This is a genomic window from Metabacillus dongyingensis (assembly GCF_019933155.2).
Classification (GTDB): domain Bacteria; phylum Bacillota; class Bacilli; order Bacillales; family Bacillaceae; genus Bacillus_P; species Bacillus_P dongyingensis.
The window spans coordinates 377,843-1,300,588 of the sequence record NZ_CP082944.1 but is presented as its reverse complement, the minus strand read 5'-3'; the positions used below and the strand labels follow the sequence as shown (position 1 = coordinate 1,300,588).

Genomic DNA, 922,746 nt, shown 5'->3' with positions numbered 1-922,746 from the left:
CATGCGGCTAATCAATTTCTGATCTTCTATAAAGCAATGGCACATGTGCTGAAATGTTTGAAAAGGTGACAGGGGTTCAATCTCCGGATACGTTTTTAATTCTGTTTTTATGCTTAAGGAAGGATGGCTTATTGGTGTGACAATTTGCAATCTCTCTTGTGTGACATTTTGCTTTTTCTGATGAGGCAGAATGACAATAGCATTTGACGTTTGCTGATTGTCGCTTTTGCGCTTAAGTGCATACTGCCTGATCATTCCAAATTCCTCTAATTTTTGACAAACACGGATAACCGTTCTTCGGCTTTTCCCTGTTAATTCACCTATTTTATTTTTTGATAAAAAAGAGACTCCCATGTACTTCAAACTGTATCTTCCAATAAGCTTTAAAACCTCAATCATTGTTTTGGTAAGCCTATTATTCTCATCTTTCAAATGATTGTAGATGGATGCGTCAAGCTCTTCGCATGTGCTGAAGAGCTGCAGCTTTTTATAAGTCTCAGGGCATGCAAAAAATTCAATCGTTTTTTTCATCAGAAAAATTTCCTCCTCATAACTTCCTGTCAAAAAAGTTATAAAGAGGCATTTAATGATGAGTAGCATTTCCTCTTATTAATAAACACTGTGTCACCTTAAGAGATAAGAAGCGTCATCAAGTAAATTGATAACGCCATGACAAAAATATTTCTAACTGCTTTTCTGCCATTCATAATAATCCTGAACATGAAACGACTTGAATCCGCATGATTCATACAGTTTAAGAGCATGAGCATTTTTAGCCTCCACTTCAAGGAAGATCGGATAGCCTGCTTCATTTTCCTTTGCAATTATTTTATGCAAAGCATTTCTTCCGATGCCCCTGCCCTGATAATCAGGCAGCACAGCAAATCCGTAAATCCATGCCTCCCCATTTGTATGAGAAACACGCATTTTCCCCACTGCTTTGTTTTCAAATTCAATTATAATAAATTCCTGATCATCTTCACGTTTGATGCAATGGCTGTAATCTGATGCATCTTGTTCCATGTATCCAAAGCAGCTTACATCCAGCTGAATCTCGAGCGGCAGATCACTGGGTTCAGATTGCCTTAACGTGACATGATTATCGGCGGCAAGTTCTTTTTCCGCCCACTTCATTTGATATTCAGAGAAGGAATATTCACATGAAATGGTTTTCAGGAAATCCTTTGCAGCAGCAGACTGTGCAGGAGCATTAAAAAGAACTTCCCTGTACTTTCGCTCTGTGCAGGCTGACAAAGCCTGTTTCATAAGCTTAGAGAAAATCCCTTTTCTTCTGTACTCTGGTTTGACCATGCCGCATAGTTCAGCTTTTTTTCCAAAGCTGTATATTCCCAAAAATGCCGCTAGCTTTCCATCTTCATAAAGAAGAAAATCACTCTGTTCATTTTCAGAACGATTTCTAAGCATCTCCCAGTTCAGTTTTAATTGTATTTTATCGTTAGCTTCGCACTCATGCTGAAGCTCCCCAATCTCGACCAGCTGTTTTTCAGTTAACATGTTGTTCCTCCAGAACCTGTAAAGTTTTGACTATCAAAGTATTATTCTTTAAGAGAAATCAAAAATCCTTTTAAAAAAGGCAAAAGAGGAGGAAAACAGGGCATAGACACGAATAAATCATATAAAGGAGTGATTTTTTCATGGAACATACAATTATGCAGCACATGGAGATTGTGAGAGGAATAACAGTAAACACACTCAGCAGAATACCTGAGGAAACAGCAGACATCATACCTGCAGGCTATAACAATAACATCCGCTGGAACTTTGGACATATTGCCTACATACAGGAAAAGCTTGTTTTTGACCTCGCTGGAGAAGAAGCTGGAGTGCCTGGGCATTACAAGGAACTGTTCAGCGCTGGGACTAAACCGTCTGATTGGAATGGCACACCGCCCTCATTTGCTGAGATCTCAGAAGTGCTGAAAAATCAAAAGGATAGGTTAAAAGAGTTCATTCCGGGCCACTTTCATCAAAAGTTGAATGAGCCCTTCACCAATCGTGCCGGCATCACATTTCATACTGTAGGAGCAACCTTTTTATTCAGTTTCTATCACGAAGCCATGCATATTGAAACAATAAAGCGGATCTACCAGGCAATTAAGAAATCTTAAAAGGAAGGATGCAAATTTCATTTTGCATCCTTCCTTTTGAGTACTTACCTGAATTTTATATCGTTTCGTCTGTCCTTATTTCATGACTGGGAGAATCATTAAAATACTGGCCGATTTGAGCGAAAACGATCTTAATTCCCGACTCCATCCAATTCCAGCAAAAAAAAAACCTTAATTCAGTGCTTTCCACTTAATCAAGGTTTACAGTCATTTATTTAAACCAGCCTTTTTCCTTCGATTGGGAAATGGCCTCTATTCGATTTTTAACTTCCAGCTTTTCAAAGATTGTTGAGATATAATTCCGGACGGTTCCCGCTTTAATGCTAAGTTCTTCGGCAATTTCTTTTGTGTTCATTCCGTCTGCGACCAGCTCAAGCACTTCTTTTTCCCGTTCCGTTAAAGGATTTTCTTCACTGTACACATCATCCATGAGTTCAGGTGCGTAAATTCTTCTGCCTTCCATTACACTGCGGATCGAGCTTGCAAGCTCTTCGCTTGGGCTGTCCTTTAATAGATAGGCACTAACTCCCGCTTTTACCGCTCGCTGAAAATATCCAGAGCGTGAGAACGTTGTTAAGATAATCACTTTACAGCCTTCCGCCTTCAGCTGTTCGGCGGCTTCGAGTCCATTCATTCCAGGCATTTCTATGTCTGTAATGCAAATATCAGGATTGAATTTTTTCACAAGGGCCACAGCCTCTTCCCCGTTATGAGCCTTCCCTACAACTTCCATATCATCTTCCAAATTCAGCAGTGATCCTAATGCGCCTAAAAGCATTTGCTGATCCTCTGCAATAACGATTCGGATCATATGAGATCCTCCTTATCCTTTTGTTTTACATCATTCGGTACTTTAATGATAAGCGTGGTTCCTATTTCTGAGTGAATCTCGAGACTTCCATTTACAAATTCCAAGCGCTCTTTCATGCCGTTCAGTCCGTTGCCTTTTGTAAAATCACCCTCTGTGATGCTTCCGATTCCATCATCACGGACCGTCATCACAATTCCGTCCCATGTCTGTTCAACCCGGAAATAACAGGTTGTTGCCTTGCTGTGCCTCACAACATTGTTCACCGCTTCTTTTAAACACATGCTCAATATATTTTCAGTAAGCAGGGAAACATTAGAAAGTGCCGCATCCTGTTCAAGCACAAACTCGATTTCAGCCGCTTTTAAAATCTGTTTTACGCGGACCATTTCTTCTTTAAGCCTGATGCCCCGCATTTGCGAGACCATCTTTCTCACTTCATTTAAAGCTGTCCTTGCTGTAGCCTGAACATCTTTTAATTCTTCGCGGGCTTTTTCAGGATCTTTATAGATTAATTTTCTGGCCAGATCACTTTTCAGACCGATAAGCGAAAGCTTTTGTCCTAACGTATCATGCAGATCGCGGGCAATTCTCTGACGCTCTTCAAGCTTTACAAACTCGGAGATTTTCTTGTTGGCATCCTCAAGCTTTTCTTCAAGCTGTCCCCTCTCCTTCTTATTATAGATATTAAAAGGAAGAAGAATGACACTGATGCACGTGATAATAATAAATGGAAGCTGCTCTAAAAAAGATGCTTCCTGTAAAATAATACTGAGGTTAATGGCAACTGTAGTAACAACTAAATGGATGATGTAAAGTGTCAAAAAAGCGATGCGGTCTCTTATATTTCCTATCAGATATGCAATATAAAACGCAAAGTAAATGTAAGTAAATAAAAACATCGACGTAAAAGAAATGGCGATTAATAGACACGTCCAAACATAAACAGGCCAGCCCTTTGAAATAAATGCAAACCTAAAAATAATAAAAAATAAAATGGTCAAAGAGATTCCAATGATGATCTCAGCCGTTGAGGATGATTGAAGGATAAAATAAAATGGCAGAATGCTGAGTACGGCCCATATATAAGGAGAAATTCCGTTATTAATATATCGTTTAAACATGATGGAAACTCCTTTTTTTAACTATTTTATCATAATAAAACACATGCAGCCTATTAAGACTGCATGTATCTTCCAATTATTCTTATATCTGATGACTGCTTCTCATTTTCGCGAGAGCTCTTATTTCTTTATATCCGACAAACTTCTTGCTTCTTTCATCCCATAAACGGAATTTTAGTGACTGCAAGCTTGTTGCAAGTGTAATCGTCGGAATGTTTTGAAGAGGTGCTGTGTTGTTGTGCGCTTCTTCAAGACGGTAGTTCGGCACCCTCGGGCTCAAGTGATGAACATGATGATAGCCGATGTTGCCTGTAAGCCATTGAAGCGGCTTTGGAAGCTTATAAAAAGAACTTCCTTCTACAGCTGCTTTTACATAATCCCAGTTTTCATCTTCTTCAAAATAAGAATCCTCGAATGTATGCTGTACGTAGAAAAGCCATACTCCCAATGATCCCGAGATTAAGAAAGTCGGACCTTGTACTAAAAGAAAGGCTTCCCATCCAATCGTGAAACACAAAGCAGCCGCTGCTGCTGCAATTAATGCATTCGTAAGATAAGTGTTCATTTTTTCACTTGTCTTTGCACCTTTTTTATTAAAACGGTTCTTGATAAGAAAAACGTAGGTTGGTCCGATTCCGAACATCACAATCGGATTGCGGTATAGACGATAGGCAATTCTGCGCCATACCGGCTCTGCCAGATATTCATCCACTGTGAGAACCCAAATGTCGCCTGTTCCGCGCTTATCTAAATTACTGCTTGTTGCATGATGAATCGAATGGTCATGCTGCCATTGGCTGTATGGAAACAGCGTTAAAACACCAGTAATCGTACCAACGATTTTATTTGCTTTACGGTTCTTAAAGAACGAGTGATGACAGCAATCATGAAAAATAATAAAAATTCTTATTAAAAATCCACCAGCCAGGACAGCAAGTCCAAGTGTCAGGAAGTATGAAATCGACAGACTCTGATATGCAAGCACCCAAAGGATAATAAAGGGTACTATCGTATTGATGATCTGCTTGATGCTGTCTTTCGTATTTGCTTTTTCATATGGTGCTACTTGTTTTCGTAAGTTTTTTTGCAATTCTTTGCTCATTTTTTTTGATTCCCTTCTAAATAAGGTAATTCAAATTATAGAGGTATTCCATTCATCTGTGCAGACATAGGTGTCATGCTGGATACATGATAAATGTCATATACGGAATGGAGATGATTTCCACATTCATTTTCTGCAGGTTAAAAATATTCTATACGTATTTTTTAAGATTTAATAAACGTTATGGGTTTTTAGAAGGAAATGAGGATCTTATGTAGAATTGTATAGGTGAACAGTACGTATGTTCTTATTTTAAATTCAAATCGGATGGGAGCTAATCACATGTATTTAACTGTACAAAGCTTTATCAGCGACTACAAAAATGAAGCAGCAGTCACACAAAAATTGCTAGATTCTTTAACAGATTCCTCATTAAAGCAGGGTGTTGCACCCGGCCATCGGTCTCTTGGTGATCTGGCATGGCATTTGGTGCCGGCTTCAGGAATGCTTGAACCGATGGGGTTAAAAGTTCAGGGGCCTCCAAACAGCGAGCATCCAGCAAAAGCAGCAGAGATTGCAGAGCAATACCGCGTGTCGGTTCAATCTCTTCTTGAGGGCGTAAGTGAATGGGATGATGAGAAGATGCAGGAAACAAAAGAAGTGTTTGGTTTTCAGTGGAAAAACGGGATGACCTTATCACTATTCGTTAAACATGAAATCCACCATCGCGGACAACTGACTGTTTTGATGCGTCAGGCAGGACTTCCAGTTACCGGCGCTTATGGGCCTTCAAAAGAAGAATGGTCTGATATGGGAGCTCCAACTTCTTAAATAGAACCGTGCAAGCGCCTTGGTCAGCTCCGAAAGGCAGATAAAAATCCGCCAGTAAAGGCGCTTTTTGCTTTTACTGGCGGATCCATTCTGTGACCGAAGAGGCGCTGACACTAGATAGAAATGCCTTCAATCCTTTATCACTCTCTGGGCCGGGCTTATATTAATGAGCTGCTGCATGTTTTTGATTCGTTTTTTTCAGCCCTTTAGTTCGTTTCAAATAATTTTTGATAGATGGAATGGCAAAGCGGTCAGCCCCATAAAACCATGCTACTGCACCTGCTGCCATTAATACCATAGCTGCGGTGTAGAGGATTGGATTTGTGCTTGTTGTCCCAGACAGCATGAAATTCAGATTCATGAATGCACCTGCCAATAGAGCCGGGAGTGTTGCAAGCCCTGCAACTAAAGCAATTCCAACAAGCGTTTCACCCCACGGAACCAGAAAATTGATCAGATCAGCATTCGGCAAAAGTGCATGTTTCAGAAATGCCGCATACCAGCCTTGTACAGCAGGATGATCCCCTCCCGCTTTTGCAATTGCACCCTGTACATAACCTGTCGCATCAAAACCGCCAGTAATCTTTCCAATGCCTGCTTCAAACCATTGTATACCAAGCCAGATCCGCAAAACCGTCCAAACAATTGCCATCTTTGTTCCTCTTAACCATGCCATAATAGACATCTCCTTTTTGTGAATTATTTCACATATCAAGTTAAAAAAAGGGAAAAAACTTAGACAAGCCAGCTTTGCCCAGAAAGTTTGTGAATATTTTCACTAACTTTCTATACCCTTACTATACTCCGGCTTTATAGGTAAATCAATCCGCTTCACACAATGTTCATGGAATTTTTTTCTGAATTTTATTTGATGTATTTGAAAACGGGTTTGAACAGGGATGATCGGAGTTCTAGGGCTCTTTTGGAACACCTTTTTTAGCCTTTACCCGGTTTTGGTGCTTCATTCTGCTCCTTTGAAACACTTTTTTCAGCCTTTAACCGATTTTAGTGCTCCATTCTGCTACTTTGGTACACTTTTTTCAGCTTTTACCCGGTTTTGGTGCTCCATTCTGCTACTTTGGAACACTTTTTTCAGCTTTCAACCGATTTTGGTGCTCCATTCTGCTCTTTTGGAACACTTTTTTCAGCTTTCAACCGATTTTGGTGTTCCATTCTGCTCCTTTGAAACACTTTTTTCAGCTTTTACCCAATTTTGGTGCTCCATTCTGCTACTTTGGAACACTTTTTTCAGCTTTCAACCGGTTTTGGTGCTTCATTCTGCTCCTTTGAAACACTTTTTTCAGCCTTTAACCGGTTTTGGTGCTCCATTCTGCCTCTTTTGGAACACTTTTTTCAGCCTTTAACCGATTTTGGTGCTCCATCCTGCTACTTTGGAACACTTTTTTCAGCTTTCAAGCGGTTTTGGTGCTCCATTCTGCTCCTTTGAAACTTTTTTCAGCCTTTAACCGATTTTAGTGCTCCATTCTGCTACTTTGGAACACTTTTTGCTTTCAACCGGTTTTGGTGCTCCATTCTGCCTCTTTTGGAACACATTTTTCAGACTTTAACCGATTTTGGTGCTCCATTCTGCTCTTTTGGAACACTTTTTTCAGCTTTTACCCGGTTTTGGTGCTCCATTCTGCTACTTTGGAACACTTTTTTCAGCTTTCAACCGGTTTTGGTGCTTCATTCTGCTCCTTTGAAACTTTTTTCAGCCTTTAACCGATTTTAGTGCTCCATTCTGCTACTTTGGAACACTTTTTGCTTTCAACCGGTTTTGGTGCTCCATTCTGCCTCTTTTGGAACACTTTTTTCAGCCTTTAACCGATTTTGGTGCTCCATCCTGCTCCTTTGGAACACTTTTTTCAGCTTTCAACCGGTTTTGGTGCTCCATTCTGCTACTTTGGAACACTTTTTTCAGCTTTCAACCGATTTTGGTGCTCCATTCTGCTACTTTGAAACACTTTTTTCAGCCTTTAATCTGTTTTAGTGCTTTATTTTGCTCTTTTGGAACACATTTTTCAGACTTTAACCGATTTTGGTGTTCCATTCTGCTCCTTTGAAACACTTTTTTCAGCTTTCAACCGATTTTGGTGCTCCATTCTGCTACTTTGGAACACTTTTTTCAGCTTTTACCCAATTTTGGTGCTCCATTCTGCTACTTTGGAACACTTTTTTCAGCTTTCAACCGGTTTTGGTGCTCCATTCTGCTACTTTGGAACACTTTTTTCAGCTTTTACCCGGTTTTGGTGCTCCATTCTGCTACTTTGGAACACTTTTTTCAGCTTTCAACCAATTTTGCTGCTCCATTCTGCTACTTTGGAACACTTTTTTCAGCTTTTACCCAATTTTAGTGCTCCATAGCTCTTATATCAGTAAAAATAGAGATTCTATCAGTGAAAATCTAAGTCTAATCATTGCAAATCAAACTTTAATCATTATTCTCAGTTGAAACAAAAAAAAAGCCTTACCGGTGCCATCACCAATAAGACTGCAGCAGTGATTAAATTTTTAATAAAATCCGGTTACCGGAAGGGTCTGCCGTGATCAGCTCGCCGTTTTCCTCCAAGACGTCTGCACCTGTCTGCTTTAATTGCTGAATAGCTTTAGTTCTTGCTTCTTCATCCGGAAAGACGAGTGTAAACCATTTTAACCCGACGCTGTTTTCGGACGGAGCAGGGGCACCTTCTCCAGCCCATGTGTTTAAACCGATATGGTGATGATAGCCGCCTGTTGACATGAATAAAGCCTGTCTGCCGTAACGGGTGACAACCTCAAATCCCAGACCTTTTCCATAAAATTCTTCTGTATCTTTCAAGTCAGATACGTGCAGATGGATATGTCCCATTACTGTTTCATCAGGAAGAACAGTCCATGGTTCACCCTTCCCTTCAGCCAGAACACTTTGAGCATCAAGCGGTTCTGTAGCCATGGAAACCTGACCATCCTGCCATGTCCACTCTGATGCTGCACGGTCTGCATAAATTTCAATTCCGTTGCCGTCCGGATCATTTAAATAAAGGGCTTCACTCACATAATGATCGGATGCTCCAATAGGATAGCTGATCTGAACCAAATGCTGCAGCACCCTGCCTAAGTCTGACCGGTTAGGCAGCAGCAGAGCAAAATGATAAAGCCCAGTTGTTCGAGGCTGTTTAGGTGAAATATTTTCCGGCTGTTCAAGCGACAGAAGAACAGTCTTGCCGTCAGCTGTTAAATTAGCATGCCTTTCAGTTTGATCAAGAATTTTAAAGCCGATCACATCCTGATAAAACGTTAGAGCCCTGTTTAAATCCTGAACTTTAATGCTGACTTGACCTACATACGTATGCGGATGCTGATGAAACTCCATAAATGAATCCCCCTTTAATATGATAATAGTTCAACTTACTTTATGTAAGTAATTATATTTTCGTAACCAAAAGAAGTCAAGCAATTATTTTACAATTGTCCAATAAGAAAATCGCTTAATTATATATACTTCCCAATTCGTTTCAACCATACTAAGAAAAGTGAGACCGCTTCGAAAGGCAGATCCGAATGCCAGGTGCGGATCTTGAGATAACATTGAGGCACGATATTTACCCCTTCACTTCTGATCATTCTTGTTTTCCTAAAGTCTTTTGTATCTTTCACAATAAAAAAAACTGTCTATTCCATGCCGCTTACATTATTCTTTTTTCTAATAGGATTCTTCATTTGGACAGCAGAAAATATTACGACTTTCTTTGGGGCATGGGTAATCCAAATCAGAACACTGGGAAATTGTCCATATCGGAAAAATCAGCTTATGGCTGCTGCTGGTGATTGTCAGTTTTATGATTGTGGATCAGTTGAAGAACATAAAAGAATTCAAAGTACAGCCTGAAACCTTATCTGCCCGACAATAAAAAAACTTGCGGCTCTTATAACGCCGCAAGCTTTTCTACCATTCGACCGGTACTTCACCATATCGTTCCCATAGCTTTGGAAACCTCTTTTTCATACCTTCCTCATCGTCTTCATCCCAGTCAAATTCTAATTCAGGCTGCTCCTCAAACCCTGCAAGCTGTTCATAGAGATCGTAATAGGCTTCATCATCGTGACCAGTTTTTTCTTCAAAAGCCATGCATGCCGCAGATAATAAATCCTCTAACTGCGGCAGATCATCAAGTTCTTCCATTTTTATAAGGAAAGGAATAAGACTTTCTGGATCTTTATTGCCATTATCGTAAACATCTTTTCCTTGAAAAATAAGCCATGCTCTAAAATAGTCAAAACAATCATCAGAACATCCGCCCAAAATGGTATAGGCAGCAGCCCACAGGTCTGAGGTGTACGATTTGTTCATGTACTGATTTAGAATAGAATCAAATTTAATCAGGTCTTTCACACTCAATTTGGATAAATAGTCAATCAGATACTCTATTTGCTCTTCACTATCTTCAGCCTTGCTTTTAACCCATTTCAAAAGATCCCAAAACGCTTTATCTATCATGGCGCTTTCTTTTATAATCCCCTCGCTTTCCTCAGAAGGAATATAGCCTTTTTTCAACTTAGACTGTATTAGTTTTTCAGCTTCTTTTTGACAAATCTCAGCAGACCCAAATGTTTTAGTTTTGACTGCTCCGCCTGTGCCTATCTTACCGTATGTAATTGTATAGGAGTTCTCTTCTGCTTTTATCTTCCAAAATTTATTGGATGCTCCAGCATTGAATATAAGCAGTATTTCCATAAATCCTCATCAAACCCTCTCATTTTATAATCTATTATTTACATTTTACAAGACTGCCAATTTCTTTAATATCTGAAAAAAACAAACAAAACAAAAAGCATCACCGATTAAAGTCATGCCGTCCATTTTCACGCTATTCTGATATCTATCTTTATATCAGGCTGTAATCCCGCATCTCCATGTATCTTTCGAGTTTTCTCTTTACCCGCTGGAGAGCATTGTCTATTGATTTAACGTGCTTATTCAGCTCTTCGGAGATTTCAACGTATGATTGTCCGTCCATGTAAAGGGCCAGTACTTTTCTTTCCAGATCACTCAGCATTTCGGCCATTTTCATTTCAATATCCAGCGCTTTTTCCTGATTAATGATCAAGGTTGCCGGATCCATTGTTTTTGTTCCTGGAATCACGTCGAGCAGCGTGTGGTTATCATCTTCAAAAAGAGGCTTGTACAAAGAGACATAGGAATTAAGAGGGGTGTGCTTTTGACGGGTGGCTGTTTTAATGGCCGTTATGATCTGTCTGGTAATGCATAATTCTGCAAACGCCTTGAATGAAGCCTGCTTGTCCACTTTGAAGTCACGAATGGCTTTATATAGGCCAATCATTCCTTCTTGCACGATATCTTCTCGTTCTCCGCCTATGAGAAAATATCTGCTCGCTTTTGCCCTGACAAAATTGCGATATTTGGTGATTAAAAAGTCGGTCGATTCTGAATCTCCTTTTTGAACGAGTTCAAGCAAAATCTCATCTGTCAACTCAGCATAACTTTCAATCTTCCTCACTTCTAATGTAACACTCATACAGATCCCTCCGCAGATTTCATGATGATAATGATCCCTCCCAAAAACTAGAAACTAGGAAGTATGTTTATATTACCCCAGATAGAACTTGAAAGATATTTAAAAATATCGACTCCTGTTTACAGCGGAAGCCATAAAATAAGAAAACATTGCAAGAATAGATGTGAAATTTGTCGAATAAAGAAGATTTCCCGCTAATTTTGTCAGTATTTTGTTAATAAAACAGGTTTAAGATAAATCAAAATTAAAAATGAAAAGGTTTTGTTTGAAGGTGTTTTTCATCTTTAACCAGAAGAAGAAATGGAACGCATTTGGAAGAGGTGATGAGGTGTTAAAATCCATGCTGCTTCTTATTGGGCCAACGATCATGATTGCTTTGGGACTGCACGGATTAAACAGTGTTCCCCTGACATTTTTTCTGTTTTACGGCTGGCTTCTGCTGATCTCCGGCGCCAGAATCCGTCAATGCCTTAAATCTGAGAGAAATCTATTATTCTCAAAAGAAGGTTTGCTGACTGGTTTTATTACTGGCATCATCTTTTTAGCCATAATCTTTGGCACAGTATCAGCTTTCTCTGAAACCTTTTTTGATTCAGCAAAGCTTCAGAAGCTGTTAATAGACTGGAATTTTACTGGCGGGCATCAAATCATGCTAATTCTGATCCTGCTGATCGTCAATCCTCTTTTGGAAGAAATTTATTGGCGGGAATTCATGTATGCCAATCTGATCCTAAAAATGAATATTTTTAATACGCTCCTGATTACATCTTTTTTCTACAGCCTTTATCACATGCTGTCTCTAATCTCTTTGTTTAATTGGCCCATTAACCTTCTAGGTGTCATACCAGTCTTCCTGGCAGGAATGGTCTGGGGTTATTTTCGCCATAAATTCCAGACGTTGATCCCTGCCGTACTTTCTCACATGCTTGCAGATTTAGGAATCATTCTCGTTTATTTTAGATTTTTACATGTCTAACGATAAGAGTTTATTATTCTTACTGGCCTTCTTATACAAAATGGCCCACTTTGGATTAGAATGCAGTCATATATCATGAAACTAGAAAAAACGGTGCCTTCAAGAAGGGCGAATAGAGAGATAAGAGGTGCCAAGCCGTGAAAAAAACGGCCCGCTTTTTTCACCTGTCATACCCCTTATCTCCTAAAAATATCTTTTTCTCCTTTTTCCCAAGCGGAATTGTTCTTGCTGAAAGGTAGACTCCAGCTATGACAGAAAGCCCCCCTGCAAGCTGATACCACATGATTTTTTCTCCAATAAATAAAACAGCAAATATGACGGCAAAGACCGGAATCAAGTTCAGAAAGATACCCGCTTTATTTGCTCCTACTCTTACAACAGCCGTATTCCAGGAGATGAATGCAACAATAGATGCAAAAACTCCTGTGTATAAAATGGTGAAAACCGAAGAACTTGACCACAGGATAGGAATCTTTAAAATGAAAGTCTCATAAAAAGCAAACGGAAGCAGTACGAGAATACCGACAGCTATACAAACGAGAAATGTACTGTATCCAGGTAAAATTCCTGTATAACGCTTTATTAAAATGGAATAGATGCTCCAGCAAACAACTGCGGCAAGGACAATGAAGTCTCCAAAATTAAAAGAGAAATTTACAAGAACTGCAAGAGATCCTTTTGAAAGAATAAAAAATAGCCCCGCAAGTGAAAGAACGGTTCCGATCATCTGATTTCTGTTCAGCTGCTCCCTGAGAGTAAAAAAAGACAGGATATAAATCACAATCGGAGTTGACGTATTTACTAATGAAGCATTAATGGATGTTGTGTAATGCAGCGCAAGATAAAGCAGGCTGTTAAATCCTGCAATTCCTGTTATAGACATTAAAATCAGGATGTGCCAGTTCTTTTTTAATTGTGCATGCTCTTTTTTTAAATGAGGCCATGCAAAGGGCAGAAAAATGATGAATGCTGTACACCACCTGAGCAGGGAGAGGGTAAATGGAGGCATGCTTTCTGTTATGGCACGGCCAATGACAAAATTCCCTCCCCATAAAATTGTCGCAAGAACAAGAAGAAAATAGGGGTTGCGTTTATTCAAAACTATTCATTCCTTTTCTGGGTTTATCGTAAGCTTTTAAACTTCTGTAAAGAGGACTGGCTTTCCTTCTTTTGATCAAAAGAATTATCTTGCATTGTTTCATAAAAAAAATCCCCCTGATTCGAAGGAGGATTTTTTTCATTCACGATCAAAAAAATACTTCTTATTCCGGAAGCTTATACTGAAAACGAGCCCCAGTGCAAGCATGTTGCTGATCATTGAGCTTCCTCCATAACTGATGAATGGAAGAGGAATTCCGGTAATCGGCAGCAAGCCGATCGTCATTCCGGCATTTTGAAATACATGAAAAGCAATCATTGAAATCACTCCTGTACATATGTACGAAGAAAAAGGGTCCTTCACATCAAGTGAAAGGCTGATGATTCGATAGATTAAAAGAAAATACAGGCTGATGACAAAGCTTGCTCCGACAAAACCATATTTTTCTCCGATGACGCTGAAAATGAAATCGGTATGCCCCTCCGGCAAATGGACATTGCCTAAGCTTGCTTCTTTTCCTGTAATCAATCCGGATCCAATCGCGAGCATGGACTGATACAAGTGATACCCGTCCCCTTCTTTAAATTCTTCCGGGCTGAGCCATGCGTAAATTCGTCCCAGCTGATATTGCTTGACTCCGATGATACTCAGAATATCTGGCTGAAACACAATGAAATAAATTAGCAAACATCCAACAGTGCTCATAAAAAGGAAGATAGGGACAATCACTTTCCACGAAATGCCCGAAACTAAAATCAGCCCGCTGAAAATGGCAATGAGCACAAGTGACGTCCCTAAATCAGGCTGCTGCATAATAATCGCAATCAGAGCAAATGTTGCGAGACCCATTTTGCTTAATAGGAGAAAATCTGATTTCAAATCTCTTAATCCATATTTCTCATGATGTGCTGAAATAAGATGACTGAGTGTAAGTATGAGGGCGATTTTGGAAAGTTCAGACGGCTGCAGGGAGCCAATACCAGGAATCTGAAACCAGCTTTTCGCTCCGTTTACCGGCCTTGCAATCGATTCTGGCGCGAGAATCAAAAAGATAAGCAGAAGCATGGCAAATCCGTAAGCAAACCATTGCATTCTCTCAATTTGCTCCATATCAAAATACATGACTGCCAATATAATTCCGCAGCCTACTATATACCAGGCAATTTGCTTCACAAGAAAATTTTCATTATATTGTCCGAATTCCTGAGCCGTGCTGATTGATAGAAAACTGATGATCGAAAATAAAAATAAAATGAAAACCAGACTAAAATCAAAAGGATGTTCGTTTTTCTCCATTTTTCGCAAACCCTCTCACATCACAATAAGGTGCAGAAAAGCGCAAGCGCTTTGATCAGATCCGGCAGTCAGATAATGGCGGAACCCTTCTGACCGAGGATCTAGGCGCTGCAAGACATTGACGCTGCATACGATATTATTTCATTAATACTTAAAAAAAAGACTGCTGATCGCAGTCGTTATGTATTTCCTATCTAAATAGGCTTACTGCCTTGGGGTGCACGTTACCCTCAAAGCTGCATTTCCCAATTCCCTGCCCTGCGGAATAGTAAGAAAGCATACATGACAGACGAGCTGCTTCAAATCATAACCTGATCAATTACTTCCCATCGCAAAATAAAACAAAATGAGTGCAGGCACACCAGTTAAAACCACACCCCAAACTGGAATCATCTTGTTTTGTTTTCCTCTCTAATATGTAAATACGAAAGATTTAGTGAAAAGGTTTCAGAAAATCATAGATTTTTTTCAAACTCTATTTCCCTATTACTTTCTCATCATCTCATCTTCAATCAATTCTAAAACTCTCTCATAATAGGCATCTTCATGAGGCACGAATCTGGATTTATCTACTTTTGTTTGCACGTTTTTTCTAGTTCCGGCCTGATCCACTTCAAAACCGTCCATTAGAAGACCAGTTCTTCTCCCAGCCATAAGGTCTTTAACTAAATGCAATTCTGCCCGAGCCATTCCCGCTACTTCTTCTTTTTGCAAGGTAAATCTTTCAAAAGGCTGATTAAATGGATAAAAAAACACATATGCAATTTCATTATCAATTAACCCTTTTTGAGATACACTATACTTCAGGACATCCAACAGGACTAGATCTGAGAAGGAGAGGCGAATGCCGATTTCCTCTTCTACCTCCCGAGTTCCATCCTCAATCGTTTCATTGGCCAGAATGTGGCCTGCAGCCGTAATATCATATAAATTGGGGTAATCCTTTTTCACTTTGCTTCTCAATTGAAAATAGAGGTACACCCTGCCATTCTCTCTTCCCGCAAACCAGCAATGAAAGGTTTCATGCCAGTAGCCTGACTTATGGACATCTGAGCGGGCAGCTGTTCCTATTGGATTGTGATTCTCATCATAAATACGAAGTAATTCTTTATCCATCTTTTGAAGACCCCTCAATTCTCTTCTTTATAAATTTCCATTATATATATAACAAAAATAGGGGAACACGCAGCTATTTTTCCATCTTTTTATAAATCATCAATGTTTCTAATAGAAAGTCTCTATCATACGCCGTTTTTTGATGAATTCGATCAGCCCATTCATCTATGGTTTCTGCATCCAGGTCGTCAAACAATCCGCTGTTGGTGCTTAAAAAGCTTTTCCAATTATAAAATTCCCAATGAGCTGTTTCATTTCCAAGTTCAATTCTTTTTTCTAAAAGCGGCTCCCGCTTGATTGTATTCTGAGATTGTTCAGCTGCTGCCATAAACAGTGTTCGATCGATTGGTATAGTCTGATAGATTTGTGCGGACCACTTTCCGTTCGGACGATAGTAAGTAATCTTCACATCATCTCCGTCCGGTTCCACCTTTATTTCTGCTGCAGGAAAAAATCCCTTTAGTTTTTCAGTTGTGAAATCCTGTGCATTGGCGTCAATCAAAATTGGATTCAGCCACTGATCTCCCAAGTCACACAAATATCTTCTGCCCGATTCATCAAGCGCGATCACAGCAGCGTGATCTACTCCAATAGGGTAAGCATCAATTCCTCCTTTTGCAAACTCATCCAGCAGCCAAATTGATAAATCAAAACAGTTGCCTGTTATGCCGTACTGCTCCTTGTGTTCCTTAATTAACGAAAGATCTCTCTGCTTTTTTGAACCGGCTTTCCCGTAATACCATACCTTAGTAAGGGTTTCCATCGGAAATTCATCAAATTTCTTCCATACTGATAAGATTTCATCTGTTGCTTTCATTTCAATCACCCTTTCTTATTTAAAAAGATAGACACTGACAGCAAATAGAAGCTGCGCCAGAAAATAAGTGCTCATCACCAGATAATCCCTGTATTTTAAAGAACTCCTGAACCGGTCCCATGCCAGCACTGCATCTGATAGGTAAAAAAATAATGCTGCTGCGATGATCAGAACTTGTCCGCTGAAAAAAGACGTCCCGGTCATCAGAGTAATGACCGTTATATACAGCGAAACAGCTGCGATCATAGCAATCCCGCCTTTTTCTTTTACTCCTTTAAAAAGAAGGCGGAAAAAGAGGAGCGCAAGGACAATCAGCACACTCCAAATAAGGGGATTGCTTTCACCTTCTGCCCACTCAGAGATAAAAGCCGCAGTGTAAAGAACATGAGCTATAAAAAAAGAACTTAACCCCTGCAAAAAACGATCAGCAGGCAGCATGAGAAAAACATCGCCTGAAAGCGAAAATAGCAATCCCGAGACAACCAGTATTCCGTAAATTCCTGCGGCTTTAAAATTAATTAAGGCAATTCCAATGATCAAAAGCATCGTTCCTGGCTTCAGTGCATACATCCATGTTTCTTTTTTATAATAAATGGCTGCCATGTAAGCCGCTCCAGAGGCAAAAACGAACATAAATAAAAGGATTGGAAACATGTTTCACCCCTTTTCTCCTTAAAAAAGAACCAGGTTTCCCTGGTTTTCATTTGATCTTGCACGCCTCTTTTTTCAGTTTACAAACTTCTCTTTTTCCTTCCAGAATTCCTTCCGAAGATGAACTTTTTGAATTTTGCCTGATGCCGTTTTAGGCAGCTCATCTGCAAATATCACTTTCGTCGGAGCTTTGAAATGGGCTAGCTTGCTGCGCGCAAAGGCGATAAGTTCTTCCTCGCTTGTCAGCAGTCCATCCTTTATGACGACTATGGCCTGCGGCGTTTCTCCCCATTTTTCATGGGGAACAGAAATGACAGCGACCTCCTGCACTGCAGGGTGATCATACAGGACGCCTTCTACTTCGATGGAAGAAATGTTTTCTCCTCCGCTGATAATAATATCTTTTTTTCGATCAGCAATTTCAATGTTGCCATCCTTATCCACAACAGCCATGTCACCGGTATAGTACCAGCCGCCGCGAATGACTTCATCCGTTCCTTCCTGATTGTTCCAATAGCCTTCCATTACACCGTTTCCGCGCACCGCAATCTCACCGATTTCCTGACTGTTGTGCTTAACTTCCTCGCCAAGCTCATTAAAAACTCTCACATCGCTTCCAATGAACTGATAGCCTGCTTTTGCTTTTAAACGATATTTTTCCTCCGGCAAAAGACGCTCCTGTGTATCACGAATAATGGAAGTTGTAATTAGCGGGGATGCTTCAGTCATGCCATAGACTTGGATAAACTCCCACTTCAATTCCTCTTCGACCCGCTTCACAAATGCAGGCGGCGGGGCAGATCCTGCTATGACAATCCGGATATCCTGCGGCTGTTTTGTGAAGCCGTTCACTTCCGAGAACTGAAGCAGGCTGTTTAGGACAGTTGGAGCCATATGCATGACGGTTACTCCATAGTCATTTATCTTTTTGAAAATATCGGCCGGCAGCACTTTTCGAAGACATACCTGTGTCGCGCCATTTGCCGTGTAATAAAATGGCGATCCCCATCCATTGACATGGAACATTGGAAGAACATGCAGAAGAACATCCCGATCAGAAACCCGAAGATGATGCATCGAAGCGAGTGCATGCAAATAGTTGCTGCGGTGTGTCAGCATGACACCTTTAGGTTTTCCGGTTGTCCCGCTCGTATAAAGGAGAGTTGCCAGATCATCCTCCTCCATCTCAGGACGGTCGATTTCATGTTTTTCATATTGACTAAGCCATTGCTCATAAGCAACCAGCCCGTCCCCACTGATTTCAAGACCGTGGACAATAATGGTTTTAACGGTTTTCAATTGATCTGCAACAGGCTCAATCTGTGAATAAAGTTCATGATCAACAAACAATGCTTTTGTTTCACTGTGATTTAATATATACACATAATCATCCGGAATCAGCCTTGTATTCAGAGGAACAATAACAGCTCCAAGCTGAAGAACCCCATAAAACCCCTCGTACATTTCAGAAGAATTTGGTGCAAGATACGCAACGCGATCCCCTTTTTCAATCCCTAATTCCCTTAGCCCCCGCGAAAGCTGATTGACTCTTTCATTTACTTCTGCATATGTAAATTCTTTTAACTCATCAATCACAGCTGTTTTCTCCCCGTAAAGCTTGGCAGCCCGATCCAAAAACTGGGGCAGCAGCAATGGCACCTTCATCTCTTCATCCCCTTTTAGTCGAAATATTCAATTATTTTTCACAGTAATTATAGCACAAATGAGAGAATGTGTTATATAACAATGAACATTATGACTGGTTAGGGCAGGCTCTCACATTGGGCTTCCCCACCATTATGATTTTTCATGAATGCAGCTTAGATTGTTAATTTATCTGTATGTCTTCCGATAAATAAAAAGGATGCCTTTTCAGCGATTCTCTTAAACTGCTCCTGCTTTCAGGCGAAGATTTTCATATATTATTTAAAAAAACGCCTTTATAAGGTTATTCCATCAAATTTTTTGGGTACATCTACTATGTTGCACACCAATTTAATAGAGGAGCCACAACCATGTTCATCAGAATTCTTAAATCTTACGACTATTCATTAATAGCAGCCATTTTTATTTTAAGTACGTTCGGGCTCCTTATGGTTTACAGCTCAAGTGTGATAACATCCATCTTAAGATACGATGTGACGAGCAGCTATTTTTTCAAAAAACAGAGTATTTCTCTGCTGATAGGGTTCATTATGTTTGCTGTCCTATCATTTTTCCCTTATAAAATCTTTTTTCAGAAAAAAATGATTAAGCTCTTATTTTACATATCCATTGGTTCTTTATTGTTTGTCATCGTTTTTGGGCATACAGCTGGAAATGCTCAAAGCTGGGTGAAATTCGGCGGAGCAGCTATTCAGCCCGCAGAGTTTGCAAAGATGTGGGTGATTATTTATTTATCAGCTCTGCTTGCAAAAAAGCAGAGATATATGGATGATTTCGGCAACGCCATTTTGCCGCCTGTTATTTTTGTTGTGGTGATCTTTATTTTGATTTTGCTTCAGCCCGATTTTGGAACAGCACTCATCATTTTATTGAATGCAGCGATCATCATTCTTTGTTCCGGTATTACGTTAAAAAGCTTTATTAAATTATCGGCCTTTACAGCGCTTGCAGTGACGCTCGGGCTTTTGCTTTTATTTGTCACAAATAAATTAGCAGATGTCTTCTCATCTGAGAGGATGTCGAGATTTACAGGTTTTATGGATCCCTTTGAAAATATCGCCGATTCAGGCTATCAGCTGGTCAGCTCCTACTATGCAATCAGCAGCGGCGGCATGGTCGGGCTCGGCCTTGGAAACAGCATTCAAAAATATGGCTATTTGCCTGAAAGTCATACGGATTTTATTATGGCAGTCATCAGTGAAGAGTTAGGGCTGTTCGGAGTACTCTTTGTCATCGGGCTGATTGCGTTTATCGTGCTAAAAGGCTTTGCGATCAGCAAAAACTGTCCGGATCCATTTGGCTCACTCCTTGCGATTGGCATTTCATCCATGATCGGGATTCAGGCAATCGTCAACCTTGGAGCGGTAGCCGGACTGCTTCCGATTACGGGCGTTACCCTTCCATTCGTAAGCTACGGGGGATCATCGCTGATCCTGCTCTGCATCTCTGCTGGAATACTTGTGAACATTTCCATGATGAATACATTTAAACAGACATACAGTAAGCCTCAGGCTGCATAAAAAAAAGACCCACTCCCCACTCGGATTTGGTCTTTTTCATCCTTTTACTGTGTACGCTTCGTTTGCCGTCTGCGAATAAACCAGATAATAAATACAACTGCGGCAACTCCAAGGACTGCATAAATGACTGACGAATAGACACCTACATAATCATTGATTTTAGGCCAGGCCTCACCGAGTGATGCCCCCAGCATAACAAGTGCAATATTCCAAATTAGGGTTCCAAAGGTTGTAAATAGAACAAATTTCAGAAAATTCATATTCGACATGCCCGCCGGAATGGAGATGAGGCTGCGAAGCAGAGGAATCATACGGCAGAAAAAGACGGTCCATATGCCGTATTTATCAAACCATGCATCTGCCCGGTGGACATCCTTCTTCTTTACCCTTAGGACATGCCCCCACTTATCAATGATTTTTTCGAGCCGTTCAACATCCAGCTGCAGTCCAATCCAGAATAAAATGACTGCACCGACAACAGAACCTGCTGTAGCAGCGAGTATGACTCCAATCACATTCATATCGGAATTGGTTGTCATGAAGCCTCCAAAAGGCAAAACAACTTCTGAAGGAATAGGAGGGAATATGTTTTCTAATGCGATCATCAGGAAGATGCCAAAGTATCCATATTGCTCCATAAAATCCGTAATCCAGTTCTCCAATTACTTCACTCCTTCACTGCGGCCTTTTCTTTAAAATCATTTCCCTTTGCTGAATCTTTTAAAACGCATGCGCCCGTTATTAAAAACACGGCATCCCATACAGAGATACCGCGTCAGGCTATCCTCCATTTATCTGTTCAAATCCTATATATTTCAAGGCAAGATGCAGACTTGAAAAGGATTTTGCATCTTTAAAATCAAGACCGAGACTTATCATAGTCTGGGCAATTTCAGGGCGGATTCCGCTCAATTTTGTTTCAACGCCCAGCAGCTGAAGAGCATCCAGCACTTTGAAAATTTGGTGTGCCACCATCGTATCAATGACAGGCACGCCCGATAAATCAATAATCAAATACTCATATTCACATTCAGCACTTTTCGTTAAAGCAACGTCCATCAATACTTGTGCACGCTGTGTATCAAGGTCTCCGATTAAAGGAAGAACCCCAATTTTTTCTGATACATTCACGATTGGCACAGATAACTCATCAACTGCATTTTTGGCAGATTGAATGTTTGTTGAGTATTTTTTCATATAAAATACACTGATCAGATGAATGGCATGATCCACCACATGATCAAAAGAAGAAAGCAGTTCGTAAAATTCATCCAGAGATAAACTGGCGGCCTTCGCCTGTTCTTTAATAATGCCGCCAATCATATCCCGGTAAAACTTGATTTCTTTCATGGCAAGATCCAGCGGAAATTGAATCGCAATCAGCAAATCAGCCGTTTCTCTTCCCCAGCTGTTTAAGAAAACAATGGATTCCTGCTTCTCAAGCAAAATCGCTTCAGCATAAACATTCACCAATTTTTCTCTCCAATTTGAAAGCTCCCCGCTGTTAGACTGATTGAAATTCGGATATTTGATGCCCTTTTCTCCTTTTATTGCTTGGATCAGTTCTTGTTTTTGATCTATAATCTCTTTATTTATTTTCTTAAGGGTTATGTTTAATTTGTTTTCAGTCTGCATGGCTCTCCTTTCCAAAACGATGTTCTATCTATAAGGATAGTACTATACGGTTAGAATCTCAAACCATTTGTGTATAAGCTTTCGAAAAAAAATTTCCAATCGTGACCTTATGTGGCCCAGGTAATCATACTGAGCGTTTGATTCCCTATAACTGCGCAAAAACATGAATCTGGTAACCATTGGAGGTGTATGATTCCTCAAATCAGCTCTAAACCCATTTTACAGATTTCTGTCATCAAAAAACCAATTCTTCTCGAAAGAATTGGTTTAATAAACAGGAATATAAATATTTATCTTCATTTTGTCAGGGTAGCTTGAGCCCAGTACATCCGTTACCTCAAAATCCGGTCCCTCTCTCCGTTCAAAATTGGATTGAGGCAGCCAAGTGCCGTATATGTACCTGCGGTTATTTTGAACCGAGTCGGCGGAGCCGTTCACTTTGAATTCCGCGTATTTCCCTTCAGGAATTTTAAAATGAATAAGGGGCTCATGTAATATAGCATTTGATTCTTTTGCTTCCTCACCAATGATAAATGAAAAACCTCCATCATCTTTAAAGCTGCAGGCGATACCGTAGGCCATGCCCGGCGCGAGTTTATCTGCTATTTTCATATAGTATTCATTCATGCCGAAATCATGATAGAATCCTGGTATTTCTTCATAATGGGCATCATTGTTTAAGTTTGTTTTGTATTCACATCCGATGATATGAATAGGTGAAAGGTTCACAATCTGAGGCTTGTTCACTTGAAATTCACCTCTAATCCTTTGCTTGAAATCCAGAAAATTCATTTTAGGCTGCAGCTTTAGGGATATCTGTGATTTACGGTACTTAGATGGCGGTATTCCTGCGAAAGCAGAGAATGATCTTGTAAACGATTCTTGCGAGCCATATTGGCAATCGAGTGCTATTTGTAATATAGGTATGTCTTTTTTCAGAAGAACAGCTGCTTCAGACAGCCTTCTGTTTCGAATATATTCTTGAACAGTAAATCCTGAAATTGCCTGAAACATTCTCTGAAAGTGAAACGGAGAGAAAAAAGCCTGAGATGCAACGTGGTGAATCTTTAAATCTTCAAAGAGATTTGTTTCAATATACTCAATTGCATTTTGAATCCGATGATACGTATCCATGTCTTCACACCCTTCGTCGTCCCTATACCCATATTTTACAAGATGCCTGTATTCCTTTTTTGATTTTTCGTGCTATATTTCGAATAATTACTTGCATCATGTCATTTTGCTCTCACCCAAGACCGACCTTGTCAAATTTTCAGCCGTCATTCAACTATTAAATCCGTTTTCCTGATTTGTTCTGCTAAAATCAGAAATCTTCAGACTAACAATAAAAACCTGCAGCACACATAACCGCAGGATCTAATCTTCAATCTTAGTATAGTAGTACTCACTCAATGCTTCATGCATCAGCAATCCTTTTTTTCCGGTTTCACTCAAGGTATACGTCCCTCTCTCTACCCTCTCAAACCAGCCATAGTAATTTTTATTTAGGATCGAGAGCGTTTTATCGCCCGTTCCCATTTCTCGGAGAATTTTAGGACTGAGCTGACCTTTCCGCTCGAGGCAGCAGGCAATGTGAATGCATCTTTCCTTGTAAGCTGTCATGATTTTCGTTTTGTTCACTCCGCCGACATTATGATCTCCGCTTCTCCCGGCAATTTCAGCGAGTATTCTGTCTCTCTTTTTCTTGCTTTGCTTCATACTTTTACCTCTATCGAAGGAAGCAGGCTCCATTTTCATTTCAGCATAGCCTTTTCCTTGACGAAAAGACACGATAATCAGACCGAGCTCCAGCCGCTTCACCAAGTAGCAAAGATCCTTCCATTTTTTTGAACGCAAACTGTATGATGGTTTGGGAATAGCAATATAAACTTGCTCAGTATACCGCTGTCTTTTTGCAGCCTGAATGAGCAAGTCTACGTTTAACCTGAGCTTCAGTTCAACTAAAATCAGTTCTTCAGCCTTAACCGCAGCCAGATCACAGTCATTTACTTCTCCATACACCTCAAATCCCTGTTTTAAAAAATATCTTTGTATTGGCAGATATAAATCCTTTTCTAAAATTTTATCCTGTTTCATTCCTAATACCCCGCATTTTCATTTAATCTAACACTATCATAAAATGCGTATCAAAAAATGCATCAGTACTAAATGGATGAATATAATCAGACAAGAAAATAAGCTCAATCATATCAATTGATGGAGGGAGGGAGGGAGGGACCTTTCTTGAGAAAAAACGCAAATCAGTTCAGAGGTAACCTGTGATGACGAACCAGGAGCGCTTGGGGCACCGGAAATTCAAGAAACACTCAAAAATGAAACGATAACTGAACCTGCACAATCTAAAAAGCTTTGGAAAAGATGGTTTGGCAAGTAGATTCGTAATTATGTGAGCGGATGTTAAATTTGCAACAGCCTCGCCCTTTTACAAAAAACACTCCAAATAAATCAGGAGTGTTTATCTTATATCATCTTTTATGCTTTAACCGGAATCCAAATCTCTGAATAATAGTCTGAACTAAATGGATCATCATTTGAATACACTTCTAAATCAGGTGTGCCGGCATGCTCATATCCGCTCGTCGGGAACCATTCTGAGAAAATTTGCTTCCACGCATTTTGCATCGCTTCCGGCATAGGGCCATGAACTTCAAATACAACCCATTTTGCCGCTGGAATTGTAAGCTTTGACAGGCCTTCAGGCGGTTCACCGTCATACTCTGCAGCTACCCAATAATCCATCATCTTGTTGCTGCCTGCTACACAAATTCCCATCACGCCTTTAATTTCTCCATTGTTCAGATTCATCAGCTGCTCATTGGTTCCATCCTGATTTACTTCATTCCAAAGCTTAGGAATTCCAATCAGATTTTCCTCATTCTCACAAGAAAACTCACGTTTAATCCCGACTGCATCAAACCCTTTTCGTTCTGCCACTTTGTAATTCAATGGATCTGCCCCTTTCAAACTCACCTGAATGGTCAGGCGGCTGTAGAATTTTAGTTTACACGTGCTTTTTCTGGCATCACTAGGTGAAATCCCGTGCTGCCGCCTGAAAGCCTTTGTAAACGATTCGGGAGTGTCATAGCCATACTTATAGGCAAGATCAATCACTTTAGAGCGGCTGTTTGCAAGTTCCTGGGCGGCTAATGTTAAACGTCTGCGCCGGAGATATTCCCCAACAGAAATGTCCGTTAAGATGGTAAACGTCCGCTGAAAATGAAAGGCTGAAGCATTTGCCTCTTTAGCAATCTGTTCAATTGAAATATCTTCAAGCAAATGTTCTTCCATATAGTCAATCGCCTTCTGTATTGACCTAATCCATGTCATATCGCTCACTCCTTGAACCAATCTTACCAATTCAGATTCTTTAAATCCTGTCATTTTATGCTTTGCGGTGACTGCTCTTACAAATGCCTTGTACAATTATATAAGTCGCAATCCCACCCTTTTTCCCCTTTGACGATTGTCGAGATCGACGTATTTCTCAGTGCATCCTTCATTTCTAAATGAGGCACCGCCTGTCTTAAAAAGTGGGAGATAAACATTCCGTGACTGACAATCAAAATGTTTTTTTCAGGGTGCTTCTTTATTAATTCTTCAAAAAACAACTGACCTCTTTTGATGACAGCTTCAGTCTTCTCAATTCCAAGATCGAGCTCCCTCCAGTCAGCTCCCCATTTCTTTATTCTTTCCGCTTCTGTCGTTCCTTCGATTTGACCTCCATCCACTTCCTTTAGTCTTGCATCGAATTGAATAGGCAGATTTCCAAGCTTTGCTGCTATGTATTCCGCGGTCTGTTTTGCCCTTGCTAACGGACTTGCATAAATCAGATTCCAGTCCTCAGAGCTTAACCTTTCCGCGAGCTTCACTGCTTCTGCCATTCCATTTTCATCAAGCGGAATATCTGAGCTCCCTTGTGCTCTTCTCTCTACATTCCAAGCCGTGCGTCCATGTCGGATAATCCCTATTTTCGTCATGATTGGATCCATTCCTTTCAATTAATTTCTATCATTCTCTAATTCTTCCATCTAAGATTATGATACTCTAAAAGTGAGGTGAAGACGATGAAAAGAAAACCAATTTACGTAGAAATACTGATCGGCTCAGACATGGAAAAACTATGGAACGCAACACAAACTCCAGACTTGCATTCGAGCTGGGATTTGCGTTTTTCATCGATTACATACCTTCCGAAAAAAGAGAACGAACCTCAGCATTTTTTATACAAAACCAACATTGGCTTTGGGCAGAGCGTCCAAGGATGGGGAAAAAGTGCAGGGACCTTTCATGCTGAAGATGGATCGAGGACATCTTCCCTTCATTTCGGAACTGATCAAAAAATGTCCCTTATCAAAGAAGGCAAGGGTTACTGGAAGTACAAACAAAAACAAGACACACTTGTTTTTCTGACACAATACGATTATAAAGTGAACTTTGGCCGATTAGGAACGTTCTGTGATGGAATGGTCTTTCGGCCGTTAATCGGCTGGGCAACTGCCTTAAGCTTTGATGTCCTGAAAAGATGGCTTGAAAAGAACGAAGCGCCAGCCTCCCAGTATTTACGCTTTTTTAGTACATGGCTTATTTCTTTTCTTTTCTTTTTTATATGGACCTATCATGGCACAGTGCCTAAATTGCTTTTCCAGCAGCCTGAAGAAGTATCTATGACACAAAACTTGCTGTCCATTTCAGTGAGACAGGCTTCCTCAATCGTATCTGCGGTTGGCATAGCTGAAATTCTATTCGGACTGCTGTGGCTTTTGCCGATTAATAAAAGAAGGTTATTTGGCGTGCAGATCATGGTTTTTCCGCTTCTATCGCTTTCAGCCGTTTTGGCGGAGCCTGCAAACCTGGTTCATCCATTCAGTCCAATTACCTTCAATGCTGCTTTATTCATCCTTTCTATCATTGGATTTTTCCAAAGCCGGGATCTACCGACAGCAAGCAGCTGCAAGAGAAAGAGAGTAGGAGATAACGATGTCTATTTATAGAAGTGTTTTAGGCGATCAGTATAAACGGCTCCATCCCAAGCTTCAAAAAAGGCATGAGGTTCCCTTTACAGCTAAAGGGGTGATGAGAACAATAAAAGGCGGTCCTAAATGGTTATATCCCTTCTTTTTAGCAGAAGTCCGCTTTAAAATCCTGTTTCCGGAGTATGGGAAAGATATTCCGTTTACGATCAGGAATACACCGTGCACTGGTTCAAACGGAGAAGAACAGGTTCACTGGGAACGGATCTTTTATTTTAAAAATAAAAAAAGGTACTTCAATGCATTAATGAGTCTGGATTCTAAGAAAAACTTGATTAAAGATTACCTGGGTGAGCCGAAACTGTTCTATTCAGATTTAGCTTTCCATGTGAATGATAGCGGGCAATTAAAAATAGAGTCCAGATGTCAGCGGCTTGTTCTATTAAATCTTGAGATTCCCATGCCGAGAATGCTTCAGGGATTGGCCTCGGTTACAGAATCATATGACGATGAAAGAAATATCTTTTTAATAAAGGTTGCAGTCAAAAATCCTGTCATTGGCACTGTTTTTACATATGAAGGAGAGTTTACAGCAGATGAAATTTCGTAGCATAGCTATTATTCACATTGTTTTATTTCTATTATCCGTGCTTTTCCATGCAGGTCCATGGTATTTTCTACTGCTTACAGCAGCACAGCTTGTCTATGTTCCGCTTGTTTTGCAGCTCGTTATGAAAAAAGGGGACTGGTTTTATAAGCTGTATCCTTATGTTTCGATTCCTGGCTATGCATCTGTATTTATCTTGCAAATAACGGGTGAAAACTCATTTGATGTCTTTTTTGCAGGTGTCTATTTGTTCTTTACGATTATCGCAGCAGTTTATGGATGCTCACGTTTTTTAAGCCGGGGTTTTATCCATTTTGAGGAGTTTTCCGTGGATATGGGTCTGTTTTCCTTAATGGTCGGCGGTGCCTGGTTCTTTGCCCATACAGCAGACATTGAAACTGGCTTTTCCCCTATCATCAGGTGGCTTACAGGCATTCACTTTCACTATTCTTCCTTTTTGCTGCCGATTTTTGCAGGGTTTTTGGGGAGAATTTATAAACCTCCATTTTACCGGCTTTCGACTTCCATCCTGATTGCATCGCCAATTATAGTAGCTCTGGGAATTACTTTTTCAGTCTGGCTTGAGCTATTGTCTGTCCTATTTTACATTGTTGGCATTTATGGTTTGATCTATCTCTCATTTAATGTGCCGCTTCATCAAGCGAAATGGCTGATCAGACTGTCCTTTTCATCTCTTGGGATCACGATTCTTTTTTCTTTGGCTTATGCCCTGGGAAATGCATGGGGAGATTTCACCGTAACCATTACCTTTATGCTTACTTTTCATGGCATCCTGAATTGCGGCTTATTTGCTTTACTTGGGGTGATTGGATGGTCCATTTTCACGCCTTCTGCCCCAGAGGCTGCGGCCTTTCCAATCAGCAAAGTCAGAGGAAAAAAAGTGATTGGCGAAAAAATACTGGATAAGATTACAGACAAGAATTCAGCTGAATACGATGGACTGGTAGATAATATGGGAATCTATGAACCTCACATTTCTCTGAAAACACTGTCTAAAGACATTATCAGCTTTTATGAAAATACGAATCAATACCGCCTGCTTGCAGAGGTGAAATGGCACAACTGGTTCAAGCCATTCGCAATCCTCTACCGACTATTCAGCCGGCAAGTGAAACAAATTAATCTGCCGGTATCAAGCAAGCAGGCTGAAATGACCGGAAACATCTATCCGGTAAAAAAAGAACACGATGAGAGAGAATCTGCCCGGGCATGGGTGAGGAAAGTAAATGGCGAAACTGCCTTTGTAGCCCTCTATTCGTATCACAGAACAAATGAAATAACCTATATGAACATTGCGCTTCCTCTCCCCCGCTCAGCTATGATTGGGATACTGGAACTCAAGCAGAATGGGCAGAACCTTCAGCTTTCCAGCAAAAGAGAGAAGCCTGATTCAGATGCGGGTGTCTACTTAGCTTACAAACAGTATCTTTTTAAGCTCCCAATTGAAGAAGTTTTTCAAGTTTTGGAAGCACCGCGGGGGGGTTTGACCGCCAAGCATAAAATGTGGATTTTTTCGATTCCCTTTTTAACCATTCATTATTCAATAGTAAAAAGATACCCGCCTCCGTTAATGGAACATGATCGCTGAATTCGCCTTGTCCATAAGGTTACGGGTCTATGCAAATCTAAAATGACCACAAAAAAAGAGAGCTTGATTCAGCCCTCTTCCCTATTATTGTTAAGCAATCTCAGATTCTTTCGAATGCACTTTTCTCATAAAGTCGTTTACATCAGATGGAACTTTACGGTCAAGTTTCGATACAATGTAAACAGACAGGAATCCGATTGGAACGGTAATCAGTCCAGGTACTCTGAATTGAAGGAATTCAGGCAGTGTCGTCGGGAAGAAAATCATATACATGGAAGAAAGCAGCCCGAGAACCAGTCCTGCAATTGCCCCTTTTTCTGTCATGCCTCTCCACCAGATACCGAGGATGAAGATAGGTGTAAATGTACTTGCAGCAACAGTAAAGGCCAGTGCAACAAGGTGACCAATTGATGCTTCTTTTACAAGAAGACCAAGAGCTCCATATAGAACGCCTAAAACGAGAATTGAGACCTTACCTGCTATAACGCGTTCTTTTTGAGTGATATTTTTTCTTAAAAAAGTAGCATATAAATCATGTGCCAAAGCACCAGAGCTTGCGATAAATAATCCGGACAAGTTTGAGAATACTGCTGCAAATGCGCCTGCAATAACAAGCCCAAGCAGCCATTCTCCGCCTAGAGCCTGTGCAGTTGAAGGAATGACCATGTTGTTTCCACCGGCTACAAGATCTTTCATCACTTGAGGATCCGCTGAACCGCTTAAGAAAATAGATCTGCCAACTGCTCCAAGGTAAACCGCGAAGAAAAAGAAAACGCTTGCAATTAGGATCGCCATAAGAGCTGATTTACGAGCGGCCTTTGCACTTGGGTTTGTATAAAAGCGCAATAGAATATGCGGAAGACCAATCGTACCTAACGCAAGTCCGATTGTCATGGAAATAGTCTGCCAGAAGGAAGGAAAGTAGTTTCCGGTGCCAATCCAAGTTTGACCGTCATGAACAACGTCTTTTCCGTCAGGGGCAAACGTTGCAGTTCCGGCAATGGTTCCTGTAAATTCTGTAACGGATGCAAGAATTCTTTCATAATATAAACCGCCGTAAATGGCCGCTACTACCATTAAAATAAATGCGCCAAGTCGAATCCATAATTCGAGCGCCTGGTTTAAAGTAGTTCCTTTCATTCCGCCGATTCCAACATAGAAGATCATGACACTGCAAGTAAAAATAATTCCAAATTCATAGCTTGTACCAAAGAACATGCTTAAAATTTGTGCCGCTCCCAATAATTGCGGTGCAGCATAGAAACCTGAAATAGCCAATACGACGGCAACCGCGGCCAGTCGGGCCCGTTTGCTGTGAAAGCGGTAGCCAAGAAAATCCGCAACCGTATAGGCACCAAATCTGCGCAGCGGTCCCGCAACAAAGATTGCCAGAAGGGTCAATCCGATAGAGAAGCAAAAAGCATAATAGGCTCCATCATAGCCAAGCTGAAACGTCAGGCCTGCAATCCCGAGGAATGTGGCAGCACTTAAATAATCCCCTCCGATGGCAGATCCATTTGTAAACCATCCGAAGCTCCGGCCGCCTACAAAAAAGTCAGAAGCCGTTGTGTTCCGCTTTGAAAGATACGTAATGTAGACAATCGTTCCCATCAGAAAAATGGTGAGCAGCATTTTTGGTTCGAATAAAGCAGCCATCAGTTGACACCTCTTCCGTCAGAAGGATGAATGGAGCTTTCTGTCGTCTGGCTCTTTCTCAATCTCTTCTCATATAAAGCAGTATGAATATAAGCAATAATAAAGGCCATTCCCATCGCAACAATCCCTGTAAAAAACCAGGCATATGTCATTCCGCCGTAAAAACTTGAAAACATAAACTCGGGTGCAAACCAATTCAGAATCGGCATCGCAAAAATAAAGGCAAAATAAAACAGTGTGAGTTTCGAACCTGTACGAAATTCACTTTTCATCAAGTGGCGTGTCTGCTGATCAAGCGGCGCAAGCTCCCGAACGTCAACTGTCCCTGCTTCTACATAATCATAGTCTTTAAACTCAGCGGCCAAAATCCGTTCCCCCTTTGTTTTTATCTATTTTCACTGCATGCTTGTATTTTACAATAGAAGGAAACGGCATACCTTACAATAAATTATCAGAAATGTATAAATATTTAATATATTCACCATTTCATGTATACTAGTACTAGAGACATACTGTAAGGGATGGGGAATTACGCGTGTACAACGTTACATTCATAGTGGAAGAAACAGCAGAAAAAGATAAAATGGCTGCATGGATACATGAAGAATTAGAGGATTCCCTGCAAACAGATGAAGGCAATAAAATCGGTTCTCTTACTATTGCCGTTGTAGAGATTGCCAAGCTATTTGACTGGGTCAAAATTCACCGGCTGCAAAAACAGCACCATGACTGCATCATCTTTCCGCTTCTTGACACATCTATGCTGAAAACATCTCCAATTGCCATCGAACTGCAGCTGCAATCCATGCTTGTAAAACCCGTCAAAAAACATACATTTATTAAAAGCTTAAGAAAAGTGATTACGTCCAATAAAAATGAAAGCGCAGTCATAACAAATTATGATTCGATCGTTCAGCAGATGGAACAGGACCGCGGGACTGATGCCCGTCTCCTTCCTTTTCAAGAAGCTTTCCTGCGCAGACTGCTCCGTGCCGAAGTAAAATCAGAAGAAGAGCTGTTTGCAGCACGGTCCTATCTTCCTGATAACTCAGTCCCAAACGCAGTTTGCTTTATACAGGGATTTATTCACAATCAGAGCAGGGAAAAAGCAGAATCTGCCCCTCTTCTCATTCAGACAGTCTTTAAAGAGCTTTTTTCCCAAGTGGGCCAGCAGCCGTCTTTTCTTGCTTACAAAAAACATTTGCTTATGCTCATCCAGGTTCCGCATGGCTTCTCTTCCATTCGGGCTTGGCAGGAAGGCGAAAGCAAATTGCTCCATGGTATAGAAGTACTGAAAAATAAACATGGCATTCATTTATATATAGGTGTCGGTTCCATTTACAGAGAGCCTTTGCTTTTGTCCAATTCTTACCGGGAAGCACGCAAAGCAAGACGTACTCCGCATTACAACCGGCTCTCCCTTCGCTATTTTGAGGAAATAACCGATCATCCTCAAATCAATACATGTACAAGCTTTATTGCTGAACACTGTCAAAGTGATCTGACGACTAAAATTGTTGCAGATCAAATTAACATCAGTGTCCCTTATTTCTGCAAACTCTTCAAAAAGGAAACCGGACGCAGCTTTGTAGAATATGTAACCTTCGTCAGGCTGCAGCGCGCCGTCTGGATGCTCCGGCATACGGATCAGACAATTGAGCAAATTGCAGATGAACTTGGCTTTAATACCCCGAACTATTTCAGCTCTACCTTTAAAAAATATGTGAGCATTACCCCGAGCGAATATCGTTTGACGGATGAAATTCTGTTCGTATAAAGTTCAGGAAACGCATGGAGCTTACATGCGTTTTTTCAGACATTCACATAATGATTCTGTACAAATTCCCTAAACTTTCTGGTGCTCTTCAGCTTTAGCCTGATTTCAGGATTATTTGTCTTAAACAGCGGAATGCCATCACCTAAAATAATTGGGGCAGTCGTGATGATGTACTCATCGACCAAATTTTTTTTCATAAAGCTGTCCAATAGTCCGGCTCCTCCAACAAGCCATATGTCTTTGCCTTGCTGTGATTTTAATTTTCCAGCTAACGAAACAGGGTCTTCATTTGTAAAATGAATATCTGAATTTGTGCTGGTTTCTTTTCTTGTAAATACATAGCTGGTTTTTCCTTCATACGGATACTGATTATTGGTTAAAACAAGAACATGGTCATACGTTTTTTTCCCCATCACGACCGTATCAGCGGATCCGATAAACTCACTATAGCCATTGTCCCCTTCACCCTGAACCTCATCTAGCCAGCTGATATCCCCATCTCATATTAAGTGCAGCAAATTCGGCTATGAAACACTTATCTGGTGTGCAGCAAATTCAGTTTTGAAGCACTTATATCGTGTCGGAGCCACATTAAGTGCTGTAAATTCAGTTTTGAAGCACTTATCTGGTGTAGAAGCCCGCATTAAGTGCTGCAAATTCAGTTTTGAAGCACTTATCTGGTGCTGAAGTCCGCATTAAGTGCTGCAAATTCGGTTATGAAGCACTTATATCGTGTCGGAGCCCATATTAAGTGCTGCAAATTCGGTTATGAAGCACTTATATCGTGTCGGAGCCCATATTAAGTGCTGCAAATTCGGTTATGAAGCACTTATATCGTGTCGGAGCCCATATTAAGTGCTGCAAATTCGGTTCTGAAGCACTTATCTAGTGTTGAAGCCCGCATTAAGTGCTGTCTTCGTGCAATGTATCCATCAAGACTAATTGCAATGAATAAAACAATCTTCCGGCTCATATTTACATCTCCTTTAGTAATTAGGATTGACTTTCGCTTTCATAGTAACAGATAATGACGACAAAATTAGTCGTGATCAGAAAGGAAAAAAACATGTCAAAATTTCAGCGATTATTCAGTATCCTGTTCTACATAAACCGGAACAGAAAAGTAACGGCAGACGAATTATCTAATGAGTTTGGAGTATCTGTCCGCACTATCCAGCGTGATTTGGCCGAGCTTGAACAATGGGGCATGCCTCTATATAGTAAACAAGGACCTCACGGGGGGTACACTGTTTTGAAAAATAACATTCTTCCGCCGCTTTTCTTTACTGAAGACGAAGGACTGGCTTTATATTTTTCATATGAGCACCTGATGCACTACCAAACCCTGCCGTTTCAAACTGAAATTAAGGCCGCTTCCGATAAACTATATTTATCATTTAATGACGCAATCAAAAAGAAAATAAACGAAATAAAGAATCACATTTCCTTTTGGACTCCTCCTCAGAAAGTTTCCGCGCCTTTTTTAAATGATGTTCTCGTCAGCGCCGTCAGCCAAAAGCAGATCGAGATAGAATATGAGGGAAAAAAAGGAAAAGCCTTTCGCAAAATTCTTCCATATGGCATTTATGCATCTAAAGGGTTATGGTATTGTCCAGCCTATGACTACAGCCATCAGGAAGACCGATTATTCAGAGTGGACCGAATCTGCGGCATTAAGTTCATGGATGCAGAAGTATCTATAAGAACGAACCTGTCAGAATGGGTTTCTAAAATGGAAGAGCGGGAACAGATTCCTTTTAAGGTTCAATTGACCAAAAATGGAGTGAGGGAATGCAAGAGCATACCATCCCTTGCTGATCATATCACTCTGCATAATGATGGAACAGGCAGCATCTCTTCCAAAATCCCTATTGATGAAATCAACTATATGGCGAGATACTTTTATTTGCTTGGAGGGGATGCTTTCGTAGAAGAACCGCAGGAACTGATAGAGGTGATATTATCACATGCGCGTGCCATGCTGGATCGGTATAACCATTAAAAAATTCCCCTTTCCGGGGAATTTTCATTTTAGCTTAATTTTCACTTCGCGGTTTGGCGCCTTATCGTTTTTCACAGGCGGAAGTCCATATCCATACCCAGTTGCCGCCTGTTTTACTGTATTCGTTACACTGTGGATGACCTCGCCCATATCCTGAGCAGATTCAAGCAAAGGTTCTACCGATTTCATCTTGCTTTTCACATCGACTGTAATTTGATTGGCAGAGTGAATCAGATCCTCAGCCTCTCCAGTCAAATCATGAACAGCCTTTCTTACCTCAACTAGCGTCTCATTAGTCTCTTCGAGTGTAACCATTCCCCTTCTGAGCGTTTGAATCAAATACCCGACAAGACAAATAAACGCTAAAGCAGCTCCGACAGCACTTAGCTCAATTAACATATAGCACCCCCACGGCCGATTATGTACAAGACATGCTGTACATTGGTAAATTATATGTTTCGGCCATGGCCAGTAGAAGCTTATAGTTTCAGCATTTCACCTTTTCGAAGAAGCGGTGCTTCTGCATGAACAGTTTCCGGATATTTGATTCCCTGCCCTGTATTCAGGCAGACTACTGTCTCATCTTCTTTAATCCAGTTTCTTTCTCTTAAAATACGTGCCGCTGCAAAAGTCGCCGCCCCCTCGGGACAAATAAAACAGCCTTCTAATTCAGCAACATGTGACTGCTCCTCTTGAATCTCTTTTTCAGAAACAGCAATTGCACAGCCATTCGTATCATAAATTCCCTGAAGAACCAGAAAATCACCTATCGCTTTAGGAACATTAATGCCAAACGCATCCGTCTGCGAGTTTTCCCAGAACTCTGATTCCGTTTTGCCTTCATCAAAAGCTTTCACAATTGGTGCGCAGCCCTCAGCCTGAACAGCAACAAGACGGGGAAGCTTGTCCTTGCTGATCCAGCCAAGCTCCTGCAATTCAAGAAGTGCTTTGTAGATTCCGATTATGCCCACACCCCCGCCAGTCGGGTACAAAATAACATCAGGCACACTCCAATTCAGCTGTTCCGCAATTTCATACCCCATCGTCTTTTTCCCTTCAATGCGGTATGGCTCTTTTAGAGTAGAAGCATCGTAAAAACCCTCATCACTTACAACCTGCGCTACAACTTTGCCTGCATCACTTATTAATCCATCAATTAAATACAAGTTCGCACCGGATATTGCTGTTTCTTTTCTAGTAATAAGAGGCGCATCAAGAGGCATGATAATATACGGCTCAATTCCCGCTCTTGCTGCATAGAGTGACCACGCTGCACCCGCATTCCCGTTTGTCGGCATTGCAAATGTTTTCACACCCAGTTCCTTCGCTTTGGAAATACCGACAGCAGCTCCTCTCGCTTTAAAAGAACCGGTTGGAATGAGACCTTCATCTTTCATAAGAAGATGTTGAATCCCGAGTTCGCCTCCGATTCTGGCCATCTTAAGCAGCGGTGTCATGCCCTCTCCCATCGAAACAATATTGTCCGGATTTTCTACCGGCAGCAGCTCATGATATTTCCATAGACTGTTCTCCCGATGACTTACCTCTTCTTTCGTCAAAACAGATTTAATTTGATCCAAATGATAGTTTACCAGTAACGGCGATCCGCACGTGCAAAGCTGCTGAATCGTTTCTGCTGAATACTCCGCCCCGCATTTCGGACAGCTTAAATGTGATAGATAACTATAGTTCATGAACAAATCCCTCCTAAAAGAAAAAACCCCTAACAAGTGGATGTTAAGGGCCTTCGGTTTTCCGATCAGCATATGTATAGAAAGATAGCTTATCTTTTTTTTATAGTCAAACTTAACGGCTGCTTTCCCGATTATGTCTCCGTCTGAGAATCTGATTGATCATTTTATAATTTAAAACATTAAACCACAACAATGCATCGATAAAAAAACTGCCGGTCTCAACATCATCATTTCTCATTTTTTCCTCAATGAACCATCCAACAAAGTAGCTCCCCACAAGCCAGATCAAGTATATCTGCAGGAATTCACCGAAGGTCCCCTCAAAAGGAATCGCAATAAACTTAAAAATGGCAAGCACTCCTGTAATCAAAACAAAAAATGACGCACCTAAAAGAAAAAAGAGTCTAAACAAAAAACCTAAACACCCCACTGCATCTCACACCTCTCTCTAAAATAATATCATTCATCTGGAAGTTCGAGAATGTATTTTCTGTTTTTTCAGCTGCCGGTTAAGATGCAGTAATGAGAGGCAGGCGGATACCTGTATTTTAGTCACGAATGCTTGAGGTGAGTTATTTGCACTCTTTTTGGCAGAAGGATTATGCCAAGTTTTTAAACGATTTCCTCTGTTAATGAATTCGAACGTTTTTGGAGGCTATCAGAAAGCAGACTGTAGGCGGCTATTTTCTTTTTGTACTGTTTTACTACATAAACGTGATCTTTGTAACTGTATACAAATAACCTAACATCCTTTTTTCCTCTTTTAGTATCAATAACTATTGGAGTCCCGCTGTTATCTGGATGTAAAAATAATTTCTCGCTCCCTGGATAGATATAATATTTTTTAAAAAATGTAGCTTCGTTAAAATAATTAATAACTTGAATTTTTTCTTCACCTTCCAATAAATTCCCATTAATAGTTAGTGTGGAATTTGAGTCACTAAGTTTTGAATGAATCTCAAATTTGCTGAGAAGCCATTCAACACCAAACGTTGGAATACAGGTTATTACTATTTTAAGAGCACTCATTAGAATTAATGAAATCAAAACTGCCCAAGTCATATTTATCATTCTCCTTCCTTTAATAGTTGAACTTTTAAAACACTATAAACCTAATAATGTGTCCTAAATTCTTTAAATACCTAAATCAATATTTTCTTCTTTTTCCACAGGAAATGTACACCTGACAAAATTATTATCACGTTCTTCTGATTTATAGCTTCATTAGGTTATTGACATGATCTAAATTAGGCAAACCATGATACATATACGCCTACTGCAATAAGAGAAATAAAAATAACAATAACGTAAATCCAAGTTAAATTGGAAGTGTTTCGTTTTACTGCGTTCCTATAATCTTTATCTCCTTTTCCAGCTATTAATAAAGTGGAAATAAGTGAAACGATTCCAATAATTATCACTAAACCTATTGCAAGTTCCATGGTATACACCTCATTATCTGCACAGGCAGCTTCTCAGCTTATCTGCGTTACTTATAAACTCTACCGTATTATACAATTAAGAACAAATGTAATAACCGTCCAATTTGGAATAATTTTGACCATCCATTTCATAGTTGTCTTGCGAAAGTTTCTATACAACACGAAAAAAAAACGATTCCCCACAAAGGAATCGTCCTAAACTCTATCAAGCTCTCAATTTATTAATAGCATGTGCAGGCAGCTTCGCCAAGGCCTTCCCAAAATCTTTGATCAAGTCGTCTGCATCCTCAAGGCCTACGCTGATGCGCAATAAACCATCCGAGATCCCGCGGCGCTCCCGCTCTTCTTTTGGCATGGCAGCGTGAGACATTCTGGCCGGATAGGAAAGAATAGATTCTACTGCGCCGAGGCTTACAGCAAATACAGGGAGCTCCACATTTTTAACAAGGGTGCGGACAGCGTCTTCATCGGCTAATGTGAATGATAGCACGGCACCTGGTCCGTCCGCCTGGTAACGCTGAATCGAGTGGCCAGGATGGAACGTTAATCCTGGATAATAAACGTTTCGGACAGCTTTATGCTTAGACAAGTACTCTGCCAGCTTCCTCGCAGATGCTGATGATTGCTGTAGTCTGACGTTCAGTGTTTTCATTCCGCGGAGCACAAGCCAGCTGTCCTGCACGCCGAGTACCGCACCGAATGCATTTTGCAGTTTCCCTACCTGTGCAGCAAGCTCTTCGTCTTTTACAACCGCGAGTCCTGCAAGTACATCACTGTGTCCAGCCAAAAACTTGGTTGCGCTGTGAAGCACGATATCGACTCCTAGCTCGAGTGGACGCTGAAGGACTGGTGTTAAAAACGTATTGTCTAAAAATGTTAAACAGTTATTTGCTTTTGCAAGTTTCGTAATGCCCTGGATGTCGGTAATTTTCAAAAGCGGATTTGACGGTGTCTCAACATAGATAACTTTTGTATTCGGCTTGATGTGTGACGCCACTTCATGCAAATCGGTCATGTCGACAAAGCTGTATTCAATGCCGAATCTGCTCAATACATCTGTGATGATCCTGTATGTTCCGCCGTATACATCTTCAGTAATTAGAACGTGGTCTCCTTTAGAAAGGAGCAAGAAACAGGTTGAAATGGCCGCCATTCCAGAAGCAAAGGCAAATCCTTTGGTACCGCCTTCTAGTTCGGCAATTGTTTCTTCTAATGCCTCGCGTGTCGGGTTCCCCGATCTGCTGTAATCAAATTTTCCATAGTCATCAAAGTCAAATTGGTGAAAAGTAGAGGAATGATTGATCGGCACGCTTACCGCTCCTGTTTCCTTTTGCACCTTTTGACGATTGTGGAGCAGCTTCGTCTCGAATTTCCAATCATCGTTGCTCAACTTTCTCCGCCTCCTTCATCAGTTCAAATGCTTCTGTTAAATCCTTTTCCAAATCTCCTGCGTATTCAATTCCGACAGAAAAGCGCAATAGCTTGTTGCACACGCCATTTGCAACGCGAATCTCTTCAGGAATATCCATATGAGTCTGAGTCGCTGGATATGTGATAAAGCTTTCCACTCCGCCCAGGCTTTCTGCAAATGTGATCGTCTTTAAGGCTTTCAAAAATGGATTCACCCATTCTTCCTTCTGCAGCCTGAATGAAAGCATTCCGCCTTTGCCAGGATAAAGCACCTCTGTCACTTCTGTTTGATTTTCAAGAAATACTGCAAGCTTTCCGGCATTTTTTTCATGCTGGTTCATCCGCAGGGCCAGGGTTTTCATGCCGCGGATCAAGAGCCATGAATCAAAAGGAGAAAGCACCCCCCCGATCGCGTTGTGATGCTGTGCAAGCTCTTCACAAAGCTCTGTTCCCTTAGCAACAACCAAACCGGCAAGCACATCATTGTGTCCGCCCAAATATTTGGTGGCACTATGTATGACAATGTCCGCTCCATCTAAAATCGGCGTTTGCAGGATCGGCGTGTAGAAGGTGTTGTCGACAATCAGCAGCAGATGGTTTTCACGGGCTATTTTAGCAATCTTGCTGACCTCTGTTTCCTGCATCAAAGGATTAGTCGGAGTTTCCAGAAAAATGGCCTTTGTGCGTTCATTGATCAGCTGCTGCGTACAGTTTTCGTCGTTAAAATCAGCGTAATGAAAAACAAGTCCGTATTTTCTCCATTCCCGTTCGAATAAACGGTAGGTTCCCCCGTACAAATCTGAGGATACAATGAGCTCGTCTCCGCTTTTAAACAATGCCATCAATGTCTGAATCGCTGCCATTCCTGAACTGAAGGCATATCCCTGATCTCCATGCTCAAGCTCTGCAATGGCTTTTTCAAGTATCGCCCGAGTAGGATTTCCAGTGCGGATGTAATCAAATCCAGTTGATTCCCCAATTCCATTGTGCCTGTATGCTGTAGAAAAATAGACGGGCGGATTCACTGTTCCCGTTACGTTTTCACTTCGATTTCCAATTTGCGCCAAGATTGTTTCAATGCGTTCTGACATTTCCAACACCGTCCCATTGTTTTTTCTAAAATAAAAAACGTCTTCCTCATTTAAGAAGAAGACGTTGATATCGAATGATTGCTTCTCCTTATCTCCCAAGCTTATTACCTGCGCTTGCTGGATTTAGCACCTTGGTTCGAACAGGAACATTCTCTGTTCTTTTCCGGTTGCTGAGATTTCACAGGGCCAGAACCCTCCATCTCTCTGGATAAGAATAAATAGTATGAACTTTTTGAATTGTTTTTATAACCTTATCTCATTATCAAATATTTTGCAAGGGGTTTTTTATGAATATTTACGATTCACAATCATCACACCTGCAATAATCAACAAACCGCCTGCCCCGCTCATTAATAAAAAAGGTTCATTCAGCAAGATGACTGCCGCAATAACAGTTGCAAGCGGTTCAAAGTAAAGAAAGGATGACACTTTAGCCGCCTCCATGACCTCCAGGGCTTTTCCCCAAAACCAGTATGCGACTGCCGAGACAAAGATTCCGAGAAACAGCAAATGAGTCCAGTTTTCCTGTGTCAGCACAGTCAGCTGAACCCAGCCGTTATTTCTCATAAAGAATGGAATTGTCATCAAAAAACCAATAAGGCTTGTATAAAAAGTAATGGTTAATGCAGGATAAGGGATTTTTAATTTTTTTATAAGAATGGAATAAACCGCCCAATTTAATGTACTTAAGATCATCAGTGCATATCCCATATTAGCATGAAAGGTTAATGACCCGCCTTGTCCATAAGATGTAATCAAGAGAACGCCAAGTACAGCAATTGACATGCCTGCAGCTTTAAAAAGCGTAAACGTTTCTTTTAAAAATAGAGATGCCAGAACTGCTGTGAATATCGGGGAAAAAGAGATGATCCATCCTGCTTCCGATGCCTGAATGGACTTCAATGCCGCAGCCTGTATGACTTGATGGACAAAGATTCCGAGTACGGCAAGTATAAAAACCTCAGGGAGATAATCCATTTTTATTTTTAAAGGCTGACGAAAAAGGAAAAGAAGGAGGAATAAAAAGAGAGATGCAATACCAAAACGCAAAACAAGCAATGTAAAAGGTTCCAGCTGAACTAAAACAGCTTTTGTTGATACAAAGGAAATTCCCCAGAACGAAATTGAGACAGCTGCATAGATACCTGCTGTAACATGAATTGATTTCCTCATTTTCAGGCATCCTTCCCTTTATCAGGCTTGTCTTCTTATAAGGAATATGTACGGAATAAAGGAATTATGACGGGTTTAAATCTGTCAAAAAGTGTTCAAATGAACTGTCTTTTTTTTACAGATTACCTTGGTATATTTATCCTATAAGTGAAAGGCGGCAATACGGATGACATATTCATTAACAAAGCCAAAATGGGGTCTTTTTACAATCCTTGTTCTTCTCATAGCGGGATCAAATGCGGCGATTTACCGATTTCCATTTATGCAGCCTGTTCCAGCAGGAGCAAAGAACGCAAATGTTATTCTTCTGAATGCGGATGAGGCCCGTCAATTCATTTCAGACGTATCAGCAAAAATCAATCGTGCATGAAGCAAGAATTTTGTCACAATTCATGCTAAAATAAATGGAAGCGTTTTTAATAATGGATGTGACAGCGTCCAACATCTTTGGAGGTATTTGTGATGACAGCAAAAGCAGGAATTGTAAAAGAGACGCTGCTTTATTCAAAAGAATTAGAAGAAGAAGTAACGCTCCTGATTTATCTGCCGAAGAATTATTCGCCGCTTTATAAGTATAGCCTGATCATTGCACAGGACGGTCAGGATTACTTCAGACTCGGGCGCATCTCAAGGCAGACAGAAGAGCTGTTAAGTGAGAAAGAAATTGAAAATGTGATCATTGTCGGCATACCGTATCGTGACGTGCATGACCGCCGTGATAAATATCATCCTGAAGGGCCGAAGCAAAAAGCTTATATTCGCTTTTTGGCTCATGAAGTTGTTCCTTTTCTGGATAAGGAGTTTCCAACCTATCAAATGGGTGCCGGGCGGGCTCTAATCGGAGATTCTCTGGCTGGAACGGTATCCTTTATGACTGCTCTTACTTATCCGAATACGTTTGGTAAAGTAATCATGCAATCACCTTATTCAGATGAAACGGTTCTGCAAATGGTAGAGGACTTTTCTTCTCCTGCCTTATTATCGGTCTATCATCAAATTGGCACGAAAGAAACAGAAGTCAAAACGACTGACGGCGCAGTTCAGGACTTCCTTGCCCCAAACAGGAAACTGCACGCGGCCATTGACGCTAAAGGAATTCCATCCGTCTATGAAGAATTTGAAGGCGACCACAAATGGACTTTCTGGCAGCCGTCTTTGAAAAAGATTTTAAAAACAATGTTCTAATTGGCTCATATGCTTTAAACCGTAATTTTTGATATACTATGAATACATATTTATACATGGGAGGGAACACTTATGAAGTACGGTATTGCCATTTTTCCATCAAAAAAACTGCAGGATTCAGTCAACTCTTACCGAAAGCGCTATGATCCCAATTACGCTTTGATTCCGCCTCACTTGACGCTTAAACAGCCATTTGAAGCGACAGAAGAGCAGCTAAGGGACATTTCAAGAGAACTGCGTCAGATTGCACAAAGAATGCAGCCGCTCTCACTTTCTATCAGAAAATTCAGTTCCTTTTCACCAGTAAACAACGTCATTTATCTTAAAGTTGAACCGACAGAAGAAATCCTGAATCTGTATGATGCTCTTCATGGAGAATATTTCTCACATATTGAGCCTGAATATGCCTTTGTTCCTCATATTACGATTGGTCAAAATCTGTCTGATGATGAGCATTCAGATGTGCTTGGCCGCCTGAAAATGACAGATTTTCAGCATGAAGAAACTGTTGACCGCTTCCATCTCCTCTATCAGCTGGAAAATGGATCATGGACGGTTTATGAGACATTTCTTCTTGGAAAGGAAGGTCTGTAAGTGATCGCAAGAATTGTGAAGTCAGATGAAGAATTGCAGGACGCCTATGATGTCCGAACAAAAGTATTTGTAGAAGAACAGCATGTGCCTGAGGAAGAAGAAATCGATCAGTTTGAAAGAGAAGCTTCTCACGTTGTTTTATATGACGGAGACAAACCAGTTGGTGCAGGACGTTTTCGCATCCTGAACGGCATCGGCAAAATTGAACGAATTTGCGTGCTTCCTGATTACCGTTCTAAAGGCGCAGGCAAAATCATCATGGAAAAACTTGAAGAGATCGCTGCTTCAAAAGAAATGCAGACCCTAAAGCTGAATGCACAAACACATGCAGAGCCTTTCTATGAGAAGCTTGGCTATAACACCATTTCAAAAGAAACATTTTTAGATGCAGGCATTCCGCATGTTACGATGGTAAAAGAAATAAAAGCTTAAAAAACAGCTAACGGGTTGAGTTTTTAAGGCGATAAAACAGCAAAATAAAGAAGAAAACGGGTACTACATTGCACTGTGCAAGTGGTATCCGTTTTTTTGTTGTGATTATTTGTTCTTAGGGTTTCTTTGAGTACTCAAAACCATGGAGTGAGATCTTTTGAGGAATCATTTACCTTCTTTGAGTACTCAAAAACAAGGAGTTGACTTTTTTGAGGACTCATACACCTCCTTTGAGTACTCAAAACCCTGAAGTTGGCTTTTTTGAGGAATCATATACCTTCTTTGAGTACTCAAAATCCTGGAGCTGGCTTTTTTGAGGACTCATACACCTTCTTTGAGTACTCAAAACCCTGGAGTTGGCTCTTTTGAGGACTCATACACCTTCTTTGAGTACTCAAAACCCTGGAGCTGGCTCTTTTGAGGACTCATACACCTTTTTTGAGTACTCAAAACCCTGGAGTTGACTTTTTTGAGGAATCATACACCTTCTTTGAGTACTCAAAACCCTGGAGCTGGCTTTTTTGAGTACTCATTCACCTTCTTTGAGTACTCAAAAACCTGGAGCTGGCTTTTTTAAGTACTCATACACCTTCTTTGAGTACTCAAAACCGTGGAGTTGACTTTTTTGAGGAATCATACACCTTCTTTGAGTACTCAAGACCATGGAGTTGGTTTTTTTGAGTACTCATTCACCTTCTTTGAGTACTCAAAACCTTGAAGTTGACTTTTTTGAGGACTCATACACCTTCTTTGAGTACTCAAAACCCTGGAGTTGGTTTTTTTGAGTACTCATTCACCTTCTTTGAGTACTCAAAACCTTGAAGTTGACTTTTTTGAGGAATCATACGCCTTCTTTGAGTACTCAAGCCCATGGAGCTGGCTTTTTTGAGGACTCATACACCTTCTTTGAGTACTCAAAACCATGGAGTGAGCTCTTTTGAGGACTCATACACCTTCTTTGAGTACTCAAAACCATGGAGTGAGCTCTTTTGAGGACTCATACACCTTCTTTGAGTACTCAAACCCATGGAGTTGACTTTTTTGAGTACTCATTCACCTTCTTTGAGTACTCAAAACCCTGAAGTTGGCTCTTTTGAAGAATCATACACCTTCTTTGAGTACTCAAGCCCATGGAGATGGCTTTTTTGAGTACTCATACACCTTCTTTGAGTACTCAAAACCCTGGAACTGGCTCTTTTGAGGAATCATACACCTTCTTTGAGTACTCAAAACCCTGGAACTGGCTCTTTTGAGGAATCATACACCTTCTTTGAGTACTCAAAAACCTGGAGCTGGCTTTTTTAAGTACTCATACACCTTCTTTGAGTACTCAAAACCATAGAGTGTTCTTTGAGTACTCAAAACTCTGGAGCTGGCTCTTTTGAGGAATCATACACCATATTTGAGTACTCAAAACCCTGGAGCGGGCTTTTTTGAGGACTCATACACCATATTTGAGTACTCAAAACCCTGGAGTTGGCTCTTTTGAGGAGTCATACACCTTCTTTGAGTACTCAAAACCCTGGAGCTTGCTTTTTTGAGTACTCATACACCCTCTTTGAGTACTCAAAACCCTGAAGTGGGCTTTTTTGAGGACTCATAAACATTCTTTGAGTACTCAAAAACCTGGAGCTGGCTTTTTTAAGTACTCATACACCTTCTTTGAGTACTCAAAAACCTGAAGTTGGCTCTTTTGAGTACTCATTCACCTTCTTTGAGTACTCAAAACTCTGAAGTTGACTTTTTTGAGGAATCATACGCCTTCTTTGAGTACTCAAAAACAAGGAGTTGGCTTTTTTGAGTACTCAATCCCATGGAGAGGCTTTTTTAAGTACTCATACAAGCTAATACTTGATGCTGTCTTGTTTTTTAGAATTTAAATTCCAGCAGCATCAATTAATACCGATGTTTTAAGATTTCTTCTTCAATAAAAAAGGCCAAACCTGCACATGCTAACTTCATCTAATACGAGACAAGGTGACGCTATGGAGTTTTTACATACAGGTGTTGATTTAATCGTTGGTTTTTTCGGATTATTTTTTTTAACAAGAATTTTAGGTAAAACCCAAATTACCCAAATTACTACATTTGACTTCATTTCTGCTCTAGTACTTGGGGAGCTTGTAGGAAATGCCGTATTTGACGCCGATACCGGCATACTTAAAATACTCTTCGCCATTTCTGTATGGGGATCTCTTATTTATCTCCTTGAAATTATTACGCAAAAATGGAAAAACACGAGAGCCTTTTTAGAAGGAAGACCCACTATTATTATTCATCAGGGCAGAATTATTCGTGAGAGTTTAAAAGCAAGCAAGCTTGATCTCAATCAGCTTCAGCATCTGGTAAGAGCAAGAGGCGCATTTTCATTGAGTGAAGTAGCTTTTGCTGTTCTGGAAACAGATGGGACCGTAAACATCTTAAAAAAACCCGAATTTGAAATGCCGACGCGAAATGATTTTAGCATGTCGCAAGAAAAGGCTATTTTGCCTTTTTCAATGATTCTTGATGGTGAAGTCCTGCTTGATAATGTACAGGAAGCAGGATTTTCAGAAGAATGGCTGCAGGAAGAGCTCAAGAAGCAAAATATAAAGACCTACAAAGAGGTCTTATACGCTGAATGGCTTGAAGGAGAAGGGCTTTACCTTCAAAAAATGAATTAACTTTTTAAATAAAGGATGGCATCCTCAATCACCATTTCGGCTTTTTGATCTTTTATCAGCATCGTCGCGTATGCCATGATTGCCGTTCTAAACAGCAGCCATGATGAAAGGGATGATGGATTAACGCCAAAATGACGGCACATTTTTTGGATGACTTGTTCATGAGTATGAGGACTGCTTGAGAGAATGTCCAAAAGGACGGAGAGAACGTAATGATGATACTCTATATTTAGCTTGACCGTTTCTTGAAACGCTTCCTCATAATTCCCATGACCCGGCACCGCTCCGAGACATTCGATGGTTAAAAGTTTTTCTAAGGATTTAAGTGTATCTTCGGCGTCTATGATGTAAGGAATCTTATGTTTTTTTATCTGTTCTGCACCAAAATAGGCGTCCGCAGCAAATAATATGCCGTCCGCTATCACGCCAAACTGCATAAGACTGTGACCGGGGAATGCCATGCATTCAAATAATACATCGCCAAATTGGTGTTTTCCTTCCGTTACCACTTCATCAATGATAATAGGTGCCCCTTCCAGAAATTTGTTCCGCAGCTCAGGGAGGGGCTTGTTGCCTTGAAATAAATAAAGCGGTTCTAATATCGGATTGGTTAATATGGCTGCCTCTTCTTTTGAAGCGTATGTATGAACTGGATGATTTTCCTGAATATATGCAGCGCCGCCGTAATGGTCGGCGTGAGCATGCGTGATAAATAAATGGCTTAATGGAAAGCCTTGGGCTGTTAATTGCCTGCAGACTTTTTTTGCTGTTTGAGGATCCAGTCCTGCGTCAATAAGCATGCCATAATTGCTGCTCATGATATAGCCGATATTAACGGCACCTTGAAAATAAAAGCATTTTTCCGTTAGTTTGATGCATTTCATGACATACCCCTTTTGACTAAGTCTTTTCAAATCGATTCGTTAAACAGACGTCCATTCCCTGTCAAAGTTTTCAAATAAACCTCACTTAGCCGCTTTGTCCGTTTTGACTGATTCAGCATATGGTCAAATTTCTTCTCTTCCTTCCTCGATCTGGTGTTTAGTTCAATTCGCGCGACAGTTGATAATTCTGCATAATCCGGCTTTTGCCTGACCATCCGATTGGTGTACTGCACATATTGATCTATAAGAATTGGTGCTGCGTAACTCACCTTCATCACCCCTGTCAGTATCTATTCCCATTATTTCGTGCTCTAAAACGAATGTTCCTTCCCCTTTTTTGTTTTGCTTCCTTTTGATAAGATAGAGCTTGTGTGTCTTTATTTATAAAGGTACGCATTTTACTGTGAAATTATGGGAGGACTTTCGTTGATTTGCGGAAAATTTAAAGATGAATTTATACAGCTCCCTTACTTGGCCAGAGAACGTTTTCAGCAGGTCTATGAAGCAAGCCTTCATGGAAAAGTAACATGCGCATGCTGTAATCAGCCATTAAAGCTATACTTAGGCATCAAACAAAAACCTTATTTTTATCATGCTGATCATGCGATACATGAACAATGTGAACAATACAGCGAAACGATTCAGCAGGCTGCTGCCTCAAAAGAGATCGTTTATAAAGAAACAAACGGTTTCCGTATGCCTGCCCAAAGAGCCATAGGCGGGGATCAGCCTAAAAAAGAAACTGCCTGGAAGCCTTACCAGCTTGCAAAACTCGGACAAACACCCTTGCGTGCAAAAGAAAAAACGGCTGCAAAAAGCATTCTGGAAGTAAAGCTTGATGATACACAGCTTGAAGCTGTTACTACTATTGACGGTCCGCTTCTTGTTCTCGCTGGCGCCGGGAGCGGCAAAACCCGTGTTTTAACCACACGCGCTCTTTACATGATGGAGGAACAGCAAATAAACCCAGCCTCCATTATGCTTGTCACCTTCACTTCAAAGGCCGCACAGGAAATGAAACACCGTTTAAATGAATATGCCGCATCGCCTTCATCAGGAAGGCTGGTTTGCGGTACCTTCCACAGCATTTTTTACAAAATATTGATGCACAGTGATCCCGAAAGATGGAATGGTCAGCACTTAATTAAATGGGACTGGCAGAAAGAGCAGTACATAAAATCCGCCGGACGCGAGCTTGGTCTAAATGAAAAAGAGTTTCCATACGATCAGGCTCTGCAGCAGATTAGCTTTTGGAAAAATACGTTTCTCTCTAACCGCGGCATTAAGCCTGAAACAGAATGGGAAGAACAGGCCTTATTTCTATACGAAAAATATGAAGAAATGAAGAGCGCTCAGAACCAGTTCGATTTTGATGATATGCTGATCAAATGCTACGAGCTTTTAGCAGAAAATCCTGATCTGCTTGCCCAATATCAAAACCGATTCCGTTATTTTCTCGTGGATGAGTTCCAGGACATTAATCCCGTTCAGTACGAGCTGCTAAAAATGCTGTCATCTCACACAAATCAGCTTTGTGTTGTCGGCGATGATGATCAATCTATTTATGCATTCAGGGGCAGCGATCCTTCTTTTATTCTGAATTTCAAAAGTGATTTTCCTGACGCGAAAATTGTGACACTTGCAGAAAATTACCGGTCAAGCCATGAAATCGTTTCAAGCGCCAATTCTGTTATTTCTAAAAATAAACAGCGCCACCAAAAAGCCATGAACGCACAATATCAAAATGAGGCACCTCCGCTCTTCTTTTTTCCTCATGATGAAGAAGAGGAAGCGACGCTAGTTGTGAATGACATGAAGGAAAAGCTTGAAAACGGAGCAAAACCGGGTGAGTTTGCCGTCCTGTACCGGACCCATACGGCAGGCCGCGCCATTTTCGAGCGGCTCGCTCAATCGAGCATTCCTTTTACGATTGAACAGGAAGGCCTTTCTTTTTACGAAAGGAGAATGGTTAAGGGGCTGCTTGCTTACTTAAGGCTTGGGATGAACCCTGATGATTCTGCAGCCATCGTCCATGTGATGAGCGCCCTGTTCATAAAACAGAGTGCCCTGAACGACTTAAAGGCTTTTTCCATCACACACGATTGCACATTTGTTGAAGCGCTGACCAAACTAGATTCCCTTCAGCCTTTTCAAAAGGCAAAAATCAAGCGGATTGTCCCTATGTTTGCAAAATTGAAAGCATTAAAGCCGACAGCTGCCATTGATATGATTGAAAAAGATATGGGGTTCTCTGACTTTTTGAAAAAAAGAGGCAATGAAGGGAATGCCATTGAAAAAGGCTCGGACGATCTGAAAGATTTAAGAGTGCTTGCCAATAAATTCGATACGATCGCAGAACTTCTTGCGCATGTCGAGCATATGACAGCCAAATCGAAAGAATGGAAACAAAAGCGGGAACCCCATGCCGTTCAGTTGATGACGGTGCACCGGGCGAAGGGCTTAGAGTATGAACATGTCTATATTTTAGGTGCTGTAGACGGAGGCCTTCCGCATGATTTCGCCCTGGACTCCTTCCGAAAAGGCGATGAAAAGCCAATTGAAGAAGAACGCCGCTTAATGTATGTCGCCATGACACGTGCTAAATCTTCTCTGTCTGTTTCTGTACCTCAATACAGACGGGGACGGAAAGCGATTCCGTCACGCTTTATCAGAGGATTGATGGTTTAGAGTTTGAGGCAATCAGCGGAAAATCATGATTCTTTCAGCCAACCCGCTAATGGAACGGCCTCTCCAGATTTGGAGAGGCCGTTTTCTTATTTCTTATTAATCATCTTAGAAATTGTTCCAAAGTCCAGCTTCTCTTTTCCATTCACAATGCTGTTTACGATTTTGTCTTCCATTTCTTTATTAACTGGTTTATTAGCAATTTGAGAGACGCGGCGAATGACGCTGCGGACGGTTTGTTCATCTTGGAAATTGGCATTTTGAAGGGAGTTTGCAAGATCCAATACTTCCTTCATATTGACGCCTGTTTTCTTTTCAAGATTTTTAAAGAAGTGATTATCCATGTTTGTTGCCTCCTTTACGATGATATATCCTATGAAGCTCTGTATCTGATGTGCTTATCTTTTTTAAAATAGGAAAGTACGGACAATAATGCCCGTACTTCCCTTTTTATCACGTATAGAATTGCTTAGCAGTGGAAGAAAGAAGTACCTACGATGATCAATAAGATGAACAACACTACGATTAAAACGAATGTTGAACCGTAGTATCCTCCGCCTTGGTAACCTCCGCCGTAGCCACATCCGCCATAGTATCCGTAACCCATATCTTAGCCACCTCCTTCTATCTTTCGTCTATACAGCATATGACAGTGATACAGTTTTGGTTGGACAAATGAGCAGGTCAAGTGCGGAAATTTAAGACTTTAGGTGCTTTTCCTGAGCTGTCATCCATCTCTCTGCTTCATTTGCCATCTGTTCCATGCGTTTTTCAAAGCAGCCTGCAGATTTTTCAAGATCTAATAGATCCTTTTCCTTCTGGTTCATCCATTTTGAATGCTTTACCTGGTTCTCATCATGGCGGCCATACATCCCATCAAGAAACTTTTCGAATTTCCCGCTAATCTTTCCCAAATCACTCACCTCATCTATTAACCTATTCAGGATTTAAAGGATTTGCTTTTGGTTTAAAAGCCGCTTGCCTGCAGAGTGCTTAAGATTTATTCCAGAAAATAAAAATCCTCTGCAAAATGCAGAGGACTTTTATCATTTATTTAATCTCTGACAATCATCTTCTTCTTGCCGCAGCCGCAGCCTGTTTTCTTCATGCTGCCATAAGTCTGCTGATTATAGTGGGAAGAGCCATAAAAGACGGCTGAATTTGATTTTGGCGCTTTCGTTGCTTTTTTATTTAGCATGATAATCCTCCCTTACGTTTCTTGCTTATAATCTATGTCACAAACCATCCCTTTGACTTCAGCAAAAGAACTAAAATTAAAAGCGGGACACCAGGTAAGTCATTTATTTAAGAGTATGTTATTCTTTCGGTTTATCGTCATCTTTTGAAGCTTGATTTTTCAGGTTGCTGATAAACCATGAGTCATAATATTTATCTTCCTGCGCAGAATCTGTTTTTTCTTTTGCATCTTTATTTTTTGTAAGCAATTCAAATAGAACGAGATTTTCTCCTTCAAGATGATTGAGTTTTGCCTTTAGTTCTTTATTTTCTCTGCGCAGTTCATTGTAAGAACCATCCTCTTCATAATCCAGCAGCTGGGCCCGCGTATGTGAAAGTTCTCTTTGCAAGTAAGAGATCCGCGCTTTTAGAGCTTTTACGTTTTCTGTCTGTTGATTTGTCACAATCCTCTCTCCCATCCATATATTAAATTATTCCCTTACTACTAAGAGATTCAGCCTTCAGAGGTTTTATGCAGGAAACTGACATTCACCTAAAATTCCGCTCATATCACGGCACACAAATTGGGAAAAAACATACTATACATTAGTCCCGACACCTAATGTATCTGTTCATTAAATTGGACGGGAGAAATTAAGATAGGAGGAAAACAACAGTGAGTCAATCTAGAAAAGAAAAAGTTTGTATTAAGACGCGTAAAGTTTACGACTGGGTTACACGTCCAGTAGAGCTGCCTCTAATCAGTGTGAACGATAATGAATTAGATAAAATATTTGACTGCGACGGCAAAACAGACGATATTTGCAGGTTCTTAAAGAAACAGGGCCATACAAGAGACGTAACAGTAAACTGCTTCCTAAGTGATAAAGACGGTGATCGCATTGATCCAAACGAGAAAAGCAAGTCATTTCTCTGCATGGAGATTTCACCGGTTGACAAACGACAAGATGTAACAGTAAACCTTCCAAACGGGGACGAAGTTACTTTGCAGAAAGTAAAAGTTCTTGTTAAAGGCTTTGTAACAGTTGAACTCTTAGATGCAAATGACATGGTTATTTGTGAATCAAAACCAATTCCGTTTGCTACAGCTCAAACATTCATCCTTTGTGCTCCAGAAGGAACTGAACTTGACTGCCATGTTAACTTCTTTGAGTGCGATGCAACTTTAGTTTGCACAGACGTGTTCTCACAACTTGATGTATCCATTTCATTCTGCTTAGATATCCAAATGGAAGCTGACGTGAAACTAGAAGTGGAAGCTAAAATCTGCAAGCCGCGTGAAGAGTTAACAGAAGCAATCAATGCATGCGACAACAACAAATTCCCGCCGCAATGCCCTGAAATCTTCCCAGTACACTAATTAAACTAAGATGGCTGTTATCACATACAGCCTCTTATTTTTTTGTTTTATATGCAGGTACCAAGAAATGATTTGATGCTTTCCTTCATACATATGCTTTAGGGAGTTCAGAAAGGAGCTGCAAAAATGAAAAAGCAAGAAAAGCCCAATTCCGGTGAGCGCTCTCTTCAGCTGCAGCAGCAAATTCTGCATTACCGTTCTGAACTAAGCCGTATGCAGCAGCTTGTCAATGATGCAGAAAATCAAGTAAAGAAAGAGCTCATCCGGAATCAGTATTTGCAGGAAAAACTCAACGAAGCACTCCATACCCACACCGATCAGTTTGAAAAAGAGGTGTTTAAGCTTGAGAAAAAAGTGCTCACACTAGAAGTCGCTCTTGAGGAAGAAAAAAAACGGACAGCTGATCTGCGCAAAAAAATACTGATGCAGGAAGATCAGGCAAAACCAGCTGTCATAGAACCGGTTGTGCAAGCAAGCGCCCACTTTCAGGCTTCCATCCTCCTTCCTCAGGAAGAAGATGACAACTTGACTGTATTTGGAGACTTCATCATAAAAAATACCGGCAATCAGCCTCTGCATCAGCCGATTATCTGTATACAAATTACACCGCTTCTCTTTGGATCATTAAGCGGAAAAATCATCCTGCAGCGAAAAATGGATGATACAAAAGTTTACGAAGATGCTGCAAATAATCATTGGAAACACGTCCATGAAAATTGGCGTGAGCGAATCCGCAGCGACAATCAATACTGGCTCCAGCCTTTAAGCGATGCACCAATTAAACCAAATGATCATCTAGTTTTCTCAAGTTTCGAAATATCCTTCCCAAAACCAGACAGCCGTCCCATAACCGTAAATGGCTTTGTTTACACCAAAGAACTGCAGAGAGGAGTGCCCTCGTTAAACAAAATTTCGATTCAATAAAGAAAAGCGGAGCCGACTGATCAGACTCGGGCAGACAGATAAGAATTCTCCCGAAAAGTCCGGGTTTGACTTTTTGGGGGAATTTGTTCTGGCCGAGGGGCTAGGAGGCGGAGCTGGACAATAAAGAAAAGCGGAGCCGCCCGTTTAGCGCAGGAAGACAGATAAGGACCAGACAGGAAAAATACTCTTTTTAGCCCGCCCCAAGGATTATGTGCAAAGAATACAAAAAAGAGTCTAGCGGCATAGACTCTTTTTTTAGAAGATTAATTTTTCAATGATAGATTCAAGAATCGCTGCACAGCCTGCGATCGCCAGTATGAGTATTAGCGGAGAGGCGAGGTCCTGCATGTTAATGAAAATAATATACAGAAAGGCAGAAGTCCAAATACCCGTGCACCAGTAACAGCTGAGCAATTCGCCGATCCACCTCTGCAGCCCCTCTCCCTTTATTTCAATATAGGAAAATTTGCTTCCATCCGGTAAAACTTCTTCTGCTTCCTTATGAAAGGGCCTTCTGATAAAAGCTGTTATTTTATCATAAACAAGCAATCTGGTAAGCCTGAAGCTCGCTAAAAACAGTAAGATAAAGTCGATCCATCCAATCATATATTTCTCCTTCTCTGCATTGAATAATGATACATTTTATGAAAGGTCAGGGTGTTTATGACTGAAGTTCGCGTTTACTGGTTAAATATCCATACTTTCTGGGGAGGTGTTACATATACTGTTTAATAAATGAAGCATCGAAGGAGGATATTATGAGAAAAGTAATCTTTTTTAACTTTGAAGAATCAAATAATATAAAACAAAAATTGGCCGGATTAACAGAGGGAGATGAAGTAAATGTTCATCTCGGGGAAAAAATTCATTATGAAGCTGCCTTCAAATCATACAATTCAAAAGATGAAACAGCAGCTTTTATCATCGACCGTTTTTATGAAAATGGAGGAGAACTCGTTACTTTCCATTTAGATGAAATTACTGGACTTGAGCTTCCGCTCAGTGAAGATGCTGTTGAAGGAGAGGATGAGTAAATAGCTGTAGATAAAAGCTCTACCTAGTATGAGGGGGATGGATTCTTGTCAGATAAAGAGATCATACCAGTACAATACTTAAAAACATTGGAAGGAAATTATGCCCAGCTGTTTTTATTCAGTGATGGGAATCATTATGTGGTTAAATTTCATATGGTGAGGAAATACCGCAAACGGGAAATCGTAAATGAATGGCTTACAGCAAAGCTTGCCCATCTTCTTGATTTGCCTGGTTTGCCTATTAAGGTTGTTCATATTCCTGAAGACTCTCTGGCAGATATACCTCCATACCGCTATTCCTCATATAAGCCAGGTAATCATGTGGCTTTTCCATATCTGACAAATGTAAAATCTTATGCAGAGCTTGCGATGCCTCCGCAAAAAGAAAACCTGGTAAATATGAAGGACCTGGCGGGAATGCTCGTGTTTGATCAGTGGGTGAACAACAATGACCGCAGCCGGACAAATATACTGTTTGAAGAAAAAGAAAACGGAACCTATTTCTTCTGGATGATTGATCATGGCAGATGTTTTCCGGGCATGTATGAATGGAATGAAGAAACCCTTTCTAAAGAGCCTGTTTACCGCGTTAACATGCCTGTATACAAATGGGCTAGTTCTCTTCTTAAGGATCCCTTTTTGCTTTATGATTTCAGTGAAAAAATGAGAAATGTAAAGCAAGAGGAAATTTGGGAAATTCTCGCAGAAATCCCATCAGATTGGAATGTCACGAAGCAGGAAAAAGAGAAGCTGCTTGCCTTTTTAAAAAGAGAGGGATTGCATGAGGTTCCTCAGCTTATCATGGATGCAAACAGCAATTACTTTGGCACCTAGTCAGGTGTTTTTTTATTGGGTAAGAAAGATAGCCGCACTCGGCGCCATAATCCTCAGACTGAATGGATCCTCCATGCCTGCGCTTGCCAAGGCACTTGGGCTTTTCTTAACGGCAGCAGAAAAAAACGCAGATTTCTCTCTGCGTTTATTTCCAATTCCTCTTAAGAAATTTTTCATACATTTCATGCTGCTTAATCAGCTGTTTTTTCAAGTCGAATTGTTCTTCAATCACATGTCTTGCAGCATGGGTATAGTCACTCCATGTTTCTTGTGAACGGAGGAATGATTCAATTCCGTCCGAGAGCTGCTGAACATTTCTTTCTTCAATTAAATAGCCTGTGCGAAGATGAGAGATTAGCTCAGGTATTCCTGCATGCCTGGTTGATATCACTGGCAGACCAATCGCCATCGCTTCTTTAATAGCATTTGGAATGCCTTCCACATCTCCGTTTTGGGCTATTTCACTCGGCAAACAAAAGAGGTGTGCTTTTTTCAGTTCTTCAGCTATATCAAACAAGCTCATTTTTCCTAATAAAAACACAGCATCCGTTAGATGCAGTTCCCCGATCAGCGCTTCGAGATTAGCTCTCTCCTTTCCTCCTCCGATGATTTTAAGCTTAATATTCGGATATGTTTCATGGACCGACTTAAAAGCTCGTATCAGTATATCATGCCCCTTTTTTTGAACCAGTCTTCCGACTGAAATGATGACAAATTCCCCATCAGCAGGTTTGCGTCGTTCTTGAAATGGAAAAACATCCAGGTCAATTCCTCCATACAGAACATTTATTTTGCTGCTTGGAACCCCAAGCTTCAGAAGCTCATTTCCAAGATATTCACAAACCGGCACGAATAAACTGTCATGATTGACAATTGAACGGTAGCGCGAAAAGTTTCTATTATACAGCGCTTCGCTTTGTGCTGAACCGTCAGAACCGCGGATGCTGACTATAAATGGAAGGTTATGCTGCATAGCAAGCGGAAAGACATCAACGGCATGCTTGCCATGATGTGCATGAATGGCTGCTACCCTCTGTTCTTTAAAAAAGGCATTCAGATCCGGAATCTCATTTATATTATAAAAAGAATCTAAGGGGAAATCCGTGTCCTGCTTCCTTTGAAATGGACCGATTACAATAGTGCGGTACTGCCCTTGATAAACCATTTGATTATATATAAAGCGCTGATTGATTTTCACATCTTCCATTAAATAATGCGCAATTGTTTCCATCTGAGAAGATTCACTCCTCTGCTCAAGGTAAAGATAAGAATTCTTCTACCTCACCGCTCTTCATTTTTTTATGTTGTAGCCTATTCACAAGATGCCCTGAATGTAATTTGTCCCTGTGAAAAGGCCCTTTTATGAGTTTTTTCTCATCAGCTGTAACCTTTCATGCTTGTTTCATAATAGGCTATGGGAGATGGTGTTTAGAAAGGGGTTTCTACTATGAATGTTTGCGTGATTGGCGCTGGCTATGTTGGCTTAACAACTGCAGCAGTTCTCTCAGATCTTGGTCATCACGTTACATGCATCGATCAGGACACTGATAAGATTGCATCGTTGCAGAACGGCTCTATTCCAATTTTTGAACCTGATTTAGAAGATTGCGTCCAGAAAAATAAAAGCAGGCTCCGCTTTACTGACGATCTTTCATCAGGCTTAAGCAATACAGAAATCATTATTATGGCAGTAGGAACACCGTCCCTGCCGGATGGCAGCTCTAATTTAAGCTTTCTTTATAAAGCGATGATTGATGTGATGGACCATCTCGCTTCCTATAAAATAATCATGATAAAAAGTACAGTTCCTCCGGGCACCAATGCCGCAATCCTGAAATTTCTGAAAGAAAAAGGATATCAGCCTTCCCTATTTGATCTTGTTTCAAATCCGGAATTTTTGAGGGAAGGATCAGCTCTTCATGATATGAAGTTTCCTGATCGGATCGTTTATGGCTTAGCGGAAGAAAACGAGGATTTACTTGGTAAATTAAATGAACTCTATAAAGGAATTGAAGCGCCCGTCATCGTAACAAATTATGCTGGAGCAGAATTAATTAAATATGCTTCTAATGCATTTTTAGCTGCTAAAATCAGTTTTATAAATGAAGTCGCCCGGGTTTGTGAACTTTTTGGCGCGGATGTAACACATGTAGCTAAAGGGATCGGCCTGGATGCGCGAATTGGCCATTCTTTTTTGCAGGCAGGCATTGGGTACGGAGGCTCCTGTTTTCCAAAAGACTTAAAAGCGTTAAGCTTTACTGCTAAAAATAACGGGCTGCAGCCGCTCATACTGGATGCTGTTCAATCTGTAAATGCCACACAAATCAACGTCTATTTTGAGAAAATAAAAGCTTTGTTTCCGGCTCTGTCCTCTATGAAAATTGCCGTTCTTGGCATTTCTTTTAAGCCAAATACAGATGATATCCGGGAATCCCCAGCTGTTGCATTCATTAAAAAACTGCATGAATATGGATGTACAGTGTCTGCTTATGATCCCAAAGCAGCTTTGCCAAAAGAGCTCAGTATGGTTGAGCAGACTGAGACTCCTTATGAAGCTATTCTGAATGCAGATTTAATTGTTGTCGCAACGGATTGGAAGCAAATCATCGGCCTCGACTGGAAGCAGGTACGGCATATTATGAAAGGCAAAGCAGTAATCGATGCAAGAAATTGTCTTAATCCTGCTCTCATCAGGAATGCTGATTTAGATTATATTGGAGTTGGCCGACTATGAGAATTATTGTGACAGGATGCGCTGGATTTATTGGCTCTCATTTATGCGAAAAGCTGCTGGAACAAGAAGAAAATACAGTTATCGGGATTGATTGCTTTATCGGTCCCACACCAGGCTCTTTGAAAGATTTAAACGTATCTAATCTGCTGCCTCATCCTCGCTTTAAGCTGATTAAAGAATCAATCATGAATATTGACTGTGCCGACCTCCTGAAAAAAGCAGATATCGTCTATCACCTTGCAGGTATTCCTGGAGTAAGAGCAAGCTGGGGAAGGGATTTTTTCCCTTATACTGAAAATAATATCCTTGCTACACAGCGTTTATTGGAGGCTGCTAAGTCTGTAAGTCTCAAAAAGTTCATCTATGCTTCCACCTCGTCTATTTATGGATACAAACATGGAATGGTCTCTGAAGATGCGATGCCCGATCCGCTCTCGCCTTATGGGGTAACAAAGCTTGCAGGCGAGCATTTATGCTCCGTTTATCATCAGAACTTTAATGTTCCTGTTACGATTTTGCGCTATTTTACCGTGTACGGTCCAAGACAGCGGCCGGACATGGCCTTTCACCGCTTCTTTAAACAAATTCTAACGGATCAGCCGCTCACTCTATTTGGCGACGGCACTCAATCCCGTGATTTCACGTACATTGATGATTGCGTTAAAGGAACAGCCGCTGTCATGAACGCAGAGAATACCATCGGAAAAATTTTTAACATCGGCGGAAAGGAAAGAGCAGCCATTCATGAAATCATAAGTGAAATGGAAAAAATTACAGGAAAGAAAGCTGTCATTCGGTATTTAGATGCAGCTATCGGAGAACCGAAACACACTCATGCAGATATCTCTCACGCAGCGAGGGTGTTAGGCTATTCACCTGATATTTCCCTTAGCGAAGGGCTTATAAAAGAATTTGACTATATGAAGGTCATTTTAAAAGGAGAATCGCCATGAATCTCGCTTTTATCTGCACGGAAAAACTCCCCGCACCAGCTGTGAAAGGAGGTGCCATTCAGCTTATGCTGGACGGCATCTCCCCTTATTTCAGCCAAAAGTACAGCGTCACAATTTATTCGATTACAGACCCTCTTCTACCTGCTGAAAATACTGAAAATGGCATTTCATATATTCGTTTTCCAAGGTCATCCTTTCATGAGGAGACAGCACATAATCTAAAGGAAAAATCTTTTACACATATTCATGTTTTTAATCGCCCGAACGAAATTTGGAGATATAAACAGGCTTCCCCAGACAGCAAACTGATTCTCAGCCTGCATAACGATATGTTCTCAACGAGAAAACTAAAACCCAATCAGGCATTGACAGCCATTCAAGACTGCGATGCAATCACAACAGTGAGTGAATACATTAAACGCACTGTCACTGTCCGCTATCCGGAGGCAGAAGAAAAAACTCATGTTGTATACTCTGGTGTTGATTTTTCAAAGTTTTATCCAAGCGGGTCTCCTGAAGGCATCAAAATTAAGGATTTATGGAGGAATAAGTACGGACTGCAAAATAAAAAAGTGATCCTTTTTATCGGCAGATTAAGCCGGACTAAGGGACCCCACCTTTTAATAAGAGCGATGGAGGAAGTCATTAAAGAGCACCCTGACGCCGTTTTGGTCATTGTCGGAGGAAAATGGTTCAGTGAAAATGGAATAAATGAATATGTTCAGTACTTATACGATGAATCAGAGTCTTTAAAAAAACATATCCTATTTACAAAATATATACCTTCTGAAGAAATACCAAATGTACTTCTCATGGGAGATATGCTCGTATGCAGCTCGCAATGGCATGAACCTTTGGCGAGAATTCATTACGAGGCCATGGCAGCCGGTCTTCCAATCATAACGACAGATCGAGGAGGAAATTCAGAAGTCATTATCGATGAAATGAATGGCTATGTTATCAAAGAGTATGATCAGCCAAAGGCATTTGCAGCACATATCTCAGATTTGCTTACGAGCACTGCACTCTCTGCAGCTCTGGGGAAGAATGGCCGCCTTTATGCTGAAATGAATTTTTCATTTTTAAAGACAGCAGAAAAATTGGAGCAAATCTATTTAAATGCTTAAAAGAACCGGCTGAATGGCTGGTTCTTTTCATTTAGGGACGGCTTATTAATCTAATAATAAAAAAGATATCAGCTAGCTGATATCCAAACTTCATTGTTTTAATCTAAAAAAATGATTCTGTTTTTGCGCGTCGAAGACACTGATTTTGATTTTCTTGAGGAAAAGCGAAGCGCTGTTCGATCTTGATTTTTGCTTGATTGATTGGAATCCGAGTTGACTCCATTAAATATATCAATTAATTTGTCATAGCTGTAAACTTGTTTATCTCTGCTTCCGGCAACTTTTAAAGATTCGGTTAATGACGGTTCTGATGCCTCCGCCTGCTGTTCTTGTTTCGTGTCAAGCCTAGCTGCAGGGAGCATTTCTTCAGCTTCAGCTAATGCAGCAGGCTCTTGCACCTCTAATTTCGGCATCTCAGCTGCAGGCTCAGATGCAATCTGCTGTTTTTTCACCTTCTTAGACTTTTTCCCTTTTTTTACTGCAGGTTCTTCTGCTGTCTCTAGTATTTCTTGAACCGGCAGTTGAACGATTTCCTGCACCTCTTCGTTCAATGGCTCTACATTCAGATTAGTTGCTTGGAGCTTCCGTTTCTTAATTGGCAGTTCAACCAGCTCTATATTTCCAGTTGCAGGCTCTTCATGCCGTACTTTATACTTTGACAAGAAAGTCTCTGGATCTTCAAGCATCGTTTCATATTCAGCTGAGCTCCATCCCATCGGACCAGGAGGAGAAAATGAAAAGTTCACTAGTTCCACTTTTGGAATTTCACTGAATTCAGAGTGATTCATACTCATCTTGCTCACCCTCCTTTATGCTTTAATTTTTGAAAATAACCCATCGAAGTCAGTTAAAAATTCATGCTTTGACTGCTCAACAGAAATAATGTTCTGCAGGGCCCATATATATTTCTCATCTGACCAGGATGTTTTTTGACCGAGGAAATACTTATGAACAATCGAACAGTATAAATGAGGAAACTTCAAATCTGTCCATAAAACCCTGTACTGATCTTTTGTAAGAGGATTTATTTTGTCATATGTTCTTAATAGCTCAATGACAAGCTCAGTATCCCAGACTGACATTTTTTTCAGCACTTTATTTAAAATAACCCGTAAGTCCCTTGATGGAAGATCGGATGTAATCGAATGCAGTTCTTTCATAGCAAGCCCCTCTTCCGTCTCAATAAAACGGGCAAGGGTAAAATCCTGCTGGCAAAACATTCTGGATTCAAGGCATTCCAGAGACCATTTCTCATAATGCCCTTCATCAAGTTCCAGAAGAGCCTGCTTGCCGCGGAGAATCATTTCATCAATTGATTCAATCACCATTTTTGAGAAGGGATCCTGAAGCCATGTTTGTTCTGCATCAGGTTCGATGACAGCCGGAGCTGGAAGATTGTTTTCTTTATCCGATTTTATAGCGAGCATTTTATTTCCTTCAAGTTCCTGCAGCTTCCATCTGAATAATTTATGCCATTTGCCGAGACGGCTTCTTTTTTTGCTCATTTCATCCGGCATATAGCCTGCTGAGGTTTGATGGAACTTTCCAATGAACTCCATGATTTGAAGCATTTGTTTTTTATCATAATAGAGCACTTCTTTTCCTTCCTGCAAATCATACAGGACATATGCTGAATTATCAGCTCCGACACAGATTGCTCCTGCTTTTGTGCGGTGTATGCCTGCAATCGGCAGACCATTGTCCTGCAGATGCTCATGTCCTTCTGCAATCAGAAGCATCCTTGCAGGCTTCATGACAACTCTCTTTAAAATCTTCACACCCTGACCCGTCTCTACTTTCCAAGTCGTACGCCCGCTTTTGTTGGTTAAAAGGGTTATCGACTGCACATCAAAAGGGTACAAGTTTAGGATATTCATTTGGAGCTCATACTTGTTTAGTTCTGTATCCAAGATGTTTCACCCTTTCTATCTTCCATTTTCATAAACTCTAAGTAAATTCCCGGCTACTGTGTTCCAGCTGAATTCACGTTCTGCTTTTGATCTTCCGTATCTTCCCATTTCATTACGTTTTCCAGAGCTGTCAAGCAGGGAGTTTATGGCTTCAGCATAAGCAAGAGGTTCTTCAAAATTATTGATAACCTTACCGTTTCTGCCTTCATCAATGACTTCGGGATTACCCCCGCGGTTGCTTGTAATGATTGGAAGACCGCAGGCCATCGCTTCGTAATGAACACGTGCCAGCGGTTCCTGCCATTGCGATGAACATACAAAAATGTCTGACATGGCATACAGAGTGGGTATATTTTTAGGCTGAACGAACTGAATGAATTGAACATTTTCAGGATACATGGCCCCGAGTGTATATAAATGTCTGACATAGTTGTTGACTTCATTGTCGCCAAACCATTTCGAGCCAATGAAAACCATAACAGCATCAGGATGTTTTTCAAGGATCTTAGGCATTGCCTGCAGGAGGATATGAGGCCCCTTTACCTTACTTAAACGTCCTACAAATAAAATGATTTTCTGATTCTTCAGATTTAATTCAGAACGCACTTTTTCCTTGAGCCTTCTGCCTTCCTGCGTCCAGTCGGGAAAATAAGTCTGCAGGTCTACACCTGAATAAACGGTTTTTACCTTCCCTTTTGCTTCAGGGAATCTGTCTGTAATGGTACGGCCAATATAATCACTGACCGTTACGATTTGAGCAACGGCTGCAATACAGGCTCTGCCCTCTTCATCCGTCATTTTTTCAACCGCGAACATCTCATTGTGAACACTTAAAATCCATTTCGTATTCGGCGACTGGGCATGCAGGGCAGGAATCCAGGCTGGTCTGTTGCACAGGTGAACCACATCGTACTTTGTATTCTTTAAATGATCCCCGAGAAAAGACAGATATTCGCTTTGTGCAAAACGTATATAATGAACACCATTTCTCGTTTCATTTTCAGGAAGATCTGGATGCTGAATTGAAAGGATTGTCACTTCATGTTTTTGTGCAATAAGCGGGGCAATGGAATCCAGATAGATCTGGATGGCTCCTCCTTTAATTGCGGGAACAGGGAGTTTTTCAGTCGCTATTAATGCAATCTTCATACGTTACCTCCATTCGTCTAGTAAGCCCTTATCTTAAAATACGAAAAAACTGGGAGTATGTGCTATTCTTCATGTAACATTTTCAAAAAAGGCGATATGATTATTTTTTAATCTTTTTTCAGACGGCGGCATTTATCCTAGGACAAAAAACAACCTTTTCTCATAATCTATGAAGTAAAAGGATGGGATGGTGACCATATTGGAAGAAAACGCAAACACAGGATCCTTTCATGCTTCAGTAAAGGATACGGTAAATATTTTTTCACTTATTGATCAAAAAAAAGCTGCTGACAATGTACCTAATCAATCAATAGAAGCACCAAAGCAAACAATAGAAACAGATTCAGCTGAACAAGTCGTGCTAAGCTCAAGAAGGCGCCAAAAAAGCAGGAACAATTCAAAGAAAAAACATGCTTCTGTCAAATTTTTATCTGAAGCGACGCCAGAACAAAAGCCAGGCAAAAAAGCATTGGAAGAAACTTCGGCAAAAAGAACAGAAAAAGAAACAGCAGCAGAGGAAGAAAACACTGTCTCTGCAAAGCAAAGTGTTCCAAAATCAAAGAAGGAAAAAAAGAAAAAGAAACCGATGTCATCTGAGGCAAAAGCAAGAAAAGAAAAACTAAAAACGACAGATGATTTTATCGCACTTGACCCATTTACTGAAAAAATATTCAAAGAAGCGAAAATGAAAAAAGAGGATCGCAAGGAAGCGAACGAAGAAGAAGAAGTATACGTTCTTACTCCTGAAGAAGAAGCCAAACTTGTTAAGCTTGCGGAATACATTATTCAGAGCTGGGACGTTCAGGTTGACCGGATTGAAGTCATTCAAGGCGGGCAAATGGCACTCGTTTGGAAAATTCACACGAGCAATGGACCGGTCTGTTTAAAGCGGATTCACCGTCCTGAGAAGAAAGCATTATTCTCCATTAATGCACAGAATTACTTAGCCGAAAAAGGCGGCAGAGTACCTGGAATCATCCGTAACATACACAACGATCTCTTTACAAAACAAGGTCCTTTTTTATTCGTTCTTTATGACTGGATTGAAGGCGGCGTATTTGATTTAGCAGTGGATCCTGATTTGGAAGTAGTTATGAAAGGCCTGGCGGAGTTTCATCTTTGGTCTGAAGGTTATCATCCGCCAGAGGGCATTCCTGTGTTTAAAAAGCTCGGACGCTGGCCAAATCACTATATTAAAAGATGTCAGCAAATGGAGTCATGGAAAATCATCGCCCAAAATACTCCAGATAACCCGTTCTCTCAATTGTATCTGCAGGAAATTGACTATTTCATCGAACAGGGACGCCAAACCCTTGACCGTCTGATGAATTCAAAGTATGTCCCTTGGATTGAAGAACAGTCTGCAAATCCAACCCTTTGTCATCAGGATTATGGCGCAGGAAATACTGTGCTTGGGAATGACGGCAAGATTTGGGTCATCGACTTAGATACGGTCTCTTATGATCTTCCTATCCGCGACCTGCGAAAAATGATTATACCTTTACTTGATACAACAGGAGTGTGGGATGAAGCAAGATTCCAATTAATGATGAATGCTTATGAAAGTGTCAATCCTTTAACATCTGAACAAAAAGAAGTGATGTATATCGATATGCTTTTCCCTTATGAAATGTATGATATTGCTCGGGAAAAGTTCGTCAGAAAAACAGATATGTTACCAGAAGAGCTTGCTCAGGCTTTCCAGTATGAAAGAATCAAAGAAGCACATTTAAACAGCTTAATTAATTCATAAAGTTAATCAAAAGATGATTTCAGCTGCTGGCTGCTGTCATCTTTTTTTATTTAAAAAAAAGACAAAACCATGCTGAGTTAAACCATTAATCTTGGTACAAATCTATATCCTTCCAAGTCATTCATTATTTAATTACTAAAGGAATACATTCGTAAGAGACTAAAATAATGAGAGGTGTAAGAAAATGAAAAATCAGGAATCTTTCTCCACGGTTAAATCCTATATTCCTTTTCACAGCCAATTCGATCCCTGTCCGCCGATCGGCAAAAAATACTACTCGACCCCCCCAAACTTATATCTGGGATTTCAGCCGCCCAATCTTCCTCAATTCTCCCCATATGAAGCCTTAAAAAAAGGTACATTATGGCCTGTTTTTTATGATTATTATGAAAATCCATATAAAAAAGGAGGAAGCTGAAGATGGCTAAAACACTTCCGCCCGAATACTATCAGAAGTTAGAGGAAATCCAGGCGGTTGATTTTGTTCTTGTCGAACTAACCTTATATTTAGACACGCATCCTGATGATGCTCAGGCGATCTCCCAATATAACCAGTATGCACAATATGGCAGACAAATCAAACGAACGTTCGAATCTCAATTTGGACCTCTCAGTCAAGGAAGTCCTAATCCTTCTGGAGAATACTGGACATGGAAAAGCGGTCCATGGCCATGGCAAGTATGACGAAAGGAGTGGATCAGTTTGTGGACATATGATAAAAAGCTGCAATACCCTGTTAGAGTCAGTACATGCAACCCTACTTTGGCCAAATTTTTAATGGAACAATATGGAGGAGCGGACGGTGAGCTTGCTGCTGCATTGCGTTATTTGAATCAGCGCTATACCATTCCTGATAAAGTTGTTGGACTTCTTACAGATATTGGAACAGAAGAATTCGCTCATCTAGAAATGATCGCTACAATGATTTATAAATTAACAAAAGACGCAACCCCCCAGCAATTGAAAGAAGCAGGGATTGGAGATCATTACGTAAGTCATGACAGCGCATTGTTTTACCAAAATGCTGCTGGAGTTCCTTTTACTGCTTCATATATACAGGCAAAAGGAGATCCTATTGCTGATTTATACGAAGATATTGCTGCAGAAGAAAAAGCCCGCGCTACCTATCAATGGATTATTGATATGTCTGATGATCCTGATTTAAATGATTCTCTCAGATTTCTAAGGGAACGGGAAATCATTCATTCTCAGAGGTTTAGAGAAGCCGTAGAAATTTTAAAAGAAGAAAGAGACAGAAAAAAGATCTTTTGAGAACATAAAAGAACCCCGGAAAACCGGGGTTCTTTTATAAATCTTTTAAAGTGATAGCCTGAATCTCGTTTAACGGAATCTTCTCCCCATTAATCAAAATACACTCATCTTTATATTCTGTTACTTTTCCAATATGAGTCTTTACATTTGTACTGATGCTGCAATTTAAACTGGAGAGTCTCTCAGGTAAATTTAGAAGCAGCTCAATTTTCTCTTTATTTGTAAGATCGTTAAACGAATGCAGAGGCTTTGTCAGCCTTTTTTCTTTTAGCACAGCAGGCTCTGCTTTCACTTCCCCGCTCAATACTGGCTCTTCAGGTACCGCTGCTGTTTCTGCCGGCAGATCTTTTCTTAAGACATATGTTTTTTGCATAGATGTTAAAACAGGTTCCAATTCCGGCTGAACGATATACAGCAGCGGAGGATTTTTAACAGATTGATGCTTTTTCACAGACGTCCCTCCTCATGTTCATGCTCTACAAAGAAGTATATGCAAGGAGATCAGTTTTATGATGAGAGGGTTATAGAGATATTTTCATAAATTTGCTGACGTCTTTGAATCCCATTTGTTCATACAGTTTCATTGCTTTTTGGTTATGTGCATACACATTCAGCCTAACATCGCTGTACCCGCTATTTTTGAATTCTTTTATTGCTTCCTCCATCAATAACTTGGAGTATCCCTTGCCTCTGTATGGCACTTTTACATATAGATCATTAATCCAGCCAATTTCATCGCCCGTTAAGAAATCGAATGCTTTATCAATCATGATCCAGCCAAGCAGTGTGCTGCCGTCCATCAAGCAAACAAAATAAGCCTGATATTTTGCGGAATGTTCATAGACTTCAATCATTTTTTCCTTATTATCGTCCGAAACGTGATTGGTTGCTTCCCTGCGGTTTTCGCCTGCTAATTCGTAAATTTCTTCTAATTCGTCTGATGCTGCCAGTTTAAATGTTAACCCCATAATTGGTCACTGTCCTTTTTTATCTTCTGCAGCCTGAGCTTCCAATGCTTTTTTTAGATGCTGAAGATGATCTCCGTCTTCTTTTTTCATAATCTTCACAAATACCGGCTTAATGAGTTTCATTGTGAATTTTTTCGCATTGATTTCACATTCAAAACGGATTGTCGTCTGATTGCCTGATGCAGAAAACATGTAATGATAGATGGCTTCCATCCCTTTCATTTCACTTTTAACTGAGTACTTTGCGCTCGGAACATACTCTATAAATTCAATAACCGCTGTAGCCTCTCTTCCCCTTATTTCACGGGTTTCTCTGTATTTCGTGCCTGCTTGAACAGGTCCATCCGTCAGCTTCTCTACTTTCGTCACATTTTGCATAAACAGAGGGGCATTTTCAACGTCAGCGGCAAAATTGAATACTTGGTCAAGCGGTGCATTTACAGTGACTTGATCTTGAAATTCACTCATGCAATAATTAATCCTCCTTATGATTAGGATTTATTCCTTATCCATATTTTATCAGAATTGGAGACACCTCATAGACAAGCAAAAACATTTTTGTTTCAGATCAGGAGGGTAGTTGATTCCTTTAAACGCGTTCTTTTCTGGGTTTGGGGAATTATACAGGGATTTTAGATCCTTTAAACGCGCTCTTTACTGTTTTAGGGGAATCATTCAGGGCCTTTGAGTGCTCTAATCGCACTCTTTCCGGGATTTTGGGAATCATTCAGGCCCTTTGAGTTCTCTAATCACTCTCAATCCGGGATTTAGGGAATCATTCAGGGCCTTTGAGTCCTCTAATCACCCTCTTTCATGGATTTGGGGAATCATACCGAGCCTTTGAGTCCTCTATTCACCCTCAATCCGGGATTTGGGGAATCATTCAGGCCCTTTGAGTTCTCTAATCACTCTCAATCCGGGATTTGAGGAATCATTCAGGGCCTTTGAGTGCTCTAATCGCACTCTATCCGGGATTTGGGGAATCATTCAGGCCCTTTGAGTTCTCTAAACACGCTCTTTCATGGATTTGGGGAATCATACAGGCCCTTTGAGTCCTCTACTCACCATCTTTCCTGGATTTAGGGAATCATACTGGCCCTTTGAGTTCTCTAATCACCCTCTTTCATGGATTTGGGGAATCATACAGGGCCTTTGAGTCCTCTAATCACCATCTTTCATGGATTTGGGGAATCATACAAGCCCTTTGAGTCCTCTAATCACCATCTTTCATGGATTTGGGGAATCATACGGGGACTTTGAGTTCTCTAATCAGCCTCTATCCTGGATTTGGGGAATCATACAAGCCCTTTGAGTCCTCTAATCACCCTCTTTCCTGGATTTGGGGAATCATAAAGCCCTTTGAGTCCTCTAATCACCCTCTTTCATGGATTTGGGGAATCATAAAGCCCTTTGAGTCCTCTAATCACCCTCTTTCATGGATTTGGGGAATCATACAGGGACTTTGAGTTCTCTAATCATCCTCTTTCCTGGATTTGGAGAATCATACTAGCCCTTTGAGCCCCCTAAACACACTCTTTCCTAAATTCAGGAAATCACAGCTTGCCAATACTCACCCAAACAACAAAAAAACGGGCAAAAATTGCTGTGCAATTCATTACCCGTTTTCTTCTGTATTTTGTTCTCTCCATTAAAATTAAAGAGACTGAAGGCTTTACTTAACCTAAGATATGATATCCAGAGTCTACATGAAGATTTTCTCCAGTCATCCCTCTTGCAAGGTCACTGAACAAGAAAAGTGCTGTATCCCCAACTTCTTCTGGAGTTGTTGTACGGCGCAGCGGCGCGCGTTCTTCGATATCTTTCAGGATGGAGTTGAAATCGCTGATTCCTTTAGCAGAAAGCGTACGGATTGGGCCGGCAGAAATCGAATTCACGCGAATGCCGTCTTTTCCTAAATCGCTTGCCAGGTATCTCACACTTGCATCAAGTGATGCCTTCGCAACTCCCATAACGTTGTAGTTAGGAAGGACTCTTTCTCCGCCAAGATATGTGAGTGTCACAATGCTTCCGCCCTCTGTCATCAAGCCTCTTGCAGCTTTTGCCACAGCTGTCAGTGAATAAGAGCTGATATTGTGAGCAAGCAAAAATCCGTCGCGGGTTGTATTCATGTATTCTCCGCTCAGTTCTTCCTTTTGTGCAAACGCGATGCAATGTGCAATTCCATGAATAACGCCTACTTCATTTTTAATCGCTTCAAAACAAGTGTCAATTTCAGCATCATTTGTTACATCACAAGGAAGAACAATCGAATCATTGCGGTCAAGCGTTTCAACTAAATCCCGCACTGATTTTTCAAGGCGTTCACCTGCATATGTAAAAATAAGACGCGCTCCTGCCGTATGAAGAGAACGGGCAATTCCCCAGGCAATGCTTCGTTTGTTTGCGACGCCCATTACGACTACATTGCGTCCAGCTAATGATAAATTCATTTGGAATCCTCCTAATTAATACATGTTATTAGTACCTGGTTATAATTATAGCATGCTATTTGCCGTATTTCTAGACCGCTGCTGGATTTCATGAATGAACCTGGATCATTTCAGCTAATTAAAAGAGCATTTTAAGTCCCGTCAAAACGATACCGATGAAAAATCCGCACACCGCACCGTTCACACGGATCCACTGTAAATCTTTCCCTACATTATTTTCTATCATATCAATTAATTTCTCATCATCCAGTTTGTTTAAATTCTCTTCGACCAGTTTACCGATTTTTGAATGATTTTTTTCAATGAAAAGAGTAATTTGTTCCTGTACTTTGTTCTCGATTGCATCCGTTTTTTCCTTGTCACCACTGATATTTTCCAGTAATCGAGCAGCAAAAGGCATGAGATGATCCTCAATAAAAGAACCTTCTTCTATATAATTTAGTGCTTTTATTTGAGTTTTCTTTAAAATTGTTAGCAGCTTTCCGGAAGGGTCCCACTCTGAAACCACGCGGTCTATTTCCACTGCCAGTGCTTGATTTTCCTGAATATTGAGCAATTCTTTTCGAATATGATCAAGGATTGCCTGACGATTTTCACTATCTGGTCTGCGCAAACCTCTGATGACATTAAGAATAATATCTTGAAGGATCTTTCCGAGCTTTTCTTCATTTACAATATTTTGAAAGGATTTTAAGGCGAATTGCAAAAATCCATCTGCCTCTACATGGTCCATTGCTCTCATGGCAAATCTGCCAAATTCCTCTCTTTGATCACGTCTTGATGCCCATTCCTCAGTCTTTAAAAGCAGATAATCAAAGCACTTTTCATCATATTTCCGCTCAAGTACTTGATGAATGAGAGCTTGAAGCAGTTTCATTACTTCATTGGATGTAAGGTATCCTTTTAGCTGATTCTTAATAAGAGGAGCAATCTTTTCCAAATCTGCACTTTCAATCATTTGCATGATGAGAGATTTCATTGTTTTCTTGAAAGAATCGGAATGAAGCTCTTTTTCAAGTATTGGCAGCAGCTTTTCTGTCAAGTTTATTTGGGCTAATTTAGTTTGAATACTCTCCTTTGACAGCCAATCATTTTCAATTGTGTTAACGAGAGCCCTAATCATTCTGTTTCGATTTTTTGGCAATAAAGCTGTATGAGGAATAGGCACGCCGAATGGGTGTCTGAATAACGCTGTAACGGCAAACCAGTCAGCTAATCCCCCAACCAGGCCAGCTTCAAATCCTCCCTGCAAAAATTCTCCAGCAATTGTTCCTTGAAAAGGAATTGTTGCTGCAAACCCCGTTCCCATAATGGCAAGTGAGATTCCTGCCAAATGTTTTGATTTATTAGACATGTTCGTACCCTCAATCTTTATAAAATAAAATGAAAAAGTATATCTTTTTATCCATGCTAGTCTAAAAAGAGAAATAAATCCAATCATATCATATAAAAAACTGGCCAAAATCATGGCCAGTTTTTTTATTCTATATTCTTATCCCAAATAACGCTGATAAATACGTTTTGCTTCAGCCATATCTTTCGTCCCATGAATCAGGGCTCGCCCGTCTTGGAACACAACGACTCTGTGATGTTCGGTTTGAAAAGAGAGCAAATACGGATTTGCAGTTATATCATTTACTGCTCTTCCAAGTGCTTTTGCAAGCTCCTTAAAGTTCATTTCTTTAGAGACTGCCGGCCTTATTTGAACCGTATCTCTGCCGCAGAGAACCGACATTTTCACACTATTACTGCGTGATAAAAATGGATAAACGGCAGAGTCCCCGCATGATGGACAGGCTTCGTCTTTTAGTGCATGCACTTTTATTTGTGAAAATTGATTTCTCCAAACGTCAAAAGAAAGCAATTCTTTTCTCACCTGATCCGCTGCACCGGTTAACAATTTCAGCACTTCCCCTGTTTGATAAGAGGCAACCATTTGGACCGCTGGACTAATAATGCCAACTGTATCACACGTCTGGCCTTCCATTGGAATTTGCTTTAAAAGGCAATTCAAACATGGCGAGAGTCCCGGTATAATTGTATAAGTCAGGCCGTAGCTTCCGACACATGCGCCGTAGATCCACGGAATACCCTGCTTAAGCGCTGCATCATTTATAACAAGACGAGTTTCAAAGTTATCCGTCGCATCTACAATAACGTCTGCATGCTGACTGAATGCAAAAATATTTTCAGCTGTTACATCTTCAATGACCGCCTGGACTTCCACTTCATGATTAATCTGGGAAAGTCTTTGTTTTGCAGCAGCTGCTTTAGGAAGACGCAAAACCGCATCTTCTTCAGTGTAAAGCTGCTGACGCTGCAAATTGCTCCATTCTACGTAATCACGGTCCACAATCGTCAGTGTGCCGACACCCGCACGAACAAGCATTTCCGCATTTGCTGTCCCAAGAGCTCCCGCACCGATGATTAACACATGACCATTTCGAATGTTCTGCTGTCCTTTTTCTCCTATTGGAGAGAATAAGATTTGCCTAGAGTACCGTTCCATTTAGGATGTAATCATTCCTTCTTCAGGGCTGCTTGCAGATGCATAAGATTTTACTGGTATTCTGCCTGCCTCAAAGCTTAACCTTCCTGCTTCAATGGCAAGCTTCATAGCAGCTGCCATTTTTACCGGATTGCCTGCAGCAGAAACAGCAGTGTTCAACAGAACACCATCCGCTCCAAGCTCCATCGCTTTTGCTGCATCAGCAGCTGATCCAATCCCTGCATCCACAATAACCGGCAGATTCGTTTGTTCGATAATAAATGATAGATTCAAAGGGTTGATAATGCCCTGTCCTGAACCGATTGGAGACGCGCCTGGCATAATCGCATGAACGCCTGCTTCTTCAAGTCTCCTTGCAAGCACGACATCATCAGACGTGTAAGGAAGTACAATAAATCCTTCCTTTACAAGCTCCTCACTTGCTTTTAAGGTTTCAACAGGATCGGGAAGCAATGTTTTCGCACACCCGATCACTTCTACTTTAATCATATCACATAACCCTGAAGCCTTAGCGAGTTTTGCGATTCTGACAGCTTCTTCAGCCGTTTTCGCACCAGCGGTGTTCGGCAGCAGCGTGTAGCGGGAAAGATCAAGCTGCTCCAGAAAATTAGGCTGAGACGGTTCAAAAATATTCATTCTTCTCACAGCGAATGTTAAAATATCTGCTTCAGCCGCTTTTACCGCTTCTTTTTGAATATCAAAAGAGGGATATTTTCCCGTTCCAAGCAACAGTCTTGATTGAAAAGTTTTTCCTGCAATCGTTAACATAAATTATCCTCCTCCTACAAATTGAACAATTTCAAAAACATCCCCATCATTAATAACTGTTTTCGCGTATTCTTCTTTGGCTATTATTTCTGAATTATGTTCCACGATGATGATTCTTTTGCTCACCTCATAAAAAGCAAGCAAATCTTGAACGGTGCGCACTGAAGACTGCATTTCTATCATGCTGCCATTCACTTTTATGTTCATAGTTTCACCCCTGCCGCACGGTCCATTCTAAATGCATGAACGTATTCTTCAGCTGCCGGTCGATTAAAAAATAAATCTCTGATCATTTCACCTGTTTTGGGAGCGAGCAGGATGCCATTTCGGTAATGCCCTGTTGCCACAAAGAGATTCGGTATGCCCTGATGCTTGAAAATAAATGGCTTGCTGTCGGCTGTTCCCGGCCTTAATCCTGCCCATGCACGCTGAAAAGAGGCATCTTCAATTGCCGGCATAATTTTAACTGCTTTATTCATGAGAGCAGCGATTCCTTGTACGGAAGGCTCTGTATTCCAGGTTCCTTCTTTCATCGTTGCCCCAATAACTATTGTTCCATCAAGCTTTGGCACAAGATAACAGCTTTCATGAAAAACAGTAGAAGATAGTTTTCCATCTTTCATTGTCACAGACAAACATTCGCCCTTAACAGGATGTACAAATATATTGCGTGTGAACTCCTTTATCAGCCGGCTGCTCCATGTGCCATTTGCAAGAATAAGAGCTTCGCAAAAAAACGTATCTTGAGGCGTTTCGATTTCATAGTGTGAGCCTTCAAATCTGCTGAATTTGTATACTGGTGTGTTTTCAAAGATTTTTCCGCTCATCAGCTGAATGGCTTTTGTAAAGGCTTTGCACAGCGCGGCTGGAGTAAGCTTTCCATCTTTTTCAATTTTCAGAGCCCCGTAAATCGCATCTGTTATGCCTTTTTCATATTCTTGGACTTTTTCTTTGGAATGCCATTCTACGTCCTTTTCAATTTCTGCTCTTTTTTTCAAAGAATCGGCTTCCTCAGCCGTCATTGCCAGTTTGTACATTCCATTGTATTGAAGCTGTATGTCAATTCCGCTTTCCAGCAGTAAATCATGAGCTAATTTTGGATAAAGCGCCTGGCTTTCTTTAGCAAACCTGAAAAAAGCATCATCCTTTTCAGTTTCAGTATGGGCGCCAAGCATACCCGCCGCAGCACTGGATGCTCCGCTGCCTGTTTTTCCGCTTTCAAATACCGCAACTCGAAGTCCGGCTTTCGCTAAATAATAGGCAGAGGCAAGCCCGATGACTCCTCCGCCGATAATGCCGGCATCAAATAAAGGCTTCAATGGCCCATCCCCCTTTTTAATTGATCAGCAAGTTCAAGTGCCGCATGACTTGGATGCTCCGCTGAAAAAACATAGGACATCACGGCTGCTCCCTCAATCTTTATATCTCTTAGATCAGGAATGACAGCAGGATTGATTCCTCCAATTGCAATGACTGGAATGCTGACAGATTCCGCTATTTCCGCAAGCTTGCTTATCCCTCTTGCTTCTAGACCATTTTTTGATGATGTTTGGAATACATGCCCGAAAAGGAGACGATCTGCCCCATTTTCAGCACAATATACTGCTTCAGCAGCAGTGTGGACTGAACAGCCTACCTCAAGATGCGGGAAGCGCTGTTTCACCAGTTTCACATTGAAGCTGTGCGATGGGAGCTGAACCTGATGCAAACCAGAAAGAACAGCTGCATCCACACGGTCATTCATGACAAGCTTTGATTTCGGAACCCCATTTTGATGGAGCTCTTCAATTAAGCTGATCAGTTCCCCAGCTGATTTATTCTTCTCTCTAATATGAATGGCATCTGCAGAGGTATGTATATCTGTGATGATTTTTACGAGCTCTGCAGCAGAGTGCCGTCCATCTGTGACAAGGTGCAATTTCACTTTTGCATCAGCATGGTTTGTGTCTCATCCCACGCTTCCATCTTTTCCGCCATATCCCAAAAACGATATTCATACATCGAGCTGATGAGGAAGTTTTCCTTCATCATTTGTCTCTCGTGATCGCTTGCACGCAGAGCAAGCTCGTCAAATCTTGCAATCTGCTCGAGGACAAGCTCTTTAAACCAATCACCGTGATAAGTCGCAATCCATTTCTCATAAACTTCATCACCAGGCTTGCAATCTTTCAGGTGCTCCCCGACTTCATAATAGAGCCAATAGCATGGAAGCAGAGCTGCAATGATTTCACCAAGATTTCCTGTCGCAACTGAACGGTACATATGGGAGGTGTAAGCATACGCAGTTGGCGATGGCTTAAACTCCTTCCGTTCGGTGTCTGTGATTCCAAGCAGGACAGAAAATTGCTGATGCAAAGAGAGCTCTGCTTCATAGGTTCCCTGTGAATGAACGGACATCCGGTATGTTGTATGAAGGTCAGGGGCCATCGCCCCTGCAAAAGCCTGCACTTTTGCAAAATGCGTTAAGTAATAAGAATCCTGCATCACATAGTATTTAAATTTCTCCTTTGAAAGGCTGCCTTCGCCAATTCCTTTTACAAAAGGATGTTCAAAGCTTCCTTCCCACCATTTATCTGCATACTCCCGGCATTCTTTTGAAAATGACATGTTTTGTTCCTCCTCATTTTTAGTATAAAAACGGCAAAAAACCACTTTTCGCATAGAAAAGTGGTGTATGAATAGACCTTTACACCACTTCCCTACGCTGGTTTTAGCCAGATCAGGTTCGGAGGGTCTTGAAGGCAAACTTCAATCTCAGCCCTTCTAAAAGGGCTCCCCTAGCGGTTGTTTATATATTATTTTAGAAATATTTACATGTACATCATACCATGCTCAAAGAAACTTTCAAGTCAAAATTATCAACTTTTATGGAACTCAAGCTCTTGCCTGAGCTCATCCACATATTCAGCTGATCCAGTCAGAATCAGTAAATCTCCGCGTTTCAGCTCTGTATCGCCATGCGGCACAATCGATTCATTTTCCCTGAAAATACGGACAAAAATAACGTCGCCTGTAAATGGAAAGCTGCGGAGCACCATGCCATCGTAGTGTCTGTTGTTCATTTTTATCTGATAAAGAGCTGAATCGTTATTGGTCAGAATCTTCATGATGCCAGGTGCTTCAATAAGAGCCCTCAGCAAGGTTTTGGTAGAAAGCAGAACAGAGAAGACATCAATGTCTTTCGCTCTTAGCTGCTCGTCTAATAATGGTGATGAGATGCTTGCAATCACCCGTCCAACTTCAACCTCTTTTGCAAACATGGCGATTTCAGCATTCGTATCCTCATCTCCTGCAGCAGCAATAAGGATATCAGCTTCAAATACTCCCTGGGACTGCAGGGTCTCAATTGAGTAATCTTCAAGCTCCTCAATATGAAACAATGATTCAGCGATCTGCTGTTCATTTTTATCGACATAAGTATGATACACCGTCGTATCGTACATCTTCGGATTTAACTCGCGTGTCACCGGCAGTGTCATTTGATTGGCTCCTATAAAAGCTACCTTCAGCTTCTTTTGCGAAGACAGCTGTTCAGGGAAAAGCTTCTTAAATCCAATCGGAGTAAAAATACTCGTCAGAACAGCCGTTAAAATGAGCGCACCTGACATTTGTGCATCAATCACATTTACTCTTTCTCCAATGGTAGCTGCCGCAATAACAAGGGAAAGGGTTGATGTCAGCAAAAATCCTGAAGCAAGCGTTGTTTTTGTGTCATACCATCTCTTCAGTAAATAAATCGGCACAATTTTAGAGATCAGCAAGGCAATAAACAGCAATGGGATCAGCATTAAAATTTTTGGATCCTTAAACATCGACCATACATCAAGATCGACACCAACCATAACAAAGAAGATCGGTATCAAAAATCCGTAGCCGAAGGAATCCATTTTCTGAACCATTTCTTTGTTTGGGGACAGCAGTGAGACCAGAACACCCGCTAAAAACGCTCCTAATATGTTTTCTGCCCCGATTGTTTCTGATAAGGCAACAAGGACAATGATCAGAGTGAAAATAGCCCTTGTCCCAATTTGAATCGTGCCTTTAGACATCGTTTCAATAAATGATCTGCTCTGAAAGGTTTTGCCGAGAAAATATAAAACAATTCCAGCACCAAATAACAGCAGCAGCAGCCATGTATTTGTATTTTCTCCTCCATAAATCGATGCAAACACGGCAAGCAGAATCATCGTCACTAAGTCTGCTATGACAGCAACGAGCAAGATAATCTGTCCGATATTCGACTTCATAATGCCTGCATCCTTCAGTGTAGGGACCACCACCCCGAGCGATATGGTGGAAATGATCAGCGTCATCAAGAAGGCATTTTCTATAAAACCAAAGAAAACAAACAAATACGATAAGAGCAGAGACAAGATAAAGATGCCAACAAAGACAAGAAAAGAAACGGCAAACGTATTTGGCGCTTCCTTCCCGCTCGGCAGCAATTCTTTCTTCCGTCCACCGATAAAAGCAGTGAAATCAATTTCAAGTCCGCTCAAAAACATAAGAAAAATAAAACCGAGCATGGATAGCGTTTCGAGCCACATATCCTCCTGAACAAGATTAAATCCGCTTTGCCCGATAATAATCCCCATTATAATCTCGGCAACTACAACAGGCATGACTTTAATTTTAAAGCGATGCAGCAGGAGAGGGGTTACAAAAGCGGCTAACAGTACGATAACTAGTGATGAAAAGGAATCTCCATGCACAGTATTTCCCTCCTAACTAAATCTAGATTAAATATTGCATGAACAATGTAGCCATACCAAAATAAATAAATATGGAAATAATATCATTAATCGTTGTAATAAATGGACCTGATGCAACAGCAGGGTCAACTTTGAGCCGGTGCATCACCAGCGGGACAAAAGCGCCCGCGATTGTCGAAACAGTCAGGGTTGCAAGAATGGAAATGCCTACTAAAAGTCCCAGGAAGAAATCATGCTGCCAAAAATAGACGACGCCTGTCACTAGAACTCCGCACACGGCACCATTGATAATTCCTGTACCAGCTTCTCTGGCAATAATTTTAAAATTACCGCCTTCTTCAAGGTCGCCCATCGCTATTCTTCTGACGGCTACCGCAAGTGCCTGAGTACCAGTGTTCCCCGCCATTCCGGCAATTAACGGGATAAAAACAGCAAGAATGGCCACTTTATTAAGCGTTTCTTCAAACTGTCCTATTAAATTTGCCGTTAACATTCCGAGAAATAATAGAATCACAAGCCAGGGCAATCTTTTTTTAGCGGCTGACAGAGGACCCCTGTCTATGGAATCCACATCAGATACAGCTGCAAGCTTCGAATAGTCATCAGATGCTTCTTCATCGATAACATCAACGATATCATCAACCGTTATAATTCCTAAAAGATGATTCTGAAAATCAACTACCGGCAGTGCAAGGAAATTATAATCTCTCATTTTTCTTGCTACATCTTCCTGATCTTCTCCTACAGATACGGAAAATACCCGTTCACTCATAATTTCGCCAATCATGAGATCATCATCGCTGACTATTAAATCACGAAGCGAGATAACGCCCACTAGATGCTTATCTTCATCGATTACATAAAGATAGTAAATCGTTTCAGCGTCAGGAGCTTCATGCTTTAAAATATGCATGGCCGATTTGACAGTTTGATTTGCAATAATGGCAATGAATTCCGTGGTCATGATACTTCCTGCCGTAAATTCTTCGTAATGCAGAAGTTCACGAATTTCCTGTGCAGCTTCATCATCCATGATGGTCAGATAGCTTGCTACCTGATCTTTGTTTAATTCGTTAAGCACGTCTACCGCATCGTCCGCGTACATGTGCTCAAGCATTTGTGATGCAAAACGCGGATCCATTTCGGATAAATACATTTCGTAATTGTACTCTTCATCTTCAATATTCTCAAAAAGAGCAGCCATTTCTTCAGGAGACAAATAATGATAAAGCTTCATTCGCTCCTCTTGCTCAAGCTTCACAAAGATTTTCGCCTGATCATACGGATGCTGCTCCAAAAACATGGAGCGAAACCCGTCTAAGTCTTCATTTTCCAAAGCTGTTACCAATTCCGCAGCTTCAATCTCTAATTTTTCTCTTTCATCTGACATCCAGAGTCTCCTCCTTCCCCAATCCGTTCCTATATTAAAGCCAAGACATCAAAATGTCATCAAATTGTGATACATTTTATATACATGCAGAAAACATGCGCAGCACTAGCGTTTGCGCTCTGTACTGTCGTTTTTTCCTTGTGATAAGGTAGCATGTTTTGCGATGTTTTACAAATGAATCCTTTGCAAATTCATTAATTTTCGCTAAGATTGATAAAGTGAAACTTCACTCACAGGGAGTTTATTCCCCACTGTTTGGTGGTTGAGAATAAAAAATATCATTCATTGCATTATTAGTTTTTTAATAGAAAGGGATCCATAATGAACACAGATAAATCCCCACAGCAGCAGTTAGACTACACACTTATTTTTATCATGTTTTTAATGGCGCTGACCAGTGCCATTGCGATAAGCAGTGCCCAACCTACTCTACCCGAAAAATTGCAGAATATAAACTTTGCCTTTCTTCAGCTTAGATGGTACATCATCGGTATTATCGCAGTCATCGGAACAATGGTCATTGATTTTGACCGCTTCAAACAGCTCTCATGGTATTTATATGGATTTGGGATGATTTTGCTATTGGGACTTGAAGTTCTGCCGTCGCCTATTGTAGAGCCGATTAAAGGTGCAAAAAGCTGGTATACCCTTCCTGGAATCGGTAATTTCCAGCCATCAGAACTGATGAAAATTTTTATGATTATTGTTCTTAGCAAAATCATTACTGACCACCGGGAAAAATACGCCACAAATACAGTCAGAGATGACCTGCTCCTGTTAGGTAAAGTATTTGCCGCAGCGGCACCTCCCATACTCCTGCTGATGAGACAGCCGGATACAGGGATGACAATGGTCTTTTGCGCTATTATCGGTTCATTAATTATTGTCTCGGGTGTTAAATGGAAAATCATCTTCAGCTTTATATTATCAGGTGCGGGAATGGCTGCTATTGGCGTATTTATTTTTTTCACATTTCCGGATTTCTTCAACAAGTACATTTTAGACACCAATTCTTATAAACTAGATCGTGTTTATGGCTGGCTTAATCCGTATGAATATTCCAGCGATATCGGATTTCAGCTTATCAAATCTCTTCTTGCAATCGGTTCGGGTGAGCTTTACGGAAAAGGATATCAGCAGCTTGAGGTTTACTTGCCTGAGGGGCATACAGACTTTATATTCGCCATTATCTCTGAGCAGTTCGGATTTATCGGCGGCAGTATCGTGATTTCTCTTTTCTTCCTTCTTATCTACCGGATGATTCATATTGCACTTGAGAGCAACGACCCATTCGGAAGCTTTTTATGCACAGGAGTCATCGGCATGATCACGTTTCAGGTTTTCCAAAACGTCGGCATGACCGTTGGCCTCCTTCCAATTACAGGACTCCCGCTTCCTTTTATCAGCTATGGAGGAAGTTCACTTGCAACCTACATGATTGCCATCGGCATTGTGTTGAATGTCAGATCACGAACCAGAAAGTATATGTTTGACTAATGATGAAACCCGTTTTTATAACGGGTTTTTTCTTTTATCCTGAATTCTTTTCTTTCTTTAATGGAACGATGAAGGTATATGATATTTTTGATTCTTTAAAGATATCTGCTATCATCTTAGAAAAAGAGACAAATGAGGACGGATTCAGATGAAAATTGATATTATCGGTGATATTCACGGCTGTTTTGACGAGTTTTGCGAGCTTACGGAAAAGCTTGGCTATGATTGGAATAATGGGTTTCCTGTTCACAGCACCAGAAAACTTGCTTTTGTAGGAGATCTGGCTGACAGGGGACCCCATTCTATAAAAGTAATCGAGGCCGTTATAAAAATCACTTCGAACCAAGCAGGATATTATGTGCCAGGCAACCACTGCAACAAACTTTACCGTTACATGCTCGGAAACAAAGTCCAGGTTGCACACGGTTTGGAAACGACAGCGGCAGAACTTGAAGCATTGGGAGAAGAGGAACGAAAGGATGTCTATCAGAGTTTTATGAAGCTCTACGATCAATCTCCTCTCTATCAGGTATTGGATGAGGGCAGACTGGTCATTGCCCATGCAGGAATCAGGGCTGACTACATAGGTAAAACGCACAAAAAAGTAAAAGAATTTGTGCTTTACGGGGACATAACCGGCCAGACTAACCCTGACGGAACTCCTGTCAGAAGAGACTGGGCAAAGCTTTATAAAGGTAAACCGTTCATTGTCTATGGGCATACACCAGTACGGGAAGCACGGTTTGTCGGCAATACGGTGAACATTGATACTGGAGCAGTATTTGGAGGCTATTTAACAGCGCTCAGATATCCCGAAAAAGAGATTGTCACAGTCAAATCATCTTTGCCGTATGACGAATCTAGGTTCCGGGAGATGGATTGAAGAGCCTGATATTAGGGTAAGAGTAAATCTATTTTCGATATCATCGGATTTATTTCCGATCACCACTTTTAAATATCAAAAAAACTCATGCCGTACTCAGCATGAGTCTTTCTTATTTATAACCGATTGGATATCATTCGGCAAATCAATCTTGAAGTTCATTTCTTTTTCCAAAAACGGATGAAAGAATGAAAGTTCAGCACTGTGCAGCGCCTGCCTTGATAGAAGCTGATGACTTCCCCCATATAAACTGTCGCCGCTCAGCGGATGGCCGATGTGGGACATATGAACTCTTATTTGATGCGTTCTTCCTGTTTCAAGCTTCAGGGAAACTAGTGTATTGCATTCGGAAAACGCAATAACATGGTAATGGGTAACAGCAAGCTTGCCATCATCTCTGACGGTCCGTTCTATAATGCTGTCCTCTTTCCTGCCGATTGGCGCAGAAATTGTACCCTGCTTCATCAACACTTTCCCTTCAACCAAAGCTGCGTAAGTCCGTCTGATTCCGCCCTGCTTTTGAAGAGAGGAAAACAAGGAGTGTGCGAAACGGTGCTTTGCGACAAGCATTAGCCCGGATGTATCCTTATCGAGACGGTTGACAACATGAATAGTTGCATCGATCCCTTTTTCCCCGTAATAAAAGAGCAGACCATTTGCAAGCGTCCCGCCTGGATGTTCACGCGAGGGAATTGTTGGAAGATAAGGCGGCTTATTAATAACAAGACACCATTCATCTTCATACACAATATCAAAGTTTACTTTTTCAGGAAGCATGCCTGAACTTGGCTTTTCAACAGGAAAGATGACTTTGAGCACATCTCCTGACTTAAGCTCGAAGCGGACGGTTGCATGTTCACCATTTACTAAAATGCATCCGCCTCCGAACTTGATATCGGTTAAAGCGCGCTTTGATATATTCTTTTCCTTAAGATAATCCCTTATGAGCATGCCTTCTTCAGCAGCAGGGATTGTCCATGTTAATTGAAACGCGTTCACAACTATCTTCCTCTCAGGATCCTATTCGGAAATAAATGAGTCGCGGACTCTTTTCCAGAATGGAAATGGCCTGAATCTCGCAAACCTGATTTTTTCATTGGCAACACGGCATTGAATCGATTTTACGTCTTTATGCAGAAGCGTTAAATGATCGATGGTGATTTGGAAATCAACATCATTAACCGGCTTTAATAAACAAGTATGATGATCCGGCAAAACAAGAGGAGAACCTACTGTTCTGAATACCCGGTTATTGATAGAAGCCATTTCCGCAACCTGAATCGCAGGAATTGATGGATGCAAAATAGCACCGCCAAGTGCCTTGTTGTAAGCTGTACTTCCTGATGGTGTAGATATGCAAAGACCATCTCCGCGGAAGGTTTCAAAAATCTGCCCTTTGATTTCAAGATCCATGACAAGAGAGCCTTCAATCGCTTTCACGGTACATTCATTTAAGGCAAGATAGCGTGCTTCCCGTCCTCCGTCATTATGTCTGATGATGACTTCAAGCAGCGGATATTCAACAACCTGATACGGTGTCTTTGCAATCGCAATCACAAGCTTCTCAATCTCATCCGGAACCCAGTCGGCATAAAAACCCAGATGACCAGTATGTACTCCTACAAATGCCGTTTTATCAAGCCTGCTGCGGTAGCGGTGAAAGGCATATAAAAGTGTCCCGTCTCCTCCGACTGAAATCACAATATCAGGCTTGTCCTCATCATATTCGAGATGAAAATCCATTAAATAGGCTTTCATCTTATGCATTAGTGTATTTGAAACGGTATCTCCTTTAGAAGTGACCGCAAATTTCATAACAGCATGCCCCTTTATTCATCATTTATCTTTCGTTTCTGTTTTCCTTGAAAAAATGACTTGTGCATCTCTTATTTCTCCGCGAATCTTGGACATCTCTTCATCTAAAAGAAAAGCTGCTTCTGCTGAACTTTTCAGCCTGATCTTAATGTCTTCGGGGAAATTCCCGCTGTACTTATAATTAAGAGAGTGTTCAACAGTTGCCCAAAAATTCATCGCAAGCGTTCTGATTTGAATTTCAACCAAAATGCTTTTTTCACCTGAAACTGTCTGAACAGGATATTTGGCCACTACATGGTAGGAGCGGTATCCGCTTGCTTTTTTTTGCGAAATATAATCACGTTCTTCAATGATTTCAAAATCATTCCGCTGTCTGAGCATTTCGACGACAAGCTTTATATCATCTACAAACTGGCACATCATGCGAATTCCAGCTATATCCTGCATTTCAGTCTCAAGCGCATCAAGCGAAATATTTTTGCGTCTTGCTTTATCAAGAATACTGGCAATGGGTTTAACTCTTCCTGTAACAAATTCAATCGGCGAATGGCTGCCTTCTAGTTCATATTGCGCTCTCGTTCCTCTAAGCTTTACTTTCAACTCATCAACCGCTTGATGATACGGTGCTAAAAATACTTCCCATTTTCTGCCGATCATAGCCTTCCCCCTCGTCATTTAGAAAAGCAGAAGCGCCCGATTAGCTCTGACATGGCAGAAGTATCCGGCAGAGAAGTCCGGGTATGACTTTTTTGGCGGATTTGTTCTGGCCGAGCGAGTTGGGCCACTCCGCTTGCCATCAATGCGCAAACTTTATCTTATTTATAAATCAACACTCTTTTATGTATTAGTCATCTAAACCAAATGCCTCAACGACTTTCTTTTCCATTTCTTCCCCATAGTTTGCGTTATCTTTAATATTTTCAAGCAAATAGGATAATTCATCATGGATATCTGTCAGCTCAATCGTCAATCCGTTTACATTCAGATCTACGGGGATTCCGCTGTCTAATGCAGTTTTCAGCTGCGGCCAAACTTCTGCTGGCAGGTTTGTATAAATAAAGTCTTCCTTATTATCCATTATGTAAATAAACGCCAATTGATCGGAGTCGACCAGCATCTGTCCCTTTGCAGTCAAACCATTCAAATCATTTTCTCCAAAAGGCATCGCTTTAAGTATCATTCTTTCTTGATCAAGTACGGCTTCATTCACTTCAATTCTTCGTTTCATAAAAATCTCCTTCCAAATCAATTCCACGTCTATTTTATCATATTCACCCTGTGCATGATAAATATTGAAAACCGTTTTTTTAATTGCCATAATAAATAGAAATGAGGAATCGCCCGTTCTGGGGCTGGACAACACCGAAAAGCGGAGCCCGAATGCAATGTTGCTTACCATATTAATATCTGATAACCGAAAGGACGTTATAACCATGACCCAGGAAATTGAAATTGAATATAAAAATCTGCTTACTGAAAATGAATTCTCCCGACTGACTGATTTTTTTCAAATCTCTGATGATGACTTCAGACACCAGGAAAACCATTATTTTGATACGCCGGAATTCCATCTTAAAGAGCTGGGTGCGGCCCTTCGCATTCGCTTTAAAAACGGCAGGTACGTACTGACATTAAAAGAACCTGCACCTGTCGGCCTGCTTGAAACTCACCAGGAAATTACAGAAAAAAAAGCAGCTGAGCTTCTTTCATCCGCTTCAGCTCTTCCAAAAGGCCAGGTTTTAGAACGGATACTCTCACTCGGAATCCTTTCTGAAGGCATTTCCTTCTTTGGAACTTTATCCACAAATCGTGCAGAGAAAACCTATAAAAATGGCTTAATTGTTCTTGATCACAGCCGATATATAAATAAAGAGGATTATGAGGTTGAATATGAGGTCTTGGATGCAGAAGAAGGACTGCTTGCTTTTCACGAGCTGCTCACCTCCCTGCAGATTCCTCTGCGCACAACACCAAACAAAATTAAACGTTTTTATGATCATAAACGTCAGATCGCTAATGAGAAGGAGCATAATAGTGGAAATTAACCATATGAAAGCAATGATGCAGCTTCAGGCTATACGGAGCCTGTCCCAAACGGATGAAACGTCCGAGTCCTCATCTGCGTCCATGTTCAAGGATATCTTTCAGTCTTATATTGACGGTCAGACTGAAGAAGTCCCGCCTCAATTTAAGCAAGCTGCCGTCCCCTTGACAATGCCGCACGCAAACGTAAATGTCCGTACGACACCTTCTGAACCGGCAGGCAGCAAGGAAATTGACAGCCTCATTTCTGAAATGGCAGCCAAATACAGCTTGGATGAGAAACTGATCAGAGCCGTCATTTCTCAAGAGTCGGGTTTCAACCCTAATGCCAAGAGTGCTGCAGGGGCTGCAGGACTTATGCAGCTTATGCCAAAAACGGCACAGTCACTTGGCGTTTTGAATTCTTTTGACCCCGCTCAAAACATTGAAGGCGGAACAAAGTATTTAAAGCAGATGCTAACGAAATACAATGGTGATATCCCACTTGCTCTTGCAGCATATAACGCCGGGTCTGGAAATGTTGATAAGTACGGCGGCATTCCCCCGTTTAAAGAAACACAAAACTACGTACAAAAAATTACTGCTTCCTATTTTGCTTAATAAAGGAGCTGATTTAAAGCGAAAGCGGCTTTAAATCAGCTCCCTTTATCATTTCATAGAAAGAAGCCCTGCACATATACTAAGAAAAGCGGTAGCAGCGTCAGATCCCATCTGACCTTTGATATAAGCTATGGAGCTGGAGATATACTCCTGGAGACTAAATAAATACTGAGACTAAAAAAAGGCTTATCGCCCATTTTCCATCTTGATTATATGGATTAGAATATAACATGACCTGTATTATCTTAAACAAGATATTCTTTTCAAGGCAGTTTGTTTGAGCAATGTTAGGTCAATTGTTACAATAAGCTTATCTTATTAATAAAGGAGATCACAGGCATGGCTGATCAATTTGCAACACCATATGAAGCGATTGGGGAAGATACACTTTCGCAGCTGGTTGATGCCTTCTATCATAAAGTACACAAGCATCCTCTGCTCTCTCCGATTTTTCCAGATGATTTGTCGGAAACAGCTAGAAAACAAAAACAATTTTTGACGCAATACTTAGGCGGACCGTCTTTATATACAGAAGAACATGGACATCCCATGCTGCGGGCAAGACATTTACCCTTTCAAATTACCCCTGCAAGAGCCGGGGCATGGCTTTCTTGCATGGAAGAAGCTATGGATGAATTAGACCTTGATGAACGATTTCGGGAATGGTTTTTTGAACGGCTGGAACTGACAGCCCAGCACATGGTTAACACTCCAGATGAAAAACAGCAGCCGAAGGGTTCTCCGCAATGATGATTCAGCACAGTGAGAATCAAAAATCAGCTCCATTTTTCTCTCACTGTCAGGGCAATTCAAAAAAACCGCTCGAAATCTATATCTTCATCGACCCACTATGCCCTGACTGCTGGGCACTTGAACCGATCATAAAAAAACTGCTGATTGAATATGGGAGATTCTTTACACTAAAACATATTATCAGCGGACGCATCAAAACGCTTAACCAGATAAAACGGAAAAATCCGGCAAATCTTGCGCAAGCCTGGGAAAAAACAGCCAGTTTAACTGGGATGTCCTGTGATGGGATACTAAGATCTGAAAGTTCGATTTCATCTCCATTTGCAGCTTCGCTTGCGATAAAATCAGCAGAACTTCAGGGCAGAAAAGCAGGTATCCGCTATTTGCGGAAACTTCAGGAAGTCTTATTTCTTCAAACAAAGAATATTGCAGAAGAGAAAGTTCTTGTACAAATTGCACAAGAAGTCGGCCTTGATGCTGATGAGTTTGTAAAAGATCTTCATTCAGCCAGTGCCGCCAAAGCGCTGCAATGTGATTTAAAAATATCTGCGGAAATGGACGTTCAGGAAAATCCTACACTCACTTTCTTTAATCAGAATGTTGATCAGGAAGGGCTGAAAATCAGCGGGTATTATCCTTATGAAATGTATGTTGGCATCTTATCAGAAATGCTCGGGGATGTACCGAAGCCATCTCAAGCACCGCCGCTTGAAATCTTTTTAAGCTATTTTCAATTTGTCGCTACAGCCGAGATTGCGGCAGTTTACAATATGACGGCAGAAGACGCGGAAAAGGAAATGAAAAAGTATTTGCTTGCTCAAAAGGTTGAGCGCGTGCCAGTGAAGCATGGTACGTTCTGGAGATACATTGGATAAAAAAGAAAGAAATCCGGTACAATTTCCTGTACCGGATTTCTTCTTTTTTAACCTGAAAACGTTTACTTTATTATTCTTAAAAAGACTCCGCACGGGTAATACGGAGTCTTCTGTATGTCTTAACGACAACAAAGGGGATGGGAGAAATTTTTCACGGTCAAACAAAGGGGTAAATGTTTGTTTGTGATTGATTTCACATCTATAATATATCAGAAATTGTCGAGTTATGACAACCCATTGAAACTCATTTCACAAATTTGTCACAAACATAAATACAGAATGGCTTTCATATTTTTTAGAAAGGACAAACAAGGAGGATTTCAAATTGAACAGCAGCCTTCCCCTGATTATCAGTATCATTCTGCTTATTATTAGTTTTTTTCTTAATATACTTGGATTAATGGAGATGTTTCCATTGCTGGTATCGTCCCCGCTTTTGTTTATTTCAATCTTTGTGACACTATATTTAATGAATCACCGGAAAACTTTTAAGGGGTTTTAGCCGCGGCTCTGTATACTGATTAAATTCAATCGATACCAGTATTTTGGCCAGCTCTTTCAAGCCATCATTTTCAAGCGGAATTTGTTAATTTTTTAGCCGATTATCAAGCTTCTCCCAGAAATATTAAGTAACATTTAGCTGAACCGTTTTTTGAACAGAAAAACAGCGGTCATTTAATAGTACTTTTAAGGCTTTTTTATTCTCTTCCCGCCTTCTGCAGATACTAAAAAAGAATGCAGCTCCCAGGCTGCATTCTTCTTATTTTACTCTGACAAAAGCTGCTCCATCTCATTCAGCTTCTCTTCAAATACCTTCAATGCTTCTTCAATTGGCTGGGGCGATGTCATATCCACGCCTGCTTTTTTCAGCACTTCAATCGGATAATCCGAGCTTCCTGATTTGAGGAACTCAAGGTAGCGCCGGACCGCAGGCTCTCCTTCTTCAAGGATCTGCTTGCTGAGTGCAGTTGCTGCACTGTATCCAGTTGCATACTGATACACGTAGTAATTGTAGTAGAAATGTGGAATTCTTGCCCATTCCAGGCCTATTTCTTCGTCCACTGCCAAGTGTTCACCAAAGTATTTTTTGTTCAGATCATAATATAGCTTCGTTAATAGATCTGGGGTCAGCGGTTCGCCTTCCTGTGCTTTTTTATGAATCGTATGTTCATACTCAGCAAACATCGTTTGACGGAATACTGTGCCTCTGAATCCTTCTAAATAATGATTTAAGAGATAAAGCTGTTTTTTCTTATCATCAATGGTTTTTAACAGATAATCATTCAATAACGCTTCGTTGCATGTAGACGCAACCTCTGCTACGAAGATTGAATAATGTCCATATTGATACGGCTGAGATTTTCTTGTGTAATAACTGTGCACGGAGTGACCGAATTCATGGGCCAATGTAAAGAGATTGTTCACATTATCCTGCCAGTTCATCAGGATATATGGGTTTGTTCCGTAAGTTCCAGAAGAGTAGGCACCGCTTCTTTTCCCTTTGTTTTCGTGCACATCAACCCAGCGGTTTTCAAAGCCTTCATTCAAGATAGCCAGGTAATCCTCGCCAAGCGGAGCAAGACCTTTCAGCAAATAGTCCTTTGCTTCAGCATAAGGAATTTTCATCTTGACGTCTTTCACAAGCGGTGTGAAAAGGTCATACATATGAAGCTCATCAAGTCCGAGCACTTTTTTGCGGAGCTCGATGTACTTATGAAGCAGGTGGAGATTATCGTTTACCGTCTTAACGAGATTCTCATACACTTCTTCAGGAATATTATTATTGCTGAGGGCTGCTTCGCGTGCTGACTGATAATTTCTTACTGTTGCGTAGAAGTTATCTTTTTTAATCGCTCCGCCAAGCGTGCTTGCAAATGTGTTCTTATATTTATCATATGTGTTGTATACCGCTTTAAAAGCATCTTGCCTAACTCTGCGGTCTTCACTTTCTAAAAATCGGATATAGCGGCCGTGGGTTACTTCTACCTCTTCGCCGTCCTCATCTTTTATTGAAGGAAATTCAAGATCTGCATTATTCAGCATGCCGAATGTATTGCTTGATGATCCCAATACATCTGAAGCCTGCGCTAAAAGGGCTTCCTGCTCTGCAGATAATACATGCGGACGCTGGCGGTTAATTTCGTCTAACGTATGCCCGTAAACCTTCAGCTCTTCTTTTTCATTTAAGAAGCCTTTAATTTTCGCTTCATCCATTGATAGGATTTCAGGTATAATGTAGGACGAAACACTGCTCGCCTGTGTGTAAAGGTTTGATGCACGGTCATTTAAGCCCTGATAGTGTGAATCCCCTGTGTCTTGATCGTATCTCATGTGGGCATATGTATAAAGCTTTCCTAATCTCTCCATCACAGCATCCTGATATGTAAGTGCTTCTAGAAAACCATCAGCTGAATCTCCGAGTTTGCCCTTGAATTCTCCAATTTTAGGCAAGGAAGCTTTCACTTCTTTAAACTCCGCTTCCCAAGCTTCATCATTTTCAAAAATATCCTCAAGTTTCCATGTATCTTCGACGGCGATGTCCGTTCTTTTCGGCAATGTTTTAACGGCTGTTTGTTCTGCCATAGTTATCCAAATCCCCCTTTTAACATGATTAACCCAATAATATTCTATATTTTCTTGCAAATCAATCTAAGAGTCTTGCTATTTTCCCTGCATATCAGACAAGTCCTGACGGCTGTCGACATCCTTCTCTCCATTTTCGCGCATCGACTTCGTCATCAGGTATGCAATGGCTCCTGTGCTGACAGCTGTTAAGGTGTAATCAAACAAATTGCTTTTCCTTCTTTTTTTATAAAACATCATCATTCCTCCATTCATATTCACTCTTTCATAGGTTGCTTCGTCCTTACCCTGTTCATACAAATCATTTATATTGAGTAAATAGCTTCATAACAAGCTCATCTCTCTTTAATAAATCAGCAGGTTTACTCTGCCATGTAATTTCTTTTTGTTTCACATATTTGTTTTTATTTACACGCTGAAGCATGCCCATAAACGATAATGCCTCCAAATATTCAAGAATCGGTGCCCCAATAGTAAGATGCTTTAAATGTGTTAGATCACGGACTTTAGTTGAAGGATCTGCCCTTATTTCCCTTGTAACCTCTTCAAGAGTAAAAACTGTGTGTGTTTGGATCTGATCTATGAACAAGAGAATTTTGGTTTGCCAAAGGCAAATGCGGGAATCAAACAGATAGCTGGTTTTGATTGGAAGAAAGGCTTCAGCAGGAAGGTGGGAAAGCGGAGTCTGCTTCTTTTCATAAAGTTCTTTCTGAAGCAGGATCATTTCCCTCTGAAGATGTACAGCCGGTTTTAAACGATGTGATTTGATGAGGTGAATCCACTTTGAAAGATGGGACTTAATAGAATGCGTTTTTGGACTTTGAAGATCAGAAATGGCGGTTTGATTTAGAGGCAAATATCTTGGAATGGAGAAGAAGACTTGTTTTGAAAAAGGAATGAGGTGTTCAATCAGAAGGAATGCCTGCACTTTTGAACAATACGTAGGGATAAACGGCGGATCGAGCGGGTCTTCACCTGCTCTTGCAAACAGCCACTGAAAAGGGGAAATGCGAAAGGTATGACTGCTTAACCGTGCAGTATTTTTACCGCCTAATATCCACATCTCATTAATCCCTGCTTTTTTATATTGGCTGGTTCTTTTTGAAAAAAGAGAAGCAGGCATCACTGAGCATTGATATTCTACAGCTGTGTATTTATTCCTGTTTTTAAAAAGCACATCAGGGCGCTGAGAAATACTTGGGAGGTATTGTTCGAGCTCTGCACTTTGGACTCCTTGCCCCTGAAGCCACTTATAAAGCTGGAGCTTCCCATACAGATGGTACTCGCTTTCAGGCTCAGTCTCTATGGAACACGTTTTATTTTTTTTGTGTGCAAAATGATGGACTTTAATGCTGCCAATCTTTAAATCAAGCGGATTTTCACACACTGTACAGTAGAAGGCTTCTTTCCTTCTTAATTGCATAAGGATCTTTGCTTCCCATTGCTTGTCCGAAAGATTAATCATAGTTCCTTTGCCGGTTTTGGCAACTAGCATAACTTTGCATCAGCTCCTTTGTTATGATCTTCTTCATTATATAAAAAGTTTCCTTATTAAGGAATCTGTTTTTATAACAAAAGCGCAAGTTGGCCGATATTTTCTGGCCGGAGATCTGCGCTTGCGCTAGCCATATAAGCACGTAAATTTTATCAATACGACCAAAAAAAGACATGCCATTTACGGCATGTCTCCTTAAATTATAACAAGGGGGAAAGCAGTCTGGACATTGATTCATAAAGCTTCTGCCTGAATGGGCGATTGTTGAATTCATCCATGATAATTTCATGAGATACTTTGAGATCACGCTCATACTCATCGACAAGCTTTTGCGTGCTTCTTGTCCGGTAAAGAAAGGCATTCACTTCAAAATTCAAATGGAAGCTTCTCATATCCATATTTGCAGTTCCTATAGAAGCAAGCTCATAATCAACAATGACAATCTTGCTGTGCATAAAGCCTTCTTCATATTCGTAAATTTTCACACCAGCTTCAAGCAATTCCAGGAAATAAGACCTTGAAGCATAGAAGACAATTTTTTTATCTGGACGCTTCGGCACAAGCAGCCTTACGTCTACACCGCTCAATGAAGCTACCTTTAAGGCTGAAAGAATATCTTCATCCGGTACAAAGTAAGGAGATGCGATCCAGATGGAATCTTTGGCAGATGTAATCATCGAGAAGAACAGATTCTTAATGACCTCCCATTTGTTATCAGGTCCGCCAGCAATTATCTGTACGCCTCCTTCATGCTCTTCAAGCTTAACAGAAGGAGTCATATATTCCTTCTTCACAATATTTTCTCCCGTCATGTAATACCAATCCTGAAGAAAGATCATTTGCAGCGTGCGGACGGCTTCGCCCCACACCATTAAATGGGTATCACGCCAAAAACCGAAAAACTCATTCTTGCCTAAATATTCATCACCGACATTCAAGCCGCCGACAAACCCGACAGTTCCATCGATGACTATGATTTTTCTGTGATTGCGGAAATTGACTTTGTTATTCAAAAAGGGCATTTTCACAGGTAAGAATGAAACAACATCAATGCCTGCCTGCTGCATTTCTTTAATGTACGCCTTTGATAATTTCCAGCTTCCGACTGAATCATATAAAAAGCGAACCTCTACGCCTTCTTTCACTTTCTTTATCAAAGCATCCTTTAATTTGTTGCCGACTTCATCGTGCCTGACAATATAATATTCAAGATGGATGTGATGCTCAGCCTTCTCAATTTCCCCGAAAATATGATTAAATGTCTCATTGCCATTCGTCAAGGCTTTCGTCCTTGTAGCAAATGAAATTGGAGTATGTCCAAGGCGATGCGCTAAATTAAAAAGCATTTGCTGATGGTCGCCCATTAAATCAATCTTATCCTCATAAGACGATTGATTACCTTCAATTTCAAACATGATTTTTTCATCAACCAGCGCTTTTCGGTCAAATAACTTCTTCTTTCTCACATTGCGTCCAAATACAAGGTAAAATAAAAAGCCGATCAGCGGAAAACTTCCAAGAACGACAAGCCATGTAATCGTTTGAGAGGGTTTCCGGTTTTCAAGAAAAATGACAAATCCGATAAAGATAACTGAAAATGCAAAGAGAACAGTGGTAGCTGTAATCATCCATTCACTTGAAATACTGCCCGTAAAATTTTGAATTATGTAGATAAAAAAACCAATAATAATTGCAAACAAAAGCACTCGAACCGTATTTTTCATGTTTTACCCCTGACTTTTATAAAAGGTTCTTTAGTATTAGCGATAACTGCGGATGCTTATACAAAAAAATTGTCCGAAAACAGCCTGTATAAAATTTAATGCTAAAAAAAGCCGACTTCAAACTTCATGAAATCGGCATTTCTTACTTTTTAGCTAAAATGTTTCTTAACAACGTCAAGAGCTTCATTCGCAATAATTTCCTTGCCGTATTCCGTGACTCGGTGAATGGTCATGCGCGATTCTTGTCCATACTCGAGAATAATACTCAGCATATTCTCAATGTCTTCATCTGAATGCTGCTCATCAAACTCTACATATAGGTAGTAGTTTTTATCCAGTGAGTAAAGTGAATTGACAAATCCGCTAACAGGAACTTGTGCTAAAGCAATAATATGTTCAAAATCATTAAATTTTATCAGAAATTGCAGCTGCTGCTCTTCTTCCTCCGCCGAACCGTCTGATTTATCATCAAGATCATCATTAAAGTGCTGATCTAAAATAGATTCAATGTTCTCATCGACCGGTAATTCCCTCACTTTATCCTCAGATAAAGGAAGTTCAATTTTCTGGCCGTCTTTTGACAGCTGAGCTCTTGTTACAATGACTTCTAAGCCTTTATCGAGAGCCTGAACCTGAATCCATAGCGGCCCTTCCACCATGAAGTCTTCCTCGTCGTGAACTTCATCCATCATTTCCCAAAATAACTCTTCACTTCTTTCGCGGTTGTACCAGATTTCATCTCTGTCAAAACCGCGTTCCTCTATATCAAGATATGAAATATAAAACTTTACGGTATATTCATTAATACGTTCTATCTCCATCTTTACAACCTTCCCTTCTATATATGATGGTGAAGGGACAACTAAACCCCTAAATAAGTTGCACTTTTCTACACTTTACCCAAATCAGCAGCTATTTAATCGTCAGCGCAACGCATCATTAGCTTATAAAACTTGTCTTGAAAATGAGACTTGCCTTTCAAGATTCTTGTACTCCTATTTTATGATAAAACAGCTCCGAATGAAATAAAAAAACCTTGAATTTACAAAAACAGTTATTTACCTATATAGAATGGCTCATAATTCAAAGATCGCTTCATATATATGGTACGAGCAGTCAATAACAGGGAAAGAGGTACTTAAATGGAACAGGAATTTCTCATGTCTTTGATTATGATTATCGGCATTGATTTGCTCCTTGGAGGAGATAACGCGATCGTTATTGCAATGGCAAGCCGAAATCTGCCCCCTAAACAGCGAAAAAAAGCAGTCATTTTAGGAACGGTCTTCGCAATAGGGGTTCGCATCATGCTTACTTCAGTCGCAGTCTATTTATTCCAGATTCCTTTTGTGCAGCTGATTGGCGGGATTCTGCTCCTCTATATCGCCTATCACTTAATTGTAGGAACTGAGGAAAAAGAAGAAGAAATAAAAAGCCATCAATCTTTGAGAAAAGCGGTTCAGACGATTGTACTGGCTGATATGCTGATGGGAATGGATAATGTCATTGCGGTTGCCGGGGCAGCTAATGGCCAGACATTCCTAGTGATAATCGGCTTGTTAATCTCGATCCCGATCATGATTTGGGGCAGCAATCTCATTCTAACAATATTAGACAAATATCCTGCTCTCATTTATATCGGTGGAGGAATGCTTGCTTATACGGCAGGCAAAATGATTATCCATGAACACAAGCTTGCGCCAATATTCCATACTCATCCAAGCATGGGGGTCATGCTTCCTTATTTGCTCATTTTGTTTTTGATTTTATCTGGCTTCATTTATCAGCGCATAGAAAAAAACGAAAACCTTCCTTAACAGCTAAGGAAGGTTTTCTATGGGTTATGATTCATTAACTGAAATTCACTAAACGCTGTGCTTCACGCAGCTGATATGTGCGTACCTTTCTAGGCAAGAAGCGTCTGATTTCATCTTCATTGTATCCGACCTGCAATCGCTTTTCATCAATGATGATAGGGCGTCTTAATAGGCCTGGGTGCTCCTGAATCAGATCATAAAGATCTTGAAGAGGCATTGTTTCAACATTTACGTTCAATTTTTGAAAGATCTTTGAACGAGTAGAAATGATTTCATCTGTTCCATCTTCAGTCATGCGCAAGATTTCTTTAATCTCGTCAACTGATAGCGGCTCAGAAAAAATGTTGCGCTCTGTATATGCGATTTCATGTTCTTCTAACCATGCCTTCGCTTTACGACAAGAAGTACAGCTTGGTGAAGTATATAACGTTACCATAAACCTTTCACTCCTTTTTGTGTAAAATGAGCAGACTGCTTATAATAGTAATAAGTATTACTTTGCTTTTAAATTGAAATTACTACAATTAAGTAATATCTATAACGAATTATACTATAGAAAAGTAAGTAAGTATACACTTTTTAAATACAAATGTTTGACAAAACAGTTACAATTCCGTAAATATTGGAGGATTATATGTAATACTTTTATCAAATTCACTCAGAATCCCTGTTCTTTCAACATTATTTATCCCTCTGAATTCGGTCATCTGATTCTCAATTAATCCAGTCCATCGAAAATATCTTTCTGATTATCCTGCTCCTGCATGGATAAAACTTCCTGTACATCCTGATATTCTTTTCCGTAAAATTCTTTATCTTTATAAGTATGAATCATTAAGTATGTTTTTTTCATTGCTTCATAAATTAATTCTTCTGAAGAATCTTCAGGGGACCAATAAAGAATTTCCATTGCATTCACTTCGTTTGTAGCAAGCGACTTTCTTCTGTATCCGATTGATTTTGCATGCTGAAATCCTTCTCGCTGATAGAACTTTAAGCGCTTGCCCGTATCAAGAATATCTTCATCCACGGGTTCCACCTCTAGAATAATTGGTTTTCCTAATTCTTTTAAATTTGAAATAAGCTTATGTCCGAGACCCTGTCCTCTTGCTTTTTTCGATACAAACAAGTAATCAATAAAGATGAAATCTTCTAATTCAGCATACATAAGAACATGATATTCCCCTTCATCTTTATGATAAATATCACCCCGCTCTTTCAAAAGAGTTTCAATGTGTTCTTTAGATTTCATTTCCTCAATAGGAAAGTATTGATTTAATTTCTCATACCAGTTCATTGACCCGCTCCTTGCACGTTTTTACGTTCATTTCTTTCTAATTTAGATATACCCTCTTTTCTTAGTGTTAAACATGAGCTACTATAAAATTATAAGTAAATAATGGGATGGTGAGGATTTTGTTTGAATATGCGTTCGATTTTCTGCTTGTTGCTGTATTGGTTATTGGAATAACAGCTTTAATGGGAGTCATAACGAATGGAATCGGAGAAACCATCTTCAGCGGAAAAAAGAAAAATGAAAACGTTGAACACACTTTAAAAACCCAGGCAGGATGGCGAAAAGTCGGCGGCAGACGAAGTTAATATTTAATGAAGAAAAGCGGTCATTTTTGACCGCTTTTTTTGTTTTGATTTGAAGTGAGAGAAATCCGATTGATGGGAATCTTAGACGGGCTTTGAGTGCTCTATTTGCGCTGAGTCTGGATTTTGGGGAATCATAAACGGGCTTTGAGTACTCTAATCAGGTTGAGTCTGGATTTTGAGGAATCATAGCGAGCCTTTGAGTACTCTAATCACGCTGAGTCTGGATTTTGAGGAATCATAGCGAGCCTTTGAGTACTCTAATCACGCTGATACTGAATTTTGTGGAATCATAGCAAGCCTTTGAGTACTCTAATCACGCTGATACTGAATTTTGTGGAATCATAAACGGGCTTTGAGTACTCTAATCACGCTGAGTCTGGATTTTGAGGAATCATAGCGAGCCTTTGAGTACTCTAATCACGCTGAGTCTGGATTTTGAGGAATCATAGCGAGCCTTTGAGTACTCTAATCACGCTGATACTGAATTTTGTGGAATCATACCAAGCCTTTGAGTACTCTAATCACGCTGAATCTGGATTTTGGGGAATCATAGCGAGCCTTTGATTACTCTAATCACGCTGATACTGAATTTTGTGGAATCATAGCAAGCTTTTGAGTACTCTAATCACACTGATACTGAATTTTGGGGAATCATAGCAAGCCTTTGAGTACTCTAATCACACTGATACTGAATTTTGTGAATCATAGCAAGCCTTTGAGTACTCTAATCACACTGATTCAGGATTTTGAGGAATCATAGACGCCCTTTGAGTACTCTAATCAGACTGAATCAAAATTTTGAGGAATCATAGCGAGCCTTTGAGTATCCTAATCACGCTGATACTGAATTTTGTGGAATCATAGCAAGCCTTTGGGTACTCTAATCACACTGATACTGTATGGAATCATACAGTTCATTTACTCACCAAAACCGACCAAACACAAGTTTTTTTGGAACATAGAATGCACTTACTGCACAAAACCAACAGAAAAAGGATACAAATTGCAGTGCAATTGTATCCCTTCAAAAAGAATCCGGTTATTTAAATAAGCAGTTGCTGATAATCAAGGCGTGTAATCTACGCCTTTTGTATAGTTATTTCCGGCATTCCACAGAAGGTACTCTTTTATACCCTGATCATTCAATGCCTTGATTTGAGCTTCTATATCTTCTTTTCCATACTTTTTGTAGTTTCCGCTGCCGAGCCATGAAGCCGTAAAATCCTGAAGCCATGGCCGCGACACTGGTCTTGTTTTCAGCTCATCAAGCTTTTTATTTTCAAGCTTGGCATATTCTGTAATGAGTTCGTATGGTTTTAGGTCGGGCTTCTCAATTCCAAAATAGGCCGTCCAGTGACTAGGATAAATCATCGATGATATGACATCAACATGGTCAGAGATCTTTGTAAAGTTTTGGCCAATACCCGGTGCTTCGGGCAATGTAGCTGTATATCCAAAGATATCAACTGAGGTTTTAACGCCATAAGGTTTCAATTTTCCCCTCGCGTATTCAACAAAGTCCGTTACCGCTGTTACACGCTTCTGAACATTATCTTGTTTGGTATCTGTATAATCACCATGGCTGTATTTTAGCGTAGCATCTTTATTCTCAAATCCTTCAGGAAAACGGACGTAATCAAATTGAATTTCCTGAAAACCGAGCTTTGCAGCTTCAATGGCAATTTGTACATTGTAATCCCAAACTTCTTTTACAAATGGGTTTACAAATGACTCTCCCCGCCCGTTCTTCCAGACGCTGTTTCCATCTTTAAAAGACCATTCCGGCTTTTTGTTTGCGAGAACCGAGTCCTTAAATACAACAACTCTCGCAATCGGATAGATTTTCTTTTTCTCAAGCTCTTTCAGCATCGCCCGCGGATCTTTTATGTATTGATGACTAATATCGTAATAAGGAGAAGATGGATCAGGGCGGTAAGTTAAATTTCCATAATCATCTTTCACATCAATAACCATTGCGTTTAGGTCGGTTGAATCCATTAGCTTTGTCAGCTGTGCAAATTTACTGCCGCCGGCAGAGTGGCCCGACACGTAGATTCCTCTGATTGCATCTGGATATTCAAAGTTCAGTCCCGAGTCAAAAACAAAACGGGGCATCGATTCCGGGAGTTCTTTCTTTTGATACACAAGTGCTTTACTATCGTGTGCAGATGCAACTAAGCCTGTTTCTGCTTCTGTCTGACTGCCTGCTCCTGCTGCAGCTATAGAACCTGCTACCAGGCATGCAGGTACAATCTTTTTAAAAAAAGCCACGGTTAACACCCTCCATTTGCTGATCTGTCCTCATTATAAATGAAAAATCAGGATGTTTATACATGTATTGGGACTTATTTTGACAATTTCCAACAGCTTTCTGCTGTCATTTCTCATTCTTTTCAAAAAAAAAGTGATCTCAGTTCATGAGATCACTTTTCATTATTTTGCATATAAAGTTTTGTACTGCTTATATTCAGCTTCTGAACACATCACGAAATGGCCTGGTTTTACTTCGCGGAACTGCGGCTCATCTCCTTCTGTATACTGATGCTGAGCCGGGTCGTATTTCTTTCTAATACGAGTGCGCTCATAATCAGGATCCGGAAGCGGTATAGCAGAAAGCAAAGCTTGAGTATACGGATGAATCGGATTGTTATAAAGCTCTTCTGCGTCTGCAAGCTCAACCAGCTTGCCGAAATACATTACACCGATGCGGTCGCTGATGTATTTTACCATTGAAAGGTCATGCGCAATAAATAGATACGTAAGTCCTTTTTCTTTTTGCAGATTCTTCATTAAGTTTACTACTTGTGCCTGAATCGATACATCTAAAGCAGAGATTGGCTCATCTGCAATAATGAAGTCCGGATCTACTGCAAGTGCACGCGCGATTCCGATACGCTGACGCTGTCCGCCGCTGAATTCATGAGGAAAACGGTTTGCATGCTCACGATTCAGACCTACTGTTTCAAGAAGCTCGTACACTCTTTCCATCCGATCTTTATCGGACTTTGCCAGACCGTGGATATCAATTCCCTCGGCAATAACGTCAGATACCTTCATACGAGGGTTTAAGGAAGCGTATGGATCTTGGAAAATCATCTGCATTTTGCGGTTAAAGGTTTTCAGCTCGCTTTTGGATTTTTTTCCGTGAACATTTACGCCGTTAAACTTTACTTCACCGTCTGTAGCGTCGTATAAACGGATAATTGAACGGCCGGTCGTTGACTTTCCGCAGCCTGATTCACCTACAAGACCAAGAGTTTCACCTTTATATATATCAAATGAAATATTATCAACTGCTTTTACTTCATTTGCTTTTCCTACATTAAAGTGCTGTTTTAGGTTTTTAACCTCAAGAAGTTTTTCTCTTTTCATCTTCTACTTTCCCTCCTTCATTTCAGGGAACTTGCGCTGGCGAAGTTTTACCGCTGCAGGCGGTTCAACCTTTGGTGCATCAGGATGAAGCAGCCATGTTGCAGCATAATGTGTATCAGATACTTTAAACATTGGCGGCTGTTCTTCTAAATCAATTTGCATCGCATATTCGTTACGCGGTGCAAAAGCGTCACCTTTTGGAGGATGCAATAAGTTTGGAGGCGTTCCAGGTATCGCATACAGCTCCTGATCTTGTGAATCAAGGCTCGGCATTGAACTAATCAGGCCCCAAGTATATGGATGCTGCGGATTGTAGAAAATCTCATCTACGGTTCCGATCTCGATGATTTTCCCGCCGTACATAACTGCTACACGATCAGCTACATTTGCAACTACTCCAAGATCGTGGGTAATGAAAATGATCGATGTGTCAATTTTCTTTTGCAGATCCTTCATAAGCTCAAGAATCTGTGCCTGAATCGTAACATCAAGTGCGGTAGTAGGCTCGTCAGCAATTAAAACTTTCGGATTACATGCAAGCGCGATGGCAATAACAACCCTCTGTCTCATACCGCCCGAAAATTGATGAGGATATTGTTTGAAGCGCAGTTCAGGCTTTGGAATTCCAACGAGGCGCAAAAGGTCAATCGCTCTTTCCTTTGCCTGGGCTTTGCTCATATTTTGGTGCTTTACGATAGGTTCCATGATTTGCTTTCCAACAATCATCGTCGGATTTAAAGAAGTCATAGGATCCTGGAAGATCATCGAAATATCTTTACCGCGGATCTTCTGCATTTGCTTATCCGTTAAGGAAGCTAAGTTCTTTCCATTAAAGAGGATTTCCCCTTTTTTGATTTCAGAGTTGCTCTCAGGCAATAATCGCATGATGGACTTTGTTGTAACTGATTTACCAGAGCCTGATTCACCTACAATCGCCAGAGTTTCCCCTTTCTTCAAGTCAAAGTCCACACCGCGAATGGCTTGTACTTCACCTGCAAACGTGTGGAACGATATATGCAAATCTTTTACTTCTAATATTTTTTCCATCTTTGGGTCACCTGCCTTTTTCTAGTCTCTCATCTTAGGATCCAGCGCATCGCGCAGTCCATCTGCAATCATGTTAAATGCAATCATAATGACACTGATTACGATCGCCGGGTATATCATTTGATAAGGGAACGCTCTCATTGATTTAAACCCTTCGTCAATTAATGTTCCTAGAGAGGCAAGAGGATCCTGTAATCCAAGTCCGATGAAGCTTAAGAACGCCTCGAAGAAAATAGCATTCGGTATGGTAAACATTGTATTGATGATTATTACCCCAACTAAGTTTGGAATGAGATGTTTAAAGATAATTTTTCCATGACTTGCACCAAGTGTTCTCGATGCCAGTACGAATTCCTGATTCTTAAGTTTAAGAACTTGTGCACGAACGACCCTGGCCATTCCAACCCATCCAGTTATGGTTAATGCAACTGTGATGGAGATAATACCAGGTTTTAAAATTAATATCATGAGTATAACGACAACAAGGTTCGGTATCCCCATCAGAACTTCGATGATACGCTGCATGACGTTATCAATTCGTCCTCCAAAGTAACCGGAGATTGCACCGTAAGCTACACCGATGATCATATCGATGAATGCAGCTAAAAAGGCAATATAGAGAGAAATTTGTGTCCCTTTCCAGATGCGGGTAAACTGATCTCGGCCCAGGTTATCTGTTCCAAGCCAGTAATATTCTTTAATTTGTTTTTGTTCATAAATTTTTATTTCTTCACCATTATTAAGAGTTCTTGTTCCATCAAAAGGCAGCCAGCTGATGTTTTCAAGTCCTTGAATACGTGGAGGCAAATTAGCATGTGTTGCTTTTTGACGGGCTGAGTCGTATCCGCTGACAGCAGGCCCGATAAATGCTAAAAGAGTTAATAGAACGATTACAATTAAACTGAAAACGGCAGCTTTATTCTTTCTTACTCGCAGCCATGCATCCTGCCAATAATTGAGACTCGGTTTATTTATTTCTTCACTCTTTGAAGAATCAATTTTAGCGGGTTGAAATAATTCTTTGTTGATTTCTTTTTGTGCCATTATTTTTTACCTCCCGCTAAACGAATTCGTGGGTCAATGATGCCGTATAAAATATCGACAACAAGAATAATTAAGACAAATAGGAAAGCAAATAAAAGGGTTGTACCCATGATGACTGGGTAGTCGTTCACAGTAATTGACTTAACAAACTGTTCGCCAAGTCCAGGAACGGAGAATATTTTCTCAATAACAAGTGATCCTGTCATGAGTCCTACTGCAAGCGGTCCTAAAACCGTTACAACTGGAATTAATGCATTTCGCAGGGCATGTTTAAAGGCAATTTCAAAGTAGCTTGCACCTTTTGCTTTTGCAAGTGTAATGTAATCAGAATTTAAAACATCGATCATTTCCGTTCTCATAAAACGTGCAGCAATCGCAATTGGGAACATAGCAAGAGCTATTGTAGGCAAAATGCTGTATTCAGGTCCGCGCCAGAATGCAACTGGCAGCCATCCGAGCTTGACTCCGATGTAATATTGCAATAAACCGGCAAAAACAAATGAGGGGATGGATTTACCGATTACAGCAAAGAATGTTGCACCGTAATCTACCCAAGTGTTTTGGCGCAGTGCACCGATAATACCAAGAAATATTCCGAATAACGTTCCTACAAACATTGCCTGAAATCCGAGGATAGCAGATGGGGCTATACGAGCAGCAAGCAGCTCTGATACCGGAGTGTTGTCAAATTGGAATGATACTCCAAGATCACCTTTAGCCAAGTTTGTCATGTAAGTAAAATACTGCACGGGTACAGGCTGGTCCAACCCATACTTGTCTTTCATAATTTCCACCTGTGCATCTGACAACTTACCGTTATTAAATGGAGTACCGGGGATCAGTTTCATAAGGAAAAATGTAAATGAAGCAATTAATATAAGAGTAATAAGCATGTAAATCATACGTTGGCCTAAATATTTAACCATGTGTGCACCTCCTAGAACTATATGGAAAATTCAGAATCATCTACATAATTCGACAATTCTTTAGCAGGTAAAAAGAGAGTATATACCATATACTCTCTTTTTATTCTTTTTGATTATAATCATTTGCCTTAATTTCGTAAATAATTATTACTCAGCGTCAGTGATTTTAATCCACTTGTAGCTGTATTCAGGTCCTACAAGGTGATAAGTGAAACCTTCAACTTTTTTGTTGATAAGAAGGTTAGAAGCACGCTGATACATTGGAGCGATACCTGCATCTTCATCTAATACAACTTTTTCAGCTTCTTGAAGTGCTTCGAAACGTTTAGCTGGATCGTTAGCTAAAGTTGTTTGAGCATCTTTCAACAACTTGTCATACTTTTCGTTAGAGTATGCCATTCTGTTATTTCCGCCATCAGTTATCCATAGATCTGAGAATGAAATTGGATCTAGATAGTCAGGACCCCAGCCTGCAGCCTGGATATCATAATCCATTGTTTTGTCACGATCTAAACGAACACTGAAAGGAACACTTTGTACATCAATCGTTAATCCTTCAAGTGTGTTTTGAAGCTGATCTTTCATGTAAGAGTCAACTGTTTTAGACGTTTCAGTATCTCCGCCAAGGTAAACTAATGTCACTTCTTTTTGGCCAATTTCTTCTAAGCCTTTAGCCCAAAGTTTTTTAGCTTCTTCTGCGTTATAAGTTAGTAAGTCTCCATTAGCTTCACGGAAGTCTTTGCCGCTTTCAGGATGTGTAACGAATTCTTTTGGTACAGCATAGTTTGCTGGAATAGAACCATTGTTTAAGATTTCATTTGTTAAATCTTCTTTGTTGAAAGCCATAGCAATTGCTTTACGGATGTTAACGTTTGCAAGCGCCTCGTTCTTTTGATTTAATTTAAGCCAGAAAATTGTAGGCTCTAACCATCTTAACAGGCGGTCGTCACCTTCATATTGTGCGATAACTGCTGGTGTTGAAAGTTTAGGAGTCACATCTGCTTCTCCAGCTTCAAATGCGTTTGCTGCAGCTTGAGGATCTTTTGAAACGTTAAATTGAATTTTCTCAAGGCTTACATTTTTTGCATCCCAGTATTCAGCATTTTTCTCTAAAGTCCACTCAGTATCAGCAGGTCCTTCCCATCCTTGAATCGTGAAAGGTCCATTGAACACTAAATTTTCTGATTTTTTACCGAAATTTGCAGCCTGTTCTTCAACAAACTTTTGGTTTTGAGGATAGAATGTCGGGAAAGCCATTAATGATTTAAAGAAAGGAATTGGTTTTTCAAGAGTAATCACCAATGTTTTTTCATCTTTAGCTTTAACACCTAAATCTTCTGGTTTCGCTTTTCCATTATATAATGCTTCTGCATTTTTAATCTTACCCATCATCATGTATGGACCATATGCAGATCCTGTTTCAGGATTAAGAGCACGCTGCCAAGCAAATACGAAATCGTTTGCAGTAACAGGCTCACCGTTAGACCATTTAGCATCTTCTCTTAATTTAATTGTATATTCTGTGCCGTCTTCATTGGCTTCAGGCTCGCCGTCAGCCATACCAGGCACTGGCTCTTGGTTTTCATCAATACGGTATAAACCCTCGTTCGTATTGTTTAATTGAGATAAACTGATAGTATCTTCAGCTAGTACTGAGTCCATCGATGGAATCTCAGATGATTCTAAAACTTTAAGCTCCTGTGCCACATTTGATTCTTCTTTAGAGTCTTTATCTTTGTCTCCTCCGTCAGAAGAACCCTGATTGCCTCCGCCGTAGCAAGCCGTTAAGAAAACGCTTAAAACAAGCGAAAGAACTAAAAGCAATGAAAATTTTGACTTTTTCATTAATAACCCTCCCTTTTATTTTTAAAAAATTCTTACAAACACTATTATACAAGCTTTCGAATTTTTGTACATTCATTTTTTTAATAAAATTTACACAAATGCAATAAAATTAAGACTATTTTGAATGAAAAATAGTTCTTTATACCTATATAAAGTGTCGGAATTAGTCCTGATATTTCATTTGAATAACACAGCGAATACTAAAGGCTTAGTCTTTGTAAAGAAGTTAAATAGTGTGTAAAATATAAAATGTATACAATATACAACAATAGCTAATAAACTATTTTGCGGGCATAATGAAAAGATTCTGACTAGTTTTATTATTCTTGCTATAATATCTTTCGTATATTTCTATACAAAATTACTATTTAACGGATTGCACTTTAGTATAATTAGTTAAAAAAAGAGGGTATTTATGAAACGAAATTTATTTTTATTAGCGTTTTCCGTGTCGTTTGTTCTAGTTTTTATGCTTTCCCTTTTATTTTATGGAGAAATTACGCTTCTTCACTATATCAATATTTCTTTTTATCTATCTGGAATCCTGCTCTTCATTTCGATGTTCCTGCTTGTAGCTGAGGGCGGATTTTTTGATGGAATTACCCAAGGCTTCCGAAGAACCTTTCAATCAAAAGGCAGAGATTTAGAAAAGGAAGAAGTTGAGGAAATGAGGCTGTTTTCAGAGCTGCTCAGAGTTGAATATATGCCCTTCCTATTAGCAGGACTTCTTCTTGCCGCCACCATGATTACAGGGTTGGTGTTCTATTACCTCTAATGCAGTTGATTATCTTGGTGTAAGCTTTTATAATAAGAAAAGCGGAAGAGCCTTGGTCAGCTCCGAAAGGCGGATCCGTTCTGACCGGAAATCAGGCACTTTTGCTGGACATCAATGTGCAAAACTTTAAACTTTCCTATATCTTTAATAAAATCTTTATTTAAAAAGCGATGATAAAGAGTAGTACATAGTGAATTCATTTATAGAGAGCCTGCTGCTGCTGGGATGCGGGTAATGAAAACTGTGGAATGGACTTTTGAGCAGCTGACTGAAAGTTAGTAGGATCAGCCGTTTCGTCTTGCGTTAAAAGACGTTAAGTGATTTCTTTTAGAAATAATTAGGGTGGCACCGCGGTCCATTCGTCCCTGTTCAGCAGGACACGAATGGGCTTTTTTGTATGTAAACCAATATAGGAGTGATAAAATGAAAACCATTTTTTCGGGCATTCAGCCCTCAGGACACGTTACATTAGGAAATTATATCGGGGCATTGAAGCAATTTATTGATCTGCAGCATGATTACGATTGCTACTTTTGCATCGTCGATCAGCATGCTATAACTGTCCCTCAGGACCGCCTCCAGCTGCGCAAAAATATCCGCAGTCTTGCAGCACTTTACCTCGCGATCGGCATCGATCCTGAAAAAGCAACATTATTTGTACAGTCTGAAGTTCCGGCGCACGCTCAGGCAGGGTGGATGCTTCAATGTGTTGCATATATCGGGGAGCTTGAGAGAATGACGCAATTTAAGGATAAATCTACGGGAAAAGAAGCTGTTTCTGCTGGATTATTAACTTATCCTCCACTAATGGCTGCCGACATTCTACTATATAAAACGGACATCGTTCCTGTCGGAGAAGATCAAAAACAGCATTTAGAGCTTACACGTGATCTGGCAGAGCGCTTTAACAAGAAGTATAACGACATCTTTACAATCCCTGAGGTCCGAATTCCAAAAGTCGGCGCTAGAGTCATGTCGCTTGCAGACCCTCTGAAAAAGATGAGCAAATCAGATTCAAACTTAAAATCGTTTATTACTCTCTTAGACGAACCTAAGTCGATTGAAAAGAAAATAAAGAGCGCAGTAACTGATTCAGAAGGAATTGTAAAATACGACAAAGAAAACAAGCCAGGTGTTTCGAATCTTCTTTCTATCTATTCCATTCTCTCTGGAGAATCAATTGCTGATTTAGAAAAAAAATATGAAGGCAAAGGCTACGGGGATTTCAAGAACGATACAGCAGCTGCTGTGATTGAAGTGCTGAAGCCAATTCAAGAAAAGTACCATGCTTTATTAGAGTCAGAAGAATTGGATCAAATTTTAGACCGGGGCGCAGAAAGAGCAAATGCTGCAGCTAATAAAATGATTAAAAAAATGGAAAACGCAATGGGACTTGGCAGAAAAAGATAGCAAATATAAAAAGAGCATCTTGCGATGCTCTTTTTATATTTGCTGTTCAATTTCCAATCCTTTTTGACTCATTAAATATTGAAGGGCTGTCCTGAACGTCAAAAATGACTGAATATCATTGTAGTTTGTTAATCCAGAAGTGACAAGCAGCTGGGTTAAAGCCGGTCCAAAGCCTACATATAATATCTGAATGCCCATCAGCCTGATTGCTGACGTCATATTATGGATATAGGCTCCAAACAGATCAAGCTCCCATATTTCTTTCTCTGAGATTGCTGAAAAATCGACAATAATATTAGAAATTTCATCTGAATGGGAAACCTCTAATATTTTTGAGATAATCTGATCAAACCTTTCAGAAGAAAGCCTTCCTGTTATGGGCACCAGTATAGTATCAGGAATAATGGACGGGATAATCGGAACAGAAATCTCCTTTATTATCTCAGCACTTGCTTCTAATTGCTTTTTAAGTTCGAGAATTTCCTCCTGTAAAGCTGCAATTTGTTCTATTTCACTGCTCATATATGAACCCTCGCTAATCGTTAATAGTCGCATACTGTTTAGTTTACCATTCATTTTCAGTTCATACCGTTTTTTCACATAAAAAAAGAAACCATATTCTATATATAGAATTGGTTTCTTTCATTAAAGCTTGTCCTAATTCACTTTTGATTCATGCTCCATTTCCCACAGCTTCTCAAAAAAAGGCTGCCCTTTTATCAGATGTTCACATAGCGTCTTATGCTTGGGACTCCAGCCGCTTACCGTTTCATCGTAAAGCTTTCTCCATACGTCCTCAAAGCTCAGTTCTTGAATCGTTTCATACATTGTCGGATTCCACTCTGTGTACCAGTATTTAACCTCAGCAGCATTTTTTGTTGACTGCAGCTGATCCAGGGCCATAAACAGCAGCTGTTTTAACTGGCGTTCTTTTCTTGTTAAACCGCTCATATGTGACGGACTTGGCGACAGGATATGAAATTCCTTTTCCATCGATTCCGCCTCAAACAAGTATTCCTCTGCCTCAACATCTTTAATCATTTCATAGACAAGCTGTTCCTGGCGCGGAATTAACCGGCTTTTGCGGACTGGTATGCTGTAGCCGATCGTATCGACTGCAAGTATACCCTGTCCGTCTGTTATGACGAAACAGTAATCCAGCTGAATGCGCTCATGATTTTTGCGAATATACGCTTTTTGGAAGGCATCTTTTAACAGTCCCTGCGGCAGCTCCGACAAATCATTCTCAATATAATGGTATAAGACCGAGTTTACTTTAAATAGAGGAACTTGGTCCAGAAGCTCAACACTGTCATCTTTTCTCCATTCATGAAAATGACACACATTGTACCCGTTTTCTTCTCCTTCAAACCAGTTCACCCATACATCATGAAGAAACAACATTTATTACCCCTCACTTCCGATGCTTTTGTCTTTCAGTATAGGCAGGGAGAAGAAAATATATTCCATTCCATTCATTTTATGGATGTTTTCTTTCGACAATTTTTGAGCAAGGTCTGTTATTAGTCTTTTACACTTAGAGTTTTCCTATCAGTGTTTTTTGTGTTTTCTCAGTAAAAATGAAATTGTATCAGTGTAAATCTATGTTCTATCAGTCTAAACGAAATTCGTGGCAGGAAGTGCGTCAAATAGGAATTTGCAGCACAAAAATGGATCTCTGGCCCGATGGAAGTGCGTCAAACCGAAGTTTGCAGCACAAAGATGGATCACTCACCCGAAGGAAGTGCTTCAAATCGGAGTTTGCAGCACAAAAAAGGCTCTCCTACCCAAAGGAAGTGCGTCAAACTTGGAGTTTGCAGCACAAAGATGGATCACTCACCTGAAGGAAGTGCGTAAAACTGGAGTTTGCAGCACAAAAAAGGCTCTCCAACCAGGAGAAAGTGCGTCAAATCGAAGTTTGCAGCACAAAAATGGATCTCTCACCCGAAGGAAGTGCGTCAAATCGGAGTTTGCAGCACAAAGATGGATCTCTCACCCGAAGGAAGTGCGTCAAACTGGAGTTTGCAGCACACAAAAGGCTCTCCAACCAGGAGAAAGTGCGTCAAATCGGAGTTTGCAGTACAAAGATGGATCTCTCACCTGAAGGAAGTGCTTCAAACCGAAGTTTGCAGCACAAAGTAGGATCACTCACCCTAAGGAAGTATCACTCACTCGAAGGAAGTGCTTCAAACTGGAGTTTGCAGCACAAAAAAGGCTCTCCAACCAGGAGAAAGTGCGTCAAATCGGAGTTTGCAGCACACAAAAGGCTCTCTTCCCCGAAGGAAGTGCTTCAAATCAGAGTTTGCAGCACAAAAAAGGCGCTCCCATCAGGAAAAAGTGAGTCAATTTTACAAGAGAAAAATAAACTAACCTTTATCATCGTATATCCACATAAATAGTAGTTTTTCCATGCCCGACCCTAATAAAGTTCTCCCTGAGTATTCTTTGAATCAATCTTTATTCTGTTCAAACAGTTAAAGGCAATTCTATCAGCGAAAATACGTTTTTATCCGTGAAGCAGTAAAATCGCTCAATACTTTGAGCTGAACAAAGCCATAAAAAATAGTCAAGAATAAATTCTTGACTACATTGTCTTATTCATTCACTTTTGGATCGAGTGCATCCCGCAGCCCGTCTCCTACAAAGTTAAAGGCAAGGACGGTAAAGAGGATCAGCATACCCGGTAATAACGGATACCATGGTGAATTCAAAAGAATAGTAAAGTTCTGTGCGTCCTGAAGCATGTTGCCCCAGCTCGCCGTTGGAGGCTGAATTCCAAGACCCAGGTAGCTCAGCGTTGATTCAGCAAGGATTACTCCCCCTACAGAAAGCGTGGCAGATACGATGATTGGTCCAATCGCATTGGGAAGAATATGCGAGAAGATAATTTTAAAGCTTTTCGTCCCAATTGTTTTGGATGCAAGGACAAATTCGCGTGTCCGCAGCGACAAAAACTCACCTCGTACAAGACGTGCAGTTGTTGTCCATCCCAGTACAGCAAAAATAATTATCAGCTTGTCTACACCTGGTTTAAAGATTGTCACTAGTGTAATAAGAAGAAAGATTTGAGGAATGGAAAGAACAATATCAACAAATCTCATTAAAATAGCATCAATGATGCCTCCAAAGTAACCAGCAATAGCTCCTATTACCGTACCGATTGTAATGGAACCGAGCACAGAGGCAAATCCAACCAGTAAGGATACTTGGGCACCGTACAACAAACGCGTCAGCAAGTCCCTTCCAAACCGGTCCGTTCCGAGAATGTTTTCACTGCCTCCAGGAGGAACCAGTTTTTTAGTCAGATCCTGAGTATCGTAAGCATATGGCGCAATGACAGGCGCTAAGATCGCTGTAGATATAATGAAGATTAGAAAAACAGCGCCAGCTATAGCCAATTTGTTTTTGCAGAATTTCCTGAAAAATATTTTCGTTAACGTATCAGGGTTCTCTTTTAAATTCCCATGAATCGCCAGCTGATTAGAGGTTTCCGGTGTTAGGTTTGTTTGTGCCATTTTGCTCCCCCTTCCTAATACTCAATTCTCGGATCAAAGATTGCGTAAAGAATATCCGCAATTAAGTTTCCGATGACTACAAATACAGCTGAGATAACTGTTAAAGCCATTATGACCGGATAATCACGCTGGAATGCTGAATCAATGAACAATAGACCAATACCAGGCCATGAGAAGATTTTCTCAACGACAACGGCTCCCCCAATAAATGAAGGAATCATCAAACCAAAAATCGTGATAATTGGAATTAATCCGTTGCGGACACCATGTTTGATGATGACCTTCGATTCTTTGAAGCCTTTTGCACGGGCTGTTCTCATGTAATCCTGTTTAAGGACATCAAACATACTGGACCTTGAATACCTGGTTAACCCTGCCATATCGGCTGAGGCCAGTACAAATGCAGGCAGCATGAGATGATGGATTCTGTCCCACACGCTGAATTCAGCATTCAAGGTGGAGGTCCCTCCTGTCGGGAACCAGTTAAGATGGACTGCAAATACCATAATTAAAATCAAACCGAGAAAAAAATTGGGTGTAGCTAGACCTAAAAAGGAAGTAACCGAAACAGTGTAATCAACTTTCGTATACGGTCTAGCTGCAGAAATAATTCCAAACGGGATGGCAATAATTAAAGCAAGAATAGTTGATACAACCATTAACAGCAAAGTGTTTGGCAAACGGTTCATAATCATTTCACTTACAGGTACCCCTTTACGGATCAATGATGTGCCAAAGTCTCCCTGCACCATGCTTCCAAGCCATTTTAAATATTGAATGTGCACAGGATCATTTAATCCGTATTTCTCCATAAATTTCGCTTTATCAGCAGGACTTATTGATGGATCCATCAATAAGGTTGTAGGATCTCCTGGAGCTAAACGAATGATCGCAAAAGAGATAATGGTGATGCCTAATAATAAGGGAATAGCCATTAATGTACGGCGGATGATATAAGAAAGCACAGCTAGTTCTCCCCTTTCCTTCTCATTTTTCTATAAATAAAAACAATGTCCAAAATACTCAGCAGACCCGTTCAATTTTCAAATTCATAAAAAACGAGGGAAGGGAGTATTCCCTTCCCTCTGCATGTTTCCCCGAAGTGTTGCAGCAATCAATGAATAATTACTGTTTTAACCACCATTTGTGGATGTTGTAGTATTCGCTCTTAGCGTTGAACTCATAGCCTTGTAAGTTTTCAGGCATTACGCGGTGAACGTTAGGATAGTACAAGAATGTGTATGGCTGATCATCAGCAAGAATTTTATAGATGTCAGCATGTTTTGCAGCATACTCATCTTGATCAAGAATTTGTTTCGCTTCTTCCATTAACTTATCTGCTTCTTCGTTTTTGTAATCAATCATGTTTAAGCCTTCAGCAATTTGGCTTGAGTGGAAAATGTCATATTGATCAGGGAATGTTGACAAGCTCCATCCTAAGATCATTGCATCAAAATCCCAGTTTGGTGCAGACACTTGCTCGATGAAAGCAGAGAATTCAATGATCTCAGGCTTTACTTCGATGCCGATTTCTTTTAATTGCTGCTGAACAACTACAGCGATGTCTTCACGGATTTTGTTTCCTTGGTTCGTTTTTAAAGAGAATGAGAATTTTTTGCCGTCTTTGTCTAAGATTTTGTCGCCGTCAGTATCTTCCCAGCCAGCTTCTTTTAATAATGATTTAGCTTTCTCCTGGTCAAAAGAGAATTTTGTTACATCGTCGCTGTAAGCAAAAGATAGCGGGCTTTCAGGAACGTGTGCAACTTCTCCGTCACCGTTCATAACAGAAGAAACCATTGATTCTCTGTCAAGTGCCATTGTTAAAGCTTGACGCACTTTCACGTCTTTGAATAGGTCGTTCTTTTGGTTCCAGCCGATGTAAGTGTAAGAAAGACCTAAGCCAGACTCAACTTTCACACCGCTGAATGTGCTTTTAACTGTTTCAATATCTGTTCCTGGAACTTCAGTGAAATGAACATCGCCAGCTTGAAGCTGTGCCAATAAAGCATCCTGGTCAGGAACAATTTTATAAGTGATTGAATCTAAGTAAGGCTCGCCCAAGAAATAATCAGGGTTTTTCTCCACTTTTACATATTCTCCGTCTTTCCACTCAACGAATTTGAATGGTCCTGTACCGATTGGAGATTTTGTATTGAATTCGTTTTCGCCAAGCTCACCAACCGGAACTTTTCCAAGGATGTGCTCAGGCAGGATTCCGTAGCTAAGAGCTACAGGGTAGAATGAAGCATCTTTCTTAGAAAGCTTGAATTCTACTTCATAGTCTCCTTTTTTCGTTACAGACTCTAAAGATTCAAAAGCAGAACCGCGCTCACCTACATAGTCAGGGCTCTTAGGGATGCCGTATGTAAATACTACGTCATCAGCAGTAAGCTGTTCTCCGTCATGGAATTTAACATCTTCTCTGAGTTTTACAGTGTATGTTAAGCCATCTTCAGACGGATCAATTTTTTCTGCCAAGTTCAAAGTCGGGTTGAACTCAGTGTCTGAGCTTACAATACCGTCAAAAATGAAGCCTTCGATATCAGAGCTTGAAGCATCTGTAGAATACATAGGGTTGAACAATGTTGGTCCGCCAATTGAACCAACAACTAAGTCTCCGCCCATTTGCGGTTCGCCTGCATCTTCAGCCGGTTTATCTTCTTTTCCGCCTGACCCTGAAGCAGGTGTTTTTTCGCCTGCGCCACTATTGCAAGCAGCTAAGAACAAAGAGAAAACTAACAATAAGCTGAGTAATGTTAATAAACTTTTACGTTGTTTCACTTCGTATTTCCCCCTTAAAAATTCGAATTTATAGTTTTCTTAACATGCCTATTATTGTTGGTCCATCTCCTCCCTTCAAGAAGGTGATTATATGCTGATCCTGCCATCAGTATAGATGGCAGGCAACAAAATGATTTTTCTTTACTTCTTTAAATTGAGGCACCGCTTCGCGGCATACGCTTGTAGCAGCAGGACATCTTGTATGGAAAACACAGCCCTGCGGCGGATTGGCCGGGCTTGGAAGCTCTCCTTTTAAAACGATGCGCTCACGTCTGGCCTGACCTGCTTTTCTTGGAACTGGCACTGCGGACAAAAGGGCTTGAGTATAAGGATGCAGTGGATCTGAATAGAGACTGTGCTTGTCTGCAAGCTCCATCATTTTACCAAGGTACATAACGCCCACACGGTCACTGATATGGCGGACTACACTTAAATCATGCGAGATGAACATATATGTTAAGTTAAACTCATCCTGAAGATCTTCAAGCAGGTTAATAATTTGAGCCTGAATGGAAACATCAAGCGCTGAAACTGCTTCATCGGCAATAACCATTTGCGGATTCAGGGCGATGGCTCTTGCAATGCCGATTCTCTGCCGCTGGCCACCGGAAAATTCATGCGGATAGCGGTTAATGAAAGAGGCGTTTAAGCCTACTTTTTCAAGCAGCTCTTCTACTCTTTCTAAGCGCTCTCTTCCTTTATATAAACTATGTGTATCCATTGGTTCTTTAATGATGGAACCGAGTGTTTTTCTTGGATTCAATGATGCAAATGGATCCTGAAACACCATTTGAATATTTTTGCGGACAGTTTTGCGGAGTTCACTTTCGGGCAGATGTGAAATATCCTGGCCGTCAAAAATAATTTTGCCGCCTGTCGGTTCATACAGGCGGATAATGGTGCGGCCTGCTGTAGACTTTCCGCAGCCTGATTCTCCTACAATTCCAATGGTTTCACCTTTTTTTACCGTTAAATTAATGCCGTCAACAGCTTTTACATGTCCTGCTGTCTTCTGCAGAATCCCTGCTTTGATCGGAAAGTGCTTTTGAACATCTATCAGCTGGAGGATGGTTTCATCCGGTTTCAGAAGCTGTGATTTTTTTTCTGCGTCTACTACTTTCATTAAACAGCGGCCTCCTCATCATCGTATAAAAAGCAGCGGACAGAGCGATGAGCTGATTTTTCCGTTAACGCGGGAAGTGCACTGAAGCATTTGTCAAATGCTTTCGGGCATCTTGGAGCAAATCGGCATCCCGCCGGCAGATTATCAGGAGTCGGAACGTTTCCCGGAATCGAATTAAGCTTTTCTATATCTCCATCAATGGAAGGAATGGACTCCATTAATCCTTGTGTATACGGATGGAGCGGCTCATTGAACAAGTCATCAACAGAAGCTTCTTCTACCACCTGACCGCAATACATAACAACCACCCGCTCTGCAATTTCAGATACAACCCCCAGATCATGAGTGATTAATAGAATACTAGTATCAAATTTTTGACTGACGTCCTTCATTAAATCAAGAATTTGCGCCTGAATGGTTACATCCAGTGCTGTTGTTGGCTCGTCTGCTATAAGCAGCTTCGGATTGCAGCTCATGGCAATGGCGATCATCACACGCTGGCGCATACCGCCTGATAATCTGTGGGGATAATCATGGATGATTTCATCAGCACGAGAGAAGCCTACTAATCTAAGTAACTCAATTGCTTTTTTAACTGCTTGATTTTTTGGAAGTTTTTGATGATACATAAGCACTTCTGTAATCTGATCTCCGATTGTAAGCACCGGATTTAAAGATGTCATCGGCTCCTGAAAGATCATCGATATATCATTTCCGCGGACTTTGCACAAATCTTTTTCAGGTAACTTCACCAAGTCCTTGCCATTTAATAAGATCTCGCCATCAACAATTTTGCCTCCAGGGCTTGGAACAAGTCCCATAATCGATAAAGAAGTGATACTTTTACCTGAACCAGATTCTCCTACTAATGCAACCGTCTCGCCTTTATGTATCTTTAAGTCAACACCGTCCACAGCCGGGACAGCTTGTTTCTTTTTGTAGAAATATGTTTTTAGATTTTTAACTTCCAACAGTACTGACAATACCCTTCACCGCCCTATGATGTAAAAGATAAAACCGCTTAAAAACTTAATTTTACAAATCATCATAACTTTTTATATAAATAGAATAGTCAGAAAATATATATTTGTATAGTATTACAAAAGTTTTACAAAATCAAGCTAATTTTTAAAAAAATGTAATTTTATATTAATAATACGACCATTACTAGGAAAAAATACCAACAAAAAAACCCTTAATCGGGTTTAATCAATGACTTTTTCACTATTTCATCTGATGAAACGGCGAATAAATCTTTAATATTCGTTTTTGTCATCTCCATGTAACATTTAACCATATGATATCCTGCGGCATACCCCAGCATTTTTGGATAAAAGCCGGTTCCAAACATCAATTGAGAGAACTTGCGGGAATCTCTTTTTAAATCCTGATTAGGTTCAATGATTGATTGATAAAATTGAGAGATTTGCTCTTTTGAATAACGTTTTGTCCATGAACCGGCAAACTCTTCCCCCATTCTCTCCCGCACAGCATTCTCAGCGAGACCTTCAAGAATGACGGCATCAATCAGCGTATAGTCCTTTTCTTTTTTAGGGTCCTTAGCAAGTCTGCATACATGATGGTACTCATGCGTGAGGATGACCTGAATCTCTTTTTTGCTGTTATCGGATAAAAATAAAAAAAGCTTATCATGAAAAGCCAGGCCTGATTTTCCTCCAAATTCATTTCTCATCTTCCGGTTACCTGCATCTGCCGGCAAAATAAAAATCGGCACGTCTGGGCCGCCCCACTCTTTTTTCAAAAAAGCTTCATCTGATTTTACAAACTCCCAAACTTTGTTCTTCTTTAAATTTGAATAAAGGCTTTGACCAGTCTGCTCTCCTCTGAACATTCCAAATGCATGAAGATATTTGCTGATGTCCTCAGGATTATTCTCATGAAAGTACGGTTTCAGCCGCTCGCATATTTTCAAATGATCTGCGGATTGTTCGAGCCATTCGTTTGTTTTGACGACCGTCATGGAACCCCCACACTCCCTCCTGCCGTATTCTATGAAGGTGTATTTAAGGAAGTGAATGGATGAGCAGCCCCCATTACATGATTCCGTGAATAAAAAAAAAGCCAGCTATGCTGACTTTTCTGTTTTACTGCTCGTATTTTTTGAAAATAATCGTTGCGTTATGTCCGCCAAATCCAAGTGAATTGCTTAAAGCCACATTCACTTGTGCTTTTCTCGCTTCATTCGGCACATAATCCAGGTCGCACTCAGGATCTTTTTCGCTGTAATTTATCGTAGGAGGGATGATGCCCTCTTTAATTGCAAGAATAGAAAGAATCGCTTCAACTCCGCCGGCTGCTCCAAGCAAGTGGCCTGTCATTGATTTAGTTGATGAAACCGCAAGCTTATAAGCATGTTCTCCAAAAACCTCTTTAATGGCAAGCGTCTCAAACTTATCATTGTAGGATGTGCTTGTTCCATGAGCGTTCACATAATCAACGTCTTCAGGTGAAAGTCCGCCGTTTTCCATGGCCATTCTCATTGCACGTACTCCGCCTTCCCCGCCCGGAGCAGGAGCTGTAATGTGGTGGGCATCGCCTGTTGCGCCATAGCCGACAATTTCTGCATAAATTTCTGCTCCGCGGGCAATGGCGTGTTCAAGTTCTTCCAGGACTAAAATCCCCGCTCCTTCACCCATGACAAATCCATCGCGATTTGCATCGAATGGTCTGCTTGCTGTAGCAGGATCCGGATTTGTTGAAAGAGCTTTGCTTGCACAGAAGCCTGCAAATGCCATTCTGGTAATTGGCGCCTCCGTTCCTCCGGAAATCATGACATCAGCATCTCCCCGTTCAATAACTTTAAAAGCATCACCAATGGAGTTTGTACCAGTAGCACATGCTGTCACTGTACAGGAATTAAAGCCTTTTGCGCCTAGAGCAATTGAAACCTGTCCTGCTGCCATATCAGGAATCATCATTGGAACGAAAAATGGACTTACGCGTCTTGCGCCTTTAGTAAGAAGTGTTTCAAACTGATTTTCAAAGGTTTCCATTCCGCCGATTCCAGAACCGATCCAGACGCCAACGCGCGGAGCGATTTCTTCAGTAATTTCAAGATTGGCATCACGTACGGCCATGAAAGATGCAGCTACCGCATACTGAGTGAAGCGGTCCATTTTTCTGGCTTCCTTCTTATCCATAAATTTCTCAGCATCAAAATCTTTTATTTCCGCAGCTACCTTAGCCGGATAGTCATTTGAATCAATGCGGGTAAGCGGACCTACGCCTGACTTTCCATTTACCGCGCTCTCCCATGTTGATGCAACATCATTTCCAATCGGAGTAATTGCTCCCATACCCGTAATGACAACTCGCCTTTTACTCATATAAAAACACCATACCTTTCTCTAGCTGTAATATTTATTATTTGCCCCATCTCATAGCAATGGCACCCCATGTTAAACCTCCGCCAAAACCAACCATAACAAGGACGTCTCCGTCTTTAATCGTTCCTGCTTCCAGTTCTTCAACAAGAGAAATAGGAATAGATGCTGCAGAAGTATTCCCATACTTGTGAACCGTTTTTGACATTTTTTCCACCGGAAGCTCTAAACGTTCTCTGGCAGCTTCCATAATTCGGATGTTTGCCTGATGCGGAATCAAGTAATCAACATCTTCCTTTTTAAGTCCTGCCTTTTCAATAACATTTACGCTGGATTCACCCATTTGTCTGACCGCAAATTTAAACACCTCGCGTCCATTCATAATAAGCTTCTCATCCTGATAGAGATGCTTTCCGCCAGAACCGTCTGATCCAAGCTCAAATGCAAGGAAACCTTTGCCCGGTGTAACTTTACTGACGACTGCTGCTCCTGCGCCATCTCCAAAAAGAACAGCTGTATTCCGGTCATTCCAGTCTGTGATTTTTGAGAGTTTTTCTACTCCTACTACAAGAACATTTTGATAAGCACCTGTTTCAATAAATTGCTGGGCCGTAATTAATCCATACATAAAGCCCGCGCATGCTGCGCTCAAATCCATCGCAGCCACTTTTTTTGCTCCCAATTTTTCTTGAAGCATACACGCTACAGATGGGAAGGCCTGATCAGGTGTGACAGTAGCCACCAAGATCATATCTATATCTTCAGCTGTTATTCCCGCATTCTCAATTGCTTTTTTTGCGGCATAATAGGCCATATCAGAAGTATCTGTTTCATCATTTGCAAGTCTTCGCTCTTCAATACCAGTCCGTGTGCGTATCCATTCATCCGACGTATCCATTATTTTCTCCAAATCCGCATTTGTTACAACGCGTTCTGGATTATACCGTCCGATTCCAATTATCCCTGCACTCATATACGCAGCTCCTTTAATCTTGTATTTAGAATCAATTATTATTACCTGGTACTAATTTTATCCTATCTATTTTAAAATTTCAATCAAAAATCTGTGCACATGCCCCGTACAAGTTATTAAACAAAACATACAGTATGAATAAGGAAGAATAAGCGAGGTGTTTGTGTTGAGCGAAAAAAGACGATCTGAAGAGTCAGGAGATTTCTTTTCATCCTTTATGTTTGGAGAAAAAAGAGAGCGGAGCATAAAACAGGAGGAAGCTGAAGAAAGCCCCGCTCTAGATGAGCAGGAACCTCAGTCAGGGACTGATTTTTTTCAGATTTTTATGCAAATTGATGATATTATGGACTCTTTAAAAGAATTAAAGCCAGTGATAAAGGAATTTTCTCCTATTTTGGACTATTTCAAACAAAAATTAAAATAAACGTTTACAAACCCGAATTATTTTCATATTATGGAATTATTATCCAAGAGAGAGCGAGGGATGTTTTATGAAAATGTTAATTGTACTGATGCCGTTAATTTCATATACACAGCCCGCTGTTCATCTTCCGGAATGATGATCATTTTCTACCTGAATTGATTGATCAAGGAACTATGGGCTGTGTCTGCTCATGGTTTTTTTTCATATTCAAAAACAGTTCAGGAGGAACAATATGAATTTATTCAATGGCAAACAGCATTTGGGCTGGAACGATTATTTTGAGGAAATAAGTGTTTCTTATCAGCCGCTTATATTCGGGCGGATCTCATTAGAACACAAACACTTATATCGAGTAATGACTGCTCATGGTGAGGTTTTAGCGTCTTTATCCGGTAAGTTCCGGTTTGAAGTTTATTCGGAGGAGGATTATCCGGCAGTCGGGGATTGGGTAGCCCTATCAATGAGAGAAGAAATGAAGGCTACGATACATCACGTGCTGCCAAGATTCAGCAAGCTATCGAGAAAAGCTGCAGGAACAAGCGGGAGGGAGCAATTAATAGCCTCAAATATTAATAATCTCTTCATTGTTATGGCTTTGAATCATGATTTTAACCTAAGAAGACTTGAGCGTTACCTCGTCATGGCGTGGGAAAGCGGGGCAAACCCTGTTATCTTATTAACTAAATCAGATCTTTGCAGTAAACTTAACGAACTTGTCAGTTCTGCGGAAAGTATAGCGTTCGGAGTCCCGGTACATCCGGTAAGCGCGCTTGAAAGAAGCGGTATTGAACAGCTTTCAACTTATCTTACCGAAGGTTCCACCTCTGCTTTTGTTGGTTCGTCAGGTGCAGGTAAATCAACATTGATAAATGCCTTAATAGGAACAGAAAGGCAGCAGACCGGAGAAGTGAGGGCAGACGATAGCCGCGGCCGGCATACAACAACGTACCGCGAATTAATAGCCGTTCCAAAAAAAGGACTTCTGATCGACACACCTGGTATGAGAGAATTGCAGCTTTGGGATTCAGAATCACTTCAGCATAGCTTTGAAGACATTGAGTCACTTGCTTCAGCCTGTTACTTCAGAGACTGCGGCCATCAGAACGAACCTAAATGCGCCATTAACCAGGCAATAGAGGAAGGGAATTTAACTGCCTCCAGACTTCAAAGCTATCGCAAGCTGCAAAGAGAACTCGCCTATATAGAGAAAAAAGAGCGAAAAAAAGCAAATAAGAAATAATCTATGAAACCGGATAGCATATCCGGTTTTATTACATATTAAAACCGCAGCATGTTCTGCTGCGGTTCATTCATTATTTGCCTGCTTCATTTTTTCCTAATTCGTAAGCATCATTCATAACTTTTGTGAGCAGTTCCATCATCGGCTGAAGATGGTCAGCCGTAATTTCTATGCCTGCTTCATCAAGCTTTGCTTTGGCTTCCGGAAGATATTTCATGGCGATTTGCATAAATTCTAATGTTTTAGGTTCGTTGTTCATATGTATTCTCCTTTTTTAAAATTGATTAGGCAGCTTATCTGTCTGCCTGTATATTTCTATATGCTCTTGGATTTTATTTTGAAAGGACTTGTCCACATTTGGACTGTACTTGCCGAGTTCAATGACATCATCCTGAAAATCAAAATACAAATTTCCGCTTTCAAGCTCACCATTCAAATATTTTTCAGCAACAAGCTCATATAAAAGGTCTACATGCTGGATCGTACTTGTAAGGACAGTTGCTTCGCCAAGATCTGACTGGTCGGAAACAAAACCAATTGCATACAAACCTTTCTCTTTTATCCGCTCAATGACAGGTACATTATACCCATCGCCTGCAGGATATACAACATCTATGCCTTCTGCAAGCATTTCATCTGTATGATTAAGGGCGCTTTTTACATCATCCCAGCTTTGCACATACTGGATTTCAACCTGAACATCAGGATTCTGATAGTTCGCACCCTCATAAAAACCATCAATTTCAGGCTGCCATTCATAAGCTGCCAGTATACCGACTTTATTTGTCTTTGTCATTTCACCGGCAATCATCCCCCCGAAAAAACCCATAGCATTTGAGTCAAAATTAAGGCTTGTCATATTATCTCCCTTTGCCTCTCCATTGAAAAAGACAAAATGAATATCATCATATTCTTCATTCAATTCTGCAAAAAAAGTTTCATATTCACTGCCATGACCGAAAATGAGATTGACGCCTTTTCCCGAAAACTCTTTTACCGCTTCTCTAACTACTTCTTGGTTATTCATCCCTTCTTTATAAAAAACTTCAATACCGTAACGTGATTGTATTTTTAATAATCCTTTGTATCCCTTCGTGCCCCATACTTGATCGCTGATTGTATCCGGGACAAGCAAGCCCACTTTCTCAAGTTCATTCTGCCTTGGTTGTCCGCATCCTGTCAGAAAAAAAAGGCATATGGCAAAAAGAATACTTTTCTTCAGCATTACAAGCAACTCCTTTTGGCTTGTGCAAGTCATGATTACACCTATATTTTAGACTGTAATCAATTCATCGCACAAGGATATATTTCCCAATAACGATTAAAACTTGAATTTTATCTAAAATTATTGGTAAATATACAGGTTTTGCTTGACCCATTCTGTTTGTATCTGTATTCCTCTTTCTAATGAAACACTATTTTTAACTGGGTGGATGATATCCTTCGATAACTTATAAGAAGGGTTTCTCTCGGCCTTTTCAGAAAATAATTCAACTATTTCACTCCACTGGCCCTCTTTCATGGATGAGAGGTGAACAACTGGTTCCTTAAAAGGAGATGTGGCTGCAATATCCAATAGAGTTCTGACAGCATCATCGATGTAAAGAATATCTCTTTTTTCTTCGTTTGCATCAGCTGCTGATTTTTTTCCCGTTAACTCTGAAATGATGGACTGGTGAATAAAGCTTGACTGCGGCTGCCATGGTCCATAAAGTCCAGGAATCCTGACAATCTTAAATTGCTCCGATTCTCCAAAGAGCTCTCTGATTTCTGACTCCTGCTTCAGATGTGCCTTCCCATTTTCGGTTGAAGGAACGGGAACTGTGTCCTTTTCAATCTCCTTTTGCATCTCGCCGAATACTTCAGCAGATGATATGAGAATAAATGGGATTTTTTGTTTAATAGAAAGATCAGCACAATCCCTTAATAAATTCAAATCGAGTCTATTCTCCTGATCTGTTGGATCCTGAATGCAATAAAATATGACATCATTTTCTTTCGCTTCTGTGATTGAGGATATATTTTCAAACAAAGCGTTTCTGCCAATCAGCATCATTTTTTCTTCGGCTATTTTTTGTTCTTGATCATCTTGATACTTATTCATATATCCATCAACCCCGATGCCCTCTTCGAGCAGACGGCTGCATAGAGCAAAACCTACAAATTGTCCGAATCCTGCAATTAATGCTTTTCGCATAATTCCTTTCCTCCTTTTAGAAAGCGTTATAGTATCGTATGCAGCATTTCAGCACAAAAGAATCGTCCCCAGTATCATCAGGAACGATTCGTTTATAATTTTTTTTCATTCTCTTTGAAAAATTTCACTACGGAATGATTTAGCCTGTATTGGTTATCAGCCAGGTGAAAGGTCAAGTCGATCGGGGAGCCCTGCTTGCTTCTGAAGTCTTCATAAATTTTGCTGTGATCATGATAAGGGTATGTGATGCTGTTCATTCTCTGCCATATATGAACGGGGAGGTTTGAGCAGTCGAAGCTTGATTCAAAACTGCAGTCTTTAATCTTTTTTGAGTCTATCTCATATGCATTAGCTATTTCTTTCGTCAGTCTCTTATAAAAAAACATATTCTCTCTTTCTTTTTCAAGGTGGGCTTGCAGATTTAAACATGGATTAAACATTGCGACAGAACGAATTTTTTCGTTTGAAAGCTTCATAAATTCTTTTGCTATCAGAGCTCCCATTCCTTCACAAAGAATATGAACCCGCTCATTTAAAATTTCTTTTTTCATGACTATATGATAAATCTTCATTGTAAGATTCAGCGCTTTTGGACTGCCCCAATTCGCACCGTAAAGATTAGATGTGAAAACTGTATAGCCTGCGTCAAGCAAGATTGAAAGGAGCTGATTTCTGCCGTAATGCTGCAGCCAAAAGCTCGTTTCTCCATCCACAAAATGCGTTTTGTCGCCTAAGATAAAGACCGCGAATCCATTTGGTTTATAAGGGTAATGGATGACGTTCCATTCTGATTCCAGCTGAAAAAACCGCTTTGTAATTCCCATCTTTTGCCCACCACCTTTCATTCGTACTTTGAGCACTTTATATAAGATATGTTCGGTCATGTGAAAGCGAATGGATATATACCTAATTATTCAGCAATGAACGTTCAAGAAATAGTCAACATTAAGGGTAAATAAAGCTTTTATTCCACAATCTATGTATGATAATATGGACATAGAATTGTTTGAAGAATGAGGTGAACAGATTGCGCTATTTTTGGACATTTTTTTGGACGTTTTTATTAATGCAAATGATGGCTTACGTCGTTTCTTCAATGACAGGTGTTGCATATAACTTTGTTACTGCTTCTATTCTTGCTGTTGTTGCAACCGTTCTCATCCTGATCCTCGGGGAAGTTGTGCCGGACCGAACTGCAGATGGACATCATTAATACCTAATTTTCGACTCTGCACACAAAAAACCCTACTATAGATAGTAGGGTTTTTTTTTGGTTTCACTATTAAGGTTTTCTTTGATACGTCCAGTGCCGGTCATCATTTGACGTTTCAGGGAAACGATCTCCTGCCTGAAGCTTAATTTTTTGAGGATTTTTGACCATTGAACCTGTTTCTCCAACTTCTACGTAGATGCCATTATTAGGTGCTTTTTGACCTGATCTAAAGCGATGCTGCTGCCCCAAAATAAGATCCCTCCTTAAGGTTCCTTCTTTAACTAGTATGGCAAATCTCTTATGATTACATGTAATTTGAAATAGAAATTTAACCTGCAAGGCTGCTTTTAATGTTCTCGCATGACAAAACGGATGGATCAGACCGCTGATCCATCCGTTTTTTATTTGCAGGGTGCTATTTCAAAATTACATTTCAATGACAGCCTAGAAGTAACTACCCGATCAGCAGCTCTTTCAGGAGCGCTTTTTGAACATGCAGACGGTTTTCGGCCTGCTGAAAGACGGCAGATTGGCTTCCGTCAATAATTTCCGCTGTAACTTCTTCTCCCCGATGAGCCGGCAGACAGTGAAGAAAATGACTGTCTTTTTTGGCGAAGCTCATTAGCTCTTCGTTAATTTGATAGGCGTTAAAAGCCGAGAGGCGGATTTCATTTTCTTTTTCCTGCCCCATACTCGTCCATACATCTGAATACACGATATCTGCTTGATGAACAGCCTCTTGCGGATTCGTTACGGCTGTGATCACAGCACCTGTCTGTTTGCAGATCTCAGCTATTTTTCCCATCACTTGGTGATCTGGCCCATAACCTTCTGGATGAGCAATGACTGCATCCATTCCTACCTTCGCACATGCAATTAGTAAAGAGTGCGCAACATTATTTCCATCGCCAACGTAAGCTACCTTTGTTCCTTTAAACGATTTTTTCAGCTGCAGAATCGTCATTAAATCTGCAAGGGCCTGGCATGGATGGAAGGTATCTGTCAGTCCATTAATAACAGGAATCGAAGCATGCAGTGCAAGCTCCTCTACTTTTTCATGCTCAAACGTGCGGATCATAATGGCATCTACATAACCTGACAGGACTTTGGCTGTATCAGCTACGCTTTCTCCCCGGCCCAATTGAAGATCCTGACTGCTTAAAAAGAGCGCGCTGCCTCCAAGCTGCTGCATTCCCGCTTCAAACGAAACCCGAGTCCGAGTTGACGATTTTTCAAAAATCATTGCCAATATTTTTCCGGACAGAATGGATTGAATGGGAAATTTCTTCATTTGTATGCCTTCTTCAACAAGATGCAGAATTTCCTCAGTCGTATAATCAAGCAGGGTCAAACAATCTTTTCCCAATAGTGCAGATTTAGTTTGTGCCACTTTTACAGAACTCATATCATGTTCACTCCCGTTCTTGTTAATTCTCTGATTGAATAAACCTCGTAGTCAGGTGCCGCTTTCAAGTAAGCCTTAAAGGATGATGCATCTGAAAACACCTTTATTCCTTTTTCAGCAGCAAGCAGGCGTTTTTCTCTGGATTCTTCACTTTTCAGACTGACAAACACACCGTTCTCAGCAGTGTCAGCCCATTTTTCAAAGGATTCAGTTTCTGTTTTCAGTCCAGCGGCTTCTGCTTTTTGAAGCAGGGAATAATCGATTTCATCCATAAAAATACTGATGCTGCTTTTATCACGATCTTCATCAAATACTTTTCCGAGTGCTTCCTTCAATGTAGGTGCAAGGCACAAGCCTTCCCCTGTTGATCTCATTTCAGGACTTAGCTTAAGATCTACATTCTGAAGGGCATGACTGGAAAAAACGGGATATTTTACAGCCGTATATGGTCTTTCGTCTTCTATATAAACATGTGTCAGCTTTTCGCCATTCAGCATCCCAGCTGCTAGTTCAATCATAGGGACATTCATCACCTTGCTGACAATCGGTGCTGTCCGGCTTGCTCTTGGATTGACTTCCAGAACATACAGCTTTTCATTTTGAATCAGGAACTGAATATTCATGATTCCTTTAAAGCCAAGCTGCTTCACAATCTTCTTAGCCGCAAGATGCATTTCTTGCTTCAACTCGTCACTTATATTCTTGGAAGGGATAATCGCCATGCTGTCTCCTGAATGCACACCAGCTGGTTCAATATGCTCCATCACTGCTGGAATAAGGATGCTTTCCCCATCTGCAACGAGATCAATTTCTGCTTCCTGGCCTAAGACATAGCGGTCAATTAAGATGGGATAAGATTGATTGCCGGCTTTTTCAACCTGTTTCTTAAGCTGCTCTTTATTCTCAAGCACAATCATGCCTTTCCCCCCGATGACGTAAGAAGGTCTGATTAACACAGGATAGCCGATTATTTCTGCTTCCATGATAGCTTCATCTGCGTTATGGGCAGTTGTCCCCGGAAGATGAGCAATATCTAATTCGTCTAATAGGTGATAAAATTTCTCCCGTTCTTCAAGAATATCAAGTGTTTCTGAATCTGTTCCGAGAAGGACTGCTCCGCTTTCCTCAAGTCCAGCTGCAAGATTGATGGCGGTTTGCCCTCCAAATTGCACGATCGTTACGTCTATCTGTTCAGCTTCAATCACATTCAGTACGTGTTCGACTGTCAGCGGCTCAAAGTACAGACGGTCTCCAGTTTCAAAATCTGTGCTGACTGTTTCAGGATTATTGTTGATCATAATCGCTTCATAGCCAAGCTTCTGCAAGGCTTGTATTCCTTGCACAGCGCTGTAATCGAACTCAACTCCCTGTCCGATGCGGATAGGACCTGATCCAAGGACCAGTGCTTTTTTTCTTGGGTTTGCAGCTTTTTCAAGCTCGCATTCTCCGAAATAAGTCGAATAATAATAATTGGTTCTTGCTTCAAATTCCGCTGCACATGTATCAACCAGCTTAAATTTAGCTGTGATGCCGTATGATTTTCTCAGAGTTCTAACAGCTGATTCATCTTCATTTAAACAATGTGCGAGGTACTCATCTGAACAGCCTTTTTCCTTTGCATATGAAAGGAGGTCTTTTGTCAACTGATGCAATGTTTCTGATTTAAGCTGTTTTTCCAATGTGACAAGTGAGAGAAAGCTGTTTAGGAAATAATAATCAATTCCTGTTTCATTATGAATGAGGTTTAAGCTTTCTCCTCTTCTTAACAGCTCTATAATGGCAAAGAACCGCTGATCTGTTGCCTTTTTAATAATATTTAAAAGTTGAAGATCTGACAGCAGTGATATCTCTTCAAAGTATATTCCTATATTTCCGAGTTCAAGTGATGATACTGCTTTTTGAATAGCCGCTTCGAGATTTCTCTCAATCGCCATCACTTCACCGGTTGCTTTCATCTTGGTGCCAAGTGTGCGGTCAGCGTCTTTAAATTTATCAAAAGGCCATCTTGGAAATTTCACGACCACATAATCAAGAGCAGGCTCAAAGCTTGCAAATGTAGACTGTGTCAATGGGTTTTTAAGCTCGCTTAACGCATAGCCAACTGCAAGTTTTGCTGCAAGTTTTGCGATTGGGTAGCCAGTCGCCTTTGAGGCAAGAGCTGATGAACGGCTGACACGCGGATTCACCTCTATGACGTAATATTGCTTGCTTACCGGATCTAGAGCAAACTGTATGTTGCAGCCCCCAACTACATTTAAAGCAGAAATGATGGTTAATGAAGCACTCCGGAGCATTTGATATTCATGATCAGTCAAAGTTTGTGAAGGAGCTACAACAATTGAATCCCCAGTGTGAATCCCGACAGGATCGATATTTTCCATATTGCATACAGTTATACACGTATTGGCTGCATCCCTCATGACTTCGTATTCAACCTCTTTAAAGCCTGCGATGCTTTTTTCAACTAGGCATTGATGAATCGGACTTGCACTTAACCCGCTTTTCATCAATTCAATCAATTCCTTCTCGTTATCCGCAATTCCGCCTCCCTTACCGCCAAGTGTGTAAGCTGGGCGGACGATGATCGGGTAGCCGATTTCCTTTGCAAAGGCCAACGCTTCTTGTGCACCTGTTACAATTTCGCTCGCAGGTACAGGCTGTTTCAGATCATACATCAGTTTTCTGAATTTTTCTCTGTCTTCTCCCATTTGGATCGACTGGACGGATGTACCGAGAACTTGCACGTTATGTTTTTGCAGGACACCGGCTTCATGAAGCTTTACAGCCAAATTGAGTCCCGTTTGACCTCCAAGAGTTGCAAGCAGGCCATCCGGTTTTTCTTTTTCAATAATTTTCGTGAGGCTCTTTACCGTTAATGGTTCAAAGTAGACCTCATCTGCATATTGATGATCCGTCATAATTGTTGCCGGATTGTTGTTCACAAGAACGACCTTGTAGCCTTCTTCTTTCAAGGCAATACAGCCCTGGGTCCCCGAATAATCAAACTCTGCAGCCTGGCCAATGATAATTGGGCCAGAGCCGATTACTAAGATGCTATTTATATCATGACGTTTAGGCATATACCATTTCTCTCCTTGTGTTTAGAACCATTTCCAGAAATTCATCAAAGATATATTCACTTTCGGCAGGTCCGGGATGTGCTTCTGGATGAAATTGAACAGATAGAATCGGAAGTGTCTGATGAAACATGCCCTCAACCGACTGATCATTCACATTCACAAACCTGACTCCGAACTCTTTATGATGACCCGACGTCACCACATAGCTGTGATTTTGGGATGTCATAAAGACTTTTCCTTTTTTCCGGTCCATGACAGGGTGATTTGCTCCTCTATGACCAAACGGCAGCTTCATCGTGTCTCCTCCATAAGCTAGAGCAATGAGCTGATGCCCAAGACAAATGCCGAGAGTTGGATAGCTGCCGGCAATCTTGTTTATTTCAGGCAAATAGTTTTCAAGTTCTTTCGGATCTCCAGGACCATTTGAAAGAACCACTGCATCAGGCTGAATACGTTCAAGTTCCTTCAGCTCTGTATAAGGAATAATTGTTACTTTGCAGTTTCTCTTCAGAAAAGATTGCAGGATTGATTTTTTGAATCCGAAATCAAGTAATGCAATGTGGATGGATCCTTCTCCAAGAGTAGTGATCCCCTGTTCGATTTCAGGCAATTTCTTCTTTATCGGCTGACTCTGTATTAGGTTTGAATAATCCGCCGAGAGCTGTGCTTTCATCGTCCCGTTTTTGCGGATCTGCTTGACGATGGATCTAGTATCAACATGACTGATAAATGGAATATTCCATTTGCTTAAGTATTCTTTAACACTATAAGCGGCCTCATAATGAGAGAAATGTTCACAGCATTCATAAAAAACGGCACCTTTTACTTGCGGTCTCTCACTTTCAAAATCAACTGCATTAATGCCGTAATTGCCGATCAAAGGATAAGTAAATACGATGATTTGATTTTGATAGGAAGGGTCTGTCAGCACCTCTTGATAGCCTGTCATGCCTGTATAAAATACGATCTCGCCCTCACTGTCGCCACCGTTCAGATTTCCTTTGTAGCTTGTGCCATCCTCAAGAAGCAGGTAACCGCTCATTTTCATTCACCTCGTAATGAATTTTTATTAATATATAAGTATAATTATACAATTTATCACAAAAAAATTTATGTTACTGACTTACTGTCAGTGCTGTGTGCTTGATCGTTTTTTCAATGATAGCAATCGCTTCATCTATCTCATCAGCCGTTACAGTAAGCGGAGGAAGAAGACGGATTACATCAGGACCTGCAGGGAGTGTTAATAAACCATTGCTTCTCAGTTCAGAAATAATTGGGGCTGATTCTTGATTTAATTGAATACCGATCATAAAGCCTTTACCTCTAATCTCAGTTACAGCAGGAGCATGAAGCAATGAATCTTTAAGCAAATCGGCCATTTTCTCTGATTTTTTCACAACTTCATGCAAGAATTGGGGCTGAAAAATCTTTGTGAGCGTGGCTTTTGCTGCAGCCATAGCAAGTGGATTTCCCCCAAACGTCGTCCCATGTGAGCCTGGCTGAAAGGATGCAATCAATTCTTTTTTTCCGATCATGGCTCCAACAGGAAATCCGCTGCCGAGTCCTTTGGCTGCTGTAATAATATCAGGCTCAATTTGAAAATGCTGATAAGCAAACGGTAGTCCCGTCCGTCCAATGCCAGTCTGCACTTCGTCAATAATCAGGAGGGCGGAAAGACGTTCACATGTCTTTTTTACTTCTTCTATAAAAGAGGCTTCTGCCGGTACGACTCCTCCCTCTCCCTGAATAACCTCAAGCATAATAGCAGCATAACCATCTCCTTCTAATTGCTGAAGAGACTCTGTATCGTTATAAGGCAAATATTCAAACTGCGGCAATAATGGTCCGAAGCCATCATGAATTTTGGACTGGCCTGTTGCAGACATCGTAGCAAATGTTCTTCCATGAAACGATTGCTTAAAGGTAACAATCTTCGTTTTGCCCGTGTGCTTTCTCGCAAGCTTTATCGCAGCTTCATTTGCTTCAGCGCCGCTGTTGCAAAAAAATACTGCATCACCGCAGCTGTTTGCTGTGAGAATTTCCGCAACTTCCTCTTGCAATGAATGCTGAAAAAGATTGGAAACGTGCCAGACTTTATCAAGCTGATCTTGAACAGCCTGCTTCACATCTTTATCTCCATGGCCTAAATTACAAACAGCAATTCCAGAGATAAAATCAAGATAGGTTTTGCCATTTTGATCGGTGGCGACTGAACCGTTTGCTTCCTTTATCTCCAAATCCCATCGCGCATATGTAGGAAATACATGACTCATTTTAATGCAGCCTCCTTGTTTATGGTAATTTTTGTTCCCAAGATGGATTGTTCTGCAACAAACATTGATTGACCGCTGACAATCATCACTTCTTTTAAAGACTGAGACAATGACTTCATCGCTGCCTGGACTTTAGGAATCATCCCGCCGTTAATAATGCCTGCACCAATCATTTCTTCGATTTCATCTGGCGTTGTATGATTAATTACTTGTTTTTCCTTCAAAATGCCTGGCACATCTGTAACAAACAGCAGTTTTTGGGCACCAAGTGCACTTGCTATAGCTGCAGCTGCTGTATCAGCGTTAACATTAAGAGTTTGATGATCTTCTGTTCTCGCTATCGGGGCGATGACAGGTACGTAGTCGCCGTCAATCAGAGTTTTAATCAGGTGAGTATGGACGTTAGAAATTTTTCCGACGTACCCAAGTTCTGTTTCATTCAAAAACTCGGCAGTCAGCATTCCGCCATCAGAGCCCGCAATTCCTGCTGACATGAGATTATTTTGTTCCAAAGCTCTTACAATCTGCTTATTGATTTGGCCTGCAAGCACCATTTCAGCGATATTCAGGACCTGCTTTGTTGTTTTTCTCTGCCCATTAATGAATTGAGTCTGAACGTTCATGCTTTTGAGAACGCTGTTGATTGCAGGTCCGCCGCCATGGACAATGACGACTTTATAGCCTTGTTTTTTCAGCTCGTGCAGGCTTCCGAAAAAAGCCTCAGACAGTTCATCAACAATACTTCCTCCGCACTTCAACACGACAACTTTGCTCATGATTCTCTCCTTACGTTCTGTAGCTTGCGTTAATTTTGACATAATCATATGTCAGGTCACAGCCCCAGGCTTTTCCCTCTCCGTTTCCGATTCGGAGGTCAATATGAATATTCACTGTGTTTTTGTCCAGCACTTCTTTTGCCTTATCTTCTGAAAAATTCTGAGGCTGGCCATTATGATACAGACATTGATCACCTAAAAAGATGCCGATTTTATCAGGATTCACTTCTGCGCTGCTGTGGCCGATTGCACCGATAATTCTTCCCCAGTTTGCATCAGATCCATAAACGGCTGTTTTAACAAGACTTGAACCTACCACTTTTTTTGCTGTAATTCTGGCCTCCGCATCATTTGCTGCTCCCTCAACTGTCACTTCAATCAGCTTCGTAGCGCCTTCACCGTCTCTTGCTATGCTCTTTGCAAGATCCTCGCATACAAGTTTAAGGCCTTGTTTGAAGGTAACCCAATCATCATGCTGCGGTGTCAGAGGTTCATTATTCGCCAAACCGTTTGCCATGACTAAAACCATATCGTTCGTTGAAGTTTCGCCATCGACCGTAATTTGATTGAAAGATACATCTGTTAATTCACTGAGGGCCTGCTGCAGAACACTGCTTTCTATGGAGGCATCAGTTGTAACAAATGCAAGCATTGTCGCCATGTTGGGATGGATCATCCCTGAGCCTTTTGCACAGCCGCCGATTGTGACTTTTCTTCCGTCAATCGTCATCTCATAGCATGTTTTCTTCGTCACTGTATCGGTCGTTAAAATCGCCTCTTGAAAAGCCGGTGACCCGTCTTTTGAAGGAGAAATATCATCCACACCATTCCGAATGCAGTCCATTTTCAAGTATTCTCCGATAACTCCTGTTGAAGCAACAGCCACATGCTCTTCTTTTAATGCAAAAGAATTCGCGCACAAAGCTCTCATCTCATATGCATCTTTTAATCCCTGCTCTCCTGTACATGCATTGGCAATCGCACTGTTCACTATAAGTGCCTGCAGTTTGTGATCCATTTCAATGCTTTCTTGTGTTATTTTCAGCGGAGCTGCCTGAAAATGACTTTGCGTGTAAACTGCAGCACAGCTTGCCGGAACTTCGCTTATCAAAACGCCTAAATCTTTTTTTGCATATCGCAACCCGGTATGTACGCCATCTGCCGTAAATCCAGCAGGCGATGTAACCGATCCTTCATCTATTTTCCGGAGCCCGATTGACTCTTTAACTTTCAGCATAATACAACCTCCTATGGATATAGCGGTGTGAGCTCAAGTCCCATTGTTTCTTGATATCCATTCATAATATTAAAGTTTTGCACTGCCTGGCCTGCAGCGCCCTTCATTAAGTTATCAATCACTGAAACGATCGTGATTCTTTCTGTCCGCTCATCATAAGAAAGACCGATGTCACAAAAATTTGAACCGTATACCTCTTTAGTTGATGGAAATTCCCCAAGCGGCCTCACTCTTACAAAATAGGAATCTCTGTAAAAAGCTTGATAGCATGCAAGTAATTCCTCTGAACTCATTTTTCCTTTTGTATTCGCGTAGATGGTTGCCATTATACCCCTTGTCATTGGAACTAAATGCGTTTGAAAGGTAATAGCTGAAATGTTTTCATTCATGCACTGAAGCGCTTGTTCAATTTCAGGAATATGCTGATGTTCATTCACTTTGTAGACTTTCAAGTTTTCATTTACTTCTGAATAATGAACACCTGCGCCTGCTTTTCGGCCTGCACCGGAAACACCTGTTTTCGCATCTATAATAATGGAAGTTTCCTTGATCAGCTCACTAGATACAGCCGGCGCAAGGCCGAGGATGGAAGCTGTCGGAAAGCAGCCTGGATTTGACAGAATGGATGCGTTCATAATGGATGGTTTATTCAGCTCAGAAAGACCATATACCGCTTCATCAACAATCCTCTGGTCTGCAGCCTTTCGTTTATACCATTTCTCGTATAAAGCAGAATCTTTTAATCTCAAATCTCCTGATAAATCAATTACCTTTACCTCATCCAGGTTGATTTGAGGCAAAATCTCAGCAGCAGCTCCAGGCGGAGAAGCCATAAAAAGGGTATCAACCTCTTTTTCAATCCTTTTACTGTCTATACTGACCAGTAATTCATCACTGATGCCGGTTAAATGCGGATAAGATTCCCTGTATGGCTTTCCTTCTTCAGAAGATGTATAAAGAATACATTTATTCACTTTTGGATGTTTTGTGAGAAGCCGGTATAACTCATTGCCTCCGTAGCCCGTTGCGCCTATAATACCTACATTCAAATGTATCACCCTTTAATTTATATCGTTCTGCTGTTTGAATTAGTACCCATTATAATACTGCATAAAAATAAAATCAATTGTATATTTAAATATTTTTAAGTTTTATAGATTGATTGCGAAAAGGAAAAGAACAAATTCCGAAATATGCCGATTCAGAAGATTTTGGCAATTTGGAATAAATCCAGTCTGGACGAGTCTAAATAGCTTCAGATGATTCCCGATTTCAAAAAAAAAAAATCCCAGCCCTATAAATATAGAACTGGAATTTACTCTCACTGCACGCCTAATGCTATTTTTGCGATTCGGCTCATTCTGTCTTTTGTCCAAGGCGGATTCCAGACGATGTTTACTTCTGTTTCTTTAATTTCAGGAATATCACGCAAGGCTGTTTTTACTTGATCAATGATTGTCCCGGCAAGCGGACAGCCCATTGAAGTTAAGGTCATCGTGACAAGCGCTGTGCCGTTCTCGTCAAGCTCTACATCATAAACAAGTCCAAGATTCACAATGTCAACACCAAGCTCCGGGTCAACGACAAGTTCAAGCGCTCCATATATATTTTCTTTTAATGCTTCTTCCATAGCAATCACTCCTCATAGCAAAGTATATCGAAACCATGCAGCAATCTGAAATTATCTGCTTTCAAGTAAAAAATCGGCAAACCAGTCGACAGTTGCAATAAGTCCTTCTCTTGAAACTTTATGATCTGCATTAGTATCTGCGATAAATTTCAGATATTCAGGCTTTTCCTCATAGGACGATTTGATTTCCTGGAAAAACGTGTAGGTCGGATCAAAAGGAACGACCTGATCCTTCTTACCGTGCCAGAATAATAATGGACGTGCTGCGAGCTTTTCAGTATGTATACTTAAATCATAAGCCTGCAGACTTAAGAAGTGCTGCTCAAGCTCTTCATCAGTGAGCGGAACTTTAATGCCCATTTTTTGTATATATTGTATTTGCTGCCGGGAAAACTGTTCATAATAAGGACTTCCCATTAAGCTTGCAGCTGCTTTGATCCATTTGTATTGCGTCAATGCTCCAAGGGTCACAATCCCGCCCATGGAAGTTCCTGCAACACCGATTTGACCGGGATCAATCAGTTTTTCATTTTCAAAATAGTCCTTAATTATCTGCAATTCATTAATTTCATTTATTACAATGCTCCAAAATTGCATATTTAACTCTAGTCCTGCAAGATTTTCACTTCTTTCTCCGTGATGCAGGGCATCCGGCAGTACAACACGAATTCCTTTTTCAGCAAGCAGGTAGGCATAGTGCAGGTTATGTTCCTTCGCGCTTGTAAAACCGTGGACAAAAATGACAAACGGCGTTTTTTCATTTTTGGCAGAATCCTTTACCACATGAAGTAATGGAATACCTGCTGCATTCATTTTTTCAACAGCGATCATGTTTTATGCCTCCCTCTTTTTCTTTATCTTAAGTGTAACATGTAGACAATAATCTTGGAAAAAAGATACACTGTTAGTAGGACTGGTTTTTTAATTCAAAGAATAAAGGAGCTTCTATGACAACAAAACCTTATTTAATCGCCCTTGATTTAGATGGTACTTTATTAAAAGATGATAAAACGATTTCTGCTTATTCAAAAGAAATCATTAAAAAAGCAAAAGAAGCAGGACATATTGTCTGCATTTCAACAGGACGGCCGTATCGTGCCAGTTCAATGTATTACGAGGAGCTTGGACTCGATACGCCAATCGTCAACTTTAACGGAGCATTCGTCCATCATCCAAAAGATGATAAGTGGGGAGCGTTTCACACAACTCTTTCCTTAGATGTTGTAAAGCAAATCGTTGAAGTGTGCGAAAAGCACAACGTCAATAATATACTTGCTGAAGTAATGGATCATGTGTATTTCCATTATCACGACGAAAAACTTCTGGATATTTTCACAATGAATACTTCAGACATCACAGTTGGAGACCTGCGTAAAAATCTTGGAGATGATGTAACAAGTATTCTAATCCATGCTTCTGAGGAAGAAGTGGACAATATCCGCAACTACTTATCAGATGTTCATGCTGAGCTTGTCGATCACAGACGCTGGGCTGCCCCGTGGCACGTTATTGAGATCATCAAGCACGGAATGAATAAAGCCGTGGGATTAAAAAAAATTGCTGATTCGTACAACATTCCCGCAGAAAGAATCATTGCATTCGGCGATGAAGACAATGATCTTGAAATGCTGAAATATGCTGGTCAGGGTGTTGCAATGGGTAATGCCATTCCTGAACTCAAGAAGGTTGCGAACAGAGAAACGAAAACAAATGAAGAGGATGGCATTGCCATTTACTTAAAGGACACCTTGTCGCTATAAGGGCGTCCTTTTTTAGTGAAGATTACCATCCATAGAACAAACCCCAATGAGACAAAATAAAGAAGACGCATCAGCAGCGTCAGCAAATATTCTTTTAGGGGGAATTTCGCATGAGCAGCAATAAATCTAAACGCTTTGTACAGCAAGGTAAAGATTCCGTTACGAAACATGATGAACGTTTCCCTTATCACACAACAATGGCTGAGTCAGAAGAGCGCAAAGCTCAAATGGCAGAAAAATCCTCTTTAGGAGGCTTTTAATATGGGCAATCAACTATTTCAGGCAGCAAGAAAAGCGGTAGAAAAGGCTGGCGAGGTTTTAAGCGGCAAGATGAATGACGATCATAATCATCAGCAGAACCAATTCAGCCAGCATGATGACAGTCAGCAAAATCAGTATTCAAGTCAGCACCAAAGCCAAAATGGCGCACAGAACAGCCACCAGGGCGTAGATGCAGACGCAAAAGCAAAAGCAGAAGGTGCACTCATGTCCGCCTTTGCAAACGCTTCTCCTGCGGAACAAAAACAGCTAAGCGAACTTCAAGACGAATTGAAGAATATGTAGTAAAAAGGGCTAAAACGGCCGGTTAGCAGATAAGCAGAAATAGCCGTTTTTCTTTACTGGCAGATCCGTTCGCACCGAGATGTCAGCAATGAAGCAGGGCATCATGATTAGCCCATAGTAATAAAAAAGCTGCGGAATTTTCCGCAGCTTTTCTCTTTATTCAGTTACCGTGAATTTAGCTTTTGCTTCTAAGGCTTTTACACCTTCTGCTTTTCCGGTTAATAAAACCTTTACTGTGTATTCACCGGCTTCAATTTTATTCCCTGCACTTTTCTTGTCCCATGTTTCCTGCCAGGTTTGACTCTCTCCTGAAGGCAGCTTTAGATACTGCAGTGCTTGAGTGAACATTCTTCCCTTTGAATATTTGTACACTTCTGCTCCGTTTGGATCTGTAATGATAATTTCATATTTCTGTCCTGATGAGAACTCGAAATTCTTTTCTTCATCTGTATTGTTTTTTAGAGTGATATTGATTTGCACACTTTCAGGGCTTTCCTTCGTCTCAACAGCTAATTGAACTTCTTTCGTTTCCACGTCACCGGACACCTCTTCCGCTTCATCCTTATTTTCAGCAGTTTGACCGCAGCCGACAAGAAATAATAAGCCCAGCATAATGAATACAAGCTTTTTCATATCGTGCACGTCTCCTATTCTTTGCGGAAGAAACCAAAGATTCCTGTTGTTTGAATGATATTTGTAAATGCCTTTGGATCAACTTCCTTAATGATTTTTTCTAAATCATAAAGCTCATAGCGTGTGATCACAATCATCAGCAGGTCCTTTTGCTCGTTTGTAAAAGCACCTTTAGCAGGAACCATTGTAATCCCTCTTACCATTTTAGCATGAATGGCCTTTTTTAGATCATCAGCTTTTTTTGTAATGATCATGGCTGTCAATTTTTCATGTCGTGTATGAATTGTATCAATAACACGTGTTGAAGCATAAAGCGTAACAAGAGTGTAAAGCGCTTTTTCCCATCCATATAGCAATCCCGCTGTAAAAATGATAATTCCGTTTAAGATAAAGAAATAAGTGCCGACAGGTTTATCCTTCATTCTCGAAAGGATCATAGCTACAATATCGAGTCCGCCTGTTGAAGCACCATATTTAAGCGTAATGCCTACGCCAATCGCAACAATGACGCCTCCAAATACAGCGTTAAGCAAAATATCCTCCGACAAAGGATATAAAGGGACGATTGATAAGAATACTGTGGTGGCTGCTACACTAAGTAAACTGTACAGCGTGAACGATTTCCCAACTTTTCTCCATCCGAGAATGGCTACTGGAATGTTAAGAAGGAGCAGAAGCACCCCTGTCGATATGTAAAGGGGGGTGTATTCTTTAATTACACTTGATAAAAGCTGGGCGATGCCGGTAAATCCGCTCGCATAAACATCAGCAGGAATCATGAATAAATTCAGGCCGACAGCATTCAGCAGCGCTCCAAAAATAACGACAACCGTTTTTTTTACTTCATCATAAACCATTTGCAGAAAATCCTCCCGGGCTATAAGATAATGATAGTATTTCTGATTTACCCCAATTTCTTGCAGATCAATACAAATATTGTGTTTTAGGACAGCGTAACATTCTTTACTTCTTTTTGGCTAAGTGCTAATTTAGAACTATATATGAGGCTATTATCCCGTTTTGCGGGTAAAACCAGATGAAATGAGGTGTCAAAATGACGGTCCATATCGTCGCAGACAGCGCATGCGATCTGCCGCTTGAATTTTATGAGAAACACGGCGTAACACTTCTCCCTCTTGGTGTACATATTGAGGAAAATGACTATCGCGATTTAGTCACGATTTCCCCTAAAGAAGTATACGACGCGATGCGTGAAGGGAAAATAGCTAAAACGACTCAAATCTCTCCTCTTGATGTAAAAGAGACATTCACTGAATTTGCTAAGAAAAAAGTGCCGGTATTGTATGTTGCTTTTTCATCGGAGCTTTCCGGAACCTATCAGACTGCTGTCATGATTGGAAACGAAGTCAAAGAAGAATATCCTGATTTTGAGCTTTCCATTGTGGATTCCAAATGTGCTTCCCTTGGCCTTGGACTTTCAGTTAAATATGCAGTTGACCTGGCCAGTAAAGGAAACACTCTGCAAGAAATTGAAGCTTCTGTAAAAGACTTTTGTGAACATACAGAGCACATCTTCACCGTCGACAACTTAGAATATTTAGCAAGAGGCGGCAGAATCAGCAAAGCATCTGCCTTTGTAGGCGGTCTTCTCAACATCAAACCGCTTCTGCATGTTGAAGGCGGCAAGCTGATTCCGCTTGAAAAACTAAGAGGCCGGAAAAAAGTTTTCCGAAGGGTCATCGAGCTGATGAAAGAGCGGGGCGTAAATCTTGAAAGTCAGACCATCGCCATCAGTCACGGGGATGATGAGGTCTCCGCCAAGGAAATAAAAGCAATGATTGAAACTGAATTTCATCCGAAAGAAGTATATATAAACACAGTCGGCTGTTCAGTTGGAGCGCATTCCGGACCTGGCACGATTGCCATTTTCTTTTCAAACAAACCGATCTCATAATATTATACTTACAGGGCAACATAAACGTATCTTTTCAGTAAGGGAGTTTTTATGATGCCGCATACAAGCGATAACGACAAAAAAGCAAAAGACAATAATGCCAAAGAACATGAAAGAAACATGATGCGCGAGAAAAACCGCCAAAAAGGCGAAAGACAATATTCTAAAAAGACCGACCGTTTATAAGAGAAGCAAAAGCGGCCTGGTTTGCTCTGAAAGGATAAGAATCTGCTGGAAAAGTTCGGGTTTGACTTTTTTGCGGCGGATCCTTTCTGACCTGGGAATTAGGCCTGAAGCTAGACATAAATGCGCAAAATTTCTTAATTTCTTATATAAAAACAGCAGCGATTTTCCGCTGCTGTTTTTGTTTTATTGAAGCTTAAACTTCGAAAGCGTCTGATTTAAATCATCTGTCAGCTGTCTGAGTTCAATCACTTTTTCCACCATTTTTTCGAATGCGAGGAGCTGTTCAGTTGTCGAAGCAGAAATTTGCTCGCTTCCTGCTGCTGTCTCTTCTACAACGGCACTGATGCTTTCTACATTTTGCAGCACTTGTTCTCCAAGTTTCTTGGAATTCAATATACCTGATTTTAAATCATTCAATTCGGATGTAATTCCTTTTACTTTATGATCGATAGCTTCAAAAGCACTTGTTGTATGATCCATTCCGTTCTGCTGTTTTTGAGCAATCGATACCCCATTCACAACAGATTCTGAAATACTGGATATTCCTGACTGAATTAAACTTACCATTTCAAATATTTGAGATGTTGCACCGGTGGATTCTTCTGCAAGCTTTCTCACTTCAGCAGCAACAACAGCAAAACCTTTGCCTGCCTCACCGGCACGCGCAGCCTCAATGGCGGCATTTAAAGCGAGCAGATTCGTCTGATCCGCAATATTTGAAACAACCTTAGCCATATCTTCTATTTTCGTCATATACCCAATAAATGTTCTTGTTGATTCTTCAATTTGCCGGGTCGTATTCATATTCTCCTGAATAAGCAGCCGCTGTGCTTTAATCGCGCTCTGTCCTGATGTGATGGCATTCACCGTTTCTTTTCCATATTGAACGGATTGCTCAGACCGGGTTACATTTACGCTGAAATCAAAATCCATTCTCTCAATCAAAGTAACCGCATCTTGAAGATCGGAGGAGATCGATTGTGATCCTGCAGATAATTCATCTGTAGAAACAGCTACCTGATTACTGATTTCAGTTAATGCTCTGTTCTCTCCCTCGAGATCTTTTGCAAAACCTTCTACTTCTTTACTCACGCTGTCGATTGAGAATAGAAGTCCTTTAAGCTGATGTGTCATTGAAGTGAAAGAATCATTCAGTGCTGCTATTTCATCTTTTCCCTTATAGGAAATAGCAGCCACTGCCAAATTTCCATTTGCAATTTCACTTGCCTGATGGGAAAGCCCTTTGAGAGGCTTTGTAATGGCATTTGTCATTCGAATCACAATATAAGAAGATAATAAAATTAAAAGAGCTGTACCGATTATTGCCGATAATATAACGAATTCGATTTGTTTTTTCAAGTTCTCCTGAAGCATCTCATATCGTTCATTCGAATAAAAATTCATCAAGTGCACATCATTGGAAATCCCATCAACACGAACAGACTGGCGCTTGGCTTCTGCTTGATTTTTTTGATTCAGAGCCTGGCCTGTTTCTTCTTTAAAAGCTTTAAATTTAATTGAAGCCTTTTGAAATGCTTGTTTTGTATTTTTATCCTTCGCGGTTTGATTTATTTCTTCAATCAGTTTTTCATTTCTCTGAAGTGATTGAAGAGTCTCTTCTTTTTGAGCATCTGTCAATGAAAAGGCAAAGTTGTTCAGACTTTGTTTTGTTACAGTAAGCTCTCCCTGCAGCTTTTCAATATTTAGCAGAACAGGAACCTCATTTTGATTAGATGATTGAATGGAAAGCATATTCACGATAATAAAACCAATCATCAAAGTTGCCATAATAATGATGCTGAGTGAATTCAGCAAAAGTTTTTTCTTAAGTGACACAAGTCATCCCCCTAGTTGCCTTCTGCTAATTTTTTCTGCCATTCATCAAGAGTTTTCCGCTGTTCATCCGTAAGCGAAATAACGCGGATTGGCGCCAGCTGAACACCATTGTCTTTTAAACCTAATTCTATATGTCCTTCAGGAACCTTATTTTCTCTTGCATACTCCTTAAGCAGCTGGTAGATACCCACGTCTACATTCTTGAGCATAGAGGTTATCACTGATTTCTCAGCGTAAAAATACTGATCGCTGTCAACTCCAATTGCGTAAATACGGCTTTCTTGTGCTGCTTTTAGTGCCCCTACTCCGGTAAAGCCAGCAGCAGCATATAAAACATCAGCCTTATTGCCAATCATTTTTTTCGCTATTTCACTGCCAAGTTTATCGTTGCCGAAATCATTGGCATATTCCGTGATAATGGCAATATCCGGTTTAACCGCTTTAGCACCTTCTGAAAATCCATCTGCAAACTTATTGATAAGCGGAACATCCGCTCCTCCAATAAATCCTACAGTATTCGATTTTGATGTCATGGCGGCAACAACTCCTGCCAAAAAGCTTCCCTCATCCTCTTTAAACGTAATCGACGTGATGTTATCCAGCTCTGAAATCGCATCAATTAATATAAATTTCTGTTTCGGATATTTTTTCGCCGTCTTCTCAAGATCCTCCTGAACCATAAAACCCAGTCCGATAACAAGGTCATTGCCTTCTTCAACTAATTCAGTCAACCCCTTTTCATAGGTGCCAGTATCTTTAATTTCCCTATAATCAAATAAGATTCCAAGCTCATCACGGGATTTAATTAGTCCGCCAAATGCTGAATCACTAAATGACTGATCTCCCAGTCCGACGTCAGACAGCATAATCCCAACCTTTATCTTTTCATCTGCATTGCTTTCCATTGCAGCTTGTCCGCAGCCTGCAAGCAAAATCGTGATGCAAAATGAAAGCAGCACAGCAATATGTTTTCTTTTCATTTGATGTATTCTCCCCTTTAAAAGTATCTCCTCATGTCATATCGACTGATTTACGGAAATCTTTATTGCAGGAAGGGTAAAGCGAGTAAATTTTTTTTGAGATAACTGAGACGCATAATGATATTAATTAAATTTCAGAATTTATCCGCAAAAAACCTGAAATTGCTCAAAAAAAACAGCAAGCGATCAACTCGCTTACTGTTCCTTTTTGAAATATGTCCAGCCGTCTTCCTGATAAACTTTCCCAGCTTTCATTAATGATCCGATTGCACGCTTGAACGCGCCTTTGCTCATGTTAAAGCGTTCTTTAATATCCTCTGGGTCGCTCTTATCGAAAAATGGCATCGCTCCGCCTCTTGATTCCATGTAATCATAAAGCTGCTGTGCATCCTCATCCAATGCTTCATGCTTTCTGGGAAGCAGAGATACGTTGATTGTTCCATCGTCTTTCACTTCAATTACACGTCCTGTTACCAGCTCGCCTAAACGAGGCTCTCTTTTACGCTGCGAAGAGTGAATAAATCCTTTGTAGCCTTCTTCTGTAATAATATATGAGCCGGCAATAATCATTCTGTAAACTCTGCCTGTCACAGTTTGATTGTTGGCTGCACCTTCTGCTGATACGATATTCTCCTGCATGACATCTTCCGTTGCAAGCTTCGTGAAAAACCTGCCATTTTTCGTTACCTTCAAAGAACAATAAAGCATGTCCCCCTCTTCAGGCCAAACCTCGATAAACGCTGGAAGGATATCGTTTGCTACTAGGGCATCCTTGGATAAACCAATATCAACAAACGCTCCCATGTCTTCTCTTACGCTTACAACTTCAACCCAGTCGTAATGATCCTCGGTAATTTTCGGTTTCTTCATTGTTGCAGCAAGACGGTCTTCATGATCAACAATTAAATAAACCTCTACTTCTTCTTTGTCATCAATCGGTTCCGTGATTTCCGTTTTATGAAGGAGCACACGGCTTTCCCCATCTGTTAAATAATAGCCATAATCTAATTTTTCATCTATCGAAAGCGTCATAAACGTTCCTGGATTCATCAATTGTATTTCGTTCCTTTCTTTTGCAGGTTGCATCTGCTGTTAGTTTTCAAATTGAAGCGGACATTTATGTATGAATGCGCAGCTAAACGGCTAATCTCCTGGGCTAATCGGGTGCTTAATTGCTGCAGACTACTCCAACTTTTACGTTTTGTACTTCGTATTGTCCGGCTCCATCGCCCAACTCCTCGGCCAGAACAAATTCCCCCAAAAAGTCAAACCCGGACTTTTCGGCGGAATTCTTATCTGTCTGTCGGAGCTAAACGGGCGATTCCGCACTTCGTTAGTTGTTATCCCCTGTTCATTCTACTATAATCTATAGATAATATAAACTTTTGGGAGGATTCTTATGGCGAAAGACAGTTCTTTTGATATTGTTTCAAAGGTGGATATGCCTGAGGTGACGAATGCAATTACGATGACAATGAAGGAAATTGGCACCCGCTATGATTTTAAAGGGAGCAAAAGCAGCATTTCTCTTGAAAAAGAAGAGATTGTTTTAGTTTCAGATGATGAGTTTAAAATGGATCAGTTAAAGGATGTTTTTATTTCTAAATTGATAAAGCGCAATGTAGCGACACGAAATATTGATTACGGAAAAATCGAAGGTGCATCGGGCGGAACGATTCGCCAGCGCGCTAAGCTCATTCAGGGTATTGATAAGGATAATGCAAAAAAGATTAATGCCATTATTAAAAATTCCGGATTAAAAGTAAAAACCCAGGTTCAGGACGATCAGGTCCGTGTGACCGGCAAAAATAAGGACGACCTTCAGCAGGTGATCGCAGCCGTTCGCGGAGCCGACCTGCCGATAGATGTTCAATTCATTAATTTCAGATAAAGTGAACAAACACTCGGGCTATCCTCTGCTGAGTGTTTTTTTCGTTGTTCTGCAAGTATCTGCTTCGATTTCCCCTCAACAAATTCCCCGTCTATTCAGAAAAGTTTTATTTTTGTATTGAATCTATCCGAAAAAACATGTAAATTAGATATAATATCTTTTTCTAAAATTTCATATTTCACCATTCTTATCTAGAGAAGCTGAGGGACTGGCCCTTTGAAGCTTCAGCAACCTGGCATAATGAAATCATCTGTCTTCATCAGAGATTTCAATCCAAGGTGCTAATTCCAGCGATGCATCCATCGAACGATAAGAAGAAGTCCTGAACGTTCAAAAGTCTTCTTCTTGGAAGGCTTTTTTTGTTTTTTTATTGCACTAAGGAGGTTTGGAGTTTGACACTTTTAAACGATTTACAGAAGAAGATCCTGATTGGCGACGGAGCAATGGGAACATTGCTTTACTCACACGGAGTTGACAGGTGTTTTGAAGAATTGAATTTATCGAAGCCTGATGAAATATTAAATGTTCATAAGGCGTATATTGCAGCCGGTGCAGATGTCATTCAGACAAATACTTACGGTGCAAACTATATTAAACTATCAAGATATGGACTTGAAGATGAAGTGAGAGCAATTAACCGTACTGCCGTTCAGATTGCTAAAAAAGCAGCAGCCGGCAATAACACCTATGTTCTTGGAACAATAGGCGGCATCCGTGCTTTCAAGAAAAATGCCTATTCCCTTGAGGACATTAAACGAAATTTCAGAGAACAGCTTTACCTTATGCTCAGTGAAGAGGTAAGCGGTCTGCTGCTTGAAACCTATTATGATCTTGAAGAAATTAAAACCGTATTAGAGATCGCCAGAAAAGAAACGAATATCCCGATTATTACAAACATCTCCCTTCACGAAATTGGAGTCTTGCAGGATGGAACACCCCTGCAAGAAGGCCTTTCTCAGCTTGAGGCCCTTGGTGCTGACGTTGTCGGTCTGAATTGCAGACTTGGTCCTTACCATATGCTTTCATCACTTGAAGAAATTCCGCTCCCGGAAAGAGCGTTCTTATCTGTTTATCCCAACAGCAGCTTGCCTACTCTTGAAGAAGGAAGACTTGTCTATGGCTCTGGAGAAAAATATTTTGCAGAAAGCGCTCTAGCCTTCAGAAATCAGGGAGCAAGACTAATTGGAGGCTGCTGCGGCACAACCCCAATCCACATCGAAGCAATGGCAGCAGCGCTTAAAGGACTCCCTCCAGTTACAGAAAAGAAAGTTAAAATAAGAAAGAAAGAGATTTCTGTCACGTCTGCAGCGGAAAGAAAGTACCCTCCCCTGCCGGAAATAGTCAATAAAAAGCGCTCTCTGATTGTAGAACTCGATCCTCCTAAAAAGCTTGGGCTGGACAAATTTATAAAAGGTGCAAAAGCACTGCAAGCTGCTGGAATCGATGCCTTAACACTTGCAGACAACTCACTTGCATCACCGAGAATAAGCAATGTGGCTGTAGGGTCCATCGTTCAGCAAACACTTGGACTCAGGTCCTTAATTCATATTACATGCCGCGACCGCAACTTAATTGGCCTTCAATCTCATTTAATGGGTCTTCATACGCTGGGACTTACGGATGTGCTGGCGATTACGGGCGATCCATCAAAAATCGGGGATTTTCCGGGAGCTACTTCCGTTTATGATCTTTCATCATTTGATTTGATCAGCTTAATTAAACAATTTAACGATGGTCTTTCTTATTCAGGAAAACCTCTTGGGGAAAAAACCAATTTTTCAGTTGCCGCTGCGTTTAATCCCAATGTTAAATATCTAGATAAAGCGGTAAAAAGACTGGAGAAGAAAATTGCCTGCGGTGCAGATTATTTCATTTCACAGCCAATTTACTCAGAAAAACAGCTGATTGATGTTTATGAGGAAACGAAGCACTTAACCGTTCCGATTTATATCGGCATTATGCCGCTCACAAGCAGCCGCAATGCAGAATTTATCCATAACGAAATTCCGGGCATTACTCTTTCTGACAGTATTCGTGAAAGAATGGCCCGGGCAGGCGACAATCGGGAGAAAGCCTATCAGGAAGGATTGGCGATTTCTAAAAGACTGATCGATGCTGCCTTTGACTTATTTAATGGAATCTACTTAATTACACCATTTTTAAACTATGAATTAACCGTTGAACTGACAAATTACATTCACAAGAAACAAATTGAGGTCAATGAAAGGAAGATTACGCATGTCTGATATAAAAAAGCAGCTTGAGAAAAAAATCCTCGTTCTGGACGGAGCGATGGGCACCATGATACAGGATGCAAATCTTTCTGCAGATGATTTCGGCGGAGAAGAATACGAGGGCTGCAATGAGTATTTAACGATTACTGCACCAGAAGTCATCGAATCCATTCATGATGCTTACCTGGACGCTAAAGCAGATATTATTGAAACCAACACATTTGGCGCTACCAAGATTGTTCTTGATGAATATAATCTCGGTCACCTCGCTTTTGAGTTAAATAAAAAAGCGGCGGAGATCGCCAAAAAGGCAGCTGAAAAATATTCAACTCCTGACTGGCCGCGTTATGTTGCGGGCTCAATGGGCCCTACGACAAAAACACTTTCTGTTACAGGCGGAGCAACGTTTGAAGAGCTTATTCAAAATTACGAAGAACAGACACTCGGCCTGCTTGCAGGCGGAGCTGATTTGCTTCTTCTTGAAACGAGCCAGGACTTATTAAATGTGAAAGCAGGCTTTCTCGGCATTAAACGCGCCTTTGAACAAGCAGGCAAAGAAATTCCGCTGATGATATCAGGGACAATTGAACCTATGGGAACGACGCTTGCCGGCCAGGATATCGAAGCCTTTTTCATCTCGCTTGAGCACATGAAGCCTTTATCTGTAGGTCTAAACTGTGCAACAGGGCCAGAATTCATGACCGACCACATCCGGACGCTATCAGGCATGGCCCATACAGCTGTCAGCTGCTATCCTAATGCCGGCCTGCCTGATGAGGAAGGAAATTATCATGAATCTCCCCGTTCTCTTGCTCAGAAAGTAAAAGGATTTGCAGAACAGGGCTGGCTGAACATTGTCGGAGGCTGCTGCGGGACTACACCTGCACATATTACCGCCATTGCTGATGCTGTAGGTGAACTCGAGCCCCGCTCCGTTCCGGAACGTGATCCGGCTCATACTGTTTCTGGCATCGAGCCGCTTATTTATGATGATTCCATGCGGCCTCTCTTCGTCGGAGAACGGACAAATGTAATTGGCTCCAGAAAGTTTAAACGACTAATAGCGGAGGGGAAATTTGAAGAAGCAGCTGAAATTGCCCGAGCTCAAGTTAAGAATGGCGCCCATGTAATCGATATTTGTCTGGCTGATCCTGACCGCGAAGAAGTAGAAGATATGGAAGCCTTCATAAAAGAGATTACGAAAAAAGTAAAGGCACCTCTTGTCATAGATTCAACGGATGAGTTAGTCATTGAAAAGGCACTTTCCTATTCTCAAGGGAAAGTGATCATCAATTCCATCAACTTAGAAGACGGTGAAGAGAGATTTGAAGCAGTCGTCCCGCTCATTCACAAATACGGGGCAGCTGTTGTTGTTGGAACGATTGATGAAAAAGGAATGGCGCTGACTGCTGAGCAAAAGCTTGATATCGCAGTCCGTTCCTTCGAGCTGCTGACTCAAAAATACGGGTTAAATCCATCAGATATCATCTTTGATCCGCTCGTATTCCCTGTCGGAACAGGAGACGCGCAATATATCGGCTCGGCAGAAGAAACGATAAAGGGCATCCGTTTAATTAAAGAACGCTTGCCGGAATGCCTGACAATCCTTGGAGTCAGCAATGTATCCTTCGGCCTTCCGCCTGTTGGACGCGAAGTACTGAACGCCGTTTATTTGTATCATTGCACTCAGGCAGGACTTGATTATGCAATCGTCAATACGGAGAAACTCGAACGATTTGCATCGATTCCAAAAGAAGAAATTGAAATGTCAGAAACTCTTCTTTTCAATACGAATGACGAAACATTGGCTGCCTTTACAAATCACTACAGAGGCAAAAAGAAAACCGTAAAAAAACCGGTTCAGTCTCTTCCTCTAGAAGAACGCCTTGCTCAATATGTGGTCGAGGGTACGAAAGAAGGACTGCTTGCAGATCTTGAGATTGCCTTAAAAGAGTACGCAACACCGCTGGATATAATAAACGGTCCACTTATGAAAGGCATGGCTGAGGTAGGAGAGCTGTTTAATACAAACCAGCTTATTGTTGCCGAAGTGCTGCAAAGCGCAGAAGTCATGAAAGCATCCGTCTCCTTTTTAGAGCCACACATGGAAAAAAAGGATGACAGCGGGAAAGGCAAAATTCTGCTTGCTACGGTAAAAGGAGACGTTCATGATATCGGCAAAAATCTAGTCGATATCATCTTGAGCAACAATGGCTACAAGGTTGTAGACTTAGGCATAAAAGTGACACCTCAGGACTTAATTCTGGCTGTCAAAAAAGAAAATCCCGATATCGTCGGACTTTCGGGTCTTCTCGTAAAATCCGCCCAGCAAATGGTATTGACTGCACAGGATTTAAAAGAAGCTGAAATCTCCGTGCCAATCATGGTTGGCGGTGCTGCCTTATCCAGAAAATTTGCTGACGGAAAAATTGCTCCACAGTACGGCGGACCTGTCATTTACGCCAAGGATGCAATGGATGGACTGTCCCTTGCAAACAGAATCAGAATAGATCCTACACAATTTAAGAAAAAAGAAGCCGTTCCTGAAAGATCTGCTGAAAAGAAAGCAATTCCGGCAGTAATAGAGCTGCTGGAAAAAAGGGCTGCACTCACTCCCTCTCCTTATTTTGTGCCAGAGGATTGCAGGCGGCATATTATTAAAGATATCGAACTGTCACATCTGATTCCTTACATTAACATGCAGATGCTGATTGGCCATCATCTTGGCCTAAAAGGAAAAGTAAAGGAAATGCTTAAAAATAAAGATCCGAAAGCTGTTGCCTTAAAAGAAACAATAGATGAGCTTCTTAAACAGGGCTACGCGGAAAAATGGTTCCAGCCTGCAGCCGTTTATCAATTTTTCCCTGCAGAGTCAGATGGCAATATGCTTCATATTCTGGATCCCGAAACGGAAAAAACCTTGCAGACATTTGAATTCCCAAGGCAATCAAAGCTGCCGCACCGCTGCATATCTGATTATATCCGTCCAAAAGATGAGAACAAACAAAGAGATTATGTCTCCTTCTTTGCGGTAACCGCCGGAAAAAAAGTAAGGGAAATTGCCAACCGTTTTAAAGAGCAGGGAGATTATTTAAAGAGCCATGTTGTACAGGCACTGGCACTTGAGCTTGCCGAAGGCCTTGCAGAACGGACTCACCAGCTGATCCGTGACCAGTGGGGCTTTCCTGATCCTCCGGATTTTACTATGGATCAGCGCTTTTCTGCGAAATATCAGGGTCAGCGTTTTTCTTTCGGATACCCGGCCTGTCCGAATCTGGATGACCAGGCTAAATTATTTGACCTCATATCTCCGGAAGATATCGGCGTGAACCTGACTGAAGGCTTCATGATGGAGCCGGAAGCGTCAGTAACGGCACTCGTTGTTGCCCATCCAGAAGCAAGATATTTCAATGTATTGAACTAAAACTTAGGTTTTAGTTCTTTTTTTATGGGGATTTTTACGTTTCATCTCATTTATTCAGGGAATATATTCTAAAGAACAGCTACATATTCAACATACTTTTCACCATACTAATCATGATTAAACCATGGAGGGATTTGGATGAGTCAAGATAATCAAAGCAAAAAAACAATGCCAGCACAGCATCAGGATGTACAGCCGGGACATGAGAACTTAATGAACCCTCTGCCTGAATTTGATGCACTTCAATATAAGGGCAGTGAGAAGCTGCTTGATAAAGTGGCTATTATTACAGGAGGAGATTCAGGAATTGGACGGGCAGTTGCAATCCATTACGCAAAGGAGGGCGCAGATGTCGTCATTTCTTACTTAGACGAGCATGAGGATGCAAATGAAACGAAACGGCTTATTGAACAAGAAGGCCGAAGATGTATTCTTATGCCGGGAGATATAGGCGAAGAATCTTTTTGCGGACAAATTGTTTCAGAAACCATCAATCAGCTTGGAAAACTCGATATCCTTGTAAATAATGCCGCAGAGCAGCATCCTCAGGCAGGAATTGAAGAGATATCAAAAGAACAGCTCGAACGGACGTTCAAAACGAATATCTTCTCCTTTTTTTATATGGTGAAAGCAGCACTTCCTCATCTGAAAAAAGGAAGCAGTATAATCAATACGTCCTCCATTACAGCATATGCGGGCAATGAGCAGCTGATTGATTATTCATCAACGAAAGGTGCAATTACAACATTTACAAGATCTCTTTCCATGTCCCTTGTAAAAAAAGGTATAAGGGTAAACGGAGTGGCCCCTGGCCCAATTTGGACCCCTCTCATTCCATCTACCTTTGATGCAAAAAAAGTTTCGGAATTTGGGGCTGACACTCCTATGGGGCGTCCCGGCCAGCCTGATGAACTTGCTCCAAGCTACGTTTTCCTTGCCAGCAACGATTCTACTTATATAACGGGTCAGATGATTCACGTAAATGGCGGAAAAATCATTAACGGATAAACCTAGTTTCAGGAACGCCTGAGTTTGAAGATTCAGGCGTTTTTTTGTTTGAAATTTTATTTTCCCCCTCTATAAAATGTGTGAATGACTAATACTTTTTTGGAAGCGTTTACATATAATGTACTAGGAAGGGGGGAAAATCATGGATCGATTAATCTTCTTATTCTTAGCTGCTATTCTTGCCGGCTTTGCTTTAGTTGAAATGCCGTTAGCAGGTACATTCTTGGCAAGCATTGAGCCTTTCACAACTGTCGTGGGCGTTTTAGCAATTTTAGTTTTTTCTTTTGTTCTAATCTTTCACGGCGTTAAAAGCTTATTTAATAAGTAGTCATGTTTTTTGGCCGGCAATTGGATTGCCGGTCTTTTTTTTATACATATTGAAGCTTTTGACTAAACCATAAATAGGCTAACATAATTCTTTATCTGGCATACCTTAACTTTGAGTCATGAAAATGCTCATCATCTCGATTTAAAATTAGGAGGAATTTTTAATGAGTAAAGATGGAAATTGCGGCGGCGGCTACAATAACGGTTTCGCGTTAATTATCGTATTGTTTATTTTATTGATCATCATCGGTGCTTCTTTTGTCGGCGGAGCTGACTACGGCGGCCACGGCTGCTGCTAATAACAAATGAACGGCTTGCCTTATAGGTAAGCCGTTTCTGATTTTCCATATAGAAAAAACGCATGAATTGATTAGAATCCATGCGTTTTCATATTAAACTTGTGTACTTGTTAAAATGTCTGTAATGACTGGCACGATTTGTTTTTTGCGGGAAACGACACCTTTTAAAACAGCTGTGTTATCCACAAGCTTTACATCATATGCCTGTTCTACAGCACGTGTTTCGCGTCCAAGAGCCAATGCTACGGAATCATTAATTAAAATGTCTGTTACAACGAAGATGAATAAATCCAATTCTTTTTCAGCGATAACAGCAGAAATCAATGCTTCAATTTCTTCTTTATGAATTAATACATCGTTTGGATCTACAGCGTTTACTTGCGCTATTTCTACTTTATAGTTACCCATAGAAAATTCCTTAGCATCAAGTGAAATCAGCTCAGCTACTGTTTTGTCGCTTAAGTCTGCACCTGCTTTAAGCATATCAAGGCCGTAGACCTCCGGATCAACGCCTGCAATTTCCGCTAATTCGCGGGCTGCTGCAATATCTTGCTCTGTACATGTAGGAGATTTAAATAATAAAGAATCTGAAATAATGGCAGAAAGCATCAATCCAGCAATTTCTTTAGAAATGCTTACGCCATTTTCTTTGTACATTTTGTTTAAAATGGTAGCTGTGCAGCCAACTGGCTCTGCACGATAGTACAATGGATCGCTTGTCTCAAAATTGGCAATGCGATGATGGTCAATAACTTCAAGTACTCGGACATCATCAATGTCACTTACACTTTGCTGACGCTCGTTATGATCAACTAAAATAACCCCGCTTACTTCATTTGCCACCGTTTCTACAAGGCGGGGAGTTTCGATTCCAAATGCATTTAATGCGAATTGAGTTTCACCGTTGATTTCACCTAAGCGCACCGGTTCAGCATTTAATCCTAGTTTTGTTTTAAGATCAGCATACGCAATTGCAGAGCAAATTGTATCTGTATCGGGATTTTTATGACCAAAGATTAAAACTTTTTCCATCTAAAAAACTCCTTTGCTGTAAATACTATAGATTTTTTGCCGCATCAAAGGGCGTATATTTTCTTATTTTAACAGAAAATTGTGCCGTTTACTGTCTATTTTTTTAAGTTTATTTGAAGATACACTTTATTATTAACCGTTTTGCTTACTTTTTCAAGTGTGGTCTTATGATTACAGGCAGCTGTTGCATTTCATGTTGCGGAGTTGGCACTGAAAGTCTGGCTGCAGCTAAAGGCAGTTCCAAAAGCCACAAGCTCATAAGCTTCCGGAATGCTGATTCAAGTAGCTGTTCACTTGAAATTCACAGTGAATATCAGGTGAATGAACTCTATAAATCTTCACAGCCTTATCTTTTCCATAAGAATATATAATGGCTGTAGAGCCTTCGCCGACAATGTCCATCTCATTCATTATTATCTCTTCAGAAGCGGATTCATTGGAAAATATCCCGCTTCCTTCAACGGTTCTAAATCTTCGTCTTCCTCTGCCATCTCAGTGAAAATAAATGTTTCATCAAGCTCGTATAGAGATTCAAGCTGCTCGCCAGATTCTTTGTATCTGCCCAAAGCTGAAAGATAACAAGCCCTGTTATATAAATTGATTAAATCCTCCGGCTCCATTGAAATAGCTTTCTCAACTGCTTCTAGTGCCGGTTTTAGTTTATTTTGATGTCTATAAATCAGGCCGAGCTGATTATAGTTGTCATGATCGTCTGGATTTACAGCGATTGCTTGCCGGATTGCCTCTTCTGCTTTGCTGTATTTATCTATAGCTTCATAGACTCTAGCCAGGTGAAAGTATCCTTTTTCCACAGCAGGCTCAATTTCTAATGCACGCATGAGAGCTTTTTCTGATTCTTCATATTCGCCAAGTTCAAGTAAAGCCATTCCAAGCAAAATGAGATAGTCTGGATCCTCGTTTTCTTCAAGCAGCGTTTCAATTAGGCTGCATGCTCCTGACAAATACTTAACTGCTTTTTTCTCTGGAACATTTTCAAATTCATTTACATAAAGAACAGCAAGCCTGGAGGCAACATCAGGCTCCCACTGATAGCGGAGCCACTGTTCCAGAATTTTAATGGCATCCTCTGCTAATCCTGCCTCTAAATGAAAATCGACGTACCACATAACGGCTGTTACATTTTCACGGTCATGCTTCATCGCCTCTTCATATAGTCCAATTACCATACCGAATTTCAGACTCATCTTTGAAAAATTCGTGAACCTCTTCAGCCATCCTTTTTGTTCTTCCATTTCTTCGCAGGCATCACGCATGGATTGCATTTGACGTTCATATGCAGCTGCTGCATTCATAAAGACTACGCTTTTCTCTTTATTGGAAAGCTTCATTTTTTTAATTTCAGTCTCAATTTTATGCATGGACTTTGTGCTCAGCATCAATTCAATCCATGTATCATAAAGAATTTTATTCTCTTTGTTTTCCATAAGCAGCGTGTGAAGCTGGGATTTTGCTTGTTTCGTTTTTCCCTGCTTTATCCAGAGTTTGACTTGATGATGCAGGATCTGGAATTGGGATGGCGCAAGTTCAAACGCTTTAATCAAGTTTTCTTCCTCTTCTTTCAGATTTCCAAGCTTTCCGTGTATATAGGCAAGAGTATCATAGAGGAAAGCTTTCTCAACTTTCACGCTCATCAGAAGAGCTTTAAACGCTTCAACTTCCTGCTCAGACTCCAGTACTCCAAGGACTGCTTCTGCAGAAATGCAATATGGATCGAGTTTAAATGCAGACATCAGGTATTCTTTTTCTGCTTCCCTGTCCTCTCTGGCATTTGCTATGGAAGCGAGATCCAGCATCGCCTGCTCATGTGCAGGATCAAGCGCGAGCACCCGTTTGTACTGTTTTTCTGCCTCAACAAAATTTTCTTGTTTTAAGGCGATCTCCCCAAGCCGGTAAAACGGAAGAACATCATCATTATTTAAGGAAATAGCCTGCTTTAAATACTGCTTTGCTTTATCCAAAAGACCCTGAGACTCATATAAACAGCCGATATAGCTGATAAGAAAAAATTCGTCTTTTTTTCCTTCTTTCAAGCTTTCTAAAAACTCCACCCCTCGGCGTGAATATGGCGTTTCAGACACCAGATCAACATAAATCTCAACGGCTTCCCCTATATTTGAATCTGCATATAAAACTCCTTTTTCTACATAAGAAAGTGCCAGGTCCATATATGAATCCTTTTCTTCCATTTCAACACTAGCAGCAAACATAAGCTTTCCGGCATTGATTAGAAATTCACTGTCCTTTTGAAATTGTTCAAAATCAAGGTGAATGGTCTTGAAAAATTGATCTGTTTTACCTTCGTCTTTATAAAGAGCTGCAAGGGAAATACGAGCATACACATCTTTCGGGTTCAGCTCAGCTGCCTGTTGATAGAATCGCCTTGCTTGATCAAATTCTCCGGCACGCTCAAATAAATCTCCCGCTTCATGGATCAGCATCTGTTTATCTTCAGCAGCTTTAATCCCCTGCTCAAGTATCTCTTTCGCTGCAGGAACATCCTCATATACAAATTCATAAAGCCCTGCAAGCTCTTTATATCCAAGCGGTGTTTCCGGCTCCAGTGCAATAGCAGTCTGAAATCCTCTCCTTGCAAGATGGTATCTGCCTAATTCTTTATCGCACAACGCCCGCTGAAACCATACATACCCGTCCTGCTTTTCTCTTTTCAAGAAAGTGTGGAAGAGGTTTCTCGCTTTTTCATGCTCGTTCATATCCATTAGAATAATTCCATGGTTGATTTGTGAAAACCCATCTTCCTCATTAATATCCATCGCAATCTCCGAATATCTCAAAGCTTCCTTTACACGGTCTCTATTTAGTTCAGTCAGAGCAAGATAGCCCCAAAGAATATGGTCATCCGGTTCAAATTTCAAGGCTTCAGTAAATGCCGTAAAAGCACTGTCATAGTCATCCTTGTTATAGCATAATCTGCCTTTTGCATACCAATAAGCAGCAAGGTTATGCCTAAAAGGAATTTGTTCCAAGTATTCCACTGCGCGGTCATTGTTTTTTACGCTGAAATACGCCATGGCTGCAGAGAGGCTGCGGTATTCTGACTCCTTCGAATGCTCAAAAACATGCTTTGCCGCTGCATCCAAAATCTCTTCTGCTACTAAATCAGGAAGATATTTAATGATATAGGCAGAGACAGCCATATTGTGAAGATTTTCTTTTAAAAAGGATTGTTCAGAATCACTCAGCTGCCCGTGAGAGATCTCGGTCAATGAAAAGAGTTTGATTGCTAATTCGTGTTCATTGTCAGACAAAACCTCCAATTTTGCAGTTTCATTTTCAGGAAGAATAGCTAATGACAAAGCTCCGTTGTTCCCATACTCCCGTTCAAGGTCCTCATACATCACTTCATGTGTGTCTCTGAGATTAGGATCCTGAACGTGGAAGACTTGTAAATTGTCATCGTAGCCCGCAAGAAATTGAACATGGGATGTCGTTGGAAAGTCGATATTAATCATAACAGCCGTATTTTGGTCAATCAGGGTTTTGAAAACGTCGGGATTTCCAAAAAAGTATTTGCCTGCAAACTCTTTTTCTTCAAAATACTCGATCATTTTGGAGAGTTTTGAACCTGAAACTGAATAAACAAAGTCTGCGATTTCATCCTGTTTATATGATTTGCTGTACATGCTGAAAATCATTTCGGCACATGCCGGGACACAATAATTATATTTTTGTACAACCGGCTTAAAGTTCAGCATTTTAGCAGCATCGTCCGTTCGGCCAGTAAAATTTTTATAATGGGATTCTTTTTTAAATTCACTATGCTCTGCCAAAAATGCTTGAAGTTTCTCAAATTCTTTCTGGTCATATAAGGAATCAGCCGTGTAATACTCTGCCATTCTTTTATATTCATGAAAAGGAGCCAGCTGATTTAAGTCTGAGATTGCTTTCTCCATCTCCGTCCAGCGCTTCTGTTTATAGCTAAGTCTAATTTTTTCAAGGATCAGTTTTGGATAGGCTGGATAAAGTAATAGTCCTTCTTCCAATAGAGTCTGTGACTTTCCGGCTTCGCCTTGAATGGCATAATGCTGAACAAGCAGCAAATAAGCGATCACACCATCTTTTTTATCTTTTGTACCTGCTTCTAAGTATGAAACAGCCTTGTCCCATTCTCCGGTCTGCAAATAAAAGTACGCCCAGCGTGTATCCATCGGATCACCTGCTGCAGATTCGCACTTCTTCAGATAAGCCTCGGCAGCCTTTAATCGCCGCATCCCAATAAGTGCACTTGCCATTGTAAAATAAAGCTTTTCCCTCAGTTCACCGGGTAGTTCCTGCTCTTCTAATTCCTTTAAAAGTTCTTCTGCCTCAATCAGCTTGTTCTCATCAATCAGCTGCTCGCAATACCATAGAGCCGTTTGAGGAGATTTTAATCTGCGGTAACTGTCTCTTATAATGATACCGCTTAGCTGGTCCATTAATGATGCATCTAAAACTTGAAGCAAGTATTTTAGTTGGCTTTCATCCAGGAATGACCGGATGAAACCGCGGAAACGCGTAAGCTTATTCTCCTCCGCGACTTCCCTGTATCCTTCTAAAAAGTGACGGATTGCAGCAGAATAGTCATGTTTTTTCAGCATTTCTTCTATGTATGAAATCTTCATTTTTACCCCTCGCCAGATTATTCAGAATGTAAATTTCTTCTCTTTAAATATACTTTGTTTTATATAGTTTGTAAGCCGTTTTTTTCTAATAAAAAAACCTGCACACCAAGTACAATATGCAGGTTATCAGAGCATACAATTTGCTTACCTAAGCGGTGAAGACATAACTTTAATAAAATCAGCCAGGAAGTCCTGATACTGAAAATTAAGGGCAATGGTATGCCTTGCACCTGGCTGCATCTGATTAGTGCGAAAATCAGCATAGCTGAGTCCTCTTGCCGTTTCTAAGACAGATACCTCTACATCTTTAGTAACAGAATAAATCTTGTCTTTATTCAGCATATAGTAAAGCGTAAACACGTCATGGATAGAGGCCCCTCTCCCTCCAGGCCTCAGTTTAGCATAAGCATCTGCATAATAGTTTGTTATGGACGGAATAAGCTCTTTGAAAGGATTTGAGGCTATTGAATAAATATAATTAGCAATTTCTCTTGTAACAATAGCTCGGTTGGTGACGTTTAAAGGTGTGATATAGACTTCGTTTGCATAGTCTAAGACAACATTAACTGCTATTGGATCTCCATAAAAATTTGCTTCTGCAAGAGGGGTTACATTTCCCGGTACAAAAAAAGCACCTCCCATTAAATAGATTTCTTTGATTTCTTTCATCAATTCAAGTTTTAAATTAAATGCATTAGACAGAGAGGTAGTTCTGCCGGTATCAACTATGGTGATATCTTTGTTTTGTTTAATGATATCGAAAATATAACTAAAATCCCTCACAACTACATTCAATCCCTTTGGAGGTCTAATCGGGCCCAGTCCTTCTTCTCCATGTATTTCAGGATAATAGACCGAAACCTCGCCGCTCAAAGGAAAGGTCGCCCCCTCTATCACTGGAATATCTTCTCTTCCTGCGAGCTTAAGCAGATATGCTGCGTTTTCCGTTGCCTGCTGTTTCGTTACATTTCCATAACTTGTAACAATGCCTAACAGCTCAATCTCGGGGCTTAATAAAGCATAGATAATAGCTAAAGAATCATCAATGCCGGGATCTGCAAACAGTAAAATCTTTTTCATTATGAATCCACCTATTTTCTATTGTCAGTTGGTTATATATATGGATTTAAAAAAGATTGAATGATACGTTTTCCTCCGAAAAAAGAGGATTAGTTCAAAATTTTTTTAGCATACAGGATTTTCACGAACAGAGTGTAATATATTCACTTAACTGATATTTGGAGTGTGAGAATCATGGAGGCAAAGGCTGAACGAAGATTTGAACCTAAGCGGCGAAGGAGTTTATGGATTGGACTTGGTGCACTTCTCTTTCTATTAATAAGTGCATTTATTTTTGTAAACCTTTTCATTGAGAAAAGTCTTCCCCAACTAAAGGGAGAAGTAATTGTAAGCGGAATGACCAATGCAGTTGAAGTAACCAGGGATAAAAATGGAGTTCCGCATATTACCGCGCAATCTGAAAAGGATTTATACATCGCGCAGGGATATGTACAGGCTCAGGATCGCCTCTTCCAGATGGATTTAAGCAGGAGACAGGCATCAGGAATGCTGAGTGAAGTGGTAGGCGCGGCCACTATTGATAAGGACAAGTTTTTCAGAACGCTGGGCTTAAGAAGGGCAGCTGAAGCTTCATATCCTGAGTATGATCAATCCTCCAGAGATGCTATGCAGTGGTTTGCAGACGGTGTAAATGTTTTTATGAAAGAAGCAAAAGCAGAAGGTACGCTGCCTCTTGAATTTAAACTGCTGAAATATGAGCCGGCAGAATGGACACCAATCGATTCACTTACAATCGGTAAATACATGGCTTTTGATTTAGGCGGTCACTGGTCCGGGCAGGCGTTTCGCTACTGGGCTTTAGGTACGTTTTCAAAAGAGAAAGCATATGACTTATTCCCTTCCTATCCAAAGGATGCACCTGAAATTCTGTCCGCTTATGAGGAAGTGGATATGAACTTGGAAAAAAGTTTTGCAAGTGCCGTTATTCCACCTGAATTTAACGGAAGCAACAACTGGGTTGTAAGCGGTGAAAAAAGCGAAAGCGGAAAGCCGCTGCTTGCAGATGATCCCCATCTTTCACTCGCCACACCGTCGATTTGGTATCAGATGCATCTGCAAAGTGACAGCATGAATGTCAGCGGCGTTGTCTTTGCCGGGGTCCCGGGAATTATTCTTGGACACAATGATCATATTGCCTGGGGGGTGACAAATACAGGACCAGATGTACAGGATTTATATATTGAAAAACGAAATCCGGTTAATCCGCACCAATTTTTATATAACAACAAATGGGAAGATGCGAAAGTGTTTAAAGAGCCAATTGCGGTTAAGGATGAAAAGACACTTGAATATGAGGTTATTGAAACAAGACACGGTCCGATTATGTCTGAATTTGCATTTGATAAAAAACAGAATACAGCACTCTCAATGAAATGGACAGCCCTTATGCCGTCAACAGAATTCCAGGCAGTGCTCTCAATGAACAAAGCTAAAGATTGGAACGAATTCGAACAGGCACTTGAAGATTTTCACGTTCCAACGCAAAATTTTGTTTTTGCCGGGGCAGACGGAACGATTGCCTATAAAGCCAACGGGAAAATTCCAATCAGGAAAAAAGGAGACGGCATGATTCCTGTACCGGGCTGGACAGATGAATATGAATGGGAAGGATTCATCCCCTATGACGAGCTTCCCCGTTCGGTCAATCCCGAAGAAGGGTTTGTTGCTACGGCAAACAATAAGGTGATTGATGATTCTTACCCTTACCATCTCAGTCATCATTGGGCCCAGCCTTATCGGTATATGAGGATAAAAGAGGTTTTAGAGAAAGAAGAAAAGTTCACTTTAAATGATATGAAAAAACTGCAGATGGATCAGCGGAATTTATATGCCGAAGAATTTTTGCCTTTTATTCTTGAAAGGATTAGAGCGGGTGATCTGAATAAGGCCGAAAAAGCTTCTGTGAATTTGCTTTCAAAATGGAATATGACAGATGATAAAGACTTGGCAGCTCCTCTTCTCTTTCACTTGCTGATGAAAGAAATTCCGCTCACCCTTTTTAAGGATGCTGTACCAAATGAAATGGATGACTTATTTGAAGGAAAACAGGGAATCGTTGATGAACTCCTTAGACGTGCATTTAACGGCGATGAATCTGAGTGGTTCTCAGATAAGGGCGGCCTTGATCAAGTATTGCTCACTTCTTTTGAGAATGTGGTAGTTTCTCTTAAAGAAGAATACGGGGATAACCCTAAGGCATGGAAATGGGGTGACTATCATCAGCTTTATTTCGGACACCCTCTCTCAAATGCCTCCCCAGTTTTAAAATGGCTGTTTAATCATGAGAAACCAGTGCCTGTCGGCGGCAGCCAAATTACGGTGGGCGCAGCAAATTACAATGAAGAGGGAATTGTGGACCACGGCGCTTCTTGGAGGTTTGTCATTGATGCAGCAGACCTCGCCAAAGGACATCACATTGTCGGACCGGGCCAGTCAGGTCATGTCAGAAGCAGCTGGTATCAGGATCAGCTTCAGGATTGGGTAAACGGTACTTATCATGTGACGGATATACAGCCTGAGCATGCGGGAGAGAAATTGACATTATTGCCGGAGAAATGACCGGAATGATAAGAGCAGACATCATGCCTTTGCATGCTGTCTGTTTTTATTCAGGATGTTAGCTTTGAAGATTTTTTTGTCGGCTGCGGCTGACGAATTTACTTCATTTCCTGCGAAATGTTCCATATTAATGATACAAAATGTTTATAAATGAGGGCTTGGATAAAAAATTACCGTCTTTGGCTAAATAATTCAACATTTCCGCTAATAAAAATTCACTTCCAACTAAATGCAGTTTGGGAATGATTGAAATTAGTTCCCGTCATCCGATAAAAGAAAAAAGCCGCCTGAAATTTTCCGGGCAGCCTCTAACCATTATTCCTGGTGCAGTTTTTTCTTTGAGTGATATTCTATACAGGATTGACGCTTCATCAATTTATGAGGAATGATAATCCGTTTTATCGGGTCCAGTGGATCTTCAACCAGCTGGATCACATGCTTGGCAGCTTCATAGCCTAATTGAAAAATATTAATATCCACAGTCGTAAGCGGCGGTCTTGAAACTTCTGACAGCATTACGTTATTAAACGATACAACAGAGACATCATTAGGAACATTGATGCCCATGTCATCAAGCATGTTCAGCACTCCGAGTGCCATCAGATCATCGGCTACGACAAGTGCAGTTGGCGGCTCATTCAATTTAAACAATTCCTGAACCGCAGCCTGTCCGCCTTCTTTAAGAAATTGAGCATGTACAATATAGTCATCGCGGTATTCCAAACCTGCATTGCGTATGGCCTTTTCATAGCCTAAAAGGCGTTCAACGGTTACCACCAGCTTGAGATTACCGCCAATAAATGCAACTCGTTCGTGTCCAAGTTCTATCAGATGTTCTGTTACTTCTTTTGCAGCCCGGTAATTATCGTTGTCTACGTGTGTGATTAACTCAACGTCCTTAAATGGTTTTCCAACGATTACAAACGGGAAATTTTTCAAAAGAAGATATTTAGTCAGTTTATCATCTACTTGTGAATATAAGAGAACAATGCCGTCGACCCGTTTTCCTTCAACCATCTGCACGACACCTTCCATAATTTCTGCATCGGTTTCACCAGTTGACATATGCAGGGCATAATGTTTCTGGTGGGCTCCTTTACTGATGCCGCGAATGACTTCTGGGAAGAAGGGATTTAAAAACGCTTTGTCAGCAGAACCTGGAATCACAATTCCAATTGCCTGAGTTGATTGATTTGCAAGACTTCTGGCAATGAAATTAGGATGATATCCAAGCTCAGTCATTGCTTCTCTTACTCTTTCTTTTGTTTTCTCACTTATACGCGGGTTATTAGCAATCACTCTCGAAACAGTTGATGGAGCTACATTTGCTAACCTTGCGACATCTTTTATTGTTGCCACAATCCCATCCCTCTCTTACTTTCAACTTGTTTGGAGCCGTTTTTTCTCCAAATTGAAAAGTCTAATTTAACATATTTTATTAAAATAGCCAATTTTGTAAACGCATTCAGTTTAAAGACTTTATAACCAAAGGGACTTAGATCATTCCCTTTGGAACACTTGCATTATGCTTGCTTCTTTCTTCTGTTCATATATAAGAATCCCGCAAATACTGCTGGAACTGCCACGAATACACTGATCAGCGGAAAGTTTGGGCCTGTTTTTTCCCCAACCTCAAAGATCTCAGCAGTTTCACGGTCGAGAATAAATTCATACTCTCCATTCTTTTCTTCCGTTATATCGCCTGTGAGCAACCCGAGCAATTCTTTATTTTCATCAAGAGCTTTTGCAGGGACAATAGCATTTCTTGATTCAGCGGAGTTATTTAGGGCAATAACAGTTACCTCGTTCTTATAGGATCTTTTAAGAATGGTCATTCCTTTTTCATCATATAAAACATCCAGGTCACCGCGTCTTAAAGATGGAAATTCAGAGCGGATTTTCCCAAGCTTTGACACATACTTGATGAGATCATCATTGGCACGGAAGTTCATCATCCGGCGATTGTCCGGATCATTGCCGCCATCCATCGCAATCTCTGTCCCATAATACACAATCGGCATACCAGGTGCAGAATACATGTACGTCAATGCCATTTTCAGCCGGGTAACCGGATTTTGATTATTTGTAATAGCTTTCCTTGTAAATCGTTCATTATCATGATTATCAATAAAATTTCCTAATAGATAAGGATCCTTATAAAGAACTTGATTGCGCTTAAACACGTTGGCAAGCATGCCTGTTGAGCCTCCTGCTTTTGAAAACACATTGGAAGCATCTTCATAAAAAGGATAATCAACCACAGAATCTAGTCCTGATTCCGTATAACCCGCTACGTAGCGCGGATCTTTATCCCATACCTCTCCCATCAGAAAGAAATCTTTCTTTACTGATTTTACTTCTTTTGAAAATTCCTCCCAAAAGGCTTTTGGTACATGACGAACAGTATCCAGGCGATATCCGTCGATGTCTGTCTCGGTAATCCACCATTTGGCAGCATCCATTAAATAGGCTTTCGTTTCAGGATTTTCGGTGTTTAAATCAGGCAATCCAAACAGCCAGCCATTTTCTACTTCCTCTTGATTTTGCCAGTTGGCAATGTCCTTTTTTTCATGGAACCAGTCATTCTTTTCCGGATCATTCAGCCATGGATGCTTATAGCCAGTATGATTGACGACAAAATCAAGCATGACCTTCAAATCTCGTTTATGCGCTTCTTTTACAAGCGTCTTAAAATCGTCAAGTGTTCCGAAGTTCTCATCAACGTTTTTAAAATCACGAATCCAATATCCGTGATATCCGCCTTCTTCATTATCAAAGACCGGAGTCAGCCAAATAGATGTGAACCCCATTTCCTGAATGTAATCCAGTTTATCGATAATTCCCTGGAGATCACCGCCATGATATGCCTTCGGATTTTTAGGATTTGCTTCAAAATCGTTGCTTGTATCTCCATTATTGAAACGGTCAATCATAATAAAATACATACTTTCATCTTGCCACGATCGTTCTTCCTTCTCTTGTGCCCGAACAGTGTTTACTGAAAAACCTGAGAGAAGGAAAAAAGGGATGATCAGTACTTGAAATATACGTTTATACATCCCTCAGCCCCCCTTACTGCGTAATAGCTGCCCCGTCTCCATTAGTGCGGATTCCAGACAGCTTTACGTATAAGACTATTAAACTATGTCTTTTATTTCAATATGAAATCGATTTCCGAATTTTACCCTTTATTCGCTCCGGCTGTCAATCCTTCAACAATGTACTTTTGGAAGATCAAGAACAGAATCGTTATTGGAACAGCTACTAAAACCGCTCCGGCTGCAAAAGTAGTAAATTGAGTGCTCGTTCTGCCTGTAACGAATTCAAATAGACCAACTGCAAGTGTTTTGTTCTCGTTTGAACGGAGAATCAGACGGGCAAAAATGAAGTCCATCCAAGGTCCGATAAAGTTATTAACAGCAATAAATACTAAGATAGGTTTTGACAATGGCATCATAATTTTAAAGAAAATCGTAGTATGACTGGCACCGTCCATTTTAGCTGCTTCTTCCAAACTTCTTGGAAGGCCGTCAAAGTACCCTTTTACAAGCCATGCTCCAAAAGGAATCGATCCGCCTGCATACACTAAGATAAGGCCCCAGTGATTGTCTAATAAGCCGATTTGAAGAAGTAAAATGTAAATCGCAATCATCCCCATGAAGCTCGGGAACATTTGCAGAACAAGCATCGCCATCAATCCCTGTTTGCGGCCCGGAAAACGGAAGCGCGAAAAAGCATATGCTGCAGTTACTACAAGGAATGTTGAAATCAGCATGTTAAAAAAGGCAATTTTGAACGTATTTTGATACCATGTCAGATATTTTGTTTCTTCAAACAAATAACGATAGTGATCAAGAGTTAATGCTTCAGGAATCAGTTTAGTTGCAAACAATGAATCTCCTGGATTTAATGATCCGATCAGGATGAAATAAACAGGATAAAGAACAAGAATCGCTGTTATGATTAAAATGGCGTATATAAAGCCAACGACGAGTTTATCAGTTAATTTTTTATTCATCATGACATCATATCCTCTTCCTTAAATGCTTTTGTTTTTCTGAAATTCCAGATAGAAAGAGTTGCTACTACGATAAAGATCAAGATCGATACAACAGAAGCGGTAGCAAATTGACTTTGTTCAAGCGTCATTTTGTAAATCCAGCTGATAAGGATATCCGTTGATCCCGCATAGCTGTAATTCACGTTAACAGGATTACCTTGAGTTAATAGGTAAATAATGTTGAAGTTATTGAAGTTGCCTGCAAAGCTCATGATTAGGAGCGGAGCTGTTGAGAACATAACGATCGGCATTGTAATCTTCCAGAACTTGCTCCAAGGCGTTGCCCCGTCAACATCTGCCGCTTCAAACATTTCTTTATCAATCGTAGTCATAACACCGCTCATAAGAACCATCCAGAACGGGAATCCAAACCACATGTTAACTGTTACAAGCGTTACTTTTGCCCACATCGGATCAGACAGCCATGGAATAGCCTCAAGTCCAAGTGCTTTTAAATATTGATTCAGCGGTCCAAATTCACCGTTGAAGATATTTCTCATGATTAAAATACTGACAAATTGAGGAATAGCCCATGGCAGAATATAGATGCTGCGCCATAAGCGCTTAAGCTTAATGCCTTTATGATTGATCAGTACAGCAAAGATCAACCCCAGGAAGAATGTAGTCGCTGTTGATAAAATCGCCCATACAACCGTCCAGCCAAAAACTCCGTAGAACGTTGTGCTCCATGTTTTTAATTGGAAAAGGTTTAAGAAAGTATCAAATCCTACCCAGTCAACCAAAGCCTTTGGCGGCAGATGATTTGGACCGGAATAGTTTGTGAATGCGATCATGACTCCAAATAACAGAGGAAGAATTGTTAAAAACATTGTAAATAGAATCGATGGTGTTAAAAGGATGTAAGGAAAACCGTTTTCCCATACATTAGTAAGTGTTTCTTTTGCTGTGTTTGGCTTAATGCCGCGCTCGCGCATTTTTCCTACTTTATATGCATCACGAATGTTTAAGTAGTAAACCCATAAGAAAAGCAGGAAGGATATTAAGAAAATAATTCCTTCGATCATTAAGAAAATGGAGTGATCACCTTGTACGACTGTAAATCCATTTCTTGATTGCGGAGTGTCGCCAAGTGTTGTTAAGCCCCACATTGCATATCTGAAAGGCAAAGACCAGAATACCAGAAGGTAAACTTCTAAAAGAATAAATAAAATTCCTTTAAGATATTGACGGTGGTAAATTTGTCCAAGCCCCATTAATAAAAATGATAGTAATGCACCTATTCTAGCTGGTCCGCGCATTATGTCAGGCCTCCTCACGTTGTTTGAAAGTAGTGTCACTTGAGAAAATTGATTTTGTTTTTTACCCCATTGTCCCTTTGCTGTCCCCATTTACGGGCAGTTAGCCTGCACCTCTTTTCCATGCATCCCATACGCATAGAGGTAGAGGCTGCTGCCTGCCAATAAAGGTTAATGTATAAAATTTGAGCCAATACCATAGGTATCGGCTCAAACTGACTATTACTTCGTTTGTGAAGAGATAGCATCTTCAATTTGCTGAAGTGCTGCGTCAAGTGCCTTTTTAGGTTCTGTGCCATCATTCCACATTGTTGTGTAAGCTGTCTCCATTGGACCCCATACAGATTGCATTTCAGGAATGTTAGGCATTGGAAGTGCTGATTCAGCCTGCTCTAAGAATGCTGAAGCGATTTCGTTGTTTTGGATAGCTTCGCTTTCAATTAATTCCGTTTGAGGAGGAAGCTGTCCTGTCATTTCAAAGCGTTTTTCAAGCATGTCTTTGCTTGTAGCGAATTGTGCTAACAAAGTAGCAGCTTTTGGATATTTAGAGTAAGAGTTTACATAGTAAGCTTTGATTCCAGAGAAACTTTTTGGAGTTTCGCCGTTGTCTAATTTAGGAAGCGGAGCAATACCGAAGTTGATGCCTGCTTCTTCATGGTTTTTAATATCCCATGGACCTGAGATGCGGTACATCAATTTATTATCGTTAAAGAAAGAACTGATTAAGTCACCAGTAATATCTTCTTTTTTCAATGGAAGAAGTTCTTTATTCATGCGCTGCATGAATTCACCTGAAGCAACAGCGCCTTCATTGTTAATCCCAAGATCAGATGCATCTGTGTTTTCGTTTCCGAAGATGTATCCGCCATATCCAGCGAAGAATGCATGTGCAAAGTAGAAGTTTGCAGGCTCCATCATGAAGCCGTATTTGCCGTCTCCAGCAAAGCCTTTAGATTGCTCGAAAATTTCGTCAAAAGTTTCTGCAGGCTTGTCTACTAAATCTTTGTTGTAGTAAAGTGCATAAGTTTCAATTGCCATCGGGAATCCGTAAAGAGTAGATTCGCCGCCTTCTTCAGTGTAAGAAGTACCGCTGATTGCAGCAGGCAGGAAGCTTTCTTTGTACTCATCTGCTAAAACGTTTTCATAAATAAGACCAGCTTTAACCATGTTTCCTACGTGGTCATGAGGTGCGTGGAATACGTCAGCACCAAGGCCAGCAGGTCCGTCAACTTCAAGCTTTCCAGCAGCGTCAACGTGGTTTACTTCTTGTACTTCAACAGGGATATCGTATTTCTTTGTGAATTCTTCTGCTACATAAGATGCCCATTCAGCTTCTGAATCCGCGTTATCCCAAAGGACTAATTCTGCCCCTTCTTCAGGTGTTAAATCTACTTTTTCTTCTGTCTTTTTGCCGCCCTCTTTGTCGCCGCCTTCTGTTTTTGCCGGCTCTTGGCTGCTAGGCTTGCTGCATGCAACCATAACAAACATCAACAAAGCAATGAGAGATAAAGATAAAATCTTTCTCATAATTTCCCCACCTTTTATTTTGTTGTAATCTATTTCATTGCACTTAGTGCCCGAAGGCAATGCGCACAACTGAAACCAAAGTCTCATAGTCCAATAGTGAAAACGCTTCCTATCATTCTCAAAAAAAAACTGAAATCAACTTGTGAGCACAGTCTGCAATCAGTTGTGCAAACGTTTTCCCTACTAACTAATTTTTATTTTAAGATTGCCAGAATTAAAAGTCAATATTTTTTTCTAAATATATGCAAACGTTTTCCCAATGTTTTATAATGGGTACATATTCTAAATTTTGGCTAATGCAGGTAATCAATAGAATAGGATGAAAGTCATGTTTTCTATTTTTGCGTGTCTCTGCTGAATTCGCCTTAATCCATCATTTTTATAAAGAAAAGAGAGTGAACATCTTGTTAAAAGAAGCCATCTACCACCGCCCTAAAAATCAGTTTGCCTATGCTTATGATGAAAAAACAATGCATCTCAGACTCCGCACAAAAAAGAATGACGCTGACGCTGTCAGTCTGATTCATGGCGATCCATATGAATGGAGCGAAAAAGGCTGGCAATTCAAACTGGATACGATGCATAAAAGCGGTTCGGACGAGCTGTTTGATTACTGGTTTGCAGCTGTTCAGCCCGAATACCGCCGGCTGCGGTACGGATTTCAGCTCTCTTCCGGAGAAGAAAAGCTCATTTATACAGAAAAAGGGTTTATGAATGAAATAACAACAGATGACACTGCTCCCTATTTTGCGTTTCCTTTTTTGAACAAGGCTGATGTCTTTAAAGCACCAGAATGGGTAAAGGATACAGTCTGGTATCAAATATTCCCCGAAAGATTTGCAAATGGAGATCCTTCTATTAATCCAGAAGAGACATTAGACTGGGGCAGCACGGAGCCGACGAGCGGCAATTTCTTTGGCGGAGACTTTGAAGGCGTTATCAAAAATATCGGTTATCTGAAAGAATTAGGCGTAAGCGGCCTTTATTTCACACCTGTTTTTAAAGCGTACTCCAATCATAAATATGACACAATCGACTACATGGAGCTCGATCCCCAATTTGGAGATAAAGAGACGTTCAAACGACTTGTTCAAACATGTCATGATAACGGAATTAAAATTATGCTTGATGCGGTTTTCAATCACAGCGGCTATTACTTCCCTCAATTTCAGGACGTGCTCGAACATGGAAAGGATTCCAAGTATAAGGATTGGTTCCATATTCATCAGTTCCCGCTGAAAAATGAAGATCATACATTAAACTATGATGCATTTGCTTTTGTAGAGAGCATGCCCAAACTGAATACTGAACATCCTGAAGTGAAGGAATACTTGCTTGAGGTTGGCCGTTACTGGGTTCGCGAATTTGACATTGACGGCTGGAGACTTGATGTTGCAAATGAAGTGGATCATCAGTTCTGGCGAGAATTCAGACAGGCGGTACGCGCTGAAAAAGAAGATGTTTATATCTTAGGAGAAATCTGGCACGATTCGATGCCCTGGCTCTTAGGCGATCAGTTTGATGCTGTAATGAATTATCCGTTTACTACGGGCACAATGAATTTTATTGCCAATGATAAAGTACGGGCTCAGGAATTCGTAAATATTATGGAAAGCGTGCTTCACTCTTATCCGAAAAACGTCAATGAAGTAGCTTTCAATTTACTTGGCAGCCATGATACTCCGCGCATCTTAAATACAGCAAAGCACTCCAAAGCGAAACTTAAGCTGCTTTTTGCCTATCAATTAAGCTTTATCGGCTCTCCTTGTATTTATTACGGTGACGAAATCGGCATGGACGGAGAACAGGATCCGGGCTGCCGCAAATGCATGATCTGGGATGAGGAGAAGCAGGATCGTGAGCTTTTCAATTATGTGAAAAAACTGATTGGCCTCCGCAAGCAATATCCTGTATTCGGAAACGGCGGAGATATTACATTTATTGAAGCAAACGATGAAACCAATCATGTCATTTTCACGAAACAAAACGAAGCGCAAAAAATGATTTCAGTCCTTAATAATTCTGAAACAGAGTTAACAGCAGCTCTTCCTTTTGATTTAAAGGATAAAAAATTAATCGACTTAATGACAGGCAAAGAATATGCCGCACATGCAAAAAAACTGACTGTTGACGTTCAGCCTTACGAAATGGCATTTTTCTTAATTGAAGATTAATGGATAACTGGTAAGAATCATCATGATTTTTACCAGTTTTTCTTTCCCTATAGAATTACTAGACTTTATTAAGCAGATTTTACTATATTAATATATTTGATTTTCATCGATTCTTTTGCTATGATTTTATCATTCATCAGCTTTATGGAGTAATGCTTTTCAATAACCATTATGTTTTATTTTTTCAATAACTTTTGAAAGCGTTCACATTCATCTGCAGTTTTAACAATAGGAGGATTAAAAAATGAGTAAACACAACCAAGAACTTCAGCGTGGTCTTGAACCAAGACATATCTCACTAATGTCTTTGGGAGCTGCTATCGGAGTAGGTCTGTTTTACGGTTCTGCAAAGGCGATTCAAATGGCAGGCCCAGGGATTCTGCTTGCGTATGCATTTAGCGGAATGATCATGTTCTTTATTATGAGAGCACTAGGCGAGATGGCCGTGCATAATCCTGTAGCTGGTTCATTCAGCAGATATGCCAGGAACTATCTGGGACCGCTCGCAGGATACATTACCGGGTGGAACTACTGGTTCTTATGGGTGATTACATGTATGGCTGAAATCACTGCTGTCGGCATCTATATGGAATTCTGGTATCCTGATGTGCCAAGATGGATCTGGGCTCTGGCTGCTCTTGCCATTATGACAACGGTCAATTTTCTGGCTGTAAAGTTTTTCGGTGAACTCGAATTCTGGTTTGCTATGATTAAAATAGTCGCAATCATTTTTATGATCATTGTTGGATTTGGAATGATTTTGTTCGGATTCGGTAACGGCGGTGTCGCGACAGGCATCAGCAACTTATGGGAAAATGGAGGATTCTTCCCTAACGGCTTTACAGGTGTCCTGATGTCCCTCCAAATGGTTATGTTTGCTTATCTTGGCATTGAACTCATTGGAGTTACTGCAGGAGAAGTAAAAAATCCAGAAAAAACGTTAACAAAAGCAATCGATACTGTTTTTTGGAGAATTCTCATTTTCTACGTAGGCGCACTGTTTGTTATTATGTCCATTTATCCTTGGGATCAAATTGGAACACAGGGAAGTCCATTCGTTTTAACCTTTGAAAAAATCGGGATACCTGCAGCAGCAGGCATTATTAACTTCGTTGTTTTAACTGCTGCATTATCATCTTGTAATGGAGGAATCTTCAGTACTGGACGGATGCTGTTTAATCTAGCTGAACAGGGCGAAGCTCCAAAATCTTTTGAAAAACTCACAAAAGGCGGCGTTCCTGGTTTTGCTATTATGGCAACTGGAGGAGCATTACTGATTGGTGTTGTATTAAACTATCTTGTTCCTGAGAAGGTATTTATGTATGTAACAAGCATCTCAACATTCGGTGCAATTTGGACATGGTCAATGATTCTGCTTTCTCAGCTGAAGTTCCGTAAATCACTGAAACCAGGTGAATCGAAGAAGTTAAAATACAAACTGCCGCTATATCCTTTCACCTCATACCTTTCACTTGCATTTCTTGTATTGGTGGTTGGGCTTATGGCATTTTTCCCTGATACGAGAATTGCCTTAATTGTAGGACCTGCATGGATCCTGCTTCTTGTAGGGATTTATTACGGCAAAGGGTATCACAAGAAAAACGATAAAACATATGCCGATCATAAAATTAGTTAACTGTTCAGGAAAGAAGGCAGGCTGTTAATCAGCCTGCCTTCTTTCCATCCAATCAATCACTCTTCGGGACGCGGCCCGGCATCAATGCCTCTGCTTTCAACGGTCATAATCGGCCTGCAGGTTACATCGCCATTTACACGGATTTGACACGATAAACGCAAATGGTCTTCAACGCCTTTTTCTGCAAAGGCGTTTTTTTCTACATTCGTTAAATCCTCAAAATCACCGTCAAGAATTTCGACTCGGCAGGATGTGCATTTTGCTTTCCCGCCGCAGCGGTGAAGAATGTCAATTCCGTTATCCTCAAGGGCTAAAACGAGCTTTCTTCCCATTTCTGTCTCAAACGAGCCTTTCCCAGGAACATGTATTGTCGGCATTGTATCTCCTCCATTTTAAAGTAGTACCATCCTCACCTATTATCCGTCAATTTAATCAAAATTTCATTTCTTTCTTGAAACAATTTTGCGGTACTCAAGCGGGGATACACCTTCAAGACGTTTGAATATTTTAGTGAAATAAGCAGCGTCAGGGATTCCCACTTCTTTTGCAATCGATGAAATTTTGTGATCCGCAGTCGACAGCAGCCGCTTAGCCTGCTCCATCCGGTAGTGGGTCAAGTATTGAATTGGCGTCAGCCCCATCGTTTTCTGCATGCACCGGGTGATGTAATCCGGATGAAAATGCAGCTCTCTCGCAAAATCCTCCATTTTGATCTCTTCCATATAATTCTTTCTTAGAAACCTTAGAGTTTCCTCCACTACTTTTTCGGCAGCACTCGGTATTTGCAGAGACTCCTTTTGCAAATGAAGAATCAATTCTTCAAAGTAGATCTGCTGTCTTAAAGGATAATCAGGGGTCTGATGATTCATGCTGACCAAATTATCAAACAGCTTTTCTACAAAGTCTATATGTATGCATTCCCCAAAAGCAGGAATCTTAAAATGAAATTTAGATGGTTCCACGAAATCCCCGTCGACGGTTTGCACATCTGCCCAGTTTTCATTTCCTTTATCATAAAGAGAAAATGGGCCCTCCATTTTGAAATGAGTCCAGTAAACTCTAGTATCCTCCCTGCAGGCTTTATGGCCATAATGCTCAAACCCCGGTATCAATATAAGATATTGTCCCTCTTTTATTATAAATGGCTGTTCATTTTCAGTTATATAAAGCTCTCCCGACTGAACATAAAGCATATCAAAAACGGTAAATACTCGTTTAAAGTGTTTCGTTCCTTTTTTAAATATGGCATCTCCTCCTGTAATAAAAGTAGGAAACGGAGGAATATCAAAACCAATGTAAGTCATGCTGTTCTCCCTTTTGTCAGGTCGTATTTTTCCAAGAATGATCGAAATCATCTCTTTTTATTATATAAGATCCTATGTAAACTAGTAATGATTTTATAAGTGTTTTTCAGAAGGGAGTGCCCTGCTTGCCTCAAAAAATAAAAGATCGAAAATTGACATTATTCGCTCTTACTTGGCCTATATTCATTGAATTATTTTTACATATGCTGATGGGAAGCGCCGATACCATCATGCTTAGTCAATACTCAGATCATTCTGTTGCAGCTGTCGGAGTTGCTAACCAGATCTTGAATGTACTGATTGTCATGTTTGGTTTTATTGCAACTGGCACCATTGTTCTAATCACTCAAAATATAGGTGCAAATAACAATAAAAGTGCGCTTGAGATTTCTCAAATTTCGATTGCAGCCAATTTGATTCTCGGCATTGCGGTAGGATTGATTGTGATCATTTTCAGCGAATCCATGCTGAAAATGATGAATCTTCCTGCAGACTTGCTGCCAGAAGCTAACTATTATCTTCGCTTAGTAGGCGGGTTATGCTTCATTCAGGCCTTGATTATGACGATCGGTGCCGTTTTAAAAAGCTACGGCTTCACAAAAGACACGATGTACATTACAATCGGCATGAATATTCTGCATATCTTTGGAAATTATATTTTTATCTACGGGCCTTTTGGACTGCCGGTTCTTGGTGTTGAAGGTGTTGCATTTTCAACTGTTGCTTCTAGATTCATCGGACTGATCGTCATTTCTTATCTTCTTGTAAAACGAATTTCATTTGAACAAAAATTTCGGCAAGTTTTCAAACTCCCCGTATCACATCTTAAAAATCTGCTTAAAATCGGCGTTCCTTCAGCTGGTGAACATTTGTCATACAATGGATCGCAGATTGTCATAACCATTTTTATTACAATGATTGGAGCTGAAGCGTTAACAACAAAGGTTTATGCTCAAAATTTAATGATGTTCATTTTTCTTTTCAGCTTAGCCATCAGTCAGGGAAATCAGATTCTTATCGGGCAAATGGCAGGCGCCCGGGAGTATGACAGAGCCTATAAACGATGTATCAATACACTTTATTGGGCGATTGGAATGTCCACTGCAATTGCTGTTGTATTCAGTATTTCCACTGATTTCTTATTCGGAATCTTTACAAGCAATCCGGAAATTCTGCAAATTGGCGCGACCATTCTGCTGCTGACGGTTATTCTTGAACCAGGCAGGGCATTTAATCTTGTGATTATCAGCGCTTTAAGGGCAACAGGAGATGTCAAATTTCCTGTCTATATGGGAATTCTGTCGATGTGGGGAATAAGCGTTCCGCTCGCATACCTTTTGGGAATACATTTTGAATTAGGCCTTGCAGGAATCTGGGTGGCTTTTATAGCTGATGAATGGCTTCGGGGCATCCTGATGTTAATTCGATGGAGATCAAAAGTATGGGTGAATAAAGGATTTATTTTACAATCACAAAAAGCAGTATCATAAACCTGACTTAATCAGTCAGGTTTTTTTATGTTAGAAAAATTAACAGGAAACGAAATCGCTTCATTTATTTATAGTCTTTTCTCCCTATATTTTTTATTTAAATTTTCAGAAAAATACTTGATTTCTGCATATTCATGGCATATGATAATAAACATAACAACAAGTGTTATATTACCTAACATCACTTTGAATCATCTCTCTGTCTTTGGTCTTATTTATTTCTTGTTCACCATTTTGAAAGAAGGAGCGTGTTTTATGGATGCTTTAGTGTTAATGGACAATTTGTGGGTAATTATTGGAGGAATATTGGTTCTGCTTATGCAAGGCGGCTTCATTTTACTTGAAGCGGGTTCTACCCGGATGAAAAACGCAGGCCACATTGCCGGCAAAACCATTTTCACAATCGGAATTGCATCTCTTGTCTTCTGGGCAGTCGGCTATGGATTTATTTATGGGGATGGCAATAAATTCATCGGTCTATCTAGTTTCTTTTATGGAGATGCAGCACCTGCACAGGACGGATTAACGACTTCGGTTGATTTCTTTTTTCAGCTGGCATTCGCAGCAATTGCATTGACAATTGCCTTCGGAGGCTTTGCAGAGCGTGCTAAATTATCAGCTTACGTAATCTTCGCAGTTCTATTTTCAGCCCTGGTTTATCCTGTTGTCGCACACTGGATTTGGGGAGCAGGCTGGCTGAAGGATTTAGGCAAACAGGACTTTGCAGGCTCTACTGTTGTTCATTTAACTGGCGCAATGGCAGCTCTTGCAGCTACAATCGTCCTTAAACCAAGGCTCGGGAAATACGGGAAAGACGGAACAACGAATCAATTATCCGGCCACAATCAAGTGTATACAGCATTAGGAGTTCTGATCCTTTGGGTTGGATGGTTTGGTTTTAACGCAGGAAGCACATTTGGCGTGTCAGACGGATTCTTTGGCTATGTAGCATTAAACACTCAGCTAGCCGCTGCTGCAGGTGCAGTTGCTGCAATGATTGTTGTTCGAATGATGACAGGAAAAGCGGATATTCCAACAACCTTGAATGGCGCACTGGCAGGTCTTGTAGCTATTACAGCATCCTGTGCATTTGTTGCTCCTTGGGCAGCTGTTGTAATTGGATTAATCGGCGGGGTCATTGTCTATTTCAGCATGAAGCTATTTGATAAAGCTAAAATTGATGATCCGATTTTCGCCCTGTCTGTTCATGGTGCTGCCGGAATCTGGGGAACATTATCGACCGGCTTCTTTGCAACTCCGGAACTTGCAGAACGAAACGGCGGTTTAGCAGGATTATTCTACGGCGGAGGTTTCACTCAGCTTGGTGTTCAAGCGATTGGAATCGTATCATGCGCTGCTTACGCATTTGTCATCTCCTACGTCATTTTAAAAGTGATGAAACAAGTTATGGGCACAATCCGCGTAACGGAAGAAGAAGAAATGATCGGACTCGATATGAGTGAACATGGCAGCTACGGCTATCCTGAATCATTTGCAGCTGTTGAAGAAAGCAATTCAGGTAAAAAGACTACGGCTTGAAAGAAAAGGAGAATAATTTTAGGAGAGGCTTTAGCAAAAAGATCTTGAACAGCTCTTATAAAGAAAACCACTTCCCATGAAGTGGTTTTTCTCTTTATTTCTTCTGTTCCATCCAATCGGGTTTTCCGAATCCCTGAAAGTTTTTATCAATTTCTTCTTCAAATCCTTCAGATTCAACAACTTCTTTAATATCCTTAGCAAGCTCTGAATCTGCATCTTTCGTATTCATCACTACACGATTGCGATGCACATCATTCATATCCTCAAGCTGGACGGCATCTGCAAGATTCATTTTCGCGGCTAAAGCGAAATTTCCCGGTACTGCTGACAAGTCCGTATCTTCCACCGCTCTTGGCAATTGGGCCGCTTCTACTGGAACGAAGGTTAATTTTTTGGGATTTTCAGTCACATCTTTTTCAGATACTTGGATAGGACTCACATCTTCATTCAGCTCAACTAACCCTCCATCTTTCAAAATCTGAAGCGCACGCGCTGCGTTCGTTGGATCATTCGGTATGGCGACAGTCGCGCCCACTTTCACTTCACTGAGTGATTTGACTTTGTCAGAATAGATCCCCATCGGAGCAGTAGGGACCGTAATCACTTCAGATAAATCCATTTTGCTTTGTTTTGCGAAGGTTTCCATATAGATTTTATGCTGAAACAGATTGGCATCAAGCTCATCATTGCCGAGCGCCTGATTTGGCTGAATGTAATCATTAAACTGAACAACTTCAACCTCGTATCCTTTTTCCTCAAGTCCCGGTTTGATCGCCAGTTCAACCATATCCGTGTACGGACCTGCCGATGCTCCAATTTTGATGCTTTTCTTTTCTCCATTTGAGCCTTCTGCTCCGCATGCAGATAATACTCCCATTACAAGTACAATAAGTGCTAAAACTGTTTTTTTCATTTGTTCTCCTCCTTTTTTTACACAAAAAATTCCCCTTTCATTCAGAAAGAGGAATCGTATGTATGACGACTTATCTTCCAGAATGAATAATCATTCTGCAGGATTTAGCACCGTTCCATTTAAGGAGGTTGCCGGACTTCGCAGGGCCTGTTCCCTCAGTCTCTCTTGATAAGCAAGCTATTAAATTCGAATATCTGTATAATATACTCACAGCTTCATTCTGTCAATCATTATTTTAGAATAATCAAAAAAGTGTGATGCAGACAAATAAGAATCTATTAATAAATACTTGATTTTGCCATGCCCTTATTTGATTAAGCTGAAAAACGCAGTATTTTGTGATTTCTCATTTTATTAAGTTAACATGCCCTCTTATTAGCCTAGCCGAAAATCTTGGATACTCATTGAGAGCGTATGATTCCTCTTTACAGTCTCAATCCTGGTTTTGGATACTCATAGAGTGCGTATGATTCCTCTTTACAGGCTCAATCCTGGTTTTGGATACTCATAGAGTGCGTATGTTTCCGCTAAACAGTCTCAAACTTGGTTTTGGATACTCATAGAGTGCGTATGATTCCGCTAAACAGTCTCAATCCTGGTTTTGGATACTCAATGAGTGCGTATGATTCCTCTTTACAGGCTTAATCCTGGTTTTGGATACTCATTGAGTGCGTATGATTCCCCTAAACAGTCTCAAACTTGGTTTTGGATACTCATTGAGTGCGTGTGATTCCTCTTTACAGTCTCAATCCTGGATTTGGATACTCTCAGAGTGCGTATGATTCCTCTTTACAGTCTCAATCCTGGTTTTGGATACTCATAGAGTGCGTATGATTCCCCTAAACAGTCTCAAACTTGGTTTTGGATACTCATAGAGTGCGTATGTTTCCTCTTTACAGGCTTAATCCTGGTTTTGGATACTCATAGAGTGCGTATGATTCCTCTTTACAGTCTCAATCCTGGTTTTGGATACTCATAGAGTGCGTATGATTCCCCTAAACAGGCACAATCCTGGATTTGGATACTCATAGAGTGCGTATGTTTCCCCTAAACAGGCACAATCCTGGTTTTGGATACTCATAAAGAGCGTATGTTTCCTCTTTACAGGCTTAATCCTGATTTTGGATACTCATAGAGTGCGTGTGATTCCTCTTTACAGTCATAATCCTGGTTTTGGATACTCATAGAGTGCGTATGATTCCTCTTTACAGTCTCAATCCTGGTTTTGGATACTCATAAAGAGCGTATGTTTCATCTTTACAGGCTTAATCCTGGATTTGGATACTCATAGAAAGCGTATGATTCCTCTTTACAGGCTTAATCCTGGTTTTGGATACTCATAGAGTGCGGATGATTCCCCTAAACAGTCTCAATCCTGGTTTTGGATACTCATAGAGTGCGCATGATTCCTCTTTACAGTCTCAATCCTGATTTTGGATACTCATAGAGTGCGTATGATTCCCCTAAACAGTCTCAAACTTGGTTTTGGATACTCATAGAGTGCGCATGATTCCCCTAAACAGTCTCAATCCTGGTTTTGGATACTCATTGAGTGCGTATGTTTCCCCTAAACAGGCACAATCCTGGTTTTGGATACTCATAGAGTGCTTGTGATTCCTCTTTACAGTCTCAATCCTGGATCTGGATACTCAATGAGAGCGTATGATTTCCCTATATTGGCTCACTCCTTGGATCTGCGGACAACCTTCAAACTTAATCCATTTTATAAAGATCTTCTTACTGTTTAATAGGTTACAGCTATATTTCTGCGCGCTCACAAAAACAAAAAGCCAGCTTACTTCAGCTGACTCTTTAAGATTCCTCGATATTGATTCTGTACTTTTCAAACCAGACATGGATCTGTGCAAGGTGTGCCAGCAGCTGTGGACCTGTCATAAGCTGTCCGTACCAAGGCGCCTGAAACGCATTGCCTTCTGATTCTATAATATCGTTCAGCGCTTTTTTATCAAAAAAGACGTGAAGGGCAGAATCCTGGTTTTTCGTCAATGACTGAAGCCAAGTTTTTACGGCTTTTGTATAGTGAGGATTATGTGTTTTTGGATACGGGCTTTTTTTACGGTAAAGGACTTCTTCCGGAAGCACGCCTTCTAATGCTTTGCGGAGAATGCCTTTTTCCCGGTTTCCATGCATTTTCATATCCCATGGAATGTTCCAAACATACTCTACGAGGCGATGGTCCGCAAACGGAACACGGACTTCGAGACTCGCTCCCATGCTCATGCGGTCTTTCCGGTCCAGCAAGGTCGTCATGAACCAAAGAATATTGAGATAAAACAGCTGCCTGCGTTTAGATTCCGTTTCAGACTCACCATCAAGAAGAGGTGTCTCTTTCAATGTTTCCTGGTATCTTGTTTTCACGTACTCTTTTAAATTCAGCTTGCTTTGCCAATCTGTACGAAGCAGATTCATCCTCGCATCCGTTGATCTCATCCACGGAAATGCATCTTCGGATAAATCCTGCGGCCTGTGAAACCACGGATATCCGCCGAATATTTCATCTGCACATTCCCCTGACAGTCCTACGACAAAATCTTTTTTAATTTCTTTGCAGAACCATAGAAGAGAAGAATCAATATCCGCCATACCAGGCAGATCTCTGACTTCAACGGCTTCCGTTAAGTAATCAACAAGCTGCTGCTGTGTGATGATTGACCTGTGGTGAACCGTTTGAAAAGCATCCGTCATTTTATCAATCCATGGAGCGTCTGAGTTTGGCTGAAATTCATTCGCTTTAAAAAACTTATCATTATCTTCGTAATCAATGGAAAACGTGTGAAGGGGACCCTTGCCTTCTTTTTCAAACTCTTTTGCAGCAATGGCGGTGATCGCACTTGAATCAAGTCCTCCTGAAAGAAATGTGCACACTGGAACATCCGAAACAAGCTGGCGAGTCACTGCATCATTGACTAAAAATCCAACGCGGCTGACTGTTTCATCAAAAGAATCAAGGTGATTTCTGCTTTGCACGTTCCAATATCTCCAAACCTTCAGCCCTTCTTTTGAAAACGTCATTGCATGAGCAGGACGGAGCTCCTTTACTCCCTTAAAAACGCCTATTCCAGGAGTTCTGGAAGGTCCAAGTCCAAATACCTCACTTAATCCTTCCCGATCAAGAACGGCCTTTTGATCAGGATGTGCAAGGATTGCCTTCAGTTCTGAGCCAAAAATTAGAGATGCCTTCTGCTCTGAATAAAAAAGCGGCTTTACCCCTAATCGATCTCTTGCAATGAAGAGTTTTTCACTACCCGAGTCCCAGACCCCAAAGGCAAAAATACCATTTAAATGATGCACACATTCTTCTTTCCACTCCATGTACGCTGACAGCAGAACTTCTGTGTCAGAATGGCCTGCAAAGGTATACCCCCGCTTTAGTAATTCCAGGCGGATATCTTCTGTATTATATAGCTCGCCATTGTAGCAAATTGTAAATGTATTTTCTCCTTTTTTGCGGGTCATCGGCTGTCTTCCTCCTGCAGGATCGACAACTACAAGACGTTTATGGCCAAAAAGAATGTGCTGCTCTCCCCACACATTCGCATCATCCGGTCCCCTCTTTGATAAGCATTCCGCCATATTTGTTATGACATTTTTATGCTGCTGCAGATCTTTCTGGTAATGAACCCAGCCTGTTATTCCACACATCCGCCTATCATCTCCCCCATTTGAACAGCCTGAGTTTTACTCAGACAGTAAAAGATGTACCTATCCTATGCTTAACTTATGAAGAGTTGATTTGTCCGTATCACGTTTTTATTTGTAAAGGGGTGCTTTTGGCAAGTTTAGCCCGAATGTCTGTGAATAATCGATCACAAATTCCCTTTCCATAAAAAGGTGTATTGAATAAACTTCCCTCTTAATGGAAAAAACGAACGATAAAGAATCTATTTTAAGGGAGGTTCATTCAGGTGCTTTCAAAACAAAAACACCGCCTGCTCGAGCGGCAGGAACGGGCTCACGTCACAGGTTCAATTGAAATTGGCGAAGATCAGGAATTATTATTTTATGATGATGTGCATGAAGAGGTTTCCATTCTGCAATTTAAACAGGATGAATCATTGGAGATATTGCTGAATGACAGCTGGTATACGGGCAACTATTTAAAAGATGGACAGCTTTCTATTCCGATGGGCATCCATCAATTGAAAACAAATGATACGCTGCGCATTCAAAAAAAGGTGCCTTTCGCATTAGAATATATGCTGAAGGAATCCAGTGATGATTCTTTTCTTGCTTTTACAGCTAAGCTGAATGCTTTGTCATTCTCTATCCATGATTGTATATACAGCTATAATCATATGGTTTTTCAGGACGGAAAAACGGATAAAAAAGGGGTTTCTTTCTTTCAATTTGACAACGAAGAGGCCATTTGCGGAGTACAGCATCACTTTTCTAGGGGCAGCAAGAATGAAGACCGTTTTGAATTTACAACTTGCACGGGAAAAAGGGCGATTTTAACACAGATGCAGCAATAGCTGCAAAATACGGTTTGCTCTATTCATCTCTGCTTATCCGAAAACAAATTCAAGCTATAAAAAGAACCTCTGCACCCGGCAGAGGTTCTTTCCATTAAAATAATCTTAAACCGATTGGCAAACGCAGTCCCAGCAAAATCACGACAATCAGAACGATCACAAACTGAATCCAGAAAACGCGTGTCGGCTTTCTCTTTTTAGCTCGAACAAGGATCATTTCCATCATCGCAATCACGTAGATGCCAAGAATTGCTTTTCCGATATATTCGCCGCTGATAACTGCCAAACTGAGTAATAGCTGCAGGCCTGAAGCGATGATCAATAAATAGAAAAGTCTTAAAGTCATGTGCACAATTTTGAAAGGTTTTTCTTTTCCCGACTTAAAGAGGGAGTTCGCGACAAAAAATAGAATAAGTGCGACAACCCATGTCGTAATATGTAAGTGTGTAGTCATTGGTAAATCCTCCTCTTTTTCATAACTTCCCATCCATATAGTATCATGAATGCCTATAAAAAATGAAATGTAAGCGCATTGACTTGTCTATTGTTTTCTTAAAAAAGGTAGGATATTGTAGTACATGAGGGAATGCTAGATTTATGTATTTCCAGACTTAATCGTATTCGGAGGAGATATTGTGTCAAAATCAGTACAAATCATCGACCTGACTGAAAAATATGGAGCAAACAATTATCATCCGCTGCCAATCGTGATTTCAAAGGCAGAAGGAGTTTGGGTAGAAGATCCTGAAGGCAACAAGTATATGGACATGCTCAGCGCCTATTCTGCTGTAAACCAAGGACACCGTCATCCAAAAATTATTGCTGCTCTAAAGGAGCAGGCAGATAAAATCACTTTAACATCAAGAGCCTTCCACAACGATCAGCTTGGTCCGTGGTATGAAAAGGTTTCTAATCTTACAGGAAAAGAAATGGTTCTTCCAATGAATACAGGCGCAGAGGCAGTCGAAACAGCCGTTAAAACCGTTCGCCGCTGGGCTTACGATGTAAAGGGTGTTCCGTCAGATCAAGCAGAGATTATTGTATGCGAGGAGAATTTCCATGGCCGTACAATGACAGCGGTATCAATGAGCTCAAGCGAAGAATACAAACGCGGCTTCGGCCCTATGCTTCCTGGCATTAAAGTGATTCCATTCGGCAATTTAGAAGCGCTCAAAGAGGCAATTACGCCAAATACAGCCGCTTTCATTTTTGAACCAATTCAGGGAGAAGCAGGCATTCACATTCCTGAAGAAGGCTTCCTGAAGGCTGCATATGACATCTGTAAAGAAAACAGCGTCCTTTATGTGGCAGACGAAATCCAGGCAGGACTTGGCCGCTCGGGAAAATTGTTTGCCTGTGACTGGGAAGATGTTAAACCGGATATGTATATTCTTGGAAAAGCACTCGGCGGAGGTGTTTTCCCGATCTCATGTGTAGCCGCTAATAAAGATGTACTTGGCGTTTTTGAGCCAGGATCACACGGTTCAACATTCGGCGGTAATCCGCTGGCATGTGCTGTTTCCATTGCAGCCTTGGATGTGCTTGTTGATGAAAAACTTTCTGAGCGCTCATTGGAACTTGGAAGCTACATGCAGGACCGCCTGCGCGAAATTGAAAATCCGATTATTAAAGAAGTACGGGGCAAAGGCTTATTCATCGGCTTGGAACTGACTGAATCAGCACGCCCGTACTGCGAAAAGCTTAAAGAAGAAGGACTTCTCTGCAAAGAAACGCACGAAACAGTGATCCGCTTTGCACCGCCGCTTGTCATCTCAAAAGAAGATCTTGACTGGGCGATTGAAAAAGTGAAAAAGGTTCTCGCCTAATAGTTCTTTAAACAGTGTTAATCGTCCTTGGATTAACACTGTTTTTGTTTGAGGAGCAAAGTTTAAATAATTAAATGCATTAAATGCTCTATTAGTCTTTTAAAGTCTTCGTATAACAGAACGTTTCCCTTACCTATTTGGCCTGATTTTCTTATTTTGGATGAAATCTTTCCATTTATATGGATCCACCACAATTCTCAGGGTCTCTATCATATTCCCATTGCCGATCGATCCGCCATAAAAAACAGCTTTTATATGTTTCCTCCTATTAAAAACACACCAGCAGTTCCACTGGCGTGTTTCATTTATTCTCCAATCTTATTCCAGAGTGTACCTATATTGTCGATCGTAATTTCTACAACATCACCCGGCTTTAAATATTTAGCCGGCTTAAACCCTTTGCCGACGCCTGCAGGTGTTCCCGTAGCAATGATATCCCCCGGCTCAAGTGTTGTTCCCTGCGAGATCGTGGAGATCACCTTTTCTATTGGAAAGATCATGTCTTTCGTATGTCCATTCTGCCTTACTTCCCCGTTCACCTTTGTCATCAGATTCAGTGTATATGGATCCGGCACAGCTGATTTATGTACAATGTAAGGACCCATCGGACATGATGTATCGAGGCTTTTACCGAGCAAAAATTGTTTATGCCTTGTTTGCAGGTCTCTCGCCGTTACATCATTAATAATGGTATAGCCATACACATAATCCATGGCTTCCTCTTCAGAAATGAGTTTTCCTTTTTTCCCGATAATAACCGCAAGTTCCCCTTCATAATCAAGTTCTCTTGTAAGATGCAAATGCGGATCAATCGGTTCTTCATGCCCAATCACTGTCGTGGGCGCTTTAGAAAAAAGCATAACATGTTCAGGAATATCCGCTTCGCTTCCAAGCTCAATCGCATGTTCCCGGTAATTCTTTCCGACGCAAAAAATATTCTTGCGGGGATTCGGGATAGGTGCGAGCCATTTGATATCTGAAAATGAATATAAATAAGATTCGGTTTCATTTGATTTTTTCACCCATAGTTCGAGCTGTTTTAAATGATTGATGAATTTTTCTCCCATTTCAATGCATTCAATAACCGTCTGCGGGGCTGAAGTCAAATCAAACAATTTTTTTTCTGCCCTTTGAATATCGAGAATTTTATTTTCTTCCATAATCAGTCCGATGAATGTTCGACCGTGAAGCTGTGCAGTAGCTAGTCTCATAGTTTTCCCCCATTTTGCCTTTGATTGAACATTTGCTTGTACCTTGCCTTCTCTAAAGTAAAATATTCGATAAACAATGACATATTTCCTCTAAAAAAACGGGTGAAGTTTCAAACCCAGTCAACTTTCAACTTGAAAATCTGCAGCTGCAAGAGCGCAAGCTTCCATTCTGAAAATATGAAGCAATCACTCTACCCAATCCGCAAAACAACGGGTTTTTGTAGAAATCTGTAATGTTTTTTGTTATTTTATCGAATGTAAACCATTTTGTACAACCCTGTGTATAATAAGTTTATTACCTATACAGACATGCTTTTTCAGGAATCCATTTCACAATTTCAGGTACATTTCCCGCCTGAAAACAAGACACATTAAACCATGAAAGTTGGAGAAAAGATAATGGCACTGAACGAGATTGAAAACTACAGACAAAAGCTATTCGAAGCTGCAAAAGACTATGGCATGAACTCCTCAGAAACCGTGCGCTGCAGCCAGGAACTTGATTTATTGATTATCGAACAAATTAAACAGCAGCTTAAAAATCATATGCCCCTTCAGTCTGCTGTCAACTAAGCCCTATGTGAAAAGTAAATCCATTTTCGCAGCAGCCATTCAACAGGTCCAAATGCATTGCGCTTAAACCAAAGGTGACTTAAAAACACCTGTATACCGTAAATGAATAGAACAAGGATGAAACCAGTCCATTCAGAAATTTCACCATAGAACCCAAGACCGTAAGAATAAAAGATAAACGTGCATATGATCGATTGCAGCAGATAATTGCTGAGTGATCCTCTGCCTGCAGCTCTTATTGGCTCAAGCCTGAATTTGAATTTATATAAAAACAGCAGGGCAAGCGATACATAACAAAGGGTTAAAGCAGGCCCTCCAAGTGATAATTGCAGATGCTGAGTAAGGATACTTTCATCCCAATAATATGGCATGGCTTTAAAAACGGCAGCTGCAGCACCTGTAATGATCGCCGTCCGTTTCCATTCTTTTATCATGGACTGATGAAACCAGCCCCTCTTATATGCAGCCGCTCCAAGCATAAACAGCGGAAGAATCGATAAGATCAGAAAAATAGCATTCTCAGCATTGTTTACATACGCCCAATCCGTCAGCCGCTGCTGCGTGATTTCAATAAAATTTCCCGTTTGGTAAACCTCCAATGATTGCTGAATCGCTTCCTGTGATCCATATTTTCCTGGGTCAAGACTTCCTGGTTCCCCCATATATGCAATCAACAGAGCAAGCGACATCAGGACATTCGGCAGGATTAGAATCCACAGTGCCCATTTCATAAGACGCTCAGCACTCCATTTAAGAAAAATCATAAAGATAAACCCAATGATTGCATAATTAATCAGGATGTCCCCGTGCCAAATCAAAGTTGCATGAAGTATTCCGATGATGAAAAGTCCGATCAGCCTCTTTGAATAATATCGGCCAAACGAATGTCCTTTTTCTTTTGCCCTCTCATAAAAAATCACACTTCCCGCACCGAAAAGAAACGAGAAAAGCGGATAAAAACTCGCTTGTGCAAATAAATTAATAAATTGTTCTATAAGCCTATCCAGTGAAGTCGTACTGCTTACAAAGCTGCTTTCGTACAAAGCAGGCTCATGGAACGATTTCATATTCACCAATAAAATCCCCAGCAGCGAAAACCCTCTCAAGATGTCAAGTACATGAAGCCGGTCTTTTTTATGTATTGCGTATAATGAATCCATCATATCCTCCAATTTCTTCTAGTTACAAAATATCATATCACATTGCTTTACAAGTCTATAAACGCCCTTTTTCTTATTACATATCCTCATGACTATTTCCTTTCGACATTTTTTTTGCAGAATTGAATGAAAGATTATTTATAGGTATTTCCTCCAGTATAAAAAACGCAATATCAGTTACTATTTTCATATAAAATGCCCATAAATCTGATTTTATCGCCTTAATACCCAGAATAAACTGTCAAAACAACAGGACTAACCTTTTATTAACAAAGAAACCTTTAGAAGATAGCATATAAGTATAAATATTTCGCATAACGAATTATTTATCATCAAACATTTGGAGGATTTCAATGAATCTTAAAAAGAAAGTATTGTCTGTTTCTCTATCCGGTCTTATGGCAATTAGCGCTATTTCCGTTGTTTCTTCACCAGTAAGTGCAGTCGGCAATGGACCTGGCGCAGGGAATGGATCAATCCAAACATCCATTCTTCATACTTATGACAGCATGGTAGACTATTTAAAAACACAAGATGCCAAGCAGGAGGCCATGCAGCTTGAAATCATCGGCCAAACAGTAAAAGGCCGGGATATTTACTTAGCAAAATACATATCAAACCCGGACAACCCTACTATTCTCTTTTTAACACAGCAGCACGGCAACGAGCAGCTGACAACAGAGGGAGCCCTTGAATTCATCAAACACTTAGGCACCAATAAAACAAAAGGTATTCTAGAGAATGTGAATATCCTGGTCATTCCAATGCTAAATGCTGACGGTGCCATGGGTGATGTGAATTTTTCACTGGATAACTATTTAGCTGATGGCGGCCGCCATTTAACCCGGTATAATGCAAATGAGATTGATTTAAACCGGGAGCATGATAAACCGATTGGCAGCATGCAGGCAGAAGTTAAAGCTTTATATGAAAATGTGTTTGAAAAGTACAAGATTGATTACATGATAGACCTTCATCATCAAGGAACACTAAGTGAAACAGAGGGGGAGCTTGTATCAGGATCAATTCTGCATCCTACTAATTCTAATGTCGATGCTGATGTTCTTGAGCGTTCCAAAAAGCTGGGATCGGTTGTCTATCATTCTATTGAAAACACTGGCTGGGGCCATATTGGCAAATACGATGGAGGCAGCGGTCAAAATATCGGACGCAACGGAGCAGCTGTCCGTTATGGCATTTCTACTCTTCTGTTTGAAATGCGCGGAATGTCCGATCACTATATTGAATCCTATGCGCTTGGACAAAAAAGCAATGGCTACCTGATTAAACAAACGATCACAACGCTTGACTCTACAGTCAGAGCCATCGCAGACGGATCAATCGAGAATGCGGATGTAAGCTTTTGGGATACACTTCCGACTCAAAAAAGCCGTTCTGGTGAAAAATCAGACGAATAAGGATTTGAATTGATTGAAAAAACGCTTAGGAACGATTCCCTAAGCGTTTTTCTTTTGTGCAAAACTCATCTATCTTTTCCTGATTAATGAAAGACCAGGGATTTTAATGAGTGATTTATGAGAATGAAAATTCGATCTTCCCTTCTTTAAGGACAAGGCTTGCATCAAATGGTTTCTTCCCTTTAAAGCCTTTCAGCTTGTTCGTTTTTCCTTTAAGACAAAGCTGTTTAATTTGCGCCGCCGAAATAGATTTTCCCAAAAGCTTTTTCGGAAACGTCTGTTTGCAGCCAGTTTTGTAATCCGTGCACCCATAAAAAGTTTTGCGGTCCATGATGCTGCCCGTTTTACATGCAGGACAAAGGCAGATGGCTTCTCTTGTGTCTGCAGCAGCCGGCTGTGCAGTCACTTCTAATTTCTCCATACTTACACTTGCCTGATCCAGCAATGTGAAACAGAATTTTTTTGCAGTATCAATGAAGACATCTTTTGACTTTTCACCGCTGCCGATTCCTTTCAGATAAACCTCCCATTTAGCCGTCATTTCTGGTTTGGAAAGCAGTGTACCCTCAACAGCTTCACAGAGAATTTCTCCTTTCCCTGTAACAAAAACCTCGTTCTTTTTGACTTCAATAAATTTTCTCATCAGCAAGGTATCAATAATTCCAGAGCGTGTTGCTTCTGTTCCAAGGCCTTCGGTGCTGTTCAGCGCTTCTCTCATTTCCTTGTCTTCAACATGTTTGCCTGCAGTTTTCATAAGGGTAATCAGCTGGCCCTGAGTGTAAGGTTTAGGCGGCTGTGTCATGCCATCCTTTACTTTTACAGAGGCAACGGCTGCTTCACCGTTGGTTACTTTCGGAAGCATTTGATCTTCTTTTTTTTCATCCGCTTCAACGGGTTCCTTTTGATACAGCGCCTTCCATCCCCGATTTTTCATTGTTTTTCCTTTACTGATGAACTCATTTTTTCCAATAGAAGTGACAATGGTTGTTTCATCAAATACATAGTCATCCATAAACATTCCAAGTGCTGTTTTGATTACCTCTTCGTAGACGGATTTTTGTTCATAGCTAAAAGAGTTAAAAACAGAAGGACTGACTTTTTTTTCAGTCGGCACGATGGCATAGTGATCGCTGACACGCTTAGAATCTACATATCTTTTGGATGGATGAAGGCGCACAGGGTTAAAAGACAGGGAAAGTGCCTGCTGATACTGGCTGATGTTTGCCTTGATGTAACTGAACTCTTCATCTGTAATATATTGCGAATCCGTCCGGGGATAAGAAATATATCCTTTTTCATATAAAGATTGAGCCGTTTTCAACACCTGGCTCGGACTCAACTTCCTTTGTTTATTCAGCTTTGCCTGCAGGGTGGACAAACTGTGAAGCTTAGGCGAAGGCACACGTTTTTCAGCAACTTCTGTGCTTTTAACCCTTGCATCATACGTTTTCTGATTTTCCGTTATATCAGGTGCTGCTGCTGCAAACAGCTCTTCAGATGTTTTAAATCGGCCTTTCAGCTTGCCTGTATACTCCCCGTTCTCGACCTTGAAGGCTGCCTGAAGTTCGAAGAAAGGTTCTGGTTTAAAATTCTCAATTTCTTTTTGCCTGTCATAAATTAATTTTAATACAGGGGTTTGCACACGGCCTACACTGAACACATCGCGGATCCCCTTTTTTTGAAGATGAAGGGTATAGAGCCTGCTTGCATTTAATCCGACAAGCCAGTCCGATATTTGCCGGGCCTGTGCTTCGTGGAACAGATGAATGGTTTTGCTGCCGTCATACAGCTCGTTAAAGCCTTTTATGATCGCATTCTCCGTCAAAGAAGAGGTCCAGAGCCGTTTTATCGGCTTTTGGTTTGCTCCAGCCATCATGATCAGCAGGCGTGCGATGTTTTCGCCTTCCCGTGCCGGATCTGTTCCGATAATAATTTCGTCCGCTTCTTTTAATAGATCTTTAACAATCTTATATTGCTTCGCTTTTCCTTTACTTACTTTATACAAAAACTGGTCTGGAATAATCGGCAGAGTTTCAAGCCTCCACTTTTTCCATTCATCTTTATATTCATCCGGATTTTTAAGCTCAACTAAATGGCCGATTGCCCACGTGACCTTCGCACCATTTGGAAAAGCAGAGCATGACCCAATCTCCAAGTATCCTTCTCTTTTAACAAAAGGAAATGGAGCAGCGAGTTTACGCCCCTGATCAGGTTTTTCTGCCAAGATTAATACGCATCCCATTTATAGGTCAATCTCCTTTATTCTATATATTATAAGGTATAAGTCTTGTTCGACTTTTTTAATAAGTCAAACAAGTAAGCGTCAAATAATATCACGCCCAGAAATGCGAACATTATTTGACGCTTTTTAATTTTACTTCGTTAAAAAGTTATAAATCTTCTAACTTTCTAATTCTACTATTTCTTCTAACTCAGTATAGTAATTTTTAATAGTCATTTCCATACAGGCTTTTCTATTTTCAGGTGTACGTTGTGATATATGTTTTTTGTTATAATAAAATGTAAAGTCATGAATTGTTGCAAAAATATTTGAGTAAGCTTGCATCCAGTCATATAAATCATTAGGCGCGAGTTCTGATTCTGTACTTGCCATGAAAAATTCTTCAATTTTAGAAAGTGCAGGCGCTATTTGCTCAACCAAATTTTGCTTCTGAAATTAATCCGTTCGTATATTCATTATAAAGACTAATTACTTCTTCAGCTGATTTTAACATTGTTCTAGATATTTCTTTTACAGCTAACATTAATTCTTCTTTGTTACCTGTGTTATCCTGATTAAGAGTTTTGAGGCTTTCATAATAAGCATGCACATTAAAATGTGTGTCTTTTATAATAAATTTGTTTGAACCATCTATATTATACCACCAATCTTTGTTCTGATTATCATCACACCAAGTCGTATGCCATATGAAATTACCTCTTTTCATGTCACTTTCATCAAAGCCAAAATATATCCATACTATATTGGCTAATTTACCTTTCCACCTTTCAGAACTTCTTTGATTTTTATATCCTTCAGCCGTTTTAATTTTATCCCTTATTTCAATGGATACTTTAGAGATCTCTTCAAAGGAAAGTGGTTCTTTTAGAATGACCTTTACTCCATATCTTTTACATTTCCCAGTATGCACTGGTTCAACTTCATAAATGATATATTGATTGCTTTCGAAATATATCTTCACTGTATTGAAAGGTTTGTAATCATCAACCTTAAAGAAAATAGTTCCCTCCATATTTCTTTTGAAAATTGGATTTTGTTGCAATGTAGGATTTCTTTTATTCCAAACATCCAAATAAATATTTACCAGTTTATGTATATCTTTTAAAGAAACTCTACCTTTTTTAACAATCAATTTGTTTTCAAATGTTTCACATAAAAAACTTGTAAAGATACTATCCGGATGTCCATATGAGACTTGTTCCGCATTACTTGAGGAGAAAACTGCGTAACCTTTTCCTTGAAAGTCTGCAATCATTTGATTAACTTCTGGATTTACTGGGTCTTCAATTGAATAATTACCAGAATAACAACAATCTAAAAATACTACTTTACTTTTTGCAGGAACTTTTTCTAATTTCTTTATTAACTCGTTTGTGCTTATAAAATCGTCACTTAATATAAGATGATGTTGTTGATCAAAATTTTGACCATTCCCAGAAAAATAAAAAAGCAGAACATCATCTTCATTTATAATTGATGCCATTGTTGATAATGCATTATCAAATTGTTTGATACTTTTCTTTAAGAGAACTTACTGCAGTAAAAATGGAATGTTCTTCTTCTTTAAGAACATAGTCTATCTCTGCGTTTTCATCACTTGGATAAATGTCTTTCAGTTGAATATGAGAACGTTTTTTTCTTTTTTGCTTTAAAGAACAATTTACAACAATTCGATTAAACCACGTTTTAAAAGAAGCTTTATTAGAGTCATACCTTTTTAGTGAAGAATAAGTTTGAATAAGTGCTTCTTGTACGGCATCTTCCGCAAGAGTATATTCATTTAAAAGTAAATAAGCAGTTTGATGAGCTCGCTTTATATATGGCGTTAATAAAGTGTTAAAAGCATCGTCATCTCCTATTAAAGCTCTTTTAATTAATATTGTCTCATCCAAAATAATGCCTCCTTTCACTTACTTATTACCAATAGAGAACCTGGAGGTTCATTTTTTTAATTTTTTTCAAAATAAGGAAATTTTTCCAATTAGATTAAAAGGCAGCATTACTTTAGAAGTAGTGCTGCCTTTAGTGATAAAGAGAGACATTATAAAACTAATATCTATAAATTCCACCTATAATTCAATATTTAATCTTGAGACTAGTATGAACAGGAAGAGTAGATTTTATACGATGGTTATTCAACAATCTAATAGATTTACTTTATTGTAAAAGCTCGAAGTTGTTGGGAAACATGGAAACGGACGCTTTCCTTATTCCAGAAATGCGCCCGATTGCGGAAGAATCATTGTTTAAAATGTCGTTTTAAGATTTTCCTTTTTTCATTAACAGTTTTAACGTTTCCTCTAGTCCTTCTTTATATGGTGTTGCTGCAATTTTCCCTATTCTATTTTCATATTTTTCACCACTTAGAATAAATCCTTCCTCTGTAAGATACATTATTTCTACTGCTTCCCTCATAACTGGATCAAATAAGCCAATGATTCGAATTGCATTTTTGTTTAAAGGAATGACTAATTTTCTATTTCCAGTTATTTCGTGTGCAATTTTTATTATTTCTTTTCCTGTAATCAATCCTCCGCCAGGAATATTCCAATTTTCCCCATAGGAATCATCTTTGATTGCTATTTCCACAATCATCTTAGCTGCATCTGGTAAATAAACATATTCTCTTGGTGTTTTTAAATTGCCTATAAAAACAGATATTTTATCTGCAGCTAGCCCCGTCAATGTAGGTTGTAAATAAGAATTTTGAGAAGTTACACCATAATAATCCGGTAATCTTACAATTAATGCTTTTGCATTCTTCCATTTCTTATCAAATACTAAATTCTCAAATTCTACCCTAATACTCCCTTTTTTTGTATGAGGTTTTTTTAAATGATTTTCATCTCCTTTTGCAATTTGGCGGCCGTAGACATAAATTCCATCAACTATTACAATTTTCTTGCCTAAAATATCTGCTGCTTTCATCACACTTTCTCCAAGTAAATGTAGTTTATCAGCCATTTCATGATATTGAACATTTGCACACTGAAATATTACATCCGCATCAACTGCTGCTTCGACAATGGTTTGATATTCAAAGATATCGCCAAGTTTGTATGTTAACAATGGTGTAGAATGGTGTTGTGTGATTAAATCCTTTAATTTATTTTCAGACCGTCCAAATGCAATCACTTCTATTCCTCTGGATAATAGTTCTGTAACAATTACTTGACCAGTCCCGCCAGTTGCTCCTAATACGATTGCTTTATTCATTTTTTACCTCTCCTTTTATTTAGTGATTAATCAATTAAATTTTATTAAAAAATCCTTAGTTAGTGATTGATCAATTACAATTAATTTTAAAAAAACTTAGTTAGTGATTTATGCCTACCAATTTTCTTTTACTCATTTTAAAATGAAAAATAATAATGTCTCAATGGCTATTATGCCTAATATTATTGAAGTTGTTAAAAGAATAATTTTTTTGTTTCACATTGCTATCATCTCCTTTAAATCAACTAGAACACATCAGAAAAAAGTTAAAGGTATTTCCTATATTTCAAATTTTAGTTAGTGATTGATCACTAACTAAAATTTGAAATGAAAAACCGAGATACTCGGCTATTTACCTTTTCCATCAATAAGTTCCGGAAAGTCGATAAAATAAGAAATATTACAAAGTATTCCTCTTGCTAAGAATGTCGTAACTTCTTTTTCCGAATTGGGAATACCTGCTGAATGAAACCTTTCCAAAATGTAGTTCCTAATACTAGAAAGACCTGATTTTGTAGACTTTTTTATGGTTTCTTCTGTGATTGAAAGTCCAATGACTTGCAGCTCAATTTCATTAGGATGTGACACAGATAACTCTTCATAAGCTTCAATCATTTTGGTGACCAATTGCTCAGGCTCTGCCTCTACATTTTTAAACGTTTGGAGTATCCTTTCATATGCACGATCAAGAGCTGCTATGAATAACTCCTCTTTTGTTTTAAAAAATCTAAAAACATATGGTTGTGATATTCCAGCTTTTTCTGCAATGAGTGCAGTAGTTGTATTATAATAGCCGTTTTCGGAAAATACTTCCAAACTAGCCTCAAGAATATCTTCCCTGCGTTCCTCTTTTTTTGGTCTAGTCAACATAAAACACCTGCTTCAACAATAGTTAGTGATTGATCAATTACATTATAATACATAAAAATCTTTTACGCAAGAAGAACGATCAGTTTTCTAACGTAGGCTTCTTCAAAATAAATAGTTCCATACTCTTCGTCATTTTTTTTCGGAGCATAGGACGCTGATAAATTCCTTCCTAAAAATCCTTCATAATCAAATAGCAAATCATTTTGATACTTTTTAAACTCATACTTTCCATTCTTAAAAAAGCTGTTAAATACTTCTGAAGTTTCCTCCATTTCACCGCTAAATCCTTTGAAATTCGGACAGGTCTTTTGGCAAATTTCTGCATTTTCTTTAATAATAGGGCTAGTTACATCTCTGCTATTCCAAACAAGAGCGACATTTGCATACGTTTTAATCTAAATTACCTGACTTTCCCTCAAAAACAAGCAATAAATACGTAGGACGATATTATTGTACTTATTAAACTATCCTGCTCCGTTACTTTAAGTACATTTCTTCACAATCTCATACCGACATTTACTTATATATCCATTTTTGAAAATAAGTTACTCAACAATATAGCCCGATTGCGGAATAAACTTGTCTGCCTATTTTACATGAAAATAGTTATCGGAAGTCGCTTTATTAGAAATCTATGGTAAGAGATAGGAGAAAAAGAACCAACAACGAAACCAAAAGAAACCGTAAATTGTTATGACTTTACTTCATGTTTTCTAACCTTCCATCGCGAGACCATTAGAAGCACCAGTGGCAGTAAACCGAATAAATACAACGCGACATTGCCCTGTAAATCCCCTAATTTAAACATATCATTGATATTTTTCGGAATCATGGCAATGATGTAGATAGCCGGAAGCAAGCCATACATAAATGGACGAATGCTTTTTTTGAAGAGTTGAGCCAGTCCTAAAGCAGCACCATAGTAGAAGATCGTAAAGGAAGAAAACATTTGCATAATCCATATCACGAGCAATAAAGACTCAAACCGTTCAAAGATCAAACCGGGAATTTCAAAACTTCGCATGAGATCAAGCGTCGGCCATGTTCTTGTAACTACTCCATCGACGGAAAATGCTCCGATGACCATCACGACTGTCATCAAATAAAAAATCAACGGTAAAGCAATTCCAATTAGAACGGCTTTTACTGCTTTCTTTGGTTCTTTCATAAATGGCAAAAGGAACAAAATGGTTTCAAAACCAGTGTATGATAGACCAGTTGTCTGTACTCCTTTTAGTACCGGTATCACTCCCTGCCCTAGAACCGGGCGTAGATTATCAATTTCAAATATTTTGAAGCTCATAAAGGCAACAATTATAAAAAAGATGACGGTAATAGGCAAGATAATTTCAAATATTCGGGCGATTGGATTTATTCCGCTAATGATCAGATACAGACCTACCCACATAAATGGCATTATGATTGCCCAGGTAGGGGTGCCTTCCAACAAAAAAAAATTCGATACTTCTGCTAGCGCTCGGACTTGAAACCCACAAGCTGTAAAAAAATAACATACAATAAGCAGACTAAGTAACCCTCCAACCCATTTACCAACAATTTCTTGACTGTATTCATAAAAGGTTTTTCCGGGAAACTGTTGGCTTAATTTAACAATGATCACTCCTGCGATCATCGCGATCAGACCGCCTAAAATAACGCTGATCCATATATCTGGGGTTTTCACCTTCTCTACTGCAGTTCTGGGCAAGGTGAGGATTCCTACCCCGAATATAGCATTGATTACAATAACAGTTACTTGCTCAGTCGTGATTCGGTCTTTAAAACTGGTAATCATTGCTGGTCACTTCCTTATTCACAATTCAGGGTTACTACTTTCAGAAAGTTCATTACTTCTCATTTTTCCACGCTATTTCTTATAAACGGTACAATTTTATATTTCCAAAAAAGAACAAAAATTATGTATATATGTTAATATATTAGGTTGACATAATATGTCCTAACAGAAGCTCCCTCTTATAAAACACCTTGGGAACTAAGGGGTTCAACCTGTCACTATTTACTGTTTATGCAGGATTTTATCATTAATAAAAGTTTGCGCACACTCAAGCGCACCTGGTGGCTGTATAAAAAAGTGGGATTTTATGCAACTTCTTATTCAAGAAAATGGCCCTTAACATAAAGAAAGATCACAATTCTTGCTGCAGAAGTCGAGTAGAAGGGAGCCTTTCTACCTTACGGTAAATTGCACTCCGTCCCCTCACAGAACCGTGCTTGCACTATTAATGCACACGGCTCCTCCTAGTCATCATTCACAGAATGTAGCTAATCTCTTTTCTTAAATCATATATATTCACTTTAATTCTTGGTGAAGGTAGTGGATATTTATCAAGAAATAGTCTGAATTTATCCCATGTAAAGGATTTCCTTTGACTTCTTCTATTGAGCCATTTAAACAGTAAGGTCTCGATTTTGTCTTTGAAGTTGGTAACATTTTGGGTATTATCAGTGATGCAATAATAGTTGTAATAACCTATAAGCGAGCGTCTAAATCTGTCCATGATCATTTGAATATCTTTATTTCTATTCTTCTTCAGCCATTCTTTAGACTCTTTTAATTTACCTTGGACTTTCTTTCTACTCGATTTCCGTTTCACCCGAAATTTCCCTTGTTTACTTTTCCCACAATAGTGTGTAAAGCCTAGGAAATCAAAGGTTGCTGGTTTACTATTTCCCTTTTGCTTTTCATATTTTTCGGCACAACGCCCGAAGGGAATAATTTTGGTTTTATCCTCGGCAATTTCCAAGTTAAATTTCTTTAATCTAAATTTTAATGATTGGAAGAATTCCTGAGCTTCGCTCTGATATTGAAAACACCACACAAAATCATCTGCATACCTTACTATATATGCCTGTCCCTTGCATTGTTTCTTGACCTTTTTCTCAAACCATAAGTCGAGGGCATAATGGAGATACACATTGGCTAATACCGGAGATATTACTCCACCTTGCGGTGTGCCATTGTCTGTTTTGTATTTCTTACTTTCCTCCATGTATCCACCTTTAAGAAACCTACCAATTATTCTTAGTAGGTTAGGGTCAGCGATTCGAAGTTTTAAGAACTCCATCATCCATTTGTGCTCAACGTTGTCAAAGAATCCTTTAATATCGACATCTACTACATAATTTACTGATCTCTTTTCAATATAGAAGTTCAGTATTTTCAAAGCATCATGGCAGAACAAGAGGACAACAGTAAAGTTAACTCTTTTTACCAAAAGGAATAATAACTTCGTTAAGTAATCAGTATCATTTCGCTAGTGTAATGAAATTACTTTATTAATTTTCAACGGAAACCCTCTTCATTAATCGCTTTAATTTATTTTCTGTATCTGTTTCCTCTACTGGTGTATAGATACTGCACCGCAAATCCATATCACCTTGAACTTGAAGAGAAGTTAAATTAAACAACATTTTGCCTGCTTTAGCATGTCTAAATTCAATTACCATTTCTGGAGCCTTACTCACTTGACTTTCTTGCCATAAATCCTGGAATTCTGAATGTGAATGACTCATTTCTTTAATAAATTGGTTGTACCATTCATCGCCTAAATAGTGTCCATAATAGGTACGGAAAATAGCAAGAAAACCTTTCGCAAAATGTTCCCAATTGACGGCCAATGCTTTTAATTCTTTTCTAGTGAACACTAAACGAATCAAATTTCTTTGATCATTCGGTATTCGTTCAAAATCTAAAAAAACATGAGCAGCTGCAGGATTCCAGCCCACAATATGGCAATGTCGATCCGTAATGATAGTCGGACAATATATTAATTCAGCTAGTATTCGCTTTAAAGAAGGGCTAAGCTCTGATTGATCCTTTTCTTGATGGGTAATTTCTGATTTTGCCTCTAATGCTAGGTCATATATGTAGTCTCTTTCATCATTATTTAATTGTAGAGCTGCAGAAATACAATCAAGTACGATTGAAGAAACTTTTATATCTCTTCCTTGCTCTAGCCATGTATACCAAGTGGTACTAACACCTGCTAATTGTGCAACCTCTTCTCTTCGTAACCCAGGTGTCCTTCTCCGGGTTCCGGCAGGCAAACCAATAGACTCTGGCTTAATTTGGGCACGCTTAGCTTTTAAGAATGTCGACAAAGCTTCAAGCCTAGTTTGATCATTCATTTTTAAAACTCCTCATCTTATCAATTTAACCTAGTAGTAATTATACCAGGATAAACTATCCCTTGTAATAGGATAAAAGAGATGTAAAATACAAGTAAATTATTGATTTGGAGGGATGAAAAGTGGAAAGAGTTGTGATTACCGGTATGGGAGTAGTGTCTCCTATAGGAAACAACATCAAAACATTTTGGAACAATCTGATTAACGGGGAATCTGGTATATCCACTATTGATACATTTGATGTTACTAATCATAAAACAAAAATTGCAGGTATCGTCCAAGATTTTGATGCAGATGAAGTTTTAGGAAAGAACGAAGCAAGACGTTTAGATCGCTTTTCTCAATTTGCTTTGGCTGCAGCTGAACAAGCTTGGGCAGATTCTGAGTTAGACCTCGATCGTATAGATGTAGAAAGGTTTGGCGTATACGTAGGTTCAGGTATAGGTGGAATTGAAACCTTCATTGAAAATATTGATGCGCTTAGGCAGAAGGGGCCAAGAAGAGTCAGCCCGACCCTAGTACCTGCTATGATTTCTAATGCTGCAGCAGCACAAATTAGTATCAAGTGGAACGCGATGGGGCCTTCTATGTCGCCTGTTTCTGCTTGTGCAATTGGAAATACAGCTATTGGAGAAGCCTTTAGATTAATTCGTTATGGAGAAGTTGACGTTGTGTTTGCGGGTGGAACGGAGGCAGCTATAACAGATTTATCAATAGCAAGCTTTGGTAATGCTACAGCACTATCAACAAGAAACGATGAGCCTACTAAAGCTAGTCGTCCATTTGATGAAAATCGAGACGGATTTGTCATGTCAGAAGGAGCTGGAATTCTAATCTTAGAATCTTTATCTCATGCTTTACGTAGAGACGCAAAGATTTATGCAGAAGTTATTGGATATGGTGCAAGTTCAGACGCACACCATATCGTAGCTACACATCCGGAAGGTAAAGGTGCCTATCTTGCAATGAGATCAGCTTTAAAAAATGCCAATTTATCGCCTGAAGAAATTGATGTTATTAGTGCCCATGCAACAAGTACAAAAGTGGGGGACATCTCTGAAACGATGGCTATTAAGCAGCTGTTTGGAAAACAAGCTTATCAGATTCCAGTAACAGCTAATAAATCTATGCTTGGTCATATGTTAGGGGCAGCTGGTGGAGTTGAAGCAATTGCTTTAGCAATGAGCATAAAGGAAGGGATAGTTCCTCCAACAATTAACTTAGAAAATCCTGATCCATTATGTGATCTAGATTATGTACCATCTGTTGCTCGCCAAGTGAAAATAAATACGGGTCTATCTAACTCATTTGGTTTCGGAGGTCATAATGCAGCTATTGTTTTAAAGAAATACGAGTGAATAAACTTTCTCTCGTCAATCTGACCGTTTCCTCTAGAAACGGTTAGATTTATTCCATTAAATGGCCCTTATGTAGAAGAACTTCAGAATCCGCTTGCTCCATTAAACTGCCCTTTACTAATAAGAAGAGGCGACACTTTGTTAAGCAATCGTCCCCGATTGTTGAATATCATATTCAAGTCAATGTTATATGTGGCTTCAAAGTCCTTAGAAATGGTTTTTATAACGACCTTCAGAGGCTGCTTGATACAACGGAGAAAAGCCGTTAATATCCCTGGTATTGATGTTAGCTCCCTTAGACAAAAGGTATTGGATAATCTCCATTTGGCATACTTGTGTTGCCCAATGGAGTGGGGTCCATCCATCCTCGTCTTTGTTATCTGCACTTGAATTACTTCGAACTAACAATTTCACTTTTCTAAAATGACCTTCATAAATGGCTTTGACTAATTCTTCTCTGTTCCTCTTATTAAGCTTTTTCCTAATTCTTTTTTTCATTGGTTTACCCCTTAAACAAAATAAAAAGTTAATATGATTATTAATGAAGCGAGCTACCACATTATGCAGCAAACGCCCCCGATTGTTGAATAAGAGTTGATTTTAATATAAAAAAACAAGGTTTTCCCTAAGGAAATCCCTTGTTTTTTTAACTTTACGATGAAAATTAGTCATGAATTTTATGAGTACCAATCCCTTTCACCATTGCAGGATCTCTATGTGAAAAGAATAAGCTCTCTTTCGTATCTAACGTTGCGATTCTTTCCATATCCTCTGGACTTAATTCGAAGTCGAAAATATTGATATTTTCTTCGATTCTTTCCTTACGAACAGACTTCGGAATCGCCACGACACCTCTTTGTGTCAACCATCGTAAGACAACCTGCGCAACAGATTTATTATACTTTTCTGCTATTGATACTAATAATTCGTTCTGGAACATGTTATTTTTCCCTTCAGCAAACGGTCCCCATGACTCTATCTGAACATTGTTCTCTATCATAATGTTTTGACTTTCGATTTGCTGGTTAAAGACATGAGTTTCAACTTGATTTACGGCAGGAGCTACCTCATTATGAATAATTAAATCAACTAAACGATCTGGATGGAAATTACTTACTCCAATTGCCCTAACCTTTCCATCTCGGTACAATTCTTCCATTGCATGCCATGAACCATATACATCACCAAATGGCTGATGAATCAAGTATAAATCTAAATAATCTAATTGAAGTCTTTCGAGTGATTTTGTGAATGCTTTCTTTGTGCTTTCATAACCAGCATCCTGAACCCAAAGTTTTGTAGTAATAAATAATTCTTCTCTTGGAACACCACTTCTCTTGATTGCTATACCGACAGCTTCTTCGTTTAGATAGGAAGCAGCTGTATCGATTAGACGATAGCCTGCCATAATTGCATCATATACAGCTTGTTCACATTCGTTTTCATCCTGAATTTGAAAAACCCCAAAGCCAAGAATAGGCATCTCAACACCATTGTTTAATGTTACTTTTTGCATAAATAATTCCTCCTATTTGCTTATTTATCTATTTTGATAGTAAGAGTATTACAGTGGCATAAACTTATTATGCAGCAGACTCAAAAGCCACCGTTATCAAATTAATCTTAAACATTTGCCTAATCCTCTTAATCCCATTTATAAATCCTATGAATATGTAGCAAGATTTAAATAATCACCTAACGGGGGAATGATATTATGTTTAAAGAATTACCTTTAAAGCAAGAAACACTTGCTGACTTAGTTGAAAGGCACACGGGTCAGGATGGATATTATTCTACAACTATTCCATATTTATTTTTGTCTCGTTTCTCCGATGTTACAGGTCCAAATTATGGAGTTCACAACCCTTCCTTGTGTATTACCGTCCAAGGTGATAAAGAGATATTATTGGGACGGGAAAGCTATAAGTACGGACCTTCAGATTACCTTATAGCATCAGTTGATTTGCCTATAACTGGTCAGGTCATCCAAGCCACTCCCGAATCTCCATATTTAGCTTTCAAACTTGAGTTTAACCCAAGTGAAATATTAGATGTTTTAAGGGATTCAGAGTTATTTGTCCAGTCCAAAGGCACCACTAAACGAGCTATGTATGTTAGCCGTATAGATTCGCCTTTGTTGGATGCTGTGATCCGATTAGTACGTTTACTAGACAATCCACAGGATATTCCTGTACTTGCACCTTTGTTCAAGGAGGAAATTCTATATAGGGTACTGAACGGAGAACAAGGGGCTACATTGCAACAAATCGCAGTACAGGGGAGTAGTACCTTACGTATCAAAGATGTTATCGAACATATTATGAACAACTTTGAAAGAACAATCAGGGTTGAAGAACTTGCGGAAATAGCAAGTATGAGTGTAGCAACGCTACACAAGCATTTTAAAGAGGTTACTGCTATGAGTCCGATTCAATACCAAAAACATCTGAGACTTCAAGAAGCACGCCGTTTGTTATTATCTGAGTCTTCAGATGCATCCGATGTAGCATTTAGGGTTGGTTATGAAAGTCCTTCTCAATTCAGTCGTGAATATTCTCGGATGTTTGGGTTACCACCAAGAGAAGATATAAAGCGTTTTAGAATGATACATGAAAAAACAATAAATGCATGAATCTCCTTCTTTGGAATTCATGCATTTATTGTTTTAAAAGATTCTATTTAAACAAGTCGAGTAGAAGAGAACCTCTCTACCTTGCGGTAGATTGTGTTTCTCCCCCCTCACAGAACCGTGCTTGCGCTATTAACGCACACGGCTCCTCCTAGTCATCATTTACAGAATGTAGCTAATCTCTTTTCTTAAATCGTATATATTCACTTTAATTCTTGGTGATGGTAGTGGATATTTATCAAGAAAGAGTCTGTACTTACCCCAAGTAAAGGATTTTCTTTGACTTCTTCTATTGAGCCACTTAAACAATAAGTATTGGATTTTGTCTTTGAAGTTGTTAACATTTTGGGTATTATCTGTGATGCAGTAATAGTTGTAATAACCTGTTAGTGAGCGTTTGAATCTATCCATAATCATATGAATATCTTTATTTCTATTATTCTTTAACCATTCTTTAGATTCCTTGAGTTTGTAAAGCCTAAGAAATCAAAGGTTGCTGGTTTACCCTCTCCCTTTTGATTTGCATTTTTCTCCGCAAACCTCCCGAAGGGAATAATTTTGGTTTTATCCTCAGCTATTTCTAGGTTAAACTTCTTTAATCTCATCTTTAAAGAATGGAAGAATTCCTGACCTTCACTCTTATATTGAAAACAACAAACAAAATCATCTGCATATCTCACTATTTATGCTTGTCCTTTGCACTGTTTTCTAACCCTTTTCTCAAACCAAAGGTCGAGGACATAATGGAGGTATACATTTATACTTTTTGGGCTTCTTAAGAAGCCTGGAAGTTGCATAAAAAAGTGGAGTTTTGTTCAACCTCTTACTCAATTAAATGGCCCTTTAATGGAATAACATGGCTGGGTTTTCAAACTTTATTGTAAATGTAGCAACTTAATTTGTAATTAAACATCTTTATGGTCATTCAACAATTTTATTGTGAATATTCATTTTGCACCTTTGAACCGAACCCGTTAAGTATTGAGCACACTTGTTTTTTAAAATAAATTAAAAACAAGAGAAATTAGGATTATCTATCAATGACAGTATTTAATGCTGCTAATAATATTCCCGTCTCTGATACCATCATTTTTTATGGAGTAATCCTTATCATGAACTATATTTTTTACCAAAGAAAAACATATAAGAGTTTTTTTATTTGTACCTGCTGTCCTCTCATTCTATCTACAGTATGAAACATCTTCTCTGAAAAAGAAATACAAAACACGGCACCGCCAGATCCTAAATATAGATTTCTCACTACGTTTAGGGGTTGTACAGCAGGCAAAATTAAATTTTGTCAGTGAACAAACAAAGACGGGAATGAAAAGAATCCTGACTGATTCCTTTCACTCCCGCCTTATACATTTAAGCTTTTTTTTCACTAATCGATTCGCCTTCAATCAAGGTAACATAAATCCGTTCATTTTCAACAGGAACACCCTTGATCAGCTTCAATAATTGCTCAGAAGCCAGTGCACCCCATTTGCGTTTTGAATAGTCAATTGTAGATAGACGGGGCTTAGTGTAATGTGAAACCTCCAGGTTGTCAAATCCGATGATATGAATATGCTCTCCTGCCCTGTACTCTGTATTAGCCAAATAATTGTACATGCCGATAGCCATTTCATCATTTAAACAAAAGGCAGCAGCAATTTGATCATATTCATTCATTATTTGCTCAGCGGCCCGCTCACCTGCTTCTTTAGTAAAGTCCCCTGCTATTTCTGTATATTCTATATGCCGATACCTTTTTGCGGCTTGTCTTACTGCGTGTAATCTCTGCATAGAATCAAATGAATCTTCCGGACCTGTCACCACATACAGTTTTGTATGTCCTTTTTCAACAATATGATCAATGGCAAGTGTGGCGCCAGCTTTATTATCCAATAAAACCTGATTAATATTGGGATGTTCAATTTGCCGGTCGAGAATCACAATTTTGTGCCCCCGCTCTGCATACGTCAAAAGTTCGTCGCTTGAAAAAGTTGAATCGAGAACAATTGCACCATCAATCATGCGCTCAGGCAAATACCGGTGAGAATGCTCTCCGCTGCACACAATCAGTCCGTAGTCGTTCCTGCTGAGAGATTCCAAAATCCCCTGAAGCAATTGGCCATAAAATGCTCCGCTGAAATCAGTCAAATAGACACCAATGACTTTCGTCTCTCTCTTTTTAAGGTTACGGGCCGAAGCATTAGGAATATAATTTAAATCTTTGGCAATAGCTAAAATTTTGGCAGAGGTTTCTTCTGTTACTTTCGGGCTGCCGTTTAGTGCGTATGAAACCGTCGAAATGGAAACTCCTGCTTTTTTAGCAATATCTTTAATACTGACCAAGAAACTCTCTCCTATCTCTTCCCTTATCATTACAGCTATTATACAAGTTGGCGGGCAATTATACCGTATCTGTGCTTTACATGAAGATTTCAATCTCAGCTGTATGGTGTTCAAGCCCTTTTTCCAGTTCATCTCTTGAAATGCGTAAACCGCCCGCGCGGTATTGATTCTTTAGGACTTCCCCTTCAATCTCATTTCCATTAATTAGAACATGGCTTAGTTTTTTACCTTTTATGTGATAATTAAACGTTATTTGCCGTCCCATATACTCAAATTGGAATTTAAGGCCATCTAATCTTTGAGGAATCACGGGATCGATGATTAAGTCACCTTGAAATTGCCGGATTCCGAGGCAATTGGAAATTAATTGATTCATATAAATGCCAGGCCCGCTTGAATAAATTCTCCATCCGCCTTTCACAGGAGCTGTGCCATCGCGCAATTCGTTAAACCTTTCTTGTGCTTCATAGCGAGTATTGAATTTCCCGTCCGAGCTGCTGAAGTACGCATTGCTTTGGCGGCGTTCCGCGTTTGGGACGGATTGAATAATGCCAACCGGATTAATAATCGAAAGTCCGTCCCAAACCTCATCTACTTTTCCGAGCTTAGCCATCGCTTCAACATAACGGATATGAGCATGAACATATTGAAGTCCTACCTCACGTCCGAAATTTGCTGCTTGTTCTGCCCGTTTGAAGTGAGTGCTTACCCCTCCTGCATACTTTGCTGGACGGTTCATTAATCGGACACCGTCCGGGCAGTAAAGTTCACGTTTAATCAGCTTGTAATGTGCTTCCGCCTGTTCTGGCGTCAGCAATTCACTGATCATGCTCCGCGTCATTGGAAGAAGCCGATAGCTGATGCCTGTTTTCGTATCATCAGGATGCAGCATAAGCTCTTCCTCACCCATTTTTTCCATATAAATAAACCCAGGAATCACATCAGTCTGAAGCATATATTTATTGAAATCAGCTTTAATTCCTGCAGCAAGATTCAAAAGGCTTTCTGCCTCTTTCTCATCCACTTCCCTCAGACATTGTGAAAACTGGCTGATCACCTGATATGTCAATGCCACTGTCCAGCTGCTGACCATGTATTTTTTCAGACTGGCATTTGCCGGCTGAAGAGTATCATCCCAATCTCCGTCCCCGTAAGAAGATAAACAGGTGTCATGTAAAAAGTGCTCTTTAATATAGTCAATTTCCTTGTTTGCATGCTCTAAAATTGTTTTTTCTCCATCTGTAAATTGAAAAGATCCGCGGATGGTATAAGGCACTTTTTCAGTTAAAATACTGTAGTCCTTCGTAACAGCAAGGTAATCACCCAATACTTTAAGAGGCCAGACGATAATGTCACCGTGACTTTCTCCATGCTGAATCTTAAAATAGTTGTCAAACATAAACCATTGCGGCCAATTTCCATCATCTTCATATTGATGAGAGTACACGATTTTGATCATTTCGCGAACGGAATCATAGTTTTGGGTTGCCATGAAATATTCAGCCGGCCCCTGGCATACATCCCGTGTGCCCCATGCGGCTCCTCCGTATTGCTCAAGGCCGTGAGGAACAGAATAATGCACAAGCATGTTATGTGTGTACCACCAGGCAAGGTCATTTACCTTTTCAACTTCTTCAGATTCACCGCCTGGCATTGATAAATGGAATCCATTCATTACCCCTTTATAAAACGTACGATAGCGCTCAATTTCCTGTTCTGCGTCAAGAAGTGATGAAGACCGTTCTTCCCCGTTCAGATGCCCCGTGATTCGAATGGTCCATTCATTTGATGCGGATAGCTCCATTACAACTAAGGAAGCAGAATGGGGCTCCGCATTTTGAGCAAGTGTGCTTTCATCTTTGATCACCGCATTTGCACCATCTAGATGAAGACGATATTTTAATTCCGGATAAACACCAGCACTATCTGAAGCAGCATCTGCATGAAAAGTGAGAGTTTGTCCATCTTTCACCATTTTGAACGAGGTCTCATATTCATTATTGTTCATTGAAACTTGGTTCGTAACAAGATAGCGATAGGCGCTGCCATTTAAAGAACGGACATGCAAATGAACTTCAGGTGAATCAACTGTCGTGAAATTTGTAATAATCAGCATATCTTTTTCAAGCTTATAGTACCAGCGGGCATAATTGAATCCCATTTCAAACAGCGAAGGCATAGTTAAAAGCTGATAAACGCCTTCGATTTCCGCGTATATGCGCTGTCCGGATGTTTTCATCACATTCAGCGCATTACGAGTATTTGTTAACATTTTATTGTAGGATGTATTGCCGATTACAAGCTGCGAGTTAAATACCCCATACATAAAGGAAGAGGTAGTCAGGATGTGTTCGGACACTTTATCATTGTTCCCGGTCATCAGAATATGGCCATGCGGACGTTCGACAAGCATTTCCTTTTCCTTTAAAACGATATGCTCATGTGTATCTGTAAAGAAGGAAAGCAGGGTGTCTCCTTCCCATTCTTCCTGATGTCTGTTTGGAAAGAATTGATTAATTTCTTCTAAAGACATAGATAATGTTTTTAACGGAGTTCCTATGTCAGAAGATATTGAAACCTTTTCAATAGATTGAGATTGTTTCCTGCTTTCTGTCCGGTATTCGTTCCAAGCATCCTCTGCCTCATTTGAATATTCCAGTACGGCAACGGCTTCCGGATGATTTTCTTTAAACAGCCCATAAAAAACAACCTGGGCTTTGCCTTCTAATGTCACTCTTTCAGATTGAAGGGCTGTATAAGCAAATTCATATTGGTACACTTCATTTGCCAGATTTTTTTTCAGTAAAGCTTCAGGAATGTTTTTTTCTTTATAAGATAATCCATAAAACTGAAATCCGTCCGTTGAGTAACCAGCAGCTTTTGTCAGAGCACCCTGTTGAATATAAGGAAAACCAGAACTCTGAGGCTGATTTTGGCGGGAGCAGACCACATATCCGAGACGATCATGTTCAAATGCACGATGATCAATATATTGGGAAAGGTATGCTTCGTTTGTACGGACAGCCCCTTTGTCTGCAATTCCTATATCTTGTCCATAAACTACGTCTGCACTTACGTCATGCCCATCAAGATCAATATTCCAATACCAAATGCCTCTTTTTGTTAAATGAAACGTCACTTGATAAGAAACTTGTTCTGCTTTTCCTTCCCAAATAACCTCGGAATCTGAAAATGATACTGTGCTGTTGGATTGTACGCCAATCAAAGGGAAAAATTCAATCTCATTCTCTTTATGCAAGCGCAAATACAGATTATTTAATGAACCGTCTATTGGATTTGCAATCCACTGATTAATCATTGTGTCTTTATGGGCGGCTAATCGCAGATCACCGCTGTTAAAAAAGCTGAAGCAAAAATCTCCCGCTTTAATTTCAAATGTTGAATCCGTCATCATTGTCATGTTTTTATCCCTCATATTCTTTCAATAATTCGAATGGCAGAGCCATAACATCCGCACTGTTTGGACCTATATAAATACGAAACTTGCCAGGGTCACTTTTATAGGTCAGATCTGAATGATGGTAGCGAAGCTTTGCTTCGGATAATTTGAAGGTCACTTCTTTTGTTTCCCCCGGCTGGAGGTGAATTTTCCGGAAATCTTTTAGTTCTTTTAAAGGACGGATTACTTCGCAAGCAATATCTTGAACGTATAATTGTACGGTTTCTTCCCCTGCTGCTTCTCCCGTATTTGTCACCTTCACTGATACTTGCAAAGTCTCATTTTGTGTAATCTCATCTGCAGATAGGCGGGCACCGCTATAAGCAAAGTTTGTATAGCTTAGACCGAATCCAAAAGGAAGCAGCGGTTCATTAGGGATATCCAAATATTTCGAAACATACTCATCCTGTGCATTTTCAGGCGGGCGGCCGGTGTTGAAGCTATTGTAGTAGACAGGCACTTGTCCGACAGAGTATGGAAATGACATTGATAAACGACCTGATGGATGAACGTCTCCATATAATAAATCTGCTATGGCTGCACCGCCCTCTGTCCCAGGATACCACGCTTCCAGGACAGCATCCGATTGATCGATCACACCGTGCAAATCCAAAGGACGGCCATTAAAGAGAACTGTTACAATCGGTTTATGCAGCTGTTTCATTGTCTTGATTAACTCAACCTGTATTTCAGGAAGACGGATATTAGACCTGCTTTTTGCTTCTCCGCTCATACCAGAATGCTCGCCTAAAGCAAGAACGATCACATCCGCTTTTTGTGCTGCCTTTAGAGCTTCTTCAAGCTGACTTTTATCCCCATCTTCAATCTCACAGCCTATGGCAGTCTGGAGCTTTGAAGAATCTATTTTCATTTGAAACCCATCTATAAGCTTTACCGTTTCATTTTTTGAACCGAGCCATGACCATGGCCCTAAAAGATCTCCGCTTTCCGCAAACGGTCCAATGAGCGCTATATTCTGGCTTGCCTTCAAAGGAAGAACGTTTTTATTCTTTAATAGAACACAAGACTTGGCTGCAAGCTCTCTCGCTGTTTGGCGGTGCTCCCTGCTAAGAACTACTTCTTTTTCAAGCTGCACATCTGCACCCCGATACGGGTTATCAAATAATCCTAATTTTTGCTTCAGCTCCAAAATTCTCATGACTGCTTCATCAACAAGCCTTTCATCGAGCAAATTGGCATCTATTAAACTCTTTAAATGTTTTACGTAACAAGCAGTCATCATTTCAATATCAACTCCTGCCTGGAAAGCTTTAAGGGCTGCTTCTGATTCATCAGCGGCGACGCCGTGGGGAATCAGCTCTTTGACTGCTCCCCAATCAGAAATAAGAACACCGTCAAATCCCCATTCATTTCTCAGTACATCCCGCATCAGCTTTTTATTTCCGCTTGCAGGAATGCCATCTACCGTATTAAAAGCCGTCATAACCATCTCGCAGCCTGCATCAAGCGCTGCCTTATAAGAGGGAAGATAATATTCACGCAGCGCACGCTCAGACATATCAACGGTATTGTAATCACGTCCGCCTTCTGCGGCACCATAAGCGGCAAAGTGCTTCACGCACGCCGCTACCCGATTCAGATCGGATGTTAAATCCGCACCCTGAAAACCGAGAACGAATGCTTTTGAAAATAGACTATTAAGATATGGATCTTCTCCTGTTGATTCCATCACTCGACCCCATCTCGGATCGCGGACTAAATCAACCATGGGTGCAAATGTCACATGAACCCCAGACACAGCTGCTTCTTTAGCAGCAATTTCCGCACTTTTTTCAGCTAATTCAGGATCCCATGAGCATCCGACAGCAAGCGGTACAGGAAAAATTGTCTTATAACCGTGAACCACATCCGCCATGAATAATAGCGGTATTCCTAATCGGTTTTCTTTCATATGGGCAGTTTGAATATCCATTGTTTCTTGCGCTCCTGATGCACCTAAAACGGAGCCGCTATTTTGAATGACATCCTTTGTGATTCCCATGTCTGCCATAGGGCCTGTTATTTGCCCTTCACTGCTTGCTCCTTTATAAAAAGGAGCTGCGAGCTGAATAAACTGAGCAATCTTTTCATCTAGTGTCATCTTTTGGATCATAGAGTTTAGTTTCTGCTTCACTATTTTTCATCCCCCATATATTAGCAGCTTTTTAGAATATGCAATAAAAACGTTTCGATTTACTATTTAATTGGATTATAAACGCTTTCATTTTATCAGTCAAACTATATCGAAACGTTTTTAAAGGTGTTAATTATCCATATTTCTAATTTATCCGTATATATATGATCGGAATGTGTTGTAAAAATTAATATAATCTGAAATTTTTATGTTGAAAACGATTACACTCTCAATTATAATAGCCCTATCGAAACGTTTCTACACCTTTTAGTTTATTTCTTACTTTGCAAAAGGATGGATTAACGTTGCTGTAATCAGTCAATCTATATTTTTTCTTCTTAATAGAAACGTTTCACTAAAGGGGGATGGGTTAAATCTTTCAATCTTACACATTTCATACTTTTAATGCTTGGAGTTTAAACCATTGATTCAGGTCAATGACTTACATGAACTGGGGGAAATAAAATGAAGAAGAATTCTGCTAAATTTAAAAGCAAAAAATGGATCAGTGCAGCAGTATTAGGCACATTGCTGGTTTCCGGTACGCTTGCAGGCTGTTCAAGTAATTCTGCATCATCAGATAAAACCACGATCACAGTATGGGGCATGGGCGAGGAAGCGAAGTCCCTTCCAAAAATTGCTGATGAATTTGAAAAGGAAAACCCGAAAATTGACGTAAAAGTTCAGGCAATTCCATGGGATACAGCGCATGATAAATTATTAACCGCTGTTGCTTCAAAAAAAGGCCCTGATGTACTGCAGATGGGGACGACTTGGATTCCTGAATTTGCTTCTGCAAATGCATTAATGGACTTAACACCCCATATCAAAGATTATCCAGAACTTGATCCTGCCAAGTATTATGAAGGATCCGTAGAAACAACGAAATTTGAAGATAAAACGGTTGGAGTTCCTTGGTACATTGATACGCGAGTTCTCTATTATCGTACAGATTTACTAAAAGAAGCAGGCTATAACGAAGCACCAAAGACATGGAATGAACTTCAGGATGCAGCAAAAAAATTATCTGAACGCGGCAAAGGCAAGTATGGCATAAGCCTTGATATAAAAGAACAAAGCCTGGCATTCATGTTCGCAAGACAAAATGGTTCAACCCTGCTTGATGAACAAAATAAGCCGCTGTTTAACGAACCTGAATTTACTGAAGCTGTTGAGTACTTAAACGGATTTTTCAAGAATGGTTCAGCGCCTAAAGATGAACTGGGAATTGATATCATCCAAGGCTTCCGTGATGACGGTATTCTTCCAATGTTCATCAGCGGCCCATGGATGATTAAACTGATTAATGACCAGGCACCAGAACTTGAAGGAAAATGGGCTACTGCTGTTCTTCCTGCAAAAGAAAATAATATCTCGGCACTTGGCGGATCAAATCTATCGATCTTTGAACATACAAAAAATAAAGATGCATCTCTGAAATTCTTAGCGTACATGAGTAAACCTGAAACACAGCTTAAGTGGATGGAAATGACAAATTCACTGCCATCAACAAAAGCAGCTTGGGAAGATGAATCCTTAAAAGAAAACCCTCTTTACAAAACGTTTGGAGAGCAAATGAAGCATTCACAATCAATGCCTGTTATGAAGGAATGGGAAAAAATCGCACAAACTTACTTAAGCACTTTTGAAAAGATTTACCGCGGCGGTGCAGATGTTGAAAAAGAATTAGATCAATTCAACAAGAAGTCCGAAGAAATTTTAAACAAATAAGGTGACAGCATTGTGCTGACAGGCAGAATCCTCTGTCTGTCAGACATCATCAATTATTTCGGCTAACGTGAAAGAAGGGATTCCCTTGAAAACCATCATTAACAACAAAACACCATATTTCTTCATAGCGCCTGCGATTATCTTGTTGTTCTTGTTTTCATTGCTGCCAATCTTCGTGGCGCTGATCATCAGTTTCACTGATATTGATTTAGCAGGCTTAGCAGATTGGTCAACTATTAACTTTATTGGGCTGCGAAATTATACAGATGTTTTAAGCGATGAGATTTTCATTAAATCTATCCTTAACACCCTTTTTTATGTAATCTTTGGGGTTCCGCTTGTGATTATCTGTTCCCTTGGAATCGCTTTGCTTATTAACTATGGAAAAGCACGTATTTTTAAAGCCTTCAGAGCTGTATTCTACATGCCCTCGATCACTAATGTTGTGGCAGTCGCCGTTGTATGGAGTTATTTATATAACCCTCAATTTGGTTTGTTTAACTACATATTGGAGCTTCTCCACATTCCTCCTGTCCCCTGGCTGCAGCACCCTGTTATGGCAAAAGTATCATTAATTGCATTAGCATTATGGCGGGCTATTGGGATCAATATGATTATTTTTTTAGCAGCGCTTCAAGGTATCCCCAAAACGTATTATGAGGCGGCTCAGCTTGACGGTGCAAGTGATTGGAAACAGTTAACAAAAATAACCATCCCTTTGCTGCGCTATGCGATTTTCTTTGTCTCGATTACTACGATGATTGGCTGGCTGCAGTTTTTTGAGGAACCATTTATTATGACGAAGGGCGGACCGCTTGACAGCACAACCTCCGTCGCCTTATTTATTTACCGTAATGGATTTCAGCTCAGCAACTTTGGCTATGCAGCTGCTGGCTCGTTTATCTTGTTTATCGCCATCATCATTGTGACAATGATTCAATTCAGATTACAGAAGAAAGATGTTGATTATTGAGGATGAAGAGGTGAAAACGATGAAAACAAAGACAATGAAACAGCCTGTGTATTTAACTTCAAAAGAGCGTTATAAACAGTGGACACTTGGCATCATTTTAACAATTGGCGGCTTTCTTATCTCCATTCCATTCATATGGATGATACTCTCTGCTTTTAAAACTGAGAGTGAAGTCATGCAGATACCGCCAACATTATGGCCAAGTGAATTTACTCTTGAAAATTTTGTTAATCTGTTCGCAAACATGAATTTTACCGTTTACTTAAAAAACACCATTATCGTAGTGCTTTTTTCTTTTGCTGGATTGTTTCTAAATGCGATGGCGGGTTATGCATTTGCAAAATTTAATTTTAAAGGAAGAGAAAAGATTTTTTATATGGTGCTTGCTACTATGATGATTCCTGGACAAGTCACTATGATTCCTGTTTATTTAATTTTAAATCAATTGCAGCTGACAAATACAATGGCTGGAATTGTCCTGCCTGGTCTTGTTGGAGCCTTCAGTATTTTTCTGTTCAGGCAATTTATGTCCACAATACCAGATGAATTACTTGAGGCGGCAAGACTGGATGGGGCAAGCGAATTTCGCGTCTTCGTACAAGTCGTTCTGCCGATATCTAAGCCGATTCTTGCTGTTCAGGGAATCCTGACATTTATTGCAGGATGGAACAGCTTCCTCTGGCCATTGATTATCGCAAATGACGAAGCACTGTATACCCTCTCAGTTGGTTTGTCTTTATTAAAAGGCCAGTATGGCGGAAACTTTGCCCTTCAGATGGCTGGATCAACCTTTATGGTTGTTCCAATCATAATCATTTTCATCTTATTTCAGAAGCACATCATTGAAGGATATACGATATCGGGAATGAAATAACTAAAAAAGTGAAACCGGCTTTAATTGAAAGGACCAGCAATTTGTGCTGGTCTTTTTCTATACCAGCAGTGATACCGCTAAACAAAATCCTCTAAATAAATCCGCATTTATCACAAGTTTGCCTATCTTTCATACGATATTTTAAAGGTGCAGTACTTTACCTCAAAAAGCAAAGGATGTTGGATATGCCAGCCATAGTAGGAGCATTTAAAGTAAATGCCGTTGGTACGAGCAGCATTGTTCATATCGGGGATGTCATTACCATCTCGCCATACAGCGAAGTCAAAACCTTTGCAGGGGCTGGATCTTTCAATACGGGAGATGGTTTGAAAATTTACAATCAAAATAGTGTCACGAATACTTACGACAACGATACGATTGACCAGCCAATAGCGGGAAATGCATAAAAAGAGGTGAAAACATGAATTTTTACATTAACCAGACAATCCAAATTAATCACCTGAAGGTGGAGGCGGTAAGCAACTCTTCTGTCCTTCAAATCGGAAGCGCAGGTATTATTAAACCGCTGTCAAACCTTTATAATACCGGGGCATTTACAGCACCTGCTCCTGCTGCAGTAAGTCCGGGAGGGCAGACTCAAACAGAAGGTCCATTCGTTCCGCTTGCTCCAATTTAATCCGGCATAGGCATTCACCCATTATTAGTACGGTGCATATAAATAAATCTAGATACTATGTACGTGATTTTATAAGCGGGGTGAATGAAATTGTACTATGATCAATCAATGGTGCAGTGTGTGCAGCATTTATACGGAATTGTTCAGGCTCAGGATCAGAAAATCAAAAAACTTGAATCCGCTGTTTCCGCCATGATGGACGAAATAGAAGAATTGAAAAAGCGCCCTAGTACAACAATTGAAAAAATAGAGTATAAATTTGATCAATTAAAAGTAGAAACGCTGGAAGGCACATTAAATATAGGACTTAATCCAACTGTCCCTGATCAAATTGAAAACTTTGAGGTGGATCAAAGAGGACTTCAAGTTAACCAAGTAAATAACACGAAGCGCGAGGAAGAAATATTTGAAGCTGTTCAGGCTAGGCTGCTTGCTTTTCTGAACGAAGACTGCGTCAAATATATTGAACAGCTCGCTGCACAATATAGCTATGAGCTTGATAATGCGCATAAGGAATTTATCATTGAGGATATCCGCAAGCAAATTGACAGCCGGATCAGATACTACTTAAAACAAAGAACATATGATGAAGCCGTGCCTGTCAGCGCGTTAATTGAGGATATTACATCTAAAGTAAAGCAGGATGTGGAGCGTTCCATTACGCACTTTATCCAAGCCCTGCCAAAAGAAGGGGTCGACAGCAACTCATGAATTTTAACGTAGTAAATAAAGAACTTTCAGTTGGTGCCATCCAAGTGGCCGCTGTTGCAAGTTCCAGCGTCTTCCTTATTGGCGATGTGAACTGCATTACATTGTCATCGGTTTTTGATACGCCGCCTGAATCATTGATTATAGGTCCATTTGTTCCTCTTGCACCGCAATAAGCCGCAATGATCAATCGATTATCTATAGTTAACAAGGCGTATGTTAACTCCATCGGGATCAGTTCGCTTTTTCAGATCGGAGACAGTGTAGATATCGTTCCGCGAACTAACGTCTATGCCGTGCAAAGGGAGGCAGAAATCTTTTTGGGAAACGAGGGTGACTTAAAGCAATACAGCTTTTACTCGGAGCTTTTGCCAAAACCTCTGATCACAGAAAAGATTCAGACCTCTTTTCATCATGAAAATCCAACCATTAAAGTTGAGGCAGTTAAAGTAATATCTATTTCATCATCTGCTGTTGTTCAATTCGGTTCCACAAACACGATCTCAGCTGAAACACGTGTGAAGCACATCAGACAATTGCTGAGCGGGAATGAACGTAAACAGCCTTAATGCATAGACTGTGAATATGACAGAAAGCCAAAGGATGTTCGTTCATGCCAGCTATTATTGGTCCTATCTGCATTAATTCTGTCGGAGGCGGTGTTGTAAACTTCGGTGACTCGTTTTATCTTTCTCCTAAGAGTTCATCAAAGTCTTCATCAGGTTCTGGCGGGGGAAATACAGGTGACTTTATCATCGTAAATAATATTGTAAGTGCTACGAATTCAATCGATCCTGATTTAAATGATCAAAATATTGTTGGAAATAACTAAAATGACGTGCCTATTAGACAGCACGTCATTTTCATTTTATATTCTTTTCTTCCGCTCATTTGATTTTTTAGTCCTGACAAGTCTTGAAGAAGGCTGCTTGCGGATCCATTTTACATAGCTTGCAAGTTTAGGGTCATTCCTTAGTTCTGTTATTGTATTCAGGCGAATGGCAAGCTCATCATTGGTATACAAAGCATGGATTTGCTTGTGGCACGGTATGCAGAGCTGTGCTGTCGGCAAAAAGGTCCCGCCTTTTTCTTTTGGAGTTAAATGATGTTCTGTCGTTTCTACATCCTGCCGTCGGCATAGCTCGCATGTTCCCGGCCCTTTTTTCGCCATATCCATCCATCCTTTTTATCCCTACATCACTTCAAGCAATACGCTTGTTCCATTTCCAGTCGGCTCAGCAGGCATTACAATAAGCTTCCTCGGCAATCTGGCACGAAGCTCCTGGACATGGCTGATGACGCCTACAGCAAGATTGTCAGACTGCAGCTTTTCAAGGGCTGATATTACCGTTTCAAGCAGCTCCCCATCAAGAGTCCCAAATCCTTCGTCCAAGAAGAAGAACTGAAGCGGATATTCCCCTCTCAGCTGGATTTGAGAGGATAAGGACAAGGCAAGAGCAAGCGAAGTCAAGAACGTTTCTCCGCCGGATAAGCTTGATACAGGACGCCTCACTCCCCCATTTGCATCATCTCTCATAATAAAGCCGCCGCCCGAATCTACTTCAATGGCATAACGCTGTCTCGTCAATTGTCCTAAACGTTCGGAAGCGTCCTCTGCTACCAGGTGAAGCTGTTCTTCTGCCAAAAATTCCACAAAGCCGTTGCCCTTAAAGACAGATTGTAGTTTTTCAAGACGCGCGGCAAGGCTGTCAAGTTCCACACGCTTTTCTTCTATTTCCATAAAGCGTTTATGTTTCTCTTTCAGCAGCTGCAATGCTTTTGCTGCAGCTCCTTTTTCTTCCGCTGCAAGGTCAATCTGTGCCTTGCTTTCAGACTTGAGCTGCTTAATGTCTGTCCATTTTTCAAGGCTGACGGAACGATGATTCAATTTTGTTTCTACACGTTTTAAGTCTGCCAGTACTTGTTTCTTTTTATCCTGATAGGAATCAATTTCATCTTTCATTTTCTGTTTCTCTGCAGATGAAACCAGTGCTTTCACAGCAGCTTCAATATCTGCGAATGGAGTCGCTTGCTTTACCTGATCCCATTTCGCTTTAGACTGGGCAAAACGCAGCTCTGCATGTTCAAATGCCTTCTCTGCTGCATGGCTGCTGCTTTCAGCCTTTTGAACATCCTGCAGGGCAGTCTGCCACTCTTTGTAAAGATTTTTTTCCTTTTGAACAAGCTCTTCTAATGTACGCTCTGTTTCTTGGAGCAAGGAGGCAATGTCACCGTTTACTGTCTCTTGATTCAGCCTTTTCTGCTTCTCGTCTGCTGCCTGCTGCCTATTTTGAACCGAAGCTGAAAGCTCTATCTGAGTGTTTTTGATTTGCTGGGCTTCGTGCTCCAGCTGTTTGATTTGCTTCTCTTTTTCTTCAATAAATTGAACGCTTATTTTCACTCTTGCTTTCAGGTCTTCAAGAACAGCATCCTTTTCACTGATCTGCCGCTGCTTTTCTTCTGCCTGCAGAAAGGAGAGCCCGCTGAACTGCCCGTTCCATTTTTCAAGTCCGGCAAGATATTCTGACTCAATTTGACCATGCTTTTCATTCAATTCCTTTAAATCTTCTTCATTGTTCTTATGAGTATAAAGGTTATGATTGATTTTCTCCTGCCATTCTCTTTCGATGCTTTGAAGCTTTTGAAACCGTTCTTTCGTTTGCAGAAAATCCTGGTTCAGCGCTTTATATTCCGTATGGGGATCAATATCCTGGTTCTCTTCTTCATTTAAAGAAACAACCATCTCCGACAAAAAGGGACAGGCAGAAATCATTTCTCTTGAGAGTTCTTCCCATTTTTCTTTTAAGTGCTGAAGATGCGCGCTGATTGCTGCATCTTCAGCTGTTTTCTTTTCAAGCTCCTCAACCAGTGAACCTGATATTTCTAATAGATCCGTCTCTTTGGCAGGCTCCGGATGATGGGACGAGCCGCATACCGGACAGGGATCGCCATGTGAAAGATGTTTTGCAAGCTCAGCCGCCATTTTCTGATCACGCTGTTTTTCAGCTTTGTTTTTTTCATCCAAAAGGCGCCGTTTGCGTATTTCAGCCTGATGTTGATGCACGTTAAGAAGCTCGCAGCTTCTATGATAAAATTGCTGCACTTCACCGTAGCATTCCTTTATTTTAGTGCCACAAGCCTCGTGCTTCTGTCTTGTGTCCCTCAGCTGTTCTTCTGCATGCTTGACAAGAGCCTCTTTTTTATCCGCTCTCTTCCTCCACTCAGCTAAGGATGCCTCCGTATTAGCGAGGTGAAACCTTTGCTCGGATGCCATCCGTATTTGTTCTCTCTCTTGAACAGTAACAGTATTCTGATCTATTTGGTCTTTTAGCGCCTTTTGCTTTTCAAGCGCTTTTTTCAATAATTCATTTGCCCGCTCCGCTGCTTCTTCCCGCTGCTTTAGATCTTTCGATGCCTCATTAGCCTTTTCCGTCAATTCCTTAATGAAAGTCAATTCATTTTTTAGGTCTTTCTCCAACTCCCTAAGCTGCAATAGCTGTTCTTTTCTCGCCACTAAAATGGGTTCTTCTGCAGCTTTCTTTTCACGTACTTGCTCATAGGAGTTCACTATTTTTGCATAGCGGTTCTTGTGCTGCATAAGGACTTGCTGCAGTTCTTTCATTTGTGTACTGCTGTTGTTCTTTTCTTGTTCAGCTGATTGAAGCGCCTCTGCATATGGCTTGACGTAGTCCGCTTTCTCCGCAGCTTCCAGACGATCCAACAGCGCCGCAATGTCAGTTTTTTGCTCCTCAAGGCCTGACTGTATGCTTTCATACTCTCCCTTTTCAAGCTGAAGCTGCCACACTTCTTCGTACTCTTCATATTGTTTGAGTGTTTGATCGTATTCTTTTTGTCTTTTTTCAAAAAGTATATTTGCCCCTTGCAGCTCTTGTTCAGCAAGATTAACTGCTTCACTTGAAGCATCTCCAAGCCCCGCCTGTTCAGCTGTCAGTTCGTTTTGCTTCCCTTTGGCATGCAGCAATCTTTTTCTGAGCTTTTTAACGAGCTCATCCCCATACTGCTCTAAATGAAACAAACGCTGCAGCATCTGCCTTCTTTCCGCTCCCTTTAAGGACAGGAATTCAGCAAATTTTCCTTGAGGAAGAACGACCGCTCTTGTGAAATCATCAATTGTCAGACCAAGAAGATCATACACTTTTTCATTTACTTCTGCCGCTTTATCAGCAAGAACTACGCTTTCTTCGGTATGCTCCATGATGCGGCAAAGCGAAGTTTTAACACGCTGCTCATCCGTGCGCTTAAACATTCGTTCAACAGAATATCGCCTGGAGCTGCTTGCATTCTCAAGTTCAAATGTAAAAGATACGTGAATGGCATTCTCCGCATGATTTAAAATTCCCTGAGTGTTATTGGCTGCCCGCTCTACTTTTCCGTACAAAGCAAGTGTCATCGCATCAAGAATAGAGGATTTTCCGCTGCCTGTCGGGCCGAATATGCCAAACACGCCGCCTTCGCAAAGAGAACTGAAGTCAATAACCTGCTTTTCTCTAAAACTGTGCAATCCTGAAATGGTAAGGGATATTGGCTTCATTCCTTGTCCTCCTCTTCTTCGGGCTCATCGTGAATCATGTCCAGAAAGAGTTTCATCGTTTCCTGATCGGGCTGTGCCCCCCCGGTCTGCTGCTCATAAAACTTGGCGAAAAGCTCATCTATAGGGAGATTCGCTCTGCTTTCCCGGCTTTGTTCATGTATGTTTTTTTCAAAGACAGGTCGGATATGCACAAAACCGGGGTGAGAATTTCGTAATCTATGAATCTCTTCAAGTGACAGCGTATCTTTTAAATGGACTTCTAAATCAATCCAGGCATTTTGATCTTTTCCCTCATCCAGCCACCGGTGCACCTGGTGCAAGCCTTCTTTAGCTCTCCATTTCACTAATGGTTTTCCGCTTGAGAGCAAGACTTCAGAAACTTGAGCCTGTCCTCCCGGCTCTATGTCTACAATAGAGACCGATTTGGCATAGCCTGATTCTGAAAAACTGTAGGCAAGAGGCGAACCTGAGTATCTTGCCATTGTGCCCGCGCGCTTCAGAGTCTGAGGACGATGCAGATGCCCAAGCGCCACATACTGCGCTTTTTCAGGAAGACTAGAAGCTGCTACCGTATATGCGCCTCCCACTTCTATCGGTCGTTCAGAATCAGTGGAGCTTCCCCCTGCTACATATATATGACTCATTGCCAGATTAACTGTATCACTTCTGAACTGCTCTGCCATATATGCGAATAAATCCCTTATTCTTTCATCATAGGAATTTCGCAAAAGAATTTCATCATGACTGTCTGAGAGCACCTCTTTTAATCTTGCTTCTGAAGGGTAAGCAAGCGCCGCCATCATCATTGATTGATTGACAGCCGGCACATCAACGGTTATAACGCCTGAGGCCGGGTATCCAATCAGATGGATGCCCTGTGTATCTGCAAGCGGTGAAGCTGCCTGCAGCCGTTCAGGGTTGTCATGGTTGCCCGCTATCACAACGACAGGACGGCGGCCTATATCTGAAAGCCTCGAAATGCTTTCATAAAAGAGCTGTTCCGCCGCTGCAGGAGGATTCACGGTATCAAAGGCATCTCCTGCCATAATGACCGCATCCGCTTTTTCATCAATAACGATCTGCGAAAGCTCGTCTAAAAATTGGGCCTGCTCGCGCAGACGGCTTCGCCCTTCAAGCGTTCGGCCTAAATGCCAGTCTGCTGTGTGTAGAATCCGCATAGAGATTTCCCGTCCTTTCTATTCATGCAAGCGCCCGTTTAGCTCCGACATACAGATAAGTTTCAGGCAGAAAAGTCCTGGATTGACTTTTTGCCGGATTTATTTTGGCCAAGGAGCTGGGCGATGCGGCTAGACATCAATGCGCAAAAATTTGTACTTTCTTATCTATTAAGAAAAGCGCAAGCATCCTGGTCAGCTCAGCCATTTGCGGATGAGCCGTTCTGACCGGAAAGCCCGGCGCTTGCGCTAGCCAATCTATCAAATATTCAATATAAAAAAGAAAAGCCTTTCTTTCTCATTTGCTATATTTCAAGTACATTTCCTCCATCAAAAAAGTAAAGAATTTTTGATGAAAGAGGTTTCTTCGTTATTTTTTCAATGGCTTTTCCGTAAAGATCAAGCTGAACCCTGTAGCGTTTCGCTAAAATAGGACGTGCCTGCTGAAATCCTCCCGGATACTTGCCATGAATGGCATCTGTTTTGTAATCTATCAAAACAACACCATCTTTGTCTTCAAATAAACAGTCAATTACCCCTTGAATCAAGACATGTTCACCCATTGCTTCTTCATATAGTTCTTCCGCAGGCAATGCATAACTGAAGGGAACCTCCCTCTCAATTCGGTCTGCTTTTTGAAGTCTTTTTCCGATATCCGTCTGGAAAAAATGAACAATGGAGTCAATCTCAATGCTGCCAGCCTGTTCTTTCGTCAGAATTTCTTTTGTGATTAGTTCTTGTACTTTTTGATCGGTATTTTTGGACGTTACCGGTTCTCTCAGGTTGAGCTGCTGCATGACAGCATGCATAGCTGTCCCTTTTTCTGCAGCCGTGAGCGATTTTTTCTGCATGAATTTTGGACGATCAAACATAAAGGTGTCTTTCTGAGTCCGCAGAATGGTTTCATCACTGTATTCATCTCTAAATTCCTGCTGCCTTTTCACTTCCGATACAGATTGCTTGGAACGGAATACGGTGGCAAACTGATGCTGATACGTCCATGATAACCGGGCTTTAATTTGATCTTGATAATCTGACTGCTGTGCAACAGGTTCAAGGTTTTTCAAAGCACTTAGCATTTCCTGATCGTACTTTTTCTCCTCTTTTTGACTGTCATACAGTTCCTCTTCATCCATTACGTTCACTTCCCACCTGGATGGGTGATCCAGAATGAAAGGACTAGTCTCTTCGCTGTTCTCCCTGAGCCTTTCTGCATCCGCGTGCCGGACTAATGCCGGACCGATCCAGTCAAGATACGATTTAGCCTGTGCCCGCTCAAAATCCGGGAGCAGCCACTCCTCTTGTGTCATTGAATTTTGCCAATCAGACAGCGTTTTTCCTGCGTCTTTCAAAGTGCCAACTAAGAAAAGTTTCTCTTTTGCCCGTGTTAAAGCAACATACAAAACACGGAGCTCTTCTGACAGCAGTTCAATTTTCATCTTTTTCTTCATGGCTGAGAGCGGCAAGGTTGGGTAGCTGATTCGAAGGGACGGCTGAATCAGCTTCGTAGCAAATCCGAGTTCCTTATCGAGCAAATATTTTTTATTCATATCCATCATATTAAACTGTCTTGCAAGCCCTGCAACGAATACGACCGGAAACTCCAGTCCTTTGCTGCTGTGAATGGTCATCAGCCTGACCACATCTTCCTGCTCTCCAAGAGCTCTTGCAGCACCAAGGTCATCACCGCGCTCTTGCATGCGCTCTATAAAGCGAAGGAAACGAAAAAGTCCTCTGAAGGTTGTTGCTTCATACTGGCGGGCTCTGTCATAAAGCGCCCGCAAATTTGCCTGCCGCTGCTTGCCGCCCGGCATTCCTCCGACATAATTAAAAAATTTCGTATCCCGGTACAGCTGCCAGATTAATTCGGAAACTGAGCCCATGCGAGCGAGTTCCCTCCATGTTTGCAGCTGATTATAAAATGACTGGAGTCTTTTGCTGAGTCCAGCGTCTTCCATGGATGCTTCTGCTAAGAAAATTTTTAACGCTTCAAAATACGCGCCTTTTTTTGAATACGTCCGGATGATTGCCAGTTCATTTGTATTCAGTCCAACAACAGGCGATCTTAAAACGGATGCAAGCGGAACATCCTGGTATGGATTATCAATCACTTTAAGCAGTGACATCATAATAGCGACTTCTGTTGCTTCAAAATAGCCCCCTGAGAGGTTGGCATACACAGGAATGCCTTCCTGCTTAAACTCCTCAATAATTTGGGGCGCCCATGGCATAGAGCGGAGCAGGATCACAACATCCCTGTATGTGATGTTCCGGGTTCCGCCGATTTTACGGTCATAAATCTGAAATTTATCCTGAATCATGCCGCGGATTTTCTTTGCCATGACTCTTGCTTCAAGCTGAACGGTCTGAAGTTCTTCGGGATGGAATGGTGCATCATCCTCTGAATCGTCCTCTTCCTCATCTTTGCCGCGGTTTATAAGCAGAAGTTCAGCCCGCATTTTCTCAGAATCCGGATAAGATGCCCCAAGCTTCAGCTCAGCATCAAGGTCGTATGCGACTTCCCCAACCTTCTCTCCCATCAGCTGTTTGAAAAGAAAGTTTGTGCCGTCGATTACTTCTGAACGGCTTCTGAAGTTTTTAGATAAATCGATGCGGAGGCCGCTGTGCTGTCCTTCTTTTGAGAAGGTTTTATATTTGCTTAAAAATAAGAACGGCTCAGCAAGACGGAATCTGTAGATTGATTGTTTTACATCCCCTACCATAAACAGGTTTCCCGGACCACTTTTTGTTACCAGCTTGAGAATGGTTTCCTGAACGAGATTGGTATCCTGATACTCATCGACAAGAACCTCTTTAAACTGATTTTGATAATCAAGAGCTGCTTCACTTGCCTGCAGATGACCAAGCTCATCAAGTGTTCCAAGAATTTGAAGGCAGTAGTGCTCAAGGTCTGAGAAATCAACAATTCCTTTTTGCTTTTTCATTTCATCAAATCGTGCTCCAAACAGCTTCACAAGCCCTGTAAGTGTTTCAATGACAGGTTTTAATTCCCGTAAATCCTGCAAATGGCTTTCATAAGAACGTCCAAACAGCTCTTCCTGCAGCTGTTCAATCTGTTTTTTTGCTGAATTTCGCAGCGCTGTAGTCTGTTCCAGCAATTCCTTGCTGTATTCAGAACCCCTGCATGCCTTTGCCCGTGAAAATGACGTCAGCGCCATTTTCCCAGCCAGTTCCTGCCAAGAATCCTTTACTTCAATCAGTTCCTGGACCTGTCTGATATCATCAGTCAGATTTTCCGCACGCGGAGCGGGGCCGCCAGGTTTTTCAGTCAGTGCAAGCGCCCGCTGCAGTTTTTCGAGACTGCTTGTAAGCTGCATGGATATATCTGCAGTAAGATATGGGAAAAATGGCAGGTTTTCAAGCCGTTCTTCTTCGCTGTACATCTTTGCAAGCTCGTCAAGCCACATGGAAGGATTCGGATGTGAACGTGAAAATTGATAGAGTGCACGTATAAGTGTCTGCAGGTCTGTATCACTTCTATCTGTTGTATAGCGGTCTACTAGATCAAAAAAAGCATCATTATCTGCAAGGCTGTATTGTTCTTCAAAAATATCATCGAGCACCTCATCAATCAGGAGCTGTCCCTCTGTTTCATCTGCAATCCGGAAGCCCGGATCCAAATCGATTAAGTAATAGTACTTCCTCACCACATTCAAGCAGAAGGAATGCAGCGTAGAAATCGCTGCCCGATTTAATAGGGACAGCTGTCTTCTCAAATGAAGGGAAGAGGGGTTTTCCTTCAATGCTTTTTCAAGTGCTTCCCCGATCCGGTTTCTCATTTCTGCCGCAGACGCATTCGTGAAAGTTGCGACCAATAGCCGGTCCACATCGACCGGATTTTCTTTAGAAATGATTTTGCGGATGATTCTCTCTACGAGCACCGCTGTTTTTCCTGATCCTGCAGCTGCTGCCACAAGAATATCCTGCCCGCCTGAGACGATCGCTTTCCATTGATCATCTGTCCACTGGCTGTCACTTGGTTTCGGTATCATTCTCTTCCCCCCCTGCTTCGTTCCGCAATCTGGTGAGAATAACATCATTTTTGTCATCCTTCAGCATGCGGTATTGATTTTCCGCCAATGATTGATCAAATTGACAGACTGACTTAAAGGAGCAAAACGTGCATGGCACTTTCTCCTTCATTTTGTATGGAGCGATGTCAACAACTCCGTTTGTAATATCGGTTCCTATGCTTTGGAAAATGGAGCGCACATGTCCTCGGAGCAAATCAAATTCGCCTTCGCTTGCAATCGCAGAGTCAGACCTGAAGCCGCCATCCTTTTTAAGGCCGGCAGATACAATTTTCGAAAGACCGCTGTCTAATGTCTGATCCATTAACCGTACAGCTTCCTCATCTCCAAGGAGCAGCCCCTTCATTTTGAACTTCTTGAAAATCTCCTCTTCAATTTTATCCTGAGGCAGCTGAGATGCAGTCTGAATCATCGGATCATGCACATGGAAATATAGCACGCCTGCAGGAGTCGCTTCCACTCCAAGCCAGCTTTTAGAGTGTGTAATAATCACATCTAAATACGTCAGCATTTGCAGGGCCAGTCCGTAATACACTTCTGCTAGATTCAGAGCTTTATCGCTTGATTTAAAATCAACGATTCGGAGAAGAACCCCTTTTGAGCTTTCCGCCTTATCCACGCGGTCAATCCTTCCGATCAATTCCATCGTGCATCCATTTTCCAGCTGAAAACGGATTGGAGGCAGCGGACCGCCTTTGCCAAAACCGAGCTCAAGACCGGCCGGCGCAAATCCGCTTGCCTTCGCATGCTCGCTTAAGATAGACGATGCTCTCGTTATAATACTGACAAGCTTTCTTTTTAAATAGTGATGACGGTTTGAGCTTAATAGAATTTCCCTTTGAAGCCTTGGAGCCAGCGTTTCAACTGCATCATGGGAAAGACGGGCACACTGGTCTTTCGATAAATCCTTCCAATCAAGCTTTAATTGCTGCATGCGATCTGAAATCAGCTTTAAAGCTGAGTGAAACATTTGACCGATATCCGGTGCCTCCAAGCGGAAATATTGCCGTTCCTTCAGCTTTAGTCCGTGTGTAGCATAATGGGAAAACGCACAGGCCTTAAACATTTCCATCCGCGAAACACTGCCTTGAATGTGCTCGCCGTACAGCTCTCTGCTGATGTCTGATTGCAGCGTTTCTGCCTCGTTTCGGTAAAACAGGCTTCCCACCACTTTTGATAACGTTTCTTTTTGTTCATGCTTGGTAAAATACGTATACGTATCCCACCAGATGGAGCTGATTGGATAGCTTCGTTTCCAGGCTTGAAGCTGGGATGTCAAATAAGATATCGTAACATCTTCATTCACAATGAAGGACAGCTGCTCCTCTTCAGGCAGCTCCTCAGGCTCATTTATAAAGATTTCCGTTTGAATGTCCGGAAATAAATCTCTTAACCTTTTTATGATCATAGAAGGCAGCAAAGCTTTTCCCTCTTCATCTGCAAGAGGATAGGAGATATACAGCTCATGGGATGCGCCAGCCAATGCTAAATAAATAATAAAACTCTCATCTAAAAGCTGCTCGCGCGCAGTTGGCGCAAGCTCAATCCCCTGATGGTGGAGGGACATCCGGTCTTCCTCTGTCAGCACGCCTTTTTCCATCGGTCTGGCAGGAAGGACACCATCGTTCGCACCAACAACAAATGAAATTTTTACGTTAAGCAGCCTTGAGCGTTCTAAGCTTGCGATGACAACCTGATCAATTGCCGGCGGAACCAGCGCAAACTTCATTGCTTCAAGACCCGTTTCAATCATTTCCGAAAATAGCTTGCGGGAAAGGGAATGCTCATTCATCATCTCAGCAAACTCATCAAGCATTCCTGTTACAGCACTCCATACTTGTGCATGTTCTCTTGCCTCGATCAGTCTTCCCGCTTCCTCAGCTTCCACTCTCAGCTGCTCAAGCTTAAGCGGGATATCCAGATCTTCAAGAAACAGGTACAGAGCCTCAGCCATGCCGATGCCGTTTTTAGCACCTTTCATTCTTTGAGCGAGTCCGCGGAGCGGACGGACAACCAGATCCCTTAGCTGATTGATCATTTCTTCCATTTCATTTTCTTCATCTGTTCTGACATACTCATCGTCCAGAGAATAGTATCTGCGGTAAACAAAGCGTTCTTCCTTCGTCCATTTGCTGCCCTGAATCCCATATGAAAGCACGTAGTTTTCAAACTGATCCATTTTTTCCCGCATATCCTGCTTGTCGGCATCAAGAGGAAGAAGGAGTTCTGTTTTAATGCAGCGGAACACAGCTTCATAGCGCCAGTTGCCATTTAAGACTTCCAGGGCGGATCTGATCAGTTCAATGACAGGGTGATTCAGCATGGAACGCTTTTGATCGATAAAAAATGGAATCTCATAATCTCTGAACACTTGTTCAATTAAGTCCTGATAGTCGCCGATATTCCGAATTAAAACGGCAAGATCTTTATAGCGGTACCTTTCATTCATAACAAAACCGCGGATTTTTCTGGCTATCCCTTCTATTTCTGAGCGGCGGGACGCGGCCTGGGCAATCACCGCGTTTGTTTCTCCTTCGTACGGCTTTAATGGTCTTGACTCAAGATATCGTTCAAGATGGGCAAGAGACGGACGTTCTATAAATCTCGGCATCTCGTTTAATACGAGCACCTCATCCACATCCATCTTTGATTCCTCAGCAAGCATTGAGAGCTTATGATAGGTCATTCCCGTCATTCTGAATAAATGCAGCTCATGCGGCAGATGCTCATGAAACGGCTTGTCCGCTGTAAGTGCAATGGTTACGCTTTTCGCATGATTCATAATTGCCTTGATTACTTCATACTCCTGCGGTGTAAAGCTGTGAAATCCATCTATATAAATATCAGCACTTCGAATATAAGATGATTCAGCAATTTTCTCTGCCAAAAGCTTGAGATAATCCTCTGAATCAACATACGTTCCGCTTAGTTCAATCTCAAGCTGTTTATAAAGGAGGATAACATCATGAAGCTTATCAGCAAGCGCCTTTTCCTGACGGGTGGCATTTACTGACATCCTCTCGAGCTTCTCTTCCATATCCTGCGGCGTGAGGCAATAGCGCTTCAGTTCTGTAATCATCGACTCAATATGTTCGATAAATCCGCTTTTGCTGCTTGCTTTTGCAAAAATTTTAAACTCCTGCTTATGCTGTTCTACAAGCTTCCGGAGCATCATTTGAATCCCTGTGCCAGAAATATGATAACGGCTGATTCCTCCGGTTTCCTGCAGAATCCTCCAGGCCAGACGGCTGAAGCTGAATATTTGAGCCCGCATCATCCCGCCTAAATCAGGCGTCTTAATCAGCTCATATTCAATGCCAAACGTCATTTGATCCGGCACCAAATAAACGATTGGGTCTCCCTCCGGCTGATCAAAAAGATCCATGCGGATTTCATTTAACAGCCGGTGTGTTTTCCCGCTTCCAGATCTCCCTAAAACAAATCTTACTCCCACATTCAGGACCCCTCTCTTAGAAAAGCGCAAGCGCCTTATTCAGCTCCAGCTTGCAGATAAGGAACCGACGGAAAAGTCCGGGCTGGACGTTTTTTGGCGGAGCCTTTCTGAGCGGGGAGTCAGGCGCTTCCGCTTGCCATCATTGATCAAAATTTTATCGTTTCCTATAAAAAGCGCAAGCGCTTTGACCTTACTCTGGGTCTTTAGCCTTTTATCTTTTCTTATCTTTAAAGAATAAAAAGGCATACCATTATGCCTTTTTATTTTTTCATCTATTTCAGTCGTATTCTCTCCCTCTATTTTACTTGAAAAGACATGGGAATACCATTCCCGCACATTTGCCAAGTTTTGCAGAAACAGGAGGTTAACGAAGGCAGAAAAGGGAATAGAATCAATCTGCTTTCATTCTTTTTTTACTCACCGCCATTATGGTCGCAAGCAGCATTTATATGCTTATTCCGATAATCATGAGGAACTGTTTCAAATGAGGTTTTGTTTTGGAGCAAAGCAGCAGGATTAACCGGGGTATTCTTCTCGCTCATCAGTGTTAAGCTGATTATAAAATACGGGAAACTGACTATTGTCAGGTATGCAATGATTGGAATGATCCTTTCATTTATCTTTACATTTTCACGCCCGAACCTTTACATGTCAGCCGGATTTTCTGTCTTATACACGGCATCGCTTTCTGTTTGTATACCCGCAGTCATTTCACTTACCGGCGAATACGGAGGCCGTGGCAGGGCAGCTGCCGTATCCCTCTATTCATTTCTGCTTTTAGCCGGTGCAAGCTTAGGCCCTATAATTGCAGGCATCTTCTCTTTTCATGAAATTCTGTTTTTATTCTCAGTCTTTTACAGCATAGCCGTTCTTTTTACAATCAGAAAATAAGTTCACTCTTTCACTTTCCCGATCACATCATCCTGGCTGATCAATCCGAATTGGCGGCTGTCACGGCTTACGAGACGATTATCCCCCAAAACAAAAAGATAGCCTTCAGGAATTGTTTTTCTTCCGGTGATATCTTTTAATGTAAAGTTCCCTGTTAATCTGCCGAAAGGAGTCCCTTTTTTCTGCGATTTCAAATAGGGTTCTTCCATAGCTTTGCCATTCACGAACAGCTTATCGTTTTTATATGCGAGTTCATCCCCGGGCAAACCGATCACTCTTTTGATATAAGCATCTTCTCCGCCTGGTGCTTTAAACACAACGATATCAAAACGCTTGAAATCAAACAGGCGGTGATTTACCTTATTTATGGACAGCAGATGTCCGGCTGTTAAAGTGGGCTGCATGGAAACACCCTCTACCTTGTAATCAACGAAAACGAGATTTTTCATGGTAATAATGAGCAAGAATGTGATGACAGTTGAAAAAAACCAGTATCTTTTTCTCATCTTAACTCCCCCGTAAATTTAATGATCTCTTTTCTTCTCAAGCATTTTAACATTCATGCGCTTTTCGAGCTGCTTGCCGATCAACCACAATAAAAAAATCACAACAGCGGCAATGACCGTTCTTTCAGGCTGCGTAATCATAGCCCGCAAATCGTAGCCGATGAAACTGATCAAAAAGATCATCACAAACTTTCCGGACAGCACAGCCAAACTGAATTGCCAAATACTCACCTTGGACAGTCCTGCTACGATATTAACTGCTGCAGAAGGCGTAAACGGGAAGCAAAGCAGTAAAAACAAAGGACCAAACCCGTGCCTCTCAAGCCACCCCATCATTCTCTGCACAGATGCGTTCCGGCTGAAAATTCTGAAGAATCTCTCTTGTCCGTATTTACGTATGATCAAAAACAAGATGATTGCCCCAAGACAGCTGCCAATCCAAGAATAAATAAAACCAAACCACAGACCAAACGAATTGGCATTGGCTACAACAAAAACCACTAACGGCAAAAACGGCAGAAATGCTTCAAGCAAAGGCAGGCCTATGCCGAGCAGCGGGCCAAACGAACGGTAATCTTTGAAAAACTCCATCATTCTTTCCATTGTAAAATAATCCAGAAACGCCTCGAGTTCCATGCGGTAAGCTCCTTATATCTTTATCTATGCTATTATTTTACACTTTTGTGTAAAGACTTTAAACATAGAGGAGTATATTGCGGTGTGGGGCATGCATAAAACAGTCTTGCATTTCATAAGCTGATAAAGTAAAATAAAATCGAACATACGTTCTTTTTATAATGTTGAAGCGAGGTTTTTTTGATGACGAGAATTCCCTCAGACCTTCGAGATGCAATTGAAATGTCCATTTACCTCCCGATGACCATTTCCATTTTCAACCGGGACTTATCTATCATTGAACAAAGTCCATTCAAGCTTAAACAGCCCTATCTTAACATCGTGGAAGAATCACTCAAGCTTGCACAAAAGGATCTGACAGTCGTACGCCATGAACTGAAAAAAAACAGCATTAAAGTCAGCCAGGTACAAAGAGATGAAGCATTTACCATGTATTCATTCATCTTTAAAGGCTACGAGGAGCAGCACAATTATTTTAATCCCCGAATACGCAATAAAGTATGCGAACTGATGGAGGATTATTTATTTAAAGTCATAAAAAAGTAATTAGTGCTTGTTCAGCTCCCGAATGATTTGTTCGTAGATGAGGTTAGTCTGCTTTTCCTTTGGAAACAGCAGCAGATTCATTTTACGATGCTCTTCCTCGATACGGGCTGTAATGATCGTTCGCAGCTGGGCTGTCCGGTATAATTGATTTTCAAAAGAAGTGGAAGATACTGAAATCGTCTCACTGCTCCCATTTGTGAAGAAGATTTCTGTATTATCAAAATCAGCTGCTTTATATTGAAGAATATGTGCATGCGAAATCCATGCGCATTGTCTTCTTGAAGAAGAAGACGTTGGAAAGAAAAACATATAATTCCCCGGATCAATGACTATTGGAGGTTTATGTGTAATCCCCATTAGATCTTTCGTGCCGGCTTTGCGGCCTTCATAACTTGAGCCGAAATATGAGCAGCTGCGGTTTACAATATCCTGAGGACTGAGCTTCACAAACAGCTCTTTCTCTACCTCAATTACTCTTGAATACAGCCTCCCCTTGTGCACCTCGGGCAAGATTGCCATCGTAAATCGGTTTGCTATGTAATTATCTAAATACTCTTCTTGCTCATTTCCCAAAAGTTTTCACCTCTTCAATTATATAGGAGTATAGAACTATTTTTAATCTAGCATATCCACCCCCTTTTTTCTACAATTTTACAATATTTTAACAAGATGAGGAAATAAAAATGGAGGTATACAAGATTATGTTGAAACTTGATGCTCCCTTTTATATTTTCTTGATTTCTGGTAAGTTGCACTTTCTGCAGCAGATATCATACCTCCAATGAAGAGCAAAATGGACGACATGATAAAGACGCCCCTGAGGTCCACTTCTCTGGCAATATAGCCTGCTGCTATCGGTCCTGCCACAATTCCGATTGAATAGAGGGACTGATAGAATCCCATTGCCGTTTTGGATCCCGCTTTATGGTTTGTTTTGCTGACTTGGTCCAAGAGAACAGGAAAGATAAAACCAAGGGACAAACCTAATATCGTGTGCAAAAAACAGTAAACAGCCCAATTGTTTGTGCCTCCCATCATTAATAGGGATAAAGCTCCTATAACAAAGCAAATGAACATTATTAAAAAGGGGTTAGTGAAGGATCTTTTTTTCAAAGCAAGCACAACAGGAGCAAGGACGTGCGGTACCATAAAAGCGATGACAAGCAGAAGTATGGCAGCAGCATGATCATTCAGCTCATTAAAATAGACGGATGAAAAACCAAAAATAGTTGTAAAGAGAACAGCGTGGGACAAGAGGGATAAAAGACTTAGTGACCACAATTTCCGATTTTTCACCACATGCTTGACAATTGATTTACCCTGTTTACCTTCCCCTGTTTTGTCTTCTGCCTCCACCGTGTCAGCACTAGACAGGGATAGGACAAGGAAGAGTCCGATTAAAGCAAAAATTCCACCGATCCAGAATAAACTTGTAAAACCCAGAACATCAGCAATCCAGCTGCTGATTGCCATGCTGATCAATTGAGAGGCAACAGTCATTGATTGTAAAATGCCCATTGCTTTTAGTGACCGGCTTTCTTCAAAAGAAGAACTATACCAAATGGTCAGGACTACCCACATGGCAGCTGTAACACCCGCAAGAAACCGTCCGAAAAAGATTGGCATAAAGTCATTCGTCAAGGCCAGCAATAGTGCGCTAATGAATGAAACGGCAAACCCGAAGGCCACCAATAATTTGCTGCTGATTTTATATTTATCCGCCGCGATGCCTAATGGGAATCTGATGATTATTTGCATGATCCCATAGCTGCCCATGATTATTCCTGAGGCATAATATCCCATATCTAATACATCCAAATAAATACTGAATGTTGGGATATAAATATACATCGAAAACCAAAAGCAAAAAACAATACTGAGAAAAACGATATGAAAATTCTGAGGCTGCCGCATTTTATCTTTGATCACCCTAAAACACCTTCCTTCTTCCCCTATTCCATCCCTTGAAACTTCCATGCGCTAAAGCTGATATGTCTTTTTACTGTCAAAAGTCAGAAAAACCTGCACGCTTTTCGAATGCATGCAGGCGGGGAGTATTTATTTTTCCGGCCAGATTTTTGCATCGGGCTCAAGCAGCCATTTATGTTCCTCTTCCATGATTCGTTCTGTCCATGGGCTGTTTTCCAGATGGCGAATCATCCAGCAGAAATACATAGCATATCCCGGTGCAGTAGCCTGAGGATGGTCAAGGTCACCTGGAATCGTAATAAAACTGTTGTGCTCAACGCGGTATGCTTCCGGTCCGACCATTGCACATCCAAAGCCTTGAGGTTTATCAAAACGGTAATAGTACACTTCTGGCTGAGCATGATGGTGAGGCGGATAGCTGGACCATCGGCCTGGATAGGAAATGACTTCTCCTATAACAAGATTCGAATAAGGAGCACTATTATAATCAAAAATAGTCCGGATGACACGTTCTGCCGTTCCGTTCCAGACGCCTTCTCCGGCAACTGTGCTCTTGCAATCCTTCGGCGTATATAATTTCGCTTCAAATATACGGTCATTGTCTGTTTTTTGAACTAGCACTTCGCTTGCTGAAAGCGCCGTAATCGTTACATCTACACCTTTGGGAACGTGAAGACACCAAGGATCTTCTTCAAAAACGCTATCACGCTTCATTTCCTGTGTCTTCCCGCTCCATTCTATTTGAACGGCACCTTCAAGAAGCAGTATCGCTGTTTCTTGAATACTGTCGCTTAGTGTTTCCGATTTACCAGCCTGCATGGCATAAATACCGATATCCTGCATCATATCGCTGTGTTTACCGTCGCCTTTTGTCATTTCCGTATACCCTTCTGTTAGTTCATCTAATTTTTCATACATGTACAGTTCCTCCTTCGATTTAGGGCACGCCATGTACTCTGAAACATGCGCATATGACGCTTCACACTTTCAGCAGCCGCCTCTATCATGCATTTATGATAAGTAAAGTAATTACGGAAAGGTGCTTCCCCGTTCGCCAATTCAATCACATGGTTAAATGAAGCGTGGACTGCTTCAAACGTACTTCCTCCATTTTCAAAACTTTAAATCCCGCTCATTTCACGAATATACTGGCGTGCTTTCAATGCATATTCAAAAGGATTGGCAACTGCTGGGTCCTGCTCAGCCTCAACGACAAGCCAGCCTTTATATTCAGCTGCACTCAACGCTTCAAACACTGGCTTGAAGTCGATTAAACCATCTCCCGGCACTGTAAATACGCCAGCTTTGACAGCCTGTAAAAAGCTCAGCTTTTCTTCACTCACTTTTTTAACAATATCGGCCCGGACATCTTTTAAGTGAACATGATGAATGCGATCCATATAGGTGTTTAACACGGCAAGATGGTCTTCCCCTGAGAATACAAGGTGCCCTGTATCGTAAAGAAGCGAAACCTTTGCAGGATCCGTTCCAGTCATTAACCGGGCAATTTCTTCTGTCGTCTGAATACCAGTACCCATGTGATGATGGTAGACAATTTTCATACCTTTTTCCGCTGCGAGATCTCCAAGATGATGCAAACCTTCCAATAGCAGCATCCATTCGTTTTCTGTGAAGACTGGCTTATGATCAAACAGCGATGTCTCCATTTGTCCTTGGATGCTGTTGCCTTGTTCAGATACCACAATCACTTTTGCACCCATCTCAAACAAAAAGTCACGGTGTTCTTTAAACGCATCCGCAGTTTCTTCAAATGGTTTTGATGTTAAAAAGGAGCTGAACCATGCGCTGGCAATTTCTAAACCGCGTAAAGACAATGCCTTTTTTAGTACCTTTGTGTCACGCGGATATTTATTTCCCACTTCACTTCCTGTAAATCCGGATAGCGCCATTTCACTAATACATTGCTCGAATGTCACTTCCCCGCCAAGCTCAGGCATATCATCATTTGTCCAGCCGATTGGTGCAATAGCTAATTTCACTTGATTGGTTTTAAACATAGCTGTCCCCCCCCGTTAGTACGCACGCGCTTTTTCCAGATTGGTTTCCTTATTTTCAAATGCACTCTTGATGCTTTCTTTTTCAGAAACTTGGGCTAAACCAACATGCCACCATGAATCGTAGCCGTGTGTCATCGTTTTTGGAAGCACTTTAATGTCTATCAGTGTACTTACAGTTTGCTTTTTCGAGTCAATGACGGCTGCGTGAAGTTCATCCATCGTTCTGACGGAGTATGTTTTAACACCATAGCCTTCTGCGACTTTTGCATAGTCAATAGCCATGACCGGACCATCCATTTTTCCCGTTTCAGGGTTTCTTTTTCGAAATTCTGTACCAAAGCTGCCCATTCCGTTTTCCATCTGCAAATTGTTTATGCAGCCAAAACCTGAATTATCAAACAGGACAACATTAATTTTCTTCCCTTCCTGCAGGGATGTGACGAGTTCACTATGAAGCATCAAATAGCTGCCGTCACCGGTCATCGCGTATACTTCCCGGTCCGGCTCGGCAAGCTTAACTCCCAGAGCTCCAGCTATTTCGTAGCCCATGCATGAGTAGCCATATTCCATGTGATAGGTGTTGCGTGTTCTCGAAATCCACATACGCTGCATGTCGCCTGGCAGACTGCCGGCTGCCCCAACCACAATCGCATTATCAGCCACCATTTCATTTAATGCTCCAAGCACGCTTGTCTGTGTCAATTCAGTGCCAAGCGCTTCTTTATATTCAGGCAGCTTTTCATCGAGGTGACCAGCTATTTCGGGTGTGAAGCGATCGCCATAAGTAATTCCGTATAATCGGTTTAATTCATTCTGCCAGCCTTGCTTCGCATCTTCAATTTCATTTTCATAAGCAGAACGATAGTCTCCAAGTTTTGCTGCAATGGCTTCAAGTCCGGCTTTTGCATCGGCGACTACTTTTACAGCATCAAGTTTTGCTGCATGGAATTCCGAAACGTTTATCGTAAGTACGTCAGCCTTTCCAAACAACTGCTTAGACGCTGTTGTAAAATCAGTAAAACGCGTACCGACCCCAATAATCAGGTCTGCTTCTTTTGCCAGTGTGTTAGCAGCCGAGTTGCCCGTTACGCCGAGTCCGCCCAAATTGAGCGGATGATTACTTTCCACACCGCTTTTGCCAGCCTGGGTTTCACCAAATGGGATATTAAACGTTTCTGCAAATTTCACTAAAGAGTCAGCTGCTTCAGAATAACGGACGCCTCCGCCAAAAATCAGCAATGGTTTTTTCTTTACCTGAATAAGTTTCACTGCATCCTGCACACTTTCAGCAGATGGAAGCCTGCGGTCAATCCGGTGAATCCGTTTTTCAAAAAAGCTTTGAGGGAAATCCCATGCTTCACCCTGTACATCCTGCGGAAGTGCAATCGTGACAGCTCCTGTATCTGCTGCATTCGTCAATACACGCATCGCATTCAGCATCGCAGACATAAGCTGTTCTGGCCGGGTAACGCGATCCCAATATTTACTTACAGCCCGGAATGCATCATTTGTTGAAATGGACAGATCGTGGGTTTGTTCGATCTGCTGAAGCACTGGATCCGGCTGGCGTGTTGCGAACACATCACCGGGTAATAATAGAACAGGAATATTATTCGCTGTAGCAGCAGCGGCAGAAGTGACCATGTTTGCTGCTCCAGGTCCAACAGATGAGGTGCATGCCATGATCTGTTTCCGATGTTTCTGTTTAGCAAACGCCATCGCAGCATTAGCCATTCCCTGCTCATTTCGTCCCTGATAGACTTCCAGTTCTCCTGGATTTTCTTCTAGTGCCTGGCCAAGTCCAAGCACATTCCCGTGGCCGAAAATAGTAAAAATCCCTTTTATAAAACGTTCCTGTTTTCCATCAAATTCTATATACTGCTCATTTAAAAATTTCACGAGTGCCTGTGCAGTTGTCATTTGTATCGTCTTCACTTATAACTCTCCTCTCTCATTAAGAAACACACATGATTTGTCTGAAAAAGAATATTTCCTGAAGCCTTCCTAGTGCAAAATGAAAAAGGGAAGCGGCACTCGGTCCCGCCACTTCCCTTTAATCCTTACTTCACGAAACGAGCTGTAACCATTTTCTTTCTGGTGTAAAATTCGACACCATCCGTACCATTTGCATGAAGGTCGCCGTAGAATGAATCTTTATTGCCTGAGAATGGAAAGAATGCCATTGGTGCTGGAACTCCAACATTAACACCTAACATGCCTGCATCAATGGTTTCACGGAACTGACGGATGGCATATGCACTGTCTGTATAGATGCAAGCCCCATTTGCAAATGGTGAAGCATTTGCTACATCAATCGCTTCTGTTAAATCTTTTACGCGCACGATCGAAAGAACTGGCGCAAATACTTCATCCTGCCAAATTTTCATTTCTTGTGTGACATGATCGAAAATTGTAGGTCCAACAAAGTAACCTTTACCGTTTGCCGCTTCATCGCCTCGACCATCACGGACAAGCGTTGCACCTTGCTTAACACCAGATTCGATATAGCCAAGTGTACGTTCTTTATGAGATTCACGGATAACCGGTCCTAAGAATACGCCTTCATCCAGTCCATTACCGATTGTAAGCTCATCAGCAGCTTTGTTAAGCTTTTCTATCAGCTCATCCGCGATCTGCTCTTCGACTGCTACAACTGCCGCTGCCATACAGCGTTCACCTGCTGATCCAAAAGCGGCACTTGTAATTTGTGTTACTGCTGCATCAATGTTCGCATCTTTTAATACAATTGAATGGTTTTTAGCTCCTGCCAATGCTTGAACACGTTTTAAGTTTGCAGTGCCTGTTTTATAGACGTATTCTGCAACAGGCTGTGAACCGACAAACGAAATAGCTTTTACGTGCTTGTGCTCTAAAATGCCGTTAACTACGTCATGTGCACCATTCACGATATTTAATACACCTTTAGGAAGGCCTGCTTCTTCGAACAATTCTGCAAGACGTACCGCAAGAAGCGGAGTTCGTTCAGACGGCTTCAAAACGAATGTATTGCCGCAAGCAATTGCAAGCGGGAACATCCAGCAGGGAACCATCATTGGAAAATTGAATGGTGTGATTCCGCCGACTACACCGATTGGGTAGCGATACATACCAGATTCGATGTTTGTCGCAATATCAGGAAGCTGTTTACCCATCATTAACGTAGGTGCTCCTGCAGCAAATTCAACACACTCTATGCCGCGAAGCACCTCGCCGTGTGCTTCTTGAAAGCTTTTTCCGTTTTCAATTGTTATAAGCTTTGCAAGCTCATCCCACTTCTCTACAAGGAGCTGCTGATATTTAAAAAGAATACGCGCGCGTTTTGGAACGGATGTCTGGGACCATGTTTTAAACGTTTCATTCGCTGCTTGCACAGCACGGTCCACATCTTCTTTTGTAGAAAGAGGTACTATAGCAAGCTCTTCACCTGTTGCCGGGTTATAGACGATTTCTGTTTTTTCAGAAGCTGACTCTACCCATTCACCGCCAATATAGTTTTTTAACGTTTTTACAGTTGTTTGTGTCATTTTATATTCTCCCTTTCTATCCTTGAACTGGTTCGTAAACTGCTGTTTCCATTTGATTGATCAGCTCTTCCTTTGTCGGCATGGCATCTGAGCAGCTGTGGCGGGAAATAACAATGGATGCCGAGGCACTGCCCATCTTCATCGCTTCCGACACATCTTTTCCATTCATTAGGCCGTAAATGAAAGCAGATGCATAAGAGTCGCCCGCACCGAACGTTTTCAGAACATTCGTCTTGAAGATTCCGCTTCTATGTGATTCATTGTCTTTTGTATAGGCAATGGATCCTGCACCGCCATGTTTAATGACAACAAGATCTGCACGGTATGAGAACCAGCGGGACGCTGTATACTGGTCATCTGATTCATCGATATTCAACAATTTTTCCATCATATCGAACTCTTCGCGAGTCCCGATAATGACGTCGCATTTCTCTGCAGCCAAGTTATAATAAACAGCTGTTTCGGATTCGTCAGTCCATGTATACGGGCGGTAATCAAGATCAAAGAAAACCGTTACTTTATGTTTAATCGCATATTCGAGCGCCAAAAATACAGCTTCCCGGGATGGGCTTTTAGCTAGAGCTGTTCCTGAAATTAATAGAGCTTTTGATAGTTTAATATAATCCTCTTCTACCTCAGAAGGATGCAGCTTCAAGTCAGCGGCGTTGTCACGGTACAGCAAAATACTGCATTCAGCCGGACTTTTTATCTCAGTAAAAGCAAGACCTGTGACCGCACCTGTTTGGTCAACTGTTACGCCCTTTGTATCGATGTTGTTTTTCTTTAAGTAATTTGTGATAAAACGGCCCATTTGGTCATCAGCAACTTTGCCGATAAATCCCGTATTTTGACCTAATCTAGCAGAACCAATCGCAATATTGGCCGGGGAACCGCCGACATATTTGGTAAATGTGCTCGTTTCTTCCATTGGGCGATTTGTTTCATTGGAGTTTAAGTCAATACAAAGCCTGCCGACAGCAATAATATCAAGGGGTCTATCCTTTACAAATTTGAGCGGGTTCATATGATCCTTCCTTCCGTACAATTAATTTGCAGCAGTTTGGGCAGCCGGCTTTAATTGAACTGGGGCCCCCGTTTCAAGTGATTGTCTTGCTGCTCTGGCAATACGTTCAGCCTGTAAACCATCAAAGCCATTGCAGCTCACTTCATGATTTTCAAGGACTGCAGCAGCAAACTCAGTTACTTCATCGATATATGCTTGAGTGTAACGTTCAAGGAAAAAGTAAAGCGGCTTCTCTTTCGTTACACTATCAATGGTTGAAACTTCAACGGTTGTTGCCCGATTGTTATTTACCTCCGCTGCGCCCTTATCACCAAAGATTTCAAGACGCTGGTCATAACCGTAAACTGCACGGCGGCTATTATCGATTACACCAAGAGCGCCATTTGCAAATTTCAAGGTAATAATAGCAGTATCAATATCGCCTGCCTCCCCAATCGCCGGCTCAACAAGCACTGCACCTTTCGCGAAAACTTCCACCACTTCACTGCCCATTACGTAGCGCGCCATATCAAAGTCATGTATGGTCATATCCATGAACAATCCGCCTGATGATTTAATATAATCAACACCTGGCGGCTCTGGATCGCGTGAGGTGATTCTCAACACGTGAGGTGTTCCGATTTCCCCCTGCTGAACAAGTGTACGAATTTTTCGAAAATTTGGATCAAAACGGCGGTTAAAACCAACCTGCAGCTTTACACCGGCTTTTTCAACAGCAGCAAGTGCTTCCTTTGTTTCTTCCACCGAGAAGCTGACTGGCTTTTCACAGAAAATATGTTTTCCGGCAGCTGCTGCTTCTTTAATAATGTCTGCATGAGTATTTGTTGGCGAACAAATAAAAATTGCTTGTATAACAGGATCATTCAGCAATTCATGATAATCTGTTGTTAATACTTCAATCTGCTTTTCTTCTGCCCATGTTTCAAGATGTTGGGCAGCAACATCCGATACACTTTTAATCCGAATGTGCGGAATCAACCTCAAATTATCAACATGCAATCTTCCGATACGTCCAGCTCCAATAATTCCCACAGTCAATGTCATCGACCGATTCCCCCTAAATCGTTAATTTTAAATTTTTATAGGTTCGATTAAGCGCTTTCCTGTTGACTTGAAAAAAATTCCGGCCCAAGCCGGCAAGTTAAATCCTTATCTCTTAGCCTCAATTTCATTCAAATCTCTGACAGAATGACGTTCAATCAGCTCTGGTGCAAGCATAATTCTGTGTCCAGGCATATCTGGATTTCCAATTGACAGCAGCAGCTTTTGAATAGCATAGTGTGCCAATTCCTCAATAGGCTGTGCGATTGTAGTTAAACCTGGATCTGCTAACTCCGCATGAATCGTATTATCAAAACCAATCACTGATATATCATGTGGAATCGCCACTTTCGCTTTTCTTGCTTCATTAATGAATATTGCAGCGATTAGATCCGTAGAAGCAAATACTGCAGTGGGTTTAACCTCTAATTTCAATATTTGCCGGGCAGCCGCTTTCGCTTCTTCTATTTTTGATTTTGAATGTACAACATAGTTTTCATCTAAATGAATTCCCTCATCAGAAAGAGAATGTTTAAAGCCCTGCAAACGCAGCACTCCGCTCGCCCGGTTTAATTCTGCAATCACAGCAATTTTCGTGTGACCTTTATCCAGCAAGTAACGGCCTGCCAGATATCCGCCGCGTACATCATCAGTCGTAACAACGTGAGAAGCAAAAGATGGATGATCAATCGAAAACATTAAGAGAGGGATACTCTTGCTTTGGAGTTTTTTAAAAACCTTCCAATCCTTTGGTTCTGTTGCAATAATAATTCCATCAACTTGTTTTTTTAAAAGCAGCTCTAAATAATCTTGTTCACGTTCTCGCTGATAATCTGTGCTGCATAATATGATGGCATAACCCGTTTCCCGTGCGCTGTTTTCCAAAGCCCGGGCTACCTCAGCAAAAAAGGGGTTGGAAATATCAGGAACAAGCACTCCGATTGTAAAAGTTTTCTTACCTGTCAGCGCTGCTGCTACACTGCTTGGCTGGTATTCAAGTTCTTGCATGATTTCCATTACTCTATTCCTTGTTTTATTGCTGATCCGTCCTGTATTATTCAGCACCTTGGAAACCGTAGCAATTGAGACTCCCGCCTTTTCTGCTACATCATAGATAGTGAGCTTCATGTATTTTCAAACTCCTCCGAATTGTCTTTTTCATTAGTTTAGCATGAAGGAAATTTGCTGTACCAAATTTAGACCTTATTTAGAAATACTCTTTAAAAATTCTAATTTTTCTTCTGCGTTTTCAGTTGTAATGATGTCTATTCCGCTGTCTATACGCTCTTTGACCTTTTCCCCTTTAATTGCTTTCAATGCGTTTTCGACACCTTGATAGCCCATGTTGTAAGGACTTTGTGCAATTGTACCAGCAAGTTTCCCATCTAAAATAGATTCAACTGCTTCTTCTGTTCCATCTGTGCCGATTACTTTAATATCGTTTCCTTTAGCTTCGACTGCACGCAATACACCCAGCGCCATATCATCATTGGCTGCGAAAACACCTTTTACATCCCCATTTTTCTGAAGAATATTTTCCATAACAGACATAGCTTTTGTTTTATCACTATCTCCAGGTTGTTCAGCGACAACTTCGAGACCTGCTTCTTCAAGTGCTTCTTTCGCACCTTTAATTCGGTCATCTGTAGCAGGATTACCGAGCGCTCCTGAAATTAAGACCACTTTATCTCCCTTTTGAAGCATAGAAGCTAGCAATTTTCCGCCTTCTATACCTGCTGTATGGTTTTCTGTACCAATAAAGCTTGTTTTTCCTGCAAACTCAGCATCTGAATCTATTAGAAGAACTGGTAAATCCGATTGAGATGCAGTTTCTAATACTGGAACAACTGTTTCTGGCTGAGATGGAGCGACTACAATAGCACCAGGTGACTGACTTATTTGATCTTCGAGCATATTTACTTGCTGGATCACTTCCGATTCTGCAGATGGTCCAACTACCGTTACATCTACTCCAAGATCTTTCCCGGCAGCTTTAGCTCCTGCCTCTACATATTTCCAGTAAGGGCTTGATAATGTTTTTAATACGACTGCAACGCTTTCGTCCCCGTTGCCGCTTGCTTCTTTATCTGCACCGCTGCAGCCTGCAGCAAATGCTATACATGATACTGCCAATGCCGTTCCAATCAATTTAAGTTTTTTCATTTCATTTCCCCCTTTTTTATTTTTAGTAAAGCGCTTTACCAAAGTAGATAAGTTTACCCTTTCTTACTTTTGCGCTGCCGAAGAACGTCTACATATACGGCGGCGATAATAACAAATCCGATTACTGCCATTTGAAAATCAGCAGGAACGTTTAAAAGGTTTAGGCCATTACGCAGGACAGCGATAATCATAGCTCCGATTAATGTACCCCAAACAGTCCCAACGCCTCCCATAAAGCTAGCGCCGCCAATAATAACTGCCGCAATTGCGTCAAGTTCGTATGAAAGTCCAGCAAGAGGAAAAGCAGAGTTAACTCGGCCAACTGTTACAAGACCTGCAAGCCCCGCCATTAAACCACTGATTGTATACACAATAATTAACACGCGATCGACATTAATACCTGACAGACGAGCAGCTTCCTTGTTACCGCCGATGGCGTAAATATAACGCCCTGTCTGTGTTCTGGTTAGGAAAATATGAAAGATGATATATACAACTATAACAAGAAGGAAACTAACTGGAATAGGACCTACAAATTCACGGCCTATAAATTGAATTAAATATGGGAAACCAGCAATCGGAGCTGCAGCAGTTAAAATTAGCGCAATCCCACGTGCGATGTTCATTGTACCAAGTGTAGAAATAAACGGATGCGGCAAACGTAATTTTGTTAATAACAACCCGTTTATTAAACCAAATCCAGCACCGACGGCAAGACATACAATAATACCTAGGATTGGACTCAAGCCCATGTTAACTGAGACAATTCCCATAACCATAATGGAGACTGCAAGAATGGATCCAACAGACAAATCAATCCCTGCTGTTAATATTGGAAGAAGCATCCCCATTGCAAGAATGGCATTGATAGAAGATTGTCGGGCAATGTTCATTATATTATTCAATGTTAAAAACTTGTCCGATAAAAATGTGAGCACTGTAGTTAAAAGGACAAGACCGATAAGCGGTCCAAATTTACTTAAGTAACTCTTTAGCTTTCTGCTTTGTTTTGGTGCATCATTGTCTGTTTTTTTCAAAACTGCTTCACTCATTATATTAACCTCCTGTTGCCGCTTTCATAATTCTCTCTTGAGAAGCCTCTTCTATCTCCAGGTCAGCGGTTATTTTTCCTTCACTCATCACTAGGACTCGATCGCACATACCAAGAATTTCTGGAAGGTCTGAAGAAATCACCAACACTATGGCACCGCTTTCAACTAACTGATTCATTAAGCGGTATACCTCAACTTTAGCTCCAACGTCAATGCCTCTTGTCGGTTCATCAAAGATATATACCTTTGCTTGTGTGCATAGCCATTTGGCAATAACAACCTTTTGCTGATTGCCTCCACTTAAATTTCGGGCATGAAGGTCAATGTTATCAGGGCGCACCTTCAATTCTTTAATATAATTTTTTGCTTCTTCACGGATACCTTTTAAATCAACTAATCTAGATTTATTTGTAAATTTTTTCATATTAGCCATAGCAATGTTGAAATCGAGCGGCTGATCAAGCAGGAGACCTTCACTTTTCCTGTCCTCTGTAATAAAGGCAATGCCGGCATCAATTGCATCCCGAGGTGACTTAATTCGAACTTCCTCACCATTTATGAAGACTTTTCCGCCTTCATGTGAATCTGCGCTGAAAATGGCTCGTGCAAGTTCTGTACGGCCTGCGCCGACTAGTCCGGAAATGCCAACAATTTCACCATAACGGATGGAAAATCCAACTGGTTCTGAAGTTCCAGTTACCATTATGTTTTCAACCCGAAATCCTTCGTCTCCAAGCATAAACGATTGCTTGGGATACTTTTCATCAAGCGCACGGCCAACCATTAGCTCAATCCAGTAATCAGTTTCGGTAGTCTTAACCTGCAGTGTATCTATTTTAAATCCGTCTCGAAGAATGGTTAACCGATCGCCCATCCTTCTGATTTCTTCCAAGCGGTGGGAAATGAATACAATCGCGATTCCTTTTTCCGTAAGCTGTTCAACACAGTTATATAACTGTTCTACTTCTGTTCCACTAAGGCTGGATGTTGGCTCGTCCATTATAATCAATTTAGCATCCAGGGCAAGCGCTTTCGCAATTTCAACAAGTTGCTGCTGCCCAATTCCGAGCTCCCCAAGCTGCTTATCTGCCAGTGAAGGGCTCTGGCCCAGCATCTCCAAACAGCGTTCTGCTTCCTTGCGCATTTCTTTTTGGTTAAGAAGCGACAACTTTCCGGCACGCTTTAATTCTCTTCCAAGGAAAATATTTTCATAAACCTTTAATTCAGGAATGACATTTAATTCTTGATAAATGGTAGCAATGCCTAGATTCATAGCCTCAACAGGTGTATTAAGTTCGACCCGCTTGCCTTCCCAATAAATTTCTCCGTCATCCTTTTCGTAAGCGCCTGTTAAAATTTTTATGAGAGTCGATTTACCTGCACCGTTTTCACCAAGTAAAACATGAACTTCACCGGCTACTACATCTAAATCAATCCCTTTTAAAACATGGTTTTGACCAAAGCTCTTTTTAATTCCTTTTATTTCGAGGAGGCTTCCTGCATGAGTAACCATGTACAGACCCCTTTCTATTCATTCCATCATTTATGATTTTTTAAGAAAGCGCTTTCCTAATATGAAGTATAATGACTTCGCATCTTAATTTCAACATATTTTGAATATTTATTTTTTTCAAAAAAACAGCACTCTTTTATTCTTCAACTCTGCTTAACACTCACTGCTAGTTGCGAAAGCTCAAATTTTTGTCCAGTCTGATAGGATTCCCGTGCTGCCAAAGCAATTTCGAGTGCCTTTACGCCATCGTCTACTGTGACACGCGGTGTTCCGTTCTCAGCTACAACCCGGAAAAAGTCTGAGAGTTCCAAATTGTAGGCATCCGTAAAACGAGATGGAAAATCCGGTAATATATCGTGCGTGTTACCCGCTTTAGTTAATATCTGAATGTTATGCTCCCGAAGATTTCCAATAAAAATCGAGCCTTCTGTCCCCATGATCTCTGCCCGTATATCGTAGCCATAATAAGCGTTACGGCTTGCTTCTGCATCTCCTGCAGCACCAGAAGCAAAATCTATATAAGTAAGGGATTGATCGACATCCCCATACTTTTCCAAAAAAGGATATTTCAAAACACGGCCATGAGCGCTCACAGAAGTGACCTCAGACTTCATCAAATAACGGGCAATATCATAATCATGGATGGACACATCTACAAACATCCCGCCGCTATGCTTGATGAATGCCTCATGAGGCGCATGGGGATCACGGGAAATTCCGCGGAAGTATATCGGATCACCGATATCACCTGCATCAATTCGTTTTTTTGCTGCATCATAAGCAGGGTCAAATCGGCGCATAAAACCAACCTGGCAGATTGAATTGTTTTTTTCTATCATGCCTTTAATTTCATTTGCTTCTTTTAAATCAATTGTCAGCGGTTTTTCAACAAAAATAGCTTTACCTGATTCTGATGCTCTTTTCAACAAATCAAAATGAGTGCTCGTTGGGGAGGCAATGATTACGGCTTCAATTGTATCATCTTGAAAAATATCATCAGGATTTGCCGTAAAAACCGGCGCCTCAAGTTCTTCTGCAACCCGTTTGGCCGTCTCAATGTTCATATCACATACAGCCACAAGTTCTGCGTTTCGAATTTTAGCCACGTTTACTGCATGCCAATACCCAAGCCTTCCTAATCCAAATACAGCCGAGCGAATTTTTTTTGTCATTGTATTTAATCTCCTTTTATTAAACGTCTGTTAACACAGACTTGCTGTGAAGTGATTGATAGCTTTTTTCAAGATAACGGGCCATCAAAAGGGAATGTTCCTCATTGTAAACCGTTTTTTTCCCCTCAAGGATACAGTCATGAAAATGTTCAACCTGATTTAAATATTGATCGTCTTTGAACCTTTCAAAAAGAATCACATTGCCATTTTCGTCTCTCACAGTTACTTTCCCGTATCCATCAGCTGATACATCTGGACGAAACGAGGAATCTACAATAATGGAGCCCTTAGGACCAATGATTTCATACCGATTAATAAATGGAAGTTCCATTGAAGCTGATACTTCAGCTGTCCGATTATATTTATCTATTAATACACAAGTCGATGTTGTATCTACTCCGTTGCGAATTTTTCCGCTCATTGAAAGTTGAACAGGTTTAAAACCGGCAATTTGTGTGACTGCATGCAAACCGTAACATCCGACATCACGCATAGCGCCTCCGCCTAATTCGCAATTTAAGCGAATGTCTTCTTCATCTTCAAGCATCCAGGAAAAATGGGCTTTCACATGGCGGCATTCCCCGATGAGGCCGGATCCGAGCAATTCCTTTACTCGCTTGTGCTGACAGTGAAATTGGTACATAAATGCTTCCATAAAGACTGCGTTATTGTCTTTAGCTGCTGTTTTCACAGCTTCCATTTCCGCTTCCGTTAACGCTGCTGGCTTTTCAAGAAGAACATGTTTTCCTTTTTCTAATGCCTTTACCGCCCATTCGGCATGAAGTGAATTTGGCAGTGGAATGTAAACGGCTTCAATGGATGGATCATCAAGAAGCTGTTCATATTGTTCATAAATAATAGGTGTTTCAAAACGTTTCGCTTTTTCTAAGCTTTTAGATGCCACAGCTCTTACATCTGCTCGGTCTGAACGCCGCAATGCCGGAACTAGTTCGTTGTATGCAATATTTGCAGCACTAATGATTCCCCAGCGGATTTTAGCCATCGTGATCACTCCTGACAATAAATTCTTACGTTTTAATAACTAAATATTCAGAAATTTAAAGAAAGAAAATAAGGTAAGCGCTTTCTCTATCTATTTTAGCTTACTCTTTTTTTTTATTCAATTACTATTTTCAAAATCTAGCGTATTCTTCCTTTTTTTCTGCAAATCCCCAATATTGCCTGCTTTTACTCACCATAAAACAGACTATCTAGTATAAAAAAAGAGAGATTGTTATATCTCTCTTTTTTTCTTTGATCTATACAATATTTCTTTGTCTATGATAATGATATAAAGCACCCAGCAAGCCTGATTGATTGAAGTACCGGCAATGATCGATATTCGTTAGTTCCAAAGCTTCAGGCCGTATCAGTCCAATCTTATCCTTCAATAAAGAAATGAAAGCTTCCTGTGAGCTTACGCCTCCTCCAAATAGAATTTTTTCTGGAGCTAAAGAATGAATGATGTTGACAGTCCCAACTGCAAGGGCTGTGAAAAATGCTTCCACTTCTTCGGTTATCACTTGATTTTTTTTCTGATAAAGGTCAAATATCTCTTCTCCTGTATAAGCTTGATGAAGCCGATTATTCACACGGTCGATCAGATTCCAGGTAGAGCCTAATCTGCTCAGTGTAGCTGTTTCCATTAGTAAAGGAAGCTTTTCCGTTATTTGCAGACACATTAAACCAAACTCTCCTGCCATACCTTGTCTTCCCCTGTATAACTCATTGTTGATAAAAATAGAACCGCCAATCCCAGTTCCAACTGTTAAGACGACAAAATGATTGTTAGCGATTGCGTTACCTTTCCATTTTTCTGCAAGCGCCGCACAATTGGCATCATTTTCTAATTCTATAGGCAGTTTCAAACTTTTAAGTTCTTCCTTAACCCGTTTGTTCTGTAAATCAGTTACCGCCCCAGCAAAAAAGACGTTCCCTGTGTGAACATCAACAGCTCCAGGAACGCTGAGTGCAATCCCTTTAATAGGATATTTTTGTTTATATTCTTCCGTTTGATCAATAAGCATGGTGAAAATTTCATTGCTCCCTTGTGGCGGTGTTTGATGCACGTTTGATTCAATTACCTTCCCATCCCTATTCATGACGGCTGATTTAACAGATGTTCCTCCAATATCAAATACCGCTGTTAGTTCCAACTATCTCCCTCCGCTTTCTAAATTTTAAAATCCATTATTTTTTGAAAGCTGAGCAAACCACTGACCGCTTTTCTTTATTGATCTTTTATAATGATCTTCTAAATGAACAGAGACAAGCCCATATCGATTTTTATAGGCATTCAGCCATGACCAATTATCCATAAAAGTCCAGAGGTGATATCCTTTGACATTCACGCCTTCTTTTAATGCTTGGTGAATCCATTTAAGGTGCGCTTGCATAAACTCAATTCGGTAATCGTCAATAATTTTGCCTGTTTCATCTCTGAAACGCTCCTCATTTTCTACACCCATGCCATTTTCAGAAATAAAGCATTCAATGTTTCCATAGTCCTGTTTGACATTCATCAAAATATCATAGATGCCTTTCTCATAGATTTCCCATCCGCGATAAGGATTCATCTTCCTTCCAGGCATTTCGTAATAATCAAAATATCTTTCCGGCACAAATGGGGCATGAAGGTTTGGAAGGTGTTCCTTTGCTTTTATTCTCCGTGGCTGATAATAATTAATCCCCAATAAATCAACAGTGTTTTGTTGGATGGTTTCTAAATCCTTTTCTTTCATTTCAGGCAGGAAGTTTTCCTTTTTCAAAAGAGCAACTAGTTCTTCAGGAAACTTTCCTTTTACACTTGGGTCTAAAAACGATCGGTTAAAGAATAGGTCCGCCATTCTCGCTGCTTTGACATCTTCTGGATGCTGACTGCGCGGATAGGAAGGAGTCAAGTTCAATATGATTCCGATCTTTCCGTCTTTCCTGCTGTCATGATATGCTTCAATAGCTTTTGCACTGGCTAAAATGGTATGAAAACCTACTTGTACGGCTTTTTTAAAGTCACAAATAGCAGGATAATGAAATCCGTATAAGTAACCGCCTTCGACAGGCACAATCGGTTCGTTATGGGTAAACCACTTTTTCACGCGATCACCAAAGAGTTTAAAGCAGGTGCTTGCGTACTCCACATAAGCATCCACTACTTCACGGCTTTCCCATCCTCCCCTTTTTTGCAGAGCAAGCGGCATATCAAAATGATAGAGATTGATGAAAGGTTCGATGTTATGGATAATTAATTCATTAATGACATCTTCATAGAAATGAATCGCTTGCTGATTTACTTCTCCCTCTCCGTCCGGAAACAGCCTTGACCATGAGATGGAAAATCGGAAGCTATTATGTCCGGCTTCTTTCATTAATTGAATATCTTCTTTGTATTTCTCATAAAACTTTGAAGTATGATTGGGTCCTACTCCATTATGAAAACGGTGTGGTTCTGTCTTAAACCAATAATCCCAAATATTTTGCCCTTTGCCGTCTCCTTCTGCATGTCCTTCCATTTGCGTTGCGGATGATGCAGACCCCCACCAAAAATCGTCAGGAAAAAGATAATTCATTTGTTTTTCCAAGTTTTAAACCCCTTTCTTAAAAAGGACACCAAGCCGCTTAATCCAGCTTGGTGTCATGTATGATTATTTACCCTGTGTTTTTCTCCAAGCATCATATTGCTTTTGAATTTCAGCCATGACTTTATCAAGTCCGGCTTCTTTAAACTTTTTGTTTGCTTTTGGCAAGTACTCTTCCGGGTCTACTGAACCTGTCATGAGCGGTTTTGAAAACTCACTTGAGACATTTGCGATAGCAGCGATTTCCGTACGGACTGGATTTGGATCAAAATAGAATCCAAGCGTAGGAGCAGCTATAGAATCATTATTGAATTTCTCAAAGGCATCCCATTTATCATCTGGATCATTGTCATATAAAGGTAAGATAAATTGATTTCCGATGGCAAAGCTTGGCATATTAAAGTTATCAATACGTGCTTGTAAATCTTTAATTTTATCATTCTCTCCTTTTTCATAATGAACATCTTCAATCCCTTTATCCAATAAAGTTCGTAAATATGGATCTGTATTTAATAAATTTAAGAACATCATCGCACGTTCCGGATTTTTTGATGTCACAGAGATAGCCTGCATCGAGCCTGTTACTGAACCATTAAAAGTGATCGGCTCATGAATTGGCTGAACTGCTAAATCATATCCTGAAGTACGGGCCCATGTAAGCTCAGCATATGGCTGATACATTTCTTTGCGAACGAACCAGTTTTCTACTTCAAGCGGCCAAGGATCGTTGCTGGTTGCAGCATCTGACTTAATATATCCCGCTTTATAGAAGCTGTGCATCGTTTTTAATGCTTGCTCCATCTCTGGTGTTTCATACACATTGACAATTTTGTGATCCGATGAATCCAGATGAACAGCAAACGGCATTTTATCATCTAAAATATAATCAAACGGCAGGTATGGATTAAACGTAGAAATCGGGGTGAAATCAGGTTCATTTTCTTTAATGGTTTTTAATAATGGCTCTAAGTCTTCAAGTGACTTAACTTTCTTAATGTCCAGGTTGTGTTTTTCAACTAATCTCTTATTAAAAACATAAACACTTTGCTGTCCTACTTCTTTATTGGCTGGAACGGCATACAATTTCCCGTCAATTTTTGCCCCTTCTAAAAAGGCAGGGTCTAATGCTTCTTTTAATTCTTTTCCTTCTGAATCCAGTAATTTATCTAATTCGACAAAAGCACCTTTTCGGGCATTTAATACATAGTTTGCTGCCCACGAACTTGTAAATGCAATATCAAACGGCTCACCCGAGGCAATCACGACCTGCATTTTTTTATCATAGTCACCCCAGTCGATCATTTTCAGGTTGATTTTAGTATTTATTTTTTCTTTTGTGTATTCATTTACTTTTTCCATGACTTTATCGGCATCTTTTTGAGGTGTTCCGATCATATACCACGTCAGTTCATACGGTTTTAGTTCCCCATTTTCAGTTGAATTGCTCTCCTTGGCTCCCCCCATGCATCCTGATAAAATCAAGGTTAAACTAATCACTGCCATAAAAATCGATACCCATTTCTTTTGCACGTTTTTTCCCCCTTATTGTTTGTTTACTTTTTAACTTATCATTCTTTTACACTGCCGATTGTCAGCCCGCTGACAAAATATTTTTGGAAAAATGGATAAGCAATCGCAATCGGCAAGGTTGAAATGACTACCATCGCCATTTTTGCTGCATCTTGCGGAATGGCGGTTAATATTCCGGCTTGCTGACCATTTGTTAATGCATTCTGGCGAATGAATTCCAAGTTGCCCTCAACCTTCATTAAAAGAGATTGCAACGGAACCAGTGTTGGATTATCAATAAATAACAAGGCATTAAACCAATCATTCCAGTAACCAAGTGTACTGAATAATGCGATGGTTGCGATACCAGGCAAGGATAATGGCAAAACGATTTGAAAAAAGATTCTCCATTCACTTGCGCCGTCAATGCGTGCTGATTCTAATACAGATTCAGGTACCGACCTGATGAAAAAGGTTCGCATAATCAAAATGTAGAAAGCGTTTACAACAAGCGGCAGAATTAGAGCCCAGATCGTATTTTTCAATTGCAGAACCTGAGTGGCCACGATATAAAAAGGAACTAATCCTCCGCCAAATAACATTGTAAAGAAAGCTAAAAATGTGAAAAATTTGCGATACAAAAACTGTTTTCTTGAGATTGCGTAAGCATAAAAAGAGATCGTCATCACACTTATTAATGTACCTAAAATTGTAACGAGTATCGTAATGAAATAGGATTGAAACAACTGATCTTTCATAGCCCATAAATATTGATAGGCAGCAGGACTCCATTTTTCAGGAATAATTTGGAACCCATTAGCGGCAAGCGTCTTTTCATCCGTTAAAGAAATCATAATAACATATATAAAAGGAAACACACATACCATGGCAAATCCGCCTAAGATCACATTCATGATCAGATTTGGGAAGCCATTTAATTCATGCGGGTTATATTTTCTTTGCCGCTTCTTTTTTTTCTGCACGTCAATCTTTACATCCGGATCTTTTACTTGAGTATTTGCTGGTCCCACACTTTTGTCTCCTTTCTTTTTAAAATAAGGCATACTCCTTATCAATCTTCTTAACAAGATAATTCGTCAGCATAACCAGGATAAAGCCAACGACCGATTGATAGAGTCCTGCAGCCGTGCTCATGCTTATTTCACCCATAGTCGTTAGTCCTCGATAGACATAGGTATCAATAACATTTGTAACGGGATATAATGCACCGGAATCTCTCGGCACTTGAAAAAACAAACCAAAGTCAGAGTTGAAAATTTTCCCGACGTTTAAAATAGTCAAAATGACAATAAGCGGTGTAATCATCGGCATCGTCACATGGCGAATTTGCTGCCACTTATTAGCCCCGTCAATCATTGCAGCTTCAAAATATGTTCGATCAATCCCAACAATCGCTGCGAGATAGACGATGCTTCCGTACCCTACACCTTTCCACATTGACATAAAGATAAGAATGAAAGGCCAATATTCTGTTTCGCTATACCAGGAAACCGCTTCCAATCCAAACCACTCAAAAATTTTGTTCAGCAATCCTCTATCTACACTTAAAAAGGTAAAAACAAAATAACTAATAACAACCCATGATAAAAAATGAGGAAACAACATTCCGGTCTGATACACTTTTGCAAGTTTTTTATTCGCTAATTCACTCAGCACAATCGCAATAAAAACAGAAAGTATTAATCCTAAAATAATGAAGACTGCGTTATATAAGATTGTGTTTCTGGTAATTACGAAGGCATCATTTGTACTGAACAAAAATTCAAAGTTCTGAAATCCAACCCATTCGCTATTTAATACACTTGCCAAAAATCCTTCTGCATCGTAGCGAAAATTCTTAAAAGCAATTACGGTTCCAAACATCGGTAAATAAGAGAAAAATAAAAACCAAATCGTCCCTGGCAAAACCATGAGGAGCCACACACGATTTTTGTACACATTAACAAAGAAATTCTTGATCCATTTCATAGAGGCCCTCCCTTTCTTCTCCTACTCTTATTGTAAATTTGAACGCTTCTGGTTAAAAGTTAACAATTTTTAGATTTGATGGACTAATTTAGGATTCCTTCGAAAAGTGAAAACACCTTGTTCACCCTGGGGCAAGCTGCATAGAGCTAAGAAGTCCGGTTTTGTCTTTCAAGTAACCTCGAGGAGCTTTCATGGATCCATTTAGCCGTGTCCAAACCAAACAAAAAAAACCAGCCCTTTTAAGACTGGCTCTCATAACTATGCAGTGCTCTCCACTCGGTTGGAGTTACACCCATGCTTTTTTTAAATTGCTTATAAAAGTAAGTGGAGTCTGAATACCCTACCTTTTTTCCAATTTCCCCAGATTTCAAATGGGATTCCTTTAACATCATCTTAGCTTTCTCAATTCTCAGCTGATTAATATAATCAGAGAAAACGCTTCCGACTTCTTTTTGAAAGAGCTGCCCTAAATAAATGGTGTTTACATGAAACTTTTGACTTAACGTTTTTAGGGAGAGCTCTTCATGGTATGAGGTCTGAATATATTGAAGAACACTATGGATAATCGGGCTCATTTGGTCATTTCGATTTTTTATTTGCTCCATTAGATTTTTTAAAAATGCAATCACCACATTTCGTAATTCAGTGATTGTATCCGCTTGAAGAACACTTGATGTCTCTTTTGCAAGCTTTATTAAATCATTTGGCAAATCGAGTGAACTGCGGATGGTGGACATTAATTCGATGGAAAAGCTTTTAGCTAATTGTGAGGTATCCAAAGATATCCGTTCAGAAAATTGATCGAAAGCAGAATGTATCCATTTCTCCACTTCACAGTGATTCCCCGTCAGCACTTGTTTCAAAAGTTCCTGAAAGTTAAATGTCCGAATCATTTCTGTGGTCTCGGAGAACTTTTCTGCGTCCTTTTCAAGAATTAACTTTGTGCCCTCAGAAATGACAAATCTATATTTCAGGAGATCCCTGGTTCGATAAAAACTTAGAAAAATATCATCTGCTGAACAATTTTCTTTTCCAAGAGCGATGAAATAATCGTGAACCTCCTGCTTTTGATCAAGATTCATTTGTAAATGATGTAAATCACTTTCAACCTCATCAGGCCGTTTGTTTAACCAAATTAATATCATCTCTTCCTCTGGATTTATCACACATAGACATCCCAAGCATTCTTCAATCCATTTGCGAATCCCTGATCGTTCTCCCCTATGATCAGCTGCAAGTTCCAGCTGTACAATGGCAAATACGAGCGTTGAATCATGAAGATGAAGATCGTAAATGTCCAAACGTTTTTTTAATTCCTGGTGGCTGATATCCCTGTTTAACCATCTCCAGATTGCATTGTCTCTTAGCACATAGTAGTCTTCATCCTCGTGCTGCAATTGCTGAAGCTTTTCGATTGTATTACGTAATGTTGCAGCAAGCTCTTCTTCATCAATCGGTTTTAATAGATAGTTTTCAATTCCAAGTGAAATGCCCTTTTTAACATACTCAAATTCTTGGTAGCCTGACAGCACAATATATTTCATATGAGGCTTTATGACTTTTAAGGCTGTGATCAATTCTAAACCGTTCATTTGAGGCATCATGATATCCGTAAGAAGAATGTCGCATTCCTTTGTTTGAAGTGTTTTTAGAGCCTCTTCTCCGTCATAGGCATGCCCGATTATTTGAAGCCCGATATCTTCCCAATTAATAATTGATTTCATTCCTTCAATAATAAATGGTTCATCATCAACAAGAAAAACGTTATACATCCTGCTCATTTCCTCCTATGATTGGCATTGATATCTGGACTTCTGTTCCTGCATCGACTGTGCTGTCGATGATTAATCCGTACTCATCTCCAAATCTCAGCCTTATCCTTTGCAGGACGTTGGATAATCCAATCGATTCAAATGTTTCATGTTCTTCTTTTAACCGCTTTTGAATGTCAGCTAATCGATCAGGTGCGATTCCTCTTCCATTATCGCGAATCATGATGATTAATTGCGTTTGCTTCCTATGAACTCCAATGTATAGATGATTCGTGCTTTCATGCTTTTTTAATCCATGAATGACATAGTTTTCGACAATGGGCTGAAGCATAAATTTAAGAATTTCATAGTTTAGTACCTGTTCCTCTATATCGTAATGTACATGTAAACGCTCTGGATAGCGCACCTGAAATAATTGCAGATATTGTTTCACATGCTCTATTTCATCTTGTACGGTGACAGCTTCACTATCTTTTAAAGAATATCGGAATAATTGAGCTAAATAATAAATCATCGTGCTGGTTGTTTTTGACCCATCTGCGATTGCTTTCATACGAATCGCTTCAAGGGTATTATATAAAAAATGGGGATTGATTTGAGATTGCAGGGCTTTCATTTCGGCTTCTTTTTGTTTGATTTCTGAAATAAACATTTGATCGATATAGCGATTTAAATCCTCTGCCATTTGATTAAAGCTGGTTGAAATCATACTCAATTCATCTTTTTGATGAACATCTTGAATCCTGACATCCAAGTTTCCCTTTTGTACCTCAGACATGGAATGTTCGATGACCTGAATGCGTTTTGAGTATTTTCGCATAGCAATATAGGTAAGCAAAATGGCGGCAGCCGTTAACAAAATCGTGATCAGAAGCATGGTCCGGTGAACTAGTGTAACGCCTTGGATTTCTTTTTCAGGAATTAGACCAACAATCATAAGCTGTGAGCGTTCATCTGCTAATGTGTTGACATAATAGGTTTCCCCTTTAATTCTTGTCTTTTTTAAAATGGTTTGAAAATCAGGCTTACTTCCTTCCTTTTCTATCGAAGCTGCCTTAGAGGGATATAGAAGATCACCTAAGTTATTATAGATAAGAACTGTCCCTTTTAATTGCTGCTGACGTAAATGAAGGAGATTCTCTAAACCTTCAAAGCTATAATAGATTGATATGTCACCAAGTTTTTTTAATGTGCCGGGGTCATTTAATTTCTTCGTGACATGGTAGCTGTTTTGAATGGATCGTTGACTGATATCATTTACAAGTCCGCTGGATTTCCTTTCAGATATTAGGAAATCTTTATCTAAATTTATTTCACTAACTTGATTAACTGACTGCGACCATCTGTAGTGATTAAAGATATACAAATATTCACTAAGGGTAGCATCACTGTTGATGCTGACCGCATTAACATCTGAATCTTGACTAAAGTAATTCTCAATGAATGTTTCGAGATCACTTGGTACAAAAGAGCTGCTTTCACTGTAACGGTCAAGCCGATAAGAAAGATATTGATTATAATCGTGCTGCAAAGCGAATGAGATATCTTCAATAAGATCTGTTTTAAAATAGAGTTCCTTAAAAACACTGTCAACATAATCATGTTTGCGATTAAAATAAGTTTCCACTCTCTCTAGTATTCTCGTATTTGCATCCAATTCTCTTTGGACAACTACTTCTGTATAATACTGAGATAAAAGCGAAAACAGCAAAAACATACACAATAAAATAATGACAGAATATGTGAACAAAATGCGATGGAAAATCTTATTCCGCCATTCTCTTATTTTTAATAGCATAGCAGTTACTCCCTCTATCATTGATCGATCTTACTTTAAAGATAAAACAGACGCAGTACCTTAAATGGCACTACGTCTATTATAAAGAAACTTAAAACGCTTTCATAGGCTTCATGTGAAACGGATAGCAAAGGTTTTAATTTCATATGGCTTGATTTTAAATGTGACGCTTGAACCTCTTTTTGTCTCTGACAGGGGCTCTTCTAGTAAATTCACTTCGTGCCATTCTTCTATTTTCCAATCAGAGGAAAGAGTAACCTCGCCTCTTCTTCCTTCAAATTCATGCAACCGAACAATCACCATGTCATGTTCCTCAGCTTTTTTTACGGCATCAATATGCAAGTTTTGAGAGGACAGAGAAAGAAATGATTGGCTGCAATCCGATAACTTACCTTTATGTACAAGGAGCGGACTATTCAGAAACCAAGCTTCTCGAACAGTCCCGCCTTCTCGCCAATCTCCTTTATGAGGAAGGATCGAATAAGTGAATTCATGATCCCCACAGTCAGCGGTTGGGTCAGGGTACATTGCACCCTTTAATAAAGACAGCCGGAGAACATTTCCCTTAATGTCGTAACCATACTTACAATCATTAAGCAAGCTTACACCATATCCTGTTTCAGATAAATCTGCCCACTGATGCCCAACGCTTTCAAATCTGGCCATATCCCAGCTTGTGTTCCAATGATTCGGCCTCATTACATTCCCATATTGAATATCATAAGTCGCATCTGTCGTTCTGACATCTACAGGAAAGGCAGCCTTTAGAAGTTTGCGGCGTTCTTGCCAATCAATATGCGTTTTAAAGTCAATTCGTTTGGAATGACCATAAACAATCATCTGCTGTTTGATTTTTGTTTGGTTAAAGCTCCAATTAAACTGTACAATCGTGCGAATTGAACCGCATTCGATCAATTCTATTGAAATAAGTTCTGTTACCTCCTGCATTTTTTCCTGGTAAAAGAGATCAATATCCCATGCATCATGTGCTAATGGCTTATCTTCAAAAATTTGCAGGACATTTGCCCTTGAACCTTCCGCTAACACTTCTCTCTTTTCAGACACATCATATATTTGAGTTAATTGGCCAGCATGATTCCAAGCAATCTCATAGAAAGGTGTGGATAAAGAATTCTGATTCATTTGAAATGGTGCTTTTATGATCTTTTTCTCTTTCAAGGAAGATGCACGAAATTCTAGTGCTATTCCGCCAAATGACGGGGTTTTGGTAAGTTTAACAAGCCATCCCTCATTTGTTTGCTGTGCAGTTAATTCGCATCCCTTGTCATCATGCCAGTTCCCTTCCTTTTGATTATCATCATCAAAAGGGATGAAAGCCAGCTCCTCACATTGCCAATGTGAGGAATTCCAGGCTGTGTAATGCTTCCCCGTGTTTGAACTTGTTAATTGAGCTGCTGCACGATCTGTAAATTTTTTATGCTTTTTCCACGCCTCATCATACTCAAGTTTCGAGTCTTCATATACTTCTTTAATAGATGACCCTGGGATAATATCATGAAATTGATTTCTCAAGATGATCTTCCAGCCCTGGTCCAGTTCTTTCTTCGGATAGTGACTCCATTCACTTTGAAGGGCATGCAATACTTGCAGCCATTCTGTTTCTCTATAGGCAAGCTCGAGCTTTCTATTCATTTTTTTATTATAGGCCTGGCTTGTATATGTTCCTCGATGATACTCTAAATAAAGCTCTCCATCCCAATCATGAACATAGCCTTCTGCTGCTTGGATGTTTTCATGAAGTCTTGTAAAATAATCACCTGCTTTTGAAGGCTTTACATGCGGCAAACCGGGCATCTTGTCATATCTTCTCCTAAATTCAAGCATTTCACGGTTGACTCCGCCGCCGCCGTCCCCATACCCATATGAAAGAAGCAAGTCTTGATTTATATCTTTATCACGATAGGATTTCCAAGCTCCGTTAACTGTTTTAGCAGTAATCAAACCATTGTAGGTATAAAACCAAGAGTCATCTGAATTCCAAGGTTCTGGCGTCGTCACAAAATGTGTCAAGATTTCACTTCCGTCTATCCCTCTCCACCTGAAGGTATCATGCGGCATCCGATTATACTGATTCCAGCTGATTTTCGTGGTCATAAACGTGGTTATACCTGATTTTTTTAAGATTTGCGGTAAAGCCCAGCTATAACCAAAAACATCTGGAAGCCATAAATAACGACATGTGATCCCAAATTCGTCTTTCAAAAATTTGCTGCCATATAAAATTTGTCTGACTAGAGATTCTCCATTTGGAATATTGCAATCAGCCTCCAGCCACATGGCCCCTTCAGCTTCCCACATTCCTTCGTTAATCCGCATTTTTAATTGTTCATAGATCTCTGGATAATCTGTTTTTAAATATTCGTATAACTGCGGCTGTGTTTGTAAAAAAACATAATCAGGATATTGTTCCATTAATCTTAAGACTGTAGAAAAAGATCGGGCCGTCTTTTCTCGTGTATGTTTTAATCTCCACAGCCAGGCGACATCTATATGCGTGTGGCCGATGGCATGAATCGTAACAGAATGATTTTTTTCAATTTGTTCCAACCGATCATTAAGTATGGCCCGGGCATGATAACAGGACTCATAAAAGCAGCTGCTTCCAGGTTCCGTCCAGTCAATTTCTTTGTAGCTCTGGTTCAGGGACGTTAACAATAACTGCTTTTCTGGAGCCTCTTCTCTTAATTCTTTAATTGTTTCATAGATAGCTTGTGAGGTGAAATATAGATCATCTATTTGTTCATCAAGCCATGCAATCTCAGCAGTGCGAATCGTATATTCCTGCTCTTTCTGCGGTCCGCCCCCTTCAAGTCCTGACCATAAGCGAAAATCAAGCCGAATAGAATGACCAGCAGCATCTTCTGGGAAAAAGACCTCTTGATGATTAGAATCCACTCCCTGAAATGGCTTTTGATTTAAAAATAAAAGAGACTCAAATCCTGAATTATTTCCTCCACCTGTCCGGCCAAAGTCAAATAATCCAACTGCTTTTTTTCCGTTCCACTCTGCCGGAATCTCTAAATCTGTCTGAAGCCATAAATAAACATCCCGGCCTCTCCATTTGTCTCCAATACTAATTGTCTTGCCTGATGGTTTATCCGGCGGATAGGCTCCGATCTCCCCAGTATCTTGCGTACAATTGAAGATTGAAATCTCCTGTTTATGCCGGTACCGGTATTCTGATAATTCCTTTATTCTTGCTTCAAGCTTATTTTCCGTATAAAACAAGGGTATTCTCCTTTCCAATGCCGGTTTTTACCTCTGTAAATCTTTTGTAACAAACATGCATGATCCAATACGCCGGAAATACCCCTGCTATAAAAGGGAACAGCCCTGGCATCGATTTAATCAAATATCCAATAAAAAACAGACCGATTCCCATCAATATAGTCGTTTTAGGACTAAGAATTGCGAGAATAAATGGCTGTTTGATGTATTGAAAAAATGATAAATGATAATGAACATATAATGGAAAGAAATAAATAAGTGTTAACACAAATAAAAAGGAGACAAAGATTAAAAAGAAATAGAGAATGACAGACCCCGTTCCTTGCATGGCAAAAGCAAATTTTAAATCAATATACAAAAAGGATCCTATGCCTAAAAAGAAAATTCCCAATTTGTTAGCAGGCATAAATTCTTTTTTAAATGTATCTTTAAATACTTTCCATATAGAAAAATCCAAATCCTTTTGTACCCATTTTCTTGTAACCGTAAATAAGGCAACTGTGGATGGAAAAAGACCAAATACTCCAATGCCCAGCAGTGTAAATCCTGCCCATAACACGTTTGCGACAAGAATTCTCCAAATCCACTCACTTGCTTCCTGGACAAATTTGCCCATGATACCGTCATCTCCTTTTTTCGGCGGATACCAGAATATAAGTTTCCGATATTCATTCATGTTTATCTAAAGCGCCGCCCCCGCTATGCCACACGGTGCTTCGGCTTTTAAGGGGAACCCTGATGGATTCCCCTTAATACTTGACTATGGAGCAGGATAACCAAAAACTTCAAATTCATAGATTCTGGCTGCTTGGTCTCCCCCTTGAGTAGGCTGATCAATCCATAGCCTTACATATCTTGCTTCAGTCAATTGAATACTATGTTCGGAAACATCTGCTGCGTTATCTGTCACTTTAACAACTTCAGACCAATTCTCCCCATTTGTACTTCCTTCAATTCTAAAAGCTTTTGTATTAAAGGCATTTGGTTCTCCCCCTGCTGCGGCATGGTGAAGGACGAATTTAGAAAGTGCGTAATTTTTGCCAAGATCCACCTTTAACCAATGAGGTGCATCACCCAGAGCACACCACTTACTGGATTTAGAACCGTCAAGTGCAAATCCTGGACCTTCAGATGAAGCACATTGACCATCAGCAGCAGCTTGCTTATTCAATGCTGCATTCGTAACATTATTTGCTTCTTTTGAGATCGTAATATAGGCATCCTTAGTGACAATATCTTCCCCTTCACTATTTTTCGCCACTAAAGTAACAGAGTAAGTTCCTTCTGATTCATACGTAACAACAGGTTTCGCGTCTGTGCTGCTGGATGGTGATCCTCCTTCAAAACGCCATTCAAGTTCCTCTGTCACTTCTGATGATTGATTCATAAATTGAATCTCTTCACCTGGTGCTGCCAGTGTTTTATCTGAACTGAAATTCGCTTTCGGCATTGGATAGGGCGGCCAGTCAAATACATCTTCAGCAGATTTGCTGCGCTGATTTCCTTTATAAACACTTTTTACTTCCAATTCGGTCTTCGTCTCTTTTCCCTCTCGTTTTAAATCAGAGAGATAAAAGTAGTTGTTTGGAGTTCCTCCTAGCCATTCTTTATCACCATTTGGCAGCACCCGATAAATTTCATAGTAATCTGCTTGTTTGTTTCTTTCCCAAGTCAGAGAAACATTTGCATAAATCCCATTTTGGAATTCCGTTTCTTTTATCATGACATTTTCAGGTTGATGAACTTTTTTTATGTCATCTTCATCTTTTTTGTTAGAGACTTTTATCTCACCAATATTAATATCGATGGCTTCTTGTTGATCAAATTTGAGAGAGATGGCAGCGATTTCTTTTCCCTTAAACCTTTTCAGTTTAATCTTTTGAGTTACCCATTTTCCTTTAGCCTCTTTTTTCACATCGAAAAATTCAAAGTGATTCGGTTTGTCTAAGAAACTGATGCCAACCTTCATATTTGGTTTTGCAGATTTATACGTAATCGAAAGTTCCGTATCCTTCTCAACCGGAAGCTTTGTTTTGTACAATTTAATATGGGATGATTCATTCCCGTTTAGTTCACCTGACACTTTTAAAGAACTTCCACCTGTATACGCTTGGTTCCAATCAAATTGAACAGAGATTGGTGTTCCTTCAATGAGCCATCTCCAAGTTGGAAGGATATCCTGCAAACTTCTGTTGTTCCATGATTTATGACTCAGCCTATTTCCTTCTACGGCAAAAAATTGTCCGCTGCCAGTATTGAAATTAGTCACAAATGGCAATTGAGTAATTGCCGTTTTATCTGTAAAGTAGTGAGACATTCCTTTCCAATCGCCATTTCCATCCGTACTGGAAGGATCCCCTTTTTGGCCAGACCAGAAATCCTGTTCTTTTTGATAAAATTCATTCATCGTTTTAGAAGAGTTAAATGTCCAGTCAGGACGATAAATTCCTAAAGAAGTATTTGGACTTTTTCCTTCCGGGAAAATTCCATTCCATGGAACTTTTGTTAGTGTTCCTTTTGCTTCCACGTCAATGCCCGTATACAAATCATAGGGGGATCTTCCGATTTCCTTAGCTTTCAAGTTAGATGCTTCCTGGTTTTTCCACCAAAAATTCAAAAACATGCTATCGGATACCCGGTTATTTCCATCTTGCAAAAAGGCTTTATTTTTGTCAGTTAAGGCATTTTGCCAATTAATTCTGCCATCTTCTGTCATCGAGTCATACCACATGATGTGCATGCCGTCTTTTTTATTTTTTTGAAGGTACGTGAGAAACTCTTTCATTTTCAGAGCGGTTTCTTGGCTTCCGCCTTCTGTTTCCTGGTTAATAAACCAGCCATCAAATCCATAATATTCTGCTGCTTCCAGCAATTTATCTGCTGCAGGAAATGAACCGTCCGCGCGCTGCTCAAGCATTTGATTCAACCACTCTATTTTTCCTCCATATACAGCAGGAGGGAAGAAAACATTCCCTAAAATCGGAACACCATTTTTGTGGGAAGAGTCAATCACATCTGCACTTGGAGGAACAATGATGCCCTCGCCGGATGAACCTGCCCAATACACCATTAAATCGACATACTGCCAGTAACTAAACGTGTTGGCAAAGAACTCTTTCCCTCCTTGAGAAGGTACACCGCTAGTGTTTTTGTTTAACGCTGATAATGCAACAAGTTTTGCTTCTGATTGAGCATTGCTGTTGACATTATAAAGCGTCTCCCTATCTGCTAAAGGAATTGTACTTCGATTGAATGGAGCATCAGGATCACTTTCAGGACTCCATTTAAGGAGTTGTTCTGGAAACCAATAAGATGATTCCGGCTGAGCTGCAAAGCTGCCGGATGGCATAAAGATCACAAAACAAACAGACAGAAAAACGACAATGGAACATAACCCCTTTTTAGACCGAACCATACCTTACATCCCCTCTTCATTCTTTATTTTGAAGCCATTGATTCAGCGGACTTCCTTTGACTGTATATCCGCAAAGACTTAAAACAAATTCACTGAACATAGAGTTTGCCCATGAAAACCACTCTCTTGTGTACTCCTTTGGATCATCTGAGTTAAACCCTTCATGCATATAGCCTGTATCACCATCCGTTTCTTTAAAAGCGGATAATATTCTTTGTTTTTCAGATTCCTCTTGTGCTGTCATACCTTGAATGGCTAAGGCGATATGCCATATATAATGATCTGGGGTATGCGGACTGCCAATTCCGCTTGCTGCTTTCCCCTCATAATAATAAGGGTTATCCCGGCTCAGCAAAAAATGTCTCGTATTTTGGTAGATTCGATCGTTAAAATCGCAATAACCTAAATATGGCATCGAGAGAAGGCTTGGAACATTCGCGTCATCCATTAAGTTATAACCTCCCCTGCCATCAGTTTCATAGACGTACATTTCTTCATAGACAGGATGGTTGATCACACTATATTTTTCTATTCCCTCCTCTATTTCAGAAGCCAATTGCATGCATTCTTTAGCAAGTTCGGAATCAAGCAAGACCTGAAGACAAATTTCAGCAGAATATTTAAGAGCTACAACCGCAAACATGTTGGCTGGAACAAGGTAACCATAGTGGCAAGCATCATCACTGGGACGAAATGCACTCCAAGTCATACCGGTTTTTATTACCTCTGATCCCATGCCGCTGCGCGTGAGTGTGTCTGATTGCCGAACATTTTCACGTTCGAAACGGTATGATGATTTATTTTCATGATTTTGTTCTACCTTCCACACATTCAAAATGCTTTTTAATCCCGCTTGATAAGAATCGTTAAAATGGGAAGTGCGTCCCGTTGATTTCCAAAGCAGATAGGCAAGCTGCAAGGGATAGCAAAGGGAATCCACTTCATATTTTCTTTCCCAAATATAAGGAGTCATGTCTGTTTTGTCGCCTTGGTGGCCCTTACCGCTTGAGGTTTCATTAAACGCATTTGCATAAGGATCATGGTTAATGAACTGGAATTGTTTAGAAACAACCCCCTCAATCATTTCTGCGATTTGCTCATCTTCTTCAGCCAAGATGAGATAAGGTCTCACTTGTGCTGCTGAATCTCTTAGCCACATTGCAGGTATATCACCTGTAATTACAAAGGTTGTTCCATCTTCTTGCGGTTTTAAAGTTGTTGTATAGGTATTAATAAAACATTGTGCAAACATCTCCTGAAGTTTTTTATCATTCGGAAAATGTTCGTTCACTCTTGAAATGAGTTTTTTCATTGACTCAGGTATCGTTGCGTTCACATCATCTACTCCTTTTAATGGGTCCAGGCTACCGTCTTAATCTCGAACGGTTTTAAGTCTATTTCAATGTTGTTGCTTTGCAGAACTTCTAGCTTCTCTTCAATGATATTGCTGGCAAATCCTTGTTTAACAAGAGGCATGTTTACTTTTAAATCAGCTTTTTCATCTGAAGTATTGAACCATCTGGTGACCACATGATCGCCCTCTTCAGCCATCTTGAAAGTCGACATGGCAAGCGATGGACCATTCCATTCGAGGAAATGGTTATCCTTTGGCAAGTCCCCATGATGAAGATCCGTTTGAATCATCGTTAAGGGCGCCTGGAATTGATAGGCAAGATGGTAAGATTCAGATGCAATCACATCACCGGAATGAGGGATAACCATCCATTCTGCTTCATTCTCCCCTAAACATTGAGCTTCAGGTGCAGAGAAATCTCCCCAATCCCCAAGCTCTGAGACAGAACGAAGTAATGTTAAGGCGATGGTTTTGTTTTCTTCTATGATTTCATACTCATGTAAGCCTTTATTTGCAATGGTCAATCCTTTCCGTTCATCTGACATACTGACAAAACCTTGTTGATGATGATCAAAGCTAGGATTCTCCCATTCTATTTCAGGGCTGTTTTTTCTTTTAACGATTTCAAAAACACTGTCTGCATGGTGAGAGTCCGTTTGAATATTTGTTGGAAATAACACTCTTATTCGATGATCTTTTGCTTGATTTTCAATAAAAGCCTGAAAGGATGGTCCTCTTGATGTTTGATCTAGCGTCATAATGGTTCTTATCTGAATAGTTGCGGTCTCCGCTGAACGAGACGCTTTTCTGTTTTTGTGCCAGACTAACATCCTTTTTTCCTTTTCAAATGCTTGATCTGCGCTCTTTGGGATCACCCATTTGTGGATCATTTCAACCCTTGCTCTTAGGCTATTGTTTTCCAGCACTTTAATTTGGGCTTTCAGACCCTTTGTAGTAAGCGGGAGTGAGTCCAAAGTATTTTTAAACATATATTCATTGCCAATATCGCCCGTATTTTCATATATTCCTAAACATTCATATGTTTTTCCACTTTTCTTATTTGTAAGAGTATAAGAGCCGTCCTCATGGATTTTAATATGAACAAAATCATTTTCCATTTCACGGTCATGATTCATAATGTCAATCTGTTTAAATTGAGCCGGATTTTCGCTTTGGTTTACGTAATACGTTTTATAACCGATTTGGGGCACATTTTCAGCTAAAAATGTGAGTTCTGCAATCCTGGCAAAATAGGGTCTTCTAAAGCCGTCAGAAGGTAAGTCATAGCCAAAACGGATACCTTTATCATGATAGACACTTTGAACTGCGATTCCCATCGAATCACTCACTTCAAGCTCTGGCATAGATTTCCCGGCAAAATAAGCTGGGATTTGCTGAAAATCCATTTCTGAAAAATAAATCTTCTCAAGTTCAACCTCTTTCGTAATCACTTCTTCACGCTTCGAACCCGATCCGTTAAAAATAACAATAGGGATACAAGTATTTGAGTCATTATCTATCCTTGTATCAATACGGGAAGCAATTTCTTTTCCTTTTTCTTGTACAATCATTTCAGTTATCTGCATAACTTTTTCAAACCGGCTTACCATCTCGCGGTGTACCTCATCTACGCTGCATCCGCATATGCTGTCATGCGGATGATTCTTCATTAATGTTTTCCATGCATAGTTTAAGAAGTGACTCGGATATTCAAACCCAACGAGATGTGCCATGACCGAAAGAGGTTCGGCTGCTTTTTCAAGCAACGCCTGACACTCCTGATTCATTTGTTTGAGATAGATTCTTGCGGAAGCTGTATTCACAAGTGTAGACCATCCATCTGTTCGCTGGTTTCGCAGCTCCCCTGTGATTGTCTGTAATTCATTAGGTAAAGATGCTTTAAGGTTTTTCAGATAATCATCAAAGCTTGCATGAACGAAATCGATGTCAGGAAAAAGCTTTTTAGCCGTTAAAATGGCCGCTGGAAGATTGTGCTGAACTGGCTGATGATCACACCCATTCATGAAAAGCAGGTGTGGAGTCGCCGCATACTTCATGGCCTGCTCAATTTTTGTATTCCAAAAGCTAAGAGCATCCTTCTCATCCTCTGGTACTTCATTGCCATTTGAATACCAATTCGCAAAAAGAATTCCAAGGATGGATGAACCATCAGGTGATTCCCATTTTAGTTCTGAAAAGGGTGACTCGAAGTTTTTTGCATCTTCCACCGTATTGTTAAATCCAGTAGGTTTTACACCTCTTCCAAATGCAGCTGTCTCGATTTTTGCTTGCTTTAACAGCTGCGGCGCCTGACCATAAATCCCGAACGTATCCGGGAAGTAACCTAGCTTTGAGACCGATCCAAATTCTTTAGCATCCCTTAAGCCATAGAGAAGATTTCGTATGTTTGATTCAGAGCTTGTTAAAAAAGCATCTTGAAGAACATACCATGGTCCAATGTGAAGCTTTTTTTCACTTATTGCTTTTTTTAATTCTTCCCTTTTTTCAGGTCGAATTTCAAGGTAGTCCTCTAACAGAATCGTTTGTCCATCTAAATGGAAACTTTTAAAATCTGGTTCTTTTTGAAATAATTCAAGTAGTTCGTCGATTAATTTCACTAAATAATATCGATGTTTCTCAAAAGACATATACCATTCCCTGTCCCAATGGGAGTGTGATATGATATGTGCTGTTCTCTTATTTTTCATTTTTTTCACCTCATTATTGTAAGCGGTTTCTCGTTTAATACCTTAACAATATTTTGATTGAAAAGTAGAGTCAATGAAACGATATGAAATGATAAGGTTTTTCCACCATAACTAATAAAAGTTCACAAGAGTGCCTATCTCCTATTGAGTGATTAAAACAAAATAAAACAGACAGCAAAGCTTGGCTGCCTGTTTCAATCAATACTGTTTAAAACTCTTCAATTAATGGTTAATCAATACATTCGCCTTAAAATGACTATTTTTCTGCAAAAAGATCATCATGAGATCTTTTCATCCATACTTTACAAACCTATTTATTTCATGCTCCTGTTTCGGTTCCATTTAATACTTGCAGAATTTGGAGAAATAAGTTTTCTAAAAATTATAAATATTTAGTTGATTTCTAGGCCTTTTATCCATATAATTAAAAAAAGGCATCAGGGGTGATCTTTCGTGAAAAACAGGAAAACGTATACCGAGATCATGAAGTCCCGTAACACATTCAAGATGGAAAAGAAACAGGAAACCGTACTTGATATTTACATTCAAATGGTGTTGGATGAAGCTGTGTTAACCCGGAAACTGTCCCTCCTTCAGGAAAAGATCGATGAGTCCTTGGACCGCAATGACAAACCGTTATTTTTAAAGTTAGCCAAAGAATATGCAGAACTGCGTTTAATCATTTAAAAGCAAGCCCCGAAGCGGGGCTTGCTTTTATGTTGTTGATGGAAAATTCGGAGGGCGGCAAACAGCTTCTTTGATTACTTTCGTTTAAGATTTTCCTGGTTTTGGGGCATCTTACAGCTCCTATGGGTTCCTTCTTTTAAGGTTTTCTCGGTTTTGGGGCATCATACAACTTCTATGGGTACCTTCTTTTAAGATTTTCCCGGTTTTGGGGCATCATACAGCTCCTATGAGTACCTTTATTTATGATTTTCCCGGTTTTGAGGCATCATACAGCTCCTATGGGTACCTTCTTTTATGATTTTCTCGGTTTTGAGGAATCATACAGCTCCTATGGGTACCTTTTTTTAAGATTTCCTCGGTTTTGGGGTATCATACAGCTCCTATGAGTACCTTTATTATGATTTTCCCGGTTTTGAGGCATCATACAGCTCCTATGAGTACCTTTATTTATGATTTTCCCGGTTTTGGGGCATCATACAGCTCCTATGGGTTCCTTCATTTATGATTTTCCCGGTTTTGGGGCATCATACAGCTCCTATGGGTTCCTTCTTTTAAGATTTTCCCGGTTTTGGGGCATCATACTGCTCCTATGAGTACCTTCTTTTAAGATTTTCTCGGTTTTGAGGAATCATACAGCTCCTATGGGTACCTTCGTTTAAGATTTTCCCGGTTTTGAGGAATCATACAGCTCCTATGGGTTCCTTCATTTATGATTTTCCCGGTTTTGGGGCATCATACAGCTCCTATGGGTACCTTCTTTTAAGATTTCCCGGTTTTGGGGCATCATACAGCTCCTATGGGTACCTTCTTTTAAGATTTTCCCGGTTTTGGGGCATCATACAGCTCCTATGGGTACCTTCGTTTAAGATTTTCTCGGTTTGGGGGAATCATACAGCTCCTATGGGTTCCTTCTTTTAAGGTTTTCTCGGTTTTGGGGCATAATACTGCTCCTATGAGTACCTTCGTTTAAGATTTTCCCGGTTTTGGGGCATCATACAGCTCCAATGAGTACCTTCATTTAAGATTTTCCCGGTTTTGGGGCATCATACGGCTCCAATGAGTACCTTCATTTAAGATTTTTCCGGTTTTGGGGCATCATACGGCTCCATGGGTACCTTCTTTTAAGGTTTTCTCGGTTTTGGGGCATCTTACAGCTCCTATGGGTACCTTCTTTTAAGATTTTCTCGGTTTTGGGGCATCATACAGCTCCTATGGGTACCTTCGTTTAAGATTTTCTCGGTTTGGGGCATCATACAGCTCTTATGGGTACCTTTATTTAAGATTTTCTCGGTTGAAGCGCATCATATGTGTTCTTTGATCTCAAAAATACAGCGAAATTAAATTCCAGTACACGAAAAGAAAGCTGCCGCACCAAAATGATGCGGCAGCTTTTCTGTCCTATTAAGATTGAGCACCCGTGAACTGCTCTGCTTCTGTTGAACCTTTTAATGCAGTTGTTGAAGAAGTTCCGCCTGTAATGGTTTGTGATACTTCATCAAAGTAGCCAGTTCCAACTTCACGCTGATGTCTTGTTGCTGTATAGCCGTATTGCTCGCTTGCGAATTCAGCCTGCTGCAGCTCAGAGTAAGCAGCCATGCCATGATCACGGTATTTTCTTGCAAGTTCGAACATGCCGTAGTTTAGTGCATGGAATCCGGCAAGAGTAACGAACTGGAATTTGTAGCCCATTTTAGCAATTTCTTTTTGGAACTGGGCAATTGTCTTTTCATCTAATTTTTTCTTCCAGTTGAAAGATGGCGAACAGTTGTAGGCAAGCAGCTTGCCTGGGAATTTTGCATGAATGGCATCAGCAAACTTCTGCGCCTGCTCTAAGTTCGGCTCTGACGTTTCGCACCAGACTAAGTCTGCATACGGAGCGTAAGCGAGTCCGCGGGCAATTGCCTGATCAATGCCGGCAGCTGTGCGGAAGAAGCCTTCCGGTGTGCGCTCGCCTGTAATAAATGCCTGATCTTCAGGATCTACATCACTTGTAATTAAGTCAGCTGCATCAGCATCTGTTCTTGCAATGATTAAAGTTGGAACGCCCATAACGTCAGCTGCAAGACGTGCTGAAATTAAATTCTTTACAGCTGTTTGTGTCGGCAGCAATACCTTTCCGCCGAGGTGACCGCATTTTTTCTCAGATGATAGTTGATCTTCGAAATGAACCGCTGCTGCTCCAGCTTCAATCATTCCTTTCATTAATTCAAATACGTTCAGCTGTCCGCCGAAGCCAGCTTCTGCATCAGCAATAATCGGAGCGAACCAGTCGATGTTTCCTTCTCCCTCAAGATGCTGAATTTGATCGGCACGCTGAAGGGCCTGATTGATTCGTTTTACAACCGACGGCACACTGTTTGCCGGATATAAACTTTGATCCGGGTACATGTGTCCTGAAAGGTTTGCATCAGCCGCTACTTGCCAGCCGCTTAAATAAATCGCTTTCAATCCTGCCTTTACTTGCTGAACTGCCTGATTTCCTGTTAGTGCGCCCAGTGCATGTACATAATCTTCCTTCTGCAGCAGGTTCCAGAACTTTTCAGCACCTCTGCGTGCAAGTGTATGTTCAATATCAATGGAACCGCGAAGTCGAATTACTTCTTCTGCTGTATATGGTCTTTCTACTCCGTTCCATCTTGCATCCATTTCCCAATTCTCTTTTAATTTTTGTACTCTTTCGTTTGTCATTTCCTGATCCCTCCAATAGTTTGTTTAGTTTGTTATAATACAGTTAAGATTTTATAGTATTAATATATAACAGATTAATTGAAAATGGAATCATTTTCTTTTAAATTTTTTGAATTTTTTATTTTTGGTGTTTGAATGATTGATAGAATGAGATTTCCGCGGTTGCTGTTTTGGAGTTGATTGGTTCTGCAGATGAAAATAGAGCCCATTTTACGGAAAATAAAAACAGCGCTTCTCCACTGGAGGCAGCGCTGTTACTATTTTTACTTATCAGGATTTTTGCTTCCCCACTCTTCAAGATAGGTAATCCGCTCAAGAATCGTTGGATGGCTGTATCTGAAAATTTTCACCAGTCCAGGCGGGTTCACCTGGCTTAAGCCTGCTTTCGTCAATTCCTGGAACGTATTGACGGCTGCTTCGGGATTTTCAGTCATTTCAATAGCGTATAGATCTGCGTCCTTTTCCTGATGGCGCGAAATGATGTTGGAAAATGGATCTGAGGCAAAGGTGAGCATCCCAAGGAGCATCAGAAATAACGGCAGTGAAGCAAGCTGCTGTTTTTCGGTGATATTGAGAATATGCCCGAACCGCCTGATCGTAAAATTCATTAACCTGTTGATCAGATATAACCCAATCAGAGTTAGAACAAGGTAGCCGGCAATTCCGATGTAAATATGCTTCATAACGTAATGTCCCATTTCGTGTGCCATAATAAACAGGATTTCGTCTTCACTCAGCTTATTTAACGTTGTATCCCAGAGGACAATTCGGGAATTGTCTCCAATTCCGGTCACATAGGCGTTTAGCGCATTTGTTTTTTCCGACATGTTCACTTCAAACACATGCTCTGCGGGAATATCCGCTTTTTCTGCTATAGCAAGGATTTTGGTCTCAAGTTCTTTATTTTTTAACGGGGTAAAATCATTGTAAAGCGGATCAATTAAAACAGGCTGTATAAACATTAAGAACAGACTGAATGGTATCGACAGAATCCAGGCAAAAAGCCACCACTTCCCGGAAAACTTGCGGATAAGACCATACAGCACAGCAACAATTAAAATCATAAATGCATAATTGACCCAGAAATCAATGATTTGATCTTTCATCCACCCAGTAAAGGTTTGCGTTGTAATGTGATAAGAAAGCGAGATCTTGTAGCGCAGCCATTCAATTGGAAATGCACAAAGTGCCACGATAAAAGAAAGCCAAAACACATATACCGCTGTCTGAATCACAAAGAAGCGTGAAATGCCTTCAGACCATTGCTGTATTTTTTTAGAAAATCCTATTACAAGAATGACGAAGAAGATAAACCATTCAAATGGCGCAGTGACAAAATAGAGAAAATCCCTCAAACTGGAATATTCGCCTGACAGCTCCAGCTCACGACTGTTCATAAACGTATTTGGGTCCGCAGAGCTCCCCTGAAATTGAGTTGGAAGGGCGGAGTCTGCCCCCATATAGATATACCAATAAACAAACAGGCCATATAAGAAGTAAATAAGGACTGATACAGTCAGCCATTTGCGCATGATGATGCCCCCTCGAACAAGCTCTTTGTATAAGTGTAGTTCAAGACAAAGAGAGTTAGAACTAAAATTCAGGTTAAAACAAGAGTCCGTATACAATCAGCGTCAGGATTGAGCTCATCACTACGACAATGACATTGACACCCAGATAAGCAACGGCAAAAGCCGAAATCGCCCCAATGATTCCAAACCAGATATCTTCCTGAATAAGAAAAACACCAGGTACAATCAATGCGCCAAGTGTCGCATACGGAACATTTCTTAATACATTTTGAACAAAAGGAGGCAATTCAATTCCGCTTAAAGCTACCAGAGGGATCATTCTTGGCAAATAAGTGACGACTGCCATGCCGATGATCATCATCAGAACATTACTGATCATTGCGCTTCTCCTCCTTCGGATAGATCATTTCGATCAGAATAGCTGAAAACAGCGTAGAACAAACAATTGCCCATCCAGTTGAAAGCAGGCCAGTCAGGTAAATAAACGAATGAATGACCCCAGCAGCTGATGCTAAAAATACAACTTTCCGCTGTTTTTTCATAGAAGGAACTAAAAGCCCGATAAACATCGCATATAACGCTACAGACATGCTTTCCTGCAGTGTTTCCGGCAAATTGGCGCCGATCAGATGTCCAACGCCTGAAAACACTACCCAGCTCGAGTAGGAAATGAAAATGAGCCCAAACATATAACCCGCTGATACATTTCCCTCTTTCATAGAAGCAACCGAAAATGTTTCATCTGTCATCCCAAATGAATACAGCGCTTTTTTCCATAAACTGTCTTCCTCGACCTTTTCATTTAATGAGGCCGACATCAAAAAATGCCGGATATTCACTATAAAAGTAGTAAAAATAATTTCAAAGACCCCGGTTCCTGCTGCTATCAGACTTAGCGATATGTATTGTGCAGCACCTGCGAAAACGAAAATACTCATTAAGACGGTTTCTGAAAGAGTGAGGCCGGTATCACTTGCAAGAAGCCCGAATGTTATAGCCACAGGCATGTAGCCTATTGCAATGCTGAGACCTGCTGTTATTCCTTCTGAAAAATGTGACTGTTTTCTCAAAAATGCTGTTGTTGCCATCCTTCTCCCTCTCTTCTTTACGGATAATAAATCAGCAGAAAACAGGTTGCGGACCCATCCGCTTTGTTTTCATACACATGCTCACGATTAGCGGTGAATTTGATGGAGTCTCCTTTTTTCAGCTCATAATGCTCTTCACCAATGGAAACGGCCATTTCACCTTCACTTACAAATAGATACTCTTCGACTCCGCTTAGATGCTGCTCTGATACATGCTTGCATCCCGGAAGCAGCTCAAGCAGAAAAATTTCAAATTTCTTCTGCTGATCATATGGAAAATAGGAAAAGACATTATATAATTCATTCAAATCCTGAACTGCTGTTTTATCTGTCCTGCGTACAACTGCAACACTAGTCTGTTCTTCTTCTACCAGAGACGAAAAAGAAACGCCAAGTCCGTTCGCAATTTTCCAGAGCGTATTAACGGTTGGACTTGATTGGCCCTTTTCAATTTGCGCAAGCATGCCTTTGCTCACTCCCGTAACGGCTGAAAGCTGATCAAGACTGTACTGCCGCATTTTACGGACATTTTTTAAATTGATGCCGATTTGTTCCTGCAGTGATTTCATAAGTTCTCCCTTTTCATTTGTTTTATATATTATACATTCGTATTATATTTTGAACAATATAGAAATAGCAATATTCTGATTTTTAAGACTAAAGTCCAAGGAAATCTCCACCTATCTCTCGATCTTTAATGCTGAATACGCACATAAAAATAGCGATTGAAAGATATAGCCCAATCACACTTGTTGTCAGCTGGATTCATTCTTACGCTTTTGAAGCATGAGACATCATTTCCGGGGAAGTCTCAAAATCGACAGTTAGATGGCGGCTGTTTCATATTCAAGGAAGCAGCAAGTTGATGTATGGCCAAACTGTTTATATCCTGTGATCCTTCTTGGATATGTTTTAGAAGCAGATGGTTCGAGATGGCTGACAAATAAGGAAATTGACGAAGGAGTCATAAAAAGGATAGAAGAGGATAGTAAAGATATGGTAATCGGCACTTGGAGCCAAGGGAAAAAGACCATAGAAAAAGCGGCCGGGTATTTGGCCGCTCCATCTTATTTCCCTTTAAAAACAGGCTTTCGTTTTTCGCTGAAAGCCGCTAAAGCTTCAACACGGTCTTCGGTTGGGATTGTTACTTCATAAGCCTTGCGCTCAATATGCAAGCCTGTCTGAAGGTCTGCATTCATTCCCTGTTTGATTGCAAATTTAGCCTGCTGGAGAGCAATTGGCCCATTTCTGAGAATCTCTTCTGCAAGCTCTGCTGAAGCTGCCATGACATCAGGAGCTGTCTTTGAAACCAGACCATACTCCAGTGCTTGCTCGGAAGTAATTTTGCGGGCAGTTAAAATAAGCTCAAGCGCTTTAGCCTCGCCGATAATGCGCGGAAGACGCTGCGTTCCCCCTGCACCAGGAATGATGCCAAGGCCCGTTTCGGTCAGCCCGACAGACGTGCCTTCTGCTATCAGCCTGAAATCACATGACAAAGCAAGCTCCATGCCACCGCCGAATGCATACCCGTTGATGGCTGCAATGGTGGGCTGAGGAAGGGCATCAATCTTTGTGAATACCTCGCCAATTTTAAATAGATTCCGTTTTACCTGCTGATCTGTCAGAGTCTTTCTCTCTTTCAGATCGGCGCCTGCACAAAATGCTTTTTCCCCTGCACCTGTAAAAATCACAGCTCTCACTTCAGGGTTCGTGCGGATATCTTCAACTGCTGCCTCAAGCTCAAGCAGTGTTTCATAGTTGAAGCAGTTGAATACCTCTGGACGGTTTATCGTGACAACGGCCAGGTGCTTTTCTAATGTGTATAAAATATTGCTCAAAACAGACTTCCTCCTGACTATTTTTGAAGAACTTGATCTTTAAGCGCCCTGCGCAAAATTTTCCCCGTAGTATTTTTAGGAAGTTCTTCTAAAAATTCAATGGAACTTGGAACTTTATACTTAGCTAAATGTTCGCGGCAGTATGCTTTTAATCCTTCTTCTGTCAGTGATTGATCTTTTAATACAACAAAGCATTTCACTGCTTCTCCCTGATTTGGATCGGGAACGCCGACAACAGCAACCTCAACTACACCAGGATGATTGTATAGAACTTCCTCGACTTCGCGCGGATAAACATTGTATCCGCCGACTAGCACCATATCTTTTTTGCGGTCAACAATGGTAAAGTAGCCTTCCTCATCCATCGTGGCCAGATCCCCTGTATAAAGCCAGCCGTCCCTAATTGTATGGGTTGTTTCCTCAGGCATTTTATAATACCCTTTCATGACATTCGGCCCTTTTACAATCAGTTCGCCGACTTGTCCAGGAGGGACTTCTTCGCCTAATTCATTTACTACTTTATTTTCGACATTTAGAATGTTCGTGCCGATTGAGCCTGCCTTGCGCGGACGATCAAGCGGATTAAAGCACGTAACAGGAGAAGCCTCAGATAAACCGTAGCCTTCAGAAATCACGACCTTAAACTTCTGCTCAAATCCTTTTAATAGAGCAACCGGCATGGATGCTCCCCCTGAAATGCAGAGTCTGAGAGACTGTAAATCGTTTGCATCTCCCGCCTCATGCTGCAATAGGAAATTATACATCGTCGGCACACCCGCAAATACAGTAGCTTCATAGGTTTTAATCAGCTTAAAAACTTCAGCAGAACTGAAGCGCGGCACGATTAACAGTGTTGCTCCGCTGATCAGCGGCGCATTCAGTGAAACCGTCAAACAAAAAACATGGAACATTGGCAGTGTCGCTACCACCTTATCCGCATCATTCATTTTCAAATAAGATCCTACATCCTTCGCATTGCTGTATAGATTCTTGTGAGTGAGCATTGCTCCCTTAGGCTTACCTGTGGTGCCTGATGTATATAAGATGACGGCAACATCTTCTTCTGACTGGATGACTTCTTCCGGCTCAGACACAGATGTAGCAAGTAAACTTGTAAACGATTTCAATTTTGTGCTGATTGAGAGAGCCGAAACATCCAATCCTGATCCAGCATCAGATGGAGGAGTTTCGCATGATATGATATGCTCCGCCAATGGCAAAACATCATTCATTTTTTCAAATAAAGGCAGCAGCACATCAAGGGTTACAATTGTTTTTACATCACCATTGTTTAAAATATACCCGATTTCATCCGGTGTGTAGATTGGATTGATTGGAATGACTGTAGCACCAGCCCTCATTGCTCCATATAGTGATATAACAAAATATGGTGAATTTCCAAGCACAAGAGCAAGGTGATCCCCTTTTTTCACCCCGAGCTTCTGCAGACCGGCCGCAAATTTACTGATTAATACATCCAGTTCCCCATAGGATGTTTCCTTCCCCTCAAAGATAAACGCCGGCTTGTCTTTATGCGTTTTTGCGGATAAAGACAACTGTGATAATAAATTCATTCTCCCACCCCTTTTAAAAATGAATGAACAACCATTCATTTTCTAAAAATTTAAAACTATAAGTCTATTATATTTTATGGTACAGAAATTCTCAAGAAACGGCTCACCTAAATTATTTCAAAAAAAAGATGCCCGATTTTTCGGACATCCCCTTACTTATGTTAATACAGCAGCTCGATAAATTGATCTTTTTCCACATTTCCAAAATAGTGTTTGATATCAACATCCCTGAAAGCCATTTCAATCGATGAACGATCATATTGCTGGCCTTTTAAGCGATTTTCAATATCTTCAACATTTCCGACTCCAAAGAAATCCCCGAAGATTTTGCAGTTTTCAATCCTGCCTTTATGAACTTCCAGGCGAACATCAATTTGGCCGATAGGAAAACGGTTTGAGTGCTGAAGATTAAAGGCTGGAGATTTGCCGTAATTCCAGTTCCAGTTTTGATAGCGTTCTTTTGAGAGTTCAGTGATCTTTTCCCAATCTGATTCTGTCAGTTTATACTGGGGAATTTCGCCATCTGTATCAAAGATATAACGGAGAATGATCTCTCTGAATTGTTCAATCGTGATTTTTTCTTCAAGAAATTCGCTGATGTTTGCTACCCTGCTGCGAATCGATTTTATGCCCTTGGATTCAATCTTGTCCTTTTTCACATTTAAAGCGGAAACAACATTCTCCATCTCAGAATCAAACAGAAGTGTACCATGGCTGAACATTCTGCCTCTCGTAGAGAATTGAGCGTTGCCTGATATTTTTCTGCCTTCAGCTAAAATATCATTTCTTCCGCTAAGCTCTGCATCAACTCCAAGACGTTTTAATGCACGGGTCACAGGTTCAGTGAATTTTTTGAAATTGTGAAAGCTGTCTCCATCGTCTTTCGTAATAAAGCTGAAATTCAAGTTTCCAAGATCATGGTAAACCGCTCCGCCCCCTGATAATCTGCGGACAACATGCAGCCCTTGATCTTCTACATATTTCGTATTAATTTCTTCTATTGTATTTTGATTCTTCCCAATGATGATGGAAGGTTCATTAATATAGAAAAGAAGGTAAGTTTGTTCAGGATCTAAATTTTTCAGGCAATACTCCTCGATCGCCAGGTTTATTCTTGGATCCGTAATCCCTTGATTATCGATAAATAGCATTTTTTGTTCCTCCTAATTTTCCTGTGTCCACTGTAAGCCGGAAGCAGCAAGGCGGACAGGGCCTTTATATATGGTCTTGGCTTCTCCCACTAAGTCCAAATGATTACCGAAATGCGGCAAATGAGTAAGCATTAATTCCTTTACGGAAGCACGGCTCGCCAGGTTAGCTGCATCGTAGCTATTCATATGGCCTGCACCTGACCCATCCATCTCTCCGTAAAAATTGCACTCACAAAGAAGCAGGTCTGCATTTTCCGAAAAGGGAATAAACTCATCAATGAAACTTGAGTCAGCTGTATAAACGACTTCTGCAGCACCATCAGAAATCCTCATTGCAAAGCAGTCAACCGGATGCTTTGTTCTTAAAAAACAAATGGTGAAAGGACCGATTTGAATCTGTTCATTTGGATTATAAGCCTTCCCTATTGTTGCATCTTTATATGTAAGTCCTGCAAATTCCTTCTGATTGGCAGCATGTCCATAGATCGGCAGTGCTTTATTGCTCTTTTTTAAATACGCTGCAATCAGCCTTGCAAATTGCAGAGGTCCCACATCTGAAATATGGTCATGGTGATAGTGGGAAAGAATGACAGCATCAAGTTCTTCAGGCTTCACATAATTCTGCAGCTGTGATAAAACAGCACTTCCGCAGTCTACAAGCAGCCTAAACCCGTCCGATTCAAAAAGATATCCTGATGTCGCCTCATTAACAGCAGGATACCCGCCCCAAAAACCAACAACTGTTACCTTCATTACAATCCTCCTTTATTTTTATTCCTACCTCTCAATATACCCATTTTTATAAAAAATTGCATGTTTTATGACATTGTTACAAAACAGATGTTGACATGTTACCATCTGTTATAATACAATAACAGTAACAACAACTTGGAGGGGATACCAATGTTAGTTAAAATGACTGAATTTTTCAAAAACCTGCCTGCAAAGAAGTGTTTGGAGTGCGGGGATAAAATTGAAGAACAGCATGAGTGTTATGGCAATACATGCGATAAATGCATGAAAATCAACCACATTTAACCTTTGTTCATCCTAACAATACCTATATTTGGAGAAAGAGCCCTGCGTTCTTTCTCTTTTTTTATGCAAAAAAAGACACTGAGAAAACAGTGCCTTTTCTTCTATTAAACTTCTCTGTCCCAGTGGCGGTGCTCGGCTGCAGCTGCAATAAATGCATCGGAGAAAGTCGCCGCTTTTTCTGCTTCTCCAGCAACTACTACGCCTGAACCATTGCCAATTCCTGCTGCCTCTAGAATCTCGGCAGCTTCATATGCTGCCCCAATCGCTTTGAAATGGCTGAAGCCTTCTTTCAAGAATGCAATCGCTTCTTTTTTCTGCAGTAAGAGATCCCTGCTTTTAGTACCTCCTGCAATGTAAATGGAGTCAAATAAAACGGAATCACTGGTTAGGAAAGTATGGTCCACTTCAAGCTCGTGACCGTCATCACTTTTAAGCGGGCTCAGGGTGTGACTGACCACTTCTGGCGTCATACCTGCTTCTTCTAAAGCACTTAAGAATGGATTTAGTTGAGCAGCAATGTATCCGTCCTCAACTAGTACCGCTACTTTGCGTGTGTCCGGAACTTTTATTGTTTTTTCCTGACTGAGTGCAGGTGATGAGTTCGTTGCACCTGACTCTAAAGCAGCATTATTGACGGCAGCTCCAAGGCCTGCTGCGACTTCTTTTGCAAGCCTCATATCTATAGAACTGATCATGTCCACAACCTGCTGCTGAACATCTTTGCTCTTCACTTTTCCGAGCTCAAAGCGGAAAGCTGAGATGATATGCTGCTTTTCAATTTCCGTCATGCTGTTCCAGAACAGCTTAGCCTGTGAAAAATGATCCTTAAAGCTTTCACTGCGCTGACGGATTTTACTTCCCTCTACCTTTTCCTGATAATGGACATAGCCTCCTTCTTCTTCAGCAGCGGGACGAGGGTCATTTTGAGCAAGTGAATTCTTATGATAAGCCGTCTGACCGCGATTGATCGTCATGCGGTGCATGCCGTCTCTTTGGTTGTTATGGAACGGACAGACGGGACGATTGATCGGAAGCTCATGGAAGTTTGGACCGCCAAGTCTTGAGAGCTGTGTATCTGTATATGAAAATAAACGCCCCTGAAGCAAAGGATCATTTGAAAAATCAATGCCGGGTACTACACTTCCCGGATGAAACGCAACCTGTTCAGTTTCTGCAAATACGTTATCCTGGTTGCGGTCCAATGTCATTTTTCCAATCAATTTTACAGGAATGATTTCCTCCGGCCATAGTTTTGTCGGATCGAGAATGTCAAAGTCGAAGTTAAATTCATCCTCTTCTTCTATGATTTGAACGCCAAGCTCATACTCTGGATAATCTCCATTTTCAATCGCTTCATAAAGATCTCTTCTATGAAAATCAGGATCTTTTCCTGCAAGCTTTTGAGCTTCATCCCAGACAAGAGAATGAACACCAAGCTTCGGCTTCCAGTGGAATTTAACAAAGCGGCCCTTTCCTTCCTCGTTTACAAATCTGAAGGTATGTACGCCAAATCCCTCCATCATCCGGTAGCTTCGCGGGATTGCCCGGTCGGACATTGCCCACATAATCATATGTGCTGATTCCTGATTGTTAGCAATGAAATCCCAAAACGTATCGTGAGCAGTAGATGCCTGAGGCATTTCATTATGCGGTTCAGGTTTTAGTGCGTGCACCAAATCCGGAAACTTAATCGCATCCTGAATGAAGAAAACCGGAATGTTATTTCCGACTAGATCATAATTTCCTTCTTCCGTATAGAACTTCGTTGCAAATCCTCTTGCATCTCTTACTGTATCACCTGAACCCCTGGAGCCCGCCACCGTTGAAAAACGGACAAATACAGGTGTTTTAACAGATGGATCCTGAAGAAATTTAGCTTTTGTGAACTCTTTCATCGGCTCGTAAACCTGAAAATAACCATGAGCCCCGTAGCCCATAGCATGCACAATTCGTTCAGGAATGCGCTCATGATCAAAATGAGTCATCTTTTCCCTGAAATGAAAATCTTCCATAAGTGTTGGGCCCCTGACACCCGCTTTCAAAGAATGCTCATCATCTGAAACACGCAGCCCCTGATTCGTTGTCAGCTTTTTCCCTGTATCATCAACCCGGTAGGCTTCTAACTGTTCGTCCTTGCTGTTTTTAGAGTGCTTGTCCAATTGATTCATCCTTCCGTTCTATTATATTTACTCTATTGAATTACCACATAATTTCGGCAATGAAACTCATTTTTAATTAAAACAGGCTTTTTGTAAAATTAGAGTAAAAATAAAAAAGACACTGCCTTTACAGTGTCTCGCTGCCTGCATTATTCACCTTCAAGATTTTGAAAGATTTATGATGTCTTAACTCTTGTAACAGATTCATATAACTCAACAGCTTCATTGACAGAGTAATTTTGTTTAACAATTGAATGGATCGCTTTAATCATGGCTGTAGGATGGGATGATTGCCAAATATTGCGGCCCATATCAACTCCAGCCGCACCTTGCTCCATTGCATTATAGGTAATTTCCAATGCTTCGCGAATAGTATCAAATTTAGGTCCCCCAGCTATAACGATTGGAACTGGACATTTACTAGTGACTTTTTCAAAATCATCACAGTAATAGGTTTTGACAATATCTGCTCCCATTTCCGCCGTTACCCTCGATGCTAAAGCAAGGAAGCGGGCATCCCTCTTTTCAAGCTCTTTCCCAACTGCTGTAATACCTAGAACAGGCAGCCCAAAGTCATGTGCATCTGTTACAGCATGTGCAAGATTTGTAATTGTTTGAGTTTCATATTCTGAACCAACAAACACAGAAACACCCACTCCAACAACATTATGACGAATTGCTTCTTTTATTGATGTGACAATCGTTTCGTTTGCCAGGTCTTTCCCAACTACTGTTGGCCCTCCAGAAATTCGCAGGACCATAGGCTTTTCAGTGTTATCGGAAATACTTGCAGCAAGCGTCCCTCTGGTTAAGTATAAAGAATCTGTATAAGGCAGCAGTTCTTTTACCGTCTCTCCCGGCTTTTCCAGCCCGCTGATTGGTCCTAGAAAATAACCATGATCAATAGCCAGCATGACAGCTCTTCCATCCGGCAATATTTTATTCAAACGATTTCTAAATCCCCAACTCATAATCTATCCTCTCCTTAATTAATGATAGGGTTATCAACAATGACGGAATCTTTTTCAGTTATATGAGGTGACTTAATAAATACAGCCTTAAATATCTCAGATGAATTATTGAACAGATAATGAGAATCACCAGGCCGGCATTGGATTAAATCTCCTGGCTTTGCCGTATATTTATTATTATTAATATAAAAATCTATCGATCCTTCAAGAATATAGAAATCCTCTTCACAGGTTGTATGATAGTGATTGGGAAAATCCTGACCCGGTTTTAAAACAACAATCCCTATATCAACATTAGGGCCTTGAAGTAAGTATTTGGGCCCGTTATCTCCAAAGCGATATTCAAAGTCATTTTCATTCACTTTTTTCATCTATTCACCTCCCTTCAAAGTGAATTTTATAGGCCTGGAGCCTTCCACATGTGATTTGTTAATCCACTGTCGGCAATGCGCAGCTGCTCGATATAAATATTTCTCCAATGTTCATAAATAACAAGGTATTTTTCATGACTGACAGGATTAGGGGTGTGAATACGATCCCACTTTACTACTTTCTCAACGGCTTCGTAGATATCGGAATATAGACCTGCACCAATCCCTGCAAATAAAGCTGTACCTAGCGCAGCTGCTTCTTTTACTGCAGGGATTTTCACTGGAATCCCCAAAACATCAGCCAATGTTTGGCTCCATAGTTTCCCTTTTGAAGCTCCACCTGCAAAAATAACTTCTTTTGGATAGAATCCAGTTTCTTCTTGAATGATTTTTAGATTTCCTAGGGTGATTAAGGCGGCGTTTTCTTGGAGTGATTTAAACATTTCTTTTTTGCCTGCTTTGTGAGGATCTAGACTAAGGTTGATAAAGGAAGGTGATGCATGTCGCCAAGACATGTAATTCATGACGTCTGAAAAAATAGGCATAATTCCATGAGACCCAATTGGTACATCTTTTGCTTTTTCTTCTAGTATTTCATAAGCATCTTTCCCGGAAGCAGCTGCTTGTTCTTTCTCACTATCACAGAAAGCATCCCGAAACCACCGCATCACAAGTCCCGGAAAAAAAGCTATTGTTTCAATTTGCCATAAGTCTGGTACAGCATGACAGTTCACACGGATACGCCCATGTCTGTCAACCAGCGGCTTATCGATATTCACCTCTTGCTGCCAAAACGATCCGCCCGAAATAACGGTTTGGTGCTTACGGACTGCACCCACTCCGACCGATGCCATTTGTGCATCACCTCCACCTGAAATCACCAGGGTGCCAGGTTTCAAGCTTGTTATGGATGCGCTTTCATTTGTGACTGTGCCAAGAATGGTGCCAGCTTCTTTTACTTGAGGGAATATACTGCTTTTTATTCCGCAAAGATCAGTGACTGCGGAAGTCCATGTGCGTTTACTTAAATCGAAGATGCCAGTGGTACAGCCATTGGAAGGATCTGCCTTTAATTCTCCAGACAACTTATAAAGAATCCAGTCATTTATCATTGAAATAGATGCAGCTTTTTCGTAAAGTTCAGGTTTATGATTCTTCAGCCACAACAATCTGGGAAGAGCGCCCAAAGCAAAAGTTTGTCCAGATAGTTCATAGATTTTCTGTTCTAGGTCTGAATCTATTGATTTAAGCAATTTAACTTCCTCTGAAGCGCGTGCATCTACGTTTGCACAAGCCCATATCTCCTCTCCGTTTTCATCGTATAGCACAAATCCCTCCCTCATACTAGTAGCGCTGATAGCTTTAATCTCATGTGGATCTATGTTGCTTTCTTCTAACAAATTCTTTATACATCTTACAGTTAGCTCCCAATTCTTGCTCCAGTCAAAGTCCATTGAGCCTGGATAATTTTCATCTGATAAATGAGTCCATTCCGCCTGTGAAACAGATGCCTGGTTACCTTCTAAATCAAATAAAACTGCACGGACACTCCCTGTGCCCGCATCAAGCGCCAGAATGTAATTCATTCTTGCTTTCCACCTCCATTTTAATTAGAGATTCTGCAGTTGATTCATCTGTAATCATAGTATGGATATATTTACCTTTCAAAGCGCCGTAAATCGCTTCTACTTTCTTATCACCTCCCGCTACTGCAATGACATTGTTCATTTCTTTAAGTGTTGAGAGCTTTGTACCTATCAATCTGGCATGATGAGGCAAATCCAGAACTTCCCCGTTTCTATTAAAAAACTGACCTAATATATCTCCTACAGCATTTTGCTGTTTAATGTGAGTCAGTTCATTAATGGTCATTTTTTCTTCAAGTATAATTGTTGCATCCGGATAAATACCGCCAATTCCTACAACCACATATTTTGATAATTTAGCGAGATCAAGAAATTCCTTTACAGATGGCTCATTTAAAAACTTAGCTGCCATTTCTTCAGTTGAAACCATGAAGGGGGTCGGAATAACATGTATTTTGTTAAATTTCCCAATCCCTCCACTGACTGAGTTGCTGTTAGGAAAATAATAATTCACACCTCCTGTTAGAGTTACGACAGATAATTCATTGTCTGTCTCCAATGACAGATGTTCGATTGTATTAGAAACTGCTTTTCCCCAACCAAAACCTACCAGGTCTTGCTTCTCAAGCTTGTTTTGAATAAATTGCGCTGCTGCCTTAGCTAATGAAGCACTTAAATCATTTTCTGCAATGGGAGTTGGAATAACAAATGCATTTTGAAGTGAAAAAGTCTCCTTAAATTCTTTTTCTATACTTAGACAGTTAGATCCATATCCTTTTATTTGAAATTGTACAACACCTTCTGCTCTGGCTTTATCAAGCAGTCTCACTACTTTATTTCGAGAAATATTCAAAATTTCAGCGATATCATTTTGAGTTAAATTTTCTTTGTAATAGTACCAAGCGACTTTTATTAATAAATTTTCCGTGAAAATATTTTCATTCATTGAAGAATCAACCTTTCAACTTTTGTCCGAACGATGAATAATTGTTCTAAATTTACAAAAAGTATATCATCCGTTTTTTTACAAATCAATCTTTATTTTAAAAAGTCTGAAAATTATAAAAGTATTGTTGACTTACCTTTTTTATTGTTTTATGATTTGTGTAAATATTTAACAAGCACTCTTCTGCAATAAACAAATAATCATACAATTAAAAAATGATCATCACAACTTCTTGTTAGACTCAAAAATGAAAGCGTTTTATTTTTGACTATTAATAATATAGGTGGTGAAAATCTGGTGAAAAATAACTTGAATGACTTTGCCTGCTTACTTGAAATCAATCAAATATATAAAAAATTTTCAGGCAATCCAGTATTAAGAGGGGTTGATTTAACTCTCCGTTCAGGGGAGATCTATGCCATAGTTGGAGGTAATGGCGCAGGAAAATCAACTTTAATGAAAATTATCACAGGTTTATATAAGCCTGACAGCGGAACCATGATAATTAGAGGAAAACAGGTTTCTTTCTCAAATACACATGATGCCCATCTGCATGGTATTTATTTAGTACCTCAGGAACCGTTGATCTTTCCGAATATGACTGTTGAAGAAAATATTATGATCGGTCTATCCGAAACGAAAACAGTTTTAAAAAAGAAAATTGAGAAAATCCTCATCCGTTTAGGCTGGACACTTGATTTACAAAAAAATGCTTTCTCTCTTGCTATAGCAGAACAGCAACTGGTTGAAATTATACGAGGCCTGGTTCGTGAAGCAGAAATATTGATTCTTGATGAGCCTACATCTACTCTTACTTTCGGTGAGATTAACTCATTGTTTCAAACAATTAAACAGTTATCTTCTGAAGGTTTAGGGGTTTTCTATATAACTCACAGATTCTCTGAAATATTTACTTTGGCAAATTCTGTAGCAGTTTTAAGAGACGGGATAATATCGGCAAAAGGTCCTGTTTCAAAATTCAACTACGAAAAATTGCTTGAAGGACTTGTGCCTGCAGCATCCTCTCTCAGAAGACATAAAGAAGAAACAAATTTTTTAGATAGCGGGCCTGCCGTAATTTCCAATAAAGAAACAGTTTCAACTAAACCTGCTCTGGATGTTTACCAACTTTCAAGTAAGTGTTTCCACACTATTTCCTTTCAGCTTTTCCCAGGTGAAATACTTGGAATTGCAGGTGTAGTTGGAGCGGGCCGTACTGAATTAGCAGAATCTATATTTGGAATTGGCAAGTTTTCGCAAGGTCGAATTTTATTAGATACAGTTGATATAAGTAAGCTGTCAATTCGACAAAGAATTAATAAAGGACTCGTTTATCTCCCCGAAGACCGGCATACTCATGGGATATTTTCAATTACTTCAATTAAGAATAATATCACCTCTACTATATTAGATCGTTTAAAAGGTATATTTTTACCTGTTAAACACGAAAAACTTCTCACATCAAAATACATCTCAGATTTAAAAATCAAAGCAACGAATAGTGATCAAGAGCTTAAGGAATTATCAGGAGGAAATCAACAAAAAGTAGTTTTATCAAAATACCTGGCTGCAGCACCAAAAGTAATCATGCTAGATGAACCAACCAGAGGAATCGATGCAAATGCCCGGACAGATATTTATCGAATGATTGAGGATTTAAAGGCAGAAGGCCGAGCAGTCTTGCTGATTTCCTCAGATATTGAAGAGATTCAAAAATTGAGCGACAGAGTTATTGTCATGCACGAGGGACATATCGTAAAGACACTTGAAAAAAGGGATATTACATTTGACGAAATCACCACTTCCGCTTTCGGAATCAATAAGGAGGCGATTACTTAATGTCCTTATTATTTCGTCTTCTAAAAGCCAGAGAACTATCCATTCTTCTATTTATGATCCTTTTTTTCGTAGTAGTGGGGGCAATAAACCACGAATTCATCGCAGGAGCTACCATTTCGTTAATGGTAAAAGCGAGTGTCATTCTTCTAGTAATGGCAATTGGACAGTCTTTTGTGCTGTTCACTTCTAATATCGATGTATCTGTTGGATCCATTATGGGTTTTGCGGCTGCAGTCTGCGGTGTTCTTCTTACAAGCGGATACAATATATGGCTAGTATTTTTTGCGGTTGTTCTAGTTGGGGCAGTTATTGGATTAGTAAATGGGATAGGCGTTTCCTATTTTAAAATTCCTTCTATTATTATGACACTTGGTATGTTGGGCATCATTAGGGGCATTATGCTTCTTTATACAGAGGGGATGTGGATTGAAGACATCCCGAATTTTTATAAAAAATTATCCGGATTAACATTATTGGGGGTGTCATTGCCTGTATGGATAACAATAGCTATTCTCTTTCTAGCACATTTTTATCTGACAAGAACAAGGTCAGGCAGATATTTTTATGCTGTCGGGGACAATGAAAATGGCGCTAGATCTGTCGGATTGCCAGTAGAAAAAATCAAGGTTCTGGCATTTATATTCTCCGGTATTTCCGCGTCTGTAGCCGGATTGGTTTTTGTCATGAATATAGGATTTGTTCCTAATCAGGCTGGAAGCGGAATGGAGTTACAAGTAATTGCGGCTGCAGTATTAGGCGGGGTTAGTTTAACAGGTGGGGTTGGAAGTGTTGTAGGAGCTGGATTAGGTGCTGTTTTCTTTACGGTGATTAATAGTTCGTTAGTTTACTTGAAAATACCTGCATACTGGAATGACGCTATTTCAGGGCTTCTATTATTAATAATCGTAGTAGGTGATTCTAAATTCCAAAAGTATTTAATCAAGCAGACTACTAGAAGTGAAAGAAAAGGAAAAATTATAAATCAAAAGATTTTTTAAAAAGGAGATACAGAGCATGACACCCCAAATAAAACGGCTACTTAAATGGGAGTTGGCATTATTTATATTTCTCTTTGCAGAAATCTTCTTTTTCGGCCAGCTTTCTTCCAATTTTCTTGATGTAAATAATCTTTTATATAGTCTTAATGATTTTGTATATATTGCATTAGCGGCGATTCCAATGACTTTTGTTATCATTACTGGCGGGATAGATGTTTCTATTGGTTCGATTATGGGATTATCTTCAATTACGTTCGGAGTATTATGGATGAATGGAATTAACGTTTGGCCAGCCTTAATTATCGCACTACTAATTGCAGTTATTGCTGGCTCCATTAATGGCCTGCTGATAGCGCTAACTGATGTTCAGCCATTGGTAGTGACATTGGGCGGAATGTTTTTATTTTCTGGAATAGCTCTTGTACTCTCAGGTGGCTCAAAGGCATCTGGATATGAAGGCATTGGGGGATTTCCAAATGAATTTGTTGAGATTGCAAATGGACAAATAGCCGGGATCCCTAATCCAATTTGGATATTGTTGGCTTCAATGATTTTATTTGGGGCTTTACTTCACTTCACCCGTTATGGACGTAACGTGTATTTAGTGGGGATTAATATAAAAGCTGCAAGGTATAGCGGTATAAAAACAAAATGGACAGTCATGAGCACCTACATGTTATCAGGTTTTGGAGGTGGTTTAAGCGGGATTATTCTCACTTCATATTTTAGTTCGGCACGTTCTGATTTAGGTGCTGAAGCTGTATTGCCTATTATTACTGCTGTCGTATTAGGAGGCACAAGCATTTTTGGCGGCAAGGGAAGTGTTTTTGGCACAGCGATAGCAAGCATTGTGATTGGGTTGATGCAATATGGTTTGCAAATGGCAAATATGTCAAGCCAGCAAACCAATATTGTAATTGGTTCAATGCTTATTATTGCGGTTCTGTTCAGAAGCACTAACTGGAATAATCTTAAAAATCTCCTTAGTTCCAACTTCAAAAGGAATAGACCATCCGTTTTGAAAAAATAGTAAGGGGGAATCAAAAATGAAGAATTTCAAAATGATTTCATTATTCTTAATTGTGCTTTTAATGATGAGCGTAATATGGGGCTGCAGCGGGAATCAAAAGTCTAGTTCTGATGTGAACTCATCTTCTGGCGGAGGGGAAGAAAAGAAAAATACCAAAGATGTAAAACTTGCCTTTATTCCTAAACTTACTGGTGTAGGCTTTTTTACCTCAGGCGGACAGGGCGCTAAAGAAATGGCTGAATCATTAGGAACTAACTTGAAATATGACGGGCCTACAGAAGCCTCTGTTGCAGGTCAGGTTCAATATATTAACAATTTCGTAAACCAAGGCTACAATGCTCTTATGATTTCATCTGTTTCTGTGGATGGCCTGAGTCAAGCACTGAAAAGAGCGAAGCACCGCGGGGTCAAAATCTTGACTTGGGATTCTGATGTAAATCCTAAGGATCGCTCATTCTATATAAATCAAGGAACCCCTGAACAATTAGCGGAACTTTTAATAAAGATGACTTCTGACCAAATTGGAGATAAAGGCAAAGTTGCTTTCTTTTACTCGAGCCCTACCGTTACTGACCAAAACCAGTGGGTTACTAAAGCAAAAGAAATAATTGAAAAGCAATATCCTGGATGGGAAATTGTTACTACTCAATACGGGGAAAATGATGCACAAAAATCGCTCTCTGTAGGTGAAAGCATTCTTAAAACATACCCTGATATTAACGCTATTATTTGCCCGGATGCGACAGCCCTTCCTGCAATGGCTCAGGCAGCAGAAAATCTCAAAAAAGAGAAAGAAGTGGTTGTTACTGGGTTCTCAACTCCTAATGTTATGAGAGACTACGTCAAACGGGGTACTGTTGAACAATTTGGCTTATGGGATGTCAAAAAGCAAGGGGCATTAGCGGCTTATGTTGCTTATTTAATGACTGCAGAAGGCAAAGAGCTTAAGGTTGGAGATGAATTCGAGGTTCCAGATGTAGGTAAAGTGAAGATTGAGCCTAATTCCATTCAAGGCTACGATTATGAAGCGGAAGACAGCGGGATTATTCTGTTGCCAGAACGTGTAATTTTTACAAAAGATAATATAGACGATTATGATTTCTAAATAGTTGTATCCTCGGATTATTTTAATCCGAGGATTTTTTTTATACTTTTTCACAGAAGCTGATGTTAGCCTGCCTAGATAAAGTTTTTATTAGCAGAAAAATTTTTGAGTAGATTTAATGATTCTTCTTAATTCATACTTTCGCAAGATCCTTGCTCACAGTCGAATCCCTGACAATAAGCTTCAGCGGAAACTGATATATTTCAAGAGAATGATAGATTTTCCTGTTAATTTTATCAATCATCACATCCATTGCTTTTTTAGCCATTTCTCCGACAGGCTGGTGAACAGTTGTAATCATTGGATCAAGCAATTCCGTAATTTCCTGGTTATCAAAGCCCACGACCGCAAGCTCCTCCGGAACGTTCCAGCCATGCTTTTTTGCTTCAGAAATGATTCCTGCAGCTACTTCATCAGCACCAGTAAAAACCGCTGTAGGCTTTTCTTCCAGCTCTTTTAATTCACGAAAAACTCTCTTTCCGTCTTCAATATTAAATGCGTCTCTGAACGCGTTTTTTTCGTCAAAAGGCAGCTCTGCTTCTGCTAGGGCTTGTTTAAATCCTCTTTCCCGTTCTTTTGCAACATTGCTTCTGTGGCCGCCGCAGCAATACGCGATATGTCTGTGGCCCTGCTCAATCAAGTGCTTTGTCGCTATGTAGCCTCCAAATGCCTGATCTAGCCTGATCATGGGAACTTTTGCATTCTCTTCAAACTCATTGCATAATACGATTGGACCATATTCCATATACGGTTCGATTTTGCTCCAGTCATTTTCAAGGGATGCAAGAATCACGCCATCAACCTGCTTTGTTTTAAGCAGGTTTAAATATTTAAGTTCTTTGGTTTTAGAATATTGTGTCTGGCAGACAATCAGCTGATAGTTTCTTTCAGACGAAGCAATCTCCAATGTCTCAATGAACTGGCTGAAAAAAGGATTTAGAACTCTTGGAATGAACACAGCTATAATTTCTGTTTTTTGATTGCGAAGACTTCTGGCAGAAGAATTAGGTACATAACCCAGCTCTTCCATCGCTTCCAGTACAACCCTTTTTTTAGATTCAGATACATACGGATGGTTGTTGATGACTCGTGATACCGTGGTTCTTGACAGTCCTGCAAGTCTGGCAACATCCTCAATTGTAGACACTTGCTTTCCCCCTCATCTTGCAAACAAATGGTGTCTCTATAAAAATGAAATCGTTCTCATTTACCATTATATTTTAAAATGTAAGGGCTTTCAATATATAAAAAGATTGATTGTTTCTGCACTTTTCGTTTAAGCATCATTCTTCTCCTTCTTTTTAACCCTTTTAATTGACAGAGGCTGCCATCTAACCGTCAATTTCCAAGTGCAACAAGCATTTGTGCTCGCACCCCTCTAAACAATTCCAGAAAAAAACGCCTAAAGCATATCGCTTTAGACGTTTTTCTATTATGATACTCCCTCTTCTAATTCTTCTCTTTTATTCTTTCTTAAAGCATTGAAGAAATATCCAATTGTACCAATCATCATAGCACCGATAAAGAGAGCCAAAATTCCTGCCTGCTGCCACATGAAGGAGAAGTCACCAGATGAGATGACTGCTTTGAAGCCTGAGACTGAGTAAGTCATCGGCAGCCATGCGTTAAAGATCTGCAGCGCATTTGGAATCAGTTCAAGCGGGAATGTTCCTGCACTTGTTGTAAGCTGTAAAATCAGGATGATGATCGCAACAAATCTGCCAGGATCACCTAATGTTGTAACTAAGAATTGTACAAGTGTAATAAAAGTCAGACTTGTAATAATACTGAACAGGATAAAATATGGAACACTTTGTACTTCAATGTTTAATCCATATAATAACACCGCATCTGCAAGCAATGCCTGAATCACGCCAATGACTGCGAGAATGCCGAACTTGCTCATAAACCAGCCGATTGCACTTTTAGGTTCGCCAGCCGCCTGTCTCAATGGGAATACAATTGAAAGCAGCAATGCCCCAACAAATAAACCAAGTGACAAAAAGTAAGGTGCAAAGCCTGTTCCATAGTTAGGAACTGCATTTACTTTTTCATCTTTCACTTTTACAGGATCGGAAATCATGTCGTAGGTCTTATCTGAAGCGCCAGTGTCTTTTGTCTCTTCTGCAGCTTCTCCAAGTTTAGAAGATAGCTCTCCTGTTCCTTCTGACAGTTTGCCAACACCTTCATCTACTTTGCCGGCACCGTCTGCAAGCTGATTCGTTCCATCTTCTATAGCAGATGAACCGTCTGCAAGCTTGGAGATTCCAGAATTGAGTTCACCGCTGCCTGCTGCAAGCTTCGCAGATCCTGCTTTTGCTTCGGCGAATTTCTGATTATATGTTTCTAATCCGTTTGTAAGCTTTCGCTGGCCGGCTAAAAGCTTGCCTGAACCATCGTATAAAGCTTCTTGACCTGCAACAAGCTGATCTAACGCGGATTCAACTTGTTTTTGACCTGCGGCAAGCTGCCCGGATTTTTCTGAAAGGGTTGCGGCGCCGCTGCTCAAATCATTTGCACCTTTTGAAAGAGCCATAGATTTTTCCGATAGGGTTGATGCGCCTGCTTCAGCCTTTTGAGCTCCGGCTGAAAGCTGCCCAAGACTGCTTTCAAGCTGTTTGCTTCCTTCTGATAATTGACTTGCACCTTTTGCTGCCTCAATTAATTTTTGTTTTTCAGCTTCAGGTAAAGGAAGCTTTTCAATTTGAGGAAGCATCACTGCCAACTGATCATTCAGACTAGATAACCCAGCTGATAATTCAGCAGCTCCTGCCTGTGCAGCCTGATTTCCTTTTGAAAGTTCATTTAAGCCGCTTGAGAGGTCTCCTGCACCTGCTGATAATGCTTTGCCTCCATCAGCCAGCTGATTTAAACCGCCTGAAAGCTCTCCCGCACCCGCACTAAGCTTAGCTGAACCGTCTGTTAACTGCGGAGCTGATTCCTGCAGCTTTTTCATCCCTGCAAGAGATGTACCCAGCCCTTCGTTCAGCTTAACAGTCCCAGCTTCTGCTTCAGAAGATCCGTTCTGAAGCTGCTTTCCGCCGTCCTGGAGCTGACCAAGTCCGCTGTCCAAGCTTTGGATGCCGTTTGTCAATTCCTTAGAACCAGCAGATGCACTATTCAATCCATCTTTAAAGCTGATTGATTTTTCAGCCAAAAGTTGAAGATTTTCTTTCAGTTTGCCTGATCCGTCTTTCAATTCACCTACACCGTTATTTATCTCGCTGGCACCGTCACTTGCCTGACCAATACCGTCTGCAAGCTTATCAATGTTTTCAAAAATACTTTCTGCATAGGTTTTCGTAATCGTATTTGAGACTTCTTCTTTTATTTGAGCAACCGCTGTTCCCCCAATCTGCCCTGATAAGAAGTTAAAGCCTTCATTCGGAACGTATTTTAATTCCAGGGACTGAGGGTTTTCATCCATTAAAGTAGTTGCATTTTTAGAAAAGTCTTCCGGAATTTCAATCATCATATAATATTGTTCATTTTCAAGGCCTCTTACTGCCTCATCCTTTGAAACAAAATCCCATTTAAATTCAGGATTATCTTTTAAATTATCAACAAGTTCTGAACCAATTTTCAAATCAGTTCCTTCGTAGTCAGCGCCAATATCTTCATTTACTACTGCAACCGGCAGCTGATCTAATTGTTCATATGGATCCCAAAACGCCCAAAGGAACATTCCGGCGTACATTAGCGGAATAAATAAAACAGCGAGTACTGGAATTAGAACTTTTTTGTTGGAAACTAAGGCTTTCCATTCTTTCGCAATTAAGCTCATTCAAAAATCTCCTCCTATAAATATACATATTGACCATTTTGTTCATTTGGTCAATTCAGTTTAAAAAAATAGAGGACCATCTATTTTGACAATCCCTTTAATAAGTAAAGCTGAAAAAGATCTGCTATTTCCGCTTTTTCGAGCGGTTCGTGATTTTTTTCCCAATCGAAAATAAGAGAAATGTATAGCTTCACCATGACAAATGCCGTTACTTCGGGATTGCATTCCCGGAGCTCACCTTTTGCAATTGCAGCTTCTATTTTTGCTGCAATAAATTGCAGAATCATTTTCTCAAGGCGCTGTACAACCTCCTGGACGGCAGGAGTGCCAACATCCGTACTTTCTTGAAAGATTTTGATCGTGAATTGATGTTTTTTCCGAAATTCAAGCAGGCTGTAAAGAGCACGATGTACATTTTCGAAAAAAGGCAGATCATCATCCATTGCTTTTTCTGCTTCTATTTTCATTTCAGCAAGAAGCGTAGAAACAATTTCATCAAATAGTTCTTCCTTGTTTTTGAAAAATGTGTAGATGGTCCCTTTGCCCACGTTGGCAAGCTTTGCGACAGAGTCCATTGTTGTAGCCTTATAGCCAAATTGTGTAAACGACCTCTTTGCAGCCTCCACAATCAAATGTTTTCGATCAATGCTCAACTGCCTAACCTCCATCCGAAATGACCAAATGACAATTTCGGTCAATTAGTACAGAAATAAATATATCACATGACTTTCTCATAATCAAGATTTAATTAAATGAATCATTAAAAAAACAACTCTCTATTAAAGAGTTGCCTTTTTGAGATAGTCCAATGCATTTGCAACAGCCATTTTTCCCTGATCAATACAATCTGGAATCCCTACACCGGAATAAGAAGCACCTGCTAAAAACATCCCTGGATATGATTTCATGATTTTTGTGTTCACCTCAAGAATTTTCTCCTGATGACCGACGTTATATTGCGGCATCGCTTCTTTCCATCTTGAAACAACGGTGAAATCCGGTTTTTTATCAATCTTCATGATTTTATTTAAATCCTCTAAAACAGCAGCGATAATTTCATGATCAGGCTGCTCCACAATCGCCTGATCGCCAGCTTTTCCCACATATGCCCGGATCAGCGCTTTGCCTGCCGGTACCGTATGAGGCCATTTTCGGTGAGTCCATGTACATGCAGTAATCGTATAATCACCGTTTCTGGAAATAACAAATCCAGTGCCGTTCCCTGCAATATCAACGTCTTCTTCAGGGAAAGCCATGGCAACAGTAGCGACCGATGTTGAGGGCATTTCCTGCATGTATTGATAATTTTCTTTATCAGGCAGGATGTTTGCAGTCTGCTGATGAGGAGTTGTGATGATAAGGGAATCAGCTTCAATCATCTCCCCATTGCTTAACCGGAGAATATATCCAGCGGCATTTTTCGCAATGCTTTCCACTTTAACACCTTTTAAAATCTTTGTATCAGTAAGCCTGCTTTCTGCAGCATCCACCAAACTCTGCAGTCCGCCTTTTACGGTTTGAAAAATCCCTTTTTTTCGGGCTGGTTCATGTTTTTGATTCGATGCAGGCAGTCCTTTTTTCATTCCAAGTATCAAGCTGCGGTAATCCTGCTCCACTTTATGAAATTGCGGAAAAGTTGACATTAAACTCAGCTTATCTATATCCCCTGCATAAATCCCTGAAAGGAGAGGTTCGATCAGATTTTCTACAACTTCATTCCCGAGACGTCTTCTAAAAAAATGACCCAGTGATTGATCACCCGTTTCCCGTTTCGCAGGAAGGATAAAATCACCGGCAGCTCTTGCTTTCCCCAGAATGGAAAATAACCCTGTTGTAACAAATGGAAGGATTTGTGTCGGGATTCCCATTACAGCGCCTGCCGGTATCGGATGCAGCCGGTCTCCTGCAAGGACATATGATCGTCCTGTTGCATTGTTTACAAGCTCTGACTGGAGTCCAACATCTTTAACAAACTGCGGTGCACTTGCTTTTCTTTCTAGAAACGAGTCAGGTCCGCGTTCAATGATAAATCCATCTTTATGGACAGTCTGAATTTTACCGCCAAGTCTTGGACTTGCTTCAATCAAGATTGACTCTGCCTGAAGGTTGTTTTCCTGTATTTCTTTTTGCAAGTAAAATGCCGCGGATAATCCAGTTATCCCTCCGCCAATGATGACAACTTTCTTTTTCTTGTCAGTCATTGTTTATCGCCTTCTTTTTTGTTTACTTTTGGCCTCTCACAGAAAGAGCCTTACTTTTTCATCGATAATTCTTTTAAGACAACCGTTGCCAGACAGTCAATGAATTCTTTTTTGGCATTTGGCATTTCCGGTCTGTAATACTTGGCGCCAAGTTCGTCTGCAACAACTTTACATTCATAATCATTATCAAATAAAACCTCTAGATGATCCGCAACGAAACCGACTGGTATATAGACAAACGTGCGGTATCCTTTATGTTCATATAGATCTCTAGTTAAGTCCTGTACATCTGGTCCAAGCCACGGTTCAGGTGTATTTCCCGCACTTTGCCAGCCAATTTCATAGTTTTCAATGCCTGCAGCTTGTGCGATCAGATCTGCGGTTTCCTGAAGCTGATTAGGATATGGATCTCCCGCTGCAATAATCTTTTCAGGCAGGCTGTGGGCAGATACAATTAAAACAGCTTTTTCCCGTTCTTCTGAGGTCATTGATGCATATGTTTCTTTTACTTTTTTCGTCCAGTAATCGATAAATTTAGGCTCTTTATACCAGCTCTCAACAGATGTAATCTCAAGTCCGCCCAGATTTTCTGCTTCCTGCTTTGCCCGGCCATTATATGATTTGATGCTGAAAGTTGAGAAATGAGGGGCAAGCACGATGCTGACGGCTTCTTCAATGCCATCTTCCTTCATTTGCTTCACTGCATCTTCAACAAAAGGCTCAATATGTTTAAGTCCCAGGTACATTTTAAATTGCACTTCATCCTGAACAGCATTTAAATGTTCTTCAAGGGACTTGGCTTGATCCAATGTGATTTTAGCAAGAGGTGAAATGCCGCCAATTGCCTCGTAGCGGTCCTTTAAATCCTGCAGCATTTCAGGAGCAGGCGGACGGCCGTGTCTAATATGTGTGTAATAGCGTTCAATGTCTTCCTCTTTATATGGTGTTCCATATGCCATAACGAGCAGACCCATCGTTTTCTTTGTCATTTTCATACACCTCTTTGGTTAGTTACAAGATCTAGTCTTATTTTGCCATTACTCAGGGCAAGATTCCAAATCAGATGCTCTTCGCGCGCTTGGCAGTTTTTGTATAATCATGAATAAAACCTGTTAATCTTCTGAGAACATCCGGACTGACAGAAGGGAAAACACCATGTCCAAGGTTGAAAATATAACCGTCCTGTTTCATTCCCTGATCAAGAATGGATTTAGCACGTTCTTCAATCACTTCCCAAGGCGCAAGAAGGATTGCTGGATCCAGATTCCCCATTAACGTTTTTGTAAGTCCCATAGAGCGGGCCTGATCTACCTGCAGTCTCCAATCAAGACCGACTACATCAAGCGGCAGGTCGTGCCATTCATGTACAAGATGACTTGCTCCCACACCAAACATAATCATCGGAACATTTTCTTCCTTCATTGAAGTGAAAATACGTTCCATTACAGGTTTAATAAAGTAACGATAATCCGATTCATTTAATGCTCCGACCCATGAATCAAAAATTTGAATCGCTTTTGCCCCTGCTTTAATTTGAGCCTTCAAGTAAATGATGGTCATGTCTGCAAGCTTGTCCATCAGCGCAAACCATGCTTTCGGCTCTGCATACATAAATGCTTTTGTTTTATTGTAGTTTTTAGACGGTCCGCCTTCAATCATGTAGCTTGCCATTGTAAATGGTGCTCCCGCAAACCCGATTAATGGAACATTCAATTGCTCTGTTGTCAGCAATTTAATCGTATCCAGCACATATGGAATGTCGCTTTCAGGATCGATTTCGCCAAGCTTTTCAACGTCTGACAGCGATTTAATTGGATTATCTATTACAGGACCAATCCCTGACTTGATTTCTACATCTACCCCAATTGATGGAAGCGGTGTCATGATATCCTTATATAAAATAGCCGCATCTACACCATACTGCTCCACCGGCAATCTCGTGACATATGCACAAAGCTCGGGCTGATGTGTAATCTCAAACAGACTGTACTTTTCTTTAATAGCACGGTACTCAGGCTGCGATCTTCCTGCCTGCCTCATATACCATACAGGAACATGATCTGTTTTTTCACCTCTGCACGCCCTAAGGAATGTATCATTAAACTGCTTTATATCCGTCATAAATCCTCAAATCCACCTTTCTATGTAAAACAAACACGCTATCCTAAGTTTTGCTTCTTACACTATAACTGTTTCAATCTTGCTTGTATAGATTTCAAAATTAAATGTCAAAAAATTGACGTAAACACCGAAAAGCGGAGCCGACTGTTCAGACCCGACAGACAGATAAGGATCGACAGAAAAGGCGCTTTTTGCCTTTACTGGCGGAGCCGTTCTGGCCGAGGAGTTAGGAGGCGCAGCTAGACAGCACCGAAATGCGGAGCCGACTGTTCAGCGCAGGCAGACAGATAAGGATCCGGCAGAAAAGGCGCTTTTTGCCTTTACTGGCGGAGCCGTTCTGGCCGAGGAGTTAGGAGGCGCAGCTAGACAGCACCGAAAAGCGGAGCCGACTGTTCAGACTCCGGCAGACAGATAAGAATTCACCGGAAAAGTCCGGTTTTGACTTTTTCGGTGAATTTGTTCTGGCCGAGGGGCTAGGAGGCTGAGCTAGACAGCACCGAAAAGCGGAGCCGACTGTTCAGCGCAGGCAGACAGATAAGGATCCGGCAGAAAAGTCCGGTTTTGACTTAACTGCCAGATCCTTCTAGGGCTTAGCGCAAAAACCAGACAGCGTTTCGCAAATTTAAAATCTAACAAAGGCTGAAATACTGCCCGCTATTAAGGAGCCGATGTAAATAGTTTCGGTTTAACAGGTTTTGAGCCTTTCCCTTCTTTTTCGGTTTGCTCATTATAAGGAACAACTTTATAGGAAGCCTCTGAGAAAAGATTAGAATATGGGATTTCATATGAATCTCTTCCTTTAACATAGCCAACAAGCTTGTCCTTATTTCCTATTGTTTCATAAATCCTGTAGACGACACGGTCATCCTCCTGAGCTTCCCAGTTCAGTGTGACGGTGAATAATCCAAGCGGCTTGAATGTATATTTTGCATCAACCTCACCCAGGTTTTTCAGCCTGATTGGTTCTTCCAACTCCTCTACATCTTTTGGAAGGCTGAACGCAGCATCCTGATCCATCGAAGTATTCATCAAGATTTCTTTAAAAAGTCTCGTTGGATAGGAACTGCCATTTGTTAGATGCTGCTCCCGATTTGTCTTATCGTAGCCCATCCAGAGAGCACCTGAGACTTTCGGGGTGTAGCCTACAAACCATGCATCTTTCACAGCCCCTTTTTTATCGACATAAGAGGTTGTTCCTGTTTTTCCAGCAAGCTCACCTTCGTACGAACCTGTCTGTCCTGTTCCGTCTTCAACAACCTCTTGCAGCATCCTTGTCATATTCCAGGCAGTCTGGGAAGAAAAGATCCGCTTCTTTTCTTGTTTTACTTCGCCAATTTTTTTTGACTCACGGTCCTCTATCTTTTTGATAACAAACGGCTCACTATAAACTCCATACTCAGCAAATGATCTGTAGGCATTTGCAAGCTGCAGAGGAGAAACCCCGTCCTTTAATCCGCCGAGGGCAATCGAAAGACCGTTATCTTCTATTGAAAGACCCGACTTCTTGAGGTACTTCTTGCTTTTTGAAATGCCGATTTCATTTAATGCCCATACAGCCGGTGCATTTTTAGAAGCAGCAATGGCGTCATACATGGTTACTTCTTCATCATATTTCAGATCATTATTTTTGGGCTGATACCCGTTATATGAAACCGGTTTGTCCTTAAGAAGAGAATATGGGCCGAATTCGTCTTCCTCCATTGCCGGGGCATATACGGCAAGCGGCTTAAATGTTGAACCCGGCTGTCTTTTAGTATTGACGCGATTAAACCCTTTTTGTGTATAATTTCTGCCTCCGATCGCAGCCAAAACTCCGCCTGTTTTATTATCAAGGAGGACAAATGCTCCTTCTGCATGCTGATCTGTTCCCGGAAAGTATTCTTCTTTTTTGAACAGCTCGTAGGCTGTTTCCTGCATTTCCGTATTTATAGGAACCGTGACTGTATAGCCTCCCCGCATTAATTCTTCATTAGATAAAGCATATCTTTCTTTCGCTTCGTCCATGACCATATCAATGTAGGTTGTAAGCCACGGGGTTTCTGATTCTTCAGAGATGTTTAAACCCAGAGTCTTCCCTTGTGAGCGGACGACTTCTTCAGGTGTCAGATAATTCTGATCGCCCATCAAACTTAAAATCGTATCACGTCGCTCTTTGCTTTTTTCAGGATGAAGAATCGGAGAATAATTCGAAGGTGCTTTTGGGAGACCCGCAAGCATTGCTCCTTCTTCAACCGTCAGATCCTTTGCATCCTTATTGAGGTAATAAAGTGCAGCACTTTGAATGCCGTAAGCACCGTGACCGAAATAAACCTGATTTAAATACATTTCAAGCAGTTTATTCTTACTGTATTTATTTTCAAGACTCATGGCGATGGCAGCTTCTTTTGTTTTTCTTAAAAGAGACTTCTCGTTAGAGAGAAACGTATTTTTTGCAAGCTGCTGAGTAATTGTGCTTCCGCCCTCTACTTTCTGGCCTGCAATCAAATCTTTAGACAAAGCTCTCGTTATAGCCTTCAAATCGATTCCATTATGTTCATAAAATCGTTTATCTTCTACAGCAATAAATGCATTGCGGACATGTGCCGGAATTTCTTTTATCGTGACAGGATCGCGGTTCTGCAAATACAGCTCTGCAACCTCGTTGCCTTTTAAATCCACTAATGCAGTTGTCGAATCCATAACTAGCTTTTTCTCATCAATTGAATAATCGCCGATCACTAAAATGAGCAGGTAGACTGCAAAAGCAATAATAGCTGTTGAAAGCGCAACAGTTGCTGAAAGGATGATTTTTTTCTGCATATCATCACCTACAATTCGTTTAATTTAGATAAGCTTATTATTGTTAAAAAAAGGAATGAATATGTACAATGGAGGCTGAAAATAGCAATAATTGTGCAATCATTGTTATAATGAAACAAAAAGAGGTGAATGTAAAATGAATTTTTATGTCACATTTGGAACTGCAGACTATTTAGCTAAAACAGTATCTGAACATCAAAATGAAAAAATGCTTCTTATGCAAAATGAGGATAAAGGGATTCTATTACATGAAAGCGATGCGACATCACTTTTTAAGGAGCCTAAAAAATACGAAGTACTTGATGGCGCTGGTGACTTTCAAAAAGGAAGCTATGCTGTGCTGAACAATATCCCTGTATCTGACGAAGGAAAGCCTCTCTTTGAACAGCGCTTCAAAGAACGGGCCAGAATGATTGAAGGCGAGCCGGGATTTGTCGCGATTCGCGTCCTTAGACCTGTAAATGATGATACATATGTCATTCTTACTCTATGGGAAGATGAATCCTCATTTAAAAACTGGCAGCAATCAAAATCCTTTGAACAGGCCCATAAAAAAAGAGGGACGAGCGCAGGCTCGGACCAAAAATCGATTTTCCCAAGACCTTCTTACGTTACAACCTACCATGCTGTATCTGAATAAATGAAAAAAACTGAACCTTCGCATTGTGCGGGGGTTTTTTTATTTCAAAGATAAGATTTTTGAACACTTCTGTCCTACCGCACCTCCTAAACTCCTCGGTCATACTGGCTCTGCTCTTCTTGTGACAATATTTCCTTGGAAATGACAGCATTCTACTAATATACTGCACCCTATTCTTTATAAAATAACAATCACACCCTGCTATGCCGGTCATAACCTGTATTACAGGAATTTAGGCATTTACAGGGGTGATTACTATGGGAGCTGAGTTAACGCTCATACATTGGTTTTATGTGTTTTTTATTATAAGCATCATAGGCTTTATGCTTTTCAGAAGAGATACAACAGTAATCAGTATTATTGGAATCATTGTCATTTCATTTGTTGCAAGCCACTCTTTGAGTCATTCAATTACAAGTGTCTTTAACAGCTTCATTTATGCTATTACTGAGCTGCTGCCGACAATTCTTGTTATCTCTATCATTGTTTCAATGAGCAAGATTTTAGAAATAACCGGAATCAATGAATCCATGGTGTCGCCATTTACGAAAATCATTCGCAATCCAACGCTTGCCTACTGGACAATTGGGCTATTAATGATGACGATTTCTTGGTTTTTCTGGCCTTCTCCCGCTGTTGCCCTGATTGGCGCCGTACTGCTTCCTGTTGCCATTAAAGCAGGTCTCCCGGCATTAGGGGCAGCAATGGCCATGAACTTATTCGGCCATGGAATTGCTCTCTCAGGCGACTTTGTCATTCAAGCCGCTCCAAAACTTACTTCAGATGCAGCCGGTCTTCCGATTGGTGATGTAATCAGCGCGTCCATTCCGCTCGTTATTGTGATGGGGGCAGTTACAACCATTACAGCTTATTTCTTCTTAATGAGAGATATGAAGCTTGGAAAGTCTTTCCCATCTCTTACAATGCCAATCTCTGCTGAGAAAAAAACGCAGCTGCTGACGGACAGGATGAAATTGTTAATGGCCATGTTTATCCCCATATTATTTGTGATTGATATTCTTCTAATGGTTAAGCTTAACTTGCAGGGCGGAGATGCAACAGCTTTAATCGGAGGAACTGCACTGGTAATTCTGCTTTCCGTTTGTTTGCTCGCCCATAAAAATGCAAGTCTTGAAAAAACAACCGGATACATGATTGAAGGATTTCAGTTTGGCTTTAAGGTGTTTGGTCCTGTCATTCCGATTGCAGCTTTCTTTTATCTGGGTGATGCAGGATTTATTAAAATTGTCGGGGACTTTTTACCAAATACTTCACAGGGAATAGTCAATGACCTCGGGGTTGCTCTCGCAACTGTTGTTCCATTAACAAAAGAAATTGGGGCAATTACACTGACTGGTGTTGGTGTACTCACAGGTCTTGATGGCTCTGGATTTTCAGGTATATCGCTTGCAGGCTCAATAGCCAGCTTGTTTGCCACAGCAATTGGTACGGGAGCTGCTACTTTAACCGCATTAGGCCAAGTCACAGCCATCTGGGTGGGAGGCGGAACACTCATACCATGGGCGCTGATTCCCGCTGCTGCCATTTGCGGAGTCGATCCATTTGAACTCGCAAGACGAAATATCCTGCCTGTGACAATTGGGCTGATTGTGACAACGATTGTGGCTATGTTTCTTATATAAATAGAAAGAAAAGTGACGTCCCAAGCTCATTTATTCACCAAATCTTAAAAATGTCCCCTCATCCAGAGATAAGATCAGCATATAAATGAGAGGCACTCCCGAAAGAGTGCCTCTTTGAATTGCATCTGAACTGTTTTAAACAGATACGCCGCTTTTTTTGCTTCTTGCAGCAGAAAGAAATTCATTCAGTTTGTCATATACCGCAATCACAAGAATTAAACAAATCAGACCAATGAAATATCCGCCAATTACATCAGATAAAAAATGGGCATTTGTGACAACTCTGCTCATGCCGATCAGCAGCATCAGAATACTCACGGCAGCGTAAAGCCACCTTTTTACAGCTGATGACGCTATTTTCCCTGCAAGCAAATAGATTAAAAATCCATAGAAAATAACACCGACCATCGCATGCCCGCTTGGAAAACTGAAGCCTTCTTCAATGTGCAGCGGTTCAAGAGGTCTTTCACGCCCAAAAAAGCTTTTTAATGCTTTGTTAAGCAGGTCTCCCAGATAAACAGCCAATACAATTAGTAGCGGCTGAAGAATATGCTTATATAAAAGTGCAAGTAATATCGCGGCAAGAGCAAGTATGCTTATGATTCCTGTTTTCGAAGCAAGGAATCCTATACCATCTAAAAAAGACAGCAGGAAATTTGAATTATGAACCCACGAAACGGCCTCAAGCGAAATAGCATCCGCCTGCTTTATAAATGCAGTATCCATTGAAAGAATGATTCCAATTGTAAGAATAAGAAAATATGCAATCAAGTAACCTTTTTTCATTTTTCATCTTTTTCCCCTTCCAAACTTTATTCTTGTAATTTTCAAACAACTTATCTAGAATTTATTGTAATATCTGTTTTATTTTATCTTATTAGTGATTTGATGAATATAAGTCTTTAAAAAAGAAGGGATGAGAAATTTTGTACACTGACATATGTTCAGATTTAGATGCGAGTTATGAAGAAATGGTGGAGATCAGACGCTATCTTCATATGCATCCGGAGGTTTCATTCCAGGAATTCAAAACGGCAGCCTACATCGCCGAGTTTTATCACAAGCTTGGCATTGAAGCCAGAACAGGTGTAGGCGGAAATGGAGTCGTTGCTGTTATAAAAGGTGATTTGCCTGGAAAGACCATTGCTCTCCGCGCCGATTTTGATGCACTTCCTATAGGGGATGAAAAAGATGTTCCTTATAAATCGACTGTCCCGGGTGTAGCACATGCTTGCGGCCACGATGGCCACACTGCATCATTACTTGTACTAGCAAAGATATTACATAAACATAGCAGTACTCTTGAAGGCAGCGTAGTATTTATTCATCAGCATGCTGAAGAATATGCACCGGGCGGAGCGGTTTCCATGATTGAAGATGGCTGCTTAGACGGGGTTGATGTCATCTTCGGAACCCATTTATGGGCAGGAGAACCAACTGGGAAAATTCAATATCGTGTCGGCCCTATCATGGCTGCTGCCGATCGGTTCCAGATTACGATTAATGGAAAAGGCGGACATGGAGCACAGCCTCATAAAACGAAAGATGCAGTTGTCATTGGCTCACAGCTTGTCCTGAACCTGCAGCAGATTGTGAGCAGAAAAGTTGATCCAGTTCATTCAGCGGTCGTATCTGTGGGATCCTTTGTGGCTGAGAATCCTTTTAATGTCATTGCAGATTCAGCGGTGCTGATTGGAACGGTACGTACTTTTGAAGAGGATGTGCGCACTTTGATTGAGAAAGAAATCGAACGTGTGGTCAAAGCTTCCTGCGCCCTTTATGACGCTGACTACGAATATCATTTTGAGAGAGGCTACCCAGCTGTAGTCAATCACCGCGAGGAAACAGAGCAGCTTGCAGAGCTTGCTTCAAAGGTGCCCGGGGTTCAAATTGTCGAAGAAAGCCCAATGCAAATGGGCGGCGAAGACTTTGCTTATTACCTGCAGCATGTTAAAGGCACGTTCTTTTTCACAGGAGCGAAACCAACTTATTCAGAAACAGTTTATCCTCACCATCATCCTAAATTCGATATTGATGAAAAAGCTATGCTGATCGCAGCAAAAACATTAAGTTTGGCATTATTGACTTATCAGTCTGAGCACAAAACTGTTTCGGTTGAGAAATAAATAGTAGAATCCAAAAGAGTGCGATTTTAAAATCGCACTCTTTTTATTTATTCATAATTCGAAGCCGATAACAATTCATTGCCGTTTCACCTAAATGCCGGACAAGGTGATAGTTCGCTACACCGCCGACAACAGCGCCGATTCCCGGCATGATCTGCAGCAGTTTGACAAGGTCAATGTGATCTCTGTATTCCTGCTGAAAGGTTTGCCAGTCAATCTCTTTCAGTTCATTTTTTCTTTTGTCCCAGCTTTCAATCAGCTCGAACGTATTCCTTCGATGTTCATCACTGGAATAAGCCAATTGAAAGACATAGAGTAAAAACAATCTCTCTTCATATTGTTTAGGGTCAAACCCGTATAAAGTCGCAATTTCAAATAAGCACTTCATTTTAATGCCAAGGAGTAAAGGAAAATCAGCAGCCGACCCCAAAATTCCGCCGGCCCCGGTTCCTGCTCCTTCTACAGCAGCAGTCTTTTGAAAGGTGCCGATTGTTTGCCTGACTTTCTTTTCTTTTTCTTCAAGTGACAGTCCTTCCAGCTTCTTTTCGTTTGTTGTGAGGTTTGATCCGGCAAGTGTTGCCTGCACCATCTTTTTAATGCTCTCCGTAATGATTGCATGGACTTTTTCCGGAATATGCTCATTAATCTTCGTTTGTGTTTTTTTAGAAACACGTTCTAGCATGGAAGACTTTCTCAGCAATTTCTTTTTCCACTGAAATAGATCCTCTTCCAGCTGTTTTTCATAAATCATCTGCATCAGCTGCCTTTACCCTAGAATACGCTGGCATCCATTTTCACCAGCCTTGATTTCACATAAAGATAAACAAACCCATAAGCAAAAATAAATCCGGCTGCAAAGAGAATCAGAGCAGGAATGATATTCCCCGAAATCAGAGCGATCAGAGTTAATATCACGTGCTGGCTTACAATCATGATAAACAGAAGTTTAAGGAATTTTGCTTTTTTAAACTGTGGCTGAACCGGATATAAGTCCGGCAGAGCAAGCATGTCGTAATGCTTATAAAGACCGATCATTTGAATCCCGGTTAAATAGAGAACAAGGATTGCTATCGCGAGCACACTAAACTGATTTGTCGGGATAATATAGAGAACGATTCCCCCGATTATTGTCAGACGCAAAAAGATGCCCAGATAATCATTGGAACGAAAGAATGCCCTTGTATATAAATAACTGTACATGCTTTCCTGTTTATATTTCACAAACGCAAGCAGACCGTCTAAATACTTTCTGCGCTTTGCTTTTTTCTTAAGCTTTGGAACATCTGTAAAGAGGTTTGCAATTCTATAGAATGACTGCTTTTTCTCAAGCTCCAGGTCTATCAGCTTCTCCCATTTAACTCCTTTTGCTTTTGTGGCTTTTTGAAAATAAATGTAGAGCACTGCCATTACTCCATACATAATGAATACATAAATATAGGCTTTTGACAGCAAAAAGAAAATGGTTAATCCATTTATTGCGAGTCGGACAATAAAATCATATATTTTGGCTGACGGCTCAGTATAAAAGGATATTCGGAAATTCAGCATTAAATTCCAGCCTTTTACAAGGAGGATTTGAATGCAGATAATCAGGAAGTCTGTTCCGGTTAAGCTCTCAGCCCTGAACAGCATGGGTGAAAGCACTAATGCTGCGATCAAAAACACATACAGCTGACTAAAAAAACTGTATACAAGAGCTTTTTGAAAATAGCCGGCCATATTTTCTTCCAGAGGCAAAAGAAAAACTAAATCAGGTTCTTTTAAGAGCGTCCGGACACTCGATGCCGTAATGATCAGAGCAAATACAGCCGTCATAATCGCAAGTACCGGAAAGTCATCAGGCATTGTTTTCAGCCATTCCTGATAAGATAGAGCACCGCCTGCTCCCAAAAATACAAGAACAAAAATTAAATGGTCGTTAAACATATATTTTGTATAGGACTGCACTTCTTTTAGATGAGCCTCTAATCGGGTTTTCCAAATCTGATCAATGCTGCTCATTTTGATCTTCCTTCGTGAGCTGGATATACAAATCATCAAGCGTTGCGTCCCTCATTCCAAACTCCGACCGGAGCTCCTCAAGCGACCCTTTTGCTCTGATTTTTCCATTATGTAGAATAATAAACGCATCACAGTAGCGTTCAGCTGTTGCTAAAATATGTGTTGACATTAAAATTCCCGCTCCGTCTTTTTTCGCTTTGTTCATCATCTCAAGCAGAGCATTGATTGCAAGCGGATCCAATCCGACAAATGGCTCGTCAATAATGTACAGCTCAGGCTCAACTAAAAACGCACACATAATCATAACTTTTTGCTTCATGCCTTTTGAAAAATGACTTGGGAACCATTTTAGTCTTTTTTCCATTCTGAATTCAGACAATAATGGGTGAAGACGCTGTTTAAACGTTTCCTGACTTAGTCCATACGCCATCGCCGTAAGCTCCAAGTGCTCATAAAGCGTTAATTCCTCATAAAGAATCGGTGTTTCAGGAATAAATGAAAATTGGCTGCGGTATTCAGTCGGCTGCTGGTGAAAGGAAATGCCGTTAATGGAAATTTCACCTTTATGCGGCTCCATTAACCCGATCACATGACGGATTGTTGTGCTTTTTCCGGCTCCGTTTAAACCAATCAAACCGACAATTTGGTGCTTTTCAATTTCAAATGATATATCTTTTAAGACAGGATTACGTGTGTATCCTCCTGTCAGGTGATTTACTTTTAATAAGCTCATGTTTTCGTCCCTTCACCGTTTTCTTTTATTTTAACAAATCACGTGACACTTTTGCTAATTTACAATGCATAATCAATTCTTTTCCGGACATCATAATGAGTGTAGAGGAAAGCAGCTGTCACAGACATTCATTTCAAATGAGGTGTGTGTTAAAGACAGTTTATGTTAAGGAATCCATGAGTAAGTTAACATTGATAAAATGATGATCAATTTCCATTTCGAGATGAGGTGTCTACGGGCCGTTACTTTTAGTAATAGATGCTCATATATAAATTCATTTTGTGAATGAGGTGTTCGTCAAAGACCGTTTACTGATTTGTTAAGAGTTTATCCTTTATGTGATTTTCTTAACTAGGGGATGGTTGCTTTGAACAATGTTTAACAACGATTATTCACTCTTTTTTTCCTTCATTTCCTAGTAAATGAGGGAGATGACAAAGAGTTTTGCGAGCCTTAAATTTTAAGCTGCGCCAGTTTGCTTCCTCTGCAGGACAGGATGATCTTTTTGATCATCCTGTTTCTTATTTAGGAAAGAGAAAGGGTTTGCACAAAGATGGCAGAGTATGGCCTAACTCCTCGGCCGGAACGGATCCGCCATCCCTGCACAAAAAGGCGCTTGCACTTTTCTTAAGTGATTTTATCCCTCAATTATTTATGGTAAAATACGGTTAAGTTCAGTTTATAATGAGAAAGGGATGAAACATGATGAGCGGATGTATTTTCTGCAAAATTGTGAACGGTGAGATTCCGAGCGCAAAGGTTTTTGAAAACGAACATGTGGTTGCTTTTCTGGATATTAGTCAAGTAACAAAAGGACATACACTAGTTATTCCAAAAATACATAAAGAAAATATTTACGAGCTTACACCGGATATTGCACGAAATCTATTTGAAGTCGTTCCAAAAATTGCAAATTCCATAAAAAAACAATTCGAGCCTATCGGCATGAATATTCTTAATAATAACGGCGAAAAAGCTGGACAATCTGTGTTTCACTATCATATTCACCTGATTCCCCGCTATGGAAAGGGCGATGGTTTTGGCGCTGTCTGGAAAACGCATACAGAAGAATATACACCAGAAGACTTAAAGCAAATCGCATCATCCATTCAGGAAGACTTGCTCTAACCCCCGCATAATGCGGGTTTTTTTGTTGATTGTAATATTTTTTTAAAATTCCGACTCCAACCCCCTTTTTCATGTTAGGATAATAAAAAGTATTTAATCATGCAACGCGACAAAGTAAGGAGTGTCATTTTCCCATGAAAAGAACGTATAACTTTAACGCAGGGCCAGCAGCAATACCTCTTGCTGTTTTGGAGAAAGCGCAAAGCGAACTTGTTGATTTTAACGGAACAGGCATGTCAGTCATGGAACTGAGCCACAGAAGCAAACCTTATGAAGAAGTTCACAACCGAGCAGCCTCTTTATTGAGAGAACTGATGGAAATCCCTGAGGATTATGAAGTACTATTTCTTCAAGGCGGGGCAAGCCTTCAGTTTGCCATGATTCCGATGAACTTTTTAAAAGACGGGTCTTCTGCCCATTTCATCATGAGCGGAGTCTGGTCTGAAAAAGCACAATCAGAAGCAGGCAAACTCGGAAGCACGACTATCATTGCAACAAGTAAAGAAGATCGTTATACATATATTCCGGAAAGCTTTGAGGATCCTGAAGAAGGAAGCTATGTACACTTAACCTCAAACAATACGATCTACGGCACGCAGTGGAAAAAATTCCCTTCAACAAAACTGCCTTTAATTGCTGACATGTCAAGCGACATCATGAGCAGGGAAATTGACGTCAGCCGTTTCTCGCTTATTTATGCCGGTGCTCAAAAAAACCTTGGCCCTTCTGGTGTTACAGTCGTAATAGTAAAAAAAGAAATGCTTGAGAATGCAAATGAGGATATCCCTGCTATTTTGAAGTACAGCACTCATTCAAAGCAGAATTCCCTATACAATACACCTCCTACATTTGCAATTTACATGCTTTCCCTTGTTCTGGAGTGGATGCAGGATAAAGGCGGTTTAAAAGCGATTGAAGAGCTGAATAAGAAGAAAGCAAGTCTGCTTTATTCGTGCATCGACCAAAGCGGCGGCTTCTATAAGGGACACGCTGAAAAGGATAGCCGATCAGCAATGAATGTTACATTTACTCTTAAAGATGAAAATTTAACGAAGGCTTTTCTAAAAGAATCCATTGAAAAAGGCTTTTCAGGTCTTGCCGGACACCGGTCGATTGGGGGCTGCAGGGCTTCCATTTATAATGCTGTGCCGTTAGAAGCGTGCGAAGCACTTGCTGAATTCATGGCTGAATTCCAGAAAAAGCACGAATAATTATTTTTACAAGGTCTGAAATACCTGATATACTATTTTGTAAGTTCTTCTGCAATAAGACATAGGTCATTATTGGGGAGTTCAAAAATAAGAGCTTAGTCTGAGGAGAGTTGAGAAATGAATACAAAAGTTTTAGTCGTTTTATCTTTATTTGTCGCAATGGGACTGGCATTGCACAGTATTATCCCGCCATTTTTCAGTGGGATGAAGCCAGATATGATGCTCACTATGATGTTCTTAGGCATCCTGCTGTTCCCTCACATTCGCAATGTGTTTTTACTTGGAGCTGTTACTGGTGTCTTGTCCGGTTTAACAACTGGTTTTCCAGGCGGACTTCTGCCGAATGTCATTGATAAATTTGTGACTGCATTTGTTTTTTATCTTTTAGTTATTGTCATTAAGAAATTTGCTGCATCCACTGCTGGAGCAGGAATTCTGACAGCGGTCGGAACACTTATTTCCGGTACTGTATTCCTGACAGCCGCATTATTCATTGTCGGTCTTCCGGGCGGTGCAGGATTTATGGCATTATTCATAGCAGTTGTCTTGCCGACAGTTGCCCTTAATACTATCGCAATGGTTTTCATTTATCCGATTGTACAGACTATATTAAAGCGTTCTAACATCGCTGTTGAATAACATATAAGAAAACCCGATCCTAGCCGGTCGGGTTTTTTGTGAAAATCTATGAAAATGAAGCCTATTGGAAAGAATAGAATAAAATGCCGAGCATCAGAGCAAGTACGCCGCCTCCCGCAAGCACAGCAGCTTTTTGGTGAACAACATGTTTTGGCGGATAGGATGCTGATTGCTGCGCTAGTTTGAGGTAATGAAAAGCACCTATGAAACAAAGCAAGCTTATGGCGAAAAATAGAAAGATGACACCAGCCAAGCTCCTCCCCCCTTTTACTCATATCTATGCACAGGCATCATAAGCTATGAATAAAACAACGTTTATCTATCCTGACAAAGGGTACTTATATAAGAAGGACTTTCCTGTTCATTTCTTGAAAAGTACATACTATTATACTCAAATGGAGTGATACCTATGGCAAAAGGAAAATCATTAATGGCTGGTCTTTTAGTTGGGAGCGTTATTGGAGGGTTAGCAACAATCCTATCTGCTCCATCTTCCGGAAAAGATTTGCGCAGCCAGCTAAAGCAAAATAAACAAAAACTTGAAAATATTTTAATTCAGCTGAAAGATGACAGTGTATCACTAAAAGATCAAGTGGTGAAAACAGCTAAAGAAAGTGCTGCAGTCCTAAAAGATGTAACAGCGGATCTCCAAAAATCAATTGAGACTTGGCAAGAAGAAATTGAGCCTCATAAAAATGAACTTCAAAAAGAAATTAATGAAATCGAACAGAAAATTAAAGAATTAGAGCAAACATTAAACAAATAGAATATTTTTGTAGACAAAGCAATTAACTTGTACGAGCGGCAGATTTCATCACATGCCGCTCTTTTTTTTTACCTGAAAATCCAACGCTTTTCCTAAGTTTTTAAGATTTATTTAAAAATTTCGTAAATTTAATCTTTATTAATCTTTATTTTATTGGCATAATAGAATATAAGAGCAAAAGAGAAAAAGTAGGTGACTGGGGATGAAACGTAACGAACAGGATTATTCTATAAAAGAAGCGCTTTTATTCAGCCAAAGAATCGCGCAGCTCAGCAAAGCTTTGTGGAAATCCATCGAAAAAGACTGGCAGCAATGGATTAAGCCCTATGATTTGAATATCAATGAGCATCATATCTTATGGATTGCTTATCATTTAAAGGGTGCTTCTATTTCAGAGATTGCTAAATTTGGAGTGATGCATGTATCGACTGCATTCAACTTTTCAAAAAAGCTTGAAGAGAGAGGCTATCTTGAGTTTTCGAAAAAGCAGAATGACAAACGCAATACGTACATTCAGCTGACGGAACGAGGAGAGGAAATACTGCTGAAGCTTTTAGAAGATTATGATCCAAGCAGAAACGCTGTCTTTAAAGGCGCTCTGCCGCTACAAAACCTATATGGGAAATTTCCTGAAATTATGGAAATGATGTGTATCATACGAAACATATACGGAGATGACTTTATGGAGATCTTCGAACATTCTTTTACGAATATCGAGAAAGAATTTGTTGAGGAAAACAGGAAGCTCAAAAAACGGGAAGATCCTGCTGCTGAAACGGCTTCAGCTATTTCCGAATAATTTTTTTGAATTCTGTCATCAGCGGCACATACATTCCCTGCTTATGTAAGGCAAGAATCGTATCATCAACTGAAAGCTTATGATTCAGCTGTCCGGCGAAAAGAGTAAGGAGGCTCATGTAATCGAGGAGTCCTTGCTCTTTTTGTTCTGCAAGCATTTGCTCAAGTTCCGCGCAAATGCGATGTATGTCCTCAATTTCTTCAGCAGATAAACCTGTTTTCATGACCGACAGATAAAAAGGGTATTTCTCCGCGTCAGCCATCTGCACAAGCAACCTCTGGTAGTACTCCAAATTTGCCATTCTTTTTTCCAAGGATTCCACTAAGGTTCACTTCTTTCATTCTTCTTCGTTTATTTATTTTAAATCATTCTTCTCTTTTTCGAAAGTTTCTTATTTTGTAAAACTTTACTTATTTTATTTAAAACGCTTACACGCGAAATTTCATATTGCTTTTTCCAACTTAACATCGTAAAGTATGTAAGGACTTGATCCATCATGCTCCTGCATGGACATTTATAACTTTCGGACGGTGATTTAAATGAATTGCTGGAAAACCATTAATCTTTCAAAAGATTATGGATTCCATAGACTTTTTATAGTCTCTGTATTAATAATGATGATTACCTTTATTAGCATATATTTACCTCTTGTGGTCTTTTTTCCTTCTATCCAATTAAAAGAAGATTACTTTTTCTTATTGCTGCTGTTTATCGCAGGCATCGTGCCATGTCACAAACTGCTTCATGCCCTGCCTTTGTGGATGTCCGGATACCGCGTATCACTTAAACTGAAGTTCCAGTCTTTCATGCCGATTCTTTTTTTGAAAACAAACTGCAATGTAAGTAAAGCCAATATGCTGCTCTCTCTTATTACACCTTTTATAGTTGTCACTGCATTTATGACTGCAGGACTGATTCAATTTCCTTCTTATTTGCACTACTTTTGTTTAGGAATTGCCTTTCATACCGGGTTGTGTATCACTGATTTCATTTTTTTAAGCCAGCTTTCTAAAGCTCCGAAAGCCTGTTTCATTGAAGAAGCCGATGAAAGCTTTGAAATTTTATTTCAGAAATAAAAGAAATTCTGGCCATATGATTAAGCAGTTTTTTAGCATGAAGATAAAATGCTTTATAAATAAGAAAAGCCTCTCTTTTTAGAGAAGCTTTTCTTTTGCTATTTATTAGGAGTCATCGCTATCTTTTTCATCATTTTTTTGGTAATGTAATATGTATCAGTGAGGAGAGGGGGAATCTCATATGATAGCATTTTTCATTTTGTTTGCCGTGTTCATTTTATTCTATATAAATAAATTGACCAATACGCTGTGCCTGGTCCGAGAGATTCCTGAAGACCGACAAACAAAAGTATTCAGGACAATCAACGTCCTGATTACCATTTTATTAGTTTCTTCTTACATAGAAATCTTATTTACTTAGATTTCACCATTATAAAAAGCTGTATGCAATCATTAGCACACAGCTTATACAATCATAGCTGACAGATTTACCTGTCAGCTATGTTTATTTTGGCTTACAGCCAAGCAGCACCAACAATGATCAATAAGATGAACAAAACAACGATTAACGCGAAGCCTCCAGCGTATCCTCCCATAATGACACCTCCTTTATGCGTCGGTAAGGTATTCTATGCACGATCATCATGTAACGAATAGGCATATATCATTTGTTTTAGGCAAATCTTTTTTAAAAAAACTAAAGGCCTTATTGCTTCCTAGCAAATATAAGCAGCACCAATAATGATCAACAAAATAAACAGAACAACAAGTAATGCAAAACCGTTTGAATATCCTCCACCCATGTTAAAACCTCCCTTATCGGCGTTCCATACATCATATGGACGGTTTCCCATTTTGACCTAGACGAATGCCCTGATTACTCTAGTCCTATTGCAAAACTTTTTAGTTCATGGCACAATGTGGTAGTGTTCCAATTATTAGGCAGTCTTTAAATTTAACAGAAGTAGGAGTTGTATCAGATGAAAAGATTTGCTCTTGCATTAGCAGCAGCATCAAGTGTTTTGGCGCTAGGCGCATGCAGTAATAATGACAGCGGTTCCGAGGTCATTGCTGAAACAAAAGCAGGCAATGTAACGAAAGATGAATTTTATGAAGCTATGAAAGACCGCTTCGGAAAAGATGTTTTAACAGAGCTTGTACATGAAAGAGTTTTAAGCAAAGAATACAAAGTTTCTGACGAAGAAGTAAATAAAGAAATTGACAATTTAACTCAGCAATACGGCCCACAATTTGAAGCAGTCATTCAGCAGCAAGGTGAAAAGACTGTTAAAGATATGGTAAAAGTCGATCTGCTTCGCAAAAAAGCAGCTGAAAAAGAAGTCAAAGTAACAGAAGAAGATACAAAACAATACTATGAAAGCCTAAAAGGCAAAGTACAAGCAAGCCACATCCTCGTTGAAGATGAAAAAACAGCAAAAGAAATCAAAGCCCGTCTTGATAAAGGCGAAAAGTTTGAAGATTTAGCGAAGGAAGCTTCTAAAGATCCATCTGGACAAAACGGCGGAGATTTAGGCTGGTTCGGCGAAGGACAAATGGTGCCTGAATTCGAAAAAGCAGCATTTGCACTTAAAGAAGGCGAAGTAAGCGCGCCTGTAAAATCTGAATTTGGCTACCACATCATTAAAGTGACAAAAACGGTGAAGCCATATGAAGAAATGAAAAAAGAACTTGAAGCAGATGTAAAAAAACAAAAAACAAGTCAGCCTGATGCTGTTCAGGGAGCATTGGACAAAGCTCTTAAAGAAGCAGACGTTCAGGTTAAAGACAAAGAATTAGAAGATACATTCAAAGCACCTGCAGCTCCTGCAGAGCCTGCTGAAGGAAAATAACAAGCTAAACTCCCCCATTTAAAAAATGGGGGAGTTTTTCACATTTCATCATCCTGATTTTTTCTTCGAATCTCACGTTCCTTAAGCATTCTTTCAATATAAACATTACCCTCTTGTTCTATATAGGCTTCCTCAACAATTTTCTCTTTCCTTGTTGTTGAAAAAGCCATGTAACCGCTGTATAAAATCCCAAGTATGCAGAGGTAAACCCACCACGGCAGCAAGATCATTCCCGCTTCCCCCTTTTCATTGACAAGCCCTTTACTGCACTATATGAGGATCTCGATCCATTTATACATGATTTTTATAAGATGAAAAGAGAACTTGTTATGATTCTTGGATGCTATAAATCGGGATAGTCAGTTTCCGAAGCATTTCAGAGACCATTCAACTTAATTCCGAGACTTTCACACTTTATTCTGAGACTTTCACACTTTTTTCCGAGACTTCCACACTTTTTTCCGAGACTTCCACACTTTTTTCCGAGACTTTCACACTTTTTTCCGAGACTTCCACACTTTATTCCGAGACTTCCACACTTTTTTTCGAGACTTTCACACTTTTTTCCGAGACTTCCACACTTTATTCCGAGACTTCCACACTTTATTCCGAGACTTCCACACTTTTTTCCACTTTCACACTTAATTCCGAGACTTCCACACTTAATTCCGAAACTTCCACACTTAATTCCGAGACTTCCACACTTAATTCCGAGACTTCCACACTTTTTTCTGAGGCTTCCACACTTTTTTCCGAGACTTTCACACTTTATTCCAAGACTTCCACACTTTTTTCCGTTTCCGAATTTCCGAGTTTCCGAGACTTCCCGTTTTTATTTCTAGACTTCAAGCTATATTCCGATTGATCAATAACAACTGAAAAAGCCTTTCTTCAAAGAAGAAAGACTCTCAAAATTAGTTATGAAATGTTGGTTTGTAAAACGACCGATTATCAAGTGCAAAAACACGTTCCGTATACTCGCCGGGCTTCACCCGCTCTAATGCACGGTCAAGCATGTTCATTTTCGCATCGAGATTATCAATATAATGAAGAATTTCGGCTTCTTTGATCAGCGGCGGTTTAGGGCTTCCCCACTCTGCTTTGCCATGATGACTGAGGACAAGGTGCTGAAGGATCACGATTTCTTCTCCCTCAATGCCTAAATGTTCTGCTGCTTTGGCAATTTCATTTACCATGATGGAAATATGGCCGATCAGGTTTCCCTCGACTGTATAAGTTGTGCCGATCGGACCTGACAGCTCAGTTACCTTCCCGAGGTCATGCAGAATGACTCCTGCATAAAGCAAATCTGTATCAAGACTTGGATATAAAGCTGCAATGGACTTTGCTAAATCAAGCATTGAAACAACATGATAAGCTAATCCAGATACAAATTCGTGATGATTTTTTGTTGCAGCAGGATATTCAAGGAATTCACTTTGATGCTTTTTCATGAGATATCTTGTCACACGCTGTATGTTAGGGTTTTTCATTTCGAAAATATATTGTGTTACTTTTTCCATCATTTCTTCTTGTCCAACAGGAGCTGTTTCAAGAAAATCAGAAACTTTTACGTTATCCGTGTTTGAAGCAGTTCGGATATTGCGGATCTTCAACTGATTTCGTCCACGGTAGTGATGAATATCGCCATATATCTTTACAATGCTTTGTGAACTGTAGGACACCTCATCATCTGGTCCTGCATCCCATAGCTTTGCTTCAATCTCCCCTGATTGATCTTGGAGAATCAATGTTAAAAATGGTTTTCCGTTACTGGCTATTCCTTTAGTCGATGATTTAACGAGCAGAAAAACATCCGCTTGCTCGCCTACCTCGTAATGATTAATTCCTTTTGTCATCATTAAAATGGTCCCTCCCAAATTGCCTCAGTATCCTGAGTATAGCATAAATTTTGTCTATTCTTCCTGCCTGCAGCTAAGCTGAGACATCAGCTTGCTGTCTTCTTGAAATCCAAATCTTAGTTGAAATAAGTGCAGCAAGCATGACCGCAGCACCAATATAATAAGGAAGATTGATTTGATACTCAAATACGTAGCCCGCTAAAATAGGACCCGCAACATTCCCAAGACTCATAAAAGAATTATTAAGCCCCATCACCATACCTTGCTTGCTTCCTGCTAATTTTGAGATAAACGTATTTAAGGAAGGTCTCAAAATAGAATTCCCCAGAAAGAAGACAGAGGTTGTCAATAAGACCGTTGCGAAGGAGTTTGCAAATGTCATAATCACAAATCCAAATGCACTCAACAAAAGAGCAGAGGTGACAACCCGTTCATCGCCGAATTTAGCCACAAGCCTTCCAACTGCTGCTCCTTGTGTGATTGTTCCAACAATCCCTGTTATAAGGATAATCAAACCGACTTCCTGAGGTCCATAACCGAAGCGCTCTAATGTATAGAAGCCAAAGATCGCCTGAAAAATCGTTAATGCGAAACTCATCATAAAGACAAGAATCAGTAAAAAGCCAACAGGGCTTTGAAGGGCTTTTTTGATTAGAATAAACTGATTTTCGCGTTTTTTATTTTCAGCAGCGGTCTTTTGCATCGCTTCTTTTGACAGAGACTCAGGCAAAACGAAGATTGATACAATTCCTGCCAGTGATGCCGCAATACCCGCAAAAAGAAACGGAAAAGAAAGACTGAATTCAGAAAGCCAGCCGCCGATCCCGGGGCCAACTACAATACCAAGACCCATTGCGGCGCCCAAATACCCCATACCCTGTCCGCGTTTTTCAGGTGTTGTTACATCAGAAACGTATGCCATTGCACTCGGCATAATCGCCGCACCGAATATACCTGCAATTATCCTTGATAAAAACAGCATCCATAAATCCGTTGCAAAAGCGAAAATAAACTCAGCTAATGCGAATCCAAACAAACCAAGTGTTATCAACGGTTTTCGGCCAATTCTGTCAGATAACCGCCCCCATATCGGGGCGAAAAAAAACTGCATGAGTGCAAATACAGCAACCAGAAATCCAAGCGTTGCTGAATCTGCTCCGAATTTTTCAACATAAAACGGCAGAATCGGGATGACTAAGCCTATGCCCACCATAATAATAAATAAGTTAAAGCTCAGTAAAAAAAGAGGTTTGCCCAAAGGCTTTTTCTCATGTTTATTTTGCTGCATTATGTACTTCCTTTCAGGTACCTTTCGTCAGTTCATTTTACAATAATCTCTGACCAATAGATACTTGTTTTGAAGCTAATTCAACTGCTTTTAAATCAAGAATTTGATCTTTTTCAAACAGCGGCAGCAGGTGCTCCTGGCAAGTAAAGAAAATAATCTGGTGCTGTTTTGAAAATTCCTTCAGCAGTGACAGGACTTGTTTTGTCCTTTCAAAATCAAAATTCACAAAACCATCATCAATAATAATCGGGAGGCCCTGTCCTGTGCTCAAGTGACGGACAAGGGCAAGCCTCAGTGAAATATATAATTGTTCTGCTGTTGCCTGAGATAGTTCATTTGCAGCAAATCGGTTTCCATCCATTCTTTCTACAATTAATGTTTGTTCAGCATCCGGCAGAAATATTTTTCTGTATTGTTGATTCGTCATGACAGAGAAAAAGTGCTCTGCCTCTTTCAATACTTTCGGCAGTCTCACTGAGCGGTTAAATTCCACTGTTTTATTCAGCATATTTTTCGCGGCTGCAAGCACGGCCCACTTGTGTGCAAGCTGCTTTACTGCGCCCTTTTCAAGCTCATACTTCTGTTTTAGCTCAGAGTAAAGGCCTGAGCTCTCTATATTCCGAAGAGAAGCCTTTAGCTCTGCCAGCCGCCGATGCAAGCCGCTTTCCTGTTCCATTTCTGCTCTAAGCAGCTTATCACATAAAAGCTTCTCTTCTTTATAATCGATCAGAAGATCCAGCTTTCCATCTTTGAGCAAATGCTGTTTAGCCTGGAGCTGCTGCTGAATCCATTTTAATTTTTGCTCAAATGCTTTTCTTTGATTCGCTTCTTCTGCCTTTTTCCGAAAATCTTCTGCATCAGCTGAATTTGATAAGATGAAAAGCTCTATTCTCTTATCAGATAGAAGACTGAGCTCTGCTTCGATTTTTGCTAATCGTTCCTCGGCATCAGCTATTTTCTCTTTATACATAAGCTGGCTGCTCTTCTTTTCAATCGAATCTTGAAGTGCGGCAGACAAATTTCGCATTGTTTCATTCAAATCAGTCTTTTGTTCAAAACCGCATTTTTCACATATTTCCCCGAGCCTGTTTTCATAAGCCGAAAGAGCAGCTGTGAGCTCAGAAAGTTTCGTTTCAATTTGAGAGCTCTCCCGGACATCTTTCTGCAGCTGAATCAATGTTTGCAGAAGATCTGGCAGGGCAAGCGGAGAGAATTCACTGCTCACTCTAAAATGACTGTACGCTTTTTTGACTCTTCGGTTTAACTGATAAAGTTCCTCTTCCCAATCATCAAAACCGCTTACTGTGCGGTGGTACGCTCTCTCATTCTGTGTAAATGTCACTTGCTCAAGTTCATGAGATCGTCTCAGCTGCTCATCTTTCCAAAGGATGCCTCCCAGCTCTTCCGTTTCTGTATAACCTTGCACCCTCGATTGTTCAAGCTGAAGTTTTAATTCCTCTTGTTTGTCCCGCAAATGAATGAGAAACGCGTCTTCTCCTTTATCATTTTGAAAAATAAAGAATAAAACGAGCCCGGTTACGCCTAAGAGAAACGGCAAGATGAGCCATTGCTGCTCATATATGAGCCATCCGGAACATAAAATCAGTAAAACTGCCGCAGCCGCCTTCATCATTTTCATTTGATTCTTTTTAGATTGGTTCGTCTTGCTTTGTTCATTGATTTTCTTTTCATTATTCCGATATTCTTCTTGTAATCTTTTTTCATCCAGCACTTGCTGCTGCATGGCTTCATGCTGCTTTACCTTTTTTTCCAGAAGTTTTCTCTCTTCTGGATCAAGCATTCCTTTTGCATAGTCTGTTAATCTATTTTCGCTTTCCTCCAGATTTTCTTTTGCCCGTTCAAACTGCTGATCAAGCAACTGTTTTCTTTGCTGCAGCTGCTGATAATCCGTAACGATTTCTCTTATTTCTTCTTTAGCTGTTATAGAAGTGTTAAATGAAAGCACGGCTTTATCATCTATATTTTCTGCAAAGAACCGCATTTTTTCATCAAAAATTTGCCGTGTAAGTGACTCGTGCTTTAGACTGTACTGCTGATGCTGATCTCTTTTCGCATGATATGCGGAGTATGTCTCCCTGAGATGGTCGATTTCCGCATGATGCGAAAGGATAGTTTCATTGACATTCATCTGATCAATGGTTTGTTGAAGGTCTTCTATTGAACGCATAAGGGACAGCTTTTCAGATTGCAAAGGCTCTTCCTTAGCTTCAATCTCATCCATTCGCTTTAATCCATCTGCCGGAAATGCCTGATTTGTCTTTGTCAATTCTGTATGAATCGTCTCTTCTTCAAGCCACAATGGGAGAACATCTATTATTTCAGCAAACCTTCTTGATTTTGCTTCCAGCATGGACTTGCTTTCTTCTTTTTCCTTAAGCTGATGTTCAATCATTTCTTTTTCTTTCATAAGTTCTTCATAAGGCTGAATCAGTTCTTTTGCTTTCAGCATTTCTGAATGAATACTCTTTAGTCTGCTTAATGCTGCATTAATCTCCGGTTTTTTGCCATTAGGCTTATACAGCAGTTCCTGTTTTTTCAAGAGATGGCTTTCCGTCTGTAAGAGAGCATCTGTCCCAAGCAAGCCTGATGACAATAAAAACTTCCCGAGTTCATCAGCACTTACTTTACTGACCTGCTGAATGCCGTGAATATCAAATGAAAAGATAGACTTATACATCGATTTATCAAAATGAGCCAGCATTTGATTAAGGAGTTCTCCGCTTCCGGTTTCTCCATTTTCAAAGTACAGCGTAACCTCACCTGCCGCTTTTCCAGGCAATCTCTCAATTTTGACTTTTCCATATTGCTCTGTATCGACAATCAGTGCTCCGCCGTATGTTTTCACTCGTTTTGGTTCATACCTGTTTTCATTTTGAATTTTTGCAGGAAATCCAAATAAGATACTCTGTATGAATGACATAATGGTAGATTTTCCTGCTTCATTTTTTCCGTAAATAACTTGAAAGGCATGGGGATGAAGGGTGAAATTTATATGATTAAATTGTCCATACCCATAGATATTCAGTTCAATGATTTTCATCTTTTCACCCTCACAGTCTTCTATGCTTTAATAGTTCCTGAAACAGCAGATATTCAGCTTCTTTTTCAATCTGCTGCTGTTCTTCGTCATCAAATTCAGGAATGTGTTTCCTGTATAATGCATGCTGTTTCAGCGGCTGAATGGTGTCCTCAAAGTCATCAAAGCTTTCAATAATGTCTGTTAAATCCGATAAAAAATGAGAATCAAGCTGAAGCGATTCCTTGCTGATAACCGGCATTGATTCATTGATGATGGAGGAGATCCATACAAAGTTCTCACGCCCTGTTTCTTCTTCATTCCATTGATCCATTAAATCTTCCAGAACATTCTCTTCCTGAAGCAAATGGTACAGCTCATTTGTTCCGCTTATTCGGATCGTAACCACAAGCGGTTCATTGTTGCCTCTTAGCTGCTGCAGCTGCTGATGCAGGCTGTCGATCCACTCCTGAAAACTTCCTTTAATCTCAATTGCGAGTTCTTCCCATTTCACATCATGAAGCGGTTTAAACATGTAAGAGACGGTGCTCTCTGACATGGAAACCAGAAAGCATCCCTTATCTCCGGTTTCTTTTCTGTTTCTTCCCTGAATATTGCCTGAATACAGAATCGGCGGTTCATTTTCATGAAGATGCATCCGTTTATGTATATGGCCAAGGGCCCAATAATCAAACTGTTTTTCAAGCAGATCGCTGATCAAAAAAGGAGAATACGCATCATGGTCTGTATTGCCTGCAATCGACCCATGAAGAAGTCCAATGTGAAAACCGGCCTCTCCATGCTTTTTATAGAAAGATGTCATATTTTCAACGACAGCGCGCTTTGGATAGCTATATCCATATAAATTGACCGGTGTATTTCCGTTTTTCCAGAATGTTTTACACTCCACTTCTTTATCTGAAAAAACATGAACATTTTGCGGCCAGCTAAGGTCCAGCCATCTACCGCTCATATGATCATGATTACCGTGTATTACGTATACCTGAATTCTGTGCTGCTCAAGCTGTTCGAATGCTTTTTTCAGCTTCAGCTGCGCCTTTAAGCTCCTGTCCTCACCATCGTATAAATCCCCGGCTATCAATATGAAATCAACCTTTTCGCTGATAGCTAGGCGAACCAAATTGTCCAGAGCGGCAAACGTGCTTTCTTTCAGCCTTTCAAAAATTCTTTCCGGCAGCTGATGCATTCCGGCAAACGGGCTGTCTATATGTAAATCCGCTGAATGAATAAATCGAATAGGTTCCATCCTTGTTTCCTTCCTTTACTTCTCTCTTATTCTATATTGTACCACCTCAGAAATACGAATGCACGTTCTATACAGAAATGCGGAACCGCCCGGTTAGCTCCGACAGGCAGATAAGAATTCACCGGAAAAGTCCGGTTTTGACTTTTTCGGGGAATTTGTTCTGGCCGAGGAGTTGGGCGATGGAGCTGGACAACAAGAAATGCGGAACCGACTGATCAGCTCCGACAGGCAGATAAGGATCCGACAGAAAAGGCGCTTTTTGTCTTTACTGAAGGAGCCGTTCAATGATCCCTCTTTTCTGGCTCAATCCTGAATTTGTGTACTCATTGAGTGCGTATGAGTCACCTTTTCTGGCTCAACCCTGAATTTGTGTACTCATTGAGTACGTATGATTCCTCTTTTCTGGCTTAATCCTGAATTTGTGTACTCATTGAGTGCGTATGATTCCTCTTTTCTGGCTTAATCCTGAATTTGGGTACTCATTGCTTGCGTATGAGTCCTCTTTTCTGGCTCAATCCTGAATTTGGGTACTCATTGCTTGCGTATGAGTACTCTTTTTTGGCTCAATCCTGAATTTGTTTACTCATTGAGTGCGTATGAGTCCTCTTTTCTGGCTTAATCCTGAATTTGTTTACTCATTGAGTGCGTATGAGTCCTCTTTTCTGGCTCAACCCAGAATTTGTGTACTCATTGCTTGCGTATGAGTCCTCTTTTCTGGCTCAATCCTGAATTTGTGTACTCATTGCTTGCGTATGAGTCCCCTTTTCTGGCTCAATCCTGAATTTGTGTACTCATTGCTTGCGCATGAATCCCCTTTTCTGGCTCAACCCTGAATTTGTGTACTCATTGCTTGCGTATGAGTCCTCTTTTTTGGCTCAACCCTGAATTTGTGTACTCATTGCTTTCGTATGAGTCCTCTTTTTTGTCTCAACCCTGAATTTGTTTACTCATTGCTTGCGTATGAGTGCTCTTTTTTGGCTCAACCCTGAATTTGTGTACTCATTGAGTGCATATGATTCATCTTTTCTGGCTCAACCCTAAATTTGTTTACTCATTGCTTGCGCATGAGTCCTCTTTTCTGGCTCAACCCTGAATTTGTGTACTCATTGAGTACGTATGATTCCTCTTTTCTGGCTCAATCCTGAATTTGTTTACTCATTGCTTGCGTATGATTCCTCTTTTCTGGCTCAACCCTGAATTTGTGTACTCATTGAGTGCGTATGTTTCCCCTTTTCTGGCTCAATCCTGAATTTGTTTACTCATTGCTTGCGTATGATTCCTCTTTTCTGGCTCAACCCTGAATTTGTGTACTCATTGAGTGCGTATGATTCCTCTTTTCTGGCTCAATCCTGAATTTGTGTACTCATTGCTTGCCTATGAGTCCTCTTTTCTGGCTCAATCCTGCATTTGTGTAACTCATTGCGACCTAGGAGTTAGGAGGTGAAGCCGGACAATAAGAAATGCGGAGTCACCCGTCGAACTTGGACAACCGCACCCAATCATTAAGCCTAATTCACAATTTTATCAGCCGGAAATTGAATTTTTACAGCCGTTTTTCTTTTCTATCAGCTGTAATCATCCTTTTTCAGCCAAATCAATTTTCAACCGAATATGGAAACGCCCATAAGAACTACTGCAAATCTTCATTCAAAATAAAAAACAGAGCCGCATAGACTCTGCTTCCTTCTTCTTATTGATCCTTTGACATTTGCAGGGCTTTCTTGACATCCTTGAATGAAGAGGATTTGCCGTACATGAGCACGCCGCCTTTATAAACTTTAGCGCCCAATACCGCAAGAGCGATTATGGTAATAACTAAAATTCCAATTGATAACCCGATTTCCCATGCAGGAACACTCAGCATGCCTACTCTCAAGAACATGATCATTGGAGAGAAAAGCGGTATAAAGGAGGTAACCGTGATGAAAGGCGCTTCAGGATTTCCAAGCCCGAACATCGCGATAATGAATGCACCCACAATTATATACGTCATGGGTGAAATCATTTGCTGAACATCTTCAATTCTGCTTACTAGCGAACCTAAAAAAGCAGCGAGAGTTGCAAAAATAAAGTACCCGAGAATAAAGAAAACAATTGCATAGATTAATGTTGCAACAGGTACTTCTGAAAAATTGAAGAATCCGTCACCCATTAAATCGGCATTTTCCATATTCCTTTTCATAGAGCTGTATCCAACCAAGATAATAAGACCGAACTGTGTTATGCTCAGTAAACCGATTCCAAGCAGCTTCGCAAACATTTGCTTGATGGGAGAAACAGAACTGATCAGAATTTCCATCACCCGTGATGATTTTTCTACAGCTACCTCCATCGCAATCATACTTGCATATAAAATTACTGAAAAATAAATAATGAACAGCAGAACGTAAACCAGCCCTCTTGCCTGATCGAGCTCTTCTTCAGATTTTGCATTTTCTAAAAGAGCCGTTTTCTTAAGCTCTGAAGGGGCAAACAGCTGATTCAGCTGCTCACTATTCAAGCCAAGGTTTGCTGTACCTGCTGCTATTTTCGTTTGCTGAAGGGCCTGCTCCATTGTTTCTGAAACACTTGAATTTGCAATGGACCTTGCAAAAAAGGAGCCCTGCGGCAAACCATTTTGGTCAAGACTCAGAATCAAATATCCTTCCATTTTTTCATCAAGGACATCCTTTTTCAGCTGTTCCTCTGACTTCTCTGCACGTTTCAGCTGCAGTTTCTCATCCAGTGCTGAAGCATTCTGCTCAAAAACAGGATATAGACTTTTGTCTGCCGTTTGATCAATAACAGCAACCTTAGTCGCTTCTTTGTCCCCATTATTAAAAAACTCAATCACATTTTGCAGGTTTGTCAGCCCAAAGATCAGCAGAAGCGTAATTCCTGTTGTAATCAAAAATGATTTTGTCTTTAATTTGCTTAAATATGTATGCCAAAAGATGATCCAAAATTTATTCATACGCCGCACCAACCTTTTCAATGAAAATATCATTCAGAGATGGTTCTGCCAGTTCAAATTTCCGGACAAATCCTTTGCCCTGCAAAGAAGCCATTATTTCCTGCGAGACCTCTTCGCCTGTTACCTGAAGCTCAATTCCTTCAAATAACGGCTTATATTTTGTCACACCTTCAAATTCCTTCAAGTAGGACAAATCAAAATCAGCATGAACGATCACGTTTTTCCTTCCAAAGGAACGCTTAATATCCTTTAATCCCCCATGAACTACCGGCTTTCCTTTATGCATAATGCACAAATGCTGACACAGCTCCTCTACATGCTCCATCCTGTGACTGGAAAATACAATGGATGTCCCGCCGTTTTTCAAATCCAATACAGCCTCCTTAAGGAGCTCTACATTAACTGGGTCCAGACCGCTGAACGGCTCATCCAGAATCAGCAGCTTAGGACGATGCAGAACTGCTGTAATGAATTGAATCTTTTGCTGATTTCCTTTTGAAAGATCCTCTACTTTCTTGTTTGCATATTCCGGAATTTTAAAACGTTCAAGCCATTCATTCATTTCTTTTTGCGCCGCCTGCTTATTCAGCCCTTTTAACCGCCCTAAATAAATAAGCTGATCACGCACTTTCACTTTAGGATAAAGCCCTCTTTCCTCCGGGAGATAGCCAATTTCATCACTCGCATCATATCCGATTGGCTTTCCGTCCCATGAAATTTGTCCGGCTGATGGATTTAATAAGCCTAAAATCATCCGGAATGTTGTCGTTTTTCCAGCGCCATTGGCCCCGAGCAAACCAAACATTTCACTCTCTGGAATCGTTAATGAAAGCTGATCAACCGCAGTGTGTGATCCAAATCGTTTTGTAATTCCATCCAATTTTAATGTCATCCTGATTCCTCCTGTCTATCTTATGTACGAATCCCATTAAGCAAATGTTTCATTCCTTGCAGGAAAAAGAGAAGATAATGAGAATTATAGGTGTAAGCCTATATAAAATTTTTATACTTCATATGCAAAGGGGGCTATTAAATGGGCAAGTATTACTTAACGGCATTTAATAAAGACGGGGAAAAATTAATGGATGAAAGCTTTGAAGCCGACAGCGACGTGGAAGCAAAAAAAGTCGGCGAGCAAATGCTTGATGAAAAAAATTATCTGAAAAAAACGCACCGCTGTACATCGGCAAGCGGTAAATTGATTTTATTTGAAAGATAAGAATAGTAATATCATAAAGAAGTTGATGTGGGCATTTCTTATATGGAATGTCCTTTTAATCGTTCTATAATTACAATCTGGCGGTAACTATTTGAAATCATTCTCTTTATGTTTAGATGCAACTCTAAATGTCTTCTCAAAATGCTCTTTTCCAGTTATCGTTATAAAACGCATAGTTTTTTCCAAGTTGCAGTTAAACTTTGTTGTTTGAAAGGGCACTGTTCCAAGCAGAAACTGTGTTTACTTTCCAAAAAGATCGGCTTACTTTCCAAAGTCTGCTAAATACTTTCCAAAAAGAACGATTTACTTTCTTATTTCCATTCACCTCCTAATTCCCAAAGTGAAATAGAAAAGCGGTTACAACAATTGCAACCGCTCTCCCTTTATTTACCTGTAAACTGAGGTTTTCTTTTTTCTAAAAAAGCATTTATGCCTTCTTGATGATCCTTAGATTGTCTCATGTTATATTGTGTTTCTTTTTCAAGTGAGAGGATTTGTTCCAATTCTGATTTCTTTACAGCAGTATAAATATTTTTGCTGGCAATCATCGCTTTTACAGGTTTCTGCAGCCATTCGCTGACAAGAGATTGTACGGCATCTTTTAAATCAACATCGCAGACTAGGTCAACAAGTCCAAGTTTGTAAGCCTCATCCGCGCTTAACTTATCACCGCCCCAGATCAATTGCTTGGCCTTCGCTTCGCCTAAGCGTTTTTCCATGAAATAGTGTCCGCCTCCGTCAGGTACCAGACCGATGCCGATAAAATTCATGGCAAGAACAGAGCTTGAATGTGCGACAACGTAATCAGCCGCTAAAGCAAGACTGAATCCTAAGCCGGCAGCCGGTCCGTGAATGGCGCTGACCGTTATCTTAGGCAGTGTATAAAGCGTCGTGATAACCTCTGAAATTAAATCCATTACTCCTGAAAAACCTGAATTATCCATTGAATTCAGCATGGTTTTAATATCCCCGCCAGCCGAGAATCCCCGTCCGCTTCCAGACAGAACCACAATATCCGCTTCACTTTCACAAGCAAGCTTCAATGCCTGAAGAAGTTCTCTCAGCATTTGTTCATTCATGGCATTTAAAACATCAGGCCTGTTCATTTCAATCGTTGCATATCTTCCATGTACCGAATATGTAACAGTTTCCATACCCATCCCCCTTAATTCGATTTCCATCCTCACCATTTATTATAGCTCGTTCTGAAAAGAATTGATATTATTTTCAGATAATTTAAATTCTCTCCACAATTGTGGCTGTCGCCATTCCGTGTCCAATGCATATTGTCAGCAGACCGTAGCGAGCATTCCTGCGTTCAAGCTCATTGACGAGGCTCGTCATAAGCTTTGCCCCAGTAGCACCCAAAGGATGTCCAAGAGCGATCGCTCCACCATTTACATTCACTTTTTCAAGGTCTGCCCCGATCACTTTCTGCCAGGCAAGGACAACAGGAGCAAATGCTTCATTGATTTCGAAAAGATCAATATCGTTTACAGTAAGCCCGCTTTTCGCAAGTACCTTCTGAGTCGCAGGAATGACTCCTTCAAGCATATAGGTGGGATCAGAGCCTACAACGGCTTGTGCCACAATTCTTGCTTTGGGTTTAAGTCCGAGCTCTCGTGCTTTGTCTCCTTCCATTAATAGCACTGCCGCTGCCCCATCACTCATTTGGCTGGCATTGCCTGCCGTTACAACGCCATCTTCTTTAAAGACTGTTTTTAATTTTGCCAGAGCTTCAAGAGAGGTATCGGCACGAGGACCCTCATCCTGATCAAATACGATTTCTTCTCCTTCTTTATTCAGCCCTTTAAGAGGCAGAATTTCAGTTTGATAGATTCCTCTTTTAATGGCTTCAAGAGCCCTTTGATGGCTCCTGAGTGAAAAAGCATCAAGCTCCTGCCGGGTAATCTGATGTTTTTCTGCAATCATTTCGGCTGAAATGCCCTGATGAACAAAGTTATATTTTTCATGCAGGCTCACAGGGATCGTTTCATCGTTGCCGTCGCTTAGGATCGGAACCTTCGTCATGCTTTCTACACCCGCTGCAATGACTATGTCCATATCACCCGACCTGATTTCCTGGCAGGCAAAATGAATTGCCTGCTGGCCTGATCCGCACATGCGGTTAATTTGAACGGCAGGCACGGTGACAGGAAATCCGGCTTCAAGAACGGCGAGCCTGCCAATGTTAAAGCCTTGTTCTGCAATTGGGGATACACAGCCCATGACCACATCCTCAACCTGTTCTTTCGGCATACCTGCTCTTGTTACAACCTCATCTAACACCGCAGCTGCTAGATGAACAGGATGTGTTTCTCTAAAGGCGCCCTTCCTTTTTCCAACAGCCGTTCTTACCGCTTCAACAATTACTACTTCCCGTGTCATTTTCTCTCTCCTTCGTATATGTAAAATCCTATTCCGGTTTTTCTCCCGTAATGGCCGGCTTCAACTAGCTTTCTTAACAGCTGCGGAGGCAAAAAGCGGTCACCGTATGCATCCGCCATCCCATTGCTGACAAACAGCATCGTATCAAGGCCGACTAAGTCAGCAAGCTCAAGCGGACCCATTGGATAATTCAGTCCAAGCTTAACCGCTTTGTCGATATCTTCTGCACTTGCAATGCCTTCCTCATAAATCCGGATGCATTCAAGCATATGAGCAGACAGAGCTCTTGTTGTGACAAAGCCCTGAGCATCTTTTACTAACACCGTTTCTTTCCCTATTTCAGCTGATAATTTCCTGATTGCTTCTATGGTCTGGTCAGAGGTATCTATGCCCTTTACAATTTCGATCAGCTTCATGACAGGGGCCGGGTTAAACCAGTGCATGCCAATAACCTGATCCGGTCTTTTTGTTGCAGCTGCAATGGCTGTAACACTTAGTTCTGACGTATTTGTTGCCAGGATAACACCTTTTTCGGTTAATTCATCAAGTTCTTTAAAGATCGCTTTTTTGAGGTCCAGATTTTCAGGAACTGCTTCAACAACCAGCTCTGCTGCATTCACTGCATCTGCCAGCACGGTAAAATGGCGGATATTTTCTAATGCTGCTGACTTTTCAGCTTCTGAAAGATGACCCGCTTTAACAAACCTTGATAAGCTTTTATCAATTTTAAATTGTGCTTTTTCCAGCGCTTTTTTTGAAACATCATATAAGTGAACCGTTTTTCCTGCCGCTGCAAAGGATTGGGCAATCCCGCTCCCCATTAAACCTGCACCGATAACGGCTATTTTCTGTATGCTCATGGAAGTGAGTCCCCCTTGATTTATGGTGATTGGATTAAGCTAAATCTAAATTTTTTACGATGATGGTTTTCATGATTTCATTTGTGCCGGCGTAAATGGCTGAAACCGGAATATCCCGATATCGTCTGGCAATCTCGTATTCTTCCATATATCCGTATCCCCCATGCAGCTGCATGACCTCTGATGCGACCTTTTTTGCCATATCCGTAATCCAATATTTAGCCATGGAAACGCGTGTCACAGCGTTTTTCCCTAACATATGCTCGATAATGACAGAGTCTAAAAATGTCCGGCCAATCTCTATTTCCGTTGCCATTTCTGCTAAGCGGAACTGGACGGTTTGAAAATCGCTGATAGATTTTCCAAAAGCTTTCCTTTGCTTTGTATATTGTTTGGCAATCGTAAGCATTCTTTCTGCAGACGTCTGTGCTCCGATTGCTACAAGGAGACGCTCCTGCTGCAGCTTATCCATTAAGTAATAGAACCCTTTGCCTTCTTCACCTAAAAGGTTTGCTGCAGGCACTTTAGCATCCTCAAATATGAGCTCTGCTGTATCCTGAGCGTGCAAGCCTACTTTCTCCAGTTTTCTTCCTCTTTTAAAGCCAGGTATGTTTCTTTCAACGACAAGAAGGCTGATTCCTTTGTGAGCAGGCACCGCCTTTGGATCCGTTTTGCAGACTACAACAATTAAATCAGCACAGATCCCATTCGTAATGAATGTCTTCTCTCCATTTAAGATATAGCAGTCTCCTTGTTTAATAGCTGTCGTTTTAATGGCAGAGAGATCTGAGCCCGCACCAGGCTCAGTCATTGCGATTGCCGAAATCGTTTCTCCCGTTACACAAGTCGGCAGAAATCTCTGCTTCAATTCATCCGTTCCATAAGAATCAAAATAAGGCACTACAATATCATTATGAAGGCTTATGCCTATTAAACTTGAGCCCACTTTTTCAAGTTCTTCGTTTATTATGACGGAATAAGCAAAGTCTACGCCTGATCCGCCATATTTTTCATCGGTCCATGGACAGAGAAAACCTTGCTCTCCCATTTTAATCCACAGCTCCCGCGGAACCATTCCGGCTTTTTCCCACTGATCATAATATGGTACTGCTTCCTTTTGAAGAAATTTTCTTAGTGCTTCACGAAATATCTGATGCTCATCTTGCAAATATGCTGCAGGCATTTGAATCAGGTCCCCCTTTTTATGTGCTTGGCTGTTCTGCGAGTTTTTCCCTCAATAAAAATTTCTGTATTTTCCCGCTTGCGTTTCTAGGCAGTGCATCGACAAAGTGATACGTTCGCGGTCTTTTATAAGGAGCAAGCTTGTCACTCGTTTTACAGAATTCCTCAAGCTCTTCTTCGGTTAAATTCAAATCCTTCCTTACAATAAAGGCAGTTACGCACTCTCCCCATTTCTCGTGCGGCTGCCCTAAAACAGCAGCATCCAAAACCCCTGAATGCTCAAATAAAATATCCTCTACTTCTCGCGGATACACATTTTCTCCGCCGCTGATGATCATGTCATCTACACGGTCTGCCACATATAAAAAGCCGTCATTGTCCAGGTATCCTAAATCGCCTGAATGGTACCATCCTTTGTACAGCGCTTTTTCGGACTCCTCTTTCATGTTGAAATAGCCTGCCATCATACAAGGCCCTTTCACAATGATTTCTCCAACCTGACCAGGCGGTAAAATATCATCAGGCTCTGATGGTCCGTCTTCATTAGGCTTTACAATCCGCAGTTCATGCCCGTAGCATACTTTCCCAGCCGAGCCTGCCTTTGTCAGCTGCTCATCCTCTGACAAAAACGTTACAGCAGGACCCATCTCAGTCATGCCATACGCCTGAATAAGATCTGTTCCAAGCTTTTCTTTGCATAGCTTGACAAGAGCCGGTGCCATTGGCGCTGCCCCATATAACCCTAAACGCAAGGATGTGAGATTATAGGTTTCAATCTTTTCTTGAAGCATCATGTTCCACATCGTTGGCGCTCCGAAGAAAACCGTAATTTTTTCCTCTTCAATAAGCTGGAGGACAAGCTCCGGCTCAAAGTGATGCAGGATGACATTGCTCCCGCCGGCCTGAACACGCGGAAGGAAACAGCAATGGAGCTCAGCACAGTGAAACATTGGCGCTGCTACCAATCCCCGGTCATCCTTTGTCAGCCTTTTTGAAGCGATACAAACATGATTTTGCTCAATCATATCGCGGTGACGATGAAGAACTCCTTTAGGCCTTCCAGTCGTTCCGCTCGTATACATGATGGCATATAAATCATTTTCAGTTACTTCAATTTCTTCAAGATTATTTTTTGTATCCTTCACGTTATCATGGTAGCTTGATGCATATGAAGGCGGTTCACTGTCTATAAACCAGAAGGAGATCTGATCAAATTGAGATTGTATTTCACTGATTTGAGGCTCAAGCGCCCGTTCGAAAAGGACGATGGAAGGCTTGGCATCATTTAAAATATAAGCGACCTCCTGAGCTTTCAGCCTGAAGTTGATTGGATTGATGACGGCACCGATTTTGGCACTTGCAAAATAAGCGGTTGCGAGCTCAATCGTATTAAAAAGATACGTTGAGATGCGGTCTCCTTTTTTTACGCCCGCTTCTAAAAAAGCATTTGCAAGCTTATTCACTTCCTTCTGCCAATCGGCATACGATAAGCGAATACCCCTGCGGACATCGTAAATTGCTTCTTTTGCTGGGTATTTCTCAGCAGTCAAATCAAAAGTCTTTCCAATTGTTAAATACATAGAAACTCCTCCTTTATATAGAAAGCGTTTACAAAAAATAAGGTAATAGTCTTGCCTTTTTAAATGAACCCTTTATTAACATTCATCATTTTTCTGAAAATTCCTTCATTGCATCTCTAAATCTCTTATTAGATGGTTATGTAAAATGGAATTGCTGATAATTCACAAAAGAAATAAGACCCTAAAATGATTGACTTTAATGGAACGACTTACATATAGAAGAGGTTAAGATTATTTATGGATACGGTTCGACAAAGTTCATTAGGAAATCGAAAAACCTAGTCTCTAATGAACGGGAAATTGACGATACTGGTGAAGATAGATTGATATTCTGTCCCCCTGTCCCTCGGGAAATACGGGATCGATTTAATTCCGATCCCGTGAGATTCACCTCTTTCATAATGAACGTCCTCAATATCATCGCTGTGGAATAGGTTGAGTTATGTCTTCCTTTGGTTTTGGGACAGGCTCTTTCTCACGCTGGGCTTCAGATTTTCCTTTCATTTGGCAAGGGGCATCCATACATTGGTTTATTTTAATATCATTCCGCTAAGAACCATTAAGGAATTGATTAACATGTGCCATATTACTGCAGGAACGATACTTTTTGATTTGACTGTAATAGCCCCGAAAAACAGCCCTCCCAAAGCAAACACAAGGCAACTGCCCCAAGAGTATCCAAGGGAATAATGCTGCAGCCCAAAGCCTATGCTCGTTATCATTACCGCCCATCGATTGCCAAAGTGCTCAGAAAAACGACTTAGAAGCATGCCTCTCCAAATGATTTCTTCAAGCACGGAGTTAATGATTGAAAAAATAATCATGAACCGCCAAATTTCCTGGATGTATGCCCAGCCATTATTCACAATAAATGGCATAAAAGCAATGAGATTTATAATCATCGCAATGGAGAGAAATGCACTTACCTTGGTTTGATGGAAGCCTGACAAAATAAACGGTACGCGAACCGACTCACCCCATTGCGGCAGCTGCCAATAGCGCATGAAAGGAAGTTTGTAAATAAGCGATATGGCTGTTAACGGAAGAATGAGAAAAATCAACGACAACCTATTGAGAATGATGTGCATTCCCTCAGGATTCAGGTCAGTGATCCAATGTGAGTTCACATAGACATATAGAAAGAATCCGATTCCGAAAGCCATCGTTGTCACGATAAAAAATCTCATTGATTTATTGATGAAGAATAACCATGCGCATATTCCCCAAATACTCATCAGCAGGTATTGATTTGTTTGTAAAATGATAATAAGTGTCCCAAATAAGAACAATGACGCTATATTTCGTAAAACAGTGGAATAAAAAAGAGTCTCCTTCATCAGTCGAGATGCTCCTTCTCTTAGTCGCTTTGGCCATTCTCTTTTTTCCGGTTCTGTTTTTTCCGGCATCTGAACCATTGCACTTTACAGACGAAATGAGAAAAAATTAGGGCGGGAAGCCTTATTTTTTCCTTTTAGAACGGATGATTAAGAATGTTTCTTCTTCCTGATCATCTTCATATTTATCATAATCATGCTTTTTAGATTCTTTTTTCTTTTTCTTCTCTTCATGGTAGTTATTTATACTTTCTTCTATTTGTCGGATTTCCTCTGTCAATTGATTGCGTTCTTTCGTTTCTTTTTCTTTTTCTTTTTTCTCCTTTTTTATTTTTCTATCTTCTTCCTTTTCTTTATTAGATTCTTTTTTCCTTTTCTTCTCTTCATGGTAGTTATTTTTACTTTCTTCTATTTGACGTTTTTTCTCTGTCAATTGATCGCGTTCTTTCTTTTCTTTTTCTTTTTTCTCCTTTTTTTTCTTTTTCTCTTCTTCCTTTTCTTTATTAGATTCTTTTTTCTTTTTCTTCTCTTCATGGTAGTTATTATTACTTTCTTCTATTTGTCGTTTTTTCTCTGTCAATTGATTGCGTTCTTTCTTTTCTTTTTCTTTTTCTCTTTTCTCCTTTTTTATCTTTTTTTCATCTTCATTTTCTATAATAGATGCCTTTTTTGAGTTGTCGTCTGTTTCTTCCGGTTCTGTATTCTTATTAAACATTCGTATTGCCGAACCGATCAATTTTTCTACAGGTATCTGCTCAATAAGGGAACTGAGAGTAAACTCCGTCTCAGCCGGCGGGGCCTCCTCTGAGTCTTCCTTCCCTTCATCCTTTTCCTGATTTTCTAGTTTATCTAACTCTTTTTGGATAAACCGCTTCCACTCCAAATCGCCCTCCTGTTTCGAAACTGCCGAAAGTGCTGCTTCATCTGCGACCGGATTAGAATCAGTTTCCCTCTGGATATGATCCATTGATTGGGAACCTCCTTTTATATGTTAAATGACTCTGTATATGTTTATGTGAGTTAGCGAATCTGGATTGGGCTGAAGCGGAATTCACCCAATAATAGTCCATTACCTATATGATCTAGGACATTTAATCATATACTGAACTATTCTTATAAGGAAGGACTGAAAGCAGAATGAAAACAAGAAACATAGATTTTATTAGGGATAGAATCTTATTCATTCTCGGTATGACTTTATGCGGCGTGTTTGTTTTCGTACTAGTGGCGGGCGTTATCGTTGCATTGCTTACGTCTAGGGACGGCAAGAAACGAACGGGAACGATTGAGTCCGTTCCGATGCAGGAAGACGAGGCTGCGATCGCGTTAAAAGCTGAATCCGACGAGTAAAGGCTGGCTGAAGCGATTTTAGTTTCATAATAAATGGGCAGAAGGAAATGCAGACGCCATTTAGAAAGCAAACCGCATATTCGCACAATTGTGTCTGGATCATCCCGGATGCTCGGGTAACGAACGGCAGCGTTGTGGTTTTAATGGCATGGGGTGCCTTGAATCAGATAGAAAAGAAAGAGCAGGCGGGACAGAGCTGAGGCTTCTCGGGTGAAGTTGCCTTCGATTCTTGTATCCTGTGGAAACAGCCATAGAAGACTATATCCATCTTACCTGAGTGGGAAATACGTCAACCGGGCTTGATAAAGACACTTATTATAGAATGATTTACGAATTTGGTAAAGCGCATCAACGGGTCGATCGTTTTCAGGAAGCGGAGTATTGCAGTGATTTGTTGAACGAGGAAAGAGCCGAGAATGGCTAAATATAGTTTCGTAAGGAGGTGAAACAGTTGTCGAGGAAAAATCAAGTGTTATCACGAATTTTCAGCGAAATCAATCGGGAATTTAGATCCTTTACCGCTACCTACACGACGGCGGTCAAAAACGGAGCAGACCTAGCCGAGCAAGAAATCATTGAAGCTGTAAAAGATCGTGATCAACCCATCGATATCGTTGCAGGAAAATTATTCGAAGCCGTAAAGAAGGGTGTACATTATGCTGGTGAACAAATGGCCGGCTCCGGAGTCGATATCTTCGAACAAATGAAAGCAAAATCGAGAAAAAAATAAGGAAGCCTGCTGCATTTAATTCACTGCTTGGGCCTGCATATTCAAAAGCAATGGCTGACTCTAAGGGATGCGTTTCTCCCTGCAGAGCCAGCCATTGATTAGTTATTTCTATTAGAATCTTATTCTTCTTTGTTCGATTGCTCTTTCGTCATCCCTTGCTGTAACCGGTGTCCGATGATGCTCGGATGGAAATATTCGAGTATCTGAATCCCTGGTTTACGTCCGAAATAAATGAAGTATCTTTTGTAAGGCACCTTATTTTGCAGATTAGGAAAGTGGATCTTGATCGGCCGCCCGAAAAGATCGACCGTTTCCGTTTCGTTCATGAATCCGGAGTCGGCAACCTTTCGGAATGTACGCATTCCGAGTGAGCTGATCGCTTTTCCAATTCCCTCTTGTTGATGTGCAATTTTCTCGAACAAAGCGGGAGGTACATGCTTAGAATATACAAGCGCAATGTTGTGTGACACGACAAATCGACTATTCTCGCCGATCAAAACCGATTCTCGAATATAGTACGGACCTCCCGAGGATTCACCCATCAGGTTTGCATCCTCTTCACCTATTTGTTCTTGCCGGACCACATGTACAATCATTTTCTCGTTCAACAGCATTTCCAGCAAATCCGTTGTCCGTCCATCCGTTACTAATAGAAAGTCAAATATCAATCCGTGTAAAACATCCGACGCCTTTCCCTCAAACTGTGGATCTATCATACTTCACCTCCATTAGACAATTGTGCGCGACTCTCTTCGCCAGTTACTTGAAAATTGTTAATGGTACAAACCGGAATCGCAGAGCGCCTTCCAGAATGCTTGAAACTCCTCAATGTTGATTTGCTGCTTCGCGTCGGAGAGAGCGGCTGGGGGATTCGGGTGCACCTCAACCATAATCCCGTCGGCGCCAGCGGCAAGCGCTGCCTTAGCACAAGGAAGCAGAATATCTTTCCGCCCGGTAGAATGAGTGACATCCACCAGCACTGGAAGATGGGTCTCCTGCTTTAAGATTGGAACAGCGGAAATATCAAGCGTATTGCGAGTCGCTTTCTCAAAAGTGCGTATACCGCGTTCCATTAACATGACCTGGTCATTCCCTTGGTGCAGAATATATTCTGCTGCGAGCATAAACTCCTCCAAAGTAGCGGAAAGGCCGCGTTTCAGCAGGATGGGCTTCTTTGTTTGGCCGACGGCTTTCAGCAGGTCGAAGTTCTGCATGTTGCGCGCGCCTATTTGAAAGATATCGATATAACGGGCGGCTGTATCGATTTGAGCGGGACTCATAATTTCGCTGATTGTCACCATTCCGGTTTCATCCGCCACATCCTTCATAATTTTTAATCCTTCTTCACCGAGCCCTTGAAAATCGTAAGGAGAAGTTCTCGGCTTGAATGCCCCGCCGCGTAAGACCGTTAAGCCAGCTTTCTTTAAAGCGGAAGCAACCGTTACGAGCTGATCTCTCGATTCGACCGAGCAGGGGCCTGAGATCAGCGTATGCGAAGAACCACCGATCACCGCTTGCTTAATATTAATAATCGTATCCTCGCTTTTATGGCGGCGGCTTACGAGAAGCGGTGATTTCTCTTGTTGCAATTTGTCGCTCATGATGAACAATCCTTTCTTTCAGCCTAATTAATAGGAATCTTCCTAACCAATTATCGTTTTGCTATCCGAATTCAATGGATCTATTACTATGCGCCATTACTTCGCTTTTTGATATATACAGGCTTTATCGATGGAACGTTACTCATGAGATCGACACGATCGAGCAACGTAGTGATTTCAATGGTGACCGGCACTTGAAGTCGAGAAAATAATCGAGAACAAACATTTTCCTCCGACCACTTCCCGGAATCATGCGAATCCAGTAAAAAGTGCAACCCCTTTTCCTGCTCTAGCACCTTCCAAGCATCCGGAGCAGGAGACAACGAATATACGGCTTCCTGAATATCCATTGCATCTAGGACGATGTTTCCGAAACGGATTCGATCCTTGCTTCTGCCGTAATGAACCAGCTTGGTTCCATCTCGGCCGCAATTGCATAAACAGGGCTCTACAGAGATAATGTCTTCATTAAAATATCGCAGCAGAGGAGAACCCTGATGGGAAAGCGTCGTAATCGCCGCAAACCCTCTTTCTCCATAAGCGACGGGGCTTGAACCGTCCTCATTCAGTACTTCTACGAAAAAATCTTGTTCTACGATATGCATTGTGCCATTCTCGCACATTGTAGCGATATTGGCAGTTTCCGTCGAACCGTACATATTAAATACAGGCACGCTCCACAGCTTTTCTATATGCTCCCTGCGCTTGTCGCTCATTAATTCACCGGCGACGCATATGGCGCGCAGAGCCGGAAAGTCCTTGCTCGGTTCAGAACCACTGAGACGAGCCGCTTCGGCCAGCAGTTCCATCTCACGCGGGAGCCCCGCCAACACAGTTACAGAAAGATGTTTCATCAGGCTTAATACTCTGGGGTAAGGGGTAACTACAGTACGTCCGCTTGCAGGAACGACCCCAGCTCCTGTCTGCCAAGCTGCATGCTGCATTAAGAATGCAGGCAGAGCCATTGCATAAGGAAAGCGGATCAGCACCAGATCTTCTGACGTCAAACGCACACCGCATTCCTTCAATTGTCTTCCGCCAATTATCATATCTTTTTGCGTAAACCAGGCAGCGGAGGGCTCCCCGGTCGTGCCGGTCGATTCGTGGTATTGAGCGATTTCCTTCATATCGACGGCGAGGTGACCGAAGATGCCGGCTTTCCGCAGATCTTCCTTTGTCGTTAACGGAAGTGACTGGATGTGACTCAATCCAATGCCGTTTAATGTATAGTCCGATAATTTCCTCTTGTACAGAGGGGATTTTAGAATACGCACAAACATCTCCTGAAACTTTCGCGCCCTCTCTCTATCGATGTCGCTCATTAAGACACCTCCTCTCTCCTTTTTTGTATATAGCTAATTGAATACTCTGGTCGCTTTGCCGAACGTACGAGGGATATCGTGTCTGATTACAACTTCGCATTGCAGCCCAATCCGATCAGCCATATGCTTTTGAATTTTTGCCGCCAATTGCTCGTCACTTAGCTTCGTTCGAAACTTCTCGGCTTCAATTGTGAGCACTCCTTGATCCAGCTTTAGGTGATACCATAAACCTACTTCGGGAATTTCCATGAGAAAGTGCTCGATCAAGAATGGAGAATAGTCTTCAGTACCCACGCGCAGCATGTGCTCCATTCGGCCTCTTAGCTGCATAACGTCCAATGAGATTCCGCAATCGCATTTGGATTTTTGCAAGTTGCCAAGATCCCCGCTCCGATAGCGTACCATCGGCATTCCTTCACGCAGCAGCGTTGTCACAACGATTTCTCCCGTTCGACCGTACGGGAGCACTTCCGCAGAAACAGGATCAACGATTTCGACTTTCACATGCCCTTCCATGACGTGATACCCTTTATGCTTACTGCATTCTACACCGATAACTCCGCACTCGGTTGAGCCGTAGAAGAACGAGACTTCGCATCCCCACCACTTTTCCAGCCGTTCGCGGAAGGTGGAGGAGCATCCTTCTCCGGTAAGCCAAATTTTCTTCAGGCGAATATCTTCACCAATTTTTATACCGAACTTCTCGCTTTCTTCTGCTAGGAGTGCTGCGTAAGAAGGGGTTGTAGTAAGGACCGTGGCTTGAAATTCCTTCATTAATTCCAGCGACTTATCAATAGGAGCCATGTAACCGCCTTTGCCAAGCGATAGAACCGCCGTACCAAACGCAAATTGAAATAATCGCTGAAATCCAAGGCCGGGCAGCGCAAATTCATAAGGCAGCGCTACTGCCGCGACATCATCGTCCGACTCCTTAAACAGCTCCAAATACTTCGGCAGCAGATCGTATACATATTGATCAGCTAATGTGTAAGAGGTATATATGGGCTTACCCGATGTGCCGCTGGTTAGGTGAACTTGGCCTATTTCTTTCGGATCGACGCATAATATCTTTTGTTTATCGCCTCTAATGACATCTTTCATCAGCATCGGTACGGAAGCTAATTGATCGAGACTATCGATTTTAGGCTCTGTGAAGCCTGCCTCTTCCAACGTCGAACGGTAGTATTCATTTCGGTTCCACACATGAGCAAGTGTGGCGTTAACAGCTCTTAACTGATAATCTTCTATTTTTTGATGAGAAATTATTTCAATGGTTTTTCCTTCATCATCCAATTGCTTATAAAATTCCTTGAATTGTTCTAGATGGGATGAATGTTCGTCAACGGAAACTGTCATCTTATGAGTTTGAAACTTCATCTAAGTCCTCCATTCCATGTATTCTTTATACTCTTAGAATCTGCGCTGCCTAAACTGCATGTACCAATGGCCCTAAGGCAGACAACATCCTACAGCCACCTGAAGCATAGAATCGATTTAGCGGTCCCAACGGAAACTATCATTGCGTCTCTTAGAAAATATAATTATAGAAATGTAAAGCAATACAGGATCTGCGCACGATATCTTTACCGTTTGATTGTCGGTTTCTATAACGGTCTCTTGTGGACTAGAATTCATAAGGATAGGATATTTCACCTTCATTGACCTTTTTATATAGACCTTTAGGTTCGCGTCCTTCGCATTCGCCGAGCGAACGCGTTACATAAATTTTGATAAAATCACCTTTAAGAAGTAAAAAACGAGTGAGGGCACGGTCCGTGCCATACCCTCATCTATAAACAGCTTTACAACCTAGATATACTGCGATTTGTTTCCTTGGACAGTTTTGATCCATCTATATTAATTTCTTGCTTCAACCTTTTTGGCAATTCGATTTATTTTTACCCTGCTTTTTTGCCAGCTTCTCTTTATTTTTTTTGGCTTTTTTCTCTTCTTTATTTTTCTTTCCATCACTCATGTTCTTCACTCCTTCCTTTACTCTTTATGAAATGCACGGAAAGTCAGACTTGATTCGGACAAATACACATTTTATAAAAATGAGTATTCTGTCCAAACCCTTCATATAAACCATACATATCGTAACTAGCACAAATCGTTTATTTTAAGGAGGGGATTGATCCGTGTTGTTATTCGGACTGGAGAATGATCAAGATTTTGAATATCTCAATACACGTCTTCTGGTAAGCTGTCCAGCCAGTGGTTCAGATCAGGGTGGACTATTTTTGCTGGACTTTAAAAATAACGCTTTGGAGAAGCTTTATACCGGCAGTTGCTCGGGAATGACATTGGTTAAGGATCGATTATTCATAGCGTCCGACGATAATCAGATCATTACTATGGACCAGAGGTTCCAAGTCATCCAGAAAACGAAACACTTGAAACTCGATTTTCACGACATCGTTAAGTTTAATGATCATGTTGTTTTGGTTGTGGAAACGGCGATTAATGCGATCGGATGCTATGAGACCGATACGTTCACCCGAATAGGGGAGATTCGATTCAATTCTGAGGATAAAGACGTTCATCATATTAATGACATTTGGTTAGATGGTCGTACTTTATATGTTTCTATGTTTTCTCCATATGGAAAATGGTATCTGGACCCGATTCATAAAAACGGTGCGATTGTCGCGATTGATTTGACCGATTTTCATCCCGGACAAAACCTCGACATAGACCCGGCGAATCATGTCGTCGTAAAGAGTTTGTATATGCCTCATTCGATAATGGTGCATCAAAACAAACTATCATATTGTGACTCTATGTCGTTCAGTGTCATAGTCGGGAACGAGGCGCCGATTCAACTGCCAGGTTTTACACGAGGACTTGCAATAACGGACGATACGATCTTTATCGGACAGAGCAGGATGAGGCATGTTTTACGAATCCCTCACGAGTTCTCGAATTGCTGCTTGGATGGCGGAATCTATGTCTACAATCCCGAATTTAGAATCTCTCGATTTGTATCATTGCCAGCGCAGCAGGTGTATCAGATTCTTGTTCTTGATCCAGATTTTTCGTTGGGAGGGGAAAATTGAAATGAAAAAAAACGACACCAATATGAAGGAATTCGAGGAAGGAAAAAAGATTCTTCTTAAAGGCGTAGACGGAGATAAAAAGGCTGTGAAAATCGCCTATGAGATTTTCTTAAAGCTTCGCAATTCCGAGCCCGACAATGCTCTTATTGAAGCCTATTACGGCAGCACTCTTGCGCTATTAGGACGAGATGCTGTTCAGCCTCTGGAAAAAGCGGATAAAGCTCAAGAAGGGCTAGATTCATTGAATCAAGCAATCTCCATGGACCCGAACCAGAAAGAAATTCGGTTGCTGCGTGCGAATGTATGTCTGCGGCTGCCAGAGTCCTTCTTCCATTGCTCACAGACGGCGATCGAGGACTTCAACTTCCTGCTTGATCGTTATAAAGAAGATTCCAGTTACCTTACTAATAAGCAAGTGAGGGGAATTATGGAGGATCTAAGTACTGCTTACCAAAATATAGGGAAATTTGGCGAGGCGAATGAAGTATCGCAACGATTAACCAAGTTGAAATCAAAGAAAAAGTAACAGAAAAAAAAATACTGGGGAGGAATAGACATTGGTGAATGTAAGCGAGAAGGATATCGGGAATTTACTTGAGCAGGTTATTCCGCTACACAAGGAAGCCGTGGAAGGCAATGAAAAGGCCGTTCAAGATATGCATCAGTTGTTGGAACGGGTGCGATCCGACTATCCGGGCCACCCGCTTGCGGATGCATATCATGGCAGCACCATGATTCTAATCGCTCGGGATAAGACAAAACCGCTGGAAAAATTGAGGTGGTCGAAAGCAGGACTGAAGCTTCTTGATGGAGCGGTAAGTGCTGCCCCTCATGATATCATGATCCGACTGCTGCGAGGCAAGGCCGCGTATATGTTGCCTGAAAAGCATTTCCACCGGGCCCAAACTGCGATTGAAGATTATACCTTTCTCATCGATCAGGGTAAAGAAAGCTTCCTTGAGACCGAAAAATACTTGCAGCTTATCTACGAACTTGGCGAGGTATACTGCCGGATCGGTCAAAATCAGGCTGCGGCTATGTGCTGGAACAGGCTAAAGAACGAAACCCAGGATCCTGATTTTCTGCATCTCCTCAACCTAAAGCTTAAGCCTTTGGAAGGGAAACCAGCTGTTGAGCAAATTCCGAACGCCGAGAGCATCAAATCAATTTTGATAAGAAAGGCCGTTCGTGCCGCCGGGAGCGAGCTCATAAGCTGGGCGGAGCAGCTAAAGAAAGAAGAAACCCCTCACAATCAGCTCAAAAAGAAAGGACGGCGCTAGTCCATGCTGCAACAGGCCATAGGGAGGGAAAGTTTGTTTTGAAAGGAGGTGACACGCATGTCAAAAGATGCTGTAATGAAGATCGTTAAGAAAATAGGCGAACAATCCAAGCCTATCATTGCAACTGCTTTGATCGCCGGTGCTACCCGAGTCATCAATGAAATGGATGATGCGGCGAGCGGCAGTGGTTTAAATCAGTCTCCCCCAATCCTTACTACCTTGAGGAATGGTGCCAAAGCAGCTGGACAAGAGATGATGACGAATGGGTTAAAGAGTATGAAGAAAAACCGGGCATAACCAGCCCGGTCCTTTGTCATGATGAGAGGACATCCGATAGTTTGTATTCCTGGCCATGAATGCCTTTGTAGTATTCTGGATACATTTCTGTTCTGCATTTTTCACAGCTGAATTGTGATGGGATGGTCGGATTTCCTTCATCTATGATGTCAAAATCTAGTACGACATCATAAGGAATTTCCCCTTCCTCTTAACAATCCAAGCAATGATAGTTTCACATACTGCCTTTTTCACTAACTCGCCATCAAAAGGAAAGACTTCTCCTTTGTATTCATCATAACACGAACACTAGGACAAATCATCGGATCTTCCCCTGTCTGGTATTGTATCCGCTCTCTCAAATTTCTTTTACTCCCTATCCGTTTCACTTTCACGATTTGACGACGGCTGGTTTGTTGAAACAAGCTGATTTTTTTTTGCTTTGACGTTTAAGGTGACGTGAATATACCCCATATAACGAAATGTTTTAAAATGTTCATTCGGTATATGAGGCACTAATCGTCCGATAAATGCTTCTGCGGAGAGTGTTTCTCGCTTCTCTTTCCCATTTGTTTTTATCGACGTACTTAAAAGTTACATACTCCCCGCCATATTCCTCGATCCGTCCTAACGCTATCACAGATCGGCGAATATAACCTGCAATATATTGCAACAGCTCTTTGACAATCTTTTTCTGTTTCGGTGCATGCACATAGAAGCCTTCCCCCTTCTTCGAGCAGGCTTATATGAGGAACCCATTTATAAATTCTGATATTATTATATCAAAAAATATCACAGTTACTATGGCTGTGATATTCTCAGGAACTTTATACTTTCTTACCTTTTACTCTCGTTATTTTTCATAAATTCTTGCGTTTTTTTGCTTGCTCCAATAATTGTGCCGCCTTTTCATTCATTGGCTCTATAGCCAATGCTGCTTTTAGTGCTTCTTTCGCTTTAACAGGATCATCCGTTTTCATATAGCATTCAGCCAGGGATACCCATATTTCAACGTCATTCATCCCCTGGTCGATACAATAACGGAATTCATTGGCGGCGGCGGCGGGATCTCCCCCCAGCATATCCGGCGTATTCAACAATTTGGATCCGTTCATTCTCCTGGCGAGCGGCAATGCAGGGTCGATTTCAAGAGCGGTTGTGATCTCGTTTTCCAGCTTCGGAAAAAGTTTAATTTTCTCCGTCAAACTCCAAGCGGCATCGATCTGCCGACCGTAAACCGCAGCCAGCCATGCATGTGCTTCTGCACTGCCGGGAATCAGTGCTACCGCCTCTTCGAACAATTGCTGTGCTTTCTCGTACTTGCTGCTCATAAACTCGCTGTAACCGCGACGAAGCAAGTCTCGCAGTAGAATGGAGCTGCTTGTGTCGGGATCTTCGTTGTCCCGCTTACATATATAGACCTGTCTCTTTGAAGCAACATTTCGTACGAGCTCATCCCGGTTAAGCAGCATACCGAAGCCGATCTCCGCGGTTACCGTCACCTTCAGCATTTCGGATAATTGAACCTGAATTCCCTCCAACGACCAATCGGCATATCGCTCCGAATCGAGAATCATATGAAATCCGTTCTCTTGCTGTATAGCTTTCCAAGCATCTGGTACGGGAGTCAACGAGTATATGGCGTCCTGAATATCCTTGTCATCCAGCACAATCTCCCCAAATCTAGTTCTATCCTTCAGTCGACCATAATGGACGAGCTTGCTTTCGGTTTGGCCGCATGCACATAAACCATGCTCGACGGAGATCACATCTTCGTTGAGATACCGCAGCAGCGGTGAAGCTTGATGGGACAATGTCGTTATCGCAGCGAGCCCCCTCTCCCCCGATTTGGCAAGCCCGGAACCATCTTCCTTCAGCGCTTCAACCACAACGTCCTGCTCTAAGACATGCATCGAGCCATGCACGCACATAGCTGCAATATTAGCAGTCTCGGCAGTACCATATATATCAATTATTGGAACACCCCACCTCTGTTTTAAATGCTCCTTCCGACGTTCACCCACTACCTCTCCGGTAACAATGATCGCCCGAAGAGAGGGGAAATGCTCGCTGCTGTTTAATCCAAGCAAGCGCGTCGTCTCGGCCAATAATTCTATCTCTCGAGGAGATCCGGCAATGATCGTGACGTTTAATCGATTCATGAGATCAAGCACCTTAGGATAAGGTGTAGCCGAACTGTGCCCGGGGATGATGGTCGCCCCCACTTTAAGACAGGTTTGCTGCATTAGCAATGCTGCAGCCGTCAATCCATGTGGAAATCGAAGCAGTACAATGTCTTCTTTGGCAAACCGTACCCCGCACCCTTTTATTTGTCTTATGCCGGTTTCCAAATCCTCCTTCGTAAACCAAGCAGATGTCGGTTCTCCAGCAGTGCCGAACGATTCGCAATAATGCACCGCTTCTTTACGGTCAACAGCAAGATTGTCAAATGCTCCTGCCTTTCGAAGTTCGCCTTTTACTGTAATCGGCAATGTAGAGATTTGCTTTAGTCCTATGTTCATCAGATTATAATCCGCTAATTTTCGTCTGTAAAATGGCGAATCCGTTAAACGTACCAGTAAATCCATTAATTTCTTCTCTCTCTCCAGCTTGTCGTCAGACATGCATAACTCCCCCTTCCAAATAATCTTCAGCCCAGCATAGCGGTTTGTCGTTTATAATGATCTTCCAATACCAGGCATGCCATCGCCTCGATGACCGGCACGATTCTCGGACAAATACATGGATCATGCCTGCCTTCTGTCCGAATCACCTGTTCTTCCCCTCTAATGTTGATCGTTTTCTGCGGAACAGAAATCGATGACGTCGGCTTTACGACAACTCGGAAAATGATTTCTTGTCCTGTACTTATTCCGCCGATAATCCCGCCCGAATGATTAGACAAAAAACCAGCGGAGCTCATCTCGTCGTTATGCTCACTTCCAAGCATCGAAGCTGCTGAGAAGCCAGAACCAAATTCTATGCCTTTCACTGCACCGATAGATAACATTGCCTTGGCTAACTCTGCATCCAGCTTATCGAATACCGGTTCACCAAGGCCGGGGATGACACCGCGGATCCGGCATTCTACGATGCCTCCGCAGCTGTCGCCAACCGCCGCCAGCTGCTCGACCTTCTTCGTCATTTCAGCTGCTGCTGTCGGGTCGCAGGCACGGACGGCATTTTTCTCGATGGCTTGCTCTTCGAACAACCGGCATGCAATTCCCCCGATTTCTTTCGTATAAGCGAGCACCTGCACACCCCTTCGTTCCAGTAGTTTACGAGCAACTGCCCCTCCTACTACTCGGCCTGCTGTTTCCCTTCCGGATGCCCTCCCACTTCCTCGGTGATCACGAATTCCATACTTCTTGAGATACGTAAAGTCCGCATGGCCCGGGCGGAAAGCATGTTGAATACTGCTGTAAGCTGCCGGGTCCATGTCATGATTGTGCAGGATCACAAAAAGCGGCGTACCGGTCGTTTTCCCCTCAAATACACCTGATAAAATATGGACGATATCGTATTCTTTGCGCGGTGAAGTCACGGCGGATTGGCCTGGCTTTCTGCGATTCATCTGAATCTGAATATATTCTTCGCTCAGATCGACCTCAGGCGTCACACCGTCCACGATGACACCGACCGCCGCTCCATGCGATTCTCCGAAGGTCGTGATTTTGAATACCTCGCCGAACGTATTTCCAGCCATACTGTAAAGTCCTCCTTTGATTCGCCTCATTTGTATCGCCATGCCAGAAAGTATGCTGGAAGAAATTAGAAGAAATAGCGGCTATACTTTCACATGGGTACCTATGTGCCAATCACGGTTTTCCTATCTACTATGCATAAATAAAGAATTACATAATATTTATATGCCCTTTCTTATGATATGTTCTCGGCTAATGCCAATGTTAATCGTACCCGGATGCCAAAATAATTGGATAAGCAGGTTTTGTCCTCAATCATTGTGAAACATTTTCCCCAGGCTAATGATGCTTGATATGCAAGAATCGATCAGGCATATGAATCAAAGTCATCTATATTAAGCCTTGCATTATAATTGAACTAAAAAAACACACCATTTTATGTTAAATGGTGTGTTACATTCTATGCGATTTACTGTTTTACACATCTGAACGGAACTGGCTACACTTTGCTCACTTTTTCTATCATGTCTCTCCCAGCGTAAACCGTTTCAATTATACTATTTAAATCCGATATAGAACGGATCTTTGTGTAAAATTCGATCATAAGCGTACCATGCGCCAAGCCAGCGTCCATGAGTATTGTTAGCTGCTCTTGGAATATATCGCACCGAAAATCTTCCATCTCCTGCCCCAGCCCCTTCATAAGTGCTGGCAAACGGAAATTCGTCACATTCATACCCTTCAGGCTTACTTAGTTTGGAACAGGCTGCATCTTTGGCTTTTCTATTAGCTGCATATTGCGCAGGATCATATTTGGAATACAATCGAGTGAGAGGCGGCCTTCCTTCTACCCCCGGGATTAAGCTTCCTGGGGATGTAAGTGCGTCCTTATGATGTTGAAAAGCCTCCTTCATAACACTAAAGTAGGGTTTATCCATATCATAAAAGAAAACCGGTTGGACGTTAGCAAAAACCGCCCCTTCTTTTGGATAGAAATTAGGATTGAACACAAACAGATAATCAGCTGAGTCCATACGAATCTTCTCTTTAGGTCCATCATTGGTAATCGGCGGGTATTTATTACCAGGCGGGTCGACTGTCACTCTCGGCCACAGGTCCATATAACTTATTTGATCCTTATTCCCTGCAGTAATTGGCGGCGGATCTGAATCAAATAAGGTTGATCCATCATCATTTGATTTCCATTGAGCCAATGTGCGAGTGGTTGGTGAATCATCCCCTAAACAATCACGGTTCTCAGAGATGCCGTCACACTGAATACTGACTGATACTTTAGAACCGATCCAGCCTTTACTGTCAAAGTCCATATCAATGTCGTCTACTGTATAATTGTAGAAGACGGTTCGCGCCCCATTCATACTATTGCCAATAACGGTCAATCTAAATGATACCCAATCGCAAAAGAACGGGAATGGGCTTGGACCGCATCCAGCTGGATCGGAATACACGATATAATTAGACCAGCAATATGAATAGTGGTTTTTGATCCAGCCTTCAGAGGATTGATCGTTCTCAACACATGCATCAAATTGTATATCATCATACTCAAAAACAGGCGGAGTCCAATCGTCCCCTTCAGCAGCCGTTCTAAAATTGTCCACACTAACCGGATAGAATTTTTTACTTTTTGCAGCTTCAGATGCCATCTGCTGCAAGGTTTGTTTTCTTGGGGCATGCTGTTGATCAGAAATCAGACCCAGTTCTTTCGGAGATTTACCCCGCTCAAGCTGTTTCATTACTTCATCAGCTTTTTTCGGGTCACTAGTCGGGATAATATACATCTGCGGTTTACTTTCCGAGGATACTTTTTTACTCGCACCTTCAACGTCTGACACTTGATTCTGTCTGGCCTCAATCGACTCCGGAGGAACTAAAAAACTAAACACTACCGTCAGAATCAGGGCCACGGATAGCCAATACGATCTTTTCTTCATTTTCCTACCTCCATATCTAATGTTTTGGGCACTATACGATATAGGAACGACAAATGATAGCTTTCTGCACGGCGTCTTGTCTTGCAGGCGGTAAATACTAGGGTGCCGTACATATGATGAAAAATGTTCAAATTCTTATAAGGGAGAAATCCGCCATAATCAAAAGAATGCATTCCAAAAATGCTCAAGTTTGAAAGAAAAAAAGCTCTTATTATGATAGTCACTATATTGAAGGCCGCCGCTTTTTCCTTTCCTAAAGAAATATTCTTCCGATTTTTTCTGTCCCTGCCTATTTCTACCATATACTAAATCTTTCATTAAAACGATGGATCATTCTATTCATTTTGAAAGTGAACTAATATACTATACTTTCTATCATGTTAAGTAATAAATACTAAATTGCCCCAATCCCTTTCATAAGTGAAATAAAGGCTCTAAATTGCATCTGATTTTTCAGCTTCATTAAAAATCCATAAAAAAGAAGCTCCCCCACGGGAAAGCCTCTTATATTCTGATCACCCAAACATTTCTTCCAGAATCTTAATTTTCGCTTCTGTATAATGCTCAAAGCTGTCGTTATAGGATTTTGGGTCCTTCGGGTTTGCAAATTGCGTAATTTTACCTGTTTCAGGGTGAATGAATTTGCTTGCAGCGCCGCATCCGATTCCAATGATGGATTGCTGCTCCTCCATGATCATGATGTTATAAATGCTGTCCTGGCCTTCAAGAGCATAGCCGACATTTTCAAGATTTCCAAGGATATTTTTTTGACGGTACAAGTAGTATGGTGTATAGCCGTGCTCATCTGTCCATTTGACAGCATGTTCCATCATTTCTTCGATTTCTTTACGGCCTGCTACTTTGTACTTTTGTTTATTTCTTGTCATTTCTGATGCGCGTTTAAAGGACAGGGTATGGACCGTTAAGGATTCAGGCATCAATTTTTCTGTTTCGGATAGAGTATAATCAAATTCTTTAATTCCTTCACCTGGCAGTCCTATAATCAAGTCCATATTAATATTGTTCATGCCCATTTGGCGTGCTAAATGGAATTTATCAATGGTCTCCTGAACAGAATGATGCCGGCCGATGGCTTTTAATGTTTCATCAATATATGATTGAGGATTGATGCTGATTCGGTCGATATTCCATTTCTTTAACACATTCAGTTTGTCCTCAGTAATTGTATCTGGACGGCCCGCTTCTACTGTCAGCTCACGAATTTGATCCACACCGGGAAAAGCTGCGTTCATTTCCTCATACAGCATATCCATTTCTTCTGCCGTAATGCTGGTTGGAGTTCCTCCGCCATAATATACTGTCGTGATTTTTATGTTTTTCTCTTTCAGCCATTTTCCCATCTCGCGGATTTCATAGTGCAGTCCGCCGAGAAATGAATCGACTGATCCCTGTCTTCCGCCGATTGCATATGCCGGGAAGGTGCAATAAGCACATTTAGTAGGACAGAACGGGATTCCAATATATATGCTCACTTCTTTTGAAAGGTCATATAAATCAGGCACAACGCTCAGCTGCCTGTCTACGATCCGCTGCATCAGCTGAATTTTTTCGTCTGAAATTAAATATTCTTCCTTCAGCATTTGATGAGCCTTTTCTTTTGACATGCCTTCACGCAATTTTTTATGAAGAAGCTTTGTCGGTCGGATGCCCGTTAAAATACCCCACTGCTGAATAATGCCCGTGTAATCCTGAAGCAGGTTCAGATGCACGTAAACGAGTGTATGTTTGACCGCTTTGAATACTTCTTTTTCACTCAGATCATCTGAAATGACTTTTTCGTGCCCTGCGGCTTGTTCATATCCTTTCGCATCCGACAATGTTCCGCGGACGCTGATGCTGCCATTCTTTTCTTCTATTTGAAAAACAATGCTGATGTCCGCTTCTGATTCTTCAAACTTCAGCTCTGTTTCTTCATAAAACAAATTTGAAATTAACTGCAGCGGACGATGAAATCGTTCATCGCTTATGCCATTTATATTAAAACGCAAGACTCTCACCTTATCTTCTTTTAGATTCAAAACTTCCTTAAGTGTACAAAACCTGGAGCTTATGGTCAATTTAGAAAAGCAGAGGCGCTCGCAAGCACCAGAGACGGATTTGTTATCTGGAATCTGCCAGAAGCAGTGAGCCTGAACCAAATGCAGCTGGCCATTTTGTGAAAATGGTATTTTCAGCAGCGAAAACTTAAGTTTTATAGCGGTTTTTCTGATTCATTCAAGCCATTTCAAACATTTTAATTAGCTAACGGCTTATTCGTTCTAGCCAATCATTCCTGCATTAATCTGCATATTTGATTTAGCTGAAATCATCTTTTTAGCCGGAAAAGTTAAAAAACAGATGGCTAAAACGCCATCTGTTCCCAATTTAAAGCACGTATTTTTTAATTGCTTCTGCAACTCCGTCTTCATCATTTGACAAAGTGACCCAGTCTGCTGCTTCTTTGACGATCTCCTGTGCATTTCCCATGGCAACACCCAGACCGGCTTCTTTAATCATCGCCAGGTCATTCATACTGTCGCCGCAGGCCATCACGTTTTCCATTGTAATGCCGAGCAGTGCGCATACCTTCTCAATGCCTTTGGCTTTATTGATTCCAATTGCATTCACCTCAAGGTTTGTAGGACTTGAATTGGTGATTTCAAATTCCCCTCTGCTGCGGAGTTCTTTTAAAATGGTCTCGCGGGCTTTGTCATCTTCAATTTCGTATCCAAACTTCAGCCACTGATAAGTGCTCAAGTCCTCCGGCATTTCATTGAAGAAGACTCTTTCTGTGCTCGTTGCCCAATAGCCCGTTTTATGTGTTTTAGAAAGGTCGAACATCCATGTCATCAAATCATTATGGACAATACTCCTCTCTACAAGTTCCCCATGCTCATCCCAGATCTCGCTTCCATTTACAGTTACCAAATAAGAAGATAAGCTGAGTGACTTAGCAAGATCCCTCAGTGTCGCCATGCTTCTGCCGGTGCTTATCACGACATGTATGCCCCGAGCTTCAGCGTCTCTGATCGCTTTTCGATTTGCTTCTGAAATTTCTTTTTTTTCATTTAGAAGTGTGCCATCCATGTCAAGTGCAATAAGTTTAATATTCATGTAAAAATCCTCCTATACCTTGTCAGCTCTTTACATAGAATATCATTTTCCCGGCTGATAAACCAATGAATGCCTGCAGCTGTCTCATATTACTTGTTAAAACAGATTTATTATTCATTAAACATTAGCGGATTCCATTGCAATGTACTCTTTAATAGAGTAGCTGAAAAGCTGGCGTTTAATTCTCCCTTTATCACCAATCAGCCTGTACCAGCTTTGACCGACATAAAAGTGATTTGAAAGCAGGATCTCTAACACATAGGAAATCCGGTCTTCGGCTTCTTCACTCGCAATTTTGGCTTTACTTGAGAAAGCCAAAACAAAATATGGCTTTTCATGATCCAGTTCGAGAACTTGCAGATGATAACTATCCCCATGTTTACGGTTAAAATCTTCAAGAACCTTTTCAAGGCCCATTCCTATTTCAATCTCAAATTTGCATGCTTCACTCCAATTTGAGATGAGCGAATCATAAAGGGACAGTGTAAGAATAAAATGCGATTGATACTCGCCTGGATTAAATTCCTTATTAGCATTTTGTACTTCGAGCGGCAAAATAATATACTTTTCGTAATTTGAAAAGAAGTCCCCTTTCATCTCTTTACCTTCTTTCTTTAGTTAGTGACCCAAGAATAGTGTGATTGCCCCGTACATGATAAGAAATGCGCAAGCGCCTGTACAGCTAAAGGCATGGCAGATAAGAATCTGGCAGAAAAGTCCGGATTAGACTTTTTTGACGCATTAGTTCTGTCCGAAAAGTTGTGCGTTGAGGCAGACATCAATGCGCAAAATTTTATACTCTCTTATCACTCGAAAAAAATATATATCTTATTATTTCTAAATAAAAACGTAAATACCTTCTCGTTCTTTTGAACAATGACTGTTTTTGCATAGATTGTTTTTAATAAGAATACAAAAATCTCAAAAAAAAAAGCTGTATGCATCAGCTCTTTTCAATCCCTGTTAATGAATCTGCCATTTCTTCATCTGTCGCTAAGATAAGATCTGTATGAACATAATGAGATCCGAACATTTCATGGAGTTTTTCTATTTTGAGTGATTTTACTTTTACAATATCGTCATTCTCTTTATAAATATAAATGGTAAAATACTGATTCAGATACTCGAAAAAGTGATTCGGATCTACTCCTGACTTTTCAAAATACTCACTGTTGAATTCAATAAAACCAAGAACTGAACGGCTGTTTTCAAATATTTGCTTCATTCCCTTTAAAACGAAAGCCTCATATCCTTCCACATCAACTTTAAAAAGAACCGTTCCATTTTCCATGCCATTTTTAAATAATGAATCAACTGTTATTGTCTTGATTGAGACCTCGTCTACCATTTGATGCGCAGGCATATAGGAGGCTGAAGATGTGCCTGACCAATGATTATCTATAAAAAAGAGTTTATCTTCTCCGTCTGAATCAGAAGCAAAAGCATGAACTATCCTGATTTGTGAATGATTCGGATGAGCATCCCGAGATTGGCTGATATATGTAAGCAGGTTTCTGTTTGCTTCAATCCCATATATCTTTGTATGTTTCGGATAAATCACTGAGAAAATACATTCGCCGTAGTTTACGCCAATATCAATGATATAGTCCGGCTTCACCGTTTCAACAGCATGCTGCCAAAAAGAAAGAAGCCTCTTTTGTGTCACTCCCCCTCTGATCAGCAGGGCTCTGCCACGATTCTCCTTTGCATCGACAAAAAGAACGGTTGAGGACGGCAGCACAATCTTGTCTGGAAGTTTGCTGATATCTAATGTCCTGTATTTCATCAGTATTCCAAAATCAATTAATCCTTTCCAAAGCTTCGGGTAATGTTCCCACATTTTCATAAGAAACGGCTTTCGTACAGCTGCTTTGTTTATCATGATGGGCCTCCTTATTCAGCATCCTTATATCTTCTTATTAATCTATAAAAATCCTTTTTAAATGGATACAGATTAACATAGAATTTACAATTAGCTTTAAAGGGAGGGTGAACTAAAAAAACCACAGCCTATTAAGCTGTGGTCTCCTTTTATCGGTCAACCTTCAATTTATCTAAAAACTCAATCCGGTGCTGCTTTCTGAAATGTTCTTTTACCATGTATAAAACACCCTGATCATCGTTATTTCTGGTAATCCAGTCAGCAGCTTTTTTTACATGATTTGGCGCGTTCCCCATCGCTACTCCAAGACCGGCCATCTCAATCATTTCTTTATCATCATCCGCGTCTCCAATTGCGACCATTTCTTCTGGCAGAATGTTTAAATGCTGACCGAGCAGCCTTAAGCCGTTCTCCTTTGAAACGCCTTTCGCTGTAATTTCAAGCACTGTTTGGTTTTTGACCCTTATTGTAATGCCTTCGAACGCATCAGAAAGGATCATTTCAACCTCTCTGCAATCATGTTCTTCTGAAAAGTACACTTCAATCTTTGGAGCCGAGAGCGGTTCATCTCTTAAGTTTTCTCCAAGTGAATCAACAAACTGGACTGGATAAAACAAAGGATCCGTAGGGCTTAATAATGTTTTCCCAACGATATTTGATGATACTTTTTTCCGGTTTCCGAGAGAAAAACGCTCATGCACGATCCGGACATTGCAATCAAATGTTTCAAGCACTTGAACAAGGTTAAATGTCTTTTCTTCGGATATTCTGTTTTCATATAAAGATCTGTCAACTTTATCGGAAATGAACGCACCGCTGTGCGTAATCAAAATATTGTTTATCTTAAGCGCTTTTGCAAGTTTTTTGGCCATCTGAAAATGGCGGCTTGTAACGAGAGTGACGTAAACTCCCTTTTTTTGAACATAATGGACCGCTTCCCTTGTAGAAGGTTGAAGTCGACCGTTGGAACGAAGCAATGTTCCATCAATATTTAACGCTAGTAGTCGGTAGATCACTGTGAATCCCCCTTCAGCTGATGTCTGATTTCTAATATGAGGATATGTCCTTTCATCCTAAATTAGAACGAAATGCCCTGCACCCTCTGTTAAGTGATTTAAAAATCAATCCTCTAAAAAACGAAAACAGCTCTGTGATTTAAGTCACAGAGCTGTTTATATAAGTGAAAAACCCCTATATTTAACTTTCTCCCATTAGAACGTGCCGGAATCTGTTACCCGCAAACTCCGAAGACAGAACGGTTCAAGCGATTATCCCCATAATCGCAGCCATTAAATAAGTGCAATAAAAACGCTTACATTTATTATTGCAAGTTAATCCTATTTTGACAAGAGGTTTTACTAAAAAAATGAAAGCGTTTTATTATTTGTTTTATTCTGAAAAATAATCAAGTATTGCTGATCGGCAGTTAAGAAAAAACGAATCCATCACCTTATATGCCGGAGGGACCATGTTTTTTAGCGCAATTCCCAATTTATTTGCGAAAGTTATATTTTGATTAGCTGTTTTTTCATTTTGAACCGAATTTTGATTTATCCTTTTGATTGATGTTTAAGCCATTATTCATACCATAAGTTGAAATTGCCTTAAATTAGCCAAAATCACAATTTACTAGCTGCAAATGTCCACCCATAAAAAAAACGGAGCATCTATTTCGCTCCGTTCATCCTTATTATTGCTGAAGACTGCCGTAAAGCTCTTCAAGCGGCTTCATGATGATTTTATTCAATTCTGCTATTGTCATGCTCATACGCTGTTCAGCTTCCATCAGCTTAGAAATTTTATCGTGCTGCTGAACTAGGGCAACCGATTTTTGTGCCTGTTCAATTTCTTCAGGAGAAATTTCCTGGCCTGACATTTGCTTTTGCTGAAGATTTAATTGAATATCTCTGAAGCTTTCAAACAAAGTGCGTGCTGAATCATCTGCGTTCACTTCATCATAAAGTCTCTTTAGTGTTTTGAAATCATCGCTTTCTCTAAGTGCTTTCTCAAGATCATATCCTAAGTCATAAACATTCGCTGCCATAAGTATTCCTCCTAACATCTTTTCACGCAGTGCCTTAAAGCACCCTACAACTATAACAAACTATTCAACAAATTTCATTTCGTGCCCATTTCTCTATCCTAAAAGCATAACGGCTTGAAGAACATCTTCATAGCAAGGTGGTTTGGCATTTCTCCAATAGCAGCCATAAACAAAATGAATATCAATTCAATTATATCCATCTGCCTTCCAAATCACACCGATTCCCTGATTTATCATACTATGCTCATATCAGCGTCTGCCTATAAACTTATTATAGTGCTTGTTAGAACAGTGAGCAAATGAGGGTTTCCTATGAATATAGAAAAAATAGATGTATCACCCCACCTTACAATTTATGGAAGAAAAAACATTCGAATCAGTCATTCTTTGAGAGAAAAACTAAGATTGCCATTTGCATCAGGCTCCTCAAAAGTAGTGTGCGGAAGGAATAGTATTTTTGCAAAAATCGTATGTATGAATGAAGAACATTCACATGTTTCTGTTCATGAAGAACTGCTTAAAGAGCTTTCGCTTCCTGTTCATTCATTTACGATAAGCATAAAATACGATTCAGAGAGAAACTTGCTTCAGCTTGGGCCTGTTTTTGCGGTTTTAACTGAAATGAATGCTTGTGAGAATCCTATATCCTTTGGAAGTATTGATTTGTTTTGCAGAGAACTCGCTTCTTGCAGCTTTGATAAGGGAATCTTCTTTTATGTTTTCTGCCTGTCTGATTTTCATAAAGAAAAGATGAAAGGCTACATCCTCAGACAGAATGAATGGCAGGAATGTTCCGTACCGCATCCAAGTGCTGTTCATAATCGCATTCATTCCCGCACCCTGGAAAAGTCACAGGACTTTTTTAACATGACAGCAGATTTCATACACCATAAAGTTCCCTATTTTAATGACCGATTTTTAAATAAATGGGAAGTTCATCAGATTTTAAGTTCAAATTCCCACCTGACTCCCTTCCTGCCGAAAACAGAATTGATCACGTCAAAAACGGTTCTTAACTCTATGGTTCAACTGTACCCTGCTGTTTTCCTAAAACCTATTAACGGCAGCCAGGGAAAAAGGATTTACAGAATCTCTCATTCAGATGAAGGATTTGAACTTGATTATTCTACATTTTCAGGACATTTGCTGAGGGATTACCTTTCTTTCGACGAGCTTTTTCAAAGTCTGCTTCCAAGAATAAAGAAGGAGGCTTTTATCGTGCAGGAAGGAATCGACCTGCTGAATTACGAGAACAGGCCAATGGATTTTCGGATTTTGTGCCATAAAAGAAATTTCTCGCAGTGGAAAATTTCTTCTGCCGTAGCCCGGGTTTCAGCAGAAAATCAATTTGTAGCTAATTTAGCCCGCGGCGGCTCGCTGTATACGATTAAAGATGCATTATCTTCTTCTTTTGAATTGTCAGAAGCTGATCATATTAGAAAGCTTTTAAATGAACTCTCACTTGAGATTGCGGAGGCGCTTGGTATGTTTTCAGGCGGGCTTTTCGGCGAATTCGGAATTGATCTTGCCATTGATTCAGGAGGTCATCCATGGATTATTGAAGTCAACACAAAGCCTTCCAAAAATGCAGAAGAGCGCAAATCCTTGGGAGCACGTCCATCAGCGCGCTCAATTATTGATTACTGTCTATTTCTAAGCGAATCTTATAAGGATGAAAGCCATTAAGCTGACATAAAAAAATATGCAGGAGGTGTTCTATGAATCCTTCTTACAACATAACCGTCACTTTCACGGCCTCAAAAACATTGATTCTGCCGGCTTCCGCAAGGCATGAAACAAATCATGATATTACGGAGGTTATCTTTGGAACCGCAGCTTCCAGTTGTTTTGTCGAATTTCAGGAGCTGAATGGAGCCATTAAAATTTCAAAGGACTTAATGGATGATCTCCTCCTTCCTCTTGGAAAAACGCAATTGATTCTTCACCAGAACACTGTCTACCTTGGACCGCTGATAGGCATATTCACTGCCGGATTCACCGGCTCGATTCTGCGGCCAATAGGAAATCGCTCGTTATTTTTTGCGAAGTACTTAACAGCTCAAAAATCAGCAGGATTGTTTGCTTATGTATTTGGGGCACACCACATTGATTGGGAAACTGGCATAGTCAGTGGTTTTACATTTGATGATGATGGCTGGAGACAATTTAAGATTCCGCTTCCGAACGTTGTATATGACCGTTTGCCGAACCGGGAGATTGAAGAACATCATGCCTTGAAAATGGTCAAAAGGCGTCTTAGAACGGAGTATGGAATTCCATGGTTTAATCCTGGTTTTTTTGATAAATGGACCATTCACCAGCTCCTCCTTCCCCACGCTGAGACAGCCTTGTATTTGCCGGAAACAAAGCTTGCTCCCTCTAAAGAGGAGATAGAAGTAATGCTCCATCGGCATAATAGCGTGTATCTAAAGCCGCGCAACGGCAGTCTTGGACTAGGTGTATTTCAGTTAATCTATTCTCCAGATGAGCAGACTTACTACTGCAGATACCGTTCAGATCAGGAAGATAACATTCTGCGCAAATACAGATCGCTGGATCAATTTTTCATGTATTCATTTGGAAGCAGGAAGATGGATGATTATCTCCTGCAAGAGCGGATAAAACTAATCCGGATTGATCAGCAGCAGATCGACTTTCGTGTTCATACAAATAAGGATTCACAAGGCCGCTTTCATGTTACAGCCATTGCCGCCAAAATGGCAGGTAAAGGCTGTGTTACTACTCATGTTGATAATGGCGGGATGATCAAGACACTTGAAGAGCTTTTTGAACAGGAAGATGAACGTAATCAGGCTTTTCATTCACTCACTCTTGCAGCTCTCGTCCTAAGTGAGAAGATTGACCAAAGCATTGAGGGTTTTATTGGTGAGATTGGTTTTGATTTGGGCATTGACGCCTGCAAAAATGTGTGGCTGTTTGAGGCAAATTCAAAACCGGGAAGATCCATCTTTTCTCATCCTGCATTAAAAGAAGAAGATTTGCATTCGAGAAAGCTGTCTCTCCAGTACGCTTTGTATTTGACAAAAATAGCGATTGAAGAACCGGAGGCCCTTTACGAATGAGCCTGCTTCTCTGCAGACCAATCGTCGGCATCCTTACGGGTGAAGGAGGACAGGGGAAAATATTTCATGGAGATGGAACGTACTTTAAAAGCCTTCAGCGCAAAATGAAAGCAATTGGCGGATTTTGCTATGTGTTTACTTTGAGCGGCGTGAAAGATCGCCATGTTGAAGGATTTGCCTTCAGTATGAAAAAACAGCAATGGGCAAAAGTTTCATGTCCGTATCCGGATGTCATCTACAACCGGATCGCTTCCCGGGATGAAGAAAGCAGAGAGCACTTTCAGTTATTCAAAGAACAATTGATTTCAGCACAAATCCCATTTTTTAATCCTTTCTTTTTTGATAAGTGGAAGGTGCACCAAGTCCTGTCCAAATCTTTGCATTCCTATCTTCCCTATACAGAAAAAGTTCATTCTGCACTGGATATCAAATCTTTTCTCTCTTCCCGTTCATGTGCGTATTTGAAGCCATTAAGGAGCAGTCAGGGCAAGGGTATCTACCGGATACGCTCTTCAGTCCATCATTATGAGGTAACATCGGTTGACGGCACATGTGAATTCTTCGATAAACAGGTTTTTGCAGCAAAAAAATTCCCTTTTTTTGATGGCTATCTCATGCAAGAAGAAATGGCCGCCAATACGTTTAATCACAAAAAATATGACCTTCGGTTACTTGCTCTTCTATCAGGAAATGATTTTCTCATCTGCGGAATTGGCGTACGTTTAGCTGCAAATAATCAGACACTTACCACACATGTTCGAAATGGCGGGTCAATTTTATCATTTGAATCAGTTGCAGACAGAGTCAGCATGGAGGAGCTTCAGCTGATTGTAAAAACTGCCGGCAGGGAGTTAGTCACCCATTTTGGGCAGATCGGAGAATTTTCAATGGATATTGGAGTAACAGAAAATGGCCCGGTCATTTACGAAGTAAACAGCAAGCCTATGAGCTTTGATGAGTCCCATATTCAAACACACCGCATCGACAAGCTTTCAGATTTATTTCTGCAGCTGTCTGCAGGAACATCTTCACTTCGCTCTCAACTTCCTTTAAGATGAAATGATAAGGAGCGATGTATGAGATGATTACACATTTTCAATGGAAGCCTTTATTCAAACAAACAAATTTGCCTGGCTGGCGGGTCTCTTTTTACTTTAAAGGAATTCACTACGATGCGGTTTACCATAAAAATGGCGAAATCGAATGGGGAACTTCCACTCCTCCATTAGATGATGAAGAACAGATTCGTTCTCATATTCACGAGTTAATGCTGTTTCATGTTTATGATGGTTAATTTCCACTCTTCCTCCGCAAAATAAAAACAGTACACCGAAGGAGGGATCATCATGAAAAACAAGGAAACGAATGAACAAAAAGATACGGAGTATGAGGGCAGAGATCAAGCATATCTGGATATAGACCGAATGATCAATGAAGGATTATCAGGCGGTTCTGTGCATATGCGGGATAAGTACACGAATATTGAAGAAGCACGTGACCTCGAACAAGAAGAACCTCCCGCTCAAATTGAGAGCTAGGCTATCGCCAAGCTCTCTTCTTTTTATATAATAGAAAGGCAGGGAAAGGAGATATCATTATGATTGAGAAATTAGCATCCCATTACAAAGAAGCCTTCTCTCTTGCCTATTCTCATGATAAGGCCGAATATTTGTGGTTTAAATCAGATGAGGGGCAGCTGTTTGGCATTTTGAAAAGTGCTGTGACAGAGCAGGAGGAAAACTTGCTGTCCACATTATATACACCATATGACCATGGATTCGGGGAACACAGCAATCGTTCTGAAAAATGGCTGCATTATTTGTACGGTGAAAACAGTCCTCCATTTCTACCTTCTTCAAACAGCATCAGGTGCTATTATTTCTACAGCAAGCACCAGGTCGCAGATAAACAAAACTTTGAAGAAGCGATGCAGGGATCGATTCCATCTTCGACGATATTATGGATCAGCCGTCATAAAGGGATTATTTTTGAAGAAAACTCTGATCCCGTTGTTGATAAAGAAAGCTTCGATCAGTGGATTGATACATTTACAAGTGATTTTTTCATTGAGCTGTATGTTTATATTGGACAGCTTCACAGAATGACCGGCTCATTAAAGACGAAAATACTTGCAGAACAAAGCTGCTTTGAGACGATTTATAAGTCCTTTAGACGGAAGAAATGCATAACCTTCCATGAAGCTCTGCCCATCCTTATTTTTGATGGGAGCAGCCTGATCAGCGAGCAAGTATTCTCCGAATTTTTAACCGAATCATTTAAGGATAGGGAACTTATTCAAACGCTCCAAGTTTACTTTGAATGCAATCTTAACGTCTCTCTTACCGCTAAAAAGTTATATATGCACAGGAACAGCGTCCAATACCGAATCGAGAAATTCATAGAAAAAACCGGAATAGATATTAAGCACTTCCATGAAGCTGCCGCTGCATTTTTAGCTATGCAGTTTCTAGAACACTTTACTGAATAACTCAGCTGTTCATCTTGCACGAAAACCCTTACATTTTTTTGTGCAACCTGTCCATAGGCTTATCTTCAAAAATGAATTACACTGAATTTATTAAATAAAACGTTTTCATTTCTGAGGAGGATTCAAATGGCTGAGCTTAAATTAAACAATATTTATAAACTGTATGATAACAAGGTAACGGCAGTTGAAGACTTTAACCTTCATATTCAAGATAAAGAATTCATCGTTTTCGTTGGCCCATCAGGCTGCGGTAAATCAACGACTCTTCGTATGATTGCAGGCCTTGAGGAAATCTCACAAGGCGACTTCTCAATTGACGGCAAACGGATGAATGATGTTGCGCCGAAAGACCGCGACATCGCGATGGTATTCCAGAACTACGCGCTTTATCCTCATATGTCTGTCTATGACAATATGGCATTTGGACTTAAGCTCCGCAAATTCCCTAAAGAAGAAATCGATCGCCGTGTGAAAGATGCTTCACGCATTTTGGGTCTTGATCAATACCTAGACCGCAAGCCAAAAGCATTATCAGGCGGTCAGCGTCAGCGTGTTGCACTTGGACGTGCCATCGTCCGTGACGCAAAAGTATTCTTAATGGATGAGCCATTATCAAACTTAGATGCCAAATTACGTGTGCAAATGCGTGCTGAAATTTCTAAGCTTCACCACCGTCTGCAAACAACGACAATTTATGTAACACATGACCAAACAGAAGCAATGACAATGGCAACACGCCTTGTTGTTATGAAAGACGGTATCATTCAGCAGGTCGGCGCTCCGAAAGAAGTATATGAAAAGCCTGAAAACCTTTTCGTTGGCGGATTTATCGGTTCACCATCCATGAACTTCTTTACAGGTCAATTAACAGACGGCAAGTTCTCAATCGGAACTCAATCCATCGTTGTTCCTGAAGGGAAAATGAAGTATCTTCGCGAGCAGGGCTACGTCGGCAAAGAATTGATCATGGGCGTTCGACCTGAAGATATCCATGATGAGCCAGTTTTCATCGAATCTTCTCGCGGATCAAAAGTAGATGCAAAAATTGAAGTATCTGAGCTTATGGGTGCTGAAACGATGCTCTACTCTAAAATCGACGGCCAGGACTTCATTGCACGCGTAGATTCACGCACAGATGTAAGACCAGACCAAATTATTCAGCTTGCTCTTGATATGAACAAATCTCACTTCTTTGATAAAGAGACAGAGGTTCGTATCCGTCCGGCAAGTGAACAATAATAAATACCAAATCAGCCTGAGATTCTCTCAGGCTGATTTTTTTTATTGCAAGGCTTCTCCCTCCGCATAACCATTCGTTTCCTGCTCCCTGATTTGTTTTGCTTCTTCATGCAGACAATTGCTGCATGAAAACAAATGGATGCACTGATGTGATTCAAGAGAATCCATTACCCCATCGAAAAGCTTCATTGTATCAATCTCCATATATGCGCTGTACGCATCCATATAATCGGTTATTTTCCCATGATCCATCATGTTAATTTTGCAATTCGGACAGGTTGCAGCTTCGACTTCATCGTTAAACCCATTACAAAGCGGGCACATGTTCATTTTTATCACCTGCAGCTTCATATACTTGCTTCCTCTTTATATATTCCCTAACTCTCTTTCACTTTATGTAATACCTATTTTTCCATAATAATTACCATTTTAGCATGTGCATATATTTTCTCGGGAAATACATAATACGTAATAACAACAGATAAACAACCAGCAGCACCTTATCATGATGGGTTAGCCGAGAAGGCCATGAATCATTAAGACTCATGCACTGGTGCAACTCCAGCTTACCCAAAAACTATATTATATCAAGGAGTGTATTTACATGGCACAAGCAAACAGCAATTCTTCAAATCAACTAGTTGTACCTGGTGCACAGCAAGCAATTGATCAAATGAAGTACGAAATCGCTTCTGAATTTGGAGTAAACTTAGGTGCAGAAACAACTTCTCGTGCTAACGGATCTGTTGGCGGAGAAATCACAAAGCGCTTAGTTTCATTTGCTCAATCAAACATGAGCGGATTTTCTAAATAAGAAAATTGAATAACATGGCTTAAAGGACCCTGGCATTCTGCCGGGGTCTTTTCTCATATAAGCAAACATTTCTTATTCGCCCCTTAGTATCAAACAAGTTCCCTTCTCCATATACATGAATAAGACATCCAGAAGGAGAATGCTCAAATGTTTGAAACTATTGATTGGAGATCTGTCACATTCGTTTGTGCAAGCCTTGCACATGAAATGATTGTTCACTTTAACTTGCCCAGAGTGTATTATTTTGAACAGGAAAAAAAGCAGCTGTTGAAAGATGTTAAATCAGTAAAGTTGTGATTCCATCTGGAAATTCATAATTCCCGCAAAAAAAGAGCAGGCTGCTTTTGCTCGCGCCTACTCTTCAAGTTTTCTAAGAAAACGTTTTGTCCGTTCTTCTTTTGGCCGATCAAATACTTCAGATGGTGCACCGCGTTCTACGATTACTCCATTATCCATAAAAATCACTTCATCAGCCACTTCTTTTGCAAATCTCATTTCATGAGTGACTACCACCATGGTCATTCCTTCTGAAGCTAAATCTTTCATGACATTCAGTACGTCTCCGATGAGTTCTGGATCAAGGGCTGAGGTAGGCTCATCAAACAGCATCACTTTAGGCTCCATAGCAAGAGCTCTTGCTATGCCTACGCGCTGCTGCTGTCCTCCTGAGAGCTGAAAAGGATAAAAATTCTTTTTATCCCCAAGACCAACTTTTTCAAGGAGGGCACTTGCTTTTTTTACGGCTGTTTCTTTGTTTTCTCTCTTAACGATGACTGGTCCTTCAATCACATTTTCAAGAGCTGTTTTATGCGGAAAAAGATTATAGCTTTGAAATACCATGCCGGTATTGCTTCTAAACTCCGTAATTGTTTTTTTAGCCACATTACCGCTGAAATCGAGTGTTTGCCGATCCAGCTGAATGATTCCTTCTGTCGGAAGTTCAAGTACGTTCAAGCATCTTAGGAAAGTTGTTTTCCCTGATCCGGATGGACCAATGACAACAACAACTTTTCCTTTTTCAATCTCTAAATCAATGCCTTTTAAAACTTCTAGCTCACCAAAGCTTTTATGCAATCCTTTAATTGAAATCATATGAGTGCTCCTTTATTACCTTGCAACATAGCGATCAAGTTTCCCTTCAATGCGCTGCTGGATGACAGATAGAATAAAACAGATAATCCAATATAAAAGACCAGCCAGAGAATACATCAAAAGAAATTCATAATTCGTCGATGCAATTTCCTGTGCCTTTCTGAACATCTCTGTTACAAGAATTAATGATGCAAGTGACGTATCCTTAACTAAACTGATAAAGGTGTTGGACAGCGGCGGTATAGACACGCGTGTTGCCTGAGGCAAAATAATTCTTTTTAAAGTCTGTGCATAACTCATTCCAATTGAATATCCAGCTTCCCATTGTCCTTTAGGTGTTGACAATATTGCTGCCCTGATTATTTCAGATGCATAAGCTCCAACATTCAGGGAAAATCCTATAACTGCAGAAATAAACGGACTGATTGTGATTCCGACACTTGGAAGGCCATAGAAAATAATAAATAATTGAACAAGCAAAGGTGTTCCTCTAATGATTGATACATATATTCTTGCAATTATTTGAAGAGGCTTTATTGTTGAGATTCTTGCCAAAGCAGCAAGAACAGCTAAAATAAGTCCAATGACAAATGTTATGAGTGTTAATGGAAGAGTATAATACAAAGCTCCCTTCACCAAAGGGAGAAGGGAACTTTGTGCAATATTGGCCAAACGTTCTAACCGTTCAGGGTCTGCAAAAATATTATTCAGATACATCTTCGCCAAACCATTTTTCGGAGATTTTTTTGTATGTGCCGTCCTCTTTCATTTCAGCTAATGCTTTATTCACTTCTTCCACTAACTTGCCGCTGTCTTTACGGAACATTAATCCGCTGTGTGCAGCATCTTTGCTCTCATCTACAATTTGAATTTGAGCGTTGCCGCGCTGATTCTGGAAATCGAGTACTGAAAGCTTGTCATTAATAGTTGCATCTGCACGTTTTGAATTAATGAGATCAATTGCTTGTGTAAATCCTTCTACCCCAACAAGCTCAGCTCCGTTTTCCTTGGCAATTTCCCCGTAGTTGCTTGTTAAGGATTGAGCTGCTTTTTTCCCTTTTAAGTCTTTAAATGATTGGATGTCTTTGTTTTCTTTATGTGTGACAAGTACAGCTGCCGATGAAATATATGGTTCAGAGAAATCATATTTCTCTTCGCGCTCAGGCTTGATTCCGACTTGGTTGGCAATCATATCAAAGCGTTTAGCATCAAGACCGGCAAACATTGCGTCCCACTGAGTTTCTTTAAATTCAGCTTTCACACCAAGACGCTTTGCAACCTCTTGTGCGATCTCTACATCAAAACCGGTTAATTTATCTTTGTCATCATGGAATGTGAAAGGCGGATATGTACCTTCTGTACCAATGACAAGGACACCTTCTTCTTTTACTTTATCAAACAGTTCAGCATCACTGCCAGAACCTGCCTGATCTCCCTCGTTCTTAGTATCTCCGCCTGTTCCGCAGGCAGACAAAATCAGTACAAACACTGATAAAAGTGCAAATAGACTAAAATATCTTTTCATAGTAAACCAACCCCCACTAATCTTATCGGATTTTATTTAAGTACGTTAGAATCTTACCTCCAAGACTTCCTTCTGTCAATTCATTTGTTTTATTTTTATTTAGTGTAACCAGATTGGAACAGAGTATGTTTTCTCTTCTCCTGTAAATGAAGTAAAATGAAAGAAAAAGACAGGAGAGTTTGTTATGAAAATCGCATTAATTGGCGGAACAGGGAGAGTTGGCAAAGCATTTTTAAGACAGGCCATAAATGGCGGTCACCAGGTTAGAATGCTTGTCAGAGATCCTGCAAAAATAGAGGACATACATAAAAATGCTGAAATCATTAACGGAAATGCACGGGACCTTCAATGTATTGAAAATACAGTTTCAGGCTGTAATGCTGTTGTCAGCTGTCTCGGCACGGACGGAGATAATACTCTGACAGTCTCAGTGCCGCTTATTGTCCAGGCAATGAGAAGCGCAAACATTAACAGAGTGATTACAATTGGTACAGCTGGTATTTTACAGGCACGGTCTAACCCCGAGCTTTACAGATTTCAATCAGATGAGTCAAAACGGACAATGACGAGAGCAGCGAACGAACATTTAAATGCCTTCCTGACACTTAAAAAGTCAAATCTCCAATGGACAATCGTCTGTCCCACCTATTTGCCGGATGGAGAATTAACAAAGAAATTCAGATTTGAAGAAGATTATCTTCCCCAGGACGGAAAGCAAATATCTGCTGAAGATACAGGTTATTTCACTTATCAGGTTCTCACTGAACGGTCCTTTATCTGTAAACGTGCTGGACTTGCTTACTAAGGTTTTACTGTTTTCTGGGCAAACAAAAAAGTACGTTCCTGATTAAAATATCAGGAACGTGCTTTTCTTATCCTGCAAGGGTATTCTGTTTTCCCTGCTGCAGTTCATACATTTGATAGTACTTTCCTTTTTGCTTCATTAATTCATCGTGATTGCCCCGCTCCGCTATTTCACCCCGGTCAAGGACAAGAATTTGATCTGCATTCTTAATAGTAGAAAGCCGATGAGCAATGATAAACGTTGTTCTGCCTTTTTTCAGAACTTCAAGTGCATCTTGAATGACAGCTTCTGTTTCTGTGTCAATGCTTGCCGTAGCTTCATCTAATATGAGGATTGCAGGATCATAAGCAAGTGCTCTTGCAAATGAAATCAGCTGACGCTGTCCCGATGAGAGCGTGCTGCCTTTTTCAATAACAGGCTCATCGAACCCAAGCGGCAAATGCTTAAGCAATTGATCAGCGCCAACATCTTTTAATGCTTTCTCCACTTGTTCTCTGGTGATATCCGAATTATCAAGGCTTACATTCGAAGCGATCGTTCCTGTGAACAAAAATGGATCCTGAAGCACAATTCCCATATGTTCTCTAACCGCCTGGCGCGGCATTGATAGAATATCTTTGCCGTCGATTGTGATCTTACCCTCTTTTATATCGTAAAAACGGAACAATAAATTCATAATCGAACTTTTTCCGGAACCAGTGTGTCCGACTAGTGCTACGGTTTCACCCTGTTTCGCTTCAAAATCGATATTTTTCAAAACATATTCGTCTTCTTTATAGCCAAACCAAACATTTTTAAACGCGACATTTCCTTTATATCGCGGCTCTTTTTTCTCGCTGACATCCGTGCCTTTTTCATCAAGCAGGCTAAACACTCTTTCAGAAGCAACACGTGCTGTTTCAAGCTGGGCGAATTGATTCACAATCCCAGTGATTGGCTGAAAAAGTCTATTTAAATAATCTACGAACGCATAAAGAACTCCTATTGATACGATTGAACCAACGCCTAAAGAGGCTCCGCCGAAATACCAGATGAGTGCCACGAACGCACAGTTCCGCATAAATCCTACCAAATTATGCGACAGCAGGGAGTTCAAACTCAGCAGCTTATTCTGATAGTGAAAATGGGATGTATTTAATTCTTCAAATTCCGCTTTCGTTTCTTCCTGCCTGCGGAAAGCCTGAATAATCGTCATACCCTGAATTGATTCATTGATTGTTCCATTAATATCGCTGACAAGGGAACGAATCTTATGATTGTAGGTTGAAGCGTATTTTCGGTATACGATGCTCCAGACGACAAGGATAGGCAGGATAATTGTACAGATTAACGCTAGTTTTACATCAAGCAGGAATAATGCAATGAAAATACCTGTTATATAAATGGCGCTTGTAAAGAATGTTGAGAGCACCGCTACAAACAGTTCTCTTATTGCTTCCGTATCGTTTGTAATTCTTGCAACAACCTTGCCGGCCGGAAGGTTATCAAAATATACAACCGGCAGGCGCTGGATATGTTCAAATACATCCTGACGCATTTTTTGAATAATGCGATTTGATGTAATCTGCAGAAAATAGCGCTGCCCATAGTGAAAGAATGAGGCAAATACAAGTAAACCAAAATAAATGGCAATCAAAGTAATGAGCCCTTTGATTTCAGGCTGGTAGAACGTAAACAGCTGTTCAGAAGTAAGCCTGTTGCCTGTATAAGAAGCAGACTCTGTCCCGCGTTCAATAATGACCGAATTGCCAGCCGCTCTTCTGTCTCCGTCAAACTGAATTTCACCCGGTATGAAATAATAATCACGCTGCACTTGCAGAATGTGAATTTCCTTGCCTTTTTCTTCACCTGGTTCAAAGTAATCCTCACGTTTATACCAGGATCCATTGTAGTTTACAGCATTTTCTCCTTCTGCTGTTTCATGCCACTTTTTCTCAATGCCCAATATGTGGTCATCAATCATTTTTTTTGCGATAAACGGACCTGTAAGTTCAGCCCCGACTGCAACCGCAAGCATGATTAAGGCCAGTATTAATGTTCTTTTATAAAGGGCTGCATAGCGAATCAGTCTTTTTCCTGTGCTCATGCTCCCACCCCGCCTTCGTTTTCAGCTTCAATTTGCTGGCGTTCATATTGCTCCTTGTACCAGCCGTTATTCGCAAGCAGTGTTTGGTGCCTGCCTTCTTCAATGATTTTCCCTTCATCAAGCACAAGTATCCAGTCTGCGTGTTCTACAGCAGACAGACGGTGTGTCGTAATGAATGTTGTCTTATCAGCACGCTCACTTCTAATATTAGATATGATGGCCGTTTCCGTTTTTGCATCAACAGCTGACAGGGAATCATCTAAAATCAGGATTTCCGGATTGACCAGAAGTGCACGTGCAATAGAGATCCGCTGTTTTTGACCTCCGGATAGCGCAACACCCTTTTCCCCTACTAATGTATTCAGACCATCCGGCAGCATTTCAAGATCTTTTCTGAAAAAAGCAAGATCAATCGCTTTATTCAGTTCTGCATCTGATCCATCTTTCTTTCCGAATAAAATATTCTCTCTTACCGTTCTTGAAAATAACACGTGATCTTGAGGAACATAGCCAATAAAACGCTGCAATGTTTCAAGCGGGATTTTCTCAATCGGAACCCCGGACATTGTAATCTGACCGCTTCCAGCCGGATATTGTCTGAGCAGCTGTTTGACGATTGTCGTCTTTCCGCTGCCGGTTTTGCCGACAATGCCGATTGTGTCCCCTTTATTTACAGTAAAGCTGACATGGTTTAAGTTCACCACTTCTGATGAGGGATATTGGAACGATACATTATTAAACTCAATCTTTTTAGGTGAATCTATATGCTGCGGCTGCTCATGATTTTTCACATCCGCTTCATAAGATAATGTTTCGTTGATCCGGTCAAGTGATGCGTTTCCACGCTGCATGATATTGATCAGTTCTCCAATTGCAAACATCGGCCAGATCATCATTCCCAGGTAAACGTTAAAGGACACCAGTTCACCAAGAGTGATGACATTATGAAAGACTAAGTAAGCTCCGTATCCGAGTCCAATTAAATAGCTGATCCCGACAAGCAATTTCATTGTTGGTTCAAACAGAGCGTCAATTTTTGCTACACTTACATTTTTCCGAAAAACATCATCCGTTAATGTGTTAAAACGGTTTACATCTTCTTTTTCCTGAACGTAGGCACGAATCACACGCACGCCTGCCACTGATTCAAGCACCTGGTCATTCATGTCGCCAAAAGCGTCCTGAGCTGCCATAAATCTGGCGTGGATTTTCTTGCCGTAGATTCCCATTGCGATCGCCATAATCGGCAGTGGAAGAATCGCGGCAAAAGTAAGCTTCCAGCTGATGAGAATTCCCATTGTCAACAGAATCGTCAGCATAAACATGCTTGAGTCAACCAATGTTAAAATACCAAATCCGGCAGTTGTCGAAATAGCCTTCAAATCATTCGTGGCACGGGCCATTAAATCTCCCGTTCTGTTTTTCTCATAAAAGCGCGGTGTCATAACTAAGAACTGCCCCATCAGTTTTGATCTTAGGATTCTTTCAGCTAAATGAGCGCCGCCAAATAAATTGTACATCCAGAAATAAGATAAAATATAAACAAGTACACCAAGTCCAAGAAACAATACAATATATTGAACAAGCAGCTCACTCGAAAACTTTCCAATCTGAATATCATCTATTGCATTCCCAAGCAATTTAGGGGGAATAACTTCAAGCACATTTACAATTAAAAGCAATACGATTGCAGCTGTATACCGCTTCCAATACTTTTTAAAAAACCATCCCAACTTCACTAACACCGCAAACATGTTATCATCTCCTTTGCCTCTCTATCTCTTTTTAGCTAACCGCTTTCTGGATCTCCCTTTTTCACTAATTTCTCTGCTTTCAGCATCATTACATACATCTTTTCTTCCTCCTTTAAGATTTAATTTATATAAAAAAGGCAAACCTCCGCATGCCGGGGTCTGCCTTTTTACAATCAAACATAAAAAGGCACAGAAGTATACAATGCAGCATACCCGTGTGCCTTTTCCTTTTTATATTCAGAGACTGATTTTCTCTAAACGGTATAAAGGTATGGCGGGGCTGCACAAGAAATAACGTTACGATCGTACGCAATCACAATTAATTTTTTCATGTTAAACCCCTCCTTTACCAATTTATTGTTTTTATCCTTAGATAGATTACCATCTTTTTCATTATTTTGTCAATTGAGATTTTTCCTTATTTTCTGCATAACGTCCCATGATTAATCTTCAACAAACACAGCCGTTCCATAGGCAATAATTTCAGAGGCATTCTGCATAACGGCAGAACTCTGCAGCCTCATGCCTATGATCGCATTTGCTCCTTGATTTCTTGCATCCTCGGCCATGCGTCCGATTGCCTTTTGCCTTGCTTCTTCCATCATCTCAGTGTATTCAGAAATCTCTCCTCCAACTATCGTTTTAAGCCCCGCCATTAAATCTTTTCCTATATGCTTTGTCTGCACAGTTGCTCCTTTGACAAATCCTTTAAGTTCTTTAATTTCTTTTCCCGGAACAAAGTCAGTGGTTACAATAATCACTTTCATCATCCTCCTTTTTTCTTTCAGTCCGGCCATTAACACTGTAAATAAAGTACACATCGATACTATGTGAAGCAAAATGTCAGGAAACTAAGGAGCATGAAGATGGATTGCATAAACCTGCATCTTTTGAACTACTCAGTTTTAAAACGACCCCCATAAAAAGAGCGGCGAATAGGCACAAATCACTATTTTCACCTTCTGGATGTTTCAAATAACAGAAAACAAGGTAAAGAACTGTAACAAACAACAGAAGTTCAGGAAAATTGAAGGAGGAAAACAATGAGCCAGTTAGTTTCCACTAGTCTATGTACCCAGGATCAATTAAGAATGGATCAAATTATCAGTTTGAATCAGCTCGCAAAAAACTATAAAGGAAAGGTGTACTTCTTAGCTGGAAAACGAAGCATCGTCGATGTCTCAAAGTTTCCTTCTTTGATTACTTTCTTTCTGATAACATCTGGATCTAAACAGATTAAAGTGCTGATTGATGGGGATAACCCGAGCGAAATCTTGAAGGAAATGGACACAATCTGTTCAACCGAATCAAGATTTTCATCTAATTTTTTAAACACAGCTGAAAAAGTAAAGGTATAAGATCAGTTAACCCCTACAAATGATAAGGGAGTATGACTTACTTACATTACATCAGAGAAAAGGAGATTATTACTAATGATCAGAACTATTTTAATCGTTATTGGAGCAATTGTTGTTATCGGCTGGCTGCTTAATGTAATTCTATAAAGATAAACAAGGGAGAGGAACCTTATGTCTGAACATAAACAAGTAAATGTTGAGAGAAAAGAAGAGCATAAAACGAATAATAGTCTTCTTGGAGCCACTTTTATTAAATATGCGGCATATTTGGTTATATTCTTCGGTATTATCTGGTTTTTAATTACTTATATTTTACCAATGTTTTAATAACTAATTTCAGATTTTAAAATCCACACCCTGCAATGCAGGGTGTGGATTTTATTTTAAATAAGATTCATTCCTGACCTGAGAAGCTGGACAAAGCTAATGATTATCATAGATTGCCCTATTCTAATTTATTTACCTGAATTCGATATTTTATCATCGGTTTTGAAAATTTATCAGCTGATTTCTACTTAAATAAAATAAATTAATCACCCTAACCTCTGTCTAACCTCTGTAAATGAGCAGGAGCCCATTAAAAAAGCTGAACGAGATTGATCTCGTTCAGCTTTCCTGTTAAATTCCTGATGTATCTCCGTTGTCAGAGCCGCCATCTGCTGGAGGCTCTTCAGGCTGCTCTGGATCTGCTGGCGGTTCTGTCGGTTCTGCCGGAGGTTCCGGTTCTGTCGGTTCTGCCGGAGGTTCCGGTTCTGTCGGTTCTTCTTCATTTTGTTTTTTCTCTTCTTCTTTTCTGCGTTCTTCTTCTTTTTTAGCTTCTTCCTCTTCTTTTCTAGCCTGTTCTTCTTCTTTTTCAGCTTGTTCTTCTTTGCGTTTTTGCTCTTGTTTTTGGTCTTCTTCCTTTTGCTTAGCCGCATCGGCTTTTGCTTTTTCTTCCTGTTTTAAGCGTTCCTGTTCTTCCATTCTTGCCTGTTCATCCCGTTTAGCTTTTTCATCGGCTTCTTGTTTTCTTTTTTCTTCTTGTATCTTTTTGCTTTCTTTATTTGAAGGATCTTTTCTCTTTGACTTGCTTTCCGTTTCCTTGAGAGGAGGAAGATTAAACTCCTCCGGTTTTTCATTTTTAAGGGCTGCATCCATAATAACTTTAAATAATGGTGCAGCTGTCGCACTGCTTGATGTGTTCAGGTAATTGTTTTGATCTGTTTGATCGTAGCCAAGCCACATGGCACCAACAACGTTAGGAGTATATCCGACAAACCATTGATCTTTTACTCCATCTATTCCATCAATACCAAGCTGTGTGGAGCCGGTTTTTCCGGCCAGCTCATGATTTTCAAGCTGTGCTTTTTTCCCTGTTCCTTCTTTTACTACCCCAAGCATCATATGGGTCATTTTTTGAGCTACTTCCTTTGTAGTAACGTTTGTTTCTTTCTTTTTCCATTCTGCTATCGTATTTCCCTGAACATCTACAATTTTGGTAATGGCATGAGCCTCAACACGGGTTCCTTCGTTTGGAAAAGCAGTGTAAGCTTCTGCCATATTCAAAGGAGCCACGCCTTTATCAAGACCCCCGAGGCCTAAACTTAAGTTCTGGTCATTCTCGGTAATCGGCAAGCCAAAGCGTTTAGAGGCATCAACGCCCGCTTGTACGCCAATTTCATTTAGAGCCCATACTGTCGGAACGTTGTATGACTTAATTAGAGCTTCATACAGGGTAACCTCGCCATGATAGGTTCCGTCAAAGTTTTTAGGTGAATAACCGTTAATATCAAGCGGTTCGTCCTTCAATTTTGAATAAACGTCCATTCCGTTTTCCAAGGCAGGTGTATAAACAGCAATTGGCTTCATCGTCGAACCAGGCTGCCTTTTCAGCTGAGTTGCCCTGTTAAACTGTCTAAATGAATGCTCCCCTCTTCCTCCAACAAGTGCCTGTACTCCTCCTGTTTTAGGGTTGACGAGAACTGCTCCGCTTTGAACGAGCTGATCACTCTGACTCTCAGGAAAATTAGCATCATTCTTATAAACCTCTTCAATGGATGATTGCATATCCTGTCGCAGCTCTGTATGAATTTCAAAGCCGCCAGCTAAAATTTCATTTTGAGTCAGGCCATATTTTTTAATGGCTTCCTCAATGACATGATCCACATAGAATGGAAAGCGTCCCTTATATTCATCTAATTCCTTTCTTTCGAGCACGACTTTTTCATTTTTCGCTTCATTCATTTCTTCTTCCGTTATGAACTTTTCTTTTTTCATTAAACTTAAGACAACATCCCTGCGGTCTAATGATTTCTCAAGATTTTTCACAGGAGAATAGTGCGTCGGCGCTTTAATAAGTCCTACTAAAATAGCTGATTCATTTATTGTAAGATCAGCAGCTTCTTTTCCAAAATAAACTTTAGCTGCCCTTTTCAGCCCCCATGCTCCTTCTCCGAAATAGATTTTATTGACATAGAGTTCTAAAATTTCTTCCTTTGAATATTCTTCTTCAATCTTTTTTGCAATAAAGTACTCATCAAATTTTCGTTTAAACGTTTGATCCTGAGTCAGCAGCGTATTTTTGGCAAGCTGCTGAGTGAGTGTGCTTCCTCCCTCAACTACTCCTCCTGCCGCCACATTCTTAAAGGCAGCGCGCACAATGCCGAAATAATCGATGCCGCCGTGACTGTAGAAATTTTGATCTTCCGTCGCTTGAAGAGCTTCGTAGAAATGCTCCGGCACATCCTGATAATCTACCCATTCATTTTTAGAGGTTGAAATTTTGCTTGCAATCTTGCCATTTTGATCATAAATAATAGTTGGCGCATTTGCTCTTTCTTCTAATTTGCTGACATCCTGTGATGCGATGACTACATTATGTACCATAAACACAAGGATGATTGCCAGCAGCACGAAAATAATCAGCTTCGTAAAAACACCCTTAATTGAAAAAAGTGACTTGACCATGAGTAACCCCCTGAATATAGAAAAGCGCAAGTGCCAGCTAAAGCTCCGGCAGACATAAAGAATACGGGAGAAATGTCCGGGTTTCTAATTTTTTGTCTGATATGTTTTGGCCGGAAGCTGGACAGTAGAGAGAGAAATCAATGCGCACAATTCTATTCTATTAGTAATTTAAAAATAAATCCTTCTACTTATTACCCTAATTATCAAAGGGGTACGCCTGTTTAGAGAAAAATGTGTCTGTCAGATCCAAAATTTTTTATAAAACCGTTTTCTTTATGATAATTGATTATTTTTTCAGAAAAAGGGTATTGATTAATAAACACTTTTTCTCTAGAGAGGATTTGATAAAATGAATACGTTTAATCATATAGTGGTAGCTTATGATGGACAGGATGAAAGTCAGGCAGCTTTAAGAACAGGAATAGATTTGAGCAAACAATTAGCATCCAGACTGACTGTTGTCCACGTTTACCAAGAAGAACACGTGATGCACACCAAAGGAGTTCAGCCCGTTATTCCGAGTGCTCCAGCTAATGGCTATTTGACAGACAATCTGCAAAACTATCCGGTCGCGCCTGACCCGTCACATCAGCTCGATCAAACTCACACCCAGCATGATTATTTTGATAACGCAGATCAAATCGTTTCAAGAATCAAGATGAAAATGGATGAGAATCAGGCTATTGGCGAGATTGAAATTTTATCAGGTTCTCCATCAGATGCGATTCTGAATTATGCAGAAGAAATAAATGCTGATTTAATCGTAATGGGCAGCAGAGATTCAGGCGGTCTCAAAAAATTGCTGTTTGGCGGAGTAAGCGATAAAGTGTCCCATAACTCAGCTATTTCGGTGCTGATCGCCAAATAACCCAGTAAACGAATGCTCTCCTGCATTCGTTTTTTTGTCTTCATTACTATTTTTTCAAGTTTATCCGATGTTCAAAGTAGATCAACGACCTTAAAATTGTTTGCAAATGACTTATAGCAGAACTGTATGCCTCCCTTCTCTTTTGGATATAAATAAATTATCTATATTCAGGAGGACCGCTGATGAGTAATTTAAATATTGTTTTATATGACATTCATGAATACTTTATCCTTAACCCAAATCTTCTCCGTGCCTCAATTGAAGATGCCGAGCATCTTGAAATGCTGAGCGGTAAAGTTTCTATGACGAATAAAGCTTTGAAGCTTCATTTTAGAGATGTTAATGATGAAGAGTATCACAACACCCTAATTCCAGTGTTAAATAGTAATGGCCACAACATACATTTCCACTATGGTGATGATGATACCTTGTATATATACAAAAAAGAAGAGCAGGCTAGTTAAGGAACGGGTTCGGTTGAAAGGTGCAAACCGCTATATAACACGGCAAATAACATATCAATTAGCGTATCAATTCGAATAGGAATTGGTATGCTTTTTTTATTGATTTATAAGAGTTTCCGTGTGATTTCAGTTCATATTTAACATATCAAATCGTATAGTAATCAGCAGGACTTTGTTTAGCAGCAAAGTCCTGCTGATTGAGGTGCTATTTATACCGCCATTTATTACCCGGTATTACAACAGAGTAAAATAAAAAGGGAACTCAGCTTGATTTGGAGTTCCCTCAGTTATTCCATTATAGCCCCCGATTGTCGAAGATCATTTATGTTGTCTTATCGAAGAATAGCGCCCGTTTGGCTGAAAATCGATATTACTTATTTTTTACAAGGAGACTCCCACTAAAGCCCCCTGTTCGTGGAAGATCATTATAACTTCGATTAGCTGTTTAGCTAATTAAGCCTAATCAAAATGATTCAATTTTTTCAACCTCAAAATACCTCGATTTAATTGGGAATTTATAGATTTGATCTAAAACCCTTGTCCCAATATATTGGCAAACCAACGCATACAAAATGATTTTCCAATCAACGACAATTCCGGTTAAAACTACTAAACTTCCGTTTATCCAAAAGAGCGCTTTTCCTGGTGAAAGTCCTTTTGTTTTGGAAAGTATTAAGGCCAAAATATCCATCCCACCTGAAGAGGCTCCCATTCGAAACAATATACCTAGTCCTATACCAAAGACAACTGAACCAAAAGTGAGATCAATCATCACATTTGATATGGGATTTTTCATAAACGGGGAAATAAAGTTGATCGTAGCAGAAGTTACTGACACACAATACATTGTCCAAAGTGCACTACTTTTTCCAAGCCATTTTACTGCAGCTAGTAACAAGCTAGCATTTACAACCCAAAGTGTAATCGCAAACGGTATATTTATTATGTAATTTAACAAAACACCAACACTAGCAGCACCACCTGAGGGAATAAAGTGCGGGAATAAAAAAGTCGCCATCGCAACACCTTGTATAGTGGCAGCAATTCCAAGTATTATGCTTTTGATTAGTATGTTCATTAAAAGAACCCCTAGAATTTCAACGTATTTTTTCTTTATTTAGATTTAGTATAACATTATAAGTACTCATTTACTGTCTTGATTAGCCGTTAGTAACATTGGTGACAACAAAAACATTTATTTATACCTGCGCTAGTGGAATAATCATTAAAAACACGCTTTCCTTGTTCTGGAAAAGCGCCCGATTGCTGAAGATCATTAAAGTTTCTATAGCTGGTTTGGTACAATAACTTCAACAGAAAAAGCACTAACCCTTCTTAGATCAACGCACCCGTAATAACATATCGATTTTATTCAAGAAAGGTTTAGCTTGTCCTTTATATTTTCGATAATGGCGGTGATGCTAACATTTTCAGTGTCTATATACTCTCCAAAGTTGTATTCTTTATAGGCTTCTATACATTTCTCAGTTTGTTGAAAACACCAATTTCCTTCTTCCTCTCCACGTTTCCTTAGCCTTTTGTAAATAGTTTCCTTACTTGCTGTCAAACAAAAGTGGTAAGTTTGTTTATCAACACTTTTAAATCCAGTTAAAATGTAGTTAAAGTATTCTGGTTTCCTAATAGTCATAGGAACAATTAAGTTGACATTATATTTAGTAATTAAAAGTTTTGCTACCTTAACAGTTAACTCTTTCCATAATTGCAAGTCTTGAAAATCCCCTGTTTCAGCTTCAAGTCGCTTTACTTCCTCTGGAATAATATTTCTTAACATAAAACCTACCTCTTCAGGGTCAAATAACATACTATTATTTATCTCTATCAAAAGTTCGTTACAGATAGTGGTTTTACCTACTCCAAATGCTCCATTTATCATTATTATCATTAAGGAATTTCACCTCATTTTGAATAGATTAGCGTAGTGGTTTCTAGTTCTGCATAACTGCTTCAATAGTTTAAGTACATTCTTTCACAATCTCATATAATAATAACATAAATATCCAGTACTATTTGAAGGTGTTATTCAATTATCTGGCCCGAATGCTGAACAAAAAGTTGAATCCACTCTTCAATTAAACTGCCCTTTACTTCAATAAGAAGAGGCGACACTTTGTTAAGCAATCGCCCCCTTTAATTGAATAAAGGACGCAATCCGCCCTTTAGTTGAATAATTGATCAGACTGTTATTAAGTCAAACTTAATTCATAATGATAAAATTGTGAATCCCGTATGTATCCATTTTTTTCGTATAGTCTTTGAGCAGAAAAATTATCTGGTGCTGTACTCAGACTAATACTTTGTTCTTACTTTTACTTTAGAAATGAATATAAAAAGAGAAGAGCCCTGCAGAAATTCCTCACCACAGAGCAGAATCAATTCTGTCAAATGTAAATATACGGTAGAACGAGAGACCTGTCCCCGTGTTCCTCTCAGTCACTCGATAACCAGTCTCCCTTTGCGACCAGTTGCACCTTCCCGGCAATCTGGATATCATATGTTCCATTTTTTAATTTGGCGGCAATATTCACATTTGAGGGACGTCCCATCTCGTAGCCCTGATTGACACGAACATCGATCTTTTCTTTATCGAAGAACCGATATTTCAGAAGGTAGCCCGCCAAATTGCCATTTGCGCTACCTGTCGCAGGATCCTCATAAAATCCTGTGTCGCTCATGAATACACGCACACGAAGGCAGTTTGAGTCCCTGCTTTCCTCCTCAGAAAAAACAAGCAGGTTACATTTATAATAAGTTTCCAGAAAGCGTTTGAACTGTACATGGTCGAGGCTGCATCGTTGTACCACGTCGACCGTTTTCAGTGGGACAATGATGCAGGGCAGTCCTGTGGAGACCAGCTGGATTGGAAAATATGTCCATATGTCCTCCACTTGAATATTGAGCACCCTTGCGACAAATTCGAGCTGGTCTATCTTCATGCCGAAGGAAGGTTCGTTTTGGCTCATGGTGAGAGTGTTGCCGTTGAAAACAACTGGAATCTGTCCGACAGGCAGGTTCAAGACGACTTTGGAGGCTTTTCCGTTTTCCATAATCCGGTTGATGATATACGCTGTGCCCAAGGTAGGGTGTCCCGCGAAGGGCACCTCCTCATCTGGGGTGAAGATTCGAACATCATACCCGCCATTTTCTTGTTTATTGGACATGATGAAGGTCGTTTCCGAAAAATGAATTTCTTTGGCAATCTGCTGCATCTCCTTCGTTGTGAGATTACTGTCTGACACTAGAACAGCAAGCTGATTTCCCTCATATTTTTCTTCAGCAAAGACATCTACGATATAAAAATCCATATCAATTCCTCCTTTTTGCTCCATTATAGGTGAAGGAGAATAGAACAGATGAAAATCATTAGACCAGATCAAGGAGAAATATGCTAAAATCAAAGGGGTTGGGAGGGAAAGAAATGAATGGAGATTACTTATTTAAACAAGTATACGATTATGTATTACATCGAATCGAACTCAATGAATGGAATGAGAATGAAAAGCTCCCTTCAATTAGAAATTTAGCTGCTGAGATGAAGGTTCATCGCTTAACCGTATTAAAGGCCTACCAGCTTCTTAAACAGGAAAATAGAGTCTATGTCAAAGATAAATCCGGCTATTATGTCCAATCCCGTGAAATTAATAAATTAGAAAGCCTGGAAAATCCGATCGTTTCTGCATATGTACAAAAAAATCATTTATCGGAAATCCATCAGGCACCTGTTTCCTATCAATTTTCACAGGCATTAATTGACCCTAATCTTTTGCCAAATCGCTTCATAACGGACTATGTAAAAAAAGTTTTTGACCTCTACCCAAAGGTTCTCTCCACCTACTCCACCGTACAAGGCGATCATCAACTGCGTCAATCACTTTCTGACTATTTTAATCAGCAATATAAAACGATTACACATCCAGATCAGCTATTAATTACGACCGGTTCCCAGCAAGCCATTCATCTGATTGCCCAGGCATATGTAAAATCAAGAGACACTATCCTTTTGGAGAGGCCGAGCTATAGTTCTGCCATTGATATTTTTCGAGCACAAGGAGCCAATATTGTAACCGTCGATATTCATCCGTACGGATATGATTTAGAGCAGATTGAATTCATCATGAAAAAACACAAACCTCGTCTGTTTTATCTGAATCCAACCTTCCATAATCCAACCGGATACACGGTCCCATCGGCTCAAAGAAAGCAATTAGTCCAGTTAGCCGAGGACTACCGTTGTCTGTTAATAGAAGACGATGTTTACAACGACATCTTTTTTGATCAGGAGCCTCCGCCGCCCATGTATACCTATGATACATCCGGAATGGTGATTTATATCAAAAGCTTTTGCAAATATGTATCACCGGGGTTGCGAATAGCCGTCATGATGAACTGTCAGTCTTCCGTGGTGAAATCACTGCTAGCAGTAAAATCATTGGCCGATAATGGATCACCGCTTTTAAATCAAAAGATTTTCCTGCGTTACTTATCATCTCCAAGGCTGCAGCAACATGTTGAGAAACTGCGTATTGCGCTGCAAATACGAAAGGAAATCATGGAGGAAGAACTGTCCGTAACTGATTGGCGATGGACCAGCCCAAATGGTGGCTTGAATTTATGGGTACAGCTCCCAGGCTGCCTGTCAACAGAAGACTTATTGGTCAATAGTCTGGAGCAATCAATTTCCTTTGTTCCCGGCCAAATATTTGACCCCTTAAAGGAGCCATCCTCATGGCTCCGGTTAAGCTATTCCTATGCCAGTGAAGAACAAATCTCTGAAGGACTTAGGAAGTTTATTAATTTAGTACGCTCTACTCAATAAGGGGTAGCGTCAGGAAAATACGGTTTTACAACGTTAAGGAAACTTCAATACTAAAAAGCCCAATTTCTCTGTATTAAATTAGAGAAATTGGGTTCTTATTTATTAATACATTAAATAGAGTTGTTTGGATTTTTTTTTAGCTCGGTTGTTCGCCATAAAGGAATGTGTTGTCTTCTTTAAGACTGAATTTGACTATATTTTCTTATTCAACTAAACTGCCCTTTACTTCAATAAAGAAGAGGCGACACTTTGTTAAGCAATCTCCCCCTTTAATGGAATAACTACAACTTGGATTCAGTCCTAAAATTGTTCACTCAATTCACAATTCTTCTTAAACACCCGCTACCCGTTAGTTAAAATAATCTGTTCCTGTTCCATTAGAATTGATGCCATTTTGATTAAAAATTTCCCCTAGCTTTTCATCTTGTATATTTTCATCGGGTGGAGTCATTCCAGATTTTTTTTCAAGATAAACAGCAATACCACCTATAATAACGACAGGTATCAATAAATATAACCAAATCACAATAACACCTCCATAATATAACTTATTATTTATCATATCGTTTATTTTTACTTTTTTACATTTTTTACTAAAACTATTCTGCCCCGTTAATTTAAGTACAACACTTCACAATATCGGCCCAATTAATAAAAAATATCATTTTATTATTTCACTCAGGTTTCTCCCCGAATTTTTTGCCGAAATTCTCCATCAAATCAAGTATTGGGATAAATTCACGCCCTTTAGTTGTTAATGAATATTCAACACGTGGAGGTACCTCAGGAAAAACTTCTCGTTTAATTAATCCATCTGTTTCTAATTCTCTCAACTGTTTTGTAAGAGAACCTTGTGAAATGTCCCATAAAAAAGTTTTAATTTCGTTATAACGACGTTCCTTTGTTTTTAAAAACCAAAGAATAAGATACTTCCAGCGTCCTGAAAGCATATTTTGAGTATACGCAATACCATAAACGTCTCTTTGCTCCTTAATAAACTCTTTTTCAAATCCATCCTTGCATATTCTAGCCATACTTACATCCCTTTTCTTCTATAAAGTACAAAAAAGTGTACTATATCATTTTTTATTGCCTACTTTAAAAGTAAGAGTAATGAGTTCATTATATTATTTATAACCAAAACTCAATTACCTTAATGCTTGCAAAAAAGGAATGTAGACAATTTCGTGTTGAGGTATTGGAAAATTCCATAGCTGATATTTAATCATAATCGAACAAATTATATTTAGGAGGAACAATAATGAGATTTGGAATTATAGGTGCAGGACCAATAGGGGCAATTATTTCTAAAAAATTAGTTAAGAATGGACATGATGTCAAAATTGCAGATGCTCGAGGAATTGAACGTTTAGAAGGAAAAGAGCTTGCTGGAACACCTGTGAGTGTAGAAGATGTAATAACAAATATTGACTTTCTTATAATATCTATCCCTTTTCATGTAATGCCAAGTATTCGCAACATTGTAGATAAATCTGAAGAGGAAGTAATCGTTGTAGACACTTCAAATTATTATCCTTTTAGAGACAATAAAATTGAAGAAATTGAGAACGGGATGGTTGAAAGTGTTTGGGTTTCAAATCAATTAGGTAGACCTATCATTAAAGCATTCAACAATCAATTAGCTTATACTTTAGAAAATAAAGGAACCCCCGAAGGTACTAGTAAACGCATTGCCATGGCAATTGCTGGTAATGACCTATCACAAAAACAAATAATTATGGACATAGTAAACGAGCTAGGCTTCGACGCAGTAGACAGTGGTTCTTTAAGTGATTCGTGGAGACAACAGCCGGGAACTCCTGCATACTGCACAGAACTAACAAAAGAGGAACTAACGGAAGCATTGAAAAAGGCAAATAAAGAAAAAGCCCCATTCCTACGGGATAAGGCAATGGAAAAGTTTTCAGCTGAATTTTCACATAAAGATATTGTGAATTTAAACAGAGAAACATATAATTCATAATTTAGGAAACCCATATTGATTATTGCTATATAGAAGACATAGGAAATTTGGAACCTAAAATAGTGATCAAGATAACTTTGATCACGATTTTTGGCATATTTTATATCTTTTACTGTAAACTCTATATCATCCATCTTGGATGTAACACTTTAAAAATATTTATCGGTCAGTATAAATGAACCTCCGGATAGGCAGTCGCATTAAAAACGACATTTTCAGACGAAGAAGGGGTCTTTGTTTTAGAGTAGCTATCGGATCTAGTCTCGATAAGAAAAATAAAAAGAAGTAACGCTATGTTATGTAGGAATTGAGGATTTATATGGAAAAATCAAAATAAAATAACTGCTGGCTTGTTGGCCGTATATTTATTTGTATTAACATGGATTATACTCGTTAAAATGCAATTTTCATTTCAAGACTTGCCGGATTTTAGGGGAATCAACTTAATCCCTTTTGCTGGTTCAGTTATTGTTAATAATCAAATAGATTTTAATGAAATAATCTTTAATGTACTTGCATTTATCCCATTTGGAATTTATATCAGTATGCTAAAACCAAATTGGTCTTTCTTGAAAAAGATTGCAGTAATAGCAGGAGTTAGTTTGTTATTTGAAGTATTGCAATTCATCTTTGCATAGGAGGTAGCGATATAACTGACCTTATGGGAAATACATTAGGTGGAATTATTGGAGTTGGAGTTTATATTGTATTTTGTAAGCTGTTTAGTACAAAAGCAAATAAAATCCTTAATGTTTTAGCTTCAATTGGAACGATATGCATTTTTGCATTATTCCTGTTATTAATTATTGGTGTTATTACTTATAAATTTCAGTAATTGGAGAATTGCTGTTCATGAAAATTAACAGAGGGTATACCATCAATGACTTTGATACAGTAGGTTCTTTATATTTCATTTTCAAAATCCAATCTTTCAAAAACAGTTGAATTTACATCATCCAATAAAGATATTCCCTTAAAAAGAAAATACATTGCAGCATAAAGTTTTCGTTCTTCTAATTCTTTAAATTTAATTGCCATAAGTGCTCACCTCGTTACAATTTTTCAAGCTAATCTTCCTTAACTAAACCACCCAATTTTTAATAAAGGTGCGAGTGACAACTTATCTAGCAACCGCCCCCGATTGTTGAATATCATTAACCAATTTTAAAAAGTATCTTCGAATGAAGATACTTTTTCATAACTACAGATTTCTATCTAATAACATCCCCAATTGTTCTGCTACAACTTCAGGTGGATCAGGAATTCCTTTCATAAAATAGGTTTCCACTACTCCTACAATAGCTGACCCAAAAAAGGTAAGAATCATGGTTTCACTGAACCCTTTATTTTTCCCATCTATAATATCTACGTCATTCTTTAATTCTTCTATGATGAATTCTAAAAAGTGTTTATGAAAAGCAAAGGCTCCTTTCCCTGTTAACATCGTCGAAAAGAATAAATAATGATTTTCCAAAAATTCAAACCAAATGAGAGTCGCTTTTTTAAAACTCAGTTCAGATACCGATGCACACAATATTTTAAGCTCATTGATATATTCTTCAATGAGTTTATCGAGTAAATCAAATTTATCTAGGTAATGTAGATAGAACGTTCTATTCCCTACATTCGCTCCATCGCAAATATCCTTTACCGTAATTTTATCAAAATCTTTCTCCGACATGAGTTCAATAAAAGCGTTTTTTATGGCTTCTTGAGATTTAAGTATTCTTCTATCCACTTTAGTCATTGTCTTAGTCACCAAACTTTCTTGAAAATTAATACACAATTTCAATTGATTCGTGCATTAATACATGAATCCAACGAAATTGACGTTTGAAAACATCCTGTTTTTCTTTTATATTATACACACAGGCGAGATAATACATCAACACGCATTATTTCTCTCGTGTTTCATTTCACTGCCTGCAACATAATAAAACAGGTAAATCTCAACGAAAGAAGGGATGGAAATTTCAATAAGAAATAATTAATTATCTTACTTTCTATGGAATTAATTAAATGTCATTGTTGTTATTATGGTGACTAAAAAATTATTTGCTAAACAAAATATATATGGTCAAAAAAGGATTACTTTTTCAGTGTATAGGCTGAAGGTAGGTGCTAAATTTTTGATAAAAGGAGAAAAAAACATGAAAAAATCAGTAACGTTTAAAAATGGTGATTTAAAGATGGCAGGGAACCTTTATTTACCAGAGGGATTTGAAGAAAGTAAAAAATATTCTGGGATTGTTGTTGTACATCCTGGTGGAGGAGTAAAAGAACAGACTGCAGGGGTATATGCACAAAAGCTTTCTGACAATGGTTTTGTTGCGTTAGCATTTGACGCGTCTTGTCAGGGAGAGAGCGAGGGAGAACCACGTTTACTTGAAGACCCATATGCCCGGGTAGAAGATGTCCGTTGTGCAATCGATTATTTGACGACTCTTCCATATATTGATCAAGAAAAGATTGGAGCACTAGGTATTTGTGCCGGTGGCGGTTATGCTGTTTCTGCCGCTCAAACTGAACGTCGCATCAAAGCAGTAGCAACTGTCAGTGCAGTGGATATTGGTGCCATGTTCCGAGGAGAAGCAAGCGTTGAAACACAATTGCAAACACTTGAGGCAGTTGCGAAGCAGCGTACTGTCGAAGTAAACGGTACAGAAGTGAACCAACTTACTTGGGCACCTGATACGCTTGAAGAAATTAACGAAGATACACCTGTGCTTTTACGTGAAGCTTATGACTACTATAGAACACCTAGAGCACAGCACCCTAATTCTACAAATCGATTCCAATTTACAAGTATGGACAAACTGATGTCATTCTCAGCATCAAGCCAAATTGGCACCTACCTAACTCAACCGATGTTATTAATTGTAGGAACTGAGGCTGACACACGAGGATACAGCGACCAATTCTACTCATTGTCAAATGGACCAAAAGAATTATTTGAAGTTGAGGGTGCAACGCATATTGCTATGTATGATATCCCAGAATATATAGGTCAAGCTGTACCTAAGTTAACAGATTTCTTTGGCAGGAATCTATAAGAAATAAGAAAGTAGCATCCAACGTGTTTTTATAAAACAGATGCTTGGTATCATTAAGAATAAAGCCGTTTTCCTAGTAATTTTTAAGGAAAACGGCTTTATTTTGCTTCAGATAAGAAGCTGAATAACATTTGAATTTAAATTTGAACAGAAACTAATTCTTATTCAATATAATGGCCCTTATTTAGAAGAACTTCAGTATCCGCTTACTCCGTTAAACTGCCCTTTAATGGAATAACATACCATTTCGTCTTTGTCTCCTGAGTTATGAGTTTAATATATATTGTTCTTCATTTCTTTTAAAAGATAGTGTATTTTTGGCATCTATATTCTCCGATTCTTCCAATTATTTCATTATACATACAAGCAACCTATAGGGAAGACTGGGTAGCTTCTATTAGCTGGGTTAGCTGAATAAGAAAAAGAACAATAATCTTATCAAACTCCCTCTATGAAGAAAGAATGGAAGGCAAACATGCATCACTTCTAAAAAAAGGAATGTTTTTTGAAGAAATATGGTACAATAAAGTTGTCTAAATATTAAAATTATTAATTTAAATATTTAGACAACCCTTGCTTAGGAGGTAGATATTATGACAAACAAAGTAAATGTTAGCGTGGAAAATTCTAAGGGGATAACGTCTAACTAATTAAGCAGTTTAACGTTTCCCCACAATTTGGAAGGGGAAAATCATTTGAATCAAACATTATTAATCATCGATGCTCAACAAGAATTAATTGATGGTACTCAAAAAGAAAGTCCTGTTTTTAATAAAGAACATCTTATCAGGAATATCAATAAAGTAATTGAAAAAGCAAAAGAAGCTGATGTCCCAGTTGTGTTTGTAAGGGATCTTGATGTTGCTGAGGGAAAAGGTGGAGGATTTCAAGTTCACAACGAAATCAATATACCCACGGATGTAAAGATTTTCGATAAGTCTGCGACGAATTCCTTTCACGGGACAGGTCTTCTAAAACATTTAAAAACTCACCAGATTGAACATATTGTTATTATGGGTTGTAAAACACAATACTGTATAGATAGTGCAGTCAGAACAGCTACTATGTGTGGTTTGGATGTAACATTGGTCGGTGATGGGCATTCAACAACGGACAATGATGTTTTAAGTGCAGAACAAATTATAAAGCATCATAATCGTACCCTTCATGGTCATGATAATGTCGAACACTTTTCGATGGTCAGATATTCAGAGGAAGATTTGTTTCGTCCAACTCATGACTCTTATAGGTAATATTAACCCGTACTATGATAAATAAAAATCCAGCTGCCTGAAATGGCAGCTGGATTTTTATTTATTGTACTCGTTAATTAATGGCATCAAATAAATGCTTCTTTAAATCAGACTTGTTAATATTAAAGATGCTTTTTCTGTATAAGCGCCCTCACTATTACTTATTCCACAATCTGGCCCGATTGTTGATCAAACTCTTGAAACCACTCTTCAACTATACTGCCCTTCGTTTGACGGCACCAAAATATGCTCACCTCTCCAAAGATTAATACGACGGAAATGACTTGCGCCAACCGTAAATATTCTAAGTTTAAAAGCGAGACAAAATTAAAACCACCCAAGAATTTTTTTCTTTGGGTGGTTTAGACTGCTTCCGCTGTTTTCTCTATTTTATCTGTGCTCGACTTAAGCCTTAGATTGTGAAACGTAATTTCTGGTCGGCTTCCTATACGAATGTTTAGTCCCGTTTGTCCCAAGCCTTCACTGATATAAAATGGCTTTCCGTCATGATGATGCAAACCTTTCACCATGTTCATTCGTACTAATTTGCCCATCTTAACTAGGTGATACGGCTTTGGCCAATGAATTTGCCCACCATGGAAATGACCTGAAATCAAGTAATCAAAAGGAACGTCTTTCATTCTGAGAACGATATTTGGATCATGTGTCAATACAAGATTATATCCGTTTGCAAGTCCTTTAAATGATTTGTGAATATCACTTCGTTTTGTACTAAAGTCATCGATCCCAATAATATTCAATGGCTTGCCGTTAATCATGAGTACATCATTTTCGTTTTGCATTGTTTTACATCCATATTCCTCTAACACTTGCTTTAGTTTAAGGAAGTTTGGGTGACTCAACACATAATCATGATTACCAAATACGGCATACGTTCCGTGTCTTGGCTTTAATTTATTAAACACCTTTAAATAAGGAATTAATTTTGGAATACTTCGTTTTCGATCTAAAAAATCACCTGTTAATGCAATTAAGTCAATCGGTTGATCTCTTAGACTTTCATAAAGCTGTTCAGGTGTAATAGAGATATTTTCAAGATGCATATCGGAAATGTGCAAAACACGATAAGGATGCTCATTTTGTTTGGTATTTATTGAAACGTTGTTGATTACAATGTTTTGGGTGTTCTTATAGCCTTTGTAAACAATGAAAAATAATAAATTGACAATAAATGCAACCAACATAATCGTCAACCAAATGTACAATAGTATCCCCTCCTTTAAACAATTATAGGAAAAAGGAGGGGATATTGTTACCTGTAATTAATGGAGATTCATCCAGATTTATTGAGTTCACTTTTTTCATACAAGCTTTCTTTTGACATAAATACGTACTTCGGAGAAGGTCTTTTTTTGCCTTTAGGAGGCAGTTTTGACATTGAAAGGAGATAGATTGGGTAGAGTGCCAGTTTTTTAAACCATTTATACGTGGGACTCGAAATTGTATAAGACTCAAATCCTAATCGTTCGCAGCCTTTGGTTAGCATCGTAATACCGATTATCCCTTTAATTTCGCCTTTATTTTTATGACGTTGAATATATAAGGCAAGGTGAGGCAACGACTCTTTTACTTTTTTATAAAGTAGCATTGCTTTTTTAAAATCAGTGTCAATGCTTTGAAGTTCTTTTAATAAGCGAGCGTTATGTAGATGTATCTTGACTAGAACATCATTTTTCTTAATCATTGTTCCATCAGACAGGACGACTAAACGACCTTTATAGCGAGTTAGTCTTACCCTGAAAATAGTATCATTTTTTTTCGTTTGTTCAAGGTAGTGCAAGCGAGTAAAGAAAAAATACAAAGGATCAATTATACTCCAAGCTGAAATAACGTAAAGTCTTACTCTCATTGTTATTCTCCTTGCAATTGTCTTTTATAAAGCGGAAAAGATTATACACTTATTTTGACTAAGCTTTCTTACAAATATTGATGGGAATTTCAGGGGAATGATTCACAGTCAATAACACAAGCTAAATAAAAAAAGGTGGGTGCGTTCATGAAACGGGTATTATTTATGCCTTTTTTGCAGATATCATCTGGTCATCATCATGCAGCAGATGGAATGATGGAATACATGCATGAAATAGATGAATCTTTATGTTGTGAAAAGATTGATATTTTGTCTTATAGCTATGGGAAAATGGAAACGTTTGTGTCAGCGTTCTATCTAAAGTGGATTCATCTCTTTCCTGGTATGTACAGTTGGATTTATCGGAAATCAGTGTTTGAAAACGAGCAGGAGAAAAAACGTTTCCGTTTATATGAACTGTTGTTTTTAGTTTGGATGGAAAAGTTAATTAGAGAAAAAAAACCGGACCTAATTATATGTACACATGCATTACCTTCTTATATGTTGAACCAGTTAAAAAGCAGAAAAAAACATGCCATTCCTGTTATCAATGTCTATACTGATTACTTCATTAATCAAATATGGGGGATTGAAGCGATAGATTATCATTTCGTTCCAAGCAGAGAGTTAAAGGAATATTTAATAAGTCGGGGTATTGAATCAGAGCGTATTCATGTAACTGGTATTCCGATTCATCCGTTGTTAAAGACAGGAACAAGTGAGCCGAAAAAACGAAGAACATACTCAATATTGATATCAGGTGGAAACCTTGGTGTTGGTTCAATCAAAACATTCGTTCAAAAACTTGAGCCGGCTGGCAATATTCACTATAAAGTTTTATGTGGAAAAAACAACAAGCTGTATCGCTTGATTAAGCAAATGAGCAATCCGATGATCAAACCATTGTCATACATTTCATCAAAAGAAGAAATGAATCAGTTGTACAATGAAGCTGACGCAATTATTACGAAGCCTGGCGGAGTAACAATAAGCGAAAGTTTATACAAAAAAATTCCTATTTTTGTGTATCACGCATTGCCCGGCCAGGAAGAAATTAATTTACGATATTTAAAAAAACTCGGCCTCGTTTTCCATTTGGAAAATTGGAAAACAAAATCACATCTTGAAGAACAGATACTATCAATTTTATATTGCGAACGGCATCGAAGCGTTTTAGATAAACAATTTAACTCCTATCACCAACAATTATCAAAACAGGACTTTTCCGTAATGGTTGGACAAATTTTAGCTAAATATGATGAGACATTTTAAATGAATAGACCAAAATTCAAAATCATCTTGGAACTGAATATAATGAACTGTACAAACTAGTAAGCAAATCAACGCTTTTGAGAAACAGCAAATGTAGATTCTAATTATTTGTAAAAAGCAGCTTCAAACCGTCGGGTAGATTCAAGATAATATAATTCTTGGATGCCTAAACGGCTTCCTATTTTGTTCTTTTGTTTTAGAGTAAAAAAAAGCGTTCTTAAATTCATAACACTAATCTGTATAATGAATGAATCAAAGAACGCTTTGAAATAAAAATTACCTTTCATCCATAAAGGATTGATTTAATACATAGCCTTATTGATTTCCGGACTGTTGTTGATTCTGTCCTTGCATCCCAGTCCCCATTCCCATCATGTTTGAGGCCAGTGGTATCATATTTTTCATTTTCCCACCATTTCCACTCATCATTTGATAAGCTGCAATACCTACTCCGACTGAAGCGAAAACCGGTAAAATTTTATCCATGTTTGTCTTCATCTATATCACCTTTTTTAAGATTTTTGTTCATTTCCTGAACCTTAATATCTTGGCTATAAAAAACTAAATAATTTAAGGTGTTTGTTACCAAAACAATTGATAATAAAAAAATGCTTTAAAGGAAATATAAGATTATCGAGGTTGAAAATATATTACAAAATATACAAGAGTTGTTCATAAAGGATGTTTAAAGAGCACGTAAGGAATTAAAATTTCCTTACTCAATGCACAAGTTGAATTTAGTATTATCTCAAACAAATAAAAATCCCATATTTTTCAATGTATTGTTTTTTTTTGATCGTGTAAACCACCCTTTAGAAATTTCTGTTTTTTACAAAATATCATAAGTCTATTCGAGTGAAAAATATGGGAAAAGATAAAAAACGATTCATATATTATTACTATCGCTAGTTACTGCAGTATTTATTTGGTCAGTTATTACTAATAAAATAGACACCATACCCTGAAAATAAATAAACAACATAGATAAAAGGAGAAAGGTACAATGAAAACGTCAGGAGAAAGCTTAGAAAATATATTAGGAGTACATCGTAAAGCAAGGCGTAAAAATCAAATGTATTATTTAGAGAACAGCTTTAAAAATCCCATCGTGCATAGGGAGATAAATGGGGATAAGATATATGTCCCATTAAATATGGAAAGAGTATGGAATCAGATTAGTTAAAAAAAGCAAACTCTTTTTTCAGAGTATCACAAGCAAAATGCAGATTAATAACGATAAGGGATTACTTTGTAAAAAGTCGGTTTTTTCGACCGTCAAAAGTAGCTATATTTTTGTCGAAAACATGTATGATTATTATTAGTTGTAACAGTAATCTGTCTTTTATCAATAGAAAATTTTGATTCGGTTTTTACCGGTTCCAATTCTACACATAAAAATGCCTACATTGTAGTAGGCATTTTTATGTGTACTGAAATTCATTTGTTTTTTAAAGGATTTTTGTAAGGTACTAATTCCTTTGAAAACTCTGTTATAGCTGTAGCGTTTGGCATTTGGCCAGCTGTTCGGGTTCGAATATTATTCATTACATTTTGAACAGGACGCAGCATATTTCTGTTTCGATTTCTGCCTAATCCAAATGCGGTTGCACTAACTCCAAGACCTAATAAAGACACCCACATCATGCCTCTATTGTTTCTTTTCCTGCCAAACATCTTTAAAATGTTTTGTCTTCTCCCTGTATTTAAAAGCGCGCTTATCCAGTTATTCATTCTCAAGCACTTCCTCTTTTTATATTTGGAAAGCAAAAACTTTTCCTTTCCTTCATCTAATATTTGCTATCATGGATTTGATGATGCTGGCAATGTTTTGATATGGACTAATTTCATAATCAATTCTTGAGGTCTTATGTAGGCTGATGAGGCTCTGGAACATGAGAAAGTTCATTCAATTGTGATGCAGTTTACTGCAATAGTGTTATCAATGCAGCGCTGTTGATTGCTGGAGGCGAAGGTGGTCTCGAAGGTTACGTAAAAGGAGCAGGAGTTGATTAGCGCCTTCACCTGCCCTACACGAATAAGGCGGGAAATGGTTTAGTCCTTTGTTACAGAAGGCGGCTTTTTTATGACATCCACATTATCACCTGTAACGTAAACTTGTGCTGTTTCTTTTTTCAGCTTTTCCTTTATTTGTTTTATTTCTTCAATTTGTCGTTTTGTAACCAATACTTTATTTACTTGCACAGGGTGTTTGTTTATTTCAACTTCTTCTTCTTTCAGAGGAATTCGAAGTTCCTCCCCATTTCCTGCCTCTATTACCAATTCTTCACGCTTAATAGGAACAGTGAACGTTTTCTGTTCTTCGACGACTTCTTTATGAACTTTAACCTCCCCCGTTTGTACTCGTTTTTTTTTATATCCAGCTGCTCTTCTCGTAATTGAAGCGTTTGTTCTTTAATTTCATTTGTTTTTTTAGTCGGTTTGTCGATGTTCCTTCTCGAATTCATTGTATAACTAATTCCGCCTGCGATTGCTCCTATAACGAGTCCTGTAACGATTGTAAAACCTGTTACCCAACCGATTATGCTACCGATTATCGCACCAATAGTAATATACTTTCCCATAGGACCTCCTGAAGTTCTTTTATATATATGAGGATGGAAAGAAACCTACTTAACTAGAAGTTAAGTAGGTAGGCACAATTAGTCCTCTTTTATAATATCTGTATTACCATGCGATTCAACATCTGCAACTTCTTTCCGAAGTACGTCGCGTACTTGTTCTGTTTCCTGAACCGAACGTTTATGAGCAGAGACTTCACCAGTGACGACCGTATGCTTTTCTACATCAATTTTTTCAGCAGTTACTGGAATGTGAACCGTTTCTTCCTCTGTAATTGGTTCATCTGTTGGTTCGTGATCAACGGCTCTTTGTTCAATAACGACTTGATCATGTAAAACAGGGACATTCACTGATTGTTCTTCCTCAACAATGTCCTTATGAAGCGTCACATCACCAGTCTCCACACGGTGTTTGTCGATGTCCAATTCTTCAGCACGAAGATCAAGATGTACGTCTTCTGCTGCAAATTCTGTATCGGCAGTGCGATCTGCTTCACGTACCTTTTTTCGAGTTTCCTTTTGAGTTCCTTCTTCGTTAAATAAATCAAAAAAGCCCATGATGAAAACCTCCTAAGGGATGTGCTTGGATCGTACAAGTAGTAATGTTACCTGTGTGAGTGAAAATATGCGCTTGAATTTTGGTGCCTGTTTCTAAAAAGGCTTTACTTAGCCATTTGGTATTTTACATCCAATGTTTTATTTGGGATACATTTTGATTAAACTTTTAAAAAACCTCAGAGTCGTTAGCCTTCATCCTCGATTAACGCGCCCGATTGTTGAAGATCATCTTAGAACATCAACGCTGCATAGATATTCCCTGAAAGCCCCCGATTGTTGAAGATCATTTAGTTTGTCTTACCGAAGAATAGCGCCCTTAAATGGAATAACTATAAGCTCTCTGGTAAATGATATTTATACATTTCTAATACATCTGTTTGTTCTTTTAACACAGCTATTGTTTTTGGATGTGGTTCCCTATAAATAATAGGATAATCCTTTTCATCAAACTTCTCTTGGGGCGTAAAAGCTAATTTTTCTTTATCAATTGAAAATTGGGCTTCAATTCCCTTTTTATTTCCACGAGCGTCTAGCCTTTGCCATTTATTAAGTGCTTTGAAAAAGACAGCATTCAAAGCATGAATACAGTACCCTTTTTCTGGTGTATCAAACAACATCAAACGTTGATAACAGAAACCAGTTGGTATTCCTTGTGAACGTAATAAAGATGCTAGTAAATGGGATTTTGCATAGCATATCCCTTCTTTATAGGTTAATACATCTGATGCCTTACACGTAACTCGTTTCCCTTGGATATCCCACGAATGAGATATTTCATCTCGAACAAATTCAAAAGCAACCTCTGCCTTTTCAATTTCAGATTGAGATGGATTAAATAGTTCATCTACTTTCGACTTTATCAAAGGGTTAGAATAATTAATCTCGTTTAATTCAAGCAAATAATCTTCTAAATTCTCACTTTCACATATTAGATACACTAGCTCCACTCCTCAATCAATTATTGTGATGCTTGCCCAAATCGAGTCTCTTCTTCATAGAAACAACTTTAATATTTATGCCGTTTGGCTTATGTACAACTTCCTCATCATAGATTCCATACCCAGTTGAACGATATAACTTTATATTTTTAGGCACAGTCATACGAACTTTGCAAAATATCGTAGTTACTCCTTTTTTTATTGCGGCATCTTCTAAAGACCCTAATATTTTTTTCGCAATACCAAGACCCTGTTTTTCTGGAATTACTGATAGTCTATAAAAATATAAACCGTCTTCTTTTAATTGAAAACGAACCATTCCAACAGGCTGATTATCAACATAGCTAATTAAACCCTGCTCACCGTCTTTTAAAGCAATTACTACAGATTGTATAGTTTCCTCCAAAGCACTTGAGGGTGGTACTTCGTCTTTATATTCCATAAATGCCTTGATCATTAAGTCGTGTATTATCGGTGCATGCGATACCTCAGCAAATTTTACCTCCAAGTTAAATCCCTCCCTTTTATGTTATAAATATACAATTGATTGTATATTTAATCAACGGAGAGATATAACTTTACTATCTAAAAATTCCTCTCTTATTCAAGAATATAGCCCGATTGTGAATGGAGTGCTTCTTACATTGCGATTTGCTGTTTTGCACCTCTGACCAGAACCCGTTACTAGTTAAGCTTGCTCTTTCTTTTTATTGGGCTTCTCATTCTTTGTAAGGGTAAAGTCATTCAATTTCTCCTATAACCCGCATCAGCACTCCTTCAGTCTTCAATCCAGCAAAGCTGCTTCAGCTGTCTTACTCTATTGTGTCTCTTTAGTGACTTATGGAAAAAAAAAGCGTTCATTGGCAAGTATTATACCGGTTTCCGCAAGTGAAAATTGTATTCATGAAAGGAAAAGTCCATATTAGGCAGCTATATAATATTTCTCATTGAACAGAGGACTAATTGCTTACTAATTTCTCCAGTTGACATAAGTTAATAGATTGATATAATACTTTTATGCGCAAAAGCATAAAAGCGTTTAAGTATAAAAGGAAGGAATTAGAATTAATGAATCATCCAAAAACTGTTTCATTTGCATCATCAGTTATGATTTTCATATCCATGATTGCCATTATACTGATTAGTTTATTTTATTTAAAAACAGAGCCGCACTTGCCGCTTATGCTTTGTCTCGTCCTTTTAAGCGGAATTGCTCTCATCTATAAGTTTTCCTGGAAAGAAATTGAAGAAGGTCTTGTTAAGGGAGTTCAGTCAGGTGTACAGCCTATTATCATTTTGGCTTTAATTGGAATTTTGATTGGTGCCTGGATGTTCAGCGGAACGATTCCAACTGTTATGGTTTATGCATTAAATCTGATTGAACCAGGATCGCTGCTCATTCTCTCGCTTATTTGCTGTACGATTATTTCATTATTGGTTGGAAGCAGCTTTACAACAGTCAGTACAGTTGGAGTTGCTCTAATGGGAGTTGCTGTTGCCGCTGGGATTCCTGCCCCATGGGCTGCGGGAGCGGTTATTTGCGGAGCATGCTTCGGAGATAAGATGTCGCCAATGTCTGATACGACAAACTTTTCAGCAGGTGTTTCATCAGTCAATATTTTTACGCACATTCGTCATATTTCTAAAACAACAGGCCCTGCCTTTTTAATCACAGCCATTATTTTTTGGTATTTAGGGACAACTTTAACCATAAATGCTGCAACCTTGGCTAATATTGAGGAAATCATTTCTGTGATGCAGCAGCATGTGCAGATAAGTGCTTGGACGTTAATCTCTCCCCTTATAGTGATTGTTCTCGCTATGACAAGAGTTCCCGTCATTCCTGCTCTTGCAGTTGGAGTTGCCACGGCATGTGCAACTGGAATCTTATTTCAGGATCATGCCACTTTTGCCCAATTCTTAAATGTTCTTCAAAACGGCACAACTTTCAGCATTGAACAAGAAATGGTTCAAAATATGCTGAATCGCGGCGGTCTGCAGTCCATGATGTGGTCCATCTCACTTATCATGATCGCCTTTGCTTTAGGTGGATTAATGGACAAGCTGCAGTTGATTCAAACACTTTTGAACGGTTTGATACGTCGGGTAAAAACAAAGGGCCAGCTTATCCTTGCAACGGTTTCTTCTTCAATAGGAGTCAATTTAGTTACAGGTGAGCAATACTTATCCATTTTTATTCCCGGTCAATCCTACAAGGGAGTTTATGAAAAACTGAATATCAATAAAAAATATCTATCAAGATCCCTTGATGATGGCGGTACACTCTTCAATCCATTAGTTCCATGGGGGGTCAGCGGAGCCTTTTTCGCACAGACTCTTGGTGTTGACGCCATCGTATACATCCCATTTGCATTATTTTTATGTCTTTCTCCTTTGTTCAGCATTTTGTACGGGTTTCTTCCTGAACGTAAAAATAACGGGAAACCAAACTTAGAATCAATTGCATCATAATAAAAAAAGGAAAGAGCTATAGCTCTTTCCTTTTTTATTATGATCCTGAAAATCTTAATCTATCATTTCCTCAAACAATCGCTGAAGTTCTCTCGTAACCGGACCCGGTACTCCCCCATTGACTTTCATTGAGTCAATCTCAATAACTGGAATGACTTCACTGGTTGTTGAAGTAATAAAAGCTTCATCAAGGTTTACAAGATCATCTGCTTTGATCATTTCTTCGATTAGCGTTAAACCGTTTTTTTCACACAGTTCAACGACCTTCATCCGTGTGATGCCATTTAAAATCAAGTTATTGGCAGGATGAGTATAAATCACACCGTTCCTTACTCCGTAAAAATTGGATGAAGAGCCTTCCGTTATATGCTTGCCCCTGTGCAGCAGAGCCTCATATGCACCATTTTCAAAAGCTTCCTGCTTTGCAAGGACATTCCCCAGCAAATTCAAACTTTTAATGTCACATCGGAGCCAGCGGACATCCTCCATCAAATGCAGTTTAATTCCTTTTTCCTGTTCTGCTGCAGGTTTTGAACAGGGAATTGGATAGGCCACAATTTGAGGCTTAACGTCTTGCCCGGGGAAAAGGTGCTTCCTCCCTGTTACGCCCCGTGTGATTTGCATATAGACCGCGCCGTCCTGCACTTGATTTTTCCGAAGCAGCTCATTAAGCATCGCCGTTAATTCCTCTGCTGTATTCTGCAGTACAATCTTAATCTCTTTTGCACTTCTGACAAATCGCTCCATATGCTCTTTCATCGCAAAATATGAGCCATTATATACTCTAATAACCTCGTACACACCATCCCCGAATTGATATCCTCTATCCTCAAAGTCAATGGATACTTCGTTTTTCTGTTTAAATTCACCGTTTAAAAGTATGTACATATGAAGGCTCCTTTATTTAGATTGAAAGCTGTTTTCAAAAATAAATCGGATCGAATAAATGTGATTGAATGAAAAACTTCCTCTCCCTATGTTATGATGAAACACGCTGGTCTGTAAAATGGTTTTACATTTTTATTTGAATTTCAGAAGATTTAAGTTGAAATTTCTTTTCCTGTCCATTATGATGAAATTAGCCAAGAACACAACATATTGATATTTAATCAAAACTACAATACTACATATTGAAAAACAACAGCGAGCAAAGGTGCCAATTTATTGGCTTAAAAGGGAATCCGGTGCAAATCCGGAACTGTCCCCGCAACTGTAAGTGTGACGAACTGGGATTACCACTGTACGAGATTGAAGTATGGGAAGGACTCAGCGAAGAATGATCACAAGTCAGGAGACCTGCCATTTGATTGCTAGATAGTTTCGAATTCTTCGGGGACTGAGGAGATGGAACGATGGTTAATAACAGGACTGCTTTCACCCTGTTATTCTATCGTTTGATCCGCTCATGATCCCATGAGCGGATTTTTTTTAGGCATAAAAATTCAGGCTCCCCGTTCAGAACTAGAAGCTGATAATGGCGCTTGCGCTTTTTTATTATTTTTTAGGAGGATGTCAAATGGCAACCACAATGGCAACTATTATTTTTAATGAACTTACACTTGAGAAATCCCCATTTTCAGAAAAACGGATTAAGAATTTCATAGATGAAATCGGACACGACTTTAAAGAGCTTGACCTGGATGATTACAGCACAAGAATCATCCAAAGCATCGATGGCCGCAGTGAATATACAACATCCCAAATCTCCAATCTCCTTATTCTCGAAGGCCTCTCCAATATTAGTGAGCTTGAGCCTCAATGGACTTACTTTTGTGCTCGCATTTATCTAAGAAAGCTTTATAAGGAAGCTGCATTCAACCGCAATCAGCATAATGGATATGATTCGTTTGTGAACTTAATCCAAACACTCACTGATAAGGGCATATACAGTCCGCATTTGCTTAACGCCTATTCACATGAAGAAATAGAAAGCCTCTCTTCCATCATTCAGCCGGAAAAAGACAAGCTGTTTACATATATTGGACTTCGCACTCTGTCTGACCGCTACTTAGCAAGAGATTTTGATAAAAAAATATTTGAACTGCCTCAGGAACGTTATTTGGTCATTGCCATGACGCTAATGGCCAATGAAAAGACAGAGCACCGTCTGCAGCTTGTCAAAGAAGCTTACTGGGCCCTCAGCAATTTGTACATGACCGTTGCTACACCGACGCTTTCAAATGCCGGCAAGCCTGTTGGCCAGCTGTCGAGCTGTTTTATAGATACAGTAGATGATAGTCTGCAAGGAATCTTTGACAGCAATACAGATATTGCAAATCTTTCAAAATCAGGCGGAGGCATCGGAGTTTATTTAGGAAAAATCCGCAGCCGCGGAAGTGACATCAAAGGCTTTAAAGGGGTCTCATCCGGTGTCATCCCATGGATGAAGCAGCTGAATAATACGGCAGTAAGTGTAGACCAGCTCGGTCAAAGGAAAGGAGCCATCGCTGTCTATTTGGATGTGTGGCATAAAGATATCTTTTCATTCCTGGATTCAAAGCTGAATAATGGCGATGAGCGTTTAAGAACTCATGACTTATTTACAGGTGTCTGCTTGCCGGATCTTTTCATGGAGCAGGCGGAAAACCGCGGCGACTGGCATTTATTTGATCCGCATGAAGTCCGTAAAGTGATGGGGTATTCCTTAGAAGATTTTTACGATGAAGGAAAAGGTTTCGGCTCCTTCCGCGATAAGTATTGGGAATGCGTCAATCATCCTGATCTATCTAAACAAACCGTACCTGCTATTGAAATTATGAAAGGCATCATGAAAGGCCAGCTTGAATCAGGCACCCCATTCATGTTTTATCGTGATGAAGTGAATCGCAGCAATCCGAATTCACATAAGGGCATGGTCTATTGCAGCAATCTGTGTACAGAGATAACTCAAAATCAGAGCGCAACGACAATGGATGAGCAATTCACAGAAGACGGAAAAATCATCACCGTTAAAACGCCGGGTGATTTTGTTGTCTGCAATCTGTCATCTATTAATCTTGCAAGAGCTGCCGCTGATGAAGTGCTTGAGCGTCTTATTACCATCCAGGTCAGAATGCTCGATAACGTGATAGATCTGAATGACATACCTGTGATGCAGGCTAAACTCACCAATCAGAAATACCGTGCAGTCGGCCTTGGAACATTCGGCTGGCATCACCTGCTTGCTTTAAAACGTCTGAAATGGGAAGACGAAGAAGCCGTACAGTATGCTGACAAGTTATATGAAGAGATTGCCTTTTACACGATCCAGGCAAGTATGAAGCTTGCTGCTGAAAAAGGAGCCTATCCAGTTTTTGAGGGATCAAAATGGCATACCGGAGAGTATTTCGAAAGCAGAGATTACACTTCGGAAAATATGCCATGGGATGAATTAAAACAGCAGGTTATGGAAAAAGGGCTTCGCAACGGCTACTTGATGGCTGTGGCGCCAAATGCTTCTACCTCCATTCTTGCTGGCAGTACAGCGAGCATCGATCCAATTTTCCAAAAAATGTACTCTGAAGAGAAAAAGGATTATAAAATACCTGTTACTGCTCCAGATTTAAATGCCGAAACCACATGGTACTATAAGTCAGCCTATTTCATTGATCAAATGTGGAGCATCAGGCAGAATGCCGCAAGACAAAAGCATATTGATCAATCGGTTTCGTTTAATTTTTATGTACAGAACACGATAAAAGCAAAAGAATTGCTGAACTTGCACCTATCAGCCTGGAAGGCAGGTTTAAAGACCACCTATTATGTCCGGTCTACTTCAAGTGCCATAGAAGACTGTGAGTCTTGCGCGAGCTAAAAGGAGAGAAAAATCATGACACATTCATTGAAAGCAAGGTCAATTATGGATGCAGGGGCACCAAACCGGTCCACAGCCATTATTAACGGCAGCAGCTCCAATGTATTGAACTGGGACGATGTTTCCTATCCCTGGGCTTACGCAAAATATAAAAAAATGCTGGCAAACTTCTGGACACCCTTTGAAATTAATATGTCCGGCGATATTAAGCAGTTCCCTCAATTATCAAAAGAAGAGCAGGATGCTTTTCTGAAAATCATCGGTCTGCTCGCACTGCTTGACAGCATCCAGACCGATTATGCAGGAAAGGTCTCGGAATATATAACAGATTCAAGCATTAACGCATTGATGATCATGCTCGCACAGCAGGAAGTCATCCATAATCATTCATACTCTTATGTTCTGTCAAGCATTGTTCCGAAGCATGTGCAGGATGAAGTATTTGAATATTGGAGAAGCGAACCCATTTTAAGAAAACGGAACGAGTTTGTCACGAATGGATATCAGGACTTTGCTGAAGAGCCGAACGTCAGCAATCTTCTTAAATCCATTGTGTATGATGTCATTCTTGAAGGTCTGTTTTTTTACTCAGGTTTTGCTTATTTCTACAACCTTGCCCGCAATCAAAAAATGGTCGCGACAAGCACGATGATTAACTACATTAACCGTGATGAACAAATACACGTAGATTTGTTTGTAAAAATATTCAAAGAAGTTCTGCGCGAGTACCCGGAATATCATACAGAGGAACTCGCAGCTTTTGTCAAAGAAACCTTTATGGAAGCTGCAGCTCTTGAAATTGAGTGGGGACGCTTTATCATAGGCAATAAAATAGACGGAATTCATATGAAGGACGTTGAGGATTATATAAAATTTTATGCAAATGTCAGGTGCAATCAGCTTGGCTTTGAACGCCCATTTGAGGAAAACCGGACAAATCCGCTGAAGTGGATCAAAGCTTATGAAGAAGTAGATCTCGGAAAGTCTGATTTCTTTGAGCAAAAATCACGTCAGTATACGAAAGTCAACTCCATCGACAACGGATTTGATGACCTATAATATATAACAAAACAAATAAACCGTCTTTTAAAGGCGGTTTATTTGTTTGCCGCTTTTAGATAAAAAGTGATACAAAATGATTTTATATCCGTTATCCTATATATACGATGAAGGACATCTCCAGAAGTTCAAATTGCGACTATTGATGATATCCTTTAATTTATGAAAGAATGATCAAATTAGAGGAGATTGGGAAATGACACTTGAAAACGGCCCAACAGGTTACTTCTTCCTTCAGCAGCTGCCTTGCTTTTCGCATCACATCTCGGAAACGGCTATTTCTTAAAACAAATGTCAGATAATCCTCCAATAGAGCAGCATTCAGCAGCGAAGATTTGAAAAAAAAAGTTGCACTTGCCCCGGTAGATGAGCAAATGAATAGCGTAACGGCAATGGCCTCACTGATGAAAAACGATTCAAAAGAAATGGTCATCCTTCAGGCTGAACAGCTGAAGCAGCTGAAAGACGGCGAAGTCTATCAAATCTGGCAGATTGAGAATAAAAATCCAGTCGCAGCCGGTTCATTCGTTCCAGATTCATCCGGACATGGTGCCGTCATGTACGAAATGAACCTGGAAGGCGAGCTCAATTGGGATACAATAGCCATAACGATATGAACCAAAAGCAGGAAACAAAGCTCCTGAAGGTGCTGTGGTTCTTGCTTCACAGCTATAACCACTTAGAGAGAGTACGGTGTACCGTACCCTCTTTTTTATATGCCAAAACTATATTTTCTGAATCTTCTAACAGAAATCAAAAAAGAGACTATCCGCTAAGATAGTCTCCCCATTTATTGTCCATGAAAGTTGTTCATATCCCGATTGCAATTATGAATCTCCTGTTCTGCTTTTATTGCTCAGCTTTAGGATCTGGGTAATAAACATTTTACCTTTCTTCTTCGTTTCGTTCATAAATCTCTGATCCAACAATCAGGGCAAACCATACCTTTTTTCACTAGAGACAAAATCATCAAGGATTCACACGGTGTCTTAAAACGGCTGATTCTTACTTTACTTCTTCCTCTTCCGCTTTTTCAATTAAAGTTGCTTCGTACATTTCTTCATCCGTCTGCACTTTAATACTTTCTTCCACACGAATTCTTCCTTTACCCATTTTATCTCCTCCTTTATTGATATCATAATTAATCTGAAAATTTAGTAAATGATGATTTATCCCTATTTATTTGACTATTTATTGAATCCCGACTAGGTTAAGGGCAAAATTCATCGTTCTTTTAATGGAGATTTTCGACTCTCGTAATGGAAAGAGACCGGCGCGACACGATTTAACAATTTACAAAGAGTTCGGGTCTTTTTACTTAGCTGCACGTGTAATTTTTTTTGTTATCCTGCTGTATTTTAAAAAAATATGTCTTTTAATGGATACTCTTCTTTTTAAAGCGGCCGCCTCTTACTTCTGTAATATTGGCAACAGCTAAAAAAGCAGAAGGATCTAATTCCTCAACAATGGATTTTAACTTTGCTTCTTCCAGTCTTGTAATCACACAAAAAATGACCTTTTTATTATCGCCGGTATACGCTCCTTCCCCGTTCAAGTACGTAACTCCGCGGCCGAGGCGGGCTAAGATTGCCTGACCCACCTCATCCGGATTTTCGCTTATAATCCATGCAGATTTCGATTCATCAAGTCCCTGTATGACCACGTCAATCGTCTTATAAGCAATGAAATAAGCAATAAGAGAATACATCGCCCGGTCCCAGCCAAATACAAAACCGGCACTTCCTAAAATAAACAGGTTAAAAAACATGATAATTTCCCCAACGGAAAAAGGAGATTGCTTATTAAATAAAATCGCCAGAACTTCTGTACCGTCAAGGGATCCTCCATACCTGATGACCAGACCGACTCCGATGCCAAGTATAATTCCTCCAAAAACAGATGCAAGCAAGAGATCCTCAGTCAAAACAGGAACAGGATGAAGCAAAGCCGTCGTAAAAGACATAACTCCTACACCCAACAAAGTAGAAAGCGCAAACGTCTTTCCAATCTGGTTATACCCAATGAAGAAAAAGGGCACATTCAGAAAAAACAAGTAAATACCAAGCTTAACTTTGGTCAGATGAGAAAGGATAATGGAAATTCCCACAATCCCGCCATCTATCACACGATTAGGAACGAGGAAGATTTCCAGACCTATTGCCATCAAGACTGCACCGAAACAAATCAGCACCATGCGTTTGCCAATTTCAGCCTTTGGCAGCTTTTTGTGCTGTTTGATGACGGACATTTGATGGGGCTCCATTTATCCTCCTCCTTTTAGTCACTCTTTTCCAATTAGTTTATATATTAAAATATAGGTGCAGACTATCGCTGAAATGACTGTTTTGAAAAAAAAAAACACCCATATTCAGGGTGTTTGATACTAACTCTAAGCTGATATTCTGTGGTAAAATAAATAGTAAGAAAATTCAGACGGTGATGCGAATGAAAATGATTAATATTTGTGTAAAATGCAGCGGAAAAGGACAGATCAGATCAAAGCTTCCATTTTTCAGAAAAACATGCCCAGCCTGCAATGGGACGGGAAAGCGCGAAACAACTATTAAAAATTCGAAACGCGCCTGACCCTTCCCTGTCTTTTTAGCTTATTCCTTCCCTTTGCTCATGGCTTTTTTATTTGTAGCAATGACTGCATTTTTAATTAAGTCGTCAAATCCGCCTTCTTGAAGCACTTTTATTCCCTCAGCGGTGGCTCCTCCGGGTGTTGTCACTTGCTCTCTAAGTTCTTGTGGAGCAAGCTTGGCTTTCAGCATGGAAGATGAGCCGGCCAGCATCTGCGCGACAAGTCTGACAGCCGTTTTATGAGAGACTCCGTAGGACTCAGCCTGGTCAATTAAACTCTCTGAAAATGCATAAAGAAAAGCGGGGGCACTTCCTGTGATTGCTGTTAATTGATGAACCTGCTCTTCTGAGCACTCCTCAGCCTCGCCTATTGCATCAAGTACTTGCTTCAGCATGCTTTTATGATTTTCAAGCACAGCTTTCCCGTATGCGACAAGGGACATCGACTGACCGATTTCTGATGCAGTATTAGGCATCACCCATGCAGCAGGAGTATTCTCAGGCAAATGCTTTTCCAAGAAAGAAGGCCCGATCCCGGCTGCTATTGTAACAACAAAATGATTATGAATAAACGGCAACATATCCTGCAATAAACTCAAATGAACTTCTGGCGGCATTGCAAGAACCACCATATCCGCTTTTTCAATATCTTCCCTCCAATTTAAAGAAGGGATTACCTGATACTTTTTCTGAAGGTAAAACAGTTTCTCTTTATTCCTATGATTCGATACATAAATGTCCTTTACGTTTGGAGATTGTACAAGTCCAGATAAGATGGATTCCGCCATTCGGCCTGCCCCAATAAATAAAATCGTGCTTTTTTTCAAAAAACTTCTTCCTCTCTTTATCATCTTTCGTTATTTTATCAAACTTGAGAGCACAAAAAAACCGGTGTCTTAACACCGGTCCCTAGCTATACTGCTTTGTTTTTTCAAATGCATCCTGCTTAGCGCCTTCCACATATATTGTGCGGCTTGGGAATGCAAAACCTACACCCTCTTCTTCAAGGATCGCCATGATCTTATAATTAATATCCTGCTTCACACTTAAATGATCTGCATAGGCTGTTGTTTTCGTGAAGAAGTTTAAGAAAATATCAAGGCTGCTGTCGCCAAAAGCATTAAAGATGACATTGATTGTGTCATCATGAATCCCATCGTGCTCAGACAGCATATGTTCAATTCTCTTCACACATGTTTTCAACTGAGATTCTGTTGTATCGTATGTCACGCCAATAGTGAATTGAATTTGTCTTTTGCCCATTTTCGTCCAGTTCGTAATGGGCTCATTGGCAAGTGTTGAGTTTGGCACAGTTACAAGCGCCTGCGGAAATGTCCGGATTCTCGTGCTTCTAAATGAGATATCCTCTACAACTCCTTCGACACTTGGCGTCTTAATCCAGTCGCCGAGCGTAAAAGGCTTTTCTGTAATGATAATGATTCCGCCAAAAAAATTGCCGATCGTCTCTTTCGCTGCAAGGGCAAATGCAAGACCGCCAAGTCCGAGCCCTGCCACAAAACCATTTACATCATACTTAAATTCCTGAGCAATGATGCTGAATGTCAGCGCAAGAATAAGAAAGCGCATAACCTTGGATAAAAAGGGACCAAGAATATCATCCATCTCAAGTTCAAAACGGCGATTCACTTTATCAAATAAGAGAGATGAAGATGCCGTCAGATTGTAAAGACCCCATGCAAGCACAAGCACAATGGAAGATCGATAGAATTGACTAAGAACGTCCCTTTGGTTATCTAAAAAAGGCGAATACAGAATGGCCATATATAAACCGATCAGAATAAAAAACATGCGGAGCGGTTTTTCATAGGCAACCAGGACATTCCTGAAAATATCAGTCGGTGTTTTGTTGCTGAACTTCAAAATCATTTTGAATACGTATTTCGTAAAAAGTTTTCGAAGGACCATAAACAGCACGAAAATACCGATGCTTACAGCAATTTCAATTAAACTTTCAGTCGTCATATATTTTTCAATCATGAACTTCTCCCCTTACTCTGTATACCTTATGTATTAACAAAATACTATTATACTAAACTATTCGAAAACCTCATCGTCTTTTGGTCCCTATTTTTTTATAAAAACTGGTAACTTTGAGGATATTTCCTGCGTCTTTCCTGTAACAAAACAAATTGAAGGGCGGCAGAAAAATGCAGGACCTCGTGATTTACAAAAATGAAATCTATACTCTTTTTCATAAATATGAAAGCGGATATTGTGAAATTTTAAAAACAAGAGGCTATTTACGCGTCATTCTTGTACATGAATCTGAGCTCCATTATAAAGACAAATCGTAAATTTAAATAATCAGTTCAACTTTCTGGATTTTTACAGGAGATTCTGATACCGTTATCATTAAATCAATCCTGGGAGAGGTCTTAAATATGTCACTAAATACATGGTTTGCTAAAGGATTAACTGCACAGGAATATATCGAAAAAATGAATGTAAATAAAGAAGAAATGAACACAATCTATCAGAAGTTTTCATTGGATGAAGACGATGTATCCATTCTTGAGAGCATCCGCAATCAATCCCTTCGTGTCATTGTTCTTTCTGAGGACTGGTGCGGAGATGCCATGCTGAACAATCCCATTCTATTAAAAATTGCAGAAGAAGCAGGTATGGACGTCCGCTTTTTGCTGCGCGACTCAAACCTTGAGCTCATGGATCAATATTTAACAAACGGTACATCACGTGCGATTCCTATCTTTATCTTCTTCGATCAAGCTGGAAACGAAAAAGCTGTCTGGGGACCCCGGGCTCCAAAAATTCAGCAGCTCGTTGAACGTTTAAGAAAATCACTGCCGGATAAAGAGCACCCGGATTTCAAAGCAAAGCAATCAGAAATGATCCAGACTTTAACAGCATCGTATAAAGAAGACGAATCGCTGTGGAAAGAAGTTTCATATAGCATTATAACCACACTTAAGAAGAAGAGATTACACGTTTAATCAGAAAAACTGCTTATAGGAATTCGGCTCTGACTTCAACACTGGAATCTTGTGTTCAATCTAAAAAAAAGCAGTTGCCTCTAGGAGGTGACTGCTTTTTTAATGATGCTCACTTCAAGACCCATTTCAACGTTGCCTTTAATCGCACGGCTGATCATACAAGAGCTCTCTGCCTTCTCTGCAAGCTTTCTTGCAAGCTCTTCATCTTTGACAGTTGCTGTGCTTTTTAACACAATGACAGGCCGATGAATAATTTTTTTATACGTAATCACACCTTTTGTAACATCGACGATTCCCTCTGATGTCATCGCAAGGTCTTCTTTTTCCAATCGGCTGCGCTCCATCATAGCTGCAAGTGTGATGATATAGCAGGTTGCAGCAGCTCCAAGAAGCATCTCGTCAGGGTTTGTTCCAACACCAGGACCTTCCATCTCCGGCGGAATCGACACCTGTGTTTTTAAATTTCCGCTTTCGATTTCCCCGACGTCATTTCTAAGGCCTGGCCAATGTGCTTTTAAATGAAAAGAATGTTCCGGCATGAGAATCCCTCCTTTCCTTTATTATAGAATATTGTCTTATTATCGGCCCGCTGATTAACTCACAGCAACATTCGCCATAAAAGCAAGATAAGCAGAAACAATAAATAATACCGCAAATGCACAAGCTGCATATGCATTTCTTTTTTTAATAAAACTGATCACGATCATGCCAAGAAAAAGAGCTGCAAAAATAAAAAGCAGCATTCCATTCAGTGAGAAAGCAAATCCGATTTCAATCGGCGCCTGGATCTTTAAGTCTTTAATGAATTCAAATAAAGGCGAAGCACCGTCTGAACGAAGGGTTGTGCTGACATCATGCGGAGGAGCCTGTGTCCCTAATACTCCTGTTAAAAAGAAAACGATCATGACGACAAGGCTCTCGGCTCTTACCCAGACAAGAGTCTGGATATGACCGGCCCTTTTGCCTACAAAGCCATTCAGAAAAGCAAAGACCAGCAGCGGGACTATACTGATATGTTTTAATAGAATCACTTGTCCATAAGATAGGCTCCATGCATGGACATAATCATTCAGATCAACGACAAATGTCATGACGATTAACCCGCTTGCAGTCAAAACTGTCATACATACGAGCGCAAACGGCGTAAACCAGCTGAGGAAAGCCTGCCAATTCGCTGTTTTTTTTGAAAACCAAGCTGTATGAAGCAATACGCCCGTCCACAATGTGACGGAAAGAAAATGAATGCTGTGAGATGCGATCCCCGGCCAGAAGGATAATGTTGCAGCATGGCTTGCATATCCCAATGCAGCGATCATGAAAAGTAAAAGTACTCCCTGAAAATATTTAGAACCGTCCAAGTATATGGCAATCCATAGACATGCTGCTGCGGCTGCAGTCATTAACCACGATTGACCCGCCTGAAAATCAGCCAATACCGATTTTATCGTTTGACTGAGACCAGCCATATGATAAAAACTCAGGATAATTTTTAATACCGGCAGAAAAGAAAAAACAACGGCCAGCAAAACTGTTAGAAGCAAAAATGGTTTTGGAATTCGAATTTCAGGTTTCTTGTCTTTTTTGACAAACTGCAGGACAACATGCCCAATTAAGAAAGAGAAGAGAACATACGTGATCCCTTCTCCAATCGGTATGAGATAAGCCATGTTTATCAGCCTTTCTTTTTCATTAAGAAAACAATACCGATAACGGCAATCACACCAATAGCAACAAGGATAATCGTCATGACTGGGCTGTTCTCAGCCTGCTCTGATTCCGAACTTTCTGTTTGTTCATCTGTTTGTGCTGCCTTTTCATTATCAGCTTTCTGATTATCCTCAGCCTCATTTACAGCTGATTCGTCTTCCTTTGATGATTGAGGCTCTTCTTCCTTGACTTCTTGCTGAACCGTAAAGGCGAGAGTGCCTTCCATCTCATGTCCATCTTCTCCGATAATTTTCCAGTCTGCTGTGTATGATCCATTTTCGAGTTCACTCGATGAAATTCCTTTAAGTGTTTCTCCTTCAGCCTTCACTTCCAGTGGAACCTCAGCACCATCTTTAGTTAATGTAATCGTACTCAGTGACTCAATCGCTGTATCAAAGGTTAACTCAATTTCTTTGATTGGTTCCGTTATTGTTGATCCTTCTTCAGGAGTTGAAGAAGTCATATGTGTATGCGCAAAAACTGTATTCGGTAAAATAACTAAAACGAGCATTCCTAATAGAGAGAGTATCTTTTTCATATCGTTATTCCTTTCTATGCCTAGATTCAACTTTCATCTTAACATGATCCGTCATCTTCCCATTCGCAGAAATTCGACAGTTTTCTAAACACTGTCTTTTAAAGGTTTGTTTAATAAGCTAACGGTATACTCTTTTGTTTGGATGTTCAATCTAATAAAAAAAACCCGAGAATAAAATGACCCGAGTTTTTCAGCAGTTATCTGCAATTGTTTAATATCGATATATAAAAGCTGCTTATCTGTGTCTTTCAATATGCCTGAATGGCTTCTTCGAACAAAAATGTTTCTATATTTATTCAATTACCTTTTCTGGGTGATCTCAATTTCTTTCTTCGGTAATATCTAATAATAATAATCGACAGAAATAGAATACATCCAACCCCGATAAAAAACGGTCCAAATTTAGAAAGATACCCATTTACTGCATCAATGGAAGCGCCGAATTTATTGCCCATACAAAAAAAGAGAATGGCCCACAAAAAGGATGAACCATATGCCAGCAGAGCAAATTTCCAGAACTTTAATTTATTCATCCCTGCCAGGACTGGACCCAGATGCCGCAGCAGCGGGAAAAAATAGGTCATGCCCAGTGTATAATCGCCATGTCTTGCAAATAATTGCTGAAATTTGATAAATCTGCGCTGCGCTCTTTCTCTTCTGACTAAAAAAGACAGAGCCAGTTCCCCAAAGCTTTTCCCAACTAAAAACCAGAAGGTGAGTGCCGTCATGATCCCTAAATAGGATGAAAAAAAGGCAGGTACTGGGTGCAGAATCCCATGAGATGAAGCAAATCCGCCCATCATAACAATCACTTCATTCGGAAGAGGAATAAAAAAGGTTCCGGCAGAAAGCATCACAAACAAGGCAAGATAGCCATACTCCTCTATAAAAACAAGTATCTCCGAAATCTCCATTTTCTCACTGCCTTCATCTTTATGTATGTTCCATTATACTAAGATAAAAAGCTTTAGAATAGGAAGATGCCTTAGTCAATTTTACCTTCCTTTTTCAAGAGGGAAATGAACGTATTCACGATTTCTTGATCAAAATGGATTCCACTCCATTTCTTCAGTTCCCGCACCGCTTCGGCTGCACTAAGCGCACTCCGGTAAACACGATCCTGTGTCATCGCATCATATGTATCGCTTACTGTCACGATTTTTGATTCCAGCAGGATTTCTTCCGATTTCAGTCCGAAAGGATAGCCTGAACCATCTAATTTTTCATGATGCTGAAGAATGATGTCACTTACACCTTTCTGATGTTTTAAAATATCAGCTCCGTCTGCGGGATGCTTCTTAATGATAGAAAATTCCTCATCAGTCAGTTTGTCTGGTTTATTTAAGATATCAGTCCCTACATTAATTTTCCCGATATCATGAAGCAGCGATGCAACATAGAGATTCTCAAGCCTCTTCTTATCAAGCCCCATCTCTTTGGCAATCTTAATGGAATACTCTTGAACCCGCATGCTGTGATTATATGTGTAGCGATCTTTTTGTTCTACTTTTTGTACCATGCTTGTCCATTTCTCTATTTCGTCGCTTAAATCATCAAATGCCGGTTCTGTAATAAACCAAAGCAGTTCTAAATCGGTTAATGCTTTAAAAAAAATTGGTTTTTTCAAGTCCTGAACATAGAAATAATCTTTCTCCTTCAGTACTTTGCTTTCGTTATTCTCCTCAAAGAGAACTTCCCCTTTAATGATGTAATAAAATTCAAAGGAGTCTCTCTTTTCTCCTGGATAAATGTAGAACATGCGATCCTTCACTATGCTTTGAAAGAGAATTTCAGTTCCTTCATTTTTCAGCAGCAGACTTAATTCTGCCGACTCCTGTTTTACTTTATTGATGTAACTGCCCTTTTTAAAAATATGCAGCCCTTCCATATGATAGCCCCCCAAATTAGAAAAGGATTGCGGAACCTTGTTCTCTGTTTATGGTCCAACAACTTTCAGCGGATCCACCCAGACCTTTTTTCCGCCGAGCTCAACTAAAACCCATGTACATTCCACAGTTACGCCATTTTCAGCAGCTTTGCTGATGGTCTTAGCAGACATTTCATTTGTTACATCCACCAAGTTCTGAATTAAGTCACCAAGCTCTCTGTCGAACTCGTTCTGAAACTCTGCAAATTTTTCTTTTTCTTTCAGCAGCTTTTCTTCCAAATTCTCTATTCTCTTCTTCATTTTTTCATCATCTTTTGCATCCGGAAATTCTGAGGATAATTTTGTCAGTTCTGCCTGCAATTGCGCCATTTTCTCTTCCGTCTTGTTTTTATTATGTAAGTACTTGCTCTCAATCTTCTCTGCTTCTGCAACGGCTTTTACGATTAAAGAATCGATCTTCTCGTTTGTTTCCATTACCAGCTGAAGGATTTCTTCTTCGCTTAATCCTGTGTTTTCTTCAGCGAAAACGGCAGGAACTGCTGAATATACGGTAAAAAATAAAATGGCTAATACACACGCGATGATTTTTCTCATTTTTTATTCCTCCTTCATATTGGTTTTAACTGATTAATCGTAATTTTTTCACTATTCAATGTTATTATATATCAATACTGACAATATGTAGTAAAAAAGAACGAATTTTGTAAAAAAAGCAAGAATAATGTTTTGATAAGAATTTAAATAACCCAATAAAAAAACGATGCAGCTTGTGCTGCATCGCTTTCTCCCTCTGCATTTAATCAAAATTACCGGCACTCTCCACGATTTCTCCCTGAAAAATCGTTTTAATCTTTTCCCGGTTTTTCTTGGAGACGAGAATATATAAGGTATCACCTGAAAAAATATTTGTATCTCCTCTCGGAGTGTGAAGTTTTTCATCTCTTATAACAGCCGTTATTAAAGCATCATTCGGCAGCTCAATGTCTTTTAATTCTTTTCCTGAAACACTGGCGCCTTCCCCAACCTCAAGCTCAATCATTTCATTATTAGTTTTGCCGATCGAGATTAATTCAAGGGTATGATTCAATGAATTTTTCTTGCTTTCTGACAGGTTCAGCTTATTGGCAAGAGGTGTTATCGTCGCACCCTGAAGCAATGCCGAAGTCAGGACAACGAAGAAAACGACATTAAAGATCAGCTGACTGTTCTCAAGTCCAGCAAGCATCGGATAAGTAGCCAAAACGATCGGAACAGCTCCTCTTAATCCCGCCCAGGAAATAAACAGTTTTTCCTTTATAGAAAACTTTGAAACAAACATGCTGATAAAGACTCCTATTGGACGCGCCACTATCATTAAGATCACTGACAGCAGCAAACCTTCCCAAACGATGCCCAAAAGCTGATTCGGGAACACCAGCAAGCCAAGTAATATAAACATTAAAATTTGCATCATCCAAGCAAAGCCTTCATTAAAACGAATGATGGAATGCCGGAAGGTTAAATCTGAATTTCCGACTATGACAGCCATGACATAAACAGCAAGGAGTCCGCTTGCATGTGCGAACGTGGTTAAGCTGTATGTTAAAATGGCAAATGCAAGCGATAAAACGGGATAAAGTCCAGATGAATCCAAATTTATTTTGTTAATGGTCCACACTGCAAGCTTTCCGAAGAGCAAACCTGCTGCAAGACCAAAACCCATCTCCCAGAAGAACCTTAAGACAAGTTCAATAATACTCGTATCTGGCTGCCCAATCAGATGAATGATCGTTACTGTCAGAAATACGGCCATTGGATCATTCGTACCAGATTCAGCCTCCAGAGTAGACGTCAACTTCTTTCTGATGTTTTTGTTGCCGAGAACAGCAAACACTGCTGCTGCATCAGTTGATCCGACGATTGCCCCAAACAATAACCCCTCAAGCCAGGTTAAATCGAGAATAAATTTTGCAAATAAGCCGATTATGATCGTCGTAATAAAAACGCCGATTGTAGCAAGCATGGATGATGGCACAAGAATTCTTCTGACATCCACCCATTTTGTCTGCAATCCCCCGTCAAAAATAATAATCACCAGGGCAATAATTCCAAATAACTGGGCAAGCTTTGCATTATCAAAATAAATATAATTGCTGAGCACCATACCGACAACAATAAAAAAAACGAGTGAAGGCAAACCAAGCCGAGAGGAAAACTTTGCAGTCAAAACACCGATTGTTAAAAGAACAGCTAAAATTAATATGATATTATCAACAGAAAACGACAATACTGCATCACCTCATAGTTTCATTTTACACAACGTTTTGAAGAGAATTAATAGAGGAATAAGTCTATTTTATCGCAACATTCAGCTTATCGTCTAGAAATTGGCCTAAGGAAAAAGATTTTCCTAATGAAAGTCCCTGGATGTTTCTTCCTCCTATATAATAGATTACTTATGACATCTTTTATCCAAACAGAGTTCAATGAACAATGATGTCACCTATGTTCAAAGCATAAACACCGCCCTCTGAAACCTATCTTTTATGATAGGTTTTTCTATTTCACAAATTTGACTAAGATTCTTACAGGACTTTCCAAATTCATCAAGAAGTTATCCTTATAAATGAACAATAGGGGGTCTTTTTTTGAAGAAAAACAATGAGGATTTATCAAACAGAGATTTAATGAGTTCTATTTATAAGGATTTTGAAAAAAAAGGCGGTGCTGAAAAACTGCCGGGCATGGGTAAGCCACTTCCAAAAAGCGCTCTTGAGGGGGATATCTTCACGAAAATTGTCAAAAATGCAAACTACCTCCCTGCATGGATTAGAATGCAGAAAGAAATTAAGCAGCGCATAGAAAAATTGATGAAACTCACTGATGATGAAAAACGTATAACAGAAGCTGAACAAATTAATAAAGAAATTATGAAATATAACCGCTCTTGTCCTCCAGCCCTGCAAAAAAACTTACTATCCCTTAATGAGCTTGAAAAGCATTACAAACTATGGGAATGACAGAATGGCATGGCGCAGCCTGCTGCATTTATCCCTGTAACCGAGTTAGTGAGACTGGGCTATGGAATGATATAATGAAAACAATTTGTTTCACCTTTCCCCCTTATGGGAAAAGCTACATATGGCAAATCTCCGCAAACTCATGGAAGTGAGAAATACATCAAAAGGTGGTGCATATCATTTGCCGAAGGACCGCATTTTTAAAATTGGTTATGGAATCATTATCTTTTTAACGATTATTCTGCTGTCGACTAAAGTAGATTTCATTTTCAGACCGCTTGAAATCATATTCACGACCTTATTTTTCCCGTTTTTGGTTTCAGGAATCATCTTTTATTTACTTCGCCCGATCGTGCGATTTTTAGGAAGAAAAGGCGTTCCGAATACCATCTCGATCATCATTATTTATCTGCTCGTTATTGGCCTTGGAACATTAGTAATCTTCTTGATCGGACCGGTTATTCAGAAACAATTTCAAGAACTGATCAATAACTTTCCTCAGATTGTGCAAACCCTGCAGGATAAACTTCTTGCTCTAAGAGAAAATAAATGGTTTGCCCGGTTTGAACAGAATGATATTTTGACTTTCGAAAAGATGACAGCTTCTGTTACAGACTATTTCCAGTCGAATGTAAGCAATATCGGCAGCAGCGTTTCTAATTTCATTGGCATTCTGACAAGCATTGCAACAATTTTTGTTACGGTGCCGTTTATTGTTTTTTATTTGCTGAAAGATGGTGAATATGCTCCAAAACAAGTTTTGCGCTTTTTGCCTTATACAAAAGCAAACGAAGCGAAGCTCATTTTAAAGGATATGGATCATGCCCTAAGCTCGTACATTCAGGGACAGGCTCTTGTCAGTCTTGTCGTTGGTGTAATGATGTACATAGGTTACTTAATTATTGGACTTGATTATTCCATTCTGCTTGCGATGTTTGCGATGCTGACAAACGTCATTCCTTTCCTTGGACCGTTTATAGCAGTAATTCCTGCTGTAATAGTAGGCTTCCTGGATTCACCGTTTATGGTTGTACAAGTACTTATAGTCGTTATTGTTGTTCAGCAAATCGACGGCAATATTTCTTCACCGCTGATTATGGGCAAAAGACTTGATATTCACCCTTTAACTATCATCCTGCTCCTGATTGTTGCGGGAAGCATGGGAGGATTGCTTGGAATGCTGCTTGCCGTTCCGACCTACGCCATATTGAAGGTCATATGCAGCCATTCTTACAGACTTTACCTTCTCAGGAAAGAGCGGCTCGATCCAATCCGGAACACGAATGCGGACATTGAAATTGAGTAATTTCAGCAGGTTTGAAGGATAGTAACAATAGAAAAATAATCATGATTTGGCAGGTGTGCATATGACGTTTTTTCAGCTTCTTAAAAAGGGAAATAAATCTTCAGGCATTGCAGCTCTCGGGAATACGGCATTAACGATTATTAAAGGAATCGCTGCTTTTATAAGCGGGAATGGAACCATGTTTGCCACCACTTTGCATTCAGCAGCGGATGCCATTAATCAGGGGTTTGTTTTTATCGGAAGTGCTCTTGCTGAAAAAGCTCCGACAAAACGATTTCCAACCGGCTTCGGCCGTGTAGTGAATCTCTTCGTTTTGATTGCGGTTATCGTAATTTCCATTATGGCATACGAAACGCTCCATAAAGGCTGGGAACTGATTCAGCACCCTAAAGCAACCACAAATATCCTGTTAAATGCGGGAATCCTTGTTATCGCTGTTATAATTGACGGTCTCATTCTTATTAAAGCAATGAAAGAAATTGCACATGAGACAAGAACAGAAGCAAAAGGATTTGGCGTTGCAGCAAATGCATTTAAACATGTAAGTCTTGCTTCGCCTCCAACAAGACTTGTTTTCTACGAAGACATTATTGCTACATTTGGTGCATTATTGGCCCTTGTATCAATCGTAGTGTCTTATTTCACCGGTTTTTACGTTTTAGATGGTGTAGGTACGATGATGATTGGAGTATTGCTGATAGGCATTGCCATTAAAATCGGTTATGAAAATACAATTGGATTAATCGGAGTTGCTGCCCCTAAAGATGTAGAGGACCGAATTGCAGAAATGATTCTATCTGATCCTGACGTTGAAGACATTAAAAATCTCCGTATTCTTCAGGAGGGGCGCAAATACCATGTTGAAAGCTATATGGAACTAAAACCCGGGTTATCTCTAGCTGTTGCAGATGATATTAAAATCAGGGTGAAGGATCACTTATATACCGATCCTGATATTGCAGATGTCACTCTTGGCATTTTCGAATCAGACGGAGTGAAAACATGGGGAATGAATGAAACTGAATAAAAGGTTAGACAAAATGGACCATTTTTAAATGGTCTTTTTTGTTTGTCATTTTTTCTAAATAAGCGTTTCAAATTGGATACTAAAGGGGATAGTTCAAATGTTTTCCAAATATAAATTAGGGGTTATGGAAAAAAAGTGAAACTTTATTTAGTTTTAATCGTTTAAGAAAGTGTACACCTTGATTCACCAAATTGGAGAGGAGCTCGTTAATTTTGAAAAAATCAGGATGGATTATCAGTTTATTGATTGCATTGCTTTTAGCCGGATGCGGTCAAAGCACCGCTACTACAGAAAAAGAAGATAAAGCGGCAGAGACTGCTGAAACCGAAGCTGAAACCAAAGAAACAAGTGAAACTGACAAAAATGCAACATCTCAAGAAGTATTGGCTGCTGCCAGTGAAAAATCTGCTGAGCTTAAAAACTTCGCTATGGACGGCACACTGAAAATGATTATGACAACTGAAGAAGGAACGATGGAAACAAATGCAGACATGCAGACAAAAACAAATGTAGAGCCACTTTTCATGCAGCAAACGATGCAAATGGAAGCTGAAGGACAAACAAATACAATTGAAATGTATATGGATAAGGAATTCATTTACATAAAAGATGTACAGTCAGGCGGATGGGTTAAAATGAAACAGGCCGGACCAGGCATGGGTGAAATGATGAATCAGCAGAAAACGATGACTCCTGCTGAGCAAATCAAACAGCTGGAACAAATGGCAGATGATATCCAGATGGAAGAAACCGAAGGTGAATATATACTTAATGTTAAAGGCAATGGTGAAAAACTGATGAGTCTTACAGGGAATATGATGGGCTCTGATCCTGCAATGCAGGCAGCATTGGAGCAAATGGACATAGAACAAATTGATTATACGTACACACTGGACAAAGAAACTTATTTCCCCAAATCACTAAAAATGGACATTAAAATGTTTATCACTGAAAATGAACAGAAGATCGAGATGCAGCAAACGATCACATCTGAATTCTCTGAAATGAATGAGCTTAAGAACTTCTCTATTCCTGAAGAAGTGTTAAATGAAGCAGTTGAGGTTGATCCTGCTGCCTAGAAAAGCGGAACCGCCCGTTTAGCTTCGACAGACAGATAAGGATCCGGCAGAAAAGGCGCTTTTTGCCTTTACTGACGGAGCCGTTCTGGCCGAGGGGTTGGGCAGGTTAGCCCATATCTATATTTTTAATGAAAAAGGAGATCTCTTAGTGAAGATCTCCTTTTTACTTACCAGCCCATTCTTTTTCTAAGGCTCTCAATATGAGCAATATGATGATTCCCATGCCACGCATAAACACCCAGTGTTTCAGCCAATGTAGCGGAGGTTTTATTCGCAGGGTGATAAAATGTCCTGTTTAAATCAGATTCAGAGAGAGACGATGCAAGCATGACCAAGCGTTTATGCAAATGTTCAAGCAATACGAGCGACACCTCAATTTCCCCATGCTTTGAATCTGATAATTCTGCCCATGCCTTTTCCTCATATGGACGAATAACCGGGTTCTCTTCTGTTAAGGCAAGTTTTATTCTTATATAGGCATTCATATGACTGTCTGCCAAATGATGAACTACCTGGCGCACACTCCACCCTCCTTCGCGATAGGGCGTATCCAGCTGTGAATCTGATAAATCCAAAACGGCTGTTTTTAATCTTGAGGGCGCTGCAGCCAGTTCATCTAGCCAGCCTTTCAAATGGATTGTTTCTATTTTTTCAGGTGCATAAAAAAGACCAATAGGATACTTTAAATCTTGCATTTTATCATCCCTCTCCAACTATTCTCTCTTCTTTTATTATCCAAGTTTTTGAATGAGAACTCCCCCGGCAGCCCCTGCAAGAACCACTAGCCAAGGCGGGAGCTTCCAGTAGACAAGAAGTGCAAATGCTATTAAAGCGAGGGCAAAATCGCTGGACGTTTTGATTGCACTTGTCCATACCGGATTGTAAAGAGCTGCAAGCAGAATACCGACAACAGCCGCATTCACTCCCATTAATGCGGCTTGTACGCTGCTTTTTTCTCTTAGCGTATTCCAAAAAGGGAGCATAGCAACGACGAGCAGAAACGACGGCAAAAACATTGCTGCTGTTGCAGCAATTGCACCTGATACACCATTGATCGATGCACCCAGATAACTTGCAAAAGTAAACAGCGGTCCCGGTACTGCCTGTGCAGCTCCATAACCGGCAAGGAAGATCTCTTCACTTACCCATCCTTGCGGCACGACTTCCCGTTCAATCATCGGGAGCACGACATGTCCCCCGCCAAATACGATTGAACCAACACGGTAAAAGGTATCAAACATAGCCGTCCATATAGAGGGAAACACTTGCCTGATCACCGGAAGAAGAATCAGCAGCCCCAAAAATAAAACCCAGGCTATGATACCTGTTTTTCTGCTTATGGATAGATTCAACTTTTCTGCCTTTGAAACCTCTTTATTTTTGTATATCAAATATCCAGCAGCACCTGCAATTAATATAATAGCGATTTGCCCAATGGCGGTTGGAAAGAAAAGGGCACAAACAGCAGCAATAATGGCCATTGTAATTCTCGGCCTGTCCGGAGTCAGATTTTTCCCCATGCCCAAAATGGCCTGCGCAACAACTGCCACAGCCACAACCTTCAGACCATCGATCCATCCTGCGTCTTCCGCCTGAAAGCCTTTTACAAAATAAGCAAATAAGATGAGGGCAATGACAGAAGGAATTGTAAATCCAAACCATGATAAAAATCCTCCTGCCAAGCCGCCCCGGACTATGCCAATTGAGATTCCGACCTGACTGCTCGCCGGACCCGGAAGGAACTGGCACAAGGCCACTAAATCAGCATAGCCCCGTTCGTCAAGCCACTTCCTCTTCTTTACATATTCATCTCTGAAATAACCTAAATGTGCAACAGGACCGCCAAATGACGTCAGCCCAAGCTTAGTAGACACAAGAAGGATTTCAAGCCACGTTCTAAACATATTTTCACCATTCCTCCTTTAAGACTTCTCTGGCAAGCTCTCTCAGCATCTCTTTTGATTTTTCCAATGCCTTCTCCCCTTCTTTTGTTATGCTGTAATACTTGCGGATCCGCCCCTTTTCTTTTTTATCTTCCCTAGTAAGGAATCCTGCTTTCTCAAGGTTGTGCAGATACGGGTATAGTGTGCCCGGTCCAATTTCATAGCCGTGGCTGCGCAATTCCTCAATCATGAATGAGCCGTAAATCGGCTCGATTTTCGCATGATACAGAATGTGAATTTTAATGGCTCCAAGAATGAATTCACGCAATTATAAGAAGCGCCTCCTTAATATCGGATTTCGATATTGCTTAGCAATAATGTAACAAATAATTATTAATTTTATGTAAAGATTGAATGATAAAAAGGTTAACCGCAATAATCCTCTTTTTATCTTTTTTAAGAATACAAAAGAGACCAGAGCATCGGCCCTGGCCTCCTAGTGGTGACTATGATCATCTTCTGCATTTTTTGTCTTTTCAGCTTCTTTTGCTTTTTCAGCCTTTTCTTTAGGAAATTCCCCTACGGTAAATTCTTTTTTAGGCATAACGTGCATGTCACGGGCGGTCACATGTGTTTGAACAAAATAGATGCCATCTTCGCTGAACGTTTTCTTGATTTCATAGATGCCTTTGCCTTTATGTACCGCTTTGATCATTTCGCTATCTTCTTTACTTTCAGCTTTCCATATTTCGAATTCCACGCCGGAAGCATCATCTACAGCATCTTCGCCTTGTGTTACAGCGACAGAGAGCGTTTCTTCTTTATTTTTGCTGATTTCAGAAGGCAGTCTTATATCAGCGTTAACCATTAAAGAACCTTCAGCTGAGTTATCACCTGAGTCCATCGTGCAGGCCGAGGCAAGCATTAAACCGGCTATTAAAAATAAAGCTGCTAGTATTCGATTCATTTCATTTTTCCTCTCCTATTAAGAAGCAGTCTATACACGATAACTATTGTAACCGCTTTATCCTATAACAGTCAAAAAGCTTCTTTCCAAAGTCTGACGAAGACTGCACCCTTTCAGGAATCAGCTTCCAAAGAAAAGCTCCATTCCATTCAGCTGCTTACAGCTTAACGAAATGGAGCATTCCTTAACGACAAAAATAGAAGGAATAAAACTTAAAGTAAAAAAATATAAAATTTCTTCCTCAAAACGAACCATCCTAAATGGATCTTCAATTCAAGTTAAATCTCTTTTTAAAATTCAAATCTAATTCAAATAAATTGTATTCATCTGTTAAAAATCTATAATCGATATATGTTTTTTCTTTGTTTGGCATTTTATCGACAAATGGGGAATAAGTACGGAAAAACAATTTGTTTTTCTTTTCATCAAATTCTACAAGTCTTAGCCAGCCATTTCCCCCTCGATAATTTGATTGGTAATTGACTAGCATTTGAATGACATCGTTCCCTGATGCGTTTTGTTTAACGTGGTGAGCGATTCCAAAATAATGTCCATTTACCGTCATGAACACTTGATTGTAATCATTTACAAGTTCATCCCAAATCAGTCGGCCGTTAGACGACTCAGCGACAACAGTTTTATTCTTTTGAATCTCAGGATAAATAATATCATGAGAAGCGATAATAGTCGGTTTATCTTTATGACGATTTAAAACATCTTTTGACCATTCAATGTCTGTTTGAAGATTTTCCATATCAACTATTAATAATAAGTATTCATAACTTCCTGCTTCAACTATTGCATAAGAGCCATATCCGGAAGGAGAAGATCCCTTATAGTATTCTTTATTCTCAAAACGCTGCGGTCCGTAATGGATTAAGAACGGATCTCCTTCGGCATAGTCATGATTCCCAGCTGCAATCATATAAGGAATATCTTTTTTATCTAAATACGAAATGGCTTCAAGGGAATTCTGCCATTGCTTTTCTGAATTACTATCGACAATGTCACCAACAAATGTATTCATTACTATATTGTTCTTCTTAGTGCTTTTAGCAATCCAATTCATTTGGCTATAAAAAATCTCTGGATTTTGGCTTGAATATTTTTGTGTATCTGGGACAAAAAGAAAATTATAATTGTTTTTGTTTGTTAAAAATGGAATTCTATCGTTAGTTCCTTCGAATGGTTCATCGTCTTCAGCACCTTGCACAAGCCATTCTTCTTCGGTTAAAGCCTCATTAGCAATTCGTATTTCTTGGATGTTGCCTGCAAATAGTGCATCTAATTCATTTCCCCACTCAGATGCACCAATGTTCCAGCCTTTACCTTCTAAAGCTGCAATTCCTGCGACTTGTTCTGATTTTCCGTAATCGCTAACGCCATTAACAGTTAATGTCGTTGTTTGGCCGTCATTAACAACTGCTAAATGATACCACTCATCAGTATTTAATGAACGAGACCAGTTGCTTACATTATAGTCTAGATTAGATGGATGGCTTGTCCATTGAATTTCTTTGTCACTTGATACAGATAATGTAGTAAGTATTTCTTTCTCGCCTTCCATTTTATTAAGGTCAGCAGCTTGCCCTTGTCTTGTTAATATCCCCATCCAGCTATGTAAACTGCTATTAAAATCACTCGGCAGTTTGAAAATTGCTTCGAAGGTAAATCCATTATCAAAGTTTTCCTTATTGATTTGTGCATCTTTGATTGTTCTTAAATATCTTCCTGCAGGAGCATTCTTATAATTAGAAAATTGTAAAGTATCTACACTTTTTTGATTATAATAATCTTCTTCTGACCATTTAATCATATTTTCTAATTCTGTTGAAGCTGGGTCTCCAATCGTTACTAGCTCTAAATCATTCCCGTTTTCACTTGCGTCTTCAATAATCAAATTCCCGCTTTCAATCGTACCTCTTTTTACATGTTGTTTCGAAAATTTCCAATCCGCCACAATGCTGTCAGATTCTTTTTGTACAGCCAACCTAGAAGCCTCTGCAGGATAAGCAAAGATTGAAACCATCATACATACGAGTGATAAGGCCATTATAATAGTTTTCATTCGCATAAATTGTTTCTCCTTTTTGATATGATAAAAATAGGATATAAGTTAATAATTTACTTCATTTAGGAAGTAAGTAAATTTTATGTAAATCACTCATTTTATTAATCTCTAGAATAAAATGCTAAAAGAGCAATTGATCAGATCGTGATCATGCTCTTCAGAAATTTCCTTATATTTTTATCTGCCGCCTATGGTTTTTCGTGTGAAAGATACTGGATCTATTATGACTCACTGCATACTTATTCGTTTGCACAGAAAGTAATTTCTGCTCCAGATTAAATAACTCCAAATTCTGGAGCATTTTATGGACTTCATTTGATCACTAGATTGTTCTTCAGAAATAATAGTCATTAAGTGCTTACAATAAATTATTATTTATTCATCCTGGGATGTGACGAATTGCATGATCCTTTGATTTTTCTGCATCAAATGACCGATTGATAGAGAGTTCATCAATTGAAATCGAAGGTGATTTCTGTTGGGCAATTTCAGACAATACTTGCCCAACAGCTGGGGAAATTGTAAATCCATGTCCGCTAAATCCAGCTGCCAATAAATACCCTGTAATTTCAGGGATTGGACCTAAAATTGGAATATCATCAATGCAGTGAGCTTCTGCACCGTAGTATGTAAAATCTACTTCATAATCTTTAATGGCTGGAATAATGGATAAAACAGTATTACGCTGCTCTTTAAGACTTTCTTCATTGAATAGACCAGTGTATTTGTTTGTTCCAGGCTTAGCAGCATAACCTCCACCTGCTCTTATTCGTCCATCAACCGTTTGCTTTAGGGATATTTTCGTCCCTTTTGCACTAATCGTGGGACCCGGCAATAGTAAAGGAGCAGCAAATGTTGCAGACATCTGATGACAGAAAGGCTTTATTTGTGGAAGGGAGAGTCCTAAAGTCTCATGCAATTTAGGCGCCCATACTCCGGCTGCATTAATGACCATATTACATGGCATAAAGCCAGAACTTGTGTATACACCTGTAACTGCATGATTCTGTTTTGCTATCGAGTGTACTTCAATGCCAGTTATTATTTCTGCGCCTAAACGCCGTGCTGCTGATGAATACGCAATTGTCGTAAGTAATGCATTTGCTTGACCGCCGCTTGAATAAAAGATCCCTTTTGAAATTAAAGGTGAGATGAATGGGATTAACTCTTTTAAACCGTCCTGATCGACAATTCGAGAGACAATCCCATTTTTTCGATCTTCCTTTACCTGATTAAAGAGATCTTCCATATTATAGCGATGATCAAATAACATGATTTGACCTGCCGGCAAATACTCTAAATCAGCTTCAAGCTCTTCTTCAAGTGATTCCCACCTAAGGATACTCGCTTTTGCCAATGATAATTCTCTTGGATCACGATTGTTTAATCTAATTCCACCTGCAGATGCCCTTGATGCAGCGCCTTGATTAGCGATGCTCCCCTTTTCCAATTGCTTAACTCTTACACCATCACGTGCTAAGTGATAAGTAATAGAAGAGCCAATGACACCACCGCCTATAACGATTACTTCTGTCTCCATTTACCCAGCACCTTTCATATAATAGTAGACCGGTTTATAACCAAATAGCCCATGCAGAAACATAGATAAATGCTTTGACGGCAGCAAGAGTATTAGCAGCAATCATAAGAACTAAAACCTGATAAGGTTTATATTTGGTTAAGGTATTATTCTATAAATTCTAATCACTAAACGAGTAGTGCCTGGTCCTTTACTCTTCGGCGAAACTCTTTCCGTTAGAATAATAAGCAGACTCTAAAAATGCAGTAAATGCAACTTCTGCTTCTGGAATACCAAGAGAATGAACATTTCTTGTAACAGCTTTGGCAAATTGATCCTGGATGTCTTGGCCGCGTTCAAACCATTTTACCTCAATAAAAGGATATCCCGGCACTTCATTTTGATCGAATACGAAAGTAGATTGTACTATTTCTAGAGTAAAGTTATCAGTCCCGCAAGCACAGATTTCAGCTAGCTCCTGTACTAATGGTTTACTTATCGTTTTGACCTGTTCAACTGAAATCCCTCTGAAAATTAAGTGGGGCATTTATATTCCTCCAAATTAAGTGTTTTTAGCATAAACCTTTGTTTAATACATGTAATACTCTCACCCAAATCTGCTAACCGAATACCGATCAATCGGAATAGATGTTTCTCCATCCAAAATTAATTCAGTTATTAGCGTTCCAATTAGAGGAGATAGTGTTACACCGCTGTGTGTAGCTGCCACATATAGATTTTCAATTTCAGGCACTTTTCCAATAATCGGGAAACCATCCTCTGGCATGGCACGAATTCCTGAAAAGGCACGGACAACTTTTGCTTTTCTCAATGAAGGTACATAGTGAACAGCCATATTTGCTGTTTCCTGAATAACATCAAGAGTTGTTGAGCGGTCAAAGTCTGCCTCCTCCATTGAATACCCCATTAATACCTCACCATTATTAGCCTGTCTCAGCCCGCTTATCGTATAATTCAGGAATGGTTTTAGAGGTTCCGAAACAAGAATTTGCCCTCTTAATTGTTTCACCGGAATATTGATTCCAAGCATACTTCCCAGTTCCTTTGACCAAGTTCCGCCAGCGAGAATGAGGTTTTTACATACATAGGTTTCCTTGTCTGAAACAACAATAAATTTTTCTTCCTGCTTTTGTATGTCTATTACTTTGTTATAAGTAGAATAATTCACACCATTTTTCCTTGCAGCTCTCATATACATGTCTATCAACCGAAATGGATTGACGTTTCCGTCGATCGAACTATAAGTTGCTCCTGCGACCTCAGGATTGATAGAGGGCTCCTTCTCCAGTACTTCTTCTCTTGACAGCACTTTAATTTTAATGCCAATCTTCCGGTATGACTCTGCAAGCTGAAATGCTTTTTCCCGGTCTTTCTCATTGAAAAATGGAGATAGACCGCCTGTCCGTTTATATTCAACATCTCCAATTTTTTTAGATAAGTACGGATAGAGTTCAGCACTGTACATATTAAATTCAGCATACCAGGATGGGGTTTTATTATGTACCCACACCCAGGCTTGGGTGGATCCTGATGTTCCTGACATAGGATATTTCTTATCAAGAACTAGTACCCCTTCCTTATAGCGTTCAGAAAGGTGATAGGCAATTCCATTCCCAATGACTCCGCCACCAATAACAACTGTTTCGTAACGTGTTTCCATTTATCTCACCTTCCCGTCCTCTAATTCCACCTCATCTAAAACAGATTTCACTGCGGAAAACAATGTGCTGTCAGTCGCTAATGTTTCAAGTTTTATTGGGGATAGGGGCATCCGCATCCGAGGCAATGGAATCTCATGAAATGGCTTGCCTGTTTGTTCATGAATCACATTTGCAACAAGGTTTGTGCATATTTTCGCCTGACATGGACCCATGCCGCATCGTGTCAGTCTTTTAACATCATCAAAGGTTCTTGCTCCATGTCCAATGGTTTCCTCAACTTCCTCATAGCTTATTTCTTCACATCGACAAATGATTGTTGTTTTATCCAACTAATTCACCTTCTAGTCACTTATTCTATTTATCTATGAAATAAATTGATCTTTAAGCATTGGGTTTGCAAAACTTTCAATATGCTGATTTCTTCCCTGCAAGACTTCCGTATTTAGTTTTGTTTCGAGCAGCTCTAACTCATCCCAAAGGGAAAGCCTTATTTCCTCAGCAGCTTCATTGCTTATTGCCTGTAAGGCCTCACATACACTTATACCTGCTATCATACCGGTTACTAGCAGTACTCCTTGTGAGCTGATACCTGCTGCATTTCCGGCTAAAAAAACATTTTCACGATCTGTTTGGAAACGTTTATTATATTGTGGGATCCAACCGCCAAGCTTTTCCTGATAACTGAACGAACATCCTAATTGATAAAAAGAATCAAGAATCGGCGTTCTCCCGCCATCGATACAAGCCAGATCGATTTTTTCTGTTAATATTCCATCCTGGAGCTGAATCTCGATTTCTTCAAGCTGCCCATTTCCTCTCGCTTCTTTAATAGAAGAGTTTAAATAAAATGGAACTCCGCATCTTTCCACTTGCTCCATTTTTTCCTTATCTCTGGCAGTAACCTGAGGCTGACTTTCAACAATCCCCCTAATGTTAACGCCAACCTCTATGAGCTGGAGAGCAACTTCCATCGCAAAGTCACTTGAACCAACGATGACAGCTTCCTTGCCAGGCAGAACAAAATCCCGGTTGATTAATGTTTGAGCTGCACCAATCGTTATTACTCCCGGCAAGGTCCATTTCGGAAAAAGAACGGCGCTTTCAGCTGCTCCAGTGGCCACGATTATTTTCTTTGCTTTCACCGGAAAAACATTCTGTTCATCCGTAATTCCAACACTGCCATCTGCATATAAGCCAATCACTCGATGTTGGAATAAATAACGAATAGGAAATTCTTTTAACTGACCTTTTAATTTTTCAGCCAGCTCAAAACCCCGCATTGGCTGAAAAGAGGAGGGCAATGATTGTATGATTTGCGTTTGCTGGATTAGCTGTCCGCCTGCTGAAATGGATTCCTCTACGATCGTTACATCAATCCCTTTTGATGCCGTTTCATATGCGGCTGCAAGTCCCGCAGGTCCGGCTCCGATAATGAGAACATCAGTCTCCATAGTCATCGCTCCTTACCTCTGGGTCTTCTAGGTTTGGATATATTTCCATCCCTTCTTCAACCCTTACCATGCAAGAGCGTACATGTTCCTCTCCATTCACCGTCATATAGCAGCTGCAGCATCTGCCCCGGGAACAAAAAAGCCCTCTTGCCTGGATTAACTTCCTGCTTAAGCCGAATTTAATTTCTCCATTGGCTATTAAGGCTGCTGCAACCGTCTGCTGTTTATATGCCTTATATTTTTTATTATTAAAATAGATCGTTACAGGCTTTGTCAGTTGTTTCCCTAATACGGGATGATTTTCAATATGCATAAAAACACCCTTCTTATTGTTTTTTCGATGCAAAGACCTTTCCTACACCTAAAACTCTTTCAATGACAAGCATCAGCACGATGGTTAATAAAATCATAATACTTGATACAGATGTGATGATTGGATCATATTGGTATTGCATGTAAGTATAGATCCGGACCGGCAGCGTAACGACATCGGTACTTACAATAAATAACGCTACTGTTAAATCATCAAATGATGTGATAAATGCAAAAATGGCACCTGCTATTACCCCGGATTTAATAACAGGAAGAGTAATTTGGAAAAACACTTTAACTTGCCCAGCCCCCAAATTCATGGCAGCTTGTTCTATGGAGCGATCAAAGCCTGCCAAACTAGCAACTACTAAGCGCATAACGAAAGGTACTGTTAGAATAATATGTCCAATTATTAAAGCAAGAGGACTTGCGGCCAAACCTATCCAAGAATAAAACTGGAGAAGGGCCACTCCAAACACGACGGATGGTATTAAGAGAGGTGATCCAACTAATTGGACAATGGCTGTTTTCCCTTTAAATTGACGCCTGACAACAGCGATGGATGCAAGCGTCCCGATTGCCGTTGCGATCATTGAAGTACCAACTGCCACAATAATACTTAGCACCAAAGATTGCATAAATTCGGGATGTTCGACAAGCTCAACATACCACTTGAGAGTCAATCCTTTTGGCGGAAAAACAATATAATCTGTGGTTGTTAATGAAGACATTAATACAACGACAATAGGTGCAAGTAAAAAGACATATACTATGAAACAAACAAAGTTAAATAGAAATTTGGGAAATTTCTTTTTCTTCATTGAATTGCCACTCCTTTTTCCGAACTGGCAAGAACTTTGCTATAAGCGATGATCGTAATCGTCGCAATAATAATTAATAAGAAGCCAATTGCTGCACCATATGGCCAGTTCAACATAACGGCAACCTGCTCATATGTTAAATAGGACATAACTTTCACCTGTGGACCGCCAAGAATAGCAGGTGTAACAAATGAACTTACACTTAAACTGAATACCATAACAGATCCTGCAAAAATTCCCGGTAATGTTAAAGGCAGTAAAACTGAAAAAAATGTTCTAAATGAGCTTGCCCCAAGATTTTGTGAGGCCCTTATAACGGAAGGATCGATTCTTTCAAGCGAACCCATGATACTTAACACCATATATGGCAATAAGACGTGTACCATACCGATAACCACACTTAACTCCGTATACAGTAAAGTTAACGGCTGGTCAATCCAGCCCAGGTTTATCAAAGTATTATTCACTACACCGTTATTTGACAGTAAAATAACCCAGCCATAGCAGCGGATGACCATACTAATCAACAGCGGCGATAATACAAGCAATGTTAAATAATTTTTCACTCTTCCGCTTGCTCTTGAAATTTGAAATGCCACAGGGTAAGAAATGATGATTGAAGCCAATGTTGTCAGCAAAGCGATTTTTACCGTTCTCCATACGACGCTTAAATAAAAAGGGTCCGAAATGAATTTGATATAATTTTGGAATGTCCATTCACTTCCAATTCCACTTCCGGCATCGAACGTCTTAAAACTGGTGATAAAAAGGAAAAAGAGAGGAAGTAAAAAGAAAAAGATGAATATTCCAAGAGTAGGAACCAATAATAGCCACGTATCAAGGCGTTTCCTGTTTTTATTCTTTTTCTTCTGTTTTAGCAATATATCTTGTTCCATTCCGATAGGGGTTTGCATTTGATCTGTCACCTCACCTTTCTGGAAGGTAATAAATCCTCTGGATTCCAAATAGCAAATACGTTGTTTCCCTCGTGAATTTGATTAGGATTTAATACTGTATTTGATATATCAGCAACCAGCTGTTTATCTTGTGCTTTTAAAATATATCTTGTCTTAGCACCCAGAAACATCTTCCTTTCGACTTTCGTCGGAAAACCTGCATTTCTATCAGAGGGATCTACTAAAGAGATTTGTATTTTTTCAGGCCTGATAAAAAAATCAACCTCTGAATTCTTCTTCGAATTGACCGAAACAATCTGTTCATGACCGAAAAAGTGCATTTTGCATTTGTTATCTTCATAGATTTCCAGCACTTTTCCCTGAATTTGATTTACTTCTCCAATAAATTGGGACACAAAATCAGTTTTCGGGTGATTATAGATTTCAGCAGGAGTATCAACCTGTTCAATTCTCCCTTCATACATAACCGCTATCCGGTCTGAAATCGCAAGTGCCTCCTCTTGGTCATGTGTAACAAATATAGTGGTAATTCCGACCTTCTTTTGAATATCCACAATTTCCTCGCGCATTTCCTGGCGAAGTTTTGCATCGAGATTACTTAATGGCTCATCAAGCAGCAGTACTTTCGGTTTGATAACTAAAGCTCTTGCCAAGGAGACACGCTGCTGCTGTCCGCCTGAAAGCTCTTTCGGATAACGTTTTTCATAGCCTGATAATCGGACCATTTCCAATGCTTCAAGCACACGCTTATTCAATTCACTTTTTCCGACTTTCCGAAGTTTCAGCCCATATGCCACATTATTGAAAACAGTCATATGAGGAAACAAAGCATAGTTTTGAAATACCATGCCCATTTCTCTTTTATTTGGAGGAGTCAGGTGAACGGGTTTCCCGTCCACCTTGATTTTTCCGCCATCCACATCCAAAAATCCCGCAATCATATTTAAGGTTGTTGTCTTTCCACATCCAGATGGACCAAGAAAGGACATAAGCTCCCCTTTTTGGATCTCAAGATTTAACTTTTTTACCACTTCTGTTTTATTAAATGTTTTTAACACATTTTCAAGGCTTAAAAAACTCATCATATCACCTCTTCGTTAGTGGGCTACTTCAATTTCTTTGTTTGCTTTTTCAGTCCACTCTGCTCTTTTTTTATTCACAACATCCCAATCTACCTTTATAAGTTTTGCAATTTGGTCTTCGCCATAAATGATCTTTTTAGTAATATCTCCCTCTAATTTCACGTTTTTATTAACCGGACCATCAAACAATGAATTAGCAAATAAAGTCTGTGCTTCTTCATCTAAAATAAAATTGACAAATTTTTGCGCAAGTTCTGCATTTGGTGCATCCTTAATTACACTAATAGTTGGCATCAGTGCAGGAACCCCCTCTTCAGGTACTACATACTCGATTGGAAAACCTGTGTCCTGCAGCGTGTATACACGGCTGCTGCCCCATACACTTGCCACAGCCTGACCCTGCATGAAATAGTTGGAAACGTCTGCCGTTTTATCAAATGTGACTGCATTTTTGGCAATTTCTTTTAATTTTTCAAAACCTGGCTCAATATTTTCTTCACTGCCCCCGTTAGCAATAGCTGTCATGAGAAGCATATGAACCCCGTAAGTATTGGCAATCGAAGGCAATACAAGTTTCCCTTTAAACTTAGGATCAGCCAAATCATTCCAAGATGTTAATGGCTCCCAGCCATTTTTCTCAAAGAATTCTTTGTTATACGCCAGTCCCGTCGAAATGATTCCAAAACCGACTCCAATATTATCTTTATCCTTTGCGATGTCGTATACATTTTCTAAATTAGTAACTACTTCCTGATCTAAAGGCGCAAGTAACCCAAAGGCTTTTGCTTGTGCCTGCGGACCATCATCTAAAAATGCAACATCAATTTGCGGATTGTCCTTTTGAGCTTGCAGCTTTGACAAAGTATCAACCGAACTTCCGGTAATATACTTAATCTTTACGTCATGTTCCTTTTCAAATTTAGGGATAAGAACTTCTTTCATCTTTTGTTCATAGCTACCGCCGTAGGCAGCCAAAACTAATGTTTTTTGTCCATCTTTCTCTTTTGAGCCTGCACCTGAAGTTCCTGCTTGGCTACTGCAGCCAGAAGCTATGGCTAGCAGTAAACAAATTAATACGGTAAAAAAGGTTGTTCTTTTCATCATTTTTCCCCCTCAACAATTTAACTTGCATTTCCTGCACATAAAGAGCTGATCGTGATGAAGAATAATGGATTTTCACTCCTTTTTCCATCTATAATTTATATTATTATAATATTATAAATTATCAGATAATAATGATTAAAAAAATATAATATTATAACTTTATATTTTTATAACTTGTGTAAATGGAATCAACTTTTTTAAAAAAAGACTTCAGTATAATAAGTTTCTTTATCTTGCCGAATATAAAATTTCGAGTACTCGATAATCTCTTCTTGTTTTGTATAGGTAAACCTTTCCCATTCAAAAACGGCGCTGCCAGATTCAATATTGAGCAGTTTCGCTTGTTCATTAAGTACAATGAAAGGTTTAATAATTGCCTTGGCTCTTCCTAATGCAATATTAAATTTGCCTTTAAGTAAATTATAAATAAGCTCATTGTTGATATCATTTGGTGTAAGACCAGGGCATTTTGCGGCTGGAAGATATGTATATTCAAGCGCTTGCGGTTCACTATTTTCGGTTTTTAAGCGCTTTATTTTAATCACTGGTGAATCTTTTTGAAGATTCATTTTCTCTGCAACCTCGATTCCCGCATCCTCAATAGAAAAACTAATCAATTCATGCGGATGCTCTTCTTCAGAATCAGTTGTTAAAGAAATAAAAGAATTGATATCTTGTTCTTTTACAGCTCCCGAGACAAAAGTTCCCTTCCCTCTTTGCCTAAAAAGATATCCTTTATTTACAAGCTCAATTACGGCCCTTTTAACAGTAATGGTACTAACATCAAAAAGGTCAGATAATTCTTGTTCAGTTGGTAATTGACTCCCTACTTCCCAATGACCTGATGTTATTTTCTCCTCTAAAACGTGTTCCACTTGTTTGTAAAGGGGAATAAGCTGGTTTTTATCTATCTGCATTATAATTCTCCTTATAATATTATAACTTTATAATTTTAAAATTATCTCTTTTAAGGAAAAATGTCAATATATTTAGAATATTTATTTTTTATAGGCTTTAGTATCGAATACCAATGTTAGAAAGTCTTAGAGAGTATATGTCATTTCAGTTCCGACTCTTTCAGTAATGATCCCAAAGTCGCGCTCATGACTCAGCCGCCAATTAAGATAACGTCTGTTTTTTTCTGTATGTTTGCTCCTTCCTAACCCTCCTTAGCCACTATTTTCGCCAGAAAATGCAGGGGCTCCTGCTTATCTGTGTGATTTTCTTAAAATTTATAACCCGTTTCTAAAACAACTTTTTTCCCTTTACCCCTCTGTTTGTTTAGCCATATTACCCTTCTTGTACTAGTTCAAGGAAGTTTTGAGCTGTTTTTGGCAAGTAGTGATTTTTAATGAAAATTACACCTGATTCCCCTAGCTCTTCTGTGTCCTCTACAAGATAAACATGTAAATCTTTCAGCGAATTTAGTCTGACCGCTGTTTCGGGGACAATGGTAGATCCGAATTTAGAGGAAACCAAATCAAAAAGAATGGAAATATCAGAGCACTCGCACATGATGTCGGGACTTAACCCTCTGCTCGTAAAAGCAAAAGAAATTTTGTTATACAAACCAAGCCCCTCTGTACTTGGGATAATGAGCGGAATATCAGTAAGCTCCTCAAACGCAACAGAAGATGACATAATGAGTGATGAATCAGCAGTTACGAAATAAAAAGGCTCCGGTTTAAGCGAAATTGCGTCAAATTCATCAAGTTCAAGCGGCAATCTCACTATTGCGAGATCGATTACTCTTTCTTTAAGAAGTTTGCACAGCTGCGTAGATTCATTTTGCTGAATCTTATAAGATACACCTGGATATCTTTTTTGAAATGTTTTTAATAATCTCGGCAAATCATAATTCGATAACGTATTCACTCCAATTGAAAGCTTTCCTTTTTTACCTGATCCTGTTTCTTTTACTTCGAGCACGGCTTCTTCCATGGCATCTGTTATTTTAAGAGCATGCTGATACAGCTTACGTCCTGCATCTGTAAGCTCAAGGGATTTTCCCTTTCTTTCCGCCAAGAGTAAACCAAGCTCAGTTTCCATCGCTTTCAGCTGCTGACTGAGAGGAGGCTGTGCCATTCTCAAACGATTTGCCGCCGCAGTTATTTGGCCTTCTTCTGCAATGGCGATAAAATACTTCATTTGTCTGATATCCATATATAACCTGCCTTTTCCATATACTAAATTCATATAGTTTATTGATTAAATAAATATTTTTCATATACTTAATCGTATGATAGCATAAATAATAGGAAACGAAAAAAATGAGAGAAAAACCATTGCTGCATAAGAAGGGGAATTAGTCAGTTAATAGCATGAAAAGGATTGATTCAGGATCATTTTATATGATCATAAATAATGCGCCACGTCTTCCAAATAACGCCTTTAAGAATATATTCTTCTTATCGTTCTGTTCTAAGGCATAATCGAAATAGGTGAAAGAATAATGAAATTATCCCGATTTACAACTCCGCTTGCCTCGATACAGTGGCTGTTTTTTATCTTTGCAAATACGATTGTCGTTCCTATTTCAGTAGGTACTGCATTTGAACTTACACCAGACCAAATTGCCATAACTCTCAGAAGCTCTTTGATTTTTACAGGTCTCGCATGCTTTCTTCAAGGGTGGATTGGCCACAGATACCCTATAATGGAGGGACATTCCGGGATTATTTGGGGTCTGATTTTAAATCTCGGCATGTCAGCCTCTTCACTCGGCATGAGCTTTTCGCAAATTGGCGGAGGAATTGCTACAGGAATAATGCTTGCAGGAATTGTAACGATCGTGCTGGCTGCATTAAACTTAACTTCCGCCGTGCAGAAGATTTTCACACCGATGGTTTCCAGTGTGTATCTTTTCCTGCTTGCTTTTCAATTAATTTTGACCTTTTTCAAAGGAATGCTGAAAATAGAACCGGATGGAACAATAAATGCTGCTGTAAGTTTATTTTCCATTGCCCTTGTTTTTTTCGTCAGCTTATTAAAAATAAAGGGAAATGCTTTTCTGGGCAATTTCTCTATCCTCCTTGGAATTGTCGTCGGGTGGATTCTGTATTTGCTTTTATTTCCTTCGGAAGGGTCCATGCAGGCCGTTAACGGGCAGGGTTCCATCTTCTTCCCGCTCGGAAAACCAAATCTGGAATGGGGGATTATCCTGATTGCCTTTCTTGGAGGCATGATGAACCTCAGCAATACGATTGCATCTATACAGGCTGCTGCAAAGCTTTATAAAAATCATCCTGATGCTGCTTCTTTCAGGAGGTCGTTTTTTTTAACAGGTTCCTATTCTGCAGGTGCTTCCCTGCTTGGCCTTGTTTCATATGCACCCTTTACTTCAACAATCGGATTTCTGGAAAGCACTCAAATTTTCAGGCGCAAGCCTTTTCTCATTGGCGGGGCTCTCATTACCCTTTTGGGCATTTTCCCGCCGCTCGTTGCCATTCTTGTCACGCTTCCGATAACAGTCGGAAACGCTGTCCTCTTCGTTGCTTATCTGCAGCTTTTCGGCACAGCACTTAAAAGCATTCAAGGAACAAACTTTGACTCAAAAACCATTTTCCGGATTGCAGCTCCTTTATTGCTCGGCGTAAGCATCATGAACACAGATCCAGCTGTTTTTCAGGATTTATCCGTCTATATTTCCCCGCTATTATCTAACGGTCTGATGATGGGAATTCTGCTGTCAATTTTGCTGGAGGCTTTTGTGAAGTGGGAATAAAGAATGCGGAACTGACTTTTTATCGCAGCTATCTTCTAACACAAAAAACGTCTATCTTCTCTGATAGACGTTTTTTGTCCTATTTCCGTTTCAACCGAGCAATTAATCAACTTTTATTGTTAAAACATTGTCAAATCGTTTCATACCGAATATACTTTAATCCTTGATGAAAGATGATCAATCCTGATGAAAGGTGATAAATATGGAACAAGCTCTAAATAACGAAACATTAGCACTCTTTGAAAAAAAATTCAAAGCGCTCGCTGACCAAAAACGCCTGGAAATTCTTCATCTCATTTGCCAGCACCAGTCCGTGTGCGTTTGCGATTTGAGTGAAATGATAAACATGCCCCAATCTAAATTATCCTATCATCTAAAAATTTTATTGGACGGAGAGTTGATTTCAAAAGAGTCAAAAGGCACTTGGAGTTATTATTCTTTTAATAAAAGAGAAGTGAATCAGCTTCTTTCAAATGAATTATGCAGCCTGTTTAAATCAAACTGCCGAGAGGATTAGGGAGACTGAGAGATCACTTTTTAATGTTTTTTGTGATTTTTTCGCAAAAAAAAAAATAGCTCTCACTATTTTGGGCACAGCTTATGATATTTTTCTGGTCATCAGCATTTCATTAGCCTGATTTTCCGTGCAGCCTTTGATTAAGATAAGTTCGCTGACAAAGATATTCCGGGCGTTGTTCAGCATTTGTTTTTCACTTGTGTTTAAGGCCTTATCGTGACTTTTCCGCATGAGGTCTCTAACTACTTCTGCCCCCTGCTGGATTTCCCCTGATTTTATTTTATCCATATTGGTTTTATATCGTTCTTTCCAAGGCAGCAGCTCATCTGATTCCCCGTCATGGAAAACAACCAATACTTCTTCAAGCTTTCCTTGATTTTCAACAGGACGAATGCCGAGCTTATTCAATTTTTGCAGAGGGATCATAATCTGCAGATTCCCGATGGACAGCTTAATAACAAAGTACTCCTGTTTCTTGCCTTGTATCTCCATCTCTTTTACAGATTCTATAATTCCTGCTCCGTGCATTGGGTACATAATTTTGTCGCCTATTTTGAACAAAAAAACACCTCCATATGGTATCTATTTACAGTATACCATATGGAGGTGTATATATCAAATTTTTAATTTTAACATCATTTATTATTAAATGTCAATAGTCATTTTATTTTTTTATTTATAAAGCTGTCGTTTCTTCCATCAAGGCTTATACACATTTTTTTCCGTTCCTCTCACAAACCTTGATGGCATTTATTTCTCCGCCGATCAATATCGCAAATCCCGATAAATAAAGCCAGGTTATGAGAACGATGACACCGCCAAGACTGCCGTATGTAGCATTAAAATTCCCAAACTGAGAAACATAGAATGCAAACCCAAGCGATACGAGCTGCCATAGGATTGTTGCGATGATTGCCCCGAAGCAGACACCTTTTAAAGTCATCTCTTCATTAGGAGCCAAATAATACAAAACCATCAGCACCGCACACATCATTAGAAAAGATATTAAAAACCTCATTACATTTAATATAATTTCATTGTCACTTACAAATGAAAAATAATTGCCAATAAATCCGATAATAGCACTTCCAAACACAGGCAATAAAAGTGTAAGGGCAAACGTAATGACAAGACCGATTGTCATAATAACTGCGTGAAGACGAATTTTCCAGAATGGACGGGATTCTTCCACAATAAACGCTTTGTTTAACGACCGGATAAGGGCATTTGTTGCATTAGACGCTGACCAAATAGTAGCCAAAATACCAAATGACAGCAAGCCTCCGTTAGGTTCGTTTATTAACCCTTCTAAATGGTCAGAAAGCATTCCCCCTACTTCTGCAGGCGCATATTGGTTTATAATATCAACCATACTGCTCGTTTCAATATTAAAGTAAGGAAGCAATGCGACCAAAAAAATAAGAAGCGGAAATAAGGATAGTAAAAAGAAGTGGGACAGCACAGCTGCCTGATCTCCTGTTTCATGCAGCTGTATTCGTTTAATAAGTTCTTTAATCAATCTGCGACACCTCCAATTGTAGTATTCTTTTTCCTTAAATCTGCTTCTTAAAACCTGAAACGATCGATAATGTTTGCTGTAAAATCAAAAGTGGTATTTTCTTTATTAAATACGGTAAGGAGTTTTGCAATGAAGAATGATGCACAAGAAAAGATGTCAAAGGCTTTTATCATGTATTCCATCCTGATGATCGGGGCATTCAGCTTTATCTTTATTGAATTTGCTGATGAAGTCATCGAAATGGAGCTGCGCTCCTTTGATACCCCCATCATGCAATATATACACGAATTGCGCACCCCTCTGCTTGGCCTAATCATGTCTGGCATTACTTCCCTTGGTTCAGTAACCGGAATCATGATTGGAATGTCCATCGCTCTCATTCTGCTGTTCATCAACCGTAAGTGGTGGGAAGGGCTGTTTTTAATTGTGGCAGTAGCTGGTTCATCTCTTTTGAATTATTATTTGAAATGGATGTTTAAAAGGGACCGCCCCACTTTTAATCCTCTTATTACAGAAAGCGGCTATAGTTTTCCAAGCGGGCATTCTATGGTTTCCTTTTCGTTTCTTGGTATTCTTGCATACTTATTAACTCTAATGGTCAAAAAGAAAAGCCTGAAAGTTCTTATTATGGCCTTGTTCTTTTTCATCGTTTTTTTAATTGGCTTCAGCAGAATCTATCTAGGTGTGCATTATCCAAGCGATGTGATTGCAGGGTTTGCTGCGGGAGGCGCGTGGCTTGTCATTTGTATTGTGGCCCTGAAATTTAAAGCGAAAATATAGAAGAGCCCGGAGAAGTTCTCCAGGCTCTTTTTGTATACGATATTTGGCATTAATGCGCGCTAAATAGAGGCAGCCAGACTTTCAGACTTTATTCCGAGACTTTTGGAATTTATTCCGAGACTTCCAGACTTTATTCCAAGACTTTTGGAGTTTATTCCGAGACTTTCCAAAATAATTCCGTACAATTGTGAACGCAGTATGAGGAGCAGAGTAATCAAGATTACAGCCGCCTCTTAAATCCAGCCTCTAAAACGTGAAGCTTCCGCCATTTTCCGGCTTCCGATCATGTATGCTGCGAGTCTCATATCTACATTATGGACAAGTGCTGTTTGAAACGTATTCTCGAAAGAATCAACCATCACTTTTTGAAGTCTTTCTGTGACTTCTTCCTCTGACCAATAATACCCCTGATTGTTTTGAACCCATTCGAAGTAAGATACGGTAACACCGCCAGCACTTGCCAGCACATCCGGTACAAGCAGAACGCCCCGCTCCGTTAAAATTTTAGTGGCTTCAATGGTTGTTGGACCATTTGCAGCCTCGACCACGATGGACGCTTTAATTTGGTGTGCATTTTCAGCTGTTATTTGGTTCGAAATCGCAGCGGGCACCAAAATGTCACAATCCAGCGCTAATAATTCTTTATTTGTAATCGTTGAGTTAAATAGTGTTGTGACCGTACCGAAGCTGTCACGCCGATCAAGCAAGTAATCAATATCAAGACCGTCTGCATCATAAAGTGCGCCATATGCATCTGAAATGCCGATGACTTTTGCACCTGCGTCATGCATAAATTTAGCCAAAAAACTTCCAGCATTGCCAAAACCCTGTATCACAACCCTAGCTCCTGCAAGAGTAATTCCTTTTTTCTTTGCAGCTTCTTCTATGCAAATGGTAACGCCGCGGGCTGTAGCTGTTTCTCTTCCGTGTGATCCGCCAAGGACAAGCGGTTTTCCGGTGATGAAACCAGGGGAGTCAAATTCACGCAGTCTGCTGTATTCATCCATCATCCACGCCATAATTTGAGAATTCGTAAACACATCCGGGGCAGGGATATCTTTTGTAGGACCTACGATTTGGCTGACTGCGCGGACGTAACCGCGGCTCAGCCGCTCTAATTCTTTCAGCGACATTTCCCTCGGATCGCAAATAATTCCGCCTTTTCCGCCTCCATATGGCAAATTCACAATTCCGCATTTTAAGCTCATCCAAATTGACAGAGCCTTCACTTCGTCTTCATTTACTTCCGGATGAAAGCGGACGCCGCCTTTTGTCGGTCCAACTGCATCATTATGCTGGGAGCGGTAGCCTGTGAATACTTTTACCGAACCATCATCCATTTGAATCGGTATCCGGACAGTGAGCATTCTGATCGGTTCTTTTAAAAGCTCAAAAAATTCTTCTGAATAGCCTAGTTTGTTCAGTGCTTCCTTAATAATCGTCTGCGTGGATTTAAATAAATTTAAGCTTTCTTTTTCTTTATCTGCCTGTATGTCCTTTACAATCCCCATGATTCCACCCCATTGATATGAATAATAAACTGTTTTACTTTTACTTGTGAGTTTTGCTTGTTCGCATGTATGGTGAATTACTTTTGAAAGCGCGCGAATTCATCTTTTCGAGAGAGATTAAACCCCTGTGCCAGCTTTCTCAGTTTGAGAGAACGCGCGTGATCTTAGCAATCGCCCAATCCAGATCTTCTTCAGAGATGACAAGCGGCGGGGCAAAACGGATGACCGTTTCATGCGTTTCTTTGCACAGCAGTCCCTCTTCTTTTAATTTTTCACAGTACGGGCGTGCCGGCACTGTGAGTTCAACTCCTATAAACAAGCCTCTTCCCCGCACTTCCTTAATAAGCGGATTTTTTATTTCAGAGAGCTTCTCTTTAAAATAAGCTCCAAGCTTAAGAGATCGCTCTGCCAGTTTTTCCTCCTCTAGAACCTGCAGGGCTGCAACAGAAACGGCACATGCAAGCGGATTGCCTCCAAATGTTGAACCGTGTGAGCCCGGATTAAACACACCGAGAATGTCTTTATCTGCTGCCACACAGGAAATCGGGAATACGCCTCCACCAAGAGCCTTGCCGAGAATATACATATCAGGCTTCACATCTTCCCAGTCACACGCGAATGTCTTTCCGGATCTGCCGAGTCCGGATTGAATCTCATCTGCAATGAAAACAACATTGTTCTCTCTGCACATCTCTGCTGCCTGTTTTAAAAATCCTTTCGGAGGTATTACGATGCCTGCTTCGCCCTGGATAGGCTCAATCAAGAAAGCCGCTGTATTAGCTGTGATGGCAGATCTTAATGCCTCTATATCTCCATATGGAATCAGCTTAATTCCAGGGAGCATTGGCCCAAAACCTCTCTTGTATTCTTCCTCTGAAGACAGGGAAACTGCAGACATCGTGCGTCCGTGAAAATTTCCGATGCATGCGATGATTTCAGCTTGATCTTCTGCAACTCCTTTAACATCATAAGCCCATCTTCGTGCAGCTTTAATCGCCGTCTCGACTGCTTCTGCACCTGTATTCATTGGGAGGACCATTTCCTTTTCAGTCAATGCTGCAACAGCCTCATAGAATGGTCCAAGCTGATCGTTATGAAACGCGCGGGATGTGAGCGTAATTTTATCTGCCTGGTCTTTAAGCGCCTGAATGATCTTTGGATGTCTGTGTCCCTGGTTTACAGCAGAATAGGCACTCAGCATATCCATGTATTGATTGCCTTCCGGGTCTCTTACCCAAACGCCTTCTGCTTCTGAAATCACAATTGGAAGCGGATGATAATTGTTTGCACCGTATTGGGATGTCTGCTTTATTAATTCTTGGGATTTTGTCAATGTTGTCATTTTTATTCCTCCTTAAAACGTCTCTGAAGTAGTTTTCGCCTGCATGTGAAGCAGCAAGTAATCTGGACCGCCGGCTTTAGAATCTGTTCCTGACATATTAAATCCGCCAAACGGCTGATACCCGACGATTGCGCCTGTGCAGCCTCTATTAAAATATAAATTACCGACATGAAACTCTTCTTTCGCTCTCTCAATATGTTCACGGTTGTTCGAGATGAGGGCACCGGTTAATCCATAATCTGTGTTATTTGCAATCTCAAGGATATGGTTAAAATCATCCGCTTTGCAAAAAGCAACGACCGGGCCGAAGATTTCTTCCTGCATGAGGCGGCCTTTTTCACTTATATCTGCAAAAATAGTAGGCTGGATGAAGAATCCTTTCGATTCGTCCCCTTCACCGCCCGTCATGAGCCTGCCTTCTTCCTTGCCAATTTCTATATATCTCATAATCTTGCTGTAGGAATTCTGGTCGATGACAGGCCCCATATAAGTACCTGCTTCTTCTGGGTTCCCCACAGTAAGTTTTCTTGTTAGCTCCACTGCTTTTTCAAGAACTTCATCATAAACATCCTGATGAACAACTGCACGTGATCCCGCTGAGCATTTCTGTCCCGAAAAACCAAAAGCAGAAGCAACGATGGCAGAAGCGGCCAAATCCAGGTCTGCATCCTTATCAACAGCTACAGTGTCTTTGCCGCCCATCTCAGCAATGACTCGTTTCAGCCAAATCTGTCCGCTGTGGACTTTTGCAGCGCGTTCATAGATTCTGCACCCCACCTCACGCGAACCAGTAAAGGAAATAAATCTGGTTTTCGGATGATCTACCAAATAATCTCCTACTTCAGCACCGCTTCCCGGAATGTAATTCAGGACACCGGCAGGAAGTCCCGCTTCCTCAAGGAGCTCTGCAAATTTGGCTGCAACAACAGGTGTTGAATTTGCTGGCTTTAAAAGGATCGTATTTCCCGCAACAATTGCGGCGGCTGCCGTTCCCGCCATAATGGCAAGCGGAAAGTTGAACGGGGAAATGACGATGCCTACTCCAAGCGGGATATAGCTGAACGTATTCTGCTCTCCCTCTCTGCTCTGTACAGGAACGCCGTCCTTCAGCTTCAGCATCTGGCGTGCGTAATACTCAAGAAAGTCGATGGCTTCTGCTGTATCGGCATCTGCCTCATTCCATGGCTTGCCTGCCTCTTTAATCAGATAGGCTGAAAACTCATGCTTTCTGCGGCGGAGCATGGCTGCTGCGCGGATCAGAATGGATGCACGCGCTTCAGGCTTCTGTTTTTTCCACTTTTCAAAGGCAACTGCTGCCTTCTCCATTGCTTTTTCTGCCAATTCTTTTGTAGCCTTGGATACAACTCCGACTACTTCTGTTTTATTGGCTGGATTAACCGATGTTATTTTTTCAGCTGTCGTAATTCGCTCTTCACCGACGATCAGCGGATATTCTTTATTCAGCTGGGTATTAACGTATGCAAGTGCTTCTTGAAGGGCCTGCTGATTCTCTTTTATTGCAAAGTCAGTAAAAGGCTCATGTTTGTATGGAACGGTCATGGCAATTCCTCCTAATTTGTTTCTTCAGATATATAGAATGCAAGTTTCGTGCCAACATGTAATCACGCCAGTAAAAGGTCCTTCAGATGCAAAATTATTTTGCTGTGCATAATTTCTTTGCACCCTTGACGCAAAATTTTTTTGCCTTCAATACGGCTGACAGGATAAAATAGAATAAAAGAGTCAAAACAGGGGGACTGACTATGAATCTGAAAAAAGAAGATCTGCATCTGTTTATGGGTGCCATCATTGATGAAATCGATGTAGGTCTTCACGTGATTGATAAAAAAGGACACACCATCCTCTACAATAAAAAAATGATGCAGATTGAATCAATGGACAGCCGGGATGTCATGAATAAGAACCTTCTGGATGTGTTCATGTTTTCTAAAGACGGGGACAGCACACTCGTGCTGGCTCTTCAGAACGGTACAGAAACAAAGAATATCAAACAGACCTATTTCAACAACAAAGGAAAAGAAATCACAACAGTCAACAATACTTTCCCCATCAGAGATGGAGAAGAGATCGTCGGTGCTGTTGAGATTGCAAAAGATATTACAAAGATAGAAAGGCTGATGAAGGACACTATTAAAAGAAAGGGAGGAACAAGGTATACGTTTGAGAGCATTATCGGAGAAGGACCCGCGATAAAAGAAGTGATTGAAAGTGCAAAACGGGCGACCCGGACAGCGTCATCGGTCTTGATAGTCGGGGAGACCGGTACAGGAAAAGAGCTTTTTGCCCAGAGCATCCATAACGGAAGCAGCCGTTCTGCGGCTCCTTTTATTTCTCAGAACTGTGCTGCACTGCCCGACAGTCTGATTGAGAGCCTATTATTCGGCACCAAAAAAGGAGCTTTTTCAGGGGCAATTGATCACCCGGGTTTATTTGAACAGGCAGAAGGAGGTACACTGCTGCTTGATGAAATTAACTCTTTGAATCCCCATTTGCAGTCAAAGCTGCTGAGGGCTTTGCAGGAGAGAATGATCAGGCGGATTGGCGATACGAAAGATACACCAATCGATGTAAGAATCATAGCGACAATAAATGAAGATCCTATTGAAGCCATCACGAAAGAACGGATGAGGAAGGACCTATACTATCGACTGAGTGTAGTAACTGTTTTTGTCCCTCCGCTAAGAGACAGAACCGAAGATATCCCCCTGCTTATCCAGCGTTTTATCAGCAAATACAATGAGCTCTTCCAAATGGATGTTCAGCGTGTTGATCAGGAAGTCATGGAAACTCTTCATACTTACGAATGGCCGGGCAATGTGCGAGAGCTTCAGCACATGATTGAGGGAGCAATGAATTTAATGGCAGATGAGGAAACGATTCGCTTTAACCATCTGCCCATGCATTTCCGCTCAAAGTCAAAAGTACAAACGGCTTCTTCTGCACAAGAACAGCTGTATGAAGAAACAATCGAATCATCCAAGCTAAAAGAACACATGGACCGCTCGGAAGCTCACTATATAAAAGTCATGCTGAAAAAAAACGGGTACAACATTTCAAAAACCGCAGAAGAAGCGGGCCTAAGCCGCCAGAGTCTGCAATACAGAATGAAAAAGCTGAATATCGAAGCAAGGAAAGAAAAAAGCTTCTGAGGAAAGAATTTCTCCAGAAGCTTTTTTTTCGTTACGCAGCCTCCTTAAAATCACTGCTTTCTCTAATATCAGAAACTGTTTTGATTTTAAAATTTTTAAACACAATCGATCCAAGGAGTCCAGAGATTCCGCCGGCAAGAGCACAAAGCGCGGCAGTAATGGTAACTGTTAATGGGTCATTAAACCCGTACATGACAGCAAGACCTGCTATCGGGGTTGCGGTTCCTGTTGCGTTGTTAACAAGTCCGAATAAGGAGACGACAACTCCGGCTGCAGCGCCTCCGAAGAAGTTCGTTATATAAATGGGGACAGGGTTAGCTGTAACAATATCTGCCTGAGTGAGAGGTTCAATGGCTACGGCAATTGTCGTTCTTCTGTCTCCAAATTTCAACCGGCTGAAAAGAACAAAGTTCATGAAGGATGAACCAAATACAGCCAATGCACCAATCGCCATAGGCAGTCCAGTTAATCCAAGCATGGCTGTCAGAGCCATAGAACTTAAAGGAGCCGTTGCTACAACGGTAATCACACCGCCAAGGATAATCCCCATTATAATCGGGTTGCTGTTGGCTGTTTCAGTAATAATGCCGCCAATGTTCAAAAGCGTTGCATCGACAACCGGAGTAAGGGCATTTCCAATTAATCTGACAAGCGGGGCTGCCACTATAATGGTGACCAGCAAATCAAGACCTGCAGGCGTTTTTTTCTCAATCACCTTTACCAGGAATGCAACCAGATACCCTGCAAAAAAGCCCGGAAGCAAACCAAGTCCGGCACATGACACGCCAAGCATCAGAGCATAAACCGGGGACACACCAAGAGCAAGCGCCACAAGAGCAGCTGCTGCTACGCCGCCCATGCCTCCTGCAGCATCCCCGACTTCCCCAAGAAATTCAATCTTCAGAAGATCTCCTCCAACATACCTCTGAAAGGCTTCAACAAGAAAAGCGGCAACTGCTGCATTAGCGAGAGCTCCCATCGCCTTCATACCCTTTGGTGCTTTATAGCTGAATAAAGAAAATAACCCAAGTACCACTAATAATAGCGCCGTTCCTTTTAGCAATTCCATCTGTCTCTCTCTCCTCTGGATGTTAAGAATTTATACATCAGCTGGCATTCATTCTTTTACAATATCCAAAAAGCCCTTATTCTTTCATACCTTCAGCCGCAAGACAGAAAGTACGAAAAAATAAGAGCGTGCATACGGAATCGCTGTGCAATACGCAATTCAAAGATAATCCTCATAAGCAAACAGGATAATCAATGATTGATTAACATACCTTACCATTCCATCTTCTCATCTTTTTTGTTCATACCTTCTTGTAGTCTGGCATTTTAGCGGCTGCCAGGTAGAAACGATCAGACCATCTTAACTGAAATTATACAAGAATATAAAAATTTAAAATAATAGTTAGAAGTATATAGGAATTGGTTTCATTGAACAATGGATATTAAAAATTTCAGAATTATTAATTTCTGTTTAATTTCAGTTCAAGCATTTTCTTCTGATGATCTTGATTATTCTTATTTTCAACTTTATAAGCGGCATAATAGACGGCTGACATAAACCGCTGCAATCAATCTGCTAAGCCGTGTTTTGTTGTCAAAATGATGGTCAATCATAACGGGCTGAATCATTGCGATTTTCTTCTTTAGCCCCACAGTATTGCCTCACCAATGTAAATGCTGCCACCTGCCGGTTTATTCCTTCAGCTCCAGGTTATTTAGTTTTCAAATGTTCCCTTAATGATCGGGACTCCTCCTTCGACCATCACTTTCCCTTTTGCAATAACGGTATCTATCGTCAGCTTCTCTTTGTCCAGTAATACAAGATCAGCATCCTTCTCTTCTCTGATCTCACCTTTGTTTATAAGCTTTAAAATTCGTGCCGGGTTAGAGGTGATGACCTGAAGAGCTGATTCAAGCGGAATTCCTTCATCCAATACAGATGAACGTACTTCCTTAAAAAGAGATGACACTCTTCCGACTTGAAGACCCGCAAAATCGCCATCTTCATTAAAATATGGGAGACTTGCCTGTCCATCTGATGAGAACGTAATCTGATTAATTGAAACGCCTCTCTCAAGCATCAGCCGCAAGCCTTTGCTGCACTTCACTTCTCCTTCCTCAAGAAAGTGAGGAATCGTGCTTGTTGTTAAGTCCACATATCCGCCTATTTCCGTGTACCTGATGCCTTCTTCAAATAATTCTGCGTTTCGGTTAATGTGGGTCGGGTGAAAATGATGCATAGGGATGTCCGTCTTTTCTGCAATCTCAAACAAAAGATCAAGTTTGCGGTCACTGTCGCCTACATGTATTTCCAAAAGTCCTGCTTTTCCGGTAATTAAACCGCCATTTCGGGCTGCAGCTGCGATTTTCACCAGTTCTTCAAAAGCCGGTTCAGAAGAACGATGATCAGATATAGCAATCTCGCCTACACCAAGTATTTTCTCAATAAATATTAAATCCTCTTCAATCTTCCCTGTTAATGTTTTCACCGGAATCTGATACGATCCTGAGTGGATGTAAGCCGTGATTCCCTCTTCGTCCAAAGCGTGGGCCTTAGCAAGCAGACTTTCAATCCGTCTTGTTGTTCCATCGGTTCCGAGCACTCCAACAACCGTTGTGATCCCCGCAGTTGTAGCATCTGTTAAATTCAGTTCAGGTGTTCGGGTTTTAAAGCCCCCTTCTCCTCCTCCGCCGATTAAATGTACATGAGCATCAATAAATCCCGGCACAAGGAGCTTTCCTGTTCCATCAATTATTTTTACATCAATAGATGAGGAATCCAGATTAATCGTATCCTTGATATAGCCTATTTTATTTGCCGCAAGCAGAACATCCTTGCGGCCTAAATAATGGGGTGCGTATACTTCTGTGTTTTTAATTAAAGTAAGCAATTTTTTTCCTCCTGTTACTCCAAGGTTTTCTATATCCTTTTTATAATGGTCCGCAGTTCATTAAATTGCAACAACAGCATCACTGCCGGGAAGAATAAGATTTTTCCGGGTTTCCGAGTCTTCTTGCGAGTGTCGTAATGAATAAATTTATTGTATCAGTTGCTGGTAAACACCAAAAGGCGGTATGCATTTTTTAGCGTCAAGTTCTGTTAATTCCTCTTTCCACTTTCAGCAAAAAAAGACAGCTGGCTCAAAATTATGAGTTAGCTGTCTTTTTCTACTCTTCCCGCCCCTGGCTGAAGATCATAATAAACTTCAGCAATTCAAACAGTGAAATGAGAGCTGCTGCTACATATGTCAGCGCTGCTGCCCCAAGAACTTTGTTTACGCCGCGCTCTTCTTCATTGCGGATGATTCCTTCTGCAATGATAAAATCCTTTGCTCTTCTGCTGGCGTTGAATTCTACAGGCAGTGTGACTAATTGAAAGGCCACTGCAGCTGAAAAAAAGATAATTCCAAGACCGATTAGATTGAAGGATCCTAATAAAAAGCCTCCTATAAGCAAAAAGGGAGCAATACCTGAGGAAATATTCACGACCGGGAACATTTTGTGCCTTAAGGTTAAAGCCCCATAGGATTCTTTGTGCTGAATGGCGTGACCCACTTCGTGTGAAGCAATTGAGATTGAGGCAATGGAGTTTCCGTAATAAACCTGTTCAGATAACCGCACAGCTTTTTTTAAAGGATCATAGTGATCCGACAGCTTTCCTCTAACAGGTTCTACCGGAACATGATGAAGGCCGTTGTGGTCTAAAATTCTCCTTGCAACTTCCATTCCGGTCATTCCTGAAGAAGCCTGAACTTTTGACCATGTATTAAAATTACTTTTCACTTTAAACTGCGCCCAAAGCGCCAGTCCAAATGCCGCAAAAATCAAAATATCCATTGGATGAAAAAACATTTTTGAGATCCCTCCTGCGTTCCGGTTTTTCTTAGTTTTCCCCTTTCTTTTATCATATCCCCTGTAAAACTATCCAGCCAAACCAGTCAGAATGGATTTTTTGTGAACAATGTACAATATTCAGGAGTTCTTTACCATTTTGTTTATCAGCTTATATTAAGTATCGAAGTCTTAACATGAAGGGCAGAGATTGTAGTAAAATAATGGTACGGTATACTAGAAAAGCGGAACCGACTGTTCAGCTCCGACAGACAGATAAGAATTCACCGGAAAAGGCCGGGTTTGCCTTTTTCGGGGAATTTGTTCTGGCCGAGGAGTTAGGAGGTGAAGCTAGACATCTTAGAAAAGCGGAACCGACTGTCCGGCTCCGACAGGCAGAGAAATATCTGACTTTTTTTGACTGAGCCGTGCTGACCAAGGATCTAGGTGTTTCCGCTTGCCAATCAATGCAAAAATTTACTTAAACCTTATGAAAAGCAGGTGAAATACGTGCCATCAAAGCAGGAACAGGAAACATACGAGCAATTGAAGGAATCTGAAAAACACTATTCAGAGACGAAATTCTGGAGCAAATTAAAGAAGTATGGAAAAAAAGCAGGATCCTCAGTTGTTTATGCCGTGCTGCTTTTATATTTTACGCTTCAAAAACCGGAAGTGCCGGCAAAAACAAAAGCGATTATTATTGGCGCCCTCGGCTATTTCATTTTGCCGCTTGATCTCATTCCCGACTTAGCTGTCGGCGTCGGCTACACAGATGACCTTGGAGCTCTCGGCCTGGCACTTTTGCAAGTAGCCATGTACATTGATCAGGATATAAAGGATCAGGCTAAACAAAAGCTTGTTGAATGGTTTGGCGATCAGGTTGATACATCAGACGTTGATTCAAAAATCTAATGAAATTAAGCACCTCTCGAGGTGCTTAATTTCTTGGCCCAAATAGCATAACTGACACTCCGGCAAGACAAATGATTGCACCAAATATATCATAGAAATCAGGTGTTTTCCGGTCAACTCCCCATCCCCACAGAACTGAAAGCACAATAAAAATACCTCCATATGCAGCGTACACCCTTCCAAAAGAAGGGAAAGTCTGCATAGCAGCAATGACTCCATAAAAAGCTAAAGATAAACCTCCAAAAACTCCCCAATAAATGGGTTTTCCTTCCCGAAGCCAGAGCCAAATTAAATATCCTCCTCCAATTTCAGCAAGGCCTGCCAGCAAGAATAAACAGATTGTGTAAAACATTTGCCACCCCTTTATGCACCTGAAAAAGCAGGGAGCTCTTTCAGACGAATTAGCTTTCCTGCTTAATGAGCTGTAAATCAATATAAAGCTGGATGCGCGCATGAAAATCATCGAAATCAATGGAGGTAAGATCAGCAATTTGATTGATTCTGTATTTTAACGTGTTTGTGTGTATAAACAGCTGTTCGGCTGTCGGTTTGATGCGGCAGTTGTTAAGAAGATAGATTTCAAGCGTTTGAAGTAATCTTGTCTGGCTTTCCTGATCCTTTTTTTGCAGAATCTGAAGATTTTTATTGTTGTAGCCTGTCATCCCATGGTGCTTGGAGATCGTTTCGAGATAACGGAAAATTCCGAGCTTGCTGTATATGAAAGGAAGCTTTTCAGGTGTTCCGATAAATTTGGCTGCATTGATTACTTCAAGCGCTTCAAGATAAGATTTCTTTAATTGAAGAATTGACGAATACTCATTTCCAATGCCGGCATACACCTTTCGGCCATTAAATTGGGAGAGGACCGTACTCGTTAATTCCTCTGCGCTTTCCGAAAGCTGGCTTAAGCCTTTTGTATTGCTCCCGATTATGACGACAATCTTCAGCTGTTCCGTAAACACATGGGACAAATGATTTAAGGCATTTGCAAATAATCGAACTGTTTCTGTTACTTCTTCAAACAATTCTTCATCATTTTGAGAAATGGTAAAAATATTAACAAGAAACGGTTCGGGAATCAGGATACTGTGATTAGCTGCTTCCCACTTGATCTGATTTTCCGTCTGGAACGCCTCACCGATGATTTTTTTATAGAACTCATTTTTTTCTTCATTCTCTCTAAGGCTGATCTGATTTTTCTGATAAAGAAGTTTGCCGATATGATGCGAAACTTCATGCAGGAATTTCAGATCTGAATCTGTCATAGTTTCTGTTTCCTGAACCCATATATAGCCAAAAACCTGTTCCCTGTAGATTGCGCTTACAACAACCCTTTGATTTAAGCCGATTTCTTTTATCTGTTTTACCCGAAACGGATGGGGAATTGTTTTTAGCTGATCGACAATGCCTTCATCCATGAATTTCTCAAGAATTGGAATTGGCCAATGCTTTGTAAAAATGGTCTGCTGATTGGCTTGATCGAAATGGTCTATGTAATAAGAGCTGTAGGCAAGCAACGAGAATTGATCATTTTCAATGACTACTGGTTTTTTTAAATAAGTGCTGACCATATCTGTAATATCGTTAATGTTTGTCAGTGTCAGAATTTTTTCAAGCAACATATATGGCCCCTCCTGCTACAGATATAAATGATGAACCTAATTATAATACTTTTATCGGCAGTTAGGGAATAGCGGCAGCATTTGATATCAAAAATAAGTCATTTCTGGATTTGTCAGCAAATGAAAAAAGGACCGGGAAAACCCGGCCCTTCAAGTCTTATTCTTTTATAATTTTCTCAAACTCTTCAAATTGAGCTTCTACTTCTTTAGAAGGCTTAGCAGTAAGCAGACTGACCACAATAATAGCAAGTAAGCTTGCTGCAAAACCAGGGATCATTTCATAAAGAGTATCTGAAAGGCCTGCCATCGACCAGAAGATAACCGTTGCGGCACCTACGACCATCCCTGCCAGTGCTCCCCATTTCGTCATTCGCTTCCAGAAGAGACTGAGCAGAATCAGCGGTCCAAAAGATGAACCGAATCCAGCCCATGCATAGCCGACAAGTCCAAGGATCGTGTCGTTTTTCTCCCAAGAAAGAATAAGGGCAATGACCGAGATAAGCAGAACGGAAAATCTGCCTAAAAAGACAAGCTCTTTATCTGAAGCAGAGCGTCTGAAGAACGTTTTGTAAATATCCTCTGTTAAAGAGCTTGCTGTTACAAGCAGCTGGGAAGAAATCGTGCTCATAATCGCTGCGAGAATAGCTGAAATCAAAAACCCTGTAATAAATGGGTGGAACAGTACTTCTCCCAAAACGATGAAAACCGTTTCCGGATCGTCTAACTTCATGTCATTTTGTGAAAAATAAGTGATGCCGATGAATCCTGTCAGCATCGCACCGACACTCGAGAATATCATCCAGCCCATCCCGATATTACGTGCTTTTTTGATTTCTTTTACAGAATTAATCGCCATAAAGCGGACAATGATATGCGGCTGGCCAAAATAGCCAAGTCCCCAGGCAAATAATGAAATAACTCCTACAAGGCTCGTACCAGTAAAAATATTTAAAAGTGCAGGGTCAATCGAGCGTGGTGTATCAATAGAAGGTCCAAAACCGCCAACATGAAAAAGAGTAACAATAGGTACTAGAACCAAGGCAACAACCATGATGATTCCCTGAACAAAGTCTGTCCAGCTCACTGCAAGGAATCCTCCAAACAATGTGTAGGCAACAACAACCCCGGTTAAAATCCATAATCCAGCATGATAATCAAGGCCAAATGTACTTTGGAATAAAACACCCCCGGATACCATCCCAGATGATACATAGAAAGTAAAGAATATTAAGATAACTAAAGCTGAGATGAGTCTTAGAATCCGTGATCCTTCTCCAAATCGATTTTCCAGGAAAGCCGGAATGGTAATCGAGTTATTCGCCACTTCCGTATACGTTCTTAATCTAGGTGCAACATAAAGCCAGTTGGCATAAGCACCAAGCGTTAAACCGATGACGATCCATATGGAGCTGAGTCCAGTTGCAAACATAGCTCCCGGCAGTCCCATCAACAGCCATCCGCTCATATCTGCTGCACCAGCGCTTAAAGCCGTAACAGCAGGTCCGAGACCGCGGTCTCCTAGCATGTAATCACTTAGATTTGACGTTTTCTTGTAGGCGAAATAACCGATAATAAGCATGCCCGCCATATAAATGCTTATAGATAATACCAATGCGTAATCAATCATAGAGGAACCCCTTTCAGAACCAAAAATATTTATATTTTTTTAAAAAGAGGAAGCAACCTGTTTTGTCACTTCCTCAAATTGAATCTGGAGTTGTCTTACATGAATAAAGTAAGAATGCATATGAACCGCATCTCTTTGAATCTCTGATTCTTATCTATTAAAATGTTTCAGATGTTGTTTTAGCCTGCATATGAAGCTGAAGATAATCAGGTCCGCCTGCTTTAGAATCAGTTCCTGACATGTTGAATCCGCCGAATGGCTGATAGCCTACGATTGCGCCAGTACATCCGCGGTTGAAGTACAGATTTCCGACATGGAAGTCTTCACGTGCTTTTTCCATGTTAGAGCGGTTTGTCGTAATGACAGCACCTGTTAAACCATACTCTGTATTGTTGGCAATTTCAAGTGCTTCGTCAAAATCTTTTGCTTTTGCAAACGCAACAACCGGTCCAAAGATTTCTTCCTGCATTAAACGTGCTTTTGGATCAACATCAGCAACAATTGTCGGCTGCACGAAGTAGCCTTTTGAGCTGTCTCCTTCTCCGCCTGCAAGGATGCGTCCTTCTTCTTTCCCGATTTCAACATAGCTCATGATTTTGTCAAAAGCAGCCTGGTCGATAACAGGTCCCATGAAATGATTTTCCGTTGGATTGCCGACTGTTAATTGTTTTGTTAATTCAACAGCGCGGTTTAAGACCTGATCGTAAACATCTTCTACGATAACTGCGCGGGAACAAGCCGAGCATTTTTGTCCTGAGAAACCGAATGCTGATTTTACGATCGATTGAGCTGCAAGCTCAAGGTCTGCCTCTTTATCTACTACAATTGTATCTTTACCGCCCATTTCAGCGATCACGCGCTTCAGCCAGATTTGGCCGTCATTCAGCTGTGAAGCACGGTTAAAGATGCGAAGGCCTACATCGCGAGAGCCAGTGAATGAGATAAAACGAGTTTTTGGATGGTCAACAAGGTAGTCTCCCACTTCCGCTCCGCTTCCAGGAACAAAGTTCAGAACGCCTGAAGGAAGTCCGGCTTCCATCATGACTTCTACAAACTTAGCAGCAACGATAGGTGTAGTTGAAGCCGGTTTTAATAGGATCGTGTTGCCTGTTACGATTGCAGCAACAGCAGTACCCGCCATAATAGCAAACGGGAAGTTCCAAGGTGAAATGATGATGCCGACGCCTAATGGAATATAGTCATAGCGGTTATATTCGCCCGGGCGGCTTTCTACAGGAACTCCATCTTTTAGCTTCAGCATTTGACGTGCATAAAACTCAAGGAAGTCAATTGCTTCAGCAGTATCAGCATCAGCCTCGTTCCATGGTTTTCCTGCTTCTTTAGTTAAAAGGGCTGAAAATTCATGTTTGCGGCGGCGGATGATGGCAGCGGCTTTGAATAGGACATCAGCACGGATTTCAGGCTTTACTTTTTTCCAGCTTTCAAACGCAGCAGAAGCCTCCTGCATCGCTTTTTCTGCATGGTCGCGGTTTGCTTTTGATACACGGCCGATCACTTCTTCTTTATCAGCAGGGTTATAAGACACAATTTTATCATCTGTCGTTACCTTTTCTGCCCCGATATATAAAGGATAGTCCTGTCCTAAATAGCCTTCTACTTTTTGAAGAGCTTCCTGGTAGGCTTTTTTGTTTTCCTCGTTTGTGAAATCAGTGAATGGTTCGTGTTTGTATGGAATCATTAGAAATCGCTCCTTAAGAATAATTTTTTTAAAAAACTTAACTTTTCACCATGCCTTTGAATGCAAATGCAATATTAGAAGGTCTTTCGGCAAGTCTTCTCATGAAGTATCCATACCAGTCAAGGCCATATGGTACATAGACACGCATTTTGTATCCTTGTTTGACAAGCTCCAATTGCGTTTTGCTTCTCATTCCGTAAAGCATTTGGAATTCAAACATGGTGTTAGGAATGTTATGCTTTTTAGCCAGCATTTTTGTATATTCGATGATTTGGTCATCATGAGACGCGATGGCAGTATAGTTGCCATTAAGCAGACTTTGCTCAATCAGCTTTTTATAGTTTTCATCAACATCTGCCTTTTCAGGGAAAGCCACCTCAGGAGACTCTTTGTATGCTCCCTTTACGAGACGCAGGAATGGCTTATACTGCGCGAGGTCTCTTAAATCCTTCTCTGTACGATATAAATAAGCCTGTAAGACTGTACTGATGCAGCTGTACTTTGCTTTGAACTGGCTGAAAATATCAAGAGTAGCCTGACAGCGGACTTCATCCTCCATGTCAATTGTAACCATAACATTGTGTTTTTCCGCCGTATCAAGGATTTTCGTCATATTTTCAATGACCAGCTTATGATCAATATCAAGACCGAGGGATGTCATCTTTAGAGATACTTGTGAATCAAGCTTTTCCCTGCTGATCAATTCAATTGTTTCGATGCATTCCGCTGTTCTTTCTCTTGTTACTTCCTCTGAATCTACGAATTCTCCAAGATGATCGACTGTTACCAGCAGGCCGCTCTCATTCAGCTGTTTAATGAATTTGATGGAACTTTGAAAATCTGTTCCACCAATAATTTTTCCAGCAGCAAAACTGCCGCCGCGCTTCTTTGCAATATTATTAAGTAAGTTATTTTTGGATAAGAATAAGAAAAAATCCCTTGTAATCGCTTCCATCGCCAACGCACACCTCCTGTAGAAGTTGTAATCACAAGATAATCTTACTTTTTTTCGACAATTTTCACAACGTTCTAAAAATACAATAATCAAGCGCTTTATTTGTTGATTTTGGACAAAGGCCAAATGAAGTATGGAAAATGGAAGTTATAAGCTATCGATACTATGTTTATATTTTTCAGCGTGAATGGTCGAAAACAGAGGCAATAAAGAGCAATATGAAAATGTACTCGCTTACTTCAAACTGCAGCTATAGAAAGCAGCAAACCATTAATTCTTAAGAGATACACATCCGTGCATCTCTTTTTCGTTCTCTGAGAGAATTATTTTTGTGTATCCCTATCGGTAAGAATGATGAATGGCAAAAGAGGAAACCTTAAGCAGGAAATCCTTTTATTCCATTCCTCAGCTGAAAGGCAGGTGTCTGTCCCTGAGCAATTCAGAAAAAATAATCCGTCCTCACGGCAAGAACACGAGATGGGCCATTTCCTCCCTCCTTAGCAGTTTTATTATATTAAATTATTTTGACCGAGTAGCAGTAGCTGCAGCAGCACCTGAACTTCAGAAGGCTTTTTCCCTCAGTGCATTTGAAATGGGACTTGTTTTCACTATTTATAACTATGCTTATACCCTTATGCAGCTTCCAATTGGCGGAATGCTCGATAAATGGGGAGTCGGATGGGTGACGAGAATCGGCATGATCCTTTGGACAATTTTAACCATCAGTATTGTATTCGTTCAAGGAACACTACTTCTTTATATTCTCCGCTTTTTCACAGGAATTACGAGCTCATCCGCTTTTCCTGCAGCAGCAAAAGCTACAGCCAACTGGTTCCCTTTTCATGAACGAGGGCTCGCAAACGCTCTTTTTGATTCATCAGCAAAACTGTCCAATGTAATCGGAGGGCCGCTTGTTGCAATTTTGATTACTCTTTATGATTGGAAAATGGCCTTTTTAACGATTGGAGTCATTAATGTCATCTTTACGATCATCTTCTGGAAATATTATGATGAACCGCGTTCACATAAGAGCATCTCAAAAGAAGAAATCAATTACATTCAAAAGTATGGGGATCTTGCAGATATACCATCCTACAAAGTTCTTCGTGTATTAAAAACCTTTTTTAAAAATAGGAAAGTATGGGGACTAATGATTGGCTTTACTGGTTATGGCTATACCTTTAATTTGCTGCTGCTCTGGCTTCCGACTTTTTTCAGGGAGCAGTTTAAACTTGATTTACTTTCCTCCTCCCTTTATACGGCCATTCCATGGCTGATTGCCGCTCTTTCAGGAATTATTGCGGGAGGATGGCTCGTCGATTTTTTCATTGGAAAAGGCTATGCTCCAAACAAAGTTTATAAGGGAATCATCATCATTGGAATGACAGTCGGCCTTACATTTCTAGCTTCTATTTTCACGAAGGATCCAATCCTGTCTATGCTTTTTATTTCTATTGGACTAGCTGGTATTTCCGCTACTGCCCCCGTTGGATGGACGATTGCAGCTAAGCTTTCACCACCGGGCACTACAGCTATCCTCAGCTCGATGGTTAACTTTTCGAACAATTTATTCGGGGGGATCATTGCCACTTTTCTGACAGGGTACATCGTTGATAAGACAGGATCCTTTAATATAGCATTTGTTCTTGCAGCGGCGGTTTTAGTAATTGGATTGCTCTTTTATACTGTGGTTTTAGGCAAAATTGAACAAATTCCGATTGAAAGACAATAAAAAGCTCTGTACATGTACAGAGCTTTAGCTTGTGTTATTTTTCTTTTTTCACATCAATCACTTTAACAACAACAATAGGAGATCTTTTAAGTCTTTTATATATAAAATCGGAAATCACTGAATTCAAATGTTTCTCGATATCCCCAACAATTTTATCTTCCCTGATAACAGCAGCAGCCAATGCTTCAATTTCCACAATGAAATCATTGGATTCTCTTAAGTAAACAAAGCCTCTTGAAATGATCTGCGGTTTGCGGATGATAGCTTCTCCATTTTTAAAGATCAGAATGGAAATGATTCCGCTGTCTGCAAGCTGCTTGCGTTCGCCAAGTAAAGATGTTCCAACATCTCCGATTCCGTTTCCGTCCACATAGACAGAACGCGCCGGCACTTTCCCAGCAGGATACGCCTTATCGCTGGAAACATTTAAGACATGTCCATTGTCTAAAATGAATATGTCTTCTTCTGGAATAAAGCACTCCATTGCAAGTGTCTGATGCATTTTCTGCATGCGGTATTCACCGTGAATCGGCACCAGGAATTTTGGATTCAGCAGCTTCAGCATAAGCTTGAGCTCCTCTTGCCCGCCATGTCCTGAGGTATGAATGTCATAGAGCTTATTATCAATAACATCTGCTCCGGCTTTCATCAGCTTGTTGATAATTCTGTTTACACTTAGAACATTGCCCGGTATAGGGGAAGATGAAAAAATAATGGTATCGCCTTCCTCAATATGGATGTGGCGATGTTTTCCCTCTGCAATTCTTGAAAGAGCTGCAAAAGGCTCCCCCTGGCTGCCTGTGCACAGGATTGTCAGTTCGTTGTTTTTATAGGAACTGATTTCATCCGGATCAATAAACGTTCCGCTTGGCGCTTCAATATAGCCAAGTTCAAGGCCGATTGATATCGCTCTTTCCATGCTTCTTCCTGTATAGGCTACCTTCCTGCCGCAGGCAACAGATGCTTTAATCACCTGCTGAAGGCGAAAGACATTAGATGCAAATAAGGCAACAATAATCCGCCCGGACTGTTTTCGGACCAAATCTAAAATATTTTGCCCGATCTTTTTTTCAGATACAGAAAAACCGGGTACTTCACTGTTAGTACTGTCGGATAGCAAACAAAGGACACCTTCTTGCCCAACCTTGGCAACCCTTGATAAATCCTGCTCCGGCCCTGTCGGTGTCAAATCGAATTTAAAATCGCCAGTGTGAACAATGTTCCCTATTGGCGAATGGATGACTACGCCAAACGAATCCGGAATACTGTGGGTGGTCCGGAAGAACGTGACCTTCAGACTTTCAAGATTGATCGTACTTTCTTCTGTAATTTCATGCAGCTCTGCATCTCTGAGCAGGTTATGCTCATCAAGCTTGCTTCTGATAAATCCCATAGCTAGTCTTCCTGCAAATACAGGAACATTCAGCTTTTTCAATAAGAAAGGCACACCGCCAATATGATCTTCATGTCCATGAGTGATAAAAAGCCCTTTTACTTTATGGGCATTCTTCACTAAGTATGTATAATCAGGGATGATGTAATCTACGCCTCTTAATTCTTCGTCAGGGAATTTTACTCCTGAATCGACAATCACAATCTCACCTTCATATTCGACGAGGTACATATTTTTCCCGATTTCACCCATTCCGCCAAGCGGAATAATCTTTACATTTTTCTCTACTGTCATGTTTAGTCTCCTAGCACTGTTGATCACTTTCTTTTTCCGAGTCATTATTTTTACAGCTATTATTTAATTGTATCACACCTTCTGCCTAAGAAAGGCATTAATAAAACGGTATAAAAAAAGACTGAGACAAAAGCACGCATTGTGCCTTCACCTCAGTCTTCTTTTCAATTTAAACCCTCGTTTTGCGTCTTTTCACAAAAAAGTTATAAAGAAATACAATCACAGCAAGAACAAGAAGAACGTGAATGATTCCTCCAACTACATTAAATACAAGACCGAGCACCCAAAATAAAAGTAATAGTCCAATTATCGTCCATAACATCGCATTTTCCTTCTTTCTCTCTTAATTATTTTAATTAAAGGTTATCTTCCCTCCATTTTATTAAATGAAACTTTTACTTTCAGCTTACGGCCTGTTTAATTTCCTTTAATGATGTTTCCCTGCGGGGCCTCTTTGATTAAACTGATGCACCTGATTTCCCTTGATGCTTACGCTTTCTCCACATTATAAAGGAGCTGACAGCCAATCTAATCAATTGGCGGCTGTGGTTTTTTATTCATCTTCTCCCCCATTACCGCTTCACACTGGTATGATTGAAGTCTCATTTTTCTTTTGATTGAAGTGTTTTGTGAGACTCAGAAAAAGCGTTTGGGACACTTTTTTCCATTTCAAGCGATACCACTCATACTCTTTGATCTTATCAATGACTAAGAATAGAAACTTCACTTTTAATCAACAGCGAAAAACCGTCCAAAAAAATCGGACGGTTTAGCGGAATTATAATAGTCCCGGCAGTAATACAGTTACAGTTGTTCCGTTTGATTTATCGCTGCTGATCATAAATTCACCTTCATGCAGCCTGACGATTTCTTTTACTATTGAAATACCAAGACCCGTTCCGCCTGTCATTCGGCTTCTTGCTTTGTCCGTACGGAAAAAACGTTCTCCTATGTGGGCCAGATCATCTTCTGATATTTCATTTCCCTTATTGTTCAGACGAAACAATAGCTGTTTGTTTTCCTCAGTAAGGGTCATATTAATATAGCTTTCCTCCGAAGAATACTTTATAGCATTATCCAGGAGATTGTAGAACACTTGCTGCAGCCGTTTTGGATCTCCTGTAACGACTAGATCTTCATGAATATCCAGTTCTGTTTTTAGCTTCTTTTCATTAATTCTGATATCAAATAATGCAAGGGTATCTAAAAACAGCTGAACAATCGCTATAGGTTCAGCATTCAGCGTGTACATGTTTTCCTGAAGATGATCAAGGTCAATTAAATCGGTTATCAGCTTATTCAGGCGATTTGTCTCTCTTTCAATCGTCATCAAATAATGATCCGCTTCTTCTGGTGAGGCATACATTTGGTGTTTAAGTGCCTGACTATAACCTCCAATATAAGTTAGAGGCGTTCGAAGCTCATGCACGACATTTGCAAGAAACTCTTTTTTCCTGGCTTCTTGCTCCTCAAGCGACTGACTCATGGAATTGAAGGCGTGCGCCAGCTGCCCAATTTCATCATGATTTTTGTTTAGAAGGCGATTCGAGTAATTGCCCTTTGACACCTCTCTTGAAAATTCCTGAAACTCATTCAGCGGCTGAAAAAGGGATCGCCGAATTTGATTAACGGCTAAAAAGAGTATCATAAAAAAGAGCGAGCCTACAAGCAGAAGAATGGGCAGACTGCCTTCGAATACTTCTTGAAGATCTGCTAATGGAACATATATATAGATAAAACCTATAAGCCCTTTATCGCCCATAATCGGGAAGACGGCGCCAATAATTTCACGGTTCAATTCTTTTACGTAGCCATCCTTTACAATGTAATCTCCATTTTCTAGGATTTTGCGGTCTTCTCCTGTTATGAGAGCTTCATAATTCACTTCATAGGGAAAATACGTGCTTAAATCATCAATATCATCCAGTACAATCACTTCATATTCAGAGACGACATTGTACCAGTGAATTTTTTCAATAATTTCATCACTCAGAGAACCGTAATGATAGTGGGCGGCAGTTCGCTCGCCCTGATAAATGACAGACTCTTTAATGCTGTTAAAGTACAATTCTTTATATAAAAAATGAAGAAAAAAGAACGAGAATAAGATACTGAAAATGATGCAGATGCCGATCAGCATCAGCACTTTCTGGCTTAAGTTCAGACGTTTCAATCATTACACCTCAAATTTATAGCCTACACCCCATGTTGTTTGAATGAGGTATGTGTCATTGTTTCTTCATCATCAATGATGATAACCTTTATTGTATACTCAATTCAGACCCAGCTTTAAAGTTCTATACCAAAGTATAATCCTTATTTTATAACAATGATGTGAAGTTTTTATGAGTTTTTATAAAGAGTTCCAATGACAAAAACTTGAAAAAGATGAGGTTCATTATTAAAATAAGGCTATTAAGACATGATGATAGGCGATGGCGTTCGCCGCAACCGCCTCTGTGCTGATGACTCCTGCTCATAATCAATGTGGGCAGGAGTCTATTTTTTTATCTGAAATTGGAGGTTTGCAAGATGATTTATTTATTGATCGGTGCCGGTGGAATAATTGGCAGTTTGCTTAGGTATTCTTTAGGCGTACTTACCCACCCTTGGCTCAGCGATGGTTTTCCCTTGGGAACCCTTCTTGCGAATTTAATTGGCTGCTTTATTCTCGGATGGTTTACAACTAGTATTGTGAGGCTGAAGCTCTTTCATCCTCATATTTTAGCAGGGCTCGGAACAGGTCTTGTCGGCTCATTCACAACCTTTTCCACGTTTAGTGTTGAGACAGTTCTGCTGCTTCGGAGCGGTTCAATCCTCATGGCGTTTATCTATGTGCTGCTCAGTTTTGCAGGAGGGCTTTTCGTGACGTGGTGCGGATACAACCTGGGACGCCGCATGTTCAAGAAAAGAGGCGAAGCTGCATCATGAACTTATTATTAATTGCCGCAGGCGGATGTTTAGGGGCAATTGCCCGTTTTATCATCAGCTCACGGTTGAATATAAAAAGTCAGACTGGATTTCCGGCCGGCACACTCACGGTCAATTTAGCCGGCTCATTCTTGCTCGGGTGGATGACTGGAGAAGGGGTTTCTGAAAGCTTTTATTCGATGTTCGGCATTGGATTTATGGGAGCTTTTACAACGTTTTCCACATTCAAACTGGAGAATATCCAGCTGAGAGAAAAGGAAAACAAGCCTGTTCTTATAAAATATCTCCTCTTCTCATATGGAGGCGGGCTATTACTGGCATTTATAGGATTAGTAATCGGAATGAACGAACTTTAAATGCCGCATAAAAATAAGCGTAGAATCTCCTGATCCATGGCATCCTACTTAATGGAGGGATGTATAGTGGAAAAAGACTTACAGCTGTTGAAACAATTAACCGAAACTGAAGGACCTTCAGGTTTTGAAGCAAGGATTCATAAGGTGCTAGAAGAAAACATAAGTCAAATTACACCTGAGATACAAAAAGATCATCTTGGAAGTATTGTTGGAGTTACGGGAAAAAAAGGCCCGAAAATCTTAATCGCCGGTCATATGGATGAAGTCGGCCTTATGGTAAAAACCATTACGAATGACGGGTTTTTAAGGTTTCAGACGTTAGGCGGATGGTGGGGTCATGTCATGCTTGCGCAGCGCGTAAAAGTACTGACGAAAAAAGGAGATTTGACAGGTGTCATCGGTTCTAAGGCACCTCATGTTCTATCCATAGAAGAACGCAAAAATGTGCTGAAGCCCGAAAATATGTTTATTGATATTGGTGCATCAAGCAAAGAAGAAGCAGAGAGTTTTGGTGTTCAGGCCGGCGATCCGATCGCTACTGTCTGCCCATTCGAAGTGCTGCCAAATCCTAAGTTTCTGCTTGCCCGGAATTGGGATAACCGTGCGGGCTGCTACGTAGCCCTGAAAACATTAGAGAAAATCGCTGCAGATAAAAAGGCATCAAATATTTTATATGCAGGGGCCACTGTACAAGAAGAAGTGGGCCTGAGAGGAGCACAGACTTTAGTCAATAAAGTCAATCCTGATCTATCGTTTGCACTTGATGTTGGAGTAGCTGGCGATACACCCGGAATGAAAGAGAAAGAAGGATATACGGTATTAGGAAAAGGGCCATTGCTCGGCTTTTACGATGCAAGCATGATCCCTCATCCAAAACTCCGTGATTTTGTCGTCGGTGTGGCAAAAGATCTCTCAATCCCGTACCAAGTAGATATCATGCCTGGCGGAGGAACCGATGGAGGGAAATTCCACCTTGGTTATCAGGGGGTTCCTACACTGGTAGTCAGCGTTCCGGCAAGATATATTCACAGCCACGTTTCCATCGTACACAAAGACGATCTGGATCATGCAGTTGAACTTCTTTATGAAGTCATCAAACGACTGGATGAAAAAACAGTTAAGCAAATAATAGAGATGAATGGGAAAATCCATTGAATTTAATAGTAAAAGCGAAGAGACTGTTTAGGAACTCTTCGTTTTTTATTTTTCATCTTGAAAGATTAAAGAATCCCATTTCGTCTTTCTAATAGGACTACATCTCTCCAAACTCCATTCATTTTGCCTAAGCGTTCTCTAATCCCAACTTCTCTGAAACCCGCCTTATTATGTAATATTATGCTCGAAGTGTTTTCAGGAAAAATTGCTGACTGAAGTGTCCAAAATCCTTCTTTTTCGCTTAATTCTATCATGGAACGCAGCAGGGCAGTTCCAATCCCCTGTCCCTTGTATGATTGGCTGATATAAATGCTGACATCTGCTACACCTGCGTACACGCGTCTCCCTGAGACAGGACTTAATGCCGCCCAGCCAAGGGTTTTATTTCCGTCTTTAGCGACAAGCCGGCACGTTTTTGAATGACTTTCGTTCCAGCTTTTCCAAGAAGGCGCATCCGTTTCGAATGTTGCATGACCAGTCGCAATGCCTTCAAGATAGATAGTTTTAACCTGATCCCAGTCGCTGTCAATCATTTCTTTAATTTGATAGTTCAATACAAGCACCCTCAATCTCTTGTTTCCTTCTAATTTATTATAAAATTCAGCTTTTTCTTTTAAAAGAAAAAAGCCTCATTTCTGAGACTTTAACATGACAGAAGAAACGCCTCGAAAAAATGAAGCGGCGTTTTCAGTTTTATTATTCGCCAGTCTTGGCAAAACGCTCAATTCTTTCGCCAACCTCATCACGTACACGCTGGAAGAACGTCCATTTTTCTTCTTCTGATCCTTCTGCTTTCGCTGGGTCATCAAATCCCCAGTGTACGCGTTTGATATGTGAAGGTGTTACAGGGCAATTGTCAGCTGCATGTCCGCAAAGTGTAACAATCAAATCCGCATTGTTTAAGATTTCAGGATCAATCACATCTGATGTTTGGTTTGAAATATCGATCCCAACTTCTTTCATTGCCTTTACAGCGTTTGGATTTAATCCATGTGCTTCAAGTCCGGCACTTTTCACATCCCACTCTTCGCCAAGATGTTTTTTTGCCCAGCCTTCTGCCATTTGGCTTCTGCAAGAGTTCCCAGTACATAAGAAGTAGATTGTTTTTTTAGACATAGTTGTTGTCTCCTTTTAAGTTGAGTTTGATGTTTTATATGATGAGCAGCCACAGATAGAGTCCAATTAGAGTAATAAACAAGGTTGGAATCGTTAAGATGATACCTGTTTTAAAGTACTTGCCCCAAGAGATTTTGACGCCTTTCAAGCTCAAAACATGGAGCCATAAAAGCGTGGCAAGAGAACCGATTGGCGTAATTTTAGGTCCTAAATCTGAACCAATCACATTTGCATAAATCAATGCTTCTCTTAGCGTGCCCGCAGTATCTGTACCTGCGATGGCTAATGCATCAATCATGACAGTCGGCATGTTGTTCATGACCGAAGATAAGACTGCGGCAATGAAGCCCATTGAAATGGTTGCGACAAATAACCCTTGATCAGCTGCTGCCTGAATCACATCAGCTAAAACAGCCGTTAATCCGGCATTTCTGAGACCATACACGACGACATACATCCCAATAGAGAAGAAAACGATCGCCCATGGAGCCCCTTTTAAAACTTTTTTGGTATGAACAGCTGGGCTGCGTCTAGCCATAGCCAAGAAGAAAATGGCGACGACACCAGCAACAATAGATACTGGGATATGCAATAACTCACTAATAAAATATCCAATGAGCAGAACCCCTAGCACGATCCAAGAAAGGCGGAACATCTTTTCGTCTTTAATCGCAGCCTTTGGAGTCTTCAAATCACCAAGGTTATAATTTCTCGGTATGCTTTTACGGAAGAACAAGTATAAAACGAGGATACTCGCACCTAAAGAAAAAAAGTTAGGAACAATCATTCTTGAAGCATATTCGATAAAACCAATATCAAAGTAATCAGCAGAAACGATATTCACTAAGTTACTGACTACAAGCGGCAATGACGTTGTATCAGCGATAAACCCGCTTGCGATGATAAATGGAAAGACCATTTTCTCTTCGAAATTCAGGTTCCGGACCATTGCAAGAACAATAGGAGTTAAAATGAGAGCGGCACCGTCATTCGCAAAGAACGCAGCGACAAGTGCTCCTAAAATCGATACGTAAACAAACATTCTTACGCCGTTTCCTCTTGCTGCTCTTGCCATATGCAAGGCAGACCATTCAAAGAAACCAATCTCATCTAAGATCAGAGAGATGATAATAATTGCAATAAATGCAAGTGTCGCATTCCAGACAATCGACGTGACATCCATGACATCACCAAAATCAACTACTCCAACTAATAAAGCAACTAAAGCTCCTCCACAGGCTGACCAGCCGATGGAGAGATTTTTAGGCTGCCAAATCACTAAGATGAGAGTTAAAAGAAAAATGATGGATGCTAAAAGTACTGAAGTCAATCTTTCTTCCCCTCTCTATTCACAGGTAATACGCAATCCTTGTGCTTCTAGTTCTATTAATAAGTTATCTTGTGCAGGTAAATAATTTAATAATCCTTTAATGATTGGATAGTATTCATTCTCTTTATTCGTGGAATAAAAAATCCATTGGCCTTTCCGGTTTTCTTTTACCAATCCTGCATCACGAAGTTTACGCAAATGCTGACTGATTGCTGGCTGACTTGTTTTAAAAATCGCTGTAAATTCACAGACACAGCAATCATTTGTCTCGAGCATTTTCATCATCGTGAGACGTGTTTTATCTCCAAGCAATTTAAGTATTTGAGACACCTTCTGAACATCAAGCGTTGAACTCACTTCCAAATTACCAGCACCTCCATGTCGAAAATCATTATATAACTTTCCACTTATATAATAAAGTGCTTATATATAAAAACTGTGTAAATTTATTGTAAACATATTCGTTTTTTGAAATCAAAAAACAAAAAAACTTGGATTTACACTCCAAGCTTCAAAATTTAAATCAACTATGTAAGTTATGAATTGATCCCGCTGTCTTTTCATCAAGGTATAGGAGAAACCATAGAAGTCCTATAGCTGTAAATACGCATGCTCCTCCCCAATACAAAAAGATAAATCCGCGGTTAAGCTCAATGAGCATGTAACTAAGGAATGGCCCCAATGCGGCTCCTACATCCTGAACGATTGAGTAGAGTGTAAGGAACGAAACAACATTTGCACTCTTTGCTGCATCAATTGCAAGGGCATCTGACAGCGTAGAAATAGCTGTAGCACCTAATAAAACTGAAAGCATCACAATGGTCCATAACCATATGGGCAGGGTGTATGAAATCATTCCAAATAAAACCGCTGTGAAGATACAGGAGAAGATAAATAAGGGAATTCTTCCGTTGGGACCATCCGACAAGAAACCAATTTTTCTGCCAAGGAACGGTTCCCACATCCATCTTGCAGACTGGATCATTCCTGATAAAAAAGTCACACTGACGATTAAGCCAAAGAAACTGATTTCCTGACCATAATGATAGTCTATGAGTGAAGTTAAAGTTGAGGTCAGCACTCCTTGAATCAGCAAGGTAATAAAAAAGCCGCTGATGATAATGAGAAGTTTCCGCTTAAATACAAATGATAAGGCAGCGGGCATTAATGGATCTGATTTGGTGTCTTTTTGAGCATCGTTCTTTTTTGTAAAGGAAAATAAAATGAGCGGAAGTCCAACCAATGTCAGCATGCCGAATACAATAGAGACCAAAGTCAAACCTAAAACCGGAACGAACAATCCTCCAAGCAGCATTCCAAACAAACTGCCCAGACGATAGATTCCGTTGTATAACCCCATCGCTTCACCGCGATGGTTTTCATCCGCATATAATGCCACACAGGAAAGTCCGCCGATCCGAAAAAATGACCAGGCAATTCCCCATAAGCCACGGAGGATAATCCAAGCGATAAACCCCTTAAATACACCATATCCAAGCGTAGTAAATGCTCCAATAATGATTGCAATGATCAGCCCGGTTTTTAAGGAGATTTTTTTATAAATCCAGCCTGCAATTGGATTAAAGGGCAGACGAATAAACCGATTGATGGAAAGAAGAATTCCCACCTGCCAAATGGAGTCGAGGCCTGCTTCTCTCCAGAATATAGGCAAGGCAATATAAAGCATGGAATCTCCAAGTAAACTTAGTGCTGTAATGATGGCAACCATTGTAATCACTTTTTGATTCTGATCGTTCCTTTTTGAATCCTCCATTGCAGCTTATCACCTGCTTTCAAATTCCTATTGTTTTATTGCTTCATACGCCTTAAGAAATTGTCTATAGCTTTCATTTCCTAAATAATCTTCTTTTGATTGAAAGAGGCGTTCAAATGTCAAATTGCGGGCCTGTTCAACGGAACATTCAAATGCATTCATAATCAAGTTCATATAGGCAATGAAATACTCTGTCCTTAAAGCGCCTGCGTGATTGATCACCATACACTCACCCCTTTATCCAGTTTATTTTTCAGACAGAAAGGGAGAACAGAATTCTCCCTTATTCCAATTAACAGCAAGAACTACTCTCGTCACAGGAAGTTTTAGAAGATTTACTATTCAAACTGCACACACCCGTCTCAGGAAGATCTAATTCAACTTTTTCAGCTGCGGCATGATCTCCGCTTAAATATGCAACAACTGATCTGACTTGCTCATATCCTGTTGCCATCAAGAATGTAGGCGCACGGCCATAACTCTTGGCACCGACCATATAAAAATTCTTTTCCGGCTGGCGAAGTTCCTTCTCCCCATGCGGACGTACAGTTCCGCAGCTATGAATATTAGGATCAATGAGAGGGGCTAAAGCTTCAGTACTCTCGGTTGAAGGATCGATTGATGTACGCAGTTCACTGACTATTGTAAGATCTGGACGGCTGCCTGTATTAACAATGACTTCGTCTATTCCTGAAAGAGTTCGCTGTTTTCCATTTTGTGTACCGATCAAATCTATACCGTTTTCAGACCTTCTAAGGTTCTGAATAAAAAATGGCGTTTCTACTTTTATCATCTTTTGATCAACCAGCTGATGAATGCGGCTGCCCAATGCACCTCTTGCTTCCAGAGCATCTTTTTCTTCCCCGCCATAGGCATCTTCAACACTTTGCCTTCTCATCACCCAAATGATTTCTGTATTAGGATAAGATTCTTTCAGTTTTGCAAGTTCTAATAAAGCATTAATTGCTGAATGGCCGCCGCCCACAACGGACACACGTTTTTTTGCATACCGCTCTTTTTCTTTTCCCAATATATCAGGAATTCCATAAAAAATATGATTGCGAAGGGATTTTTCATCATTCAGCCATATTCCATTTGAAGTAGATGGATTTGGGTTCCCCCATGTTCCTGTTGCATCCAATACCGCTCTTGCCTCAAACGTTTGAAACATGCCGTCTTTTTCTGCGTAGATGATAAACGGAACTCCATCGCGATTTGCCGTTTTCATTTTATCGGTATCTTTTTTGCCAATGGATAAAACCTTTGTATTCAGGTGTAAATACGGCTGAATTTCAGGAATGTTTGATAGCGGCTGCAAATATTGCTCTGCAAGATCCTTTCCCGTTGGCAATGCTTCTGGATCAGGATGAATCCAGTCATGTAATTCAAGTAATGCTGAAGCCGCTTTATCAATGTTATACCGCCATGGTGAAAATAAGCGAACGTGTTCCCAGGTTAAAATATTAGCACCGGCCTGCTGACCAGCTTCTAATAAGATAAAGGATTCTTCTCTGCTCACTAAATGAGCAGCTGCTGCAAGACCTACAGGACCTGCTCCAATAATGGCTACGGGCAGTTTTGATTTAGGCTCATGAGACACCTCAGCCTTTGTTGGAAAAGATTGATTTTGTGGTGCACAGCACCCGTTTGCTTTAAGTGAGATAGTAAGGTTTTCCATAAAAAATCCTCCCTTATGATTAAATTTAAATCAAATAAAATTATTAGTATGCATCATGCAAAATAATTATTTGCATTTTGCAACTATTAACCAAAAAGAAATCACCCCAAAGGAGTGCAGCACACGCTCGATTTTGCCATAGATGCATTCAGCAGTTTGATTGAGCGAATGACCGTTTCTTTTTCAAACTCATTCATGTGAGAAAAGACCTCTTCCAAATAAGCATTCATCTGATGATCAATTGTTGCTGCAACAAATTTCCCTTCGGTTGTCAGCGAAAGAACATGAACTCTTCTATCATCAGGATGCGGCGTCTTTTTAATTAAGTTCATCTTCATCAAAGATTGGATCTGACGGCTGAAAGTCGTAATATCTGTACCGAGAACGTCAGCTACTTGCTGAACAGACGGCTGATGCATATGTTCAATTTCATAAAGAATATGGCTCTGAATTAAAGAAATATCAATTCCGCCTGCTGTACAGCAGTTTTTATTTAGTAAGCCAAAGCGCCGGGTCATGATTTGAAATAGTTCTCGAGTGTTTTCCATTTAATCACCTCATACTTTAGTTATACGCTTATTATTTGCATTTTGCAAGTATTTTATTTCTTATTTTTCAGTTTTTTCATTAAATAAGTAACTGGCCCAAAACAGCCGTTAGTAAACTGCCCTTTTAATGATCAACAAAGTATTGTTGAAATCAAAATTTCAGCAAGTATCTCCAGTAAAAGAATTTGTGAAAGCTATCCATTCTAATAATAAACAGGGTCTTCACTATAAAAAGTGGTTTATACGATTCAGAATTGCAGTATCTTTTTTTATCGTGTAGTGCAGTGAGACTTGTTTTACCATTGGAATCTTGATTATGTACTTCACCGCATTTTTTGTTAAATTCTAAGGAGGGATTTACATGGTAGGACCAGGTAGTATTGTTTTAATAGGAGCGATGGCATTAATCCTTTTTGGACCTAAGAAGCTCCCGGAACTTGGCAGAGCTGTCGGCACACCCCTAAAAGAATTCAAGCAGTCAACTAAAGGAATGATGGATGATGGAAAAGATGATGAAAAAGAAAATGGAAAATAACAAATTTTTTAAGATACATTAAAGAGCCTGAGAAACCTTCGTCAGGCTCTTATTTTTCTTTCTAGTTAGATTTGAATGTAATTGTTTTATACTTCAAAACAGAACTCATTACATCTCTACTCTTGAACTATAGATACATATAAATTTTACCAATCCATATACTTAAAAGTTAAGTAAATAAAACGCAGAGGTTTTCAGTACCATAGTCTTCAATCTATACTATAATTGTAAAATGTGCTGACAAGATTGTCACCTTTTTTAGCACTAAATATGCAACGAATTTTATAAAGAAGGTGTATAAAAATGTCTAGTAAATCGGATGAATCAACCCAGAGTTATATAGATTCTCCAGAAAAACAAAAATTGTTATACAAACGCACGTTAATCATTGTGAGTATTTCACAAATTTTTGGTGGGGCAGGACTAGCTGCTGGTATTACTGTAGGTGCACTTCTTGCACAACAAATGCTCGGAACAGATGCAGTTGCAGGACTGCCAGCTGCTTTATTTACGTTAGGCTCTGCAGGAGCTGCTTTATTAGTAGGGAGACTTTCTCAACGTTTTGGACGTCGCACAGGTCTCACGACAGGTTTTATGGCAGGAGGACTTGGAGCGATTGGCGTTGTCATTGCAGCTATAACAAATAGTGTTTTCCTCTTATTTGCTTCCCTGCTTATTTATGGTGCAGGTACTGCGACAAATTTACAAGCTCGTTATGCAGGCACGGACTTGGCAAATAAGAAACAGCGAGGGACTGCTGTTAGTATTGCGATGGTTTCAACAACGTTTGGTGCAGTTGCCGGCCCAAACTTAGTGGATGTAATGGGCAATTTTGCCCTTTCTATTGGCGTCCCGACACTTGCTGGTCCTTTCATATTAGCCGCAGCCGCATTTATCTTAGCAGGTCTTGTCCTTTACGTTATGCTTCGTCCAGACCCATTCATAATGGCAAAAATGATAGAAGCATATAAACAAGAACATGGTGACCATAAAAAGAATTTGGCAGCTGCTGAACAAGCAAATAATAAACGAGGCATTGCAGTTGGTGCCACCATTATGGTCCTTACCCAAATTGTGATGATTGCCATTATGACAATGACACCAGTACATATGAAACATCATGGACATGGTTTAAGTGAAATTGGTCTTGTTATTGGTGTGCATGTAGGTTCAATGTTCCTCCCTTCACTCATAACGGGAATCCTTGTAGATAAGATTGGTCGAACTGCTATGACTATTGCATCTGGAGCTACTTTACTTCTTGCAGGTGTAATTGCGGCAATTGCACCAAGTGATTCTATGATTCTCCTAGTTATTTCTCTTTCTTTACTTGGATTAGGATGGAATTTTGGCTTGATATGTGGTACCGCTCTAATTGTCGATTCAACAGAATCTTCAACACGTGCCAAGACTCAAGGGACAGTAGATGTTTTTATTGCGTTAGCAGGGGCTTCTGGTGGAGCAATGTCTGGAATGATAGTAGCTAATTCAAGTTACACAACATTATCATTTACTGGGGGAATTTTGTCCTTATTACTCATTCCAGCCGTGATATGGTCTCGCAGAACAAAAGAATGATGAAATTTTAAAATGAATACTGTCCACCAAACCGATCTGAGAGTTGAGTTGTTCTTTTCATATTCCGCAATCGGTGCGAAAAAGGAATAACTGAGGGAACTCCAAATAAAGGGGGAGTTCCCTTATTTAAGTTATCTGCTGCAATTCGTCTTATTAAAAAATATACAAGTCAATTAACATGCAAAGCTAAAACCAATCACTCTAAAAGAAAATAGACCTTGATCATTAAAACACCCAGTAAAAAAATGAAAAGTGACTGAAAAGTTATTTCTTTGAAGCCTTTATACAATATTTCAACGAAAACAACATAGGTTAAGGCTCATATAGCCATACTCATAAATATGGTATCTAGTTTTATCGAATGAATATGAATATTCATTCCTACATTTGTTATAGCAGCAAATATTGCAGCAATCAAAACACTAAAGATAAAGAAAATCCCAAAATTGGGCGGTCGTTTCCTTGGTTGATAAATGATCTTTTTATTATTAAACCTCTGGGGTTGGAGTTGGTTTAGCGTATCCTTCTTTATATTTCTCATCAATTTCAGATCTGATCTCTTTAATTGATTTTCCTCCCTGCAGCTGTAAAACGGATTGTGCTGCTATTTCCAGACAAACTCCGCATTTTGTTCCATGGTCATCCCAGACAATCGCTCCATTTTCCTTGTTCTCATAAACAAAGCAATCATAATTGTTTTTATGGTTTGCCGATTCACCGCAACCACAGTAACATGGAATATTCTCTAAAAGTTCTCTGTTTTTTGCTGCTGCTGAATAAATTAACTGCATATCTTCAGGTTTGTCCTCTAAAAAGGAAGGCAGGAAACCAAGACCTTTTGTTTCTTCTCGAATGTCTCCAGTTGAAGAATGATCACCATGGTCAGCGTGTTCTTCATTACTTGTACTTCCCTTTACCTCTGGCTGATCAGAACATGCTGAAAGTAATAATGTAAAAGCTGTTGCACTGCTTAATAAAACGGCTCTGATTTTCATTTTTCACATCTCCTAGAAAGATCTATATCTATTCTATGGACTACTAACCCTCATTAGCAAGAAAAGTCACAAATCTTTCATTAATTATATCTTTAATAAACATCAATTGAATCCTGAAAATTTGTACATCAAAAAAAAGCAGCGCAGGCTGCTTCCTTTTTTATAAATACTTGCGGTGAATCGCCTTCCCGTCATACGTAAACAAAACAGGCTTCCCTTCCAGAATCGACTCCATGTGCACTGCGCGTCCCCACAGCTGATGAATATAAGGAAGCACTTTTTCAAGATATTTTAAATCGAGTTCAATATCTTCGTACCAGTGCTTCAAGTACAATTCATTATTCTTAAGGTAATCCCCATCGTTCACTGTAATGTACGGGAACCCTCCATTTACACGCATGTTGATTAACTGGTCTCGGACATTTTCCCACTCTTTATCGACAACCTTGTAATCTCTTCCCTGCTTTTGAAAGAGATACATGTCTTCTCTATTAACAAGATCCTTTGTCAAATAATTTCGAATAAATGACAAGTCAGATTCGACTTCACGCACTTCAAACATTTTTTCTCGGCCAGAGTTGGGCTCTACCCCTCGTCTTATCATGTCTTCTGTGGGATTGTTGTAGCGTTCTTCGATGTCTTCAAAAATTTTAAGTCCTAAATAATAAGGATTAATACCAGTCCGTGACGGCTGAACGACACCTGCATTCAGCTTTGCAAATTCAATGGATTCATCTGTTGTGAGGTCAAGCTCTCTCAGTATCCGCTGATGCCAGAAGGATGCCCAGCCTTCGTTCATGATTTTTGTTTCGAGCTGCGGCCAGAAATAGAGCATTTCCTCTCGCATCATCGTAAGGATATCGCGCTGCCAGTCTTCCAGGTCCCTGCTGTATTCTTCAATAAACAGCAGGATGTCCTTTTCAGGTGATGGCGGAAACTTCTTATTCTTTTTTGGAGGAGCTCCTTTTGGCTTTTCCTTATCATCCAATTTCCACAAATCATCATACGGTGAAGCCTTTTTAACATCCTCCTCCTCAGCATCTCCCATTGTCCAGGAAAGCTTCGGCCGCATTAAGGACGGATCGATATGCTCTTGAATTGCAAGCACGGCATCCAAGAATGTCTCTACCTCTGCCCTGCCATGATCAATTTCATATTGTTTAATCCGTTCGGCTGTCGCAGCCATGCTTTCAACCATATCGCGCTTCGTATTTTGAAACCTGCTGTTATTTTTGAAAAAGTCACAGTGGGCAAGGACGTGAGCCACAATTAATTTATTTTGAATCAGGGAGTTGGTATCAAGCAAAAATGCATAGCATGGATCCGAATTGATGACCAATTCGTAGATTTTGCTTAATCCAAGGTCATAGTGAAGCTTCATTTTGAAGAATTGTTTTCCGAAGCTCCAGTGTGAAAAACGGGTCGGCATTCCGTAAGCGCCAAATGTATAAATGATATCAGCAGGACAAATTTCATACCGCATCGGATAATAGTCAAGTCCAAATCCATCTGCAATTTCCGTGATTTCCGCAATGGCATATTCCAGTGATTTTCTGTAAGCTTCGTTCACGCGTTTTCCCCCTATCTCGTCTTTAAGACAATGTATGAATGGCGGGCGGAAAAGATGAAGGAAATCCGTTCAGAAAAGAGGTTAGCAGGTGCAATGCAGGGCGCCAATCAGCAAAAACGGAAACTTTAAAAGCGAAATCTTGTTTTTCCCAGCCATTTTTCTCATTCATTCAGCCATTTTCAGAAATTTACTGGCGAACGGTTTTTCTGATTTAACTTATGTATAATGAGCCATTATTCTTTCTATTGATTGTATCTTTCATTTTAGCGCGCAGATTAGAAATTTCCGATACAAATAAAAAAGCATGAATCCTTATGGGAGGATCCATGCTTTTTACTCTATTTAAACCCGTTCAGGCTTTACATACATATTTTGCTTTAGCGTTCGTTTTTGCCAAATGATTGTCATAACTAGCGTCACAACAAGGAAGGCAAGACCTAATACGAAAGGATACACGATCTGAACATCATAAAGCATACCTGCAAGTGTTGGTCCAAGAATATTCCCGATGCTCATATAGGCATTATTCATTCCCATTGCAAAACCTTGTTCGTCTCCAGCCATTTTTGAGATAAGCGTATTAAGCACGGGACGAAGGATAGATGTTGCAAGGAAAATAAGCAGTGTAACGCCAAAGAAAAGAACATAGCTTGAAGCAAACAGCGACAGAAAAAATCCTAGGGATGCTATGGCAAGGAAAATGTTCAGGACCATTCCTTCACCAAATCGCCTTACTACACGGTCCACTACAAATAGCTGGACAATAACACTTATGATTCCCGTTGATGTAATCATAAGGGCGATTTGCTGCGGCGTGGCATTAAATTGATTGTCTACAAAAAGGCCAAGCACTGATTCGTAAGCCATTAGGCCAAAGCTCATGACAAGAGTAATCAAAAGCGGGACAAAATACGGCATGCGCACTGAGCGCACCATCTTTTTAGCCATTGATTCAGTATCTTGCGGCATAGCCATTGCGGAAACATCCTTCGTTTCGCTTTCTTCAAGGACAACGATAGAGAAAATCACGGCTGCCAAAGATACGATCGCCGAAATCAAAAAAGGCATTTTCAGGCCGAAATCTGCAAGAAATCCGCCGATTCCAGGTCCTACTACGATGCCGAGCGACATTGCTGCAGAAACAAAACTGTTTCCTTTTGCCCGCTGATCCATTGACGTGATATCTGCAACATATGCAAAGATTGCCGGAACAAGCAGCGCTGCTCCGATTCCTCCAATCACACGTGAAGCATAAAGCCACCAAATGGAATCAACTGCATAAAAGACAAACATGGAAAGAGTCAATCCAATTAACCCGTAAATAATCATTTTTCTGCGGCCGTATTCATCCGCCCATTTTCCGGCTATTGGAGAAAAGATAAGCTGTGCTCCGGCAAAAATAGCAATCATTAAACCCGCTGCTGTACCGCCCTGATTAATGGATTCCAGATAGGCAGGCAGAATGGGAATGATAATCCCAAAGCTTCCAATCGCAATAAACATGTTGATCATCAAAATAAACATTTTTTTCTTTTGTTCTGCTGACAAAATGACAGCCCCTCTTTCTATAATAAACTGCTGCATCAGGTATTTCATTTTTCAAATACTTAACTATGTTAAGTTGTTTGGCGTCATTCTGTCAACGAGAAAGGATTGGAACTTTTTATGATATTAAGAAACAGGTTGAACGTCTATCTTTAAGTCCATTGCCGGCCCAAAGAATTCGTAGTTAATCTTGTCTCCTTCAACACCGAGAGACAGCAGATTTTGAATCATGGCTTTCATGAATAATACAGGTCCGCAAATATAGAAATCTCCTTCTTTATTCTGCAGAATACGCTCCAAATCATCTTTAGAGATTAAGCCTTCTTTATAAAAGCGCTGATCTGTGCAATCCTGATCTAACGGGCTGCTGTAAAAGGCAAACATTCTGCTGTTAGGCAGCTTTGCACATAATGATGCTGTTTCTTTTACAAATGCATGAGTGCTGCTGTTTTGTGTTGCATGGACAAACGTCACTTCCCGCTCTGTCTGCTCAGCTGCAATAGTGTGCAGCATACTCATAAATGGAGTGATGCCTACTCCTCCGCTTATAAAAGTGACAGGTGTTTCAGCAGCCTCATTTAATGTAAATTCACCTGCAGGGGCACTGATTTCGATCATATCTCCGACTGCTATATGATCATGAAGATAATTGGACACCTTCCCTGCTTCAGTCTCGGGTCCGCCTTCCCTTTTTACTGAAATTCTTAAATGCGGCATATCTTTGCTGCCTGACAAACTATATTGTCTGTTCATCGTATATGTTTCACCAGGAATGCTGACTCTTACGGAAATGTACTGGCCTGGCTTGAAAGCTGGAAGGCCTTCTGGCAACTCTAAATAGAAAGAAGAGATCGATTCACTTTCTTTCTCAATGCGCACGACTTTAAAAGGCTTGAATCCAGACCAATCTGCGCCCTCATATAATTCTTTTTCCGCTTCGATAAATACATCGGCAATGACGCCATATGCTTCAGCCCAGGCATTTATGATTTCAGGCGTTGCAGCCTCTCCAAGAACTTGTTTTATCGCCTGAAGCAAATGTTCTCCAACGATTGGATAGTGTTCCGCTTTTACACCCAGACTTCTATGCTTATGAGCAATTTGTTTCACTGCCGGCAGTATCATATGAAGCTGATGAATGTGTTTTGCTGCAGCATATACCGTATTTGCAAGGGCGGTCTGCTGTCTTCCTTTTTTCTGATTGGCATGATTGAAAATATTCAGCAGCTCAGGATGGCTTTCAAATAGATTTTTGTAGAAAACAGATGTGATTTCTACACCTTTTTCTTCTAAAACTGGAACAGTAGATTGAATAATTTCGATTGTTTTTTGAGTAAGCATTTCGATGCTCCCCTTCGTTTTAAAGTAGTATTTAAAATACATCTTTATCTTAGATCGAAAAAACATTTAAAGCAATATTTCAAATACATCTTTAGAAAAACTGTCACAATTTAAATTCAACTTTTTTTAAAGTCTCTGCTGCTGTGGTAAGATAGACGTACTTCATGTAATGGGGCGATGTGAAATTTATGCGATTAACAAACTATACAGATTATTCTTTGCGGGTGCTGATTTATCTGGCAGCAAAAGAAAAAGATAATCTATCCAATATAAAAGAAATAGCTGAAGCCTATCAAATCTCTAAAAATCATTTAATGAAAGTAACCTATGAGCTTGGCAAATTAAATGTAATTGAAACAATAAGAGGCCGGGGCGGCGGCATTCGTCTGGCGAAAGATCCTTCAGAAATCAATATCGGGTTCATCGTCCGTCAAACCGAAGACGACTTCAGCCTTGTGGAATGCTTCGATCCTGAACGCAATGCATGTACGATATCCCCTGCCTGCACATTAAAAGGGGTGCTTCATAAAGCGCTGCAGGCTTATTTTGAAGTGCTTGACGGCTATACGCTTGCAGACCTGGTTAAAAACAAACCGATGCTGGTGCGATTATTAAATAACATGGAAGAAAACTGCTGATAAGGCAGTTTTTTTATTTTTAATCTGGAGCTCGACTATAAGAATAGTTTGTAAATAATCTTATATGATCAAATCAGGATCATTTAAATAAGCTATATAAAGTGGAATATTTCAAAAGGAGGATCCAAAGTGGGGAACAAAAAAGTATGGCTTGTGCTTCTTTTTGTCTTTATCATGATCAACCTGACAATTCCTTCTTTCACTGCAGCAAAAAATCCGCATGATCCCGCAAGCAAAACCGTTGTAGAAACGATCACTTCCAAAGCTTTGCTGAAAGATGAGCGGCCAAAGCACAATAAGCTCACCTATAAGATTTATCTTCCAAGAGGATATGATAAAAAACGCTCTGATGGATACCCGGTCGTTTATCTGCTGCATGGCAGCGAAGGAAATGAAAACAGCTGGGATGATTTTTTTGGAAAGCTTGACGAAATGATCGAAAAAAAAGAAATTGAACCGTTTATTGCAGTAGTACCTGCAGCGGGCAATTCCTATTGGGTAAACTCTAAAAAGTTCGGTCATTATGAAAGTGCCGTTATAGATGACTTAATTCCGCATATCGATAAGAAATACAATTCTATTGCAGACCGCAGCGGCAGATTTATTTCAGGCTATTCAATGGGCGGATACGGAGCACTCAGATATTCAATGGTTTATCCTGATCTCTTTTCAGGAGCAACTCTTTTAAGCCCTGCTATCCAAAACGCAGAGCCTCCTGCTACATCCGGGGCAGTTGAAAGAGGCAGTTTCGGAGAACCATATGATCCTGCTCTGTGGAAGGCAAACAATTACCCGACTGCAATCAATAGTTACGTTAAACAGCCTTATCGGGTACCGGTATATATTGTATCAGGAGATGATGACTGGAATCATTTGAATGAAAAAGAAGACCTTCCTCCTGATGCATATAAATATAATATGGAGGTTCAGGCTGTGCAGCTGTATCAGGAGCTCCACAGGAAAAACCTGTTCAGCATAGACTTTCAAAAGTGGGAAGATGTCCCCTCAAGTCCCGCTGAACTAAGAATCATAGGAGGCGGCCATGGACTTGATGTGTGGCTGAAGGGATTTCAAGAAGGATTAAAGTATATGTTCGGAAAAGCTGAAAGTCCTGAATTTTCTCCAATCTATGATCCTGACAGCTACAGCTCTGAAAAGAAAGGAACTGTAAATACTTATTCACTCCATGCACCAAGTCTGATCCAAGATGAAACACCTGGCGATGATGAATTGAAGTATGTCGTGTACTTGCCTGAAGAATATAATCCCACTGCTGAAAAAAAATATCCAGTCCTCTACTTGCTCCATGGTTCTTATGGAGATGAAAAAAGCTGGGACAAATTCTGGCCAATTTTAGATAAAATGATTGAAGAGAAAAAGATAGAACCCGTCATGGCTGTTGCACCTGTGACAGGCAACAGCTATTGGGTGGATTCTCTCAAATATGGAAATATGGAATCTGCATTTATAAACGATTTGATAAAGAAAATAGATAAGGATTTTAAAACGATTCCAGACAGGAATGGGCGCGGTCTGGTTGGCTATTCAATGGGCGGATATGGAGCACTGCGCTATTCTCTTGTTTATCCTCACCTCTTCGGCGGAACGTCGCTATTAAGTCCTGCCATACAGGCTTTCGACGCACCTAAAACATCAGGTGCAGTTGAACGAGGTTCATTCGGAGATCCCTTTGATGCTGCAATATGGGATTCGTTAAACTATCCTAAAGCTCTTGAAGCATATGGCCAGCAGCCTTTCAAAGTGCCGATTTTTATTATGACCGGAGACGATGACTGGAATCATATAAGTGAAAAAGAGGATTTGCCGGAGGATGCCTTCAAATACAATATGGAAGTTCAGGCAGTCACCTCCTATCAATTCCTGCACAGATCGAATGTCTTTAATCGGCCTTTTGAGAAATGGGAACCTGTGCCCGGAAGCCCGGCTGAACTCAGAATTTTAAACGGCGGCCACGGGATGCAGGTTTGGGCTGCAGGGTTTGAACAGGGTTTGTTATATATGTTTGAAAATGGTCTTCGTGCGCAGTAATGGAACTTCGCTAAAAAATGTATGTTTTAACGCCATGGATGAGTACCCAAAAGCTGGTGTTTGCTTGACTAAGGGAATCATATGCACTCTTTGAGTTCCCAAAAGCCGGTGTTTGCTTGATTTGGGGAATCATATGCACTCTTTGAGTTCCCAAAAGCCGGTGTTTGCTTGATTTGGGGAATCATACGCACTCTTTTAGTACCCAAAAACCGGTGTTTGCTTGATTTGGGGAATCATACGCACTCTATGAGTACCCAAAAACCGGTGTTTGCTTGATTTGGGGAATCATACGCACTCTATGAGTACCCAAAAACCGGTGTTTGCTTGATTTGGGGAATCATACGCACTCTATGAGTACCCAAAAGCCGGTGTTTGCTTGATTTGGGGAATCATACGCACTCTATGAGTACCCAAAAACCGGTGTTTGCTTGATTTGGGGAATCATACGCACTCTTTGAGTTCCCAAAAACCGGTGTTTGCTTGATTTGGGGAATCATACGCACTCTTTTAGTACCCAAAAACCGGTGTTTGCTTGATTTGGGGAATCATACGCACTCTATGAGTACCCAAAAGCCGGTGTTGCTTGATTTGGGGAATCATACGCACTCTATGAGTACCCAAAAACCGGTGTTTGCTTGATTTGGGGAATCATACGCACTCTATGAGTACCCAAAAACCGGTGTTTGCTTGATAGGGGAATCATACGCACTCTATGAGTACTCAAAACCGGTGTTTGCTTAATTCATACGTAATCTGCAAAGTATCAATGTGGCTGCTCCAGATTTCTTTGAGCTGCCCTCATGCCTCTTCACCCTAAACAGATGCAACTGCCGCTGCTTTATGTTTTCCGTTAATAAGAGAAAAAATCGATAAGAAATTTTCGCAAGCACGAAGTAAAGACCTGCACATGATAAGTGAACAGGTCTTTTTTCGTCTTATTTCACAAAAATAAACAACATCTCCCTCATGCCCATACTTCCAATCCTAAGCGAAATTGATGAAAAGAGAGCAAATGTTTTAATTGAACAATCATTATCTCGAGTATCAAAGCTGAAAATTAAACACTCTGATCTTCGACTTTTCGGGAGTATAAAAGGTTGATGAGATCGTGGTGTATGTTGATTGGAATAAAAACCATTCTTACAGGGATGAGAGCAGAGATGAGCCAAAGCTTCATCAATGCCGGAGCGGCGATGGATAAAGTGGAAATTAAATCTGCGGTTGAACAATACTTAGCATAAACTATGTATGCTTGGCAGCTGCCAAGCTTTTTTCCGTGCACTACATCACAAAAGAGGTATGATTCGATGTCTTGCCTTCAACCTTCTCATTGAGGTTTTTCACTCTCATGGCAATGTCATCACAAAGTTCCTGGTAGTGGGCAAATTCTTCCTCATCACTTTCAAATGAATACATGGACAGATTGGGCAGATTCCATGAAAAAACATTCTTTCCTTCTTCAACAGGAGGTGTTTTTTCCTGTTTGTAATCGTACATTTGAACAACAACTGATGCATTTTTTATTAGTTCCAGGTTAATTTTATCCGAGTCAAGGTCTTCAATAAACATATTTACTTCTTTCATGGCCTTTACGCAAGCAGGGTCGGCCAGTGATGTGACAAGACCCGCACTTTCGATTTGCCACTTACTGGAGAACAGCTTTTTTGCCCATGCTTCTGCAATTAAGCTCCTGCAAGAGTTAAAATACGACAGAAAGTAAATGGTAGGTTTTCTCATCGCTGTACCTCTTTCTTTAGTTTGTACTAATCTTTACCCCCTCTTCATACAGATTACACATTTTTTTAAATCCATTTAATGGATAAATCCCTATGAAATTATAACTGCCGCAGCAGTCTATCCTGCAGCGGCAGATTTATTACAACCCTATTCTGTTTATCCTCTTTTCAAAATAAGCTTTGTCCTTCTTGATCACAGTCATGGCCGTTTCATATGCTGTTTTTGATAGTTCTTTGAACGAGCGTTTATTAACAGCATCAAGTTCCTTCATAAGCTCTTCAGGCAATGAGTATTTTCCATTTAATGCCCCTGCGATCGCTCCGCCCATGCTTGCGATAGAATCTGAATCATGGCCGTAATTCACACCGCCTATGATCGTCTTCATCGTGTCTCCTCCTGCTGTCAAAAATAAAGCCAGGGCAATCGGCAATTCCTCAATAGAGTGAATTCTGCTCGGTGTGTTGGCATTTCCTTTTCCCTGCTTTTTGCGGTCAGAAAAGGTTTTCACTGTATCGAAAGGTTCAATAGCCCGTCTTAGATCCTCTCTTGCTTCGAGAACATCCAAATGAACAGCTGCAGCATCCAGCGCTGCATCAATAGCAAGCTTTGTACCGTCTTTAGCGAGCGTCTGTACGGCTTTTAGAATACTTTGCACTGTTGCGTTTTCGCTCATGCCTTCAGCAACAGCAGCTGCCATTACACCGGCTGCTTCCCTGCCGTAGCTTGTTTGATGAGCACCGGCAAGATCAATTGCTTCGTGATAGGCTCGTTCAGGATCTCCTGCATTCATAATTCCGACTGGACTCATATACATGGCTGCTCCGCAATTCACCATATTGCCGATGCCCGCTTCCCGGGGATCTACATTTGCTAGCCTGTGCCTTAGAAAGAGATACTGCTCTGGATAATAAAGTCTTGTTATAATAGGTGCTTCCTTTCGCAGCTCAGGAATGTAGACCTTCTTTTCAGCTATTTCCTCCACTAGTTCTTCTGCTATATCATAAGCTGTTAAATGCCTTTGCTTTTTTTCATATACCTTAAGGAGCGCCTCTACCATTAAGGTGTCATCCGTTATGTGTCCGTTTCCCTTTTCGAGAGGTCTCATGTTGCCTGGTTCCTTCCACGCATCACTCGCCGGCTCCCGAAATGATGTTACAACACCGAATTTCTCCCTGATTACTTCAGGGAGCAGCCCCTCTGTCGGAGAACCCATTGCATCCCCGACAGCACCGCCATATAGAACACCTTCTATTTTTTCAAGCATCCGCTCCGTCATTGTCCCTCTCCTTTCCCTTAAAACCAAGAGTGGAGGCTCTTGCCAGCAGTTTTAATGCAAGCTTCGGAAATGCTTCATCCCCTCCTGTTTTCCCTTCAATTAATTGAATAAGCTTGCCTGCTGCAGCCAGTCCAATTTCATACACAGGCTGCTCAATCGTTGTAATCTCGGGCTCTACAAGCGCCGTGAGGTCAATGCCGTCAAAACCAGCAATCGCAATCTCTTCAGGAATCTTTATCCTAAGAGTCTTCAGCATTTTCAAACAGCCAATTGCCATTAAATCGTTTCCAAGAAAAAATCCATCTGCATCAGGATGCTGCTTCAGCGCCTCCTTAGTCAGAATTCTCCCGCTTTCAAGACTGTAATCACCTTCATAATGAATCACAGGGTGCTCCCTGGAAAACTGTTTTATACTATCCGCATAACCTCTCAGCCTCTCATTTGATGGAATGAGCTGTTTCGGCCCGCCTATGTGAATAATCTTTCTGCACCCGACATCTATTAGGTGGCAGACTGCAAGCTTTGCACCTGTATAATGATCGACTGCCACTGAGTTTGCAGAAGTTATGTTGGCTGCACGGTCAATAATCACAAACGGAATCTTCTTTTCCTTCAGAAGCTTAATTGATTTCTCCTTTAGCTGATAGGGAGCGAAAATAAACCCGTCAATATACATATTTTCAAAGCTTTCCCACATAAAAATACCCGTCATTTCTTTACAGCCGGCTGGCACCAGGATTATTTTGTATCCTTTGCGGGCTGCTTCTTTTTCGATTGCTTGAACAAGCTGGGGAAAGAAAGGGTTGCTGATATCAGGAATAAACAGGGCAATTGTATTCGTTTTTTGCCTGGCGAGGCCTCTTGCAATTTCATTTGGTTTATAATTCAGATTTTCCATGACAGATTGAATTCTTTTTTCGGTTGCATGACTGACATATCCTTTTTTATTCAGATATCTGGAAATGGTGGCAACTGAAACATCCGCTTTCCTTGCCACATCCCGAATCGTTGCTTTCTTCTCCCTCAAGTGATTTCCCCCTGATGATTCTATAGTTCCTTCACTTCTATATCTGATAGAAGAGCTTCGCCTTTTCCAAGGACAGAGAATCCAAACATTCCCCGCTTGAATCGATCATCTTCAACCTGAAAAATCCGTTTGCCGTTTATGAAAAACTCAATCATGTCTCCCTCACAGCTTGCTTCAAACCAGTACTCCGCGCCAGCGGTCCACTTATATGGCACCTCTATCAGTCTTTTCATGCCAAAATCGGTTAAGACCAAAGAAACCCTATTCTGCCCGTCAAAACCGGCTTTGTAATGCCGGCAGATTCCTTCCGCCCTGAGGATCATCATGTGCTGAACACCGCTGAGCGGCTGAACAGCGGCTCTGAACTTATAGTTTTTGGCATAATAATTCCCGGTAAAAGAAGAGCACTCAACCTCAGACCTGCATCTCATTTTTCCGTGTTCGAGGCTAGCTGCACCCTTGTGATGGGCAAAAGGTGTAACAGATTGAAACTCTATTGCCTGTTTGCTGAAATCAATTTTATAGTTCGCTTTTCCTGCTATCTGAAACTCATCTATAAATAGCTTCCCAAATGACCGGTTTAAAAGCGGAGATGGACTTTCTATCATTACTCCGATCTCATCTATAATCGCTCCGTCTGTCTCAGGAATAATAAACTCTATATTATTCCACGCTTGATTGATCAGCCTGAGTGGTTCAAGTTTGATATCCTCCTCATTAAACGTGTTTCTCACATACGGAGTGACAAAAAAATCCTCCCCCTGCCACTTATCACAATAAATCTGCATGCTGACCTTTTGGCCGCTGCAGGCTTTAGGGGCAAATGACGGTTTATACTTCTCGTCATTAAAGTCTTTTCTTCTGTGAAAAGGTTTATAGAATACCTTGCTTGCTTCTCCTTCTATCATCCGGTCAATAAATATTTCGAGAGCCCCATTTGTTTCATAACCGATTTCATTGCTGTGTCTGATGAATGTCTTGAAAGGATAATTCGTTTGAAAACCGTGCGTCGATCCTGGAAGGGTAAAGTCAAAATAGATGTGCTCTTCTTTGAAGCTTTTCAGCAAACCGCTTGGAGCCGGCTGCTTTGACACCCTATAGCCGAGCAGGGCTAGCTCTTTTGCAAATGTAGGAATATCCATGATGTTCAAATAGCCCGAGACACTTGATAGTACAATAAAGTCATTGATCGGCTTCCTATAATGATCCGGTATTTTTTGGGTTCCATTCCATACCCCCGCAATCGTCCCGATTTTGCCTGCATTGCAATCTGTATCCCATCCGCACATGGCTGCGATTTCGATCGTTCTTTCAAAGCTTCCATTTCCGTATAAAAGCGCTAGAATGCATACACCTGCATTAGGAATAATATGACAGACACCCGGATATTTATCGTACCCCCAGTTCTCCTCCAAAAACGTTCTGCAGGCTCTAAAGTCTTCGGGATGCTCCCAATGAAAATCAATTACTTCGTTAACGACTTTGGCGTAGGTGCTGTCAGACGGAATGGTTTTTAAAGCATTTGAAATGATCTCCGGGATACTCTCTGCATGAAAAGCCTCCGCAATACATGCAGCAATAAATCTCGCCCCGTAAATACCATTCTTGTCGTGCGAGACACTTGCCGCCTTGGCTGCATAATCAGCCGCCTTTTCGCTGTCTCCCGGAAAAAGCAGCCCCCAAGTATCGACAAAAATTTGCCCGCCGATCTGTTCCGCAAGTGTTAAGCCATTTTGATCTGCAGATCCTGATTGAGGAGGCAGAATTCCTTTCTGCAAATTCAGATATGCCGTATGCTCCGTGCTGATCCCTTCTCCTCCCCACCAGAACATCCCGATTCCTTGGCGGGTGTAGTTCAGCCATGCGCGTCCGACATCTTCAGCCGTCAGCTCACGGTCAGCTGCATCGTCATATAAAGACCTGATAAAAAAAGCTGGTCCGTTCGCATCATCATCGGCAGAAAAGGTTTTATAGTCTTTAAGATATCCTTTTATTTCACCATACACATCTTCGATTCTCTCAAATGTCCATTCCAAAGGCTCAACCGGCGCTCCGAGCCTTATTCCAATATTCATTCCAAGAAACCCTGCATACACACGCTCAAGATAATCTCCAGGAATCAACGCCATTCCCCTCTCCCATTTCAGTTTCGCTGTAATTCCTGCTGTTCTTTCTAACTTACGTTTGGGGACAGGCTATCATTCTATGTTTTTTATAGGAAAAGCGGAATCGCCCGTTTAACTCCGACCGACAGATAAGAATCCGGCAGAAAAGTCCGGGTTTGACTTTTCCTGCGGATTTGTTCTGGCCGAGGAGTTGGGCGATTCCGCTCGCCATCGATGAGCCAAACTTTATTCTCCAATATTTTAAAAAGAGAGACCCCGAATTCAGAATCTCTCTCTTTTTCTATTTCAATTGCTTGTTTGCATATTCTGTAATCTCTTTTCCGCCTGCAGCATTCCATTCTTTTACGAATCCATCAAAATCCTCAAGCGGACGCTTTCCCGTGATGATGTCTGTTGCATATTCTTTATAAAGGTTCTCCATTGCATCCCAATTTGCGATATATTCTTCAGGCAAAATAAAGAGGTTATCTTCCTTGTAGAATTCATTGACCATATTCAAAGATTCTTCAGCCGTTTTTCCGAGCAGCGGCTTTTTAAGAGGCATTTCGGGTTTAAATTCAGATGGCTCCCAGAATCTCGCAAACCATTGTTCATAATACGTGTTTGTAAGATCAATTTTTCCGTCTGTTACCTCATAGTGCTTCCCTTCAAAACCAAGGCGGTCAATCATTTGTCCTTTAGGGCTGGCCAGGTAATCCAGAATTTTAAATGCAAGCTCCTTCTTTTCTGATTGTGAGGATATCGCTACTCCTCTTGCTTCTTTTGTGACATCTGCAGCGCCAAATCCCTGGCCTTCTCCTTTAGCAGGCGGCAATACCTTCACCCCGGTATTTTCGCCATTAGTCTGCATCATTTTCCCATTGTAGATATCAATGACTTTGCCCGCGGTACCGACAATCACACCAGCTTCCCCATCATAAAAGGCTTTTTCTTTTGTATCCCATTCTTTCGTGATATAGCCTGGATCAAGGAGACCTTCTTTATATAACTTTTGATAGAATGCAAGCTTCTCCTTCTCCTGATTCGATACTTTGTAGTACTCAAATTGCCCGCCGCTGTTCAGCCATGACGAGGTAATGCCAAACGACATGTTGAAAATGGCATTCAGTTCCTCGAGATCTCCAGCAGCCGTAAAAGCATACGCAGGTTTTCCTGCCCCGCCCGGAGGGTTCGTTTTTAATTCTTTAAAAAAATTATAGTAGTTATCAATCGTAGGATCGGCAACTAGCGCTTTCGACGATTTCATTTTTTCAAACCAATCGCCTCTGATCACTGGCGTCTTCTGAGAAAGAGGCTTCACCCACAATAAGTACGGATAATTTTCAAGTCTCTTTTCGTTCCACGGCTCAAGACTGTCCTTCAAATACTTCGTTTTTTCAATATGAGGCGTTAAATCTTCCAGCAAATCCTGATCTGCAATCTGCTGATCTCCCCCCTGGAAATAAATGATGTCCGGAATATCACCGCTCAGCAGAAGCAAATTCAGTTTTTCTGCATAGTTTCCTTGAGGCATTTCTACAAGCTCAAATTTCACATTCAGATTCTCATCGTTCTTTAATCCTTTTTCCAGCGCTTCGAAATAAGCAACTGAAGCAGGGTTCGACGGATTTTCATCCTTCATGACTATGCGGATTGCAGTTGAACCATCCTCGTTTTTCTCTGCCGTTTCTGTTTTTTCCGAGCAGCCTGCAGCAAAGACAAATAGACCTGCAAGCATAATCAGCAAAAGTTTCTTCATTGCCATTCTCCTTTTTATGATGAATTTGCGTTTCTAATCCTTTACCCCTCCCTCTAATGCACCCTTTGCATAAAACTTCAGAATAAAGGGATACATGATTAAGAGGGGTACGATGGCAAGCATAATCGTACCTGCCTGCAGCGAGCCAAAATCAAGATTGGCCACACTTTTGTACTCTAAAAGGGTCTGTACTCCGACTAATGAAGCATTATCCCGTTCAACAACGAATTGCCTGAGCACAAGCTGCAGAGGCCATTTTCCCGGGTCCGTAAGATAAATGGAAGCTCTGAAAAATTCGTTCCAATGAAAGACAGCATAAAATAAGCCTAGCGTTGCAAGTGCCGGCTTTGACAGCGGCAGCATAATTCTAAAAAATATATTCAAGTGACCTGCTCCGTCAATTCTCGCTGCTTCCTGAATGCTTTCGGGCACATCTTCAAAAAATCGCATCATAATAAACAAGTAATAGACATTGATGGCTTTATAGAGAATAAGAGATAAATAGGAATCAAGCAGACCAAGATCCTTTACAACTAAATATTCAGGTATCAATCCCGGCTCAAAAACCATGATTAAAATCAGGATGACCATAAAAAACTTTCTGCCGACAAGCCTTTTTCTTGTTAAAACATAGGCTGCCAGTGCAGTAAGAAGAAGATTCAGCAAAGTACCCGAAACGGTAATGAAAATTGAATTGAATAAACTTTTCACGATAAGCGGATTAGAAAGCAGAATTTGATAATTAATCAGCGAAAATCCTTTCGGAATCAGAGAAAGCCCCGTCATTTTGTGAGCATTCTCAGGTGCTGTAAGGGACATGGCAAGCAGATTCACAATTGGAATAATCATTGTAAGTGTTATTAAAAATAAGGCTGAGTAAAGCAGGATTTTAGACAGTTTCAATGTTTTCATAGGAATTCCTCACCATACTCCTTTCCCGGTCAGCCGTTTTGCAAGGAAATGAGTGCCGAAAATAAGAACGACCCCAATTACGCCTTTGAAGAGACTCGCTGCTGTAGCGTAGGCATACTGACCGTTCAGAATTCCGATTCTGTATACATATGTGTCCAGAATATCGACAACGCTGATAACGGAATCATTCATAAAGTTAAACACCTGATCAAAACCTGCATTCATAAAGAAACCTAAATTCAGAATAAAGACCGTAATGATCGTATTGCTCATTTCAGGCAGCGTAATATACCTCATTTGCTGCAGGCCTGATGCTCCGTCCATGCGAGCCGCTTCATACAGAGAAGGACTGATTTTCATAATCGCCGCTAAATAGATAATCGAGTCCCAGCCGGCGCTTCTCCACATTTCAGAAAAGACGAGCACCCAGCGTATTTGATCCTTGCTTGTCATGTAGTCAAGCGAAGGCAGCTGAAAGAAATTCCGGATTACGTTCACTCCGCCGTCTACAGGGCTCAGCAGACTGATCCAAATCCCTGCTATGACAACCCATGACAGGAAATGAGGCAAATAAACAATCGACTGAACATATTTCCGGTAAGGCATATTTCTGACTTCGTTGATGAGAAGAGAAAGAATAATGGGAATTGGAAAGACAAAAATGATTTTCATCGTACTGATGATGATCGTATTTTTCAGCACGGAGAAAAACGCTGGCGAATCAAACAGGACATTAAAATGCTTCAGGCCAACCCACACATTGTCACCAATAATTCTGTAATCCTGAAACGCGAGCTTCATGCCGATCAAGGGCACAATATGGAAGACAGCAAAGTACAGGAGCGCAGGGAAAATCATGAAGTATAAGACCCAGTCTTTGCGCATGAGCGCTAATTTTTGTTTAATCATCAACAGCCGCCCTGCTGCAATATTCTTTTACTTCTGCTGCGGTCGGCATCCCGCTCTGCGCCCCGCGTTTTTCAACGCTCAATCCTGCAGCGATCACAGCATATTGAATACATTCTTTTAGAGGCTTTTCCTCTGAAAGCGCATAAGAAAATGCACCTGCAAACGTATCACCTGCACCTGTTGAATCAACTGGATTTACTTTGATGGCCGGTACGGTTTCCATTTTCTGTCCATTGAAGAAGGTGACGCCTTGTTCTCCTTTTGTAATCACGAGCTTATTTGGATACTTTTTTAAAGCCTCTGTTTCTTCATACTTGCCGTTAAAAATAATTTTTGCTTCATGTTCATTCGGAAGCAAGTATGTGCAATGGCTGATTAACTCATCAGATAAAGGAACAGCCGGGGCAGGATTCAGAATGATGATTTTTTCGTGATCGGCAAGCTCTTTGATGATGTATTCTATTGGCTGCATCGGAATTTCCATTGAAATTAAGATGACATCAGCTTCTAAAAGATCATTTATTTTTTTCTGCAAATAATCTTCATCCGTTTTGGCATTTGCACCCTGGACCACGATGATCCGGTTTTGAGCCTCGCAGATTTCAATTATCGCGCAGCCGGTCGGTGCATCCCGCCGCATTTGAATGCTTGATCCATCTACTTTATTGTTTTCTAATTGATGAAGCAGAAATTTTCCGTGCTGATCGTCTCCGAGCGTTCCAAATAGCTTGACTGAGCCGCCGAGCCTAGCAGCAGCGGTTGCCTGATTGGCTCCCTTTCCGCCGGGAAACATATGAAAATCCTTCCCTATTACGGTTTCTCCCATTTTAGGAGAAATATCTGTTACGGCAACCAGGTCCATATTTAAACTGCCAATGACCGCTATTTTATTCATAGTCAAATCTCCTAATCTATTTCAAGGTCCATTAATGGTGCATGCTGCTGCGCACCATACACATCCCGGTCAAACACAGATCCGGACGAATGGCTTCTGAAAAAGGTAATCTTGAATCCAAGTGCCTGATCAAAAAAAACAATATGCTTCAGCTGCTCCGCTTTAAGACGATAGAGCCTGCAAATAGCGTCCCCGGTAATTTTGTTTGAATGCTTCACATGAAAATAATCAATGCTTTTGCAAAATAGAACATCCAGCGTGATTTCAAATGGACCGGAGTTTTTGCTTCTAAGCACCTTTGAATATTCACCTAAAGTTGTCATAGAACCTCCAATTGAAACGGGATCTCACCTTTTTTCAGTTTCATAAGATGATAGATTGAGAATTCATATACAGGTCCAAACTCAATATCGCTCGGAGCAAAAGGAAAGGCCAGATTTCCAGCTGTCGACTTTCTTCCTTCATAGCCGTAATGCAAAAAAGTGGAGCGCAGCGTTGCACATATGCTGCTTGCCGCTTCTTGAGTATCTGCGACAACCTCAAATACAAGACCTATTTCATGACCTGAAAAGGGTTCACTCTCACTTTCTCCTAATACGGCATTTTTTCCATAATGATAAAAGTTGATTTGATAAGTATGTTCAGGGATATCCTTATAATGGCTTATTACTTCTTCTTTTACAGACGCTTCAATTCGTTCGATATTATTAATTAAAACCGGATCTCGAACCCCTGCAAGGACAAATGTTCTGTATGCTTTCACTCTTGCTCCTTCAAGCTTCACACGGTAATCCTTTGAGGGAACATATTTGCTGCCAGATACTTCAATTAAACCTTCGCCTGCACTTTTAAACTCACACTGAGATAAATCCAATAAAAATCCTGGACCATGGAGCAGATAGGGATGATCTTTTTCATAAAAGGTATGAGCTGCCACGCTTGTTGTACTGCATTTTCTGATTGGATTTAAAGACTGAACAGTAAATGAGTATTCCTTAATTGTACCGAGAATACAATCCTTCGTCGTTCCAGGTTCAGCGCATAAGGCACCGCATTCTAATATCTTTCCTAAGTGATAGGAAAGGCCTGCATCCATGCCGTGAAAAATGCCAACAGCCGCAAACGGCGATGGATCAAATGCTCTCCCGCAAATGATAAGTTCACACTCCTGATGAAGCGCTTCTAAAATCGGTTCATGTCCCATCTGGGCAACAATTGAATGAGTGTCGGTCAAAGAAAGATGAGTTAAATCGGGCACATTCGGACTCATTTTCTCTATTCTCCCCTCATTTAAGGCATGAGTGATGGACGATTTATTAATATCCGCCCAAATGACGCCAACTTTAGGTCTGCTCTTCTTATTTGACAGGACTTCTTCCATTATATCCAACGTCCATTCAACATGAGGTTTTGCACCAGCCCCTCCCGCTGAACCGACGATAAGTGGAATGTGATTGTCCAAAGCAGCAGAAATAAGGATCTCCAAATCTTTTTTCGCAGCTCTCTTTGAAACGATGCCGACACCTGCCCCCAATTTATGCGGACCTGCATCTGTAGAACCGGCATCCACAACAATCGCATGAGGCTTCTTTCTCATGCCGTTCTGAAAGCTCTCAAGCGGAAAACCGTATCCAAGCATGCCGCATGGTGACAAAATCCGGATTTCTTTGCTCATGCCATCCCCCTTGAAAAATAAAATTTTTTTATGCACTACCAAATATATGTAACCGGTTACACATTATTAGTAAAACCTGATTTTTATCGGTATGCCCATGTTTTTTCAAAATTTTGTATTTCATTTAAAATTGTTTTAAGGAGATATTATGAATAAAGAAACACCCTCAGACTGCCCTGCTGATCCATAATGGCAAGAAGGATTTCATTCACTTTTGTCTGGTGAACGGTTTTAAGTTCAGTGACCAGCCATTCTTCATCTTTCCCAAAACGCTGAAGTTCTTTCTGATTTATGCTGCCTTCCCGGATGATGGTTGCAGGAAGATCGAAAGGAGCCGGGGCTAAATTCAGATCAAGATTTGTAACGGTTTGATGATCCGCTTTTAAAAAACAGGATATCTTGCCGTCTGATTCGAAAAGGGCTGCGGCAACTTTTTCAGGATCTTCAATTTGCTGTTTCCTAAGTTCCGAAAGCAAATCTTCAATGGTTAATCTTGCTTTTTTTAAGTTTTTGTAAGAAATCTTGCCATTTGTGATTAAAGGAAAAGCGGACGGATCAAGAAATACACGAAACGCATGCCACTTTAGACTGATAAATATGCCCGCTGTATACAGAATAATTAAAACGGTCATCGTGATCATTGAACCTTTTAGTCCAAGTCCTTCATCAGAAAGGGGATGAGCCATGATATTGCCAATGATGAGTGCGATCACGAAATCAAGGAGCCGGAGCTGGGCAATCGATCTCTGGCCCATGACTTTAGCGGACAAGGCTAAAAAGAAAAAAGCAAAAACAGCTCTCAGAATCCATTGAATGGATGTAAGAGTTTCCTGACCATGAAAAAAATCCATTCTTTACACTTCCTAATACAGGTGATTAATCATTATTCTTCTCCTGAACAAAGATGTTTATGAGCCGCTTACAGAACAATTATCCCGGGGAAACACTTCCAAGCTGATGAATACAGGCCCTCCAACTTTTACACAGAAAATCATTGTCCGTTTCACACAAAATAAACATATCTCCTTCAAGGGAGGAATGTTTGTGGAGACAGTCGATTACGACAAAGCATTATATTATACTCACCGATCACAATGGGATAATCTTCTGATCTTAATGGTGCGAACAAAAGATGATATGCTCTCAAAACGGATTGAGCAGTTCCTGCACGCATACAACTTCGAAAACAATTACGGAGAAGTCGAAAAGAAATTATATTCACTCCTTCGCTATATCGATCACGCTGTAGAAATAGGACATGAGTTTGAGGATGCAGAATATGCTTATCTGACTTAACATTTCTAATAAAAAAAATGGAGGGAATCCCCTCCATTTTACTTTTGCTTTTGTATATAAAATTCCACATACATCTTTAGTTCCTCGATTAGCTGGGCAACTAGCACCGCTGAATCCTCAAGAAGTTTTTTGTTTTCATAATCAAAACAGATCGGATCAAGGGCAAGCTGTTTTGGTATGGCATTTGCATAAACTCCTCTCATCACGGTTCTCATATTATTCAGAGCATTGATCCCGCCTTTTCCTCCGCCGGCAACAGCAATCAGGCCAACAGGCTTATGTGCAAAATGAGAACTTCCTAAATAATCAAGGGCATTTTTTAATGCTCCGCTCATGCCGCTGTGATATTCAGGTGATAATAAAATGACACCGTCTGCTGCTTTAACCTGGTTTTTCAGTTCCTGGACTGCTTCAAGCTTTTCCTGGTCTTCCTCTCCATTAAACATTGGGAGATTCAGAACACTTAAATCGATATGCGCTGCTCCGTATTTTTCAGCAATAAATGCTGCTGCAAGACGGGTTCTTCCTTTTTTTCTTGGACTTCCATTAATAACAAGCAATTTCATTTTCATTCTTCCTCTCTTATTTGTCTAAGCCATTCTTGACTGCATATAGCGCAGCTTGTGTGCGGTCAGAGAGCGACAGCTTGGATAAAATATTTGACACATGTGTTTTTACGGTCTTTTCTGTGATGTATAAAGAAGCGGCAATTTCTTTATTGCTTTTTCCTTTTGCAATTTCCTTTAATACATCATTCTCCCGATTCGTAAGCGGTGTCAATAGCTTTTCATCTTTTTGATTCGTTTGCATCAAATGGGACATGACGTGAGTTGTGACTTTGGGATGAAGTTTGCTTTCTCCTTTCAGCACTTCCCTTATCGTATGAACTAGTTCATCCGGTTCGACATCCTTAAGCTGATAGCCAGATGCTCCTGCCTGAATGGCTGGGATCACATGGTCCTGATCGGCGTAGCTCGTCAAAATAATGATTTTTATCTGTTCGTTGAATGTGCGGATTTCCTTTGTTGCATCTACTCCATTCATGACGGGCATGGAGAGGTCCATTAATATCACGTCTGGCAGCAGCGTGCGCACCATCTTTACAGCCTCTTCCCCGTCTTCAGCTTCTCCGACAATCTCAATATCCTTTTGGGTAGAGAGAAAAAAGTGCAGCCCTCTGCGGACTACTTTGTGATCGTCAGCAATTAACAGGCGAATTCCCATGTTCATGCCCCCTTAGATTGGTATTTTCACTTCTATTTCCGTGCCTCTATTTATTCCGGCGGTTATTTGAAAGGTGCCGTTTAATTTTTGAACGCGATTTTTCATTCCCTGAAGCCCCATTGAAGGCAGCGGCAATTTTTCATTGTAAGAAAAACCTGCTCCCTGGTCTTTAATTGTCATGATTACCTCATTTTTCAAACGGTGTATGCGAATGGAAGCAGTTTTTATTTGTGCATGCTTTTTACAATTATTTAACGCTTCCTGACCGATTCTCCACAGGGCTTCCTCCGTATCGCATGGGAGGGTTTGAACACCCTGAATATCCGTTTCAAGTTCTAGGCCCAATACTTTTGCGTAATTCATCAGCGCAGATGCAATCCCATTTTCCAGCCCTTGAGGTCTAAGCTGCCAGATTAAAGCCCTCATTTCTGAAAGAGCCTCCTGTGAGAGATCTTGAACATATGACAGCATCTCTTTCATCTGTTGATCTTCTGTCATTTCCTTTGAACCTCTTGCAGTCAGCATAATTGAAAAAAGAAGCTGATTGACGGAATCATGCAAATCCTGCGCCAGCCTGTTCCTCTCCGCAATTAGAGCAAGATGCTGTTCGTTTTCCACAAGCTTCATCCGTTTCATGGCAGTGCCTATTTGAAAAGCAACAGCTTCGAGCAAGGCAAGCTCTTCGGTCGAGAAATGGGTTTTATTCGGAGAAGCTACATTTAATAAACCGATTTTTTCATTCCCCGTTCTAAGCGGAACGGTAGCATGATGGGTAATTTCATTCGTTTCGCCCCATTCAAATTGCTCCGCGTCTTCTAAACGTTTGCAGTTTATGATATTTGCAGCCTTATTTAAACGTCCGTCCGCAAATTTATCGATGCACCAGCAATCCCCTCTGCACATTGCTTTTTTATTATCTGTTTCAAGTGCAGGAGGAAGCTTATGATCCGCAGCTAATCGATATTGCTTATCTGAATCAATAAGATAGATCCAGCCTGTTTCAAGTCCTGTTACGTGAAGAAGCTTTCTGAGAACGTCATCAAGCATTTGTTTAAGATCATTTGACTGATTCAGTGTTTCAGCGATTGTCTTTAGTGTCTGCAGTTCCAAAATGCGTTTTTCATCGTTAGACATATCTATCTCCTTCACAGTGTTTATATTGATAGTATATCAGCGTTTTCCCTTTTGCTGCCTTCTCAATGTGACTGATTTTTTCTCAGACTTTTGATGGAGAATCCCAAAATATAAGTGATATCTTAAATATATAAAAAAACTTGTAAATTTGAAATTTACAAGTTTTTTTAATATCTAAATGCTTATCCAGTTTTTATGAGCCTCTTTAATTTTATCCCAACAAAGCTGATCAGTATTTTCTACCTGGTAATCGGCTTTGTGCAGGGAGCTTCCTACTCCAACTGCAAACATTTCACTTGCTTTAATAGCTTCAATTCCAGCTGCAGCATCTTCAATGCCAATCGACCGTTGCGGCAGAGCACCGAGTCCATTGCAGGCAGTCAGGAAAATTTCTGGGTCAGGTTTGGATTTGCTTATTTTTGCTGCGTCTGCACAAAAATCAAATACCTTTTGCAGCTCTAATGCCTCTAAGACCGTATTCGCATTTTTTGAAACAGAAGCAAGCCCGATTGAAATTCCCTCAGATTTAATATCTGCAATGAGGTTCAAAATTCCCGGCAATACGTCATCAGGTGTTAACTCCTTTAAAAACTCACAATAATGAAGATTTTTTTTTGCGGCCATCTCTTCTTTTTGGGCTAAACTAAAGTTATGCTGCTGATTTCCCTCTTGTAAGATTAACTCAAGAGAGTCCATTCTGCTTACACCCTTCAGCTTTTCATTAAATACCTCATCAATGACAATTCCCAGTTCTTCAGCAAGCTGTCTCCATGCCAAAAAATGATAATGTGCTGTATCGGTAATGACCCCATCCAGGTCAAAAACAACAGCATCAATATTCCTTTTACTCATGTTTTTATTCCCTTCTTTCCGAAGCTAAATGAATGTGCAGCAACAGATTTCATTTTCTCCTCTTGATTATCGGAAGACTTCTATTTTGTCGGATACTCTAATTTCTTCGCCATTTACCTCAACTGTAATCTCTGGTCCTTCAACCTTCGTCAATTTGATTTTTTGATGGGTTAATGAAATGGTTAAGCTTGTACCGCGAAAGTGAAGCGGAAATGTAAGCTCAGACCAGCTGGCCGGAAGTTTAGGGTTTAGAATTAACCGATTGTTTTTAAAAGATAGATTTGCAAATCCAAATATTGCAGCAAGCCACATGGCTCCAAGGGATGCAGCATGAAGCCCTTCATCTGATGAATGAGGGTTTGGACCTAAATCGATCAGGCATGCCTCCTGGAAAAAGCGGTAGGCTTTCTCATTTTCGCCGCATCGGGCTGCAACAATCGCATGGATGGCTTTGCTCAGTGAGGAATCATGAATCGTGTGCTCCTCGTAATAATGTAAATTTTTCGTTACCACCTCGCTTGGAAATAGCTCTGGAAAAAGATACAGAAGCATGACAACATCCGCTTGTTTTAAAATTTGCATTTCATTTATTTCATGGCGGGAATAATCCAGTAAAATACCTTGGCTGCCCTGATTTTCTTTATAGCGGGTTAAATCAATCTCAGGTTTAGACAAAAATGTATCATCCTGTGGAATAATATGATGTACATTTGGTTTCGGCAAATATAAATGGTTTAGGAAATCTTGTCCGCGGTCCATAAGTAAATGATCAATGTCCCCGAACTTATCCATAAAATAGAGAGCTTGCTCCACATTATAAGCAGCCATATAGTTTGTAAATGCATTGTTATCGATATGTTCTGTATACTCATCAGGTCCGATTACGTCTTTAATGGATAAATGGCCATTTTCTTTCACTGCACGGCTAATCCAAAAGCGGCAGGTTTCTTTAAGAAGGGCAAGTCCTTCTTTTTTCATGAATGCATCATCATGTGTATTGCTGTAATACTGAACCACGGCATAAGCTATATCTGCAACAATATGGTGCTCTGCTAATGCTGAAGCTACTTTCTGCCGTTCCCCTGTCCTAATATTTATTGCTGCATATTCAGGCGTTTCTTCTTTTCCTGAAAAAGCACTTTCCCATGGAAAGAGGGCTCCCTCATAGCCATTTAGCGCTGCCTTTTCTTTAGCTTGTTCTAAACGCAGATAACGATAGCTTAAAAGTTTTCTGGCTGTTTCCGGTTCAGTAAAAAGATGAAACGGTGCTATAAATATTTCGGTATCCCAAAAAACATGCCCTTTATAGCCTTCTCCAGTCAATCCTTTCGCTCCGACACTGAATCTGGCATCATGTGCAGGTGTCATTATCTCTACCTGGTACAAAGCGAAATCAAGTGAAAATTGATCAAACTCTTTGGTTGACGTAACTTTTACACGTTTTCGCTGCCAAAATTGCTCCCATTTACGTGTTGACTGTGAGAGTAAATCGTCATAGCTAAAAGATTCAATTGTTTTTATTGCGTTCTCACTTGAAGACTCAGGGTCATTGCAAGCTTGATCTTGATCGAGTGATGTAAAAACGCTACCAATTTTCTCAAGAACAAACGGTGAGTTAACCGTAAGGTCTTGCTTAATGGTTGACAGCAGCTGCCTGTTCTTAGCAGTAAAGGAAACATCACTTTGAACTGAGCACCTGCAGCTTGCTGCGAGTGCAATCGTATGTCCTGATTCAGTCGTTTTATATACTCCCTGCATCATTTGTTCATCAATAACACGCACCTTCTCTTCGATAAGGTGCTGTTTGCCAAAGTTTGTTTGTTGAGCATTGATTCCAGTCACAATTTTTAACTTAGCCTTTTTGTCTAAGCTAGTGATCGTTACTTTTGCTGCTAGTAAATGCAAGTCATTTTTAGCAACAAAACGTTGGAAAATCAGACGAAACCGAGAGCCTGAATTGCTTTTCCAGAGGATCTCACGCTGCAATTCTCCATTAGCCAGATTTAATTTTCGTTCATATGAAAGGATGTTTCCATTTAATAGCGAGAATATCTCATCGTCGATTTCTATTCTCATTCCGATCATATCTGGCAGATTCACTAAATCTGACGGGTCATTAGCCGCAGCTTTATTATAAATACCAGCTGCATACATACCGCGAGTTTGTTCTGCGTAGTCTTCTTCGTGCGTAGCACGAAGACCTAAATAGCCATTTCCTAATGTCATTAAACTAGCAAACTTATTTATATAATGCAGATCAAAATGTTTATCATAAATTACTTGTTCTCTCATCATAAGGACACACTTTCACCTTTTTCTGCAGATTCATATAGTGCTTCGATGAGCTGCTGGATGACGTATCCTTGTTCCCCATCAGCCACCATTACGTCTTTCCCTAAACATTTATCAACAAAAGAACGCATGCTTTTTTGATGCCTGTCTGCATCAGCGATTTCTCTTTTTAAGAGCGAAACCAGCTCTCCGCCTTCATCTGTATAAATCTGAGCTGGATAAAGCGTGGCTCCTGCTTGATCTCCGCAGAATTCAACATTCATAATGGATGTTTCTTTTATATTTAAAGCAAACGATGTTTCGAGCTGGAGCAATCGTCCGTCTTCTAACTCAACAAATCCAAAAAGTGAATCTTCAACTTCAAATTTTTCCGGATCCCATTCTCCAAGGGTTCCGGCAGATTTTTTTGTGCCAATCTTCTGGTACATTTTAGCAGTTACCTTCTCAATCTTTGGAAAATCTAACACATATAAAGCAGCATCCAGCATATGAACACCTAGGTCAATGAGAGGGCCGCCCCCCTGCACTTCCTTATTTGTAAAGCTCCCCCAGCCTGGAATTCCGCAGCGTCGCAATGCTTTTACCTTTACGACATAAATATCTCCAAGCATGCCTTCTTCTGCTTTTTCTCTTATAATGGTCACATCATCCGCAAAACGATGATGAAAATTATAGGCAAGGAGACAGTTGTTTTGAATGGCAGCATCCCGCATTTTCCTTGCTTCATCAGCTGAGATAGCAGGTGGTTTTTCACACAATACATCACAGCCATTTTCCAAAGCCAGCATGACATTTTCATAATGATTCCGATTTGGCGTACAAATACTGACCATATCAGGCTTTACCGCAGCATACATTTCCGATGCATCCGTATAATAATGAGGGATATCATTACGCTCAGCAAAGTTCTTTGCTCGATCGGCATTTGGACTTACGACGGCAGCTAATTCAATTTCTTCCCGAGAACCGTAGTAAGAAACATGAACTTTTTCTGCAACTTGTCCTCCTCCAATGATCGCAACTCTCTTTTTTTCCACGATGTTACCCCTCTCAGATTAATGATTCCTGCAGGTGTCGTAATGCTTTTAAATATTCAGCTTCTGGATTGTTGCCTCTTATACGGCATTCAAGCGTCAGGAATCCTTCATATCCATCTTGTTTTAATTGATTAAAATGCTTTTTGAAATCAAGAGACCCGCTGCCCGGCTGATATCGGTGGTTGTCTGCAAGATGAATATGCCCAATTAAATCACGATTTTCGTGGAGTGCTTTAGAAATGTCATCCTCTTCAATATTCATATGATAAAAATCGGCAATAATCTTCACATTTTTCAACTCATTTTCTTCTATATAACTTCTCGCATCTGCCAATGTATTTATCATATGATCTTGATAACGATTTAAGGGCTCAAGGAAAATGGATGTGCCTGTTTCTTCCGCAGCCTCATTCAAATAAATGAGAGATTCACTTACTGCTTTCCGGTCCCCTTGCCCGCTGCGGGGTGATACCATTGGCGGCAGCCTATAGGTGAACATTCCCCATGCCGCTGGTACAACAATTCCTTTTCCTCCAACTCCCTCTAATGCTTTTAAAATTTGTTTGATATCTGCTAAGCCGTTTAATCTGCGTTCTTCAATGAAGTCTCCGATCCAGCCGCTATATCCGCCACAAGCAGTGGTAACAGGAATTCCCGTTTCAGCAATCGCTTCTTTTACTTCATCTATATTGTCGACTAATAACTTGCCGTCAATTTCAAAGCCTTCAAATCCGGCCTTCTTTAAATATTGGAACTTATCAATTATATTATCTGGAAAGAATGCCTGATTTTGTGTGCCAATTTTCATTGATAACTCCTCCTATTTATTATTTCAGCCAAAACCCATCTAAAATAGAAGGATTTTAGTCATTAAGCCATTTTCATACTATTAGAAGCTTTTAGGCCAACCGCTAAGGCCAGCCCTATTAGCTTTTCTTCTATTTTTTATATTCGATTCCCATCTTAATACTTAGTTCCGGATGCTGATCCACGTACTCCATGTATGCTTCAGCACTGTTTTCAAACGAAACGATCGGATCAATAATATCTTCACAATTAATGTAGCTATTCATTAATAATTCCCAGCACGTATCTTCTATGCGCTTGCGGTTCCAGCGCGGGTAATCCGGATTAGGTTCACTTGCTGCACGTGAGAAAACAATCTTGGCGTTATTAAAATGAGCTTCACGGCCAAAGTTCAGCCCTTCAGGGAATGGTTTTGTAAAAGCTACATAAGAAATGGTGCCTCCGTATGCAATTCCTCTTAGTGCAGCTTGAAGAGCAGCAGCGTTTCCGCTCGTTTCAATAATTGAATCTGCACCCAATTTGTTTGTAAGTTTTTTTACTTCAAATCCCACATCACATGAAATTGGATCGAAACAAACATCTGCGCCATTACGAAGAGCAATATCACGGCGATGGTTAAGAGGATCAACACCAATAACGATGCTTGCACCAGCTTTTTTTGCAAGCTGGATTGCAATTTGTCCAATTGCACCCAATCCAACTACGACCACATAGTCTCCTGCACGGACATTTGCATCCCTTACACCACTTAAAGCAAATTGTGCAGGATCATAACAAACGGCATTTTGCCATTTAGCACCTTCTGGCATCTTGCGCAAGCGGTGATTGTCAACTCCATTGACTATGACAGTTTCCATAATCGGCCCATACGTGCAAACCGTCTCTCCCACTTGGTATTCAACAACTTCGCTTCCAGCTTGAATGATTTTCCCAACAATCATATTTCCAAGCTGGAACTCACCGAATACAATCCCTTTTTCAGCACCCTCTTCTCGAGGCATAAACATACGCCATTCTTCAGAAAAGTTCTCATCCATAAAAGGAGTCTGCCCGCGGAAGTCTATTACTTCTGTACCATGCTTAGGCGAGGCAAATTCTACTTCGATTTTCACTTCATGTGGTTGAACCGTACGATCTTCATATTCTACCAATGCAGCTTCTCTTGGTTTAACAGCAACAAGCTTTTTCATAATCGTATTACTTCCTCTCTGAATAGGCGGATTAACCTTTTACGCCGCCTTCTGTTAAGTTTCCTTTAATAAAATGCTCGGATATGGCATACATAATCACAACTGGCAGTGCTGTTACGAGCGATGCGGCCATCATACGGCCCCAAACATAATCAGGTGTGCTAAACAAGGTATTTAACCCAATTGGCAGCGTGAAATTTGCCGAATCGGATAAGAAAATGGATGCAAATAAGTAATCGTTCCATGCAACCATAAAAGAATAAACAAATACCGATATAATTCCTGTAATGGATAATGGAATAATAATATAGAAGATGATCTGCACACGATTTAATCCATCGATCATGGCTGCTTCTTCCAGGTCATCCGGTATCGTATCGAAAAAACTTTTTAACATGAAAATGGCCGTTGGCAATGTCTGAACAATCATCGTTATGATTAGCGCCGTTTTTGTGTCATATAAACCCAAACCAGAAATGATTTTGAACAAAGGCACGACAAGTAAAATGCCGGAAAACATGTATACTGTGTAAAAACTGGCATTAATTGTTGTCCGTCCCATAAATTTCAGTCTTGATAGGGCATATGCCCCGAAGATACCAATGACCACAGCTAAGCCTGCTGCTGTGAGCGCCACTATTAAACTATTCTTAAAATAGGTAATATACGGGAAAATATCCGGATTGAAAATATCTACATAATGCTGAATTGTCCATTCCTTTGGAAAGAATGTCGGATTGGTCGCCACCGCTTCCTTTGAGTTTTTAAAGGAAGTCATCAGCATAATGAAAAATGGAAACAGGGAAACCGTCAACAGACTTATTAATCCAGCGTAAAATGCTACTTTTTTTACTGCTTTATTTTTTTTGCTGCTAGCCATTGCCATTAAAACTTCACCCGCTTTCTTGCTGCAATAATAACAATCGAGAGAATAATGAAAAGAATGACGGAAATGGATGCTGCTTTGCCAAGGTCATTGAATGCAAATGCTGTTTCATACAGGTAAATACCGAGAATATTCACTTTATTTGTCAGCAGATACACATCTGTGAACATATAGAACAGCCAGATGGAGCGCAATGTGATAACCGTCACCAAGACAGGCATTATTGCCGGAAGGGTAACAATCTTAAATTTCCCCCATGCTGATGCTCCGTCTATTTCAGCTGCTTCATATTGGGTGGAATCAATGGTTTGCAAAATGGCAAGAAATGAAATGAAAGCATATGGGAAATATCTCCATATCGCAAATAGAACGACCAGGATAAAGCTGCTGACCGGATTGTCAAACCAAAGAGGTGCCTTATCAAACAAATGTAAAACGTCTCCGCCCAAAAAGTTCACGACACCATATCCATTATTGAACATATATTTCCAAGCAAAGACTAATGAAATAGATGGTGTAACATAAGATAAAATGATTAATGATCGGGCAATTTTCCGGAATTTAAATGGCCGATTAAAGAAAATTGCAACCGCCAATCCAAGCGCTGTACTTCCTGCGACTGCAAGGATCATGTACAAAAGCGTAATCCCTAATGATTTAATAAATGCCTGATCTGTAAGAATATCTATATAGTTTTTCAGCCCGACAAAGGTTGCACTTAACCTTGGGTTAATCGGCTGATCAAAGAAGCTGATTTGAATGTTGGATATCATTGGGTATGCAACAAGCAGCAGCACTAAAAACACACTAGGAAAAAGTAATGCGGCCGCAAGCTTTATATCCGATTTCCCTCTCTTTATCGTTTTCATAGTACCCCCCGGAGTAATGTTTTTGTTTATGAACCTTTTCGTTCATATAAGATCGATAACGCTGTCATGTAACATTTGACCAAAATACACTATTTTTTGCTTGCTGATGAAATCTTAGTTCTTTATAGCTATCGGTGTTGCTCAGGGTACATCATTTAAAAAGGAGAGGGTATTACCGCCCAAGGTAATTCCCCTCTGTTTCATTTTATTTTTTATTTAAGACATCTTTGATTTTACTTTCAGCCTTTTCAAGCTCTTCTTTGACACTTTTTCCGCCAACTGTGGTGCCATTTACCATTTTAGCAATAGCTCCAGAACTCGTTACATCGCCCATTTTTAAGAAGTTTTTGTTATCTACTAAACCAAATACTTGAATATCATTAAAAGCTGCTGCGATTTCAGTTGAAAGGTCGCCAAAGGATTTTACAATTTCATTTTGCTGGTAAGCTGCATTTTCTGTTACTTTTTTATTCACAGGCTGTGCGCCGCCAGGTGACATTAACACCCATTCTGTCATGTTTTCTGGTTCAGACATAAATGCAGTGAATTTTTGTGCAGCCTCTTTTTGAGTCTCTTCCAATCCAGAAGAAATGGTTAAGGCCGATACCATTCCAAAAACAGACTTTGTTTTTTCTGCTGGAATCGCAAAACCAATATTATCAGTCTCTCCTTCTTCATAAACAGAAGGCAGGAGATAAGTGGAATAGAGGGCCATCGGTGCTGTTCCGTTCATGAATGCATCCTTAACCTCGGTTGTATCATTTGAACCAGGCATTGTGTACTGTGCTAATTCTTGATAATAAGCTAGAGACTCTCTCATCTCTTTTGTATCAATGTTTAATTCTCCTTTTTCATCCAGCACGTTCGCATTGTTTGACAAAGCGAATTGAGAGAAGGCCTGCTCTGAGAATCCGCCTTCAACTGTCGGCAAAGCAATTCCGTATTTTTTATTTCCGCTGTCCGTAAATGCTTTTGCTATTGAAAGAACATCATTCCAATTTTCAGGCTCTTCAAATCCCTTTGATGCAAGCATTTCCTTGTTATACCATATACCTTGTACCCAACCGCTTATCGGTACGCCGGTATAGCTTTTGCCGTCTTCCGTTTTAACTAATTTCAAAGCGCCTTCATAAAAATTACCTTCACCGGCTTTTTCAAGTGTATTTTTTACTGCATCTTTGTCAATTAGCTCATCTTTATCCATTACCTTTGCAAAGTCTTGTCCCACTTCAAGGACTGCGGGAAGCTTTCCTGCACTTGCTAATGTAACAACTTTTGTATTATAAGAATCTTCTTCTACAGGAACTTGTTTTATTTTAATATCTGGATTTTCTTTCTCGAATTTTTCAACCAGTTTATTAATGATAGCAAGACGCTCTTGTTCCACAGAAGAATGCATAAACTCAATTGTTGTCTTTCCATCGCCGCTCTCATCACCGCCGCAAGCAGTCATTACTGCTGCCAGCAGCAGCATCATCATAAGTCCTAAACCTTTTTTCAGCATTTACTTTCCCTCCTGTTTAATTGGTTTCAACCAAAGGAATTGATAAGGATTTAACGGCATATCTTCAACAAAGCTTATTTTTTCTCCAGTGTTAATATTGATGAAGCTCCCTGTCAGATCGCAGGTTACTGTTTCATTTGTCAAATTGTTGATAACTATTAAACTGTCGTCTCTAGAGTTCATTCGTTTAAAAGCAAACACTTTATCCCCCAAATCCATTACTTCCATTGCTGTATTCGGATGGAAAAGAGATTCATTTTTACGGGTTTGAATGATAGTTGTCAATTCAGTAAAGATCTTGCGCCTTAAAGAGTCTGTACTCATTAATTCTGTTTCTATCTCATTAATGCTGTACTTCTTCCGATTTATGGACCGATTCATTCCTGTTTTTGAAACGCCTTCATAATCATTTCTGGAACCCAGCATACTTTGAATATATACAGCAGGTACACCTGGGAGTGTTAAAAGGATAGAATGAGCCAGTAAAAATCTTTTTACGCGGATCTCATCTTCATCTGATTTCTTATTTAGCGCATCCAGATAGGTCACATTAATTTCGTAAGGGCTTTCACTTCCATCTGGATTTTTCTTGTAATTAACCAGTGCCCCTTCTTTTATCAAATCCTCTACCATTTCAAGGATTTCATCTTCAGAAATGATCCCGCGGATTGGATTTAATCCAATCCCGTCATGGGAAGCCAAGAAATTGAAAAATGTTGTATCAATCCCTGTTGGAGGCAGCTCATCCGCCCATTTGGTCAGTGCCCTTCCATTTCCGTTGTGAATGGAGTAAAGGACTAATGGCGGCAGTGGAAATTGATAAACCATGTGTGCTTCATCTTTTCCATTTCCAAAATAAGAAACGTTATCTTTATGCGGTACATTTGTCTCAGTGATTATTACTGTTCCCTTTGCCGCTTCCTCTACTACATCTCTGAATAATTTTACAATTTCGTGTGTTTTTTCAAGATGAATACACGAAGTGCCTACCTCTTTCCACATAAATCCAATTGCATCGAGACGAATGTATTCTGCTCCCTGCTCAAGGTAAAAGAGCAAGACATCTATCATTCTGAACAGTACTTGAGGATTGCTGAAATTAAGATCAATTTGATCCTCGCTGAATGTTGTCCAAATATGTTTTTCTTCTCCATTTGCTAAAGTAAATTTCGTTAACAATGGGAGTGCTCTTGGTCTTGTTACTGCACTTAGATCAGCTGATGGATCCATCTCAACGAAGAAGCCGTCATATTCTGGGTTACCTTTTAAGTATTCTTGAAACCAATCGCTTTCTGCAGAAATATGATTACATACATCATCAAACATAATTCTGGTTGATTTCGACAGCTTCTCTATTTCATTCCAATTCCCAAGGACTGGATTTACTTTTTTATAATCTATTACTGAAAATCCATCGTCTGATGAATAAGGGTAAAAAGGAAGAAGATGAACCATATCAAATTTATCTGATAAATAATGATCAAAGAATTTTTTAAAGGTTTCGAGAGTAGGATAATCATCTTCATAGAATTGATCACCATAAGTAATTAACACCAGATCCTCTTGATCCCAATTTTGTTTTCGTGGTTTAAGGGATTTAGCCTTTGTTTTTGCAATGCGTTTCTCTATTTCTGTAAAAAGTCCCTCAATATCTTGATTGTTATAAATAAATGAAAGTCTTTCTTTAATTTTTTTCATCATATCCTCCTCGTGGTACCGCTCCCATAAAGATAAAAAAACACTTGTGGTACCGTTTCCACAAAAGTAAGTATAGTTTATATTATTTTAATAGAATCACATCCGTGGTACCGCTCCCACGAAGTAAATATAATATAGAAAACGCTTACTGTCAACAAAAGAAACTATGGTTTTTTTATGCATTTATCCTAGTGATTCCCTATCATTTAAAGCAAATTTTTCCTGAGAGATTTTTTCTCTATTTATTTCCAATTTTTTTTTTATTGCTACCTCTGCCATTCATTACTATAATTTATCCTATATCGCTCCCTGCACTTAAAAAATTGATGCGTATTGCTGAGCATCCTGACCTGTTAGATGCAATTATTATTGAAAACACATTCAAATGAACGTATATAAAATGCTTTATTAGCCTATTTCACACATTAAAATCTTAGCCGTGGTCATAAATAAGTATTATAATAAATATTTATTTTCACGGGAGATCATATCCTGCTGAAGGGGGAGGTATATTGGCCCACACTATTTATGATATCGCCCGTATCGCAAAGGTTTCAAAGTCTACTGTATCTCGGGTGCTAAATAACAAAAGTAACATTTCTGAAGAATCACGGCTTCGTGTATTAAAAGCTATAGAAGAATTAGAATACCAGCCAAGTAAATTAGCAAGGGCACTATCCACTGGTTTTGACGCCATCATGATTGTATCACGCTCTACAAAGACAACTGCGAGCAATCCTTTTTTCTCTGAGATCATTAACTCCATTTCAAGAAAAGCTGAGGATGAAAATTTTGATGTCATTTTGCAGACATCAAAAAACAGTAAAGAAGAATTAGAAAAGTGCATAACTAAAATTAAAGCAAAAATGATTAAAGGGATTATTATGCTAAGTTCCCCTATAAATGAAGATTTCTTCAAACAATTAGATGGTTTTAACATACCAATTGTTGTGATAGGAAAAGTAGAAGGAAGCTATACGAATGTTTTTTCCATCGATACAAATAACTATCAAGATAGTTATAATCTAACGAAGTATTTAATAGATCACGGGCATCGTGATATTGCTTGTCTGCATTCGCCTCTAGATTATTATGTGTCAATAGACAGATTGGAAGGATATAAAAATTGCATGAAAGAAAATGGATTGCCGGTCCGGAAAGAATGGGTAATTGATAGTGGCTACACAGTCGAAAGTGCATCTGAATCGATTAAAGGGTTATTCGACAGTCAGGAACGGCCGACTGCTGTTTTTGCAACAGATGATTTAAAAGTGATGAGTATTTATAGATCTGCTGTACAACATGGTGTATCTATTCCAGATGAGCTATCAATCGTAGGCTACAGTAATTCGAACTTTTCACCATTTTTGTCTCCAGCATTGACTAGTATAGAAATTCCAGTAAAAAAATTAGGAGATGCCGGCAGCCAGTTCCTATTTGACATAATCAAGAAGAATAAAAATGTGCAGGCACGTACGATTATTCCTACAAAAACGATTATTGAGAACTCTGTTAGAAAAGTTGAATAATTGGCGTTGGAACCAAATCATAATTGATTCACATTCCATCATCACCATTATCGGTATACGTTGAATAAAAAAGACAGACTCCTCCCGGAGACTGTCTTTTTACTTTGCTTTAGCTGCTTATATGTAAATTTCCCCTCCAGGATTTGAAAAAAGAGCAAAAAAACCCGCTGAATCAGCGGATTTCACGAAATCGGATATTGCTGTACAAGCGGATGAACGACAATTTCATCAATGATCATATGCTTTGGCGCGCTTGCCATATAGACAACTGCATCTGCAATGTCTTTTCCTTTAAGCCAGTCTTTTTTCTCCTCCGCACCCTGAACTCCATTGTTGAAATAGGAATCGACCATTCCTGGATTGATTGTGCCTACGCGAATGCCGTATTCGCGCACTTCCTGAGCAAGTGAGCCTGAAAAGCCTTGAACCGCATATTTAGTCGCTGTATACGCTGAACCATTTGCAATCGTGTATCTTCCGACATCAGATGAGATTGTAATAATCGTTCCAGCTTTGCGCTTTTTCATATGGGATAAAACAGCCTTACTAGCTACAAATACGCCTTGTACATTTACTTCAAACACTTTTTTCCACTCATCAAGCGATGTTTCATCTACTGTTTTGAAAAAACCGATGCCTGCATTGTTTACAAGGACGTCAATGGATTGAAAGGCAGAAATCGTTTCTTTAACCATCTCTGTCACTTGCTCTTCATTTGCAATGTCCACTTGAAAAGCTTTTATATTTTGATTGCCGGCCTCAGCAAGTTCCTTAGCTGTTTGAAAAATTTCATCTGAGCTTCCAACTAAAGCGAGATTCATGCCCTGGTTTGAAAGCTGAATGGCAATTTCCTTTCCGATGCCTCTAGATGCTCCCGTTACGATTGCCGTCTGATTTTTCAACATGATAAAACCTCTTTCCCATTAAAACAGCTGAAAAAGGTCATCTCCTTTTCCAGCTGCATTTTTTAAAATAGCTTCCTTATTAGATCAATTCGTTTACTTTTTTCATAAGGGCAGAAGTAAGTGCTTCAAGCTTTTGTTCGCTGTCCGCAAGTGTTTCTCCTTTTACACCGAAGTAGAATTTCGCTTTCGGCTCCGTTCCGGATGGACGCAGGCAGAACCATGATCCGTCTTCTAAATAGTATTTCAGAACGTTAGACGACGGCAGCGTGATCTCTTCTGTCGTTTTAGCTTCTGCGTTGAAGCGGGTTCCTGCTTTATAATCTTCAATTGTCACAACTTTTTTATCTCCCATCGTCTGAGGAGGATTGCTGCGGAATGAAGTTAAAATGCTTTGAATCTGTTCAGCTCCATCTTTTCCTTTAAGTGTCAATGACTCAAGTCCTTCACGGTAATAGCCAATTTGCTCAAAAATTTCGAGTAAGCCCTCATAAAGCGTCTTGCCTTGTTTTTTATAATAAGCTGCCACTTCAACAGCTAAGATTGCTGCTTGGACAGCATCTTTATCACGTGCAAAGTCTCCAATCAAATATCCGTAGCTTTCTTCATAGCCAAATTGGAAAGTATATTGGCCAGTGCGCTCGTATTCATTGATTTTTTCACCGATGAACTTAAAGCCTGTCAGTGTATCGATTGTATCTAAACCGAAGGACGCCGCTACATCTCTGCCGATTTCTGAAGTTACGATGGTTTTCAGAACAACTCCATTGGCAGGCAGGATGCCCTTTTCTTTTTTCTGGGACAATAAATAGTGAAGAAGAATGGCCCCTGTTTGATTGCCCGTTAAAACGACATATTCTCCTTCTAAATTTTTCACTGCGATTCCAAGGCGGTCTGCATCAGGATCTGTTGCAATCAATAAGTCCGCATTTGTTTTCTGGCCGTCACGGATGGCATACTCGAATGCTGCATGCTCCTCAGGGTTTGGAGACTTGACTGTGCTGAAGTTTGGATCAGGCAGTTCCTGCTCTGATACAACGGTTACATTTTTATAGCCAAGTGCATCAAGGCCGCGTCGAACAGGCTTATTTGCTGTTCCATGAAGAGGAGTAAAAACAATATTTAATTCTACTTCTTCAGATAGCTGCGGATTCACAGAGATCGTTACAAGCTTGTCAGTATAAGCGGAGTCAATTTCTTCTCCGATCATTTTAATAAGCCCTGAAGCTTTTAATTCTGCTTCATCCTTTACCTGGATGCTAAGTTCGTCTTCAATTTCGTTTACTTTGGCGATGACTTCATCTGCTGCTGCAGGAGGCAATTGTCCTCCGTCTTCGCCGTATACTTTATAGCCGTTATATTCAGGAGGATTATGACTGGCTGTGACGACAATGCCAGAGAACGCATTTAAATACCGTACTGCAAACGACAGTTCAGGTGTCGGGCGCAATTCTTCAAAGACATATGTTTGAATGCCATGGCTTGCAAGAGTTTTTGCAGCTTCCATTGCAAACTCCGGTGATTTATGGCGTGAATCATAAGCAATCGCCACTCCGCGTTTTTTCGCTTCTTCGCCGAAAGACTCAATATAAAGCGCCAGGCCTTCAGATGCTTTTCGGACAGTATACATGTTCATGCGGTTAATTCCAGGTCCAATTTCCCCGCGCATGCCGCCTGTTCCAAATTCTAAGTTTTTGTAAAAGCAATCCTCGCGCGCCTTATCGTTATTTTCTAAATCTGATAAAAGAAGTCTTAATTCTGAATCTAAATCTGTTTTGCTTTTCCAGCGCTGATAGCTTTTTTCAAAACTCATAATGTACCTCCAATAATTTTAGGTTGTAAGTGTTATGTAATTATTTCTTCATTATTTAGACAATTCCTGCCTAAATTCGTATGTAAAAAATAGAAATCAGTCGATTCCAAAGCTATTTTAACACATATTGGGACTTGCTGATATTTTAATTTTGTTAAAAAAATTCAATTTCAAAAAAATAAAATCTAATGAAAAATGGCAGCCGATTGTGATTTTGCATCACTCGGCTGCCGGATTCATATTATCAGTTTGCTTTTCTTACCTCGTCAGGCACAACTGCATCGTGCAGATGAGTTTGAAGCTTATCAAAGTACTGCTGCTTTTGACGAGGACTCCACTTCAGTTTGTCCGCCATGTAATCTGTAACAGGCTCCTGATAGGTTCTCGCCCAGTTAATATCAAAGTACACGGCACCTGTTCTTCTGACAAAGAAGTCGGACGGAGTGGCTGTCATTTCTTCTGTTATTGCATAGTCAATTTCAGCGAGAATGTAAATAGGCAAACCGTATCTTTCAGCAAACGGTTTTAACGTCTCTACTCTTTCAAACAGCGCATCTGCATTAGATCCATACCTTCTTGATAAATGTTTCGCCTGCATTTCTGTCAGTCCAAGGGTCTTGCCTTGTTCAGTTTTTGTTTTGATAAAGGTTTCAAGACTTGATGAACCGCCTACATGTCCGCCTGAGATGGGCATATTTCTTGTTTTGCATGCTCCAAAATCCTTTAATCCTGCTTCTTTAAAATCTTTTACAATGAAGTCAATAATGTGCTCTGCCATTTTTCTGTAGCCTGTCAGTTTTCCGCCTGCAATGGTGATGAGTCCTGTTTCAGATGTCCAAATCTCATCCTTTCTTGATATTTCAGAAGGATCTTTGCCGTCTTCATGAATAAGCGGACGAATGCCGGCCCAGCTTGATTCAGCATCCTCAGCACGGATCGACAAGTCAGGGAACATATAGTTAATGGACTCAATCACATAATCTCTGTCTTTCACTGTCATACGGGGATTTTTCGGATCTTCTTTGTAAACTGTATCTGTTGTGCCTACATAAGTTTTGCCGTCACGCGGTATCGCGAATACCATTCGTTTATCAGGCGTATCAAAATAAATAGCCTGTTTCAGCGGGAATTTTTTTTGATCAAAGACAAGATGTATTCCCTTTGTCATCTGAAGAGATTTTCCATTTTTAGATTTATCCATTTCTCTCAGCTGATCGACCCAAGGACCTGCAGCATTGATGATTTTCTTAGCGTACACATCATATGTTTTTCCAGAAATCGTATCCACAATATGAACACCGATGACTTTTCCTTTTTCGTAAATAAACCCGTCTGCTTTTGCGTAGTTAACTGCATCTGCACCGAAGCGCACAGCTTCTTTCATGACTTCGATTGTAAGTCTTGCGTCATCTGTCCGGTATTCCACATAGTAGCCGCCGCCCTTTAGTCCTTGTTTTTTCACAAGCGGCTCTTTCGCAAGTGTTTCCTTGGCGCTTAGCATCTTTCTTCTTTCTCCGCGTTTAACAGCTGCAAGAAAATCATATACACGAAGACCGATGGATGTTGAAAATGGTCCGAACGTTCCTCCCTTGTGCATTGGAAGAAGCATCCATTCAGGAGTTGTTACATGCGGTCCGTTTTCATACACAATGGCTCTTTCTTTACCGACCTCTGCCACCATTTTGACTTCAAATTGCTTGAGGTAGCGGAGTCCGCCGTGCACAAGCTTTGTCGATCTGCTTGAAGTTCCCGCTGCAAAGTCCTGCATTTCAACAAGACCGATTTTCATTCCTCTTGAAGCAGCATCAAGCGCGATGCCGGACCCTGTGATTCCTCCGCCAATGACAAATACATCATACGTTTCCTGCGTCATTTTATTTAAGATATCGTGTCTTTTATCGCTTGAAAAAGCCATTTGATATTCCTCCTAAAATTTTCCAGAAGGGATTAAAAAAGAGACCACAACAAGCTAGTGCAGCAATTAAATGCCTGCTCTAGTGTTGTGGCCTCTCCAAATCTCCAACCGTTCTATTAACTTGATTTTAGTATATCACAAGATGTGTTTATTTAAAAGCCTGAGCTGCTTTTACTGCCTTTTTCCAGCCGCCGTATAACTCATCGCGGACTTCATCTTCCATTTCCGGTTCAAACTGCTTATCTAATTTCCATTGCTTTGTAATATTAGATTTGTCCTCCCAGAAGCCGACAGCAAGACCTGCAAGGTATGCTGCACCAAGCGCAGTTGTCTCATTTACTTCAGGACGCTCAACCGGCACGCCAAGCATGTTGCTTTGGAAATCCATTAAGAAATTATTTTTAACAGCACCGCCGTCAACACGAAGTGTTTTTAATGAAATCCCTGAATCTGCTTCCATAGCAGTAAGGACATCCTTCGTTTGATATGCAAGTGATTCGAGTGTAGCACGGACAAAATGCTCTTTTGAAGTGCCGCGTGTTAAGCCGAAAACAGCTCCTCTCACGTCACTGTCCCAGTATGGTGTTCCGAGCCCTACAAATGCCGGAACAACGTAAACACCTTCTGTTGACTCGACACGGTCAGCATAGCGCTCACTGTCTTTTGCATCTTTAAACATGCGGAGTCCGTCACGCAGCCATTGAATCGCAGAACCGGCTACGAAAATACTTCCTTCAAGCGCATATTCAACTTTGCCGTCCACACCCCATGCGATAGTCGTTAACAGGCCATTTTCAGAACGGATTGCCTTTTCGCCTGTGTTCATCAGCATGAAGCAGCCTGTACCGTACGTATTTTTAGCCATCCCTTCTTCAAAGCATGCCTGGCCAAATAATGCTGACTGCTGATCTCCTGCAGCGCCTGCAATTGGCACAGAATGACCGAAGAAGTGATAGTCTATTGTATTTGCATACACTTCCGATGAAGGCTTAACTTCAGGAAGCATGGATTTTGGCACAGTTAAATATTCTAATAGCTCATCGTCCCACTTTAATTCATGGATGTTATACATTAATGTGCGGGAAGCATTTGAATAATCAGTTACATGCGCTTTACCGCCTGACAGCTTCCAAATCAGCCATGTGTCAATTGTTCCGAATAAAAGATCGCCTTTTTCAGCTTTCTCTCTTGCACCATCAACATTGTCTAATATCCATTTTACTTTTGTTCCAGAGAAATAAGCGTCAATCAATAATCCTGTCTTTTCTCTGAATGTATCATTATAGCCTTTTTCTTTTAATTCTTCACAAATGCCAGCCGTTTGTCTTGATTGCCATACAATCGCATTGTATACAGGCTGTGAAGTATTTTTATCCCAGACAACAGCTGTCTCGCGCTGATTCGTGATGCCGATTCCTGCAATTTGCTCTGGTTTTACATTCGTTTCTGATAAACAAGTTGCGATTACAGCTAAAATAGAACCCCAGATTTCATTTGCGTTATGCTCTACCCAGCCTGGCTTAGGGAAATATTGTTTAAATTCTTTTTGTGCAATGTGAACAATTTCACCCTGTTTGTTAAATAAAATAGCTCTTGAACTAGTCGTTCCCTGGTCTAAAGACAAAATATACTTTTCCATGTTAAATCCCCCTGAACTTTAGTAAGTTGCTGTGCTTTCCGAACTCGATTGTTTCTTTGACAGTGCATAGACAATTCCAAGCATAAATACAAGAGCAGCTGCTACATACCAGAAGGCAGTATTGATATTGCCCTTAAATACGTAATTATAAAAGACCGCTGCAAAAGATCCGCCTACTAAAGGTGCAACAACTGGTATCCATGCATATTTCCAGTTCGAACTCCCTTTTCCTGCAATCGGCAAAACAAAATGTGCCAGTCTTGGCCCAAGGTCACGTGCAGGGTTGATTGCATAGCCTGTAGTACCTCCAAGAGATAGCCCGATTGCAACGACCAGAAATCCTACTATAAGCGGATTTAAGCCCTCAGTAAATGTATTCGCTCCAATCGCAAGTAATGTGAGCACAAAGATAAATGTTCCAAGCGCTTCACTGATAAAGTTGGCAAAGTGATTTGGAATCGCTGGGCTTGTTGAAAACACACTGAGCTTTGCACCTGGATCCTCTGTTTCCTTCCAGTGCGGCAGGTACTGAAGGAAAACAAGCACTGCTCCTAAAAATGCTCCAATCATTTGAGCTAAAAGATAAGATGGCACCTGACTCCATTCAAAGGAACCTGCAAAAGCAAGAGCAAATGTAACAGCCGGATTCAAATGCGCCCCGCTTATTCCGCCGACTGCATAAACAGCCATGGCAACACCAAATCCCCATCCCATTGTAATGACAATCCAGCCAGAGTTATGCGCGAATGATTTCTTTAAGCTGACGCCTGCACATACACCTCCGCCGAACACAATCAAAATCATCGTACCTATTACTTCTCCCCAAAAAGCCGTCATTTTTTATATCCTCCTATCTGATAAATGTGATTTTTATAGATTAAAAGAATAAAAAAATCCACAGCAAATGACTTTACAATAAGTAAAGATTTGCTGTGGATCTCCGTTTCTCCATCACATTTATTAACTTGCCTTTATGGTACATGCTAATGTAAGCGGTGTCAACAGAAAAATATTATATTTTTTGATAATTTTTCCACAAACCCATTTCTGATGATGTTACTGCTGTAGCACCTGCTGCGAGCGCTTTATGCACTTCTTCAGAGGTTTTGACGAAACCGCCTGCAAAAATAGGTATTCCAGTTTTCTCTTTTACTTCTTGGATCAAACTAGGAACAAGACCTGGAAGTACCTCAATATAATCCGGTTTGTTTCTTGCAATCAGCTCTAAACTTTTCTCAAGTGCACTCGAATCAAGAAGAAACAGCCGCTGAATGGCATAAATACCCCGCTGCTTTGCTTTTGCAATCACGTTTGACCGGGTTGAAATTAATCCTGCCGGCTTTACTTCCTGGCAGATAAACTCTGCTGCATACTCATCATGCTTCAAGCCTTGAATTAAGTCGACATGAATGAGAATTTTCTTGTTCGAAGCATTTGCCAGTCTGACAATATTTCGAACCTGTCCGAGATGAGTATCAAGAAGAACTCCGTACTGATACGGACTTTCCAAAAATCGTTCAAACTGCTTCATATTGCGGATAGCAGGCAATATTTGCTGACCTTCAAAACTCATCGTCTGCACCTCCCACTTTAATTATTTATTATAAATGCTTAAATGGAATGTACTACATATATTCCTGTAAACTCAAGGTTTCTTTTTATCAAGAAAAGCGAAAAGGCCTTGATCAGCCCGATGGGCAGGTAAGTATCAAGTCAGGTTTTGACTTTTTTGGTGATCCGTTCTGACCGAGGAGTTGGGCGCTTCCGCTTGCAATCAAGTGCATTCCTATACCTTCAAAAAAAGAAGACAAAGATGAGTTATCTTTGCCCTAGTTCTTCCTATATCGAATTCCATAAACGTCATGTCTGCGGTCTTTCAGCTGTCTGACTGTTCCGGATTGACGCTGCCTGCGGAGTATTTCAAGATCCACATCTCCGATCACGACCATTTCAATGTTCGGATTGCACTCGCCAACTATGCCGTCTCTTGCAAATTCAAAATCAGACGGAGCAAAAATAGCGGATTGTGCGTATTGAATATCCATATTTTCTGTTTGCGGGAGATTTCCGACTGTACCTGAAATGACAGTATAGATCTGATTCTCCACGGCTCTCGCCTGTGAGCAATAGCGGACACGCAAGTAGCCCTGGCGATCTTCTGTACAAAATGGCGTGAATATAATTTTAGCCCCTTTTTCAGTAGCGATGCGCGCAAGCTCAGGGAATTCAATGTCATAGCAGATTTGAATGGCGACCTTGCCGCAGTCAGTATCAAAAACTTTGACATCATCCCCTCTGCTGATTCCCCACCATTTGCGTTCATTTGGAGTGATGTGAATTTTATATTGCTTTTCAATTGTGCCGTCTCTGCGGAAAAGGTAGGCAACGTTAAAAATTTTTCCGTTATCTTCCTCTACAAAGTGAGAACCGCCAACGATATTGACATTATATTTTACTGCAAGCTCTGTAAAAAGACTAATGTACTCTTCTGTATACTCAGTCAGTCTGCGGATCGCCCTGCTTGGTGATTTTTCATCAGAAAAGGACATCAGCTGAGTCGTAAGCAATTCCGGGAATACAGCAAAATCAGCAGATGCATCAGATGCAACGTCTGTATAATATTCCACCTGGTTCGCAAACTCTTCAAACGAGTTAATTTGTTTCATTTGATACTGCACAACACAAATACGCACCGGCAGAGCCGTTTTATAGAATCTTTTAGTGTTTGGCATGTAATCAACATTGTTCCACTCCATTAGAGTTGCGTATTTACCGGAAGCACGATCGTCAGGCAAATAGTTTGGATTAATTCTCATCAGCAAAAATCCGTTCAGCAGCTGAAACGAGAGTACAGGATCGTAGATTTTATGATGAATGACTTCCTGCACATACTGACGCGGAGACATTTCTTTTTCAAACTTATGATAATTCGGGATTCGACCCCCGATTATAATGCTTTTAAGATTCAGCCGTCTCGCAAGATCTTTTCTTGCCTCATAAAGCCTGTGGCCGATTTTCATCCGGCGGTACTCAGGATGTACCATCACTTCTATTCCATACATATTGTAGCCGTCAGGATTATGGTTTGATATATAGCCGTTATCCGTAATGTCATCCCAAGTGTGACGGTCATCATACTCATCAAAGTTAATGATCAGACTTGAGCATGAACCAATAATCTTTCCTTCAAATTCAGCACAGAACTGTCCTTCAGGGAAATGCTCCAAGTGACTTTCTAAATGTTCTCTTTCCCAAGGAACCATCCCTGGAAAACATAAAGCCTGCATGGCTAATATTTCATCTATGTCTTTCTCCTCAATATTTCTGATTATCATTTTTTTCTCGAATTTGGACAAATCAATTGTATCGGTCAAAACAATCGCTCCTTTATATAGTAACAGCAATTTATTCCCTAATTAGTCCGCTCCGAAACATATTCAGTTCCTTGACTCAATAAGCGAGATGACTTTTTCAAGATCCATTTCAGCCATCGACTCTAAACGATGATCAATGTCTTCAAACTCCAAATGACTGGTCACGCTGTTTGGAACGATGATGCAGAACATGCCTGCTTTTTTAGCAGCGAGTGCGCCATTTGCGGAATCTTCAAAGGCCAGACACTCGCTTGGTTCAACACCTAGGCATTTAGCTGCTTCTATATACAAGGCAGGATCTGGTTTAACGAATTCAACATGATTGGATGTGCGTATGCACTCAAAATAATCAATTAGATTCAAGCTTTCTAAGTACGAGGATACCCATTCATAGCTTGAACTTGATGCCAGGCCAATTTTCAGCCCCAATTCCTTTGCAGCCATTAAATAAGCCTCTACACCAGGTCTGGCAGCTTCAGCTGCTATTCTCTTTTCAAACTTCTCTTTTTGCAAGTGTGTTAAATGTTCATGATTGACTGATCTTCCGATTTGTTCTTCCAAGTACACAAATGGATTGAAATCAGATGCGGTTCCTATCACTTTACCCCATACTGACATAGGCAATTCACTGCCCTGTTCTTTAAAAATTTCCTGGAGGACTTCATATTCGTGCGTTTCTGTATCAAGAATCAATCCGTCAAAATCAAAGATAATGGCTTTAATCATGAATCTTCCCCCCTGTCATTAATAAGAACATTATATAACGGAAAAAGAAAAGAAAGCACCTGCTTATACTTCGCAGGTGCCTCCCTTATTAGTGCTGCTCTGAAATATTAGTCAGTGCATGTCCTGCGGCTTCATTAGACATTTGATCAGTTGCAAGGTCACCCAGTGCAACATAGCCTACAAGCTGATTGTTTTCAACAATCGGCAAGCGGCGAATCTGATTTGACGCCATCAGCTGCGCTGCTTCTTCGCTGCTCATGTCAGGTGTTCCTGTCACAAGGTTTGAAGACATGACATCTGCCACTTTCGTATCATTAGACTTGCCTTGTGCTGTTGAACGGAGCGTGATGTCCCGGTCTGTGATGACGCCTTTTACCTGCCCCCCGTCCACAACAGGAATGGAACCAACATTTTTGCTGCTCATCAGTTCTGCAGCCTCCTGAATGCTTTGTGAGGAAGAAATCGTAACAAGATCTTTTGACATACTTTCTCTGATAGATGAATTCAACTTGAAACAGCTCCTTTCAGCTAATAGTATGTGCATTAATCCTGTCTTTTCTTTTAGAAAATGTGACCTTTACTCTCAATTAAATCCATGAATTTTTGCCGGTAATTTGAGATTGGCATTCACCTTTCATTTTCATTAAGAGGTGTAGAGGATAAACGTTTTGAAAGAAGAAAGCAGACTAAAATGGAGCGGCGTAACAGGATCCTTCATTTGAAACGATCATGTTTTCCTTTAATATGGATTGCTTCAGAACTGTACAAATTTGGAACATCAGACCGAAACAAAAAGACAAAAGAATATAGAAAAAGAAACATGAGCAGATCAGCATATCAGGGCCTTTTTTTTTCAATTTCGGACCGTTTGAAAGTTTGGTTTTACAAGACTCTGATCGAGGACTATAATATGTAGTGTAAACTCATGAATGGAGAGGCGATAATGTGTCAGAGAAACTTAAAAAATACATAGAAAATCAATTATTTATTGCATGGGCGGCTTCATTCATCTCAATGCTTGGGAGCTTATACTTTTCAGAAATTATGGAATTCATCCCTTGTAATCTTTGCTGGTACCAGCGGATCTTAATGTATCCTCTTGTCGTCATTCTTGGTATTGCGATCTATAAGAAGGATTACCAAATTGCGTTTTATTCCATGATTTTATCTGCGATTGGCGGTTCGATTTCCATTTATCATTATGCGGTTCAAAAAATTGATTTTGTAGGCGAAAATTCAGCATCATGCGGCATTGTTCCCTGTACTGGAGAATACATCAACTGGCTTGGATTTATTACAATACCATTTCTGGCACTAATCGGATTTACAATTGTATTTGTGACAAGCTTAAATATTTACAGAAAAATGAAGGTAGGTCGTTAATATGAAGAAGCTCTTAATTTTTGCAGGTATTGTTATCGTGTTATTCGGCGGTTTGGCATTTGTAACAAATTATCAGCAAACAGAAAAAGCAGAAGGCAATCCATATGGCAAGGACAAGCTGAATCCTGCTACTGTTGACCAGCTTGAAGACCCAAATTATCAGAACATCATTCTTCCTGAAGAAGTAGATGAAAAAATGGATAAAAAAGAGGACTTTGTTGTTTATTACTTCAGTCCAACTTGTGAACACTGCAAAAGAACGACTCCTGAATTAATGCCTGCTGCAGAAGAAGCAGGGGTAGAAATCGGCCAATTCAACCTGCTTGAGTTTGAAGACGGCTGGCAGCAGTACGGAATCGAAGCTACTCCAACACTTGTCCGCTATCAAAACGGAAAAGAAGTCGATCGTGTAGAAGGCTATAATGATGGGGCTTATTTTAAGGATTTATTGAGTAATTGGAAATAAGCAAAGCGGAATCACCCATTTAGCCCCGGCAGACAGATACGGCTCTGACAGAAAAGTCCGGGTTCTAAATACAAAAAAAAGGGTACACGGCCGTGTACCCTTTTATTATACGATCCACTTATTTGCCGGCTTCCCGTACTTGCTGATTTGTTCAGCCTTCTCTTTTGAAGAAAGAAAATGATCAAATGTAAGGGGGAATTGATAGCCGTACTGCTTTAAGATAGTTATATTTCGGTCGTAAAGTTCCCTGTGTTCTTCTTCAGACCGCTGATCCAAATGATTAAGCAATGCTGTAAGGGCTTGAAGACTGGACATGATTTGAAAGGCTTCTTTTAGCGTGCCATTATACTGCATGTCTTCTGTTTGCGGCTTTAAAACGGCAAGTTCATCCAGCTGATCAATCGCTTCATCTGAAAAATACTGCGGGAAAATTTCTTCATACATAGTTTCAATCAGTTCTTCAATGTACTGCTCCTGCTCTTCGGTTGATGCAAAAACAATTCTCAAATTCATTCACCTCTTTAATGCGATCGGGCATTTATCTTACTGCTAGAATAACATAGCTCTAATGCCTGAAGGAGAGGTAAGTGTTTCCGTTTCTAGCTTGGACATCCAATTAGCATCTTTAGTATACTTGGTAGACTACTGATAGATAGGGGATTGCAATGAAAATCAAAGGAGAATGGATGGAATTTCCGGTTAAGAAAGAATGGGCAGGGATTTCCCTCCAGCAGTTTCTGAAAGAAAAACTGAATGCACCAAAAACGCTCATTCATAAATGGCGGATGGAACATGAAGTAAAAATAAATGACTCCCTTCCAAATTGGACGGCGCCATTAAATGAAAAAGACTCCATTATGATTCGTTTATTTCAAGATGAGGATCTTGATATCATCCCAGAATACATGGAGCTTGATTTATTATTTGAGGACGAGCATTTTTTAATCGTCAATAAACCTGCCGGAATGGATACACATCCAAATGAACCGGGCCAAACCGGCACACTCGCTAATGGAGTCGCCTTTCATTTACAGGTTCAGGGGATGACTAGAAAAATAAGACATATACACAGACTTGATCACGATACCTCAGGTGCAATCGTTTTTGCCAAACATGCCTTATCACATGCTATCCTGGACCGCCTCCTTGAAGAACGGCTAATCAAAAGAACTTATACAGCCATCGTACAAGGGAAATTGAAGCAGAAAAAAGGAAAGATTGATCAGCCGATCGGAAAGGATCGGCATCATTCGACCCGTCGAAGAGTATCTCCCAGCGGTCAGCCTGCACTAACTCATTTTAAAACGGAAGATTACAATACTCGTTTTGATGTGTCACTTGTTAAACTGCAGCTGGAAACCGGCCGAACCCATCAGATTCGTGTCCATCTGAGCCACATTGGCTATCCGATTTCAGGGGATGACTTATATGGCGGGAACAAAAACTTGATAAACCGCCAAGCTCTGCATGCTTCAGAAATAACAGTTATGCATCCTTTTACAGCTGAAAAAGTGTCAGTAAGCGCGGATTTCCCAGAAGATATGAAAAAATTAATGATGAAGCTGCAATTTTAAGAGATCACATTTTGGGGTTTGTGCAAATACTTTCCAAATCACCGGTTTTACTTGCAGGAAAAAGACATTTACTTGCTTAAACTTCTGATTTATTTGCCAAAAAGAGCCTTTTACTTTCTTTTTTCCAGATTCCTCCTAAAACAAGAAAATGCCCCATATTTCTGGGGCATTCTTTTATAATCTCTTATTAAATACATGACTGACGCGGTCAAAGCCCATCTTCTCTTCATAAAAACGATGGGCATCAATCCGCTGATTGCCTGAGCTTAATGTAATCATGCCGCAGCCGGCTTCTTTAGCAAGTTCTTCAACGCAGTTTAACAGCTTTTCCCCAAACCCGCGTGATCGAGATGCTCCATCTGTGACTAAATCATATACATAAATGTGCTTATCGTTATAGAAATTTGTAAGCTCGATGATACCTGCTAATGCCTTAACCTGTTCATTTTCAAATAGGCCTATTAAACGGTATCCCTGCTTCCTCATCGGCTCGAGCAAATTAAGATACTCTTCCTCGCTGAGATTTGTGCGCAATTGAGACATAACTGGATAAGCTTTCTTAAAGTTATCTTCCTCTTTAATCTCCCGAATAGCAATCATGATAAACCTCCGCTAATGTACTTTTTCCGCATAAATAATGTAGCGCTCGGGCGCATTGCCGACAAAACTGAAAGGGTAGCACGTTGTTAAAATGAGCTCTTCTTTTTCATTTTGAAGCGTGATAATGCTCATGTCGTCTGCATCGACAATTTTAGCGGACTTTATTTTGTATTCAAATTCGCCATATGGCAGCAGAATTTTTAATGAATCGCCAATTATCAGATCTCCCGCTTTACGGAACACTGTATCTCTGTGCCCTGACAGCACGATCTGGCCGTTTTCATTCGGATAGTAGCTCCCCTTGTAATGCCCTACTCCTTTTTCCAGGTCATCCGGATCTGTTCCTTCCACAATCGGCAGCTCTGCATTTAAGCGGTCAATTTTAAGAATACCGACAGCATCCCCAATCTCCGGTTCATACCTTTTCTCTTGTGATGGAGAAGGCATTTTCTTTTCCTCTGATGACCTGATCGCAGCTTGTGCGTCTGCCAATGACTGATTTGTTTTTACATTTGTCTCAACAATCTGCCATACACCATATCCCGTAAAAAGAAGGCCTCCAATAATTAATAAGAGTGAAAAGGTTTTGAATATATTCATGGAATCGGCACTTCCCCTTTGTCCGCGCATTTAATCAATCTGATTATATCAAATATGTCTAAACTGCACATCAGAATTTTCCAAATAAATGGACTGGATTAAGGGTCAGGATCTTGATTTGGATGCTGTAAATTTTTTGCTAATAAACAAGAAAAACAGGCTATCCGCATTGGACAGCCTGTCTCACTTATTAATTAAAAATCAAAATTATCCGGATCCGGACCTACACGCTCGTCGCGGTTTAAACCATCAATGCGTTCCATCTCTTCTTGTGATAATTCAAAATCAAAGATCGATGCATTGTCATAAATGCGGTGTTCTTTAACAGACTTTGGAATCGTGACAACTTCGTTCTGCAGATCCCATCGCAAAATGACTTGGGCAACAGATTTACCGTGCTTTTCAGCAATTTCAGTTAACGTTTCATCATCAAGAAGTTTTCCCTGCATAAGCGGTGACCAGGCTTCAAGCTGAATGCTGTGCTGCCTGCAGAATGCCTGAAGTTCTTTCTGAGTTAAACGAGGGTGGTATTCCACCTGATTAACCATCGGTACAATCTCAGCATCCTTGATCACATCTTCTAGATGGTGAATCTGGAAGTTGCTTACGCCAATTGCTTTTATTTTTCCTTCTTTATAAAGCGTTTCAAGCGCTCTCCATGTATCTTTATACTTTCCTTTTACAGGCCAGTGAACAAGATATAAATCTAAGTATTCCAAGCCAAGCTTTTTCATGCTTTCATCAAATGCTTTTAAAGTGGATTCATATCCTTGATCTGCGTTCCACACTTTTGTTGTGATAAATAATTCTTCACGGGGAACGCCGCTTTCTTTAATCCCTTGTCCTACGCCTTCTTCATTTCCATAGACAGCAGCAGTATCAATGCTTTTGTAGCCTGCTTTAATTGCCCATTTCACTGAATTGACAACCTCGGCTCCATCTTCTACTTTAAATACTCCAAGTCCAAACCAAGGCATTTTCACGCCATTATGTAATAATGTTGAATCCTGCAGATTTTTTGCCATGATATCATTCCCCTTTCAGCTTTTATCTTCATTATCTGATAAACTTCTGCAAAATCCAAAAAATATGACTCATATTTTCTATTTCCACCTTCTTTTTGCTAAAATGGAAGAAGATTGTTATGTGAAAGGGTGCGGTTTGTGCAATGGAAACGAAAGAACAGCTCCTCAGTCATTTAAAAGAGATTGAAAAATGGGAAGATGACCAAAAAGGGTTATTTTTCTGGGAGAAAATCGGCCGGATTCCCTTTAAATTATTAGATAAGCTGACACCTTCTTTTATTCAAAAGAAAATCGGTGTTCTGCTTGATGAACTGGGAAGCTTCATTCAAAGCGGCGGCAAGTATTTAACACAAAAAAACGGCATTCTGAAAAAAGTCCAGCTGCTCATTCCGGATGAGACGGTAAACACCATAGATGATATGAAAAAAGTGCCTTTAAAAGTCATGAACCTCGTAAGCGGGGATTTGAGAACAAACCGGGGAAATGTTGCCACAGTGCAGGGTGCGACAACCGGATTTGGAGGAATTTTCACTCTTGCCGTTGACATTCCTGTCCTGCTCGGACTTTCTTTAAAAACGCTCCAGGAAATCTCGGTTGCTTATGGCTATGATCCTGAAGACAAGGAAGAGAGGATATTCATCGTAAAGTGCCTTCAATTTGCTTCAGCAGATATTGTCGGCAAACAAGCGATCCTAAACGAACTATCGGGATATTATAACCGCAGCATGGAGCCTGCCGAAATGATGTCAAAACTTCAGGGATGGCGCGAGGTTGTTTATACATACCGCGACCAATTTGGACTGAAAAAATTGCTGCAGATGGTGCCGGTTGCCGGCATGCTGTTCGGGGCATATACAAATCGTTCGATGGTTAAGGATATTGCTGAAACAGGAATTATGTTATATCAGAAAAGAAGAATTCTTGAAAGGCTGGAGTCTGATCAAGCGTTGATAATAGAAGAAAAAGGAACTCAGCGCTGAGCTAATTAAAAAACTAAGGTATTTTTAGCCATCACTTGCCAGTCTTCTATGAAAGAAAACAGAAAAAACCCAAGTATAGTTAGGCATAAACACAAACTTTATAGTTTATGTCACATCAAACTAAGGCTATACCTGGGTTTTTACCTATACTCCACGCTTGGCAGTATGCTTAAGATGGTGACAATAATATTGCCATCGCCCCATTTTATAAGATCAAAGTGCCTTATATTACATCATAATTAAGGAAACTATACGCCAAAACCCTTCCTTCAAAGCCCCGGTAATTTCAAGATCAATTTCTCTTCCCAGTGCTCCTCCGTCTAAGTCAAAGGTAATCCATTTAAATTGACCAGGAGTCAGTTCTTCTCCAGATTCACCCAGAAGATTGCTCTCCGATCTTATGATTGTATTTCCAGAAGAAAAAGTAGCATCTCCTGTCAGTATAGATGTTTTATGAATCCCTGCAGGCACCTTAAGTCTAAGAATGGTTGTTCCGTTGCGAGATAAGGTAAAATCACGCTGCAGTTCATCTAGCTTATTTCTGTCTCTAAATTCCGGCACAGTTCCGATCCATCCATACCCTTTGGCCTCATCCCATTTATCATCAGGAGAAAGTCTGGCATAAGACGGAAGAATTGGACTTGAAGTACCTCCTGAATCGAGCGCGAGTACAAGCTCGTCACTTGATGGAACTGAGACAGCATATAACTCTCTGGCGACTCCATAAATAGGTGTTTTGCCAGCTTTTATATCTAAGCTAAGTTTTTCCGCAACCGGCATGCGGGGAGGAGGTGTTACCATGAACTCCACTGTTGTCGTACTGCCCGGTTCAAGGACGATATTTTTGAACTCGCACTTCCATTCTTTTGGAACCCTTATGCCCACCTTTACCTTAACTGCTTTTTCTGTCCCGTTGCTAAGGTCAACTAAAACAGGGTTTGGTTTTCCCGAGAACATTGTTTTCGCAACAATATTGGATACATCGATTCCACCGATGCGGATGGCCCCAGGTTTTCCATTCTTTACAAGAAAAGATGCCAGGGAGCTAGCGGCAGCATTTGGATCACTAGCTGAAGAAACAGCACGATAATCGCTTTGCCAAGATTTATGTGTGACATGGAAACGTACATATCCACGATAGTCACCGTCAAAGAACTTTACATGCTGATTTACGGATAGCGCCTCTTCTACCTTGTCCTTCCAGCCACAACCAGAACTGATTGACGTTCCAATAAACTCAGTTGCCAGTGTTTCGGACTTAGGATTGTTAAAGTCCTCCTTTAGATCATTGACCCAGCTTGAATGCCAATCGCCGCCTAAAACAACCGGGTTGGATGGCCGGCGTCTTTTAATGAATTCAAAAAGACGGTCCCGATCAGCGGAATACCCATCCCACTGGTCATGATTTACACTGATGCCATCGCCTGTGTCATAGTCATATTGTGCCATCATCGTTTGCTGCGCTAACACATTCCATTTTGCACGCGAACGACTGAGGTTATTGATTAGCCAGGCTCCTTGCTCAGAACCCATGATTGTTCGTTCTGGATTCGAAGCTTCTGGATCAAGCGGTCCTCCCGGGAATCCTGTCCCGACTTGATTATCCCGATACTGTCTTGTGTCCAAAACACTAAACTCTGCAAGATCTCCAAAGGTAAATTTACGGTAAAGAAGCATATCAGGGCCGTTTGGCTTCGAACGGCGTCTAAGCGGCATGTGCTCATAATACGCCTGGAATGCTGCCGCACGAATTGCCAGAAAACGCTCACGCTCCCCTTCCGGAAAATTCGGATCCGAAATATCATTCGCCCAATCGTTGTCAACCTCATGATCGTCAAACGTCACGATAAACGGAAAGGCTAGATGAGCTTCCTGCAAATCTTGTGATGTTTTGTATTGAGCATGAAGAAGGCGATAATCTGTCAGCGTTTCTGTATTGCCTTTTTCGTAGATATAGTCTCCTAGGTGGAAAACAACATCTAAATCCTCTTGTGCCATATTTTTATAAGCTGCAAAGCGGCCACCTGTCCAGGATTGGCATGAAGCGATTGCAAACGAGAGACTCTTCAGATGGTCTCCCTCTTCAGGAGCAGTCTTCGTCCGGCCAATTGGACTGAGTTCTGTTCCGGCCTTGAAACGATAATAATACTCTCTCCATGGTTTCAAACCAAAGACTTCTGCATGCACTGAATGACCTAACTCTGGGCCTGCAACTTCTTTACCGCTTCGAACAACCTTTTTGAACTGCTCGTCTTCTGCAATCTCCCATTCGACCGGGACGTACCGATTGTCCATTCCTCCGTTTCCGTCCTCTGCCAGCGGGTTTGGAGCAAGTCTTGTCCATAAAACAACACTGTCTGACAATGGATCACCAGAGGCAACGCCAAGAGTGAATGGGTAAGTAGAAAAAATTGGTGCCTCCTCTGCTTGAACCGATTTGATTGCAGGCAGCGAGAAGCCGAGTGCTGTAAAGGCAGCTGTTTTTCCAGTGGATTCTAGAAAGCTTCGGCGTGTCATTTTTTTAGAGTTAAAATCCTTTAACCAATTTTCGTATTTCAACTGTATCTCTCCCATTTGATCGTTTTTAAAGGTAAGGACATTGCTAGATCACTAATTTTCCGATATATACCTGCTGCAAACTTTAATTGCATCCCCAGATTCTAAGCTGAACGTGAGGAACTAGAACTAAAATGTTTGAAATCAAATTAGGCGGAGTAATAGAACAGACGTTACTGTTATGTAAAAATAGGTCAAGAACAACCATCAGACGCTTTCTCAACTCTTCTAAGTGAGCAATTTGTTCTATCTCATTATCGTTCATACTACGGCACCTCTACCCTGGAACCTAATAGATTACTAGACTTGTTTTCGATAATCTTATTTTTGATCCTTATTCGTCTCTTTGTCCGTACTCATAAGATCTTTTGTTGCATTCTTAAATTCCTTCAGTGTACTTCCAGCAGCTCTTCCAAGTTCAGGAAGCTTTGAGGGGCCAAAAATGATAAGGGCTAGAATGATGATTAAAATTAATCCAGGAATTCCAATGTTGCCAAAAGGCATGTTTTTCCCTCCTAATTAAACTGATATTTTATAAGCTGAGCAACAAAAAACCCAAGTATAGTCAGTCCTAATAAAACATACGGTTATATGTTTAATAGAACTAGTAACTATACCTGGGTTTTCTCCATATACTCCACCCTGGGGTATGTTAAGTGTGCAGTTGTTGTTGCTTATAAGGATATTTTGACATAGCATTGTAAATTTTATATAAGCTTTACGTTAAGAATTATTGATTTTACCTATCAACAATTCAATCTTAAGACTCATTTATTAAAATAGAATTTTTTTATGTGTTTTTTTCATTTTTATTTAAATAAAAAGTTCATTCTAATAGTTTTTATAGTCCAGGTCCCATAACTCAGGTGCTCCAACGGCTACTCCGTGTGCTCCAGCATCTACTGCCTCTCTTATTTCATTTGGATGTTTGATTAATCCCGCTGTAATAATAGGGCAATCAATTTTTTCATAAAATTCTCGAATCACTCGCGGCATTAATCCCGGCATAATTTCAATTGCATCGGGGTTTATAGTAGAAATATTTCGTATACCATTTTCATAAGCTTGTGTATCTATCATAAATAAATGCTGGACGGTTAGTAATCCCTCTTTTTTAGCTGCTTGAATCAACTGATTTTTTGTTGAAACAATTCCATCTGGCTTCACTTTTTTTGACAAATACTTTATTCCTTCACGGTCATTGGCTATCCCTTTTATAAGATCAACATGCAAAAAAATAGATTTGTTGTTTTTTCTGCTTTCCTCCACACAGTGTTCAACTGTAAAAATATCACCGGACATTAAAAATATCGTTTCTACAGGTGAAAGAACCGCTTTTTCAATTAAGGAGACATCACGTACAGCAGCTATAATAGGATTATTTTTTACAAGGATTTTTTTCTCCATTAATTCACCTCCAGATATTTAGTTTTATCATTTCTTTATTAATCGTTAAGTTAATTTTTGTAAAGGATTATTAAGATTTAAATTCATTTTATAATTAATACAGATAAAATAAGGGTTCTCTTTTAACGCCGCTGTGTAAGCTGGGCAAATTGCAATAGGAACTCTTTTGCTAATGACAATAGGGAAAAGGGAAATAGGGTTTATATCAATATAGGTCTGACTATTTTTATGGAAAAGAGCAACTGCCCTCTGTATGGAGGACAAGGTTGAATACATCGGAGTAATTTCTTGAAAACGCTTTACCAGTGTGTCACAATCAATAAGGGATACATAACCGAATTTTCAATTTATTGACTACCATTGCCGAAGAAAAGTTCAAACGAATTATATGAAATTACACAGTTACATTAGGGAGGATCTATCATGAGGACTATGAAACTTGGAAAAAGTACTTTAGAGGTGCCTGTTGTTTCAGTGGGCTGTATGCGCATTAATTCTCTGGAAAAGGCCGAGGCTGAACACTTTGTGCAATCAGCACTTGAATTAGGTGCAAATTTCTTCGACCATGCTGATATTTATGGGGGTGGAACATGCGAGGAAATATTTGCTGAAGCCATCCATATGAACGATGATATTCGTGAAAAGATTGTTTTGCAATCTAAGTGCGGTATTCGAGAAGGAATGTTCGACTTTTCAAAAGAACATATTTTAGAATCAGTTGACCGAAGCTTAAAGAGATTGAATACAGATTACCTGGATATTCTGCTTCTGCACCGTCCGGATACGTTGGTAGAACCAGAAGAAGTAGCAGAAGCTTTCGATATTCTTGAAAGTTCTGGAAAAGTTCGTCACTTTGGTGTTTCCAATCAGAATCCAATGCAGATCGAATTACTTAAGAAGTCGGTGAAGCAAACAATCGTCGCTAATCAACTTCAATTAAGTATTACCAATGCAAATATGATTTCTAATGGATTTAATGTGAACATGGTTAATGATTCTGCTGTGAACAGAGATGGCAGCATACTTGATTATTGCAGACTGAACGATATTACCATTCAGCCATGGTCCCCTTTCCAATTCGGATTCTTTGAGGGAGTTTTCCTGGGTAACGACAAGTTTCCTGAATTGAATCAAAAGATTGATGAAGTCGCGAACAAATATGAAGTAAGCAGCTCAACCATCGCTATCGCGTGGTTATTGCGACATCCAGCAAACATGCAGCCGGTTATCGGCACGATGAATGAAGGCCGTTTAAAGGATTGCTGTAAGGCAAGTGATATCCGTCTTACTCGCGAGGAGTGGTATGGCATTTATCGTGCTGCAGGTAATGTACTGCCTTAATCAGTTGAACAACCATAGAGTATTTCTTGATTCACTAATTGGTTGATTCGCTGTATTATTTTGTAGCTCCCTTTAGTAAAAAAAAATGATATACCTAAATCCCAATTTCTCAATTTTAATGCTGAGGAATTGGGATTTTTCGTTACACCAAAAATCACTTAACATAAACAACCTTCATTTTTAAAAGAATTTTGTTTTGGAAATCCTCTTTTTGTTATAGTTCTTTTTTATTTGAAGCTGAAAAAATATTCCAAGGTGAAATTTGTTGGTTTTCTGAGATGTGCTCTAATTTATTAAATGCAAAGCCCTCCTTGTGACTGCAAATATTTTCTTATTTTCAGAGCTGAATTAATGTTTATATTTTTGTTGACATTTTATGTAATCCATTTTATTCTTTTGTTGAATGAACTGTTCATTCATTCTTCGGGGCTAATTTATCATTACAAGCTAATTTATTATTAATGCTTTTGTAATGAATATATTAATGGGGGCGATAAAGATGATCAAAACAGGGGAAACATTAAAAAAAGGCAAGTGGGAAAGAGCGATTGTAATTGGTGGAGGAATGGCTGGATTACTCTCTTCAAGAGTACTTTCTGATTATTATGCAGAAGTGCTTATCATAGAAAAAGATGATCTGCCTGTAAAACCCGATATTCGCGCAGGCACTCCTCAAGCTTTTCACCCACATCGATTTACACCTCGAGGTAAAATGATAATGGAACGATTCTTCACTGGATTTAATGATGAATTACTGACTTGCGGCGCTCCATCCACACAAAATAAAATGATTCACCAGACCAATCAATATGGATCCCTTGTAATGCCCAACACAGAAAATGATGCAACATTCAGCAGAGCTCTGCTTGAGTGGGTATGTCGTCAGCAAGTAAAAGGGATTTCAAATGTTCAATTTCTTACAAAAGTTGACGTAATCGGCTTGCTAATGACATCAGATCAAACCGTTGTAACAGGGGTCCATGTGCGAGAACGAGAACAACTAGATCAGCAGAAAACACTGATGGCAGACTTAGTAATTGATACTAGCGGCCGTTCATCTAAATTGGTAAAATGGCTGCAGCACCTCGGATTTGATGTACCAAATCCTGATATCCTCAAAGTCTCGCTTGGTTACAGCACTCGCCATTATAAGATTCCCTCTCATTTGTCAGTAAAGTGGGATGTCATTCGAATTGCTGGAGATCCCTCCAATAAGACTTTAACTGGGGTATTTTCCATAATTGAGAATAACATAGCTGAAACAGTACTTTATAGTCCTGGCGGGCATTATCCAACGACGAATGCCGCTGAATATGAAAGAGAGGTTGCCCAGCTGGCCGATCCATTAATAGCAGAAGTGCTGCAAGAGCTTGAACCAATTACAGCTCCTAGAGGTTATAGAGTAAATGAATTAGTCCGTCATCACTTTGAAGAAATGGAGCGATGGCCATCCGGATTGTTGGTTTTAGGAGATGCTTACTGCAATTTTGATCCGATTTTTGGCCAAGGAATTACAATGGCTGCAATAGAAGCAGAAATGTTAGAATCCTGCTTGCGTGAACAGCGGAATCATCCCTTGCCTTATTTTGAACGCAACATACTCCAAAAAGTGAATGAAATTGTTGAACCTGCCTGGTGGTTGAATTGTGCTGCTGATCTGCCGTGGCAAGGAGTAACATATGCAGGCAAACCGCTTAAAGGGATTGAATTTGCCCAAAAATACTTTGCATTGTATATTAAACATGCCACTGCCAAACGTAATTTTGAACGATATGGTTTGTATTGGGCGGTGAATACTTTACTTTTACCACTAAATAAAATAATAAATTCGCAAATGTTAGCTGCCATTCTTGCTTCTGAAGAAACATCTTCCGAAAGTAAAGAATTGCACTCTGAACTCTCAATGGCAAGTGGTCAGACACTTGATGAACAATTGTTTCAGATTATACCAACCTTTCCCTCAACAGCTTATGAATATTTGAATGCCCAATAATAATGAAATGAATCTAGGAGTGAAACATCATTGCACCTTTAAACGAAGAACAGCTGCAGCAAATTCGCGATGAACGAAAAGAACAAATTATAGAAGCAGCCCTCAAGGTCTTTGCCCGAAGAGGAATTATTGGCACGAAAATGAGCATGATCGCTAGTGAAGCTGGAATAAGTGCCGGGCTTCTCTACCGCTATTTTAAATCCAAAGACGAACTATTTACTACACTCGTTCAGCAAGCAATAGACGAATCAATTACCGGAATCAAGAGCATCTATCAACTGCCTGGGTCCCCATTAGATAAAATAAAAACGTTAACCGCTGAGATACTCAATGAAGGTTCCCAGCTTTATTTCATGCTGATGCATCACGCTCGGACGTCAGATGAAGTACCAATAACCGCCAAAAAGATTATTGAGGAGAATACAATGAAGACTTACATCGACATATTGGAACCCCTATTCATTGAAGGACAGAAGAAGGGGGAACTTGTAGAAGATAATCCTAGTGAACTGATATCATGCTATTTATCCCTTCTTTCCGGGCTAATGACGTTGAATATTCAGGGAGATGAAAATTATCAGATGCCAAAAGTCGATTTATTATTGAGATTTGTAGTGAGGCCTTCTTAACAGCGAGGAGCGCAATTCCCCAGTCCTTCGGCGACAATTGTCGTTTTTCGGAGTTATAGAAGGTTATTTTCATGGTACAGAATAAACGTTCGTTTTTAATTAACAAAAAAATCGCTGAAAATATTTCAGCCATTCATAATAATTTTTAATAATTTACTTGAGAAAAAATCAAATAAAATCATACTCCTGTATTAATTCTTGGTGTTTAGTTTCTGAATGATAACCCATTTTCCTTCAAAGCAGTCCTAAGTTTAGGCAAAGAAGCTGGTCCCATACCATGCAATTGCAAAATCTCTTTTTCACTGCATTTTGATAGCTCCTGCAAAGAACTGATCCCATTGTTTTCCAATGCTCGTCTTGCTGGTGCCGAGAGCAAGGAAAGAAATCCATTAGCAGGTTTACGTTCTTGCTCACAAATCGGACAGGTTGGACAATCGCTGCTTTTATAATATTTGTGCCCTTTATTACAAGTCCTTAAATTTTTTTGTGAAGTTGTCATTATAAGATGTCTCCTTTTCTTATGTAATTATTTATTTTCCTTTCACCACATGACTTTTTCAGTATTTTGATGCTTGTTTCGCTATCTCCTTATTCCGTAATCTTTTTAATGGAATAACTTATATTTCCATATTAGCATAAATGTCCAATTACCTGCCTCAAATATATAAACGAAAAAGCCCGCCATTTAAACTGCTAGATGGCGGGCAACCTGCATTGCGATATACTGTTTTTCACTCTGTACAGAACTGATAAAGCACTGAGTTCCTTTTGTTATTTTTAGAAGAATAATGCATCAAGTGAATAAGCACCTGCACCTGTTAAAGCTACACCAATTGCAACAGCAAGCAAAGTCAGGTTGAATTCATAGCCATTTTGAGCAGCCCAGAAGCCGTTTGGTCCATGAACTTTAACAATCGCAATAAGCATTGTGCCAGCTAATGCAGCTCCTGCAAGCGGGGTAAGGAATCCTGCTGCAAAAAATGCTCCGCCGGCAAACTCAGCAAGGCCGGCAAGTACCGCCATTGCAACTCCAGGTTTAATTCCAATTGATTCAAAGAAACCCCCTGTGCCTTTAATGCCGTGACCTCCAAATGAACCAAACAGTTTTTGTGCTCCATGAGCCATGAACGAAAGTCCAATCACTAAACGAATAAGTAAAAGTCCTAAATCTAATAACATCCTGATCATCCTTCTTTCAATTATTTTTAATTCGAGATATATTCTTAAAAAAATTTACTCTTTAATTTATATGCAGACCTTGCAGGGAAATTACTTTTAATTAAAATATCTTGAATTCAAAGTAATTATATTCTTTATTTCCTTATCTGTCAATCTCTTATTGCAATAAAATCAATCTGAAAAAATTTAGCCGTTTAAAACATACAATCATTAATGGATATGATGTCATCAAAAAAGGAGCCGCTTCTGCATGAAGCCGCTCCTTTTATCTGTTCTATTGTACAACTGCAAAAGAGAAATCCTGAGTGCCTGACGGAACATTGTATGCCTGCACTTCAATCGTATAAGTCCCGGCTTCCGCATTTGGCAGAATAACCGTTTCTACATTATTTCTTCCATCCCACTGATTATTGTAAGGAGAAATAAAATCGTTTCCTGTGTAAGTTTTTCCGCCAGGTGATTTAATGACAAGATCTAAATCATTGACTAATGAAACAGATGCTGATGGGTTTCCAGGATAATCTGTCCATGCCAGAGCAATTCTCAGCGGTTTGCCGCTTGCAGCATGAAACGAATAAGCTGCTTTTTCATTTGTTCTGAGTGCTTTTGCTTCGTTTGTAAAAGCAGCATTGACTGATTTGTCCAGAGAGACTCTGCCCCATCCCTGATTTCCGCTTGGATAGCCAAGTCCAAGGTCCTGTGCACCAGCAATCAGAACCGCTTTAATAAGGGAAGGCTTTGGAGTAATTCCCTTATTTTTAATAAAGTGCTCGCGCAACAGAGCAACATTTCCCGCTACAAGCGGAGTGGCCATTGATGTTCCGCCCATATAAGCATATTTACTGTTATAATTCGCCCAGAAAGATGAATCTGGCGCGAGCGAAGAACGGGTGGATAAAATAAATGTTCCAGGTGCAACGATATCAGGCTTCACCCTTCCATCTGAAGTAAGCCCTCTAGATGAGAAAGCAGCGATTTGGCTGATATTATCCGCGTACGATCCAAATGACGGACGGTTATTTTCAGAAGCACCGACTGTGATCGCATTTTTAGCTGTGCCTGGTGTGCTCAGTGTTTTGGCACTCGGCCCATCATTGCCTGCTGCAAACAGCACAGTCATATCATCGTTATTGTAGACATATTCGTCTACTTGTTTTGATTCTAATGTATACGCACCGGCTGCAGGAGCGCCCCAAGAATTCGTATGGATTCTTGCCCCAGCGCTGTAGGCCTGTGAGAAAAGTGTGTTAAGGCTGCTCGGCAATCCTCCGAGGCCACCGCCCGCATCCATAATCGACTGAAAAACGAGTCCAGCTTTAGGAGCCATTCCTTTGAATTGAGCGTCCCCAAGCACAGATCCTGCTACATGTGTTCCATGGCCGTTAGGATCACTGGAATTGTTCGTCCGTCCTAATGCGTATAGTGCTTTAATCTTTCCGCCTTGGAATGCTTCATGCATAGAAGCATCGTTTCTGCCTGTATCAAGGCCGGTATCTGCAACCGCAACTGTCTGGCCTGCGCCTGAAAGTCCATAAGCGCTGCTTGTTGTATTGACCTTCGTTATACCGGCTGCCGCATCGTTGTTAAGCTGAAACGTATTTTCTTTGGCTATAAAAAGAGTATTTTCCTGAGTGGCATATTCAATAAGTTCTGTAAGATTTTTCTTTACCAATTTTTTCTTCGATTTGCTGACGTCTTTTAACTCAACATCAAAGAGCTTGCTGTATCCTGATTCAAATAGAGCTGGATCTAACTTATATAATGGCAGGTAAGCCTTGACAGACGCAGTATCCTTTCCCTTTTTTAAAGAATGAACCGCTTTTTTATCCGCCTTCACCACAAATGCATAATCAGGTACATACTCAATGATTTCTGCACCTGTACCTGTAATCAATAATCGGTCTGCTTCTGTTACTGGACCTCTTAACTGCACGACATACAGCGAGTTTTTTGAACTTGTCTGCTCAAGCCTCTTCTTCATATTCTTTGGAAGTTTGCTGATATAGCTCTCCATTTTAAACATCGCTTTTCCGCCGGACCGATTATGGCGGAATGATGCATACCCCGCTTCCTTCAGCTTCAGTTCCTCCAGCTGCTGCTTCTGCGGTGCAGCTTCCGCCTGAACATTCGGGATAAATACACTTCCTGCTACACAAAGTGAAGTTATTAAAGCGGTTAACTTAACGCCTTTTCCCAAAACTACCAGCTCCCCCGAGTTTCCAAGATTAGAAGATTTTTCACTTTCTTCTATACTCTACTAATCTATCACATGAACATAGGATTGTTGTACTGGGAAAAAGACCTCTAAACCTAAATATAATGACTAAATTTTGAAATGGTTTTCTCACATTTGAAATCATACTCGCCCCCCTGTTGGCAGCATGTCTCATGAGTCTTATGATATAGAGATCCCTAAGTCTTGCAGCTCTTGCTCGCCGAAAGTTCTATAAAATAAACGCTGTTCGTAAAAAAGAGCTTCCCGTTTACAGGTAACGGGTTCGGTTGCGGGGTGCAAACATCTTAATTAGCAGTATAAATAGCTCACAAATCAGCATAGCTTCTGGTATGTTTTTTTATTGATTTATAAGGGTTATATAGGGAAACAATGCTATTTTCAACACATAAATTAGCATAAGAAATAGCAAGCATATGCTGGTCAGCAGAGTGCGTTTATTTGTACTGCTAATTCTATACCAATTTAATTGGGTAAATAAAAATAAGGAACTCCAGATTTTTATGGAGTTCCTTTTCGTTCTTCAATTATTGCCCCCGATTGTTGAATATCATTTATGTTGTCTTATCGAAGAAAAGCACCCGAATGTTGAAGATAAAAGGCTGTTGAAGCTGGCTCGCACTTATTGAACTCAAGCACCCGTTACTTTAATTTTAATTCTTCACAATCTAGATAATTCAGGACAATGGCTAACCCTTTAAAAATAAACCTTATTATTTACAATCCATCCTCTTCACCTAACATATTGCTAAATTTAATTAATGCCGTAGGTACATATTTATCTTTTCTATAAATGAATATTGTTTTAACTTTTCCATATTCCAGATTTTCCTGTTCAAAATATACTAACCCAGGATATTAGAAAGACTTCTAGTGCACAAAATAATAAAGAATTAATGTCACTTTGGTCTGGTCAGAGTCCAAGATTAGCTAAAAGTCAAACCGTTGAATCATTAATTCGAAATATTATTACAGAAGCTAAAAAAATTAATATAGATATTTATGGAGTGTAATAAATTATTGCTCTTATTCTTATCTCTCTGTTTTAAATAAATTAAATTGCTAAGTTATGAGCAAGGTCAGCCAGATATTTGGTTGACCATTTTTTATTTAACAGTAACGCATTTTTTATTAAACTAAACTGCCCCGTTACTATAAGTATATTCCTTCACAATCTCTATTTTAAAATATCCAAATTAACAACCAAGTGTTATTCAATTATCTGGCCCTTATGTAGAAGAACTTCAGTATCCGCTTACTCTGTTAAACTGCCCTTTGCCTTAATAAGAAGAGGCGACACTTTGTTAAGCAATCGCACCCGAATGTTGAAGATCCAATCTACATCAATATGTAAGAAATTACTGTCTCCCTCTTGAATAAAAGCATCTGTTAGTTCAAGAATAAAATGCCCAATTGAGTTGCCTACTTGGGTGATCAATATTGTTCCTATTTTTCAAATGCCTTTGTTAGGAAGGATATAAACAGTTTCACTTCAGGAGTTTCGATTTTGGTAACAACGTAAGTAAAAGACATTGGTGAAAGGATTTTATCTTGCTTTACTTCGATCATTTTCTGGTGTTTTAATTCTTCGCGGACCATAGATAAAGGCAAGTATGATACCCCTAATCCCTTTTCAATAAACCGTTTGGAAATTTCAATTTGAGTAACTGGCATTGTCCGAATGCTTGGATAATATCTTTTAATCTCGGTTAGAAGGTTGCTCCAATAAGTGGGATGGTTATTTGTTAAAACCCTATATTGTTTAAGTATTTCTACCTCAACAGGAAGATGTTCATTTTGTTCTTTTTCCTTCCTATATGGTGCCACTAGGATAACCGGGTCTCGATGAATAACTTCATAGGATAAGTCTTTTTGAATAGGCTCCATTCTGGAGATGCCAATGTCTGCTTTGCCAAGTCTAATCTGTTCCCCTATTTTGAATGAATTTACAATATTTATAATGACCTCTATACCAGGATGTTCATCTATAAAGCCCCGCAGAATATCCGGGAGTACAGAGGATGCGATTTGCGGAGCTACAGCAATAGTCAGTTTGCGATTATATCCTTGTTTCCAGCCTTCAAATTCTTCCATACCCTTATCATATTTTTCTACAATCTGTGTAGCAAATGAAAGAAACTTATAACCGGCAGGAGTTAGAGAAATGTTTTTGCCGACTCGATCAAACAATATAGTATTCAAATGGTTTTCAAGGCTTTTTATATGTTTGCTGAGAGCTGGTTGTGTTAAAAAGAGATCCTCAGAAGCCCGGCGAAGGTTTTCATATTTTGCTGCTATTATAAAAGTCTTTAACCACTTAATGTCCATGAAATTTCAGCCCTTTTTATTAATAACAGTTAGTTATCGATTTTCAACAATTTTGTTATTTTCCATTATATACTAAAATGTTTTACAATTGGATTATTCTAGTAATATAAATTCATCACAGGGGGAATGAATTATGGATACCACTATTAATAAGGTAAAAGAAAAGTTTAACCAAAACGCACTTCAATATGATAATCAACGCAGGAAGTTAATTCCTTGTTTTGATGACTTTTATTCCATTCCAATATCAATTATCGAGACATATAAGGAATCACCAAGGGTCTTAGACATAGGGGCTGGAACTGGGTTATTTTCTTCCTTCATAAGAAAAAAGTTTCCGAAAGCAAAAATGACACTAATCGATATTTCCGAAAATATGTTGGAACAAGCTAAGAGTCGATTTAAAGAAGATGATTATATTGACTATCTGATTGCTGACTATACTGAGCATAAATTTGAAGAAAAGTTTGATATTGTGGTGTCCTCACTTTCGATTCATCATTTAACAGATGAAGCAAAAAAGAAGTTGTTCGATAATATTTACTTCATATTGAATCCTGATGGGGTTTTCATAAATGCTGATCAAGTACTTGGTCATACACCATTTATAGATTCCATTTATAAAAATGATTGGAAAAATAAAATAAATAGGAGTGGCTTAAAGGGTATCGAAATTCAGGCAGCACATGAGCGAATGAAACTTGATAATGACTACACTAGTCAATCAAATTAATTGGCTAATAAATAGTGGTTTTAAAGATGTAGATTGTGTCTATAAATACTTTAATTTTGTTGTATTGTTCGCAAGGAAGTCTTAGCCGGAACATACTAGTGTCCCCTAGACATCTTCTGTTCAGGGGCTTTTCTATTCTTTATGGAATAATCATTTTTGAAAAAATAGGATAAAAAAACATTTTATTCCATTCCGATCTTCAACTAACTCATACAATTGAATAACTTAAAGCTCAGTTTTAATTTTCTAATAATTCCTTCCTTTAATCAACGATTTTGCCCTTTAGTGGAGTAACACGCATGGAGTTTTACAACATCGGCAAAAGCAAAAAAGAAAAATCCTGTTTAAATCAATACTGGATTTTGATCAAACTTTATTACAAAATATCTTTAGTATCAGGCATACAAAAGCCGATCCAAAATCTTCCATCCCACAAAGGTTTCCTTTACTATCAAAGTGTAGGTTATCTGGACATGTGATCCCACTTTAATGTCCACCTGCAACAAATACTCTGGAATGTAAAAAAAGATGTAAACCATACAAAGTGTTAGTTTACATCTTTTTTATGGTATCCTGTAAAACAATTTAAATCATTTTTACTCCGTGGCGCTCAAATGCTGCCGCTTCTAGAACGGACATACCTTGTTTCTCGGCAGCCTTAGCCACTTTTTCTGAAACTTGCGGTGCAAGATTTGCAGGAGCAGCATAAGACATGTCCCTTGCGCGCGCAGAGTTTCTGCGTTGGAACGGTCCCCAAATGGCAAAGGTTTTGCCTGGGCTTTGAATATTGACAAAAAGTGTGTTTCCATCTGGTGAGAAGGTTGGGCCTGCCAATTCATCACCACTTAAACGGTTGGCGGCAAAAGGATAGACCTTGCCTTCTGGGGTAATTCCCATAAGACGATCTTGGCCTGAACCATCTTCTGCAAACCAAAGGTCGCCCCATGGAGTACAACAGATATTATCCGGATATTCCATTTCTCGTGCATCATTTCCCTCATAGAAAAGCTCCAATGTATTAGTGTGAGGAATATAACGGTAAACGCGTCCAAGTTTTTTGTCACCGGCAGAGGTGTCATCGAACCAGAAAACACCCTCTTGGAAGAACGCTCCCTCTAGTCTACTGAATTCAATGCAGTTTTGTTCCTTAGCGTCCTCGCGGCATAAATGAGGATCTAGTTCCTTCCAAACAATCTTAAATGTTTGTCCTGTTTTAAAGGTGCTTGCTGTTGGATCAGTTACCGCTTCAATCGCAGCTGCATAAAGCTTACCGCCTTTTTGTAACGCGCCTGGTTTTTGGCTCAAGTCATTTGGAATAAAACGGTAAAGGTAACTTGGGCTTGCATCCTCAGTTAAGTATACATAACCTGTCGCAGAGTCGATGGCACAAGCTTCGTGAGAAAAGCGCCCCATTTCCTTAATTGGGGTTCTGGACATTTCATTCTCCGGCTGCTGTGGATCTACTTCAAATACATATCCGTGTGTTTCGGAACGTGTTTCTTCACAAGTCAGCCAAGTACCCCAAGGTGTAGCACCACCCGCACAATTTCGGATCGTTCCTGAAGATGTTACATATTCTTTAATAACTTCGCGATTTGGACCTACAACTAGAGCCGTTGTACCACCTAAAGCAGCTGCATCATATGGATTGCTTCCAAATGCTGGGCCATCCTTTAATTCATGGTTACGAACAAGAATAGTTGTATTGTTTGGCCCTTCAAATGCAGCCATTCCATCAAAAGCTCCAGGGATTTTGCTTCCGTCTGTCATCAGGTCGCCTTCTCTGGAAATAATTTTGTAATGAAAGCCTTTTGGAAGATCAAGAATACCATTCGGATCCGGAACCAAAGGGCCATATCCGCCAAATCCGCTGGCTGGATTATCGGCAGCATCCGCAAATGCTTTTGAACCGAGTGCTAGTACTCCAGTCGATCCAAGGGTTAGAGCAAGTGTGCCCATTCCTCCCGCTTTTAAGAAATCTCTCCTATTCATGCCATTATTAGATGTTTGACTACTCATAAAGTACATATCTCCTCACCAATATTTTTTTATATCAGTAATAGATTAAATGTAAATTATTAAGTAAAAATCCGAGTTTTGTTAAAATTCAGTATAAAATCAGTTTAAAAATGTAAAAAAGAAATTAGGCAACCTGGTTCCACATTCTATTGGACTCAGGATTTTCGTTTCTTCTGAACCCGTTTGTCTATTTGCCACTAAGCTACTTTTATTTAATTAATAGGGATAACTAAAAAGAGCAATCCATTCTCTGTGGATTGCCTTTTTCCATGCAGGTTACGTATAAGGCTTTTTGAATAGCTTGCTGAATAACCATTATTTCCATTTCATTACAATCACACAGTTGAAAAGGTCATATTGGAAGAAAAAACACACCAATTATGCTGATAATTGGGGTGTTAAATGTTGTCTTATTTACTATGCTGTTTTAATGTTTTGCACCTCTGAACCGAACCCGTTAGTTTACAGGAAGATCTTTTTTATTTTTGTTTCCCAATCATTTCAACAACTTCTTTGACTTCATTCAGCATTATTTTCCGTGTCTCTTCATCAACATATGGAACCGAATAAATAAACTTGTGGGCGAGCGTTTCGATTCCACAAAAATTCATAATGCCAACATCAAACGATGCCTGCATGGCCATTGTCAATTGCGGGGGCTTCAAAGACTTCTCAGGCTGCCCTGTAGTCTGGAAAATTAGTGCCTGTTTTTCTTTCAGCAATCCCTCCGGACCTTCATCAGAATACCGAAAAGCAAAACCGTTTGTAAAAACTCTGTCAAAATACCCTTTTAAAATCGCCGGCATCCCGGCCCACCATGTTGGAAAAACAAAGACAAAAATATTTGCCCATATAAGTTCACTCTGTTCCGCCTGAATATCAGCTGGAACTTTATCCTGATAAAAGGATGAATAGTCGTCTTCTGTCAAAATGGGGTTGAACTTCATCTGATAGAGATCTCTTTTTCTCACCTGAAAGTCTTTGCTTGTAAATTCTTTTTCCACGGCATCACATATCGCTGCATTAAAGCTTTCCGGATTCGGATGAGCATAAATAATCAATATATTCATTTCATTCTCCTAAAATCGCTTTTTTATTATTGTTTGCGGAGTATGAGAATAATATGATTTTGTTTGATATTTTTCTGTTTTGCAGTTGCCGTCATGGCTATATATTTCAAGCTATATTCTAAAATTTTCACTATAATATAAATATCAAGCTAGCTTAACAGGAGTGTACGATCATGATTGAAAAATTTGAAGTATTCATCTCAACACTTGAACGGGAAAGGCGAATTACAGTCTTTTTACCTGAAAACTACAGAGACAGCTCTAAATCATATCCAGTTCTTTACATGCACGACGGCCAGAATCTATTTGAAGACCGTGATGCAAGCTTTGGGTTCAGCTGGGGAATAAAAGATTATCTTGAACAAAGTGGCCAAGAATTGATTGTGGTGGGCATCGACTGCAATCATACCGGATACAATCGATTTAATGAATATGGTCCGTGGATTAACCGCAGTCTCGCTCAGGATTTGTTTGGACAGGATGAAGATCTTGGAGGCGAAGGCGATGCATATATCAGCTTCATCGTTCATGAATTAAAGCAGCTGATTGACAGCAAGTATCGCACACTTCCTGATGAAACCTCAATGGCTGGAAGTTCGATGGGAGGATTAATATCTACATATGCCGCCTGCAAATATTCGCATATCTTCAGAAAAATCGCTTCTCTCTCATCTGCTTATTGGTTTAATCAAAAAGAGATAGAAGCTTTGATAAAAGATAGTGATTTGTCAGCAATTGAAAAATTTTATATGGATGTCGGCACAAAAGAAATAACTGCTTCCTTTCATCATCAGGATTATATTGATTCCAGTGATGCCGTATATGATATTCTAAAAGAAAAGGTTAGCGATTACCGCTATGAAGTAATCGAAGATGCTGAACACAATGAAGCAGCATGGAGAAAGAGAGTGCCCGAGATTTTTAAGTATTTATATTCGTAAATTCAAAACGCATGAACCCATTCGAGGATTCATGCATCTTTATCGTTCGATCCGGGAAATACGGATTTTTTAAGTATGGGAAATTTCATTGAATTTACCAAGCTTTATTCATGAAAACAAAAGGATCTTTCTCAAAATGAACTTAGTTTTTCCAATGCATTCGTCCGTTTTCTATCTTTCACATGCAGGGCAGGATCAAAATAGCCAAGCTGCAGAATGCCAACGATTTTTTCACCATTTTGAACTCCTATGGCACGGCGGAATTTTGGGTCATACATGTGATTTGGCGTTTTCCATACCATTCCAAGCTCTTTTTCCCAGCCAAGCAGCTGCAGATTTTGAATAAGGGTGCTGATCGCCGCAAAATCCTCTTCCCATATTTTCTGGCGGGGATCTTCAGGCATAATGGCAACTAAAAATGCAGGAACATCTGCAAGCTTTGACCTAACTTTTTCATGTGCTTTTGCTTCGTAGCACGCAAGAACAGTCTGAATAAAAGCTTCCTTCCGCTCTCCGCTTACAAATAAAAACCGCCAGGGCTCTCTTAGACCATGATTAGGCGCCCAGACAGCGTCATTTAGCAGAGTTACAATATCTTCTTCCTTTACCTCGAGAGGAAGGTAATTTGATTTGATTGAGATTCTTTCACGTATTACTGCTGAAATAGATTGCTGCTGAATCATCTTTTTCCCCTCCAATTGATAACGATTTTCACTATCATCTAAAGCAATAGTATCACTCTGTATTTTTTTCGTCAATTTTGGACTGGTGACTTCTTTATTGAAGGAGAGATATTGTATTCATCTTCTAGGGTTAATAGGAAGCGGACTTAAGGAGTGTTTTGTACATCACCGCTTTGTAATCCAGTTTAGTACTCAACTGCGCTCTTTGAGTTCTCAAAAACTAGGGGAAGGCCACGTTGAGTACTCAATCACGGTCTTTGAGTGCTCAAAATCCCGAATTTGTTCATTTAGAGTACTCAACTGAGCTATATGAGTTCTCAAAATACCGAATTCGTTCTTTTAGAGTACTCAACTGCTCTCTTTGAGTTCTCAAAAACTAGGGGGAGGCCAGGGTGAGTACTCAATCATGCTCTGTGAGTGCTCAAAATACCGAATTCGTTCATTTAGAGTACTCAAACGCTCTCTTTGAGTTCTCAAAAACTCGGGAGGAGGCCAGGTTGAGTACTCAATCATGCTCTTTGAATGCTCAAAATCCCGAATTCGTTCATTTAGAGTACTCAACTGTGCTCTGTGAGTGCTCAAAAACTAGGGGGGAATCCAGGTTGAGTACTCAATCACGCTCTGTGAGTGCTCAAAAACTCTTGGGGAAGCCACGTTGAGTACTCAATCATGCTCTTTGAATGCTCAAAATCCCGAATTCGTTCATTTAGAGTACTCAACTGTGCTCTGTGAGTGCTCAAAAACTAGGGGGAGGCCAGGGTGAGTACTCAATCACGCTCTGTGAGTACCCAAAATCCTGAATTCGTTCATTTAGAGTACTCAACTGTGCTCTGTGAGTGCTCAAAAACTAGGAGGAATCCACGTTGAGTACTCATTCATGCTCTTTGAATGCTCAAAATCCCGAATTCGTTCATTTAGAGTACTCAACTGCTCTCTTTGAGTTCGCAAAAACTATGGGAAGGCCACGTTGAGTACTCATTCATGCTCTATGAGTGCTCAAAATCCCGAATTTGTTCATTTAGAGTACTCAAATGCTCTCTTTGAGTTCTCAAAAACTCGGGGGGACTCCAGGGTGAGTACTCAATCACGGTCTTTGAGTGCTCAAAATCCTGAATTTGTTCATTTAGAGTACTCAACTGCTCTCTTTGAGTGCTCAAAAACTCGGGAGGAGACCAGGTTGAGTACTCAATCATGCGCTGTGAGTGCTCAAAATCCCGAATTCTTTCATTTAGAGTACCCAATCGCTCTGTGAGTGCTTCATTCGCAGCTTTGATGTACTTTTTTCAAGGTGGGCTCGGTTTTTTTGCGGCATTCTCTTGCTTTGATGCACTTTTTTCAAAGAGCGGGCGCGTTTTTTTGCGGCATTCACTTTCTTTCACGCACTTTTATTAAGCTTCTGGCGTTTTTCTGGTCCATTCGAAGCTTTGAGACTTCATGCACGATCACTCCTTATGTTATAAACGATCCTAAAAAAACCCTCCAGTTAAGGAGGGTTTGCTAATTAAAAGAATAGATTTAAAATAAAGTAGGAAATCGCTGCTAATGTAGCAGAAATCGGCAAGGTGATGAACCATGTGATGACCATCGTTTTAGCCGTTCCCCATTTTACCCCTTTGATTCGATGTGCAGAGCCTACGCCAAGTATTGAAGATGAAATAACATGTGTTGTACTGACAGGCAAGTGAATAATCGAAGCGCCAAATATTACGGCTGCCCCAGTTAAGTCAGCTGCTACACCGTTAACTGGACGAATTTTCATGATCTTTCCGCCAACAGTTTTAATGATTTTCCATCCGCCGACACTTGTACCAAGTCCCATTGCAAGTGCACATGAGAATTGAACCCACCATTGAATATCAGTTGAGTCTTGAAGATTCCCGGCAATAAGGGCCATCGTGATAATACCCATTGCTTTTTGAGCATCATTTGTACCGTGAGTGTAAGATTGCAAAGCAGCTGTTGCAACCTGAATCGCACGGAAGTTTCTGTTTGTTTTAGTCAGGTTATTGTTTTTAAAGACAACTTTAAAAATACTGTAAACAATATAACCGACTATAAACGCTAAGATAGGCGAAATGATAAGTGCCTGAAGGATTTTCAAAAACCCTGAATAGTTTAGAGAATTAAATCCTGCCGCAGCAATCGCAGCACCTGCGATTGAACCAATAATCGCATGTGAGGAGCTGCTTGGAATTCCATAATACCAAGTAATTAAATTCCACGTGATGGCTGCAATCAGTGCAGCTAATATAACAACAGATCCATTTTGCAGGGTAAACGGGTCAACAATGTCCTTTGTGATCGTTTTTGCTACTCCTGTAAATGTCATTGCACCGACAAAGTTCATGACAGATGCAAGGATGATTGCCTGTCTTGGTTTAAGGGCTTTAGTTGATACAGATGTTGCAATTGCATTTGCCGTATCATGAAATCCGTTAATAAAGTCAAACGCTAAGGCAAAAATAACAACCAGAATGGTAAGAATTAATATAGTATCCATAATATCGCCTCTTACGCGTTCTTCATGATGATAGTTTCAAGTGTGTTGGCAACACCTTGACAGCTATCAGCAATTTCTTCAAGTGTTTCGTATATCTCTTTATATTGAATGATTTTAATCGGATCTTTTTCAATTGCAAATAAATTTTTCACAGCAGTACGCAGGTAATTATCACAGTTTGACTCAAGTTCTTTTAAACGGATAGCATGAGTGCGGATATCGCTTAACTTTTTGTTTGAAAGCAATTCAATTGATTTAGCAATTTCAATTGTACACTCATTAATTGTGTCAACAAACTTTACCATGTAGTCAGTCGGCTGTGTAACAGAATACATTTCAAACAATGCAGCAGAATGTTCGATGCCATCCAAAACATCGTCCATAATCATTGCAAGCTGAAGAATGTCTTCACGTTCAATCGGAGTAATGAATGCATTGTTCAGTTCCATGATGATGGTATGAACAAACGAGTCGCCTTTTGACTCATAATCCTTAATTGTTTCTGAGAATACTTTTAGATCATTGGCATTATTGATTTTGAAATCAACAAAATACTGCCCAGTTTCTTTTAAGTTCTCAGATATCTGACTTAACATTTCAGAAAACTTATCTTTTCTTCTTTTGATAGCCATTGCTTATTCCTCCATGGAGCCATATATTTTTGTTTTTCTCTCTATTATTTGCAACTTAAAAAGTATATACGTAATTGTCGAATACGAAAAGACTTTGTCGTTAATTTTTACAATATCTTTACAAAGTATTAATATTAGTAAAATATTTCTATGGTAATGATTTCTAAGCAAATTTACACAACTTTAAAAAAACACAAAAAAAAGCGGAAACTCCGCTTTTTTTTACTTAGCAATTGAAATTTTTGCAGGTTCTGCTTGTTCAGCCGGAGGATGAAATTCACCTTCCATTTTAGAAACAACAACAGTTGCAACACCATTTCCAATGAGATTAGTGATTGCCCTGGCTTCAGACATAAAACGGTCCACTCCGAGCAGTAAGGCGATGCCTTCAACCGGAATCATCGGGAATGCAGCAAGCGTTGCTGCCAATGTAATAAAGCCGGATCCTGTTACTCCTGCCGCCCCTTTAGATGTCAGCATCAGAATTCCAAGAAGGGTCAGCTGCTGCCAAATACTGAGGTCTACTCCATATGCCTGTGCAATAAACATGGCCGCCATTGATAAATAGATTGATGTGCCGTCTAAGTTAAAGGAATAGCCTGTCGGAATGACCAGTCCAACAACAGATTTAGAGCATCCGTATTTCTCCATCTTCTCCATCATCTTCGGAAGTGCGGATTCTGATGAAGATGTTCCAAGTACAAGCAGGATCTCTTCTTTAATAAAAGCGATAAATTTTGTAATGCTGAAACCATAATATTTTGCAATGGCCCCTAAAACAAAGATGATAAATAGGAACATGGTGATATAAACAGATCCCATCAGCTTACCGAGAGCAACAAGCGATCCTAATCCAAATTGTCCAATAGTGTATGCCATTGCTCCGAAAGCCGCATACGGTGAAACTTTCATGATCATGTTTACAACACCGAAGAAAATATCTGTCAGCCTTTCAAACAAAACGACAACAGGTTTTGCTTTTTCCCCAATCGCTGCCATTGAAATTCCAAACAAGACAGCAAAGAATAAGATAGGGAGCAGTTCTCCCTCAGCCATCGCGCCTACAACATTCTCAGGAATAATGCCGACTACAAAGTCAATGAAGCCATGACTTGTTTCTTCTGCCTGTTCCGTATACTGAGATACATCTCCACCCTCAACGGCATCTGTGTTGAAGCCTTCGCCAGGCTTTACAATTCCTACTACAATAATTCCGATTGCAAGCGCAAAGGTCGTCACAATTTCAAAATACAGGAGAGCCTTGCCTCCGATTCTTCCGACTTTCTTTAAGTCACCCATGCTGCCAATTCCGATTACTACCGTAAAAAAGATAATTGGCGCAATCACCATTTTAATCATTTTGATAAAGACATCTGCTAATACTTTCAGCTCAACCCCAAAGCTTGGAAACAAAAAGCCAACAGCAATACCTAAAATAATTCCGATAATGACCTGAACCGTCAAATTCTTAAAGTTAATTTTCATAGTATCCTCCATTCTCCTCATTGATAACGCTTACAATAATACCTTTATATTAACTGATAATTTAGACATCATTCCGTTTTGGTATTATTGTTCTTTTTGGTCTTTTTGGTCACCAGAAAAGCGGCACCGCCCGTTCAGCGCAGGCAGATAAGGATTCACCGGAAAAATCCGGATTTGACTTTTGGGAAATACGTTCTGGACGAGGAGTTCGTAATTATGAAATCACATAAAAAAGCTCCAACCATTTTAAGTTGAAGCTTCTCTATCAGCCAAAATAGCCGTTATTTCATTTTTTAGGAGTCATTTGATTTTAGCTTTTCAGCCGAAGTTTGCCTTATATCTCAGCATCTTAGCTATTTGGCCGAAGATAATGTCTATCTGTCCCTTGTTTATGCATCCAAAATTCTTATCGAACATTCCGGATATCCTCAATCCACCGCTCCCCATATTCAGAGGAATACGTTTCATAAAGCGGCATGAACACCTTACGCCATCTATCTTTTTCGGCTTCACTCAGTTCATGGATTTTCAACTTTGAATTTTGTTTCATTCTAATTAGCTGTGAGTCATTCATCTTTTTTGATTCTTTAAGCATCCACTCAGTCGTTTCATCCATGGCTTTTTGTATTTGAGTTTGCAGTTCAGGTTCCAGACTATTCCAGAATTCTGCATTCATTAAGACAGAATAGCCTAAATAGCCATGGTTCGAAACCGTCATGTCTTTTTGCAGCCGATAAAATCCTTTTGAATAAATATTTGAAATCGTATTTTCCTGGCCATCAAATTCATTTCCTTCCAAAGCGATGTAAACATCATTGAAGGAAGAAGCTTTTGGAATGGCACCCATCAATTCAAACTGTTTTGCAATTGTATCACTTGGCATTATTCTAAAGCGCTGTCCTGAAAAATCCTCAGGCTCGATCAATGCCCCCCTGCTGCTTGTCATTTGTTTGAAGCCATTTCCCCACAATGCGAGTCCCTTAATATTTTCACTTTCAAGTTCGCCCAGCAGCCGTTTTCCAACTTCTCCTGTATAAACGTTATGTACATGCTGCTCATCCTGAAAAATAAAAGGCAAATCAAGCACTTGCCATTCGGGGATGACCTCCGTCATTTTTGAATAAGAAGGAGCAATCATTTGAACATCGCCCTTTTTAAGCGCATTCAGCTCTTTTTCATCGGAATACATAATTTCGTTCGGAAAAACTTCCACTTTTATTTTTCCATCTGTCCGGTCTGCGATAATATCTGCAAATTTTTCTGCAGCCAGTCCCTTAGGTGTATTTTCAGCAACCACATGACTGAACTTAATGACAATTTGATCACTCAAACCATGCTGTTCATCGTCATCTTCTATTTTGTGCATAGGATCATGTGAAAAAACTGCCACTAAAAAGAGCACAGTTAAAAGACTTGCGCTAATAAACCATTTCATACTATCCACCGTTTCAACAATTTTTTAGTAGATTCATTGTATCATGAGATTTTGGTGCATGTTACAATGAAAGATATTTTATTCTTCAGAATAATGAGGAACCAATATGAGACGAATTTCAATCTTATGGAAAATTACAGGCTTAATCTTCTTTATATTAGGGTTTTCTCTTTTTCTGGCAGGCATTGTTTTAATCGGCAATTATATAAGCGGAAAAGAAGAAGAGTTAAAGGCGCGTTCATTCGTAACAGCGCAGACGATCGCCGAACTTCCTGAAGTGAAAGAAGCTCTTGAAAGCAGTCAGAATGATCTTAATAAAGTAATCGACCGCTTAAGAATCATCAACAACGCAAATTATATTGTTGTTTTAAACATGGATCGCGAAAGACTGACACATCCCGTACATGATATGATCGGCACCCGCTCACAGGGAAACGATGAAGGCCCGGCCTTTGCAGAACACTCCTACACATCTAAGGCTAATGGGGAAATCGGGACCGTCATGCGTGCATTTGTCCCTGTCATGAACGATGACCATGAACAGATTGGAGTCGTCCTTGCGGGATATAAACTTCCAGTCTTTATAGAAGTGCTGCAAAGCCTTGTGCTTGAAATCTTCATCACATCAAGTCTCTCTTTATTATTTGGGGGCTGGGGCGCCTGGATTCTGGCACGGCAAATTAAAAGACAGATGTTTCACCTGGAGCCTCATGAAATTGCAAGGCTCCTTGTCGAGCGCACTGAAACATTCAATGCCATGCACGAAGGTGTAATAGCTATTGATACGAATGAAAAGATTACTATTTTTAATAATAAAGCCATGAAAATGATGCGGATAAACGGTCACGTGATTGGAAAATCCATCAGAGAGGTTATTCCGGATACCGCCTTGCCTGAAATTCTTAAGCTCGATCATGCGATATACAGCAAAGAACTTAATGTAGGCAACCTGAACATTTTAAGCAATCGGGTTCCGATTAAAGTAAGCGGCCAAACGGTTGGAGCTGTGGCCATCTTTCAGGACAGGACCGAAGTGAAAAAGATGGCGGAAGAATTAACAGGCGTACGAGCTTTTGTAAACGCTTTACGTGTCCAGAATCATGAATACAATAATAAGCTCCATACGATTGCAGGACTGATTCAGCTCGGGAATCACGAAAAAGCGCTCCAGTTTGTCTTTCAAACCACTGAAGAGCAAGAAGAACTGATTCAATTTTTGAGTAAAAACATCAGAGATGAGAGCATTGCGGGATTGCTGCTCAGTAAAATCCGCAGAGGAACCGAACTTGGAATCAGCGTGGAAATTGACCGCAACAGCCAGTTTAATAGGTTCCCAGATAGGCTTGATCATCATGATTTTGTTCTGATCCTTGGCAACCTGATTGAAAATGCATTTGATTCTTTTAAACATTATCAAGGTCCCTTCCCTCATATTTTTATCAGCATCGAGCAGGATGCAGAAATACTGACACTCTTAGTCGAAGATAATGGAAGCGGAATAAAAGCAGCAGATTACCCCCGCATTTTTGAACAGGGTTTTTCTACAAAAGGAGGCCATGAACGGGGTATCGGGCTTTATTTAGTCAATCAGCTTGTTCAGCAGGCAAATGGCACGATCGTGGCGGAGTCTGCAGAAGGGGCGGGAACAAGCTTCACAGTTACATTTTATATGGAGGAGATTTGATGCCGGATAAACCAGTTTCCGTACTTCTGATAGAAGATGATTTAATGGTCCAGGAAGTGAATCGGGAGTTTTTAGACAGAGTGAATGGTTTTGAGGTTATTGGAATCGCATCAAATGGTGCTGAAGGCCTGGAGCTTGTGCGAATGCTTGCTCCTGATCTGATTTTGATTGATATGTATATGCCCAAAATGAATGGACTTGAGACCATTCAAGCCATTCGGGCAGAAGGACATGCCTCTGATATTATTGCGATAACGGCCGCAAGTGATATGGAAACAGTCCGAAATGTTCTGCTTCACGGAGCCGTTGATTATTTAATGAAACCATTCAAATTTGAACGGCTGAAGCAATCACTTGAAAACTATTCAGCCTACCGCAGAAAGCTGAACGATAAATCCCGTCTGACACAAAAAGAACTTGATTCAATCAGGTTTCAAAAAGAAGAGCCTGAAGAGAAAAAGGACTTGCCAAAAGGATTGCATGAGGTGACTCTCCATAAAATTCTTACCTACCTCACAGATCAAAGCGATCCTGTATCAGCTGAGAATGTAGCCTCAAGCGTGGGAATTGCCAGAGTAACAGCTAGACGATATCTTGAACACCTTGAACGAGAAGGAAAATTAGAGATTGATATTCAATATGGCGGTGTCGGGAGGCCTGTAAACAAGTATCTTATTTCAGGAAGAGCTTAGTTACTAGTTCATAGTTATCCTTGAGTACTCAAACATGATTTATTTCTCGATTTGTGGAATCATTGCTACTCTTTGAGTACCCAAACATGATTTCTAGCGCGGATTGGGGAATCATAACTACCTTTTGAGTACTCAAACTGGACTCTTCTCTCGATTTGGGGAATCATAGCTACTCTTTGAGTACCCAAACTGGACTCTTTTCTCGAATTGGGGACTCATAGCTACCCTTTGAGTACTCAAACTTGACTCTTCTCTCGTTTTGGGGAATCATAGCTACTCTTTGAGTACCCAAACTGGACTCTTCTCTCGATTTGAGGAATCATATCTACCCTTTGAGTACCCAAACAGGATTTCTCCCTCGTTTTGGAGACTCATAGCTACCCTTTGAGTACTTAAACTGGACTCTCCTCTTGATTTGGGGACTCATAGCTACTCTTTGAGTACCCAAACAGGATTTCTCCCTCGTTTTGGAGACTCATAGCTACCCTTTGAGTACTTAAACTGGACTCTCCTCTTGATTTGGGGACTCATAGCTACTCTTTGAGTACCCAAACAGGATTTCTCACTCGTTTTGGGGACTCATAGCTACTCTTTGAGTACCCAAACTTGGACTCTTTTCTCGATTTGGGGAATCATAGCTACTCTTTGAGTACCCAAACAGGATTTCTCACTCGTTTTCAGGAATCATAACTACCCTTTGAGTACTCAAACTGGACTCTTCTCTCGATTTGGGGACTCATAACTACCCTTTAATTACTCAAACCTGACTGTTCTCTCGATTTTGGGAACCATAGCTACCCTTTGAGTACTCAAACTGGACTCTTCTCTCGATTTGAGGATTCATAGCTACTCTTTGAGTACCCAAACAGGATATCTCCCTCGTTTTGGGTACTCATAGCTACTCTTTGAGTACCCAAACTGGACTCTTTTCTCGATTTGGGGAATCATAGCTACCCTTTGAGTACTCAAACTGGACTCTTCTCTTGATTTGGGGACTCATAGCTACTCTTTGAGTACCCAAACTGGATTTCTCCCTCGTTTTGAGGAATCATAACTACCCTTTGAGTACTCAAACAGGATTTCTTCCTCGTTTTGGGGACTCATAACTACCCTTTGAGTATCCAAACAGGATTTCTTTCTCGTTTTGAGGAATCATAACTACCCTTTGAGTACTCAAACAGGACTCTTCTCTCGATTTAGAGACTTATAACTACCCTTTGAGTACTCAAACTGGACTCTTCTCCGGTATTTGGGAACTCATATATAGCGGTTCATCCCCAAATTCCCCTCTTCTCCCCCACAAATCATGCTGTCAAAACAACAAAAAAAGGGTACGAAATTCCTGGGAAATTTCGTACCCTTTTTCATTATGACTTAACAGTAATTTTCTCAAGCGGCTGAGCATTTCCGTAAACCGGATACTCGCGTTTTGTAGGTGCTGCCCATTTAGCCGCATTCACTAATACTTTTTGAATTTCTTTGTTATGGTAAGTCGGGTATGTTTCATGGCCAGGGCGGAAGTAGAAAACCTTTCCGTTTCCTCTTTGGTATGTGCATCCTGAACGGAACACTTCTCCGCCTTCAAACCAGCTGACAAATACTAATTGATCTGGTGCCGGAATATCAAAATGCTCTCCGTACATTTCTTCTTTTTCAATTTCGATGTACTCGCCGATTCCTTCCGTAATTGGATGAGAAGGATCAACAACCCATAGACGCTCTTTGTCGTCGGCTTCGCGCCATTTAAGGTCACAAGATGTACCCATCAGCTTTTTAAAGATTTTTGAGAAATGTCCTGAATGAAGAACAACTAAGCCCATTCCTTCAAGTACTCGTTTTTGAACTCGTTCAACGATTTCGTCAGTTACCTCATCATGTGCAAGGTGTCCCCACCAGAAAAGAACGTCTGTCTCGCTTAATACTTCTTCTGTTAAACCGTGTTCAGGCTGATCTAATGTTGCAGTCGCAGCATCAAAGCCGTTTTCTTTTAAAAAGTTAGCGATGGCGCCGTGAATGCCTTCAGGATAAATTTCTGCTACTGTTGGATTTTTTTGTTCATGGCGGTTTTCGTTCCAAACTGTAATTTTCATTGTTAAATCTCCCTATAGTGAATTATTTTTAATATTTAAGCTAATCTATCTATTTCAATATACAATAATCCAGCCTATTAATTAAGCCTAATTATTTAATTGATCCTTTCATTACTCCGCTGATGATCCATTTTTGTGCAAAAACATAGACAATAATCATCGGAATCAGTGCAAGCAGATAAGAGGCAAATGCCAGGTTATAGTCTGTGCTGAACTGTGATTGGAAAATATACTGCACAAGCGGCAATGTTGCCATGTCGCTGTCGCTCAGAACGACGAGCGGCAGGAGAAAATCATTCCACGCCCCAAGACATGTAAGGATGGCCACAGTTGCATTCATTGGTGCAAGCAGCGGGAAAATAACCTTCCAGAATACTCCCCATGTTGTTGCGCCGTCTACTATTGCAGCTTCTTCCAATTCTTTCGGAATGGATCTTATATACCCTACATAGATAAAGATATTGAAAGATAGATTGTAGACAATGTACAAAATGACTAATCCCACCAGATTATCCATGCCCCACAATGCTGTTTGTCTTACAATCGGAAGCATAATGATCGGGAAAGGGATGAACATCGCACTGACAAAATAGTAAAACGTGAATTTATAAAACTTTTTATGCATGTTGCGTGCAATCGCGTAAGCGACCATTGAATTCGTCAGGACAGTAAAAATGACGACTAATACAGTGACGAATACGCTGTTTTTTAATGCATTGAAGAAATTCGTCATTTCTATCGCTTTCGCAAAGTTGTCAAAAGACCATGACTGCGGCAGAGCAAGCAGGTTTCCCGCAAGCTCCTGCGGTGTTTTAAATGCAATGGTAATGGTTAAGTACAGCGGCAGGATAATGAAAATTGCCCCTAAAATTAAGAGAATGGTGACAGGCCAGTTTGTCTTTTTGCTGATCATCAGTTGCCCACCTCTCTTTTTTCAAGAATCTTAAGCTGAAAGATAGAAAAGATAACAATAACAATAAAGTAAATGACCGCATTTGCAGACTGATAGGCAAATTCTCCGCCCTGGAAGCCGCCTCTATAGATCAGAAGCGAAATCGATTCTGTTGATTGACCGGGTCCTCCGCCTGTAAGGGCAACGATCTGGTCAAAAACCATCAGAAAACCTTTCATGGATAAAATCATATTAATAGTAAAAAATGGTGCAATCAGCGGAAAGGTGATTTTCCAGAACTTTGTCCAAATTCCAGCACCGTCAATGCTTGCGGCTTCATATAAATCCTCCGTAATGGTTACAAGACCTGCAAGGTACAGGATTGTATTGAACGCGATTGCCTGCCAAACAGCTACGATAACGATACCAACCCAGGCAAGGTTCGGATCACCGAGAATATTTTTAGATAATGCCTCAATTCCAAGGCCGCCTGCAATATCAGGCAGATAATGAGTGAAAATGAAGTTGAAGATAAAACCAACGATCAGAATACTTAGGATATAAGGCATGAAATAGACAGCCCGAAGTGTTTTTTGAAACTTAATCTTTGCATTAAGCCCCATTGCCACAAGCAAGCTGAAAAAATTCACAAGAATCGTTGAAATAATGGCAAACTTAAAGGTGAAGCCGTACGCATTGAGAGCTCTTTCATCTTTAAATACATTCAGATAGTTTTTCAGACCGACAAAGTTCCACTCCCCGTATCCTCTCCAGTCCGTAAAACTGTAGAATATCCCCTGAAGGGCAGGATACGTATGAAAAATAAAGAACAGGAGAACGGCAGGAACAGTCATGATGAGAAATACTTTGTTTTTATTATTCATTGATTTATCTCCCTTCTAAAAATTATTAGCGATCCTCTACCTTCTCCCACTCTCTATCCATTTTCTTCAAAAAAGCGCTTTTCTTTTTCTCGATCAGAAATTCCTGAAGGATGTTTTCTGCTCCCATTCCTGCTGGATAATAGTGATCTTGGAAACTGGTGATTTTTCCTTTTTCAAAGTTTTCTTTTATTCCTTCGAAAACCGGATCCTCCTGATAAACTCCCTCTATTGCAGAGAAAGCCTTTTGCTCATCAATGTACCGTTTTGCTGTTTCTTTCTTCAGCATAAATTTGAGGAATTTTTCGGCTTCTTTTTTGTGCTCACTGTCTTTGCTGATTGTCAGCAGAACATCAACACCTGAAACAAGTTTGTTTTGCTCTGGGTCGTTGGTTACAGGCATCGGAAAAACGCCAAGCTCTGCTTCAGGATTTGCTTTTAAAATCTCAGGAATCGCCCAGTTCCCCTGAATATACATGACACCCTCGCCTGCTGCGAACGCATTGTTGCCATCGCCGTAGGCAATTCCAAAGTTGTCTTTGTGTCCGTATTCTGTAAGGGTCAGCATCTTGTCTGCGACTTCATCGTAGCTCTTTACAAATGACGTCTTTCCAGAGCTTTTCTTTTCTGCAAATTCTTCGCCTGCCAGATTTCCTCCAAGAGAGTTCAAGGAAATCATTCCAGTCCATGCATCTTTAAGAGTCAAATAGATTGGTATTTCACCAGCAGCTTTAGCTTTTTCCAATATGGCGATAAATTCATCCCACGTTTTCGGAACTTCAAGGCCAAGCTCTTCAAACTTCTGTTTGTTATAGATAACCGTGTTTGCGTTTGTCGCATATGGCAGTCCGTAGACCCCATCTTTTTCAGGGCCTACTAAGCGGTCAATCATGTCGAGATAGGAAGGCTGGATGGAATCGATAAGTTCTGTATCAGCAAAATCCTCAAGCACTCCTGCTCTTCCCAATTCACCGTATGTAGCATTACCTGCAATCAGCATAACGTCAGGAATATCATTCTTAATAAGCTTTGTCCGCAGCACGGTTTCTGCTTCCGGAGGAGAATCAAATTTGATCCTGATATTTGGATTTTCTGCTTCAAACTCTTCTATCAGACCTTTATATGTATTGATATTTTCAGATTTGTTGGAGAAAAGATTCAGCGTGACCTTCCCGTCCGCTTCTTCCCCTGAAGAGCATCCCGCCAATATGGCAGCGCCAAGCACCATGCCTGCCGAAAGTGCAGTAATTTTCTTGATCATCATTTCGCCTCCCAGTTCATAATAAGTAAACGTTTACTCTTTTCTGCAAAAAAAAAATTGCCGCTCATTCTGCGTAAACGTTTACGTCATTTACAAAAAAGAAGAAGCTATTCCTCTTTTTTTACTACACTGCTTCTTTCCTTAATGGAATGCGGCATAATCCGGCTTTCTACGAGCTGATCGCCATTGATCATGTCAAATATCATTTTTGCTGCCTTCTCACCCATTTCATATAAGGGCTGAGCGAGTGAAGTTAACGGGGGTATCGACATTTCGGCAATACTCAAGTTATCGTAGCCGATAATCGATAATTCCTCGGGTATTCTTATGCCCTGCTGATAAGCCTCTGAAATCGCTCCAAAAGCAATTTCATCGCTTGCCGCAAAGATTGCTGTCACTTCAGGCGCCAGCTGTCTCATTTTCTTTAATCCTTCTCTGCCGTCTGCAAAGGTAAATCCTTCACTGCAGACAATCTGACTGTCATGAACAGGAAAGCCATAATCTAGTAACGCATCCTTAAACCCATCAATTCTTGGTTTTCCTGCTATAAGATCATTTTGATTTCCGCTGATCATGCCGATGCGCTTGTGGCCTTTTTTAATTAAGTACTGAGCCGCAGAATACGCCGCATGCCTGTCATCCACTTTGACGTATGGCACTGAATAAATACGTGATTCCGTCGATAAAAGAACTAAGGGAATACTCATTTTCTGAATAAATTCATAGTATTCCTCTTTTAGGATTTCACTTGTGAAAATAATTCCGTCAACACGCTTTTCATTGAGCAATTGCAGGTATTTCATTGTTTTTGAACCGTTGGACTCTGTATGGCAGACAATCACGCTTGATCCAAGCTGATGAGCTGCTTTTTCTATTCCGGCTAACAGTTCCGTTACGAACATACTTGAAAGTGCCGGAAATAATACACCAATCGTTGACGTTTTCTTATTGATAAGTCCTCTTGCAATGGCGTTTGGATGGTAGTCCAATTCTTCAATCGCTTCAAGTACCTTCCGTTTCGTTTTTTCAGAGTAACCCTTCTGATTATTAAGAATTCTTGAAACAGTTGCAATCGAAACATTCGCTTTTTTTGCTACATCTTTGATGGTATAATTCATTTCCCACCTTCTCCCTGCTTTTACGTAAACGTTTTCGTAAATTTATAGTACCACCATATGAAAGCATTTACAATATGGAAAATATTTAATTTTTTATACTTAAGCAATTTCCATTTGATCCACAAAAAAGAGCCCGCACTGGACTCTCAATTCTTCTACTTCCACAAAAATCTGCCGACTTCTTCATCGACTTCTTTATTCTCATGCAATCCATTATGTGTTGCTTTCTTCGATACAATGATTTGTTCGCGGTAATGATCTGAAGCGACTACATTTTTTAAGGAAGTTGCACTGTGGACTGAGACAAGACCGTCGCCGTCTTCTTTTTTACCGATTTTACCTGCAATTGAGTATACTTGTGTATTTGGATCAAAGTTATCCTTTTCTGAATATAATTCCTGAATCGCCTGTGAATCTGCGATTAAATCATGCTTTTTCTCCTTATATCTTTTTTCAAATACTTCTCTCTTAATGCCTTTAAAAGGAGTTCCGATTGTAACGAGCTTTTCTACTTTAGGAAACTCTTTTTCCTGTCTTGTTTCCTGAATGTAATTGACGGAAACAAGACCTCCCATAGAATGCGCAACGATATTGACCTTATCGTGTCCGTATTTTCCCTTTAAAAGCTTAAGAATATTTCCGAGTTCTATGCTTGTCTTCTCAAAATTCGAATCGTTGTCTTCAAAGTAAACATGGATAAGGGGGTTTTTCACTTTTTCGTCTGTCAGGGCCTTACACTCCGCGACTCTCTTATCAGAGGTGCAAATTAGAGTTTTTTCTCCCCATTCATAATCCGACTGAAATCTTTCCATCATGCCTTCGAACGAATTCAGCGTGCCTCTATAGCCATGCACAAAGACAGTCGGCGTTCCTTCGTGCTTTCCATCACTGGCTCCATTTGAAATCTCTGGCTTTATAGTCTGAATGATAAAAACGATTGCTGCTAAACTAATTGCTGCTATAAGTGCGATATTCTTTTTTAATTTCATTTATGGAATCCTCTCGTCTTCTGCGATTTTCTTGTCGTAAGCTATATGTATACCCCTTTTTTTTTACTTTAAACGGACTTATTTTAGATAACTGATATCTCTGCTTATCTGTTCAGCTGAAATTTCTAACTTGAATTTTGTTTGAGAATTGAATGCCCGTTTATGCGAGTTGAACCGGGATTCTTGCGAGTTGGAGCTGCTTTTTCGCTAATTGGCAAGCGATTTTTGCGAGTTGGGCTCCCCTGTACCGTGTCTGATGCTCTATACACAGCTGAAACTCTTTATTTTTATGCTGAATCTTTTTTTAGCTGGCCAACGGCAGCTAGAAATGGGCATTATTATGAGGTTTTTTCATTGGAATTTGAACCTTGCGAATTGAATGCCCGTTTATGCGAGTTGAACCTGGATGCTTGCGAGTTGGAGCTGCTTTTTCGCTAATTGGCCAGCGATTTTTGCGAGTTGGGCTCCCCCATACCGTGTCTGATGCTCTATACACAGCTGAAACTATTTACTTTTATGATGAATCTTTTTTTAACTGGCCAACCGCAGCTAGAAATGGGCATTATTATGAGGTTTTTTCATTGGAATTTGTGCCTTGCGAATTGAATGCACCTTTCTGCAAGTTGAGCCGGGATTCCTGGGAAATGGAGTTGCATTTTTGCTAATTGGCCAGCGATTTTTGCGAGGTGGGCTCCCTGGTACCATGCCCTGATGCTCTACACAGCTGAAACTCTTTATTTTTATGCTGAATCTTTTTTTAACTGGCCAACCGCAGCTAGAAATGGGCATTATTAAGTGGTTTTTTCATTGAATTTGTGCCTTGCGAATTGAATGCTCCTTTCTGCAAGTTGAGCCGGGATTCCTGGGAAATGGAGTTGCATTTTTGCTAATTGGCCAGCGATTTTTGCGAGGTGGGCTCCCTGGTACCATGCCCTGATGCTCTACACAGCTGAAACTCTTTATTTTTATGCTGAATCTTTTTTCAACTGGCCAACCGCAGCTAGAAATGGGCATTATTAAGTGGTTTTTTCATTGAATTTGTGCCTTGCGAATTGAATGCTCCTTTCTGCAAGTTGAACCGGGATTCTTGCAAGTTGGAGTTTCTTTTTCGCTAATTGGCAAGCAATTTTTGCGAGTTGGGCTCCCTGGTACCGAGTCTGTCGCTCTGCATAATGCTTAATCATATCTGGCCGGAAGTTCCCTATCCTTTGCTTCTTTCCCCCTTTTTAGGCGATAATAAGAGAGAGATTTGGAACAGGAAGGGATCTGCTATGAAGAAACTCAAAATAAGTCTTTTGTTCGTTGCTGTTGCTGCAGTCATTCTCGCAGGATGCAACCGTCCGCAGCTTAAGAATGAAGATTACAGTATGCAGGGTATATATAACGGAACTTGGGTAGACCGGGTAAAAGTGAAAGAGGAAGGCAATTTTGCCATCGTCAATTTTCCAGAGGATGGGCAGGTTGCAGAGCTGACACTTGGACTGAAATCGAAGGATAACAAGATTCTGCGTGAGAACAAAACAAAAACGACCATTCGCGGAAATGGCGATGGCCCTTTTACAATAGAGGATCCTGCACTTGAAAAGCCGGTTGAAGGAACGATTTCCCTTCGAGGAGACGAAATTGTCATCAGCATTAACGGTCTTGATGAAAATCAGGAAAAAAAGCTTGGTCTTCATAACGGAACGAAGCTGTACAGCAAGGTCGATTATCAATTGAAGTAACGGCTGGCATCAGCGATGAAATTTATGCCTCACTTGTTCTGCATAAAGTAATACAGGAACCACACGGCATGATTCTGTTCATCTGCTGATGCTCTTTTAAATTGTTTTCGAATATAAGGGCTACTTGCATTTTCTGCAATATCAAGATAAAAATCCACAGTCTCCTGCTCGTCTTTAAAAGCCGCTGTCAGCGCTCCAATATAATCCCCAGGGCATTTTTCCGTTTGTTTAGGACTGTATTGCATCCCGGACAGACTCTGATAAATAGCAGCGAATGTCTGGTAGTGGTTTATTTCATCATTTCTAATCTCCATGATTTGCTTTTTTTCTTCTTCATTCTTCGCCAAATTTGCCATATGTTCATAACACTGAATCGCATTATATTCTCCAGCAAGTGCTTTTGCAATTTGATCTATTTCAGCCTGATTTGCACGATAATAGCTATACATTAAAATTTCCCCCCTTTATAAAAAATCATTGATAAAATTATATTTTTAAAGAGAGAGAATATGCCGGTCATTTGTGAATGGGAACTTTCAGCAAGTAAGACATGGAAAAATAGTCATCCAATATAAGGAAAGTAATCTAGATATGTTTTATAGGTATCCCTGATAATTCTACTGCCATTCTGGCCGCTCCATAAAAAAGATATAGACCCCTGTTACAATCATTAAATAACGATAAAATCACCCCTGAATATACATTTCCTGTTTTTAACAATTAAGCTGCTTTTAAGGTTTTGATAACTATGTGTAAAGCTTCAGCTGATAGACTTGTGAGAGTGCAAGCATAAGAGTTTACTAAATGAATCATTTTCAGGTTCATCGCAAAAGGTGCATGTGTGTATTGATGATTTCAAGAGATTTTGGATGATCATTCGCAAGAGGAGCACCACTTGTTGTTTGGTGCTTTGTTTTTTAGCGGCCTGTTTGCCATATGACACAAAAAAAGAAATGAAAACATGCAGGAAACTCTTAACATATGCACTGATTTGAATTAAGGTAATGAAGGACAGAAAGGGGAAGATTTCCTTGATTCATACATGCAAAATACTATTAGTGGACGATGAAGAAGCCATTATTAAGCTCGTCCGAACTGTTATGCAAAAAGAAGGCTTTTCACATATAGATGAAGCCTTAACGGGAGCAAGCGCTCTTAAGGCAATTGAGAATAGAAAATATGACTTAATCGTGCTTGATATCATGCTGCCTGATTTAAGCGGATTTGAGCTTTGCCCGCTTATTAAACAAAAAACAGATGCGCCAATTATCTTTTTAAGCGCAAAAAGCAGTGATCTCGACAAATTATCAGGCTTTGCATATGGCGCTGATGACTATATTACTAAGCCTTTTAATCCTCTTGAAGTGGCTGCACGCGCTAAAGCCCTTTTAAAACGCACCATGCCTCAATCCAGTCAAAAGACTGCGGCAGAGGAGAAGTATGAGTATCAGCGCTTTAGCATAAATGTTTCTTCAGCAGAACTGACCGTAGCGAATCAGACAGTTGACTGCTCCGCGCAGCTTTTTCAGCTGCTGATTTTCTTCTGCAAACATCCAAATCGTGTTTTTACCAAACATCAGCTTTATGAAAACGTCTGGAATGAGCATTACATGGTCGATGATAATACGGTAATGGTCCACATCAGAAAGCTCCGAGAGAAAATTGAAGAAAATCCAAGTCAGCCGCGCTACATCAAAACAATCAGAGGCCTTGGCTACAAATTTGTGGATGACAGGGTCAAACCATGAACTTAAAAAGAAAGCTCACTCGTTTTTTTATTTTTCATATGATTGTCTGGTTTATTTTCTTTTTAACCATCACGGGTGCATCACTCGCGATCTTGATGACACAGGATTTCAATAACATGCTTGAAAAAGAAGTGAAACGCATTGACCCGCTGTACATAGGAGATATCTTTCAGTTTTCAGATGATGACATCTCACTTGACAAGTCTGCCAGAGATGCGATTAAAAAACAAAATGGCTGGCTGCAGGTAATTGATGAGGAAGGGAGCGTTGTCTTTTCATACTTGACTCCTTCTTCCATACCGAAGAAATATTCACTGCCTCACTTTTTTGCAGATGTGGAAAAAGCCTTTCACTATGACCAGACGTATTGGATGCTTCACCAGGAAGAAGATTCCTATATTGTCCTCTACGGAAAGCATTCCGCTAATACCGATCTGATGACTGACCTTATAGATAACGGCCTTTCATTTAATGAGAAGCCAGTGCTTTCTAAAGAAATGCAGGCCAATTTTTCAAAACAAAAAGCCTGGCTTGCGGTCTATGATTCTGAGTACTCTTTAATTTACTTTCATAATAAACAGAATAAAAATCTGCCAAAATACTTCGAGATCATGTCTTATAAAAAAGAACCGTGGAATCATAAAACGTCTATTTCCACTTATGCCGATCCGGCAACCGGCTATAAATATGTCATTGGTTCGCCAAATAAAGAGTACTTCCCCGACGATCAGTTTGACAACAGTCTCATGATCTCTTTATTCAAATGGATAATCGTTTTTGTTCTTTTCACTGGAATCTTATTTTTCATTATCTCTATCTGGTATTCAAATAAGCTTGGAAAGCCGCTGCTTCATACGATTCTATGGCTTGAAAATCTCGCCACTGGAAGATATGAGGAACCTCTTTCAAAAAAAGGCGTCCGGGCAAGCTCGAGACAAAACGGAAAGTTAAAAAACTCTTTTAGAATCTATCACGACATTATCTACTCTCTCAATGTCCTTACCTCTAATTTAATTCAAAAGGATAAAGACAGGGCCATGATGGATAAAAGAAGAGAAGGGTGGATTACAGGTCTGTCTCATGATTTGAAGACTCCCTTAAGCTCTCTGTACGGCTATGCATACATGCTGGAGTCTGATCAATATGACTGGACAAAGGAAGAGGTTCAGGATTTCGCAGGAATTATGAAAGATAAAGCAAGCTATATGACATCTTTGATTGAAGACTTCAATCTGACCTATCGGCTGAAAAATAATGCTCTTCCGCTTCATATTGAATCAGAGGAAATGAATGAAACAATCAGAAGATCCATCGTGCATTTTTTAAATGACCCGCTTTATCAAGAACGGGAAATAGATTTTCACCCTTCGGAAGATGCAATCTATTATCCTATTGATAAAAGATGGTTTCAACGCATTATTGAAAACCTTGTTGCTAATGCATTCAAGCATAATCCATCTTCAACAGAGGTTGGGATTTCTCTAAAAAAAGAAGAAGAGTACTTCTCTATCCTGATTAAAGACTCTGGAAATGGGATGGATGAGGCAACAAAGGATAATCTGTTTGATCGTTATTTCAGAGGCACAAATACAGAAGAATCAACAAAAGGGACCGGACTCGGACTTGCCATTGCAAAGCAGCTGATTCTTGCTCATAATGGGGAGATCGCCGTCTGGAGCGAGCTTGGCAAAGGTACAGTCATTACGCTTAAATTCCCGCTTTAAATCTTTTAGCCAGGCCCGTCCAATTTAGGAACGGGCCTGTTCCAATGGATCTATTTTACACCCTGAAAATGATGTTCATTTTATAGACTCTATGCTATTTTTATAGTAGATTATCCCCTGAAAACAGGAGATTTCCGCCATTTATTGTAAGCGCTTTATACTAGTTTGTGCAAGGAGGCTGTTGTATTTTATGAAAAGAAAGGATTTGATTTACAGCTTATTTAAAAAGCAGAGCAGAGTCTCCTATTCTGCAGCTGAAATTTCAGAATTGCTTCAGCTTGACCGTGCAAATGTAAGCAGCGATCTGAATAAACTCGTGAAAGAAGAACTGCTTTCAAAGTCTTCATCAAGGCCTGTCGTTTTCTTTTTAAATGCCGATCGTGATCCGGCAGCAGATAAATCCGAAGTCAGTTTATTAGACTCTTTCCAAAAGGAAAACCGCAGTTTACGGACAGCCATTGATCAGGCTAAATCTGCTATTCTATATCCTCCACATGGCATGCATACGCTCATTTTCGGTGAAACAGGCGTCGGAAAATCCATGTTTGCATCCATCATGCATCAATTTGCGCTTGAAGCAGGCCGGCTGCATGAAACGGCTCCTTTTGTTGTCTTTAATTGTGCAGACTACGCAAATAACCCTCAGCTTTTGCTTGGTCAGCTGTTCGGTGTAAAAAAAGGGGCCTATACAGGTGCTGTTGAGCAAAAAGGGCTGATTGAAAAAGCAGACGGCGGCATTTTGTTTTTAGATGAAGTGCATCGTCTTACACCAGAAGGACAGGAGATGCTGTTTACATTTATTGACGGTGGCATGTACCGCAGACTGGGAGAATCAGAGAATGAACGGACGGCACAGGTTCTCATTCTGGCTGCTACAACGGAAGATCCTGTTTCTTCCCTGCTCGGGACATTCAAGCGGAGAATGCCGATGTTTATCACCCTGCCCCCGCTTAGGGAACGCTCCTCTGAAGAACGGCTCCTGTTAATAAAACGCTTCTTCACAGATGAAAGCATCCGCCTGGGGAAAGAAATCTCAGTCTCAACGAATACCATCAGGGCATTGCTCTTTTATCCCTGCTCAAGCAACATTGGCCAGCTGAAAGCAGATATTCAGCTGACATGCGCTAAAGCCTATGCCGACTATGTCACCGATAAAAAACAAAGTATTCATATCCGGTCTTCAGACCTGAACTGGTATATCAAAGAAGGTTTGTTTATTGAAAAGAAAACGAAGCACACGCTTATTCAAATGAATGAACAGTACACATTCAGCCCTACCGAGTCTTATTCGGTACAGAGTCAGCCTTCGTTTGACCATTCTATCTATGAGCATATTGATATGAAATATGAGGAACTGAAAAATCGGGATATTGATCAATCAGAGCTTGCGATGCTGATGGACCATAACATTCAGTCTCTTTTCAAACAATATTTAAAACAAACGATTCAGCAGATGAGCAAAGATAACCTCCAAAAAATTCTGTCAGCCGAGATTGTAAAAGTCAGTGAAAAAATCATTCATTTAGCTGAAAAAAGATTAAATCGCACATTTGATGAGAAGGTATTTGTAGGCTTGTCCCTTCATCTGCAAACCTTGATGCAGCGTCTTGAATCCCACAAATCAATCTACCATCCCAATTTAACGGCGATACGCGAGCAGTACCGGGATCAGTTCAATGTGGCCATAGAAAGTATGAGGCTCGTAGAGGATACGTTTTCGATCACGATACCATTTGATGAAGTTGCGTTTCTTACAATGTTTTTCGTCGTCGATTCTGATGAAACGCCAAGCTTTCAAACCGCAGTCTTCGTTTTGGCACATGGAAATGGAATTGCAAGAGAGATGGCAGCTGTAACCAACCATCTGCTTGGAAATGAAGACGTCACCGGCATTGATATGCCGCTCCATGAATCGCCTGAGGAATTTTTGCAGCGTGTTAAAAGAGAAATGCAGCCTCTGAACCATTGCACCGGACTGCTCCTGTTAATCGATATGGGGTCTCTTGCCTTCATCGGCGAAATGATTGAAACGGAGTTTTCTATTCCCGTTAAAGTCATACCTATGGTCAGCACCGCCCATGTCATCGAAGCATCACGAAAAGCAAGCCTTGGCTATCACTTGGATGAGCTTTACGAGGATGTTAAAAATTTAACACCGTTTTATATGCAGACTCAAAAAGAGAAGCAATCAAACAGCAAGACGCTGAAATCAGTGATCCTGACCGCCTGCTTAACCGGGGAAGGCAGTGCGATTGCCCTTAAAAATATCCTTGAAAATTATCTGCATTTTAATTCAGAAATCATTGAAATTTTGCCGATCAGTATTTTCAACCGAAAAGAAATGCAAAAAATGCTGACTAATATATCAAAGGAGCGCAGCATTCTCTGTGTTGTCTGCAACTTTGAGATTGCCTTGCCATACAGAACCATTCATGTTCAGGATATCCTGAACATGAAAGAGATCAAGACAATTCAAGAGCTGATTACTCATGAAGAAACGTATATTAAAATGGCTGATGCCCTGCAGCAGACTCTCACAATTGACGATGCAGGCGAAGTCATTACAATTGTGCGGAACGTTTTAAATGATCTCCAGCTGCAGACAAATACATATTTAAATCATGAAAGTCTGATGGGCATTGTTCTTCATATCAGCTGCATGCTGGACAGGCTCCGGAAAAATCAGCCGTTTGTCAAATATCCTGATAAAGATGCGAAAATCAATGAACATTATCTTCTCTATTTAAAAATCAGAAAAGCGCTCAATAAAATCGAAGAAGCTTATCAAATTGCCATTCCGAATGATGAAGTATGTTTCATTATGGATTTCTTATTAAAAAATGAGAGCAGTGCTAAAACTAATAAAACGTCCGTCTGATATATTCCAGACGGACATTTTTTTAATTATTAAAGCAATATCAGTAAATAATAAGACAATTCTAAAACAAGGTAAAAGCTTAAAACGAAGGGGTTAAATAATGGAGAGAAATTATGCAATAGACTTTATAAAATTTTTTGCGATCTTTGCTGTAGTAGTGATACATACTTTCCCATTAGATAGTCAGATTGGATTGTTTATTCTTGATAACCTTTCTAGATTCGCTGTTCCTTTTTTCTTTGCCGCTTCAGGTTATTTGTTCGGAATTAAAATAGTAAATACCAGTGAGTCTGTTGTATATTTCAAAAAGTATGTTATAAAAATAGTTAAAATTTACGTTTGCTGGCTCATTTTTTATACAATATACGATGTTCTCGTCATATATCTAAGTGATTCTAATGTAAACCAGAAATTAATGAAGTATTTTGATGAATTTACAATGCTGAATCTTTTGTATTATGGCAAAGGGACTAGCGGATATCAATTGTGGTTTTTAACGTCCTTAATTTGGAGTATCATCATTGTGTTTATTTTTTTCAGACTAAAAAAAATAAATGTGCTGTTTACACTTTGTTTTATTTCGAACTTAATAGGCCTTTTCGGACAATCCTATTCAATATTTTACAAAATTCCACTAAGTACAAGAGATGCCATTTTCTTCGGTTTATTTTATACAACTTTGGGATTTTGCTTTGCTTTTCATTCACAATTTATGAAACCCCTGAAAATAAACAAAAATATTTATTTATACTTATTTTTTGTTTTTTCAGTTCTGCAAGTGATGGAGGGCTACATTTTAGAAAAGATATTATCAGGCAGTCATGGAGAATATTTTTTATCCACAATTTTTCTAACCGTGTTTTTATTTTCCTTTGCACTGAATAACAAACAGTTAGGAAAGGGTTTGTTTTTAACGAAAATTGGCAGCAATGCTCTCGGTATTTATATTATTCATGTTTTTTTCATAAAAATAATTGATTTGGGGTTAAATATTTTAGAACTGAAAAACATTACAGAGAATTTGGTTTGGACCCAGCTATATACCCTGTTTATTTTTGTTATTTCGTATGTTGCCTATAGTTTTCTTCAATATTTAAAACAGGCATTTAGGGGGTAGAAGATTGTTATGCAAGAATATATTTTCGTAAAGCAAATGCTACCCCATTTTCATTGTGTTTTTTCGTAATAAAAGTACCGTTCTTTTTTACCTCTTCTACAGCATTCCCCATCGCTATACTCATTCCAGCAACATCAAACATAGAAAGGTCATTCAAGTTATCACCTATTGCAACTGTTTTTTCTAAAGGGATCCCCAAATAATCTGCCATGAATTTTAATGCATTCCCCTTGCTTATATCCAAGTGGCCAATTTCAAGTTTTGTACCTCCTGAAGACGTAATTGATATATCTTTTCTTCCCGATACCCTTTCCAGGAGTTTAATGAGTTTACATTTATCGAAGGATAGAACAAATAATTTGTATACCTCTAAATGGGTAAAATCTATATCTTGATAGTGGGGAACATGAAGCAAACCATGTTGATTGTATTGAATATCAATTTCACCATAAGCCCATTCCTCAGGAAAACCGGTTTCTTGCTCTTGCATATATTTGATTTCCTTTTTTAACAGGTCTCTTCCATCCTGTTTTAATAAAATACCGTTTCTTGTATATATCTCGTAGTAAAAATTGGTTTCATCTAAAATTTCCATCATTTCCGATATGACATTAACAGGAAGGGAAAAGTTTTGAATAATTTTTTCTGTATGGAATGAAATAGCCCCATTCCCCGATATGATTGGACACTCTATACCAGCTTTTTGAAGAATTTGCTTTGTATCATGAAAAGAACGGCCAGAGGATATGACAATAATATTCCCTTGCTTCTGAACCTCATGAATTGCCTCCCTGTTTACTTGGCTAATTGAACAATCTTCTGACAACAGTGTTCCATCCAAATCAACGGCAATTAATTTCATATGATAACCCTTCCTTACGTTAGTCTTTGTTAAAACCAAAAACCGATTGTCCTATTCATACGAACAATCGGCTTTTTTTCCTCATACCTTTTCATAGCGCATTTACGCCGATCTATACATTGATCTTGTCTTATACAAACGATGGAACTACTCTGCCTTCGCTTCCCACCATTTGAATTTTGGATTTTGCCATGTCTATTGCTGCCTCTTTAGCCTTTTGCAAGTAAGCACGCGGGTCTAGGCTGTCCGGCTCTTGTTCAAAATGTTTACGAATAGCTGCTGAATAAGCATTTTTCAGTTCTGTTGATACGTTGACTTTTGCCATACCCAGAGATACACAGCGGCGTACGTCTTCATCAGGAATTGCAGAGCCGCCATGGAGAACGAGGGGAACATCTACAAGATTAGCAATCTCTGCAATTCGGTCAAAGTCAAGATCCGGCTTCCCCTTGTATATGCCATGTGCAGTACCGATTGCAGGTGCAAGTGTTGGAACGCCAGTCAGTTCTACAAACTGCTTACATTCTCCTGGTACTGCTTTTTCGGCATCTTCCTCTGCTACAACGATATCATCTTCTACTCCGCCTACTTTTCCAAGCTCTGCTTCTACATTAACACCCAGTGACTTAGCGAGATTCATTACTTCTTTTGTCCGGGCTGCGTTCTCTTCAAAAGGATGCATCGATGCATCAATCATGACTGATGTATAGCCAGCCCGTATGGCTTCTTTAATTACTTCAAAGTCTGTGCAATGGTCAAGATGCAAGCCTGTTGGAATATTGAAATGTTCGGAAGCAGCTTTTGCAACTTCAACAATGTTTTTGGCACCAAGTGATTTGACTGTACCAACAGTTGTTTGCAGAATGACTGGTGATTTTAAATCGGCTGCTGCTTCTAGTACCCAAAAGATGCTGTCAAACGAATGAACATTGAATGCGACAATGCCGTGTTTATCTTGCTTTGCTTTCTCTAGCATAGATGTTGTTGATAAAAGAGCCATTTTAGTTTTCCTCCCTGATTGCTTTTTCTATGAATGCAGCCAGTGCTTCATTGGTTTTCGCATCCAGCAGTTCTTGTCGTTTGTCTTCGTCCATGAGAACCCGTGATAGAGATGACAATGCTTGTAGATGTGTTGTGCCAGCTTCTGATTTCGGAATCAGAAGAGAAAGAAAGAAAAAAGCTGGCTGGTCGTCAAATGATTCCCAATCAATACCCGTTTCGGTACGAACAATTACTATGGCAGGCTTTACTACAGCTGCTGTTTGTGTGTGCGGGATAGCAAAGCCATCCTGGAAGCCAGTTGTGCTTTGAGCTTCACGAGTTTGTAAGCCTTTAATAACCTCATCTGCTGATGTGGCAATGCCATTTTGAACAGCGATGTCCGCTATGCATTGAAAGACACCTGTTTGCGATGAAGCTGTAGCCTGTAATTGAATAAAATTTGGCTGGATCAAATTTGTCATGATTAATTACTCCTCTACTGGGATATTTTTGGCTATTTTTTTACGATACAAGCCATAAATTACGGCTGCGATAATGGAACCTGCCAGAATGGAAAACACCCATTGGATGGCGCCTGTCACTACTGGAAGAACTAAAAACCCTCCGTGTGGAGCTGGGACCTGTACGCCAAACATATATGTCATAATGGCAGCAATTGAAGACCCTAGCATGATAATCGGAATGACGACAACTGGATTCTTTGCCGCAAATGGAATCGCTCCTTCTGTGATGTGCGTAGATCCTAAAATAAAGTTAATCATTCCTGCATTTCTTTCATCTTTCGTAAAATACTTACGGAAAAACACTGTAGCAAAGGCAATAATAAGCGGCGGTGCAATACAAGCCGCAGATACACCAGCCATAAAGTAAAGATTGCCTTCAGATAATAACGCGGTTCCAGTTACGTAAGCCGCCTTGTTAAAGGGACCGCCCATGTCGAAGCCAGACATCATTCCAACAATAATCCCAAGAAGAAGCGGATTAGATGATTGTACAGAGGCTAAGAAGGCCATCATTCCTTCATTTAAACCTGTAACAGGGACAAGAATCGGTGTCATAATCGCACCAATCAGGAAAATACCTAAGACTGGATACAAGAAAATTGATTTCAATCCATCTAAAGATTTTGGCATGTTTTTCAACAGCTTTTGTAACAAAATAATAAGGTAACCGGCTAGAAAACCGGCAATTATCCCACCCAGAAAGCCAGCTCCTCCTTGGTTAGCAAGAAGACCTCCGATAAAACCAACAACCATACCTGGACGCTTTGAAATGGATTCAGCGATAAAAGCCGCAAGAATTGGAACCATTAAGCTAAAACTTAATCCGCCGATTTTATTTAATAAGGCGGCAAACTGGTTGTACTGTTCATGATTGGGATCAGATGAATAAATTCCAAACAAGAACGAAAGTGCAATGAGCACTCCCCCTCCGACAACGAATGGGAGCATGTGAGAGACACCGTTCATAAGATCTTTATAGATGGTATGCAGCCATTTTTTATTGCTGCCTGAATTAGTTGATGATGTTTCCTTTCCAGCTGAATTCGGCGATTCTTTCTGGTTATCTTTTGTGTAACCGCTAACATAGTGAACAGACGCTTCTTCATTTAAGATTTGGCTGATTAAGTCTTTTGGTGCACGAATGCCTCGTGCAACCGGTACTTCTACTAGACGTTTGCCATGGAAACGGTCCGTATTAACATCCTTATCTGCAGCGACAATAACTCCATCTGCTTCGCGAATATCCTGTTCTGTTAAACCATTTTCAATTCCAACTTGACCATGTGTTTCGACTTTAATATCAACATCTAGATTAGCAGCTGCTTTTTTTAACGCTTCAGCAGCCATGAATGTATGTGCAATTCCGGTCGGACAGCCAGTTGCGGCTATTATTTTTTTGCGTCCCATGGTTATGCCCCCTTATAAGCTGAAATGGTTACTTGATTAAGAAGAGATGGTATATCGGCTAAATCACTTAGCCCTTTTGAAAAAGCAGTAGAGGCACCTGTTGCAACGGCATGAGCGAGTGCGTCTTCCAAAGAATTTTCCTGCATACGCTTACCGATAAAGGCGGCAAGCATTGCATCACCCGAGCAAGCAGTATTGACAACTTGTCCTTGTGGTGACGTGGCTTTTAACAAATCTTCTTGTGAAAAATAAAGGGCTCCATCCTTTCCTCTTGAGATAATTACATTCTGAGCTCCTTGTTTAAGAAGCTCTTTCCCGCATTCAATAAGCTCTGTCTCTGAAAGTGGATGAGCCTTATTAAATAGATTGGCTACTTCTTCCTCATTTGGTTTCAGCAAATATGGCTTATACTCAAGCGTTTCGATTACTGTGCACACACTTGAATCAAGAACGAGCTTCACGTCATGTTTGCTGCAAATTTTGGCGATGTCAACGAGAATGGAATCAGACACACCTTTTGGAAGACTCCCCGAGACAATGAGCATGCTGCCAGCAGGGATCTCCTTCACTTTCTTCAGAAGGATCTCTTGCTCTTTTTGCTCAATCATCGGTCCTTGATTAACGAGTTTGTATTCATTCTCTGAATTTATAAAAACGTTAATGCGTGTAATGCCATCGACTTTGACAAAATCAGTCTTAATGCCCATTTCCAGTAATGATTCTTCTATATATCTACCAGAAAACCCAGCGATAAACCCTAAAGCAACACTTTCAATACCTAAGCGCTTTAGCATGATTGATACGTTGACCCCTTTACCATTCGGCTGGTAATCCTCATCGTGCGTGCGGTTTACTGTATCTGGTTTTAATTCATCAACCGCTACGTACAAATCAATGGCAGTGTTCATGGTGCATGTATAAAGCACGGTTGCTTCACCTTCCTTCATTTGTTGATAAGGAAAGTATCTCATGTTTATTTCTGAAAATGTTTTCAGATTATGTAAAGCCTTTCTTACTCGTATTTCACTATCTGAATTTCCTTAAGTATCATCATTTAGGATAACCCCAACCGGATTATTGAACATCCGCGATTTGGGAATATGAACTCTGATTTAGCTCACCACATAAAAAAGCCCTCAAATCTTGTAATTTGAAGGGCTTGAAATTATTTATTCCTAGTACGAATCACATAGGCATCAAGAAGAATCCGAGCAATGACATTGAGTGAGAGACGTGAGCGAACTTCATATTCTGGAAATAGAGATTGGTCGCTCTTATACCCTAGTAATGTCATATCAGATAGCTTGCTTAAAGTTGAATCGATCCGGGTGGTTAGAGTGATTGTAGTAACTTGTTTCATGCTTAGATTTTGACAAGCTTCAACGAGCTCTGGAGTTTCACCATTTAACGAAATGAAAATAGCCAGTTCATTTTTCTCCATTTTACGAGATTTGATTCTTATAATGTTCGGGTCATCGTGGTTCTCACACGTTTTTTCCAATACCTGAAGCTTGACCGTCATTTCTTTGGCCAGCATTTCCGAGAAGCCGCGGCCAAAGATATAAATCTTTTCCGCATTGTATATCTTCTGTACAGCATCCTCAATTTGTCCGATGCTTTGAAGCTGAATCGTTCTAAGAACTTCTTCCTCATTTTTCTTTATCGCTTGCTTAATTGAAACATCAATATCACCAAGCTGATCATCGTAATCAACCATTTTCTTATCCTGTTTTAATCTATACTTAAAAGAAGTGTAGCCATTGTAACCTATTTTCTTCATTAACCTTACGATAGTTGCCGTAGAAACAGCTGCACGCTCACTTAGTGTGACAATCGACATAGTTGCAATATCATTTAAATTTTTGTGAATATATTCAAGAAGATAACGTTCGGTCTCACTTAACATTGAATAGGTACTTGACGGAATATCAAACAGTGGTTTTTCCATTTTCTAACTCCTTAGAAATTTAATAGATAATCTTGGATTCCTTTTATAACATTAGAGATAATCATTCTTATTTCCCTCAACTAATATGGTTAGTATGTGTAAAGTCTATTGTATTTGTCAACGATGTTTTATTTGATTTTTATGTCAATTTAAACTCTACTTTTTTTGTAATAAATTACAGCTATCACTATTTGACGTTTCCTCACACACGATTCACATTTTCCTCTGACGCCGTTCGCACGGAAGCTATATGCAGAATCCCGCTGTAAGATTACCTCATTTGATTTTTAGACTACAAAAAAGCTGAAGTGATTCTTCAGCTTTTCTTTGTATCTTTTGAAGTTTCTTCTTTCTCAAAATCACTCACTTCTTAATACACTTTTCGGCACATATCACATTCATTAGTTTCCTTTGGGCACTTTGCTCTTGATCTGCAAGCTATATACGTCGAGCTGCCATTAATATAGACAGTTCATTGCTTCTCTGCAAGCAGTAGGAAGAACCCTTTAATAGAGCTTCATCAATATACGCAGGATGACACATGATTTCAACACGAATATCCCCTTGATATGATTTTTTCAACTCCGTAAAATAATCCGGACTTAAATCATCCCCGTAAAAAGTATGCACAAATACATCAGAGAATGCTTGCAGTCCTTCCTTTTCCCCTTCCCAAAAACGCCTTACCGGCAAATCATACTTATTTGCCAGATTCATTATAACCTGTTCTAGTACTGGCCATGAATGAACATGATGATGACTGTCAAGATGAGAAGGAGCAAGGCCAAATGACAAAAACCGCTGAATTTGCGTCTCCCATTCAATCTCAACTTCGGCAGCATTTATATTCTGATTCTGGTTAGAATCATTCTTAATCTTAAAGTAGCCGTTATCATCTATTAAAGAAGGTACTTGATCGCTTGCAGCCCTCCCGCAAGTGAGTGTTAAGTGAATGCCAACCTGCAGCTCGGGATGCTCCTTAGCAAGCGAAACGGCGTGCTGTGCACCAGGCATATTCACCATCATTGTCGCAGAATTTACAATGCCGTCAGTATGTGCATCAATGATTCCGTAATTTACACCCCGTGAATAGCCAAAATCATCTGCATTGATAATAAAATGAGGCATAAGACTCCTCCTGTCTTCTAATAAAACCTGTTTTCACATCGTTATTTTTAAAAAATGACAGACCCCATTTTCTTCGCCAATACCAAACTCTAAAAATACCATTAACGATAAGATGCTTCTTTGAAAAACTGCGGAAGGTGTTCTTTATGCGCTTCCAGCATTTCATCAAGGAGTTGCTTGGCCACACGATCAGAAGGAACAAGGGGATTAATAGTCATGGCGAGCAAAGCCGTTTCATAGCTGCCTGTAACTGCTGCCTCTGCCGCCGTCCGCTCAAACGATTTGATTTGCTGAACAAGTCCGTTTACAGCAACTGGGAGCTCTCCCATTGCAATCGGCTTCGGACCTTCTTTTGTAATGATACAGTCCACTTCTACAGCAGATTCATATGAAAGACCCGTAATGGCTCCTTTGTTTTGGACATTTACAGTCTGAATGTCCCCTTTGTTGTTATAGATTGAATTGATCAGGCTGCAGGCTGCATCACTGTAATAAGCTCCTCCCCGCTTTTCCAGCTGCGGAGGTTTAATCGATAAGTTTGGATCCTTATAAAGTTCGAACAAATCGTTCTCAAGCTGTTTCACAACTTCTCCCCTGCATCCTCTTACGGCAGCTTCTTCTTTTTCCTGCTGCAGCATTTCTCTTGTTTTATAATAATAGCGGTGATATGGGCATGGAATGGCCTGCAGTGCTTTCAAAAATTGCGGTTCCCATTCAAGGGAAGCAATGTTCTGCATCGACATTTGCTTCTCCCCAGCAATCAGCTTATCAATGACTTCAGCTGTTTTGTCCTTCCCATCTAAATATACACGCAATCCGAATACCATATGATTCAATCCTGCAAAATCAATATGGATTCTCCCGCTTTCAACATTCAGGGTTTTAGCTATGTGCATTTTCATGCCAATCGGTACATTGCACAACCCTACAACTTTCGTAATCTTGCTGTATCTTAATACAGCTTCTGTCACCATTCCTGCAGGATTTGTAAAATTGATCAGCCAGGCATCAGGGCAGAGCTCCTCCATATCGCGGCAAATATCAAGAATCACCGGGATGGTTCGCAGCCCTTTAAATAACCCGCCCGGTCCATTTGTCTCTTGACCGATCACATCATATTTAAGCGGAATTTTCTCATCCAATATTCGGGCATCTATGGAGCCGATACGCATTTGGGTGGTTACAAAATCCGCTCCTTTCAGTGCAAGTCTCCGATCTGTTGTTAATGAAACCTTTATTGGAAGTCCTGCTTTTTCAATCATTCTCTTGGCCAATTGTCCGACAATCTCCAGTTTTTCCTTGCCGGCTTCGATGTCAACGAGCCAGATTTCCGACACAGGAAGCTCGCTCCAGCGTTTGATAAATCCTTCAATTAATTCCGGTGTATAGCTTGAACCGCCGCCAATCGTTACAATTTTCATCCCATTCACCTCATTAAAATTAATTAGAAAAGCGCAAGTGCCCGTTTAGCTTTGACATGACAGAGTTCTGGCAAAGGAGCTGGGCAAACTAGACATCAATACATAAAAACTTTTATTTCCCTATTCCTTTAAAAAAGAACGGGGACGCCCGCAATGAGTATCCTAATTTAGTGTTGAGCCAAAAAAGAGGAATCATATTGACTCTATGAGTAACCAAATCCAGGATGGAGCCTGAAAAGAGGCAGCATTCCCACCCTTTGAGTACCCAAATCCAGGATTGTGCCAAAAAAGGGGAATCATTCGCACTCTATGAGTATCCAAATTCAGTGTTGAGCCAATAAAGTGGAATCATATGGACTCTATGAGTAACCAAATCCAGGATTGTGCCAAAAAAGAGGAATCATTCCCACCCTTTGAGTACCCAAATCCAAGATTGAGCCTGAAAAGAGGAATCATACCCATCCTATGAGTAACCAAATCCAAGATTGAGTCAAAAAAAAGGAATCATCCGCACCCTATGAGTACCCAAATCCAAGATTGAGTCAAAAAAAAAGGAATCATCCGCACCCTATGAGTACCCAAATCCAGGATGGAGCCAAAAAAAAGCCAGCATCCGCACCCTATGAGTAACCAAATCCAGGATTGTGCCAAAAAAGAGGAATCATTCCAACCCTTTGAGTACCCAAATCCAAGATAGAGCCTGAAAAGAGGAATCATACCCACCCTATGAGTAACCAAATCCAAGATTGAGTCAGAAAAAAGAAATCATCCGCACCCTATGAGTAACCAAATCCAGGATGGAGCCAAAAAAGAAGAATCATTCCAACCCTTTGAGTACCCAAATTCAGTGTTGAGCCAAAAAAGAGGAATCATTCCAACCCTTTGAGTACCCAAATTCAGTGTTGAGCCAAAAAAGAGGAATCATTCCAACCCTTTGAGTACCCAAATTCAGTGTTGAGCCAAGAAAGTGGAATCATATGGACTCTATGAGTACCCAAATCCAGGATGGAGCCAAAAAAAAGCCAGCATCCGCACCCTTTGAGTACCCAAATCCAGGATTCTGCCAAAAAAGAGGAATCATCCGCACTCTATGAGTATCCAAATCCAGGTTGAGCCAAAAAAGAGGCAGCATTCGCACCCTTTGAGTACCTAATTCCAGGATAGAGCCAAAAAAGAGGCAGCTTTCCCACCCTTTGAGTACCCAAATCCAGGATGGAGCCAAAAAAAAGGAATCATCCGCAGCCTATGAGTACCCAAATCCAGGATGGGGCCAAAAATGAGGCAGCATTCGCACTCTATGAGTATCCAAATCCTGGATAGAGCCAAAAAAGAGGCATCATACGCACCCTATGAGTACCCAAATCCAGGATTGGGCTAAAAAAGAGGAATCATCCGCGCGTTAACAGTTCGTTCTCCTTCACTCTTTTTTCAGTTTTTTTCTTCAATCTTTTTGTGCAAATAGATAATCTCCTGTGTCAGCTCGCGGACCGTGATTGTATTCATCAAATGATCCTGGGCATGCACTAAAAGGATGGACACTTCTGCTTTCTGACCGCGCGCTTCCTCTTGAATAAGTCCCGTTTGAGAATGATGAGCCTCTGTCAGCTCTTTTTTTGCCAATTCAAAACATGCTTCCGCTTCTTCAAATTTTCCTTCTCTTGCATATTGCATCGCTTCTATTAGTGAACTGCGTGCATTGCCGCTGTGAAGAATGATTTGGAAGGCCGTTTGTTCAATTGAAATGCTTGCTGTCATGGTCGTGCTTCCTCCCTTTCATTAAACAGATAAATTGTTATTGTCCGCTGCTGTTTGTTCTTTTATTTTTTTCGTATCAATCCGCTCCTGCATGATGACAAATGGCAGATAGATAGCAATTGAGATAACGAGATTGATTCCTGCCATAACGGCTCCTGATAAATGGGCGCCTGTTGCAAGGTAGCCGCCGATAATCGGAGGTGTAACCCAAGGAATGTTCGTAACAACAGGATGGACAAGACCAATGTCTATGGCTAAATAAGATGTAATCGTCAGGACAATTGGTGTTGAGATAAATGGAATGAGCCAGATTGGATTCAGCACAATCGGCAATCCGAATAAGACGGGTTCGTTAATCTGGAAGATTCCCGGCGGCATGCCGAGGGCTACGATTTGCTTGCGCTTTTTTGATGCAACAAGCAAGGCAATTAATAGTCCAAGAGTTGCTCCTGATCCGCCCAAGAAAACAAAGGCATCGAAATATGGACCTGCCATAACAGCATATTTGCTGAGATCATCAACCCCGGCAGCAGCCAGGTCAATATTCTTGTTTCCAAGCTGTGTAAATAAAGGCGTTGTAATTCCTCCAAGAATATTCGGGCCATGTAAACCAATTGCCCAAAAAGCATGAATAAAAAACGCAAGTAAAATGGCAAACGGCAGAGAATCGGCTGCATTTGTAAGCGGTGCAACAAGTACTTGGTTCAGCCAGTCATTTAAATACATGCCATTTGTTGCCTTTCTGAATAGCAAACCGGCAAGACCGAACACAAAAATGGTAATCATTCCAGGAACGAGCTTTGCAAAGGCTCTTGCAACTGCAGGCGGTACACCATCTGGAAGTTTGATGATTAAAAACCTCACTCTGGCCAATCTGACAAAAACTTCTGTTGCAAGAAGAGAAACTGCGATTCCTGTAAACAAAGCAGTAGAGTTTAAATACGTATTGCTGATAAAGCCCCATGCGTCCCCTGTTTCAGGTTTATCTGCAATCGTCAGTGTTACTTTTGCAACTTGCGGAACAAGGACGAAAAATGATGCCAGTGCAACAAGCATTGCCTCAAATCCATCGTCATCATAGGACCTTGCAAGTTTATAGGCAATTCCAACGACAGCAAAGACTGTCATGAATGCAAAGGTGCCCCACCATATATCTCCGCCAAGAGTTGTCCACGTATCCCCGAAAATCCATACCATCATTTTTTGATAAGGCGGAATGGCTGCGCCTAAATTATTAAACAGGACGGCAAACGATCCGATCATCGTTATAGAAATCATACCAATAAGTGCATCGCGAATCGCTAATAAATGACGGTTATTTCCAAATTTAACAGCACCGGGAAGAATATACTTTTCAATAAACTCCATCATCATCTTTCACCCTCAATCTCAAAGTATATAGAATCTATCTTTTCGCTAAGCCTACAGCAGTCTCAAGGACAGCCTTGCCGTCCATCATTCCGTACTGAATGGAATTGATGACTTCGACCGGTATACCTTGCGGATCAGCAATCGCTTTCATATTTTTCAGCAAAAATCTTACTTGAGGACCGAGCAAAACAACATCCGCCTGTTTCATTTCTTCTTTTGCCGCGTCACCGGAAACTGCCCAAATCTTTGCTTCAACCCCTAGTTCCGCCGCTGCTTTTTCCATTCTTGTCACCAGCATGCTGGTCGACATTCCTGCTGAACATACAAGTAAAATATTCATCGTTTCCCCTCCATTTGTTTTTCTCTATCACTTATTTATAATGCAAGTCCTGTGCCAACTCTTTTATCTTCTGAGTTATCAAGCCAGAGGGATCATTGTGTTTTATTCATTAAATAGTGTGTTGGTATTGAAAGTGTCAGTGTGTTCCTTCCTTTTTGCTTAGTGTGTCATTTCATTTTCTATTAGTATCGGAGAATACCCGGGGAATTTCAGGAGGCATAGATTCATTGGAAATGAAGGAGTTAAGGGTATACAAATACTAAAGCCTAATTTCTCTGTGTTTCATGTGAGAAATTCGGCTTTAGTTTCCGCTAGTTGAACACATCTAAAATTTCCGATTGATATAAATTCCGCATCTTATATTTTCTTAAGTAAAGACTTAATAACTCGGAATCTTAGCAGAAAAAAAGTCCAAATCAAATGGGATTTGGACTTTTAATACCTATCATTTTCACTCATCTATAAGCCGAGAGTACATTTTTTATCTTGGCCGCAATTCCTGATAAGACTGAATAACAGCCATATTACCGGAAGCAGCTTGCACACGCGGCGGATTTTTTACCTCTAAGGTTAAAATACTGAGAACATACATATTCACGAGAACAATAATTGTAAGTGTAATGTTGTAAATTACCTGTTCTATAAGATTAGCAAGCTACTTCTTTAACATGGCAGTAATTTCTGGCACCTTCACTTCCTCTGCTATTGAGCGGGCTGTTTCCTCTTCGCTTGTGACATAATCAGGATCAGCCCCGGCATTCAGCAGAAGTTCAACCATTTTCACATCTTCTTCATATACAGCAGCAGTAAGCGCTGTTTGCCCGTAGCCGTCTTCTAAATTGATATCGGCATTTTTCTCAATAAGCAGTTCAGCCAAATCAAGATTGCCTGAGTAGATGATATCTACAGTAGCCAAATCTCCATTATCTGAAATAATGTTTGGATCTGCCCCATGTTTAAGGAGCAGCTCAACCATTTCAGTGTTGATGATCAGCTCTTCTTCATACTCATCTGCGGGTGGATAACTTGCATACATAAGGGGCGTCATGCCAAATGCATCCTGAGCGTTGACATCTTCACCATCTTCTATTAGCTCTTCTGCACGCTCTAAGTCATTCTCTGAAGCTGCAACCATAAGCTGGGTTGTTTCCTCGCTGTCCAGCACAAAATCACTGTAAAGACTTGTTTTAGCCAGCATTGGAACCAAATAGACGCATCCTGCTCCGAGAAGCAAAAGAAAGGCAAATACTCCTGCTAGTCCAGCTTTAAACAAAGCAGATGTCTTAAATGTGATGGATGGATCAGGCTCTCCAAATTTTACATTTAATTGATGAATTCGCTTTGGAAGAACAGGGTGTGTAGATAATTTTTCACTAAACCAGACAAACAGGTTTTTTTCGCGGCTGCTTTCTTGCAGATAATCAGTCTCGTTAACATGTTTATATAGCACTGGACCAATTGCAAGGACAGTCAATGCGCGTTTTGATGCATCCAGGTTTTCCGTATAATAATGAGCGATGGCGTCACTTGTATACTCGCAGGCTCTTGAATAGGCGCTGCCGAGGAACGGCACCCAGTTTCCAAATAGAACGAAGAGATTTTTTAATAGATGATTTCTTTTAATATGCGCAAGCTCGTGTGCAATGACAAAATCAAGTTCTTCTTTTCCTCCCTTTACATGCAGTTCAGCTAATCCGGAATAAAGTACAACCATGTTTCTGCCCAAAAATCTTGTCGCAAACGCATTCAGCATGCCCTCCGATTCAACGATAAAAATATCGGGCAGCTTCTTTATTTCCATTTTGACCGCAAGATCATTCACCTTTGCATAAATCTCAGGAAACTGATAAGGGGTAACCTTCACTCCATTGCCGCGGATCATTCCGATAGAAAGCAAATGAGCAATGAGCGGGATCAGTATAAAAGGAAGTAAAATTAAAAGTCCGACTCCCGTAAAGATAAGTATTAAATACACCGGGATACTGATTAATAGCAGGATAATAAAATAAATATGTTCTTTTCTGTGTATATGCTCTGACATTCGAACCTCCGGATTATGTAATTTCTGTATGCGATATGAACTATCCTATTTTACCTATTTTTAAGCTTGAATGAAAGGTCATTTTTTATAGAAAAGCAGAAAAAGAGGACGATGTTTCGTCCTCTTTTTCTAAGCATACATCTGCTCTTCATCTTTCCGGAAAAAACCTTTCATCGCGTGGAACACATCGACTTTTTGCTTGAGGATATAGTGGCGGAATCTTTCATCAGAGATATTCTTATAAGCGGACATTAAAGTAGAATGGCGATTGTACTGATTAACTTCACCGTATCCAAACATATTCGAAACCTTCATCAGTTCTCCCACCAGCTTGACGCAGCGGGCGTTGTCAGATGTTAAATTATCTCCATCTGAAAAATGGAAAGGATAAATATTATAGCGGCTCGGCTGGTACTTTTCTTCAATAATTTCAAGTGCTTTCCGGTAGGCAGATGAACAGATCGTTCCGCCGCTTTCCCCTTTTGAAAAGAAATCTTCCTCCGAGACAACCTTTGCTTCTGTATGATGGGCAATAAACTCAATTTCCACTTTTTCATACTTGGAGCGTAAAAATCTTGTCATCCAAAAGAAAAAGCTTCTTGCCATATATTTTTCCCAAATGCCCATTGATCCGCTTGTATCCATCATCGCTAAAACAACAGCGCGTGATTCAGGCTTCACAACTTCATTCCACGTTTTAAATTTTAAATCCTCAGGATAAATCGGATGAAACTTTGGTGCTCCTGATATCGCGTTGCGCTTATAGGCAGAAAGCATTGTTCGTTTTTTATCAATATTTCCCATCAATCCTGTTTTCCTAATATCATTAAATTCAATATTTTCTACAACAATCTGATCTAACTCTTTTCTCTTAAGGTTCGGCAGCTCAAGCTCTTTGAACAGCGCCTCCTCAAGTTCCATCAGCGAAACCTCTGCTTCATAATAATCCTCGCCTGCCTGATCGCCTGCTCCCTGCCCTTTTCCGGGACCATTTGCATTCTGCTGAGAACCATCTCTTGCTACAACATCGCCGACTTTACTGTCTCCATCTCCTTGACCAACATGTTTGTTTTTATCATAATTGTATCTGATTTTATATTCATCCAGTGACCTGATCGGAATCTTAACGACATCTTTACCGTTTGACATCACAATATTTTCTTCTGTAATAAGATCTGGCAAATTGCTGCGGATAGCTTCCTGAACCTTCTCCTGGTGACGTTTCTGATCATCGTGGCCTTTGCGATGGAGGGACCAATCTTCATTCGAAATGACAAAGTTGCGCCCATTTCCTTCTATCATCTTATTTTCTCCCCCTCCAAAAAAAATTTTGGAATTGATTCACCAAACTGCACCTATTTACATAAAATAGCTTTGGGTCTAGATTTCGGTATTGTTTAGATTACTCTATCCTATGCTGAAAAAAGAGATAATTGACAAATAATTTAGAAAATTAGACTTGTCCCTTTAAAAAATAGACAAGTTTCATTCTGTATATTTATTAAAGCCATGTTTGGGTTTATTCAAAAAAAGCGGATCAATATCCCTTATCATTTGAAGCCTGATTTTATACATATGCATCTTTTTATAACCAAGCAATGTGATCGTGTAAAGCAGGACAGAAAAAAACTCTCTGACATTCACATCAGAGAGTTTTTATTTATTATGATCTTCATGCTGAGCAGGATCAGGGTTTTTGCCGCTTTTTTTCACTTCCTGATTTGTTTTCATATGCTCCATGATCTTCGAATGCTCTACTAAATCCTTCATATTGCGCACCATTGAGCCATTCTCTGTTTCTGTTTCATTTTTTTTCGTCATGGTAAGCACCTCCAGTATTATTTTTCCTTTTCCCGATATTATCCAAATTGAAACCTAAATGTGATATGCGAACTGGACTAAGATTCTTTGGTAAGGATGAGGAATAATAGACAAACCTTGGATCCGCCTGCCTAAATTATGTTTCTTCCGCCAAAATCGGGGATATTACTGAAATTGGACAGTTTGTAGCCGAAAATGGAAATCTTTCATCCCTTTTTTTGATTATAACCGCCGGATTTCAGTTCCTATCAGCCAACCCCTTTACACGTGATAAAAGCCGGGCACTTTAGCCCGGCTTACCTTTACCGATTTAACAGGCTGCCTACATAGCGCAGCAGGTCATTTGCAGATGTTGAGTTATAGCCGTGCTCATCAATGAGTCTTTTCACAACTTCATTGATCTTTTTCAGCTGCTGCTCATCCGGTGTTTTCGAGGACGTTGTAATTTTCACTACATCCTTCAGATCAGCAAATAGTTTTTTCTGAATCGCTTCGCGAAGACGCTCATGAGAGTTGTAATCAAATCGTTTTCCTTTCCGGGCATAAGCAGAAATTCGGATTAATATTTCTTCCCTGAATGCTTTTTTCGCATTTTCAGAGATTCCGATTTGCTCTTCAATTGAGCGCATCAGTTTGTCGTCCGGATTCATCTCTTCCCCAGTCAGCGGATCGCGGATCTTATTTTTATTGCAATAAGCCTCCACATTATCCAGGTAGTTATCCATAAGCGTTTTAGCAGACTCCTCGTAAGAATAAACGAATGCTTTCTGCACTTCTTTCTTCGCAAGATCATCGTATTCTTTTCTTGCAACGGAGATAAAGTTCAAGTAGCGTTCGCGGTCTTCATTTGAGATGGATGCGTGCTGATCCAATCCTTCTTTTAAAGATCTGAGGACATCGAGTGCATTAATAGAAGGTATTTCTTTTCTGATGATGGTCGAAGAAATTCGGTTGATGACATACCGCGGGTCAATACCGCTCATTCCTTCATCTACATGTTCCTTTTGCAGCTCCTCTACATCGACGTTATTGTAGCCTTCTACATTCTCGCCATCATACAAGCGCATCTTTTTGACGAGATCAATGTCGCCGCGCTTAGGATCTTTCAATCTCGTTAAAATGGTAAACATAGCTGCAACACGCATCGTGTGAGGTGCAATATGAACATTTGATACATCACTTTCCATAATCATCTTTTCATAAATTCTTTCTTCTTCAGAAGCTCTTAAGTTATAAGGAACAGGCATCACGATAATCCTTGAATGGAGTGCCTCGTTTTTCTTGTTGGAAATAAAGGAGCGGTACTCAGTTTCATTGGTGTGCGCTACTATGAGCTCATCCGCGGAAATTAAGGCAAATCGCCCTGCTTTAAAATTGCCTTCCTGCGTAAGAGACAGCAAGTGCCACAAGAATTTCTCATCACATTTCAGCATCTCCTGAAACTCCATCATCCCGCGGTTTGCCTTATTCAGCTCGCCGTCAAAACGATAGGCCCTAGGGTCAGACTCTGAACCAAACTCCGCAATGGTTGAAAAATCAATGCTTCCAGTCAAGTCTGCAATATCCTGTGATTTCGGATCAGACGGGCTGAACGTTCCGATTCCTGTCCGCTTATCCTCGGAGAAAAAGATCCGCTCAATCAGCACATCTTCAATGCGGCCTCCGTACTCCTGCTCAAGTCTCATCAGGTTTAGAGGCGACAGATTCCCCTCAATGCGAATACCGTATTCCTGAAAGAAATCTTCTCTTAGATGGTGGGGAATTAAATGCAAAGGATCCTCATGCATTGGGCAGCCTTTAATCGCAAATACAGCTCCGCGATCTGTCAGAGAATACGTCTCAAGACCTCTTTTCAGCATGGTCACGAGCGTTGATTTACCTCCGCTGACAGGACCCATAAGCAGCAAAATCCGTTTCCGGACATCCAATCGCTTAGCTGCCGGGTGGAAGTACTCCTCTACAAGTTTCTCAAGCGACTCTTCAAGTCCAAACAGCTTATGATCAAAGAACTTGTAGCGTCTTGATCCGTTTTCTTCCTCTATACCGGCATCTTTGATCATATTGTAAACTCGTGAGTGAGCCGATTGTGCAACCCATGGTTTCTCTTTTAACATCTCTAAATACTCAACGAAGGTTCCTTCCCACTTCAGTCGCTGTTCATCTTCTCTGTACTTTTCAATTTTTTTTAAGATATCCATAAGGACCTCCTCCATCATTGGTGATACTTGAGCGCGATTAATACACTTTATGCAAGGATGTCCTTTAACATTCTCTTTTTGTATAGAAAAGCGGAACCGACTGTTTAGCTCCGGCAGACAGAAAAGATTCTAATAGAAAAGCTCCTATTTGAACTTAATCGAAACTGAGGAAATCATCCTTTTCCAGCTGATTTCATCGAAGTCTGCCTCATAAAATGATCCAACTTAGTTTTATCAGTCTAACCACAAAACTTATCGTTGTAATTTAAAGAAATATCAGTCTAAAACGGCGTTTTATCGGTCTATACTGCATTTTTATCAGTCTAAATCAAACATTTATCAGTTTCCGTCTAAATACTTTCTGCCTCTTCCTAAAAAAAGATAATTCAGGAAATCTTCCCATTTTTATTCACATGATATTTGGGATAGGATATAATAGGACTAGCTATGTAAGGGTCATCATTTACATATAAGGGAGGAATCAGCACGATGAAAACGGCATTAATCTTAGGGGTATGCATCACTTTCTTAGTTTCTATATTCACTGCTGGATACAATGATAAGCCAGGCTTGAAAAAATAAACATATAAAAAACGACCTGAGAATCGCTTCTCAGGTCGTTTTTTTGAGTAATCCAGGATAGTTCTGCTGCCTTAATGCTTCGTAGATTAAAATCGCAGCGGTGTTCGATAAGTTCAGGGATCTTACATTTCCTGTCATCGGCAAACGCAGACATCTTTCCAGGTTTTCTGCGATTAAGTCTTTCGGAAGTCCTGTCGTTTCTTTCCCGAAAACAAAGAAGGTATCTTCCTCATGATTGCTGTAATCAAATGTTGTATGCGGTTTTTCTCCGAATTTCGTTATATAGTAGAATTCGCCCTCCGGATATGCTTCAAACAGCTCATCTAAGGAATCATGATAAACCACATTCACATACTCCCAATAATCAAGTCCTGCACGCTTCAGCATTTTGTCATCCGTTGAAAATCCAAGAGGTCGGATTAAGTGCAGCGTTGTATTGGTTGCAGCGCAAGTACGTGCAATATTTCCTGTGTTTGCCGGAATTTCCGGCTGATAGAGTACGACATGTAATGCCACTTTCTTCACCTCATCAAAATCTGTTACCCGTATTATACCACTGTTTATTTTTTAGAACCCGAATCATCCTCGATATGAAAAAATTTATACTTAATGTTCGGTGTGTAAGCTGTTGAGTCTTCATAATCCCAATAACGCATTCTGCTGTTGTACGTATTTGCATTCACAAGAGGCATGTTTGCCTGATCCTTCGCAACAACAATGGTTGTATGATCAAACCTGCCATCGCCTTGAAAATCATAGCAGATGACATCCCCCGGCATTAACGCTTCTGGTGCTCCCACTGCTTTCGCTCTTAAGCCTGATTTAGAATTCCCGAGATGCAGGGTGAGAGAATGGGCAACCGTCCAGCTGTAGCTCCAGATATTATTCTGCATCCACCACCCGGCTGATCGCCCCGGGTACCCTCTCATTGGAGCTCCGCCCGCATGAAGACACTGGGAAACATAATTCGTGCAGTTTACATCGAAATTTTTAAACTTTGGATTGTGGGTGTTCCACCATCTCTCGGCATATTGAACGGCAGCAAGTCTGTCGTACAAGAAAGATACTCTTTCATTAGAAGAATCATCGCTTTCTGCAAAAGTTTCATCATATTGATGCTCTACCTTATAATCCCTGATGATTGTTCCATTTTGAAATACAGCGATACGGTCTTCCGTTTTTTCTTCAAGATAAAAGGATTCCTGATCTTTATGAAAATACTTATAATGACACTGGTAGGAAACACGCTGCTCCCGTTTAGATACCTTTTCAATATTCTGCAATTGAACGGAAGCATTTCCTTTTACCATCTCGACATTCCTGTTTTCGAGAATCTTTTTTTTCCGCAGCAGCACTTTGCTGTCTTCTATTATATCAAGCTCTTTAGCACGCCGATTGTTGATCAGCAGCTCTAACTTAGCTTTTACTGCAGCTGAAAGATTATTTTTCATCCATGCCTCACCGCCATATTTGTCTTTAGTAAGACCATATGAAAGGAGATTGGCAAGTATGAAGCTTACGCATCTATAAGCGATATTCCTTTTTTGATTTCTTTCCGTACTTCTTCGTCTTCTTCAAGCTGAAGGGCTTTTTGCAGGTCGATCAGACTTTCTTTTTCACCAATTGATCCGATTGCCCATGCAGCCGTTCCGCGAATGACCGGACGCACATCTTTGTGCATCAGCTGTATTAATTCTGGGATAGCGGTTTGGTCCTTAAAGTGCGCGAGTGCAATAATCGCATTTCTCTGAATCGGTTTTTTCCCTCTCCATGACCCCGATACATGTCCAAACTTCTCTTTAAATTCCCGGTTGCTCATGGTAAGAAGGGGTTTAAGCTTCGGCTTTGCAATCTCAGGGTCAGGCTCCATTTCTGCATGAAGATGAAAATCCTTGCCTTTGTTCTCTGGACATACTGTTTGGCAAGTATCACAGCCATATAAACGGTTTCCCAGCTTCTTCCGGTATTTATCTGCTAAAAAGCCCTTCGTCTGCGTTAAAAAGGCGATGCATTTAGCAGAATCAAGCTGGCCGCCCTGAACAAGCGCACCTGTCGGACAAGCATCCACACAGATATTGCAGCTGCCGCAGCGGTCTTCCATTGGTGTATCCGGCGAAAATGGGATATTTGTGACAATTTCGCCCAAGTATACATACGAACCAAATTCCGGAGTGATGATCGCGCAGTTTTTTCCGCTCCAGCCAATGCCCGCTCTCTCTGCCACAGCCCGGTCTGACAGTTCCCCTGTATCAACCATTGACTTAAGCTCTGCGTTAGGAACCCGCTCCCGCATATATGCCTCGAGCTTATTCAGACGATCCCTTAACACATGGTGATAGTCCTGTCCCCAGGATGCTCTGCAGAAGATACCTCTTCTATCTTCCTTCGTGCTTTTTGGTGCATTCTTCAGCTTGGATGGATAAGCAAGCGCAATGGAAATAATCGATTTCGCCCCTGGCAGAAGAAGATCGGGATTTGTCCGCTTTTCAAGATCAGGCTCTTCAAAACCGGAATGATATCCTTTTTGTTCGTGAACAATCAGCCGCTGCTTCAGTTCATCAAAAACAGACGCCTGCGCAAACCCGATTTTATCAATGCCAATGCTCTTGCTGAATGAAAGAATATCCTGTTTAAGCTCTTCATAATTCATGTCCTGCACCTCCCTTCGGTTTATATTTTCGAAAGACATTATCTTATATGGTAAAATAAGTACATTAAAAAGTGGAGGATAAAATGATGGAAATTTCTATAAGCCCTCAAATCAAACAGCATTTTCCTGAGTTTAAGCTGGGCGTTATTGAGTATACAGCCATAAGTGTATCAGAATCCCCGCAAATGCTTAAAGGAAGAATGAGGCTCTTCCAGGAATCAATCTTCTTTGAAATGGAAGACAAAAAAGTACAGGATCTAAAACCGATTCAGGAATGGCGAAGCATTTTTAAAAAGCTTGGCGCAGATCCAGGCCGGTATCGTCCTTCAAGCGAAGCGCTGTACCGCAGAATTCAAAAGCAGCAGTATCTTGAACCTATCCATTCAGCCGTCGATTTAAATAACTTCTTCTCTCTGCAGCATCAAATCCCATTCGGCATTTACGATATCGATAAGCTGTCCGGGAATATTGAAATCAGAGTTGGCAAGGAATCTGATGTTTATATGGCCATCAATGGACGGGATGTCTCCATGAACGGAAAACTGCTTTCAGCAGATGAGAAAGGTGCCTTTGGAAGCCCTTATGTGGACTCAAAGCGGACAGCTGTCACTGAAAAAACGGTAAACGCACTTCACTTAATCTATCTCCAGCCAAGCATGAATGATGAAAATGCGGATGAAATGTTATCATCATTAACGAAAATGTTCATTCAGATTCATGGAGGAGAAGGAAAATACAGCTTAGTTAAATAAAGCAGCGTACATAGCATTCCCTCCCTGATTTGCAGGGAGGGGTTTCGTTTTTAACAAAAATATAAAAAACGCAATGCCCCGTTTGTCAAAAAACGAAACACTGCGTTGTATATGTATGGAGCGGGTGATGGGAATCGAACCCACGACATTAGCTTGGAAGGCTAGAGTTTTACCATTAAACTACACCCGCAAAAGGTAATAAAGATATTATAGCAAAAAATGTACCCTTCTTCAACATAAAAAATCACATTTTGTCGAAATTACGATAAAGAAAAAACAGGAATTTCTGCTTTTTCTCTATCCTCAATTACGGTTTAGAAGTCAGGGAATGCCGGTATTCATTTGGTGTAACCCCAACTTGTTTCTTAAACACCTTACTGAAGTACTTTTCATTTTGATAACCTACACCATATGCCACTTCATATATTTTTAAATAAGGATTCTCAAGCAGCTTTTTTGCTTTTTCCATGCGGATATTTGTCAGATAATCTGTTAGTGTTGCATGATAATCCTGTTTGAATTTCCTTGAAATGTATTCACGGCTTAAGAAAAACCGATCGGCAATATCCTGGAGATTGATATCCTCCTGATAATGCTGCTGCAGGTATTCTTCAATTTGCTGCATGTTGTTTTTTTCTTTCTGATACTTCACATTAGAGAGAAATTTGATTAGCTGACCGAATTCTTTTTTCTTTTCTTCTTTGAACTTTTCAAAAGAAAAAGAACCGTCTTCCTTCCAATAATCCGTACCAGAATAAAAAGCCGGATGATGATGGACCTCATATTCTTTGATCCAATTGCTTCTCAATAAGTCAAATTGATTTTCCCATAGTTTAATCTGCTCCAGCGACAGTGTATGATCATTGATCAGCTTGGTGAAAATTTGATCCAGCTGTATTTCCGCCTGGGCAGCACTGCCCGATTTAAGCGCCCATTTCAGTTCATTTGAAAAATCAAACAGATGAAGAAGCGGCTTTAAATCAACCTCATTACTTGTCACAATCTTTTGCTTACTCAATAAATTATGTTTTATATATACTTGTTCAGAAGAATCATAGGCTTCGCTTAAATCAATCGATCTTTTTCCCAAAGCAAGAATACAATTGATTTTATAAGAATGATAAATTAAAGCGCTGATTTCTTCTGAAAGATAGGTCACATTCTTATTCTTCCAAAAGAGGATAACAAGCTCTGCTTCCTTATTAATGTTCCTGAAACAAACACCGTCATTCTGTTTTCTTAATATTCCGCTGAACATGTTTGAAAGGGCAGAATAGGCAAGCTCATAATCACCCTGGAATGATTTCATGACAATTGCTTTTATTGGAAGGATGGCAGCTGTTTTTTCAGCGAGCGTCATTGAAATGCCAAATTCTTTTTCAATTTTCTCTTCTGCTGATTGCGGTATTTCCTTTTTTGTACAGATGCCCGAGAACAGCTGGTCCCAATAGAGCGGCTTCACTTCATTCATAACCCGGCTTTCCTCAGCCTGAGAGTTTCGGGAACGCGCCTGCTCTTTCCATTCTGTCACAGCCCGTTCCAATGTTTCATTTAAGACATCCGGCTCAATGGGCTTTAAAATATAATCAAAGCTCTTGTAAGCAATGGCATTTCGCATATAATCAAAGTCATCATATCCGCTTACGACAATCGTTTTGCTGCCTAAATCAGCGGAATATAGCCATTTTAACAGACTTATACCATCTCTTCTTGGCATACTCATATCCGTAAAAATGATTTCCGGCCTGTGCTCTGTGATCAGCTTTACCGCTTCCTCGCCATCCTCAGCCTCAAGAATGGTGTGAATTCCGTGCCTATCCCAATCCGCCAATAAAAGCAGACCTTCACGAACATGCTTTTCATCATCAATGATGATTGCTTTCATTTCCTTCACCTTCCATCCATATAGGCAGCCTCATGGTTACCATAAAGCCTCCTTCTTCTTGATTTTCAAGCTTTAAATCAGCCTGCAGATTATAATAGAGCTTTAGCCGGACATATACATTTTTCAGCCCTATATTTGTTTCTTTTCCTTTTTTATTCAATGCTTCAGCTTTAAAATGCTCATATATCTCATTTAACCTGTTTTCCGTCACTCCGATTCCATTGTCGCTTATTTTCATGACAAGCTCATCGCTCTCCCTGTAGCACTTTAGCCGGATGCTCCCAACACCTTCACGACTATCAAACCCATGTTTAAAATAATTTTCAATAATCGGCTGCAAAATCATTTTGGGAACCTGAACCTCTTGGACGTTTTCATCGACATCTATGGTGTAATCAAGATTTTCGCCAAAGCGTTCCTTTTGCAAAAGAAGAAACGCTTTCGTATAATTTATTTCTTTACTCAAAGGAACTAAATCTTCCTCCATGTTCATTCCATATCTCATGATTTTAGATAAGTGCGTAATTAAGGAATAAATTTGCGGAACTTTATTTTTTAAAGCAACTGTACCGATTGATTGCAGCGCATTGTATAAAAAGTGCGGGTTGATCTGTGATTGCAGCACTTTTAGCTGATTTGTCTTGTTTTCCAGTTCAAGCTTATACTCACGGGTGATCAAGTGATTGATCCGTTCAATCATTTGCTGAAACCTGTATCCGAGAATGCCGATTTCATCTGAACCAAAGGACTGAACCGGAACCTTCATATTTCCTTTTTCCACTTGTTCAATATTTTGAAGCAAAATTCGGATAGGCGATGTGATTTTAAATGAAACAAACAGGGTAGCTAATACAACCAATGATAATCCAATAACCCCAAATAGAATATTAATTTTGGCTACACTATAAGCACTTTCATATAAGATGTGATATGGAACCCTTTTCACTAAAATCCAGCCTCCAGATGAAGCCGAAAGCTGATCGTACATCATCACCCCATTAAAAGAGTCTTCTTTCCACTCCATTGTTCCTGAAGATTTCTCTGCTTCAAGAACGCGGTCAATCCATTTTTGATGATTTTGATTGTCGGGGATATCTGTATCTGAGCTGTAAATTAGTTCTCCTTCTGATGATAATAGATAGAATTCTTCTGTATCACGATTATATAAATTTCTGCTTAAATCGATAATCTTATCAGGTGAAATCCCAAGTGTAATATAACCAAGGACCTCATTGCCGGGAACATTCGTCAATGCCCTGTGGATTTTAATGATGTCTCTTGCTCCTCTTGTGTTGTTCTCGTGGCTTGCAAAGATTGGTTCAATATACATGTTATAAGGACTGCGTTCTGCACTGTTAAACGCTTCATTCCTGGAACCTTCTATGCTTGTGGAAAAAACAACTGTAGAACGTTTCGTCGCAGAAATAACCCGGTCATCCTTTGCAAATGAAATTTTCACTTCATTAATGGTATCCGCTGTATAAAGAATGGTCTGCATTACATTTTTAACAATTCCAATGGTTAAATAATTATTCTCAGTATCCGGAGATCTCATATAGTTAATGAAATCAGGATTATTGTAGAGAGAAAGAGTTAAACCATTCAGCTCATTAAGGTAGCTCTCCAGATTAACCTTGCCCTGATACAGCAGATTGCTGCTTTCCTGAACGACTTGGTCCTCCATGGAGCCTTTCGTATATAAATAGGTAATAATGATCGAACTGCCAAAAGGCACAATTGTAGTAATCATTAATAAAACAATTAGTTTATTCCGGATGCTTTTTTTCAGCATGGGGACGGACCTCCCAGGTCTTACTTAACCTTTAGTATATAGTGAGGTTCTTACTCTTAAAAGGACTTTTTCGAATCTTCCTGCAAATACCTCGAAGAGCGGAGGCGCCTGTATTTACAGAGGGTCAGGGAGACTGAGCTGAAGTCATTGAATAGCGTAAACAATAGAAGCTGATGAACCTGGTTTTTAGCCAAAATCACCATCTTTTTAGAGGGAATTCAATTTTTATTAGCCATTTTAACAATTTTTATAGATTTCGAACCTTTTATTTAATCGGTTTTCTGTTTTTTAAGCTGATTTTTTTACTATTATCTGAAATCACCTTTTTATAGCTTAAAGCCTCTATTATGAGAATTTATGAACCGGCAAAAAAGCATGCCCATAAGGCATGCTTTCTGCTGCTATTATTATTTCAAGTTATCCCAAGATGTCTGGAATCTCTCAAGCAGTGTATCATAATCGATTTTGCCTGCAGCGTATTCCTGAATAGCTGCTGCGAATTCTTTATTCGCTCCATCCGGCCATTTGAACCAAGTCCAAGGAATTGTTTTTTCTTCCTTAGAGTAATCAAGGATTGATGTTCCAAGATCGCCTAAACCTGCTGGCTCAATGTTATCAAATGCTGGAATGAATGCAAATTCTTCTGTGATGAAGCGTTTGCCAGTTTCAGAAGAAACCATCCAGTTTAAGAATGTTTTAGCTTCTTCAAGGTGCTCTGAGTTTTTATTCAATACCCAGTTATTTGGAACGCCTACAGGAAGGTTTCCTGCACTTTCATCATTGCTGATTGGAATTGGAAGGAAGCCCATATTGATTTCAGGATTGATTTCAGTGATCATGTTCTCAGTCCAGTTTCCTTGTTGAAGCATTGCTGTTTCACCAGAAGCAAAAAGTGTAACTTGAGTATTGTAATCTGTTGTTAATGGATTATCGTTTGCATATTTAAGCTCTGTGTCTAATACTTCTTTAAATTCTTTAAACTGCTTGTTGCCTGTGATTTTCTCAGAACCATCATATAATCCTGCGATAAATGCTTCTGGATCTTCTTGCTGAGCAAATGGAATGTTAAGTAAATGCTGTCCAATTACCCACCACTCGCCATAACCGGCAGAGAATGGAGTGATCTTTTTAGCTTCAAGCTTTTTTGCAGCGTCTTTTAATTCATCAATCGTTTTAGGCGGCTCTGTAATACCCGCTTTTTCAAATAAATCTTTGTTGTAAACAAATCCATATCCCTCAAGGTTTACAGGCATACCATAAAGCTTGCCGTCTGCATCTGTCATTGGCACTTTTCCGATTGGAAGAACATGCTCAACCCATGGCTCACCTGATAGATCAGCTAACTTTTCTTTCCAAAGCTCTAATTCTTTAAATCCGCCGTTGTTGAAAATATCCGGCTCTTCACCTGAAGCGAATTTTGCTTTAAGCGCTGCACCGTAATCGGCACCTCCGCCAACTGTTTCAAGCTTTACTTTAATGTTTGGATGCTCAGCTTCGAATTCTTTAATCATCTCTTGAAGCTGATCAGCAATTTCAACCTTGAACTGGAAGAAATTAAGCGTTACTACTTCATCACCAGACTTAGAATCTCCGCCTGACTCCCCATCTTTAGCCGTTTCCTTAGAAGAACAGCCAGCCATAATACCAAATACGAATACTAAAGACATACATAATAACAGAAAGCGTTTCATGAATGGATTGACCTCCTTGATAACTATTATATTATATAATTTTCTGCACCCATTACATCCAATGAATGCAGAAACTTTATATCTACTTGATCGAGCCAGAAGCAATTCCCTTGATTATGTGCTTCTGTAAGAATAAGAAGAAGATGACCACTGGTGTAATACCAAGCACTAACGCGGCAAGACCCATATCCCACTGCTTCGTATATTGAGCAAAGAATGAGCTTGCTGCAAGCGGAATCGTCCGCAGCTCTGCATCCTGAAGAACCAGCAATGGAAGCAGATAATCATTCCAGATCCATAGTGTATTCAAAATAACGACCGTGACAGTAATCGGTTTTAGGAGAGGGAAAACAATTCTCCAAAATACTCCGAACTCGCTGCATCCGTCTATTTTCGCTGATTCTTCAATTTCCACAGGAACTGTTTTTACGAATCCATGATATAAGAACAGCGACAGCGGAACACCAAATCCAAAATACATCATGATTAAGCCTGGAATACTATTTGTTATCCCGAGCGTACCGCCAAGCTTCATAAGCGGGATCATGACCGTCTGAAACGGGATGACCATGGCAGCTACGAAGAGAATGAATAAAATCTTGCTGAACTTTCCTGGCGTGCGGACCATTTTCCATGCAGCCATCGAACTAATGATAACTAAACCAATGTTACTGAAAACTGTAATCACAAGGGAGTTCCAGAATGCACGAGGGAAGTTGATGATCTCCCACACCTTGGCATAGTTAGAAAACATGAATTCCTTCGGCCATGCTGCAGCATCAATGAGGATTGCCGCAAACGGCTTGACAGAGTTGATCAGCACGAAGTAAAAAGGAACAAGGAAAATGAGCGCGACGGCAATGGCTATTATCTCTAATATAAACGTCCTGCTTGTATACCGGTTACCCATTAAGCCTCAACCTCCCTCTTCTTCGTCATCATTACCTGAACTGTAGTAAAGATTGCAACTACTACAAAGAACAGAATGGACTTCGCTGTACCTAATCCATAACGGTTGTTCTGGAAGGCTTCCTGATAAATGTTAATCGCTACAGACTGAGTTGAATTGAATGGCCCCCCGCCTGTCAGGGAAATATTCAGGTCAAAGATCTTGAATGCCATCGAAATCGTTAAGAACAGACAAATCGTAAATGCCGGTAATATCAAAGGAATAATGATTTTTGTTAAAAGTGTGAAGCTTGATGCACCATCCATTTTCGCAGCCTCCAGCAGTGAATTATCCACACCTTGAAGCGCTGCAATATAGATGACCATCATATAACCGCTGGTCTGCCATGCAAATACGATGACAATTCCCCAGAACGCTGTCGTTTCATCCCCAAGCCACGGCATTTTGAAAAATTCGATGCCCGTCATGTTCCCGATCGAAGCAAATCCTTTTACAAAAATAAACTGCCAGATAAATCCGAGCAATAACCCGCCGATCACGTTAGGAATGAAAAACACGGTCCGCAATATGTTCTTGGTTTTTAGCGCAGCATTTAAAATCAGCGCAAACGCAAAACCTATTAAGTTACTAATAATAACAGCCGCAAACATAAATTTCGTCGTAAACATAAAAGAATTAAAAAAGGCCGGATCGTTCGTAAAGATCTTCTTATAATTCTCAATTCCTACCCACTCAACAGCCGAGCTGACTCCATTCCATGAAGTAAATGAATAATAAAGACCCATTAAGAACGGAAGAATTTGAATAACTAAGAAAAATAAAAGTGCCGGTCCAACAAAGGCAGCGTATGTTAGTAAACTCTTATACTTAAATTTCTTTTTAGGTACTGCCTCCATATGAGATTTCGTGCTTACCGGATCCGTTTGAATTTTCGTTTCCAACCGTATCACCACCCCTTTTATTGTAATCGCTTTCTTTTATTATAATGGTAGCGCTTACTTATATAGGGAGACTAAATTGACGAAGAAGGTGCAATATTTTGACTATATTTTTATTCATTTGGATAAGGCAAATCCTAAAAATCACCGGTAGGCAAAGTTCCTTTCAATCTCTTCTATGGTTCTTCTCATTGATTGAATACCGAAAAGGTATTGGATGAAGGCCATTTTAATCAAAATAACTGGGTCAATTACTTGTACGGCCTCGATCTGCGGAGTAGACTTTCTCTCCTAAAGGATTGCTGAAAGAAAAATCGAGAGCCTGTTCAATTTAACGGACTAAGTGATTTTTCGGCACCAACTGTTCAAGTGTAACCTTCTCAAGTTTTAGACAACATCCAAATCACCTCTGAATTGTTCTACTTTAATTAAAAAAAACTGTCGACAATTCCCCCAAAAAAGGGGGATTTGTCGACAGTCTGAAACTCTTCCTAAGAAGTATTTTTTTTGCTTTCAATGAATTGTTGAATGTCCTGCAGTAATCTTTTTATTCTTTCTTTGTTTGTATGATGCTGATGAATAAACGTATACCCATTATCCGTTATCTCCTGCCTTTTCTCTTCGTTTTTCAAGTAATACATTGCTTTCTCATAAAAATTATCCTTGTTGCATGAAACAAAGTTATGTCCGTCCTTAAACCCCAACTCTGAAATGTCATCTGCAGGCTCTGCCAGCATTAAGGACCTGCAGGCAGGAGCTTCAAAAAATTTTTGTACGGGATAGTTATAGATGGACCCGCAAGTAAAAAAAATTTTAGATTTATTGATTTCTTGTGCATATTTCTCGTTGATGATGGCATTTTTTGACCTTGTCGCTTGCCCGGGGTGAGGATTGAAAACAAAGCCTTCAACATCCCTCATTTTTATCAGCACTTCTTCTCTGAATGGGTATTTTCCGCGGGGAGTTTTTGGAACATCAATTGCTCTTCCTTCACGGTCATGCACTTGCCCCATCAATAAGAAGTTTATTTTTTTATCCATTTTCCAATCTTTGTAGATCATAGGGTTGACGGCAAAGGGAAACCATTTAAATTTATTTCTATACTGTTCGAACCTGTTTAAAAAAGCTGATTTAGTCAGTGAAAAGATAAGATCTATTTTCGTATCATTAAAATATTGATTCCTTATTTGAGGGGAATAATGGATATCTATGACAATGCAGCCTTTTGGTATGTCGACTTCACCAAGTCCGTTTACCTTTGGTGAGAAAGCGTGATTCCAGGCTACGTCATATTGAAGAATAAAATCCGGTAAAAAATTCAATGTTTTCAGGATATCATGAATATCGCCATCTTTATCCCAGTATTTAATCTCAGCCTGTTTTTCCAGCTCAGTTATCGTTTCATAAAGAGATTGATAAGTCGGAAACTGTTTTTGAAAGTGTTTCATAATCACAAGAATCTTAAGTTTTTCTCCCAATATACAAACCTCCTTATGTAAAATAAATAACTCTTTCATTTTATTGACAAAGATGATATTTCATAACTGTAAATTTCCTGCAGTAAATGTATACCACGACGTTATAGTCTGATCTTGAACGGAACGCCCTTGCTGTAAAAGCTCTGGCCATCACTTGCTCCGTCCGGAAACACAACATTTTGGAATACGGAAAGGCTGTCGTTTCCGAATACCTCAATGGAAAATTCGTCTACGAAAATACTCTGTTTCACTCGTTTTTTCTTTGGCGTAACTCTTGTTTCATGATAGGCGGAAAACTTATCAGAAAAACTGATGTCTCCTGATTTAGAACGATCAAAGGTGGAAGATAGATGGAGTTTCCCATGGAGCATATAAAGTACACGTGGGTGAAGCAAGTTCGTACTGGATGCTTCCGGAATCTCTGCCGGAGACGATGTGCAAGTTTGGGAGTACCTGGACTGCGGCAACCAGCAATGGAGAATAACCGCTCGGTGGGATGAAACGTATCGTTTAAGAGCTGTCAACAGCGGTCCAGCACCAGTTGAAATCGTCATGAACTTTACTTTTGAAGTTCTTCTAGTTGCTTGATTATTTCATTTTCTAGTATTTCTGCTTCTTCATAACTTGCTGCTTGAACTGTCCCTTTAGGGGCTATTTTAAGTGCTATTTTTCACTATAAGTAAATATAAAAAAGCCCAATTTCAAAATTTCAGTGCTTAAAATTGGGCTTTTTTATATTGTAATTTCCTTAAAGTTGTAAATCAACTCCATGACGCTACCCCTATTAAAAAAGCATTATCCCTATTTGAATAATGCTTCACAACTTCACTTTTACTTCGGTACCGTCTTTTAATTTGGTTTCCACAAGCACTAGGCCTTTGTGCATAGAAAGTCCTTGCAACAATGGTTTTAAATCTTTTCTTTCAATTTCCGGAAAACTGAATTTACTGCCATCCTTTTCAATTGCCTTATTAATTATGCGGTTAACTCTCTTTGAAGTAATAATCAAACTAACCATATTTAAAACCGCATAAGGAACGGGAATGGAGAACCGCTTATCCTTTACTTTCACCTTAACTTTTAACATAAACTACTCAATCACCACGAAAACTTTATCACCGTTAGCCGAGGTGATATCAACAATCTGTCCGTCCAATTCGTTTTCGATTGCCTCGATGAGCAGGTCAACATTAATATCTTTTACATATTTTTCTGCCTCGGGGATTTTTTCCGCAATATTTGTACCTACTTTCAAAACAGCTTTTACCAGATTAATTGGTAAATTCACATTTACATTATCACCTTCTTCAGAGGTAACACGAATCTTTAATATTTTATTGCCATATGGTACTTCTTTCTTTAATGAAAAAAGTTCTGGCTGGTCTTTTTCTCGGAGGATATTAATTAATTCACTCGCTTTTTCTTTATCAATCTTTCCTTCTTCCATCATCGTTAATACCCTTGAAATTTCGTCCTTCATTCTGCTTCCCCCTCTTTTAATAAACGGATTGCTTCTTCCGCTGTAATTTCTCCCTTTTCTAAAAGGCCAACAATCTTTTTCTTATCGACTCCCGGTTTCTTTTGTGCGTTATATCCTAGGATGGAAATGATATCATCTAATTTACCCCTGACCGTTGGATAGGAAATGCCTAATTCCTTCTCCACTTCTTTTATATTCCCGCGGCATTTAAGGAAAGTTTCAATAAAATGCAGTTGTTCCTGACCTAAAGCAGACAGTTTTGAAGCTTCAAATTCATTTTCTATTGTTGTCTGACAATGTCCGCATTGTAGCTTTGTAATTTTTAATGATTCGCTGCAAACCGGACAATTTGTGAGTAAAGGATATGCCATGTTTTGCTCCTTTCTTTTATTAACCATATTATACTACGTTTTTTAATAATATCAAATATCAACTTAAAATAATTTATAAAATCGAACTTAAATATTAAATAATTTAATTTTAATATTAAATATAAGTGCTAACCATTCTGAAATCAACTCCGGCTTAGGAAAAGAAGTTCCAGTAACTGCCGATAGTAACGAAATAATATATATATTTTGCAAAAAATAAGATAGGGTAGGGATTGTTTTATTAGTTGGTCTTCAATAAATGTGTCCGATTGCGGAACAAAATAAAAAAAGCAACCTGTCAATATTTCTTAAACCCAATATTTGTTCCAAAACTCGTGGCTTTCTTTTTGTTCTAAATAACTACTCTGCTACCCTTAAAATTACGCATATAGAGAATCACATTGTTTTTAATATGTTCTTCAGTTAGGTTAGATGGTTTCAATAAAGTAATATCAATACCCTGATCTTTAAGTTGATTTAAAAATGCTTGTATTCCATTCAAGTAATATTGAATTGTATGAGGTCTTAAATTTCGAAATTCGCAATCCTTAATGAACAATTGAATAGCATCTTTAAATGTCTCTACATAAGCTTTTACTTACTTTGAATAACAGCCAGTTCATCATCATTTAAAACATTCTTACGCCTTGTCATAATAATTCCTCCTTCAACGGTGCACACGATTAAGGAACACGATTTCATTTGAGGATGTCATGTAAAAAAAAGATAAAAAGACAACAAAAAAACGCCTCTACAATAACTGTAGAGACGTTTTTAAACGTTGATATTACTTAATTCACTTGTAATTGAAAGTAATAAAATTTCGATACCGGTGGCCGGGGTCGAACCGGCACTCCAGAGGAACACGATTTTGAGTCGTGCGCGTCTGCCAATTCCGCCACACCGGCAAATGAAATTGTGATGAAGATGGTGCCGAGGACCGGAATCGAACCGGTACGGTAGTCACCTACCGCAGGATTTTAAGTCCTGTGCGTCTGCCAGTTCCGCCACCCCGGCAAGGGTGATAAATAAAAATTGGAGGCGACACCCGGATTTGAACCGGGGATAAAGGTTTTGCAGACCTCTGCCTTACCACTTGGCTATGCCGCCTCAACTATTGGAGCGGAAGACGGGATTCGAACCCGCGACCCCCACCTTGGCAAGGTGGTGTTCTACCACTGAACTACTTCCGCAAATCGCATTGTAATGTATTTTATGCAGGAGCTGCACAAAGATGACTTTAGATTGAAAATGGCTGGGCTAGCTGGATTCGAACCAGCGCATGACGGAGTCAAAGTCCGTTGCCTTACCGCTTGGCTATAGCCCAAAACAGAAATAAAAACCCTATTAAGTAAAAAATGGGGCGACTGATGGGAATCGAACCCACGAATGCCAGAGCCACAATCTGGTGCGTTAACCACTTCGCCACAACCGCCATTATACTATATAAGATTAATTAAATTGGCAGGGGTAGTAGGACTCGAACCCACACCGGAGGTTTTGGAGACCTCTGTTCTACCTTTAAACTATACCCCTATATTCTTTTAATAAAATGGTGGAGGGGGACGGATTCGAACCGCCGAACCCGGAGGGAGCGGATTTACAGTCCGCCGCGTTTAGCCACTTCGCTACCCCTCCACACTGTAAGTGGTGCCGGCAAGAGGACTTGAACCCCCAACCTACTGATTACAAGTCAGTTGCTCTACCAATTGAGCTACACCGGCATTTAAGTGTAAATGGTGGCTTGGGACGGAATCGAACCGCCGACACAAGGATTTTCAGTCCTTTGCTCTACCGACTGAGCTACCAAGCCATTTTATTCTTTTTTAATTAAGAGAATGGCGGTCCCGACCGGGATCGAACCGGCGATCTCCTGCGTGACAGGCAGGCATGTTAACCGCTACACCACGGGACCATTTGGTTGCGGGGACAGGATTTGAACCTGCGACCTTCGGGTTATGAGCCCGACGAGCTACCAGACTGCTCCACCCCGCGACAATAATAAATGAAGTTTTTTTGCTGCTTTATTTCAGTAAAGATGGTGGAGGATGACGGGCTCGAACCGCCGACCCTCTGCTTGTAAGGCAGATGCTCTCCCAGCTGAGCTAATCCTCCGCAGTGAAAATGATATTGGTGACCCGTACGGGATTCGAACCCGTGTTACCGCCGTGAAAGGGCGGTGTCTTAACCGCTTGACCAACGGGCCATTTATATAAGTAGTGGCGGAGAGCAAGGGATTCGAACCCTTGAGACGGGTTACCGCCTACACGATTTCCAATCGTGCTCCTTCGGCCACTCGGACAGCTCTCCAAAATGGCTCCGCAGGTAGGACTCGAACCTACGACCGATCGGTTAACAGCCGATAGCTCTACCACTGAGCTACTGCGGAATAATATTTTCACTAGCCTGGCAACGTCCTACTCTCACAGGGGGAAACCCCCAACTACCATCGGCGCTAAAGAGCTTAACTTCCGTGTTCGGCATGGGAACGGGTGTGACCTCTTTGCCATCATCACCAGACATAGTGACAAAAATTATTATACTATGAAATCCGAAGATTTCAAGCTTTTTTTTTGAAAGAAGTTATTCTTTCAAAACTAAATAACGTTTGATAACAAGTTTCACTCAGGTTTTACACTTTATTAGACTGTGGTTAAGTCCTCGAACGATTAGTATCTGTCAGCTCCACACGTCACCGCGCTTCCACCTCAGACCTATCAACCTGATCATCTTTCAGGGTTCTTACTCACTAATGTGATGGGAAATCTCATCTTGAGGGGGGCTTCATGCTTAGATGCTTTCAGCACTTATCCCTTCCGCACATAGCTACCCAGCGATGCCTTTGGCAAGACAACTGGTACACCAGCGGTGCGTCCATCCCGGTCCTCTCGTACTAAGGACAGCTCCTCTCAAATTTCCTGCGCCCACGACGGATAGGGACCGAACTGTCTCACGACGTTCTGAACCCAGCTCGCGTACCGCTTTAATGGGCGAACAGCCCAACCCTTGGGACCGACTACAGCCCCAGGATGCGATGAGCCGACATCGAGGTGCCAAACCTCCCCGTCGATGTGGACTCTTGGGGGAGATAAGCCTGTTATCCCCGGGGTAGCTTTTATCCGTTGAGCGATGGCCCTTCCATGCGGAACCACCGGATCACTAAGCCCGACTTTCGTCCCTGCTCGACTTGTAGGTCTCGCAGTCAAGCTCCCTTGTGCCTTTACACTCTGCGAATGATTTCCAACCATTCTGAGGGAACCTTTGGGCGCCTCCGTTACATTTTAGGAGGCGACCGCCCCAGTCAAACTGCCCACCTGACACTGTCTCCCAGCCCGATCAGGGCTGTGGGTTAGAATTTCAATACAGCAAGGGTAGTATCCCACCAATGCCTCCACCGAAGCTGGCGCTCCGGCTTCCAAGGCTCCTACCTATCCTGTACAAGCTGTACCAAAATTCAATATCAGGCTACAGTAAAGCTCCACGGGGTCTTTCCGTCCTGTCGCGGGTAACCTGCATCTTCACAGGTACTATAATTTCACCGAGTCTCTCGTTGAGACAGTGCCCAGATCGTTACGCCTTTCGTGCGGGTCGGAACTTACCCGACAAGGAATTTCGCTACCTTAGGACCGTTATAGTTACGGCCGCCGTTTACTGGGGCTTCAATTCAAAGCTTCGCTTGCGCTAACCTCTCCTCTTAACCTTCCAGCACCGGGCAGGCGTCAGCCCCTATACTTCGCCTTGCGGCTTCGCAGAGACCTGTGTTTTTGCTAAACAGTCGCCTGGGCCTATTCACTGCGGCTTTTCAGGGCTATGAACCCTAAAAAGCACCCCTTCTCCCGAAGTTACGGGGTCATTTTGCCGAGTTCCTTAACGAGAGTTCTCTCGCTCACCTTAGGATTCTCTCCTCGCCTACCTGTGTCGGTTTGCGGTACGGGCACCTCTCACCTCGCTAGAGGCTTTTCTTGGCAGTGTGGAATCAGGAACTTCGGTACTAAATTTCCCTCGCCATCACAGCTCAGCCTTTATGAGAAGCGGATTTGCCTACTTCTCAGCCTAACTGCTTGGACGCGCATATCCAACAGCGCGCTTGCCCTATCCTCCTGCGTCCCCCCATTGCTCAAATGGTGAGGAGGTGGTACAGGAATATCAACCTGTTGTCCATCGCCTACGCCTTTCGGCCTCGGCTTAGGTCCCGACTAACCCTGAGCGGACGAGCCTTCCTCAGGAAACCTTAGGCATTCGGTGGAGGGGATTCTCACCCCTCTTTCGCTACTCATACCGGCATTCTCACTTCTAAGCGCTCCACCAGTCCTTACGGTCTAGCTTCAACGCCCTTAGAACGCTCTCCTACCACTGTTCGTAAGAACAGTCCACAGCTTCGGTGATACGTTTAGCCCCGGTACATTTTCGGCGCAGAGTCACTCGACCAGTGAGCTATTACGCACTCTTTAAATGGTGGCTGCTTCTAAGCCAACATCCTGGTTGTCTAAGCAACTCCACATCCTTTTCCACTTAACGTATACTTTGGGACCTTAGCTGGTGGTCTGGGCTGTTTCCCTCTTGACTACGGATCTTATCACTCGCAGTCTGACTCCCAAGGAGCAAGTCTTTGGCATTCGGAGTTTGACTGAATTCGGTAACCCGATGAGGGCCCCTAGTCCAATCAGTGCTCTACCTCCAAGACTCTCATACTTGAGGCTAGCCCTAAAGCTATTTCGGAGAGAACCAGCTATCTCCAGGTTCGATTGGAATTTCTCCGCTACCCACACCTCATCCCCGCACTTTTCAACGTGCGTGGGTTCGGGCCTCCATTCAGTGTTACCTGAACTTCACCCTGGACATGGGTAGATCACCTGGTTTCGGGTCTACGACCACGTACTAAAACGCCCTATTCAGACTCGCTTTCGCTGCGGCTCCGTCTCATCAACTTAACCTTGCACGGGATCGTAACTCGCCGGTTCATTCTACAAAAGGCACGCCATCACCCATTAACGGGCTCTGACTACTTGTAAGCACACGGTTTCAGGATCTTTTCACTCCCCTTCCGGGGTGCTTTTCACCTTTCCCTCACGGTACTGGTTCACTATCGGTCACTAGGGAGTATTTAGCCTTGGGAGATGGTCCTCCCTGCTTCCGACGGGATTTCTCGTGTCCCGCCGTACTCAGGATCCACTCTGGAGGGAACGAAGTTTCGACTACAGGGTTATTACCTTCTCTGACGGACCTTTCCAGGTCGCTTCATCTACCCCGTTCCTTTGTAACTCCGTATAGAGTGTCCTACAACCCCAAGAGGCAAGCCTCTTGGTTTGGGCTAATTCCGTTTCGCTCGCCGCTACTTGGGAAATCGCGTTTGCTTTCTCTTCCTCCGGGTACTTAGATGTTTCAGTTCCCCGGGTCTGCCTTCATTATCCTATGTATTCAGATAAAGATACTGTTCCATTACGAACAGTGGGTTTCCCCATTCGGAAATCTCTGGATCAAAGCTTACTTACAGCTCCCCAAAGCATATCGGTGTTAGTCCCGTCCTTCATCGGCTCCTAGTGCCAAGGCATCCACCGTGCGCCCTTCATAACTTAACCTAAATGGTCAATCGCATCACAAGATGCGTTTCGCATTTCGTTGTTTGTTTAGACATAAATGTCTAGAAAATCACTAATTATGGTAAGCGTAAATCTCAGTGAATTACTTGTTATCAATTACGTTATCTAGTTTTCAAAGAACAACCGACAAACCGGATGATTTGTCTTCTATCATAGAGAGAATGATCTCTCAAAACTAAACAAAAACCAAAAGCGTCCTCATATCTTCCTTAGAAAGGAGGTGATCCAGCCGCACCTTCCGATACGGCTACCTTGTTACGACTTCACCCCAATCATCTACCCCACCTTAGGCGGCTGGCTCCTTGCGGTTACCCCACCGACTTCGGGTGTTGCAAACTCTCGTGGTGTGACGGGCGGTGTGTACAAGGCCCGGGAACGTATTCACCGCGGCATGCTGATCCGCGATTACTAGCGATTCCAGCTTCATGCAGGCGAGTTGCAGCCTGCAATCCGAACTGAGAATGGTTTTATGGGATTGGCTAAACCTCGCGGTCTCGCAGCCCTTTGTACCATCCATTGTAGCACGTGTGTAGCCCAGGTCATAAGGGGCATGATGATTTGACGTCATCCCCACCTTCCTCCGGTTTGTCACCGGCAGTCACCTTAGAGTGCCCAACTGAATGCTGGCAACTAAGATCAAGGGTTGCGCTCGTTGCGGGACTTAACCCAACATCTCACGACACGAGCTGACGACAACCATGCACCACCTGTCACTTTGTCCCCCGAAGGGGAACCTTCTATCTCTAGAAGTGGCAAAGGATGTCAAGACCTGGTAAGGTTCTTCGCGTTGCTTCGAATTAAACCACATGCTCCACCGCTTGTGCGGGCCCCCGTCAATTCCTTTGAGTTTCAGTCTTGCGACCGTACTCCCCAGGCGGAGTGCTTAATGCGTTAGCTGCAGCACTAAAGGGCGGAAACCCTCTAACACTTAGCACTCATCGTTTACGGCGTGGACTACCAGGGTATCTAATCCTGTTCGCTCCCCACGCTTTCGCGCCTCAGCGTCAGTTACAGACCAGAGAGTCGCCTTCGCCACTGGTGTTCCTCCACATCTCTACGCATTTCACCGCTACACGTGGAATTCCACTCTCCTCTTCTGCACTCAAGTTTCCCAGTTTCCAATGACCCTCCCCGGTTGAGCCGGGGGCTTTCACATCAGACTTAAGAAACCGCCTGCGCGCGCTTTACGCCCAATAATTCCGGACAACGCTTGCCACCTACGTATTACCGCGGCTGCTGGCACGTAGTTAGCCGTGGCTTTCTGGTTAGGTACCGTCAAGGTGCGAGCAGTTACTCTCGCACTTGTTCTTCCCTAACAACAGAGTTTTACGATCCGAAAACCTTCATCACTCACGCGGCGTTGCTCCGTCAGACTTTCGTCCATTGCGGAAGATTCCCTACTGCTGCCTCCCGTAGGAGTCTGGGCCGTGTCTCAGTCCCAGTGTGGCCGATCACCCTCTCAGGTCGGCTACGCATCGTTGCCTTGGTGAGCCATTACCTCACCAACTAGCTAATGCGCCGCGGGCCCATCTGTAAGTGACAGCCGAAACCGTCTTTCCAACTTGAACCATGCGGTTCAAGATACTATCCGGTATTAGCTCCGGTTTCCCGGAGTTATCCCAGTCTTACAGGCAGGTTGCCCACGTGTTACTCACCCGTCCGCCGCTGACCTCCGAAGAGGTCCGCTCGACTTGCATGTATTAGGCACGCCGCCAGCGTTCGTCCTGAGCCAGGATCAAACTCTCCGAAGAAAATTTGTGACTCAATTTGTTGCTGACTTAAAAATTTAAAACGTTTGGTACGCTTTTGGTTTTGTTTAGTTTTCAAAGATCATTTTCGCTCTTGAAGCGACCTTCTTAATATAACATTTCGTTAACTCAGTGTCAACATTTTTTTAAGAAGTTTTTTTAATTGAAAGTCGCTGTCTGCGCCGTCATGTTTGAACTTGCTTCAGCAGCGACGCTTATTAATATATCATCGTAAAAAACTAAAGTCAATACTTTTTTGTAACAGAATATCCGCGATGGAAAATCCTTTGTCCTTTCGTTTCAATCTGAACAACTTCAACGAAATTTTTATCTACAAGAAACTCTAATAACACACTTAAGTCTACCGAATAATATTTAGCTTCCGGATGCTCGAGAAGCTCTGCATAGTGCCACACTTCTTTTTCAGAAAGGATGCTTAACAGATGTCCTGCACCAATTTCTGATTTGGAGTGAATCAGGAAATCACTCGCCAAAAAGAGGAGTTCAAGTCTTTTTTCTAATGACTCTTCACTTTCAACCAGCTCTTTATACAGCTTATAAACCTGCGGTTCCATCTGCCTCACTTGATTCCAGACCGTAACCTCAGGATAAAATCCATGATCAATCACTTCAAGTCTGGCCAGATGATGAAGGGCGTGAACGATATGATTGTACGCATCAAGGAACTGCTTTGATTCAAAAAACACCTTGCCTTCCAAGTATCTTCTAATAAGCTTGCCATACTCGAGGCCGATTTTTAATCTGCGTTCTGAGAAAGGAAACATTTTTAGACGATCCAAAAGCTTGCCAAGGTATTCATTTCTGTCAAAGAGAACTTTCCCGTTTAAAATCCATTCTACAATGCGCCGGTTTGTTCCAAGCAGGATCCACTGCTGAATCTGTTCATCAGTCACAATATTAAGTGAAGCCTTTTGATTATCAAATTCATAATGCTTAATATAAACAGGCTGCTTCGCTTCTTTTACAATAACAAGCAGCGCGACATCCAAATTATCTGTAAGCGGTGATGTTTGGTTTCTCTTTTCAATCATGACGATTGCTAATGTGTCTGGATGACTTGCTCTCTCTTGATAAATAGGACGGAGAAGATTTTCCATTGTGATTCCCCCATTTAATTTATGACTATATATCAGAATTCTACATAGGAGATAAAATCCCTTTCAAATACAGCACTTCAAAATTATAAGTGAATGCTGATAGAGAATCTATTATTTTCTGAGATTTCCTGTCTTTTTTATTTAAGGCACCATTGGATATTTTCTGCGAAATCCCTTACATTTGTGCTATATTGGTATTTGGGAGGTCGGAATAATGGCAGCGAAATATTCTAGCAAGATTAATAAAATCCGCACGTTTGCATTGAGTTTAGTCTTTATTGGATTTTTTATTATGTATATTGGCATCTTCTTCAGAACTTCTCCGATTGTCATGACCATATTCATGATGCTCGGGTTATTATCTATAGTAGGAAGCACGGTTGTTTACTTCTGGATCGGCATGCTCTCGACTAAAGCTGTTCAAGTAACATGCCCTTCATGCGGCAAAACAACGAAGATTCTCGGCAGGGTTGATATGTGCATGTATTGCAACGAACCGCTGACGCTGGATCCGAATCTGGAAGGCAAAGACTTTGATGAAAAATACAATCGCAAAACGGTCGAATAAAAAAAGCGGAGTGCAGTATATGCACCCCGCTTATATTTTAGAAAAAAAGACTGAATGCTTATAAAGACATTCAGTCCGTTTAATGCGCTTCTTTCTTTTCGCAGCTTCCGCACACTCCGTAGATCTCCATGCGATGGTGACTTACTTTAAAACCTGTCACGTGTGAAGCAAGATGTTCTACCTCATCTAGTCCCGGATAATGAAAATCTACAATCTTTCCGCATTTTTCACAAATAACATGGTAATGCTCCGTTGTGACAAAATCAAATCTGCTCGAAGCATCCCCGTATGTTAATTCTTTGACAAGGCCTACCTCGCGAAATACACGCAAATTGTTATAGACCGTTGCAACGCTCATATTTGGAAATTTGCTTTCCAAGGATTTATAAATATCATCAGCTGTAGGGTGAGTCATAGATTGAATAAGGTATTCTAAAATGGCATGACGCTGGGGAGTAATGCGCACTCCAGTCTGCTTCAGCGTGTCAAGTGCTTCTTTTAACTGATGTTCAGACATCTGCTATGCACCTCTTTCCTGAAAAACATTCTTACTTTATAATATTTATAAATAGTGTACATTGTGACTGGGACTTTTGTCAATTGCGGTTAGACAGCCTTCTTTTTATTTTAGGCCTCAGTATCCTTGTTTTAGATCGATTGCATTTTCCATGGATGAATAATCTCCATCTATATATAACGCCAAATTTCTCTTAAAGATATCCATCGCTCTTGGTAGATAGTTCTCAGTTATGCCCGACAAATGCGGTGTTACTGTGACATTCTTCATTCTCCAGAATGGATGATTTTCTCTCAATGGCTCCTCTTCGAACACATCAAGCACTGCATGCTTAAGCTTTCCCTCGTTTAATGCTTTTACTAAATCCGCTTCGCATACAGCATCTCCGCGTCCGATATTAATAAATATGCCTGCTGGTTTCATCCAGCTGAATGCTTTATAATTCAACAACTCTTTTGTTTCTTTTGTACTAGGGAGAACAGAAACAACAAAGTCTGCTTTTCTCATTCCTTCTTCTAAACCATTGTATGTATGAATTTTATCAAAATATTCAACGATTCTCCCGGATCTGTTCATCCCTTCCGTTTTCATCCCGAAAGCTTTTGCGAGCCTTGCAATTTCAGTTCCGATTGCACCTGCTCCTAATATAAAGATCTTTTTCCCATGGAGTTCATGCATTTTGACTCTGCGGTCCCATTTTCTCTCCTGCTGATTCTCGCGCAGCTGCTGTGACTCTCTTGAAATTTGCAGCATCATTGAGATTGTATACTCAGCCATTGGAATCTTATGCACGCCTTTAGAGTTGGTTACCAGTATTTTTTGATGTATTAAAGCATCAAAAGGGAGCTTGTCCATCCCTGCAGACGAAACCATCAGCCATTTCAGTTCTTTTGCCTGCCCAATAATGTCAGCTGTCAGATCTTCCCCGTATGTCAAAATCACTTCAGCTTCTTTTACCTCATTAAGGACATCATTTATCCTGTTGTCAAAATTAAAATCCAAATCAGGAAATTCATTTACTAATTCTTCCTTTAAATAAACAGGCAGCTTTACCGTTGATAAAATCTTCAAAACCAATTTCTCCTTTTTCCTTTTATTTTACCAAAAATAAAAAGAGTGCAGGAACCAAAGTTCCTGCACTTAATTGCGCTAACGAATGAGGAGGTTATGCCTTCTTTACAACATACTCCGGGTTCTTATTTTTTGTCTGGACGTTTGACTCAGTTCCTAAAAAAAAGGCTTGTTATGACAAATTTTCTTTCATATATTGAAGGGCTTCTTCCACATGACCCTTCACTTTTACTTTCCGCCACTCTTTGACAAGCTCGCCGTCCTTATTGATAAGGAAAGTTGAACGTTCAATTCCCATATATTCTTTTCCAAAGTTTTTCTTCAGCTTCCATACTCCGTATTTTTCAGCAGCTTCGTGATTTTCATCCACCAATAAAAGAAATGGAAGATCGTACTTGGCTTTGAATTTTTCATGCTTGCTCTGTGCATCTGTACTGACTCCAAGAATAACAGCATCAAGCTCCTCAAAGCTTTTGTGCTGATCTCTGAAGTCACATGCCTGAGTTGTGCAGCTCGGGGTCATATCTTTTGGGTAAAAATAAAGTATGACATGCTTTCCTTTAAAATCTGAAAGCTTCACTTTTTCCCCGTTATCAGCTGTCAGTTCAAAATCTGGTGCAGTTTGTCCGATTTGAGTTGTCAAAAATATCAGCCTCCGCAAAATTGGTTTAGTATAAGACTACCCAATTCCACAGAATGATTCAACTTATGACCCTTTTTCCAGTCCCCATACCGTTCTTGCAACAAAAACAGCAGGCAGAACATAGCCTATAAGCGCTTCGAGAACAGCAAGCAGTCTGCCAAACCCGATCGGAATGACATCTCCGTATCCTAATGAAAAAAGAGTAACAGCGCTGAAATACAGGCAAGTATGCAAACGGTCAAGATAGGTTCCTTCCATAATAACCCCATTATCAACAAGCACCTCAAACCCGCTGGAGTCCAAAATTAAGAAAATCATACTAAAGCCAATCAAAATTGAAAGATATAAGAAGATGACAATTAACAGTGTATCTATAGATAGAAAATTTCGTTCCTTAAAAGTGCGGATGAAGATGGTAAAGCTCATCAGCAAACACAGCGATACAGCTATAGCAAATAACCCTCCCATATATATGCAGCACCTCATGTTCAAAACACGTAATGTTACAATATATACAAGAAGGTCCTTAATATTCGGCCTGTCTTTAAATTTCGCATCTATTTTCTTATAAGCTGGACAGCGAACAAAAGACTGAACGAAAGCAAGACAAGCGCTCCAGCCCAAAGCCACGCGATCGTCATATCCCCTGAATCGATTGCAACATATATAGCAGTTGCAGCCGTCTGTGTCTGCCCCGGAATATTCCCTGCAAACATCAGGCTTGCCCCGAACTCACCGAGAGCTCTTGTAAACGCAAGAACCGCCCCCGTGACGAGTGACGGAATCGCGAGCGGGATCGAAACATGCCTGAAAACCTGGCGTTCATCCGCTCCATCTACCCTCGAAGCATCTTCGATTTCACGATCAATTATTTGAAAGCCAAGCTTAGAAGCCTGATACATAAGCGGAAAAGAAACTACGCATGCCGCAATAACGGCTGCCCACCAGGTGAAAATAACTGGAAATCCTGCAATGCGTTCAATAAGTTGACCAGCCGGGCTATTCATTCCGAAAATGACAATCAGGAGAAATCCAACAACCGTAGGCGGGAGAACAAGCGGCAGCATGAGGAATGTCTCAATCACTGTCTTCCCTTTAAACGAGGTTCTTGCCATGATCCTGCCAATAAAAGTTCCGCTTAATACGACTATTACACTAGATACCACTGCAACCTGAAGCGACAGCGCAATAGGCTGACTGAATTCACTCCACATCGCGATCACCTTTATGAAGCACCTTAAATCCCTGCTGCTCAAATACTTTTATCGATTGTTCTTTCTGCAGAAAACGAAAAAAAACTTCGGCTTCTCTTTCGTGTTCAGTTTCCTCCAGCACACCGGCCGGATAGATAATACTCTCATAAGAGGCCGGTTCTATCGGGGTCTGATTCACTTTTTCTGAAGTCGCGGCATCTGTTTTGTATACAATTCCCGCATGAACATTGCCTGTTTCAACATAGGACAGGACCTGTCGCACATCTTTGGCATATACTATTCGATCTTTATTTCTTTCCCACAAATCATCATGCACAAGAGCTTCTTTCGCATACTTGCCGGCAGGAACCGTTTCCGGTGTGCCTATTGCTATCTTGCCAATATCACCTGATGCGAGATCCTGCATTTTTAATGTTTCATTCTCTTTACTTGTAATAAGCACTAAGCTGTTTCCCAAACAATCCATTTGAAGGGATTCATTTAGTAAACCCTTTTTACCCAGCTGTTCAAAAAGATCTTTTGAAGCAGAAAAAAAGACATCTACCGGAGCCCCTTGTTCTATTTGACGCTTTAGAGCGCCGGTCGAACTGAAATTATAGCGAACTTCAATAGAAGGATTCTCTTCCTCAAATTGTTCTTTTATCTCATTCAATGAATCTTTTAAACTTACTGCAGCCGAAACAAGCAAAACGGTTTTCTTTTCAGGTCCGCTCTGCTGAGAGGCGCATGATGTTAAGAAAACTATACTAATAAGAAAAGTCAGGTATTTTTTCAGCACTTGTCCGCGTCCACCCTTTACTTACTGAATCATCTTTTTCTTTCTATTATACTAAAAGATGCGCAAAAGTTTTTCATCCTTTTTAAACATGCTAGAATAGACTTTAGAAATTTTTTTCAGGAGGAAGACATGAAATTCACTAAATCTGAAGAGCTTCACGAAGAAGCGTTGCAGCATATTGTAGGCGGGGTTAATAGTCCTTCCCGTTCTTATAAAGCGGTAGGCGGCGGATCTCCAGTCGTGATGGAAAGAGCAAAAGGAGCTTATTTCTGGGATGTTGACGGCAATAAGTACATAGACTACCTGGCAGCATACGGCCCAATTATTACCGGACATGCTCACCCCCACATTACGAAGGCCATTCAAAAAGCAGCAGAAGATGGCGTGCTTTACGGAACTCCGACTCCCCATGAGGTGAAGTTCGCTAAAATGCTGAAAGAGGCAATGCCGGCAATGGACAAGGTACGTTTTGTCAACTCCGGAACAGAGGCCGTTATGACAACAATCCGGGTTGCAAGGGCGTATACAGGCCGGGATAAAATCATTAAATTTGCAGGATGCTACCATGGCCACTCAGATCTTGTGCTTGTTGCGGCGGGCTCCGGACCTTCGACTCTCGGCACACCCGACTCTGCAGGGGTTCCAAAAAGCATTGCAAATGAAGTGATCACGGTTCCTTTTAATGATATTGAACCTTTTAAAGAAGCACTTGAGAAATGGGGAGACGAGGTTGCAGCTGTTCTGGTTGAGCCAATCGTAGGAAACTTCGGGATTGTCGAACCTTACCCAGGTTTTTTAGAAGCAATTAACGAGCTTACTCATGATGCCGGAGCACTTGTCATCTATGATGAAGTCATCACAGCTTTCCGCTTTATGTACGGAGGTGCACAGGATATGCTTGGTGTCACACCCGACTTGACTGCCCTTGGGAAAATCATTGGCGGCGGTCTGCCAATTGGTGCATACGGCGGAAAAAAAGAAATCATGGAACAAGTTGCACCTCTTGGTCCTGCCTATCAAGCCGGAACAATGGCAGGCAACCCCGCTTCTATCTTATCAGGGATCGCCTGTCTTGAAGTGCTTCAGGAAAAAGGGGTATATGAAAATCTCGATAGACTTGGACAAATACTTGAAGAAGGCATTCAAAAACATGCAGAAACCTATCAAATTCCAATTACGATGAACCGGTTAAAAGGTGCTTTGACCATCTACTTTACGACAGAGAAGGTTGTCAATTATGAACAGGCGGAAAGAACGGATGGCGAAATGTTCGCCAAGTTCTTTAAATTGATGCTTCATGAAGGGGTTAATCTTGCTCCTTCTAAGTACGAGGCATGGTTCCTTACAACAGCTCATACAGAAGAAGATATCAAGGATACATTGCTTGCAGTCGAGCGCTCATTCAATAAATTGCATAATGTATAAATATACAATTTATTCAAACAGGGATTTTAGTCCCTGTTTTTTTATTTTTTTATTCCTCGCTGAAAACGTTTACAAATAAGCAACCGCAAGTTTTCATGAATATTTAAACTTTTCAAACTTGTATGTGCCTCTCAAAAACATGCATAAATAATTGAATTTTTTCAATCTAAATGATATGATAAGTATTACATTTCTGAAAATTTTGTTATTAAATCTCACAAGAAATCTATATTTTCAAATGATAGATTCATATTTTATCGGGAGGTGAAGGCTATAAGCGGGAACAAATTCCCCTTTCAAGCCGCTTTTATGAAAGAAAATTGGAGCCCAAGTAAGTTTAAGGAATATTACAACGCAGAGCATGACGCTTGCGGCATTGTATCAGTCATCGAAAAACGGAACGTGCCGACTAAAGAAAACATTGATTTATGTATAGATGCATTGATTACGATGAATCACCGCGCCGGGTTTATAAACGGCGAAGGAGACGGTGTCGGCATTCATATTGATATTCCAAGAGCCCTGTGGAAGCAGAAGCTTGCAGACGCAAAGCTTGATCAGCAACTGGCTGAGCGTGGCGATTTTATCGTCGGACACCTCTTTTTGTCTAAAAACGAAAGCCCTGATAAATTGAAAAAAGAAATCAAAAACCTTCTATCCGAAAAGAATTTCGAACTTGTTTTCGAAACAGATAAAGTCACAACATCATCTGCATTAGGACCCATCGCCCTGCAAGAAGAACCTCTCTTTTGGCAATTTGCCATGATTCCAGCCGGCAAGCATGATTCTCTTAATAAGGATCTTTTTGAGCTGACGATTCAGATTGAGAAAAATCTCAATGTTCATGTCGCATCGCTCAGTCAGCATGCTGCTGTTTATAAGGTTATGGGTGCGGGAGATGTACTTCCGAAGTTTTATCATGATCTTGCAGATCCGCTTGCAGCATCAACGATGACTCTTGGACATAACAGGTATTCTACTAATACATTATCTACTTTTTTTCGTGTGCAGCCATTTAGCCTGTTAGGTCATAACGGTGAAATCAATACAATTGCAAAGCTTCGTGACGAAGCAAGAATGATGAATGTTCCGCTAACAGACGGCGGAAGTGATTCTCAAGACTTGAACAGAACGATTGAAACATTGGTGGCAAGAGACGGCTATAGCCTGTTTGAAGCACTGGATGTTCTTTTTCCTCCTATTATTAATGAAATTAAAGCATATCCAGACCACCTTCAGGACTTATACACATATATTCGTGAAGCTTGGGGACATTTCGCACAAGGTCCTGCAGGCATTATCTCGAGATTCGCAGATGAAGCAGTTTTCAGCGTAGATGCTTTGGGACTCAGACCATTGTGGAAGGTAGAATCAAAATCTTCCTATATATTTGCATCTGAACCGGGAATCATTCCGACTTCTCTTTATGCAGGCGAGCCTAAACCGCTTGGACCTGGCGAGAAGCTTGGACTTAAATGGAACAAGGACGATATTGAACTGTTTGAATATCCTTCTCTTCAGGAGGAAGTCTATAAAAGATTTTCAGGCAGAACGGATATTGACGGGTACCGCAGAAGATTAGCGCATCCAGTCAGCAAAGGCAAATGTTCAGCGTCCCCTATTTTCAAAGTTCACAATGGACATTACGCTGCATTCGGCTGGGATCGCGAGCACATTCAGCTGCTTGAGCAAATGGCTGAAAAAGGAGCAGAGCCGATTCGCTCGCTCGGACATGATGGTCCTCTTGCAGCCATCCATCCAGACCGGAAAAACATTGCTGACTTTATTAAAGAAAGTGTTGCTGTTGTTACCAATCCGGCGATTGACCGTGATCGCGAGTCAGAGCATTTCTCCATCCGCTCTGTGATCGGGAAACGCCCTTCACTGACTGAGCAGCAGGAAAGAACAGCTATGATTGAGCTTCCTTCACCATTATTGCTTGAAGGCAAGCTTGGAATCATGGCAACTGAGCATATTGAACAGCTTCCATATGAAGAAGTTATCGAGACATTCTCTAAGGAAAAACAGCTGTATGTCCTATCTGCTGTTTACTCTGAAAGTGAGAGCCTGAAAGACGCTCTTGACCGTCTGAAGCTTGAAGCTATTCAAGCTGTAAACGAAGGCGCTGTATTACTTGTGCTTGACGATCAGGAAGCCCATCAAAACGGAAAGCTGTGGATTGATCCGCACTTGATTACTGCCGTTATTGATCAGGCATTGGTTCAAGCAAGCCTGCGCAGAAACTGCTCGATCGTTCTTCGCACAGGAGCCATCAGATCCCTGCATGACATTATGATTGCATACGGTCTTGGAGCAAATTTAATCAATCCATATATCCTTTTTGCTACTGTTGCTGAGGAAGAATCTGCAAAACCTGCTGTTAACTTGTATGAATCATTAAACAAAGGACTTGAGAAGGTCATTTCTACAATCGGCATTCATGAGCTTAGAGGATATGGACGTCTCTTCTCGGCTATCGGATTAAATGAAGAAATCGAAAAAGAGCTTAACATTGTAAACTTCTTAGGCTCTCGTTCTCTTAAATATAATTTTGAAAGCCTCAAAGCCGATGCACTTGAACGAAGCCAGGACTTTGAAAATGAAAAAGCCCGTCCAAGCAAGACATTCCATATTTTCCCGAGAATCTGGAAAGCGATTGGCGATGTTGCAAAATCGGGCAGCTATGACGGTTATCGCGAAAAACTGACAGAGCAGGAAGAAAGCAATCCGATTACCATTCGACATTTAACTGACTTAAAAACAACTAAAACTGCTGTGCCAAAAGAAAAAGTAAATATCGGAGTCGGAGAGCACAGTCTTCCATTCGTGATCGCCTCCATGTCCTTCGGTTCACAAAATGAAGTAGCATTCCGTGCTTATGCAGAAGCTGCTGAACAATTAAATATGGTTAGTCTGAACGGTGAAGGCGGAGAAATTAAAGATATGCTCGGTAAATATCCGCGCACACGCGGACAGCAAATCGCATCAGGAAGATTTGGTGTAAATGCAGAGCTTCTGAACTCTTCTAACCTCCTGGAAATTAAAATCGGCCAGGGAGCGAAGCCTGGTGAAGGCGGTCACTTGCCGGGTTCAAAAGTAACAGCGAAAATTGCAGAATCCAGGAATGCCACGATTGGATCAGATCTCATCTCGCCGTCAAATAACCACGATATCTACTCGATTGAGGATTTGGCGCAAATGATTTCTGAACTGAAAACAGCTAATGACCAGGCAAAGGTTTCCGTTAAAGTTCCTGTTGTTCCTAACATCGGAACGATAGCTGTAGGAATTGCAAAAGCCGGAGCTGACATCATCACGCTGAGCGGATTTGACGGAGGTACTGGTGCAGCCCGCATCCATGCACTTCAGCATGTTGGGCTGCCTGTTGAAATCGGTGTTAAAGCGGCACATAACGCATTGCTCGAAGCTGGATTGCGTGAAAAAGTAGAGCTTTGGGCAGACGGCGGAATTAAAAGTGCACTCGACGTTATGAAAGTCGTTCTGCTTGGAGCAAACCGCGTCGGGTTTGGAACATTATCGATGATTGCAATCGGCTGTACAACATGCCGCGGCTGTCATTTAGATACATGCCACGTGGGGATTGCCACTCAAATTGAATCAGAAGCTCAGGCAAAAGAGCATGGCTTAAGACGCTTTGTTCCAAGAAAATACGATCCCGCTGTACAGGGCCTTGTTAATTTGTTCAGCGCATTCGGTTCAGAGCTTCAGGCACTGACAGCATCACTTGGATTTACAAATCTTCAGGAGCTTGTCGGAAGATCTGACTTGCTTGAGCAAACGCGCGGCAAAGAAGAAATGGATCTGTCACTCTTGCTTGAAACATTGGATATTCAAAATCTTTCTCATAAAGAAGTTGCAGCAAGCTTAGAAAGCAAACGTCTCGCTGTTGCAGCCGGAGCTGAGTATTTAGATTACGATGACAATGAACTTCATGATTCAAGAGAATTCTCAAGCGTTACATCTGAACAGCGCATCCTCGGCAGCCGGGTTTCCTGTCACAGAGTGCGCGGCCGTCTCGATGGCTCGTACAAAAAACTGGATGACGTTGAGCTTTATTATAAAGAAGGCTCTATTCCAGGAAACGGTCTTGGCGCCTACAATTCAAGCGGCATTAATATCCGAGTTGAAGGCGGAGCGCAGGATGGCACAGGGAAAACGTCATTTGGAGGCAGCATCCAAGTATTCAAATCTAAAGGAACTGACGGTAAGTACTACAACGGTTCTGTTGGTAAAGGATTTGGCTATGGCGCGCAAAGCGGCCTGCTGCTTGTACAAGGCAATGCGGATGCACGCGCTGGAATTCGCCTCTCAGGAGCAGACATGATTATTGGCGGTAAGATTGATAAGCCAATTCCTGCAAATGAGAAGGGTAATATTGGAGTAAACGCCAATATTAAAGGATTTGCGTTCGAATACATGACAAACGGCAGAGGACTTGTCATGGGAGATCCAGGCCCATGGATTTGTGCAGGGATGACTGGCGGGGTTGTGTATGTCAGACATCAGCCTGAGCTTGGATTAACAAAGCAGGCTTTAGAACGCCGAATTGCAAAAGGCGCTAAAATTGACATTTCACCTCTAAATTCAAAAGGCGAGAGTGATGTATCAGAATTGCTAACAACATATATCGAGGCTCTCGGGCGTCATGGTCAACATGATGAAGCTGAAGAACTAAAACTGCTTTTACAGGATTTAAAAAATAACTTTATTCAGCTGGTGCCTGTTAAAGAGCAGGCAGATCCATCTGTATCAACTGAATAATACTACTTTCAAATAACACCTGCCTGTCAGGTGTTATTTTTTTTTGCCAAAACGGAAAAATGTAACTTGAATAATTTGTTTAAACGTTGTATAGTCATTAATTATTTGACAAGAAGGCTTTTCAGCAAACATTGTTCTTTTTCATTTGTGCGAAACAGCCCAACAACAATTAGTAAAGAAGGGAATGTCCATACACACCTTATGAAACTTGGTGCCCGCATTATAAAAACGGGGATAGCCATTACGCTGGCTCTATACTTGGCCACGTTATTAAATATACCGTCTCCCGCGTTTGCAGGTATTGCAGCCATTTTTGCAATCCAGCCAACCATATATCGCTCTTATCTATCTGTCATAGAGCAAGTACAGGCAAATATCATCGGAGCAGCCTTTGCCATACTGTTCGGGCTGATCTTTGGTCCCCATCCGTTTGTTATTGGTTTAACTGTGATTATTGTCATAGCGATTAATTTAAAAATAAAAATTGAAAATACGATTCCTGTATCCATCGTTACAGTTATTGCGATCTTAGAAAGTCCCGGGGAAGATTTCATTGAATTTTCCCTCATCCGGTTTGGAACGGTCCTGCTCGGAGTTTTATCGGCCTTCATAGTCAACTTAATTTTTATCCCGCCTAAATACGAGACAAAGCTATATTACAGGATTGTCGACAATACAGAGGAAATAATTAAATGGATCCGCATTAACATGAGGCAGGTTTCCGATTACAGCGAACTGAAAACAGACATTGAGAAAATAAAAGATAAAATGATTAAGCTTGATCAGCTTTATCTGCTGTATAAGGAAGAACGGGCTTATTTCAAAAGAAATATCTATGCAAAATCGCGCAAGCTCGTCCTGTTCAGGCAAATGCTTGTTACATCGAATCGTTCCTTGGATACCCTGAAAAAGCTTCACAGGCTGGAAAATGAATTGCATCACCTTCCAGAAGATTTTAAAGAAATTCTTGTCAATGAGCTGGACTATTTGATCGATTTTCATGAAAGAAGCCTCCTGAAATTTATTGGCAAAATTAAACCGCAGTCCACAACTGACCTTATTAAGGAAGGCCAGTTTAACAAGCAGGAACTTGTCGATACTTTTATGAAATTTAAAGGAAACTGCATTGATCAGGAATGCTTCTATCATCTGCTCCCTCTTATCGCTGTCATCATTGACTATAGCGAGCAGCTTGAGCATTTAGATACTCTTATAAACAGCTTCCATAATTATCATAAAGATGAAAATGAACTTCAAATTAATGAAATCGAAGAAACCAGCTGATCTGAATTGATTGCAAATAAGAAGAGGACTAACCCGTTAATGGTTAGTCCTCTTTTTTTAAGCTGTACCTTTTGGGTTTTAAATTTTTAATTGGAGCTAGACACAACTGCGGAAGATTATATACCTTCTAATAAAAAAATCTTTCTTTCCCCGTTAGTATTTCCCACAAATAAAAAAGTCCAAATCCCATAGGATCTGGACTCTTCATGTATTTTTTTTATTAATGCTTCCCTTTTGGATCAAGCGCATCCCGAAGTCCGTCACCCATTAAGTTAAACCCAAGAACTGTAAGCATAATGGCAAGACCGGGGAAAAACAGTGTCCAAGGAGCCTGAACTAAATATTGCTTGGAATCGGCAAGCATTTTCCCCCATTCAGGATTTGGAGCCTGTGCGCCAAGTCCAAGGAATCCAAGAGCAGCTGCTTCAATAATGGCCGTTGCAATCGCAAGAGAAGCTTGTACAATAATCGGCGAAAGGCTATTCGGCAGAACATGAACAAGCAGAATTCGGGTATCGCTTGTTCCGACCGCTTTTGCTGCGTGTATGTATTCTTCTTCTTTTACACTCAGCACTTTCGCTCTGATCAGCCTGCCAAAGTTCGGAATGTTAATGACAGCAATGGCGATCAGTGCATTCTGCAGGGAAGGTCCTAAAATAGCAACAATCGCAATGGCAAGCAGGATGCTCGGAAAGGCAAGCATGATATCAAAAATCCTTGAAATGATGGTATCAATGATACGGCCGTAGTAGCCTGCCATAATACCAAGAAGCGTTCCCACTATTGCTGATCCAAGGACTGAGAAAAAGCCAACCCACAGGGAAATTCTTGCCCCAAACAGGACTCTTGAAAAAATATCCCGGCCAAAATCGTCCGTTCCAAACCAATGCTCAGATGAAGGAGGAAGCAATCTCTTTGAGAGCTCCTGCTCATCAATGCCTTGAGGGGCAATCAGCGGTGCCGTGATTGCAATAATAACAAAGAAAAGGACGAGAAAGCTTCCTGCGATTGCTAATTTATTTTGTAAAAAGACGCGCAGCTTCTGCTGAAAAGGAGTGACAACCTTCTCCTGTTTTATAATGGCAGTCTGCTGCTCCTGCAGCGATGGTAGTGACATAGCAGTCTCCCCCTTTCCTAATATTTAATCCTTGGGTCAATTGCAGCATATAAAAGATCAACAATCAGGTTAATAAATACAAAAATCGTTGCGATAATTAAGATTCCGGATTGGATAACCGGATAATCACGATAGCTGATGGCATCAAAAATATACCTTCCCATCCCCGGCCAGCCGAAAATGGTCTCTGTTAAAATGGCTCCACCAAGCAATAATCCAGTTTGCAGTCCAATAATTGTTAAAATCGGAATGATGGCATTTTTTAAAGCATGCTTGTATACAACCCAGAACATATGAAGGCCCTTAGCGCGTGCTGTCCGGATAAAATCCGACTCCATTGCTTCAATCATGGTTGAACGGGTAATCCTTGCAATGATCGCCATTGGAATCGTAGCGAGCGCAATTCCCGGCAGAAGAATATGCTTGAGAACTTCTATAAATTGATCAAATCTTCCATGCAGAAGGGTGTCGAGCAAGTAAAGATTTGTGATAGAATCTATCGGATTCCGAATTTCCTCCCGCCCTGTAGTAGGAAGCCAGCCAAGCTGAATGGAGAAGACATACTGCTCCATTAGTCCAAGCCAGAATATCGGCATCGACACGCCGACTAATGCGATAACCATTGCTGTATAATCAAACCAGGAATTCCGGAACCAGGCACTGATGATTCCTGCATTGATTCCTACCACGATAGCAATTATCATAGCAAAAATCGTCAATTCCATTGTTGCAGCCAAATATGGAGTCATCTCCTGGCTGATTTGTGCTCCAGTTCGAATGGACTGACCAAGATCACCGGTCAGCAGTCCTCCAACATAATCAAAATATTGGATGTACCAAGGCTGATCAAGACCAAGCTGCTGCGTTAATTTTTCGATTGCTTCCTGTGTAGCGCGCTGCCCGAGAATGACCTGTGCCGGGTTGCCCGGAATGGCTCTGATTATAGAAAAAACGACTAGTGTCATCCCAATTAAAACCGGTATGAGCAATCCAATTCTTCTTACTGTGTATGAAACCATCGTCTCACCTCGCATTTATTTCTGAAAAAAGGAGGAGGACAAGTCCTCCTCCTTCAAGATTACTTAAATTCAACCTTTGTTAAAATGTCAGATCCAGTTGGGTGCGGCATGAATCCAGTTAAGCTGCTGCTTCCGGCCAAAATTGGCGTTGAGTGAGCAATCGGGATCCAAGGTGCATCTTCTTTAATGATTTCCTGCGCTTTTTTATAGAGCTCGTTGCGTTTTTCCTGGTCAGCATTAGACTGTGCTTCAATCAGAATGTCATGAAGTTCATCATTGCTGTAGTACGTATAGTTATTGCTGCCGATGCTGTCTTTGTCTAAAAGAGTATAAAGGAAGTTGTCAGCATCTCCATTATCTCCAGTCCAGCCGAGCATAAAGGAATCCGCTTCCCCTTTGCTTGCTTTGTCTAAATAAGTTGCCCAGTCATATGTTTTGATTTCGGCTTCAACACCGATTTTTGCAAAGCTTGACTTAAGAACTTCTGCCACTTTCATACCCTCTGGCATATACGGACGCGGTACAGGCATTGCCCAAAGCTCCATTTTAAAGCCATCAGGATGTCCAGCTTCAGCAAGAAGCGCTTTTGCTTTTTCCAAATCATACGGGTATGGCTCGATCTCATCATTATAGCCTTCTAATGAAGGCGGCATTGGATTTTTCGCAGGTTCAGCAAGGCCGCCATAGAAAGAATCAATAATCGCCTGTTTATCTACTGCATGGTTCAATGCCTGACGCACAAGTTTGTTATCAAGAGGCTTGCGGTTTGTCGTTAATCCGACATACCCTATATTCATGGACGGACGCTCAAACGTCTGTAAATCTTTATTGCTTGTAATAGATGCAGTATCAGATGGATTCACTCCATCCATTAAATCAATTTCTCCCGTCTGCAATGCATTTAAGCGGGCTGAGTTTTCTGGAATGGATTTAAAGATTACCTGATTTAATTTCGGGTATCCTTTCATCCAGTAGTCTTCATTTTTCTCAAGAACGATTCTGTCGTTCGGCTTCCACTCTACAAATTTAAATGGCCCTGTTCCAACAGGATTTTCTCTGAATTTATCTCCGTGCTTTTCAATTGCAGCAGGACTTGCAATTCCAAATGGAGACATCGCAAGGTTCTTTAAGAAAGGAGCTTGCGGACGCTTTAGTGTGAAAATAACTTTATTCTCACCTTCTGCTTTCACTTCTTTAATAACATGGCCTTCATCCTTTTTAAATCCGCCAAACATTGTGTAGTAAGGGAATTTATCGGCATCCCCATTCATCCAGCGCTCGAAATTGAACACAACAGCTTCAGCGTTGAAGTCCGTTCCGTCATGGAATTTAACACCTTCTCTTAAAGTAAGAGTATACGTCAGGTTATCTTCAGAAACTTCCCATTTTGTTGCAAGACCTTCCTGAACAGTTGTATCCTGCTCACCGTAATTCAACAGTGTTTCAAATACGTTGACAGTTACTTTAAATGCTTCTCCCTCTGTTGTTGTAATTGGATCAAGTGATGTAGAATCCCCGCCGCGTCCAAAAACAAGACTATCCTGTTTCTTTTCGCTGCTTCCGCCTTCTGATTTACCATCTGATGAGGTGTCATTTGAGCTGCATCCCATCAATGCCGCTGATAACAGCAGCACAAACATAATTGAGACCAACAGGCTTTTCTTTTTCACGCATACATCCCCCTATTTCCTATTAATCAAACTATTAATCAATCTATCAATCACATCTGTGCCATTATTGATATAAATGACACGCGACATAATGACCTTCTTTTACTTCAGTCCATGCGGGCTTTTTCACCTTGCATGGTTCAAAGCAGGCAGGGCATCTCGTATGAAAAGCACACCCTTTAGGCGGATCGGCCGGACTCGGAAGATCCCCTTTTAAAACAATCTGTTCTTTAACTGCCTCAGGATCCGGGAGAGGCACGGCAGAAAGCAGCGCTTTTGTATACGGATGCAGCGGTTCAGCGTACACCTGCTCGCTGTCTGCAAGCTCTACTAAACTTCCCAAATACATGACTCCAAGCCGGTCACTGATGTGGCGAACCACTCCCAGGTCGTGGGAAATGAAAATATAAGTTAATGAAAATTCCTTTTGCAGGTCTTTTAATAGATTCAGAATTTGAGATTGAATGGAAACATCAAGAGCAGAAACTGGCTCATCTGCAATGATCAGCTTCGGATTCGTCATCAAGGCTCTTGCAATCCCGATTCTTTGCCGCTGTCCTCCGCTGAACTGATGCGGGTATCTTTTTCCGTAAGCTTCATCTAGACCGACAATTTTCAGCATCGTTTTTACTTTTTGCCTGCGCTGCTCCTTGTTTCCAATTTTATGTACGATAAGCGGCTCTTCAAGAATTCGCTCTACAGTCATTCTAGGATTGAGCGATGCATAAGGATCCTGAAAAACCATCTGCAGCTCCCGTCTCATCTTTCTCATCTCTTTTTGAGACTTAGAGAGCAGCTGTTCATCCTGAAATGAAACAGTGCCTTCTGTAGCATCGATCAGTTTCAGCAAAAGCCGGCCCATAGTTGACTTCCCGCAGCCCGATTCACCGACGATTCCAAGTGTTTCTCCTTCATATACTTCAAAAGACAAATCATTTACCGCCTTGACTGCACCTACTTTTCTGCCAAACACTCCGCCATTTATCGGAAAATGCTTTGACAGCTTGTCAACTTTAAGCAAAGGCTTCGTCATGATGAATAGCCTCCTCTCGTGCCAAAAAGCATCTTGATTGATGGGAATCCTCTAACTTGTACAGCGGAGGTGCATCATTTATGCACTCAGCCATTGCATATTCACAGCGCCCTGCAAACAGGCATCCCTGTTGAACGGTGCCAGGACGCGGCACCTGCCCGGAAATGGAATATAGCCTGTCATTTTTATGCCGGATATCAGGCACTGATTTCATAAGCCCTTTTGTGTAAGGATGCTTAGGATTTTTGAAAATGGTTTTGACGCTTCCCTCTTCCACAACTTGACCTGCATACATGACCATGACGCGGTCACACATTTCTGCTACCACACCAAGATCATGTGTGATAAAGACAATGGACGTTGCAAGCTTTTCATTTAGGTCTTTCATTAATTTCAGTATTTGCGCCTGAATTGTTACATCAAGTGCAGTTGTCGGCTCGTCGGCTATAAGCACCTTCGGATCGCAGATCATCGCCATCGCAATCATGACACGCTGCCTCATACCTCCGGAGAGCTGATGGGGATATTCTCCGTATAACTCCTCAGGTCTCGGCAGTCCTACCAGCTTTAGAATTTGAATGACCCGGTCCTTTGCCTGTTTTTTAGTTAAGTTCTGATGAACACGAAGTGACTCTTCAAGCTGGTTGCCTATTTTAAATAATGGATTGAGCGAAGTCATTGGCTCTTGAAAGACCATCGCGATTTCATTTCCGCGCATTTTCCGGAGTGATTTTTCGTTCAGCTTCAGAAGATCCTTCCCTTGAAACAGCACTTCTCCTGTAAGCTTTGATGTTTTCTTTGGCAATAGCCCCATAATCGAAAGCGATGTCACACTTTTTCCGCATCCCGATTCTCCTACAATACCTAAAATTTCTCCCTTATGTACGTCAAAGCGAATGGAATCCACAACACGCGTTTCTTCTTTGCTTTGCATAAATGTAATGCTTAAATCCCTGATTTCTAAAATTTTTTCCCGTGTCAGACCGTTCACCCCCAGTGAGGACACTCTTTTTCCAACACCATAAAAACATATGATGCCGGATCATCCTCTTTGCTCTCTCTTGATATTTCTGTAAGATACTATTCAAAATACAAAAAAATTGGATATGTACAAATTATAGACTAAATATTCTAAATATTAAAATAGTCCTTTGTACCTAAATAGTTTTATTGCATTACCTTGATAAAGTGATTATGTTAATTAAATTCATGTCCTTTGAAGCACTTTTGAAGCATTTTTGAAGCAAAAAAAATAGCAATCCCGAAAGGATTGCTTGTTTTACTTAATATGGAATTCTTTTTTCCTAAAAATGTGATTTTATTATGATAGAAAAACATGAACTAATCCAATTGCTGAATCTGGAATAGAGAATAATAATGGCCTTGCTTCTCCATTAGCTCAGAATGATTCCCCTGTTCTGCAATTTTCCCGTTTTCTACGACAACAATTTTATCTGCATGTGTAATGGTTGAAAGACGATGAGCTACGATAAACGTAGTTCGGTCCTGAGCAAGCTTCTCCAGTGCTTCCTGTATGAGGTGCTCGCTTTCCAAATCAAGAGCTGACGTTGCTTCATCAAGAACAAGTATAGGAGGATTCTTTAAGAAAACTCTTGCAATGGCAAGTCTTTGTTTTTGTCCGCCAGAAAGCTTAACCCCGCGTTCACCGACTTTTGTATCATAGCCTTGAGGAAAGCCTAAAATGAATTCATGGGCGTTTGCAGCTCTTGCGGCTTCAAACACTTCTTCATCCGATGCTCCAGGCTTGCCGATCAGAATATTTTCTTTAACAGACTGACTGAATAAAAACGTATCCTGCATAACCATACCAATTTGATCTCTCAGGCTTTGAGCCCGGTAGTCTCTGATATCAATCCCATCAAGAAGAATGCGCCCTTCTGAAACATCGTAAAAACGCGGAATCAAGCTGATGAACGTGGATTTCCCGCCTCCGCTCATGCCTACTAAGGCAACTGTTTCCCCTCTGTTCACTTTTAAAGAGACATGATCAAGGATCATCGGTTCTTTCTCTTCATATTTGAACGAGACATCTTCAAATTCAATTGTTCCATTAACCGCTTTTGCTTCTATTGCATTCGGTTTGTCTGTGATATCGTACTCTTCATCAATTAGTTCAAACACACGGTCCATGGATGCCAGGGCCTGAGTGAGAGTAGTTGACGAAGTAACAAGGCGTCTGAGCGGATTATAAAGCTGATCAATATAAGCAATAAATGCTACCATTGTCCCAACTGTCATGTTCCCATGAATAACTTGATAGGCAGCATATGATATAACAAGCAGGGGGGCAACATCCGTAATTGTATTCACAACTGCAAACGTCTTAGCATTCCAGCTTGTATGATCGAGCGCTTTCGTTAAAAAGTTATGGTTTTCTTTATCAAATTCAGCCTGCTCATGTTCTTCAATGGCAAAGCTGCGGATGACAGGCATACCCTGAACTCGCTCATGAAGATGTCCCTGCACCTGCGCCAGAGCTTGAGATCTTACTCTAGTCAGATGTCTCAGCTTTCCGTAAAAGTACTTGACGGAAAAGCCGTAAAGAGGAAACAGAATGATTGATACCAGTGTAAGTTTGATATCCATTGTAAACATGATGATCACTGCGATCACGATTGTAAAAATATCAAGCCATACGTTCATTAGACCGGTGATGACAAAGTTTTTCGTTTGTTCAACATCGTTGATGATTCTCGAGATAATTTCTCCCGCTCTTGTGTTTGCATAGTAGCGGAGACTGAGTTTTTGCAGATGTGTAAACAGGCTGTCCCTTATATCATAAAGGATTTTGCTGCCTGTCCATTGTGCAAAATATTGACGATAATATTCAATTGGCGGCCTGACTATAAGGAAAATGGCGAACATGATTCCCATTATTGTCAGCAGCTTTGCCGTTTTTTCATCAGCTGACATTTTTCCGCCTAATATATCATCTACTACATACTTAAGCAGCAGCGGTGTTAATAAAGGAATAGAGAATTTTATAATTCCAATTAGGATCGTTCCTGCTATTTGAAATTTATATGGTTTAACGAATTTCATGTAACGCTTTACAGAACTCAAGGGTCTTTGTCTCCCCCTTTCTTTGTCTATTTTGCGCGCAGCAGAACATCTCATACCTGCCTTTGCAGCGCATTGATTGGCTTTAAAAAATATCCCGGCAAAAAGAATAAGCCTGTTTATCAAACAGGCTTTCAGGCTGTGCATCCCCAAATCTGCTATCTATATGCTGTACATCAGGAAGTGTGAACGGATAACAAATCATTTTACATGTGTTAAATAACGTTCATACCACTCATCGATAAATTCTGCTGAGAACGGACCTTTTTGCTGTCGGATCCAGCGCAGCAATTTTTCAAGGTTGCTCTTTAAAATAAGATCGATGACATCAGGATAATTCATTTTTTTACGGTGATATTCATATTCATCTTCATCTAAGATGATATAGGTCATATCAGGAAAAATTTTAACATCAAGGTCATAATCTATGTATTTCAGCGCTTCATCATCCCATGCGAATGGCGAGCTTATGTTGCAATAATAATAAATGCCGTCTTCCCGGATCATGCCTATTACGTTAAACCAGTACTTAGTATGAAAGTAACAAATGGCAGGTTCACGGGTAATCCAGGTTCGGCCATCGGATTCTGTCACAACGGTCCTGTCATTTCCGCCGATAATACAATGCTGACTAGCCTTCAATACTGTTGTTTCATCCCAAATTCGGTGGATATGCCCATCATGTTTGTAGCTATGAATTTGTATGTTATCTCCTTCCTTGGGAAATCCCATTTTACTCCCCTACTTTCCGTATCGCCGCTTTGCTAAAGAGCAAAGATCTTCAACTAATTGTTTTTACTATTATACCGTTTGCAGGAAAAAAAAGAAAATAAAAGAGCCGCCCCTCTAGGTTTTGGGAGACTCTTGAAATAGCCTTTATTTGCGTAATGGCAGAACAGCCTGATAAGAAAGAATTACCTCTTCTGTCTGCTTTTCAAACACTTTCTGAATCATATGCAGTTCATCCTTCATAAAGTCAATCTCTGACTCAATCTCCTTGCATTTTATTTCATCCGGAAAACTGCACAGCTGCTCCTTTAACTGCTGACATCTCTCAATTTCAGACTGCAGGCACAGCAGCTTTTCCATCGTCTGGAGCTGGCTGCCGACTAATTGATCAAAATCTTTCAATCCAACTACACCTCTCTCTTCCGTCTTGCCTATTTGTACACATACTTTTTCTTCTTCATAAATCATTTTCCTTTGACTTTATATGTTGAGGAATAAGAGGTTTTGTCGGATGCAGAATTGTGCAGATTGTTACATTGTCGGGCCAGCTGACCTCTATTAAAAACGTTGAAAGGGATTGTCAACGCTAAAATAAAAATAGAAAAGACACTTCTTCTCACAAGGAAGAAGTGTCTCTTATTTAGCTGTTTTTAAAATTAAGAGTTTTGGTTTTTCTTAGCTTCAGCTTGTTGATTTTGTTTTTTCACTTGTTGAGCATCTGTTTCAGTAGCGAACTCAGCTCCGAATTGTTGTTGACCTTGCGCAGCTTGAGCGTTTTGTTGTCTTACTTGTTGTACGTTAGTGCCAGCTTGAGTTTTGTTTGGTTGTTGTTGATTTGCCATGATTATCACCTCCACGAAATATATCATGTCCCGGAGGTGAAATTAATATCCAAAGGTTTTAATTTTTTTTGATTTTTGCAGTTTTCTACATCAGAAGGGAACGTCCGCCATCCACGATGATGGTCTGTCCTCTGATCATAGATGCCTGGTCTGAAACGAGAAATTCAACAGCATCAACCATATCTTCCATATCCACCATACGTCCTGCAGGAGTCATTCTTTTCGCATCAGCAAGCAGTTCCTCGCGGTTTGGAAAATGCTTCAGTGCTTCTGTATCAACAGCTCCGCCTGAAACAGCATTCACTACAATATTTTTTGATGCAAGCTCGACTGCCAGGTAGCGTGTCAAAGATTCGAGCGCAGCCTTTGATACTCCGACTGTGGTGTAATTTTCAAGAACGCGGATCGAACCTAAAGAACTGATGCTGACTATTGTTCCTCCGCCATTTTTCTCCATTCTCTTCGCAGCTTCCTGAGCACAGAATAAAAGAGCTTTGCTGTTAATATCCATAGTCCAGTCCCAATGGCTTTCTTCAAGCTCCATTAATGGTCTTAATACACCTGATGCAGCATTGTTTACAAATATATCTAAACGGCCGAAGGTCTCATCTATTTCGGCAAACATTTCTTTAATCTTTTCAGGTTTTCCTACGTTTGCTTTTACTACAAGCGCCTTTACGCCAAGCTCTTCAATTTCTTCTGCTGTCTGAAGAGCTGCACCTTTGCTTCTGGCATAATTGATGACAATATTGTATCCCTGCTTAGCAAGACGGAGTGCGATTGCTTTTCCGATTCCGCGGCTGCTTCCTGTAATTAGTGCTGTTTTGTTCTGGTTCATTTTTACATCTCCTTATTTGCTGTTAATCGTATAGTTGCTTTTATTGTATCAAACAATAGGACAAGCGAGTAGTAGAGGAGGATTGCTTATGTATGTAGGCCGTGATATGACTGAATTATCCATGATGTCCATCCATGAGTGGAAGGACAATGAATTAGCTTACTTTCATCATGGACTTCAGCAAATGATGCTTTATTTAAACGCCGAAGGACAAACAATACACCGTGAGATCATCCAGGAAATTGAAGAACGGGGCGGTTTAAACCGCAATGAAGCTGATTACACACACGGGACAAAAATAAGCTATGACTAACACGAATCGGCCGTAATCAGGCCGGTTTTGTGTTTTTAAATGAAGCATGCATATCAATTTGTTCACGGGTGAAAAACTCCTATCTCTGTAAATTATGTAATTAAGCGAATTATGGCAAACTCACTTAATTTCCAGAAATTTTTTTGCACACTCCCACCCGTTTTATCAAAAACATTACTGAAGTGACATCTGATAAATCTTCTGATGTGAAACAGGAAACGCGTATCTCTGCATTTCAGTTTCTGTCACTTTTACAAGATCTTTATAGCTGCTGCCAGGTTTAAGCTGACCGGTATAGACGGAAATGTTCCAGACTAAATGAGAAAATATATGCTGAATGGTGCCTGTAAGCGGTTCAAGCTCAGCATCAGTCCCATATTCATCATTCAGGAAATTCACAAGCTGTTCTTTTTGCGGGACGATGTCAATCGATGTTTCACAGTTTGGAAACTCCCATAAATTTGCGAGAAGTCCTGAAGAATTGCGTTTATGGATGTAATAATGGCCATCTTCATCTTTAAGAACGGCAGCGGCCATAGTGACTTGCTTAGGCTTTTTCTTCTTGCTTTTGACAGGGAGGTCACTTTGAACACCTTCATGGAACGCGTGGCAATGCTCCCTGACAGGGCACATAAGACATGCTGGGGACGTTGGGGTGCAAATAATCGCGCCAAGCTCCATTAATGCCTGATTAAATTCTGAAGGCTGTTCCTTTGAGATTACCTCATATAGAATGTTTTCAAAAATCTTGCGTGTTTTCGGCTTTGCGATATCCTCCCAAATAGATAGAATACGCGCCATCACTCTCATCACATTACCATCTACTGCCGGCTCCGGCACGTTGTAGGCAATGCTCAAAATGGCCCCTTTTGTATAAGGACCCACTCCTTTTAGTTTACTGATCTCCTCAGGTGTATCAGGTACAATGCCCCCGTAGCTGCTCATGACCTCTTTAACAGCCGAATGCAAGTTGCGTACTCTTGAATAATAGCCAAGTCCCTCCCACGCTTTCAGAACATCTTCTTCATCCGCATCAGCCAGTGCTTCAAGTGTCGGGAACTTTTCTGTGAAGGCAAGAAAATACGGAATTACTGTATCAACTCTTGTCTGCTGAAGCATAATTTCAGAAACCCATATTTTATAAGGATCCTGATCAAGTCTCCAAGGCAGATCTCTTTTCTCAAGCAAATACCACGAAATTAAATCTTTTCTAAATTCGTCTATATTCAATGAATGTAAATTTTTATCAATTGAGTCGAGCATATTTAAATATCCTCCGCATGTTATTTTTATAGGAAATTTGGGAAAATAGATGGTAGGCTTTCATTTGAGTTTTAAGAAAGTATAAAAATTTTGCGCTTTGATTTCTAGCTCCGCGCCCAGAATAAAATCTCCCAAAAAATACAACCCCGGACTTTTCGGGTGATTTCTTATCTGTCTGTCGGTGCTAAACGGGCGCTTGCGCTTTGATTGTGTCAACTAAAAAATCATACAGCATTCGACGCAAATTAAAAAGGGGCAGGCATGCCTACTCACAAAAACCATAATAATCAGTAATATATCCTATAAAATAAAGGGATGAGAAAACCTTATACATCATATGAAAGTGACAGGAGGTTTTAATGGGTGGATACAGGCACACATGTTGTGATGGGTATTGCTCTCGGCGGGCTTGCAACACTTGATCCGGCAGTAGGCACAGATCCTGTGACTGCACAGGCTGTTATGATCGGAGCCATTGCAGGGTCTCAGGCTCCCGATCTTGATACCGTATTAAAATTCAGAAATAACGCTAAATATATTCGCAATCACCGTGGGATTACTCACTCTATACCTGCTGTAATTCTTTGGTCCGTTTTAATTACTGCTCTTTTGTACTGGATCATCCCGCGAGCTGATTTGCTGCATTTGGCCGTATGGACCTCAGTTGCTGTTGTACTTCATGTATTTGTTGATATTTTTAATGCTTACGGAACCCAGGCACTTCGTCCATTTTCAAAAAAGTGGATCGCACTTGGCATGATTAATACCTTTGATCCAATCTTGTTTTTGATTTACACAGCAGGAATTGTGGTTTGGATATTTGGAACACCTGCAGGCTATACATTTCTAACTGTCTTTATCGTTGCATTCGGGTACTACATTCTCAGATTTATCATGAAGAGAAGAATTGTTCATAAAATCCATGAGAAATATGGCGATGTAGAAAAAATCATTATTTCTCCGACGATGAAATTCAGAAAATGGCGGATCGCGATCATTTCAAAAAACCATTATTATGTGGGACGTTCACTTAATAATGAACTGACAATCCTTGATGAATATGACCGGGTTCCAGTACCTCAAACAGATGTTATTCAAGCTGCTGAACAGGATGAAAATATTTCTGCGTTCTTATCTTTCTCCCCTGTTTACAGGTGGGAGGTTGACGAATATACAGACCATTACGAGGTGAAATTTATCGACTTGCGCTACCGGAGCAAAGGGCATTATCCCTTTGTTGCCATCGTTCAGCTCGATCAGGATTTAAACATTGTCAGTTCGTATACAGGCTGGATATTCAGTGAGGAAAAGCTCAGAAAGAAATTGGATTTATTGCCTGAATAGAAGACTTGAGCCAAACGGAGAACAAAAACGCCTGATTTCATTATCTAGGCGTTTTTTTAGTTTTTCGGGGAATTATAGATGGTGGTGGAATCCACAAACAAGCTTACTTTCGTTTTTTGGGGACTCATATCACTACTTTGAGTCCTCTAACAAGGCTGCTCTCCGGTTTTGGGGACTCATATCACTCCTTTGAGTCCTCTAACAGGTTTACTTTCCGTTTTTGAGGACTCATAACATGACTTTGAGTCCTCAAACAAGCTTACTCTCCCATTTAGAGGACTCATACCACGCCTTTGAGTCCTCAAACAAGCTTACTCTCCCATTTAGAGGACTCATACCACGCCTTTGAGTCCTCAAACAAGCTTACTGTCCGTTTTTGGGGAATCATAGCACCCCTTTGAGTTCTCAAACAGGTTTACTTTCCGTTTTTAAGGACTCATACCACTCCTTTGAGTCCTCTAACAAGGCTGCTCTCCGGTTTTGAGGACTCATAGCATGACTTTGAGTCCTCTAACAAGGCTGCTCTCCGCTTTTGAGGACTCATACCACTCCTTTGAGTCCTCAAACAAGCTTACTCTCCGGTTTTGAGGACTCATAGCATGACTTTGAGTCCTCTAACAAGGCTGCTCTCCGCTTTTGAGGACTCATAGCATGACTTTGAGTCCTCTAACAAGGCTGCTCTCGGCTTTTGAGGACTCATACCACTCCTTTAAGTCCTCAAAGAAGCTTACTCTCCGGTTTTGAGGACTCATACCACTCCTTTGAGTCCTCTAACAAGGCTGCTCTCCGGTTTTAAGGACTCATACCACGCCTATGACTCCTCTAACAAGGCTGCTCTCCGATTTTGAGTACTCATACCACTCCTTTAAGTCCTCAAAGAAGCTTACTCTCCGGTTTTGAGGACTCATACCACGCCTATGACTCCTCTAACAAGGCTGCTCTCCGCTTTTGAGGACTCATACCACTCCTTTGAGTCCTCAAACAAGCTTACTCTCCGGTTTTGAGGACTCATACCACTCCTTTGAGTCCTCAAACAAGCTTACTCTCCGGTTTTGAGGACTCATACCACTCCTTTGAGTCCTCAAACAAGCTTACTCTCCGGTTTTGAGGACTCATACCACTCCTTTGAGTCCTCAAACAAGCTTACTCTCCCATTTAGAGTACTCATAGCACCCCTTTGAGTCCTCAAACAGGTTAACTTTCCGTTTTTAAGAACTCATAGATGGCCACTAATTTTATAAACAGAACTACAATCGGTCAAAAAAAACGGGTACAAATTTCGGTGAAATTCAGTACCCATTTTCATCTATATTTTTCGGTTATCCCCTTCAATAAAGATAACATTTCTCATGATCAAACTTTTTTAATGCAGCAAATGATCATCATCATTCAATAAATGTTTATATTTAGGATTTGTTGCTAAAAACTCATGCAAATGCTCACCGTAGTTGGTAATCCACTGCGTCACTATTTTCTCCGTTACATTTTTTCCGCGGTATTTTTCGCCAGCTTTGGCGTAGGTGGCTTCAAAATCCTCCCAAAGGAGTTCAATCCACGTCCGGGCTTTTTCATAGCTTAAAGACGGATTTTTTTCCATCAGCAGCTTAGTTAAACGTTCATAATATGTTTCCATTTTTCATCACCTCGTGGCATTGATTCTTGCTTATAGTTTTAGCATCAGCATCACATACTATAAATACGCTTCAGTTATTGAAGCTATTTTAAACCCATTGGAGGTCATACGCATGCGGAATAAAGCAAAAGACTTTCCGATTCAATCCAGCAATAAGTTTGAGGGAGAACCAAGATCAAAAGATGACTTCGCCTCAAAAAGAGCGAATGGTACGACCAACACTAACCCGCAGGAAAGAATGAGAGCATCAGGCGAACGCAATGATATTGGTTCTTGATTTTGCATAAATTTTGCGGAGGTGCTTATAATGGGTTCAAACCATAAGAAGTTCTATAACAACAGATATGAAAATCCGTTTCAGCAGCCCTGGGCTAATCCTAAACATGCACATTCTCAGGTAAATGGACAGACACAGCTGACCCAGGACTTAATTATTTTAGAAGCACAAACAAGAAAAAGATCATAGATTTTTAAGGAATAACGAATCATGCTGAATGAAAATATTCAGTGTGGTTCGTTTTCATCCTTTTTCTCACCGAGCATTGAAATCGGAATACCCTCTTCTTCACTTGGGCTTTCCAGACGATAGCCCCAGGCAAAGACACCATTCATATAGGTGATTTTGAAAAACGTTCCTGGTGCCCCTTCTATTTCATAAACCTCTCCCGGCAAGAAGCTGTCCGGATTCAGTAAATAGGCTTGCGCCATTGTCATTTTACGATCTAAAACCGCAAATTCATTAACCATTCCCAATTGTTCCGCTTTACGAGCTTTTTCACGCAGCTGGGCAATTTCTGTTTTTAGCTCATATTCAGTCAGAGTACTGTATCGTTTTGTCTGCAAAATGATCATCCTTTCTCATTTCTTTAAAATAAGTATAGAATATAAGTAATAATTAGAAGGAGTGAGCCAATGTCAGCTATAGTTATTACAGGAGCCGGATCTGGGCTTGGGCGAGCACTTGCTCTGCAATACAGCAATAGTTTTAATGAAATTATTTTAATCGGGAGAAATCAAGAACGGCTTCAGCAAACGAAAGACATTCTGCTGCAAAGCCAGGAGCTTGAAGTCTTTACATATACCGTGAATATCCAAAACCAGCATGAAGTAGAGACTTTATGCACATCGTTGTTCACCAAGCACGATGCAGCTGCACTCATTAACAATGCGGGAGTAGGCCACTTTGGGCCCGTCACTTCATTATCTGCTGAAGAAATCAGTGAAATGCTGGATACAAATGTTAAAGGCACCATTTTTTTAACCCAGGCTTTTATAAAAGAATTTACGAAAAAAGGTACAGGTAAAATTCTAAATATTATCTCTACCGCCGGACTGCGGGGCAAGGTAAACGAAAGTGTGTACGTCGCATCGAAATTCGCCGTCAGAGGTTTTACAGAAAGTCTTGTAAAAGAGCTGGACGGAACGGACATTTCGATTGCCGGAGCTTATATGGGCGGCATGGATACACCCTTTTGGGACAATAACGAACACATTAAGGATAAAACCCGTCTTAAATCACCGGCAGTTATTGCAGAAAAGATTTATCGTCTTGATGACGGCAGAACAGAAATCATTGCAGAGTAGGATATCAATCCTGCTCTTCTTCGCTTAAATAACGGTCGATGATTTCAATTGAGAAACCCTTTCTGTATAAAGCCTGCTTCATTTTCATTTTATATTGTGACTGTGCTGCTCCTTTGGCATACTTCCTTTTCAGTTTTTCTGCCTGAAGAACAAGGGAATTCCACTCTTCTTCATCATTATTTTCATACATTAATTCTTCTTTTACAATAGAAATGACATCATAGCTGAAGCCTTTTCTCATAAGTGTCTGTTCCACTTTTTGCTTAATCTGTACAGTGGAGATCTTCGATTCTTTCCGAACGACCTTTTCGGCGTGGACCATCGCTTGTTCCACTTGATCTTCTTTTGAATACTGCAAAAGAGCTTTTTCGGCAATGTCCTTGCTGATTCCTTTTAATGAAAGCTCCTGCTTCATCACACCGGGCCCTTTTCCGCCGGTTTTCCAGTGCGTGCGGATATAAGCATCTGCAAACTCTTCATCGTTTACATACTTATAGTGGCGCAGCTGGTGCATCACTTCAGAAACAACGGCTTCTGCATATTCTTTTTTCAGAAGCATGTCCGCAACTTCTTTTTCGGAGCGCATTCGGAATCCTAAAAATTCAATGGCTTTATTGAACGCTTTTTTCACGGAATCTCCATATTGTATTTCCAGGATTTCCATCTCGTCCAGTTCAAGACCTTTTTTAAGACCGAATTTTAAAAGGACATTCTGATCGACACTGAATGCGAATTTTTCGCCGTTTCCCTCATTCAAAAAGATATTGAAACGCTCTTCACTGCTTTTTTGAGCCGTAATTTTCGTTATTATTGGCATATTGACACCTCTCCTTCATCTTATCATATTTCGCTTTTAGAAGGCTTAGTGTAAGCGCCGGCGCGTCATTTGAAGAAACTTATCTTTCTCAGCATATTAAGAAGGATTATCGGGGTTTGATTGCTGAAATATAAGGATAGAGAATAACAAGGAGTGATACAATGAAAATTGCGATTGCTGGCGGAACCGGTTTTATAGGAAAGAAGCTCACTGACTATCTTTTAGAAAACGGAAACCAAGTGCTGATTTTGAGCAGAACGAAAAAAGAAAGTACGAAATCCGGACTTCAATACATTGAATGGATGACTGAAGGTGCAGCTCCTGAACGCGAACTAGATGGAATAAGTGCTTTCATTAACCTTGCAGGTAAATCCATAAATGACAGGTGGACGGATGAAGCCAAAAAACAAATTGTTGAAAGCCGAGTCAAAACGACCAGTGAAGTATACAGGATCATTCAAAACCTGGAGACTAAGCCAGAGGTGCTAATAAATGCAAGCGCGGTCGGAATTTACGGGACATCGGAAGAAGAGACATTTACAGAGGAATCACGACCGAAAGCATCAGACTTTCTCTCAGAAACGGTTATTAAATGGGAGCAAGAAGCAGCCAGGATATCAGAGCTTGGTGTTCGGACTGTATTTACACGCTTCGGTATTATTTTAGGAGAGAAAGGCGCTCTTCCTTCTATTGTACTGCCTTATAAATTATTTGCTGGAGGAACCGTTGGCTCCGGCACACAATGGCTGTCATGGATTCATATAAATGATGTAGTGAAACTTATTCACTTTTTGCTTCTTCAAAAATCGATTGAAGGTCCTGTTAATGCAGCATCTCCAAATCCTGTTCAAATGAAGGATTTCGGAAAAACGGTTGCCAAAGTGCTGCACCGCCCTCATTTGGTTCCCGCACCAAGCTTCGCCTTAAAGCTGGCACTCGGAGAAAAAAGCATGCTTGTTCTCGAAGGCCAGCGGGTGATTCCGAAAGTCGCACTGGAAAATAACTTTCAATTTTCTCATTCAGTGCTTGAAGAAGCTCTATCTGACATATTAAAATCCACATAAGGACACCAGAATAGGAGTTTATCATGGATAGCTTTTTATTTAGGAACGCAACAATTTATCCCGTTACATCAAAAGTACTTTATCAATCCGATCTCTATGTTTCCCGCGGCAAAATTACGGCAATCGGCAAACAGCTGCCATGCCCGGAAGGAACTAAAATCATTGACTGCAAGGAGCAATTCTTGTTACCTGGCTTCATTGATGTTCATACACATCTTGGCCTTTATGATGAAGGTACAGGATGGGCAGGAAATGATGCCAATGAAACCATTGAAGTGCTCTCTCCTCACATTCGCGCTCTTGACGGGGTTCATCCTCTTGATCAAGGTTTTAAAGATGCCGTTCAGTATGGCATTACCACCGTTCATATTATGCCTGGAAGTGCAAATGTGATCGGAGGCACAACATCTGTCATTAAAACACATGGCGTAAATATTAAGGACATGATCGTCGTTGAAACGGCCGCTTTGAAAATCGCACTTGGGGAAAATCCTAAACGCATTCACAGTCATGGCAACAAAGATTCCATTACGAGAATGGGTATTATGGGGATGCTCAGAGAGGCTTTTTACAAAGCACAGTGCAGCAAAGAGCCTGATGATTTCAGATCCATTTCCATCCGCAAAGTGCTAAATCGCGAAATACCGGTACGTATTCATGCTCACCGTGCAGACGATATCCTTTCAGCCATACGATTTGCTGAAGAATTCAATCTTGATTTCAGAATTGAACATTGTACAGAAGGACATCTTATTGCAGATGAGTTTATAGGCAAAAACATAAAGGTCAGCGTAGGTCCTACTCTGACAAGAAAGTCCAAAGTAGAGCTTAAAAATAAAAGCTGGCTTACTTATCAGGCATTAGCAGACCGCGGCGTTGAGGTCTCCATTACAACAGATCATCCATATACACCTATACAGTACTTAAATGTTGTGGCATCCATCGCCGTAAGAGAAGGTTTTGAGGAAAAATTGGCGCTAGAAGCCATTACCATTACTGCTGCCAAAAACCTGTTAATTGATGATCGCACAGGGAGTCTTGAAATAGGAAAAGACGCGGACATAGTCCTATGGAATCACCACCCTTTTCACTACCTTGCAAAGCCCGAGCTGACAATGATTGACGGGAAAATCGCCTTTCAAAAAACCTGAATTTTCCTCTTGAAATATACGCATTTTCCCGCATGAAAAAATGTACTTAAATTCATAAAAAAATAACAAAAAAATAGTTTCATTTTGAAAAAAAATCGAGTATGATACGAGAGGATAGAGTAATAAAATAATTACTAAAAACCGAATGATGCAAATGCGTGGGAAGGCAAATGGTGCGCCACCAGTAAACTGGTCCTAGTGGGTTCGATTCCCACCCCGAAATTTTTTTATCTAATTTAAAAAATTTCGAGGGTGGGACTTCAACACGACAAGTCTGTAAGTCTGCCCTCTGGTTGGAGGGATAGCAGATGCTAAAAAAACGTGATATTCAAGACAGTCAGCCGCTCTATGATCAAATGGTTCACCCTGATGTCTTCCCTTTTGTGCGCCACAAAGCTGCATCAATTGATGAATATCTATTTTTAACCAAACAAACGATTGAAGCAGAAGAGCGCGGGGAATTGATTTCACGTACCATTCTCGATGAATGGGGCTCTCCAATCGGAACGATCAGTTTATTTGATGTTCAGGACAATGCGGGGTTTCTTGGTACATGGCTGGGGAAGCCATTTCACGGAAAAGGCTATAACCAGGCTGCTAAAGATGCTTTTTTCAATGAACTCTTTTTTGACCTTGACATTGAACGGATTTTTCTCCGCATCAGAAAGAAAAACATTCGCTCAACAAAAGCCGCTGAAAAGCTGCCTTATGTCGTAAATGCCAATGAAACAAGAAAGCCTCTTCTCGACGAAATCAATCAGGGCGAGGATATTTATAACTTATACGAAATTTCAAAAGACCTATATACCTTCTATACGATGCGTACTGCCGCTGAAACCGGGGAACAGCATCTTAAAGAAGCATAATGATACAAAACCTGCTTATCTTCTTGAGCAGGTTTTTTTGTATGAGATTCATGAAAGATGACAAAAATAGTGCTGACACATAAAAGAAAGGGTGAACGAAATGGCTGATAAAAGAAAACGCGAAAAAACCCGCAATTCTTTAAGCGGTGCACAGGAAGTAACCTATTCAAGAGCATTTAAAATGGCTGACCGTGCAGGCGGATACATAAACAGCAAATCAAGTCATTAACTGCCAGCATACCATCCTCCAGTTGAGATAAAACTAAGCAATGAACATATGAATGTTCAAGCTAACTTCAGGGGGGCTAAAAAATGGGCAGAGCAAACAGTCAGCATTCTAGAAGCAAAAGCAAAAATGATTTAGCACAAGTTCCAAAAAATCTTAAAAAAGAATCTGATGGAGTTTATGAAGAATATTCGGCTGAACTCGCAGATCAGGCAGATAAAACAGCTCAAGCAAGAGCTAAAGCTGCAGATGAGCGTCAGGGAAAATAAACGATTTATATACGATACAAAAAGGAGAGTGCTTAATGCGCTCTCCTTTTTATTATTTCTCTTAGATAATCTGTGGATAATGTTATCAACACCTATGTGAATTTTGTGGATAATATAAATTAGACACATATTAATATGATTGAATGTAAAATTGTCAGATTTTTTAGTAATATTGTGGACAACCTCTATTTAAACTGTGAATAATGTGTATAAATTTGTGGACCCTTTAAATTTTATGGGTTTTCATTGTGGATAAATATTTTAGTGGATATTCGTATATTTTTTGGGGATTTTACAAATTTTAACTATACATCAATGATTGTCATCATGATATCTGAAAAAGAGCTGCCAGCAGGCAGCTCTTTTTTTATTAATAGCATCTCCAACTAAAAGTATGTCATGTTTCCTTACACGAATAAAGAAATCTCCATTCACTAATAGTAGAATAAGTGAATATTTAAAAAAATTAAATTAGGAGAGATGATAATGAAATTAAATGACTTGAGAAAAAGCGGTCATGCCCCTTCCCTCTTTGCATCATTTCTTTATTTTGATGTCAGTTTTATGATTTGGGTTTTATTAGGGGCATTAGGGGTTTATATTACAAAGGATTTTGGACTTTCACCAGCTGAAAAAGGATTGATTGTGGCCATTCCAATTTTAGGAGGATCGTTATTCCGGCTCATTTTAGGTATTCTGACAGACCGTATCGGCCCTCGGAAAACAGCAATCGGCGGTATGCTGGTTACAATGATTCCCCTTTTGTGGGGATGGTTATTAGGAGAAAGTTTAGCAGAACTTTATATGATTGGAATCTTGCTTGGAGTTGCAGGTGCAAGCTTTGCTGCTGCTCTTCCTATGGCCAGCCGCTGGTATCCTCCCCACTTGCAGGGCCTTGCCATGGGGATAGCTGGAGCAGGAAATAGCGGTACACTTTTTGCAACATTATTTGGACCGCGTCTTGCAGAATCAATTGGCTGGCATAATGTAATGGGATTAGCCTTAATCCCTTTATCTATCGTTTTCGTCATTTATCTATTAATCGCAAAGGACGCTCCATCACAGCCTGCTGCTAAACCAGTCAAAGAATATTTTAATGTATTTAAAATGAAGGATACTTGGTATTTCTGCCTGCTATATAGTGTAACCTTCGGAGGTTTTATAGGGTTTACCAGCTTTTTGAGCATCTATTTTGTGGATGAATACGGGTTAACCAGGGTTAGAGCAGGTGACTTTGTAACATTATGTGTCATCGCAGGCAGTTTCTTTCGTCCAGTTGGAGGATTTATCGCAGACAAGATAGGCGGAGTTAAACTTCTATTGTTCTTGTTTGTTGGCGTTGCGATCAGTATGCTTGGAGTTAGTGTTCTATCATCTTTTACTGCCGTTACGGTTCTGCTGTTTCTCGGCATGCTGTTCCTTGGTATGGGTAACGGAGCTGTCTTTCAGTTAGTTCCACAGCGATTTCCCGAAGAAATTGGTTTTATTACCGGAATTGTAGGGGCAGCTGGCGGTGTAGGAGGATTTCTTGTACCAAACATACTTGGTACTTTAAAACAAATTACGGGCACATATGATGCTGGATTTGCCGTTTTTTCTGTAGTTGGAATTGCCGCATTGACGATCTTAATATCAGCACAGTTTTCGTGGAGAAAGACGTGGATTATCAGTAAGAAGTCAGTCAAAATTTAGCTTTAATTACGCATATTCTTCTATAGTAGAATTTAGGTGAAAATCAAAAAAACACTTAGATATTTTCTAAGGGTCCGTTTACAGGGGAAAAGCTTAAAATCTCGCACCGCTTTTAGCGGTGTTTTTTGCATACTAAAACCCAGTCCCTTTAGGACTGGGCTTTTTGATCCGTATTCAAATCTTACTCCATTATCCCCCCTTTAATAGAATAACTACAATATGGCCTCAGTCCTAAATTGCTCAACCCACAATTTGTCTTTAACTAACGCACCCTGCTTTGTACACTCCTTTTACAATCTGCTCTTAGTATAGTAATTTCCTATTAAGCCTGATAACGCATGCATAATATTCTTTGCTATAATAAAATACATATAATTGCAGGTAGAAAAAAATGGACTAGGGGTGAACATATGTATTGGACTCCATTATTTGAAAACGATGTACCAGTAGCACACTTCTGCTCTTAGTGGAGGGAAAGTGACTACATCTCTCCGTTAGGGGCATTTTCGACCTAATTAAAAAACGGAGGGTATAAAAAATGAAAAACACCTTATTAGGTTCTTTATATTTAACTTTAGCTTCCAGTATCTGGGGCGGTATGTACGTTGTTGTTAAAATTGTAGTATCGGTCATACCTCCACTAGAACTTGTGTGGATGCGATATTTAGTGGCAATTGCTGCACTTCTCGTTATCGGCTTGATAACACGACAAAACTGGCGAATTGAGAAACGTTATTTCTTATTAATCGCAGCTATTGGGGTCATTGGCAATACCATTTCAATTGTTGCTCAGGAAACTGGTACAATGCTTTCCACAGCACAAATGGGAGCCATTATAACTTCTTCAACGCCAGCATTTATGGTTATTTTTGCTCGCTTAATCCTTAAAGAACGGTTGACGTTAAAAAAGGGGATCTCCGTTTGTTTAGCGACAATTGGAGTACTTCTCATTGTCGGAATTGGTGATGTTAATATGTCCGGCACACTTGGAGGTATTGCACTGCTTATTGCAGCATTAACATGGGCACTCATGTCTGTACTTGTAAAGCTTTTGCCAAGTGATTATCCACAAATTGTGGTAACCACCTATTCCATCTTAGTAGCCCTAATCGTGTTGACTCCTTTCGTTTTGCCGCGGTTACACGAAATTAATATCTCTGAACTGACTCACCCGACTATTTGGGGAGGACTCTTATATTTGGGTATTGTTTCAACAGCAGGCGGATTTCTACTCTGGAATCGCGGATTACAAATGCTTAACGCCTCAAGTGGAGGAATATTTTTCTTCTTTCAACCCGTGGTTGGAACATTACTTGGATGGCTTATTCTGGGAGAGAACATAGGTGTAACGTTTTGGATCGGTTCTATCCTGATTCTCACAGGTGTTTTATTCGTTATCAACGAGAAAAAATAGTATTTAGAAACCCCTTCAAATGTATCTGAAGGGGTTTTGCTTGTCTTACAACACTCATTCATGAGTAAATTATTTGTCATTATTCAACTAACCTGCCGTTTAATCGAATAACCCATATTTATAATAATATCCCATTAAACGTTTGGGAATAAACTGCGTAATAGAAAGAAGGATCGTTTTACAGGTTGAATAGCACACTAACACAAAAATTTCGCTGGACAATAACTATTGCCCGCTAGCTAATTGAGTGGTCATAATCGGTGAAAATCATAATACTGCAACAAAAATAGCAGGTCTAATTCGCTTGCGAATTAGCCTGCTCTCCTAAAACGGAACCTCTTAGGTATTTCCCTAAGCGTTTTTATATTGATTAGCTGCTGCCGTTTTATATGAATACCTTCTCTCTTTTTCTTGGTGAAAACCAAGATAAACGCTGCGACAAATTAACAACTTCCCCTATAATAATCATGGCCGGATTTGTGACTGCTTCACTTTTAACTGTTTCAACGATTGTTTCGAGAGTCCCTGTTACAATCCGCTGATTCATTGTCGTGCCTTGTTCGATTACTGCTATTGGAGTTTGGGGATTTTTACCGCAAGATTGAAGCTGGCTGCATATATAAGGAAGATTTTTTATCCCCATGTAAATGGATATCGTGTCAACCCCTTTAGCTAAATACTCCCATCGGATGTTATCGGGTTTACCTGTCGTACAGTGACCTGTGACAAAAGCAAAGGAACCTCCATACTCCCTGTGGGTAACAGGAATGCCTGCATACGCAGGCGCTGCTATTCCTGCTGTTATGCCAGGCACAATTTCAAAAGCAATGCCAAGTCGGGCGAGCGCTTCTGCCTCTTCTCCACCCCGCCCGAAGATGAATGGATCTCCGCCTTTTAATCGCACAACTGTTTTCCCTTCAAGAGATTTTTCAATGAGCAATTTCTGAATAACCTCTTGTGGAACACAGTGGTTTCCCGGAATTTTACCACAGTATATGAACTCAGCTTCTTCCTTTGCATGATCCAGCAAGACAGGATTGACTAAACGGTCGTACAGGATGACATCTGCTGCTGCAAGACATTTCACAGCTTTGAGGGTAATTAATTCCGGGTCACCAGGTCCAGCTCCAACAATATAGACTTTTCCTTTTTTCATCCTTTTCCTCCAGCTCTGAGAAGTATCTAACTGATTCTGGACTCCATACTATTTACATTGACCGGATCCCATTCTACAAAAGAAGATAAATATCATTATCATCTATTATCGTTTCATATGTTTTTACACAGCCATTATCTGGATCCTGGACCATGCCATCATCTAAACAGATCTTCCAGTCATGCATTGGGCAATAGACATATTCACCGCTGACAATTCCTTCTGTGAGCACCCCGCCTTTATGAGGACAGCGGTTTTCGACAGCACGAACTCTTCCATCAGATAATCTGAATACCGCAACCTCATTTCCTTCAACACGAACCGTTTTTCCTAAACGTTCTGGAAGTTCATCAGCAGCACAAACCAGCACTTTTATTAAACTATTATTTACCATGAATGATTTCCCCCTTTTCATTGCAGACCGCTGTATTAAGACATAACGACATTCTCAAACAATTCTTTTTTTGTTTTATCATTATTTACAATTTCTTTCCAAGGGTCCTTATAGACAGATAGAGCTTCATTCATTCGGTCATTAAGCTTTTTACATGTTTCCTTATCTTCCAAAACAGATTGAACATGAGTCAATCCAACCCGCTCTATCCATGCGGAGGTACGCTCTAAATAGTTTGCCGTTTCCCGGTAATATTGCAAATATGCACCTGTGATTTCCATCACTTCTGCTTCCGTTTTTACTTTGAACAGCAAGTCTCCGCCGCGTACGTGCGTTCCGCCATTTCCTCCTACATAGAGTTCCCATCCGCCTTCAATGCCAATATATCCAATATCCTTGAATCCAGATTCTGCACAGCTTCTAGGGCAGGCAGAAACGGCCATTTTTACTTTATGCGGAGTTTGCAATCCTTCGAATTTTTTTTCAAGGGCAATACCAAGTGACATGGAATCTTGTGTGCCGAAGCGGCAGAACTGTTCCCCAACACACGTTTTCACTGTACGAAGGGATTTACCGTAAGCATAACCAGAAGGCATATCCAGCTCCTTCCATACATCTGGCAAATCTTCTTTTTTAACTCCAAACAAATCCAGGCGCTGTCCGCCAGTTACTTTTACTAACGGAATTTCATACTTTTCTACAACATCTGCGATGCGCCTTAAATCTTTGGCATTTGTAACACCGCCATACATACGGGGTACAACCGAGTATGTTCCGTCTCTCTGAATGTTCGCATGCATGCGCTCGTTTACAAAACGTGATTCTCTCTCATCTTTATATTCAGTCGGTTTTACCATCCCTAAATAATAGTTCAGAGCTGGACGGCATTTTGAACAGCCCTCCTCTGTATTCCATCCTAGAACGTTCATGACCTCTTTTGTATGCGATAATCCTTTGGCTTTAATTTCATCGACGATTTCATCTCTTGATAAGTCTGTACAGCTGCAAATCGCTTCTTTTTGGGAGCCGGCATCAAAATCTTCTCCAAGCGTGCATTGCAATAGCTCTGCAACCAGCGGCTTACAGCCTCCACATGAACGGGAAGCACTAGTACAAGCTTTTATTTCATCAACTGAGGAGCATCCTTGCTTTTGAATAGCATCGACAATGGTTCCTTTTGATACTCCATTGCATCCGCATATCATCTCTTCAGCACTCATGCTTTCTACAAGGCTTGATCCAGCCAATTCGCCTGCAGGCTGAAGGATGGATACTTTGGATGTCCCTGAAACATCGGCTTGCTTTTGAATCATCGAGAAAAGACGGCTGCCTTCATTCGTATCTCCAAATAAAACAGCGCCGACAATTTGATTCCCCCGCAATACGATTTTTTTATAGATTCCATCTTGATCATCAAAAACCTTGATCGCTTTTTTATCTTCTCCTTCTATAAAATCGCCTGCAGAAAATACGTTAACACCTGATACTTTCAATTGAGTAGATACAACAGATCCTTTATATGGATCTGTATGATTCCCGCAAATGTGTTTAGCTAATACTTTCGCTTGCTCATACAACGGTGCGACTAACCCGTAGGCTATTCCGTCATGTTCTGCACATTCGCCTACCGCATATACGTGAGGAATATTTGTTTGCAGGTAATCATTGACGATAATTCCCCGATTTACCGAAAGCCCGCTTTCCTTTGCAAGCTTTGTATTAGGCTTGATGCCAACTGCCATTACGACTAAATCAGCTTCTATTTCCGTACCATCTTTAAACCTCAAACCTTCAGCCCGATCATTTCCGATTATCGCTTCAGTTTGCTTTTCTAACAGAAATTTCATCCCTTGGTTTTCTAATTCTTTTTGCAAAAGCTTTCCAGCTATTGGATCCAATTGACGTTCCATCAAACTTGGCGCTAGATGAATCACAGAGACATCCATACCTAAGTTTAACAGTCCCCTTGCCGCCTCCAGCCCCAGCAATCCTCCTCCGATGACAGCAGCCTTTTTATATTTCTTGGAGGCTTCAAGCATTTCATCTGTATCGCTTATATCACGAAAAGCCGTAACACCCTTTTTATCTGCACCTGCAATAGGGAGAATAAAAGGATTAGATCCCGTAGCTAAAATCAACTCATCATAACGTTCGACTCTTCCTGAGTCAGAAAAAACAGTCTTCATCTCCGCATCAATTTTTATGACCGTTTCTCCCGTATGTAATTGAATGTTATTTTCTTGGTACCACTCCCAATCATTTAATGTAATATCCTTAACTTCTGTATCTCCCTGCAAGACCTTTGAAAGTAAAATCCTATTATAATTCGGATGTGGTTCGCTTCCGAAAATCGTAATCTCAAACTCTTCGCCTGATACCTTCAATACCTCCTCAATGGTTCTGACGCCGGCCATTCCATTACCGATAAGAATTAGCTTTTTCTTCACTTGGCGTTCCTCCTCCTAGAAAGTTTCTTAAACTATATCACAGCAAGAAATAAACTTAACTTATTATGTAAGGTTTTCTAACATTGTTTTTTTTGATAATTTAAAATATTGCTTTCAAACGTATGTTTTTAAAAGCAAAACCGGCTGTGAAAAGCAGCCGGTTTTAGGATTATTCTTCTGATTTATTCTGCCGATTCAACAAGAGGCGCTATTTTTACTGCACTCACTTTAAATCCAGGCATTTTACATACCGGATCTAATTCTTTTGAGACAAGCAGATTGATATTTTGAGAGTCTGCCCAATGAAATGGGACAAAAATGGTATCCTGGCGAATCTTTTCTGACCATTTGCTTCGGACTACTATACTGCCCCGCTTTGACTCAATTTTCACCAGCGTATGATTTTTAATGTGATACTCCTTGGCTGTTTTAGGGTGAATTTCCATAAATGATTCGAAATTTCTGGCTGCCAGTGATGAGCTTTTTCTTGTTTGCACCCCTGTCAAGTAGTGTGACATAACCCTTCCAGTTGTTAAAAATAATGGGAACTCTTTAGTCGGCTCTTCTTTCGGGACATTCGGGCTGTTTGGAACGAGTGTCATAGCCGCTTTTCCATTCGGATGTGCAAAAGCTTTTTCAAATAATCTTTTCGTCCCAACATGTTCAATATCTGGACATGGCCACAGAATTCCTCCTTCTTTTCTTAGACGATCATATGTAATGCCATAATAATCAGCTGTTCCCCCGCGGCTTGCCACTCTTAATTCATTAAAAATTTCTTCAGCGGATTGAAAGGAAAAATACTCGCCTTTTCCAAGGACACGAGCGATCTCACAAATAATTTGCCAATCATGCTTCGCATGTCCAGGTGATGGAAAGCTTGCTTCCCGCAATGTAACTCGGCCTTCTAAATTGGTCATCGTTCCTTCATCTTCCAGATAGGAGGAAGCAGGCAAAATCACATCTGCTAATTTTGCAGTTTCGGAAACAAACATATCCACAGCTACAAGATACTTTAATTTTTTTAATGCTTTTTTGACAAAATCAGCATTTGGATTAGAAACAATAGGATTTGAGCACATTAAAAACATTCCGGTAATTTCACCTTCATGTATTTTCTCTATCATTTCATAAGCAGAGACACCTTTTCTTGGTAAATCTCCTTTATCGATTCCCCACACACTCGCAATATATGATCTGTGTTCATCGTTTTCAATAGAGCGGTATCCTGGCAGCTGGTCTGCTTTTTGACCATGCTCTCTCCCGCCCTGACCATTTCCCTGTCCCGTAATAGCTCCATAACCGGAGTTAGGCTTTCCAATTTTCCCTGTAACGAGGAGAATATTCAGGAAATTTCGAACTGCTGCAGATCCATCTGTTTGCTGTTCAACACCTCTTGCTGTAAAGATCATTCCTGATTCTCCCTGCCCGAACGTTTTCGCTGCAAAACGGATTTGATCAGCAGAAACACCAGTCATGTGAGCAATCTCTTCCAAATCCAAAGAAGTAATATACTCCTTTACTTCCTCAAAACTATCCACACGTTTCCTGATAAACTCATGGTCGATAAGGTCCTCCTCTATCAGCACTTTCAGCAATCCATTAGCCAAAGCTGCATCCTTCCCAGGCTTAACTTTCATATGTAAGTCAGCAAGATCCGTTGTCGCGGTTTCTCTGGGATCAATTGCGATGATAAAGGCACCATTTTCTTTTGCCTTTTCAAAATAAGGGATAATTGTTGGCTGGCATTCCGCAATATTTGTCCCCGCCAATATAATACATTTTGTGAACGGAATTTCTGATAAGCTGTTTGTTAAACCTCTATCCATCCCAAAAGTTTGAGTTGCAGCTGAAGCCGCTGCAGACATACACAAACGGCCATTATAATCGATGTATTTCGTTTTTAAAGCCACTCTTGCAAATTTTCCAAGTAAATAAGCTTCTTCATTCGTAATGGATGCACTTCCATAAACAGATAAAGCATTTAGCCCATCTTTTGCTTGAATTTCATTAAAATTTTCTTTGATGTGTTCCAGAGCCTGCTCCCAGGAAACTTGAATAAATTCACCATTTATTTTTAATAACGGAAATTTAAGACGTTCATTGTGCAAAGCGTGCTGATGGGCATTCATCCCTTTTATACATAAACGGCCCTCAGAAGCAGGATTGTCTTTGCCAATTGTCACATACTTTTTTCTTGTGACAATCGATTGTTCAAGCAATTGCATCTTACACTGCACACTGCAAAATGGACATTGTGTATCATATGATTTTTCCGATTGCACTTCCTGCTGCTTCTCACGGAAATATTTCAATAATAACTCTGTCAAGCTCTCACGTCCTTTGCTTAATCACTTTATTATTAATCTGAAATGTTAAGTAATAAGCGGCTGCTTCTCCATCAAATTTTTCCGATGAGATGCGTCGCTTTCAAAATAATGAAGAAGCTGCAAAAGAAGTTCTTCATTAAACAATACTTCCCTGATATGAAGTAAGCCTACGCGCTCAATCCATTGCCAAGTCCTTTCTGAATAATTGGCTGTTTCACGGTAATATTGAATAAAACCGCAGGTTAATTTAATGGCTTCTTCATCTGTACTGGCTACGGCCAATAATTCCCCCGCCCGCACATTGCGTCCGCTGCTCCCGCCTGCATATATTTCCCAGCCTCTGTCAATTCCCATAATTCCTATATCTTTCGTTGTGGATCCTGCTCCATTATGCATGCAGGCAGATACACCTATTTTCACACGATAAGGCGCTGATATAAGATTAAGTTTCTTTTCTAAAGCCACGGCAAGTATGAGGGATTGCTGTTTATCGCAGCTGCAGATATGCTCTCCAGTACATGTTTTGATGTTTTGAACATAGCTGCCGGCCTTAGAAGAAAGCGGCATGTTTAAATCACTCCAGACCCCTTTTAGATCCTCTTTTTTAACACCCATTAAATGAATTCTTTGTTCACTTGTTACAGCAACCTTTGGGATGTTATATTTATCTGCTGCATCAGCAATTTTCCGGAGTTCTTCAGCATTCGTCATTCCACCGTACATTTGGGGAATAACCGTGTACAGATCATCACTTTGCCGGACAGCATTCATTTTTTCGTTTATAAAAATCAGTTTTTGACTGTTCTCATACTCTGGGTAAATCATTCCCAGATAATACGTAAGAGCAGGCTTACAGGTTGGACAGCCGTCACTATTTTTCCATCCAAGGGCAGTCATGATTTCTTGATTAGATGATAAGTTTTGGAGCTGCATTTCATGCACGACTTCATCTTCTGTTAAATCAGTACATGAACACATGCTCTTTATTTCAATCACTTCATCAAATTCATCACTATTTACATATAATAAAAGTTCGTTTACTGCCGGCTTACAGCCGCCACAAGAACTTGATGCCTTTGTACATGTTTTCACTTGTTCAACTGTTGTTAATCCGTTCTTTTGTACAGCTTCAATAATGCCTCCTTTTGTTACTCCGTTACAATTGCAAATCAGATCACTCCATGCCATTTCAGCAATGAGACTTCCGCCGGAATGTGTGGAGGTTTGAAACAGGCTATTCTTTTCCTCTGTGGATATGTCTTTCTGTTTCAAGATCAAATCAAATAATTTTGCACCTGCCCTTGTATCACCAAAAAGAACAGCGCCAACGAGTTTTCGATCTTGAAAAACCGCCTTTTTATAACAGCCGTCAAGTTCATCAAATGATGTTATTGATTTTGTTGAATCTTGATCATCGAAATGCCCGGCTGAAAATACATCCACTCCCGAAATTTTAAGCTGAGTAGAAAGGACTGATCCCTGATAACCTTGAGTTTTGATGCCGCAAATATGCTTCGCTGCTATAGCCCCTTGCTCATAAAGAGGTTTTACAAGTCCGTAAACGATGCCGCGATGCTCTGCACACTCTCCGACAGCGTAAATATTGGCGGCACTTGTTTCTAAATAGTCGTTTACAGTAATAGCGCGGTTTGTGAGAATTCCGCTATCTTTTGCAAGCTTTATATTTGGTCTGATTCCCGCAGCCATAATCACTAAATCTGCCTCTGTTTCTGTTCCATCTTGAAAACGAACGCCTTTTGCACGGCTGTTTCCGATGATTTCCTGTGTCACCTTTTTTAAAAGAAAGTGCATGCCTTGCCTTTCCAGCTCTTTTTGAAGAAGGATAGATGCTGTCTGATCAAGCTGTCTCTCCATTAAATATTCTGAAATATGGACGACACTAACCTCCATGCCAAGGTTTAATAGTCCTCTCGCCGCTTCTAAGCCTAATAATCCTCCACCAATAACCACCGCTTTTTTATATTGACGCGAACTTTCAATCATTTTCCGGCAATCATCAATTGTGCGAAAAGCGATTACTCCCTCTTTATCAGCTCCTGGGACAGGAAGAAAAAAAGGAACAGAACCAGTGGCAATAATTAACTTGTCATAGGATAACTCCCTCTCCTTATCTGTTTGAATGATTTGATTCAAAGTATCAATATTCAACACTGTTTCACCTGTAAACAGCTGTATATTATGTTCGGCATACCAATTATGATCATTTATTGTAAGATCCTCAAAAGTCATACTGCCCTGCAGAACGGTAGATAATAAAATTCGATTATAAGTAATGTGGGGTTCACTTCCGAAGACAGTAATATCAAACATTTCGGAGCCGTTCTTAACAATTTCCTCCACACATCGGGCCCCTGACATCCCGTTTCCTACTACTACTAATTTTTGTTTAGTCATTTCGAAACCTCCAACATCCTTCAAGATGGTAGTTGAGATTATCATTATTTCATATATCCTTGAAAAAAGTAGTAAGTATGTTACATTTCCTTACACGTTTTGTAATAAGCAAGAAAGGAGAGACGTATATAAAAAATCCCGCAGCCAGATGGCTGCGGGATTTTTTTATTTAGATTCTACTATTTCACCCTTATAAAAACGCTTTTTATGAAGCTCAACCTTTAATCCTCTGCAGATTTGCTTCAGTTCACGCTCTTCTCGTTCTGTCACAAGCGAAACGACCGTTCCGTCTGCTCCATTTCGGCCTGTTCTGCCTGAGCGGTGAACATATTGCTCAACTGTTTCGGGAAGGTCATAATGAATAACGTGTGTAACCCCTTCAATATCGAGGCCTCTTGCCGCTACATCTGTTGCAAGGAGCATCGGAAGCTCTCCTGCACGGAAACTTTTGATGGCTGTTTCCCGCTCGCGCTTTGTAGAATCCCCGTGAAGAATACCAAGCGGCAATCCTTTGTACATAAGCTTTTCTGCTAAAACAGCTGCATTGCCAATATCTTTAACAAATGCAATCGCTTTAGCTCCATCTAATCTTGAGAGCTTTTGAAGTAAATCAATTTTATCTCTGGCTTCTGCAGTGAAGTAAATATGATCAACTTCTGATTGGACACTTTCATCTCTGCTTACTTTTATGACTTCCGGGTTTTGCATCAGGCTTCTCGCTTCTGCTTCTGTTTTTTCCGGGAGAGTTGCCGAGAAAAGCAAGAGCTGTCTATCCTTAAGTGTTGTTTTAATGATATTTTTAATATCGGACAAATGTTCAGGCTGAAGGAGCTGATCGCCTTCATCAAGGACGATTGTTTTAACTTCATGCATTTTGATTTTCTTTTGTTTAATAAGCTCAGAGACACGGCCCGGCGTACCGACAATAATCTGCGGACGCTTTTTCAGCTTTTCCTGCTGTCTTTTCACATTTGCTCCGCCGATGAAAGAAGCTCCTAAAATGCCGCTTCCCTCCGACCATTTTTGAATCTCCTGATGGATTTGCATAACAAGTTCCCTTGAAGACGCCATAATCAATGTCTGGACATTCTTGCTTTCAGGGTTGATGCGCTGCAGGACAGGCAGCAGATAGGCAAGCGTTTTGCCTGTTCCAGTCGGTGATTCTGCAATCACATCGCGGCCGTCCAATATGGCAGGCACGGCTTTTTCCTGTATAGCGGTTGGAGTTGTATACGAGGCCTTTTTCCAGGCTTCCTGTAAAAATGGTTTTGCTTCTTCAAGCAGTGACCATGTGCTGTTCATTTGTTTTCACCTTTTCGTATCTGAAGTCCGTCTTTCATAAAGAAAGACGCATTTTCTTATTATATACCATTTCGGCGGAGGGAAAAACAGCTCTTGAACTTTCTAGCGGTAAGAACATCCTGAAAATTACCAGTTATTGATTTAAATTTTCTGTTCTAGCTTATATAATAGACTCCATAAAAAGAACTTTTCATAGAGGAGAGAACAGAATGACCGTCATTGGCATAGACCTTGGAACATCCAACAGCCTTGCAGCGTTTTGGTCTGAAGAAGGACCGAAGATTATTCCCAACATACTCGGAAGCAATTTGACTCCATCCATTGTCAGCATTGATGATAACGGCGAAATCCTCGTCGGCGAAATTGCAAAAGAACGTCAGATTTCACATCCTCACCTCACAGCATCTGCTTTTAAGCGTTATATGGGTTCGGCTAAAACCTATCATCTTGGAACCTATCATTTATCTCCGGAGGAATTGTCCTCTTTTGTTCTACAGTCTTTAAAAAGAGATGCAGAAGTTTTCCTGCAGGAAGAAATCACGCATGCAGTTATTAGTGTTCCGGCTTATTTTAATGACCAGCAGAGGAAAGCGACAAAGCGTGCAGCCGAGCTTGCCGGACTTACGGTCGACCGTCTGATCAGCGAACCAACCGCTGCTGCCATCGCATACGGCTTTCACCAGCAGAATGAGGATACCCGCTTCCTCGTATTTGACCTCGGCGGCGGAACCTTTGATGTATCGATTCTCGAGCTTTTCGAAGGGGTAATGGAGGTTAAGTCCATTGCGGGGGACAACTTTCTCGGAGGCGAGGATTTTACGAACCTGCTCATGCATTATTTTCTGAACGAACATAAGCTTGCGGCAGATGACCTGGATGCACGGGCACAATCTGTTCTGTTTAAACAGGCAGAAGCATGCAAACGGGAGCTTGGCAGCCATCATCAGCGGGGCCATATGGTACTCCATCACAACGGACAGGAGTATTCATCCAGTGTGGACAGGTCCTCCTTTGAAAAAATGTCCCAGCCGCTCATGCTGAAATTACGGAATCCGATTGAGCGCGCGCTGCGGGATGCCGATTTGCAGACGGACGAGATTGATGCGGTCATCCTAATTGGCGGAGCCACAAGACTGCCTATGATCAAAGGCATTGTGACAAAGATTTTCGGCAAACTTCCTTTTCTTACGATTCATCCTGATGAAGCAGTAGCTCTTGGAACAGCGGTTCAGGTAGCCCTGAAGGAACGAAATGAAGCCGTGGACGAGCTGATTCTTACAGATGTCTGCCCCTTTTCACTTGGAACAGACGTCGTGAAGCAGCATGATGCTGACTCATATACTTCCGGCTATTTTCTTCCGATTATAGAGCGGAATACGCCGATTCCTGTCAGCAGAGTGGAGCGCCTGTACACCATCCGGGACAACCAGAACCGGATTGTCATTGACATCTATCAGGGAGAAAGCAGACGCGTTGAAAACAATTTGAAGATCGGCGAACTGACTGTTCAGATCCCAAAAGCGACTGCAGGAGAGGAATCCGTCGATGTGCGCTATACATACGACATTAACGGGCTGCTTGAAGTTGAGGTCACAACCATCAGCACCGGCCGCAAACAGAAAATGATGATTGAAAAAAACGCAGGAAGCATGACCCCTCTTGAAATGGAAAAGAGAATGGAGGAGCTGAAGGCCCTCAAAATCCATCCGAGAGACCGCACAGAAAACAGGCTCCTTCTCGCAAGAGGCGAACGATTATATGAAGAAACGCTCGGACGCGAACGGGAAGCTGCAGCCGCTGCCCTTGAACAGTTTGAACACATCCTCGCCTCACAGGATGACCAGAAAATCCGCGCAGCAGCAGCACGGTTAAAAGAGATCCTCGAAGAGATGGAAAACTGGAGCAGACAGCGATGAATTCAGCATGGAATATTCTAGGAGTCGAACCGACTGACGACCTCACTGTTATTAAAAAAGCCTATTCGGCAAAGCTCAAAATCCATCACCCTGAAGACGATCCTGAAGGCTATCAGAGGCTGCGGGAGGCCTTTGAAACTGTAAAAAAAGAAAGAAAAAGAATAGCCCGGAATTTCCAGACAAGCGAGGAAAGTGTCTACAAAGAGACTGTCACCGTACCAATAGAGGAGCCTGCCCCTTTCATCTCCTCTCATTTTCCTTTTCCTGAATGGCACGAGACAGAAGCAGATCCCCAAGCATCTATCGATTTGTTTATGGAGAAAGTTGAGAAGCTCTATCAGGATTTCCCCTCACGTATTAACAGAGAGAAATGGCTTGAGCTCCTGAATGATGATGCTCTGTGGGATTTGGAGCAAAGAGACTATCTAAGTGAACGGCTTCTGACTTTTCTTCAACTGAACCCGTATCTTCCTGACTACATCTGGAAACTGCTTGAAGACACGTTCCAATGGATTGACTTGCTTCGGGAGGATCCGTACCTTCTCGGTGAGGAAGAAACTGAGGCATTTCTGCGGCGTCTGAACGACAACACTGGACTCTATCCATCTCTTTCGTATCAAGCATTATTACATATAGAGAACATTCCCTATGATCTTTATCTGATGAACCGGGAAAAAGCACTTGATGAACTCCTTGAAAATCGGCTGGAAGAAGCGGAAGCGTATTTGAAGACCGCCCTGTCCATTTTTCAGGATGACCCGCATCTGCAGACAATAGCCGGAATGATTTTCGAACGAATCGGCCGGTTTGAAGAAGCTGCTGCTGCTTTAAAAAAAGCATGCACGCTCCAGCCTGAAAACACTAAGAACCGCACGCTGCTTGCAAAGCTGCTGCATAAAGCCGGCAAACTGGAAGAAGCGGAGCAGGTCTTCCTCAAGTTCCTTTCTGATCATCCGTATGACCCGGATGCCATCAGTCTTTTAGGCAGAATCTATTTAGAAACCGAGGAATGGCAGAAAGCCCGTGAACAGTTTAGGCATCTAGAGAGCATTCAGGGCAAAGATGCAGAGACAGTTGTTTACCTGGCTAAGATCAATGATTTCCTTCTCAGAAACAGCTTTAAGCGAAAGCCCCTGACGAAGAAAGAAATTAAAAAAGATGTCAGACCTGACACGTTCAGCCAAAAGCTGACTGCTTTTCTGGGCTGTCATTTGAAATGGAAGATGATTTTTGCTCTCAGCTTTTTAATGGTGAGTCATAACAGGCTTCTTGCTCTAGGAGAAGAATGGCAGTCAAATCCAGTCTGGGTGGTCATTGTCGCCCTCTTTTCTATTTTTAAATACACTGATCTTTCTTTTTATTTCGAGTACACATTAACACCGCTGTTCTGGACGATGATATGGACAATAACCGTCATAACCCTGTTAAAAGAATGGAACCGCGTCCGAAAAACGTTCTTATAGAAAGGAGGAGCAGCCGTATGAACCGAAAACAGAAAAAATATGTGAACACACTGGCACCCCTGTGTATGATTGGATATTACACTTTCTACTACTCTCTCTATCTTTCAGAGGTTCCATTCAGCAAGCGCACAGCCAGAAAACATCTGAAACAGTATGAAATCACAGACAAAAACACCGCCCAGGACAGACTGGAGTGGTTTTTAACAACGGGAAACAGAAGAGAATTTTACGTCCTGCAAAGCTCCCTCCTTTTCCTCTCAGAGGCTGAGGCCAAAGAGCTGCTTTCCATCGGCGAAGATGAAACGCTCATTGCCAAGCTCTCTGCCGTGAAGAAGTACATGCATCGCTTAAATGAGCACAGCATCGGAGCATTCGATCTCTCCAGTGCGATTTTGCTCACAAAGCACGCACAAAGGACAGGCCTCCTTACCCAGAAAGAAGCACAATCCTACGAAATCCGGGCAGTCAGACTTGCCCAGACCATGTACACAAGCTGGAGCGAGTACCTGACCGCCTGCACAGCAGGAGCAGAATTTGTCCAGAAAAGTACAGACGATCAGGAAAAATACTTGAACTTCCAGAAAAACACTTTGATTAAACTGATGGCATCCAAACACAGTCCGTTTAGGAAGATTGAGTTTGAGACTAGTTTCTCTTAATAAGAAGATCTTTTTGAGAGGAAGAATTGAAGTAAAACCCAGGAACGCAAAGAGCATTCCTGGGTTTTGTTTTGTGCGTTGTTTTAGAAGGAATAGTCTTACCGCTTTCAATCAGCTGCCCAGGCAGCAAGGTTCATTTTCACACTCAAGCTTAATCTTTAATCCAAATGGTGTTTATATTTTTTGAAAACGTTCTATAGTTACATTTATACAACTCCCTGATTCATCCGCATTCACTATCCAAATAATACCACATCAATCAATCGCCATATGTATCTTTAAGCTATAAAACAAAAAAATAGAGAGAAATAATTTCAATTTCTCTCACTAAATTTATACTTCACTCTGACTATTTACTTTTCAAAACAAACCTCACCACACACTCCACATGCGCAGTATGCGGAAACATATCCACAGGCTGAATATATTCAACCTTATACGCCTTCGAAAGTGTCTTAATATCTTTAGCCAATGTAGACGGATTACATGATACATAAATAAACTTCTTCGGTTTCACCTTAAGAATCGCACCAAGCAGCTTTTGGTCGCAGCCTGTTCTTGGCGGGTCGACAACGACTGCGTCGGGGCGCCAGCCTTCGCCGAGCCATTTTGGGAGCCAGTGCTCAGCCGTTCCTTTTACATAAGTTGCATTTTTAACTCCATGCTTCTTTGCATTTTTCTTCGCGTCTGCAATGGAGTCTGCGATTGTATCCATTCCCCTGATTTCCTTTGCACCCTTTGAGAGCCACATGCCAATGGTGCCGACTCCGCAATATGCATCAACTACTTTTTCAGAACCTGTAAGCTGTGCAGCTTTTTTCACTTCATCATACAGCTTGACAGTCTGAACAGGATTCAATTGGAAAAATGCCCGTGCTGACAACTCGAAAGAAAGATCGCCCAATTCCTCTTGAATCACTTCTTCTCCTTCTAAGTGAATGGTTTTCTCTCCGAAGATCAAAGACGTTTTTTCACCGTTCACGTTCTGCATGATGGATTTCACTTCAGGAAGGCGCTTCTGAATTTCACTGACAATCAGTTCTTTGCGAGGAAGATTCTCCTGTGATGTGATCAAAACAATCTGTACCTCACCGCTTGTAAAGCCGATTCTGCTGACAATCGTACGTACGATTCCTTTGCGCTTACGTTCATCGTAAATTGAGACCTTCAAATCCTGTAAAATCTGCTTTACTGTTTGAGTCGCTTTATTTGTTGCTTCATGCTGTACAATACAGTGATCAATATTTACAAGATGATGAGAGTTTTTACTGTATAGGCCGGCAATGACTTTTCCGTTTCGCAAACCAGTCTGGAACTGGCTTTTATTCCGGTAGTTCCAGGGATCATCCATGCCGATTGTTTGTCTGATTTCAACTTTGCCCAGATCAAGTCCTGAATACCGCTCCATTGCCTGAACAATAATGTCTCTCTTTTCTTTTAATTGCTGTTCATAGGAAAAATGCTGAAGCTGGCAGCCCCCGCACTCATGATAAATCGGACACGGCGCATCTACCCTGTGAGGAGATGCCTTTCTGATTTTCTTGATCTTGCCTTCTGCAAATTTCTGTCCGATGTTCGTTGCTTCTACGACAACTTCCTCGTTCGGAAGGGCGCCTGGCACAAAAACAACTTGTTTTTTAAAGTAGCCTACCCCTTCTCCATTAATGCCGAGTCTTTTTATTGTAAGTGGAAAAGTCTGTCCTTTTTCAAGGGTAATTCCGATGTTTTTCTGATTGTTCTTCATGTTTGCCGCTCCATTTCTATTCAATGCTTCTCCATAAATAAAGAGATGCATAGCTTAAATAAGGTGACCACTCTTTGCTTAGGATTTCCATTTCTTCAAAGGTTGGTTTCCGTTCAAGCTGAAAATGCTTTTTTAATGCATTTTGTATACCTATATCTGCAAACGGAAAAAGGTTTGGACGGCCGAGTCCGAATAAAAGCAGATTCTGGACTGTCCAGGGACCTACACCGCGTATTTTTACAAGTTCCTTAAGAATAGCTGCATCTTCCATATTCTGAAGTTCTTCAAGGTTTATTTTGCCTTCAGCTATAAGCTTTGATGTATCAATCACATACTCCGCTTTGCGGCCGCTGAACTGAAGCTCCCTTAAATCACTGCAATCAAGTTGAGCCACTTTTTCAGGAGCCGGGTAAAACCATACACCGTCAATCTTCTCACCGAATGTATGAACAAAACGTTCTGTCAGTGTATGGGCGAATTTCAGGTTGAGCTGCTGATGAATAATGCACTTCATCAGACAGCCGTAAAGACTAAATTCAAGGACGATCGGCGTCCCGTCATGCGCTTCGAATATTTCTGCAATGTTTGTAGAACGAAAATGTGTTTGAACATCAACTAAAGAAAAATCCCACTGAAAAATACGCATCGTTTCTTTTATTGCAAAGTCTTTATCCGATTTGCCGCTGAGAAGAAATTCAGGAGCCGTTTTTGTCCCCATTCCTTTTACGGTTACAACAAATGGATCATTGTTCTGGTTTCGGAGAGGTATAGAAACCTCACGCTCCTCTAAACGAACATGATGAAGCGGATCCATGGATAAACGATCGAGCACACGGTCAAAATCATATGGAGGTTCTATACGTATACGTTCTTCCCACATAGTCATCTCAAATCCCTTATTTTTGATACTGTGTATTATACCATGAATACACAAGCGGGAAACGCAAAACTCCCTCCGAGCATAGGTCAAAGGGAGTAAAGGAATTTCTGGTGAAATGTTCGGTCAATCATCAGATCATCAAGGCTTTTAAAGATATAGCCTTGTTTTGTTAAATCATCTATCGCACGGTCAAGTGCTTCTGCATTATCTTTTGAGACAGTATGCAGCAAAAGAATACATCCTGGGTGAATTTGAGTCATGATTTGATCATATGAGTATCTCCAGCCTTTTTGTGCATTCGTATGCCAGTCGACAAAGGCAAGCGACCAGAATACCGGCTGATAGCCAAGTTCTCTTGATAAAGACAGAACCCGTTCACTGAAAACACCTCTTGGCGGGCGCAAATAATTGATGCCATGGTAGCCTGTTAACTGCTCCGTTTTCAGTCTTACCGAGTCCAGCTCTTTCTTAAATCGTTCATCACTGACTTTTGTTAAGTCCGGGTGATGCCATGAATGGTTTCCAACGATATGGCCTTCATCAGCCATACGCTTGACAAGCTGCGGCTGATCGAGCAAATAATGACCTGTTACAAAAAAAGCGGCAGGTACTTTTCTTTTTTTCAGCACATCAAGGACTTTTCCTGTATAGCCGTTTTCGTAACCATTATCAAATGTTAAGTAAATATATTTTTGAGTTGGGTCACCCATAAAAAAAGAATCATATTTATTCAGCAGCTTCTCCATCGGCAAACCGGGATTTGCAGATTTGTGATTTTTGCTTTTTTCAAAGCCCCAGTTGATCGGCTGGTTAGAGACAGACGCTTTTGCTTCATGAATTCCGAATGATAAAAACAGCAGAACGCTTAAAATAGCGCAACAGTATCTCAAAATAATCGCTCCCCTGACATAGTTTCTATCTATAGTGTCGGAAAGAGCATAAATTACATACTGTTTTTTAGCAGGTAACATATGGGAAGGAACTGCGAAGAGTTTTTCAAGAAAGTCCATAGGTTTATTATTGCGAAAATCACCATTAATTTAGCGGGTTTTTGAGTTTAATTACGGATGTAATTTTTTTGATTTTCACTAAATACTTCCTCGTCATTTTGTCTTTTTAGCCAAGTTTCTCTTATTATTTTAATAAAAAAAGCCGGAATAATCCGGCTTCGCCTTAACTGAAAACAGGTTCTTTGAATTGTGAAAGCTTTTCAAGAGAGGACTGATCAACATCTGCATGCAGGCTGTTGCCATGTGAGTCCATTGTGACTACCGCGGTAAATCCTTCAACCTTCAGGTGCCACATCGCTTCTGGAATGCCAAACTGCATAAGATCAACACCTTCAACTGATTTAATGCAATCTGCATAGTATTGTGCGGCTCCGCCAATCGCATTCAGATAGACTCCTCCATGTTCATTAAGGGCTTTCAGCGTTTTTGGCCCCATGCCGCCTTTTCCAATGACTGCGCGAATACCGAATTTTTTCATGATATCGCCCTGATAAGGCTCCTCACGAATACTTGTTGTCGGCCCGGCAGCCTTCACGTGCCAATTCCCATCTTCATCCTTCAGCATAACTGGACCGCAATGGTAGATAATTTGACCTTCAAGATCGACCGGGGCGTCATTGTCAGATAAGTATTTGTGAATCGCGTCGCGGCCCGTGTACATCATTCCATTGATATGAACAACATCGCCAACTTTTAATTCACGGATTTTTTCTTCTGTAATTGGCGCTTCCAGAACAACTTCACGTGAATCCGGTGCTTCATCCGTTTGATCTGCATCATTCAAGTTTGGCATCTCGCCCTCTTGGTACAGCCAATTTTGAATTTCACCGCTTGCAGCATCAATGTTTACCCCTAAACGGCGATATGCCCAGCAATTATATGCAACAGATACAAAGAAGCTGGCAGGAATCCGGTTCATCACTCCAACTTTGCACCCTAAAAGAGTAGCTTCCCCGCCAAAGCCCATTGTGCCTATTCCGAGCTGATTGGCTTTTTCCACAATATACTCTTCAAGTTTTTGAAGATCCGGGTTTGAATTGACGTCTTCTGAACTTCTGAAAAGCTGTTCTTTTGCAAGCTCATAGCCGGAAGTGCGGTCTCCGCCAATTCCCACTCCAATGAACCCTGCACTGCAGCCTTGTCCTTGTGCCTGATAAACAGAATGAAGAATGCATTTGCGGATGCCGTCCAAGTCCCGGCCAGCTTTTCCAAGTCCATCAAGCTCGCACGGCAGACTGTATTGAATATTTTTATTTTCACAGCCGCCGCCTTTTAAAATTAAACGGGCATCAATATAGTCTTTTTCCCATTGCTCAAATTTAATGACGGGTGTGCCATATCCAAGATTATCTCCGCTGTTCTCACCGGTTAACGAATCCACTGAGTTTGGACGAAGCTTTCCGTCTTTTGTCGCTTGAGCAATGGCGCGTTTGATCTCTTCTTTCATTTGAAGCTGATTAGCACCAACGGGAACTTTCAGTTTGAAAGTCGGAAGTCCTGTATCCTGACAAATTGGCGATACATTTTCATCCGCCATTTTGATATTTTCAGAAATAGTCGCAAGAGACAATGCAGCGCGCGTACCTGCATTCTCTTTCATTTTTGCTTTCAAGATTGCACGGCGGACATCCTTAGGAAGGTTTGTAGATGTCTCGACAATTAAGTTGTACATGCTTTGATAAAAATTTTCCATCCTGTTTCTCCCCTTATTGTCTATAGTATTCGGTCAATTTCATTCAATTTTTATTATACTCCTTTGCGTTTTAGTTGGAAAGGCTTACAGCCTGGAAAGAATTTACCCGAAAAACTTTTACAAGGGGATATTCATTACTTTCCAAAATGTTCTTTTTACTCGCATAAAGCTTTTACCAATCATCACCTGATTTTACTTGTAATTACATAAAAAAAACAGCTGCCTCAGCAGCTGATTCCCTCTATTTTTTATCCCAGTCCTTTTTAAACTGTTCCTGCTTCACTTCAAGCTCATCAAGCATTTTAATTAAACGATCAATATCCTCGACGTCTGTTGACTCAGGATCCATTGAATCGATGACATTCATAAACATATTTAAGCGTGTTTTTAAATATTTTAACTGTGAGTCTTTATCATGAACGGCGTTGCCCAAGATGTATCTCTCCTTTCACTGATAGTGATATCGTAGCTTATTCGTCCTTCTTTGACAACAGTACAATCGGAGAAGGTATTCCAAAATATGATGTTCATGATAGAATGTTCTCTATGTGAACTTGAAAAAGGAGTTTTATGAATGAATGCATCAGCTGGAAATATACTGCAGCCCATTACACCTTCTTATGATCCGTGGGAGGCTTATTTAGATATAAAGCAATATGGTAAATTAACCTTAACAAATGTTGAATTTACGACAACGACTCTATGCAACATGCGCTGTGAGCATTGTGCTGTAGGCTATACACTCTCCCCGAAAGATCCGTTAGCATTGCCGATTGATTTAATCCTAAAAAGGCTGGACGAAGCAGAAACGCTCAGGTCAATCAGCATTACAGGCGGAGAACCAATGATGTCGCTTAAGTCAGTAGACAATTATGTGCTTCCTTTACTAAAGTATGCCCGCGAACGGGGAGTTCGTACGCAAATAAACTCTAATTTGACGCTTGATTTGGCGCGTTATGAAAAAATCGCTCCATACCTGGACGTTTTACATATCTCTCATAACTGGGGAACGCTCGATGATTTCGCAGAAGGCGGATTTGCGATGATGGACAGGAAGCCAACTTATGAACAGCGCACTGCTTATTTTGATCGTATGATTGAAAACAGCCGTGCCCTTGTAGATGCAGGAATTATGGTCTCTGCAGAAACGATGCTGAATAAGCGTACATTGCCTCATATTGAAAAAATTCACGAGCAAATCGTGAATGATATGAAATGCCAGCGTCATGAAATTCATCCAATGTATCCCTCAGATTTCGCAAGTGCCCTTGAGACACTTACTTTAAATGAAGTCAGAGCAGCTATTCATCAGCTGCTTGATATACGAAATGAAGATGTATGGATGCTTTTTGGCACACTGCCCTTTTACGCTTGCAGTGAGGAAGAAGAAGATATAAAGCTCATTAGACGACTTTGGGAAAGTAAAAACGTAACAGTGCGCAATGATCCTGACGGCCGTTCAAGGCTTAATGTCAATATTTTCAATGGGGACATCATTGTGACAGACTTTGGAGATACGCCTGAGCTTGGCAACATTCAAAATGATACGCTCCAATCCGCCTATGACCGCTGGAATGAATCTAAGCTTGCCCGCGAGCTTAACTGCCATTGCCCGGCTGTTTCATGTCTTGGTCCAAACCTTTTAGTGAAAAATAGTTATTATCAGGATATAGATTTTCAAAAAAGGAAATCCTTCATATAAAAAAGCGAGCCGTTTAAGGCTCGCTTTTTTGTTTATCTCGGTTGTTCTGAAACGGTAAATCCGAAAGATGCATGATCCTGAACAGGAATCCAGGCCCCTATTCCCTGGGATGTCACATTTTGAACAGAAATTCTTCTTTTATTTCCTTTTAACACTAAGTAGACTTCGCCATATGTTACTTTGCCCTTTTCATTGACTGCCGGTGCGTATGCATTTAAATATCCGATTCTTTTTGGCGGGATGTTATAGATCTGTTCTTTTTTTGACCCTGTTCCGATGATTGTCTGAAATGATAAAGGCAGGTTTGTCTTTTTCATCGCCTTTAAGAGCATCATTTTTTTTACATCATCTTCACTGGGAATATGAGCAGTTAATCCGCCTTTTACCTGCTTTTGGGATTCTTGCTTATAATGAATTTGAGTTGTTGCCTTGCCGCCGCGGTTATCAAAGAAATTTGTATTGATTTTCTGGAACTCCCAGTTAACAGCGGTTTCGCTTGATTCATAATTTAATGCCCATTGCCCGAGGAAAATCGTTGCTCTGTATCCGATTGACAGCGGATTATCAGAGATTGATGATTCATTCAAGAGACGGATTAAATTAGGATTTTCAATCGGAATTTTAGACGTTTCAATCAGGCTTTGAGCAAATTCACTCGGCTGAAGATACGGCAGATCCTGAGTTGGGTTCGGATACGTATTCTCCTTGGAGATATCCAGAACAGAGCTTGGCACCCTTGCTTTGTTCGCCGCAAGAACAGAGCTTGAAAAACTAATTGATAAGAGCAAAGCCATTGAAACGAGCATCCATTTTCTCATTTCCTAAACCCCTTTCGGTTGCTTTACAATTATTGTTTTCAAGCTCTTACTTCTTTATCCAATATTTTAACTAAGTTTTCGCCATCCATTTTCCAATTACCGCGTTTACAGGAGGATTGCACAGCTGAATCAGCGGTCCGATTCCGAATGTAATAATGATTGTTCCAAGGCCAATAGGACCTGCAAATAACAGAGCAAGAACAAGCGCACCCACTTCACCAATCGTCTTTGCAGCCATCAGACTCAGTCCAAACTTCTGATGCAGCGTCAGCATGAGCTGGTCAATCGGATTTGCAGGGAAGCTTGTTTGAAGATAAATAGAAACTCCAATTGCTATTAATAAAATCCCTAAAAATAAAATGACTGCTTTAAAAAATAGATTTTGTATGATGATATCCTGAAAAATAGAAAGCATCCAAAAATCAACAAAAAATCCGATCAATAAAATGGTAAAGACGCCGAGTACCTTTGGAGCTTCTCTCATAAGAACAGCGTTTAACAAAATAATTATGATTCCCACAATAAAAATCCAGCTGCCGACTGTTAAGCCGATTTGATCGGTTAATCCCACATTTAATGCATCCCATGCTCCAGCTCCCAGGTTTGCTTTAATCGTCAGTGTCACACCAAATGCCAAAACAAATAAACCGATTACAAAAAAGCCCAATCGATAAATCATGCTCTCCATCCCCTTTTCTCTCTATATGTATGTCCTTCTATAGCAGCAGAGAATTTAAAAACTGAATATTTACATTTTTTAAATAACATGCTACATTTATAATAACTCACATGATTTCATGAGGGTTAGCTTCTTACTAATTGTTTCGTCCTACACGTAAAAATGACTCTGTGCTTTGCACAGAGTCCCTTTTTTTTCACAAAAGATAAAAACCAATGCCCATGATCAAGTAAGCTGCCAGAAGGGTTGCCCCTTCAAACCAGTTGGTGTCCCCATCATTCGTAATGGAAATGGTCAGCAGAACGGCCGTTACCATTGAAATCAATTCCGGCACTGTAAAGACAAGCGGCATTTTTTTTGTGAACATTAAGGAAATCAGGACCAGAAGCGGTGCTACAAACATGGCGATCTGCAGTGTGGACCCTACCGCTATCTCAACTGCTATATTCATTTTATTTTTATAGGCCATAATGATTGCTGATGCATGCTCAGCAGCATTACCGACTATTGCAACGATAATGACCCCGATGAAGAGTTCACTCCAGCCGAAGCTCTCGCCAACAGCCTCAAATGTATGTACGAGATTCTCCGAAACGTAAGCTACTGCAATTGTTGCAAGCAACAGAATAAACAATGCTTTTTTAGCAGTCCATTCAGGCTTCTCGTGATCTTCGATTTCATCTGTTTTATGCTGATAAACACCGCGGTGAGTAACAAGCTTAAAGAATAAGGCTGCTAAATATAAAATAATTAAAATAACTGAAATGCCTATACTTAAGTTTAACGTTTTTGTCTCATCCATGTCCATTGCAAAAATTTCAGGGATCACAAATGCCACAACAACAGCGAAAATTAATAGACCAGAATTATGCCTCGCATCGTATACATTAAACTCCTGCCTTTTAAACTTTAATCCGCCTACGAAAAACGAAAGGCCGGCTACAAGAAGCAAATTTCCAAGAACAGAGCCTGTTAATGAGGCAAGCACCACTCCAATTAAACCTGCCTTTAATGCAAAAATAGAGATGATGAGCTCAACAGCATTTCCAAACGTAGCATTAAGCAGTCCGCCTATCCGTGGACCTGTCACGATTGCCAGGCTTTCTGTGGCTCTTCCCATATAGCCGGCAAGAGCAATAATAGTAATACAATAAATGGCAAACATGAGGATCTGCGGCCAGTGCATTAGACTCCCTATAACAGATAGAGGAACACCTGCCATTACAACAATAAAAAAGATTCGATTCATTTCATTCTCACCCTTTCTTCTACTTATTCTTTCTCTATTTTGCGAAAAATTAAACCACACGCTTTTGCTGCGTATGAAAAGACGCATTTGATGCAGATTAATGAAAGATATGAAAGGAGTGAATGAATATGAGTGAACCTAAAGAAAAAGTTCTGCAAATGTTCAAAGAACATAAAATCGGCACACTTGCCACAATCCGTCAAAACAAACCATTTTCGAGGTTCATGCTGTTTTTCCACGATGGACTAACTTTATATACAGCTACAAACAAAGATACCCACAAGGCAGAAGATATTGAAAACAATCCAAGCGTTCATGTTCTTCTTGGCTTTAATGGCGACGCCTGGAAAAATGATTATGCAGAAATAGAAGGCAGTGCTTCTGTAGAAGAATCTGCCGAATTAAAAGAGAAATTCTGGAACGGGGAGTTAAAAGAGTGGATTTCCGGACCAGACGATCCAAACTACTTACTTTTAAAAATAACACTTAAATCAATCAGGTATTATCAAAAAGCGGGAAGCGAACCTGAAATCATCGAACTTTAAAATGAGACTGTGCGGTATGCACAGTCTCATTTTTTAATCTCTAAGGTTTTAAGTAATTTTGCTGACTTCCACCGATCGCACTGGCAAGCTTAATGGACTGCTCTATTTTCTCCACGGGAAGGTCATTACCCTAAATGACAAAATGAAGGGCAATGCTCTCGATCCGTTTCGCTCGCAACGGGTGCTACGGGCGTACTACTTATTAAGTGCGTATGATTCCCCTTTTCTGGCTCAACCCTGAATTTGGGTCCTCATTGCTTGCGTATGTTTCCCCTTTTCTGGCTCAACTCTGAATTTGGGTACTCATTGCTTGCGTATGATTCCTCTTTTCTGGCTCACCCCTGAATTTGAGTACTCATTGAGTGCGTATGATTCCTCTTTTCTGGCTCAACCCTGAATTTGGGTACTCATTGAGTGTGTATGATTCCTCTTTTCTGTCATTAAGTGCGTATGATTCCCCTTTTCTGGCTCAACCCTGAATTTGAGTACTCATTGAGTGCGTATGTTTCCCCTTTTCTGGCTCAACCCTGAATTTGGGTACTCATTGCTTGCGTATGATTCCTCTTTTCTGGTTCAACCCTGAATTTGAGTGCTCATTGAGTGCGTATGTTTCCCCTTTTCTGGGTCAACCCTGAATTTGGGTACTCATTGCTTGCGTATGATTCCTCTTTTCTGGCTCAACCCTGAATTTGGGTACTCATTGAGTGTGTATGATTCCTCTTTTCTGGCTCAACCCTGAATTTGAGTACTCATTGAGTGCGTATGTTTCCTCTTTTCTGGCTCAACCCTGAATTTGGGTACTCATTGAGTGTGTATGATTCCTCTTTTCTGGCTCACCCCTGAATTTGAGTACTCATTGAGTGCGTATGATTCCCGTTTTCTGCCTCAATCCTGAATTTGAGTACTCATTGAGTGCGTATGATTCCCGTTTTCTGCCTCAATCCTGAATTTGGGTACTCATTAAGTGCGTATGATTCCTCTTTTCTGGCTCACCCCTGAATTTGGGTACTCATTGCTTGCGTATGATTCCTCTTTTCTGGCTTAACCCTGAATTTGGGTACTCATTGCTTGCGTATGATTCCTCTTTTCTGGCTCAACCCTGAATTTGTGTACTCATTGAGTGGGCATGATTCCCCTTTTCTGGCTCAACCCTGAATTTGGGTACTGGTGCTACTGGATTTTCGTTTCTTTTCGTGATGTCCTCTGCAGCTAATCTTTTCTTTTCAAGAATTCCCCTGAGCACTCCGGCCGCTGCAAACGGCAATTGACGAAACCATAAGCTGATAGGGACGAAAACCATATTTTTTATTTCCTGCAGCATGCAGTTCTCCGTATTCTAAATTTGCGCTGAATCCTGCTTCCCTCATTTTAAATTTCACTGTCACCATCCCTTTCTTTCTCCCATCATACCCAAAAAGGAAATGCAATTTTTCTTGTCTGCTTTGAATAATGAGTGTAACATTCAGGATGGAAAATAGAGTAAGGAGTCAAGATTATGCCGAAATTCAAATTCGCTATCCTCGTCAGTATTGTCGCTATTTCAGGTTTTTCACAGGGAATGCTTCTCCCATTAATCGCCATCATCTTTGAGCAGGAAGGATACTCATCATCTGTCAATGGATTGCATGCCACAGGGCTCTACATAGGTGTTTTGATTGCTTCTCCTTTTATGGAAGGGCCATTGAAGAGGTTTGGCTTTAAGCCTCTGATTTTAGTTGGAGGAATCATGGTTGCTCTCAGCTTGTTTGGTTTTCTTTGGATTCAGTCATTCTGGTTCTGGTTTTTACTCAGGCTTTTAATTGGTGTAGGTGATCACATGCTCCATTTTTCAACGCAAACATGGATTACATCCATCTCTTCTGAGGAAAAACGCGGACGCAATATCTCTCTTTATGGACTGTTTTTTGGACTTGGCTTTGCAGCAGGGCCGCTTATGGTTCCGCTTGCTGAAATAAGCCCAAGCCTGCCTTTTATTCTTTCTGGCAGCATTAGTTTAATCGCATGGGCCTTCGTCTTTTTTCTGAAGAATGATTTTCCTGAACAAGACATGGGATCGACTTCATTTTTTGGGACGGCAAAACGCTTTGCAAAAGCATCAAAGCTTGCATGGGTTGCATTTCTTCCTACGTTCGGATATGGCTTTTTGGAAGCCTCTCTTAACGGAAATTACCCTGTCTATGCGCTTCGGACAGGATTAGATGTCTCATCTGTTTCCATTATCTTATCTTCCTTTGCCATCGGAGCCATTGTTTTTCAGCTTCCTCTCGGGATCATCAGCGACCGATTCGGAAGAAGAAATACCATTTTGTTCGTCATGCTGTTTGGATTTATTAGTTTTATGGCCGCAAGCTTTGCAGACACACTCATTCCGCTCGTTATCTGTTTCTTTACAGCTGGCATGCTTGTTGGGTCCACTTTTTCGCTTGGCATCAGCTTTATGGCTGATCTGCTTCCTAAAAACCTGCTTCCTGCAGGAAACCTGCTGTGCGGCATCTTTTTCAGCATCGGAAGCATATCCGGTCCTTTTTTAGGCGGATTATATATTGAGCATGTGGCATCGGCTAATTTTTTTCATGTAGTCAGCTTTATTTTACTCCTTATTTTCATAACGACCGCTTTCTTTAAACAGCCTGCTTATAAAACCGCCAATAATTAAGAAAAGCGCAAGCGCCTGTTTAGCTCCGAAAGACAGATAAGGATCCGTCAGAAAAGGCGCTTTTTGCCTTTACTGGCGGATCCTTTCTGGCCGAGGAGTTAGGCGATGGAGCCAGACATGTAAGCGCAAAAATTGCATACTCCCTAATCTCTAAAAAATTGGCGTTTTTTTTAAAATATAGGTTGAACATTTTGAATTGTCTGTTATATAATAGTATTAACAAATACATTCTGTATCATAACAATAATATAACAGGAGGAATTATTATTATGAAAAGACAAGAGCGCAAAAACATGATCGAATTTATCGCAAAAATGAAGGATATCGAAACAGAAACATTGATGTATATGACTGATGAGGATATCGAGCATATTTATTCTTCGGCATACCATAGTTATATCCAGCTTGCTGAATAATACAAAAAGCGGAACCCAAAAAAGCAAATCGCAGGGACAGCGATTTGCTTTTTTTAGTGGCAGCTGCTCTGCTGAGTCAGCATTTACCCGAAATCGCCATTTTATTAGCTGAAATTCACAATTATTTAGCGGATTTCCCGTTTTATTTAGCCGATATTAAGTTTAATTTAGCCGTTCATATTTTAGATATAAGTAATTAAATTAACTTGCCGAATTCTTTTCTATTTAGCATTAATCCTGAGTTAAAAGCACAATCAGCTTGATTTCAGAAGAAAGCCTGAGGCGACAGACAGATAAAAAAAGCAAACCGCACAGGTAGCGGTTTGCTTTTTTGTTTAGTGGTAGCCGTTCTGACCGTTTGCACTGCCACTTGTTTTATGCTGCGGCTTGCTTTTTGAATTCTGCTTGTTATGGCTTCCGCCTTTTTTCGTATGCTTTGCCATGAAGATTCACCTGCCCAGCAAGATTTTGAAGACCATGTCTTCTTCTTTACTGTTTCACTATTTTCCGCTCTCTATGACACACAATCATTGGAAATATTAATGAGACCCTTTTCTTTTGTATAGAATGGCATTTAACTCTCCGCCAATCATAATGATCATTCCGGAAAGATAAAACCAGATCATCAGAACAATGATTCCGCCCAAACTCCCATAGGCGGCACTGTAATGGCCATAGCTCCCGACATAATAAGAAAAGGCAAATGACACGAAGGCCCATCCAATTGTTGCTAAAACAGCACCCGGCATTGCATCCTTCAGGTGTAAATGCTTATTCGGAGCAAAGAAATAAAGAGCTGTAAAAACAATGAACAAAATAAGCGCACTGACAATCCATCTTCCCATATTCCACACGGTTAAAAATTCATCTGACAGTCCAAATACAGAAAAAAGGAACATGCCAATTTCTTTCCCGAATACAGGCAAAAGCAGGGCAACTAAAATGACAAAAACCATCGCAATTGTAAGCAAAACCGCCATACCCCTTGCTGCTATAAATGATCTGCTCTCAGAGACATCATAGGCGCGATTAAAGGCACGGACAATGGCGTTAATTCCATTTGAGGCAGACCACAAAGTGGCAAGGATCCCAAACGACAGCAATCCTCCATTTGAATTGCTGATGATTTCAGCCAATGTTTCTTTGATAATAGCAACGGATTCTCCAGGTGCATATTGCGCAAGAAAATTCAGTATATCTTCCTGAGAAAGCGGAAGAAAGGCTATAAGAGTCATTAAAAAGATTAAAAACGGAAACAGTGAAAGTAAAAAGAAATAGGCGAGTTCTGCCGAAAGGCCAATGATTTCATCTTTTGAAAAACGCTCAAACAGATCTCTCAGGATGGATCTCTGTTTATGCTGGCGCTGCTTCACGCTTTTCATTTATTCACCTCTCTTTTTGATCTGTTATAAACCTTTCTTTTGTTTCTTCTATCATTTCAATCATTTGAGGCGCTGTTTCTTTTAGTTCATTTATTTTTTCATTGATAAATTCAATATCTTCTTTAGCTTCCTGAATCACGTTTTTTGCCTGATCAATTTGCTGTTTAATCTCTTCTGTCAATAGAGATGGATTTTCAATATAAAGGGCTGTTTTGTCTTTTAAGGATTTTCCCTGTGCGACAAACTGATCTCTTGTCGGCTTATGGAGAAGAGTAAGTGCTCCTCCAACCGCTGCACCGGCGAATAAGCCTTTTAGAAACAAACTGTTCGATTCATTACTCATCTGAAATAACCCCTCTTCTTATAAGTTATGTTCTATTTTAATACACGCAAGCAAATGAGAACATCCTGTGTACACCATTTCGTAAACCTCTTCAAAGTTGTCTGTAAAATAAGGATCCGGTACGTCTGCCAGATCTGAATCCGGCACAAAGTCCATTAACCTTCCGACAAAGCCGGTTTTGGAGTAGCCCGCAAGCCTTCTTAAGTAACCAAGGTTTTCATTGTCCATCGCAATAATGTAATCGACTTCCAGAAGATCATCAAGGGTCACCTTTCTTGCCTGTATCCCTTCATACCCGATTTTGTGATGATCAAGAATATTCCTTGTTCCTTCGTGGGGCTGATGGCCGATATGCCAGTCTCCTGTTCCGGCTGAATCTGTCACAATAGCCCTGCTTAGCCCTTGCTCATCAATTAAGTGCCTCATTATTCCTTCTGCCATCGGGGATCGGCATATATTCCCTAAACAAACAAATACTACTTTAATCATCATTTTCCTCCTGCGATTAAGACAATGTGCCGTAAAAACCAAGCTTTATTATATGTATGTTTCCTCTTGCTCTGTTTATGGTACATTTCTCTATTCTTTACACAAGTGATTTTATAATTAGCATCTTTTATTTACATAAAACATGTTACAATAAATAATACTTAAATGGGAAAGTTTGAAAGGATGAATGCAGTTGAATAATCTATCAGAAAAATCAGTGGAAAATGTAGAATACATGATTGAACAAATTAAAGAAAAACTGCGCGTCATTAACATTGGAGCGATTAAACCGTCACATTTTGACGAAGAAATGTATGAAGAATTGAAGGATATATACGATTTAGTCATGAAGAAGAATACATTTTCACCCAATGAAATGCAGGCTATTGTTGAAGAACTAGGAAACCTCCGCAAAGTTTAAATCGGACTTTCCTTTCTAAAAAGAATAAAAAAGATTCTCAGCACGTCCCCTTTTGCATATATGTGTACAAAGGGGGCTGAAAAATGGCTGCAATGTGGTGGTTTGCAACAATTGTTTTATTCCTGTTATTGATTACTTGTATTGTTTTTGTTGTTTATTCACTTAAGACTGCGATTCACACAGAAGATGCTATAAATGTAGATCCGCTCCCCAATGCGGAGAATCCAGATCTGGAAGATAAAAAATAGCCCTGCGCCTTCTGCGCGGGCTATTCTTTTATTTATTTTAATAGATTCAACGATTCACGTGTAAAAGCAGGCAGATCATCAGGCGTGCGGCTTGTCACCAGCTGATTTCCGCATACGACAACCTCTTTATCATGGAAATTTGCACCGGCATTCTTTAAATCAACGGCAATTGATTTATATCCAGTCACATCTCTCCCCTTAAGCGTTTCTGCTGTAATGAGCAGCTGCGGACCATGACAAATAGCAAAGACCGGTTTGTTATCATCCATGAATTTTTTCGTGAATGTGACAAACTTATCATCAGCGCGCAGGATATCCGGTGAAAAACCTCCTGGAATAAACAGCGCATCAAAGTCATCCGCATTTACTTCAGCAATCGATGCATCTACCTTGATTGTTTCCTGTCCTTGTTTCCCTTTTACTGTTTTGCCTTTTTCATTTTCGATAACAGTCAATTGGTGACCAGCTTCTTGATAAGCTTTTGCAGGCTCCGTATATTCAGAGTCCTCAAAATGATCCGTTACAACAACAGCAATTTTTTTACTCATCTCCTAGAACCTCCTCTACTTGTTAACACTTTTTAATCTACCCTTTGTAAAAGAAACAAAACATATGACAGGAATAGTTGCTCTTGTCGAATTATGAAGGCTGCTAGTGTAAAGAATGAAAATTTTTATAAAAATACAAGTACTTTTTAACCACGAACCATTTTCAAAAGACAAAAAAATCTTCAATAACAGGTCATTTATATCCATAAAAAGACGGTAAATGTAAATACAAAGTTTTGTAAATCTTTACTTTATTTTAACAATAAATGACAAAATACTCATAGATTTATAGACAAAAAATTTATAAAATTTAAATGTTGTGAAAAATACTGAAAGGTGGATGTTTGTGAAAAGAAAAACAAGCCATACATTTGGCAAGAAATTATTCAATTCATTTGCTGCTTTCCTTGTTTTACTCAGTGTTCTCCCCTTCCCGGCATTAAATGCAGCTGCTGAGGAGCTTCCCTCAATTGATCTGCGTTTGATGGAAACTACCGATATTCATGCCCACATTATGGACTATGACTACTATTCAGATAAAGAAACGGCGAGCTACGGATTAGCCCGCACAGCTGTTTTAATTGATGAATACCGAAAAAGTGCAAAAAACAGTATTTTAGTAGATAACGGAGATCTTATTCAAGGGAACCCGCTGGGTGAATATGTTTATAAAAATTTAGGTGCTGATATAGCAGCCGGCACTAAAACAAATCCTATTTTCGACGCAATGAACACCCTTCAGTATGATGCAGGCACGCTTGGAAATCATGAGTTCAATTACGGATTAGACTATCTTAACGGCTCTCTCAAAGGGACAAACTTCCCTGTAGTAAGTGCAAACGTTTTTGATGCTCAAACTGACAAGCCTTATTTCAAACAATACGCTATTAAAGAAAAAGAACTTATTGATAATACCGGCAATAAGCATACCGTTAAAATTGGATATACCGGCTTCGTCCCTCCCCAAATCAACGTTTGGGACAAGAAGCATCTTGAAGGAAAAGTTGTCACAAAAGACATAGTTGAAATAGCCAAAACGGTCATACCTGAAATGAAAGCAAAAGGTGCAGACTTAATTGTTGTCATGGCTCACACTGGAATAGAGACGGCTTCGCAGGCTGCAGGATCTGAAAATATGGTCTTTGATTTGGCAAAAGAAGTACCAGGCATAGATGCAATCGTATCAGGTCATCAGCATGGTCTTTTCCCCGGAGACAAAAAGTACAATGGAATTGCTGAAATCGACAATGCTAAAGGGACAGTAAACGGCATCCCGGTAGTCATGCCTAAAAACTGGGGAAGCCACTTAGGTTTAATCGATTTGAAATTAGGACAAAAAGACGGAAAATGGACGGTTACTGATTCTCAGTCAACTGCAGCTCCAATCACTTCTGTCACAACTAAAGATGAAGAAATCGTAAATACAATCAAATCAACTCACGAAAGTACTCTTAACTATGTAAGAAAAGCAGTTGGAACGACAGAAGCACCCATTAACAGCTTCTTTGCTTTAGTCCAGGATGATCCTTCTGTGCAAATTGTGAACGATGCTCAAAAATGGTATGCGAAAAAAATCGCTGCTGAAAACCCTAAGTTACAGGGGCTGCCGATCCTTTCCGCTGCTGCACCGTTTAAAGCCGGCGGACGCAACGGTGTTGACTATTACACAAATATTGCAAAAGGCGATTTGGCCATCAAAAATATCGGTGATCTATACCTTTACGACAATACTGTGCAGATCATAAAGCTGAACGGATCTCAAGTAAAGGAATGGCTAGAGATGTCTGCCGGACAATTTAATCAGATTGATCCTGCTAAAACAGGCGAACAGGCATTGCTTGATGCAAACTTCAGATCTTATAACTTTGATGTCATTGACGGCGTTACCTATCAAATTGATGTGACAAAGCCCGCTAAATACTCGGCAGATGGAAAAGTGATAAACGCTGATTCAAGCAGAATTGTTAACTTCCAATATGAAGGCAAGGAAGTTAATCCGGAGCAAGAGTTTTTAATTGTCACGAATAACTACCGTGCTTCCGGAGGCGGCGGATTCCCTAACATGAAGCCGGAAAATATTGCGTACATTTCAGCTGATGAAAACCGTCAGGCCTTAATGAACTATATTACAGAAGAACAGACAATCAACCCTTCTGCTGACGGAAACTGGTCCATTGCTCCAATTAAGGGAGAAGCTGAAGTTGTATTTGAGTCAACTCCGGCTGCAAGGGATTTTGCCGAAAAAACGAAAAATATCCGATATGCAGGAGAAGCAGCTGATGGGTTTGCAAAGTATTCCCTTGATTTAAAAGGCGGCGAAGTCACGCCTCCTGCAGACAGCTGGAAGTTAACTGTTATGCACACGAACGACACACATGCACATCTGGATAACGCCGCCCGACGTGCTGCAAAAGTAAAAGAAATTCGTGCAAAAGAAGAAAACAGCATTCTATTAGATGCCGGCGATGTATTCTCAGGAGATTTATATTTTACTAGATGGAACGGACTTGCCGATGTTGAATTTATGAACATGATGCAATATGATGCAATGACGTTTGGAAATCATGAGTTTGACAAAGGACCTGAAGTATTACGAGCTTTTATTGAAAAAGCGAAGTTCCCGATTGTCAGTTCCAATGTAGATGTGGCCAACGAATCAAAATTGAGTGATCTAGTAAAAGATCCTAAAGACTTTCCTTCGAAAAAAGATGGTGTTATCTATCCGTACGTCATTCTTGATGTGAATGGGGAGAAGGTTGCTCTCTACGGTCTGACCACAGAAGATACGCCTGAAGCTTCAAGCCCTGGTGAAAACATTGTATTCAATGATGCAATCAAAGCATCTGAAGCAACAATAAAGACCATTACAGAAACAGAAAAAGTCGATAAGATAATTGCTCTTACTCACCTTGGATACGAGAAAGACCTTGAGCTTGCAGAGAAGGTTGAAGGAATTGATGTGATTATCGGCGGCCACACACATACACTAGTCGATACATTAAAAGTCGTAGATCAGGATGAAACGCCTACGATCGTTGCCCAAGTGCAGGATTACGGCAAGTTCCTCGGTAAACTTGATGTTGCCTTTAACAAAGATGGTTTAGTTGTTCCTGCTGAATCAAGTACAGAACTGATTGCCATCGATGAAACAATAGCAGAAGATCCTGAAGCAAAAGCATTGCTGGATGGCTACAAAGAAGAGATTAACAGCTTTAAAGATAAAGTAGTCGGACATACAAAAGTTGCTCTGGACGGAAAACGCGAAAACGTCCGTTCTAAAGAAACAAACCTTGGAAACCTGATAGCTGATGGAATGCTTGCAAAAGCGAAAGAAGCAAAAGGTGCTCAGCTCGCGATTACAAACGGCGGAGGAATCCGTGAATCCATCAACGAAGGTGATATTACCCTCGGAGAAGTATTGACCGTCATGCCTTTCGGAAATACATTATTTGTTCTTGACATAACAGGGGAGCAAATTATCGAAGCTCTTGAGCACGGAGTAAGTGCGGCAGAAGAAGGAAAAGGACAGTTCCCTCAAGTTGCTGGAGTTAAATTCTCATTCTCTAAAGGTCTTCCTGCAGGAGAGAGAATAATGGATGTTCAAGTTGAGAATGAAGATGGTACCTTCTCTGCTATAGAGCTGGAAAAATCATACCGTATTGCAACAAATGGATTTATGGGTGCCGGCGGTGACGGATATGATGTCTTTAAGGAAGCCTCTTATGCTGAAGATCTTTTCTTCGTAGATTATGAAGTATTCCTTGAGCAGCTTGAAGCAAAAAAATCCGTTCAGCCAGAAATTGAAGGACGCATTATGGAATATTTCACACCTTCAGTTGATGTTCAAGATAATAAAGCAACGATTACATTTGATGATACTTTCATTCCTTATGTTGAACATACAAATGAGGTCCTGATTGACCTTTTCGGAACATCTGAATTTGATGCAGTTGAACTGAAGTTCACAAGCAGCCAAATCGCAGCATTAAAAGCGAAAGATTCCAGTCTGTCTTTCAATAATGAAGCTGTCGGACTTGATATTCCGCTTTCAAATCTTGAAGAAAAAGAAACGAGTATTTCATTTGCAAAAACGGAAGAAATTGACGATGCATTAACAGACACATATGACTTTTTGCTCACTCAAGATGGTCAAGCACTGACTAAATTCAAAGAGGAAGTAGCGATTGCCTTCTTCGTTGAAGAGGCTGAAAATCCTCGAGTCTACTACGTGGACCGTGAAAAAGAAAAACTTACAGAACTGGATGGAGCTTATGAAGACGGGGCTGTTTATGGGTCTACAAGCCATTTCAGCGAGTTTACTGTCTTGGAATCAGATGATAAAAGTAATCCTGGCAATGGTTCCGGGAATGGAAACAATCCTGGCAGCGGCAGCAGCCCAGGACAAGGAAACACCCCTGATAAAGGCAATCACAATGGCGGAGGAAACGGACTTCCTCACACAGCAACAAGCTCATTCAACATCATCCTGACAGGCTTAGTCATTTTGCTTGCAGGAAGCATTTTTTACTTCATTCAAAGACGCCGGTTAGGGAATACCTAATGAAGAAAAGCCCCTTCTCAAAACGAGAAGGGGTTATTTTATGGAGTAAATTGCTGAAAGACCCTTCTGATCATGCTCAACCTTAAATCATCTCCGCTGCACTCTCTTTATACTCTTCTATAGTTGAAATAAACTCCAGAACTTTTCTCTCATATCCTTTAGGATCTGTTAAAAAAGCCTGGGCATGCCCTGCTTTTGGAACTAAATACAGCTGCTTTATTCCCTTTTTCAAATGATACATATCAAGCGTCATTTTCATCGGGATAAAATGATCTTCTTTTCCATGAATAAAAAGAATCGGCGTTTTCGTATGTTCAAGGTCCCGGGCAGGCTTTATTTCTTCAAATCCCCAGCCGTAGCGAAACTTTGTTACAAGACTGGTCCAGGAAATCAGCGGGTAAAACTTAACCTTAAAATCAATTCTGAGCCTTGTTTTCAGCAATTCCGTCAGATCGCTGAATGCACAATCCGAGATGCAAAACGCGACTCTTGGATCTTTTTTTACATATTGCAGGGCAGAAGCTGCTCCAAGTGATTCCCCAAGAATCCCTACAAAAGCATCTTTCCCCAGTTTTTCATAAAGGCAGTCCACCCATGCTTTTAAGTCATCACTTTCATAATAACCGAAAGATGTGTGATCTCCTCCGCTCAAACCATGAAAACGGTGATCGCATAGGAGCACGTGATATCCCCTTTTTTGAAACATTTCTACATATTTGAAGCTCCCAAACAGAGACCAGGTAATTCCATGTGCGATAATGATGGCTTTTTTGCTCTCAGATACAGGAAACCACATTCCGTGAATTTGATAGCCATGAAAAGAGTCGATAAACCACTCTTCTTTTTGAGCGCTTTCAAAAATATCAGTATTGATTTCACCGCTCTCTACTCCAAGCAAATACGTTTTTTCGTATGCCACTTTTCTAGGAACGGTAATCATGCTGCTGAAAAAGCAGGACACAGCGAGGATAGTTAATAAAACGGCGAGTATGGAACAAACAATAATCCACATGGAATCACCTTCACTTCCCTTTTTTCCATCATATTATTCTCTTTCATCATAGGTGAAAAATGTAAAGCTGCTGTTTTAAGTTCTGTAAAAGTTTTTTTAATTATGCAGAGCAATTGAAACTTTGGGGTCTGTGACTGCTAACAGTAAAATGACAGAAATCAGGTTGAATAAGTTGTGGAAGCAAAAAGTTGTTGAGATCGGAGGGAGAATCGGAGACCTGTCAGCTCCTGCATTGATGTTACAGTGGTCGAAGCCTAAAATGAATGGGCGGATGTGCAGGAAAAGCATGATCAGTCTATTTAGATGGCAAATCAAAGACTTGCTGAGTTGCATCTCCAGGATAGTAAAACGGAAAAGTCAGGGCCGCTGATGGAAGCATGTAATTACAGAAAAGCGCGCAAAGAGATTGCGATTTTAAACACCAGTGTTTTTTTGTCAAATGCAGCTTCGTTTGATTTTAATACTCACTTTAGGAGCTTAGATCAGAAAAAGATATAGCTTCTTTTTTTGCATTATTAAATGCAAACTTGTACTGTAAGAAAATAATTTCCGGATACTGTAATTTTTGTCAACCAAATTGTATCATGTATATATGACATCTTTTCTTAAAGGGGGAGTTTTAAAATGAAAGCTGTTTTAACTTTTGTAATAGCCATGCTTGCACTTACTGGATGTTCTGCGTTAGCGAGTGATGAAGGCAATCAACTGAAAAGGTTTAAAACTAAAGAGGATTCAATTGAACATGGCATAAAAGAAGAAGAAATAAGCCAGGAAGACATAATTGGAGAAATAGAAGAGAACGGAGAAACTATTATTTTTTATAAGAGAAAAGCAAAAGAAGGAATAGTAATTGAAGTTTCAAGTATAAGCAAGAATGAAGGAAAGTACGCATGGTATAGAGCTGATGCAGGTGTTCTCGTTAAGTATAATAGTCATCCAGAGAAAGCTACCAAAATAAGTCTTGAGACTCAAACCCAATCGGGCAAGAAATTTATCGCATATACAGGGTACACGAAAGAACAAAATCCGACTATAGATACAGAAAATGGTAGTACTACGCCACATATCGACAAAAACTCAGGGATTTACTTCTATATCGAATCTATTAAATAATGAAAATTCTAGTCTTATTTATCAGCGAATTCCCCCTCCCTTTATTCACCTTCATTAATTATAGCATTTAGTCTTCCAGCCATTTCTGATGATTCGGATTATTTTTTGAAAGTCCAGTGTCTTCATCATTAAGCAAGAATTGGTTTTCGCCAGTGATTTTCCAGCTCTGGTTGGTTTCCATCTTCAAATCTTAAGTTGAATTCAATGATGTGCTTGTCATTGTATGCGAACCGGCTCAACCTATGATACAATTCGTCTCTTATTCTATCTGTATCCATTGTCTCACCTCATCACTATGATATAATCACATTATAAAATTTTCCAATACCTTGGGGCGAAAACGATGAGAAATCACATAAAAACATGTTTTTTTATTTCTTTAGTACTGATCGCCGGGTGCAACAAAGAGGCAGGAATGGATAAAAAATATATTGAAGAAACAGCTTCGAATATTGCTTCCGAGTATATGCTTGTAGAAGAAGACATAGACTTTGTTGTTACAGATGTGCAGATAACAAAAGAAGATGTTGGAGTTGCATTTGTGAATGGATATGTAAAAAATGAGAAAGACAAAAAGTATTCTGTCATGGTAGATTATCGAGCTGATTTTGAAATTGGCGGATATGGTGAAATAGATGATGAAAAATAAAGAGCAGCCAAATGGCTGCTCTTTTTTATTCTTCATGGCTTTCTAGCTGTTATGAAATGATGTAAAGTGCCATCAGATGCCCTATTTTTTTTTAATGTTTTACTACTACAATAGTTGCAGCTGAGCTTACATTTCCTGCGCCGTCTTTAGCTGTAATCGTTAATTTCGCACCTGCTTTTTGAACAGGTATAGTAACTGAAAAAGAACCACTAGATGGTGTCTTTCCCGTTCCTAGCACTGTGTTTCCGCTTTTTACCGTAATTGTAGAGTTAAACTCTGCCTTGCCGGTTACAGCTTTGTCATTATTATCTACCTTGTTAACAGTTGGTTTACTAGGTGCAATAACATCTCCAACTGTTACGGATGCAGCTGAGCTTACATTTCCTGCGCCATCTTTAGCAGTAATCGTTAATTTCGCACCTGGTCTTTGAACAGGTATAGTAACAGAAAAAGAACCATTAGATGGTGTCTTTCCCGTTCCTAGCACTGTATTTCCGTTTTTAACTGTAACTGTAGAGTTAACTTCCGCCTTACCGGTTACAACTTTGTCATTATTATCAACTTTATTAACAGTTGGTTTACTTGGAGCAACAACATCTACGACAGTTACTGACACACTTGCACTCACATTTCCTGCCTTATCCTTAGCTGTGATTATCAATTTTGTGCCAGCTTTTTGAACGGCCATATTAACTGTGAAATTACCATTAGATGCAGCTTTAGCAGAGCCAACTACTGTATTTCCATTTTTAACAGTAATCGTGGCACCAGATTCACCCTTGCCGGTTACAACTTTGTCATTATTGTCTACCTTGTTAACAGTTGGCTTGTTTGGAGCCACATTGTCTACGAATGCAGTTGCGAGTGCATATAAGTCTTCTTCTGTATTATCATCATAGTAATCGTTATCATTGTCGAAAACGCCTACGTAGTATGTGCCACCCTTAGCCTGGTATGCCTGGTACTCAACTCCATCTTCATATTCAGAACCTAAATATACTAATTTATCATTCTCAACAAAATCTTTTTGCACAGCAGCATATGCTAAATCAATCGCATATGAATTAGCGGCTCCAGCTACTAGTAAAATCCCATTCACTGGTACGACTACTTTATGAAAATCTACATCATATAAAGGAAGCAATTGTCCTATTGTTGGCTTATCATACGATGTGGAATTTGCGGTATTAAAAGTATCATTGTATTCCTTTTCAAGCAAATACTCTTCATCACTGGCAGCGGCGCTGCTCATAACTCCCATTTTATTCAAACTTTTTGTTAAGTAGGATTGAGATCCTTTTACTTCTTTTTCAAGCTGATTAAATGTGCGTGAATCAATGATGCCTTTATTAAGTGGTTTTTCAATTTGACCTTCAATACTCTTCTTTGACAGTTCGTACTCGTTTCCTTCAGCCTTTACAGCACCTACAGACAATGATGAAGCTAATAGACCTGCAGCCACTAATGAAAAAACACCTTTTTTGCGCAAAATTTACCTCTCCTTTATTCGTTATTAAGAACATATTAATAGTACAATAGAATGGACAATATTACCATACAATAATTCTAAATACCTACAGATAGCATTAAAAACAGGAGACCTTTAAGTTAAGATCTCCTGTTACACGGTACTATCCGCACCTACTCATTTAGTTATTGAGGAACCAATTAAATCTTCAACGCAAGAATCATAAAACAATCTTGATGAATATTCTCATTGCTCATACAAAATACATAATTTTGAGTATACTTCTTCAAAGCCATACCGTCATTATTTGTATAAATCCTGATGGGATCTTTAACTTCAATTCCTAAATTTCTTCGTCATTCAGCCGGGATTACAATTCTCCATAACTCATCAATTTTTCTAACCATTCCGGTTGATTTCATATCTCCTCAAATTTACTTTTAACCAGATACATAATATTGCACATTTTATCAGTCTATATTGCAAATTTATCAGTCCATATTACAATTTTATCAGTTTAAATCGCCAATTTATCAGTCTTCTGCCAACAAACTCTGCATATATGCTTCCACTAAAAAAAGCCAGGCAATTAAGCCTGGCTTTTTTAATGTCCTCTTCTCGCAAAATCAACAAATCTGAATTTATCAAGTCTGTGGCGTGATACTGTGTACTGAAACAGACTTGTATCTTCCAGATAAACGTGATTTTTCACAACGACAATATGCTGGAAATTTTTTAAATCCAAATACTGATAATCTTCCTCTGTGCACTCTTCCACAACAATTTCTTTTTTTGCAAAGCTGATCTTTAATTTCAATTCTTCTTCAATGTAGCGGTAGATTGAGTCTTCGCATATTTCCTTTGTTAAAAAAGGAATGTGCCTGCGATTGAGATAATCCTTATCAAGGATGATGTTCTCGCCATCAATTTTTCTTGAGCGTACAACCTCCCAGACTTCGTCACGGGCACCGAGGTTCAGCTGCTGCATGATAAAATCGCCTGGCTTGATGAGGCCGAATTTCTCAACTGTTGTTTGAGAGGTTCGTCCTAAGTTCTGCGAAAGCTCTTTGAAACTAACGAGACCCGAAACAGGGAAACTCATTTTCGTTACATCGAGAACAATTGATCCTTTACCTTTAACTTTTTGAATGTACCCATTTTGGGCAAGGAGATTAAGGGCCTTGCGAATCGTTTCCCTTGAAGTCTCATATTGCACAGCGAGCTCGTTTTCAGAAGGCAAGGTTTCATTCACTTTTACAAGTCCTTGTTTAATCCTGTCTGATAACTCCTGAAAAATCGCCAAATATTTATTGTTTGTTTTCATCTTTAACCACCACTATTAGTTTACCATTACTTCTTAAGATGATAAACGACGGACTCAAACGGGCGCAATGTTACTTCTTTAAATGTCTGCGCAGAATCAGGATAGTTGGAGATAAGAATTTCACTGTTATATCCTTCTGCATCAATATGATCCGGCAAAGTAAATACTGTTTCCATTTCATAGAAGTTGTTGATGACCAGCAGCTTCTCTCCATCACCGTTTCGCACATAAGCAAACAGCTGGCTGTGATCTTCAAGGATCAGTTCATAATCGCCGTACGTGATTAAATCAATGTCTTTTCTAAGCTGAATCAGTTTTTGATAGTGATAAAAAACAGAATTTTCATCCTGAAGAGCATTCTGGGCATTGATTTCCGGATAATTGCTTGCAGGTTTGATCCAAGGTGTTCCTGTTGTAAACCCGGCATGCTTGGAATTATTCCATTGGACTGGTGTACGTGAGTTATCTCTCGATTTGCTTTTTAAAATCTCAATAATCTCTTCTTCTGACTTCCCTGCGTTTTTCAAAATTTCGAATGTATTCAGGCTTTCTACATCCCGATATTCATTGATGCTTTCGAATTTAGGATTAGTCATGCCAAACTCTTCCCCCTGATAAATATAAGGAGTTCCCTGCATCATGTGTATCGTTGTCGCAAGCATTTTAGCGGACTGGGTGCGGTATTCACCGTCATTTCCATATCTTGAAACAATCCGCGGCTGATCATGGTTGCACCAAAACAATGCGTTCCAGCCCCCGCCTTTGTGCATTTCCACCTGCCATGTTGAAAGAATTTGCTTAAGTGCACCAAAATCAAAATCTGCCAGTGCCCATTTCTCCCCGTTCGGATAATCCACTTTCAAATGATGAAAATTAAATGTCATGCTTAGTTCTTTGGATTCCGGATTTGAATACTCAATACAGTTTTCGATCGTCGTTGAAGACATTTCCCCAACTGTCATGCTGTCATATTTCGAGAAAACTTCCTTATTCATTTCTTTCATATATTCATGCACACGCGGACCGTCTGTGTAAAACTTGCGGCCGTCGCCAGGAGCTGTGCTTCCGTCATCATCCGGGAAATCCTGATTTTTTGAAATGAGGTTAATTACGTCAAGTCTAAAGCCGTCTACACCTTTTTCAAACCAGAATTGCATCATTTCATAGACTTTTCTGCGGACTTCTTCATTCTCCCAGTTCAAGTCAGCCTGAGTGACGTCAAACAGATGCAGATAGTATTCACCTGTTTTTTCATCCAGCTTCCAGGCTGAACCGCCGAATTTCGAAATCCAGTTAGTCGGTTCAGAGCCGTCTTCCTTTCCTTCTTTCCAAATATAGAAATCACGGTAAGGATTCTCTTTTGATGATTTTGCTTCCTTAAACCATGCGTGCTCAGTAGAAGTATGATTGACAACGATATCCATGATGATTTTAATCCCGCGATCGTGAGCCTCTTGCAACAGAGATTCAAAATCCTCCATCGTTCCATATTCCTCGTGAATGGAATAGTAGTCACTGATGTCATAACCGTTGTCTTTTTGAGGAGATTCATAAATTGGCGTCAGCCATACAACATCAACGCCGAGCTCTTTTAAGTAATCTAATTTTTCTATGATGCCCTGAATGTCGCCTACTCCATTCCCATTCGTATCATTAAAGCTTTTCGGATAAATTTGATAAACCGCTGATTTTTTCCACCAAGGCTGTTTCATTTTCATATGCACCACCATCTTTTAGATTTAAACGGCAAAAAGGACAATGGCTTGTCCTTTTTGTTTATTATTTTTTCTTCCAATTAAACTTGGCAAATACGTAAGTCAGTACGAATGGCACAACGATTGCGATGGCCATTCCGATAAAGAATGCCGTCCAGTATTCGGATTGGATCGATAAGAATCCAGGGATTCCCCCAACACCAATTGAAAATGCTTTTACATGATTGATTGTAATAAAGATACCTGCAATTGCAGAACCGATCATGGCAGCGATAAATGGATAGCGATATCTAAGATTCACACCAAACATAGCAGGCTCTGTAATACCAAGGTAAGCCGAGATTCCAGAAGTCAGAGCCAAACCTTTTTGTTTTTCATCTTTCACAATGCGCATCATGGCAAATGCTGCTGAACCCTGTGCGATGTTCGACAATGCAAGCATCGGCCAAAGGAATGTGCCTCCAGCACTTGCTACAAGCTGCAGGTCAACTGCAAGGAAAGTATGATGCATACCTGTTACAACAAGCAGTGAGTATAAGCCTCCATAGAGCAAACCGCCAAGAGCTGCAAAGTTATCAAAAATCGCAATAACACCGTCTGTAATGAAGTTTCCTGCTGCAAACGTAATTGGTCCAATTAAGATAAAAGCAGCAAAGCCAGTCACTAATAAGGTAATTGGGGCAACCACTAATAGCTTAATTGAATCAGGTACTCTTTTATTTAAAAAGACTTCAATTTTAGCCAGTAAATAAGAGGCAAACAAAACAGGAAGAACTTGCCCCTGATAGCCGATCTTTTCAATCTCGAGGCCGAATAAGTTCCACACCGGAACCTCCCCTTTAGCCTGGGCTTCACCATATGCCCATGCATTCAGAAGATCCGGATGCACGAGGATTAAACCAAGGACAATCCCAAGAAGCGGACTTCCTCCAAAGCGTTTCACAGCCGACCAGCCGATTAGAGCCGGGAGGAATGTAAACGCTGTATTCGCAATCAAGTTGATAATGCCTGATAAATCAGCCCATTGCGGATAAACTTCAATCAGAGATTTATCATCAAAGAAAATTCCCGAACCGCTCAGAATATTATTTATTCCCATTAATAAACCAGCCGTTACGATAGCCGGCAAAATCGGAATAAAAATATCAGCCAGCATTTTAACAGCTTTTTGAAGAGGATTCAAGTTGCTTGAAGCTGCATCTTTTACATCTTCTTTTGAAGACTCGCCCATTCCCGTTTGTTCTGCCATTTCCTTGTAAACTTTATCAACAAGACCTTGTCCAATCACAACCTGGAATTGTCCATTTGTTGAAAAAGAGCCTTTAACCATATCAATCTGTTCCAGTTTTTCTTTATCCACTTTGCCTTCATCTTTCAAGGCAAATCGTAAGCGAGTGACACAGTGTGTGGCTGCTGCAATGTTGTCCTTGCCGCCGACAGCATCAACGATATCGCGGACTTCCTGTTTGTTCACACTCATCTATTTCAACCTCCCGTAATCGTTTTCATTAATAACCTGGTATTGCCTAAAGAGTCAGCAATTTATATTCTTCTCACTCCTGTATATACAAGTTATAAGCATATTGTAGTCCTGTATATACATGTTGTCAACAAAAAAGAGTAATCGTTTTCATTTTTCTGGCTGCTTATTCTGTTATACAGGCTATTACCAAATCCCTCCGTTTTTGACATTCATGAATCTTGTGTTCACACACTTCATGTATCCATACCCTCTAACTCCTGCAAAAAAGCACTCTATTTAATATTTTTTCTGGATGCTTTGCATGATTTATAATGGGCTTTCCCTTTTTCTGACCGCTAATAGAACATTTATGACTGCCCAAGTCCATTTTCCGCAAACCAAAAAGTACGCTCTATTTATAAGGGATTCCGATTAGGGGAAAAAACAGCAAATAGCACTAAAAGGGGGATTATAGGCAGGTCTTATTATAAAAAACAAGAAGTTGTCTCAATTAATAAATCGTTTGAGGTGATTATCGATACTATCGACGCTTTGGGTTTAGAACATCAACTGAATTTGGTATATATGCATCCAAGAATAACCTTCCGCCTTCAGAAGAGTATTTAATGGCTGTGGAGTTAAGTAAAAACGGCTTGGAAAATATTTCAGGTGAAGTGGATTATTCGATGTATAATGCATTGAAACATTAATAGGCATATCAATCACAGACTAAGGTTAGATCGGCAATGATTCAAAGAAAGCTACACATTTAAATGAATTGGAAACTAAAGTAGGGATCTCACTAATGGGTGCTTTACTTTAAGAAGGAGTAAAGCTTGTTTGTTTAATTTAAGGGCAGGATTGTTGAATAAGTAATTATTAAAGAATCCAAAGAATACCTATAACTATTCCTTAAAAGTGAAGGGAGAATGTCTTTTGAACTTGAAACATATGAGCTCAGAAATAGCTATCTAAAGGATACGCCGAAGGGTTAGCCATTTAGGTATATGTGGTAACGTACGGAAGATTGTTCTTGTTGGGAGTAACTGTTTTTATGGCGACTCTGTCGTTCCAGCTTAGGATTAAAAACAAACAGTATCGAGGAGGAAACAAATGAGTAAGATAATCGGTGCGGAAACAACCGCGAGAGTAGAAACCCAGCCCCGAGGAAAAATGATTGCTTATTGGACATTCACATTACTACTCGCAGCAGCTGTTATGTTAAGTGGTATCGGGCAACTGATGCAATATGGGGGAAACCTCGAGTTAGTGACGAATCTTGGTTACCCATCATACGTCTTGACCATTCTCGGGATTTGGAAAGTGCTTGGAGCCATCGCTCTCGTGGTGCCAGGTTTTCCTCGGCTTAAAGAATGGGTTCATGCTGGTATCTTCTTTTTAATGACCGGTGCGGCTTTATCTCATGCGTTTGCCAACGATTTTGGTGATTACGGGTTTCATATTATCCTTCCGCTTTCATATGCTGCACTAAATATCGCCTCGTGGGCGCTGCGTCCGAAGAGCCGCAAACTTTAAGGAGGCGGTGAAATTAACGGCTGTCCCTTACTACCACCAATAGATTTCTACTACATAATTTTGGAGGGGGGTTGTGAAAATCGGGGACTTTAATAATGTAACTATAAAAAAATGTTATAAACTCAGTTCAAATAAGGACTGAGTTTTTTGGCGTGCAAAAAACTCCGCTTAAAGCGGTGCGATCTAATCTGCGAATCTTGGTGTTTTTTCTAGTGCTAAATAGGGTGTGATTGTGAGGATTCAAAACGGCCCCTTACCCTATTTAGCGTGGTTTTAAATCAGTCTCTTTTCACAAATCGAATTTCAATTGTTCATGATCAGAAGACTTTGAAGGACGTTCTGATATACCCGACTTGGTTTTCCTTGCAGCCTGATTCGCTTTTTTAATATCTACTATTGGCGCCTGATAATCCAGGCGAAAAAAACCTGGATAATGCCAAGGCTCCTGAATATGTTTAGCCGGAACATTCGAAAGACTTGGTAAGTATCTTTTAATAAAAACTCCGTCTGGATCTTCTTTTTTTCCTATTTTCACTGGATCCAGCACTTTCTCCGGCATCTTTTGAATCTGGTGAACATGAATGATGGGCTCATAGTCCAGAAAAAGGGAAGCTAGCCCATCCGAACATATTTTCACGTTCAGGGAAAGCGTATTGATTGCAAAAGACGCAAGCATACCCCGATATTTTGAGGGGATCCACCCGGTTTTATGAAGACAAATTACTGATGCATCTATCATGGGAATCCCAGTTTTCCCTTCAAACCATCTCAAAAACAAATCATCGCCTGCACCTTTTTCATCAGGAAAAGGCTGCAATTCAAAGAGATCTCCCTGCTCCATCAGCTTCCACCTTTCCTTAAGACGCTCCTGAAAAGATGTTAATTGTTTCACAAGAAACAAATTATCACAATTTTCTATCTTTATCGACGTTTTCTGGACAACTGTACGAAACGAAATGTTTCCCCATGCCAAATATGGCGAAAGCCTGCTTGATGAAACAGTTGATTGAAGCAGGTTAGAACCATGCTCTTCGTATAAGTGAAAACGTTCCTCCAAAAAAGTTTCAAGCGTTTCAAGCGCCTGCTGTTCACCGCCCTGCTGGCCAAATCTGATTGGTTCCCCACTGACAGGAAAAGCTTTAAGTTTTTCCGCCCCAATGAAAAAGCTTTCTGGAATGGTTTTTGGTACTTCGACACGCTCAGGGCGGCTGAGAGGCTCACTTCGACAAAAACCGTTCCATCTTTCCTGAAGTTTTCTTCCGCTGTTTTTTTCATTAATGGGATACTCCAAAAACCTGAGACCTCTGTCACTCATCCATTCTCTCACTCTTGTATTTCTGTCATGTACACGTTTCCCTGCTTTTTCTTCATGAGCATACAAAGTGAATGGGCCGTATGTTTTAAAGAGTGCAGAAAGCGCCTCTTCCATCTCCCCCATATAGGTGAATAATCTGCCGCCCCTATCTTCCAAAGCGCCCTGCAGTTCCTCTAAGCTTTCCCTGACAAACTGAAAGTGCCTTGCAGAATAGTCTTCCCCAGACCATATAGATGGTTCGGCTGCATACAGCGGGAGGACTTCCCCATATAGAGCTGCGTCAGCAAGCGGCTTATGATCAGCTATACGTAAATCACGTTTAAACCAGACGACGTTCATGAGAATCACTCCATCATCGATGTCTATTAGGACCATTTCGAAAAAATCTGATCTTTATAAAAAGCAGAAGCTCTTGAACTGAAGGTATTTCTTTTCTTTAGAACTTTATCAAGCTGAAATGCTTTCTCGTTCAGCTGCACCTGCAGCTTTTCTTTCTCCATTTCATCAGGACATTGGGCAATCAGCTGCTCTAACGTATGAATCGCTTTTTTCAGCTCGATGTCTTCATCCATCATATTCGCATTTTTCAGTATTTTATAGGATATTCGGAGTTCAGGCGGGATATGGGACAAATCCTCAAGCTCAAGAGGCTTTCCCATACCGGGAAGCTGTTTAAACTCACCATCTTTTATCGCCTGTTTAATTTTATCTTCTGAAAGAATCGTGAAAAAATCCATTTTTCTCCCTCCACTTAAAAATCCTTCTCTTACTTAGGTTATACAATCAGCTGCGTTATTCCTTCTTAAAATATAGATGTTTCATGACAAAGAATCAAACAAACGTTCTACAGCCGGGCTGTATAGCATATAGTTTAGAATCACACGAAAAACGGAGGCATCCATATGAGCGATTCAAAAACCTTTCAAATCCCTGAGGAAATGGTTGCACGATATGCTTCATTGAATGAAAAGGCGAAAAGGATTGAAGAGGAACTTGCAGAGATGAAAAAAATCTTCAATTCCTTTTTTGATCATGCGCACGGAAAGCTCTGCAAAGGGGAAGAGAGAATCGGTGATTATAAGATTCAGAGGCAAATCCGGCATTCAGAACAATATCATCCTGAGAAAACAGTCAAGGTTTTAGAAGACTTAAATTTAACTGATTGTATTATTTCAGTAAAACAGCCTGACAAGCAAAAAATTGATGCCGCCCTTACACTTGGAATGGTTTCAGAAGAAGAATTAAAAGACTGTTTGATTAAAAAAAGCTCTCAGGCTATTGTGGTTAAGCTTATTAAATAATGTTAAAGAAGATCAACCATTCTTTAATAAAAAATCCGCTTCCAGATAGAAAGGAAGCGGATTTTCTATTTAAACATACTGCCGCAAATTTGATAGTATGATTTAAAAACCGGCGGCTCGAATTCAACCAAATATGGACCTTCGCCTTTCTTCTCAAGCATTTGCTGAACGGTGCCCGCTCCGGATGCTTCTGTAAAAATGAGCTTAAAGGATGGAAGCTGGATGGCATAGCTTCTTGCACGCCACTCATCATTCACCGTTTCCTCTCCCCTTGGCAAATCAAAGTACTTTCTCCATTTGGTAACGGCGGAATTTAAATCTTTTACGATATAATGGACGGCTGAAATAGATACGTCGAGGTTTTGAGCCCCTAAAGCACCGTTCTTATGCAAGTCTTGCTTCCGTTCATCATCTGTCTGGTTCCATTGGATAAAAAAAGGCAGCGGACAGTCTTCATCGCTTTGTTGAATAAAGAGCATTCTCCATTCTAATAAAGTGCCATCCTCTCTTTTTCTGCTGGCATTTATGACTTCTCCTGTCTCAAGCCCTTTTTCTTCAAGCTTCTGTTTCACTTCTTCAATCCGCTCAGTCCGGATTGCAAGCTGCCCCAAGCCTTCAGCACGCTGCTTTAACAGCCGGTGAATAAGCGGATTATTTGCCGTATTTGCTTTCTCGCGGTCTTCAACAGCAAGAAACTCCAAGTAGGCCAGATCGCTGAAATAACATAGGCTGTTGTGAGACCCCCAGTTTTCATGACGTCCGCCCATAACAGCATGTAAATCCTGTTTTATGAACATATTTGCGGCTTCAAGTGGATGCCTGTCAACAAAATGAACAATGTGATCCAGTTTGAATTCCATAGATTCACTCCTTTTCTTCAAGCGGATAATTATTTCTATTATTCTATAAAATAAATCTAAAACGGTCTGTCATTAAAACCTATCATCTCTTAAAGGTATTCACAAGCATGAATGCGTTGCTCTTCTATTCTGCTGAGGAGTATCATAGAGAAGGTGTGATATTGAAAAAGCGAGGAAAACAGCATGAGACTTAGGGATTGGGATCGAAATTTAAAAATACGCTTATTTGGCGAAGCAATGATGAATATTACATATTGGATGTTTTTCCCCTTTTTGACGATTTATTTTGCTGAGGAATTCGGGAAGGAGCAGGCGGGATTTCTGCTTGTGTTTTCGCAGATTTTTTCTGTTATGGCGAATTTAATGGGAGGCTACTGCGCGGACCGGTTCGGAAGGAAGAAAATGATGGTGTTGTCTGCTGCCGGTCAGGGCCTGTCATTTCTTACGTTTGCTCTTTCCGTTTCACCATGGCTTGAAGCTCCGCTGCTTGGTTTTATCTGCTTTGCGCTTGCAGGAGTTTTCGGATCATTTTATTGGCCGGCAAGTCAGGCCATGATTGCAGATGTCGTAGAAGAAAAAGACCGAAGCAATGTGTTTGCCGTCTTCTACACGTCCCTCAATCTGGCCGTCGTCATTGGCCCGATTTTGGGTGCTATTTTCTATGTGAATTATTTTTTTGAATTATTGGTGTTTGCAGGATTCGTTTGTTTCTTGCTTGCAGGATTGCTTTTTCTATGGACGCGCGAAACCGCCCCTTTTGCTGGCAGCAAGCTTGGCAGCGGCTCCAAGTGGTATGAATTTCTTCTTCATCAGATTCGGGAGTACAAGATTATTTTTAAGGATAAAGCATTCCTGCTTTATATTGGTGCAGGCGTGCTTGCAGCTCAAACCTTTATGCAGCTTGATATGCTGATTCCTGTGTATACAAAAGAAACCGTGCATAATGAGCAGCTGTTCTCAATTGGAGAATGGTCCGTCTCTCTCGGGGGTGAGCAGGCTTTCGGGTTTCTGCTTTCAGAAAATGGCTTGCTTGTAGCCGTCCTGACAATTTCTGTAACTAAGTGGATGACGGCCTATAAAGAAAGGAACGTTTTTATTCTTTCCTCTATTTTATACGGAGTGTCGATCTTCCTCTTTGGACAGTTCAGCTTTATCTGGGGACTTATTTTTGCTATGGCGCTCTTTACATTTGCTGAACTGATGACGGCAGGTTTGCAGCAAAGCTTCATCTCAAAGCTTGCTCCTGAACACATGCGAGGACAATATTTTGCCGCAGCCAGTCTTCGATATACCGTAGGACGGACGATTGCCCCGCTTTCCATCCCGATGACAGTCTGGTTTGGTTTTCAATGGACGTTCGCCATTTTCGGGATCCTTGCATTCGGAAGTGCGCTGCTCTACTGGCTGATGTTTTCGGTTTATGAGAAAAGAAGTACAGCTGGCACACGGATTTAAGTCCGTGTGCTTTTTACTGTACTCTAAAGTCTTTTTTCAAAAGAGGATCTCCAGCTGTCTGACAATGCTTTTACTTCAAGGATCCTCATTATAGCCTGCGTATTTTGTTTATCGTGGTATTTTATATGGTTAGCAGCCGCAATGGAAACACCGTTTGCTTGTGATTCAATCAGCTCCAGTGCATCTTCTTTGCTGACTTTTCCTTCTTTCAAAACACGAAAATAAAAGCCGGTAAACATCGTATTTTGAACTTGAACCGGCAAATCATTCACCTGGTGTTTCATAGCAAGCTTAAAGCACGGCTGTCGCGGCTGGCTTACTTCTACTATAGCTTCTCCAAGCTGATAGACATCGCCAATATATACATCTTCCTCCGTCAGCCTTCTGACTGTAAGATTTTCTCCGAAAGCTCCCGGCTCTAATCGTATACTCAAGGCATTTTCCCAGAAAGAATAATGATCATACGAATACACGCAAACTGCTTTGTCCTCTCCTCCGTGATGTACGAGATCTGCCTGGCCATCTCCTTCAAAATTCGTTTTTGAGAGGAAAAGCTGACGATCAACAGGCTCCTTATATATTCCCGTTTCAATTTCACGTCCATTATATAAAACCTTCCTTGGCTGGCCAACATTCAGTGATTCCAATGCATATTTTTTACTTTTCACGGCGTCCCCATCCTGTCTTAGACTATTTATCATTATTTTCCCACAAAAATGGTGCAAGCAACATAAAAGTTGTTGTTATTTTAGCGCCTTGAGAATAGGGCTGTTTCGGGTTAGGGGTATCATTCCCGCTCTATGAGTATCCAAAATCCTGATTTTGAGGGGTTTGGGGAATCAACCGCCCTCTTTGAGTATTCAACATCCTGATTTTGAGGGGTTTGGGGAATCAAACAACCTCTTTGAGTATCCAACATCCTGATTTTGCCGATTTTGGTGAATCAAACAACCTCTTTGAGTATCCAACATCCTGATTTTGCCGATTTTGGTGAATCAAATAACCTCTTTGAGTATCCAACATCCTGATTTTGCGGCTTTTGGGGAATCAAATAACCTCTTTGAGTATCCAACATCCTGATTTTGCCGATTTTGGTGAATCAAATAACCTCTTTGAGTATCCAACATCCTGATTTTGCGGCTTTTGGGGAATCAAATAACCTCTTTGAGTATCCAACATCCTGATTTTGCCGATTTTGGGGAATCATACGCACTCTTTGAGTATCCAACATCCTGATTTTGCCGGTTTTGGGGAATCAAACAACCTCTTTGAGTATCCAACATCCTGATTTTGCCGGTTTTGGGGAATCAAACAACCTCTTTGAGTATCCAAAATCCTGATTTTGCGGGGGTTGGGGAATCAAACAACCTCTTTGAGTATCCAACATCCTGATTTTGCGGCTTTTAGGGAATCAAATAACCTCTTTGAGTATCCAACATCCTGACTTTGCCGGTTTTGGGGAATCAAACAACCTCTTTGAGTATTCAACATCCTGATTTTGCGGGGGTTGGGGAATCAAACAACCTCTTTGAGTATCCAACATCCTGATTTTGCGGATTTTGGGGAATCATACGCCCTCTTTGAGTATCCAACATCCTGATTTTGCGGGGTTTGGGGAATCAAACAACCTCTTTGAGTATCCAGCATCCTGATTTTGCGGATTACATAAGTGCCGTCATTCGAAAATTAGGGGTGAAGCATCGAGCAGAGGCTGTGGCTGTCGGACTAAGAAAAGGAATGATACATTAAGCAGAAAAGCCCGTTGCATTTATTGGCATACGGGCTGATATTTTTATAGGCCCTTTTCTAAAAGCTTCGTTGCTTTTCAAGTTGTTTTAAGTACGCTCAAATTTTTTCAGGGTGAGTTTTGAGCGATTTTATTAGAAAGCAACTCGATACTTTACTAATAGACGTAAAAGAGTCTACTTATGAAAACCAACAATCTATGCGAACACTTTTTATAAGAGCGGCCTCCTCATGCACTCATCCATTTCAAAGTCAAACTGCCGATAAAGCCCGTGAGCATCCTTTGTAGCTAATCCCATTTTAGTATGCACTATGTCCGGATGTGAGATTATACATTCAACGAGCTTTTTTCCGAGGCCTTTTCCTCTGAATTCCTGATCAATGATCACGTCCATAATCCACGAAAAAACCGCCTGATCTGTAATGACTCTGGCAAAACCTATTTGCCTGCCATCTTTATCATACATTCCAAAGCACAAGGAGTGTTGGATGCTTTTTTCGATGATTTCTCTAGAGCGGCCTGCTGCCCAATACGCTCCGCTGATCCATGCTTCTATTTTTCCCATTTGAAGCAGTGTTTTATCATCTGATACGATGTATCCTTCTTTCTCCCATTTCAACTGCATCATCTCCTTTGTGACACTTATATTTTGATTATAATAAGAAAACAACGGGAAAAGGCAAAAAAGGAGGCGATTTTAGGATGAAAACATTACATATAATCGTAACTGGCAGAGTACAAGGAGTCGGATTCCGTTTTTACACCCAAACGTCAGCTGCGGAAAACGAACTGACAGGCTGGGTGAAAAATAGAGAAGACGGGTCGGTGGAAATCATGGCTCAAGGACAAAGCGGGCATTTAGAAGTTTTTCTGAATGCTTTAAAAAAAGGGAATCGATATTCCAAAGCAGAAAACGTTTCTGTAACAGAGAAACGTGATTCTGAGAGGTTTGCTGCATTTGAAATATTGTATTAAAAAGCATGCTGATGGGGCTGTGAGTACAGATAATTTTAACGAAAACAGGCACATCGACACATTAAATGTGTTCTTTTTTAAACAGTACTACTGTGATAGATGTTTACTTTCCATTTTCACCATTTTACTCGCCAATTTCTTTAAGATACTTTCATAAATTCAGCATTCACTTCCCTTTTTCCAGAAAACCCCCAATTCAGGCGTTTTCTCTCGGGTACAATTCAAATAACCAGGTGTCCGTGCATATGCTCTTCTTCCATTTACACCGTTAGGAATCAACCGTAATTTCCTTTTGTTCAAACTCATCATTTTTTCCCTTATTTTTGAGCATATTAAAGATGATTAAATATGAAAGCGAGATGGATTAAAGAATGTCTAAACAAGGTATGCATAATAATAATCAGACAAGAGATCAAATCGAGAAACAGGATCTGAGAAATGATGTTGAATCAGGAAACGAATATTCTATCGGTAATTCTAGTTCACAGAGCCAAAAAAAAAGCGGACGTCAAGTAAATAAAAAATAGCTTTATTCTTTTATATTTATGTTTGTTAAGGAAACATACGAAAACAAAAGAACGCACATATAATCAAATATGTGTGTTCTTTATTAAAGCTTGATATTAAATCCTTCTCAATCTAAATAAAAGAACCTGAGTCCCGCAGGGACCTCAGGTTACTTGATATCATTTTTTTCTATCTGCTGCTTGACTCTATTTATATGTCCTAAAGTGATTTTTCAAAATGGCAATCTTTCAATGAAATTATTTTGGTCTTATGAAAAACCTTATACCCCAGCCAAATCGCTAGAAATAATGGTAAACCAATGTAGGAAACTGCGACCCCATACCAGTCAATACTGCCGCTTAAATACGCCTCGTAATTCTGCCCTGCAATGACAATCATGCAAAGGATAAATGAAAGAATCGGACCGAGCGGAAACCATTTTGCTTTGTATTTTAACTCGTTTAAGTCACCGCCCTGTGCTATGTACGCACGTCTAAAACGATAATGGCTGACGGCAATTCCAATCCAAGCGATAAATCCCGTTAATCCTGAAGCATTTAATAGCCATGTAAATACATGATCCCCAAAAACAGACGTTAAAAAAGCCAGTCCTCCAATTAAAGTCGTGATAATCAAAGCATTCATAGGGATTCCCCTGCGATTAACTTTTGCCAGAAACTTTGGAGCCTGATTATCTTTTGCCATCGACCATAACATCCGAGTTGATGCATAAAGCCCCGAGTTTCCTGCAGATAGTAATGATGTTAAAACAACAGCATTCATGACAGAAGCTGCAAACGCAAGTCCTGCCCGTTCAAAAACGAGCGTGAAAGGGCTTACAGAAATGTTTTCTAAATCCCCGCTTAATAAACTTGGACTCGTATATGGAATTAACAAGCCAAGTATCAAAATGGCTCCGATGTAAAACAATAAGATGCGCCAAAATACTTGGCGAATCGCATTCGGAACATTTTTTTCAGGATTCTCACTTTCGCCAGCAGCAATACCAACCAGTTCTGTACCTTGAAAAGAAAATCCGGCGATAAGAAAGATGCTAATAATCGATAAAAATCCTCCCTTGAAAGGAGCCTCACCCTTGGTAAAGTTTTCAAATCCAATCATATCTCCGCCGAAAATTCCCAAAATTGTCAATAATCCAATAATGATAAAAACAATGATGGCCACGACTTTTATTAGGGCAAACCAATATTCTGATTCACCATAACTTCTAATGGATAGAGCGTTCAGTATAAAGATGAGACCAAGGAACAATGCACTCCAAATAATGCTTGGCACTTCAGGGAGCCAGAATTTCATAATGATAGCTGCCGCAGCTATTTCCACCGCAAGGGTGACCGCCCAGTTAAACCAATAATTCCAGCCAAGCGCAAAACCAAATGCGGGATCTACAAAACGTGTAGCATAGGTGGAAAAGGATCCCGATACAGGCATATATGTCGCCATTTCTCCCAAGCTAGTCATAAGAAAATAAACCATAATTCCTATGCATGCATATGCAGTGAGAGAACCGCCAGGTCCTGCACTTTGGATGGTTGCACCGCTTGCCAAAAATAAGCCAGTTCCGATAGAACCTCCAATCGCGATCATAGACATATGCCTTGCTTTCAATTTTCTTTTAACTGTCGGTTCCTGATTTTCAATGAGATTCATGTCCATTTAGTTCCCACCTACTATTCATTTGAATTTTAAATTTTCAGAAATAATAAAAGAGAATTGTCTAACAGCAGATAGTAGATTCATATCTATTCTAACTTAAGAACCTGATTCGTTCCACTACCCAAATGGAAGCTTCACTTTACTGGATTTATAAGGAAACGGGGATTAGACATCAAATCTCATAACTTTTTTTTCTATCCGTCTTGTGTAAATTATAAAGGGTTGATCTTCAATTTCTATCAATGTCTCGTTCAATTGGTACGACATTCCTTACTCCCTGCTTGAATTTTCACTAAACATTATTCCAGCAGGCAACTCCCAATTTACGGTTTCGTTTGTTCCGTGTACATTTTCAGACTCACATCATTCGCAAATCGGTTTTTTACTCCCCTTCAATACCACACCATTGAATTAAAGTAAGGGCAATAATCTCCGCTGTCGTAAACACGTTATCTAGTAAGATGTATTCATTTGGATAATGGGCAGCCTCTGTTGCTCCAGGACCAAAGACGATTGCAGGCGTTTCACCGACATGAGTCAGCAATCCTCCATCAGTCCCCCACGGAGAAGCTTCAATGACCGGATCCTGTCCAGCAACTTGCCGATATTGATGGACGAGCGTATTCATCAGTTCATGTTCTGCGTCGATTGCCCCAGGTACCCAGCGTGCTCCGAACCATTCTAAAACGGGAGCATGCTCCTTAAACCATTCGTCAACTTCTTTTAGCTGTAACAGCCATTCAGCCATTTCGTTCTTCGCCTGCTCCATCGTTTCCTCCGGCGCAACACCCATTCTCCCTTCAATTTTCACAAGGTCGGGAACGGAGGAAGGCCAATTACCGCCTTCAATAACCCCTACATTGATAGGAATCGGGATAGGTGTGTTCTGATAAAGCGGATCACTGATGCGTGCATTTCGCTTTTCTTCCAGAGCACGAATGTGATTTATTACGGTCATACTCTTTTCAATGGCGCTGACTCCTTCATACCTTGTTCCGCCATGGGCTGACCGGCCTTTTACCAGAATACGGAACCACATCGAACCCTGCTGTTTGGGAAAAATCCTCATATTTGTCGGTTCAGGGATAAGGGCAGCATCGGCTTTGTATCCCTTCAAAATGGCTGCTAAAGTTCCGGCTCCGCCGCTTTCTTCTTCAATCACACTTTGAAAAATCACATCTCCCTTTAAATGGATGCCACTTTCCTGTAACGCCTGCATTGCCAGAATAAGGGATACATTGCCTCCTTTCATATCTGTTACGCCACGTCCAAACATTTTTCCATCCCTGATAGCTCCGCTGTATGGATCGTCATCCCACTGTTCCCGATCACCATCTGGAACCACATCGATGTGTCCGTTCAAGATAATGGAGCGGCCTCCTCCGGATCCTTTCATAATTCCCGCCACATTAGGGCTGTTTGAAAAATCGCTGCGAGGAGAATAGAAATAAGAATGCTTTTTCAGTTCCTCACCGTCAGGCTCCCAAATATCAACCTGCAGACCCATTTCCTTTAGTTTTTGGGCGACGATATCCTGCGCCGCGGCTTCATTTCCTTGCGTACTGGGGGCTTGTACCAATCGTTGCAATAAGTCCGTTCCTTCTTCCCGGTGATCCTTGATCCATTGGTGAATGCGTTTTTTAATATCTGGCACTTTTATCCTCCTTATATGCACATATTCTCATAGATAACTGAAAGTCCCATTCCGCCTGCCATACATAACGTTACCATTCCGTACTTAACCTGAGAACGCAGCATTTCATGCATCAATGTGACTGTCAATTTTGCACCTGTTGCTCCTACAGGGTGACCAAGTGCAATTGCCCCTCCATTGACATTGACGATATCCGGATTCAAATCTAACTCCTTGATCACCGCAAGTGCTTGAGCAGCAAAGGCTTCATTAAGTTCAACCAGGCCGATATCCTCTAACAATAGTCCTGCTTTAGCCAATGCTTTTCGAGTCGCTGGTACGGGTCCGATCCCCATAACTCCCGGTTCAACACCTGCACTGGCGAAAGCCTTGATTTTCAGGAGCGATCTTAATCCCATTTCTTCTGCTTGCTGCTTGGACATTAAAAGTACAGCTGCTGCTCCATCATTCATGGGACAGGCATTACCTGCCGTAATGGTTCCTTCATTTTTGAATACTGCAGGAAGGCCTGCTAGTTGATCCAGATGAATGTCCTCACGAACCGCTTCGTCTTGGCTGAAGATATGAAGACCTTTTCGATCCTTGATTTTCAGCGGAATAATTTCTTGATCAAAGCGACCTTCTGCCCCAGCTTTCCAGGCCTTCTTGTGGCTTTGATAAGCAAATTGATCCTGTTCCTCGCGACGGATACCGTATTGTTCAGCCAGACGTTCAGCTGTTATTCCCATATGCTCATTCTCTAAGGAGCATATTAATCCATCTGCCAGCAGAGCATCCTCCATCGTTACGTTTCCAAATTTACCGCCCCATCTATTTTTCACGATATAAGGTACATTGCTCATGCTCTCCACTCCGCCGGCGATGATTACGTCTTCTTGTCCAGCAGCGATAGTTAGAGCCGCACTGGTAATGGCCTTTAAACCTGATCCGCATGCTTTGATTACAATGTGACCAGGGATATTTTGCGGGAAACCAGCCATCTGCGATGAAATCCGGGCAGAGTTAAGACCGCCTCCATGAACATAGCCATGTCCAAAGATCACTTCATCGACCTTTTCTTTACCTACCCCAGACTTTTCCATTAAGCCTTCTAATACTTGACGGCCCAATTCGGCAGCATTAACATTCCGGAGTGATTTCCCAAATGATCCGACTGCCGTTCGCGCTCCAGCAACGATGACAACCTCATTCATGCTTCTGCCTCCTCTCAGCTATTCAATGCTGTTGACAACAGCCGGGATTTTAAGCGTCGCCTCTGTATTCGCAATCACTTCATCCACTGTATAAGGTGCCATAACTTCCTTCAGCACCAATCCCTCTTTTTTAACTTCCATGACAGCCATATCGGTAATGATTAAATCTACACTTCGTCTTGCGGTTAAAGGAAGAGTGCATTCCTTTAATATCTTTGATTCACCCTGCTTATTCACGTGATTCATCAAGACAATCACCTTTTTGGCTTTTTGGGCCAGCTCCATTGCTCCGCCCATTCCCGGTACCCGTTTGCCTGGGACAATCCAGTTGGCCAAATCCCCTTTTTCACTCACTTCCAATGCACCAAGGATGGTAATGTCGATATATCCTCGACGAATCATGCCAAATGCAGTTGCACTGTCAAAGTAAGAAGCCCCTGTTACGGTCGTAATCGGGAACCCGCCTGCGTTACAGAGAGCAGGATCTTCTTGCCCTGGATTCGGACTGGGACCTGTACCAAGGACACCGTTTTCCGCATGGAACAGCACATGGATATCTTGAGGTAAATGATCGGCCACTAAGGTTGGAATGCCAATACCTAAATTGACGATTAATCCATCATGGATTTCCTTGGCAGCGCGTTTGGCGATGCGATTTCGTACATCTACTCCCATGCCCATTTCCAATTCACTCCTTTTGTCGGAATTACCATATCTACATAAATACCTGGAGTGGCAATACACTCCGGATCCAATTCGCCTGCCGGAACAATTTCTTCGACTTCTGCAATGGTAAAGGCCCCTGCCATCGCTGCCAGCGGATTGAAGTTGCGGGCACTCTTGTCATACACCAGATTTCCAAGCGGATCTGCCTTTTTGGCATAGACAACACTCACTTCCGAGGTTAAAGCCGTTTCAATCAAATACTCCTTTCCGTCGATTACGATTTTGTCCTTGCCTTCTTCAGCTATCGTGCCAATTCCGATATCGACAAAAATCCCGCCCAAGCCTACTCCGCCTGCACGAATCCTTTCAGCTAATGTCCCTTGCGGAGAGAATTCTACTTCCAGCTTTCCTTCATTCATGAGCCGGCCCGCATTAGGATTGGATCCGATGTGAGAGGCGATGACCTTTTTTGCTCTTTCATCAGACACCAGCCGGCCAATTCCGATATCAGGGAATCCTGCATCATTGCCAATCAAAGTCAGTTCCTTAACACCCTTGTTCAGGATGCCCTGTATGAGTGTTGGCGGAGTCCCCACTCCCCCAAACCCGCCATACATGAGTGTACATCCATCGTTGATATGCTTGAGTGCTTCTTCTATGGTTACAATTTTGTTTTTTTTCGCAATGGCTTGCTTCATATCGTTCCTCCTAAATAGCCTGCATGTTCTCTATCAGGCCTTCCGCGTGCAATTCATGCTGTAATTCCTCAATTGATGCTTCCAGCATCTTTACAAGGCGGTCAATTTCTTCATTTGAAATAACCAGCGGCGGAGAAATAATAACCGCATCGCCCTCGATTCCCTCGATAGCACCAGAAGCGGGATAGATCAGCAATCCCTTCTCAAATGCTTTATTTACGATCCTTGTGGTTATGCCATTTTGCAAGCGGAATGACTTTTTTGATATTCTATTGGAAACAAACTCAAGTCCCAGAAGAAGCCCTTTTCCCCGCACATCACCAATGATGTCAAATCTCTCAGCAAGTCCATGTAATTGCTGCAATAGGTATTGTCCTTTCTCTTCCGCTTCCTGAACCAAATTCTTTCGCTCAATGTAATTAAGAACTTCTAAGGAAACAGCAGCAGATAGTGGATTTGCACTATACGTGTGTCCAGCCATGATTGATTTTGAGCCTTTTAAAATGGGTTCCATAACACGATCACTAACCAAAGTGGCAGCCATCGGAGTATAGCCAGCGCTCATTCCTTTACCCAATGCAATGATATCCGGGGTTACGCCCCAGTGTTCCATGGCAAACATTTTTCCCGTACGTCCGATTCCTGTCATAACTTCATCAGCAATAAAAAGAATGTCATAACGTTCGCATATTTCCTTAATCCTTTGATAATATCCGTCAGGCGGTGTAACAGCACCTGCGGATGCCCCGATAATTGGTTCGGCAATGAATGCGGCAATATTCTCAGATCCAATTCTTTGAATGGCCGTCTCCAATTCATTTGCACACTGCAGCCTGCAGCTAGAAGGCTCACTATTATAAGGACATCGATAACAATACGGAGCAGAGATACCAGGAAAATCCTCTAATAGCGGAACAAAACGTTTTCTTCTTAACACATGACCGGACATTGATAAAGCACCCATCGTAATCCCGTGATAACTCGTCCAGCGGGAGACGATGCGATTTTTCCGCTCATATCCTTTTTCTTGCCAATGCTGAATCGCTATCTTCATCGCCGTTTCCGTCGCTTCAGATCCGCTGTTTACAAAAAACGTCCAATTTAAGTCTCCTGGAGCTAACTCACTTAACTTTTGTGCTAATGTCTCTGCGGCTTCACTTGTGAAATGAGATCTATATGCAAAAGAAACTTTGCTTGCCTGCTCCGTCATGGCATCAACAACCTCTAATACTCCATGACCAATACTTGCTGTAACCGCACCTGATGATCCGTCGATGTATTGATTTCCATCCATGTCATAAAGATATATTCCACTCCCATGAGAGACGGTGGGATAGTTATGATCTAGAATAGGCTTAATCAAATGACTCCGCTTCATTTCATCTCTCCTTTTTTAAGTTTCTTGCCCACTGCCCTTTTTCTATGAGTCAGTTAACCTATTAATTTGAATATATAAAAGGAACAACAATTTAGATTTCCACTGTCCATTCCCTGCATTCCGTACATTCGTACAATTTGTTTTAGAAGCTGGTAATACCATATATTATTATCTATGAAGTTCAAGGGTAAATGAGGTGTGAGTGTACGTCCAAATCAACTTAATCTATTGGAAAAATCCGATTAAATAAATGAAAGAATAAATGGCAAATTTGAATCTATGAAACCGAGTTTACCTATTAAAAGGTTCATCCTGAATGAGAATTGATTCTGTAGGACAGCCTTCCATTGCTTCATTCATATCATCATGAAGAATCTCCGGAATTTCGGCACTCCCCTGATTTTCGTCCAAGACAACGAAAGCAAGGCCCTGTTCATCAAAGTCATAAATATCTGGTGCTGTTCCACCGCATGCTCCACAGGCAATACAAGTATCTTTATCTACCCATGTGTATTTAGCCAATAAAATTTCCTCCTATTTTAATAATCTATTTAAAGAAGATAAATCTTTAACCCAAATATTCATATCCTCATACTTATCCCAAATATTGCAATTCTTTGTTAATCTTCCTCCATATTCATATCCCAGCTGGTGAAAAACGGCGTTCATGCCCATTGACAAACCTCGTGCTAAAGAATAGGCACAATAAATATTTCGCCTGATCAGTTCTTGTTCTAATGCCGAGATAAGTACTTTCATAAAACCATGCTTTCTATGATGAGGGATAGTCGCACAGTCTGTTAGTTCAGCATTATGATAGATATCATTAACCTCCGCGGATGCGGCACTCACGATGGATCCTTCATATTGGATAACACTGAAGACCGTACCTTCTTCTATCACTTTTTTTATATAATGCTCATCATTCATTGGCGTTGGATAGGTTTCAAAAATTGTACGATATAAATTTGCCAGCTCGTGTGCATCTTCAACTGCAGCAAATCGGAGGGAGTAATTTTCAGGTATTTGCGGCTTTTCTATCAGCCTGGGAATCTCAATGATTTCTTTTAGAATTTTGTCTTCTTTCATCCAATAGTCGCTTGTTCGCCTCTCATTGGTAAAATACAATGCCATGCAATAAGCATCATTCCCTTTAAAATACCTGTTCAATTTCCCCTCCAGCATAAATCCATGAGCCAATATCGCAGATAAATCTTCCTGTCTAGCTTTAAGGATCACTTTTGTAAAACCATGTTCCTGAGCGATGACAAGTGCTCGGGCTATCGCTTTATTGATATTTCCTTGATAATCATCAATGCGTAAGCGAAGATTCGCATGATCAAGAAAGAGCTCTAGCGTAAAACATTCCCCAGTCTCAATTCGGGTGAAAAAAGGCAGGTTTTGAACAGACATTATGTACCCTCCTCATCTAAATTAGGGAGAAGTGATGATTTCATCTCCTTCTCCCGGCATTCTATTTCCAATTAAACAATTTCTTTACAGGCGCTGAAAGAAGCTGTTCATACGTAAACTCATCAGGATACTCACTCACGTCATATATATATAAAGCTTCATCTACCTTTTGATTCATCATGTCAGACACATAGATTCCGCAATTCGGACAGTTCAGAGCTGGAACTTGAAGAACCTTTATTGATCTTTTACCATCAGGCATAATCCAGTAACAATCCTTCTTTTCACTTTCCTCCACGTTTGGGGCATTACACCACAAGCAATCCATTTTTATTCCCCCTTGCCTTATTATTTACCGAGTCTACACCGTCGGCTGATTCTTTTTTTCTTGAGCTTTCATCAATTTTTCTTTCATTTCATCCCGTTTATCACGGCGATCCTTTAAGGATGCATGTTCCTCAGTACTCTCATACGCTTTTCTCTTGTCGAGGCGGCGGAGGCCTTCTGGTACCAAGTTGAATTTTTCGTCTGTCATAAGAGCAGCAATTCCCACGGCTTCTTTTCTTTCTTCCGTACCATACACCTCATCAAAGTAAGCATCTGCACTTCCAGGAATGTAGTTCTTAGGTTCCGGATAGCTGGTGATAACACCTTCAAAGTTTCGTAAGACCACTTTATCAGGACTCTGTGAAAGGAGGTAATTTGGAGTCAAGGCGATTTTTCCTCCTCCTCCAGGAGCGTCTACCACAAAGGTCGGCACCGCATATCCTGATGTATGGCCGCGAAGCGCTTCAATAATTTCCAGTCCTTTAGAAACCGGGGCACGGAAATGGCCAATCCCTTCAGATAAATCACATTGATAAATGTAATAAGGTCTCACTCTAGCTTTAACACAGTCGTGCATTAACTTTTTCATGATATGAACACTATCGTTAATCCCAGCAAGAATGACAGCCTGATTACCAAGCGGCACTCCAGCCATCGACAACATATCACATGCCTTTTTCGCTTCTTCCGTCAGTTCAAGTGAATGATTGAAATGCGTATTTAACCAGATTGGATGATACTTTTTCAAAATATTGCATAAATTCTCTGTAATCCGCTGCGGGAAAACGACCGGTGCACGAGTACCAATCCGAATGATTTCCACATGTGGGATAGCACGTAAATTACTTAATACGTATTCGAGAATCTTATCATTGATTAACAGACCATCTCCTCCTGAAATCAGAACGTCTCTCACTTCTGGAGTGTTTCGAATATATTCAATCGCTGCGTCTAATTGCTTTTTAGGAACCCCCATGCCAACCTGGCCTGAAAAGCGGCGGCGAGTACAGTAACGGCAATACATAGAGCATTGGTTCGTGACAAGAAATAGAACGCGGTCCGGATAACGATGCGTCAGACCTGGCACTGGGGAATCTTCATCCTCATGCAGCGGATCTTCCAAATCATATCTGGTCTTGTTCATTTCTGCCGAAAGCGGTACAGACTGTAAACGAATCGGGCAGCGAGGATCATCCGGATTCATTAAGGATGCATAGTAAGGGGTAATATTTAAAGGAATTGTTTGAGTCGAAATTCGAACCCCTTCTTCTTCTTCCGGTGTCAAGTTCACAACTTTTTTCAGATCATCAAGAGTTTTAATTGTATTTGTTAATTGCCAGAGCCAATCATTCCATTTCTCTTCCGTTACATCTTTCCACAGCTCAATCTCATTATAGTGTCTGCGTCCACCAAGGTATTCTTTACGTTTTAAGTCCATCTCCATCAAACTCATTAAAATTACCTCCTTCTATCTTAAGAACTTTGGATTGTTCTTTATATTTATCTACTTGCAAGAATGATGCCAACATACAAAACTATGAAAACATAGAAAAAAGAGGGCTGTATGCCCTCTTTCTTTTTAAAAACGCAAGATATTTTGCGTTACGCATGATGTTTTGCAGCCAATTAATTTGCTCCAAGTTAAATTTATTAATGCCTTCTGCTAAAAAGTTACGCCAAATGATACAGCACAAAAGAGCAGGTCCTTTCTAAGGCAATTATTACAATTTTACTTTTGCCTCATCCGACTGGAAGCGTTTCCAAAATTATCTTGATTATTTTTATTTTTTTGTTCTTCCGGTAAATACTTTCTCAATCCCGTATTTGTTTAGCTTATACTGTAAACCCTGTCTCTTTATATTGAGTGCCTCAGCTGTTTTGCTTATATTCCCGTTGCATTTCTCAAACATATTTATAATCATATCCCTTTCTATTTCCTCCAGCACGACAGGTAAATCAATCTCATTTATTAATGGAGGATGATGGTTCTGCGTATTTGATGCGGAATACTTTCCTGATGGGAATAAATAAGCAGGAAGATGATGTTCATCGATTGTTTTTTCCCCCGCGTCCATGACGTTAAAAGCTAACTCTATAGCATGACCCAATTCCCGAATGTTTCCCGGCCATGGATATTGAAGCAGCCGTTGCATAGCTTTTCGGCTGATCCCTTGTACGTCCGAAACGAATGATCGATTGAATTTGTGAATAAAGTGATTTGCGATTTCAGGAATATCTGCTTTGCGTTCCAGGAGAGATGGCATTTGGATTGTCACAACATTTAGACGGAAAAATAAATCTGAGCGAATAATTTCCCGCTCTAACGCCTCATCTGGAGAAATATTCATCGCAGCAATGATTTTCACATTAATTTTCTGGTCCTTCGATCCACCAACACGGCGTATTTCCCCTTCTTGTAAAACCCGCAGCAATTTTGCCTGCAGTCCAAGGTCTAGGCTATTCAGTTCATCAAGAAACAGGGTACCGTCATTTGCCTGTTCAAAAATACCCATACGGTCCACAGCTCCCGTAAATGCCCCTTTCGTTGTACCAAACAGCAGTCCCTCCATTAATTCCTTTGGAACAGCAGCACAATTCTGTGCAATGAATGGCTGATTTCGCCGAGCACTTACATTATGTATACTTTGAGCAATTAGTTCTTTCCCTGTTCCTGTAGGTCCATAAATCATGACTGGAGAATGTGTACGGGCCGCTTTTTTCGCCAAAGAAATAGCTTCTTGAAACGCAGGGCTGTCCCCAATTAAATCACTAAAATGATAAGTGGCTGTACCTGCAAAGAACTTGCTTTTCTTGTGGGTTTCGGCCAGCTGAGAACGCAAATCCACAATTTGATCGTACATGCTCATGACCTTAGTAATATCCTTGGCGATTTCCACTGCTCCAATAACTTTACCTTCCTCGTATAGAGAATACGTACTATTAATAGAAGTTATTTTTTCCCCCTTTAAATTGACATAGGTTTGAATAGACTCATTCGTTTCTATGCCTTTTTCCAATGCCAAATAAAGCGTACTGGATTCATCAGTTAATGATGGGTACAGCTGAAAGATATTTTTTCCTAACACCTGTTCACGATTCAGCCCATCGATATGAGCCATCATTTCATTGTAGAATACGGTATCTCCATCCTTATTAACGATATGGACACCAACATTAATCACATTCAATATCCATTCAAAGTGAGTGGAAAACTGATTTGCTAAAGATTTCATTTCTTCATCTCCGCTCTATGTAATTGATAGTATTACCTGTAAATTATAGCATTTGGATTTGAACTATTTATCTCTTTAACTATGTAAATCTGAAAATTCCATTTTCAAAGATGATAGAACAAAAAAGCACTCAGAAAATATCAAGTGCTTTTGCTATGGCCTGTAAGGGATTCGACTCCCGGCCAATGATGCTGATTGGTGAAAAAAACGGCTTTCGGAATGACCGCCCATTGTTTAGTTTAGCGGATGACGGATTAGCCTCATCAGCTGATAAATTTCTTTTATATGGTTTCAGAGATTCTTTCTGATGATTCAAAGATGTTCCTTGTATTTCTTTAATTTATAGATGACTGACGGCTGACTAATTCCCAAATAATCTGCCATTTCATATGTCGTTTTACATTGTTTATATGCTTTGGCAATCAATTGTATTTCAATCTTTTCCAACGTCTTTTTAAGATCTTGTTTTCCGTTTAATTCCTGTTCAATTGAGAAGGAAGAGGAATCTTCATTCTGTTCCACTGCCCCTGTGATGGCGAGGGGAAGGTGTTTGGGATAGATAGCGGGTTCATCAATGGTCAGAATTAACCGTTCAATTAAATTTTCTAATTCCCGTATATTTCCAGGCCATTCATAATGAGTCAATACTTCATAAGTCGAGGGATGTAATTTTTTTAATGTCTGGTATTTATCATTGGTTTTCTGCAAGTAATGCTGAATTAAGATTGGTATATCTTCTTTACGCTCAAGTAATGAAGGAATTTGAATGGGGATCACATTTAAACGGTAATACAAATCTAATCTAAACTTCCCCTCATTTACCATCTTCTCCAAATCCTGATTTGTTGCTGCGATCAGCCGGAAGTTAATAAGTCTTTCTTTTTTTCCGCCGATGCGCTTTATCTTTTTCTCTTGCAGCACTTTCAATAATTTTGCTTGCAGGGCAAGGGGGAGTTCCCCGATTTCATCTAAAAAAAGAGTACCGCTGTCAGCTTGTTCAATCAGTCCCTGCCTGCCTTGTTTGTTCCCCCCTGTAAAGGATCCTGGTTCATATCCAAATATCTCTGATTCAAACAAACTTTCTGGGATTGTGCTGCAATTCACCTCTATAAATGGCTCTTTAATTCTATTGCTTTGATTATGAAGAGCGCGTGCAAACGTACTTTTCCCTACCCCAGATGGTCCTAAAAAAAGAATCGTGGCATCGGTTTTAGCGACATTTTGAATCGTTTTTAAAATCTGCTGAGTTTGATTACTTCTAGCAATAAAAGAATGATGACCAAGTTCCTTTTCCCTTAAATCCTCGACTTCTGTCTGATAGCCCTTTACCTTGCGTTGTAATTCCTCGTATTGCTCCTGCAATTTCCATATTTCGGTTTGATCCTGACTATAGCTGATCACTCTAACCAGGTGGCCTTCCTTATTGAAAAGTGGATAGCCAGTTGACATGACAACTCGGCCTGTTCTTGTATGCTGCATAATACGAGTGAATTTTTTTTCCTTTAAAACGATTGCATTGATGGAAGGTGAAAGCAGCCCTTCTTTTTCTAATTGATAAACCGATGTACCGATGTATGTATCAGGCTGCATATCGTAAATTGCCCAATGTTCTCGATTAGATCGTAAAATAATTCCTTTTTCATCAGTAATTGTAATGTTATTATTCGATGTTTCGATAATTTTATTTAATTCCATCTCCAGTATTCCATCTTCCAATACGGTCCCCTCCTTTAATGTCTATAGATGTTGATTAAAATATAAATCAAAAAAGAGAAAATAATCAATAATTAAATCAAAAACCACATATTTGATTTAATTTTAAATCAATCAAACTAAAAAACAGCCTTCTCTCCAGGAAAAATAGTTGGCACGAATCTTGCATAATAAATAGGTAAGATCATATTTATTTTTTCAAAATGAAAGGGTGTTCATGATGACACATACTGAAAACTCAATCCAGGAATTAAGAGAGTTAGATAAAAAACATTTTATCCATCCAACATCCCCAGTTAAACAGCAGCAAGAACAGGGGCCTGCTTTTATTTTTACAGAAGGAAAGGGAGTCTATCTTCAAGATGCAACAGGAAAAAAAGTCATTGATGGTATGTCATCTCTCTGGAATGTAAACGTAGGGCATGGACGTGTGGAATTAGGCAAAACGGCGATGGAGCAGATGTCAAAACTGGGTTTCAGTTCCTGTTTTGCCACCTATAGCAACGAACCTGCCATTCGATTGGCCGCAAAACTTGCACAAATAGCTCCTGGAGATTTAAGCGCAACTTTCTTCACTTCTGGCGGTTCGGAGGCGAATGATACAGCTTATAAACTTGCACGCCATTACTGGATTCTAAAAGGGCAGCCAGGAAGAAAAAAGATCATTTCAAGAACAAAATCCTATCACGGGGTCTCAATGGGGGCAACAAGTGCTACTGGGCTGAAAGCTTTTCGGGATTTCACAAACTCACTGGCTCCTGATTTTCTGTACGCAGACAACTTTTCTTCTCAATCTTTACGTGAATTAATTGCAGCAGAAGGTCCTGAAACGATTGCGGCTTTTATTGCAGAACCTGTACAAGGAGCAGGGGGCATTCACGTAGCTCCGGAAAATTATTTTAAGGAAGTACGTGAAATTTGCGATGAGTATGGAGTTTTATTTATTACAGATGAAGTGATAACTGGATTTGGCCGAACAGGAACGTACTTTGGAATGGATCATTACGGTGTTGCACCTGATATGATGTGCTTTGCAAAAGGTGTCACAAGCGGGTATGCTCAGCTTGGAGGGGTCATGATATCAGAAAAGATCCATCAGGAATTAACGGAGCTCTCAACGGGCACTTTGCTGCATGGTTACACGTATAGCGGGCATCCGATGGCTTGTGCGGTTGCATTGAAAAATTTGGAGATTATTGAACAGGAACATTTAATAGAAAATGCTGAAGCAATGGGACAGGAACTGCTAAATGGACTTTACCGAATCAAGCAAGAGCGAAAAATAGTCGGTAAAGTAAAAGGACTTGGATTAATGGCAGGTATTGAAATTGTCAAAGATTTAAATACAAAAGAACGTTTCGCTGCCCCTATGTCTCCAGCAATTGTTTTAGAAGCTGCAAAACAAGGCCTTATTTGCAGATCCGTCGTCTTGGATGATCAAGATATAGTAGTATTTGCACCGCCGTTAACGATTAATAAAGATGAAATCAAGAAAATGATTGAGATTCTAAACCATTCTATCTCTGTTATCGAAGCAGATCTTGCTTCAGAAAACTGTGCAGCCAAGTAAACAAAAAAATGATTCATACACAAATATGCAAGGCGAGGAGATTTATTATGAAAAAAAACTTATTTATTAACGGTGAGTGGGTACATGCAGAAAGCTATAGTCCTTTATTATCTCCTTACAGTGGAGAGGTGATTGCAGAAGTTCCTGCAGCAACTCTTACAGAAGTAGAAATGGCGTTGACTGCCGCTTATGAAGCCAGAAAAACAATGGCAGTTATGCCAAGTCACCAGCGTGCAAGGATTTTAGAGAATCTTGCAGCTCTATTAGAACAACGATCAGATGAAGCGGCAGAAATAATTGCTCTGGAGGCAGCTAAACCACTAACTACTGCAAAAGGGGAAGTTGATCGCACGATTCAAACATATAAATTTTCTGCTGAAGAAGCAAAACGGATACATGGAGAAACGATACCGGTTGATGCTGCTCCAGGAGGAGAAGGAAGAGTTGCCTATACTGTCCGGGAGCCAATAGGAGTCATTGCGGCTATTACACCCTTTAACTTTCCTATGAACCTAGTAGCACATAAAGTTGGACCTGCACTTGCTTCAGGCAATTCTGTTGTTTTAAAACCGGCTGCACAAACACCATTGTCCTCATTATTTCTTGCTGAGTTACTCCAGGAAGCCGGGTTGCCGGCAGGAGCATTCAATGTGGTAACAGGAAGCGGGAGATTAATAGGGGAAAAGCTTGTGACAGATGAAAGAATTCAAAAGATATCTTTTACAGGAAGCCCCTCCGTAGGCATTGGCATTCGGAATAAAGCCGGATTAAAAAAGGTCACCCTTGAACTGGGTTCTAATGCGGCGGTCATTATTGACAAAGGCGTTGATATTGACAAAATCATTTCACGTTGTGTATCGGGAGCATTTGCATTTCAAGGACAAGTCTGTATTTCCGTTCAGCGGGTTTATGTTCATGAAGAACTATATGAAACATTTGTAGAAAAATTCGTTGCAGCGACTCAAAAGCTAAAACTAGGAGATCCTCTTGATCCGATGACAGATGTTTCTGCATTAATAAGTCCCAGAGACATAGAACGATCCCTCGAATGGATTGAGGAAGCGAAGCAGAAAGGGGCAATAGTGGCCACAGGAGGTAAATCGGAAGGGAATATTTTGCATCCCACTGTTTTATTGGAAGTGGATCCGTCCCAAAAAGTGTCTTGCCAAGAAGTGTTTGCCCCTATCGTATTGATCAATAAATTCTCAACAGTTGATCAAGCTATAGAGCTTGTCAATGATTCTCGCTACGGCTTGCAAGCGGGTATTTACACAGAGAACATCCGTACGGCATTAATGGCTTCGCAAAAGCTGCACGTTGGAGGCGTTATAGTAAATGATATCCCTACATTCCGTCTGGACCATATGCCCTATGGGGGTGTAAAAGAAAGCGGGATTGGACGGGAAGGTGTAAAGTACGCCATTGAGGAAATGACGGAACAAAAATTAGTTATTTTTAATCAAAATTAATACCTTTTTCCTTATAAAAATTAATTATGAAACGCAAAATCAATTCTAAATAGAAGAAACACATAAATGGAGCATCTGCTTGGGTGAAAGGCAGATGCTTTTTCAATAAAAAAGGGACCTTTAATTAGATAAGAAGAGTACACAATATAGAAGAGACAGAATAATACTGTCAAGCTTTTAGCTGGTATATCCATTAGAACAAAGCATTGAAATTAAAAAAACAAGCCTATAAATAAGCTTGTCCTAATAAGCACGATCCTGATAAAAATAATTCGGCTTTACGATTTTATTTTCATACTGTTTATGAAAAATATGAGTCACAGCAGGTGAAACCGGAGGAATCAGCCATGTCCAATCTCCAGTTACATCCCGTCCCACTGCCGCTTCGTTGTGCTCAAAGCGTTTAAATTGCTGGGCAGCGGTATGATGATCTACAATGCTTGCTCCTGCTTCTTTGAAAGAATGCAATACAGCAACATTCAGTTCAACAAGTGCTCTGTCTTTCCAAAGCGTCGCATTGGAGGAGGTATCCATTCCCATAATTGAAGCCACTTTTGGAAGCATGTTATATCTTCCCTCGTCAGCTAAATTCCTTGCCCCGATTTCCGTTCCCATATACCAGCCATTGAACGGTGCTGCAGGAAACGTTATCCCGCCTATCTCAAGGCTCATGTCGGATATAATCGGAACAGCGTACCATTTGGAATTCAGCTCGCAGAACTCCGGGAATTGAGGATGCGTGATTGGAATTTCAAACACAATTTCAGAAGGGATTTCATACCACACCGGCTCCCGATTTCCTGCCTGTATGACAAGCGGAAGCAGATCATAGTCCGTTCCCCCTCCCGCCCATCCAAGCTCTTCACATTTCTTTGTAAATGCGATGGACCCTGGATCGCCGACAATGCCTGAATCCGTTTCATAGCCCGCATATCTCAGCAGCTGGTGATTCCAGATTCGGACAGGTTCGGTCCCATCCTCAACAGGCTTAAAAATCGTAATCAGCGGACGGATTTTGCCATTGTTGGTTGCATATTCAATATGCGAAAACAGTGCGTCCCTAATTTCTTCTTCCGCCACAAGGTCTCTTGCATCCACAACTCTTAGCGTGTTCCAGAATAAGCGGCCAATGCACTTATTGCTGTTTCTCCACGCCAGTTTAGCTCCGTGCTCAAGTTCTTCAAACGTTAAATGATACTGACCCTCTTTACCCAGCAGAGATTTGATTTGCAAAAGACGGGCAACGGTTTCTTCTTCCGTTTTGCCCAGCTCCTGATAACATTGTCTGATAAATTTTTCTGCCTCTATCATATATTCAAGTTGTGCAGCCACGATAACCTCCTAAATAAACCAAGCTTATATAGTAAGAACTACGTAAGTTTTTCAAAAAAAAATTCCTTCCGATATCCTTACAGTATATCATCCCTATTCAAGCATACTTTTATTGCAAGCAAAACTTTGATGAACTTTTCTATACGGAAAATATAACATGAAGGATTCTCGCCTAATTCATATCTCTCAGGAGGAATTTCACTTTAGAAAAAAGATATTCTATAAAAATATGAAAAACTTATCATTTTTTTGTTGCATTATGAAAGCCCTTTATTTAAAATAGGTTTATGCAAGCGATTGCACGTAGTTGCACTCATATTTGCACAACATTATATGAAAAAATAAGTAAGCAATTCTTCCTAATAATGAATTCGTTTACACTATTTATATTTAATAACGGAAAGAAGGGCAAAAGATGAAGAACTTATTATCGTTTGATTTCTGGCAAAAATTCGGAAAAGCCTTGATGGTTGTTGTAGCAGTTATGCCAGCAGCCGGTATTATGATCTCACTTGGCAAGTTAATCGCCATGTCAGGCGGAGACATCACGCTCGTGCAAACGATTGCACGTGTAATGGAAGACATCGGCTGGGGAATTATTACCAATCTCCACATCCTGTTTGCAGTTGCAATTGGGGGTTCCTGGGCTAAGGAACGCGCCGGCGGAGCATTCGCTGCATTAATCGCCTTCATTCTTATTAACCGTATTACAGGAGCGATCTTCGGAGTTAATTCTGCTATGCTTGCAGACCCTGAAGCGACTGTAAATTCTTTATTCGGACAAGAATTAATTGTTAAGGATTACTTCACATCTGTATTAGGTGCTCCGGCATTAAACATGGGTGTATTCGTGGGGATTATCGCAGGTTTCCTTGGTGCAAACCTGTTCAACAAATATTACAATTACAATAAGCTTCCAGAATCGCTTTCATTCTTTAACGGCAAGCGCTTTGTGCCTTTCGCAGTTATCGGCGGATCTGTTGTAACCGCTATCGTATTATCTCTAGTTTGGCCATTTATTCAAGGACTTTTAAATGACTTCGGTCAATGGATTGCCACTTCACGCAACACGGCACCAATTGTTGCACCATTTATATTTGGCGCACTTGAGCGTCTGCTTCTTCCTTTCGGCCTTCATCACATGCTGACAGTGCCGATGAATTATACGTCTCTTGGCGGAACATACGAAATCTTAACTGGCGGAAGCGCTGGTTCAACAGTATCCGGTCAAGATCCTTTATGGCTTGCATGGATTGCCGACTTAAATAACTTCCTTGCAGCAGGAGATACTGCAAGCTACAATCAGTTGTTAAATGAAGTGACTCCAGCCCGTTTTAAAGTTGGACAAATGATTCTTTCTACAGCTTCACTGATCGGTATTGCTTATGCGATGTACCGCAATGTTGATAAAGAAAAACGCACGAAATATAAATCAATGTTCTTATCTGCAGGTCTTGCAGTATTTTTAACTGGTGTAACAGAACCAATCGAATTCATGTTCATGTTCGCTGCTCCTGTACTGTATGTTGTATACGCTATTACAACAGGGCTTGCATTTGCGATCGTAGATATCATCGACATCCGTGTTCACTCATTTGGTTTCATTGAGTTATTAACCCGTACTCCAATGATCATTAAAGCCGGATTATGGATGGATATTGTGAACTTTGTTCTTGCATGTTTAGTATTCTTTGGTCTTAACTTCGGAATCGCTAACTTCATGATCAAACGATTTAACTTCCCTACTCCGGGCCGCAATGGAAACTACATCGATTCTGAAGAGCCTGCTGCTAAAGGCACTGGTGCAGTAAACAGCGATTCACAGGCTTCTGCTATCATTACTTTACTTGGCGGATCTGCTAATATAGAAGATGTAGATGCATGTATGACACGCCTTCGTGTTACTGTAAAAGATTCAGGCAAGGTTGCAGGCGAGGCGCAATGGAAAGAGAACGGCGCTCTTGGTTTAATTATTAAAGACAAAGGTGTACAAGCAATCTACGGACCGAAAGCAGATGTTTTAAAATCTGATATTCAAGATACGTTAGGAGCTTAACCATGAAATTATTAACACTTAATTGTCACTCTTGGCAAGAAGAAAACCAGATGGAGAAAATCAAAACACTGGCAAACACAATCCAGGAAAAATCATATGATGTCATTGCCCTTCAGGAAGTCAGCCAGCTTGAAGATGGGCCCATCGTTTATGATCAGTTAAAAAAGAACAATTATGCGTTAGTACTTCTCGATGAGCTGAAACAGCTTGGAGTAACTGATTATCACCTCGTTTGGGGCTTTGCTCACATGGGATATCCTGGATACGAGGAAGGCTTGGCCATTTTATCCAAGCATCCTATAACCAATAAAGAAATCTTCTTCGTTACCGAAGGTCGGAATACCTGGAAAGCCCGCTCTATCGTTTGTGCCACGATTCAATACAATGAGCGATTACTCTCCTTTTACTCATGTCATCTTGGCTGGTGGCATGATGAAGAGGAGCCATGCAAATTCCAGATGGATTCTCTTCTTCAAAAGCTTGACCGATCCCATCCCTACTTTTTAATGGGTGACTTCAATAACAGCGCTGATATAAGAGATGAAGGTTATGACTACCTCCTGTCAAACGGTTTATATGATACCTATAAACTTGCTGAAGAAAAGGATTCAGGCATAACCGTTAAAGGCAAAATTGCCGGCTGGGACGAAAATAAACAGGATTTGCGCATTGATTTGATTTTATCAAGTGATGAGGTTAAAGTTCTGTCATCCAAAGTTATTTTCAACGGTGAACATAAACCTGTCGTTTCAGATCATTATGGTGTTGAGACAGAGATTAGCATGTAAATGAAGGCTGCTTCTTTATAAAGAAGCAGCTTTTTTTATTTTGTCATCTTTTCTTCTTCTTTTTGTGTTTATCCTTCATATCTCACGGGGAAATTAAAAAGGTTATAGGGAGGCCGACTATGAAAGATTTGCTAAGAAGAATTCACCAGCACGAATTAAACGACTTATCAGCCGTTATTGCCTATTATTTTTTACTTTCCCTTTTTCCGCTGCTTATTTTTTTAATTGCCATGTTTCCATATTTTTCGCTCGATGTTTCTCCATTATTAACATGGATTAATCACTACGTTCCTTCTGAAACAGCTGAACTGCTTACAGAACAGATCAAAAGTCTGTTTGGGGAAACAAATAGCTACATTCTCGCATTCGGCCTGATCGCAGCGCTCTGGTCTGCAAGTAACGCAACACATATTTTGATTCGGGCATTTAACCGGGCACTGGAAATTAAAGAAACCCGTCCTTTCATTAAAGTCCGCATTGATGCCTTGCTGTTGGCAGCGGGCCTTATCATTATCATTACAATTGCCCTGCTTCTGCCTGTATTTGGGAGAGTTATCATCTACAGTGCGACTCGGTATGCGCCCTTTCTTGAAAATATTCATCCGCTATTGAATCAGGCCAGGTGGTTTCTTTCATTTTTCATGATTAACCTGGTTTTGCTCGCCCTTTATTATTTTGCGCCAAATGAAAAGCTTGAATTTTTTGATATCTATTTCGGTTCTCTTTTAGCCACAACGCTATGGATTATAAGCTCATATGGGTTTTCTTTTTACGTTGATAATTTCAAAGCATTTAATGCTGCTTATGGAAGTTTGGGAGGCATCATTATTTTACTGATTTGGCTGTATTTCACAGCCTTCTCCATTTTGCTTGGCGGTGAAATAAATGCGATGCGCGTCTGCCGGAGAAAGAAAAAATACTGTCCTGACTGATTTCTCCTGAATGTACCAGTTTTGATATATATGACAGAGGGTATTTTCACGGTAAGAAGACGAAAAAGGAGAAAGGAGATCTCATGTTAGATTTCATCATAAATCTATTGCGGGAGTTTGGAATATGGGGTCTGATGGCGGGTCTTGCAATTGAAGCTTCATCCCTGCCTTTTCCAGGTTCACTTATAACCCTTGCGTATGGCTATTTATTGGATTTATCGATTCTCCAATTAATCTGGATTGCCCTTTTAGGCAGTGCAGTTTACACGGTATTCAGTTTTATTCCTTATTGGATTGGATATAAATTAGAGCATAAAATGAAAAAGAAGCTGACAAAAAAGAAAAAAACATTTGAAAAAACGCAGCGCTGGTTTAATAAATGCGGTCTTTGGAGCATTGCCATTGCACGGCCCTTAGGAATCGGCAATTATATTTCTTACGTTTCAGGACTGTCAAAAGTGAAGGCTTTGCCATTTGCCGGCCTTACATTTTTAGGGGTATTCCCTCTAAATATCACCATGCTCTGGCTTGGACAAATTGGCAGCCTAAAATCGATTACTGCATTCATGTCTGATATGCAGACTTATATGATAATTGCTGCCGGATTGGCGCTTGTCCTATTCCTTCTCTACCGTTTTGTCTACAAGAAGAAGGATTGTTCTGATTCAGCCAGTTCCTCTAGTCAAAAGGTATAATAGGACGAGCGGAAGCGTCCGTTTAGCTCAGGCATGCCAGAACAAATCCTGCAAAAAAGTCCGGGCTTTTTTTTGCAGGACTTGTTCTGGCGATGAAACTAGACAAAAATGCGCAAAGTTCTATACTTTTTTATCTCTAAAAAAAATCCAAGGGGAATCCCCTTGGATTATTTTTTTGCACCAATCATGTATATCAGCGACAAAATGATGCATATCGCCAGTGTGATAAACGTACCAATAGGCGGTGAAGTCATTAATATCCCAACTAGAATCGCAAGTAATGCAATTAGTGAAAACCATGATGTATATGGATAGCTTTTTACAAAAAAACCTTTTAATGCAACTCCTGGTTTTCTGCTTTTCAAATGAGCAATCGTAAGCATAATCCAGATCGTTAAAATCGCATACCCAGGCACCACCATCAGATAGCCAAACGTTTCGCCTTCAGCAAATACCGCAATGATTACTCCGACATATAAGAATGAAGTACTTGCAAGCAGCGCTCTGACAGGAACACGCTTAGAAGATAACTTCGAGAAAAATTTCGGTGCGTTTCCGTCCAAAGCCTGTGTATACAGGAGACGGGATGCAGCATACATCCCAGTGTTTGCCGCAGATATCACAGCAGTCAGCAGGACAAAATTCATAAAGCCTCCTACATAAGGAATGCCAAGTGTATCGAATACTGTTACAAACGGGCTTTGCTTGCCAACCTCATTCCATGGCATCAGACTGACAATGACAAGTATCGGAAGGACATAAAAGACTAATATTCGGATAATAACGCTGCGTGCTGCTTTTGGTATAACCTTTTCGGGATTTTCTGTTTCTCCAAGCGTCATACCGATCATTTCAGTTCCGCCAAATGAAAACATAACAACAAGCATAGAAGCGGCAATGCCTGATATGCCAAACGGAAGAAAGCCGCCATGCGCGGTAAGATTTCCAAACCCGGCTGCACTTTCTCCATTAAAGCCTGCAAAAATCAGAACGCCTCCAAGTAAAATAAACAGGGTCAAAACGGATACCTTTAACGCAGAAAGCCAGTACTCTGTCTCTCCAAATATATTAACCGCAAACAAGTTAATAACTGTGATTAATACAGAAACAAGCAGCGACAGCAGCCATAGCGGTGTATCTGGAAACCAATATTTCAAAAACCCGGCTGCAGCTGCCATTTCTGCTGCCATAACAAGCATCCAGCTGATGAAATAAATCCACCCTGCAAAGAATCCGGCATATGGTCCGAGAATCGTCTGAATCAAATCTCTCAAAGTTTTCGCTTCAGGCTGCTGAACAGCCATTTCAGCCATAGCCTGCATGACAAAATATAAAATAATGCCCGCTAATAAATAAGATAAAATAACGCCAGGTCCCGCAAGCTCAATGGATGAACTGCTGCCCTGAAAAATGCCTGCTCCGATCGCTCCGCCAAGGGCAATCATAGTCACATGCCTTGATTTCAGTCCTCTTGCTAATTCTTCATTATTTGAACTCATGCTCGTCTCTCCTTACTCATGTTCTATGCTCTTTTGTGGTACAAGTTATCTTAACAAAAAAGCAGAAACGTGAAAACTTCCTGAAATTTAGGTTTATTTCGTCAGCTCCCAAATCTCATTTAAAACCGGCATCTCCAGTTTTTCTTCTTCTGTTACCCTATCCCAATGAATGCCGTCCGGCTTCCTGTATGGTGTGTTCGTTTCCATCACACCAAGCTCTGTTACGATATAATCCACAGGCAAATCATATGTATCCACCTCAAACTCCTCATCCGTCACTTGGATGCTGTGGATCGTTGATATGACTGGAACATGAGGATTCCCAAGCTCTCTCAAAATGGCATACTCCCGATCCGAATACCCTTCTCCTTTGCCGATTCTTCTTCCGTCTTTATGAACTGCCACAGATCCGGCCACAATTAAGTCAACTCTCGGCAGGCCGGATAACGGAATTTCTTTTCCATATTCTCTAATATTCTTCAAGCTCACAGCCCGGCGCTCTTCTCCTTCAGGAACCCATTCTCTTTTCAGCATAATAAAACCTGCTTTTAACCTAGGAGTCGGAACGAGAAGTGTTTTTCCGTCTTTTATGACACGGGCACGAAGGGGAAGCTGTGGCGCATCGGGATTAATCTTTATCACATCAGCGTTCTTGTATACCTCAAGCTGTGCTGCATATTCTGCTGCCGCCGCTGCTCCCTTAAAATTCGGAATTCTATTTTTCAAAGGAAACGGAAATCCTCCAAGCTTCTCTTTCTCAAGCCTGTCCCACTTATCCTGTCGAATTTCGTCTTTCGTTTTCATTGATTTTCCCCCTTTCGCGTCAAATCTAAATAATGTGTTGAGTTTTCAAAAAGATTATCTTCTATAAATCCCGCCTGTATATAAAAGAGGGACGCTTCCTTAGTATCTGTTCTTAGCACAGCGAAATCGAAGAAATCATCAGCTGCCGTTAATAGAGCACTTAATAGAAGTTCGCCGACACCTTGCCTTCTATGTTCTTTTGAAACATAGAACCTCCTTATCCGCCCTGCCTTTTCATGCTGTGAATATGGATCCTGATTTATGCCCCCGATACCAATCAGAGTTTCATCATGATATGCACCCACCAGCATTTCCCCTGGCTTTTGAAACGTATTTTCTCCGGATTGATACTCAGTAACGAGTCTTTCCAAAAAACGAAATCCATCTTCTTTACTTTCCTCAACAAGCTTTGAAATCCCTTCCGAATCTGCTGAATCCAATCGTTTTATTGTAATCAATTTATTCCCCCTTTCCTTTTCATTAGAACATGTTAAAAGACTCTTTTATCAGTGTTGCGGTAATAAAAACACTATCAGGAGGATGAATTAAATGACGTATTCACAAAAACAAATATTGTTTGCAGATCGTCCAACAGGAAAACCAACAGACCGCCTGTGCACACCACTGAGGAAGGTCAAGTCCTTATTCGCACTCTGTATTTATCTGTTGCCCCCTATATGAGAGGCCACATGAATGAAGGGAAATCCTATGTCGCACCTTTTCAGCTGAATGACCCAATTTCAGGCGGAGTTGTTGGTGAAGTTGTTGATTCAAAAGGCAGTAAATTAAAACAAGGGGATATCGAGAAGGCGCAACAGCCGTTGTTTCAGGTAGGGATTTGATTGATGAACTTGGATTTGATGCTGCTATTAATTATAAAACAGAAGATGTAGAAAAAGCACTTGCGGAAGCATGCTCAGAATGGCGTGGATGTCTATTTTGACAATGTTGGCGGAGAAATTTCAGATGCTGTCCATAAACAGCTGAATAAGTTCGCGCGAGTTCCGGTATGCGGTGCAATTTCAACTTATAATTCAGAAGGTGCTGACTTAGGTCCGCGCATTGAAACAACGCTGATCAAATCAAGTGTCCTTATGCAGGGATTTGTAGTCGGAGACTTCTCTTCCCGCTTCAGCAATGGCGCAAGACAGCTTGCAGGCTGGCTGCAGGAAGGCAAGCTGAAATATGAAGAGACGATCGTTGACGGCTTTGACAACATTCCACAGGCATTCCTTGGCTTGTTTGAAGGAACGAATATAGGAAAGCAGCCTGTAAAGATTGCTGAGCCGACTTTGTAAAATATTCCTTCCTATAACGAAAAGTCGACCATAATCGGTCGACTTTTTCAGCATTGTATCCAATCGCACAAAATATCCCAGTCTGCTGGTTTATCGGCATTAGAAATAATTTTGTCCACTTTTTCTATAGGCACCATTTTATAGTTGGCGCGTGAGCCAATTTTTGAGTGATCGGCTAAAACATAGACTTCCTTTGCATTTTGGATGAGTATCTTTGATAAAACCGCCTTTTCAAGATCATAGCAAGTAATGCCTTCTTCAGCGGAAATGCCGTCTATCGAGATAAAGGCTTTATTCACGTAAAATTCTTTTGCCATTTGCTCTGCCAGAGCTCCCGAAGACCGATAGTGCTTGCTTCTTACGCTTCCGCCGATAAATATAACCTCTCCATCAAATAAATTCTTATTGGCGTATGAGATCAAGAGCGATGCGACTGGAAAGGAGTTTGTAATGACGGTCACATTTGGACAATCACATAATGGCCTGACCATCTGCAAAGTTGTACTTCCTTCATCAATGAATATGACGTCGTTTTTATTAATGGAAGACACAGCCTTCTGTGCGATGCACTGCTTTTCTTCAATTCTAATGATTTCCCGTTCAAAAAGTGCTGGTTCTTCCTTTTCATCAGAAACTTTTACGGCGCCTCCATACACTTTTTTAAGTTTTTTTTCACTTTCAAGCTCTTCTAAGTAACGCCTGATGGTTTCAGTTGATACGTCAAAATCCTTAGCAAGATCGTTGACCTTCACTTTACCTTGTTTTTCTATTAGCTCCGCAATGACTCTTTTTCTTTCCTCTGCTAATAAAGACATTCCTCAGACTCCTATATTAAATATTATTTTCATCCAATTTATTGATTTCTTCATGGATAAATATACCACGTTTTTCTAACTGATTAAATATTTGTACAGGATCGGTAAAAGCATCCTCTGGTATTACGATTCCTTTTTTCTCAACCTCACCTTTTGCAATCAGCTCTGCTGCGATTGCAAAAGGAATCGCTACGTTGCGAGTGTAGGCTCTCAATCCTTCCCAGCCTTGAACCGTGCCATCTGAAGAAGGATGCGTATGGGTTAGAATATGCTCAACTCTTTCGCCATTTGCCGTTCCAATGACCTGTATATGAAGGGCATAACCATATTGCTCTGTTTCTGTGCCTTCTTTTGATTGATATAAGTACTCTGAGATACAATCCATTATCCCTATTTCTGTACCGTTTATGACAAATTTATCATTCCGCAGAATACCATAATCATATAATGCCCGAACAAGCTGCATATTTTGCTGCGGCCAAGTTCCTCTGACTTCAATTAACTGAACTCCTTTGTGCTTTAAAGCTTGAGCCAATGTTTTCGTTTCTGAGTGCGGAATAATATACTGCACACCTTTTCCATATGGCTGCGGAAGCTCAATTTCCATTGGTCTCGCAAATGGAGGCACCTGTATGAACTCACCGTTCTCAAAGACGACCCGTGATGGGAGATTCGGATCATACTCATAGGAAGTTGTTTCTGCAATCGAGCGAGAAAACGCAATAGGACGGAATGAACCGTGGCTGACTCTTACAGACTCTATTGTCTCAAGCTGATTTGCAGCATGCATGGCCATCATTTGGGTCAGGCCGGGCGTCATGCCAAAACCGGGAAGACACGTTTTTTCATTTATCTGAAATAATTCGTGCTGAGAATCCTCTTCGCCAAAGCCGTTTAAATTAATGCCATGACAGCCCGCTTCGGCGATGCAAGCCGTTGATTTTCCGTTCAGCGTTATCGTGGTGCCGTCCATTACAATATCATAGCCCCGCATTTTGGAGACTGTATCCTCATGATCAAACACGTTCACTTTTACAAAATCGACTCGCGGATCATTCAGCCACTCTACAACCTTCTTGCCTTCTTCTTCATTGAAATCTGCTACTGTGATTTTTTCAAATTTCGAATGCTCCACTAAATCTAAAATCGCTTCTCTGCAAATTTTCCCTGCTCCGCCTAAGCAAAATACTTTCATAGTTTCACAGCCTCCTCTGATGATGTCTCTTTAATTGCAGCTAATAATTGATCTATATCATTCGGATAAACCTCGCCGATATTTCCGATTCTGAAGGTATCCAATTTAGATATTTTCCCAGGATAGATCACAAATCCTTTTTGTTTTAATGCTTCATAAAACCCGGCAAATGTAAATGAAGTGTCTTTAGGATACATGAATGCCGTAATAATCGGAGATTGGTTTTCATGATTCAGCAATGCAGCAAAACCCATTTTCTGCATGCCATCGACAAGACGCCGCTGATTCTCCTTATAGCGTTCATACCTTGCCAAAACACCGCCCTCTTCTTCAAGCTCATTCAGGGCCTGAAAGAAAGCTCTGACAACATGTGTTGGGGATGTAAATCTCCATTTTCCTTCATGCTTCTCCATCGTTTCAAATTGATCATATAAATCAAGAGACAGAGATCTCGCATTGCCTTTGCATTTAGCAAGCTCTTCTTTTTTAGCAATGATAAATCCAAAACCCGGAACACCTTGAATACATTTATTGGCGCTGCTGATCATATAATCGATTTTCAAGGCTGAGACGTCAATCGGAATTCCGCCAAAACTGCTCATGGCATCAACAATTGTGATTAATCCATGCTTCTTTGCAAGACGGCAAATATCTTCAATTGGATTAAGCATCCCGGTTGTAGTTTCGCAATGCACGACTGCAAGGTGCGTAAGATCTTTGTGGGATTCAAGTATTTCTTGAATGGATTCGATATCTAAAACAGACTGCTCATCTGTTCTTTTAATGATCGTCGGAATTTCAAGGATATCCGCCATTTCTGCAATTCGTTCGCCATATGCCCCGTTGCATGCAACGAGAAGCTTCCCCTTTTCTTTTGGGATTACGCTTGAAATGACAGACTCAACGGAGAATGTTCCGCTCCCCTGCATGAGAACAGCTGTGTATTCTTCTGAACCGGGAGCTGCAAGAGCTGTTAATCGATTTCTAATATCCTGTACGATCGCATTATAATCCTTGTCCCACGTGCACCAGTCTTTCAGCATCGACTCGCGGACTGTCTTTGAAGTTGATAATGGCCCTGGCGTTAACAGCAAGTATGGATTATTCATGTATTGTCTTCCCCTCTTCAATTTCTTTCAATAAAGGAATCAGTTCTTCAAATTTATTGATTACATAATGAGCACCAGCGTCATAGAAACGCTCTCTGACTGCATCCATTTTTTCCTTTAGTTCTTCTTGACCAAGTGTGCTCACTTCATCTTCAGTCAGTCCAAGCTCATTGCTGCCAAGAATAACTCCTACTGCCCACATGCCAGCGTTGATGCCTTCTTTCATATCTGAAACGGTATCACCGACTTTTACAAGCTTGTTCATTGGATAAATGCCCATTTCCATAGCATTCATGTATGACATCCAGGGATAAGGACGGCCTTCTTTTACATCATCAGGAGTGAAAAGATAATCGGGATAATATCCTTTTTCCTTTGCATGAGGTGCCACAATTTTCATCATTTCTTTTGTGTAGCCAGTGGTAGATCCAATTTTCAAACCTTGTCCGCGTAGCTTTTGTATCGTTCCTGCCACACCAGGAAGGGGTGTCGTAAACTGCGGAAGAATGGCAAATAAAATCTTTTCAAATTCATCATACATCGATTCAATATCCTGATCAGAAGGCTCCTGTCCATGAACATTCACCCATTCTTCTTTAATGCGCGGCATTTCGCAAAGTGCGCGAATATGATCAATTTTCAATAATCCCATCGGTTTGCGTGCTTCTTCTGCTGTAATGCTCACATCCCGATTCTCAAAAACTTCTATAAACACTTGGAGCGGTGCAAAGCATCCATAATCAATCGTTGTTCCAGCCCAATCCAAGATTATTCCTTCAATTTTCCCCATTTATAGTTCCTCCTTCAATGCTTTTCGATTTTTCATCCATTTTACAGTCAGTTCATAGCAAACCCTGACAAAAATGTTCGTCGCAACAATCAAGATGCTCATGGCAGCTGCTGATGCTAAATTCCCGGCATCATCCATACCTACGATTGATACTGCGGCAAGTTTAAAATCAGCTGTATATAAGAAAATGACCGCTGAAACTGTCACCATGGCATTCACAAAATAATACATCGCTACTTCAAGAATAGCCGGCAGACACATTGGAACCGTCACCTTCATGAAGGTTTTATAAAATGGAACGCCCATAGACTCTGACACGAGCTCAAATTCTTTGTCCAGTTTTTTCAATGCCGTTGTTGCGGTAATAAACGAAACGGAATAAAAATGAACGATATTTACAATGACAATGATAGCTATGGTTCCGTATAGAAAATGAAACGGATTTGCTATCGTATATCCAAAGATTGATAGATTTTGTTTACTGAAAAAAAAGATGTACCCGAGACCAATAACAAGACCAGGAACTGCGAGTGGAATAAGAGACAAAAAGGTACTCAATTTCCTTAATCCAATCATGCCTCTGAATTTTTCAATCATATAAGCAAAAATGAACGTGAAAATCGTTCCAAAGACAGCAGTCAGGATCGCTGCCAGCAAACTATTTTTATAAGCCGTTAAGCCATCGCCAGTAAAGCTGTCAAAGGCAAAATGCTCTAAAGTAAACGTCATATTATAGGGCCAGATTTTCACGCTGGCAGCAATGAAAACAGCTAAAAACAGGATTAAAACGGCTAATGATATGCCAGAGCAATAAAGAAATGCTAAACGATCTCTTAAAGGATTGTGTTTTATTTGATAAGGAACTGCTTTTGAACTGGCAGCACCTTGTTGTTTCCGCTGTGATAGCTGGTCAGCTGCAAATGCGAGTATCGCCGGAAGCATGAGAATTATGCCGACCGTGGCTCCCATCCCCATGTTTTGCTGGCCAATGACCTGCTTATAGACATCTGTCGCAAGAACGTTATATTGGCCGCCTACTATTTTAGGTGCCCCGTAATCTGTAAAACTCAGAGTAAACACAACAAAAATGGAACTGATTAAGCCGTACTTCGCTGATGGAAGCGTAATCGTGAAAAACTTTTTTATTCCGCTTGCGCCCATAGAGTCAGCTGCTTCATATAGACGCTGATCGGCACCTGATAAAGCAACCATTAAAATCAGGAATGCCTGTGGAAAGGTGTAAATTGTTTCAGCCATAATGATCCCGATTGGACCATACAAATCGATCTTAAACCCAGGAATCGTTTCAAAAAATCCATTTGTAATTAAGCCTTGATTACCAAAAAGATACATCAAGGCAATTCCGTGCATCATCGTAGGGGCAAATAACGGAAGCAAAGCAGAATAGCGAAAGATCGTTTTTCCATAAATGTTTGTCCGGGCGATTGCAAATGCATATACAAATGCCAGGCTCACTGCCAGGATTGTAGTAATGCTTGAAACAAAGAGAGTATTTTGCAAGGATTGAACAAGAATTTCCGACTGAAAATAACTGACAAAATTCTGCAGGCCAATAAAAATACCTTCACTGTCAATGAATGCTTGTACAAACAACATCAGTAATGGGAGCACTAATACTGCAGCAACAGCTAAAAGCGAGAAGATCAAGAGCAAACGCTGCAGCCATTCATTTAATCCTGCTTTTTGCTGTTTACGTTTTTTCGATGAAAGTTTTGAATGTGCGGTTGCAATACGCATCTCCATTTAGACAACCACCTGTTCTTTGTAGGCTAACAATCGATGATCAGGCAGCGTAATCTTCAAAGATTTCCCTTTCGAGAGATCCATCCGGTGCGCCATATGAGCCGATAAATCTACAAGCAAATTCTGATTATATAGCTTTGATTCCTTTTCTATTATTTTCACTTTCACACGATAGACAGGACCTTTGAATTCAACTGCTTCAATCACTGCATTTGCTCCGCTGTCATTCGTAACCTGAACATGCTCAGGCCGTATCGCCATCAGGTGATTTGTGTCAGAGTTCAAGAAATTCATAGAACCGATAAAGTTCGCAACAAATGGCTGATTAGGCTGATGGTACACTTCCTGCGGTGTACCCGCCTGCATAATTTGAGCATGATTCATGACGACAATCCTATCTGCCATTGTTAATGCTTCCTCCTGATCATGCGTGACCATAATGGTTGTGATCCCAATCTTTTCTTGAATGGCCCGAATTTCATACCTCAGTTTTTCACGCACCTTTGCATCAAGCGCTGATAACGGTTCATCAAGCAGCAGGAAGTCCGGCTCAAGTGCAATCGCTCTTGCAAGTGAAACACGCTGCTGCATACCGCCTGAGAGCTGTGCCGGATATTTGTCCTTAACATGCAGAAGATCTACTAGATTCAGAGCTTCCAGGGCTTTCTCTTTCACTCTTTTTTTCGGAACCTTGCGGGTTTTCAGTCCGAATTCGATATTTTGAAGAGCTGTTAGATTAGGAAACAGCGCATAGGATTGAAACACGATTCCGAAGTTGCGTTTAGCCGGAGGCAAACCTGTAATATCTTTGCCATTCACATAAACACATCCTGCATTTGGTTCCTCAAGTCCTGCAATGATGCGCAGCAGGGTTGTTTTTCCGCATCCGCTCGGTCCGAGCAGACAAACAAATTCATTTTTACGAATGTCAAAAGATACATTGTTAAGAGCTGTAAACTGATTGAAGTTTTTACTTACTCCTTCGACCTTCAGATAGGAATTCGGCATCTTTATACCAGCCTTTCTAATGGATTTGGCGAGAAACTAAGTCCTCGCCCAGCCTCATTTTCTTACTCTTTTGGTTCTGCTTTTTCCCCAAATTCAGCTTCCCACTTCTTAAGAATCATGTCGCGGTTTTCTGCAGCCCAATTCAGATCATTTTTTTTGTACATTTTATCTTGTACACCTTCAGGAAATGCCTCTGCTTTTTCAAACTTGTTTTCCATTGTTGAAAATCCATTTGCATCGTAATATTTCTTCATCACATCATCTGTAATCGCCCAATCTAAGAAAGCTTTTGCAGCTTTTTCATTTTTCATCTCATTTTTAGCAATAAGTCCATTCGCTTCAACATCCCAGCCCAAGCCTTCTTCAGGGAGGATGACATCTACAGGGGCACCATCTTGTTTTTGTGTGACACCACTGTATACTAATGAAATTCCAATTGGATATTCGCCAGCTGCAGATAGCTTAGCAGGCTTTGACCCGGAATGTGTGTAGGTACCGATGTTTTCATGCAGTTTTTCCATGTATTCATAGCCTTTGTCTTCGCCCATCATCTGCAGCCATGCATTTACCGTTAAGTATCCTGTGCCTGATGATGCAGGGTGAGGCATAACGATTAACCCTTTGTACTCAGGTTTCGTTAAATCTTCATACGTTTTTGGAATTGGCAGGTTTTTCTTTTCAAGCTCCACTTCGTTTACAACTATCCCAGTCATAAATGCTGTATTTCCAACCCATTTTTCAGGCTGATTGGCATCTTTATATTCCGGAAGAATTTTATCTGAATCCTTTGGGGTATAGCCTTCCAGCATTTCTTTCCCATCCAGCGCCAGCAGACTTGAAGCAGCCAGTCCCCAAACAACATCTGCTTCAGTATCTTTACCTTCTGCTAAAAGCTTAGCTGTGATAATTCCGGTTGAATCGCGGACAATATTTAAGTTAATATTCGGGTATTTCTCCTCAAACGATTTTAAGTATTCTGGAATAAGTTCTTCTTCAATAGCAGTGTAAACCGTAAGTTCACCTTCTATTTCTTTGTTTGCTTCTCCGTTTGTTGCATTTGACCCGCAAGCAGCCAACAGTGTGAAAGACATAAGTAAAACGAAAAGCTTAAGAATGTGGTTTTTCATTGTTTTTTCTCCCCGTTTAGTATTTTTCCTTACAAATACAATATAAAACCACAATGTTAAGCAAATATTAACGTGGAGTTAAGAATTTGTTTTGTGTGCTTTTTTGTTGTATTCCTTTGTCTTTAAAATCAAAAAGAAACAGAGGGGACCATGCCCCTCTGTTCTTCTTAAGCAGCTTTCTTTATAAATTTTTTTCTGTAATAAATCGATAATCCGACGATTAAAGGCGTAATCACGATTGTCGGCAGGAACCACAAGAGGATACTAACTGATTCTATTGCAAGCAGCCTTGGAGCTCCAAATACCATAAAAGCCGTGATCGTCGAAATGCAGCAGGCAAGCATACCGGAAAAATGCTCAAACCACCAATGCATTTTCTTTTTCGGTTTTTGAAGCCAATATGAAAGCTGGGAGATTCCAAGAAATATACCAACAAGCGGAAACCATGTCAGCAAAGGAACGTCATTTACACCCCCGTAGATGCACATTCCAATTCCAGATGAAAGGAGCAGCAAAGGATAGAAGAGATCAAGTACATTTCTGTGCCGATCCTTTCGATTTTTATACCGAAGGACACGAATGCCATAATAAGCTGCTGCTGAGCTTAAAATGGCAATAAAAATTAAAAACCATGAAAATGAAACGAGCTCTGGATTTGCATGCTGGTCAAAAAAAATGCGGTATGCACCCATATAAAAAGCGCTGATTGCCACCACAATCATACCGCCGGTATAAACCCAGCCTGTTACCCGGTGGGCCTTGCCTCCTTTTTTCGTGACGATTGGAACCCAAAAGACAAACAAAGCAATAAATCCGCCAATAATATGAAGGATTTTAAAAAATTGAAATAACTCCACGTGAATCACTCCCATCATTTTACTTTACCATTTTTTACATTATTTTCTTATTATCATTTGTGTTAATTTTTTATCTCAATGCAAAAAGACTGCGTATCATACATACCCGCAGCCTTACTTTCAATTTAAAGTTTAAGAGATTTGTCTCTTTTTTTTCCAAGATTACGCAAAAACTCATTGCTCATGCCGTCTCCCGCTACTAAGGCATTCCGTTTATTCGACTGTATCGCCATAGCAACCCCTGTAATGATCAGCAGCGATCCAATAAATTGGATGGAACTTACCGTTTCTTTTAAAATCAGATAACCTGCCATCATTGCAATAAATGGCTCCATATTTAATAGCAGTGATGCATTGGTAGAACCGACCTTGGAAATACAATGATTCCAAATAAGCGGACAGATTCCATGCATGATAATGCCGGTCACTATGAGCAATAACCACATACCTGCCGGTGCAGTTCTCGTTAGGCTGACGTCCGAGAATGGAAGGGCGGCTGTCATGAATACCATGCCAAAAAAGCTGGAGTAAAAGGTTATGATTCCAGAAGAGAAACTGTTTGCGTATCTTTCAACCATAACCATAAAACAAGAAAAAGATAACATAGTAAGAAAGATGTATCCCTCTCCAGCACCGATTACAATAGAACCTTTTTTCACGATAACCAGAGTCACACCTGCAAAACTAAGCATACTCCAAGCCCAAAAGAGGATTTTCTTTGCTTCCTTAAATAATACAAAATTAATAAACGCTGTGAAAATGGGTGCAGTCGCTAAGATAAGTGCCGCAGTAACAGGTTCTGCTTTTGTTAAACTTGCATAGAAACTCCAATGATTTAATGTAACACCAATGAATCCGATCATCATAAGAAATAGGACGCCCTTTTTAAATGGCTGATGAGCGGTAACAACTTTAAACAAAATGATAAATAAAAAGAGATTGATGAAAAGGAGCCGTATGAATGCAATTTCCATTGGACGGAAATAGTTTATCAGGATTGCTCCAAAGATAAAGTTACTGCCCCAGCAAATGACACAAAAAAGAAGGCCCATATAGATGAACATGGGCTTTCTCATAAGAATATGCTTCATACTGTATACTCTAATTTACTTAACGTTCCGTATACAATTTCCCCATTTATCATGATGGCTTTCCGATCTGGACGTCTTGCAACTGCTTCTGCTGAGGAAGCAGCCTCTATGAAAATGAAATTTGCTTTATCTTCAGCTTTCGGCCATAGATATTCTCCTTTATTTGTTAACGCTGTTACGCCTCCCGTTGCCCACTTTAACGTGCTCCGAAGCGACACCTCATCAATTCTGCGGCTAATTTGTGCATATTTTTGAACCTTCTCGAGCACATCTCCATTCCCATGAGGACTCCATGAATCATAAAAACCATCACAGCCAAAGTGGACATCTACGCCATGAGCATCTAAAAGCTCGATTGGCGGTAAAGATTTTGTAAGAGGAATGGTTGACATAATTGAGACACCATTTTCCCTTAAGCGTTCTGCAAGTGCTCTTTGCTGAGCTTCAGGAACCTCTCCGATACAGAAAGCATGGCTGATAGCAGAGCGGTTCTGCCAGTTCGCTTCTTCAACGTAATCCATCCACTTATCTATTGTATAGGTTCCTACGTTTCCTCCATCGTGTAAATGAATATCAACGTCTGCGTTAAACTCTGCAGCAATTTCCATTGTTTCGTATAATGATTTCTCAATCGAGCGGTCGATACCAGCAGGGTCCAGTCCTCCGACCATTGTAGCTCCATTTCTCATCGCTTTTCTCATTAACTGCGGAACATCATCTCTTAATAATCCATGCTGCGGAAAAGCAATGACATCAGCGGTAATCACACCTTTGAACTCTTCTAGTGCTTCAAGAACACCTTCTAAATTTTTCAGACCAATATAGGGATCAATGTTAACATGCGTTCTGATGTGGGTTGAGCCTTTGGATAAGATCATTTCAATCATGCTCATTGCCCGTTGCTTCGCTGTTGGTGCAAGTTCTTTTAGTTCCTGCGCTTCAAAATGGAGCCGTTCATTTAGATTCTTTACTGGCTTGCAAGCCTTCCAATCCAAAGATAGATAGGTTTTGTCCAAATGGTTATGCATTTCCTTGAAGGTTGGAATCGCAAGTAATCCGTTTGCATCAATCACTTCTGCCTGTTCTGAGATACTTTCAGTATGGTGCAGCCGCTCCATAATTTTTCCCTCTTTAATTCCAATATGGAATAGATCTGTTTTCGTTTCAATAAGTCCATCTTCGTTAAGCTGATTTCCCACCTCTAATTTAACGTTCTTCAGCCATTTCAAGTTCATCATTCCTTTCTAAGCAAGATTGATCTGCTTTATTCCCATTCTTATAGACAGATACAATTCGTGCTCTTCTTGCAACAGCTTCAGCTGAACAGCTTGCATCCACTAAAATAAAGTCTGCCTGGTCCCCAACTTTCGGCCACACTTGTTCACCTGCATCATTAAGAGGAGTGACACCGCCTGAGGCATATTTCCAAGATCTATTTAATGAAAATTCATCAATACAACGGAAACGTTCCGCTAAAACACTTAATTTTTCCACTGTATCCCCAGTTCCAAATGGAGACCAATGATCAGTAAGACTGTCGTGGCCAACAGATACTTTTAATCCATGTTTATCTAATGCAGGAATTGGAATAGTATGACGATTTATCGGAACAGTAGTTGTAATATCAATTTCTTGTTCTTTTAAAACATTCATAATATCTACGAGCGGCTGACCTTCTAGATCACCCAGTGCAATGGCATGACTGATTGTCACTTTCCCCTTCATTTTGGCTTCTTTCGTAAAATCAGCAAGACGTTCAAAAGTAAAGGCTCCTAATGAATTAGGTTCATGGAGATGAATATCTATACCTGCATTGTGTTCTGCCGCAATATCAAATGTTGTCCACAAAGATTTTTCAATATTTCGGTCGATTGTCGCTGGATCCACTCCGCCTACATGTGTTGCTCCATTTTTCATTGCATCTCTGATTAATTGCACAGAGCCGCTTCGCAATAACCCGTGCTGAGGGAAGGCAACAATTTCATAGGTTATGAAATTTTTATATTTTTCTAGCGCATTTATTGTTATTTCAAGATTTTTCAGGCCAGATGTCGGTTCAACATTACAGTGTGTTCTGATATGTGTATGGCCATTTTGCAGCAGCAGCTCAATCATTTTCTCTGCGCGTTCTTGAGCAAATGGGAATTGTTTAGGCAGCAGGTCCTTTTCTTCCTCAATTCTGGTAAAGATGCCATTTGTAATTGGACGACACGCTTTCCACGGACCGCTAAAATACGTTTTATCAATATGTATGTGCATTTCACGAAAGGATGGCAGCATGAGCTTTCCTTTTGCATCAACAACAGGTAAAGAATTCTTGATCTCGTTTTCATCTGCTGTCATGGACGTTAGCTTTCCATTTTCTATTTTCAAATGAAACTCTTGCGCAACGGTCCCCGTAACTGTGCCATTTTCCTTTTTAAAACCCGTTTCAAGCCTGACATTTTTCAGCCAAAATGTATTCACTGTAAAGTTCCCCCCATATTGATTTTTTCTATTAACCAAGGATGGTGACCCGGAGCGTTTTTTCGCCTGAGCCACCTATTCCTCTTACTCTAGTGTAACGTCATTTACCATTAAATAGTTGACAGCATTAAGCCAGAAGTCATTTACTTCATTGTTATATATGGCCATGTGCTCGTAGTTTCTTATTGGAATGTACACAGCGTCGTCCATTTCGATGGCCATCGCTTCCTCATACAGCTTTTTTCTCACTTCTGGATCTGTTTCTTTTCTGGCTTGTTCAATTAATTGATCGACTTTTTTGTTCGTATAGTAGAAATGATTTCCCGGAGAACCATGAGAGTCGGAGTGGAACAAGTTATACTGATTATAATCTCCATCTCCTGTGGCATTTCCCCACCCTCCAATAAACATATCTTGTTCACCTTTATCCACCGCTTCAATATAGGCTCCATACTCTAATACTTGAATATTTACGTTAACGCCAATCCCTTTTAACTGTGACTGAATGACCTCTGCCATGTTAATTCTCTCTTTACGGTCACTTGTTATTAACGTTAACTCCAATCCGTCTTTGAAGCCGGCTTCTTTCAGCAAATCTTTTGCTTTATTTGGATTATACTCGTATGGCTTTATTTCTTTGCTGTATCCGAACACTTTTGGGCTCATTGCCGCATTGGCCAGTGTTCCTGCTCCGTTGTAAACCCCTTTTATTATCGCTTCTCTTTCTATGGCAGAAGAGATCGCTTGGCGTACCTTCACATTATCAAAAGGAGCTTTTTGTGTATTAAATCCAATGTATTCAACGGCCAGTCCTTCTGTCCGATAGAGGTTAAGAGTGTCTGAGTTATTAATTCTATCAATTTCCGTTACAGGCACCTGATCATTGATATGGGCTTCTCCTGTTTCAACCATCGCAATACGAGTAGAATCCTCTGGAACAACTTCAAATTCAATCCCATCAATAAGAGGTTTCTCTCCCCAGTATTTATCATTTTTCACAAGGGTAATGGACTCGCCTGATTTCCAGGATTCAAATTTAAAAGGTCCAGTTCCTACTGGTTTTTTTGATAAGGTATCTGAACTTTCTTCAATTGCTTTGGGACTTATAATACTCCCTTCATTACTGGCTAAAATCGAAAGGAGAGGGGCATATGGCGTACTAAGTTTGATTTGAACCTTGTTCTCATCAAGAACGTTTACTTCCTTAATCATGCCGAGCTTATCCTTTTGAGGGGAGCCTGTCTTTGGATCTATCAAACGATCCAAGGTTTTCTTTACAGCATCTGCATTAAACTTGGAGGTGTCGTGGAAAGTAATCCCTTCATTTAAAGTGAATTCCCATGTTATATCATCAGTCTGTTCCCAGCTTTTAGCCAATCCGGGAACAATTTTCATGTCCTTATCAAATGTGACCAATGTTTCATAAACCTTTTGATATAAAACATTTGCCGAGGGAATATCCGTAATAAAATGAGGATCCAGATTCGTGGCATCAGATAGTCGAACGACCTTTAGAACCCCCCCTCTCTTCTTTCCGCTTTCATCACTTGATGCTGTTTCATTACTGGTATTGCCTGTAGAACATGCTTGCACCAAAAGCATCGACATGATGATGAATAGAACCATAAGACCTTTCATACTCTTCTTAAGTTTTCTTGAATTCCTCATTTTTCCCCTTCTTCCTTTTTTATGTTTGCAAGGCTTAATTGCATTATAAAAAAGAAATCACAGAATTTTTTGCAATATCTTTACTTGTTTTTTTACTATTTTGACAATTCTAAAAGATTGTCTATTTTTTTCTTTCTGCTTCCACTATCTTTAGGTTACACAAAAAAATTTCATGAGGGGGACACATGATGACGACAGAACTAAAGGCTGAAGAGGTACAAAGAAGCTTTTCTGAACCTGGCCCAACACTGTTCATCGGAAGGTTACGACAATTTTGGGAAATCTTTTCTAAAAACAAAGCAGCCGTAGTCGGCGGGGCGATTATCCTTTTTTATATTTTAATTGCCCTTTTTGCTCCGCTCCTTGCTGCACATGATCCATTTGAAATTCAATTAGACAAAAAGCTTCAGCAGCCGAGCTTTGAGCATTGGATGGGAACAGATGATAAGGGAAGGGATATTCTGGCAAGAATCCTCTATGGATCAAGATTATCCATGGGAATCGGATTTGCTGCAGTTTCATTTGGGGCATTTTTCGGAATTATCATGGGACTTGCAGCAGGATATTATGGCGGCTGGGTTGATACAATAATCAGCAGGATTTTAGATGTTATGCTCGCTTTCCCTGGGATTCTATTAGCACTTGCCATTATCAGTGCGCTAGGACCAAGTCTAGTGAATGTCATGATTGCTGTTGGAATATTTTCGGTTCCTTTATTCGCAAGGGTAGTGAGAGGCTCAACTCTTGAAACAAAAAAACTCGAATATATCGACGCCATTCGTTCATTGGGAGCAAATGATGGGACAATTATTTTCAAGCATATTCTGCCGAATATCCTATCACCTATCATCATTCAAGGAACATTGCGCTTAGCAACAGCTATTCTTTCAGCCGCAGGTCTTTCTTTCTTAGGCTTGGGAGCTCAGCCCCCTTCACCAGAATGGGGAACGATGCTATCCAGCGGCAGAGATTTTCTGTTCAGTGCTCCATATATCGCATTATTCCCAGGGCTCGCCATTTCTGTTCTTGTTCTCGGGTTTAACTTATTTGGAGACGGATTGCGCGATGCCTTGGATCCGCGGCTAAAATCATAATGAACCGGAGGAGAAAATTGTGATATTTTATATTTTTCGAAGATTACTGGAAATAATCCCAGTCATATTTGGAGTAACACTCGTTGTATTTCTAATTATGCAGATGGTGCCAGGGGATCCAGCAGTATTACTTGCAGGTGAAGGTGCATCAAAAGAAACAATCAATCAAATACGAGAAGAATTAGGTCTAAATGGACCTCTGTACATGCAATATGGCGACTATATCCTCAATGTCTTTCAAGGAGACTTGGGAACATCATTAAAAAGTCAGCAGCCTGTCCTTCAAGAGGTCCTTGCAAGACTGCCTATTACAATTGAATTAGCGTTCTACAGCATAATGATTACCATTGTCCTTGGAATGGCAGCAGGTATTATCTCGGCAGTAAGACCATACTCTCCTACTGATATTACTGTCATGATTGTGGCCTTATTAGGTATTTCTCTTCCAAGCTTCTGGCTTGGGATGCTTTTAATGTATGTTTTCTCCGTTAAATTGCATCTATTGCCTGTTGCAGGGTGGGACAGTATCCTCCACATTATTTTACCTGCTTTTACCCTTGGGTTAGGAGGCGCTGCAATCGTAGCCAGAATGACCCGCTCGAGCATGCTTGAAGTTGTGCGAAAGGATTATATTCGCACGGCTCAAGCGAAAGGTCTAAAAGGTTACGTCATTATTTATAAACATGCACTTCGAAATGCACTAATACCAGTTATCACTGTAGTAGGACTTCAATTTGGGGCTTTACTTGGCGGAACAGTTTTGATCGAATCCGTTTTTGCCATTAACGGTCTCGGGCGTATGATCGTAGATTCCATACGCATGCGGGATTTGCCAATGGTACAAGGCGGCGTTCTTATCGCCTCCCTCGTCTTCGTTTTTGTTAACTTATTTGTTGATATTTTATATCGATTCTTTAATAAACGAATCGAGTTAAATTAGGAGTGATCAGGTATGGATAAAAAAGTTGTGCTGAAAGTAAATAATCTCAAAACCTATTTTTCATCAAAAAAGGGCGTAACCAAAGCTGTCGATGGCATTGATTTTGTTCTGCATGAAGGGGAAACTCTTGGGATTGTCGGGGAATCAGGCTGTGGAAAAAGTATGACATCGCTTTCCATCCTTCGTCTTATCCCTTCTCCCCCGGGAAAAATTGTTGATGGAACAATTAACTTTAAGGGGAAAGATATTTTACAAATGTCTGAGAAAGAGCTGCGTCAGATGAGAGGAAATCAAATTTCGATGATTTTCCAAGAACCAATGACCTCTTTAAATCCAGTCATACCGGTTGGAGAACAAATTGCTGAAGCGATACGGGTTCATCAAAGGCTGTCTAAAAAGGACTCGTGGAAAAAAGCGGTTGAGATGCTGGATCTCGTTGGGATACCTTCTCCTGATAAACGGGCAAAACAGGAGCCCTTTCAGTTAAGCGGCGGAATGCGTCAGCGGGTAATGATTGCAATGGCTCTAGCTTGTAATCCGGAGATATTAATTGCAGACGAACCGACTACAGCACTTGATGTAACTATACAAGCGCAAATCCTGGAATTAATGAAAGATCTTCAAAAGAAATTAAATATGGGCATTATTTTTATCACTCATGATCTTGGTGTTGTTGCTGAATTATGTGACAAAGTAGCTGTAATGTACGCAGGTCAGATCGTTGAATACAGTACAACCGAACAGCTATTTGTAAACCCGAAACACCCATACACGACCGGTCTCATGTCCTCTCTGCCTAAACTGCATGAAGATCAGGAAGAATTACAAACAATGAAAGGAAATGTCCCTTCGCCATACGATATGCCGAAGGGATGCCGTTTTTCTCCTCGATGTCCGCTGGCAACAGCGCAATGCCATGAGGAGGAACCATCTCTTGCTACTTTAGAGGATGGCAGTCAAATTCGCTGTTTCCTTTATACCCCAGACTCACAAAAAAAAGGAGTGAAGGCAAAATGACAGAAGCGATAGCTGTAAAAAAGCCATTATTAGAAATCAGTGGACTCAAGCAATACTTTCCTGTTAAACGTGAATCTCTGTTTCAGCCCAAACAGGAAGTAAAAGCAGTTGATGACATCAGCTTCACCCTTTATGAAGGGGAAACATTAAGTATTGTTGGGGAATCGGGATGCGGAAAATCAACTACCGGCCGTGCTATCCTGCAGCTGGAAAAACCAACTGAGGGAGTCATTAAATATAATGGAATAGACCTAACCAGTCTATCTAAAAGAGACCTAAGAAAAATGAGAGGTGATATTCAAGTTATCTTTCAGGATCCATATGCATCATTAAACCCGCGTCAAACCGTAAGAAAAATTTTGAAAGAAGCAATGACTATTCAGAAGGTGCTTCCACCATCACAGCAAGAGCAAAGAATGAAAGAACTCATGGATTATGTCGGTCTTCCCCTTGCTTCATTAGACCGTTTACCTCATGAATTCAGCGGCGGCCAAAGACAAAGAATCGGCATCGCCCGTGCGCTTTCAGTTAACCCTAAAATCATCATTTGTGATGAAGCCGTCTCTGCTCTCGATGTTTCCATTCAAGCACAGATTTTGAATTTATTAAAACGGCTTCAAAAAGAGCTGCAATTAACGTACCTTTTTATTTCACACGATCTTAGTGTAGTAAGACATATTTCTGATCGTGTGATGGTCATGTACTTAGGAAAGCTTGTAGAGGTAGGATCAAAACACCAATTGTTTCAGGAGCCGCAGCATCCCTATACAAAAGCATTACTATCAGCAATTCCAGTGGCAGAAATTTCAGTAAAGAAAAAAGAGAGAATCATTTTAAAAGGAGATGTTCCTTCTCCTTTAAATCCGCCGTCCGGATGCAAATTCCATACTCGCTGTCCTTTAGCGACAGATCTATGTATAGCTGAACTCCCCCCTATGATTGGAAAAGATGGTCATTTTTCCCGCTGTCATTACGTTTAATAGATGTTTTCAGAATCTTCTTTTTCTACTAGAATAGATACATAATTAGTTCGGGGAGTCTTACAATGATTACACTTGAGTCCTTTTCCTTCTATATAATGATTTGTGTTTTAGCCCCTTTACTCGGGGCTTTTAGCTTATTGTTCTTATTCATTTTTGAGAAAAGATTAGATCAATTAAAAAAGGAAAAAACAGAGTTAATGCTGAAACAGGAGCTTCAAGAAGCAAAATACAATCAGCTTAGCCGTCAAATACAGCCGCATTTCTTTTTTAATACACTGAATGTCATCCTTAGTTTAGCAAGATTAAACAGAAGAGAAGAACTGATTTCCTCCATCGAAGTTCTCTCTAAATACTTAAAATTCAAATACAAAGAAACAGAGCCTTTCATCACGATTGAAGAGGAAGCAAGATACACACAGTACTATCTGGATATTCAAAAAATCCGATTCAGAGAAAGACTTGAAATCATATGGAAAACTGAGAATGAGGTTTTAAGCGCCCTTATCCCGCCTTTCTTATTGCAAACTCTTGTTGAGAATTCTTTTAAACATGGATTGGAAAAGACACCCGGCAGTGTCAAATTAATCATCTCTATTAAAGAAGAAAACGAACATATTCAATTAGATGTATGGAATACCTCTTCTCCTGAAGTTGATTACGCATCTTATCAGGAAGACGATGAAATAGGCTTAGGTCTATTGAATATTCAAAAAAGGCTGCAAATGCTGTTCCCGCTAAAACAGACCTATCTTAAACTGCAGCAAGAAGAGCATGGGACAAACGTTCAAACTCTCTGGCCAAAATTATTGATAGAAAACCGCTATAATTTCCAAAAGGAGAGTTAAATATGCATATACTGCTTGTCGATGATGAACCTCTTGAACTAGAACAACTCGAATATATCATACAGCACCGTTTTCCTTATTGGACTATCCATAAAGCAATTGATGCATCAAAAGCTGTAAAAGTAATGAATGAATATCCTATTTCACTTGCTCTGCTGGATATTCAGCTGCCAGGAAAGTCCGGCATTGAACTAGGTCTAGAATTAAAAAGGCTAAAAAAACTTGACATCGTAATGGTAACCGCCTATCAGTCTTTTGATTATGCACAAGCTTCCATTCGATTAGGAGCAAAAGATTATATTACCAAGCCGATTATTGAAGAAGAGCTGTGCAAGGTGTTAGAGAACTATCAGCATTCGGATGTTCAATCACACATCATTCAAGAAGCAATAAATATTATCCATGAACAATATAGCCAAAAACTCTCCCTCTCCTTTCTGGCGAATCAAATCCATATCAACAGTGCCTATTTAAGCAGGAAGTTTCACGAAGAAATGAAAATCAGTTTCTCTGAATATCTAAATGACTATCGAATTGAAATGGCGAAACAATTACTGCAGGAATCAGAGAAATCCATATCTTCTATTTCAGAAGAGTGCGGATTTAATAGCCAGCATTATTTTAGCGTTTTATTTAAAAAACAGACTGGTTTATCACCGAGAGAATACAGGCTTAGAGAGAAGGTTTAATTATGAAGCAGGGAGTCTATCATCACTATATTCAAGGAGGCATTAAATTCGGGATTGCATATGGCGTCGTTTCTCTTTTAGCGAGATGGATTACAGGCAATACCATTCTTTCATCACCAGAAACACTTGTTAAATATGGACTTTTAGGAGGTGTGGGCTACGCATTAATGGGTGCCTTTGCTCTCTTTTCTTTTGGCTGGATTGCCCCGATTATACGAGAACGCTTTCCAGATGCCATGACAATTGGCGATGTCTTAACGACAAGGCTCAAGGGGAATTCCTACTGGTTTGTCATGACAGTCTTATTGATTACAAGTATTGACTCCCTCTTTATACAGTCCCTTGGGGCAGGTATATTGCTTCATTTGCTATTTGACATTCCTGTTTTTGTTGGGCTGTTCATTTTTTTTGTATACTGCTTTTTACTGGGTGGAATTGGCGGTATGAAGAAAATTCATCAATTTGAGGGGGTACATATTTCCCTTATTTTTGCTGCTATTATTCTAATACCCGTTTATTTTTTTATCCAAGAAGGGATTTTTCCTGTTTATGATGGCCTTCATCTCTACCATCCCTACTTATTATTTCTCAAAAACAGCTCTGTCACCCCCTTTGTCCTTACTGCTCTATTAATCGGATTTGGGCAGGTCTTGATAGATAGAGCCAGCTGGCAGCGACTCTACATTATTGAAAAAAAGAAAATCAGGACATCATTCATGATGGCAGGCATTATTTGGGCAACCATTCCCATTGCCTTCTCCGGAATGATTGTCATAGCGATTTTCAGCCAAGGATATGAAAATCTTTATTCCGTACTCTTCCAGCTCATTGATAAAATGGACTCATTATTTTTATTATTGCTGTTTATCGGCTGCTGCTTCAGTGCTCTAGCATCTACAGTGGGCGCCGAACTGCATGCAACATCTATTATGATTATCCGAAATATGCTTACTGACAAATTTAATTGGAACGAACGTACCCAGCTTAAAAATACTTACATCGCTGCGGGTATTCTCTCTCTGTCGCTGTTTGCAATTAGTTCTCTTCTGTCTCCCAATTTACTTGAGCTCATTTTCTTTTTTGGGCAAGTCTATGCATCGATTATCCCAACAATGGCAGCAGTTATTTTCTACCGAAAGGAAATTCCCGCTTACTTGCCGTACTGCTCATTAGCAGGATGGACGGCCGGAACAATATCCCTTTTTTATCAATCTTCCATTTTCTCCATTTGGATCAGCTTTTTCACAGCAAGTATACTGGTCTTCCTTTATCTTGTAATGAATAAAGCGAGGTATGATTATCGTGGAAATAATTAAGATTCAGCCTCTCTGAGCCCCATACTCACCGAAAGACCATAAGAGCAAGAATGAGGACGAAATGGATCCAGCTTCCTTGTTAAAATAGGAACATCCAAAACATTAGGAGGCTGGAAAATGAACAAAATAAATACGTTTAATGAGCTCCACTCAACAGAAGATTTATTATTTTTAGGCAATGCCTGGGACCAGCTGTCTGCTTTGGCACTTGAAAAAGCAGGGTTTAAAGCAATTGGCACGACAAGCTTTGGAATTGCCCGCTCTCTTGGATTTACAGATGGTGAAAACATTGATTTTGATAGTCATTTAAAGATTATTAAAAGGATTGCTGATTCTGTTAAAATCCCCGTTTCTGCAGACATTGAGGCTGGTTATGGAGAAGACATGGATACAATCGTTTCTAATGTGTTAAGAACAGCTGATGCAGGTGTCGCAGGTATAAATATTGAGGATTCACTGAAGAAACAAATGGGACTTAAAGAAGTTGAACAGCACAGCCGCTTATTGTCAAAAATGAGAACAGAGTTAGATCGTACTGGCTTTGAAGGATTTTATATAAATGCCAGAATCGATACGTATCTCCAAAAGGAACATCCTCTTTTGGAAACAATCGATCGGGCAAAGGCATACGCAGAAAGCGGAGCCAGCGGAATTTTTGTTCCCGGATTGTCAGCAGATGAAGAAATAAAGGAAATTGTCTTTCATGTAAACGCTCCGCTTAATATTTTATCTTTACCTGGGCTAACGAATGGTACTAAGCTTAAAGAATTAGGAGTTAAACGCTTCAGCTTCGGAAATGCACTATCTGACAAAATGATATCTTTATTAGAGATGAATGCCGCTCACTTATTAGAGTATAGCGATACTGCACACTTATACGAGAAATAACCTTGAGGCGGGGTGTCCTATTATGCCGGATGTTAACCTTTCTTTTGAAGAAAAGTGGGAGAAAATCATTGCTTGTGATCAAACCTATGATGGGTTATTTTTTACGGCAGTGAAAACAACTAAAATTTATTGCCGTCCTTCTTGCCGATCCAGAAAGCCTAAAAAAATAAATGTTGAATTTTACAATGACCTATTAAGTGCAGAACAAGCCGGATTCCGTGCCTGCAAGAGGTGTCAGCCAGAAATAGAACACTCTCCCCATCTTGTACTTGTCAGAAAGGTTATTGCTTTCCTGGTAAACAATTATAATCAAAAGCTCCAATTACAGGATATTGCAGAACATGCCGGAGTAAGTCCGTTTTATCTCGAACGGCTATTCAAACAGGAAACGGCTGAAACTCCACGATCCTATTTGGAAAAAATAAGAGTCGACAAGGCTGCCCATCTTCTGATAAGCACGGACAAAAATAATCTGGATATTTGCTTTGAAACTGGATTCCAAAGTCCTTCAAATTTTTACAAGATATTTCGCCGTTTGAAAAATTGTTCGCCAAGTGAATATCGAAACCTTTCCAGTTAAAGACATTGAAGGAACCAAAATTAAAAGGCTCTGCCTTTTTCAGGTAAAGCCTTTTGATTGAATAGAATTGATATGGAATTTATAGCTGTCTCTCCGCTTTTTGCAGTAAAACGTTGGCCAGTTCCGATAAGCTTTCTGTCGTTTTATTAATTTCTTGAATGGAATCAACAATTGCGTCCAAATCCACTTTATTCCGCCCAAACATTTCCATGTAATTCTCCATCTCCATTTTTACAGTTATCAGACCGCTTCTAACTTGTGCAATTTGAGATTGGGAGGTTTGAGTTGAATCATTCATTGAACTCATGATAGAGACAATCGTATCCATATGCTTATTGCTGTTTGATATTAATGAGTTAATTTCGTTGCTCGTTCTCTTGGAATCTTCCGCAAGCTTTCTGACTTCACTGGCTACAACAGCAAAGCCTTTTCCATGATCTCCTGCCCGTGCAGCTTCAATTGATGCATTTAGAGCCAGTAAATTCGTTTGATCTGCAATGCCTTCAATTTCTTTTGTCATTCTCGTAATTTGATCTGATATGCCTTTAAGGTTGCCGATGCCTTCAAGAGAGTTTTCCACTTTTTCAATAACCTCTCCAAACGCTGAAACCATTTCGTCCATTTGCTCTTCGTTCTTGTTCGTCAAATTAAGGAGGTTTTTGCTGCTTTTTTGAGTTGATTGAATTTCTTCCCGGATTTGTTCGGCCTTTGAGCTTGTATCGTTCATAGTGGAGTCTGTAAGCTGAACAGATGCCGCCATTTCCTGGCTGATGGAAGACAGCTCCCGTTGAAGGTTTACATTTTCTTCGTTCAGATCATTCAGCTCATTCATTCTTTTTTGCATATATTGATCAACTACTAACTGTGAATCCAGATTTATTGCATGTGTAAGAGCCAGCAGGGCCACAGAGAGTTTTTGAGGCTCATTTTGAAGCACCTGAATGACTTGTGGAATCAGCAGGGAGCTGATTGCCGAGTATGTCGCCAAAAACCATGTAACAGGCAAGTGAGCACTGTTATGCGTTCCGCCGATACGGTTTCTCATCTCAAAAAATCGTTCATCCATTTCACCGCTCAGGAGACTTTTAAAATAATCAGCAAACACTGTTTTTAAGCGTGCTCTTGTCGTATGATCCATAGCAATCCTGCTTAATACAGGCTGCTTAAATAAGTGATTCAGAACTGATTCAAGGAGCTCATCAAGCAGCGGCAGGACAACTGGCTTCAGTTCTTTTAATGTTTCGAGCTGTTCATTGGTATAACCCATGTATGCAAGCCTCGAAGATAATTCTTTATCTTCAACAAATACCATCTGTTTATTATCAGGAAACCCCATGACAGGATTAAATGTTTCTGCCGTCTGTTTTTTTGAGAAAAGTTTCAGCATGCTCGTACCCCTTATTTTTAATTAGTGAATTGATTTCTATTATTAAGAAGATCTAAAAACGTTCAATCTTTAAAAATGACATTCTATTCTTACTATCGGCATAAAAAGATAAAACTAAAGTCCCAAATCTATTTATTGTCCGCAAAAAAAAGCGCAAATCTTTTGTGATCTGCACTTTGTCCTCACTCTATGTATCCCTTCACGCCTTATTGTACAAGGGAATGTTTAAATGCATAAATAACGGCTTGTGTGCGGTCCTGCACGCCGAGCTTGCTTAAGATATTGCTGACATGGGTTTTTACTGTTTTTAATGCTATAAATAACTCATCGGCAATTTCCTGATTCGTTTTTCCTTCTGCCACGAGCAGCAGAATTTCCATCTCCCTGGCGGTCAGCTCATCATGAGGGTTATGAATAGGTTTTTGACGCATTTTCATCATCATTTTCCCAGTTACCTCTGGTTCGAGAACAGATTGCCCATGAAACGTATTCCGGACTGCATTTGCGATTTCGCTTGCTTTAGATGTTTTCAGCATATAGCTTGTGGCGCCTGCTTCTAGAGCAGGATACACTTTTTCATCGTCCAAAAAGCTTGTGACAATAATGATTTTGGCTTCTGGCCAGTTCTCGATGATTTGTCTGGTTGCTTCAATCCCGTCCATTCCTTCCATGACAAGATCCATTAAGATTATGTCAGGACGGAGCTCGAGTGCAAGTTCGATTGCTTTAAAGCCGTTATCAGCTTCGCCGACTACTTCGATGTCGCTTTGAGCAGCTAAATAGGATGACACACCAATCCGCACCATTTCATGATCATCTACAAATAAAACTTTAATCATTATTCTCACCCCTTACAATTGGTATTTTAACCTCGAGCTTCGTTCCTTTTCCGGGGAAGCTCACTATTTTCATCGTGCCGCCAAGCAGAGCTGCACGTTCGTGCATATTCTGCAGACCATAGCTTCCTGTCTTAGCTGCATCTACTTTAAATCCTGCTCCATCATCCATCACTCTAAGCAATATCAGATCATCCCGTTGAATAAAAAGCACTTCAAGTGTTTCTGCTTTTGAATGGCGCAGAGTATTTGAAACAGATTCCTGGAGGATGCGGAAAAGGTGATCTTCAATTCCTTTATCAAGCTTCATCTCTTCCATTTTCCATGAGATCTCCATCGGAACCTTCTGCTGCAGCTCTTCTAACAGCTCCTGCATTCCTTCGTGAAGCGTTTTCCCCTTTAGGGCAGCCGGTCTGAGATGCAGAAGAAGAGCCCTCATTTCCAGCTGAGACTGATGAATCATCTGCTCGACAATGCTTAATTGTTTATTTTCTGCCTCACTGCGATGATCAGCTGATTCATTGACTGCCGACATCATCATGGATGCTGCAAAAAGCTGCTGACTGACTGAATCATGAAGCTCCCTTGCAAGCCTGTTGCGCTCTTCAGAAACTATTTTTTGAATGCGCTTTTCCTGCTCTTCCGCTTTTTCATTTGCAAGCTTTTGAGAAAGCTTTGTTTGCTCTGTCATGTGCTTTTGAAGATTGCGCAGATGTATCCAGATTTTTTCAAACTCTCCTGATTTTCGGCTAAAAGCGCCATCTACATACTTTCCCTGCTCCAGCTGTGAAAGTCCATCCGACAGCTGTGCAATATCGCTTCGCAGAAAAATCCCCGAGAGAAAGCCGAGAAACAAGCCAATTAAAAGACTGACTGCAGGAACGAAATAGATTAAAGGAAGATCCAGCATTTCGCTTTCCCATAAAATGCTCCAGTCATCAAGCGGAAACATAACAAAAAAACTGGCAGATAAGAAGATGAGAACGGAAAAAGAAATGGCTGCACCTAAAGCCATTTGCCGAAAAATGCTGCTCATATCCTTTTCACCTCTAGATCACCAACTATCGAAGATGTCACCACTTTTACCTTTTGCACGGCATCCTCATAGCCTTTTGTCTGATACGAAACAACCTGATTAAAAAACTTTGGCTCACGATGTTCAAAGATGGATACTGCTCCGGCCCATGAAGAATGCTGAAAAGCTGCATCAAGCTCATAAGGGAGAAGGATTTTTACATTTCCGATGACATTCCGGATCACGATGATGCATTCTTCCTTCGGCAATACGGTGTTGCTGAGATCGATGATCGTGTCTCCGATTCCGCTTTGGATATTAATATCATTCCATTCATAGATTTCTTCTGCAGAAGTCTGCTGGCCAAAAACGTTGTTGCCGAACAGTGGTTTCTTATAAACAACATCTTCTTTTTGCAGAGAAATGGATTCTTTGATTTCAGGTGTAATAACAGCGGGCGTTTTTTTAGACTGCCTGTATTGAAACAATAAATAAATAGCGAAAGCGAAAATCAAAAATTTTACTGCCCATAAATTCATGACCGTGATAATCAAACTTATTAAGCCAAACCAAAAGAGAAGTTTTCCCGTTTTCCTGGCAAGGCGTTTTTTCCCAAGATATATGCAGATTGATGAGAAAAACAGAAAAAAGATAAGCCCTCCATGATCAAACAGGACTTCAAGCATAAGGAGCACGATTCCAATGAGTAAAATATACGTCATCATATCAGCGTTCGCTTTTTTGAGCATATGGGCTTACCTCCTTTCCTTCCCGATTTTGTTTTTAAAAAGGCGCAGAAACCTACGCCTTCTCTAGAATACCATGTTTTTATTGTGTAATAGAATCTTCTTTTTTAAGTTCTTTTTCAAGCTGTGCAATTCTGCCATCAATTGTATTGCGGTGATAGCCTGTATTGACCTGATGCTCTAATCGCTCAAGATAGTTTTCCATCTCATCAAAGCGGCCATACGAACCAGCCGAATAGCTGCTGTTGTCTAATACTTTGTTCATGCGGTGAGAAGCGCGTGCTGTATTTTCACGGCCCATCAGTTCCATGCGCTTGATATACATGTCCTTTAGTTTATGCTTCATTTCTTCATACTTGCGTTCAAGATCTTCTAATTGACGGGTTACTTCTTTTAAGGATTCGCTCAATCTTACTGTACGCTCCTGATACTGTTCATGTTCTCTCACTGCAAATTCATGCAGTTCTGTCTCGCCGGCCTGTGCTGCAATTTCTGCCTGGCGCTTGCGTTTTTCAGTAAGGTGCTCTGCCTGCTTATATTCGCGTGTGAATTCCTCTTTTAATAAATACTGTCTTTCCACAAGGTTTCGGACCTTATCAGTTTCCTGCTCACATTCTCTTAAGTATTGATTCAGCAGAGCGATTGGATTTTTCTGCTCTTTTTGATCCAGAATTTCGTGAAAATCTGCCTTGATTGTTTCCTTAATTCTTGTAAACAAATTACTCATTTTTTACCTCTCCTCTTTCAATTATTGATTTTTTTTCATTTCTGCCCATTGTCTTTCAAAATTTGTGAATGGGTCGTTTGTTTCTTTAAAAGCAGTCTTTTCTTTGTTGTTCCATTTCTTATAGACAATATAAAGGATGTAAGCTGCGACTGCGCCAAGTACGGCTGGAAGATTTGATGCCGACGCACATAAGGCAATGATTCCGGCGATTGCCCAGAAAACTTTCATTCCAGTTGAATCAGTCTTCATGAATCCTTTATACGAGTAATAAAGGATAACCAGACTGATGGCCAGTGCCAGCATTGGGGCAAGATTTGCGAGCAGGACTATGGCTGCTATTCCCCCTGCGATCAATAAACCGAATTTTTTCATATTCTGTTCCTCCTTTCTATATCTCTATCCTACCTTCCCTGCGGTTTTCTCATAACGAGCCAGAGCTTTATTTTGAACTAAGACTTGAGGCGTAGCAGTCCATGAGACCGCATGGTCCAACATTATTCCTTCTAATATATTAAATTTTTATATAATTTTAAAAATTCCCTCTTGTCCGATACTTATTTCCTTGTTATCATAATGAACATTCAACTATGTAACTACAGGAGGCATTTTAGTGAAAAAGCAATATTTTATTGGTTTACTTATTTTTATCCCATTTTTACAGATTATCTTGCTTCCTTTCGTAAACAGGATCGATCCGATCATACTCGGATTGCCGTTCCTTCACCTCTGGCTCTTCCTGTGGATTGCCCTGACTCCTTTATGTACGTGGGGAATCTTTAAAATCCAAAAGAATCAGGGAGGTCTTGAATGATGCAGCAGGGAAATGTGACAGCACTAAGCATTACGATATTCATTATTTTAACGGTTGTATTAATTGGATTTTTAGCCGGACGTGATAAAGCATCGAGAAGCTCTGTTGAAGAGTGGTCAGTTGGAGGCAGAAAATTTGGAGGACTGCTTGTCTGGTTTTTAGTAGGTGCAGATCTATACACCGCTTATACCTTTCTTGGTTTGACCAGTACAGCATTTCAGGCCGGGAGCATTGCCTTTTTCGCGATTCCTTATTCGGTGCTCGCGTACTTTATCGCTTATTTTTTCCTTCCGAAGCTCTGGAAGGTGGCAAAAGAATTTCAGCTGACAACACTTGCAGATTATGCACGCGAGCGCTTTGACAGCAAGCTGCTTTCGTCGTTAATTGCTATCGTTGGCGTACTTATGCTGATTCCTTATATCGATTTGCAGCTCAGCGGTATTATGGATACATTGCGTGTTGCGGGAACTGGATATATTAATGTAACCGTCGTTGTTATTACTTCTTTTTTCTTAGTTGCACTGTATACTTTCTTCAGTGGAATCAAAGGTCCAACATACACAGCCATTATTAAAGATGTTCTTGTATGGGCCATTATGCTTTTCATGGTTGCATCTCTTCCAATCATTCACTTTGGGGGATGGACACCGATGATCGATAAAGTAGTGACAGAAGCTCCCCAGCTTTTAACGATCCCTGAATCAGGACCAAAAGGGCTGATGTGGTTCTCTAGTGCGGCAGTTGTCTCTTCTCTTGCCCTGTTTATGTGGGCTCATGCTGCTACAGGTGTATTTACAGCCAGAAGCGCAGATGCCATCCGTAAGAATTCGATATTTTTGCCTTTATATAATGTCGTATTAATTCTTGTCATCTTCTTGGGATTCATTGCTTTTCTCGTTCTGCCGGGAGATACGGATCCGCGATTTGCGCTGCTGACGCTGATTCAGACATCCTATGGCGGTGTTGCACAGGGCCTCGCTTATTCAACAATTGCCCTTGCTTCTCTCATTCCATGCTCCATCATGGCGATTGGCGCATCGAATTTATTCGCTAATAATATCTATAGAGATTTAATCAATCCCCGAGTAAAACCTGCAAAGCTGACAATGATTACAAGAAGCATGGTTTTTCTGGTAATCGGTTTAGCCTTAATCTTTGGATTATTATTTCCGACTGCTCTTGTATCCCTGCAGCTGCTTGGGGTATCAGGAATGGTTCAGATATTCCCTGCCATCGTGCTCAGCCTTTTTTGGCAAAAGCAGACGAAGGAAGCAACCATTATCGGTCTCCTCGTAGGACTGACGGTAACATTCACAGTATATGGAACAGGCCTTTCTTTTGGAGTTTATGAAGGTTTCTGGGGATTATCAGCTAACTTCTTGACTCTATTCATCTTAAATCCGATTTTTTCAGCAAAAACAAACCATGTTGCCAAATTCCTTTTTCAGAATAAAAAGCAGCATGAACCTATCAGAAAAGGCGCTTAATAAAAAACAGGTACATTACATAAATGTACCTGTTTTTCTTTTATTACCTATTCAAAGATTGAATTTCACTTTGTACCCGATGCGTTTGAAATGTTATGGTGCACACTGTAAAATCAGTCAACACAACGATATTAATGGCGAGATCTTCACTACTTCAGATATACAATACATAAAGCATCCGGCCACAGCCTTTTTATAAAGGGGTTTCCTTACTCGGCAATAAGGGGATAATAACAAGAAAAGTGCAATAATAAGGAGGCTGTCCCCATTATGAATCTATCTGGCAAAGTAGCGATTGTTACTGGCGCAAGCTCCGGCATCGGTGAAGCTGCCGCAATGAAACTTGCAGAACAGGGAGCAAAAATAGCTCTTTTAGATATAAAAGAGGAAAATGCCAAAAAAGTGAAATCTGCGATTGAAGCTAAAAACGGAGAGGCCATCATTGTTGAGTGTGATGTATCCGATGCGAAACGAATGGAGAGCAGCTACAAAAAAGTCATCAGCACGTGGGGGCAAATCGATATCGTGTTTGCAAACGCGGGGATTAACGGCAGATGGACCCCGATTGAGGACCTTGCTCCAGAGGACTGGGATCAAACAATCAACACGAATTTAAGAAGTACATTTCTGAGTGTCAAATATGCGATTCCGTATATGAAAGAAAAAGGCGGCAGCATTATCATTACCAGCTCTATTAATGGCAACCGCTTATACAGAGGATTTGGCCGGTCAGCCTACAGCACGTCAAAAATAGGCCAGGTCGGATTTGGAAAAATGGCTGCCCTGGAGCTTGCAGGATATAAAATCCGAGTCAATATGATCTGTCCTGGAGCCATTGAAACAAACATCGACAGCAATACCTTTACAGAAGAAGAAAACATAAAAAAGGTAGAAATCCCAGTCGAGTTTCCAGAGGGCGAGCAGCCTTTAGAAAAGAAAGCAGGCTCGCCTGAACAAGTGGCAGATCTAGTTTATTTTCTTGCATCCGATTTATCCAGTCATATTACGGGCACTGAAGTCTATATTGATGGAGCAGAATCATTGCTTTAACCTGCAGCACCTTCTAAACTGAAGGTGTTTTTTTCGGATAAAAAAGCCTGATTTGGACCAAAATAAACTTCTAATCTGTACTAAAGGAGGAATAACCTTGACTAACCGCAACGATAATCGTGAATCGAAGAACAAATATCCCAACAACAAGAAGCAGGATACTGAATTCTCAAAAGAAATCAACATCCGAAGTGAAGAAACGAAAAAGGATCTGAAGAAATAAGAAAAGCGGAACCGACTGGCCAAACCCGACAGACAGATAAGATTTCCCAGAAAAGTCCGGGTCTGACTTTCCTGAGGGAATTTGTTCTGGCCGAGGGGCCAGGAGGTGGAGCAAGACACCAATGCGCAAAATTTCATCCTTTCTCTTAAGCAGCAAACAGCCCGGAAAGAAAATCCTTCCGGGCTGCTTGCTTACACTTATTGCTGCTTCGCATTTTCTATTTCTTCAACCATAAGCGAGAGTTCTTCCCAGCGCTCCATTGTTGCTTCAAGCTCCGCATCAATAGCATTCTGCTGCTCCATCAGCTGCTGGATTTTGCCGTAATCACTGCCGCTTGAAGCGATTTGGCCTTCAAGCTCTTCTCTTTTTTCTTCCAGTTCCGCAATCTTATCTTCAATAACATCCCATTCTTGCTGCTCTTTATAGGAGAGTTTTTTTCTCTGCTTCGGAGCTGCCGCCGTTTCCTGAACTTTAGGGGCTGGTGCTGCACTTTCAGCTTCTTTCATTCTTTTTCTTGCATCCATGTAATCTGTGTAGCTTCCCTGGAATCGGCTGACCTTGCCGCTGCCTTCAAAAACAAGGAGATGATCCACTACACGGTCAAGGAAATAGCGATCATGGGAAACAGTGACGACAACGCCAGGGAATTGATCAAGATAATCCTCGAGGACGCTTAGTGTTTGAGTGTCTAAGTCGTTTGTAGGCTCATCAAGGAAGAGAACGTTTGGCTCCTGCATTAATACCTTAAGCAAATACAATCTGCGGCGCTCTCCGCCTGATAGCTTGCGGATGTATGTCCACTGCATCGATCTTGGAAACATGAAGCGCTCAAGCATTTGCTCTGCTGTAATCGTTTGATGATCTACTGTCTGCACAACTTCCGCGACTTCTTTTATATATTCAACGACACGCAGATCTTCATCCATTGCCTCATGATCCTGAGTATAATAGCCGATTTTAACGGTTTCGCCAATTTCAACTTTGCCGCTGTCAGGCTGAATGCGCCCTGCTATCATGTTCAATAGTGTCGATTTTCCGCTTCCGTTAGGTCCGATGATTCCAAGTCTCTCTCCCGGAACCACAAGATAATCTACATTTGTCATTAAAATACGGTCCTGAAATGCTTTTGAAACACCTTGAAGCTCAATTACTTTTTTTCCAAGTCTTGTTGACCCGATGGCAAAATCAACGCTCTGTTTTGCTGCCGGTCCTTCCTGATCCTGAAGGTCTTCCACACGTCCAATGCGTGCTTTTTGTTTTGTTGTCCGGGCTTTAGCCCCGCGTCTCAGCCAGGCAAGCTCTCTGCGCAGCAGGTTTTGGCGCTTGCTTTCAGACTGTTCGGCATTGAATTCACGCTCTGCTTTTTTCTCCAGAAACACTTCATAGTTTCCCTCATAAACATACAGCTTGCCATTTTCTAATTCAAAAATTTGGTTTGTTACCCGATTAAGGAAATAACGATCATGGGTCACGAGAAGAATAGAGCCTTTGTATTGTGCTAAAAAAGTCTCCAGCCATTCGATCGTTTCATTATCCAGATGGTTTGTAGGCTCATCAAGAATCAGCAGATCTGCCGGCTGAATCAAAGCTTTTGCAATCGCAACACGTTTCTTTTGACCGCCGGATAAAAGCCTTACCGGCCTTGCAAAGTCGGAAATGCCCAGTCGGGTCAAGACGGTTTTGGCAACAGTACTTGCTTCCCAGGCGTCATTTTCATCCATTTTTTGCTGCATTGAAAGAAGCTTGGACTGTTTTTGTTCATTAGACGGATCTGCTTCCAGTTCAGAAAGAGCAAGCTCATAATCGCGCATCGCCCGCATGATCAAGGAATCCCCGTAATAGATCTGTTCAAGGACAGTCAATTCTTCCTCAAGCTCAGGCTGCTGCGGAAGGTATTCAATATGAAACGAATTTGCATGAATCATTTTTCCTTCTTCAACAGTCTCAAGTCCTGAAAGATATTTCAAAAGGGTTGATTTCCCTGTTCCGTTTGTCCCGATTAATCCAATTCTCTGCCTTTCAGCAATTGAAAATGAAATATGATCAAACAAAGTCTTTTCGCCATATGTTTTATATAAATTCTCTACAGAAAGAATGCTCATTTATTTATCCGCCCTTAGTATAATGTTTCATTATATTGTACAGCAGTTAGATGCACAAAAACTAGCATAAGATATTTTCCATTCCTATGTGACTGACAAGCTTGGATAAATCACAATAAACTTCTCATCCTTTTTCTACAGGAATCCGCAAATAACCTAATTTATTTCCAAGGAAATGTCGAACTCAGCCTTTCCCATAAAAAAAGAGAGACACATGATCCCTCTTTCTTACTTATTTTGTTCAACATTCAGCTCGATTAAATTGCCGTCTGGATCACAGCAGTATATTTGATCAAAACCGCTCACTCCATTTATGTCTTCCCGATATTCAATTTGATGTGAAATAAGCCAATCAACCGCAGATTGATAATCGGCAATCCTCAGGGCAAGATGTCCTTCTTTGGAATTCAGGGTATAATTCTTTCTCAGTGTTTGCGAATCTTCATCGACAATTAGATGAATTTGCTGTGAGTCGCCGATTTCATACCACACGCCATCAGAATCAAAAGGCGGTCTTTCGATTTCTTTTAGGCATAATACATTTTCATAAAAATGCTTTGCCATCTCAAGATTTGTCACAGACAGGCTGACATGCTGAATGGATTCATTGATTATCATCGTACACACTCCATTGCTTTTATAATGTATTTCCTGCAGCAGGAATCGGATGCTTGGCCAGAAGCCTCGCCAAGTGAACTAAATTTAAGCTCATTGTTCTTGTATTCTTAATCGTAAACGCATTTTCTTTTCCCGCTTCCATGTAGGAAGGCCCCGGCCCTGCTTCTCCAACCCAATACACATCCACATTAGGCGGGATAAGAAATCCTATGTGCTGCAGTCCGTATAAAATGGAGCGGGCTGCTTCCTTCGCGCCATCTTCATTGCCCGTTACTGCAACTCCCCCAACCTTATTATAATAAATAGACTGGCCTTTTTCATTCGTTTCACTGCTTGATGCGTAAAGTCTTTCCATAACAAGAGAAGCAATGCTGCTCTTTTCTCCTAGCCACAGCGGAGTTCCGACCACAACGATATCAGCTTGAGCTATTTTTTTCATAATCAGCGGCCAATCATCGCCTCTGCCCATATCTTCTGACATGCCAAATGCAATATTGTAGTCCGCAATCCGCAATTCTTCTGTTTGAACATCTTCATTCTGCATATGTTTTTGGGATTGTCTCATTAATGATTCTGTGTTGGAGGGTTCGTTTCCTTTTTTTAAAGAGCAATTCAAATAGAGAGCTTTCAGCATGATTTAGTCTCCTTTTTGGTTTCATTTATACTAATCTATTTGCCTTTTTCTTATTCCATCAAACATAAAAAGCCTCCCGATACAGATTGGGAGGCTACCGATATTTACTTAGTTCCAGATGGATTCAGCCCATTCGGGATGATCTATAAATGGATTGCGGTTAGATTGATAGTCTTTAAAGATGATGTCATTTCTTCTTCTTTCTCGTGCATCTACTGGATCTTCCCTGTGCCATTCAAGTAAAACAGACATTTTTCCATGCAGCGGGGCTGATCCATTGTTAACATTGTTGTTCAGTTCAAGATCCAGCTCGCCGCTGTCACCTTCATAACGGACCGCCATGTAAAATAACATTCTGGCCACATCACCTTTCACAGCGTCTCTCGGCTCCCATGAATCAGAGTCATAGTAGTTGCCTAAAGCTTCAGAGTGCTGTGTTCCTCCGTTATCAAAATCAAGATTGCCTCTTGAACTGTTTACTGAAACATCAGTTGGTCTTAAATGATGGATATCAGTACCGGCACCGGCACTTGTTCCAAAGTCGCCATGTGATTTGGCCCAAACGTGCTCTCTATTCCAATCATTCACATTTCCGCCGTTTGAAAGTTTGCTTTGTGAACGTCCTGTATAAAGCAGAATGACGTTGTTCGGATTGTTTGGGTCTTCATCTGTGTTTCTGAGTGCTTCCCAGACATTGTCATAAGAAAGCTCTCTATGATCGTCTATGATATTATGAAGTTCCGTCTTTAAAGCTTCGCCTGTCTTCCCTATAGCAGATTGATAATATGTGTCATCATAAGGGGGTGGATCACTAGGGTCAGTCGGGTCAGTCGGGTCAGTCGGGTCAGTGGTTCCAGATTGTTTTTCCATAGCTGTCGCACCCGTTATCCCACTGTGAGAAAAATAGGCTGCAAGTTTACCCGTCACTTTCATTTCCGTGCCTTTTAGAGAAGGGTTCGTTTTCAAACCAAATTGTGTTCGGAACGAGGATGAAATTTGGACATAAATCATTTTAGAAGTACTTGTTTCTGACGGTGAATCTGCGAGAGCAAGTGCATAATCATTTGGATAATTGGATGTCACTACCGTGTTAGCGGCGGTCGGCTGTCCCACAACGTATCCTTTAACCGTTTTAACAGAACCAGATTGATTGGCATTTGCCTGAGCTACTGAATACGGTGCTGTCCAAGAGCCGTCTCCAGTTGAAGCTTGTGATGGCGAAGCATGAAACACAGGAATAAATAAACTAATCATAAGTGCCAGTTTTACGATCACTGCAGCATGTTTGTTTTTAAGCAAAATGGTATTCCTCCTCATTTTTCTGATTATCACGAAAATAGAATACTATGGGAACATTAACTATTTATGACGTTTTTGTAAATTTGCGTCATAATCCTGCTTTTTTACAAAAGATGAGAGAATGAGACTAGTGCTCCCTAAACCTAAAAGCACAAAAAAATACACCTCTGTCTGAAGTGCATCTTTTCTTCCTATTAATGATTTTGATCTTTCATATGACCAGCCTTGCGTTTGTTTTTTCGTTTTACTCCAATTACGACAAAAACAAGTACGACAAACATCAGGATTACTCCGATATTTAAGAATCCGCCTATAAATAGAAAGAAGTCCTTTAAAAATTCACTCATTTATTATCACCTCTTTTCCCTTTTTACCCCTATACGCAGATTAAAAACCCTTGTACAGCGAGTTTGAATGAATAGAAAAGAGGTCTCAGTTTAAAATGACAAAGTTCTTCCATTCATACGGCAGAAGCGATTGGTACTTATCGGTTAAGAAACGGTCATCGACCAGCACAATGGTTCCGGTATCTTTTTCAGAACGAATCAGTCTTCCGCCTGCCTGAAGAACTTTGTTCATCCCAGGGAAAACATAGGCATAATCAAACCCGTTTTTTCCCGTCTGCTGAAAATAGGTTTTCATAATGTTTCTTTCAAAGCCTATCTGAGGCAGACCCACTCCAACAACAATGACCCCATTTAACCGGTTGCCTATAAGGTCAACACCTTCTGAAAAGATCCCGCCCATGACGGCAAATCCAATCAATGTCGTGCTGCTGTTTTCTTGAAAGGCAGCTAAAAAAGCCTCTCTCTCTGCTTCCGTCATCTGAGGCTGCTGAATCATCATTTCAAAAGGCGGATTCACCTCTGTCAAAGATTCATATACCTCCTTCATATAAACGTAAGAAGGAAAAAAGATAAGGTAGTTTCCGCCCCGTTCTTCAAGCAGCTGCATGACCACTTCAGAAATCGGCTTCTTGCTTTTTTCCCTGTCGTGATATCTGGTAGAAAGCGGCTTGATATAGACATCTAAGTTTTCCCTGGCAAATGGGGAAGGAATTTTCACTTGATAATCGTCAGAAACTCCTCCAAGCATGTCCATGTAAAATTGGATAGGAGAGAGTGTGGCTGAAAAGTGAATACTTGAGCGAAACGGTTTTTTCACCTGCTGCAGAAGATAGGATGGATCAAGGCACAGCAGTTTAATCACAGCCTCACTTCGATCTGCTGCCACTGTCGTCACATACCTCTCATCATAGAGCTTGGACATTTTTACAAACGTCTGAGCCTGAAAGTAACAATCTAACAGAAGCTGTGACTGACTTCCCATTAAAAGCTCTTTTTCTGCGTCTGAAATAAATGGTTCCAGCTGCTCAATTAGCTCATTAGGGATATTCTCCATCAGCATTTCATGATTTTCACATTGTTTTCTAAGAGCAATGAAAATATCATTTATTTTTTTTGCATGTTCGAAAATGGACCTGCTGTCCGTTTTAAATTCCTTTTTCAGCTGAAGAAATTCCGATTTTTTCAAGTCTGCGGAAAACATCGCCCTTCCCCTGTCGACCAGATTATGCGCTTCGTCAATCAGCAGGACCGATTTTTTCTTTTGTTCATCGAAAAATCGTTTTAAGGATACGCGCGGATCAAACACATAATTGTAATCACAAATCATTCCGTCTGAAGCAGATGCGAGGTCTAAGGAATATTCAAAGGGGCAAATGGTATGCTTTAACGCATACTTCTTAATGACGTCTGTTGTTAAACGGGTTTCATTTGAGAGGATATCAAGCACCGCACCATTAATCCTGTCATAGTATCCATTTGCAAATTCGCAGTAATCCTTTTGACAGCGGGTCTCATCTTTTAAGCAAACCTTGTCCTTTGCTGTAATCGTAACGGTATTTAAGCACAGTCCCTTTGTTTCCATGTAAGAAAAGGTATCTTCTGCTGCTTTTCTTGTAATCGTTTTAGCCGTTAAGTAAAATAGTCTTTCTACTTTACCCTCTCCCATAGCTTTCAAAGCTGGAAAGACTGCAGAAACCGTTTTGCCGATTCCGGTTGAGGCTTGAGCAAACAAGTCCTCCTTGTCACTGATCGCTTTGTAGACTGTTCCAGCAAGCTTCCTTTGACCCTCTCTGTATGTTTCGAAAGGAAAAGATAACTTTTCAATGCTTTCATCACGCTTCTTTTGATGCCCTGCTCTTAATTCAGCATATGGAGAATAAGCTTTTACCAATTCCTCCATGAAAGAATCGAGATCTGCTGATGAAACTATTTTTCTGAACCTTACTTGTTCGCCTGACTTTACGCTGACATAGGTCAGCTGCACACCGATGTGATCTAATGCTCTTTCTTTTGAAACAATATAAGCGTAGCATTTCGCCTGGGCCCAGTGAACTGGATGAGAATCCTCTTTTAATAAAGAAAGGTCACCCGCAGTTGATTTTATTTCATCAATATATGGCATATCTTCAGTTAACAGAAGCCCGTCACATCTCCCCTCAATTAAAAACGAGAGGTGGTTATGCTCGATGACAGTCTTTAAAAATACTTCTTTTTGATCCGCTTCTTCATATGTCTTCTGAATCGTCTGATGTGCTTTTGTCCCTTCTGTCATCGTTGCAGCTGTCCTGAATCTTGAATCAATGCTTCCCGATCTAAAAACATATTCTACTAGTGTTCTGACTGAAATATGCACTTCTTTCATTCGACATCACCTGTTATTATTTTATCAGATATTTAGTGGTTTTAGCCTCAGGATAAAAAGAAATCGCCCACCTGGAAGATGGGCGATTTCTCATCATTAACAGCAGCGCGAAACCTTTCCGCCTTTTGCGTTGTAGCGTGCTTCCTGTGCCTCGCAGAAAAATTCCTTTCTGCTTTGGACCGGCTGATCCGGGTGATGCATCATCATATGGTCCACATATTTTTCATAGCTTGGAACACCTGCCATCAAGCTGATAAACTGCTTTCTGAACTTAAGAATGGTAGACAGCTTCTTATACATGGTGGCTTATGCCTCCTTCAGACCTGGCAATATACGGCGCCTCGTGCAATGTGGTCTTCTTGTTGGTCAATACCTTTATCCATATGCGGATGGCCGAAATCAAGACGGCGATTACTACAAGCATAAAGATGGCGCAAAGACCTGCATCAACATAATCATTTACCAATACCTGCTTCATCTGAGCGGCATTTGCAGCAGGGGCAAGTACCTCTCCTTTATCAAGCGCACCCTTAAACAGATTTGCATGTGATAAGAATCCTATTTTCGGATTTTCATGGAAAAGCTTTTGCCATCCGGCTGTCATCGTTACGATTAAAATCCAAGTCGTCGGAACAAGTGTAATCCAAACGTATGCTTTTTTGCCCATTTTGAAAAGAATCGTCGTTCCAAGCAGCAATGCAATTCCTGCCAGCATCTGATTGGCAATGCCGAACAGCGGCCAGAGTGTGTTGATTCCGCCTAACGGATCGATAACACCCTGATAGAGGAAATACCCCCAGCCAAAAACACAAAGTGCGGTAGCAAGAATATTGGCCGGAAGATATTCCGTTCTGGCCAAAGGTTTATAGACATGACCCAATAAATCCTGAATCATAAAGCGCCCAACCCGGGTTCCTGCATCAATTGTTGTCAGAATAAATAGGGCTTCAAATAAAATGGCAAAATGATACCAGAAGGCCATAAGCGCTTTACCGCCGATGACTTCAGAAAAGATATAAGCCATTCCGATTGCAAGAGTTGGAGCTCCTCCAGTTCTTGAGAGAACCGTTTCTTCTCCAACATCGTCTGCAAGCGCTGTCAAATCATCCGGTGTGATCGTATAGCCCCAGCTTGAAACGGTTGCTGCCGCTTGTACAGCTTCCGTCCCAATCAATGCTGGCGGACTATTAATAGCGAAATAGATACCCGGCGTAAGAACACAGGCAGCAATCATCGCCATAACAGCGACAAAAGATTCTGTAAGCATCGCGCCATATCCGATTGGACGGGCATGCGATTCTCTTTCGATCATTTTCGGCGTTGTGCCCGAAGATACTAGAGCATGGAAACCGGAAACAGCACCGCATGCAATCGTGATAAATAAAAACGGAAACATATTCCCTGCAAATACAGGACCTGTACCATCTATAAATGGTGTAACAGACGGCATCTGCAGATCCGGAGCTACAACGATGATTCCAAGTGCGAGACCGACAATCGTTCCGACTTTCAGGAATGTACTTAGATAATCCCTCGGTGCAAGCAGGAGCCAAACCGGCAAAACAGAAGCTATGAAACCGTATATAATCATTAAAATAGCAATTGTTTCGCCTTTATATGTAAATAGCTTTGCAAGTTCCGGAGTTTCCGCAACGTACTGTCCAAGGAAGATCGATAATAGAAGAAGCACGACACCTATTATTGAACCTTCCCCCACTCTTCCCGGGCGAATATACCTCATGTAAATGCCCATGAACACAGCAATTGGAATAGTTGCTGCGATTGTAAACATTCCCCACGGACTTCCTACAAGCGCTTTCACAACAACGAGAGCCAAAACTGCTAATAAAATAATCATAATACCTAAAATACCGACCATGGCTATGATTCCCGTTATCGGACCAATTTCTTCTTTAATCATTTCCCCTAATGATTTTCCTTTTCGGCGCATTGAACCGAACAAAATAATGAAATCCTGTACGGCTCCTGCAAGGATAACGCCGACGATAATCCAGATCGTACCCGGCAAATAACCCATTTGTGCAGCAAGTATTGGCCCTACAAGCGGTCCTGCTCCCGCGATTGCTGCAAAGTGATGACCAAACAATACCCATTTGTTGGTCGGCACATAATCCTTGCCGTCATTGTGTGTCTCTGCAGGTGTTTCCCGCTTGTCATCAAGCTCAAATACCTTGTTCGAAATAAAACGGCTGTAAAAACGGTATGCAACCGCATACGAACAAACAGCAGCTGTCAGCAGCCAAATTGCATTAATGCTCTCCCCCTGATTGAGAGCGATGACTGCAAATCCTGCTGCTCCCAGTGCAGAGACTAACCCCCAAATAATAATAGACCTCAAAGCCTTCATCTGCATCACCCCTTCTGTAACATACAAACCTATTATACTTTTGTTATCTGAATTTTTAAATAATTATTTTTACTAATTTAGTAGGTTAATACTAGAATTTTAGATTGGAAGATGTGACCTAAGTGCTCTTTTTGTTTTGGGTGCCTGGAATAGCGTTTTTCCTGAATAGAGTATAAAAAACCACAGTAACTACTGTGGTGCGCCTCTTTTCTTATTTTTCACCGGCAGGATCATGGTCACTTCTGTACCTGCACCAAGCTCGCTTTTATAAGCTACTCTTCCTTTCATGGTTTCAATAATGCGAAGAGAAACGGTTGTTCCAAGACCGGTGCCTTTATCCTTGGTAGAATAAAAGACAGTGCCAATCTGGGAAAGCTGCTCGGTTGTCATCCCCTTGCCTGTATCAGATATGACTGTATGGGCATGGCTGTTTTTCAAAAAAAGCTGTATTCGGACCCTTCCGCCTCCGGGAGTTGCTTCAATTGCATTTTTAATGAAATTTAAAAGTGCCTGCTTCAGCTGGCTTCGGTCTGTTTCAACATAAAGGCCCGGCTGCAGCTGGCAGGATAACTTAACTCCTTGCTTGACCGCAAGTGCATTTAATAAATAGACAACATCCTGAATAACTTCTGAGAGCTGAAATTCTTCAATTTTTTTAAGCTTAGGCTTAGCAAAATTAAGGTAATCATTCAGAATGGACTCTGCTCTGCCAAGCTCACTCAAAATTAAACGCATATATTGTTCTTCGGTCTTCTTTTCTTTTTCCATAAGCTGCAAAAAACCTTTTACAACGGTTAATGGATTTCGAACTTCATGTGCGATGGATGCAGCAAGCTCTCCAATTGTGTTCAGTTTTTCTGTACGGATAATCTCCTGCTTCATCATCTTCCTGTCAATGCCTGCTTCAATCAGTTTAGCAGCCATCCCAATAGCGATAACTTGTAAAGTTCCGAAGATAAACACATAAAATAACAGCTCCCTGCTGCTGCTGAAGGTGTAATCAGATGTGATTAAAAAAGAAAGCAGAATGAAAAGCTGGACAACAGCTGGCCAGAATCCAATAATGATAGAAAGCTGAATTCTTTTTTTAGGCTTGTACTTTCTAAAACGCTTTGAAAATAGGAACGGTCCAATCAATGCAAGGAAGGCGCTTATATATCCAAAAACGATCGCTTCCCCGCCTATGTATGTTCTGGCAAGCAGGATGAAAAAGAAAACAATCAGGCCTGAAGCAGGACCTCCATACAACAATGCCAGCACCATTGGGACATACCTTAAATCCCAATAAAGACCGTAATCATAAAACGAAAAAATCATGCACAAAAAGGCAGCGATTCCGTAAATAACTCCGGAGAAATAAGGAGATGCCGTAATGCGCTTGTTTTCAAAAATAACCGTATAAAGTAAGACAGGAACCAAAACGATTAAAACATGTAATGTTAATTTCTCTGCAAGCATCGTAATTTCCTCAATTATATTTGTGTATTGAGTTGATATTCGACAAAAATCGCATAACTCCTCTTTGTTTTTTTAATGAAGATTATATTTAAACAAACGTTTATTTAATGTTTTAACCCTCAGTAAAACAGGTATCTGTACATACATGGAGGTGATTGGCGTGACTGATAAAAAAACGAAACAAAAACAAGATAACCCCGAGCAGATACCAGGCCGTGACGGAAAAACACTTATTGAACAGGAAAATGAAATGACCGTTGACGCTATCCCAACCGAAGAGGTGAAAATCGGACTTCAGGATGAAAAAAAGAAACATAAAACAAAAGATGAATCTTCAAGTGATTAATCTTTCAGCGGAAATAGCGATTTTTTCAGCCGTTTTTCCAATTCTTTCGGGCCGCCTTTTTGTTCAGTCCGAATCAGGTCACTGGTCTTATACAAAAATCCTCCCGCTTCAAAGCGGAAGGATTTTTTATGCCTCATTTCATTCCAGTATTCGCCTTCACGAGAATCTCATCAAATTTCTTCGCATCTTCTTTTTTGCTTGAAACGATGGTTCCGATGTAAGCACCAAGGAATCCAAGCGGGATTGAAACGATACCCGGATTAGAAAGGCTGAACAAAGGATCTCCAACAAAAATGGCTGCTCCTGCTTCTGGTGACCATACATTCGGGCTTATAGCTACAAGAATCAAAGAACTGAACAAACCAGTCAGCATACCTGTAACAGCGCCGGCTGTATTAAACCGTTTCCAGAAAATCGTCAGCAGGAGAATTGGCAAATTGGCGCTTGCCGCAACAGCAAAGGCCAGTGCGACTAAAAATGCAACGTTCATGTTCTGCGCAAACAATGCGAGAAGAATGGAAAGAACCGCCACACCGATAGAGGCCCACCTGGCTGCGACAACCTGCTCTTTCTCAGTTGCTTCTCCTCGGCGAAGAATATGGCTGTAAAAGTCATGTGCAAATGCAGAAGCAGCTGATAGCACGAGTCCCGCTACAACAGCCAGTATTGTTGCGAATGCTACTGCCGAAACAAATGCGAATAAGAAATCCCCGCCGATCGCTTTTGCAAGCAATGGCGCTGCCATGTTCCCAGCTGAGTTGGCAGCTATAATATTATCATAGCCAACAAAGGCTGCAGCTCCTAAACCTAAAAAGACAGTCATCACATAAAATGCACCGATAATCCAGGTTGCATATACAACGGATTTACGTGCTGTAATGGCATCCTTCACTGTAAAGAAACGAATCAGAATATGAGGAAGTCCGGCCGTTCCAAGAACAAGCGCCAGATTCAGCGAAATCGTATCAAGCGGATTTTTAAACTTATTCCCAGGATTCAAAAAGCTTTCGCCAAGCGGTGTCGCCGTCTGCATCTCAGAGAACATTTTCATGATGCTGAAATCAAATTTAGCAAACACAATAACTGAGATTATAAATGTGCCTATCATAAGAAGAACAGCTTTTACAATCTGCACCCAGCTCGTTGCAGTCATTCCTCCGAATACCACATAGATTGTCATCAGAGTGCCAACAATCAGAACAGAATACACATATTCAATGCCAAGGAGAAGATGAATAAGCCCTCCCGCTCCCACTAACTGAGCAATCATATAAAAGATTGAAATAGAAATCGTATTCAGAGCCGCTACACCGCGCACTTTACTGTTATTAAACCTTGCTGCTATCATGTCAGCCATTGTATACTTACCCAAATTCCGAAGGGGCTCAGCCACTATGTATAACACCACAAGATAAGCAACTAAAAATCCTATGCTGTAAAAGAATCCATCAAATCCCGAAAGCGCTATCATTCCGGCAATACCTAAAAAGGATGCAGCGGACATATAATCGCCAGCGATAGCCAGTCCGTTTTGAAAGCCGGTTAAACTGCTGTCTGCGGTGTAAAAATCACTGGTTGTCTTTGTGCGTTTTGAGGCAAAATAGGTAATAAATAATGTCATAATAACGATTGCCAAAAAGAGAGAGAATGCCAGCATGTTCATTGAAAGTTTCCTCCTTTACCTTCTTGCTTCAGCTTTGATTTCTTCTACCATCTGATCAAACTTCTTTGCACGGCTGGAATAAAGCATACACAGCGTCCAAGTCATAATAAATTGGGCAAAGGCAAATACCCATGCCCAGCTGATCGCGCCGACTGCATACTCATTCAGTACGGTGGAATAAGCCGTTAACACCGGCAGTGTAAAATAAAATGCTAAGAAAAATAATGACATTGGCAAGATGAAATTTCGTTTTGCCTGAAGCAGTTTTTGAAAGGATTGCGACTGAACAATTTTGGTGTAATCTACTGAGGACTGTGCGGACTTCAATTGTTGTTCTTCATTACTCACTATTGGTTCCCCCTTAGTTAAAAGTTTATAAAAAACCCAAACCTCCTTTAATTCCAAATTTTCACACTCTCATTATATATTTATCTGAAAAGTATGTAAATTTAGTTATCTTATTTTTTAAAAATAACCTTCTTTAGACTCATCCAAAGATAGATATAATTCAGAAGGTAGACTAAAATAAGAAAGATTACTTCATTCTATTATCGGTGAAAGCTGTTAAGGAGGATACGATGGAGAAAAAGAATACACTTCCAACCCGAAAACTGCTTGGAATTGCAGGACTTGGCTGGCTTTTTGATGCCATGGATGTTGGAATGCTCTCATTTATTATAGCGGCGCTTCAATCTGAATGGGGTTTAAGCGTTAAACAAATGGCCTGGATCGGCAGCATGAATTCTATCGGTATGGCCGTTGGCGCCCTCGTGTTTGGATTACTGTCTGACCGGATCGGACGGAAACATGTTTTCATAATTACTTTGCTTCTCTTTTCAGTCGGAAGCGGACTGTCTGCTTTCACAACTACATTGACCGCCTTCCTCATATTAAGGTTTTTTGTTGGAATGGGGCTTGGAGGAGAGCTTCCTGTTGCATCGACTCTCGTGTCTGAAAGTGTAGCGCCTGAAAAACGGGGAAGAATTGTTGTCCTGCTCGAAAGCTTCTGGGCTGCAGGCTGGCTTATTGCCGCCCTTATCTCTTATTTCATCATTCCAAGCTACGGATGGCAAGCGGCACTGCTTCTAAGTGCATTGCCTGCATTTTATGCGCTGTACTTACGGATCAAACTTCCGGACTCTCCACAGTTTTTGGCGATTAAGAAAGAACAGAAGCCTTCCATTTTGGAGAATATTAAAACGGTCTGGTCAAAGGATTACATCCGTCAGACCACTATGCTTTGGATTCTTTGGTTCTGTGTCGTCTTTTCTTACTACGGCATGTTTTTATGGCTGCCAAGTGTCATGGTTATGAAAGGCTTCAGTTTAATCAAGAGCTTTCAATATGTTCTTATCATGACTCTTGCTCAGCTTCCAGGCTATTTCACAGCAGCCTGGTTTATAGAGAAATTCGGCAGGAAGTTTGTGTTAACGACCTATTTAGTCGGAACTGCGTTAAGCGCCTATTTCTTTGGAACGGCTGAATCTCTCACTCTGCTTCTTGCATCAGGAATATTCCTGTCATTCTTCAATCTCGGAGCCTGGGGAGCGTTATATGCTTATACTCCTGAGCAATATCCGACAGCTGTTCGCGGAACAGGCGCCGGAATGGCTGCATCATTCGGTCGTATTGGAGGAATTTTAGGGCCATTGCTTGTTGGGTATCTTGTTGCTCAAGATACCCCGATGACCATGATCTTTTCAATCTTTTGTGTATCCATTCTGATCGGTGTACTGGCTGTTATCGTTCTTGGAAAAGAAACAAAAGCCAAACAGCTGTTTTAACAGAACAAAAGCGCAAGCGCCTTGGTCAGATTCGACAGGCAGATAAGAATCCGACAGAAAAGTCCGGGTTTGACTTTTTTGCCGGATTCGTTCTGACCGAGGATTTAGGCGCTTGCGCTGGACGCAGATAACTTTATTTTGTTATCCACAACCTATTACCTTTTATAATTTCCTAGACAATGAAAAACCCCCTCAACCTTTAAGAGTTGAAGGGGTTTTTTCTATTAATGGCCTCCCAGGTAAGCCATTTTCAGCTGATCACTTGCATTTAATTCATCTGCCGTTCCAGACAGCACAACCTTGCCTGTTTCAATCACATATACTCTATCAGCGATCGACAAAGCCATGTTTGCATTTTGTTCAACTAATAAAATGGTTGTGCCAGTCTTATTGATCTCTTCAATAATTCTGAAGATCGTTTTAACCAGCAGCGGAGCAAGTCCCATTGATGGTTCATCCAGGAGGAGCAGCTTAGGGCGCGCCATTAGCGCGCGTCCCATTGCAAGCATCTGCTGTTCCCCTCCTGACAGTGTTCCTGACTGCTGTTTTTTGCGCTCAAGCAGCCTAGGAAAGAGTTCAAATACTTTTTCAAAATCCCTTTTTATTTCTGCTTTATCTTTGCGCAAGTAAGCTCCAAGCTCTAAATTCTCCTCAACCGTCATGTTGGCAAACACCCTGCGTCCCTCAGGAACATGTGATATGCCTTGTTTAACGATTGTTTGAGCTGCTTTTCCTGCAATTGATTTATCTTGGAAAAGCACCTCTCCCTTTTTAGGCTTTAAAAGTCCAGAAATGGTTTTTAAAAGTGTGCTCTTCCCCGCTCCATTTGCACCGATCAAGGTCACAATTTCACCTTGATTGATCTCTAGAGATACATCCTTTATTGCTTGTATATTTCCGTAGTATACATTGATTCCATTTACTTTCAGCATTATGAAACCTCCTCGCCGAGATACGCTTCGATGACTTTTGGATTGTTTCTGATTTCCTCAGGCACTCCCTGAGCAATTAACTGGCCATGATCAAGTACATAAATTCGTTCACAAACACCCATGACAAGCGGCATATCATGTTCAATCAGCAAAACCGTTAAATCAAACTTCGCGCGAATAAATGCAATCAAATTCATCAGTTCTTCTGTTTCCTGCGGGTTCATCCCTGCTGCAGGCTCGTCAAGAAGCAAAAGTTTAGGGTTAGCTGCAAGTGCACGGGCAATTTCTAAACGGCGCTGCTGACCGTATGGAAGATTCTTTGCCTTCTCATGTTTCACTTTATCAAGCTTGAAAATCTTAAGAAATTCAATCGCTTTTTCTTCCATTTCTCGTTCTCCGGAAAAATGGGAAGGCAGCCTGAGAATAGAACTTGCAATGGAATGCTTTGCAAGAGAATGATAGGCCACTTTTACATTATCCAAAACAGAAAGATCACTGAACAGTCTAATGTTTTGAAACGTTCTGCTGATTCCTTTGCGCGTAATTTTATAGGGTACAAGACCGTTCAGTTTTTGACCTTCAAGCATCAGAGATCCTTCTGTTGGTACATATACGCCTGTTAACAGATTGAAAAAGGTCGTTTTTCCAGCTCCATTTGGGCCGATCAATCCAACAAGCTCACCCTTATTCAATTCGATAGTGACAGATGAGAGAGCCTTAAGACCCCCAAACTTTATGCCTAAATTCTGCACGTTAAGCAACGGTGTTTTTGCTGTCATGACCTGCACCCCCTTTCATGCCTTTACGATTTTTGAAAAATGAAGTGAACTCTTTCGTACCCAGCAAACCTTGAGGACGATAAAGCATCATTACAATCAGGACAAGACTGTAAATAATCATTCTCGTCTCTGGGTATTCCTGAAGGAAAGTAGAAACAATCGTAAGCAGGATTGCTGCCAGAACCGCGCCAGACATACTGCCGAGCCCGCCAAGAACGACAAAGATTAAAATATCAAATGACTTTAAAAATCCGAAGTTTGTTGGCTGTATGATGTAAAAGTTATGAGCGAACAGTCCGCCTGCAATTCCTGCGAAAAAGGCACCAATCACGAAGGCAGCAACTTTGTAGTACGTTGTATTGATTCCCATCGCATCAGCTGCTATTTCATTTTCACGAATAGAAATACAAGCTCGTCCATGAGTTGAATTCGTAAAATTGACAATGGCAAGAATCGTAATGAGCAAACATCCGAACACCCACGGCCAAGTTGTAAGATGGGATACCTGCATGCCGCTTGCTCCGCCAACATAATCAATATTCAAAAACGCAATACGGACAATTTCACCAAATCCAAGTGTAGCAATTGCAAGATAGTCCCCTTTTAAACGCAAACTTGGTATTCCAATAATAAGACCGGCAACAGCTGCAGCTAGTCCGCCTACAATCAGGGCAACCGAAAACGGCAATTGCATCTTCATTGTAATAATAGCCGAAGCATATGCCCCTACCGCTAAAAACCCTGCATGTCCAATTGAAAATTGACCGGTAATTCCGATAATAAGATGAAGACTTGCAGCCAGCATAATATTAATGGCCATAAAGTAAAGAGCATTGACCAGATAAATGTTCAAGAACCCGCCCGTGATTAAAACTTGTACGACGATGAAACCAACAAGTGCCAAACCGATAGATAACCAAAACCCTTTTGATTTCTTCATTGCTGTCATCCCCCTTACACTTTCTCTCTAACGTTTTTGCCAAACAACCCTGATGGACGGAAGATAAGAATGAGAATAAGGACGATAAATGCTACACCATCACGCCATAAGGAGTAGCCCATTGCACTTACCAGTGATTCAATGACTCCGAGAAGTAATCCGCCAACCATCGCACCCGGGATAATCCCGATTCCGCCCAATACTGCAGCGACAAAGGCCTTCAAGCCTGGAATAATCCCCATAAGCGGCTCAATTTTAATATAATAAGTTCCAAAAATAACACCCGCTGCACCCGCTAAAGCAGAGCCAATTGCGAAAGTCGCTGAAATGGTATTGTCAACGTTGATTCCCATCAGCCTTGCTGCATCTGCATCATGTGAAACCGCGCGCATGGCTTTACCGATTTTCGTTTTATGAACAATAAATTGAAGCAAGATCATAAGCCCGACAGAAATACCCAGAATAAATAATGACTGACTGCTAATTGTGACGCCGAAAATTGAAACGCTTTCCGATGGAAGAACTGTTCCAGGATATGCTTCCGGCTGTGCTCCTCTCACGTAAATAACTCCGTATTCAATGAGGAGGGAAACTCCAATTGCTGTTATAAGTGCTGCAATTCTAGTCGCATTTCTCAAAGGTTTATAAGCTATCCTCTCGATTAATACTCCGAATAATGCACAAACTGCCATAGAGATGATTAATGCCGGGAAAAACCCTAGTTCTAAAATCGTAATCGAGTAAAAACCTACAAAGGCGCCTATCATGAACACATCGCCATGGGCAAAGTTTATGAGCTTCACGATGCCGTATACCATTGTATAGCCAAGTGCAATTAAAGCATAAATACTGCCCAGAGATATTCCGTTGACAATCTGCTGAAAAATTTCCATAGTCTCTTTCTCCCCTGAAAGTCTTTTATTTTGTATGGCAGTTTTCATTGTTAATTTCAGAATAATAGGGGGCATGGCCCCCTACCCCATCTGTTATGTGATTATTTATTCAGGATCTACTTTCGTATTAAATGTTTGCTCGCCATCTTTGTATTCAAGGATAGCAGCAGACTTAACCGGATCATGAAGTTCATCAAGCGTCAGGTTGCCTGAAACAAGAGCAAGATCTTTTGTTTCTTCGATTGCTTTTTGAAGCTTCTCAGGGTCAGCGCCTCCTGCACGTTTAATCGCATCAGCAAGGAAATAGCCTGTATCATAGCCAAGAGCATTAAATGCATCTGGAGATTTATCTTTGTATTTCGCCTTAAACGCTTTTACGAAATCCTGAATTTTCTCATCTGGATCAGCAGCAGAATAATGGTTTGTAATGAAAGTGTTGTTCAAAGCTTCTCCGCCAGCAATTTCAATCAGCTTCGGAGAATCCCATCCATCGCCTCCCATGAAAGGAACATCAATGCCAAGCTCACGGGCTTGTTTCACAATTAGGCCTACTTCTTCATAGTAGCCAGGAAGGAAAACAAATTCTGGATTTGATGATTTAATTCTTGTAAGAGTTGCACGGAAATCTGTGTCTTTAGCCACATAAGCTTCCTCTGAGACAATTTTTCCGCCGCTTTTTTCAAATGATTCTTTGAAGGATTTTGCCAGACCTTTTGCATAATCGCTTGAGCTATCGATTAGTACAGCCGCATTTTTTACTGATAAGTCGCCTGTTGCAAAGTTTGCAGCTACCGTTCCTTGGAACGGATCGATAAAGCATGTACGGAATACATAATCATTCACTTTGCCATCTGTATTTGTTATTGTCGGGTTCGTTCCAGTTGGTGTAATTAACGGCACTTTATTATCTTGTGCAATCTGCACCTGAGCCAGAGTATTTGTACTTGTTGCAGCTCCAATGATGGCAGCTACCTTATCTTGGCTTACAAGTTTGATAGCGCCATTTGTTGCTTCAGCTGCATCTGATTTATTATCAAATTCAACAAGTTCAATCTTTTTGCCGTCAATGCCTTTTTTATTGATCTCTTCTAAAGCAAGTTCAAGGCCTTCTGAAATGGATTGCCCGTAAGACGCTACCCCGCCGGATAATTCTAAGTTCGCTCCGATTTTTATTGTCTCTCCTTCGGATGAACCTGTGCTTTTTGCACCGCATCCAGCCATAACACCAGCTGAAATCATAAGTGACATAAACACTGCCATTAATCTTCTCTTTTTCATTTGTATCCCCCGTTTTTGATCATATTTTGATTCAAACTTTCGGTCTTGTCAGTTCCTGATTCTAATCGAATCACCTCCTAAAAGGATCTTTAGTCCCAATAATATGATTCTTCTAAAAAACATTAATATTCTGAAAATATATTATAATATTATTTGCTATTCGTCTATAGTATTCTATTCTTTTTATCTATTGACATTTCAGCTGCTTTTGATCCCTTTATCAAGACAGCAGGCTAAAATCTATCATTATCAATAGTATTTATGCAATAATTTATATAAAAATAAAAAAGAAAGCATCACATTCCATGATACTCTCTATCTATTATCTTTATATATTCATTTTTCAGCTAAAACATCGGCAAAAGCTTTTACATAAGGAGGCAAGTCGGGCGGTCTTCTGCTCGAAACGATATGTCCGTCGACTACAACTGCTTCATCATGCCACGTTGCACCTGCATTCTCCATATCATCTTTGATGCCTGGTGTGCTTGTTACATTTCTGCCTGCTAATATTCTGGCTGAAATCAGCACCCAACCTGCATGACAGATTTGTCCGATCGGCTTTTCTTTCTCATGCATGTCCTTCACCATTTGAAGAACCTCTGGATATCGTCTTAATTTATCAGGCGCCCATCCTCCGGGAACTAAAATGGCGTCATAATCTTCAGAGCGTATATCCCCAAAAGCATAATCCGATGTGGCTGGAACACCATACTTTCCGATATAGGTTTCGCCTGCTTTTTCACCTACTAAGTGGACTGCTGCCCCTTCTTCCTGTAAACGAAGCACAGGGTACCATAATTCAAGATCTTCAAAATCAGCACTGACCAGCGCAATGACTTTTTTATTTGATAAACGCATTGTCCCACCTCCACATTCAGTATAGCATGACCATTTCACTAATGAAAAACAGAGGCATTCAAATAACATCGTCTTTCAGCTGACTTTGATATAGACCGCAGTAAAATCCTTTTTCACGAAGAAGAGACTCGTGACTTCCTTTTTCAATCAGCGTTCCATTCTCAAGCACAAGGATTTGGTCAGCTTTTTGAATGGTATTCAGCCTGTGTGCAATCACAAAGCTTGTTCTGCCTTTCATCAATCTTTGAAGGGCTTCCTGGATTTTCAGCTCTGTAATGGTATCAATGCTGCTTGTCGCTTCATCAAGAACTAGAATAACAGGACTAGAAAGGATCGCTCTTGCGATGGACAGCAGCTGTTTTTGCCCCTGGCTGATCCCGCTTCCGTCCTGAGTAAGAACCGTTTCATACTGATTTTTTGTTTTCATGATAAAAGGATGGGCATTTGCTTCTTTTGCAGCTTGCATCACTTCTTCATCCGTTGCATCCAATCGGCCGTAGCGAATGTTTTCCATGATTGTCCCTGTGAATAAGAAGGGATCCTGGAGGACAAAGGCCATGTGCTCTCTCAGGCTGCTTCGCCTGATTTTTGTGCTTTCCGTCCCATCAATCAGAATCTTTCCATCATCAGGATCGTAAAACCGTGATAACAGGTTAATCATCGTTGTTTTTCCTGCACCGGTAGGACCTACGATGGCTACCGTTTCACCGGGAGATGCATGAAAACTCAGGTTTCGAATTGTCTGCTGTTCTTCCTCATAAGAGAATGAAACCCCGTCAAATCTAACTTCTCCCTTCACTTCTTGAAGGTTAGAAGCATCCTTCTCATCCTTCATTTCCTCGTGTTCATCTAAAATTTCAAACACTCTCTCAGCACCTGCTACAGCAGATAGAATCGTATTGAACTGATTCGCAAGTTCATTTAGAGGACGTGTGAACTGTCTGGAGTATTCAGTGAAAATTACGATTACCCCGATTGAAACCAGACCATTCAGAGCGAGGATGCCGCCAACTCCTGCAATCACTGCAAAGCTTAAATTGTTCAGGACGTTCATCAGCTTCGGAATAAAGCCCGATATGGTCTGAGCCCAAAAACCTGCTCCTTTAAGCCGCTGACTCTTTTCCAGGAACTCCGTTATCACTTTTTGCTCCTGTGAAAACGTCTTAACGATGCGCTGGCCTGAAATGGTTTCTTCAATAAAGCCATTAAGATTCCCCAAGTTCTGCTGCTGTGCTTTGAATAACTTTCCTGTTCTGTTCGTGATCCACCTCATCCCAAAGAACATACTCGGGATAATGGCAAGAGTTATTAATGTTAGCAGCGGACTTAGCCAGAGCATGACACCAATGGTTCCTGCAAGTGTCAGGATACTGGAGAAAATTTGAATAACAGAGCTGTTCAACGTCGAACTGACGTTTTCTATATCATTCGTTACCCTGCTCATCAGTTCCCCGTGCTGCCGTTTATCAAAGTATGAAATCGGCAGGTTGTGCAGATGGCGGAAAAGCTGAGTTCTCATGGTGAAAACGGTATTCTGGGCGATTCCGATCATCCAGACGTTCTGCAGCAGCAGAGAAACGGATTGGACAAGGTAAATGACGACCAAGGCAATCAGCAGCTTAACAAACCCGCTGCTTTCTTTGGTGACAATATAATCATCAATGACTCTCCCAATCAGGTAAGGACCAAGAAGGGCCAAAAAGGAACTAAGAACTACCATAAGAAGAACCAGGCTAAGCAGTCCTTTATTCAAAGAAAGATACGACCATACCCTTGTTATCGTGACAAACCAGTTTTTTGGTTTCACTGTTTTTTTCTGTAGTGGTTCTTCCTGTTTTACTTTTGGATACTTGAATGGCTTACTTAGCTCTTTGAACATTCTGCAGGGCCTCCTCTCCAAACTGGGATTCATAGATCCGCTGATACAGAGCCGATTCTTCCATTAATTCAAGATGAGAACCCTGAGCCAGAACTTCTCCTTCATCCAGTAAGAGGATCTGGCTCGCCTCCATAGCTGTGCTGATTTTTTGTGTAATGATAAAAATCGTGCAGTCATATGATTTTAACGCTTTTAATAGCTTTGCTTCTGTAGTTAAATCAAGAGCGCTTGTGCTGTCATCAAGCAGAAGAATTTTAGGCTTGCGGACTAGTGCTCTCGCTATCGAAAGTCTTTGTTTTTGGCCTCCAGATAGATTGACTCCTTTTTGGCCCACCCTTGTATCATAGCCATTCGGAAGTCTTTCAATCGTTTCATGAATCTGGGCATTTCTTGCCGCTTCCTTGATTTCTTCAAGTGATGCCCCTTCTTTTCCCCATGCAATATTCTCTTTGACCGAACCTGTGAACAAGAGGGACTCCTGCGGGACAAAACCAATTTGTCCCCGGAGACTATCAAGCTTCATATCAAGCAGATTCTTTGAATCAATGTAAATCGCCCCGTCCGTCACGTCATAAAGCCTTGGAATCAGATTGAAAATGGACGATTTCCCAGAGCCTGTGGCTCCAAGGAGGGCAATTGTCTCTCCGGCATTCACAGTAAAGGAAAGGTCATTCAGCACAGCGGTGTCCGTTCCCGGATAAGTAAAAGAAACGGATTTAAATTCAATTTGGCCTTTTTCAATCACACTTATTTCTTCTGCATCAAGTGAATCAGTCAAGTCCGCTTCTGTCTCCAAAACTTCATTGATGCGGTCAGCTGATGCTTTTGCACGTGAAAAAGCCATGATGATAAAAGAAAAAATGGATAAAACAGAGGAAATCCGCAGCGCATAGTTTACAATCGCCACTACTTCCCCAACCTTCGCATCTCCTGTGCCCACATTGATGCTGCCAAACCAGAGAATGGCAAGAATACTGATATTCATAACCAATAATAAAACAGGCATGGCAATCTCCATCAGCCTGAGTGCTGAAACGGTCCCGCTCCTTAACTCTTCATTCGCTTTTGTAAACCTTGAGACTTCGTAGTTTCTTCTTAAAAAGGCCTTGATAATGCGCATTCCGGTCAGATTCTCCTGCATAACGCCATTGACGGAATCAAGCCGGTCCTGTACGGCTTTGAACATACCGCTTCCCTTTTTCATCATCCACAATAAGAAACCTATTAAAAGCGGAATAGAAATGAGGAGAATAAGTGCCAGCTGAAAATTGACGATTAAAGCCATGATCGTCCCCCCTACTATTAATAGGGGAGCACGCAGCATAATCCGCAGACTCATAAAAATCGTATTCTGAAGCTGAGTCACGTCATTCGTCATCCTCGTGATGAGAGACGATGTCGGAAACAGGCTGAAATTCGCAAAAGAAAAGGACTGGACCTTCTCAAACAAATCTTTGCGTACATCATACCCAAAGCTCTGACTGACGTGAGCCGCGTAAAAGGAATTCGTCACACCTGCAGCAAAGGCCGCAATTGAAATCCCAACCATGACGCTTCCCCAATAGATGACAACTGATAAATCATTTTTTAAAATGCCATCATCAATTATTTTTGCCATTAAAAGCGGATGCAGCAGCTCTACCCCAAGCTCGATCAGCATCAGGGTCAGGGCCACACCCATCGCAAGACGGTAAGGCCTTAGCAAAGAAAATACTTTCGACATGTGGCTGCCTCCAAACGTTGCAACATTCTATGTACATATTTAGCTGGACTAATATCTTGAATTTCATCTATTCTATCATACTCCTTATTGGTTAAAATTTGAATATTTAGATTAATGTTTCTCTAATTAATAAATATCCTCATCGGGAATAGCACAAAAAAAATAGACCTCTTGTAAAAGACGTCATTCATATCTTATGAACTGATTGAGTGATTAAAATATGTCCCATATGCGGTGACATTATTGCGAAAACTCGAACAGCTTATGTGAATTGTGGTTCTTTTTCTTTACATTTCGTGTTAAAAAAAGAATGCGCCTAAAAAGGCACACTCTTATTCTCTAAAAATAATCCTGGATTGTCAGTAATAAGGGCAGAAACACCCGACCTGGCCAATTCCTCTAGTTTATCAGTCTGATTTACTGTAAAAACTCTGAGGGGATACCCTGCCTCAACGGTTCTTTTTCCAGCAGCTGAGACTGCAAATGAAGCTTCTGAATGGAGGCCATTTGCCCGAACCTTCCGTGCTTCCTCCATAATGTTTGATGGAATTCCTTCGAATAAAAGGGCCGTTTGAATGTCATTGTCCAGCTCCCGCATCCTCCCCATGCTTTTAAAATTAAAGGATGAGAGAATGACTGAGTCCATCATTCCTGATCGCTGTACACACTGGAGCACTTTTTCTTCCATCCCTTCATAGAGCAGGACGTTATTTTTCAGTTCAATATTTACTTTCATTTCAGAACCGCTTGTTTTGATTAAGTCCAGGACATCCTGTAAAGAGGGAATGGTTTGCCGCGAAAACTTAGGGTGAAACCAGCTTCCTGCATCAAACAACTTTAATTGTTTGTATCTGAAATCTTTTACAAATCCAATCCCATTCGTTGTCCGGTCAATTTGTTCATCATGCATAACAACAACTTCTCCATCCTTTGTCATCTGCACATCAAGCTCAATGCCATCTGCCCCAATCTTGCAGGCCGCTTCAAATGCGGCCATCGTGTTCTCAGGAAACTCGCCGCTGCATCCCCGGTGTGCGTATATTTCAACTGGCTTGCTCAAGACTTTGTCCTCCTTTCCATGAAGCAATTCTGAGATTCTGTCAAAATAGGAACCGACGAATCTAAAAGACTGATTCATCAGTTCCTCCTATTATTTCCCTTGTTTCTTCCCTGCTGTTTTAAGTGCACGAACTGTTTCTTTCGCCGCCTGATTTAATGCTTTTTGAGGGTTCATTCCCTGATAAAGTTTTCCATTCCTGATACAATCTTTGTCTTGATTCAGGGAAAACAGATATTAACGCTCCCTGTGTCACTGCATTTGCTTTTGTGTCATGCAGCTGATCAACTGTCACTTTTAATTGAGGGTATTTTTCCCACATGGCTAAATTCACTTGTCCTTAACGAATTCCATCATACCTCTTTAAGGTAAACCCAGTATGAAGATAATATAGATTTATATGAAGGAATTGTTAGGGGTTTGTAAAATACAAGAAACCGTTTAGCATAAACGTATCTACCTTGGGAAAATCGCGGATTTTGGAGAATCATTTCGGGCGGAGAATCATCTTACAGGAATACTACGAGGTTTTATGTATCATGCCGTGCGAATGATTCTGCAAACAGCACTACTCATGGGTTTTGGATACTCATTGATGGTGGATTTGGTGGATGGATTCCCAAAACGGCACTTCTCTTGGGTATTGAATACTCATAACGGGCCTTTGATTACCCAAACAAGCACTACTTGACGGTTTTGAATACTCATAGCGGGTCTTTGATTACCCAAACAAGCACTACTTTACGGTTTTGAATACTCATAGCGGACCTTTGATTCCCCAAACAACACTACTTGACGGTTTTGAATACTCATAGCGGGGCTATGATTACCCAAACAACACTACTTTATAACTTTGAATACTCATAGCGAGTCTATGATTCCTCCTACAGCACTAACTTGACGGTTTTGGATACTCATAGCGGGTCTATGATTACCCAAACAGCACTTTGGCTACTCATAGCGGGTCTATGATTACCCAAACAGCACTTTGGCTACTCATAGAGGGCCTTTGATTACCCAAACAAGCACTACTTGACGGTTTTGAATACTCATAGCGGGTCTATGATTACCCAAACAGCACTTTGGCTACTCATAGAGGGCCTTTGATTACCCAAACAAGCACTACTTGACGGTTTTGAATACTCATAGCGGACCTTTGATTCCCCAAACAACACTACTTGACGGTTTTGAATACTCATAGCGGGGCTATGATTACCCAAACAAGCACTACTTGACGGTTTTGAATACTCATAGCGGGGCTATGATTACCCAAACAGCACTACTTGACGGTTTTGAATGCTCATAGCGTTCTATGATTCCCCAAACAGCACTACTACAAGTTTTGAGGAATCATAAGGGGCGGTTGATTCCCCAAAACAGACCCGCTCACTTGAAAGACAATAATAATCACTTCTCACAAAACGTAAAAAAAGGATACCAATTGCTGTGCAATTTAGTATCCTTTTTCTCTTTATTCAGGCGCCAATTGATCCAGCAGCTCAATAAGCGGCTGCATACGTTTTAAGGCTGCAGGGCAGGCATTTAGCTGCCTTTGCTGACTGCCACGTGCCAAGTCCGAGCGCTGAGAATATAAGCTCCGTCTCCCCAAGTCTCCTTAACGCTGTCTCCGGTTTCATTTGTATTCCCATTTACTTAACCTTTGTACGAAGCTGAGACCTTCTTATGACTTGATTGATTACCTCAGAAAAAACAAGGCCGATCGCGATGGAACCTGATATCATAAATGCTTTTGCAGCTAATGTAATCGCGGTATTATAGTCATTTTCAACGAAATTTCTCATCGCGTCATACGCCATTCCTCCAGGAACCAATGGAATAATGCCGGCTACGCTGAAAATAATAATCGGCGTTTTGTAGATCTTTGCAAAAACCTGACTTGTCACAGCTACAAATACTGCTGCAATGACAGTAGCAGGAACTGCATCAAAGCCATAGCCCACCAAAGATATATAGATCATCCAGCCGCACATCCCTACAAGTCCGCATTTAATGAGGGAAGGTTTAGGCGCCTGAAAAATAATGCCGAATGCAGCTGTAGAAATAAAGCTTGTCACTAGCTGTCCCAAGACCCACATCATTTTTTCTCTCCCTTAAAATAATGAAAAAACAACCGCAATACCAGATCCGATGGCAAATGCAGTTAAAAACGCTTCTGCTCCTTTTGAAAGTCCTGATATTAAATGCCCGGCCATTAAATCCCTGACAGCATTTGTAATCAGCAGTCCTGGAACTAATGGCATAACTGAGCCAATAATCACTTTATCCATTTCAGATCCAAAACCGGTCCTTACGAACAAATAAGCAAGCAGTCCTATAATGAATGCCGCCAGAAATTCCGCAAAAAATTTAATAGGCACAAGGCGATGGAAATAAATAACAGCCATAAAACCGAGCCCCCCTGCCAGTACAGCAGGAATAAAATCAGACCACTGCCCCTGAAACATAATCAGAAAGCAGCCGCTGGCAATCGCTGCAGCAATTACCTGCAAAAAGAGAGAGTAGGTAGAGTTCGCCTCATCAATTTCTTTTAACAAATCATAGGCTTCATCAACATTTAAATCTCCATTGCTTATTTTCCTTGAAATGGCGTTCACATTCGTAACCTTATCAAGATCCGTCGTTCGTTCCATGATTCGAATTAATTTCGTCTTCGTCGGCTCATCTGACTCTATCGAGAAGATAATGCCAGTCGGTGTCACATAACTATGCGAATTCTTCACACCGAATGATGCAGCAATCCGCATCATCGTATCTTCTACCCGGTACGTTTCAGCTCCGCTGATCAGCATAATTTTTCCGGCAAGCAGACAAACCTCCATGATCTCATAAGAATAATTTTGCTGACTCTTCATCTTTATGTTCTCTCCAATAGCTTGATATTCCCCTTCAAGTCAGGATTTATGTTTGTAGTTTGTTTCAGTTTATCTGAGTTTTGGGGGATTATCAATTTTTGCACAAAGCAAAGGACCCTAAAATAAAGGGTCCTTCTGTTTATTGATTTTTAATATACGTATTCTCCTCATTCGCCTTCACCATAAATTCATATTGAAGGAGTCTTACTTCAAAGAGACGCAGTGGATCGTAATAGATCTCAGGACTTGCTTTCATTTTCTCAAGGGTTGCTTTTGAACCTGAAATTTCATTTTCTGATTCTTGAATGGTCTGTTCCACATACAGAATCGGATTTTGGAAGAACATGATGATATCTGCTTTCAGAGCCCTTTCAAATAAATCAAATTCAAGGAAGAATTTTTTTGAAATTTCTTCTGCTGTGTCCTCGTAGTTTTTGCTTTCGACATATTTTTTATATTGGTTGTACAGCATTGACTTGTTTTGAGGAAGAGCGGCGAACAGCTTTCCGGCGCTTTTCAGCAGGAATTCAGTCGGCTTAAATCTAAGCAGGATATTCTGCTCGTCAACATCCGCTCTGCTTGTCATTCTGTTTAAATCACGGCGCCAGTCTTCAATGACTTTAAAATCGCAGAGAAGCTTCATTTTTTCTTCCCCGTATAAACCGTTGAAAGACAGACTCATTTCATCAAGATACGCCTGGCTTTCGTTTAGCTCTTCATTTGATTGGGAAAGCCATTCACGCAGAGACGTTTGGAATTTTGGAATCAGGTTCTGATGGATATAAGCGCCAATTTCTTCATTCATTTTCTTGTTTAACGATATGTGAATTTGGCTGAAATCACTGTTTTCACTTATATGAGCAGAACAGTTGCGCAGGATTTTCGGCAGCTGCACAGCCATGTCACTTTTCATCTCAGCAGTCACTTCACGATAAGAAGCCGAGATGGATTTCGCCTTTTCCTGCTCCACGTCTCTTAAATGATTCATGAAGCCGTTCAGTCTTACTAAAATATCCTCATTCCATTTAACCGATTCTACTAATCGATTCTCCATCTGAACGCGTTTGTTCAAAAGATCCGTGAGTGTTTTGCGTATGAAATATAGAAGTTTTGCCGTGCGTTTTTCTTCCAGCTTCGCGTCCGATTTACTGAAAACAGTATTCAAAAATTCACTCAAACGGCCAAGATTATCCGGGGAAAAAGCAAATACCTGTGACTGCGGGAAGAACTGGTTGATTGTTCCCTGCAGCTCTTCTGCCAATTTCCACTGTTCAGATGAGTGATTCAGAATAAAGTGAAACGGTGTATCAAGAGCATATTCCTGAAGCTTCATCAGCAATTCAAGCTCGTGCTCATTAAAAGGCGTATTTTTATCAAGGACGAACAGCATTCCATCTGATATCGGCAGAAATTCAGCTGTTTGTTCTACATCTCCAATACGATCCAATTCAGGTGTATGCAGGAACACCGTATTGTTCTCTTCTAAAAGAGCAGAAGGCCATTTCACTTCAATCCAAGTGTTTTCTGATTCCTGATACTCAGGATTGTCAGATATCCTTCTTATGCCGGCATTTGTAATTTCATTCATTTCCGCCAAATCACCTTCAGAACGTACAAACACAGGTGAACTAGTGTTGCTGACCAGATTTTCCTGAAGGATATGATTAATAAATGCGGATTTTCCGCTTTCCGTTGTGCCGCTGATTAAAAGATGGGTTGTCTTTAAATCGGAAAGTCCTGAAACGAGCCATGTCTTTTTATAGCCCACTTCAATATGGTTATTCTCTGCCCATGAAACAAGAGACTTAAATAAATCCAGGCTGTATTCAAGACTGATGCTGTCATGCTCAGAATCAAAGATCAGCTTTTCCGCTGTCTTAAGAGTCGCAGCATCCATAGACGATGGGAAAATTTCATTCCATGCAAGTACGGCTGTTGCAGCAAATAGCGCTTTTGACTGATTCGCAAGCTTTTGCCAGTTTGCTAAAAGCACAGGAATAATATCTTCTAAATCCTTTACCAAATAAGTGCCATTAATCACACTTAAGTAAGTATTCTGGTGGATATCAGACATCTTCGTCCAGGATTCAAAAGGCTGCACCTCAACATTAAGGAAGATTGTATTAACGGTTTTCAGCCATGATAAGTAGGAATCTTCATTTCGGTAGCTGTCCCACAAAGAAGCCGTAACCTTCTGAAATAATTTTTGATTGATTCGGAAAAGTGAAATAAGCGGCTGATAAAAGTATTCAGGATCAAACGATTTCGTATATCCCGCTTGAACATACTCATCCAGCAGCTCAAACCATTCAAGCGATTCCGCTCGCACGCCTTCAGCAACAGCAAGCTCAACGGCATTCTTCCAGTCCTGCTGATCCTCATAGAAAGATCGTGCCAGATCCGTTACATTCGGATAATCTGAATGAATATCAAGCGCCTTTTTAATAACCTTATATGCAAGTTCAATTTTGTCTCTCAATAGATAAAGTGAAAATAATTCAAGCGCCACTTCCATTTTCAAAGTCTTCGAATCACTTTGAATAGATGTGTAAATATCCTCTGCAGCTGAAAGATGACCAAGAGCATAATATGAGTCCGCAATATTTTTCTTGGCCCATGGCTCTAATTCATTGCTGATATTTTCCCACTTGAAGATCGCAGTCTCATAATCTTTGTTGTGAAAATAGACCTCACCCTGTGCAAAGCGAATATAGGACAGATCGTAAACTTCCTTTGCCTGCTCCTCGAAATAAAGTTCTCCAAGCACCTGTACAGGCTGAGCAGAAGCACTGTCTTCCATAAACCTTTCAAAATATGCTTTATGAATCAACTGTTTGTCGTTTGTCATTTTATCCTCCACCTAACGTACACTAGAAACTTATCTATAATAGTCTATTCTATCAAAAGATGCATTTAGAATGCTTTATTTATGTATACCCGTTTTGCCGGTTTTTACACTACTAAGGATCTAGGCGGGTCAGCATTTGATATATACCTGGGCTTTAAGTTGGTATCCATGTGATTAAATAATCCAGATTCCCTTGAAATAATGGTAAACACCGGTAAATTAAAGGAGAATAATCCCTTATGTGATTAGCGTGTGATTCAAAAGGCTCATTTTACAGGTAAAAAAAGTTAATTTGTCCGAAAACATTTTTGAAAGGCTGATTCTGCCATAACAAAAGGCAACCAGTCCCTTTCAAGAGCAGTAAAAAAGAGAGGCCTATTCCTCTCTTTAGCTTCTTCTTTTTTCTCAACCTTTAAAAAAGTTCTGTTTCTTTCTCATCATATCCAGCTCCTGCGGAATAAGCAGCTTTGATATAGGAGTGTCCGGATTTAAAATGACCCCTGTTTGTCCATCTATCTGATTAAGCACTTCCTGAAAAGACACAGCGAATGCCGTACTATTTTTGAACATTTTCTCAATTGGAAATTTTGAAGAAAAAACAGGCAATAGCTTCCGGTTTTTCTTCTCCATAATCTGAAACTGCTCCAGTGAAAAAACATCTTGTCCTTCTGCCGCTATTTCATTTGTCTGCTTTTCAATCAGCCAAATCGTACTTTTTCCGAGTATTTCGTAAAAGTCTGCTATTTTATCACTGTGGCTCATGGCATCAATCAAAGCTTTTTCTAAGGTGTTGAATGGATTGCTCATTTTTCTCCGAATCCTAAAATCGGTCTCTTTTTCTCCGATATACTTACATTAGCTATATCAACGGTTTTTATATACTCATATTTTCCGAGGGATGAAAATCCAAGTTCATCCACTGTGTTTGGATCAATAGATTTCAAGATGACCGATTGATCTGCCTCATTGATGCCTTCAATAATAAATTCCCGCTCTTTATAGATGGCATAAGGTTTATACTCATAGGCAGCCTCTAATTCAGATTGAGCAATTTCTTTAATGAAAATGTTTTTCTTCAATCCTGCTGCCTGAAATCCCGCGCCTTGAGCTGCTTTGTCTCGCGTGCGCAAAGTGACCTTTCCGCTTCCCTCAGGGATGATTGAATACTCTTTTCCTTGATAGATGCCGTATTCTCCTTTTTTAATCATGACTGTTTAACTCCTCTATACTGTAAAATCTTTGATCATATTTATCATAGATTCCTACCAGTTCTTCTGCGCCGCCTTTAACAACATAGATTTCACCTGCGCTAGGTCTGGCATTATTTCCATAAACCGTTTCAAACTCAGGGACAATCTTACCATTTTCTGCAGCTGTAAATCCATGGCCTGTTTGGGGATAGCTGATATATTCATTAGGCTTTGCTGCGTGAGGGTTATTAAGCTCCTCTGCATATGGAATTTTGAGACGGTCGCTTTGTTCTGTTGTAAATCGGATCACAGCGTATTCTTTGTCAGGTGAAAACGGTGTGTTCGGATAGTCCATCCGCAAGGAATTGTACATGTCTGCAGACGTTGTAATATCGCTGACATCATCCATTTTTGCTATACATCCCCCGACGTCTGTAAGTTGACCTGATAAATACAAGGCCATTTTATCCTGATCAATGACCTTCTGCAAAACGGTGGATCCATTGACAGGCGGTACAGCTTCGCGGACTTGATGCATTTTGTCCAATTCCTCAGGTGTTAAATCTTTATAATAGTGGGATTGAAGGGATAAAAATTCTTGCTTAGAAAGCCCCGCTTCATCAAGCACCGAATTAATCTCAGCAGCAAACCCTTTCCCCTGCGAAAGTTTTGCATAATCAAAACTCGTATCTGTCCCATGAGTGACAGTCTCCAATTTCGGCTTAGAGGATGTCCCATCAGGTACTTTTGTCAGCTTCGCAGCTTTTCCGAGCTTATCGATTCCCTTGCCTCCAAGAATGCCAAGTCCAATAGAGACGACACCATATGTAAAGAATTCCGTTCTGCTGTAGATATCTCCATTTATTACTTTTGTTTCCCAAGCTTCAGAGAGCGTGTTCCACATTGATTCAAGGGTTTCAAGGGGGTGAATGATGGCATCCCACATTGCTTCATATGTTTCCCATTCCGTGAGGGATACAAGCCCGTCCCAAGCGTCTGTAAGTCCATTCTTAGCGCCATCCCATAATCCTGAGAAAAAACCGCCCCAGCCTGAAGAAGCAGACGATTTGGCGGCCTCATCTGCTTCTCTCATGCCATTTGCGGTGTTTTCAATTAATGCTTTTGCATCATCTGTCAGCGTATGAAACCGATTCACCAAGTGCCGGATCTCTTCCTGGAGATCAAGAGCCCTTCCTACACGTGCAACAGAGGTAAAGCGCAGTCTGGCAGATTCCCAGTTTAACAGATCAAGGGCTTCTCCCGTATATGAGCGGGATTGTTCAATGTGCTGTGCGAACGCTTCAAGCTCTTCTGGTCTTATTTTAATTTCCATGTGCGTCTACCTCTCCTTTGTTCCTCTAAAACAATTGCAGCGCTGTATTAGGCGAGGCCAGCGGCCAGTTCTCTAAGCCTTCCGATTTCGTTTCTCAGCTCCTGAAAAAGCTCATCCTTCATATCGTATATATGATTATAAGTGACACGAATGTCATCCCGAATACTTTCATAGGCTATTTTTGTTTGACCAGTCCATTCATCTGCATACTGCTGATGCAGGTTATGAAAATGAAAAACTCCGTCATCAAACGTTCCCATTGCACGATTAACAGCAGCCAGATATGCTTCGAGTTCATCTGCATCACGATTGTATTCGGCTTGCTTTCTCTTTCTCTCCAAGTCTTCAAAGAAGTCTTCGATCGTATCCAACAAATTCTTTCCACGTCCTTCTTCCTGTTTTAGAAGCATCTTATAGTTATGTTAAAATATGGGGATGAATCCGGCAACTATCTATTAAACTATTTTTGCACATAGGCGAATATGACTAGAAAAGAAATTATTCCTTCCTACTATTAGAATATATTAAAAACTTCACGTCATTTATTCCACTAAAACAACCTTATTTAAGTACATAAACACGTTCTGGTCTTCCAATTGTTCCATAGGATAAATCAGCCGCAATTTTCTCCTGGGAGATGAGGTGTTCCAAATATCTCCTTGCAGTTGTCCGGCTCACACCGATTTGCTTCGCTACTGTTTCAGCCGTTAATCCCTGTCCCGCATCCAGCACTTCCATGACCTTAATCAGCGTCAGTTTATCGATCCCTTTTGGCAGCAGGGGCTTCTCAGAAATTTCATGCACCTTATAAAGAAGTCTGTCGACTTCTTCCTGACCCATGATTTTGTTTTCCAATCTGATTGCTTTAAGTTTGCGGTAATGTTCTTCGTATCTTTTTAAGGACTGCTTGAACCGTTCAAAAACAACAGGCTTGATAATAAAATCAAACACTCCGATTGTTATGGCTTCCTGCACCGTCTCAATTTCCCGCGCAGCTGTTATCATAATGACATCCGTTTGCTTATCAAGCTGCTTGATTTCCTTTAAAAGATCGCATCCGTTCATATCAGGAAAATACACATCAAGTAAAATTAAATCCGGTTTTAATATATCAATCAAGTTTTTTGCCTCAGCATAATTAGCAGCTATGCCAATGGTGTGAAACCCCTCTATCTGTTCAAGAAATCTTCTTTGAATCTCGGCAATTCTTAAATCGTCTTCAATGATCAGCACCTCAATGGCTTGATTCATCATCATACCTCCTGCTTTTTGGAATGGCTACAGTAAACGCTGTTCCTTCTCCTTTCTTCGATGAAAAAGTGATCGTTCCTCCTACTTTTTTCAAAGCCTGCCGGACAAGGCTCAGACCGATTCCTGCATTTTTGTCCCTGCTCTTTGTAGAGAACCCCTGCTGAAAAATGCTCTCGAAATGCTCCTCATCTATACCTGGTCCATTGTCTTCAACTTCAATAATCAATTCTTTGCCCAGATCAGTTAAAAAGAGCGATACCTTTTTATCTCCGTCTTCTTTTTCTCTGACAGCTTCAAAGGCATTATTCAGCAGATTGCCGAAAATGGTTATTAAAGCATCACGATTCAATGAGTCCGGAACATCCTTAAAGCTGCTTTCCTCATCTATGGAAAAATGGATTTTTAATTCGCTTGCAAGACTGATTTTTCCTAATATAAATCCCGCAAGAATAGGATCGGGAATTTCCCTCATGATGAAGCCAATAAATCCCTGCGTAACATTTACTTCTGTCGAAATAAACTCAATCGCTTCTTTGTAAGACCCTAATTGGATGAGTCCGAGCAAGGTGTAGAGCTTGTTCGAATATTCATGTGTCTGCGCTCTTAACCCCTCTGCATATGCTTTGACGTGTGACAGTTCCTTCAGCACCTGTGACAGTTCAGATTTATTCCGGAAACTCGCTACAGCGCCTATAACTTCTCCTCTTTTATCAAAAATAGGGATGCGGTTTACGACAAAAACATCCTCAAGAATGATGAATTCCTGATCATATTCAGCTTGTCCGGAATCAACAACCTGCAGCAGATGGGTGTCTTTAATGATCTCTTCGATCCGCTTTCCCCTTAAAAGAATCTCATTTGGAATCTCCAGGATTTTATGGGCATTTTCATTCACAACCGTGATTTTCCCGTCGGTATCAATGGCAATGATCCCTTCATGTATAGATTCCAATATGGCGTGTTTTTCCTGATACATCCAGGCAATCTCACGCGGTTCAAGGCCAAAGATTGCTTTTTTAATGTTTAATGAGATTAATAACGCTGAAATAATCCCGCCTATTAAGATAACAATTGTAGAAAATAAGATTTTGTTTTCAAGGTTTGTCAGTTCTTTTTCAATATCCTCCTGAAGAAATCCGACAGAAACGACTCCAATTACATTATCATTCTGACCGAATATGGGTGCTTTTCCTCTAAGAGATGGTCCAAGGGTACCGACAGATTCAGAAATAACGGTTCTCCCTTTGAATACTTCTTCATTATCTCCGCCAACCATTTTTTCGCCCAAACGATCAGCATCAGGATGTGAATACCTGATTTCATTAAGGTTTCCTACGACGATAAATTCCGCTCCCACCTCTTTGCGGATTTTCTCTGCGATCGGCTGAATGATTTCAGACGGATTTTCCGTTAAGAAGGCTTCCGCGATCTCAGGCATATATGCGATTGTCTCTGCAACAGACAGCGCCTGCATACCCTTATCTTTCTTCAAATTGTTCTCCATGATGGACTTAAAGGTTAGTTCAAATATACCTGCCATCAGGACTACCACAAGACTTATCCCAATCATCAGCTTAGCATGTAAACGCATTCACTCACCTCTGAATAATCATAGTAAAAAAACTCCTTATTAAAAAGGAGTTTTTTTAGCCCTCTACGTTTATGACTACATCCTTTCCCCGTTTTTTCATTAAAACAGGAATCAGAAGCCAAAGCGCCGTAAGTATTAAGAATGATACTGAAAGGGGACGCGAGAAGAAAATGCTGTAGTCTCCATTTGAAATGGTAAGCGCTCTTCTCATATTGTTTTCAATCATCGGGCCTAATACCAAGCCTAATACCAGTGGAGCAATCGGGTAATCATTCTTGGATAAAAAGTAGCCGAGAACGCCGCATGCAAGGAGAAGGAGTAAGTCATACACGGATACCTGCACTGCATATACACCAAAAATCGAAATTGCGATAATAATAGGAATCAAATACTTTTTCGGTGTTTGGATAATTTTCGCAAACACCTTAACAAGCGGCATATTTAAAGCGAGAAGCATAATGTTTCCAATGAACATACTTGCAATTAACCCCCACGCAACTTGAGGATGATCTTCAAACAGCAGCGGACCCGGCTGAATGTTATACATCATCAGGGCACCCATCAGGATCGCAGTTGTCCCTGATCCCGGAATGCCAAGCGTCAATAATGGAATCATCGCACCGCCGGATGCCGCGTTATTGGCAGATTCCGGTGCAGCAACACCTGCAATTGCACCTTTACCGAACTTAGATGGATCCTTGCTGATTTTCTTTTCCATAATATATGAGAAAAATGAAGCCAATGTGGCGCCGGCTCCCGGCAGTATTCCAATGAAGAATCCTAATAATGAACCTCTTGCGATCGGACCTGCGGATTCCTTCAATTCCTCTTTTGAAGGTAAGATATTATTGATTTTAGCAATTTCTGTGTCTTCCTCTTCTTTTTCAAGGATTGTCTTGAAGACCTCTCCTAATGCAAACAATCCAACCGCTATTGTTAAAAATTCAATTCCCTGATAAAGCCATGGAAAATCGAACGTAAATCTTGCAACACCTGAAACATTATCCACTCCAATCGTTGCAAGCAATAAGCCTGTGATCGTCATGATAAGTGCTTTTGTCACCGATTTGCCTGCAAGACCGCTGACTGCTGCAATACCAAGCAGCATCAGTGAAAAGTATTCCGCCGGGCCAAACTTAATTGCTATGCTGGATAAAGGCTTTGCTAATAAAATAAGTGCGATCAGTGTTACGATGCCCGCAAAAAAGGATCCGATTGCAGCGATGGAAAGAGCACTTCCCGCCCTGCCATTCTTCGCCATTTGATAGCCGTCAAGTGTGGTAACAACAGAAGATGATTCTCCAGGTGTATTTAATAGAATAGATGTTGTAGAGCCTCCGTACATAGCTCCGTAATAAACCCCGGCAAGCAGGATAATGGCGCTTGTTGCCGCTTGTTCCGGCGGCAGCCCCCCAGTCATTGAAGCTGTGACCGGTATTAAAAGAGCTACACCGCTCATTGGTCCGATTCCAGGCAGGACGCCTACTGCCGTTCCAATCAGGACGCCTGCAAAAGCAAAAAGGATATTATACCAAATGAAGGCTGACTGAAAGCCCTGCAGCAGATAATCAAGAGTTCCCATTGTGCATTTCCTCCCTTAATAAGAAAAGCTTTAAGCGCCTTGTTCAGCTCCGGCAGGCAGATAAGGATCCGGTGAAAAAGTCCTGGTATGACTTTTTGGCGGAGGAGGCAGGCGCTTGCCGTCAATGTGCTGAATTTTGTACGCTCTTATCTCATTTACTTAAAACCATACCGGAAAGCTTGGCAGGGTTCCTTTTAGAACAACAACAAATAAGTAATAGATCCCGGCAGAAAAACAAGCAGATATTACAATCGATTTCAACCATTTTCCGCGCTCCATTGTTTGAAAGCATATAAATAGAAAAACAAATGTCGTGATAACATATCCGATTGTTTCAAGTGCTGCTATGTAAAGCAGTGCTGCAAGAAAAATAATGATGAAAGCTTTCATCTGCAAAGGTTCTTTTTTTCCGTATTTTTTCTCGTAATGAAAGGTTTCATAAAACAAACGAAGGCTAAGCAGAAAAAGGATGGCACCTAGAAAGAACGGAAAAATATTAGGTCCGACAACACTTCCATATGAAGATTCCGCTATCTGCATACTGCCATACATAAAGAGCGCTCCCACCGCTAAAAACAAAACGGCTGCTGCCCTGTCAAACTTGATTGACATCTGAATCATCCTTTCTAATAGGAAAAGCGGAACCGCCCGTTTAGCTCAGGCATGACAGATTAGAATTCACTCAGAAAAGTCTGATTTGACTATCCTGAGTGAATTTGTTCTGGCCTGGGAGTTGGGCGGTGGAGCTAGACATAGAAACGGTAAATTTTATGCTTTCTAAAAAACTTTAAGCAAAGAAGGAGACTGCCTCCTTCTTCAGCTTCACAATTATTTCGACATTCCAACAGCCTTAAGCAGGGTTTGCACTTGTTTTTCCTGCTCTCCTAAAAATGCTTTAAAGTCCTCGCCATTCTTATATTCCATTTCCCATCCCTGTGTTTCGACTTCCTTTATCCATTCTTCAGACTCTACTAAATTTTTAATTGTTTTCTCCCAATATTTATAAGCTTCATCAGACATTTTCTCTGGGCCAAAAACTCCTCGCCAAATGGTGAATTCTGCGTCAATTCCTTGCTCTTTCGCAGTTGGAAGATCCTTAAGTTCGCCTTGAAGCCGTTCGGATGCAGTTGTAGCAAGTACTCTTACCTTGCCTGCCTTTAAGAACTCCTTGACGCTTGATACATCAGTTCCAATTACGTCAGCATTGTTCCCTAGAAGAGCTGTAATCGCCTCTCCTCCCCCATCATAGGAAACATATCTTAACTTTGTCGGATCCACTCCATCTGCATAAGCTGGAAGAATTGAAATCAGGTGATCCATTGAACCTGGAGCTGATCCGCCGGCAAATGTAAGCTTGCCCGGATTTTTTTTCACATCTTCCAATAAAGATTGCAGATCCTTGTATTTTGAATCTTCTTTAACAACAATTGCCCCATAATCCTTCGTCAATTGAGCAAGAGGAGTTGTATTTTTATATCCGTAAGGACTGTTTCCTTCTTTCTTCAGGTTATTGATGATAACAGGCGGCGAATTGACAAATAACCGCTCATTATTTTGCACATCCTGTGTGGCATATTCAGCCATGAATACCGCTCCGCCTCCGCCTGGTTTGTTTTCTACGGTGAGCGGCTGGTCTACAAGCTTGGTTTCACTTAACACCTTCACGAACGACCTCGCTGTTAAATCCCATCCTCCTCCGGCACCTGATGGAGCGACAACCGTTAAAGCCTTTGATGGATAGCCTGTACCTGTACTGCCCGAAGAAGCTTTCTCTCCGCTGCTGCAGGCACCTAAGCTAAAAGCAAGTGCCCCTGCACACATAATCATGGATACCTTTTTTAATCCGAACATATAAATCCTCCTTTGTAAGCGTTTTCTTAATTTTACAGAGGATTCTGAAAAAATATAGTTTATACACGTAAAGAGCATAAAAACCTTTAGCTCCTTTTTGTCCTTTTTGTTCACGGGCGAAATAACAGCTGAATTCATTTGAATAAATGGCGCGGGAAACATATAATTGTAAAATGAATAGATGATTTATGGATATAATGAAGTTTACATAGAAGAAAGGACGATAGATATTGGAAAATAACTCGTCAAACTTTATCAAAAGCATCATAAAAGAGGACTTGGAGAGCGGAAAGCATTCAACGGTCATCACCCGTTTCCCGCCTGAGCCGAATGGCTACCTTCATATCGGCCATGCAAAATCAATCTTAATCAACTTTGAACTTGCCGATGACTTTGGCGGCAGAACCAATTTGCGATTTGATGACACGAACCCTTTAAAAGAGGATCAGGAATACGTAGATTCCATTAAAGAAGATGTGAAATGGCTTGGCTATGAATGGGACGAGCTTCACTTTGCATCAAATTACTTTGAGGAAATGTACAACCGCGCTGTTCTTTTAATCAAAAAAGGCAAAGCGTATGTAGATGACCTCACAGCTGATGAAATCCGCGAATACCGCGGCACATTGACTCAGCCTGGAAAAGAAAGCCCGTACCGCAATCGCTTTGCTGAAGAAAATCTTGAGCTGTTCGATCAAATGCGCAAAGGCGAATTTGAAACAGGCAGCAAGGTTTTGCGTGCTAAAATCGATATGACGTCACCAAACCTGAATCTTCGTGACCCTGTTATTTACCGTGTATCACATGCGACTCACCATAATACAGGAGATACTTGGTGCATTTATCCGATGTATGATTTCGCACACCCGATTGAAGATGCGATTGAAGGCGTGACACATTCCATTTGTACAACAGAATTTGAGGATCATCGTCCTCTTTACAATTGGGTTGTCGAAGAATGTGAAATGGAAAGCAAGCCTAAGCAAATTGAATTTGGACGCTTAAATATCACGAACACAGTCATGAGTAAACGCAAGCTGAAGCAGCTTGTTGATGAAGGCTTTGTAGACGGCTGGGATGACCCGCGCATGCCAACGGTTTCAGGACTCAGAAGAAAAGGATACACATCTGATGCCATCCGTAATTTTGTACGGGAAACAGGCGTTTCTAAAGGTTACGGCGCTGTTGACGAAGCCATGCTCGAGCACTTCGCAAGAGAAGATCTTAAGCTGAAAGCACCTCGGACAATGGGTGTTCTTAAGCCGCTTAAAGTGGTGATTACGAACTATCCTGAAGGCGAGTCTGAAATGCTTGATGCAGAGATTAATCCAGAGGTTCCTGAAATGGGCTCGCGACAAATTCCGTTCGGAAGAGAAATCTATATCGAACAGGACGATTTCATGGAAGATCCTCCGAAAAAGTATTTCCGCCTTTTCCCTGGCAACGAGGTTCGTCTCAAGCATGCCTACTTCATCAAATGTGAAGATGTCATCAAAGATGAAAATGGAAATGTCGTAGAACTGCATTGCACATACGATCCTGAAACTAAGAGCGGATCAGGCTTTACAGGCCGTAAAGTAAAAGGCACCATCCACTGGGTGGATGCTAAAAATGCCGTGCCTGCAGAATTCCGTCTGTATCAGCCGTTAATTCTTGACGCAGACCTGGAAGCGGAAAAAAGCGAAGAGGAAGAAGAAAAAACATTCCTCGATTACGTGAACGATCAATCGCTGGAAGTCGTTCAAGGCTTTGTAGAACCGAACATGAATAATGTAAAGGGTCAGGACAAATTCCAATTCTTCAGACACGGGTATTTCAACGTGGATCCGAAGAATACAACGCCAGAAAAAGCTGTTTACAACCGGATTGTTTCTTTAAAAAGCTCGTTTAAATTATAATAAACATATGAAAGACCTAAATTTCTTTGAAATTTAGGTCTTTTTTTTTTACGAAATGTTCTTCAGCATTCGATAGGACAAGAGTAAAAAGCTGTCCTATCGAGATGAATCCCGTCGTCTGAGCGTCTCTTTTTACAATTCCAGTCAAAGTCCAACCCGAACATTGCAGAGATTTGGATGGTTTTAATCTTGATTTTTCGCGGTATAAACGTACTAACAAAGAAAAATGAGGGATGAACTAAATAAATACTAAGCAGAAAGGAGGACGATGAATCATGAGAATCAAAGCAGGCAGCTGGAGAATGCTGAGTTCACAGGAAAAACTGTTTATCTTGAAGGCAGTGAGTCATAGTATGAAAAAATAACAGATTGTGCAGCCGGTGCTAAACAATGTAACGCTTTTATCAGCCGAATTTCACAGTCAACGTAAAAAGCAGCCGCACATGCAGCTGCTTTCCTTACTTATTTCCACCAGCCATCAAACTTGCTTGCAGGCAATTGGCGCTTATGCTCAGTCATTAAGTAGCGCTTTTCCACCTTAGAAGCGACTTCCTCTGAAACGGATTTCCCTTCTAAGTAGTCATCAAGCTCATCATAGGTAATGCCGAGCTCCGTCTCATCAGCCTGCTGCGGCTTATCGTCTAGGAGGTCAGCCGTTGGAACCTTCAAGTATAATCTCTCTTCTGCTCCAAGCTCTTTCAGCAAGCTTCTGCCCTGGCGCTTAGTAAGACCGGCTAACGGAAGAAGATCTGCTCCGCCGTCACCATACTTCGTAAAGAATCCTGTGACTGCTTCTGCAGCGTGATCTGTACCGATGACAAGCAATCCAGCCTGGCCTCCGATCGCATATTGAGTAATCATGCGTGTTCTTGCTTTCACATTTCCTTTATTAAAATCACTCAGCTCATCCTGAACGGCATCTGCATATTGCTTTTCAAAGGCATCAACCGTCGACTTAATATCAAACGTAATTAATTGATCAGGCTTGATAAATTTGAGAGCAAGCTGCGCATCATTTTCATCGTGCTGAACGCCGTGCGGAAGGCGGACGGCAATGAACTTCGCATCGCTTTTGCCTTCACTTCTTAACTCTTCAACAGAGAGCTGGGCAAGACGCCCTGCCAAAGTAGAATCCTGCCCTCCGCTTATACCAAGAACAAATCCTTTCGCACCCGTTTTTTTCAGATAGTCTTTCAAAAAATCAATGCGTTCTCTTATTTCTGCCTTCGGATCAATTTCAGGTTTAACATTTAAATCACTCATAATCTTCTCTTGCAAGCTCATCAAAAATTCCTCCTATTGATATAAAGAATGTTTTTTAATGTAATCATAACAAGCATCAGGCAGCAGGTAGCGCGGTTCCCCGCCTTTTGAAAACTCATCCCGGATGTATGTAGAGCTGATCTCCATCGCAAGCCCCTTATCAATCAAGTGAAAAGTTGAACCGTCATCATGATTCCGCAAAATCGGGGAACGGGAAATTGTACGGAGCATATCAATGCCTTCTCTAGCCATGACAATAAATTTATTGCTTGAAATCAGTTCCTGATCATATTTCCACTTGCCGTCTGCAATATCAACAAGCAGATCTGCACCCATAATAAAGTATATTTCATCATTCGGGTATTTCTTTTTAAAGTGCTCCAGCGTGTAATACGTATAGACATTCCAGGCTTCCTGCTTAATTTCATAATCATCAGCCAAAAACTTGTCATTTCCCTGAAGTGCAAGCTCAAGCATATTCCAGCGGTGCAGATCAGATGTTTTCATCACTTTATCTTTCCGTTTGTTTGAACATGGCAGAAAAATAATTTTATCAAGTCTGCATCGATGTGCAACGGTGCTTGCCGTCCATAAATGTACATTTGTAATCGGATCAAACGACGAACCGTAAATCCCTATCTTCCCCACTTGCGCTTCTCTCCCATCGTCCTCTACTTACTTCTTTCCCTGTTCAATCATATTCTTAACCTTAGATTGAACTTCTTCAATATTTCGCATCTTGTTCTCCCAGCAGCGCTCGCTTAAATCGACCGGATACTCCTCAGGATGCATGGTCCGTTTGTACTCATCCCATAGAACATCCATATTCTGAGCGGCATAGTCTTGAATCTCCTGGAGCTCAGGAAGTTTATAAACCAATTTTCCATCTACAAAAATATCACGGTGCAGTTCCTTCGCTTCAAAATTCGTCACGAATTTGCTGACGAATGTATGAATAGGATGGAACATTTTTAAGCGCTCCTCCGCTTGCGGATTTTCATCCTCAAGCGCAATATAATCGCCCTCTGATTTTTTATTGAGGGAATTGATGATCCGGTATACCTTTTTAATCCCCGGCGTTGTCACCTTTTCAGGATTTCCGCTGATTTTAATCGTGTCCTTCATTTCCCCGTTTTCATTTTCAATAGATACTAATTTATAGACAGCACCAAGAGCGGCCTGATCATAAGCGGTAATCAGCTTCGTGCCGATACCCCATGAATCGATTTGTGCACCCTGAGATTTCAGGTTAATAATCGTATTTTCATCCAGATCGTTCGAAGCAATAATCTGCGTCTCTGTAAATCCTGCTTCATCCAGCATTTTTCTTGCTTTCTTCGATAAATAAGCAAGATCTCCGCTATCGAGGCGAATCCCTTTGAAGTTAATTTTATCGCCAAGCTCTTTGGCCACTTTAATCGCAATAGGAACCCCGGATCTTAACGTATCATATGTATCGACGAGGAAAACACAGTCTTTATGACGGCGCGCGTATTTATGGAACGCAGTGTATTCATCACGATAAGCCTGAACCAATGCATGAGCGTGAGTGCCCGCAACAGGAATGCCGAACATTTTACCTGCGCGCACATTAGAAGTCGCATCAAAACCGCCAATGTAAGCAGCTCTGGTGCCCCACACTGCCGCATCCATTTCATGCGCTCTGCGTGTTCCGAATTCCATCGCACTTTGCTCGCCTACAACGTGCTTGATGCGTGAAGCTTTTGTCGCAATCAATGTTTGATAGTTCACAATGTTAAGCAAAGCTGTTTCAATCATCTGCGCCTCTGCAAGCGGCGCTTCAATCCGCAGTATCGGTTCATTGGCAAAAACCAGCTCTCCTTCAGCCATTGAACGGACGGTTCCAGTAAAACGAACCTCTTTTAAATACTCCAGATAATCTTCTTTGTATCCCAATTCATCTCTTAAGTACTCAATGTCACTTTCTGTAAATGAAAAACTCTGCAAATACTCGACAATGCGTTCAAGACCGGCAAAAACCCCATATCCATTGCTGAACGGCAGCTTTCTGAAAAAGACTTCAAATACTGCTTTCCGGTTGTGCATGTTATCTTCCCAGTACGTTTCTGCCATGTTAATTTGGTAAAGATCCGTGTGAAGCATTAAACTGTCGTCTGTGTATTTCATCAAAGGAACCTCCATCTTTCTATTCAACCCGTGCATTTAAGCTGTTTTTAAAATGAGATAGCGCCCATGTGTGACCCTCAGGATTGAAGCTTGCCACTGCTTTTTCATGAACAGCCATTTTGAAGCCTTTATTAAAACCGTCAACTGCCGTATGCAGCACACAAATATCCGTACAAACCCCAACCAGATGAATTTCTGTAATGCCCCGTGCGCGGAGCTTCAATTCAAGATCCGTACCCGCAAACGCACTGTATCTTGTTTTATCCATCCATTGTACATGATTTTTCTCTTTATTTTGCTCATAAACGTCTTCTAGCTTCCCAAAAAGTCTGCGGCCATCTGTTCCTTCAATGTTATGAGGCGGGAACAAAGCACTTTCAGGATGAAACTCATCGTTCTCATCATGCCTGTCAATCGCAAAAACCACATAATCCCCTGCATCAATAAAAGCCTCTGTCAGCTTTACAATTTCATCCTCAATTGCCTGCCCCGGTTTTCCGCAAGTAAGAGCCCCGTCATCCGCTACAAAATCCACTGTATAGTCTATGTTAATTAACGCTCTTTTCATAAATGTCCACTCCCCTTTAGTATTTAACACTTAATGAATTGTTAATTATCAAATCTAATAACGTGCCGTATAGATCGGTTTGACAACATCCATCTCAACAAATGTATAAAGCTGCGTCGGTTTTTTGGACGTTCGTGATGTCTTTCCTTCAGCCTCCCTGATAAATGGAAGGGTCTTAATTTTCCTTGAAAAAGACTGGTCACTTGCAATGGCAGGATCATCCGTCACCGTCTTCAGCACTGCCTGCAGCTCCGAGTATGTAAAGTATTCCGGAAGAAAATTCTTTGCCACAGTCGTCTGCAAAAGATCATTCGTAATCATTTTAATGGCATCTTCAATGATTTCTCTGTGATCAAAAGCGAGATCCAGATTCAGAACATCGTTGATTGAAAAAAGGTCTACCTCTGCAGCATCATCCTGAGCTTTTCTCAGGGACAGCGAATGCTCAGGAACAATTGCATAATGCGCATTCGAGATAATCCAGCCGCGCGGATCACGTCCCGGCTTATCATACACACCAAAGTGCTTCATATGAACCCCGGAAACACTCGTTTCCTCTTCTAATTCCCGCTTTGCCGCTTCAAACGCTGATTCATCATCCTGAACAAATCCCCCTGGTACCGCCCACTTGCTTGCCTCAATGTTTGGATTCCCCTCTGCATCTAACGCTGCACGCTGGATCATCATAAGCTTCAAATCCATCAATGGCGGCTTATACTCCCCGTCGCTTTCAGACACAATCGTAAACACACAAATATCTGACGTATACCCATCAGGAGTCCGATATTTTTTTATATCGTATTTCTTAAGAGCTTCATCGTTTGACATGAATAACTGGCTCCTTAATTCGTTTTTAATTAACAAGTTGTTAATTGTTAATTTATTTATACCTTATTTTGAGGTGGGTGTCAATGGATTATGTGGGGGAATTTTTGCAAAGATATTTATTATATTTACAAAAAAACCTTGAAAGGCATAATACCTTTCAAGGTTTATTTCAATATATGTATTCCACTGAACCTAAAAACTCCAGCTCACTTGTATCAACATTCGTTTTCTTTTTCACACCTTCATACTTAAAATTGTATAAAAGAATAACAAGATTATAATGACAATTCAAGTGTTCTCCACATACCAATGAAAACTTCGGAATAATTATATCATCATAAGAAAAATCTTCTAATAATCCACTAAGTGTATTATCAGCATCATCATAAAACTCCGCTTCACGAGTAGCATCATCATATCTTTCAATATCAAAACTATGGGCAAACTTAGATGGAATAAAATCTCCATCCTCTGTATAAGAAGTTTTCAGCAGATTATCTGGTTCCTTAGAGGAATTAATATTACCTACCCATAAGGATACAAAACCTTCTTTTTGCATAAGTTATTCAACTGCCCCCATTAATTAAGTTATCAAGGAAATGTGTTCAAAAATTCATTCCATATATCATATCCATACTTATTGATACTTTAAGGTTTCTTTTCATAATTTAAACTACTCCTGTAAATTTTCAATTTCCGTTCTCCAAAATGAATTAGAATCTATGGATTTCTTGTCAATTCTTTTTAAGTCTTCTTTTAACCTTGTAATCAATTCCTCAGGTATATCATTTTCAAGAAAAGCATCTTCTCCATTTACTTCTATTGCTTTATCAATCATGTTATTGAAAAGTAAAATTGATTCAGCAAATTGATTAATTGAAGAGTTTATAAATATTTCATTATAATTATCACCATTATTTAAATAAACGATATTATCATTTACCTTTAAGCAAACTGGATCACCAGAGCCAGTAGTACCTAAATACCAATAATCTTTAAATTTTGAAGGCATATTAAATTTTTCTATAAGACTGTGCAAAATTCCATTTGATGAAGTAAATTCAAGATAGGGTGGGGGTGTTTCAGGTAAACCAGCATTCACCAAGAAATCTCTTGTTTGTGGAGAAATCGAATTAATAATTAAATCATTTTCATTAAAAACTATTAATTTTCCTTCTTTTGCAGTGTTCCAATTCTTCAAGAAATTTTCAGGTGATATCAATTTATCCAACTCCTTAATTATCTTTTATAAATGTTTCTTATTTTTCAGAAGTCTAATTTGCATAACTTTCAATCTCTGTCTTCCAAAAACTGCTTTCATTTAAAGAGTTTTTATCTATTCTTTTTAGTTCTTTTTCTAACCACAAAATTGATTCACTAGGTGCGTTTTTTTCTAAAAAAGCCTTTCTTCCGTTGACTGATTTTATTTTACTTATAAATTCAACATATGTTAAAAGAGATTCTGCAAATTGATTGATATTTGAATTTATAAAAATCTCCATAAAATCATTCTGATAATCAAAACAAATAACATTTCCATTATTTTTAGAAATACATATGGGGTCATTTTCTCCAGTAAATCCAATATAAATATATTCACTAACCTTGTCTCTGCTTATTTCATATTTATTACTCAATGGACTTCCTCCACCTTGGTCTGAACCTTCAAAAGTTAAGAAAGGTGCAGCAGACTCTGGTAATCCAGCAATTAACAAAAATTCTTTAGCAGAAGAAGTAATTCCAATTTCATTTAGGCCCTCTTCTTTAAAACTAACTAGTCCATATATATCTTTGTTCCAACGTTCTAAAAATTCTTGGGGTGAAATCATTTATAAACCTCCTCCATTATCACTTTTTGATCTTTGTTGTTATTAGAAATGGTACAACCTTCATGAGTTATGAATTCAATTATGAATATTCTTTAAAATTTCATGTGCTAAAAAAACTTTGTAAGCAAAAAATGTGGATATAAAATAAATTTCACGTTTTTAAAATTAATAACTATTCATCCCATTCTTAATAAGTTACTGCACTCATAAATAGAATATTATTATTCGCTGATTTGACCTCATCTTCAACCTCATTGTACTCAAAATCATAAAGCCTTATCACACTATTAAAGTTTTCCTTTATAGATTCACCATAATGTTCTATTAATTGAGGTAATATTTTGTCTTCATAAGATGTGCCTTTTAGAAGTACCTTTAAAGATAAAAGGAAAAAGCCTTGAAAGGCACTTATCCATTCAAGGTAGTTAAAGTCTTTTAACATTAATATCTTCGAATTTTGAACGATTCTTATCTTTTCAACTTCATAGGGGTTAATTATTAATTAATATCATTTGTATATCTATTGAGAATCCTAAGATCCTTATCAACAAAAAATGACTTCAAAGTATGTTCCCAATGAAATTTTTTTTATATCATTTTTCTTTGTTAACCTTGCAATGCAAAATACTTACTCTCAAGGTAAATATGCAACTATTTTCCCATCTGGATATTCACCTTGCCAGCCACAAGGTAACCCTCCTGCTTTGTGAATTTCAAATAACTTTTCAAAAAAATTAGTTTCATCTTTTCCATTCACTGCACGGCTAATTGCGCAATTGTTTAAATCAGCTACTATTTCCTCATAAAACTCATCATATTTATTTAGTGAGTTTCTAACATTTTCAGAAATAAGTTCTAATAATTCTTCTAAGTTAACAGGTCTTACATCTTCAGAGAGGGTATAGTATACATCCCAAACTTGACTCATTTCCAACTCTCTAATATCTTTCCAAGAGTATTCTTCCTCTCCATACACTTCATCAAAAGCGAGATGCATAGCTTCATCAATGTCACTGATTGCACTAATTCTTATTGAAGCATTTAAATTTGAAGATACACTAAATTTTTTCGAAAACTCTACAACCTCATCGACTAAAAATCGGTATTCGTTCTGATACATTATTTGTTATACCACCTTTCCCAAAGATCTACTGTTGACTCAGGTAATGCAATGTTTCCAAATTTCAGCTGAATATGTTGTTTCATTTTAATAATTTCTGTATCTGATACTGGATTTAAATGAACTTCCATATTTCTCTACAATTTTTTCTATTTCTTTTAACACGTCTTTCCCCTAGGACATGTCTACTCTTCCCTTCTGGGTACCGTATTTGGAGCTGCAACCGGCCCAGCCTACTACCGGGACCATGCCGGCGTGGCCATAGCTCCTGCTGCGATGCGCTGGGCATCTGAAAGTTTTTCGCCGGTGACGGGATCGACGCCTTCTGTGGCGCGTTTGTAGACATAGTAGCCTGATACTTCACCCGTGAATGTTTTGGTTGTGTCCTAGAGTTTTTCGAAACACGGGCGGTCTTCGAGTTCCTGGGCGATTTTCATCTACTATCTGGCTTCTGCCTGTTCTGCTTTAAAGGCCAGGTATTCTTTCGAGCTGTTCACGATGTATTTTTTCATTTTGAAGATGTCGCTGTCTTTGTAGGCTTTTGCGTCAAAATGAATCGGTATGATGCTGTTTCCCTGTCTGGAGGATTCGAGCAGGTGACTGAATTGGCCATATACCTAACTGTTTCTCGATATTATGGATCCCTCCACTACCTGGATGCAACGGTTGTGGAATGGCGATTGCTTGTCCACCACCACCAATTTATCCAATCCATAAGCAGCTCCGCCAACTCCCAAAAACCCAAGGGCATGCATCAGACTCTGTTGTCTCTGTTTTTAAGAAAGCTGGTTGCTGAACATGTCTTTTCCTAACACAGCTTCTCCCAGACCGTTAGCGGAGACGAGTCCGTAGATGCCCATCTCTGTTTTTTGCAGAGTACTAAACGATTTAGAAGTTTTAGTGGCATCCAGTCCGGAATCTGCGGTTTTGTAGTTGTCGGTACCGCCTTTAAATGCTCGGCCTGCCCACCCCACTATAGGGACCATGTCAGCAGTGGCCATGGCTCCGGCTGGGATGTGCTGGGCATCTGAGAATTTTGTTTGTAGTCGTAGTATCCTGCTACTTCGCGTGTAATCTTCCCGTTTGCATATAAAAAACAGCAGAGATTTCTAGAATCCATCTCTGCTGTTTTTTTCATTAACTTTCAAAATAAAACAGTCATTTATACTCTTTTATGTGTATTCCTAGCAAATAGCAATAATTAAATTGCAACATCCTGGTAACCTACTTCAGTTACTTTTTCATTTAATAGACGAAGTCCTAGTCCGTTTTCTGTATCCCATATACAATTAAATGTAATTCCCATATCTCGACCTTCATAAATACCCGCATATGGAACAACTATTCCATCTAAACTTATCATTTCTAGTATTTGATCTGTTGTTTCAACTAGTGGATAATTTTCGTTTACTTCAATATCATAACCTAGTTCAATTCGCTTTTGATTGTAATAGTCTAAAATGGATTGCAATATACTTATTTGCAACTCTTCCCACTTTTGCATTAATGATTGATATGCTGTATATTGAGCTTCCTCAAAATTGCCATCTTCTTCACCATCTATCATCAAAGCTATATCCGTTTCTTTTCCAAAAAATTTAATTGTGGTATCCTTAGTCCAACCATATTCATACTCGAGTTCACCGAAAATTGGATCGTTTATTGTCATTTCAGTATCTCCTCTTTTTGTTTATTAGCAAATCCTCCAGGTTCAAATGCTCCTGCGTTTACCTCACCTACACCACCCAGGTGGCCGAATTCACTGTTTATTTTTGTTGGCACAAGTTGCATTGTTTTAACATCATTCAATTCATGCCAAGTTAATTTATTTTTTTCTCGATATAACTTTATATCTCTTGCACTAATTTCACCAGACTCCATACCAAATTGGCTTGCTAATTCAGGTGAATCATTAAGTTGATCAGCTAATTTTTGGTCTGATTGAATAAAATTAGCTCGTCTAGCTTTCGCACCAAATCCCCCTTTGCCACCAAGCATATATTCAATCTCTACTTGTGCTTTTGCTACTGGTGAAAAATCAGGAATAGCATGTTGATATTGGATACCATTAATCCCAACTTCATCTAAGATTTGTGCTAATAGACGATCTGGCGGCGGCTTGAGTATGCATTCAGATTCACCCCTTGTTCCTTCAAAACAAACCTTTAAATTATTAGGCGCAGGGGTTTGGCTTAGTCTTGATTCGTATGAACTGGCAAATTCAGTTTGCTTAAAGGCAGGCGGGATATCACTTCTATTACTACCCAAAACACCTTTGCCAGTTCCCTTATAAACAACATCACTCTTCGCCAATGATATTATATCACCTAAAGCCTTATACTCCACGTTAAAACCACTCATACTCAACCCAGTATTAGTCGCCAAAGATTCACTTTTAACCCTAATCGGAACAGGAATATTACCTACCCTTCTTCCAATATCGGTTAAAATAGCATTCGCATGTTCAATCTTCTGATTAACAAACCGATTACTATATGGCAACAATCCGCCACTCTTCGCAGCCAATTTATCCAATCCATAAGCCGCTCCGCCAACTCCCAAAATCCCAAGGGCCTGCATCAGACTCTGCTGCCTTTGCTGATCTGTCAGCTGATTACCAAACATATCTTTGCCTGTCACAGCCTCACCCAGCCCATTAGCCGACACCAGCCCATAAATCCCCATCTCCGTCTTCTGCAGAGCACTAAACGATTTAGAAGTTTTATAAGCATCAAGCGCATGATCCGCTGCATTATACGCTTTAACCGTTTTGTAAATCGCACTTCCTCCCTTGACAGCGCGGCCTGCCCAGCCGACAACAGGGATGAAGCCTGCTGCTGCCATGGCTCCAGCTGCGATGCGCTGGGCATCTGTGAGCTTTTCTCCTGTAACGGGGTCGACGCCTTCTGTGGCTCGTTTGTAGTCGTAGTAGCCGGATACTTCGCCGGTGAAGGTTTTTGTGGTGTCCCATGCTTTTTCGTACCATGGGCGGTTTTCGAGCTCCTCGGCAATTTTTGCTTGTTTTCTTGCTTCTGCTTGATCGTTCTTGAAGGCGAGATATTCTTTGGAGCTGTTTTCGATGTCCTTTTTCATTTTGTAGATTTCGCTGTTTTGATAGGCTTTTGCATCGAAGTTGATCGGTGTAATGGTGCTGCCCTGTCTTGAGGATTCGAGCAGCTGTCCGAACAGGCCGACAAGGTAGCTTTGGTCGCTTTCTGAGATGGCGTATTCTTCTGTCAGCGCCTGATCGAGCTGATTGACCGCGTCTATCGTTTGGGTGCGTTCTTTTTCAGCTTTTGCCATGTGATCTTCGAATGTGTCCGTTGAAAAAACATGCAGCGGGACAAGATCATCAATACTGCGGAAGATGGACTGCATGGCATCCTGCTGGCCTTGGACCATTTCTTTCGCACGATTTTGAGCACGCGGCACATTTTCTTCTAAAAAGGACATTTGGACAAAGGTATCGCCTGAGAGCTTCGCATCTTCCGTGTTGCCGGGGATTCCCCTGAAAAAAGCAATATTTTTATCGATCAGCCTCATCCAGGCTTCCACTACATCGACTTGGGCAGAATAAAAGCCTTTTATCGCTTCTGCGCCTTTTCCCTGGAATGCATCACCAGAATTTACGATATCTAAAAACTGTTTTTTCAGCTGATTCAGCTGTTCCTTCAGCTCTTCGTACTGCTTGGCTCTCTTTTCCGTTGCCGACACTAACGTTTTTGCTTCATAAACTTTAATTGCTGCCACCTCCCTTTTGTCCTTTTTTATCTGTGGACAATCGCTTCATCTTGTTCTTTCAATGAATCCACATTTACACGCGTATCTTCCACATTTTTCTGAACGATCGTTACGTACTGCGAGACAAATTGATGAATCATTTCCTCCCGCTCCTGCCATTTTTGCGTAAAATCAAGCTTGTTTTGTCCGACATCGTCTGGTCCTTCCAAAACCAAGGCATCCAATGCCCGTTTGACTTCATCCAGCTGCTTCATCATTTCGGCATGATTCAGTTTAATTTGGGTCATTTAAAACAACCGCCTTTTTAAATCATCTAGTCTGTTTCCAAGCTCTTCAAATGCATCCTCGCCAACCGCCAGCAGTTTATCTGCTTCATGTGCAAGTCCGCTTACTGCATTTAAGACCGTTCTGTCGACTTCAAGGGCTTTAATTTTCGACTGAATGCGCTGCTTATAAGCATCGTAATCTTCATCTGCAATATTCCGCATCACTTTATAAGCCTCATTGCGATCTTCGTGAAAGTCATTCGCTCTTGACCCTTTCCATAAATGATCAAGCTCAGGGTCAAGGATTTTGCGCATCTCGTTCATGCATTCGGTCTGTTCGTGTTCAATCTGCTGCTTTGCTCGCTGAAGTCTATTAATCTGGTCGTTCAGTTCAGATGATTGATAGGATATCGCACCATGAATTTGATTCAGCATTTCCGAAAAACTCATTTTGATCACCTCTGATCGAATTAATTTCCATATTTTATAGTATAAGGTAGATAGTAGTACCGTTGAATAGGACCATTGGCTTTAATTTGGCAGCCGTCATGTTTTTCTTAGAACAAAAGCGGAGGCGCCTTGGTTAGATCCGACAGGCAGATAAGAATCCGACAGAAAAGTCCGGGTTTGACTTTTTTGGCGGATTCGTTCTGACCGAGGATCTAGGCGCCGGAGCTGGACGCAGATACCTTTATTTAATAATCAACAACCTTTTGACTTTTTTTATCCTGGTTAACGACAAAAAAGAAGTGCAGCGTGTGCACTTCTTAATCTTCATCCTTGATGTCTATGTCTTCGGGAATTGGCTTGCTGAGCCACTCTTCCAGCTGTACTTTGTATTTTTCCATCTGTTCCAAGTGTGTCGTAAACTGTTCTTTGTTGATCAAATACTGCTCTCCGTCATGAACCGCTCTGATTTGTTTCTGCAAGATCAGATTTTCAATATACGCTTCAGGCATGGATAAATGCTCGGCTGTTTCTTTAATCGTAAGATACATGTTTTATTCTCGCTTTCCTGCATAATTAATACACATAATTATAGTTGGATTGCGAAACAAAGGAAAGGCGTATTCATTTGGCACGGCAAATTCGGTTCAGCGCTCCGCTCTCGTGATCCACAGAAAAATGAAAATCAGGCCAAGACTCTGATTGATTATTCTCCGTACCGCAAACAACAGCTGCATCAGCATTGAGATGGGATGACAAGTAGAGAAAGGAATAGCCATTTGGGCATGTTACATGAAAGAGCTGATTGCCTTCTACGTCATAGCCAATCAGAAACTGCGGGTTATTCTCATGATCTCCTGCTAATGCCAGAACCCTGCTGACACTTGGATAAAAACGCTCTTGAAGTATTTTCATATTGTTGAAAATCACCTCATCATCTATAGTTCGCTGCAAAACTAGGAAATTTCCCCTCCTAACTCTATACCCATATTTCAAGCGAAAAAACAATTTTTTTTGAAAATTACATAGAAAGAAATATAAATTAGTCAATATAAAACTTCCCATGCATAGATAAATCGAATTTTCTGATAATATTACCTTTATACAGACATAACTAGGAGGTTCAGACATGACTAAAAGAAAACTCATCATCACACAAGACCTGGAACAAAAACACTTAAGTGAAATTACTGCCAGCATCCCTGATTGGGAAATCATTGCAGGAAGAGACAAATCCGTTTGGCAGGCTCATCTTAAGGACGCTGAAGTGATTGCAGGCTGGAAAAAAGGGATGGAAGAAGAGTGCCTTGCAGCAGACTCAAAGCTTAAATGGGTGCAGTCCTGGAGTGCCGGTGTCAATAGTATGCCGCTTCAAGCTCTTAAAGAGAAAGAGGTTCTCTTAACCAGCGCAAACGGCGTGCACGCTTTTCCTATTTCAGAGACGATTTTTGCTCTCATGCTCGGGCTGACGAGAAAAATACATACCTATGTTAAAAACCAGGCCGAACGGAAATGGCATCATGCCGATATGAAGCTTGAGATTCACGAAAAAACGATTGGAATGATTGGGGTCGGAGCGATCGGTCAGGAAACAGCAAAGATCGCTAAAGCGTTTGGCATGAATGTGATTGGTGTGCGCCATTCGGGCAAGCCTGCAGAGTTTGTTGATGAAATGTATACAAGTGAGGAGCTGGATCATGTCCTTCCTGAATGTGATTATGTCGTAGTGACACTGCCGCTTACAAAAGATACTCACCAGCTTTTCAAATATGAGCAGTTTAAAAAAATGAAATCCTCCGCCTTCTTTATTAATATCGGCAGGGGCGAAACAGTGTCGGAAGAAGATCTCATAAAAGCGCTACAGGAAAAAGAAATTGCTGGAGCAGGTCTTGATGTGTTTGAAAATGAACCACTCGGGGAAAAGAGTCTCTTGTGGGAGTTTGAAAATGTGATCATCACCCCTCATACATCCGGTTCAACTGAATTCTATAACAAGCGCCTTGCAGAAAACATTTTGATTCCTAATCTGAAGCAGTATCTAAAGGGAGACACTCCTTCTATTAACTTAGTCGATTATAAAAAAGGCTACTGATTGTTATAAATTTTTAGTATAGGAAGGGCGCTTGTATTGGAAAATATAAAGACTAATACAAATTCAGAATCATAAATGAGGAACACGAATGATTATCCAATTTGATCAACTAGAAAACCTTACTCTGCAGCATATTTTCGGACAAGCCTCTCAAAACATAACAAGCCTTGCTTTTCATTCAAAACAGGTCAAGCCCGGTTCCCTTTTTTTCAGCATGAAAGGCGAAGAGCATGACGGTCACCAGTATATTGATGAGGCCATTGCGCACGGAGCCGCTGCCGTTATCGGAACGAGTTCTGAAAAGCTTGAGCAGCTTAGCCGCGAATACCCTGATCATACTTTCATACTTGCTGAAGACGTCAGAGAAACAATGGCTCTTTTAGCAAAGATGTTCCATGATCATGCCGATGAAAAATTGAAAACCATCGGAGTGACCGGCACTAATGGAAAGACGACTGTTGCCGCCTATGTGCGCTCTCTTCTGACTTTATTAGATCTTCCAGCAGGTTCAATCGGCACAACGGGAATATGGGCTTCAACTCACAAGCTTACATATAAAAAGAGCACGCCGACAACACCTGAATCCACTGATCTGCATCAAATCTTTCATGATTTGGCGGAGCTTGGGGACAAAGCAGCCGTTATGGAAGTTTCCTCAATCTCAACAGACCAAAAACGGGTGCACGGCATTGAATTTGATGCAGCGATTCTGACGAATTTCTCTGAAGAACACCTTGAATATCATAAAACGATTGAACACTATAAAAAATGCAAACTGGCTCTATTTAATCAGACTAAAACGGCTGTCATTAATCTCGATGACATCGAAATGGGCCTTGAGCTTGACCGGACATACAGCGGCAAAAAAATCACCTATAGCTTATCTCCTCTGACCGGAGCTGATCTATGCGCTGACAATATTCAATTCTCAGATATCGGAACTACGTTTGATCTTTCTTATAACGGGAAGATTCATCAGGCGACTGCTCCTATTTTCGGAACCTATAATATTGCCAACGCACTTGCTGCCATAGGTACTGCCCTGCTTTTCGACTACAAAATAAAAGATATTCTGCGCGTCTTGCCGATGCTTGAAAGTCCTGAAGGCCGCTTCCAGGTTATAACCGGCCCAGACAATAAAAAAATCATCCTGGATTATGCACACACCCCCGTGGCACTCACCCGCCTGGTGGAGGAAGTCAAAAAGATGGATTACAACCGTCTGATTGTCATGATTGCAGGTATAGGCATTCGTGACTTTAATAAGATGCCTAAGATGGCAGCAGCAATTGAAGGCCAAGCAGACGAAGTGATTGTAACAGTTGACCACCCCGGACATCATGATCCGCAAATCATCATTGATCAAGTGATGAAAGGATTTTCGGAACCGAAAGCGCCGAACATCAGAGCTGCCCTCACCAGAAAAGAAGGAGTCATCGCTTCTCTTTCAGCAGGTGAACCTGATGACATCATCCTCCTTACAAGCGGCTGCATAAATGGAGCGCAAATTGTAAAAGGAATAGAAGTTCCTCATTCAGACGAGGAAATCATCGAATCCCATTATCAATCCTTTTATCACGGCTGCCATGAGCTTGAGGCTTAAAAGCTCATGGCTTTTTTGCTCCCTTCAGAATTATTTTAGGCTGTCTATGGGCATCTGCCCTGTCACTCCAGGCCTCTATACATAGGCTATTTAAGTATCATTACACAAAAAGGAGTGCAGTCCATATGAATCCATATCAGTTTTATCAAGGCTATGTCCCTCAGCAAACCGATTATTATATGAATTATCAATACAACCCTTATCAGCCGCAGCAAGTACAAGATCAATTTGATCCAGATCGCCAGCCGCCTCAATTTCAGTCCCTTGAAAGAAGAATTAATGCTCTAGAAAGACAAAACGAGCAGCAATCAAGAGAACTGAACCGTCAAAACCAGGAACTCAGAAATCTCAGAAGAGAGCTTAACCAAACAAATCAGGAAGTGAATCGACTTAACCAAGTGGTTGAGCGCCATACAAGACGATTAAACCGTTTAAACCAGCGCCTTCGTGCAGTCGAAAACAGACTCAATATTCCGTTTACAGCTGAAGACGGTTTTTAATGGAAAGCAGCCTTTTGCTGCTTTTTTTGTTTATCCTTAAATTCTTCAATTGTAAATGGGCTAGAATGCAAAAACAGAACGACTTCAGAAATCGTTCTGTTTTCTCAAGCATTCAGTTTCCGCTTAAGCTCTCCTTCTCTTACAGACAGTTCAGCTCCAGCATCCTCACGCTTTCGCTTCCCATCAAAATGGATTTCCAATGTTTCTTGAATGGAGGCCTGTAAATTTCCTTGTATCTCTTTTAGTGTCTCTATCTCAAATCGTCCTCTTTCAGTTCCTGTTATAAAATTGAACTGTTTTTGATAAAGATCATTTGCAGATGCTGAAATATTCCTTCCTGCGGCTGCTGTATGACTCTGACGAATTAATGCCAAAGCAATGGTCACTTGGTTTTTCCAAAGTGGAATAACGGTCATTAAAGAGGAATGAATTTTTTCGGCCATTTTGTGGTTTGACTTTTGAATCATGCGGATTTGAGGTGCACTTTGTATCGTCATTTCTCTGCTGATTTTCAAGTCATACAATCTCTGGTCCAATTGATCAGCAAATTGAAGAAGATCCTCGACTTCCTGCTGCTTCATTGGATCATTCGAACCAAGACTCGCTTTTTTCAAAGCAGGAATTGTTTTATTGTGGAGTTCTTCGAGCTTCATTTCTCCTGCTGCAATGTACACATTCAATGAGTGAAAATAGTCTTTGTTATTTTCATAGAGCCTGTCGAGCATCACATTATCTGATAAAAGCATATTTTTGCTGCGCTCAAGCTTTACACTGATTCTGTCGATCTGTGCCCCTGTTTTATGAAACCGGGAGAGAACCTCTTGAATGGATTTCTTTCGTTTTCCAAACAGACGCGCTAAAAAAGAGGTTTCTTCCTGCTGTAAATCCTCAGGATGAACCTCATTCAGGTTTTTCATGAATTCGTCAAGGATTTCACCAACCTGCCCGATATCCTTTCGCTGTACCTGCTCAAGCATCACATTTGAGAAAGCGAGCAGCTTGGATTGCGCCGGCAGTCCGAATGATACCAATAGAGCATGGTTTTTCGGATTAATTTGTTCGGCCAGCTTGTGTGCCCTGACTTTTTCTTCTTCAGATAGGACATCGATAAGCCGTGACGTGTTTACTTGCTGAAATAAATCGATCTCGTTCATTTAAATTTCCGGCTTTCATCGAGATGTTTCGTATCTTTATTTGTTTTAATGGAATGCTTTGCTACATCAATTTCAAGATTTAGCTCATCGACATCGTCCTGCACCACCAAGTACAAATCCTGTTCAATCAGACGCGTCAGTTCGTTTAATGTTTTTCTCGTCTCATTTAATGATTTCTCAAGCTCCCAATTCCTCTTTGGCTGAGAGGATAAAAAGACGTATTTCTCAGTGAGAAGCACAGCAGAATCCAAATGAGAAAAGAAAAACTTCTCGGCTTTGTAAAAACGCCTCGGCTCTCTTATCGTCAGGCTGTAAATTCTGCGGGCGACACGCACAAGCTCAATTCTCTCCTTTAAAGAAGGAAGATGACGGATAGTTAAAAGCGTCTTCTGCAGGCGTGCCATCTTAGGCTTCGCTTCGTCCAGCTGTTTTTTAATGTATTTATAATCTTTGCGGGTAAGAGAATTTTTCTTTAAAAATCTGGAGTTCATACTCACAGAAGCAATCGAATATGCAGACGCTCCCCCAGCAATAGAATATGCGGCTGCCGCTAAAAAAGGCTGGTCAAAACCGATAAAACTAACAGTCCCAACTGTCCCTGCAGCCGGTATTGCGGCCATCATCCGGACACTGAATGCCATAAACGGATTCATTATTAATCGACTCCTTACATAAAGTCTCTATTTTAATACGTATGTATATAGTGAAGGGTTTCAGTCCTGGTGGAATAAAAATGGAAAATAGTCCTTTCTCATTAATATACAGCATCGCCGCCGATTTTTCTATTGGTCGGCAATAGTAGGAGATGTAGGACTTGAGACGTAGAGAGGTGCGCAGATTACTTTCTGATCAAGAGCTCAAATTTTGTGCGTCTGTCAATTAAGCAGGGTTTTCTCCAGCCAAAAAAAAACAGCCGGGAAACTCTGGTCCCGGCTTTGCCTCTAACTCTATTCTGTTTTTTTGCTTGCTGGTCTGGCATCTGAGATTTTCCCCAGGAAAAATCCATTAATTTCACTTAACTTGCCTCTCCAAAGGATTTGTCCTTTAGAAGGGGTGGATTTGCTGTCGCCGATATACACTTTTGTATTTTTCAAGTGGATGAAATGGGCTTCAGCATCTCCGTTTGATTCAACGGATTCGCTTGCACGTGATAATTGTTCACTTAATTTTTGGGCGACTTCACTTCCGTCTTCAAACGTTTCACTTAGGGCATCAAAGTATTCCTTAGCAGAAACCATTGTGCCGGAAATGACTGCCCCGTTAACGTTTAACGTGATGTCTAATGCAAAGTCATGTTTATTTGAAGCATGTACAAAGAATTCAAGTACACTGTCTTTTGATGAGGCTGCTGCTGTACTCATCTCCATCTCTCCTCCTTTTTAGTCTCAGTTAAGATGATGTATCATCGTCGCTGCTTAGAGAAGTATCTTCTGATTCTTCTTCCTCTTTTTCATCCTTAGCTTTTTCATCTTTAGCTTTTGATGATTTTGAAGTCTTTGGTTTTCTTCCGCGTGTTGATTTTTTCGGCTTTTTGTCTTCATCTTTGCCATCGTACATCATTTCTTCTTCTTCTTCGTCCTCTTCTATCTCATCATCATCATCTTCGTCTTCTTCTGAGTCATCAGATTCCGCTTTTGATTTGCTTGTTTTTTTCTTGCTTGGTGTTTCTTCTTCTTCCTCATCGCCTTCTTCATCATCTTCTTCTGAATTGCTTTGGCCGCTTAATTGGTTCATTTTTTCCTCAAGCTGCTGAAGACGTTCTTGAAGAGTCTGGTTTTCCTGCTTTAATGCCTCGAATTCTTCATTTGAATTTGAAGATGCAGTTTCTTCTTCTGATGAATTGTTCACTGAATCTTCTTGATCAGAATCATCTGACTGATTTTTATCTTTTTTAAATAGATTAGTAGCTGATGATTTTAAGCTTGAAGCACCTTGGAATGATTTTTCTTTAGCTGCTTTTCCAAAGTCCGCAGCTTTGCTTTTTATTTCATCTGTATCAATGCGGGCAAGAAGCTTCTTCCCGTTTTCAGGTGTTGCCAGATAGCCTACTGTAGCGCCAAGTATACTGCCTGCGACAGTGCGTTTAATTGGCGCGCTTCTTCTTGATGATTTTTCCTGAGTAGATTGCTCTTTGTTCGAGTTCTCTTTATTTGAGTTCGCGGCTTTCGTATTTTCCTTTTGATTTTCCACCTGTGAGTTGTCTAATTTTGTTTGTTCTGCCATTGTAAATCCCTCCATTATTTTAGTTGGTTAGCTGTATTTAAACGATTTGAGCCAAGCTGATTTTCAAGCAGCTCTAATCGTTCATTCAATTTCCTGTTTTCTTCTTCCAGAGCCTTTGTATTGTTATTCTCCGCTTTGGAGCTTAGATAAGGATCATTCTCCCACCAGTCCATGCCGATTTCTTTTGCTTTATCAACAGAAGCGACTATGAGGCGGATTTTAATTGTCAGCAGTTCGACATCCGCAATTCCGACGGTAATATCGCCTGCGATGACGACCCCTTTATCCAAAATCTTTTCAAGTACATCTACAATTGAGCTCGATTGCCCAGTAGTTTGGACTGCCATTTCATGTCCCTCCAAGTGGCCGCGTTAGGTTATAACAAGCTGCCTAAAGGACCGAGATCTATATTCAAATCTTCAGCGTCAAGGCCAAAGACTTCTTTCAATTCTTCCATTTTTTCTTCCAGGTTCATCAAGGCTACACCGAGATTTTCAATTTGCTCGTCCGTCAGCGTTCCACCCTCCACCCGCCTCATCGCATGACGTTCGACAATTTGCCTGAGAAGCTCAACGACGGTCAGGACTAGCTGCGCAAGTCCGTGTTCGGCATTGTCAGGATCAAGCTGAATCCTACCATTTGTTCGGCTGGCCTGTTGCATCGACTAACTCCTCCCTCTGTTTATCGAATTGATCAGATGTGACGGGCTTTCGGTTGCCTGCTTTTGATTGGACAAGCGTTTCAACTGAAGCAATCAAAACCCTTAGATCCAAATACACTAGATCTACACCTGCAATCGAAATGATTAAATCACCTTTGATGGCCACACCCTTGTCGAGAATGACATCTAAAATATCAATAAGTGCTATATCCTTGTTTTCAACTGATTCTCTAAGAGACATCTGTCAGATCCCTCACTTTTTATGAAAAACTGGAGAAATGGTACGCCGGCCATGGGCCTGTAGCTTCGAATCTCCAGCCAGTGCCGCCAAGTTCCTGTTCAAACTGCTTCATTTCTTCCAAGAAGCTTTCCACTTTCGGAATCGGAAGAAGAAACACACTGTTCCAGGCCATATTTTCTTTTAGACCTGTGACATCTTTGCTCCAATTTTTCTTAATAGCTGCATGAAGCGAATGCTCCTTCAGCTTCTCATGCACGTGTTCACAAACTCGATTCTTCTCATTTTCAAGCTCATCCTCGATCAGCTTATCAATCTTTTTCTTTTCAAAAAATTGTCTTCCGCGAGGCAGCTCGCTTATTTCCTGTTTCTTCGCTTCGATTGCTGAATTGTTTTCACTTACCTGCTTTTTCAGTTCATTATCGTCAGAATAGATTTTCACATTCCATTCTTCGTTTCCATAAAGCATGGAAAGAGTCTCTTCAATCCTCGTTTCACTAGATTGAATGGTTTGCTTCAGACTATCTTCATTCTTATAAATCGTGCAAAATTTAAGCGGAATGATTGTGAAGCTCTTATAAAGGGCAGCAACCGTTTCATGATGATGGAACGCTTTTTCCTGCAGCCAGTCCATATCACTGTCGATCTTGTCTTTAATGGCTTCTTCTGAATAATGATCAGAATCCAGTTTGCAAACAAATGCTGTGACATTGTTGATCGGAATGGTGTATAGCTTGCGTTCACCATCAAAGCCTGTAAAAGATGGAAACGATTGATGTGCTGCCGCTTCTTTAGTTGGTATCAATCCATATAAATAAATCAAGTCGCCCATCTGCTTATCCCTCGTTTCTTGGTTTCGTCAGCTTATCCCACTCTTCCATTTCCCTGCGCTTGGCAATTTCATACCTTGTCAAAAGCTCATCTTCTTTTTCTTGAAAAGCTTTCTCAGGAATCTCGCCGAGCTCAAACATCATTTGGAGCTGAATGAGCTTTTGCTGAATAGTAGGAAGGTCATATAACTCTTTTTCTGCTTCTTCCTGTACCTTTTGTCCGATTTTAACTACAAGATTCATTGGTGCGGTAACCAATTTATGAAGCATATCAGCTTTCCTCTACTTTTAACCTGATGTTCACAAAGTTGTATGCAGGCCATGGACCGCTGTAGTTAAAATCGACTTTATCTTTCCATTTTTCATGTGCATCATTAACCTTTTGATCAAAAAGCTCCTCAGAATCACGGTCAATTAAAAATGCGGCATTTAAAAGCATTGTTTCGCCAGTCGGTTCATTTGCTTTTGCGGCTTCAGCTGCTTCCTCAAGCGGTGTGAATACCTCGGCTTTCACTTCGTTTTGAAGATCAGCAAACAGTTTCTGGGCAATGCCTCCAAGCTGAATGCGTTCATAATAGCCTGCCGCTTCAGACTTGCCTTTCACAGAAGCTGACATTTTTCCGACCTCTGGATGCTCATTTACTTTTGCTTCAAGCCATTCTTTTTTGCCGATGACTTTTAACCCGACTTCAATCTTCCCTTTAATCGCCGGGAAGAGCTTTTCAAACTGAGGATACAGATTTTCCAGAAGGACTTTTACATCTTCTTTGGACTTAAAAACATTCCCGAAACTGATCGGAATGACTGTATCATTTTTGCTCATAATTGCGGCAACAGCGTGCTGATGCATCATCAAATTTTGACGATTCGGATTATAGATTTTCATTGGCACCTCAGCTGCAACCATCGCTGCATCTTTGTAGCGAATCGTAAAGGTTTCCCTCTCTTCGCCTTCAATCTCTACTGTCCCAAATTCCTCATCTTCCGTCGTTTGAATTCCGCTGAAAATATATATACCCATTTCTTGTTCACTCATTATCCAACACTCCTCTAATCCAAGACGTCCATTTTGCTGCATTCATCAATTATTAACTGCTCTGCATCTGCTTTTGCGTGATCCGAATCAAGACACCGGCTGATGGGATGACATAAAATATCAATGCATAAGCGCTGAAAATCCGGATCCGCGCCATCTATTGGAATATCCTGTTCTGCTGCAAGCTTCGCTATCATAATCGAAGCTCTCAAACTAGGACCATTATTTTTATCGTTTGAGCAAGCATCCCTCAAATTCGTAACGAGAGTGGTAATAGCTCTTGCTTCGTTTTCTTCTGCATCTGTTTTTTCGGCTACGATCCTCGTCTCGCGTTCAACATCTTTATAATCAATGAACATCGTGATCAAGCGATCAAGCAAGGCATCTTGAGTATCATAAACTCCTGCATATTCAGCAGGATTACTGGTGAATATGACTGCGAAATCGGGATGCACCCGGACAAATGGTTCTGTTAACTTAGAGCCATATAACGGCAGAACACCCTCTTCTAAAATCGATAGAAAAATATTATTGGTAGTAGGGCGTGACCTGGTGAACTCATCGTAAATTAACGTATATCCGTTTTTAACTGCTTCAAGGAGCCGGCCATCTTTCCACATTTCACTGACACTTTCATCTTTTTTATAAACAGATCTGACATACTGATCAACGACCTTTTTACTCGTATACCCTGTAAAATCTCCAATTAAATCTTTATTGTTTAATTCGTGATTTCCGTGCATAAGCATGACCGGCCGTTTTCTTTTTTTGGCAAGAGCAAGCGCAAGGGAGGTTTTTCCTGCACCTGAGGGGCCTGTAAAATGAACTGAATATCCGGCTTTCAAGTATTGCAGTGAACGCTTGAGAATATCCTTCGTCTCATCGTCCTGTATCAATGCTCTTGCATCTTTCTTTACCTTTTCTTTTAAGACCGTCATCTTTCCTTGCCTCCTGCCCGCTCATCCCTTACTGTTCCATACCGATTGCGCTTCGGTACCGAATGTCCAGCCGTTTAAACGAAATCACTTCTTCGTCTTTATTTAACTGACAATCATAGGTTCCGAGCATTTCATCTTTTGCGTATTTCTTCATATATTCTTTTTCTTCAATCACTTCAACCGTCACTCTCCAGCCCTCTTCCATCGCTTCAACAGAAGTGATTTTGTGCGGCGGTGCTACATGTTCGTTGAAAAAGTCGTTTACGTTTTTCAAAATATCTTTTATAGCCATAGTGTCGCCTCCGATTGTTCCTTCAGCCGTTTTAAGCTAAGAAGCAGGAGCCATCTTGTGAATGGCTCCAAGCCTTAATCATCTTAAATACTAAACTGTGAACTTCTTTCATTCGATTGTGCAGGGAGACCTTTTTCTTCTACTTCATCCCGAAGCAGGCCAACAGCCTCTGCATATCGCAACCATGTATCAACACTCGCAATTACGACACGTGCTTCGATCGTTAAGATTTCAATTCCGACTACTGACACCCTTGCAAATGCGTCAATTACGATCCCTTTATCCAAAATCCGGTCAATAACCTCTGCTAAACTTGAACTGTTGTTGCTTTTTTGAATCGACATTTCTGTATTCTCCTCTCAGGTTAAGATCCAATTGATTTTATATCTGTAGAAGATTTAATATCATTGGAACTTTTGATCTTCGTAGAGCTTTTTAGATCTGTGGAGCTTTTAATTTGATTAACGCCTTTGATGCCTTTATAGCCTTTTACTTTTTTCTTATCATCTTTAGAAGAGATTTTTTCTTGAAAATCTTCTCCTGCTTCTTTCACATTTCCAAGCTTATCTCTGACAGACAGCAGAATATCCTGAACCTTTTCTTTCGCTTCTTCAGCTTTGCCGTGAACTTTATCCGCGTTCTCGTCTTTTGCATGGCCAAGCTTTTCGGCAGCTGCATTTACTTTTTCCTGCAGCTTTTCTTCTGTCTTCTCGACGAATTTTTCCTTCGCCTTTTCTTTGATCTTATCCTCAACCTTTTCTTTAATAGGTTCAGGCGTATTTTCAATGATTTTTTTTCCAGCTTTTAAAGCAGCTTTTTTCATTTTATCCATCTAATCACCCCTTCAGGGCAGATCAATTATTTCTTTGCTTCAATGAGCTGATTCAGCATTTCTTCAATGCGCTGAAGCTGGTCATTCATGTTTTTGTTTTCCTCTTTCAGCTCATCATATTGAGAAGAGTCTAATTCCTTATCCTCACTTTTCTCATTTTCTGAAGAAGATTCTTTCTTTTTCTTCGGAGCAAGCAGGCTGCTTAAGTTTCCTTTATCAAGGTAGCCTGTTGCTGTCTGTCTGAGCGCAGCCATTGCCTGCTCAGTAATGATTTCCTGTGCCGTTCTTCTTAATTCCTTGCCGGCCACTCTTACCACTTCTGATTGCCCAAGACTGTTAAACACCTTTTTACTTGTCTCAGGACTTGACAGCAATCCGATACCCGCTCCAACAACTCCGCCTAAAATGGCGTAATTTAAGGAATTGTGCTGCTTCTCTTCCTGATTCTGTTCTTCTTGCTGATTTGATTCTTCCTGATTTTCCATTTTTTCTTTCTTATCTTTGCCCGCCATGATTTATCCCCATTTCTTCTTATTAATAATGATTCATATATTAAATGTTAAAAGCTGATTGTGAGCTTCGTTCATTCTTTTGACGATTTGCAAGACCTTCCTCCTGCACCTCATCACGCAGCAGCCCGACAGCCTCTGCATATCGCAGCCACGTATCGACGCTTGCAATTACAACCCTTGCTTCAATCGTTAAAATCTCAATTCCTACAAGCGATACCCTGGCAAATGCATCAATTACAATTCCTTTGTCAAGAATCCGGTCAATAACTTCCGCTAAACTCGAACTATCCGCACTTTTTTGAATACTCATCTCTCTTTTAGCTCCCTTCATTGACGATGTAAATTTGGGCAAGCCCTAATCGCTTTGTTATTTGGGATATACCTTTTAAAACTTGGCTTAAAACATAGGTTGGAAAATAGATGAAATCCCTTACCATGATTTTCTATTAATTCCGCTTCAGATTTGGAAAACGTAATTATAAAATGCTTTAATGGAGGGATTTTCTGAAGATCACAAAGATAATTAAGACAAGAATGTCAATTTTGTTACAAGATGATTACAAAGAGATTTAAAAGGGAATTTTTCTCGTTATGGGGATGAAAAATCCCCGTATTCGGTCGGAATACGGGGATTGGGGGTTTATTGATTTTATTTAACCAATTCTATGTTTTTAATACTCTGAACTAGTCCAGTATTTATTAGGAGTTTGGAAAATGATTAGCTCTTCAAATCAAATTTCCTCTCATACTTTACTTCCTCATATAACTTATCAAGGTTTACTTTGCGGTCCCATACCGCCTTCGCCTCACTAGTCATATGCGGAAATATATATTTATCTACAATTACAGCATAATCGACTTCATCGATAAGATCATAAGTCGGGATCTTATGAACTTTTTGATCAGAAGTTTCAATTACCATGCTATTAACCAAGTTGAGAGGGTTACGCATTAGGTTGATTTGTCGAATATGGTGAAATGGGACGTTGCCTTTTTTGGTAACTAAATAGCCATTTTCACCTTGGACGAGCGAAATAAGCACTTTACCAGGAATGAGTCCTGGAAAAAAACAGAAAAACAAGTAGAGGAAGATTGGAAAGAATAGAAAGCCGCCAACAAACCCAAACCCTTCTGAGATTGCATAACTTGACCCACATAGCCCTCCTAAAATAAAAACTGCCAAAACTCCGTAGTAAAACTTGTTTCCTTTAATATATAGTTTTGAGTTCTTTGATATTGCATTAAGCATTTGTTCCCTCCAAAAATAATCGCTGGACTCATATAAAATTAGATGTCTGTCTTTCTCTCATATTTTGCATGTTGATATAACTCACTTAGATTCACTTGACGGTCCCAGACTGCCTTTGCATCTTCTCTCATGTTTAGATAAACATATTTATCTACCAGAACAGCAAAGTCGGTATCATCGATTAAATTATAAGTACATATTTTTGTGATTTTTCCATCAATTGACTCAATGATAATGTCATTTATTAAGTTCACTGGATTTCTGACAAATGCTAAATTAAGAATTTCATTGAAGAGAATTTTTCTTTTTTTAGTAATTACTGAACCATTCACTCCTTCTTTAAGAATGAACAGTATTTTCCCTGGAATAAAACCTGGAAGAGACCATAATGTTAAGTAGAGAAAAACCGGTAAAAATACAAATCCGCCACTAATGTAAATCAGCGAGTACTTTGACTCAAATTTGAACCCATTCAGGATCAAAAATACACTGGCAGCCAAAGCGCCAAATGTCGCAAGAAGCATCCATCCGTACATAAACTTAGAGCCTTTCACTTTGATTAATTGATTTTCCTTCTTTAAGTTTAGCAACGACTTCCCCCCCTCTTTACTGTAATAGCTTGTATGCCTGACACCATATGTGTTTCCAATTTTGTTCGCATTATTTAATAATTAGATTCCTTGAGTTTGATTTAGTATATATTAAAAGCAGCCAGGTATATTCCTGACCGCTTCATTGAATAAATTTATTCCACATTATGATTTTTTCTCTCATAATTCATACTTTTAAGGAACTGATCATCTGTGATTTTTCTATTCCAAACTATTTTTGCTTCATCTGTCATATGCGGAAAGATATGTTCATCCACAACATCGTAAAAGTTTACCTCATGAAGTAAATTATATGTTTTGAACTTAACTGTCCTATTATCATATGTCTTTACGAAAACCTCATTAAAGAAATTTAAAGGGTTTCTCTTTAAATCAATATTCCTGATATTCTTGAACTGAACAGTATTTTTCTTAGAGACAATGCTGCCATTTTCTCCTTGATGTATTCTAAATAAAACCTTCCCTGGAACAAATCCCGGAAATGCCCAAAGTGCTTCGTAAATAAAAAAAGGAGATAAAATTAGGCCGCCTCCCAAATATATTAAGGAATAATCCGATTCAAACTTCAATCCGTAGGTGATTAAAATATAACAAGCTATTAAACCTCCAAAAACAAAAAGTCCCATCCATATATACATTAATAATGGACCTCTTACTTTTATTATGCTGTTATCTCCAGGTGTATTGGACAAGTTTTTCAGCTCCTTTAAAGGGTTATAACTTTATTTTTAAAAATAAATTGACCTAACGTATTTTCATTGCATTTTTCAAAGTTGTATTCATCAGTTTGATTTCTTGTTACTAACCATGATTGAGCTTTACCTGGAATCACAAAACATACGTCTAATAGATCAGGGGTATTTTCCTCGTCGTACTCCATATAGAGCAAGCTATCCATCCTTGCTTTTCTATAGATTAAATCATTTATTAATTCTTTAATCATTTCATTTCCAGTAAAACCTTCCATAAAAGACTGAGAAGGTAATCCTTGGCTAACTGTTTCTAAAAGTTCCTCAAACTCTGTCCTCTTCATCGAGAAAAGAACTTCATTATGAGCTATTGTTAAATCTTTAAAACTGAAAAACTCTTTAACTAATTCCATTGTGTCTTCTTTGCTGGAAATCTTACTAATTTGATGAATCTGATTATCATATAAAAGTTTATGAAGATAAACTTCATCCCCACTCATATGAACTGAAATAGTTTCTTCGTTTTTTAAATCTGTACTGAACTTAGATGCTTTGACAGTTCTTTCTGCATGATTCATTATTTTTATAAAGCTAATATAATCTTCCTTAACTTTATATCGATTATTTACTTCTGTCACCAAATCTTTTGCTAAAAGTGAACGAGATGCAAATTCTAACAAAATTTTAAGTTCTTCATCCTTCATTTCAGGAAAATACATTTCTTTGATTGACATTCCTTGTTCAAAAAAACCCTCACTATAAAATGAGAAAATTAATTCTTCAATACTTAACTTGATCGTTTCCATAATTCCTCCTTATGAGAATGAGAATTTTTTACCAAGAAAATTTTTTACCAATAAAACTTTTGGCTCCGTCAATCAGCGAATCTGCCGTATCTTTTGCCTTAGATAGTCCTTCACCTATATCCTTAACTTTTCCAATAGGATCAACAATAGCTTCTTTTATTTGTTCGTTAGCTGCATCTTTTACTTTATTAAATCCTTCAACTGCTTTTCCAGCTTGTTCAAAACCGCCTCTGACTAAATCTAAAGTACCTTGAATTGGTGTTTCAAGAGCAATCGCTGCTTTCTCAGCAAAACCTGCCGTGAATTTCCCGACTTGTTCTCCAACTAATCCGCCAACAAAGGAGCCTGCTGCAGCTCCTACCACTGTTCCCACTGGACCTATAGCACTTCCAATCGCTCCGCCAATTACAGCACCGCCTATTGATCCTGCAGAAATTGCAACTGTATTATTAACAGCTTTACCTACCGCTTTAGCATTTTCCCGTTTAAGAACATCAGGCATGTCTCCATACTTAGCATAATTCTCAGATATCTTAAGCCCCATTCCAACAGTTTCCATAGCACCTGTTACAACTAATGCACTAGCAGCATTGGTTTTACCAAATTTCAATGCATTCTTCCCAAGATCTTTCCACATGGTCGATGTTACATTATTTTTAATCATTCCACCCCATACTCCCCTTGTGCTTGAGGTAAAGTCCACAACATCACCAGGCAAATATTTTGAATACTTTTTATGTACAAGATCTGCAAATGGAGTATCTTTATATTTTCCTGAAAGAAAGGTCCAGCTGACTAATCCTTTAGCAGCTCTTTTATACTTTGAGCCATCTACAACTTCTGAAAATTTACTGAGTGCACTCATATGACGGAATGAATAGATCTCATCTGCATTTTTAGCAAATTGAGTGAAACCCAAACCATAATAAGCAAGCTGTCTGGATACCAAACCACCCATTGCAACCATTGTGCCGTATTTTTCATGCATATTAAAAAGTCGCCCAAGCAGGTCATCTCTTTCAGCAAACTTGTTGGCAGTCATTCTGACATCCTGTTCCAACTCACTTAATCTATTTGCTAGAGCTTGACCTGTTCCCCATGAATCACCGATAGAATAAAAGCAATGACTGTACTCCGGGGGAGCACTCAAAATCAAATTTGCAAGTTCAATATGCAGACGCTTAGATTCTTCTTCGATGTCACTTAATTTAAAAACGAATTGGTTGGCGAGTTCATCTAGTCTATTCGGATCGACGGATATTTTACCACTCATTAGTTTTTTCGACCTCATTTCTTGAGCAAAGATTTTAGTTTTAAATCATATTGATAAATTGGTACCCCAAGATACCGACTTGCAAAGGAATAATAAAAAAATCTATACATCCTGGCAACATACAGCCGCCCCTTGCAGCATCATCAGCTTCTTCTTTACTTCTTTTCTTATTCTTATCATAATTGCTCATTCTGCACCTCAGCATTTTTTCTATTATCCTAAATTAAAACATTATTAAATAAGTTATTGGAAATAATTTCCCTGATATTCCTATTTGTAAAGGAAGTAAGAATATATCAAGACAGCTAGGGAAGTATCCTTCGTCACCCGGTATATCTCTCTTCTTTTTCTTACGATTATAATTTGGATCATGATCATATAGAGGATTCATTTTATCACACAACAGAAAACTTATATGATATATATCTGAATCAATTGATAAGCAACGATGCCGACTTGAATCGGAATGATAAAAAAGTCGACGCATCCCGGCACGCAGCCGTCATTCATTCCCTGTCTTTCGTCCACTTTCTTTTTCTTTTTGCCTGAACGATGATTCATGCTGCACCCCTAACTGTTCTACTGCACATCTAATTTTTTCAGGCGGAGAATTCTCTCAAGTCTCTCTAATTCTTCTTGTCTTTCAATCTCTTCCCGCACTCTGTCAACGGAGTCGGCGGCGGCTTCGAGTTCGCGGCTGATGTCGTAGAGGTTGTCTGAGTGTCTCTGGAACAGAATCTGGGCTTCGTCCATGGCGGAATCAAATTTGCTGCGGCTTTTACCGCTCCATGTAGCTGCATTATTGTTTATGTCTTGAAGCAATTTTGCTTCCTGGTCTTTAACGGAATCTGATGCTTCCTGAAATACCCTTGCAAGTGCTCTGACGTGTTCAGAATTCATTATTTTCACCTCACCAATTCTTACATTTTTCTATGTATATCCTTCAAATTTCTACAAAATCATCCCGTTTTACACATATAAGAAAATATTACTAGATTCAATTTCCAATTTCCATAAGTCTCCAGTAACATTTTCTAAGACCGAATGTTCAGACTTTTGAGCGAGGAAAGTAATGCTTTTGAATAGACTATTGTTCAAATTAGGAAATCATTAGGACTTTGTGATGATAGGATTAAAGAAAAATATCCCAATTATCTAATACCACCTGCCCATAAAAAGATAAACCTTTTTTATAACATTTTCCAGAAAAACAAAAGCCTGGAATTCTCCAGGCTTCTTCCTCAATCATTCAGTTGTTTACCTTCCTTGCTGTTTACGATGATTTTATAGTCATCTCCTATAATGGAATTCTTTACTTTTTCAGAAGTTAAATAAACGTCAATTGTTTTTTCAATAGCATCCGCAAGTTCCTTGGCATCATCGTCCTTAATAGAAACGTTTGTCGTGATATAAATGGCGAAATAATCATATTTATTCGTGTAGCCGATCCCTTTTACTTTATATTCAGCTTTGGCAGTCAGGCCGTCTGCAATGGTGTTAAAGATCGGCATCCATCTGTCTTCACGCTCTTTTTTGGCTCTGTTGAATGTACGCACTTTAACTGAATAGTCACCAAACTGTTTCTCTTTAATACGATCGGAGACAGCTTTTTTGATTTCTTCTATTCGCGGTTCATCCTTTGGCAGATTAAATTCAATCACGCCCTCTTGAATGCCAAAGCCCGTCTGTGTATTTCCGTATTCTGCCAGGATTTCCAGCACATCCTCACTTATTTTGTGCTGCTCTCTCACTTGATCTAAGTCAGCTTCTGATGGTTCTTCCACTGGTTCTGATTTAGAGATGTCGATGGTATAAGCATTATCGTTTCTTTTCATTAAAATTCTTTGAATCAGTTCTTCCACATCCTGCTTCACATCATCATAATATTCATCGGTGCCGACGATTCTTACGCTGATCTCCCTCGGCTGCACCCCAACCCCCAAGCCGTCCCATTTGTACCCTTTATCGTCCAGCGCTTTTTGCAGTTCTTCCATAAGCGGCTGTTTTTCTGTTTCAAATAAAAGATTTAAAATCGGAATTTTTGCAGCGACCTGCGCTACACTAGGCAACGCAAAAGTGAGCTGCGCAGGCACCTCACTTTTACTTTTATTGGATAAAGCCATCTGCAATCCGGACTGCTTTTTCATACTGTAAAAAACCGGAAAATCTTGGACAAAGGTAACCATAAAGGCGGTTTGAGTACTCAAATCCGGAAAATTCTTAAAAAAAGGTAACCATAGAAGCGGTTTGAGTACCTAAATCCGGAAATTTCTTATACAAAGGTAATCATAGAGACTTTATGAGTACTCAAATCCATAAATTTCTTATACAAAGGTAATCATAGCGGCGGTTTGAGTACTCAAATCCGGAAAAATGCTAAACAAAGGTAATCATTGAGACGGTTTGAGTGCTCAAATCCGGAATATTCTTAAACAAAGGTAATCATAGCATCGGTTTGAGTACTCAAATCCAGGAAAATCTTAAACAAAGGTAATCATAGCGGCGGTTTGAGTACTCAAATCCGGAAAAATGCTAAACAAAGGTAATCATAGAGACGGTTTGAGTACTCAAATCCGGAAATTTCTTATACAAAGGTAATCATAGAGGCCGTATGAGTACTCAAATCCATAAATTTCTTAGACAAAGGTAACCATAAAGGCGGTATGAGTACTCAAATCCGGGAAAATCTTAAACAAAGATAATCAAAGCGGCGGTTTGAGTACTCAAATCCGGAAATTTCTTATACAAAGGTAACCATAAAGGCGGTTTGAGTACTCAAATCCGGAAATTTCTTATACAAAAGTAACCATAGAAGCTGTTTGAGAACCCAAAACCGTGAAAATGCTAAACAAAGGTAATCATAGAGGCGGTTGTATGACTGCTCAAAAACCCGGTGGAGACCTGTTTGATACATCATCTTCATAAATACACTTTTACAGCAAAACTCCCCGCCGTTTTAAGTCTCTTATAAAGTAAAAAAGATAAAAACGCCCAACTAATAATCGGGCGTTTTCTGCTATTAATGCTATTTTAATAACTTACCTCACTTGTCCATTCCCTGTCATCATATATTTTATCGTTGTCAGCGCCGGCAGCCCCATTGGTCCGCGTGCATGGAGCTTCTGGGTCGAGATGCCGATTTCTGCTCCAAAGCCGAGCGCGCCGCCATCTGTAAATCGCGTTGACGCATTATGATAAAGGGCTGCGGCATCAACTAAGTGCATAAACCGCTTAGCTGTCTCAGCGTTTTCTGTAATGATCGCTTCAGAATGCTTCGTGCCGTACTGATCAATATGATCAATGGCTTCATCCAGGCTGTTCACTGTTTTAATCGCAAGATCCAGGCTTAGATATTCATTGGCCCAGTCTTCTTCATTTGCAGGTATGACATTTGGAAGAGTATCTGCTGCTTCTTTGTCACCATGAATGGTAATGCCGTTCTTCTTAATAGTATCTGCAAGCACTTCTTTATTCCCATGCAGCCAGTCTTTATGAACGATCAGTGTTTCTGCTGCATTGCATACGGCCGGACGGTCTGTTTTCGCATTAATGAGGATGTTCAGTGCCTTTTCCGTGTCAGCTTCTTTATCAAAATAAATATGGCAGTTCCCTACACCTGTCTCTAAAACAGGTACTGTGGCATTTTCAACAACCGCTTTGATTAATGAAGCGCCGCCTCTTGGAATCAAAACATCAATATGCTCCTTCATAGTGAAGAGCTTCTGTGTTGCCGCATGGTCAGTTGAAGCGATAAACTGAACAGCTTCTTTCGGGATCTTCGTTTTTTCTAGTGCTCGATGCATCACTTCAACTATCTTTTGGTTGGACGATAAAGCCGAAGATCCGCCTTTCAGCAAAATCGCATTGCCGGACTTTAAGGCAAGTCCTGCCGCATCTGCCGTTACATTTGGGCGTGCCTCATAAATCATGCCGATGACGCCGAGTGGAACTCGTACTTCTTCTACCTTAAGGCCGTTTTCAAGCGTCCAATCAGATAAGACATCCCCCGTTGGATCTGGAAGATCAGCTACTTGGCGCAGACCTTCTGCAAAATCGGCAATACGCTCCTGAGTGAGAGCCAGTCGATCCATATATGCTTCATCAAAGCCCTTTTCTCTGCCTTTTTCCAGGTCTTCTTTATTCGCATCCAAAATGACTTGGTATTCGTTTTCTAACTCATTTGCAGCAATTCGAAGTCCTTGATTTTTTTCATCTGTTGTTAACATGTTTAATGCTTTCTGTGCTTTTTTTGCTGTGATTGCCTGTTCTTCCACCGTCATTGGTTTAAGAGCTGCAATACTCATCAAAACGCCTCCAGTTCATTTTTTAACTTGGTACCTTTATTGAAAAATCGAGAGAGCAGACAAATGTCTCCTGATCAATCACTGCCGTTGTTCCGTACTTCGTTTTATCCATTAATTTTTCAGTTGAAAAATTGATTCTGCCAAGACCAAATTCTTCTCCGTCTTCATCAAGGATTGTGACGACCGCACCATCGTTAAAGCGTCCGTTCACTTCCTGTATATCGATCGGATAAATGTTTCGCTGTTTATCGATCATGGCTGTTTTCGCTTCATTAGTAATCATAATCTTGCCTTCAGGACCTGAATGGAACGCAATCCATTGCTTTTTCTTATCAAGGTTGAAAGCATTCGGCTTCGGTTTAAAATACGTGCCTTTCGCTGTGCCGTTTACAGCATGCATTAAGATATCTCTTGTACTTGATTTTCCTAAGAAGGATTGAATGCCTGATGCCATCGCAATTTTGAAGGCTGCAATTTTAGACTTCATGCCGCCTGTTCCGACTGCGCTGCCTGAACCGCCCGCTGCTGCTTCGATTTCAGGGGTAATGGCATCCACTTTCTCAAGAAGTTTAGCATTCGGAATACTGTTTGGATTACCATTATAAAGCCCATCAATATCCGATAAAATAATCAGCATATCTGCGCCGATTAATGCTGCAACCTTAGCAGAGAGCGTATCATTATCGCCAAACTTTAACCGGTCTACTGTTACCGTATCATTTTCATTTACGATCGGAATAATGCCGCGTTCCAGCAGCACATTCATCGTATTTTTCATATTGCCATAGCGTGTTTCATCGGAAAAATCGCTTCTAGTAATTAAAAGCTGTGAAGCGACGTAGCCGTGAGATAAAAAGAGTTCTGAGTAAGATTCCATTAACAGACCCTGTCCGATGGAAGCTGCGGCCTGCTTCTCAGGCAGCGATGACGGCCGCTGAATGCATCCTAGCTTACGGTAGCCCGCTGCAACAGCTCCTGATGAAACTACAACTGCTTCGTAGCCGGCATCCTTAAGCTCTACTATCTGATCTGCAAGCTTCTCAAGCTTTCTGCGGCTTATCTCACCGTGCATGCTTGTCAGCGAGCTGCTTCCGATCTTAATAACAACTCTTTTTATCTGCTTCTCTTTTTTCAACATCCTATCCCTCCTGATTTTTTCTGTCTAGCCTTGCAATTCATATTCGGGTTAAGACGTCACCAATGCCCCTGCCATCTCTTCATTCAGCTCTTTTGAACGTTTCGCCGCATGATGAACCGCCTGTGAAATGGCTTTTCCGCCATTATTTTTCCGCAATGCTTCAAGTCCTGATGCCGTCGTTCCATTTGGTGAAGTGACTTTTTTTCGTAAACTCGCCGGTGCTTCGTCATTTGCCATAATCATTTTCGCTGCGCCAAGGATGGTTTGAGCAACAATCTCGCGGACCATCTCTTCGTCCATTCCTTTTTCAACGCCAGCCTGCTCCATATGCTCCATTAAATAATAAAAGTAAGCCGGGCCGCTTCCTGCAATCCCTGTAAAAATATCCATCTGCTCTTCTTCAATTAAAAAGACTTTTCCCATACAGCTGAGCAGCTCTTTCACAGCAAGCACGTTGTCCACCGCCGTATGTCTGCCAGGGCTTAGGGCTGTAGCCGATTCTTGAATCATGCTCGATGTATTCGGCATCACGCGCACAACCTGCTGATTCATTCTTAAATGATCTTCCATAAACGTTGTCGAAATCCCCGCTAAAACAGAAATCACTACCTGATCCGCTCTAACTTTATCCTTTAGTGCTCGGAGTGAATCCGCTGCGCCCTGAGGTTTCATGGCTAAAATAAACAAATCAATTTCTTCGTAAGGCAAGTCATTCTGATGGACCGCATTTACTCCGTACACATGATTCAATTCTTCAAGCCGCAATTGATTGCTTCTATTTGTGACATAAATATTTTCTGCCGGAATGATGCCGACCTGTACAATCCCTGAAATCATTGACTCTGCCATCGAACCTGCCCCTAAAAATGCAACTGTTTTTTCTCTTAACATAATGAGCCCCCTCAAAAACTCTGTTCGTGTCCGTTCGTATTTTTTCAACGTTTATTATCGTAACATGCTGAGAGATAGATTCAAGGGAATACAGGACAATTATAAGGAATAGACCGAGATAGTGAAGGGAAGCGTTATCATTGAGGGGTTACCTATGAGTGAATTCGTTTAAACAGGAATAATCGGCTGTAATCGGGTTATTTGCTGATATTTGGAGAATGGTCTGGGAGACATTTGGAAAAAAGAAAGTATTTGAGCTGCTCCGGCAAGTAAAATTCCGATTATAGAAAGTAAATCTAGTAAAAAAGAAAGTATTTTGTTGAAAATGGAAAGTATTCATTGAAAAAAGTGCCCCATTCTAATAACGGGACACTTTCTGACAGATTTCTAATTTATAACCCATTTATCCTTCATAAACAGCGCTCTTCCGATTACAAAAGCGAGTGCCATAAACAATACATTGCTGCCAATCACGATTAGGATGTGATCATACTGAATGACGCCAAACAGCAATTCTTTCAGAAGACTGAAGAGGTTCAATATTGGAATCGCAAAGTGATGAAACGCAAGTTCATTGATGCTGAGGTTTGCTGTTGTAAGGGCAGGGATCGTGACAAGCATCATGATTGGTGTGCTGTAGCTTTGCGATTCTTTTACCGTTTTGCCGATAATGCTCGTCACCATTAGCACTGATGCAATAAACATGGCATAGATGACAGAAATAAGAATAGCAATGCCGATAATAAGCGGAGCATCGTCACCGAATGAAACAGCTTTTCTGAGGTTTTCTGTTAAAAAGGCTATCTCAAGTGCTACTACAGCCAGTGTGATCATACCTGTAATGGTCCCTATAGAAGAAATGGTCAGCCATTTTGAGAATAGCAGCGTTGACCTGCTCACTGGAGTCATTAAGAGCGCCTCCATTGTTTTCTTCTCTTTTTCTCCAGCAAAAAGATCGGATGCAGCAGGACCAGCCCCGATGCCGACTGCTAATGCAAGAATCATCGGAACCAGAAGCGCAAGTAAGTTAATCGTCGGGTCTTCTTCCGATACTTCTTTTTGTTCAATAGAAAGCGGCTGAATAAGGGATGGATCTGTTCCCTCTTGAGCAAGCCTTTCGGAAACAATTGTTTTTTCATATGCCGTCAAGGCACCTGATACGAGTGTCATAAGAGCAGATGAATTTTGACTGAAAGAATCCCCAATGATTGTGATGGATGCTGCTTGACCGTCCTCAATCTTAGCAGTGAAATCAGAGTCAAGAAGAACGGCTGCCTGCGCATCACCTTCTTTAATGACTTCTTCAGGATTTTCCGTTTTGATAATCTTCACATTTTCAAGAACACTAAAAATGTCGGCTTCCGCTCCGCTTATGTTTTCATCAAGAGCCAGCGTGTACGTATTGTCTTCTCCGTCTGATACTAAACTCTCATAAAAAAGCGTCAATCCAGTCATCATCACAATCGGAAGCAATACAGTTAAAAATAGCGTTCTCCGGTCACGGAAACAGTCCTTCATTTCTTTTAGATAGATTTCAAGAAGCATAATCATCTCTCCTAACTAGCTTGCTCATGAAAATATAATTCAAATCACGGCTGCCTTCTGCTTGATAAAGACTCTCCAGGTTTCCCTGATAGACTAGCTCTCCCTTGTGCATCATCGCAACAGAGTCGCAGAGCATAGTGACTTCTTCCATGATGTGGCTTGAAAATACAATCGTTTTTCCTTCTCTTTTCAGCTGATGAACAAGCTGGCGGAAGACATTAGATGAAGTAATATCCAGACCCGTTGTCGGTTCATCAAAAAGAATGATGTCGGGATTATGGATAATCGCTCTGGCTATTGCGACTTTTTGACGCATTCCCTTTGAAAAGCCGCCAACTTTCCGGTTTAAATAATCCCTCATTCCGAACATTTTTGCTAAGTCATCTATTCGCACCTTTGTTTCATGCTTGCTGAGTCCATACAATCGGGCAAAGTATTCCAAGTTCTCCCGAGCGGTGAGGCGATCATACAAGCCGGTTTCCCCTCCGAACAGCACGCCAATTCGTTTCTTGATTTCATCCGGTTCTTTTATCGTGTCGTACCCTGCCACACTGACCTGACCTTCAGTTGGAGATAGCAGAGTCGCGATCATCCGCAGCAGCGTTGTTTTTCCCGCTCCGTTTTCTCCAAGCAAGCCGACCACTTCTCCTTTTTTCATGGAAAATGATACATGCTTAAGCGCTGTGACAAATATTTTTTTATCCTGAAACGTTTTCGTAACCTCATGAATCTCAATCATCATTATTCCACCTCTTTGTGTGTCTTCTTGTCATTAATATACAAACAAACCGCAGAGGAATCTGCACTTATGTCGTGAATCGTCCGTTTGGTGTCGTGAATATGCCAAATAACATCATATAAATGGTAAAATAAAGAGAATCTTACAAATTAAGAAGTTCAGCAATACGACGGCAGGTGAGACATATCAATGAAAGTTGGACTAGTAGACGACCGGTTTATTGACCTTGATAAATTAAATGGAATAATCGCAGGCATACCAGAACTCGAAATTGTGTTCTCCACTCAATCGGCTGAGGAGGCATACGAGCATATAAAGAAAGAGGCAGTTGATGTACTGATTGCGGACATTGAAATGCCGAATCTGTCGGGCTATGAACTAGCCGATGTGATTCATTCGCATGCACTGAATATTTCAGTTATCTTTGTGACCGGAAGCAGCGGCTATGCCGTTCACGCATTTGAACTGAATGTTCATGACTACATTATGAAGCCTTATTCGAAAGAACGGCTGATCAAATCAATTGAACGATTGAAAGAAAAATCAAAATCAGCGGAAATCGCCGGAAGACTGTATTTAAAACAAAAAAATGACATTCATATCCTTCAGAAGAAAGACATCATTTTCATTGAACGATCAGGCAGATCAACGACCATTTATACCAAATCTGGTTCTATCAAGACGTACCTGACGCTGAATGAACTTGAAGGAGAACTGAGAGAACGGGATTTCATCCGGTCCCACCGGTCTTTTATCATCAATATCCATTACGTAAAAAACTTTTCGCTGTATGCCAAAAATTCCTACATCGTGACATTTGAAGGCTTGGATGCACAAGCCATGATTACGAAGGAAAAAGTGGATTTCTTGCAGCAGCATTACTTTTAAAGGCGGGAAAATGGTGAAAACACATAAATTATACTGGGCACTGACTGCTATCCTTGGAACGGTTCATCTTCAGGCTTTGGTCATGAACCTTCCTTGGAAAACGCCCATTTATTATACTAGTTTACTGGCCTTAGGAATCGCTTATTTTATTTATAGAAAATCCGCTTTAAACCTTAGTGCACTGGAAGTAAAATGGCATATTTATTTATTCTTAATGCAGATGATACTCATTACCTTTTATATAGCGGATCTGCCTTTTTTAATAGAGCTCGTCCCTTTTCTGATTTTTATCGGTCTAGAAGCGGTCCGGCAAGCCGGTTCAAAGAAACTGCACACTTTATCTCACGAGCTTCAGCAGTTTGAAGAACAGCGGAATCACATGAATGAAACGTTCAGAATTGTCCGAAGCGAACGGCATGATTTTCTGAAACATGTTTCTGCTGTTCATTTCCTGCTTGAAAACGGCAAAAACAAGGAAGCGAAAGACTATTTGGATGAATTAGTTGGCGGATATGAAGAAACGAACCTCTCGATTAAAGGAGAACGGGGAATTGTCGCGGGAGCCCTGCACCAGATGTATAAAACTGCTCATGCGGCCGGCATTTCCATTGTCTATGATCTCGACCTCCCTTTATCTTCCCTGCCGTTTTCAGACCATAACATCGTGGCTTTGATTGGCAATCTTCTATCCAATAGCATTGATGCAAGCAAAGAATGGCAGGAAGCACATAAAGAACAGGCACAGATCTCCCTGCAATTTTACAAAAAAAGCGGTCTTTACATACTCATATGCAAGAATACTGCCATGCCAATTCCAAACGATATTCTAGATCAATTGTATGAAATATACGGGATCACGACAAAATCAGACGGACATGCTGGTCTCGGCACGAAAATCATTCATGATATCGTGAACGAGCATCAGGGATATTTAGATTTTGTTTATAAAAAAGAGGAATTTACGGTGAAGATCAAGATTCCTGCAATCAGATGAAAAACCCAGCTCAGTAAATAGGAACGGGGCTTATCCAAAAGAAAGCCCCCGAGTGTTGCAGCCGATTTAAGTCCTTACAACTTTATTTACTTAGCTTAATGATTAATTAAAGATAGTCCAAGATAAACGGCTGCCCCCCACATTACTAAGGCAGATATTTTATTCAATACAAACATAAAGTTTCCTGATTTATCGAGTTTTCCACTCATTCGCCCAATTAGCGCAAGTCCTAAAAACCAACTCCACGAAACCACCATGCATGAAAAAACAAATATAACTTTTTCTTCCCCCTCGTATCTTAACGAACCTGGTCCGATCACACCCATCGTGTCCATTATTGCATGAGGGTTAAGTAAGGAAACAGATGCCGCAAACAAGACTTGTTTCTTCAAAGAAAATTTCTTTGCAATTTCTGCTCTTTCATTGCTCGGTTTACTATTCCATGTGGTCCATCCCATATAAATTAAAAAGATAAAACCTCCCCCAACAAGGATTGTTTTGATCCAAAATGAACCTAGAATCAGTAAGGAAACCCCTAAGACAGACACTAAAATCAAAAGCGTATCACACAAAGAGGCAGTAATCACAACAGGTAATGCTTTAATAAATCGCGGCTGCAGCGCCCCTTGATTAAAAACAAAAATATTTTGGACGCCAAGAGGCAGAATCAATCCCAGTGCAAGAATAAATCCATGAATAAATGGTTCTAACATCCAATGTTCTCCCTTTCTTCCATTTTATTAAATTAGTCATAGTTTAGTTGAAGATATGGACCATGTCTCCGACCAATTGGATGGAATTCAAACCAACCAAATAATATAATAAATAATAAAAAGGAGAACCATTGGATGTTTTCAATCGATTGGAAGCCAAATAAGTCTTCACCTGTACCATTACATAAACAAATAACTGAATTTATAAAAGAAAAGATATCGAATGGGGAATGGACGATAGGATATAAGCTCCCTCCTCAACGCACACTGGCAAAAGCTTTTGAAGTAAATCGAAGTACAGTTGTAACTGCATATGATGAATTAACAGCGGAAGGACTTATTGAAGGAAAAACCGGCAGTGGAACAAGAGTGGTTAATAATACATGGAACCTTTTAACAACTGCCCCTCCCCCGGATTGGAGTTCCTACGTAAATTCTGGCATTCACAAACCCAACTTGCCAACGATTCAAGAAATAAATCAAGCTGAATTTATTCCTGACATAATCCATTTAGGAACAGGAGAATTATCACCGGAACTCATGCCTGGCACTTCAATGAAACAAGTTTTCGAAAAATTGTCTACTAGAGAATTAACTTATGGCTATGAAGAACCGAAGGGGTTGTTGCCGCTCAGGGAGCAAATAAGCAGCTATTTAAAAACAATTGGAATTCAGGCTTCACCCTCTTCCATTTTAATCGTTTCAGGTGCTATACAAGCCCTGCAGCTTATTAGTGTTGGTTTATTACATAAAGGTTCTACCGTATTAACAGAAAAGCCATCGTATCTCAATTCAGTGCATGTCTTCCAATCAGCAGGTATGCAATTAGTCGGCATCCCGTTAGATAAAGAAGGACTTGAAGCAGAACATATTCCACAATATAAAAAACAACATAAAGCTGCATTACTTTATACAATTCCTTCTTTTCACAACCCTACTGGAACTTTAATGACTGTTAAAAGACGTGATCAATTATTAAACATCTGTCAACAAGAACAATTGCCAATAATCGAGGATGATGTTTATAGAGAGTTATGGTTAGAGGAAAAACCGCCAAAACCCCTTAAGGCTTTTGACAAAAATGGCCTTGATTTATATTTGGGAAGTTTATCTAAATCATTAAGTCCAGGTCTTCGAATTGGTTGGGTAGTTGGTCCAGAACCAGTTATTGAGCACTTAGCAGATATTAAAATGCAAACCGACTATGGTTCCAGTTCTTTATCACAGTGGGCCGCAGCAGAATGGTTTTCCAGCGGACTTTATGATCAGCATCTTAAGGAAATAAGAAAACAGCTTAAAATACGAAGGGATTTTACATTAAATACTTTAAACCAGTATTTTTCCAGTATTGCAACATGGGAAAAGCCAAGTGGAGGATTTTATGTTTGGGTACGTTTATTGCCGTCAATCTCTATAAGAAAACTATTTGAACATGCACTTGCAGAAGGCATATTACTAAACCCCGGAAACGTCTATGATAATCAGGCTTGCCAATATCTGCGCATTTCCTATTCCTTTGCATCTCTTCCAAGTTTAGAAGACGGTCTGCGCCGTTTATCAATGATAATAAGTAGACTTGCCGAATAGGGGAACAATCAATTTTTCCCCAAATTAAAAGCCCAGTTTCTCAGCATCATAAATGTGAAATTTGGGTTTATTTTTCTTCATAATTGCCCCCGATTGTTGAATAGAACCAATTTTCCATCTTTAAAACGATAAATAATCCTGCCTGTTAGTATCCAAAAGCCTCTTAATAATACCGCACAGCTTATGAGGATTCGGCGAATGAAGTTTGGCAGATATAAAAATCGAAGTTTATTGGTGAGAACCTGTCAAATAGCAAAATTCGCTAAAAATTTTCGTATTCTGTGGTTTTTGTGTTTTTTTATCGAAATATATGATATATTATCTGAATATTATAAAAAATATTCTAAAAAAGGTGGCTTATTGAATGAATTTGCTAGCAAGAATAAGTACAGCAGCAGGTAACACTTTTATCTACTGGGTCTTACTATTCACGGCTTTGGCCTTGTTGTTTCCAGGAGGTTTTACCTGGATAGCACCTTATATCCCGCTCCTTCTTGGAATTATCATGTTCGGGATGGGATTGACGTTGTCTTTTAAAGATTTCAAGGCTGTATTCAAACAGCCCCTGGCCGTGTTCGTAGGGGTTGCTGCTCAATACATCATTATGCCTGGTGCCGCTTATCTTCTGGCCGTAGGGTTGAATCTTCCTCCTGAAGTGGCTGTTGGCGTGATATTGGTCGGCTGCTGCCCTGGGGGAACTGCATCGAATGTAATGGCGTACCTGGCAAGAGCAAATGTCGCCCTGTCAGTTGCGGTTTCATCGGTAGCGACTTTGGTATCACCTATCCTGACTCCGGCGCTTATTTACTTATTAGCGAGCCAGTGGCTTCCTGTATCAGGAAAAGATATGCTTCTCTCGACGGTTCAAATCGTTCTTATTCCTATTATTCTCGGTATCGTCTTCAAATGGATATTGAAGGACAAAGCAGAAGAAGGGGCGAAAATCCTGCCGCTTGTCTCAGTAATTGGGATCGTCGGCGTCATCTCAGCAGTGGTAGCCGGGAATAAAGATAATATCCTTGAATCCGGTTTGGCGATCCTCGGTGTAGTCGTTCTGCATAATTTTGTTGGATTGCTATTAGGTTTCTTTATTTCAAAATGGTGCAAATTCCCTTATGCCGATCAAAAGGCAATTTCGATTGAGGTCGGGATGCAGAACTCAGGACTTGCTGCAGCATTAGCAACCGCCCATTTCTCACCGCTTACTGCTGTTCCGAGTGCAATTTTCTCAGTGTGGCACAATATTTCTGGACCTTTGATTGCCACGTACTGGGCGAAAAAGTCCGCAAAAAAAGAGCAAGAAATGAAATTAGTTAAAAATCCAAAGCAAGTTTCCTAATAAAATTGACGCAGAAAACCCTAAAAGGTATTTTAAGGATAAAAAAGTCAATCTATTGCGACAGGCAGGTTTGAAATGACATCGTAAAGCATCAAGGAATATTCAAGTGAAAGTGGTGTCCTTAATGGACACCTCTTTCACTTGAATTATTTTAAAAAGACAGCTACGCTGCCTTTAGAGACTATTTATAATGTGGTTAGATATATAATAATTTATTTCACCCAATGTTTCTTCGTTCGGTCAACGATGGGATGGCCAGGACCCCTGCATTTTTCTGATTTGAATAATTTGACCCGTATGGTAAGCGTCGTGAAGAAATATATCCAGCAGTTTCCCTTCAAGGGAATTTTGGTCAAGCTCTTCAACAGAAGTTCCACTCAGTATCTGCCTTAAACTGTGATGAACGTTTTCAGCACGTTCAATGACTTTCTTCCATTCCTTATTTTCATTTGATTGTTCGGTGAGATAGAAGTTTTCGTCACCGCTTAGATTATGTGTCCATTCACGGCCTTCCATGTCTGCTACAAGTCTCTCTTTGTAATAAATGAGATGATTAACATTCTCCCAGATTGTTTTGGCTGCCTCTCCAGCTGGTCTCCAACTGGCTTGTTCTGCCGTGACTCCTTCAATTGCATGTTTAAGCGGAGCATACCAACTCTCCTTATCAAACGTCGAATCTAGCAGGTTTATAAGGAATTCAATACGATTCAAAGTCATCTCCTCCTTGAACAGTTTTCCTTTAAAAATAATGATTTCGTCAGTAATTGTTAAAAATCCTGCCCTTTACTTCAATAAAAAAGAGCATTTCTCCTTTTGGAAGAAATGATCAAAATGTTTTGTCTCTATATATGAAAAAACGTTAGAATCCTCTTCATACTCGCTAACATCTAATAACCGGTGCTGGGGAAGTATTTTAACGGGCGTTCGCATACGGCTACTACCTGAGCTGCAAAAAAGCATGACATTTTTTGTGTCATGCTTTTTTAGATACGGCGTAATGGATTATTCCCGCCAAAAATTCGTATATTCTGTTTTATCCTGTATATTAAATTCAATCATTTTCTCAAGCAATTCGTAATTTACCGGCTCAGCCCACCGAATTCGAAACAAGCCTTTGGTAGCGCTGTAGCCAGCTTGTGCAATGTCATCGACAAAGTGGGTAATGCCTGCTTCTTCGGGTGCAACGCTCAAATGATGCTTCGCTGTGGAAAAGCCGATGATAAATGTGCCGTGATCGGAAAACATTGGCGTATTCCACTTGATGTGCGGTTTCAAATTCGGGAATTTATCAGCAACCCACGTCAAAATTTCCTCTGTTCGATCGCGGTGGTCGGGGTTATCAATACCTGCTAAATATTTTGCGAAAACTTCCATGTCTTCCTCCTTCGATATTATGCTATTGCCGCCAAAAATTCGAATTCTAAAGCCTTATCCTTGATATTAAATTCAATTATCTGCTCTAGCAATTCGTAATTAACTGGTTCAGTCCATTGAATTCACAAAATAGATTTAATAAATTGCTCGGTGTTTAACACGGTGGCAAATTCATTGTGAACAGTCGCAAGAGAAAGATTATGAATCGTTTCTGCATCTATATATTCACCGTTATGATCCTTCATTCCAAAAGCTGCTGTTGCATCTGAAAGCAGATAAGTATCATAACCCAAATTCCCGCTCATTCTTGTAGTGGTTGAAACGCAATGCGGGGTAGTCAAGCCAGTAACTACTACTTTGTCCGTATTAATACTTTTTAAATATTCGTTAAGATTAGTTCCAATAAAAGCACTATTAACCGTTTTGGTTATTACTTTTTCATGATTGAGAGGAGCAACGATGTCTTTTATAGAAAAACCGTCCTCTTTATAATAAAAAACTGAACCCGGTTTTTCAGATAAGTGTTGAACATGGACTACCTCCCATCCTTTATCACGCCATATATCCAGCACTTTCTTAATGTTTTCTTCGGCATGAAAATTATTTCGTTCTCCCCATTTTTTGTGGTTAAAAGCTTTTTGAACATCTATAATTACTAAAACTTTGGTACTTTCCATACCTTTCACTCCATCTCTGAACAAACTCAGCAATTGCATTTTCCCTTTAAAGCGCCAATTAGTTTGTTTTAAGATAAATTATACTATCTCATCCGGGATTATCAATTAAACCGTACTTCTGAAATCGTTCGTAATGTCATGACAAATCATTTCCTTATTTTATTTTTGCTGAAACAAATGTCCTGATCGCTAACAGAAATTACATCCTCTAAGTATCTTCGATTTATTATGAAAATCCCTTCCCTTAAAGAGGTTGTTTGGTTCCCCAAAACCTGCATAATCAGGATTTTGGATACTCATAGAGGGCATTTGATTCCCCAAAACCCGCATAATCAGGATTTTGGATACTCATAGCGAGCGTTTGATTACCCAAAACCCGCACAATCAGGATTTTGGATACTCATAGCGAGCGTTTGATTCCCCAAAACCTGCATAATCAGGATTTTGGATACTCATAGCGAGCGTTTGATTCCCCAAAACCCGCATAATCAGGATTTTGGATACTCATAGAGGGCATTTGATTCCCCAACACCTGCATAATCAAGATTTTAGATACTCAAAGAGGTTGTTTAATTACCCAAAACCTGCATAATCAGGATTTTTGATACCCATAGCGAGCGTTTGATTACCCAACACCCGTATAATCAGGATTTTGGATACTCATAGCGAGCGTTTGATTACCCAACACCCGCATAATCAGGATTTTGGATACTCATAGCGAGCGTTTGACTCTCCAAAACCCGCATAATCAGAATTTTGGATACTCAAAGAGGTTATTTGATTCCCCAAAATCCGCATAATCAGAATTTTGGATACTCAAAGAGGTTGTTTGATTACCCAAAACCCGCATAATCAGGATTTTGGATACTCAAAGAGGTTATTTGATTCCCCAAAACCCGCATAATCAGGATTTTGGATACTCATAGCGAGCGTTTGATTCCCCAACACCTGCATAATCAGGATTTTGGATACTTAAAGAGGTTGTTTGATTCCCCAAAACCCGCATAATCAGGATTTTGGATACTCATAGCGAGCGTTTGATTCCCCAAAACCCGCATAATCAGGATTTTGGATACTCATAGCGAGCGTTTGATTACCCAAAACCCGCACAATCAGGATTTTGGATACTCATAGCGAGCGTTTGATTCCCCAAAACCTGCATAATCAGGATTTTGGATACTCATAGCGAGCGTTTGATTACCCAAAACCCGCATAATCAGGATTTTGGATACTCAAAGAGGTTATTTGATTCCCCAAAACCCGCATAATCAGGATTTTGGATACTCATAGCGAGCGTTTGATTCCCCAACACCTGCATAATCAGGATTTTGGATACTTAAAGAGGTTATTTGATTCCCCAAAACCCGTATAATCAGGATTTTGGATACTCATAGCGAGCGTTTGATTACCCAACACCTGCATAATCAGGATTTTGGATACTCATAGCGAGCGTTTGATTACCCAACACCTGCATAATCAGGATTTTGGATACTCATAGAGGGCATTTGATTACCCAACACCTGCATAATCAGGATTTTGGATACTCATAGCGAGCGTTTGATTACCCAACACCTGCATAATCAGGATTTTGGATACTCATAGCGGGCATTTGATTCCCCAAAACCCGCATAATCAGGATTTTGGATACTCATAGAGGGCATTTGATTCCCCAAAACCCGCATAATCAGGATTTTGGATACTCATAGAGGGCATTTGATTCCCCAAAACCCGCATAATCAGGATTTTGGAAACTCAAAGAGATTGTTTGATTACCCAAAACCCTCACAATCAGGATTTTGGATACTGACCCGTTTCATAAAGAAAGACGCCGTTCCAATTAAAGAAAAGCGCCCCGATTACAAAATAAAAATAACATATTTCTTCCCTAATCTCTTATTATCAACTATTGAATAAAAAATCTTATGGGACAAACAATATAAATAATTAAGCGACAAAAGCAGGAGGGAATCACATGGTAAATGTATGGGAAACAGTTATGGATGCAATGAAATCAATGACAGTTCAAGATAAAGATCAACCTCTTCATGTCGGAGAAGTGATGGCATGCTGGATTTACTTGGCAGGTCTTGAATTAGCCAAAGTATCCGTTCAAGCAGGTTTAAATACGACGGAGGATGATGAATTAAAAGCAATTCTTGAAGAAGATATGAAACTCGGAAACAGTCAAAGGAAACAACTCCATGATTTCTTGATTAAGGAAGGCATTACACTGCCTCCTGCCCCTGAAGATATGCCAATATCAGATTCTAACAGTATTCCTCTTGGTGTTAAATTAACGGATGATGTGATTGCAAACGAATTATCTTTAAAAATCATTAGTTTGATTATGAAAGCAGCTGGTGCCGCTACTGAGTCAATTCGTACAGATGTTGGTTTATTGTTTGTTCAGTTTCAAGCAGAAAAATTGGCTTACGCGACTAGATTAAAACATTTAATGCGTAAACGCGGATGGATTAAAGTACCGCCGTTTTACGTCCCAGCTGGTTCTCAACAACCATTGAGTTAAAACTTTTATAGTGCTGCCCCTTATAAGGATTTTTATAAAAAAAGGAACAAGGCATTTTTTCTAAGAAATCTTACTCAGCATCCAGCCATTATATGACCTAAAGGGGACGATTGCTTTATGCTGCAATTGCCCCCTTTAATTAGGATATACTTGGTCAGTTAGTTCGCTTGTTAATTTAGTATTGAACTCTTAAACCTGCTGTTCCGGCCTTAACCTATTCAAACCCCTTCCAGACCACAGGAAGCAGCTCCGTTAATTCATGGGCGAGCATCGTATGGGCTGACCTTTGCTCGGACCATTTATCGGCACGTACTCCGTGAAGATAGACCGCGTTTAAGACCGCATGTCTCCATTCCTTATGGCAGCACAGCATGCCAAGCATCATACCAGTTAGTGTGTCGCCGGTGCCTCCCTTTGCAAGCGCGCTGTTCCCTGTCGGATTTGTCCAGGCTTCACCATCAGGGAAAGCGATGATTGTCTCGTTTCCTTTAAGAACAATGGTTACACCAAGCTTCTCAGACCAAATGGATGCATGATGCGAGCGATTTTGCTGAAGCTCTTTTAGGTCAACTCCTGTTATTTTCGAAAATTCACCAGGGTGGGGAGTGAGAATCACAGGTTCCTGTCTTTCATCATACATCCGCTCAGTTAAAGCCCCCGCATCCAATATGAGGGGAGATTCCGATTTCATCAGCTGATGAATGGCCTTCTCCGTTTCTTCATTTGGTTCTATACCAGGACCTGCAGCAACAGCCTTATATTTTGCCAGGTCAACGGATCTTTCCGCCGTTTTCTGCAATCCATTTCTCAAATAGGTTGCCTCAGGCAAAACAGGGACAACATACGGGATCACCTCTTCATCAGTCCCGATTTCCAGTTTGCCAATCCCGCTGCGCATAGCTCCAAGTCCTGAAAGCAGCGCTGCTCCTGGCATATCTCTGCTTCCCGCTAAAAGGAGACCAGTTCCGTAGGTTCCTTTGTGACCTGAAGCCTCTCTTTTCGGAAGTGTTGTTCTTACGTTTTCCTCTTTCCAAAATGGATGAGCTTTCATTTAGGTTACCTCCTTTCTAATTTACGGATAGCTCCCCGACACGCGGTCGTGCATCACGGTACCATTGCAGGCAGAGAATAAAAATAATCACAATATCTATTACGTCTCCGCCGTAGTACATTAGCATTCCCGAAGCCTCGGCCTGCCCCAGAGACACTCCATTTGGCGGATGAGCATAAATGAACTTAGACAAAATTCCGTGGCCGGAGAACGCCAGCACCAGCACAATCACACGATAAGCAAAGCTCGTCCTATGCGGTGCCGGATCAATATAAATCATAGACACGGTGAACAAATACCCCGCTAAGAAAACATGAAAATGGATAACGATATGGAGAATGGAATTCTGATGCATGGCTGGGTATAAATCCGTCGTATAAAGGAGCCAAAGTCCTCCCACATTCAGCAAGGAAGCAGTGAGAGGATCACTTAAAATCCGTATTGGCAAGCTTTTCAGAACATGAGTGAGCCTTCTTGCCTGATTCACCTTTAAGGATCGCAGGAGGAGAGTCATTGGTGCAGCAAGCACCATGAGAAGCGGCGCCAGCATGCCGAGGAGCAAATGTCCGAGCATGTGCGCGGTAAAATCCATGTGGGCACGGTTGGCTAAAGGACCGCTCACTGCAGAAACAGCGCAAAAAATCCCAATAAACCAAAAAACAGACCGGTAAACAGGCCATTTTCTTCGGCTGCGATTAGAGATCGATACAGCAATACCATACAAAACCAAAGCAGCGATAAATGGCAGGGCCAACAGTAACTGAGGTCCGATTCCGATAACATGATGTGAATGATGCATACTAATCAGCTTTCCGCTTTCTTGTCCGGGCGATGAGAATGATCCCGGCAACCAGCATCAACGCTGCGATGATATTCCAGATCCAATCATATATGTACACATGATCCACGTACCGAATCTGATGAAGCCCCATCAGCTTATGCTGAACTGTGCCGTCATACAATTGAAAAGCTCCGGCCCCACACAAGACACCGCCCCACCACCTCTTGATCCACAAGGCATTCCGGCGTCTTAGATCCGCAAACAAAAATAAACCTCCTATTGTTGCAAGCCAGCTGAACGCATGAAACAGACCATCCGAGACTAATCCGATATCCGTTGTGGATTTATCATAAAAATGATGCCAGTGCAGCAGCTGATGAAAAATAGTTTCATCAATAAATGCCACAAGACCCAGGCCAAACAAAATGCCTGAAAACAGATTGCGGGAAGAATATGCCTCCCTTTGAGCCGATTGTGCAGGATCCATAACGAGGTGCCTCCATTCCAAATGTTTATTACTAAAATTCCCCATTAAATAACGGACATAAACATCTATATTGAAATGGGCTCAGATATCATATATCTGCAATCCTCTCTGATGAACATGTATCCTTTTATAAAATCAGCCTCCCGCCCTATCTGCAAATGCATCTGCGGACCATCCCTGCCTTTCTTTTCGATTGATAGACTGAATAGGCTTCATGAAAATAGTGAAAGGAGGAACTTCATGAAAAAAGCTGGACCCGCCGGATTGAAATGGCTCAAAATTGCTCACATTCTGCTCATTTCCCTATTCTTTGGCGGAATCATGAGCTCATTAGCGCTGAATTATGGCTTGTCACTGGCCGTTTATACAGATACGCTTTCAACGTACAAACACCTTGTTGAAATAAGCGATTTGATTGTTCGGACCGGTGCCATTGGAACTTTGCTTCTTGCATTTATTTATGGATTTTTTACGAATTGGGGATTTTTCAGGCACCGCTGGCTTGCAGTGAAATGGATTCTTTTCATCCTGCAGACTCTCAATGGAATTTTTATCGTCGACAAGCTGATGATGGCAAACATGGCTCTTCTTGAGGCTGAAGGCAGCGCAGCTTTAAGCAATGCCGTATTCATTCAGAATCATTCCATCAGACAGTACGCCGTCATTATTCAGATTGCCATTACTATTTTCATCATCATCATTTCAGTCTGGAAGCCGTGGAAAAAGAAAAAGCTCCATAAAAAAGGTGCTGTCATCAATTGAAGACAGCACCTTCATCATTCTGTTTACCTCGCCTGCCTGCTCCTGCAGAAAAGTTAATAGAGAGTGCAAGTTCACTTATTCAGGAAAACCTGCAACATTTAACGGAAAAAACCGCAGCTTTACTTCACCAATCATTTCCTTCGCAGAAACCTCGCCTATCTCACGGCTGTCCCTGCTTTGTCTCCGGTTATCTCCCATGACAAAGTAGGCGTCTTCAGGTACGGTTGCCTGAAAGTCTTCAGTCAGCAGTTCCCCCTCAGGGAGGTTCTGCTTAGATTCAGCCAGATAAGGCTCATCGTATTTCTTTCCGTTAATGTATAAAGTATCCTGTTTCATTTCAACCGTATCACCTGGAAGCCCGATGACACGCTTGATGTAATCTTTTCCTGGCTCAGGCGAGTGAAAGACCACCTTGTCAAAACGCTGGATTTCGCTCGTTTTGGAGATAATCAGCCGGTTTTGATCTTCAAATGTCGGCTGCATGGACTTTCCTTCCACCAAGACCGGCGCGAAAAGGAATTCCCTGCAAATAAAAGCAAGAGCGACGGCAAGCAGGAGCGATTTCGTCCAGCTCCAAATTTCCTTTTTCATGTTTTCCTTCATTGCTTCCCCTCCATTTCAGCTTCCATTTTTCTGCCCTGAAAAAAGCCAGCCGTCAGCAAACAGAAAATCCCTAGCCCCGTACCTGCAAGCATGGCGTAATCAATAATAGAATTCAGCGCCATACCTCCTGCAATAGAGGCAGAAAAGAGACAAAGAAATACAACCGTCCAATTTTTCATGCGATCCCGCCTTACGATTTATTTTTTTAACTGAATGCTATTCCAAAAACAATCCCGATTGTAATTCCCATAGCAAGCAAGATTATCAAGTGCAATGCCAATTCCCGCTCCCAGTGAATCCCAATAGCCAAACCTGTTCGGTTCTTATTTTCAGCACTCATTTTCAACCGTTTCTTTATATCACTATTTACGAAAGAACACATCGGAAAGTTTCAAAATACAGGGAAGCTATTTTTATCATGCCATAAATAAGGAGCGATGTCCCTTATAAAACATGCTGAAAGATGATGAATGAAAGAAGGCAGCACCTTTTTTATAAGGGCCGCCTCTCCATTTTTCTAATCATTTATTTATATGAGTCTGAAAGAGCCTTAACTTCAGTGTTCGAAAGTGATCTTTTCCATATTTTAAGATCATCGATCGTTGTAACGGCTGGTCCAATTTATGTGTGTTTAATAATATTTTAAGATTGCTATCTTAATTCATTAACCAATTTTCATTAATTTTATGTAAAAAAATCCTAGCAGGATCAGCAAGCAAAGATTATAATCCTTTCAACTGAATGCGTATTTTTTGATTCTATTACCTTCACTATCAGTCAAATTGCTATTTTGCTGGATGCGTATAAATCACAGAATTAGAAGAACCTCTCTAATGAGAAGAGATAACCAACAACAAAAAGAGCACGATCATGATCATGCTCACTTCTTCAGGGAATGATTGTTCTTTTTACTTTTACTCCCATACCTTTCTATCAAAAAATATTCCTTTTAAATAAAAACCCCCTCTGCTGGCATGCAGAGGGGCATTGATTTTATAAGAACAGATCAAACAGCAAAACAGTTCCAAAAGCGATAAATGACAATAATGTTTCTAATACAGTCCATGTTTTAAAGGTTTCTTTTACAGTTAACCCCAGGTATTCTTTTACCAGCCAGAAACCGGCATCGTTTACATGTGAGAACATGAGTGAACCTGCACCAGTCGCAATAACCAATAATTCCAAGTTCACACCGGACATGTGCTCAATAATTGGTGAAACGATACCGGCAGCGGTTGTTAATGCGACCGTTGCCGAACCTGTCGCAATTCGAATTAAACCTGCTACCATAAATGCTAAAACAATAGGAGATAAGGATGCCTGCTCAGACATTTGAGCAATTGAAGTGCCGACACCGCTATCAATAAGGATTTGCTTAAACCCGCCTCCTGCACCGATGATGAGAATGATTGAACCAACCGGAAGCAGGCATTCGTCCGTTAACTTTTTCAATAAGTTTTTATCGAAACCTTGGCGAAATCCAAGGAAGTAGTAGGCTGCAAAACAAGCAATTAGAAGGGCCATTACTGGACTGCCGATGAACAGGCAGAATTTCACGACGCCATCAGGCAGTGCCATATAAGGCGCAACAACCGACAGAATCATTAAGATAACAGGTAATAAGATAATGACGAATGAAATTCCTGTACCCGGTAATTTTTTTGATGCCGTGTTGATACGGATCAGCTCCGGCTCTCCTTCAGGAATCACGCGTTTATGCACCCACTTCGCAAACAATGGTCCTGCAATGATGGATGCAGGCAGCGCAATAACAAGAGAATAAATCAGGACTTTTCCCATATCGGCATCATAGATGCCGATTGCGGTCATTGCCCCCGGATGCGGCGGAACAAGACCATGTACAATGGATAATCCTGCAATAACAGGCAGTGCGATTAATAAAATGTTCTGTTTTGTAGTTTTATAAATTGATATGACCAGCGGCAATAAGATCACGATTCCCACTTCAAAAAATACCGGGATTCCAATAATAAAACCTGAGAAAAGCATTGCCCACGGCAATCTCTTTACACCAAAGAACCGAATGAAAAAATCTGCTACTTGCATTCCGGCACCTGAATCTGACATCAGCTTTCCTAGAATCGTGCCCAGCGCCAAAATCCCAACCAGGTGACCTAAAACGCTTCCAACTCCAGTTTCATAAGCTCCAATAATTTTATCCATTGATAATCCAGACATGATGGCCAAGAACAAGCTTGCAACCGTTAAACTAATAAACGCATGCCATTTCCACCATGCTACTCCTAAAATAACAATCACAATGGATAAAAAAGTAACCATTAATAGATACATTTCCATATTAAATTCCCCCTCCCCTATACAGAAAACGCTTTCAAAAGCCCGTCAGGAAAAGGTGCTGCATCCCTTTTTTCCCGCGTTTCCTATCTATCAAAATTAACTATATAATGCTGCATGTCCGTGTTATAGTAACCTTCACTGTATTCGATCACATCGCCCGCTTCATCATAGGAATAACGCGACCTCTTTAATAAAGATGTTCTCTCTTTCACACGCAATATTTCCGCCACAGACGAAGGTGCGATGGCAACAGCAAACCCATCCCGAAACTTTTCTAAAGAAATATCTTGTTCTTCAATCAAATCATATAAGGATTGCACGCTTAAATCTGATGGGTCCGTCCCTTTTATACACCTCGAATCTAAATAATGCGTGAAATGAATATAGGGAACCCCATCAAGACGATAAAGCCGTTCGATTCGAAAACAATGCTCCCCGAATAATCGATACGGTTCTGAGCCTTCTTGATTGCTTATTATTTCAGCTTTCAGCAATTGTTTTTGAATTTTATGCCCTTCTTCTACTAATACTTCCGTAAAACGTTTCCCTTTGGAAAGCTTTGAAGCAGAAGTATTTCGGATAACCTTCGTGCCTTTGCCGCTCTTCTTTTCAAGGTATCCTTCCAGAACAAGCTCATTTATGGCATTGCGGACAGTAATTTTGCTGACCTCGAATTCATTTTCCAATTGCGGTTCTGAAGGTATATTTGCTTCAAGAGGATACACCCCATGTAAAATCCGGTCTTTTAAGATTTTCTTTATTTGTAAATATAAGGGTCCTTTTTTTCGAGATACGTTCACTGTTACATCCTCTACCTTTCTACATCGCCCACTGATTCCGTCATTGCGCGGAGGATATCACTCTCCGTTGACATTGGGGTATCGCCAGCAATCGTATGCGCAAGCATTGCTGCTGCTGCTGCAAACGCTACCGTTTTTTTCGGTGAAAATCCTTCTGCCTCACCATGTACGATACCGCTAGTATAGGCATCTCCAGCACCTATTCTATCATAGACGGAAAACGTGAGTTCTTTTGAAAAGGTGAATGCTTGATTCTTAAACATAAAGCCCTGCAAGGAATGAGTATTGTCGCCATTGATTGAACGATGAGTGCCCGCTATGACGGAGATATTATACTTTTTTGCAATCGCCGGAATCAGATCTGTAAGCTGTTCAGTCCGTTCTTCCTTCTCTGTTTCCATACCAAGAACAAACATCGCATCTTTTTCATTCATCATGACTGTATCTGACAGATGCAGCATTTCTTCATATTCCGGCTTCGCTTTTTCATACCCGTCATTCCCCCAAAGGGACGGGCGGTAGTTGCAATCGAAGACAACTGTGCCGCCATTTTCTTTGACCGCTGCTGCGAACGTTTTCATATGATGGCGGACCGAATCATTCATCGCGAGTGTTATACCGCAAAAATGAACAATATCGATTCTTTTGGCAATCTCTTCAAACTCATACGTTCCTGCAGGGGCTGTATTGAAGCTGCTTTCCTGACGGTTTGAATAGGTTACGCGGCTCGGCCGCGCTCCGAATCCATTTTCTAAAAAGTACATGCCAACATATTTCCCATCCCGTACAATGAATGATTGAGAAACTCCCAATTTTCGAAGGTGCGAAAGGGCCGCTTCGCCGATTGTATTATCCGGCAGTGCGGATACGAGGTACCCGGTATGCCCAAAACGTGCAAGCGCTGATGTGACATTCACGCCCGTCCCTGAGAAGGAATAGTTTAATGTGCCCGCTTGTGACAAGAGTTCATATCCAGGTACTTGCAAGCGCATCATGATCTCACCAAAAGCCGCAATTTTTTTAGCCATTTTGATCAGCCAAGTTCTTCATCGTTTCAAGCAATTCCCGCACATCGCTGACATTTGTTTTTCCGGTTTCTTTATCAATGATCGATGAATACACATGAGGGATAACTTGCGGTACGTTCGCTTCAAGGGCAATGCGCAAGATGGCTTCAAAATTCTCTTTGTCGATTCCGCCAGTCGGCTCAAGCGCAAATCCTTCTTCACCGCATGCCTCTGCAACAGCACGGAACTCGTCTTCACGGCTTAATCCTTGCATTGGGAAGTATTTCAATGCATTGCCTCCCATATCACGCACAAGGGCAATGGCCGTTTTTACCGGTACAATCGCATGCTCGTCCTGTGCAGCGCTAACGGGGCCTGTTGAGATATTCACATATCCCGGGCGTCCTGTCGGAGATACCAGGCTGTTGATCCAGCTGTCTTTTTCCCCAAGGTTGGCACGTGTTGCTCCAACTGCAGGGAAAACTTGATTAATATGACTGCCAGGGTAGTGTTTCGCAATCTCCGCCACTACAGCAGCCTGGCGATTGTCACCTGCACCCAGTCCAATCGATACAGCCTCCTCAATTTCTTTTCCGTATTCTTTCATCGCCGCAACTGCTTCTTCTGCTGTCGGATAATCTTTTGAAAGAACACCGACTAAAACATGCCCTTCTGCCGCTTCAAATACTTCTTTCGCATTTTCTATGCTGCTGGCCAGAACATTTAATGCAACACGATCTTTGTAAAACCGTTTTGTTATAGTTGACATCTTATTTTCCCCCTTCTGCTAATTCGCGGATTTTCGCTTCTATGACATGGATATCATCGCCTTGCAGCGGACGCGGATCGATATCGAAAAAGCCTTGTCTCACACCATAATCACGTGTGTAGATGGCAATGTCCCCTTCACGCAGTCCCGCTGCGATATCTTTTGCAGTTGTATTTGCCTGCTCTGGATCTATTTGAATGCGCGCACGGAAAATGGCCCGGCCCGCTTCATCTTGTACAATCGTCACATTGACTCCTTGAATCTCCTTCAGCGGCATCAACACTTGCAAGGCATCTTTTTCTTGTTCGCTTTTATCTTCCTTTACGCCATATTCATCAAGTGCCTGAAGGAGGCCGAACGTCGTTTCTTTGCCGACTTTCATGCTTCTTCCTATACAATGAAGCTGCACTTTCAGCCATTCAATGTAGGTTCTCTTGCCGCCCACGATTCCGGAAGTCGGTCCTTCAATAGCCTTTGAACCGCTGTAAATCGCAAGATCCGAGTATTTCACATATTTCTGAAGATCTTCTTCCGCAGCAGCATCCACAATAAGCGGTACGCCGTTTCGCATGGCAACCTCCCATGCTTCCTCAACGGAAATCATATTTTTTTGAACAGCATGATGCGATTTGACATAAAGAATGGCTGCTGTGTTTTCTGAAATGGCATCTTCAACATGTTCTGCCTTTCCTTCATTGGCATAGCCAACTTCAACGAGCTTTCCGCCGCCCAAATAGATCATCGTCTCAACCGGTGCTCCGTATTGGACATTGTGGCCTTTCAGCATGATGATTTCATTTTGAGGAATGAGTTCTTGATGAAGGCGCTCGCTCTTCCGGCGATTCCCTTTAGTCACCAGCGCCGCAACTGAAAGCGCAATCCCGCTCGATGCCGAGTTCACGATAACAGCTGCCTCTGAACCAAGGATATCCGCAGCATAATCGCCGGCTTTATCCACTAAATCAGCGATCTCTGTATACCTTTGACCGCCTTGTTTCATTGCATCCATCACCGTATCCGTCGGAGCTGATACACCAAGGATACTCATTCGTCCGCTTGCATTAATCACTCGTTTCAGTCCATATTTAGCATTTAATGAATTCGCCATTTGCAACCACTCCTTTTGTTTCAATCCTTTTTTCAGCTACCCGTTCATCCCCTTCGGAATCGATGAGAGTAATTGGATCGCTTTGCACGGTAAATAGGGTTAAGTTTGCAGCGTCTCCAACCTCGATTCGTCCCAGTTCCGGTTTTTCAAGCCATCCTGCAGCATTAGTCGTGACAGCTGCGATCACCTCTTTAAGTGAGTATCCCAAATAAAGGAATTTCGTTAAAACGTTTGCCATGCTATAGACGGGACCGTTTTCTCGGTTCCCTCGGTAGATATCCGTGCTGATTGTATTTAAACCTATGAGATTAGCCTTTGCTGCTTCCGCTGCCTTAAATGAAAAACTCGCCGTTCCGTGACCGACATCCAAATGCACGCCGCGGTTGATCGCATCTATAAACACTTGAAGCGGTTTATCTCTATCATCAAAAAGGTTATTTTCTTTTCCGTTGAGATAATGAGTAATCACGTCCCTTTTTTCCAAGAGCGGAATGACCTCTTCAATGTTTGGCGGTCCAGAGCCAATGTGCACCATTAAGGGCAGAGATGTTTCCCTTGAAAGGGCCCGGGCAATACGCAAAGGATCAATGCCGCTGTCACGAACTACACTTTTACTAATTCGCGCCTTTAATCCGACAATGAAATCTTTATACTCATGTACCGCCTGTACGGCTTTCTCTGTATCGATCCATTCTAACTTAGATAATTCATCCACTCGTTTTAAGCCAATCCGGGAAATGTTTAAAAAGGCAAACAAATTCGTTTTAGCCCTTTCCCTGCTTGCAGCAAGATCCGCAATCCGGTCCGCCCCGCAGCTTCCTGCATCTATAATGGTAGTAACACCTTGTTTTACTCCTATTTCATCGATTTCATCGCCATACGGATCAAATTCAGGAAAGGCATGGACATGTAAATCAATCCAGCCGCTTGAAACATAAGCACCAGAGTAATCGTATACTTCCTCTCCGCATCCGCTCCCAGCCTTTGTCAGCTCGGCAATTTTACCGTCTTCAACCACAATATCCATTTCCTTTTCATTCACAAGCTTTACATTTCGCAATACAAATCGTTCCTTCATACCTGTCACCCTTTTCCATGATCCTCTCGGAACGCGCTTACATTTATAACTAGTATTTCTTTTCACACCTGAAGGATATCATAAAATATTAATAAAGTAAATATAACGTTATAATGTTTAGAATAAAAATATATAACGTTATAATGTTTATTGGTAAATGACTCTCTTAAATTTCATTGTAAACGAAAAAAGGAAAGGGACTATTTGTCCGCTTTCCTCAAATCTCATACTAAATGGAAGAAGTCCTGCTTTTCATTCACACCTTTATTTCTTTTGTTCCTCAGGTTAGAATCTTCTAAAGAACCTCTCCGATTAGGACTCTGCCAATTCCTTAATCACTTTTTTAGAGTTACCTGCAAATTCAACAGAAGCCTCATAATAGTTCCGGCCGTTTTTAATCAAAGAAAAATCACCGATCCTGATTTTTAAAAGTGTGCTCCTGCCGCGCTCCTCAAGCTGATATAGATAAGCTATATCCCCTTCTTTTATCTTTTCTTCCCACTTTGAGACGAAAAGAGAAATCTTTAACTCTTTTTGAGGCTCTGCATTTATGATCGTGGTGATAGATTGTCCCCCGTCAGGAAGCTCCCAGACCACCTTGCTTCCCGTACTCATGGCTCCTTCAGCATAACCCTCAGGCAGTTCATCCCACTGTGCTACATATTTTGATTCTGTCAGCACCCTCCAAATTGTTTCAGGGGGAGCGTCGATAATGATCTCATCATCTACAAACAGAGAATCTGCCATAATGCCCCCCTTTATTGAGCCGGATACGTTTTCTGCAAAAACGTAATTGACTCCTGTATCAGCTTCTTCAGCACCTCAACATTAATATCAGCTACTTTGTTTATGTAGACGCATGCCTTTCCGTTCGTATGCTTTCCAAACTCTTTTAAAAGCTCTTCCCGCTTCGTTTCACCAGGCGCAAAGTATAAACTGATTTTTGCCTTCCGGGGTGAAAAGCCGACAAGCGGCGCATCCCCTTCATGACCTGACGCATATTTATAATGATAAGAACCGAATCCAATAATGCTTGGCCCCCACATCTTAGCCTCAAAGCCTGCCGTTTCTGTAAAAATATCAAGCAGCTGGTAAGCATCCTCCCGCTTTTTCGGCGAATCTACAGCCTCAATAAATTCAATCACGCTGTTGTCAGTCTGCTTCGTTTTCAATTCGTACGCCATAGATCTGCTCCTTTACAGGTCTTTTTTCAAGTAGTGATGCTTAAAGTCTCTTCCAACTCCATCAAGAGTGCCATATACCTCGTACCCATGCTTTTTGTAAAAATCAACTGCCTGAAAGCTGAGGGTGTCTACTTTAACAAAGTCGCATTTTTTGAGCGCAGCAAGGTTCTCCGCTTCTGCCAGAAGCTTTGATCCATGCCCTGAATGGCGCAGGTCCTCATCGATCATAAGGGTATGGATCTCAAGCCAGTTCCAGCAGATTTCTCCTAAAATGCCTCCGCGGACCATGCCGTTTTCATCTTTGAGGTACAAATTGATTTCTTCATACCTGCCGTTTAAATCCTCCGGAAAGTGCAAGGAATTGTACTCATAAAGCTTCTGATTGACGATATTTTTGCTGTACGGATTATCTTCTTTAATAATGCAGTATTTCATATGCTGTCTCCCTGTCTAATTAATATGTTACTTAATAATTCTTTTTAATGATGCCAGTTCCTTTTTCTTTTCGCTTTTTTTCAGCGAAAACAATCAAAAAAGCCAATGAAAGTTGCCTCAGCCAATGATTTGCTATTCATTCACAAAAAAGAAGCTGCCATAGTTTTAGCAGCTGCACCCCTTTTATTTTACAATACCGAGAATAAACCCGTCATATCCTTTGCTGCCAACCGTTTGAATAACCGTTGCCTCAATTCGGGGCTCCTCTGAAAGAAAATCCATAAGGGTGCGGACACCGCTCACATTCTCATCCCCGCTGTTTTCATCTATGACCTTCCCGCCGCGGACAACATTGTCTCCCAAAATAACGGTTCCAGGTTTAGAAAGCTTCACCGCCCATTCGAAATAGCCCGGATAGTTCACTTTATCTGCATCAATAAAAATAAAATCAAACGGTGCCCGATCCTGTAATGTATCCAGCGTATCAAGCGCAGCTCCCACAATAATTTCAATTTTATCATCTAGGCCGGCTTTTTTCATATTTTCCTTTGCGATCCTCGCATGCTTCTCCTCATATTCAAGAGTGACAAGCCTACCGTCTTCAGACAGTGCCCGCGCCAGCCAAATACTGCTATAGCCGCCGAGCGTCCCTATTTCAAGAATCTTTTTCGCACCCTTCAGCTTCGCAAGCAAGTAAAGCTGTTTGCCTTGATTAGGTGCTACATCAATCTCAGGCAGCCCCGCCTCTTCGTTTGCTTTAAGGATGTAAGACATATCCGGGTCAGCTGAATGAAGTTTAGAAATAAAGTAATCGTCTGCTTTCTTCCAAGTGGCTGGTGTAGTCATTTTAACGGCTCCTTTATCTTTTATTTAAGCAATATCCTTTTCACGTAAATTATACCTTTTTTCTGACTTTAACTGTAACTCGAACATAAAAACTTAATATCCCCCGCCATCTCTCATCCTACGTAAAAGTGCCTGACCCCTTCATGGGATCAGGCACCAATTTATTTCTATCTTTAACACTTTCATACTCACGCTTAAATGCAAAGCTTACCACGATCAAAGCGCCCACAACACTGCTGACCAAAATCTGTTCCAGGTTCCAAAAAGGATGCTGCGGCGTTCGGGCGCTTTCATTCTTTTAGGCAGTCACTTTGACACCCTGCATTCCTTCCAGCCTAAAGAACTTTGCTTAAGAAGGATTTAGTCCGCTCATGCTGAGGGTTGCCGAATATTTCATTCGGTTCATTTTCTTCAACGATATACCCGCCGTCCATGAATATAACACGGTCTCCGACTTCACGGGCAAAGCCCATTTCATGGGTAACAACGACCATTGTCATACCCTCTTTAGCAAGCTGCTTCATTACCTCTAAAACATCTCCGACCATTTCAGGGTCAAGTGCAGAAGTAGGTTCGTCAAATAGCATGATTTTCGGATTCATTGCAAGTGCCCTCGCTATGGCAACCCGTTGTTTTTGTCCTCCGGATAGTTCTCCAGGATAGCTATTTGCTTTTTCCCTCAGTCCTACCTTATCCAGCAGTTCAAGCGCTAATTTTTCCGCTTCTGCTTTCTGGGTGCCTCGAATTTTAATAGGTCCCAATGTGATGTTTTCTAAAACAGTTTTATGAGGGAATAGATTAAAATGCTGAAAAACCATTCCAACTTCTTGTCTAACTTTGTTTATATTGATTTTTGTTTTTGGATTCGTTATATCATGTCCATTAATGACTACCTCACCGCCTGAAATTTCCTCCAGGAGATTCAGACAGCGCAGGAATGTGCTTTTTCCCGATCCAGAAGGGCCTATTACACAAACGACTTCTTTTTCTTGCACGATTGCATTAATATCTTTTAAAACCTCGACGGTTCCAAATGATTTTCTCAGGTTTTTTACCGTTATCATGCTCATCGAAGTTCAAACCTCTTTTCTACGAAATTAGCAATTAGGGATAACAAATAAATGACGATAAAGTAAATGATACCGACAATAAGCCAAATTTTAAATGCTTCAAAGGTAGCCGAGGCTTGAATTTGTCCCTGCTGTGTTAAATCTGCAATACCAATGACAGACAAAAGAGAAGTATCTTTTAAGCTAATGATCGATTGATTCGTGATCGTAGGGAGCATTCTTCTGAAAGCCTGGGGCAGCACGACATAGCGCATTGTTTGTCCACCAGTAAATCCGATTGATCTTGCTGCTTCTGTTTGGCCTTTATCAATGGACTGAATGCCTGCTCTTATGATTTCAGCAAAATAGGCCCCTGCATTAATTGCAACGGTAATGATACCAGCTGTTGTACTGTTTAATGAAATTAAATTCAGTGAATTGATGCCGAAATAGATAAAGAACAATTGAACAATAAACGGCGTTCCTCGTATAGCATCAATATAAACTTTTGCAATCCAGGTCAAGATTTTGACAGGTGCTAACCGCATCAAGGCCACAACTAAACCAATTAAAAAACCTAGAAGAATGGCAATGATAAAGACATAAAGGGTTACCTGAAGTCCTTTTAATAAAATCGGCAAAGCCGCAATAATGATATCCATTCTATTCATCTCCCTTCAAAAAGAAAGCGCGCCTTAAGCGCGCTTAATGAGCATAAAATTTTTATTCACCAAGATAGGTTTTTATAATTTTATCGTATGTTCCATCTTTTTTAAGATTAGCAAGACCTTTATTTATCTTTTCCAATAAGTCCTTGTCTTGTCCTTTCAATACAGCAATACCATACTTATCTCCATTCAAACGATCACCTACGGTCTTTAAACCAAGGTCTTTTTGAGCAATGGCATAGGAGATAACAGGATAATCTTCTATAAGAGCATCGGCATTGCCGTTTGCCACTTCCTGGAACATAGCGGGACTATCATTGAATTGAACAACTTTGATTCCCAGTTTTGCGGAATTATCCTGTGCATATTTAGCACCTGTTGTTCCTTTTTTAACTGCTACCGTTTTTCCTTTAAGGTCATCAACTGATTTAGTAGTTGTATTATCCTTTTTAACTACTACTGTTAATCCTGCATTAAAATACGGAGTTGAGAAATCCACTACCTTTTTTCTCTCATCTGTAATGCTCATCCCTGCAATAGCCACATCAAGCTGATTGGCTTGCATCGCTGGAATGATTCCGCCAAAGTCCATCGGAGAAAGTTCGATTTTAAAATCCTGGTCTTTCGCTATTGCATTGATTAATTCAATATCAATTCCTTTATACTCGTTTCCCTCTTTAAATTCAAATGGAGGATACGTTGTATCTACACCCACTTTATATACCTTATCACTTTTTTCTTTCTCGCCTGCAGTATCATTGTTTCCACATGCTGCGATAAAGATAGTAAGAATCAAAAACATACTAAGCAAACCCAGTTTCTTCATTCAAAACACTCCAATCTTAGATTATTATTACTATGTAGGATATAACAATATTACTTTTCTATAATATAGCATAAGTATAAAGTAATATAATAGTATGAATTATTGGAAAAAAATTATTCTTGTTGAATAACAATAATTGCTTTATCCCCCCTCTTTTAAGTGATGGTATTGGTAATTAGAGTATACTATTGAAACCTTTATTATAAAAATTACCGAGAGAATAAACTTGTTTTTTTATCTTACAATAAAAGAGGCTGACTCAAAAGGTTGTTGAATAACGACTATTTTGAGTCAGCTTCTTATTTTAAGGTTTTTTTGAATATTTATTACTTGCTATCATGATGTTCGGGACTTTCTTGACAGGCTGCTGTGGTATAGATGGCGAACTTTTTAGATAAGTTGCCCTGCTTATTTTTAAACTTTTGAAGAGCGTCCTCACTAGAATGATCGACATTGCAGCTTCCCATATCTTTTTCTCTCTATTCCACTTCCTTATTCCCACTTAAACGTATAGCTCGCCACAATAAACGCACCCAAGACCCAGCATCCCAGTATCAAGGTTTCGGTTCCAAGCGTCAAAAAGGATGCTCCGACGTTCATGACTTCCCTTAATGCATGGCTTAAGTGGGAAATCGGGAGCACACCGACAATCGGCTGCAAAAATTCGGGCATATTTTTAATCGGGAAAAAGACGCCTCCTAAAAAGAGCATTGGGAAGGAAAGAAATCCTGCGATCGGCGCGGCGCTTTCCGGTGTTTTTGCAATTCCGGCAATGATAAATCCAATCGCCATAAAGGCAAGAGTACCTAAAATCACGAAGGTGATAAGTGTCAGCCAGGATCCGCGCACATCGACTCCGAAAATAAGCTGTGCTATTACAAGTACAAGCAAAGCCTGCAAGCCATTCAGCATAAGACGAGCCGTTATCTGCGCCGCAATGAAGGTAGATGCCTTAAGCGTCGTTCCCTGCATTCTTCTCAAAATGCCCCGCTCTCTCCACGCAGCAATTTGCCCGGCTACCCCGTTCATGTTGTTGCTCATAATCATCATCGCCACAATTCCGGGTACCAAAAAGTCAATATACTGCAGGTTCAGCGTTTCGATTCCTTTTGCCTCAGTGACGACCACAGGCTTGTAATCTGCTTTTTCTTTGCTGATCTGATCAACCGCTCCGTTTACAAGCTGCAGGCCTACCTGGGAGGCCGCCGTATTTGTTTCATCATAATAGACTGGGAGTTTAAAAGGAGACTCTTGACCAAGCTCTTCACTATAACCTTTTGGAATCACAATCAAGATTTGCAGATTTCCCTTTTTTACCTCATTGAAGGCTTTGTCCTCCTTCAGCTCCATTTCAAGCTCCATCGCCTTATTTTTCTTTAATGCCGCAACAAATGCCTTCGATTCACCGGATTGATCCTGATCTACGACTCCAACCGTAACCGACATGCTGCTGCCATTCCCGAGAAACGACCCTAGCATGATCATAAGAAAAATCGGAAACGCAAGCGTCCAAAATAATACCTGGCGATTGCGGAGGAAAATACGCAGCTGGGTTAACGTTAATTGCCAATATGCCTTCATGCTTCCCGCAGCCTCCTTCCCGTCATATGGATAAAGACGTCTTCAAGCGTTGCCGTCCGAATCTGTAAATCTGCCAATTTCAAGCCCAGGTCTGCGGCCGTTTGAATGAGGCTCGTTAAGGTTGCCTGAAGATTATCCGTATACAGAATGGTTGCATCCTTCTGCCTTCCAACCTGCTTGACGCCTTCAATTTGAGTGAGATCCATCTCAGCTGCTTCTTCCTCAAACCGGAATTCCACCGCATTTTCAGAGTGAAGACTGCGCACAAGCTCGGCAGGGGTATCGAGTGCAATCAGGTTTCCCTGATCCATAATGGCAATTCTGTCGCAAAGCACATGGGCTTCATCCATGTAATGAGTAGTCAAAACAACCGTAACTCCCTTTTCCTTCAGGTTAAAAATAATATCCCACAGTGTTCTTCTGGCCTGGGGATCTAGTCCTGTTGTCGGCTCATCCAGAAAAATAATCAGCGGATCATGAACAAGAGCGAGCGCAATCGCAAGTCTCTGCTTCTGTCCGCCTGACAGGCTTTTGATCCGGCTCTTCGTTTTATCCGTGAGCAGCATATCCTCAATCAGCGGATGAATCGGAATCTGTTTCTTGTAAAAACTCGCATACAAATGGAGGATCTCCTCCACCGTCAAAAGCTCAAAAAGAGTTGTCGACTGCAGCTGGACACCAATGACTTCCTTCACCTTCTTTAAATCCCTCACCACATCAAACCCGCCAATATCAGCCGAACCGCCATCCGGCTTCCGCAGTCCCACCAGCATCTCCAAAGTGGTCGTCTTCCCCGCTCCATTCGGACCCAGCACTCCAAACACTTCGCCTTTAAATACATCAAAAGCGATGCCATTAACCGCTGTAAAATCCCCATATGTTTTGACCAAGCCATTCACACTGATAATCTGTTCCTGAGCACTCATTTTTTCACACTCCAAAATGAGACAGTTTGCTGCTGCCTCAGATTTGTTTCTATTGGAATGTATTCTTTGCGGGAGGCCTTTATCCCTTTGTTTCAATCTACAATCCATCATACTCTTTATCTGGAAGCCTATAATTTGACATGATGCTAAATAAAAGTTCAATCTTTGCAAACTTCCTCAGTAAACATTTGGACTTATCATCTAGTATCTGCGCAGTATAATGAAAGTAAGAAATACTTATTGAAGTTTGATATTTGCAAACTCCACATAGAATGAAAAAAAATCTCTTTTCACTATTAAGGAAGGAGGATTCCTGTGACATTAGATCAGCGGAGTGTGGGGATATTAAACAAAATTGTGCAAACTCCCCGCTATGTGCCGACTTCAGAGATTATGGAAGAGATGAACATTTCAAAGCGGACTGTCTATTATGATGTCGATAAGATTAATGATTGGCTGAAGAATCAAGAGCTTGAAGCTTTAAATTATATCCGCTCAGCCGGTTTTTATGTAACCGATGTGACACGTGAACAAATCAAACAAAAAATCGCACAAACCCGGCAGGCTCATGTGTATGAAGATTCTCCCAGAGAAAGAAAAGCCTGGGCTGTGGTGATGATTCTTACAAGGGAAAATCCTGTTTTTCTTAAAACGTTTCTTGACCGTTTTCTTGTTAGCCGAAGCACCATGCTTACGGATATTAAACAGATAAAACAGGAGCTAAGCAGCTACAACCTAATACTTCTATTCAAAAAAGAAAAAGGGTACTATCTATCAGGATCTGAGCAAGACAAACGAAGTGCATTGGTTTCATATATCACAGAGCTGATTGACGGACATGGATTAGATCAGCTTTTAACGGAAGTCCAGCACAGCTTAACAGCATGCGGACCAACTCCTCTGCAAGACTTTAACAGACTCACCATTCATGAGATTCATACTCTATTAAATGAGGCGGAGCAGGTAATAGGTGTCAGGTTTACTGATGATATTATCAATCAAATGAGCGTCCACCTTGCTTCATTTATTAAACGTTTTGCACAATCAAAATTTGTAACAATAAATGATGTAGAAAAACAGGTTATTAAACAAACAAAAGAATTTCAGGCAGCTAAATCTATTTCCTTAAAAATTGAAAACGTTTACCGTATTTCCGTTCCGGAAGATGAAGTTTATTATCTAACAACCTATCTTCTGGGAGCCAAAATCAGCGAGTATAAACGGGAACCGATTGATGATCAAGATGCTTTAAACATGAAGAAAATCATCTCCAGGATGGTGGATTCCTTTCAAACATATGCATGCGTAGTATTTACAGAAAGAAAGGCTCTGGAGAAAAACCTATTTTTGCATTTAAGGCCTGCATACTATCGAATTAAATATGGAATTGACCTTGAAAATCCACTGACTTCCTCTGTAAAAGATAAATATCAGGATATTTACTTATTAACAGAAAAAGTGATTTATCACTTTGAAGATGTGCTTGGAAAAAAGGTTTCTAAAGATGAAATTGCCTATGTAGCCCTGCATTTTGGGGGCTGGATCGAAAAAGAAGGTGTTTCAGTAAAAGCCCGGAAGAAAGCAGCAGTTGTATGCGGAAGCGGGATTGGAACCTCTCGAATTGTGCAAAAACAGCTGGAGGATTTAATTCCAACATTAGATGTAGTTAAGGTAATGACTAAACGAGAATATCATGAAAGCGAGCTCGGACAGATTGATTATGTCATCTCGACAACTCCTATTCAGAAACGGGATGTTCCTGTTTTCATTGTTCATCCCATTTTAACCCATACTGAAAAGGCCAATCTGCTGTCACAAATAGAAGCTTCTCCTAATACTTCACTGCCGGGGGAAATTGAAGCATTAATGACCATAATGAAAAAACATGGTGTGATCACGGATGAAAAAGGACTGCAGCAAGAACTCTCCCAATACTTTATAGCAAATCGACCATCAGATAATCAGGGGAGGAAGAAACCAATGTTAAATGACATCTTAACCAAAGACACCATTCAGTTTGCAGATCAGATTGACAGCTGGAAGGAAGCGATAAAGCTCGGTGCAAAGCCTCTTTTAGCAAATAAGTCGATTAAGGAAAGCTATATCGAGGCAATGATCAGCAATGTAGAAAAACTCGGACCTTATATCGTCATTGCTCCAAAAATCGCTCTGCCGCACGCACGACCGGAAGATGGAGTAAACAAAGTGGGAATGAGTTTTCTCAGAATAAAAGAGGGCTGTTCATTTACAGAAAAACCTGAGCACCGGGTAAACCTTTTATTCGTTCTGGCAGCAATCGACAATGAAACGCACTTAAAAGCATTATCTCAATTTTCAATGATGCTCTCAAATCCAGAAAATATCAATAAACTGGTACAAGCCGAAACAACAGATGAGGTTTTAGCCGTTATCGAAAAATATTCAACCAATTAGGAGGAAAAATGATGAAAAAGATTTTAGTAGTTTGCGGGAATGGATTAGGAAGCAGCTTTATTGTTGAAATGAATGTAAAAACGATTTTAAATGAGCTTGGCGTTCAAGCTGAAGTATCTCATACAGATTTAACAACAAGTAAATCTGAGCAGGCGGACCTGTATTTAGGATCAAAGGATTTAGTAGAATCACTTGATGATGGAACAAGAACAGTGGAAGGTTTAACGAATATTTTAGACACAAATGAGCTTAAAAGAGTCTTAGAAAAACACCTTAAATAGAAAGAACTGCTCAAGTAAAGAGGAGGGTCTCGAATGATTGATTTTATTATGAAGGATGTGCTGGGTACACCAGCCATTCTTGTTGGATTGTTTGCATTTATTGGACTGCTTCTTCAGAAAAAAGGAATGGCAGATACGGTTTCAGGAACACTGAAAACCATTATGGGATTTGTTATTCTCGGTGCCGGAGCCACGATATTAATTGGTGCTCTTGACATTTTTGGCAGCATGTTTGAAAAAGCGTTCAATATTCAGGGGATTATTCCTAATAATGAAGCAATCGTTGCGATTGCACAAGAAACGCTTGGAACGGAAACAGCCATGATCATGCTTTTCGGGATGCTCGTTAACATCCTGATTGCACGGTTCACTCCGTTCAAATACATTTTCTTAACTGGGCATCATACCTTATTTATGGCTTGCTTGCTGTCTGCTGTATTCGCAACAGGCGGAATAACGGGCATTCCGTTAATTATTATCGGGTCACTTATATTAGGGAGTTTGATGGTGCTCATGCCTGCACTGCTCCAGCCATATGTACGGCAAATTACAGGCAATGACAGCATCGCTCTTGGCCACTTTGGTTCCATTGGATATTTCACTTCTGCCTTTCTGGCAAAAAGATTAGGAGACAAATCGAAATCAACTGAGGATATCAAAGTGCCCAAATCCCTTGGATTTTTGCGCGATACATCAGTGGCAATGAGCTTAACGATGACAATCCTCTTTTTGATTGTCGCCCCGATAGCAGGAAAAAGCTTTGTCGAAGCAGAACTAAGCAGCGGCACAAACTTCCTTGTCTTCTCATTTATGCAGGCAATCACTTTCGCTGCTGGGGTGTACATTGTCTTAGCAGGGGTTCGGATGTTAATTGCTGAAATCGTTCCTGCATTTAAAGGAATCGCGGATAAAGTTGTAAAGGATGCGAAGCCCGCTCTTGATGCACCTGCCGTCTTCCCTTTCGCACCAAATGCTGTAATCATTGGCTTTCTATCAAGCTTTTTGGCTGGGGCATTATCAATGTTTATCTTGCCTATACTGGGCTTAAAAATAATCGTACCAGGTCTCATCCCCCATTTCTTCACAGGTGCGGCTGCAGGAGTATTCGGAAACGCCACTGGCGGCAGACGCGGCGCTATTATTGGAGCATTTGCCAACGGGCTATTAATCTCGTTTTTACCGGCACTGTTATTGCCTGTCCTTGGATCATTAGGATTTGAAGGGACAACATTTGGAGATTCGGACTTTGGGGTCGTTGGAATATTGATTTCATTCATAATTCAACTGTTTACGTAAAAAGAATAAAACACCTTTTATCCAATCCATGAAAAAGTAAAGCCAGAGGAAACTTTGGCTTTTTCCTTTTAAGAAGGATGAGAGGAAGAAAACAAGGCCACATCATCAACATCTCTTCCCTTGCCGGACACTAGCTGTTGTTGCAATCTCCGTTTGCAGAGGAACAGTCTCAATTACTCATAGAGAGCGTTTGATTCCCCTAAACAGGCACAATCCTGGTTTTGGATACTCATAGAGAGCGTTTGATTCCTCTTTACAGGCTTAATCCTGGATTTGGATACTCATAGAGAGCGTTTGATTCCTCTTTACAGTCTTAATCCTGGTTTTGGATACTCATAGAGAGCGTATGATTCCCCTATTTTGGCTCAATCCTGGATTTGGATACTCATAGAAAGCGTTTGATTCCTCTTTACAGGCTTAATTCTGGATTTGGATACTCATAGAGAGCGTTTGATTCCTCTTTACAGGCTTAATCCTGGATTTGGATACTCATAGAGAGCGGATGATTCCTCTTTACAGGCTTAATCCTGGATATGGATACTCATAGAGAGCGGATGATTCCTCTTTACAGGCTTAAACCTGGATTTGGATACTCATAGAGAGCGTTTGATTCCTCTTTACAGGCATAATTCTGGTTTTGGATACTCATAGAGAGCGTATGATTCCCCTATACTGGGTCAATCCTGGTTTTGGATACTCATAGAGAGCGTTTGATTCCTCTATACTGGCTCAATCTTAAATTTGGATACTCATAGAGAGCGTTTGATTCCCCTATACTGGCTCAATCCTAGATTTGGATACTCATAGAGAGCGTTTGATTCCTCTTTACAGGCTCAAACCTGGATTTGGATACTCATAGAGCGTATGATTCCTCTTTACAGGCTTAATCCTGGATTTGGATACTCATAGAGAGCGTATGATTCCTCTTTACAGGCTTAATCCTAGATTTGGATACTCATAGAGAGCGTTTGATTCCCCTATACTGGCACAATCCTAGACTTGGATACTCATAGAGAGCGTTTGATTCCCCTATAAATAAAAAAGACTAATCCCTTTAGGATTAGTCTTTAAACACCACAATTCCCATATACCTATTTATTAAGTTATGCAGATTCATAACCTTTTAAAGATTCTTCTTCTTTTACCTGAATCCGCTCAACTTTTCCAACTAAGAAAATGTATGATAAAGCTCCTATCAGAGTTACACAGGCGATAAAAGTAAGTGCAGGAGCAAAATTTCCTCCTTTTGCTAAAAAACCAATTACAATAGGAATAATGATAGATGCTGTACCGCCAATAAAGTTAAATACCCCTCCAGCTATCCCAACAAGCCGTTTTGGTGCCAACAGTGAAACAAACACCCAGGTAATCGAAGCGAAACCGTTCCCGAAAAAAGCTATACACATAAACATGATGACTAAATTTGTATTTTCCACATAGTTTGCCCCAATTATAGAGGTTGCCAGCAATAACCCAGTAATAACAGGCACTTTTCTAGCAACGTTGTCAGAAACCCCTTTTTTCACAAGGAAATCAGACAAGAATCCAGAAGATAATACACCTACAAATGCTGCTAAAAATGGTAATGAAGCCAATAAACCGGTTTTTACAAACGTTAATCCTCTATATTCAACAAGGTACGTGGGAAACCAGGTTAAGAAAAACCATAGCGTGGATGCCACTGCAAATTGTCCAATGTATATACCCCATAACTTCCTGCTTTTTAATACGATTGCAAAGTCTTTTATGCCTACTGTAGATTTTACAGACTTATCATCTGCAATAGCATCAAAGATTGCCCCGCCTTCACGAATATAATCGAGTTCTTGTTTATTAACCTTTTTACTGTGCTGAGGATCACGATAAAGTAAAAACCAGAGAATCGCCCAAGATATTCCAATAATACCTGTAATGATAAACAGGCCCCTCCAGCCAAACCATTGCTGTAAAAAAATTAAGGCTGGAGTTAAAAAGGCCAATCCTATAAACTGTCCTGAGGTATAAATCGCAACGGCTCTAGCTCTTTCTTTTTCCGGAAACCAGCTGGCCGCTACTTTACTATTTGTCGGGAAAGCTGGTGCCTCAAACGCTCCCAATCCAACGCGAAGTAAGATAAATCCCGAGAAACCGTGTACAAACCCCTGCAGTAAAGTTGCTATAGAGAATCCAGCTATGCCTATTGCATGGGTTTTTCTGTTTCCCAGCTTGTCCAGTATCCATCCGCCAGGTATTTGAAGAGCACAATAGGTCCATCCAAACGCCGAAAATATAAGGCCCATCTGCACAGGGTCTAACTCTAGTTCCTTTGAAATAAATGGGGCAGCTACTGCAATATTGCTTCGATCCATGTAATTTATAATGACGGTGATAAACAACATAAAAACAACACCATACCGCACTTTTGTCATTCTCTTGCTCACTTTAACCACCCGCTTCATCCGTATTTATTATTACCACTCAGCGATGCTTCCATCAGTATGTCTCCAAACTGGATTTCTCCAATTGTGACCGATTTCTGCCATTTTCCTCACATGTTCTTCGTTGATTTCAATTCCCAAACCAGGACCATCCGGTATTTTCACGTAACCGTTTTCATATTTGAATACACGATTATCGACAATGTAATCCAGTAAATCGCTTCCCTGATTATAATGAATTCCAAGACTCTGTTCTTGAATAAACGCATTGTGACACGTAGCATCAACTTGAAGACATGAAGCTAATGCAATTGGTCCTAAAGGACAGTGCGGAGCTGCAGCAACATCAAATGCTTCAGCCATCGAGATTATTTTTTTGCATTCTGTAATACCGCCTGCATGGGATAAATCCGGCTGAATAATATCTACATAACCATCCATTAAAAGGTTCTTATATTCCCATCTTGAAAACATTCTTTCCCCCGTTGCAATCGGTATATTGGTTGCCCGCGCAATCTCCCTTAACGCCTCATTATTTTCCGGAAGCACCGGCTCTTCGATGAACATTGGCCGGTAGGCTTCAAGTTCTTTCGCTAATATTTTTGCCATCGGCTTATGTACTCGCCCGTGAAAATCAATGCCTATACCGACATAAGGTCCGGCAGCTTCACGAACAGCAGCAATACGTTCGACTGCCTGATCAATTTTTTCATAGGAATCAATGATCTGCAGTTCCTCGGTTCCATTCATTTTTATTGCAGTAAATCCAGCTTCAACAGCTGCCTTCGCTGAAGATCCCACTTCAGCAGGGCGATCTCCGCCTATCCATGAATATACGCGAATGGAATCCCTGCATGCTCCGCCTAATAGCTGATAGACTGGCGCATTATAAAATTTCCCTTTTATATCCCAAAGCGCTTGATCGATTCCAGCAATTGCACTCATAAAAATAGGGCCGCCTCTATAAAAACCTGATCGATACATATAATTCCAATGATCTTCAATTCTTAACGGATCTTTTCCAATCAAATACTCCATTAATTCTTTTACGGCTGTTCCTACCGTCTCAGCTCTTCCTTCAATAACAGGTTCGCCCCATCCGATAATTCCTTCATCTGTTTCAATTTTTAAAAACAACCATCTCGGCGGTACTTGAAATAATTCATAACTAGTAATTTTCATAATAGATACTCCCCTTTTTAGTCGTTTGATTTTACAGCTGAAACAAATTGTTTCGCTTTTTCTGTTAATTGCACTAAATATTCATCTGTTACCTCAAGCTTCGTATCCACAAGAGCGCTTCCAAGGCCACAGCCAACAGCACCCGCTTTCATAAATGCCTGAATATTGCTTAGATCTACGCCCCCTGTTGGAAGTAATGGAATTTGCGGAAGAGGTCCCCGTATATCTTTTATGAAGCCAGGTCCTAAAGCAGCAGGGAAAACTTTAATAATATCTCCGCCATTTTCATAGGCTGATAGAATCTCAGTCGGAGTAAACGCACCCGGAATGCTTACCGCCCCATATCTCTTCGTCATTTTAATCGTTTCAATATTGACAGTAGGAGACAAAATAAAACTAGCACCCGCTAAGATAGCGGCACGGGCCGTTTCAGGATCCAAAACTGTTCCCGCCCCTATTATCACTTGATCTCCCAATTCATCTGATACCTTTTCGATCACAGATAAAGGTTTTGGAGAATTCATTGTAATTTCCAAAGCGCCTACTCCGCCTTCATGAAGTGCTTTTGCAATCTTTAAAACATCATTTGGATTTGCACCGCGGATAATAGCTACAATTTTGGTTTCTAGAATTCTTGACAATATATCCATAGAGATTATGGTCCTCCTCTTTCTATTTAACGTGTAACATCATCTGAACCCGGCAACTCAGTATACGCTTCCAATATTTCTCGGTCAGGCAGCCCTTCAATATCTCCGCTAACAGTCGTTACTAAAGCACCAATGGCACAGCCTCTCTGCACACACTTCTCAAGAGTAAGCCCATCCAATAAACCTGAAAGCACACCAGAGGCAAAACCGTCACCTGCACCGACCGGATCCACTACTTTTTCCACTTTAAAGCCTTGTACATATCCTTTTTCAGAAGAAGCCGAATAATAAGCTCCTTTTTCTCCGCGTTTGATGATAACGGTTGCAACTCCATGATTATGAAATAGCTCTGCTAATTCTTCACAATCTTCTGTTCCAAACAAAAATTCCCCTTCATTAATGCCCGGCAGCACAATGTCAGCCATTTCAGCGATTGCAAGAAGCGTTTTTCGAGCTTCTTCATCGCTCCATAATTTACGTCGAATATTAGGATCAAAGACAACTTTTTTGCCATGTTTCTTTGCTATCTCAATAGCATAAAAGATGCTGTCTCGGCAAGATTGGCTTAGTGCTGGAGTAATACCTGTTATGTAAAGGTATTTCGTGTTCGCGATATACTCTTCTTTGATATAACTAGGATCCAGAAAACTGGCCGCAGAATATTTTCGATGATAGTATATTCGAACATTTTTTTCATTCAGCATCTCTTTAAAAAAGATACCTGTTGGTGCATTTTTGTCAGTTGTGACTTGACTTGTATCGACTCCTTCAGCCCTGACAGCCGAAAGGACGAACGATCCAAATTCATCCTTCCCTACACGACTGATCCATCCTGTCTTGTGGCCGAGCTTTGCCAGCCCGATTAATGTGTTGGTTTCGGCACCAGCCATTTTTGACGAGAAATTCCTGGCGTACCTCATCTGCCCTTGTGTATCCGGAGTAAACAAAACCATCGTTTCTCCCATACTCACTACATCCATACTGCGCCTCCTTTTCTCTCTCTTGCAGCTCTTATGAATGCCCTATGCTTTTGGAGATTTCCTTTGATGTTTGAAGAAGTTTGTCCGCTATGAACTCCTTGCGGCTGATCATTCTTTCTTTTGGCCCGGCTACGCTAATGGCTGCTTGAATGGTATGATCGGCACCGAAAATGGGTGCTGCTAAACAATATAAACCCTCTTCATTTTCCTCATCATCAATGGAATATCCCATACCTGCAAACCTTTTCAATTCCTTCTCTAATTCTTGGCGATCCGTGATTGTATTTTTTGTGATAGGGGAAAGTTCAGCATAGTCCAAAATAGCATTTTTCTCATTCTGGGGCAGGAAAGCCAGAAATGCTTTGCCCAGTCCCGTGCAATATAAAGGTTTCCGATAACCCGGTTGAGCGGTTGTTCGAATAGACCGATTATTGTCTATCTTAGCCACGTAAACTAACTCTCTTTCTGACAATACAGCCATGAATACTGTTTCTTGCACATCTTCCATCAGTTTTTTAAGATGTGGTGTTCCTTGAGAAGAAATGTCCAGAGATTCCATTGCAAGTGTTCCAAGCTGAACCAGTTTTGGCCCTAATTTATAACGCTTAAGGGAATCTTGGTTTAGATATCCTTCCTCAAAAAGAGTACCAACTAAATTAGATGTACTGCTCTGTGGGAACGAAAGATTTTCACTGATTTCTTTAATAGTTAGACCTTCTGGGTGATGAGCTACTAATTCAAATACTCTTAATACTCGTTCTGCAGATTTTACTGACATGTCATACCTCCGAAATCACATATGTGATTCTAAATCATATATGTGATTTGATGTTTTTATAATACCATATCATAATACCCTATACAATTATTTTATTTCTGCTTAGGAATGTAATGGGCGTGAGAAAATAAGAAAACTCGTTAAACCGTTGCTCTCTTAGAGGGACTTTTGTTGTTCATTAATTGATATAAATTTCAACTAAAGGTTCTAAAAAGTTGTTATCTTTTTCACCTGACATTTAATCTGTCAAAATAAAAAGCATTGCCTACAACTTCCATAGGCTAATGCACTACCTGTGATTCTATTAACTTGTTAAACTTTAAAAACTCTTCTACTTCTTCATTGTTGGATACCGTCCAAAGCTCAAAATGAATATGCTATGATAAGAGAAAAACGAGAAAAACGTTTTCAATTAATCAGGGGGATATCAATGAAAACCGGAGGATTGCTGCAGCAGCTCAACACCGTAACCGAATGGATCACCAAAATCTTCACAGCCAACATTCTATGGCTATTCTTCAACCTGCCGATCGTCTACTTAACCTTCAATCTATTTGCAATCAAGGACCCGGCGGGCTTAATTGTCAACGGACTGACCATTGCGTTCTTCGCTCCGTTCATCCTGTTTCCGGCCACAACCGCTCTCTTTGGTATTATACGCAAATGGGTGACTACGGACAGCCAAGTTCCTCTGATCCGTTCCTACTGGCGTTTCTACAAAGAAAATTATATCCGAAGCATGATAGGCGGCCTGCTTATTGTTCCGCTTTGGTTCATCCTGGTCATCGACTACGTTTACTTTGCCAAAACCAGCTCGCCGCTCTACTATCTCTTCCTGGCCGCAGGCGTATTCATGTTCGTTTTCACGCTGCACTTCTTCTCCAACACGGTGCACTTTCATCTGAAACTGTTTCAATCGCTTAAGAACGCAATGCTGCTGTCGATTGGGAAGCCGTTGCATACAGTTGGGATTACGGTGGGGATTGGGATCCTGTTTTACATAAGTACCAGCATCTTTCCTCTTCTGATTCTGCTTGGATTGGGGAGTTTGGGGACTTTGGTGGCGTTTTTTGTTTTTAATAAAGCTGTTGAACGTTAATAAAAGCCTGCTTTCTATTTGAAGGCAGGCTTTTTAATCTAGTAAATATCAGCAACTGCTTTGCAAAACTTCGTCCACTTGGTTAAATTGACGTAACATAATAAAACCTCTGTAAATTTTTCTAGGAAATAAATCTCTCACCTCTATAAAACTAATCTCCTAAATTTAACAGTCAAACCCTTGTTTTTTCAAGAGTATTCCTAACTCGTATTCTACTTTACAAACATTATTCCCTCTAAAACATACTTTTTACAAACAGACGTTATGCTTGGTAGGTAAGCATACATACTAGGAGGGAAAACAGTTGAAAAAAGGATTAAAACCTATTTTATTCGCGGCAATGGTACTCGCCATGGTAAGCAGTTTGTTTTCAGGAATGCAAAATGTTTCAGCTACAGAAAAATCCAAACAAGCATCAGAGGTAGATTTAAGGGTTATGACTTATAATTTAAGATACTTAAACAGCACTGATCCTTCCCCGCATACTTGGGCGGAGCGGATTCCTACTATTAAGAAGCTTATTCAGAGGGAACAGCCAGATATCATTGGAACTCAGGAAGCTGTCTACCAGCAAATTCAAGATTTAAAAGACACACTACCTGAATACAATTGGATTGGCTTAGGTCGTGAAGGCGGAAGCAAAGGTGAATACTCAGCTATTTTCTATAACGAAAACAAGTATACCCCAATTGAATATGATCACTACTGGCTTTCAGATACTCCAAATGTTATTGGGTCTAAATCTTGGGGGAACAAAATTCCACGTATGGTAACGTGGGCAAAGTTTCTTGATAAAAGGAGCAACCAGCAATTCTACGTAGTAAATACTCATTTTGATCACCAATCACCAGAAGCCAGAGAAAAAAGCGCCGCATTAATCTTAGAAAAAACAAAATCGTTCAATCCGGATTTACCTGTCATCTTAACAGGTGATTTCAATGCTGGTCCTGCCAGTCTTCCACATCAGACCCTGACAAAAGACGGGGAGTTCAGTGATCTTTGGGATACAGCTCAAACTCGCGTGAACGAAGATTTAGGAACGTTTAATGGTTTTAATGATCCTACTGGCAAGGGACCTGAAAGCCGTATTGATTGGATTCTTGCAAAAGGAAACATCTTAGCAAAAACGATTGAAATTATTAACTACCAAAAGAATGGTCAATTCCCAAGCGATCATTATCCTGTTATGACGGATTTAACTATGAATTATAAATAAACAAAATGACTAAAAGAAAAACGATCAGTGACTGATCGTTTTTCTTATTTTTTATCGATTTTTAAATAACTCACCTAAACCATTTATGAATTCGTCCAACTGCTCCTCAGACTGAAACTTAAATGAACTACCATAATGAATATACGTCTTCCCATCATTCTTCCTTCTGGGAAACCTGCTCAGCGCAGTATTATGTACAAACCCATCGCTCCTGCCGGTCAGTTTAAGCGACTCTGCCGTATCCGGATGAAGAACAATCCCAATTCCCTTAGTCGCCAATGCGTAGATAACGTCTTTACTTATAATATGTTCGTATTCTATTGCTTTGGTTGTTTCTTTTGTTGGTTTGAAGTTATATTTTGCGAAAATCTCGTTCATGTTTCTCTCCTCTGCTTTCGTGCCTCAACAGCCGATGTCAAACTATTACCTATTCCCTAAAAAACCGCCATGTTCCTGCAAGATAGAACAAGATTTATGTGTGAATCCTCCTGTTTTTCTTCTAAAATTCTTCTAATACCAACAGGAAATTACAAATATATTACGATGGTATTAGAAAATAATCATTGAAATTTTAACTCTTTGTCATGTTTTGTCATTTTCTTTCTATTTAACAATTTTTTCTAATAGTTGATAATTTATTAGTATCCTATTTATCTAGTGAGGGGGAGTTACATGTATAGAAAAACCATGGCGGGATTATTAGCCGCCGGAGTAGCGTTTAGTTTTAATGGAGTTATGGCTGAAGGCCCGGTTCAGGCACCTAACGCTCAATTCAGTTCTGCTTTTGACAACAAGATTATCAAGAAGATCAGCTCTGATAATATGTATAACACAGTTGCAAAACTGTCGCAGCAACCGCGTGAGGCTGGTACCGACGGAGAACTGGTGGGAGCTCAGTACATAAAAAGTCAATTTGAGAAGTATGGCTACGAGACTGAATTGCAGCCGTTTCCTTTTTATGAGACAGTTAGAAATAATGCATCCGGCGCCCTTCAAGTGAACGGCCAAGTATTCACTCCTTATGTATTCAGCGGTTCTTACAGTGCTGAGGTATCAGGACAGGTGATTCACGTCGGCAAAGCTCTTGCCGGTACAGTTTCTGATGAGGTGAAAGGAAAAATCGCTCTTATTGAGCGCGGAGACATCACCTTCGTGGAAAAAATCCAACATGTTCAGGACAAAGGTGCCATCGGGGTCATCATGTACAATAGCAGCGGAAGTTCAAATGCTTTTGGACAGGCTGCCTATGGACAAAATATCCCTGCAGTGGCCATTACTAGAGCTGAAGGACTTGCTTTAGTGGATAAATTAAAGACAGAGCCGCTTACTTCCACGATTAAAGTAACTGGTTCAGGCTATGTTGAAAAAACATCTTACAACGTCATCGCCAAATTGAAACCACATAAAAACAAAGATAATGGCCAAGTCGTCATGGTTGGCGCACATCACGATTCTGTCCACGGCGGACCGGGGGCTAATGATGATGCATCCGGTGTATCGGCAGTCCTTGAGCTTGCCCGAGTAATGGCCAACATGCCAACGGATACAGAGCTCCGCTTTGTTACATTCGGGGCAGAAGAAAAAGGGCTGTTGGGCTCCTATCATTATGCAAGTACTATAAGTGATAAAGAGGCGGATCGAATTGTCGCCCATTTTCAAATGGATATGATCGGAAGCAAGGATGCCGGAGGGGATAATCCTGCAGGCGGCTTAATTATGTATACGATTGACGGAAAGAAAAACCTTGTAACAGATTTAGCCGCGGCAGCAGGCGCGAGAACAGCAGCAGCGGAAGTCATTCCTTACGGCCAGCTGGGTCGAAGTGACCACCAGCCTTTCCATGAGCTTGGTATTCCGGCAGCCTTGTTCATCCACTCACCGGTTGAACCATGGTACCACTCTCCAGCTGACACGATTGATAAAATTGATAAAAACAAACTGCAGGAAGCGGCAGAAATTGTTGGAGCATCTGTTTACCAGATTGCAAGACCGGATACTCCGGCTTTGGAACATGCCAGAGTTGCACCTGGTCCAGTCGACTATGATTTCGAGGATCGACCGGTTCAGTAAAAGATAGGAAATGGCTGCAAGGTCCTTCGAGGTCTTGCGGCTCTTTTTGTTTTCCCTCTCCAAATTAGTATGCTTTTCTAGCTTAAAAAAGATTATCAATCCATGATTCATATTTTATAATTTATATAATTGAATTTTAATACAAAAAGGTGAATAGCAAGTCAAAATGAGAGAAAGCCTGACCCTTAAGTTAAGGTCAGGCCTTTTATATGGTTTTGGTCATAACAAGCTAGGCATTTGTCACCCATTATCATACTGAGGGTCAGGCACCTATATTTCCTTAAACAGTCATTTTCCAACTTGATACAGCCAACCAGTTTTCCTGTTCCTTATAACCCGGCATAATCTTCCCCACCAGTCGCCAGAAAGACCGGTCATGATTCAGATGAACCATATGGCACATTTCGTGAACGACTACATAGTCGATCACCTTCTGCGGTGCCATAGCCAGCTTCCAGTTAAAGGTCAGCTGCAGGTTTGCATCACAGGTTCCCCAGTTCTTTTTGCTATCTACAATACGGACCGAACGCGGCTTAGTTTTAAAGTTGCTTTGATAGGACTTGATGCTCTTCTCAACGATCGTTTTACATTGCTGATAATAAAATCGTTTCAGCGCCTGTTTGATTTTCTCATCATCAAGCTGCTTCACATAGATATGCAGTCTTTCTCCATCAAATACAGCATGATCCTGCTGGATGTTTTCATCATGAACAATCTGAATCGGATAGTCCCTTCCCCAAAAAAGAAAAGTTTCACCGTGTTCATAGACTCTCTCCTTCGACCCAAGCATCCGATCCTTCATTTCTTTTGCTTTTTCCTGAATCAGGTCCCAGTTTTCCTCTAATATATGAAGCACACGTTCATCAGATGTTCCTTTCGGAGCCAGGACCTCTACATTCCCATATTGGTCCATCGAAAGGCCAATGGACGTAAGCTTTTTATACGTAACCTCAAACCGAATGGTCTCCCCTGAGTAAGTATGAATCATACTTGCTTATTCTCCTCTGTATTTGACAGCCAATCCCTTTAGGAAGTTTCTTGCGAATTTATCCCCGCACTCTTTATAATTCTTATGGCCTTCTTTTCTTAATAAAGCGCCTAATTCCCCTTTTGTCACATGGATGCCCGCTTTTTCAAAGACATCAAGCATGTCCTCACTAGTCATGGCGAGGGCGATTTTCACTTTCTTCAAAAGAAGATTGTTCACATTTGCGCTTCTCCCCAAAGTTAATTCCGGTGTTTCAGGCTGGCCCGGCTTTTGCTCCTGTTTGCCTCTTTTAAACGTAACGAAGCCATTTAAAAAGGACTCAAACATCACGTTGTCACATTTAATGTTCTCTTCATCCTCAGCGATCTCATCGTCGTAGCTGTCTTTTGATTTCGTGAGGATTTTAGGCAAATCCTGCCTGCTCACTTCAATCCCGCCAAGCTTAAAAATCTCAACCATTTCTGTATTTTTCAGATCCAGTGCGTATCTTAATCGAATTAAAATATCGTTATTATCCATCATAAAACCTCCTATTAGCGTGCAGTTTCATCAAAACCTGTCACTACATTTTAAACCACACTTATAGTGAATGGCTACTTCACTTTCTACTTTCACTTCACTGCTTCTTTTATTACTAAGAAAAAGGATATACTATAGCAAAGGATAGGATCGCTAAGCTATATAGAATTTCTGTTATTTCCAATCAAAGTGGAAACATAACCTAAAAACCACAAGCAGGTGTACGATTTTGGATATCAAACATTTACAATATTTTATTGAGGTGTCGAATTTTAATAGTTTTTCCCGTGCGGCAGAACATTTATTTATCACCCAGCCAACTATTAGTAAAATGATTAAAAATCTTGAGACGGAGCTCGGAGTTGAACTTTTTGACCGCTCCCGCAAGAAATTAGCCTTGACCGATGCAGGACAGATCATTTTGGAGCAGGCAAAATTAATTGACAAAGCCTTTAATAATTTAGAAACGGAATTGGACAACCTGACAGGGCTAAAAAAAGGGCATATTCGTATTGGGTTGCCGCCAATATTTGATGCGCATTTTTTCTTGAAAATTATCAGCAGCTTTCACGAAAAATATCCCGGGATTACCTTTCAATTAGTAGAAGACGGTTCAAAAAAAATAGAAGAAGATGTGGCCAACAATTTTCTTGATGTTGGGATCATTGTTCTTCCGACTAAGAACGACATCTTCGACCATTTCTCTTTTATGGAAGAAGACCTTAAGCTCATCCTTCACCCTTCACACCCATTGGCAGAAAAAGAGGAAGTCCAATTAGCTGAATTGGCTGATGAATCTTTTATTTTGTTTAATAAGGACTTTGTCTTAAACGATCGAATTATTCTTTCTTGCAACAGTGTAGGCTTTAATCCGCATATTATCTCTGAAAGTTCACAGCAGTCTTTCATTGAGGAAATGGTTGCTTACAAACTTGGAATTTCTCTTTTGCCTGAGAGTATCTGTGATAATCTAAATACAAATGTAAAGTCGGTAAGAGTAGTAAACCCGTCAATCAGCTGGAACTTAGCGATTATTTGGGGCAAAAATCAATACTTCTCTTATGCTGCAAAAGAATGGCTGCAGTTCACGAAAGAACAGCTCACAAAGGGATTTAAAGATGATTAATTTAATATGATCCATATTCCCGGAAGACGGTTCATTTTAATTGAACCGTCTTTTTTTCTAATAATCTCCTATTTATAAACGGAATAATTGAAAGCATTTACATAGATAAAAGCTATGCTTTGGATAAAATATAACCATTTTACTTACAATCGAGCGCGGCGTACACTTGTTTTAGGTAAAAAAAACCTTTAATCACGTGGATATAGTATTAACTATCTAGCATCCATTCATGAAAGGAAGCATTTTAATGGAAGCAAAAAAAGCAAAAGAAAGCCGCATTATTAATACAGCTCAAGTATTATCATGCGATTTAAATAACTATAATACACTGTTTGGCGGAGTTTTGATGAAAAAGCTCGATGACGCCGCAACTTTATCAGCCCGCAGACATTCTCGAGTGAAAGAATGCGTAACGGCATCTACTGACCATATCGATTTCTTATGCCCTATTCATCAGACTGATTCAGTCTGTGTCGAATCGTTTGTAACTTATACAGGAAAAAGTTCTATGGAGATTTTTTGTAAAGTGATTGCCGAAGATATGATGAATGGCAATCGCAGAATTGCTGCTACAGCATTTCTGACTTTTGTAGCCTTAGATGAAAATAAACGGCCGGTTGAAGTTCCGAGTATCATTCCTGAAACAGAAGAAGAAGCATTTCTTTACGAAACAGGGAAAGAAAGAGCAGAAATGCGCAAATTAAGAAGACAGAAAAGTAAAGAATTAGCTGCGTATATTTCATTGGATAAACCTTGGGACAATTAAGAGGAGGAAGTATGATGATAACTTTATCTAGTATTGATGAATTGAAAGATACTAAAGATGCCCTTGAGAAGTTAAAAAAAGACTATCCAGACCTTTTTGAAAAATTGTTGGATATGGTTTTTCTTACTCGTGCCTTTCAATTTAAATACCATTACCTGGGATGTTTAATTATGAATGAAGATCCTGGTGCATATACCCCGAAATTTGCATATGGATCGGTTCTGAAATTGTATAAAAAAGAATTGCAAAAATTAAAAGATGACCTTGATTTCCCAGTACTGAAACAAACTTTTTCTGAATACAGAAGTACCGGTTACTCAAAAATCAGTCAATTAATACTTGGCATGACACCTGAATCATTGGTAGGCGCTTCTATTATTAAGTAGTATGACTAACAGTGTTAAAAAGCAGGAATCATCATTCAGATGAAAAAGGGTACTAAATTGCACGGCGATTTGTACCCTTTTTTTGTTGATATAACGGGCTTTAATGTGCACACTGTAAGATGTTTTGCAGAGGTGAGTAACTTCATGTATACTGCCCCTTCTCTGCTCAACCTGAAGAGTGACCTGCAAGTGTAAGTATCTAAATACCGTTAAATCAACATTTACCATGGAACCTTTATACTTTTGTGTCAATTTTAATATCCTGCTTCGATTTCCTTATGAGGTTTTGTTCTCCATAAGATAAACAACGAGAAAATCACAATTGCGAGACACGCCCAATATACATGGCGAAACCCTACAAACTGGGCAATGATACCTCCCCCCATATTTCCCACTAGCCTTCCAATGATTGACCCATTGTAATAAAGTGTTGTGGACAGCCCCGGAGAATTAGGTAATAAATCTGTGAAATAGCTTAGTCCATTACCCATGACTATAGCTACATACGTTGCCTGAAGGAGCTGTGCTGCGATAAGGTGCCAAGAATCGGTTGATATACTTAAGATGATGTAATAGGCCAGAGCCACATAGCAGCCGATCATCATTAAGGAATGGTTCGATATTTTTCTGCCCAGGGCACCTAAAAGAAGCATTATGGGAATTTCCATACCAGCAGAAATACTAACAACTAAACCGACATCCGTAAGCGTACCATTGAGCTCATTTACAATAAACAACGGAGTGTTGATTCCATTAATCGCATTGACCGCAAACAGAAAGACTAAGGCGATAAGCGGCTGCATGATTTTCCTATTTTCAAGAGATGAACTGCCTGTACTTTTTCGTTTCCTGTCATCAGGTTGAACAGATTTCCGTTTTTGCAGAAAAAAGAATACTAGAGATGCAATTGTAAGATAGATGGCGGATGTCCCCAGGAAAAGTCCTTTATATCCAAGTACCCCCAAAATGAATGTACCGACTAATGGTCCTATCAGGAATCCGAGAGATACTAGAGAACGTAATGCAGACATCGCAAAAGTCATATCATTGGTTTGACTTGCCTTTGCCGATTCCTGTGCGTAAGCGTAGATTTGCGGCATGGCAGGAGCCCCTAATCCATTAAAAAAAGTGATGACGATCAACAGAATAAAGTAGTTATGAAAGACTAAATACGAAGCATATCCCAAAGCAGATGAAAGCATCGCTAAAATAATCAACTGTTTTCGGTCCATCCCGCTATCGGATCGTTTAGCAATTAGCGAGTTGACCACCACTCCACTTAATGAACTCACTGCCATGAAAACTCCAAAAGCTCCTGCACTCATTCCCAAATCTTCTGTAGCATACAAGGATAAATACGGCTGAGTAATAGAAATACCGATACCAACCAGCAATATACAAATGACAAATAAACGATATCCTTTTATCGCAAACAGTTTTTTAAACCGTTTATACAAAATTCCCCCTCCTTAGAGTTCAAAAATGCTTCTAATAAACAACAGATCATTCTTTACTTCCACCAATATTTATAAAAACAGCCAGATAAAAGAACCTGGCTGTTTATTGACTAATTATTAAACTGACCCTAAAGCAAATAAAAGAGTAATGTCAGAGTTGCGTTCTATTTAATTATGCAGCAAGAAAAAAAAGACCGTTATCCTATTTGTCGCAAATGATTGCCTAATCTTCTCACACCCATTTTTCACTCACGAAAATGCATTATAATGGAACTATTAAGGATGAAGGAATAAGGAGGATCTTATGTCTGACCGAATCTATCAACTGCAGGATGAGATTGCCAAACTCATAGAGCGTTATTCAGGACAGGATGGTGTTCACTCGACTTTGATTCCATCTGTATTTTTTATTCGCCACTCTAATGTTACCGGGCCAAAGAACGGTGTTTACAAGCCTTCCTTATGCTTTATTGTTCAAGGTGCGAAGGAGGTATTGCTAGCACAGGAGCGTTTTAGGTACGATCCTGTCAATTACCTGGTTTCATCGGTTGACCTGCCGGTTACCAGTCAAGTTGTGGAAGCCTCTTACGACGTTCCGTATTTAGCTCTCAATCTTGTATTTACTCCAATCCAAATCTTAGAAGTTTTAAATGATACTGAAATACGAGGCAGAAAGAAAGACAGTGAGAAGCGAGGCATGTTTGTCAGCACCATCGAGTTATCTATGTTGGATGCTGTATTGAGGTTGGCCCGTTTGCTGGACAATCCGAAGGATATACCGGTACTTGCTCCTTTAATTACGAAGGAAATTATCTATAGGGTTCTGCAAGGGCAGCATGGGAGCACGCTTGAACAAATTGCAATAGAAGGAAGCTCTGCCTATGGTATCAGAGAAGTTATCGAACAAATCACGAATAACTATGATAGGTCTTATCGAATTGAGGAGCTTGCTGAAATAGCGAATATGAGTGTTGCTTCCCTTCATAGGCACTTTAAAGAGGTAACCGCTATGAGCCCAATTCAGTTCCAAAAACAACTGAGACTTCAGGAAGCCCGGCGCCTGTTATTGTCCGAGTCTGCGGATGCCGCTGAAGTTGCATTCCGGGTTGGCTATGAAAGTCCATCACAATTCAGCCGTGAATATTCCCGTATGTTTGGTTCTCCGCCTAGAGAAGATGTAAAGAGTCTCAGGGCCCAATATGACCAAAAGGTAAACTCATAAATGCCCTTATCCCTGCTAAACTGGAATCTATTATTATATCTTTTAAAAGTGACCCATTGCTCGCTGTTTTTACTATTCGTCGTTTGGAATAGATCTTTCTATCGGCTACCTTAAGTGGTTTTTGCAGTTCAATTAAGGTATCCTCAAACAAAAAACCAAAATCGCTTAAAACGTAAAAAGTCCAGTCGTTAGTGATTTTGGTTTTACCTACTTGAACTAGATCCAATTCTGTATCGATAAAGTTTTTATGTTGATTATTTACAGGCATTTACTCTAAACGAAAAAAGCAGGAATCATTTAAATGGTTCCTGCTTCTTCTTTTAGCACCTCTGATAAATTTATATATAAAGTTTTAACTTTTTGATATTCATTTACCTCAATTATATCTTTGGTCCTTATTATCTTTTACTTTCCGGCCTTACCAAATCTGCTTGGCCTACTTTCCTTTCATTACTTCATGCAGTCTGTCTGGAAAGTTAGTAAACATTCCTGTTACACCCCAGTCAATCAGCTTCTTCATCGTTTCCTTGTCATTTACGGTATATGGGTGTATTGCTAGTCCGCTGCCTGCCACTTTTTGAACATAATCTTGATTTAAATAAGTATAGTTTGGACCAACGCCCATTGCGTATTGTTTGATGGCTGCAATTTCAGCGTCAGTTATAACAGCATTGGTTTTATAGGAAAGCAATTGAACGAGCTTGACCGATGGATCGAGTTCATTCATTGTTTTCAGGCTGAGAGAACTAAAAGACTGTACTAGAAGCGTATTTTTGTTGATATTATAATCATTTACCAGACGCAAAAGTTCTTTTTCCATACCAGGATAAACTTCAGGTGATTTCGTTTCGATATAATATTTTGCATTTTTTCCGAACTTTTGAAAAACCTCTTCAAGAGTTGGCACTTTTAATCCAGCATAATCCAGGTTTGCATATTGCGGGTATTTTTCATTAAACCAGCTGCCTGCATCCAGCTGCTTGATTTGTTCTAGTGTGTAATCTTTAACAAGACCTGTCCCGTCTGTCGTTCGATCTACGGTCTCATCATGCATGGCAATTAACTTGCCGTCCTTTGTCATCTGCAAATCTACTTCAATATATTCCCCGTGCATTTTATCGCCCATTTGATAGGATGTAATGGTATGTTCTGGAGCATATCCAGATGCACCTCGGTGTGACACATTTACGATGTCCTTATGTTTTTCCTTTGCCATAGCTGTTCCTCCGCCTGCTGTAAAACCGATTCCAATGACCAGAGCACCTATCACCGACACCCATTTTCTTTTCAATCTTTCCATCTCCCATCTCTTAATAAACTACTTTTTAAGATTAGCAGTAGATTATTAATTTCCTATAACACAAAGGTAAAGAATACTAATATGCTAGATTAAAATAAAGTGAAATCTAACAATTAACTTCAAGTTATACAATTCACCAATAATATTAAAAAAGATCTTATCCATTTATTCGATAAGATCTTTTCCTCGTTACATCTATTATTCTTTTTTTTACAAGTAGTGAACAGCACCCCGCATGTGTAAGGAGCTGTCACTCCTTTTCTTCCTTTTATTTTTAAATATCAAAATTAACAACCAAGTGTTGAGAAATATGAAAAGTTATTTGTATACCTATTTCACATAATCAGATAAGAACCCTAAATTATTTTGTTTCTATACATTACCTTATTTACATTATGCCTTACGGTATTATGACCGGCCTTAGTACCTTTACCAATAGCTATAAGCATAACATCTAAATACCTATCAGAAATATTTAAGATTGCTTTTAATTTCTTAGAATCATAGCCTGACATAGTAATTGTTTCAAAACCTGCTTCATTTGCTAACAAAATTAATGACATTGACGCAAGACTTACATCTCTAGTTAATTCTAGCTTTAGATCTTCATTCGATTTATTTTCATAATATTTTATTGCAGCATTTGCTAGATAATCTCTTAGCGATTCATCAAAAAAACCTGCTTGAAAGCCTTCTTCATGTATCTTAATAATATTATCTTTATCAAATGCTTGATAATCACCCAACATAACAATTAAAGTTGAAGCTTCTACCACTTGATGTTGATTAAAAGCTATAGGTAGCAATAAATTTTTCAAGTCTGGTTCATCAATAATCAAGTATCGAGTTGCTTGAATATTATTTCCGTTAGGTGACTTACTCGCACTTTCAATTAATGAGGTTAGAATTTCTGAACTTATTTTATAACTTGAATCATAATGTCTAACTGATCGTCTTTTTTCCAAGATATTTTTTACACTCATTTTATCAACTCCGAAATTTTTATTTATTGCTCCTTTAATTATAGTAAGCAATAATAAATGAGAAAATAACGCACAAAAATGTGGTATAGCCACTTTTAAGTGCCTATTCAGGAGGGACAGCACATGGTTAACTATAATACTGGAATCAACATTTTTATGAACATTGCGGGTGGAAAATGGAAATGTTTAATACTCTTTTTCTTAAGCCAAAAATCAGTAAGGACAAAAGAGTTTTACGAATTAATACCTGGAATTACACAAAAAGTCTTAACAGATCAATTGAAACAATTAGAAAGAGAAGACTTGTACGAAGAGAAATATTTAAAGAGGTACCACCAAAAGTAGAATACAGCTTAACTGATCTAGGAAGATCATTTGTACCAGTATTAAACACAATGTGTGAATGGGGTTATAAGTATGCAATTATAAAAGGTATAGATAAAGATTCACAAATTTATTGTGATCATAATTAAACCTAAATTCACATTTTTACTTCTGAAGAAGCCTGGCGGCTGCATAAAAAAGTGGGGTTTTATGCAACCTCTTATTCAATATAATGGCCCGATTGCGGAAGATCAATTAATACTTAAGAGGCTTACCAGTTATTCCTGATAAGCCCCCGATTGTTGAATAAGGGTTTTAGTACAACACGAAAATATAAAACGCGATGGCTAAAACAAAACGATATAAAGCAAAGGGAATTAAACCGATTTTACTAATCCACTTCACAAAAGTGACAACTGCCATAAGAGCTACCACAAAAGAAGTAATAAAATCAACAACAAACATAGGTAACTCACTTATGCTTAGATGATTCCAGCTTTTGAAAAGATCTAATCCTGTAGCTCCAACCATTATAGGAAGTGCTATTGGTGTGCTAAATGATGTGTTATTTTGTATACGATTTTAGTGTTTTGCACCTCTGACATTTATGCATGCAGCTTTTTTTTTGCAGTTCTATTCTGATACAATTTTTCTGATCGCTCTTATTTGAATGGAATCGATAGGGTCACTATAAGTTGATTCATAACGGATTCCCGAATCAAAATGAACTTCTCTCACGTTAACTTTTTCTAAGAATGCAGGCAAATTTAAAGGTGTTAACCCTGATCCTGCCATAATTGAAAGACCAGTACTTGCTGAAAGATCTGTCAGCTGACTTAGCTCTTCTATAGCTTCTGTAGCTTTATCCTTGCTGCCAGATGTGAGTACTCTAGATATGTCAGAGTACTTTTGAAGAACTCCTAAAGCAGTGACCTGATGATCGACCTCGTCAAATGGGCGGTGAAAGGTAATATCTAACCCTTGCTGCTCTGATTAATTTAGTATGCATTTCTTCATGTATTTCCTTCTCGTTCGTAAGAGCACCAATAACAACTCCAGCTGCACCTAATTTCCTGCAGGTTTCAATATCTTCTAACATAATATTCAACTCTGCATCGGAATAACAAAGCTCCGGGTATGCGGCCAAATCATTACATTTACTGGAATCGTCAATTCGTTGCAAACACTTCTAATTAAACCATAGCTAGGCGTAAGTATTTGCTAGCTTTCTTGAGACTCAACTATAAACCATTGTGCAGACGAGATTAATTAGCCTTCTGCTGCAGCGCCTGTACGTTATTGTTAGTGTACCAAATATATTTCCCTGTATAACCATAAATGATCGCAAGTGCAATGGAAACAAAACTTAACCACATGAATGGAACATAGGAAAAGGTAGATATACCTAGAATCCCTGCCATGAAAATTCCGTTGTCGGACCAAGGAATCATCCCAGATGTTAGCGTACCGCCGACCTCAGAATTTCGAGCTAAAACTCTCCGATCAATGTGTAATTTATCATAGTTTTCTTCCATGATCTTTGGTGTTAAAATTAATGAAACGTACATAGCACAACCAAATACATTTGCTAAAAAGGCAACAATTAATGTTGACAGGGTTACATTACCTGCTGAAGTTAGCTGGTTCTGGAATTTGGAAACAATTACTTTTAGTACTCCTAAATGCTCCAATAGACCACCAAATCCCAATCCGAAAATAATAACAACAATTGAGCCAAGCATTCCCTCGATCCCCCCACGGTTTAGAAGATCATCCATGAATTCAATGCCTGTATCAATTGAAAAACCACTGTAAGCCGTACCGAGGGCCGCAGAAAAATCCATCCCTTGGAATACGGTAGCCCAAATGATCCCTAAGAGAGCCCCTGCAGCAATCGTTGGCATAGAAGGTTGTTTTAGTGCGAGCATTAGAATGACAAATATCGCAGGAATTAGCATCCAAATTTGAATATCGAAGTTTTCTAGTAATGCAGTCTTCAGAAATTCTACTTTTTCTAAATCTGTATTTTTCCCGCCATACATAAACCCTGCTATGGTAAAAAGAATAGCAGTAATGATGTATGCAGGGACATCTAAATATAACATGGCACGTACGTGTGCAATAACATCCACTTTCGACATTGATGCTGCGAGTACGGTACTGTCAGATAATGGAGAAAGTTTATCTCCGAAGTATGCACCGGAAAGAACGGCACCAGCTACAAGCGGCAGAGGGATACCCATTCCCTCTCCAATTGCCATCATTGCGATTCCAGCAGTCCCGACTGTTCCCCAAGACGTACCTGTTGCCAAAGATGTGATCGAGCAAATGACGAGAGTGGCTAATAAGAAAATGCTAGGGTGGATAAATTCCAATCCGTAATAAATAAGTGTCGGTACGACTCCTCCTGCAATCCACGTCCCGATAAGGGCACCGACTGCAATCAGAATTAATATAGCCTCAAGACCATTCGAAATCCCGTTTGTAATAGCGCCTTGCAGTTGCTGGTATCGGTGTCCTAATCGTAATCCAAGTAAAATAACAATGAACCACGATATAAATAGTGCTAGTTGTATCGGTAAATCAAACATCGCGGTAAATGAAAAAACAATGGCTAAAAACAACCCCAATGTAAAAATAATTTCTAACATAGATGGTAATCGTACATGCTTCACTCTTACGCCCCCTTTAAATAAAACGTTTTCAAAATCTTGTTTTTAAAAATTCATCCTTGTTTTACAATCATTCGCCAGTTAAGTGACTCATAACCAAAATCGAATTAGAATAAATAAACGATCAATGACTTTGCCTATCAAGCTATGGCACCTAATAGGCAGGTTCTTCCTATAGAAATTCAAAATACATTTATTTCATCTGGAGATTTAATGGTTACTCTCGATCGAATAAAGCACCACCTGATATACCAGGATTTGTCATTTCGTAGGGGTTTAAAATCAAATCGAGTTCTTCCTCTGTCAGCACGTCATATTGCAGGCAAAGCTCTCGCACCGATTTGCCTTTTAAAATGGCTTCCCGTGCAATTCGGGATACAACTTCATATCCTAAGTGCGGATTCACGGCTGTAACTATTCCCACACTTTTTTCAACATATTCTTTCATCCGGTCTTCGTTTGCCTCGATACCGGTTAGACAATAGTCTGTAAAGCTTTTAAACGCATTATTCATAATACTGATGGATTGAAGCAAGTTAAAGACTAGCACGGGTTCCATCACGTTTAATTCAAGCTGTCCCGCTTCAGAGGCCAAGCAAATTGTATGATCGTTTCCGATGACCTGAAAGGCGACTTGGTTAATGAGCTCCGCCATTACTGGGTTGACTTTTCCAGGCATAATGGAGGAACCAGGCTGACGTGCAGGTAAGGTAATTTCACCAAGTCCAGCACGCGGGCCGGAAGCCATCAATCGTAAGTCGTTCGCGATTTTGGACATATTCATCATACAAACCTTCAATGCAGCTGACACTTCTGTGTAGGCATCCGTGTTTTGTGTTGCATCGACAAGGTGCTCAGTGCCGACAAGCGGCAATCCGCTTATGTCTGCAAGGTGCTTGACGACATTTTTGATATAGCGAGGGTCCGCATTTAAACCTGTCCCTACCGCTGTCGCGCCCATATTCACTTCGTAAAGATGCTGGCGTGTTTGCCCAATTCGTTTAATATCCCGTTCCAATACGCGGCTATAAGCTTCAAATTCTTGACCAAGGCGAATTGGTACGGCATCTTGAAGATGGGTGCGTCCCATTTTTATGACATGATCGAATTGCTGAGCTTTCTTCTTGAAGACATCCAACATGTCATTCATGGTATCCAGTAACTTTTCCAGCAAATTAAGGGTTGAGATGTGAATGGCTGTCGGAAACACATCATTCGTTGATTGCGACATATTTACATGACTGTTCGGACTTAATTTTCCATATTCACCTTTATTATGACCGAGCAGTTCAAGCGCACGGTTTGCAATGACTTCATTTGCATTCATATTCATTGAAGTGCCGGCTCCGCCCTGGATTGGATCGACTATAAAATACTCGTGCCATTTTCCTTCCAGTATTTCATCTGAGGATCGAATGATTACTTCACCAATTCCTTCATATAGACGCTTGACATCCATATTGGCTAGTGCGGCTGCTTTTTTTACCATTGCTAGCGCTTTTATCATTTCATTATGAATTTTGTAGCCAGTGATTGGAAAATTTTCTACAGCGCGTAACGTTTGTATTCCATAATAAACATCTGCAGGAATTTCCTTTTCACCGAGAAAATCTTTCTCAATTCGGTATGCTCTCTCAACTCTGACCATTTTCCCCTGCTCCTCTTGTATGTTTTAGACTGTAATGTCATCTGCAATTGGTGTTTCCATCATTTCCTTCACCTTGTGTGGGTCCTGTGTCTTTCCTAATACCCACATCAATTTAGGAACGATAGCTTCTGTATTCATATTTCTGGAACGAATGATGATATTTTGATTTACTTTTCGCCCCACTTCATATATATCTATATCCTCCCCTTCCTCTAAACATTGAGTAGTAATGACAACTGATATTCCACACTCGGTCAACTCATTCAATTTCTGCAAAATGTTTCTTCCTTGAAATGGAATGCCACCGCTTCCATAGCTTTCAATTACAATTCCCTTACATTGATTTTTCAGAAAATCAAAGAATTCTGGCTTAATCCCGGGATGTAACTTAACCAAAGAAACATCCGTACAAAGGGAAGTATCTAACTTAATTTCCTTATTCTTTGGTGAATGAAAAGACTTATTATACTTAATATCATCTTCATGTATAGAGGCAATATAAGGATAATTAATACTTTCAAACGAGTCATAGCTTTTCGTTCTCAGTTTAATGGCCCTTGTTCCCTGGATAACTCTACCGTCAAAAACCACATATACCCCGCCAATATCTTCACAAGCAAATCGAACCGCGTCAGAGATATTTCTTTTGGCATCTGTTTTCTTAAAGGCAATTGGGATTTGAGAACCTGTAATCACTATTGGTTTATCTACATCTTGTAACATATATGAGAGCGCAGCTGAAGTGTAAGCCATTGTATCCGTCCCATGGGTGATAACAAAGCCGTCGTAATCATTGTATTTTTCATAAATAGATTTTGCCATGTCAGCCCAATATTCCGGTTGCATATTTGTACTATCAATATTCATCAAAGGCTTACTATCAATCTGACAGAGACTATTTAATCCCGGTAGATGACTTAAAATTTCTTCGGCTTTCATCTCAGGAACTAGCCCATTTTCCCCTTCTAACGAAGCAATTGTCCCACCGGTAGTAAGTAACATCAACTTCTTCAATATAATTCCTCCCTAAAAACTCCCTTGTTTCAGCATTAAAATTACTATAAGCATATTGACAGAAAAAAATGTATTTTTAGTAAAATACGCGTTACGCGTACTTTATTTGTAATTATAGTGATGTTTCAGGGTGAAATCAAGCAAATGATATTCATAGCGCGTACATTTTGTATTCATATGATGATATAATAAATTGAAATAAAAGGAGAGTAATAAGATGATTTTAAATAGATTAACTACATTAAGGAAGGGCAAAAGGTGGTCATTGCAATATACGGCTGATCGACTCGGAATCGCAAAGAGTACTTATGCCGGTTACGAATCGGGGCACCGCCGCCCTTCATTAGAAGCCCTTAAATCAATGGCTGATTTATTTGACGTATCAACCGATTACCTTTTAGGTAGAGTTGATCATCCAACTTTTCAGCTTGAAGAGGATACAATAAAGTCAGTTCAATTTATGGAATTAACTGATCTACCAAATTTAGAGCTGGCAGTCGATGGAATCTTTCTTTCTGTAGAAGAAATGCACCAATTTATTGCTTTTATTAGAGCTAAGCGAGAATTGGAAGGAAAGGCACCATAAATACTATGTCTCGCTTGCTTCCTACTATTCAACACAAGTTAACGTCCAATGTTCCAATTTCCAAAAAGAAGACGTCTTATCTTCTTATAAATATTCCCCTGAAATCAAACGCTTCGCTTCAAAATAGAATACTTGAATAAATTTTTTTGTATTTACTTGAGTAGGAGTAAGACGTCTTTTTGCATTTTTCAATTCTTTCATCTTTTGGCTGATGACTGTGAATTCAAAATATTTTGAAGCGTAATTTTCAAACTTTTGATTTGAAAAATCTGTTAAACCAAGTGACGCAAAATAATTTAATGAATGATTAATCGCTCTGCGTATTCGTTGTGCAGAAGCTTTTATCTCACGATTAATATCAGCTTGTGCAGCTGATGGTCCGAGTTTTTTTTTCGCTATTTCTTTAAAAATATCTTTAAGAGTTGGAAATTGTTGTTCAAAAGCGTAAGCGTGTTCATTCTTAAATAAATATTGAAGTATTTCTATTAAATCTTTATGTCCATTCTCTCCCACGATTCCTAATTCAGACAAAAGAAATTCACCGACCTTTAGAATACTTTTTTCATTAAAAGTATCAACTTTTGGCTGAGCTAAATTTACTAAGCTATTTAAAGAAGCTTGGATATTATTAATCGACCTTTCTAAATAAATACGTTCCATTACTTTTCGAATAACTGTTAACACTTCCATACGATTTATTGGTTTATGAATATAATAATCGATCCCAAGAGAGTAAGCTTCACCAATTAGATCTTTTGATTCAACTTGTGAAATCATGATAACTTTTCCAGAAAAAATGCCTTTTAAATGGCGAATTGTTTCAATACCATCACGGATTGGCATCAATAAATCAATAAATAATATATCGATCTGTTTTAAATTCAAAATGTGTCCCTCTAATAGATAGCCATCTTCTGCTTCTTCCACAACTTCTCCTAAATCTTCGTCTTCTATAATTTGGTTTAAGATTGAACGTATAGCGTAATCGTCATCTGTTATAAAAAAACGCATGGAAACACCCTACCCTTTCTGAATCAAATTATGAATCGGTAACTTTATCAAAAAAACGACACCGATGTTATGTTTATTCTGAAATATGATCTCTCCACCAAGGTCTTTCACTACTTCTTTTACATATGAGAGCCCAATCCCTGTTGAAGGTGTTCCTAAATGGTCATACTTCGAGGTAAATCCAGGTTTAAAGATAGCATCCTCATATTTTGGCAGGATGCCAGGTCCGCTATCAGCAATTTGAATTTCTGCAGTATCGTTAAGTTTACCCAAACTTAAACTGACTGTTCCCTTCTCTTTAATTGCTTCTACTGCATTTGCTACTAAATTATTGATGAGAGATAACAAAGTATATACATGATAATTTGGATGGTTCCCTTCTACCGAGTATAAAAATTTAATATCTTTTCCTAATGAAAAGGCATATTTTTTATTGATTTGTATAATTAATTGAATGATTTCAGCAGCACTCATATAGTCCTTTAAACTTTCATTAGTAATCAATTTAGAGAGACCTGCAAAAATTCGTTGGTTATCTTTTTTAACTTCATGTATTTCACCAGCAATACGCAACGCTTTTTGACTAAACTGCTGTTTAAATACATTCTGTTCTTTTTCCTGTTCTTTTAAATTCCGATATAAATGATACGATTCTTTTGTAATATTCTCTGCATTTTTTAATGTTTTTTTTAAATGAACTGTTTCCTCATATAAATTGGAAATAAGCATTAACATGTGTTCATTTTGTTCTCTTATTTGTCGTTCCCTCGTCTGTGCTTCATACAGTTTCATCATATTAAAAAAGCTTAGAACAATAAAACTGTGAGCAAAAGCAACCATGATCATTTCATTTAGATCCGCAAACGTAATTGTTGTTTTCAACACGAAATATTGAATGATTATTTCTACACAGTCAGACAATATTTCGATTATGAGGCCGAAAAATCCGATTATCAAAGGTCTGTTATGAAAACGGTTGGTTTTCATTAAATAAAAGAGGCAAGAATATGTGAAGTAAAAGAAAAAACTGGGATATTGGACTAGGAAAGAGGATGTCCAGTCAAAATTCTCCTGCTGAATAAAGTCTAATAGAATTCGCAATTTAACAACAATCGTTCCTGTCAAAATACCCGATAAAACTGCTGGTATTTTCTGCAGTAATAATAAAAAAAAGAAAAATGCCGGTGCCCCAAAACTTACTCGAAACGTTTCATTTAATGGATAAAACTTTATTTCACCTGCCAGTGGCACTGTAAGCAACATCAGAACAAGAATATAAACGTCTTTTTTCGCTAAAGTACTAAAGTTCATGATGATCCTCCCAATTTTGTCTGAAAATCAGTATATAGCTTTATCTGCATCAAAACAACGCTTACTTTATTATAAAAATAAGCTATTAAAACTTGACCATTCTGAAACGGCTAATCTTCAACAATACTCTATTTATCTATTGATAATATTAGCACCATACTTGTCATATAGTTCAACCTTTATTTTTTTTTTGAAAATTTGTAGTTTTTTGTATGATCATGTAGTTCCAGTTATAAATTTAATTTAAGTTTTTGCAGACCATAATTGAAAGCGCTTAACGATACTGTTTTTACAATATTTTCAAACAGACTATGTGATTATTTCAGCAAAAACTATTACAGGCATCCTTATTGAAAAATTGTGAAAGCGTACAAATTAGAGGAGTGAAAGAATATGGTTGAAGATAGAATAAAAGAGAATAACGTTCAGATGTATAGTCAAAGTAAAGCTTACTTAGATGAATGGGTAGCACACTATCAATCATATTCTCCTAATGGACAAACCCCAAATTATATTCCTGCTTTAAGAACGATAAACTCATCCCATTTAGGCATTTGCATCATTGTACCAGATGGAACAATGATAAAGTCAGGGGATTGTGAAGTCTCTTTCACGCTGCAAAGTATCTCAAAAGTGATCAGCTTTATAGCTGCATGCTTGAGTCGCGGTATTCCTTATGTGTTAGAACGGGTGGATGTGGAACCAACTGGAGATGCCTTCAACTCCATTATTCGTTTAGAGATGCATAAACCAGGAAAGCCGTTTAATCCCATGATCAATGCTGGAGCGATTACCATAGCTTCATTACTCCCAGGGGAATCATCACAAAATAAATTAGAATTTCTTTATGTATTCATAGAAAAAATGATAGGGAAACGCCCGACCATCAATGAGGAAGTGTTTCGATCAGAGTGGCAGACAGCTCATCGAAATAGAGCCTTAGCTTATTATTTAAAAGAGACCGGTTTTTTAGAATCGGAGGTGGAAGAATCTTTAGAGGTTTACCTAAAGCTATGTTCAATAGAAGTTAACACAGAAGACATAGCGTTGATTGGACTGATTCTTGCACATGATGGATATCATCCAATTCGTAAAGAGCAAGTCCTGCCTAAAAATGTGGCTAAATTAGCCAAAGCATTAATGCTTACTTGTGGTATGTACAATGCTTCTGGTAAATTTGCAGCATTTGTCGGTTTGCCAGCCAAAAGTGGTGTATCTGGAGGCATTATGGCACTAGTACCTTCAAGCGTTAGAAAAGATCTGCCATTTCAAACTGGATGTGGTATTGGTATATATGGACCAGCTATAGATGATTATGGGAATAGCCTGACAGGTGTTTTGTTATTGAAACATATAGCACAAGAATGGGATCTGAGTATTTTCTAAAAGCATAATGTAGAAACTTTGCTTCTGGTGAAAATAATAAAGGAAGACAATAAGTCGCTATATCATTAGATTTTGCTATCAAACTACTAAACTTTTACAGGAGTGATGAACATGCAACAATTACTTCAAGATATTATTAGCTTAACAAATGATTTTCTATGGTCAAAGTTATTGATTATTATGCTAGTTTTATTCAGTCTTTATTTCACATTTAAATCGAAATTTGTACAGTTTCGAATGTTGAAGGAAATGGTCCGTGTTTTAATGGAGGGGAGAACTGGTTCTAAAGACAGCATTTCCCCATTTCAAGCGTTCTGTATTGGTATGGCGGCACGCGTTGGAACAGGTAATATCACAGGAATTGCGATTGCGATTGCATTAGGCGGTCCTGGAGCGGTATTCTGGATGTGGATTATTTCTATTATTAGCTCAGCATCCAGCTTTATTGAAAGTACGTTAGCACAAGTATATAAAGTAAAAGATAAAGACGGTTTCCGCGGCGGTCCATCCTATTATATGGAAAAAGGATTAAACAAACGTTGGATGGGAGTATTATTCTCCATTTTAATTACGATTTCTTTCGGTCTTGTATTCAATTCTGTACAATCAAATACCGTTACAATTGCTTTTGAGAACGCATTTGGTACAGATCGTTTAACTTTAGGGATTATCATGGCACTTGTTTTCGCGGCGATTATCTTTGGTGGTGTGAAGAGTATTGCAAAAATTGCTGAGTACAAGGTTATGCTTTTAGCTGTGTTATACATTGGTATTGCATTATTTGTTATAGCTACGAACATAACAAAAATGCCGGAAATTCTTTCTCTTATTGTTAAAAACGCGTTTGGCTTTGAACAAGTAGCAGGCGGTTCACTCGGCGCTGCGCTCATGAATGGAGTTAAACGTGGCTTATTCTCGAATGAAGCTGGTATGGGGAGTGCGCCAAACGTTGCCGCAACAGCAACAACAAGTCATCCGGTGAAACAAGGACTTATTCAAGCATTTGGCGTACTAACGGATACACTGATCATCTGTACAAGCACAGCATTTATTATTTTACTTTCTGATGCTTACAAACAACCAGGGCTAAATGGTATTGCACTTACACAAGCAGCATTAAGTGAACACATCGGTTCATGGGCATCAGGCTGTCTTGCCATCTTTATTTTCCTATTTGGATTCGGTGCGTTAATTGGTAACTATTATTATGGGGAAACAAACATTCGCTTTTTACACACAAGTAAAGCATGGTTGATGCTATACCGAATAAGCGTATTCGCCATGATTATATTCGGTTCAGTTGCAAAGATTCAACTTGTATGGGATTTGGCCGATTTATTTATGGGCTTCATGGTTATCGTAAACTTGATTGCCATTCTTTTATTATCAAAAGTGGCCTTTGCTGCATTAAACGATTACATAAACCAGAAAAAGGATGGTAAAGATCCTGTATTTTATAAAGATACTATTAAGAATCATGAAAACATTGAATGTTGGGAACACGCTCAATCTGATTCAGCCTTAAAGAAGGAAAATGTCATCTAACAATAAAGATGTCCAGACACATTATGGTCTGGACATCTTTAGCTTGTTTCTGTTACAAGCTCGCCATCTAAATTAACACTAAAATTTGAAAAGGAAGATCTGTTAAATCGACTGTAGATGCTTCCAGATTTTTATGAGTTAACTAAACAATAATCATTAAAGTAAATTATTTCGGTAAGTATTTTATAACCTTGAATTCTTTCAAAAGCTTCTTTGGCTTCTTTTTTATTGTCAAATTCATACATTTTGATATTGTTCTTTAAATGGGCAGTGATTATCCACACGAGAAAAATTCCTCCAATTAAGCATTCTTTAGCCTTTTCCATAGATTGATTGAGAATTTTGCATTTTAAAGCCGAAAATACCTTCCCTCATAGAATCCTAAAATTAAAGTAGCAGGATAGTAAAGATGTAGTATGACCCCTTTTCTTTTCACCTACTTTCTCCGAATTAGATTTAGCTTTAATTTATAATATGAACTACAAAATCATACGGAAAAATACAAAACACGTTGAAATTCCCCAAAAAAACCCCTTTATGAATCGTTGTTATATCGCAGAATTCTAGTTAATAGGATTATCGTTAATGTTCCGATTATATAATGATTTAGAAGTTTTAAATTTTTATATAATGGCTCTAATACAATACTGCAAGCAACGTAATGGCATTTGTTTGAGTAGGATACAAAACAATAATTGAAATTAAGAATATTCATAAAGCACTCTTATAATTTGTTTGATTAGTATCCCCGATTCTTTGCTGAGCAATTAATTTCTTATTCAATTAAACGGTCCATTATTACTTTATCCTTTTTATTGAACTGATATTGATGCCCCTTTTTCAAAATGGTTAAGAACAAACAATCATAGGTTGCTTTTACTCCCTTTTCATCACGGAAGCTGGTTTCGTATTGCTTTATCAATTCTTTGATACAGCAGCCATCATTCTCCTCCTGAAAAACTATATAAATTAACAAAGTAAAATTAGTTGATGACCCGGAACTTGACGTTAAGGTTGTATATTTTAGCTGATCTATAGGGTGAATCTAGATATAGAAAATCAAAATCATATCAAAGAGCTTAATCCGAAATATTTTACTATTTTTTGTTATATTTCTTTAAAAATAAAGTAAAGAAATACAGGAGCGAAAGACCGTGAACAATGAAGAATTTGTCACTATTTATAAAACAAAAACATTTTTTCATTGTAATTTTGGAGATATTGAATTTTTCCAATATAAAAGTCTCATTACATTTAGCTTATTTTTTGAAAGATACATATTGGTCTCTTAACAATTCTTTATAAATCATTAATAAAAGCTATCTATAATAAATGTCGAATTTATAGTTTTTTTAAGAGAGGGGAAAATAAGGATGCCGGAAAGACAAATTGATGAATTGATTAAGAAGTTGAATTTGGATAGTTTAGAGAAGAAAGAGTTTAATCGTCGCAATTTTCTACAGGGAGCAGGTAAAATTGCTGGTCTATCTTTAGGATTAACCATCGCCGGTTCAATGGGTTTAGGAGAATCAAAAGTTAGTGCCGCACCAAAGTTTCAAAGCTATCCCTTTACACTCGGTGTTGCTTCTGGTGACCCTCTTTCCGATAGTGTTGTTTTATGGACACGATTAGCTCCTGATCCGCTTAATGGGGGTGGGATGCCAAATCAGTCTGTTCCAGTCAAATGGGAAATGGCAAAAGATGAGGATTTTCATAAAATTGTAAAACAAGGAAGAGTCATTGCTAGACCAGAATTAGCTCATTCTGTTCATGTAGAAGTGGATGGACTTAAACCGGACAAAATTTACTATTACCGTTTTATATCTGGTCATGAACTAAGCCCTGTTGGAAAAACGAAGACACTTCCAGCAGCTGGTGCCGATGTTGCCCGCATGACATTTGCTTTTGCTTCCTGCCAGCAATATGAGCATGGCTACTATACAGCATATGAACATATGGCTAAAGAAGATTTAGACCTTGTATTCCATTTAGGAGATTATATTTATGAGTACGGTCCAAATGAATATGTATCAGGAACAGGAAATGTTCGTACTCACAGCGGTCCGGAGATTATCACGCTTGAAGATTACCGAAATCGTCATGCCCAGTACCGTTCAGATGCGAATCTTAAAGCTGCTCATGCTGCTTTTCCTTGGGTTGTTACATGGGATGACCATGAAGTCGAAAATAACTACGCAAATATTATTCCTGAGAAGGGCCAATCTGTTGAAGCATTTATTAAACGCCGCGCAGCTGCATATCAAGCCTATTACGAGCACATGCCTCTTCGTATATCATCGTTGCCAAACGGTGCCGATATGCAGCTCTATCGTGATTTTACGTTCGGTAATTTAGCATCTTTTAATGTACTGGATACACGTCAATATCGTGATGATCAGGCAAATGATGACGGAAACAAAGCACCATCGCCAGAATCTATGAATCCTGCTCGCACGCTCCTTGGAAAAGACCAGGAAGATTGGCTGCTGCGAAATCTTGGCAATTCGAAGTCTCACTGGAATGTGCTTGCACAACAGATTTTCTTTGCCAAATGGAATTTCGGGACTAGTTCTGCACCAATATACAGTATGGATTCCTGGGACGGCTATCCGGCTGCACGCCAGCGCATCATAGATTACGTCAGCAGCAAGAATATGAACAATCTAATAGTAATTACGGGTGATGTTCATGCAAGCTGGGCATCCAACCTATTGGAAGATTTCAACAATCCAAACGCCAAGAAAATTGGTGCAGAATTTGTAGGCACCTCCATCACCTCAGGTGGGAACGGGTCCGATGAAAGAGCAGATACAGATCATATTTTAGGGGAAAACCCCCATATTAAATTCTTTAATAATTATCGCGGATATGTCCGCTGTACAGTCACACCGGATAGATGGCAAGCTGATTACAGAGTAATTCCATTTGTGACAGAACCGGGTGCCGCCATTTCAACAAGAGCTTCATTTGTTTATAAAAAAGATGGCCTGGGCTTGAATAAAGTAGAGACAAATCAAGTTCCACAAGGAGTTAAAGTTTCCAATGAAGTGGAGGAAGACCGCAACCGTGCCCATGGCCGTGCACATGAAAAACAAACGGACAAAAAACACGACAAAGTGATGAATTAATTCACTTCACCTTATAAAATCATTAATTTATTAGGAGTGTGTATATGTTATCAAACATTGGAATTCCAGGGTTAATTCTGGTTCTAGTTATCGCTTTGATTATTTTTGGCCCTTCAAAGCTTCCGGAAATTGGACGAGCTTTTGGACGCACCTTAACAGAATTCAAGAGTGCGACAAAAGGATTATTGTCAGAGGAAAAGAAAGAAAAAGAGGAATTAATATCTGTTGAAAAAAAACAAAATAAATCAGTCGTTTGAAAAGATAGGCGGGGCAACCCGTCTATTTTTGTCATTACAGCTCACTAAAATAATTCTTCTATTCTAAATCCCCAACAATAGGAAGCATATCCTTGGTGAAGACTCACGTGTTTTAGGTTTCATCGTTTGGCAAAAGTTCCATTTATGTGGTAATATTAATGCGAATATTTGTTCTGTATTTGGCAAGAATAAAAGAATATGGACAGAAAGCAGGTGCAGGATAGCGACTGAGTATTTTTCTGTAGCAGATGATTTCATCACGCCTGAACACAACAAGAAATGAAACGAGAAAGTAATGCACAGCAACTTCAAATGTTCTGAACTTACGATCCTATCATTGTTACTTTTCTGACGTTGATGCAACAATATTTTAATTAGGCATTTTGCAAATGAAAGGAGAAAGAATTTGAAAAATCAAAACGAATCGGCTCAAAACGGAGGAACATTCGGGAGCAGAGAAAATTTTTTGCTGGTCATGATTATGATTCTGGGTGTGTTTGTAGCCATTTTAAATGAAACGCTGCTTAACGTAGCCTTAACAAAAATTATGGATGACTTCGGAATTGAGCCGAGTACCGCGCAATGGCTGACTACTGGTTATCTCCTTGTTATAGGTGTACTTATACCGGTCACCGCTTATTTAATTCAGCGTTTCACGACAAGAAGCTTATTTCTTGGAGCTATGGGATTGTTTACGGCGGGGACATTTGTAGCGGCTATCGCACCAGGGATAGAAATGCTTTTAATCGGAAGGCTGCTTCAGGCAGCGGGTACAGGGCTGCTCTTTCCTTTACTGACCAATGTGGTATTCTCAATCGTTCCTATTGAAAAAAGGGGTTCGGCAATGGGGACCATTGGAATTGTCATTACGTTTGCTCCCGCGATTGGGCCTACTCTATCAGGGATCATTGTAGAGCATTTCAGCTGGCGGGTTCTCTTTTACGGCGTTCTGCCGATCGCACTGATTGTTATTATCTTTGCATTTATGAAGCTTAAAAACGTGACGGAGACAAGTAATCCGAAGATTGATCCGCTTTCGCTTCTCCTTTCAACCTTAGGATTCGGGGGGATTGTGTACGGATTCAGCAGTTCCGGAGAAGGACAGGGTGGTTGGTCGAGCTATGAAGTTCTCATCCCACTTGCAATCGGCGTTGTTTCTTTAGCCTTGTTTACTTGGAGGCAATTGACGATTTCACAGCCCCTGCTGAATTTACGAACTTTTAAATACAACATTTTCAGGATGTCAACGCTGATTATGATGATTATCATGATGGCGATGTTTTCAGCGATGATGCTGCTGCCGATTTTTCTCCAGAATGCGTTAGGTTACAGTCCGTTGAAGGCAGGTTTGGTCATGCTTCCGGGTGGGATTGTCATGGGGATCATGTCACCCATTACAGGCCGGTTATTTGATAAATTTGGTGCCAAGTGGCTTGCACTTATCGGGTTGGGGCTGATCGCGAATACACTGTGGCAATTTGCCTTTATCACAGTGTCAACCTCCTACAGCACGATTATGATTTTCAATACGCTGTTAATGCTGGGGATTTCAATGGTTATGATGCCGATCATGACCAACGCTTTGAATCAACTGCCGCCTCCGTTATATCCGCACGGTACGGCTATTATCAGTACGCTTCAGCAGGTTGCCGGCGCCGTCGGGACAGCATTGCTTGTCTCTATCATGACCAATGGTTCTGCTCGTTTTATGGAAAATACACTGATTAAGGAAGACGCGGCTACCTTACAAATTCTAGGGATGATTTCTGGAATGAAAAGCGCGTTCCTGTTTGCATTCGGACTAGTTGCCATCGCATGGATCGTTTCATTATTTATCAAACGGGCTGTGCCTGAAGAACAGAGTTTGAAAATGAAGCAAGGTGCTGTGAACTGACAAAGAGGTAACTCATTTCAGACTGGCACATAACCACAATAAGAATGATTGATCTTTCAGTGCAGATTTGAATCAAAGTTGCGATGTTAATAAAAAGGTACGATGTTTTACCCCTCTGGTTATGAGTAGCCGGAGGGGTGTTTTTATATCGGACTTTTAGATTTTAATAGGTAATGTTTATAACTTACTAAAGTTCACGGCTGTAAACCCTCCTCCTACTGCGACATAGCTTCGTTTCTTTCTGAAAATTGGAAAAGAAAAATAATACAATAATGCTAAAAAAGTTCTTAAAAAATGTTGAATAATTTAATCCCAATTTCTCATTTATAACAATGAGAAATTGGGATTTTTAATGCTCTAATACCCTTAACGTTGTAAATACACGATTATCTATCCTTAGGAGTAAAAAGTCTTTAATTCAAAAAAAATTTTACATTGAAGACATGTAAACAACGTAATCGTATTGACAGCAAGCCTGGCATCATCGAATTCTAACCTATTATTTAGCATTGGAGGATTTCCTGGCAGGTGTATTGTTAATAATATAGTAGCTTAAAATTAAAATGAGGATAACGAAAGCATGTAATAATGTATTGAATGGGTCATCATGATCAACAATAATTAAACGGATCATTGCTGTAATGCCAATGTAGAGAAAGTATCGCATCGGAAAATGGTAGTTTTCGCGGAAATATTTTAAGATCATTGAGATAAATTCAAAATAGAGAAAAAAGACAAGGATCTGTTCGAGGAAATGTTGAAAATTGGGTTTATCAGATGTGACAATGAATTCTAAAAAATGAATGATTTCTTTAGCCATTAAAATACATAAAACCGTCGCAAGTATGATTAATGATGCATTTAAGATAAATTGTAATATTGATGGGATAGCGATACGAAAAGCCGGAAGTTTACTGAACTCAAAAATCGCTTTTTGCGAGGTAATCCTCCATGTCTCCCTCATTCATTGATAACCCCCTTTATCTTCGCAGACACAATCCTGCACGATTATTCCATTATCACTTTGTAATAAATCGTATTTAATGGCCTAACAGCATCTTTGCTGTCTTTTCCAGAAGCATGAAAAGTCATCGTACAGCTTGTGCGCCTGACATGAACATGCTTACTATACTTTTTGTATTTGACGTTTTGATGTATCCTTACTAATACATTGTCTTCAAATTCGGTCGTTTTCTTACTAAGATTACAATTGTTTCACGGGCAGCTGTTGACAAGGAATTTTGTTCCTTCTTGATTGTCAAATTGACTCACCATTACATGAATTTATTATATAGTATCACCTCAAATGGAATTCCGGTTAAAAAAAGGAACATTATCTAACACAAAAAATATAAAATGGAAGAAAATATAACATTTTTTGTTCAAGGATCAAGAGCAATAAATATGAATTTTAAACGCTGATTAATTAAACATTGTTCACAAAAGTTTTCAAAATGTTCACCCTTATGATCTTTGGATTTTTTATTCCCTGGCCAAACAACCAGGGGTGGGCCCATTTTAAACGATACTTAGACACAAAGAAAAGGGCCGTTCAAAATGAATGGCCTTTTTCTTTTATAGATATGAGTCATGGTCGGCGCATTATCAATCGTTCGTTTTAGAACACCCATCAAAGACCCTATGGATATTGTTTATATTTTCTGGGCGATTGTTGCCGGTATTTTATGCGGTGCAGGCTTCATTCCGCTCGCCATTATCGGTTCTATTTTAATCGGGTTAGTCTTGATCATATTTATTAATCGCATTACCGTTGGAAATCCTTATTTATTAGTCGTCCGCTACAATGAAACATCCATTGAAAACTCTCTTGAACATGTTATTTCCGGACATGCAAAAAAAACATTCCCTTAAATCAAAATCGGTTATGCCCGGTAATGATTTTGAAGTGACCTACGAAATCCGCGTCAAAGAGAATGACATGAGCTTCATTAATAATATTTCAAGCATGGAAGGCGTTAAATCGGCGATTATGTTAAGTTATGACGGCAATTTTACGGCTTAATCAAAGAGACCATTGGTGTAATAAACAAGGCGAGCGTAGTTAATCCTATGCTCGCCTTGTTTAACTATTTATTTAGCAGCTAATAAAAAGCCGCGGTTTCATATTCAAGTATACATTGATAAAAACGAGAAACTGTGTTAAATTATGATAGAAACACTTTTTTGTAGATTATAATATATAATTATCCTTATTTTAATCTTACACTAAAAATTGTCTTCAGTCAATCCCTATTTTCATTTTTTGAAGGAGTGCTTGTATGAATAATGAACTTCGGCAGGAGCAAGAACGATTGGATAACGTGGTCGAGACGATCACGGAGCAAATCGGCAAGCTGGAAGACGAAACTGGCCGGCGTCGAAAAGAAGTAGTCCATATTCAAAAACACTTTTGGGATGAAGTCAAGGTTAACACAGATACTTTTGACGATTATCTCGAAACGATCATCGGCTTAAGACAGCAGGCTCAAGCCCTGACCGTAAGCCAAAGCACCCACAGGCATGCCTCCAACCGGCAATCTGTCCTGCAGCGTATGCATAAAGCGCCTTATTTTGGACGTATCGATTTCACTGAAGAAGGAACTCAGACAGCAGAAAAAATCTATATCGGCATTTCAACGCTAACGGATACAAGCGGAGAGAACTTCCTGATTTATGACTGGCGGGCGCCGGTCTCGAGTGTCTACTACGATTATCCGCCCGGTCCGGCTGAATACACTACACCCGGAGGAGTCATTCAAGGCAAGCTTGAGATAAAGTGGCAATATATCATCCGCGCGGGCGTAGTTGAATCAATGTTCGATACCAGTCTCACCATTGGAGACGAGATTTTACAGCAGGTTCTGGGCAAAGGAACAGATAAACATATGCACAGCATAGTGGCCACCATTCAACAGGAGCAAAACCGGATCATTCGGCATGTCAGCGGCCGGCTGCTCATAGTGCAAGGCGCCGCCGGCAGCGGAAAGACATCGGCTGCCATGCAGCGGATCGCTTACTTGCTCTACAAATATCGAGATAGGCTGAAGGCCGATCAAATCATTCTATTTTCGCCTAACTCGATGTTTAACAGCTACGTATCCAATGTCCTGCCTGAACTCGGCGAAGAGAATATGCAGCAGGTTACCTTCCAAGAATACTTGTACCATCGGCTGAGCAGCGCATTTCAAGTCGAGGATCCTTATGAGCAATTGGAATATGTGCTGACTGCCACGGATGACCCGTACCGCCGGACCAGGACTGCGAGCATCCGATTCAAGGCATCGGCCCTTTTTTTCGAGACAATCAAAACATACAGTCAGTCTCTGGAATTATCCGGTATGATCTTCAAAGGAATTAAATTCAGAGGAAAACCACTAGTCTCCGCCAAACAAATCTCGGAAAGGTTTTATAGCGGCGATACCTCTCTCCGTTTTTACAACAGGATTGAGAAGTTGACAGAATGGCTAAACAAGCGAATCGATGAAATGGAAAAATCCGAGCTGACCAAGTCGTGGGTACAGGAAGAAATCGAATTGCTCAGCAAAGATGAGTATCAAAAGGCTTATAACTACTTACAGAAAAAACAAGGCTATAAGGTAGACATGCTTGACGATTACGAGAAAGAAATCCAAGTGCTAGGGAGAATGATCGTCCGCAAGAAGTTGAAGCCGCTCCGGAAATGGGTTCGAACGCTTCGTTTCGTCAACTTTACGGAAATCTACAAGCAGCTTTTTTCCAATCCAGCGCGGATCAAATTGTGGATGGCCGGGAAAACACCTGAGGAGTGGGAGGATATTTGCCTGTTGACAATGAATATGATGGACGAAGGCAAGCTGTTTTACGAAGATGCTACTCCGTTTTTACTTTTGAAAGAGCAGATTCAAGGGTTTCAGACAAACACCTCAATTAAGCACGTGCTTATAGATGAAGCACAAGATTATTCTCCGTTTCAATTTGAGTTTTTGAAACGTTTATTTCCTTCCGCAAAGATGACCGTACTCGGAGATTTTAACCAGGCTATATTCGTCCATGCCAGCGAAATGGCCGATTTTCACACCCTTACCGGCTTATACGGACCGGATGAAACAGATGCGATAATCCTGAGCCGCAGCTACAGATCCACAAAACCGATTACCGAATTTACACGCGGACTCGTGCCTGACGGAGAACGGATTACCGCTTTTGAACGTGACGGCGAGAAGCCTGTGCTGACACAATTGTCCGATCGTGCCGAACTGCACCGCCGCATCGCGTCTACAGTCGCGGACTTTCGGCATCGCAGGTATAATACGATCGCGATTATATGCAAATCCGCTGCGGAAAGCACTTATGCGTACGAGGCCTTGGGCAGTGTCGAAGAAATCAAGCTGGTGAAGAACAGCTCGGTTGAGTATGAGCAAGGCGTTGTTGTCATACCGGCGTATTTAGCCAAAGGCATCGAATTCGACGCCGTCATCATTTATGACGCATCTGCGCAAGTATACGGCGATGAGAGCCTGCGCAGATTGTTCTACACCGCCTGCACCCGGGCTTTGCATCACTTGCAGCTATACAGTGCAGGCGAACCAAGTCCCTTTTTGCAAAATGTTCCGCCGGAGAGTTTCATTCTGAGATTGACTTAAAGGACTGGCAGGGGATCTTCACTTTAATGGACCCCAAACTGATATGAATATAAAAAACAGATTTCAGGGCTTTCATGATCGTATGCGGGCAGGTGAATTCAATTGTTACTTTTGTCTACTAGTATCTTTAAAAGCTGATAAAAGAACGAAAAAAAGAAAGGCAGACATTCTGCCTTTCTTCATTTTTTATGCAGCTCAATCCATTTCTTAACCAAACGTTTCGGTGCCGCACGTAAATAGGCTTCTTGAATTAGATCGGTCAATTCATCCCAGTCTTCCCCATCCGGATTTAGAATAGATACCCAGCCGTGATGTCCTATATATGGGGTTTTGAAAAAATGCTCTTTCTGCAGCAATAACTCTTGAGTTTCCCGATCTGACTTGAACGACATGCTGAATCCTTTTTCGCTTTCACCTGATATCACGAATGATTTTCCATTAATTTTAAACGTATTGTGGCCGAAACCGTCGATTATTTCAACAGCTTCGGGCAGTGCAAGACAGATATTGCGCAAATTTTCAAGCATGCCTGCCGTGTCTTGTGATTTCATGTTTTTATTCACCTAAATTCTATTTTGCATTCGCATCGGGCTGATGAATTCCGAATGTATTGCCTTCGGTATCAATATGCCGCCATTCTCAATAATTTTAGCTTCTGTTACATCGTAATTTTCCACTCCCATCGTACAAGCAAATCCATTTAAAGGCTGGTTTGTTTCCGGCGCTGCACTACTATGCCTCTGCATCAGTGCACCATCGATTCCAGGTTCATTCTCATTGCCAGTCACTGCTCCAAAGTAAGGCATTCCTGCATACTCACTCCAATCATGAAATGACCATCCGAATACCTCTCCATAAAACTTCTTTGCCCGTTTCATGTCACTTACATGAATTTCAAAATGAACTAATCTTCCCATGAGTACCTCCCATATCCCGCAATAATTTATGATAATTTTCATAATACTTCTTTATAGAAAATCAATCTCTTACCCAAGTTCAATGATTTATCCCATTTTCTTACAGAAGTCTTGCGTTTTTTATTTATGGCTCCTGTGATTCGTAACACATAAGTGTCGTTCATATCGTCAAAAAGACAAAAACACCTGTTGTCTAAAGGGCAATCAAGTGCTTAATATTGTTGCCTTTTTTTTCACAATTTTCTCTTTCCGTAATTTCCCAATATTATTTTATCATGAAATCAACCTTTGAATCCTACATTTAATCTCAATGAAAAAAAGCAGGAACCTTTTAATGGTTTCTGCTTCATAATTTAAAACGAGCTTTGTCACACATTCCACATTCCTTGAGTGTTTGTAGCAACACTGGCGATTTGCTGGTGAGTTTATTTATCTTCCTGTTCAATAAAATTGTTTTCCGTTTCACTTTACTGCGCTACCTTAATATTCTCCTTTGATGACAAAAAACGAGCCCCGGATGGTTCCAGCGAGTTTAGACTTCTGTCTAGCAAACTTAAACTTGCCTTCTAACTCCTTTGGTATCTCCATTCCCTCAGAAAGCTTAAAACCCACTGCCCGCTTCTTCTGATCATCAACCGTATACATGACGTTGACCGCGAGACCATCCTCATAAAAGACGTAGGCAAATTTAATATTTGCCACTTGAAACCTGGACGTTTCCAATGGTTTGGCCGCAAATTCGATATCACGTTCCTCCTTTAAAATCCGGTTCACATAATCGAGCGTCTCCTGGCTTTCTCTCGCTGGTACAACCGCAAATTCGTGTTTGTATTTGTTCATAAAGTAACGGGATTCATTTGCACGTAAACCAGCAAGAGCTTCAGCTGCAGATGAAGATTCTAAACCAGCTGCTGACACGTTTTTATAATCAACTATACAGGACATTGCATTTCCTCCTTTTCTTATTTTCTGACTACAGGAATCCACATTTCACCATAAATCATGCCGTTTCGATGCTCAATCTCAACACTTGCATTTGGTCCGCCAACATAGGCAACATCCTTTGCTTCTGGAAAGACTTGACCAAAGGCAACAGCAGCAAGCTTGTTATTCAAATCATCAGCTGTCTTTCCTTCCCCTTTAACCACTACGTATTCCCCTTTAGGAAATTGGATTACTCTCGCTTCTTCTGGTGCCGGTTCCTCTGTCATGACACCAGCATAATGCATCATCTTGTTATTTACCGCTTCGTTCACAGCAAAAACGAAGTCATTGGAAGCCATGGATTTTAAAGCATCCAGTCTTCCATCTTGGCTGACAGCTTGCCAGAAATCGGACTTTTCTTTGTTTATGCCTGCATAGTCTGTGTAATCGCTCTTAAGCTCAGTTCCAAGACCGATCACGGTAAAGCCTTCTTTTTCTTCCAGCGTATAAATTGCCATTAACAATACCTCTTTTCTACATTTTTTCAATGATTTGTATTATTCTCTTTCTAGGTATATCATAGTCTTAAATCATGTCAAATAATGATACTGTTTAGGAGCTCTCATGAAAAAAGTTGAACGGATTAATATCATCATGCGGTATATCAATAACCGCGCAAGCTTTACCATTTCTGAAATTATGCGGGAGTTTAACATCTCCCGTTCGACAGCCATTAGAGATATTAGAGAAATTGAGGCCATGGGGATGCCGCTTGTGGCAGAGGTTGGAAGGGATGGGGGTTATTTTGTCATGCACAACTCCGTCCTTCCGGATGTTCGTTTTACCAACAATGAGGTCAAAGCACTGTTTATTGCCTTTATGGCCACAAGAAACCAGCAGCTTCCCTACCTGAAGAGCCGTCAGTCTTTAGCTGAAAAATTACTTGGCCTCATTTCCGAAAACCAGCAGGATGACCTTGTTCTTCTAAATCAAATCCTGCTTTTTGAAGGGACCAATCCCCATAACCCCGACCTGCTTGATCTTTCTGACCTCCCACACCCCATGTTAGAAACACTCATCCAAACCCTTCTTACAGACAGCTATCTATTCATTACCATTAAAGAAGAGAAGGAAACAATGTCATATCCAATTTATCTCCTGCACCTTTATCGTGAAAAAAGCGCATGGTTGATTGAAGGCTTTGACTTAAAAGAAGAAAAAAAGAAGATCATTCCTGTCGACCATCTCACCGATGTCAAACCCTACCCGGCAAGAAAAAGAGTCAGCAAGACAAAGATCTTAGAAAAATTAAGAAAACAGGAACAAGCACACAACCTTGTCCTTGAGCTAGGCCCAGAAGCGATCGCCCAGTTCAAAAAATATCATCCTTTAAATATTTCAATTTCCTATACAAATCCATACCAAACCACAGCTATTCTAAAGACTTTTATCAATGTGAACAAGACCGAAGAACTGATCGAAATAACCAGTTGGCTGCTTTTTCTAGGTCCAGATGTTAAGGTCATGGAGATGCCAGAAGAAGTCTTGGAAGGTTTACAAGAAAGATTACTCTTGTACCGCTCATAGGAAGTGCTTCAGGCTAAGGGTGTTGTCACAGACATCAGATCAATGTAAAAGAGGACGGCACCCCGGTTATTCATTACCGATTTGCCGTCCACGCATTTGAACAGGAGCAGGTTTCTTATTAGGAACCTATTTATTCGTTTAAAACTAACTGTGCCACACACTCCACATGTGTGGTGTGTATGTGACAACACATGTGATGCTGAATAAAATAAGTACACATGAGTTGATGTAATTCATAAATTCACTCTAACTTTTTGAGAATAACATCATTTCACTGTCCCCGTCCCATCAATATTCTTTTTCAAAGTTATCAAGCAATGCACGCACTTCATCTGTTGATTTCGTGTTCATCAATTGATTTCGTAATTCAGCAGCTCCAGGGAATCCTTTGACATAAATTTTGAAAAAGCGATGAAGACCTGTGATTGAACGCGGCACTGCTTCCGCATATTGATCTTGCAGATCAAGCTGCAGTCTTAAAAGATCAAGGTATTCTTTACTGCTATGCTCTTTTGGCTCTTTTTCAAAAGCAAAAGGATTTTTAAAAATCCCTCGACCGATCATAACGCCATCAATACCATATTGTTCAGCAAGCTGCAGCCCGGTTTGACGGTCAGGAATGTCTCCATTGATTGTTAGCAGCGTATTTGGCGCAATACGGTCACGTAATTTTTTGATTTCCGGAATTAGCTCCCAATGCGCATCTACTTGGCTCATTTCCTTTCTTGTACGTAAATGAATAGAAAGGTTCGCAATATCCTGTTTTAAAATATGCGTTAGCCACTCCTCCCACTCATTTACATCATTATTGCCAAGCCGTGTTTTCACGCTGACAGGCAGTCCGCCCGCTTTTGCTGCTTGAATAAGTTCTGCCGCAACGTCTGGACGCAGAATAAGGCCACTACCTTTCCCTCTCGATGCCACATTCGGTACAGGGCAGCCCATATTAATATCGATGCCTTTAAATCCTAGCTCTGCCATACCAATACTCATTTGACGGAAATATTCGGGATTATCCCCCCAAATATGTGCCACCATTGGCTGTTCATCTTCTGTAAACATCAAACGGCCACGCACACTTTTCATGCCCTCTGGATGACAATAGCTATCCGAGTTTGTAAACTCTGTGAAAAATACATCCGGTCGACCGGCTTCACTTACTACGTGACGAAAAACAACATCTGTCACATCTTCCATTGGTGCAAGTACAAAAAATGGCCGTGGCAAATCACGCCAAAAATTATCTATCATTTCAAACTCAATCCTCTCACTATAGATACAACTTCAAACTCTCGGTCAAAAAATATAAAGCCAAATGTTCCACTTCTTTTACACTTATATCATGCTTAATAACTTATTATCAAACACAAGTACATTTGGACATTTATAATTTGTGAAAAACTATTGTGAAAATCGGCAATGTTTATTTTAACGAAAATCGGTCCTGAATGGTATTTTTATAAACAAAAAAGCAGATGGTATAGATTTTTTCTATATCAACTGCTTTTCTATTATACCAACTCCAAACACGCGACCGCTTCACAATGCGTCGTATTAGGTATTTATGAAACCCTAGTTATTACACTGTGTGGTCATCGTGTGATCATGTGGTCAATTTGTTATCACTTTAAAATAAATATTTATTCACATTATCCTATATCAACATTTCCGGCAATCAAATAATGGTAAATCAGCAGCAAACCTATAAAAGCAGTTCCCAAGCTTAGAAAGATAGAAAGCGTCTGTATAGATACAGGCATGCTCCCAATTTGAATAATCTCCATATTGTCTCACCTCTGTATCCATTACACACAATAAAGATTAAGAATTGATAAAGACAGCAGATTTATTATTACCTGTTAAAAAAATCCGCCTAAAATGAAGGCGGATTTTCTCTTTTTTTATCCTAAAATATCTAGCCAAATCTTTATTGACGTTGCAATAATAAGTGCTGCTAAGATAAATTGAAGGATTTTTGTATTTATTTTTTTACCGAATTGAGCTCCAAGCGGAGACGCGATCAAGCTTGCTACTACCATTATTACAGCTGGCCATAATAATACTTGCCCAGTCGTAATCTTACCAACGGTCGCACCGATAGAAGAAATAAAAGTAATAGCAAGGGATGTTGCAATCGTCATTCGTGTTGGTATCTTAAGAACAACCAGCATGATCGGTACAAGAATAAACGCTCCAGCTGCACCTACGATACCTGCTGCTACACCTACAATAAATGCTAGTGCCGCTGCAAGCCATTTATTAAACTTAACTTGATCTAACGGAATGTCATCAATGCCCTTCTTAGGAATAAGCATCATCACAGCAGCTAAAGTAGCCAATACTGCGTACACAATATTGATTTGGCCCTCTGTCATACCCTGTGACCCGTATCCGCCGATAAAACTTCCTAAAAGAATGGCAGTACCCATATAGATGATTAGCGTCTTGTTCAAATAACCACCTTTACGATAAGCCCATACTCCGCCTATTGTAGCAAAGAATACTTGAACAGCACTTATACCTGAAACCTCATGAGCTGTGTATGCTGTGAAGCCTAGCATCGCTGGAATATATAGAAGCATTGGATACTTGATGATCGATCCGCCGATTCCTACCATTCCCGATATAAAAGAACCTATAAAGCCAATAAGAAAAATCGTTATAATGAATCCTATTTCCATGACTTCACCTCCCCATGACTGTTTTTAATTAGATAAATAAGTTGATCTTAGACTCATCTGCATCGGCAAGATATGAAGCTACACCTGCATAGTCTAAACCATCAATAAGTTCATCTTTCGTAATACCCATAACATCCATTGACATTGTACAAGCAACCATCTTAACATCTAGGTCTTGAGCCATTTCAATTAATTCTTTAAGTGTTACGATGTTTTTCTTTTTCATCGTATACTTCATCATCTTTCCGCCTAGACCGCCATAGTTCATTTTAGAAATACCAAGCTTCTCTGGTCCTCTTGGCATCATTTTTGCAAACATTTTATCCATGAATGTTTTCTTCACATTTACGTACTCTTCTTTTCTTAAGATGTTTAATCCCCAGAATGTAAAGAACATCGTGACTTGTTTCCCCATAGCAGCTGCACCTGTTGCGATAATAAAACTTGCCATCGCTTTATCAAGGTCACCGCTGAATACGACCATAGTTGATTTATCTTGTGTTTGTTGTTCCATTATTAAATCTCCTCCTCATAATTAGCCCCTAGATTTACATGTCATAAGGAGGCATGTGAACATACCCCCCTCATGTTTTATTAACCTTTTTGAATCCAGAACTTGAATACGCCGTCTTCTTCTTTATGGTCTAACAGTTCATGACCAGATGATTTTGACCATGCTGATAAGTCATTTACTGCACCTTTATCAGTTGCAAGTACTTCTAAGATGTCTCCGCTGGCAAGAGCATCCATTGCTTTTTTTGTTTTTACGATTGGCATTGGGCAAGATAACCCTTTTGTGTCTAAAGTTTGTTTTACGTTCATTTGAAAAACCTCCTGGTAATTTTAGTTTAAGTTTTGTTTTATTTACTCAGTGATTGCACAGCGGTTTGGACCAATTTCCATCTCGCGCTGTTCGTCAGATGTTGGATCAATTTTCCCCATGTTTGTCTGACGGATTTCTTGATATGCATTAGGCTGCGGCGGTAAGTTTTCCGTTACAGCTCTGCGGAATTCATCATCGCTTTCGATTTTTAACCCTTCGTTCATTTCAAACAGCTCGCCTAGTAGAGCTTGAACAGCACCTTTTTCATCAAGTTCGCTGATTTTACCAAAGTGAGCTGGCAATACTAATAGATCTTTTGAAAGATTGTTGTATTTGTTGTATAAAGAATCACGCAGATCGCTTACCCAGTCCTCAGCTTTACCAGCAAGGTCTGGACGTCCGATTGAATCAACAAACAGAATATCTCCAGAAAGCAAATATTGTCCGTCTACGATCATAGAAGTACTTCCGATCGTATGACCTGGAGTATAAAGCGGCTGAATTTCAATCTTTGTATTACCGATTGTAATGTCTTTGCCTTCTTCTAATGCTTCATAAGAGAACGTTACTTCTTCAGCATCTTTTGAAGGCAGCCAGTACGTTGCGTTAGTTTTTTCCGCAAGACGGCGTCCGCCCGAAATGTGGTCAGCATGAAGGTGAGTATCAATCATGTGCTTAATTTCAATATTGTTTTCTTTAGCAAAATCTTCATAAGCTTCAATTGTACGAGCAGAATCGATGATTGCTGCTTCTCCGTTTGATTCAACAAGGTAAGAAAGGCATCCTTTACCGATACGGTTGAATTGATAGATAGAGCCGCCATCCTTTAAGTCGCCGATCTTCACAGGCATCAAGTATTCGCTCCAAGCTTTCATACCGCCTTCAAGGTAATAAACATCTTTAATTCCTGCTTCATCAAGCATCTCCGCTACCATTACAGAAGAACCTTCTTTAGCACAAACAACCAACACTTCTTCTTTTGGAAGTTGTTCTAAAACGTCCTCTACACCATCAATTAGATCGAAATACGGACGGTTGATCGACTCAATACCTTTACCTTCGATTTTCCAGTCTTGAAAATCACTTTCATTACGAACATCTAGAATAAACATTTTGCCTTCAACAACACGTTTTGCTACTTCTTTAGCTGTTAATCCTTTAACCATTTTACTAAATACCTCCCCAGGTATAATTTATTCTAAAAAATTATTATTAAAAAGTTAATGTCATGTTTGCATCTTTTGCGAAATCTAAGAACATCATCGCTCCGCCAACGTCAATTCCATCGATAAAGTCTTCTTTTTTCATGTTCATAACGTCCATCGTCATTTGACATGCGATGATTTTAACGCCCATTTCTACAGCCATTTCAACCAGTTCCGGAATTGAAGGAACATTTGCTGCTTTAAATCCTTCAGCAATATTTTCTTTTCCTGCTGGAAGCGGCAAGTTTTTATAGCCTTCTTTATGAATTAAGTTCAAGCCCTCAAATGTGAAGAAAATCGTTACTTCGTAATCTGCAGATGTTGCAGCTGTTGCGATGTTGAATACCTTGTATGCGTCAAAAGCACTTCCGTTACTTGCGATAATTTGCAGTTTTGTTAGCCATTATTGGTTTCCTGCTTCAGTTGTTCCAATCCATTCTGACATTCCAGGCAATACATTTTTTACACGCTCAAAACCTTTTTCAGATAAGATTTGTGCAGCCATATCACTTCTTGAGCCAGTACGGCAAATCACATGGATTACTTTGTTTTTATCAAGTGTGTCTAATTTGCTTTCAAGTTCTCCCAAAGGAATAGATACTGCCCCAGGTATATGTTTGAACTCATATTCTGCGGGTTCTCTCACATCAAGCAGAATCATATCGTCTTTATTCTCAGCCAAAGCTTTTTCTAATTCATCGTTTTGAATCGTATGCTCAAACTTTGCTGCTTCTTTTCCTTCACCAGGGTTTGCTTTTCTTAAATAGTGTTTAAGAACATCTCCCTCTTCCTTTGTACCTAGATATTGGTTTCCTGTGTTTCTAGCCCATCCTTGAATATCAGCCAATGAACCTTTATCTGTTGCCTGAACTTCAATGACTTGACCCGCTTCAAGCTGATCCATTGCTTTTTTCGTGCGTACAATCGGCATTGGACAAGAAAGTCCTTTACAGTCTAAAACTTGATCTACTTTAATACTCATTTGTTAAAACCTCCGTATTGTCTTTATTTAATTTCACCATTCCAGTTATGCATGCCACCGGTCATGTTAATGACCTTGAAGTTGTTGGCAGCTAAAACGCTGCACGCTTTTTCACTACGTTTACCAGAGCGGCAAACCATGATATATTCTGTTGATTGATCTAATTCATTCATATGGTAAGGAACTTCCCCTAGCGGGATATGTTTCGCAGTAGGTGTCATACCTTGAGCTACTTCATCGTTTTCACGAACATCAATTAGGTTTAATTGAATTCCGTCTTTAATTAAACGTTCAACTTCTTGTGGTTCAATAGTTTTAAAAGACACAGTTTATTACCCCCTCTCTTACAAAACTCATGATACGAAATACTTATACCCGTATAGGTATATTAAAATCTAAAAAAATTTAGCACACTGCAATTTTACTTCTTACTCTAAGTTCCTTCATAAAAAATATTTATTTAAATCTATAATGGCATCTTTCATATGGTTCTATGAATGACTTGCTTAAGTGCCCCCATCCAGGGCAACACCCAGCCAAAACCAGCAATGAAAATTCTCACATTATATGGAGCAACAGATTTTTCTTGAATGTACTTGATCGCTTTTTCCGTAATATCCAAAACTGTCACCTCCACCCCCGTTATACCCATAGGGGTATATTAAATGATAAAAGAAAATCTGTCAACAGACGATGCTTATGACAGATATTAGCGGCTTTTTACAAGAAGCTGAACGGCTTCTTTTACAAGATCGGAGTTCATTTTTTCTCCGTTTTCCATTTGATCACGCAAGCATTGTTCAAGGTTCGTGCCGACAATTAATCCAATCGTACGATCAATAGCGGTTCGTGAGGCAGAAAGCTGGGTGATAACGGCTTTACAGTCTTGATCCTCTTCTAACATGCGCAAGACACCACGAATTTGGCCTTCAATTCTTCTTAAACGATTTTTCATTTCTTGTGTATATTCCAAACCAGCACCTCCTTGCAATAATACCTATATGGGTATATTACTTAACCTTGTCCATTATGTCAAATTTATTTATATAACCAAATACTTCATGATCTATTACTAATTTATCTTTTTATCATTTGAAATAGTTTCTACATCTACATCGGATTGATTCCTGAATTTAAAACTTAGATTTTTAAGCTATATAATTTAAAAGTTAAGGCAGATGCCCCTCAGAATTTTAGGATAAGGTAAAGAGTAACATATCGTTCATATTGCTCCATAATCATTTTATAAAAGTTAAATACAAGCTCATAAATCAGTAATTTACATATGGTATTGATAACTACTGTTTTAGGAGTGAATTATGTGTACTACTTTAATAATTTTCCGTATATGAATCACTGCCTTAATTATTATAACTATGATATGGATTTCACTCATTTATCAAATAGAAATTTACTTAACAAATATCCAACAAAGTTTACATCTAATAATATTGCATTGAATAGTTTTAATAGGATCAGAACTAGCTTTTCAAAAGAGGAAGCAGCAGCAATAGCTTTACTTTTAGGTATTGACTTTACTAAAAGTAAGTTTGATTTAGATGAGTTTTGGATGGGAGTAAATACTGAACTTGAACACGGTAAACTATCCAGCCAAACTAATGTTACTGGGGATGACCCTCTAATTACCGGAAAAATTGCATTGGCTCATCTTAACGAATTTCCTGATTATTATAAAAGGTTAAAAGTTCTTGAGAAGGAAGCAAAAGCATATTGGAACAAATGATTACCCCATTAGAAATGTGTATCGTGCATTATTAATGACATCAATACAATAGGGGTTGAATGTGAAGAATTACAATTAAACAAACGGGTAGCTTTACTTCAATAAGAGGTAAAGCGTTTTTCTTATTCAACTATAGTGGCAGTTAGTTGAAGATTAGTATTTAACTTGTGTTCAACAATTGTGACATATTATGGAATAGGTAATGAGTAATCAATTGGAAATATCATAAGAATAATTATAGATAACCTTCAAAGGAAGGTTATCCATATGAATTCCATCGAAAACACAAAGGGTATATTTTTTGCAAAAATGACCTAATTTCGGGATAAGCCTCTTTCGAATGCATTCAAATGATTCATTGATGCATTTCTTAACTGTGTAAATACAGTTCTTACATCCGTTGGAAGATTTAAAGAAAGAAATTTATTATACATACTTATATTCTCTTTCTCACCTTGTACTCCAGAAGCAAAAGCGTTTTTTATTGTTTCTGGGGTAGTAACAAACATTCTTGAAATGTCTTCAGGCTTAAGTACTTGATATCGTTCAAAAAGAGGAAGTAAAGCACTAATATGCCTTAATTCAGCTTCTTGGATTTGGGCAAATGTACGTATATATCCAAAGTTTAAAAGAATATTATTATATCTAGCTTGAGCAAGAAATTCGTCTTGTAAAGCATAGTTTAACATCTGAGGTAAAGTTAATGTTGGGGCATTTAAAGCACCTTTGGCTCCATAGTCATTAGCATTTTGTCTTACCAATGATTTATGATAAGGGGCTTGATTATGGAAGAAAAAATTTTTTACATACATTGATTGTATTTCCACCTCCTAAATTCTTTTCCTTTCCTGCTGCTGAACAGATGTTATGGTTGTGGAGCTCTAAACTCC

The 922,746-nt window shown here is 40.4% G+C and carries 862 protein-coding genes, 17 tRNA genes, 3 rRNA genes, 14 pseudogenes, 7 riboswitches and 1 other annotated feature (1 of these 904 running past the window's edge); of the genes and pseudogenes, 252 read left to right on the top strand and 644 right to left on the bottom strand.

All coding sequences use genetic code 11. The features are described from left to right. Both K8L98_RS06435 and K8L98_RS06430 read right to left on the bottom strand, forming a co-directional pair. Positions 1-531 carry the 5' portion of a helix-turn-helix domain-containing protein gene (locus K8L98_RS06435; protein WP_223440535.1) on the bottom strand. 219 nt of this gene lie to the left of the window's left edge, so only the first 531 of its 750 coding nucleotides appear in the window; the start codon lies at positions 529-531; the stop codon falls past the left edge of the window. Between the two features lie 153 nt (positions 532-684). Continuing rightward, positions 685-1,515: a GNAT family N-acetyltransferase gene (locus K8L98_RS06430; protein ID WP_223440533.1), complete on the bottom strand. Its 831-nt coding sequence runs from the start codon at positions 1,513-1,515 to the stop codon at positions 685-687. 140 nt (positions 1,516-1,655) lie between these two features. On the opposite strand from K8L98_RS06430, the gene K8L98_RS06425 reads away from it, so the two are divergent. Further along, positions 1,656-2,129, top strand: coding sequence for a DinB family protein (locus K8L98_RS06425; RefSeq protein WP_223440532.1), 474 nt, complete (start codon positions 1,656-1,658; stop codon positions 2,127-2,129). 211 nt (positions 2,130-2,340) lie between these two features. On the opposite strand, the gene K8L98_RS06420 is transcribed toward K8L98_RS06425, so the two are convergent. The 3 genes from K8L98_RS06420 to desA form a co-directional block, all read right to left on the bottom strand. Continuing rightward, the gene (locus K8L98_RS06420; protein ID WP_223440531.1) at positions 2,341-2,940 is read right to left on the bottom strand and encodes a response regulator transcription factor; all 600 of its coding nucleotides are present in this window, start codon (positions 2,938-2,940) and stop codon (positions 2,341-2,343) included. Next, positions 2,937-4,061 carry a sensor histidine kinase gene (locus K8L98_RS06415; RefSeq protein WP_223440530.1) on the bottom strand — a complete coding sequence of 375 codons (1,125 nt, stop codon included), beginning with the start codon at positions 4,059-4,061 and terminating at the stop codon, positions 2,937-2,939. The genes K8L98_RS06420 and K8L98_RS06415 overlap by 4 nt, the downstream gene beginning before the upstream one ends. An 82-nt stretch (positions 4,062-4,143) precedes the next feature. Further along, positions 4,144-5,163 (bottom strand): Delta(5) desaturase DesA, encoded by a 1,020-nt coding sequence (desA, locus tag K8L98_RS06410; protein WP_223440529.1) that lies wholly within the window; start codon positions 5,161-5,163, stop codon positions 4,144-4,146. Positions 5,164-5,445: 282 nt separating this feature from the next. Between desA and K8L98_RS06405 the strand changes: the two genes are divergently transcribed. After that, positions 5,446-5,934 (top strand): DinB family protein, encoded by a 489-nt coding sequence (locus K8L98_RS06405; RefSeq protein WP_223440528.1) that lies wholly within the window; start codon positions 5,446-5,448, stop codon positions 5,932-5,934. Positions 5,935-6,097: 163 nt separating this feature from the next. Here the strand turns inward: K8L98_RS06405 and K8L98_RS06400 are convergent, their stop codons facing one another. Together K8L98_RS06400 and K8L98_RS06395 are read right to left on the bottom strand one after the other, a co-directional pair. After that, positions 6,098-6,610 carry a DoxX family protein gene (locus K8L98_RS06400; RefSeq protein ID WP_223440527.1) on the bottom strand — a complete coding sequence of 171 codons (513 nt, stop codon included), beginning with the start codon at positions 6,608-6,610 and terminating at the stop codon, positions 6,098-6,100. A gap of 1,827 nt (positions 6,611-8,437) precedes the next feature. Next, entirely contained in the window at positions 8,438-9,286 is an 849-nt protein-coding gene (locus K8L98_RS06395; RefSeq protein WP_223440526.1) for a VOC family protein, read from the bottom strand. 225 nt (positions 9,287-9,511) lie between these two features. On the opposite strand from K8L98_RS06395, the gene K8L98_RS06390 reads away from it, so the two are divergent. Next, a complete protein-coding gene (locus K8L98_RS06390) occupies positions 9,512-9,802 on the top strand; it encodes a DUF817 family protein (RefSeq protein ID WP_223443217.1) in 291 nt (96 codons plus the stop codon). Between the two features lie 57 nt (positions 9,803-9,859). Here the strand turns inward: K8L98_RS06390 and K8L98_RS06385 are convergent, their stop codons facing one another. Both K8L98_RS06385 and sigH read right to left on the bottom strand, forming a co-directional pair. Then, positions 9,860-10,648, bottom strand: a complete 789-nt coding sequence (locus tag K8L98_RS06385; protein WP_223440524.1) for a DUF4240 domain-containing protein — start codon at positions 10,646-10,648, stop codon at positions 9,860-9,862. Between the two features lie 151 nt (positions 10,649-10,799). Beyond that, positions 10,800-11,450 carry an RNA polymerase sporulation sigma factor SigH gene (gene sigH / locus K8L98_RS06380; RefSeq protein ID WP_223440522.1) on the bottom strand — a complete coding sequence of 217 codons (651 nt, stop codon included), beginning with the start codon at positions 11,448-11,450 and terminating at the stop codon, positions 10,800-10,802. A gap of 328 nt (positions 11,451-11,778) precedes the next feature. On the opposite strand from sigH, the gene K8L98_RS06375 reads away from it, so the two are divergent. Continuing rightward, on the top strand, positions 11,779-12,426 hold the full coding sequence (locus K8L98_RS06375; protein ID WP_223440521.1) for a CPBP family intramembrane glutamic endopeptidase: 648 nt from the start codon (positions 11,779-11,781) through the stop codon (positions 12,424-12,426). A 160-nt stretch (positions 12,427-12,586) separates the two neighbouring features. Here K8L98_RS06375 and K8L98_RS06370 read toward each other — a convergent pair whose 3' ends face one another. The 6 genes from K8L98_RS06370 to K8L98_RS06345 all read right to left on the bottom strand — a co-directional run bounded on the left by K8L98_RS06370 (position 12,587) and on the right by K8L98_RS06345 (position 19,070). After that, a complete protein-coding gene (locus tag K8L98_RS06370) occupies positions 12,587-13,525 on the bottom strand; it encodes a DMT family transporter (RefSeq protein ID WP_223440520.1) in 939 nt (312 codons plus the stop codon). Between the two features lie 138 nt (positions 13,526-13,663). Beyond that, positions 13,664-14,821: an FtsW/RodA/SpoVE family cell cycle protein gene (locus K8L98_RS06365; protein ID WP_223440519.1), complete on the bottom strand. Its 1,158-nt coding sequence runs from the start codon at positions 14,819-14,821 to the stop codon at positions 13,664-13,666. 486 nt (positions 14,822-15,307) lie between these two features. Next, on the bottom strand, positions 15,308-15,937 hold the full coding sequence (locus K8L98_RS06360) for an NUDIX hydrolase (RefSeq protein WP_223440518.1): 630 nt from the start codon (positions 15,935-15,937) through the stop codon (positions 15,308-15,310). 73 nt (positions 15,938-16,010) lie between these two features. Further along, on the bottom strand, positions 16,011-16,754 hold the full coding sequence (locus K8L98_RS06355) for a hypothetical protein (RefSeq protein ID WP_223440517.1): 744 nt from the start codon (positions 16,752-16,754) through the stop codon (positions 16,011-16,013). A gap of 15 nt (positions 16,755-16,769) precedes the next feature. Further along, a complete protein-coding gene (locus tag K8L98_RS06350) occupies positions 16,770-17,408 on the bottom strand; it encodes a lysoplasmalogenase (protein WP_223440515.1) in 639 nt (212 codons plus the stop codon). Between the two features lie 72 nt (positions 17,409-17,480). Next, complete coding sequence (locus K8L98_RS06345) at positions 17,481-19,070, bottom strand: long-chain-fatty-acid--CoA ligase (RefSeq protein ID WP_223440514.1); 1,590 nt, start codon at positions 19,068-19,070, stop codon at positions 17,481-17,483. Positions 19,071-19,420: 350 nt separating this feature from the next. Here K8L98_RS06345 and K8L98_RS06340 point away from each other — a divergent pair, with 350 nt between their 5' ends. Beyond that, complete coding sequence (locus K8L98_RS06340) at positions 19,421-20,590, top strand: FtsW/RodA/SpoVE family cell cycle protein (RefSeq protein ID WP_223440513.1); 1,170 nt, start codon at positions 19,421-19,423, stop codon at positions 20,588-20,590. A gap of 44 nt (positions 20,591-20,634) precedes the next feature. Here the strand turns inward: K8L98_RS06340 and K8L98_RS06335 are convergent, their stop codons facing one another. From K8L98_RS06335 to K8L98_RS06310, 6 genes are all read right to left on the bottom strand, one after another. Further along, a complete protein-coding gene (locus tag K8L98_RS06335) occupies positions 20,635-21,252 on the bottom strand; it encodes a DedA family protein (RefSeq protein ID WP_223440512.1) in 618 nt (205 codons plus the stop codon). Between the two features lie 118 nt (positions 21,253-21,370). Beyond that, entirely contained in the window at positions 21,371-22,225 is an 855-nt protein-coding gene (locus K8L98_RS06330) for an STAS domain-containing protein (protein ID WP_223440511.1), read from the bottom strand. A 267-nt stretch (positions 22,226-22,492) separates the two neighbouring features. Then, complete coding sequence (locus K8L98_RS06325; protein ID WP_223440510.1) at positions 22,493-23,359, bottom strand: AraC family transcriptional regulator; 867 nt, start codon at positions 23,357-23,359, stop codon at positions 22,493-22,495. Between the two features lie 243 nt (positions 23,360-23,602). After that, the gene (locus K8L98_RS06320; protein WP_223440508.1) at positions 23,603-24,322 is read right to left on the bottom strand and encodes a DUF2161 domain-containing phosphodiesterase; all 720 of its coding nucleotides are present in this window, start codon (positions 24,320-24,322) and stop codon (positions 23,603-23,605) included. A gap of 396 nt (positions 24,323-24,718) precedes the next feature. Continuing rightward, positions 24,719-25,573 carry an AraC family transcriptional regulator gene (locus tag K8L98_RS06315; protein WP_223440506.1) on the bottom strand — a complete coding sequence of 285 codons (855 nt, stop codon included), beginning with the start codon at positions 25,571-25,573 and terminating at the stop codon, positions 24,719-24,721. 77 nt (positions 25,574-25,650) lie between these two features. Continuing rightward, on the bottom strand, positions 25,651-26,223 hold the full coding sequence (locus tag K8L98_RS06310) for a histidine phosphatase family protein (protein ID WP_223440505.1): 573 nt from the start codon (positions 26,221-26,223) through the stop codon (positions 25,651-25,653). Between the two features lie 87 nt (positions 26,224-26,310). Between K8L98_RS06310 and K8L98_RS06305 the strand changes: the two genes are divergently transcribed. The 3 genes from K8L98_RS06305 to K8L98_RS06295 are packed head-to-tail and all read left to right on the top strand — an operon-like array spanning position 26,311 to position 29,432. Next, complete coding sequence (locus K8L98_RS06305) at positions 26,311-27,237, top strand: DoxX-like family protein (protein ID WP_223440504.1); 927 nt, start codon at positions 26,311-26,313, stop codon at positions 27,235-27,237. Further along, positions 27,224-27,826, top strand: a complete 603-nt coding sequence (locus K8L98_RS06300; RefSeq protein WP_223440503.1) for a DUF4166 domain-containing protein — start codon at positions 27,224-27,226, stop codon at positions 27,824-27,826. The genes K8L98_RS06305 and K8L98_RS06300 overlap by 14 nt, the downstream gene beginning before the upstream one ends. Beyond that, on the top strand, positions 27,813-29,432 hold the full coding sequence (locus K8L98_RS06295; RefSeq protein ID WP_223440502.1) for a YndJ family protein: 1,620 nt from the start codon (positions 27,813-27,815) through the stop codon (positions 29,430-29,432). The genes K8L98_RS06300 and K8L98_RS06295 overlap by 14 nt, the downstream gene beginning before the upstream one ends. Before the next feature lie 90 nt (positions 29,433-29,522). Here the strand turns inward: K8L98_RS06295 and K8L98_RS06290 are convergent, their stop codons facing one another. Together K8L98_RS06290 and K8L98_RS06285 are read right to left on the bottom strand one after the other, a co-directional pair. Further along, positions 29,523-31,091 carry a sodium/solute symporter gene (locus K8L98_RS06290; RefSeq protein ID WP_338037034.1) on the bottom strand — a complete coding sequence of 523 codons (1,569 nt, stop codon included), beginning with the start codon at positions 31,089-31,091 and terminating at the stop codon, positions 29,523-29,525. Beyond that, on the bottom strand, positions 31,088-31,453 hold the full coding sequence (locus K8L98_RS06285; RefSeq protein WP_223440500.1) for a DUF485 domain-containing protein: 366 nt from the start codon (positions 31,451-31,453) through the stop codon (positions 31,088-31,090). The genes K8L98_RS06290 and K8L98_RS06285 overlap by 4 nt, the downstream gene beginning before the upstream one ends. Positions 31,454-31,623: 170 nt before the next feature. On the opposite strand from K8L98_RS06285, the gene K8L98_RS06280 reads away from it, so the two are divergent. After that, positions 31,624-32,865, top strand: a complete 1,242-nt coding sequence (locus K8L98_RS06280) for a helix-turn-helix domain-containing protein (protein ID WP_223440499.1) — start codon at positions 31,624-31,626, stop codon at positions 32,863-32,865. A 35-nt stretch (positions 32,866-32,900) separates the two neighbouring features. Here the strand turns inward: K8L98_RS06280 and K8L98_RS06275 are convergent, their stop codons facing one another. Next, positions 32,901-33,278 carry a dihydrofolate reductase family protein gene (locus tag K8L98_RS06275; RefSeq protein ID WP_223440497.1) on the bottom strand — a complete coding sequence of 126 codons (378 nt, stop codon included), beginning with the start codon at positions 33,276-33,278 and terminating at the stop codon, positions 32,901-32,903. 416 nt (positions 33,279-33,694) lie between these two features. Further along, on the bottom strand, positions 33,695-33,838 hold the full coding sequence (locus K8L98_RS06270) for a dihydrofolate reductase family protein (protein WP_223440494.1): 144 nt from the start codon (positions 33,836-33,838) through the stop codon (positions 33,695-33,697). A gap of 93 nt (positions 33,839-33,931) precedes the next feature. Here K8L98_RS06270 and K8L98_RS06265 point away from each other — a divergent pair, with 93 nt between their 5' ends. Further along, complete coding sequence (locus tag K8L98_RS06265; protein ID WP_223440492.1) at positions 33,932-34,867, top strand: helix-turn-helix transcriptional regulator; 936 nt, start codon at positions 33,932-33,934, stop codon at positions 34,865-34,867. Between the two features lie 24 nt (positions 34,868-34,891). Here the strand turns inward: K8L98_RS06265 and K8L98_RS06260 are convergent, their stop codons facing one another. The 8 genes from K8L98_RS06260 to K8L98_RS06225 all read right to left on the bottom strand — a co-directional run bounded on the left by K8L98_RS06260 (position 34,892) and on the right by K8L98_RS06225 (position 41,677). Next, positions 34,892-35,266 carry a DUF948 domain-containing protein gene (locus K8L98_RS06260; protein ID WP_223440490.1) on the bottom strand — a complete coding sequence of 125 codons (375 nt, stop codon included), beginning with the start codon at positions 35,264-35,266 and terminating at the stop codon, positions 34,892-34,894. Between the two features lie 80 nt (positions 35,267-35,346). After that, entirely contained in the window at positions 35,347-36,561 is a 1,215-nt protein-coding gene (locus K8L98_RS06255) for a threonine synthase (RefSeq protein ID WP_223440488.1), read from the bottom strand. Between the two features lie 112 nt (positions 36,562-36,673). Next, the gene (locus K8L98_RS06250) at positions 36,674-36,973 is read right to left on the bottom strand and encodes a hypothetical protein (protein WP_223440486.1); all 300 of its coding nucleotides are present in this window, start codon (positions 36,971-36,973) and stop codon (positions 36,674-36,676) included. Positions 36,974-37,173: 200 nt separating this feature from the next. Then, positions 37,174-37,623 carry a YfmQ family protein gene (locus tag K8L98_RS06245; protein WP_223440484.1) on the bottom strand — a complete coding sequence of 150 codons (450 nt, stop codon included), beginning with the start codon at positions 37,621-37,623 and terminating at the stop codon, positions 37,174-37,176. A gap of 185 nt (positions 37,624-37,808) precedes the next feature. Next, on the bottom strand, positions 37,809-38,003 hold the full coding sequence (locus tag K8L98_RS06240) for a hypothetical protein (protein WP_223440482.1): 195 nt from the start codon (positions 38,001-38,003) through the stop codon (positions 37,809-37,811). A gap of 205 nt (positions 38,004-38,208) precedes the next feature. Continuing rightward, entirely contained in the window at positions 38,209-39,393 is a 1,185-nt protein-coding gene (gene metC / locus K8L98_RS06235) for a cystathionine beta-lyase (protein WP_223440480.1), read from the bottom strand. Beyond that, complete coding sequence (locus K8L98_RS06230) at positions 39,380-40,504, bottom strand: methionine biosynthesis PLP-dependent protein (RefSeq protein ID WP_223440479.1); 1,125 nt, start codon at positions 40,502-40,504, stop codon at positions 39,380-39,382. The genes metC and K8L98_RS06230 overlap by 14 nt, the downstream gene beginning before the upstream one ends. An 85-nt stretch (positions 40,505-40,589) precedes the next feature. Next, a riboswitch (SAM riboswitch) is annotated at positions 40,590-40,719 on the bottom strand. A gap of 70 nt (positions 40,720-40,789) precedes the next feature. Beyond that, positions 40,790-41,677 (bottom strand): DMT family transporter, encoded by an 888-nt coding sequence (locus K8L98_RS06225; protein ID WP_223440478.1) that lies wholly within the window; start codon positions 41,675-41,677, stop codon positions 40,790-40,792. Positions 41,678-41,843: 166 nt separating this feature from the next. Here K8L98_RS06225 and K8L98_RS06220 point away from each other — a divergent pair, with 166 nt between their 5' ends. The 5 genes from K8L98_RS06220 (at position 41,844) to K8L98_RS06200 (ending at position 46,551) form a co-directional block, all read left to right on the top strand. After that, positions 41,844-42,047, top strand: a complete 204-nt coding sequence (locus K8L98_RS06220) for a hypothetical protein (protein ID WP_223440477.1) — start codon at positions 41,844-41,846, stop codon at positions 42,045-42,047. 92 nt (positions 42,048-42,139) lie between these two features. Next, complete coding sequence (locus K8L98_RS06215) at positions 42,140-42,862, top strand: alpha/beta hydrolase (protein ID WP_223440476.1); 723 nt, start codon at positions 42,140-42,142, stop codon at positions 42,860-42,862. A 72-nt stretch (positions 42,863-42,934) separates the two neighbouring features. Then, on the top strand, positions 42,935-43,456 hold the full coding sequence (locus K8L98_RS06210) for a YjcG family protein (RefSeq protein ID WP_223440475.1): 522 nt from the start codon (positions 42,935-42,937) through the stop codon (positions 43,454-43,456). Next, on the top strand, positions 43,457-43,888 hold the full coding sequence (locus K8L98_RS06205) for a GNAT family N-acetyltransferase (RefSeq protein ID WP_223440474.1): 432 nt from the start codon (positions 43,457-43,459) through the stop codon (positions 43,886-43,888). 1,985 nt (positions 43,889-45,873) lie between these two features. Next, positions 45,874-46,551: a DUF421 domain-containing protein gene (locus K8L98_RS06200; protein WP_223440472.1), complete on the top strand. Its 678-nt coding sequence runs from the start codon at positions 45,874-45,876 to the stop codon at positions 46,549-46,551. On the opposite strand, the gene K8L98_RS06195 is transcribed toward K8L98_RS06200, so the two are convergent. Next, complete coding sequence (locus tag K8L98_RS06195) at positions 46,548-47,435, bottom strand: MBL fold metallo-hydrolase (protein WP_223440470.1); 888 nt, start codon at positions 47,433-47,435, stop codon at positions 46,548-46,550. The two genes, K8L98_RS06200 and K8L98_RS06195, sit on opposite strands and share 4 nt — an antisense overlap. A 26-nt stretch (positions 47,436-47,461) precedes the next feature. After that, a complete protein-coding gene (locus K8L98_RS06190) occupies positions 47,462-47,704 on the bottom strand; it encodes a hypothetical protein (RefSeq protein WP_223440468.1) in 243 nt (80 codons plus the stop codon). A gap of 157 nt (positions 47,705-47,861) precedes the next feature. Between K8L98_RS06190 and K8L98_RS06185 the strand changes: the two genes are divergently transcribed. Beyond that, positions 47,862-50,123 carry an ATP-dependent helicase gene (locus K8L98_RS06185; RefSeq protein ID WP_223440466.1) on the top strand — a complete coding sequence of 754 codons (2,262 nt, stop codon included), beginning with the start codon at positions 47,862-47,864 and terminating at the stop codon, positions 50,121-50,123. An 86-nt stretch (positions 50,124-50,209) separates the two neighbouring features. On the opposite strand, the gene spoVIF is transcribed toward K8L98_RS06185, so the two are convergent. The 5 genes from spoVIF to K8L98_RS06160 all read right to left on the bottom strand — a co-directional run bounded on the left by spoVIF (position 50,210) and on the right by K8L98_RS06160 (position 51,760). After that, the gene (gene spoVIF / locus K8L98_RS06180) at positions 50,210-50,464 is read right to left on the bottom strand and encodes a sporulation-specific transcription regulator SpoVIF (protein WP_223440464.1); all 255 of its coding nucleotides are present in this window, start codon (positions 50,462-50,464) and stop codon (positions 50,210-50,212) included. A gap of 125 nt (positions 50,465-50,589) precedes the next feature. Next, the gene (locus K8L98_RS06175) at positions 50,590-50,727 is read right to left on the bottom strand and encodes a YjcZ family sporulation protein (RefSeq protein ID WP_223440462.1); all 138 of its coding nucleotides are present in this window, start codon (positions 50,725-50,727) and stop codon (positions 50,590-50,592) included. Between the two features lie 91 nt (positions 50,728-50,818). Continuing rightward, on the bottom strand, positions 50,819-51,034 hold the full coding sequence (locus tag K8L98_RS06170) for a hypothetical protein (RefSeq protein WP_223440461.1): 216 nt from the start codon (positions 51,032-51,034) through the stop codon (positions 50,819-50,821). A gap of 140 nt (positions 51,035-51,174) precedes the next feature. Continuing rightward, on the bottom strand, positions 51,175-51,318 hold the full coding sequence (locus K8L98_RS06165) for a hypothetical protein (RefSeq protein WP_223440460.1): 144 nt from the start codon (positions 51,316-51,318) through the stop codon (positions 51,175-51,177). A gap of 118 nt (positions 51,319-51,436) precedes the next feature. Then, on the bottom strand, positions 51,437-51,760 hold the full coding sequence (locus K8L98_RS06160) for a hypothetical protein (protein WP_223440459.1): 324 nt from the start codon (positions 51,758-51,760) through the stop codon (positions 51,437-51,439). A 212-nt stretch (positions 51,761-51,972) separates the two neighbouring features. Here K8L98_RS06160 and K8L98_RS06155 point away from each other — a divergent pair, with 212 nt between their 5' ends. Beyond that, positions 51,973-52,677, top strand: a complete 705-nt coding sequence (locus tag K8L98_RS06155) for a BMQ_0737 family morphogenetic spore coat protein (protein WP_223440458.1) — start codon at positions 51,973-51,975, stop codon at positions 52,675-52,677. Positions 52,678-52,803: 126 nt separating this feature from the next. Continuing rightward, positions 52,804-53,601, top strand: coding sequence for a hypothetical protein (locus K8L98_RS06150; RefSeq protein ID WP_223440457.1), 798 nt, complete (start codon positions 52,804-52,806; stop codon positions 53,599-53,601). A 255-nt stretch (positions 53,602-53,856) separates the two neighbouring features. On the opposite strand, the gene K8L98_RS06145 is transcribed toward K8L98_RS06150, so the two are convergent. Further along, positions 53,857-54,207 carry a DUF1360 domain-containing protein gene (locus K8L98_RS06145; protein ID WP_223440456.1) on the bottom strand — a complete coding sequence of 117 codons (351 nt, stop codon included), beginning with the start codon at positions 54,205-54,207 and terminating at the stop codon, positions 53,857-53,859. A 152-nt stretch (positions 54,208-54,359) separates the two neighbouring features. On the opposite strand from K8L98_RS06145, the gene K8L98_RS06140 reads away from it, so the two are divergent. Together K8L98_RS06140 and K8L98_RS06135 are read left to right on the top strand one after the other, a co-directional pair. Then, a complete protein-coding gene (locus K8L98_RS06140; protein ID WP_223440455.1) occupies positions 54,360-54,635 on the top strand; it encodes a hypothetical protein in 276 nt (91 codons plus the stop codon). Between the two features lie 45 nt (positions 54,636-54,680). Next, the gene (locus tag K8L98_RS06135; protein WP_223440453.1) at positions 54,681-55,469 is read left to right on the top strand and encodes a HipA family kinase; all 789 of its coding nucleotides are present in this window, start codon (positions 54,681-54,683) and stop codon (positions 55,467-55,469) included. A 145-nt stretch (positions 55,470-55,614) separates the two neighbouring features. Here K8L98_RS06135 and K8L98_RS06130 read toward each other — a convergent pair whose 3' ends face one another. Next, positions 55,615-56,700 carry a glycosyltransferase gene (locus K8L98_RS06130; protein ID WP_223440452.1) on the bottom strand — a complete coding sequence of 362 codons (1,086 nt, stop codon included), beginning with the start codon at positions 56,698-56,700 and terminating at the stop codon, positions 55,615-55,617. Between the two features lie 216 nt (positions 56,701-56,916). On the opposite strand from K8L98_RS06130, the gene K8L98_RS06125 reads away from it, so the two are divergent. Genes K8L98_RS06125 through K8L98_RS06115 form a run of 3 tightly spaced genes read left to right on the top strand, consistent with a single transcriptional unit; the run spans position 56,917 to position 60,283 of the window. Further along, positions 56,917-58,203: a UDP-glucose dehydrogenase family protein gene (locus K8L98_RS06125; RefSeq protein ID WP_223440451.1), complete on the top strand. Its 1,287-nt coding sequence runs from the start codon at positions 56,917-56,919 to the stop codon at positions 58,201-58,203. Then, on the top strand, positions 58,200-59,156 hold the full coding sequence (locus K8L98_RS06120) for an NAD-dependent epimerase/dehydratase family protein (RefSeq protein ID WP_223440450.1): 957 nt from the start codon (positions 58,200-58,202) through the stop codon (positions 59,154-59,156). Before K8L98_RS06125 ends, K8L98_RS06120 begins: the two co-directional genes overlap by 4 nt. Further along, positions 59,153-60,283: a glycosyltransferase family 4 protein gene (locus K8L98_RS06115; protein ID WP_223440449.1), complete on the top strand. Its 1,131-nt coding sequence runs from the start codon at positions 59,153-59,155 to the stop codon at positions 60,281-60,283. The genes K8L98_RS06120 and K8L98_RS06115 overlap by 4 nt, the downstream gene beginning before the upstream one ends. Positions 60,284-60,381: 98 nt before the next feature. Here the strand turns inward: K8L98_RS06115 and K8L98_RS06110 are convergent, their stop codons facing one another. The 3 genes from K8L98_RS06110 to K8L98_RS06100 are packed head-to-tail and all read right to left on the bottom strand — an operon-like array spanning position 60,382 to position 63,342. Then, a complete protein-coding gene (locus tag K8L98_RS06110; protein WP_223440448.1) occupies positions 60,382-61,077 on the bottom strand; it encodes a hypothetical protein in 696 nt (231 codons plus the stop codon). Positions 61,078-61,092: 15 nt separating this feature from the next. Then, on the bottom strand, positions 61,093-62,160 hold the full coding sequence (locus K8L98_RS06105) for a CotS family spore coat protein (protein WP_420828859.1): 1,068 nt from the start codon (positions 62,158-62,160) through the stop codon (positions 61,093-61,095). Positions 62,161-62,208: 48 nt separating this feature from the next. Continuing rightward, entirely contained in the window at positions 62,209-63,342 is a 1,134-nt protein-coding gene (locus tag K8L98_RS06100; protein ID WP_223440446.1) for a glycosyltransferase family 4 protein, read from the bottom strand. 685 nt (positions 63,343-64,027) lie between these two features. Between K8L98_RS06100 and K8L98_RS06095 the strand changes: the two genes are divergently transcribed. The 4 genes from K8L98_RS06095 (at position 64,028) to cotJC (ending at position 66,367) form a co-directional block, all read left to right on the top strand. Continuing rightward, positions 64,028-65,095: a spore coat kinase CotI gene (locus K8L98_RS06095; RefSeq protein WP_223443214.1), complete on the top strand. Its 1,068-nt coding sequence runs from the start codon at positions 64,028-64,030 to the stop codon at positions 65,093-65,095. Between the two features lie 184 nt (positions 65,096-65,279). Beyond that, positions 65,280-65,513, top strand: coding sequence for a spore coat associated protein CotJA (locus K8L98_RS06090; RefSeq protein WP_223440444.1), 234 nt, complete (start codon positions 65,280-65,282; stop codon positions 65,511-65,513). 2 nt (positions 65,514-65,515) lie between these two features. Then, entirely contained in the window at positions 65,516-65,779 is a 264-nt protein-coding gene (locus tag K8L98_RS06085) for a spore coat protein CotJB (protein WP_223440442.1), read from the top strand. 18 nt (positions 65,780-65,797) lie between these two features. After that, complete coding sequence (cotJC, locus tag K8L98_RS06080) at positions 65,798-66,367, top strand: spore coat protein CotJC (RefSeq protein ID WP_223440441.1); 570 nt, start codon at positions 65,798-65,800, stop codon at positions 66,365-66,367. 34 nt (positions 66,368-66,401) lie between these two features. On the opposite strand, the gene K8L98_RS06075 is transcribed toward cotJC, so the two are convergent. The 13 genes from K8L98_RS06075 to mgtE form a co-directional block, all read right to left on the bottom strand. Further along, positions 66,402-66,818 (bottom strand): CotO family spore coat protein, encoded by a 417-nt coding sequence (locus tag K8L98_RS06075; protein ID WP_223440440.1) that lies wholly within the window; start codon positions 66,816-66,818, stop codon positions 66,402-66,404. Positions 66,819-66,888: 70 nt separating this feature from the next. After that, positions 66,889-67,335 carry a GNAT family N-acetyltransferase gene (locus K8L98_RS06070; protein ID WP_223440439.1) on the bottom strand — a complete coding sequence of 149 codons (447 nt, stop codon included), beginning with the start codon at positions 67,333-67,335 and terminating at the stop codon, positions 66,889-66,891. A gap of 6 nt (positions 67,336-67,341) precedes the next feature. Further along, entirely contained in the window at positions 67,342-67,803 is a 462-nt protein-coding gene (locus tag K8L98_RS06065; protein WP_223440438.1) for an SRPBCC family protein, read from the bottom strand. A gap of 1,208 nt (positions 67,804-69,011) precedes the next feature. Beyond that, positions 69,012-69,785 (bottom strand): enoyl-ACP reductase FabI, encoded by a 774-nt coding sequence (gene fabI, locus K8L98_RS06060; protein WP_223440437.1) that lies wholly within the window; start codon positions 69,783-69,785, stop codon positions 69,012-69,014. Between the two features lie 118 nt (positions 69,786-69,903). After that, entirely contained in the window at positions 69,904-71,139 is a 1,236-nt protein-coding gene (locus K8L98_RS06055) for a DUF445 domain-containing protein (protein ID WP_223440436.1), read from the bottom strand. Between the two features lie 138 nt (positions 71,140-71,277). Then, a complete protein-coding gene (locus K8L98_RS06050) occupies positions 71,278-72,294 on the bottom strand; it encodes a thiazole biosynthesis adenylyltransferase ThiF (protein ID WP_223440435.1) in 1,017 nt (338 codons plus the stop codon). Further along, positions 72,295-73,062, bottom strand: coding sequence for a thiazole synthase (locus tag K8L98_RS06045; RefSeq protein ID WP_223440433.1), 768 nt, complete (start codon positions 73,060-73,062; stop codon positions 72,295-72,297). Positions 73,063-73,065: 3 nt separating this feature from the next. Next, positions 73,066-73,269, bottom strand: a complete 204-nt coding sequence (gene thiS, locus K8L98_RS06040; RefSeq protein ID WP_223440431.1) for a sulfur carrier protein ThiS — start codon at positions 73,267-73,269, stop codon at positions 73,066-73,068. Then, positions 73,266-74,381: a glycine oxidase ThiO gene (gene thiO, locus K8L98_RS06035; protein ID WP_223440429.1), complete on the bottom strand. Its 1,116-nt coding sequence runs from the start codon at positions 74,379-74,381 to the stop codon at positions 73,266-73,268. Before thiO ends, thiS begins: the two co-directional genes overlap by 4 nt. Beyond that, positions 74,378-74,986, bottom strand: coding sequence for a thiazole tautomerase TenI (tenI, locus tag K8L98_RS06030; protein ID WP_223440427.1), 609 nt, complete (start codon positions 74,984-74,986; stop codon positions 74,378-74,380). The genes thiO and tenI overlap by 4 nt, the downstream gene beginning before the upstream one ends. Further along, positions 74,983-75,669 (bottom strand): thiaminase II, encoded by a 687-nt coding sequence (gene tenA / locus K8L98_RS06025; protein WP_223440425.1) that lies wholly within the window; start codon positions 75,667-75,669, stop codon positions 74,983-74,985. Before tenA ends, tenI begins: the two co-directional genes overlap by 4 nt. Positions 75,670-75,741: 72 nt before the next feature. Next, a riboswitch (TPP riboswitch) is annotated at positions 75,742-75,851 on the bottom strand. A gap of 69 nt (positions 75,852-75,920) precedes the next feature. After that, positions 75,921-77,774 (bottom strand): monovalent cation:proton antiporter family protein, encoded by a 1,854-nt coding sequence (locus tag K8L98_RS06020; protein ID WP_223440423.1) that lies wholly within the window; start codon positions 77,772-77,774, stop codon positions 75,921-75,923. Positions 77,775-77,796: 22 nt separating this feature from the next. Then, positions 77,797-79,164 carry a magnesium transporter gene (gene mgtE, locus K8L98_RS06015; protein WP_223440421.1) on the bottom strand — a complete coding sequence of 456 codons (1,368 nt, stop codon included), beginning with the start codon at positions 79,162-79,164 and terminating at the stop codon, positions 77,797-77,799. Between the two features lie 321 nt (positions 79,165-79,485). On the opposite strand from mgtE, the gene K8L98_RS06010 reads away from it, so the two are divergent. Next, positions 79,486-80,661 (top strand): FtsW/RodA/SpoVE family cell cycle protein, encoded by a 1,176-nt coding sequence (locus K8L98_RS06010; protein WP_223440420.1) that lies wholly within the window; start codon positions 79,486-79,488, stop codon positions 80,659-80,661. Positions 80,662-80,809: 148 nt separating this feature from the next. Next, positions 80,810-81,544: a bis(5'-nucleosyl)-tetraphosphatase PrpE gene (prpE, locus tag K8L98_RS06005; RefSeq protein ID WP_223440419.1), complete on the top strand. Its 735-nt coding sequence runs from the start codon at positions 80,810-80,812 to the stop codon at positions 81,542-81,544. Positions 81,545-81,640: 96 nt separating this feature from the next. On the opposite strand, the gene K8L98_RS06000 is transcribed toward prpE, so the two are convergent. From K8L98_RS06000 to K8L98_RS05985, 4 genes are all read right to left on the bottom strand, one after another. After that, on the bottom strand, positions 81,641-82,543 hold the full coding sequence (locus K8L98_RS06000; protein WP_223440418.1) for an RluA family pseudouridine synthase: 903 nt from the start codon (positions 82,541-82,543) through the stop codon (positions 81,641-81,643). 21 nt (positions 82,544-82,564) lie between these two features. Beyond that, positions 82,565-83,359 (bottom strand): NAD kinase, encoded by a 795-nt coding sequence (locus K8L98_RS05995; RefSeq protein ID WP_223440417.1) that lies wholly within the window; start codon positions 83,357-83,359, stop codon positions 82,565-82,567. A 21-nt stretch (positions 83,360-83,380) separates the two neighbouring features. After that, positions 83,381-84,016 carry a GTP diphosphokinase gene (gene yjbM / locus K8L98_RS05990; protein ID WP_223440415.1) on the bottom strand — a complete coding sequence of 212 codons (636 nt, stop codon included), beginning with the start codon at positions 84,014-84,016 and terminating at the stop codon, positions 83,381-83,383. 187 nt (positions 84,017-84,203) lie between these two features. Next, complete coding sequence (locus K8L98_RS05985) at positions 84,204-84,587, bottom strand: UPF0738 family protein (protein WP_223440413.1); 384 nt, start codon at positions 84,585-84,587, stop codon at positions 84,204-84,206. A gap of 205 nt (positions 84,588-84,792) precedes the next feature. On the opposite strand from K8L98_RS05985, the gene K8L98_RS05980 reads away from it, so the two are divergent. From K8L98_RS05980 to K8L98_RS05960, 5 genes are all read left to right on the top strand, one after another. Beyond that, entirely contained in the window at positions 84,793-85,404 is a 612-nt protein-coding gene (locus tag K8L98_RS05980; protein ID WP_223440411.1) for a CYTH domain-containing protein, read from the top strand. Then, positions 85,394-86,002 (top strand): lytic transglycosylase domain-containing protein, encoded by a 609-nt coding sequence (locus K8L98_RS05975; protein ID WP_223440410.1) that lies wholly within the window; start codon positions 85,394-85,396, stop codon positions 86,000-86,002. The genes K8L98_RS05980 and K8L98_RS05975 overlap by 11 nt, the downstream gene beginning before the upstream one ends. Positions 86,003-86,341: 339 nt before the next feature. Then, entirely contained in the window at positions 86,342-86,752 is a 411-nt protein-coding gene (locus K8L98_RS05970; RefSeq protein WP_223440408.1) for a globin domain-containing protein, read from the top strand. Then, positions 86,749-87,630, top strand: coding sequence for a ClpXP adapter SpxH family protein (locus tag K8L98_RS05965; RefSeq protein ID WP_275976740.1), 882 nt, complete (start codon positions 86,749-86,751; stop codon positions 87,628-87,630). The genes K8L98_RS05970 and K8L98_RS05965 overlap by 4 nt, the downstream gene beginning before the upstream one ends. A gap of 343 nt (positions 87,631-87,973) precedes the next feature. Beyond that, positions 87,974-88,132, top strand: a complete 159-nt coding sequence (locus K8L98_RS05960; protein ID WP_223443210.1) for a hypothetical protein — start codon at positions 87,974-87,976, stop codon at positions 88,130-88,132. Positions 88,133-88,395: 263 nt separating this feature from the next. On the opposite strand, the gene pepF is transcribed toward K8L98_RS05960, so the two are convergent. The 5 genes from pepF to mecA all read right to left on the bottom strand — a co-directional run bounded on the left by pepF (position 88,396) and on the right by mecA (position 94,253). Further along, positions 88,396-90,213 (bottom strand): oligoendopeptidase F, encoded by a 1,818-nt coding sequence (pepF, locus tag K8L98_RS05955; protein ID WP_223440407.1) that lies wholly within the window; start codon positions 90,211-90,213, stop codon positions 88,396-88,398. A 78-nt stretch (positions 90,214-90,291) separates the two neighbouring features. Continuing rightward, positions 90,292-90,450, bottom strand: coding sequence for a hypothetical protein (locus K8L98_RS05950; protein WP_223440406.1), 159 nt, complete (start codon positions 90,448-90,450; stop codon positions 90,292-90,294). A gap of 64 nt (positions 90,451-90,514) precedes the next feature. Continuing rightward, positions 90,515-91,708, bottom strand: a complete 1,194-nt coding sequence (locus tag K8L98_RS05945) for a competence protein CoiA (RefSeq protein WP_223440405.1) — start codon at positions 91,706-91,708, stop codon at positions 90,515-90,517. 200 nt (positions 91,709-91,908) lie between these two features. Continuing rightward, complete coding sequence (gene cls / locus K8L98_RS05940) at positions 91,909-93,432, bottom strand: cardiolipin synthase (RefSeq protein WP_223440404.1); 1,524 nt, start codon at positions 93,430-93,432, stop codon at positions 91,909-91,911. 149 nt (positions 93,433-93,581) lie between these two features. After that, complete coding sequence (gene mecA, locus K8L98_RS05935) at positions 93,582-94,253, bottom strand: adaptor protein MecA (protein WP_223440403.1); 672 nt, start codon at positions 94,251-94,253, stop codon at positions 93,582-93,584. A 321-nt stretch (positions 94,254-94,574) separates the two neighbouring features. On the opposite strand from mecA, the gene K8L98_RS05930 reads away from it, so the two are divergent. Beyond that, positions 94,575-95,249, top strand: a complete 675-nt coding sequence (locus K8L98_RS05930; RefSeq protein ID WP_223440402.1) for a TerC family protein — start codon at positions 94,575-94,577, stop codon at positions 95,247-95,249. A 34-nt stretch (positions 95,250-95,283) separates the two neighbouring features. On the opposite strand, the gene spxA is transcribed toward K8L98_RS05930, so the two are convergent. Together spxA and K8L98_RS05920 are read right to left on the bottom strand one after the other, a co-directional pair. Further along, on the bottom strand, positions 95,284-95,685 hold the full coding sequence (spxA, locus tag K8L98_RS05925) for a transcriptional regulator SpxA (RefSeq protein WP_070879181.1): 402 nt from the start codon (positions 95,683-95,685) through the stop codon (positions 95,284-95,286). A 282-nt stretch (positions 95,686-95,967) separates the two neighbouring features. Further along, positions 95,968-96,546, bottom strand: coding sequence for a GNAT family N-acetyltransferase (locus K8L98_RS05920; RefSeq protein ID WP_223440401.1), 579 nt, complete (start codon positions 96,544-96,546; stop codon positions 95,968-95,970). A 119-nt stretch (positions 96,547-96,665) separates the two neighbouring features. Here K8L98_RS05920 and K8L98_RS05915 point away from each other — a divergent pair, with 119 nt between their 5' ends. Next, a complete protein-coding gene (locus tag K8L98_RS05915) occupies positions 96,666-96,851 on the top strand; it encodes a hypothetical protein (protein ID WP_223440400.1) in 186 nt (61 codons plus the stop codon). Positions 96,852-97,916: 1,065 nt separating this feature from the next. Here the strand turns inward: K8L98_RS05915 and K8L98_RS05910 are convergent. From K8L98_RS05910 to K8L98_RS05885, 6 genes are all read right to left on the bottom strand, one after another. After that, entirely contained in the window at positions 97,917-99,122 is a 1,206-nt protein-coding gene (locus K8L98_RS05910) for a putative glycoside hydrolase (RefSeq protein WP_223440398.1), read from the bottom strand. A gap of 162 nt (positions 99,123-99,284) precedes the next feature. Continuing rightward, the gene (locus tag K8L98_RS05905; protein WP_223440396.1) at positions 99,285-100,223 is read right to left on the bottom strand and encodes an ABC transporter ATP-binding protein; all 939 of its coding nucleotides are present in this window, start codon (positions 100,221-100,223) and stop codon (positions 99,285-99,287) included. A 3-nt stretch (positions 100,224-100,226) separates the two neighbouring features. Next, positions 100,227-101,270, bottom strand: coding sequence for an ABC transporter ATP-binding protein (locus K8L98_RS05900; protein WP_223440394.1), 1,044 nt, complete (start codon positions 101,268-101,270; stop codon positions 100,227-100,229). Between the two features lie 21 nt (positions 101,271-101,291). Continuing rightward, a complete protein-coding gene (gene opp3C, locus K8L98_RS05895; RefSeq protein ID WP_223440392.1) occupies positions 101,292-102,314 on the bottom strand; it encodes an oligopeptide ABC transporter permease in 1,023 nt (340 codons plus the stop codon). After that, positions 102,314-103,240, bottom strand: coding sequence for an oligopeptide ABC transporter permease (gene opp3b / locus K8L98_RS05890; protein ID WP_223440390.1), 927 nt, complete (start codon positions 103,238-103,240; stop codon positions 102,314-102,316). The genes opp3C and opp3b overlap by 1 nt, the downstream gene beginning before the upstream one ends. 147 nt (positions 103,241-103,387) lie before the next feature. Further along, positions 103,388-105,085 (bottom strand): peptide ABC transporter substrate-binding protein, encoded by a 1,698-nt coding sequence (locus K8L98_RS05885; RefSeq protein ID WP_223440388.1) that lies wholly within the window; start codon positions 105,083-105,085, stop codon positions 103,388-103,390. Positions 105,086-105,500: 415 nt separating this feature from the next. On the opposite strand from K8L98_RS05885, the gene K8L98_RS05880 reads away from it, so the two are divergent. Together K8L98_RS05880 and trpS are read left to right on the top strand one after the other, a co-directional pair. Beyond that, positions 105,501-105,860 carry a DUF3899 domain-containing protein gene (locus tag K8L98_RS05880; protein ID WP_223440386.1) on the top strand — a complete coding sequence of 120 codons (360 nt, stop codon included), beginning with the start codon at positions 105,501-105,503 and terminating at the stop codon, positions 105,858-105,860. A 161-nt stretch (positions 105,861-106,021) separates the two neighbouring features. After that, positions 106,022-106,230: a binding site (T-box leader), on the top strand. 53 nt (positions 106,231-106,283) lie between these two features. Further along, the gene (gene trpS / locus K8L98_RS05875; protein ID WP_223440384.1) at positions 106,284-107,270 is read left to right on the top strand and encodes a tryptophan--tRNA ligase; all 987 of its coding nucleotides are present in this window, start codon (positions 106,284-106,286) and stop codon (positions 107,268-107,270) included. Between the two features lie 33 nt (positions 107,271-107,303). On the opposite strand, the gene K8L98_RS05870 is transcribed toward trpS, so the two are convergent. The 10 genes from K8L98_RS05870 to K8L98_RS05825 form a co-directional block, all read right to left on the bottom strand. Next, the gene (locus K8L98_RS05870; protein ID WP_223440382.1) at positions 107,304-107,792 is read right to left on the bottom strand and encodes an STAS domain-containing protein; all 489 of its coding nucleotides are present in this window, start codon (positions 107,790-107,792) and stop codon (positions 107,304-107,306) included. 135 nt (positions 107,793-107,927) lie between these two features. Then, on the bottom strand, positions 107,928-108,674 hold the full coding sequence (locus K8L98_RS05865) for a YjbA family protein (protein ID WP_223440380.1): 747 nt from the start codon (positions 108,672-108,674) through the stop codon (positions 107,928-107,930). A 1,190-nt stretch (positions 108,675-109,864) separates the two neighbouring features. Beyond that, a complete protein-coding gene (opp4C, locus tag K8L98_RS05860; protein WP_223440379.1) occupies positions 109,865-110,785 on the bottom strand; it encodes an oligopeptide ABC transporter permease in 921 nt (306 codons plus the stop codon). A 14-nt stretch (positions 110,786-110,799) separates the two neighbouring features. Beyond that, positions 110,800-111,750, bottom strand: coding sequence for an ABC transporter permease (locus K8L98_RS05855; protein ID WP_223440377.1), 951 nt, complete (start codon positions 111,748-111,750; stop codon positions 110,800-110,802). A 160-nt stretch (positions 111,751-111,910) separates the two neighbouring features. Next, positions 111,911-113,566, bottom strand: a complete 1,656-nt coding sequence (locus tag K8L98_RS05850) for a peptide-binding protein (protein WP_223440376.1) — start codon at positions 113,564-113,566, stop codon at positions 111,911-111,913. 106 nt (positions 113,567-113,672) lie between these two features. Further along, positions 113,673-114,689 carry an ABC transporter ATP-binding protein gene (locus tag K8L98_RS05845; protein ID WP_223440375.1) on the bottom strand — a complete coding sequence of 339 codons (1,017 nt, stop codon included), beginning with the start codon at positions 114,687-114,689 and terminating at the stop codon, positions 113,673-113,675. Then, positions 114,689-115,672, bottom strand: coding sequence for an ABC transporter ATP-binding protein (locus tag K8L98_RS05840; protein WP_223440374.1), 984 nt, complete (start codon positions 115,670-115,672; stop codon positions 114,689-114,691). The genes K8L98_RS05845 and K8L98_RS05840 overlap by 1 nt, the downstream gene beginning before the upstream one ends. A gap of 212 nt (positions 115,673-115,884) precedes the next feature. Beyond that, on the bottom strand, positions 115,885-116,670 hold the full coding sequence (locus K8L98_RS05835) for a DUF2268 domain-containing putative Zn-dependent protease (RefSeq protein ID WP_223440373.1): 786 nt from the start codon (positions 116,668-116,670) through the stop codon (positions 115,885-115,887). A 124-nt stretch (positions 116,671-116,794) separates the two neighbouring features. Then, complete coding sequence (gene fabF / locus K8L98_RS05830; RefSeq protein WP_223440372.1) at positions 116,795-118,036, bottom strand: beta-ketoacyl-ACP synthase II; 1,242 nt, start codon at positions 118,034-118,036, stop codon at positions 116,795-116,797. Positions 118,037-118,073: 37 nt separating this feature from the next. After that, positions 118,074-119,006 carry a beta-ketoacyl-ACP synthase III gene (locus tag K8L98_RS05825; RefSeq protein ID WP_223440370.1) on the bottom strand — a complete coding sequence of 311 codons (933 nt, stop codon included), beginning with the start codon at positions 119,004-119,006 and terminating at the stop codon, positions 118,074-118,076. Positions 119,007-119,172: 166 nt separating this feature from the next. Between K8L98_RS05825 and K8L98_RS05820 the strand changes: the two genes are divergently transcribed. Together K8L98_RS05820 and rsgA are read left to right on the top strand one after the other, a co-directional pair. Continuing rightward, a complete protein-coding gene (locus tag K8L98_RS05820) occupies positions 119,173-119,430 on the top strand; it encodes a hypothetical protein (protein ID WP_223440369.1) in 258 nt (85 codons plus the stop codon). Positions 119,431-119,662: 232 nt separating this feature from the next. Continuing rightward, positions 119,663-120,670 (top strand): ribosome small subunit-dependent GTPase A, encoded by a 1,008-nt coding sequence (rsgA, locus tag K8L98_RS05815; RefSeq protein WP_223440368.1) that lies wholly within the window; start codon positions 119,663-119,665, stop codon positions 120,668-120,670. A 73-nt stretch (positions 120,671-120,743) separates the two neighbouring features. On the opposite strand, the gene K8L98_RS05810 is transcribed toward rsgA, so the two are convergent. The 4 genes from K8L98_RS05810 to K8L98_RS05795 form a co-directional block, all read right to left on the bottom strand. Next, the gene (locus tag K8L98_RS05810; RefSeq protein WP_223440367.1) at positions 120,744-120,929 is read right to left on the bottom strand and encodes a ComZ family protein; all 186 of its coding nucleotides are present in this window, start codon (positions 120,927-120,929) and stop codon (positions 120,744-120,746) included. 15 nt (positions 120,930-120,944) lie between these two features. Next, complete coding sequence (locus K8L98_RS05805) at positions 120,945-121,895, bottom strand: BMP family ABC transporter substrate-binding protein (RefSeq protein ID WP_223440366.1); 951 nt, start codon at positions 121,893-121,895, stop codon at positions 120,945-120,947. A gap of 120 nt (positions 121,896-122,015) precedes the next feature. Further along, positions 122,016-122,867 carry an NAD-dependent epimerase/dehydratase family protein gene (locus K8L98_RS05800; RefSeq protein WP_223440365.1) on the bottom strand — a complete coding sequence of 284 codons (852 nt, stop codon included), beginning with the start codon at positions 122,865-122,867 and terminating at the stop codon, positions 122,016-122,018. Between the two features lie 92 nt (positions 122,868-122,959). Continuing rightward, a complete protein-coding gene (locus tag K8L98_RS05795; protein ID WP_223440362.1) occupies positions 122,960-123,691 on the bottom strand; it encodes a hypothetical protein in 732 nt (243 codons plus the stop codon). Positions 123,692-123,894: 203 nt separating this feature from the next. Between K8L98_RS05795 and K8L98_RS05790 the strand changes: the two genes are divergently transcribed. Further along, a complete protein-coding gene (locus K8L98_RS05790; protein ID WP_223440360.1) occupies positions 123,895-124,080 on the top strand; it encodes a YjzD family protein in 186 nt (61 codons plus the stop codon). A gap of 69 nt (positions 124,081-124,149) precedes the next feature. On the opposite strand, the gene K8L98_RS05785 is transcribed toward K8L98_RS05790, so the two are convergent. The 10 genes from K8L98_RS05785 to K8L98_RS05740 all read right to left on the bottom strand — a co-directional run bounded on the left by K8L98_RS05785 (position 124,150) and on the right by K8L98_RS05740 (position 135,315). Next, the gene (locus K8L98_RS05785) at positions 124,150-124,329 is read right to left on the bottom strand and encodes a YjzC family protein (RefSeq protein ID WP_223440358.1); all 180 of its coding nucleotides are present in this window, start codon (positions 124,327-124,329) and stop codon (positions 124,150-124,152) included. A gap of 205 nt (positions 124,330-124,534) precedes the next feature. After that, positions 124,535-125,485 (bottom strand): ornithine carbamoyltransferase, encoded by a 951-nt coding sequence (gene argF / locus K8L98_RS05780; protein ID WP_223440356.1) that lies wholly within the window; start codon positions 125,483-125,485, stop codon positions 124,535-124,537. Continuing rightward, the gene (locus K8L98_RS05775; protein ID WP_223440355.1) at positions 125,482-128,565 is read right to left on the bottom strand and encodes a carbamoyl-phosphate synthase (glutamine-hydrolyzing) large subunit; all 3,084 of its coding nucleotides are present in this window, start codon (positions 128,563-128,565) and stop codon (positions 125,482-125,484) included. The genes argF and K8L98_RS05775 overlap by 4 nt, the downstream gene beginning before the upstream one ends. Next, complete coding sequence (locus tag K8L98_RS05770; protein WP_223440354.1) at positions 128,558-129,607, bottom strand: carbamoyl phosphate synthase small subunit; 1,050 nt, start codon at positions 129,605-129,607, stop codon at positions 128,558-128,560. Before K8L98_RS05770 ends, K8L98_RS05775 begins: the two co-directional genes overlap by 8 nt. 73 nt (positions 129,608-129,680) lie before the next feature. Beyond that, a complete protein-coding gene (locus K8L98_RS05765; RefSeq protein WP_223440352.1) occupies positions 129,681-130,841 on the bottom strand; it encodes an acetylornithine transaminase in 1,161 nt (386 codons plus the stop codon). Beyond that, positions 130,838-131,617, bottom strand: coding sequence for an acetylglutamate kinase (argB, locus tag K8L98_RS05760; RefSeq protein WP_223440351.1), 780 nt, complete (start codon positions 131,615-131,617; stop codon positions 130,838-130,840). Before argB ends, K8L98_RS05765 begins: the two co-directional genes overlap by 4 nt. Positions 131,618-131,627: 10 nt before the next feature. Next, a complete protein-coding gene (gene argJ, locus K8L98_RS05755) occupies positions 131,628-132,854 on the bottom strand; it encodes a bifunctional ornithine acetyltransferase/N-acetylglutamate synthase (protein WP_223440350.1) in 1,227 nt (408 codons plus the stop codon). An 11-nt stretch (positions 132,855-132,865) separates the two neighbouring features. Continuing rightward, entirely contained in the window at positions 132,866-133,903 is a 1,038-nt protein-coding gene (gene argC, locus K8L98_RS05750; protein WP_223440349.1) for an N-acetyl-gamma-glutamyl-phosphate reductase, read from the bottom strand. A 272-nt stretch (positions 133,904-134,175) separates the two neighbouring features. Beyond that, positions 134,176-134,484, bottom strand: a complete 309-nt coding sequence (locus tag K8L98_RS05745) for a metal-sulfur cluster assembly factor (protein ID WP_223440348.1) — start codon at positions 134,482-134,484, stop codon at positions 134,176-134,178. A gap of 51 nt (positions 134,485-134,535) precedes the next feature. Next, positions 134,536-135,315: an alpha/beta fold hydrolase gene (locus tag K8L98_RS05740; RefSeq protein WP_223440347.1), complete on the bottom strand. Its 780-nt coding sequence runs from the start codon at positions 135,313-135,315 to the stop codon at positions 134,536-134,538. A gap of 116 nt (positions 135,316-135,431) precedes the next feature. On the opposite strand from K8L98_RS05740, the gene K8L98_RS05735 reads away from it, so the two are divergent. From K8L98_RS05735 to K8L98_RS05725, 3 genes are all read left to right on the top strand, one after another. After that, on the top strand, positions 135,432-136,244 hold the full coding sequence (locus tag K8L98_RS05735; protein ID WP_223440346.1) for a Cof-type HAD-IIB family hydrolase: 813 nt from the start codon (positions 135,432-135,434) through the stop codon (positions 136,242-136,244). Positions 136,245-136,354: 110 nt separating this feature from the next. After that, positions 136,355-136,504 (top strand): hypothetical protein, encoded by a 150-nt coding sequence (locus K8L98_RS05730; RefSeq protein ID WP_223440344.1) that lies wholly within the window; start codon positions 136,355-136,357, stop codon positions 136,502-136,504. A gap of 1 nt (position 136,505) precedes the next feature. Further along, positions 136,506-136,808, top strand: coding sequence for a DUF3813 family protein (locus tag K8L98_RS05725; protein WP_223440342.1), 303 nt, complete (start codon positions 136,506-136,508; stop codon positions 136,806-136,808). 156 nt (positions 136,809-136,964) lie between these two features. On the opposite strand, the gene K8L98_RS05720 is transcribed toward K8L98_RS05725, so the two are convergent. After that, the gene (locus K8L98_RS05720) at positions 136,965-137,441 is read right to left on the bottom strand and encodes a BsuPI-related putative proteinase inhibitor (protein ID WP_223440341.1); all 477 of its coding nucleotides are present in this window, start codon (positions 137,439-137,441) and stop codon (positions 136,965-136,967) included. A 14-nt stretch (positions 137,442-137,455) separates the two neighbouring features. Next, a complete protein-coding gene (locus tag K8L98_RS05715) occupies positions 137,456-138,298 on the bottom strand; it encodes a YitT family protein (RefSeq protein ID WP_223440339.1) in 843 nt (280 codons plus the stop codon). Between the two features lie 197 nt (positions 138,299-138,495). Here K8L98_RS05715 and K8L98_RS05710 point away from each other — a divergent pair, with 197 nt between their 5' ends. Both K8L98_RS05710 and K8L98_RS05705 read left to right on the top strand, forming a co-directional pair. Beyond that, positions 138,496-139,356 carry a DegV family protein gene (locus K8L98_RS05710; protein ID WP_223440337.1) on the top strand — a complete coding sequence of 287 codons (861 nt, stop codon included), beginning with the start codon at positions 138,496-138,498 and terminating at the stop codon, positions 139,354-139,356. Positions 139,357-139,410: 54 nt separating this feature from the next. Beyond that, positions 139,411-139,542 (top strand): DUF3941 domain-containing protein, encoded by a 132-nt coding sequence (locus K8L98_RS05705; RefSeq protein WP_223440335.1) that lies wholly within the window; start codon positions 139,411-139,413, stop codon positions 139,540-139,542. A gap of 183 nt (positions 139,543-139,725) precedes the next feature. On the opposite strand, the gene K8L98_RS05700 is transcribed toward K8L98_RS05705, so the two are convergent. From K8L98_RS05700 to K8L98_RS05690, 3 genes are all read right to left on the bottom strand, one after another. Continuing rightward, positions 139,726-141,378 (bottom strand): methyl-accepting chemotaxis protein, encoded by a 1,653-nt coding sequence (locus K8L98_RS05700; protein ID WP_223440333.1) that lies wholly within the window; start codon positions 141,376-141,378, stop codon positions 139,726-139,728. A gap of 11 nt (positions 141,379-141,389) precedes the next feature. Beyond that, the gene (locus tag K8L98_RS05695) at positions 141,390-142,358 is read right to left on the bottom strand and encodes a BMP family lipoprotein (protein ID WP_223440331.1); all 969 of its coding nucleotides are present in this window, start codon (positions 142,356-142,358) and stop codon (positions 141,390-141,392) included. Positions 142,359-142,553: 195 nt separating this feature from the next. Beyond that, on the bottom strand, positions 142,554-143,408 hold the full coding sequence (locus K8L98_RS05690) for a CvfB family protein (RefSeq protein ID WP_223443208.1): 855 nt from the start codon (positions 143,406-143,408) through the stop codon (positions 142,554-142,556). 349 nt (positions 143,409-143,757) lie between these two features. Here K8L98_RS05690 and K8L98_RS05685 point away from each other — a divergent pair, with 349 nt between their 5' ends. The 6 genes from K8L98_RS05685 to K8L98_RS05660 all read left to right on the top strand — a co-directional run bounded on the left by K8L98_RS05685 (position 143,758) and on the right by K8L98_RS05660 (position 151,541). Then, the gene (locus K8L98_RS05685; RefSeq protein WP_223440329.1) at positions 143,758-144,249 is read left to right on the top strand and encodes a YajQ family cyclic di-GMP-binding protein; all 492 of its coding nucleotides are present in this window, start codon (positions 143,758-143,760) and stop codon (positions 144,247-144,249) included. A gap of 184 nt (positions 144,250-144,433) precedes the next feature. Beyond that, positions 144,434-144,565, top strand: a riboswitch (SAM riboswitch). Positions 144,566-144,641: 76 nt separating this feature from the next. Next, positions 144,642-146,495 carry a bifunctional homocysteine S-methyltransferase/methylenetetrahydrofolate reductase gene (locus tag K8L98_RS05680; RefSeq protein WP_223440327.1) on the top strand — a complete coding sequence of 618 codons (1,854 nt, stop codon included), beginning with the start codon at positions 144,642-144,644 and terminating at the stop codon, positions 146,493-146,495. After that, the gene (gene metH, locus K8L98_RS05675; protein WP_223440325.1) at positions 146,488-149,907 is read left to right on the top strand and encodes a methionine synthase; all 3,420 of its coding nucleotides are present in this window, start codon (positions 146,488-146,490) and stop codon (positions 149,905-149,907) included. The genes K8L98_RS05680 and metH overlap by 8 nt, the downstream gene beginning before the upstream one ends. A 138-nt stretch (positions 149,908-150,045) precedes the next feature. After that, positions 150,046-150,915, top strand: a complete 870-nt coding sequence (locus tag K8L98_RS05670) for an SDR family oxidoreductase (RefSeq protein ID WP_223440323.1) — start codon at positions 150,046-150,048, stop codon at positions 150,913-150,915. Between the two features lie 142 nt (positions 150,916-151,057). Beyond that, positions 151,058-151,243: a hypothetical protein gene (locus K8L98_RS05665; RefSeq protein WP_223440321.1), complete on the top strand. Its 186-nt coding sequence runs from the start codon at positions 151,058-151,060 to the stop codon at positions 151,241-151,243. A gap of 163 nt (positions 151,244-151,406) precedes the next feature. Further along, on the top strand, positions 151,407-151,541 hold the full coding sequence (locus K8L98_RS05660; protein WP_223440320.1) for a YjcZ family sporulation protein: 135 nt from the start codon (positions 151,407-151,409) through the stop codon (positions 151,539-151,541). Between the two features lie 93 nt (positions 151,542-151,634). Here the strand turns inward: K8L98_RS05660 and K8L98_RS05655 are convergent, their stop codons facing one another. The 4 genes from K8L98_RS05655 to K8L98_RS05640 form a co-directional block, all read right to left on the bottom strand. Further along, positions 151,635-152,573 (bottom strand): manganese-dependent inorganic pyrophosphatase, encoded by a 939-nt coding sequence (locus K8L98_RS05655; protein ID WP_223440319.1) that lies wholly within the window; start codon positions 152,571-152,573, stop codon positions 151,635-151,637. Positions 152,574-152,828: 255 nt separating this feature from the next. After that, the gene (locus K8L98_RS05650) at positions 152,829-152,984 is read right to left on the bottom strand and encodes a hypothetical protein (protein ID WP_223440318.1); all 156 of its coding nucleotides are present in this window, start codon (positions 152,982-152,984) and stop codon (positions 152,829-152,831) included. A 2-nt stretch (positions 152,985-152,986) separates the two neighbouring features. Next, positions 152,987-157,213, bottom strand: a complete 4,227-nt coding sequence (locus K8L98_RS05645; protein WP_223440317.1) for a tetratricopeptide repeat protein — start codon at positions 157,211-157,213, stop codon at positions 152,987-152,989. 144 nt (positions 157,214-157,357) lie between these two features. Then, on the bottom strand, positions 157,358-158,293 hold the full coding sequence (locus K8L98_RS05640; protein WP_223440316.1) for a nucleoside hydrolase: 936 nt from the start codon (positions 158,291-158,293) through the stop codon (positions 157,358-157,360). Between the two features lie 174 nt (positions 158,294-158,467). Here K8L98_RS05640 and K8L98_RS05635 point away from each other — a divergent pair, with 174 nt between their 5' ends. Beyond that, a complete protein-coding gene (locus K8L98_RS05635; RefSeq protein ID WP_223440315.1) occupies positions 158,468-160,852 on the top strand; it encodes a penicillin acylase family protein in 2,385 nt (794 codons plus the stop codon). A gap of 315 nt (positions 160,853-161,167) precedes the next feature. Here the strand turns inward: K8L98_RS05635 and K8L98_RS05630 are convergent, their stop codons facing one another. The 5 genes from K8L98_RS05630 to K8L98_RS05610 all read right to left on the bottom strand — a co-directional run bounded on the left by K8L98_RS05630 (position 161,168) and on the right by K8L98_RS05610 (position 167,695). After that, positions 161,168-162,214 (bottom strand): LacI family DNA-binding transcriptional regulator, encoded by a 1,047-nt coding sequence (locus K8L98_RS05630; RefSeq protein WP_223443206.1) that lies wholly within the window; start codon positions 162,212-162,214, stop codon positions 161,168-161,170. A 161-nt stretch (positions 162,215-162,375) separates the two neighbouring features. Beyond that, on the bottom strand, positions 162,376-163,911 hold the full coding sequence (locus tag K8L98_RS05625) for an alpha-amylase family glycosyl hydrolase (protein WP_223440313.1): 1,536 nt from the start codon (positions 163,909-163,911) through the stop codon (positions 162,376-162,378). Between the two features lie 122 nt (positions 163,912-164,033). Then, on the bottom strand, positions 164,034-164,870 hold the full coding sequence (locus tag K8L98_RS05620) for a sugar ABC transporter permease (RefSeq protein WP_223443203.1): 837 nt from the start codon (positions 164,868-164,870) through the stop codon (positions 164,034-164,036). Beyond that, the gene (locus K8L98_RS05615; protein ID WP_223440310.1) at positions 164,870-166,171 is read right to left on the bottom strand and encodes a carbohydrate ABC transporter permease; all 1,302 of its coding nucleotides are present in this window, start codon (positions 166,169-166,171) and stop codon (positions 164,870-164,872) included. Before K8L98_RS05615 ends, K8L98_RS05620 begins: the two co-directional genes overlap by 1 nt. Before the next feature lie 219 nt (positions 166,172-166,390). Continuing rightward, a complete protein-coding gene (locus tag K8L98_RS05610; protein WP_223440309.1) occupies positions 166,391-167,695 on the bottom strand; it encodes a sugar ABC transporter substrate-binding protein in 1,305 nt (434 codons plus the stop codon). Between the two features lie 404 nt (positions 167,696-168,099). Between K8L98_RS05610 and K8L98_RS05605 the strand changes: the two genes are divergently transcribed. Both K8L98_RS05605 and K8L98_RS05600 read left to right on the top strand, forming a co-directional pair. Further along, positions 168,100-169,869: a glycoside hydrolase family 13 protein gene (locus tag K8L98_RS05605; RefSeq protein WP_223440308.1), complete on the top strand. Its 1,770-nt coding sequence runs from the start codon at positions 168,100-168,102 to the stop codon at positions 169,867-169,869. A 244-nt stretch (positions 169,870-170,113) separates the two neighbouring features. Next, positions 170,114-171,505, top strand: coding sequence for an amino acid permease (locus K8L98_RS05600; RefSeq protein ID WP_223440307.1), 1,392 nt, complete (start codon positions 170,114-170,116; stop codon positions 171,503-171,505). Between the two features lie 56 nt (positions 171,506-171,561). On the opposite strand, the gene K8L98_RS05595 is transcribed toward K8L98_RS05600, so the two are convergent. Further along, complete coding sequence (locus K8L98_RS05595; RefSeq protein ID WP_223440305.1) at positions 171,562-171,882, bottom strand: 2Fe-2S iron-sulfur cluster-binding protein; 321 nt, start codon at positions 171,880-171,882, stop codon at positions 171,562-171,564. Between the two features lie 63 nt (positions 171,883-171,945). Then, entirely contained in the window at positions 171,946-172,809 is an 864-nt protein-coding gene (locus K8L98_RS05590; protein WP_223440304.1) for a helix-turn-helix transcriptional regulator, read from the bottom strand. Positions 172,810-172,934: 125 nt separating this feature from the next. Here K8L98_RS05590 and K8L98_RS05585 point away from each other — a divergent pair, with 125 nt between their 5' ends. Together K8L98_RS05585 and K8L98_RS05580 are read left to right on the top strand one after the other, a co-directional pair. Further along, the gene (locus tag K8L98_RS05585) at positions 172,935-174,299 is read left to right on the top strand and encodes an MATE family efflux transporter (protein ID WP_223440303.1); all 1,365 of its coding nucleotides are present in this window, start codon (positions 172,935-172,937) and stop codon (positions 174,297-174,299) included. A gap of 255 nt (positions 174,300-174,554) precedes the next feature. Continuing rightward, positions 174,555-175,838: an ammonium transporter gene (locus tag K8L98_RS05580; RefSeq protein ID WP_223440302.1), complete on the top strand. Its 1,284-nt coding sequence runs from the start codon at positions 174,555-174,557 to the stop codon at positions 175,836-175,838. Positions 175,839-175,932: 94 nt separating this feature from the next. Here the strand turns inward: K8L98_RS05580 and K8L98_RS05575 are convergent, their stop codons facing one another. Both K8L98_RS05575 and asnB read right to left on the bottom strand, forming a co-directional pair. Continuing rightward, on the bottom strand, positions 175,933-176,751 hold the full coding sequence (locus K8L98_RS05575; protein WP_223440301.1) for a MetQ/NlpA family ABC transporter substrate-binding protein: 819 nt from the start codon (positions 176,749-176,751) through the stop codon (positions 175,933-175,935). Positions 176,752-176,818: 67 nt separating this feature from the next. Beyond that, a riboswitch (SAM riboswitch) is annotated at positions 176,819-176,926 on the bottom strand. 1,637 nt (positions 176,927-178,563) lie between these two features. Beyond that, on the bottom strand, positions 178,564-180,414 hold the full coding sequence (gene asnB / locus K8L98_RS05570) for an asparagine synthase (glutamine-hydrolyzing) (RefSeq protein ID WP_223440300.1): 1,851 nt from the start codon (positions 180,412-180,414) through the stop codon (positions 178,564-178,566). Between the two features lie 263 nt (positions 180,415-180,677). On the opposite strand from asnB, the gene K8L98_RS05565 reads away from it, so the two are divergent. Further along, positions 180,678-181,244 (top strand): DUF2777 family protein, encoded by a 567-nt coding sequence (locus K8L98_RS05565; protein ID WP_223440299.1) that lies wholly within the window; start codon positions 180,678-180,680, stop codon positions 181,242-181,244. Between the two features lie 94 nt (positions 181,245-181,338). Here the strand turns inward: K8L98_RS05565 and K8L98_RS05560 are convergent, their stop codons facing one another. Further along, positions 181,339-181,698, bottom strand: coding sequence for a YisL family protein (locus K8L98_RS05560; protein WP_223440297.1), 360 nt, complete (start codon positions 181,696-181,698; stop codon positions 181,339-181,341). 181 nt (positions 181,699-181,879) lie between these two features. Here K8L98_RS05560 and K8L98_RS05555 point away from each other — a divergent pair, with 181 nt between their 5' ends. Beyond that, positions 181,880-183,070: an ornithine--oxo-acid transaminase gene (locus K8L98_RS05555; protein WP_223440296.1), complete on the top strand. Its 1,191-nt coding sequence runs from the start codon at positions 181,880-181,882 to the stop codon at positions 183,068-183,070. Positions 183,071-183,375: 305 nt separating this feature from the next. Here K8L98_RS05555 and K8L98_RS05550 read toward each other — a convergent pair whose 3' ends face one another. Further along, complete coding sequence (locus tag K8L98_RS05550; RefSeq protein WP_223440295.1) at positions 183,376-184,281, bottom strand: fumarylacetoacetate hydrolase family protein; 906 nt, start codon at positions 184,279-184,281, stop codon at positions 183,376-183,378. Positions 184,282-184,680: 399 nt separating this feature from the next. Here K8L98_RS05550 and K8L98_RS05545 point away from each other — a divergent pair, with 399 nt between their 5' ends. Next, the gene (locus K8L98_RS05545; protein WP_223440294.1) at positions 184,681-184,854 is read left to right on the top strand and encodes an aspartyl-phosphate phosphatase Spo0E family protein; all 174 of its coding nucleotides are present in this window, start codon (positions 184,681-184,683) and stop codon (positions 184,852-184,854) included. On the opposite strand, the gene K8L98_RS05540 is transcribed toward K8L98_RS05545, so the two are convergent. Next, positions 184,851-186,014, bottom strand: coding sequence for a DUF418 domain-containing protein (locus K8L98_RS05540; RefSeq protein WP_223440293.1), 1,164 nt, complete (start codon positions 186,012-186,014; stop codon positions 184,851-184,853). The genes K8L98_RS05545 and K8L98_RS05540 overlap by 4 nt on opposite strands. Before the next feature lie 353 nt (positions 186,015-186,367). Between K8L98_RS05540 and K8L98_RS05535 the strand changes: the two genes are divergently transcribed. Beyond that, positions 186,368-187,432: a M14 family zinc carboxypeptidase gene (locus K8L98_RS05535; RefSeq protein WP_223440292.1), complete on the top strand. Its 1,065-nt coding sequence runs from the start codon at positions 186,368-186,370 to the stop codon at positions 187,430-187,432. A 115-nt stretch (positions 187,433-187,547) separates the two neighbouring features. Here the strand turns inward: K8L98_RS05535 and K8L98_RS05530 are convergent, their stop codons facing one another. From K8L98_RS05530 to K8L98_RS05485, 10 genes and pseudogenes are all read right to left on the bottom strand, one after another. Further along, positions 187,548-189,674, bottom strand: a complete 2,127-nt coding sequence (locus tag K8L98_RS05530; protein ID WP_223440291.1) for a type IA DNA topoisomerase — start codon at positions 189,672-189,674, stop codon at positions 187,548-187,550. A 159-nt stretch (positions 189,675-189,833) separates the two neighbouring features. Beyond that, a complete protein-coding gene (locus tag K8L98_RS05525; RefSeq protein WP_223440290.1) occupies positions 189,834-190,094 on the bottom strand; it encodes a hypothetical protein in 261 nt (86 codons plus the stop codon). Further along, on the bottom strand, positions 190,087-191,157 hold the full coding sequence (locus K8L98_RS05520; protein WP_223440289.1) for a caspase family protein: 1,071 nt from the start codon (positions 191,155-191,157) through the stop codon (positions 190,087-190,089). The genes K8L98_RS05525 and K8L98_RS05520 overlap by 8 nt, the downstream gene beginning before the upstream one ends. 16 nt (positions 191,158-191,173) lie before the next feature. Next, entirely contained in the window at positions 191,174-191,566 is a 393-nt protein-coding gene (locus K8L98_RS05515; protein WP_223440287.1) for an RNA polymerase sigma factor, read from the bottom strand. Positions 191,567-191,933: 367 nt separating this feature from the next. Beyond that, entirely contained in the window at positions 191,934-192,890 is a 957-nt protein-coding gene (locus K8L98_RS05510) for an NAD-dependent epimerase/dehydratase family protein (RefSeq protein ID WP_223440285.1), read from the bottom strand. A gap of 348 nt (positions 192,891-193,238) precedes the next feature. Continuing rightward, positions 193,239-193,757: a TetR/AcrR family transcriptional regulator gene (locus K8L98_RS05505; protein WP_243550998.1), complete on the bottom strand. Its 519-nt coding sequence runs from the start codon at positions 193,755-193,757 to the stop codon at positions 193,239-193,241. Between the two features lie 107 nt (positions 193,758-193,864). Next, positions 193,865-194,155, bottom strand: a pseudogene (locus K8L98_RS05500) (class I SAM-dependent methyltransferase); the annotation flags it as partial. Positions 194,156-194,451: 296 nt separating this feature from the next. Beyond that, entirely contained in the window at positions 194,452-195,555 is a 1,104-nt protein-coding gene (locus K8L98_RS05495; RefSeq protein ID WP_223440281.1) for a spore germination protein, read from the bottom strand. Positions 195,556-196,030: 475 nt separating this feature from the next. Beyond that, positions 196,031-196,945 carry a reverse transcriptase domain-containing protein gene (locus tag K8L98_RS05490; protein WP_223443201.1) on the bottom strand — a complete coding sequence of 305 codons (915 nt, stop codon included), beginning with the start codon at positions 196,943-196,945 and terminating at the stop codon, positions 196,031-196,033. Between the two features lie 112 nt (positions 196,946-197,057). Beyond that, the gene (locus K8L98_RS05485; RefSeq protein ID WP_223440279.1) at positions 197,058-197,909 is read right to left on the bottom strand and encodes a helix-turn-helix transcriptional regulator; all 852 of its coding nucleotides are present in this window, start codon (positions 197,907-197,909) and stop codon (positions 197,058-197,060) included. A gap of 122 nt (positions 197,910-198,031) precedes the next feature. On the opposite strand from K8L98_RS05485, the gene fabF (K8L98_RS05480) reads away from it, so the two are divergent. Then, complete coding sequence (gene fabF, locus K8L98_RS05480) at positions 198,032-199,267, top strand: beta-ketoacyl-ACP synthase II (protein ID WP_223440277.1); 1,236 nt, start codon at positions 198,032-198,034, stop codon at positions 199,265-199,267. A gap of 207 nt (positions 199,268-199,474) precedes the next feature. Here fabF (K8L98_RS05480) and K8L98_RS05475 read toward each other — a convergent pair whose 3' ends face one another. Both K8L98_RS05475 and K8L98_RS05470 read right to left on the bottom strand, forming a co-directional pair. Next, entirely contained in the window at positions 199,475-199,825 is a 351-nt protein-coding gene (locus K8L98_RS05475; protein WP_223443199.1) for an ankyrin repeat domain-containing protein, read from the bottom strand. Positions 199,826-199,931: 106 nt separating this feature from the next. Then, positions 199,932-200,783: an aldo/keto reductase gene (locus K8L98_RS05470; RefSeq protein ID WP_223440276.1), complete on the bottom strand. Its 852-nt coding sequence runs from the start codon at positions 200,781-200,783 to the stop codon at positions 199,932-199,934. Between the two features lie 198 nt (positions 200,784-200,981). Between K8L98_RS05470 and K8L98_RS05465 the strand changes: the two genes are divergently transcribed. After that, positions 200,982-201,899, top strand: coding sequence for an AraC family transcriptional regulator (locus tag K8L98_RS05465; protein WP_223440275.1), 918 nt, complete (start codon positions 200,982-200,984; stop codon positions 201,897-201,899). Between the two features lie 159 nt (positions 201,900-202,058). Here K8L98_RS05465 and K8L98_RS05460 read toward each other — a convergent pair whose 3' ends face one another. From K8L98_RS05460 to K8L98_RS05440, 5 genes are all read right to left on the bottom strand, one after another. Continuing rightward, positions 202,059-202,307, bottom strand: coding sequence for a group II intron maturase-specific domain-containing protein (locus tag K8L98_RS05460; protein WP_240549815.1), 249 nt, complete (start codon positions 202,305-202,307; stop codon positions 202,059-202,061). Between the two features lie 32 nt (positions 202,308-202,339). Further along, on the bottom strand, positions 202,340-202,576 hold the full coding sequence (locus K8L98_RS05455; RefSeq protein WP_223440274.1) for a reverse transcriptase domain-containing protein: 237 nt from the start codon (positions 202,574-202,576) through the stop codon (positions 202,340-202,342). A gap of 688 nt (positions 202,577-203,264) precedes the next feature. Beyond that, positions 203,265-204,236 (bottom strand): LacI family DNA-binding transcriptional regulator, encoded by a 972-nt coding sequence (locus tag K8L98_RS05450; RefSeq protein ID WP_223440273.1) that lies wholly within the window; start codon positions 204,234-204,236, stop codon positions 203,265-203,267. Positions 204,237-204,312: 76 nt separating this feature from the next. Further along, positions 204,313-207,657, bottom strand: a complete 3,345-nt coding sequence (locus K8L98_RS05445; protein ID WP_223440272.1) for a GH36-type glycosyl hydrolase domain-containing protein — start codon at positions 207,655-207,657, stop codon at positions 204,313-204,315. Positions 207,658-207,661: 4 nt separating this feature from the next. After that, complete coding sequence (locus K8L98_RS05440) at positions 207,662-209,830, bottom strand: glycoside hydrolase family 3 N-terminal domain-containing protein (protein ID WP_223440271.1); 2,169 nt, start codon at positions 209,828-209,830, stop codon at positions 207,662-207,664. A gap of 465 nt (positions 209,831-210,295) precedes the next feature. On the opposite strand from K8L98_RS05440, the gene K8L98_RS05435 reads away from it, so the two are divergent. From K8L98_RS05435 to K8L98_RS05395, 9 genes are all read left to right on the top strand, one after another. Beyond that, on the top strand, positions 210,296-211,561 hold the full coding sequence (locus K8L98_RS05435; RefSeq protein ID WP_223440270.1) for a sugar ABC transporter substrate-binding protein: 1,266 nt from the start codon (positions 210,296-210,298) through the stop codon (positions 211,559-211,561). An 85-nt stretch (positions 211,562-211,646) separates the two neighbouring features. Then, entirely contained in the window at positions 211,647-212,534 is an 888-nt protein-coding gene (locus K8L98_RS05430) for a carbohydrate ABC transporter permease (protein WP_223440268.1), read from the top strand. Between the two features lie 19 nt (positions 212,535-212,553). Further along, positions 212,554-213,408, top strand: coding sequence for a carbohydrate ABC transporter permease (locus tag K8L98_RS05425; RefSeq protein ID WP_420828828.1), 855 nt, complete (start codon positions 212,554-212,556; stop codon positions 213,406-213,408). Between the two features lie 185 nt (positions 213,409-213,593). Then, entirely contained in the window at positions 213,594-213,815 is a 222-nt protein-coding gene (locus K8L98_RS05420) for a spore germination protein (RefSeq protein ID WP_223440266.1), read from the top strand. Positions 213,816-213,829: 14 nt separating this feature from the next. After that, positions 213,830-214,045: a spore germination protein GerPB gene (locus tag K8L98_RS05415; RefSeq protein WP_223440264.1), complete on the top strand. Its 216-nt coding sequence runs from the start codon at positions 213,830-213,832 to the stop codon at positions 214,043-214,045. 84 nt (positions 214,046-214,129) lie between these two features. Beyond that, positions 214,130-214,756 carry a spore germination protein GerPC gene (gene gerPC, locus K8L98_RS05410; protein WP_223440262.1) on the top strand — a complete coding sequence of 209 codons (627 nt, stop codon included), beginning with the start codon at positions 214,130-214,132 and terminating at the stop codon, positions 214,754-214,756. Then, complete coding sequence (locus tag K8L98_RS05405) at positions 214,753-214,929, top strand: spore gernimation protein GerPD (RefSeq protein ID WP_223440261.1); 177 nt, start codon at positions 214,753-214,755, stop codon at positions 214,927-214,929. Before gerPC ends, K8L98_RS05405 begins: the two co-directional genes overlap by 4 nt. A gap of 6 nt (positions 214,930-214,935) precedes the next feature. Next, a complete protein-coding gene (locus K8L98_RS05400; RefSeq protein WP_223440258.1) occupies positions 214,936-215,322 on the top strand; it encodes a spore germination protein GerPE in 387 nt (128 codons plus the stop codon). Between the two features lie 44 nt (positions 215,323-215,366). Next, a complete protein-coding gene (locus K8L98_RS05395) occupies positions 215,367-215,585 on the top strand; it encodes a spore germination protein (protein ID WP_223440257.1) in 219 nt (72 codons plus the stop codon). Between the two features lie 36 nt (positions 215,586-215,621). Here the strand turns inward: K8L98_RS05395 and K8L98_RS05390 are convergent, their stop codons facing one another. The 5 genes from K8L98_RS05390 to addB all read right to left on the bottom strand — a co-directional run bounded on the left by K8L98_RS05390 (position 215,622) and on the right by addB (position 227,986). Further along, positions 215,622-215,924 carry an HNH endonuclease gene (locus K8L98_RS05390; protein WP_223440256.1) on the bottom strand — a complete coding sequence of 101 codons (303 nt, stop codon included), beginning with the start codon at positions 215,922-215,924 and terminating at the stop codon, positions 215,622-215,624. 21 nt (positions 215,925-215,945) lie between these two features. Further along, positions 215,946-219,305 (bottom strand): SbcC/MukB-like Walker B domain-containing protein, encoded by a 3,360-nt coding sequence (locus K8L98_RS05385; protein WP_223440254.1) that lies wholly within the window; start codon positions 219,303-219,305, stop codon positions 215,946-215,948. After that, positions 219,302-220,483: an exonuclease SbcCD subunit D gene (locus K8L98_RS05380; protein ID WP_223440253.1), complete on the bottom strand. Its 1,182-nt coding sequence runs from the start codon at positions 220,481-220,483 to the stop codon at positions 219,302-219,304. Before K8L98_RS05380 ends, K8L98_RS05385 begins: the two co-directional genes overlap by 4 nt. Positions 220,484-220,785: 302 nt before the next feature. Then, the gene (gene addA / locus K8L98_RS05375) at positions 220,786-224,493 is read right to left on the bottom strand and encodes a helicase-exonuclease AddAB subunit AddA (protein ID WP_223440252.1); all 3,708 of its coding nucleotides are present in this window, start codon (positions 224,491-224,493) and stop codon (positions 220,786-220,788) included. Then, positions 224,474-227,986 (bottom strand): helicase-exonuclease AddAB subunit AddB, encoded by a 3,513-nt coding sequence (gene addB / locus K8L98_RS05370; RefSeq protein ID WP_223440251.1) that lies wholly within the window; start codon positions 227,984-227,986, stop codon positions 224,474-224,476. Before addB ends, addA begins: the two co-directional genes overlap by 20 nt. A gap of 492 nt (positions 227,987-228,478) precedes the next feature. Here addB and K8L98_RS05365 point away from each other — a divergent pair, with 492 nt between their 5' ends. Beyond that, positions 228,479-228,877 carry an MFS transporter gene (locus tag K8L98_RS05365; RefSeq protein WP_223440250.1) on the top strand — a complete coding sequence of 133 codons (399 nt, stop codon included), beginning with the start codon at positions 228,479-228,481 and terminating at the stop codon, positions 228,875-228,877. Between the two features lie 2 nt (positions 228,878-228,879). On the opposite strand, the gene lepB (K8L98_RS05360) is transcribed toward K8L98_RS05365, so the two are convergent. Then, positions 228,880-229,383, bottom strand: a complete 504-nt coding sequence (lepB, locus tag K8L98_RS05360) for a signal peptidase I (RefSeq protein ID WP_223440249.1) — start codon at positions 229,381-229,383, stop codon at positions 228,880-228,882. Positions 229,384-229,401: 18 nt separating this feature from the next. Beyond that, positions 229,402-230,019: a TVP38/TMEM64 family protein gene (locus K8L98_RS05355; RefSeq protein ID WP_223440247.1), complete on the bottom strand. Its 618-nt coding sequence runs from the start codon at positions 230,017-230,019 to the stop codon at positions 229,402-229,404. A gap of 183 nt (positions 230,020-230,202) precedes the next feature. Here K8L98_RS05355 and K8L98_RS05350 point away from each other — a divergent pair, with 183 nt between their 5' ends. Further along, on the top strand, positions 230,203-230,565 hold the full coding sequence (locus K8L98_RS05350; protein ID WP_223440245.1) for a YhjD family protein: 363 nt from the start codon (positions 230,203-230,205) through the stop codon (positions 230,563-230,565). Here the strand turns inward: K8L98_RS05350 and K8L98_RS05345 are convergent, their stop codons facing one another. From K8L98_RS05345 to K8L98_RS05220, 26 genes are all read right to left on the bottom strand, one after another. Then, complete coding sequence (locus K8L98_RS05345; RefSeq protein WP_223440243.1) at positions 230,566-231,138, bottom strand: competence protein ComK; 573 nt, start codon at positions 231,136-231,138, stop codon at positions 230,566-230,568. Between the two features lie 126 nt (positions 231,139-231,264). Further along, positions 231,265-232,479 carry an MFS transporter gene (locus K8L98_RS05340; protein WP_223443191.1) on the bottom strand — a complete coding sequence of 405 codons (1,215 nt, stop codon included), beginning with the start codon at positions 232,477-232,479 and terminating at the stop codon, positions 231,265-231,267. Between the two features lie 144 nt (positions 232,480-232,623). After that, a complete protein-coding gene (locus K8L98_RS05335; protein ID WP_223440241.1) occupies positions 232,624-233,412 on the bottom strand; it encodes a 5-deoxy-glucuronate isomerase in 789 nt (262 codons plus the stop codon). A 203-nt stretch (positions 233,413-233,615) separates the two neighbouring features. After that, complete coding sequence (iolE, locus tag K8L98_RS05330) at positions 233,616-234,512, bottom strand: myo-inosose-2 dehydratase (RefSeq protein WP_223440239.1); 897 nt, start codon at positions 234,510-234,512, stop codon at positions 233,616-233,618. Positions 234,513-234,527: 15 nt separating this feature from the next. Further along, the gene (gene iolD / locus K8L98_RS05325) at positions 234,528-236,447 is read right to left on the bottom strand and encodes a 3D-(3,5/4)-trihydroxycyclohexane-1,2-dione acylhydrolase (decyclizing) (protein ID WP_223440238.1); all 1,920 of its coding nucleotides are present in this window, start codon (positions 236,445-236,447) and stop codon (positions 234,528-234,530) included. A 125-nt stretch (positions 236,448-236,572) separates the two neighbouring features. After that, the gene (locus tag K8L98_RS05320; protein ID WP_223440237.1) at positions 236,573-238,036 is read right to left on the bottom strand and encodes a CoA-acylating methylmalonate-semialdehyde dehydrogenase; all 1,464 of its coding nucleotides are present in this window, start codon (positions 238,034-238,036) and stop codon (positions 236,573-236,575) included. Positions 238,037-238,052: 16 nt separating this feature from the next. After that, positions 238,053-239,060: a 5-dehydro-2-deoxygluconokinase gene (iolC, locus tag K8L98_RS05315; protein ID WP_223440236.1), complete on the bottom strand. Its 1,008-nt coding sequence runs from the start codon at positions 239,058-239,060 to the stop codon at positions 238,053-238,055. Positions 239,061-239,081: 21 nt separating this feature from the next. Continuing rightward, positions 239,082-240,104 (bottom strand): inositol 2-dehydrogenase, encoded by a 1,023-nt coding sequence (iolG, locus tag K8L98_RS05310; RefSeq protein WP_223440235.1) that lies wholly within the window; start codon positions 240,102-240,104, stop codon positions 239,082-239,084. Between the two features lie 105 nt (positions 240,105-240,209). Beyond that, a complete protein-coding gene (locus K8L98_RS05305; RefSeq protein WP_223440234.1) occupies positions 240,210-241,229 on the bottom strand; it encodes a LacI family DNA-binding transcriptional regulator in 1,020 nt (339 codons plus the stop codon). Positions 241,230-241,304: 75 nt separating this feature from the next. Then, a complete protein-coding gene (locus K8L98_RS05300) occupies positions 241,305-242,264 on the bottom strand; it encodes a sugar ABC transporter substrate-binding protein (RefSeq protein ID WP_223440233.1) in 960 nt (319 codons plus the stop codon). 53 nt (positions 242,265-242,317) lie between these two features. Beyond that, positions 242,318-243,316 carry an ABC transporter permease gene (locus K8L98_RS05295; RefSeq protein WP_223440231.1) on the bottom strand — a complete coding sequence of 333 codons (999 nt, stop codon included), beginning with the start codon at positions 243,314-243,316 and terminating at the stop codon, positions 242,318-242,320. 4 nt (positions 243,317-243,320) lie between these two features. Beyond that, positions 243,321-244,829: a sugar ABC transporter ATP-binding protein gene (locus K8L98_RS05290; protein ID WP_223440229.1), complete on the bottom strand. Its 1,509-nt coding sequence runs from the start codon at positions 244,827-244,829 to the stop codon at positions 243,321-243,323. Between the two features lie 143 nt (positions 244,830-244,972). Continuing rightward, positions 244,973-246,001: a Gfo/Idh/MocA family oxidoreductase gene (locus tag K8L98_RS05285; protein ID WP_223440227.1), complete on the bottom strand. Its 1,029-nt coding sequence runs from the start codon at positions 245,999-246,001 to the stop codon at positions 244,973-244,975. A 19-nt stretch (positions 246,002-246,020) separates the two neighbouring features. After that, positions 246,021-247,004, bottom strand: coding sequence for a Gfo/Idh/MocA family protein (locus tag K8L98_RS05280; protein ID WP_223440225.1), 984 nt, complete (start codon positions 247,002-247,004; stop codon positions 246,021-246,023). A 256-nt stretch (positions 247,005-247,260) separates the two neighbouring features. After that, the gene (locus K8L98_RS05275) at positions 247,261-248,157 is read right to left on the bottom strand and encodes an ROK family protein (RefSeq protein ID WP_223440224.1); all 897 of its coding nucleotides are present in this window, start codon (positions 248,155-248,157) and stop codon (positions 247,261-247,263) included. 24 nt (positions 248,158-248,181) lie between these two features. Further along, positions 248,182-249,567 carry a glycoside hydrolase family 1 protein gene (locus tag K8L98_RS05270; protein ID WP_223443189.1) on the bottom strand — a complete coding sequence of 462 codons (1,386 nt, stop codon included), beginning with the start codon at positions 249,565-249,567 and terminating at the stop codon, positions 248,182-248,184. A gap of 75 nt (positions 249,568-249,642) precedes the next feature. Continuing rightward, positions 249,643-251,106, bottom strand: coding sequence for an ABC transporter substrate-binding protein (locus tag K8L98_RS05265; RefSeq protein ID WP_223440223.1), 1,464 nt, complete (start codon positions 251,104-251,106; stop codon positions 249,643-249,645). A gap of 38 nt (positions 251,107-251,144) precedes the next feature. Then, positions 251,145-251,999 carry a carbohydrate ABC transporter permease gene (locus K8L98_RS05260; RefSeq protein WP_223443187.1) on the bottom strand — a complete coding sequence of 285 codons (855 nt, stop codon included), beginning with the start codon at positions 251,997-251,999 and terminating at the stop codon, positions 251,145-251,147. Between the two features lie 136 nt (positions 252,000-252,135). After that, positions 252,136-253,074: an ABC transporter permease gene (locus K8L98_RS05255; RefSeq protein WP_223440222.1), complete on the bottom strand. Its 939-nt coding sequence runs from the start codon at positions 253,072-253,074 to the stop codon at positions 252,136-252,138. Positions 253,075-253,313: 239 nt separating this feature from the next. Continuing rightward, positions 253,314-254,846: a response regulator transcription factor gene (locus K8L98_RS05250; protein WP_223440221.1), complete on the bottom strand. Its 1,533-nt coding sequence runs from the start codon at positions 254,844-254,846 to the stop codon at positions 253,314-253,316. Next, positions 254,839-256,644 carry a sensor histidine kinase gene (locus K8L98_RS05245; RefSeq protein ID WP_223440220.1) on the bottom strand — a complete coding sequence of 602 codons (1,806 nt, stop codon included), beginning with the start codon at positions 256,642-256,644 and terminating at the stop codon, positions 254,839-254,841. The genes K8L98_RS05250 and K8L98_RS05245 overlap by 8 nt, the downstream gene beginning before the upstream one ends. Positions 256,645-256,755: 111 nt before the next feature. Then, positions 256,756-259,893 (bottom strand): alpha-mannosidase, encoded by a 3,138-nt coding sequence (locus K8L98_RS05240; RefSeq protein ID WP_223440219.1) that lies wholly within the window; start codon positions 259,891-259,893, stop codon positions 256,756-256,758. Then, the gene (locus K8L98_RS05235; protein ID WP_223440217.1) at positions 259,874-260,509 is read right to left on the bottom strand and encodes a YesL family protein; all 636 of its coding nucleotides are present in this window, start codon (positions 260,507-260,509) and stop codon (positions 259,874-259,876) included. Before K8L98_RS05235 ends, K8L98_RS05240 begins: the two co-directional genes overlap by 20 nt. A 144-nt stretch (positions 260,510-260,653) precedes the next feature. Continuing rightward, complete coding sequence (locus tag K8L98_RS05230) at positions 260,654-263,308, bottom strand: endo-beta-N-acetylglucosaminidase (protein WP_223440216.1); 2,655 nt, start codon at positions 263,306-263,308, stop codon at positions 260,654-260,656. A 16-nt stretch (positions 263,309-263,324) separates the two neighbouring features. Further along, positions 263,325-264,644 (bottom strand): glycoside hydrolase family 125 protein, encoded by a 1,320-nt coding sequence (locus K8L98_RS05225; protein WP_420828827.1) that lies wholly within the window; start codon positions 264,642-264,644, stop codon positions 263,325-263,327. A 14-nt stretch (positions 264,645-264,658) separates the two neighbouring features. Further along, complete coding sequence (locus K8L98_RS05220; RefSeq protein WP_223440215.1) at positions 264,659-267,370, bottom strand: alpha-mannosidase; 2,712 nt, start codon at positions 267,368-267,370, stop codon at positions 264,659-264,661. 453 nt (positions 267,371-267,823) lie between these two features. On the opposite strand from K8L98_RS05220, the gene K8L98_RS05215 reads away from it, so the two are divergent. Beyond that, complete coding sequence (locus K8L98_RS05215) at positions 267,824-268,057, top strand: IDEAL domain-containing protein (protein ID WP_101567527.1); 234 nt, start codon at positions 267,824-267,826, stop codon at positions 268,055-268,057. Positions 268,058-269,458: 1,401 nt separating this feature from the next. On the opposite strand, the gene aceA is transcribed toward K8L98_RS05215, so the two are convergent. From aceA to K8L98_RS05170, 9 genes are all read right to left on the bottom strand, one after another. After that, a complete protein-coding gene (gene aceA, locus K8L98_RS05210; RefSeq protein WP_223440214.1) occupies positions 269,459-270,745 on the bottom strand; it encodes an isocitrate lyase in 1,287 nt (428 codons plus the stop codon). Between the two features lie 263 nt (positions 270,746-271,008). Further along, positions 271,009-272,277, bottom strand: coding sequence for a M48 family metallopeptidase (locus tag K8L98_RS05205; protein WP_223440213.1), 1,269 nt, complete (start codon positions 272,275-272,277; stop codon positions 271,009-271,011). A 73-nt stretch (positions 272,278-272,350) separates the two neighbouring features. Beyond that, the gene (locus K8L98_RS05200) at positions 272,351-272,656 is read right to left on the bottom strand and encodes an AzlD domain-containing protein (protein WP_223440212.1); all 306 of its coding nucleotides are present in this window, start codon (positions 272,654-272,656) and stop codon (positions 272,351-272,353) included. Next, entirely contained in the window at positions 272,646-273,365 is a 720-nt protein-coding gene (locus K8L98_RS05195; RefSeq protein WP_223440210.1) for an AzlC family ABC transporter permease, read from the bottom strand. The genes K8L98_RS05200 and K8L98_RS05195 overlap by 11 nt, the downstream gene beginning before the upstream one ends. Positions 273,366-273,382: 17 nt before the next feature. Next, a complete protein-coding gene (locus tag K8L98_RS05190) occupies positions 273,383-273,934 on the bottom strand; it encodes a helix-turn-helix domain-containing protein (RefSeq protein ID WP_223440209.1) in 552 nt (183 codons plus the stop codon). 498 nt (positions 273,935-274,432) lie between these two features. Beyond that, positions 274,433-275,203: an enoyl-CoA hydratase-related protein gene (locus tag K8L98_RS05185; RefSeq protein ID WP_223440208.1), complete on the bottom strand. Its 771-nt coding sequence runs from the start codon at positions 275,201-275,203 to the stop codon at positions 274,433-274,435. Between the two features lie 17 nt (positions 275,204-275,220). Continuing rightward, on the bottom strand, positions 275,221-276,777 hold the full coding sequence (locus K8L98_RS05180) for a fatty acid--CoA ligase family protein (RefSeq protein ID WP_223440207.1): 1,557 nt from the start codon (positions 276,775-276,777) through the stop codon (positions 275,221-275,223). Between the two features lie 161 nt (positions 276,778-276,938). After that, entirely contained in the window at positions 276,939-277,928 is a 990-nt protein-coding gene (locus K8L98_RS05175) for a lipoate--protein ligase (RefSeq protein ID WP_223440204.1), read from the bottom strand. Positions 277,929-277,940: 12 nt separating this feature from the next. Next, positions 277,941-278,681, bottom strand: coding sequence for an MBL fold metallo-hydrolase (locus K8L98_RS05170; RefSeq protein WP_223440202.1), 741 nt, complete (start codon positions 278,679-278,681; stop codon positions 277,941-277,943). A 150-nt stretch (positions 278,682-278,831) separates the two neighbouring features. Here K8L98_RS05170 and yhfH point away from each other — a divergent pair, with 150 nt between their 5' ends. Further along, the gene (gene yhfH, locus K8L98_RS05165) at positions 278,832-278,966 is read left to right on the top strand and encodes a protein YhfH (RefSeq protein ID WP_070879296.1); all 135 of its coding nucleotides are present in this window, start codon (positions 278,832-278,834) and stop codon (positions 278,964-278,966) included. A gap of 104 nt (positions 278,967-279,070) precedes the next feature. Here the strand turns inward: yhfH and K8L98_RS05160 are convergent, their stop codons facing one another. From K8L98_RS05160 to K8L98_RS05140, 5 genes are all read right to left on the bottom strand, one after another. Further along, the gene (locus K8L98_RS05160) at positions 279,071-281,134 is read right to left on the bottom strand and encodes a catalase (protein WP_420828826.1); all 2,064 of its coding nucleotides are present in this window, start codon (positions 281,132-281,134) and stop codon (positions 279,071-279,073) included. A gap of 167 nt (positions 281,135-281,301) precedes the next feature. Then, positions 281,302-282,096 (bottom strand): 3-hydroxy-5-phosphonooxypentane-2,4-dione thiolase, encoded by a 795-nt coding sequence (gene lsrF, locus K8L98_RS05155; RefSeq protein ID WP_223440199.1) that lies wholly within the window; start codon positions 282,094-282,096, stop codon positions 281,302-281,304. 14 nt (positions 282,097-282,110) lie between these two features. After that, positions 282,111-282,467: a cupin domain-containing protein gene (locus K8L98_RS05150; protein ID WP_223440198.1), complete on the bottom strand. Its 357-nt coding sequence runs from the start codon at positions 282,465-282,467 to the stop codon at positions 282,111-282,113. A gap of 26 nt (positions 282,468-282,493) precedes the next feature. Beyond that, positions 282,494-284,053 carry an autoinducer-2 kinase gene (gene lsrK, locus K8L98_RS05145; RefSeq protein ID WP_223440197.1) on the bottom strand — a complete coding sequence of 520 codons (1,560 nt, stop codon included), beginning with the start codon at positions 284,051-284,053 and terminating at the stop codon, positions 282,494-282,496. Further along, positions 284,031-284,999: a sugar-binding transcriptional regulator gene (locus tag K8L98_RS05140; protein ID WP_223440196.1), complete on the bottom strand. Its 969-nt coding sequence runs from the start codon at positions 284,997-284,999 to the stop codon at positions 284,031-284,033. The genes lsrK and K8L98_RS05140 overlap by 23 nt, the downstream gene beginning before the upstream one ends. 297 nt (positions 285,000-285,296) lie before the next feature. On the opposite strand from K8L98_RS05140, the gene K8L98_RS05135 reads away from it, so the two are divergent. From K8L98_RS05135 to lsrB, 4 genes are read left to right on the top strand one after another with little or no spacing between them, the layout of a single operon-like run. Beyond that, entirely contained in the window at positions 285,297-286,838 is a 1,542-nt protein-coding gene (locus K8L98_RS05135; RefSeq protein ID WP_223440195.1) for a sugar ABC transporter ATP-binding protein, read from the top strand. Continuing rightward, on the top strand, positions 286,838-287,836 hold the full coding sequence (locus K8L98_RS05130) for an ABC transporter permease subunit (RefSeq protein ID WP_223440194.1): 999 nt from the start codon (positions 286,838-286,840) through the stop codon (positions 287,834-287,836). Before K8L98_RS05135 ends, K8L98_RS05130 begins: the two co-directional genes overlap by 1 nt. Positions 287,837-287,852: 16 nt before the next feature. Beyond that, the gene (locus K8L98_RS05125) at positions 287,853-288,866 is read left to right on the top strand and encodes an ABC transporter permease (protein ID WP_223440193.1); all 1,014 of its coding nucleotides are present in this window, start codon (positions 287,853-287,855) and stop codon (positions 288,864-288,866) included. 16 nt (positions 288,867-288,882) lie between these two features. Continuing rightward, a complete protein-coding gene (gene lsrB / locus K8L98_RS05120) occupies positions 288,883-289,971 on the top strand; it encodes an autoinducer 2 ABC transporter substrate-binding protein LsrB (RefSeq protein ID WP_338037019.1) in 1,089 nt (362 codons plus the stop codon). Between the two features lie 133 nt (positions 289,972-290,104). Here the strand turns inward: lsrB and K8L98_RS05115 are convergent, their stop codons facing one another. The 7 genes from K8L98_RS05115 to K8L98_RS05085 form a co-directional block, all read right to left on the bottom strand. After that, on the bottom strand, positions 290,105-291,118 hold the full coding sequence (locus tag K8L98_RS05115; protein ID WP_223440191.1) for a LacI family DNA-binding transcriptional regulator: 1,014 nt from the start codon (positions 291,116-291,118) through the stop codon (positions 290,105-290,107). Positions 291,119-291,403: 285 nt separating this feature from the next. Then, positions 291,404-293,755 (bottom strand): YhgE/Pip domain-containing protein, encoded by a 2,352-nt coding sequence (locus K8L98_RS05110; RefSeq protein ID WP_223440189.1) that lies wholly within the window; start codon positions 293,753-293,755, stop codon positions 291,404-291,406. 80 nt (positions 293,756-293,835) lie between these two features. After that, the gene (locus K8L98_RS05105) at positions 293,836-294,408 is read right to left on the bottom strand and encodes a TetR/AcrR family transcriptional regulator (RefSeq protein ID WP_223440187.1); all 573 of its coding nucleotides are present in this window, start codon (positions 294,406-294,408) and stop codon (positions 293,836-293,838) included. Positions 294,409-294,534: 126 nt separating this feature from the next. Next, the gene (hemY, locus tag K8L98_RS05100) at positions 294,535-295,956 is read right to left on the bottom strand and encodes a protoporphyrinogen oxidase (protein ID WP_223440186.1); all 1,422 of its coding nucleotides are present in this window, start codon (positions 295,954-295,956) and stop codon (positions 294,535-294,537) included. A 50-nt stretch (positions 295,957-296,006) separates the two neighbouring features. Next, positions 296,007-296,945: a ferrochelatase gene (gene hemH, locus K8L98_RS05095; protein WP_223440185.1), complete on the bottom strand. Its 939-nt coding sequence runs from the start codon at positions 296,943-296,945 to the stop codon at positions 296,007-296,009. A gap of 70 nt (positions 296,946-297,015) precedes the next feature. Beyond that, positions 297,016-298,077, bottom strand: coding sequence for a uroporphyrinogen decarboxylase (hemE, locus tag K8L98_RS05090; RefSeq protein WP_223440184.1), 1,062 nt, complete (start codon positions 298,075-298,077; stop codon positions 297,016-297,018). A 657-nt stretch (positions 298,078-298,734) separates the two neighbouring features. Next, a complete protein-coding gene (locus K8L98_RS05085) occupies positions 298,735-300,876 on the bottom strand; it encodes a transglycosylase domain-containing protein (protein WP_223440183.1) in 2,142 nt (713 codons plus the stop codon). A gap of 136 nt (positions 300,877-301,012) precedes the next feature. Between K8L98_RS05085 and K8L98_RS05080 the strand changes: the two genes are divergently transcribed. Continuing rightward, on the top strand, positions 301,013-301,516 hold the full coding sequence (locus K8L98_RS05080) for an antibiotic biosynthesis monooxygenase family protein (RefSeq protein ID WP_223440182.1): 504 nt from the start codon (positions 301,013-301,015) through the stop codon (positions 301,514-301,516). Positions 301,517-301,773: 257 nt separating this feature from the next. Continuing rightward, positions 301,774-303,159 (top strand): hypothetical protein, encoded by a 1,386-nt coding sequence (locus K8L98_RS05075; protein WP_223440180.1) that lies wholly within the window; start codon positions 301,774-301,776, stop codon positions 303,157-303,159. 135 nt (positions 303,160-303,294) lie between these two features. On the opposite strand, the gene K8L98_RS05070 is transcribed toward K8L98_RS05075, so the two are convergent. Further along, entirely contained in the window at positions 303,295-303,945 is a 651-nt protein-coding gene (locus K8L98_RS05070) for a phosphatase PAP2 family protein (RefSeq protein ID WP_223440179.1), read from the bottom strand. A 185-nt stretch (positions 303,946-304,130) separates the two neighbouring features. Between K8L98_RS05070 and K8L98_RS05065 the strand changes: the two genes are divergently transcribed. After that, complete coding sequence (locus K8L98_RS05065) at positions 304,131-305,285, top strand: amidohydrolase (RefSeq protein ID WP_223443183.1); 1,155 nt, start codon at positions 304,131-304,133, stop codon at positions 305,283-305,285. Positions 305,286-305,328: 43 nt separating this feature from the next. On the opposite strand, the gene K8L98_RS05060 is transcribed toward K8L98_RS05065, so the two are convergent. From K8L98_RS05060 to K8L98_RS05050, 3 genes are read right to left on the bottom strand one after another with little or no spacing between them, the layout of a single operon-like run. Next, a complete protein-coding gene (locus tag K8L98_RS05060; protein ID WP_338037018.1) occupies positions 305,329-306,042 on the bottom strand; it encodes an EcsC family protein in 714 nt (237 codons plus the stop codon). A gap of 14 nt (positions 306,043-306,056) precedes the next feature. Then, entirely contained in the window at positions 306,057-307,286 is a 1,230-nt protein-coding gene (locus K8L98_RS05055) for an ABC transporter permease (RefSeq protein ID WP_223440178.1), read from the bottom strand. After that, a complete protein-coding gene (locus tag K8L98_RS05050) occupies positions 307,273-308,019 on the bottom strand; it encodes an ABC transporter ATP-binding protein (RefSeq protein ID WP_223440177.1) in 747 nt (248 codons plus the stop codon). The genes K8L98_RS05055 and K8L98_RS05050 overlap by 14 nt, the downstream gene beginning before the upstream one ends. A 444-nt stretch (positions 308,020-308,463) precedes the next feature. Here K8L98_RS05050 and K8L98_RS05045 point away from each other — a divergent pair, with 444 nt between their 5' ends. From K8L98_RS05045 to K8L98_RS05030, 4 genes are all read left to right on the top strand, one after another. Continuing rightward, complete coding sequence (locus K8L98_RS05045; protein ID WP_223440176.1) at positions 308,464-308,691, top strand: hypothetical protein; 228 nt, start codon at positions 308,464-308,466, stop codon at positions 308,689-308,691. A gap of 33 nt (positions 308,692-308,724) precedes the next feature. Continuing rightward, the gene (locus tag K8L98_RS05040; RefSeq protein ID WP_223440175.1) at positions 308,725-309,147 is read left to right on the top strand and encodes an HIT family protein; all 423 of its coding nucleotides are present in this window, start codon (positions 308,725-308,727) and stop codon (positions 309,145-309,147) included. Between the two features lie 134 nt (positions 309,148-309,281). Beyond that, entirely contained in the window at positions 309,282-310,358 is a 1,077-nt protein-coding gene (serC, locus tag K8L98_RS05035; protein ID WP_223440174.1) for a 3-phosphoserine/phosphohydroxythreonine transaminase, read from the top strand. A gap of 117 nt (positions 310,359-310,475) precedes the next feature. Further along, positions 310,476-310,997, top strand: coding sequence for a tryptophan transporter (locus tag K8L98_RS05030; protein ID WP_223440173.1), 522 nt, complete (start codon positions 310,476-310,478; stop codon positions 310,995-310,997). A gap of 61 nt (positions 310,998-311,058) precedes the next feature. On the opposite strand, the gene yhzF is transcribed toward K8L98_RS05030, so the two are convergent. Then, positions 311,059-311,250, bottom strand: a complete 192-nt coding sequence (gene yhzF, locus K8L98_RS05025) for a membrane protein YhzF (protein ID WP_223440172.1) — start codon at positions 311,248-311,250, stop codon at positions 311,059-311,061. Between the two features lie 156 nt (positions 311,251-311,406). Here yhzF and K8L98_RS05020 point away from each other — a divergent pair, with 156 nt between their 5' ends. Together K8L98_RS05020 and K8L98_RS05015 are read left to right on the top strand one after the other, a co-directional pair. Continuing rightward, positions 311,407-311,763 (top strand): YtxH domain-containing protein, encoded by a 357-nt coding sequence (locus K8L98_RS05020; RefSeq protein WP_223440171.1) that lies wholly within the window; start codon positions 311,407-311,409, stop codon positions 311,761-311,763. A 202-nt stretch (positions 311,764-311,965) separates the two neighbouring features. After that, the gene (locus K8L98_RS05015; protein ID WP_223440170.1) at positions 311,966-312,562 is read left to right on the top strand and encodes an HTH-type transcriptional regulator Hpr; all 597 of its coding nucleotides are present in this window, start codon (positions 311,966-311,968) and stop codon (positions 312,560-312,562) included. Here K8L98_RS05015 and K8L98_RS05010 read toward each other — a convergent pair. Further along, positions 312,549-312,824, bottom strand: coding sequence for a DUF1878 family protein (locus K8L98_RS05010; protein WP_420828825.1), 276 nt, complete (start codon positions 312,822-312,824; stop codon positions 312,549-312,551). The two genes, K8L98_RS05015 and K8L98_RS05010, sit on opposite strands and share 14 nt — an antisense overlap. A 277-nt stretch (positions 312,825-313,101) precedes the next feature. Between K8L98_RS05010 and K8L98_RS05005 the strand changes: the two genes are divergently transcribed. After that, positions 313,102-313,638, top strand: a complete 537-nt coding sequence (locus K8L98_RS05005; protein WP_223440168.1) for a DUF3267 domain-containing protein — start codon at positions 313,102-313,104, stop codon at positions 313,636-313,638. 181 nt (positions 313,639-313,819) lie between these two features. Continuing rightward, on the top strand, positions 313,820-313,999 hold the full coding sequence (locus K8L98_RS05000; protein ID WP_070879396.1) for a hypothetical protein: 180 nt from the start codon (positions 313,820-313,822) through the stop codon (positions 313,997-313,999). Positions 314,000-314,093: 94 nt separating this feature from the next. Here K8L98_RS05000 and K8L98_RS04995 read toward each other — a convergent pair whose 3' ends face one another. Both K8L98_RS04995 and K8L98_RS04990 read right to left on the bottom strand, forming a co-directional pair. Continuing rightward, the gene (locus K8L98_RS04995) at positions 314,094-314,174 is read right to left on the bottom strand and encodes a YjcZ family sporulation protein (RefSeq protein ID WP_101567585.1); all 81 of its coding nucleotides are present in this window, start codon (positions 314,172-314,174) and stop codon (positions 314,094-314,096) included. A gap of 120 nt (positions 314,175-314,294) precedes the next feature. Continuing rightward, positions 314,295-314,381, bottom strand: a complete 87-nt coding sequence (locus K8L98_RS04990) for a YjcZ family sporulation protein (RefSeq protein ID WP_223443178.1) — start codon at positions 314,379-314,381, stop codon at positions 314,295-314,297. Positions 314,382-314,558: 177 nt separating this feature from the next. On the opposite strand from K8L98_RS04990, the gene K8L98_RS04985 reads away from it, so the two are divergent. Beyond that, positions 314,559-315,428 (top strand): peptidylprolyl isomerase, encoded by an 870-nt coding sequence (locus K8L98_RS04985; RefSeq protein ID WP_223440167.1) that lies wholly within the window; start codon positions 314,559-314,561, stop codon positions 315,426-315,428. Between the two features lie 38 nt (positions 315,429-315,466). Here the strand turns inward: K8L98_RS04985 and K8L98_RS04980 are convergent, their stop codons facing one another. From K8L98_RS04980 to K8L98_RS04950, 7 genes are all read right to left on the bottom strand, one after another. Continuing rightward, positions 315,467-315,658, bottom strand: coding sequence for a sporulation YhaL family protein (locus K8L98_RS04980; RefSeq protein ID WP_223440166.1), 192 nt, complete (start codon positions 315,656-315,658; stop codon positions 315,467-315,469). A gap of 684 nt (positions 315,659-316,342) precedes the next feature. Further along, positions 316,343-317,287: a 3'-5' exoribonuclease YhaM gene (gene yhaM / locus K8L98_RS04975; protein ID WP_223443175.1), complete on the bottom strand. Its 945-nt coding sequence runs from the start codon at positions 317,285-317,287 to the stop codon at positions 316,343-316,345. 76 nt (positions 317,288-317,363) lie between these two features. Beyond that, the gene (locus tag K8L98_RS04970) at positions 317,364-318,578 is read right to left on the bottom strand and encodes an MFS transporter (RefSeq protein ID WP_223440164.1); all 1,215 of its coding nucleotides are present in this window, start codon (positions 318,576-318,578) and stop codon (positions 317,364-317,366) included. A 37-nt stretch (positions 318,579-318,615) separates the two neighbouring features. Next, positions 318,616-321,639, bottom strand: coding sequence for an ATP-binding protein (locus K8L98_RS04965; RefSeq protein WP_223440162.1), 3,024 nt, complete (start codon positions 321,637-321,639; stop codon positions 318,616-318,618). A 10-nt stretch (positions 321,640-321,649) separates the two neighbouring features. Further along, complete coding sequence (locus K8L98_RS04960) at positions 321,650-322,882, bottom strand: metallophosphoesterase family protein (RefSeq protein WP_223440160.1); 1,233 nt, start codon at positions 322,880-322,882, stop codon at positions 321,650-321,652. A gap of 1,690 nt (positions 322,883-324,572) precedes the next feature. Beyond that, on the bottom strand, positions 324,573-325,835 hold the full coding sequence (locus tag K8L98_RS04955; RefSeq protein ID WP_223440158.1) for an ABC transporter permease: 1,263 nt from the start codon (positions 325,833-325,835) through the stop codon (positions 324,573-324,575). Then, positions 325,828-326,727, bottom strand: coding sequence for an ABC transporter ATP-binding protein (locus tag K8L98_RS04950; protein ID WP_223440156.1), 900 nt, complete (start codon positions 326,725-326,727; stop codon positions 325,828-325,830). Before K8L98_RS04950 ends, K8L98_RS04955 begins: the two co-directional genes overlap by 8 nt. Before the next feature lie 141 nt (positions 326,728-326,868). Here K8L98_RS04950 and K8L98_RS04945 point away from each other — a divergent pair, with 141 nt between their 5' ends. Beyond that, complete coding sequence (locus tag K8L98_RS04945) at positions 326,869-327,054, top strand: YhzD family protein (RefSeq protein ID WP_223440154.1); 186 nt, start codon at positions 326,869-326,871, stop codon at positions 327,052-327,054. A 383-nt stretch (positions 327,055-327,437) separates the two neighbouring features. Here K8L98_RS04945 and K8L98_RS04940 read toward each other — a convergent pair whose 3' ends face one another. The 7 genes from K8L98_RS04940 to K8L98_RS04910 form a co-directional block, all read right to left on the bottom strand. After that, positions 327,438-328,208 carry an enoyl-CoA hydratase gene (locus K8L98_RS04940; RefSeq protein ID WP_240549814.1) on the bottom strand — a complete coding sequence of 257 codons (771 nt, stop codon included), beginning with the start codon at positions 328,206-328,208 and terminating at the stop codon, positions 327,438-327,440. 82 nt (positions 328,209-328,290) lie between these two features. After that, a complete protein-coding gene (locus K8L98_RS04935) occupies positions 328,291-329,442 on the bottom strand; it encodes a thiolase family protein (RefSeq protein WP_223440151.1) in 1,152 nt (383 codons plus the stop codon). After that, a complete protein-coding gene (locus tag K8L98_RS04930) occupies positions 329,439-330,302 on the bottom strand; it encodes a 3-hydroxyacyl-CoA dehydrogenase family protein (protein ID WP_223440150.1) in 864 nt (287 codons plus the stop codon). Before K8L98_RS04930 ends, K8L98_RS04935 begins: the two co-directional genes overlap by 4 nt. Positions 330,303-330,336: 34 nt before the next feature. Further along, positions 330,337-331,485 (bottom strand): acyl-CoA dehydrogenase family protein, encoded by a 1,149-nt coding sequence (locus K8L98_RS04925; protein WP_223440149.1) that lies wholly within the window; start codon positions 331,483-331,485, stop codon positions 330,337-330,339. A 19-nt stretch (positions 331,486-331,504) separates the two neighbouring features. Next, complete coding sequence (locus K8L98_RS04920; protein WP_223440148.1) at positions 331,505-333,064, bottom strand: fatty acid--CoA ligase; 1,560 nt, start codon at positions 333,062-333,064, stop codon at positions 331,505-331,507. A 530-nt stretch (positions 333,065-333,594) separates the two neighbouring features. Continuing rightward, positions 333,595-334,401: a CPBP family intramembrane glutamic endopeptidase gene (locus K8L98_RS04915; RefSeq protein ID WP_223440147.1), complete on the bottom strand. Its 807-nt coding sequence runs from the start codon at positions 334,399-334,401 to the stop codon at positions 333,595-333,597. Between the two features lie 121 nt (positions 334,402-334,522). Next, on the bottom strand, positions 334,523-335,365 hold the full coding sequence (locus tag K8L98_RS04910) for a hypothetical protein (RefSeq protein ID WP_223440146.1): 843 nt from the start codon (positions 335,363-335,365) through the stop codon (positions 334,523-334,525). A 170-nt stretch (positions 335,366-335,535) separates the two neighbouring features. Between K8L98_RS04910 and K8L98_RS04905 the strand changes: the two genes are divergently transcribed. Together K8L98_RS04905 and K8L98_RS04900 are read left to right on the top strand one after the other, a co-directional pair. Next, positions 335,536-335,748, top strand: a complete 213-nt coding sequence (locus tag K8L98_RS04905; RefSeq protein ID WP_223440144.1) for a hypothetical protein — start codon at positions 335,536-335,538, stop codon at positions 335,746-335,748. Positions 335,749-336,199: 451 nt separating this feature from the next. Then, positions 336,200-336,478 (top strand): hypothetical protein, encoded by a 279-nt coding sequence (locus tag K8L98_RS04900; RefSeq protein ID WP_223440142.1) that lies wholly within the window; start codon positions 336,200-336,202, stop codon positions 336,476-336,478. A 119-nt stretch (positions 336,479-336,597) separates the two neighbouring features. Here K8L98_RS04900 and K8L98_RS04895 read toward each other — a convergent pair whose 3' ends face one another. From K8L98_RS04895 to K8L98_RS04875, 5 genes and pseudogenes are all read right to left on the bottom strand, one after another. Continuing rightward, on the bottom strand, positions 336,598-337,194 hold the full coding sequence (locus K8L98_RS04895; RefSeq protein WP_223440139.1) for a 4-hydroxybenzoate synthetase: 597 nt from the start codon (positions 337,192-337,194) through the stop codon (positions 336,598-336,600). A 57-nt stretch (positions 337,195-337,251) separates the two neighbouring features. Further along, a pseudogene (locus tag K8L98_RS04890) lies at positions 337,252-338,094 on the bottom strand (bifunctional 3-deoxy-7-phosphoheptulonate synthase/chorismate mutase); the annotation flags it as partial. Positions 338,095-338,165: 71 nt separating this feature from the next. Continuing rightward, on the bottom strand, positions 338,166-339,401 hold the full coding sequence (locus K8L98_RS04885) for a phenylacetate--CoA ligase family protein (RefSeq protein ID WP_223440135.1): 1,236 nt from the start codon (positions 339,399-339,401) through the stop codon (positions 338,166-338,168). A gap of 33 nt (positions 339,402-339,434) precedes the next feature. Next, a complete protein-coding gene (locus tag K8L98_RS04880) occupies positions 339,435-340,778 on the bottom strand; it encodes a phenylacetate--CoA ligase family protein (protein ID WP_223440133.1) in 1,344 nt (447 codons plus the stop codon). Between the two features lie 247 nt (positions 340,779-341,025). Then, positions 341,026-341,172: pseudogene (locus tag K8L98_RS04875) on the bottom strand (adenylyl-sulfate kinase); the annotation flags it as partial. A gap of 469 nt (positions 341,173-341,641) precedes the next feature. Between K8L98_RS04875 and K8L98_RS04870 the strand changes: the two are divergent. The 4 genes from K8L98_RS04870 to K8L98_RS04855 are packed head-to-tail and all read left to right on the top strand — an operon-like array spanning position 341,642 to position 344,034. Further along, entirely contained in the window at positions 341,642-342,457 is an 816-nt protein-coding gene (locus K8L98_RS04870; RefSeq protein WP_223440131.1) for a DUF4915 domain-containing protein, read from the top strand. 1 nt (position 342,458) lies between these two features. Next, entirely contained in the window at positions 342,459-342,983 is a 525-nt protein-coding gene (locus tag K8L98_RS04865; protein WP_223440130.1) for a tetratricopeptide repeat protein, read from the top strand. A 34-nt stretch (positions 342,984-343,017) separates the two neighbouring features. Next, positions 343,018-343,737 (top strand): hypothetical protein, encoded by a 720-nt coding sequence (locus tag K8L98_RS04860; RefSeq protein ID WP_223443171.1) that lies wholly within the window; start codon positions 343,018-343,020, stop codon positions 343,735-343,737. A gap of 57 nt (positions 343,738-343,794) precedes the next feature. Beyond that, positions 343,795-344,034, top strand: coding sequence for a hypothetical protein (locus tag K8L98_RS04855; RefSeq protein ID WP_223440129.1), 240 nt, complete (start codon positions 343,795-343,797; stop codon positions 344,032-344,034). 195 nt (positions 344,035-344,229) lie between these two features. Here K8L98_RS04855 and K8L98_RS26795 read toward each other — a convergent pair. The 10 genes and pseudogenes from K8L98_RS26795 to K8L98_RS04805 all read right to left on the bottom strand — a co-directional run. Then, positions 344,230-344,755: pseudogene (locus K8L98_RS26795) on the bottom strand (transposase); the annotation flags it as partial. A gap of 118 nt (positions 344,756-344,873) precedes the next feature. Further along, complete coding sequence (locus tag K8L98_RS04845; protein WP_223440128.1) at positions 344,874-346,637, bottom strand: tetratricopeptide repeat protein; 1,764 nt, start codon at positions 346,635-346,637, stop codon at positions 344,874-344,876. A 26-nt stretch (positions 346,638-346,663) separates the two neighbouring features. Next, on the bottom strand, positions 346,664-347,719 hold the full coding sequence (gene aroC / locus K8L98_RS04840) for a chorismate synthase (protein WP_223440127.1): 1,056 nt from the start codon (positions 347,717-347,719) through the stop codon (positions 346,664-346,666). A gap of 495 nt (positions 347,720-348,214) precedes the next feature. Beyond that, the gene (locus tag K8L98_RS04835; protein WP_223440126.1) at positions 348,215-349,612 is read right to left on the bottom strand and encodes a NucA/NucB deoxyribonuclease domain-containing protein; all 1,398 of its coding nucleotides are present in this window, start codon (positions 349,610-349,612) and stop codon (positions 348,215-348,217) included. A 515-nt stretch (positions 349,613-350,127) separates the two neighbouring features. Then, on the bottom strand, positions 350,128-351,621 hold the full coding sequence (locus tag K8L98_RS04830) for a coproporphyrinogen III oxidase (RefSeq protein ID WP_223440125.1): 1,494 nt from the start codon (positions 351,619-351,621) through the stop codon (positions 350,128-350,130). Between the two features lie 376 nt (positions 351,622-351,997). Further along, positions 351,998-352,726 carry a Cof-type HAD-IIB family hydrolase gene (locus tag K8L98_RS04825; protein ID WP_223440123.1) on the bottom strand — a complete coding sequence of 243 codons (729 nt, stop codon included), beginning with the start codon at positions 352,724-352,726 and terminating at the stop codon, positions 351,998-352,000. 117 nt (positions 352,727-352,843) lie between these two features. Further along, a complete protein-coding gene (locus K8L98_RS04820; protein ID WP_223440122.1) occupies positions 352,844-353,323 on the bottom strand; it encodes a hypothetical protein in 480 nt (159 codons plus the stop codon). Positions 353,324-353,669: 346 nt separating this feature from the next. After that, on the bottom strand, positions 353,670-354,608 hold the full coding sequence (locus K8L98_RS04815; RefSeq protein ID WP_223440121.1) for an FkbM family methyltransferase: 939 nt from the start codon (positions 354,606-354,608) through the stop codon (positions 353,670-353,672). A gap of 149 nt (positions 354,609-354,757) precedes the next feature. Next, positions 354,758-355,624 (bottom strand): Cof-type HAD-IIB family hydrolase, encoded by an 867-nt coding sequence (locus tag K8L98_RS04810; RefSeq protein ID WP_223440120.1) that lies wholly within the window; start codon positions 355,622-355,624, stop codon positions 354,758-354,760. A gap of 674 nt (positions 355,625-356,298) precedes the next feature. Beyond that, positions 356,299-356,652: a YlbF/YmcA family competence regulator gene (locus tag K8L98_RS04805; RefSeq protein WP_223440119.1), complete on the bottom strand. Its 354-nt coding sequence runs from the start codon at positions 356,650-356,652 to the stop codon at positions 356,299-356,301. Positions 356,653-356,964: 312 nt separating this feature from the next. Here K8L98_RS04805 and K8L98_RS04800 point away from each other — a divergent pair, with 312 nt between their 5' ends. The 7 genes from K8L98_RS04800 to K8L98_RS04770 all read left to right on the top strand — a co-directional run bounded on the left by K8L98_RS04800 (position 356,965) and on the right by K8L98_RS04770 (position 363,462). Further along, positions 356,965-358,338: a YheC/YheD family endospore coat-associated protein gene (locus K8L98_RS04800; RefSeq protein WP_223440118.1), complete on the top strand. Its 1,374-nt coding sequence runs from the start codon at positions 356,965-356,967 to the stop codon at positions 358,336-358,338. 32 nt (positions 358,339-358,370) lie between these two features. Next, positions 358,371-359,735: a YheC/YheD family endospore coat-associated protein gene (locus tag K8L98_RS04795; protein WP_223440116.1), complete on the top strand. Its 1,365-nt coding sequence runs from the start codon at positions 358,371-358,373 to the stop codon at positions 359,733-359,735. Further along, positions 359,732-360,793, top strand: coding sequence for a YheC/YheD family endospore coat-associated protein (locus K8L98_RS04790; protein WP_223440115.1), 1,062 nt, complete (start codon positions 359,732-359,734; stop codon positions 360,791-360,793). The genes K8L98_RS04795 and K8L98_RS04790 overlap by 4 nt, the downstream gene beginning before the upstream one ends. A 23-nt stretch (positions 360,794-360,816) precedes the next feature. Continuing rightward, positions 360,817-361,029, top strand: a complete 213-nt coding sequence (locus K8L98_RS04785) for a YheE family protein (RefSeq protein ID WP_223440114.1) — start codon at positions 360,817-360,819, stop codon at positions 361,027-361,029. Positions 361,030-361,081: 52 nt separating this feature from the next. Continuing rightward, positions 361,082-361,273, top strand: coding sequence for a hypothetical protein (locus K8L98_RS04780; protein ID WP_223440113.1), 192 nt, complete (start codon positions 361,082-361,084; stop codon positions 361,271-361,273). A 59-nt stretch (positions 361,274-361,332) separates the two neighbouring features. Beyond that, a complete protein-coding gene (locus tag K8L98_RS04775) occupies positions 361,333-362,223 on the top strand; it encodes a PucR family transcriptional regulator (protein ID WP_223440112.1) in 891 nt (296 codons plus the stop codon). A gap of 126 nt (positions 362,224-362,349) precedes the next feature. Then, positions 362,350-363,462, top strand: coding sequence for an ABC transporter ATP-binding protein (locus K8L98_RS04770; RefSeq protein ID WP_223440111.1), 1,113 nt, complete (start codon positions 362,350-362,352; stop codon positions 363,460-363,462). Between the two features lie 42 nt (positions 363,463-363,504). On the opposite strand, the gene K8L98_RS04765 is transcribed toward K8L98_RS04770, so the two are convergent. Further along, positions 363,505-363,813 (bottom strand): hypothetical protein, encoded by a 309-nt coding sequence (locus K8L98_RS04765; protein ID WP_223440110.1) that lies wholly within the window; start codon positions 363,811-363,813, stop codon positions 363,505-363,507. A gap of 253 nt (positions 363,814-364,066) precedes the next feature. Here K8L98_RS04765 and K8L98_RS04760 point away from each other — a divergent pair, with 253 nt between their 5' ends. Both K8L98_RS04760 and K8L98_RS04755 read left to right on the top strand, forming a co-directional pair. After that, positions 364,067-364,276: an alpha/beta-type small acid-soluble spore protein gene (locus K8L98_RS04760; RefSeq protein WP_223440109.1), complete on the top strand. Its 210-nt coding sequence runs from the start codon at positions 364,067-364,069 to the stop codon at positions 364,274-364,276. 147 nt (positions 364,277-364,423) lie between these two features. Further along, entirely contained in the window at positions 364,424-364,573 is a 150-nt protein-coding gene (locus K8L98_RS04755; RefSeq protein WP_223440107.1) for a hypothetical protein, read from the top strand. 57 nt (positions 364,574-364,630) lie between these two features. On the opposite strand, the gene K8L98_RS04750 is transcribed toward K8L98_RS04755, so the two are convergent. From K8L98_RS04750 to K8L98_RS04740, 3 genes are read right to left on the bottom strand one after another with little or no spacing between them, the layout of a single operon-like run. Beyond that, positions 364,631-365,368 (bottom strand): amino acid ABC transporter ATP-binding protein, encoded by a 738-nt coding sequence (locus K8L98_RS04750; protein ID WP_223440106.1) that lies wholly within the window; start codon positions 365,366-365,368, stop codon positions 364,631-364,633. 15 nt (positions 365,369-365,383) lie between these two features. Then, a complete protein-coding gene (locus tag K8L98_RS04745) occupies positions 365,384-366,085 on the bottom strand; it encodes an amino acid ABC transporter permease (protein WP_223440105.1) in 702 nt (233 codons plus the stop codon). After that, positions 366,072-366,893 carry an amino acid ABC transporter substrate-binding protein gene (locus K8L98_RS04740; RefSeq protein ID WP_223440104.1) on the bottom strand — a complete coding sequence of 274 codons (822 nt, stop codon included), beginning with the start codon at positions 366,891-366,893 and terminating at the stop codon, positions 366,072-366,074. The genes K8L98_RS04745 and K8L98_RS04740 overlap by 14 nt, the downstream gene beginning before the upstream one ends. A 184-nt stretch (positions 366,894-367,077) precedes the next feature. On the opposite strand from K8L98_RS04740, the gene K8L98_RS04735 reads away from it, so the two are divergent. Beyond that, complete coding sequence (locus K8L98_RS04735) at positions 367,078-367,698, top strand: NAD(P)-dependent oxidoreductase (RefSeq protein WP_223440103.1); 621 nt, start codon at positions 367,078-367,080, stop codon at positions 367,696-367,698. Positions 367,699-367,765: 67 nt separating this feature from the next. Here K8L98_RS04735 and K8L98_RS04730 read toward each other — a convergent pair whose 3' ends face one another. From K8L98_RS04730 to K8L98_RS04720, 3 genes are all read right to left on the bottom strand, one after another. Continuing rightward, a complete protein-coding gene (locus tag K8L98_RS04730) occupies positions 367,766-369,784 on the bottom strand; it encodes an ABC transporter ATP-binding protein (protein WP_223440102.1) in 2,019 nt (672 codons plus the stop codon). Continuing rightward, complete coding sequence (gene bmrC, locus K8L98_RS04725) at positions 369,781-371,538, bottom strand: multidrug ABC transporter ATP-binding protein BmrC (RefSeq protein ID WP_223440101.1); 1,758 nt, start codon at positions 371,536-371,538, stop codon at positions 369,781-369,783. Before bmrC ends, K8L98_RS04730 begins: the two co-directional genes overlap by 4 nt. 443 nt (positions 371,539-371,981) lie before the next feature. After that, a complete protein-coding gene (locus K8L98_RS04720) occupies positions 371,982-372,299 on the bottom strand; it encodes a YbjQ family protein (RefSeq protein ID WP_223440099.1) in 318 nt (105 codons plus the stop codon). A gap of 282 nt (positions 372,300-372,581) precedes the next feature. Between K8L98_RS04720 and K8L98_RS04715 the strand changes: the two genes are divergently transcribed. After that, on the top strand, positions 372,582-372,896 hold the full coding sequence (locus K8L98_RS04715) for a hypothetical protein (protein WP_223440098.1): 315 nt from the start codon (positions 372,582-372,584) through the stop codon (positions 372,894-372,896). Between the two features lie 171 nt (positions 372,897-373,067). Then, positions 373,068-373,223: a hypothetical protein gene (locus K8L98_RS04710; protein ID WP_180850280.1), complete on the top strand. Its 156-nt coding sequence runs from the start codon at positions 373,068-373,070 to the stop codon at positions 373,221-373,223. Positions 373,224-373,514: 291 nt separating this feature from the next. On the opposite strand, the gene K8L98_RS04705 is transcribed toward K8L98_RS04710, so the two are convergent. Then, a complete protein-coding gene (locus K8L98_RS04705) occupies positions 373,515-375,842 on the bottom strand; it encodes a transglycosylase domain-containing protein (RefSeq protein WP_223440097.1) in 2,328 nt (775 codons plus the stop codon). A gap of 349 nt (positions 375,843-376,191) precedes the next feature. On the opposite strand from K8L98_RS04705, the gene K8L98_RS04700 reads away from it, so the two are divergent. Further along, a complete protein-coding gene (locus K8L98_RS04700; protein WP_223440096.1) occupies positions 376,192-376,710 on the top strand; it encodes a universal stress protein in 519 nt (172 codons plus the stop codon). 182 nt (positions 376,711-376,892) lie between these two features. Next, on the top strand, positions 376,893-377,174 hold the full coding sequence (locus K8L98_RS04695) for a hypothetical protein (RefSeq protein WP_223440094.1): 282 nt from the start codon (positions 376,893-376,895) through the stop codon (positions 377,172-377,174). A gap of 463 nt (positions 377,175-377,637) precedes the next feature. On the opposite strand, the gene K8L98_RS04690 is transcribed toward K8L98_RS04695, so the two are convergent. The 4 genes and pseudogenes from K8L98_RS04690 to K8L98_RS04675 form a co-directional block, all read right to left on the bottom strand. Then, positions 377,638-378,252 (bottom strand): YitT family protein, encoded by a 615-nt coding sequence (locus tag K8L98_RS04690; protein WP_223440092.1) that lies wholly within the window; start codon positions 378,250-378,252, stop codon positions 377,638-377,640. Between the two features lie 294 nt (positions 378,253-378,546). Beyond that, on the bottom strand, positions 378,547-379,077 hold the full coding sequence (locus K8L98_RS04685; protein ID WP_223440091.1) for an AAA family ATPase: 531 nt from the start codon (positions 379,075-379,077) through the stop codon (positions 378,547-378,549). A 301-nt stretch (positions 379,078-379,378) separates the two neighbouring features. Next, positions 379,379-379,489, bottom strand: a pseudogene (locus K8L98_RS04680) (GNAT family N-acetyltransferase); the annotation flags it as partial. A 132-nt stretch (positions 379,490-379,621) separates the two neighbouring features. Continuing rightward, entirely contained in the window at positions 379,622-380,497 is an 876-nt protein-coding gene (locus K8L98_RS04675; protein WP_223440090.1) for a PhzF family phenazine biosynthesis protein, read from the bottom strand. A 113-nt stretch (positions 380,498-380,610) separates the two neighbouring features. Here K8L98_RS04675 and K8L98_RS04670 point away from each other — a divergent pair, with 113 nt between their 5' ends. Further along, the gene (locus K8L98_RS04670; protein ID WP_223440089.1) at positions 380,611-382,008 is read left to right on the top strand and encodes an aminotransferase-like domain-containing protein; all 1,398 of its coding nucleotides are present in this window, start codon (positions 380,611-380,613) and stop codon (positions 382,006-382,008) included. A gap of 349 nt (positions 382,009-382,357) precedes the next feature. On the opposite strand, the gene K8L98_RS04665 is transcribed toward K8L98_RS04670, so the two are convergent. Together K8L98_RS04665 and K8L98_RS04660 are read right to left on the bottom strand one after the other, a co-directional pair. Next, positions 382,358-382,534, bottom strand: a complete 177-nt coding sequence (locus K8L98_RS04665; RefSeq protein ID WP_223440088.1) for a hypothetical protein — start codon at positions 382,532-382,534, stop codon at positions 382,358-382,360. A 148-nt stretch (positions 382,535-382,682) separates the two neighbouring features. Then, entirely contained in the window at positions 382,683-383,042 is a 360-nt protein-coding gene (locus K8L98_RS04660) for a winged helix-turn-helix transcriptional regulator (protein WP_223440087.1), read from the bottom strand. Positions 383,043-383,269: 227 nt separating this feature from the next. Here K8L98_RS04660 and K8L98_RS04655 point away from each other — a divergent pair, with 227 nt between their 5' ends. Next, positions 383,270-383,992: an NADPH-dependent F420 reductase gene (locus K8L98_RS04655; RefSeq protein ID WP_223440085.1), complete on the top strand. Its 723-nt coding sequence runs from the start codon at positions 383,270-383,272 to the stop codon at positions 383,990-383,992. A gap of 398 nt (positions 383,993-384,390) precedes the next feature. Beyond that, positions 384,391-384,630, top strand: coding sequence for a VanZ family protein (locus K8L98_RS26790; protein ID WP_240549812.1), 240 nt, complete (start codon positions 384,391-384,393; stop codon positions 384,628-384,630). Positions 384,631-384,895: 265 nt separating this feature from the next. On the opposite strand, the gene K8L98_RS26525 is transcribed toward K8L98_RS26790, so the two are convergent. Together K8L98_RS26525 and K8L98_RS04645 are read right to left on the bottom strand one after the other, a co-directional pair. Further along, entirely contained in the window at positions 384,896-385,030 is a 135-nt protein-coding gene (locus tag K8L98_RS26525) for a hypothetical protein (protein WP_275976739.1), read from the bottom strand. A 163-nt stretch (positions 385,031-385,193) separates the two neighbouring features. Further along, entirely contained in the window at positions 385,194-385,739 is a 546-nt protein-coding gene (locus tag K8L98_RS04645; protein ID WP_223440083.1) for a TetR/AcrR family transcriptional regulator, read from the bottom strand. 403 nt (positions 385,740-386,142) lie between these two features. Between K8L98_RS04645 and K8L98_RS04640 the strand changes: the two genes are divergently transcribed. Both K8L98_RS04640 and K8L98_RS04635 read left to right on the top strand, forming a co-directional pair. Next, positions 386,143-387,045, top strand: a complete 903-nt coding sequence (locus K8L98_RS04640) for an alpha/beta hydrolase (protein WP_223440082.1) — start codon at positions 386,143-386,145, stop codon at positions 387,043-387,045. Positions 387,046-387,740: 695 nt separating this feature from the next. Then, positions 387,741-388,298, top strand: a complete 558-nt coding sequence (locus tag K8L98_RS04635) for a cysteine hydrolase family protein (protein ID WP_223440081.1) — start codon at positions 387,741-387,743, stop codon at positions 388,296-388,298. A gap of 362 nt (positions 388,299-388,660) precedes the next feature. Here K8L98_RS04635 and K8L98_RS04630 read toward each other — a convergent pair whose 3' ends face one another. Beyond that, positions 388,661-389,503, bottom strand: a complete 843-nt coding sequence (locus K8L98_RS04630) for a metallophosphoesterase (RefSeq protein ID WP_223443168.1) — start codon at positions 389,501-389,503, stop codon at positions 388,661-388,663. Between the two features lie 89 nt (positions 389,504-389,592). After that, on the bottom strand, positions 389,593-390,168 hold the full coding sequence (locus tag K8L98_RS04625) for a YkoP family protein (protein ID WP_223440080.1): 576 nt from the start codon (positions 390,166-390,168) through the stop codon (positions 389,593-389,595). A gap of 147 nt (positions 390,169-390,315) precedes the next feature. Between K8L98_RS04625 and K8L98_RS04620 the strand changes: the two genes are divergently transcribed. Next, complete coding sequence (locus K8L98_RS04620) at positions 390,316-391,440, top strand: MGDG synthase family glycosyltransferase (protein WP_223440079.1); 1,125 nt, start codon at positions 390,316-390,318, stop codon at positions 391,438-391,440. 315 nt (positions 391,441-391,755) lie between these two features. Here K8L98_RS04620 and K8L98_RS04615 read toward each other — a convergent pair whose 3' ends face one another. After that, positions 391,756-391,938 (bottom strand): hypothetical protein, encoded by a 183-nt coding sequence (locus K8L98_RS04615; protein WP_223440077.1) that lies wholly within the window; start codon positions 391,936-391,938, stop codon positions 391,756-391,758. A 505-nt stretch (positions 391,939-392,443) separates the two neighbouring features. Between K8L98_RS04615 and K8L98_RS04610 the strand changes: the two genes are divergently transcribed. Beyond that, a complete protein-coding gene (locus K8L98_RS04610; RefSeq protein ID WP_223440076.1) occupies positions 392,444-392,623 on the top strand; it encodes a hypothetical protein in 180 nt (59 codons plus the stop codon). Positions 392,624-392,877: 254 nt separating this feature from the next. Here the strand turns inward: K8L98_RS04610 and K8L98_RS04605 are convergent, their stop codons facing one another. From K8L98_RS04605 to K8L98_RS04585, 5 genes are all read right to left on the bottom strand, one after another. After that, complete coding sequence (locus K8L98_RS04605) at positions 392,878-393,171, bottom strand: hypothetical protein (protein ID WP_223440075.1); 294 nt, start codon at positions 393,169-393,171, stop codon at positions 392,878-392,880. Between the two features lie 321 nt (positions 393,172-393,492). Further along, positions 393,493-393,837: a YsnF/AvaK domain-containing protein gene (locus tag K8L98_RS04600; protein WP_223443164.1), complete on the bottom strand. Its 345-nt coding sequence runs from the start codon at positions 393,835-393,837 to the stop codon at positions 393,493-393,495. Positions 393,838-394,100: 263 nt separating this feature from the next. Further along, on the bottom strand, positions 394,101-394,577 hold the full coding sequence (locus K8L98_RS04595) for a YsnF/AvaK domain-containing protein (RefSeq protein WP_223440074.1): 477 nt from the start codon (positions 394,575-394,577) through the stop codon (positions 394,101-394,103). Positions 394,578-394,906: 329 nt separating this feature from the next. After that, positions 394,907-395,515: a transglutaminase-like domain-containing protein gene (locus tag K8L98_RS04590; protein ID WP_223440073.1), complete on the bottom strand. Its 609-nt coding sequence runs from the start codon at positions 395,513-395,515 to the stop codon at positions 394,907-394,909. 16 nt (positions 395,516-395,531) lie between these two features. Next, positions 395,532-396,023, bottom strand: a complete 492-nt coding sequence (locus K8L98_RS04585) for a GNAT family N-acetyltransferase (protein ID WP_223440072.1) — start codon at positions 396,021-396,023, stop codon at positions 395,532-395,534. A 560-nt stretch (positions 396,024-396,583) separates the two neighbouring features. On the opposite strand from K8L98_RS04585, the gene nhaC (K8L98_RS04580) reads away from it, so the two are divergent. Beyond that, complete coding sequence (gene nhaC / locus K8L98_RS04580) at positions 396,584-397,987, top strand: Na+/H+ antiporter NhaC (RefSeq protein WP_223440071.1); 1,404 nt, start codon at positions 396,584-396,586, stop codon at positions 397,985-397,987. Positions 397,988-398,041: 54 nt separating this feature from the next. Here nhaC (K8L98_RS04580) and dat read toward each other — a convergent pair whose 3' ends face one another. Further along, on the bottom strand, positions 398,042-398,875 hold the full coding sequence (dat, locus tag K8L98_RS04575) for a D-amino-acid transaminase (protein ID WP_223440068.1): 834 nt from the start codon (positions 398,873-398,875) through the stop codon (positions 398,042-398,044). A gap of 247 nt (positions 398,876-399,122) precedes the next feature. Then, positions 399,123-399,305: riboswitch (cobalamin riboswitch) on the top strand. Between the two features lie 198 nt (positions 399,306-399,503). Here dat and K8L98_RS04570 point away from each other — a divergent pair. The 3 genes from K8L98_RS04570 (at position 399,504) to K8L98_RS04560 (ending at position 403,456) form a co-directional block, all read left to right on the top strand. Continuing rightward, positions 399,504-401,780, top strand: a complete 2,277-nt coding sequence (locus tag K8L98_RS04570) for a ribonucleoside-diphosphate reductase subunit alpha (protein ID WP_223440067.1) — start codon at positions 399,504-399,506, stop codon at positions 401,778-401,780. 15 nt (positions 401,781-401,795) lie between these two features. After that, positions 401,796-402,839: a ribonucleotide-diphosphate reductase subunit beta gene (locus tag K8L98_RS04565; protein ID WP_223440066.1), complete on the top strand. Its 1,044-nt coding sequence runs from the start codon at positions 401,796-401,798 to the stop codon at positions 402,837-402,839. 335 nt (positions 402,840-403,174) lie between these two features. Next, positions 403,175-403,456 (top strand): anti-sigma factor domain-containing protein, encoded by a 282-nt coding sequence (locus K8L98_RS04560; protein ID WP_223440065.1) that lies wholly within the window; start codon positions 403,175-403,177, stop codon positions 403,454-403,456. 388 nt (positions 403,457-403,844) lie between these two features. Here the strand turns inward: K8L98_RS04560 and K8L98_RS04555 are convergent, their stop codons facing one another. From K8L98_RS04555 to K8L98_RS04540, 4 genes are all read right to left on the bottom strand, one after another. After that, positions 403,845-403,952 carry a YhdX family protein gene (locus K8L98_RS04555; protein WP_223440064.1) on the bottom strand — a complete coding sequence of 36 codons (108 nt, stop codon included), beginning with the start codon at positions 403,950-403,952 and terminating at the stop codon, positions 403,845-403,847. Positions 403,953-404,214: 262 nt separating this feature from the next. Next, positions 404,215-405,102, bottom strand: coding sequence for a YitT family protein (locus K8L98_RS04550; protein WP_223440063.1), 888 nt, complete (start codon positions 405,100-405,102; stop codon positions 404,215-404,217). Between the two features lie 343 nt (positions 405,103-405,445). Continuing rightward, entirely contained in the window at positions 405,446-406,249 is an 804-nt protein-coding gene (gene proC / locus K8L98_RS04545) for a pyrroline-5-carboxylate reductase (RefSeq protein ID WP_223440062.1), read from the bottom strand. Between the two features lie 82 nt (positions 406,250-406,331). After that, on the bottom strand, positions 406,332-407,420 hold the full coding sequence (locus K8L98_RS04540) for a mechanosensitive ion channel family protein (protein ID WP_223440060.1): 1,089 nt from the start codon (positions 407,418-407,420) through the stop codon (positions 406,332-406,334). Between the two features lie 170 nt (positions 407,421-407,590). Between K8L98_RS04540 and K8L98_RS04535 the strand changes: the two genes are divergently transcribed. Both K8L98_RS04535 and K8L98_RS04530 read left to right on the top strand, forming a co-directional pair. Next, on the top strand, positions 407,591-407,737 hold the full coding sequence (locus tag K8L98_RS04535; RefSeq protein WP_223440059.1) for a hypothetical protein: 147 nt from the start codon (positions 407,591-407,593) through the stop codon (positions 407,735-407,737). Between the two features lie 87 nt (positions 407,738-407,824). Next, the gene (locus K8L98_RS04530; RefSeq protein WP_223440058.1) at positions 407,825-408,394 is read left to right on the top strand and encodes a thioredoxin family protein; all 570 of its coding nucleotides are present in this window, start codon (positions 407,825-407,827) and stop codon (positions 408,392-408,394) included. Between the two features lie 80 nt (positions 408,395-408,474). On the opposite strand, the gene K8L98_RS04525 is transcribed toward K8L98_RS04530, so the two are convergent. The 7 genes from K8L98_RS04525 to K8L98_RS04495 form a co-directional block, all read right to left on the bottom strand. Beyond that, positions 408,475-408,933 carry an OsmC family protein gene (locus K8L98_RS04525; protein ID WP_223440057.1) on the bottom strand — a complete coding sequence of 153 codons (459 nt, stop codon included), beginning with the start codon at positions 408,931-408,933 and terminating at the stop codon, positions 408,475-408,477. 54 nt (positions 408,934-408,987) lie between these two features. After that, the gene (locus K8L98_RS04520) at positions 408,988-410,061 is read right to left on the bottom strand and encodes a copper resistance D family protein (protein WP_223440056.1); all 1,074 of its coding nucleotides are present in this window, start codon (positions 410,059-410,061) and stop codon (positions 408,988-408,990) included. Between the two features lie 5 nt (positions 410,062-410,066). Beyond that, positions 410,067-410,639, bottom strand: a complete 573-nt coding sequence (locus tag K8L98_RS04515; protein ID WP_223440055.1) for a copper resistance CopC family protein — start codon at positions 410,637-410,639, stop codon at positions 410,067-410,069. Positions 410,640-410,935: 296 nt separating this feature from the next. Beyond that, the gene (locus K8L98_RS04510) at positions 410,936-411,553 is read right to left on the bottom strand and encodes a DedA family protein (protein ID WP_223440054.1); all 618 of its coding nucleotides are present in this window, start codon (positions 411,551-411,553) and stop codon (positions 410,936-410,938) included. A 71-nt stretch (positions 411,554-411,624) separates the two neighbouring features. Then, positions 411,625-412,527 carry an HD-GYP domain-containing protein gene (locus K8L98_RS04505; protein ID WP_223440052.1) on the bottom strand — a complete coding sequence of 301 codons (903 nt, stop codon included), beginning with the start codon at positions 412,525-412,527 and terminating at the stop codon, positions 411,625-411,627. A 48-nt stretch (positions 412,528-412,575) separates the two neighbouring features. Next, positions 412,576-413,121 carry a hypothetical protein gene (locus K8L98_RS04500; protein ID WP_223440050.1) on the bottom strand — a complete coding sequence of 182 codons (546 nt, stop codon included), beginning with the start codon at positions 413,119-413,121 and terminating at the stop codon, positions 412,576-412,578. Between the two features lie 202 nt (positions 413,122-413,323). Continuing rightward, positions 413,324-414,793, bottom strand: coding sequence for a potassium/proton antiporter (locus K8L98_RS04495; RefSeq protein ID WP_223440048.1), 1,470 nt, complete (start codon positions 414,791-414,793; stop codon positions 413,324-413,326). Positions 414,794-415,154: 361 nt separating this feature from the next. Here K8L98_RS04495 and K8L98_RS04490 point away from each other — a divergent pair, with 361 nt between their 5' ends. The 4 genes from K8L98_RS04490 to K8L98_RS04475 all read left to right on the top strand — a co-directional run bounded on the left by K8L98_RS04490 (position 415,155) and on the right by K8L98_RS04475 (position 418,938). After that, positions 415,155-415,526 carry a DnaJ family domain-containing protein gene (locus K8L98_RS04490; RefSeq protein ID WP_223440047.1) on the top strand — a complete coding sequence of 124 codons (372 nt, stop codon included), beginning with the start codon at positions 415,155-415,157 and terminating at the stop codon, positions 415,524-415,526. 121 nt (positions 415,527-415,647) lie between these two features. Further along, entirely contained in the window at positions 415,648-416,832 is a 1,185-nt protein-coding gene (locus K8L98_RS04485) for an AI-2E family transporter (RefSeq protein WP_223440046.1), read from the top strand. Positions 416,833-416,893: 61 nt separating this feature from the next. Continuing rightward, on the top strand, positions 416,894-417,859 hold the full coding sequence (locus K8L98_RS04480; RefSeq protein ID WP_223440045.1) for a cation diffusion facilitator family transporter: 966 nt from the start codon (positions 416,894-416,896) through the stop codon (positions 417,857-417,859). A gap of 212 nt (positions 417,860-418,071) precedes the next feature. Then, entirely contained in the window at positions 418,072-418,938 is an 867-nt protein-coding gene (locus K8L98_RS04475; RefSeq protein WP_223440044.1) for a DUF6612 family protein, read from the top strand. Positions 418,939-419,105: 167 nt separating this feature from the next. Here the strand turns inward: K8L98_RS04475 and K8L98_RS04470 are convergent, their stop codons facing one another. The 17 genes from K8L98_RS04470 to K8L98_RS04390 all read right to left on the bottom strand — a co-directional run bounded on the left by K8L98_RS04470 (position 419,106) and on the right by K8L98_RS04390 (position 434,910). Then, positions 419,106-419,633 carry a YfiT family bacillithiol transferase gene (locus tag K8L98_RS04470; protein WP_223440043.1) on the bottom strand — a complete coding sequence of 176 codons (528 nt, stop codon included), beginning with the start codon at positions 419,631-419,633 and terminating at the stop codon, positions 419,106-419,108. A gap of 36 nt (positions 419,634-419,669) precedes the next feature. Further along, positions 419,670-420,842, bottom strand: coding sequence for a chromate efflux transporter (gene chrA, locus K8L98_RS04465; RefSeq protein ID WP_223440042.1), 1,173 nt, complete (start codon positions 420,840-420,842; stop codon positions 419,670-419,672). A gap of 4 nt (positions 420,843-420,846) precedes the next feature. Next, on the bottom strand, positions 420,847-421,149 hold the full coding sequence (locus K8L98_RS04460; RefSeq protein WP_223440041.1) for a PadR family transcriptional regulator: 303 nt from the start codon (positions 421,147-421,149) through the stop codon (positions 420,847-420,849). A gap of 168 nt (positions 421,150-421,317) precedes the next feature. Continuing rightward, positions 421,318-421,788 carry a FixH family protein gene (locus tag K8L98_RS04455; RefSeq protein WP_223440040.1) on the bottom strand — a complete coding sequence of 157 codons (471 nt, stop codon included), beginning with the start codon at positions 421,786-421,788 and terminating at the stop codon, positions 421,318-421,320. Positions 421,789-422,056: 268 nt separating this feature from the next. After that, positions 422,057-423,862 (bottom strand): laminin G domain-containing metallophosphoesterase family protein, encoded by a 1,806-nt coding sequence (locus K8L98_RS04450; RefSeq protein WP_223440039.1) that lies wholly within the window; start codon positions 423,860-423,862, stop codon positions 422,057-422,059. A 376-nt stretch (positions 423,863-424,238) separates the two neighbouring features. Then, the gene (locus K8L98_RS04445; RefSeq protein ID WP_223440038.1) at positions 424,239-425,399 is read right to left on the bottom strand and encodes an NAD(P)/FAD-dependent oxidoreductase; all 1,161 of its coding nucleotides are present in this window, start codon (positions 425,397-425,399) and stop codon (positions 424,239-424,241) included. 190 nt (positions 425,400-425,589) lie between these two features. Continuing rightward, entirely contained in the window at positions 425,590-425,925 is a 336-nt protein-coding gene (locus K8L98_RS04440) for a DUF1904 family protein (protein ID WP_223440037.1), read from the bottom strand. Positions 425,926-425,985: 60 nt separating this feature from the next. Then, positions 425,986-427,059: an NAD(P)/FAD-dependent oxidoreductase gene (locus K8L98_RS04435; RefSeq protein ID WP_223440036.1), complete on the bottom strand. Its 1,074-nt coding sequence runs from the start codon at positions 427,057-427,059 to the stop codon at positions 425,986-425,988. Further along, positions 427,060-427,389, bottom strand: a complete 330-nt coding sequence (locus K8L98_RS04430) for a (2Fe-2S)-binding protein (protein ID WP_223440035.1) — start codon at positions 427,387-427,389, stop codon at positions 427,060-427,062. A 33-nt stretch (positions 427,390-427,422) separates the two neighbouring features. After that, positions 427,423-428,511 (bottom strand): NAD(P)/FAD-dependent oxidoreductase, encoded by a 1,089-nt coding sequence (locus tag K8L98_RS04425; protein ID WP_223440033.1) that lies wholly within the window; start codon positions 428,509-428,511, stop codon positions 427,423-427,425. Then, positions 428,501-428,824, bottom strand: a complete 324-nt coding sequence (locus K8L98_RS04420; protein ID WP_223440032.1) for a (2Fe-2S)-binding protein — start codon at positions 428,822-428,824, stop codon at positions 428,501-428,503. The genes K8L98_RS04425 and K8L98_RS04420 overlap by 11 nt, the downstream gene beginning before the upstream one ends. Before the next feature lie 13 nt (positions 428,825-428,837). Continuing rightward, the gene (locus K8L98_RS04415; protein ID WP_223440031.1) at positions 428,838-429,644 is read right to left on the bottom strand and encodes an ABC transporter permease; all 807 of its coding nucleotides are present in this window, start codon (positions 429,642-429,644) and stop codon (positions 428,838-428,840) included. Further along, positions 429,641-430,558 carry an ABC transporter permease gene (locus K8L98_RS04410; protein WP_223440030.1) on the bottom strand — a complete coding sequence of 306 codons (918 nt, stop codon included), beginning with the start codon at positions 430,556-430,558 and terminating at the stop codon, positions 429,641-429,643. The genes K8L98_RS04415 and K8L98_RS04410 overlap by 4 nt, the downstream gene beginning before the upstream one ends. 8 nt (positions 430,559-430,566) lie before the next feature. After that, positions 430,567-431,643 (bottom strand): ABC transporter ATP-binding protein, encoded by a 1,077-nt coding sequence (locus K8L98_RS04405; RefSeq protein WP_223440029.1) that lies wholly within the window; start codon positions 431,641-431,643, stop codon positions 430,567-430,569. A 15-nt stretch (positions 431,644-431,658) separates the two neighbouring features. Further along, positions 431,659-432,744: an ABC transporter substrate-binding protein gene (locus K8L98_RS04400; protein WP_223440028.1), complete on the bottom strand. Its 1,086-nt coding sequence runs from the start codon at positions 432,742-432,744 to the stop codon at positions 431,659-431,661. Between the two features lie 200 nt (positions 432,745-432,944). Further along, complete coding sequence (locus K8L98_RS04395) at positions 432,945-433,664, bottom strand: GntR family transcriptional regulator (RefSeq protein WP_223440027.1); 720 nt, start codon at positions 433,662-433,664, stop codon at positions 432,945-432,947. A 373-nt stretch (positions 433,665-434,037) separates the two neighbouring features. After that, positions 434,038-434,910: a LysR family transcriptional regulator gene (locus K8L98_RS04390; RefSeq protein ID WP_223440025.1), complete on the bottom strand. Its 873-nt coding sequence runs from the start codon at positions 434,908-434,910 to the stop codon at positions 434,038-434,040. 289 nt (positions 434,911-435,199) lie between these two features. Between K8L98_RS04390 and K8L98_RS04385 the strand changes: the two genes are divergently transcribed. Continuing rightward, positions 435,200-436,471: a uracil/xanthine transporter gene (locus K8L98_RS04385; RefSeq protein ID WP_223440023.1), complete on the top strand. Its 1,272-nt coding sequence runs from the start codon at positions 435,200-435,202 to the stop codon at positions 436,469-436,471. A gap of 202 nt (positions 436,472-436,673) precedes the next feature. After that, entirely contained in the window at positions 436,674-436,988 is a 315-nt protein-coding gene (locus K8L98_RS04380; RefSeq protein WP_223440022.1) for an ArsR/SmtB family transcription factor, read from the top strand. Positions 436,989-437,069: 81 nt separating this feature from the next. Here K8L98_RS04380 and K8L98_RS04375 read toward each other — a convergent pair whose 3' ends face one another. Beyond that, the gene (locus K8L98_RS04375; protein WP_223440021.1) at positions 437,070-437,549 is read right to left on the bottom strand and encodes a CarD family transcriptional regulator; all 480 of its coding nucleotides are present in this window, start codon (positions 437,547-437,549) and stop codon (positions 437,070-437,072) included. A 145-nt stretch (positions 437,550-437,694) separates the two neighbouring features. Continuing rightward, the gene (locus K8L98_RS04370; RefSeq protein WP_223440020.1) at positions 437,695-438,507 is read right to left on the bottom strand and encodes a YihY/virulence factor BrkB family protein; all 813 of its coding nucleotides are present in this window, start codon (positions 438,505-438,507) and stop codon (positions 437,695-437,697) included. A 129-nt stretch (positions 438,508-438,636) separates the two neighbouring features. Here K8L98_RS04370 and K8L98_RS26520 point away from each other — a divergent pair, with 129 nt between their 5' ends. After that, complete coding sequence (locus tag K8L98_RS26520) at positions 438,637-439,287, top strand: phosphatase PAP2 family protein (protein ID WP_275976738.1); 651 nt, start codon at positions 438,637-438,639, stop codon at positions 439,285-439,287. 233 nt (positions 439,288-439,520) lie between these two features. On the opposite strand, the gene K8L98_RS04360 is transcribed toward K8L98_RS26520, so the two are convergent. The 3 genes from K8L98_RS04360 to pruA (K8L98_RS04350) form a co-directional block, all read right to left on the bottom strand. Continuing rightward, entirely contained in the window at positions 439,521-440,798 is a 1,278-nt protein-coding gene (locus K8L98_RS04360) for a Glu/Leu/Phe/Val family dehydrogenase (protein ID WP_223440019.1), read from the bottom strand. Between the two features lie 139 nt (positions 440,799-440,937). Beyond that, positions 440,938-442,140: an ornithine--oxo-acid transaminase gene (locus K8L98_RS04355; RefSeq protein WP_223440018.1), complete on the bottom strand. Its 1,203-nt coding sequence runs from the start codon at positions 442,138-442,140 to the stop codon at positions 440,938-440,940. 12 nt (positions 442,141-442,152) lie between these two features. Then, positions 442,153-443,700, bottom strand: a complete 1,548-nt coding sequence (gene pruA / locus K8L98_RS04350) for an L-glutamate gamma-semialdehyde dehydrogenase (protein ID WP_223440016.1) — start codon at positions 443,698-443,700, stop codon at positions 442,153-442,155. Between the two features lie 203 nt (positions 443,701-443,903). Here pruA (K8L98_RS04350) and K8L98_RS04345 point away from each other — a divergent pair, with 203 nt between their 5' ends. Further along, the gene (locus tag K8L98_RS04345) at positions 443,904-445,310 is read left to right on the top strand and encodes a sigma-54 interaction domain-containing protein (RefSeq protein ID WP_223440015.1); all 1,407 of its coding nucleotides are present in this window, start codon (positions 443,904-443,906) and stop codon (positions 445,308-445,310) included. Positions 445,311-445,341: 31 nt separating this feature from the next. Here K8L98_RS04345 and K8L98_RS04340 read toward each other — a convergent pair whose 3' ends face one another. The 4 genes from K8L98_RS04340 to K8L98_RS04330 all read right to left on the bottom strand — a co-directional run bounded on the left by K8L98_RS04340 (position 445,342) and on the right by K8L98_RS04330 (position 449,171). Further along, positions 445,342-446,379, bottom strand: a complete 1,038-nt coding sequence (locus tag K8L98_RS04340) for a PTS sugar transporter subunit IIC (protein WP_223440014.1) — start codon at positions 446,377-446,379, stop codon at positions 445,342-445,344. Positions 446,380-446,613: 234 nt separating this feature from the next. Continuing rightward, a riboswitch (purine riboswitch) is annotated at positions 446,614-446,717 on the bottom strand. Between the two features lie 129 nt (positions 446,718-446,846). Then, a complete protein-coding gene (locus tag K8L98_RS26515) occupies positions 446,847-446,972 on the bottom strand; it encodes a hypothetical protein (protein ID WP_275976737.1) in 126 nt (41 codons plus the stop codon). A gap of 62 nt (positions 446,973-447,034) precedes the next feature. Further along, positions 447,035-448,210, bottom strand: a complete 1,176-nt coding sequence (gene iadA / locus K8L98_RS04335; protein ID WP_223440012.1) for a beta-aspartyl-peptidase — start codon at positions 448,208-448,210, stop codon at positions 447,035-447,037. 277 nt (positions 448,211-448,487) lie between these two features. Beyond that, positions 448,488-449,171: a zinc metallopeptidase gene (locus K8L98_RS04330; protein ID WP_223440011.1), complete on the bottom strand. Its 684-nt coding sequence runs from the start codon at positions 449,169-449,171 to the stop codon at positions 448,488-448,490. Positions 449,172-449,660: 489 nt separating this feature from the next. On the opposite strand from K8L98_RS04330, the gene K8L98_RS04325 reads away from it, so the two are divergent. After that, on the top strand, positions 449,661-450,065 hold the full coding sequence (locus K8L98_RS04325; RefSeq protein ID WP_223440010.1) for a YkvA family protein: 405 nt from the start codon (positions 449,661-449,663) through the stop codon (positions 450,063-450,065). 25 nt (positions 450,066-450,090) lie between these two features. Here K8L98_RS04325 and K8L98_RS04320 read toward each other — a convergent pair whose 3' ends face one another. The 5 genes from K8L98_RS04320 to K8L98_RS04300 form a co-directional block, all read right to left on the bottom strand. After that, the gene (locus K8L98_RS04320; RefSeq protein ID WP_223440009.1) at positions 450,091-450,417 is read right to left on the bottom strand and encodes a YnfA family protein; all 327 of its coding nucleotides are present in this window, start codon (positions 450,415-450,417) and stop codon (positions 450,091-450,093) included. A gap of 49 nt (positions 450,418-450,466) precedes the next feature. Then, the gene (locus K8L98_RS04315) at positions 450,467-451,687 is read right to left on the bottom strand and encodes a PucR family transcriptional regulator (RefSeq protein WP_223440008.1); all 1,221 of its coding nucleotides are present in this window, start codon (positions 451,685-451,687) and stop codon (positions 450,467-450,469) included. Between the two features lie 157 nt (positions 451,688-451,844). Continuing rightward, entirely contained in the window at positions 451,845-453,314 is a 1,470-nt protein-coding gene (putP, locus tag K8L98_RS04310) for a sodium/proline symporter PutP (protein ID WP_223440007.1), read from the bottom strand. A 157-nt stretch (positions 453,315-453,471) separates the two neighbouring features. Further along, the gene (gene pruA, locus K8L98_RS04305; RefSeq protein ID WP_223440005.1) at positions 453,472-455,013 is read right to left on the bottom strand and encodes an L-glutamate gamma-semialdehyde dehydrogenase; all 1,542 of its coding nucleotides are present in this window, start codon (positions 455,011-455,013) and stop codon (positions 453,472-453,474) included. Between the two features lie 37 nt (positions 455,014-455,050). Then, on the bottom strand, positions 455,051-455,968 hold the full coding sequence (locus tag K8L98_RS04300; protein ID WP_223443158.1) for a proline dehydrogenase family protein: 918 nt from the start codon (positions 455,966-455,968) through the stop codon (positions 455,051-455,053). A 358-nt stretch (positions 455,969-456,326) separates the two neighbouring features. Here K8L98_RS04300 and K8L98_RS04295 point away from each other — a divergent pair, with 358 nt between their 5' ends. Further along, complete coding sequence (locus K8L98_RS04295) at positions 456,327-457,700, top strand: MFS transporter (protein WP_223440003.1); 1,374 nt, start codon at positions 456,327-456,329, stop codon at positions 457,698-457,700. A gap of 34 nt (positions 457,701-457,734) precedes the next feature. Here the strand turns inward: K8L98_RS04295 and K8L98_RS04290 are convergent, their stop codons facing one another. From K8L98_RS04290 to K8L98_RS04280, 3 genes are all read right to left on the bottom strand, one after another. After that, entirely contained in the window at positions 457,735-459,387 is a 1,653-nt protein-coding gene (locus tag K8L98_RS04290) for a ribonuclease J (protein ID WP_223440001.1), read from the bottom strand. Positions 459,388-459,556: 169 nt separating this feature from the next. Further along, positions 459,557-459,709, bottom strand: coding sequence for a lmo0937 family membrane protein (locus K8L98_RS04285; RefSeq protein ID WP_223440000.1), 153 nt, complete (start codon positions 459,707-459,709; stop codon positions 459,557-459,559). Between the two features lie 456 nt (positions 459,710-460,165). Continuing rightward, positions 460,166-461,560 (bottom strand): sensor histidine kinase, encoded by a 1,395-nt coding sequence (locus K8L98_RS04280; protein WP_223439999.1) that lies wholly within the window; start codon positions 461,558-461,560, stop codon positions 460,166-460,168. Positions 461,561-461,809: 249 nt separating this feature from the next. After that, positions 461,810-461,869, top strand: a riboswitch (Fluoride riboswitch). A 50-nt stretch (positions 461,870-461,919) separates the two neighbouring features. Between K8L98_RS04280 and crcB the strand changes: the two genes are divergently transcribed. The 3 genes from crcB (at position 461,920) to K8L98_RS04265 (ending at position 463,829) form a co-directional block, all read left to right on the top strand. Next, positions 461,920-462,318, top strand: coding sequence for a fluoride efflux transporter CrcB (crcB, locus tag K8L98_RS04275; RefSeq protein ID WP_223439998.1), 399 nt, complete (start codon positions 461,920-461,922; stop codon positions 462,316-462,318). Then, positions 462,315-462,674 (top strand): fluoride efflux transporter FluC, encoded by a 360-nt coding sequence (locus tag K8L98_RS04270; protein WP_223439997.1) that lies wholly within the window; start codon positions 462,315-462,317, stop codon positions 462,672-462,674. Before crcB ends, K8L98_RS04270 begins: the two co-directional genes overlap by 4 nt. A gap of 66 nt (positions 462,675-462,740) precedes the next feature. Continuing rightward, positions 462,741-463,829 carry a M42 family metallopeptidase gene (locus tag K8L98_RS04265; RefSeq protein ID WP_420828824.1) on the top strand — a complete coding sequence of 363 codons (1,089 nt, stop codon included), beginning with the start codon at positions 462,741-462,743 and terminating at the stop codon, positions 463,827-463,829. A 65-nt stretch (positions 463,830-463,894) separates the two neighbouring features. Here the strand turns inward: K8L98_RS04265 and K8L98_RS04260 are convergent, their stop codons facing one another. The 8 genes from K8L98_RS04260 to K8L98_RS04225 all read right to left on the bottom strand — a co-directional run bounded on the left by K8L98_RS04260 (position 463,895) and on the right by K8L98_RS04225 (position 470,275). Continuing rightward, the gene (locus tag K8L98_RS04260) at positions 463,895-464,383 is read right to left on the bottom strand and encodes a GNAT family N-acetyltransferase (protein WP_252208087.1); all 489 of its coding nucleotides are present in this window, start codon (positions 464,381-464,383) and stop codon (positions 463,895-463,897) included. A 142-nt stretch (positions 464,384-464,525) separates the two neighbouring features. Next, complete coding sequence (gene arsC / locus K8L98_RS04255; protein ID WP_223439996.1) at positions 464,526-464,945, bottom strand: arsenate reductase (thioredoxin); 420 nt, start codon at positions 464,943-464,945, stop codon at positions 464,526-464,528. A gap of 34 nt (positions 464,946-464,979) precedes the next feature. Beyond that, positions 464,980-466,275 (bottom strand): arsenic transporter, encoded by a 1,296-nt coding sequence (locus K8L98_RS04250; protein ID WP_223439995.1) that lies wholly within the window; start codon positions 466,273-466,275, stop codon positions 464,980-464,982. A 15-nt stretch (positions 466,276-466,290) separates the two neighbouring features. After that, positions 466,291-466,638 (bottom strand): ArsR/SmtB family transcription factor, encoded by a 348-nt coding sequence (locus tag K8L98_RS04245; RefSeq protein ID WP_223439993.1) that lies wholly within the window; start codon positions 466,636-466,638, stop codon positions 466,291-466,293. A gap of 160 nt (positions 466,639-466,798) precedes the next feature. Beyond that, a complete protein-coding gene (locus tag K8L98_RS04240) occupies positions 466,799-468,049 on the bottom strand; it encodes an MFS transporter (protein WP_223439991.1) in 1,251 nt (416 codons plus the stop codon). A gap of 27 nt (positions 468,050-468,076) precedes the next feature. Continuing rightward, positions 468,077-468,274 (bottom strand): hypothetical protein, encoded by a 198-nt coding sequence (locus K8L98_RS04235; protein ID WP_223439990.1) that lies wholly within the window; start codon positions 468,272-468,274, stop codon positions 468,077-468,079. A 67-nt stretch (positions 468,275-468,341) separates the two neighbouring features. Then, positions 468,342-469,727 carry an NAD(P)-binding domain-containing protein gene (locus K8L98_RS04230; RefSeq protein ID WP_223439989.1) on the bottom strand — a complete coding sequence of 462 codons (1,386 nt, stop codon included), beginning with the start codon at positions 469,725-469,727 and terminating at the stop codon, positions 468,342-468,344. A 101-nt stretch (positions 469,728-469,828) separates the two neighbouring features. Continuing rightward, positions 469,829-470,275 carry a MarR family winged helix-turn-helix transcriptional regulator gene (locus K8L98_RS04225; RefSeq protein WP_223439988.1) on the bottom strand — a complete coding sequence of 149 codons (447 nt, stop codon included), beginning with the start codon at positions 470,273-470,275 and terminating at the stop codon, positions 469,829-469,831. A 361-nt stretch (positions 470,276-470,636) separates the two neighbouring features. Here K8L98_RS04225 and K8L98_RS04220 point away from each other — a divergent pair, with 361 nt between their 5' ends. Both K8L98_RS04220 and K8L98_RS04215 read left to right on the top strand, forming a co-directional pair. Beyond that, positions 470,637-470,810 (top strand): twin-arginine translocase TatA/TatE family subunit, encoded by a 174-nt coding sequence (locus K8L98_RS04220; protein WP_223439987.1) that lies wholly within the window; start codon positions 470,637-470,639, stop codon positions 470,808-470,810. A gap of 303 nt (positions 470,811-471,113) precedes the next feature. Then, entirely contained in the window at positions 471,114-472,388 is a 1,275-nt protein-coding gene (locus K8L98_RS04215; protein WP_223439986.1) for an MFS transporter, read from the top strand. Between the two features lie 488 nt (positions 472,389-472,876). On the opposite strand, the gene K8L98_RS04210 is transcribed toward K8L98_RS04215, so the two are convergent. The 4 genes from K8L98_RS04210 to hmpA all read right to left on the bottom strand — a co-directional run bounded on the left by K8L98_RS04210 (position 472,877) and on the right by hmpA (position 477,839). Further along, positions 472,877-473,383, bottom strand: coding sequence for a PCYCGC domain-containing protein (locus tag K8L98_RS04210; RefSeq protein ID WP_223439985.1), 507 nt, complete (start codon positions 473,381-473,383; stop codon positions 472,877-472,879). A gap of 160 nt (positions 473,384-473,543) precedes the next feature. Continuing rightward, positions 473,544-474,953: a SpoVR family protein gene (locus tag K8L98_RS04205; RefSeq protein WP_223439984.1), complete on the bottom strand. Its 1,410-nt coding sequence runs from the start codon at positions 474,951-474,953 to the stop codon at positions 473,544-473,546. A 342-nt stretch (positions 474,954-475,295) separates the two neighbouring features. Next, positions 475,296-476,501: an MFS transporter gene (locus K8L98_RS04200; protein WP_223439982.1), complete on the bottom strand. Its 1,206-nt coding sequence runs from the start codon at positions 476,499-476,501 to the stop codon at positions 475,296-475,298. 123 nt (positions 476,502-476,624) lie between these two features. Further along, entirely contained in the window at positions 476,625-477,839 is a 1,215-nt protein-coding gene (gene hmpA, locus K8L98_RS04195; RefSeq protein ID WP_223439980.1) for an NO-inducible flavohemoprotein, read from the bottom strand. 188 nt (positions 477,840-478,027) lie between these two features. On the opposite strand from hmpA, the gene K8L98_RS04190 reads away from it, so the two are divergent. The 3 genes from K8L98_RS04190 to K8L98_RS04180 all read left to right on the top strand — a co-directional run bounded on the left by K8L98_RS04190 (position 478,028) and on the right by K8L98_RS04180 (position 481,767). Next, a complete protein-coding gene (locus tag K8L98_RS04190) occupies positions 478,028-478,477 on the top strand; it encodes an Rrf2 family transcriptional regulator (protein ID WP_223439978.1) in 450 nt (149 codons plus the stop codon). Positions 478,478-478,606: 129 nt separating this feature from the next. Continuing rightward, positions 478,607-480,526 (top strand): alpha/beta hydrolase, encoded by a 1,920-nt coding sequence (locus K8L98_RS04185; RefSeq protein WP_223439976.1) that lies wholly within the window; start codon positions 478,607-478,609, stop codon positions 480,524-480,526. A 1,100-nt stretch (positions 480,527-481,626) separates the two neighbouring features. Continuing rightward, positions 481,627-481,767 carry an STAS domain-containing protein gene (locus tag K8L98_RS04180; RefSeq protein WP_223439974.1) on the top strand — a complete coding sequence of 47 codons (141 nt, stop codon included), beginning with the start codon at positions 481,627-481,629 and terminating at the stop codon, positions 481,765-481,767. Between the two features lie 40 nt (positions 481,768-481,807). Here K8L98_RS04180 and K8L98_RS04175 read toward each other — a convergent pair whose 3' ends face one another. The 11 genes from K8L98_RS04175 to K8L98_RS04125 form a co-directional block, all read right to left on the bottom strand. Then, a complete protein-coding gene (locus K8L98_RS04175; protein WP_223439972.1) occupies positions 481,808-482,263 on the bottom strand; it encodes an arsenate reductase/protein-tyrosine-phosphatase family protein in 456 nt (151 codons plus the stop codon). Positions 482,264-482,402: 139 nt separating this feature from the next. Then, complete coding sequence (locus tag K8L98_RS04170) at positions 482,403-483,539, bottom strand: ADP-ribosylglycohydrolase family protein (RefSeq protein ID WP_223439970.1); 1,137 nt, start codon at positions 483,537-483,539, stop codon at positions 482,403-482,405. Next, positions 483,520-484,566, bottom strand: a complete 1,047-nt coding sequence (locus tag K8L98_RS04165; RefSeq protein ID WP_223439968.1) for a LacI family DNA-binding transcriptional regulator — start codon at positions 484,564-484,566, stop codon at positions 483,520-483,522. The genes K8L98_RS04170 and K8L98_RS04165 overlap by 20 nt, the downstream gene beginning before the upstream one ends. 20 nt (positions 484,567-484,586) lie before the next feature. Further along, entirely contained in the window at positions 484,587-486,695 is a 2,109-nt protein-coding gene (locus K8L98_RS04160) for an ADP-ribosylglycohydrolase family protein (protein ID WP_223439966.1), read from the bottom strand. A 277-nt stretch (positions 486,696-486,972) separates the two neighbouring features. Further along, positions 486,973-488,430, bottom strand: a complete 1,458-nt coding sequence (locus K8L98_RS04155) for an extracellular solute-binding protein (RefSeq protein ID WP_223439964.1) — start codon at positions 488,428-488,430, stop codon at positions 486,973-486,975. 33 nt (positions 488,431-488,463) lie between these two features. Continuing rightward, positions 488,464-489,342, bottom strand: coding sequence for a carbohydrate ABC transporter permease (locus K8L98_RS04150; RefSeq protein ID WP_223439962.1), 879 nt, complete (start codon positions 489,340-489,342; stop codon positions 488,464-488,466). A gap of 9 nt (positions 489,343-489,351) precedes the next feature. Then, positions 489,352-490,251 carry an ABC transporter permease gene (locus K8L98_RS04145; RefSeq protein ID WP_223439960.1) on the bottom strand — a complete coding sequence of 300 codons (900 nt, stop codon included), beginning with the start codon at positions 490,249-490,251 and terminating at the stop codon, positions 489,352-489,354. Next, positions 490,244-491,146: a ribokinase gene (gene rbsK, locus K8L98_RS04140; protein WP_223439958.1), complete on the bottom strand. Its 903-nt coding sequence runs from the start codon at positions 491,144-491,146 to the stop codon at positions 490,244-490,246. The genes K8L98_RS04145 and rbsK overlap by 8 nt, the downstream gene beginning before the upstream one ends. 11 nt (positions 491,147-491,157) lie before the next feature. Continuing rightward, positions 491,158-491,469 (bottom strand): DUF4387 domain-containing protein, encoded by a 312-nt coding sequence (locus K8L98_RS04135; RefSeq protein ID WP_223439956.1) that lies wholly within the window; start codon positions 491,467-491,469, stop codon positions 491,158-491,160. Next, the gene (locus tag K8L98_RS04130; protein WP_223439954.1) at positions 491,466-492,821 is read right to left on the bottom strand and encodes an acyclic terpene utilization AtuA family protein; all 1,356 of its coding nucleotides are present in this window, start codon (positions 492,819-492,821) and stop codon (positions 491,466-491,468) included. The genes K8L98_RS04135 and K8L98_RS04130 overlap by 4 nt, the downstream gene beginning before the upstream one ends. Positions 492,822-492,967: 146 nt before the next feature. Beyond that, the gene (locus K8L98_RS04125) at positions 492,968-493,672 is read right to left on the bottom strand and encodes a DUF421 domain-containing protein (RefSeq protein WP_223439952.1); all 705 of its coding nucleotides are present in this window, start codon (positions 493,670-493,672) and stop codon (positions 492,968-492,970) included. 193 nt (positions 493,673-493,865) lie between these two features. Here K8L98_RS04125 and K8L98_RS04120 point away from each other — a divergent pair, with 193 nt between their 5' ends. Then, a complete protein-coding gene (locus tag K8L98_RS04120) occupies positions 493,866-494,117 on the top strand; it encodes a YhdB family protein (protein ID WP_223439949.1) in 252 nt (83 codons plus the stop codon). A gap of 38 nt (positions 494,118-494,155) precedes the next feature. On the opposite strand, the gene K8L98_RS04115 is transcribed toward K8L98_RS04120, so the two are convergent. From K8L98_RS04115 to K8L98_RS04060, 12 genes are all read right to left on the bottom strand, one after another. Further along, positions 494,156-494,683, bottom strand: coding sequence for an NADPH-dependent FMN reductase (locus K8L98_RS04115; RefSeq protein ID WP_223443149.1), 528 nt, complete (start codon positions 494,681-494,683; stop codon positions 494,156-494,158). 16 nt (positions 494,684-494,699) lie between these two features. After that, complete coding sequence (locus K8L98_RS04110; protein WP_223439947.1) at positions 494,700-495,341, bottom strand: response regulator; 642 nt, start codon at positions 495,339-495,341, stop codon at positions 494,700-494,702. Between the two features lie 12 nt (positions 495,342-495,353). Next, the gene (locus tag K8L98_RS04105; protein WP_275976736.1) at positions 495,354-496,475 is read right to left on the bottom strand and encodes a GAF domain-containing sensor histidine kinase; all 1,122 of its coding nucleotides are present in this window, start codon (positions 496,473-496,475) and stop codon (positions 495,354-495,356) included. A 174-nt stretch (positions 496,476-496,649) separates the two neighbouring features. Further along, a complete protein-coding gene (gene pgmB / locus K8L98_RS04100; protein WP_223439945.1) occupies positions 496,650-497,327 on the bottom strand; it encodes a beta-phosphoglucomutase in 678 nt (225 codons plus the stop codon). 66 nt (positions 497,328-497,393) lie between these two features. Next, positions 497,394-499,622: a glycoside hydrolase family 65 protein gene (locus K8L98_RS04095; RefSeq protein ID WP_223439944.1), complete on the bottom strand. Its 2,229-nt coding sequence runs from the start codon at positions 499,620-499,622 to the stop codon at positions 497,394-497,396. Further along, a complete protein-coding gene (locus tag K8L98_RS04090; protein WP_223439942.1) occupies positions 499,619-500,656 on the bottom strand; it encodes a Gfo/Idh/MocA family protein in 1,038 nt (345 codons plus the stop codon). Before K8L98_RS04090 ends, K8L98_RS04095 begins: the two co-directional genes overlap by 4 nt. Before the next feature lie 13 nt (positions 500,657-500,669). After that, positions 500,670-501,464: a sugar phosphate isomerase/epimerase family protein gene (locus tag K8L98_RS04085; RefSeq protein WP_223439940.1), complete on the bottom strand. Its 795-nt coding sequence runs from the start codon at positions 501,462-501,464 to the stop codon at positions 500,670-500,672. A gap of 130 nt (positions 501,465-501,594) precedes the next feature. After that, positions 501,595-502,653 carry a zinc-dependent alcohol dehydrogenase gene (locus K8L98_RS04080; protein ID WP_223439937.1) on the bottom strand — a complete coding sequence of 353 codons (1,059 nt, stop codon included), beginning with the start codon at positions 502,651-502,653 and terminating at the stop codon, positions 501,595-501,597. A gap of 31 nt (positions 502,654-502,684) precedes the next feature. Then, on the bottom strand, positions 502,685-503,533 hold the full coding sequence (locus K8L98_RS04075) for a carbohydrate ABC transporter permease (RefSeq protein ID WP_420828858.1): 849 nt from the start codon (positions 503,531-503,533) through the stop codon (positions 502,685-502,687). Between the two features lie 5 nt (positions 503,534-503,538). Continuing rightward, a complete protein-coding gene (locus K8L98_RS04070) occupies positions 503,539-504,408 on the bottom strand; it encodes a carbohydrate ABC transporter permease (RefSeq protein ID WP_223439933.1) in 870 nt (289 codons plus the stop codon). A 205-nt stretch (positions 504,409-504,613) separates the two neighbouring features. After that, complete coding sequence (locus K8L98_RS04065) at positions 504,614-505,912, bottom strand: ABC transporter substrate-binding protein (protein ID WP_223439931.1); 1,299 nt, start codon at positions 505,910-505,912, stop codon at positions 504,614-504,616. Continuing rightward, positions 505,913-507,610, bottom strand: a complete 1,698-nt coding sequence (locus tag K8L98_RS04060; protein WP_275976735.1) for a sugar phosphorylase — start codon at positions 507,608-507,610, stop codon at positions 505,913-505,915. A gap of 512 nt (positions 507,611-508,122) precedes the next feature. Here K8L98_RS04060 and K8L98_RS04055 point away from each other — a divergent pair. Next, positions 508,123-509,139, top strand: coding sequence for a LacI family DNA-binding transcriptional regulator (locus K8L98_RS04055; protein ID WP_223439926.1), 1,017 nt, complete (start codon positions 508,123-508,125; stop codon positions 509,137-509,139). A 182-nt stretch (positions 509,140-509,321) separates the two neighbouring features. Here the strand turns inward: K8L98_RS04055 and K8L98_RS04050 are convergent, their stop codons facing one another. From K8L98_RS04050 to K8L98_RS04010, 9 genes are all read right to left on the bottom strand, one after another. Further along, the gene (locus K8L98_RS04050; RefSeq protein ID WP_223439924.1) at positions 509,322-510,044 is read right to left on the bottom strand and encodes an SDR family oxidoreductase; all 723 of its coding nucleotides are present in this window, start codon (positions 510,042-510,044) and stop codon (positions 509,322-509,324) included. A gap of 79 nt (positions 510,045-510,123) precedes the next feature. Then, positions 510,124-511,854: a phospho-sugar mutase gene (locus K8L98_RS04045; protein ID WP_223439921.1), complete on the bottom strand. Its 1,731-nt coding sequence runs from the start codon at positions 511,852-511,854 to the stop codon at positions 510,124-510,126. A 244-nt stretch (positions 511,855-512,098) separates the two neighbouring features. After that, positions 512,099-513,769: a glycerol-3-phosphate dehydrogenase/oxidase gene (locus K8L98_RS04040; protein WP_223439919.1), complete on the bottom strand. Its 1,671-nt coding sequence runs from the start codon at positions 513,767-513,769 to the stop codon at positions 512,099-512,101. A 148-nt stretch (positions 513,770-513,917) separates the two neighbouring features. Continuing rightward, entirely contained in the window at positions 513,918-515,408 is a 1,491-nt protein-coding gene (gene glpK / locus K8L98_RS04035; protein WP_223439917.1) for a glycerol kinase GlpK, read from the bottom strand. Between the two features lie 18 nt (positions 515,409-515,426). Beyond that, positions 515,427-516,245 carry an MIP/aquaporin family protein gene (locus K8L98_RS04030; RefSeq protein ID WP_223439915.1) on the bottom strand — a complete coding sequence of 273 codons (819 nt, stop codon included), beginning with the start codon at positions 516,243-516,245 and terminating at the stop codon, positions 515,427-515,429. A gap of 175 nt (positions 516,246-516,420) precedes the next feature. Further along, positions 516,421-516,981, bottom strand: coding sequence for a glycerol-3-phosphate responsive antiterminator (locus K8L98_RS04025; protein ID WP_223439913.1), 561 nt, complete (start codon positions 516,979-516,981; stop codon positions 516,421-516,423). 256 nt (positions 516,982-517,237) lie between these two features. Then, positions 517,238-518,743, bottom strand: coding sequence for a GNAT family N-acetyltransferase (locus K8L98_RS04020; protein ID WP_420828857.1), 1,506 nt, complete (start codon positions 518,741-518,743; stop codon positions 517,238-517,240). A gap of 102 nt (positions 518,744-518,845) precedes the next feature. Continuing rightward, positions 518,846-519,508 carry an HAD family hydrolase gene (locus tag K8L98_RS04015; protein WP_223439909.1) on the bottom strand — a complete coding sequence of 221 codons (663 nt, stop codon included), beginning with the start codon at positions 519,506-519,508 and terminating at the stop codon, positions 518,846-518,848. Positions 519,509-519,596: 88 nt separating this feature from the next. After that, positions 519,597-519,992 (bottom strand): CBS domain-containing protein, encoded by a 396-nt coding sequence (locus K8L98_RS04010; protein ID WP_223443143.1) that lies wholly within the window; start codon positions 519,990-519,992, stop codon positions 519,597-519,599. Positions 519,993-520,453: 461 nt separating this feature from the next. Here K8L98_RS04010 and K8L98_RS04005 point away from each other — a divergent pair, with 461 nt between their 5' ends. After that, a complete protein-coding gene (locus K8L98_RS04005) occupies positions 520,454-520,891 on the top strand; it encodes a disulfide oxidoreductase (RefSeq protein WP_223439907.1) in 438 nt (145 codons plus the stop codon). A 1-nt stretch (position 520,892) separates the two neighbouring features. Continuing rightward, positions 520,893-521,357: a thioredoxin family protein gene (locus tag K8L98_RS04000; RefSeq protein ID WP_223439905.1), complete on the top strand. Its 465-nt coding sequence runs from the start codon at positions 520,893-520,895 to the stop codon at positions 521,355-521,357. A gap of 105 nt (positions 521,358-521,462) precedes the next feature. On the opposite strand, the gene K8L98_RS03995 is transcribed toward K8L98_RS04000, so the two are convergent. Beyond that, positions 521,463-521,864, bottom strand: a complete 402-nt coding sequence (locus K8L98_RS03995) for a DUF5365 family protein (protein ID WP_223439903.1) — start codon at positions 521,862-521,864, stop codon at positions 521,463-521,465. Between the two features lie 158 nt (positions 521,865-522,022). Here K8L98_RS03995 and K8L98_RS03990 point away from each other — a divergent pair, with 158 nt between their 5' ends. After that, entirely contained in the window at positions 522,023-522,931 is a 909-nt protein-coding gene (locus K8L98_RS03990) for an RluA family pseudouridine synthase (RefSeq protein ID WP_223439901.1), read from the top strand. Between the two features lie 174 nt (positions 522,932-523,105). Here K8L98_RS03990 and K8L98_RS03985 read toward each other — a convergent pair whose 3' ends face one another. The 3 genes from K8L98_RS03985 to K8L98_RS03975 form a co-directional block, all read right to left on the bottom strand. Next, entirely contained in the window at positions 523,106-523,531 is a 426-nt protein-coding gene (locus K8L98_RS03985) for a GNAT family N-acetyltransferase (protein ID WP_223439899.1), read from the bottom strand. A gap of 12 nt (positions 523,532-523,543) precedes the next feature. After that, the gene (locus tag K8L98_RS03980; RefSeq protein ID WP_223439897.1) at positions 523,544-524,131 is read right to left on the bottom strand and encodes a class D sortase; all 588 of its coding nucleotides are present in this window, start codon (positions 524,129-524,131) and stop codon (positions 523,544-523,546) included. A 194-nt stretch (positions 524,132-524,325) separates the two neighbouring features. Then, a complete protein-coding gene (locus K8L98_RS03975) occupies positions 524,326-525,156 on the bottom strand; it encodes an aldo/keto reductase (protein ID WP_223439895.1) in 831 nt (276 codons plus the stop codon). Positions 525,157-525,299: 143 nt separating this feature from the next. On the opposite strand from K8L98_RS03975, the gene K8L98_RS03970 reads away from it, so the two are divergent. Next, entirely contained in the window at positions 525,300-526,136 is an 837-nt protein-coding gene (locus K8L98_RS03970) for an EcsC family protein (protein ID WP_223439893.1), read from the top strand. A gap of 228 nt (positions 526,137-526,364) precedes the next feature. Here the strand turns inward: K8L98_RS03970 and K8L98_RS03965 are convergent, their stop codons facing one another. From K8L98_RS03965 to K8L98_RS03950, 4 genes are all read right to left on the bottom strand, one after another. Next, on the bottom strand, positions 526,365-528,695 hold the full coding sequence (locus K8L98_RS03965; protein WP_223439891.1) for an alkaline phosphatase D family protein: 2,331 nt from the start codon (positions 528,693-528,695) through the stop codon (positions 526,365-526,367). 82 nt (positions 528,696-528,777) lie between these two features. Further along, entirely contained in the window at positions 528,778-528,957 is a 180-nt protein-coding gene (locus K8L98_RS03960; RefSeq protein WP_223439889.1) for a hypothetical protein, read from the bottom strand. A gap of 56 nt (positions 528,958-529,013) precedes the next feature. After that, positions 529,014-529,196, bottom strand: coding sequence for a twin-arginine translocase TatA/TatE family subunit (tatA, locus tag K8L98_RS03955; RefSeq protein WP_223439887.1), 183 nt, complete (start codon positions 529,194-529,196; stop codon positions 529,014-529,016). Between the two features lie 327 nt (positions 529,197-529,523). Then, entirely contained in the window at positions 529,524-530,099 is a 576-nt protein-coding gene (locus K8L98_RS03950; RefSeq protein ID WP_223439885.1) for a glycerol-3-phosphate responsive antiterminator, read from the bottom strand. 423 nt (positions 530,100-530,522) lie between these two features. On the opposite strand from K8L98_RS03950, the gene K8L98_RS03945 reads away from it, so the two are divergent. The 3 genes from K8L98_RS03945 (at position 530,523) to K8L98_RS03935 (ending at position 534,062) form a co-directional block, all read left to right on the top strand. After that, entirely contained in the window at positions 530,523-531,440 is a 918-nt protein-coding gene (locus tag K8L98_RS03945; protein WP_223439883.1) for an aldo/keto reductase, read from the top strand. Between the two features lie 499 nt (positions 531,441-531,939). Beyond that, complete coding sequence (locus tag K8L98_RS03940; protein ID WP_223439881.1) at positions 531,940-533,433, top strand: FAD-dependent oxidoreductase; 1,494 nt, start codon at positions 531,940-531,942, stop codon at positions 533,431-533,433. A 29-nt stretch (positions 533,434-533,462) separates the two neighbouring features. Beyond that, positions 533,463-534,062 (top strand): TetR/AcrR family transcriptional regulator, encoded by a 600-nt coding sequence (locus K8L98_RS03935; protein WP_223443140.1) that lies wholly within the window; start codon positions 533,463-533,465, stop codon positions 534,060-534,062. A gap of 205 nt (positions 534,063-534,267) precedes the next feature. Here K8L98_RS03935 and K8L98_RS03930 read toward each other — a convergent pair whose 3' ends face one another. From K8L98_RS03930 to K8L98_RS03915, 4 genes are all read right to left on the bottom strand, one after another. Then, positions 534,268-534,561: an RNA polymerase alpha subunit C-terminal domain-containing protein gene (locus K8L98_RS03930; protein WP_223439879.1), complete on the bottom strand. Its 294-nt coding sequence runs from the start codon at positions 534,559-534,561 to the stop codon at positions 534,268-534,270. A gap of 278 nt (positions 534,562-534,839) precedes the next feature. Next, positions 534,840-535,241: a DoxX family protein gene (locus K8L98_RS03925; protein WP_223439877.1), complete on the bottom strand. Its 402-nt coding sequence runs from the start codon at positions 535,239-535,241 to the stop codon at positions 534,840-534,842. 274 nt (positions 535,242-535,515) lie between these two features. Continuing rightward, a complete protein-coding gene (locus K8L98_RS03920; protein WP_223439875.1) occupies positions 535,516-537,438 on the bottom strand; it encodes a S8 family serine peptidase in 1,923 nt (640 codons plus the stop codon). 1,482 nt (positions 537,439-538,920) lie between these two features. Then, positions 538,921-539,802, bottom strand: coding sequence for a LysR family transcriptional regulator (locus K8L98_RS03915; RefSeq protein WP_223439873.1), 882 nt, complete (start codon positions 539,800-539,802; stop codon positions 538,921-538,923). 133 nt (positions 539,803-539,935) lie between these two features. Here K8L98_RS03915 and K8L98_RS03910 point away from each other — a divergent pair, with 133 nt between their 5' ends. Continuing rightward, on the top strand, positions 539,936-540,535 hold the full coding sequence (locus K8L98_RS03910) for a class I SAM-dependent methyltransferase (RefSeq protein ID WP_223439871.1): 600 nt from the start codon (positions 539,936-539,938) through the stop codon (positions 540,533-540,535). A 299-nt stretch (positions 540,536-540,834) separates the two neighbouring features. Continuing rightward, positions 540,835-541,014, top strand: coding sequence for a hypothetical protein (locus K8L98_RS03905; protein WP_223439869.1), 180 nt, complete (start codon positions 540,835-540,837; stop codon positions 541,012-541,014). A 106-nt stretch (positions 541,015-541,120) separates the two neighbouring features. Here the strand turns inward: K8L98_RS03905 and K8L98_RS03900 are convergent, their stop codons facing one another. Further along, positions 541,121-542,554: an alkaline phosphatase PhoX gene (locus K8L98_RS03900; RefSeq protein WP_223439867.1), complete on the bottom strand. Its 1,434-nt coding sequence runs from the start codon at positions 542,552-542,554 to the stop codon at positions 541,121-541,123. A gap of 479 nt (positions 542,555-543,033) precedes the next feature. Further along, complete coding sequence (locus K8L98_RS03895) at positions 543,034-543,624, bottom strand: NAD(P)H-dependent oxidoreductase (protein WP_223439865.1); 591 nt, start codon at positions 543,622-543,624, stop codon at positions 543,034-543,036. A gap of 173 nt (positions 543,625-543,797) precedes the next feature. On the opposite strand from K8L98_RS03895, the gene K8L98_RS03890 reads away from it, so the two are divergent. After that, a complete protein-coding gene (locus tag K8L98_RS03890; RefSeq protein ID WP_223439863.1) occupies positions 543,798-544,565 on the top strand; it encodes an alpha/beta hydrolase in 768 nt (255 codons plus the stop codon). A gap of 131 nt (positions 544,566-544,696) precedes the next feature. Here K8L98_RS03890 and K8L98_RS03885 read toward each other — a convergent pair whose 3' ends face one another. From K8L98_RS03885 to K8L98_RS03865, 5 genes are all read right to left on the bottom strand, one after another. Further along, a complete protein-coding gene (locus K8L98_RS03885) occupies positions 544,697-545,248 on the bottom strand; it encodes a nitroreductase family protein (RefSeq protein WP_223439861.1) in 552 nt (183 codons plus the stop codon). Positions 545,249-546,749: 1,501 nt separating this feature from the next. Further along, the gene (locus K8L98_RS03880) at positions 546,750-547,748 is read right to left on the bottom strand and encodes an inorganic phosphate transporter (protein WP_223439859.1); all 999 of its coding nucleotides are present in this window, start codon (positions 547,746-547,748) and stop codon (positions 546,750-546,752) included. 11 nt (positions 547,749-547,759) lie between these two features. After that, on the bottom strand, positions 547,760-548,380 hold the full coding sequence (locus K8L98_RS03875) for a DUF47 domain-containing protein (RefSeq protein WP_223439857.1): 621 nt from the start codon (positions 548,378-548,380) through the stop codon (positions 547,760-547,762). 222 nt (positions 548,381-548,602) lie between these two features. Continuing rightward, on the bottom strand, positions 548,603-549,865 hold the full coding sequence (locus tag K8L98_RS03870; protein WP_223439855.1) for a dicarboxylate/amino acid:cation symporter: 1,263 nt from the start codon (positions 549,863-549,865) through the stop codon (positions 548,603-548,605). Positions 549,866-550,271: 406 nt separating this feature from the next. Next, on the bottom strand, positions 550,272-551,300 hold the full coding sequence (locus tag K8L98_RS03865) for a TRAP transporter substrate-binding protein (protein ID WP_223439853.1): 1,029 nt from the start codon (positions 551,298-551,300) through the stop codon (positions 550,272-550,274). Positions 551,301-551,406: 106 nt separating this feature from the next. Here K8L98_RS03865 and K8L98_RS03860 point away from each other — a divergent pair, with 106 nt between their 5' ends. After that, a complete protein-coding gene (locus K8L98_RS03860) occupies positions 551,407-552,984 on the top strand; it encodes an ATP-binding protein (RefSeq protein WP_223439851.1) in 1,578 nt (525 codons plus the stop codon). After that, entirely contained in the window at positions 552,984-553,676 is a 693-nt protein-coding gene (locus K8L98_RS03855) for a response regulator (protein ID WP_223439849.1), read from the top strand. Before K8L98_RS03860 ends, K8L98_RS03855 begins: the two co-directional genes overlap by 1 nt. A 1,367-nt stretch (positions 553,677-555,043) precedes the next feature. Here the strand turns inward: K8L98_RS03855 and K8L98_RS03850 are convergent. The 6 genes from K8L98_RS03850 to K8L98_RS03825 form a co-directional block, all read right to left on the bottom strand. After that, positions 555,044-555,766, bottom strand: coding sequence for a ThuA domain-containing protein (locus K8L98_RS03850; RefSeq protein WP_223439846.1), 723 nt, complete (start codon positions 555,764-555,766; stop codon positions 555,044-555,046). A 91-nt stretch (positions 555,767-555,857) separates the two neighbouring features. Next, positions 555,858-556,679: a carbohydrate ABC transporter permease gene (locus tag K8L98_RS03845; protein WP_223439844.1), complete on the bottom strand. Its 822-nt coding sequence runs from the start codon at positions 556,677-556,679 to the stop codon at positions 555,858-555,860. Next, the gene (locus K8L98_RS03840; RefSeq protein WP_223439842.1) at positions 556,679-557,542 is read right to left on the bottom strand and encodes a carbohydrate ABC transporter permease; all 864 of its coding nucleotides are present in this window, start codon (positions 557,540-557,542) and stop codon (positions 556,679-556,681) included. The genes K8L98_RS03845 and K8L98_RS03840 overlap by 1 nt, the downstream gene beginning before the upstream one ends. A 25-nt stretch (positions 557,543-557,567) precedes the next feature. Further along, positions 557,568-558,800, bottom strand: coding sequence for an ABC transporter substrate-binding protein (locus K8L98_RS03835; RefSeq protein WP_223439840.1), 1,233 nt, complete (start codon positions 558,798-558,800; stop codon positions 557,568-557,570). Between the two features lie 107 nt (positions 558,801-558,907). After that, entirely contained in the window at positions 558,908-559,960 is a 1,053-nt protein-coding gene (locus K8L98_RS03830; protein WP_223443137.1) for a LacI family DNA-binding transcriptional regulator, read from the bottom strand. A gap of 113 nt (positions 559,961-560,073) precedes the next feature. Further along, positions 560,074-560,907 (bottom strand): alpha/beta hydrolase, encoded by an 834-nt coding sequence (locus K8L98_RS03825; RefSeq protein ID WP_223439838.1) that lies wholly within the window; start codon positions 560,905-560,907, stop codon positions 560,074-560,076. Between the two features lie 1,271 nt (positions 560,908-562,178). Between K8L98_RS03825 and K8L98_RS03820 the strand changes: the two genes are divergently transcribed. Beyond that, the gene (locus K8L98_RS03820; RefSeq protein WP_223439836.1) at positions 562,179-562,631 is read left to right on the top strand and encodes a lipoprotein; all 453 of its coding nucleotides are present in this window, start codon (positions 562,179-562,181) and stop codon (positions 562,629-562,631) included. 29 nt (positions 562,632-562,660) lie between these two features. On the opposite strand, the gene K8L98_RS03815 is transcribed toward K8L98_RS03820, so the two are convergent. Then, positions 562,661-563,080 carry a ferritin-like domain-containing protein gene (locus K8L98_RS03815; protein ID WP_223439834.1) on the bottom strand — a complete coding sequence of 140 codons (420 nt, stop codon included), beginning with the start codon at positions 563,078-563,080 and terminating at the stop codon, positions 562,661-562,663. Positions 563,081-563,665: 585 nt separating this feature from the next. On the opposite strand from K8L98_RS03815, the gene K8L98_RS03810 reads away from it, so the two are divergent. The 4 genes from K8L98_RS03810 to K8L98_RS03795 all read left to right on the top strand — a co-directional run bounded on the left by K8L98_RS03810 (position 563,666) and on the right by K8L98_RS03795 (position 570,098). Beyond that, entirely contained in the window at positions 563,666-564,379 is a 714-nt protein-coding gene (locus K8L98_RS03810) for a response regulator transcription factor (RefSeq protein ID WP_223443135.1), read from the top strand. Continuing rightward, positions 564,376-566,103, top strand: a complete 1,728-nt coding sequence (locus K8L98_RS03805; protein ID WP_223439832.1) for a sensor histidine kinase — start codon at positions 564,376-564,378, stop codon at positions 566,101-566,103. Before K8L98_RS03810 ends, K8L98_RS03805 begins: the two co-directional genes overlap by 4 nt. A gap of 190 nt (positions 566,104-566,293) precedes the next feature. Then, positions 566,294-568,981, top strand: coding sequence for a sigma-54-dependent transcriptional regulator (locus K8L98_RS03800; RefSeq protein ID WP_223439830.1), 2,688 nt, complete (start codon positions 566,294-566,296; stop codon positions 568,979-568,981). A 100-nt stretch (positions 568,982-569,081) separates the two neighbouring features. Further along, a complete protein-coding gene (locus tag K8L98_RS03795) occupies positions 569,082-570,098 on the top strand; it encodes an acyltransferase (protein WP_223439828.1) in 1,017 nt (338 codons plus the stop codon). Between the two features lie 7 nt (positions 570,099-570,105). Here the strand turns inward: K8L98_RS03795 and K8L98_RS03790 are convergent, their stop codons facing one another. The 18 genes from K8L98_RS03790 to queG all read right to left on the bottom strand — a co-directional run bounded on the left by K8L98_RS03790 (position 570,106) and on the right by queG (position 591,127). Further along, a complete protein-coding gene (locus tag K8L98_RS03790) occupies positions 570,106-570,960 on the bottom strand; it encodes a Cof-type HAD-IIB family hydrolase (RefSeq protein WP_223439826.1) in 855 nt (284 codons plus the stop codon). A gap of 130 nt (positions 570,961-571,090) precedes the next feature. After that, positions 571,091-571,960: a class II fructose-bisphosphate aldolase gene (locus K8L98_RS03785; RefSeq protein WP_223439824.1), complete on the bottom strand. Its 870-nt coding sequence runs from the start codon at positions 571,958-571,960 to the stop codon at positions 571,091-571,093. A gap of 1 nt (position 571,961) precedes the next feature. Next, positions 571,962-572,423: a PTS sugar transporter subunit IIA gene (locus tag K8L98_RS03780; RefSeq protein ID WP_223439821.1), complete on the bottom strand. Its 462-nt coding sequence runs from the start codon at positions 572,421-572,423 to the stop codon at positions 571,962-571,964. A gap of 6 nt (positions 572,424-572,429) precedes the next feature. Continuing rightward, positions 572,430-573,872: a PTS fructose transporter subunit IIC gene (locus K8L98_RS03775; RefSeq protein WP_223439819.1), complete on the bottom strand. Its 1,443-nt coding sequence runs from the start codon at positions 573,870-573,872 to the stop codon at positions 572,430-572,432. A gap of 2 nt (positions 573,873-573,874) precedes the next feature. Then, complete coding sequence (gene pfkB / locus K8L98_RS03770; protein WP_223439817.1) at positions 573,875-574,798, bottom strand: 1-phosphofructokinase; 924 nt, start codon at positions 574,796-574,798, stop codon at positions 573,875-573,877. A 239-nt stretch (positions 574,799-575,037) separates the two neighbouring features. Beyond that, complete coding sequence (locus tag K8L98_RS03765; RefSeq protein WP_223439814.1) at positions 575,038-575,820, bottom strand: MurR/RpiR family transcriptional regulator; 783 nt, start codon at positions 575,818-575,820, stop codon at positions 575,038-575,040. A gap of 438 nt (positions 575,821-576,258) precedes the next feature. Next, complete coding sequence (chbG, locus tag K8L98_RS03760) at positions 576,259-576,948, bottom strand: chitin disaccharide deacetylase (RefSeq protein ID WP_223439812.1); 690 nt, start codon at positions 576,946-576,948, stop codon at positions 576,259-576,261. Positions 576,949-577,049: 101 nt separating this feature from the next. Continuing rightward, complete coding sequence (locus K8L98_RS03755) at positions 577,050-578,378, bottom strand: 6-phospho-beta-glucosidase (protein ID WP_223439810.1); 1,329 nt, start codon at positions 578,376-578,378, stop codon at positions 577,050-577,052. Positions 578,379-579,797: 1,419 nt separating this feature from the next. Continuing rightward, entirely contained in the window at positions 579,798-580,112 is a 315-nt protein-coding gene (locus K8L98_RS03750; RefSeq protein ID WP_275976755.1) for a PTS lactose/cellobiose transporter subunit IIA, read from the bottom strand. A gap of 33 nt (positions 580,113-580,145) precedes the next feature. Then, a complete protein-coding gene (locus tag K8L98_RS03745; protein WP_223439806.1) occupies positions 580,146-581,495 on the bottom strand; it encodes a PTS sugar transporter subunit IIC in 1,350 nt (449 codons plus the stop codon). Positions 581,496-581,529: 34 nt separating this feature from the next. Next, positions 581,530-581,835, bottom strand: coding sequence for a PTS sugar transporter subunit IIB (locus tag K8L98_RS03740; protein WP_223439804.1), 306 nt, complete (start codon positions 581,833-581,835; stop codon positions 581,530-581,532). 655 nt (positions 581,836-582,490) lie between these two features. Beyond that, on the bottom strand, positions 582,491-583,876 hold the full coding sequence (locus K8L98_RS03735) for a M48 family metallopeptidase (RefSeq protein ID WP_223439801.1): 1,386 nt from the start codon (positions 583,874-583,876) through the stop codon (positions 582,491-582,493). Between the two features lie 129 nt (positions 583,877-584,005). Beyond that, positions 584,006-585,178, bottom strand: coding sequence for a sporulation protein YhbH (gene yhbH / locus K8L98_RS03730; RefSeq protein WP_223439799.1), 1,173 nt, complete (start codon positions 585,176-585,178; stop codon positions 584,006-584,008). 354 nt (positions 585,179-585,532) lie between these two features. Beyond that, positions 585,533-585,697 (bottom strand): hypothetical protein, encoded by a 165-nt coding sequence (locus K8L98_RS03725; RefSeq protein ID WP_223439796.1) that lies wholly within the window; start codon positions 585,695-585,697, stop codon positions 585,533-585,535. A gap of 302 nt (positions 585,698-585,999) precedes the next feature. Then, entirely contained in the window at positions 586,000-587,895 is a 1,896-nt protein-coding gene (locus tag K8L98_RS03720; protein ID WP_223439794.1) for a PrkA family serine protein kinase, read from the bottom strand. A 612-nt stretch (positions 587,896-588,507) separates the two neighbouring features. Further along, complete coding sequence (gene trmL, locus K8L98_RS03715) at positions 588,508-588,993, bottom strand: tRNA (uridine(34)/cytosine(34)/5-carboxymethylaminomethyluridine(34)-2'-O)-methyltransferase TrmL (RefSeq protein ID WP_420828823.1); 486 nt, start codon at positions 588,991-588,993, stop codon at positions 588,508-588,510. Positions 588,994-589,037: 44 nt separating this feature from the next. Continuing rightward, positions 589,038-589,928: an amidase domain-containing protein gene (locus K8L98_RS03710; protein WP_223439789.1), complete on the bottom strand. Its 891-nt coding sequence runs from the start codon at positions 589,926-589,928 to the stop codon at positions 589,038-589,040. A 65-nt stretch (positions 589,929-589,993) separates the two neighbouring features. Continuing rightward, the gene (queG, locus tag K8L98_RS03705; RefSeq protein ID WP_223439787.1) at positions 589,994-591,127 is read right to left on the bottom strand and encodes a tRNA epoxyqueuosine(34) reductase QueG; all 1,134 of its coding nucleotides are present in this window, start codon (positions 591,125-591,127) and stop codon (positions 589,994-589,996) included. An 86-nt stretch (positions 591,128-591,213) separates the two neighbouring features. Here queG and K8L98_RS03700 point away from each other — a divergent pair, with 86 nt between their 5' ends. Beyond that, complete coding sequence (locus K8L98_RS03700) at positions 591,214-591,879, top strand: B3/B4 domain-containing protein (protein WP_223439785.1); 666 nt, start codon at positions 591,214-591,216, stop codon at positions 591,877-591,879. 116 nt (positions 591,880-591,995) lie between these two features. On the opposite strand, the gene K8L98_RS03695 is transcribed toward K8L98_RS03700, so the two are convergent. The 9 genes and pseudogenes from K8L98_RS03695 to K8L98_RS26785 all read right to left on the bottom strand — a co-directional run bounded on the left by K8L98_RS03695 (position 591,996) and on the right by K8L98_RS26785 (position 600,944). Next, a tRNA-Gly gene (locus tag K8L98_RS03695) sits at positions 591,996-592,069 on the bottom strand. 117 nt (positions 592,070-592,186) lie between these two features. Then, positions 592,187-593,764, bottom strand: a complete 1,578-nt coding sequence (locus K8L98_RS03690) for a response regulator transcription factor (protein ID WP_223439783.1) — start codon at positions 593,762-593,764, stop codon at positions 592,187-592,189. Beyond that, on the bottom strand, positions 593,745-595,556 hold the full coding sequence (locus K8L98_RS03685; protein WP_223439781.1) for a cache domain-containing sensor histidine kinase: 1,812 nt from the start codon (positions 595,554-595,556) through the stop codon (positions 593,745-593,747). The genes K8L98_RS03690 and K8L98_RS03685 overlap by 20 nt, the downstream gene beginning before the upstream one ends. Positions 595,557-595,963: 407 nt before the next feature. Next, positions 595,964-597,247: an ABC transporter substrate-binding protein gene (locus tag K8L98_RS03680; RefSeq protein ID WP_223439779.1), complete on the bottom strand. Its 1,284-nt coding sequence runs from the start codon at positions 597,245-597,247 to the stop codon at positions 595,964-595,966. A gap of 82 nt (positions 597,248-597,329) precedes the next feature. Beyond that, a complete protein-coding gene (locus tag K8L98_RS03675) occupies positions 597,330-598,157 on the bottom strand; it encodes a carbohydrate ABC transporter permease (protein WP_223439777.1) in 828 nt (275 codons plus the stop codon). Next, complete coding sequence (locus K8L98_RS03670; protein ID WP_420828822.1) at positions 598,157-599,098, bottom strand: carbohydrate ABC transporter permease; 942 nt, start codon at positions 599,096-599,098, stop codon at positions 598,157-598,159. The genes K8L98_RS03675 and K8L98_RS03670 overlap by 1 nt, the downstream gene beginning before the upstream one ends. 144 nt (positions 599,099-599,242) lie before the next feature. Next, positions 599,243-599,456, bottom strand: a pseudogene (locus K8L98_RS03665) (transposase); the annotation flags it as partial. A gap of 130 nt (positions 599,457-599,586) precedes the next feature. Beyond that, the gene (locus K8L98_RS03660; RefSeq protein ID WP_223439775.1) at positions 599,587-600,573 is read right to left on the bottom strand and encodes a glycosyltransferase family protein; all 987 of its coding nucleotides are present in this window, start codon (positions 600,571-600,573) and stop codon (positions 599,587-599,589) included. A 101-nt stretch (positions 600,574-600,674) separates the two neighbouring features. Then, complete coding sequence (locus K8L98_RS26785; RefSeq protein ID WP_223443131.1) at positions 600,675-600,944, bottom strand: GH32 C-terminal domain-containing protein; 270 nt, start codon at positions 600,942-600,944, stop codon at positions 600,675-600,677. 64 nt (positions 600,945-601,008) lie between these two features. On the opposite strand from K8L98_RS26785, the gene K8L98_RS26780 reads away from it, so the two are divergent. Further along, positions 601,009-601,161 carry an RICIN domain-containing protein gene (locus K8L98_RS26780; protein WP_420828821.1) on the top strand — a complete coding sequence of 51 codons (153 nt, stop codon included), beginning with the start codon at positions 601,009-601,011 and terminating at the stop codon, positions 601,159-601,161. 229 nt (positions 601,162-601,390) lie between these two features. Here the strand turns inward: K8L98_RS26780 and K8L98_RS03650 are convergent, their stop codons facing one another. The 23 genes from K8L98_RS03650 to K8L98_RS03535 form a co-directional block, all read right to left on the bottom strand. After that, positions 601,391-601,660 carry a hypothetical protein gene (locus K8L98_RS03650; protein WP_223439773.1) on the bottom strand — a complete coding sequence of 90 codons (270 nt, stop codon included), beginning with the start codon at positions 601,658-601,660 and terminating at the stop codon, positions 601,391-601,393. 3 nt (positions 601,661-601,663) lie between these two features. Further along, positions 601,664-602,053, bottom strand: coding sequence for a hypothetical protein (locus tag K8L98_RS03645; protein ID WP_223439771.1), 390 nt, complete (start codon positions 602,051-602,053; stop codon positions 601,664-601,666). Beyond that, on the bottom strand, positions 602,050-602,424 hold the full coding sequence (locus tag K8L98_RS03640) for a DUF2089 domain-containing protein (RefSeq protein WP_223439769.1): 375 nt from the start codon (positions 602,422-602,424) through the stop codon (positions 602,050-602,052). The genes K8L98_RS03645 and K8L98_RS03640 overlap by 4 nt, the downstream gene beginning before the upstream one ends. An 827-nt stretch (positions 602,425-603,251) precedes the next feature. Next, positions 603,252-603,332 (bottom strand) — tRNA-Leu (locus tag K8L98_RS03630). 20 nt (positions 603,333-603,352) lie between these two features. Next, positions 603,353-603,441: transfer RNA gene (locus K8L98_RS03625), tRNA-Leu, on the bottom strand. A gap of 19 nt (positions 603,442-603,460) precedes the next feature. Continuing rightward, positions 603,461-603,534 (bottom strand) — tRNA-Cys (locus K8L98_RS03620). 8 nt (positions 603,535-603,542) lie between these two features. Continuing rightward, positions 603,543-603,617, bottom strand: a tRNA-Gly gene (locus tag K8L98_RS03615). 59 nt (positions 603,618-603,676) lie between these two features. Further along, a tRNA-Gln gene (locus K8L98_RS03610) sits at positions 603,677-603,751 on the bottom strand. Between the two features lie 32 nt (positions 603,752-603,783). Next, positions 603,784-603,859, bottom strand: a tRNA-His gene (locus K8L98_RS03605). Positions 603,860-603,886: 27 nt separating this feature from the next. Continuing rightward, positions 603,887-603,960: transfer RNA gene (locus K8L98_RS03600), tRNA-Trp, on the bottom strand. A gap of 17 nt (positions 603,961-603,977) precedes the next feature. After that, a tRNA-Tyr gene (locus K8L98_RS03595) sits at positions 603,978-604,062 on the bottom strand. Positions 604,063-604,072: 10 nt separating this feature from the next. Next, positions 604,073-604,148 (bottom strand) — tRNA-Thr (locus tag K8L98_RS03590). Positions 604,149-604,161: 13 nt separating this feature from the next. Then, positions 604,162-604,237, bottom strand: a tRNA-Phe gene (locus tag K8L98_RS03585). A 26-nt stretch (positions 604,238-604,263) separates the two neighbouring features. Further along, positions 604,264-604,339: transfer RNA gene (locus tag K8L98_RS03580), tRNA-Asp, on the bottom strand. Between the two features lie 3 nt (positions 604,340-604,342). Then, positions 604,343-604,419: transfer RNA gene (locus K8L98_RS03575), tRNA-Met, on the bottom strand. Between the two features lie 44 nt (positions 604,420-604,463). Beyond that, positions 604,464-604,539, bottom strand: a tRNA-Val gene (locus K8L98_RS03570). Between the two features lie 16 nt (positions 604,540-604,555). Next, positions 604,556-604,630 (bottom strand) — tRNA-Glu (locus K8L98_RS03565). A gap of 14 nt (positions 604,631-604,644) precedes the next feature. After that, positions 604,645-604,734: transfer RNA gene (locus tag K8L98_RS03560), tRNA-Ser, on the bottom strand. Between the two features lie 4 nt (positions 604,735-604,738). After that, positions 604,739-604,813: transfer RNA gene (locus K8L98_RS03555), tRNA-Asn, on the bottom strand. Positions 604,814-604,828: 15 nt separating this feature from the next. After that, a 5S ribosomal RNA gene (gene rrf, locus K8L98_RS03550) occupies positions 604,829-604,944 on the bottom strand. A gap of 129 nt (positions 604,945-605,073) precedes the next feature. Further along, a 23S ribosomal RNA gene (locus tag K8L98_RS03545) occupies positions 605,074-608,003 on the bottom strand. A 234-nt stretch (positions 608,004-608,237) separates the two neighbouring features. Further along, positions 608,238-609,775 (bottom strand): 16S ribosomal RNA (locus tag K8L98_RS03540). Together the 16S, 23S and 5S rRNA genes with 16 tRNA genes alongside form the textbook arrangement of a ribosomal RNA operon. Positions 609,776-610,017: 242 nt before the next feature. Continuing rightward, positions 610,018-610,890: a nucleotidyltransferase-like protein gene (locus K8L98_RS03535; protein ID WP_223439765.1), complete on the bottom strand. Its 873-nt coding sequence runs from the start codon at positions 610,888-610,890 to the stop codon at positions 610,018-610,020. Positions 610,891-611,104: 214 nt separating this feature from the next. Between K8L98_RS03535 and K8L98_RS03530 the strand changes: the two genes are divergently transcribed. Next, positions 611,105-611,458: a YgzB family protein gene (locus K8L98_RS03530; protein WP_070877017.1), complete on the top strand. Its 354-nt coding sequence runs from the start codon at positions 611,105-611,107 to the stop codon at positions 611,456-611,458. A 79-nt stretch (positions 611,459-611,537) separates the two neighbouring features. Here K8L98_RS03530 and perR read toward each other — a convergent pair whose 3' ends face one another. The 6 genes from perR to modA all read right to left on the bottom strand — a co-directional run bounded on the left by perR (position 611,538) and on the right by modA (position 615,681). Next, positions 611,538-611,975, bottom strand: a complete 438-nt coding sequence (gene perR / locus K8L98_RS03525; RefSeq protein WP_223439763.1) for a peroxide-responsive transcriptional repressor PerR — start codon at positions 611,973-611,975, stop codon at positions 611,538-611,540. 117 nt (positions 611,976-612,092) lie between these two features. Beyond that, positions 612,093-613,046, bottom strand: coding sequence for a D-2-hydroxyacid dehydrogenase (locus K8L98_RS03520; RefSeq protein ID WP_223439761.1), 954 nt, complete (start codon positions 613,044-613,046; stop codon positions 612,093-612,095). A gap of 172 nt (positions 613,047-613,218) precedes the next feature. Beyond that, positions 613,219-613,689: a thioredoxin-dependent thiol peroxidase gene (gene bcp / locus K8L98_RS03515; protein ID WP_223439759.1), complete on the bottom strand. Its 471-nt coding sequence runs from the start codon at positions 613,687-613,689 to the stop codon at positions 613,219-613,221. 63 nt (positions 613,690-613,752) lie between these two features. Further along, on the bottom strand, positions 613,753-614,157 hold the full coding sequence (locus K8L98_RS03510) for an ion channel (RefSeq protein ID WP_223439757.1): 405 nt from the start codon (positions 614,155-614,157) through the stop codon (positions 613,753-613,755). 89 nt (positions 614,158-614,246) lie between these two features. After that, complete coding sequence (gene modB / locus K8L98_RS03505) at positions 614,247-614,903, bottom strand: molybdate ABC transporter permease subunit (RefSeq protein WP_223443125.1); 657 nt, start codon at positions 614,901-614,903, stop codon at positions 614,247-614,249. Then, the gene (gene modA / locus K8L98_RS03500) at positions 614,893-615,681 is read right to left on the bottom strand and encodes a molybdate ABC transporter substrate-binding protein (RefSeq protein ID WP_223439755.1); all 789 of its coding nucleotides are present in this window, start codon (positions 615,679-615,681) and stop codon (positions 614,893-614,895) included. Before modA ends, modB begins: the two co-directional genes overlap by 11 nt. A gap of 129 nt (positions 615,682-615,810) precedes the next feature. Between modA and K8L98_RS03495 the strand changes: the two genes are divergently transcribed. The 3 genes from K8L98_RS03495 to K8L98_RS03485 all read left to right on the top strand — a co-directional run bounded on the left by K8L98_RS03495 (position 615,811) and on the right by K8L98_RS03485 (position 623,172). Continuing rightward, positions 615,811-617,106 (top strand): glutamate-1-semialdehyde 2,1-aminomutase, encoded by a 1,296-nt coding sequence (locus tag K8L98_RS03495; protein ID WP_223439753.1) that lies wholly within the window; start codon positions 615,811-615,813, stop codon positions 617,104-617,106. 309 nt (positions 617,107-617,415) lie between these two features. Further along, positions 617,416-621,888 (top strand): glutamate synthase-related protein, encoded by a 4,473-nt coding sequence (locus K8L98_RS03490; RefSeq protein WP_223439751.1) that lies wholly within the window; start codon positions 617,416-617,418, stop codon positions 621,886-621,888. Between the two features lie 201 nt (positions 621,889-622,089). Further along, positions 622,090-623,172, top strand: a complete 1,083-nt coding sequence (locus K8L98_RS03485; protein ID WP_223443122.1) for an aromatic acid exporter family protein — start codon at positions 622,090-622,092, stop codon at positions 623,170-623,172. Between the two features lie 220 nt (positions 623,173-623,392). Here the strand turns inward: K8L98_RS03485 and K8L98_RS03480 are convergent, their stop codons facing one another. The 10 genes from K8L98_RS03480 to fabL form a co-directional block, all read right to left on the bottom strand. Next, positions 623,393-624,289, bottom strand: a complete 897-nt coding sequence (locus tag K8L98_RS03480; protein WP_223439748.1) for an ABC transporter permease — start codon at positions 624,287-624,289, stop codon at positions 623,393-623,395. Between the two features lie 17 nt (positions 624,290-624,306). After that, entirely contained in the window at positions 624,307-625,308 is a 1,002-nt protein-coding gene (locus K8L98_RS03475; RefSeq protein WP_223439746.1) for an ABC transporter permease, read from the bottom strand. Between the two features lie 59 nt (positions 625,309-625,367). Further along, positions 625,368-626,978: an ABC transporter substrate-binding protein gene (locus tag K8L98_RS03470; RefSeq protein ID WP_223439744.1), complete on the bottom strand. Its 1,611-nt coding sequence runs from the start codon at positions 626,976-626,978 to the stop codon at positions 625,368-625,370. A 64-nt stretch (positions 626,979-627,042) separates the two neighbouring features. Then, the gene (locus tag K8L98_RS03465) at positions 627,043-628,011 is read right to left on the bottom strand and encodes an ABC transporter ATP-binding protein (RefSeq protein WP_223439741.1); all 969 of its coding nucleotides are present in this window, start codon (positions 628,009-628,011) and stop codon (positions 627,043-627,045) included. Next, the gene (locus K8L98_RS03460) at positions 627,992-628,945 is read right to left on the bottom strand and encodes an ABC transporter ATP-binding protein (RefSeq protein WP_420828856.1); all 954 of its coding nucleotides are present in this window, start codon (positions 628,943-628,945) and stop codon (positions 627,992-627,994) included. The genes K8L98_RS03465 and K8L98_RS03460 overlap by 20 nt, the downstream gene beginning before the upstream one ends. Positions 628,946-629,352: 407 nt before the next feature. Then, positions 629,353-631,074: an ABC transporter ATP-binding protein gene (locus K8L98_RS03455; protein WP_420828855.1), complete on the bottom strand. Its 1,722-nt coding sequence runs from the start codon at positions 631,072-631,074 to the stop codon at positions 629,353-629,355. Between the two features lie 219 nt (positions 631,075-631,293). After that, positions 631,294-631,824: a nucleoside tri-diphosphate phosphatase gene (ntdP, locus tag K8L98_RS03450; RefSeq protein ID WP_133313127.1), complete on the bottom strand. Its 531-nt coding sequence runs from the start codon at positions 631,822-631,824 to the stop codon at positions 631,294-631,296. Between the two features lie 144 nt (positions 631,825-631,968). Then, positions 631,969-632,289 (bottom strand): YgaB family protein, encoded by a 321-nt coding sequence (locus tag K8L98_RS03445; protein ID WP_338037014.1) that lies wholly within the window; start codon positions 632,287-632,289, stop codon positions 631,969-631,971. A 188-nt stretch (positions 632,290-632,477) separates the two neighbouring features. After that, entirely contained in the window at positions 632,478-632,663 is a 186-nt protein-coding gene (locus K8L98_RS03440) for a gamma-type small acid-soluble spore protein (protein ID WP_223439737.1), read from the bottom strand. A gap of 85 nt (positions 632,664-632,748) precedes the next feature. Beyond that, the gene (gene fabL, locus K8L98_RS03435; RefSeq protein ID WP_223439735.1) at positions 632,749-633,501 is read right to left on the bottom strand and encodes an enoyl-[acyl-carrier-protein] reductase FabL; all 753 of its coding nucleotides are present in this window, start codon (positions 633,499-633,501) and stop codon (positions 632,749-632,751) included. 88 nt (positions 633,502-633,589) lie between these two features. Between fabL and K8L98_RS03430 the strand changes: the two genes are divergently transcribed. Next, on the top strand, positions 633,590-633,814 hold the full coding sequence (locus K8L98_RS03430; RefSeq protein ID WP_223439733.1) for a hypothetical protein: 225 nt from the start codon (positions 633,590-633,592) through the stop codon (positions 633,812-633,814). Positions 633,815-633,988: 174 nt separating this feature from the next. Here the strand turns inward: K8L98_RS03430 and mutY are convergent, their stop codons facing one another. Beyond that, a complete protein-coding gene (gene mutY, locus K8L98_RS03425; protein ID WP_223439731.1) occupies positions 633,989-635,077 on the bottom strand; it encodes an A/G-specific adenine glycosylase in 1,089 nt (362 codons plus the stop codon). Between the two features lie 363 nt (positions 635,078-635,440). Between mutY and K8L98_RS03420 the strand changes: the two genes are divergently transcribed. After that, a complete protein-coding gene (locus tag K8L98_RS03420; RefSeq protein ID WP_223439729.1) occupies positions 635,441-636,421 on the top strand; it encodes a metal-dependent hydrolase in 981 nt (326 codons plus the stop codon). A 1,363-nt stretch (positions 636,422-637,784) separates the two neighbouring features. Here the strand turns inward: K8L98_RS03420 and K8L98_RS03415 are convergent. Next, on the bottom strand, positions 637,785-638,054 hold the full coding sequence (locus tag K8L98_RS03415) for a YfhJ family protein (protein WP_223439727.1): 270 nt from the start codon (positions 638,052-638,054) through the stop codon (positions 637,785-637,787). Between the two features lie 112 nt (positions 638,055-638,166). Here K8L98_RS03415 and K8L98_RS03410 point away from each other — a divergent pair, with 112 nt between their 5' ends. Both K8L98_RS03410 and K8L98_RS03405 read left to right on the top strand, forming a co-directional pair. Then, positions 638,167-638,331 carry a small, acid-soluble spore protein K gene (locus K8L98_RS03410; protein WP_223439725.1) on the top strand — a complete coding sequence of 55 codons (165 nt, stop codon included), beginning with the start codon at positions 638,167-638,169 and terminating at the stop codon, positions 638,329-638,331. Between the two features lie 30 nt (positions 638,332-638,361). Further along, positions 638,362-638,520: a YpzG family protein gene (locus K8L98_RS03405; RefSeq protein ID WP_223439723.1), complete on the top strand. Its 159-nt coding sequence runs from the start codon at positions 638,362-638,364 to the stop codon at positions 638,518-638,520. Between the two features lie 38 nt (positions 638,521-638,558). On the opposite strand, the gene K8L98_RS03400 is transcribed toward K8L98_RS03405, so the two are convergent. Then, positions 638,559-638,897, bottom strand: coding sequence for a YfhH family protein (locus K8L98_RS03400; protein WP_223439721.1), 339 nt, complete (start codon positions 638,895-638,897; stop codon positions 638,559-638,561). A gap of 69 nt (positions 638,898-638,966) precedes the next feature. On the opposite strand from K8L98_RS03400, the gene K8L98_RS03395 reads away from it, so the two are divergent. Then, positions 638,967-639,638, top strand: coding sequence for an SDR family NAD(P)-dependent oxidoreductase (locus K8L98_RS03395; protein WP_223439719.1), 672 nt, complete (start codon positions 638,967-638,969; stop codon positions 639,636-639,638). 4 nt (positions 639,639-639,642) lie between these two features. Here the strand turns inward: K8L98_RS03395 and recX are convergent, their stop codons facing one another. Further along, the gene (gene recX / locus K8L98_RS03390) at positions 639,643-640,455 is read right to left on the bottom strand and encodes a recombination regulator RecX (RefSeq protein ID WP_223439717.1); all 813 of its coding nucleotides are present in this window, start codon (positions 640,453-640,455) and stop codon (positions 639,643-639,645) included. Between the two features lie 161 nt (positions 640,456-640,616). Here recX and K8L98_RS03385 point away from each other — a divergent pair, with 161 nt between their 5' ends. The 7 genes from K8L98_RS03385 (at position 640,617) to K8L98_RS03355 (ending at position 647,137) form a co-directional block, all read left to right on the top strand. Next, positions 640,617-641,519, top strand: coding sequence for a TIGR01777 family oxidoreductase (locus K8L98_RS03385; RefSeq protein ID WP_223439715.1), 903 nt, complete (start codon positions 640,617-640,619; stop codon positions 641,517-641,519). A 23-nt stretch (positions 641,520-641,542) separates the two neighbouring features. Further along, positions 641,543-642,670 carry an amidohydrolase gene (locus K8L98_RS03380; RefSeq protein WP_223439713.1) on the top strand — a complete coding sequence of 376 codons (1,128 nt, stop codon included), beginning with the start codon at positions 641,543-641,545 and terminating at the stop codon, positions 642,668-642,670. Positions 642,671-642,978: 308 nt separating this feature from the next. After that, positions 642,979-643,536: a GNAT family N-acetyltransferase gene (locus tag K8L98_RS03375; protein ID WP_223439712.1), complete on the top strand. Its 558-nt coding sequence runs from the start codon at positions 642,979-642,981 to the stop codon at positions 643,534-643,536. Positions 643,537-643,636: 100 nt separating this feature from the next. Continuing rightward, positions 643,637-643,765 (top strand): YfhE family protein, encoded by a 129-nt coding sequence (locus K8L98_RS03370; protein ID WP_083328406.1) that lies wholly within the window; start codon positions 643,637-643,639, stop codon positions 643,763-643,765. Positions 643,766-643,848: 83 nt separating this feature from the next. Then, entirely contained in the window at positions 643,849-644,031 is a 183-nt protein-coding gene (locus K8L98_RS03365; protein WP_223439710.1) for a YfhD family protein, read from the top strand. Between the two features lie 486 nt (positions 644,032-644,517). Continuing rightward, positions 644,518-645,723 carry a NarK family nitrate/nitrite MFS transporter gene (locus K8L98_RS03360; RefSeq protein ID WP_223439708.1) on the top strand — a complete coding sequence of 402 codons (1,206 nt, stop codon included), beginning with the start codon at positions 644,518-644,520 and terminating at the stop codon, positions 645,721-645,723. A 538-nt stretch (positions 645,724-646,261) separates the two neighbouring features. After that, positions 646,262-647,137 (top strand): DMT family transporter, encoded by an 876-nt coding sequence (locus K8L98_RS03355; RefSeq protein WP_223439706.1) that lies wholly within the window; start codon positions 646,262-646,264, stop codon positions 647,135-647,137. A 385-nt stretch (positions 647,138-647,522) separates the two neighbouring features. On the opposite strand, the gene cobA is transcribed toward K8L98_RS03355, so the two are convergent. From cobA to K8L98_RS03325, 6 genes are all read right to left on the bottom strand, one after another. Further along, the gene (gene cobA, locus K8L98_RS03350) at positions 647,523-648,293 is read right to left on the bottom strand and encodes a uroporphyrinogen-III C-methyltransferase (protein WP_223439704.1); all 771 of its coding nucleotides are present in this window, start codon (positions 648,291-648,293) and stop codon (positions 647,523-647,525) included. A gap of 73 nt (positions 648,294-648,366) precedes the next feature. After that, the gene (gene nirD, locus K8L98_RS03345; RefSeq protein ID WP_223439702.1) at positions 648,367-648,687 is read right to left on the bottom strand and encodes a nitrite reductase small subunit NirD; all 321 of its coding nucleotides are present in this window, start codon (positions 648,685-648,687) and stop codon (positions 648,367-648,369) included. A gap of 35 nt (positions 648,688-648,722) precedes the next feature. After that, positions 648,723-651,134, bottom strand: a complete 2,412-nt coding sequence (nirB, locus tag K8L98_RS03340; RefSeq protein WP_223439699.1) for a nitrite reductase large subunit NirB — start codon at positions 651,132-651,134, stop codon at positions 648,723-648,725. Between the two features lie 182 nt (positions 651,135-651,316). Then, entirely contained in the window at positions 651,317-653,464 is a 2,148-nt protein-coding gene (gene nasC / locus K8L98_RS03335; protein ID WP_223439697.1) for an assimilatory nitrate reductase catalytic subunit NasC, read from the bottom strand. Positions 653,465-653,509: 45 nt separating this feature from the next. After that, a complete protein-coding gene (nirB, locus tag K8L98_RS03330) occupies positions 653,510-655,879 on the bottom strand; it encodes a nitrite reductase large subunit NirB (protein WP_223439695.1) in 2,370 nt (789 codons plus the stop codon). Positions 655,880-656,044: 165 nt separating this feature from the next. Then, positions 656,045-657,181: a DEAD/DEAH box helicase gene (locus tag K8L98_RS03325; RefSeq protein WP_223439692.1), complete on the bottom strand. Its 1,137-nt coding sequence runs from the start codon at positions 657,179-657,181 to the stop codon at positions 656,045-656,047. Between the two features lie 209 nt (positions 657,182-657,390). On the opposite strand from K8L98_RS03325, the gene K8L98_RS03320 reads away from it, so the two are divergent. Genes K8L98_RS03320 through K8L98_RS03310 form a run of 3 tightly spaced genes read left to right on the top strand, consistent with a single transcriptional unit; the run spans position 657,391 to position 661,219 of the window. After that, a complete protein-coding gene (locus K8L98_RS03320) occupies positions 657,391-659,097 on the top strand; it encodes a molecular chaperone HscC (protein ID WP_223439690.1) in 1,707 nt (568 codons plus the stop codon). Further along, on the top strand, positions 659,094-660,560 hold the full coding sequence (locus tag K8L98_RS03315) for a J domain-containing protein (protein WP_223439688.1): 1,467 nt from the start codon (positions 659,094-659,096) through the stop codon (positions 660,558-660,560). The genes K8L98_RS03320 and K8L98_RS03315 overlap by 4 nt, the downstream gene beginning before the upstream one ends. A gap of 17 nt (positions 660,561-660,577) precedes the next feature. Continuing rightward, positions 660,578-661,219 (top strand): DUF1266 domain-containing protein, encoded by a 642-nt coding sequence (locus K8L98_RS03310; protein WP_223439686.1) that lies wholly within the window; start codon positions 660,578-660,580, stop codon positions 661,217-661,219. Between the two features lie 349 nt (positions 661,220-661,568). Here K8L98_RS03310 and rlmD read toward each other — a convergent pair whose 3' ends face one another. The 5 genes from rlmD to K8L98_RS03285 form a co-directional block, all read right to left on the bottom strand. Then, on the bottom strand, positions 661,569-662,963 hold the full coding sequence (rlmD, locus tag K8L98_RS03305) for a 23S rRNA (uracil(1939)-C(5))-methyltransferase RlmD (RefSeq protein WP_223439683.1): 1,395 nt from the start codon (positions 662,961-662,963) through the stop codon (positions 661,569-661,571). 16 nt (positions 662,964-662,979) lie between these two features. Continuing rightward, on the bottom strand, positions 662,980-663,843 hold the full coding sequence (locus K8L98_RS03300; RefSeq protein WP_223443113.1) for a DNA-3-methyladenine glycosylase family protein: 864 nt from the start codon (positions 663,841-663,843) through the stop codon (positions 662,980-662,982). Between the two features lie 86 nt (positions 663,844-663,929). Next, entirely contained in the window at positions 663,930-664,736 is an 807-nt protein-coding gene (gene pdaA / locus K8L98_RS03295; RefSeq protein ID WP_420828854.1) for a delta-lactam-biosynthetic de-N-acetylase, read from the bottom strand. 280 nt (positions 664,737-665,016) lie between these two features. Next, positions 665,017-666,546: a fumarate hydratase gene (locus K8L98_RS03290; RefSeq protein WP_223439679.1), complete on the bottom strand. Its 1,530-nt coding sequence runs from the start codon at positions 666,544-666,546 to the stop codon at positions 665,017-665,019. A gap of 241 nt (positions 666,547-666,787) precedes the next feature. Next, positions 666,788-666,979, bottom strand: coding sequence for an SE1561 family protein (locus tag K8L98_RS03285; RefSeq protein ID WP_223439676.1), 192 nt, complete (start codon positions 666,977-666,979; stop codon positions 666,788-666,790). A 141-nt stretch (positions 666,980-667,120) separates the two neighbouring features. Between K8L98_RS03285 and yfkAB the strand changes: the two genes are divergently transcribed. Continuing rightward, on the top strand, positions 667,121-668,248 hold the full coding sequence (gene yfkAB, locus K8L98_RS03280; protein WP_223439675.1) for a radical SAM/CxCxxxxC motif protein YfkAB: 1,128 nt from the start codon (positions 667,121-667,123) through the stop codon (positions 668,246-668,248). Positions 668,249-668,280: 32 nt separating this feature from the next. Here yfkAB and K8L98_RS03275 read toward each other — a convergent pair whose 3' ends face one another. The 3 genes from K8L98_RS03275 to cax all read right to left on the bottom strand — a co-directional run bounded on the left by K8L98_RS03275 (position 668,281) and on the right by cax (position 670,994). Beyond that, complete coding sequence (locus tag K8L98_RS03275) at positions 668,281-669,066, bottom strand: YfkD famly protein (protein WP_223439673.1); 786 nt, start codon at positions 669,064-669,066, stop codon at positions 668,281-668,283. A gap of 70 nt (positions 669,067-669,136) precedes the next feature. Continuing rightward, entirely contained in the window at positions 669,137-669,745 is a 609-nt protein-coding gene (locus tag K8L98_RS03270) for a YczE/YyaS/YitT family protein (protein WP_223439670.1), read from the bottom strand. A gap of 196 nt (positions 669,746-669,941) precedes the next feature. Continuing rightward, the gene (gene cax / locus K8L98_RS03265) at positions 669,942-670,994 is read right to left on the bottom strand and encodes a calcium/proton exchanger (protein WP_223439668.1); all 1,053 of its coding nucleotides are present in this window, start codon (positions 670,992-670,994) and stop codon (positions 669,942-669,944) included. A 122-nt stretch (positions 670,995-671,116) separates the two neighbouring features. Here cax and K8L98_RS03260 point away from each other — a divergent pair, with 122 nt between their 5' ends. Continuing rightward, positions 671,117-671,539, top strand: a complete 423-nt coding sequence (locus tag K8L98_RS03260; RefSeq protein WP_223439665.1) for a pyridoxamine 5'-phosphate oxidase family protein — start codon at positions 671,117-671,119, stop codon at positions 671,537-671,539. 1,203 nt (positions 671,540-672,742) lie between these two features. Here K8L98_RS03260 and K8L98_RS03255 read toward each other — a convergent pair. Further along, a pseudogene (locus K8L98_RS03255) lies at positions 672,743-672,927 on the bottom strand (OsmC family protein); the annotation flags it as partial. Between the two features lie 107 nt (positions 672,928-673,034). On the opposite strand from K8L98_RS03255, the gene K8L98_RS03250 reads away from it, so the two are divergent. The 3 genes from K8L98_RS03250 to K8L98_RS03240 all read left to right on the top strand — a co-directional run bounded on the left by K8L98_RS03250 (position 673,035) and on the right by K8L98_RS03240 (position 674,811). After that, the gene (locus tag K8L98_RS03250) at positions 673,035-674,195 is read left to right on the top strand and encodes an MFS transporter (protein WP_223439662.1); all 1,161 of its coding nucleotides are present in this window, start codon (positions 673,035-673,037) and stop codon (positions 674,193-674,195) included. Positions 674,196-674,464: 269 nt separating this feature from the next. Further along, positions 674,465-674,611 carry a BH0509 family protein gene (locus tag K8L98_RS03245; protein ID WP_223439661.1) on the top strand — a complete coding sequence of 49 codons (147 nt, stop codon included), beginning with the start codon at positions 674,465-674,467 and terminating at the stop codon, positions 674,609-674,611. A gap of 44 nt (positions 674,612-674,655) precedes the next feature. Continuing rightward, positions 674,656-674,811 (top strand): hypothetical protein, encoded by a 156-nt coding sequence (locus K8L98_RS03240; RefSeq protein WP_223439659.1) that lies wholly within the window; start codon positions 674,656-674,658, stop codon positions 674,809-674,811. Between the two features lie 339 nt (positions 674,812-675,150). Here K8L98_RS03240 and K8L98_RS03235 read toward each other — a convergent pair whose 3' ends face one another. Genes K8L98_RS03235 through K8L98_RS03225 form a run of 3 tightly spaced genes read right to left on the bottom strand, consistent with a single transcriptional unit; the run spans position 675,151 to position 676,825 of the window. Further along, a complete protein-coding gene (locus K8L98_RS03235; protein WP_223439657.1) occupies positions 675,151-675,993 on the bottom strand; it encodes a YihY/virulence factor BrkB family protein in 843 nt (280 codons plus the stop codon). A 4-nt stretch (positions 675,994-675,997) separates the two neighbouring features. Further along, complete coding sequence (locus tag K8L98_RS03230; protein ID WP_223439655.1) at positions 675,998-676,336, bottom strand: YtxH domain-containing protein; 339 nt, start codon at positions 676,334-676,336, stop codon at positions 675,998-676,000. A gap of 18 nt (positions 676,337-676,354) precedes the next feature. Further along, complete coding sequence (locus tag K8L98_RS03225) at positions 676,355-676,825, bottom strand: low molecular weight protein-tyrosine-phosphatase (protein ID WP_223439653.1); 471 nt, start codon at positions 676,823-676,825, stop codon at positions 676,355-676,357. A 193-nt stretch (positions 676,826-677,018) separates the two neighbouring features. Here K8L98_RS03225 and K8L98_RS03220 point away from each other — a divergent pair, with 193 nt between their 5' ends. Together K8L98_RS03220 and K8L98_RS03215 are read left to right on the top strand one after the other, a co-directional pair. Next, positions 677,019-677,246 (top strand): DUF1128 domain-containing protein, encoded by a 228-nt coding sequence (locus K8L98_RS03220; protein WP_083328402.1) that lies wholly within the window; start codon positions 677,019-677,021, stop codon positions 677,244-677,246. Positions 677,247-677,329: 83 nt separating this feature from the next. Continuing rightward, positions 677,330-677,494, top strand: a complete 165-nt coding sequence (locus K8L98_RS03215) for a hypothetical protein (RefSeq protein WP_223439651.1) — start codon at positions 677,330-677,332, stop codon at positions 677,492-677,494. 32 nt (positions 677,495-677,526) lie between these two features. On the opposite strand, the gene K8L98_RS03210 is transcribed toward K8L98_RS03215, so the two are convergent. Next, entirely contained in the window at positions 677,527-678,042 is a 516-nt protein-coding gene (locus tag K8L98_RS03210; RefSeq protein WP_223439649.1) for a type 1 glutamine amidotransferase domain-containing protein, read from the bottom strand. 346 nt (positions 678,043-678,388) lie between these two features. Between K8L98_RS03210 and K8L98_RS03205 the strand changes: the two genes are divergently transcribed. Beyond that, positions 678,389-682,603 carry a bifunctional 2',3'-cyclic-nucleotide 2'-phosphodiesterase/3'-nucleotidase gene (locus K8L98_RS03205; RefSeq protein ID WP_223439647.1) on the top strand — a complete coding sequence of 1,405 codons (4,215 nt, stop codon included), beginning with the start codon at positions 678,389-678,391 and terminating at the stop codon, positions 682,601-682,603. An 82-nt stretch (positions 682,604-682,685) separates the two neighbouring features. On the opposite strand, the gene K8L98_RS03200 is transcribed toward K8L98_RS03205, so the two are convergent. Then, on the bottom strand, positions 682,686-683,615 hold the full coding sequence (locus K8L98_RS03200; RefSeq protein WP_223439645.1) for an alpha/beta hydrolase: 930 nt from the start codon (positions 683,613-683,615) through the stop codon (positions 682,686-682,688). A gap of 624 nt (positions 683,616-684,239) precedes the next feature. Between K8L98_RS03200 and K8L98_RS03195 the strand changes: the two genes are divergently transcribed. After that, positions 684,240-684,728 carry a hypothetical protein gene (locus K8L98_RS03195; protein ID WP_223439643.1) on the top strand — a complete coding sequence of 163 codons (489 nt, stop codon included), beginning with the start codon at positions 684,240-684,242 and terminating at the stop codon, positions 684,726-684,728. Positions 684,729-685,071: 343 nt separating this feature from the next. Then, positions 685,072-685,377: a hypothetical protein gene (locus K8L98_RS03190; RefSeq protein ID WP_223439641.1), complete on the top strand. Its 306-nt coding sequence runs from the start codon at positions 685,072-685,074 to the stop codon at positions 685,375-685,377. A gap of 91 nt (positions 685,378-685,468) precedes the next feature. Here K8L98_RS03190 and K8L98_RS03185 read toward each other — a convergent pair whose 3' ends face one another. The 4 genes from K8L98_RS03185 to treP all read right to left on the bottom strand — a co-directional run bounded on the left by K8L98_RS03185 (position 685,469) and on the right by treP (position 691,364). Beyond that, complete coding sequence (locus tag K8L98_RS03185) at positions 685,469-686,866, bottom strand: Ig-like domain-containing protein (protein ID WP_243550994.1); 1,398 nt, start codon at positions 686,864-686,866, stop codon at positions 685,469-685,471. A gap of 583 nt (positions 686,867-687,449) precedes the next feature. Further along, entirely contained in the window at positions 687,450-688,169 is a 720-nt protein-coding gene (gene treR / locus K8L98_RS03175; RefSeq protein WP_223439636.1) for a trehalose operon repressor, read from the bottom strand. A gap of 26 nt (positions 688,170-688,195) precedes the next feature. Further along, complete coding sequence (treC, locus tag K8L98_RS03170; protein WP_223443111.1) at positions 688,196-689,881, bottom strand: alpha,alpha-phosphotrehalase; 1,686 nt, start codon at positions 689,879-689,881, stop codon at positions 688,196-688,198. 67 nt (positions 689,882-689,948) lie between these two features. Then, a complete protein-coding gene (treP, locus tag K8L98_RS03165) occupies positions 689,949-691,364 on the bottom strand; it encodes a PTS system trehalose-specific EIIBC component (protein ID WP_223439634.1) in 1,416 nt (471 codons plus the stop codon). Between the two features lie 1,095 nt (positions 691,365-692,459). Here treP and K8L98_RS03160 point away from each other — a divergent pair. Beyond that, positions 692,460-692,882, top strand: a complete 423-nt coding sequence (locus K8L98_RS03160; RefSeq protein ID WP_223439632.1) for a DoxX family protein — start codon at positions 692,460-692,462, stop codon at positions 692,880-692,882. Between the two features lie 289 nt (positions 692,883-693,171). Here the strand turns inward: K8L98_RS03160 and K8L98_RS03155 are convergent, their stop codons facing one another. Both K8L98_RS03155 and K8L98_RS03150 read right to left on the bottom strand, forming a co-directional pair. Then, the gene (locus K8L98_RS03155; RefSeq protein ID WP_223439630.1) at positions 693,172-694,536 is read right to left on the bottom strand and encodes an FAD-binding domain-containing protein; all 1,365 of its coding nucleotides are present in this window, start codon (positions 694,534-694,536) and stop codon (positions 693,172-693,174) included. A 26-nt stretch (positions 694,537-694,562) separates the two neighbouring features. Next, positions 694,563-694,934 (bottom strand): DnaJ family domain-containing protein, encoded by a 372-nt coding sequence (locus K8L98_RS03150; RefSeq protein WP_223439628.1) that lies wholly within the window; start codon positions 694,932-694,934, stop codon positions 694,563-694,565. Positions 694,935-695,099: 165 nt separating this feature from the next. Between K8L98_RS03150 and K8L98_RS03145 the strand changes: the two genes are divergently transcribed. Next, entirely contained in the window at positions 695,100-695,498 is a 399-nt protein-coding gene (locus K8L98_RS03145; RefSeq protein ID WP_223439626.1) for a hypothetical protein, read from the top strand. Positions 695,499-695,563: 65 nt separating this feature from the next. Here the strand turns inward: K8L98_RS03145 and K8L98_RS03140 are convergent, their stop codons facing one another. Next, positions 695,564-696,358: a VOC family protein gene (locus K8L98_RS03140; protein WP_223439624.1), complete on the bottom strand. Its 795-nt coding sequence runs from the start codon at positions 696,356-696,358 to the stop codon at positions 695,564-695,566. Positions 696,359-696,541: 183 nt separating this feature from the next. Here K8L98_RS03140 and K8L98_RS03135 point away from each other — a divergent pair, with 183 nt between their 5' ends. Beyond that, entirely contained in the window at positions 696,542-697,813 is a 1,272-nt protein-coding gene (locus K8L98_RS03135) for an MDR family MFS transporter (protein ID WP_223439621.1), read from the top strand. Positions 697,814-697,836: 23 nt separating this feature from the next. Here K8L98_RS03135 and K8L98_RS03130 read toward each other — a convergent pair whose 3' ends face one another. Together K8L98_RS03130 and K8L98_RS03125 are read right to left on the bottom strand one after the other, a co-directional pair. Next, complete coding sequence (locus K8L98_RS03130) at positions 697,837-698,514, bottom strand: MOSC domain-containing protein (RefSeq protein WP_223439619.1); 678 nt, start codon at positions 698,512-698,514, stop codon at positions 697,837-697,839. Positions 698,515-699,771: 1,257 nt separating this feature from the next. Next, positions 699,772-700,185, bottom strand: a complete 414-nt coding sequence (locus K8L98_RS03125; protein ID WP_338037013.1) for a GNAT family N-acetyltransferase — start codon at positions 700,183-700,185, stop codon at positions 699,772-699,774. 77 nt (positions 700,186-700,262) lie between these two features. Between K8L98_RS03125 and K8L98_RS03120 the strand changes: the two genes are divergently transcribed. Together K8L98_RS03120 and K8L98_RS03115 are read left to right on the top strand one after the other, a co-directional pair. Beyond that, positions 700,263-700,535 (top strand): acylphosphatase, encoded by a 273-nt coding sequence (locus K8L98_RS03120; protein WP_223439614.1) that lies wholly within the window; start codon positions 700,263-700,265, stop codon positions 700,533-700,535. Positions 700,536-700,906: 371 nt separating this feature from the next. Beyond that, the gene (locus tag K8L98_RS03115) at positions 700,907-701,062 is read left to right on the top strand and encodes a hypothetical protein (protein ID WP_223439611.1); all 156 of its coding nucleotides are present in this window, start codon (positions 700,907-700,909) and stop codon (positions 701,060-701,062) included. A 199-nt stretch (positions 701,063-701,261) separates the two neighbouring features. Here K8L98_RS03115 and K8L98_RS03110 read toward each other — a convergent pair whose 3' ends face one another. The 12 genes from K8L98_RS03110 to K8L98_RS03055 all read right to left on the bottom strand — a co-directional run bounded on the left by K8L98_RS03110 (position 701,262) and on the right by K8L98_RS03055 (position 714,976). Next, positions 701,262-702,719 carry an amino acid permease gene (locus K8L98_RS03110; RefSeq protein ID WP_223439609.1) on the bottom strand — a complete coding sequence of 486 codons (1,458 nt, stop codon included), beginning with the start codon at positions 702,717-702,719 and terminating at the stop codon, positions 701,262-701,264. Between the two features lie 382 nt (positions 702,720-703,101). Continuing rightward, positions 703,102-704,373 (bottom strand): peptidase, encoded by a 1,272-nt coding sequence (locus K8L98_RS03105; RefSeq protein ID WP_223439607.1) that lies wholly within the window; start codon positions 704,371-704,373, stop codon positions 703,102-703,104. A gap of 11 nt (positions 704,374-704,384) precedes the next feature. Continuing rightward, the gene (locus tag K8L98_RS03100) at positions 704,385-705,566 is read right to left on the bottom strand and encodes a thiolase family protein (RefSeq protein ID WP_223439605.1); all 1,182 of its coding nucleotides are present in this window, start codon (positions 705,564-705,566) and stop codon (positions 704,385-704,387) included. Between the two features lie 18 nt (positions 705,567-705,584). Then, positions 705,585-706,247 carry a 3-oxoacid CoA-transferase subunit B gene (locus K8L98_RS03095; protein WP_223439603.1) on the bottom strand — a complete coding sequence of 221 codons (663 nt, stop codon included), beginning with the start codon at positions 706,245-706,247 and terminating at the stop codon, positions 705,585-705,587. Then, positions 706,232-706,930: a CoA transferase subunit A gene (locus tag K8L98_RS03090; RefSeq protein WP_223439601.1), complete on the bottom strand. Its 699-nt coding sequence runs from the start codon at positions 706,928-706,930 to the stop codon at positions 706,232-706,234. Before K8L98_RS03090 ends, K8L98_RS03095 begins: the two co-directional genes overlap by 16 nt. A 10-nt stretch (positions 706,931-706,940) precedes the next feature. Further along, entirely contained in the window at positions 706,941-708,308 is a 1,368-nt protein-coding gene (locus K8L98_RS03085; RefSeq protein WP_223439599.1) for an aspartate aminotransferase family protein, read from the bottom strand. 291 nt (positions 708,309-708,599) lie between these two features. Next, positions 708,600-708,830 (bottom strand): ferredoxin, encoded by a 231-nt coding sequence (locus K8L98_RS03080; protein ID WP_223439597.1) that lies wholly within the window; start codon positions 708,828-708,830, stop codon positions 708,600-708,602. Positions 708,831-708,842: 12 nt separating this feature from the next. Continuing rightward, positions 708,843-709,721, bottom strand: a complete 879-nt coding sequence (ablB, locus tag K8L98_RS03075; RefSeq protein ID WP_223439595.1) for a putative beta-lysine N-acetyltransferase — start codon at positions 709,719-709,721, stop codon at positions 708,843-708,845. A gap of 61 nt (positions 709,722-709,782) precedes the next feature. After that, positions 709,783-710,049: a YokU family protein gene (locus tag K8L98_RS03070; protein WP_223439593.1), complete on the bottom strand. Its 267-nt coding sequence runs from the start codon at positions 710,047-710,049 to the stop codon at positions 709,783-709,785. A gap of 33 nt (positions 710,050-710,082) precedes the next feature. Continuing rightward, positions 710,083-711,486, bottom strand: a complete 1,404-nt coding sequence (gene kamA / locus K8L98_RS03065; RefSeq protein ID WP_223443108.1) for a lysine 2,3-aminomutase — start codon at positions 711,484-711,486, stop codon at positions 710,083-710,085. 343 nt (positions 711,487-711,829) lie between these two features. After that, positions 711,830-713,281, bottom strand: coding sequence for a sigma-54 interaction domain-containing protein (locus tag K8L98_RS03060; protein WP_223439591.1), 1,452 nt, complete (start codon positions 713,279-713,281; stop codon positions 711,830-711,832). Positions 713,282-713,593: 312 nt separating this feature from the next. After that, entirely contained in the window at positions 713,594-714,976 is a 1,383-nt protein-coding gene (locus K8L98_RS03055; protein WP_223443105.1) for a sigma-54 interaction domain-containing protein, read from the bottom strand. Between the two features lie 238 nt (positions 714,977-715,214). Between K8L98_RS03055 and K8L98_RS03050 the strand changes: the two genes are divergently transcribed. Both K8L98_RS03050 and K8L98_RS03045 read left to right on the top strand, forming a co-directional pair. Next, entirely contained in the window at positions 715,215-716,564 is a 1,350-nt protein-coding gene (locus tag K8L98_RS03050; RefSeq protein WP_223439589.1) for an aminotransferase family protein, read from the top strand. A gap of 47 nt (positions 716,565-716,611) precedes the next feature. Then, positions 716,612-718,033, top strand: coding sequence for an aldehyde dehydrogenase family protein (locus tag K8L98_RS03045; RefSeq protein WP_223439587.1), 1,422 nt, complete (start codon positions 716,612-716,614; stop codon positions 718,031-718,033). Positions 718,034-718,276: 243 nt separating this feature from the next. Here K8L98_RS03045 and K8L98_RS03040 read toward each other — a convergent pair whose 3' ends face one another. Next, on the bottom strand, positions 718,277-719,344 hold the full coding sequence (locus tag K8L98_RS03040) for a nitric oxide synthase oxygenase (protein ID WP_223443100.1): 1,068 nt from the start codon (positions 719,342-719,344) through the stop codon (positions 718,277-718,279). Positions 719,345-719,780: 436 nt separating this feature from the next. Between K8L98_RS03040 and K8L98_RS03035 the strand changes: the two genes are divergently transcribed. From K8L98_RS03035 to K8L98_RS03020, 4 genes are all read left to right on the top strand, one after another. Further along, complete coding sequence (locus K8L98_RS03035; RefSeq protein ID WP_223439585.1) at positions 719,781-721,421, top strand: PTS transporter subunit IIBC; 1,641 nt, start codon at positions 719,781-719,783, stop codon at positions 721,419-721,421. Positions 721,422-721,423: 2 nt separating this feature from the next. Beyond that, on the top strand, positions 721,424-722,209 hold the full coding sequence (locus K8L98_RS03030; RefSeq protein ID WP_223439583.1) for an endonuclease/exonuclease/phosphatase family protein: 786 nt from the start codon (positions 721,424-721,426) through the stop codon (positions 722,207-722,209). 119 nt (positions 722,210-722,328) lie between these two features. After that, positions 722,329-723,141, top strand: coding sequence for a YihY/virulence factor BrkB family protein (locus K8L98_RS03025; protein ID WP_223439581.1), 813 nt, complete (start codon positions 722,329-722,331; stop codon positions 723,139-723,141). 83 nt (positions 723,142-723,224) lie between these two features. Then, complete coding sequence (locus K8L98_RS03020) at positions 723,225-723,836, top strand: DedA family protein (protein WP_223439579.1); 612 nt, start codon at positions 723,225-723,227, stop codon at positions 723,834-723,836. Between the two features lie 167 nt (positions 723,837-724,003). Here K8L98_RS03020 and K8L98_RS03015 read toward each other — a convergent pair whose 3' ends face one another. From K8L98_RS03015 to K8L98_RS03005, 3 genes are all read right to left on the bottom strand, one after another. Further along, the gene (locus K8L98_RS03015) at positions 724,004-725,335 is read right to left on the bottom strand and encodes an amino acid permease (protein WP_223439577.1); all 1,332 of its coding nucleotides are present in this window, start codon (positions 725,333-725,335) and stop codon (positions 724,004-724,006) included. 93 nt (positions 725,336-725,428) lie between these two features. After that, complete coding sequence (locus K8L98_RS03010; protein WP_223439575.1) at positions 725,429-726,139, bottom strand: 5-formyltetrahydrofolate cyclo-ligase; 711 nt, start codon at positions 726,137-726,139, stop codon at positions 725,429-725,431. Further along, positions 726,136-726,597: a GNAT family N-acetyltransferase gene (locus K8L98_RS03005; RefSeq protein ID WP_223439573.1), complete on the bottom strand. Its 462-nt coding sequence runs from the start codon at positions 726,595-726,597 to the stop codon at positions 726,136-726,138. The genes K8L98_RS03010 and K8L98_RS03005 overlap by 4 nt, the downstream gene beginning before the upstream one ends. A gap of 91 nt (positions 726,598-726,688) precedes the next feature. Here K8L98_RS03005 and K8L98_RS03000 point away from each other — a divergent pair. Then, positions 726,689-727,437 (top strand): annotated as a pseudogene (locus K8L98_RS03000) (zinc-binding dehydrogenase). Between the two features lie 47 nt (positions 727,438-727,484). On the opposite strand, the gene K8L98_RS02995 reads toward K8L98_RS03000, so the two are convergent. The 12 genes from K8L98_RS02995 to K8L98_RS02940 all read right to left on the bottom strand — a co-directional run bounded on the left by K8L98_RS02995 (position 727,485) and on the right by K8L98_RS02940 (position 741,327). Further along, the gene (locus tag K8L98_RS02995; RefSeq protein ID WP_223439571.1) at positions 727,485-728,252 is read right to left on the bottom strand and encodes a DeoR/GlpR family DNA-binding transcription regulator; all 768 of its coding nucleotides are present in this window, start codon (positions 728,250-728,252) and stop codon (positions 727,485-727,487) included. A gap of 16 nt (positions 728,253-728,268) precedes the next feature. Continuing rightward, on the bottom strand, positions 728,269-729,447 hold the full coding sequence (locus K8L98_RS02990; protein ID WP_223439568.1) for a saccharopine dehydrogenase family protein: 1,179 nt from the start codon (positions 729,445-729,447) through the stop codon (positions 728,269-728,271). After that, on the bottom strand, positions 729,444-730,556 hold the full coding sequence (phnW, locus tag K8L98_RS02985; protein WP_223439566.1) for a 2-aminoethylphosphonate--pyruvate transaminase: 1,113 nt from the start codon (positions 730,554-730,556) through the stop codon (positions 729,444-729,446). The genes K8L98_RS02990 and phnW overlap by 4 nt, the downstream gene beginning before the upstream one ends. Then, positions 730,549-731,346, bottom strand: coding sequence for a phosphonoacetaldehyde hydrolase (gene phnX / locus K8L98_RS02980; RefSeq protein ID WP_223439563.1), 798 nt, complete (start codon positions 731,344-731,346; stop codon positions 730,549-730,551). Before phnX ends, phnW begins: the two co-directional genes overlap by 8 nt. Further along, a complete protein-coding gene (locus K8L98_RS02975; RefSeq protein ID WP_223443098.1) occupies positions 731,347-733,104 on the bottom strand; it encodes a putative 2-aminoethylphosphonate ABC transporter permease subunit in 1,758 nt (585 codons plus the stop codon). A gap of 6 nt (positions 733,105-733,110) precedes the next feature. After that, entirely contained in the window at positions 733,111-734,118 is a 1,008-nt protein-coding gene (locus tag K8L98_RS02970; protein WP_223439561.1) for an ATP-binding cassette domain-containing protein, read from the bottom strand. Between the two features lie 62 nt (positions 734,119-734,180). Beyond that, on the bottom strand, positions 734,181-735,245 hold the full coding sequence (locus K8L98_RS02965; protein ID WP_420828820.1) for a putative 2-aminoethylphosphonate ABC transporter substrate-binding protein: 1,065 nt from the start codon (positions 735,243-735,245) through the stop codon (positions 734,181-734,183). A gap of 167 nt (positions 735,246-735,412) precedes the next feature. Beyond that, on the bottom strand, positions 735,413-736,102 hold the full coding sequence (locus K8L98_RS02960; protein WP_223439559.1) for a DUF2306 domain-containing protein: 690 nt from the start codon (positions 736,100-736,102) through the stop codon (positions 735,413-735,415). 125 nt (positions 736,103-736,227) lie between these two features. Further along, the gene (locus K8L98_RS02955; RefSeq protein ID WP_223439557.1) at positions 736,228-737,193 is read right to left on the bottom strand and encodes a DMT family transporter; all 966 of its coding nucleotides are present in this window, start codon (positions 737,191-737,193) and stop codon (positions 736,228-736,230) included. Then, positions 737,190-738,431: an amidohydrolase gene (locus tag K8L98_RS02950; protein WP_223439554.1), complete on the bottom strand. Its 1,242-nt coding sequence runs from the start codon at positions 738,429-738,431 to the stop codon at positions 737,190-737,192. Before K8L98_RS02950 ends, K8L98_RS02955 begins: the two co-directional genes overlap by 4 nt. Continuing rightward, a complete protein-coding gene (locus K8L98_RS02945) occupies positions 738,400-739,659 on the bottom strand; it encodes an amidohydrolase family protein (protein WP_223439552.1) in 1,260 nt (419 codons plus the stop codon). Before K8L98_RS02945 ends, K8L98_RS02950 begins: the two co-directional genes overlap by 32 nt. Before the next feature lie 84 nt (positions 739,660-739,743). Further along, positions 739,744-741,327: a glutathione ABC transporter substrate-binding protein gene (locus K8L98_RS02940; protein ID WP_223439550.1), complete on the bottom strand. Its 1,584-nt coding sequence runs from the start codon at positions 741,325-741,327 to the stop codon at positions 739,744-739,746. Between the two features lie 188 nt (positions 741,328-741,515). Between K8L98_RS02940 and K8L98_RS02935 the strand changes: the two genes are divergently transcribed. The 9 genes from K8L98_RS02935 (at position 741,516) to K8L98_RS02895 (ending at position 749,679) form a co-directional block, all read left to right on the top strand. Continuing rightward, on the top strand, positions 741,516-742,421 hold the full coding sequence (locus K8L98_RS02935) for an ABC transporter permease (protein WP_338037012.1): 906 nt from the start codon (positions 741,516-741,518) through the stop codon (positions 742,419-742,421). A 19-nt stretch (positions 742,422-742,440) separates the two neighbouring features. After that, positions 742,441-743,361 carry an ABC transporter permease gene (locus K8L98_RS02930; protein WP_223439548.1) on the top strand — a complete coding sequence of 307 codons (921 nt, stop codon included), beginning with the start codon at positions 742,441-742,443 and terminating at the stop codon, positions 743,359-743,361. Positions 743,362-743,373: 12 nt separating this feature from the next. Beyond that, positions 743,374-744,378, top strand: coding sequence for an ABC transporter ATP-binding protein (locus tag K8L98_RS02925; protein WP_223439546.1), 1,005 nt, complete (start codon positions 743,374-743,376; stop codon positions 744,376-744,378). Then, positions 744,375-745,358: an ABC transporter ATP-binding protein gene (locus K8L98_RS02920; protein WP_223439544.1), complete on the top strand. Its 984-nt coding sequence runs from the start codon at positions 744,375-744,377 to the stop codon at positions 745,356-745,358. Before K8L98_RS02925 ends, K8L98_RS02920 begins: the two co-directional genes overlap by 4 nt. Before the next feature lie 65 nt (positions 745,359-745,423). Further along, the gene (locus K8L98_RS02915; RefSeq protein WP_223439542.1) at positions 745,424-746,206 is read left to right on the top strand and encodes a sensor histidine kinase; all 783 of its coding nucleotides are present in this window, start codon (positions 745,424-745,426) and stop codon (positions 746,204-746,206) included. 2 nt (positions 746,207-746,208) lie between these two features. Then, on the top strand, positions 746,209-746,895 hold the full coding sequence (locus K8L98_RS02910; protein ID WP_223439539.1) for a response regulator transcription factor: 687 nt from the start codon (positions 746,209-746,211) through the stop codon (positions 746,893-746,895). A 2-nt stretch (positions 746,896-746,897) separates the two neighbouring features. Further along, the gene (locus tag K8L98_RS02905; protein ID WP_223439537.1) at positions 746,898-748,211 is read left to right on the top strand and encodes an SLC5/6 family protein; all 1,314 of its coding nucleotides are present in this window, start codon (positions 746,898-746,900) and stop codon (positions 748,209-748,211) included. Between the two features lie 117 nt (positions 748,212-748,328). Continuing rightward, positions 748,329-749,099, top strand: a complete 771-nt coding sequence (locus K8L98_RS02900) for an isocitrate lyase/PEP mutase family protein (RefSeq protein ID WP_223439535.1) — start codon at positions 748,329-748,331, stop codon at positions 749,097-749,099. A gap of 22 nt (positions 749,100-749,121) precedes the next feature. Beyond that, a complete protein-coding gene (locus K8L98_RS02895; protein WP_223439533.1) occupies positions 749,122-749,679 on the top strand; it encodes a bifunctional transcriptional activator/DNA repair enzyme AdaA in 558 nt (185 codons plus the stop codon). 79 nt (positions 749,680-749,758) lie between these two features. On the opposite strand, the gene K8L98_RS02890 is transcribed toward K8L98_RS02895, so the two are convergent. The 6 genes from K8L98_RS02890 to K8L98_RS02865 all read right to left on the bottom strand — a co-directional run bounded on the left by K8L98_RS02890 (position 749,759) and on the right by K8L98_RS02865 (position 754,762). Beyond that, positions 749,759-751,066 (bottom strand): globin-coupled sensor protein, encoded by a 1,308-nt coding sequence (locus tag K8L98_RS02890; RefSeq protein ID WP_223439531.1) that lies wholly within the window; start codon positions 751,064-751,066, stop codon positions 749,759-749,761. Between the two features lie 206 nt (positions 751,067-751,272). Next, positions 751,273-751,905 (bottom strand): response regulator transcription factor, encoded by a 633-nt coding sequence (locus K8L98_RS02885; protein WP_223439529.1) that lies wholly within the window; start codon positions 751,903-751,905, stop codon positions 751,273-751,275. After that, positions 751,898-752,938 carry a sensor histidine kinase gene (locus K8L98_RS02880; protein ID WP_223439527.1) on the bottom strand — a complete coding sequence of 347 codons (1,041 nt, stop codon included), beginning with the start codon at positions 752,936-752,938 and terminating at the stop codon, positions 751,898-751,900. The genes K8L98_RS02885 and K8L98_RS02880 overlap by 8 nt, the downstream gene beginning before the upstream one ends. Further along, positions 752,935-753,666 carry a cell wall-active antibiotics response protein LiaF gene (gene liaF / locus K8L98_RS02875; protein WP_223439525.1) on the bottom strand — a complete coding sequence of 244 codons (732 nt, stop codon included), beginning with the start codon at positions 753,664-753,666 and terminating at the stop codon, positions 752,935-752,937. Before liaF ends, K8L98_RS02880 begins: the two co-directional genes overlap by 4 nt. 79 nt (positions 753,667-753,745) lie before the next feature. Beyond that, positions 753,746-754,390 carry a PspA/IM30 family protein gene (locus K8L98_RS02870; protein ID WP_223439523.1) on the bottom strand — a complete coding sequence of 215 codons (645 nt, stop codon included), beginning with the start codon at positions 754,388-754,390 and terminating at the stop codon, positions 753,746-753,748. A gap of 21 nt (positions 754,391-754,411) precedes the next feature. Then, on the bottom strand, positions 754,412-754,762 hold the full coding sequence (locus K8L98_RS02865) for a lmo0954 family membrane protein (protein WP_223439521.1): 351 nt from the start codon (positions 754,760-754,762) through the stop codon (positions 754,412-754,414). A 238-nt stretch (positions 754,763-755,000) separates the two neighbouring features. Here K8L98_RS02865 and K8L98_RS02860 point away from each other — a divergent pair, with 238 nt between their 5' ends. The 4 genes from K8L98_RS02860 to K8L98_RS26510 all read left to right on the top strand — a co-directional run bounded on the left by K8L98_RS02860 (position 755,001) and on the right by K8L98_RS26510 (position 757,961). Next, positions 755,001-755,201, top strand: a complete 201-nt coding sequence (locus K8L98_RS02860) for a DUF3311 domain-containing protein (protein WP_223439519.1) — start codon at positions 755,001-755,003, stop codon at positions 755,199-755,201. Further along, on the top strand, positions 755,201-756,688 hold the full coding sequence (locus K8L98_RS02855; protein WP_223443093.1) for a sodium:solute symporter family protein: 1,488 nt from the start codon (positions 755,201-755,203) through the stop codon (positions 756,686-756,688). The genes K8L98_RS02860 and K8L98_RS02855 overlap by 1 nt, the downstream gene beginning before the upstream one ends. A gap of 270 nt (positions 756,689-756,958) precedes the next feature. Continuing rightward, entirely contained in the window at positions 756,959-757,738 is a 780-nt protein-coding gene (locus tag K8L98_RS02850) for an SDR family oxidoreductase (protein WP_223439517.1), read from the top strand. Between the two features lie 97 nt (positions 757,739-757,835). Beyond that, positions 757,836-757,961 carry a hypothetical protein gene (locus K8L98_RS26510; protein WP_275976734.1) on the top strand — a complete coding sequence of 42 codons (126 nt, stop codon included), beginning with the start codon at positions 757,836-757,838 and terminating at the stop codon, positions 757,959-757,961. Positions 757,962-758,158: 197 nt separating this feature from the next. Here K8L98_RS26510 and K8L98_RS02845 read toward each other — a convergent pair whose 3' ends face one another. From K8L98_RS02845 to K8L98_RS02805, 10 genes and pseudogenes are all read right to left on the bottom strand, one after another. Beyond that, positions 758,159-760,063 carry an ABC-F family ATP-binding cassette domain-containing protein gene (locus K8L98_RS02845; RefSeq protein ID WP_223439515.1) on the bottom strand — a complete coding sequence of 635 codons (1,905 nt, stop codon included), beginning with the start codon at positions 760,061-760,063 and terminating at the stop codon, positions 758,159-758,161. Positions 760,064-760,291: 228 nt separating this feature from the next. Beyond that, complete coding sequence (locus K8L98_RS02840; RefSeq protein ID WP_223439513.1) at positions 760,292-760,681, bottom strand: VOC family protein; 390 nt, start codon at positions 760,679-760,681, stop codon at positions 760,292-760,294. A gap of 19 nt (positions 760,682-760,700) precedes the next feature. Continuing rightward, positions 760,701-761,315: a flavodoxin family protein gene (locus K8L98_RS02835; RefSeq protein WP_275976733.1), complete on the bottom strand. Its 615-nt coding sequence runs from the start codon at positions 761,313-761,315 to the stop codon at positions 760,701-760,703. Between the two features lie 108 nt (positions 761,316-761,423). Beyond that, positions 761,424-762,248, bottom strand: a complete 825-nt coding sequence (locus K8L98_RS02830; protein ID WP_476703495.1) for an endonuclease I family protein — start codon at positions 762,246-762,248, stop codon at positions 761,424-761,426. Beyond that, positions 762,240-762,569, bottom strand: a pseudogene (locus K8L98_RS26985) (DUF6359 domain-containing protein); the annotation flags it as partial. The gene K8L98_RS02830 and the pseudogene K8L98_RS26985, both read right to left, overlap by 9 nt. Positions 762,570-762,808: 239 nt before the next feature. Continuing rightward, positions 762,809-762,961 (bottom strand): hypothetical protein, encoded by a 153-nt coding sequence (locus K8L98_RS02825; RefSeq protein WP_083328397.1) that lies wholly within the window; start codon positions 762,959-762,961, stop codon positions 762,809-762,811. A gap of 85 nt (positions 762,962-763,046) precedes the next feature. Further along, the gene (locus K8L98_RS02820) at positions 763,047-765,323 is read right to left on the bottom strand and encodes an ATP-dependent DNA helicase (RefSeq protein ID WP_223439511.1); all 2,277 of its coding nucleotides are present in this window, start codon (positions 765,321-765,323) and stop codon (positions 763,047-763,049) included. Between the two features lie 96 nt (positions 765,324-765,419). After that, complete coding sequence (locus K8L98_RS02815; protein ID WP_223439509.1) at positions 765,420-765,623, bottom strand: YbdD/YjiX family protein; 204 nt, start codon at positions 765,621-765,623, stop codon at positions 765,420-765,422. Continuing rightward, entirely contained in the window at positions 765,616-767,691 is a 2,076-nt protein-coding gene (locus K8L98_RS02810) for a carbon starvation CstA family protein (protein WP_223439507.1), read from the bottom strand. The genes K8L98_RS02815 and K8L98_RS02810 overlap by 8 nt, the downstream gene beginning before the upstream one ends. Positions 767,692-767,880: 189 nt before the next feature. Next, the gene (locus tag K8L98_RS02805) at positions 767,881-769,149 is read right to left on the bottom strand and encodes an ATP-binding protein (protein WP_223439505.1); all 1,269 of its coding nucleotides are present in this window, start codon (positions 769,147-769,149) and stop codon (positions 767,881-767,883) included. 160 nt (positions 769,150-769,309) lie between these two features. Between K8L98_RS02805 and K8L98_RS02800 the strand changes: the two genes are divergently transcribed. Then, entirely contained in the window at positions 769,310-769,495 is a 186-nt protein-coding gene (locus K8L98_RS02800) for a hypothetical protein (RefSeq protein WP_223439503.1), read from the top strand. Between the two features lie 133 nt (positions 769,496-769,628). Here the strand turns inward: K8L98_RS02800 and K8L98_RS02795 are convergent, their stop codons facing one another. Then, positions 769,629-771,158, bottom strand: coding sequence for a solute symporter family protein (locus tag K8L98_RS02795; RefSeq protein ID WP_223439501.1), 1,530 nt, complete (start codon positions 771,156-771,158; stop codon positions 769,629-769,631). Between the two features lie 15 nt (positions 771,159-771,173). Beyond that, a complete protein-coding gene (locus tag K8L98_RS02790; RefSeq protein WP_223439498.1) occupies positions 771,174-771,506 on the bottom strand; it encodes a DUF485 domain-containing protein in 333 nt (110 codons plus the stop codon). 230 nt (positions 771,507-771,736) lie between these two features. Between K8L98_RS02790 and K8L98_RS02785 the strand changes: the two genes are divergently transcribed. Beyond that, positions 771,737-772,942, top strand: coding sequence for an MFS transporter (locus K8L98_RS02785; protein WP_223439496.1), 1,206 nt, complete (start codon positions 771,737-771,739; stop codon positions 772,940-772,942). A gap of 224 nt (positions 772,943-773,166) precedes the next feature. Here K8L98_RS02785 and K8L98_RS02780 read toward each other — a convergent pair whose 3' ends face one another. The 23 genes from K8L98_RS02780 to K8L98_RS02670 form a co-directional block, all read right to left on the bottom strand. After that, a complete protein-coding gene (locus K8L98_RS02780) occupies positions 773,167-773,874 on the bottom strand; it encodes an ABC transporter ATP-binding protein (RefSeq protein ID WP_223439494.1) in 708 nt (235 codons plus the stop codon). Beyond that, positions 773,874-774,653: an ABC transporter ATP-binding protein gene (locus K8L98_RS02775; protein WP_223439491.1), complete on the bottom strand. Its 780-nt coding sequence runs from the start codon at positions 774,651-774,653 to the stop codon at positions 773,874-773,876. Before K8L98_RS02775 ends, K8L98_RS02780 begins: the two co-directional genes overlap by 1 nt. Next, entirely contained in the window at positions 774,628-775,602 is a 975-nt protein-coding gene (locus tag K8L98_RS02770) for a branched-chain amino acid ABC transporter permease (RefSeq protein ID WP_223439489.1), read from the bottom strand. Before K8L98_RS02770 ends, K8L98_RS02775 begins: the two co-directional genes overlap by 26 nt. A 5-nt stretch (positions 775,603-775,607) precedes the next feature. Next, positions 775,608-776,486, bottom strand: coding sequence for a branched-chain amino acid ABC transporter permease (locus K8L98_RS02765; protein ID WP_223439487.1), 879 nt, complete (start codon positions 776,484-776,486; stop codon positions 775,608-775,610). Positions 776,487-776,591: 105 nt separating this feature from the next. After that, positions 776,592-777,764, bottom strand: a complete 1,173-nt coding sequence (locus K8L98_RS02760; protein ID WP_223439485.1) for an ABC transporter substrate-binding protein — start codon at positions 777,762-777,764, stop codon at positions 776,592-776,594. Positions 777,765-778,100: 336 nt separating this feature from the next. Beyond that, positions 778,101-778,625, bottom strand: coding sequence for a type 1 glutamine amidotransferase domain-containing protein (locus tag K8L98_RS02755; RefSeq protein ID WP_223439483.1), 525 nt, complete (start codon positions 778,623-778,625; stop codon positions 778,101-778,103). Positions 778,626-778,683: 58 nt separating this feature from the next. Then, positions 778,684-780,504, bottom strand: coding sequence for an ABC transporter ATP-binding protein (locus tag K8L98_RS02750; protein WP_223439481.1), 1,821 nt, complete (start codon positions 780,502-780,504; stop codon positions 778,684-778,686). After that, entirely contained in the window at positions 780,485-782,227 is a 1,743-nt protein-coding gene (locus K8L98_RS02745; protein ID WP_223439479.1) for an ABC transporter ATP-binding protein, read from the bottom strand. Before K8L98_RS02745 ends, K8L98_RS02750 begins: the two co-directional genes overlap by 20 nt. A gap of 316 nt (positions 782,228-782,543) precedes the next feature. Then, positions 782,544-783,365 carry a glycerophosphodiester phosphodiesterase gene (locus tag K8L98_RS02740; protein WP_223439477.1) on the bottom strand — a complete coding sequence of 274 codons (822 nt, stop codon included), beginning with the start codon at positions 783,363-783,365 and terminating at the stop codon, positions 782,544-782,546. A 40-nt stretch (positions 783,366-783,405) separates the two neighbouring features. Beyond that, positions 783,406-783,606 (bottom strand): hypothetical protein, encoded by a 201-nt coding sequence (locus tag K8L98_RS02735; RefSeq protein WP_420828819.1) that lies wholly within the window; start codon positions 783,604-783,606, stop codon positions 783,406-783,408. Between the two features lie 1,177 nt (positions 783,607-784,783). Beyond that, positions 784,784-784,921 carry a hypothetical protein gene (locus tag K8L98_RS02730; RefSeq protein ID WP_223439475.1) on the bottom strand — a complete coding sequence of 46 codons (138 nt, stop codon included), beginning with the start codon at positions 784,919-784,921 and terminating at the stop codon, positions 784,784-784,786. Positions 784,922-784,933: 12 nt separating this feature from the next. Beyond that, positions 784,934-785,380: a threonine/serine exporter family protein gene (locus K8L98_RS02725; protein ID WP_223443085.1), complete on the bottom strand. Its 447-nt coding sequence runs from the start codon at positions 785,378-785,380 to the stop codon at positions 784,934-784,936. Between the two features lie 15 nt (positions 785,381-785,395). Further along, positions 785,396-786,157 carry a threonine/serine exporter family protein gene (locus K8L98_RS02720; RefSeq protein WP_223439472.1) on the bottom strand — a complete coding sequence of 254 codons (762 nt, stop codon included), beginning with the start codon at positions 786,155-786,157 and terminating at the stop codon, positions 785,396-785,398. A 139-nt stretch (positions 786,158-786,296) separates the two neighbouring features. Further along, positions 786,297-789,005 (bottom strand): GTPase domain-containing protein, encoded by a 2,709-nt coding sequence (locus K8L98_RS02715; protein ID WP_223439470.1) that lies wholly within the window; start codon positions 789,003-789,005, stop codon positions 786,297-786,299. Between the two features lie 405 nt (positions 789,006-789,410). Further along, positions 789,411-789,812: an SseB family protein gene (locus K8L98_RS02710; RefSeq protein ID WP_223439468.1), complete on the bottom strand. Its 402-nt coding sequence runs from the start codon at positions 789,810-789,812 to the stop codon at positions 789,411-789,413. Beyond that, positions 789,809-790,213: a hypothetical protein gene (locus tag K8L98_RS02705; protein WP_223439466.1), complete on the bottom strand. Its 405-nt coding sequence runs from the start codon at positions 790,211-790,213 to the stop codon at positions 789,809-789,811. Before K8L98_RS02705 ends, K8L98_RS02710 begins: the two co-directional genes overlap by 4 nt. Further along, entirely contained in the window at positions 790,206-791,528 is a 1,323-nt protein-coding gene (locus K8L98_RS02700; RefSeq protein ID WP_223439463.1) for a hypothetical protein, read from the bottom strand. Before K8L98_RS02700 ends, K8L98_RS02705 begins: the two co-directional genes overlap by 8 nt. Positions 791,529-791,575: 47 nt before the next feature. Then, the gene (locus K8L98_RS02695) at positions 791,576-791,899 is read right to left on the bottom strand and encodes a hypothetical protein (RefSeq protein ID WP_223439461.1); all 324 of its coding nucleotides are present in this window, start codon (positions 791,897-791,899) and stop codon (positions 791,576-791,578) included. A 190-nt stretch (positions 791,900-792,089) separates the two neighbouring features. Continuing rightward, positions 792,090-792,785 carry a response regulator gene (locus K8L98_RS02690; protein WP_223439459.1) on the bottom strand — a complete coding sequence of 232 codons (696 nt, stop codon included), beginning with the start codon at positions 792,783-792,785 and terminating at the stop codon, positions 792,090-792,092. Continuing rightward, positions 792,763-794,370, bottom strand: a complete 1,608-nt coding sequence (locus K8L98_RS02685) for an ATP-binding protein (protein WP_223439457.1) — start codon at positions 794,368-794,370, stop codon at positions 792,763-792,765. Before K8L98_RS02685 ends, K8L98_RS02690 begins: the two co-directional genes overlap by 23 nt. 55 nt (positions 794,371-794,425) lie before the next feature. Then, entirely contained in the window at positions 794,426-795,952 is a 1,527-nt protein-coding gene (locus K8L98_RS02680) for a tripartite tricarboxylate transporter permease (protein ID WP_223439455.1), read from the bottom strand. A 159-nt stretch (positions 795,953-796,111) separates the two neighbouring features. After that, positions 796,112-796,564, bottom strand: coding sequence for a tripartite tricarboxylate transporter TctB family protein (locus K8L98_RS02675; protein WP_223439454.1), 453 nt, complete (start codon positions 796,562-796,564; stop codon positions 796,112-796,114). Positions 796,565-796,780: 216 nt separating this feature from the next. After that, positions 796,781-797,803 carry a Bug family tripartite tricarboxylate transporter substrate binding protein gene (locus K8L98_RS02670; protein WP_223439452.1) on the bottom strand — a complete coding sequence of 341 codons (1,023 nt, stop codon included), beginning with the start codon at positions 797,801-797,803 and terminating at the stop codon, positions 796,781-796,783. A gap of 230 nt (positions 797,804-798,033) precedes the next feature. On the opposite strand from K8L98_RS02670, the gene K8L98_RS02665 reads away from it, so the two are divergent. Then, complete coding sequence (locus K8L98_RS02665) at positions 798,034-799,701, top strand: glutamine--tRNA ligase/YqeY domain fusion protein (protein WP_223439450.1); 1,668 nt, start codon at positions 798,034-798,036, stop codon at positions 799,699-799,701. 462 nt (positions 799,702-800,163) lie between these two features. Here the strand turns inward: K8L98_RS02665 and nadE are convergent, their stop codons facing one another. The 19 genes and pseudogenes from nadE to K8L98_RS02580 form a co-directional block, all read right to left on the bottom strand. Further along, a complete protein-coding gene (gene nadE / locus K8L98_RS02660; protein ID WP_223439448.1) occupies positions 800,164-800,985 on the bottom strand; it encodes an NAD(+) synthase in 822 nt (273 codons plus the stop codon). A 12-nt stretch (positions 800,986-800,997) separates the two neighbouring features. Then, on the bottom strand, positions 800,998-801,612 hold the full coding sequence (nadD, locus tag K8L98_RS02655; RefSeq protein ID WP_223439446.1) for a nicotinate (nicotinamide) nucleotide adenylyltransferase: 615 nt from the start codon (positions 801,610-801,612) through the stop codon (positions 800,998-801,000). 27 nt (positions 801,613-801,639) lie between these two features. Beyond that, complete coding sequence (locus K8L98_RS02650; protein WP_223439444.1) at positions 801,640-803,112, bottom strand: nicotinate phosphoribosyltransferase; 1,473 nt, start codon at positions 803,110-803,112, stop codon at positions 801,640-801,642. A gap of 19 nt (positions 803,113-803,131) precedes the next feature. Then, positions 803,132-803,680 (bottom strand): cysteine hydrolase family protein, encoded by a 549-nt coding sequence (locus K8L98_RS02645; RefSeq protein ID WP_223439442.1) that lies wholly within the window; start codon positions 803,678-803,680, stop codon positions 803,132-803,134. A 54-nt stretch (positions 803,681-803,734) separates the two neighbouring features. Beyond that, on the bottom strand, positions 803,735-804,508 hold the full coding sequence (locus tag K8L98_RS02640; RefSeq protein ID WP_223439440.1) for an NUDIX hydrolase: 774 nt from the start codon (positions 804,506-804,508) through the stop codon (positions 803,735-803,737). Between the two features lie 169 nt (positions 804,509-804,677). Then, positions 804,678-805,067: an immunity 22 family protein gene (locus K8L98_RS02635; RefSeq protein WP_223439438.1), complete on the bottom strand. Its 390-nt coding sequence runs from the start codon at positions 805,065-805,067 to the stop codon at positions 804,678-804,680. A 114-nt stretch (positions 805,068-805,181) separates the two neighbouring features. Beyond that, positions 805,182-805,730 (bottom strand): SUKH-4 family immunity protein, encoded by a 549-nt coding sequence (locus K8L98_RS02630; protein WP_223439436.1) that lies wholly within the window; start codon positions 805,728-805,730, stop codon positions 805,182-805,184. Positions 805,731-805,782: 52 nt separating this feature from the next. Then, the gene (locus tag K8L98_RS02625) at positions 805,783-806,337 is read right to left on the bottom strand and encodes an SUKH-4 family immunity protein (RefSeq protein ID WP_223439435.1); all 555 of its coding nucleotides are present in this window, start codon (positions 806,335-806,337) and stop codon (positions 805,783-805,785) included. 187 nt (positions 806,338-806,524) lie between these two features. Then, the gene (locus K8L98_RS02620) at positions 806,525-806,779 is read right to left on the bottom strand and encodes a hypothetical protein (protein WP_223439433.1); all 255 of its coding nucleotides are present in this window, start codon (positions 806,777-806,779) and stop codon (positions 806,525-806,527) included. Between the two features lie 192 nt (positions 806,780-806,971). Beyond that, a complete protein-coding gene (locus K8L98_RS02615; RefSeq protein WP_223439431.1) occupies positions 806,972-807,457 on the bottom strand; it encodes a hypothetical protein in 486 nt (161 codons plus the stop codon). A 236-nt stretch (positions 807,458-807,693) separates the two neighbouring features. Continuing rightward, positions 807,694-807,777 (bottom strand): annotated as a pseudogene (locus K8L98_RS26980) (pre-toxin TG domain-containing protein); the annotation flags it as partial. Between the two features lie 456 nt (positions 807,778-808,233). Then, positions 808,234-808,443, bottom strand: coding sequence for a hypothetical protein (locus tag K8L98_RS02610; protein WP_223439430.1), 210 nt, complete (start codon positions 808,441-808,443; stop codon positions 808,234-808,236). A gap of 215 nt (positions 808,444-808,658) precedes the next feature. Further along, on the bottom strand, positions 808,659-809,126 hold the full coding sequence (locus tag K8L98_RS02605) for a DUF6985 domain-containing protein (RefSeq protein ID WP_223439428.1): 468 nt from the start codon (positions 809,124-809,126) through the stop codon (positions 808,659-808,661). After that, positions 809,123-809,818, bottom strand: a complete 696-nt coding sequence (locus K8L98_RS26675; protein WP_338037032.1) for an HNH endonuclease — start codon at positions 809,816-809,818, stop codon at positions 809,123-809,125. The genes K8L98_RS02605 and K8L98_RS26675 overlap by 4 nt, the downstream gene beginning before the upstream one ends. A 435-nt stretch (positions 809,819-810,253) precedes the next feature. Then, positions 810,254-811,207, bottom strand: a pseudogene (locus K8L98_RS26670) (ribonuclease YeeF family protein); the annotation flags it as partial. A gap of 17 nt (positions 811,208-811,224) precedes the next feature. Further along, positions 811,225-811,485 (bottom strand): YwqI/YxiC family protein, encoded by a 261-nt coding sequence (locus K8L98_RS02595; RefSeq protein WP_223439425.1) that lies wholly within the window; start codon positions 811,483-811,485, stop codon positions 811,225-811,227. After that, the gene (locus K8L98_RS02590) at positions 811,486-811,914 is read right to left on the bottom strand and encodes a YwqH-like family protein (RefSeq protein ID WP_223439423.1); all 429 of its coding nucleotides are present in this window, start codon (positions 811,912-811,914) and stop codon (positions 811,486-811,488) included. 317 nt (positions 811,915-812,231) lie between these two features. Continuing rightward, positions 812,232-812,462 carry an excisionase family DNA-binding protein gene (locus tag K8L98_RS02585; protein ID WP_223439421.1) on the bottom strand — a complete coding sequence of 77 codons (231 nt, stop codon included), beginning with the start codon at positions 812,460-812,462 and terminating at the stop codon, positions 812,232-812,234. A gap of 73 nt (positions 812,463-812,535) precedes the next feature. Next, positions 812,536-812,865: a hypothetical protein gene (locus K8L98_RS02580; protein WP_223439419.1), complete on the bottom strand. Its 330-nt coding sequence runs from the start codon at positions 812,863-812,865 to the stop codon at positions 812,536-812,538. A gap of 175 nt (positions 812,866-813,040) precedes the next feature. Here K8L98_RS02580 and K8L98_RS02575 point away from each other — a divergent pair, with 175 nt between their 5' ends. The 3 genes from K8L98_RS02575 to K8L98_RS02565 all read left to right on the top strand — a co-directional run bounded on the left by K8L98_RS02575 (position 813,041) and on the right by K8L98_RS02565 (position 816,106). Then, on the top strand, positions 813,041-814,003 hold the full coding sequence (locus K8L98_RS02575; protein ID WP_223439416.1) for a D-2-hydroxyacid dehydrogenase: 963 nt from the start codon (positions 813,041-813,043) through the stop codon (positions 814,001-814,003). 88 nt (positions 814,004-814,091) lie between these two features. Then, on the top strand, positions 814,092-815,606 hold the full coding sequence (locus K8L98_RS02570; protein ID WP_223439414.1) for a UDP-N-acetylmuramoyl-L-alanyl-D-glutamate--2,6-diaminopimelate ligase: 1,515 nt from the start codon (positions 814,092-814,094) through the stop codon (positions 815,604-815,606). 125 nt (positions 815,607-815,731) lie between these two features. Beyond that, positions 815,732-816,106, top strand: coding sequence for a hypothetical protein (locus K8L98_RS02565; RefSeq protein ID WP_223439412.1), 375 nt, complete (start codon positions 815,732-815,734; stop codon positions 816,104-816,106). A 104-nt stretch (positions 816,107-816,210) separates the two neighbouring features. Here the strand turns inward: K8L98_RS02565 and K8L98_RS02560 are convergent, their stop codons facing one another. From K8L98_RS02560 to K8L98_RS02415, 30 genes are all read right to left on the bottom strand, one after another. Continuing rightward, complete coding sequence (locus K8L98_RS02560; RefSeq protein ID WP_223439410.1) at positions 816,211-817,260, bottom strand: toxic anion resistance protein; 1,050 nt, start codon at positions 817,258-817,260, stop codon at positions 816,211-816,213. Then, positions 817,257-817,913, bottom strand: coding sequence for a 5-bromo-4-chloroindolyl phosphate hydrolysis family protein (locus K8L98_RS02555; RefSeq protein WP_223439408.1), 657 nt, complete (start codon positions 817,911-817,913; stop codon positions 817,257-817,259). Before K8L98_RS02555 ends, K8L98_RS02560 begins: the two co-directional genes overlap by 4 nt. 294 nt (positions 817,914-818,207) lie before the next feature. Beyond that, complete coding sequence (gene gvpU / locus K8L98_RS02550) at positions 818,208-818,621, bottom strand: gas vesicle accessory protein GvpU (RefSeq protein WP_223439406.1); 414 nt, start codon at positions 818,619-818,621, stop codon at positions 818,208-818,210. A gap of 28 nt (positions 818,622-818,649) precedes the next feature. Beyond that, positions 818,650-819,483: a GvpT/GvpP family gas vesicle accessory protein gene (gene gvpT / locus K8L98_RS02545; protein WP_223439404.1), complete on the bottom strand. Its 834-nt coding sequence runs from the start codon at positions 819,481-819,483 to the stop codon at positions 818,650-818,652. Between the two features lie 14 nt (positions 819,484-819,497). Continuing rightward, positions 819,498-819,830 (bottom strand): gas vesicle protein, encoded by a 333-nt coding sequence (locus K8L98_RS02540; RefSeq protein ID WP_223439402.1) that lies wholly within the window; start codon positions 819,828-819,830, stop codon positions 819,498-819,500. A gap of 29 nt (positions 819,831-819,859) precedes the next feature. Next, on the bottom strand, positions 819,860-820,144 hold the full coding sequence (locus tag K8L98_RS02535) for a gas vesicle protein K (RefSeq protein ID WP_223439400.1): 285 nt from the start codon (positions 820,142-820,144) through the stop codon (positions 819,860-819,862). Next, positions 820,116-820,385, bottom strand: coding sequence for a gas vesicle protein (locus tag K8L98_RS02530; RefSeq protein WP_101568588.1), 270 nt, complete (start codon positions 820,383-820,385; stop codon positions 820,116-820,118). The genes K8L98_RS02535 and K8L98_RS02530 overlap by 29 nt, the downstream gene beginning before the upstream one ends. 19 nt (positions 820,386-820,404) lie before the next feature. Further along, on the bottom strand, positions 820,405-821,214 hold the full coding sequence (locus K8L98_RS02525; protein ID WP_223439398.1) for a GvpL/GvpF family gas vesicle protein: 810 nt from the start codon (positions 821,212-821,214) through the stop codon (positions 820,405-820,407). 4 nt (positions 821,215-821,218) lie between these two features. After that, positions 821,219-821,482 (bottom strand): gas vesicle protein GvpG, encoded by a 264-nt coding sequence (locus tag K8L98_RS02520; RefSeq protein ID WP_101568586.1) that lies wholly within the window; start codon positions 821,480-821,482, stop codon positions 821,219-821,221. Position 821,483: 1 nt separating this feature from the next. Further along, a complete protein-coding gene (locus K8L98_RS02515; protein ID WP_223439396.1) occupies positions 821,484-822,248 on the bottom strand; it encodes a GvpL/GvpF family gas vesicle protein in 765 nt (254 codons plus the stop codon). 14 nt (positions 822,249-822,262) lie between these two features. After that, positions 822,263-823,186 (bottom strand): gas vesicle protein GvpN, encoded by a 924-nt coding sequence (gene gvpN, locus K8L98_RS02510; protein WP_223439395.1) that lies wholly within the window; start codon positions 823,184-823,186, stop codon positions 822,263-822,265. A 28-nt stretch (positions 823,187-823,214) separates the two neighbouring features. Further along, positions 823,215-823,478, bottom strand: a complete 264-nt coding sequence (gvpO, locus tag K8L98_RS02505; RefSeq protein ID WP_223439393.1) for a gas vesicle protein GvpO — start codon at positions 823,476-823,478, stop codon at positions 823,215-823,217. An 83-nt stretch (positions 823,479-823,561) separates the two neighbouring features. Further along, positions 823,562-823,822 carry a gas vesicle protein GvpJ gene (gene gvpJ, locus K8L98_RS02500; protein ID WP_070879559.1) on the bottom strand — a complete coding sequence of 87 codons (261 nt, stop codon included), beginning with the start codon at positions 823,820-823,822 and terminating at the stop codon, positions 823,562-823,564. A gap of 20 nt (positions 823,823-823,842) precedes the next feature. Next, complete coding sequence (gene gvpQ / locus K8L98_RS02495) at positions 823,843-824,310, bottom strand: gas vesicle protein GvpQ (RefSeq protein WP_223439391.1); 468 nt, start codon at positions 824,308-824,310, stop codon at positions 823,843-823,845. Between the two features lie 26 nt (positions 824,311-824,336). After that, the gene (gene gvpT, locus K8L98_RS02490) at positions 824,337-824,822 is read right to left on the bottom strand and encodes a GvpT/GvpP family gas vesicle accessory protein (protein WP_223439389.1); all 486 of its coding nucleotides are present in this window, start codon (positions 824,820-824,822) and stop codon (positions 824,337-824,339) included. A 40-nt stretch (positions 824,823-824,862) separates the two neighbouring features. Continuing rightward, positions 824,863-825,132 (bottom strand): gas vesicle protein GvpJ, encoded by a 270-nt coding sequence (gvpJ, locus tag K8L98_RS02485; protein WP_223439387.1) that lies wholly within the window; start codon positions 825,130-825,132, stop codon positions 824,863-824,865. A gap of 408 nt (positions 825,133-825,540) precedes the next feature. Beyond that, positions 825,541-826,071, bottom strand: a complete 531-nt coding sequence (locus tag K8L98_RS02480) for a DUF5381 family protein (RefSeq protein WP_223439354.1) — start codon at positions 826,069-826,071, stop codon at positions 825,541-825,543. Positions 826,072-826,109: 38 nt separating this feature from the next. After that, positions 826,110-826,661: a DUF5381 family protein gene (locus K8L98_RS02475; RefSeq protein WP_223439352.1), complete on the bottom strand. Its 552-nt coding sequence runs from the start codon at positions 826,659-826,661 to the stop codon at positions 826,110-826,112. 155 nt (positions 826,662-826,816) lie between these two features. Further along, a complete protein-coding gene (locus tag K8L98_RS02470) occupies positions 826,817-827,374 on the bottom strand; it encodes a DUF5381 family protein (RefSeq protein WP_223439349.1) in 558 nt (185 codons plus the stop codon). A 14-nt stretch (positions 827,375-827,388) separates the two neighbouring features. After that, positions 827,389-828,177: a hypothetical protein gene (locus K8L98_RS02465; RefSeq protein ID WP_223439334.1), complete on the bottom strand. Its 789-nt coding sequence runs from the start codon at positions 828,175-828,177 to the stop codon at positions 827,389-827,391. A 28-nt stretch (positions 828,178-828,205) separates the two neighbouring features. Continuing rightward, the gene (locus K8L98_RS02460) at positions 828,206-829,450 is read right to left on the bottom strand and encodes a glycine zipper domain-containing protein (protein WP_223439332.1); all 1,245 of its coding nucleotides are present in this window, start codon (positions 829,448-829,450) and stop codon (positions 828,206-828,208) included. Positions 829,451-829,490: 40 nt separating this feature from the next. Further along, complete coding sequence (locus K8L98_RS02455) at positions 829,491-829,640, bottom strand: hypothetical protein (RefSeq protein WP_223439330.1); 150 nt, start codon at positions 829,638-829,640, stop codon at positions 829,491-829,493. A 221-nt stretch (positions 829,641-829,861) separates the two neighbouring features. After that, the gene (locus tag K8L98_RS02450) at positions 829,862-830,011 is read right to left on the bottom strand and encodes a hypothetical protein (RefSeq protein ID WP_223439322.1); all 150 of its coding nucleotides are present in this window, start codon (positions 830,009-830,011) and stop codon (positions 829,862-829,864) included. An 18-nt stretch (positions 830,012-830,029) separates the two neighbouring features. Then, on the bottom strand, positions 830,030-830,350 hold the full coding sequence (locus tag K8L98_RS02445; protein ID WP_223439313.1) for a WXG100 family type VII secretion target: 321 nt from the start codon (positions 830,348-830,350) through the stop codon (positions 830,030-830,032). A 341-nt stretch (positions 830,351-830,691) separates the two neighbouring features. Beyond that, entirely contained in the window at positions 830,692-831,597 is a 906-nt protein-coding gene (locus K8L98_RS02440) for a DUF4030 domain-containing protein (protein ID WP_223439311.1), read from the bottom strand. A gap of 891 nt (positions 831,598-832,488) precedes the next feature. Then, on the bottom strand, positions 832,489-833,757 hold the full coding sequence (locus tag K8L98_RS02435; RefSeq protein ID WP_338037009.1) for a glutamate-5-semialdehyde dehydrogenase: 1,269 nt from the start codon (positions 833,755-833,757) through the stop codon (positions 832,489-832,491). A gap of 19 nt (positions 833,758-833,776) precedes the next feature. Further along, entirely contained in the window at positions 833,777-834,892 is a 1,116-nt protein-coding gene (proB, locus tag K8L98_RS02430) for a glutamate 5-kinase (protein WP_223439307.1), read from the bottom strand. A gap of 48 nt (positions 834,893-834,940) precedes the next feature. Further along, positions 834,941-835,783, bottom strand: a complete 843-nt coding sequence (proC, locus tag K8L98_RS02425) for a pyrroline-5-carboxylate reductase (protein WP_223439305.1) — start codon at positions 835,781-835,783, stop codon at positions 834,941-834,943. Between the two features lie 387 nt (positions 835,784-836,170). Then, entirely contained in the window at positions 836,171-837,328 is a 1,158-nt protein-coding gene (locus K8L98_RS02420) for an ABC transporter permease (RefSeq protein WP_223439303.1), read from the bottom strand. Further along, positions 837,318-838,067 carry an ABC transporter ATP-binding protein gene (locus tag K8L98_RS02415; RefSeq protein WP_223439298.1) on the bottom strand — a complete coding sequence of 250 codons (750 nt, stop codon included), beginning with the start codon at positions 838,065-838,067 and terminating at the stop codon, positions 837,318-837,320. The genes K8L98_RS02420 and K8L98_RS02415 overlap by 11 nt, the downstream gene beginning before the upstream one ends. A gap of 189 nt (positions 838,068-838,256) precedes the next feature. Here K8L98_RS02415 and K8L98_RS02410 point away from each other — a divergent pair, with 189 nt between their 5' ends. Both K8L98_RS02410 and K8L98_RS02405 read left to right on the top strand, forming a co-directional pair. Beyond that, on the top strand, positions 838,257-838,955 hold the full coding sequence (locus tag K8L98_RS02410) for a LytR/AlgR family response regulator transcription factor (protein ID WP_223439296.1): 699 nt from the start codon (positions 838,257-838,259) through the stop codon (positions 838,953-838,955). 13 nt (positions 838,956-838,968) lie between these two features. Further along, complete coding sequence (locus K8L98_RS02405) at positions 838,969-839,949, top strand: sensor histidine kinase (protein WP_223439294.1); 981 nt, start codon at positions 838,969-838,971, stop codon at positions 839,947-839,949. Positions 839,950-840,044: 95 nt separating this feature from the next. On the opposite strand, the gene K8L98_RS02400 is transcribed toward K8L98_RS02405, so the two are convergent. Next, entirely contained in the window at positions 840,045-840,662 is a 618-nt protein-coding gene (locus K8L98_RS02400) for a LysE/ArgO family amino acid transporter (RefSeq protein ID WP_223439292.1), read from the bottom strand. Positions 840,663-840,797: 135 nt separating this feature from the next. Here K8L98_RS02400 and pdxR point away from each other — a divergent pair, with 135 nt between their 5' ends. Both pdxR and K8L98_RS02390 read left to right on the top strand, forming a co-directional pair. Next, positions 840,798-842,249 carry a MocR-like pyridoxine biosynthesis transcription factor PdxR gene (pdxR, locus tag K8L98_RS02395; RefSeq protein WP_223439290.1) on the top strand — a complete coding sequence of 484 codons (1,452 nt, stop codon included), beginning with the start codon at positions 840,798-840,800 and terminating at the stop codon, positions 842,247-842,249. Positions 842,250-842,613: 364 nt separating this feature from the next. Next, entirely contained in the window at positions 842,614-843,588 is a 975-nt protein-coding gene (locus K8L98_RS02390) for a bile acid:sodium symporter family protein (RefSeq protein WP_223439288.1), read from the top strand. Positions 843,589-843,828: 240 nt separating this feature from the next. On the opposite strand, the gene K8L98_RS02385 is transcribed toward K8L98_RS02390, so the two are convergent. The 3 genes from K8L98_RS02385 to K8L98_RS02375 all read right to left on the bottom strand — a co-directional run bounded on the left by K8L98_RS02385 (position 843,829) and on the right by K8L98_RS02375 (position 845,639). After that, complete coding sequence (locus K8L98_RS02385) at positions 843,829-844,305, bottom strand: DinB family protein (RefSeq protein WP_420828817.1); 477 nt, start codon at positions 844,303-844,305, stop codon at positions 843,829-843,831. Positions 844,306-844,590: 285 nt separating this feature from the next. Continuing rightward, positions 844,591-844,962 carry an iron chaperone gene (locus tag K8L98_RS02380; protein WP_223439284.1) on the bottom strand — a complete coding sequence of 124 codons (372 nt, stop codon included), beginning with the start codon at positions 844,960-844,962 and terminating at the stop codon, positions 844,591-844,593. A gap of 122 nt (positions 844,963-845,084) precedes the next feature. Then, positions 845,085-845,639 (bottom strand): cysteine hydrolase family protein, encoded by a 555-nt coding sequence (locus tag K8L98_RS02375; RefSeq protein ID WP_223439282.1) that lies wholly within the window; start codon positions 845,637-845,639, stop codon positions 845,085-845,087. Positions 845,640-847,611: 1,972 nt separating this feature from the next. Between K8L98_RS02375 and K8L98_RS02370 the strand changes: the two genes are divergently transcribed. Beyond that, positions 847,612-848,166: a DUF3231 family protein gene (locus K8L98_RS02370; protein WP_223439279.1), complete on the top strand. Its 555-nt coding sequence runs from the start codon at positions 847,612-847,614 to the stop codon at positions 848,164-848,166. Positions 848,167-848,380: 214 nt separating this feature from the next. Here the strand turns inward: K8L98_RS02370 and K8L98_RS02365 are convergent, their stop codons facing one another. From K8L98_RS02365 to K8L98_RS02355, 3 genes are read right to left on the bottom strand one after another with little or no spacing between them, the layout of a single operon-like run. After that, positions 848,381-849,217: an NAD(P)H-hydrate dehydratase gene (locus K8L98_RS02365; protein ID WP_223439277.1), complete on the bottom strand. Its 837-nt coding sequence runs from the start codon at positions 849,215-849,217 to the stop codon at positions 848,381-848,383. 16 nt (positions 849,218-849,233) lie between these two features. Further along, complete coding sequence (locus K8L98_RS02360) at positions 849,234-850,022, bottom strand: cytochrome c oxidase assembly protein (RefSeq protein ID WP_420828853.1); 789 nt, start codon at positions 850,020-850,022, stop codon at positions 849,234-849,236. Continuing rightward, complete coding sequence (locus tag K8L98_RS02355; protein ID WP_223439273.1) at positions 850,018-850,485, bottom strand: DUF2243 domain-containing protein; 468 nt, start codon at positions 850,483-850,485, stop codon at positions 850,018-850,020. Before K8L98_RS02355 ends, K8L98_RS02360 begins: the two co-directional genes overlap by 5 nt. A 240-nt stretch (positions 850,486-850,725) precedes the next feature. On the opposite strand from K8L98_RS02355, the gene K8L98_RS02350 reads away from it, so the two are divergent. Continuing rightward, positions 850,726-851,247: a DUF2269 domain-containing protein gene (locus K8L98_RS02350; RefSeq protein ID WP_223439271.1), complete on the top strand. Its 522-nt coding sequence runs from the start codon at positions 850,726-850,728 to the stop codon at positions 851,245-851,247. Positions 851,248-851,322: 75 nt separating this feature from the next. Here K8L98_RS02350 and lepB (K8L98_RS02345) read toward each other — a convergent pair whose 3' ends face one another. The 17 genes from lepB (K8L98_RS02345) to K8L98_RS02265 form a co-directional block, all read right to left on the bottom strand. Continuing rightward, entirely contained in the window at positions 851,323-851,850 is a 528-nt protein-coding gene (gene lepB, locus K8L98_RS02345; RefSeq protein ID WP_223439269.1) for a signal peptidase I, read from the bottom strand. Then, entirely contained in the window at positions 851,847-852,029 is a 183-nt protein-coding gene (locus K8L98_RS02340; protein WP_223439267.1) for a hypothetical protein, read from the bottom strand. Before K8L98_RS02340 ends, lepB (K8L98_RS02345) begins: the two co-directional genes overlap by 4 nt. A gap of 814 nt (positions 852,030-852,843) precedes the next feature. After that, positions 852,844-854,169, bottom strand: a complete 1,326-nt coding sequence (locus tag K8L98_RS02335; protein ID WP_223439265.1) for a GntP family permease — start codon at positions 854,167-854,169, stop codon at positions 852,844-852,846. Positions 854,170-854,252: 83 nt separating this feature from the next. After that, a complete protein-coding gene (locus K8L98_RS02330) occupies positions 854,253-854,969 on the bottom strand; it encodes a GntR family transcriptional regulator (RefSeq protein ID WP_223439262.1) in 717 nt (238 codons plus the stop codon). Between the two features lie 11 nt (positions 854,970-854,980). After that, positions 854,981-855,997, bottom strand: a complete 1,017-nt coding sequence (locus K8L98_RS02325) for a sugar kinase (RefSeq protein ID WP_223439254.1) — start codon at positions 855,995-855,997, stop codon at positions 854,981-854,983. Next, positions 855,990-856,745, bottom strand: coding sequence for a 2-dehydro-3-deoxy-phosphogluconate aldolase (dagF, locus tag K8L98_RS02320; RefSeq protein ID WP_223439251.1), 756 nt, complete (start codon positions 856,743-856,745; stop codon positions 855,990-855,992). The genes K8L98_RS02325 and dagF overlap by 8 nt, the downstream gene beginning before the upstream one ends. Before the next feature lies 1 nt (position 856,746). Then, the gene (locus K8L98_RS02315) at positions 856,747-857,853 is read right to left on the bottom strand and encodes a DgaE family pyridoxal phosphate-dependent ammonia lyase (RefSeq protein WP_223439249.1); all 1,107 of its coding nucleotides are present in this window, start codon (positions 857,851-857,853) and stop codon (positions 856,747-856,749) included. Continuing rightward, entirely contained in the window at positions 857,831-858,931 is a 1,101-nt protein-coding gene (locus K8L98_RS02310) for an amidohydrolase/deacetylase family metallohydrolase (protein WP_223439247.1), read from the bottom strand. Before K8L98_RS02310 ends, K8L98_RS02315 begins: the two co-directional genes overlap by 23 nt. A 312-nt stretch (positions 858,932-859,243) precedes the next feature. Then, the gene (locus K8L98_RS02305; protein WP_223439245.1) at positions 859,244-859,678 is read right to left on the bottom strand and encodes an SRPBCC domain-containing protein; all 435 of its coding nucleotides are present in this window, start codon (positions 859,676-859,678) and stop codon (positions 859,244-859,246) included. Between the two features lie 11 nt (positions 859,679-859,689). Continuing rightward, complete coding sequence (locus tag K8L98_RS02300) at positions 859,690-860,115, bottom strand: DUF1801 domain-containing protein (protein WP_223439243.1); 426 nt, start codon at positions 860,113-860,115, stop codon at positions 859,690-859,692. A gap of 12 nt (positions 860,116-860,127) precedes the next feature. After that, positions 860,128-860,550 carry a GNAT family N-acetyltransferase gene (locus K8L98_RS02295; RefSeq protein WP_223439241.1) on the bottom strand — a complete coding sequence of 141 codons (423 nt, stop codon included), beginning with the start codon at positions 860,548-860,550 and terminating at the stop codon, positions 860,128-860,130. A 183-nt stretch (positions 860,551-860,733) separates the two neighbouring features. Beyond that, positions 860,734-861,396: an O-methyltransferase gene (locus tag K8L98_RS02290; RefSeq protein WP_223439239.1), complete on the bottom strand. Its 663-nt coding sequence runs from the start codon at positions 861,394-861,396 to the stop codon at positions 860,734-860,736. Between the two features lie 335 nt (positions 861,397-861,731). Further along, on the bottom strand, positions 861,732-862,466 hold the full coding sequence (locus K8L98_RS02285) for an amino acid ABC transporter ATP-binding protein (protein ID WP_275976732.1): 735 nt from the start codon (positions 862,464-862,466) through the stop codon (positions 861,732-861,734). Next, positions 862,463-863,107, bottom strand: a complete 645-nt coding sequence (locus K8L98_RS02280) for an amino acid ABC transporter permease (protein ID WP_223439237.1) — start codon at positions 863,105-863,107, stop codon at positions 862,463-862,465. The genes K8L98_RS02285 and K8L98_RS02280 overlap by 4 nt, the downstream gene beginning before the upstream one ends. 61 nt (positions 863,108-863,168) lie before the next feature. Next, positions 863,169-863,939, bottom strand: coding sequence for a transporter substrate-binding domain-containing protein (locus tag K8L98_RS02275; protein WP_223439235.1), 771 nt, complete (start codon positions 863,937-863,939; stop codon positions 863,169-863,171). 492 nt (positions 863,940-864,431) lie between these two features. Next, positions 864,432-865,520, bottom strand: a complete 1,089-nt coding sequence (locus K8L98_RS02270; protein WP_223439233.1) for an ABC transporter permease — start codon at positions 865,518-865,520, stop codon at positions 864,432-864,434. After that, positions 865,517-866,446 (bottom strand): ABC transporter ATP-binding protein, encoded by a 930-nt coding sequence (locus tag K8L98_RS02265; protein WP_223439231.1) that lies wholly within the window; start codon positions 866,444-866,446, stop codon positions 865,517-865,519. The genes K8L98_RS02270 and K8L98_RS02265 overlap by 4 nt, the downstream gene beginning before the upstream one ends. A 315-nt stretch (positions 866,447-866,761) precedes the next feature. Here K8L98_RS02265 and K8L98_RS02260 point away from each other — a divergent pair, with 315 nt between their 5' ends. From K8L98_RS02260 to K8L98_RS02250, 3 genes are read left to right on the top strand one after another with little or no spacing between them, the layout of a single operon-like run. Beyond that, positions 866,762-868,879, top strand: coding sequence for a BglG family transcription antiterminator (locus K8L98_RS02260; protein WP_223439229.1), 2,118 nt, complete (start codon positions 866,762-866,764; stop codon positions 868,877-868,879). Between the two features lie 11 nt (positions 868,880-868,890). After that, positions 868,891-869,160, top strand: coding sequence for a PTS sugar transporter subunit IIB (locus K8L98_RS02255; RefSeq protein WP_223439227.1), 270 nt, complete (start codon positions 868,891-868,893; stop codon positions 869,158-869,160). A 33-nt stretch (positions 869,161-869,193) separates the two neighbouring features. Beyond that, positions 869,194-870,456: a PTS ascorbate transporter subunit IIC gene (locus K8L98_RS02250; RefSeq protein ID WP_223439225.1), complete on the top strand. Its 1,263-nt coding sequence runs from the start codon at positions 869,194-869,196 to the stop codon at positions 870,454-870,456. 1,103 nt (positions 870,457-871,559) lie between these two features. Here the strand turns inward: K8L98_RS02250 and K8L98_RS02245 are convergent. The 5 genes from K8L98_RS02245 to K8L98_RS02225 are packed head-to-tail and all read right to left on the bottom strand — an operon-like array spanning position 871,560 to position 876,463. Further along, positions 871,560-872,894: an MFS transporter gene (locus K8L98_RS02245; RefSeq protein ID WP_243550991.1), complete on the bottom strand. Its 1,335-nt coding sequence runs from the start codon at positions 872,892-872,894 to the stop codon at positions 871,560-871,562. 12 nt (positions 872,895-872,906) lie between these two features. Beyond that, the gene (gene dgoD / locus K8L98_RS02240) at positions 872,907-874,055 is read right to left on the bottom strand and encodes a galactonate dehydratase (RefSeq protein ID WP_223439223.1); all 1,149 of its coding nucleotides are present in this window, start codon (positions 874,053-874,055) and stop codon (positions 872,907-872,909) included. A 17-nt stretch (positions 874,056-874,072) separates the two neighbouring features. Continuing rightward, complete coding sequence (locus K8L98_RS02235; RefSeq protein ID WP_223439221.1) at positions 874,073-874,705, bottom strand: bifunctional 4-hydroxy-2-oxoglutarate aldolase/2-dehydro-3-deoxy-phosphogluconate aldolase; 633 nt, start codon at positions 874,703-874,705, stop codon at positions 874,073-874,075. Between the two features lie 26 nt (positions 874,706-874,731). Continuing rightward, positions 874,732-875,685: a sugar kinase gene (locus tag K8L98_RS02230; protein WP_223439219.1), complete on the bottom strand. Its 954-nt coding sequence runs from the start codon at positions 875,683-875,685 to the stop codon at positions 874,732-874,734. A gap of 31 nt (positions 875,686-875,716) precedes the next feature. Then, the gene (locus K8L98_RS02225) at positions 875,717-876,463 is read right to left on the bottom strand and encodes an IclR family transcriptional regulator (RefSeq protein WP_223439217.1); all 747 of its coding nucleotides are present in this window, start codon (positions 876,461-876,463) and stop codon (positions 875,717-875,719) included. 430 nt (positions 876,464-876,893) lie between these two features. Between K8L98_RS02225 and K8L98_RS02220 the strand changes: the two genes are divergently transcribed. Beyond that, entirely contained in the window at positions 876,894-877,562 is a 669-nt protein-coding gene (locus K8L98_RS02220) for a YesL family protein (protein ID WP_223439215.1), read from the top strand. A gap of 304 nt (positions 877,563-877,866) precedes the next feature. Further along, positions 877,867-878,778, top strand: coding sequence for an endonuclease/exonuclease/phosphatase family protein (locus K8L98_RS02215; protein ID WP_223439213.1), 912 nt, complete (start codon positions 877,867-877,869; stop codon positions 878,776-878,778). 51 nt (positions 878,779-878,829) lie between these two features. On the opposite strand, the gene K8L98_RS02210 is transcribed toward K8L98_RS02215, so the two are convergent. Continuing rightward, entirely contained in the window at positions 878,830-879,156 is a 327-nt protein-coding gene (locus tag K8L98_RS02210; RefSeq protein WP_223439211.1) for a hypothetical protein, read from the bottom strand. Positions 879,157-879,450: 294 nt separating this feature from the next. Here K8L98_RS02210 and K8L98_RS02205 point away from each other — a divergent pair, with 294 nt between their 5' ends. Beyond that, entirely contained in the window at positions 879,451-880,848 is a 1,398-nt protein-coding gene (locus K8L98_RS02205; protein WP_223439209.1) for a M28 family peptidase, read from the top strand. 280 nt (positions 880,849-881,128) lie between these two features. Here K8L98_RS02205 and K8L98_RS02200 read toward each other — a convergent pair whose 3' ends face one another. Beyond that, the gene (locus K8L98_RS02200; protein ID WP_223439207.1) at positions 881,129-881,836 is read right to left on the bottom strand and encodes a M48 family metallopeptidase; all 708 of its coding nucleotides are present in this window, start codon (positions 881,834-881,836) and stop codon (positions 881,129-881,131) included. Between the two features lie 6 nt (positions 881,837-881,842). Continuing rightward, positions 881,843-882,355, bottom strand: a complete 513-nt coding sequence (locus K8L98_RS02195; RefSeq protein WP_223439205.1) for a YehS family protein — start codon at positions 882,353-882,355, stop codon at positions 881,843-881,845. Between the two features lie 229 nt (positions 882,356-882,584). On the opposite strand from K8L98_RS02195, the gene cidR reads away from it, so the two are divergent. The 3 genes from cidR to K8L98_RS02180 all read left to right on the top strand — a co-directional run bounded on the left by cidR (position 882,585) and on the right by K8L98_RS02180 (position 884,633). Further along, the gene (gene cidR, locus K8L98_RS02190) at positions 882,585-883,481 is read left to right on the top strand and encodes a cidABC operon transcriptional activator CidR (RefSeq protein ID WP_223439203.1); all 897 of its coding nucleotides are present in this window, start codon (positions 882,585-882,587) and stop codon (positions 883,479-883,481) included. 247 nt (positions 883,482-883,728) lie between these two features. Next, on the top strand, positions 883,729-884,247 hold the full coding sequence (locus tag K8L98_RS02185; RefSeq protein WP_070879517.1) for an acyl-CoA thioesterase: 519 nt from the start codon (positions 883,729-883,731) through the stop codon (positions 884,245-884,247). Between the two features lie 14 nt (positions 884,248-884,261). After that, a complete protein-coding gene (locus K8L98_RS02180) occupies positions 884,262-884,633 on the top strand; it encodes a hypothetical protein (protein ID WP_223439201.1) in 372 nt (123 codons plus the stop codon). 254 nt (positions 884,634-884,887) lie between these two features. Here K8L98_RS02180 and K8L98_RS02175 read toward each other — a convergent pair whose 3' ends face one another. Then, positions 884,888-886,090: a sugar efflux transporter gene (locus K8L98_RS02175; protein ID WP_223439199.1), complete on the bottom strand. Its 1,203-nt coding sequence runs from the start codon at positions 886,088-886,090 to the stop codon at positions 884,888-884,890. A gap of 304 nt (positions 886,091-886,394) precedes the next feature. Between K8L98_RS02175 and K8L98_RS02170 the strand changes: the two genes are divergently transcribed. Then, entirely contained in the window at positions 886,395-887,312 is a 918-nt protein-coding gene (locus K8L98_RS02170) for an AraC family transcriptional regulator (protein ID WP_223439197.1), read from the top strand. A gap of 436 nt (positions 887,313-887,748) precedes the next feature. Here K8L98_RS02170 and K8L98_RS02165 read toward each other — a convergent pair whose 3' ends face one another. Together K8L98_RS02165 and K8L98_RS02160 are read right to left on the bottom strand one after the other, a co-directional pair. Further along, positions 887,749-888,612: a glycerophosphodiester phosphodiesterase gene (locus K8L98_RS02165; protein ID WP_223439195.1), complete on the bottom strand. Its 864-nt coding sequence runs from the start codon at positions 888,610-888,612 to the stop codon at positions 887,749-887,751. A gap of 356 nt (positions 888,613-888,968) precedes the next feature. Further along, positions 888,969-889,595, bottom strand: coding sequence for a nitroreductase family protein (locus K8L98_RS02160; protein WP_223439193.1), 627 nt, complete (start codon positions 889,593-889,595; stop codon positions 888,969-888,971). 123 nt (positions 889,596-889,718) lie between these two features. On the opposite strand from K8L98_RS02160, the pseudogene K8L98_RS02150 reads away from it, so the two are divergent. Further along, positions 889,719-890,068 (top strand): annotated as a pseudogene (locus K8L98_RS02150) (winged helix-turn-helix transcriptional regulator). Between the two features lie 166 nt (positions 890,069-890,234). Here K8L98_RS02150 and K8L98_RS02145 read toward each other — a convergent pair. The 5 genes and pseudogenes from K8L98_RS02145 to K8L98_RS02130 form a co-directional block, all read right to left on the bottom strand. Continuing rightward, entirely contained in the window at positions 890,235-890,495 is a 261-nt protein-coding gene (locus K8L98_RS02145; RefSeq protein ID WP_275976754.1) for an undecaprenyl-diphosphate phosphatase, read from the bottom strand. 57 nt (positions 890,496-890,552) lie between these two features. After that, positions 890,553-891,137, bottom strand: a pseudogene (locus K8L98_RS26770) (copper homeostasis protein CutC). A gap of 47 nt (positions 891,138-891,184) precedes the next feature. Then, positions 891,185-892,594, bottom strand: a complete 1,410-nt coding sequence (gene nhaC / locus K8L98_RS02140) for a Na+/H+ antiporter NhaC (protein WP_223439191.1) — start codon at positions 892,592-892,594, stop codon at positions 891,185-891,187. 214 nt (positions 892,595-892,808) lie between these two features. Next, positions 892,809-894,239, bottom strand: coding sequence for an aspartate ammonia-lyase (gene aspA / locus K8L98_RS02135; RefSeq protein WP_223439189.1), 1,431 nt, complete (start codon positions 894,237-894,239; stop codon positions 892,809-892,811). A gap of 24 nt (positions 894,240-894,263) precedes the next feature. Further along, complete coding sequence (locus K8L98_RS02130) at positions 894,264-895,253, bottom strand: type I asparaginase (protein WP_223439187.1); 990 nt, start codon at positions 895,251-895,253, stop codon at positions 894,264-894,266. Between the two features lie 217 nt (positions 895,254-895,470). On the opposite strand from K8L98_RS02130, the gene K8L98_RS02125 reads away from it, so the two are divergent. Beyond that, positions 895,471-895,839: a helix-turn-helix domain-containing protein gene (locus tag K8L98_RS02125; protein WP_223439185.1), complete on the top strand. Its 369-nt coding sequence runs from the start codon at positions 895,471-895,473 to the stop codon at positions 895,837-895,839. 84 nt (positions 895,840-895,923) lie between these two features. Here the strand turns inward: K8L98_RS02125 and K8L98_RS02120 are convergent, their stop codons facing one another. Then, positions 895,924-896,850, bottom strand: a complete 927-nt coding sequence (locus tag K8L98_RS02120) for a response regulator (protein WP_223439183.1) — start codon at positions 896,848-896,850, stop codon at positions 895,924-895,926. Positions 896,851-896,859: 9 nt separating this feature from the next. Then, positions 896,860-898,161: a sensor histidine kinase gene (locus K8L98_RS02115; RefSeq protein ID WP_275976731.1), complete on the bottom strand. Its 1,302-nt coding sequence runs from the start codon at positions 898,159-898,161 to the stop codon at positions 896,860-896,862. 393 nt (positions 898,162-898,554) lie between these two features. On the opposite strand from K8L98_RS02115, the gene K8L98_RS02110 reads away from it, so the two are divergent. The 5 genes from K8L98_RS02110 (at position 898,555) to K8L98_RS02090 (ending at position 906,371) form a co-directional block, all read left to right on the top strand. Continuing rightward, positions 898,555-899,547, top strand: coding sequence for a glutaminase (locus tag K8L98_RS02110; protein WP_223439181.1), 993 nt, complete (start codon positions 898,555-898,557; stop codon positions 899,545-899,547). A 111-nt stretch (positions 899,548-899,658) separates the two neighbouring features. After that, on the top strand, positions 899,659-901,092 hold the full coding sequence (locus tag K8L98_RS02105) for an alanine/glycine:cation symporter family protein (RefSeq protein WP_223439179.1): 1,434 nt from the start codon (positions 899,659-899,661) through the stop codon (positions 901,090-901,092). Positions 901,093-902,465: 1,373 nt separating this feature from the next. After that, complete coding sequence (locus K8L98_RS02100) at positions 902,466-904,220, top strand: alkaline phosphatase D family protein (protein ID WP_223439177.1); 1,755 nt, start codon at positions 902,466-902,468, stop codon at positions 904,218-904,220. A 44-nt stretch (positions 904,221-904,264) separates the two neighbouring features. Beyond that, positions 904,265-904,477, top strand: coding sequence for a twin-arginine translocase TatA/TatE family subunit (locus K8L98_RS02095; protein WP_223439175.1), 213 nt, complete (start codon positions 904,265-904,267; stop codon positions 904,475-904,477). A gap of 475 nt (positions 904,478-904,952) precedes the next feature. After that, positions 904,953-906,371 (top strand): DHA2 family efflux MFS transporter permease subunit, encoded by a 1,419-nt coding sequence (locus tag K8L98_RS02090; protein WP_420828852.1) that lies wholly within the window; start codon positions 904,953-904,955, stop codon positions 906,369-906,371. A 499-nt stretch (positions 906,372-906,870) separates the two neighbouring features. Here K8L98_RS02090 and psiE read toward each other — a convergent pair whose 3' ends face one another. Then, a complete protein-coding gene (gene psiE / locus K8L98_RS02085; protein ID WP_223439169.1) occupies positions 906,871-907,335 on the bottom strand; it encodes a phosphate-starvation-inducible protein PsiE in 465 nt (154 codons plus the stop codon). Between the two features lie 626 nt (positions 907,336-907,961). Between psiE and K8L98_RS02080 the strand changes: the two genes are divergently transcribed. Continuing rightward, positions 907,962-908,243: a DUF4956 domain-containing protein gene (locus K8L98_RS02080; RefSeq protein ID WP_223439167.1), complete on the top strand. Its 282-nt coding sequence runs from the start codon at positions 907,962-907,964 to the stop codon at positions 908,241-908,243. 407 nt (positions 908,244-908,650) lie between these two features. Next, a complete protein-coding gene (gene helD, locus K8L98_RS02075; protein WP_223439164.1) occupies positions 908,651-910,993 on the top strand; it encodes an RNA polymerase recycling motor HelD in 2,343 nt (780 codons plus the stop codon). Between the two features lie 179 nt (positions 910,994-911,172). On the opposite strand, the gene K8L98_RS02070 is transcribed toward helD, so the two are convergent. The 4 genes and pseudogenes from K8L98_RS02070 to K8L98_RS02055 form a co-directional block, all read right to left on the bottom strand. Continuing rightward, positions 911,173-911,544: an MmcQ/YjbR family DNA-binding protein gene (locus tag K8L98_RS02070; protein WP_223439156.1), complete on the bottom strand. Its 372-nt coding sequence runs from the start codon at positions 911,542-911,544 to the stop codon at positions 911,173-911,175. 19 nt (positions 911,545-911,563) lie between these two features. Beyond that, positions 911,564-911,910, bottom strand: a pseudogene (locus K8L98_RS02065) (VOC family protein). A gap of 480 nt (positions 911,911-912,390) precedes the next feature. Next, positions 912,391-912,855: a phage tail protein gene (locus K8L98_RS02060; protein WP_223439148.1), complete on the bottom strand. Its 465-nt coding sequence runs from the start codon at positions 912,853-912,855 to the stop codon at positions 912,391-912,393. A gap of 17 nt (positions 912,856-912,872) precedes the next feature. After that, positions 912,873-913,352, bottom strand: coding sequence for a GyrI-like domain-containing protein (locus tag K8L98_RS02055; protein ID WP_223439145.1), 480 nt, complete (start codon positions 913,350-913,352; stop codon positions 912,873-912,875). Between the two features lie 106 nt (positions 913,353-913,458). On the opposite strand from K8L98_RS02055, the gene K8L98_RS02050 reads away from it, so the two are divergent. After that, on the top strand, positions 913,459-914,421 hold the full coding sequence (locus K8L98_RS02050) for a helix-turn-helix transcriptional regulator (protein ID WP_223439137.1): 963 nt from the start codon (positions 913,459-913,461) through the stop codon (positions 914,419-914,421). A 288-nt stretch (positions 914,422-914,709) separates the two neighbouring features. On the opposite strand, the gene K8L98_RS02045 is transcribed toward K8L98_RS02050, so the two are convergent. The 11 genes from K8L98_RS02045 to K8L98_RS02000 form a co-directional block, all read right to left on the bottom strand. Beyond that, the gene (locus K8L98_RS02045; RefSeq protein WP_223439135.1) at positions 914,710-915,672 is read right to left on the bottom strand and encodes a tRNA dihydrouridine synthase; all 963 of its coding nucleotides are present in this window, start codon (positions 915,670-915,672) and stop codon (positions 914,710-914,712) included. Positions 915,673-916,070: 398 nt separating this feature from the next. Continuing rightward, positions 916,071-916,205, bottom strand: a complete 135-nt coding sequence (locus K8L98_RS26505) for a hypothetical protein (RefSeq protein ID WP_275976730.1) — start codon at positions 916,203-916,205, stop codon at positions 916,071-916,073. Positions 916,206-916,322: 117 nt separating this feature from the next. Then, the gene (locus K8L98_RS02040; protein ID WP_223439133.1) at positions 916,323-917,102 is read right to left on the bottom strand and encodes a sulfite exporter TauE/SafE family protein; all 780 of its coding nucleotides are present in this window, start codon (positions 917,100-917,102) and stop codon (positions 916,323-916,325) included. Positions 917,103-917,130: 28 nt separating this feature from the next. Further along, the gene (locus K8L98_RS02035; RefSeq protein ID WP_077363618.1) at positions 917,131-917,616 is read right to left on the bottom strand and encodes a DsrE/DsrF/DrsH-like family protein; all 486 of its coding nucleotides are present in this window, start codon (positions 917,614-917,616) and stop codon (positions 917,131-917,133) included. Between the two features lie 80 nt (positions 917,617-917,696). Beyond that, positions 917,697-917,924, bottom strand: coding sequence for a sulfurtransferase TusA family protein (locus K8L98_RS02030; RefSeq protein ID WP_223439130.1), 228 nt, complete (start codon positions 917,922-917,924; stop codon positions 917,697-917,699). A 42-nt stretch (positions 917,925-917,966) separates the two neighbouring features. Further along, positions 917,967-919,091: an MBL fold metallo-hydrolase gene (locus K8L98_RS02025; protein ID WP_223439128.1), complete on the bottom strand. Its 1,125-nt coding sequence runs from the start codon at positions 919,089-919,091 to the stop codon at positions 917,967-917,969. A gap of 46 nt (positions 919,092-919,137) precedes the next feature. Next, entirely contained in the window at positions 919,138-919,521 is a 384-nt protein-coding gene (locus K8L98_RS02020) for a DsrE/DsrF/DrsH-like family protein (protein ID WP_223443078.1), read from the bottom strand. A 12-nt stretch (positions 919,522-919,533) separates the two neighbouring features. Beyond that, positions 919,534-920,112, bottom strand: coding sequence for a sulfurtransferase TusA family protein (locus K8L98_RS02015; protein ID WP_223439126.1), 579 nt, complete (start codon positions 920,110-920,112; stop codon positions 919,534-919,536). A gap of 23 nt (positions 920,113-920,135) precedes the next feature. After that, positions 920,136-920,438: a rhodanese-like domain-containing protein gene (locus K8L98_RS02010; RefSeq protein WP_223439124.1), complete on the bottom strand. Its 303-nt coding sequence runs from the start codon at positions 920,436-920,438 to the stop codon at positions 920,136-920,138. A 155-nt stretch (positions 920,439-920,593) separates the two neighbouring features. Further along, positions 920,594-920,734, bottom strand: coding sequence for a hypothetical protein (locus K8L98_RS02005; RefSeq protein WP_223439121.1), 141 nt, complete (start codon positions 920,732-920,734; stop codon positions 920,594-920,596). Positions 920,735-920,821: 87 nt separating this feature from the next. Continuing rightward, positions 920,822-921,085, bottom strand: coding sequence for a metal-sensitive transcriptional regulator (locus K8L98_RS02000; protein WP_223439119.1), 264 nt, complete (start codon positions 921,083-921,085; stop codon positions 920,822-920,824). A 348-nt stretch (positions 921,086-921,433) separates the two neighbouring features. Between K8L98_RS02000 and K8L98_RS01995 the strand changes: the two genes are divergently transcribed. Further along, positions 921,434-921,856 carry a DUF5661 family protein gene (locus K8L98_RS01995; RefSeq protein WP_223439117.1) on the top strand — a complete coding sequence of 141 codons (423 nt, stop codon included), beginning with the start codon at positions 921,434-921,436 and terminating at the stop codon, positions 921,854-921,856. Positions 921,857-922,170: 314 nt separating this feature from the next. Here the strand turns inward: K8L98_RS01995 and K8L98_RS01990 are convergent, their stop codons facing one another. Next, positions 922,171-922,668 carry a ferritin family protein gene (locus K8L98_RS01990; protein ID WP_420828816.1) on the bottom strand — a complete coding sequence of 166 codons (498 nt, stop codon included), beginning with the start codon at positions 922,666-922,668 and terminating at the stop codon, positions 922,171-922,173. Positions 922,669-922,746: the final 78 nt, after the last annotated feature.

Excerpts from the sequence above, each read along its gene's own strand:
- K8L98_RS06430 (WP_223440533.1), bottom strand. The coding sequence starts at position 1,515 with ATGTTAACTGAAAAACAGCTGGTCGAGATTGGGGAGCTTCAGCATGAG.
- K8L98_RS06425 (WP_223440532.1), top strand. The coding sequence starts at position 1,656 with ATGGAACATACAATTATGCAGCACATGGAGATTGTGAGAGGAATAACA.
- K8L98_RS06420 (WP_223440531.1), bottom strand. The coding sequence starts at position 2,940 with ATGATCCGAATCGTTATTGCAGAGGATCAGCAAATGCTTTTAGGCGCA.
- K8L98_RS06415 (WP_223440530.1), bottom strand. The coding sequence starts at position 4,061 with ATGTTTAAACGATATATTAATAACGGAATTTCTCCTTATATATGGGCC.
- desA (WP_223440529.1), bottom strand. The coding sequence starts at position 5,163 with ATGAGCAAAGAATTGCAAAAAAACTTACGAAAACAAGTAGCACCATAT.
- K8L98_RS06405 (WP_223440528.1), top strand. The coding sequence starts at position 5,446 with ATGTATTTAACTGTACAAAGCTTTATCAGCGACTACAAAAATGAAGCA.
- K8L98_RS06400 (WP_223440527.1), bottom strand. The coding sequence starts at position 6,610 with ATGGCATGGTTAAGAGGAACAAAGATGGCAATTGTTTGGACGGTTTTG.
- K8L98_RS06395 (WP_223440526.1), bottom strand. The coding sequence starts at position 9,286 with ATGGAGTTTCATCAGCATCCGCATACGTATGTAGGTCAAGTCAGCATT.
- K8L98_RS06385 (WP_223440524.1), bottom strand. The coding sequence starts at position 10,648 with ATGGAAATACTGCTTATATTCAATGCTGGAGCATCCAATAAATTTTGG.
- sigH (WP_223440522.1), bottom strand. The coding sequence starts at position 11,450 with ATGAGTGTTACATTAGAAGTGAGGAAGATTGAAAGTTATGCTGAGTTG.
- K8L98_RS06365 (WP_223440519.1), bottom strand. The coding sequence starts at position 14,821 with ATGGAGAAAAACGAACATCCTTTTGATTTTAGTCTGGTTTTCATTTTA.
- K8L98_RS06360 (WP_223440518.1), bottom strand. The coding sequence starts at position 15,937 with ATGGATAAAGAATTACTTCGTATTTATGATGAGAATCACAATCCAATA.
- K8L98_RS06355 (WP_223440517.1), bottom strand. The coding sequence starts at position 16,754 with ATGAAAGCAACAGATGAAATCTTATCAGTATGGAAGAAATTTGATGAA.
- K8L98_RS06350 (WP_223440515.1), bottom strand. The coding sequence starts at position 17,408 with ATGTTTCCAATCCTTTTATTTATGTTCGTTTTTGCCTCTGGAGCGGCT.
- K8L98_RS06345 (WP_223440514.1), bottom strand. The coding sequence starts at position 19,070 with ATGAAGGTGCCATTGCTGCTGCCCCAGTTTTTGGATCGGGCTGCCAAG.
- K8L98_RS06340 (WP_223440513.1), top strand. The coding sequence starts at position 19,421 with ATGTTCATCAGAATTCTTAAATCTTACGACTATTCATTAATAGCAGCC.
- K8L98_RS06330 (WP_223440511.1), bottom strand. The coding sequence starts at position 22,225 with ATGCAGACTGAAAACAAATTAAACATAACCCTTAAGAAAATAAATAAA.
- K8L98_RS06325 (WP_223440510.1), bottom strand. The coding sequence starts at position 23,359 with ATGGATACGTATCATCGGATTCAAAATGCAATTGAGTATATTGAAACA.
- K8L98_RS06320 (WP_223440508.1), bottom strand. The coding sequence starts at position 24,322 with ATGAAACAGGATAAAATTTTAGAAAAGGATTTATATCTGCCAATACAA.
- K8L98_RS06315 (WP_223440506.1), bottom strand. The coding sequence starts at position 25,573 with ATGACATGGATTAGGTCAATACAGAAGGCGATTGACTATATGGAAGAA.
- K8L98_RS06310 (WP_223440505.1), bottom strand. The coding sequence starts at position 26,223 with ATGACGAAAATAGGGATTATCCGACATGGACGCACGGCTTGGAATGTA.
- K8L98_RS06305 (WP_223440504.1), top strand. The coding sequence starts at position 26,311 with ATGAAAAGAAAACCAATTTACGTAGAAATACTGATCGGCTCAGACATG.
- K8L98_RS06300 (WP_223440503.1), top strand. The coding sequence starts at position 27,224 with ATGTCTATTTATAGAAGTGTTTTAGGCGATCAGTATAAACGGCTCCAT.
- K8L98_RS06295 (WP_223440502.1), top strand. The coding sequence starts at position 27,813 with ATGAAATTTCGTAGCATAGCTATTATTCACATTGTTTTATTTCTATTA.
- K8L98_RS06275 (WP_223440497.1), bottom strand. The coding sequence starts at position 33,278 with ATGGGGAAAAAAACGTATGACCATGTTCTTGTTTTAACCAATAATCAG.
- K8L98_RS06270 (WP_223440494.1), bottom strand. The coding sequence starts at position 33,838 with ATGAGCCGGAAGATTGTTTTATTCATTGCAATTAGTCTTGATGGATAC.
- K8L98_RS06265 (WP_223440492.1), top strand. The coding sequence starts at position 33,932 with ATGTCAAAATTTCAGCGATTATTCAGTATCCTGTTCTACATAAACCGG.
- K8L98_RS06260 (WP_223440490.1), bottom strand. The coding sequence starts at position 35,266 with ATGTTAATTGAGCTAAGTGCTGTCGGAGCTGCTTTAGCGTTTATTTGT.
- K8L98_RS06255 (WP_223440488.1), bottom strand. The coding sequence starts at position 36,561 with ATGAACTATAGTTATCTATCACATTTAAGCTGTCCGAAATGCGGGGCG.
- K8L98_RS06245 (WP_223440484.1), bottom strand. The coding sequence starts at position 37,623 with ATGACTTGGGCAGTTTTGATTTCATTAATTCTAATGAGTGCTCTTAAA.
- K8L98_RS06240 (WP_223440482.1), bottom strand. The coding sequence starts at position 38,003 with ATGGAACTTGCAATAGGTTTAGTGATAATTATTGGAATCGTTTCACTT.
- K8L98_RS06230 (WP_223440479.1), bottom strand. The coding sequence starts at position 40,504 with ATGTCAGAACGCATTGAAACAATCTTGGCGCAAATTGGAAATCGAAGT.
- K8L98_RS06225 (WP_223440478.1), bottom strand. The coding sequence starts at position 41,677 with ATGAGGAAATCAATTCATGTTACAGCAGGTATCTATGCAGCTGTCTCA.
- K8L98_RS06220 (WP_223440477.1), top strand. The coding sequence starts at position 41,844 with ATGACATATTCATTAACAAAGCCAAAATGGGGTCTTTTTACAATCCTT.
- K8L98_RS06215 (WP_223440476.1), top strand. The coding sequence starts at position 42,140 with ATGACAGCAAAAGCAGGAATTGTAAAAGAGACGCTGCTTTATTCAAAA.
- K8L98_RS06210 (WP_223440475.1), top strand. The coding sequence starts at position 42,935 with ATGAAGTACGGTATTGCCATTTTTCCATCAAAAAAACTGCAGGATTCA.
- K8L98_RS06200 (WP_223440472.1), top strand. The coding sequence starts at position 45,874 with ATGGAGTTTTTACATACAGGTGTTGATTTAATCGTTGGTTTTTTCGGA.
- K8L98_RS06195 (WP_223440470.1), bottom strand. The coding sequence starts at position 47,435 with ATGAAATGCATCAAACTAACGGAAAAATGCTTTTATTTTCAAGGTGCC.
- spoVIF (WP_223440464.1), bottom strand. The coding sequence starts at position 50,464 with ATGGATAATCACTTCTTTAAAAATCTTGAAAAGAAAACAGGCGTCAAT.
- K8L98_RS06175 (WP_223440462.1), bottom strand. The coding sequence starts at position 50,727 with ATGGGTTACGGATACTATGGCGGATGTGGCTACGGCGGAGGTTACCAA.
- K8L98_RS06165 (WP_223440460.1), bottom strand. The coding sequence starts at position 51,318 with ATGCTAAATAAAAAAGCAACGAAAGCGCCAAAATCAAATTCAGCCGTC.
- K8L98_RS06150 (WP_223440457.1), top strand. The coding sequence starts at position 52,804 with ATGAAAAAGCAAGAAAAGCCCAATTCCGGTGAGCGCTCTCTTCAGCTG.
- K8L98_RS06145 (WP_223440456.1), bottom strand. The coding sequence starts at position 54,207 with ATGATTGGATGGATCGACTTTATCTTACTGTTTTTAGCGAGCTTCAGG.
- K8L98_RS06140 (WP_223440455.1), top strand. The coding sequence starts at position 54,360 with ATGAGAAAAGTAATCTTTTTTAACTTTGAAGAATCAAATAATATAAAA.
- K8L98_RS06130 (WP_223440452.1), bottom strand. The coding sequence starts at position 56,700 with ATGGAAACAATTGCGCATTATTTAATGGAAGATGTGAAAATCAATCAG.
- K8L98_RS06125 (WP_223440451.1), top strand. The coding sequence starts at position 56,917 with ATGAATGTTTGCGTGATTGGCGCTGGCTATGTTGGCTTAACAACTGCA.
- K8L98_RS06120 (WP_223440450.1), top strand. The coding sequence starts at position 58,200 with ATGAGAATTATTGTGACAGGATGCGCTGGATTTATTGGCTCTCATTTA.
- K8L98_RS06115 (WP_223440449.1), top strand. The coding sequence starts at position 59,153 with ATGAATCTCGCTTTTATCTGCACGGAAAAACTCCCCGCACCAGCTGTG.
- K8L98_RS06110 (WP_223440448.1), bottom strand. The coding sequence starts at position 61,077 with ATGAGTATGAATCACTCTGAATTCAGTGAAATTCCAAAAGTGGAACTA.
- K8L98_RS06105 (WP_420828859.1), bottom strand. The coding sequence starts at position 62,160 with ATGAATATCCTAAACTTGTACCCTTTTGATGTGCAGTCGATAACCCTT.
- K8L98_RS06100 (WP_223440446.1), bottom strand. The coding sequence starts at position 63,342 with ATGAAGATTGCATTAATAGCGACTGAAAAACTCCCTGTTCCCGCAATT.
- K8L98_RS06095 (WP_223443214.1), top strand. The coding sequence starts at position 64,028 with ATGAAAAAAGAGGATCGCAAGGAAGCGAACGAAGAAGAAGAAGTATAC.
- K8L98_RS06090 (WP_223440444.1), top strand. The coding sequence starts at position 65,280 with ATGAAAAATCAGGAATCTTTCTCCACGGTTAAATCCTATATTCCTTTT.
- K8L98_RS06085 (WP_223440442.1), top strand. The coding sequence starts at position 65,516 with ATGGCTAAAACACTTCCGCCCGAATACTATCAGAAGTTAGAGGAAATC.
- K8L98_RS06070 (WP_223440439.1), bottom strand. The coding sequence starts at position 67,335 with ATGGGGTTAACATTTAAACTGGCAGCATCAGACGAATTAGAAGAAATT.
- K8L98_RS06065 (WP_223440438.1), bottom strand. The coding sequence starts at position 67,803 with ATGAGTGAATTTCAAGATCAAGTCACTGTAAATGCACCGCTTGACCAA.
- fabI (WP_223440437.1), bottom strand. The coding sequence starts at position 69,785 with ATGAATTTATCATTAGCTGGACGCAATGTAGTCGTAATGGGCGTCGCA.
- K8L98_RS06055 (WP_223440436.1), bottom strand. The coding sequence starts at position 71,139 with ATGTCTAATAAATCAAAACATTTGGCAGGAATCTCACTTGCCATTATG.
- K8L98_RS06050 (WP_223440435.1), bottom strand. The coding sequence starts at position 72,294 with ATGGAACGGTACTCTAGGCAAATCTTATTCTCTCCAATAGGAGAAAAA.
- K8L98_RS06045 (WP_223440433.1), bottom strand. The coding sequence starts at position 73,062 with ATGTTAACGATTGCAGGAAAAACTTTTCAATCAAGACTGTTGCTTGGA.
- thiS (WP_223440431.1), bottom strand. The coding sequence starts at position 73,269 with ATGAACATAAAAGTGAATGGCAGCATGATAGAAATGCAGTCTTCAGTG.
- tenA (WP_223440425.1), bottom strand. The coding sequence starts at position 75,669 with ATGTCATTTTCAAAAGAATGCCGGGAGTATGCAGATAAATGGTGGGAA.
- mgtE (WP_223440421.1), bottom strand. The coding sequence starts at position 79,164 with ATGTCAGATGAAAGAGAAAAATTAGAGATTGAAGCTGCGGAATTGGTA.
- K8L98_RS06010 (WP_223440420.1), top strand. The coding sequence starts at position 79,486 with ATGAACACAGATAAATCCCCACAGCAGCAGTTAGACTACACACTTATT.
- prpE (WP_223440419.1), top strand. The coding sequence starts at position 80,810 with ATGAAAATTGATATTATCGGTGATATTCACGGCTGTTTTGACGAGTTT.
- K8L98_RS05995 (WP_223440417.1), bottom strand. The coding sequence starts at position 83,359 with ATGAAATTTGCGGTCACTTCTAAAGGAGATACCGTTTCAAATACACTA.
- yjbM (WP_223440415.1), bottom strand. The coding sequence starts at position 84,016 with ATGATCGGCAGAAAATGGGAAGTATTTTTAGCACCGTATCATCAAGCG.
- K8L98_RS05985 (WP_223440413.1), bottom strand. The coding sequence starts at position 84,587 with ATGAAACGAAGAATTGAAGTGAATGAAGCCGTACTTGATCAAGAAAGA.
- K8L98_RS05980 (WP_223440411.1), top strand. The coding sequence starts at position 84,793 with ATGACCCAGGAAATTGAAATTGAATATAAAAATCTGCTTACTGAAAAT.
- K8L98_RS05970 (WP_223440408.1), top strand. The coding sequence starts at position 86,342 with ATGGCTGATCAATTTGCAACACCATATGAAGCGATTGGGGAAGATACA.
- K8L98_RS05965 (WP_275976740.1), top strand. The coding sequence starts at position 86,749 with ATGATGATTCAGCACAGTGAGAATCAAAAATCAGCTCCATTTTTCTCT.
- pepF (WP_223440407.1), bottom strand. The coding sequence starts at position 90,213 with ATGGCAGAACAAACAGCCGTTAAAACATTGCCGAAAAGAACGGACATC.
- K8L98_RS05950 (WP_223440406.1), bottom strand. The coding sequence starts at position 90,450 with ATGTTTTATAAAAAAAGAAGGAAAAGCAATTTGTTTGATTACACCTTA.
- K8L98_RS05945 (WP_223440405.1), bottom strand. The coding sequence starts at position 91,708 with ATGCTAGTTGCCAAAACCGGCAAAGGAACTATGATTAATCTTTCGGAC.
- cls (WP_223440404.1), bottom strand. The coding sequence starts at position 93,432 with ATGAAAAATACGGTTCGAGTGCTTTTGTTTGCAATTATTATTGGTTTT.
- mecA (WP_223440403.1), bottom strand. The coding sequence starts at position 94,253 with ATGGAGATAGAACGTATTAATGAATATACCGTAAAGTTTTATATTTCA.
- K8L98_RS05930 (WP_223440402.1), top strand. The coding sequence starts at position 94,575 with ATGGAACAGGAATTTCTCATGTCTTTGATTATGATTATCGGCATTGAT.
- spxA (WP_070879181.1), bottom strand. The coding sequence starts at position 95,685 with ATGGTAACGTTATATACTTCACCAAGCTGTACTTCTTGTCGTAAAGCG.
- K8L98_RS05920 (WP_223440401.1), bottom strand. The coding sequence starts at position 96,546 with ATGAACTGGTATGAGAAATTAAATCAATACTTTCCTATTGAGGAAATG.
- K8L98_RS05905 (WP_223440396.1), bottom strand. The coding sequence starts at position 100,223 with ATGAAAAGAGAAAAACTTCTTGAGGTTAAAAACCTAAAACAGCACTTT.
- K8L98_RS05900 (WP_223440394.1), bottom strand. The coding sequence starts at position 101,270 with ATGGAAAAAATATTAGAAGTAAAAGATTTGCATATATCGTTCCACACG.
- opp3C (WP_223440392.1), bottom strand. The coding sequence starts at position 102,314 with ATGGCACAAAAAGAAATCAACAAAGAATTATTTCAACCCGCTAAAATT.
- opp3b (WP_223440390.1), bottom strand. The coding sequence starts at position 103,240 with ATGGTTAAATATTTAGGCCAACGTATGATTTACATGCTTATTACTCTT.
- K8L98_RS05885 (WP_223440388.1), bottom strand. The coding sequence starts at position 105,085 with ATGAAAAAGTCAAAATTTTCATTGCTTTTAGTTCTTTCGCTTGTTTTA.
- K8L98_RS05880 (WP_223440386.1), top strand. The coding sequence starts at position 105,501 with ATGAAACGAAATTTATTTTTATTAGCGTTTTCCGTGTCGTTTGTTCTA.
- trpS (WP_223440384.1), top strand. The coding sequence starts at position 106,284 with ATGAAAACCATTTTTTCGGGCATTCAGCCCTCAGGACACGTTACATTA.
- K8L98_RS05870 (WP_223440382.1), bottom strand. The coding sequence starts at position 107,792 with ATGAGCAGTGAAATAGAACAAATTGCAGCTTTACAGGAGGAAATTCTC.
- K8L98_RS05865 (WP_223440380.1), bottom strand. The coding sequence starts at position 108,674 with ATGTTGTTTCTTCATGATGTATGGGTGAACTGGTTTGAAGGAGAAGAA.
- opp4C (WP_223440379.1), bottom strand. The coding sequence starts at position 110,785 with ATGGCACAAACAAACCTAACACCGGAAACCTCTAATCAGCTGGCGATT.
- K8L98_RS05845 (WP_223440375.1), bottom strand. The coding sequence starts at position 114,689 with ATGAAAGTAGTAGACGCAGAAAAAAAATCACAGCTTCTGAAACCGGAT.
- K8L98_RS05835 (WP_223440373.1), bottom strand. The coding sequence starts at position 116,670 with ATGACGGTCGTCAAAACAAACGAATGGCTCGAACAATCCGCAGATCAT.
- fabF (WP_223440372.1), bottom strand. The coding sequence starts at position 118,036 with ATGAGTAAAAGGCGAGTTGTCATTACGGGTATGGGAGCAATTACTCCG.
- K8L98_RS05825 (WP_223440370.1), bottom strand. The coding sequence starts at position 119,006 with ATGAGTGCAGGGATAATTGGAATCGGACGGTATAATCCAGAACGCGTT.
- rsgA (WP_223440368.1), top strand. The coding sequence starts at position 119,663 with ATGAATTTATTCAATGGCAAACAGCATTTGGGCTGGAACGATTATTTT.
- K8L98_RS05810 (WP_223440367.1), bottom strand. The coding sequence starts at position 120,929 with ATGAACAACGAACCTAAAACATTAGAATTTATGCAAATCGCCATGAAA.
- K8L98_RS05805 (WP_223440366.1), bottom strand. The coding sequence starts at position 121,895 with ATGCTGAAGAAAAGTATTCTTTTTGCCATATGCCTTTTTTTTCTGACA.
- K8L98_RS05800 (WP_223440365.1), bottom strand. The coding sequence starts at position 122,867 with ATGCGAAAAGCATTAATTGCAGGATTCGGACAATTTGTAGGTTTTGCT.
- K8L98_RS05795 (WP_223440362.1), bottom strand. The coding sequence starts at position 123,691 with ATGGGAATTACAAAGCGGTTTTTTCAGCTGGAATCAGAATGGAACGTC.
- argF (WP_223440356.1), bottom strand. The coding sequence starts at position 125,485 with ATGAGTTCTGTAAAAGTGGCACAAACTAAATCTGCACTATTGGGAAAA.
- K8L98_RS05775 (WP_223440355.1), bottom strand. The coding sequence starts at position 128,565 with ATGCCTAAACGTCATGATATAAATAGCATCTTAGTAATCGGCTCTGGC.
- K8L98_RS05770 (WP_223440354.1), bottom strand. The coding sequence starts at position 129,607 with ATGAGCGGTTACCTGCTTCTTGAGGATGGCACAAGCTACAAAGGAAAT.
- K8L98_RS05765 (WP_223440352.1), bottom strand. The coding sequence starts at position 130,841 with ATGAGTCATGTATTTCCTACATATGCGCGATGGGATTTGGAGATAAAG.
- argB (WP_223440351.1), bottom strand. The coding sequence starts at position 131,617 with ATGAGCAAAGTTGTCGTGTTGAAGTGCGGAGGAAGTATTGTTGATGAA.
- argJ (WP_223440350.1), bottom strand. The coding sequence starts at position 132,854 with ATGCTGAAAGTTAAAGAGTCAATCGGGCTCCGGAAAATAGATGAAGGA.
- K8L98_RS05745 (WP_223440348.1), bottom strand. The coding sequence starts at position 134,484 with ATGGAAGAAGCATTAAAAGAAAATATATATGGAGCGCTTGAACTTGTC.
- K8L98_RS05740 (WP_223440347.1), bottom strand. The coding sequence starts at position 135,315 with ATGATCGCTGTTGAAAAAATGAATGCAGCAGGTATTCCATTACTTCAT.
- K8L98_RS05735 (WP_223440346.1), top strand. The coding sequence starts at position 135,432 with ATGACAACAAAACCTTATTTAATCGCCCTTGATTTAGATGGTACTTTA.
- K8L98_RS05730 (WP_223440344.1), top strand. The coding sequence starts at position 136,355 with ATGAGCAGCAATAAATCTAAACGCTTTGTACAGCAAGGTAAAGATTCC.
- K8L98_RS05725 (WP_223440342.1), top strand. The coding sequence starts at position 136,506 with ATGGGCAATCAACTATTTCAGGCAGCAAGAAAAGCGGTAGAAAAGGCT.
- K8L98_RS05720 (WP_223440341.1), bottom strand. The coding sequence starts at position 137,441 with ATGAAAAAGCTTGTATTCATTATGCTGGGCTTATTATTTCTTGTCGGC.
- K8L98_RS05715 (WP_223440339.1), bottom strand. The coding sequence starts at position 138,298 with ATGGTTTATGATGAAGTAAAAAAAACGGTTGTCGTTATTTTTGGAGCG.
- K8L98_RS05710 (WP_223440337.1), top strand. The coding sequence starts at position 138,496 with ATGACGGTCCATATCGTCGCAGACAGCGCATGCGATCTGCCGCTTGAA.
- K8L98_RS05705 (WP_223440335.1), top strand. The coding sequence starts at position 139,411 with ATGCCGCATACAAGCGATAACGACAAAAAAGCAAAAGACAATAATGCC.
- K8L98_RS05695 (WP_223440331.1), bottom strand. The coding sequence starts at position 142,358 with ATGAAAAGAAAACATATTGCTGTGCTGCTTTCATTTTGCATCACGATT.
- K8L98_RS05690 (WP_223443208.1), bottom strand. The coding sequence starts at position 143,408 with ATGAATCCAGGAACGTTTATGACGCTTTCGATAGATGAAAAATTAGAT.
- K8L98_RS05685 (WP_223440329.1), top strand. The coding sequence starts at position 143,758 with ATGGCGAAAGACAGTTCTTTTGATATTGTTTCAAAGGTGGATATGCCT.
- metH (WP_223440325.1), top strand. The coding sequence starts at position 146,488 with ATGTCTGATATAAAAAAGCAGCTTGAGAAAAAAATCCTCGTTCTGGAC.
- K8L98_RS05670 (WP_223440323.1), top strand. The coding sequence starts at position 150,046 with ATGAGTCAAGATAATCAAAGCAAAAAAACAATGCCAGCACAGCATCAG.
- K8L98_RS05665 (WP_223440321.1), top strand. The coding sequence starts at position 151,058 with ATGGATCGATTAATCTTCTTATTCTTAGCTGCTATTCTTGCCGGCTTT.
- K8L98_RS05660 (WP_223440320.1), top strand. The coding sequence starts at position 151,407 with ATGAGTAAAGATGGAAATTGCGGCGGCGGCTACAATAACGGTTTCGCG.
- K8L98_RS05655 (WP_223440319.1), bottom strand. The coding sequence starts at position 152,573 with ATGGAAAAAGTTTTAATCTTTGGTCATAAAAATCCCGATACAGATACA.
- K8L98_RS05650 (WP_223440318.1), bottom strand. The coding sequence starts at position 152,984 with ATGAATGAGATGGACATTGTCGGCGAAGGCTCTACAGCCATTATATAT.
- K8L98_RS05645 (WP_223440317.1), bottom strand. The coding sequence starts at position 157,213 with ATGAAGATTTCATACATAGAAGAAATGCTGAAAAAACATGACTATTCT.
- K8L98_RS05640 (WP_223440316.1), bottom strand. The coding sequence starts at position 158,293 with ATGAAAAAGATTTTACTGTTTGCAGATCCCGGCATTGATGATTCTTTA.
- K8L98_RS05635 (WP_223440315.1), top strand. The coding sequence starts at position 158,468 with ATGGAGGCAAAGGCTGAACGAAGATTTGAACCTAAGCGGCGAAGGAGT.
- K8L98_RS05625 (WP_223440313.1), bottom strand. The coding sequence starts at position 163,911 with ATGTATAAACGTATATTTCAAGTACTGATCATCCCTTTTTTCCTTCTC.
- K8L98_RS05620 (WP_223443203.1), bottom strand. The coding sequence starts at position 164,870 with ATGAATAAAAAATTAACTGATAAACTCGTCGTTGGCTTTATATACGCC.
- K8L98_RS05615 (WP_223440310.1), bottom strand. The coding sequence starts at position 166,171 with ATGCGCGGACCAGCTAGAATAGGTGCATTACTATCATTTTTATTAATG.
- K8L98_RS05610 (WP_223440309.1), bottom strand. The coding sequence starts at position 167,695 with ATGAGAAAGATTTTATCTTTATCTCTCATTGCTTTGTTGATGTTTGTT.
- K8L98_RS05600 (WP_223440307.1), top strand. The coding sequence starts at position 170,114 with ATGAGTAAACACAACCAAGAACTTCAGCGTGGTCTTGAACCAAGACAT.
- K8L98_RS05595 (WP_223440305.1), bottom strand. The coding sequence starts at position 171,882 with ATGCCGACAATACATGTTCCTGGGAAAGGCTCGTTTGAGACAGAAATG.
- K8L98_RS05590 (WP_223440304.1), bottom strand. The coding sequence starts at position 172,809 with ATGACTTACATTGGTTTTGATATTCCTCCGTTTCCTACTTTTATTACA.
- K8L98_RS05580 (WP_223440302.1), top strand. The coding sequence starts at position 174,555 with ATGGATGCTTTAGTGTTAATGGACAATTTGTGGGTAATTATTGGAGGA.
- K8L98_RS05575 (WP_223440301.1), bottom strand. The coding sequence starts at position 176,751 with ATGAAAAAAACAGTTTTAGCACTTATTGTACTTGTAATGGGAGTATTA.
- asnB (WP_223440300.1), bottom strand. The coding sequence starts at position 180,414 with ATGTGTGGAATAACAGGCTGGGTTCATTACCAGAAAGATCTGCAGCAG.
- K8L98_RS05560 (WP_223440297.1), bottom strand. The coding sequence starts at position 181,698 with ATGACTACACACTTACATATTACGACATGGGTTGTCGCACTTATTCTA.
- K8L98_RS05550 (WP_223440295.1), bottom strand. The coding sequence starts at position 184,281 with ATGAGACTAGCTACTGCACAGCTTCACGGTCGAACATTCATCGGACTG.
- K8L98_RS05545 (WP_223440294.1), top strand. The coding sequence starts at position 184,681 with ATGGCACTGAACGAGATTGAAAACTACAGACAAAAGCTATTCGAAGCT.
- K8L98_RS05540 (WP_223440293.1), bottom strand. The coding sequence starts at position 186,014 with ATGGATTCATTATACGCAATACATAAAAAAGACCGGCTTCATGTACTT.
- K8L98_RS05535 (WP_223440292.1), top strand. The coding sequence starts at position 186,368 with ATGAATCTTAAAAAGAAAGTATTGTCTGTTTCTCTATCCGGTCTTATG.
- K8L98_RS05530 (WP_223440291.1), bottom strand. The coding sequence starts at position 189,674 with ATGGGATGCGTATTAATCTTGGCAGAAAAACCTGATCAGGGGCGTAAA.
- K8L98_RS05520 (WP_223440289.1), bottom strand. The coding sequence starts at position 191,157 with ATGGCATCAATTATAAATGAAGATGATGTTCTGCTTTTTTATTTTTCT.
- K8L98_RS05510 (WP_223440285.1), bottom strand. The coding sequence starts at position 192,890 with ATGAATAAAGCAATCGTATTAGGAGCAACTGGCGGGACTGGTCAAGTA.
- K8L98_RS05495 (WP_223440281.1), bottom strand. The coding sequence starts at position 195,555 with ATGATTACCAGTTTTAAAGACCGAATCACGACTGAGCAAGTAACTGTT.
- K8L98_RS05485 (WP_223440279.1), bottom strand. The coding sequence starts at position 197,909 with ATGAATGATCAAACTAGGCTTGAAGCTTTGTCGACATTCTTAAAAGCT.
- K8L98_RS05470 (WP_223440276.1), bottom strand. The coding sequence starts at position 200,783 with ATGCAAAAAGTAACATTAAACAATGGTGTTGAGATGCCTATTCTTGGC.
- K8L98_RS05465 (WP_223440275.1), top strand. The coding sequence starts at position 200,982 with ATGTTTAAAGAATTACCTTTAAAGCAAGAAACACTTGCTGACTTAGTT.
- K8L98_RS05460 (WP_240549815.1), bottom strand. The coding sequence starts at position 202,307 with ATGGATAGATTCAAACGCTCACTAACAGGTTATTACAACTATTACTGC.
- K8L98_RS05445 (WP_223440272.1), bottom strand. The coding sequence starts at position 207,657 with ATGACAATGATGACGGATTCAACATTTGAAATTAAAGCGGGAGATTTT.
- K8L98_RS05435 (WP_223440270.1), top strand. The coding sequence starts at position 210,296 with ATGAAGAAGAATTCTGCTAAATTTAAAAGCAAAAAATGGATCAGTGCA.
- K8L98_RS05425 (WP_420828828.1), top strand. The coding sequence starts at position 212,554 with ATGAAAACAAAGACAATGAAACAGCCTGTGTATTTAACTTCAAAAGAG.
- K8L98_RS05420 (WP_223440266.1), top strand. The coding sequence starts at position 213,594 with ATGCCAGCCATAGTAGGAGCATTTAAAGTAAATGCCGTTGGTACGAGC.
- K8L98_RS05415 (WP_223440264.1), top strand. The coding sequence starts at position 213,830 with ATGAATTTTTACATTAACCAGACAATCCAAATTAATCACCTGAAGGTG.
- gerPC (WP_223440262.1), top strand. The coding sequence starts at position 214,130 with ATGAAATTGTACTATGATCAATCAATGGTGCAGTGTGTGCAGCATTTA.
- K8L98_RS05405 (WP_223440261.1), top strand. The coding sequence starts at position 214,753 with ATGAATTTTAACGTAGTAAATAAAGAACTTTCAGTTGGTGCCATCCAA.
- K8L98_RS05400 (WP_223440258.1), top strand. The coding sequence starts at position 214,936 with ATGATCAATCGATTATCTATAGTTAACAAGGCGTATGTTAACTCCATC.
- K8L98_RS05395 (WP_223440257.1), top strand. The coding sequence starts at position 215,367 with ATGCCAGCTATTATTGGTCCTATCTGCATTAATTCTGTCGGAGGCGGT.
- K8L98_RS05390 (WP_223440256.1), bottom strand. The coding sequence starts at position 215,924 with ATGGCGAAAAAAGGGCCGGGAACATGCGAGCTATGCCGACGGCAGGAT.
- K8L98_RS05385 (WP_223440254.1), bottom strand. The coding sequence starts at position 219,305 with ATGAAGCCAATATCCCTTACCATTTCAGGATTGCACAGTTTTAGAGAA.
- K8L98_RS05380 (WP_223440253.1), bottom strand. The coding sequence starts at position 220,483 with ATGCGGATTCTACACACAGCAGACTGGCATTTAGGCCGAACGCTTGAA.
- addA (WP_223440252.1), bottom strand. The coding sequence starts at position 224,493 with ATGATACCGAAACCAAGTGACAGCCAGTGGACAGATGATCAATGGAAA.
- lepB (WP_223440249.1), bottom strand. The coding sequence starts at position 229,383 with ATGAGAAAAAGATACTGGTTTTTTTCAACTGTCATCACATTCTTGCTC.
- K8L98_RS05355 (WP_223440247.1), bottom strand. The coding sequence starts at position 230,019 with ATGGAACTCGAGGCGTTTCTGGATTATTTTACAATGGAAAGAATGATG.
- K8L98_RS05350 (WP_223440245.1), top strand. The coding sequence starts at position 230,203 with ATGACGAGAATTCCCTCAGACCTTCGAGATGCAATTGAAATGTCCATT.
- K8L98_RS05340 (WP_223443191.1), bottom strand. The coding sequence starts at position 232,479 with ATGCGGCAGCCTCAGAATTTTCATATCGTTTTTCTCAGTATTGTTTTT.
- K8L98_RS05335 (WP_223440241.1), bottom strand. The coding sequence starts at position 233,412 with ATGTATGAAAAATTAGATGAACTAACAGAAGGGTATACGGAAATGACA.
- iolE (WP_223440239.1), bottom strand. The coding sequence starts at position 234,512 with ATGTTTAAAACCAATCAAGTGAAATTAGCTATTGCACCAATCGGCTGG.
- K8L98_RS05320 (WP_223440237.1), bottom strand. The coding sequence starts at position 238,036 with ATGACACAAACAACTGTAAAAACGTTAAAAAACTATATTGGCGGTGAA.
- iolC (WP_223440236.1), bottom strand. The coding sequence starts at position 239,060 with ATGAACCCGCTCAAATTTGTAAAGGATAGACCCCTTGATATTATTGCT.
- iolG (WP_223440235.1), bottom strand. The coding sequence starts at position 240,104 with ATGACATTGACTGTGGGAATTATTGGAGCTGGACGTATCGGAAGATTG.
- K8L98_RS05305 (WP_223440234.1), bottom strand. The coding sequence starts at position 241,229 with ATGAAGCTCACTATCTATGATGTAGCAGAAAAGGCGGGAGTCTCAATT.
- K8L98_RS05300 (WP_223440233.1), bottom strand. The coding sequence starts at position 242,264 with ATGAAAAAACTTAAATTGATTGGAACGGCATTGGCAGTATCATGTATA.
- K8L98_RS05295 (WP_223440231.1), bottom strand. The coding sequence starts at position 243,316 with ATGAGTGAAGCAGTTTTGAAAAAAACAGACAATGATGCACCAAAACAA.
- K8L98_RS05290 (WP_223440229.1), bottom strand. The coding sequence starts at position 244,829 with ATGGTTACTCATGCAGGAAGCCTCCTCGAAATAAAAGGAATTAAAAAG.
- K8L98_RS05285 (WP_223440227.1), bottom strand. The coding sequence starts at position 246,001 with ATGACAAAAAAAATTCGCTCGGCTGTATTTGGATTAGGAAGGCTTGGG.
- K8L98_RS05280 (WP_223440225.1), bottom strand. The coding sequence starts at position 247,004 with ATGGCTAAAATCCGCTGGGGAATCATTAGTGCTGCAAATATTGCATAC.
- K8L98_RS05270 (WP_223443189.1), bottom strand. The coding sequence starts at position 249,567 with ATGAATTATCTTTTTCCTGACGATTTTTGGTGGGGGTCTGCATCATCC.
- K8L98_RS05260 (WP_223443187.1), bottom strand. The coding sequence starts at position 251,999 with ATGAATGTGATCTTAGGCGGATTTGCCATGGTATGTGTGTTTCCTTTT.
- K8L98_RS05255 (WP_223440222.1), bottom strand. The coding sequence starts at position 253,074 with ATGAAATGGATCAAGAATTTCTTTGTTAATGTGTACAAAAATCGTGTG.
- K8L98_RS05250 (WP_223440221.1), bottom strand. The coding sequence starts at position 254,846 with ATGTATAACGTTTTTCTTGTTGATGATGAACCATTTATTATTGAAGGA.
- K8L98_RS05245 (WP_223440220.1), bottom strand. The coding sequence starts at position 256,644 with ATGCTATTAAAAATAAGAGAATGGCGGAATAAGATTTTCCATCGCATT.
- K8L98_RS05235 (WP_223440217.1), bottom strand. The coding sequence starts at position 260,509 with ATGGGCAAATTTGTCCAGGAAGCAAGTGAGTGGATTTGGAGAATTCTT.
- K8L98_RS05230 (WP_223440216.1), bottom strand. The coding sequence starts at position 263,308 with ATGGTTCGGTCTAAAAAGGGGTTATGTTCCATTGTCGTTTTTCTGTCT.
- K8L98_RS05220 (WP_223440215.1), bottom strand. The coding sequence starts at position 267,370 with ATGAAAAATAAGAGAACAGCACATATCATATCACACTCCCATTGGGAC.
- aceA (WP_223440214.1), bottom strand. The coding sequence starts at position 270,745 with ATGACAAACGAAAGAGTACAAAAATTAAAAGAGAATTGGGAAATGGAT.
- K8L98_RS05205 (WP_223440213.1), bottom strand. The coding sequence starts at position 272,277 with ATGCGCAAATGGCTGACTGTATCAGTCCTTATTTACTTCTTATATGGC.
- K8L98_RS05200 (WP_223440212.1), bottom strand. The coding sequence starts at position 272,656 with ATGATCAGTAATGTTCTGATGATGATCATCGGCATGGCAGTCGTCACT.
- K8L98_RS05195 (WP_223440210.1), bottom strand. The coding sequence starts at position 273,365 with ATGGCAACAACAGCATTTTTGAGAAAACAGTCACATTTTTCAGAAGGA.
- K8L98_RS05190 (WP_223440209.1), bottom strand. The coding sequence starts at position 273,934 with ATGAAATCACTGCAGGAACAAATCGGCATCAATTTAAAAAATGTCCGT.
- K8L98_RS05180 (WP_223440207.1), bottom strand. The coding sequence starts at position 276,777 with ATGAATTTATTATCACAGTTGTCTTTATCCGCAAAAACGCATAAAGAC.
- K8L98_RS05175 (WP_223440204.1), bottom strand. The coding sequence starts at position 277,928 with ATGCTATTTATCGATAATCAAGGGATTACGGATCCAAGAATAAACCTG.
- K8L98_RS05170 (WP_223440202.1), bottom strand. The coding sequence starts at position 278,681 with ATGAAGGTAACAGTTGTTGGTTTTTGGGGCGGGTATCCTGCTGTTAAT.
- yhfH (WP_070879296.1), top strand. The coding sequence starts at position 278,832 with ATGTTAGTTAAAATGACTGAATTTTTCAAAAACCTGCCTGCAAAGAAG.
- K8L98_RS05160 (WP_420828826.1), bottom strand. The coding sequence starts at position 281,134 with ATGAATCAATTGGACAAGCACTCTAAAAACAGCAAGGACGAACAGTTA.
- lsrF (WP_223440199.1), bottom strand. The coding sequence starts at position 282,096 with ATGAGTTGGGGATTTAGAAATCGTTTGAATAAAATATTGCCGGATGGA.
- K8L98_RS05150 (WP_223440198.1), bottom strand. The coding sequence starts at position 282,467 with ATGAAAAAAGTGAATGAAAATGACTTTGAATATCGCTTTGGAGATAAC.
- lsrK (WP_223440197.1), bottom strand. The coding sequence starts at position 284,053 with ATGAATTACATTCTGGCGCTTGATGCGGGCACAGGGAGTGTCCGTGCA.
- K8L98_RS05140 (WP_223440196.1), bottom strand. The coding sequence starts at position 284,999 with ATGAATGAAAATATTTTCACGGAAAATTTATTAATAAAAGTCGCTTGG.
- K8L98_RS05130 (WP_223440194.1), top strand. The coding sequence starts at position 286,838 with ATGTCCTTATTATTTCGTCTTCTAAAAGCCAGAGAACTATCCATTCTT.
- K8L98_RS05125 (WP_223440193.1), top strand. The coding sequence starts at position 287,853 with ATGACACCCCAAATAAAACGGCTACTTAAATGGGAGTTGGCATTATTT.
- lsrB (WP_338037019.1), top strand. The coding sequence starts at position 288,883 with ATGAAGAATTTCAAAATGATTTCATTATTCTTAATTGTGCTTTTAATG.
- K8L98_RS05110 (WP_223440189.1), bottom strand. The coding sequence starts at position 293,755 with ATGAGCTTAATTGCGAAAGAATGGAAAGCCTTAGTTTCCAACAAAAAA.
- hemY (WP_223440186.1), bottom strand. The coding sequence starts at position 295,956 with ATGACTGACAAGAAAAAGAAAGTTGTCATCATTGGCGGAGGGATAACT.
- hemH (WP_223440185.1), bottom strand. The coding sequence starts at position 296,945 with ATGACAAAGAAAACGATGGGTCTGCTCGTTATGGCATATGGAACACCA.
- hemE (WP_223440184.1), bottom strand. The coding sequence starts at position 298,077 with ATGACGGATATAAAGCAGTTTAATGATACATTCCTTAGGGCGTGCAGA.
- K8L98_RS05085 (WP_223440183.1), bottom strand. The coding sequence starts at position 300,876 with ATGCAGAAAAAAATCATCCTTTCAGCAACTGTTGCGCTTTCAACAGCT.
- K8L98_RS05080 (WP_223440182.1), top strand. The coding sequence starts at position 301,013 with ATGAATTTTTATGTCACATTTGGAACTGCAGACTATTTAGCTAAAACA.
- K8L98_RS05075 (WP_223440180.1), top strand. The coding sequence starts at position 301,774 with ATGGGAGCTGAGTTAACGCTCATACATTGGTTTTATGTGTTTTTTATT.
- K8L98_RS05070 (WP_223440179.1), bottom strand. The coding sequence starts at position 303,945 with ATGAAAAAAGGTTACTTGATTGCATATTTTCTTATTCTTACAATTGGA.
- K8L98_RS05065 (WP_223443183.1), top strand. The coding sequence starts at position 304,131 with ATGGTGGAGATCAGACGCTATCTTCATATGCATCCGGAGGTTTCATTC.
- K8L98_RS05060 (WP_338037018.1), bottom strand. The coding sequence starts at position 306,042 with ATGCAGATGATTTATGAAAAACAGCTGGAAGAGGATCTATTTCAGTGG.
- K8L98_RS05055 (WP_223440178.1), bottom strand. The coding sequence starts at position 307,286 with ATGAGCAGCATTGATCAGATTTGGAAAACCCGATTAGAGGCTCATCTA.
- K8L98_RS05050 (WP_223440177.1), bottom strand. The coding sequence starts at position 308,019 with ATGAGCTTATTAAAAGTAAATCACCTGACAGGAGGATACACACGTAAT.
- K8L98_RS05040 (WP_223440175.1), top strand. The coding sequence starts at position 308,725 with ATGAGCGGATGTATTTTCTGCAAAATTGTGAACGGTGAGATTCCGAGC.
- serC (WP_223440174.1), top strand. The coding sequence starts at position 309,282 with ATGAAAAGAACGTATAACTTTAACGCAGGGCCAGCAGCAATACCTCTT.
- K8L98_RS05030 (WP_223440173.1), top strand. The coding sequence starts at position 310,476 with ATGAATACAAAAGTTTTAGTCGTTTTATCTTTATTTGTCGCAATGGGA.
- K8L98_RS05020 (WP_223440171.1), top strand. The coding sequence starts at position 311,407 with ATGGCAAAAGGAAAATCATTAATGGCTGGTCTTTTAGTTGGGAGCGTT.
- K8L98_RS05015 (WP_223440170.1), top strand. The coding sequence starts at position 311,966 with ATGAAACGTAACGAACAGGATTATTCTATAAAAGAAGCGCTTTTATTC.
- K8L98_RS05010 (WP_420828825.1), bottom strand. The coding sequence starts at position 312,824 with ATGGCTGACGCGGAGAAATACCCTTTTTATCTGTCGGTCATGAAAACA.
- K8L98_RS05005 (WP_223440168.1), top strand. The coding sequence starts at position 313,102 with ATGAATTGCTGGAAAACCATTAATCTTTCAAAAGATTATGGATTCCAT.
- K8L98_RS05000 (WP_070879396.1), top strand. The coding sequence starts at position 313,820 with ATGATAGCATTTTTCATTTTGTTTGCCGTGTTCATTTTATTCTATATA.
- K8L98_RS04995 (WP_101567585.1), bottom strand. The coding sequence starts at position 314,174 with ATGGGAGGATACGCTGGAGGCTTCGCGTTAATCGTTGTTTTGTTCATC.
- K8L98_RS04990 (WP_223443178.1), bottom strand. The coding sequence starts at position 314,381 with ATGGGTGGAGGATATTCAAACGGTTTTGCATTACTTGTTGTTCTGTTT.
- K8L98_RS04985 (WP_223440167.1), top strand. The coding sequence starts at position 314,559 with ATGAAAAGATTTGCTCTTGCATTAGCAGCAGCATCAAGTGTTTTGGCG.
- K8L98_RS04980 (WP_223440166.1), bottom strand. The coding sequence starts at position 315,658 with ATGATCTTGCTGCCGTGGTGGGTTTACCTCTGCATACTTGGGATTTTA.
- yhaM (WP_223443175.1), bottom strand. The coding sequence starts at position 317,287 with ATGACAAAAGGAATTAATCATTACGAGGTAGGCGAGCAAGCGGATGTT.
- K8L98_RS04970 (WP_223440164.1), bottom strand. The coding sequence starts at position 318,578 with ATGCAGCAAAATAAACATGAGAAAAAGCCTTTGGGCAAACCTCTTTTT.
- K8L98_RS04965 (WP_223440162.1), bottom strand. The coding sequence starts at position 321,639 with ATGAAAATCATTGAACTGAATATCTATGGGTATGGACAATTTAATCAT.
- K8L98_RS04960 (WP_223440160.1), bottom strand. The coding sequence starts at position 322,882 with ATGGAACCTATTCGATTTATTCATTCAGCGGATTTACATATAGACAGC.
- K8L98_RS04955 (WP_223440158.1), bottom strand. The coding sequence starts at position 325,835 with ATGAATAAATTTTGGATCATCTTTTGGCATACATATTTAAGCAAATTA.
- K8L98_RS04950 (WP_223440156.1), bottom strand. The coding sequence starts at position 326,727 with ATGACATTAAAATTGGATGGAATTACAAAACGATTTGGATCACACACT.
- K8L98_RS04945 (WP_223440154.1), top strand. The coding sequence starts at position 326,869 with ATGGGCAAGTATTACTTAACGGCATTTAATAAAGACGGGGAAAAATTA.
- K8L98_RS04940 (WP_240549814.1), bottom strand. The coding sequence starts at position 328,208 with ATGGAAACTGTTACATATTCGGTACATGGAAGATATGCAACGATTGAA.
- K8L98_RS04935 (WP_223440151.1), bottom strand. The coding sequence starts at position 329,442 with ATGACACGGGAAGTAGTAATTGTTGAAGCGGTAAGAACGGCTGTTGGA.
- K8L98_RS04930 (WP_223440150.1), bottom strand. The coding sequence starts at position 330,302 with ATGAGCATACAGAAAATAGCCGTTATCGGTGCAGGTTTAATGGGGAGC.
- K8L98_RS04925 (WP_223440149.1), bottom strand. The coding sequence starts at position 331,485 with ATGCCTGCAGCATATTTGCAAGATGAGCATCAGATATTTCGTGAAGCA.
- K8L98_RS04920 (WP_223440148.1), bottom strand. The coding sequence starts at position 333,064 with ATGTATTTAACAATTGGAAAGACTTTTGATTTGACTGCTGAGAAATAC.
- K8L98_RS04915 (WP_223440147.1), bottom strand. The coding sequence starts at position 334,401 with ATGAAGGAGACTCTTTTTTATTCCACTGTTTTACGAAATATAGCGTCA.
- K8L98_RS04910 (WP_223440146.1), bottom strand. The coding sequence starts at position 335,365 with ATGGATCATATCCAGAGGGAAACTGATTCTAATCCGGTCGCAGATGAA.
- K8L98_RS04905 (WP_223440144.1), top strand. The coding sequence starts at position 335,536 with ATGAAAACAAGAAACATAGATTTTATTAGGGATAGAATCTTATTCATT.
- K8L98_RS04895 (WP_223440139.1), bottom strand. The coding sequence starts at position 337,194 with ATGATAGATCCACAGTTTGAGGGAAAGGCGTCGGATGTTTTACACGGA.
- K8L98_RS04885 (WP_223440135.1), bottom strand. The coding sequence starts at position 339,401 with ATGAGCGACATCGATAGAGAGAGGGCGCGAAAGTTTCAGGAGATGTTT.
- K8L98_RS04880 (WP_223440133.1), bottom strand. The coding sequence starts at position 340,778 with ATGAAGTTTCAAACTCATAAGATGACAGTTTCCGTTGACGAACATTCA.
- K8L98_RS04865 (WP_223440130.1), top strand. The coding sequence starts at position 342,459 with ATGAAAAAAAACGACACCAATATGAAGGAATTCGAGGAAGGAAAAAAG.
- K8L98_RS04855 (WP_223440129.1), top strand. The coding sequence starts at position 343,795 with ATGTCAAAAGATGCTGTAATGAAGATCGTTAAGAAAATAGGCGAACAA.
- K8L98_RS04845 (WP_223440128.1), bottom strand. The coding sequence starts at position 346,637 with ATGTCTGACGACAAGCTGGAGAGAGAGAAGAAATTAATGGATTTACTG.
- aroC (WP_223440127.1), bottom strand. The coding sequence starts at position 347,719 with ATGGCTGGAAATACGTTCGGCGAGGTATTCAAAATCACGACCTTCGGA.
- K8L98_RS04835 (WP_223440126.1), bottom strand. The coding sequence starts at position 349,612 with ATGAAGAAAAGATCGTATTGGCTATCCGTGGCCCTGATTCTGACGGTA.
- K8L98_RS04825 (WP_223440123.1), bottom strand. The coding sequence starts at position 352,726 with ATGAATATTAAACTTATTGCACTTGACATGGATGGCACACTTCTAAAT.
- K8L98_RS04820 (WP_223440122.1), bottom strand. The coding sequence starts at position 353,323 with ATGAAAGGGGACTTCTTTTCAAATTACGAAAAGTATATTATTTTGCCG.
- K8L98_RS04815 (WP_223440121.1), bottom strand. The coding sequence starts at position 354,608 with ATGATAAACAAAGCAGCTGTACGAAAGCCGTTTCTTATGAAAATGTGG.
- K8L98_RS04805 (WP_223440119.1), bottom strand. The coding sequence starts at position 356,652 with ATGGCAGCGAATGTTTATGACTTAGGATATGATCTTGAGAAAGCACTT.
- K8L98_RS04800 (WP_223440118.1), top strand. The coding sequence starts at position 356,965 with ATGAATATAGAAAAAATAGATGTATCACCCCACCTTACAATTTATGGA.
- K8L98_RS04795 (WP_223440116.1), top strand. The coding sequence starts at position 358,371 with ATGAATCCTTCTTACAACATAACCGTCACTTTCACGGCCTCAAAAACA.
- K8L98_RS04790 (WP_223440115.1), top strand. The coding sequence starts at position 359,732 with ATGAGCCTGCTTCTCTGCAGACCAATCGTCGGCATCCTTACGGGTGAA.
- K8L98_RS04785 (WP_223440114.1), top strand. The coding sequence starts at position 360,817 with ATGATTACACATTTTCAATGGAAGCCTTTATTCAAACAAACAAATTTG.
- K8L98_RS04780 (WP_223440113.1), top strand. The coding sequence starts at position 361,082 with ATGAAAAACAAGGAAACGAATGAACAAAAAGATACGGAGTATGAGGGC.
- K8L98_RS04775 (WP_223440112.1), top strand. The coding sequence starts at position 361,333 with ATGATTGAGAAATTAGCATCCCATTACAAAGAAGCCTTCTCTCTTGCC.
- K8L98_RS04770 (WP_223440111.1), top strand. The coding sequence starts at position 362,350 with ATGGCTGAGCTTAAATTAAACAATATTTATAAACTGTATGATAACAAG.
- K8L98_RS04765 (WP_223440110.1), bottom strand. The coding sequence starts at position 363,813 with ATGAAGCTGCAGGTGATAAAAATGAACATGTGCCCGCTTTGTAATGGG.
- K8L98_RS04760 (WP_223440109.1), top strand. The coding sequence starts at position 364,067 with ATGGCACAAGCAAACAGCAATTCTTCAAATCAACTAGTTGTACCTGGT.
- K8L98_RS04755 (WP_223440107.1), top strand. The coding sequence starts at position 364,424 with ATGTTTGAAACTATTGATTGGAGATCTGTCACATTCGTTTGTGCAAGC.
- K8L98_RS04750 (WP_223440106.1), bottom strand. The coding sequence starts at position 365,368 with ATGATTTCAATTAAAGGATTGCATAAAAGCTTTGGTGAGCTAGAAGTT.
- K8L98_RS04745 (WP_223440105.1), bottom strand. The coding sequence starts at position 366,085 with ATGTATCTGAATAATATTTTTGCAGACCCTGAACGGTTAGAACGTTTG.
- K8L98_RS04740 (WP_223440104.1), bottom strand. The coding sequence starts at position 366,893 with ATGAAAAGATATTTTAGTCTATTTGCACTTTTATCAGTGTTTGTACTG.
- K8L98_RS04735 (WP_223440103.1), top strand. The coding sequence starts at position 367,078 with ATGAAAATCGCATTAATTGGCGGAACAGGGAGAGTTGGCAAAGCATTT.
- K8L98_RS04730 (WP_223440102.1), bottom strand. The coding sequence starts at position 369,784 with ATGAGCACAGGAAAAAGACTGATTCGCTATGCAGCCCTTTATAAAAGA.
- bmrC (WP_223440101.1), bottom strand. The coding sequence starts at position 371,538 with ATGTTTGCGGTGTTAGTGAAGTTGGGATGGTTTTTTAAAAAGTATTGG.
- K8L98_RS04715 (WP_223440098.1), top strand. The coding sequence starts at position 372,582 with ATGAGCCAGTTAGTTTCCACTAGTCTATGTACCCAGGATCAATTAAGA.
- K8L98_RS04710 (WP_180850280.1), top strand. The coding sequence starts at position 373,068 with ATGTCTGAACATAAACAAGTAAATGTTGAGAGAAAAGAAGAGCATAAA.
- K8L98_RS04705 (WP_223440097.1), bottom strand. The coding sequence starts at position 375,842 with ATGGTCAAGTCACTTTTTTCAATTAAGGGTGTTTTTACGAAGCTGATT.
- K8L98_RS04700 (WP_223440096.1), top strand. The coding sequence starts at position 376,192 with ATGAATACGTTTAATCATATAGTGGTAGCTTATGATGGACAGGATGAA.
- K8L98_RS04695 (WP_223440094.1), top strand. The coding sequence starts at position 376,893 with ATGAGTAATTTAAATATTGTTTTATATGACATTCATGAATACTTTATC.
- K8L98_RS04690 (WP_223440092.1), bottom strand. The coding sequence starts at position 378,252 with ATGAACATACTAATCAAAAGCATAATACTTGGAATTGCTGCCACTATA.
- K8L98_RS04685 (WP_223440091.1), bottom strand. The coding sequence starts at position 379,077 with ATGATAATAATGATAAATGGAGCATTTGGAGTAGGTAAAACCACTATC.
- K8L98_RS04675 (WP_223440090.1), bottom strand. The coding sequence starts at position 380,497 with ATGGATTTTTATATCGTAGATGTCTTTGCTGAAGAAAAATATGAGGGA.
- K8L98_RS04670 (WP_223440089.1), top strand. The coding sequence starts at position 380,611 with ATGAATGGAGATTACTTATTTAAACAAGTATACGATTATGTATTACAT.
- K8L98_RS04660 (WP_223440087.1), bottom strand. The coding sequence starts at position 383,042 with ATGGCTAGAATATGCAAGGATGGATTTGAAAAAGAGTTTATTAAGGAG.
- K8L98_RS04655 (WP_223440085.1), top strand. The coding sequence starts at position 383,270 with ATGAGATTTGGAATTATAGGTGCAGGACCAATAGGGGCAATTATTTCT.
- K8L98_RS26790 (WP_240549812.1), top strand. The coding sequence starts at position 384,391 with ATGCAATTTTCATTTCAAGACTTGCCGGATTTTAGGGGAATCAACTTA.
- K8L98_RS26525 (WP_275976739.1), bottom strand. The coding sequence starts at position 385,030 with ATGGCAATTAAATTTAAAGAATTAGAAGAACGAAAACTTTATGCTGCA.
- K8L98_RS04645 (WP_223440083.1), bottom strand. The coding sequence starts at position 385,739 with ATGACTAAAGTGGATAGAAGAATACTTAAATCTCAAGAAGCCATAAAA.
- K8L98_RS04640 (WP_223440082.1), top strand. The coding sequence starts at position 386,143 with ATGAAAAAATCAGTAACGTTTAAAAATGGTGATTTAAAGATGGCAGGG.
- K8L98_RS04630 (WP_223443168.1), bottom strand. The coding sequence starts at position 389,503 with ATGTTGGTTGCATTTATTGTCAATTTATTATTTTTCATTGTTTACAAA.
- K8L98_RS04625 (WP_223440080.1), bottom strand. The coding sequence starts at position 390,168 with ATGAGAGTAAGACTTTACGTTATTTCAGCTTGGAGTATAATTGATCCT.
- K8L98_RS04620 (WP_223440079.1), top strand. The coding sequence starts at position 390,316 with ATGAAACGGGTATTATTTATGCCTTTTTTGCAGATATCATCTGGTCAT.
- K8L98_RS04615 (WP_223440077.1), bottom strand. The coding sequence starts at position 391,938 with ATGAAGACAAACATGGATAAAATTTTACCGGTTTTCGCTTCAGTCGGA.
- K8L98_RS04610 (WP_223440076.1), top strand. The coding sequence starts at position 392,444 with ATGAAAACGTCAGGAGAAAGCTTAGAAAATATATTAGGAGTACATCGT.
- K8L98_RS04605 (WP_223440075.1), bottom strand. The coding sequence starts at position 393,171 with ATGAATAACTGGATAAGCGCGCTTTTAAATACAGGGAGAAGACAAAAC.
- K8L98_RS04595 (WP_223440074.1), bottom strand. The coding sequence starts at position 394,577 with ATGGGCTTTTTTGATTTATTTAACGAAGAAGGAACTCAAAAGGAAACT.
- nhaC (WP_223440071.1), top strand. The coding sequence starts at position 396,584 with ATGAATCATCCAAAAACTGTTTCATTTGCATCATCAGTTATGATTTTC.
- dat (WP_223440068.1), bottom strand. The coding sequence starts at position 398,875 with ATGTACATACTTTTAAACGGTGAATTTAAACAGAAAAACGAAGTATCC.
- K8L98_RS04570 (WP_223440067.1), top strand. The coding sequence starts at position 399,504 with ATGGCAACCACAATGGCAACTATTATTTTTAATGAACTTACACTTGAG.
- K8L98_RS04565 (WP_223440066.1), top strand. The coding sequence starts at position 401,796 with ATGACACATTCATTGAAAGCAAGGTCAATTATGGATGCAGGGGCACCA.
- K8L98_RS04555 (WP_223440064.1), bottom strand. The coding sequence starts at position 403,952 with ATGGGTAAAGGAAGAATTCGTGTGGAAGAAAGTATTAAAGTGCAGACG.
- K8L98_RS04550 (WP_223440063.1), bottom strand. The coding sequence starts at position 405,102 with ATGGAGCCCCATCAAATGTCCGTCATCAAACAGCACAAAAAGCTGCCA.
- K8L98_RS04540 (WP_223440060.1), bottom strand. The coding sequence starts at position 407,420 with ATGATTGAAAAATATATGACGACTGAAAGTTTAATTGAAATTGCTGTA.
- K8L98_RS04535 (WP_223440059.1), top strand. The coding sequence starts at position 407,591 with ATGCAGGACCTCGTGATTTACAAAAATGAAATCTATACTCTTTTTCAT.
- K8L98_RS04530 (WP_223440058.1), top strand. The coding sequence starts at position 407,825 with ATGTCACTAAATACATGGTTTGCTAAAGGATTAACTGCACAGGAATAT.
- K8L98_RS04525 (WP_223440057.1), bottom strand. The coding sequence starts at position 408,933 with ATGCCGGAACATTCTTTTCATTTAAAAGCACATTGGCCAGGCCTTAGA.
- K8L98_RS04520 (WP_223440056.1), bottom strand. The coding sequence starts at position 410,061 with ATGGCTTATCTCATACCGATTGGAGAAGGGATCACGTATGTTCTCTTC.
- K8L98_RS04515 (WP_223440055.1), bottom strand. The coding sequence starts at position 410,639 with ATGAAAAAGATACTCTCTCTATTAGGAATGCTCGTTTTAGTTATTTTA.
- K8L98_RS04510 (WP_223440054.1), bottom strand. The coding sequence starts at position 411,553 with ATGGAGATTTCGGAGATACTTGTTTTTATAGAGGAGTATGGCTATCTT.
- K8L98_RS04505 (WP_223440052.1), bottom strand. The coding sequence starts at position 412,527 with ATGGAAGGGCTGCATATTTTTAAAAAGGGCAGTTACATCAATAAAGTA.
- K8L98_RS04500 (WP_223440050.1), bottom strand. The coding sequence starts at position 413,121 with ATGAGAAAAATCATCGCGTGTGTATTAGCCATTTTATTTTTTACCGTA.
- K8L98_RS04485 (WP_223440046.1), top strand. The coding sequence starts at position 415,648 with ATGGCAAATCTCCGCAAACTCATGGAAGTGAGAAATACATCAAAAGGT.
- K8L98_RS04480 (WP_223440045.1), top strand. The coding sequence starts at position 416,894 with ATGACGTTTTTTCAGCTTCTTAAAAAGGGAAATAAATCTTCAGGCATT.
- K8L98_RS04470 (WP_223440043.1), bottom strand. The coding sequence starts at position 419,633 with ATGCAAGATTTAAAGTATCCTATTGGTCTTTTTTATGCACCTGAAAAA.
- chrA (WP_223440042.1), bottom strand. The coding sequence starts at position 420,842 with ATGTTTAGAACGTGGCTTGAAATCCTTCTTGTGTCTACTAAGCTTGGG.
- K8L98_RS04455 (WP_223440040.1), bottom strand. The coding sequence starts at position 421,788 with ATGAATCGAATACTAGCAGCTTTATTTTTAATAGCCGGTTTAATGCTT.
- K8L98_RS04450 (WP_223440039.1), bottom strand. The coding sequence starts at position 423,862 with ATGCGAATGAAAACTATTATAATGGCCTTATCACTCGTATGTATGATG.
- K8L98_RS04445 (WP_223440038.1), bottom strand. The coding sequence starts at position 425,399 with ATGGAGACAGAAGTAATCGTTATAGGCGGTGGTGTCATTGGCTCTTCT.
- K8L98_RS04440 (WP_223440037.1), bottom strand. The coding sequence starts at position 425,925 with ATGCCCCACTTAATTTTCAGAGGGATTTCAGTTGAACAGGTCAAAACG.
- K8L98_RS04435 (WP_223440036.1), bottom strand. The coding sequence starts at position 427,059 with ATGGAAACACGTTACGAAACAGTTGTTATTGGTGGCGGAGTCATTGGG.
- K8L98_RS04425 (WP_223440033.1), bottom strand. The coding sequence starts at position 428,511 with ATGGAGACTGATGTTCTCATTATCGGAGCCGGACCTGCGGGACTTGCA.
- K8L98_RS04420 (WP_223440032.1), bottom strand. The coding sequence starts at position 428,824 with ATGCATATTGAAAATCATCCCGTATTAGGGAAACAACTGACAAAGCCT.
- K8L98_RS04415 (WP_223440031.1), bottom strand. The coding sequence starts at position 429,644 with ATGAAGAAAAAGAAATTTCCCAAATTTCTATTTAACTTTGTTTGTTTC.
- K8L98_RS04410 (WP_223440030.1), bottom strand. The coding sequence starts at position 430,558 with ATGCAAACCCCTATCGGAATGGAACAAGATATATTGCTAAAACAGAAG.
- K8L98_RS04405 (WP_223440029.1), bottom strand. The coding sequence starts at position 431,643 with ATGAGTTTTTTAAGCCTTGAAAATGTGTTAAAAACATTTAATAAAACA.
- K8L98_RS04400 (WP_223440028.1), bottom strand. The coding sequence starts at position 432,744 with ATGAAAAGAACAACCTTTTTTACCGTATTAATTTGTTTACTGCTAGCC.
- K8L98_RS04395 (WP_223440027.1), bottom strand. The coding sequence starts at position 433,664 with ATGCAGATAGATAAAAACCAGCTTATTCCCCTTTACAAACAAGTGGAA.
- K8L98_RS04390 (WP_223440025.1), bottom strand. The coding sequence starts at position 434,910 with ATGGATATCAGACAAATGAAGTATTTTATCGCCATTGCAGAAGAAGGC.
- K8L98_RS04385 (WP_223440023.1), top strand. The coding sequence starts at position 435,200 with ATGAAATTATCCCGATTTACAACTCCGCTTGCCTCGATACAGTGGCTG.
- K8L98_RS04380 (WP_223440022.1), top strand. The coding sequence starts at position 436,674 with ATGGAACAAGCTCTAAATAACGAAACATTAGCACTCTTTGAAAAAAAA.
- K8L98_RS26520 (WP_275976738.1), top strand. The coding sequence starts at position 438,637 with ATGAAGAATGATGCACAAGAAAAGATGTCAAAGGCTTTTATCATGTAT.
- K8L98_RS04360 (WP_223440019.1), bottom strand. The coding sequence starts at position 440,798 with ATGGGGATTGTAAAGGACATACAGGCAGATAAAGAAAAAGAAAGCTTA.
- K8L98_RS04355 (WP_223440018.1), bottom strand. The coding sequence starts at position 442,140 with ATGACAACATTGACAAAATCCCAAGAATTAATAAAGCAGACATCCCAA.
- pruA (WP_223440016.1), bottom strand. The coding sequence starts at position 443,700 with ATGACCGTTCCATACAAACATGAGCCTTTTACTGACTTTGCAATAAAA.
- K8L98_RS04345 (WP_223440015.1), top strand. The coding sequence starts at position 443,904 with ATGAATCTGAAAAAAGAAGATCTGCATCTGTTTATGGGTGCCATCATT.
- K8L98_RS04340 (WP_223440014.1), bottom strand. The coding sequence starts at position 446,379 with ATGGAATTGCTAAAAGGAACGGCGCTATTATTAGTGGTACTTGGGTTA.
- K8L98_RS04330 (WP_223440011.1), bottom strand. The coding sequence starts at position 449,171 with ATGTTTTTTCATCCAATGGATATTTTGATTTTTGCGGCATTTGGACTG.
- K8L98_RS04320 (WP_223440009.1), bottom strand. The coding sequence starts at position 450,417 with ATGTTTTACACAATCTGTTTATTCTTGCTGGCAGGCCTTGCTGAAATT.
- K8L98_RS04315 (WP_223440008.1), bottom strand. The coding sequence starts at position 451,687 with ATGTTGCTTGAAAAAATTCTGACACTGACAAACATTAACGATATTACA.
- putP (WP_223440007.1), bottom strand. The coding sequence starts at position 453,314 with ATGATTGATTACGCATTGGTATTATCTATAAGCATTTATATGGCGGGC.
- pruA (WP_223440005.1), bottom strand. The coding sequence starts at position 455,013 with ATGATTCCATACAAACACGAACCATTCACTGATTTCACAAACGAGGAA.
- K8L98_RS04300 (WP_223443158.1), bottom strand. The coding sequence starts at position 455,968 with ATGGAAGCGATTACAAGGGATTTTTTCTTATTCTTATCCAAAAATAAC.
- K8L98_RS04295 (WP_223440003.1), top strand. The coding sequence starts at position 456,327 with ATGGCAAAAGAGGAAACCTTAAGCAGGAAATCCTTTTATTCCATTCCT.
- K8L98_RS04290 (WP_223440001.1), bottom strand. The coding sequence starts at position 459,387 with ATGACAGTAGAGAAAAATGTAAAGATTATTCCGCTTGGCGGAATGGGT.
- K8L98_RS04285 (WP_223440000.1), bottom strand. The coding sequence starts at position 459,709 with ATGTTATGGACGATAATTGGACTATTACTTTTATTTTGGGTGCTCGGT.
- crcB (WP_223439998.1), top strand. The coding sequence starts at position 461,920 with ATGATTTATTTATTGATCGGTGCCGGTGGAATAATTGGCAGTTTGCTT.
- K8L98_RS04270 (WP_223439997.1), top strand. The coding sequence starts at position 462,315 with ATGAACTTATTATTAATTGCCGCAGGCGGATGTTTAGGGGCAATTGCC.
- arsC (WP_223439996.1), bottom strand. The coding sequence starts at position 464,945 with ATGTCTAAAAAAACAATCTACTTCTTATGTACTGGGAACTCTTGCAGA.
- K8L98_RS04240 (WP_223439991.1), bottom strand. The coding sequence starts at position 468,049 with ATGGAGGATTCAAAAAGGAACGATCAGAATCAAAAAGTGATTACAATG.
- K8L98_RS04235 (WP_223439990.1), bottom strand. The coding sequence starts at position 468,274 with ATGGTGATCAATCACGCAGGCGCTTTAAGGACAGAGTATTTCATTGCC.
- K8L98_RS04230 (WP_223439989.1), bottom strand. The coding sequence starts at position 469,727 with ATGGAAAACCTTACTATCTCACTTAAAGCAAACGGGTGCTGTGCACCA.
- K8L98_RS04225 (WP_223439988.1), bottom strand. The coding sequence starts at position 470,275 with ATGGAAAACACTCGAGAACTATTTCAAATCATGACCCGGCGCTTTGGC.
- K8L98_RS04220 (WP_223439987.1), top strand. The coding sequence starts at position 470,637 with ATGGTAGGACCAGGTAGTATTGTTTTAATAGGAGCGATGGCATTAATC.
- K8L98_RS04215 (WP_223439986.1), top strand. The coding sequence starts at position 471,114 with ATGTCTAGTAAATCGGATGAATCAACCCAGAGTTATATAGATTCTCCA.
- K8L98_RS04210 (WP_223439985.1), bottom strand. The coding sequence starts at position 473,383 with ATGAAAATCAGAGCCGTTTTATTAAGCAGTGCAACAGCTTTTACATTA.
- hmpA (WP_223439980.1), bottom strand. The coding sequence starts at position 477,839 with ATGCTTACTCAAAAAACAATCGAAATTATTCAATCTACTGTTCCAGTT.
- K8L98_RS04190 (WP_223439978.1), top strand. The coding sequence starts at position 478,028 with ATGCGATTAACAAACTATACAGATTATTCTTTGCGGGTGCTGATTTAT.
- K8L98_RS04180 (WP_223439974.1), top strand. The coding sequence starts at position 481,627 with ATGAGATCGTGGTGTATGTTGATTGGAATAAAAACCATTCTTACAGGG.
- K8L98_RS04175 (WP_223439972.1), bottom strand. The coding sequence starts at position 482,263 with ATGAGAAAACCTACCATTTACTTTCTGTCGTATTTTAACTCTTGCAGG.
- K8L98_RS04170 (WP_223439970.1), bottom strand. The coding sequence starts at position 483,539 with ATGACGGAGCGGATGCTTGAAAAAATAGAAGGTGTTCTATATGGCGGT.
- K8L98_RS04160 (WP_223439966.1), bottom strand. The coding sequence starts at position 486,695 with ATGGCGTTGATTCCTGGAGATTATCTTGAGCGTGTGTATGCAGGGTTT.
- K8L98_RS04155 (WP_223439964.1), bottom strand. The coding sequence starts at position 488,430 with ATGAAGAAACTTTTGCTGATTATGCTTGCAGGTCTATTTGTCTTTGCT.
- K8L98_RS04150 (WP_223439962.1), bottom strand. The coding sequence starts at position 489,342 with ATGAAAACATTGAAACTGTCTAAAATCCTGCTTTACTCAGCCTTATTT.
- K8L98_RS04145 (WP_223439960.1), bottom strand. The coding sequence starts at position 490,251 with ATGATTAAACAAAAATTAGCGCTCATGCGCAAAGACTGGGTCTTATAC.
- rbsK (WP_223439958.1), bottom strand. The coding sequence starts at position 491,146 with ATGAATAAAATAGCGGTCATTGGCAGTTTAAATATGGACCTGGTTGCC.
- K8L98_RS04135 (WP_223439956.1), bottom strand. The coding sequence starts at position 491,469 with ATGACAACTTTAGGTGAATATTCAAAGGTGCTTAGAAGCAAAAACTCC.
- K8L98_RS04130 (WP_223439954.1), bottom strand. The coding sequence starts at position 492,821 with ATGAGCAAAGAAATCCGGATTTTGTCACCATGCGGCATGCTTGGATAC.
- K8L98_RS04125 (WP_223439952.1), bottom strand. The coding sequence starts at position 493,672 with ATGGATTTTTTTCATGGTCAGGAAACTCTTACATCCATTCAATGGATT.
- K8L98_RS04115 (WP_223443149.1), bottom strand. The coding sequence starts at position 494,683 with ATGAAATTGCTTGTTATTAATGGAAGTCCAAGAAAAAAAGGAAGAACC.
- K8L98_RS04110 (WP_223439947.1), bottom strand. The coding sequence starts at position 495,341 with ATGGGAATTCGCCTGTTAATTGCTGACGATCACAAAGTAGTCCGCAGA.
- K8L98_RS04105 (WP_275976736.1), bottom strand. The coding sequence starts at position 496,475 with ATGTCTAACGATGAAAAACGCATTTTGGAACTGCAGACACTAAAGACA.
- pgmB (WP_223439945.1), bottom strand. The coding sequence starts at position 497,327 with ATGAGTAAAAGGAATATTGATGCTGTTGTTTTTGACCTGGATGGGGTC.
- K8L98_RS04095 (WP_223439944.1), bottom strand. The coding sequence starts at position 499,622 with ATGATGAGAGAACAAGTAATTTATGATAAACATTTTGATCTGCATTAT.
- K8L98_RS04085 (WP_223439940.1), bottom strand. The coding sequence starts at position 501,464 with ATGAAAATTGGCACACAAAATCAGGCATTCTTTCCAGATAATATAATT.
- K8L98_RS04080 (WP_223439937.1), bottom strand. The coding sequence starts at position 502,653 with ATGAAAAAGCTTGTTGCTGTTAAACCAAGAGAAGCTGCATTGGTAGAA.
- K8L98_RS04075 (WP_420828858.1), bottom strand. The coding sequence starts at position 503,533 with ATGGCTAGCAGCAAAAAAAATAAAGCAGTAAAAAAAGTAGCATTTTAC.
- K8L98_RS04070 (WP_223439933.1), bottom strand. The coding sequence starts at position 504,408 with ATGAAAACGATAAAGAGAGGGAAATCGGATATAAAGCTTGCGGCCGCA.
- K8L98_RS04065 (WP_223439931.1), bottom strand. The coding sequence starts at position 505,912 with ATGCTGAAAAAAGGTTTAGGACTTATGATGATGCTGCTGCTGGCAGCA.
- K8L98_RS04060 (WP_275976735.1), bottom strand. The coding sequence starts at position 507,610 with ATGAAAAAAATTAAAGAAAGACTTTCATTTATTTATAACAATCAAGAT.
- K8L98_RS04050 (WP_223439924.1), bottom strand. The coding sequence starts at position 510,044 with ATGTTGAAAAATCAGACGGCAATCGTAACGGGAGCATCTAGAGGCATC.
- K8L98_RS04045 (WP_223439921.1), bottom strand. The coding sequence starts at position 511,854 with ATGAGTTTTGAAAAAAGCTATCAGCGCTGGAAAAGCAAAACAGATTTA.
- K8L98_RS04040 (WP_223439919.1), bottom strand. The coding sequence starts at position 513,769 with ATGGCTTTTTCAAGCGATAAAAGACACGATATCTTAAATAAAATGACG.
- glpK (WP_223439917.1), bottom strand. The coding sequence starts at position 515,408 with ATGGAAAAGTATATTTTGTCTTTAGACCAGGGAACGACTAGTTCAAGA.
- K8L98_RS04030 (WP_223439915.1), bottom strand. The coding sequence starts at position 516,245 with ATGACGGCTTTTTGGGGAGAAGTAATAGGTACGATGATTTTGATTGTG.
- K8L98_RS04025 (WP_223439913.1), bottom strand. The coding sequence starts at position 516,981 with ATGAGTTTTGAAGGTCAGCAAATATTGCCTGCTATCCGCAATATGAAG.
- K8L98_RS04020 (WP_420828857.1), bottom strand. The coding sequence starts at position 518,743 with ATGATAATCAGAAATATTGAGGAGAAAGACATAGATGAAATATTAGCC.
- K8L98_RS04015 (WP_223439909.1), bottom strand. The coding sequence starts at position 519,508 with ATGATTAAAGCCATTATCTTTGATTTTGACGGATTGATTCTTGATACA.
- K8L98_RS04010 (WP_223443143.1), bottom strand. The coding sequence starts at position 519,992 with ATGTCAAAAGATCTTGTTACGATTTCTTCCTCACAAAGCATTCAGGAG.
- K8L98_RS04000 (WP_223439905.1), top strand. The coding sequence starts at position 520,893 with ATGAAGAAGCTCTTAATTTTTGCAGGTATTGTTATCGTGTTATTCGGC.
- K8L98_RS03990 (WP_223439901.1), top strand. The coding sequence starts at position 522,023 with ATGAAAATCAAAGGAGAATGGATGGAATTTCCGGTTAAGAAAGAATGG.
- K8L98_RS03985 (WP_223439899.1), bottom strand. The coding sequence starts at position 523,531 with ATGATTGCTATTCGGGAGATTAAAGAGGAAGATAACTTTAAGAAAGCT.
- K8L98_RS03980 (WP_223439897.1), bottom strand. The coding sequence starts at position 524,131 with ATGAATATATTCAAAACCTTTTCACTCTTATTAATTATTGGAGGCCTT.
- K8L98_RS03975 (WP_223439895.1), bottom strand. The coding sequence starts at position 525,156 with ATGGCAAAAAATCTGCAGGATTCAACATTATTACATAATGGCGTGAAA.
- K8L98_RS03970 (WP_223439893.1), top strand. The coding sequence starts at position 525,300 with ATGGAAACGAAAGAACAGCTCCTCAGTCATTTAAAAGAGATTGAAAAA.
- K8L98_RS03960 (WP_223439889.1), bottom strand. The coding sequence starts at position 528,957 with ATGAACGATAATGAGATAGAACAAATTGCTCACTTAGAAGAGTTGAGA.
- tatA (WP_223439887.1), bottom strand. The coding sequence starts at position 529,196 with ATGCCTTTTGGCAACATTGGAATTCCTGGATTAATTTTAATCATCATT.
- K8L98_RS03950 (WP_223439885.1), bottom strand. The coding sequence starts at position 530,099 with ATGGAGAAAAAAATCCTTGTAAAAAATAATCCTATTATAGCTGCTGTA.
- K8L98_RS03945 (WP_223439883.1), top strand. The coding sequence starts at position 530,523 with ATGAGGACTATGAAACTTGGAAAAAGTACTTTAGAGGTGCCTGTTGTT.
- K8L98_RS03940 (WP_223439881.1), top strand. The coding sequence starts at position 531,940 with ATGATCAAAACAGGGGAAACATTAAAAAAAGGCAAGTGGGAAAGAGCG.
- K8L98_RS03930 (WP_223439879.1), bottom strand. The coding sequence starts at position 534,561 with ATGACAACTTCACAAAAAAATTTAAGGACTTGTAATAAAGGGCACAAA.
- K8L98_RS03925 (WP_223439877.1), bottom strand. The coding sequence starts at position 535,241 with ATGTTATTAGATTTAGGACTTTTACTTATTCGTTTAGTGATTGGACTT.
- K8L98_RS03915 (WP_223439873.1), bottom strand. The coding sequence starts at position 539,802 with ATGGACATTAAGTGGTTAAAGACTTTTATAATAGCAGCAAAATATGAA.
- K8L98_RS03910 (WP_223439871.1), top strand. The coding sequence starts at position 539,936 with ATGGATACCACTATTAATAAGGTAAAAGAAAAGTTTAACCAAAACGCA.
- K8L98_RS03905 (WP_223439869.1), top strand. The coding sequence starts at position 540,835 with ATGGAGTTTTACAACATCGGCAAAAGCAAAAAAGAAAAATCCTGTTTA.
- K8L98_RS03900 (WP_223439867.1), bottom strand. The coding sequence starts at position 542,554 with ATGAGTAGTCAAACATCTAATAATGGCATGAATAGGAGAGATTTCTTA.
- K8L98_RS03895 (WP_223439865.1), bottom strand. The coding sequence starts at position 543,624 with ATGAATATATTGATTATTTATGCTCATCCGAATCCGGAAAGCTTTAAT.
- K8L98_RS03890 (WP_223439863.1), top strand. The coding sequence starts at position 543,798 with ATGATTGAAAAATTTGAAGTATTCATCTCAACACTTGAACGGGAAAGG.
- K8L98_RS03885 (WP_223439861.1), bottom strand. The coding sequence starts at position 545,248 with ATGATTCAGCAGCAATCTATTTCAGCAGTAATACGTGAAAGAATCTCA.
- K8L98_RS03880 (WP_223439859.1), bottom strand. The coding sequence starts at position 547,748 with ATGGATACTATATTAATTCTTACCATTCTGGTTGTTATTTTTGCCTTA.
- K8L98_RS03875 (WP_223439857.1), bottom strand. The coding sequence starts at position 548,380 with ATGGCTATCAAAAGAAGAAAAGATAAGTTTTCTGAAATGTTAAGTCAG.
- K8L98_RS03870 (WP_223439855.1), bottom strand. The coding sequence starts at position 549,865 with ATGAAAATTAACTTTAAGAATTTGACGGTTCAGGTCATTATCGGAATT.
- K8L98_RS03865 (WP_223439853.1), bottom strand. The coding sequence starts at position 551,300 with ATGAAATGGTTTATTAGCGCAAGTCTTTTAACTGTGCTCTTTTTAGTG.
- K8L98_RS03860 (WP_223439851.1), top strand. The coding sequence starts at position 551,407 with ATGAGACGAATTTCAATCTTATGGAAAATTACAGGCTTAATCTTCTTT.
- K8L98_RS03855 (WP_223439849.1), top strand. The coding sequence starts at position 552,984 with ATGCCGGATAAACCAGTTTCCGTACTTCTGATAGAAGATGATTTAATG.
- K8L98_RS03850 (WP_223439846.1), bottom strand. The coding sequence starts at position 555,766 with ATGAAAATTACAGTTTGGAACGAAAACCGCCATGAACAAAAAAATCCA.
- K8L98_RS03845 (WP_223439844.1), bottom strand. The coding sequence starts at position 556,679 with ATGATCAGCAAAAAGACAAACTGGCCTGTCACCATTCTCTTAATTTTA.
- K8L98_RS03840 (WP_223439842.1), bottom strand. The coding sequence starts at position 557,542 with ATGAATAATAAAAACAAAGTATTTCTCATCATGACTGTTCCTGCCGTT.
- K8L98_RS03835 (WP_223439840.1), bottom strand. The coding sequence starts at position 558,800 with ATGATCAAGAAAATTACTGCACTTTCGGCAGGCATGGTGCTTGGCGCT.
- K8L98_RS03825 (WP_223439838.1), bottom strand. The coding sequence starts at position 560,907 with ATGAAATTAAAAAAGAATATCGCACTTATAGCAGCAATTAGTTTAGCA.
- K8L98_RS03820 (WP_223439836.1), top strand. The coding sequence starts at position 562,179 with ATGAAGAAACTCAAAATAAGTCTTTTGTTCGTTGCTGTTGCTGCAGTC.
- K8L98_RS03815 (WP_223439834.1), bottom strand. The coding sequence starts at position 563,080 with ATGTATAGCTATTATCGTGCAAATCAGGCTGAAATAGATCAAATTGCA.
- K8L98_RS03805 (WP_223439832.1), top strand. The coding sequence starts at position 564,376 with ATGAACTTAAAAAGAAAGCTCACTCGTTTTTTTATTTTTCATATGATT.
- K8L98_RS03800 (WP_223439830.1), top strand. The coding sequence starts at position 566,294 with ATGAAAAGAAAGGATTTGATTTACAGCTTATTTAAAAAGCAGAGCAGA.
- K8L98_RS03795 (WP_223439828.1), top strand. The coding sequence starts at position 569,082 with ATGGAGAGAAATTATGCAATAGACTTTATAAAATTTTTTGCGATCTTT.
- K8L98_RS03790 (WP_223439826.1), bottom strand. The coding sequence starts at position 570,960 with ATGAAATTAATTGCCGTTGATTTGGATGGAACACTGTTGTCAGAAGAT.
- K8L98_RS03785 (WP_223439824.1), bottom strand. The coding sequence starts at position 571,960 with ATGGCTCTTTTATCAACAACATCTATGCTAGAGAAAGCAAAGCAAGAT.
- K8L98_RS03780 (WP_223439821.1), bottom strand. The coding sequence starts at position 572,423 with ATGACAAATTTGATCCAGCCAAATTTTATTCAATTACAGGCTACAGCT.
- K8L98_RS03775 (WP_223439819.1), bottom strand. The coding sequence starts at position 573,872 with ATGGGACGCAAAAAAATAATAGCCGCAACTGGCTGTCCGACCGGAATT.
- K8L98_RS03765 (WP_223439814.1), bottom strand. The coding sequence starts at position 575,820 with ATGGAAAAACCACTGTTTGATATTCCGTCAAGTACCTATTCAATGTTA.
- chbG (WP_223439812.1), bottom strand. The coding sequence starts at position 576,948 with ATGCCTCATTTTATTATCAATGCAGATGATTTTGGCTATTCACGGGGT.
- K8L98_RS03745 (WP_223439806.1), bottom strand. The coding sequence starts at position 581,495 with ATGATGGAGTTTATTGAAAAGTATATTCTTCCCGGTGCTGTTAAATTT.
- K8L98_RS03740 (WP_223439804.1), bottom strand. The coding sequence starts at position 581,835 with ATGAATATTTTACTTGTATGTTCAGCAGGAATGTCGACCAGCATGCTG.
- K8L98_RS03735 (WP_223439801.1), bottom strand. The coding sequence starts at position 583,876 with ATGTCAGAGCATATACACAGAAAAGAACATATTTATTTTATTATCCTG.
- yhbH (WP_223439799.1), bottom strand. The coding sequence starts at position 585,178 with ATGATAGAAGGAAATGGGCGCAACTTTGTCATTTCGAATGAAGATTGG.
- K8L98_RS03725 (WP_223439796.1), bottom strand. The coding sequence starts at position 585,697 with ATGACGAAAAAAAATGAAACAGAAACAGAGAATGGCTCAATGGTGCGC.
- K8L98_RS03720 (WP_223439794.1), bottom strand. The coding sequence starts at position 587,895 with ATGGATATCTTAAAAAAAATTGAAAAGTACAGAGAAGATGAACAGCGA.
- K8L98_RS03710 (WP_223439789.1), bottom strand. The coding sequence starts at position 589,928 with ATGAAAAATAATCTTTCAGCTGCAGTAAAAGCTAAGTTAGAGCTGCTG.
- queG (WP_223439787.1), bottom strand. The coding sequence starts at position 591,127 with ATGAATTATGAAGAGCTTAAACAGGATATTCTTTCATTCAGCAAGAGC.
- K8L98_RS03700 (WP_223439785.1), top strand. The coding sequence starts at position 591,214 with ATGGAAATTTCTATAAGCCCTCAAATCAAACAGCATTTTCCTGAGTTT.
- K8L98_RS03690 (WP_223439783.1), bottom strand. The coding sequence starts at position 593,764 with ATGAAAGCAATCATCATTGATGATGAAAAGCATGTTCGTGAAGGTCTG.
- K8L98_RS03685 (WP_223439781.1), bottom strand. The coding sequence starts at position 595,556 with ATGCTGAAAAAAAGCATCCGGAATAAACTAATTGTTTTATTAATGATT.
- K8L98_RS03680 (WP_223439779.1), bottom strand. The coding sequence starts at position 597,247 with ATGAAACGCTTTCTGTTATTATGTATGTCTTTAGTATTCGTATTTGGT.
- K8L98_RS03675 (WP_223439777.1), bottom strand. The coding sequence starts at position 598,157 with ATGGGTAACCGGTATACAAGCAGGACGTTTATATTAGAGATAATAGCC.
- K8L98_RS26785 (WP_223443131.1), bottom strand. The coding sequence starts at position 600,944 with ATGCTCCATGGGAAACTCCATCTATCTTCCACCTTTGATCGTTCTAAA.
- K8L98_RS03650 (WP_223439773.1), bottom strand. The coding sequence starts at position 601,660 with ATGTTAAAAGTTAAGGTGAAAGTAAAGGATAAGCGGTTCTCCATTCCC.
- K8L98_RS03645 (WP_223439771.1), bottom strand. The coding sequence starts at position 602,053 with ATGAAGGACGAAATTTCAAGGGTATTAACGATGATGGAAGAAGGAAAG.
- K8L98_RS03640 (WP_223439769.1), bottom strand. The coding sequence starts at position 602,424 with ATGGCATATCCTTTACTCACAAATTGTCCGGTTTGCAGCGAATCATTA.
- K8L98_RS03535 (WP_223439765.1), bottom strand. The coding sequence starts at position 610,890 with ATGGAAAATCTTCTCCGTCCTATTTATCAAGAGAGAGCAAGTCATCCA.
- K8L98_RS03530 (WP_070877017.1), top strand. The coding sequence starts at position 611,105 with ATGGCAGCGAAATATTCTAGCAAGATTAATAAAATCCGCACGTTTGCA.
- perR (WP_223439763.1), bottom strand. The coding sequence starts at position 611,975 with ATGTCTGAACATCAGTTAAAAGAAGCACTTGACACGCTGAAGCAGACT.
- K8L98_RS03510 (WP_223439757.1), bottom strand. The coding sequence starts at position 614,157 with ATGGGAGGGTTATTTGCTATAGCTGTATCGCTGTGTTTGCTGATGAGC.
- modB (WP_223443125.1), bottom strand. The coding sequence starts at position 614,903 with ATGTGGAGTGAATTCAGTCAGCCTATTGCGCTGTCGCTTCAGGTTGCA.
- K8L98_RS03495 (WP_223439753.1), top strand. The coding sequence starts at position 615,811 with ATGAAATTCACTAAATCTGAAGAGCTTCACGAAGAAGCGTTGCAGCAT.
- K8L98_RS03490 (WP_223439751.1), top strand. The coding sequence starts at position 617,416 with ATGAAAGAAAATTGGAGCCCAAGTAAGTTTAAGGAATATTACAACGCA.
- K8L98_RS03485 (WP_223443122.1), top strand. The coding sequence starts at position 622,090 with ATGAAACTTGGTGCCCGCATTATAAAAACGGGGATAGCCATTACGCTG.
- K8L98_RS03480 (WP_223439748.1), bottom strand. The coding sequence starts at position 624,289 with ATGTCACTACCATCGCTGCAGGAGCAGCAGACTGCCATTATAAAACAG.
- K8L98_RS03475 (WP_223439746.1), bottom strand. The coding sequence starts at position 625,308 with ATGGTTTCATACACAGTAAGAAGAATTGGATTGCTCATACCGGTTTTA.
- K8L98_RS03465 (WP_223439741.1), bottom strand. The coding sequence starts at position 628,011 with ATGACGAAGCCTTTGCTTAAAGTTGACAAGCTGTCAAAGCATTTTCCG.
- K8L98_RS03460 (WP_420828856.1), bottom strand. The coding sequence starts at position 628,945 with ATGCAAAGCAAAGAAGAAACGCGTGTTGTGGATTCCATTCGCTTTGAC.
- K8L98_RS03455 (WP_420828855.1), bottom strand. The coding sequence starts at position 631,074 with ATGAAATTCGTTAAACCATATAAATTTCAAATAGCAGGAACGATCCTA.
- ntdP (WP_133313127.1), bottom strand. The coding sequence starts at position 631,824 with ATGGGATTTCCCAAGGAAGGAGATAACATACAAATTCATAGCTACAAA.
- K8L98_RS03445 (WP_338037014.1), bottom strand. The coding sequence starts at position 632,289 with ATGATTTATGAAGAAGAAAAAGTATGTGTACAAATAGGCAAGACGGAA.
- K8L98_RS03440 (WP_223439737.1), bottom strand. The coding sequence starts at position 632,663 with ATGGCAAATCAACAACAACCAAACAAAACTCAAGCTGGCACTAACGTA.
- fabL (WP_223439735.1), bottom strand. The coding sequence starts at position 633,501 with ATGAACCAGAACAAAACAGCACTAATTACAGGAAGCAGCCGCGGAATC.
- K8L98_RS03430 (WP_223439733.1), top strand. The coding sequence starts at position 633,590 with ATGTATGTAGGCCGTGATATGACTGAATTATCCATGATGTCCATCCAT.
- mutY (WP_223439731.1), bottom strand. The coding sequence starts at position 635,077 with ATGCTCGACTCAATTGATAAAAATTTACATTCATTGAATATAGACGAA.
- K8L98_RS03415 (WP_223439727.1), bottom strand. The coding sequence starts at position 638,054 with ATGGAAACATATTATGAACGTTTAACTAAGCTGCTGATGGAAAAAAAT.
- K8L98_RS03410 (WP_223439725.1), top strand. The coding sequence starts at position 638,167 with ATGCGGAATAAAGCAAAAGACTTTCCGATTCAATCCAGCAATAAGTTT.
- K8L98_RS03405 (WP_223439723.1), top strand. The coding sequence starts at position 638,362 with ATGGGTTCAAACCATAAGAAGTTCTATAACAACAGATATGAAAATCCG.
- K8L98_RS03395 (WP_223439719.1), top strand. The coding sequence starts at position 638,967 with ATGTCAGCTATAGTTATTACAGGAGCCGGATCTGGGCTTGGGCGAGCA.
- recX (WP_223439717.1), bottom strand. The coding sequence starts at position 640,455 with ATGCCAATAATAACGAAAATTACGGCTCAAAAAAGCAGTGAAGAGCGT.
- K8L98_RS03385 (WP_223439715.1), top strand. The coding sequence starts at position 640,617 with ATGAAAATTGCGATTGCTGGCGGAACCGGTTTTATAGGAAAGAAGCTC.
- K8L98_RS03380 (WP_223439713.1), top strand. The coding sequence starts at position 641,543 with ATGGATAGCTTTTTATTTAGGAACGCAACAATTTATCCCGTTACATCA.
- K8L98_RS03375 (WP_223439712.1), top strand. The coding sequence starts at position 642,979 with ATGCTAAAAAAACGTGATATTCAAGACAGTCAGCCGCTCTATGATCAA.
- K8L98_RS03370 (WP_083328406.1), top strand. The coding sequence starts at position 643,637 with ATGGCTGATAAAAGAAAACGCGAAAAAACCCGCAATTCTTTAAGCGGT.
- K8L98_RS03365 (WP_223439710.1), top strand. The coding sequence starts at position 643,849 with ATGGGCAGAGCAAACAGTCAGCATTCTAGAAGCAAAAGCAAAAATGAT.
- K8L98_RS03360 (WP_223439708.1), top strand. The coding sequence starts at position 644,518 with ATGAAATTAAATGACTTGAGAAAAAGCGGTCATGCCCCTTCCCTCTTT.
- K8L98_RS03355 (WP_223439706.1), top strand. The coding sequence starts at position 646,262 with ATGAAAAACACCTTATTAGGTTCTTTATATTTAACTTTAGCTTCCAGT.
- cobA (WP_223439704.1), bottom strand. The coding sequence starts at position 648,293 with ATGAAAAAAGGAAAAGTCTATATTGTTGGAGCTGGACCTGGTGACCCG.
- nirD (WP_223439702.1), bottom strand. The coding sequence starts at position 648,687 with ATGGTAAATAATAGTTTAATAAAAGTGCTGGTTTGTGCTGCTGATGAA.
- nirB (WP_223439695.1), bottom strand. The coding sequence starts at position 655,879 with ATGACTAAACAAAAATTAGTAGTAGTAGGAAACGGGATGTCAGGGGCC.
- K8L98_RS03325 (WP_223439692.1), bottom strand. The coding sequence starts at position 657,181 with ATGAACAGCACATGGTCACTGCTTGAAGAAGCAAAACCATTTTTACAG.
- K8L98_RS03320 (WP_223439690.1), top strand. The coding sequence starts at position 657,391 with ATGACCGTCATTGGCATAGACCTTGGAACATCCAACAGCCTTGCAGCG.
- K8L98_RS03315 (WP_223439688.1), top strand. The coding sequence starts at position 659,094 with ATGAATTCAGCATGGAATATTCTAGGAGTCGAACCGACTGACGACCTC.
- K8L98_RS03310 (WP_223439686.1), top strand. The coding sequence starts at position 660,578 with ATGAACCGAAAACAGAAAAAATATGTGAACACACTGGCACCCCTGTGT.
- rlmD (WP_223439683.1), bottom strand. The coding sequence starts at position 662,963 with ATGAAGAACAATCAGAAAAACATCGGAATTACCCTTGAAAAAGGACAG.
- K8L98_RS03300 (WP_223443113.1), bottom strand. The coding sequence starts at position 663,843 with ATGTGGGAAGAACGTATACGTATAGAACCTCCATATGATTTTGACCGT.
- K8L98_RS03290 (WP_223439679.1), bottom strand. The coding sequence starts at position 666,546 with ATGGAAAATTTTTATCAAAGCATGTACAACTTAATTGTCGAGACATCT.
- yfkAB (WP_223439675.1), top strand. The coding sequence starts at position 667,121 with ATGAATGCATCAGCTGGAAATATACTGCAGCCCATTACACCTTCTTAT.
- K8L98_RS03275 (WP_223439673.1), bottom strand. The coding sequence starts at position 669,066 with ATGAGAAAATGGATGCTCGTTTCAATGGCTTTGCTCTTATCAATTAGT.
- K8L98_RS03270 (WP_223439670.1), bottom strand. The coding sequence starts at position 669,745 with ATGATTTATCGATTGGGCTTTTTTGTAATCGGTTTATTTGTTTTGGCA.
- cax (WP_223439668.1), bottom strand. The coding sequence starts at position 670,994 with ATGAATCGAATCTTTTTTATTGTTGTAATGGCAGGTGTTCCTCTATCT.
- K8L98_RS03260 (WP_223439665.1), top strand. The coding sequence starts at position 671,117 with ATGAATATGAGTGAACCTAAAGAAAAAGTTCTGCAAATGTTCAAAGAA.
- K8L98_RS03250 (WP_223439662.1), top strand. The coding sequence starts at position 673,035 with ATGCCGAAATTCAAATTCGCTATCCTCGTCAGTATTGTCGCTATTTCA.
- K8L98_RS03245 (WP_223439661.1), top strand. The coding sequence starts at position 674,465 with ATGAAAAGACAAGAGCGCAAAAACATGATCGAATTTATCGCAAAAATG.
- K8L98_RS03235 (WP_223439657.1), bottom strand. The coding sequence starts at position 675,993 with ATGAAAAGCGTGAAGCAGCGCCAGCATAAACAGAGATCCATCCTGAGA.
- K8L98_RS03230 (WP_223439655.1), bottom strand. The coding sequence starts at position 676,336 with ATGAGTAATGAATCGAACAGTTTGTTTCTAAAAGGCTTATTCGCCGGT.
- K8L98_RS03225 (WP_223439653.1), bottom strand. The coding sequence starts at position 676,825 with ATGATTAAAGTAGTATTTGTTTGTTTAGGGAATATATGCCGATCCCCG.
- K8L98_RS03215 (WP_223439651.1), top strand. The coding sequence starts at position 677,330 with ATGGCTGCAATGTGGTGGTTTGCAACAATTGTTTTATTCCTGTTATTG.
- K8L98_RS03210 (WP_223439649.1), bottom strand. The coding sequence starts at position 678,042 with ATGAGTAAAAAAATTGCTGTTGTTGTAACGGATCATTTTGAGGACTCT.
- K8L98_RS03200 (WP_223439645.1), bottom strand. The coding sequence starts at position 683,615 with ATGTGGATTATTGTTTGTTCCATACTCGCCGTTTTATTAACTATCCTC.
- K8L98_RS03195 (WP_223439643.1), top strand. The coding sequence starts at position 684,240 with ATGAAAGCTGTTTTAACTTTTGTAATAGCCATGCTTGCACTTACTGGA.
- K8L98_RS03190 (WP_223439641.1), top strand. The coding sequence starts at position 685,072 with ATGAGAAATCACATAAAAACATGTTTTTTTATTTCTTTAGTACTGATC.
- treR (WP_223439636.1), bottom strand. The coding sequence starts at position 688,169 with ATGAAAACAAACAATAAATATTTGGCGATTTTTCAGGAGTTATCAGAC.
- treC (WP_223443111.1), bottom strand. The coding sequence starts at position 689,881 with ATGAAACAGCCTTGGTGGAAAAAATCAGCGGTTTATCAAATTTATCCG.
- treP (WP_223439634.1), bottom strand. The coding sequence starts at position 691,364 with ATGAGTGTGAACAAACAGGAAGTCCGCGATATCGTTGATGCTGTCGGC.
- K8L98_RS03160 (WP_223439632.1), top strand. The coding sequence starts at position 692,460 with ATGAGTAAGATAATCGGTGCGGAAACAACCGCGAGAGTAGAAACCCAG.
- K8L98_RS03155 (WP_223439630.1), bottom strand. The coding sequence starts at position 694,536 with ATGAACGTCGTCTGGTTTAAACGTGATTTACGTATAGCTGATCATAAG.
- K8L98_RS03150 (WP_223439628.1), bottom strand. The coding sequence starts at position 694,934 with ATGGATTTTTTCACGATTCTTTCAGAAGATAAAATTAAACAGGCGATA.
- K8L98_RS03145 (WP_223439626.1), top strand. The coding sequence starts at position 695,100 with ATGAGCGATTCAAAAACCTTTCAAATCCCTGAGGAAATGGTTGCACGA.
- K8L98_RS03140 (WP_223439624.1), bottom strand. The coding sequence starts at position 696,358 with ATGGAATTCAAACTGGATCACATTGTTCATTTTGTTGACAGGCATCCA.
- K8L98_RS03135 (WP_223439621.1), top strand. The coding sequence starts at position 696,542 with ATGAGACTTAGGGATTGGGATCGAAATTTAAAAATACGCTTATTTGGC.
- K8L98_RS03130 (WP_223439619.1), bottom strand. The coding sequence starts at position 698,514 with ATGATAAATAGTCTAAGACAGGATGGGGACGCCGTGAAAAGTAAAAAA.
- K8L98_RS03125 (WP_338037013.1), bottom strand. The coding sequence starts at position 700,185 with ATGCAGTTGAAATGGGAGAAAGAAGGATACATCGTATCAGATGATAAA.
- K8L98_RS03120 (WP_223439614.1), top strand. The coding sequence starts at position 700,263 with ATGAAAACATTACATATAATCGTAACTGGCAGAGTACAAGGAGTCGGA.
- K8L98_RS03115 (WP_223439611.1), top strand. The coding sequence starts at position 700,907 with ATGTCTAAACAAGGTATGCATAATAATAATCAGACAAGAGATCAAATC.
- K8L98_RS03110 (WP_223439609.1), bottom strand. The coding sequence starts at position 702,719 with ATGGACATGAATCTCATTGAAAATCAGGAACCGACAGTTAAAAGAAAA.
- K8L98_RS03100 (WP_223439605.1), bottom strand. The coding sequence starts at position 705,566 with ATGAATGAGGTTGTCATCGTTGCTGGAGCGCGAACGGCAGTCGGATCA.
- K8L98_RS03095 (WP_223439603.1), bottom strand. The coding sequence starts at position 706,247 with ATGGGCATGGGAGTAGATGTACGAAATCGCATCGCCAAACGCGCTGCC.
- K8L98_RS03090 (WP_223439601.1), bottom strand. The coding sequence starts at position 706,930 with ATGAAGCAAGCCATTGCGAAAAAAAACAAAATTGTAACCATAGAAGAA.
- K8L98_RS03085 (WP_223439599.1), bottom strand. The coding sequence starts at position 708,308 with ATGAAGCGGAGTCATTTGATTAAGCCTATTCTAGATCATAACTATCCC.
- ablB (WP_223439595.1), bottom strand. The coding sequence starts at position 709,721 with ATGTCTGTTCAAAACCTGCCTTTTTTCACCCGAATTGAGACTGGGGAA.
- K8L98_RS03070 (WP_223439593.1), bottom strand. The coding sequence starts at position 710,049 with ATGGATTGCTTGTGGTGTAATGCCCCAAACGTGGAGGAAAGTGAAAAG.
- kamA (WP_223443108.1), bottom strand. The coding sequence starts at position 711,486 with ATGGACTTAAAACGTAAAGAATACCTTGGTGGACGCAGACACTATAAT.
- K8L98_RS03060 (WP_223439591.1), bottom strand. The coding sequence starts at position 713,281 with ATGAAATCTTTAGCAAATCAGTTTTCCACTCACTTTGAATGGATATTG.
- K8L98_RS03055 (WP_223443105.1), bottom strand. The coding sequence starts at position 714,976 with ATGGAATTAAATAAAATTATCGAAACATCGAATAATAACATTACAATT.
- K8L98_RS03050 (WP_223439589.1), top strand. The coding sequence starts at position 715,215 with ATGACACATACTGAAAACTCAATCCAGGAATTAAGAGAGTTAGATAAA.
- K8L98_RS03045 (WP_223439587.1), top strand. The coding sequence starts at position 716,612 with ATGAAAAAAAACTTATTTATTAACGGTGAGTGGGTACATGCAGAAAGC.
- K8L98_RS03040 (WP_223443100.1), bottom strand. The coding sequence starts at position 719,344 with ATGATAGAGGCAGAAAAATTTATCAGACAATGTTATCAGGAGCTGGGC.
- K8L98_RS03035 (WP_223439585.1), top strand. The coding sequence starts at position 719,781 with ATGAAGAACTTATTATCGTTTGATTTCTGGCAAAAATTCGGAAAAGCC.
- K8L98_RS03030 (WP_223439583.1), top strand. The coding sequence starts at position 721,424 with ATGAAATTATTAACACTTAATTGTCACTCTTGGCAAGAAGAAAACCAG.
- K8L98_RS03025 (WP_223439581.1), top strand. The coding sequence starts at position 722,329 with ATGAAAGATTTGCTAAGAAGAATTCACCAGCACGAATTAAACGACTTA.
- K8L98_RS03020 (WP_223439579.1), top strand. The coding sequence starts at position 723,225 with ATGTTAGATTTCATCATAAATCTATTGCGGGAGTTTGGAATATGGGGT.
- K8L98_RS03015 (WP_223439577.1), bottom strand. The coding sequence starts at position 725,335 with ATGAGTTCAAATAATGAAGAATTAGCAAGAGGACTGAAATCAAGGCAT.
- K8L98_RS03010 (WP_223439575.1), bottom strand. The coding sequence starts at position 726,139 with ATGAAAACGAAAGACGAAATTCGACAGGATAAGTGGGACAGGCTTGAG.
- K8L98_RS02995 (WP_223439571.1), bottom strand. The coding sequence starts at position 728,252 with ATGTCTTTATTAGCAGAGGAAAGAAAAAGAGTCATTGCGGAGCTAATA.
- K8L98_RS02990 (WP_223439568.1), bottom strand. The coding sequence starts at position 729,447 with ATGAAAGTATTTTGCTTAGGCGGAGCAGGGAAAATTTGCAGAGAAGCG.
- phnW (WP_223439566.1), bottom strand. The coding sequence starts at position 730,556 with ATGAATAATCCATACTTGCTGTTAACGCCAGGGCCATTATCAACTTCA.
- phnX (WP_223439563.1), bottom strand. The coding sequence starts at position 731,346 with ATGGGGAAAATTGAAGGAATAATCTTGGATTGGGCTGGAACAACGATT.
- K8L98_RS02975 (WP_223443098.1), bottom strand. The coding sequence starts at position 733,104 with ATGCGTATTGCAACCGCACATTCAAAACTTTCATCGAAAAAACGTAAA.
- K8L98_RS02970 (WP_223439561.1), bottom strand. The coding sequence starts at position 734,118 with ATGCCGAATTCCTATCTGAAGGTCGAAGGAGTAAGTAAAAACTTCAAT.
- K8L98_RS02965 (WP_420828820.1), bottom strand. The coding sequence starts at position 735,245 with ATGAAAAACCACATTCTTAAGCTTTTCGTTTTACTTATGTCTTTCACA.
- K8L98_RS02955 (WP_223439557.1), bottom strand. The coding sequence starts at position 737,193 with ATGAAGCATATTCTTATGAGAAAGCCCATGTTCATCTATATGGGCCTT.
- K8L98_RS02950 (WP_223439554.1), bottom strand. The coding sequence starts at position 738,431 with ATGATGAACTTGAAATGGCTGAAGAACGTTAAATTAGAGGTGGGAAAT.
- K8L98_RS02940 (WP_223439550.1), bottom strand. The coding sequence starts at position 741,327 with ATGAGGAATTCAAGAAAACTTAAGAAGAGTATGAAAGGTCTTATGGTT.
- K8L98_RS02935 (WP_338037012.1), top strand. The coding sequence starts at position 741,516 with ATGACGACAGAACTAAAGGCTGAAGAGGTACAAAGAAGCTTTTCTGAA.
- K8L98_RS02925 (WP_223439546.1), top strand. The coding sequence starts at position 743,374 with ATGGATAAAAAAGTTGTGCTGAAAGTAAATAATCTCAAAACCTATTTT.
- K8L98_RS02920 (WP_223439544.1), top strand. The coding sequence starts at position 744,375 with ATGACAGAAGCGATAGCTGTAAAAAAGCCATTATTAGAAATCAGTGGA.
- K8L98_RS02915 (WP_223439542.1), top strand. The coding sequence starts at position 745,424 with ATGATTACACTTGAGTCCTTTTCCTTCTATATAATGATTTGTGTTTTA.
- K8L98_RS02910 (WP_223439539.1), top strand. The coding sequence starts at position 746,209 with ATGCATATACTGCTTGTCGATGATGAACCTCTTGAACTAGAACAACTC.
- K8L98_RS02905 (WP_223439537.1), top strand. The coding sequence starts at position 746,898 with ATGAAGCAGGGAGTCTATCATCACTATATTCAAGGAGGCATTAAATTC.
- K8L98_RS02900 (WP_223439535.1), top strand. The coding sequence starts at position 748,329 with ATGAACAAAATAAATACGTTTAATGAGCTCCACTCAACAGAAGATTTA.
- K8L98_RS02895 (WP_223439533.1), top strand. The coding sequence starts at position 749,122 with ATGCCGGATGTTAACCTTTCTTTTGAAGAAAAGTGGGAGAAAATCATT.
- K8L98_RS02890 (WP_223439531.1), bottom strand. The coding sequence starts at position 751,066 with ATGCTGAAACTTTTCTCAAAAAAACAGACGGCAGAAACATTTAATCCT.
- K8L98_RS02885 (WP_223439529.1), bottom strand. The coding sequence starts at position 751,905 with ATGATTAAAGTTTTATTTGTAGATGATCATGAAATGGTGCGGATTGGT.
- K8L98_RS02880 (WP_223439527.1), bottom strand. The coding sequence starts at position 752,938 with ATGAGCAGCATTTTTCGGCAAATGGCTTTAGGTGCAGCCATTTCTTTT.
- liaF (WP_223439525.1), bottom strand. The coding sequence starts at position 753,666 with ATGCTCAAAAAAGCGAACGCTGATATGATGACGTATATTTTACTCATT.
- K8L98_RS02870 (WP_223439523.1), bottom strand. The coding sequence starts at position 754,390 with ATGAGTAATTTGTTTACAAGAATTAAGGAAACAATCAAGGCAGATTTT.
- K8L98_RS02865 (WP_223439521.1), bottom strand. The coding sequence starts at position 754,762 with ATGAAAAAATTCGGTTTATTGATCGCAGGGGGAATAGCAGCCATAGTC.
- K8L98_RS02855 (WP_223443093.1), top strand. The coding sequence starts at position 755,201 with ATGCAGCAGGGAAATGTGACAGCACTAAGCATTACGATATTCATTATT.
- K8L98_RS02850 (WP_223439517.1), top strand. The coding sequence starts at position 756,959 with ATGAATCTATCTGGCAAAGTAGCGATTGTTACTGGCGCAAGCTCCGGC.
- K8L98_RS02845 (WP_223439515.1), bottom strand. The coding sequence starts at position 760,063 with ATGAGCATTCTTTCTGTAGAGAATTTATATAAAACATATGGCGAAAAG.
- K8L98_RS02840 (WP_223439513.1), bottom strand. The coding sequence starts at position 760,681 with ATGATAATCAATGAATCCATTCAGCATGTCAGCCTGTCTGTGACAAAT.
- K8L98_RS02835 (WP_275976733.1), bottom strand. The coding sequence starts at position 761,315 with ATGCTGAAAGCTCTCTATTTGAATTGCTCTTTAAAAAAAGGAAACGAA.
- K8L98_RS02830 (WP_476703495.1), bottom strand. The coding sequence starts at position 762,248 with ATGAAAGTGACGGGTAAACTTGCAGCCTATTTTTCTCACAGTGGGATA.
- K8L98_RS02825 (WP_083328397.1), bottom strand. The coding sequence starts at position 762,961 with ATGAGTGAATTTTTAAAGGACTTCTTTCTATTTATAGGCGGATTCTTA.
- K8L98_RS02820 (WP_223439511.1), bottom strand. The coding sequence starts at position 765,323 with ATGAAAGAAGTGCATATTTCAGTCAGAACACTAGTAGAATATGTTTTT.
- K8L98_RS02815 (WP_223439509.1), bottom strand. The coding sequence starts at position 765,623 with ATGTATAAGAAGCTGTCTACCATTCTTAAGTTCAGAAAGCAGTTTATC.
- K8L98_RS02810 (WP_223439507.1), bottom strand. The coding sequence starts at position 767,691 with ATGAAGGCTTTGAGGTCTATTATTATTTGGGGGTTAGTCTCTGCACTG.
- K8L98_RS02805 (WP_223439505.1), bottom strand. The coding sequence starts at position 769,149 with ATGCTTGCAGAGAAATTAACATTACATGTTTTAATCGTTTTGGTTCCT.
- K8L98_RS02795 (WP_223439501.1), bottom strand. The coding sequence starts at position 771,158 with ATGAACATGCTGGCATTCTCTCTCTTTTTGGCAATCGTTATTATGACA.
- K8L98_RS02785 (WP_223439496.1), top strand. The coding sequence starts at position 771,737 with ATGGAGAAAAAGAATACACTTCCAACCCGAAAACTGCTTGGAATTGCA.
- K8L98_RS02780 (WP_223439494.1), bottom strand. The coding sequence starts at position 773,874 with ATGCTGAAAGTAAATGGAATCAATGTATACTACGGAAATATACAAGCA.
- K8L98_RS02775 (WP_223439491.1), bottom strand. The coding sequence starts at position 774,653 with ATGACAGCAAAAACACCGTTGCTTAACGTGCAGAATTTAGGCATAAAG.
- K8L98_RS02770 (WP_223439489.1), bottom strand. The coding sequence starts at position 775,602 with ATGACAGCAATGAAGAAATCAAAAGGGTTTTGGTTATCTATCGGTTTG.
- K8L98_RS02765 (WP_223439487.1), bottom strand. The coding sequence starts at position 776,486 with ATGGAAATTTTTCAGCAGATTGTCAACGGAATATCTCTGGGCAGTATT.
- K8L98_RS02760 (WP_223439485.1), bottom strand. The coding sequence starts at position 777,764 with ATGAAAAAGAGAAGATTAATGGCAGTGTTTATGTCACTTATGATTTCA.
- K8L98_RS02755 (WP_223439483.1), bottom strand. The coding sequence starts at position 778,625 with ATGCGTTTATCAAATAAAAAAGTCATTGCGCTGGTCAGTGCTGATTTT.
- K8L98_RS02750 (WP_223439481.1), bottom strand. The coding sequence starts at position 780,504 with ATGTTCAAAGAGCTAAGTAAGCCATTCAAGTATCCAAAAGTAAAACAG.
- K8L98_RS02745 (WP_223439479.1), bottom strand. The coding sequence starts at position 782,227 with ATGTCGAAAGTATTTTCTTTGCTAAGGCCTTACCGTCTTGCGATGGGT.
- K8L98_RS02740 (WP_223439477.1), bottom strand. The coding sequence starts at position 783,365 with ATGAATCAGTCTTTTAGATTCGTCGGTTCCTATTTTGACAGAATCTCA.
- K8L98_RS02735 (WP_420828819.1), bottom strand. The coding sequence starts at position 783,606 with ATGTGGGAAAAATACCCTCAATTAAAAGTGACAGTTGATCAGCTGCAT.
- K8L98_RS02730 (WP_223439475.1), bottom strand. The coding sequence starts at position 784,921 with ATGAAACCGGAGACAGCGTTAAGGAGACTTGGGGAGACGGAGCTTATA.
- K8L98_RS02725 (WP_223443085.1), bottom strand. The coding sequence starts at position 785,380 with ATGTGGGTCTTGGGACAGCTAGTGACAAGCTTTATTTCTACAGCTGCA.
- K8L98_RS02720 (WP_223439472.1), bottom strand. The coding sequence starts at position 786,157 with ATGAAGAGTCAGCAAAATTATTCTTATGAGATCATGGAGGTTTGTCTG.
- K8L98_RS02715 (WP_223439470.1), bottom strand. The coding sequence starts at position 789,005 with ATGACAAACGACAAACAGTTGATTCATAAAGCATATTTTGAAAGGTTT.
- K8L98_RS02710 (WP_223439468.1), bottom strand. The coding sequence starts at position 789,812 with ATGAGCAATCCATTCAACACCTTAGAAAAAGCTTTGATTGATGCCATG.
- K8L98_RS02705 (WP_223439466.1), bottom strand. The coding sequence starts at position 790,213 with ATGATTAAAAAAGGAGAATACGGCATCTATCAAGGAAAAGAGTATTCA.
- K8L98_RS02700 (WP_223439463.1), bottom strand. The coding sequence starts at position 791,528 with ATGGAAATTAAAATAAGACCAGAAGAGCTTGAAGCGTTCGCACAGCAC.
- K8L98_RS02690 (WP_223439459.1), bottom strand. The coding sequence starts at position 792,785 with ATGATGATGAATCAAGCCATTGAGGTGCTGATCATTGAAGACGATTTA.
- K8L98_RS02685 (WP_223439457.1), bottom strand. The coding sequence starts at position 794,370 with ATGCGTTTACATGCTAAGCTGATGATTGGGATAAGTCTTGTGGTAGTC.
- K8L98_RS02680 (WP_223439455.1), bottom strand. The coding sequence starts at position 795,952 with ATGGGAACTCTTGATTATCTGCTGCAGGGCTTTCAGTCAGCCTTCATT.
- K8L98_RS02675 (WP_223439454.1), bottom strand. The coding sequence starts at position 796,564 with ATGTCAATCAAGTTTGACAGGGCAGCAGCCGTTTTGTTTTTAGCGGTG.
- K8L98_RS02670 (WP_223439452.1), bottom strand. The coding sequence starts at position 797,803 with ATGTTCGGATTAAAAAAGGTATCCATGATTATGTGTGCAGGGGCACTT.
- nadE (WP_223439448.1), bottom strand. The coding sequence starts at position 800,985 with ATGAGCTTGCAAGAGAAGATTATGAGTGATTTAAATGTTAAACCTGAA.
- K8L98_RS02650 (WP_223439444.1), bottom strand. The coding sequence starts at position 803,112 with ATGAAATACACAGACGACAGTTTAATGCTTCACACGGATCTTTACCAA.
- K8L98_RS02645 (WP_223439442.1), bottom strand. The coding sequence starts at position 803,680 with ATGAAAAGAGCGTTAATTAACATAGACTATACAGTGGATTTTGTAGCG.
- K8L98_RS02640 (WP_223439440.1), bottom strand. The coding sequence starts at position 804,508 with ATGTCAAACGATGAAGCTCTTAAGAAATACGATATAAAAAAATATCGG.
- K8L98_RS02635 (WP_223439438.1), bottom strand. The coding sequence starts at position 805,067 with ATGCAAAAAGAAGGTTTTGTATCCTTATGGGTAGGTAATATTAATTCC.
- K8L98_RS02625 (WP_223439435.1), bottom strand. The coding sequence starts at position 806,337 with ATGATTTCACCCCAAGAATTTTTAGAACGTTGGAACAAAGATATATAT.
- K8L98_RS02620 (WP_223439433.1), bottom strand. The coding sequence starts at position 806,779 with ATGTTAAAAGACTTTAACTACCTTGAATGGATAAGTGCCTTTCAAGGC.
- K8L98_RS02615 (WP_223439431.1), bottom strand. The coding sequence starts at position 807,457 with ATGTATCAGAACGAATACCGATTTTTAGTCGATGAGGTTGTAGAGTTT.
- K8L98_RS02610 (WP_223439430.1), bottom strand. The coding sequence starts at position 808,443 with ATGGTCCCTATAGTGGGGTGGGCAGGCCGAGCATTTAAAGGCGGTACC.
- K8L98_RS02605 (WP_223439428.1), bottom strand. The coding sequence starts at position 809,126 with ATGACAATAAACGATCCAATTTTCGGTGAACTCGAGTATGAATATGGT.
- K8L98_RS26675 (WP_338037032.1), bottom strand. The coding sequence starts at position 809,818 with ATGAGTGGTTTTAACGTGGAGTATAAGGCTTTAGGTGATATAATATCA.
- K8L98_RS02595 (WP_223439425.1), bottom strand. The coding sequence starts at position 811,485 with ATGACCCAAATTAAACTGAATCATGCCGAAATGATGAAGCAGCTGGAT.
- K8L98_RS02590 (WP_223439423.1), bottom strand. The coding sequence starts at position 811,914 with ATGAGTTTTTCGGAAATGCTGAATCAAATTCATGGTGCGATATCCTAT.
- K8L98_RS02585 (WP_223439421.1), bottom strand. The coding sequence starts at position 812,462 with ATGTATCTTACGATTAAAGAAACAGCCGAGCATTTATCCATGCCTGAA.
- K8L98_RS02575 (WP_223439416.1), top strand. The coding sequence starts at position 813,041 with ATGACTAAAAGAAAACTCATCATCACACAAGACCTGGAACAAAAACAC.
- K8L98_RS02570 (WP_223439414.1), top strand. The coding sequence starts at position 814,092 with ATGATTATCCAATTTGATCAACTAGAAAACCTTACTCTGCAGCATATT.
- K8L98_RS02565 (WP_223439412.1), top strand. The coding sequence starts at position 815,732 with ATGAATCCATATCAGTTTTATCAAGGCTATGTCCCTCAGCAAACCGAT.
- K8L98_RS02560 (WP_223439410.1), bottom strand. The coding sequence starts at position 817,260 with ATGAACGAGATCGATTTATTTCAGCAAGTAAACACGTCACGGCTTATC.
- K8L98_RS02555 (WP_223439408.1), bottom strand. The coding sequence starts at position 817,913 with ATGAATCCGTTTATGGCATTCAGTGTCCGGATGATGGCCGCAATACCG.
- gvpU (WP_223439406.1), bottom strand. The coding sequence starts at position 818,621 with ATGAGTACAGCAGCAGCCTCATCAAAAGACAGTGTACTTGAATTCTTT.
- gvpT (WP_223439404.1), bottom strand. The coding sequence starts at position 819,483 with ATGGCAGAACAAACAAAATTAGACAACTCACAGGTGGAAAATCAAAAG.
- K8L98_RS02540 (WP_223439402.1), bottom strand. The coding sequence starts at position 819,830 with ATGGCAGTCCAAACTACTGGGCAATCGAGCTCAATTGTAGATGTACTT.
- K8L98_RS02535 (WP_223439400.1), bottom strand. The coding sequence starts at position 820,144 with ATGCAACAGGCCAGCCGAACAAATGGTAGGATTCAGCTTGATCCTGAC.
- K8L98_RS02530 (WP_101568588.1), bottom strand. The coding sequence starts at position 820,385 with ATGTCTCTTAGAGAATCAGTTGAAAACAAGGATATAGCACTTATTGAT.
- K8L98_RS02525 (WP_223439398.1), bottom strand. The coding sequence starts at position 821,214 with ATGGGCGACTTGATTTATTTATATGGATTGATACCAACTAAAGAAGCG.
- K8L98_RS02520 (WP_101568586.1), bottom strand. The coding sequence starts at position 821,482 with ATGCTTCATAAATTGGTTACCGCACCAATGAATCTTGTAGTTAAAATC.
- K8L98_RS02515 (WP_223439396.1), bottom strand. The coding sequence starts at position 822,248 with ATGAGTGAACAAGAAATGGGTATATATATTTTCAGCGGAATTCAAACG.
- gvpN (WP_223439395.1), bottom strand. The coding sequence starts at position 823,186 with ATGACGGTCTTAAAAGAAAAGGTAAAGAAAGATGCAAGAGCATTGATA.
- gvpO (WP_223439393.1), bottom strand. The coding sequence starts at position 823,478 with ATGGCTATAAAAGATATTTTGAAAAACGTAAACGACTTTTTCAACGAA.
- gvpJ (WP_070879559.1), bottom strand. The coding sequence starts at position 823,822 with ATGTCGATTCAAAAAAGCAACAACAGTTCAAGTTTAGCAGAGGTTATT.
- gvpQ (WP_223439391.1), bottom strand. The coding sequence starts at position 824,310 with ATGGATAAAATGAAAAAAGCTGCTTTAAAAGCTGGAAAAAAAATCATT.
- gvpT (WP_223439389.1), bottom strand. The coding sequence starts at position 824,822 with ATGGCGGGCAAAGATAAGAAAGAAAAAATGGAAAATCAGGAAGAATCA.
- gvpJ (WP_223439387.1), bottom strand. The coding sequence starts at position 825,132 with ATGAGTATTCAAAAAAGTGCGGATAGTTCGAGTTTAGCGGAAGTTATT.
- K8L98_RS02480 (WP_223439354.1), bottom strand. The coding sequence starts at position 826,071 with ATGCTTAATGCAATATCAAAGAACTCAAAACTATATATTAAAGGAAAC.
- K8L98_RS02465 (WP_223439334.1), bottom strand. The coding sequence starts at position 828,177 with ATGGAAACGATCAAGTTAAGTATTGAAGAATTAATTTTCTCATTTTAT.
- K8L98_RS02460 (WP_223439332.1), bottom strand. The coding sequence starts at position 829,450 with ATGAGTGGTAAAATATCCGTCGATCCGAATAGACTAGATGAACTCGCC.
- K8L98_RS02455 (WP_223439330.1), bottom strand. The coding sequence starts at position 829,640 with ATGAGCAATTATGATAAGAATAAGAAAAGAAGTAAAGAAGAAGCTGAT.
- K8L98_RS02450 (WP_223439322.1), bottom strand. The coding sequence starts at position 830,011 with ATGAATCATCGTTCAGGCAAAAAGAAAAAGAAAGTGGACGAAAGACAG.
- K8L98_RS02445 (WP_223439313.1), bottom strand. The coding sequence starts at position 830,350 with ATGAATTCTGAACACGTCAGAGCACTTGCAAGGGTATTTCAGGAAGCA.
- K8L98_RS02440 (WP_223439311.1), bottom strand. The coding sequence starts at position 831,597 with ATGAAAAAGCAGTCCGGATTGCAGATGGCTTTATCCAATAAAAGTAAA.
- proB (WP_223439307.1), bottom strand. The coding sequence starts at position 834,892 with ATGTTGAAAAAAGAGAAGCAGATAAAAAGAGTTGTTATTAAGATCGGA.
- proC (WP_223439305.1), bottom strand. The coding sequence starts at position 835,783 with ATGTTAAGAGAAAAAACAGTTGCATTTTTAGGGGCAGGTTCGATGGCA.
- K8L98_RS02420 (WP_223439303.1), bottom strand. The coding sequence starts at position 837,328 with ATGCTTCTTGAAATCTATCTAAAAGAAATGAAGGACTGTTTCCGTGAC.
- K8L98_RS02415 (WP_223439298.1), bottom strand. The coding sequence starts at position 838,067 with ATGATTGAGATTCATGAGGTTACGAAAACGTTTCAGGATAAAAAAATA.
- K8L98_RS02410 (WP_223439296.1), top strand. The coding sequence starts at position 838,257 with ATGAAAGTTGGACTAGTAGACGACCGGTTTATTGACCTTGATAAATTA.
- K8L98_RS02400 (WP_223439292.1), bottom strand. The coding sequence starts at position 840,662 with ATGTTAGAACCATTTATTCATGGATTTATTCTTGCACTGGGATTGATT.
- pdxR (WP_223439290.1), top strand. The coding sequence starts at position 840,798 with ATGTTTTCAATCGATTGGAAGCCAAATAAGTCTTCACCTGTACCATTA.
- K8L98_RS02390 (WP_223439288.1), top strand. The coding sequence starts at position 842,614 with ATGAATTTGCTAGCAAGAATAAGTACAGCAGCAGGTAACACTTTTATC.
- K8L98_RS02385 (WP_420828817.1), bottom strand. The coding sequence starts at position 844,305 with ATGACTTTGAATCGTATTGAATTCCTTATAAACCTGCTAGATTCGACG.
- K8L98_RS02380 (WP_223439284.1), bottom strand. The coding sequence starts at position 844,962 with ATGGAAGTTTTCGCAAAATATTTAGCAGGTATTGATAACCCCGACCAC.
- K8L98_RS02375 (WP_223439282.1), bottom strand. The coding sequence starts at position 845,639 with ATGGAAAGTACCAAAGTTTTAGTAATTATAGATGTTCAAAAAGCTTTT.
- K8L98_RS02370 (WP_223439279.1), top strand. The coding sequence starts at position 847,612 with ATGGTAAATGTATGGGAAACAGTTATGGATGCAATGAAATCAATGACA.
- K8L98_RS02365 (WP_223439277.1), bottom strand. The coding sequence starts at position 849,217 with ATGAAAGCTCATCCATTTTGGAAAGAGGAAAACGTAAGAACAACACTT.
- K8L98_RS02355 (WP_223439273.1), bottom strand. The coding sequence starts at position 850,485 with ATGGATCCTGCACAATCGGCTCAAAGGGAGGCATATTCTTCCCGCAAT.
- K8L98_RS02350 (WP_223439271.1), top strand. The coding sequence starts at position 850,726 with ATGAAAAAAGCTGGACCCGCCGGATTGAAATGGCTCAAAATTGCTCAC.
- lepB (WP_223439269.1), bottom strand. The coding sequence starts at position 851,850 with ATGAAGGAAAACATGAAAAAGGAAATTTGGAGCTGGACGAAATCGCTC.
- K8L98_RS02340 (WP_223439267.1), bottom strand. The coding sequence starts at position 852,029 with ATGAAAAATTGGACGGTTGTATTTCTTTGTCTCTTTTCTGCCTCTATT.
- K8L98_RS02335 (WP_223439265.1), bottom strand. The coding sequence starts at position 854,169 with ATGGAAATGTATCTATTAATGGTTACTTTTTTATCCATTGTGATTGTT.
- K8L98_RS02325 (WP_223439254.1), bottom strand. The coding sequence starts at position 855,997 with ATGGCTAAAAAAATTGCGGCTTTTGGTGAGATCATGATGCGCTTGCAA.
- dagF (WP_223439251.1), bottom strand. The coding sequence starts at position 856,745 with ATGTCAACTATAACAAAACGGTTTTACAAAGATCGTGTTGCATTAAAT.
- K8L98_RS02315 (WP_223439249.1), bottom strand. The coding sequence starts at position 857,853 with ATGGCGAATTCATTAAATGCTAAATATGGACTGAAACGAGTGATTAAT.
- K8L98_RS02310 (WP_223439247.1), bottom strand. The coding sequence starts at position 858,931 with ATGAAGGAACGATTTGTATTGCGAAATGTAAAGCTTGTGAATGAAAAG.
- K8L98_RS02305 (WP_223439245.1), bottom strand. The coding sequence starts at position 859,678 with ATGGCAGATTCTCTGTTTGTAGATGATGAGATCATTATCGACGCTCCC.
- K8L98_RS02300 (WP_223439243.1), bottom strand. The coding sequence starts at position 860,115 with ATGGCGTACGAATTGAAAACGAAGCAGACTGACAACAGCGTGATTGAA.
- K8L98_RS02295 (WP_223439241.1), bottom strand. The coding sequence starts at position 860,550 with ATGAAATACTGCATTATTAAAGAAGATAATCCGTACAGCAAAAATATC.
- K8L98_RS02290 (WP_223439239.1), bottom strand. The coding sequence starts at position 861,396 with ATGACTACACCAGCCACTTGGAAGAAAGCAGACGATTACTTTATTTCT.
- K8L98_RS02285 (WP_275976732.1), bottom strand. The coding sequence starts at position 862,466 with ATGAGCATGATAACGGTAAAAAACCTGAGAAAATCATTTGGAACCGTC.
- K8L98_RS02280 (WP_223439237.1), bottom strand. The coding sequence starts at position 863,107 with ATGGATATCATTATTGCGGCTTTGCCGATTTTATTAAAAGGACTTCAG.
- K8L98_RS02275 (WP_223439235.1), bottom strand. The coding sequence starts at position 863,939 with ATGAAGAAACTGGGTTTGCTTAGTATGTTTTTGATTCTTACTATCTTT.
- K8L98_RS02270 (WP_223439233.1), bottom strand. The coding sequence starts at position 865,520 with ATGAAGGCATATTGGCAATTAACGTTAACCCAGCTGCGTATTTTCCTC.
- K8L98_RS02265 (WP_223439231.1), bottom strand. The coding sequence starts at position 866,446 with ATGAGTGCTCAGGAACAGATTATCAGTGTGAATGGCTTGGTCAAAACA.
- K8L98_RS02255 (WP_223439227.1), top strand. The coding sequence starts at position 868,891 with ATGAAAAAGATTTTAGTAGTTTGCGGGAATGGATTAGGAAGCAGCTTT.
- K8L98_RS02250 (WP_223439225.1), top strand. The coding sequence starts at position 869,194 with ATGATTGATTTTATTATGAAGGATGTGCTGGGTACACCAGCCATTCTT.
- K8L98_RS02245 (WP_243550991.1), bottom strand. The coding sequence starts at position 872,894 with ATGAAGCGGGTGGTTAAAGTGAGCAAGAGAATGACAAAAGTGCGGTAT.
- dgoD (WP_223439223.1), bottom strand. The coding sequence starts at position 874,055 with ATGAAAATTACTAGTTATGAATTATTTCAAGTACCGCCGAGATGGTTG.
- K8L98_RS02235 (WP_223439221.1), bottom strand. The coding sequence starts at position 874,705 with ATGGATATATTGTCAAGAATTCTAGAAACCAAAATTGTAGCTATTATC.
- K8L98_RS02230 (WP_223439219.1), bottom strand. The coding sequence starts at position 875,685 with ATGGATGTAGTGAGTATGGGAGAAACGATGGTTTTGTTTACTCCGGAT.
- K8L98_RS02225 (WP_223439217.1), bottom strand. The coding sequence starts at position 876,463 with ATGTCAGTAAAATCTGCAGAACGAGTATTAAGAGTATTTGAATTAGTA.
- K8L98_RS02220 (WP_223439215.1), top strand. The coding sequence starts at position 876,894 with ATGAAAACCGGAGGATTGCTGCAGCAGCTCAACACCGTAACCGAATGG.
- K8L98_RS02210 (WP_223439211.1), bottom strand. The coding sequence starts at position 879,156 with ATGAACGAGATTTTCGCAAAATATAACTTCAAACCAACAAAAGAAACA.
- K8L98_RS02205 (WP_223439209.1), top strand. The coding sequence starts at position 879,451 with ATGTATAGAAAAACCATGGCGGGATTATTAGCCGCCGGAGTAGCGTTT.
- K8L98_RS02200 (WP_223439207.1), bottom strand. The coding sequence starts at position 881,836 with ATGATTCATACTTACTCAGGGGAGACCATTCGGTTTGAGGTTACGTAT.
- K8L98_RS02195 (WP_223439205.1), bottom strand. The coding sequence starts at position 882,355 with ATGGATAATAACGATATTTTAATTCGATTAAGATACGCACTGGATCTG.
- K8L98_RS02185 (WP_070879517.1), top strand. The coding sequence starts at position 883,729 with ATGGAAGCAAAAAAAGCAAAAGAAAGCCGCATTATTAATACAGCTCAA.
- K8L98_RS02180 (WP_223439201.1), top strand. The coding sequence starts at position 884,262 with ATGATAACTTTATCTAGTATTGATGAATTGAAAGATACTAAAGATGCC.
- K8L98_RS02170 (WP_223439197.1), top strand. The coding sequence starts at position 886,395 with ATGTCTGACCGAATCTATCAACTGCAGGATGAGATTGCCAAACTCATA.
- K8L98_RS02165 (WP_223439195.1), bottom strand. The coding sequence starts at position 888,612 with ATGGAAAGATTGAAAAGAAAATGGGTGTCGGTGATAGGTGCTCTGGTC.
- K8L98_RS02160 (WP_223439193.1), bottom strand. The coding sequence starts at position 889,595 with ATGAGTGTAAAAAATATCTTGGAAAAAAGACGATCAGTTAGACATTAT.
- aspA (WP_223439189.1), bottom strand. The coding sequence starts at position 894,239 with ATGGTCAGAGTTGAGAGAGCATACCGAATTGAGAAAGATTTTCTCGGT.
- K8L98_RS02125 (WP_223439185.1), top strand. The coding sequence starts at position 895,471 with ATGATTTTAAATAGATTAACTACATTAAGGAAGGGCAAAAGGTGGTCA.
- K8L98_RS02120 (WP_223439183.1), bottom strand. The coding sequence starts at position 896,850 with ATGCGTTTTTTTATAACAGATGACGATTACGCTATACGTTCAATCTTA.
- K8L98_RS02115 (WP_275976731.1), bottom strand. The coding sequence starts at position 898,161 with ATGAACTTTAGTACTTTAGCGAAAAAAGACGTTTATATTCTTGTTCTG.
- K8L98_RS02110 (WP_223439181.1), top strand. The coding sequence starts at position 898,555 with ATGGTTGAAGATAGAATAAAAGAGAATAACGTTCAGATGTATAGTCAA.
- K8L98_RS02105 (WP_223439179.1), top strand. The coding sequence starts at position 899,659 with ATGCAACAATTACTTCAAGATATTATTAGCTTAACAAATGATTTTCTA.
- K8L98_RS02100 (WP_223439177.1), top strand. The coding sequence starts at position 902,466 with ATGCCGGAAAGACAAATTGATGAATTGATTAAGAAGTTGAATTTGGAT.
- K8L98_RS02095 (WP_223439175.1), top strand. The coding sequence starts at position 904,265 with ATGTTATCAAACATTGGAATTCCAGGGTTAATTCTGGTTCTAGTTATC.
- K8L98_RS02090 (WP_420828852.1), top strand. The coding sequence starts at position 904,953 with ATGATTATGATTCTGGGTGTGTTTGTAGCCATTTTAAATGAAACGCTG.
- psiE (WP_223439169.1), bottom strand. The coding sequence starts at position 907,335 with ATGAGGGAGACATGGAGGATTACCTCGCAAAAAGCGATTTTTGAGTTC.
- K8L98_RS02080 (WP_223439167.1), top strand. The coding sequence starts at position 907,962 with ATGGTCGGCGCATTATCAATCGTTCGTTTTAGAACACCCATCAAAGAC.
- helD (WP_223439164.1), top strand. The coding sequence starts at position 908,651 with ATGAATAATGAACTTCGGCAGGAGCAAGAACGATTGGATAACGTGGTC.
- K8L98_RS02070 (WP_223439156.1), bottom strand. The coding sequence starts at position 911,544 with ATGAAATCACAAGACACGGCAGGCATGCTTGAAAATTTGCGCAATATC.
- K8L98_RS02060 (WP_223439148.1), bottom strand. The coding sequence starts at position 912,855 with ATGTCCTGTATAGTTGATTATAAAAACGTGTCAGCAGCTGGTTTAGAA.
- K8L98_RS02055 (WP_223439145.1), bottom strand. The coding sequence starts at position 913,352 with ATGGCAATTTATACGCTGGAAGAAAAAGAAGGCTTTACCGTGATCGGT.
- K8L98_RS02050 (WP_223439137.1), top strand. The coding sequence starts at position 913,459 with ATGAAAAAAGTTGAACGGATTAATATCATCATGCGGTATATCAATAAC.
- K8L98_RS02045 (WP_223439135.1), bottom strand. The coding sequence starts at position 915,672 with ATGATAGATAATTTTTGGCGTGATTTGCCACGGCCATTTTTTGTACTT.
- K8L98_RS26505 (WP_275976730.1), bottom strand. The coding sequence starts at position 916,205 with ATGGAGATTATTCAAATTGGGAGCATGCCTGTATCTATACAGACGCTT.
- K8L98_RS02040 (WP_223439133.1), bottom strand. The coding sequence starts at position 917,102 with ATGGAAATAGGATTCATTATAACGATTTTTCTTATTGGCTTTATAGGT.
- K8L98_RS02035 (WP_077363618.1), bottom strand. The coding sequence starts at position 917,616 with ATGGAACAACAAACACAAGATAAATCAACTATGGTCGTATTCAGCGGT.
- K8L98_RS02030 (WP_223439130.1), bottom strand. The coding sequence starts at position 917,924 with ATGAACGTAAAACAAACTTTAGACACAAAAGGGTTATCTTGCCCAATG.
- K8L98_RS02025 (WP_223439128.1), bottom strand. The coding sequence starts at position 919,091 with ATGGTTAAAGGATTAACAGCTAAAGAAGTAGCAAAACGTGTTGTTGAA.
- K8L98_RS02015 (WP_223439126.1), bottom strand. The coding sequence starts at position 920,112 with ATGAGTATTAAAGTAGATCAAGTTTTAGACTGTAAAGGACTTTCTTGT.
- K8L98_RS01990 (WP_420828816.1), bottom strand. The coding sequence starts at position 922,668 with ATGTATGTAAAAAATTTTTTCTTCCATAATCAAGCCCCTTATCATAAA.